852 protein-coding genes, 6 tRNA genes, 1 other RNA gene, 23 pseudogenes and 4 riboswitches (1 of these 886 only partly in view) are annotated in these 922,746 nt (G+C 66.4%); of the genes and pseudogenes, 458 read left to right on the top strand and 424 right to left on the bottom strand.

The annotated features are described in order from the left end of the window. From aroC to K2M58_RS08345, 4 genes are all read left to right on the top strand, one after another. A protein-coding gene (aroC, locus tag K2M58_RS08360; RefSeq protein ID WP_220677187.1) for a chorismate synthase crosses the window boundary here: on the top strand, positions 1–512 show its end. Its footprint begins 718 nt before the window's first position; 512 of the gene's 1,230 nt are visible here — the last part of the coding sequence; its start codon lies beyond the left edge, outside the window; the stop codon is at positions 510–512. A gap of 105 nt (positions 513–617) precedes the next feature. Next, entirely contained in the window at positions 618–1,988 is a 1,371-nt protein-coding gene (gene aroB, locus K2M58_RS08355) for a 3-dehydroquinate synthase (RefSeq protein ID WP_220677186.1), read from the top strand. Between the two features lies 1 nt (position 1,989). Next, positions 1,990–2,811: an SOS response-associated peptidase gene (locus K2M58_RS08350; protein ID WP_220677185.1), complete on the top strand. Its 822-nt coding sequence runs from the start codon at positions 1,990–1,992 to the stop codon at positions 2,809–2,811. A gap of 26 nt (positions 2,812–2,837) precedes the next feature. Further along, positions 2,838–3,593: an SIR2 family NAD-dependent protein deacylase gene (locus K2M58_RS08345; RefSeq protein ID WP_220677184.1), complete on the top strand. Its 756-nt coding sequence runs from the start codon at positions 2,838–2,840 to the stop codon at positions 3,591–3,593. Positions 3,594–3,670: 77 nt separating this feature from the next. Here K2M58_RS08345 and K2M58_RS08340 read toward each other — a convergent pair whose 3' ends face one another. Then, on the bottom strand, positions 3,671–4,045 hold the full coding sequence (locus K2M58_RS08340) for a thioredoxin family protein (protein ID WP_220677183.1): 375 nt from the start codon (positions 4,043–4,045) through the stop codon (positions 3,671–3,673). An 80-nt stretch (positions 4,046–4,125) separates the two neighbouring features. Further along, a complete protein-coding gene (cynS, locus tag K2M58_RS08335; protein ID WP_220677182.1) occupies positions 4,126–4,569 on the bottom strand; it encodes a cyanase in 444 nt (147 codons plus the stop codon). Positions 4,570–4,659: 90 nt separating this feature from the next. Here cynS and K2M58_RS08330 point away from each other — a divergent pair, with 90 nt between their 5' ends. The 7 genes from K2M58_RS08330 to K2M58_RS08300 all read left to right on the top strand — a co-directional run bounded on the left by K2M58_RS08330 (position 4,660) and on the right by K2M58_RS08300 (position 13,371). Then, positions 4,660–6,000 (top strand): replication-associated recombination protein A, encoded by a 1,341-nt coding sequence (locus tag K2M58_RS08330; protein ID WP_220677181.1) that lies wholly within the window; start codon positions 4,660–4,662, stop codon positions 5,998–6,000. Positions 6,001–6,162: 162 nt separating this feature from the next. Next, positions 6,163–7,491 (top strand): histidine--tRNA ligase, encoded by a 1,329-nt coding sequence (hisS, locus tag K2M58_RS08325; RefSeq protein ID WP_220677180.1) that lies wholly within the window; start codon positions 6,163–6,165, stop codon positions 7,489–7,491. Then, positions 7,475–9,238, top strand: coding sequence for an aspartate--tRNA ligase (gene aspS, locus K2M58_RS08320; protein WP_220678858.1), 1,764 nt, complete (start codon positions 7,475–7,477; stop codon positions 9,236–9,238). The genes hisS and aspS overlap by 17 nt, the downstream gene beginning before the upstream one ends. Before the next feature lie 463 nt (positions 9,239–9,701). Further along, on the top strand, positions 9,702–10,865 hold the full coding sequence (locus tag K2M58_RS08315) for a cysteine desulfurase family protein (protein ID WP_220677179.1): 1,164 nt from the start codon (positions 9,702–9,704) through the stop codon (positions 10,863–10,865). 491 nt (positions 10,866–11,356) lie between these two features. Beyond that, positions 11,357–11,593 carry a hypothetical protein gene (locus tag K2M58_RS08310; protein WP_245637589.1) on the top strand — a complete coding sequence of 79 codons (237 nt, stop codon included), beginning with the start codon at positions 11,357–11,359 and terminating at the stop codon, positions 11,591–11,593. A gap of 28 nt (positions 11,594–11,621) precedes the next feature. After that, entirely contained in the window at positions 11,622–11,807 is a 186-nt protein-coding gene (locus K2M58_RS08305; protein ID WP_220677178.1) for a hypothetical protein, read from the top strand. Positions 11,808–11,958: 151 nt separating this feature from the next. Beyond that, the gene (locus tag K2M58_RS08300) at positions 11,959–13,371 is read left to right on the top strand and encodes an AI-2E family transporter (RefSeq protein ID WP_220677177.1); all 1,413 of its coding nucleotides are present in this window, start codon (positions 11,959–11,961) and stop codon (positions 13,369–13,371) included. A gap of 283 nt (positions 13,372–13,654) precedes the next feature. Here K2M58_RS08300 and K2M58_RS08295 read toward each other — a convergent pair whose 3' ends face one another. Next, entirely contained in the window at positions 13,655–15,244 is a 1,590-nt protein-coding gene (locus tag K2M58_RS08295) for a hypothetical protein (protein ID WP_220677176.1), read from the bottom strand. Between the two features lie 202 nt (positions 15,245–15,446). Here K2M58_RS08295 and K2M58_RS08290 point away from each other — a divergent pair, with 202 nt between their 5' ends. From K2M58_RS08290 to K2M58_RS08275, 4 genes are read left to right on the top strand one after another with little or no spacing between them, the layout of a single operon-like run. Next, the gene (locus K2M58_RS08290) at positions 15,447–16,379 is read left to right on the top strand and encodes an ABC transporter substrate-binding protein (protein WP_220677175.1); all 933 of its coding nucleotides are present in this window, start codon (positions 15,447–15,449) and stop codon (positions 16,377–16,379) included. Positions 16,380–16,406: 27 nt separating this feature from the next. Continuing rightward, the gene (locus tag K2M58_RS08285; protein ID WP_220677174.1) at positions 16,407–17,129 is read left to right on the top strand and encodes an ABC transporter permease; all 723 of its coding nucleotides are present in this window, start codon (positions 16,407–16,409) and stop codon (positions 17,127–17,129) included. Continuing rightward, complete coding sequence (locus K2M58_RS08280) at positions 17,126–17,935, top strand: energy-coupling factor ABC transporter ATP-binding protein (protein WP_220677173.1); 810 nt, start codon at positions 17,126–17,128, stop codon at positions 17,933–17,935. Before K2M58_RS08285 ends, K2M58_RS08280 begins: the two co-directional genes overlap by 4 nt. Further along, the gene (locus tag K2M58_RS08275) at positions 17,932–18,204 is read left to right on the top strand and encodes a ubiquitin-like small modifier protein 1 (RefSeq protein ID WP_220677172.1); all 273 of its coding nucleotides are present in this window, start codon (positions 17,932–17,934) and stop codon (positions 18,202–18,204) included. Before K2M58_RS08280 ends, K2M58_RS08275 begins: the two co-directional genes overlap by 4 nt. Positions 18,205–18,431: 227 nt before the next feature. Here the strand turns inward: K2M58_RS08275 and K2M58_RS08270 are convergent, their stop codons facing one another. Beyond that, positions 18,432–20,243 (bottom strand): aldehyde ferredoxin oxidoreductase family protein, encoded by a 1,812-nt coding sequence (locus tag K2M58_RS08270; protein WP_220677171.1) that lies wholly within the window; start codon positions 20,241–20,243, stop codon positions 18,432–18,434. Positions 20,244–20,525: 282 nt separating this feature from the next. After that, entirely contained in the window at positions 20,526–22,088 is a 1,563-nt protein-coding gene (locus K2M58_RS08265) for an amidase (protein ID WP_220677170.1), read from the bottom strand. A 162-nt stretch (positions 22,089–22,250) separates the two neighbouring features. On the opposite strand from K2M58_RS08265, the gene thiO reads away from it, so the two are divergent. The 5 genes from thiO (at position 22,251) to K2M58_RS08240 (ending at position 28,967) form a co-directional block, all read left to right on the top strand. Next, on the top strand, positions 22,251–23,456 hold the full coding sequence (thiO, locus tag K2M58_RS08260) for a glycine oxidase ThiO (protein WP_220677169.1): 1,206 nt from the start codon (positions 22,251–22,253) through the stop codon (positions 23,454–23,456). Between the two features lie 72 nt (positions 23,457–23,528). After that, the gene (gene gatC, locus K2M58_RS08255; RefSeq protein WP_066197675.1) at positions 23,529–23,822 is read left to right on the top strand and encodes an Asp-tRNA(Asn)/Glu-tRNA(Gln) amidotransferase subunit GatC; all 294 of its coding nucleotides are present in this window, start codon (positions 23,529–23,531) and stop codon (positions 23,820–23,822) included. Positions 23,823–23,885: 63 nt separating this feature from the next. Beyond that, positions 23,886–25,340: an Asp-tRNA(Asn)/Glu-tRNA(Gln) amidotransferase subunit GatA gene (gatA, locus tag K2M58_RS08250; RefSeq protein WP_220677168.1), complete on the top strand. Its 1,455-nt coding sequence runs from the start codon at positions 23,886–23,888 to the stop codon at positions 25,338–25,340. A gap of 17 nt (positions 25,341–25,357) precedes the next feature. Beyond that, positions 25,358–26,791, top strand: a complete 1,434-nt coding sequence (gatB, locus tag K2M58_RS08245) for an Asp-tRNA(Asn)/Glu-tRNA(Gln) amidotransferase subunit GatB (RefSeq protein WP_066197669.1) — start codon at positions 25,358–25,360, stop codon at positions 26,789–26,791. Positions 26,792–27,377: 586 nt separating this feature from the next. Continuing rightward, positions 27,378–28,967, top strand: coding sequence for a TolB-like translocation protein (locus K2M58_RS08240; RefSeq protein ID WP_220677167.1), 1,590 nt, complete (start codon positions 27,378–27,380; stop codon positions 28,965–28,967). Positions 28,968–29,075: 108 nt separating this feature from the next. Here K2M58_RS08240 and K2M58_RS08235 read toward each other — a convergent pair whose 3' ends face one another. After that, entirely contained in the window at positions 29,076–29,663 is a 588-nt protein-coding gene (locus K2M58_RS08235) for an ECF transporter S component (protein WP_220677166.1), read from the bottom strand. Positions 29,664–29,940: 277 nt separating this feature from the next. On the opposite strand from K2M58_RS08235, the gene K2M58_RS08230 reads away from it, so the two are divergent. After that, positions 29,941–31,977 carry an acetoacetate--CoA ligase gene (locus K2M58_RS08230; protein ID WP_220677165.1) on the top strand — a complete coding sequence of 679 codons (2,037 nt, stop codon included), beginning with the start codon at positions 29,941–29,943 and terminating at the stop codon, positions 31,975–31,977. Positions 31,978–32,031: 54 nt separating this feature from the next. Here the strand turns inward: K2M58_RS08230 and nikR are convergent, their stop codons facing one another. After that, on the bottom strand, positions 32,032–32,511 hold the full coding sequence (nikR, locus tag K2M58_RS08225; protein WP_220677164.1) for a nickel-responsive transcriptional regulator NikR: 480 nt from the start codon (positions 32,509–32,511) through the stop codon (positions 32,032–32,034). A 288-nt stretch (positions 32,512–32,799) separates the two neighbouring features. Here nikR and tatA point away from each other — a divergent pair, with 288 nt between their 5' ends. The 13 genes from tatA (at position 32,800) to deoA (ending at position 45,045) form a co-directional block, all read left to right on the top strand. After that, on the top strand, positions 32,800–32,982 hold the full coding sequence (gene tatA, locus K2M58_RS08220) for a twin-arginine translocase TatA/TatE family subunit (protein ID WP_220677163.1): 183 nt from the start codon (positions 32,800–32,802) through the stop codon (positions 32,980–32,982). Positions 32,983–33,078: 96 nt separating this feature from the next. Continuing rightward, the gene (locus K2M58_RS08215; protein ID WP_220677162.1) at positions 33,079–34,194 is read left to right on the top strand and encodes a hydrogenase small subunit; all 1,116 of its coding nucleotides are present in this window, start codon (positions 33,079–33,081) and stop codon (positions 34,192–34,194) included. 89 nt (positions 34,195–34,283) lie between these two features. Continuing rightward, a complete protein-coding gene (locus tag K2M58_RS08210) occupies positions 34,284–36,005 on the top strand; it encodes a nickel-dependent hydrogenase large subunit (RefSeq protein WP_220677161.1) in 1,722 nt (573 codons plus the stop codon). A gap of 29 nt (positions 36,006–36,034) precedes the next feature. Then, complete coding sequence (gene cybH / locus K2M58_RS08205) at positions 36,035–36,832, top strand: Ni/Fe-hydrogenase, b-type cytochrome subunit (RefSeq protein ID WP_220677160.1); 798 nt, start codon at positions 36,035–36,037, stop codon at positions 36,830–36,832. Continuing rightward, positions 36,822–37,349, top strand: a complete 528-nt coding sequence (locus tag K2M58_RS08200) for a HyaD/HybD family hydrogenase maturation endopeptidase (protein WP_220677159.1) — start codon at positions 36,822–36,824, stop codon at positions 37,347–37,349. Before cybH ends, K2M58_RS08200 begins: the two co-directional genes overlap by 11 nt. A 1-nt stretch (position 37,350) precedes the next feature. Then, positions 37,351–37,755 carry a Rieske (2Fe-2S) protein gene (locus K2M58_RS08195; protein WP_066197636.1) on the top strand — a complete coding sequence of 135 codons (405 nt, stop codon included), beginning with the start codon at positions 37,351–37,353 and terminating at the stop codon, positions 37,753–37,755. Then, complete coding sequence (locus K2M58_RS08190) at positions 37,745–38,098, top strand: hydrogenase maturation nickel metallochaperone HypA/HybF (RefSeq protein WP_066197634.1); 354 nt, start codon at positions 37,745–37,747, stop codon at positions 38,096–38,098. The genes K2M58_RS08195 and K2M58_RS08190 overlap by 11 nt, the downstream gene beginning before the upstream one ends. Positions 38,099–38,103: 5 nt before the next feature. Beyond that, complete coding sequence (gene hypB, locus K2M58_RS08185) at positions 38,104–38,772, top strand: hydrogenase nickel incorporation protein HypB (protein ID WP_252393423.1); 669 nt, start codon at positions 38,104–38,106, stop codon at positions 38,770–38,772. Beyond that, on the top strand, positions 38,751–41,045 hold the full coding sequence (hypF, locus tag K2M58_RS08180) for a carbamoyltransferase HypF (protein ID WP_252393422.1): 2,295 nt from the start codon (positions 38,751–38,753) through the stop codon (positions 41,043–41,045). Before hypB ends, hypF begins: the two co-directional genes overlap by 22 nt. Positions 41,046–41,082: 37 nt before the next feature. After that, positions 41,083–41,331 carry a HypC/HybG/HupF family hydrogenase formation chaperone gene (locus K2M58_RS08175; protein WP_220677157.1) on the top strand — a complete coding sequence of 83 codons (249 nt, stop codon included), beginning with the start codon at positions 41,083–41,085 and terminating at the stop codon, positions 41,329–41,331. After that, on the top strand, positions 41,331–42,464 hold the full coding sequence (gene hypD / locus K2M58_RS08170; protein WP_220677156.1) for a hydrogenase formation protein HypD: 1,134 nt from the start codon (positions 41,331–41,333) through the stop codon (positions 42,462–42,464). The genes K2M58_RS08175 and hypD overlap by 1 nt, the downstream gene beginning before the upstream one ends. A gap of 57 nt (positions 42,465–42,521) precedes the next feature. Further along, a complete protein-coding gene (hypE, locus tag K2M58_RS08165) occupies positions 42,522–43,529 on the top strand; it encodes a hydrogenase expression/formation protein HypE (RefSeq protein WP_220677155.1) in 1,008 nt (335 codons plus the stop codon). 121 nt (positions 43,530–43,650) lie between these two features. After that, a complete protein-coding gene (gene deoA, locus K2M58_RS08160; RefSeq protein ID WP_220677154.1) occupies positions 43,651–45,045 on the top strand; it encodes a pyrimidine-nucleoside phosphorylase in 1,395 nt (464 codons plus the stop codon). A 105-nt stretch (positions 45,046–45,150) separates the two neighbouring features. Here the strand turns inward: deoA and K2M58_RS08155 are convergent, their stop codons facing one another. Further along, the gene (locus tag K2M58_RS08155; protein WP_220677153.1) at positions 45,151–45,591 is read right to left on the bottom strand and encodes a hypothetical protein; all 441 of its coding nucleotides are present in this window, start codon (positions 45,589–45,591) and stop codon (positions 45,151–45,153) included. A 386-nt stretch (positions 45,592–45,977) separates the two neighbouring features. On the opposite strand from K2M58_RS08155, the gene K2M58_RS08150 reads away from it, so the two are divergent. From K2M58_RS08150 to K2M58_RS08125, 6 genes are all read left to right on the top strand, one after another. Next, entirely contained in the window at positions 45,978–46,376 is a 399-nt protein-coding gene (locus tag K2M58_RS08150) for a DsrE/DsrF/DrsH-like family protein (RefSeq protein ID WP_220677152.1), read from the top strand. A 34-nt stretch (positions 46,377–46,410) separates the two neighbouring features. Next, complete coding sequence (locus K2M58_RS08145) at positions 46,411–46,644, top strand: sulfurtransferase TusA family protein (protein WP_220677151.1); 234 nt, start codon at positions 46,411–46,413, stop codon at positions 46,642–46,644. A 40-nt stretch (positions 46,645–46,684) separates the two neighbouring features. Beyond that, the gene (locus K2M58_RS08140) at positions 46,685–47,818 is read left to right on the top strand and encodes an NAD(P)/FAD-dependent oxidoreductase (protein WP_252393612.1); all 1,134 of its coding nucleotides are present in this window, start codon (positions 46,685–46,687) and stop codon (positions 47,816–47,818) included. 27 nt (positions 47,819–47,845) lie between these two features. Continuing rightward, entirely contained in the window at positions 47,846–48,385 is a 540-nt protein-coding gene (locus tag K2M58_RS08135) for a helical membrane plugin domain-containing protein (RefSeq protein WP_066197608.1), read from the top strand. 564 nt (positions 48,386–48,949) lie between these two features. Further along, entirely contained in the window at positions 48,950–49,567 is a 618-nt protein-coding gene (locus K2M58_RS08130; protein WP_066197606.1) for an energy-coupling factor ABC transporter permease, read from the top strand. Between the two features lie 157 nt (positions 49,568–49,724). Beyond that, entirely contained in the window at positions 49,725–50,024 is a 300-nt protein-coding gene (locus K2M58_RS08125) for a PDGLE domain-containing protein (protein ID WP_066197602.1), read from the top strand. A gap of 181 nt (positions 50,025–50,205) precedes the next feature. On the opposite strand, the gene istB (K2M58_RS08120) is transcribed toward K2M58_RS08125, so the two are convergent. Then, the gene (istB, locus tag K2M58_RS08120) at positions 50,206–50,991 is read right to left on the bottom strand and encodes an IS21-like element helper ATPase IstB (protein WP_220676869.1); all 786 of its coding nucleotides are present in this window, start codon (positions 50,989–50,991) and stop codon (positions 50,206–50,208) included. After that, entirely contained in the window at positions 50,988–52,265 is a 1,278-nt protein-coding gene (gene istA, locus K2M58_RS08115; RefSeq protein ID WP_252393391.1) for an IS21 family transposase, read from the bottom strand. The genes istB (K2M58_RS08120) and istA (K2M58_RS08115) overlap by 4 nt, the downstream gene beginning before the upstream one ends. A gap of 83 nt (positions 52,266–52,348) precedes the next feature. On the opposite strand from istA (K2M58_RS08115), the gene K2M58_RS08110 reads away from it, so the two are divergent. The 3 genes from K2M58_RS08110 (at position 52,349) to K2M58_RS08100 (ending at position 54,845) form a co-directional block, all read left to right on the top strand. Next, entirely contained in the window at positions 52,349–53,050 is a 702-nt protein-coding gene (locus K2M58_RS08110; protein ID WP_354667534.1) for an energy-coupling factor transporter transmembrane component T family protein, read from the top strand. Positions 53,051–53,227: 177 nt separating this feature from the next. Then, complete coding sequence (locus tag K2M58_RS08105) at positions 53,228–54,100, top strand: energy-coupling factor ABC transporter ATP-binding protein (RefSeq protein WP_066197597.1); 873 nt, start codon at positions 53,228–53,230, stop codon at positions 54,098–54,100. A 181-nt stretch (positions 54,101–54,281) separates the two neighbouring features. Next, positions 54,282–54,845, top strand: a complete 564-nt coding sequence (locus tag K2M58_RS08100) for a DoxX family protein (protein ID WP_066197592.1) — start codon at positions 54,282–54,284, stop codon at positions 54,843–54,845. A 383-nt stretch (positions 54,846–55,228) separates the two neighbouring features. Here K2M58_RS08100 and K2M58_RS08095 read toward each other — a convergent pair whose 3' ends face one another. Both K2M58_RS08095 and K2M58_RS08090 read right to left on the bottom strand, forming a co-directional pair. Continuing rightward, complete coding sequence (locus K2M58_RS08095) at positions 55,229–55,906, bottom strand: GNAT family N-acetyltransferase (RefSeq protein ID WP_220677148.1); 678 nt, start codon at positions 55,904–55,906, stop codon at positions 55,229–55,231. A gap of 34 nt (positions 55,907–55,940) precedes the next feature. Then, positions 55,941–56,798 (bottom strand): carbon-nitrogen hydrolase family protein, encoded by an 858-nt coding sequence (locus K2M58_RS08090; RefSeq protein ID WP_066197588.1) that lies wholly within the window; start codon positions 56,796–56,798, stop codon positions 55,941–55,943. A gap of 1,027 nt (positions 56,799–57,825) precedes the next feature. On the opposite strand from K2M58_RS08090, the gene alaS reads away from it, so the two are divergent. The 18 genes from alaS to sigK all read left to right on the top strand — a co-directional run bounded on the left by alaS (position 57,826) and on the right by sigK (position 77,851). Then, a complete protein-coding gene (gene alaS, locus K2M58_RS08085) occupies positions 57,826–60,456 on the top strand; it encodes an alanine--tRNA ligase (protein ID WP_220677147.1) in 2,631 nt (876 codons plus the stop codon). A gap of 48 nt (positions 60,457–60,504) precedes the next feature. Further along, positions 60,505–60,777: an IreB family regulatory phosphoprotein gene (locus K2M58_RS08080; protein ID WP_220677146.1), complete on the top strand. Its 273-nt coding sequence runs from the start codon at positions 60,505–60,507 to the stop codon at positions 60,775–60,777. Positions 60,778–60,821: 44 nt separating this feature from the next. Then, positions 60,822–61,250 (top strand): Holliday junction resolvase RuvX, encoded by a 429-nt coding sequence (ruvX, locus tag K2M58_RS08075; RefSeq protein WP_220677145.1) that lies wholly within the window; start codon positions 60,822–60,824, stop codon positions 61,248–61,250. Next, entirely contained in the window at positions 61,247–61,672 is a 426-nt protein-coding gene (locus K2M58_RS08070) for a DUF1292 domain-containing protein (RefSeq protein ID WP_220677144.1), read from the top strand. Before ruvX ends, K2M58_RS08070 begins: the two co-directional genes overlap by 4 nt. A gap of 169 nt (positions 61,673–61,841) precedes the next feature. Continuing rightward, positions 61,842–62,885: an endolytic transglycosylase MltG gene (mltG, locus tag K2M58_RS08065; protein ID WP_220677143.1), complete on the top strand. Its 1,044-nt coding sequence runs from the start codon at positions 61,842–61,844 to the stop codon at positions 62,883–62,885. A gap of 149 nt (positions 62,886–63,034) precedes the next feature. Beyond that, positions 63,035–63,850 carry a metal ABC transporter ATP-binding protein gene (locus K2M58_RS08060; protein WP_066197574.1) on the top strand — a complete coding sequence of 272 codons (816 nt, stop codon included), beginning with the start codon at positions 63,035–63,037 and terminating at the stop codon, positions 63,848–63,850. Further along, complete coding sequence (locus tag K2M58_RS08055) at positions 63,850–64,860, top strand: metal ABC transporter permease (RefSeq protein WP_354667510.1); 1,011 nt, start codon at positions 63,850–63,852, stop codon at positions 64,858–64,860. The genes K2M58_RS08060 and K2M58_RS08055 overlap by 1 nt, the downstream gene beginning before the upstream one ends. Positions 64,861–64,896: 36 nt before the next feature. Next, positions 64,897–65,322, top strand: coding sequence for a Fur family transcriptional regulator (locus tag K2M58_RS08050; protein ID WP_066197570.1), 426 nt, complete (start codon positions 64,897–64,899; stop codon positions 65,320–65,322). Positions 65,323–65,451: 129 nt separating this feature from the next. Further along, on the top strand, positions 65,452–66,612 hold the full coding sequence (locus tag K2M58_RS08045) for a metal ABC transporter solute-binding protein, Zn/Mn family (RefSeq protein WP_220677142.1): 1,161 nt from the start codon (positions 65,452–65,454) through the stop codon (positions 66,610–66,612). Positions 66,613–66,872: 260 nt separating this feature from the next. Further along, positions 66,873–67,904, top strand: coding sequence for a c-type cytochrome (locus K2M58_RS08040; protein ID WP_220677141.1), 1,032 nt, complete (start codon positions 66,873–66,875; stop codon positions 67,902–67,904). A gap of 302 nt (positions 67,905–68,206) precedes the next feature. Then, entirely contained in the window at positions 68,207–69,610 is a 1,404-nt protein-coding gene (locus tag K2M58_RS08035; RefSeq protein ID WP_220677140.1) for a c-type cytochrome, read from the top strand. Positions 69,611–69,688: 78 nt separating this feature from the next. Beyond that, positions 69,689–70,912 carry a hypothetical protein gene (locus tag K2M58_RS08030; RefSeq protein WP_220677139.1) on the top strand — a complete coding sequence of 408 codons (1,224 nt, stop codon included), beginning with the start codon at positions 69,689–69,691 and terminating at the stop codon, positions 70,910–70,912. A 545-nt stretch (positions 70,913–71,457) separates the two neighbouring features. Next, the gene (locus K2M58_RS08025) at positions 71,458–72,681 is read left to right on the top strand and encodes an IS256 family transposase (protein WP_220676936.1); all 1,224 of its coding nucleotides are present in this window, start codon (positions 71,458–71,460) and stop codon (positions 72,679–72,681) included. A gap of 77 nt (positions 72,682–72,758) precedes the next feature. Next, positions 72,759–73,940 carry a transposase gene (locus tag K2M58_RS08020; protein ID WP_220677138.1) on the top strand — a complete coding sequence of 394 codons (1,182 nt, stop codon included), beginning with the start codon at positions 72,759–72,761 and terminating at the stop codon, positions 73,938–73,940. A gap of 295 nt (positions 73,941–74,235) precedes the next feature. Further along, a complete protein-coding gene (locus K2M58_RS08015; protein ID WP_252393610.1) occupies positions 74,236–74,502 on the top strand; it encodes a FeoA family protein in 267 nt (88 codons plus the stop codon). Further along, a complete protein-coding gene (gene feoB / locus K2M58_RS08010; RefSeq protein WP_220677136.1) occupies positions 74,487–76,613 on the top strand; it encodes a ferrous iron transport protein B in 2,127 nt (708 codons plus the stop codon). The genes K2M58_RS08015 and feoB overlap by 16 nt, the downstream gene beginning before the upstream one ends. Positions 76,614–76,718: 105 nt before the next feature. Next, positions 76,719–77,000 (top strand): hypothetical protein, encoded by a 282-nt coding sequence (locus K2M58_RS08005; RefSeq protein ID WP_220677135.1) that lies wholly within the window; start codon positions 76,719–76,721, stop codon positions 76,998–77,000. A 68-nt stretch (positions 77,001–77,068) separates the two neighbouring features. Continuing rightward, complete coding sequence (sigK, locus tag K2M58_RS08000) at positions 77,069–77,851, top strand: RNA polymerase sporulation sigma factor SigK (protein ID WP_252393420.1); 783 nt, start codon at positions 77,069–77,071, stop codon at positions 77,849–77,851. Positions 77,852–77,862: 11 nt separating this feature from the next. Here the strand turns inward: sigK and K2M58_RS07995 are convergent, their stop codons facing one another. Further along, entirely contained in the window at positions 77,863–78,897 is a 1,035-nt protein-coding gene (locus K2M58_RS07995) for a ThiF family adenylyltransferase (protein ID WP_220677134.1), read from the bottom strand. Between the two features lie 247 nt (positions 78,898–79,144). Here K2M58_RS07995 and moaA point away from each other — a divergent pair, with 247 nt between their 5' ends. Then, the gene (gene moaA, locus K2M58_RS07990) at positions 79,145–80,188 is read left to right on the top strand and encodes a GTP 3',8-cyclase MoaA (protein ID WP_220677133.1); all 1,044 of its coding nucleotides are present in this window, start codon (positions 79,145–79,147) and stop codon (positions 80,186–80,188) included. Between the two features lie 91 nt (positions 80,189–80,279). Here the strand turns inward: moaA and K2M58_RS07985 are convergent, their stop codons facing one another. Continuing rightward, a complete protein-coding gene (locus K2M58_RS07985; protein WP_220677132.1) occupies positions 80,280–81,176 on the bottom strand; it encodes a YitT family protein in 897 nt (298 codons plus the stop codon). A 155-nt stretch (positions 81,177–81,331) separates the two neighbouring features. Between K2M58_RS07985 and K2M58_RS07980 the strand changes: the two genes are divergently transcribed. The 8 genes from K2M58_RS07980 to K2M58_RS07945 all read left to right on the top strand — a co-directional run bounded on the left by K2M58_RS07980 (position 81,332) and on the right by K2M58_RS07945 (position 89,873). After that, positions 81,332–81,742: a hypothetical protein gene (locus K2M58_RS07980; protein WP_220677131.1), complete on the top strand. Its 411-nt coding sequence runs from the start codon at positions 81,332–81,334 to the stop codon at positions 81,740–81,742. A gap of 81 nt (positions 81,743–81,823) precedes the next feature. After that, positions 81,824–83,005: an MFS transporter gene (locus tag K2M58_RS07975; RefSeq protein ID WP_220677130.1), complete on the top strand. Its 1,182-nt coding sequence runs from the start codon at positions 81,824–81,826 to the stop codon at positions 83,003–83,005. A gap of 64 nt (positions 83,006–83,069) precedes the next feature. After that, positions 83,070–84,323: an MGDG synthase family glycosyltransferase gene (locus K2M58_RS07970; protein ID WP_220677129.1), complete on the top strand. Its 1,254-nt coding sequence runs from the start codon at positions 83,070–83,072 to the stop codon at positions 84,321–84,323. A gap of 165 nt (positions 84,324–84,488) precedes the next feature. Then, positions 84,489–84,977: a YqeG family HAD IIIA-type phosphatase gene (locus K2M58_RS07965; RefSeq protein ID WP_220677128.1), complete on the top strand. Its 489-nt coding sequence runs from the start codon at positions 84,489–84,491 to the stop codon at positions 84,975–84,977. 92 nt (positions 84,978–85,069) lie between these two features. Then, positions 85,070–86,221, top strand: a complete 1,152-nt coding sequence (gene yqeH / locus K2M58_RS07960) for a ribosome biogenesis GTPase YqeH (RefSeq protein WP_220677127.1) — start codon at positions 85,070–85,072, stop codon at positions 86,219–86,221. A gap of 659 nt (positions 86,222–86,880) precedes the next feature. Next, positions 86,881–87,639 carry a transposase gene (locus K2M58_RS07955; RefSeq protein WP_220677126.1) on the top strand — a complete coding sequence of 253 codons (759 nt, stop codon included), beginning with the start codon at positions 86,881–86,883 and terminating at the stop codon, positions 87,637–87,639. A 642-nt stretch (positions 87,640–88,281) separates the two neighbouring features. Further along, complete coding sequence (locus K2M58_RS07950) at positions 88,282–88,968, top strand: ATP-binding cassette domain-containing protein (protein ID WP_220677125.1); 687 nt, start codon at positions 88,282–88,284, stop codon at positions 88,966–88,968. 77 nt (positions 88,969–89,045) lie between these two features. Then, positions 89,046–89,873: a DUF364 domain-containing protein gene (locus tag K2M58_RS07945; protein WP_220677124.1), complete on the top strand. Its 828-nt coding sequence runs from the start codon at positions 89,046–89,048 to the stop codon at positions 89,871–89,873. Positions 89,874–89,912: 39 nt separating this feature from the next. Here K2M58_RS07945 and K2M58_RS07940 read toward each other — a convergent pair whose 3' ends face one another. Then, entirely contained in the window at positions 89,913–91,004 is a 1,092-nt protein-coding gene (locus K2M58_RS07940; RefSeq protein WP_220677123.1) for an FAD:protein FMN transferase, read from the bottom strand. Further along, positions 90,997–91,491, bottom strand: a complete 495-nt coding sequence (locus K2M58_RS07935; protein WP_220677122.1) for a hypothetical protein — start codon at positions 91,489–91,491, stop codon at positions 90,997–90,999. Before K2M58_RS07935 ends, K2M58_RS07940 begins: the two co-directional genes overlap by 8 nt. Before the next feature lie 89 nt (positions 91,492–91,580). Between K2M58_RS07935 and K2M58_RS07930 the strand changes: the two genes are divergently transcribed. Further along, positions 91,581–92,117 (top strand): PaaI family thioesterase, encoded by a 537-nt coding sequence (locus K2M58_RS07930; RefSeq protein ID WP_220677121.1) that lies wholly within the window; start codon positions 91,581–91,583, stop codon positions 92,115–92,117. 30 nt (positions 92,118–92,147) lie between these two features. Here K2M58_RS07930 and K2M58_RS07925 read toward each other — a convergent pair whose 3' ends face one another. The 7 genes from K2M58_RS07925 to K2M58_RS07895 form a co-directional block, all read right to left on the bottom strand. Further along, the gene (locus K2M58_RS07925; protein ID WP_220677120.1) at positions 92,148–93,617 is read right to left on the bottom strand and encodes a sensor histidine kinase; all 1,470 of its coding nucleotides are present in this window, start codon (positions 93,615–93,617) and stop codon (positions 92,148–92,150) included. After that, a complete protein-coding gene (locus K2M58_RS07920) occupies positions 93,607–94,293 on the bottom strand; it encodes a response regulator transcription factor (protein ID WP_220677119.1) in 687 nt (228 codons plus the stop codon). Before K2M58_RS07920 ends, K2M58_RS07925 begins: the two co-directional genes overlap by 11 nt. After that, positions 94,274–94,912, bottom strand: coding sequence for a ferric reductase-like transmembrane domain-containing protein (locus K2M58_RS07915; protein WP_220677118.1), 639 nt, complete (start codon positions 94,910–94,912; stop codon positions 94,274–94,276). The genes K2M58_RS07920 and K2M58_RS07915 overlap by 20 nt, the downstream gene beginning before the upstream one ends. Before the next feature lie 168 nt (positions 94,913–95,080). Then, on the bottom strand, positions 95,081–95,464 hold the full coding sequence (locus K2M58_RS07910; protein WP_220677117.1) for a hypothetical protein: 384 nt from the start codon (positions 95,462–95,464) through the stop codon (positions 95,081–95,083). Positions 95,465–95,752: 288 nt separating this feature from the next. After that, positions 95,753–96,748, bottom strand: a complete 996-nt coding sequence (gene nadA, locus K2M58_RS07905) for a quinolinate synthase NadA (RefSeq protein WP_220677116.1) — start codon at positions 96,746–96,748, stop codon at positions 95,753–95,755. Between the two features lie 66 nt (positions 96,749–96,814). Then, positions 96,815–97,648, bottom strand: a complete 834-nt coding sequence (gene nadC / locus K2M58_RS07900; protein ID WP_220677115.1) for a carboxylating nicotinate-nucleotide diphosphorylase — start codon at positions 97,646–97,648, stop codon at positions 96,815–96,817. 75 nt (positions 97,649–97,723) lie between these two features. Next, the gene (locus K2M58_RS07895) at positions 97,724–99,310 is read right to left on the bottom strand and encodes an L-aspartate oxidase (RefSeq protein WP_220677114.1); all 1,587 of its coding nucleotides are present in this window, start codon (positions 99,308–99,310) and stop codon (positions 97,724–97,726) included. A gap of 241 nt (positions 99,311–99,551) precedes the next feature. Here K2M58_RS07895 and K2M58_RS07890 point away from each other — a divergent pair, with 241 nt between their 5' ends. The 5 genes and pseudogenes from K2M58_RS07890 to K2M58_RS07875 all read left to right on the top strand — a co-directional run bounded on the left by K2M58_RS07890 (position 99,552) and on the right by K2M58_RS07875 (position 103,359). After that, complete coding sequence (locus tag K2M58_RS07890; protein ID WP_220677113.1) at positions 99,552–99,728, top strand: hypothetical protein; 177 nt, start codon at positions 99,552–99,554, stop codon at positions 99,726–99,728. Between the two features lie 56 nt (positions 99,729–99,784). Further along, positions 99,785–101,134, top strand: a complete 1,350-nt coding sequence (gene mtaB, locus K2M58_RS07885; RefSeq protein ID WP_220677112.1) for a tRNA (N(6)-L-threonylcarbamoyladenosine(37)-C(2))-methylthiotransferase MtaB — start codon at positions 99,785–99,787, stop codon at positions 101,132–101,134. Between the two features lie 66 nt (positions 101,135–101,200). Next, positions 101,201–101,611, top strand: a pseudogene (locus K2M58_RS12655) (NUDIX hydrolase); the annotation flags it as partial. A 24-nt stretch (positions 101,612–101,635) separates the two neighbouring features. Beyond that, complete coding sequence (gene deoC / locus K2M58_RS07880; protein ID WP_252393609.1) at positions 101,636–102,355, top strand: deoxyribose-phosphate aldolase; 720 nt, start codon at positions 101,636–101,638, stop codon at positions 102,353–102,355. Positions 102,356–102,513: 158 nt separating this feature from the next. Continuing rightward, positions 102,514–103,359, top strand: coding sequence for a prohibitin family protein (locus K2M58_RS07875; protein ID WP_252393419.1), 846 nt, complete (start codon positions 102,514–102,516; stop codon positions 103,357–103,359). Between the two features lie 129 nt (positions 103,360–103,488). Here K2M58_RS07875 and K2M58_RS07870 read toward each other — a convergent pair whose 3' ends face one another. Together K2M58_RS07870 and K2M58_RS07865 are read right to left on the bottom strand one after the other, a co-directional pair. Beyond that, positions 103,489–104,412 (bottom strand): Na/Pi symporter, encoded by a 924-nt coding sequence (locus K2M58_RS07870; protein ID WP_220677109.1) that lies wholly within the window; start codon positions 104,410–104,412, stop codon positions 103,489–103,491. Positions 104,413–104,763: 351 nt separating this feature from the next. Beyond that, complete coding sequence (locus tag K2M58_RS07865) at positions 104,764–105,492, bottom strand: DsbA family protein (RefSeq protein WP_220677108.1); 729 nt, start codon at positions 105,490–105,492, stop codon at positions 104,764–104,766. Between the two features lie 186 nt (positions 105,493–105,678). Between K2M58_RS07865 and rpsU the strand changes: the two genes are divergently transcribed. The 31 genes and pseudogenes from rpsU (at position 105,679) to K2M58_RS07710 (ending at position 142,609) form a co-directional block, all read left to right on the top strand. After that, on the top strand, positions 105,679–105,858 hold the full coding sequence (rpsU, locus tag K2M58_RS07860) for a 30S ribosomal protein S21 (protein WP_066197486.1): 180 nt from the start codon (positions 105,679–105,681) through the stop codon (positions 105,856–105,858). 242 nt (positions 105,859–106,100) lie between these two features. Beyond that, positions 106,101–106,382 (top strand): sporulation protein YqfC, encoded by a 282-nt coding sequence (yqfC, locus tag K2M58_RS07855; protein ID WP_220677107.1) that lies wholly within the window; start codon positions 106,101–106,103, stop codon positions 106,380–106,382. A gap of 25 nt (positions 106,383–106,407) precedes the next feature. Next, entirely contained in the window at positions 106,408–107,613 is a 1,206-nt protein-coding gene (locus K2M58_RS07850; protein WP_220677106.1) for a sporulation protein YqfD, read from the top strand. A 43-nt stretch (positions 107,614–107,656) separates the two neighbouring features. Then, a pseudogene (locus K2M58_RS07845) lies at positions 107,657–108,598 on the top strand (PhoH family protein); the annotation flags it as partial. A gap of 229 nt (positions 108,599–108,827) precedes the next feature. Then, positions 108,828–110,966, top strand: a complete 2,139-nt coding sequence (locus K2M58_RS07840) for an HD family phosphohydrolase (protein WP_220677104.1) — start codon at positions 108,828–108,830, stop codon at positions 110,964–110,966. 53 nt (positions 110,967–111,019) lie between these two features. Further along, on the top strand, positions 111,020–111,463 hold the full coding sequence (gene ybeY, locus K2M58_RS07835) for an rRNA maturation RNase YbeY (RefSeq protein ID WP_252393418.1): 444 nt from the start codon (positions 111,020–111,022) through the stop codon (positions 111,461–111,463). Positions 111,464–111,561: 98 nt separating this feature from the next. Then, on the top strand, positions 111,562–112,257 hold the full coding sequence (locus K2M58_RS07830; protein ID WP_220677103.1) for a diacylglycerol kinase: 696 nt from the start codon (positions 111,562–111,564) through the stop codon (positions 112,255–112,257). Positions 112,258–112,617: 360 nt separating this feature from the next. Further along, positions 112,618–113,043 (top strand): cytidine deaminase, encoded by a 426-nt coding sequence (gene cdd, locus K2M58_RS07825; RefSeq protein WP_252393608.1) that lies wholly within the window; start codon positions 112,618–112,620, stop codon positions 113,041–113,043. Beyond that, positions 113,024–114,163, top strand: a complete 1,140-nt coding sequence (gene era, locus K2M58_RS07820; RefSeq protein ID WP_220677101.1) for a GTPase Era — start codon at positions 113,024–113,026, stop codon at positions 114,161–114,163. The genes cdd and era overlap by 20 nt, the downstream gene beginning before the upstream one ends. Positions 114,164–114,288: 125 nt before the next feature. Beyond that, positions 114,289–114,594, top strand: coding sequence for a YqzL family protein (locus K2M58_RS07815; protein WP_220677100.1), 306 nt, complete (start codon positions 114,289–114,291; stop codon positions 114,592–114,594). Beyond that, a complete protein-coding gene (gene recO, locus K2M58_RS07810; RefSeq protein ID WP_220677099.1) occupies positions 114,578–115,456 on the top strand; it encodes a DNA repair protein RecO in 879 nt (292 codons plus the stop codon). The genes K2M58_RS07815 and recO overlap by 17 nt, the downstream gene beginning before the upstream one ends. Next, positions 115,453–116,379, top strand: coding sequence for a glycine--tRNA ligase subunit alpha (glyQ, locus tag K2M58_RS07805; protein WP_252393417.1), 927 nt, complete (start codon positions 115,453–115,455; stop codon positions 116,377–116,379). The genes recO and glyQ overlap by 4 nt, the downstream gene beginning before the upstream one ends. Then, positions 116,376–118,640: a glycine--tRNA ligase subunit beta gene (gene glyS / locus K2M58_RS07800; protein ID WP_220677098.1), complete on the top strand. Its 2,265-nt coding sequence runs from the start codon at positions 116,376–116,378 to the stop codon at positions 118,638–118,640. The genes glyQ and glyS overlap by 4 nt, the downstream gene beginning before the upstream one ends. 314 nt (positions 118,641–118,954) lie before the next feature. After that, positions 118,955–119,425, top strand: coding sequence for a MarR family winged helix-turn-helix transcriptional regulator (locus tag K2M58_RS07795; RefSeq protein WP_220677097.1), 471 nt, complete (start codon positions 118,955–118,957; stop codon positions 119,423–119,425). A 79-nt stretch (positions 119,426–119,504) separates the two neighbouring features. Then, positions 119,505–120,164, top strand: a complete 660-nt coding sequence (locus tag K2M58_RS07790) for an HlyD family secretion protein (RefSeq protein ID WP_220677096.1) — start codon at positions 119,505–119,507, stop codon at positions 120,162–120,164. 5 nt (positions 120,165–120,169) lie between these two features. Beyond that, on the top strand, positions 120,170–121,804 hold the full coding sequence (locus tag K2M58_RS07785; RefSeq protein ID WP_252393416.1) for a DHA2 family efflux MFS transporter permease subunit: 1,635 nt from the start codon (positions 120,170–120,172) through the stop codon (positions 121,802–121,804). A gap of 345 nt (positions 121,805–122,149) precedes the next feature. Further along, on the top strand, positions 122,150–122,812 hold the full coding sequence (locus K2M58_RS07780; protein ID WP_220677095.1) for a transcriptional regulator CcpN: 663 nt from the start codon (positions 122,150–122,152) through the stop codon (positions 122,810–122,812). 233 nt (positions 122,813–123,045) lie between these two features. Next, positions 123,046–123,843, top strand: a complete 798-nt coding sequence (locus K2M58_RS07775; RefSeq protein WP_252393606.1) for a pyruvate, water dikinase regulatory protein — start codon at positions 123,046–123,048, stop codon at positions 123,841–123,843. After that, positions 123,840–126,527, top strand: a complete 2,688-nt coding sequence (ppdK, locus tag K2M58_RS07770; RefSeq protein WP_289628239.1) for a pyruvate, phosphate dikinase — start codon at positions 123,840–123,842, stop codon at positions 126,525–126,527. The genes K2M58_RS07775 and ppdK overlap by 4 nt, the downstream gene beginning before the upstream one ends. Positions 126,528–126,721: 194 nt before the next feature. Next, entirely contained in the window at positions 126,722–128,545 is a 1,824-nt protein-coding gene (gene dnaG, locus K2M58_RS07765; protein ID WP_220677093.1) for a DNA primase, read from the top strand. A 57-nt stretch (positions 128,546–128,602) separates the two neighbouring features. After that, positions 128,603–129,739, top strand: a complete 1,137-nt coding sequence (gene rpoD / locus K2M58_RS07760) for an RNA polymerase sigma factor RpoD (protein WP_220677092.1) — start codon at positions 128,603–128,605, stop codon at positions 129,737–129,739. A gap of 132 nt (positions 129,740–129,871) precedes the next feature. After that, positions 129,872–130,639, top strand: a complete 768-nt coding sequence (locus tag K2M58_RS07755; protein WP_220677091.1) for a hypothetical protein — start codon at positions 129,872–129,874, stop codon at positions 130,637–130,639. Between the two features lie 168 nt (positions 130,640–130,807). Continuing rightward, positions 130,808–131,560, top strand: a complete 753-nt coding sequence (locus K2M58_RS07750) for a tRNA (adenine(22)-N(1))-methyltransferase (protein ID WP_220677090.1) — start codon at positions 130,808–130,810, stop codon at positions 131,558–131,560. 67 nt (positions 131,561–131,627) lie between these two features. Then, positions 131,628–132,860 (top strand): Nif3-like dinuclear metal center hexameric protein, encoded by a 1,233-nt coding sequence (locus K2M58_RS07745; RefSeq protein WP_220677089.1) that lies wholly within the window; start codon positions 131,628–131,630, stop codon positions 132,858–132,860. Positions 132,861–132,958: 98 nt separating this feature from the next. Beyond that, positions 132,959–134,137, top strand: a complete 1,179-nt coding sequence (locus K2M58_RS07740; protein ID WP_220677088.1) for a S1C family serine protease — start codon at positions 132,959–132,961, stop codon at positions 134,135–134,137. 84 nt (positions 134,138–134,221) lie between these two features. Then, positions 134,222–134,755: a cyclic pyranopterin monophosphate synthase MoaC gene (moaC, locus tag K2M58_RS07735; protein ID WP_220677087.1), complete on the top strand. Its 534-nt coding sequence runs from the start codon at positions 134,222–134,224 to the stop codon at positions 134,753–134,755. A 36-nt stretch (positions 134,756–134,791) separates the two neighbouring features. Then, complete coding sequence (gene glp / locus K2M58_RS07730; RefSeq protein WP_220677086.1) at positions 134,792–136,138, top strand: molybdopterin molybdotransferase MoeA; 1,347 nt, start codon at positions 134,792–134,794, stop codon at positions 136,136–136,138. Positions 136,139–136,198: 60 nt separating this feature from the next. After that, positions 136,199–136,825, top strand: a complete 627-nt coding sequence (locus tag K2M58_RS07725) for a molybdopterin-guanine dinucleotide biosynthesis protein B (protein WP_220677085.1) — start codon at positions 136,199–136,201, stop codon at positions 136,823–136,825. A gap of 86 nt (positions 136,826–136,911) precedes the next feature. Then, the gene (locus tag K2M58_RS07720; protein ID WP_220677084.1) at positions 136,912–137,328 is read left to right on the top strand and encodes a Na-translocating system protein MpsC family protein; all 417 of its coding nucleotides are present in this window, start codon (positions 136,912–136,914) and stop codon (positions 137,326–137,328) included. A gap of 707 nt (positions 137,329–138,035) precedes the next feature. Next, positions 138,036–139,760 carry a proton-conducting transporter transmembrane domain-containing protein gene (locus K2M58_RS07715; protein WP_220677083.1) on the top strand — a complete coding sequence of 575 codons (1,725 nt, stop codon included), beginning with the start codon at positions 138,036–138,038 and terminating at the stop codon, positions 139,758–139,760. Further along, entirely contained in the window at positions 139,757–142,609 is a 2,853-nt protein-coding gene (locus K2M58_RS07710) for a putative inorganic carbon transporter subunit DabA (protein WP_220677082.1), read from the top strand. Before K2M58_RS07715 ends, K2M58_RS07710 begins: the two co-directional genes overlap by 4 nt. Here the strand turns inward: K2M58_RS07710 and K2M58_RS07705 are convergent. Beyond that, entirely contained in the window at positions 142,561–143,586 is a 1,026-nt protein-coding gene (locus tag K2M58_RS07705; RefSeq protein ID WP_220677081.1) for a TIGR01777 family oxidoreductase, read from the bottom strand. The two genes, K2M58_RS07710 and K2M58_RS07705, sit on opposite strands and share 49 nt — an antisense overlap. A gap of 104 nt (positions 143,587–143,690) precedes the next feature. Between K2M58_RS07705 and K2M58_RS07700 the strand changes: the two genes are divergently transcribed. From K2M58_RS07700 to K2M58_RS07680, 5 genes are all read left to right on the top strand, one after another. Next, positions 143,691–144,935, top strand: a complete 1,245-nt coding sequence (locus K2M58_RS07700; protein ID WP_220677080.1) for an amidohydrolase — start codon at positions 143,691–143,693, stop codon at positions 144,933–144,935. A 127-nt stretch (positions 144,936–145,062) separates the two neighbouring features. Next, the gene (locus K2M58_RS07695; RefSeq protein WP_220677079.1) at positions 145,063–145,656 is read left to right on the top strand and encodes a hypothetical protein; all 594 of its coding nucleotides are present in this window, start codon (positions 145,063–145,065) and stop codon (positions 145,654–145,656) included. Continuing rightward, the gene (locus K2M58_RS07690; RefSeq protein WP_220677078.1) at positions 145,646–147,904 is read left to right on the top strand and encodes an ATP-dependent DNA helicase; all 2,259 of its coding nucleotides are present in this window, start codon (positions 145,646–145,648) and stop codon (positions 147,902–147,904) included. Before K2M58_RS07695 ends, K2M58_RS07690 begins: the two co-directional genes overlap by 11 nt. A 17-nt stretch (positions 147,905–147,921) precedes the next feature. Continuing rightward, positions 147,922–149,256, top strand: a complete 1,335-nt coding sequence (locus K2M58_RS07685) for a GGDEF domain-containing protein (protein WP_220677077.1) — start codon at positions 147,922–147,924, stop codon at positions 149,254–149,256. 17 nt (positions 149,257–149,273) lie between these two features. After that, entirely contained in the window at positions 149,274–149,726 is a 453-nt protein-coding gene (locus K2M58_RS07680; RefSeq protein ID WP_220677076.1) for a CoA-binding protein, read from the top strand. Between the two features lie 174 nt (positions 149,727–149,900). Here the strand turns inward: K2M58_RS07680 and K2M58_RS07675 are convergent, their stop codons facing one another. Then, positions 149,901–150,548: a DUF1614 domain-containing protein gene (locus K2M58_RS07675; RefSeq protein WP_220677075.1), complete on the bottom strand. Its 648-nt coding sequence runs from the start codon at positions 150,546–150,548 to the stop codon at positions 149,901–149,903. A gap of 167 nt (positions 150,549–150,715) precedes the next feature. Between K2M58_RS07675 and K2M58_RS07670 the strand changes: the two genes are divergently transcribed. The 3 genes from K2M58_RS07670 to holA all read left to right on the top strand — a co-directional run bounded on the left by K2M58_RS07670 (position 150,716) and on the right by holA (position 153,868). Further along, positions 150,716–151,294, top strand: a complete 579-nt coding sequence (locus tag K2M58_RS07670; RefSeq protein WP_220677074.1) for an RNA polymerase sigma factor — start codon at positions 150,716–150,718, stop codon at positions 151,292–151,294. Between the two features lie 113 nt (positions 151,295–151,407). Continuing rightward, positions 151,408–152,583, top strand: a complete 1,176-nt coding sequence (locus K2M58_RS07665) for an anti-sigma factor family protein (protein WP_220677073.1) — start codon at positions 151,408–151,410, stop codon at positions 152,581–152,583. Positions 152,584–152,788: 205 nt separating this feature from the next. Continuing rightward, positions 152,789–153,868 carry a DNA polymerase III subunit delta gene (gene holA / locus K2M58_RS07660; protein ID WP_220677072.1) on the top strand — a complete coding sequence of 360 codons (1,080 nt, stop codon included), beginning with the start codon at positions 152,789–152,791 and terminating at the stop codon, positions 153,866–153,868. Positions 153,869–154,015: 147 nt separating this feature from the next. Here holA and rpsT read toward each other — a convergent pair whose 3' ends face one another. Further along, positions 154,016–154,339, bottom strand: coding sequence for a 30S ribosomal protein S20 (rpsT, locus tag K2M58_RS07655; RefSeq protein ID WP_322787507.1), 324 nt, complete (start codon positions 154,337–154,339; stop codon positions 154,016–154,018). Between the two features lie 204 nt (positions 154,340–154,543). Between rpsT and gpr the strand changes: the two genes are divergently transcribed. From gpr to K2M58_RS07605, 10 genes are all read left to right on the top strand, one after another. Further along, positions 154,544–155,713 carry a GPR endopeptidase gene (gene gpr, locus K2M58_RS07650; RefSeq protein ID WP_220677071.1) on the top strand — a complete coding sequence of 390 codons (1,170 nt, stop codon included), beginning with the start codon at positions 154,544–154,546 and terminating at the stop codon, positions 155,711–155,713. Positions 155,714–156,502: 789 nt separating this feature from the next. Then, on the top strand, positions 156,503–157,213 hold the full coding sequence (locus K2M58_RS07645; protein WP_220677070.1) for a stage II sporulation protein P: 711 nt from the start codon (positions 156,503–156,505) through the stop codon (positions 157,211–157,213). Beyond that, positions 157,210–157,785 carry a hypothetical protein gene (locus K2M58_RS07640; RefSeq protein WP_220677069.1) on the top strand — a complete coding sequence of 192 codons (576 nt, stop codon included), beginning with the start codon at positions 157,210–157,212 and terminating at the stop codon, positions 157,783–157,785. Before K2M58_RS07645 ends, K2M58_RS07640 begins: the two co-directional genes overlap by 4 nt. A gap of 169 nt (positions 157,786–157,954) precedes the next feature. Next, a tRNA-Pro gene (locus tag K2M58_RS07635) sits at positions 157,955–158,030 on the top strand. A 158-nt stretch (positions 158,031–158,188) separates the two neighbouring features. Further along, positions 158,189–158,273: transfer RNA gene (locus tag K2M58_RS07630), tRNA-Leu, on the top strand. A 3-nt stretch (positions 158,274–158,276) separates the two neighbouring features. Continuing rightward, positions 158,277–158,353, top strand: a tRNA-Val gene (locus tag K2M58_RS07625). A gap of 120 nt (positions 158,354–158,473) precedes the next feature. Beyond that, complete coding sequence (locus K2M58_RS07620; RefSeq protein ID WP_220677068.1) at positions 158,474–159,736, top strand: RtcB family protein; 1,263 nt, start codon at positions 158,474–158,476, stop codon at positions 159,734–159,736. A 163-nt stretch (positions 159,737–159,899) separates the two neighbouring features. Beyond that, a complete protein-coding gene (locus K2M58_RS07615; protein WP_220677067.1) occupies positions 159,900–161,156 on the top strand; it encodes a glycosyltransferase family 2 protein in 1,257 nt (418 codons plus the stop codon). 336 nt (positions 161,157–161,492) lie between these two features. Beyond that, on the top strand, positions 161,493–162,125 hold the full coding sequence (locus tag K2M58_RS07610; RefSeq protein ID WP_220677066.1) for a molybdenum cofactor guanylyltransferase: 633 nt from the start codon (positions 161,493–161,495) through the stop codon (positions 162,123–162,125). Between the two features lie 231 nt (positions 162,126–162,356). Next, the gene (locus K2M58_RS07605) at positions 162,357–162,947 is read left to right on the top strand and encodes a phospholipase D-like domain-containing protein (RefSeq protein ID WP_220677065.1); all 591 of its coding nucleotides are present in this window, start codon (positions 162,357–162,359) and stop codon (positions 162,945–162,947) included. Positions 162,948–163,216: 269 nt separating this feature from the next. Here K2M58_RS07605 and K2M58_RS07600 read toward each other — a convergent pair whose 3' ends face one another. Beyond that, positions 163,217–163,363, bottom strand: coding sequence for a hypothetical protein (locus K2M58_RS07600; RefSeq protein WP_220677064.1), 147 nt, complete (start codon positions 163,361–163,363; stop codon positions 163,217–163,219). A 430-nt stretch (positions 163,364–163,793) separates the two neighbouring features. Between K2M58_RS07600 and ilvE the strand changes: the two genes are divergently transcribed. From ilvE to K2M58_RS07545, 11 genes are all read left to right on the top strand, one after another. Further along, the gene (gene ilvE, locus K2M58_RS07595) at positions 163,794–164,699 is read left to right on the top strand and encodes a branched-chain-amino-acid transaminase (RefSeq protein ID WP_220677063.1); all 906 of its coding nucleotides are present in this window, start codon (positions 163,794–163,796) and stop codon (positions 164,697–164,699) included. A 173-nt stretch (positions 164,700–164,872) separates the two neighbouring features. Then, a complete protein-coding gene (gene ilvD / locus K2M58_RS07590; RefSeq protein ID WP_220677062.1) occupies positions 164,873–166,546 on the top strand; it encodes a dihydroxy-acid dehydratase in 1,674 nt (557 codons plus the stop codon). Between the two features lie 205 nt (positions 166,547–166,751). Next, a complete protein-coding gene (gene ilvB / locus K2M58_RS07585) occupies positions 166,752–168,545 on the top strand; it encodes a biosynthetic-type acetolactate synthase large subunit (RefSeq protein ID WP_220677061.1) in 1,794 nt (597 codons plus the stop codon). Further along, positions 168,542–169,063: an acetolactate synthase small subunit gene (gene ilvN / locus K2M58_RS07580; RefSeq protein ID WP_066197314.1), complete on the top strand. Its 522-nt coding sequence runs from the start codon at positions 168,542–168,544 to the stop codon at positions 169,061–169,063. Before ilvB ends, ilvN begins: the two co-directional genes overlap by 4 nt. Before the next feature lie 135 nt (positions 169,064–169,198). Next, a complete protein-coding gene (ilvC, locus tag K2M58_RS07575; RefSeq protein WP_220677060.1) occupies positions 169,199–170,194 on the top strand; it encodes a ketol-acid reductoisomerase in 996 nt (331 codons plus the stop codon). Positions 170,195–170,443: 249 nt separating this feature from the next. Next, positions 170,444–172,015, top strand: coding sequence for a 2-isopropylmalate synthase (locus tag K2M58_RS07570; protein WP_220677059.1), 1,572 nt, complete (start codon positions 170,444–170,446; stop codon positions 172,013–172,015). Then, positions 172,012–173,121 (top strand): 3-isopropylmalate dehydrogenase, encoded by a 1,110-nt coding sequence (gene leuB, locus K2M58_RS07565; protein ID WP_220677058.1) that lies wholly within the window; start codon positions 172,012–172,014, stop codon positions 173,119–173,121. The genes K2M58_RS07570 and leuB overlap by 4 nt, the downstream gene beginning before the upstream one ends. Next, the gene (leuC, locus tag K2M58_RS07560; protein ID WP_220677057.1) at positions 173,118–174,569 is read left to right on the top strand and encodes a 3-isopropylmalate dehydratase large subunit; all 1,452 of its coding nucleotides are present in this window, start codon (positions 173,118–173,120) and stop codon (positions 174,567–174,569) included. The genes leuB and leuC overlap by 4 nt, the downstream gene beginning before the upstream one ends. Beyond that, positions 174,556–175,158 (top strand): 3-isopropylmalate dehydratase small subunit, encoded by a 603-nt coding sequence (leuD, locus tag K2M58_RS07555; RefSeq protein WP_220678850.1) that lies wholly within the window; start codon positions 174,556–174,558, stop codon positions 175,156–175,158. Before leuC ends, leuD begins: the two co-directional genes overlap by 14 nt. Positions 175,159–175,220: 62 nt before the next feature. Further along, complete coding sequence (ilvA, locus tag K2M58_RS07550; RefSeq protein WP_220677056.1) at positions 175,221–176,492, top strand: threonine ammonia-lyase; 1,272 nt, start codon at positions 175,221–175,223, stop codon at positions 176,490–176,492. A 20-nt stretch (positions 176,493–176,512) separates the two neighbouring features. Continuing rightward, entirely contained in the window at positions 176,513–176,725 is a 213-nt protein-coding gene (locus tag K2M58_RS07545) for a DUF378 domain-containing protein (protein ID WP_066197298.1), read from the top strand. 135 nt (positions 176,726–176,860) lie between these two features. Here K2M58_RS07545 and K2M58_RS07540 read toward each other — a convergent pair whose 3' ends face one another. The 4 genes and pseudogenes from K2M58_RS07540 to K2M58_RS07525 all read right to left on the bottom strand — a co-directional run. Continuing rightward, complete coding sequence (locus K2M58_RS07540) at positions 176,861–178,018, bottom strand: glycosyltransferase family 4 protein (protein ID WP_220677055.1); 1,158 nt, start codon at positions 178,016–178,018, stop codon at positions 176,861–176,863. A 546-nt stretch (positions 178,019–178,564) separates the two neighbouring features. Then, complete coding sequence (locus K2M58_RS07535; protein WP_220677054.1) at positions 178,565–178,765, bottom strand: transposase; 201 nt, start codon at positions 178,763–178,765, stop codon at positions 178,565–178,567. Positions 178,766–178,793: 28 nt separating this feature from the next. After that, the gene (locus K2M58_RS07530) at positions 178,794–179,288 is read right to left on the bottom strand and encodes a transposase (RefSeq protein WP_220677053.1); all 495 of its coding nucleotides are present in this window, start codon (positions 179,286–179,288) and stop codon (positions 178,794–178,796) included. A 229-nt stretch (positions 179,289–179,517) separates the two neighbouring features. Next, positions 179,518–179,985 (bottom strand): annotated as a pseudogene (locus K2M58_RS07525) (ATP-binding protein); the annotation flags it as partial. A gap of 63 nt (positions 179,986–180,048) precedes the next feature. On the opposite strand from K2M58_RS07525, the gene K2M58_RS07520 reads away from it, so the two are divergent. The 4 genes from K2M58_RS07520 (at position 180,049) to K2M58_RS07505 (ending at position 182,309) form a co-directional block, all read left to right on the top strand. Continuing rightward, complete coding sequence (locus K2M58_RS07520; RefSeq protein WP_220677052.1) at positions 180,049–180,330, top strand: transposase; 282 nt, start codon at positions 180,049–180,051, stop codon at positions 180,328–180,330. Between the two features lie 316 nt (positions 180,331–180,646). Further along, positions 180,647–181,114, top strand: a complete 468-nt coding sequence (locus tag K2M58_RS07515; RefSeq protein ID WP_220677051.1) for a DDE-type integrase/transposase/recombinase — start codon at positions 180,647–180,649, stop codon at positions 181,112–181,114. Positions 181,115–181,329: 215 nt separating this feature from the next. Continuing rightward, positions 181,330–181,491, top strand: a complete 162-nt coding sequence (locus tag K2M58_RS12985; RefSeq protein WP_220677050.1) for a PQQ-like beta-propeller repeat protein — start codon at positions 181,330–181,332, stop codon at positions 181,489–181,491. A gap of 41 nt (positions 181,492–181,532) precedes the next feature. Continuing rightward, entirely contained in the window at positions 181,533–182,309 is a 777-nt protein-coding gene (locus K2M58_RS07505) for an outer membrane protein assembly factor BamB family protein (RefSeq protein ID WP_220677049.1), read from the top strand. Positions 182,310–182,477: 168 nt separating this feature from the next. Here the strand turns inward: K2M58_RS07505 and K2M58_RS07500 are convergent, their stop codons facing one another. Next, positions 182,478–183,767 carry a transposase gene (locus K2M58_RS07500; RefSeq protein WP_220677048.1) on the bottom strand — a complete coding sequence of 430 codons (1,290 nt, stop codon included), beginning with the start codon at positions 183,765–183,767 and terminating at the stop codon, positions 182,478–182,480. 191 nt (positions 183,768–183,958) lie between these two features. On the opposite strand from K2M58_RS07500, the gene K2M58_RS07495 reads away from it, so the two are divergent. From K2M58_RS07495 to K2M58_RS12980, 4 genes and pseudogenes are all read left to right on the top strand, one after another. Then, positions 183,959–184,480, top strand: coding sequence for a hypothetical protein (locus K2M58_RS07495; RefSeq protein ID WP_220677047.1), 522 nt, complete (start codon positions 183,959–183,961; stop codon positions 184,478–184,480). Beyond that, positions 184,473–186,077, top strand: a complete 1,605-nt coding sequence (locus K2M58_RS07490; RefSeq protein WP_220677046.1) for an ATP-binding cassette domain-containing protein — start codon at positions 184,473–184,475, stop codon at positions 186,075–186,077. Before K2M58_RS07495 ends, K2M58_RS07490 begins: the two co-directional genes overlap by 8 nt. A gap of 161 nt (positions 186,078–186,238) precedes the next feature. Continuing rightward, positions 186,239–187,228: pseudogene (locus K2M58_RS07485) on the top strand (ISNCY family transposase); the annotation flags it as partial. 34 nt (positions 187,229–187,262) lie between these two features. Then, positions 187,263–187,712, top strand: a complete 450-nt coding sequence (locus K2M58_RS12980; RefSeq protein WP_220678849.1) for a UPF0236 family transposase-like protein — start codon at positions 187,263–187,265, stop codon at positions 187,710–187,712. A 100-nt stretch (positions 187,713–187,812) separates the two neighbouring features. On the opposite strand, the gene istB (K2M58_RS07475) is transcribed toward K2M58_RS12980, so the two are convergent. Together istB (K2M58_RS07475) and istA (K2M58_RS07470) are read right to left on the bottom strand one after the other, a co-directional pair. Continuing rightward, positions 187,813–188,598 carry an IS21-like element helper ATPase IstB gene (istB, locus tag K2M58_RS07475; protein ID WP_220676869.1) on the bottom strand — a complete coding sequence of 262 codons (786 nt, stop codon included), beginning with the start codon at positions 188,596–188,598 and terminating at the stop codon, positions 187,813–187,815. Then, positions 188,595–189,872, bottom strand: a complete 1,278-nt coding sequence (gene istA, locus K2M58_RS07470) for an IS21 family transposase (protein WP_252393391.1) — start codon at positions 189,870–189,872, stop codon at positions 188,595–188,597. Before istA (K2M58_RS07470) ends, istB (K2M58_RS07475) begins: the two co-directional genes overlap by 4 nt. 124 nt (positions 189,873–189,996) lie before the next feature. Between istA (K2M58_RS07470) and K2M58_RS12975 the strand changes: the two genes are divergently transcribed. After that, entirely contained in the window at positions 189,997–190,638 is a 642-nt protein-coding gene (locus K2M58_RS12975; protein WP_220677045.1) for a UPF0236 family transposase-like protein, read from the top strand. Between the two features lie 459 nt (positions 190,639–191,097). Further along, on the top strand, positions 191,098–192,789 hold the full coding sequence (locus K2M58_RS07460; protein ID WP_220677044.1) for an IS1634 family transposase: 1,692 nt from the start codon (positions 191,098–191,100) through the stop codon (positions 192,787–192,789). Between the two features lie 357 nt (positions 192,790–193,146). Here the strand turns inward: K2M58_RS07460 and istB (K2M58_RS07455) are convergent, their stop codons facing one another. The 3 genes and pseudogenes from istB (K2M58_RS07455) to K2M58_RS12650 all read right to left on the bottom strand — a co-directional run. Next, complete coding sequence (istB, locus tag K2M58_RS07455; RefSeq protein ID WP_220677043.1) at positions 193,147–193,947, bottom strand: IS21-like element helper ATPase IstB; 801 nt, start codon at positions 193,945–193,947, stop codon at positions 193,147–193,149. Then, positions 193,944–194,873 carry an IS21 family transposase gene (gene istA / locus K2M58_RS07450; RefSeq protein WP_289628281.1) on the bottom strand — a complete coding sequence of 310 codons (930 nt, stop codon included), beginning with the start codon at positions 194,871–194,873 and terminating at the stop codon, positions 193,944–193,946. Before istA (K2M58_RS07450) ends, istB (K2M58_RS07455) begins: the two co-directional genes overlap by 4 nt. Before the next feature lie 194 nt (positions 194,874–195,067). Further along, a pseudogene (locus K2M58_RS12650) lies at positions 195,068–195,184 on the bottom strand (helix-turn-helix domain-containing protein); the annotation flags it as partial. Between the two features lie 186 nt (positions 195,185–195,370). Here K2M58_RS12650 and K2M58_RS07445 point away from each other — a divergent pair. The 6 genes from K2M58_RS07445 to K2M58_RS07420 all read left to right on the top strand — a co-directional run bounded on the left by K2M58_RS07445 (position 195,371) and on the right by K2M58_RS07420 (position 201,916). Beyond that, on the top strand, positions 195,371–195,646 hold the full coding sequence (locus K2M58_RS07445) for a PTS sugar transporter subunit IIB (protein WP_220677041.1): 276 nt from the start codon (positions 195,371–195,373) through the stop codon (positions 195,644–195,646). A 3-nt stretch (positions 195,647–195,649) separates the two neighbouring features. Continuing rightward, positions 195,650–197,026 carry a PTS ascorbate transporter subunit IIC gene (locus K2M58_RS07440; RefSeq protein WP_220677040.1) on the top strand — a complete coding sequence of 459 codons (1,377 nt, stop codon included), beginning with the start codon at positions 195,650–195,652 and terminating at the stop codon, positions 197,024–197,026. A 988-nt stretch (positions 197,027–198,014) separates the two neighbouring features. Continuing rightward, positions 198,015–198,794, top strand: a complete 780-nt coding sequence (locus tag K2M58_RS07435; RefSeq protein WP_220677039.1) for a YIP1 family protein — start codon at positions 198,015–198,017, stop codon at positions 198,792–198,794. A gap of 73 nt (positions 198,795–198,867) precedes the next feature. After that, positions 198,868–200,085 (top strand): ABC transporter permease, encoded by a 1,218-nt coding sequence (locus K2M58_RS07430; RefSeq protein ID WP_220677038.1) that lies wholly within the window; start codon positions 198,868–198,870, stop codon positions 200,083–200,085. Between the two features lie 7 nt (positions 200,086–200,092). After that, a complete protein-coding gene (locus tag K2M58_RS07425; RefSeq protein ID WP_220677037.1) occupies positions 200,093–201,217 on the top strand; it encodes an efflux RND transporter periplasmic adaptor subunit in 1,125 nt (374 codons plus the stop codon). Positions 201,218–201,238: 21 nt separating this feature from the next. Next, a complete protein-coding gene (locus tag K2M58_RS07420) occupies positions 201,239–201,916 on the top strand; it encodes an ABC transporter ATP-binding protein (protein ID WP_220678848.1) in 678 nt (225 codons plus the stop codon). 31 nt (positions 201,917–201,947) lie between these two features. On the opposite strand, the gene K2M58_RS07415 is transcribed toward K2M58_RS07420, so the two are convergent. Then, a complete protein-coding gene (locus K2M58_RS07415; RefSeq protein ID WP_220677036.1) occupies positions 201,948–203,561 on the bottom strand; it encodes a putative ABC transporter permease subunit in 1,614 nt (537 codons plus the stop codon). 554 nt (positions 203,562–204,115) lie between these two features. Between K2M58_RS07415 and K2M58_RS07410 the strand changes: the two genes are divergently transcribed. Genes K2M58_RS07410 through K2M58_RS07400 form a run of 3 tightly spaced genes read left to right on the top strand, consistent with a single transcriptional unit; the run spans position 204,116 to position 207,085 of the window. After that, positions 204,116–205,135 carry an amidohydrolase family protein gene (locus K2M58_RS07410; RefSeq protein WP_220677035.1) on the top strand — a complete coding sequence of 340 codons (1,020 nt, stop codon included), beginning with the start codon at positions 204,116–204,118 and terminating at the stop codon, positions 205,133–205,135. Between the two features lie 44 nt (positions 205,136–205,179). Then, positions 205,180–206,025 carry a metal-sulfur cluster assembly factor gene (locus K2M58_RS07405; RefSeq protein ID WP_220677034.1) on the top strand — a complete coding sequence of 282 codons (846 nt, stop codon included), beginning with the start codon at positions 205,180–205,182 and terminating at the stop codon, positions 206,023–206,025. A 31-nt stretch (positions 206,026–206,056) separates the two neighbouring features. Beyond that, on the top strand, positions 206,057–207,085 hold the full coding sequence (locus K2M58_RS07400; protein ID WP_220677033.1) for an NAD(P)-dependent alcohol dehydrogenase: 1,029 nt from the start codon (positions 206,057–206,059) through the stop codon (positions 207,083–207,085). Positions 207,086–207,185: 100 nt separating this feature from the next. Here K2M58_RS07400 and K2M58_RS07395 read toward each other — a convergent pair whose 3' ends face one another. From K2M58_RS07395 to K2M58_RS07365, 7 genes are all read right to left on the bottom strand, one after another. Beyond that, positions 207,186–207,665 (bottom strand): universal stress protein, encoded by a 480-nt coding sequence (locus K2M58_RS07395; protein WP_220677032.1) that lies wholly within the window; start codon positions 207,663–207,665, stop codon positions 207,186–207,188. Between the two features lie 185 nt (positions 207,666–207,850). Then, positions 207,851–208,288, bottom strand: a complete 438-nt coding sequence (locus tag K2M58_RS07390; RefSeq protein WP_220677031.1) for a hypothetical protein — start codon at positions 208,286–208,288, stop codon at positions 207,851–207,853. A 188-nt stretch (positions 208,289–208,476) separates the two neighbouring features. After that, on the bottom strand, positions 208,477–210,735 hold the full coding sequence (locus K2M58_RS07385) for a Ger(x)C family spore germination protein (RefSeq protein ID WP_220677030.1): 2,259 nt from the start codon (positions 210,733–210,735) through the stop codon (positions 208,477–208,479). Continuing rightward, positions 210,732–212,333 (bottom strand): spore germination protein, encoded by a 1,602-nt coding sequence (locus K2M58_RS07380; RefSeq protein WP_220677029.1) that lies wholly within the window; start codon positions 212,331–212,333, stop codon positions 210,732–210,734. The genes K2M58_RS07385 and K2M58_RS07380 overlap by 4 nt, the downstream gene beginning before the upstream one ends. 84 nt (positions 212,334–212,417) lie before the next feature. Continuing rightward, on the bottom strand, positions 212,418–213,056 hold the full coding sequence (locus K2M58_RS07375) for a TetR/AcrR family transcriptional regulator (RefSeq protein WP_220677028.1): 639 nt from the start codon (positions 213,054–213,056) through the stop codon (positions 212,418–212,420). Then, a complete protein-coding gene (locus K2M58_RS07370) occupies positions 213,056–214,180 on the bottom strand; it encodes a 3-oxoacyl-[acyl-carrier-protein] synthase III C-terminal domain-containing protein (protein WP_220677027.1) in 1,125 nt (374 codons plus the stop codon). Before K2M58_RS07370 ends, K2M58_RS07375 begins: the two co-directional genes overlap by 1 nt. After that, positions 214,152–215,696 (bottom strand): acyl-CoA synthetase, encoded by a 1,545-nt coding sequence (locus K2M58_RS07365; protein WP_289628280.1) that lies wholly within the window; start codon positions 215,694–215,696, stop codon positions 214,152–214,154. Before K2M58_RS07365 ends, K2M58_RS07370 begins: the two co-directional genes overlap by 29 nt. 231 nt (positions 215,697–215,927) lie before the next feature. Between K2M58_RS07365 and K2M58_RS07360 the strand changes: the two genes are divergently transcribed. The 12 genes from K2M58_RS07360 to K2M58_RS07305 all read left to right on the top strand — a co-directional run bounded on the left by K2M58_RS07360 (position 215,928) and on the right by K2M58_RS07305 (position 227,736). Beyond that, a complete protein-coding gene (locus tag K2M58_RS07360; RefSeq protein WP_252393415.1) occupies positions 215,928–216,647 on the top strand; it encodes a TetR/AcrR family transcriptional regulator in 720 nt (239 codons plus the stop codon). A gap of 215 nt (positions 216,648–216,862) precedes the next feature. Next, positions 216,863–218,125 carry a substrate-binding domain-containing protein gene (locus K2M58_RS07355; protein ID WP_220677025.1) on the top strand — a complete coding sequence of 421 codons (1,263 nt, stop codon included), beginning with the start codon at positions 216,863–216,865 and terminating at the stop codon, positions 218,123–218,125. A gap of 135 nt (positions 218,126–218,260) precedes the next feature. Then, positions 218,261–219,088, top strand: a complete 828-nt coding sequence (locus K2M58_RS07350; RefSeq protein WP_220677024.1) for an ABC transporter ATP-binding protein — start codon at positions 218,261–218,263, stop codon at positions 219,086–219,088. After that, positions 219,085–219,822, top strand: coding sequence for an ABC transporter ATP-binding protein (locus K2M58_RS07345; RefSeq protein WP_220677023.1), 738 nt, complete (start codon positions 219,085–219,087; stop codon positions 219,820–219,822). Before K2M58_RS07350 ends, K2M58_RS07345 begins: the two co-directional genes overlap by 4 nt. Then, positions 219,819–220,697, top strand: a complete 879-nt coding sequence (locus K2M58_RS07340) for a branched-chain amino acid ABC transporter permease (protein WP_252393413.1) — start codon at positions 219,819–219,821, stop codon at positions 220,695–220,697. The genes K2M58_RS07345 and K2M58_RS07340 overlap by 4 nt, the downstream gene beginning before the upstream one ends. A gap of 51 nt (positions 220,698–220,748) precedes the next feature. After that, a complete protein-coding gene (locus K2M58_RS07335; RefSeq protein ID WP_220677022.1) occupies positions 220,749–221,720 on the top strand; it encodes a branched-chain amino acid ABC transporter permease in 972 nt (323 codons plus the stop codon). Then, positions 221,717–222,757 carry a 3-oxoacyl-ACP synthase gene (locus tag K2M58_RS07330; RefSeq protein WP_220677021.1) on the top strand — a complete coding sequence of 347 codons (1,041 nt, stop codon included), beginning with the start codon at positions 221,717–221,719 and terminating at the stop codon, positions 222,755–222,757. The genes K2M58_RS07335 and K2M58_RS07330 overlap by 4 nt, the downstream gene beginning before the upstream one ends. A gap of 27 nt (positions 222,758–222,784) precedes the next feature. Continuing rightward, on the top strand, positions 222,785–223,594 hold the full coding sequence (locus K2M58_RS07325) for an alpha/beta fold hydrolase (RefSeq protein ID WP_220677020.1): 810 nt from the start codon (positions 222,785–222,787) through the stop codon (positions 223,592–223,594). Beyond that, the gene (locus tag K2M58_RS07320) at positions 223,591–225,180 is read left to right on the top strand and encodes an acyl-CoA synthetase (protein WP_220677019.1); all 1,590 of its coding nucleotides are present in this window, start codon (positions 223,591–223,593) and stop codon (positions 225,178–225,180) included. The genes K2M58_RS07325 and K2M58_RS07320 overlap by 4 nt, the downstream gene beginning before the upstream one ends. 84 nt (positions 225,181–225,264) lie before the next feature. Further along, on the top strand, positions 225,265–225,690 hold the full coding sequence (locus tag K2M58_RS07315) for a MaoC family dehydratase (protein WP_220677018.1): 426 nt from the start codon (positions 225,265–225,267) through the stop codon (positions 225,688–225,690). 117 nt (positions 225,691–225,807) lie between these two features. Beyond that, positions 225,808–226,899 (top strand): alpha/beta hydrolase, encoded by a 1,092-nt coding sequence (locus K2M58_RS07310; protein ID WP_220677017.1) that lies wholly within the window; start codon positions 225,808–225,810, stop codon positions 226,897–226,899. Between the two features lie 48 nt (positions 226,900–226,947). Next, entirely contained in the window at positions 226,948–227,736 is a 789-nt protein-coding gene (locus K2M58_RS07305) for an SDR family NAD(P)-dependent oxidoreductase (RefSeq protein WP_252393412.1), read from the top strand. 82 nt (positions 227,737–227,818) lie between these two features. On the opposite strand, the gene K2M58_RS07300 is transcribed toward K2M58_RS07305, so the two are convergent. The 4 genes and pseudogenes from K2M58_RS07300 to K2M58_RS12645 all read right to left on the bottom strand — a co-directional run. Next, complete coding sequence (locus tag K2M58_RS07300; protein WP_289628238.1) at positions 227,819–228,115, bottom strand: DMT family transporter; 297 nt, start codon at positions 228,113–228,115, stop codon at positions 227,819–227,821. A 233-nt stretch (positions 228,116–228,348) separates the two neighbouring features. Beyond that, the gene (istB, locus tag K2M58_RS07295) at positions 228,349–229,149 is read right to left on the bottom strand and encodes an IS21-like element helper ATPase IstB (protein ID WP_220677016.1); all 801 of its coding nucleotides are present in this window, start codon (positions 229,147–229,149) and stop codon (positions 228,349–228,351) included. Beyond that, entirely contained in the window at positions 229,146–230,075 is a 930-nt protein-coding gene (gene istA / locus K2M58_RS07290) for an IS21 family transposase (RefSeq protein WP_289628279.1), read from the bottom strand. Before istA (K2M58_RS07290) ends, istB (K2M58_RS07295) begins: the two co-directional genes overlap by 4 nt. A gap of 194 nt (positions 230,076–230,269) precedes the next feature. Beyond that, positions 230,270–230,386, bottom strand: a pseudogene (locus tag K2M58_RS12645) (helix-turn-helix domain-containing protein); the annotation flags it as partial. Positions 230,387–230,577: 191 nt separating this feature from the next. Between K2M58_RS12645 and K2M58_RS07280 the strand changes: the two are divergent. From K2M58_RS07280 to K2M58_RS07230, 12 genes are all read left to right on the top strand, one after another. Beyond that, the gene (locus K2M58_RS07280) at positions 230,578–231,036 is read left to right on the top strand and encodes an L-threonylcarbamoyladenylate synthase (protein WP_220677013.1); all 459 of its coding nucleotides are present in this window, start codon (positions 230,578–230,580) and stop codon (positions 231,034–231,036) included. A 1,439-nt stretch (positions 231,037–232,475) separates the two neighbouring features. Continuing rightward, the gene (locus K2M58_RS12880; RefSeq protein WP_289628237.1) at positions 232,476–232,607 is read left to right on the top strand and encodes a hypothetical protein; all 132 of its coding nucleotides are present in this window, start codon (positions 232,476–232,478) and stop codon (positions 232,605–232,607) included. Positions 232,608–233,284: 677 nt separating this feature from the next. Then, positions 233,285–233,548 (top strand): Sua5/YciO/YrdC/YwlC family protein, encoded by a 264-nt coding sequence (locus K2M58_RS07275; protein WP_220677012.1) that lies wholly within the window; start codon positions 233,285–233,287, stop codon positions 233,546–233,548. Between the two features lie 3 nt (positions 233,549–233,551). After that, positions 233,552–234,859, top strand: coding sequence for an MFS transporter (locus K2M58_RS07270; protein WP_220677011.1), 1,308 nt, complete (start codon positions 233,552–233,554; stop codon positions 234,857–234,859). 762 nt (positions 234,860–235,621) lie between these two features. Beyond that, entirely contained in the window at positions 235,622–235,969 is a 348-nt protein-coding gene (locus K2M58_RS07265) for a histidine triad nucleotide-binding protein (RefSeq protein ID WP_220677010.1), read from the top strand. A 161-nt stretch (positions 235,970–236,130) separates the two neighbouring features. Next, on the top strand, positions 236,131–237,048 hold the full coding sequence (locus K2M58_RS07260) for a hydroxymethylglutaryl-CoA lyase (RefSeq protein ID WP_220677009.1): 918 nt from the start codon (positions 236,131–236,133) through the stop codon (positions 237,046–237,048). A 243-nt stretch (positions 237,049–237,291) separates the two neighbouring features. Beyond that, positions 237,292–238,638, top strand: a complete 1,347-nt coding sequence (locus tag K2M58_RS07255) for an acetyl-CoA carboxylase biotin carboxylase subunit (RefSeq protein ID WP_220677008.1) — start codon at positions 237,292–237,294, stop codon at positions 238,636–238,638. A gap of 98 nt (positions 238,639–238,736) precedes the next feature. Next, the gene (locus tag K2M58_RS07250) at positions 238,737–238,955 is read left to right on the top strand and encodes an acetyl-CoA carboxylase biotin carboxyl carrier protein subunit (protein ID WP_220677007.1); all 219 of its coding nucleotides are present in this window, start codon (positions 238,737–238,739) and stop codon (positions 238,953–238,955) included. Positions 238,956–239,140: 185 nt separating this feature from the next. Beyond that, positions 239,141–241,132, top strand: a complete 1,992-nt coding sequence (locus tag K2M58_RS07245; RefSeq protein WP_220677006.1) for an acetate--CoA ligase — start codon at positions 239,141–239,143, stop codon at positions 241,130–241,132. Positions 241,133–241,409: 277 nt separating this feature from the next. Further along, positions 241,410–242,606: an acyl-CoA dehydrogenase family protein gene (locus tag K2M58_RS07240; RefSeq protein ID WP_220677005.1), complete on the top strand. Its 1,197-nt coding sequence runs from the start codon at positions 241,410–241,412 to the stop codon at positions 242,604–242,606. A gap of 111 nt (positions 242,607–242,717) precedes the next feature. Beyond that, positions 242,718–244,244: an acyl-CoA carboxylase subunit beta gene (locus K2M58_RS07235; RefSeq protein ID WP_220677004.1), complete on the top strand. Its 1,527-nt coding sequence runs from the start codon at positions 242,718–242,720 to the stop codon at positions 244,242–244,244. Positions 244,245–244,426: 182 nt separating this feature from the next. Beyond that, positions 244,427–245,905 carry a transposase gene (locus K2M58_RS07230; protein ID WP_220677003.1) on the top strand — a complete coding sequence of 493 codons (1,479 nt, stop codon included), beginning with the start codon at positions 244,427–244,429 and terminating at the stop codon, positions 245,903–245,905. 136 nt (positions 245,906–246,041) lie between these two features. Here K2M58_RS07230 and rpoN read toward each other — a convergent pair whose 3' ends face one another. Together rpoN and K2M58_RS07220 are read right to left on the bottom strand one after the other, a co-directional pair. Then, positions 246,042–247,415 (bottom strand): RNA polymerase factor sigma-54, encoded by a 1,374-nt coding sequence (gene rpoN, locus K2M58_RS07225; protein ID WP_220677002.1) that lies wholly within the window; start codon positions 247,413–247,415, stop codon positions 246,042–246,044. 53 nt (positions 247,416–247,468) lie between these two features. Beyond that, the gene (locus tag K2M58_RS07220; protein ID WP_220677001.1) at positions 247,469–249,439 is read right to left on the bottom strand and encodes a sigma-54-dependent Fis family transcriptional regulator; all 1,971 of its coding nucleotides are present in this window, start codon (positions 249,437–249,439) and stop codon (positions 247,469–247,471) included. A gap of 287 nt (positions 249,440–249,726) precedes the next feature. On the opposite strand from K2M58_RS07220, the gene K2M58_RS07215 reads away from it, so the two are divergent. The 27 genes from K2M58_RS07215 to speD all read left to right on the top strand — a co-directional run bounded on the left by K2M58_RS07215 (position 249,727) and on the right by speD (position 280,691). Then, on the top strand, positions 249,727–251,862 hold the full coding sequence (locus tag K2M58_RS07215; protein ID WP_220677000.1) for a hydantoinase/oxoprolinase family protein: 2,136 nt from the start codon (positions 249,727–249,729) through the stop codon (positions 251,860–251,862). A 31-nt stretch (positions 251,863–251,893) separates the two neighbouring features. Next, a complete protein-coding gene (locus tag K2M58_RS07210; protein ID WP_220676999.1) occupies positions 251,894–254,209 on the top strand; it encodes a hydantoinase B/oxoprolinase family protein in 2,316 nt (771 codons plus the stop codon). A 97-nt stretch (positions 254,210–254,306) separates the two neighbouring features. Beyond that, positions 254,307–254,822 carry an acetone carboxylase subunit gamma gene (locus tag K2M58_RS07205; protein ID WP_220676998.1) on the top strand — a complete coding sequence of 172 codons (516 nt, stop codon included), beginning with the start codon at positions 254,307–254,309 and terminating at the stop codon, positions 254,820–254,822. Between the two features lie 38 nt (positions 254,823–254,860). Then, complete coding sequence (locus K2M58_RS07200; protein ID WP_220676997.1) at positions 254,861–256,825, top strand: AMP-binding protein; 1,965 nt, start codon at positions 254,861–254,863, stop codon at positions 256,823–256,825. Between the two features lie 102 nt (positions 256,826–256,927). After that, the gene (locus K2M58_RS07195; RefSeq protein ID WP_220676996.1) at positions 256,928–257,581 is read left to right on the top strand and encodes an adenylate kinase; all 654 of its coding nucleotides are present in this window, start codon (positions 256,928–256,930) and stop codon (positions 257,579–257,581) included. Positions 257,582–257,713: 132 nt separating this feature from the next. Continuing rightward, positions 257,714–258,889: an acetyl-CoA C-acetyltransferase gene (locus tag K2M58_RS07190; RefSeq protein WP_252393411.1), complete on the top strand. Its 1,176-nt coding sequence runs from the start codon at positions 257,714–257,716 to the stop codon at positions 258,887–258,889. Between the two features lie 98 nt (positions 258,890–258,987). Beyond that, a complete protein-coding gene (locus tag K2M58_RS07185; protein WP_220676994.1) occupies positions 258,988–259,536 on the top strand; it encodes a LemA family protein in 549 nt (182 codons plus the stop codon). 18 nt (positions 259,537–259,554) lie between these two features. Next, on the top strand, positions 259,555–260,442 hold the full coding sequence (locus K2M58_RS07180; RefSeq protein ID WP_220676993.1) for a M48 family metalloprotease: 888 nt from the start codon (positions 259,555–259,557) through the stop codon (positions 260,440–260,442). 140 nt (positions 260,443–260,582) lie between these two features. Beyond that, the gene (gene lepA / locus K2M58_RS07175; RefSeq protein ID WP_220676992.1) at positions 260,583–262,418 is read left to right on the top strand and encodes a translation elongation factor 4; all 1,836 of its coding nucleotides are present in this window, start codon (positions 260,583–260,585) and stop codon (positions 262,416–262,418) included. Positions 262,419–262,536: 118 nt separating this feature from the next. Next, positions 262,537–263,769 (top strand): radical SAM family heme chaperone HemW, encoded by a 1,233-nt coding sequence (gene hemW / locus K2M58_RS07170; protein WP_220676991.1) that lies wholly within the window; start codon positions 262,537–262,539, stop codon positions 263,767–263,769. Between the two features lie 75 nt (positions 263,770–263,844). Further along, entirely contained in the window at positions 263,845–264,876 is a 1,032-nt protein-coding gene (gene hrcA, locus K2M58_RS07165) for a heat-inducible transcriptional repressor HrcA (RefSeq protein WP_220676990.1), read from the top strand. Between the two features lie 64 nt (positions 264,877–264,940). Then, positions 264,941–265,762 (top strand): nucleotide exchange factor GrpE, encoded by an 822-nt coding sequence (locus K2M58_RS07160; RefSeq protein WP_220676989.1) that lies wholly within the window; start codon positions 264,941–264,943, stop codon positions 265,760–265,762. Between the two features lie 63 nt (positions 265,763–265,825). Beyond that, complete coding sequence (gene dnaK, locus K2M58_RS07155) at positions 265,826–267,655, top strand: molecular chaperone DnaK (protein WP_220676988.1); 1,830 nt, start codon at positions 265,826–265,828, stop codon at positions 267,653–267,655. Positions 267,656–267,837: 182 nt separating this feature from the next. Beyond that, on the top strand, positions 267,838–268,986 hold the full coding sequence (gene dnaJ, locus K2M58_RS07150) for a molecular chaperone DnaJ (protein ID WP_220676987.1): 1,149 nt from the start codon (positions 267,838–267,840) through the stop codon (positions 268,984–268,986). 228 nt (positions 268,987–269,214) lie between these two features. Then, positions 269,215–270,072, top strand: a complete 858-nt coding sequence (gene prmA, locus K2M58_RS07145) for a 50S ribosomal protein L11 methyltransferase (RefSeq protein WP_220676986.1) — start codon at positions 269,215–269,217, stop codon at positions 270,070–270,072. A gap of 128 nt (positions 270,073–270,200) precedes the next feature. Continuing rightward, positions 270,201–271,085, top strand: a complete 885-nt coding sequence (locus tag K2M58_RS07140) for a 16S rRNA (uracil(1498)-N(3))-methyltransferase (RefSeq protein ID WP_220676985.1) — start codon at positions 270,201–270,203, stop codon at positions 271,083–271,085. 145 nt (positions 271,086–271,230) lie between these two features. Beyond that, the gene (locus K2M58_RS07135) at positions 271,231–271,467 is read left to right on the top strand and encodes a ferredoxin family protein (RefSeq protein ID WP_220676984.1); all 237 of its coding nucleotides are present in this window, start codon (positions 271,231–271,233) and stop codon (positions 271,465–271,467) included. 468 nt (positions 271,468–271,935) lie between these two features. Beyond that, complete coding sequence (gene panB, locus K2M58_RS07130; RefSeq protein ID WP_289628236.1) at positions 271,936–272,784, top strand: 3-methyl-2-oxobutanoate hydroxymethyltransferase; 849 nt, start codon at positions 271,936–271,938, stop codon at positions 272,782–272,784. A 114-nt stretch (positions 272,785–272,898) separates the two neighbouring features. Then, complete coding sequence (gene panC / locus K2M58_RS07125; protein WP_220676982.1) at positions 272,899–273,768, top strand: pantoate--beta-alanine ligase; 870 nt, start codon at positions 272,899–272,901, stop codon at positions 273,766–273,768. A 91-nt stretch (positions 273,769–273,859) separates the two neighbouring features. Further along, positions 273,860–274,255: an aspartate 1-decarboxylase gene (gene panD / locus K2M58_RS07120; RefSeq protein ID WP_066198819.1), complete on the top strand. Its 396-nt coding sequence runs from the start codon at positions 273,860–273,862 to the stop codon at positions 274,253–274,255. 117 nt (positions 274,256–274,372) lie between these two features. After that, positions 274,373–275,023 carry a redox-sensing transcriptional repressor Rex gene (locus tag K2M58_RS07115; RefSeq protein ID WP_066198822.1) on the top strand — a complete coding sequence of 217 codons (651 nt, stop codon included), beginning with the start codon at positions 274,373–274,375 and terminating at the stop codon, positions 275,021–275,023. Positions 275,024–275,264: 241 nt separating this feature from the next. Next, positions 275,265–276,683 (top strand): amidohydrolase, encoded by a 1,419-nt coding sequence (locus K2M58_RS07110; protein ID WP_220676981.1) that lies wholly within the window; start codon positions 275,265–275,267, stop codon positions 276,681–276,683. Continuing rightward, positions 276,680–277,171 carry a hypothetical protein gene (locus tag K2M58_RS07105; RefSeq protein WP_220676980.1) on the top strand — a complete coding sequence of 164 codons (492 nt, stop codon included), beginning with the start codon at positions 276,680–276,682 and terminating at the stop codon, positions 277,169–277,171. Before K2M58_RS07110 ends, K2M58_RS07105 begins: the two co-directional genes overlap by 4 nt. Positions 277,172–277,254: 83 nt before the next feature. Continuing rightward, a complete protein-coding gene (locus K2M58_RS07100) occupies positions 277,255–278,469 on the top strand; it encodes a pyridoxal phosphate-dependent aminotransferase (protein WP_354667509.1) in 1,215 nt (404 codons plus the stop codon). A 2-nt stretch (positions 278,470–278,471) separates the two neighbouring features. Next, positions 278,472–279,311: a DnaD domain-containing protein gene (locus K2M58_RS07095; protein WP_220676979.1), complete on the top strand. Its 840-nt coding sequence runs from the start codon at positions 278,472–278,474 to the stop codon at positions 279,309–279,311. A 73-nt stretch (positions 279,312–279,384) separates the two neighbouring features. Then, on the top strand, positions 279,385–280,023 hold the full coding sequence (locus K2M58_RS07090; RefSeq protein WP_220676978.1) for a hypothetical protein: 639 nt from the start codon (positions 279,385–279,387) through the stop codon (positions 280,021–280,023). 266 nt (positions 280,024–280,289) lie between these two features. Beyond that, positions 280,290–280,691 carry an adenosylmethionine decarboxylase gene (gene speD / locus K2M58_RS07085; RefSeq protein ID WP_220676977.1) on the top strand — a complete coding sequence of 134 codons (402 nt, stop codon included), beginning with the start codon at positions 280,290–280,292 and terminating at the stop codon, positions 280,689–280,691. Between the two features lie 158 nt (positions 280,692–280,849). On the opposite strand, the gene K2M58_RS07080 is transcribed toward speD, so the two are convergent. The 3 genes from K2M58_RS07080 to K2M58_RS07070 all read right to left on the bottom strand — a co-directional run bounded on the left by K2M58_RS07080 (position 280,850) and on the right by K2M58_RS07070 (position 282,081). Continuing rightward, the gene (locus K2M58_RS07080) at positions 280,850–281,191 is read right to left on the bottom strand and encodes a spore coat protein (protein WP_220676976.1); all 342 of its coding nucleotides are present in this window, start codon (positions 281,189–281,191) and stop codon (positions 280,850–280,852) included. Between the two features lie 130 nt (positions 281,192–281,321). After that, positions 281,322–281,612 (bottom strand): ferritin-like domain-containing protein, encoded by a 291-nt coding sequence (locus K2M58_RS07075; protein WP_220676975.1) that lies wholly within the window; start codon positions 281,610–281,612, stop codon positions 281,322–281,324. 181 nt (positions 281,613–281,793) lie between these two features. Next, positions 281,794–282,081 (bottom strand): YggT family protein, encoded by a 288-nt coding sequence (locus tag K2M58_RS07070; protein WP_252393410.1) that lies wholly within the window; start codon positions 282,079–282,081, stop codon positions 281,794–281,796. Between the two features lie 77 nt (positions 282,082–282,158). Between K2M58_RS07070 and K2M58_RS07065 the strand changes: the two genes are divergently transcribed. Beyond that, a complete protein-coding gene (locus K2M58_RS07065) occupies positions 282,159–282,905 on the top strand; it encodes a thiamine diphosphokinase (RefSeq protein ID WP_220676974.1) in 747 nt (248 codons plus the stop codon). 38 nt (positions 282,906–282,943) lie between these two features. On the opposite strand, the gene K2M58_RS07060 is transcribed toward K2M58_RS07065, so the two are convergent. Further along, complete coding sequence (locus K2M58_RS07060; protein WP_220676973.1) at positions 282,944–283,726, bottom strand: RluA family pseudouridine synthase; 783 nt, start codon at positions 283,724–283,726, stop codon at positions 282,944–282,946. 479 nt (positions 283,727–284,205) lie between these two features. Between K2M58_RS07060 and K2M58_RS07055 the strand changes: the two genes are divergently transcribed. Continuing rightward, on the top strand, positions 284,206–284,355 hold the full coding sequence (locus K2M58_RS07055; protein ID WP_220676972.1) for a hypothetical protein: 150 nt from the start codon (positions 284,206–284,208) through the stop codon (positions 284,353–284,355). Between the two features lie 263 nt (positions 284,356–284,618). Here the strand turns inward: K2M58_RS07055 and K2M58_RS07050 are convergent, their stop codons facing one another. Both K2M58_RS07050 and K2M58_RS07045 read right to left on the bottom strand, forming a co-directional pair. Further along, positions 284,619–284,888: a spore coat protein gene (locus K2M58_RS07050; RefSeq protein ID WP_220676971.1), complete on the bottom strand. Its 270-nt coding sequence runs from the start codon at positions 284,886–284,888 to the stop codon at positions 284,619–284,621. Between the two features lie 50 nt (positions 284,889–284,938). Further along, positions 284,939–285,271, bottom strand: coding sequence for a hypothetical protein (locus K2M58_RS07045; protein WP_220676970.1), 333 nt, complete (start codon positions 285,269–285,271; stop codon positions 284,939–284,941). 223 nt (positions 285,272–285,494) lie between these two features. Here K2M58_RS07045 and K2M58_RS07040 point away from each other — a divergent pair, with 223 nt between their 5' ends. Then, the gene (locus K2M58_RS07040) at positions 285,495–286,934 is read left to right on the top strand and encodes a nicotinate phosphoribosyltransferase (protein WP_220676969.1); all 1,440 of its coding nucleotides are present in this window, start codon (positions 285,495–285,497) and stop codon (positions 286,932–286,934) included. Between the two features lie 141 nt (positions 286,935–287,075). Continuing rightward, entirely contained in the window at positions 287,076–288,251 is a 1,176-nt protein-coding gene (locus tag K2M58_RS07035; RefSeq protein WP_354667506.1) for an MFS transporter, read from the top strand. Here the strand turns inward: K2M58_RS07035 and thpR are convergent. After that, on the bottom strand, positions 288,233–288,763 hold the full coding sequence (gene thpR, locus K2M58_RS07030) for an RNA 2',3'-cyclic phosphodiesterase (protein WP_220676968.1): 531 nt from the start codon (positions 288,761–288,763) through the stop codon (positions 288,233–288,235). The two genes, K2M58_RS07035 and thpR, sit on opposite strands and share 19 nt — an antisense overlap. A gap of 31 nt (positions 288,764–288,794) precedes the next feature. Here thpR and K2M58_RS07025 point away from each other — a divergent pair, with 31 nt between their 5' ends. The 3 genes from K2M58_RS07025 to K2M58_RS07015 are packed head-to-tail and all read left to right on the top strand — an operon-like array spanning position 288,795 to position 290,910. Continuing rightward, entirely contained in the window at positions 288,795–289,217 is a 423-nt protein-coding gene (locus K2M58_RS07025; protein ID WP_220676967.1) for a toprim domain-containing protein, read from the top strand. Next, entirely contained in the window at positions 289,214–289,588 is a 375-nt protein-coding gene (locus K2M58_RS07020) for a DUF423 domain-containing protein (RefSeq protein ID WP_220676966.1), read from the top strand. The genes K2M58_RS07025 and K2M58_RS07020 overlap by 4 nt, the downstream gene beginning before the upstream one ends. Positions 289,589–289,644: 56 nt before the next feature. Next, a complete protein-coding gene (locus K2M58_RS07015; RefSeq protein ID WP_252393409.1) occupies positions 289,645–290,910 on the top strand; it encodes an aminopeptidase in 1,266 nt (421 codons plus the stop codon). Between the two features lie 187 nt (positions 290,911–291,097). On the opposite strand, the gene K2M58_RS07010 is transcribed toward K2M58_RS07015, so the two are convergent. Both K2M58_RS07010 and K2M58_RS07005 read right to left on the bottom strand, forming a co-directional pair. Continuing rightward, positions 291,098–291,574: a DUF3905 domain-containing protein gene (locus K2M58_RS07010; RefSeq protein WP_220676965.1), complete on the bottom strand. Its 477-nt coding sequence runs from the start codon at positions 291,572–291,574 to the stop codon at positions 291,098–291,100. Between the two features lie 60 nt (positions 291,575–291,634). Then, positions 291,635–293,425, bottom strand: coding sequence for an Rqc2 family fibronectin-binding protein (locus K2M58_RS07005; protein WP_220676964.1), 1,791 nt, complete (start codon positions 293,423–293,425; stop codon positions 291,635–291,637). A gap of 196 nt (positions 293,426–293,621) precedes the next feature. On the opposite strand from K2M58_RS07005, the gene K2M58_RS12875 reads away from it, so the two are divergent. The 23 genes from K2M58_RS12875 to K2M58_RS06890 all read left to right on the top strand — a co-directional run bounded on the left by K2M58_RS12875 (position 293,622) and on the right by K2M58_RS06890 (position 320,110). Beyond that, positions 293,622–296,555 carry a cation-translocating P-type ATPase gene (locus K2M58_RS12875; RefSeq protein ID WP_220676963.1) on the top strand — a complete coding sequence of 978 codons (2,934 nt, stop codon included), beginning with the start codon at positions 293,622–293,624 and terminating at the stop codon, positions 296,553–296,555. A 183-nt stretch (positions 296,556–296,738) separates the two neighbouring features. Next, on the top strand, positions 296,739–297,395 hold the full coding sequence (gmk, locus tag K2M58_RS06995) for a guanylate kinase (protein WP_252393408.1): 657 nt from the start codon (positions 296,739–296,741) through the stop codon (positions 297,393–297,395). Next, positions 297,392–297,595 (top strand): DNA-directed RNA polymerase subunit omega, encoded by a 204-nt coding sequence (gene rpoZ, locus K2M58_RS06990; RefSeq protein ID WP_066198881.1) that lies wholly within the window; start codon positions 297,392–297,394, stop codon positions 297,593–297,595. Before gmk ends, rpoZ begins: the two co-directional genes overlap by 4 nt. Before the next feature lie 40 nt (positions 297,596–297,635). Further along, complete coding sequence (coaBC, locus tag K2M58_RS06985) at positions 297,636–299,015, top strand: bifunctional phosphopantothenoylcysteine decarboxylase/phosphopantothenate--cysteine ligase CoaBC (RefSeq protein ID WP_066441967.1); 1,380 nt, start codon at positions 297,636–297,638, stop codon at positions 299,013–299,015. Continuing rightward, the gene (gene priA / locus K2M58_RS06980; RefSeq protein WP_220676962.1) at positions 299,012–301,426 is read left to right on the top strand and encodes a primosomal protein N'; all 2,415 of its coding nucleotides are present in this window, start codon (positions 299,012–299,014) and stop codon (positions 301,424–301,426) included. Before coaBC ends, priA begins: the two co-directional genes overlap by 4 nt. Before the next feature lie 84 nt (positions 301,427–301,510). After that, positions 301,511–302,098, top strand: coding sequence for a peptide deformylase (gene def / locus K2M58_RS06975; RefSeq protein ID WP_220676961.1), 588 nt, complete (start codon positions 301,511–301,513; stop codon positions 302,096–302,098). Continuing rightward, a complete protein-coding gene (gene fmt / locus K2M58_RS06970; RefSeq protein WP_220676960.1) occupies positions 302,095–303,060 on the top strand; it encodes a methionyl-tRNA formyltransferase in 966 nt (321 codons plus the stop codon). Before def ends, fmt begins: the two co-directional genes overlap by 4 nt. Then, on the top strand, positions 303,053–304,738 hold the full coding sequence (gene rsmB, locus K2M58_RS06965) for a 16S rRNA (cytosine(967)-C(5))-methyltransferase RsmB (RefSeq protein WP_220676959.1): 1,686 nt from the start codon (positions 303,053–303,055) through the stop codon (positions 304,736–304,738). The genes fmt and rsmB overlap by 8 nt, the downstream gene beginning before the upstream one ends. Continuing rightward, positions 304,650–305,765: a dual-specificity RNA methyltransferase RlmN gene (gene rlmN, locus K2M58_RS06960; protein ID WP_220676958.1), complete on the top strand. Its 1,116-nt coding sequence runs from the start codon at positions 304,650–304,652 to the stop codon at positions 305,763–305,765. The genes rsmB and rlmN overlap by 89 nt, the downstream gene beginning before the upstream one ends. A gap of 68 nt (positions 305,766–305,833) precedes the next feature. Beyond that, entirely contained in the window at positions 305,834–306,604 is a 771-nt protein-coding gene (locus K2M58_RS06955) for a Stp1/IreP family PP2C-type Ser/Thr phosphatase (protein ID WP_220676957.1), read from the top strand. Continuing rightward, positions 306,601–308,934, top strand: a complete 2,334-nt coding sequence (gene pknB / locus K2M58_RS06950) for a Stk1 family PASTA domain-containing Ser/Thr kinase (protein ID WP_220676956.1) — start codon at positions 306,601–306,603, stop codon at positions 308,932–308,934. The genes K2M58_RS06955 and pknB overlap by 4 nt, the downstream gene beginning before the upstream one ends. 3 nt (positions 308,935–308,937) lie before the next feature. Continuing rightward, positions 308,938–309,858, top strand: coding sequence for a ribosome small subunit-dependent GTPase A (gene rsgA / locus K2M58_RS06945; protein WP_220676955.1), 921 nt, complete (start codon positions 308,938–308,940; stop codon positions 309,856–309,858). 1 nt (position 309,859) lies between these two features. Continuing rightward, on the top strand, positions 309,860–310,531 hold the full coding sequence (gene rpe, locus K2M58_RS06940) for a ribulose-phosphate 3-epimerase (protein ID WP_220676954.1): 672 nt from the start codon (positions 309,860–309,862) through the stop codon (positions 310,529–310,531). A gap of 44 nt (positions 310,532–310,575) precedes the next feature. Then, positions 310,576–311,391: a histidinol-phosphatase gene (locus K2M58_RS06935; RefSeq protein ID WP_220676953.1), complete on the top strand. Its 816-nt coding sequence runs from the start codon at positions 310,576–310,578 to the stop codon at positions 311,389–311,391. Between the two features lie 32 nt (positions 311,392–311,423). Then, complete coding sequence (locus K2M58_RS06930; RefSeq protein WP_220676952.1) at positions 311,424–311,927, top strand: low molecular weight protein-tyrosine-phosphatase; 504 nt, start codon at positions 311,424–311,426, stop codon at positions 311,925–311,927. Beyond that, a complete protein-coding gene (locus K2M58_RS06925; RefSeq protein WP_220676951.1) occupies positions 311,917–312,828 on the top strand; it encodes a fructosamine kinase family protein in 912 nt (303 codons plus the stop codon). Before K2M58_RS06930 ends, K2M58_RS06925 begins: the two co-directional genes overlap by 11 nt. An 86-nt stretch (positions 312,829–312,914) precedes the next feature. Then, complete coding sequence (locus K2M58_RS06920) at positions 312,915–314,027, top strand: radical SAM protein (protein WP_220676950.1); 1,113 nt, start codon at positions 312,915–312,917, stop codon at positions 314,025–314,027. 6 nt (positions 314,028–314,033) lie between these two features. After that, positions 314,034–314,252 (top strand): hypothetical protein, encoded by a 219-nt coding sequence (locus tag K2M58_RS06915; protein ID WP_220676949.1) that lies wholly within the window; start codon positions 314,034–314,036, stop codon positions 314,250–314,252. Positions 314,253–314,430: 178 nt separating this feature from the next. Continuing rightward, positions 314,431–314,910, top strand: coding sequence for a flavin reductase family protein (locus tag K2M58_RS06910; protein WP_220676948.1), 480 nt, complete (start codon positions 314,431–314,433; stop codon positions 314,908–314,910). A 459-nt stretch (positions 314,911–315,369) separates the two neighbouring features. Further along, positions 315,370–316,437: an N-acetyl-gamma-glutamyl-phosphate reductase gene (gene argC / locus K2M58_RS06905; RefSeq protein WP_220676947.1), complete on the top strand. Its 1,068-nt coding sequence runs from the start codon at positions 315,370–315,372 to the stop codon at positions 316,435–316,437. 83 nt (positions 316,438–316,520) lie between these two features. Beyond that, entirely contained in the window at positions 316,521–317,750 is a 1,230-nt protein-coding gene (gene argJ / locus K2M58_RS06900; RefSeq protein WP_252393407.1) for a bifunctional glutamate N-acetyltransferase/amino-acid acetyltransferase ArgJ, read from the top strand. 103 nt (positions 317,751–317,853) lie between these two features. Next, complete coding sequence (argB, locus tag K2M58_RS06895; protein WP_220676946.1) at positions 317,854–318,930, top strand: acetylglutamate kinase; 1,077 nt, start codon at positions 317,854–317,856, stop codon at positions 318,928–318,930. Further along, the gene (locus K2M58_RS06890; protein ID WP_220676945.1) at positions 318,905–320,110 is read left to right on the top strand and encodes an aspartate aminotransferase family protein; all 1,206 of its coding nucleotides are present in this window, start codon (positions 318,905–318,907) and stop codon (positions 320,108–320,110) included. The genes argB and K2M58_RS06890 overlap by 26 nt, the downstream gene beginning before the upstream one ends. A 51-nt stretch (positions 320,111–320,161) precedes the next feature. On the opposite strand, the gene K2M58_RS06885 is transcribed toward K2M58_RS06890, so the two are convergent. Continuing rightward, entirely contained in the window at positions 320,162–321,010 is an 849-nt protein-coding gene (locus tag K2M58_RS06885) for an HAD family hydrolase (RefSeq protein WP_220676944.1), read from the bottom strand. A 272-nt stretch (positions 321,011–321,282) separates the two neighbouring features. Here K2M58_RS06885 and argF point away from each other — a divergent pair, with 272 nt between their 5' ends. The 3 genes from argF to argH all read left to right on the top strand — a co-directional run bounded on the left by argF (position 321,283) and on the right by argH (position 325,410). After that, positions 321,283–322,245, top strand: coding sequence for an ornithine carbamoyltransferase (gene argF, locus K2M58_RS06880; RefSeq protein ID WP_252393406.1), 963 nt, complete (start codon positions 321,283–321,285; stop codon positions 322,243–322,245). Between the two features lie 65 nt (positions 322,246–322,310). Next, the gene (locus tag K2M58_RS06875; protein WP_220676942.1) at positions 322,311–323,669 is read left to right on the top strand and encodes an argininosuccinate synthase; all 1,359 of its coding nucleotides are present in this window, start codon (positions 322,311–322,313) and stop codon (positions 323,667–323,669) included. A gap of 211 nt (positions 323,670–323,880) precedes the next feature. Beyond that, complete coding sequence (argH, locus tag K2M58_RS06870) at positions 323,881–325,410, top strand: argininosuccinate lyase (RefSeq protein ID WP_220676941.1); 1,530 nt, start codon at positions 323,881–323,883, stop codon at positions 325,408–325,410. 61 nt (positions 325,411–325,471) lie between these two features. Here the strand turns inward: argH and K2M58_RS06865 are convergent, their stop codons facing one another. Beyond that, positions 325,472–326,389 (bottom strand): glutamate biosynthesis transcriptional regulator GltC, encoded by a 918-nt coding sequence (locus K2M58_RS06865; RefSeq protein WP_220676940.1) that lies wholly within the window; start codon positions 326,387–326,389, stop codon positions 325,472–325,474. Positions 326,390–326,519: 130 nt separating this feature from the next. On the opposite strand from K2M58_RS06865, the gene K2M58_RS06860 reads away from it, so the two are divergent. From K2M58_RS06860 to K2M58_RS06840, 5 genes are all read left to right on the top strand, one after another. Then, positions 326,520–327,737 carry an MFS transporter gene (locus K2M58_RS06860; RefSeq protein WP_252393405.1) on the top strand — a complete coding sequence of 406 codons (1,218 nt, stop codon included), beginning with the start codon at positions 326,520–326,522 and terminating at the stop codon, positions 327,735–327,737. Positions 327,738–327,848: 111 nt separating this feature from the next. After that, positions 327,849–328,304, top strand: a complete 456-nt coding sequence (locus K2M58_RS06855; RefSeq protein WP_252393404.1) for an uberolysin/carnocyclin family circular bacteriocin — start codon at positions 327,849–327,851, stop codon at positions 328,302–328,304. Beyond that, positions 328,301–328,456, top strand: a complete 156-nt coding sequence (locus K2M58_RS06850; RefSeq protein ID WP_220676938.1) for a hypothetical protein — start codon at positions 328,301–328,303, stop codon at positions 328,454–328,456. The genes K2M58_RS06855 and K2M58_RS06850 overlap by 4 nt, the downstream gene beginning before the upstream one ends. Before the next feature lie 930 nt (positions 328,457–329,386). Continuing rightward, positions 329,387–329,740 (top strand): helix-turn-helix transcriptional regulator, encoded by a 354-nt coding sequence (locus tag K2M58_RS06845; RefSeq protein ID WP_220676937.1) that lies wholly within the window; start codon positions 329,387–329,389, stop codon positions 329,738–329,740. 403 nt (positions 329,741–330,143) lie between these two features. Beyond that, a complete protein-coding gene (locus tag K2M58_RS06840) occupies positions 330,144–330,551 on the top strand; it encodes a hypothetical protein (protein ID WP_252393403.1) in 408 nt (135 codons plus the stop codon). A 645-nt stretch (positions 330,552–331,196) separates the two neighbouring features. On the opposite strand, the gene istB (K2M58_RS06835) is transcribed toward K2M58_RS06840, so the two are convergent. Together istB (K2M58_RS06835) and istA (K2M58_RS06830) are read right to left on the bottom strand one after the other, a co-directional pair. Continuing rightward, positions 331,197–331,982 carry an IS21-like element helper ATPase IstB gene (istB, locus tag K2M58_RS06835; RefSeq protein WP_220676869.1) on the bottom strand — a complete coding sequence of 262 codons (786 nt, stop codon included), beginning with the start codon at positions 331,980–331,982 and terminating at the stop codon, positions 331,197–331,199. Further along, positions 331,979–333,256 carry an IS21 family transposase gene (gene istA / locus K2M58_RS06830; RefSeq protein ID WP_252393391.1) on the bottom strand — a complete coding sequence of 426 codons (1,278 nt, stop codon included), beginning with the start codon at positions 333,254–333,256 and terminating at the stop codon, positions 331,979–331,981. The genes istB (K2M58_RS06835) and istA (K2M58_RS06830) overlap by 4 nt, the downstream gene beginning before the upstream one ends. A gap of 505 nt (positions 333,257–333,761) precedes the next feature. Between istA (K2M58_RS06830) and K2M58_RS06825 the strand changes: the two genes are divergently transcribed. The 3 genes from K2M58_RS06825 to K2M58_RS06815 all read left to right on the top strand — a co-directional run bounded on the left by K2M58_RS06825 (position 333,762) and on the right by K2M58_RS06815 (position 337,704). Continuing rightward, positions 333,762–334,985, top strand: a complete 1,224-nt coding sequence (locus tag K2M58_RS06825; protein WP_220676936.1) for an IS256 family transposase — start codon at positions 333,762–333,764, stop codon at positions 334,983–334,985. 171 nt (positions 334,986–335,156) lie between these two features. Continuing rightward, a complete protein-coding gene (locus tag K2M58_RS06820) occupies positions 335,157–335,837 on the top strand; it encodes an ABC transporter ATP-binding protein (protein WP_252393402.1) in 681 nt (226 codons plus the stop codon). 310 nt (positions 335,838–336,147) lie between these two features. Beyond that, a complete protein-coding gene (locus K2M58_RS06815; protein WP_220676935.1) occupies positions 336,148–337,704 on the top strand; it encodes an ISL3 family transposase in 1,557 nt (518 codons plus the stop codon). Positions 337,705–337,797: 93 nt separating this feature from the next. On the opposite strand, the pseudogene K2M58_RS06810 reads toward K2M58_RS06815, so the two are convergent. Continuing rightward, positions 337,798–338,157, bottom strand: a pseudogene (locus K2M58_RS06810) (transposase); the annotation flags it as partial. Positions 338,158–338,631: 474 nt separating this feature from the next. On the opposite strand from K2M58_RS06810, the gene K2M58_RS06805 reads away from it, so the two are divergent. Beyond that, positions 338,632–339,678: a hypothetical protein gene (locus K2M58_RS06805; RefSeq protein WP_220676933.1), complete on the top strand. Its 1,047-nt coding sequence runs from the start codon at positions 338,632–338,634 to the stop codon at positions 339,676–339,678. Between the two features lie 36 nt (positions 339,679–339,714). Beyond that, positions 339,715–340,095 (top strand): hypothetical protein, encoded by a 381-nt coding sequence (locus tag K2M58_RS06800; protein ID WP_220676932.1) that lies wholly within the window; start codon positions 339,715–339,717, stop codon positions 340,093–340,095. Here K2M58_RS06800 and K2M58_RS06795 read toward each other — a convergent pair. The 3 genes from K2M58_RS06795 to K2M58_RS06785 form a co-directional block, all read right to left on the bottom strand. Then, entirely contained in the window at positions 340,088–340,531 is a 444-nt protein-coding gene (locus tag K2M58_RS06795) for an integrase core domain-containing protein (RefSeq protein ID WP_220676931.1), read from the bottom strand. The two genes, K2M58_RS06800 and K2M58_RS06795, sit on opposite strands and share 8 nt — an antisense overlap. Continuing rightward, positions 340,528–340,776, bottom strand: a complete 249-nt coding sequence (locus tag K2M58_RS06790; protein ID WP_220676930.1) for a hypothetical protein — start codon at positions 340,774–340,776, stop codon at positions 340,528–340,530. Before K2M58_RS06790 ends, K2M58_RS06795 begins: the two co-directional genes overlap by 4 nt. A 134-nt stretch (positions 340,777–340,910) precedes the next feature. Then, the gene (locus K2M58_RS06785) at positions 340,911–342,146 is read right to left on the bottom strand and encodes a methyl-accepting chemotaxis protein (RefSeq protein ID WP_220676929.1); all 1,236 of its coding nucleotides are present in this window, start codon (positions 342,144–342,146) and stop codon (positions 340,911–340,913) included. 981 nt (positions 342,147–343,127) lie between these two features. On the opposite strand from K2M58_RS06785, the gene K2M58_RS06780 reads away from it, so the two are divergent. The 39 genes and pseudogenes from K2M58_RS06780 to K2M58_RS06595 all read left to right on the top strand — a co-directional run bounded on the left by K2M58_RS06780 (position 343,128) and on the right by K2M58_RS06595 (position 377,052). Beyond that, complete coding sequence (locus tag K2M58_RS06780) at positions 343,128–343,394, top strand: hypothetical protein (RefSeq protein WP_220676928.1); 267 nt, start codon at positions 343,128–343,130, stop codon at positions 343,392–343,394. A 356-nt stretch (positions 343,395–343,750) separates the two neighbouring features. Next, positions 343,751–344,296 carry a hypothetical protein gene (locus tag K2M58_RS06775; protein ID WP_220676927.1) on the top strand — a complete coding sequence of 182 codons (546 nt, stop codon included), beginning with the start codon at positions 343,751–343,753 and terminating at the stop codon, positions 344,294–344,296. 342 nt (positions 344,297–344,638) lie between these two features. Further along, entirely contained in the window at positions 344,639–346,159 is a 1,521-nt protein-coding gene (locus tag K2M58_RS06770) for an MDR family MFS transporter (protein WP_220676926.1), read from the top strand. Between the two features lie 128 nt (positions 346,160–346,287). Next, positions 346,288–346,557 (top strand): hypothetical protein, encoded by a 270-nt coding sequence (locus tag K2M58_RS06765; protein ID WP_220676925.1) that lies wholly within the window; start codon positions 346,288–346,290, stop codon positions 346,555–346,557. 144 nt (positions 346,558–346,701) lie between these two features. Continuing rightward, positions 346,702–347,103, top strand: a pseudogene (mntR, locus tag K2M58_RS06760) (transcriptional regulator MntR); the annotation flags it as partial. Between the two features lie 417 nt (positions 347,104–347,520). Beyond that, positions 347,521–348,252 carry an MBL fold metallo-hydrolase gene (locus K2M58_RS06755; RefSeq protein WP_220676924.1) on the top strand — a complete coding sequence of 244 codons (732 nt, stop codon included), beginning with the start codon at positions 347,521–347,523 and terminating at the stop codon, positions 348,250–348,252. A gap of 131 nt (positions 348,253–348,383) precedes the next feature. Beyond that, entirely contained in the window at positions 348,384–348,527 is a 144-nt protein-coding gene (locus K2M58_RS12630) for a hypothetical protein (RefSeq protein WP_252393401.1), read from the top strand. Positions 348,528–348,558: 31 nt separating this feature from the next. Then, positions 348,559–348,720, top strand: a complete 162-nt coding sequence (locus K2M58_RS12625; RefSeq protein ID WP_252393400.1) for a c-type cytochrome — start codon at positions 348,559–348,561, stop codon at positions 348,718–348,720. 353 nt (positions 348,721–349,073) lie between these two features. Further along, on the top strand, positions 349,074–349,532 hold the full coding sequence (locus tag K2M58_RS06745) for a hypothetical protein (RefSeq protein ID WP_220676923.1): 459 nt from the start codon (positions 349,074–349,076) through the stop codon (positions 349,530–349,532). A 34-nt stretch (positions 349,533–349,566) separates the two neighbouring features. Further along, entirely contained in the window at positions 349,567–350,130 is a 564-nt protein-coding gene (gene aroQ, locus K2M58_RS06740) for a type II 3-dehydroquinate dehydratase (protein ID WP_220676922.1), read from the top strand. Then, positions 350,127–351,215 (top strand): M24 family metallopeptidase, encoded by a 1,089-nt coding sequence (locus tag K2M58_RS06735; protein WP_220676921.1) that lies wholly within the window; start codon positions 350,127–350,129, stop codon positions 351,213–351,215. Before aroQ ends, K2M58_RS06735 begins: the two co-directional genes overlap by 4 nt. A gap of 154 nt (positions 351,216–351,369) precedes the next feature. Continuing rightward, positions 351,370–351,927 carry an elongation factor P gene (gene efp, locus K2M58_RS06730; RefSeq protein ID WP_066203847.1) on the top strand — a complete coding sequence of 186 codons (558 nt, stop codon included), beginning with the start codon at positions 351,370–351,372 and terminating at the stop codon, positions 351,925–351,927. Positions 351,928–352,194: 267 nt separating this feature from the next. After that, complete coding sequence (spoIIIAA, locus tag K2M58_RS06725; RefSeq protein ID WP_220676920.1) at positions 352,195–353,259, top strand: stage III sporulation protein AA; 1,065 nt, start codon at positions 352,195–352,197, stop codon at positions 353,257–353,259. Between the two features lie 14 nt (positions 353,260–353,273). After that, positions 353,274–353,789 carry a stage III sporulation protein AB gene (locus tag K2M58_RS06720; protein ID WP_220676919.1) on the top strand — a complete coding sequence of 172 codons (516 nt, stop codon included), beginning with the start codon at positions 353,274–353,276 and terminating at the stop codon, positions 353,787–353,789. 15 nt (positions 353,790–353,804) lie between these two features. Then, entirely contained in the window at positions 353,805–354,008 is a 204-nt protein-coding gene (gene spoIIIAC, locus K2M58_RS06715; protein ID WP_066203842.1) for a stage III sporulation protein AC, read from the top strand. Positions 354,009–354,020: 12 nt separating this feature from the next. Continuing rightward, a complete protein-coding gene (gene spoIIIAD, locus K2M58_RS06710) occupies positions 354,021–354,419 on the top strand; it encodes a stage III sporulation protein AD (protein WP_354667505.1) in 399 nt (132 codons plus the stop codon). Positions 354,420–354,484: 65 nt separating this feature from the next. Beyond that, complete coding sequence (gene spoIIIAE, locus K2M58_RS06705) at positions 354,485–355,969, top strand: stage III sporulation protein AE (protein ID WP_220676918.1); 1,485 nt, start codon at positions 354,485–354,487, stop codon at positions 355,967–355,969. 211 nt (positions 355,970–356,180) lie between these two features. Next, complete coding sequence (gene spoIIIAF, locus K2M58_RS06700) at positions 356,181–356,843, top strand: stage III sporulation protein AF (protein WP_220676917.1); 663 nt, start codon at positions 356,181–356,183, stop codon at positions 356,841–356,843. A gap of 45 nt (positions 356,844–356,888) precedes the next feature. Further along, entirely contained in the window at positions 356,889–357,443 is a 555-nt protein-coding gene (gene spoIIIAG / locus K2M58_RS06695; protein WP_220676916.1) for a stage III sporulation protein AG, read from the top strand. Between the two features lie 55 nt (positions 357,444–357,498). Continuing rightward, positions 357,499–358,188 carry a SpoIIIAH-like family protein gene (locus tag K2M58_RS06690; RefSeq protein WP_220676915.1) on the top strand — a complete coding sequence of 230 codons (690 nt, stop codon included), beginning with the start codon at positions 357,499–357,501 and terminating at the stop codon, positions 358,186–358,188. A gap of 181 nt (positions 358,189–358,369) precedes the next feature. After that, positions 358,370–358,900: an acetyl-CoA carboxylase biotin carboxyl carrier protein gene (accB, locus tag K2M58_RS06685; RefSeq protein ID WP_220676914.1), complete on the top strand. Its 531-nt coding sequence runs from the start codon at positions 358,370–358,372 to the stop codon at positions 358,898–358,900. A 19-nt stretch (positions 358,901–358,919) separates the two neighbouring features. Then, complete coding sequence (accC, locus tag K2M58_RS06680; protein WP_220676913.1) at positions 358,920–360,281, top strand: acetyl-CoA carboxylase biotin carboxylase subunit; 1,362 nt, start codon at positions 358,920–358,922, stop codon at positions 360,279–360,281. A gap of 100 nt (positions 360,282–360,381) precedes the next feature. After that, entirely contained in the window at positions 360,382–360,939 is a 558-nt protein-coding gene (amaP, locus tag K2M58_RS06675; protein WP_169793303.1) for an alkaline shock response membrane anchor protein AmaP, read from the top strand. 15 nt (positions 360,940–360,954) lie between these two features. After that, positions 360,955–361,200 carry a DUF2273 domain-containing protein gene (locus tag K2M58_RS06670; protein ID WP_220676912.1) on the top strand — a complete coding sequence of 82 codons (246 nt, stop codon included), beginning with the start codon at positions 360,955–360,957 and terminating at the stop codon, positions 361,198–361,200. A gap of 70 nt (positions 361,201–361,270) precedes the next feature. Beyond that, positions 361,271–361,831 (top strand): transcription antitermination factor NusB, encoded by a 561-nt coding sequence (nusB, locus tag K2M58_RS06665; RefSeq protein ID WP_220676911.1) that lies wholly within the window; start codon positions 361,271–361,273, stop codon positions 361,829–361,831. Between the two features lie 13 nt (positions 361,832–361,844). Beyond that, positions 361,845–362,873 (top strand): Kae1-like domain-containing protein, encoded by a 1,029-nt coding sequence (locus K2M58_RS06660; RefSeq protein WP_220678931.1) that lies wholly within the window; start codon positions 361,845–361,847, stop codon positions 362,871–362,873. 31 nt (positions 362,874–362,904) lie between these two features. Continuing rightward, positions 362,905–363,777: a bifunctional 5,10-methylenetetrahydrofolate dehydrogenase/5,10-methenyltetrahydrofolate cyclohydrolase gene (locus K2M58_RS06655; protein ID WP_220676910.1), complete on the top strand. Its 873-nt coding sequence runs from the start codon at positions 362,905–362,907 to the stop codon at positions 363,775–363,777. Beyond that, on the top strand, positions 363,761–365,191 hold the full coding sequence (gene xseA, locus K2M58_RS06650; RefSeq protein WP_220676909.1) for an exodeoxyribonuclease VII large subunit: 1,431 nt from the start codon (positions 363,761–363,763) through the stop codon (positions 365,189–365,191). The genes K2M58_RS06655 and xseA overlap by 17 nt, the downstream gene beginning before the upstream one ends. Further along, the gene (gene xseB / locus K2M58_RS06645; protein WP_322787500.1) at positions 365,140–365,481 is read left to right on the top strand and encodes an exodeoxyribonuclease VII small subunit; all 342 of its coding nucleotides are present in this window, start codon (positions 365,140–365,142) and stop codon (positions 365,479–365,481) included. Before xseA ends, xseB begins: the two co-directional genes overlap by 52 nt. Further along, the gene (locus tag K2M58_RS06640; protein WP_220676908.1) at positions 365,478–366,419 is read left to right on the top strand and encodes a polyprenyl synthetase family protein; all 942 of its coding nucleotides are present in this window, start codon (positions 365,478–365,480) and stop codon (positions 366,417–366,419) included. Before xseB ends, K2M58_RS06640 begins: the two co-directional genes overlap by 4 nt. Positions 366,420–366,450: 31 nt before the next feature. Beyond that, on the top strand, positions 366,451–368,364 hold the full coding sequence (gene dxs, locus K2M58_RS06635; RefSeq protein ID WP_220676907.1) for a 1-deoxy-D-xylulose-5-phosphate synthase: 1,914 nt from the start codon (positions 366,451–366,453) through the stop codon (positions 368,362–368,364). Further along, positions 368,361–369,248: a TlyA family RNA methyltransferase gene (locus tag K2M58_RS06630; RefSeq protein ID WP_220676906.1), complete on the top strand. Its 888-nt coding sequence runs from the start codon at positions 368,361–368,363 to the stop codon at positions 369,246–369,248. The genes dxs and K2M58_RS06630 overlap by 4 nt, the downstream gene beginning before the upstream one ends. Further along, entirely contained in the window at positions 369,238–369,711 is a 474-nt protein-coding gene (gene argR, locus K2M58_RS06625) for an arginine repressor (protein WP_252393399.1), read from the top strand. Before K2M58_RS06630 ends, argR begins: the two co-directional genes overlap by 11 nt. Before the next feature lie 222 nt (positions 369,712–369,933). Then, positions 369,934–371,673 (top strand): DNA repair protein RecN, encoded by a 1,740-nt coding sequence (locus K2M58_RS06620; protein ID WP_220676904.1) that lies wholly within the window; start codon positions 369,934–369,936, stop codon positions 371,671–371,673. Between the two features lie 89 nt (positions 371,674–371,762). Continuing rightward, positions 371,763–373,061, top strand: coding sequence for a SpoIVB peptidase (gene spoIVB, locus K2M58_RS06615; protein WP_220676903.1), 1,299 nt, complete (start codon positions 371,763–371,765; stop codon positions 373,059–373,061). Between the two features lie 229 nt (positions 373,062–373,290). Next, positions 373,291–374,166, top strand: coding sequence for a sporulation transcription factor Spo0A (gene spo0A, locus K2M58_RS06610; RefSeq protein ID WP_156423561.1), 876 nt, complete (start codon positions 373,291–373,293; stop codon positions 374,164–374,166). 225 nt (positions 374,167–374,391) lie between these two features. Next, on the top strand, positions 374,392–375,516 hold the full coding sequence (gene steA, locus K2M58_RS06605; protein ID WP_220676902.1) for a putative cytokinetic ring protein SteA: 1,125 nt from the start codon (positions 374,392–374,394) through the stop codon (positions 375,514–375,516). Further along, positions 375,513–376,235, top strand: a complete 723-nt coding sequence (locus K2M58_RS06600) for a glycosyltransferase family 2 protein (RefSeq protein ID WP_220676901.1) — start codon at positions 375,513–375,515, stop codon at positions 376,233–376,235. Before steA ends, K2M58_RS06600 begins: the two co-directional genes overlap by 4 nt. Beyond that, complete coding sequence (locus K2M58_RS06595; RefSeq protein WP_220676900.1) at positions 376,228–377,052, top strand: hypothetical protein; 825 nt, start codon at positions 376,228–376,230, stop codon at positions 377,050–377,052. The genes K2M58_RS06600 and K2M58_RS06595 overlap by 8 nt, the downstream gene beginning before the upstream one ends. Before the next feature lie 216 nt (positions 377,053–377,268). On the opposite strand, the gene K2M58_RS06590 is transcribed toward K2M58_RS06595, so the two are convergent. Beyond that, positions 377,269–377,619 carry a DUF2627 family protein gene (locus K2M58_RS06590; protein WP_252393398.1) on the bottom strand — a complete coding sequence of 117 codons (351 nt, stop codon included), beginning with the start codon at positions 377,617–377,619 and terminating at the stop codon, positions 377,269–377,271. 378 nt (positions 377,620–377,997) lie between these two features. Here K2M58_RS06590 and K2M58_RS06585 point away from each other — a divergent pair. The 8 genes and pseudogenes from K2M58_RS06585 to K2M58_RS12970 all read left to right on the top strand — a co-directional run. Beyond that, positions 377,998–379,106, top strand: a pseudogene (locus K2M58_RS06585) (Glu/Leu/Phe/Val dehydrogenase). Between the two features lie 162 nt (positions 379,107–379,268). Further along, positions 379,269–380,705: a dihydrolipoyl dehydrogenase gene (lpdA, locus tag K2M58_RS06580; RefSeq protein WP_220676898.1), complete on the top strand. Its 1,437-nt coding sequence runs from the start codon at positions 379,269–379,271 to the stop codon at positions 380,703–380,705. Positions 380,706–380,840: 135 nt separating this feature from the next. Next, positions 380,841–381,935 carry a thiamine pyrophosphate-dependent dehydrogenase E1 component subunit alpha gene (locus tag K2M58_RS06575; protein ID WP_082718115.1) on the top strand — a complete coding sequence of 365 codons (1,095 nt, stop codon included), beginning with the start codon at positions 380,841–380,843 and terminating at the stop codon, positions 381,933–381,935. Beyond that, entirely contained in the window at positions 381,925–382,911 is a 987-nt protein-coding gene (locus K2M58_RS06570; RefSeq protein WP_220676897.1) for an alpha-ketoacid dehydrogenase subunit beta, read from the top strand. The genes K2M58_RS06575 and K2M58_RS06570 overlap by 11 nt, the downstream gene beginning before the upstream one ends. Before the next feature lie 32 nt (positions 382,912–382,943). Beyond that, complete coding sequence (locus K2M58_RS06565) at positions 382,944–384,317, top strand: dihydrolipoamide acetyltransferase family protein (protein WP_252393397.1); 1,374 nt, start codon at positions 382,944–382,946, stop codon at positions 384,315–384,317. 326 nt (positions 384,318–384,643) lie between these two features. Continuing rightward, the gene (gene motA / locus K2M58_RS06560) at positions 384,644–385,429 is read left to right on the top strand and encodes a flagellar motor stator protein MotA (protein ID WP_066203764.1); all 786 of its coding nucleotides are present in this window, start codon (positions 384,644–384,646) and stop codon (positions 385,427–385,429) included. Continuing rightward, positions 385,422–386,294 (top strand): flagellar motor protein MotB, encoded by an 873-nt coding sequence (locus tag K2M58_RS06555; protein WP_220676896.1) that lies wholly within the window; start codon positions 385,422–385,424, stop codon positions 386,292–386,294. Before motA ends, K2M58_RS06555 begins: the two co-directional genes overlap by 8 nt. After that, positions 386,215–387,642: pseudogene (locus K2M58_RS12970) on the top strand (DUF3866 family protein); the annotation flags it as partial. The gene K2M58_RS06555 and the pseudogene K2M58_RS12970, both read left to right, overlap by 80 nt. A gap of 96 nt (positions 387,643–387,738) precedes the next feature. Here the strand turns inward: K2M58_RS12970 and ffs are convergent. Continuing rightward, an RNA gene (gene ffs, locus K2M58_RS06540) (signal recognition particle sRNA small type) lies at positions 387,739–387,826 on the bottom strand. 71 nt (positions 387,827–387,897) lie between these two features. Here ffs and K2M58_RS06535 point away from each other — a divergent pair. The 7 genes from K2M58_RS06535 to K2M58_RS06505 all read left to right on the top strand — a co-directional run bounded on the left by K2M58_RS06535 (position 387,898) and on the right by K2M58_RS06505 (position 395,017). After that, on the top strand, positions 387,898–388,542 hold the full coding sequence (locus K2M58_RS06535) for a hypothetical protein (protein ID WP_220676895.1): 645 nt from the start codon (positions 387,898–387,900) through the stop codon (positions 388,540–388,542). A 344-nt stretch (positions 388,543–388,886) separates the two neighbouring features. After that, positions 388,887–389,381: a ferric iron uptake transcriptional regulator gene (locus tag K2M58_RS06530; RefSeq protein WP_066203911.1), complete on the top strand. Its 495-nt coding sequence runs from the start codon at positions 388,887–388,889 to the stop codon at positions 389,379–389,381. Between the two features lie 101 nt (positions 389,382–389,482). Next, a complete protein-coding gene (ald, locus tag K2M58_RS06525) occupies positions 389,483–390,607 on the top strand; it encodes an alanine dehydrogenase (RefSeq protein WP_066203753.1) in 1,125 nt (374 codons plus the stop codon). A gap of 125 nt (positions 390,608–390,732) precedes the next feature. Continuing rightward, entirely contained in the window at positions 390,733–390,996 is a 264-nt protein-coding gene (locus K2M58_RS06520) for a hypothetical protein (RefSeq protein ID WP_220676894.1), read from the top strand. A 236-nt stretch (positions 390,997–391,232) separates the two neighbouring features. After that, entirely contained in the window at positions 391,233–392,240 is a 1,008-nt protein-coding gene (xerD, locus tag K2M58_RS06515; protein WP_082718387.1) for a site-specific tyrosine recombinase XerD, read from the top strand. Positions 392,241–392,265: 25 nt separating this feature from the next. Then, positions 392,266–393,465 carry a phosphopentomutase gene (locus tag K2M58_RS06510; protein WP_220676893.1) on the top strand — a complete coding sequence of 400 codons (1,200 nt, stop codon included), beginning with the start codon at positions 392,266–392,268 and terminating at the stop codon, positions 393,463–393,465. Between the two features lie 214 nt (positions 393,466–393,679). Continuing rightward, complete coding sequence (locus tag K2M58_RS06505; protein WP_220676892.1) at positions 393,680–395,017, top strand: thymidine phosphorylase; 1,338 nt, start codon at positions 393,680–393,682, stop codon at positions 395,015–395,017. 161 nt (positions 395,018–395,178) lie between these two features. Here K2M58_RS06505 and K2M58_RS06500 read toward each other — a convergent pair whose 3' ends face one another. Together K2M58_RS06500 and K2M58_RS06495 are read right to left on the bottom strand one after the other, a co-directional pair. After that, positions 395,179–396,024 carry an SDR family NAD(P)-dependent oxidoreductase gene (locus tag K2M58_RS06500; protein WP_066203741.1) on the bottom strand — a complete coding sequence of 282 codons (846 nt, stop codon included), beginning with the start codon at positions 396,022–396,024 and terminating at the stop codon, positions 395,179–395,181. Positions 396,025–396,031: 7 nt separating this feature from the next. Further along, a complete protein-coding gene (locus K2M58_RS06495; protein WP_220676891.1) occupies positions 396,032–397,693 on the bottom strand; it encodes a hypothetical protein in 1,662 nt (553 codons plus the stop codon). Positions 397,694–397,984: 291 nt separating this feature from the next. On the opposite strand from K2M58_RS06495, the gene K2M58_RS12965 reads away from it, so the two are divergent. From K2M58_RS12965 to K2M58_RS06425, 14 genes and pseudogenes are all read left to right on the top strand, one after another. After that, positions 397,985–398,170, top strand: coding sequence for a transposase (locus K2M58_RS12965; protein WP_156423590.1), 186 nt, complete (start codon positions 397,985–397,987; stop codon positions 398,168–398,170). A 99-nt stretch (positions 398,171–398,269) separates the two neighbouring features. Next, positions 398,270–399,862 carry a glycosyltransferase family 39 protein gene (locus K2M58_RS06485; RefSeq protein WP_220676890.1) on the top strand — a complete coding sequence of 531 codons (1,593 nt, stop codon included), beginning with the start codon at positions 398,270–398,272 and terminating at the stop codon, positions 399,860–399,862. Between the two features lie 6 nt (positions 399,863–399,868). Next, a pseudogene (locus tag K2M58_RS06480) lies at positions 399,869–400,867 on the top strand (glycosyltransferase family 2 protein); the annotation flags it as partial. Positions 400,868–401,114: 247 nt separating this feature from the next. Then, positions 401,115–401,630 carry a GtrA family protein gene (locus tag K2M58_RS06475; RefSeq protein ID WP_220676888.1) on the top strand — a complete coding sequence of 172 codons (516 nt, stop codon included), beginning with the start codon at positions 401,115–401,117 and terminating at the stop codon, positions 401,628–401,630. 278 nt (positions 401,631–401,908) lie between these two features. After that, positions 401,909–403,465 carry a D-alanyl-D-alanine carboxypeptidase family protein gene (locus K2M58_RS06470; protein ID WP_252393395.1) on the top strand — a complete coding sequence of 519 codons (1,557 nt, stop codon included), beginning with the start codon at positions 401,909–401,911 and terminating at the stop codon, positions 403,463–403,465. Between the two features lie 272 nt (positions 403,466–403,737). Next, positions 403,738–404,085, top strand: a complete 348-nt coding sequence (gene spoIIAA / locus K2M58_RS06465) for an anti-sigma F factor antagonist (RefSeq protein ID WP_066203722.1) — start codon at positions 403,738–403,740, stop codon at positions 404,083–404,085. Continuing rightward, positions 404,086–404,547 carry an anti-sigma F factor gene (gene spoIIAB, locus K2M58_RS06460; RefSeq protein ID WP_066203720.1) on the top strand — a complete coding sequence of 154 codons (462 nt, stop codon included), beginning with the start codon at positions 404,086–404,088 and terminating at the stop codon, positions 404,545–404,547. Positions 404,548–404,558: 11 nt separating this feature from the next. Next, positions 404,559–405,311, top strand: coding sequence for an RNA polymerase sporulation sigma factor SigF (gene sigF / locus K2M58_RS06455; protein WP_066203718.1), 753 nt, complete (start codon positions 404,559–404,561; stop codon positions 405,309–405,311). Between the two features lie 47 nt (positions 405,312–405,358). Next, a complete protein-coding gene (locus tag K2M58_RS06450) occupies positions 405,359–406,828 on the top strand; it encodes a spore germination protein (protein WP_252393394.1) in 1,470 nt (489 codons plus the stop codon). 85 nt (positions 406,829–406,913) lie between these two features. Further along, complete coding sequence (gene lysA / locus K2M58_RS06445) at positions 406,914–408,359, top strand: diaminopimelate decarboxylase (RefSeq protein WP_245637741.1); 1,446 nt, start codon at positions 406,914–406,916, stop codon at positions 408,357–408,359. Positions 408,360–408,522: 163 nt separating this feature from the next. Next, a complete protein-coding gene (locus K2M58_RS06440; RefSeq protein ID WP_220676886.1) occupies positions 408,523–409,335 on the top strand; it encodes a gamma-glutamyl-gamma-aminobutyrate hydrolase family protein in 813 nt (270 codons plus the stop codon). A gap of 242 nt (positions 409,336–409,577) precedes the next feature. Then, the gene (locus K2M58_RS06435) at positions 409,578–410,402 is read left to right on the top strand and encodes an aspartate kinase (RefSeq protein ID WP_220676885.1); all 825 of its coding nucleotides are present in this window, start codon (positions 409,578–409,580) and stop codon (positions 410,400–410,402) included. 170 nt (positions 410,403–410,572) lie between these two features. Continuing rightward, a complete protein-coding gene (locus tag K2M58_RS06430; protein ID WP_220676884.1) occupies positions 410,573–411,880 on the top strand; it encodes an acetamidase/formamidase family protein in 1,308 nt (435 codons plus the stop codon). Between the two features lie 112 nt (positions 411,881–411,992). Further along, entirely contained in the window at positions 411,993–413,003 is a 1,011-nt protein-coding gene (locus tag K2M58_RS06425; RefSeq protein ID WP_220676883.1) for a P1 family peptidase, read from the top strand. Positions 413,004–413,040: 37 nt separating this feature from the next. Here K2M58_RS06425 and K2M58_RS06420 read toward each other — a convergent pair whose 3' ends face one another. After that, a complete protein-coding gene (locus tag K2M58_RS06420) occupies positions 413,041–413,949 on the bottom strand; it encodes a LysR family transcriptional regulator (protein WP_252393393.1) in 909 nt (302 codons plus the stop codon). 148 nt (positions 413,950–414,097) lie between these two features. Here K2M58_RS06420 and hpaB point away from each other — a divergent pair, with 148 nt between their 5' ends. From hpaB to K2M58_RS06200, 44 genes and pseudogenes are all read left to right on the top strand, one after another. Then, positions 414,098–415,558, top strand: coding sequence for a 4-hydroxyphenylacetate 3-monooxygenase, oxygenase component (gene hpaB / locus K2M58_RS06415; RefSeq protein WP_220676882.1), 1,461 nt, complete (start codon positions 414,098–414,100; stop codon positions 415,556–415,558). Between the two features lie 24 nt (positions 415,559–415,582). Further along, positions 415,583–416,563, top strand: a complete 981-nt coding sequence (gene hpaD / locus K2M58_RS06410; protein ID WP_220676881.1) for a 3,4-dihydroxyphenylacetate 2,3-dioxygenase — start codon at positions 415,583–415,585, stop codon at positions 416,561–416,563. A 30-nt stretch (positions 416,564–416,593) separates the two neighbouring features. Next, entirely contained in the window at positions 416,594–417,067 is a 474-nt protein-coding gene (locus tag K2M58_RS06405) for a flavin reductase family protein (RefSeq protein ID WP_220676880.1), read from the top strand. A 90-nt stretch (positions 417,068–417,157) separates the two neighbouring features. Beyond that, complete coding sequence (hpaI, locus tag K2M58_RS06400) at positions 417,158–418,081, top strand: 2,4-dihydroxyhept-2-ene-1,7-dioic acid aldolase (protein WP_220676879.1); 924 nt, start codon at positions 417,158–417,160, stop codon at positions 418,079–418,081. Continuing rightward, on the top strand, positions 418,078–418,893 hold the full coding sequence (locus K2M58_RS06395; protein WP_220676878.1) for a fumarylacetoacetate hydrolase family protein: 816 nt from the start codon (positions 418,078–418,080) through the stop codon (positions 418,891–418,893). The genes hpaI and K2M58_RS06395 overlap by 4 nt, the downstream gene beginning before the upstream one ends. After that, positions 418,890–419,642 (top strand): fumarylacetoacetate hydrolase family protein, encoded by a 753-nt coding sequence (locus K2M58_RS06390; protein WP_220676877.1) that lies wholly within the window; start codon positions 418,890–418,892, stop codon positions 419,640–419,642. The genes K2M58_RS06395 and K2M58_RS06390 overlap by 4 nt, the downstream gene beginning before the upstream one ends. A gap of 255 nt (positions 419,643–419,897) precedes the next feature. Beyond that, positions 419,898–420,446 carry a 5-carboxymethyl-2-hydroxymuconate Delta-isomerase gene (locus K2M58_RS06385; RefSeq protein ID WP_220676876.1) on the top strand — a complete coding sequence of 183 codons (549 nt, stop codon included), beginning with the start codon at positions 419,898–419,900 and terminating at the stop codon, positions 420,444–420,446. Positions 420,447–420,728: 282 nt separating this feature from the next. Then, complete coding sequence (gene hpaE / locus K2M58_RS06380) at positions 420,729–422,207, top strand: 5-carboxymethyl-2-hydroxymuconate semialdehyde dehydrogenase (protein ID WP_220676875.1); 1,479 nt, start codon at positions 420,729–420,731, stop codon at positions 422,205–422,207. Positions 422,208–422,234: 27 nt separating this feature from the next. Further along, positions 422,235–423,509 (top strand): ABC transporter substrate-binding protein, encoded by a 1,275-nt coding sequence (locus tag K2M58_RS06375; protein ID WP_252393392.1) that lies wholly within the window; start codon positions 422,235–422,237, stop codon positions 423,507–423,509. A 181-nt stretch (positions 423,510–423,690) separates the two neighbouring features. Further along, complete coding sequence (locus tag K2M58_RS06370; RefSeq protein ID WP_220676874.1) at positions 423,691–424,572, top strand: branched-chain amino acid ABC transporter permease; 882 nt, start codon at positions 423,691–423,693, stop codon at positions 424,570–424,572. A 3-nt stretch (positions 424,573–424,575) separates the two neighbouring features. Next, a complete protein-coding gene (locus K2M58_RS06365; protein WP_220676873.1) occupies positions 424,576–425,550 on the top strand; it encodes a branched-chain amino acid ABC transporter permease in 975 nt (324 codons plus the stop codon). Beyond that, a complete protein-coding gene (locus K2M58_RS06360) occupies positions 425,547–426,341 on the top strand; it encodes an ABC transporter ATP-binding protein (protein ID WP_220676872.1) in 795 nt (264 codons plus the stop codon). The genes K2M58_RS06365 and K2M58_RS06360 overlap by 4 nt, the downstream gene beginning before the upstream one ends. Further along, complete coding sequence (locus K2M58_RS06355; RefSeq protein WP_220676871.1) at positions 426,325–427,068, top strand: ABC transporter ATP-binding protein; 744 nt, start codon at positions 426,325–426,327, stop codon at positions 427,066–427,068. Before K2M58_RS06360 ends, K2M58_RS06355 begins: the two co-directional genes overlap by 17 nt. After that, positions 427,043–428,485 (top strand): aldehyde dehydrogenase family protein, encoded by a 1,443-nt coding sequence (locus tag K2M58_RS06350; RefSeq protein ID WP_220676870.1) that lies wholly within the window; start codon positions 427,043–427,045, stop codon positions 428,483–428,485. The genes K2M58_RS06355 and K2M58_RS06350 overlap by 26 nt, the downstream gene beginning before the upstream one ends. A gap of 317 nt (positions 428,486–428,802) precedes the next feature. Then, positions 428,803–429,183 (top strand): annotated as a pseudogene (locus tag K2M58_RS06345) (ABC transporter substrate binding protein); the annotation flags it as partial. Between the two features lie 120 nt (positions 429,184–429,303). Further along, on the top strand, positions 429,304–430,581 hold the full coding sequence (istA, locus tag K2M58_RS06340) for an IS21 family transposase (protein WP_252393391.1): 1,278 nt from the start codon (positions 429,304–429,306) through the stop codon (positions 430,579–430,581). After that, on the top strand, positions 430,578–431,363 hold the full coding sequence (gene istB, locus K2M58_RS06335; protein WP_220676869.1) for an IS21-like element helper ATPase IstB: 786 nt from the start codon (positions 430,578–430,580) through the stop codon (positions 431,361–431,363). Before istA (K2M58_RS06340) ends, istB (K2M58_RS06335) begins: the two co-directional genes overlap by 4 nt. Before the next feature lie 131 nt (positions 431,364–431,494). Next, positions 431,495–431,608: pseudogene (locus K2M58_RS12960) on the top strand (BMP family ABC transporter substrate-binding protein); the annotation flags it as partial. Between the two features lie 28 nt (positions 431,609–431,636). Continuing rightward, positions 431,637–431,963 carry an ABC transporter substrate-binding protein gene (locus K2M58_RS06325; RefSeq protein ID WP_354667504.1) on the top strand — a complete coding sequence of 109 codons (327 nt, stop codon included), beginning with the start codon at positions 431,637–431,639 and terminating at the stop codon, positions 431,961–431,963. A 243-nt stretch (positions 431,964–432,206) separates the two neighbouring features. Then, entirely contained in the window at positions 432,207–433,277 is a 1,071-nt protein-coding gene (locus tag K2M58_RS06320; RefSeq protein WP_252393389.1) for an ABC transporter substrate-binding protein, read from the top strand. A 51-nt stretch (positions 433,278–433,328) separates the two neighbouring features. Next, positions 433,329–434,315: an ABC transporter permease gene (locus tag K2M58_RS06315; protein WP_220676866.1), complete on the top strand. Its 987-nt coding sequence runs from the start codon at positions 433,329–433,331 to the stop codon at positions 434,313–434,315. Next, positions 434,281–435,075, top strand: a complete 795-nt coding sequence (locus tag K2M58_RS06310) for an ABC transporter ATP-binding protein (RefSeq protein ID WP_220676865.1) — start codon at positions 434,281–434,283, stop codon at positions 435,073–435,075. The genes K2M58_RS06315 and K2M58_RS06310 overlap by 35 nt, the downstream gene beginning before the upstream one ends. A gap of 22 nt (positions 435,076–435,097) precedes the next feature. Continuing rightward, a complete protein-coding gene (locus K2M58_RS06305) occupies positions 435,098–436,231 on the top strand; it encodes a Glu/Leu/Phe/Val family dehydrogenase (protein WP_220676864.1) in 1,134 nt (377 codons plus the stop codon). Positions 436,232–436,245: 14 nt separating this feature from the next. Next, complete coding sequence (pdhA, locus tag K2M58_RS06300) at positions 436,246–437,310, top strand: pyruvate dehydrogenase (acetyl-transferring) E1 component subunit alpha (protein ID WP_220676863.1); 1,065 nt, start codon at positions 436,246–436,248, stop codon at positions 437,308–437,310. A 16-nt stretch (positions 437,311–437,326) separates the two neighbouring features. After that, entirely contained in the window at positions 437,327–438,325 is a 999-nt protein-coding gene (locus K2M58_RS06295; RefSeq protein ID WP_220676862.1) for an alpha-ketoacid dehydrogenase subunit beta, read from the top strand. Beyond that, entirely contained in the window at positions 438,322–439,668 is a 1,347-nt protein-coding gene (locus tag K2M58_RS06290) for a dihydrolipoamide acetyltransferase family protein (RefSeq protein ID WP_220676861.1), read from the top strand. Before K2M58_RS06295 ends, K2M58_RS06290 begins: the two co-directional genes overlap by 4 nt. Before the next feature lie 152 nt (positions 439,669–439,820). Continuing rightward, a complete protein-coding gene (locus K2M58_RS06285) occupies positions 439,821–441,326 on the top strand; it encodes an aldehyde dehydrogenase family protein (RefSeq protein WP_220676860.1) in 1,506 nt (501 codons plus the stop codon). 69 nt (positions 441,327–441,395) lie between these two features. Then, the gene (locus K2M58_RS06280) at positions 441,396–441,701 is read left to right on the top strand and encodes an EthD family reductase (RefSeq protein WP_220676859.1); all 306 of its coding nucleotides are present in this window, start codon (positions 441,396–441,398) and stop codon (positions 441,699–441,701) included. 4 nt (positions 441,702–441,705) lie between these two features. Beyond that, on the top strand, positions 441,706–442,119 hold the full coding sequence (locus tag K2M58_RS06275) for a PaaI family thioesterase (protein WP_220676858.1): 414 nt from the start codon (positions 441,706–441,708) through the stop codon (positions 442,117–442,119). Next, positions 442,116–443,444 (top strand): phenylacetate--CoA ligase family protein, encoded by a 1,329-nt coding sequence (locus tag K2M58_RS06270; protein WP_220676857.1) that lies wholly within the window; start codon positions 442,116–442,118, stop codon positions 443,442–443,444. The genes K2M58_RS06275 and K2M58_RS06270 overlap by 4 nt, the downstream gene beginning before the upstream one ends. Positions 443,445–443,520: 76 nt before the next feature. Continuing rightward, positions 443,521–444,297, top strand: a complete 777-nt coding sequence (locus K2M58_RS06265; protein ID WP_066198271.1) for an enoyl-CoA hydratase-related protein — start codon at positions 443,521–443,523, stop codon at positions 444,295–444,297. 11 nt (positions 444,298–444,308) lie between these two features. Continuing rightward, positions 444,309–445,100, top strand: coding sequence for an enoyl-CoA hydratase/isomerase family protein (locus K2M58_RS06260; protein ID WP_245637602.1), 792 nt, complete (start codon positions 444,309–444,311; stop codon positions 445,098–445,100). 195 nt (positions 445,101–445,295) lie between these two features. After that, a complete protein-coding gene (locus K2M58_RS06255) occupies positions 445,296–446,195 on the top strand; it encodes a 3-hydroxyacyl-CoA dehydrogenase family protein (protein WP_066198265.1) in 900 nt (299 codons plus the stop codon). Continuing rightward, a complete protein-coding gene (locus K2M58_RS06250; RefSeq protein WP_220676856.1) occupies positions 446,185–447,000 on the top strand; it encodes a 3-hydroxyacyl-CoA dehydrogenase family protein in 816 nt (271 codons plus the stop codon). Before K2M58_RS06255 ends, K2M58_RS06250 begins: the two co-directional genes overlap by 11 nt. Positions 447,001–447,041: 41 nt before the next feature. Continuing rightward, complete coding sequence (locus tag K2M58_RS06245) at positions 447,042–448,247, top strand: thiolase family protein (RefSeq protein ID WP_220676855.1); 1,206 nt, start codon at positions 447,042–447,044, stop codon at positions 448,245–448,247. A gap of 32 nt (positions 448,248–448,279) precedes the next feature. Continuing rightward, positions 448,280–448,738, top strand: coding sequence for a hydroxyphenylacetyl-CoA thioesterase PaaI (paaI, locus tag K2M58_RS06240; protein WP_066198253.1), 459 nt, complete (start codon positions 448,280–448,282; stop codon positions 448,736–448,738). Then, positions 448,735–449,157, top strand: a complete 423-nt coding sequence (locus K2M58_RS06235; RefSeq protein WP_066198248.1) for a thioesterase family protein — start codon at positions 448,735–448,737, stop codon at positions 449,155–449,157. The genes paaI and K2M58_RS06235 overlap by 4 nt, the downstream gene beginning before the upstream one ends. A 107-nt stretch (positions 449,158–449,264) precedes the next feature. Continuing rightward, a complete protein-coding gene (gene paaX / locus K2M58_RS06230; RefSeq protein WP_066198246.1) occupies positions 449,265–450,098 on the top strand; it encodes a phenylacetic acid degradation operon negative regulatory protein PaaX in 834 nt (277 codons plus the stop codon). 87 nt (positions 450,099–450,185) lie between these two features. Beyond that, on the top strand, positions 450,186–451,172 hold the full coding sequence (gene paaA, locus K2M58_RS06225) for a 1,2-phenylacetyl-CoA epoxidase subunit PaaA (RefSeq protein WP_220676854.1): 987 nt from the start codon (positions 450,186–450,188) through the stop codon (positions 451,170–451,172). Positions 451,173–451,289: 117 nt separating this feature from the next. Further along, complete coding sequence (locus K2M58_RS06220; RefSeq protein WP_066198244.1) at positions 451,290–451,628, top strand: hypothetical protein; 339 nt, start codon at positions 451,290–451,292, stop codon at positions 451,626–451,628. Continuing rightward, positions 451,628–452,449: a 1,2-phenylacetyl-CoA epoxidase subunit PaaC gene (gene paaC / locus K2M58_RS06215; protein ID WP_252393388.1), complete on the top strand. Its 822-nt coding sequence runs from the start codon at positions 451,628–451,630 to the stop codon at positions 452,447–452,449. Before K2M58_RS06220 ends, paaC begins: the two co-directional genes overlap by 1 nt. A gap of 72 nt (positions 452,450–452,521) precedes the next feature. Beyond that, positions 452,522–453,166 (top strand): PaaD-like zinc ribbon domain-containing protein, encoded by a 645-nt coding sequence (locus K2M58_RS06210; RefSeq protein ID WP_354667529.1) that lies wholly within the window; start codon positions 452,522–452,524, stop codon positions 453,164–453,166. Positions 453,167–453,240: 74 nt separating this feature from the next. Next, a complete protein-coding gene (lpdA, locus tag K2M58_RS06205; RefSeq protein ID WP_220678724.1) occupies positions 453,241–454,683 on the top strand; it encodes a dihydrolipoyl dehydrogenase in 1,443 nt (480 codons plus the stop codon). Positions 454,684–454,711: 28 nt separating this feature from the next. After that, positions 454,712–455,476, top strand: coding sequence for an enoyl-CoA hydratase-related protein (locus K2M58_RS06200; protein ID WP_220678723.1), 765 nt, complete (start codon positions 454,712–454,714; stop codon positions 455,474–455,476). A gap of 10 nt (positions 455,477–455,486) precedes the next feature. Here the strand turns inward: K2M58_RS06200 and msrB are convergent, their stop codons facing one another. Then, on the bottom strand, positions 455,487–456,470 hold the full coding sequence (gene msrB, locus K2M58_RS06195) for a peptide-methionine (R)-S-oxide reductase MsrB (RefSeq protein ID WP_220678722.1): 984 nt from the start codon (positions 456,468–456,470) through the stop codon (positions 455,487–455,489). 111 nt (positions 456,471–456,581) lie between these two features. Here msrB and K2M58_RS06190 point away from each other — a divergent pair, with 111 nt between their 5' ends. The 11 genes from K2M58_RS06190 to K2M58_RS06140 all read left to right on the top strand — a co-directional run bounded on the left by K2M58_RS06190 (position 456,582) and on the right by K2M58_RS06140 (position 467,766). Continuing rightward, positions 456,582–457,388, top strand: a complete 807-nt coding sequence (locus tag K2M58_RS06190; RefSeq protein WP_220678721.1) for a segregation and condensation protein A — start codon at positions 456,582–456,584, stop codon at positions 457,386–457,388. Positions 457,389–457,571: 183 nt separating this feature from the next. Further along, a complete protein-coding gene (scpB, locus tag K2M58_RS06185; RefSeq protein ID WP_220678720.1) occupies positions 457,572–458,126 on the top strand; it encodes an SMC-Scp complex subunit ScpB in 555 nt (184 codons plus the stop codon). 70 nt (positions 458,127–458,196) lie between these two features. After that, on the top strand, positions 458,197–459,828 hold the full coding sequence (locus K2M58_RS06180; protein WP_220678719.1) for a D-alanyl-D-alanine carboxypeptidase family protein: 1,632 nt from the start codon (positions 458,197–458,199) through the stop codon (positions 459,826–459,828). Further along, on the top strand, positions 459,801–460,400 hold the full coding sequence (locus K2M58_RS06175) for a nucleoside recognition domain-containing protein (protein WP_220678718.1): 600 nt from the start codon (positions 459,801–459,803) through the stop codon (positions 460,398–460,400). Before K2M58_RS06180 ends, K2M58_RS06175 begins: the two co-directional genes overlap by 28 nt. 3 nt (positions 460,401–460,403) lie before the next feature. Further along, positions 460,404–460,946: a spore maturation protein gene (locus K2M58_RS06170; protein WP_220678717.1), complete on the top strand. Its 543-nt coding sequence runs from the start codon at positions 460,404–460,406 to the stop codon at positions 460,944–460,946. A gap of 160 nt (positions 460,947–461,106) precedes the next feature. Beyond that, positions 461,107–461,853: a pseudouridine synthase gene (locus tag K2M58_RS06165; RefSeq protein ID WP_252393558.1), complete on the top strand. Its 747-nt coding sequence runs from the start codon at positions 461,107–461,109 to the stop codon at positions 461,851–461,853. Positions 461,854–462,083: 230 nt separating this feature from the next. Next, a complete protein-coding gene (locus tag K2M58_RS06160) occupies positions 462,084–463,679 on the top strand; it encodes a cytochrome c biogenesis protein ResB (RefSeq protein ID WP_220678716.1) in 1,596 nt (531 codons plus the stop codon). 5 nt (positions 463,680–463,684) lie between these two features. Continuing rightward, positions 463,685–464,896, top strand: a complete 1,212-nt coding sequence (ccsA, locus tag K2M58_RS06155; RefSeq protein ID WP_220678825.1) for a cytochrome c biogenesis protein CcsA — start codon at positions 463,685–463,687, stop codon at positions 464,894–464,896. A gap of 110 nt (positions 464,897–465,006) precedes the next feature. Further along, positions 465,007–465,723 carry a response regulator transcription factor gene (locus K2M58_RS06150; RefSeq protein ID WP_066198213.1) on the top strand — a complete coding sequence of 239 codons (717 nt, stop codon included), beginning with the start codon at positions 465,007–465,009 and terminating at the stop codon, positions 465,721–465,723. Further along, a complete protein-coding gene (locus K2M58_RS06145; RefSeq protein ID WP_220678715.1) occupies positions 465,720–467,477 on the top strand; it encodes a sensor histidine kinase in 1,758 nt (585 codons plus the stop codon). Before K2M58_RS06150 ends, K2M58_RS06145 begins: the two co-directional genes overlap by 4 nt. Positions 467,478–467,625: 148 nt before the next feature. After that, positions 467,626–467,766 (top strand): YqzM family protein, encoded by a 141-nt coding sequence (locus tag K2M58_RS06140; protein ID WP_220678714.1) that lies wholly within the window; start codon positions 467,626–467,628, stop codon positions 467,764–467,766. 137 nt (positions 467,767–467,903) lie between these two features. On the opposite strand, the gene K2M58_RS06135 is transcribed toward K2M58_RS06140, so the two are convergent. Further along, positions 467,904–468,410 (bottom strand): inorganic diphosphatase, encoded by a 507-nt coding sequence (locus tag K2M58_RS06135; RefSeq protein WP_220678713.1) that lies wholly within the window; start codon positions 468,408–468,410, stop codon positions 467,904–467,906. Positions 468,411–468,527: 117 nt separating this feature from the next. Between K2M58_RS06135 and K2M58_RS06130 the strand changes: the two genes are divergently transcribed. Both K2M58_RS06130 and K2M58_RS06125 read left to right on the top strand, forming a co-directional pair. Next, the gene (locus K2M58_RS06130; RefSeq protein WP_220678712.1) at positions 468,528–469,358 is read left to right on the top strand and encodes a LysM peptidoglycan-binding domain-containing protein; all 831 of its coding nucleotides are present in this window, start codon (positions 468,528–468,530) and stop codon (positions 469,356–469,358) included. Positions 469,359–469,466: 108 nt separating this feature from the next. Next, positions 469,467–469,955, top strand: coding sequence for a hypothetical protein (locus K2M58_RS06125; protein WP_220678711.1), 489 nt, complete (start codon positions 469,467–469,469; stop codon positions 469,953–469,955). A 30-nt stretch (positions 469,956–469,985) separates the two neighbouring features. On the opposite strand, the gene K2M58_RS06120 is transcribed toward K2M58_RS06125, so the two are convergent. Continuing rightward, complete coding sequence (locus K2M58_RS06120; RefSeq protein WP_220678710.1) at positions 469,986–471,116, bottom strand: polysaccharide deacetylase family protein; 1,131 nt, start codon at positions 471,114–471,116, stop codon at positions 469,986–469,988. Positions 471,117–471,229: 113 nt separating this feature from the next. Here K2M58_RS06120 and K2M58_RS06115 point away from each other — a divergent pair, with 113 nt between their 5' ends. The 5 genes from K2M58_RS06115 to K2M58_RS06095 all read left to right on the top strand — a co-directional run bounded on the left by K2M58_RS06115 (position 471,230) and on the right by K2M58_RS06095 (position 476,642). After that, the gene (locus K2M58_RS06115; protein WP_220678709.1) at positions 471,230–471,544 is read left to right on the top strand and encodes a hypothetical protein; all 315 of its coding nucleotides are present in this window, start codon (positions 471,230–471,232) and stop codon (positions 471,542–471,544) included. A gap of 139 nt (positions 471,545–471,683) precedes the next feature. Continuing rightward, positions 471,684–472,775, top strand: a complete 1,092-nt coding sequence (gene ytvI / locus K2M58_RS06110; protein ID WP_220678708.1) for a sporulation integral membrane protein YtvI — start codon at positions 471,684–471,686, stop codon at positions 472,773–472,775. Between the two features lie 118 nt (positions 472,776–472,893). Further along, entirely contained in the window at positions 472,894–474,057 is a 1,164-nt protein-coding gene (locus K2M58_RS06105) for an iron-containing alcohol dehydrogenase (protein WP_220678707.1), read from the top strand. Between the two features lie 288 nt (positions 474,058–474,345). Then, positions 474,346–475,284: an AAA family ATPase gene (locus tag K2M58_RS06100; RefSeq protein ID WP_252393557.1), complete on the top strand. Its 939-nt coding sequence runs from the start codon at positions 474,346–474,348 to the stop codon at positions 475,282–475,284. Positions 475,285–475,346: 62 nt separating this feature from the next. Further along, the gene (locus K2M58_RS06095; protein ID WP_252393556.1) at positions 475,347–476,642 is read left to right on the top strand and encodes a methionine gamma-lyase family protein; all 1,296 of its coding nucleotides are present in this window, start codon (positions 475,347–475,349) and stop codon (positions 476,640–476,642) included. Positions 476,643–476,779: 137 nt separating this feature from the next. Here the strand turns inward: K2M58_RS06095 and lexA are convergent, their stop codons facing one another. Then, complete coding sequence (lexA, locus tag K2M58_RS06090; RefSeq protein WP_220678706.1) at positions 476,780–477,421, bottom strand: transcriptional repressor LexA; 642 nt, start codon at positions 477,419–477,421, stop codon at positions 476,780–476,782. Between the two features lie 182 nt (positions 477,422–477,603). Here lexA and pdaA point away from each other — a divergent pair, with 182 nt between their 5' ends. The 7 genes from pdaA (at position 477,604) to K2M58_RS06055 (ending at position 485,424) form a co-directional block, all read left to right on the top strand. Then, positions 477,604–478,521 carry a delta-lactam-biosynthetic de-N-acetylase gene (gene pdaA / locus K2M58_RS06085; protein ID WP_220678705.1) on the top strand — a complete coding sequence of 306 codons (918 nt, stop codon included), beginning with the start codon at positions 477,604–477,606 and terminating at the stop codon, positions 478,519–478,521. A gap of 96 nt (positions 478,522–478,617) precedes the next feature. After that, positions 478,618–478,733, top strand: a riboswitch (SAM riboswitch). Between the two features lie 135 nt (positions 478,734–478,868). Continuing rightward, positions 478,869–479,972, top strand: a complete 1,104-nt coding sequence (locus K2M58_RS06080; protein WP_220678704.1) for a methionine ABC transporter ATP-binding protein — start codon at positions 478,869–478,871, stop codon at positions 479,970–479,972. 55 nt (positions 479,973–480,027) lie between these two features. Continuing rightward, on the top strand, positions 480,028–480,627 hold the full coding sequence (locus K2M58_RS06075; RefSeq protein WP_082718525.1) for a methionine ABC transporter permease: 600 nt from the start codon (positions 480,028–480,030) through the stop codon (positions 480,625–480,627). Positions 480,628–480,829: 202 nt separating this feature from the next. Beyond that, a complete protein-coding gene (locus K2M58_RS06070; protein WP_220678703.1) occupies positions 480,830–481,717 on the top strand; it encodes a MetQ/NlpA family ABC transporter substrate-binding protein in 888 nt (295 codons plus the stop codon). A 138-nt stretch (positions 481,718–481,855) separates the two neighbouring features. After that, positions 481,856–482,941, top strand: coding sequence for a fatty acid desaturase (locus K2M58_RS06065; protein WP_220678702.1), 1,086 nt, complete (start codon positions 481,856–481,858; stop codon positions 482,939–482,941). Between the two features lie 132 nt (positions 482,942–483,073). Next, positions 483,074–484,042: an aldo/keto reductase family protein gene (locus tag K2M58_RS06060; RefSeq protein ID WP_220678701.1), complete on the top strand. Its 969-nt coding sequence runs from the start codon at positions 483,074–483,076 to the stop codon at positions 484,040–484,042. Then, entirely contained in the window at positions 484,039–485,424 is a 1,386-nt protein-coding gene (locus K2M58_RS06055) for an amino acid permease (protein WP_220678700.1), read from the top strand. Before K2M58_RS06060 ends, K2M58_RS06055 begins: the two co-directional genes overlap by 4 nt. A 29-nt stretch (positions 485,425–485,453) precedes the next feature. Here K2M58_RS06055 and K2M58_RS06050 read toward each other — a convergent pair whose 3' ends face one another. Then, a complete protein-coding gene (locus tag K2M58_RS06050; RefSeq protein ID WP_220678699.1) occupies positions 485,454–486,095 on the bottom strand; it encodes a hypothetical protein in 642 nt (213 codons plus the stop codon). Continuing rightward, positions 486,092–486,340: a hypothetical protein gene (locus K2M58_RS12610; RefSeq protein ID WP_252393555.1), complete on the bottom strand. Its 249-nt coding sequence runs from the start codon at positions 486,338–486,340 to the stop codon at positions 486,092–486,094. The genes K2M58_RS06050 and K2M58_RS12610 overlap by 4 nt, the downstream gene beginning before the upstream one ends. Between K2M58_RS12610 and K2M58_RS06040 the strand changes: the two genes are divergently transcribed. The 6 genes from K2M58_RS06040 (at position 486,221) to K2M58_RS06015 (ending at position 493,903) form a co-directional block, all read left to right on the top strand. After that, positions 486,221–487,096: a tRNA (adenine-N1)-methyltransferase gene (locus K2M58_RS06040; RefSeq protein ID WP_354667533.1), complete on the top strand. Its 876-nt coding sequence runs from the start codon at positions 486,221–486,223 to the stop codon at positions 487,094–487,096. The two genes, K2M58_RS12610 and K2M58_RS06040, sit on opposite strands and share 120 nt — an antisense overlap. A 68-nt stretch (positions 487,097–487,164) precedes the next feature. Beyond that, positions 487,165–488,532, top strand: a complete 1,368-nt coding sequence (locus tag K2M58_RS06035) for an FAD-dependent oxidoreductase (protein ID WP_220678697.1) — start codon at positions 487,165–487,167, stop codon at positions 488,530–488,532. A gap of 302 nt (positions 488,533–488,834) precedes the next feature. Continuing rightward, on the top strand, positions 488,835–489,902 hold the full coding sequence (locus K2M58_RS06030) for a c-type cytochrome (protein ID WP_252393554.1): 1,068 nt from the start codon (positions 488,835–488,837) through the stop codon (positions 489,900–489,902). 181 nt (positions 489,903–490,083) lie between these two features. After that, complete coding sequence (locus K2M58_RS06025) at positions 490,084–490,869, top strand: N-acetylmuramoyl-L-alanine amidase (protein ID WP_220678696.1); 786 nt, start codon at positions 490,084–490,086, stop codon at positions 490,867–490,869. A 457-nt stretch (positions 490,870–491,326) separates the two neighbouring features. Next, positions 491,327–492,451 carry a glutamate 5-kinase gene (proB, locus tag K2M58_RS06020; RefSeq protein ID WP_220678695.1) on the top strand — a complete coding sequence of 375 codons (1,125 nt, stop codon included), beginning with the start codon at positions 491,327–491,329 and terminating at the stop codon, positions 492,449–492,451. A 105-nt stretch (positions 492,452–492,556) separates the two neighbouring features. Further along, positions 492,557–493,903, top strand: a complete 1,347-nt coding sequence (locus K2M58_RS06015; protein ID WP_252393553.1) for a glutamate-5-semialdehyde dehydrogenase — start codon at positions 492,557–492,559, stop codon at positions 493,901–493,903. 429 nt (positions 493,904–494,332) lie between these two features. On the opposite strand, the gene K2M58_RS06010 is transcribed toward K2M58_RS06015, so the two are convergent. Then, positions 494,333–495,445, bottom strand: a complete 1,113-nt coding sequence (locus K2M58_RS06010; protein WP_220678694.1) for an ABC transporter substrate-binding protein — start codon at positions 495,443–495,445, stop codon at positions 494,333–494,335. Positions 495,446–495,692: 247 nt separating this feature from the next. Between K2M58_RS06010 and K2M58_RS06005 the strand changes: the two genes are divergently transcribed. After that, complete coding sequence (locus tag K2M58_RS06005; RefSeq protein WP_066198151.1) at positions 495,693–496,589, top strand: manganese catalase family protein; 897 nt, start codon at positions 495,693–495,695, stop codon at positions 496,587–496,589. A 124-nt stretch (positions 496,590–496,713) separates the two neighbouring features. On the opposite strand, the gene K2M58_RS06000 is transcribed toward K2M58_RS06005, so the two are convergent. Continuing rightward, positions 496,714–498,030, bottom strand: coding sequence for an RNA-guided endonuclease InsQ/TnpB family protein (locus K2M58_RS06000; protein ID WP_220678693.1), 1,317 nt, complete (start codon positions 498,028–498,030; stop codon positions 496,714–496,716). A gap of 104 nt (positions 498,031–498,134) precedes the next feature. On the opposite strand from K2M58_RS06000, the gene K2M58_RS05995 reads away from it, so the two are divergent. Next, positions 498,135–498,491, top strand: coding sequence for a hypothetical protein (locus K2M58_RS05995; protein WP_220678692.1), 357 nt, complete (start codon positions 498,135–498,137; stop codon positions 498,489–498,491). 124 nt (positions 498,492–498,615) lie between these two features. Here K2M58_RS05995 and K2M58_RS05990 read toward each other — a convergent pair whose 3' ends face one another. Next, complete coding sequence (locus K2M58_RS05990) at positions 498,616–498,882, bottom strand: hypothetical protein (protein WP_220678691.1); 267 nt, start codon at positions 498,880–498,882, stop codon at positions 498,616–498,618. On the opposite strand from K2M58_RS05990, the gene K2M58_RS05985 reads away from it, so the two are divergent. Further along, positions 498,881–499,840 carry a Gmad2 immunoglobulin-like domain-containing protein gene (locus tag K2M58_RS05985; RefSeq protein ID WP_220678690.1) on the top strand — a complete coding sequence of 320 codons (960 nt, stop codon included), beginning with the start codon at positions 498,881–498,883 and terminating at the stop codon, positions 499,838–499,840. The genes K2M58_RS05990 and K2M58_RS05985 overlap by 2 nt on opposite strands. A gap of 337 nt (positions 499,841–500,177) precedes the next feature. Further along, complete coding sequence (locus tag K2M58_RS05980; RefSeq protein ID WP_220678689.1) at positions 500,178–501,077, top strand: glycosyl hydrolase family 18 protein; 900 nt, start codon at positions 500,178–500,180, stop codon at positions 501,075–501,077. A gap of 62 nt (positions 501,078–501,139) precedes the next feature. Here K2M58_RS05980 and K2M58_RS05975 read toward each other — a convergent pair whose 3' ends face one another. The 6 genes from K2M58_RS05975 to K2M58_RS05950 form a co-directional block, all read right to left on the bottom strand. Then, positions 501,140–501,298 (bottom strand): hypothetical protein, encoded by a 159-nt coding sequence (locus K2M58_RS05975; RefSeq protein ID WP_220678688.1) that lies wholly within the window; start codon positions 501,296–501,298, stop codon positions 501,140–501,142. A 110-nt stretch (positions 501,299–501,408) separates the two neighbouring features. Further along, a complete protein-coding gene (locus K2M58_RS05970; RefSeq protein WP_220678687.1) occupies positions 501,409–502,440 on the bottom strand; it encodes an ABC transporter ATP-binding protein in 1,032 nt (343 codons plus the stop codon). After that, positions 502,437–503,438 (bottom strand): ABC transporter ATP-binding protein, encoded by a 1,002-nt coding sequence (locus K2M58_RS05965; RefSeq protein WP_220678686.1) that lies wholly within the window; start codon positions 503,436–503,438, stop codon positions 502,437–502,439. The genes K2M58_RS05970 and K2M58_RS05965 overlap by 4 nt, the downstream gene beginning before the upstream one ends. Positions 503,439–503,460: 22 nt before the next feature. After that, entirely contained in the window at positions 503,461–504,303 is an 843-nt protein-coding gene (locus K2M58_RS05960) for an ABC transporter permease (protein ID WP_220678685.1), read from the bottom strand. After that, on the bottom strand, positions 504,300–505,277 hold the full coding sequence (locus tag K2M58_RS05955; protein ID WP_220678684.1) for an ABC transporter permease: 978 nt from the start codon (positions 505,275–505,277) through the stop codon (positions 504,300–504,302). Before K2M58_RS05955 ends, K2M58_RS05960 begins: the two co-directional genes overlap by 4 nt. A 78-nt stretch (positions 505,278–505,355) precedes the next feature. Then, a complete protein-coding gene (locus K2M58_RS05950; RefSeq protein WP_220678683.1) occupies positions 505,356–507,197 on the bottom strand; it encodes an ABC transporter substrate-binding protein in 1,842 nt (613 codons plus the stop codon). A 247-nt stretch (positions 507,198–507,444) separates the two neighbouring features. Here K2M58_RS05950 and K2M58_RS05945 point away from each other — a divergent pair, with 247 nt between their 5' ends. The 4 genes from K2M58_RS05945 to K2M58_RS05935 all read left to right on the top strand — a co-directional run bounded on the left by K2M58_RS05945 (position 507,445) and on the right by K2M58_RS05935 (position 509,408). Continuing rightward, on the top strand, positions 507,445–507,621 hold the full coding sequence (locus K2M58_RS05945; RefSeq protein WP_220678937.1) for a hypothetical protein: 177 nt from the start codon (positions 507,445–507,447) through the stop codon (positions 507,619–507,621). Between the two features lie 275 nt (positions 507,622–507,896). Then, positions 507,897–508,202 (top strand): hypothetical protein, encoded by a 306-nt coding sequence (locus K2M58_RS12605; protein WP_252393552.1) that lies wholly within the window; start codon positions 507,897–507,899, stop codon positions 508,200–508,202. Between the two features lie 532 nt (positions 508,203–508,734). Then, complete coding sequence (locus tag K2M58_RS12870; RefSeq protein WP_273155033.1) at positions 508,735–508,869, top strand: hypothetical protein; 135 nt, start codon at positions 508,735–508,737, stop codon at positions 508,867–508,869. A gap of 17 nt (positions 508,870–508,886) precedes the next feature. Further along, the gene (locus K2M58_RS05935; protein WP_220678681.1) at positions 508,887–509,408 is read left to right on the top strand and encodes a hypothetical protein; all 522 of its coding nucleotides are present in this window, start codon (positions 508,887–508,889) and stop codon (positions 509,406–509,408) included. Between the two features lie 211 nt (positions 509,409–509,619). On the opposite strand, the gene K2M58_RS05930 is transcribed toward K2M58_RS05935, so the two are convergent. From K2M58_RS05930 to K2M58_RS05900, 7 genes are all read right to left on the bottom strand, one after another. Beyond that, a complete protein-coding gene (locus tag K2M58_RS05930; protein ID WP_252393551.1) occupies positions 509,620–510,063 on the bottom strand; it encodes a YdcF family protein in 444 nt (147 codons plus the stop codon). A 29-nt stretch (positions 510,064–510,092) separates the two neighbouring features. Beyond that, positions 510,093–510,350 (bottom strand): YdcF family protein, encoded by a 258-nt coding sequence (locus K2M58_RS05925; RefSeq protein ID WP_220678679.1) that lies wholly within the window; start codon positions 510,348–510,350, stop codon positions 510,093–510,095. Between the two features lie 403 nt (positions 510,351–510,753). Continuing rightward, positions 510,754–512,229 carry a sensor histidine kinase gene (locus tag K2M58_RS05920; RefSeq protein ID WP_220678678.1) on the bottom strand — a complete coding sequence of 492 codons (1,476 nt, stop codon included), beginning with the start codon at positions 512,227–512,229 and terminating at the stop codon, positions 510,754–510,756. A gap of 1 nt (position 512,230) precedes the next feature. Beyond that, positions 512,231–512,974 (bottom strand): response regulator transcription factor, encoded by a 744-nt coding sequence (locus K2M58_RS05915; RefSeq protein WP_220678677.1) that lies wholly within the window; start codon positions 512,972–512,974, stop codon positions 512,231–512,233. A gap of 113 nt (positions 512,975–513,087) precedes the next feature. Then, a complete protein-coding gene (locus K2M58_RS05910) occupies positions 513,088–513,690 on the bottom strand; it encodes a ferric reductase-like transmembrane domain-containing protein (RefSeq protein WP_220678676.1) in 603 nt (200 codons plus the stop codon). 1,046 nt (positions 513,691–514,736) lie between these two features. Next, the gene (locus tag K2M58_RS05905; protein WP_220678675.1) at positions 514,737–515,510 is read right to left on the bottom strand and encodes a hypothetical protein; all 774 of its coding nucleotides are present in this window, start codon (positions 515,508–515,510) and stop codon (positions 514,737–514,739) included. 131 nt (positions 515,511–515,641) lie between these two features. Beyond that, the gene (locus K2M58_RS05900; protein WP_220678674.1) at positions 515,642–518,248 is read right to left on the bottom strand and encodes an S-layer homology domain-containing protein; all 2,607 of its coding nucleotides are present in this window, start codon (positions 518,246–518,248) and stop codon (positions 515,642–515,644) included. A 214-nt stretch (positions 518,249–518,462) separates the two neighbouring features. Here K2M58_RS05900 and dat point away from each other — a divergent pair, with 214 nt between their 5' ends. Beyond that, positions 518,463–519,317 (top strand): D-amino-acid transaminase, encoded by an 855-nt coding sequence (gene dat, locus K2M58_RS05895; protein WP_220678673.1) that lies wholly within the window; start codon positions 518,463–518,465, stop codon positions 519,315–519,317. 155 nt (positions 519,318–519,472) lie between these two features. Here dat and K2M58_RS05890 read toward each other — a convergent pair whose 3' ends face one another. From K2M58_RS05890 to gcvT, 17 genes are all read right to left on the bottom strand, one after another. Next, the gene (locus tag K2M58_RS05890; RefSeq protein ID WP_220678672.1) at positions 519,473–520,366 is read right to left on the bottom strand and encodes a lipoate--protein ligase family protein; all 894 of its coding nucleotides are present in this window, start codon (positions 520,364–520,366) and stop codon (positions 519,473–519,475) included. A gap of 14 nt (positions 520,367–520,380) precedes the next feature. Beyond that, complete coding sequence (locus K2M58_RS05885) at positions 520,381–520,671, bottom strand: AzlD domain-containing protein (RefSeq protein ID WP_220678671.1); 291 nt, start codon at positions 520,669–520,671, stop codon at positions 520,381–520,383. A gap of 163 nt (positions 520,672–520,834) precedes the next feature. After that, positions 520,835–521,563: an AzlC family ABC transporter permease gene (locus tag K2M58_RS05880; RefSeq protein WP_220678670.1), complete on the bottom strand. Its 729-nt coding sequence runs from the start codon at positions 521,561–521,563 to the stop codon at positions 520,835–520,837. Continuing rightward, positions 521,560–522,399: a lipoate--protein ligase family protein gene (locus tag K2M58_RS05875; protein ID WP_220678669.1), complete on the bottom strand. Its 840-nt coding sequence runs from the start codon at positions 522,397–522,399 to the stop codon at positions 521,560–521,562. The genes K2M58_RS05880 and K2M58_RS05875 overlap by 4 nt, the downstream gene beginning before the upstream one ends. Before the next feature lie 112 nt (positions 522,400–522,511). Beyond that, positions 522,512–523,354: a sulfite exporter TauE/SafE family protein gene (locus K2M58_RS05870; RefSeq protein WP_220678668.1), complete on the bottom strand. Its 843-nt coding sequence runs from the start codon at positions 523,352–523,354 to the stop codon at positions 522,512–522,514. Between the two features lie 167 nt (positions 523,355–523,521). After that, positions 523,522–524,637 carry a P-loop NTPase gene (locus K2M58_RS05865; RefSeq protein WP_220678667.1) on the bottom strand — a complete coding sequence of 372 codons (1,116 nt, stop codon included), beginning with the start codon at positions 524,635–524,637 and terminating at the stop codon, positions 523,522–523,524. Positions 524,638–524,770: 133 nt separating this feature from the next. Further along, on the bottom strand, positions 524,771–525,334 hold the full coding sequence (locus K2M58_RS05860; RefSeq protein WP_220678666.1) for a hypothetical protein: 564 nt from the start codon (positions 525,332–525,334) through the stop codon (positions 524,771–524,773). Positions 525,335–525,377: 43 nt separating this feature from the next. After that, positions 525,378–528,404, bottom strand: coding sequence for a molybdopterin-dependent oxidoreductase (locus K2M58_RS05855; RefSeq protein WP_220678665.1), 3,027 nt, complete (start codon positions 528,402–528,404; stop codon positions 525,378–525,380). Positions 528,405–528,503: 99 nt separating this feature from the next. Next, on the bottom strand, positions 528,504–530,057 hold the full coding sequence (locus K2M58_RS05850) for a 4Fe-4S dicluster domain-containing protein (RefSeq protein WP_220678664.1): 1,554 nt from the start codon (positions 530,055–530,057) through the stop codon (positions 528,504–528,506). A gap of 145 nt (positions 530,058–530,202) precedes the next feature. Further along, on the bottom strand, positions 530,203–531,153 hold the full coding sequence (locus K2M58_RS05845) for a LysR family transcriptional regulator (protein ID WP_220678663.1): 951 nt from the start codon (positions 531,151–531,153) through the stop codon (positions 530,203–530,205). Positions 531,154–531,350: 197 nt separating this feature from the next. Further along, positions 531,351–532,670, bottom strand: a complete 1,320-nt coding sequence (locus tag K2M58_RS05840; protein ID WP_220678662.1) for a cation:proton antiporter — start codon at positions 532,668–532,670, stop codon at positions 531,351–531,353. Between the two features lie 230 nt (positions 532,671–532,900). Then, positions 532,901–533,149 (bottom strand): sulfurtransferase TusA family protein, encoded by a 249-nt coding sequence (locus K2M58_RS05835; RefSeq protein ID WP_289628272.1) that lies wholly within the window; start codon positions 533,147–533,149, stop codon positions 532,901–532,903. 119 nt (positions 533,150–533,268) lie between these two features. Next, positions 533,269–533,664: a DsrE/DsrF/DrsH-like family protein gene (locus K2M58_RS05830; RefSeq protein WP_220678661.1), complete on the bottom strand. Its 396-nt coding sequence runs from the start codon at positions 533,662–533,664 to the stop codon at positions 533,269–533,271. A gap of 94 nt (positions 533,665–533,758) precedes the next feature. Continuing rightward, positions 533,759–534,919: an MBL fold metallo-hydrolase gene (locus tag K2M58_RS05825; protein WP_220678660.1), complete on the bottom strand. Its 1,161-nt coding sequence runs from the start codon at positions 534,917–534,919 to the stop codon at positions 533,759–533,761. Between the two features lie 214 nt (positions 534,920–535,133). Next, positions 535,134–536,615 carry an aminomethyl-transferring glycine dehydrogenase subunit GcvPB gene (gene gcvPB / locus K2M58_RS05820; protein WP_220678819.1) on the bottom strand — a complete coding sequence of 494 codons (1,482 nt, stop codon included), beginning with the start codon at positions 536,613–536,615 and terminating at the stop codon, positions 535,134–535,136. A 65-nt stretch (positions 536,616–536,680) separates the two neighbouring features. After that, a complete protein-coding gene (gene gcvPA / locus K2M58_RS05815) occupies positions 536,681–538,030 on the bottom strand; it encodes an aminomethyl-transferring glycine dehydrogenase subunit GcvPA (protein WP_220678659.1) in 1,350 nt (449 codons plus the stop codon). 194 nt (positions 538,031–538,224) lie between these two features. Beyond that, positions 538,225–539,379, bottom strand: coding sequence for a glycine cleavage system aminomethyltransferase GcvT (gene gcvT / locus K2M58_RS05810; protein ID WP_220678658.1), 1,155 nt, complete (start codon positions 539,377–539,379; stop codon positions 538,225–538,227). A gap of 197 nt (positions 539,380–539,576) precedes the next feature. Continuing rightward, positions 539,577–539,679, bottom strand: a riboswitch (glycine riboswitch). A 191-nt stretch (positions 539,680–539,870) separates the two neighbouring features. Here gcvT and K2M58_RS05805 point away from each other — a divergent pair. Next, a complete protein-coding gene (locus K2M58_RS05805) occupies positions 539,871–541,619 on the top strand; it encodes a DEAD/DEAH box helicase (protein WP_354667528.1) in 1,749 nt (582 codons plus the stop codon). Positions 541,620–541,730: 111 nt separating this feature from the next. Then, positions 541,731–542,834, top strand: coding sequence for a YqhG family protein (locus tag K2M58_RS05800; RefSeq protein WP_220678657.1), 1,104 nt, complete (start codon positions 541,731–541,733; stop codon positions 542,832–542,834). On the opposite strand, the gene K2M58_RS05795 is transcribed toward K2M58_RS05800, so the two are convergent. The 7 genes from K2M58_RS05795 to K2M58_RS05765 all read right to left on the bottom strand — a co-directional run bounded on the left by K2M58_RS05795 (position 542,771) and on the right by K2M58_RS05765 (position 550,099). After that, complete coding sequence (locus K2M58_RS05795; protein ID WP_220678656.1) at positions 542,771–543,163, bottom strand: hypothetical protein; 393 nt, start codon at positions 543,161–543,163, stop codon at positions 542,771–542,773. The two genes, K2M58_RS05800 and K2M58_RS05795, sit on opposite strands and share 64 nt — an antisense overlap. 26 nt (positions 543,164–543,189) lie before the next feature. Beyond that, on the bottom strand, positions 543,190–543,735 hold the full coding sequence (locus K2M58_RS05790) for a shikimate kinase (protein ID WP_220678655.1): 546 nt from the start codon (positions 543,733–543,735) through the stop codon (positions 543,190–543,192). A gap of 32 nt (positions 543,736–543,767) precedes the next feature. Further along, on the bottom strand, positions 543,768–544,268 hold the full coding sequence (gene coaD, locus K2M58_RS05785) for a pantetheine-phosphate adenylyltransferase (RefSeq protein WP_220678654.1): 501 nt from the start codon (positions 544,266–544,268) through the stop codon (positions 543,768–543,770). Between the two features lie 245 nt (positions 544,269–544,513). After that, positions 544,514–545,101, bottom strand: coding sequence for a 16S rRNA (guanine(966)-N(2))-methyltransferase RsmD (rsmD, locus tag K2M58_RS05780; RefSeq protein WP_220678653.1), 588 nt, complete (start codon positions 545,099–545,101; stop codon positions 544,514–544,516). Positions 545,102–545,282: 181 nt separating this feature from the next. Continuing rightward, positions 545,283–547,349 carry an ATP-dependent DNA helicase RecG gene (gene recG, locus K2M58_RS05775; protein WP_220678652.1) on the bottom strand — a complete coding sequence of 689 codons (2,067 nt, stop codon included), beginning with the start codon at positions 547,347–547,349 and terminating at the stop codon, positions 545,283–545,285. A gap of 258 nt (positions 547,350–547,607) precedes the next feature. Then, positions 547,608–549,689 carry a DAK2 domain-containing protein gene (locus K2M58_RS05770; RefSeq protein ID WP_220678651.1) on the bottom strand — a complete coding sequence of 694 codons (2,082 nt, stop codon included), beginning with the start codon at positions 549,687–549,689 and terminating at the stop codon, positions 547,608–547,610. 53 nt (positions 549,690–549,742) lie between these two features. Then, entirely contained in the window at positions 549,743–550,099 is a 357-nt protein-coding gene (locus tag K2M58_RS05765) for an Asp23/Gls24 family envelope stress response protein (protein WP_220678650.1), read from the bottom strand. A gap of 106 nt (positions 550,100–550,205) precedes the next feature. On the opposite strand from K2M58_RS05765, the gene rpmB reads away from it, so the two are divergent. Next, on the top strand, positions 550,206–550,394 hold the full coding sequence (rpmB, locus tag K2M58_RS05760) for a 50S ribosomal protein L28 (protein WP_220678649.1): 189 nt from the start codon (positions 550,206–550,208) through the stop codon (positions 550,392–550,394). 157 nt (positions 550,395–550,551) lie between these two features. On the opposite strand, the gene K2M58_RS05755 is transcribed toward rpmB, so the two are convergent. Next, complete coding sequence (locus K2M58_RS05755; RefSeq protein ID WP_220678648.1) at positions 550,552–550,671, bottom strand: stage V sporulation protein M; 120 nt, start codon at positions 550,669–550,671, stop codon at positions 550,552–550,554. Between the two features lie 957 nt (positions 550,672–551,628). On the opposite strand from K2M58_RS05755, the gene K2M58_RS05750 reads away from it, so the two are divergent. Continuing rightward, a complete protein-coding gene (locus K2M58_RS05750) occupies positions 551,629–552,774 on the top strand; it encodes a pyridoxal-phosphate-dependent aminotransferase family protein (RefSeq protein WP_220678647.1) in 1,146 nt (381 codons plus the stop codon). Beyond that, entirely contained in the window at positions 552,771–554,489 is a 1,719-nt protein-coding gene (gene serA / locus K2M58_RS05745) for a phosphoglycerate dehydrogenase (RefSeq protein ID WP_220678646.1), read from the top strand. Before K2M58_RS05750 ends, serA begins: the two co-directional genes overlap by 4 nt. 229 nt (positions 554,490–554,718) lie before the next feature. On the opposite strand, the gene K2M58_RS05740 is transcribed toward serA, so the two are convergent. The 6 genes and pseudogenes from K2M58_RS05740 to K2M58_RS05720 all read right to left on the bottom strand — a co-directional run. Further along, entirely contained in the window at positions 554,719–555,171 is a 453-nt protein-coding gene (locus K2M58_RS05740; RefSeq protein WP_220678645.1) for a hypothetical protein, read from the bottom strand. 141 nt (positions 555,172–555,312) lie between these two features. After that, positions 555,313–555,762, bottom strand: coding sequence for a spore coat protein GerQ (gene gerQ / locus K2M58_RS05735; protein WP_220678817.1), 450 nt, complete (start codon positions 555,760–555,762; stop codon positions 555,313–555,315). A gap of 321 nt (positions 555,763–556,083) precedes the next feature. Beyond that, positions 556,084–556,224: pseudogene (locus tag K2M58_RS12600) on the bottom strand (cell wall hydrolase); the annotation flags it as partial. Between the two features lie 108 nt (positions 556,225–556,332). Next, positions 556,333–557,118: an IS21-like element helper ATPase IstB gene (gene istB, locus K2M58_RS05730; protein WP_220676869.1), complete on the bottom strand. Its 786-nt coding sequence runs from the start codon at positions 557,116–557,118 to the stop codon at positions 556,333–556,335. Beyond that, positions 557,115–558,392 carry an IS21 family transposase gene (istA, locus tag K2M58_RS05725; protein WP_252393391.1) on the bottom strand — a complete coding sequence of 426 codons (1,278 nt, stop codon included), beginning with the start codon at positions 558,390–558,392 and terminating at the stop codon, positions 557,115–557,117. The genes istB (K2M58_RS05730) and istA (K2M58_RS05725) overlap by 4 nt, the downstream gene beginning before the upstream one ends. A gap of 113 nt (positions 558,393–558,505) precedes the next feature. After that, a pseudogene (locus tag K2M58_RS05720) lies at positions 558,506–558,799 on the bottom strand (cell wall hydrolase); the annotation flags it as partial. Positions 558,800–558,990: 191 nt separating this feature from the next. Here K2M58_RS05720 and K2M58_RS05715 point away from each other — a divergent pair. Then, positions 558,991–559,815 (top strand): class I SAM-dependent methyltransferase, encoded by an 825-nt coding sequence (locus tag K2M58_RS05715; RefSeq protein ID WP_220678643.1) that lies wholly within the window; start codon positions 558,991–558,993, stop codon positions 559,813–559,815. A 257-nt stretch (positions 559,816–560,072) separates the two neighbouring features. On the opposite strand, the gene K2M58_RS05710 is transcribed toward K2M58_RS05715, so the two are convergent. Continuing rightward, entirely contained in the window at positions 560,073–560,564 is a 492-nt protein-coding gene (locus tag K2M58_RS05710) for a DUF2621 family protein (RefSeq protein ID WP_220678642.1), read from the bottom strand. Then, positions 560,561–562,534 carry a glycoside hydrolase family 13 protein gene (locus K2M58_RS05705; protein WP_252393550.1) on the bottom strand — a complete coding sequence of 658 codons (1,974 nt, stop codon included), beginning with the start codon at positions 562,532–562,534 and terminating at the stop codon, positions 560,561–560,563. Before K2M58_RS05705 ends, K2M58_RS05710 begins: the two co-directional genes overlap by 4 nt. 188 nt (positions 562,535–562,722) lie before the next feature. Here K2M58_RS05705 and gltX point away from each other — a divergent pair, with 188 nt between their 5' ends. From gltX to K2M58_RS05690, 3 genes are all read left to right on the top strand, one after another. Then, positions 562,723–564,246: a glutamate--tRNA ligase gene (gene gltX / locus K2M58_RS05700; RefSeq protein WP_220678641.1), complete on the top strand. Its 1,524-nt coding sequence runs from the start codon at positions 562,723–562,725 to the stop codon at positions 564,244–564,246. 159 nt (positions 564,247–564,405) lie between these two features. Then, a tRNA-Gln gene (locus K2M58_RS05695) sits at positions 564,406–564,479 on the top strand. Position 564,480: 1 nt separating this feature from the next. Then, positions 564,481–564,556 (top strand) — tRNA-Glu (locus K2M58_RS05690). A 57-nt stretch (positions 564,557–564,613) separates the two neighbouring features. Here K2M58_RS05690 and K2M58_RS05685 read toward each other — a convergent pair. Further along, the gene (locus tag K2M58_RS05685; RefSeq protein WP_066202080.1) at positions 564,614–565,036 is read right to left on the bottom strand and encodes an Asp23/Gls24 family envelope stress response protein; all 423 of its coding nucleotides are present in this window, start codon (positions 565,034–565,036) and stop codon (positions 564,614–564,616) included. Between the two features lie 159 nt (positions 565,037–565,195). Then, positions 565,196–565,477: an acylphosphatase gene (locus tag K2M58_RS05680; protein WP_220678640.1), complete on the bottom strand. Its 282-nt coding sequence runs from the start codon at positions 565,475–565,477 to the stop codon at positions 565,196–565,198. A gap of 358 nt (positions 565,478–565,835) precedes the next feature. On the opposite strand from K2M58_RS05680, the gene K2M58_RS05675 reads away from it, so the two are divergent. After that, positions 565,836–566,003: a hypothetical protein gene (locus tag K2M58_RS05675; RefSeq protein ID WP_220678639.1), complete on the top strand. Its 168-nt coding sequence runs from the start codon at positions 565,836–565,838 to the stop codon at positions 566,001–566,003. Between the two features lie 273 nt (positions 566,004–566,276). Here the strand turns inward: K2M58_RS05675 and K2M58_RS05670 are convergent. From K2M58_RS05670 to K2M58_RS05640, 7 genes are all read right to left on the bottom strand, one after another. Further along, positions 566,277–566,362, bottom strand: a tRNA-Leu gene (locus K2M58_RS05670). A 117-nt stretch (positions 566,363–566,479) separates the two neighbouring features. Further along, on the bottom strand, positions 566,480–566,923 hold the full coding sequence (locus tag K2M58_RS05665; RefSeq protein WP_220678638.1) for a YugN family protein: 444 nt from the start codon (positions 566,921–566,923) through the stop codon (positions 566,480–566,482). An 89-nt stretch (positions 566,924–567,012) separates the two neighbouring features. Further along, positions 567,013–568,026 (bottom strand): EamA family transporter, encoded by a 1,014-nt coding sequence (locus K2M58_RS05660; RefSeq protein WP_220678637.1) that lies wholly within the window; start codon positions 568,024–568,026, stop codon positions 567,013–567,015. A gap of 2 nt (positions 568,027–568,028) precedes the next feature. Next, positions 568,029–569,255 (bottom strand): LTA synthase family protein, encoded by a 1,227-nt coding sequence (locus K2M58_RS05655; protein ID WP_220678636.1) that lies wholly within the window; start codon positions 569,253–569,255, stop codon positions 568,029–568,031. Beyond that, positions 569,252–569,872 (bottom strand): LTA synthase family protein, encoded by a 621-nt coding sequence (locus K2M58_RS05650; RefSeq protein WP_220678635.1) that lies wholly within the window; start codon positions 569,870–569,872, stop codon positions 569,252–569,254. The genes K2M58_RS05655 and K2M58_RS05650 overlap by 4 nt, the downstream gene beginning before the upstream one ends. A 28-nt stretch (positions 569,873–569,900) precedes the next feature. After that, on the bottom strand, positions 569,901–570,383 hold the full coding sequence (locus K2M58_RS05645; RefSeq protein ID WP_220678634.1) for a hypothetical protein: 483 nt from the start codon (positions 570,381–570,383) through the stop codon (positions 569,901–569,903). A gap of 235 nt (positions 570,384–570,618) precedes the next feature. Beyond that, positions 570,619–570,849 (bottom strand): hypothetical protein, encoded by a 231-nt coding sequence (locus tag K2M58_RS05640; RefSeq protein WP_220678633.1) that lies wholly within the window; start codon positions 570,847–570,849, stop codon positions 570,619–570,621. Positions 570,850–571,034: 185 nt separating this feature from the next. Between K2M58_RS05640 and aceA the strand changes: the two genes are divergently transcribed. Further along, positions 571,035–572,315, top strand: a complete 1,281-nt coding sequence (gene aceA / locus K2M58_RS05635) for an isocitrate lyase (RefSeq protein ID WP_220678632.1) — start codon at positions 571,035–571,037, stop codon at positions 572,313–572,315. Positions 572,316–572,499: 184 nt separating this feature from the next. Here aceA and K2M58_RS05630 read toward each other — a convergent pair whose 3' ends face one another. Next, positions 572,500–572,742 carry a hypothetical protein gene (locus K2M58_RS05630; RefSeq protein ID WP_220678631.1) on the bottom strand — a complete coding sequence of 81 codons (243 nt, stop codon included), beginning with the start codon at positions 572,740–572,742 and terminating at the stop codon, positions 572,500–572,502. Between the two features lie 452 nt (positions 572,743–573,194). Between K2M58_RS05630 and K2M58_RS05625 the strand changes: the two genes are divergently transcribed. Next, a complete protein-coding gene (locus K2M58_RS05625) occupies positions 573,195–573,878 on the top strand; it encodes an MgtC/SapB family protein (RefSeq protein WP_220678630.1) in 684 nt (227 codons plus the stop codon). Positions 573,879–573,894: 16 nt separating this feature from the next. Here the strand turns inward: K2M58_RS05625 and K2M58_RS05620 are convergent, their stop codons facing one another. Together K2M58_RS05620 and K2M58_RS05615 are read right to left on the bottom strand one after the other, a co-directional pair. Next, positions 573,895–574,839, bottom strand: a complete 945-nt coding sequence (locus tag K2M58_RS05620) for an SPFH domain-containing protein (protein ID WP_220678629.1) — start codon at positions 574,837–574,839, stop codon at positions 573,895–573,897. Beyond that, positions 574,820–575,485, bottom strand: a complete 666-nt coding sequence (locus K2M58_RS05615; protein ID WP_252393600.1) for an NfeD family protein — start codon at positions 575,483–575,485, stop codon at positions 574,820–574,822. Before K2M58_RS05615 ends, K2M58_RS05620 begins: the two co-directional genes overlap by 20 nt. 215 nt (positions 575,486–575,700) lie before the next feature. On the opposite strand from K2M58_RS05615, the gene K2M58_RS05610 reads away from it, so the two are divergent. Beyond that, on the top strand, positions 575,701–576,069 hold the full coding sequence (locus K2M58_RS05610) for an Hsp20/alpha crystallin family protein (RefSeq protein WP_220678627.1): 369 nt from the start codon (positions 575,701–575,703) through the stop codon (positions 576,067–576,069). Here the strand turns inward: K2M58_RS05610 and K2M58_RS05605 are convergent. The 40 genes and pseudogenes from K2M58_RS05605 to K2M58_RS05415 form a co-directional block, all read right to left on the bottom strand. Continuing rightward, on the bottom strand, positions 576,038–576,679 hold the full coding sequence (locus tag K2M58_RS05605; protein WP_220678626.1) for an orotate phosphoribosyltransferase: 642 nt from the start codon (positions 576,677–576,679) through the stop codon (positions 576,038–576,040). The two genes, K2M58_RS05610 and K2M58_RS05605, sit on opposite strands and share 32 nt — an antisense overlap. After that, the gene (gene pyrF, locus K2M58_RS05600; RefSeq protein ID WP_220678625.1) at positions 576,615–577,520 is read right to left on the bottom strand and encodes an orotidine-5'-phosphate decarboxylase; all 906 of its coding nucleotides are present in this window, start codon (positions 577,518–577,520) and stop codon (positions 576,615–576,617) included. Before pyrF ends, K2M58_RS05605 begins: the two co-directional genes overlap by 65 nt. After that, the gene (locus K2M58_RS05595) at positions 577,517–578,512 is read right to left on the bottom strand and encodes a dihydroorotate dehydrogenase (RefSeq protein ID WP_220678624.1); all 996 of its coding nucleotides are present in this window, start codon (positions 578,510–578,512) and stop codon (positions 577,517–577,519) included. Before K2M58_RS05595 ends, pyrF begins: the two co-directional genes overlap by 4 nt. Then, positions 578,493–579,332, bottom strand: coding sequence for a dihydroorotate dehydrogenase electron transfer subunit (locus K2M58_RS05590; protein ID WP_220678623.1), 840 nt, complete (start codon positions 579,330–579,332; stop codon positions 578,493–578,495). The genes K2M58_RS05595 and K2M58_RS05590 overlap by 20 nt, the downstream gene beginning before the upstream one ends. Then, a complete protein-coding gene (gene carB / locus K2M58_RS05585) occupies positions 579,329–582,553 on the bottom strand; it encodes a carbamoyl-phosphate synthase large subunit (RefSeq protein ID WP_220678622.1) in 3,225 nt (1,074 codons plus the stop codon). Before carB (K2M58_RS05585) ends, K2M58_RS05590 begins: the two co-directional genes overlap by 4 nt. Positions 582,554–582,689: 136 nt before the next feature. After that, complete coding sequence (locus K2M58_RS05580; RefSeq protein WP_220678621.1) at positions 582,690–584,039, bottom strand: dihydroorotase; 1,350 nt, start codon at positions 584,037–584,039, stop codon at positions 582,690–582,692. Next, a complete protein-coding gene (locus K2M58_RS05575) occupies positions 583,999–585,234 on the bottom strand; it encodes an aspartate carbamoyltransferase catalytic subunit (protein WP_220678620.1) in 1,236 nt (411 codons plus the stop codon). The genes K2M58_RS05580 and K2M58_RS05575 overlap by 41 nt, the downstream gene beginning before the upstream one ends. Positions 585,235–585,302: 68 nt before the next feature. Next, positions 585,303–586,706, bottom strand: coding sequence for a uracil-xanthine permease family protein (locus tag K2M58_RS05570; protein ID WP_220678619.1), 1,404 nt, complete (start codon positions 586,704–586,706; stop codon positions 585,303–585,305). Positions 586,707–586,772: 66 nt separating this feature from the next. Beyond that, entirely contained in the window at positions 586,773–587,312 is a 540-nt protein-coding gene (gene pyrR, locus K2M58_RS05565; protein WP_066202279.1) for a bifunctional pyr operon transcriptional regulator/uracil phosphoribosyltransferase PyrR, read from the bottom strand. A 480-nt stretch (positions 587,313–587,792) separates the two neighbouring features. Continuing rightward, the gene (locus tag K2M58_RS05560; protein WP_252393549.1) at positions 587,793–588,992 is read right to left on the bottom strand and encodes an RluA family pseudouridine synthase; all 1,200 of its coding nucleotides are present in this window, start codon (positions 588,990–588,992) and stop codon (positions 587,793–587,795) included. Continuing rightward, a complete protein-coding gene (lspA, locus tag K2M58_RS05555; RefSeq protein ID WP_252393548.1) occupies positions 588,989–589,447 on the bottom strand; it encodes a signal peptidase II in 459 nt (152 codons plus the stop codon). The genes K2M58_RS05560 and lspA overlap by 4 nt, the downstream gene beginning before the upstream one ends. A 20-nt stretch (positions 589,448–589,467) precedes the next feature. Next, positions 589,468–591,426, bottom strand: a complete 1,959-nt coding sequence (locus K2M58_RS05550) for a putative bifunctional diguanylate cyclase/phosphodiesterase (RefSeq protein WP_220678617.1) — start codon at positions 591,424–591,426, stop codon at positions 589,468–589,470. Between the two features lie 72 nt (positions 591,427–591,498). Further along, positions 591,499–592,038 carry a TraR/DksA C4-type zinc finger protein gene (locus K2M58_RS05545; protein WP_220678616.1) on the bottom strand — a complete coding sequence of 180 codons (540 nt, stop codon included), beginning with the start codon at positions 592,036–592,038 and terminating at the stop codon, positions 591,499–591,501. Positions 592,039–592,273: 235 nt separating this feature from the next. Continuing rightward, on the bottom strand, positions 592,274–595,057 hold the full coding sequence (ileS, locus tag K2M58_RS05540) for an isoleucine--tRNA ligase (RefSeq protein WP_220678615.1): 2,784 nt from the start codon (positions 595,055–595,057) through the stop codon (positions 592,274–592,276). A 173-nt stretch (positions 595,058–595,230) separates the two neighbouring features. Next, positions 595,231–595,725, bottom strand: a complete 495-nt coding sequence (locus K2M58_RS05535) for a DivIVA domain-containing protein (protein ID WP_220678614.1) — start codon at positions 595,723–595,725, stop codon at positions 595,231–595,233. 156 nt (positions 595,726–595,881) lie between these two features. Beyond that, positions 595,882–596,691 carry a YlmH family RNA-binding protein gene (locus K2M58_RS05530; protein ID WP_220678613.1) on the bottom strand — a complete coding sequence of 270 codons (810 nt, stop codon included), beginning with the start codon at positions 596,689–596,691 and terminating at the stop codon, positions 595,882–595,884. Then, a complete protein-coding gene (gene sepF / locus K2M58_RS05525) occupies positions 596,684–597,106 on the bottom strand; it encodes a cell division protein SepF (RefSeq protein WP_252393547.1) in 423 nt (140 codons plus the stop codon). Before sepF ends, K2M58_RS05530 begins: the two co-directional genes overlap by 8 nt. Positions 597,107–597,175: 69 nt before the next feature. Beyond that, a complete protein-coding gene (pgeF, locus tag K2M58_RS05520) occupies positions 597,176–598,006 on the bottom strand; it encodes a peptidoglycan editing factor PgeF (protein WP_220678611.1) in 831 nt (276 codons plus the stop codon). Positions 598,007–598,147: 141 nt separating this feature from the next. Next, positions 598,148–598,477, bottom strand: coding sequence for a YlmC/YmxH family sporulation protein (locus tag K2M58_RS05515; protein ID WP_220678814.1), 330 nt, complete (start codon positions 598,475–598,477; stop codon positions 598,148–598,150). A 200-nt stretch (positions 598,478–598,677) separates the two neighbouring features. After that, the gene (sigG, locus tag K2M58_RS05510; RefSeq protein ID WP_220678813.1) at positions 598,678–599,454 is read right to left on the bottom strand and encodes an RNA polymerase sporulation sigma factor SigG; all 777 of its coding nucleotides are present in this window, start codon (positions 599,452–599,454) and stop codon (positions 598,678–598,680) included. A 332-nt stretch (positions 599,455–599,786) separates the two neighbouring features. Then, a complete protein-coding gene (gene sigE / locus K2M58_RS05505; protein WP_252393546.1) occupies positions 599,787–600,533 on the bottom strand; it encodes an RNA polymerase sporulation sigma factor SigE in 747 nt (248 codons plus the stop codon). 108 nt (positions 600,534–600,641) lie between these two features. Next, positions 600,642–601,769 (bottom strand): sigma-E processing peptidase SpoIIGA, encoded by a 1,128-nt coding sequence (locus tag K2M58_RS05500; protein WP_220678610.1) that lies wholly within the window; start codon positions 601,767–601,769, stop codon positions 600,642–600,644. Between the two features lie 146 nt (positions 601,770–601,915). Continuing rightward, positions 601,916–603,010, bottom strand: coding sequence for a cell division protein FtsZ (ftsZ, locus tag K2M58_RS05495; protein WP_220678609.1), 1,095 nt, complete (start codon positions 603,008–603,010; stop codon positions 601,916–601,918). 210 nt (positions 603,011–603,220) lie between these two features. Beyond that, positions 603,221–604,453, bottom strand: a complete 1,233-nt coding sequence (gene ftsA / locus K2M58_RS05490) for a cell division protein FtsA (protein ID WP_220678608.1) — start codon at positions 604,451–604,453, stop codon at positions 603,221–603,223. A gap of 24 nt (positions 604,454–604,477) precedes the next feature. Beyond that, a complete protein-coding gene (locus tag K2M58_RS05485) occupies positions 604,478–605,179 on the bottom strand; it encodes a cell division protein FtsQ/DivIB (RefSeq protein WP_220678607.1) in 702 nt (233 codons plus the stop codon). Positions 605,180–605,304: 125 nt separating this feature from the next. Continuing rightward, positions 605,305–606,594, bottom strand: coding sequence for a UDP-N-acetylglucosamine 1-carboxyvinyltransferase (murA, locus tag K2M58_RS05480; RefSeq protein ID WP_220678811.1), 1,290 nt, complete (start codon positions 606,592–606,594; stop codon positions 605,305–605,307). A 14-nt stretch (positions 606,595–606,608) separates the two neighbouring features. Beyond that, complete coding sequence (murB, locus tag K2M58_RS05475; protein WP_220678606.1) at positions 606,609–607,514, bottom strand: UDP-N-acetylmuramate dehydrogenase; 906 nt, start codon at positions 607,512–607,514, stop codon at positions 606,609–606,611. A 120-nt stretch (positions 607,515–607,634) separates the two neighbouring features. Next, complete coding sequence (ftsW, locus tag K2M58_RS05470) at positions 607,635–608,747, bottom strand: putative lipid II flippase FtsW (protein WP_220678605.1); 1,113 nt, start codon at positions 608,745–608,747, stop codon at positions 607,635–607,637. After that, a complete protein-coding gene (locus K2M58_RS12865; protein WP_289628277.1) occupies positions 608,713–609,267 on the bottom strand; it encodes a glutamate ligase domain-containing protein in 555 nt (184 codons plus the stop codon). The genes ftsW (K2M58_RS05470) and K2M58_RS12865 overlap by 35 nt, the downstream gene beginning before the upstream one ends. Positions 609,268–609,558: 291 nt before the next feature. Next, positions 609,559–610,347 (bottom strand): annotated as a pseudogene (locus K2M58_RS12860) (Mur ligase family protein); the annotation flags it as partial. 81 nt (positions 610,348–610,428) lie between these two features. Next, positions 610,429–611,388: a phospho-N-acetylmuramoyl-pentapeptide-transferase gene (mraY, locus tag K2M58_RS05460; RefSeq protein WP_220678603.1), complete on the bottom strand. Its 960-nt coding sequence runs from the start codon at positions 611,386–611,388 to the stop codon at positions 610,429–610,431. Continuing rightward, positions 611,388–612,887, bottom strand: a complete 1,500-nt coding sequence (gene murF, locus K2M58_RS05455; RefSeq protein WP_220678602.1) for a UDP-N-acetylmuramoyl-tripeptide--D-alanyl-D-alanine ligase — start codon at positions 612,885–612,887, stop codon at positions 611,388–611,390. Before murF ends, mraY begins: the two co-directional genes overlap by 1 nt. Next, complete coding sequence (locus K2M58_RS05450) at positions 612,878–614,395, bottom strand: UDP-N-acetylmuramoyl-L-alanyl-D-glutamate--2,6-diaminopimelate ligase (protein WP_220678601.1); 1,518 nt, start codon at positions 614,393–614,395, stop codon at positions 612,878–612,880. Before K2M58_RS05450 ends, murF begins: the two co-directional genes overlap by 10 nt. Before the next feature lie 333 nt (positions 614,396–614,728). After that, the gene (locus K2M58_RS05445) at positions 614,729–616,681 is read right to left on the bottom strand and encodes a stage V sporulation protein D (protein WP_252393545.1); all 1,953 of its coding nucleotides are present in this window, start codon (positions 616,679–616,681) and stop codon (positions 614,729–614,731) included. Positions 616,682–616,892: 211 nt separating this feature from the next. After that, positions 616,893–619,127 carry a penicillin-binding transpeptidase domain-containing protein gene (locus tag K2M58_RS05440; RefSeq protein WP_220678600.1) on the bottom strand — a complete coding sequence of 745 codons (2,235 nt, stop codon included), beginning with the start codon at positions 619,125–619,127 and terminating at the stop codon, positions 616,893–616,895. Next, positions 619,127–619,708 carry a hypothetical protein gene (locus tag K2M58_RS05435; RefSeq protein WP_220678599.1) on the bottom strand — a complete coding sequence of 194 codons (582 nt, stop codon included), beginning with the start codon at positions 619,706–619,708 and terminating at the stop codon, positions 619,127–619,129. The genes K2M58_RS05440 and K2M58_RS05435 overlap by 1 nt, the downstream gene beginning before the upstream one ends. A 31-nt stretch (positions 619,709–619,739) precedes the next feature. After that, positions 619,740–620,657 carry a 16S rRNA (cytosine(1402)-N(4))-methyltransferase RsmH gene (gene rsmH / locus K2M58_RS05430; RefSeq protein WP_220678598.1) on the bottom strand — a complete coding sequence of 306 codons (918 nt, stop codon included), beginning with the start codon at positions 620,655–620,657 and terminating at the stop codon, positions 619,740–619,742. Positions 620,658–620,835: 178 nt separating this feature from the next. Next, positions 620,836–621,267 carry a division/cell wall cluster transcriptional repressor MraZ gene (gene mraZ, locus K2M58_RS05425; protein ID WP_066202294.1) on the bottom strand — a complete coding sequence of 144 codons (432 nt, stop codon included), beginning with the start codon at positions 621,265–621,267 and terminating at the stop codon, positions 620,836–620,838. Between the two features lie 117 nt (positions 621,268–621,384). Continuing rightward, positions 621,385–622,641, bottom strand: a complete 1,257-nt coding sequence (locus tag K2M58_RS05420; protein WP_220678597.1) for an adenosylhomocysteinase — start codon at positions 622,639–622,641, stop codon at positions 621,385–621,387. Between the two features lie 102 nt (positions 622,642–622,743). After that, positions 622,744–623,130, bottom strand: a complete 387-nt coding sequence (locus K2M58_RS05415; protein WP_220678596.1) for a DUF3397 family protein — start codon at positions 623,128–623,130, stop codon at positions 622,744–622,746. Positions 623,131–623,438: 308 nt separating this feature from the next. Between K2M58_RS05415 and K2M58_RS05410 the strand changes: the two genes are divergently transcribed. From K2M58_RS05410 to K2M58_RS05395, 4 genes are all read left to right on the top strand, one after another. Next, positions 623,439–623,945, top strand: coding sequence for an N-acetyltransferase (locus K2M58_RS05410; RefSeq protein ID WP_220678595.1), 507 nt, complete (start codon positions 623,439–623,441; stop codon positions 623,943–623,945). Positions 623,946–624,084: 139 nt separating this feature from the next. Beyond that, positions 624,085–625,440, top strand: a complete 1,356-nt coding sequence (locus K2M58_RS05405; protein ID WP_220678594.1) for a spore germination protein — start codon at positions 624,085–624,087, stop codon at positions 625,438–625,440. After that, a complete protein-coding gene (locus tag K2M58_RS05400; protein WP_220678593.1) occupies positions 625,440–626,624 on the top strand; it encodes a hypothetical protein in 1,185 nt (394 codons plus the stop codon). Before K2M58_RS05405 ends, K2M58_RS05400 begins: the two co-directional genes overlap by 1 nt. 41 nt (positions 626,625–626,665) lie before the next feature. Continuing rightward, positions 626,666–627,796 carry a Ger(x)C family spore germination protein gene (locus K2M58_RS05395; RefSeq protein WP_220678592.1) on the top strand — a complete coding sequence of 377 codons (1,131 nt, stop codon included), beginning with the start codon at positions 626,666–626,668 and terminating at the stop codon, positions 627,794–627,796. Between the two features lie 136 nt (positions 627,797–627,932). Here the strand turns inward: K2M58_RS05395 and K2M58_RS05390 are convergent, their stop codons facing one another. Then, positions 627,933–628,607 (bottom strand): hypothetical protein, encoded by a 675-nt coding sequence (locus tag K2M58_RS05390; protein WP_220678591.1) that lies wholly within the window; start codon positions 628,605–628,607, stop codon positions 627,933–627,935. Between the two features lie 166 nt (positions 628,608–628,773). Here K2M58_RS05390 and K2M58_RS05385 point away from each other — a divergent pair, with 166 nt between their 5' ends. Both K2M58_RS05385 and K2M58_RS05380 read left to right on the top strand, forming a co-directional pair. Then, positions 628,774–629,472, top strand: coding sequence for a helix-turn-helix transcriptional regulator (locus K2M58_RS05385; RefSeq protein WP_220678590.1), 699 nt, complete (start codon positions 628,774–628,776; stop codon positions 629,470–629,472). Positions 629,473–629,631: 159 nt separating this feature from the next. Further along, positions 629,632–629,883: a DUF2626 family protein gene (locus tag K2M58_RS05380; RefSeq protein WP_220678589.1), complete on the top strand. Its 252-nt coding sequence runs from the start codon at positions 629,632–629,634 to the stop codon at positions 629,881–629,883. A gap of 327 nt (positions 629,884–630,210) precedes the next feature. Here K2M58_RS05380 and K2M58_RS05375 read toward each other — a convergent pair whose 3' ends face one another. Next, on the bottom strand, positions 630,211–630,651 hold the full coding sequence (locus K2M58_RS05375; protein WP_220678588.1) for a CBS domain-containing protein: 441 nt from the start codon (positions 630,649–630,651) through the stop codon (positions 630,211–630,213). A 95-nt stretch (positions 630,652–630,746) separates the two neighbouring features. Here K2M58_RS05375 and ftsW (K2M58_RS05370) point away from each other — a divergent pair, with 95 nt between their 5' ends. From ftsW (K2M58_RS05370) to K2M58_RS05350, 5 genes are all read left to right on the top strand, one after another. Further along, positions 630,747–631,883: a putative lipid II flippase FtsW gene (gene ftsW, locus K2M58_RS05370; RefSeq protein ID WP_220678587.1), complete on the top strand. Its 1,137-nt coding sequence runs from the start codon at positions 630,747–630,749 to the stop codon at positions 631,881–631,883. A gap of 195 nt (positions 631,884–632,078) precedes the next feature. Next, positions 632,079–633,710 carry a spore germination protein gene (locus K2M58_RS05365; RefSeq protein ID WP_220678586.1) on the top strand — a complete coding sequence of 544 codons (1,632 nt, stop codon included), beginning with the start codon at positions 632,079–632,081 and terminating at the stop codon, positions 633,708–633,710. Beyond that, complete coding sequence (locus tag K2M58_RS05360; RefSeq protein ID WP_220678585.1) at positions 633,707–634,858, top strand: GerAB/ArcD/ProY family transporter; 1,152 nt, start codon at positions 633,707–633,709, stop codon at positions 634,856–634,858. Before K2M58_RS05365 ends, K2M58_RS05360 begins: the two co-directional genes overlap by 4 nt. Beyond that, the gene (locus K2M58_RS05355) at positions 634,851–636,329 is read left to right on the top strand and encodes a Ger(x)C family spore germination protein (protein ID WP_220678584.1); all 1,479 of its coding nucleotides are present in this window, start codon (positions 634,851–634,853) and stop codon (positions 636,327–636,329) included. The genes K2M58_RS05360 and K2M58_RS05355 overlap by 8 nt, the downstream gene beginning before the upstream one ends. A gap of 92 nt (positions 636,330–636,421) precedes the next feature. Continuing rightward, positions 636,422–636,586 carry a hypothetical protein gene (locus tag K2M58_RS05350; protein WP_220678583.1) on the top strand — a complete coding sequence of 55 codons (165 nt, stop codon included), beginning with the start codon at positions 636,422–636,424 and terminating at the stop codon, positions 636,584–636,586. Positions 636,587–636,700: 114 nt separating this feature from the next. On the opposite strand, the gene K2M58_RS05345 is transcribed toward K2M58_RS05350, so the two are convergent. From K2M58_RS05345 to K2M58_RS12850, 3 genes are read right to left on the bottom strand one after another with little or no spacing between them, the layout of a single operon-like run. Then, positions 636,701–637,003 carry an Fpa/YlaN family protein gene (locus tag K2M58_RS05345; protein ID WP_220678582.1) on the bottom strand — a complete coding sequence of 101 codons (303 nt, stop codon included), beginning with the start codon at positions 637,001–637,003 and terminating at the stop codon, positions 636,701–636,703. A gap of 40 nt (positions 637,004–637,043) precedes the next feature. Then, the gene (locus K2M58_RS12855; protein WP_220678581.1) at positions 637,044–639,035 is read right to left on the bottom strand and encodes a hypothetical protein; all 1,992 of its coding nucleotides are present in this window, start codon (positions 639,033–639,035) and stop codon (positions 637,044–637,046) included. Then, positions 639,032–639,160, bottom strand: coding sequence for a hypothetical protein (locus tag K2M58_RS12850; RefSeq protein ID WP_289628271.1), 129 nt, complete (start codon positions 639,158–639,160; stop codon positions 639,032–639,034). The genes K2M58_RS12855 and K2M58_RS12850 overlap by 4 nt, the downstream gene beginning before the upstream one ends. An 81-nt stretch (positions 639,161–639,241) precedes the next feature. Between K2M58_RS12850 and K2M58_RS05335 the strand changes: the two genes are divergently transcribed. Further along, on the top strand, positions 639,242–639,529 hold the full coding sequence (locus K2M58_RS05335; RefSeq protein WP_220678580.1) for a hypothetical protein: 288 nt from the start codon (positions 639,242–639,244) through the stop codon (positions 639,527–639,529). A gap of 111 nt (positions 639,530–639,640) precedes the next feature. Here the strand turns inward: K2M58_RS05335 and K2M58_RS05330 are convergent, their stop codons facing one another. From K2M58_RS05330 to K2M58_RS05310, 5 genes are all read right to left on the bottom strand, one after another. Next, entirely contained in the window at positions 639,641–639,928 is a 288-nt protein-coding gene (locus tag K2M58_RS05330; RefSeq protein WP_066202194.1) for a hypothetical protein, read from the bottom strand. Positions 639,929–639,993: 65 nt separating this feature from the next. Continuing rightward, complete coding sequence (gene argS, locus K2M58_RS05325) at positions 639,994–641,751, bottom strand: arginine--tRNA ligase (protein ID WP_220678579.1); 1,758 nt, start codon at positions 641,749–641,751, stop codon at positions 639,994–639,996. A gap of 157 nt (positions 641,752–641,908) precedes the next feature. Beyond that, positions 641,909–642,244 carry a phage holin family protein gene (locus K2M58_RS05320; protein WP_220678578.1) on the bottom strand — a complete coding sequence of 112 codons (336 nt, stop codon included), beginning with the start codon at positions 642,242–642,244 and terminating at the stop codon, positions 641,909–641,911. A gap of 238 nt (positions 642,245–642,482) precedes the next feature. Then, positions 642,483–643,094 carry a biotin transporter BioY gene (locus K2M58_RS05315; protein WP_220678577.1) on the bottom strand — a complete coding sequence of 204 codons (612 nt, stop codon included), beginning with the start codon at positions 643,092–643,094 and terminating at the stop codon, positions 642,483–642,485. Positions 643,095–643,230: 136 nt separating this feature from the next. Next, the gene (locus K2M58_RS05310; RefSeq protein ID WP_220678576.1) at positions 643,231–643,578 is read right to left on the bottom strand and encodes a hypothetical protein; all 348 of its coding nucleotides are present in this window, start codon (positions 643,576–643,578) and stop codon (positions 643,231–643,233) included. A gap of 344 nt (positions 643,579–643,922) precedes the next feature. Between K2M58_RS05310 and K2M58_RS05305 the strand changes: the two genes are divergently transcribed. Then, positions 643,923–644,549, top strand: a complete 627-nt coding sequence (locus K2M58_RS05305) for a hypothetical protein (protein WP_220678575.1) — start codon at positions 643,923–643,925, stop codon at positions 644,547–644,549. Between the two features lie 52 nt (positions 644,550–644,601). Here the strand turns inward: K2M58_RS05305 and K2M58_RS05300 are convergent, their stop codons facing one another. The 22 genes and pseudogenes from K2M58_RS05300 to leuS form a co-directional block, all read right to left on the bottom strand. Then, positions 644,602–644,907 (bottom strand): metal-sulfur cluster assembly factor, encoded by a 306-nt coding sequence (locus K2M58_RS05300; RefSeq protein WP_272999542.1) that lies wholly within the window; start codon positions 644,905–644,907, stop codon positions 644,602–644,604. 278 nt (positions 644,908–645,185) lie between these two features. Continuing rightward, complete coding sequence (locus tag K2M58_RS05295) at positions 645,186–645,635, bottom strand: YolD-like family protein (protein WP_220678574.1); 450 nt, start codon at positions 645,633–645,635, stop codon at positions 645,186–645,188. Then, positions 645,622–646,863 carry a DNA polymerase IV gene (locus K2M58_RS05290; RefSeq protein WP_220678573.1) on the bottom strand — a complete coding sequence of 414 codons (1,242 nt, stop codon included), beginning with the start codon at positions 646,861–646,863 and terminating at the stop codon, positions 645,622–645,624. The genes K2M58_RS05295 and K2M58_RS05290 overlap by 14 nt, the downstream gene beginning before the upstream one ends. A gap of 266 nt (positions 646,864–647,129) precedes the next feature. Beyond that, positions 647,130–647,468: a DUF1516 family protein gene (locus K2M58_RS05285; RefSeq protein ID WP_220678572.1), complete on the bottom strand. Its 339-nt coding sequence runs from the start codon at positions 647,466–647,468 to the stop codon at positions 647,130–647,132. 139 nt (positions 647,469–647,607) lie between these two features. Next, positions 647,608–648,321 (bottom strand): cytochrome c biogenesis CcdA family protein, encoded by a 714-nt coding sequence (locus tag K2M58_RS05280; RefSeq protein ID WP_220678571.1) that lies wholly within the window; start codon positions 648,319–648,321, stop codon positions 647,608–647,610. A gap of 125 nt (positions 648,322–648,446) precedes the next feature. Continuing rightward, entirely contained in the window at positions 648,447–649,280 is an 834-nt protein-coding gene (locus K2M58_RS05275) for a DUF2919 domain-containing protein (RefSeq protein WP_220678570.1), read from the bottom strand. A gap of 27 nt (positions 649,281–649,307) precedes the next feature. Continuing rightward, on the bottom strand, positions 649,308–649,844 hold the full coding sequence (locus K2M58_RS05270) for a TlpA family protein disulfide reductase (protein WP_220678569.1): 537 nt from the start codon (positions 649,842–649,844) through the stop codon (positions 649,308–649,310). A 156-nt stretch (positions 649,845–650,000) separates the two neighbouring features. Next, a complete protein-coding gene (locus tag K2M58_RS05265; RefSeq protein ID WP_066202218.1) occupies positions 650,001–650,522 on the bottom strand; it encodes a redoxin domain-containing protein in 522 nt (173 codons plus the stop codon). Between the two features lie 330 nt (positions 650,523–650,852). Beyond that, on the bottom strand, positions 650,853–651,149 hold the full coding sequence (locus K2M58_RS05260; RefSeq protein ID WP_220678568.1) for a hypothetical protein: 297 nt from the start codon (positions 651,147–651,149) through the stop codon (positions 650,853–650,855). Between the two features lie 98 nt (positions 651,150–651,247). Continuing rightward, on the bottom strand, positions 651,248–652,861 hold the full coding sequence (locus tag K2M58_RS05255) for a multicopper oxidase family protein (RefSeq protein ID WP_220678567.1): 1,614 nt from the start codon (positions 652,859–652,861) through the stop codon (positions 651,248–651,250). A gap of 96 nt (positions 652,862–652,957) precedes the next feature. Next, the gene (locus K2M58_RS05250) at positions 652,958–655,450 is read right to left on the bottom strand and encodes a heavy metal translocating P-type ATPase (RefSeq protein WP_354667527.1); all 2,493 of its coding nucleotides are present in this window, start codon (positions 655,448–655,450) and stop codon (positions 652,958–652,960) included. Positions 655,451–655,800: 350 nt separating this feature from the next. Next, complete coding sequence (locus K2M58_RS05245) at positions 655,801–656,028, bottom strand: heavy-metal-associated domain-containing protein (RefSeq protein ID WP_066202224.1); 228 nt, start codon at positions 656,026–656,028, stop codon at positions 655,801–655,803. Between the two features lie 384 nt (positions 656,029–656,412). Further along, positions 656,413–657,084, bottom strand: a pseudogene (sleB, locus tag K2M58_RS05240) (spore cortex-lytic enzyme); the annotation flags it as partial. Positions 657,085–657,156: 72 nt separating this feature from the next. After that, positions 657,157–657,303, bottom strand: a pseudogene (locus K2M58_RS12845) (peptidoglycan-binding protein); the annotation flags it as partial. A gap of 87 nt (positions 657,304–657,390) precedes the next feature. Continuing rightward, a pseudogene (locus tag K2M58_RS05235) lies at positions 657,391–657,591 on the bottom strand (peptidoglycan-binding protein); the annotation flags it as partial. Between the two features lie 187 nt (positions 657,592–657,778). Next, complete coding sequence (locus tag K2M58_RS05230; protein WP_220678566.1) at positions 657,779–658,657, bottom strand: ABC transporter ATP-binding protein; 879 nt, start codon at positions 658,655–658,657, stop codon at positions 657,779–657,781. Continuing rightward, complete coding sequence (locus K2M58_RS05225; RefSeq protein ID WP_220678565.1) at positions 658,647–659,645, bottom strand: FecCD family ABC transporter permease; 999 nt, start codon at positions 659,643–659,645, stop codon at positions 658,647–658,649. The genes K2M58_RS05230 and K2M58_RS05225 overlap by 11 nt, the downstream gene beginning before the upstream one ends. Next, positions 659,642–660,667 (bottom strand): ABC transporter substrate-binding protein, encoded by a 1,026-nt coding sequence (locus K2M58_RS05220; protein WP_220678564.1) that lies wholly within the window; start codon positions 660,665–660,667, stop codon positions 659,642–659,644. The genes K2M58_RS05225 and K2M58_RS05220 overlap by 4 nt, the downstream gene beginning before the upstream one ends. Then, positions 660,664–660,936, bottom strand: coding sequence for a MoaD/ThiS family protein (locus K2M58_RS05215; RefSeq protein WP_220678563.1), 273 nt, complete (start codon positions 660,934–660,936; stop codon positions 660,664–660,666). Before K2M58_RS05215 ends, K2M58_RS05220 begins: the two co-directional genes overlap by 4 nt. Before the next feature lie 67 nt (positions 660,937–661,003). After that, the gene (gene tatC, locus K2M58_RS05210; protein ID WP_220678562.1) at positions 661,004–661,732 is read right to left on the bottom strand and encodes a twin-arginine translocase subunit TatC; all 729 of its coding nucleotides are present in this window, start codon (positions 661,730–661,732) and stop codon (positions 661,004–661,006) included. A gap of 67 nt (positions 661,733–661,799) precedes the next feature. Then, positions 661,800–662,312: a molybdenum cofactor biosynthesis protein MoaE gene (locus K2M58_RS05205; protein ID WP_220678561.1), complete on the bottom strand. Its 513-nt coding sequence runs from the start codon at positions 662,310–662,312 to the stop codon at positions 661,800–661,802. Positions 662,313–662,418: 106 nt separating this feature from the next. Further along, on the bottom strand, positions 662,419–664,857 hold the full coding sequence (leuS, locus tag K2M58_RS05200; protein ID WP_220678560.1) for a leucine--tRNA ligase: 2,439 nt from the start codon (positions 664,855–664,857) through the stop codon (positions 662,419–662,421). A 441-nt stretch (positions 664,858–665,298) separates the two neighbouring features. Between leuS and K2M58_RS05195 the strand changes: the two genes are divergently transcribed. Continuing rightward, on the top strand, positions 665,299–665,958 hold the full coding sequence (locus tag K2M58_RS05195) for a phosphoribosyltransferase (protein WP_220678559.1): 660 nt from the start codon (positions 665,299–665,301) through the stop codon (positions 665,956–665,958). Between the two features lie 45 nt (positions 665,959–666,003). Here the strand turns inward: K2M58_RS05195 and rsfS are convergent, their stop codons facing one another. From rsfS to K2M58_RS05170, 5 genes are all read right to left on the bottom strand, one after another. Then, entirely contained in the window at positions 666,004–666,384 is a 381-nt protein-coding gene (gene rsfS / locus K2M58_RS05190; RefSeq protein WP_252393544.1) for a ribosome silencing factor, read from the bottom strand. Beyond that, on the bottom strand, positions 666,385–666,951 hold the full coding sequence (gene yqeK / locus K2M58_RS05185; protein WP_220678558.1) for a bis(5'-nucleosyl)-tetraphosphatase (symmetrical) YqeK: 567 nt from the start codon (positions 666,949–666,951) through the stop codon (positions 666,385–666,387). A gap of 41 nt (positions 666,952–666,992) precedes the next feature. Beyond that, positions 666,993–667,688: a nicotinate-nucleotide adenylyltransferase gene (nadD, locus tag K2M58_RS05180; RefSeq protein WP_252393543.1), complete on the bottom strand. Its 696-nt coding sequence runs from the start codon at positions 667,686–667,688 to the stop codon at positions 666,993–666,995. Beyond that, positions 667,685–668,614, bottom strand: a complete 930-nt coding sequence (locus K2M58_RS05175; protein ID WP_220678557.1) for a shikimate dehydrogenase — start codon at positions 668,612–668,614, stop codon at positions 667,685–667,687. The genes nadD and K2M58_RS05175 overlap by 4 nt, the downstream gene beginning before the upstream one ends. A gap of 122 nt (positions 668,615–668,736) precedes the next feature. After that, on the bottom strand, positions 668,737–670,116 hold the full coding sequence (locus K2M58_RS05170) for an amidophosphoribosyltransferase (RefSeq protein ID WP_220678556.1): 1,380 nt from the start codon (positions 670,114–670,116) through the stop codon (positions 668,737–668,739). 357 nt (positions 670,117–670,473) lie between these two features. Here K2M58_RS05170 and carB (K2M58_RS05165) point away from each other — a divergent pair, with 357 nt between their 5' ends. Then, positions 670,474–673,914: a carbamoyl-phosphate synthase large subunit gene (carB, locus tag K2M58_RS05165; protein ID WP_220678555.1), complete on the top strand. Its 3,441-nt coding sequence runs from the start codon at positions 670,474–670,476 to the stop codon at positions 673,912–673,914. Positions 673,915–674,017: 103 nt separating this feature from the next. On the opposite strand, the gene pdxS is transcribed toward carB (K2M58_RS05165), so the two are convergent. The 3 genes from pdxS to guaA all read right to left on the bottom strand — a co-directional run bounded on the left by pdxS (position 674,018) and on the right by guaA (position 676,895). Further along, the gene (pdxS, locus tag K2M58_RS05160) at positions 674,018–674,917 is read right to left on the bottom strand and encodes a pyridoxal 5'-phosphate synthase lyase subunit PdxS (RefSeq protein ID WP_220678554.1); all 900 of its coding nucleotides are present in this window, start codon (positions 674,915–674,917) and stop codon (positions 674,018–674,020) included. Positions 674,918–675,462: 545 nt separating this feature from the next. Further along, on the bottom strand, positions 675,463–675,918 hold the full coding sequence (locus K2M58_RS05155; protein ID WP_220678553.1) for a UPF0236 family protein: 456 nt from the start codon (positions 675,916–675,918) through the stop codon (positions 675,463–675,465). Continuing rightward, positions 675,909–676,895, bottom strand: coding sequence for a glutamine-hydrolyzing GMP synthase (gene guaA / locus K2M58_RS05150; protein ID WP_252393542.1), 987 nt, complete (start codon positions 676,893–676,895; stop codon positions 675,909–675,911). Before guaA ends, K2M58_RS05155 begins: the two co-directional genes overlap by 10 nt. A gap of 488 nt (positions 676,896–677,383) precedes the next feature. Here guaA and K2M58_RS05145 point away from each other — a divergent pair, with 488 nt between their 5' ends. Further along, positions 677,384–678,901 carry a Mur ligase family protein gene (locus tag K2M58_RS05145; RefSeq protein ID WP_220678551.1) on the top strand — a complete coding sequence of 506 codons (1,518 nt, stop codon included), beginning with the start codon at positions 677,384–677,386 and terminating at the stop codon, positions 678,899–678,901. Further along, positions 678,885–679,685 (top strand): hypothetical protein, encoded by an 801-nt coding sequence (locus K2M58_RS05140; protein WP_220678550.1) that lies wholly within the window; start codon positions 678,885–678,887, stop codon positions 679,683–679,685. The genes K2M58_RS05145 and K2M58_RS05140 overlap by 17 nt, the downstream gene beginning before the upstream one ends. 150 nt (positions 679,686–679,835) lie before the next feature. On the opposite strand, the gene K2M58_RS05135 is transcribed toward K2M58_RS05140, so the two are convergent. From K2M58_RS05135 to K2M58_RS05125, 3 genes are all read right to left on the bottom strand, one after another. Then, the gene (locus K2M58_RS05135; RefSeq protein ID WP_220678549.1) at positions 679,836–680,888 is read right to left on the bottom strand and encodes a ribonucleotide-diphosphate reductase subunit beta; all 1,053 of its coding nucleotides are present in this window, start codon (positions 680,886–680,888) and stop codon (positions 679,836–679,838) included. Between the two features lie 97 nt (positions 680,889–680,985). Then, complete coding sequence (locus K2M58_RS05130; protein WP_066198580.1) at positions 680,986–681,486, bottom strand: flavodoxin domain-containing protein; 501 nt, start codon at positions 681,484–681,486, stop codon at positions 680,986–680,988. Next, complete coding sequence (locus K2M58_RS05125; protein ID WP_252393541.1) at positions 681,483–683,771, bottom strand: ribonucleoside-diphosphate reductase subunit alpha; 2,289 nt, start codon at positions 683,769–683,771, stop codon at positions 681,483–681,485. The genes K2M58_RS05130 and K2M58_RS05125 overlap by 4 nt, the downstream gene beginning before the upstream one ends. Positions 683,772–684,193: 422 nt before the next feature. Between K2M58_RS05125 and K2M58_RS05120 the strand changes: the two genes are divergently transcribed. Next, positions 684,194–685,816, top strand: a complete 1,623-nt coding sequence (locus K2M58_RS05120) for an N-acetylmuramoyl-L-alanine amidase family protein (RefSeq protein ID WP_220678548.1) — start codon at positions 684,194–684,196, stop codon at positions 685,814–685,816. Between the two features lie 83 nt (positions 685,817–685,899). Here the strand turns inward: K2M58_RS05120 and dtd are convergent, their stop codons facing one another. The 6 genes from dtd to K2M58_RS12585 all read right to left on the bottom strand — a co-directional run bounded on the left by dtd (position 685,900) and on the right by K2M58_RS12585 (position 692,400). After that, the gene (dtd, locus tag K2M58_RS05115; protein ID WP_066198615.1) at positions 685,900–686,349 is read right to left on the bottom strand and encodes a D-aminoacyl-tRNA deacylase; all 450 of its coding nucleotides are present in this window, start codon (positions 686,347–686,349) and stop codon (positions 685,900–685,902) included. 177 nt (positions 686,350–686,526) lie between these two features. After that, positions 686,527–688,695: a RelA/SpoT family protein gene (locus K2M58_RS05110; RefSeq protein ID WP_211258098.1), complete on the bottom strand. Its 2,169-nt coding sequence runs from the start codon at positions 688,693–688,695 to the stop codon at positions 686,527–686,529. Positions 688,696–688,852: 157 nt separating this feature from the next. Beyond that, on the bottom strand, positions 688,853–689,383 hold the full coding sequence (locus tag K2M58_RS05105; RefSeq protein ID WP_220678547.1) for an adenine phosphoribosyltransferase: 531 nt from the start codon (positions 689,381–689,383) through the stop codon (positions 688,853–688,855). Positions 689,384–689,434: 51 nt separating this feature from the next. Then, entirely contained in the window at positions 689,435–690,361 is a 927-nt protein-coding gene (secF, locus tag K2M58_RS05100) for a protein translocase subunit SecF (protein WP_220678546.1), read from the bottom strand. Beyond that, entirely contained in the window at positions 690,351–691,622 is a 1,272-nt protein-coding gene (gene secD, locus K2M58_RS05095) for a protein translocase subunit SecD (RefSeq protein WP_220678545.1), read from the bottom strand. The genes secF and secD overlap by 11 nt, the downstream gene beginning before the upstream one ends. 265 nt (positions 691,623–691,887) lie before the next feature. Continuing rightward, positions 691,888–692,400, bottom strand: coding sequence for a post-transcriptional regulator (locus K2M58_RS12585; RefSeq protein WP_252393540.1), 513 nt, complete (start codon positions 692,398–692,400; stop codon positions 691,888–691,890). 290 nt (positions 692,401–692,690) lie between these two features. Here K2M58_RS12585 and K2M58_RS05085 point away from each other — a divergent pair, with 290 nt between their 5' ends. Further along, on the top strand, positions 692,691–694,244 hold the full coding sequence (locus K2M58_RS05085; protein WP_220678544.1) for a putative polysaccharide biosynthesis protein: 1,554 nt from the start codon (positions 692,691–692,693) through the stop codon (positions 694,242–694,244). Positions 694,245–694,455: 211 nt separating this feature from the next. Here the strand turns inward: K2M58_RS05085 and K2M58_RS05080 are convergent, their stop codons facing one another. Continuing rightward, on the bottom strand, positions 694,456–695,190 hold the full coding sequence (locus K2M58_RS05080) for a DUF421 domain-containing protein (RefSeq protein ID WP_220678543.1): 735 nt from the start codon (positions 695,188–695,190) through the stop codon (positions 694,456–694,458). Between the two features lie 127 nt (positions 695,191–695,317). Between K2M58_RS05080 and K2M58_RS05075 the strand changes: the two genes are divergently transcribed. Then, complete coding sequence (locus K2M58_RS05075) at positions 695,318–695,686, top strand: TIGR04086 family membrane protein (protein ID WP_220678542.1); 369 nt, start codon at positions 695,318–695,320, stop codon at positions 695,684–695,686. 19 nt (positions 695,687–695,705) lie between these two features. On the opposite strand, the gene yajC is transcribed toward K2M58_RS05075, so the two are convergent. The 4 genes from yajC to K2M58_RS05055 form a co-directional block, all read right to left on the bottom strand. Beyond that, positions 695,706–696,038, bottom strand: coding sequence for a preprotein translocase subunit YajC (gene yajC, locus K2M58_RS05070; RefSeq protein ID WP_220678541.1), 333 nt, complete (start codon positions 696,036–696,038; stop codon positions 695,706–695,708). A gap of 89 nt (positions 696,039–696,127) precedes the next feature. Continuing rightward, positions 696,128–697,321 (bottom strand): tRNA guanosine(34) transglycosylase Tgt, encoded by a 1,194-nt coding sequence (gene tgt / locus K2M58_RS05065; protein WP_220678540.1) that lies wholly within the window; start codon positions 697,319–697,321, stop codon positions 696,128–696,130. Beyond that, on the bottom strand, positions 697,302–698,474 hold the full coding sequence (gene queA / locus K2M58_RS05060) for a tRNA preQ1(34) S-adenosylmethionine ribosyltransferase-isomerase QueA (protein ID WP_220678539.1): 1,173 nt from the start codon (positions 698,472–698,474) through the stop codon (positions 697,302–697,304). The genes tgt and queA overlap by 20 nt, the downstream gene beginning before the upstream one ends. Before the next feature lie 9 nt (positions 698,475–698,483). Beyond that, complete coding sequence (locus K2M58_RS05055) at positions 698,484–699,488, bottom strand: DUF1861 family protein (protein WP_220678803.1); 1,005 nt, start codon at positions 699,486–699,488, stop codon at positions 698,484–698,486. 512 nt (positions 699,489–700,000) lie between these two features. Here K2M58_RS05055 and K2M58_RS05050 point away from each other — a divergent pair. Genes K2M58_RS05050 through K2M58_RS05035 form a run of 4 tightly spaced genes read left to right on the top strand, consistent with a single transcriptional unit; the run spans position 700,001 to position 704,529 of the window. Beyond that, positions 700,001–701,104, top strand: coding sequence for a nucleotidyltransferase family protein (locus tag K2M58_RS05050; protein ID WP_220678538.1), 1,104 nt, complete (start codon positions 700,001–700,003; stop codon positions 701,102–701,104). Continuing rightward, complete coding sequence (locus tag K2M58_RS05045; protein ID WP_220678537.1) at positions 701,101–702,261, top strand: glycosyltransferase family 4 protein; 1,161 nt, start codon at positions 701,101–701,103, stop codon at positions 702,259–702,261. The genes K2M58_RS05050 and K2M58_RS05045 overlap by 4 nt, the downstream gene beginning before the upstream one ends. After that, a complete protein-coding gene (locus tag K2M58_RS05040) occupies positions 702,254–703,450 on the top strand; it encodes a glycosyl transferase (protein ID WP_220678536.1) in 1,197 nt (398 codons plus the stop codon). The genes K2M58_RS05045 and K2M58_RS05040 overlap by 8 nt, the downstream gene beginning before the upstream one ends. Positions 703,451–703,458: 8 nt before the next feature. Further along, positions 703,459–704,529, top strand: coding sequence for a glycosyltransferase family 4 protein (locus K2M58_RS05035; protein ID WP_220678535.1), 1,071 nt, complete (start codon positions 703,459–703,461; stop codon positions 704,527–704,529). Positions 704,530–704,648: 119 nt separating this feature from the next. On the opposite strand, the gene K2M58_RS05030 is transcribed toward K2M58_RS05035, so the two are convergent. The 13 genes from K2M58_RS05030 to K2M58_RS04970 form a co-directional block, all read right to left on the bottom strand. After that, a complete protein-coding gene (locus tag K2M58_RS05030) occupies positions 704,649–706,922 on the bottom strand; it encodes a SpoIID/LytB domain-containing protein (RefSeq protein ID WP_220678534.1) in 2,274 nt (757 codons plus the stop codon). A 174-nt stretch (positions 706,923–707,096) separates the two neighbouring features. Beyond that, a complete protein-coding gene (locus tag K2M58_RS05025) occupies positions 707,097–707,318 on the bottom strand; it encodes a DUF2905 domain-containing protein (RefSeq protein WP_066198527.1) in 222 nt (73 codons plus the stop codon). A 22-nt stretch (positions 707,319–707,340) separates the two neighbouring features. Next, positions 707,341–708,408 (bottom strand): Holliday junction branch migration DNA helicase RuvB, encoded by a 1,068-nt coding sequence (ruvB, locus tag K2M58_RS05020; RefSeq protein ID WP_066198524.1) that lies wholly within the window; start codon positions 708,406–708,408, stop codon positions 707,341–707,343. A gap of 153 nt (positions 708,409–708,561) precedes the next feature. Then, complete coding sequence (gene ruvA / locus K2M58_RS05015) at positions 708,562–709,218, bottom strand: Holliday junction branch migration protein RuvA (protein ID WP_220678533.1); 657 nt, start codon at positions 709,216–709,218, stop codon at positions 708,562–708,564. Next, on the bottom strand, positions 709,211–709,735 hold the full coding sequence (gene ruvC / locus K2M58_RS05010) for a crossover junction endodeoxyribonuclease RuvC (RefSeq protein ID WP_220678532.1): 525 nt from the start codon (positions 709,733–709,735) through the stop codon (positions 709,211–709,213). Before ruvC ends, ruvA begins: the two co-directional genes overlap by 8 nt. 206 nt (positions 709,736–709,941) lie before the next feature. Further along, the gene (locus tag K2M58_RS05005) at positions 709,942–710,307 is read right to left on the bottom strand and encodes a hypothetical protein (RefSeq protein ID WP_220678531.1); all 366 of its coding nucleotides are present in this window, start codon (positions 710,305–710,307) and stop codon (positions 709,942–709,944) included. 61 nt (positions 710,308–710,368) lie between these two features. Next, a complete protein-coding gene (locus tag K2M58_RS05000) occupies positions 710,369–711,103 on the bottom strand; it encodes a YebC/PmpR family DNA-binding transcriptional regulator (protein ID WP_220678530.1) in 735 nt (244 codons plus the stop codon). Between the two features lie 46 nt (positions 711,104–711,149). Continuing rightward, the gene (gene nadE / locus K2M58_RS04995; RefSeq protein WP_220678529.1) at positions 711,150–711,902 is read right to left on the bottom strand and encodes an NAD(+) synthase; all 753 of its coding nucleotides are present in this window, start codon (positions 711,900–711,902) and stop codon (positions 711,150–711,152) included. 91 nt (positions 711,903–711,993) lie between these two features. Beyond that, positions 711,994–713,196: a LysM peptidoglycan-binding domain-containing protein gene (locus K2M58_RS04990; RefSeq protein WP_220678528.1), complete on the bottom strand. Its 1,203-nt coding sequence runs from the start codon at positions 713,194–713,196 to the stop codon at positions 711,994–711,996. Between the two features lie 131 nt (positions 713,197–713,327). Beyond that, the gene (gene pheA / locus K2M58_RS04985; RefSeq protein ID WP_220678527.1) at positions 713,328–714,317 is read right to left on the bottom strand and encodes a prephenate dehydratase; all 990 of its coding nucleotides are present in this window, start codon (positions 714,315–714,317) and stop codon (positions 713,328–713,330) included. Further along, complete coding sequence (thrB, locus tag K2M58_RS04980) at positions 714,311–715,357, bottom strand: homoserine kinase (protein WP_220678526.1); 1,047 nt, start codon at positions 715,355–715,357, stop codon at positions 714,311–714,313. The genes pheA and thrB overlap by 7 nt, the downstream gene beginning before the upstream one ends. Beyond that, positions 715,358–716,440 carry a threonine synthase gene (gene thrC / locus K2M58_RS04975; RefSeq protein WP_066198497.1) on the bottom strand — a complete coding sequence of 361 codons (1,083 nt, stop codon included), beginning with the start codon at positions 716,438–716,440 and terminating at the stop codon, positions 715,358–715,360. Between the two features lie 64 nt (positions 716,441–716,504). Beyond that, on the bottom strand, positions 716,505–717,008 hold the full coding sequence (locus K2M58_RS04970; protein ID WP_066198494.1) for an ACT domain-containing protein: 504 nt from the start codon (positions 717,006–717,008) through the stop codon (positions 716,505–716,507). Positions 717,009–717,432: 424 nt separating this feature from the next. On the opposite strand from K2M58_RS04970, the gene K2M58_RS04965 reads away from it, so the two are divergent. Then, a complete protein-coding gene (locus K2M58_RS04965) occupies positions 717,433–717,927 on the top strand; it encodes a hypothetical protein (RefSeq protein ID WP_156423655.1) in 495 nt (164 codons plus the stop codon). Further along, entirely contained in the window at positions 717,917–719,035 is a 1,119-nt protein-coding gene (locus tag K2M58_RS04960; RefSeq protein ID WP_066198489.1) for a phosphodiester glycosidase family protein, read from the top strand. Before K2M58_RS04965 ends, K2M58_RS04960 begins: the two co-directional genes overlap by 11 nt. Positions 719,036–719,107: 72 nt before the next feature. On the opposite strand, the gene K2M58_RS04955 is transcribed toward K2M58_RS04960, so the two are convergent. Next, entirely contained in the window at positions 719,108–719,893 is a 786-nt protein-coding gene (locus K2M58_RS04955) for a uracil-DNA glycosylase (protein ID WP_220678525.1), read from the bottom strand. Between the two features lie 63 nt (positions 719,894–719,956). Then, positions 719,957–721,033 (bottom strand): UDP-glucose 4-epimerase GalE, encoded by a 1,077-nt coding sequence (galE, locus tag K2M58_RS04950; RefSeq protein WP_220678524.1) that lies wholly within the window; start codon positions 721,031–721,033, stop codon positions 719,957–719,959. A 128-nt stretch (positions 721,034–721,161) separates the two neighbouring features. Between galE and K2M58_RS04945 the strand changes: the two genes are divergently transcribed. Beyond that, positions 721,162–721,947: an ABC transporter ATP-binding protein gene (locus K2M58_RS04945; RefSeq protein WP_220678523.1), complete on the top strand. Its 786-nt coding sequence runs from the start codon at positions 721,162–721,164 to the stop codon at positions 721,945–721,947. Then, positions 721,944–722,738, top strand: a complete 795-nt coding sequence (locus K2M58_RS04940) for an ABC transporter permease (RefSeq protein ID WP_220678522.1) — start codon at positions 721,944–721,946, stop codon at positions 722,736–722,738. Before K2M58_RS04945 ends, K2M58_RS04940 begins: the two co-directional genes overlap by 4 nt. Here the strand turns inward: K2M58_RS04940 and K2M58_RS04935 are convergent. The 4 genes from K2M58_RS04935 to K2M58_RS04920 form a co-directional block, all read right to left on the bottom strand. Beyond that, complete coding sequence (locus tag K2M58_RS04935; protein WP_252393596.1) at positions 722,692–724,104, bottom strand: bifunctional folylpolyglutamate synthase/dihydrofolate synthase; 1,413 nt, start codon at positions 724,102–724,104, stop codon at positions 722,692–722,694. The two genes, K2M58_RS04940 and K2M58_RS04935, sit on opposite strands and share 47 nt — an antisense overlap. A 200-nt stretch (positions 724,105–724,304) precedes the next feature. Further along, a complete protein-coding gene (locus tag K2M58_RS04930; protein ID WP_220678520.1) occupies positions 724,305–725,018 on the bottom strand; it encodes a hypothetical protein in 714 nt (237 codons plus the stop codon). 163 nt (positions 725,019–725,181) lie between these two features. Next, positions 725,182–726,501, bottom strand: a complete 1,320-nt coding sequence (obgE, locus tag K2M58_RS04925) for a GTPase ObgE (protein WP_220678519.1) — start codon at positions 726,499–726,501, stop codon at positions 725,182–725,184. Next, positions 726,488–727,354, bottom strand: coding sequence for a hypothetical protein (locus K2M58_RS04920; RefSeq protein WP_220678518.1), 867 nt, complete (start codon positions 727,352–727,354; stop codon positions 726,488–726,490). Before K2M58_RS04920 ends, obgE begins: the two co-directional genes overlap by 14 nt. A gap of 158 nt (positions 727,355–727,512) precedes the next feature. Here K2M58_RS04920 and K2M58_RS04915 point away from each other — a divergent pair, with 158 nt between their 5' ends. Next, positions 727,513–727,890 carry a hypothetical protein gene (locus tag K2M58_RS04915; protein ID WP_220678517.1) on the top strand — a complete coding sequence of 126 codons (378 nt, stop codon included), beginning with the start codon at positions 727,513–727,515 and terminating at the stop codon, positions 727,888–727,890. 223 nt (positions 727,891–728,113) lie between these two features. Here K2M58_RS04915 and rpmA read toward each other — a convergent pair whose 3' ends face one another. The 3 genes from rpmA to rplU form a co-directional block, all read right to left on the bottom strand. After that, a complete protein-coding gene (gene rpmA, locus K2M58_RS04910) occupies positions 728,114–728,419 on the bottom strand; it encodes a 50S ribosomal protein L27 (RefSeq protein WP_156423663.1) in 306 nt (101 codons plus the stop codon). Positions 728,420–728,512: 93 nt separating this feature from the next. Then, on the bottom strand, positions 728,513–728,941 hold the full coding sequence (locus K2M58_RS04905; RefSeq protein ID WP_220678516.1) for a ribosomal-processing cysteine protease Prp: 429 nt from the start codon (positions 728,939–728,941) through the stop codon (positions 728,513–728,515). A gap of 143 nt (positions 728,942–729,084) precedes the next feature. Next, positions 729,085–729,396, bottom strand: coding sequence for a 50S ribosomal protein L21 (rplU, locus tag K2M58_RS04900; protein WP_066198455.1), 312 nt, complete (start codon positions 729,394–729,396; stop codon positions 729,085–729,087). A gap of 360 nt (positions 729,397–729,756) precedes the next feature. On the opposite strand from rplU, the gene K2M58_RS04895 reads away from it, so the two are divergent. Together K2M58_RS04895 and K2M58_RS04890 are read left to right on the top strand one after the other, a co-directional pair. Beyond that, complete coding sequence (locus K2M58_RS04895) at positions 729,757–730,041, top strand: MoaD-like domain-containing protein (protein WP_220678515.1); 285 nt, start codon at positions 729,757–729,759, stop codon at positions 730,039–730,041. 192 nt (positions 730,042–730,233) lie between these two features. Next, a pseudogene (locus tag K2M58_RS04890) lies at positions 730,234–730,518 on the top strand (transposase); the annotation flags it as partial. A gap of 1 nt (position 730,519) precedes the next feature. On the opposite strand, the gene K2M58_RS04885 reads toward K2M58_RS04890, so the two are convergent. The 6 genes from K2M58_RS04885 to K2M58_RS04860 all read right to left on the bottom strand — a co-directional run bounded on the left by K2M58_RS04885 (position 730,520) and on the right by K2M58_RS04860 (position 735,473). After that, positions 730,520–731,218 (bottom strand): hypothetical protein, encoded by a 699-nt coding sequence (locus tag K2M58_RS04885; protein WP_220678514.1) that lies wholly within the window; start codon positions 731,216–731,218, stop codon positions 730,520–730,522. Further along, positions 731,215–731,493 carry a PadR family transcriptional regulator gene (locus K2M58_RS04880; protein ID WP_066198594.1) on the bottom strand — a complete coding sequence of 93 codons (279 nt, stop codon included), beginning with the start codon at positions 731,491–731,493 and terminating at the stop codon, positions 731,215–731,217. Before K2M58_RS04880 ends, K2M58_RS04885 begins: the two co-directional genes overlap by 4 nt. A gap of 406 nt (positions 731,494–731,899) precedes the next feature. Next, positions 731,900–732,679, bottom strand: a complete 780-nt coding sequence (locus tag K2M58_RS04875; RefSeq protein ID WP_220678513.1) for a transposase — start codon at positions 732,677–732,679, stop codon at positions 731,900–731,902. A 146-nt stretch (positions 732,680–732,825) separates the two neighbouring features. Further along, positions 732,826–733,611, bottom strand: a complete 786-nt coding sequence (gene istB / locus K2M58_RS04870; protein ID WP_220676869.1) for an IS21-like element helper ATPase IstB — start codon at positions 733,609–733,611, stop codon at positions 732,826–732,828. Continuing rightward, positions 733,608–734,885 carry an IS21 family transposase gene (gene istA / locus K2M58_RS04865; protein ID WP_252393391.1) on the bottom strand — a complete coding sequence of 426 codons (1,278 nt, stop codon included), beginning with the start codon at positions 734,883–734,885 and terminating at the stop codon, positions 733,608–733,610. Before istA (K2M58_RS04865) ends, istB (K2M58_RS04870) begins: the two co-directional genes overlap by 4 nt. Positions 734,886–734,978: 93 nt before the next feature. Next, positions 734,979–735,473, bottom strand: a complete 495-nt coding sequence (locus tag K2M58_RS04860; RefSeq protein WP_220678512.1) for a transposase — start codon at positions 735,471–735,473, stop codon at positions 734,979–734,981. Between the two features lie 861 nt (positions 735,474–736,334). Here K2M58_RS04860 and K2M58_RS04855 point away from each other — a divergent pair. The 3 genes from K2M58_RS04855 to K2M58_RS04845 all read left to right on the top strand — a co-directional run bounded on the left by K2M58_RS04855 (position 736,335) and on the right by K2M58_RS04845 (position 738,549). Then, a complete protein-coding gene (locus K2M58_RS04855; protein ID WP_220678511.1) occupies positions 736,335–736,748 on the top strand; it encodes a DoxX family protein in 414 nt (137 codons plus the stop codon). A 109-nt stretch (positions 736,749–736,857) separates the two neighbouring features. Further along, positions 736,858–737,646: a DODA-type extradiol aromatic ring-opening family dioxygenase gene (locus K2M58_RS04850; RefSeq protein ID WP_220678510.1), complete on the top strand. Its 789-nt coding sequence runs from the start codon at positions 736,858–736,860 to the stop codon at positions 737,644–737,646. 51 nt (positions 737,647–737,697) lie between these two features. Beyond that, the gene (locus K2M58_RS04845; RefSeq protein WP_220678509.1) at positions 737,698–738,549 is read left to right on the top strand and encodes a pirin family protein; all 852 of its coding nucleotides are present in this window, start codon (positions 737,698–737,700) and stop codon (positions 738,547–738,549) included. 129 nt (positions 738,550–738,678) lie between these two features. Here the strand turns inward: K2M58_RS04845 and K2M58_RS04840 are convergent, their stop codons facing one another. From K2M58_RS04840 to K2M58_RS04625, 44 genes are all read right to left on the bottom strand, one after another. Next, positions 738,679–739,992: an MFS transporter gene (locus K2M58_RS04840; RefSeq protein WP_220678508.1), complete on the bottom strand. Its 1,314-nt coding sequence runs from the start codon at positions 739,990–739,992 to the stop codon at positions 738,679–738,681. Positions 739,993–740,122: 130 nt separating this feature from the next. Next, entirely contained in the window at positions 740,123–740,635 is a 513-nt protein-coding gene (locus K2M58_RS04835) for a flavin reductase family protein (protein WP_252393539.1), read from the bottom strand. Between the two features lie 49 nt (positions 740,636–740,684). Beyond that, complete coding sequence (gene hpaD, locus K2M58_RS04830) at positions 740,685–741,629, bottom strand: 3,4-dihydroxyphenylacetate 2,3-dioxygenase (protein ID WP_066198435.1); 945 nt, start codon at positions 741,627–741,629, stop codon at positions 740,685–740,687. Continuing rightward, positions 741,626–742,186 (bottom strand): cupin domain-containing protein, encoded by a 561-nt coding sequence (locus tag K2M58_RS04825; RefSeq protein ID WP_220678507.1) that lies wholly within the window; start codon positions 742,184–742,186, stop codon positions 741,626–741,628. The genes hpaD (K2M58_RS04830) and K2M58_RS04825 overlap by 4 nt, the downstream gene beginning before the upstream one ends. A gap of 81 nt (positions 742,187–742,267) precedes the next feature. Further along, positions 742,268–743,068, bottom strand: a complete 801-nt coding sequence (locus tag K2M58_RS04820; protein WP_220678506.1) for an SDR family oxidoreductase — start codon at positions 743,066–743,068, stop codon at positions 742,268–742,270. A 12-nt stretch (positions 743,069–743,080) separates the two neighbouring features. Continuing rightward, positions 743,081–744,571 carry a 4-hydroxyphenylacetate 3-hydroxylase family protein gene (locus tag K2M58_RS04815; RefSeq protein WP_220678505.1) on the bottom strand — a complete coding sequence of 497 codons (1,491 nt, stop codon included), beginning with the start codon at positions 744,569–744,571 and terminating at the stop codon, positions 743,081–743,083. 43 nt (positions 744,572–744,614) lie between these two features. Beyond that, positions 744,615–745,478 (bottom strand): alpha/beta fold hydrolase, encoded by an 864-nt coding sequence (locus tag K2M58_RS04810; protein WP_220678504.1) that lies wholly within the window; start codon positions 745,476–745,478, stop codon positions 744,615–744,617. A 515-nt stretch (positions 745,479–745,993) separates the two neighbouring features. Next, positions 745,994–746,761, bottom strand: coding sequence for an SDR family NAD(P)-dependent oxidoreductase (locus tag K2M58_RS04805; protein WP_220678503.1), 768 nt, complete (start codon positions 746,759–746,761; stop codon positions 745,994–745,996). Between the two features lie 37 nt (positions 746,762–746,798). Beyond that, positions 746,799–747,251: a DinB family protein gene (locus tag K2M58_RS04800; RefSeq protein ID WP_220678502.1), complete on the bottom strand. Its 453-nt coding sequence runs from the start codon at positions 747,249–747,251 to the stop codon at positions 746,799–746,801. Between the two features lie 79 nt (positions 747,252–747,330). Then, positions 747,331–747,858 (bottom strand): aromatic-ring-hydroxylating dioxygenase subunit beta, encoded by a 528-nt coding sequence (locus K2M58_RS04795; RefSeq protein ID WP_220678501.1) that lies wholly within the window; start codon positions 747,856–747,858, stop codon positions 747,331–747,333. A gap of 112 nt (positions 747,859–747,970) precedes the next feature. Continuing rightward, positions 747,971–749,308, bottom strand: coding sequence for an aromatic ring-hydroxylating oxygenase subunit alpha (locus tag K2M58_RS04790; RefSeq protein WP_220678500.1), 1,338 nt, complete (start codon positions 749,306–749,308; stop codon positions 747,971–747,973). A 55-nt stretch (positions 749,309–749,363) separates the two neighbouring features. Then, positions 749,364–750,260 carry a VOC family protein gene (locus K2M58_RS04785; RefSeq protein ID WP_066198407.1) on the bottom strand — a complete coding sequence of 299 codons (897 nt, stop codon included), beginning with the start codon at positions 750,258–750,260 and terminating at the stop codon, positions 749,364–749,366. 361 nt (positions 750,261–750,621) lie between these two features. Beyond that, positions 750,622–751,380 carry an alpha/beta fold hydrolase gene (locus K2M58_RS04780; protein ID WP_220678499.1) on the bottom strand — a complete coding sequence of 253 codons (759 nt, stop codon included), beginning with the start codon at positions 751,378–751,380 and terminating at the stop codon, positions 750,622–750,624. A gap of 4 nt (positions 751,381–751,384) precedes the next feature. Beyond that, on the bottom strand, positions 751,385–752,869 hold the full coding sequence (locus tag K2M58_RS04775; RefSeq protein ID WP_220678498.1) for a 4-hydroxyphenylacetate 3-hydroxylase family protein: 1,485 nt from the start codon (positions 752,867–752,869) through the stop codon (positions 751,385–751,387). Continuing rightward, positions 752,866–753,885: a dihydrodipicolinate synthase family protein gene (locus tag K2M58_RS04770; RefSeq protein ID WP_066198397.1), complete on the bottom strand. Its 1,020-nt coding sequence runs from the start codon at positions 753,883–753,885 to the stop codon at positions 752,866–752,868. Before K2M58_RS04770 ends, K2M58_RS04775 begins: the two co-directional genes overlap by 4 nt. Positions 753,886–753,908: 23 nt before the next feature. Further along, positions 753,909–754,139: a dihydrodiol dehydrogenase gene (locus K2M58_RS04765; RefSeq protein WP_066198395.1), complete on the bottom strand. Its 231-nt coding sequence runs from the start codon at positions 754,137–754,139 to the stop codon at positions 753,909–753,911. A gap of 19 nt (positions 754,140–754,158) precedes the next feature. After that, positions 754,159–755,130: a VOC family protein gene (locus K2M58_RS04760; RefSeq protein WP_220678497.1), complete on the bottom strand. Its 972-nt coding sequence runs from the start codon at positions 755,128–755,130 to the stop codon at positions 754,159–754,161. Positions 755,131–755,151: 21 nt separating this feature from the next. Continuing rightward, entirely contained in the window at positions 755,152–755,655 is a 504-nt protein-coding gene (locus tag K2M58_RS04755; RefSeq protein ID WP_220678496.1) for an aromatic-ring-hydroxylating dioxygenase subunit beta, read from the bottom strand. Between the two features lie 12 nt (positions 755,656–755,667). After that, entirely contained in the window at positions 755,668–757,005 is a 1,338-nt protein-coding gene (locus K2M58_RS04750; RefSeq protein ID WP_220678495.1) for an aromatic ring-hydroxylating dioxygenase subunit alpha, read from the bottom strand. Positions 757,006–757,019: 14 nt separating this feature from the next. After that, a complete protein-coding gene (locus K2M58_RS04745) occupies positions 757,020–757,358 on the bottom strand; it encodes a DsrE family protein (protein ID WP_220678494.1) in 339 nt (112 codons plus the stop codon). Positions 757,359–757,504: 146 nt separating this feature from the next. Then, positions 757,505–758,467, bottom strand: a complete 963-nt coding sequence (locus tag K2M58_RS04740) for a dihydrodipicolinate synthase family protein (protein ID WP_220678493.1) — start codon at positions 758,465–758,467, stop codon at positions 757,505–757,507. Between the two features lie 79 nt (positions 758,468–758,546). Next, on the bottom strand, positions 758,547–759,983 hold the full coding sequence (locus K2M58_RS04735) for an aldehyde dehydrogenase family protein (RefSeq protein WP_220678492.1): 1,437 nt from the start codon (positions 759,981–759,983) through the stop codon (positions 758,547–758,549). Between the two features lie 48 nt (positions 759,984–760,031). Beyond that, positions 760,032–761,180, bottom strand: a complete 1,149-nt coding sequence (locus K2M58_RS04730) for a 3-isopropylmalate dehydrogenase (protein ID WP_066198367.1) — start codon at positions 761,178–761,180, stop codon at positions 760,032–760,034. Positions 761,181–761,258: 78 nt separating this feature from the next. Continuing rightward, positions 761,259–762,260, bottom strand: a complete 1,002-nt coding sequence (locus K2M58_RS04725; RefSeq protein ID WP_211258105.1) for a ketopantoate reductase family protein — start codon at positions 762,258–762,260, stop codon at positions 761,259–761,261. A gap of 7 nt (positions 762,261–762,267) precedes the next feature. Continuing rightward, positions 762,268–762,945, bottom strand: a complete 678-nt coding sequence (locus K2M58_RS04720; protein WP_252393538.1) for a GntR family transcriptional regulator — start codon at positions 762,943–762,945, stop codon at positions 762,268–762,270. A gap of 291 nt (positions 762,946–763,236) precedes the next feature. Continuing rightward, positions 763,237–764,004 carry an SDR family NAD(P)-dependent oxidoreductase gene (locus K2M58_RS04715; protein ID WP_066198354.1) on the bottom strand — a complete coding sequence of 256 codons (768 nt, stop codon included), beginning with the start codon at positions 764,002–764,004 and terminating at the stop codon, positions 763,237–763,239. A 99-nt stretch (positions 764,005–764,103) separates the two neighbouring features. Next, positions 764,104–764,934, bottom strand: a complete 831-nt coding sequence (locus K2M58_RS04710) for an alpha/beta fold hydrolase (RefSeq protein ID WP_220678490.1) — start codon at positions 764,932–764,934, stop codon at positions 764,104–764,106. Positions 764,935–765,193: 259 nt separating this feature from the next. Then, a complete protein-coding gene (locus K2M58_RS04705) occupies positions 765,194–765,973 on the bottom strand; it encodes a 2-keto-4-pentenoate hydratase (protein ID WP_220678489.1) in 780 nt (259 codons plus the stop codon). 40 nt (positions 765,974–766,013) lie between these two features. Further along, a complete protein-coding gene (gene dmpG / locus K2M58_RS04700) occupies positions 766,014–767,048 on the bottom strand; it encodes a 4-hydroxy-2-oxovalerate aldolase (RefSeq protein ID WP_220678488.1) in 1,035 nt (344 codons plus the stop codon). A 169-nt stretch (positions 767,049–767,217) separates the two neighbouring features. After that, positions 767,218–768,126 (bottom strand): acetaldehyde dehydrogenase (acetylating), encoded by a 909-nt coding sequence (locus K2M58_RS04695; RefSeq protein WP_220678487.1) that lies wholly within the window; start codon positions 768,124–768,126, stop codon positions 767,218–767,220. A 116-nt stretch (positions 768,127–768,242) separates the two neighbouring features. Then, on the bottom strand, positions 768,243–768,803 hold the full coding sequence (locus K2M58_RS04690; RefSeq protein WP_252393594.1) for a GntR family transcriptional regulator: 561 nt from the start codon (positions 768,801–768,803) through the stop codon (positions 768,243–768,245). 109 nt (positions 768,804–768,912) lie between these two features. Further along, positions 768,913–769,698 carry an IS21-like element helper ATPase IstB gene (istB, locus tag K2M58_RS04685; RefSeq protein WP_220676869.1) on the bottom strand — a complete coding sequence of 262 codons (786 nt, stop codon included), beginning with the start codon at positions 769,696–769,698 and terminating at the stop codon, positions 768,913–768,915. Continuing rightward, positions 769,695–770,972, bottom strand: a complete 1,278-nt coding sequence (gene istA, locus K2M58_RS04680; RefSeq protein ID WP_252393391.1) for an IS21 family transposase — start codon at positions 770,970–770,972, stop codon at positions 769,695–769,697. The genes istB (K2M58_RS04685) and istA (K2M58_RS04680) overlap by 4 nt, the downstream gene beginning before the upstream one ends. A 46-nt stretch (positions 770,973–771,018) precedes the next feature. Next, positions 771,019–771,192 (bottom strand): hypothetical protein, encoded by a 174-nt coding sequence (locus K2M58_RS04675; RefSeq protein ID WP_220678485.1) that lies wholly within the window; start codon positions 771,190–771,192, stop codon positions 771,019–771,021. Positions 771,193–772,653: 1,461 nt separating this feature from the next. Then, positions 772,654–773,724, bottom strand: coding sequence for an NAD(P)-dependent alcohol dehydrogenase (locus K2M58_RS04670; RefSeq protein WP_211264219.1), 1,071 nt, complete (start codon positions 773,722–773,724; stop codon positions 772,654–772,656). A 482-nt stretch (positions 773,725–774,206) separates the two neighbouring features. Continuing rightward, positions 774,207–774,503 (bottom strand): hypothetical protein, encoded by a 297-nt coding sequence (locus tag K2M58_RS04665; protein WP_220678484.1) that lies wholly within the window; start codon positions 774,501–774,503, stop codon positions 774,207–774,209. Between the two features lie 221 nt (positions 774,504–774,724). Beyond that, complete coding sequence (locus K2M58_RS04660) at positions 774,725–775,555, bottom strand: methyltransferase domain-containing protein (RefSeq protein ID WP_220678483.1); 831 nt, start codon at positions 775,553–775,555, stop codon at positions 774,725–774,727. Then, a complete protein-coding gene (locus K2M58_RS04655; protein ID WP_066202574.1) occupies positions 775,552–776,343 on the bottom strand; it encodes an alpha/beta fold hydrolase in 792 nt (263 codons plus the stop codon). The genes K2M58_RS04660 and K2M58_RS04655 overlap by 4 nt, the downstream gene beginning before the upstream one ends. Beyond that, positions 776,334–777,590 (bottom strand): 8-amino-7-oxononanoate synthase, encoded by a 1,257-nt coding sequence (gene bioF / locus K2M58_RS04650; protein WP_220678482.1) that lies wholly within the window; start codon positions 777,588–777,590, stop codon positions 776,334–776,336. The genes K2M58_RS04655 and bioF overlap by 10 nt, the downstream gene beginning before the upstream one ends. Next, positions 777,587–778,402: a dethiobiotin synthase gene (bioD, locus tag K2M58_RS04645; protein ID WP_220678481.1), complete on the bottom strand. Its 816-nt coding sequence runs from the start codon at positions 778,400–778,402 to the stop codon at positions 777,587–777,589. Before bioD ends, bioF begins: the two co-directional genes overlap by 4 nt. Then, positions 778,399–779,772, bottom strand: a complete 1,374-nt coding sequence (bioA, locus tag K2M58_RS04640) for an adenosylmethionine--8-amino-7-oxononanoate transaminase (RefSeq protein WP_220678480.1) — start codon at positions 779,770–779,772, stop codon at positions 778,399–778,401. The genes bioD and bioA overlap by 4 nt, the downstream gene beginning before the upstream one ends. 114 nt (positions 779,773–779,886) lie before the next feature. Then, the gene (gene bioB / locus K2M58_RS04635; protein ID WP_220678479.1) at positions 779,887–780,945 is read right to left on the bottom strand and encodes a biotin synthase BioB; all 1,059 of its coding nucleotides are present in this window, start codon (positions 780,943–780,945) and stop codon (positions 779,887–779,889) included. Between the two features lie 225 nt (positions 780,946–781,170). Then, a complete protein-coding gene (locus K2M58_RS04630; protein ID WP_220678478.1) occupies positions 781,171–783,210 on the bottom strand; it encodes a methyl-accepting chemotaxis protein in 2,040 nt (679 codons plus the stop codon). Positions 783,211–783,320: 110 nt separating this feature from the next. Next, entirely contained in the window at positions 783,321–784,208 is an 888-nt protein-coding gene (locus K2M58_RS04625; protein ID WP_220678477.1) for a DMT family transporter, read from the bottom strand. Positions 784,209–784,405: 197 nt separating this feature from the next. Here K2M58_RS04625 and K2M58_RS04620 point away from each other — a divergent pair, with 197 nt between their 5' ends. Continuing rightward, positions 784,406–785,053 carry a DeoR family transcriptional regulator gene (locus tag K2M58_RS04620; protein ID WP_220678476.1) on the top strand — a complete coding sequence of 216 codons (648 nt, stop codon included), beginning with the start codon at positions 784,406–784,408 and terminating at the stop codon, positions 785,051–785,053. Positions 785,054–785,059: 6 nt separating this feature from the next. Continuing rightward, positions 785,060–785,213, top strand: a riboswitch (cyclic di-AMP (ydaO/yuaA leader). A 542-nt stretch (positions 785,214–785,755) separates the two neighbouring features. After that, on the top strand, positions 785,756–786,052 hold the full coding sequence (locus K2M58_RS04615) for a DUF3055 domain-containing protein (RefSeq protein ID WP_066441161.1): 297 nt from the start codon (positions 785,756–785,758) through the stop codon (positions 786,050–786,052). A gap of 184 nt (positions 786,053–786,236) precedes the next feature. On the opposite strand, the gene K2M58_RS04610 is transcribed toward K2M58_RS04615, so the two are convergent. The 5 genes from K2M58_RS04610 to K2M58_RS04590 all read right to left on the bottom strand — a co-directional run bounded on the left by K2M58_RS04610 (position 786,237) and on the right by K2M58_RS04590 (position 790,666). After that, positions 786,237–787,250: a biotin--[acetyl-CoA-carboxylase] ligase gene (locus K2M58_RS04610; protein WP_220678475.1), complete on the bottom strand. Its 1,014-nt coding sequence runs from the start codon at positions 787,248–787,250 to the stop codon at positions 786,237–786,239. A 240-nt stretch (positions 787,251–787,490) separates the two neighbouring features. After that, a complete protein-coding gene (locus tag K2M58_RS04605) occupies positions 787,491–788,996 on the bottom strand; it encodes a CCA tRNA nucleotidyltransferase (protein ID WP_252393537.1) in 1,506 nt (501 codons plus the stop codon). 2 nt (positions 788,997–788,998) lie between these two features. Then, complete coding sequence (gene mgsA / locus K2M58_RS04600; RefSeq protein WP_066202551.1) at positions 788,999–789,460, bottom strand: methylglyoxal synthase; 462 nt, start codon at positions 789,458–789,460, stop codon at positions 788,999–789,001. Between the two features lie 13 nt (positions 789,461–789,473). Further along, entirely contained in the window at positions 789,474–790,298 is an 825-nt protein-coding gene (gene dapB / locus K2M58_RS04595; RefSeq protein ID WP_066202549.1) for a 4-hydroxy-tetrahydrodipicolinate reductase, read from the bottom strand. Continuing rightward, entirely contained in the window at positions 790,295–790,666 is a 372-nt protein-coding gene (locus K2M58_RS04590; protein WP_252393536.1) for a nucleotide pyrophosphohydrolase, read from the bottom strand. The genes dapB and K2M58_RS04590 overlap by 4 nt, the downstream gene beginning before the upstream one ends. 128 nt (positions 790,667–790,794) lie before the next feature. On the opposite strand from K2M58_RS04590, the gene K2M58_RS04585 reads away from it, so the two are divergent. Then, positions 790,795–791,667, top strand: a complete 873-nt coding sequence (locus tag K2M58_RS04585; protein WP_220678473.1) for a YitT family protein — start codon at positions 790,795–790,797, stop codon at positions 791,665–791,667. 147 nt (positions 791,668–791,814) lie between these two features. On the opposite strand, the gene K2M58_RS04580 is transcribed toward K2M58_RS04585, so the two are convergent. From K2M58_RS04580 to K2M58_RS04465, 24 genes are all read right to left on the bottom strand, one after another. Further along, a complete protein-coding gene (locus tag K2M58_RS04580; RefSeq protein ID WP_220678472.1) occupies positions 791,815–792,174 on the bottom strand; it encodes a c-type cytochrome in 360 nt (119 codons plus the stop codon). Positions 792,175–792,276: 102 nt separating this feature from the next. After that, complete coding sequence (locus tag K2M58_RS04575; protein ID WP_252393535.1) at positions 792,277–793,068, bottom strand: menaquinol-cytochrome c reductase cytochrome b/c subunit; 792 nt, start codon at positions 793,066–793,068, stop codon at positions 792,277–792,279. A 264-nt stretch (positions 793,069–793,332) separates the two neighbouring features. Continuing rightward, positions 793,333–794,004, bottom strand: a complete 672-nt coding sequence (qcrB, locus tag K2M58_RS04570) for a menaquinol-cytochrome c reductase cytochrome b subunit (protein WP_066202536.1) — start codon at positions 794,002–794,004, stop codon at positions 793,333–793,335. A gap of 14 nt (positions 794,005–794,018) precedes the next feature. Next, positions 794,019–794,468, bottom strand: coding sequence for a QcrA and Rieske domain-containing protein (locus tag K2M58_RS04565; protein WP_252393593.1), 450 nt, complete (start codon positions 794,466–794,468; stop codon positions 794,019–794,021). A 306-nt stretch (positions 794,469–794,774) separates the two neighbouring features. Next, positions 794,775–795,185: a hypothetical protein gene (locus tag K2M58_RS04560; protein ID WP_220678470.1), complete on the bottom strand. Its 411-nt coding sequence runs from the start codon at positions 795,183–795,185 to the stop codon at positions 794,775–794,777. Positions 795,186–795,250: 65 nt separating this feature from the next. Continuing rightward, entirely contained in the window at positions 795,251–795,463 is a 213-nt protein-coding gene (locus K2M58_RS04555) for an IDEAL domain-containing protein (protein ID WP_252393534.1), read from the bottom strand. A 73-nt stretch (positions 795,464–795,536) separates the two neighbouring features. Next, a complete protein-coding gene (locus K2M58_RS04550; RefSeq protein WP_220678469.1) occupies positions 795,537–796,013 on the bottom strand; it encodes a hypothetical protein in 477 nt (158 codons plus the stop codon). Continuing rightward, positions 796,010–796,597, bottom strand: a complete 588-nt coding sequence (locus tag K2M58_RS04545) for an RNA polymerase sigma factor (RefSeq protein ID WP_066202528.1) — start codon at positions 796,595–796,597, stop codon at positions 796,010–796,012. The genes K2M58_RS04550 and K2M58_RS04545 overlap by 4 nt, the downstream gene beginning before the upstream one ends. Positions 796,598–796,634: 37 nt before the next feature. Then, positions 796,635–797,801, bottom strand: a complete 1,167-nt coding sequence (locus K2M58_RS04540) for a hypothetical protein (RefSeq protein WP_220678468.1) — start codon at positions 797,799–797,801, stop codon at positions 796,635–796,637. Positions 797,802–798,229: 428 nt separating this feature from the next. Further along, positions 798,230–799,861, bottom strand: coding sequence for a 3-phosphoshikimate 1-carboxyvinyltransferase (aroA, locus tag K2M58_RS04535; RefSeq protein WP_220678467.1), 1,632 nt, complete (start codon positions 799,859–799,861; stop codon positions 798,230–798,232). Beyond that, on the bottom strand, positions 799,858–801,027 hold the full coding sequence (locus K2M58_RS04530; protein WP_220678466.1) for a prephenate dehydrogenase: 1,170 nt from the start codon (positions 801,025–801,027) through the stop codon (positions 799,858–799,860). Before K2M58_RS04530 ends, aroA begins: the two co-directional genes overlap by 4 nt. Beyond that, positions 801,024–802,118 (bottom strand): histidinol-phosphate transaminase, encoded by a 1,095-nt coding sequence (hisC, locus tag K2M58_RS04525; RefSeq protein WP_220678465.1) that lies wholly within the window; start codon positions 802,116–802,118, stop codon positions 801,024–801,026. Before hisC ends, K2M58_RS04530 begins: the two co-directional genes overlap by 4 nt. Positions 802,119–802,265: 147 nt before the next feature. After that, positions 802,266–803,060: a tryptophan synthase subunit alpha gene (gene trpA, locus K2M58_RS04520; RefSeq protein ID WP_220678464.1), complete on the bottom strand. Its 795-nt coding sequence runs from the start codon at positions 803,058–803,060 to the stop codon at positions 802,266–802,268. A gap of 20 nt (positions 803,061–803,080) precedes the next feature. Then, the gene (trpB, locus tag K2M58_RS04515; RefSeq protein ID WP_220678797.1) at positions 803,081–804,367 is read right to left on the bottom strand and encodes a tryptophan synthase subunit beta; all 1,287 of its coding nucleotides are present in this window, start codon (positions 804,365–804,367) and stop codon (positions 803,081–803,083) included. Positions 804,368–804,563: 196 nt separating this feature from the next. Then, the gene (locus K2M58_RS04510) at positions 804,564–805,277 is read right to left on the bottom strand and encodes a phosphoribosylanthranilate isomerase (RefSeq protein WP_220678463.1); all 714 of its coding nucleotides are present in this window, start codon (positions 805,275–805,277) and stop codon (positions 804,564–804,566) included. Beyond that, on the bottom strand, positions 805,274–806,116 hold the full coding sequence (trpC, locus tag K2M58_RS04505) for an indole-3-glycerol phosphate synthase TrpC (RefSeq protein ID WP_220678462.1): 843 nt from the start codon (positions 806,114–806,116) through the stop codon (positions 805,274–805,276). Before trpC ends, K2M58_RS04510 begins: the two co-directional genes overlap by 4 nt. After that, a complete protein-coding gene (trpD, locus tag K2M58_RS04500; protein ID WP_220678461.1) occupies positions 806,109–807,131 on the bottom strand; it encodes an anthranilate phosphoribosyltransferase in 1,023 nt (340 codons plus the stop codon). Before trpD ends, trpC begins: the two co-directional genes overlap by 8 nt. Before the next feature lie 53 nt (positions 807,132–807,184). Continuing rightward, a complete protein-coding gene (locus K2M58_RS12840) occupies positions 807,185–808,774 on the bottom strand; it encodes an anthranilate synthase component I family protein (RefSeq protein ID WP_220678460.1) in 1,590 nt (529 codons plus the stop codon). 478 nt (positions 808,775–809,252) lie between these two features. Beyond that, complete coding sequence (locus K2M58_RS04490; RefSeq protein ID WP_220678459.1) at positions 809,253–809,939, bottom strand: transposase; 687 nt, start codon at positions 809,937–809,939, stop codon at positions 809,253–809,255. Positions 809,940–810,692: 753 nt separating this feature from the next. Then, entirely contained in the window at positions 810,693–811,154 is a 462-nt protein-coding gene (locus tag K2M58_RS04485; protein WP_220678458.1) for a hypothetical protein, read from the bottom strand. Between the two features lie 18 nt (positions 811,155–811,172). Then, entirely contained in the window at positions 811,173–812,651 is a 1,479-nt protein-coding gene (locus K2M58_RS04480; RefSeq protein ID WP_220677919.1) for a transposase, read from the bottom strand. 94 nt (positions 812,652–812,745) lie between these two features. Continuing rightward, the gene (locus K2M58_RS04475; RefSeq protein WP_220678457.1) at positions 812,746–813,126 is read right to left on the bottom strand and encodes a hypothetical protein; all 381 of its coding nucleotides are present in this window, start codon (positions 813,124–813,126) and stop codon (positions 812,746–812,748) included. Between the two features lie 59 nt (positions 813,127–813,185). Next, complete coding sequence (locus K2M58_RS04470; RefSeq protein ID WP_220678456.1) at positions 813,186–816,560, bottom strand: Swt1 family HEPN domain-containing protein; 3,375 nt, start codon at positions 816,558–816,560, stop codon at positions 813,186–813,188. 76 nt (positions 816,561–816,636) lie between these two features. Further along, positions 816,637–818,244 (bottom strand): DUF1156 domain-containing protein, encoded by a 1,608-nt coding sequence (locus K2M58_RS04465; protein ID WP_220678455.1) that lies wholly within the window; start codon positions 818,242–818,244, stop codon positions 816,637–816,639. Positions 818,245–818,463: 219 nt separating this feature from the next. Here K2M58_RS04465 and K2M58_RS04460 point away from each other — a divergent pair, with 219 nt between their 5' ends. Next, positions 818,464–819,687, top strand: a complete 1,224-nt coding sequence (locus K2M58_RS04460) for an IS256 family transposase (protein WP_220676936.1) — start codon at positions 818,464–818,466, stop codon at positions 819,685–819,687. Here K2M58_RS04460 and K2M58_RS04455 read toward each other — a convergent pair. The 7 genes from K2M58_RS04455 to thiC all read right to left on the bottom strand — a co-directional run bounded on the left by K2M58_RS04455 (position 819,600) and on the right by thiC (position 828,794). Beyond that, positions 819,600–820,898 (bottom strand): DUF1156 domain-containing protein, encoded by a 1,299-nt coding sequence (locus K2M58_RS04455; RefSeq protein WP_220678454.1) that lies wholly within the window; start codon positions 820,896–820,898, stop codon positions 819,600–819,602. The genes K2M58_RS04460 and K2M58_RS04455 overlap by 88 nt on opposite strands. Continuing rightward, complete coding sequence (locus tag K2M58_RS04450; RefSeq protein WP_220678453.1) at positions 820,877–824,416, bottom strand: protein NO VEIN domain-containing protein; 3,540 nt, start codon at positions 824,414–824,416, stop codon at positions 820,877–820,879. Before K2M58_RS04450 ends, K2M58_RS04455 begins: the two co-directional genes overlap by 22 nt. 97 nt (positions 824,417–824,513) lie before the next feature. Then, complete coding sequence (locus K2M58_RS04445) at positions 824,514–824,651, bottom strand: IS3 family transposase (protein WP_289628276.1); 138 nt, start codon at positions 824,649–824,651, stop codon at positions 824,514–824,516. Positions 824,652–824,775: 124 nt separating this feature from the next. Beyond that, a complete protein-coding gene (locus K2M58_RS04440; protein ID WP_220678451.1) occupies positions 824,776–825,126 on the bottom strand; it encodes a metallophosphoesterase family protein in 351 nt (116 codons plus the stop codon). Positions 825,127–825,612: 486 nt separating this feature from the next. Next, positions 825,613–826,059: a YtxH domain-containing protein gene (locus K2M58_RS04435; protein WP_066202509.1), complete on the bottom strand. Its 447-nt coding sequence runs from the start codon at positions 826,057–826,059 to the stop codon at positions 825,613–825,615. Positions 826,060–826,062: 3 nt separating this feature from the next. Further along, complete coding sequence (locus K2M58_RS04430) at positions 826,063–826,617, bottom strand: hypothetical protein (RefSeq protein ID WP_220678450.1); 555 nt, start codon at positions 826,615–826,617, stop codon at positions 826,063–826,065. Between the two features lie 413 nt (positions 826,618–827,030). Further along, positions 827,031–828,794, bottom strand: a complete 1,764-nt coding sequence (thiC, locus tag K2M58_RS04425) for a phosphomethylpyrimidine synthase ThiC (RefSeq protein ID WP_220678449.1) — start codon at positions 828,792–828,794, stop codon at positions 827,031–827,033. A 189-nt stretch (positions 828,795–828,983) separates the two neighbouring features. Continuing rightward, a riboswitch (TPP riboswitch) is annotated at positions 828,984–829,069 on the bottom strand. A 231-nt stretch (positions 829,070–829,300) separates the two neighbouring features. Between thiC and K2M58_RS04420 the strand changes: the two genes are divergently transcribed. Then, on the top strand, positions 829,301–829,459 hold the full coding sequence (locus K2M58_RS04420; RefSeq protein ID WP_220678448.1) for a universal stress protein: 159 nt from the start codon (positions 829,301–829,303) through the stop codon (positions 829,457–829,459). 92 nt (positions 829,460–829,551) lie between these two features. Here K2M58_RS04420 and istB (K2M58_RS04415) read toward each other — a convergent pair whose 3' ends face one another. Beyond that, positions 829,552–830,337, bottom strand: a complete 786-nt coding sequence (gene istB / locus K2M58_RS04415; protein ID WP_220676869.1) for an IS21-like element helper ATPase IstB — start codon at positions 830,335–830,337, stop codon at positions 829,552–829,554. After that, positions 830,334–831,611 (bottom strand): IS21 family transposase, encoded by a 1,278-nt coding sequence (istA, locus tag K2M58_RS04410; RefSeq protein ID WP_252393391.1) that lies wholly within the window; start codon positions 831,609–831,611, stop codon positions 830,334–830,336. Before istA (K2M58_RS04410) ends, istB (K2M58_RS04415) begins: the two co-directional genes overlap by 4 nt. 54 nt (positions 831,612–831,665) lie before the next feature. On the opposite strand from istA (K2M58_RS04410), the gene K2M58_RS04405 reads away from it, so the two are divergent. Further along, positions 831,666–832,028 carry a universal stress protein gene (locus K2M58_RS04405; RefSeq protein ID WP_220678447.1) on the top strand — a complete coding sequence of 121 codons (363 nt, stop codon included), beginning with the start codon at positions 831,666–831,668 and terminating at the stop codon, positions 832,026–832,028. 62 nt (positions 832,029–832,090) lie between these two features. Here the strand turns inward: K2M58_RS04405 and K2M58_RS04400 are convergent, their stop codons facing one another. The 16 genes from K2M58_RS04400 to K2M58_RS04325 all read right to left on the bottom strand — a co-directional run bounded on the left by K2M58_RS04400 (position 832,091) and on the right by K2M58_RS04325 (position 851,628). Then, positions 832,091–835,570, bottom strand: coding sequence for a pyruvate carboxylase (locus K2M58_RS04400; RefSeq protein ID WP_066202497.1), 3,480 nt, complete (start codon positions 835,568–835,570; stop codon positions 832,091–832,093). Between the two features lie 177 nt (positions 835,571–835,747). Next, positions 835,748–837,334 carry a coenzyme F420-0:L-glutamate ligase gene (locus K2M58_RS04395; protein ID WP_220678446.1) on the bottom strand — a complete coding sequence of 529 codons (1,587 nt, stop codon included), beginning with the start codon at positions 837,332–837,334 and terminating at the stop codon, positions 835,748–835,750. 43 nt (positions 837,335–837,377) lie between these two features. After that, complete coding sequence (locus K2M58_RS04390) at positions 837,378–838,337, bottom strand: site-2 protease family protein (protein WP_220678445.1); 960 nt, start codon at positions 838,335–838,337, stop codon at positions 837,378–837,380. Continuing rightward, the gene (locus K2M58_RS04385) at positions 838,324–838,932 is read right to left on the bottom strand and encodes a peptidoglycan DD-metalloendopeptidase family protein (RefSeq protein ID WP_220678444.1); all 609 of its coding nucleotides are present in this window, start codon (positions 838,930–838,932) and stop codon (positions 838,324–838,326) included. Before K2M58_RS04385 ends, K2M58_RS04390 begins: the two co-directional genes overlap by 14 nt. Before the next feature lie 154 nt (positions 838,933–839,086). Further along, positions 839,087–840,235, bottom strand: a complete 1,149-nt coding sequence (locus K2M58_RS04380) for an FtsW/RodA/SpoVE family cell cycle protein (protein WP_220678443.1) — start codon at positions 840,233–840,235, stop codon at positions 839,087–839,089. Between the two features lie 12 nt (positions 840,236–840,247). Further along, on the bottom strand, positions 840,248–841,042 hold the full coding sequence (gene minD / locus K2M58_RS04375; RefSeq protein WP_066202490.1) for a septum site-determining protein MinD: 795 nt from the start codon (positions 841,040–841,042) through the stop codon (positions 840,248–840,250). A 303-nt stretch (positions 841,043–841,345) separates the two neighbouring features. Next, complete coding sequence (locus K2M58_RS04370; RefSeq protein WP_220678442.1) at positions 841,346–842,002, bottom strand: septum site-determining protein MinC; 657 nt, start codon at positions 842,000–842,002, stop codon at positions 841,346–841,348. 182 nt (positions 842,003–842,184) lie between these two features. Then, the gene (locus tag K2M58_RS04365; protein WP_220678441.1) at positions 842,185–844,233 is read right to left on the bottom strand and encodes a peptidoglycan D,D-transpeptidase FtsI family protein; all 2,049 of its coding nucleotides are present in this window, start codon (positions 844,231–844,233) and stop codon (positions 842,185–842,187) included. Positions 844,234–844,235: 2 nt separating this feature from the next. Further along, entirely contained in the window at positions 844,236–844,763 is a 528-nt protein-coding gene (mreD, locus tag K2M58_RS04360) for a rod shape-determining protein MreD (protein ID WP_220678440.1), read from the bottom strand. After that, complete coding sequence (gene mreC / locus K2M58_RS04355; protein ID WP_220678439.1) at positions 844,760–845,641, bottom strand: rod shape-determining protein MreC; 882 nt, start codon at positions 845,639–845,641, stop codon at positions 844,760–844,762. Before mreC ends, mreD begins: the two co-directional genes overlap by 4 nt. A 17-nt stretch (positions 845,642–845,658) precedes the next feature. Further along, on the bottom strand, positions 845,659–846,708 hold the full coding sequence (locus K2M58_RS04350) for a rod shape-determining protein (protein WP_220678438.1): 1,050 nt from the start codon (positions 846,706–846,708) through the stop codon (positions 845,659–845,661). 147 nt (positions 846,709–846,855) lie between these two features. Next, positions 846,856–847,539: a RadC family protein gene (radC, locus tag K2M58_RS04345; protein ID WP_220678796.1), complete on the bottom strand. Its 684-nt coding sequence runs from the start codon at positions 847,537–847,539 to the stop codon at positions 846,856–846,858. 134 nt (positions 847,540–847,673) lie between these two features. Further along, the gene (locus K2M58_RS04340) at positions 847,674–848,321 is read right to left on the bottom strand and encodes a Maf family protein (protein ID WP_220678437.1); all 648 of its coding nucleotides are present in this window, start codon (positions 848,319–848,321) and stop codon (positions 847,674–847,676) included. A gap of 186 nt (positions 848,322–848,507) precedes the next feature. Further along, complete coding sequence (locus tag K2M58_RS04335) at positions 848,508–850,028, bottom strand: hypothetical protein (RefSeq protein WP_220678436.1); 1,521 nt, start codon at positions 850,026–850,028, stop codon at positions 848,508–848,510. 101 nt (positions 850,029–850,129) lie between these two features. Beyond that, on the bottom strand, positions 850,130–851,242 hold the full coding sequence (locus K2M58_RS04330; protein ID WP_220678435.1) for a type IV pilus twitching motility protein PilT: 1,113 nt from the start codon (positions 851,240–851,242) through the stop codon (positions 850,130–850,132). Positions 851,243–851,376: 134 nt separating this feature from the next. Next, positions 851,377–851,628: a hypothetical protein gene (locus K2M58_RS04325; protein ID WP_220678434.1), complete on the bottom strand. Its 252-nt coding sequence runs from the start codon at positions 851,626–851,628 to the stop codon at positions 851,377–851,379. A 74-nt stretch (positions 851,629–851,702) separates the two neighbouring features. Between K2M58_RS04325 and K2M58_RS04320 the strand changes: the two genes are divergently transcribed. After that, positions 851,703–852,038, top strand: a complete 336-nt coding sequence (locus tag K2M58_RS04320; protein WP_220678433.1) for a hypothetical protein — start codon at positions 851,703–851,705, stop codon at positions 852,036–852,038. Between the two features lie 153 nt (positions 852,039–852,191). Here K2M58_RS04320 and K2M58_RS04315 read toward each other — a convergent pair whose 3' ends face one another. The 7 genes and pseudogenes from K2M58_RS04315 to K2M58_RS04290 form a co-directional block, all read right to left on the bottom strand. Then, positions 852,192–852,563, bottom strand: a complete 372-nt coding sequence (locus tag K2M58_RS04315; protein ID WP_220678432.1) for a LapA family protein — start codon at positions 852,561–852,563, stop codon at positions 852,192–852,194. 549 nt (positions 852,564–853,112) lie between these two features. Then, the gene (locus K2M58_RS04310) at positions 853,113–854,027 is read right to left on the bottom strand and encodes an RNA-guided endonuclease InsQ/TnpB family protein (protein ID WP_252393533.1); all 915 of its coding nucleotides are present in this window, start codon (positions 854,025–854,027) and stop codon (positions 853,113–853,115) included. 143 nt (positions 854,028–854,170) lie between these two features. Beyond that, complete coding sequence (locus tag K2M58_RS12570) at positions 854,171–854,569, bottom strand: hypothetical protein (RefSeq protein ID WP_252393532.1); 399 nt, start codon at positions 854,567–854,569, stop codon at positions 854,171–854,173. Further along, positions 854,508–854,714, bottom strand: coding sequence for a hypothetical protein (locus K2M58_RS04305; protein ID WP_220678936.1), 207 nt, complete (start codon positions 854,712–854,714; stop codon positions 854,508–854,510). Before K2M58_RS04305 ends, K2M58_RS12570 begins: the two co-directional genes overlap by 62 nt. A gap of 76 nt (positions 854,715–854,790) precedes the next feature. Beyond that, positions 854,791–855,138, bottom strand: a pseudogene (locus K2M58_RS04300) (GTPase); the annotation flags it as partial. Then, a pseudogene (locus tag K2M58_RS12955) lies at positions 855,020–855,265 on the bottom strand (hypothetical protein); the annotation flags it as partial. The pseudogenes K2M58_RS04300 and K2M58_RS12955, both read right to left, overlap by 119 nt. Before the next feature lie 280 nt (positions 855,266–855,545). Further along, positions 855,546–856,175 carry a stage II sporulation protein M gene (locus K2M58_RS04290; RefSeq protein ID WP_220678431.1) on the bottom strand — a complete coding sequence of 210 codons (630 nt, stop codon included), beginning with the start codon at positions 856,173–856,175 and terminating at the stop codon, positions 855,546–855,548. Positions 856,176–856,422: 247 nt separating this feature from the next. Here K2M58_RS04290 and K2M58_RS04285 point away from each other — a divergent pair, with 247 nt between their 5' ends. Both K2M58_RS04285 and K2M58_RS04280 read left to right on the top strand, forming a co-directional pair. Continuing rightward, entirely contained in the window at positions 856,423–856,800 is a 378-nt protein-coding gene (locus K2M58_RS04285) for a hypothetical protein (protein ID WP_220678430.1), read from the top strand. Between the two features lie 181 nt (positions 856,801–856,981). Beyond that, complete coding sequence (locus tag K2M58_RS04280) at positions 856,982–857,341, top strand: DsrE family protein (protein WP_220678429.1); 360 nt, start codon at positions 856,982–856,984, stop codon at positions 857,339–857,341. 88 nt (positions 857,342–857,429) lie between these two features. Here the strand turns inward: K2M58_RS04280 and K2M58_RS04275 are convergent, their stop codons facing one another. From K2M58_RS04275 to K2M58_RS04020, 52 genes and pseudogenes are all read right to left on the bottom strand, one after another. Next, positions 857,430–858,008 carry a thioredoxin family protein gene (locus K2M58_RS04275; RefSeq protein WP_220678428.1) on the bottom strand — a complete coding sequence of 193 codons (579 nt, stop codon included), beginning with the start codon at positions 858,006–858,008 and terminating at the stop codon, positions 857,430–857,432. A gap of 227 nt (positions 858,009–858,235) precedes the next feature. Continuing rightward, on the bottom strand, positions 858,236–860,689 hold the full coding sequence (locus tag K2M58_RS04270) for a Lon protease family protein (protein WP_220678427.1): 2,454 nt from the start codon (positions 860,687–860,689) through the stop codon (positions 858,236–858,238). 298 nt (positions 860,690–860,987) lie between these two features. Continuing rightward, positions 860,988–861,863: a 2-oxoacid:ferredoxin oxidoreductase subunit beta gene (locus tag K2M58_RS04265; RefSeq protein WP_252393531.1), complete on the bottom strand. Its 876-nt coding sequence runs from the start codon at positions 861,861–861,863 to the stop codon at positions 860,988–860,990. A gap of 1 nt (position 861,864) precedes the next feature. Next, on the bottom strand, positions 861,865–863,625 hold the full coding sequence (locus K2M58_RS04260; protein WP_220678426.1) for a 2-oxoacid:acceptor oxidoreductase subunit alpha: 1,761 nt from the start codon (positions 863,623–863,625) through the stop codon (positions 861,865–861,867). A gap of 194 nt (positions 863,626–863,819) precedes the next feature. Beyond that, positions 863,820–864,893, bottom strand: coding sequence for a dipeptidase (locus tag K2M58_RS04255; RefSeq protein WP_220678425.1), 1,074 nt, complete (start codon positions 864,891–864,893; stop codon positions 863,820–863,822). 141 nt (positions 864,894–865,034) lie between these two features. Continuing rightward, complete coding sequence (locus K2M58_RS04250) at positions 865,035–865,295, bottom strand: stage V sporulation protein S (RefSeq protein ID WP_220678424.1); 261 nt, start codon at positions 865,293–865,295, stop codon at positions 865,035–865,037. 201 nt (positions 865,296–865,496) lie between these two features. Next, positions 865,497–866,399: a TIGR00282 family metallophosphoesterase gene (locus K2M58_RS04245; RefSeq protein WP_220678423.1), complete on the bottom strand. Its 903-nt coding sequence runs from the start codon at positions 866,397–866,399 to the stop codon at positions 865,497–865,499. A gap of 40 nt (positions 866,400–866,439) precedes the next feature. Beyond that, complete coding sequence (gene rny, locus K2M58_RS04240) at positions 866,440–867,981, bottom strand: ribonuclease Y (RefSeq protein ID WP_066202456.1); 1,542 nt, start codon at positions 867,979–867,981, stop codon at positions 866,440–866,442. 241 nt (positions 867,982–868,222) lie between these two features. Further along, entirely contained in the window at positions 868,223–868,921 is a 699-nt protein-coding gene (locus tag K2M58_RS04235) for a regulatory protein RecX (RefSeq protein ID WP_220678422.1), read from the bottom strand. A gap of 125 nt (positions 868,922–869,046) precedes the next feature. Then, positions 869,047–870,096 (bottom strand): recombinase RecA, encoded by a 1,050-nt coding sequence (gene recA, locus K2M58_RS04230; protein WP_220678421.1) that lies wholly within the window; start codon positions 870,094–870,096, stop codon positions 869,047–869,049. A 244-nt stretch (positions 870,097–870,340) separates the two neighbouring features. Continuing rightward, positions 870,341–871,924 carry a DEAD/DEAH box helicase gene (locus K2M58_RS04225; protein ID WP_220678420.1) on the bottom strand — a complete coding sequence of 528 codons (1,584 nt, stop codon included), beginning with the start codon at positions 871,922–871,924 and terminating at the stop codon, positions 870,341–870,343. Between the two features lie 9 nt (positions 871,925–871,933). After that, the gene (locus tag K2M58_RS04220) at positions 871,934–873,259 is read right to left on the bottom strand and encodes a competence/damage-inducible protein A (RefSeq protein WP_220678419.1); all 1,326 of its coding nucleotides are present in this window, start codon (positions 873,257–873,259) and stop codon (positions 871,934–871,936) included. 2 nt (positions 873,260–873,261) lie between these two features. Beyond that, the gene (gene pgsA / locus K2M58_RS04215; RefSeq protein ID WP_220678418.1) at positions 873,262–873,822 is read right to left on the bottom strand and encodes a CDP-diacylglycerol--glycerol-3-phosphate 3-phosphatidyltransferase; all 561 of its coding nucleotides are present in this window, start codon (positions 873,820–873,822) and stop codon (positions 873,262–873,264) included. Next, positions 873,819–875,183, bottom strand: a complete 1,365-nt coding sequence (gene rimO / locus K2M58_RS04210; protein ID WP_220678417.1) for a 30S ribosomal protein S12 methylthiotransferase RimO — start codon at positions 875,181–875,183, stop codon at positions 873,819–873,821. Before rimO ends, pgsA begins: the two co-directional genes overlap by 4 nt. Positions 875,184–875,393: 210 nt before the next feature. Then, positions 875,394–876,395, bottom strand: coding sequence for a helix-turn-helix domain-containing protein (locus K2M58_RS04205; protein ID WP_220678416.1), 1,002 nt, complete (start codon positions 876,393–876,395; stop codon positions 875,394–875,396). Positions 876,396–876,464: 69 nt separating this feature from the next. Beyond that, entirely contained in the window at positions 876,465–877,238 is a 774-nt protein-coding gene (locus K2M58_RS04200) for a DUF3388 domain-containing protein (RefSeq protein ID WP_252393529.1), read from the bottom strand. 147 nt (positions 877,239–877,385) lie between these two features. Further along, the gene (locus tag K2M58_RS04195; RefSeq protein ID WP_220678414.1) at positions 877,386–877,634 is read right to left on the bottom strand and encodes a DUF3243 domain-containing protein; all 249 of its coding nucleotides are present in this window, start codon (positions 877,632–877,634) and stop codon (positions 877,386–877,388) included. A gap of 142 nt (positions 877,635–877,776) precedes the next feature. Continuing rightward, complete coding sequence (locus K2M58_RS04190) at positions 877,777–878,502, bottom strand: SDR family NAD(P)-dependent oxidoreductase (RefSeq protein ID WP_220678413.1); 726 nt, start codon at positions 878,500–878,502, stop codon at positions 877,777–877,779. Then, on the bottom strand, positions 878,499–879,452 hold the full coding sequence (locus K2M58_RS04185; protein ID WP_220678412.1) for an ABC transporter permease: 954 nt from the start codon (positions 879,450–879,452) through the stop codon (positions 878,499–878,501). Before K2M58_RS04185 ends, K2M58_RS04190 begins: the two co-directional genes overlap by 4 nt. Further along, the gene (locus K2M58_RS04180; RefSeq protein ID WP_220678411.1) at positions 879,449–880,555 is read right to left on the bottom strand and encodes an ABC transporter permease; all 1,107 of its coding nucleotides are present in this window, start codon (positions 880,553–880,555) and stop codon (positions 879,449–879,451) included. The genes K2M58_RS04185 and K2M58_RS04180 overlap by 4 nt, the downstream gene beginning before the upstream one ends. Further along, positions 880,552–882,156, bottom strand: coding sequence for an ABC transporter ATP-binding protein (locus K2M58_RS04175; protein WP_220678410.1), 1,605 nt, complete (start codon positions 882,154–882,156; stop codon positions 880,552–880,554). Before K2M58_RS04175 ends, K2M58_RS04180 begins: the two co-directional genes overlap by 4 nt. 4 nt (positions 882,157–882,160) lie before the next feature. After that, positions 882,161–883,204 (bottom strand): BMP family lipoprotein, encoded by a 1,044-nt coding sequence (locus tag K2M58_RS04170; RefSeq protein WP_220678794.1) that lies wholly within the window; start codon positions 883,202–883,204, stop codon positions 882,161–882,163. Positions 883,205–883,439: 235 nt separating this feature from the next. After that, positions 883,440–885,902, bottom strand: a complete 2,463-nt coding sequence (locus tag K2M58_RS12835; RefSeq protein WP_289628270.1) for an FtsK/SpoIIIE family DNA translocase — start codon at positions 885,900–885,902, stop codon at positions 883,440–883,442. A 74-nt stretch (positions 885,903–885,976) separates the two neighbouring features. Next, on the bottom strand, positions 885,977–886,216 hold the full coding sequence (locus tag K2M58_RS04160) for a YlzJ-like family protein (protein WP_220678409.1): 240 nt from the start codon (positions 886,214–886,216) through the stop codon (positions 885,977–885,979). A 23-nt stretch (positions 886,217–886,239) separates the two neighbouring features. Continuing rightward, the gene (locus K2M58_RS04155) at positions 886,240–887,184 is read right to left on the bottom strand and encodes a ClpP family protease (RefSeq protein WP_289628269.1); all 945 of its coding nucleotides are present in this window, start codon (positions 887,182–887,184) and stop codon (positions 886,240–886,242) included. 141 nt (positions 887,185–887,325) lie between these two features. Next, complete coding sequence (locus K2M58_RS04150; RefSeq protein WP_220678408.1) at positions 887,326–888,999, bottom strand: ribonuclease J; 1,674 nt, start codon at positions 888,997–888,999, stop codon at positions 887,326–887,328. A 294-nt stretch (positions 889,000–889,293) separates the two neighbouring features. Continuing rightward, positions 889,294–890,187 (bottom strand): 4-hydroxy-tetrahydrodipicolinate synthase, encoded by an 894-nt coding sequence (gene dapA / locus K2M58_RS04145; protein WP_220678407.1) that lies wholly within the window; start codon positions 890,185–890,187, stop codon positions 889,294–889,296. Beyond that, a complete protein-coding gene (gene dapG / locus K2M58_RS04140; RefSeq protein WP_220678406.1) occupies positions 890,144–891,550 on the bottom strand; it encodes an aspartate kinase in 1,407 nt (468 codons plus the stop codon). The genes dapA and dapG overlap by 44 nt, the downstream gene beginning before the upstream one ends. Positions 891,551–891,648: 98 nt before the next feature. After that, on the bottom strand, positions 891,649–892,710 hold the full coding sequence (locus K2M58_RS04135) for an aspartate-semialdehyde dehydrogenase (protein ID WP_220678405.1): 1,062 nt from the start codon (positions 892,708–892,710) through the stop codon (positions 891,649–891,651). A gap of 145 nt (positions 892,711–892,855) precedes the next feature. Further along, the gene (locus K2M58_RS04130; protein WP_220678404.1) at positions 892,856–893,521 is read right to left on the bottom strand and encodes a dipicolinate synthase subunit B; all 666 of its coding nucleotides are present in this window, start codon (positions 893,519–893,521) and stop codon (positions 892,856–892,858) included. A gap of 14 nt (positions 893,522–893,535) precedes the next feature. After that, on the bottom strand, positions 893,536–894,414 hold the full coding sequence (gene dpsA, locus K2M58_RS04125; RefSeq protein ID WP_220678403.1) for a dipicolinate synthase subunit DpsA: 879 nt from the start codon (positions 894,412–894,414) through the stop codon (positions 893,536–893,538). Positions 894,415–894,594: 180 nt separating this feature from the next. Then, complete coding sequence (locus tag K2M58_RS04120; RefSeq protein ID WP_252393528.1) at positions 894,595–894,873, bottom strand: YlmC/YmxH family sporulation protein; 279 nt, start codon at positions 894,871–894,873, stop codon at positions 894,595–894,597. Between the two features lie 271 nt (positions 894,874–895,144). Further along, positions 895,145–895,642, bottom strand: coding sequence for a dUTP diphosphatase (gene dut / locus K2M58_RS04115; RefSeq protein WP_252393527.1), 498 nt, complete (start codon positions 895,640–895,642; stop codon positions 895,145–895,147). A gap of 285 nt (positions 895,643–895,927) precedes the next feature. Next, positions 895,928–897,316: a M16 family metallopeptidase gene (locus tag K2M58_RS04110; RefSeq protein ID WP_289628275.1), complete on the bottom strand. Its 1,389-nt coding sequence runs from the start codon at positions 897,314–897,316 to the stop codon at positions 895,928–895,930. A gap of 101 nt (positions 897,317–897,417) precedes the next feature. Next, complete coding sequence (locus tag K2M58_RS04105) at positions 897,418–899,631, bottom strand: polyribonucleotide nucleotidyltransferase (protein WP_220678401.1); 2,214 nt, start codon at positions 899,629–899,631, stop codon at positions 897,418–897,420. 75 nt (positions 899,632–899,706) lie between these two features. Continuing rightward, positions 899,707–899,976: a 30S ribosomal protein S15 gene (rpsO, locus tag K2M58_RS04100; protein ID WP_066202409.1), complete on the bottom strand. Its 270-nt coding sequence runs from the start codon at positions 899,974–899,976 to the stop codon at positions 899,707–899,709. A gap of 100 nt (positions 899,977–900,076) precedes the next feature. Continuing rightward, a complete protein-coding gene (locus K2M58_RS04095) occupies positions 900,077–901,036 on the bottom strand; it encodes a bifunctional riboflavin kinase/FAD synthetase (protein ID WP_220678400.1) in 960 nt (319 codons plus the stop codon). 34 nt (positions 901,037–901,070) lie between these two features. Next, positions 901,071–902,003 (bottom strand): tRNA pseudouridine(55) synthase TruB, encoded by a 933-nt coding sequence (gene truB, locus K2M58_RS04090; RefSeq protein WP_220678399.1) that lies wholly within the window; start codon positions 902,001–902,003, stop codon positions 901,071–901,073. A 154-nt stretch (positions 902,004–902,157) separates the two neighbouring features. Next, positions 902,158–903,159 carry a DHH family phosphoesterase gene (locus tag K2M58_RS04085; RefSeq protein ID WP_220678398.1) on the bottom strand — a complete coding sequence of 334 codons (1,002 nt, stop codon included), beginning with the start codon at positions 903,157–903,159 and terminating at the stop codon, positions 902,158–902,160. Between the two features lie 137 nt (positions 903,160–903,296). Further along, positions 903,297–903,629, bottom strand: a pseudogene (rbfA, locus tag K2M58_RS04080) (30S ribosome-binding factor RbfA); the annotation flags it as partial. Between the two features lie 24 nt (positions 903,630–903,653). Beyond that, positions 903,654–906,449, bottom strand: coding sequence for a translation initiation factor IF-2 (gene infB / locus K2M58_RS04075; RefSeq protein WP_220678396.1), 2,796 nt, complete (start codon positions 906,447–906,449; stop codon positions 903,654–903,656). A 13-nt stretch (positions 906,450–906,462) separates the two neighbouring features. Further along, positions 906,463–906,795 carry a ribosomal L7Ae/L30e/S12e/Gadd45 family protein gene (locus K2M58_RS04070; RefSeq protein ID WP_220678395.1) on the bottom strand — a complete coding sequence of 111 codons (333 nt, stop codon included), beginning with the start codon at positions 906,793–906,795 and terminating at the stop codon, positions 906,463–906,465. Then, on the bottom strand, positions 906,785–907,063 hold the full coding sequence (locus tag K2M58_RS04065) for an RNase P modulator RnpM (RefSeq protein WP_220678394.1): 279 nt from the start codon (positions 907,061–907,063) through the stop codon (positions 906,785–906,787). The genes K2M58_RS04070 and K2M58_RS04065 overlap by 11 nt, the downstream gene beginning before the upstream one ends. 3 nt (positions 907,064–907,066) lie before the next feature. Continuing rightward, entirely contained in the window at positions 907,067–908,398 is a 1,332-nt protein-coding gene (gene nusA / locus K2M58_RS04060; protein WP_220678393.1) for a transcription termination factor NusA, read from the bottom strand. A gap of 72 nt (positions 908,399–908,470) precedes the next feature. Beyond that, complete coding sequence (locus K2M58_RS04055; RefSeq protein ID WP_252393526.1) at positions 908,471–908,929, bottom strand: ribosome maturation factor RimP; 459 nt, start codon at positions 908,927–908,929, stop codon at positions 908,471–908,473. An 85-nt stretch (positions 908,930–909,014) separates the two neighbouring features. Next, complete coding sequence (locus K2M58_RS04050) at positions 909,015–910,412, bottom strand: MFS transporter (protein ID WP_220678392.1); 1,398 nt, start codon at positions 910,410–910,412, stop codon at positions 909,015–909,017. A gap of 236 nt (positions 910,413–910,648) precedes the next feature. Next, a complete protein-coding gene (cysK, locus tag K2M58_RS04045) occupies positions 910,649–911,599 on the bottom strand; it encodes a cysteine synthase A (protein ID WP_220678391.1) in 951 nt (316 codons plus the stop codon). A 405-nt stretch (positions 911,600–912,004) separates the two neighbouring features. After that, positions 912,005–912,736 (bottom strand): hypothetical protein, encoded by a 732-nt coding sequence (locus K2M58_RS04040; RefSeq protein ID WP_220678390.1) that lies wholly within the window; start codon positions 912,734–912,736, stop codon positions 912,005–912,007. A 293-nt stretch (positions 912,737–913,029) separates the two neighbouring features. Next, complete coding sequence (locus K2M58_RS04035; protein WP_220678389.1) at positions 913,030–914,070, bottom strand: hypothetical protein; 1,041 nt, start codon at positions 914,068–914,070, stop codon at positions 913,030–913,032. Next, positions 914,067–914,444 carry a hypothetical protein gene (locus tag K2M58_RS04030; RefSeq protein WP_220678388.1) on the bottom strand — a complete coding sequence of 126 codons (378 nt, stop codon included), beginning with the start codon at positions 914,442–914,444 and terminating at the stop codon, positions 914,067–914,069. Before K2M58_RS04030 ends, K2M58_RS04035 begins: the two co-directional genes overlap by 4 nt. A 238-nt stretch (positions 914,445–914,682) precedes the next feature. Continuing rightward, on the bottom strand, positions 914,683–915,429 hold the full coding sequence (locus K2M58_RS04025) for an IS607 family transposase (RefSeq protein ID WP_220678387.1): 747 nt from the start codon (positions 915,427–915,429) through the stop codon (positions 914,683–914,685). A 70-nt stretch (positions 915,430–915,499) separates the two neighbouring features. Beyond that, the gene (locus K2M58_RS04020) at positions 915,500–916,726 is read right to left on the bottom strand and encodes a transposase (protein ID WP_220678386.1); all 1,227 of its coding nucleotides are present in this window, start codon (positions 916,724–916,726) and stop codon (positions 915,500–915,502) included. Here K2M58_RS04020 and K2M58_RS04015 point away from each other — a divergent pair. After that, entirely contained in the window at positions 916,720–916,902 is a 183-nt protein-coding gene (locus tag K2M58_RS04015; RefSeq protein WP_220678385.1) for a hypothetical protein, read from the top strand. The two genes, K2M58_RS04020 and K2M58_RS04015, sit on opposite strands and share 7 nt — an antisense overlap. A 293-nt stretch (positions 916,903–917,195) precedes the next feature. On the opposite strand, the gene K2M58_RS04010 is transcribed toward K2M58_RS04015, so the two are convergent. Genes K2M58_RS04010 through K2M58_RS04000 form a run of 3 tightly spaced genes read right to left on the bottom strand, consistent with a single transcriptional unit; the run spans position 917,196 to position 922,693 of the window. Continuing rightward, on the bottom strand, positions 917,196–918,623 hold the full coding sequence (locus K2M58_RS04010) for a Wadjet anti-phage system protein JetD domain-containing protein (RefSeq protein ID WP_220678384.1): 1,428 nt from the start codon (positions 918,621–918,623) through the stop codon (positions 917,196–917,198). Further along, a complete protein-coding gene (locus K2M58_RS04005) occupies positions 918,616–922,038 on the bottom strand; it encodes an ATP-binding protein (protein ID WP_220678383.1) in 3,423 nt (1,140 codons plus the stop codon). Before K2M58_RS04005 ends, K2M58_RS04010 begins: the two co-directional genes overlap by 8 nt. Positions 922,039–922,069: 31 nt before the next feature. Further along, on the bottom strand, positions 922,070–922,693 hold the full coding sequence (locus K2M58_RS04000; RefSeq protein ID WP_252393525.1) for a DUF4194 domain-containing protein: 624 nt from the start codon (positions 922,691–922,693) through the stop codon (positions 922,070–922,072). Positions 922,694–922,746 lie beyond the last annotated feature (53 nt).

The following is a 922,746-nucleotide window of genomic DNA, read 5'->3' as shown; positions in this document are numbered from 1 at the left end:
AGGTCGTCGCCGTCGGGGTGCCGGTCGGGCTCGGCAGCCACGTCCACTGGGACCGAAAGCTGGACGGCCGGCTGGCGCAGGCGGTGATGAGCATCCAGGCGATCAAAGGGGTGGAGATCGGCCTTGGCTTCCGGGCGGCGGACGTGCCGGGTTCGGCCGCCCACGACGAAATTTTTTACGCGCCCGGCCGGGGCTTTTTCCGCCGGACGAACCGCGCCGGCGGCCTGGAGGGCGGGATGACGACGGGGATGCCTCTCGTCGTCCGGGCGGCGATGAAGCCGATTCCGACGCTCTACCGGCCGCTTCGAAGCGTCGATCTCGTGACGAAGACACCGGAGGAGGCGTCGGTCGAGCGGTCGGACACGACGGCGGTGCCGGCGGCGGCCGTCGTCGCTGAATACGTCGTCGCCTTCGAGCTCGCCCGGGCGCTCCTCGAGACGTTTCCGGCAGACCGGATGGCGGCGCTCGTCCGGGCGGTGGCCGAACACCGGGCGTATGCCCGGGATTTCTGATGCCGGGCCGTCCGAAGGAACCGGCGCCGCCCGCACCGCCCCGGTGCGCGGACGGGCGGCGGTGCCGGCCGGGGGGCGCGGCGCCCGGAAAAGGAGGCGGGACGGATGACGACGCTCTGGGTGGCGTATGAAGGCGTCCGCTATCCGGTCGTCGTTCGGGCGGGGCTTTTTCAGGAGCTCGGCCGGGAACTCGACGCCCTCGGCGTCGATCGGGCACGACCGCTTTTTGTGCTGTCGGACGAGGCGGTCGGGGCGCTCTACGGCGCTCGGGTGGAAGCGGCGCTCCGGTCGGCAGGCTACGCCGTCGCCCGGTACGACGTGCCGGCCGGCGAGCGGTCGAAGTCGCTCGCGACGCTGGAGGCGGTGACCGGGGCGATGCTCCGGGCGGGCATCGACCGGCGGGGGGTGCTCCTTGCCCTGGGCGGCGGCGTCGTCGGCGACCTCGGCGGTTTTGCCGCGGCGGTTTACTTGCGGGGGATCGAGTATGTGCAGCTTCCGACGACGATCCTCGCCCACGACGCGAGCGTCGGCGGAAAGGTGGCGGTGAACCACCCGCTGGCGAAAAACATCCTCGGGGCGTTCTACCCGCCCCTGGCGGTCCTCTACGACGTCGCCGCCCTCCGGACGCTTCCGCCGCGAGAGGTCCGGTCCGGGTACGCGGAACTGGTCAAACATGCGCTTTTATCGGACGCGGCGTTCGTCGCCTGGCTCCACCAGGCGGCTTGGGCGCTTCTTCGCCTCGATCCGATCGTTACGGCGGAGGCCCTCGTCCGGGGGATCGCGGTGAAAGCGGCGATCGTCGCCGACGATCCGAAAGAGACCCGCGGGGTGCGGGAGCGGCTCAACGTCGGCCATACGGTGGCCCACGCCCTGGAGGCGGCCGAGGGGTTTGGCGGGCTTTTGCACGGCGAGGCGGTCGCCGTCGGCCTCGTCTGGGAGACGGCGCTGGCCGTCGAGCTCGGCCGGGCGTCCCCGGCGCTCCTTACCGAGGTGATCCGGCTCGTTCGGGCCTTCGGGCTTCCGGCGACGCCGGCCGAGGCGGCGGCGGCCGGCCTTTTGCGCCGGGCGGCCGATGCGGCGGCGTGGGCGGCGCTCATGCGGTACGACAAAAAAAATCGCGGCCGCGGCGTCCGCTTCGCCCTGCTTTCGGCGCCGGGAGCGGTGGATCTCGTCGACGTGCCGCCGGAGGCCCTTTCCGAAACGCTCGCGGCGGCCCTTCAGCGGGCGGAGGAAGCCGCCCGGGCCATCCCGGCGCCGGAAGGGGCGGAGCGCCTCGCGCCGCCTGACGGCGGGCCGGATGCTGCCGTCGGCCGGACACCGCTTGGCGGCGGGGCGGAGCCGGCCACCGGCCGAATGTCCACGGGCGGCAGGCCGGACGCTGCCGCCGGCCGGACGCCTGCCGCCGGGCCGGGCTCCCCCGCCGGGGCGTCCGCCGAGCGGGCGCCCGCACGGCCCGTCGCGGAGGAGGAGGGGTAGCGTGTGCGGTCGATTCGTCCTCGAAGCCGACGCCGCCGAGATCGCCCGCCGATTTCTGGCGCGCCCGATGGCGGAGGCGGAAGGCATCCGGCCCCGGTACAACATCGCGCCGGGGACGGCGGTGGCCGCCGTGGCGCCGGGCGCGCCGGGGGAACGGCGGCTCGGGCTTTTGCGCTGGGGATTGAAGCTGAGGACGCGGGACGGCGTCCGGACGCTCATCAATCTCCGCATCGAAACGCTCACCCAAAAGCCCGCGTTCGGGCGCCTCTTTTCCCGGCGGCTCATCGTGCCGGCGACGGGGTTTTACGAGTGGGGGGCCGACCGGCGGCCACGGCTTTTTTTCCGGCCGGCGGGCGCCGGGACGCAAGCGACCGGGGCATCGGACGCCGGGGCGCGGGCGCTTTTGGCGCTGGCGGCCGTCTGGGACGACGATCCGGACGGCGGCGGCCGGGGGCTCGCGCTGCTCACGGCGCCGGCGGTGGGCGCCGTTTTGGCGATCCATTCCCGAATGCCGGTCGTCCTCGCCCCGGGGGATGAGGGGCGCTGGCTCGATCCCGCCGCCGATCCGGGGGTCCTCGCGGCGATCCTCGGGCGACGGGAGGCGGCATTTTCGGTGCGGCTTGCCAACCGGAAGGTAGGCGACCCGCGGTTTGAGGGACCGGCCTGCCTCACGGCGGACGACGACCGGGAGCGGGGGGCCGAGGACCCCGCCGAAGGAAGCCGGGATGGATCGGAAAGCGGCGTCCGGCCCGGGGGAAAGGCGTCCGGAAGAGAGAGGACCGGGGCGTTCACGACGCTTGAGTCGAAGGGAGCCGTACATTGATCGAAATGCGATAAGGAGGAGAAAAGATGCCGGCAGCGGCGGGGATCGCGGAGGCGGCGGAGCGGCTGGCGGAATGGCTCGTCCGGACGCGGGAGGCCGGTCGGCCGGCCGTCGTGCTCACCGGCGCCGGGGCGAGCACCGAATCGGGGCTGCCGGATTTTCGCTCCGCCGGCGGGCTCTGGCGGGAGGTGCCGGAAAAGCTCGCCTCTGTCGAAACGCTCCTCGACGATCCGGAAGCGTTTTACGATTTTTACGACCGGCGCCTCAAGGGGCTCCGGGGCGCCCGGCCGAACCGGGTGCACGAGGTTCTCGCCCGGTGGGAGGCCGAGGGCTGGATCCAAGCGGTGCTCACGCAAAACGTCGACGGTCTGCACCAGGCGGCCGGAAGCCGGAACGTCGTCGAGCTCCACGGCAGCCTGTCCCGGGTGCGCTGTCACGTCTGCGGTCGCCTTTACCCTCCGGAGGCGCTCGAGGAAAGGCGCTGTCCGGCCTGCGGCGGGCCGCTTCGGCCGGATATCGTCCTCTTCGGCGAGTTTCTGCCGGAGGAAGCGTGGCGGTCTGCCGAAGCGTGGACGGAGGCAGCGCACCTTTTCCTCGTCGTCGGCTCGTCCCTCACCGTCTATCCGGTGGCGGGACTTCCCGAACGGCACGCCCGCCGGGGACGGCCCCTCGTGATCGTGAACCGGGACCCGACGCCCCTCGACGATCAGGCCGCCCTCGTCGTCCGGGAGACGGCCGGGGAGGTGCTCGCGGCGGCCGATCGGATTCTCCAAAGCCGGTAGGCGGTCCGTTCGGCCGGGACGGGTCGCCGGCGGCTGCCCCCGGCCGGGGTGTCCCGATCCGAGGAAAGCCCGGGCGGTTACGCCCGGGCATCGGGGGAGCGTTCGGCGAGCGTTTCGTCGAGGGCATGGGCGATCTGGACGACGCGGGCGAGGAAGCGTTCGAGCCCCTCCCGGCTCTTGGGCGTGCCGCTTACCCAGCGGGCGATCTCGTATCCCCGGTGAAAGGCGACGAGACTCGGCACGCCGAAGATGCCGAGGCGCCGGGCGAGATCGGGGGCGTCGTCGACGTCGAGGGGGTAAAAGGCGAGGTTTGGGAAGCGGGCTTCCAGCGCCGGGAGAAGGCGGGCGACGGCGGCGCAACCGGAACAGAAGCGCTTTTGGAACACCCAGACCGTCGTCCCCAGCCGAATCCGGGCGTCGAACTCGGTCGGGTGCACGGGACGGCCGCCCATTGAAAAAGCCTCCTTTCCCCGGCGTTGGCGTTCTTTCGGCGGATCCGGAAGGCCGACGCCTTTCTTATGCCATCATAACCTTAAAACCGCCGGAACGGAAGCCACTTTCCCCGCCAGGTGAGACTCGCCCAGTCGGCGCCGTCCTGGCGCTCTTTTTGAAGTTCGAGCGTCATATCGACGGCGCTGATGATGCCGTCGCCGAACCATTCGTGGGCGACATCTTTGATCGCCGGGGCGTAGAGGAGGACGATCTCGTACATCCGGGAGACGAAGGGGTCGGTCGGCGGCCAGGGCTGCCGCGGAACCCGGAACGGAACGCGGCGAAACGCCGCGGCGGCTTCTTCCGGCAGGCCGAGCAGCCGGACGAGGGCGTCCGCTTCCTCCCGGGTGGCGGCGGCATAGCCGTAGACGAGAAGCGCCGCACCGACCGGGGTGCGGCCGACGGCGCCGGCGATCGCCTCCCACGTCAGGCCCCGTTCGAGCTTGGCGCGGAGGGCGAGGCGCGCCGCTTCGCGCTTGTTCATCCGCATCACCTCCTGGATCGTCATTCCCGGATGTATTTCGCCCGGCCGGCGAGTATGCCGGAAGTCGGCGAAGAGGAGGCGCGTTCGGCCATGGATCTTTTTGACTTTGCCCGGGAGAAGCGACGAACGGCGTACGAACCGCTCGCGTCGGCGATGCGGCCGGAGACGCTCGACGAGATCGTCGGCCAGGACCACATCCTCGGGCCGGGGAAGCTCCTCCGGCGGGCGATCGAGACGGATCGCCTGTCGTCGGTCATCTTCTACGGTCCGCCGGGAACGGGGAAGACGACGATCGCCCGGGTGATCGCCCGGACGACCCGGGCGCACTTCGAGGCGCTCAACGCCGTGACCGCCGGCGTGGCGGATCTCCGGCGGATCGTCGAGGAGGCCCGGGCGCGCCTCGGCATGGAAGGGCGCCGGACGGTCCTCTTCATCGACGAGATTCACCGCTTCAACAAAGCGCAGCAGGATGCGCTTCTTCCCCACGTCGAAGACGGGACGATCGTCCTCATCGGGGCGACGACGGAAAATCCGTTTTTTGAGGTGAATTCGGCGCTCCTTTCCCGCTCGCTCATCTTTCCGCTGCATCCGCTTTCGCCGGCGGACCTCCGGACGATCGCCGAACGGGCGCTCCGGTCGGAAAAGGGGCTCGGGGCGCTCCGGATCGAGGTGGAGGAGAAAGCCCTGGAGCATCTGATCGCCCAAAGCGACGGGGACGCCCGACGGCTTTTAAACGCCCTCGAACTCGCGGCAACGTCGACGCCGCCCGACGAAGACGGCGTCATCCGCATCACCCTCGCCGTGGCCGAGGAGTCGATCCAGCGCCGGGCGGTCCGGTACGACAAGACCGGCGACAACCATTACGACACGATCTCCGCCTTCATTAAGTCGATCCGCGGCAGCGACCCCGACGCGGCGCTTTACTGGCTCGCCCGGATGCTCGACGCCGGGGAGGATCCGCTGTTCATCGCCCGGCGGCTCGTCATCGCCGCCGCCGAAGACGTCGGGAACGCCGCGCCGGAGGGGCTTTCGCTGGCGATGGCAGCGTACCTCGCCGTGGAGCGGATCGGCCTTCCGGAAGGGCGGATCCCCCTCGCCCAGGCGACGGTCTACCTCGCTCTGGCGCCGAAGTCGAACGCGAGCTACAAGGCGATCGACGCCTACCTGGAGGAAGTGCGGAAAAACGGCCACCGGCCGGTGCCGCCGCCCCTTCGGGACGCCCACTATCGCGGCGCCGAGCGCCTCGGCCACGGCGTCGGCTACCTTTACCCGCACGATTTTCCCGGTCACTTTGTCCGGCAGGCGTACCTGCCGGAGGGCGTGCCGCGGCTTTTTGCGCCGACGGAAGAAGGCCGGGAGGTAGAGCTTGCCGCCCGCTACCGCCGGCTCTGGGGCGAGGGCGCCGCGCCGGGGGCAGAGGAAACGACTTGATTTTTGCCGGCCGGGAGGCTATAACTGTCATGAACGGTGAAGGCCGAACCCCATTCCCGTCCCGGCGGCGGGTCCGGTGGACGGGTTTTTTCGTGGGCCGGCGGCCGGGACGACGTGGGGCGGAACGACGTTTTGGGAGACGAAAGACGGTGGAACCAGGCGATGCGCTATCAGGCCCCTCGCGGGACGGCGGACATTTTGCCGGACGAGGCGGCGCGCTGGCAGGCGGTCGAGGCCGCTTTCCGGGAGGCGTGCCGGCGGTTCGGTTACGGCGAAATTCGGACGCCGATCTTCGAACAGACGGAGCTGTTCGCTCGGTCCGTCGGCGCGTCGACGGACATCGTGCAGAAAGAAATGTACACCTTTACCGACCGCGGCGGCCGGTCCCTCACCCTCCGGCCGGAGGGGACGGCCCCGGTCGTCCGGGCGGTGATCGAACACAAGCTGTACGGGACGGCGGAGCTTCCGCTTAAGCTCTGTTACCTCGGGCCGATGTTTCGCTACGAGCGGCCCCAGTCCGGCCGCCAGCGGCAGTTTCACCAGTTCGGCGTCGAGGCGATCGGCGTCGAGGCGCCGGAGCTGGACGCGGAAGTGATCGCCCTGGGCTGGACGTTTTTGCAGGAAATCGGCCTGAAGGGCGTGACGCTCGTCTTAAACAGCCTCGGCTGCCCGGTCTGCCGGCCGGCCTACCGGGAGGCCCTCGTCGCCTTTCTCCGGCCGCATCGGGAAGCGCTCTGCTCCGACTGCCGGCTCCGGCTCGAACAAAACCCCCTCCGGGTGCTCGACTGCAAAATCGACGGGCCGACGCCCCTCGTCGCGTCGGCCCCTCGGATCACGGATCACCTGTGCGATGCCTGCCGGGCGCACCACGCGGCGGTGAAGGCGGAGCTCGACCGGCTCGGCATCCCGTACGTCGAGGATCCGCACCTCGTCCGGGGGCTGGACTATTATACCCGGACGGTGTTCGAGTTCGTCGCCGAAGGGCTCGGGGCGCAAAACACGGTCCTCGCCGGGGGCCGGTACAACGGCCTCATGGCCGCCCTCGGCGGGCCGGACCTGCCGGGGATCGGCTTTGCCCTCGGGGCGGAGCGACTGCTTCTTTTGCTCGACGAGCCGGCCGAAGGGCGCTTTGGGGCGCCGGCGCCGGATGTCTACGTCGTCGCCTTCGGCGCCGGGGCTGAAAAAAAGCTTTCCCTGCTCATGCGGCTTCGGGCCGCCGGCCTTTCGGCCGATGCGGATTTTGCCGGGCGGGGTCTCAAGGCTCAGCTACGGTCCGCCGATCGCCGCGGCGCCCGGTACGCGGTCATCGTCGGCGACGACGAAGCCCGGGCCGGACGGGCGGCGATCAAGCATCTCGCCACCGGCGCGCAGTGGACCGTCGCCGAGGAGGAGCTGGCCGCGTTTCTCGCCGGACGGATCGCCTCTCCGAACGAAAAGGAGGCCGGAGATGGAAACGACGCGCACGTCGGAAACCATGCACCGAACCCATGACGCCGGGACGCTTCGCCTAAGCGACGCCGGCGCGCGGGCGACCCTCGTCGGATGGGTCCACCGCCGGCGGGACCTCGGCGGACTCATCTTCATCGATCTTCGGGACCGGAGCGGCATCGTCCAGCTCGTCGTCACGCCGGAGGCCAAGGAGGCGTTTCGCGTCGCCGAGACGCTCCGGAGCGAATACGTCATCGCCGTCCGGGGGACGGTGAAGGCGCGGGCGCCGGAGACGGTGAACCCGAAGCTTTCGACCGGCGACGTCGAAGTGGCGGTCGAGGCGATCGAGGTGCTCAACACCGCGAAGACGCTTCCGTTCGGCCTGGCCGACGATGCCTCGGTCGATGAGGCCCTCCGGCTCAAATACCGCTACCTCGACCTGCGCCGGCCGGCGCTTCAGGAGGCGCTCCGGCTTCGGCACGAGGTCACCCGGATCGTCCGGGACGTCCTCTCCCGCCACGGGTTTCTCGAGGTCGAGACGCCGATCCTCTCCAAAAGCACGCCGGAGGGGGCGCGGGACTTTCTCGTCCCAAGCCGCCTTCGGCCCGGGACGTTTTATGCGCTTCCTCAGTCGCCGCAGATCTACAAGCAGCTCCTCATGGTCGCCGGCGTCGAGCGGTACTTCCAGATCGCCCGCTGCTTTCGGGACGAAGACCTCCGGGCGGACCGGCAGCCGGAGTTTACCCAGATCGACATCGAGATGAGCTTCATGTCCCTTCCGGAGTTCCAGGCGATCGTCGAGGAAATGATCGCCGAAGTGTTTGAAAAGACCCGGGGCATCCGCCTGGAGCGGCCCTTTCCGCGGCTTTCGTACGACGAGGCGATGGACCGCTACGGGACGGACAAGCCCGATCTTCGCTACGGCCTCGAGATCGTCGACGTCGGGGAGGTCTTCCGGGAGACGGAGTTTCAGGTCTTCCGGCGGGCTCTCGCCTCGGGCGGCGTCGTCCGGGCGATCCGGGCCGACGGGGCGGCGGCCCTCAGCCGGAAGGACATCGCCGCGCTGGAGGCGGAGGCGAAGGCCCACGGCGCCCAGGGGCTCGCCTGGCTGAAGCTGGAGGCGGACGGGGCCTCCGGGTCGATCGCCCGCTTCGTCCCGGAACCGGCGCTCGCGGCGCTCCGGGCGAAGACCGGTGCCGAACCGGGCGACGTGCTCTTTTTCGTCGCCGACCGGCGCGAGGTGGCCCGGGCGGCCCTCGGGGCGGTCCGGCGGCTCCTCGCCGAGCGGCTCGGGCGGGTGCCGGACGGGGCCTTTCGCATCCTGTGGGTGACGGATTTTCCGCTTCTCGAGTACGATCCCGACGAAAAGCGCTACGTCGCCCTGCACCATCCGTTCACCCGGCCGAAGGCCGAAGACTGGGACAAGCTCGAGACGGAGCCGCTTGCGGTCCGGGCGGAAAGCTACGACCTCGTCCTGAACGGGTACGAGATCGGCGGCGGAAGCCTCCGCATTTACCGGAAGGAAGATCAGCTTCGTCTCTTCCGCCGCCTCGGCCTCGACGAGGCGGAGGTGGCCGAGAAATTCGGTTTCTTCCTCGAGGCGCTGGAATACGGCGCGCCGCCTCACGGTGGCATCGCCCTCGGCCTCGACCGGATCGTCGCCCTCCTCGCCGGCCGGTCAAACATCCGGGACGTCATCGCTTTCCCGAAGACGCAAAGCGGCGCCGACCTCATGATGGAGGCGCCGTCCCGGGTGCGGCCGGAGCAGCTGGCGGAGCTCGGCATCACGGTCCGAGCCCTTCAGGGGTGAAAAATTCGCGGCGGGTCTTGCAAATTTCACCCCGGTGTGCTAAGATAAAATCACAATTCATCCTGGTGTGTGCGTGCGGCCAGTGTGTTTTGGAACCGAACACCAACGTTCAAGGAGCCTTACATTGCGCCGTCTGACGCTAAGCCGTCGAACGCCGGAGCCGGACCCCGGGTCGCGGGTCTTGACGGGGAAGGGGATGGAAGCGATTCCATCGCTCGGGCGTTTCGGTCGAACGGAGGGCCGCGAGCGGACAGCGGAGGGCGGCGCTGCGGGCACCACCGTAGGAGAGGCGCGGGTTCAAAAACCGCGGAGCACGGCACATCGGGAGCCTGAAGCCGCGAATGGGCAGCCGATCGGCTGCTCATTTCTGCTTTTGTATTTTTTTCACCGCATAGGATTCAAAAAAATGTATTTACATTCTGCGCCGTTCGCGGTATAGTGGACATGGAGTGAGCCCCCATCCATGCGGACGATCTATCTCGACCACGCGGCGACGACGCCGCTTATCCCCGAAGTGCGGGCGGCCCTGGCCGACCTCTGGGAGGAACCGCTCGGCAATCCGTCGAGCGCCCACGCCCTCGGCCGGGCGGCGCGCCGGCGGCTGGAGGCGGCCCGGGAGGACGTCGCGGCGCTCACCGGCACCGAGCCGCGCGGGTGGGTGTTTACGAGCGGCGCGACGGAGAGCGTGCACCTCGCCCTGTTCGGCGTGGCGCTTTCCGCTCGAGGGCGGGAAGAGAAGCGGCGGCGGATCGTCGTTTCGGCGGTCGAGCATGCCGCGGTTCGGGAGAACATCCCGCGGCTTCGAGCGCTCGGCTTTGACGTCGTCACCGTCCCCGTCGATGCCGGCGGACACATCGACCCGGAAGCGTTCCGGGCGGCGGTCGACGACGGAACGCTTATGGTGAGCCTCATCTACGGCCAGAATGAAGTCGGCACGCTGCAGGACGTTCGGTCCCTCGGCGCGTGGGCGCGGTCAAAAGGGGCGATCATCCACCTCGACGCCGTCCAGGTGCCGGCGTCGTGGCCGTTTGCGCCGGCGGAGCTTCCCGCCGACCTGATCACGCTTTCGGCCCACAAGCTGGGCGGACCGGTCGGCGCCGGCGCCCTCTACGTCCGTCCCGGGACGCCCGTCGAACCGCTCTTCGCCGGCGGCCGGCAGGAGCGGGGGCTTCGGAGCGGGACGGAAAACGTCGCCGGCGCCGTCGGCTTAGCGACGGCGCTCGCCGTCGCCGTCCGGGAGGCGCCGGTGCGCCGGGAGCGGTACGAAGCGTTCCGCGAACGGCTCCTTTCGCTCCTTCGGGAAAGCGGCCTTCCGTTTCGCGAAAACGGGGCGCCGCCGCGCCTGCCGCATATCGTGAACGTGACGTTTCCCGGCGTCGCCGCCGACGTGCTCCTCATGCGGCTGGATTTGGACGGCGTGTGCGCCTCCGCCGGCTCGGCGTGCGCTACCGGCGCCGCCCGCCCGTCGCCGGTGCTCCTTGCGATGGGGCGGACGCCGGAGGAGGCGCGGTCGAGCATCCGGTTGAGCTTTGGCCCCGGCCTGGAGGAGGCGGACATCGACGAGGCGGCGGAACGCCTCGTCCGGGCGGTCCGGTCCTTCCTTCACGCCGATCGGTCCGCCCGATGAAGAAAGGCATGCCGGCAGGGGCGCGGGAAGAATGCGCCGGGAAGAACATGACGGCGGAAACCTCCGGGAGCGCCGGTGTCCTCGACAGACGGCGCCGAGCGGAGTTGAATCTTGCTCGTTTGGGATTGAGCGCCGCCGGCCGGTTTGCTCGAACGGGCTCGCGGCCGGGCAGCGATGCCGGCGAATGCCGGGGGAAATCGAGGGAGCCGGGATCATGCGATGCCGGACGGAAGGCGGTCGACGTCTTTTCCAGGGTAGCCGGCGGGCGTTCGGCGCATGCTAAAGGCGGAAAGGGGTCGACCCGACGCGCCCGCTCGATCGGCCCAGCGCCGGTGCCGCCTGGCTGCGCTTGAAAAAGACGCCGGCTTCCCTTCCGCATCCCTCCGGCGCGGTTTTATGCCGGGCGTTTATCCCTGGCAGCGGTCGGTTAAGCTATACGCGGGGAAGATCGGATCACGAGACCTGAAGAGGTCGGGAGCCGGAAGGGTGCCATGAGCAAGAGGAAGGGAAACGGGATGTCTATCGTCTGTCCCAACTGTAAAGGGAAAAACATCGGCAAGATCGGCACCAACCAGTATTTTTGCTGGGACTGCCTGATTGAGTTGAGCGTGAAGGGCGACCACCTTTCCGTGTACGAGATCGAGGAGGACGGCACGCTGAGCTCCCTCGACGACCTGTTCACGGAAGAGGAGATGCGCATCGAGCCGGCGGCCGGCAACTCGGCGTGACGGAGGTCCCGACGAAAGGGGCGAAACGATGCGGTCCAACGCGCTCAGGCTGGTGCTTTTGGGCGGCGCCATGGCGATCGCGGGCGCGATCATCGCCCAAAACGAAGTGCGGCGGCGTTACGGCGTGTTGACGCCGGTGGTCCGCTTTTTCCGCGACGGGCGCCTTTTGAGCTGGCTTCGGAACGGCCGGCGGCTCCTCGGCCGCTGGGCGTAAGGCTCTGCCGGATACATCGCGCGACCGAAGGCGCTGCTTCAAAACCGCTCTCGCCGCCCCCGCCGCCCCCCATGAGGGGGGCTTTTTTGTCTTCAGGCCGTTCGAACTGCATGCCGCCCGGGCGACGGTCGCACACTAAGGCGGTGAGGAGGTGCACCGCACGGTGGAACGCCGCCCCCTGGAGCGACGGGCCGGGATCGGGCTCCTGTGGATCGTCGGCGTGCTTGTCATTCTGTGGCTCTGGCAGCACGTCGGCGCGGGGGTCTTTTGGCTGCTCGGCTTTGTCGGACGGCTCCTTTTGCCGCTCTGGTTTGCCCTCATCCTCACGTATCTCATCCACCCGATCGTGCGCCGGCTGGAGGGGTGGGGGCTCGGGCGGAGCGCCGCCCTGCGCCTGACGTTTTTGCTCGTCCTGCTCGGCGGCGCCGTCTCCGTCGTCGCCGCGGCGCCGGCCGTTATCCGGCAGGTGGAGCTCTTTGAGCGGGCCCTTCCGACGGTCTTTACCACCCTGTTTGAGGAGCTCGAGAAACTCGAAGCCCGGTTTGACGACGGCTGGCCGACGGGGGTGCGCCGGGGCTTCGAGCGACTTCAGGGGCTCGTCAACCGGGCGGTCGAGCGGGGCATCGTCCATCTTTCGACGCTCACCGACGATGCGTTCGAATGGCTAATGACGTTCAGTCTCTCGCCGTTTATCGCGTACTACCTGCTGAAAGATTCCCGCGGCTTTCTCGAGCTCGTCGCTTCGCTCTTTCCCCGACGCCTTCGGCCCCGCGTTGTCGAGATGCTGGTGGCCGTCGACCGGGACATCGGCGACTACGTCGCCGGACAGCTCCTGATTTCGTTTTTGCTCGGCGCCCTGACGTTCGTCGGCTATCTCATCATCGGCTTTCCGTATCCGCTCGTCTTTGCGGCGATCAATATGGTCGCCAATCTCATCCCGTTCATCGGCCCCTTTCTCGGGGCGCTCCCGGCCCTCGTCATCGCCGCCACGGTCGGCTGGCCGATGGTGGCCTGGGTTCTCGTGGTGAACGTCGTCGCCCAGTTCGTGGAAAACAACGTCCTTTCTCCCCTCATCACCGGCCGGGCGACGGAGATGCACCCGCTTGTCGTCATCTTCGCCGTCCTCGTCGGAGGGGAGGTCGCCGGCATCCTCGGGATGATCTTTGCCGTGCCGGTGGCGGTCATCGTCCGGCACGTCGTGCGGGCGTTTTGGCCCCTTTTGGCCGGAGAGGCCGAGGCGCGAGAGGCGGCCGGGGGCGGGGTGGCGGCCGGGGCGGCCGAAGGGGATGGGCCGGCCCGGCCGGCCGCAGGCAGAGCCGCCGGGGCGGCGGGGTCGGATCGGGGGAAAAAGGCGGCCGGTGCGCCGGATGCCTCCGCACGGGCGGACGCCCGGCTTCCGGGGCGGTTTTCCGGCCCTGCCTTTGCGCCGGCCGCGGCGGGCGTCGGCATCGAGGCGGCGGCCGAGTTTATCGTCCGGGAAAGCCGGCGTTCGGGACGCCCGTTCAGCCGTTCCGATGTTCCGGGGAACCCGGATGCGGAACCGGATTCCCCCGACGACACCTGACTTCGGGCCCTCGGGAGGACCGGGCCCGGCGTCGGGCCGGGGAGGAGCGCCTCCCGAAGCGGAGACGGCCGCCGTTCGGATGAGCGGTCGCCCGTGGGATGGTCGATCGCGCGGCGCCTCGCCCCTTCGCCGGGCAAAACGGTCATGGCCGAGCCAAAAGGAGAAAGCCGTGAAGGCGGCCATCGGCGGACCTTGGGCGGCCGCTCCGGCAGGATGGCGATCGCAACGGTCGTTTGGCGGTCGTTACGGGCGTTTGGCCGCCGCTCCGGCCGGTTGGCGGTCGCTACGGCCGGATGCCCCGGCGCGCCAGATACGCTTCTTTCTGGGCGATGAGGGCGGCGAGAGCGGCGTTCGGCCGCCCGGTGAGCCGGGTGACGATCGCCTGCGACAGGCGCAGGTCCTTGAGCGTGAGCGTCGGGTAATCTTCAAGGCCGAAGGAGCCGTCCGGCAGACGGGCGTAGTGGAGGTCGCCGTTCGCCTTCGGCCAGCGGTCGGCGGTGTCCTCGACGGCCCGAAGGAGCCGGTCGGCGGCGGATCGGGCGTCCGCCCGCCCGGCGGCCTCAAAGAGCAGATAGAGAAAATTCATCTCCGTGAGCAGGTGGTTGAGCGACGTGTGGGTGCGCACTTTCGGCCGGTCCGGATGGCCGTAGTCGTAGACCAGGGCGCCGCCGGACGGCGTCGGGTCGTGATGCTCCCGAACGAAGTCGATGAGAAAGTTGCCGTAGCGCTCAGCCGCCTGAAGATACGCTTCATCGCCGAAAGTCCGGTAGCCTTCGAGGAGAAAGAGGGCGGCGTCAGTGCTCCAGCGGGTGTCGTAGTACCCGGGGCCGATGCCGTAGTCCCGATACAGCCATTCGGAGCGGGTGGTGATCGGCCAGTAGCCGGCGGCGTTTTGTGTCCGGACGGCGTTGTCGAGGGCGAGGAGGGCGACGTCGCGGAAAAACGTGCCGCGGTCCATCAAATGCAATAATTTTTCGCCGACGTGCTGTGCCGGGTTGACGTAATAGCATCGGTCGCAGTGGGGGGTGTAACCGTCCGGCGTCCGGTAGCGGGGGCCTTCGATCGTCCACGGTCGCTCCCGGTCGAAATCCGCCGACCGAAGAATCTCCCGCGCGTCGCCGTCCGCCCAGTCGACAAACGGCGCTGCCGTCGCTTTCGGCCGGAGAAGCGCCCAGGCGTCCAGCCGTTCCCCGGCCGAAAGCCGGGCGGTGGTGTAAAACCCGCCCTCCATGGGCGCCCAGGTCGGCCGCGCCTCCGGAGGATCGACCGCTTCCAGCACGCCGTTTTCCCGCAGGCGGGTGCGCTCGACGGGAGCGAAAAAGGCGGCCCGGTGCCCGCCCTCCGGCGCGTCCGCCTCCAGCCAGACCGGCGCCGGCGGAAGCGGCGTCCCGTTCCAGACGCGCTCGCCGAAGGCGTTCCCGGTCCCGCCGGAAGCCCTCGACGCCGGCGTTCTCAGCGTGGCGCCGTCAAGGCCGGGGGCGGAGAGGGCGAGCCGAAGGTCGACCGGGCGCTCGGCGAGGGCGGCGATCTGAAGCGCCTGTTCGCCGTCCGGAAACGTCCACCAGAGCCACGTCACCCGTCCGGCCGGCACGCCTCCGATCTCCAGCCGTTCCCGGACGAGGCGCCGGACGCCGCCGCGGTAGCGGGCGGTTTCGTCGTCGACCGGTACCCTTTGCACTTGCGCCGGTCCGGAGCCGTCCGGCGTCTGGATGGTTAGGTCAAACGGCCTGCCTGTGTCGGGAACCGGAAACATCCCCCGGGCCGCTCCGGCGACGGCCCAGAGAAAGAGCGCCATGCCGGCGGCGAAGAGCGCCGCCAGGCCCGCACCGATCGTCATCCGGGTCAATCCGATGGGCCGTTTTTTGGGGTTCATGCCAAACCTCTTCTCTCCGTATTCGCGGGGAATTCGACCGGGGCCGATCGACCGGCCGCGGGAGAACGTCCGCAGCGAAGGGACGTCCGGCATCGATGAGGGACTACCGCGATTATGGCATGAACGGCGGTGCGTTGCAAATGCGCCGTGATGTCTGTAAAGTAGAATAAAGCCTATCACGAGAAGACAGGAGGAGACGGGCATGTTCCTCGCGCAGCGCTTTTTCCGGCGGCGCGGCAGGGCGTTCCGCCATGCGGCGGGGGTGGCGTTTCTGGCGCTTTTTGTGGTGCTTTCCGCTTGCGGAGCCAGGCCGGATCAGGGCGCCGGCGCGACCGCCGGGACGACCGGAGCGCCGGAGGAGGCGAAACCGGATGCGCTGGCGGCGGGCGTCACCGACGTCATCCTGGCGACGACGACGAGCACCCAGGATTCGGGGCTCCTGGACGTTCTCATCCCCCGCTTTGAACAAAGTGCTCCCTACCGCGTCAAGACGGTCGCCGTCGGCACCGGGCAGGTGCTCAAGATGGGCGAGCAGGGCGAAGCGGACGTGCTCCTCACCCACGCGCCGGAGGCGGAAAAGCCCCTCGTTGAAGCCGGCGTCGTGACGAACTACCACCGGGTGATGTACAACGACTTCATCCTCGTCGGGCCCCCGGACGATCCCGCCAGCGTCGGCCGGGCGGACGATCTGGCGGCGGCGTTTCGGGCGATCGCCGGCGGAAAGACGCCGTTCGTCTCCCGGGGCGACGATTCGGGAACGCACAAAAAGGAGCTTGCCCTCTGGAAAGGGGCCGGAATCGACCCCCACGGTGCCGACTGGTACATCGAGAGCGGGACGGGGATGGGTCAGACGCTCCTCATCGCGAGCGAAAAGGGAGCGTACACGCTCACCGACCGCGGCACATACCTCGCCTACCGGGATAAACTCCATCTCGCCGTCGTCCGGGAGAAGGATCCGGAACTCCTCAACATTTATCACGTGATGCAGGTGAACCCCGAGCGCTTCCCGCAGGCGAACGCTAAAGGAGCGGCGGCATTCGTGCAGTTTCTGATCGCCCCGGAGACGCAGGCGCTGATCGGCGACTTCGGCAAGGACCGCTTCGGGGAGCCGCTCTTTTTCCCGGATGCTGACTGACGCGCGGGTCGGGTCGGCCGAGACGGCATGGATCTGATCGGGGTCGCGCTTCGAGAGGCGTGGGGGCTCGTCCGGTCGGGCGACGCGGAGCTTTGGGAGATCGTGGCGCTGTCGCTCCGCCTGGCCGGCTGGACGATGGGCCTGGCGCTCCTTTTGGGGCTTCCGGCGGGGTTTCTCCTCGGCTTCGGCCGCTTTCCGGGGCGAAGGCCGCTCCTTTTTCTCGCCCACGTCGGGATGGGGCTTCCGCCGACGGTGGTGGGGCTTTGGGTGGCGCTTCTTTTCTGGCGGTGCGGGCCCCTGGGGGAACTGCGGTGGATTTATACCCCCCGGGCGATGGTCGTCGCGGAAGTGATCCTGACGCTCCCGATCATCGTCGCGCTGGTGGCGACGGCGATCGAAAGCCGGCGGGCAAAGTTGTTACCGCTTCTTCTTTCGCTGGGCGCAACGCCGCTGCAGATGTTGTGGCTGACGCTCCGGGAGATCCGGCTGTCGCTTTTGACCGCGGTGATGGCGGGTTTTGGCCGGGTGTTTTCCGAGGTGGGGGCGGCGATGATGGTCGGCGGCAACATTAAGGGTGAGACGCGGACGATGACGACGGCGATCGTGCTCGAGGTCTCCAAAGGACAGTTCGACCGTGCGCTCGCGCTGAGCTTCGTCCTCCTCGGTGTATCGCTCGCGATCACCCTTTTACTCACCGCCGTCCAGCGGGCCGGCGGCGGAGAGAGCGAAGGGGGAGGCGGGATGGGATGAAGGCGGATTCCCCGGTGGTCGTCGCGGAAGGGGTGGGCCGGGCGGTCCGGGGCCGGTCGATTCTCGACGGCATCGACCTTGTCGTCCGCGCCGGCGAGCGGTGGGGGATCGTCGGGCCGAACGGCGCGGGGAAGACGACGCTTCTTCACCTTCTTGCGCTCCTCGTCCCGCCGACCGCGGGGCGGCTCGCCGTCTTCGGCCTGCCGGCCGGCGGGCGGATCCCCGTCGCCGTCCGCCGCCGGCTTTCGGTCGTCTTCCAGGACGGCCGCCTTTTAAGCGGATCGGTGCTTCGGAATGTCGCCCTCCCCCTTCGCCTTCGGGGTGTGCCGCGCCGGGAAGCGCGGCGGCGGGCGGAGCGGTGGCTGGAGGCATTCGGGCTTCTCGCCCTCGCCGGCCGGCGGGCGGGGAACCTCTCTGGCGGCGAGCGGGCCCGGCTCAACCTCGCCCGGGCCCTCGCCGTCGAACCGGAGCTCCTGCTTCTGGACGAACCGTTTGCCGCTGTGGACGCGTCGTCGCGAAAGCCGCTTCAGGCGCTCCTCCGGTCGATCGTCGAGCGGGAAGGGACGACCCTCGTCCTCATCAGCCACGACTACCGGGATCTTCTGGCGCTCACGGATCAGGTGCTCGTCCTCGCCGGCGGCCGGGCGGTCGATCGGGGGCCGACGGCCGCCCTCTGGGCGCGCTCGTCCCGGGTGCAGGCGCTCTTTCCCGACAGCTTCGGGTCGATCGCAAAAGCGGGCGGGCCGGGGCCGGCGACGGATGCGGCCGCTGGAGTTATCGATGAAGGAGATGAAGGGGGCCGATGAAGGTCAGGCTTTTTGCCACGCTCCGGGACGTAAGCGGCGTCGCCGAAATGGACGTCGCACCGGCCGGGGGGCGGGTGCGGGACGTCCTTCAGGCGCTCGTCGAGCGGCACCCGGCGCTTCAGGCGGAGCTTTTTCAGCCGGACGGAAGCCTAAAACCCCTCGTGCAGGTGCTCGTCAACGGTCGTAACATCCATTTCACCGGCGGGCTGGAGACGCCGGTGGGGGAAGGGGATGCCATCGCCGTCTTTCCGCCGGTCGCGGGGGGATAGCGGGGGGATAGGGGCACGCCGGGATCCGTCACGACGCGATCCCCGGTCTTTCCGCCGGGTCGCTGGGGATAGGAGGGCTTCAGGCTTAGCGATGTTTCGAGATGCCTTCTTTTCGGCACAAAAGGCCGCCGGAAAGATCGATTCCGGCGGCCTTTACACGCATCACAGGTTTTTGCAAGCTTTCTCGGGTTGTGGGCGGCACCGCCTCCGGCGGCCTTTCCGCGGCCTCAGGCGATGATGCCGAGCTCCCGGAGCTTTTCTTCCGGAACGACGCCGTCTTTCCAGCCCCGGACGCGGTAGTATTCGTCGAGCATTTCGTTGAGGTGGCTGACGGCGCCGCTCGAGTGACCGGTGCCCGGCTCTTTGAGGAAGCGTTCCGGCAGCAGGTCGTCCTCCCGGCGGTTGAAGCCGGCGAGGTTGTTGTAGTAGCGCTCGAGGTTGTAGATCCGTTCGCCGGCTTTGAGCAGTTCGTCTACGGTCATCGGAATCCCGGTCATCGCCGAATACTGTTCGGCATAGTGCTCGGCGCTCTCGGCAAATGCCGAGAACTTGCAGATGTCCATCGAGTCGGAGAAGGCGTGGAGGTCCTGGAACATCTTGAGGAGGGCGCCCTTCCCCTCGACGGCGAGGCGATCGACCGGCTCGGGGATGCCCATGATCTCCGCCGCGACGCTGTAACCCCGGAGGTGGCAGGCGCCCCGGTTGCTCGTCGCATAGCCAAGGCCGATGCCCTGGATCCCGCGGGGATCGTAGGCGGGAATCGACTGGCCCTTGACGGACATTGAAATCTCCGGCGCCCCGATCTCCCGGGCGAAGCGGGCCGGTCCTTCGGCGAGCCGGTCGCCGAGGCCACGGCGGAAGGCGATGTCGTCGATGAGGGCGATCATCTTGTCGGCGTCGCCCCAGCGGACCTCTTCGTCGATGAGGCCCCGTTCGTACGCTTCCATCGCCGTCGAAAGCGCGTGCCCGACTTCGATCGTGTCGATGCCGTAGTCGTTGCAGCGGTCGATCATATAGGCGATCGCCTCGGCGTCGCTCAGGCCGCAGTTGGCGCCTAGGGCCCACCCGGATTCGAACTCGAAGCTTTCCGTGCGGGTCCTGTACTTGCCGGATTTGACTTCGACTTCTTTCTTGCAGGCGACCGGACAGGCGTGGCACGTATTGTCAGCGACGAGGATCGTCGCATTGACCCGCTCGCCGCTGTGGCCTTCAGCGCCGTCGAAGTGGGTGTAACGGGAATTCATGGTCGGCAGAGCGCCGACTTCGTTGATGATGTTCGTGAGGACGTTCGTCCCGTAGACGGACAGGCCGCCTTTCCGGGGGGCGGTGACGGGGCTTTGGACGATCGCCTTCATCGCCCGCTGGGCGGTCCGGCGGCTCGCTTCGGGATCGGCCGGGCGGGGGAGGTTCCCTTTTTCCGACGCCTTGATGACGATCGCCTTCAGGCGCTTGTAGCCGGCGACGGCGCCGGTGCCGCCGCGGCCGGCGGCCCGGTCGTGTTCGTTGATCCAGCCGGCATAGCGGACGAGGTTTTCGCCGGCGGGGCCGATCGCCATGACGCTCAGGTCGTCCGCACCGTGGCGATCCTTGAGCCGCCGAATCGTCTCCCGGACGCCAAGGCCCCAGAGGTCGGAAGCGTCCCGAAGCTCCGCCCGACCGGCTTCAATGTAGAGGTAGACGGGGTGGGGGCTTTGGCCTTTGATGAGGATGTTGTCAAAGCCGGCCCACTTGAGCCGGGCCGCGGTCCAGCCGCCCATGTGGGAGTCGGTGACCGTGCCGGTGAGCGGCGATTTGGTCACGACAGCGAGCCGGCCGCTCATCGGGTGAAGGGAGCCGGTGACGGGCCCGGTCATGATGCAGAGGAGGTTGTCCGGGGAAAACGGTTCCACCTGCGGGCCGTTGTCAAAGACGTATTTGACGCCGAGGCCCCGGCCGCCGATGTACGTGCGGGCCAGGTCTTCGTCGAGGGGCCGGACGTCGACGCGGCCGGCGGTGAGGTCGACGACGAGCTCCCGATGGGTGAATCCGCCGAGGGGCATCGTTCTTCCTCCCAAAATGAAACATTTTTCTAGCTGGATTCATTATACGCTTGAAGCAAGAGTAACGCTAGACGAAAGATGTTGCAGCCGTCCGGGTGCCTCGGGACGAAGGTCTCCGTCTCGCGGGGCCAAAAGGGGCGCCGTCGCTCGATGGTTGGCCGGGCCGGGAAATCGGAAGGGGGCGACTCCACCGGGGCGATGCGACCGAAGGACAGGTCTGCTGAGACACGCGGCGCCGGCACACGGCGTCGTTTTCCAAGCGGACGCTTCGTCGGGTCGCCGTCAGCCGCCGGCGACGTGGTGCGGTGGACGGCGCCGAAGCCAGAGTTCGGAAGCCTCCAGATGGGCGGCGACGGCGAGGAGGAGGTCGTCGCGGCCGTGGGCGGCGAGGAGCTGAACGCCGACCGGGAGGCCGTCTTTCAGGCCGACGGGGACGCTTGCCGCCGGCTGACCGGTAAAGTTGGCGAGCTGCGTGTACGGGGTGCGGGCGAGCTCCCGGAGGAAGATACGCCGGGGCAGGTCGGTCACGGCGAGCGCCCCGCCGAGGCGAAGGCGGGTGAGGGCGTCCAAAAAGACCTCGAGGGCCCGCTCCGCCCGGGGGCCGCCCTCGGCGGCGTCGGAGAGCGGAGGGGCGACGTCGAACGTCGTGGGGGTGAGGAAAAGGTCGTATTGGGTGTGGAAGGCCGCCATCGCCACGGCGGCGGCGTCCCAACGGTCAAGGGCGTCGGCGAGGGCGGCGGCGGGAAGCCGCCGGCCGAGCTGAGCCAGAAGGCGCGTCTTCGGTTCAAAATCCGCCAGGCGCTGTTCTCGCGTCGTCTGAGCGACGGTGGTGAGGTAGGCGATGAGGTAGGTGAGGGCGAGCCCTTCGCCGTCGATCGGCGGTGCCGCCTCTTCGACGGCGGCGCCGAGAGATTCGAAGAAGGCCGCCGTCCGTCGGACGGCGGCGGCGATCTCCGGCGCCGGCCGGCCGCCGAGGGGGGAGTCGAGCCAGAAAGCGACGCGAAGCGGCTGCGGAAGGGGGGTGTCCGGTGCCGTATCGAGCGGACGGGAAAAGTTGGGCGGGAGGTAGGCGGCGCCCGGCTCTGGTCCCCTTTGGCGAAACCGTTCCAGGACGGCGGCGCTGTCCCGAACACTTCGGGTGAGGACGTGGTTCGTTCCCAGTCCCAGGAGCATCCGGAGGCGACCCGGTCCGACGGGGACGAGGCCGCGAGAAGGTTTGAGTCCGAAGAGACCGTTGTAGGCGGCGGGGATGCGGATCGAGCCGCCGGCGTCGCCCGCGCCGGCGAGCGGCACCATCCCGGAGGCGACGGCCGCCGCCGAGCCGCCGCTTGAGCCGCCGGCGCTTCGGGTGAGGTCCCACGGGTTTCGCGTCGGCCCGTACGCCATCGGCTCGGTCGTCGCGAGGAGGGCCAGCTCCGGCACGTTGGTGGCGCCGACGATGATCATCCCGGCTTCCTGGAGCGTCCGGGCGAAGCGGCTTGTAAATGTTGCGATCCGGCCGCCGAACGCTTTCGACCCCGCGGTGTCGGGCAGCCCCTCGACTTCTTGCATCATGTTTTTCACGAGCACGGGAACGCCGTAAAACGGCGGCCGGTCGTTACCGGTGTCTCCTGCGCCGGAATCGTGCGGGCGGCCTGTGAGGCGTTTGGTGAAGGTCCGCCCCTCCGTGAAGGCTTCCTCCCGCCGGTAGACGACGGCGCCGAGGATCGGATTCATCCTCTCAATGGCGGCGAAGGCCAGCTCGACGGCTTCTTCCGGCGTCAGTTCCCGCCGGCGGATGCGCTCGGCCAGTCCGACGGTGTCGAGTTCGGCATAGCGGGTGAAGTCGGCGGCATCAAGCGGCATGGGGATGCTCCTTTCTTCATGGAAGACCGGCCTTGGGAATGAAGGTGAAAGCGATAATTTCAAGAGATTCCAAAGATAAGGGAGGTCTTCCTTAATTGTGATAGGATAGAGGCGTCAACGTGGACAAACCCGATGAACCGTGAGAAAGGAGACAAGAGCCCGATGACGGAGGGGCACCACGGACAGACGCAGACCGGCGGGTCGATCCCCGACGCGGCGGACGTTCTGGTCGTCGGCGGGGGAATGATCGGCCTCGCCATCGCGCGACAACTGGCGGTCCGAGGGGTTCGGGTGATCGTGGCCGAGCAGGCCGGCGTGGGATCCGGCGCCTCACAAGCGGCCGCAGGAATGCTGGCGGCGCAGGTGGAAACGGAGGAAGACGGCCCCTTTTTCGACCTGCAGGTGGCCAGCCGGAGGCTGTGGCAAAAATGGGCACACGTCCTTCCGGAAGAGACCGGCGTGGCGATCGGCTACCGGAAGACGGGCATGTACCGAATTGCCGGGACGCCGCACGAGGCGGAAATGCTGCAAAAGCGGCTCGAATGGCAAACGCAAAAAGGGCAGAGCGTCACTTGGCTGGACGCCGAGCGCCTTCGTGCGGCCGTGCCAGGGCTCGGCCCGGAGGTCTACGGCGCGCTCTACGCGCCGGAAGATCACCAGGTCGACGCCGTTCTGGCGTTAAGGGCCTTGCGCCTGTCGGCCGTTTGGCACGGGGCGCTTGTGATGGAAGGGACCCCTGTGATCTCGCTCCTAAAAGAGGGCGCGCGGATTTACGGCGTTCGCACCCCGAAGGGCGTCCTCACCGCCGATCGCGTCGTCCTCGCCGGCGGCCTTTCGGTGCCGGCGCTCCTTCAGCCGCTCGGCTTTACCTTCCCGCTGGAACCCGTCCGCGGGGTCGCCTGTGCCCTACTGGCCGATCGGCCGTTCCTCCGCGAAACCCTTTTCGGCACGGGATGGTATCTGACGCCCAAGGCCGACGGCCGGCTGATCGTCGGCGCCACCGAGGAAGGGGGAGCCGCCGCGGCCTACGTCCCTGCCGAATCCCTCATGCGAATTCTCGAGCGGGCCATGCGGGCGGTTCCGGAGATCGGGCGTTTTCCCTTCCAATCTGCTTGGTCCGGCATCCGCACCCGGACGCCCGACGGTTTGCCGGTGATCGGCCCGGTTCCAGGCGTCGAGGGGCTGTTCGTCGCGACGGGCCACCACCGCAACGGCATCCTGCTGGCGCCTGTGACCGGCGAAACGATCGCCGAGTGGATCGTGGGCCAAAAGCCGCCGGCGGTCGCCATGGCCTTTCTGCCCGAGCGATTTCTCAAAAGCGGAAGCGATCCGACCGAACGCCGGGAACGGGACGTTCAATCCCGCTAGCGCTCAGTCTATGGTATCATAAGAGCCATGTGCGGGCGGCGGACATCGCGAAACCGCGAGGAGGGATGGTGGATGGTGGCGATTACCCGCGAGCAGGTGGAGCACGTCGCCGACCTGGCGCGCCTTTCGCTGACGCCGGAGGAGGCGGAGCGGCTCACGGAGCAGCTCAACCAGATTCTCGCCTTCGCCCATAAGCTGAACGAACTCGACACCAGCGGCGTGGAGCCGACGAGCCACGTCCTGCCGCTGGCCAACGTGATGCGCGACGACGAGGTGCGGCCGTCGATTCCGCGCGAAGAGGCGCTGAAAAACGCGCCCGACCACGCAGACGGCCTGTTCCGCGTGCCGAAGGCGATCGAAGGCTAGCCGGGCGGCAGGAAAGGCCACGCGCCCGCCGGGCGAGGCATGGGCAGCAAAGGGGGATGTGGCGTGTCGCTGTTGGACCGGCCGATTCAGGAGATCCACGACGGCCTGCGCAAAAAGGATTTTTCCGTTCGCGAACTGGTGGAAGCGTCGCACCAGCGCATTCGCGCCGTGGACGAACAGGTCAAGGCCTTCCTCACCTTGGACGAGGAAGGGGCGTTGAAGAAAGCCAACGCGCTGGACCGGCGCCTGGCCGCCGGAGAGGCCGGGGGGCTTCTTTTCGGCATTCCGGCGGGCATCAAGGACAACATCGTCACGAAGGGCGTGCGCACCACCTGCGCGTCGAAGATCCTGGCCCACTACGAGCCGATCTACAACGCCACGGTCATGGACAAGCTCGACGCCGCCGATGCGGTGATGGTCGGCAAGACGAACATGGACGAGTTTGCCATGGGATCGTCGACGGAAAACTCCGCTTTCTTCCCCACGCGCAACCCGTGGGACCTCGAGCGCGTTCCCGGGGGTTCGAGCGGGGGATCGGCGGCGGCGGTGGCGGCCGGGGAGGTCGTCTTCGCCCTCGGCTCCGACACCGGCGGCTCCATTCGCCAGCCGGCGGCCTACTGCGGCGTCGTTGGCCTCAAACCCACGTACGGCCGCGTGTCCCGCTTTGGCCTCGTGGCCTTCGCCTCGTCCCTCGATCAGATCGGCCCCATCACGCGCACCGTGGCCGACGCCGCCTACGTGCTGCAGGCGATCGCCGGCCATGACCCCTACGACTCCACGTCGGCCGACGTCGAGGTGCCGGACTACACGGCGGCCCTCACCGGCGACGTGAAGGGGCTGAAGATCGCCGTGCCGAAGGAGTATCTCGGCGACGGCATCGACGAGGGCGTTCGCCGGCGGGTGCTGGAGGCGCTGGAGGTGTTCGCGTCGCTGGGCGCCGAATGGGAGGAGGTCTCCCTGCCGCACAGCGACTACGCCGTGGCCTGCTACTACCTGATCGCCCCGTCGGAGGCGTCGTCCAACCTGGCCCGCTATGACGGCGTGCGCTACGGCGTGCGCGCCGAGGCCGACAATCTCCTCGACATGTACAAGCAGACGCGCAGCCAGGGCTTCGGCCCGGAGGTGAAGCGCCGCATCATGCTCGGCACCTTCGCCCTCAGTTCGGGCTACTACGACGCCTACTACCTGAAGGCGCAGAAGGTGCGCACGCTGATCAAGCGGGATTTCGAGCGGCTCTTCGAACGCTACGACGTGGTGATCGGCCCGACGGCGCCGACGCCGGCCTTCAAGCTCGGCGAAAAGGTGGACGACCCGCTGACGATGTACCTCAACGACATCTGCACCATTCCGGTCAACCTGGCCGGCCTGCCGGCGATCAGCATCCCGTGCGGCTTTTCCGACGGCCTGCCGGTGGGGCTGCAGATCATCGGCAAGCCTTTCGACGAACTGACCGTGCTGCGCGCCGCGTACGCCTTTGAAGTGCACACCGACCACCACAAGGCGCGCCCGGCGCTGTGAGGGAAAGGGAACGGACGATGAACTTCGAGACGGTCATCGGGCTGGAAGTGCACGTCGAGCTGGCGACGAAGTCGAAGATCTTCTGCGGCTGTTCCACAGCCTTCGGCGCCCCGCCCAACACCAACGTCTGCCCGGTCTGCCTCGGCCATCCGGGTGTTTTGCCCGTGCTCAACCGTCAGGCGGTGGAGTACGCGATGAAAGCGGCGCTGGCCTTGAACTGCGAGATCGCCGAAGTATGCAAATTTGACCGCAAAAACTACTTCTACCCTGACCTGCCCAAGGCGTATCAGATTTCCCAGTACGACCAGCCCCTGGCCAAAAACGGGTGGGTGGACATCGAGGTGGGCGGGCGTAAAAAGCGCGTCGGCATTGCCCGCCTGCACCTCGAGGAGGACGCCGGGAAGTCGTTCCACGCCGAGGGCGGCCACCATACCCTCGTCGACTTCAACCGCGTCGGCGTGCCGCTCATCGAGATCGTCACCGAGCCGGACCTGCGCTCGCCGGAGGAGGCGCGGATCTTTCTCGAAACGCTGCGCCTGATTCTCCTTTACACCGGTGTCTCCGACGTGAAGATGGAAGAGGGCTCGCTGCGCTGCGACGCCAACATCTCCCTGCGTCCCGTCGGCGCCGACGCCTTCGGCACGAAGACGGAGCTGAAAAACCTCAACTCCTTCCGCTTCGTCCAGAAGGGGCTGGAGTATGAGGAGAGGCGCCAGCGGGAGATTCTCACCGCCGGCGGTGTCGTGGAGCAGGAGACGCGGCGCTGGGACGAGCAGAAGGAGATCACCGTGCCCATGCGCGGGAAGGAGGAGGCCCACGACTACCGCTACTTCCCCGAGCCGGACCTCGTGCGCCTCGTCATCGACCGCGCGTGGGTGGAGCAGGTGAAGGCCGAGCTGCCGGAGCTGCCCGACGCGCGGCGCGAACGGTACATGCGCGACTACGGCCTGTCGGCGTATGACGCGGGGGTGCTGACAGCCTCGAAGGACCTGTCCGATTACTACGAGAAGGTGGTCGAGCACTGCCGGGATCCGAAGGCGGCGGCCAACTGGGTGATGGTCGAGCTCATGGGCCACGTCAACGCCCAAGGCATCGAGGTGCGCGACGTCAAGCTGTCGCCGGCCAACCTCGGCAAGCTGATCACCCTGATCCACAAGGGGACCATCAGCGGGAAGATCGCCAAAGAGATCTTCAAGGAACTCTTGGAGACGGACCGAGACCCCGAGGCGATCGTCCAGGAGAAAGGGCTGGTACAGATCGCCGATCCCGAGGCGCTGCGGCCGATCGTCCTCCAGGTGCTCGACGCCAACGCGCAGTCGGTCCTCGATTACAAGAACGGTAAAGACCGCGCCCTAGGCTTCCTCGTCGGCCAGGTGATGAAGGCGACGAAGGGGAAGGCCAATCCCGAGCTCGTCAACCGGCTCCTCCTGGAAGAGATCGCCGTACGGTGAGGGCCCGTTCGTCCAAATCAATCCCTTCACTCCCGCCGGCGCTAATGACCTTGAGGCTCGTCCAGACGACGGCCGTCTACGACTGGTCAACGCCGCGATGCTCAAGCTTCCGGCCGAGCAAACCTCGCTGGGTTTTCTCTCTGGTTTTGGCTCCTCGATCGCCTCAATATGGCGACCGCCCCCTGATCGGTGCCTTCCGTCCCGGTTCTCGGTCTTTTCTTCGGCGCGCTTCTCCTCGGGGAACGGCTGACGGCGCCGCTTTGGGTCGGAAGCGCGTTGATCCTTGTCGGCGTCGGACTGGCCCACGCGGCTCCGACGGATCCACGTAACGGCTTCGCGTAAAATGGCCGGGTCCGAGTGAGGCGCCGAGAAGGACGTCATCCGGGCGGGGCGCCTGGGCCGGCAAAGGGGATTGTCTTGTTCTGGTCCGCCCGGCGGCGCTCAAAAAGCCGGCCCAGCGCCGGACGCGAGAGGAAAACGCGGCGCCAGGGCGAATAACGATAGCAGGGGAAACCCCGAAGAGGGGAGAGCCTGAAGCAGGAATTGGCAGGACAAAAGGGCGATCGGCCGGACAGGAGGTATCGGGGTGCGAAAAGCGTGGCAGCCGTCCGTCAGGCGCGTCGGGGTTGCGGGGGTGCTCTGGCTGCTGTTTGCGGCGGCTTTCGGCTTGATCGGATGTCAAAAAAGTCCGGCGACCTCCGCGCGGCCGGGGGCATCTTCCGGCGAGATGATCCGAAACGAGGCGTCGCCGGAGAGGCCGTCCGGCTCGTCCGGCGGCTCAGACGGAGCGACCGACCGATCGTCGGCGGAGCCCGGCGCCGTCGGGGGAAACGCGGGAGCTCCCGGCGGAAACGAGGCGGCCCGGCCGCCGGAGCGAAGCGATCACGCAGCCGGCGTTCAGGCCGTCGCCCCCGGCATCGAGCGGCTCTTCCTTCCGGGAAGGCTCCTTGCGGCGCCGGCGGTGCCGAGCGACGGCACGCTCGTTCTCGCCGTCGAGCTGGAAGGCGGCGCTTCGGCGGTTGGCCTGCCGGGGGCAAGGTCAGGTGCCGGGGCATCGACCGCCGCCGATGCCCCGGCCGCCCAGATGCCGGCCGGCCCGGAAGTGCGGGAGGCAGCCGAGGAACCCAAGGGCGGATACGTCCTCTTTCGCTACCGGCCGTTTGCTCCGTCCGTGACGGCGGCGTTTGAGCCTCTGGCGTCGCTGTCGCTCGAACCGGCCGCCGTCCGTCCGGACGGTGGGGCGGTCGTCGCCGGCGCGCCGGCGTGCTTCGACAGGGGCCTCGCCCTCGAGAAGGCCTCGGTCGGTGCCATGGGCGTGAGCGGGCTTTCGTGTTCCCTGGCGTTCATCGACGTCTCGACCGGCGAGCGGCGACCGCTTCTTGAAGCGGTGGCGCCGGTTTTTTCCGTCGTCTTTTCACCGGACGGCGGTCGGGTGGCCATCGCCCACCTCGCCGGGGTCGACGTCGTCCCGATCGACGACCCTGCCGGCGCCCGACGAGTCTACCGGGCCCGCGGAGAAGGCGGTGGCAGCGTCGGGCCCTTTCGATACATCATCCACGTTGCGGAACTTGCGTGGCCGGTCGAGGCGGCCCTCTTCGGCCGGGAAGAGGCGGGCGTTTATGCTTCCGAGCCGATCCGGGGTGGGATCGTTCGCTTCGACCTGAGGCAGCCGGCCGGCGCCCCGCAAACCGTCCTCGACGAACCGGTCATCGAGACCGCGTGGGCCGTCGCTCCGGACGGCCGGACGGTGGTGGCGTCGGCATCGCGCGAAATCTACCTCATGGACGTCGGACCGCCGTCGTTTTCCGTCTGGCGAGCCGAGCTTCCTTCCGACAGGGCAGCAGGGGTTCGGAAAGCGCGGCTTCCTGTGCCCGTCGCTCCGGATCGGCTGCCCCTGGTGAAGGCGGTTGCTCCGGACAGGACGGCTCTCTGGGGCGCTAGCCTCGACGGCCGCTCCCCGCCCGAGCGGCCACCGGCCCTCTTCCGCCTGCCGCATACCGATTCGACCGACCGTATCACCTGGTTCGCCGCCTCCGGAGAGCTCGGGGAACCCGGTACCTGGTTCGGCGGCCTCTGGGGAAGCGGCGCGGAACTCTTCCTCCACGCGCCGAGCTCCGCCGGCGACGTCTTGTATGCCCTGCGGCCGGATCGGCTCTCTGCTTTAGGCGACCGCTGACGACCGATCCGAAGGTGGACGGGAACGGGGCCCGAATGGAGATCCGCCGGCGCCGAGGGAGACCCGCACCGGCGGATCGTCGTGCCGGCGGAGCCGGAGAGGTGGTCGTTATCGCCTTTCCGCCGAAGCTTCCGTCGCCCGCCGTTCGCGAATCCATCCGTGCAGCCGGCTGTAGAGGGCGAAGGCGACGATGCCGATGAGCCCGCCTTTGACGAGGTTGAACGGGAAAATGGCGGTCAGGATGAGCGGCAGGATGTCTTCCCGGGCGATCGGATAATGGAGGACGGCGATGTAGAGCGGAAAGAGGATGAAATAGTTCGCCGCGGCCATGACGACGGCGGTCAGCAGGGAACCCAGCGCAAGCCCCGCCGCAAGACCGGCCGCGTCACTCCGCCGGCCGTACGCCCAGGCGGCGACGGAGACGTACACCGATCCGGCGAGAAAGTTCGCCGCTTGACCGATCGGAAGCCCCGCGTCGCCGCCCCGGATCAAGTAGTGCAAGACGTTTTTGATCCCTTCGATGCCGATCCCGGCCCCGGGGCCGTAGAGGAGGGCGGTCAAGAGGGCGGGGAGATCTCCGGCGTCGACCTTTAAAAACGGCGGAAAAAACGGAAGCGGCACTTCGAACAGCATGAGGATGAACGAAAGCGCCCCCATCGCGGCGAGGATCGAAAGGCGCGAAAGGCGCCGGTCCATCGGGCGTCCCCCTTTCGGCCGAGGCCGCTTCGGCGCGTGGTGGCCCCGGTCTGATCATCCTGACGATCTTCCCTTGCCCGCTATCATAGCAAAAACGGCCGCAGGGGCGCATGCGGCCTTTCCTCGATCGCCGAAATATGAAAGCCCATTCAGCGCCGGACGTCCGGCCGCGCCGCGGCGTGCCGCGGTTTTAAGACGGCGGCCGTCTAAGCCGCAAAAGTCGCCGAGCGCTGTTCAATGAAAAGTTTTGAGAATAAGGAAGACTGGAGGGACGGCGATGACCGTTCAGGAAGGGACGCTCCTTTGGACGCCGCCGGCGGAGCGGGTCGAAGCGTCGACCCTGCGCCGTTATATGCGCTGGCTCAAGGAGACCCGAGGGATTGAGTTTGACGATTATTTCGCCCTCTGGCGGTGGTCGGTCGAGGATCTGGAAGCGTTCTGGGCGTCGGTCTGGGAGTTTTTCGCCATTCGGGCGCATCGGCCGTACCGGTCGGTCCTCTCCTCCCGGGCGATGCCCGGCACTCGCTGGTTTGAAGGCGCCGAGCTCAACTACGCGGAGCACGCCTTCCGCCACGCCCGAGAGGAGGCGCCGGCGGTCCTCGCCAAGACGGAAGGGCTCCCCCTGGAGACGCTCTCCTGGGAAGAGCTCAAATGGGCGGTCGCCCGGGCGCGGGCCGGCCTCGAGCGCCTCGGCGTCCGGCGGGGAGACCGCGTCGCGGCGGTGGCACCAAACGGCCCGGAGGCGCTCATCGCTTTTCTCGCGGCGGCCTCCCTTGGCGCCGTCTGGTCGTCGAGCTCGCCCGACTTCGGCGCCGAAGGCATCCTCGACCGCTTCGGCCAGATCGAACCGAAGGTTCTCCTCTTCGTCCCGGCGTATCGATACGGCGGCCGAGTGCACGACCGGCGGAACATCCTGCGGGCACTCCGGGAGCGTCTGCCGTCGCTTGCGGCGACGATCCTTTTGCCGGTGCGACTTGGCCAGGACGACGACCGCTTCCCGCCGGAGGCCGTTCGGGCCGAGATCGAAGCTACCGGCGGGTCCGGGACCGTGATCGGCTGGGAAGCGTTTCTCGCTCTGGGCGGTGACGATCCGCCGCTCCGGTTCGACCCGGTGCCGTTCGACCATCCCCTCTGGATTCTTTTCAGCTCCGGCACGACGGGTCTCCCGAAGCCGATCGTCCAGAGCCACGGCGGCATCCTCCTCGAACACTTGAAGGCGCTCGCCCTTCAGCTCGACGTTCAAGCCGGCGATCGGCTCTTCTGGTACACGACGACCGGCTGGATGATGTGGAATTTTCTCATCAGCGGCCTTCTCGTCGGCGCGGCGGTCCTCCTCTACGACGGCTCTCCCGCCTTCCCCGACCTCGGCGCCCTCTGGCGCTTTGCCGAAGAGACCCGGATGACGGTCTTCGGCACGAGCGCGCCGTATCTCATGGCTTTGCAAAAAAGCGGTTTTGTCCCCCGGGAGCGGTTCGACCTTTCGGCGCTGAAGACGATCGGCTCGACCGGCGCGCCGCTTCCGCCGGAAGGGTTCGCCTGGGTGTACGCGGCCGTCAAGGACGACGTCTGGCTCGCGTCCGTAAGCGGCGGGACGGACGTCTGCACCGCCTTTCTGGGGGGCGTCCCGCTCCTTCCGGTTCACGCTGGGGAGCTGCAGGGGCCTGCCCTCGGGGCGGCGGTGGCGGCCTTCGACGAGGCGGGGCGAAGCGTCGTCGCGGAAGTCGGCGAGCTCGTCCTCACGGCGCCGATGCCGTCGATGCCGGTCTTTTTCTGGAACGACCCCGACGGGACGCGCTACCGGGAGAGCTACTTCGACGTCTACCCCGGCGTCTGGCGCCACGGCGACTGGGTGAAAATCACCGAGCGGGGAAGCGCCGTCATCACCGGCCGCTCCGACGCGACGATCAACCGGCAGGGCGTCCGGATGGGAACGAGCGACTTTTATCGCGTCGTCGAAGCGCTGCCGGAAGTGGTCGACAGCCTCGTCATCGACCTCTCCCGGCCGGACGGCAAACCGGAGCTCGTCCTTTTCGTCGTGCCGGCGGAGGGCGCCGCGGTCGATCCGTCCCTGGAGGAGAAAATCCGGCAGGAGATCCGCCGGCGCCTTTCTCCCCGGCACGTGCCGGATCGGATCGTCGCTGCCCCCGGCGTCCCCCGGACGCTGAACGGCAAAAAGATGGAAGTGCCGGTGAAGAAACTCTTCCTCGGCGTGCCGCCGGAACGGGCGGTCAATCCCGGGTCGATGCAAAATCCCGAAATTCTTTCTTTTTACATCGAGACGGCGGCGGCGTGGCGCCGCAAAAAGTTAGATTGATCGGTGCGTGTCACGAGCAGCGGGGCACAGGCGGTTTGACGCAGGATGAAACCGTCAGGATGACGGATCGGGCGGCCTTCCATCGCCGGTGCCCCTCTCTTCAAAGTAGGTCACCGACAATTCTGCGTAAAAAACGCCTTTCAACACTTGAATGCGCTGGTGCAGATCGCGGAGATGGGAGATCTTTCCCCGCACGGCGATGACTTCCATGCAGAGGGCGTGGTTTAAGTGGATGTGCATGGTCGCGATGATGTTTTCGTAAAAGCCATGTTGAAGCTCAGTGAGTTTCTTCGGGATATCGCTCAAATGATGGTCATAAACCATCACAATCGTCCCGGCCACCCGTTGATCGGCGGAAAAGCGCGAAGGTTCAAGGATAGCCCGTCTGGCGAGATCCCGGAACGCTTCTGAACGGTTGGTGTACCCTTGTTCCCGAATGTAGCGATCGAATTGCTCAATGAGGATGGAGGGGAAAGAAACCCCGAAGCGCACGAGTTCGTCTCTCTCGGGTGTGGGATGATCGGCCTTGTCCATTTTGTGCTCCCGTAAGTGATGTGTTTTTGGGATTGGCCCAATGATATCACTTCAAAAGGACCGCGCTCAAGCGTGTCGAAGGCGGTCGCGTGGGACCGTTTTCGTGCCATTCGTTCGCCAGCGTGCTTCATGCTATCGATGGATTCAAGTCACAAATGGATTTTCGTTTGATCGTGTTCACGATGTTGGCACAGAATGTTCGCCAGGACGACCTGTTTGCTCTCTTGATATCTAAACCTATTACAGTAAAATGTTGTCGTAAGATGATGAGGAAAGGGGTGAAGGGCGATGGGAATTCAAAACATCGGGATTCCCGGCCTTTTGTTGATCCTGCTGTTGGCGCTGATCATTTTCGGCCCGAGTAAACTTCCGGAAATTGGGAGAGCTTTCGGTACAACGATCAAGGAATTCAGAAAATCTGCGCAAGAGTTGACCGAGGATCCGTTGAAAAATGAGGGAACCAAAAATTAAGCCTCCTGTAGAAAACGCATTCATGGCGGCGCCGGTCTAGGTGCTTGGATAGAAACAGGATAGAACTATGAGAATTGAGAAAGGAAAGGGATGCCGATGGCGAGGGCGGTAAAGCGCAAGACCATTTATGAAGAACTGCGCGAACAAGGCGTCACGCGCCGCGAGTTTTTAAAAATCGCGACGGCCATCACCATGGCGCTCGGCCTGAAGCTCAGGATGGTGCCGACGGTCGTCCATGCGATGGAGACGCGTCCGCGCCTGCCGGTGATCTGGATGGACTTTCAAAGCTGCAGCGGTCCGACCGAATCCTTCATCCGCTCATATCAACCGAGCATGCAAAAGGTCTTGTTCGACATGATTTCGCTGGAATACAACGGGGCTTTGATGGCCGGCTCGGGAACGGCGGCGGAGGAGCACATTTTAAAAATCATGAATGAATACCCCGGGGAGTATATTTTGGCGGCGGAAGGGAGCCTTCCGCTTCTTCCAGGAGCGCTTACGATCGCCGGCCGCCCGGCGGAAGAGACGTTCCGCGAAGTGGCCGCCAAGGCCAAAGCGGTCGTGGCGATGGGGAGCTGCGCAACGTGGGGCGGCATTCCGGTGGCCAAGCCGAATCCGACGTTGGCCAGGGCAGTCACCGACTTCGTCCCGCCGGGCGTGCCGTTCATCCGCATTCCTGGTTGCCCGCCGATCGGGGAAGTGATGACAAACACCCTGGCGCACATCGTGATTTTCGGCTCGCTCCCGGAAGTCGATGAACTCGCCCGTCCCAAAGAATACTACCGCCATCGGCTGCACGACAAGTGCCAGCGCCGCCCGTTTTTCGACGCCGGCTTGTATGCCGAGACGTTTAACGACGAGGGCGCCCGGCAAGGTTATTGCCTGTACAAGCTGGGCTGCCGCGGTCCGACGACGTACAACGCCTGCGCGGAACTGCGATGGAACGGGGGCTTGAGCTGGCCCATTCAGTCCGGACACCCGTGCATCGGCTGCGCGGCGCCGAATTTCTGGGACGAAGCACCGTTTTACGCCCGCGTCGTGCAGCTGCCGGGTACGCAGACGACGATCAATCCGGAGCGCGTCGGCGCCGTGATGGCGGGTGCGCTGGCGGCCGGAATCGCCGTGCACGCGGCGGCGACGGTCATCGCCAAGGGGCGGATCGCTAAGAAGCCCGGAGTCAAGGCACCGAAGGACATCGAAGTCGGGCAGTAAAGCACGTTGAAGCAAGCAGACCTCGCCGGGCGCCTCCGCGCGCGGCGAGCGCGAGTCGGATATCGTGCGGGAAAGCGAGGGGAACTTCATTGGCGGAGCAGCGCGTCGTGGTCGATCCGATCACGCGGATTGAAGGTCATCTGCGCATCGAAGCGGAAGTGAAGGACAAGACGATTCAAAAAGCGTACAGCTCCGGCACGGCCGTAAGAGGAATCGAGCTCATCGTCAGGGACCGCGATCCCCGGGACCTGTGGGCCTATACTCAGCGTATATGCGGCGTGTGCACCAGCGTCCACGCACTCGCTTCGGTCCGCGCGGTGGAGGATGCTCTGGGCATCCGCATTCCGCACAACGCCCATTTGATCCGGAACATCATGGACGCGACGGTGATCATTCACGACCACGTCGTGCACTTCTATCACCTGCATTCGATGGATTGGGTCGATGTGCTTTCGGCGGCTGGCGCCGATCCGAGCGAAGCGGCGCGTATCGCCCAGTCGTATTCACGCTGGCCCAAGTCGACGGCGGGATACTTCAAAGACGTTCAAGACAAGATCAAGAAATTGGTCGAAAGCGGCCAGCTCGGCATCTTCGCCACGGGATACTGGGGGCACCCGGCGTACAAGCTTCCACCGGAGGTCAACCTCATCATGGTCGCCCATTATCTCGAAGCGCTGGACTGGCAAAAAGAAATCGTACGCATCCACACGATCTTCGGCGGCCGCAACCCGCACCCGAACTATGTCGTCGGCGGAGTGCCGTGGCCGATCGACCCGAACATGGACAACGCCTTAAACACCTCCCGGCTCACGGAAGTCGACCGGCAGATCGACATGGCGCTCGAGTTCGTCGAGCAGGTCTACCTGCCGGACGTGCTCACGCTCGCCAAGTATTATCGGGACTGGACTTTCGGCGGTGGACTCAAAAATTACCTGGCCTACGGCGACTTTTCTCCGACGAGCATCTACGACGTGGACTCATATCGCTTCCCACGGGGCGCGGTGCTCGACTTTAACCTCCATGAAGTCCATGACGTCGATCCGCGCGATCTGGCGCAGGTTCAAGAGTTCGTCGATCATTCCTGGTACACCTATGACGGCAAACCGGGCGGCATCGGCAAGCACCCGTGGGAAGGGGAAACGACGCTTGCCTATGATGGGCCGAAGACGTTTGAGCACTTGAACGTCGAGGGCAAGTACAGCTGGGTGAAATCGCCGCGCTGGATGGAAAAACCGATGGAAGTCGGGCCGCTCGCGCGCCTCATCGTCGGCTACGCGAAAAAGAACGACCGCATACGAGATGCCGTCGACCGGGCGCTCAAAGAAATCGGCGTGGACATCACCTGGATGCACTCCGCCATCGGGCGGACGCTGGCCCGGGCCATCGACGCCTCGCTGGTCGCTCATTTTGCCCGCGAAGACATGGACCAGCTGTTCGCGAACATCCGAAGCGGCAACCTCGCCACGTTTGACGACAGCAAATGGGATCCGAAAACGTGGCCGAGGGAAGCGAAGGGCGTCGGCTGGGCTGAAGTCCCCCGTGGGGCGCTCGGCCACTGGGTGATCGTCAAAGACGGCAAGGTCGGACGCTTCCAGGCCGTCGTGCCGACGACGTGGAACGCCTCGCCGCGCGACCACAAAGACAACGTCGGCGCCTACGAAGCTTCCCTCGTCGGTGCGCCGCTGGAAGATCCCGCGCGGCCGGTGGAGATCATCCGCATCATCCACTCCTTCGATCCGTGCATGGCGTGCGCGGTTCATCTGACGGATCTTGCCGATCAGCGGCAGTACGAAGTGTTCTTGGACATGTAAGACGGAAAAAGGAAAGGAGGTGCGTGCCGATGGCGGAGCCGACCGGTGTGGGCGTGCAAACGCCGCTTGGAGAAACCGGAAAGATAAGAAGGCGTGACCCCGTCTATCACGCCGCGGAACCGGATACCGTGAAAGTGTACGTGTGGGAGCTTCCCGTTCGGGTCTGGCACTGGGTAAACGCCCTTTCGATCTTCGTACTTTTCGTCACCGGCATTTACATCGGCAACCCGTTCGTTCATGCGGCGAGCTCAGGCGATGCCGACGCGTTCCTCATGGGATGGGTGCGCATCGTCCATTTCGTCACGGCGTTCGTCTTTACGCTCGGGTGGGTTTTCCGCCTCTACTGGAACTTTTTTGGCAACCGCTACGTGATCGAAAATCCGTTTCGCCGCCGGTTTTGGTCGGGCATGTGGGAGACGATAAAATACTATCTCTTCCTCCCGAACCGGAAGCCCCATTACGTGGGGCACAATCCGCTGGCCATGCTTTCCTACTGGTTGTTCGGCGTGATGTCGCTCATCGTCATTCTCTCCGGCTTTTTCCTGCTCTTCGAACCGCATCTGGATACGGCCTCCGGGCGGCTGGTCTCGTGGATGTTCCTCGTCTTCGGCGACAGCTTTTCGATCCGCTCCTGGCACCACGTCTTCGCCTGGTTGATCATCCTTTTCGTGATCGTCCACGTGTACATGGCCGTGCGCGACGACCTCGTGGAACGTTCGGGGACGATTTCGTCTATGATCACCGGCTACAAGACGGCGAAGCGCGCGCACCTCATCGAAGCGGACGATGAAGCCGCCGGTGAAAGGAAGATGCTTGATGTTGGATGACCGCGCTGCCCGTCCGCCGGGTCATCCGCCGCGCATCACGATTCTGGGCTTGGGCAATACGCTGTTTTCGGATGAAGGGGTGGGGGTGCACGCCCTCCCCCTGCTCCGGGAAGCGCTCCGCGACACTCCCGGCATCGAGTTCATCGACGGCGGCACCGACGGGATCCGGCTCCTCGTCCCGGTTGAAGCGGCGGAGGCGCTCCTCGTCGTCGACGCCGTGGACGCGAAGCGGCCCCCGGGGACGGTGCTCGTGCTGGACGCCGAAGACATCCCGGCGGTGATGACGCCGAAGCTCTCCGTGCATCAGGTGACGTTTTCGGAAATCTTGTTCCTCACGAAGCTGCGCGGGACGACGCCCCGGCGACTCAAGATGATCGGCGTCCAGCCTGAGTCGCTGGAGCTGGGGCTTACGCTTTCGGACGTCGTCCGCGCGCGCCTCGGCGACGTCGTCGCCTTGGCCAAGCGGATCGTCGACGAATGGATGAACGAATATGAATCGACGCGAATTCTGGCATGAGATGGCCAAAAGTCTGCTTGACACCGTGAAAGCCGTGGCTGCTCCCTGGGTGGAGATGTACGCCGAGCGGATTGAAGACACGGTCGACGGACTGAGCGGCCTCACGTGGGTCCCCGTATCCGACCGTCCGGCGCGCTCCCCGGGGGCAGCCGAGCTTGTTTTCGTCGGACGCGAGGCGTATTATCTTTACGTTAACCGGCGCGGAGAGCTGAAGGCGTTCGAAAACCGCTGCAGCCGATGTGGAGAACTTTTGACAAACATCGCGGATGCAAAAAAAGTTAAGTGTTTTACGTGCGGCGCAGAGTGGGACGTCTTGCGCGAGGAAGGAACGCTGAAGCCCCGGGAAGTCCTCGTGAAGGTCGAGAATGGACGGCTGTACCTGGGAGTGAAAGCGCATGAGCCATGAAGTGGCGCTGATGGGGGATATGCTGAATCTCGTCGCCGAAGACATGCAGAAGCGCGGGCTGTCGAAGGTCAAAAAGCTGAAGCTGCGCGTCGGGACGTTCTCGCATTCGGTGCCGGACGCCCTGGAGATGGCGTTTGAGATCCACAAAGCGATGAAGGCCCCCATTTTGACGGAAGAAAGCACGCTGGAGATCGAAGTCGAGGAAGCGCGCGCCCGGTGCGTGATTTGCGGGCACGAGTACGTCCCCGATCATCGCGTCGCGCTTTGCCCGAATTGCGGCGTGCCGGGCGGGAAGCTCATCGCCGGCGATGCGATCCGGATCCTGTCCTACGAGGGGGTGTGACGTCCGTGGCCGAAATCATCCTGTCGCAAGATGCGCTCGCGAGCAACAACCGCGCCGCCGCGCACAACCGTCGGCTGTTCGAACAGTACGGCGTGCTGGTGATCAATGTGATGAGTTCGCCCGGCGCCGGGAAGACGACGCTTCTGGAAAAAACGATCGAGGCGCTCGGCGATCGATACCGCATCGGCGTCATCCAGGGCGACCTGGCGACGCAGATCGACGCCGACCGCGTCCGCGCGCGGGGGGCCAGGGCCGCGCAGATCAATACGCACGGCGTCTGCCACCTCGAGGCGGCGATGGTGAACAAGGTCCTGCCGCAACTGGATCTGGCGGCGCTCGATCTCCTTTTCATTGAAAACGTCGGCAACCTGGTTTGCCCCTCGGGCTATGACCTCGGCGAGCACCACCGCATCACCGTGCTGAGCGTCCCGGAAGGGAACGACAAGATCCTCAAGTACCCGGTCATGTTTTTGCGGACGGAACTTGTCCTGCTGAACAAGATCGACGTCCTGCCGTATTTCGACTTTGACGTGGAACAGGCGATCGAAGATCTCCGGACGATCAATCCCAAGTCGCGTCTGATTCCCATTTCCGTCAAAGCAGAGACGAACCTGGACGAATGGTACCGGTGGATCGACGAGGTGTACGCGCGGTGGTCGAAGGCCGGCGCATAACCGTCCGCGGGCGCGTCCAGGGGGTCGGGTTCCGGCCGCACGTCGCGCGGCTTGCCCGGCGACTCGGCATCCGCGGCGGCGTGCAGAACACCATGGACGGGGTGCTGATTCGGGCGGAAGGAACAAAAGAATCCCTCGAGGCCTTCATCCGGGCCATTGTGGCGGAAGCGCCGAAGGCGGCGCGGATCGACGCCATGGAGGTGGCGCCGGATCGGCCGGAAGGGGCGCTCGATTTCCGGATTCTTCCGAGCCGCGCGGCGGGCCGCTCGACGTCCGTCATTCCCGTCGATACGGCGGTGTGCGAGGCGTGTCTGGCGGAGATGCGCGATCCTCACGACCGCCGCTACCGCTATCCGTTCATCACCTGCACCCAGTGCGGGCCGCGGTACACGGTGATCGAGGCCCTTCCGTACGATCGCGAGCAGACGGTGATGCGGGCTTTTTCGCTGTGCCCCGATTGCGCCCGCGAATACGGCGATGCAGAAGACCGCCGGTACCACGCGGAGACGATCGCCTGCCCGGCGTGCGGCCCCGCCGTCCGCCTGATCGACGCCGGAGGCCGGCCGATTCCGGGGGACCCGATCGCCCAGGCGAGCGCGCTCCTTCGGGCGGGGAAGATCGTCGCCGTCAAAGGCCTCGGCGGCTATCATCTGGCGTGCGACGCGACCCGGGAGGAGGCGGTCTTCGAACTTCGCCGGCGAAAAAGGCGGCCGCGGAAGCCGCTGGCCGTGATGGCCGCGTCCGTCGAGGCGGCGCGCGGCGCGGTCCGGCTTTCCCCCGAAGAAGAGGCGCTTCTTGCGTCGCCGGCGGCGCCGATCGTCGTCGCCGAGCGCCGGGACGGCGGGCCCCTTGCGCCGTCCGTCGCCCCGGGGCTCCGGACGGTCGGGGTGATGCTGCCGTATACGCCGCTTCATCATCTCCTCTTCGATGCGGGCGCGCCGGCGCTTTTGGTGATGACGAGCGCCAACCTTTCGGGCCTCCCGATTTTTTATCGTGATGAAGAGGCGCTGGAAGGATTGCGGGAGATCGCCGATGCCTTCCTCGTGTACGATCGGCCGATCACCCATCCGCTGGACGATTCGGTCGTCCGCCTGGTGGGCGGGGACATCGATTTTCTCCGCCGCTCCCGGGGATACGTCCCGGATCCGCTCCCGAGCCCGTTTGACGTGGACGGCGTCGTCGGCCTCGGCTCGCAGGAGAACAATGCCTTTGCCTTCGGTCGGGGGACCCAGCTCTTTGTCGGCCCGCACATCGGCGACATGGAGACGGTGGAGGTCGAGGAACGGTACATCCGCGAGTTTGAACATTTTCACCGCTGGCTGGGCGTGGACCTTAACATCATCGCCATGGACCGCCATCCGCTGTTTGCCACGCGCCGGATCGCCGAGCGGCTGAAAGCGGCTTTTCCGGACGTCGAAATCGTCGAAGTCCAGCACCATCATGCGCATATGGCGGCCTGCATGGGGGAAAACGGCCTTGAGGGCCCGGCCTTCGGCATCATCCTCGACGGAACGGGCTACGGCACGGACGGCGCCATCTGGGGCTTTGAGGTGCTGTACGGGTCGTACGACGGTTTCCGGCGCGTGGCCCATCTGCGCTATACCCCGCTCCCGGGCGGCGACAAGGCGGTGCGGGAGCCGTGGCGGAACGCCCTGGGGATGCTCGTCCGCCTTTTCGGCCGGGAGGAGGCACTGAGGCTGCTGGAAGCGCGCTTTCCGGAGCGGCGGACGGCGCTTCCGATCCTCGCTTCCCTGGTCGAGCGCCGGGAGCTCGTGGCCGAGGCCGGAACGTGCGGGCGGCTGTTCGATGCGGCAAGCGCCCTTCTCGGTCTCGCGGAAGTCGCCGGGTATGACGGCGAACCGGCGATTTTGCTCTCCGAGCGGGTGGACGCCGACGCCGAATACGCCCCGTATGCGTTCGCGATCGAAGAAGGTGATCCGATGGTCATCGATATGACGCCCATGCTTCGCGCGCTGCTTCACGAGTACGGCGAAGGGCGGCCGATAGAGGCGATCGCCGGCCGGTTCCACGCCACGATCGTCGCGAGCCTGGTGGAGGTGATCCGGCGGGCCCGGATGCGGCATCCGGCGTGGTCTCGGGACGTCGTGCTCTCCGGCGGGAGTTTCCACAACCCGTATTTGCGCGTCCATCTGCGCCGGGCGCTTCGCGCCCTCGGGATGAACGTCTACACCCACCGCCTGTTGCCGCCGGGCGACGGCGGCCTTGCGGCGGGGCAGATCTGGGTGGCCGCCCGGACCAAAAGGGCGCGATGAGGGCATGCGCAAGGTCAGAACAAGGAGGGAGAACGCCATGTGCGTCGGCGTACCGGGTAAAGTGATCGAGCGGGACGAATACACGGCGATCGTCGAAGTGATGGGGTCGCGCATGAAGGTCGGCATCATTCTCGTGCCCGACGTTCAGGTCGGCGACTATGTTCTCGTCCACGCGGGAAAAGCGCTTCAGATCGTCGATGAGGAATATGCCCGGGCGAGCGCGGAAGCGTGGGCGCTGATCGGCGAACTCCGCGAACAAGGCGTCCTTGAGGAGAGTGACCGCTGATGGACACGGCGGTGCGCTCGCCGCTTGCGGCGGCGCTGGCCCAAACGAAGGACCCGGTCCTCGCGCGGAGGCTCCTCGATCGGGTCAAGGACCTGGCCGAACGCTTCATCGCCCGGCACGGCCGGCCGGCGGCGATCATGGAGGTATGCGGATCGCATACCCACGCGCTGGCGGAAACCGGCGTCAAAGACGCCCTCCGCGGGGCGGTCCGGATGATTTCCGGACCGGGTTGTCCGGTGTGCGTCACCGATCAGGCGGAGATCGACGCGATGATCGCCCTGGCCGAAGGACAGGGCCGCATCATCGCCACGTTCGGCGATATGCTGCGGGTTCCCGGGTCCAGAGGATCGCTCATGAAGGCGAAAGTGGAAAAAGGGGCGGACGTCCGCGTCGTGTACTCGCCTTCGGATGCCGTGCGGATCGCCGCCGAACATCCGGACCGAGAGGTCATTTTTTTGGGCGTCGGGTTCGAGACGACGATTCCCATCCTCGCCGCCGCCGTCGCCGAAGCCGAGGCGCTCGGACTTCGCAATTTTTCCCTGTGGATGTCGACGAACCTCGTCGAGCCGGTGATGCGCCATCTCCTGGAAAGCGGAGAAGTCCGCATCGACGGGTTTTTGCTCCCGGGGCACGTCGCGACGGTGATCGGACGGCAGGGCTTTTTGTTTCTCGCCGAGGAATACCGAAAGCCCGGCGTCATCGCCGGCTTTGAAGTGAACGAGCTTTTGAGTTCGCTCTACCTGCTTCTCGAGTTGCTCCTCGCCGGCCGCGCCGAGGTCCTGAACAATTACCCGAGCGTCGTCCGCGAGGACGGCAATCCGGCGGCGCGCCGCTTGATGGAACGCTATTTTGTCCCCGTCGACCAGCCGTGGCGGGAGATGGGGATTATCCCTCAAAGCGGAATGGACTTTCGGGAAGCATATGCCCGGTTTGACGCCAAGCGGAAGTTTCCCGTCCAGGTGGGCAAGCCGAAGCCGACGGCCTGTCGCTGCGGGGAGGTCATTCGAGGGCTCATCGAGCCGGATGCGTGTCCCCTTTTTGGCCGCGCATGCACGCCCGAACACGCCATCGGGCCCTGCATGGTCTCTTCGGAAGGCGCCTGCGCGGCGCATTACAAATACTTGCGCGCCTGATTGCCGTTCGCGCGGCCGGTACCGAAAGGCCGAAGGCGCATGAAAGGCGGTGGGTCGATGACGAGACAACAGGTGAGCCTCGAGCACGGCGAAGGCGGGGAACTCAGCCATAAGCTCCTTTGGGAGGTGTTCGTCTCTCGCTTCGGCCATGCCGAGGAGAGCAAGTGGGACGCGGCCCGCCTGGCGGTGTCGGAAGGCCGGATCGCGCTCACGACCGATACGTTTACGCTGCAGCCGCTTTTTGTGAACGGCTGCAACATCGGGAAGCTCGCCGTCGCCGGCACGGTGAACGATCTTACGGTGAGCGGCGCCGTCCCCCGATATCTGACGGCGGGGTTTGTGATCGAGGAAGGGTTTCCCGTCCGGGATCTGGTGGCGATCGTCGACGCCATGGCGGCCGAGGCTCAAAAAAGCGGCGTGCGCATCGTCGCCGGCGACACGAAGATCATAAAGCGCGGCACGATCGGCGGCGTGATCATCAATACGGCGGGCGTCGGGGTGATTCCCTCGGAGTTCGACCTTCATCCGGAAGCGATGCGGGAAGGGGACGCCGTCATCGTCAGCGGCCCGATCGGGGACCATGCGGTGGCGGTGCTCGCGGCGCGGGGAGAGCTCGGCGTGATGACGGATCTGCCGAGCGATTGTACGTCGCTTTATCCGATGATCCGCCGGGTGCGGGAGACGGGAGCGTCGATTCGCTTCATGCGCGATCCGACGCGCGGCGGTCTTGCCACCGCGCTGGTCGAGATCGCCGAGGATTTCGGCGCGGTGATCGAGATCGAGCAGGAAGCGGTCCCCATCCGCCCGGAAGTGGAAGGGGTGTGTGATCTTCTCGGGTATGATCCGCTCTACTTCGCCAGCGAAGGGAGGGCCGTCCTGATCGTCGCCGAGGCCGACGCGCCGCGCGTGCTTCAAGCCTTGCGGGAGACCGAGGAAGGAAAAGAAGCGGCGGTGATCGGCCGCGTCCTCGGCCGGGGCGAGGGCAAGGTCCTGCTGAAGAGCGCCCTCGGCTCGCGGCGCCGCGTGTTGAGACTGCAGGGGATGCAGCTTCCGCGGATCTGTTAGCCGGAGATCCGGGGCCGGGGATTTCGGCGGGTTTCTGCCGGGCGCTCCGGCGGGCGCCTTCCCTCGGCGGGCGCCTTCCCTCGGTGGGCGCCTTCCCGAGCGGCGTGAAAGGGGAATGTGAATGCATGCCGTAGACGTGGTCCGGAAAAAAGAGCGCGGCGAGACGCTTCAGGTGCACGAGATCCGCCGGATGGTCGAAGGGCTTGTGGACGGCACTCTGCCGGAGGCGGAGACGCGGGCGCTGATCCGGGCCGTATCCAGGCGCGGACTCAGCGAAGACGAAACGCTGGCCCTGGCGCGGGCCATCGCCGAGACGGGGGACACCTTGGATCTGTCTTCCGACCTGTCTTCCGTCCCCGGGGTGAAGGTGGGCAAGATCACGACGGGGGGCGTCGGGGACAAAACGTCTTTGGTGGCGCTTCCGGCGGTGGCCGCGCTGGGCCTGCCGGTCGCCCACGTGTCTGCCCGCGGGCTCGGGCCGCATGCCGGGTCGGTCGACAAGCTCGCGGCGGTCCCCGGCTTTCGGAGCGCCATCGGCCGGGAAGCGTTCCTCAAGCAGGTGCAGGACATCGGCCTTGCCGTGATGGAAAAGCCGGCGTCGATGGCGCCGGCCGCCGACCGCCTGCTCGCGGTCGTCTACGACGCTTTCCTGGAGGAAATCGGTCGGGCGTATGGCGCGGAGGGAACGGACGGTGCCGGGCGCAAACCGGATGCCGCTCAAGAGGGGAGCGCGCTCCTTCCGCCGGCGCTGGGCGTGGCCGTTTTCATGGGGCGCCTGCTCGCCGCTGGTTACGAGGCACTCCTTGTGGACGTCAAGGTCGGCGCGGGGGCGCTCTTCCGTTCGGAAAAAGACGCCCGGGCGTTTGCCGAGCTTTGGGTCCGCCTAAGCCGGCGGCTGGGGAAAAAGGGCGCGGCCGTGATCGTCAATATGAACCAGCCCCACGGCCAGGAGGTCGGCACTGCGAATGAAGTGCGCGAAGCCGTGGAGGTCCTGATGGGCCGCGGCCCGGACGACGTCCTGGGGTTGAGCATGCGCCTGGGGGGCGAGATGCTTCTGCTTTCGGAAACGGCAAAGACCATTGAGGAAGCGGTCAACCGGGTCTATGAGGCGATCCGCTCCGGCGCGGCCCTGCTCAAATTCAAAGAGTGGGTGGAGCGTCAGGGGGCGGACGCGGCGTTTATCGATGAGCCGGCCCTCCTTCCTCAGCCGGAATATGAGGCCGTCATCGGCGCGCAGGCGGAAGGGGTGCTTCTTCCGGTCGATGCCGGCTTGGTCGGCGCGGCGCTCCTGCTCGCCGGCGGCGGTCGGCGCCGGTTGGATGCGCCGCTCGATCTCGCCTGCGGGGCGACCCTTTACTTCAAAGAAAGCGAAAAGGTCTCCCGCGGCGAGGCGCTCGCGCGCCTCGTCGCCGGCCGCGACATCCCCGACGAAGCGGCGGAGATGCTCGCTTCGGCTTTTCGGATGACGGATCAAAACATCATGTACAGCCATACGGTCATCGATGTGGTCAAATGAGCGAATGAGACGACGAAGCGTCCAATGGCCCGATGCAGCGGCATCGGGCCTTTTTTGCCGGGCGGGGCCGTCGGTTCCGAACGCGACCGTCGGCGATGAGGCAGGTTACGGCTTTTCGATGCGAAAGGCCAGACGAAGCGCCTGCGCTTCGTCCATCCCACGAAAAGCGACACCGTAGGCGATCCGCTCGACGGCGTCGATGATGGCCAGCGCTTGGATCTCGGTGAGGCCGCGCAGCTTTTCGATAAGGGCGGCGCCGTCGACGCGGTACACCTCATCCAGCCGACGCTCCAGGATGGCCCCGCGGATGTTGGCCGCAAGCAGCGCGGCCGCATGGACAAGAGGCACTTCCGATGACACGCCTTTGTACGCTTCGTAAATGAGGCGGGCCTCAGGCTCCGTCAGGCCGACCTCGTCTAGGGCGCGCTGGTAAAGCTTGTACAATCGGCCGAGGTCGCGGCTTACGACGAGATGGCCGGGCCCGCGTTCTTCGACCTGGCGCAAGATCGCGGGCGTCAACCGGACGCCGGGCGCTTCGCGGGACACAGGATCACTCCTTTACGCTCACCGGAGACGGTCGAGACGATCAGCTTCGCTCGAACATCCCTGCCGACGAAGATCTTCATTCGATCCGATTCTCACAGGCAAGGATGGTCATAAGTCGATCATATGCGGGCAAACGGCGGGCGTCAAGCAAAAGCTACGCGAATCTGGGGCATTCACAAAACGCTCACGGCGCATTCACAGGAAGATCATACCTTTGTATCAACATTGTGGAATACATCACTAGATCCTTGTCGCCCCATGATTGTGGCTTTATGATAAGGGCGTAACTACCTTACCCGGGAAGGTAGTAACCTGCGGTTTCGGATTTGCCGTCTGCACCGCGGGATCCGTCGCTGCCGAAGCGCTCGCGAAAGGAGGAAAAGCCCATGACGGAAAACGCGCAAAAGCTCTCGATCGTGCTCGCGTCAGAGGAGCTGGAGAAAGTGCATGCCGCGTCGCTCATCGCCTCGGTCGCGGCGATGTCGGGGATGGAGGTTCACCTGTTCGTGACGATGAACGGGCTCGTCCCGTTCCTCAAATCGACACAGGCGGAAGGGCGCTTCCGCACCGGGGTCGTCGGCGAAGCGCTGCGGGCAAAAGCGCAGCCGTTTACGGAGCTGATCGCGAACGGAAAGGAACTGGGGACGCTGAAGGTTTACGCTTGTGCCCTGGCGATGGACGCGATGAACTGGTCGAAGGCGGACCTGATCGACGTGTTCGATGACGTGATCGGCGTGAGCGCCTTTTTCAACATCGCCGCCGGCGGCGCGATCGTCACGATGTAATCGGCCGAGATCCATGATTCGGGAGGGATGGAAGATGGCGCAAGCGACGAAGACCATCGATGCTCGGGGATCGTTTTGCCCGGGACCGCTCATGGAGTTGATCAAAGCGACGCGCGCGGCGGAGGTCGGCGACGTGCTCGAAGTGCTTTCCAACGATGCCGGGTCGGCCAAGGACATCCCCGAATGGGCGAAGAAGATGGGCCATACGGTGCTGTACGTCGAGGAAGCCGACGGATACTGGAAGATCGCGATCAAAAAAGAGCGCTGAGGAAGTGCCCGATTGACGATCAGAGAGGGTGGCCGTGACCATGCGCATTGTCGTGCTCGGCGGCGGGACGGCCGGAACGACGGTGGCCAACCGTCTGGCGCGGGCGCTTCGCCCGGAAATTCGCCGCGGCACCGTCGAAGTGACGGTCGTCACCGATCGCGATCGACACTGGTATCAGCCCGGGTACTTGTTCGTCGTGTTCAACGAGCGGCCCCTTGAAGATTTCGTCCGTCCCGAGCGGGCGCTCCTTCTTCCGGACGTCGGCATGGTGGTGGATGAGATCACGCGCATCGATCTAGAGCGCAAACAACTGATCTCGCCGCAACGGCACTATCCGTATGACGTGCTCGTCATCGCCACCGGTTCCTATCCCGACTTTCAGAGCGTCCCCGGGTTGGCCGAGGTCACCTACGATTTTTATACGCCCGAAGGGGCCGAGCGGCTGCGCGATCGCTTGACGACGTGGACGGGCGGGCGCATCATGATCGTGCAGGACGTTCCGCATAAATGTCCGGCCGCTCCGGTCGAAGTGACGCTCATGTTGGACGATTATTTTCGCCGTCGCCGACTGCGCGATCGGGTGGAGATCGTTTACACGTATCCGATCGGCCGGGTGCACGCCGCAGAACCGATTGCCGATTGGGCGAAACAACAGTTCGATGCCCGCGGCATCCGATACGAAACGTTTTTCAACATGGAAGCGGTCGATCCGAAGCGGCAGGTCGTCTTGACCATGGACGGAAGCGAGCATCCTTTTGATCTTTTGATCTCGATCCCGGCGCACAAAGGCGCCGGGGTGATCCTAAACTCCGGCATCGGCGATGAGTCGGGCTTCATTCCGACCGACCGCCATACGCTCAAGATGATCGGCCAGGATGACGTCTATGTGCTCGGCGATGCGACGAACCTTCCGATCAGCAAGGCGGGGTCGACGGCCCACTATCAGGCGGAGGTGCTGGTGAAAAACCTCGTCGATCGCGTGCGCGGCCTTCCGGAGACGCACCTTTACAACGGAAAGGTGGCTTGCTTTTTGGAAAACAGTTTGGGGGACGCGAGTTTCATCACGTTCGACTACGACCGCCCACCCAGGCCGGCCGCGACGTCCCAGCTCCTCCACTGGTTCAAGGGGATGTACAACGACCTGTACTGGCTGACGGCCCGCGGTCTGATGTAGGGGGGAGAGATGTAGGGGGGAGAGGCGATGGAAGTCGAATGGACGAAGAAAGACGTCGAATGGACGGAGAAGGCAGTCGGCGCGCTCGAAAAGCTGGACGACTGGCTGACGGAAGAACGCCTCGCGCGGCTTGAGGCGCTCTTACGGCGGAGCGAGGAAGCGGCGCCGCTTCTCGATCGACTTCAGGCGATGCACGAGCGGGGCACACTCGATGCGCTCTTCGAGATTGCGGAATTTGTCGCCGTTGCCAAGTCGTCGATGACGCAACCGATGATCCAGGACGTGACGGGGCTTTTCGTGCGGGCGGCGATGGCGCTCGACGATGCGGTCTCGGCCGGCCTCATCGACGACCTCAAGGCGCTGGGCGAGGCGTACCGGACGGTCAAGTTGGGCAAAGAAACGCCTCCGGAGCCGAAGTCGACGCTCGCGCTGCTTCGGGCGCTTTCCGATCCCGAAGTCCGGTCGGCGCTCGGTTTTGGGCTCGCGCTTTTTAAGCACTGGGCGCGCGTGAGGCGCGAGCGGTCAGACGCCCAGGACCGAACAGGCGTACATGAGGCGGGCGTGTGAAGCGGATGATGCGGATCGACACAGATCCTGGCACAACGGCTCATGTCCTATTAAGGCGTCAATGAAATTGACGTATCGTCCGTCATTCCGTCTTGCCGTTTTGCCGAGGACGCCGTCTCGTCAATGGAACGCTCCTGCTTTTCATGGGCTTTCTTCCGTCTTCGCAGGCCCGCCTGGGCAGGGCCAGTGCATCAAGGGAAAAGGCATTGCCCTCGCTGCGCGGCTCCATATCAAGAAGTGTGATCAGCGGATCGCGGCCGGCGCTTTTGCCCGACGCTCGGTGAGGTCTGCTTCGTTTTTGCGAAGCGGCCGGCGGGGAAGACGGTGGCCGGCGCGTCAGACCGAGCGCGTGTCCATAGACGGTTTCATAGGCGGTCAGAGCCTCCTTGGGATGGGGTGTGGTGTTGGGGACGATCCCATGAGCGCTCTGACCGCCTTTTTCCTGCTTGAGCAACCACACTTTTTAGCTTAGAGCTTAGAGCCTCGCTGCGCTTGACAAGGTCTTCGTGATACGGTATAGTGAAAACAATCCCGAGTCATGACACGTTTTATGGAGGTTGTGCTATGCATGTGCCGGACGGGCTTTTAAGCCCGCCTGTCGTGATCGGAACGAACGCCGTGAGTCTGGCGGTGCTCGCTCAAAGCGTGCGCGCGGTCAGACGGGACCTCGAACCGGAAAAACTCCCGGCCATGGGCGCCGCCGCCGCGTTTTTGTTTGCGGCTCAGATGGTCAATTTCCCGCTGCTCGGAGCGGCCACCTCGGGGCATCTCATCGGCGGCGCCTTTGCGGCGATCTTGTTTGGTTTTTATCCGGCAACGCTGATCATGGCCGTCATTCTCTTCCTGCAGGCGATTCTTTTTCAGGACGGCGGGATCACGGCGCTTGGACTGAACATCCTGGCGATGGGCATCGTCGCACCGCTGGTCGGGCGGGCCGTCTACGGCGGTCTGTCGCGTCTGCCGGATGCCGTGAGGGCCTTTGTCGCGTCCTGGCTGAGCGTGGAGGCGGGAGCCTTCATCATCGCCCTGATGCTCGGGCTGTCCGGTGTCGTTCCGTATGGGCCGGCCATCGCGACGCTCCTTTTCTGGCATGCCTGGATCGGGATCGGGGAAGGGTTGATCACGGCGGTCATCTTGCCGTTTGCGCGCCGGTCCGCGTACCGGCTGGTCGATGAAGCCTAGCGAACGGCGCTTCGGACGTGGCGCCATGAAGCTCGCATCGGATGCATCGGATGAAGCGAGGGGCGTGTCGGGCCCTTGGGCTGAAGTAACGCGAAGCGTGCTGAGGTGGGAAGCGCCCCTCGGATGAAGGAATGACGGCGGGGAAGGACGATGAAAGGTGAAGCGCATCGCCGTGTGGCTGTTCATCGCGCTTATCGTCGGCGGAGGCTTATCTCTCTGGGCTTCGACGGATCCGGACGGGTTCGAACGGGCGGGCGAGGATCTCGGATATCTGGAACAGGAACGCGTGTGGTATCATGCGCCGTTTGCCGATTATCACGTGCCGGGTCTTCCCGCGTGGCTTTCGCAAAGCCTTGCGGGGATCGTCGGAGTGCTTCTGGCGTTCGCGCTGTTTTGGCTTATCGGCCGGTGGTTGGCGTCGCGGCCGACAAGGCCGGGCGGTTCGTTTCGCCGGTAGATAAAGCGATGACGGACTGGCGCAAAAGAGAGGGGTGTCCGTTCGCCGGTGCGACTTCGTCATCCGCCGCTGTGTCAATAGCGGATTAAAACTCCCCAAAAAAATCGCGTTCGATTCCCCACAAACAGCGGATTCAGTTCCCCAAAATCATCGCGCATCATTCCCCAGACGTATGTTCGATCTACGCGGTCACCTCCTCCTTCAGCGCATGGGTCACCCCGGCGCGCAGCTTGTCCTTCATCCGGTAGCTGTTGCCGCGGATGTTGATGGTGGTGGCGTGGTGCAGGAGCCGGTCGAGCAAGGCAGAGGCCAGCACCTGGTCACCGAAGAGTGTCCCCCAGTTGGTGAAGCTGGTGTTGGACGTGATGATCAGGGAGCCATGCTCGTAGCGCTCCGACACGAGCCGGAAGAAGTTCGCGGCGTCCAAGGCGTCAAGCGGCAAGTAGCCGACTTCGTCGCAGATCAGCAGCTTCGGCTGGGTGTAGATGCGCAGGCGCTTGTCCAGCCGTCCCTCTTGGTACGCCCGTCGCAAGTCAGCGACCAGCTTCTGCATGGTCACGAAGTAGACGCTCATGCGCTGTCGAATCGCCTCCATCCCCAGGGCCACCGCAAGGTGGGTCTTGCCCACCCCCGGCGGTCCCAGGAAGATGACGTTGCTGCCCTCCCGGATGAACGTCAAGCCGGCCAGTTCGCGTATTTGTCGCTCATCGACGGACGGCTGGAACGAGAAATCGAAATCTGCAAGGGTCTTGTGATACGGGAAGTTGGCCATGCGGAGTCTGGCGTGCATGTAACGGCTGTATCGCTCCTCCTGCTCAGCATCCAGCAGTCTGTGCAGGAACTCCGCATAGGTCGCCTGGTGCCCCGCTGCCCACTCCACGCACGCCGGCAGCACCGCCGCGGCGCGCTTCAATCCCAGCTCCAGCAGCTGCTCCTCGGCCTTGGCCAAAACCAACGCCTCACTCATTGCCCCTGACCTCCCATCGCGATCTGCTCATAGACGGACAGCTCCCGCTGCTCCACGTCCGGCCCGATTTGCAACCCTGGCACCTTGCCTCGATCCGGATGAGGCGTCCCAGCCGGGATGCCCTTGAAGTGCTCAGGGTCGGTTGAGACCTGGTGCCTGCCTGTGAGCACGCGGTGTTCGGCAATGACCTGCCCGCCGTACTCGATCTGCAGGCGGCCTGACTCAAACTCCCGGACCAGCACGGTGTGCCCCACATACCGCCATGGAACGGTGTACATGTTCGTGTTCCAGGAGATGCGACAATCGCTCATGACCTTGCGCATATCGGCGTACGCCAGCGTGTACCGGCTCTTAGGCAGGGGCTTAAGCGTCTCGGCCTGAAACCGCACCACCGGCTGCTCCCGCGTCGTGCCGTGGATGCGCACATTAGCCACCGTATCCCGCCAGATGGCACCTTGCCGGTTCAGGTCGTCATGGTCCACGAACGAAACCGGCCAGAAGCTGGACCGGATATACCCGATGGGCCGTTCAATCTTCCCTTTGGTGCGACTTCGGTAGGGCTTACAGGCCTTGGGCACGAATCCGTAGTACTTGGCGAAGTCCATGTACGCCGGCTGCCAGTCGACGTGTCCATGACCGTCGTTGGCCACGACCAGCGGGGAGCAGTTGTCGCTGAGCATGACCTTTGGAACCCCGCCGAAGAACTCCAGCGCGTTCCGGAGCGCCTGGAGGATATGCCGTTGGTCCGCCGCTCTGATAAACTCCAGGTAGAGCATGCGGGAGTAGGCGAGGACCATGGCAAAGCACCATACCTTGCGCCGATGGCCCTGCGGATCCAGGTAGGGGAATGCGCCCAGGTCGATTTGCGCTTGTTCCCCCGGAGCCGTCTCAAACCGCACGGTTGCCTTGGCAGAGACAACCGGGCGGAGAGGGTGCATGAACTCGCGCAGTACGGTAATTCCGCCGGTATATCCCTGCTCCCGGATCTCGCGAAAGATTCGCTCCGCATTGAGGACGCCGATACGCATGCGCTGCTCCACATAGGCCTTGTACGGCTCCAGCTTGTGGCCTTTCACCCTACGGCTGCGCGACTTCACCCTCCCCTCCTCCTGCTGCCTCGGCTCACTCACAGCCTTGCGGATGGTTTTGCGGTCATGGCCGTATCTTCTGGCCAGTTCCGAGATGCTGACGCCCTCCTCATACAGCTTCCTGATCTCCATCTTCTCACTCTCCCTCATCACCGGCACCTCCCCAAAAGTGATGGCAGGTGCCATAGTTCGACACAGGGGTGGGGAATTCATCCCGATGATTTTGAGGAAATCATGCCGGTGATTTTGGGGAATCTTTATCCGCTGCTATTGGGGATTTTACATCCGATGTTGACACGCTGAAAGCGGCCTTTTTCTTTGTTTCGGCGTTTTTGGGGGCGTTGCTCGGGCGGCTTGAGTCGATCTTGGTGTCGGACGTGTACGGCCTCATCCTTCTGGCCGCGGCGGCGGTACCGCCGGCGCACGTGTGGCAGCGCCTGCGGTATGCGCTGTGGATCGTGCTTTTGATGTTTCTCTTTTTTCCGCTGATCGCTCCCACGCCAGGCGCGGGGCTCGTCCAGGCGGCGCGGTACGGCGGGCGGCTTCTGTTCATCGGCTTTATGCTGGCCTTCCTGTTTCACGAGCTCCCCCTCGACCATTTTTTTCGGGCGCTTCAGGCGCTGCGCGTGCCCAGCGTGATCGTCTGGCTCCTCCGTTTTACCGTCCGCTTCGGGGAACTGGCCAAAATCGAGGCTGCCCGCATGCGCATGGCCTTGCGCGCCCGCGGATATCGCGAACGGTCGTTCTTTTCGCTTTCCGCGTACCGCGCGCTGTCGCGCCTTTTGGGCGCGCTTTTGCTCCGGACGCTGGCGCGAAGCGAGCGGGTGACCGTTGCCCTCCGCGCGCGCGGTTTTACGGGCGACGAACGGTTGCCGCCTTTTCCGCCCGGTCCGCCGGGGGAGCGGTGGATCGCGGCACTTTGGCTTTTGCCCTTGCTCTTGCTCCTGGGGTGGGAGGGGCTCGTCCGTTGACGCGCTTGGGGGCGTTTGTTCGGTGGTGACCTTGGAGGCGCATCGCGGCCGGATTGATATCATGAGCACTTGGGCGGTTTTTAGAAACAGCTCGTCCACGGCGGGCTCCGGCAGGTGTCCGTCCGTCGTCGGTCCGGGGCGCGTGCCGGCGATTCAGAGACGTGAAGGAGGCAGGCGATGTCCACACCGCTCTTTCAGCTGGACGGCGTTTGTTACCGGTACCGGCAGGGGGCGCCGTATGCGGTGGAGGCGCTCACGCTGACGATCGAGGCGGGGCAGCGGACGGCGATCGTCGGTGCCAACGGCTCGGGCAAATCGACGACGCTCATGTTGATGAAAGGGCTGTTTCGCCCGGAGTGCGGGAAGGTACGCTACCGCGGTCGGCCCGTCTACGAACGGTCCAAAGCGGACCGACGTGCGCCCGTTCTCCCTGAGGTCGGGATTGCGTTCCAGGAGCCTGATGATCAGCTCATCTCGCTTACGGTGTGGGAAGACGTGCTCTTTACGCCGCTTCAGCTCGGCCTTCCGCTCGAAGAGGCGGAAGAGCGAGCGCGCTGGGCCCTTTCGACGCTGTCCATTTCCCACCTGGCCGATCGGCCGCCGCATGCGTTAAGTTACGGGCAGAAGAAGCTCGTCGCCATCGCGGGGGTGCTCGCCGCCCGGCCAGAGACGATCCTGTTTGATGAGCCGACGGCTTTTCTCGATCCGGCCGGGAGGCGACGCATCCATGCGGTGCTTGAGACGCTCGGCGAACAGGGCGTCCAGCTCATCGTTGCCACCCACGACATGCAGTTCGTTGCCGACTGGGCCGACCGCGTTGTCGTGCTCAAGGAGGGCCGATTGCTCGGGCATTGGACCCCGGAGGCGTTTTTTGCCGACGGGGAAAAAGTCGAAGCGGCCTCCCTCGAGCGGCCGCCGGTGGCCGAGCTCATCGCTGATCTCTACGACGGCGATTCCGGGTCGCTTCCGATTCGCACCGACGCGGCCCGGGAATGGCTGCGCGCAAAGCTTTCCGCGTCCAAACGCACGTCGATCGAACCGTCCTGGTGAGCCGGCGATGGTTGGGGGAAGCGGCGGCTTCTTTGGGCCGCGATGTCAGGGGGAAGGTGCCTCTTCGCAGTCCGCTCCTTTCCTTGTTGACAGCTTTGTGAAACATTTCACTTTCCGCTTGTGATGCCGTCTCCGGCGCTGTTATACTGGAGATGGAAAAAGACGAAAGGAGGGAAAGAAGATGGGATTTGACGAACGCTGGACGCGGGGCGTGGCGGCGGCGCAACCGGTCGCTCCCGTCGTCCTCTGGCTTCGGGAGAATTTTTACGCGTCCCTGGGGCTTTTCGTCATCCGGCTCTATCTGGGATGGACGTGGTTGATGGCAGGGGTGCATAAGCTGAGCGGCTTTGATGCGTCGGGCTACCTCAAGGGCGCTCTGGCGAAGGCCACCGGCGACCACCCCGACGTCCAGTGGTGGTGGGCCCGTTTTCTCGAGGGTTTCGCCATCCCCAATGTCGGGCTCTTCAATTTCCTTGTGCCGTGGGGGGAGGTGCTCGTCGGCATCGGACTGCTTCTTGGGTGTTTTACGACGGCAGCGGTCTTTTTTGGAGCGGTGATGAACTTCTCCTTCATGTTCAGTGGCACGGTGAGCACCAACCCGCAGATGATCCTGCTCAGCATCTTCCTCCTCATCGCCGGCGCCAACGCGGGACGCATCGGCCTCGACCGTTGGATCGTGCCGTACATCCGGGACGCCTGGGCGAAAGCGCGACGGAGCGGAAAAAGCGTTCCGGTCGGCAATTAAAGCGCTTTCGGGCGGGAGGCACGTTGGCCGGGACCGCGAATTGCCGGCTTGCCGGATGCCGCATCGGACGACCGCCGGGGTGAACGGCCGCCGGCGGTCGTCCGCGTGCGAAAACCGAGGACGGAAGAAGCGTGGTGGGGGCATCTTTAGCGCTGCGGGCGCATCTACTGGAGCGGGTCGAAGCCGAACAGCGGCAGATCGCCGCCCTCCTTCGATGTTCGTCCAAGAGACGATCGGTCGCCGTTCGGCTTGCTCGATGGGGCGGAATAATAACGCATCCATATTTCCTTCGTGAACAATGCTCGGATCTTCTTCAGGAGAGAATACGTATGGCATCAACGGGTGCATTTGTTTAAGCAAGGGATCCTGAATACTCGTACTCCTTATAAAGAATCGGCGGCGAAAAAGGGATTTTTCCATTCCATAAGCACTGCATAATTGCATGATTCTTCATCTTCAAGATAGTTCGCGATCACTTTTACGGGCGTTCGGCCACAGCGAAGCAGGAAGGTGATCACCGGGTCCTTCAATTCCCCTTTGACGACCGCTTCGAGGTATTGTTCCGCGGTCATCTCCGCCGCTTTTTTATGATAGCCGGGCATTCTGCCTCCGCCCAGCAGCCGTTTAAGCCCTTTGTGAATCACGACGTCATACATGGAAAACATCAACCATTTTCCCAATCCTAATTTGCGATAGGCGGGGCGCACGGAAATGTCGACGACGTAAAGGGTATCCCCGTTGGGCCGATGGTTGCGAATATATCCGTTATCGGTGATCTCTTCCCATGTATGATCCGGATGATCGGGATCAAAGTCCACGATCATCCCCGTCATCGATCCCGCGATTTCACCGTTCACCTCCACGCACAAGGCGCCCTCCGGAAACAGCGTCACATGGTTTTTGAGCTGTTCCGTGTTCCACCGTAACTCGGACGGGAACGGCGGAGGAAAGCTTTCCTGTTGAATGCGGATTAAATCCGGGAAGTCCCGTTCCGTATAATTTCGGATGACCGCCGGGACAGGCCGGTCCCGGTCAAAAACGTAAAATGTTTTCCGGTACAATTTTCTCTCTCCTTCAAACCGCGGGGTTTTTCACTTATGCCCAGTCCGGGTAGAGATCCGTCCGCCGGTCGCGCCATGTGGTGACGGACCCGCTTTGGCGAACCCGGTCTAACAGTTCCAAATCGAGGTCCGCGGTCACCACCATATCCTCATTGATTTCCCCCTCCGCCAGGATACCCCGGGGCGGAAACGGAATATCGTTGGGCGTGATCACCGCCGCTTGCCCAAAATTAGCCCGCATAAAGTCGACCGTGGGAAGGGAACCGACGGTCCCCGTCGTCACGACATAGACCTGGTTTTCAATCGTTCTCGCATGGCAGCTGTAACGGACCCGGTGGAATCCGTGCCGATCATCGGTACAGGACGGGCAGAAAATCACATCCGCGCCTTTGGCTCTGGCCATGCGAGCGATCTCGGGAAATTCGATGTCATAGCAGATTAAAATGGCGACCTTTCCTTTGTCGGTTTCAAACACTTGCAGGCTGTCGCCGGGCGTGATCGTCCATTCTTTCACTTCCGTCGGCGTGAGATGAAGCTTCGGTTGTTCCGCGATCCTTCCGTCCGGATAGAACAGATGAGCGACGTTGTATAACCGGCCCCCTTTACGAACGACGTGGGTTCCTGCGATAATGTGCATCTTCGTCTCAATTGCCAAGGATGAAAACAAATCCCGATACTGCTCCGTGAAATCGGGCAAATCGTGGATGGTTAAGGCGTTCCCGCGTTCGTCACCGATGGACAGGAGTTGGGTTGTAAAAAATTCGGGGAACAAGACAAACTCGGCGCCGAATTCTGCGGCCGTTTTAATGTAATGCTCCACCTGTCTGGCGAAATCTTCAAATGACCGGATCGTATGCAGGTGATATTGGACCGCCGATACTCTCATTTTCATCCTTAAGATCCTCCACGTGAGCGCATGCCGGTCGCCGGGACGGAAAAAACGCTTCATGATGCGCTTCTTTATTGGCGGGGAAACAAGTTATAATGGGCGACACGGTCATTATGAGGGATATGATCGGCATGCGCAAGGGGGTGCTTTTTTGTAACTGAGGATGCACACATATACGAAGGTCAAACAGATCCGTGGAGGCGTTCAAGATCCCATGGGCGATCTGGAATTCAAAGCGGATCAATGCGGTCAATGATCCGGCTTAGCTTAGAGCCCGGCCGACTTGCACCGCCGCCGCCCGCACGGTATACTACGCTTAAGCGCCGGGTGAGCGGCGACGGCGGTTGTTGTGCCGGATCGGATCCCTGGCGCGGGAATTCGATAAGGGAAAACGAAAAGAAACGAAAAGGCAAAAACGAACGCAATGACGGACCGAAGCGCGGCGCTCCGCCGCCCAGAGAGGGCCCTCCCGGCATCGCCGGTGGCTGCAAGGGGCCCCGGCGGGACCGCGCAGGCCAGTCCGGAGCGCAGGCGAAGTCCGGTTCGCCGTTGCGGCGGAAGCCGGGGCGTCGATCGGACGCCGGTGGACCCTGTTTGGACCGGACGCCGGCGGGCCCCGGTTTCGGCGGAGATCGATGCCGGTAAAGCCGGCGTCGGCCGGGTGTCGGCTCGGCGACGATCGCCGGTTTTCGTCCGGCGGGATCCATCGGTCCAGAGCCCCCGCTCGCCCGAGGACCGGAGGGAAGCCTGACGGCGGCGGCCGTTATTCGCCGAGAGCGGTTCGGAAGGCGAAGGGCGCGGCACACGGAGAAGGCGAAGCGCGCCGAAGGTCGGCGTGGCGGTGTCGGCCCGGCCGTGCGGCGGAGACCCGTCTCGCCCATTCCGGACAAGCAGGGTGGTACCGCGAGCGAGCGCTCGTCCCTGAGGGACGGGCGCTTTTATGGTGATAAAGATGAATTGGGGATAAAGAATTTGACAAAGAAAGGAGGAGCGGCCCGGCCGGCGACTCCGGCGCGCCGGGCCCGATCGAATGAAAGGTCAGGAGATCCGCGAAAAGTTCCTCTCGTTCTTCGAGGCCAAAGGCCATCTCGTCGTCCCGCCGGCTTCCCTGATCCCGGTCGACGACCCGAGCCTTCTTTTTATCAACTCCGGCGTGGCGACGCTCAAAAAGTACTTCGACGGCCGGGAGGCGCCGCCGAATCCACGGCTCGCGAACGTCCAGAAATCGATCCGGACGAACGACATCGAAAACGTCGGCAAGACCGCCCGGCACCACACCTTCTTCGAGATGTTGGGGAATTTTTCGATCGGCGACTACTTCAAGCGAGAGGCGATCCACTGGGCGTGGGAATTCCTCACCGACCGCCGGTGGATCGGCTTTGACCCGGACCGCCTGAGCGTGACGATCCACCCGGAAGACGACGAGGCGTATGCGATCTGGCGGTATGAGATCGGCCTTCCGGAGGAGCGGATCGTCCGTCTGGAGGGGAATTTCTGGGACATCGGGGAAGGGCCGTCGGGACCGAACAGCGAGATTTTCTACGATCGGGGGCCGGCGTTCGGCGACGATCCGAACGATCCGGAGCTTTACCCCGGCGGGGAAAACGAGCGTTACCTCGAGATCTGGAACCTCGTCTTCTCCCAGTTCAACCACAATCCCGACGGGACGTACACGCCCCTTCCGAGCAAAAACATCGACACCGGCATGGGCCTCGAGCGGATGGCGTCGATCCTCCAGGACGGCGAGACGAACTTCGACACCGACCTCTTCCTCCCGATCATCCGCCGGACGGAAGCCCTCTCCGGCGTCCGGTACCGCTCGAGCCGGGAGGCGGACGTCGCCTTTCGCGTCATCGCCGACCACATCCGGGCCCTCACCTTCGCCATCGCCGACGGGGCGCTGCCGTCCAACGAAGGTCGGGGTTACGTCCTCCGGCGACTCCTCCGGCGGGCGGTCCGCTACGGCCGGAAGCTCGGGTTCGACGCGCCGTTTTTGCACCGGCTGGTCGGCGCCGTCGAGGAGATCATGGGGGCGTTCTACCCCGAAATTCCGGTGCGGAAAAGTCACGTCGAAGACGTCATCCGGCGGGAAGAAGAGCGGTTTTACGAGCGGCTCGACGAGGGGATGCGCCTCATCGAGGAGACGATCGCCCGGGCGAAGCGGGAAGGTCGGTCGGCGCTGAGCGGCGAGGAGGCGTTCGTCCTCTACGACACGTACGGCTTTCCGCTCGACCTCACCGTCGACGTCGCCGCCGAACATGGCCTCGCCGTCGATCGGGAAGGCTTCGAACGGGAGATGGAGGTGCAGCGGGAGCGGGCCCGCCGCGCCCGGGCGGCGGTCGACTCGATGCAGGTGCAGGGCGGCGAGCTCCGGACGTTCGGCGCCGAAAGCCGCTTCGTCGGCTACGACGTCCTCGACGTGCCGGCGGCGCGGGTGATCGGCCTCTTCCGGAACGACCGGCGGGTGCCGGCGCTCGAAGCCGGAGATGAAGGCCTCGTCTTCCTCGACGAGACGCCCTTTTACGCCGAAAGCGGCGGCCAGGTGGCCGACCGGGGGACGATCGAAGGCGACGGCGTCGTCCTCGACGTCCTCGACGTGACGAAGGCGCCCCACGGCCAGCACGCCCACCGGGTGCGGGTCCGAAGCGGCGCCGTCCGGGAAGGGGACGTCGTCCGGGCGGCCGTCGATCCGGAGGCGCGGGCGGACGTGATCAAAAACCACACCGCGACCCACCTCCTCCATCAGGCGCTCCGGGACGTCCTCGGCCCCCACGTCGCCCAGGCCGGCTCCCTCGTCGCGCCGGACCGGCTCCGGTTCGACTTCTCCCATTACGGCCCGCTTACGCCGGAGGAGCTCCGGGCGATCGAGGCGAAGGTGAACGAACAGATCTGGGCGGCGCTTCCGGTCGACTGGTTCCTGAAGCCCCTCGACGAGGCGAAAAAGATGGGCGCGATGGCGCTCTTCGGCGAGAAATACGGCGCGATCGTCCGCGTGGTGAAGGTCGGCGATTACAGCCTGGAACTCTGCGGGGGCTGCCACGTCCGGAACACGCAGGAGATCGGCCTCTTCGTTATCACCTTTGAAGGCGGGATCGGCGCCGGCGTCCGGCGGATCGAGGCGGTGACCGGCCGGCACGCCTATCGCTACGTCCGGGAGCGGCTTGATCTCCTCGCCCGGGCCGCCGAGGCGCTCCGGGCGGAGCCGGCGGACGTGCCGGCGAAGATCGACGCCCTCTGGCAGGAGCTCAAAGCCGCCCTGCGGGAGAACGACCGGCTCAAAGACAAGCTCGCCACCCACGAAGCCCTCGCCCTCTGGGACCGGGCCCGGACGGTCGCCGGCATGACGGTGCTTGCGGCCAAAGTTGACGCTCCGGACATGGACGCCCTCCGAAAGACGATCGACGCCCTTCGGTCGAGCCCGAAAGGCCAGGCGGGGGTGGTCATCGTGCTCGGCGCGGCGGCGGAGGACAAGGCGCTTTTTGCCGCCGCCGTCTCGCCGGACCTTGTGCAAAAAGGCGTGCATGCCGGGGAGATCGTCAAGCGCATCGCGGCGATCGCCGGCGGCGGCGGCGGCGGCCGACCGGAGATGGCCCAGGCCGGCGGAAAGCGGCCGGAAAAGGTCGATGAGGCCCTTCAGGCCGTCTTTACAATCCTTGGCTGAAGCGGTATGATACGGTTGAAGCGGTCAGGGGAGCGGGGAGGGACGGCCATGAACGACGAGACGCGGAAGTTCGACGCCGCGCCCGGCGGCGACCCCCAGTCGCCGCACGAAGTTCTCGTGGCCGTCTACCGGGCCTTGGAAGAAAAAGGCTATGACCCGATCCGCCAGCTCGTCGGTTATCTCATCTCCGGTGAACCGGCGTACATCCCGCGCCACAACAATGCCCGGACGATCATCCGGAAAGTGCCGCGGGATGACTTGATCGAACATCTGCTCACGTATTACCTCGAGCGGGAAGTGTTGGGCGAGGCGCGTCGCTAGACGCCCGCCCTACATATTTTTTGCGCGGGGGAACACGTTAAAAGATGAGGATCATGGCCCTCGACGTCGGGACGAAGACGATCGGCGTGGCGCTGTCGGATCCGCTCGGAATCACCGCCCAGGCCCTCGAGACCGTCCGCCGGAGAGGCGGCGGCGAGTTCGACCGCTTGGGAGAGCTCATCGCGCGCCACGGCGTCGAAGCCGTCGTCGTCGGCCTGCCGAAAAACCTCGACAACACCCCGGGGAAAATGGCTGAGCAGGCCCGGGCGGTCGGGCGGCACATCGCCCGTCGGTTCGGCCTCCCGGTGATCTACTGGGATGAACGGCTCACGACGGTCGCCGCCGAGCGGGTGCTCCTCGAGGCGGATTTGAGCCGGAGGCGGCGGAAAGACGTCATCGACGCCCTGGCCGCTCAGTTCATTTTGCAACATTATCTCGATGCCCGCCGGGCACAAGGAGGTCCGCCGCAATGACCGATCACCGGGATGAACACGAGCACGCCCACGCGCACGGCCGCGATCACGCTCATGACCATGGTCACGACCACGCCCATGACCATCCCCACGACCATGACCACGATCACGACCCCGAATTCGACCTCGACTTCGACGACATCGAAGAGAACATCATTTACATTGCCGACGAAGACGGCAACGAGCAGGCGTACGAGATCCTGACGGAGATCGACGACGAAGATTCCGGGAAGCGCTATATCCTCGTCTCGGCCCTCGACGACGGAGAAGACGACGGGGACGAGGAAGCGGACGAGGTGCTCGCTTTCCGCTACGAAGAAGACGAAGAGGGCGGCATGACCCTTTACCCGATCGAGACGGATGAAGAGTGGGCCCTCGTCGAGGAGGCCTTCCAGACGCTTGTCGACGAAGGCCAAGTGTGACCCGGCGAAGCGCCGGTAGAAATCGAGCCGCCGGTGCCACGGCCGGATCGGCCGCCGGGCGGTCCGCGAGCAAGCGACAGAGGGCCGCCGGGAAGGGCTGCCGGTCGGAAGGCGTCGGATGAAGGGGGCGGGGAGACCGCCCTTTTTTTCGTGGGGGAGGAGAGGCAGGATGAAGCGGCGCCGGGTGCTCTGGGGAGGGCTGGGCCTGATCGCCATCGTCGCGGCCGGGTTGGTCGCCGCTTTCGGGTGGATGCGGGCGGAGCTGCGCCCGCTTCCGCCGGGGCCGGAGGTCGAGGTGACGGTGCCGGCGGGGGCGGACGTCCGTGCCATCGGCCGGGCGCTTCAGAAGGCCGGCCTCATCCGGAACGACGTCGTCTTCTGGGCCTACGTCCGCCTGATGCGACCCGACGCGGCCGGTCGCCTTCAGGCGGGGGTGTACCGCTTCCGGCCGGGGATGACGCTCGAGGCGATCGTCGACGCCCTCGCCCGGGGGGACGTCTACCGGGAGACGGTGACGTTTACGATTCCGGAAGGGTTTACGGTGGATGAGATCGCCGATCGGCTTCAGTCGCTCGGCCTCGTCGATCGGGAAGTCTTTTTAAGGGAAGTGAACGAAGGCGACTTCGCGTTTCGCTATCTGGACCGAATTCCTACCTCTCCGGAGCGCAAGTACCGCCTGGAGGGCTATCTCTTTCCCGACACGTACACGGTGGACAAAAACGCTTCGGCCCATGCCATCATCGAACGGATGCTTCGGCGTTTTGAGGAGATGTTTCCCGAAGCATGGGCGGAACGGGCGGCGGTGCTCGGCCTTTCGGTCGATCAGGCGGTGACGCTCGCGTCGATCGTCGAACGGGAGGCGATGCGGGACGATGAACGGGCCCGGATCGCCGGCGTCTTTTATAACCGCATCAAGGCCCGCTGGCGGCTCGAGTCGTGCGCCACGGTCGAATACGTCCTCGACGTGCATAAGGAGCGGCTTACGCTCGAAGACTTGAAGGTGAACGATCCGTACAACACCTACCTTCACGACGGCCTCCCGCCCGGGCCGATCGCCAACCCCGGGAAAAAGTCGCTCGAGGCGGTGCTCTGGCCGGAAGAACACGACTACTTTTTCTTCGTCGCCAAAAACGACGGGAGCGGCGGGCATTATTTCAGCAAAACGTACGAGGAACACCTGAGGCATAACGCCAAAAGCAGCGGAAATTTTTAATCCACTTGGGAGGTTTTAAGCCGCTTGACAGAAGGGGCGGGCAGATCTACAATAAAACGGAATCATTCCGATTCTGAGTGAAGCCGCCAAAAAGAGGGGGACGCATCCCGGCGCGAAGCCCGACGTCCTGACGGAAAGGAGGGTGGGCGATGGGCGCCTTGTTCGAAAAGGAACGCGTTCTGGAGGCGGAGAACATCACCTTTCGGTATGAGGCGGAACCGGTGCTGAACCATGTCTCACTCACCCTGCACCGGGGAGAGCTTCTCGGCCTCGTCGGTCCGAACGGTTCCGGAAAGTCGACGCTGCTTAAGATCATCCTCGGGCTTTTGCCGCTTCAGGAAGGATCGGTTCGCTGGTTTGGAACGCCCATCGAGCGCTTCCGCGACTGGGGGCGGATCGGCTACGTCTCGCAAAAGGCGGCGAGCTTCAACACCGGCTTTCCGGCGACGGTGGAAGAAGTTGTCCGAATGGGGCTTACGGCGCGCCTCGGACTCTTTCGCCGGCCGGGACGGCGGGAGGCGGAGAAAGTGCTCGAAGCGCTCGATTTTGTCGGCATGGCGGATGTTCGTCACCGGCACATCGGCGCCCTCTCCGGCGGCCAGCAGCAGCGGGTGTTCATCGCCCGGGCGCTCGTCGGCGATCCGGACGTGCTCATCCTCGACGAACCGACGGTCGGCGTCGACGCCCGGTCGGAGGAGCGGTTCTACGCCCTTCTGGAAAAGCTCCACCGGGAGCGGGACCTGTCGATCATCCTCGTCTCTCACGACCTCGGCGTCGTCTCGGAGAAGATGGACACCATCGCCTGCCTCAACCACGAGCTCTTCTACCACGGGAGTGCCGCCGGCTTTCGCGCCGAGCGGGAGGCGATCGTCGGCCGGACGTACGGCCACGGGATGGCGATCCTCTCCCACGGCCACGCATCGGAGGCGCTTCGGGCCGGGGCGCGGGAGGAGGGGAGGGCGTGATGGGCGTATTGGGTGAGATGGTGGCGGCGTTCTGGACTTATCCGTTTTTGCGGCATGCGCTCCTGGCCGGTCTGATTGCCGGTTTCGTGGCCCCGCTCATCGGCGCGTTCGTCGTCGTCCGGCGCCTTTCGATCATCGCCGACGCGCTGGCGCACGTCATGCTGGCCGGCGTGGCCCTCGGCTATCTCCTGGGGGCGACGTATCCGGCCTTAAGCCGCTTTCCGGTTGTCGGCTACGGCACCGCCGTCGCCCTCATCGCGGCGCTCCTCATCGAACGGCTGCGGACGACATACCGTTCGTATTCTGAGCTTGCGATCCCGATCATCATGTCGGCGGGGATCGGGCTCAGCATCGTTCTCATCGGCCTCGCCCGGGGAATCAACGTCGACCTCATCGGGCTTCTGTTCGGGAACATCTTGTCGGTCACCGCCGGCGACGTCCTTCGGATCGCCGCCCTCGCGCTCGTCGTCGTCGGGACGGTCGCTCTGTTTTATAAGGAGCTTCTCTTCCTTTCGTTCGACGAGGAGGCGGCCCGCGTCTCCGGCGTGCCGCATCGGGCGCTCAACTTCATCTTCAGCGCTCTCATCGCCCTCGTCATCAGCGTGGCGATGCAGGTGGTCGGGACCCTGCTCATCTCGGCCCTGATCACGCTGCCGGTGGCGGCGGCGCTCCGCCTCGCGAAAAGCTTTCGGGTTCTGATGCTCTTAAGCATCGTCTTCGCCGAGACGAGCGTCCTCGTCGGCTTGACGGCGTCGTACGCCTTTGACCTCGCCACCGGCGGGTCGATCGTCCTCGTCGCCGCCGGAATTCTTCTCGCCGTCCTCGCCGCCGAACGCCTGAGACTCGGTCATCGGCGGAGGGCCGGCGCCCTTCGCCGCCGACCGATCGGCGTGGAGCGCGGTTCGACGTCCGCCCGGCCGGATGAGGCCGGTCGGTCCGAGGAGTGCGGGCGCTCGGCGTCGCCCTCGCCGGCGCCGGCGAAGCGGATTTCCGCGCAACGTCTTCGCTGATGCCGTTGGGGGCCACCCAAGAAAGGGGGGAGAGTCGTGACGGTCGAAGAGGCGCTCCGCATCCTGGGAGAGAAGGGCTACAAGTCGACCGGCAAGCGGGAGGCGCTCCTTCGCCTCCTGGCCCGGGAAGATCGGTACCTCACCGCCAAAGAAGCCCTTCGCCTGATGCACCGGGACTATCCGGATTTAAGCTTTGATACGATCTACCGCAACCTTGCGCTCTTTCACGAGCTCGGCATCGTCCACATGACGGAGTTCGACGGCGAACGGCGCTACCGCCTCCGTTGTCCGATCGAGGGCCATCACCATCACCTGATCTGCCTTTCCTGCGGGACGACGCAGGAAATCCTGGCCTGTCCGCTCGACGCGATGTGGAGTCAGCCGGACGGCTTCATCATCGCCGGGCATAAATTTGAAGTCTACGGCTACTGCCGGTCGTGCGCCGAGGCGACGGCCCACTAGGCCGGTCGCCGGCCGACCCCCGCCCGGCAGAATCGGAAGGAAGTCCATCCCGGCCGTCCGGTCGGTCCGGTCTTTGAACGGAGGCCGTTGGGGGTGCTTTCAAAAACCGGAGGGGAGGGATCGCCGCACATGCGTTCGCCCAAAAGCACGCATGCCGTCTTATTCCGCTTGTCCCGGCTGCTGGTGCTTGTTGCGCTGGTGGCGTTCGTCGCCGCCGGATGCGGCACCGGCGCCCGGACGCCGAAAGAGGGCGCCGGAGAAGGAAAAACGAACGCGGCGGATGCGACGCCGAAGGCCGCGGCAGAGCCGATTCGCGCCGTGGCGACGATTTATCCCCTCTATGACCTCGTCAAGCAGATCGGCGGCGACGGCGTTCTGGTGGAGCAGCTCGTGCCGCCGGGGGCCGCGCCCCACGACTTTGAGCCGACGCCGGGAGACATTCGGAAGATCGCCGATGCGGACGTCTATTTTTACGTCGGGGCCGGTTTTGAACGCTGGCTCGATAAAGTGCGGGCCAACGTCGATCCCGCCAAGACGAAGCTCGTCGACGTGAGCGTCGGTCTGGATCTTTTGCCCGGCCATGCCCATGAGGACGGCGGCGAGCTCGATCATGGGCACGGCGACGAAGCCGATGCCGCTCAAGGTTCCGGGCCCGCGCCCGGCGACGCCCACGGAATGGCTGCACCGGGCCAGGCGAGCGAGACGACCCAAGAGGCCGGCCATGATCAAAGCGACGAGACGCCGGCCGCAGCTCCGTCGTACGATCCGCACATCTGGCTCAGCATCGCCAACCTCAAGCAGATCGGCCGGACGATGGCCGCGGCGTTGGCGGACCTCCGGCCGGAGGACAAAGCGACGTTTGAGGCGAATTACGACGCCCTCGCCCGGACGCTCGACCGGATCGATCAGGCGTTTCGCGACGGGCTCAAAGCGGCGAAGACGCGGCAGTTCGTCGTCTCTCATCAGGCGTTCGGTTACCTCGCCCGAGATTACGGTCTGGAACAAATTTCCATCAGCGGGCTGATGAACGAAGATCCGACGCCGAAAGAGCTGCAGGCGATCATCGACGAGATCAAGGCCAAGGACATCCGCTACATCGGGTTTGAGTCGCTTACGGAAAACAAAATCGCCCGGCAGGTGCAAAAGGAAACACAGGCCAGGGCGGTCGAGCTCTCCACGCTGGAGAACGTCACGAAGGAACAGCTGGCCCGGGGCGTCCACCTTCAGGACCTCATCGAGCAGAATTTCGACACGCTCCTCGTCATGCTGGGCGCCCGAGAAGGCCGGTGAGCGCCGCGCCATTCGACTTGTATCGCGCCGATGTTTTCAACCCCGAGCGATTGAGCGGCATCGCTCGGTTTTTTTATGCTCGGTTTTTCATCGTTGAGCTTATCGAATCAGAGTTTCCCCCTAAGACAAAAAGCGGTCAAAATCGTTACCTGGTGTCTTGAATTAACAACGCTTTCACAGTATAATGGGGGCGACCGGTCATGGGGGTACCGGTACTTCCGGAGGGGGTATAGAGAAAAACGGAACGAGGAGGGGAACCCATGGGCAAGTGGGGCAAGGTGGCCCTTTCCCTCGCCATCGCCGGCCTGATCGTCGTCGGCTATGTCGGTTGGAAAGCGGTGGCCAGCTACCCGACGTCCAACGTGATGGCCCAGCTGGCGTCGATGCCCCCCGTGCCGAGCCTGGACGAAGTCCCGTCGGGCCCGGAAGGGGAGTCGATCAAGCGGGGCCATGAGTACTTTGTCAACACCGCCGCGGCGCTCCCGGAGTATGTCGGGAACAAGCTCTCCTGTGCGAGCTGCCACGCCGACGGCGGCGCGGGCCCGAGCCTCAATCTCGTCGGGATCCAGAACGTCTTCCCGCAGTACAACAGCCGTTCGGGTACGGACATCGTCCTCGAAGACCGCATTCAGCAGTGCTTCGAGCGGAGCATGAACGGCATCGCGCCGGATAAGGACAGCCAGGTCATGAAGGACATGGTCGCTTATCTGGAATTTATTTCTAAGAACGTTCCCAAGGATATGAAAAAGCGGCCTTGGGTCCCGAAGCTGGCGCTGTCCGGTCCGCTCCCGACGCCGAACCTCGCCAACGGCGAGAAGCTCTACCAGCAGGCCTGCGCCGCGTGCCACGGCGTAAACGGCGAAGGGAGCGGCTTCGGTCCGACCCAGGGGCCGGCGCTCTGGGGCGACGATTCGTTTAACGTGGGCGCCGGGATGGCCCGCATCCGAACCGCGGCCGGCTTCATCCAGAAGTACATGCCGAAGATCGCCATGGGCACGAAGGCGCCGGGGACGCTCACGACCCAGGAGGCTGTCGACCTGGCGGCGTACATCCTGTCGCATCCGCGGCCGGACAAACCGCAGCCGGGCGCGAAGACGGTCAACGGCGCGCCGACGTGGGAGGTCGACTGGCCGAAGGCGGAGCAGCCGGACGACGTCGCCTACATCACTCAGGCGATGCGGGAAAAAGGCCTCGACAAAGGACCGCTTCCGTGGTACACCGCCTACGCCGAGCGGATGATCCAGGCGGCGAAGGCCAAGGAAGCCGAGCAGAAGGCCGCCGAAACGCGGTGAGGCGCTTGCGGGAGGAGCCTCCGTCCGCCCGGGGAAGCGGCCCGGGCGGACGGGGTTTCCAACAGCTGCGAACGAAGAACGTGCTGAAAACCAAGGCCGCCCTCTTTACCCTGGCAGTGGGCGTATAAACTGCCCTACCGCGAGTTCCGCGGGAAGTTAAGCCTGTGGAGATGGGCTCTGCGGCGGAACGGGGAGACCCGGTCTACGAGCACCCCGTCGAGGAAGCAGGAAGCAACCGGACGGTATCCCGTAGCTGGGATATTCGTCCATGAGTTGCGGAACGGACTGAAGGAGGGACGCGCATGTGGCAGGATCTGCTGGGCTTTTACCCGCAGTGGTACGTGCCGAACTTCGGCAGCGGCTACGTCGTCGCGGCCATCGCTTCGACGCACGTTCTTTTCTCGCACATCTCCGTCGGGGCGTCGTTTTTGCTCGCGTACTTGCTCTATAAGGCGTATAAGGGGAATCACGAGGAGATCTATACGTATGTCAAGCGGTACTTCCTCGTCCTCCTTCTGACGTCGTATATCGTCGGATCGCTCACGGGGCCAGGGATCTGGTTCTCGACGACCGTCTCGAACCCCCGGGGGATCTCCGCCCTCATCCACAACTTCGTCTGGGCGTGGGCGGCGGAGTGGGTCTGGTTCGTCACGGAAGTGGCGCTCGTCTATATCATCTACTACATTTTTGATAAGGTCGACCGTCGGACGCTCATGCACATCTCCTGGGTGTTCGCCATCGTCTCCTGGGGGACGCTGCTTCTGATCGTCGGCATCCTTTCTTTCATGATGTCGCCGGGAAGCGAAAAGTGGTTCCACACCGGGAACATCATGGACTCGTTCTATAACCCGAACTACTTCCCGCAGGTGGCGGTCCGGACGTCCTTTACCGTGGCGCTAGCGGCCCTCATGGGGCTCGCGATCGCCACCCGCATGCGGGAGTCGAAGCTCCGCCAGGAGCTCGTCCGGGAGGTCTCCCTCATCGGCATCGGCGGCCTCCTGCTGGCCGGCATGTCGATGATCTGGTATCTCGACACGCTGCCGGATCGGGCGAAGGTCACGCTCGACTTTGCCATTCCGGAGGCATTTAAGAACACGATTTTCATCTCGATCATTCTCATCGCCCTCGTCTTCGCCTTCTTCTATGCGCTGCCGAAGGCAAACCGGTCGCTCGCTTTCCTTGCCCTTCTGATGGTCGTCGTCCTGGGACTGACGATTTTCCCGCAGGAGCGGATCCGGGAGTGGCTCCGGAAGCCGTATATCGCCGGCGATTATCTGTACGTCAACCAGATTGTCGCCCGGGATGTTCCGGCCAAGGGCGTAAAAAGCGAGATTCCGTTCATCGACGAGCACGGCTTTTTGAAGGTCCATCCGTTCGTCCCGGCGAGCGTGAAGACGGTCACGCCGGAGAACATGCTCGAGGCCGGTCGGGCGATGGCGATGATCAGCTGCGCTCACTGTCACAGCCTTGATCCGGCGGGGCCGCGGCCGCTCGTGCAGAAGCTGGAGCAGGTGTCGACGCGGCCGGACGTGATCTATCAGTTCATCGAGCGGCGGCTTTCCGGCGATCCGCATCAAGGGGCGGCCCCGTACATGCCGCAAATTGCCGGAACGGATGAGGAGATTCGGGCGCTCGCGGCGTACCTCGCGGACATCACGAAGCAGTACGTCGAATCGAAGCGGGCGACGGAGCAGGCGGCCCGCTGAGGCGCCTGCTCCGGGGTCGCCCGGTGAGCGGATCGTCCGTTGCGCGGGTGGGATTTTGGCAAAAAGGAGGGCGTTGCGATGCCCGTCGATACGACCGAACTTCTGAACGTGCTCCGGTCGCCGAGCGGCATCGACTTTTACCCGGTCGTCATCCAGGTGCTGATGGTCCTCACGTGGGCCATGCACATGTTTTTCATCAACATCACGATCGGAAGCCTGCTGATGACGATTTACGGGTATGTTCAGCGGGATCTGAAATGGCGGAAGCTCAGCCAGAAGACGATCAAGATCGCCATCATCTCCCTTTCACTCGGCATCGTCTTCGGGGTGGCGCCGCTCCTCTTTACCCAGGTCATTTACGACAACCTCTGGTATACGGCGAACAACCTATCGGCCTGGCTGGTCATTCTGTTCGTCCCGATCGTGATCCTCGCCTACTACGCGGCGTACTTCTTCTACTTCCGGAACCAGGACCGGAGCCCGTCGTGGTTGGTCATCTTCCCGCTCCTTTCGTTTGCCGGGATCCTTTACGCCGCGGCGGCGATGCACATCTTCTCGTATCAGGAGCTCTTCCCGGATAAGTGGGTCGACTGGTACACGAACGGCGGCACGACGATGAATACGAGCGGGTGGCACGTCTACGCCTTCAGCGTGCCGCGGTACCTGCTCTTCATCCTGCTTTCGCTGTTCGTCTTCGGGATTTACATGAAGGGGTACGCTTGGTTCTTCTCCAAGCGGGAGGACATGGATCAGAACTTTGTCGCCTGGTTCGGCCAGGTCGGGCAGAAGCTCGCCGCCGTGGCCGGCGCGCTCCTCGTCCTCGACGCGATCCTCTACAATGCGCTGCAGGGGACGCTCGGGCACCCGGTCATCTGGGGAACGATCGGCTTCGTCGCCATCGTCTGGGCGCTTCTTATGGCCTGGAGCCGGTCGTCGGCGGGCTGGGTGGCGCCGACGCTCGTCGGGCTCGCCTTCTTCTCCGACCTCGCCGTCGGCATCATGCGGGAAGCGATCCGCATGATCGAGCTGGCGAAGTTCAACCACACGATCTACAACTACCCGATGCACCTCAATATCTTCGGCCCGATCCTCTTTTTCGGCACCCTCGGGGTCGGCATTGCCGTGTTTGCCTTCGTGCTTTACGTCCTGTACAAGGGCGGCCGTCGGGCCGGCGTGTACGAAGCCAGCAAAGTCGAGACGGCCAACACCCTCTGGCGCTTCGCCTGGTTTACCGTCGTCATGTGGCTCGTCATCTTCTGGGGCACCGGGGTGATCGTGCTGGCGAACTTGAACAATTACTGAGCTTTTCTGTGTGTGGAACGTCCATCATCCCGTTGAAACCTGGACCCCTGTTGGAACCGGCCGAAAGGCCGGTTTCTTTCTTTCTGAGCCTTTTTCGCTGTCCGAATCCCTTGGTATTCGGCTCACTTTCACCTTCACAAAACGGTCAATCCCCCACCGAAAAGGTGGGGGCAAACGCTTTCTGGGTCGTTCAGAGCCATGTCGAAAAAGTTGTCTGACAATACTTACCCCACAAAAGAGGAACCCAAAATTTGAACATAAAAAAGCAGGTTGCCGCTCCTTTTGGTAAACTCAAAAGGAGGAGAACCTGCCCAAAGGAGTAGACCTGTATGGCCATTATACCACAAGGCTCCCTGTTTTCGTGGAACGAAATTGCCGGACTCGGCGATCTCGAACGCCTGAGGCTTGTCCTTGAACATCTCCCGGAGTCGTGTCCGGTATCATGTGTAAAAACGGATGGTCCAGGTAACATAAAATGAGCCATCCGGCCCTCTTTGGTAGAATGTGAGGCGGAGAAGAAACCACTTCACCAGGAGGGATACCGGATGGCTCAGTACCAGATTACCGTGGACGACGAGATTTTGGAAGGCCTCTTTCAGCGGGATGGAGGCGTGGCAAAGCTGGTGGAGAGTGTGGTCAACCAGATCCTCCAAGCGCAAGTGCAGGAGCATCTGAAAGCGGCGCCATACGAGCGCACGAAAGAACGCCAAGGCTATCGCAACGGAACAGTCACCCGCACCCTGACAACCCGTGTGGGGCGGCTGGTGTTGCGGGTTCCGAGGGTCCGGAATGGCCAGTTCTCCACAGAGCTGTTTGCTCGGTACCAGCGCAGCGAACAAGCGTTCATCATCGCCCTGATGGAGATGGTTGTGAACGGCGTGTCCACCCGGGACGTGGCGAAAGTCACCGAGCAGTTGTGCGGCACGACGTTCTCGAAGTCCACGGTCTCCGAGCTGTGCAAGCGCCTTGATCCCATCGTTCAGGGATGGAATAATCGCAGCCTTGCTGAGCATCGTTATCCGTTCCTGCTGGTGGACGCTTTGGTACTCCGGATTCGGGAGGAAGGGCGTGTTCGCTCTCGAGCGGCCATGATCGCTGTTGGCATCAACGAAGAAGGGTACCGTGAGATTCTTGGCTTGATGTTGGGCGACAGCGAATCGGAGGCCAGCTGGCGGGAGTTCTTTGCCTGGCTGAAGAACCGGGGTCTCCGCGGCGTTGACGTTGTGGTGTCTGACAGTCATGGCGGGCTGGTGAAGGCACTGCAGACGGAGTTTCAGGGATGCACCTGGCAACGGTGCCAGACCCACTTCATGCGCAATATCTTGGACGCCACACCCAAGGCGTTGCAGAAGGAGGTCTACAAGCGTGTACGAGCCATTCTTGATGCGCCCGACCTCAAGACGGCCCGACTGCTCATGAATGAATTTGTGGAGGAGTACGCTGAGAAGGCACCCAAGGCCGTCAAGGTGCTAGAGGAGGGCTTTGACGACGTCACGGCCGTGCTGGTCTTGCCGGATCGCTATCGGCGGCGCTTGCGTACCACGAACGGCGTGGAACGACTCAACGAGGAGATTCGCCGCCGTGAAAGAGTCATCCGCATCTTTCCCAACCGGGAATCCGTGATACGGTTGCTTGGAGCGCTACTCATGGAGATAGACGAGACGTGGACCACTGGGCACCGCTACCTGAATATGGATGAGTATTGGCAGTGGAAGAAGGAACAACAGAAATCCACTGAGCCGGCCATGCTGCACGTTGTGAATGCCTGAGTGACCTGTCCTTTCATTCGCCGAAGAGGGCAATTTACACATGATACTGGACTTGATCTCTCCCGGACGAAGCGCTCATGCAAAAACTGGAGAAAGCCCGCGGCAGGGGCCGGGACGATTATCCCGTGCGGGCCATGTGGAATGCGTATATCGCCCTCGTCGTGTTCCAGCACCCGAGCGTCGAATCCCTGCGACGCGAACTGAGCCGAAACGGACAGTTGCGCTGGCTTTTGGGCTTTGGTGACCATGTGCCAAGTGCCGCGGCCTTCAGTCGCTTCTGGAAACGGATTGAAGCCCATGAAGCCGAGCTGGAGTCCCTCTTTGTCGCGCTCCAGCAAGCTGTGGCCGCGTACCTTCCCGACTACGGCAAGCGCCTGGCCCTAGACAGCAAAGCCATCCGGTCGTACGCGCGCTACCGGCCGAAAAACACCGCACCCGACGGGCGGCGAGACAGAGATGCGGATTATGGGTTTAAGACGGTGCACGACCGCGAGGGAAACGCGACAAAGCTCCGGTGGTTTGGATACAAGCTGCATCTCATCGTCGACAGCACTCATGAACTGCCGGTGGTCTACACCGTGACCCCCGCCTCAAAAGCCGATGTCGCCACAGCCCATGCCCTTTTGGACAAGCTGCAAGCAAAACGTCCAGAAGTGCTCACGCGTGCCGAAGTGCTTGTGGCGGACAAAGGCTATGACGACTCAAAACTTATCATGCGCCTGTGGGACGAACACCGCATCCGACCGGTGATCGACATTCGGGCAAGCTGGCGGGACGGTGAGGCAACGCGGCTTTTTGAGGGGCAAACAAACGTGGTGTATGACAACAAAGGCCGCGTGTTCTGCGTGTGTCCGGAAACGGGGACCATGCGGACCATGGCCGAAGGAGGCTTTGAAGAGAAGCGCGGAACGCTGAAAAAGCGGTGTCCGGCCAGGGCCTACGGCCTCTCCTGTGCCGGAGTGGCCCGGTGCCCCGTGGCGAGAGGATGGCGCATTCGGATGGACGTGGATCGGCGTTTGTTTCCGCCGATTGCGCGCGGGAGCGCGAGATGGGTGCGAGAGTACCGCAAACGCACGGCGGTGGAGCGCGTGTTTTCCCGTCTGGATACGATGTACGGCTTTGAGACGCACACCATCCGAGGGCTGAAGAAGATGCGCGTGCGGGTGGGGTTTGCGCTGGTGGTCATGCTGGGGATGGCGCTTGGACGTCTGCGCGAGGGATGGTCGGGGAAATTGAGGAGTTTTGTGCAGGTAGCGTAGTGAAGGAAAAGAAGGATAGATTTGTTTACCTTTTTTCCGTGGATTGGAAAAAGGGAGGTGGAGTATTGTCTTTTTTATTAAAAACACGGGGAATATATGCATGAAAACCAATCTTGTTTAAAGAAAGAATCGTGGAATCCCCCAAAACTGAAGATGGCCTGATGCAGGTCAGACCGAGATACAGGCACAGCGAAAAAAGCTCTTTCTTTTTTTGTCTTGACGGCCGCCGGGAGGCGGTGGTATGATGAAAACGCAATCGATGAGAATGAATATCACTGATAAGGCGGTGGAGGCGATGTTCGCCTCGGATCGTCCGCACCCGCTTTCGGACGTTCCGGTCGGGCAGACGGTGCGGGTGGAAGCGCTTTTGAACCTGTCGGCCCCGTTGAAAGCGCGGCTCACGGCGCTCGGCCTCGTCCCCGGAACGGAGCTGGTCGTCGAGCGGCGCATGCCGTTTGGCGGTCCTGTCGTCGTCCGCTTTGCAGGCCAGCGGTTTGCCCTCCGGCGGACGGATGCCGGGGGCATCGTCGTCCGGGAGGAACCGAGATGCGAATTTTGCTGATCGGGCAGCCCAACACCGGGAAAACGACGCTGTTTAACCGGCTGACGGGGCTTCAGGCCGCGGTCGGAAACTGGAGCGGCGTCACGGTGGAAGAAACCGTCGGCCGGATCCGGCGGCTCGGGTATGCGCTCGTCGATCTTCCCGGCATCTACGATCTCGTGCCGATCTCGCACGATGAGGCGATCACCGTCCGGACGCTCGCTTCCGGAGCGTACGACGGCATCCTCAACATCGTCGATGCGTCGCAGCTTCGGCGGAACCTTCAGCTGACGCTGGCGCTTCTTTCGATCGAGCGGCCGATCGTCGTCGCCCTCAACATGGTCGACGTCGCCGAAGCCGAAGGGAAGGCCGTCGATCCCGAGGCACTGGCCGATCGGCTGGGCGTGCCGGTCGTGCCGGTCGTCGCCCGGACCGGGGCGGGCTTAGACGCGCTTCTCGAAGTTCTGGCCGAGACGATGGTCGGGGGGGCGTCCGGCGGTCGTCCGACCGGAGAAGGAAGGGAGGCGGCGCTTGGCGAGGCGGCCGCCGTGGGCGGCGAATCGGGCCATGCCTCCGGCGGGACGACGGTTCTTCTGAAACGGTCGGATGCCCCGGCCCTGCGGCGCCGGCCCGAAATCGATGTTGGGCCAAAGCTCGAGGCGGCCCTTCAGGCGGTGGAGCCGGTCTTTTCGGATCCGACGCTCCGGCGCTTTCTCGCCGAGCGGTACCTTGAAGGCGTGTCGGAGATCGTGGACGACGTCGAACGCCGTCGGCCGGCGCTCCGGTCGGTCCGGGAGCAGCTTGCGTCGGCGCTTCATGCCGGCGGTACGGAAAGCGTGCAGGCGGCCCTCGTCGAGCGGCGGTATGCGTGGATCGATGCGCTCTTTCCGGCGGTGGTGCGACAGGCGGCGCCGCGGCGCCGGCCGGTCAGCGAGCGGATCGACGACATCGTGACGCATCCGATGGTCGGCATCCCGCTTTTTATCGCCCTGATGCTCTTTATTTTTCAGTGGACGTTCGACTGGCTCGGGACGCCGCTTTCGGAGGCGCTGGACGCGTTTTTCTCCGGTTCGCTTACGGAGGCGGTCGGCCGCGGGCTGGAGGCGATCGGGGCGGCGCCGTTTTTCCGGGCGCTCATCGTCGAGGGGATCATCGCCGGCGTCGGCGCCGTGCTGGTGTTTGTGCCCCAGATTTTTATCCTGTTTTTCTTCATTTCGTTTCTGGAGGATTCGGGGTATCTCGCCCGGGTTGCGGTCTTGATGGACCGGTTGATGGACCGCTTCGGGTTGAGCGGCAAAGCGTTTATCCCGCTCATCATCGGCTTCGGCTGCAACGTCCCGGGGGTGATGGCCGCCCGGACGATCGAATCGTCCCGGGAGCGATGGGCGACCGCGCTCATCACTCCGTTTATGTCGTGTTCGGCGCGGCTCGTCGTGTACGCGCTGTTCGTCGGGGCGTTTTTCAGCCGGGGGCAGGGCCTCGTCATGCTGTCTTTGTATCTCTTCGGCATCGCGATGGCGCTCCTTACGGCGCGGCTCTTGACCCGCACGGTTCTTCGCGGGGCGCCGTCGATGTATCTGGTGGAGCTTCCGCCGTATCGCGTGCCGAACGTCCGGACGCTCCTTCGAAGCACGTGGGAAAAAGGCAAAGGTTTCATCATCAAGGCCGGAACGTTCATCTTCGGCGGCAGCGTCGTCATCTGGCTGCTTGGCGCCGTCGGGCCTCACGGAATGGCGGCGTCGATCGAGGAAAGCGTGCTCGCCCTGCTCGGTCGGGCGCTTCAGCCGCTCTTTCAGCCGCTCGGCTTCGGCACCTGGCAGGCGGCGGTCGCCCTCATCACCGGTTTTCTGGCCAAGGAAGTCGTCGTCGCCACCCTCGGCATCGCGTTTTATGCCGGAGAGGGGACGGCGCTCACGGCGGCGCTCAAGTCGGCCTTTACGCCGCTTTCGGCCTACGCGTTTTTGGTGTTCGTCGCCCTGTACGTGCCGTGCCTTGCGACGACGGCGGCTCTCTTTCGGGAGGTGCCGAGGCGGCGGTGGACGGTGCTTATGATGGGGTATTCGTTTGCGCTGGCGTATGTCCTCGCGCTGGTCATCTATCAGGGGGGCCGGTTGCTCGGGATGGACGGATGAACCGGCTCCGCGGATGTGCCGGTTCGACGGCCGGTCCGGTCCGGCGGATGGCGCGTCCCCTGTCGGCGGCCGAGCGTGGGACGTGGGGGGAAGGAGGCCGGCACGATGGCGTCCCTTGTGATCAACGGGCTTTTGGCCGTGCTCATCTTCGGTTACGCCGGGTTCACGCTCTTCCGGGAGGTCCGGCGTCGTCGACAGGGGGCCTGCGAGGCATGCACGCTCCGGACGGCGTGTGACGGCCGAAGCTGCCGCATCGGAGGGGAGCCGGTGTCGTCCGACGGCCGACCGGCGCGACAGACGGTCGCGCTTCAGACGGCCGCGCTTCGGCGCCGGAAGGACGAAGGCTCCGTTTTGGACCCGGGCCGCTCGGACCGCCGCCGGCCGTAGCCTCGAAGATGCGCGGACTGGCAAGCGCCTCTCCTTCCGGACATAGACTTTAAGACCAGGACCGGGAGGTGGGGCGTTTGTCGCTGCTGGGCCTTTTTGCCTATTTGCTTAAAGAAATCACCGTTCTCATCTCGCATCTGAAAAACAACGCTTTTCCTCAGCCGCTTTCCGAAGAGGAAGAGGCGGAGGCGCTCGAGCGGCTCCGGCAGGGCGACCCGAAAGCACGGGAAAAGCTGATCGTCCACAACCTCCGGCTGGTCGCGCATGTGGTGAAAAAATTTGATTTAAAAGACGAAGAGTACGACGAGCTGATCCAGATCGGCGCGTTCGGCCTCATCAAGGCGATCGACACGTTTCAGCCGGAGAAGGGGACGAAGCTGGCCACGTACGCCTCGAAAGTGGTGGAAAATGAAATTCTCATGTACCTTCGGGCGAAAAAAAAGTCCCGCCGGGACATCTCGCTCAGCGAGCCGGTGGGCGTGGACAAGGAAGGCAATGAAATTGCCCTGATCGACGTCCTGGCCGCCGACGACGTCGACGTTGACGAGAAGGTCGAGCAGAGGATCGAACGGGAGCGGATTCGGCGGTATCTGCATCTTCTGGAGGATCGGGAGCAGGAGATCCTCACGCGCCGGTTCGGCCTGGACGGTGGTCCGGAGACGACGCAGCGGGAGATCGCCCGCGCCCTCAACATTTCGCGCTCGTACGTCTCCCGGATCGAGAAGCGGGCGCTCAACAAGCTCTACAATGCGATCGCTCGGGAAAGCCGTCGGAGGCAGGCGGGTTCAGAGGAAAGGCGGGATCGGGAAACGGGAGAACGCCGGGAGGATGGACCCGAAGGGGCGCCCTGATCGAAGGACCGTCAGCGGCCGACGAGTTCGGCGTAGATCCGCTCCGCCCGGTGGACGTCGGCGGTTCCCTGGACGATCAGCCGACCGTCCCGAAAGAGGGTGAGGACGAGCCCTTCGTATTCAAGGCGGAGGAGGTGCTCCGTCTCCCGGAGTTGTCCGAGGGCGGTCCAGCGGCGGCGCACCGCGTCGAAATCGATCGCCCCGGGCGCTTTGACCTGGACGGCGTTCCGGCCGCAGAGAAAGCTTGCCGTAAGTTCTCCCCGGCGCTCTTCGAGGAATTCGAAGCGTCGCATTCCGCAGGCGGGGCAGTTCGGGTTTTTCGCCCGGGAGATGTCGATCGAGGCGTAGGCGTTTTCCCAGAGGTCGAGGTCGATGAGAGCGGTCGGAATCTTGTCTTCGGCGCCGACGAGCCATTTTAAAGCGGCGGCGGCTTCGAGCGAGGCGATGACATCGACGACGGGGCCGATGATGCCGACCGTGTCACACGTCTCGCCGCCCTCCGGCGGTTCGGGGATGAGGCAGCGGTAGCAAGGCGTCTTCGGTGGATGGAAAAAGGCGTGCATGCCCCGAGCCCGGACGACGGCGCCGTGCACCCATGGGATGCCGTATTTGACCGAGACGTCGTTGATGAGGTAGCGGACGTGAAAGTTGTCGGTGCCGTCGAGGATGAGCTCTACGTCGGTGAGGAGCGCCTCGGCATTTTCCGCCGAGAGATGATCGACGACCGCCTCGACGGTGATGGTGCGGTTGATCGCCGTGAGCTTTTCCCGGGCGGCGATCGCCTTCGGCAGGAGGCCTTCGGCGTCGGCCTCGTCGAAGAGCATCTGCCGCTGGAGGTTGGAGCGCTCGACGAAGTCCCGGTCGATCAGGCGGATGAAGCCGACGCCGGCCCGGGCGAGATGGTTGGCGACGGCGGTGCCGAGGGCGCCGACGCCGACGACGGCGACGCGGGCCTGGGCCAGCTTTTTTTGGCCTTCGCGGCCGATGCCGGAAAAGAGGATCTGCCGGGAATACCGTTCCCACGGGTCATCGAAGTGAAGCTCCATAAGCCTCCCTCCCTGTTCAGAAGTATTGTAGCACGTCGGGTGATTCGAAGGGGACGACGCCGACCTCGGCTGGTCGGATCGGCGCCGGAAGGCCGGCAGGGGGATGGGCCCGGGGGATCGGAACACCCCCCGGGGCTTGCGCCCTCGCCAAAATTGTGCGATGATAAGACTACCTGTGGAAGCGTCATCACCACGACGTCTCCAGCGCTCCGGCGCGTCGCGCCGGCGTCTTGCGGAGGGATGGACGATGAGCGGGATCGAGGGGGCCCAGGTGGTCGATCGCCGGGGACGACCGCTTCGGGATCTGAGGATCTCGGTGATCGATCGGTGCAATTTTCGCTGCACGTACTGTATGCCGGCCGAGGTATTTGGCCCGGGATATCCGTTCCTCCCGCCGTCGGCGCTTCTTTCGTTTTCGGAGCTTACGCGCCTCGTGCGGGCGTTCGTCGCCTTAGGCGTCGAGAAGGTGCGGATCACCGGCGGGGAGCCGCTCCTTCGGGCGGGGCTCGAACAGTGGATTGAAGATCTGGCGGCGCTCCCGGGGATCCGGGATATTGCGCTCACGACCAACGGCGTGCTCCTCGCGAAAAAGGCGCAGGCGCTGAAGGCGGCCGGGCTTCGGCGGGTGAACGTGAGCTTAGATAGCCTCGATCCGGTCACGTTCGGCCGGATGAACGGCCGCGGGACCGCGCCGGACGTCGTCCTTCGCGGGATCGAGGCGGCCATAGATGCGGGCCTTCAGGTGAAGGTCAACATGGTCGTCAAGCGGGGCGAAAACGAACGGGACATCCTGCCGATGGCCCGCTATTTCAAGGCGCTCGGCGTGACGCTTCGCTTTATCGAATTCATGGACGTCGGCACCGCCAACGGCTGGGAGATGCGCGACGTCGTCCCGAGCCGGGAGATTCTCGAGCGGATCCATGCGGAAATGCCGCTTGAGCCCCTCGAACCGGCGTACTACGGCGAGGTGGCCAAACGGTACCGGTACAAGGACGGATCGGCGGAGGTCGGCTTTATCAGTTCGGTGACGCAGGCGTTTTGCAGCACGTGCACCCGAGCGCGGCTTTCGGCGGACGGAAAGCTGTACACGTGCCTGTTTGCCGCCGACGGCTTTGACCTCCGGCGCCTTCTTCGGGAAGGGGCGGACGACGAAACGCTCCAGGCGGCGATCCGGTCCGTCTGGGCGGGCCGGACGGATCGCTACTCGGAGCTCCGGCTTCAGGCGACCGAAGCCGCTCAAAAGGCCGGCGCGGTCCGGAAAAAGATCGAGATGTTTTACATCGGCGGATGAGGTTCCACCGGCGGTCGGACCGGGGGGCGGCGGCCGATGGATCCCGCCCTACCGAGCCGCGCGCGGTGCCGGGCCGGGTTCCCTCCGGCCTTCAGACCGGGGGCTCCGGGCGCCGGAGGCCGGCGTCCGGTCGGAGCTCGGCGTCAAGAGGAAGGCGGGTAAAGGCGCCGACGACTTCGACCGTCTGCAGGATGTTGACGAAGGCGTGCGGGTCGGCCTGGCGGATGAGGGATTTGATGAGCGGAAGTTCATAGCGTGTGGCGACGGTCATGAGGACCGTCTTTTTTTCTTTGGAGTAGGCGCCGATTCCTTCGAGGACGGTGATGCCGCGAACGATCTGCCGGAGGAGGGCTTCCCGGACGGCTTCGCCGCGGCCGGTCACGATGAGGAGGGTAAGTTTGATGTGGCGGGTGAAGATGGCGTCGACGATCCGGCCTGAAACGTAAATCGACAGCATCGTATAGAGGGCCTGATCCCAGGAAAAAAGAAACCCGGCAACGAAAATGATCAGGGCGTTCGTCGCGCTCATCAGCATGCCCATCGGAAAGTCCATGCGACGGGCGATGAACATGCCGATGATGTCGAGGCCGCCGGTGGAGCCGGAAGCGGAAAAGATGAAGCCGGTGGCGAGCCCGACGACGGCGCCGCCGAACACGCTCGAGAGGACGGCGTCGGTGGCGATCGGTTCGACGGGGAGGACGTTCATCGCCAAAGCAGTGAGGACGACGGACAGGATGGTCCGGAGGATGAACAGGCGTCCGAGGGTGAAGAAGCCGAAGACGAACAGGGGGAGGTTCAGAAGGAAAATCAGCGTCCCCGGGTTCAGCGGGGTGAGGAGGCCGATCATCATCGCGATGCCGGAGACGCCGCCGCTTAACACCTTGTGCGGCAGGAGGAAGAAGTTGTATCCGACGGCGAGGACGACGGAGAAGACGGCGATGAGGCCGAGGTCGAGGGCGGCGCGGGCCCGCCGGAAGGCGTAAGGCATCGAAATCCTCCTTTCGCTGAAGAAAGGGCACGGGCGGGTGGCCGGCGCGCGTTGTCGGGGGGGAGTTTTTTCGGTACAATGTGGACGATCGCGGTAAACACTCGTGGGCCGCTGTGGACGGTGTGCCCCGCCGGGCGCTTGAGGAGCGACAGAGGATGGCGGAAAGGGCGGTACCGGGACCCGGTTACTGGCTGTCCCGCATCGTCCTCGGCCGGGAGGAGTCCCGGGACGATGCGCCGTATCCGGCGCTCAGGACGCGGTATTATCGGGAGCCGAAGCGCCGGACGTTCGAAGCAGCGAAGGTCCTCGTTGAGGCGGGCGTCTTTGGCCTTCGGCCGGTGCACGTCGACGAGGAGCGGGGGGAGATCGTCGCCCTGCGGCGGACGCCGTGGGGGACGATCGACGTGACGCTCACCGTCTACGCGCTTCGGCCGTTTGAAAGTGCGGTGGACGTGCTGACGGCCCGCCGGGGGGCCCTCGGCGACTTCGGCGCCGGCTACCGGTTGATTGCGGCGATGTTCCGCGCTTTAGACGGCCGCCTTCGGCCGGCGGAGCCAACGCGGTAGGCGCGCTTCGGGCATTTGGCCGGGTGATGTGCGGAGGCGGTTTTGGAAAAGGAGATCGGTGTGAGCGAGGGAGAAGGCTCGTTGAGTCGGGTCGTTCGGTCGTTGGTTCGGCTTCCGCACGGCTTTTTGGAGGTCGTGCTGCTCCTTTTTTTCGTCGAATTTGTTCGCGGGGCGTTCATCTACGCGTACCTCCCCGTCTACGGTGGAGAGGTCCTCGGCCTGGACGTGGGGGTGATCGGCCTGGCGATTACGGCGCATTCGCTCGTCGATCTGTTCGGAAAAAGCCTCACCGGCTTTCTCCTCGACCACCTGCCGATCCGGGTCGTCATCGGCGGAAGCATGACGCTGGCGCTCGTCGGGCTGATCGGCGCCATGCTGGTGCACGGGCCCGTCGGATTGATCGCGTCGGTCGCCCTCTTCGGCGTCGGCATTTCGCCGGTGTGGCTGGTCGGCATGAGCCGGGTGGAGGAGGGCGCCCGGAGCACCCAGATGGGGCTTCTGTACGCGTTCTGGCTCGTCGGCACCGGCCTGGGCATGATCTTAACGAATCTCGCCCTCGACCACAAGCTGGAACAGCCGATCTCCGGCATCTTCCTCATCTGGGCGGCGGCGACGGTCTGGGGATGGATGCTTCGCGGAGCGCCGGGCGGGGAAGGGCATTACCGGACGCCGTCGGTCCGGGCGCAGCTTGCGGCCCTTCGGCAGCAGGTGGTGGCGATGCGCCCCCTCGTTCCGGGGATGATCCTTCCGACCCTCGCCGCCGGCATGCTCATCCCGATTTTGCCGAATTTCGTCTCCCGGGAACTCGGCTTTTCGTACACCACCTACTCGTTCATGCTCATCGCCGGGGGGGCGCTGGCGTGGCTCGGCCTCGTGCCGATGGGCCGGCTGGCGGATCATCACGGAAAAAAAGGGTTTCTCATCGGCGGGTTTCTCGCGCTCGGGCTGGCGCTCCTGGCGGCTCCGTCGTCCCGGTCGGTGGGGATGGCGGTGGCGCTGGCTGCGATTCTCGGCCTCGGGTATGCGACGATCCTGCCGGCGTGGAATGCGCTCCTGGCGCAGTACGTGCCGCGGGAGTATAAGGGAATCGGCTGGGGGCTTTTTTCCAGCATCGAGGGGATCGGCGTCCTGATCGGGCCGAGCGTCGGGGGATTTCTGGCCTTACATACGTCGACGGCTTTTACGGTGCGGCTGGCCGGCTTGGCGCTTCTGGTCATCGCGTTTTATTACGCGGTGGCGCCGATTCGCTTCGAAGAGCGCTGAGGCGGGCGGGGTTTCTGAAACGCTTTTTTCGTCCCGCGGGCGGCGTTCCGGGAGGGGGTTCGGGATGGAAGAGCGGGTTTGGCGGGTGCTCGTCTTTTACAGCGATTACGGCGACGGCCACCGGCATGCCGCTCAGGCGATCGCCGAAGGAATCCGGGCGCGCGACCCGGCGGTGGACGTGGTCGTGCATGATTTTATGCGAGAGACGCATCCTTTTTTGCATCCGTTGATGCAGCGGGCGTTTCTCGGAGCACTGAAGTTTTTTCCGAAGGCGTACCGGCTGGCCTACCGGCGGACGCAGGAGCAGGCCGAAGCGCCGCTTCTCGACTGGCTGACGTCCCTCGGGGAAAAGCGGCTTTTGGAACACGTCGCCAAGACAAAACCCGACATCGTCGTCTCGACGCACCCCTTTGCCGCCCGAGGGATGGCGCATCTCGTGCGGGAAGGGTGGGTGTATGTGCCGGCGGTGACGGTGATCACCGACCACAGCGATCACCGGTACTGGCTGGCGGAGGGAACGAGCCTTTATCTCGTCGGGTCGGAGGCGCTGAAGCGCCGGCTGGAGGAACTCGGCGTACCGGAAAGCGAAGTGGCGGCGACGGGAATTCCGGTGAGCCTTCGCTTCGGGGAGGCGCCGTCCCGGGCCGCTGCCCGTGAGCATCTCGGCCTTCCTGCCGGTGCGCCGGTGGTGATGGTCATGGGCGGCGGGTTCGGGCTTTTGCACGACGCGCTGAAGCTCCTTCGGGCGCTCCAGGCGACCGGGGCGGAGATCCTGCTCGTCGCCGGGCGGAACGAGCGGCTCAAAAAGGAAGTGGAACGACGGGTCCGTCGCGGCCGGCTCCGGGTGCGGGCATACGGCTACGTGGAACACATCGAGCGGTTGATGGCCGCCGCGGATGTGCTCGTGACGAAGCCCGGCGGGCTCACGACGGCGGAAGCCCTCGCTCTGGGGCTGCCGATGGTGCTCTACAGCTCGCTTCCCGGCCAGGAAGAGGATAACGCCCGTTTTCTCGTAAGCGGCGGCGCGGCGGTACGGGCCGGGACGCCGGAGGAAGCGGCGGCGGCGGTCGGTGCCCTGCTCACGTCGCCGGAGCGCCTCGCGGCCCTTCGCCGGGCGGCGGCGGCCCTCGGTCGGCCGGAAGCGGCCCTGGAGGCGGCCGATAAGATCTTGCAGCTCATGCGGAGCCCGCGGTCGGTTCCGGTTCGCATGCGACCGCGGCGATCGGCGGCGAAGACACCGGTCCGACCGGCTGCGCCGTGGCCGGCGCCGGAGTGGCCGGCGCCGCAGCTTGAGGGGACGCCGCGGTTTGCGCATTAAGGCGGCGGTCTGCCCGCTTTAGCGTCGGTTTGCCTGTCGGGACGGCGGTCTTCCCGTTGGGGCCGCGGTTTGCCCGTCGGGACGAAGGAAAAGCCTCGGCCGATAAAGGCCAGAGGGCGCGAAGGAACGGTTGAGAGAAAGCGAGGCAAAGGTCAGGAGCAGGCGATGCGAGGATGGCTTCGACCGGACTGGGCGGTCGATTCGTTTTTTGACCTCGAGCCGGAGGGGCTTCGCCGGGCGGGGATCCGGGGGCTCATCGTCGATCTCGACAACACGCTCGTCCCCTGGAACAGCGCGGAAGAGACGGCGGAAGCCCTGGCGAGCGTTCGGCGGCTGATCGATGCGGGCTTCCGCATCGTGATCGCTTCGAACAACCGCTCGCCCCGGGTCGGGCGGATCGCGGAGCGGCTCGGGGTGCGGGCGGTGTCGTTCGCGAAGAAGCCGCTTCCCCTCGGTCTCCGGCAGGCGTTTCGCTGGCTGGAGCTGCCGAAGGAGGCGGTGGCGGTCGTCGGGGATCAGCTTTTGACGGACGTCCTCGGGGGGAAGCTCCTCGGCGTGCGGACGATTCTCGTACGGCCGCTCGTCGAGACGGACGGCTGGGCGACGCGGGTGAACCGCCTGATCGAGCGGCGGCTTTTGGGACGGAAGCTGTAGGCGGCGCGGCGGAAGGGGCCGCGTCCGGGTGCGGCGTTTTTCGGCCGCCGGTCGAAGCGGGCGGATCTGTGCGAGGAAAAGAGGGACGGCCTTTGGAACGGGAAAACGAAGCGGCGTCCGTCGAAGCCGGGAACACGGAAACGGTCCGGACGTGTCCCGGCTGCGGCGCGGTGCTTCAGAAGGACGATCCGAATCGGCCGGGGTATGTGCCGCCGGAACAGTGGGAGCGGAAGGCCCCCCTCTGTCTCCGGTGCCACCGGCTCATCCATTACGGTGAAGTCGTGCCGGTGAAGCTGGAGGCGGACGAATACCGCCGGCAGGTGGAGGGCCTCGGGGCGACCCACGCGATCCTCCTCGTCGTCGATCTGTTCGACGTCGAGGGAAGCGTGCTGCCCGAGCTCCATCGCTTCGTCGGGACCCGCCGGGTAATCGTCGCGGCGAACAAGGTCGATCTTCTGCCGCAGGCGCACAATCCGGAGCGGATTCGGACGTGGCTGATCGGTCGGCTCCGGGAGCGGGGGTATGAACCGGAGGAGGTCTTTCTCATCAGCACAAAATCGGAGACGGGGCTTCCGGAGCTTTTTCGCCGCCTGGAGGCGGAAAGGCGGCCGGTGGCGGTCGTTGGAGCGGCGAACGTCGGGAAATCGTCGCTCTTAAACCGCCTCATCGTCCGCTACGGCGTGAGGGAGCGGGTGCGGCTCACGACGTCCCGCCTTCCGGGGACGACGCTCGCCCGGGTGACGATCGCCCTACCGAACGGTAAGACGGTCGTCGACACGCCGGGGGTGCTTCCGCCGGGACGGCTTACGCCGCTTCTTTTGCCGGAGGAGCTGAAGATCGTCCTTCCCCGCCGGCGGATCGATCCGCGGATCTACCAGCTTCAGGCCGGGCAGACGCTGTTTTTGGGTGGCCTGGGCCGGGTCGATTTCGTCGAGGGGGAGCGGCAACCTTTCGTCCTCTACGTGTCGAACGAGCTGTACGTGCACCGGACGAAGCGGGAGCGGGCGGAGGCCGTCTACGCCGCCCATCGGGGGCGCCTTCTCCGGCCGCCGGCGGAGGGGCGGGTGCCGCCGCTTCCGGAGTGGCGCCGGCACCGGTTCGTGATCCGCCTGAAAGGCGCTCCGGAGAAACGCGACCTCGACCTCGGCGGCATCGGTTGGGTCGTCTTAAACGGCGTGCCGGCGGTCGTCGACGTGTATCTCCCCCACGGCGTGGCGCCGGAGTTGCGGCCGGCGATGATCTAGGCCTCCTCGCGGGGCCCCGGCGTTCTGAAGGCGTTCGATCGCGCCTGGGTCGGACTTCAGTTGGCCCCGGTCTTAAGTTGGCCCCGGTCGCACCTTGGTCGAGCCGCGGTCGCGCCGGCCCTAAGCTAAAATTGGAGTTGCTTAAGCAGGAAAAAGCAGGAAAAAGGCGGTCAGAGCGCTCATGGGATCGTTACCACACCCATCCCAAGAAGGCTCCGACCGCCTATGAAGCAGTCGATTAACACGCTCTCGGTCTTCAAGGCTGGATCATCGATCGCCTTGAGCAAAATGAGCATCAGGTCGATGTGGTTGCCGGGCGGCCGAAAAAGGAAGCGCGCTGTCCCTATTGCCAAGCCATAAGCCGCTTAAGTTCACAGCCGTTCGTCAAAGTGGCGGCGCAAACTACACACGTGGGTGGATCAAAAGCCGGTCTATCTTTGCCTTCGGCCGCGGCGGTTCCGCTGCCTTCTGCCGAAAGGTGTTTACGGAGACCTTCCCCGGCCTCAAGCCCTGGGCCCGGATGACGGATCGGGCGATGGCCATGCTTTTCGGCCACCTGCGGGACCTAGCCCCCGCCGCGTGGCCGAAGAGGCAAACCTGAGCCCCGGAACGATTCGGCGCCTTTTGCTTCGGGGCGTTCGTTTCCGCCGAGCATCGAGATGCTCCTTGCGGATCTTGAGGAGGTCGTCTTAAGCATCGACGAACACCGCTTTCGCGGACAGGCCGTGGTTCACGGTGACCGGCGTTTGGCCCGAGAAGCGGCTTCTCTCCTTTTGCCGGACGATCGGCTGAAGACGCTGGAGGCCTTTTTGAAGCGCCTTCCGGAATCCGTCCGGAAAAAGATCCGGGCGGTGACGATCGACCTCAAGGAGAGCTGGAAGAAGCGGATTCAGCGGATCCTTCCGGAAGCGCGCGTGGTGGCCGATCCGTTTCACGTGCTTCAGGATGTGGGCCGGCGGGTGGATGAGGCCCGGCGTGTGGAAATACGCACCGGCCATCGTCTTCCCCGTTGGCCGCTTCTCAAAAACGAAGAAGACCTCACCGAGCGTCAGGCGAAAGAGCTGGCCACGATACGCAAGCATTTCCGGAACGTGGCGCAGTTTCACTGGGTCAAGGAGCAGCTGCGAGACATCTACCGGGCCGCCTCCCTGGAGGAAGCAAAGGCGATTTTGGACCGTATCCTCTTTGAGGCAGAGGGAGCAAGCGACGTGGCGCTCGTGCAGTGGGGCCGAACGCTTAAGCGCTGGAAGAACGAAATCCTTGCCTATCACACCTGGCGGACGACGAATGGCTACACCGAGGGCGTGCACACGAAGATCAAACGGCTGAAACGGATCCGTTATGGCTTCAAAAATCGCGAAGTGTATGTCCGGAAGATGCTTTTGGCCTTTATTCCCTTAGCTCATCTGATCGCCTGATCACACTTCTTGACATGGAGCCCCTTCCGCCTTGACAGCGGGGAATGGGTCTGTTATTCTCTAACAAGCGGTGTTGTACAATTCACACGACGCTGCCATCACATCGACCCCTCCGAGCCGGTCGGCCTTCCGGTGCGCCGAAGGGTGAACTCCCCTTCGGCGTACGACCGATGGCCTCCGGCCTGGGCGAGGCGCCGAAGGGCTGAACGGCGCTCCTTTCGGCCCCTCGCCCACGGGGTCGGTCCGGAAACGGGCCGGCCTTGTCCCGTCGGGTAGAAGGAGGAGGGTCGCGCCCCGAAGCGGATCCGCTCTGGCCGGTCTTGGCGAGCCCTGTGGCGCCGGAAAGAAGCGTCCGCCTTCCGGAAGCCGACGCCCCGCCTCCGAAAGAGGCGGGGCGTTTTTGCAGGCGGCCGACCTCCTGAACGGCGGCCGGCGGCGCGGAGCGGGTCGGAGGGCGGCCGCCGGAGCTGGCTTCGGCCCTCGACGGCCGCGTTGAACGTGACGGTCGCGTTGAAAAGGCGGCAGTCGTCGGTCGGGTCAGGCGGCGGGCGCCGGAGTCGGGACCGGCCCGGCGAAAGAAGCGCCGGAAGCAGGCGCCGCCGGGCGCCGACGCAAAGGAGCGGTCGAAGGGGGCGGGGGACCGTGCTCAGGGTGGTTGCCAAAAAGCGGTTTTCCGGGTTCGATCTCGAGGTCGATCTCACGTTTGACCGCGGCGTGACGGTGCTTTTCGGCCCGTCGGGGTCCGGGAAGACGACGGTTTTAAACTTGATCGCCGGCATCGTCCATCCCGACGAAGGGGAGATCCGCCTCGGCGACCGGTGGTTTTTCCGGAGCGGGATGCCGCCCGTTCCGCCGGAGCGGCGCGGCGTCGGCTACGTCTTTCAGGATTACGCCCTTTTTCCGCACATGACGGTGGCGAAAAACATCGCCTACGGGCTTCCGAAGGGCCGCTCGCTCGCCGATCCGGCGGTTCTGCGGCTGATCGAAGTCGCCGGGATCGGGCGGCTTTTGCACCGGTATCCGGCGGATCTGTCCGGCGGGGAGAAGCAGCGGGTCGCCTTCGTCCGGGCCCTCGCCGCCGATCCGGCGGTGCTCCTTCTGGACGAGCCTTTTTCGGCTCTGGACGAAGAGGTGAAACGGGCCGTCCGGGAGGCGTTTGTCTCCCTCGTCGCCGATCGGTCGCTTCCGGTCATTCTTGTGACGCACGATCGGTCGGAGGCGGAGCGGCTCGCGGACCGCATCGTCTTCATCCGGCGGGGGCGCGTCGAGGGGAAGGCGGAGGGAGCGCCGGCGGCGGTCGGGGCGTCGGAGGGCCGGGGCGGCGCCTAGGGGCGGTTTTTCTGACGGATGAAAACGGATGAAGGTGAGGGTCTATTTCCGCCTTTTTCAGACGGAGGAAAGAAAGCGTGAGCCGCGAGGAGATCGAGGCGCTCTATCACGCCCTCATCGACCCCATGCCAAGGGACCTGCCGGCGGAGCGGGTGCTCGTCAGCGCCTTCTGGACGCTCGTAGAAAGTCCGCTCGGCGTCGGCGTCGCCTACACGCCGACCGAAGGGCGGTCGCCCGACGTCACCGTCACGGGCGCCGGCGGGCTCCGGGGCCGCTCCCTGAGGGAACTGGCCATGCGGGTCGATTCTTGGCAGCTTCTGGACGTCGCGGTCGGGATGGCGGCGATCAACGCGTACTGGAACACGCCGGCCCAGGCAGCGGCGCTTCGGTCGGCGGGCGCCTTAAGAGACGTGGAAGAAAACAGTTTCATTCGGCTCGCGCCCGCCCTCAAGGACAAAATGGTGGCCGTCGTCGGCCATTTCCCGGGCCTCGAGCGGCTCGGCATCGGGCGGCTTACGGTCCTCGAGCGGCGGCCGCGCCCCGGCGATCTTCCGGACAGCGCCCAGGAAGCGGTGCTGCCGGAGCAGGACGTCGTCTTCGTGACCGCGGCGACGCTCGTCAACAAAACGCTGCCGCGCATTCTCGCCCTTTCGCGGAAGGCCCGCGTGATCCTCGTCGGGCCGACGGCGCCGCTTTCGCCGGCGCTTTTTCATTTCGGCGTCGACCTCGTTGCCGGGGCGCTGGTGACGGACGGGGCGCGGCTCTGGCAGACGATCGAAGAAGGGGGACGGCTCCACGGCGCCGCCGACGCTTACCGCCTGGTCGAGCTTGAGCCGCCGGTCGAGGAGCCGGGGCCTTGGGCGACCGGTTCGGAGGAGGGAGCCGGTCCGGATGTGGTAGACTGAGGGAGAGCCGGCCTCAGTCGGCGGGTCCGGGTTCAGGCGTCACCGGTGGGGCGCCGGTTCGGCGCCGGGGGGCGTCGGGGAAAAACGGCGGACGTGCCAGCGGCCGTCGTCGGTGAGGGCGACGACGAGGCCGCTTCGGCGGTCGCGCCGGGCGTAGGCTTCGAGCCAGGCGATGCCGTCCTTTGCGCCGAGGACGATGGGGATTTTGGCGAGCGCTTCCGCTTCGACGGGATCGGCGGCCAAGACGGTCGCCTGCAGGACGTCGCTTTCCGCGGGTCGCCCGGTGCGCGGGTCGATGAGGTGGTGCTTGGGGCCGTCGGCCATCCACCGGCGCCGGTGGACGCCGGACGTCGCGGCGGCGCCGCGCCTCAGGCGAAACGGACCGGGGGGCGGATCGCCGTCGAAATCGGCGGGCGGCTCGATCTCGACGGTCCAGGGGAGGTCGTCGGCGTCGTTCCAGACGACGAGGTCGCCGCCGGCGCTCAGGGCGCCGAGGCGGACGCCGGCGCGCCTGAGGCGGAAGGCGACCTCCCGCCCGACCCACCCTTTGGCGATGCCGCCGAGGTCGACGGCGACGTCCGGGCGCCGCTCGATGCGCCGGCGCCGGACGTCGAAGCGGAGGGGCGGCGCTTTCGGGTCGAATGAACCGGGCGCGGGGAGCCGTCCGCCCCCCGTTCGCGGCTCGGAAGCCGGAAACGGGGCCGCCGGCGGTTTGGCATCGCCCGGCGCTTCTCCGGTCGCCGGCGTTTTCGGGCGGCCCGGGGCGCCGGCGGAGGGCCGCATCGCCGGACGATTTTCCGATCGGAGGGCGTCGAACGGCCGGTCGTAGCCGGCGGCGAGAAGGGCCGGGAGGAGGTAGGGGGAAAAGAGCCCTCCCGTCCGGCGCCACCAGCGGTCCGCCGTCCAGAGGAGGCGAAAGGCGAGCGAAGAGACGGGCGTCCAGGAATGGCTTCGATTGAGGCGACCGATGTCGCTTTCCGGCAAAAACCGGGAGAGGCGCCGCTCGGCGGTGCGAAAATATTGTTCGATCGCCGAAAAGATCGGGCGAGCGGATTCCGGGGCGACGAGTTCGATCTCGGTGCCCATGGCCGCCCACCGGGCGGAAACGACCGGCTCCGCCCCTTCAGTCATGAGGCTTCGCCTCCCGGGAGAACTCGTCCGGGCGCTCTTGGTCGTCCGCTTCTTTTTTCCGTTCTTTGGCGTCTTTTTCGCTCGCGACTTTTTCGCTCGATGCGCGATCGCGTTTTTCGGATTCGTGTTTTTCGTCCGCGTCCGCCCTGTCCTTTTCGTGGTCCTTTTCCTCGCCCTCCCGTTCGTCTTCCCCGGTGGACCGGTCGGTCTCCTCCGGGCGCCAGACGGCGGACCCGACGACCGCTTCGCTTCCTCCTGGCGCTTCGCCTGGGAGAAGGTTTTCTCCCCCCGCGACCAGCGCGGCGGGCTCCGGGAACGAAAGGGGGGCGGGCGCGCCGGCGACGGGAGCTCCGGACGGGCCGTTGATCGGCGGAGGCGGGGCGTGTTCGGCGGTGCGGAAGGATGGGGCGTTCTGGACGGCGACGAACAGGGCGGTCGTCGCCGCGACGGCGATGACCCCGCCCAGCCAGCGGATGGGCGCTTTCATGGCGCGTTCCTCCTTAATTTCATTTGTTTCACCTGAATTGAGTGCTGGCGAAAGCCAGTCGGGAATGCAGGCGAAAGGAGCGACCGACGGTGGAACGTCTCCGCTCTCCGTACGTGCAGGACCACTATCCGGACGATTTCGCGTATTGCTACGGCTGCGGCCGGAACAACGGCGCTTCGCTCGGCTTTCGCACCCGCTGGGACGGCGAGGAGACCGTGACGGAGTACACCCCCCGCCCGGAACACATCGCGCTCCCAGGCTTCGTCTACGGCGGCCTCATCGCTTCCTTGATCGACTGTCACAGCACCGGCTCGGCGTCTTTGGCCCACCTTCGCCGGCAGGGCCATGAACCAGAAGACGGCGTTCCCGCGCCCCGATTTGTAACGGCCTCCCTGAAGGTCGATTTTCTGCGCCCGACGCCGCACGGCGGACCGCTCGTCGTCCGGGGCCGCATCGTCGAGGTCGGGGAGCGGAAGGTCGTCGTCGAAAGCACCCTCTACGCCAGCGGGGCGCCGACGGTTCGGGGATGGGCGGTGCTCGTCCTGGCGCCGGCGACGATGGTGGCGGCGGGGCGGACCGGCGGCGCCGACGCGGGGGACGGAGCGGACGATCCGGCCGGGGCGTAACGGCGTCCGACCCGGCGACGACCGCCGCGTTCATCGGGCGCTGGCCCGCGAAGGGTCAGGAGCCGGCTCGGCCCGCGGCAGCCGAACCAAGATGCGGGTCCCCTGCCCCGGGGCGCTGTCGACGTCGATCGCGCCGCCGTGGTCCTCGACGATCGCCCGGACGATATTCATCCCGAGGCCGGATCCGCTTCCGGCGGCGGAGCCGCGGTAAAAGCGGTCGAAAAGCCGCTCCACCGTCTCCGCGTCCATCCCGGGCCCGGTGTCCGCGACGGTGAGGACGACCGCCTCGGCCGTTTCGGCGAGGTCGACGTCGATGCGGCCCGGGGCGGGCGTGTATTTGATCGCGTTGTCGAGGAGGTTCCCGAAAAGCCGCATGAGGTCGTCGCGGTCGCCGAGGACCCACGCCCCGCTGGCGGGCGGATCGGCCGAGGCGGTCGCCGGTTCCCGGGTCGTTTCGCGAGCCTTTTCGTGAAAAACGAGCTCTAGGCCGCGGGCTTCCGCGAGCGGTCGGAAGCGGCGGACCGCATCGCGGGCAAGGGTCCGAAGGTCGACCGGCCTTTTTTCCCTCGGCGCCTCCGTCTCCCGCCGGGCGAGCCAGAGAAGCCCGTCGGCCGTCCGCTGGAGCCGGGTCACTTCGTCGCCGAGATCGCGGAAGACGTCCTGGTAAAACGGCGGCCAGTCGGGACGGATTTCTTCCAGCACTTCCAGCGCGGCGCCGATCACCGAAAGGGGCGTCCGAAGCTCGTGCGCCGCGTTGGCCGTAAAGCGCCGCTCCCGTTCCCGGGCGTCGAGGAGCGGCCGGAGGGCGAGGCCGGCGAGGACGTAACCGACTACCGCGCTCAAAAGAAGGGCGACGAGAGCAAGCCCCCCTGCCCGGCCTTTGAGTTCCCGCAGGAGGAAGTAGTAGTCGCTCGTCTCTTCGCCGACGATGAGCCAGCCGCCGAAGGCCGGGACGGCGAGGGCCGCGTAGACGGCCTGTGGCCGCTCAGAGGTCGGATAAAGGAGCCAGAGGAGCTGCCCGGCCGTCGGCGTCTCGGGAACGGTGCGAAGCACCCACGCGGCGGTGGCGGCGCCGGCCAACGGGGCGGTCGGCTCCAGCGCGGCCGGGGACCCAACCCCGAATTCCGGCCGGCGATCGTTCGCAGCCCGACTCCCTTCGGTTCCGGCTGGTTCCGGCATGTCCCGGGGAGGGAGGCGGTCGGTCCAGAGGTAGAAGTGGTGCCGGAGGGCGCCGTAGTCCGTCGCCTCGGTCCGGACGTCGAAGGTCGGCTGTCCGCCGGTTTCGCGCCGGCGGTCGATCCAGTCGGCGGCGAGGCGGGCGAGTTCCGTCGTCTCGTGGCGGACGATCATCCGTTCGACGGCGATCGTGAGGAGGACGACGAGAAGGAGGGCGACGGCGCCGACGACGCCGCCGAAGAGGAGGGCGAGCCGCAGGCGGCTTCGCGCCCAGGGCGACGGCCGGCGGCCGAGGAACGGGAGGCGGTTTCGATCAGCGCCCATCGCGCGCCTCCCGCAGCCGGTAGCCGACGCCGCGGACGGTTTCGATGGCGGGCGCCTCTTCGCCCAGCGATTCGAATTTTCTCCGGAGGCGGGCAAGGTACTGGTCGAGGACGTTCGGCGTCACGTCCTCGTTTCCCCACACGCGAACAAAGAGTTCGTCCCGCGACACCGCCTCGCCGGGCCGGCGAGCGAGGGCGAGCACGATGTCCGCCTCCCGCGGCGTGAGATTGAGGGCGTTTCCTCTCCAGTAGACCGTTTTCGTCCGCCGGTCGATCGTAAGCCCGCCGATCGCCTGCACGTCCCCTTCCCACCGGGGCGGCCGCCGAAGAAGGGCGTGAAGGCGGGCGGCGAGCTCCGCGAAGGCGAACGGCTTGACCAGGTAGTCGTCGGCGCCCGCCTCCAGGCCCGTCACGCGGTCGTCGACGGCGTCCCGGGCGGTGAGCATGAGGATCGGCGGGGCAAAGCCGGCCTTCCGGAGCGACCGGAGGACGTCCAGGCCGCTTAAGCCGGGGAGGCGCCAGTCGAGGACGACGATGTCAAACGGCTCCGCCTGCGCCCAGGCCAGGGCTTCCTCGCCGTCTTTCGCCCACTCGACGCGGAAACCGTAGTCGCGGGCGAGCTTGTGCACGATGAGCCGCCCGAGTTTTTCGTCGTCTTCAACGAGGAGCACCCGCATGGTTCGCCTTCCTTTCCGTCGCGCGTTCCGGAGGACGCCCGCGGACCTCGGCGCCGTGGCGGCGGGAGAGGGCGAGGAGGAAAAGAAGCCCGACGATGCCGGCGGAGGCGCCGTAGAGGGCCGAAACCCACGGCGCATGGGCGTCGGTTCCGGCGAGAAGGCCGTGCAGGAGCGAAAGGACGTAAACCGGGTAGGCGAGCCGGTGCAGGCGCCGGAAACGGGCGGCGCCGAGGCGGGCGGCCAGATCCGACGTGAGGAGGATCGCCGCCAGTCCGTACAGGGCGAGGATGCCGAGCCCGTAGGCGACGTCCCGACCGCTTGCAAGGGACGGCAGAAAGAGACTGAACCACGGAAATGCGACGAACGGGTCGACGATGAGGAAAAGGGCGTGGCCGAGGCCGAAGGCGAGGGCCAGCCACCCGGCCGTACGGTGGGCGAGGGCGAGGGCAGATTTTAGGGGGCCGGCGAAGACCGGAAGCGCCGAGAGGAGACCCGCGCTTACGGCAACCGTGAGGAGAACAAAGGCGACGAGGCCGGAGGCGCGGATGATCTCCCACGTCGGCAGGGTGACGATCGCCGCCGCCAGCCGGTCGACGAGAAAAACGAAGAGGTGGTCCACGACGTCCCTCCTTTCTGGCGGTCGGCGGTCCCCGGACGATCGCGCCCGGGCCGGCGGATCGGATTTTCCTCAAAGGGTATCTCAAGGGTATCACTTGAGGGGATCACAAGAAAGGGAAGAACCTCCAATGAAGGCGGACGGCCCCTTAGGAGGAAGGCGGACGTCCGCCTAGGAGACGCGGGTGCGCACGGTGCGGGAGACGTTTGGCGCAGGCGTCCGCGAGGGCGCGTCGGTCGGGGCCGTGCTGAGCGCGGGTCGGGACGCGAGGCGATGGGAGCGGTCGTCCTCGTCGTCCTCATCGTCCTCGTCATGGTCAAAGATCCGGACGAGGGGGGTCGCCCGCCGGTCGGCGTCCGGCTGAAGGGCGGAGGCGATCGGAATGGACGGCCCCCGCTCGCCGGCGTCGGCGGCCGGGGAAGGGCCCGGGTCGTCCGAACTTGCCGTTTTTCCGCCCGACGAATCGCCGTAAGCGGCGATCGCGGCGAAGATCGCGACGAAAAGAAGGAGCGATCCGCCGACGACGATCCGCCGAATGCGGGTCGAAAGGCGCATGGTCTTCCCTCCTCGGGACGGACTGGCTTTTTGGCTCGCCTAAAGTCTAATCGATCCGATCTGAACGTCGCCTGAAAAGCCGCTCGGCCAAAAAAGCCGTTTGGGTCCAAAAAGCCGTTCGGCCAAAAAAGCCGCGCCGACAAAAAAGCCGTCAAAAAAAGCCGCCGCATCGGCGGCGGCAGGGCCCTTCGATCCCCAACACGGGCGGCCGGTTCGGAGCGAGGAGGCGGAACACCGGCCGATCCGCCAAAGCGGACGGCCGGGTCGGACCGAGTGAACAGAACACCGTCACGCGATCGCGAGCATGCGCTCGAGCGCCCGACGGGCCCGGGAGCGGATGGGTTCCGGCACTTCAACGGGATAGCGGAGTTCCCGGAGGGCGGCGAGCGTCGCCTCCAACGTGATCATTTGCATGTAAGGGCAGCGGTGGCTGCAGAGGCGGACAATTTCCTTACCCGGGTTTTCCGCGGCGATGTTGTCGCCCATGGCGCATTCGGTGAGAAGCATCACCCGCCGGGCGGGACTTTCGCGGACGAAGCGGATCATCGCCGCGGTGCTGCCGGAAAAATCCGCGGTGGCGACGACGTCCGGCGGGCATTCCGGGTGGGCGAGGACGATGACGTCCGGGAACTGCCGCCGCGCGGCGGCGATGTCTTCGGCGGAGAATTTTTCATGGACGATGCAGCGGCCGGGCCAGGCGACGATCGTTTTGTTCGGAACGTCCCGGGCGACGTTGGCGGCGAGGTACTGATCGGGGATGAAGATGACCGTCTCGGCGTCGAGGGAGGCGACGACGCGGGCGGCGTTGGAGGAGGTGCAGCAGATATCGCTTTCCGCCTTGACTTCGGCGGACGTATTGACATAGGCGACGACCGGCGCTTCGGGGTAGGCCGCCTTGAGCCGCCGGACGTCGTCGGCGGTCAGGCTTTCGGCGAGGGAGCAGCCGGCCCCGAGGGCGGGGATGAGGACGGTTTTGTCGGGATTTAAGATTTTGGCCGTTTCGGCCATGAAGTGAACGCCGAGGAAGACGATGATCGGCCGGTCCGTCTCCGCCGCCCGCCGGGCGAGCTCGAGGGAGTCGCCGACGAGGTCGGGGACGGCGTGGTAGAGGGCCGGTTCCATGTAGTTGTGCCCGAGGATGAGGGCGTTTTTTTCTTTTTTCAGGCGGTTGATCTCGTAGGCGAGCTCCGCCTTCAGAAAAAGTTCGGCGTCCGGATAGACGTCCGCGAGGCGGCGCTTCAGCTGTTCGTACAGCGCGGCGACGCTTTCCGCTTCGATCGCCATCTTCCGTTCCTCCCGGACCGAACGGCCGCCTCCGGGCAGCCGCCCGCGATGATCGGATTGAATTCATCATTCCAGGTCAAAAGCGATGTCGAGCGCCCGGACCGAATGGGTCAGCCAGCCCAGGGAGATGAGGTCGACCCCCGTTTCGGCGACGGCCCGGACGTTCTCCGGCGTGATGCCGCCGGACGCCTCGACGATCACCCGCCGCCCGGCGCGCCGGACCGCTTCCCGCATTTCGGACAGCGTCATGTTGTCCAAAAGGACGGCTGTGACGCCGGCGGCGACCGCTTCGTCGACGTCTTCCGGCCGCTCCACTTCCACCTCGATCGGCACGAAGGGGCCGACGTGCCGGCGGACCCGGGCCACCGCTTCCCGGATCGAGCCGGCGACGGCGAGGTGGTTGTCCTTGATGAGGACGGCGTCGTCGAGGCCGAAGCGGTGGTTGGTGCCGCCGCCGACGCGAACGGCGTATTTGTCGAGCACCCGGAGAAGCGGCATCGTCTTTCGGGTGTCGACGATCCGGACCGGGAGGTCGGCGACCTTTCGGACGATCTCCCGCGTGGCGGTGGCGATGCCGGAGAGGCGCATGAGGAGGTTGAGGGCCACCCGCTCGCCGGAAAGGAGCGCCCGGCCGCGGCCTTCGACCCGAAGGAGGACGGCGCCGGCGTCGACGTCGTCGCCGTCCCGGACCAAACGAGTCGCCTTAAGGTCGGGATCGAGCAAGGAAAGCGCCCGGGCGGCGACCGAAAGGCCGGCGATCCGGCCGGACGTTCGGGCGACGAATACGCCGGTGAGCCGGACATCCGGCGGCACGATCGCGTCGGTCGTCCGGTCGCCCCGGCCGATGTCTTCGGCGAGCGCCCGACGGAGGAGGTCATCGACGAGCCACGGTTCAATCATGACCTAGCCCCTTTCGCTGCGTTTGAACGGCTGGCCGGTCGGAAACGGTCAGTCTGATCCGGAGAGAAAGTCGGTCTAACCGGTTTTCCCGCCATCGGATCGGACGGCGCTCAACACGAGGCGGGCGGCGGAGACGGCGAGAGCGTCGAAGACGGCCTCCGGCGGGAGCGCCTCGGCGAGGGTTGACAGCGCCTGAAGGGCCCGTTCGACCGCCTCCGGGGTCCGGGCAAGGCCGGCGCCGGCGTCCAGAATCGCCCCGAGGGCGGCCAGGGTCTCCGGAGCCGGGGTGAGACGCACCCGACCGGCGTCGAGGCGCCCGAGCGCCTTGGCGGCGGCCGCCTCCGCCGCCCGCCGTTCGGCCAAAGAGAGCGGCGGTTCGTCTAGAGCCGCTTCCGCCGCCCAGCCGCCGAAGGCCGCCGCTTCGAGAAGACCGTTGCTCGCCAGGCGATTGTGGCCGTGAAGGCCGGTCCAGGCGACCTCGCCGGCCGCGTACAGCCGCGGCACCGTGGTCCGGCCGGAGGCGTCCGTCTCGATCCCGCCCATCGTAAAATGCGCCGCCGGAACGACGGGGACCGGTGCCCGGTCGGGGTCAAACCCTCGCGATCGAAGAGCGATGTCGATGGTCGGAAAACGGTCGGCGAGCCTCCGCACCGGCCGAAGATCGAGCCAGACGCCGCCGGTTCGCCTTCGCTCCAAAAAGACCGCTCGGGCGACGACGTCTCGCGGCGCGAGCTCCGCCGCCGGATCGTAGCGGGGCATGAACCGTTCGCCGAAGGCGTTTAAAAGCCGGGCGCCTTCCCCCCGAAGGGCCTCCGTGAGCAGGGGAAGCGGTCGCTCCGGGACGTCCAGCGCCGTCGGATGAAACTGAATCCGCCCGAGGTCTCGCACCGTGGCGCCGACGCCGGCGGCCAGCGCGATGCCCTCGCCAAACGCTTCCGGTGGGTGGGTCGTCCGGCCGAACAGGGCGGTGACCCCGCCGGTCGCGAGGAGCGTCGCCCGAGCCCGGACGACGAGCGGGCGCACGGTTCGGGCGCCGGGGCCTTCGCCTGAGCCGACGGAGCCGTCGGCCCGGAGGGCCACGGCGCCCAGGACGGAGGAGCCGTCATCGAGGAGCGCGAAGGCGGCCGTCCGCTCGAAGACGGAGACGGTCGCGGAGGACCGCACCCGGACGGCCAGCGTGTCGACGATCGCCCGACCGGTCGCGGCGCCGCCGGCGTGGACGATCCGCCGGCGGGTGTGGCCGCCTTCGAGGCTGAGGTGAAAGGCGCCCGCCGTCGTTCGGGCGAAGGGGACGCCGTAGGCGGCGAGGCGCCGGACGATCTTCGGCGCTTCTTGGGTCACCCGTTCCACGATCCGCCGGTCGTTCGCGCCGCGGCCGGCCCGGACGGTGTCTTCGGCGTGCCGGGCCGGGGTGTCGTCCTCGCCGACGGCGGCGGCGAGGCCTCCCTGGGCGAGCCGGCTTGCCGAAGCGCCGAGGGCGCCGCGGGTCAGGAGGATGATCCGGGCCGCCTTCGCCCGCTCGGCCGCCCGAAGGGCGGCCATGAGACCGGCGAGTCCGCTTCCTAAGATGAGGAGATCGGCGTCAAGCCGGTCGCCCTGAGACAAGAAATCGTCCGGTGCGAAGAAGAATGCGGCATCATAGTTCGCGTCGATCGGTCCCATGCCCGAATTATTACATGTGTAAAGACAAATGTCAACACCGCGGACCGGCGCCCGCTGCCGCCGGCTCCGGCGTCGAAACCAACATCATCGAACCGAATCGAACCGAAGGGTGAAGCGCCGGACCGGACCGGCCCGTGTGGCGATCCGCCGGATCCCCTATAATTGAACCGGAGGCTCCGAAGGCCGTTCGTTAAACGGTGGATGGCTGAGCCAAAAACAGACGACCGAGGGAGAGGATGCCATGTCCGATCGGGCGATCGGGCTCGCGCTGCTTCTCGTCGTCGCCGTCTTCGCCGCCGACGGCCGTCGTCAGAAACTGGCCGCCGTCCGCCTTCCCTCGGCCGGCGGGTTTTATGTTATAATCGCGCTGTCCGGAGCGCCCCGGGCTTGTGCGCCCGATGGGCGTCGTTTTGCATGAACGTCTTTTCGCCTCGCGGACAGGCCGGATCGCCCGGCAGGAACGGAGGGTTGGCGATGCCGACGGTCGCCTTTTACACGCTCGGCTGCAAGGTGAACGCTTACGAAACGGAAGCGATCTGGCGCCTCTTTGAACAGCACGGCTACACCCGCGTCGACTTCGAGGACGAAGCCGACGTCTACGTCATCAACACGTGCACGGTGACGAACACCGGCGACCAGAAGAGCCGGAAGATCATCCGCCGGGCGGTGCGGAAAAACCCCGACGCCGTCGTCGCCGTGACCGGCTGCTACGCCCAGACGTCACCGGCGGAGGTGCTCGCCATCCCCGGCGTCGATGTCGTCATCGGCACGACCGGCCGGAACCGGATCCTCGAGTACATCGAGGAGGCCCGGCGGACCCGCCGGCCGGTGAACGCCGTGACGAACATCATGAAGGTCCGGGAATACGAAAACCTCACGGTGACGAAGTTCGCCGAGCGGACGCGGGCCTTTTTGAAGATCCAGGAAGGGTGCAATAATTTCTGTACCTTTTGCATCATCCCCTGGGCGAAAGGGCTCGCCCGGAGCCGGCGGCCGGAGGACGTGCTGGCGGAAGCCCGGGCGCTGGCGGAGGCCGGCTACCGGGAGATCGTCCTCACCGGCACCCACACCGGCGGATACGGCGAAGATCTCGACGGCTACCGGCTGTCGGACCTGCTTCGGGATTTGAGCCGCATCGATGGGATCGAACGCATCCGCATCAGCTCCATCGAGGCGAGCCAGCTCACCGACGACGTCTTCGAAGCGATGGCGGCTTCGGAAAAGCTCTGCCGCCACTTTCACGTCCCGCTGCAGGCGGGCGACGACGCCGTCCTCCGGCGGATGCGCCGGAAGTACACGACGGGCGAATACGCCGCCCGCATCGAGCGGCTCCGGGAGATTTTTCCCGAAGCGGCCATCACGACCGACGTCATCGTCGGCTTTCCCGGCGAGACGGAGGCGATGTTTGAGGCCGGAGTCCGGTTCGTCGAACAGATCGGCTTCAGCGAACTCCACGTCTTCCCGTACTCCAAGCGGAGCGGTACCCCGGCGGCCCGCATGCCCGACCAGGTTCCGGAGCCGGAGAAAAAACGCCGCGTACAGGCGATGCTCGCCTTGAATGAACGGCTCAAAGCCGCCTACCGGAGAAAGTTCCTCGGCCGGGTGCTTTCGGTCCTGCCGGAGGCCCGGGAGGCGAAGCCGCCGGCGGACGCCGACGCCGGGGGAGTCTGGCTCGCGGGTCTGACCGACAACTACCTCCGGGTCGTCTTCCCCGGCGATCCGTCCCTCATCGGCGAACTCGTCCGGGTCCGCCTTGACGCCCTCGACGGGGATGTCCTCCGCGGAACGCCGGTGCGCCTGCTTTCTCCGGTTGCCGGTTCCTAGTCGGCAGAAGGTGGCGTTTCGTTGGCGGAGGACCGCCGTTTCGGCGGGGGTCCGGCGGGGAGACGGGTGGATGAGGGGCGAACCGTGAGCCGAGGCGAAAGGAAAGGAGGCGCGCGGTTGAACGATATCGCGGCCGGCGGTGTCGTCTACGCCGTCGAAGGCGGGGCGCTCCGCCTCTTGTTCATCGACGACCGATTTGGCTACCTTTCTCTGCCCAAAGGGCACCCGGAGCCTGGGGAATCGCTGGAGCAGGCGGCGCTTCGGGAAATCGAAGAAGAGACGGGCATCCGGGGGCGCATCGTCGCCCCGCTCGGTGAGGTCGCGTACGCGTTCCAGACCGGAGACGGCAAGACCGTTCACAAAACCGTCCATTACTATTTGATCGAAAAAACCGGCGGCACCCTCCGGGTGCAAGAAGAGGAAATCGCCGGCGTCCGCTGGATTCCGGCGGACGGCGCGCTCCCGGCGCAGGAAGAGGCCGGCTATCCGAACAACCGGCCGATCCTCGTCCGGGCCCTTCAGGCGCTCCGGCGGGAGATCGCCCGGCGGATCGACCATACGCTTCTCAAACCCGAGGCCACCAAGGACGACATCCTCCGCCTGGTCGAAGATGCCGTCCGGTACGGGTTTGCCGCCGTCTGCGTTCAGCCGTGGTGGGTGCCCCTCGTCGCCGACCGGCTCCGGGGGACCGGCATCCGGACGTGCGCCGTCGTCGGCTTTCCCCTCGGCGGGACGCTCCCGGAGGCCAAGGCGTACGAGGCGTACCAGGCCGTCCGGGCCGGGGCCGAGGAGATCGACGTCGTCGTCAATCTCGGCGCCCTGAAATCCGGCGACGAAGACGGCGTCCGGCGGGATCTCGAGGCCGTCATCGAGGCGGCCAAACCCCAGGCGGCGGTCAAGGTCATCCTGGAGACGGCCCTCCTCACGGAAGAGGAAAAACGCCGGGCCGCCGAATGGGCGGTCGCCGCGGGGGCCGACTTTGTGAAGACGTCCACCGGTTTTGGCCCCGGCGGGGCGACGGTGGAGGACGTGCGCCTCATTCGCTCCGTCGTCGGCGATCGGGCCGGCGTCAAAGCGTCCGGCGGCATCCGGACGCTTTCGGTGGCGCTCGCCTTGCTGGAAGCCGGTGCCGACCGTCTCGGCACCTCGAGCGGTCCGGCGATCGTCCGGGAACTGCCGGCGCCGGAAGACGCGGCGTCCGATGAGAAGGCCGTACCGTGAACGGAAGGCGGCCGGTGCCGGTCCGTTCGCCGAAGCCGGCCCGGCCGCCGAGGCCGATGGGCCGTCGAAGGCGGTCCGCTTGCCGAGGCCGGCCGCTCTGCCGGCGCCCAGCGCCGGGCGCATGTTTTACACAATTTTCCAAACGTGGGGGGATGACGGTGTTCCAAGAAGCGCGGGAAAACGTCGTCGAAGTGAAGGTGCCGAAGCCCCCGGCCGTCCGGTTTCTCGCCGTCCTCATCGGCATCGCGGCGGTGGCGGCGGGCCTTTTGGCCTTGTCGGTGACGACGGTGCCGGCGGGGCACAAAGGCGTCCTCCTTCAGTTCGGCGCCGTCCGGGGGGTTTGGGACGAAGGGCTTCACTTCAAAATCCCGTTTGCCCAGAACGTCGTCCTCATGGACGTCCGGGTGCAAAAGAGCGAAACCGACGCCACTGCCTCGAGCAAGGACCTGCAGGTCGTCAAAAGCACCGTCGTCTTGAACTACCACATCGACCCGGACCGGGCGGCGGACGTCTACCAGCGCCTCGGCGTCGACTTCGCGTCCAAGGTCGTGAACCCCTCGGTGCAGGAAGTGTTCAAGGCGATCACCGCCCGCTACACCGCCGAAGAGCTCATCACCCTGCGGCAGAAGGTGAGCGAAGAGACGAAAGCGCTCCTCGCGGAACGGCTTCGGCCGTACGGCATCGTCGTCGACGGCTACAACATCGTCAACTTCGACTTCAGCGAAGAGTTCAACAAGGCCGTCGAAGAAAAGCTTACCGCCGAGCAGAAGGCCCTGAAGGCCCAGCGGGACCTCGAACGGGTCAAGGTCGAGGCGCAGCAGAAAATCGAGCAGGCCAAGGCGGAGGCCGAAGCCCTTCGCATCCAGCGGGAGCAGATTACGCCGGAGCTGCTTCGCCTCCGGGAGATCGAGGTCCAGCGCATGGCCGTCGAAAAATGGGACGGCAAGCTCCCGAGCGTCACCGGCGGCGCCGTGCCGTTCCTTCCGCTGCCGGAGGGGCGCTGACCGTCGGCCGGGGACCGGCCCGCCGGGCGCCCCGCGGGCGGCGAAGCGGGGCGCCGCCCCGTCGCGTTTGGCAAATCGGGCTTCCGGGCGTCCCGCGTCCGGCGACCGTCCGCGCCGGCGGCGGTTCGTTCATGCGCGGGGTGGAAAGAGCCGCCGGTCGACGGCCCGAAGCAGGCGGGCGGCCGGGTTCATCAGAGGAAAAAAGGCCGCCGCCGAAAGGGCGTTGAACCAGAACTGCACCGTGGCGATGGCGGCCAGCGGCGACGGCGCCGTCGCCGCTGCCCGGGCCAGAAGATCGACCGCCGGCAAGAAAAGAACCGCCCCGACGGCGTTGACCGCGACATGCCAGGCGGCAACGAGCCGCCCCTCTCGGGGGCTCAAGAGGCCGGCGGCGGCCGTGTCGAGGGTGGTGCCGACGTTGGCGCCGAGGAGAAAGGCCGTCGCCGCCTTAAGGTCGGCCTGCCCGGCCGCGAGCCAGGCGGCGGAAAGGCCGCCGGCGACGGTGCTGCTCTGGAGGATCGCCGTGAGGACGACGCCGGCGACGAACGCCCGAAGCGGATGCTCCGCCATGGCCGCCGTCACCGGCGCCCCCACGGCCGCCGCCGCCCGGCCGAGGGCCCGTAGGCCGAAAAGCGCGCCGAGCAGGCCGGCGAGGGCCGCTCCGATGGCCCGGGGCGTCCGGCGTGGAAGAAGGGCGAGCCCGCCGGCGAGCGCAAGAAGCGGCGCCCAGGCCCGATCGAGCGGCAGGGCGAAGACGCCGAGCGTCACGGCGGAACCGACGTTGGCGCCTAGGACCGCCGGCATCGCCGCTTCCAGGCGCAAAAGCCCGGCGCCGGCGGCGCCGACGAGGAAGATCGTCGCCGCGCTGGAGCTTTGCAGCGCCGCCGTGACCGCCCCGCCGGCGATCAGCGCGGAAAGTGGCCGGCCTTCGAGGGCTTCGAGGCGCCGGGCCGCCCACGTGCCGGTGAGGGCCTGAAGCCCCCGCCGGAGGACGGTGAGGCCGAGCATCAAAAGCCCCAAACCGGCGATCAGCCAGGCTCCGGTCTCGCGCACCCTTCCGCCTCCTCCCGTCGCATCCGGATCGCGCGGGTTGGGCCTGTCCCGCCCGCTGCCCGCCGGGCGTCGTCCGGGTCCCTCGCTTTCCGCCGGTGCCGAGGTTTCCGCGGGTGCGGCCTGGAGCCGGAAAAAGGCATCGTACCGGAAACGTCCGGCCCGCATGGCCCGCGTGGCGCTCGTCCGGCGGGGACGTTTCAGCTTACGCTCCGTCCCCCGAACGGTAGAACCGACCGGGGGCGGGCGCTCGGATCGCCCCGTCACGTCAAACGCCGACCGGACCTCCGGTCGGCGTTTGACATCGAAGCGACGGGCGCTCTCTGCTTTTTCACTTTTTAATGATCGTCCGGATCACCGGCTTCGGCTTGCTTCGACCGCCGTCCGGACGGCGTTCAGATCGAACGGGTCGACCGCCTTCCCGGCGACAAAAAGGGCCGGCACCCCTTCCACGCCCCAGGCCCGGGCGAGCCGGAAAGCGTCCTCGATCCGGGGATCGTCCCGCTGGGCCGCCTCCATCACCGCCTCTTGGTCGATCGCCGGGTCGGCCGCTTCGGCCAGTTCCGCAAGCCGCGCCGGCGTCGCCCACGCCTCTTGGACCGGTCGCTGGGCCGCATACAATTTCTCGGCGTACGCCCAGAAGGCGTCCGGCTTTTGATCGAACACAAAAAGGGCCGCCCGGGCCGCGCTGACCGCATCGCCGCCGAGAACGGGGAGGGGCACGTAAACGAGGCGGGCCTGTCCGCTTTCGATCCACTGCGCCTTCAGCTTGGGAAACACGGTCGTTTCAAAGTCCTTGCAGTGCGGGCATTTAAAATCGGCAAACAGGACGAGTTCCACCGGGCGCTCCGCCCGCTTCCCGGCCGGCGGCTCAAGGGTCGGAAAGGCGGCGAGCAGGCGCTCCGCCTCTTCCGGCGACACGGCCTCCTTTTCCGTCTGCGACGCCGGACCGGCGGGGCCGGAGGCGCCGTCGGCCGGCCGATCGGTTCCCGCAGACGGTCCCTGATCGCCGGCTCCGGCGCACCCGGCCAGGGCGAGGAGGGCGGCGAGGAGGACCGCCGCGATCGTTTTGGCGCGTCCCAACATGCAACCCCCTTTTCCATCATCGCGAAGTTTCCCGTCATCGCGAATATATCCGACCGCTTCCGCCCGATCAACGGGAAGATCGCTTTTCCGAATCCATTTACATCGACCGGCATTTATGATACGATGGCCCGGAAGACTGGGCGTTCCCGGAGCATCGGGGTTCGCCGGGAGGGAGGGAGAACGATGCCGGAGATCCGGGTGCACGACCACGATTCGCTCGACAGCGCGCTCCGTCGGTTCAAAAAAGATCTGGCGAAGGCCGGTGTGCTGAAAGAGCTGAAAAAGCGCCGTCACTACGAAAAGCCGGGCGTCAAGCGCCGGAAGAAGGCGGAGGCGGCCCGCTCCCGGAAGCGTCGCGGCTGAGAACGCGGCGGCGGGGGCGCTCCCTCCCGACCGGCAGCCCCGGCCTTCGGCGGGCCGGGCGGCTCGGCCCGTTTTTCCGGTTCGCATTCCCCGGATTTGCCGAAAGCCGGATCGCTTTCATCCGGTTCATCGCCGACGAACGATCCGCCCGACGTCGACCGCCTGCAGCGGGGCTGCAGGCGGTTTTATTTTGCCGTCGGACGGCATAGAAGGACAGAAGAACGAGGGGAGGTTCGCCGTGGATGCGAAGGCTTAGGCGCTGGTTCGAGGCCGGCGTGCGGGTGGCCGAACTTCCGCCGGATGTCGTCCTCGACGTGCCCCGGGTCACGGCGATCGGAACGGTCCACCTCTATCTCGAAAACCACCGCGGGCTCGAAGCGTTTTCCGCCACGGAAATCCGATTTCGGACGACGACGGGCCGGATTGCCGTCCGGGGGGAAGATCTCGTCCTGCGGGCGCTCGACCCGAGCGAAGCCCTCGTCGAAGGCCGCATCCGCTCCGTCGACTGGGATCGGAGCGAATAGCATGGATGGCGGAAGGGAGAGCACCATGGAGCGGCGCGATCGGCTGTGGGGAGCGTACGCCGAGGTTCGCCTCATCGGCGACCGGTCGGCCGTCGGGCGGTTTCTCACCCGGGTGGCGGCGGCCCTTCCCCTCTGGGACGTTCGAGAAAGCGAAGACGGCCTCCGGATCGTCGTCCGGGCCGGGGACGTCAAGAAACTGAGGCGGCCGGCTCGGGAAGCCGGCGTTCGCGTGCGGATCGCCGGGCGCCGGGGCGGCGCGTTCTGGATCTCCGGCCTCCTCCGGCGGCCGGGGATCATCGCCGGCGTTTTTTTGTTTTTCGCCCTGCTCGCCGTTTTATCCAACCTCATCTGGTTTGTCGACGTCGCCGGGGTGACGGGGGAAGAAGCCGAAGCCGTCCGGGAGGCGGCCGCCGCCCTCGGTCTTAAGCCCGGACGGCCGGCGTCCCACCTTCCGGAACCGGCGGCGATCGAGCGGGCGCTCAAGGCGCGGCTTCCTTGGGCGGCGTGGGTCGGCGTCGAACGGACCGGCGTCCGCGTGACGATCACCGCCGTTCCCCATACCGTCCGGGAAAAAGACGCCGTTCCACCGCCACGCCACCTCGTCGCCGACCGGAAGGCGGTCATCGTCGACTACGTTGTCGCCCGCGGGCGCCCGGTCGTCCGGCGGGGGGAAGTCGTGGAACCGGGGCAGGTCCTCGTCTCCGGCCTCATCGGTCCGCCGGATCGCGCCCTCGCCGTCGCCGCCGACGGGAAGGTCTACGGCGAAGTCTGGTACGACGTCCAGGTGACCGTGACGAGAAAACGGGCGCTTTTCACGACCCGGGAACCGGAGCGTCTTGCGGTCGCGGTGGCGCTGGGCGGCCGGCGTTTTCCCCTCTACGGGAAGCCGCCGGCGTCGGGGGACGTCCTCGTCGATCGCCGCCGGTGGCACCTGGCCTTCGGCCCGTGGTCTCTGCCGGTGGCCCTCGAGATCGATCGCTTTCGGCCCCTCGCCCGAGAAACGATCGACATCTCCGAAGAGGCGGCGCTCCAGGAGGCGCTTCAGGCGGCCCGGGCGGAGCTTTACCGGCGGGGGCGGGACGTGCAGGAAATCCGAGCGGAAACCGTTTTGCAACGGGTCATCGAAGATGATAAAGTGTATGTGAGCGTCCACTACGGCGTGGTGGAGGACATCGCCCGTCCCGCGCCGATTGACGCGGCGGACGGGGCGAGGCCTGGCGGAACGGAGTGACCGATCAAAAGGAGACGCCTTCAAAGGAGACGGATACGACCGGATGCCGACGGTTTCCCGCACGCTGACGCTCCGGACGACGAGCGAAGGGCAGCGCCTTTTCGGCCCTCGCGATCGGTTTTTAAAACGGATCGAAGCCGCCTATCCGGTGGCCATCCACAGCCGCGGCGATGAGCTCGTCGTCGTCGGCGAAGAGGCGGCCGCCGAAGCGGTGATGCGGCTTTTGGACGTGCTTCTGAAACTCATCCGACGGCAGGAACTCATCAGCGACGTCGATCTCGACTACGCCATCCGCCTGAACGAGGAGGGCGACGTCTACCGCCTCCTCGACCTTTACGACGACGTCGTCGCCCGCACCGTGCGGGGGCAGCCGGTCCGGGCGAAGACGCTCGGGCAGAAACGGTACCTCTCCCTCCTCAAGACGCGGGACGTCGTTTTTGCCGTCGGGCCGGCGGGGACGGGGAAGACGTTTCTCGCCGTCGTCTTTGCCGTCCTCGCGCTCAAAAACCAGACCGTCCGGCGGATCGTCCTCACCCGCCCGGCGGTCGAGGCCGGGGAGCGCCTCGGCTTTTTGCCGGGCGATCTCCAGGAAAAGGTCGACCCGTATCTTCGGCCGCTCTACGACGCGCTGTACGAAATGATGGGCGCCGAACAGGTCGCCCGGTCGATGGAGCGCGGGCTCATCGAAATCGCTCCGCTGGCGTACATGCGCGGCCGGACGCTGGACGGCGCCTTCATCATTCTCGACGAGGCGCAGAACACGACGCCGGAGCAAATGAAAATGTTCCTCACCCGCCTCGGCGAGGGATCGAAGATGGTCATCACCGGCGACCTCACGCAGGTCGACCTGCCGCCGGGGCAGAAGTCCGGCCTCCGGGACGCGCTGGAGACCCTGCGGGGGATCGAGGAGATCGGCATGGCCGAACTCACGGAGACGGACGTTGTGCGGCATCCGCTCGTGCAAAAAATCATTCAGGCCTACGAAAACCGCGGAGCGGGCGGAGAAGGCCGCGGCGCGGCGAAAGGCGGCATCGGCGGATCCGGCGAGCGGGAGCGGAGCGGGCGGGGCGAGCCGGGCGACGGCCCGGCGGAACCGGGCCTCCGGCGGTCCGGCGAGGCCGCCTTCGACGCCCCGGCGACGGCCGGCACCGACGGTGGTCGGCCGGACGTCCGGTCGGCGAAGGGGGGACGGGCGGCTGCGGAGGTGAAACGGCGTGGCTAAACGGCGCGTCCGGCCGCCGTTCTGGCGCCGGCCGGCCATCTTCGCGGTCGCGGTACTCGCCTTTTTGCTGTTCAAGGATGCGGTGCTGCCCCAGAGCTTTCACGACCTCAAGCTCGGCGCCCGCTCCACCGAGCGGATCTATGCGCCGAAGACGGTCTACGATGCGAAGGCGACGGAGCGGGCCCGGCAGGAAGCCATGGCTGCCGTGCCGAACGTCTACAAGGTCGACGAATCGGTGACGAAGATGCAGCTTGCCAATCTCGACCGCATCTTCGAGGACATCGCCGCCGTCGACCAGGATGAGACGCTCACCCGGGAAGAGCGGATCGAAAAGGTGAGACGCCTCATCCCATACGATCTGACGCCGTCCGTCTACGAGACGCTGGCCTCCCTGCCGCCGGAGACGCTCCGGACCATCCAGTACTGGACGAAGTCGATCGTCGAAGGCATCATGCAGGCCGGCGTCGACGAACGGGAGCTTGCCGCCGCCCGGGCCAAAGTCAACGAACAGCTCATCCTGGCGGAGCTTTCGGCGCCGAACCGGCTCGTCATCCAGGAGCTCGCCCGCCACAGCATCGTGCCGAACGTCAAGCTCGACCGGGAAAAAACCGAAGAAAACAAAAAGGCCGCCGCCGATGCGGTGGAGCCGATCTACATCTATGAAGGGGACATCGTCCTCGACTACAACCAGGTGATCAACGCCGAGGTGCTCCGGAAGCTCGAGCTCCTCGGCCTCATGCAGCAGGACAAGACCCGGCCCTACGCCGGTCTCGCTCTCATCACCGGGATGCTGGCCGTTTCGCTCGACGTCTACCTCGGCCGGAGCCGGCCGTTTTTGGCCGCCGGCGGGGAGAAGTTTGCCCTGATGTGGCTCCTCATGCTGGCCTTCGATCTTCTCCTCATCAAGGGCTTCGCCCTCCTCACCGTCGCCGGCGGCTTTCGGGACGGCCTCTACCTCCTCCCGGCAGCGACGATGCCGCTCATCGCCGCCATCCTCCTTTCGGAGGGGTCGGCGTACACCCTCGCCCTCTACGGGGCCATCGCCGGCGGCATCATGTTCAACGAGCGCATCGGCACGCTGATCGAATTTCGCGCCCTCCTCTATCTTCTCGCCACCGGCCTCGCCGGCGCCTGGGCGATCGGCACCGCTCCGTCCCGCTCCCGCATCCTCCGGGCGGGAACGGTCGCCGCCGGCGCAGGCATCGTCGCCGTCTTTACGGTCGCGCTCCTCGGCGGCGACGACCTCACGCTCCCGAGTGCCGCCCGCTGGACCGGCGAGGCGATCGTCCAGGGGCTGGCCGCGGCGGTGCTCACCCTCGGCCTCATCCCGCTGTTTGAGGCGGCGTTCGGAATTCTGTCGCCGATGCGCCTTTTGGAGCTCGCGAATCCGAACCAGCCGCTTTTGCGTAAACTCCTTTTGGAAGCGCCGGGAACGTACCATCACAGCGTGATGGTGGCCAATCTCGCCGAAGCGGCGGCCGAAGCGATCGGCGCCGATGGGCTTTTGGCCCGGGTCGGATCCTATTACCACGACGTCGGGAAGACGAAGCGGCCGCGGTATTTCGTGGAAAACCAGATGGGCGAAGAGAGTCCGCATGACCGGCTCTCGCCGTGGGAGAGCCGGGACATCATCATCGATCACGTCTTCGATGGCGTGAAGATGTTGCAGGAGATGCGCTTTCCCCAGGCGATCATCGACATCGCCGCCCAGCACCACGGCACGACGGTGATCAAATATTTTTACCACAAGGCGAAGGAACGGAAGCCCGAGACGAAGCCCGAGGAGTTTCGTTACCCCGGGCCGAAGCCGAAGACGAAGGAAGCGGCGATCGTCATGATCGCCGACACCGTCGAGGCGACGCTCCGGGCGATGAAATCCCCGACGCGGGCGGAGATCGCGGCGCTCGTCGAACGGACGATCCGGGAGAAGATCGACGACGGCCAGTTCGACCACTGCGACCTCACGATGCGGGAGCTCGACCGCATCCGGGAGGCGATCCTCGCCACGCTGTCCGGAAGCTTTCACGCCCGGATCGAGTATCCCGAGGAATCCGCTTCCGGTGCGGGTTCGACCTCCGGGGTCCCGGAAGGCGAGGGGGCCGAGGCGGAGCGCCGGAGCTCTGCGCGATAAAACCGAACCGCGGTCGAACCGCGACCGAATCGACGAGAAAGCGGGGGCAGGGCGTGGGACTTGTCATCGACATCGATTATCGCGGCACGGATTTTCGCCTGTCAGAATCCGATCGCGCCCGGCTCCAGGCGATGTTTGAGCGGGCGCTCGCCGAAGAGGGGCGGCCGGCGTCGGGAGAAGTGTCGATCGTCCTGACGGACGATGCGGAGATCCACCGGCTGAACCGGACCTTTCGCGGTGTCGACCGCCCGACGGATGTCCTCAGTTTTCCGATGGAGGAGCCGGAGCTTTTGGGCGATATCGTCGTCAGCATCCCCCGCGCCCGGGCGCAGGCTGAGGAGTACGGCCATTCTTTTGAGCGGGAGCTCTTTTTCCTCCTCGTGCACGGGTTTTATCACCTGCTCGGCTACGACCACGAAACGGAGGACGAGGCGAGGGTGATGTTTGCCAAGCAGGAGGCCCTGCTTCAGGCGTTTGGCCTGACGCGGGATCCGTAGCGGCGGGCGGGTAAAACCCGGTTCGGCCGGGCGCCTGACGCTCGAGAGAGCGGGCAGACGGCGTCGGGCAAAGAAGCGAAAAGGGGGCGCGGACCGCGGTGCGATCTGGGGACGCCCCTCCGCCGGAGGGGCGGCGCTTCATCCGGAGCGTCGACCACGCCGTGCGGGGGCTTTACGCCGCGTTTCGGGATGAGCCGAACATGCGCATCCACGGCTGGATGGCCGCCTTTGCCGTCGGCCTCGGAGCGGCGGTCGGCCTCACGCCGGCGCGCTGGCTCCTCCTGGCCGGGACGATCCTGGGGGTGTGGTTTGCGGAACTCATGAACACGGCGGTGGAGCGGGCGGTCGATCACGCCGGTGCACACCGGTCCGAAGCGGCTCGGACAGCAAAGGACGCCGCTTCGGCGGCGGTCCTCCTTTCGGCGTTGTGGAGCGTCGCCGTCGGCTTTTTTTTGTTTTACGAGCCCCTGATCGAACTGACGGCGGCGCTCCGCCAGAGCGCCGGAGGGGGGCGGTGGGGGGCGTTTGCCCTTTTGGGCCTCGTCGGATACGGGCTTCTCGCCCGACTTCGGCCGGCGTCCCGCCTGAGTCCGGCGCTCGGGCTTTTTTTCGCCGCCTCTGCCCTCGCCTTTTGGGGCGCTTGGCTTCCGCCGGTCAATATGCTAACATTTGTGCTACCACCGCTGGCCGCCGTTTTCATCCGCCGAAGCGCCGGCACCTGGGCGGCGCTGGCGGCGTGGGCGACGCTTTTTGGCGCCGCCGGATGGGCCGCTCCCTTTTGGTGGCCCCGGTAAGCGAAGCGGGCGGAAGCTGAAGGCGCTTTTTCGCGGCGGAGGGGCGCTCCGGCGAAGCCCGCCGGGTGGCGCGCCGGCGAAGCCTGCGAGGGTCATATCGTCGCGTTTGCGAGACGCCAAGGCCAAAAGGCGCCGCGCGGCGCCGCGGCCCGTCCGGGCCGGCGTCGTCCGGCGGCCGTTCGGGAGGCTTTCATGCGCAAGGAGACGTCGAGCGAGGGTCAAAATCCGGCCGATCGCCGGCCGTCCGGACGCGGAGACCGGCCGATCGAGCCGGAGGACGGCTCGCTGGAAGCCGGCGAACTTCCGTCCGGTCCGAAAGAGCGCTCCCCCGACCGCGGCGATCTGCCGGAGGCCCGGTGGATCCGGGAGGCGCCTCCGGCAGTGTGGGCCGAGGCGGCCCGGTCCGCCCGGGGTCGCGCCTACGTACCGTATTCCGGCTTTGCCGTCGGGGCGCTGGTCGTGACGACGGACGGGCGGGCGTTTTCCGGCGCCAACGTGGAAAACGCCGCCTATCCGGCGTCGATCTGCGCCGAGCGGGTGGCGCTCGTCAAGGCGGTGACGGAGGGAGAAGCGCCCCCCGCGGCCCTCGTCGTCGTCGCCGACACGGCGGAGCCGGTGACGCCGTGCGGCGTCTGCCGGCAGGTGATGGCGGAGCTTTGTCCGCCGGAGATGCCGGTCTACCTCGGCAACCTGGCCGGCGACTGGATCCGGACGACGGTGACGGCGCTCCTGCCCGGGGCGTTCGGAAAGGAGGCGCTATCCGGCCATGGCGGACGGGGCGAATGAGCGGGAGCTTAAGCGCGAGGCCGCGTCCTTCGCGGCGGAACCGGGCTCGGATGTTTCGGCCGCCCGGGAGAAGGGGGCCCCGCCGAAGATCGGGGCGGAACCGCCTCTTCCCGGAGGGGCCGCGGCCCCGGGGTGGGATGCGAGCGGCACGGCGGCGGCGGAGGCCGCCCGCCCGGATGCCGCTTCGGGAGGGCCTTCCGAAACGGGCGCCCCGGCGGAAGGCGGGGCGAGCGCGTTTCGCTCCGGGTTCGTCGCCATCATCGGCCGGCCGAACGTCGGCAAGTCGACGCTCCTCAACGCCTTTCTCGGCGCGAAGGTGGCGATCGTCTCGCCGAAGCCTCAGACGACCCGGAACCGCATCCGGGGGGTGCTGACGGAGGCCCGCGGGCAGATCATCTTCATCGACACGCCGGGCATCCACCGCCCCCGGACGGAGCTCGGCCGGCGGATGGTCGACTACGCCTACGGGACGCTTCGGGAAGTGGACGCCGTTCTCGTCGTGATGGACGCTTCCGCCGGCATCCGCCCGGAAGACCGGGAGATCGTCGCGCGGCTGCCCCGAGAGCGGGAACGGGTCTATCTCCTCATCAACAAAGTCGACCTCGTGCGGAAAGCGGACCTCCTTCCCCTGCTCGAGGAGGCCAGGACCCTCTACCCGTTCCGGGAGTTCATCCCCGTCTCGGCGGTGACCGGGGAAAACCTCCGGTCGGTGCTCGACGTTCTCTTCCGGGATCTGCCGGAAGGACCGGCCTTCTACCCGCCCGACATGCGGAGCGATCACCCGGAGACGTTTGTGGCGCAGGAGATCATCCGGGAGAAGATCCTCCACCTCACGGAAGAAGAAGTTCCCCACTCGGTGGCGGTCGTCGTCGAAGGGTGGGAGGAGAAGCCCGACATCATCGTCGTCCGGGCGACGATCGTCGTCGAGCGGGCGTCGCAAAAGGGGATCCTCATCGGCAAGGGCGGACGGATGCTCAAGGAAATCGGTCGCCTCGCCCGGGAGGAGCTGGAGGCGATCTTCGGGACCCGATTTTATCTCGAGTTGTGGGTGAAGGTGCGGGAGGACTGGCGCAACCGGCCGGGGCTTTTGCACCACCTCGGCTACCGGCGGGAGCCGTAGGCGCCGGGCCATCCGGCGCCGGCGTCCTTCGGGAACGATTGCTAGGCTGGCGAAGCGCCTGCCCGGTCAGACTAAGCATGCCGCACGCCGGATTCGGGGCCGATCACGGCAGCCGGAGGGGGATCATGCAGCGGATGCGGGATCTTTCGTGGAGGCTGTTTGAGCAAACGGGTTCGGTGGCCTCGTATTTGCTCTACCGGCGTCTTGAGGCCGGCGCGGCATCGCTGCCGCCCACGATCCGCGCCATGCTGGAAGAGTTCGGCACGCTTGACCTTCCGGTGGACGACGATCCGGCCGGGGAAGGCGGTTTTCGACCGGGGGTGGCCGCGGCGGCATCCGGTGCCGAGGGCGGCCGGCGGACCGGCGGACGGCCGGCGCCGGAAAGCGTGAACGCCGGGAGGCGCGGAAGGGTCGATGGAGCGACCGACTGACGTCCGGGTGGAGGGGATCGTCCTCCGGACGATGGCGTACCGGGAGGCGGACGTCATCGCGACGCTTTATACCCGGGAGCGGGGAAAGATCGGCGTCATCGCTTACGGCGCCCGGAAGCTTCGCTCCCGGGCCAAATCTGCCGTGCAGCCGTTCCAAAGCGGTACATACATCCTCCGGCCGAGCGGGTCTCTCTACCGGTTCGTCCAGGCGGAGACGGTCGGAGCGGCGGCCCTCTGGGGCGACGTGGAGCGGATGGCCCAGGCCTCGGTCGTCGCCGAGTGGATCGTCAAGGGGGAAGAAGAGGGGCGGCCCGACGAAGCCCTTTATCGGCTCGTCCGCTGGGCGCTCGATCGACTGCTGGCGGGCGACGAGGCGGAGACGGTCGTCCGGACGTTTGAGCTCCTCTATCTCCGGAAGGCCGGGTTCGGTCCGGAATGGGGGCGCTGCGTCCGCTGCGGCCAGGCGGCGGCGCTTACGGATTTTTCTCCGGCCGAAGGGGGCGTCGTCTGCCGGGCGTGCCGGAATGCGGTGCCGGACGCCCGGCCGGTGCCGCCGCCGCTTTTTGCGTTTGTCGGTCGACTGCTCGCGGTGCCGCCGGGGCGCCTCGGGCGGGTGACGCTTCGGCCGCCGCAGCGGCAGGCCCTCTCCCGGCTCCTCGACGCCTTCATCGAGCGGCACGTCGCCCTCGACCTCCGCTCCCGCCGGCTCATGGCGGGCCGGGAGGACCTGGCGGCGGCCGCGGCGGCCCTTCGGGAACGCCGGCTTAAGCGGCGCGGAGCGGGCTTTGGCGGCGAAGGGCCGACCGCGGAAGCGCCGGCGGAGGCGTCGCCGGCGGATTCGGACTTCGCCATGGGGAGGTGAAGGCCTGGCCCGGCGTCGGGCCAGGCGGCGTTTTGTTTGATGCGGCATCGTCGTTTCAGGGCCTCGTCTTCGCCCTGAAGGCGTTCTGGGCGGAGCAGGGCTGCCTCATCGCCGAACCGTACGACGTCGAAAAAGGCGCCGGGACGATGAACCCGCACACGTTCCTCCGCGCCCTCGGCCCCGAGCCGTGGCGGGTGGCGTACGTCGAACCGTCCCGGCGGCCGGCGGACGGTCGCTTCGGGGAAAACCCGAACCGGCTCTACCAGCACCACCAGTTTCAGGTGCTCATCAAGCCGTCGCCGGACGACATCATCGACGTCTACTTGAAAAGCCTCCAAGCGATCGGCATCGATCCCAGACGACACGACATCCGATTTGTCGAGGACAATTGGGAGTCGCCGACCCTCGGCGCCTGGGGGCTCGGCTGGGAAGTGTGGCTGGACGGGATGGAAGTGACGCAGTTTACGTACTTCCAGCAGGTCGGCGGCATCGACGTTCACCCGGTGTCGGTGGAGATCACCTACGGGCTGGAACGGTTGGCGTCGTATTTGCAGGAAAAGGACAACGTCTTCGACATCGTCTACGCCCCCGGCGTGACGTACCGGGACGTCTTTTTCCAGAACGAGGTCGAGCAGTCCCGCTACGCCCTCGTAGAAAGCGATCCGGCGCTGCTTCGCTCGCTGTTTGACGCCTACGAGGCCGAAGCCGGGCGGCTTCTCGGGCTCGGACTCGTCCTTCCGGCGTACGACTACGTCTTAAAATGCTCCCACACGTTTAACCTGCTCGACGCCCGGGGCGCGCTTTCCGTCGCCGAGCGGCAGGCGATGATCGGCCGGGTGCGGAAGCTCGCCCGCGCCGTGGCGCAGGCGTATCTCGCCGAACGGACGGAAACCGCGGCCGTCGGAGAGGAGGAGAGCCGGTGAGCCGGACGTTTCTGCTCGAGATCGGCCTGGAGGAGCTTCCGGCCGACTGGGTGGTGCCGGCCCGCGATGCCTTACGGGAGCGGGTCACCGCCCATCTCGAAGCGCACCGCCTTCGGCACGGGGAAATCCGGGCCTATGCGACGCCCCGGCGGCTCGCGGTGCTGGTCGACGCCCTCGCCGAGCGGGGAGAAGATCATGTCGACGTCGTCCGGGGGCCGAGGCGGAAGGCCGCGATCGCGCCTGACGGGTCGTGGACGTCGGCGGCGATCGGCTTTGCCCGGGCCCGAGGGGTCCCGCTCGAGGCGCTTCGGTTTGAAGGAGAAGGGGAGGAGGCGCCCCTCGTCGCCCAGGTGACGACGCCCGGCCGCCCGGCGGAGGACGTCCTCGCTGAACTGGACGCGGTCATCCTCGGCCTCCCCTTCCCGAAGGCGATGCGCTGGGGGAACCTCGACGTCCGCTACGGCCGGCCGATCCGCTGGCTCGTCGCCCTCTACGGCGAGGCGGTCGTCCCGCTCACCGTCGCCGGCGTCCAGAGCGGCCGGCGGACGTTTGGCCACCGGAGCCTCGGCGGGCCGATCGATCTTCCGTCGGCGGACGCCTACGCGGCGGCCCTCGAAAAGGGGTTCGTCCTCGCCGACGTCGAGGCGCGCCGGGCGCGGATCGTCGCCGGCATCCGGGCGGCGGAGACGGCCTACGGCATCCGGGCGGCGGACGACCCGGACCTCCTCGACGAGGTGACGTCGCTCGTCGAGTACCCGACGGTGTTCGTCGGCCGGTTCGACCCGGCGTACCTCGAGCTTCCGGAAGCGGTCCTCGTGACGACCATGCGGCGCCATCAGCGGTATTTCCCGGCCTACGGGCCGGACGGCCGGCTCCGGCCGTATTTCATCGGCGTGCGGAACGGGACCGACGAAGCGCTGGAGGTCGTCGTCCGGGGGAACGAAAAGGTGCTCGCCGCCCGGCTGGCCGACGCCCGGTTTTTCTACACGGCGGACCTCGCCCGGTCGATCGATGCCTTCAACGCAAAGCTCGCCGAGATCGCCTTCCACGCCGAGCTCGGGTCGATGGCGGAGAAAAAAGACCGGCTCGTCCGGCTCGCCGACGCCCTCGCCCGGCGCCTTCAGCTCCCCGAAGCGGACGTCCGGAAGATCCGCCGGGCGGCGGAGATCGCGAAGTTCGACCTGGCGACGCAGATGGTGTACGAGTTTACCGAGCTGGAGGGCGTCGTCGGCGAGGCGTACGCCCTTCGCTTCGGCGAAGATCCGGACGTCGCCCGGGCGATTCGGGAGCACCGGCGTCCCCTCGGCCAGGGCGACGGACCGCCGGAAGGGACGGTGGGCGCCGTCGTCGGCCTGGCGGACAAGCTCGACACGCTCGTCGGCTTCTTCGGCCTCGGCCTCATCCCGAGCGGATCGGAAGACCCGTTTGCCCTCCGGCGGGCGGCCCTCGGCGCGATCGCCATCCTCCGGGCGCACCGCTTCCCGTTCGACCTCCGGACGCTCGTCGATCTGGCGCGGGCGGCGTACGGGCCCCGGCCCGTCCGGACGGCGGACGGCCAGGCGGCGCCGTTTCCCGTCGACGGGGAAGCGCTCGGCGAGGCGCTCTGGGCGTTTTTCGCCCCGCGGATCCGGGCGCACATGGAAGAGGAGGGCGTGCGCCACGACGTCGCGGCAGCGGTGACGAAAGACGCGGGGGCGCCGATCGTGCGGCTGTTCGAGCGGGCGGCGGCGCTTCAGGCGCTTGCGGCGACGGACGACTTCAAGCCGGCGGTGGAGGCGTTCGTCCGGACGGCGAACATGGCCCGGAAGGCGGAGCGGGAAGGGCTCCTTGCGGCGGAGGGAGCGCCCGCTCCGGCGGACGGAGGGGCCGCCGACCGGCCTGGAGCGGAGAGCCCTACGGCGTCGACCGATGCGGCGCCTTATGCCTTTCGGGCTTCGAAGGACGAAGAAGGGGTGGAACGGACGCTTCGGGCGGCGTTTTCCGCCCTCGAAGCGGCGCTTCGGGCCGGGCGGCTTTCGGAGCCGGCCGAGCAGACCCTTGCCGAGGCGGCCCTTCGAGCCCGGGCGGCGTTTCAGGGAGCGACGGACGGCGCGGCGGAGCTCGAGGCGCTCCTTTTGCTGGTGGAGCCGATCGACCGGTTTTTCACCGACGTCCTCGTCATGGCGGACGACGCCGACGTGAGGGCAGCGCGGCTTACCCTCGTCGCCGCCGTCGATCGCCTCGTCGGGCGGTTTGCCGATTTTCGCCAGATCGCGGTGTGACGGTGGGGTGGCTTTGGTCCGAAGCGAGGACGAAACCGGTGCGATGCGATGGAGGACGCGGAGCACGAGCGGTGCATGATTAAGGTGGATAATTAAGTTGCATCATTCAGTCGAAACCACGCGCGGGCGGATCCCGCGCGTTTTTGCTGAAGGGCGGCGGCGCCCGCCTGCCTCACGGCTTTCCCGCGTTTTCGCCGGCGCGTGCATCGCCGGAGGCGGTCCCCCTCCTCTTGCACGCAAGCGGCGGGGGCGCTATAATGATCGCTGTTCGCCGATGATTAACCTGGTTAAGCTTCTCGGGCGGGGAGGGAGCGGTGATCGACGCGGGGGAAGGGCGGCGGCAGGCCGTCGAGGAGCTCATCCTGCTCATCCGGGAGCTTTCCCGGCGGTTTAAGTACGGCATCCAACTCCCGGAAGGGCTTTCTCTCATGGACGGGTGGTTTCTCCGGATGCTTGCCGACGGGACGCCGAAAAGCGCCGGAGCGCTTGCCCGACACTTCGGCGTCTCGCAAAGCTACGTGACGAACTGGGCGGAACGGCTCGTGCGCCGGGGGCTCGTGCGCCGCGAACGGTCGGCGCTCGATCGGCGGATCGTCTACCTTGCGCTCACCGAGGCGGGCCGACGGGCGGTGGACAACTTGGAGGCGGAGCGGCGGCGGCTGGCCGAGGCCCTGTTCGGCAACGTGACGGACGAAGAGCTTTGGGCGCTCGCCGACCTGTTGCGCCGGATGCTCGGGCGTTTGGACGGCGGTTCGGCCGATCGTTTGCCATCCGGGCGGTCTTGAGCCGCATTGTGTTCAACGATGATCCAGCGGTGATTCAGCGGTTATTGTTCCACGACGGATCTCAGGAGGGATGCGATCGATGAGACGGCGTCGGGTGCTCGGGGTGATCCTCGTTCTCTTCCTCCTCCTCGGCGGGGCCGGCGCGTACGGCTACCGCGTCTGGAGCGAGGGACAAAAATACATCATCACCGACGATGCCCAGGTGAAGGGCAAGCCGATCGCCGTGAGCGCTCCGGCGTCGGGGAAGCTCGTCGACTGGAAGGCAAAGGTGGGCGAGACGGTCGACAAAGATGTGATCCTCGGCGAGGTGGAGCTTCCGCCCGGGCCGACGGGCGCCGGGGTGACGGTTCCGGTCGTCATGCCGGAGCGGGCGACGATCGTCAGCGATTCGGCGGTTCCCGGGACGATGGTCGTCGCGGGGATGCCGCTTGCCGAGGCGTTCGACTTCGACGATCTGTGGATCGAGGCGATGGTCAAAGAATCGGATCTCGCGGCGGTGAAGATCGGGAGCCGGGCGGAGGTGACGGTCGACGCCTTCCCGGGACACACGTTCGTCGGCCGGGTGGCGGAAATCGGGCTTTATACGGCGGACGTGTTTTCGCTCCTCCCCGATACGAACCGAACGAGCGGCAACTACACGAAGGTGGAAAAGCGGATCCCGGTGAAGATCCGCCTCGACGGGAAGCCGGACGTGCGCCTCATCCCGGGCCTCAATGCTGCCGTCCGCATCGCGAGGTGAGGGCCGTGGCGGAAGAAGTCCGCGCCAAAAGAGCGGGCGCCGAAGGGCCGGAAACCGGCCGGCTGGGGGCGTCGGCGTCGTCGCTTCGGATCATGGCGGTCTTTCTCACCGGCGCCTTCGTGGCCATCCTCAACCAGACGCTCATGAACGTGGCGCTGCCGCACATGATGAACGACCTCGGCGTCGATGCGGCGACGATTCAGTGGCTCATCACCGGCTACATGCTCATCAACGGCGTCCTCGTCCCGGTGAGCGCCTACCTCGTGCAGACGATCTCGACGCGAGGGCTCTTTTTCTTCACCATGGGGGTGTTTACCGCCGGGTCGCTCATCAGCGCCTTTTCTCACACCTTCGCGACGCTCCTCGTCGGCCGGCTCGTGCAGGCCGTCGGAGCGGGGATCATCATGCCGCTCATGATGAACGTCATTCTCTTCATCTTCCCGCCGGAAAGCCGCGGCCGGGCGATGGGCATGATGGGGCTCGTGATGATCTTCGCGCCGGCGATCGGGCCGACGCTTTCCGGCTGGATCGTCGAAAATTATCACTGGCGGTATCTTTTCTTCCTGTCGCTCCCCTTTGCGGCGCTGTCGCTCATGCTGGCGTATTTCTGGCTCGGCGACGTCCTGCCGCGGCGGTCGCTCCGGCTGGATCAGTGGGGCGCCCTCTTTTCCGTCGTCGGCTTCGGCAGCCTGCTGTACGCCTTAAGCCGGGCGGGGAGCGTCGGCTGGTCGTCCCGAGAAGTCCAGCTCATGCTTTTTATTGGGATCGTCTTCCTGTTTCTTTTCGTCGTGCGGGAGCTTTCGGTCGAGGCGCCGCTTTTGGAGCTCCGGGTGTTCCGCTACGACATCTTCGCCGTGACGAGCGTTGTGAGCGCCCTCATGACGATGGCGATGTTTGCGGCGATGGTGCTTCTGCCCATCTACCTGCAGAACATCCGGGGCTTTACGCCGGTTGAGGCGGGGCTTCTTCTCCTTCCGGGGGCGCTTCTCATGGGGCTCATGATGCCGATCGCCGGGGCGCTTTTCGATCGCTTCGGCGCCCGGCCGCTCGCCGTCGTCGGGCTTCTCATCACGCTGTTTACGACGTGGTCGTTCACGGGGCTGACGGCGGAGACAACCTACCGGCACATTCTGTTTCTCTACACCGTCCGGAGCCTCGGCATGTCGCTGATGATGATGACGGTGATGACGGAAGGGCTGAACCAGCTTCCGCCGGCCTTAAACAGTCACGGGACGGCGGTGGCGAACACCGTCCGGATGGTCGCCGGCTCTCTCGGGACGGCGCTCCTCGTCACGGTGATGACGAACCGGGCGACGTTCCACGCCGAGGCGATGCGGGCGGCGATGAACACCGCCGATCCGGCGTGGCAGGCGGCCTATGCCCAGGCAAAAAGCGCCCTCGCCGCTTCCGGCGTGACGGGCCAGGCGGCGGATCGGGTGCTCGCGCTCCTTCTCTTCGGGACGGTGCAGAAAGAGGCGATCATCCGCGGCATCAACGACGCCTTCGTCTGGGCGACGGCGATCACCGCCCTGGCGCTCGTGGCAAGCTTCTTCATCCGCCGGGCGCGGCGTCCGGCCGTCCGGTCGGGCGCCGCGCCGACCGACCGAACGGGCGCCGCGCCGGCCGGTTCGTCGATTTAGTCGTCGCTAAAAAAAAGTGTGCGCCGCATCATCGGATCGATTCGGCAGGGCAGCGCTCTTTTTTGCCTTTTCGGTTTGGAAATTGCTCCCAATCCCCGGCGCTTATTCGTTCGAAATCAGGACGAGTTTTCCCTCCAGAACTCGATGCTTCTGATCGGGAAAGAGAAGACCCAAACGCTGCATCATCCGCCTTCACGGCCTTGGCCACGTCCACAGACTCAAAACCTTAGTTGATATGAGTTCTGGCCCCTGCCTCGGGACCCTCTTGCAAACCGACGGCCGGCGTATTAGGATAAACAATATACAGAATCCGGCGAAGCGGTATGTCACATTGGGCCGATCGGGGTGATTTATATCGAGCTCACGCCGCGGCAGAAGCAGATCCTCGCCATCGTCAAGGAAAAGGGGCCGATCACCGGCGAGCAGATTGCGGAGTTTTTGGGCCTTACGCGGGCCACAATTCGTCCCGATCTCGCGATTTTGACCATGTCGGGCTACCTCGAGGCCCGACCGCGGGTCGGCTATTTTTACGCCGGAGATGAAAACCGCTCGCTCTGGCTCAGGCGGCTTCGGGCGATCCCGGTGCGGGCCCATCACGCGCCGCCGGTCGTCGTCGGCGAGGCGGACAGCGTCCGGGAGGCGATCGTCAGGCTTTTTCTCGAGGACGTCGGGACGCTCTACGTCCTCGGCCGGGAGCGCCTGCTCGCCGGCGTCGTCTCCCGCAAGGACCTTCTCCGGGCCGCGATCGGCCGGCAGAACCTCGACGAGGTGCCGGTCGGCGTGATCATGACCCGGATGCCGAACATCGTCACCGTCTCGCCGGACGACTCCGTCTACGACGCGGCGGTGAAGCTCCTCGAGTACCAGGTCGACTCGCTGCCGGTCGTCGTGCCGCGGGGGGAGAACCGGCATGCGCTGGAGGTCGTCGGGCGGTTCACGAAGACGACGGTGACCCGCGTCTTCGTCGCCCTCGGCCGGGATGAGCCGTGGGTAGGAGGCGAGTCATGAGCCCCGAGACGAACAAACATGCCGAAACGCACGCGGGCGCCGAGGCGAATAAAAACGCCCGGACGCAAAACGAAACCGAGCCGGCCGCCGGAGCGGACGACGGCGCCCATTCGCCGGGAGACGCGTCGGGCCACGAGGGTCCGGGCGCTGTCGGTGGCGTATCCGTCGGAAGCGCCGGGGACGAGGCAGCCCCGGGCGCCCGGGCGGCGCCGGGCGACGGGAAAAAGACGGTCATCTACGTCCTGTCCGACTCCCTCGGCGAGACGGCGGAGTATGCCGTCCGGGCGGCGGTGAGCCAGTTCGACTACGACACGATCGACATCCGCCGCATCCCGTTCGTCGACGACATCTCCACCCTCGATGAGGTGCTCGTCTCCGCCAAGGAAAACGAAGCCCTCATCGTCTACACGCTCGTCGTGCCGGAGCTTTCGGCCTATCTCCGGGAAAGGAGCGCCGCCCTCGGCCTCGAGGCGATCGACCTTATGACGCCGCTCCTTGAACGGATCGCCCGCCGGACCGGCCAGCGGCCGAAGCACAAGCCGGGGCTGGTGCACAAGCTCGACGAAGACTACTTCAAACGGGTGGAGGCGATCGAGTTCGCCGTCAAGTATGACGACGGCAAAGACCCCCGGGGGATCCTCCGGGCGGACATCGTCCTCATCGGCGTCTCCCGGACGTCGAAGACGCCCCTTTCGATGTATCTCGCCCATCGGCGGATCAAGGTGGCGAACGTCCCCCTCGTGCCGGAGGTCGCGCCGCCGAAAGAACTCTTTCAGGTGTCGGCGAACCGCATCATCGGTCTCACCATCCACCCGGAAGCGCTGCATCAGATCCGGACCGAGCGGCTCAAATCCTTAGGCCTCGGCCTTTCGGCGAGCTATGCCCGCATGGAGCGCATTCTGGAGGAACTCGAGTACGCCGAAAATCTGATGAAGCGCCTCGGCTGTCCGGTGATCGACGTGACGAACAAGGCCGTCGAGGAGACGGCCAGCCTCATCCTACAGATGATCAGGGGAGGGCGGATCCGGTGAAACGGGTGTACCATTTCCACGAAGGCGACGGAACGATGAAAGCGCTCCTCGGCGGCAAAGGGGCGGGGCTGGCGGAGATGACCCGGGCGGGGCTTCCGGTGCCCCCCGGCTTTACGATCACGACCGAAGCCTGCCGGGAATATTTTGCCGCCGGGGGGGTCCTTGCGCCGGATCTTCTCGCCGAGGTCGACGCGGCGATCGCCGAGCTCGAGGCCCGGACCGGGAAGCGCTTTGGCGATCCGGACAATCCGCTCCTCGTCTCGGTCCGAAGCGGCGCGCCGATCTCGATGCCGGGGATGATGGACACGATCTTAAACCTCGGCTTAAATGACGCCGTCGCCGCAGGGCTCGCCCGCCTGACCGGCGACGCGCGGTTCGCCTACGACGCCTACCGGCGGTTCATCCAGATGTTCGCCAACGTCGTCCTCGGCCTCGAACACGCTCGTTTCGAGGCGATCATCGAGGACGAAAAGCGCCGCCGGGGGGTCGAGACGGATCCGGAGCTTCCGGCGGAAGCCTGGCAGGCGGTCATTCGGGAGTTTCTCGCGCTCGTGGAAAAAGAGACGAAGCGGCCCTTCCCGACCGAACCGCGGGAGCAGCTCGTCCTGGCCATCCGGGCGGTGTTCGATTCGTGGAACAACCCCCGGGCGATCGTCTACCGGAAGCTCCACAAGATCCCGGACACCCTCGGCACCGCGGTCAACGTCCAGATGATGGTGTTCGGCAACATGGGCGACACGTCCGGGACCGGCGTCGCCTTCACCCGCAACCCGTCGACGGGAGAAAACGTCCTCTACGGCGAGTTTTTGCTGAACGCCCAGGGCGAGGACGTCGTCGCCGGCATCCGGACGCCGCAGCCGATCGCCGCCCTCCGGGAGGTCATGCCGGAAGTGTACGCCGAGTTCGAGCGGATCGCCCGGCGGCTCGAGGCCCACTACCGGGACATGCAGGACATTGAATTTACCATTGAAAAAGGAAAACTCTACCTCCTTCAGACGCGAAACGGCAAGCGGACGGCCCGAGCGGCGGTGAAGATCGCCGTCGACATGGTCCGGGAAGGGCTCATCGACGAGCGGGAGGCCCTCCGGCGCATCACGCCGGAGATGATCGATCAGCTCCTGCACCGGCGGATCGACCCGAACGCCCCGCGGACCGTCCTCGCCAAGGGCCTGCCGGCGTCGCCGGGCGCCGCGACGGGGATCGTCGTCTTCGACGCCGACGAGGCGGAAGCCCGCGGGAAGCGGGGGGAGGCGGTCATCCTGGTGCGGCCGGAGACGACGCCCGACGACATCCACGGCCTCGCCGTCGCCCAGGGCGTCATCACGAGCCGGGGGGGCATGACAAGCCACGCCGCCGTCGTCGCCCGGGGGATGGGCAAACCCGCCATCGTCGGCGCCGAAGGCCTGAAGATCGATCTCGAGGCGGAGACGTTCCGCGCCGGGGACGTCGTCGTGAAAAAAGGCGACGTGATCTCGATGGACGGGGCGACCGGGGAGATCCTCCTCGGCGCGGTGGCCCTCGTCGAGCCGGAGCCGGATCCGGAGTTTGAGACGCTCCTCGGCTGGGCCGACCGCTTCCGCCGCCTCGGCGTCCGGGCGAATGCCGATACGCCGGAGGATGCCGCCCGGGCCCGGGCCTTCGGCGCTCAGGGGATCGGTCTTTGCCGGACGGAGCACATGTTTATGGCGGCGGACCGGCTGCCGGTGGTCCGGGAGATGATCCTCGCCGAGACGCCGGAGGAGCGGGCGGCGGCGCTGGAGAAGATCCGGCCGATGCAAGAAGAAGATTTTTACGGCATCTTCAAGGCGATGGCGCCGTATCCGGTGACGGTGCGGCTTCTGGATCCGCCGCTGCATGAGTTTTTGCCGAAGTACGAGGAGCTCCTCCTCGAGGTCGACCGCCTCGCCCGGGAACCGCAGGCGGACCCGGCCCGGCTTCAGGAAAAGCAGGCGCTCCTTCGGAAGGTCCGGGCGCTTAAGGAAGAAAACCCGATGCTCGGCCTTAGGGGCTGCCGGCTCGGCATCCTCTATCCGGAAGTGTACGCGATGCAGGCGGAGGCGATCTTCCGGGCCGCCTTCCGGCTCCGGCAGGAGGGCGTGCCGGCGAACGTCGAGATCATGATCCCCCTCGTCGGCCACGCGAACGAACTGGCGCGCCTCCGGGAGGTCGTCGACGCTGCCTACCGGAAGGTCGCCGAGGCCTTCGGCGCCGAGATGCCGTACCTCGTCGGGACGATGATCGAGGTGCCCCGGGCGGCCCTCACCGCCGACGAGATCGGTCGGGTGGCGGACTTTTTCTCCTTCGGCACGAACGACCTCACCCAGACGACGCTCGGCGTAAGCCGCGACGACGCCGAGGGGAAGTTCCTCCACGTCTACGTCGAGGAGAAGATCCTCCCGGACAACCCGTTCGTCACCCTCGACGCCGGCGGCGTCGGGAAGCTCGTCGAGATGGGCCTCCGCCTCGGCCGGGAGGCGAACGAGAGGCTCAAAGTCGGCGTCTGCGGTGAGCACGGCGGCGACGCCCGGTCGATCCGCTTCTTCCACGGCGCCGGCCTCGACTACGTGAGCGCCTCGCCGTACCGGGTGCCGCTCGCCCGCCTTGCGGCGGCGCAGGCGGCGATCGAGGCGGAAGACGCCGCCCGGGAGGAAAAGGCGGCCGGCGCCGGCTCGGCCGGCGTCTGAGGGAGACGGTGATCGGTTTCTTCGGGACGATCGAATTTCGGGAAAGACGGGAAAGCCCTCCCTGACGGGGAGGGCTTTTTGTCGGATGTCGAAATCGGAAAACTATGGCTTTCGTTTTCGGGCGGTCTCCTTGCAGGAGAACGACAACCTATGTAGAATAAATTTTATGTGCGGGGACGAGGGAGGGGTGGCCCATGGCACGCCTTCCGGAAGAGCTGGTCGAACGGGTGCGGGCGGCGTCGGATATCGTCGACGTCGTCGGCGAGTACGTCGCCCTCAAGAAGCGCGGCCGGTCCTACATGGGCCTCTGCCCGTTTCATCCGGACCGGACGCCGTCGCTTTCGGTCGTCCCGGACCAGCAATTTTTCCACTGTTTCGGCTGCCACGTCGGCGGCGACGTCTTCCGGTTCATCATGGAGATCGAAGGGATGAGCTTTCCGGAAGCCGTCAAGCACCTCGCCGATCGGGCAGGAATTCCGCTGCCCGATCTCGAATACGACGATGAGGCCGGGAGGCGAAAAAATCGCCTGAAGGAAGCCCACGCCCTCGCGACGCGCTATTACCATTATGTATTAAACGCCTCGCGGCATGGAGAAACTGCAAAAGAATATGTACACGGTCGGGGTATCCGCCCGGAGACGGTCGCGCGCTATCGGCTCGGCTATGCGCCGGAGACGGGCGATGCCCTCGTCCGGTTTCTCCAAAAGCGGGGCTTCGGCCGGGAAGAGATCGTTGCGGCCGGACTCGGGGTGGAAGAAGGCGGGCGCCTCGCCGATCGTTTTGTCGGTCGGCTCATGATTCCGCTGGAGGACATCCACGGGGCGGTCGTCGGCTTTAGCGGCCGCCGGCTCGACGGTGGGTCGCCGAAGTACGTGAATTCGCCGGAGACGCCGATCTTTAAAAAGGGCCGTTTTCTCTTTCACCTCGGCCGGGCAAAAGCGGCGATCCGCCGGCTTCGAGAGGTGGTCGTCGTCGAAGGGCACCTCGATGCCCTCCGCCTCGCCCAGGAAGGGCTGGAAAACGTCGTCGCCGCCCAGGGGACGGCGTTTACGCCGGACATGGCGGAGCTCCTCGGGCGTTACGCCGAGCGGGTCATCCTCGCCTTCGACGGCGATGAGGCGGGGGAGCGCTCCGCCGAGCGGGCCGCCCCTATTTTACTACAACGGGGCCTCGATGTAAAAGTGGCGCGCCTTCCGGAGGGGCTCGACCCCGATGCGTACGTCCGGGCCTACGGCATCGACGCCTTCCGCCTGCGGGTGCTTCAGGGGGCGGAAAGCTACGGCGCCTTCCGGCTCGAGCGGCTCAAGCGGGGGCTCGACCTCGACGACGCCGCGGACCGGGCGCGGTATCTGGAGCAGGCGGCCCGGGCGATCGCGGAGCTTTCGAACCCGTTTGAACGGGAGGCGCACATTGAGGCGATCGTGAAGGCGTACGCCGTGCCGAAGGATCTTTTTCAGGAGAGCGTCCGCCGCCACCTGGAGGCTCAGGCGCGAAAAGCGGCCGAGTCGCCGCCGTATGATCGCTTCGCGGGCCGCATACATTCGAGTGACGCCGGCGGGCAAAGGCGCCGGCCGCGAACGGCGTACGAAGCGGCAGAGGCGCGGCTTCTCCAAGAGATGCTGGCCCGGCCGGAGCGCATCTCGGAGATCATGGACGCCGTCGGCGGCGGCTGGATCACGCCGGAGGGGACGGCCCTCGCGGCGGAGCTGTACGCCCTTTTCTACGAGGGGATCGCCGGGCGGGAACTCGTGCCGAAGCTCATGACCGCCCTGGAGGATCTGGCGCTCAAAGATTTTTTGACGGAACTTCTCCTCGAGGAGGCGCCGCCGCTTTCACCGGCGGCGCTCGCGGACCTGGTGGCGACGCTTCAGGTGTATCCGAAGGAAAACGAGCTCAAGGCGCTCTACGCCGAACGGTCGAAGGCCCTCGATGCCGGCGATTTTGCCCGGGCGCGGGAGATCGAAGCCCGGGTCCGGGCGGTTCGGTCGGAGATCGAGCGACTACGCCGGCGGGCGTAAAACGGCGCCCCGGCGCGGGAAGACGGTGGCAGGCCCAGGAAGGAGGGCTTCGGATAGATGAGCAAGGTCGATCCGGAAGATAAGACGCTGGAACAGGTCAAGGAAGCGTTGATCGAGCTCGGCAAAAAGCGGGGGTATCTCACGGTTCAGATGGTGGCGGAAAAGCTTTCGGCCTACGAGATGGAACCGGAGCAGATTGAGGAGTTTTACGACGAGCTGGCGGAGCAGGGGATCGAGCTCCTCGGCGAGGATGAGGAGCCGGAGAAGGTCGGCGGCGAAGCGGCGGACGACGAGGCGTTCGATCCCGAGGCGATCGAAGAAGAGGTGCCGACCGATCTGGACGACCTTTCGCTTCCGCCGGGGATCAAGATCAGCGATCCGGTCCGGATGTACCTGAAGGAGATCGGCCGGGTGCCGCTCCTTACGGCGGAAGAGGAGATCGAACTCGCCAAGCGGATCGAGCAGGGGGACGAAGAGGCGAAAAAACGGCTGACGGAGGCGAACCTCCGCCTCGTCGTCTCGATCGCGAAGCGGTACGTCGGCCGGGGCATGCTCTTTTTGGACCTCATTCAAGAAGGGAACCTCGGGCTCCTCAAGGCGGTTGAGAAGTTCGACTACCGGAAGGGATATAAATTCAGCACCTACGCCACGTGGTGGATCCGCCAGGCGATCACCCGGGCGATCGCCGACCAGGCCCGGACGATCCGCATCCCGGTGCACATGGTCGAGACGATCAACAAGCTCATTCGGGTGCAGCGCCAGCTCCTGCAGGAGCTCGGCCGGGAGCCGACGGCGGAAGAGATCGCCAAAGAGATGGACATGCCGGTGGACAAGGTGCGGGAGATCCAGAAGATCGCCCAGGAGCCGGTGTCGCTGGAGACGCCGATCGGCGAGGAAGACGACTCCCACCTCGGGGACTTTATCGAGGATCAGGAGGCGATGTCGCCGTCGGACGCGGCCGCCTACGAGATGCTCAAGGAGCAGCTCGAGGAGGTGCTCGACACCCTCACCGATCGGGAGGAAAACGTCCTCCGGCTTCGCTTCGGCCTCGACGACGGTCGGACGCGGACGCTGGAGGAGGTCGGCAAGGTCTTTGGCGTGACGCGGGAGCGGATCCGCCAGATCGAGGCGAAGGCGCTCCGGAAGCTCCGGCACCCGAGCCGGAGCAAGCGGCTCCGGGATTTTCTCGACTGAGCTGAGCGGGCCGGGAAAAGCCGACGTGAGGCCGGGCGCCGAAGGCCGGTCCACCGGGGCGCGCGGCTTAAGCGGTCGGCCCGCCTGGACGCGTGGTCGATGCGGCGCTTGGGCCGGAACGGGGGAGCCGGGATGGACAGACGGCGTTCGATCATCGTGCGGGAGATCGAGGCGTGGCGGGAGCACCGCCTCCTTCCGGAAGCGCAGGCGCTTTTTTTGCTCAGGCTCTACGGCGAAGGCGGGCGCCGCCGGCCGTATCGCCGGCGGATGGCGGCTTTTTTCGCCGGCTTTCTGGCCGGCGTTTTGTTTGCGGCGTTCCTTGTGGGACTGTGGTGGGCATGGGGGGGACGGCTGCCGGCCGGGCCCCGTTGGACAGGCGTCGAGTCCGCCCCGGCGGTCGCGGCGGATGGGGAAGGGGCGAAGCCGGCTTTCGGACCGGCGCAGGAGGCGGTCGGGCCGTCTGTGCCGTCCTTCCGGCCGGAGCAAAAGGGGCCGCCCCTGCGGCCTCCGACGGGCGGTTCCGAAGGGTTGGCCGGGGCCGAAGGGCCGTCGGGGCTCGTGGGGGAAGCCCTTCGTTCGCCGCCGGTGCTGTTCGGCCTGGCCGCTCTGGCGGCGGCGCTGGCTCACACCCTCCGCGGGCACCCCGGCGCCGCCGGCCACGTGAGCGCCCTTTTGTTTCCCTTGTTTCTGTTTGCCGGCATCGGCGCGGCGATCCCGGCGGCGAGAGAGCGCTGGCCGTGGGCCCCGCCGGTTCTCGTGGCCGGCGGGTTTTTCCTGTGGCTTTGGGCGGCCTGGTGCTGGGGGAAGCGGTATCACGGGTGGCTGGCCGCTTTGGCGCTCCTCGCCGGGATCGCGCTTCAGGCCGGGCATCTGGGGGGTCTGTGGGGCGGTTTTCGTTGAAGGGGGGCGGGGCACCGAGGACGTCCCGCTCCGATCGGGCTTCGGGCCGATCGGTGCCCGTTCACGGGATCCGGCCGATTCGATGCGCTTTTGCGGATTCGGTCGATTCGATAAGCGTCTTACGGGTGCGGTCGATTCGATGCGCGTCTTAGGAGAGGACGAGGGACCGTGCCAGATCAGAAAGCGGCTCGGGCGGCGCGCCTCCGGGCGGTGGCCGCGTTCGTCCCGCCCGGGCGGACGGTGGCCGACATCGGCACCGACCACGGACAGCTCGCGATCCTGCTCGTCGCTTCGGGAAAAAGCCCGTCCGTCATCGCAACCGACCTCCGCCCCGGGCCGCTGGAAGCGGCGCGGGCCAACGTCGTCCGGCACGGGCTTCTGGATCGGATCGAGCTTCGGTTGGGCGACGGGCTTTCGCCTCTTCGGCCGGGAGAGGTGGACGTCGTCGTCGTTGCCGGCCTGGGGGCGGAGCGGATCGTCGCGATGCTCAAAGCGGCCGGGGAGAAGCGGGTGACCTATCCGCTGTGGGTGTTTCAGCCTCAGACGCCGGCGCGGCCGCTCAGGGCGTTTGGCTACGGGGCGGGGATGGAGCTTTGGGCGGAAGACGTCGTCCGGGCCGGCGGCCGGTCTTACGAAATCGTCGCCTTTCGCCGGGGCGACGGCCGGGCGCCGTACGCCGGTCTGCCGGTGCCGCCGGAGGTGGCCTTCTGGCTCGGACCGCACCTCCTCCGGCGGCCGACGGAGGCGTTCTGCGCTCACTGGCGTCGGGAACTCGCCCGCTGGGAAAGGCTCGCCGCCGCGCTTCGCTCGGCGCCGAGCGCGGCGGGACGCGTCAAAGGGGAGTCCCTTGCGGCGCGGATCGCCCGCCTGCAGGCGGCCCTCCGGGTCTGCGGCGGCATCGATGCCGTTTTCGGCCCGTAGACGGTCGGCGCCGCAGGCGATCGCCGATGATCGGCGGGCCAACCGATCGAACTGGGGGGATGCCAGGATGGATGTGCGTACGGCCGTGCGACTTTTGGAACGGATCGCGCCTCCGGAGCGGGCGCTTCGGGACGACCCGATCGGGCTTGCCCTCGGCCGGGAGGACCGGCCGGTCCGGCGGGTGATGTTTGCCCTGGAGGCGACGCCGGCGGTGGTGGAGGAGGCGCTCGACCGAGGGATCGACCTTCTCGTCGTGCATCATCATCCCCTCTACCGGCCGACCCGGACGATCCGGACCGACCGGGCCGACGGGCGGGCGCTGGCCCGGCTTCTTCAGGCCGATGTCGCCGTCTACGTGATGCATACGAACGCCGACGCCGCCGACGACGGCCTGAACGATGTGTTTGCGGAGCGGGTCGGCCTGGAGGCGCCGGACGTGCTCGAGGTGACCGGTCGGGAAGCGCTCTTCAAACTCGCCGTCTTCGTCCCGGCGAGTCACCACGAGTCGGTGCTTCAGGCGATCGGCGATGCCGGCGCCGGGTGGATCGGCAATTACAGCCACTGCACGTTCAACACGCCGGGCACCGGGACGTTCTGGGCCCGGGAAGGGGCCGATCCGTTTCTCGGCAAGGTCGGCGAACTCACCCGCGCCGACGAGATCCGGCTGGAGACGATCGTGCCGGCGGGGCGGCTCGACGCCGTGCTTCAGGCGATGCTGGCCGTCCATCCCTATGAAGAGGTCGCCTACGATCTTTATCCGCTGGCGAACGAAGGGCGGCCGTACGGCCTCGGGCGGATCGGCCGGCTTCGGGCGCCGATGACGCTGGCGGCGCTGGCGGAGCTGGTCGCGGAGCGGTTCGGCCTGGAGGGCGTGCGGATCGTCGGCGATCCGGAGCGCCCGGTGACGCGGGCGGCGGTCTACTCCGGAAGCGGGGCCCGAGCGATTCCGAAGGCGGCCGCCCGAGGCGCCGACGTCCTCATCACCGGGGACGTCGGCTATCACGACGCCCGGGAGGCGGAGGCGCTCGGACTGGCGGTCATCGACGGCGGTCACCACATGGAAAAGTGGTTTGCGCCGCATTTTGCCGGGCGCTTTCGGGCGCTCCTCGCCGAGGCGGACGGGGGCGAATCCGGCCACCCATCCCGATCGGGAGCGCCGTCCGGCGCAGGGGATCGGGACGGTGAAGGGCATTCCGTTCGGACCGGCCAAGAAACGGCGGCACCCGAAAGCGTCGACGTCGTCGTGGCCGAGGCCGATCGCGATCCGTTTCGCTTTATGGTGCGGTCTCCGGCACCTTAGGACCGTTTTGGCGGGATGGCGGGTCACGGCGGGCGGCCTTCGTTTGTCCCCTGCCCGGGCAGATATGTTATAATGAATTTAAAGTAAAGAGAGGCTGGATGGCGCCGGAGTTGGCGCATGGAGCGGGGCGAGGGTTGGCCATGGGGGAGAAGACCTGGGAACGGCTCTTTGGCGGGGGACGGCGGTCCGGCGGCCGGTGGCTCATCATCGCCGGTGCGGTGGCGATCGCCTTGGTGGCGGGGTTCATCGGTTTTCGGCTGGCGATGCTCATTCAGGGCGGCCCCTCGCAGCCTTCGGCGTCGCTGCCGACGGCGCCGCTTTCGACCTCGGAGCAGATCGTCCAGACGGTGGCGGACATCGAGGGCCTCGTGGTGGGGGTGACCGCGTACCGGCACAAGAAAGCCGGTGACGACGGCTCGTCGGGCTCGGCGGTGGTGATCGCCCGGAAAAAAGGGATGGCGTATCTTTTGACGAATCACCACGTCATCGAAGGAGCGGACCGGATCGACGTCACCACCGGCGACGGGGAAACGGTCCCGGCGGAGCGGGTCGGCGTCGATCCCTATACGGATCTCGCGCTTCTGCGCATCCCGCAGCGGTACGTGGACAAGGTCGCCGTCCTGGGGAGTTCCGCCAAAGTGCGAAAAGGGGAGATGGTGATCGTCGCCGGGAACGCCCTGGGGATCTATGCCGACACGGTCAACATCGGCTTCATCTCCAGCCTGCATCAAAAGCTCCCCATCTATTTTGGCGACGGGGCGGAGCCGGACTGGGAGCTCGACGTGCTTCAGGTCGACGCGGCGATGAACTACGGCAACAGCGGTGGCGGCCTGTTTAACCTCCGGGGGGAACTGATCGGCATCAACAATGCCAAGGTCGTCGAGCCGGGGGTGGAGAACATCGGCTTTGCCATTCCGATCGATCTGGCACAGGCGGTGGCTGCGGAGCTGGAGCAGTACGGCAAAGTCCGGCGGCCGGACCTCGGCATCGTTCCGGTCGGCCTGGCCTACGTCGCCGAGGACATCTACCGGAGCTTGAAGCTTCCGCCGACGGTCCACGAAGGGGTCCTCATCCGGGACATGCCGGAGGGGCCGGCGAAGGCGGCAGGACTTTCGGCCTACGACGTCATCGTCGCCCTCGACGACCGGCCGGTGTACGACAAAGTGAGCTTCCGGCAGACGCTCTTTCAGCATAAGATCGGCGACACGGTGAAGGTGACGTACTACCATGCCGGCGAACGAAAGGAGCGGCTGGTGACGCTCGGCGAGGCGCCGTAGGTGGTCCGTGGCGCCCATGAATCGGTGCCCGAACGAAGCGCGAGAGGGCAAAGCGCGGGCAGACCCGTCGCGGGCAAAGGGGGCATGGCGGTGGAACTCACCCATCTCGACGAAAGCGGCCGTCCTCGGATGGTCGACGTTTCGGAAAAGCCCGACGCGGACCGCCGGGCGGTGGCGGAGACGACGCTCCGGATGCGGCCGGAGACGCTCGAGGCGATCCTCTCCGGCGGCGGGCCGAAGGGGGCGGTGCTCGAGACGGCGCAGGTGGCGGGGGTGATGGCCGCGAAGCGGACGTGGGAGCTCATCCCGATGTGCCATCCGATCCCGATCACCGGCGTTTCGCTTTCGTTTCTGCCGGAGCCGCCGGATCGGCTCGTCATCCGGGCCGACGTCCGGACGACGGGGAAAACGGGCGTCGAGATGGAGGCGCTCACGGCGGTGTCGGTCGCGGCGCTCACCGTCTACGACATGGTCAAGGCGATCGACCGGTGGATGGAGATCGGCCCGACGCGGCTTTTGCAAAAAAGCGGCGGAAAAAGCGGCGATTTTCGCCGCGAGGATCTCGAAGGGTCCGGGGCCGATGGGGCTCGGTCGCCGGATCAGCGTCTGGGAGGCTGAACGTTCGAGGATGCTGACCGATGAGGAGGGAGGCCGGTGGAACGGACGCCGGTGTCGATGGAGGAAGCTTTGGCGCGCATCCTTCGGCACGTGCCGCCACCGCTCAAGGAGCGGGTGGGGCTCGCCGAGGCCGCCGGCCGCATTTTGGCGGAGCCGCTCGTGGCGGAGGCCGACGTGCCGGCCTTCCGGCGTTCCGGTGTCGACGGCTATGCCGTGCGGTCGCAGGACGTCTTAGGGGCGGCGGCGGATCGCCCGATCCGGCTTCGGGTCGTCGGGACGGTGCAGGCCGGCGATCCGCCGCTTGATCGACCCGTCGGCCCCGGGGAGGCGGTCCGGGTGATGACGGGAGCGCCGGTGCCAGACGGCGCCGATGCCGTCGTCATGCTGGAGCACGTCGAGCCGGAAGCGCCGGCGGACGGGGGGGATGAGGCGGTCGGCGCCTCGGAGGCCGGGAAGGCCGAGGTGTTTTTCACGGCCAAAAGCCGCGGGTCGGGCGGCCGGCGGGCGGAGGCGCCCTCCGCCGCCATCGTCGTTCGCCGACCGATCGAAATGGGGAAAAACGTCATCGAACCGGGGGAAGACGTGCGGCGGGGAGAGCGGCTGCTTTCGCCCGGGGAGCGGCTTCGGTCCGGGGCGATCGCGCTTTTCGCGGCGTACGGTTATTCCTCCGTCGCCGTCTTTCGGCCGCCTCGGGTGGTCGTCATCTCGACCGGCGACGAGCTGCTCGAGCCGGGCGTGCCGCCGGCGCCGGGTAAGATCTACGATTCGAACGCGCCGATGCTCGTGGCGGCGCTTCGGGTGCTCGGCGTTCCGGCGGATCGGTACGGCATCGTCCCGGACCGGCCCGAGGCGCTCGGGGCGGCGTTTCGCCTCCTTGTCGACCGGTACGACGTCCTCATCACGACGGGCGGGGTATCGGACGGGGATTACGACTGGGTGCATCCGCTCATCGCCGAGCTGGGCGGGGAGGTGCTTTTCAGCCGGCTTCAGATGAAGCCGGGGCAGCCGACGTCGGTCGCCCGGCTGGGGCGGGCGATGCTGTTTGCGCTGGCGGGGCACCCCGGGGCGAGTTTTGTCGGCTTTCATTTGTTTGTGCGGCCGTTTGTCCTCTCCGCCCTCGGGGTACCGCCGGAACGGGCCCGCATGCCCGAGGCGGAGGCGACGCTTGAAGTGCCTTTCGGCCGCCGGTCGAAGCTGCCGCGGGTCGTCCCGGTGCGCTATCGCTTCGACGGCCCGCGGCTCGTCGTCCGGCCGACCGGCCGCGGGCGCTCCTCCCACATCGCCGAGCTCGCGCCGGCAAACGGGCTGATGGTGGTGCCGCCGGGAGAGGGGCTTCCGGAAGGGGCGGCGGTGCGTCTTTTTGTGTTGGACGCGCTTGACTGAAAGACCGTGGCCAGATCGGCCCGACGGAGCGGGCCGGATATGTCCGGCGGAGGGGCTGCTGTGGTTCGGAACGAGGCGGGGCGGATTGAGCGCATCGTGCACGTCGCCGGTTTTTCCGGAAGCGGCAAGACGACGCTCATCGCGCGGCTGATCGAGCGGGCGGCGGCTGACGGCATCCGGGCGGCGGTGATCAAGCACCACGCTCATGCGGGGGCGGTGCCGCCCGATCGGCCGAGGAAGGACACGGCCGCGTTCGAAGCGGCGGGGGCGGTGCTCAGGGGGCTTTTGGCGCCGGAAGGGGCGCTTTTGTACTGGAACCCGACCGGAGCGGAGGCGCTCCCGGCGCCGGCGGAAGCGGAGGCGCCCGCCCGGCGGTTCTGGCCCCTGGCGCGGGCGTTTGGGGCGGACTGGCTGTTCGTCGAAGGGTTCAAAACGGCGCCGGGGCCGAAGCTTGCCCTGCTCCGGTCGGCGGACGATCTTCCGGCGGCCCTTACGTGGCCGGACGTGATCGCCCTCGTCGCGCCGGCCGATCACCTTGCGCGGGTTCGGGCGTTCGGCGACGAAACGACGGTTCGACTTCCGCTTTTCGCACGGGAAGACGCGGAAAGGATTTACCACTGGGTGATCGCTGAGAGGCGGTTTCGACCGGAAGCTTCCGTCGAGGGGAAAAGGGAAGCGGGATGTTGATCACGTGCTGGCCGTCGGGCTCGTCCTTCAAAGGGCTCCCCCCCTCTTGTGGCCTGCCGTTTTTTCCGGTATAATGGCCAACCGAGATGAATCGAACCAAAGGCTGGCTGGAAGCGGAGATCAGCAAGGCGCTCACGCGCTGGGAAAAGGAGTATCTCGGCCGGGGGTCGACGGCGGCGAAGACGGACATCGTGCGGGACATGATCATTGTCTCGCTGAAGGTGACGCTCACGCCGGCGGAACAGGCCCTCTGCGAAACGGAGGAAGGCCGGCAGGCGGTCAAAGTGATGCGAAACCGCCTTCTGGAATCCGGCGCCGAGGCGCTTTGTTCGCTGATCGAGCGGCTGACCGGCATGCCCGTCCGGAGCCTCCATACCGATCTCAGCACCCGAACCGGCGAACGGATCATCGTCTTCCGCCTGAACGACGATTTGGAGCGGCGGCTTATGAACGGCGACGGGTTCGGCGACGGGGCGGGGGCCGGAGATCGGGAGAACGGTTGACCGGCAGGCGGACGGTTCGCCGTTTTGCGGAGGCCGGCGTGACGAGCGCGCTACAGCCGGGAGCAAAAACCAAGCTCCGATGAGGAAAAAACGCCCTGGCCGCGATCGAAGGCCCTATCGCGAGTTCCGCACTTCGCTGTATACGCATCGCGGCGGATCAAAAGTAGATTGTCACGAATCATACCGCTAGTTTGGCGGGAAGTGACGCCTGTGGACATCGGAGGTTGCAGGCTTCGGCCAGTGCCGGTGGATGAAGCAGGAAGCAACCGGGACGGTATCCTAATTGGGATATTTGTCCATGAGTTGCGGAACGGTTGCAGAACGGTTTTGAGAACGGGAAAACAAGCCGTAAGGCGGCCGCTTTTCCCGGTCGCCGTCCGTTTGATCCGGTCGAGGGTTGGACTTTCGCCGCGGCGGACGGGACGGAAACCGGGAAAAGCGCGGTCCGGGAGCCTTCCGACCATCCGCCGGGCGGACGGGTCGGAAGAAAACCGGCGAAGCCGCGCCTTGGTCACACGGTCCGGGGACCGTGGGGCGAGGGCGGTTTCGCCGGTTTTTCTTTTGCGATCGGCGGCGGACCGCTTGGGGCGTTTGCCGTCGGTTCGATCACGCGGAACATGCGGTGGGTTTGGCCCATCGCGTCCGGGTGAGGCGGCAACGAAAAAACAAGCGAGCCGAAAGCATTGAACCGGAAGGGGAGAGGCCGGGTGAACGGGCTTTGGTTCTGGCTGTGGGTGCTGGCATGGGGGACGTCCGGCGGCTATACGCTTGCCTTTTTGATCAAGATTCGGCGGATCGGCCGCCGGCGCCCTCCCGTGCTCCTGGCTCCCCTGCCGTGGGACGAAGGGGCGGGGCCGGGAGCGGGAACGTTTCCGGAGGAGCGGTGGGCGGCCTGGCAGGTTCGGCTGCAGGCACTCCCCCTGATCGCCGCCCTCGGCGGGGTGGGGAGTGCGCCGGCGGAGGCGGTGACGGTCGGGCCGTGGCTTCTGGACCGTCTGGGATGGGTTGCTGCGGCGCATGCCGCCGGGATGAATTTTCTTTTGCAGCGTTATGCCCGGCACCATCTGCGGGGAGACCGGCGCTTTGCGGAACATCTGGCGGGGCTTTCGTTCGTGTCGCTGGCGGTATCGCTCACCTGGCTGGCGGGGGACGGGCGGCTGTTTCTCTTCGGCTGGACGGCGACGGCGGCGGCGGTGCTCGCGCTGATCGCCCTCCGGCGTGAGCGGCCGGATGGGGCCAGGTGGTTCCGGGAGGCGGCGGCCACCTTCGGAATCGCCTGGGCCGCGGTGGTCGCGGCGGTCGTCGGGAGTGCGGATCTGGCGCGATCGTGGTCGCTCGAGGAGATGGCGCGCGTCGCGGCGGCCGGCCCCGGGGCGGCGGCGCTTTGGGGGGCGCTGGCCGTCGGGGCGATGGCGATGGCGGGCGCCTATCCGTTTCACCGCTGGCTGCTTGCGTCTCCGGCGGCGCCGACGCCGGTTTCGGCGGTGCTGCACGCAGGGGTGGTCAACGCCGGAGGGCTTTTGTTCGCCCGCTGGAGCGGCCTCGCCTTCGGGGAAGGGGCGACGGCCGTTTCTCCGGGGGTCGAGGCGGTGTGGGACGGGGTCATCGTCTGGGCGTGGGCGTCGGCGATGCTCGGTTTCGGGATGATGGCGGTGGCGGTGGACGTGAAGCGAAAGCTCGCCGCATCGACGATGGCCCAGATGGGGCTCATGATGACGCAGGCGGCGCTCGGGGCGTCGATTGCGGCGGTGCTGCATCTTTTGTTTCACGGCTGGTTTAAAGCGACGCTGTTTCTCCGGGCGGGGGAGGCGGTTCGGCCGCCGGGGACGGCGGCGTATCCGGAGCGGGCTTCGCTTCCGTTCGGGGAGGACCGGGTCCGGGATGCCCGGCGGCCGGTGGCGGCCGAAAACGGCGGCGCCGGAGACGGATTCGGGCGAACGGCGGCGCCGGACGGCCGGCGGGCGGTCGTCGGGCGCTGGACGGCGGTCGTCGCCGGCGCCGTCGTCTTCTGGGCGACCTGGCGCTTCGGGCCGAACGGGCCGGGGGCGCTTTTGGGGGCGTTTTTTCTGGCCGGGACAGCGGTTTTCCTCGTACGGGAGATGAGCGGCCGGCCGGGACGGGCAGCCGTCGCCCTGGGAACGGGGCTTCTTTTCCCGGCGGTCATCTCGGTGCTGGCTCGGGAAGGGCTCGGGCGGGTCCTGGAACCGGCGGTCGGGGAAGGGGCCGTTCGCCCCTTCGCGGAAGGTCTGGCCTTGGTCCTGTACGCCCTAGGCGCGCTGGCCTGGCTCGCGGCGCTTTCGGACGGCGGACGGCGGCTTTCGAATCGTCTCGGGCTCCGGCTGTATGTCGGGCTGGTGCGGCTGGGGGAGCCGCGGCCGGCGTCGATGGCGGTCGGGCCGTACGATCCGTGGCGAAAGGAGGCAAACCAATGAGCGACAAGCGGTCGGCGACGCCGACGGAGGAAGCGATCGGCCGGGTCGGAGCACCGGATTCGGTCGGCGCGTTCGAGACGGTCGAAGCGTTAGAAGACCGAACCGTCTCGGCGAAGGCGTCGGTCGCCGAAGCGGGGGATCGAGGCGCGGCGTGGGCCGGGGAAAGGGCCGGCGCGGCGGCGCCGAGGGGGATCGCCTCGGAGGAAGCGGAAGCGCTCGCCGCGCTCGTCCGGGAGGCGGCGGCCTGGATCGCGCCGCTCTGGCCCCTGGCCACCTGGGCGCCCCGGCAACCGCTCGGCGGTCTGGAAGGACGGCCGTTCGCGGAGGTGGTGGCGGAGGCGTTCGAGCGTTACGGCGTCGATCTGCTTCCGCCGGAGGCCGTGCTCCGGGCGGCTTGGGCCGCCGGGGAGGTGGCTCCGGAGGCGCTTTGGGCGGCCTATTCTCGCTATGCGGCTTGGGAGCGTTCCCGGGGGACGCCGCCGGTGGCGCTTCAGGGGCTCTGGGCGTCCCTGCCGTGGTCGGCGGGGGCGGCGCCGGAAGCGGCGCCGGCGGTTCGACCGGCGGCGGATGCCGAAGGGGATGGTGCGGCGATGGGCGCCGGTACGGCGGTCGAAGCGATTCGTTCGGAGGCGGGTGCCGACGCGGCGGCATCGGGGTGGGCTCGATCGGGGGACGGCCGAAAGCAGGGGCTGAAGCGGCGGCGGGAGCGGCCGGAGGAGCGCCTGGAGCGGCTCGTCATCCGGTGGGCCAAGGCGGTGCTCGGGGCGGATGGGGCCCTTCTCCCCCTCCCCGTCCGGGAGGATTTTTATCGTACCGTGCGGGCGCTTGCGGCGGTCGACCCGGATCTTTCTCCGGAGGCGCACCGGAGCATCGCCGCGTGGCCGGAGACGGCGCCGTCGGCCCTCGCCTACGGCCTTCGGCGGCTCGGCCTCTGGCCGGATCGGTCGGAGGCGGCCCGGGCGGTGCTCATCCGCCATCTGCTCCGGCTGCCGGGGTGGGCGGGGATGTTCGCCTGGCGGGAGCGTCACGGGGAAGCGGGAGCGCTTCTTCATTACCTCGCCGCCCGGCTCCTCATCGCCGACGCCGTCGGGGCGGCGTCGTTTTTTGTCGCGCCGGATGGGGGAGGCCAAAGGAAAGCGCGGCTTTCGCCGCGGGCGCGGTTTTTCGCCTACGGCCGTCGGCTGGTGTGGCTTTCGGCCTGGGAGGAGACGCTCACGGAGCGGATCGCGGGCCGCCTGACGGTCACCGGTGCCGGACGGGATCGGCGGATGCCGTGGGGAGGCGGTGCGGAGGTGCAGCTCTTTTTCTGCCTCGATGCCCGATCGGAGCCCCTCCGCCGGGCGCTCGAGGAGGCGGGCGATGGGAGGATCGAAACGGTGGGGGTGGCGGGGTTTTTCCACCTTCCGCTCTGGGTCGTCACGCCGGAGGGGCCGAACGGCTACTTGGCGGCGCCGCCGGGCGTCGCGCCGATCGGCATCCTTCGGGTCGAGGACGACGGGCCGGCGGCGGCTCGACGGGCGCTTCACCGGGCCGAAGAGGCGATGAAAGGGGATCCGCTGGCGGGGTTTGCCGCTCCCGAGCTGACAGGGCTTGCGTATGCGCTGGAGGCCGCCCGTCGCAGTGTCGGGCCGGTGATTCGGGCGTGGAGCGCCCGGAGACGGGAGTTCGGGAAGGAGGGGTCGTCGGTCGCCGGAGGAGAGGGGTCGGCCGCCTGGGCGTGGAGCGTCCGGCGAAGCGCCGGGCGGGAGAGATCGCCGTTTGCCGGAGGAGGGAGGGCGGCCATCCGGTCGTTTTCGCCGGAAGCCGTTGCCCGCGAAGCGGAGCGGCTGTTCAAAGCGGCCGGCGTACGGCGGTTTGCGCCGTACGTCGTGTTCGTCGGTCACCGGAGCCGCTCGGTGAACAACCCTCACGCGTCGGCGCTGGAGTGCGGCGCCTGCGGCGGCACCGGCGGCGGGTGGAACGCGTGGGCGCTCGCGGAGGCGCTCAACGATCCGGCGGTGCGGGCGGCGCTTTCGGCCCGCGGCGTGGCGATTCCGCCGGAGACGGTGTTTGCCGCGGCGGAGCACGAGACGACGACGGACGGCTGGGCGTGGCTGACGGCGCCGCCGGTCTCAGGGCCGGCGCGGAAGGCCCATGAGCGCCTTTCGGCGCATCTTGAGGCGGCCCTTTCGGCCGCCCGGGCCGGCCGGGCCCGCCGCCAGCCGGTTCCCGACCCGGAGGAAGCGTTTCGCCGGGCGGCGGACTTTGCCGAGGTGCGGCCGGAGTGGGGCCTTGCGGGCCATCTCGGCCTCGTCATCGGACGCCGGACGCTGACGGCGGGAGCGGATTGGGGCGGAACGGTGTTTTTGCTGAGCTACGACTGGGAAGCGGATTCCACCGGAGCGGCGCTCCAGGCGCTTCTCGCTGGCCCCGGCGGGGTTTTCCGGGCGATCGGGTGGCAGTATTTCCTGTCAACGGCGGTTCCCGGCCGGTTCGGCGGCGGGGATAAGACGACCCTCACGGTGTTGGGCGGGATCGGGGTCATGCAGGGGAACGGAAGCGACCTCCTGCCGGGGCTTCCGTGGCAGTCGGTGGCACTCGGGGAGGTGCTCGTCCATCGACCGCTTCGGCCGCTCGTCTTGATCGAGGCGCCGCCGGAGCGGGTTCGAGCGATCCTCGCCGTCGACCCGGAAGTGCGGGCGCCCGTCGAGGGAGGCTGGCTCAGGCTTCGGGTGCTCGATCCCCGGACGGGGCGATGGGTGACAGTGAGCGACGGTTTCGGTAAAATGACAGAAGAACGCGGGGAGGCTTTCGCCAACGTTCACGCCGGTGTGCCCGATCCCGCCGGCGATGGCGAAAGGAGATCCTGAAGCGCCGTTTCGACGGTCGGGAAGCGGAACGCATAGCCGCGAGCGAGGGCTTCTTCCGGGAGGACGCGGTGGCCCCGGATGAGGAGGTCGCTCATCTCGCCGAGGGCGAGCCTGAGCGCGAAGGCCGGCACGGGGAGCCAATGCGGCCGCCGGAGTCGCGCCGCGACGGCACGCCCGATCGCTTCCATCGTGGCCGGGTTGGGGGCGGTGATGTGAAGCGGACCGGCGACGGTGTCGTCCTCCAGGGCGAGGCGGATCAGGCCGACGACGTCGGCGATGTGCACCCACGAGACCCACGCCCGGCCGCCGGCGATCGGTCCGCCGGCAAAGAGGCGGTACGGAAGCACGAGGCGAGGGAAGGCGCCTCCCTCCCTGGCGAAGACGACGCCGAAGCGGGCGAAGACGGTGCGAAGGCCGAGGGCTTCGGCCCGGCCCGCCGCCGTCTCCCAGCGGCGGGTGACGGCGGCGAGAAACGAAAGTCCGCGCTCCCGGAGAACGGCTTCGGTGGGGCCCGTTTCGGCTTCCGGGGGAACGGGGAGGCGGGCTTCGACGGCGGAGGCGCTGATGAGGATGCGAGGTCGCGCTTCGGCGGGGAGGCGCTCGAGGAGTTCGAGGAGCGCGTCGGTCGCCCGAAGACGGCTTTCGAGGATGTGCCGCTTTTTGGCCGGCGTCCAGCGGCCGTCGATCGTGGTTCCGGCGAGGTTGACGGCGGCGTCGAGGGGAGCGTAGCGCTCGAGTTCGTCTTCCGGTCGGGCGTCGGCCGCAAGCCAGGAGACGGGGATCGGTCCGGGGAGTGAGGCGCCCGATCCGGAGGGCGAGAGGGTTGTCCGCTCGGCCGGTGGTGTGGCGGCGATCACCGCCCGGTCGGAAAGGCGCGGATTTCGTGTGAGCCACAGGACGGTGTGGCCGTCTTCCAGCAGCGATCGGGTGAGGTCGCGGCCGATGAGGCCGCTTCCTCCGGCGATGACGATGCGCATGTTTGCCCTCCTTTGATTCGATTCGGCGATGGGACGTCCGGGGCGAAGCCGGTCCGCTCCGGCGGAAGGCGGCGGTCGCGGGCGGAGGCGAAAGGGGGACGGCGATGCTGAAAGACCTGTATGCCGCGCTGGACGGGCTGTTCGGTGAAATGGTCGCCTGGCGGCGGCACCTTCATCGGCACCCGGAACTGTCGTTTCACGAAGAGGCGACGCCGGCGTTCGTCGCCGAGACGCTGCGCTCGTTCGGGGTATCGGTCCGAACCGGCGTCGGCGGCCGGGGGGTCGTCGGCCGGATCGAAGGGGGACGGCCGGGCCGGACGGTGGCGCTTCGGGCGGATTTTGATGCGCTGCCGATCCAGGATGAAAAGACGGTCTCCTACCGATCGACGGTCCCGGGGGTGATGCACGCCTGCGGCCACGACGGCCACACGGCGACGCTTCTCGCGGTGGCGAAGGTGCTGGCGGCGCGGCGGGCCGACCTCCCGGGGACGGTCGTCCTCATCCACCAGTTCGCGGAGGAGGTGGCGCCGGGAGGCGCCCGGCCGATGATCGAAGACGGGGCGCTCGACGGCGTCGACGTCATCTTCGGGACGCACCTCTGGGCGGGGCTTCCGGTCGGCGTCATCGGCTACCGGGCGGGCTACGCCATGGCCAACGCCGATGCCTTCACGATCGAGATCGCCGGCCGGGGCGGGCACGGGGCCGCGCCGCACCAGACGATCGACAGCCTGCTGATCGGGGCCAATCTCGTGGTCAAACTGCAGCAGATCGTCGCGCGGCGGGTGGATCCGCTGAAAGAAGCGGTCGTCACCGTGGGCACGTTTCACGCCGGAACCGCCTTCAACGTCATCGCCGAACGGGCGGTGCTCACCGGAACGGTGCGGACGTTCGACGAGGCGGTCCGGGCCCAGGTGGAGGCGGAGATCCGGCGCCTGGCGGAAGCGGAGGCGGCGGCCTTCGGCGCCCGGGCGGAGGTGCGCTACGAGCGGGGGTACGACGCCGTCCACAACGATCCGGCGGTGACGGTGCGCTTCGCCGAGGCGATGCGCGCGGTGTACGATCCGGCGCGGGTCGTGGAGGTGCCGCCGAGCATGGGCGGGGAAGATTTTGCTTATTACCTTCAGAAGGTCCCGGGGACGTTTTTCTTTACCGGCGCCGGAAATGCCGGCGTCGGCGCCGAATATCCGCATCATCATCCGCGCTTCGACATCGACGAGCGGGCGATGCTCATCGCGGCGAAGGCGCTCGTGACGGCGGCCGTCGACGCGCTCGACGAGACGGGGGCGGCGGTGGCGGCGGCCCGCGGGGCGCTCCGGCCGGTGGACGCCCTGAAGCACGTCCAGGTTTGAAGAGGGTGGGCGGAAGAAGCGGCGCGTCCGGATGCGCCGTTCTTTCTTTTTTATGCTAAAATAAATTGAAGTGACGAGCAACGACGCAAGGACGAGCGGCTACGCATGAAGGTTGGCAGGTGACGACATGGCCGACCGCAGCAACCGGAAGGCCAAATGGGAAGCCATTCGCCGTTTTGTCGAGACGGGAGTGCAGGACCCGGGGCGGCTCGCGCTGCTTTCGTTTTTGGCCGGACGGCTGGAACGGGTCCGGTTGATGCGTTCGCTGGAGTTTTCCGATATCGGGGTCAAGCTTTCGACGCGCCGGAGCGGCCTCTGGCCCCGGGTGCTTTACGAGGGCTTTATTCGGGGGGTGCCGATCCCCGATCCGATTCTATTCATCGCCGCCATGGTGGACGACGATGCGCCGATCGACGTCGTGCTTGACTTCGACGGGGTCGAAGAGGCGGAATGGTACGCTCGAGTCGCCTACCGGGACGCCCGGGACCCCCGCCTCGATCCGGAGCGGGCCAAAGTCGAACTTCGGGCGGCGATCGACCGGGCCCTCGACATCTATCAGGCGGCCCGGGAACAGTTCGACCCATCGTTCGTCGAGATGGCCCGCCGGGACATCGAGCGCCTGTCGGCAGAGCTTCGAAGTTTGAGCGCGGCCGGTACCGGCCCGGCCGCCGAGGGGAACGCCGGCGCGCCCCGCGAGGAGGGACGGGACGATGGAACGTAAGGTCGCCGGCGAGCGGCCGGAGGTGGGCGCCGCCGGCGAACGGGATGCCTACGAGGCCGCGCGCCGGACGCTTTTGGCGATTTTTGCTCCGGACGGCCCGCTCGGCCGGTTGCTTCCGGGATACGAGCGGCGGAGCGAGCAGGTGGAACTCGCCGAAGCGGTGCTCGAGCATCTGTTCGCCGGTCGGCCGCTTCTGGCGGAAGCGCCGACGGGGACGGGAAAGTCGCTGGCGTATCTCGTCGCCGCGGCCATTTATGCCGTCCGGAGCGGGGAGCTCGTCGTCGTCTCGACGCAGACGCTCACGCTGCAGGGGCAGCTCATCGGAAAAGACCTCCCCCTCGTCGCCCGGGCGCTTCAGGCGGTCGGGGTCGAGGACTTTCGCTTTGCGCTTGCCAAGGGGCGGAGCCATTACGTCTGCCTCCGGCGGCTCGACCGGTTCGTCGAGCGGGCCGGTCGGGAGGGAGGGGCCCTTCAGGCGGCAGCGGAGCGCCTTCGGTCGGCGGCCCTGGCGGCCCTGGCCGCCGGCGGGGAGGGAGAGCGCCGGACCCTCGGCGTGTCGGTGCCACCGGACGTGTGGGCGGAGGTCGCCGGCGATGCGGAGGACTGCCACCAGAAGCTGTCCCCGCATTATGACCGGTGTTTCATCCAGCAGGCCCGCCGGGCGTGGGGGCGGGTGCACCTTTTGGTCGCCAACCACGCCCTCGTGTTTGCCGATCTCGCCCTCCGGGCGGCCGGGGAAAGCGCCGTGCTGCCGAAGTACGACCGGTTGGTCCTCGACGAGGGGCACCGCGTGCCGGAGGCGGCGATGCGGTATTTTGCCGCGAGCGTTTCGATCGAACGGGTGGAGGGGTGGTTCCGGGAGATCGAACGAAGGCGGCAGAGCTGGATGGAAGACGTCTTTTCGCCGGCGGTGATGGAGGAGGTCCGCGGGCTCTTTGACCGGCTCGTCGCGGCGCTGGAGAACGTCTTTCTCGCCCTCGAAGCGGCGCTGTTTCCGCCGTCGCCTCCCTCTTCCGGGTTCCCCGGCGGAGCGCCGGTTTCGGCGGGGGAACGTCCGGCGGAGCGTCCGGCGGCTTTCGGAGAGGCCCGACCGATTGAGGGGCCGATCGCCGTGCCGCGGGGCGACCGGGCGGCGGCCGAGGCTTTGATCCAGTACCTCGACCGGCTTCAAGCGGCGGAAGAGTGGGAGGAGCCGACGATTCGGGGCCTTCGGCGCCTTAAGGAAAAGATCGCCGGCGTGGTGGCGCTCCTCGATCGGGCGACGGAGGCGGCGGACGGGACGACGGCTTTTTGGGTCGAGCGGACGATGCCGCCGGGGGCAGCGTGGATCGACGGGGCGATCCCTTCCGCCCGAGCCCGGTGGCTCTCTCTGCACGGGGAGCCGATCGAGGCCCGGGAGATCCTCGCGCCGTTTTTTCAGGAGGTGCCGCCGATCATCGTCTCGGCGACGCTTTTTCCCGACGGCCGAAACGAGGCGGATCGCCGGGCGGTCGCGGACGCTTTCGGCCTGGGGGCGTCGGCGACGGCGCTGGTGCTTCCGAGCCCGTTTGACACGGCGTCGCAGATGCTGTACGTCTTCAGCCGCTCGGGTCCGGATCCCCGGGAAGAGGGAGCGTATCTCGCCTACGTCGCCCAAGCGCTGAAACAGGTGCTGGAAAAAACCGGCGGGCGGACGCTTGCCCTCTTTACGAATTTTGCCCACATCCGCGCCGTCGGGGAGATGCTCCGGCCGTGGGCGGAGGGCGAGGGAATCGATCTCCTTTTGCACACGCCGGAGGCGGACCGGGAGGCGCTCGTCGCCCGCTTCCGGGCGTCGCCGCGGGCGGTTTTGTTCGGCAACGAGACGTTCTGGGAGGGGATCGACCTGCCCGGAGACGGGCTGGTGTGCGTAGTGGTGACGAAACTTCCGTTCGCCAATCCGGCAGATCCGCGCGTCCGGGCCCGGGAACGGGCGCTCCGGCGGTCGGGACAGGATCCGTTTACGGCGTTTTTCCTCCCCGAGGCGCTCCTCCGCCTCCGGCAGGGCATCGGCCGGCTGATCCGGACGAAAGACGATCGCGGGGCCGTCGTGTTCCTCGACGGGCGGCTCCTCACGAAACGGTACGGCCGGAGAATGATCGCCGCCCTGCCGCCAGCCCGCGTCGGGACCCTCGATGCCCTGTGGGCGTATGTCCCGTCGCAGACGGCGGTGGCGCCGGAGAGGCAGGGCGCACAGTCGATGACGGGCGGCCCGAGCGAAGGGCGGTAACGGTGGAGGGACCCCCTGTGACGGAATGGGCGATGTGGCTCGGGCGGCTTCGGGAGGCGCTCAGCCGTCTGCGCCGGACCGGCGATGCGTCGCCGCTCATCGAGTTCGGCCAGGCGTTGCTTCGGGAAACGGCGTTCGAGCCGACGGCGGACGGCCGGGAGGTGATGCGGGAGGCGTTTTTGCCGATTTTGTCGGAGCTGCATCTCATCCAGGAGGAGCTCAACCGCCTGAAGGCGCAAAACGCCATCGCCGACGAGGTCTTCCGGCTTTCGCTCAAGCTGTTCCGCACGTTTGATCCGGAGGCGATCTACGCCGAGGTGCACCGGACGGTGGCGCGGCTTATTCCGGCGGACGTGTTTTTCGTCGCCCTCGTCGACCGGAAAAAGCGGGTGACGGTGCCGTATTTCGTCGAGGAAGGGCGGCGGTACGACCCGGTGACGCTCCGGCCGGGCCAGGGGCTTGTCGGGCTGGCGCTTCGGGAAGGCCGGCCGTTTCTGTTCCGCCGGGCGGAGGAGATCGCCGGCACGCCGCACCTCCGCTGGGGAGAGGCGGACAGTCGGATCGAGTCGGCGCTTTTTGTGCCGCTTTATTACAAAGACCGGGCGCAGGCGGTGGTGTCGGTCCAGAGCACCCGACCGGCCGCGTACGGCGAAGAGAGCATCCGGCTGCTCGAGATCATCGGCGGGCAGATGATCGCGGCGGTGGCATCGGCGGAGCTGTTTCAGGAGGTCGAGCGGCTGTCGTATTACGACGAGCTCACCGGGCTGAAAAACCGCCGGGCGTTCGAACGGGACCTCCGGGCGGCGCTCCGGGACGCGGCGGCGCATCCGGTCGCCCTCGTCATGGTCGACTCGGACGACCTGAAGCGGGTGAACGACCGGTACGGCCATTCGGCCGGCGACCGGCTGCTCATCCTCATCGCGGAGCTCCTCCGGCGGATGGAGGATGAGCGGGTGCAGGCCTACCGCTACGGAGGCGATGAATTTTTGCTCATCCTGCGCGGTCTCGATCGGGAGGCGGTGACGGCGCGGCTTCGGGAGCTCCGGCGGCGGCTGGCCCGGGCGACCCTCCTGCTGGAGGACGGGGAGCATCCGCTTTCGGTGTCGATCGGGGCGGCCCTCTTTCCGGACGACGCCCGGAACCTTCAGGAGCTCATCCGGCGGGCGGACGAAGCGCTCTATGCGTCGAAGACGCGGGGGAAAAACTGCGCGACGCTTTATGCGTCGGGCGGCGGGATGCCGCGGATGATGACCCTGGCGTCATCCGAAGAAGAGGGGAAGAGGGTGGAGGGCGAGGGAATCGGAGAGCATGAAGGAGAGAAAGAAGGGGAATGCGGGGACTCCGGATCGTGAAAAGAGGAGGCGAGGTTATGAACCAAACGGAATCGGAAGCGGCACGGGTCGGCCGGTGGCTTCAGGAAGACGGAGAGATCGAGGCGCTTCTCCGGTCGGCGCGGAGGATCGCCGTCGTCGGCATCTCCGATAAGCCGGAGCGGGACAGCTACCGGGTGGCGCTTTACCTGAAGGATCACGGCTATGAGGTGATCCCGGTCAACCCGCGACTCGAGGCGTGGCTCGGCATCCCGGCGGTGCCCCATCTTCAGGCGATCGACGGGCCGGTGGACATCGTCGATGTCTTCCGTCGGAGCGAGGAGACGCCGCCGATCGCGGAGCAGGCGGTGGCGATCGGGGCACGGGCGCTCTGGCTTCAGCTCGGGGTCCACAACGATGAGACGGTCCGCATCGCGACGGCCGGCGGGCTCGACGTGGTGACGAACCGCTGCATCAAGATCGAACACGGACGGCTGATTCTCGGCCGGTGAGCGAACGGCTGCGCGCAAAAAGCGGCGGAAAGGGCGCTTTTTGCGCTTGTTTTTGGACCTTCGGCCGTCGTCGGCGGGCATGACAAAACCGCCCGGCCCTCGTCCGGGCGGTTTGGATTGTTCGCGCCGGCTTTGTCGTGCGGTGGATCGGTCGTCTCGGTTTTGTCGCGCCGTTTAAGCGAGAAAGGCGGCGATGATGCTCGTGAGGAAGATGCCGTCGAAGACGCCGGCGCCGCCGATGCTCAGGATATGGCCGCCGATGTCCCGGAGGCGGTGGAGGTTTAAGAGGTCGGCGCCGATCAGCGTGCCGAGGACGCCGGAGACGTAGGCGATGGCCGCGGCGTGGTCTCGGTCGAGTAGGAGGGCGACGGCGGCGGCGACGAGCGGCGGGATGAAGGCTGGAAGAGCGATTCCGACGCCCGGGACGGGCCGGGCGAGGGCCTTGGCGACGGCGGTGACGACGGCGGCGCCGATGAGGGTCGGAAGAAGCGGCGCCCGGGTGAGAAGGAGGTAGAGGCTGAAGAGGAGGGGGATGACGGCACCGCCGACGTTGACGGCGATGATCTGTTCATCCACCTGCGGCGGGTAATAAAAAAAGTACCGGGAAAAAAACGGCGGAGCTTCCGGCCGGTAGACAACCGTCCGCCGGCGGCTGACCGGCAGGTTGATCATGCTGCCGACGACGGAGAGGGTAAGGAGCGTCGTCGCGCCGATCGGGGTCAGGCCGAGCTTCGTGAAGGAAAAGGCGGTCACCTGAAAGAAGAGGGTGACGGCGAGAAACGGCAAAAGGAGAAGCAGCAGAAAAAACGCAAAAATAGGCATCGAAAGGCCTCCTCGGGGGAACTTACTCCGATTATACCGGCTTCGGAAGGCCGAAAAAAGGAGCGATAAAATTTGCCTTTTCCGAAACGATGCTGTAAGATATACATAACTGGAGGTGCAACCGGCGGCGTTTGTGCACGTCAAGCGGGGCGAGAGGGGTCGGCGAGATGGAGGAGTTCGGAAAACGGGACGGCTCCGGAAAGGTTTCGGCCGAGCTCATCCGGCGGGCCCGGCTGGGGGACGAGGATGCGCTGTATGATCTTTTAAAAACGGTCGAAAAACCGCTGTATCGGCGGGCCTATTACTTTCTCGGCCATCCGGAAGAGGCCCTTGACGCGACGCAGGAGGCGCTTCTTCGCGTGTACCTCAGATTGTCTGAATTTAGAGGCGAATCGGCGTTTGAGACGTGGGCCGTCCGGATTGTGACGAACGTCTGCCTGGACCGGTTGCGGGGGCGGGCGAACCGGCCGGAGGAAGCGGAAGCGGCCTGGGAGGGGGTGCGGGATGCCTCGGCGGACGTCGAGGCGGAGGTTCTCGCCCGAGAGGCGGCGGCGGCGCTCTCCGAAGCGCTGCGGCGGCTTCCGCCCCATCACCGGGTGCCGCTCCTCCTCAGGCTCTGGGACGGCTGGTCGTACGAGGAGATCGCCGAGGCGCTCGCCGTTCCGGTGGGTACCGTCAAGTCGCATGTGCACCGGGCCCGCCTGCGGCTGAAAGAGGTGCTTCGGCCGCTTTGGACGGGCGGATGAGGGCCGGTCGTCGCTCCGGGCGGATCGGCCCGCCGGCGGTTCGCCGCGCAGGTCGGCCGCCGTGCGGATCGGCCGTCGGAACGGACGGATTCGGGGCCGGAAGGAGGAGGGGCATGGCGCTTTGCCGGGACGTCGAACCGCTTCTCGTCGCCGGGCTGGATGGGACCCTGACGCCGGCGGAAGCGGAGATCGTGACGACGCATCTCGTCGTCTGCACCGAGTGCCGGAGGACGAAGGCGGCCCTGGAGGCGCTCCACGAGCCCCTTCGGGACCTGCCCGAGGTGCCGATGCCGGCGTCGGCGGTGGACCGGATCTGGCCACGCATCCTGGAAGACCGGGCGGCCCGCAAGCGGCACCGCCGTCGCCGTCTGCGGCGCCTGTTTGCCGGCGGAGCGGTCGCGGCGGCGGTGGTCGGCTTCGCGTGGGGAGCGGGGCTGTGGGGCGCGCCGGAAGGCGGCGGTCGGAGCACCGGCGGTCCGGGGGCGGAGGACCGGGAGGCCGCTCGGGCGTCGGCGCTCGCTGCGGCCGCATCGGTGCCGGAGGATCACGCGGAGGCAACCGGCGATCTTACGCCCAAAGCGGTCGGAGATCCTGAGATCGAGGCTTCGGGCATCCGGGCCGGACCAGGTGCGCTTCCGGCACCGGACTTCGGGGTGCCGTCCGCCCGGGCTTTGGATGCGGCGGGTTTGGGCGCTCCTTCCGTTGGGAAAACCCTACAAAAGGAGGCCGCCGGGAGATCGGTTCATTCCGACGGACGGGGGACGGCGGAAGGCGAGGCCCCAAGCGCCGGCGCGGCGGGAAGTGGCGGATTGACTTCGAACGTCGCTGCAGGGAACGTCGGTTTGGCCTCGAACGCCGGCGCGGCGGGGAGCGTCGGTCCGGTTCCAAACGCCGGCGCCGACGACCGGCTCGGGAGAACGGCCGGCGCCGGTGCTGGGAAGGGGCCGCCGGGCGAAGAACGGGACGGTGCAGCGCCCGATGCTTTCCATCCGACCGTTCGCCTCGAGGCGGTGGAGAAGGCGCCGGGTTCGGCCGTGCGCCCCTCGGGAAGCTTCGGGGAAACCGCCACTCCGGACAGGGCCCTGATCGCCCGCTTCACGACGACGACGCTCGTCGTCGTCGGCGACGACGGAAAGACGCGATACCGGATGACCCTGCCGGAGGGGAGCATCGGCCGGGTTCGGTGGGACGGTCGCCGCCTTCTGTTCGAAGTCGGGGGGCGCCGGTACACGGTCGATTTTTCAAACCCCGACCGCCCGGTGGAGTCGACGGCATCGGCGTTGCCGTAGGCCAAAACGGCGCCACCCTCTTTCATGCACAAAACATGGCCGTCGGGTATACCCTATGGACGGCACAACGCTTCCCGCTTAAAGGCCGGACCCGGGCCGGTCCCTTTAAGCGTTGAGATAGATGTGAAGCGTTGTCGGCAGGCCGGCCCGCGGCCTGCTTTCCTTTTGTCCGGCCTTCTGCTAAGATGTCGGCGGAGGGGACGACATGCGACGCCGCAAGGGGCAGGGCGGGATGACCGGCGGAGGACGCCTGCCGGTGTACGTCCTTGTCGGCGCCGACGAAGGTGCGCTCTTGCAACGGGAAAAGGCGCTCGTTCAGAAGCTCCTTCCGCCGGACGCCGATCCAACGGTGGCCGTCCTTCCCATCGACGTCGAGGCGGAAGGGATCGAGCGGGCGCTGGAGGCGTTCGAACTGGGGACGCTGTTCGGCGGGCCGACGGTCGTCGTCGGGCGGCGGGTGCACTTTCTTACGGCCCGGGGCGGCAGTCGGCGGGGTGGGAAGGCCGTCGAAGGAGAGCGGGAGCGCCTCGAGCGGTTTCTCGCCGACCTGGCCGCGGCGGGCGAAGCCGGAGCGGCGCCGACCGGCGGAGGGACGCCGCTTGCCGGCCGGGCCCTCGTCCTCACGGTGCCGGCCGACGGCCTCGACGGTCGGTTGAAGGTCGTCGAGCGGCTGAAAGCGCTGGTGACGATCGAAACGGTGTCGGCGCCGACGGCGGACGAGCGGCTGAGGCAGGTGCAGGAGGCACTCCGGGCCCGGGGCCTTTCGCTGCCCCCGGGGCGGCTCGAAGCGCTCGTCGCCCGGCTGCCGGAGGAACCGGCGGCGGCGACTCTGGAGCTGGAAAAGTGGCTCCTTTACACCGAGGCGACCGGCGCGCCACCGGACGAGGAGGCGGAAGGGTGGCTTTTGAGCGAAGCGCCCGAAGGCGACGCCTTCCGGCTCATCGACGCCCTCATGGCCGGAGAAGGAGAGCAGGCCCGGGCGATCCTCGCCCGGCTGAAGGGAGACGAAGAGCCGCTCCGGCTGATCGGGCTCATGCTTCAGCAGGTGCGACTCATGCTCATCGCTCGAGAGGCGGCCGAGGCTCCGGAGGCGCTGGCGGCGACTCTCGGCGTCCATCCGTTTGCCGTGAAGATGGCCCGGCGCCGGTCGGCCCGCGTCGCCCCGGAACGCCTAAAGGCGATTTTTCGCGAATTGGCGTGGATCGATCGGGGGCTGAAAACGGGCGCCGTCCCGAGGGAGTCGGCGGTGGAGCGGGCGGTTCTCGCTTTTTTCCTGCCCGCATGATCGGATGCCGGCGGGTCCGGATCCGGCCGACCGGACGCCGGCGGTTCGCCGGGCGCCGCTTCGCCGGGTCGAAGCCAAAAAAAACGACCTCCTTCGAGGTCGTTTTTTTTTGGCTTTCCGACGCCGTCTGGCCCGGCTTAGAGCGGGTTACGCGTTGTTTTCCGCGCCTTCCGAACCGCCTGTGGCCGCCAGCGCCTTTTTCAGCTCGTTGATTTTTTTCATCAGCCGCGACTTTTTCCGCGCCGCCTTGTTGCGGTGGATGGCCCCTTTCGACGCCGCCTTTTCCAGCGCCTTGGCCGCTTCGTTGTACTGGGCCAGCGCTTCCTCGACGGACTGCCCTTTGAGGGCCCGCTCGACGCGCTTGACCGCAATGCGGACCGTTTTCCGGATGGCGAGGTTCCGGAGCCGGCGTTTTTCGTTTTTCTTGATCCGTTTGATCGCCGACTTGGTATTGGCCATGCGGGTGTTCACCTCCTCTTCCGACCGGACGGCCGCCGGGCGCCCGGTGGCCTGTGTCCCGCGTGCGAGACAACACCCGTCATTCTATCATGATGTGGGTTTTTCTGCAACGGATCGGAAGGTGCATGAAACGTCGCCCGCTCGACAGACTAACGCCAGACGGAGCGGAAAGGGACCTTCAGTGGAACCTTCAAACGACGGAAAGGGGCACGAAGGGTGCGGCAAAGCGATCGGTCGGATGCGGCGGCGGTCGTGCCGGTTTACGGACGGACGGACCTCGCGCTGGAGGCCCATGAGGCGCTGTTCGGTCGGACGGGCGCGGTCGGCGCCGAGACGGCGCCGAAGGCGGCGGCGTCGGACGTCGAGGCGGGCCTCCGCAAGGAGACCGAGGAGGCGTTCGGCGGCCGGATGCGGGTCGTCCGCCTGGAGATCGTAAGCGATGTGGCCGCCCGGGCCCTCGGGAAGCCGGTGGGAAAGTACGTCACCTTTGAGCTGCCCGAGCTCCTCACCGGAGAGGCGGCGTACCGGAGCGAAGCGGCGGATCTCTTCAGCCGGGGGCTGGCTCGGTTTTTCAAAGAGATCGGCCTCGGGGACGAGGATCCGGTGCTCGTCGTCGGCCTTGGCAACCGGCAGGTCACGCCGGATGCCCTCGGGCCCATCGTCGCCGAACGGGTGCGGGTGACGCGGCATTTGTTTCAACACGAGCCGGATCTCGTGGAAGACGGCGTGCGCTCCGTCGCCGCCCTTGCCCCGGGCGTGATGGGGACGACGGGGGTCGAGACGGGAGACATCGTCGCAGCGGTCGTCGGCGCCATCGACGTCGCGGCGGTCATCGTCGTCGACGCCCTGGCCGCCCGTTCGCTCGCCCGGCTGTACACGACGGTGCAGATGAGTGACGCCGGCATCCAGCCCGGCTCCGGAATCGGAAACAAGCGCCGGCCCCTTTCCCGGGAAACCCTCGGCGTGCCGGTGATCGCCATCGGCGTGCCGACGGTCGTCGAAGCGTCGACGATCGCCGGCGAGGCGATCGATCTTCTGACCAAGCATCTCGGCCGGCAGCTTCACGAGGCATCGCGGCCGAAAGCCCGAGAGAGGCTTGTGCCGCCGGGGGCGCCCCTGTACGACCGGCCGCCCCGGTTCACCGAGGCGGATCTTCCTCCGGAGCCGGCCCGAAAGGTGTTCTTCGGCCTTCTCGGCACGCTGACCGATGAAGAAAAACAGGCGCTGCTTCGGGAAGTGCTCGAGCCCCTCGGCATGAACTGGATCGTCACGCCGAAAGATGTGGACGCGTACATCGACGACCTCGGTCAGTTTCTCGCCGTCGGCCTGAACCGGGCGCTTCACGGACGAATCGACCGGGAAAACGTCGCGCACTACACCCACTGAAGGCCGGGCGGGTTGCGGTTCGTCCGGCAAACTCGGCGAACGGGCGGAACGGGATATTGGGCTAGACGTTGCGGTTCGGTTCTACTTCCCTGCTGTCGGTCATAGCGTAGAGGCAGGGAGGGAACGCCGATGTCGCGTCGTCTGACCACGCCACCGTTTTGGACCGCGCTCCTCATGCTCCTCGTCGTCCTCTTAAGTGCCAAAATCATCGCCGAACGCGGAGCACGCGATCCCGCCGGTTTCGGCTCGCTTGGCGCCGGACAAGCTCTGCGCGACGCCGAGCGCGCTCTTAAGGAGAGCGGACAAGCCCTGATGCGGAAAGTCGAATCGACCCTGGTGCCGGCTCGGGTTAACCCTGTCGCCCCGACGGCCGGGTTGGCGTCGGCTCCGGACGCAAAGGATCCGGAGCGGTTCTGGCTCGTCTCCCGGCTGTTGGCTTTTTTCTCCGGCGCCGGTGATGCCGCTTCTCGCGCCGGCGCGCCGGCTTCTCCGAAGCCGGAAGGGCGCTCGGCAGAGACAGGGGGATGGCCGCCGCTTCCCGAGCAGGTCCCGGGGAGCGCCGAACGCCTGCCGGACGAATCCGGCGCACGGTCGCCGGAAGGAGGCTCGGGGTCGCCTGACGGGACCGATCCGGCTCCCGTCCCTTCGGATGCCTCCCCTTCCGCGAAGGGGTCGGGTTCTTCTTCCGTCGCCTTTCCTTTCACCGCGGCGGGTCGCCTTCCCGTCGAACGGCCGGAAGCGGCGCGGCCGGTCTTTCTGTCCAGCGCGCTGCCGCCGGAGGCGCCCCGGATGAGCGCGCGGCCGCTCCTTTTTTCCGCGCGGCCGTCGGTCTACATCTATCACACCCACAATCGGGAGTCGTGGCTTTCCGTCACCGAAGCGAAAGGTCGAAAAGACGCCATGGACGCGGAGATGAACATCACCGCCGTCGGCCGGGCGTTTGCCGAAGCCCTGGAGGCGGCCGGCATCCCCGTCTATCACGAAACGACCGACATCTACGCGCTTCTGCAAAAAGACGGCCTGCCTTACAGTGCGTCCTATGAAAAATCGAAAACGGTCGCTCTCGCCGCGATGGCCCGACATCCGGACATTCGCTACCTGTTCGATCTGCATCGGGATGCCATGCCGCGCAAGGCGACGACGGCGACGATCGACGGGACGACTTTCGCCCGCATCCTGTTCGTCATCGGCAAGGGAAACCCCCACTGGGAAAAGAACAAAGCCCTCGCGGAAGCGCTGGCGCGGCGCCTGGAGGCCAAAAAACCGGGCCTCGTCCGTCCGATGATCGTGCATGAAAAAAATCGCTGGTACAACGGCGAATACAACCAGTCGCTGGCGGAAAACGCCCTCACGGTCGAGATCGGAGGCCAGGAAAACACGCCGGAAGAGGCGATTCGTTCGGCCCGCGTGCTGGCGGAAGTCGTCGCCGAATACATTCTCGAGGCGCAGCCGGTGTCCGCACCGCCGGACACCCGTGCCGGCGGAGGGGAAACGCGATGAGAGGCGCGGTTCGGCGGGCCGCCGGCCGAATCCTGACCGCCGTCGGGCTCATCGCCTTCGGCGCGGTGCTCGGCATGATGGCCGCCGGAACGCCGGCACCGGGGGCGGGAAATTCCCCTTCCCGCCCCGCCGCCCTGCCGTCTGAGTCCGCTCCCCCGGGAAAAAGCGTGGAGCCGCCGCCGACCGGACGGAAACAGGTGATCCTGCGGGTGGAAGACGGCCGTCCCATTTTCGGCGAGCCCAAGGATTACGGGTCCGAACCGACCGCCGACCGGTCCGACGCTCCCGGCATCCGTCTGGAGTCGGCGGGAGAGGCCGCGGGATCGAACGAGCCCCCCGCCCGCCGCGCGGCCGGCGCTTTTCGCTCCGGGGATTCGGAGCGCAGGGGGATGGACGGGTCTTCCGAAGCGGCCGCAGGCTCCGAAGCGCCGGTCATGGGCGAGGGGGGATGGCTCAACGCTTTCGGCGCCGCTCTCGACGTCCGTCTGACGACGGCCACCCGCGCAGGAGTGGCGCGGCTCATCGGCCGAAGCCGGATTGCGCCGTCCGGCATCGCCGATGCCGGACGCTGACCGCCCGCCGGCGCATCGACTGGAGCATCTACCGGAGCATTTGCCGGCGCACCGACCGCCCCATCGGCCGGCACATCCAAGATAGCGCAATAAATATATCAATATCGTCTTGACGTCCTCCGCCCGGGGAGGTATACTTAGACTTGTCGCTGCACCGAGCTGATGCCGTCGGGACGTAGCGCAGATGGTAGCGCGCACCCTTGGGGTGGGTGAGGTCGCGGGTTCAAGTCCCGCCGTTCCGACCATTCGGTTTTATTTCTTCCGTTTGCTTGACCGGCGTGGCTTCTCAGCACGGGAAGCGAAAAGGAAGTGAAAAACTTACCCGATGCTGAGGGCTTGACAAAAGCAAAAGGAGACGCTAGGATAAAATGCGTCTCGCTCGACGGAAGGTCGGGCAGCCGATGCGGTGGTGGTGGAATTGGCAGACACGCTATCTTGAGGGGGTAGTGCCGAAAGGCGTGCGAGTTCGAGTCTCGCCCACCGCACCATGTGGATCCTTAGCTCAGCTGGTTAGAGCGCTACCTTGACATGGTAGAGGCCGGGGGTTCGAGTCCCTCAGGATCCACCATACATACGCCTCAGGGGCGCGGGGATGACCCGCGCTTTTCTCGTATCTTCGACCATCAGTTCATGAACGTCTGGCTTCGACCCACGTTTTGAAGTTTGTCAGGCGGAAGGAGGGACGCCCATGCCGGCAGTGACGAACGGTGCGGCGGGGGAGGCGCTTGTTCGGACGGTCCGGGCGAATGCCGTCGTCTTCGGGCGCCATGACGAGGCGACGCTCGAACAATTCCGCGACGTCGCCGCCCGGGCCGAACGGGCCGCCCTCATGGCCGACGGGCACGTCGGCTACATCATGCCGATCGGCGGCGTCGCCGCCTACGACGGCAAGGTGTCGGTGGCCGGCGTCGGGTTCGACATCGCCTGCGGCAACGCGGCGATCCGGACGGATCTTGCGCTTCCGTCCATCGCGCCGCATCTCGATGAGATCGCCGATACGATCGCCGAAACGATCTCCTTCGGGCTCGGGCGGACGAACCGGGCGCCTGATGCGCCGGTCGATCATCCGCTTTTTTCCGATCCGGCCTGGGACGCCATTCCGGCCGACCGGAGCGCCCGAGAAGCCCTCAGGGAAAAGGCGCGGGAACAGCTCGGCACGGTCGGCGGCGGCAACCACTACGTCGATCTTTTTGCCGACGAAGAAGACCGGGTCTGGGTCGGCGTCCACTTCGGTTCCCGCGGCCTGGGCTTTGCCATCGCCTCCGGCTTCATGGCGCTCGCGAGCGGCGCCCGCTGGGGGGAGCGGGTCCGGGAGACGGAAGCGCTTCTCGACCTGGGGAGCGACCTCGGCGAGCGCTACTGGGCGCTCATGCACCTCGCCGGCGCTTACGCCTATGCCGGCCGGGAGTGGGTGGCCCGCAAGGTCGTCTCGCTTCTCGGCGCTCGGGAGGTCCAGCTTGTCCACAACCACCACAACTTCGCCTGGAAGGAAATCCACGGCGGCCGGGAGCTCATCGTGGTGCGGAAAGGCGCGACGCCGGCCTTTCCGGGTCAGCTCAGCTTTATCGGCGGGAGCATGGGCGACATCGCCGTCATCGCCCAAGGAAAGGTGACGGACGATCCGATGGTGCGACGGCTGCAGGAGCAGGCGCTTTTTTCGACGGTACACGGCGCCGGCCGGTTGATGAGCCGGACCGAAGCTCGGGGCCGGCCGGGCGGGAAGCGCCGAAAAGCCGTACCCGGAAAGATCACCCGGGCGATGATGGAAAGCTGGCTCAAAGAGCGGGGCATCATCCTCCGCGGCGGCGACGTCGACGAAGCGCCGCAGGTGTACCGCCGGCTTTCGGACGTCCTGGCCGCCCAGGGCGATACGATCGAAATCCTGCATACGCTTCGGCCGATCGTCGTCGTCATGGCGGGGCCGGATGTGATGGATCCGTATAAGGACTGACGTCTTGAGGCGCCGACGTCCCCTGGCCCGGATCGACCGATCCGGTGGGAACGAAAAGAACCGGCCCGGAGAGGTGAAAGGGCCGGGCCGGCGAGGTGGGCCGGCCGAACGACGCGGTCGGCTGCGGCGATGTAGGCCGGCCCAACGGAGAAAGGAGTGCGGGATGTTTCTTGCCGCCTTGGTCGCCGCCTTCTGGGCGTTCGTCCTTTGGGACGGGTGGCGGGGACGGCGACGCTTTCCCCACCTGCTTCCCCCCTGTGAGCGAGAGGCCGGCGACGGGCGGCAGACGGGCGACGCACCGGATCCGGAGCTTCCGTTCGTCTCCGTCGTCGTTGCCGCCCGGAACGAAGCGGAGACGCTTCGGCAGGCGCTTCCGACGCTTCTTGGGCAGGCGTATCCGGCGTACGAGGTGATCGTCGTCGACGATCGGTCGACCGACGGGACAAGCGCCGTCGCCGCGGCGGTGGCCGCGGAGCTTGGGGCGGCCGCGCCGCCGGTGCGCCTCATCCGCATCGACGCGCTTCCGCCCGGCTGGCTGGGGAAAAACCACGCCCTCGCCGGGGGGGCGGCGGAGGCCCGAGGCTCGCTCCTCCTCTTTACCGATGCCGACGTGCATTTTCAGGAGGAAGCGCTCCGGACGGCCGTTCGTTTCATGCGCGCCCGGCGCCTCGACCATCTGGCGCTCACCCCCCGGCTTGTCGCTCGCCAGGGGGCGGTGCGGCGTTTCAGCCGCTACTTTATGTTTTCATTTATGATTCTCGAGCGACTGTGGTGGGCCGGCGATCCGGAACGGAAGCATCGCGGAGCCGGCGTCGGGGCGTTCAATCTCGTTCGCCGAAGCGCTTATGAAGCCGTCGGCGGCCATGCGGCGATCGCCCTTCGGCCCGACGACGATCTCGCCCTCGGCCGGCGCCTCCGGGCGGCGGGGTTCCGCCAGGCGTTCGCCGGCGGCGCGGCCCTTCTTTCCGTCGAGTGGTATCCGTCGCTTCGGGCCGCCGCGGTCGGGCTGGAAAAAAACGCGCTGGCCGGCGTCGGCTACCGGTACGCGTTCGCCGCGGCGGCCCTCTTGGGCCAGGCGCTCTTTTTTCTCTGGCCCTTCGTCGCCGTATGGATCACAGAAGGATGGGCCCGGGCAGGGTATGCCTTTTCCCTCGCGGCAATGATCGCCCTGTACGTTCGCGTCGTGGCTCCGCTTTCGGCGGAGCGCCGAAAGGCGGTCCTCCAAGACGTCCCGTTCCTGCCGCTTACGGCCATCGGGTTCAATGCGATCTTTCTCCGGGCGATCGCCTTGACCGCCTGGCGCGGCGGGATCACCTGGCGCGGGACGTTTTATTCGCTGGCCGAGCTTCGCGCCGGAATGGGGAGTCCCGCCGGAGCCTCTTGTCGGGGCGAACGCCGCCGGGGCGAACGCCGCCGGTGAGCAGGCCGATATCCCGGCGGACCCCGGCTGTCCCGGGAACGTCGGTTCTCGATGACTTCCGGATGCCTTTCCGACGGTCGATGCCTTGTCGCTGACACACGTCGCGAAAATCGACAAGGGGACGCTCCGCCGGACGTTCGGCCTAGAGAGGCAACCGTCCTGAGGACGGCGCCGTTTCCGACCCGATGGGCGCCGGTATCCGAAGGGCGTCAGGTATATCCGAAGGGCGTCAGGTATCCGAAAGGCGTCAGCGGTTCCGGTCTCCGAAATGCGACGACGGGCGGTCCTCGCCCGTCGTTTTGTGCTATAATGGCCACCGGCGAAAGGGGGAGGGCGATGGCGAACCGGGAGCCGGCCGGGAGCGGGCGGGCGGCGTGCATCCTCGCCGGAGGTCGATCGAGCCGGATGGGGCGGGACAAGGCGTTTTTGCCGTTCGGGGGCCGACCGGCGATCGAGCGGCTGATCGAGCGGTTTGGGGCGGCATTTCCGGAACTTTTTCTTTCGGTCCGGGACCCGAAGCCGTTTCGACATCTCGGCGTTCCGCTCGTCGTCGATCCCCTCCCCGACGGCGGCCCGCTCGCCGGCCTCGTCGCCTGCCTCGAGGCGGCCCGCGCCCCGGTCGTCCTGGCCGTCGCCGTCGACCTGCCGCTCGCCCCGCCGGCGTTCGGGGTGAAGCTCGCGGCGGAAGTGATCCGGCGGGACGTGGAGGCGCTCCTTCCGCGCGCCGGCGGGCGGCTGCATCCCCTCTTTGCCGCCTACGCCCGCGCGGCCGGGCCGAAGCTTTCGGCGCGCCTCGCCGCCGGCGAACGGTCGGTCGTCCGGGCGGCCGCGACGCTCCGGCACGCCGTCGTCGGAGCGGACTTTTTCGCCGTCGACGAGCCGACGCTCCTCCGGGCCTTCATGAACGTGAACACGCCGGAAGACTACGCCGCCGCCTGGACGGTTTGGGAGATCGGCGATCTTCCCTGATCGGAGGCGGCCGTTCGGGGATGCGAAGCGCTTCGGGGAGCGTTCTTGCCTGAAGGATGCTGCATGAAAAAGGCTGAGCCGCGCTCCGACCCGTTCGAACGAGGCCCGCGCAGCCGGCCCGGACGAAAAGCAGGCCCCAGGGATGGAGACGGGCAGGACGGCGTCGAACAAGCGCACAGACACGGGCTCATCGAACAAGCGCCCACACAACGAGACGAAGGAGCGAGCCAGGTGGCCAGAAAGCGTTCCTCCGGCGCCCGGCGGCGCGGCCTCGGCGTCGCCCTGGGCGCCGTCGTGGCGATTTTTTCCTATCTCGCCGGCATCGCCTCGGCGCCGGCGGTGCCGGCGTTTTTGCCGAAGGCAGACGGCGTCTATTTTACTCGGGCCGGAGAGCATCCGGAGCGGGCGGTGATCGGCCTCATCGACGGAGCGGAAAAGACGCTCGATGTGGCCGTCTACTCGCTCACCCACGACGGCATCGTCCAGGCGATCAGACGGGCGAAGGCCCGCGGCGTCGCCGTTCGCGTCATCACCGATGCCGAACAGGTGCAGGGAAAAGCCCAGAACGCCGCCGTCCGGGCGCTTCTTTCCGACGGCATCCCGGTCAAGGTGAACGAACACAGCGGCCTCATGCACCTCAAGCTCGCCATCGCCGACGGCCGGCGGGCCTCCGTCGGTTCGTTCAACTTTACGAAGGCCGCCAGCACGCAGAACGACGAGATCGTCGTCCTCCTGTCCGACCCGGAGGCCGTCCGGCACATGGCCCGGGAATTCGATCGCCTTTGGAACGATCGGGAAGCGTTCCGGCCGTTTCGCCCGTAAGGTCCGGCCGCCGTGAGCGGCGGATCGATTGCCGCTTCGGGCACGACCGTCGCTTCGCCGGGCCGAGCCCGTTGACGAAGGCGCCATCGCTTCACCCGGGAAAGTCCGGCGCCTTGCCGGACGGGACTGCCCGTCTTTCGGCGGATCGGCCGGAGGGTTAAGAACCTCGACCGCGCCGCCCGACGGAGCGCACCGCCTGAAGGGTTTTTGCGCCCGGTGGATCCGCCGCTCGCCGGACGGACCCCCGGGCGCTTTTTTGGCCCGTCTTGTCACAAATTTGTCAAAAACGGATGAACCCCAGTTTCCATGTGAATGAAAGCGGTTTCCGGTTTTTCGAGTGCTTGAAAAACATGAAAATCAAAGGCGGATGGGAGTTGCTTTTCCAGGCCGGCGGCATTAGAATATTCGACAAACACCCCTCCCCCCTCGGCGACCGGACAACCGCAAAGCGACCGATCGCAAGGTGCAGAAGGGAATCTAGGGTTCCGCCGCCGGGCGGCGTTTGCGAAAGTCTTTCAGGACCGCTTTTCAGGGTCGGTCTCGACGGGCCGGCCCCTCGGGCGGGCAAACGGCGTGCGGCGGGTCTGGACCGAGCGATTCCGGCGGCCCGGCGGGCCGTACACCGTGGGGATAAAAGCCCCGGCGGAAAGTTCTGCCGAACGTCGCAGGCTTTCCGGGGCTTTTTTCTTTAGGCGCACCGGGGATGCCGGAAGGGCACCGGCTTTAAAGCGCCGAACGGCGGACGACGTTAAGCGGCGGGCGGCGTGGTGCGGCCGGCCCGGTGATGCGGCGCCGCTCGGGCTTTTGGCGGGGCCGGGGCGCGGGGGAAGCAAAGGAGGCATCGCCGTGAATCCGGGTCAGCTGATCTTTCTCAACGGCGCCTTCGTCCCGAAGGAGGCGGCCGTCGTCTCGGTGTACGATCACGGCCTTCTCTATGGCGACGGCGTCTTCGAGGGCATCCGCGCCTACGACGGGAACGTTTTTCGTCTGAAGCCCCACATCGACCGGCTGTACGACTCCGCGAAGGCGATCCTGCTCGAGATCCCGTATCCTCCGGCGGAGATGGAGGAGATCGTCCTCGAGACGCTCCGAAAAAACCGGCTGCATTCGGCCTACATCCGCATCGTCGTAAGCCGCGGCGCCGGCGACCTCGGGCTCGATCCGGCCCGCTGTTCCCGGGCCAACGTCATCGTCATCGCCGAGTCGCTGGCGCTCTATCCGAAAGAATTGTATGAACGGGGCATCCGCCTGGTGACCGTAAGCACCCGCCGGAACCGGAGCGATGTTCTCTCGCCGGCCATCAAATCGCTCAACTACCTGAACAACATCCTCGCCAAGCTCGAGGCGAAAAATGCCGGCGCCGACGAAGGCCTCATGCTGAACGCCGACGGCTACGTCACCGAAGCGACCGGCGAAAACATTTTCATCGTGAAAGACGGCACGCTCATCACGCCGCCGCCGTACGTCGGCATTCTGAAGGGCATCACCCGTCAGGCGGTCATGGAGATCGCCGCGGAAGACGGCATCCCCGTCCGGGAGGACGTCCTGACCCTCCACGATGTCTACACCGCCGACGAAGTTTTCCTCACCGGCACGGCGGCGGAGATCGTCCCCGTCGTCGCCGTCGACGGCCGCACGATCGGCAACGGTCGCCCCGGCGCGATGACCCTTCGCCTCCTTGAGGCGTTCCGGCGCCTGGCGGTGACCGACGGCACGAAGATCTCCCCGGCGGTCGAAGACCGCGTCGGCTGAGGCACCGTCCGGTTTTCCGACGGCTTTCCGACGGGCGGCGAGGGTGGAGGGCCTTTCGGCCTTCCGACCGGCCGTTCAACCCGTGCAACCGTCCGGGCCAAAGCCACTGACGGCCCGTCGTCTGTGACTCCGAGCCCGACCGTTCGGCCAAAGTGCGAAACGAAGGTGATGGCGTGCGGAGCGATATGATCAAAAAGGGGATCGATCGGGCGCCGCACCGGAGCCTCCTCTACGCCACCGGCGTCGTCCGCCCCCAGGACCTCGACAAACCGTTCATCGGCGTCGCGAACTCGTACATCGACATCATCCCCGGTCATGTCCATCTCCGGGAGTTTGCCGCCATCGTCAAAGAAGAGATCCGCGCCGCCGGCGGCATCCCGTTCGAGTTCAACACGATCGGCGTCGACGACGGCATCGCGATGGGCCACATCGGCATGCGGTACTCCCTTCCCAGCCGGGAGCTCATCGCCGACAGCGCCGAGACGGTGATCAACGCCCACTGGTTCGACGGCGTCTTTTACATCCCGAACTGCGACAAAATCACCCCCGGCATGCTCATGGCCGCCGTCCGAACCAACGTCCCGTCGGTGTTCGTCACCGGCGGTCCGATGGAGGCCGGCAAGTCGAAGACCGGCGAAAACCTCTCCCTCGTCGACGTCTTCGAGGCCGTCGGCAGCTACCATGCGGGGAAGATCACCGAAGAGGAACTCAACGACCTCGAGCAGCACGCCTGTCCGTCCTGCGGCTCTTGTTCCGGCATGTTCACCGCCAACTCGATGAATACGATCCTCGAGATCCTCGGCATGGCCCCCTTCGGGAACGGCACGGTCCTCGCCACCGACACCGAAGGCCGCCGGGCCCTCATCCGCCAGGCGGTGCAGGCGCTCATGCGCCTCATCCGGGAGGACGTTCGGCCCCGGGACATCATCACGCCGGAGGCGATCGACGACGCCTTCGCCCTGGACATGGCGATGGGCGGCTCGACGAACACCGTCCTCCACATCCTCGCCGTCGCCAACGAGGCGGAGATCCCCTACGACCTCAAGCGGATCAACGCCGTCGCCGATCGGGTGCCGTACCTCGCGAAGGTGAGCCCCGCCTCCCGCTATTCGATCGAAGACGTCGGCCGGGCCGGCGGCGTCCGGGCGATCGTCAAAGAGCTCCTCAAGGTCGGCGCCGTCCACGGCGACCGGCGGACGATCACCGGCCGGACGATCGCCGAAGAGGTGGCGGACGCCGAGATCGTGAACCCGGACGTCATCCGTCCCGTCGAACGGGCCTACAGCCCGAGAGGAGGGCTCGCCATCCTCTTCGGCAACCTCGCTCCGGACGGGGCGGTGATCAAGGTCGGCGCCGTCGACCCGTCGATCCGGCGCTTCCGGGGTCGGGCGATCGTGTTCAACTCTCAGGACGAGGCGCTGGAGGGGATCCATTCGGGGCGGGTTCAGGAAGGGCACGTCGTCGTCATCCGCTACGAAGGACCGAAGGGCGGCCCCGGCATGCCGGAGATGCTCGCCCCGACGTCGGCGATCGTCGGCCGGGGGCTCGGCACGAAGGTCGCCCTCATCACCGACGGCCGTTTCTCCGGCGCCACCCGCGGCATTGCCGTCGGCCACATCTCCCCGGAGGCGGCGGAAGGGGGCCCGATCGCCCTCGTCGAAGACGGCGACTGGATCGACATCGACCTCGACGCCCGGACGATCACGCTCCTCGTCGACGACGCCGTCCTTGCCGCCCGCCGCTCGGCGTTCGTCCCGCCGCCGCCGAAGGTGACGAAAGGCTACCTCGCCCGCTACGCCGCCCTCGTCACGTCTGCGAACACCGGCGGGATCATGAAAGTCCGCTGAGGCCCCGATCGCCGGGCCTTACGGCCGGAACCCCGGCGAAGCGCGGACGAGGGGAGAATCAAGCGAGAGAAACACCCGGAGAAGAGAGTGGAGAGAAACCGGCAAGAACGGTCGACCGCGGCAGCAAGTCGCCGCTCCCCAGACAAAGACACCGACGGCCCGTTCACGACGCGAAGATAGGAGACCGGAAAGGAGAGACGTGGCGATGGCGAAGACGGCCACCGAACCGATCGAGCCGGAAGGCGCCGGGGCCCAATCCGAAATGTCGGGCGCCGAGATCCTCGTCCAGGCGCTCAAGGACGAAGGCGTCGACGTCCTCTTCGGTTACCCGGGCGGCGCCGTGCTGAACGTCTACGACGCGCTGTACGACGCGGGCATCGCCCACATCCTCACCCGCCATGAGCAGGGGGCGATCCACGCCGCCGAAGGGTACGCCCGGGTGACCGGTCGGCCCGGCGTCGTCCTGGTCACCTCTGGTCCCGGCGCGACGAACATCATGACCGGACTGACCGACGCGATGATCGACTCGCTCCCGGTCGTCGTCATCGCCGGCCAGGTGGGGACCAACGTCATGGGCACCGATGCCTTCCAGGAGGCGCCGATCTTCAGCATGTCGATGCCCGTGACGAAGTACAACTACCAGGTGCGGGACCCGAAGGACCTTCCGCGGATCGTCAAGGAGGCCTTTCACATCGCCACCACCGGCCGGCCGGGGCCGGTGCTCATCGATCTGCCCAAAGACGTGACCGCCCGCACGGCGCCGTACGTCCGGCCGCGGGCGCTTGATCTTCCCGGCTACCAGCCGACGGTCGTGCCGAACGCCCTCCAGCTTCAAAAGCTCGCCGCCGCCATCGCCCGGTCCCGCCGGCCGCTCATCCTCGCCGGCGCCGGCGTCCTTCACGCCCGGGCCGGCGATGCCCTCGTCGCCTTCGCCGAGCGCCTCGGCATCCCCGTCGTCACGACGCTCCTCGGCATCGGCGCCATCCCGGCGAACCATCCCCTTTATCTCGGCATGGGCGGCATGCACGGGACGGCGGTGGCGAACTACGCGCTTCAGGAATGCGACCTTCTGATCAACTTCGGCGCCCGCTTCGACGACCGGCTGACCGGCAATCCCGCCCGCTTCGCCCCGAAGGCCCGGATCGCCCACATCGACATCGATCCGGCGGAGATCGGCAAGATCGTTCCGACGGAGATCCCGATCGTCGGCGACGCCGGCGAGGCGCTCCGGCGCCTCTTGGAGCTCGACATCGCGCCGCCGGACGCCGCGGCGTGGCGGGAGGCGCTTCGGCAGGTCGCCCGGGAGCGGCCGCTCTGGTACCTCCCGTCCGGCGAGCTTAAACCCCAGCGGGTCGTCGAGCTTTTGAGCGAGCTTACGCGCGGTGAGGCGATCGTCGTCACCGACGTCGGCCAGCACCAGATGTGGACCGCCCAGTACTACCGTTTTCAAAAACCCCACCGCTGGGTCACCTCCGGCGGCCTCGGCGCGATGGGCTTCGGCTTTCCGGCGGCGATCGGGGCGAAGATCGCCGCCCGGGACGAGACGGTCCTCGCCGTCGTCGGCGATGCCGGTTTTCAGATGACGATGCAGGAGCTCGCGCTCCTTCGGGAGTACGCCCTCGGCGTCAAGATCATCATCCTGAACAACTTCGCCCTCGGCATGGTCCGGCAGTGGCAGGAGCTCTTCTACGAAAAGCGCTACTCCGAATCGCTTCTCCCCTTCCAGCCGGACTACGTCAAGCTCGCCGAGGCGTACGGCATCCCCGGTTACGCCGTCTCCACCGAGGCGGACCTCAGGGCCGTCCTCGAGCGGCACCTCGCCGACGACGAGCCGGTCCTCATCGACTGCCGCATCGCCCCCGGCGAAAACGTCTTTCCGATGATCCCGCCGGGGAAAGCCCTCGACGAAATCGTCGGAGACCGGCCGCCGGAAGGGGCGGAAGCGATTCGGAGCCCGGGCACCGTCGGCATCGCCGGAAAGGAGGTCGGCGCGCCGTGAAGCAGCTTCTCTCCCTCCTCGTTCGGGACCAGGCGGGCGTCTTAAACCGCATCAGCGGCCTTTTCCTCCGGCGGGGGTACAACATCGACTCCATCACCGTCGGGAAAAGCGAGCGCCCCGGCCTCTCCCGCATGACGATCGTCCTCGACGTCGAGGACGAGAAGGCGGCGGAGCAGGTGAAAAAGCAGCTCAACAAGCAGATCGACGTGATCAAGGTCGTCGACCTCACGCACCGGTCCGTCGTCGCCCGGGAGCTCGCCCTCATCCGCGTGAACGCCACGATGGCCGAACGGGCGGAGATCGACCACATCATCCAGCCGTTTCGCGCCCGCATCCTCGACGTCGGCCGCGCGAGCGTGACCGTCGAGGTGACCGGCTCCAGCGAAAAGATCGACGCCCTGATCGAACTCCTCCGGCCGTACGGCATCAAAGAGCTGGCCCGGACGGGGCTGACGGCCTTCGCCCGGGAGCTCGACGTCTCTGCCGAGGCCGAAGCGAAAAGCGCCACCGGCGCCTGAGCGCCGACCGAAGCCTCGGCGAAGGAAAGCCGGCGTCGCCAGCGCCGACGGCCTGCCCGGTCCATCCGGGTCGACCTGACGACGCCGCTGGATGGATTTGCCTCAGCACATCGACCTGCGAAAGGAGCATCGAGCGTGGCCAACCTCTACTTCGACGCCGATCTCGACCTCACGCCGCTTCAGTCGAAGACCGTCGCCATCCTCGGTTACGGCTCCCAGGGCCATGCCCACGCCCAGAACCTCCGGGACAGCGGCATCGCCGTCGTCGTCGGCTTAAGGCCCGGGAAGTCGTGGCAGAAGGCCGAAGAAGACGGATTCACCGTCCTTCCCGTCGCCGAGGCGGTGAAGCGAGCCGACATCGTCATGTTCCTCCTCCCGGACGAACGGCAGCCGGAAGTCTACCGGAACGAGGTGCTGCCGAACCTCCGGCCGGGCCAGGCGTTGGCCTTCGCCCACGGCTTCAACATCCACTTCGGCCAGATCAATCCGCCGCCGGACGTCGACGTCTTTCTCGCGGCGCCGAAAGGGCCGGGGCACCTTGTCCGGCGGACGTACACCGAAGGCGCCGGTGTCCCGGCCCTTTTCGCCGTGCACCAGGACCATACCGGCCAGGCCCGGGCGCTGGCGATGGCCTACGTCAAGGCGATCGGCGCCGGTCGGGCGGCGGTCATCGAGACGACGTTCAAAGAGGAAACCGAAACCGACCTCTTCGGCGAACAGGCGGTCCTCTGCGGCGGCACGAGCGCCCTCGTCAAGGCCGGCTTCGAGACGCTCGTCGCCGCCGGTTATCAGCCGGAGGTTGCCTATTTTGAGGTGCTCCATGAGCTCAAGCTCATCGTCGACCTCATGTACGAAGGCGGCCTCACGGCGATGCGCCATTCCATCTCCGACACCGCCGAGTGGGGCGACTACCGGAGCGGTCCCCGGATCATCAACGAAGAGACGAGGGCGGAAATGCGCCGCATCCTCGAGGACATCCAGAGCGGCGCCTTCGCCCGGGACTGGATCCTCGAAAACCAGCTCGGCCGGCCGATGATGAACGCCCTCCGGGAGCGGGAGAAAAACCACCCGATCGAAGAGGTCGGCCGGCGCCTCCGGGAAAAGATGCCCTTCATCCGCCGCGGCCGCTGAGGCGGCCCCTGGATCCTGGGCGACCGCTCGGGCGGCCCTTGCGCCGATCGCGCCGCCGACCGCTTTGACCGAGGACGATGGCCGGACCGCCTCGGCGTGTGCCGCCCCTTGGGCCATGCGCTTCGGACTCCGCCGTATCCGGCCTTCCGGTCGGCACGGCGTTCCGCACGGCCGACACGGCTTTCCGCGGAGGATCGCGCCGTTTAGGCACGCCTTCGCGATCCAAACGCAGCGGGGTGGGGAGAGACCATGCGGAGAATCGAGATTTTCGACACGACGCTCCGGGACGGCGAGCAGACCGCCGGGGTGAACCTGCATCTGCACGAAAAGCTGGAAATCGCCCGGGCCCTCGAGCAGTTCGGCGTCGACATCATCGAAGCGGGCTTTCCCGCTTCGTCGCCGGACGAATTCCAGGCCGTCCAAAAAATCGCCGAAACCGTCCGGGGCGTGCGCATCGCCGCCCTGGCCCGCTCTCATCCCGGCGACATCGACCGGGCGTGGGAGGCGATTCGAAACGCCGCAGGGCCCCGCATCCACGTCTTCATCGCCACGAGTCCGATCCACATGCAATACAAGCTTCGCCTGACGCCGGATGAAGTCGTCGAGCGGGCGGTGGAAGGCGTCCGGCGGGCGAAGCGCTACACCGCCGACGTCGAATGGTCGGCGGAAGACGCCACCCGGAGCGACTGGGATTTTCTCGTCCGGATTGTCACCGAAGTCATCCGCGCCGGCGCCACGGTCGTCAACCTCCCCGACACCGTCGGCTACACCCAGCCGCAGGAATATGCGGCCATGTTCCGCTACATTCTCGAGCGGGTCCCCGGCATCGAAAAGGTGAAGCTCTCCGCTCACTGCCACGACGACCTCGGCCTGGCCGTCGCCAACTCCCTGGCGGCGATCCAGGTCGGCGTGACCCAGATCGAAGGGACGATCAACGGCATCGGCGAGCGGGCCGGGAACGCCGCCCTGGAAGAGATCGCCCTCGCGCTCAAGGTCCGGCAGGATCACTACCGGGCCGAAACCGGCATCCGGACCGAGCACACCGTCCGGGTGAGCAAGCTCGTGAGCAAGCTCACCGGCATCCCCGTCCCGCCGAACAAGGCGATCGTCGGCGCCAACGCCTTCGCCCACGAGTCCGGCATCCACCAGGACGGCGTTCTGAAGCATGCGGCGACGTACGAGATCATGTCGCCGGAGATGGTCGGGCTTTCGTCCAATCGGATTGTCCTCGGAAAGCACTCCGGCCGGCACGCCTTCCGGGAAAAGCTCAAGGAGCTCGGCATCGCCGTCCGGTCGGAAGACGAGCTCGACCGGTTGTTTGCCGCCTTTAAGGCCCTTACCGGGAAGAAAAAAGAAATCACCGACGACGACGTCCTGGCGCTTTTCGTCGACATGGCGGCGCCGGCGGAAAAATACGAGCTCCTTTCGCTTCAGTGCGCCATCGGTTCCGGCGTCATCCCGACGACGACGATCGTCCTGCGCCTGCCGACCGGCGAGGTCCGGACCGAGTCGGCGACCGGCGAGGGGAGCGTCGAGTCGGTCTACAAGGCGATCGAGCGGGCCGTCGGTCAGCCGGTCGCCCTCGAAGACTACCGCATCCAGTCGACGAGCGGCGGCCCGGATGCCTTGGCGGAAGTGTACGTCAAGGTCCGCTTTCACGGGCTCACGAGCCGCGGCCGCGGCGTCGACAACGACGTCGTCATCGCCTCGGCGAAGGCGTATATTGACGCGCTGAATCGGATCACCCTCCGGCTCCCGGCGGCGGGGGACGATCGGCCGGCTGCCCTTGGCGCCGCCGACTCCGGAGTGGTCACGGGATGAACCGGAAGATCGTCCTTCTCCCCGGCGACGGCATCGGCCCGGAAGTCATGGGCGTCGCCCGGGCGCTCATCGAGACGCTTTCGGACATCGCCGGCGCCCGCCTCGAACTTCTCGAATACCCGATCGGCGGCGCCGCCGTGGACGCCGCCGGGGAACCGCTGCCGGAGGCGACGCTTCGGGCGGCCCTCGCAGCGAACGCCGTCCTCCTCGGCGCCGTCGGCGGGCCGAAGTGGGACGATCTCCCGCCGGAGCGCCGGCCGGAGGCGGGACTCCTCGCCCTCCGGAAGGCGCTCGATGCCTACGCGAACCTGCGACCGGTGCGGACGATCCCGGCCCTCCTCGACCGGAGTCCCCTGCGAGACGCCCGGCCCATCGACCTCCTCATCGTCCGGGAGCTCACCGGCGGGCTTTACTTCGGCACGCCCCGGGGCATCACCGAGACGGGGCGAGGCCGGGAGGCGGTCGACACCCTCCGTTACACCGAGGGGGAGATCGAGCGGATCGTCCGCCTCGCCTTCCGCCTCGCCGAACGGAGAAGCGGCCGGCTCACCTCCGTCGACAAAGCAAACGTCCTCGCCTCGAGCCGCCTCTGGCGGGACGTCGTCGAGCGGGTGCGGAAAGACCACCCGACGGTCGAGGTGCGGCACGTCCTCGTCGACGCCATGGCGATGGCCCTCGTCGAACGGCCGTGGGCTTTCGACGTCATCGTCACGGAAAACCTCTTCGGTGACATCCTCTCGGACCTGGGGGGCGCCCTTGTCGGCTCGCTCGGGCTGCTCCCCTCGGCGAGTCTGAGCGAGGCGGGACCGCACCTGTACGAGCCGGTCCACGGTTCGGCGCCGGACATCGCTGGCCGGGACGTCGCCAACCCAACGGGGATGATCCTTTCGGTGGCGATGATGTTCGAGCTTTCGCTCAGCCTTCCGGACGTCGCCCGGGCGATCGTCGCCGCCGTCGACGACGTCTACGCCGACGGCTTCCGGACGGCGGATCTTACGCCCGCGGACGCCCCCGCCGGCGTCCGGACCGTCGGGACCGAGGCGTTCGGCGCGGCGGTCATCGAGCGGGCCGCCCACCGTCTCAAATCGAAGGGGGTGTACGCGTGAGCCACGGAACGATCGTCGACAAAATATGGGCCGACCACCTCGTCGCCCGGGGGGAGGGCGGCATGGACCTCCTCTACATCGACCTCCACCTCGTCCACGAGGTGACCTCCCCGCAGGCGTTCGAAGGCCTCCGCCTCGCCGGACGGACGGTTCGCCGCCCGGACCGGACGATCGCGACGATCGACCACAACGTGCCGACGGACGACCCGTTCACCATCGACGACCCGATCGCCCGGAAGCAGATCGTCGTCCTCCGGGAAAACTGCCGCGCCTTCGGCATCCCGCTGTTTGACCTCGACAGCGATCGGCGGGGGATCGTCCACATCATCGGCCCCGAGCTCGGCCTCACCCAGCCGGGGATGACGATTGTCTGCGGGGATTCCCACACGTCGACCCACGGCGCCTTCGGCGCCCTCGCCTTCGGCATCGGGACGAGCGAAGTCGAGCATGTGCTCGCCACCCAGACCCTCTGGCAGGCGCCGCCCCGGACGATGAAGGTGACCATCGTCGGCCGGCGCCATCCGGCGGTGACGGCCAAAGACATCGTCCTCGGCCTCATCGCCCGCTTCGGCGTCTCCTTCGGCCGCGGCTACATCTTCGAATACGCTGGAGACGTCGTTCGGGCGATGACGATGGAAGAGCGGATGACCCTCTGCAACATGTCGATCGAGGCCGGCGCCCGGGCGGGGCTGGTGGCACCGGACGAGACGACGTTCGCCTATTTGAAAGGCCGTCCGTACGCGCCGAAGGGAGCGGCGTGGGAGGCCGCCGTCCACCGGTGGCGGGCGCTTGCCTCGGACCCCGACGCCGAGTACGACGCCGAAGTGACGTTTGACGTGAGCGACTTAAAGCCCGTCGTCACCTGGGGGACGCATCCGGGGATGGCGGCGCCGGTCGATGGCGTCGTGCCGCACCCGGACGACTTTGCCGACCCGGCGGAGCGAAAGAGCGTCGAGCGAGCCCTCGCCTACATGGACCTTCGGCCCGGCACGAAGATCCGGGACATCGAGATCGACCACGTCTTCATCGGTTCGTGCACGAACGGCCGGCTGGAAGACCTCCGGGCGGCGGCGGACGTCATCCGCCGGGTCGGCCGGCGGGTGCACCCCCGGGTGAAACGGGCCCTCGTCGTCCCCGGCTCGAAGACGGTGAAGCGGCAGGCGGAGGCGGAGGGGCTGCACGAAGTGTTCCTTCAGGCCGGCTTTGAGTGGCGGGAGCCGGGCTGCAGCATGTGCCTCGGTATGAACCCCGACATCGCGCCGCCGGGTGCCCGGGTGGCCTCGACGTCGAACCGAAACTTCGAAGGGCGGCAAGGCGCCGGCGCCCGGACGCACCTCGTGAGCCCGGCGATGGCCGCCTACGCCGCCCTGTTCGGCCGGTTTGCCGACTGGGAGGAAGACGCGGCGCTTCTTTCTGCCGTCGGAGGTGAGCACGGTGCAACCGTTTGACGTTCACCGGGGCCTCGTCGTCCCCCTTGACCGGCCGAACGTCGACACCGACCAGATCATCCCGAAGCAGTTTTTGAAGCGAATCGAGCGGACCGGCTTCGGCGATTTTCTTTTTTATCACTGGCGCTTCCGCCCCGACGGCACGCCGGATCCGGCGTTCGTCTTAAACGACCCCGCCTACCGGGGCGCGACGGTGCTTCTCGCCCGGGAAAACTTCGGCAGCGGCTCCTCCCGGGAACACGCCGCCTGGGCCCTTCGGGACTACGGCTTTCGCGCCGTGCTCGCGCCGTCGTTTGCCGATATCTTTTACAACAACGCCGTCAAAAACAGCCTCCTCCCGGCGCAGCTTTCCGCCGAGGCCGTCGACGCGCTGTTTGCCCGAGCGGAAGGCGGGCCATACTGGGTGACGATCGACCTGGCGGCCCAGACCGTGGCCCTCGACGACGGGACGACCTACGCCTTCCGCATCCATCCGGAGCATCGCCGGCGGCTCCTCGCCGGAGAGGATGACATCGGCGTCACCGAACGATATCTTGCCGCCATCGAAGCGTACGAACGCGCCCATCCTCTGCCGCCGCTTGCGCCGTGAGTCCTTTATCAGTATACTGATCTCAAAGAAATGTCTCTGTCGGGTGTGCAGCCGGCGGCGGGTTGCCCCCGCTCGGCCGCCGACCGGTACCGGCCGGCGGCGGTCATCCGGAACGATGGGAGCGTGAAGCGGTTGGGGATTCGGCGGTAACGATCAAGGAGATCAAGGCGGCCAAACGCCGCTTAAGCGGCGTCGCTCATGAGACGCCCCTTCAACGGGCGCGGGCGCTGGAGCCACTCGTCGGCGGAACGCTCTTTTTAAAGCTTGAAAATTTGCAGCGGACGGGGTCGTACAAAATCCGGGGGGCGTACAACAAAATCGCCCTTCTCCCGGAGGCGGCCCGCCGGCGGGGCGTCATCGCCGCGTCGGCCGGCAATCACGCCCAGGGGGTGGCCTATGCCGCCCGCACCTTCGACATTCCGTGCACGATCGTCATGCCGGAGACGGCGCCCCGGACGAAGATCCAGGGGACGGCGTCGTACGGCGCCCGGGTCATCCTCCACGGCCGGACGTACGACGAGGCGTACGCCTACGCCCGCCGGATGGCGGAGGCGGAAGGGCTGACGTACGTGCACGCGTTTGACGACCCCGACGTCATCGCCGGTCAGGGGACCGTCGGCCTCGAGATCGTCAAGCAGGCGCCGGAGCTCGACCTTGTCGTCGTCCCCGTCGGCGGCGGCGGGCTTCTGTCCGGCGTCGCGACGGCGTTTCGGGCCCTTTCGCCAAAAACGGAAGTCGTCGGCGTTCAGGCGGCCGGCGCGGCCGCCTTCGTCCGCTCTCTCGAGCGAGGCGAGCGCGTCTCCCTCGATGACGTCCACACGCTTGCCGACGGCATCGCCGTCAAGGCGCCGGGGACGATCACCTTCGACGTCGTCCGGCGCCTCGGCCTCCGGATGGTCACCGTCACCGACGAGGAGATCGTCCGGGCGATCACGCTCCTTCTGGAGCGGGAAAAATTTCTCGTCGAGGGAGCCGGTGCCGCGGCCCTCGCGGCGGTCCTCGCCGGCAAGGTGCCGGCCGCAGGGCGTCGGGTGGCCGCCGTCGTAAGCGGTGGGAACATCGACTTGAAGCGCCTCTCGACGCTCATCGCCGAGCCGGCCGAGGCGCCCGCGCCTGCCTCTTTTGGGTCGGAGCCGCCGCCGGAACGCCGTCCGGAACGGCTTTTGGCCGGGGCGTCCTCTTCGGCCGGGGCGGGTGAAGCGGTGCTTCTGCCTTCGGACGCTCCATCTTCTGACGCTCCTTATTCTGACGTTCCTTCCGATCGGCCGGCGGGGGCCGCGGCCCTCCCCGGCGCTTTCAGGCGCGATCCGGTGCATAACTCCTCCTCCGGGTGACATCCTAGGAGGGGAAGGAGGTGCATCGGGTGCGCACGCTGGCGCTCATTTTGCTCATCATCGGCGGACTCAATTGGCTTCTCGTCGGGCTGTTTCAGATCGACGTCATCGGAGCGCTGTTCGGCGGGACGTACACCGGCTTGGCCCGAACGGTCTACGTCATCGTCGGCGTGGCGGCGCTCTACGCCTTTACCCTCTTTCCGCTCCTCGGACGCCGGGTGGAAGACGCTTAAGCGGTGGGTCCCACAGCAAACCGCCGGCCAGGCCGGCGGTTTTTGTGCTTTCGCTGCATTTTTTCTTCGGTCCGTTCAGACTTTGGACCGTTCCGACTTCGGGCGCTTGGACGTCGCCCGTTTCGCCCACGCCGTTTAGTGGCCGGCGGCGACGCCCGTCTCCTGAAGCACGGCCCGGTACGACGCGATCAGCCGGTCGAAGATGGCGTCCCAGCTCCGGTCCCGGGCGATCGCCAGGGCGCCTTCGGCGAGGCGCCTCCGAAGGGCCGGCCGGCAGTGGGCCGTCTCGAGGGCATGCCGGAAGGCGGCCGGATCCCGGGGAGGGACGAGGAGGGCGTTTTGTCCGTCCTCGAGAAAACTCGTCACGCCGCCGGCGGCGCTCCCGATCACCGGCACGCCGCTGGCGAGGGCTTCGAGGGCGACGTTGCCGAACGTTTCGGTGCTGGACGGAAAGACGAACCAGTCGGCGGCAGCGTACGCCTCGGCGAGGGACTCCCCCCGAAGAAATCCGGGAAAGACGGCGGGCAGGCCCGCAAACCGATTTTTGATCTCCTCGGCATGGGGGCCATCGCCGACGAGGACGAACCGGCTCCGGCGAAGGACGTCATCCGAAAGCCCCCGAACGGCATCGGCGAGGACGTCCAGGTCTTTTTCCCGGGCCAGACGGCCGACGTACAGAAAGAGCGTCTCGCCCTTCCGGACGCCAAGCCGGCGCCGGACGGCGTGAACCTGCTCCGGCGGCCGCGGATGGAACCGCCCCGTGTCGACGCCGCGGCTGAAGAGGGCGTTCGGACCGAGGCCGAGGCGTTCGAGGTGGCGGATCGTCTCGTCGCTCGGCGCGTAAATCATCCGGCACGGTCGGTGAAACCATTTCATGTATTCCGTCAGCACCGGAAGGAGCCATCCCAGACCGTAGTAGTCGAGGTAGCGGTCAAGGTGGGTGTGGTAGGAGGCGACGATCGGGATCTTGCGCCGGAGGCAGTATGCCCGGCCGAAGAGGCCGAGATTTGCCGGCGTGGCGAGGTGGCAGAGGGTCGGCCGGAAAGCGTCCAGCGTTTTTTTGAGGGCAAAGGGGCGCGGTACCGCGAGGCGGATTTCCGGGTAGAGCCAGAAGGGGACGCTCATGTTCCGTTCGACCGACCGGTCGAACGGCGCGTCCGTCGTCGGGTAGTCCGGCGCGACGACGAGGACCGGGATTCCCCGGGCCTCGAGGGCTTCTTTCAACCGCGCCAGCGTCATCGCGACGCCGTTGATCTCCGGCGGGAAGGTGTCGGTAAAGAGGGCGATGCGCACCGGCCCGCCTCCTTTCGGCTGGCGGATTGTCGGAAGGACCGTAGCGGCCTTTGGAAGAGCGCTGTCCTGAAGCCGGCTCCGAAGGAGCCCCGGCCTGAAGCCGACCACCCAAGAAGCGCCTGGCCTTATGCGTCGGTTTCGCCACGATTCAGGAAGCCTCCGGTGCTCGTTCCCGCGCCGTTTTGCTGGGCTTACGGTCCCTTCGTCTCCCTTGATGGGCACCGGCGGAGTCGTTCGTCTCCCGTTGTTTTGAGCTTAGCATGCCGGCATCAAGGTTCGGTTAAGATCCGGTAAAGGGTGCCTAAAGATTGGGTAAAAAACGTGTAACCCGCAGGCGGGCGCAAACCGGATGCGGCCCTGACCTCCGTAACCGAAAGCGGCATCGATGTGGAAAAATGTTTATAATCAAAATATAAAAAGATTTCCTGTTATTATATGCATGAAAACTAATCTTAACTGAAGATGGCCAGATGCAGATCAAGCCAAGATACAGGCACAGCGAAAAAACTTATGATTGCGATGCTGGCTCCATGTCAAAAAGTGTGATCAGGCGATCAGATGAGCTAAGGGAATAAAGACCAAAAGCATCTTCCGGACATCCACTTCGCGATTTTTAAAGCCATAACGGATCCGTTTCAGCCGTTTGATCTTCGTGTGCACGCCCTCGGTGTAGCCATTCGTCGTCCGCCAGGTGTGATATGCAAGGTTTTCGTTCTTCCAGCGCTTAAGCGTTCGGCCCCACGGCACGAGCGCCGCGTCGCTTGCCCCCTCTGCCTCAAAGAGGATAGGAGGCGGTCCGGAAGATGTCTCGCAGCTGCTCCTTGACCCAGTGAAACTGCGCCACGTTCCGGAAATGCTTGCGTATTGTGGCCAGCTCTTTACGCTCGGTGAGGTCTTCTTCGTTTTTGCGAAGCGGCCGGCGGGGAAGACGATGGCCGGTGCGTATTTCCACACGCCGGGCCTCATCCACCCGCCGGCCCACATCCTGAAGCACGTGAAACGGATCGGCCACCACGCGCGCTTCCGGAAGGATCCGCTGAATCCGCTTCTTCCAGCTCTCCTTGAGGTCGATCGTCACCGCCCAGATCTTTTTCCGGACGGATTCCGGAAGGCGCTTCAAAAAGGCCTCCAGCGTCTTCAGCCGATCGTCCGGCAAAAGGAGAGAATCCGCTTCTCGGGCCAAACGCCGGTCACCGTGAACCACGGCCTGTCCGCGAAAGCGGTGTTCGTCGATGCTTAAGACGACCTCCTCAAGATCCGCAAGGAGCATCTCGATGCTCGGCGGAAACGAACGCCCCGAAGCAAAAGGCGCCGAATCGTTCCGGGGCTTTGCTTGCCTCTTCGGCCACGCGGCGGGGGCTAGGTCCCGCAGGTGCCGAAAAGCATGGCCTGTCAATAGCGGATTAAAACTCCCCAAAAAAATCGCGTTCGATTCCCCACAAACAGCGGATTCAGTTCCCCAAAATCATCGCGCATCATTCCCCAGACATATGTTCGGTCTACGCGGTCACCTCCTCCTTCAGCGCATGGGTCACCCCTGCGCGCAGCTTGTCCTTCATCCGGTAGCTGTTGCCGCGGATGTTGATGGTGGTGGCGTGGTGCAGGAGCCGGTCGAGCAAGGCTGAGGCCAGCACCTGGTCACCGAAGCGTGTCCCCCAGTTGGTGAAGCTGGTGTTGGACGTGATGATCAGGGAGCCATGCTCGTAGCGCTCCGACACGAGCCGGAAGAAGTTCGCTGCATCCAAGGCGTCAAGCGGCAAGTAGCCGACTTCGTCGCAGATCAGCAGCTTCGGCCGGGTGTAGATGCACAGGCGCTTGTCCAGCCGTCCCTCTTGGTACGCCCGTCGCAAGTCGGCGACCAGCTTCTGCATGGTCACGAAGTAGACGCTCATGCGCTGCCGAATCGCCTCCATCCCCAGGGCCACCGCAAGGTGGGTCTTGCCCACCCCCGGGGGTCCCAGGAAGATGGTCATGCGCCCATCAGACTAGACAAATGCTGAAACTATGTTGTATCAAAGGAGGGGCAATCCATGAAACGAACAAAATTCATTCCCGGCTCCATCAAACTCAAAGCGGCTTTGGAACTGATCAAAGGCGAAAAAACGCTTGTCGAACTCTCCCGGGAATACGGCGTTCATCCGAATACCCTCTTGAAGTGGAAGCAAACCCTCCTGGAAAAAGGCGCTGAGCTCTTTGAACCCCCGAACAAAGAGCAGGAATACCAGAAGCGCATTCGTGATTTGGAACAGCTCCTCGGCAAAAAGGAGGTCGAAATCGCGCTCCTAAAAAACTTCCTCGGGCAGGGGAGCTAGATCAACTTCCGCTTCAGGAGCGCATCCGTCTGGCTCAAGAAGCGCTGGCCAGGCGACTGGCTCCCCTGCCGATTCTCCTCAAGACGCTTCGCATTCCACGAGCGACGTGGTATGACCAGAAAAAGCGCCAGGAAGCCGAGAAGAAAAGAAGGGAGTCCGATACTGCGCTCAAGTCGCAGATCGAAGCCATCCTTCGGGAACATCCGGAGTCCGGCGATCGCCGCCTCGAGGCCGAGCTTCGGCGTCGGGGAATGGTCGGAGGCGGGAGCGGGTTCGGCGTCTTCTCCACACGTTTGAGCTTTCCCTCAAACGAAAGGTGAGAAAACCAAAGCCCAATCCGCTGCTCGAGACGGTCGTCCTGGCCAAAGAACGGGCGAATCTCGTCGCCGGCCTTCTTTCCGAACGGGAACCGGACGCCTTTGAGGTACTCTACACCGATTTCACCCAGCTCGTCTATGGCGGCGGAAAGGTTTGGTTTTTGCCGATTCTGGACCATCGGACCCGCATGGTGATCGGATATGCCTTCTCTCCCTCGCCGGATGTTCGGACGGCGCTTCAGGCTTGGGAACGTGCCAAAGCGTTCATTCTGACCCAAAAGAGAGAGCGCCCGAAAGCCATCGTACATCACGATCCGGGCGGCGCCTTCTTGAGTCACGCGTGGGTCGGTCATCTCCTGCTTGAAGAAGGGCAGCGACTGTCGTACAGCCTCCGGGGTCCGAAGGAAAATCCCATCGTCGAATCCTTCTTCTCGCGTTTCAAAGAGAGCATCATGAGCTTCTCTTGAAGCAAAGCGCTTCGAAGCCCTCGATGCGCTTTTGGCCGAACGGATCCGGTACTATAACGAGCACCTGCTGCATTCAAGCCTGCGGTACAAAACGCCCCAAGAAACACTTAAAGAAGCCCTGAGCACAGGCAAGGTCTGCATCACATAGGGATACCGATCAAATTGTCTAATTTAAGGGGCGCGATTCCTACGGCACGACGGCCGTCTACGGGGACTTGATCGTCGTTTTAAAAGACTTCCGCGGAGTCGCCGCCTTTGACAAATTCAGAGGGGAACTTCTTTGGGAACTGGATACCGAAGCACGAGTGAGAGGTTCCGTCAACATCCTCGATGACTTGATCTGTTTCACGTCGGGGGGGGAGAAGTTTACTTCGTAGACACGTCCGGCCGAATCGTCACCAAGCTGTCCTTCCCAGGAATGTTCCTCTATGGAACTGTTTCAAAGAGAAACGAACATTACATTGCAACTGGAACAAGATTCGATGAAAAGGCAAACGATTCTTGTCTCTATGTGATTGCCTTCGATTCAGGAGGACGCTTGCTTTACGAAGAAAACCTGGGACCCACACCCGTTATTAGTTCAGACATCTCTGGAGGCTGGATCGACGTCAACGGTGATTTTTACATCGGTCGAGGCCGGGAAATCATCAAGCTGAGCCTCGACGATGGGAGAATCGTGTGGAGACGAGAGGTAGGCGGGGTTTCTTCGAGGCACTTGCCCGTAGCCGACGACCAGCATGTGTATTACACGACTCTGAATGGCGAAGTGGGGTGCCTTAGCGTCGAAAGTGGTGAGAAAGTATGGAGCGTCTCAACTCAGGAAGGGGCCATCGTTGCTCCCCCGAGCATTTATGACGGAACGCTCCTCGTTCTCGCAGACAGCTCCCTGTACTTGGTCGATAAGGCGACCGGCAGCTTTTACTCACGAAAAGTCGTAGGCCACTGCCCGTATAGTGCCGCTTCCATCTTCAATGACTCCGTATTTGTGGGGGGTGGCGAACCGCCGATGAATGGGGCGCTGTTCGCCTACGCGGTAGACCGCAAGCATCAGAATACAGAACTGTTGCAGGACCACTTCGAAGTAGGCAACTACGTTGAGAGCGAACGCATGCAGATTGTTGTTCGTTTCGTGGATTCTCCAGTCAACCTTTCGTTGGATTCGAGCTTTTTTCGCTGTGCCTGTATCTCGGTCTGACCTGCATCAGGCCATCTTCAGTTTTGGGGGATTCCACGATTCTTTCTTTAAACAAGATTGGTTTTCATGCATATATTCCCCGTGTTTTTAATAAAAAAGACAATACTCCACCTCCCTTTTTCCAATCCACGGAAAAAAGGTAAACAAATCTATCCTTCTTTTCCTTCACTACGCTACCTGCACAAAACTCCTCAATTTCCCCGACCATCCCTCGCGCAGACGTCCAAGCGCCATCCCCAGCATGACCACCAGCGCAAACCCCACCCGCACGCGCATCTTCTTCAGCCCTCGGATGGTGTGCGTCTCAAAGCCGTACATCGTATCCAGACGGGAAAACACGCGCTCCACCGCCGTGCGTTTGCGGTACTCTCGCACCCATCTCGCGCTCCCGCGCGCAATCGGCGGAAACAAACGCCGATCCACGTCCATCCGAATGCGCCATCCTCTCGCCACGGGGCACCGGGCCACTCCGGCACAGGAGAGGCCGTAGGCCCTGGCCGGACACCGCTTTTTCAGCGTTCCGCGCTTCTCTTCAAAGCCTCCTTCGGCCATGGTCCGCATGGTCCCCGTTTCCGGACACACGCAGAACACGCGGCCTTTGTTGTCATACACCACGTTTGTTTGCCCCTCAAAAAGCCGCGTTGCCTCACCGTCCCGCCAGCTTGCCCGAATGTCGATCACCGGTCGGATGCGGTGTTCGTCCCACAGGCGCATGATAAGTTTTGAGTCGTCATAGCCTTTGTCCGCCACAAGCACTTCGGCACGCGTGAGCACTTCTGGACGTTTTGCTTGCAGCTTGTCCAAAAGGGCATGGGCTGTGGCGACATCGGCTTTTGAGGCGGGGGTCACGGTGTAGACCACCGGCAGTTCATGAGTGCTGTCGACGATGAGATGCAGCTTGTATCCAAACCACCGGAGCTTTGTCGCGTTTCCCTCGCGGTCGTGCACCGTCTTAAACCCATAATCCGCATCTCTGTCTCGCCGCCCGTCGGGTGCGGTGTTTTTCGGCCGGTAGCGCGCGTACGACCGGATGGCTTTGCTGTCTAGGGCCAGGCGCTTGCCGTAGTCGGGAAGGTACGCGGCCACAGCTTGCTGGAGCGCGACAAAGAGGGACTCCAGCTCGGCTTCATGGGCTTCAATCCGTTTCCAGAAGCGACTGAAGGCCGCGGCACTTGGCACATGGTCACCAAAGCCCAAAAGCCAGCGCAACTGTCCGTTTCGGCTCAGTTCGCGTCGCAGGGATTCGACGCTCGGGTGCTGGAACACGACGAGGGCGATATACGCATTCCACATGGCCCGCACGGGATAATCGTCCCGGCCCCTGCCGCGGGCTTTCTCCAGTTTTTGCATGAGCGCTTCGTCCGGGAGATGTTCAAGGACAAGCCTCAGGCGTTCGAGATCGCCGAGTCCGGCAATTTCGTTCCACGAAAACAGGGAGCCTTGTGGTATAATGGCCATACAGGTCTACTCCTTTGGGCAGGTTCTCCTCCTTTTGAGTTTACCAAAAGGAGCGGCAACCTGCTTTTTTATGTTCAAATTTTGGGTTCCTCTTTTGTGGGGTAAGTATTGTCAGACAACTTTTTCGACATGGCTCTGAACGACCCAGAAAGCGTTTGCCCCCACCTTTTCGGTGGGGGATTGACCGTTTTGTGAAGGTGAAAGTGAGCCGAATACCAAGGGATTCGGACAGCGAAAAAGGCTCGGATTCGTCGGTGATTTCGCCCGAAAGTGCGGTCAAGCCGCGTATGATTTCGAAGGGGTTGTTTATCTTCGATTTCCGACTCAAACCCAATCTCTTGAAGGGTTACTACGCCCTTCCAATCACTTACTCCCTAGGTGACCAGACGAAAACAGAAATGGTTCGGGTCTATCTTTTTCAGAAGAAAGCTCTTCCCCAGCGCTACCGGATCAATCGGTTTTACAAGCACATAAACCAAACGGAAAGGTTCAATAGCGGTGCAGCACTCACGGAAGCCGTCCTCCGCGAATACGGGAAAAGCATTTCCCAGGCGGAGTTCCGAAAGATCATCGACCACATCAAAGCAAAGAGCAATTGGAAGGATGCGGACTTTCAAACGTGGAGGCTGGTACTCAAGCGAGCCTTGAGTTCACCAGCGCAGAGCCTCGAGGAATTCGTCGAGCTTGAAAGGCAGGACCGCGCGGATGAGTGAAGCCACGAAATACTATATTAAGGAAGTCGCGAAGAGTATCGGTGGAGCGAAAGTCGCGTCCTACCTTTGCGTGACCGTCGTCCTCTACTCTTTGTACAGCCTGCAACCCTATTTCTTTTCAAGACTACTGAGCGATTCGGCGATGAACCTGGGCTACCTCGCCGGGGTTGCTGCTTCTTTGCTGTCGATTCCGCTTGTGAACTACCCCAACAATTGGATGCTCCAAGCCGTGAGGATGCACTCGAAACGAGTGGTTTGGGCCGCAAATCAGACGAAAGATTATGCCTACTTCCTCAACAGGAGCGTAGGCGAGTACCAGAACCTGATGAATGAGATTTCGTTCGCGATGAGATCCCTGCAGTATGATGGCCTGCAATTTCTGTTGCAATCTCTGATCATCATCGTCGTCTACGCCGTCCTTTTGTTCCGGTACCACTGGCTTGTGGGTTTTCTTTACCTGCTCACGTACGGCTCCTATCTATATCTGTCGATAAGGCTCTCGAGGCAAAACGAAACCGGGATTCGCCGCGTCCTGGACACGACCTCTGACTTGAACTCATTTATGATCGACTTCTTTAAGAACATTTCCACCATTCTCTCCGCGGGATCGATCTCCCTGGAGAACCGCAATTTCGATAAGCTGCTGAATAAGGAGCGGGAAGCCTACTTCAACCAGCAAAAGCAGATCGACCATTCCCATCTCATCACGCAGCTGTGGATGACGCTCGGCACGGTCGCCGTCGTGGCCGCGGGCTTCACCCTCAGGCCGGGCGGGTCGTTCGACGCTTCGCTGGTGCTGATTCTCATCTATTCGGCTTTTCACCTCGCCGGATTCGGCAAGCGGTTCCTCGCCTTCCTGGAGCTCCTGGGAAGACTCGATGTCGCTCTCAGGAAAATCGGTTACGGCGACCCGCCCCGGGTCCGCCCGGTCCAAGTTGTCTCGCTCCCCGATCCCGTGATCATCGCCGTCGAGGACGTATCCTTTTCCTACAAGGAAGGCGAGCCCGTGCTCCAGCAGGTGTCTTTCGACATCCGTCAGCGGGAGAAGTTGCTTATCGTGGGCAAGAACGGTAGCGGGAAGTCGACCCTGGTCAAGCTGATCGCCGGGCTCCTAAACCCGGACCAGGGGCGCGTGCTGTACAACCGCAAGTACTTGCACGGCGCTGCCGACATCGGCTACTACTCCCAGCATATGGAGCTGTTCGATCGGAGCATTTACGAGAACATGATCTACCCGCGCGAGTCTTGCGACATCGGCGCGATCTGGAAGCTCGTCGACCTTCTGAAGCTGAACACACTCATCGAGGACGAGGAGGACCTGTTCCACAAACGCCCGGGAGACTTCGGCGCCAGGTTTTCGGGCGGGGAGAAGCAGAAGCTGCTCATCGCCCGCTCGCTCCTGAACAAGAAACCGGTGATGATTTACGATGAGATCAACTCGGCGCTTGACAGGGAAGCCGTGGAGATCTTCGCAAACTTGATCGAGAACGAGCTCCGGGACAGCACCGTGATCCTGGTGTCGCACCGGATTGAAGGGATACGCGGCTTCGAAAGAGTCGTGGAAATCTCCGATGGGCGGCTCTCGTTAGTTAGCTAGTTTCCCCTGAAAAAGTCGGGGATTTTAAGCAAAATAAAAAGGAATTTGCAGCCTTCACATGGAAGTAGGATGTTAACCAGACAACCTAATCCCGAAGGGCGAACCACGAGGTGAAGAAAATGTTGAAACTTCGCGACGGACAATTAACCCTTTGAGACGCCATACTTCCGGAAGAGGTTTGGAAACTGCCTGCCGAACTGGCGATCATCGATGAACTGTTGGACGACGAGCGCTTCCTGCAACCGTTTATCGAGAAACACCCGACCAAATCAAACATGGGTCATCCCACCTATCCCATCGAGAAATACCTGCGCCTCATGGTGCTCAAACGCAAATATAACCTAGGTTACGAATCCCTGATCAAAGAAGTCGGCGACAGCATCACCTGGCGCCGCTTCTGCCGGATTGCCATCGATGAGCCAATGCTGGATCCTTCAACGCTCATCTACACGCGCAAACGTTACGGCGACGAAGTCGTCGAACAACTGAATGAAGCGATCCTGCAAAAGCTGAAAGAAAAGAAAGTGCTCAAGCATCGCAAACTGCGGACGGACACCACTGTCATCGAATCCGACATTCACCACCCGACCGACGCCACACTTTTGCAGGATGGCGTCCGCGTCATCACTTGCCTGGTGCACAAAATTCGAAAAGTCGCTCCCCATGCTACACAAGAGTTTCAAGACCATACCAGGAAAATTAAAGACAAGATTGTGTCCATCGCCAAGGTGCTTCGTCGCCGCAGCCGGGAGTCTTGGGAAGAAGTCGACCGTATCACCGAAAGCGTCATCGAAGTGACCCAAGCAGTGGTGGAGCAAGCCCACACGGTGGTGGAAAAAATACGGAACGCAGGTAAACGCACGTTGGAGCAAAACCAAAAGCGGCTTCAAGCCGCCATCACGTTGACTGAAAAACTGATCCACCAGGCCAAACAGGTTGTATCGGGTACACGCATGATACCGGATCGCATCGTCAGCTTTTTTGATCCACAAGCCCGGCCGATCAAGGAAGGCAAGTTGTCCAAAGGAACGGAGTTCGGGTACAAAGTCCGGGTGGACGAAACGGAAAGCGGCTTTGTTAGCGGATATAACGTATACAGCGGCAACCCATCGGACGAGGCATTGCTCATTCCAGCGGTGGAAGCCCACATCTCGGCAGCGGGTGTCGGATCGCCTGCAGGAGCGGATGGTGGACTTGGCTACGGAGATGTCCTACCACCGGGCGGCAAAAGTTCTGCAGAGTTGGGTACCTGGAATCAGTGTCATGACCCTCTGGAAACAGGTGCAGCGGGTAGGGGAGCAAGAACGGCAAAGTGCCAAGGAGAAACAGGAGTTGGTGTTCGAGAGGGGAGAAGTGCCTCCTGGGGAACGTCAAGTGCGGGAATTGGCGGTGGAAGCGGATGGGGTGTGGGTATCGGTCCGGAGGGAACAGGAAGGGGATCCGCGGCACGTCGAGATCAAACTGGCCGTGGCGTATGAAGGGCGGACCGAGAGGGGTCGGCTGCGGGGGAGGAAAGTGGTGGCCGGTGTGATGGCGCCGGAAGATTTCTGGGAGCAGACGATGGCGATGTTCGGGCAGACCTGGGACTGGTGTGCGGTTAAGCGGTGTTGGCTGGGGGGTGACGGGTGTCAATAGCGGATTAAAACTCCCCAAAAAAATCGCGTTCGATTCCCCACAAACAGCGGATTCAGTTCCCCAAAATCATCGCGCATCATTCCCCAGACGTATGTTCGATCTACGCGGTCACCTCCTCCTTCAGCGCATGGGTCACCCCGGCGCGCAGCTTGTCCTTCATCCGGTAGCTGTTGCCGCGGATGTTGATGGTGGTGGCGTGGTGCAGGAGCCGGTCGAGCAAGGCAGAGGCCAGCACCTGGTCACCGAAGAGTGTCCCCCAGTTGGTGAAGCTGGTGTTGGACGTGATGATCAGGGAGCCATGCTCGTAGCGCTCCGACACGAGCCGGAAGAAGTTCGCGGCGTCCAAGGCGTCAAGCGGCAAGTAGCCGACTTCGTCGCAGATCAGCAGCTTCGGCTGGGTGTAGATGCGCAGGCGCTTGTCCAGCCGTCCCTCTTGGTACGCCCGTCGCAAGTCAGCGACCAGCTTCTGCATGGTCACGAAGTAGACGCTCATGCGCTGTCGAATCGCCTCCATCCCCAGGGCCACCGCAAGGTGGGTCTTGCCCACCCCCGGCGGTCCCAGGAAGATGACGTTGCTGCCCTCCCGGATGAACGTCAAGCCGGCCAGTTCGCGTATTTGTCGCTCATCGACGGACGGCTGGAACGAGAAATCGAAATCTGCAAGGGTCTTGTGATACGGGAAGTTGGCCATGCGGAGTCTGGCGTGCATGTAACGGCTGTATCGCTCCTCCTGCTCAGCATCCAGCAGTCTGTGCAGGAACTCCGCATAGGTCGCCTGGTGCCCCGCTGCCCACTCCACGCACGCCGGCAGCACCGCCGCGGCGCGCTTCAATCCCAGCTCCAGCAGCTGCTCCTCGGCCTTGGCCAAAACCAACGCCTCACTCATTGCCCCTGACCTCCCATCGCGATCTGCTCATAGACGGACAGCTCCCGCTGCTCCACGTCCGGCCCGATTTGCAACCCTGGCACCTTGCCTCGATCCGGATGAGGCGTCCCAGCCGGGATGCCCTTGAAGTGCTCAGGGTCGGTTGAGACCTGGTGCCTGCCTGTGAGCACGCGGTGTTCGGCAATGACCTGCCCGCCGTACTCGATCTGCAGGCGGCCTGACTCAAACTCCCGGACCAGCACGGTGTGCCCCACATACCGCCATGGAACGGTGTACATGTTCGTGTTCCAGGAGATGCGACAATCGCTCATGACCTTGCGCATATCGGCGTACGCCAGCGTGTACCGGCTCTTAGGCAGGGGCTTAAGCGTCTCGGCCTGAAACCGCACCACCGGCTGCTCCCGCGTCGTGCCGTGGATGCGCACATTAGCCACCGTATCCCGCCAGATGGCACCTTGCCGGTTCAGGTCGTCATGGTCCACGAACGAAACCGGCCAGAAGCTGGACCGGATATACCCGATGGGCCGTTCAATCTTCCCTTTGGTGCGACTTCGGTAGGGCTTACAGGCCTTGGGCACGAATCCGTAGTACTTGGCGAAGTCCATGTACGCCGGCTGCCAGTCGACGTGTCCATGACCGTCGTTGGCCACGACCAGCGGGGAGCAGTTGTCGCTGAGCATGACCTTTGGAACCCCGCCGAAGAACTCCAGCGCGTTCCGGAGCGCCTGGAGGATATGCCGTTGGTCCGCCGCTCTGATAAACTCCAGGTAGAGCATGCGGGAGTAGGCGAGGACCATGGCAAAGCACCATACCTTGCGCCGATGGCCCTGCGGATCCAGGTAGGGGAATGCGCCCAGGTCGATTTGCGCTTGTTCCCCCGGAGCCGTCTCAAACCGCACGGTTGCCTTGGCAGAGACAACCGGGCGGAGAGGGTGCATGAACTCGCGCAGTACGGTAATTCCGCCGGTATATCCCTGCTCCCGGATCTCGCGAAAGATTCGCTCCGCATTGAGGACGCCGATACGCATGCGCTGCTCCACATAGGCCTTGTACGGCTCCAGCTTGTGGCCTTTCACCCTACGGCTGCGCGACTTCACCCTCCCCTCCTCCTGCTGCCTCGGCTCACTCACAGCCTTGCGGATGGTTTTGCGGTCATGGCCGTATCTTCTGGCCAGTTCCGAGATGCTGACGCCCTCCTCATACAGCTTCCTGATCTCCATCTTCTCACTCTCCCTCATCACCGGCACCTCCCCAAAAGTGATGGCAGGTGCCATAGTTCGACACAGGGGTGGGGAATTCATCCCGATGATTTTGAGGAAATCATGCCGGTGATTTTGGGGAATCTTTATCCGCTGCTATTGGGGATTTTACATCCGATGTTGACACGGGGCGGGCTGGTTGAAAGAAGGGGTGGAGATGTTGCCGCATGCCGTGTACCGGCTGGACCGGTACCACTTGCGTCGGGCGTTGGTGGAAGGGCTTGGCGGGGACTCGCAAGGGTATGAGCGGGTGGCGCAAGCCATTGCCGAAGGCGATTGGGAGAAGGCGCAAACGGGGCTCAGGGAGGCCAGGGAGCGAGCCCCCAGGGACAGACGGAAGCGAATTTGGGCATTGGAGAGGTACTTGAAGAACAACTGGGCAGGGATTGTGAAGCTGCCGGAGGCGAAGCTGCCGGAGGCGTGGCGGTTGGGGGCGATGGAGAGGCAGGTGTTTCACCATGTGGCGCGACGGATGAAGCGGCACGGGGCGCGGTGGAGTGTGCGAGGGGCGGATCATCTGGCGTGTCTATTGGCCGTCAAAGCCAGCGGGGAATGGGACCGGTTCATGAGCCGTCGAGGGAGGACCGTCTCCAGAGAGTTGGAGCGCCGAGTGACGCGACGGTGGGGCCGGCAAATGGCTCGGGCGGCCGGGGAATGGTTGCAGACTCATTTACCGGCATTGGAAGGCCCTGCAGCAGACCGGCCATGGGTCAAACACATGTGCTGCGGGAGTTGGCTCGAGCGGAGCAATAGTTGTGGTGAAGAGAACCGGTGCTGGTGAGGTCTTTGCCTACCGAACGTTGACACGCACTGCAAGCAGGCTTGGCTTGATTTGTTGACCAGAACCAGATAAAATAACAGTGTAAGCCTGACTTTTTCCGTTGTTTCGTTCCCTGAGGTACTCCGTCCGGAGGCCTCCTTAAATCACATTTTCTTGGAAAAAACGCCTTTTTCGTGCCATACGGCGCGGAACAGGCGTTTTTTTATTTTTTCGGGGAGGTAAAGACGATGAAAAAGGAAATCGTATCTGCCGTCGCGATCGCCATCCAGGCTCGTATCCCCGTTTTGATCTGCCGGAGTTCGACAGTTTTGGGGCCAAATCAGGCACATGGTTGAACCCCGAACCCGATAGTGACGCGTTTTTTGGCCTCTAGCCGTAGGCCGACGGGCGAAATCGCGTAGGCACACGCCTGGTATGTTATAGATTGCTATTTTGGGTATGGTGTGCTATCATGTAAGCATGTACATTCGCCAGGTCAAACGCCAAAACAAAGACGGCTCCGTCGTCACCTACGTTCAACTCGCCCACAACGTGCGCGACCCCCGCACCGGTACCCCCAGGGCCCAGGTGCTCTACTCCTTCGGGCGCGCCGACCAGCTGGACGTCGAAGCCCTCAAGCGCCTGGCGAAAAGCATCCGCCGCTTCCTCAACCCCGAAGACGCCCTAAGGCTGCAGCAGGAGCCGCAACACGGTCTGCGTTTCCTGGCAAGCCGTCCCATGGGTGGAGCATGGGTTCTGAACCATCTGTGGCAAGAATTGGGGATTGGGCGGGCGCTGAACGACTTGCTGACCGACCGTGCCCACCGCGGTGCCGTGGAGCGGGCCATCTTTGCCATGGTGGCCAACCGCGCCCTGGCGCCTGCCAGCAAGCGCCAAGTGGAGCAATGGGTCAAAGACCAGGTGGCCTTGCCAGGGGTGGAGGAGATCCCCCTGCAGCAGCTGTACCGGGCCATGGACTTTCTGCTGGAGGCCCACGAACAACTGCAGCGAGAGGTGTTTTGGTCGGTGGCCCATCTGCTCAACCTGGAGGTGGACTTGCTGTACTTGGACACCACCTCCACCTACTTCGAGATCGAACCCGAGACGGTCCAGGATACCACGGAAGACGAGCAAGGGCGCCCGCAGACCTTGCGGCGATGGGGTCATTCCAAGGACGACAAACCGCTACCCCAGGTGGTCATCGGCCTGGCGGTGACGCGGGATGGGATTCCGGTGCGCTGCTGGGTGTGGCCGGGTAACACCGCAGACATGAGCGTGGTGGAAGAGGTGAAGCGGGACCTGTCCGGCTGGAAGCTGGGCCGGGTCATCACCGTGGTGGACCGGGGGTTTGCCAGTGAGGAGAACCTGCGGGTGTTGCAGCGGCCGGGGGGTCATTTCATTGCCGGCGAAAAGCTGCGCAGCGGCAAGCCGGCGGTGGAGACGGCGCTGAGCCGCCGGGGCCGCTACCAGAAGATCCGGGAGAACGTGTATGTGAAAGAAATCATCGTGGGGAACGGTGAAGCCCGCCAGCGCTACGTGCTGGTGTTCAACCCTGAGCAGGCCAAACGGGACCGGCAGCGACGGCAGCAGTTGCTGCAGCAACTGCGGGCCGAGCTGGCGCAGCTGAGAAGGTTGAAAGGTGGCCCGCATACCAAGGCGGTGTGTGCCTTACGCAGTCACCCCACCCTGGGGAGATACCTGACGCAAACCCCGCGGGGTGAGTTGCGGGTGGACATGCGCAAGGTGAAAGCGGAGGAACGCCTGGATGGCAAGTACCTGCTGCGGACGTCGGACGATACGCTGTCGGCGGGCGACGTGGCGCTGGGGTACAAGCAGTTGATCGAGGTGGAGGCGGCGTTTCGCACGCTGAAGAACACCTTGGACCTGCGTCCGGTGTATCACCGGCTGGACGAACGCATCCGCGCCCATGTGTTGCTGTGCTGGCTGGCGCTGTTGCTGATTCGCGTCGCGGAGATCCGCACGGAACAGACCTGGCCGACGTTGCGCCGGGCGTTGGAGCGCATGCATCTGGGGCAGTTTTGCACGCCGCAAGGAATGATCTGGCAACGCACAGAGACGACGCCTGATCAGGCGGCCATCTTCCGAGCGTTGAAGATTCCCGAGCCGCCACTCGTTCTACAGATCGACTCCCAAGCGAAAAGCAGCGCGTAGATACACGAGTGTGTACCACCGAGAGGCGCTCAGGCCCATGACGATAGGGCTTTGAGCGCCCTTGTGTGTACTACCGACTGTCGAACTCCGGAGCTCGAGACCTCTGAAAAAGTCCTTTACAACGGGCTTTTTCGCCGGGTGATTCTCCAACCGGTGGGGAATTCCTTTTGTAGCAATGGATGGCGATGGGAGGAAGGGCGATGCTCCCTCCGCAAAGGCAACAGGTTTCTTTTCTCATGGCCACGACCCCTGAGCAGATGGTGCCCGGGGATCATCCGCTCATGAGGGTGCGCGTGTCAACGCCGACTTAAAATTGACCCACTTGGCGCCGCTTGGAAATTGACCCACCCCTTCCGGTCACTTACTATGTTTAGAGCCGCGGCATCCCCCCTTTCGGGTTAGAGTCCCGCCGAACAGTCCCGCCCGCTTCTTCTCCCGAAGCCGGTAGCTCTCGCCCCGGATGTTGATGACGTGGCTGTGGTGAAGCACCCGGTCGAGGATGGCGGTGGCGATCACCGAATCGCCCAACACTTCGCCCCACTCCGCAAATCCCTTGTTACTGGTCAAGATGATGCTGCCCCGTTCGTAACGGGCCGAGATCAGGGCAAACAGAGCGGTTGCCGCAGCCCGGTCGTAGGGCCAGACCCCGAATTCGTCGATGATCAGCACCTTGGGGGCCAGGTAGACTCGCATGCGCCGGTCGAGCCGGTGCTCGGCTTGGGCGCGGCGCAGGTCTTCGAGCAGCTCGTGAGCCCGCACGAAGTACACCCCATAGCCGGCCTCGATCGCCTTGATCCCGAGAGCCACACTCAGGTGGGTTTTGCCCACGCCTGGGGGTCCGAGGAAGATCACATTGGCGGCGTCGGCGACGAAGGAGAGGGTAGCCAGCTCGCGAATCTGGCGCTCATCGACGGACGGCTGGAACCCGAAGTCGAACTGCTCCAGGGTGCGGTGAAAGGGCAAATGCGCCAGTCGTGTCCGTGTCCGCAGGTAGCGCTCCCGGCGCGCCGCCGCCTCGAGGCCCAGCAGGTCCACGAGGAAGTCGGGGTAGGGGAGCTGCTTCTGGGCGGCGGCCTCCAGGCGGCTTTCGAGAACCGCCGCCGCGTGGCTCAAGCCCAGCTGCTCCAGGTACTGCCGGGCCTTCTCCAGGGCGATCATCGCCGACTCACCGCCTCGACCAGAGCCCCGTAGGTGCTCAAAGACCGTCGCTCGACTTCCACCGTGGGCCATTGCACCGCCCGGGGCTCCGGCCGCGGGCGGCCACTCTTCGCGGACAACCCCGCCCACTGCTGCGGGTGCGTGAAGCGCTGGCCCGGCCGGAGGGCCCGGGGATGCACCGCCACCCGCTGGTCACCGACCCAGAGCTCGACCACGCCCTCGCCCGGCTGGACCTGGACGAGCTGGCCGGGCCGCCAGGGCCACGGCAGGCCGTACCACGCCCGTTCCCACTGCACGTAACCGTCCCGGCCCACCTGTCGCTGCTCGCGCAGCCAAGGCCTCAGCCGCTCCTGCGGGGGCAACGGCCGCAAGGCCCCTCGTTCGATCGCCAACCGGTCCACGGGCCGCTCATGGGTGGTGCCGTGGATGCGGACGTTGGCCACGGTATCACACCACGCCAGGGCCTGCCGGTTCAGGTCATCCAGATCCGTGAACCGAACCGCGGGCCAGAAGTTGCCCTTGACGTACTTGATGCCGCTTTCCACCCGGCCCTTGGTCTGGGGGCGGTAGCCCTGGCAGAGCCGGATGGCAAAACCCAGCCGCAGGGCAAAGTCCAGAAAGCGTTCATTCCACTTGGGCTCGCCGTTCTCGTCCAGCCCCAACACCACCAGCTTGGTTCGGTCGTACAGGCACGTTTCCGGTACCCCGCCGAAGTACCGGAACGCGTTCAGATGGCAGCGGATGAACGTCGCGGTGTCGGCGCGGTCGACAAACTCGACGTACAGGGCCCGCGACCAGCTGAGCACCATCGCGAAGACCCACTTTCGCCGGACCGTGCCGTCCGGCAGCGTATAGGCACAGCTGCCCCAATCCACTTGCGCCTCATGCCTGGCTGCGTCTCGAACCGGACCGTGCCGGGAATGGATCGGGGGCGACGCAGGGGCCGGACGAACTCCTTGAGGATGGTGTAGCTCCCCTCGTAACCCTGGATCCGCAGCTCGCGGAGAAGGACGACGCAGTTTTCCACACCTTCCGCGACCCGTTGCAGGATAAACGCTTTGTACGGGTCGAGCTTCGAGCCGCGAGCCGCCCGAGGTGCCGGCTTAGGCACCTCGGTGGCGCGCAAGTACCGCCGCACCGTGTTCCGGGAGATGCCGAGGATTCGCGCGATCTCCCGGATGGACCGACCCTCACCATGAAGCTCGTATAGGCGTTTCACCTTCCCACCTCCCAGCATGTTGCCGAGGACACCTCCCGCTCCGTGGCTGGATTCGGAAGGTGTCTTTGCTGGGGGGTGGGTCAGTTCTTACCCGGCGATCCCGGGTCAGTTTAACACCGGCGATGACAAACCATACGCCATGCTCCTAGGTTACTCCAAATCGATCGTTTCAGTGGACTAATTCATGAGAAAGGAGGTCTGGCTGTGCGCGTTCTAGCTGTATGCGGTATGGGCCTAGGCAGCAGCTTGATCTTACGGATCAACGTGGAATCCGTCCTCAAGGAACTCGGTATCCAGGCCTCGGTGGAAGTGTCAGATGTCACATCCGCCAAGTCCATGCCCGCTGATCTCATTGTGACGTCTGGTCAGCTGGCGGAGGTGTTACGCCGCGACGATGTACCGATTATCACGGTCCAGAACTACCTTGATCGTGAGGAAATTCGCTCCAAGATTCAGGCAGCCTTAGGGCAGGAGGGCTGATCCATGGCGATTGTCGGCCAGTTCGTCAAGGATGTGCTGAGTCAACCGGCCATCCTGGTGGGGCTGGTGGCACTCCTGGGTTTGATCGTCCAGCGTAAGCCGGTGGGTGACGTGATCACCGGTACGGTCAAGACCATCCTGGGCTTCGTCATCCTGGGTGCGGGTGCAAACACGCTGGTGGGCAGTCTCGACAAGCTCTCACCGCTGCTGGAGGCGGGGTTCGGGGTCCGTGGTGTGGTGCCGAACAACGAAGCCATCGTTGCCATCGCCCAAAACACGCTGGGCCGGGAAACTGCTCTAATCATGGTCTTTGGCCTCGTGGCGAACCTGCTCATTGCCCGCCTGACACCTCTCAAGTATGTGTTCCTGACCGGTCATCACACCTTCTTTATGGCCGCTCTGCTGTCTGCCGTACTCGGCACCGCCGGTTTGAGTGGGGCTGTGCTCGTGTTGGTGGGCTCGTTCGTCCTCGGTGTCCTCATGGTTCTGATGCCTGCCATGGCCGACACCTACATGCAGCGGGTGACCGGGGGCCAGCCTATCGCCTTGGGGCACTTCGGAACATTGGGTTACTGGCTGGCAGGCTTCATCGGCTCGAAGGTTGGCAAGGCTGAGGACTCGATCGAGCAGTACCGTCTTCCGTCCACGCTGTCGTTCTTCCGGGATTCGCTGGTGGCAACCGCGGTCGTGATGCTGGTCGTGTTCGCGGTGTCGGTGGTGGCTGCGGGTGACAAAGCGGTCGAGCTGGCGGGCGACCAGAACGTCTGGGCCTTTGCGTTAACCCAGTCCCTTGGCTTTACAGCTGGTGTCGCCATCATCCTGCAGGGAGTGCGCCTCATCATTTCCGAGATCGTTCCTGCCTTCCAGGGGATCGCAGCAAGGATCGTGCCGGAGGCCCGCCCAGCTCTGGACTGCCCGGTCACCTTCCCCCATGCTCCGACAGCGGTCCTGGTCGGCTTCATCTCGAGTTTCGTCGGTGGCTTGATGAGCATGTTGGCCTTGGCGGCGGCAGGGCTACCCGTCATCGTTCCTGGGCTCGTGCCGCACTTTTTCGTTGGTGGTACGGCGGGAGTGTTCGGCAACGCCACCGGCGGGCGCCGGGGATGCGTGGTGGGTGCTTTCGTCAACGGCATCTTAATAACAGTTGGGGCGGCCTTATTGCTACCGACCTTGGGTGCTCTGGGCTTTGCCAACACGACGTTTGGTGACTCCGACTTCCAGTGGGTGGGCATCCTCATTGGCGCTGCCGGCAAGGTGTTCGGGCAATCGCCTATGGTCCTCGCCGCGGTGGTAGTCGTTGCCTTCGCCTTCCTACTCGGCTTGGGCGCTATCAGCACTCGGCGGCGGAGGGATATGAGCGCTACCGGTGTGTCTGCATGACGGGGAACAAAGAGTAATTCGTGGGATACCTGCGGTTCGTTCGACTGGGGATCAGCAGGCCACCACCGTGTGAGGGGCATCGTTGTGGTGGCCTGCAATGATTACGACCGTATGTAGGCTTACATCGAAGTAACTGGCTCGGAGCAGATCAAGACGGTACCGGATGTGCAGGTGGTTCACATCCAGGTGGAGCGGCGGCACCCCGGGGGGCACCGTAGATCCGTCGCATGCTGTGAGCTCTCAGCCCGGACTCCAGCATGCCGGAGTCCCGTCAAGAACGTGTCACGCGCCGGTGAGCAGGTTGCACTTCCTGACTGGCGAGCGCCTGGGTTTCGGCGACGCGCTTCCGCACGTCCGTGGGGAGGGGGACCAACTCTAGAGAGATACCCGGCGCCAGCCTGCCGCGCAGCCGTTTTTCCATGATGGCGTAAAACTCCTCGTTGGTCAGAACCAGCGAACGGACCGGAGCGTCGACCAGAGTAAGATAGTATAGGTTCCGCTTGGGCCGCTCGGATTTCCCCGGATGGGAGCTTGCCTCCCGATGTCTTACCGGAGGTCGACTTGATCGACGCTACTACTCTCCCGTCCTCCGAGACCGCGTCGAATTCGTGGGTGCCACCGGTGACGAGCGTGAGTTCCCGGGACTCGAAAGGCACGCCGAATTGCTGGGCGAGGTGCTGCCGCACGACATCTTCCACGACCCGCTTGAGGTAGAGAGTGTTGGCCATCGGAACCCCCCACTTTCGACCGGTTTATCCGGCCACCGTACGACGCGGCTACCCGCCGCTTTCGCCGTGTTCGCCCGCGTTTCCCGGCTTGCCCCGCCTGCGTTTTAGGCTGCCGGTTCATCCCTCCCGGGTGGCGCGACAGGAGAGACCCACAAGGGCCGGGAAGCAACCGAAACAAATCCCGTGGCCCATAGGGAGGAAAGTTTCGCCTCCTCTGGAATAGAACTGGCAAGGCCATTGGGGATGGGGGCGAGGATCCCGTGGAACAGCGAGACGAGCGGCGCCCCGTGCCCGCCCTGCGGGCTCTTGGCGGGATGTTGGCGAGCCCCGGCGCGACCTTCGCGTCGTTTCCCGCCAGGCAGCCGTGGTTCGTCCCTCTACTCCTCTTCAGTTTGATCGGCGCTGTCACGGCTGCGCTCGTGGCCTCTGTGATGGCCAACGCGCTCGCCCCGCAGGCGGCGGACATCTCCCAGCAGGCCGGGCTGCCGGCGGCAGAGGCCGGTAACGTGGCACAGTTCGTCCGATTGTTGTCACTGGTGACCGGAACGGTGGTAGGCTTCCTCAGCCCGTTCTTCTACGTGTTCGTGACCGCCCTGGTCGTGTGGGTGCTCGCGATGCTCCTCCGCCAGCGGCTCCCGTTCGCCCAAGTGTTCTCCCTGGCGACATACGCCTACCTCCCGCACGTCTTTGGCACGCTGGTCTTGACGGGGCTGGTGGTCGCGGGCGCCTATGACGTGATGGCGATGGGCGGCGCTCTCCCGACCAGCCTCAAAGTTCTGTTCCCCGAGGCGACCGGGGGGTTCCTGGCGGGGCTGGCTCGGCGCGTCGAGTTGTTCGGCCTCTGGAGCACGGTCCTCCTGGGGATCGGCCTTGCCGCAGCCACCCGCCGCACCTCCCGGTGGGGGATTGGCGTGGCCCTCGCTGCCTGGCTGCTGCTGGTCGTCGCCGGTTCGGCCCTTGGGAGCCTCGTGCCCGGGCCCGGGAGCTGGCCGGCAGCGACCGGGGGCGCCCCGGGGTTGGGCGGCGGGATCCCCCGTTAGACACGCGCCATCGAGGCGAGCCATCCAGGCAGCCCATCGAGGCATCCCTTGGTAGCCATGGGGAGGCGCACCGTTGAGCTTCGGCGAGGCGTTCCGCGCGGCCTGGCAAGGTGTCTGGGCCCACAAGTTCCGCACCTTCCTGACGATGCTTGGGGTGGTCATCGGCGTTGCGGCGGTGATCGCCGTCGTGGCCATCGGCGAGGGGGCGCGCCATCGGATCGCCGCGACCCTGGAGGCCGCCGATGCCCAGGCCGTGCAGATCGTGCCGGCGGACTTCGGCGAGTTCAGCAATCCCGAGGGGCTCTTCCGCGAGCACCAACTGGAGCAGGTGCGCCGCTTGCCCGGCGTGCGGGCGGTGGTCACGGCCGCCCTCACGACGGTGACGGCCCGGTACGGGAGCGAAGAGGCGGACCTGTCGGTGACGGGGACCACCTTCGCCTTCCCGCTGACGGATCCCCTGGAATTCCAAGCCGGGCGGTTCTGGTCCGAGGCCGATGATCGGGCCGCCCGGCGCCTCATCGTGCTGGACGAAATCGCCGTGGAAAACCTGTTCCCGGGCGAGGCGCCGGCGGCGGTGGTGGGACAGGTGGTGCGCCTGGAGGGGGTTCCCTTTCGGATCGTCGGTGTGACCCGATCGCGGGTGCCGCCGGGCCTCGTCAACCTAGGCCCGGCGGCGGGCGACGGACTCCCGGGGACAGGTTACGTTCCTCTTTCCACCTGGCGGAGCCTGACGGGCCAGCCCCTCGCCTTTTCCTACTTTTCCGTGGTTCCGGAAGCCGGCCAGGACAGGGACGCCGTGGCCCGCCGCGTGATCGGCCACCTGGAACGGATGACGGGCAAGCGCGGCGCCTTCCGCACCTTCGACCTCTCCCAGCTAGCCGGCGCCATCGGCCAGGTGACCGGCATCCTCACCCTGGTGATCGGATCCATCGCCGGCATCGCCCTCGTTGTGGGGGGCGTCGGCGTGATGAACATCATGCTGGTTTCCGTCACCGAGCGGACGCGGGAGATCGGCCTGCGGATGGCGCTGGGTGCCACGCGCGGCAACATCCTGCTGCAGTTCCTGATCGAAGCGATGCTGATCACCGGGACGGGCGGGGTGCTGGGGATCGGCATCGGGACGGGGCTGGCCTGGGGGATCGCCGCCCTGGCCGGATGGCCGCCCCGGGTGTCGGTCCTGACCGTCGTGGTGGCCGTGCTGTTCTCGCTCTTCGTGGGCGTGGTGTGCGGCATCTACCCGGCGAGGCGGGCTGCCCGGCTCGATCCCATGGAGGCGCTGCGCTATGAATAGGCGGCTGTTGCTCGCATACGTGGTGCTGGTGGCTGCGGCCACCGGCCTGATCTATGTGGCGGTTACCAACTCGCGGCAGCCCGCCGGCCGGCCCGTGCAGGCGGCGCAACCCGAGCGGCGGCTGATGGAGGACGTGGTGTACGCCAGCGGTCGCGTCAGCCCCCGCCGGCAGCAGCAGGTCATGCCGCAACCGGGCATGGCGGTGGAGTCGATCCCCGTACAGCAGGGGCAGACGGTAAAGAAGGGCGACGTGCTGGTCCGGTACGCCAGTGATGAGCTGGAGACACAGGTTCGCCAGGCCGAACTGGCCCTGGAACGGGCCCGGCTGGAGCGTCAGCGGGCCCAGCGTCAGTTGCAGCGGGCGCGGGAGTGCGCCCACCGTGACGGGGCCAGGGAAGCGCCCGGCCGCGGTGACCGGCTCGGCGCCTGTACCGGCGTCGTGCCGGAGGATGAGGCGGAACTACAGCTACAACTGGCGGACCTGGGCGTGGAACAGGCCCAATTGCAACTGGAGCAGGCGAGGGCCGCCCTGGCCCGCGCCGAAGTCCGGAGCAATCTGAACGGCGTCGTGCTACAGGTTACGGCCCCGGACGAGGCGGCAGGGGATCTTCAGGCGGCGATGAGCGGGCCGCTGGTGACGGTGGGCGCCCTGGACGACCTGGTGGTGGAACTGGTCCTCTCGGAGCTCGACGGGGTGCGGCTGCGGCCCGGGCAGAAGGTGCGGATCCGCAGCGATGCCTTCCCCGATCGCACATGGGAGGGGAAAGTGGAACAGGTGGGGGATCTGGTGGTCACCCGCAGCGGCTCGGCCGGCCAGCCGGAGACCGGCGTGCCCGTCACGGTGGCGCTGCCCCGGGGGACGCCCCTCAAGCCCGGCTACACCGTCAATCTCGAGATCGTGGTTCGCGCCCAGCAAGTGCTGGCCGTGCCGGTGGCCGCCCTGGTCGGGAACGAGGCCTCCGAAGTCTGGGTGATCGAGAACGGCCGCGCCCTGCGCCGCCGCGTCGAGCTGGGGGTGAGCGACGCCCAGTGGGCGGAGGTCCGGGACGGGCTGGAAGAAGAGGATTGGGTGATCGTCCATCCTCCCGCCAACCTCCGGCCGGGGGAGGCCGTGCGCGTGGCGGGGCAATGAGGCGGGAAACCCGGGATGGCGCTGATCGAGCTGAAGGGCGTGGAAAAGGTCTACCGGATGGGACAGGGGCTGGTGCGGGCCCTGGATGGGGTGGACCTCACCGTGGAAGAAGGGGAGTTCACCGCGGTGATGGGCCCGTCGGGCTCCGGGAAGTCGACGCTCATGCACATCATCGGCTGCCTGGACCGCCCCACCGCCGGCTCGTACCGTTTCATGGGCCGGGAGGTCGCCGGCCTGGGCGACGGGGAGATGGCCCGGCTGCGCAACCGGCAGTTCGGCTTCGTCTTCCAGCGGTTCTTCCTGCTGCCCCGTTACCGGGCCTGGGAGAACGTGGCCCTGCCCATGGCCTACGCCGGGGTCGGCCGCCAGGAGCGCCGGCGGCGGGCGTGGGAACTCCTCCGGCGCGTCGGGCTGGAAGGGCGGGAGGAACACTTCCCCAACCAGCTCTCCGGCGGGGAGCAGCAGCGGGTGGCCATCGCCCGGGCCCTGGCCAACCGCCCCGCGGTCCTGCTGGCCGACGAGCCTACCGGCAACCTGGACAGCGCTTCAGGGGCGGAGATCCTGGCCCTCTTCGAGGCCCTCCACCGCGAGGGGGCCACCATCCTGCTGGTTACCCACGACCGGGCCGTGGGGGAGCGTGCCCGCCGCATCCTGCACATCCGCGACGGCCGGATCTGGCGGGACGAGCGGCGGGAGTAGCGGACGGGCCGGGGCCTCGGGCCGGCGCGGGTCATCGAGTCGCCGGCGGCGTGATGCGGGCATAACCGGCCTCGGCCAGGGCCCCGACGGCGGTCACGCCGAGACCGGCGGAGAGGAGAAGATAGGCCAGAGCTCCGCCCACCAGGGCGGCGGGGCCGAACTCGCCGGCCAGCCAGGCCACCAGCCACATGCCGCCCAGGCCGCCCAGCGATGCCAGCAGGGCCAGTAGAAGGCGGGCGCCACTGCCGTATGCCTCGTGGGGGTTCGTCCAGTCCAGGCGCGGGTTCTCCAGCTCCAGGACCAGGCCGGTGGCCCCGGCGGCCGTAACAGCCAGGCCGGTGCCCAGCAGCCAAGCTGCCCACGCCGCGGCGTTCCACCCCGCCTGGTGCCCGGCCAGGACGCCCACTGGGACGCCTACCACCAGGGCCGCTCCTGCCTGGACGGCCAGCTTGGCCAGCACCTGCTGCCGGGGGCTGGCGGGGATCGAGCGGGACAGCCAGAAGGCGCGGCCCTCGCGGCCGATGGTCCCGGGCCCCGTGAAGCCGTGGGTCGCCAGCACGCACAGGGTGATGGCCAAGAGGACGCTCCAACCCAGGTCCCGGCTGAAGAAGGCAGGGGCAACGGGCTCTCGGTAGAGTTCGAACACCGAGATGGAACGGCCGGGGCCCAACAGCGGTACGGGCACTACGATGGCCAGCGTCAGGCCCCGGAGGAAGAAGGCGGGCGTCCGGCAGAGCAGGGCGGCCTCCCGCCAGGCCAGCGCCCGGAAGGGCGAGCGGGCGGGGAGGAGGGTCCTATCCCGGGTCCGGCGGGACCGCAGGGCGCGGAGGTCGCGGACCCCTCCGCGGGCGGCTGTGAGCCCCTCTCGGTAGAGTCGTCCGGCCAGCTCCACCGCCAGGATCCACCCGGCCAGAGCCGCCACGGCGAATCGCGCCAGCTCCCAGGCGCCGTCGGCCGGGGCACCGGGAAGGAGGGCACGGGTGACCCACGCCAGCGGGGGTACGTATTCGGTGACCCATTCCGCCAGGGAGACGGCCGCCAGGGCGACGGGGGTCATCGTACCGGGCAAGCGGGGTGCGGGATCGCCCAGCGCGGCCTTCATGCCGGCCACGAGTACGGCCGTTGCCGCCATCCCGGCGATGGCCACGGGCACCTCCCGCCGGCTGCCGGGGCCGAGGACGCGGATGAGCACCCATGCCAGCACCGCGGCCACGGCGAGGCCGGGCAAGGGCAGGAGCAGGTAGGCCAGCAGGGCCTTGAACGCGAAGAGCCAGCCGGCGGGTTCGTTCAAGCCGTATTCATTCAGGCCATAGATCAGTAGGGGCGGGCTGAACAGCAGCAACACCAGCCACTGATGGACCACCGCGGCGGCCAGCTTGGCTCCCACGACGCCGCGGGCGGGCACCGGCAGGCTGGCCAGCAGGCGCGCGTCCCGGCCGGAGTACACCGCCCCCTGCAGGGCATCCACTCCCATCGCGATGCCCACCGCGGTGGCGACCACGAAGGAGAGGGCCAGCAAGGCGTCGCCCTGCCCGGCCGGGCGGAGCTCCCGGTAGACCGACTGTGCCGTCCATCCGATGATCGCCAGCACCGGGATGTAACCAAGAGTCGATAGGACGAACAGGACCCACTCTTCTTCGTCCACCCGGGCCTTAGCCCTGTGGGCCAAGGCCCGGGGGCCGAGAGGAAGGGTGGCCAGGACCTGCACGCGGAAGAGGGCCCACCAGGCACAAAAACCCCTCGCTCGAGAGATGCTAGGACCCTTGAGGAGTGAGTCATGGGGCGCCGGCCGGTTCCTCCCATTCACGGTCGGTCAGCTCCGGGAACAGGTCGGGGCCGTAATAGCCCGGCCCCCAGCCGCGCGGTTGCGCCATTCCATGAATTACCTTCTGGGAACCGTGTCGTTCTCCTGCTGCCCGTCATGACCGGCCGGATAAGGCCATACAATCGGGGGGAGACATGACCCGCCGTCCCATCCGTTGGCACGTGACGAGAAACCAAATGAACTCCGCATCATTCGACATGAAATCGTACCATATTGTCTATTTGTGTCATGATAGGATTCAAATGTGTGGGATCATACTGCGTTTTTCGCCGGAGAGGGGAGGGATGCGGGGACTGCCGAGTATTGCCGGGTGTGGAAATCGGCGGTGATGAAGACGGGACGCGGGCGGATCTGGGGGATGGGAGTGTACCGCGATGTACCGGACCAGCACGGGCGAGGAGATCTTCGTCATCGACGGCCACGTGCATTTGTGGGATGCCAGCCCGGAGAACATTCGCAACAAGTACGGGGAGGGGTTCATCAACTGCTTCTATGACTACCACCGGAACCTGAGCCCCGAGGAATACCTGTGGGACCGGAGCGTCTTCGCCAGGTACGGCCCTGAGAAGATGACCCGCGACCTCTTCGTCGACGGGTACGTGGACATGGCCATCTTCCAGCCGACCTACCTCAAGGAGTTCTTCCGTCAGGGCTTCAACACCACCGAGCAGAACGCCGTCCTCAAAGACATGTACCCCGACCGCTTCATCCTGAACGGGGCCTTCGACCCGCGGGATGGCGAGGCCGGGCTGGAGTACCTGGAGGCCCTGGTGGAGCATTACGGCATTCGTGGCGTCAAGCTCTACACCGCGGAATGGCGGGGGAACTCGAAGGGCTGGAAGCTCACGGATCCGTGGGCGTACCGCTACCTGGAGAAGTGTGAGGAACTGGGGATCAAAAATATCCACGTCCACAAGGGGCCTACCATCTGGCCGTTGAACCGGGATGCCTTCGACGTCGCCGACGTGGACGAAGCCGCATCGGCGTTCCCCAACCTGAACTTCATCGTCGAGCACTGCGGGATTCCCCGCATCGACGACTTCTGTTGGATCGCCACCCAGGAGCCCAACGTCTACGGCGGCCTCGCCGTGGTCATGCCCTTCATCCACAGCCGGCCCCGCTACTTCGCCGAGGTACTGGCCAACCTCCTCTGGTGGGTGGGCGAGGACAGGTTGCTCTTCGCCAGTGACTACGCCATCTGGCAGCCTCGCTGGCTGGTGGAGAAGTTCATGGCCTTCGACTTCCCGGAGGACATCAAGGAGGAATTCGGCTTCGAGCTGACCCTGGACGTCAAGAGGAAGATCCTCGGCGAGAATGCGGCCCGCCTCTACGGCATCGACATCGAAGCCCAGAAGCAGAAGCTGGCCCACGACCCCATCGGTGCCGGGCGCTGAACCCCGGGCGGGGCTGCTGTCGCGCCCCCATAGGAGGTGGGCCGATGCACGCAGAGGAGCGGCACGCCGCGTCCACGTCGGCCGGGAGCACGACTCCTGCGGGCAGGGAAGGGGAGGTGTACCGGCAACTGGCCCGGGTCTACGACCCGGAACTGGACCGGCCCCTGACAGAACTAGGTTTCATTGCCGGCGTCCGGGTGCACGACGGTACCGTGACCGTGGACTTCCGGCTCCCGACCTTCTGGTGCGCCGCCAACTTCGCCTACATGATGGCGAGCGACATCCGCCAGCGGGTGTCGGCACTGCCCTGGGTGAAGCGGATGGAGGTTCGCCTGCGGGACCATTTCTTCGCCGATGAGATCAACCACGCCGTGAACCACGGTCTCTCCTTTCAGGAGGCCTTCCCCGAGCTGGCCTCCGGCGACCTCGAGGAGCTCCGGGAGACCTTCCGGGTCAAGGCGTTCCTCCGGCGGCAGGAGCGGTTCATCCGCTGGCTCTTGCAGCAGGGCTGGGACGAACCGGCCATCCTCGGCCTGCGCGTGGCCGACCTAGAGCGACTGAGGGATCCCGGTTCCTCCGGAACCGGGGCAGAGGGTTACCGCCAGGGGAGCGGCGAGGAGCAGGGCGCGGCAGGCGCCGAGGTCGTCGCGGCCTACCTCGAGGCGCTCCGGGAGCGAGGCCTGCTGGGGTCGCCGGATGCACCGGCCCTTGTGGATCCCGCGGGCGCTCCGATTCAACGGGAATATTTCCATGCCTACCTGCGACACGCATCCCGCACGCGACTGGCCATGGAGTTCAACACGTCCTTGTGCCGCGGCCTGCTCGAGACCCGGTACGGCGATCCGCCGCCGGAACAACCCCTCCGGGCAGAGCCCGTGCCATGCGAGTAACCGCGAGGAATCGGGGAAGGAGGGACCTTCCATGAAGGCCGCACGCCTTGTGGAGTACAACCGGCCGCTTCGCCTGGATGAAGTTCGCGAGCCGGAGATAACGGGTCCCCATGACGTCATCGTCAAGATCGGCGGCGCCGGCGTATGTCACACCGACCTGCATCTCATCCAGGGAGTCTGGGCGGAAACGCTGGGGGTGCCCCTGCCTTACACCCTGGGGCACGAGAACGCCGGGTGGGTGCATTCCGTCGGGCCCGCGGTGACCAGCGTTCAAGTGGGAGACCCCGTCATCGTCCACCCGGTGATGAGCTGCGGCACGTGCTTGCCCTGCCGTCGCGGGGAGGACATGCACTGTGAGAATCTCGTCTTCCCGGGCTTGACGACCGACGGCGGCTTCGCGGAGTACCTGAAGACCAACGAGCGGGCAGTGATCAAGCTGCCGGCGGGGGTCGACCCAGCCGACGTGGCCCCGTACGCCGATGCGGGCATCACCGCGTACCGGGCGGTGCGCAAGGTGGCGCCCCTGGCGCGCCCGGGGACCACGGCCGTGATCATCGGAGTGGGCGGGCTGGGCCACATTGCGGTGCAGCTCCTGCGCGAGCTGGGCAATTCGACGATCATCGCGGTCGACGTGAACGACGGCCGCCTCAACATGGCCCTTGAGCTCGGGGCGGCTCACGCCGTGCGTGCCGGTGACAAGGCGGTGTCCGAGGTCCGGCGGCTGACCGGTGACCGGGGCGCCGACATCGTCATTGACTTCGTCGGCAACGATGCGACGCACCGCCAGGGCGTCGAGATGCTCCGGAAGGGCGGTACCTATTCCATCGTGGGGTACGGCGGTCAGCTCTCCGTGCCGTCCCTGGCCATGATCAACAACGAGTTCACCATCGTGGGGAACCTGGTGGGCAACTACAGCGAGCTGTGGGAGCTCATGCAGCTTCATGCCCAGGGCAAGGTGAAGTTGCACACGAGCCGGTATGGCCTGGAGGAGGTGAACGAGGTCCTCCACCGGCTCGAGCACGGGCAGGTCAACGGGCGGGCCGTGCTGGTGCCGGCGTGAAGCAGGCCGGTCTGGTGCGAGCCCGCGGCACCACAGCAAACGGGCGGGGCACGATACTGCCCCGCCCGTTTCGTGCCTCGTCGATCAACTGGTTTCGCGCCTACCCCGCCGCCTGCCGCGCCGGCGCCTCCTTCGGCTGCTGCACGATCAGAACCGGGAGCCGGATGTGGCGCAACACGTACTCGCTGACGCTGCCCAGCAGGACCTCCTGCAGCCGGCCCAGGCCCCGGCGTCCAATGATGATCAGTTCGTATCCGCCGTTTTGGGCATAACGGCAGATCTCCTCGCCCGGCGCCCCCACGGCGACATCGGTATCGGCCTCGATTCCGGCCTCCGCCAGGAGTTGCCGGGCTTCCTCCAGCTCCTTCCGCGCGTTGGCCTCTCCCAGGAGCAACACGTCATCGCCGACCCCCACCGCAGGGACGAAGGGGTTGTGCAGATTGGGGGGTACCGGCGGTGGCAACACGTGCAGCACGGTGACCCGGCTGCCGGGATGACCGGCGCAAAGCTCCCGTGCCACCTCGGCGAGCCGGATCGCGTCCTCCTTGCCGTCGGCGGCCACCAGCACCTTGCGGTACATCGACCTCACCCCCGCCTCGCCCGGCTGGCTGCGGGCAAGCTTGAAAGCGGCTCCGCCTGCGGCGCCATGGCCCGCACCCTCATGTGCGCCACGGCTGCCGATCGCTTCCACTTTCATTATCAAAGATGACAACGGGGATGAACCTGAGCGCAGGCTGTGCAGTCGCTAATCACCAACTGAGTGCTTCAACTCTCCGAGGATCGTCCGGTTTCTGCCGTCATCGTGTGGCGGTTCTTCCATAGGTACAGCGTGTAGAGTCCGTAGTAGGCCAGGAACAGGCCCAGGATGAAGAAGCCCATGGCCACGCCATAGTCCTCACCGGCCATCTCGTGCCGGGCGAGGTTCCGGGCCAGGTAACGGAAGCCCATATAGGCCGCAATCAGGGTGAGAAGAAGGGCGTATCGCCGCGGGCCCGTGTTCGCTTGATCCGTCTGCCTGCGGACGCGGATCTGATAACGCAGGTACCCGGGGCCGAAACCGATGCAGAGCAAGGCCAGGAACGGGTAGCGCAAGGGATGGGAGGCGGCAAAGATCTTCACTACCGTTATGGTTAAAAGAATAATTAAACCGGCGGAGATCGTGGCGTAGTAATACAGGGATACGCTGCGCAACTTGTCCCGCACGACGTTGTCCTCCTGGCGATGAGCTTGACCCCTTTATTGTAAGCGAGCGGTTGGAACAACAGAAGAAGTGCTTTCCAATTCTCGCGGTCTCCCGGCCGCAATGAGCCACCTCTTGCCAAGGGCCTCGCCGTCCTGCGCCCGTAGGACTAGTCAGGAAATCTTTGCGTCGGTTGAAGGGCCGCCGGGCATCACGGCGGGTCCAGCGTCAAGCCGGTCCGCCGCAGCCGGACTTCCACCCGCACGTCCACGGGGAGGCGCCGCAGCCGCTCGTGCCAGCCGTCGCGGATCGCCGCCCACGCCGCCGGATCCGCCTGGCGCAAGGCGACACCGAACCCCGCGGGGTCGACGCCCAGGGCACGGGTTTCGGCCAGCGCGGCCCGCACTTCTCCTTCCACCGCTGCCGCCGCGAGCCGCTCGGCCGCGGCCAGCGTCGTCGGCGACAGGCGGCTGGTGCACTGCCATTCTTCGATGTCGGCTTCCACTTGAATAGCCGCCGCGGCCCACGGGCCGTGATTCCCCATCCCGGCCCGCCGGGTGGCTTTGCTGCGCACCGCCGTGACGCCCAGGCCGCGGTGGGACCTCCGCTCCGGGCAGGGCCAGAGCAGCCGTTCCACCTGTTGCTGTCCCGTGAGCCAGTACAGACCCCTCGTGGCCGGTTCGTCCAGCACGGCCACCGCCCGGTCGCGACGGAAGAGGGCCACCCGGCGCAAGATGGGCTCTGCGTCGGGTGGTGCGGTCTCCACCACCGGGACGTACGGGTCCTCGCCCGCGTGACCCAGGGTGCGCAGGAAGGCGTTGAGATCCGTGGGCTGGCTCCTCCGGCCCGAAGGGCGGAGGATCGCCCGCTGAAAGGCCGTGAAGCGAGGAGCTGAAAAGGCCGGGGCCAGGCTGTCCAGCAGGTCCCCGGCCTCATCCCTCGCCACAAAGAGGAACGCATTACGCCGGAAGGTGTAGCGCCGGGTGAGGGCGTCCAACACCGGGCCCAGGCCGTCGCCGGCCAGCTCCCGGCCCACGACCACCACGTTGATGTGGCTCCACAGCACCTCGCGGGCTGCCTGAATTTCCAGGCGCCGCTGGGCTTCCAGCAACGAGGGCCCCTGGGCTCGCAGCAACTGGTGGGAGATGGCGCCCGAGTCCTGCATGGGTGCCCCGGCCGGGGCGCCTACCACCTCCACGGTGAGGCGCACGCCTCCCTGGGGGCCGCGATCGAGGCCCAGCACGGTTACCACCGCCGCCTGCTCGGGTTCCACCCGCCCGTAACAGCCCGGTGCCAGCAGCGCCACCGCCAGCAGGGGGACCCCGATGGTCACGGCGCGGCGCGTCCCGTTCAGGCGGTCCCCGTTGCCGGCCGCGGGGTGGCGCCCGTGCCGGGGGCGGCCGCGGGTGCTGAGGAGGCCCGCCAGCAAGAAGAGGGCCGCGGCCGCACCGGCGACGACGGGGAAGATCCGGTCCACGTGGTGGAGCAGGGCGAAAGAGTTGGAGAAACCCGCCACGCCCAGCAGGGCGGTGGCCGCTGCCGCCACACCCGCCATGGCCGGTTGCCAGCGCGTGCCGAGTCCCAGCGCCCGTGTCACCGATTCCCCCGCGGCTGCCAGGAGCAGCCCTTCCTTGACGAACGTGCCGGTGAGCCACGCCACCAGGGTGAGGATCTCCACGCGCAGGAGGAACAGGCTGACCCGCACCTGGCGCGCCAGGGCCAGCACGGGGAAGGTACTCCGGGCCACTTCGTGGCTGCCGAGCACCCCCACGGCCGCGGCCGTGTAGGCGGCCATGAGCAACCCTGACAGCGTCACGGCCAAGGGCAGGGACGATGCCAGTCGCCGGGGAGCCCGCACGGACCCGGCCGTGGCGGCCAGCACCAGCACTTCGCTCCCGAAAGCGAACACCAGTGGCACCGTTCGCAACACGGGTCCGGGCCCGGCCTCCAGAACGGGCAGGAGCTCCTGGGCGTCTACATTGCCGGCTAGGGAAACGACCAGGTTGGCCACGCTGGCCAGAACCATGAGCGGGAAGAGGAACTGCCCCGTCCGGTAGAGGGCCTCGCGGCCATAGGCGCTCAGTACCCATCCCGTCAGGGCGGTTCCGGCGGCGAAGGCGGCGATGGGCATCTCCGGCAGCACCGTGGTGAAAACCGTGGCCACCTGTGCGATCAGCAGGACTCCCAGGTAGACGGCGTAGGCCGCGAAGGCCAGGGCCAAGAGGCGTCCCGTCCAAGATGGCCGCCCGCCGCCGGGAGGTTCTCCCGGTGCCCGTTCCCAGCGGAAATAGGCGGCCCAGACGCCCCAGGTAAAGGCAGCGCTGAGCGCGGTGGCCATCAGCACCGCCAGCCAGGCATCGTGGCCGGCCTCCGCGACCAGAGGCCCGGGCTGATAAAGGAGTGCCGCCGTCGTCACCACAACAATGGCGTTGACGGCCACCTGGGCGGGCTCGACGGTAGCCCGGTTCACGCTTTCGCACCTCCGGGCGGCGCCTGGCCTCGGTCGGCCTGGTCGCGGGCGCCCTGCCGGGACAGGAACGGCACCGGAAGGCGGTGCAGGCTCCAGGGCAGGCGGGTGATGGCGTCCTCCAGCAGAGCCTTGCCACGCCAGGGCGCCAGGGGGGCCAGGAAGGGCTTGCCGGCCGACTCCAGGGATGCCAGGTGGCCCGCGATGACCGTGGCGCCCACCGCCACGCCGAACAGGCCAAGGGTGCTGCCCAGCACCAGCAGGCCATAGGACAGCAGTCGAAAGGGGACGGTCACCGCGAAGGTGGGCAGGGCCAGGGTAGCCACGGCCGACACGGCCACCAGCACGATCATCGGGGCGCTGGCCAAGCCGCCCCGGACCATGGCGTCGCCCACCACCAGGGCACCCACCACCGTCAGGGCACCGCCGATGCCTCGCGGCATGCGCGCCCCGGCCTCCCGCAAGAGGTCGAACCCCAGGTTGAGGATGAGGGCCTCCATCAGGGTGGGGTACGGGACGGCGGCCCGGCTGGTGACGATGGTCACCAGGAGGTTGGTGGGCACCAGCTCGTGGTGGTAGTTCACCACCGCCACGTAGAGGGCGAGCCCGCCCACGCTGAAGAGCGCCGCTGCCAGGCGCAGCAGGCGTATGGCGGAAGCAAAGGGCCAGCGCAGGTAGTAGTCGTCCGGGCTGTGCAGCAGGTCCCAGAACGTGGACGGGGCGATGACGGCGAAGGGCGTCCCGTCCAGCATCACCACCACCTGCCCCTCGGCCAGGGCCGCCGCGCAGACCTCGGGGCGTTCCGTGCTCCGGTACTGGAGGAACGGCGACCAGGGGCGGTTCGACAGGTAGGCCACCAGCTGGCTGGTGTCTACCACGACGTCCAGCGCCACCGAGGAAAGGCACCGGCGCACCCGTTCCACCACCAGGGGATCGGCCCGGCCCAGCACGTAGAGGAGGGCACCGCGGCTGTGGCTCAGGCGGCCCGCCGTAAAGCTCTCCACCCGCAGGCGGTGGTCGGCCAGCCGCCGGCGAACGGCGGCGACGTTGGTGCGCAGGACCTCGGTGAACCCCTCCCTCGGCCCACGGGTGACGACCTCGGACGCCAGTTCTTCCGGCAGGCGGTGTTCGAAGCCGCTGAGGTCAACGATCAGGGCCCGGGGCAGCCCGTCCACCAGGACCACCGCGCTGCCGCGATGCAGCTCTCGGGCCAGATCCCCCAAGTTTCCGGCCGGGCGCAGCTGGGTGCCCTGCAGACCCCGATTCAGTAGCCACTGCTCCACCGCCTCCGGGGTGCGGGCCCTTTTCGGTGCCCGGGTCAGCGGGGCCAGGACGAAATGGTGGATGAGCTCGTCGTCCACCAGCCCGTCGATCACCATCACAGCTACATGAACCCCGCCCGGCAGGCCCAGGCGGCGGGCGTGCACGTCGTTGGCGAAACCCAGGAGGGCGCGCAGGGCATGGACGGCCTCCGGCAGCCGCGCCGGGATGGGCCGGCCCGCGGCGCGGTCGATGGCCCAGGCGTCCAGCAGGGCGCCCAGGCGCGCGGCTCGCTCGTGGATTTCCTGGCTGAGGCGGTGCAGGCGGTTGGAGCCTTCCATGGCAGGGATAGTATGGCCGGAACGGGCGAGGGCTCCGGGGCCGTCAGCCTCGGAAGAACCGTCGGGCCGTTGAGCGGGATGAGGTCATGATTTCGCCGGTCCAACGCGCGCGGCTGCCTCCGGGTGGGGCGACAGCAGGCGCCGGATCAATTCGGCCAGTTCCTCCAGTACTTCGGCCGGAGGAACCCTGCCCTCCCAGAGCACCCAGCGCATGCCCAGCATCTGGCCCATTCCCAGGAGGGCGAAGGCCAGAGTATCCAGATAGGTCTCGGAATCGGTGGCGGGGCCGCGGATCTCGCCGCGCTGTAAGGCTTCCTTCAGTCCGCGCTTATATCCGTCCGCCAGCCGCTGGTAGTACCACTTGTAGAGGGGTTCGTCCACGAACTGGCTCTCCAGGACAATCCGGTACAGGTTGCGATGTTCGAGGGCGTAGCGGAAGAAGGCTTCAAAACCCGCCCGCTCCCGTTCCAGGCGGTTGGGCAGGGCGGCCACGCGCTCGGCGATCCGCCGGCGGAGCTGGTGGCTCATGTGTTCCACCAGCTCGCGGAAGATCGTCTCCTTGGAATCGAAGTACTCGTAGAAAGTGCCGACGCCGACGCCTGCGGTACGCGTGATCTCGACAATGGAGGCGGCGTGGTAGCCCCGCTCTCCGAAGACTTGTTCGGCGGCCTGCAACAGCTTCTGCTTGGTAGCCATGCCTCGCTCGGTGGTCGGCTCGCGCATCAGGCATCCCCTTCCCAGCGCACCGCGCAGGCGGCCCAGTTGTAGCCGGTGCCTGCGGTGAGCATCAGAATTCGAGTCCCCGGTTGCAGCAGCGGTGAGCGGCTTGCGTGGAGCCGGGCGAGGCCCAGCAGGGGGTCAATGGCCGAGATGTGACCGGTGTCATCCAGGTATACGGCGTGATCGCTGGTCACACCAAAGGCTTCGCACAAGGTTTCGAAGAGGGAGCGCTTGGTGTGCAATGGCAGCAACACGTCGACACCATCGAATCCCGCCCGGCTGAGGGCCTCCCTGGCCACTGCGACGAAGTTGTCGACCGTGACCGGATCCAGCATCTCTTTCATGGTCAGGGGGTCGCTGACCTCGAAGGCGTGCAGGCCGCTCGCCACCGTGGCGTGGCTGGCAGGTAGCAGCGAACCACCGGCCGGTACCCGGACGAACTCGGCGAACCGCCCGTCGGTGCGAAAGGCTGCAGGGTAGATCCTGGCACGGATTCTGACATGCCCGGGGTGGCCGGCCCCCCTATTCCCGTGGGGAGAACCCCCATCACCGGCTGGCCCCCGTCCAGCCGGTTCGCGGGACACGACCGCCGCCGCGCCGCCGTCACCGAAGTTGAACATGAAGCGCGCCGTATGGTTACGGTAGTTCAGCAGGTGGGACTCGGTGGACGCACCGACGACCAGAATCCGGCGCAAGTCCGGGCGGACGGCCAGCAGCCCACGGGCGGTCTCCAAGGCGAACGGGAGGCCGGCGCTGACGGCGCTGACCTCGAAGGCAAAGGCCTGCCGTAGCCCAAGTAGCGCCTGGATGCGCGGAGCCGCCAGCCAGACGTAGTAGTCCTTGTGCGGGCTGCCAAAGTAGATGACGGCGTCGATTTCCTCCGGCCCGACGCCGGCATCGGCCATGGCTCGCCTGCCTGCCTCGGCGGCGAGCGTCGAAACCGTCTCGCCTGGCCCGGCAACGTGCTTTTGCCGTAGCCCGAATTTGTCGCGGATGACTTGAGCCGGGATACCGCTGGCGGCGGCCACGTCTTCGGCGGTCATGACGGCCCGGGGTAGGACGTAACCGAGACCCTCGATGACCAGGTGGCTGCCCGCCTTAATCTCCGAGTCCCCGTTCCCGTACATACAGGTCCCTCACTTCACTGCGAGCCACCTTGCCGATGGAAGTGCGTGGCAAGGCGTCAACGAATAGAAAATCTTTCGGTACCTTGAATTTCGCCAGACAGGCCGCGGCAAACTCGCTCAGCTCTGCGGCCGTGACCCTGCTCCCGAGACGCAGTGCCACAACGGCCACGGGCACCTCGATCCACTTGGGATCCGGCCGCCCGACCACGCACACTTCGGCTACCGCCGGGTGCCCCTGCAGCACGGCTTCGACTTCGGCCGGGTAGATGTTCTCGCCGCCGGACTTGATCATTTCCTTCTTCCGCCCGACGACGAACGTGTGGCCGTCGGGGTCGCGCCGGGCCAGGTCGCCGGTGCGGAACCAGCCGTCGGTGAATGCCGCCTCCGTGGCATCGGGCAGGTTCCAGTACCCCTGAAAGATGTTGGGACCGCGCAGCCAGATCTCTCCTACCTCACCGGCGGCGCAGTCGCGGCCGTCCTCCGCCACGATCCGGGCCTCGGTGAGCGGGGCCGGCTTACCAATGAAGCCCTCCGCCCGGGTACCGGCTTCCAGTTCATCCGCATGGATCATGAAGGCCGTCGGCGACGATTCCGTCAGCCCGTAGCCACCACCCATCGCTACCCCCCGGTCCCGGACCCGCCGCACCAATTCCAGCGGACAGCGATCGCCTCCATTGATGAAGTAGCGCACGCTCGACAAGTCAGTGGCGGGCCACGCGGGGGCTTCCGTCAGCATCTTCAGGATGGTGGGTACCACCATGACGACGGTGGCCCGTTCCCGTTCGATGAGCCGCAGGGCGTGATCGGGTTCGAACCGTCGCGGCAGGATGACGGCGGCGCCGAGGAGCAGGGCCGGCAGTGTAAAGAGACCGATTCCGCCCACATGGATCAGGGGGAGCAACGTCAGGAAGCGGTCCTGGTGCGTGAAACCCAGCGGTACGATAGCGTTGATGGCGTTGGCGAACATGTTGCCATGGGTGAGCACCGCCCCCTTGGGTCGGCCCGTCGTGCCCGACGTGTAGCAGATGAGCAGGGGATCCTCCGGTGCCGCTCCGTCCCCCAGGTCGCCACTTCCCATGTCGCTACCGTGATAGGGCACGGCACCCGGGAACTCCGCGTCCCGGTCAAGCATCACCACCCGTTCCGCCGGCAACCGGGTCCGGGTGAGAATTTCAGACACCATGGAAACCTGCTCCCGGCCGACGAACAAGGCACTGCAGCCGCTGTCCTTGATCTGAAAGGCTAGTTCTGCTGGCGACAGGCGGTAGTTCAGCGGAACGAGAATGCTCGATGTGTGGCCGGCCGCCAGCAACAGCTCGATGAACTCGGGCAGGTTCATGGCCAGTACGCCGAACCGGTCGCCTTCGCCTATGCCCATTCCCCTCAGCAGGCGCGCCGCCCGCAAAGCTCGGGAATGGAGCTCACCGTACGTGATCTTGCCCTGATCGGTGATCAACGCCGTCCGCTCGGGATACGACTGTGCGTGTTGCCGCACCCAGTGATGAACCGGACGCATAATCCCCAGACACCTCACTTCCGGGACGAACCCAATACCCGAATCAGAATTCGGCTTCTTTTTCCCGTTCTCTGCCGTGCCCGTTTTTCCTGCCGGGGCGATCCCATCGACTCGCCGGTTCCCCATCGACCCAACTGTTCCGTTACCGCCTTTCCCTGTTACGCCTGCGCCCGGACTACCAGCGGCCACCAGGGGCAACCGTCACGGGATGTCGAATTACCAAGGCAAGAGGTGAGCAACGTGGACGAATCCCGTCAGGTGCGCGAGCCTCGCCACGCACCGCCCGCTTCGCTGGGTGATTACGTCAGCCGTGCCTACCAGGCGAAGACGGCCCGCGGACAGGCCACACGGCAGAAACTGCTGGACGCCGCCGAGGAGATCTTTGGGCACAAGGGCTACTTCGAGACGTCGGTGGTGGACATCGTTCGCCACGCTGGCGTCAGCCAGGGCACGTTCTACGTCTACTTTCCCAGCAAGCTCGACATCTTCCGCGAGCTGGTCATGCAACTCAGCCGTTCGCTCCGTCGCGAGATCGCTCAGCGTACCTCCGGAGTCCGTGACCGCCGGGAATTCGAGCGCCGCGGCTTCGAGGCGTTCTTCGATTTCGTCCATAAGCACCGCAACCTGTACCGCATCGTGCGCCAAGCGGAGTGGATCGATGAAGGCCTGTTCCGGGCGTATTACGAGGCCATTCTGGAGGGCTACATGCGTGGCCTGCGGTCGGCCCAGGTAGCCGGTGAGATCCGCGACGACCTCGATCTGGAGACGCTGGCCCTGTGCCTCATGGCTGTCGGTGACTACCTGGGGATGCGTTGGGTCCTCTGGGAGGGGCAGAGTCCGCCCGAACGAGCCGTGGAGACGATGCTGACCCTGGTCTTTGAAGGAATGAGCCGGCGATCCCGCGATCTCGTGACCCCTCCGCGACGCAATCCAGACGGTCGGACCTATTGACCGGAGGAATTCTGCGGGCATACCCTCGGGTCCAACGAAATTTCGTAAGTTTGGCCGGGTACCCGGCAGGAATCTGCCGGGGCTGGTAGAATGCGGTTATCCGAAAGGTGACTAGGGTGTCAAGTTCGGCGGCCCACGCTGGCTGCTGATGCCGGCGGCCTGGCCATGGAGAGGCCGTGTCGCCGAGAACTGTATCCCAGAGGGGGAGTTGCACGATGCGTCACAGGGGGCGGAGGGGCCGGGTTTTCCTGGCACTCGTACTGTCAGCCATGTTGGTGCTGACTGCCTGCGGCGGGGGAGGTACCACTGGGACGGAAACAACGGAAACGAGTGGGGAGCCTGGCGGAGGCGGCGGGCAACAACCGCCCATCAAGATCGGCGTGTTGACCGACCAGAGCGGGCAGCTCAAGAACTACGGGACGCAGCAGGTCCGCGGCCTCAAGCTCGGGCTCGAGTACGCCACCAATGGCACGATGACCGTTCTGGGACGCAAGATCGAACTGATCATCGAAGATGACGCCAGTAACCCGAACCAGGCGGTGCAAAAAGTCCGGAAGCTCATTGAGCAGGACCAGGTGGACATCCTGCAAGGAACTGCCTCCAGCGGCGCCGCTCTCGCCGTCATCCCGGAGGTTGAAAAGGCCAAGAAGGTCTTTATCGTGGACCCGGCCGCGGCCACGGAGATCACGGGCAAGAATTGTAGCCGCTACGTGTTTCGTACCGGCCGCAACGTGGCCCAGGATGCCCTGACGGGAGCCAAGTATCTGGTCCGGGAAGGCCGCAAGCGATTCATGAATCTAGCCCCCGATTACGCCTTTGGCCACAGCAGCGCGGAGGCCTGGTCGTCGGTGATCAAGGCCGCCGGCGGCGAGATGATCGGCGACATATTCGTTCCCCCGGACGCGGTCGACTTTACGCCCTACCTCCAGCGCCTGTTGCAGGCCAAGCCCGACGGTGTCGTCGTGACCTGGGCAGGCGCCGGCGCCGTCACCCTCTTCCAGCAAATCGCCGAGATGGGCCTGTACGACAAGATGCTGGTGTTCACCGGGATCGGTGACATCGACTCCCTAAAGGCCACCGGAGACGCCGGCGTCGGGGCGGTAGGCATCAACACCTACTTTCACCTGTTACCCAAGAACGAAGTGAACGACTGGCTGATCAAGCGTCACCAAGAGGAGTACGGCGAACCGCCGGATCTCTTCACCGCCGGTGGCATGGCAGCCGGTATCGCCATCGTCAAGGCCATCGAGAAGACCGGTTCCACCGATACGGAAGCCCTGAGCAAGGCCCTGGAGGGCTTGTCCTTCGAGGGTCCGAAGGGCACCTACACCATCCGCGCTGAAGACCACCAGGCCCTGCAGCCCATGTACGTCGTACGCCTCGAGAAGAAAGCGGGTTACGATTACCCGGTACCGGTGCTGATCGAGGAGTTGTCGCCCGAGGCCACGGCACCGCCGGACACCTGTGAGGCCTTTTGAACGCCGCGCACGGGCTTCCCGGCCGTGGGGGCACGCGGCAGCCCTCACGGCCGGTAGGCCCCTGGGTATGGCCTACGGCGAAGCCTGGGGGAAGAGGTCAGGACAGACGGACCGCAAGGTGGTGACGACGGAGCCATGCAGCCCGCGGAACCCTTGGAACCCGTGCCGGCAGCTTCTCCAGTCATCCTGGAAACCCGGGACCTGAGCCGGCGCTTTGGAGGCTTCACGGCGGTCGATCGCGTGAACCTGAGCATCCGGGCGGGCGAGTTCCACGCCATCATCGGTCCCAATGGCGCGGGCAAGACCACGCTGTTCAACCTGCTAAGTGGCGACCTGCAGCCCACGGCAGGACAGATCCTGTGGAAAGGAGCCGACATCACGCGCCTGCCCGCCCATCACCGCGTGCACCTGGGGATCGGCCGTTCATATCAGTTGACCAATCTCTTCCCCAGCCTCACCGCCCTCGAGAACGTTCGCCTGGCGGTTCAGGCTCGCCTTAACAAGACCACCCGCGGTTCGCCGGCCTCGCTACGCCTGGGGTTCCTGCCGGCGACCCGGTTCGCGGAGGTCAAGGAGAGGGCCTGGGCGGTCTTGACGGAGGTGGGCCTGGCGGGCCGGGAGGGGGTGGAGGCCCGGGCGCTGTCCCACGGCGACCAGCGCAAGCTGGAAATCGCCATGCTCCTGGCCTGCGACCCAGAACTCCTCCTTCTGGACGAACCGACCGCCGGCATGTCCCATGATGAGGTGCCGGAGATGCTCGAGGTGATCGGGAGGCTGCGGCGGGACGGCCGGCGCACGGTGGTACTGGTCGAGCACAAGCTGGATATCGTCCTGAACATGTCCGACCGGATCACGGTGCTGCATCTAGGCCGAGTCATCGCGTCGGGCACTCCCGAGGAAATCGTCCGGGATGAAACGGTGCAAGCAGCCTATCTGGGCGGATTCGCCGGGTGGGATGAATGAGCGTGCTCCTGCACGTCCGAGAACTGAGTGCCGCCATCGGCCCGTACCGCATTCTGCACGATGTTTCGCTGGAGGTACCGGCGGGCAGCGTGACGGTGATCGTCGGGCGCAATGGTGCCGGCAAGACCACCACACTGCGCACCATCATGGGGATGACGAGAATCCTTAGCGGCCGCATCGAATTCGACGGCCGCGACTTGACCGGCATGCGGCCTTATCAGATCGCCCGTCTGGGCATCGGCTACGTGCCGGAAGACCGCGGCATCTTCACCCAGTTGACGGTGGAAGAAAACCTGCGGGTGGCCGAGCGGGAGCCGGGGAGCCTGCGTCGACGCCTGCCCGTGATCTTCGAGCTGTTTCCGGATCTGGAGCGGTTTCGGTCCCGCCGGGCCGGATCCTTGAGTGGCGGCCAGCAACAGATGGTCGCCATCGCGCGGGCACTGGTCAATGAAAACCGCCTGCTGCTCGTGGACGAACCGTCCAAAGGACTGGCGCCCTCTTTGGTCCGGAAGGTGGCGGACACCTTGCGGGCCATCGCCCGCGAGGCAACGGTGGTGCTGGTGGAACAGAACCTGAACATGGCCGCCTACGTCGGGGACCGTTACGTGATCCTGGAGGACGGGCGGTCCGCCGGCTCGGGACCTATGGAGGAGCTGGCGCGGGACACCGACCTGCAGCGTACCTACCTGGGCGTCTCCGGGCGGGCGGTGGCGGCAGGGGGTGGAGACCGGTGATCACAGAGGTCACCTTGCCGCTACTGGTCAATTTGACCTTGAACGGGATCGTCCTTGGTACGCTCTACTTCTTGACGGCTTCCGGGCTATCGTTGATCTTCGGCCTCATGCACGTCCTCAACCTGGCCCACGCGGCCCTGTTTGCCTGGGGTGCCTACGTGGCCCTGGCCACATACACAAAGACGGGCAGTTTTGCCCTGTCCCTCCTGGCAGGCCTGGCCATGGGTGCCATCATCGGGGCCGTGATCGAGATCGGGTTCGTCCGGCCCTTCTACGGGGACCACATGTTGCAGATATTGCTGACCTTAGGCCTGTACCTGGTACTGCACGAGACGCTGCGGCTGATCTGGGGTCCGTCTTTGATCGCCTTCCATATCCCCGCCTGGGCCCAGGGCACGCTGGACGTGGCGGGCCTGCCTTTGTCCCGTTACCGCATGGTGCTGCTGATCCTCGGGCTGGCGCTGTTTGTGGCGGTCTACCTGCTGCTGACCCGTACCCGCTTCGGCATCATCGTCCGGGCCGGGGTGGAGAACGCGGAAATGGTGGAGGCGCTGGGCATCAACGTCCGGCGGATCTTCACCGGCGCCTTCGTCTTCGGCGGGGCGCTGGCCGCCTTCGGGGGCGCCGCGGCCGGGCCCTTCTTTCGCGTGGTCTGGCCGGAGATGGGGTCGGAGATGCAGCTAGCGGCCTTTATCGTGGTCGTGATCGGTGGCCTGGGCAGCTTTACGGGGTCGGCGGTGGGTGCCCTACTGGTCGGCCTTTTCCAGGCATTCGTCGGCTACTTCTATCCAAACGCGGCCCTCATCGTCAATGTGGCCTTGATGGCCCTGGTGCTCCTGGTCCGCCCCCAGGGTCTGTTTGCCCCCGGCCGCTAGCCGGTTCGGGAGCGGGCATCAAGGTCCAGAGGGGGCTGGCGTAACGGGGGGATGGTGGTGAATACGCAGGCCGTCCGGTCGCGGGTGGCACGGTTGCCCCTGGTCCGCTTGAGTTGGGGGGTGGCCGCCGCCACGCTAGCGGCGTATCCGCTCCTGATCCCGTCGTCCTACTACGTCTCCCTGGCCATCGACGTCCTCATCATGGGGGTCTATGCCCTGACTTTCGACTTGCTGCTCGGCTTCACCGGGCTGCTGTCCCTGGGACACACCCTGTTCTTCGGCCTGGGTGCCTATGCGGTAGGCCTGCTGATGGTCAAGGCCGGACTGGGTGTGGCGGCGGCGCTACCCCTGGCCGTGGTTGCGGCCTTGCTGGTTGCGGTTCTGTTCGGGGTGCTCTCGTTGCGGGTCAGCGGCGTGTACTTTGCCATGGTGACCCTGGCCTTTTCCGAGCTGACTCGGCTGGCCGTAGAGAAGATGAGCTGGCTGACCGGTGGGGCCGACGGACTCGCCGGACTCCCCACCCCGGCCTGGCTGGGGGACCGGACGGTGTTCTATTACGTAGCCTTGGCCTTGCTGGTTTCTACCTATTTACTCTTGCGCCGGTTGGTCGCCTCTCCTGTGGGGACCACCTGGATCGCGATCCGGGAGAACGAGCGTCGGGCCGCGGCCATCGGCTACAACGTCTTCGCCTACAAGCTCCTGGCCATCACCGTGGCCGGCGTGCTGGCGGCCCTGGCGGGGGCAGCCCACGCCCTGTTCTTCAGTTACGTTTCGCCCGAGGTGCTCGGCGTCGATAACACCATCAACGTCCTGCTGATGACCATGATCGGGGGCCTCGGCACCCTCACCGGGCCCGTCCTCGGGGCAGTGGTGGTGCGGGCCGTTGGCACCATGCTCAGCTCTTATACCGACCACTGGCTGTTGCTGTTCGGGGTGCTGTACGTGGCCATCGTGATGTTTCGGCCTAAAGGACTCCTCGGCAGCGTCCGGGCGCGGCAGGCCCGGCAGGAGGTTGCGGCATGAGGAATTGGGTGGGATTGGTGGCAACGGGCGTTTACGTGCCCGCCCAGGTTCAGGACGCCGCCTATATCGCTGCCCGGACCGGGATCCCGGAGGAAGTGATTCGCGAGAAGTTCGGCATTCGCAAGAAGCACGTGGGCGGGGAGGACGATCACATCTCGGTCATGGCCCTGGCCGCCGCCCGGAGGGCCCTCGAGCAAGCGGCCCGGGAAGTCCCCGGGTTCGAGCCTGCCGACCTGGACGTGGTGATCTACTGCGGCAGCGAGTACAAGGATTACCGGCTCTGGTCCTGTTCGGCCATGCTGCAATACGAGCTGGGCGCCCGCAGGGCCTATGCCTTCGATCTGATGGCGCTATGCGCAGGCGGGGTGCTGGCTCTCAAGGCCGCCCGGGATCAAATCCTGGCCGACCCGCAGATCAACAACGTGCTGGTGGTGGCAGCCTCGCGAGAGGCCTCGCTCGTCGATTACCGCAACCAGCGGACCCGCTTCATGTTCAACTTCGGCGACGGGGCGGCAGCCGCGATTCTCCGGCGGAATCACCCCGCCAACCGGCTCCTGGGCATCGCCGCGTTGACGGACGGATCCTTCCATGCCGACGTCAAGGTCCCTGCCGGCGGTACGGTGTACCCGCCCCTGAAGGTGGTGATCCCTCCCGAGCGGTGGTACCTTGACGTTACCGATCCGTCCGGGATGAAGGAAAGACTGGATGCCGTGTCCCTGGAGAACTTCCTGCGGGTGATCCGGCAAGCGGTGCAGGACAGCGGCTTCGAGACGAAGGACATCCGCTTGCTCCTGCCCGTGCACATGAAACGGTCCATGCACCGCGCCATTCTCCAGCGGCTCGGGCTACCGGAGGATCGCAGCGTGTACCTGGAAGAATACGGCCACGTTCAAGCAGCGGACCAGATCATCGGTCTGGAGGAAGCCAAACGGCGTGGCCTGCTACGAGCGGGGGACCTCGTGGTCCTGGTGGCGGCGGGCACCGGATACACCTGGGCGGCAGCCGCCCTGCAGTGGGGCCCCGTGCGGGATATCTAGGGTTTCACCGAAGGTGGTGACGGCCGGATGCCCTTCGCGTCGGTCAATGGCCTGCGGCTATACTACGAGGAACACGGCGACGGATTTCCCCTCTTGCTGATCGAGGGGCTGGGTTACGCCCTCTGGATGTGGGAGCGCCAACTGCCCGTACTGGCCCGGCACTTCCGGGTGATTGCTTTTGACAACCGGGGCGTTGGCCGCTCGGACCATCCGAAGGCCCCCTACACGATCGCCGACATGGCCGATGACGCTGCTGGTCTTCTCGATGCCCTGGGCATCAGGAAGGCCCACGTGCTGGGGATTTCCATGGGAGGCATGATCGCCCAGGAACTGGCCCTGCGCCATTCCGACCGGGTAGAACGGCTAATTCTCGGTTGTACCCACTGCGGAGGCGCCGATCATCTACCCACCCCGCCGGAGACGACCGCGGTCCTGACGGCCGATACGCAGGGGATGCCCCTGGAGCAGGTGCTCCGCCGCAACATGGCTCTTGCCTTTGCACCCGGGTGGCCGGAGCGCCATCCCGAGGAGTTTCAGCATTGGATCAAGGTCCGGCTGGCCTGGCCGGTGTCGACTGATACGTGGCGCCACCAGTTCCAGGCCATTGCCGGCCACGACACGAGCCGCCGCCTGCACCAGATTAAGCACCGCACCCTGGTGTGTACGGGCGACCGGGACCGGGTGGTCCCGGCTGACAACAGCCGCCTGCTGGCCGAGCGCATCCCGCATGCCCGGCTGGAGATCTTCCCGGGGGCCGGCCACCTGTTCTTCATTGAACAAGCGGACCGGTTCAACGACGTGGTGGTGGAATTCCTCAAGGGCGGGGTGGGCGTATGAGTGCCCCTGGCTGGTTCTTCCGGCGGGCCATGGCCATTCCGGACCGCATCGCCCTGGTGGATGCCACCGGACGGGGGCCGCGCACCGGAGCCACCACCCGTGAGGGCAAGCCCCCTGCCTACACCTATAGGGCCCTGGCGGAGCGGGCGGCGCGGCTGGCCACTCGACTGCGCACGCTGGGTGTTCGCAGGGGCGACCGGGTTGCCATTCTGGCCCCCAACCGGCTTGAACACGTCGACCTACTGTTTGCCACGGCCGCTTTGGGTGCCGTGTTCGTCCCCCTGAATTTCCGCCTGCACGCAGAGGAACTACGGGAGCTGCTGGCTGATGCCCAGCCGCGAATCCTGTTCTACGCGGATGCGGAGCCCTTCTCGGCCATGGCGGTCGACCTGGCACGTGATCTAGACCTCCACCAGGTTCCGGACCTGGCCGTGTTGCCGTTGGGCGAGGAATACGAGGCGGGGCTCCAGGGGGTGGAGACGGAGCAAGTTGCGGCGCTGCTCGAGGAGATTCTTCAAGGGGGTCAGGACATCGGCATGGAAGACCCGTGGATGCTGCTGTATACGGGGGGCACCACGGGTAAGCCCAAAGGGGCCGTAATCAGCCACCGGCAGGTCATCTGGAACGCCGTCAACACGGTCACGAGCTGGGAGCTATCGCCCTGTGACATTGCCCCGGTATTTACCCCCCTCTTCCATACCGGGGGTCTGAACGTGTTCCTCACACCCCTCCTTCACCGCGGTGGGCGGCTAGTGCTCACCGATAAGTTCGACCCTGAGAGGGCTCTCCATCTGATTGAGTCGGAAGGAATGACCCTGGTCTTCATGGTGCCCACCATGTACCACATGCTGGTGGAATTGCCCGGTTTCGTGACTGCCAGGTTGCAGTCGGTGCGCTGGTTCATCTCTGGCGGGGCGCCCTGTCCTGAGCCCATTTACGAGGCATTCCGCTCGCGGGGCCTCATCTTCAAGGAGGGATACGGCCTCACCGAGGTGGGACCTAACAACTTCGTTCTCCCCCTCCAGGACATCCCGAGGAAAGCGGGCTCGGTGGGGTTTCCCGTGCTCCACGCGGCGGCCCGAGTGGTTGACGAGGACGGCCGCGACGTACCGCCGGGCGAGGTGGGCGAGTTGATCCTCAGCGGTCCCCACATGTGCTCCGGTTACTGGCGCAACGTAGAGGCCACCCGGGCCGCCTCCCGCGACGGCTGGTGGTACACCGGCGACCTGGCACGGAGGGACGAGGAGGGGTACTTCTGGATCGTCGGCAGGAAAAAGGACGTGATCATTTCCGGCGGCGAGAACATTTACCCTCTGGAGATCGAAACGGTATTGCACGGTCATCCGGCGATCGCCGAAGCAGCGGTGGTGGGCGTGCCTGACCCGAAATGGGGGGAGCGTGTGAAGGCTGTCGTGGTACCGAGAGAGGGTCATCGTTTGACGGCCGAGGAGGTGCAAGAGTACTGTCGGCGACACCTCGCGGGTTACAAGGTACCCCGGCTGGTGGAATTCCGTGATGCCCTGCCCAAGAACGCAGCCGGCAAGGTGCTCAAGCGAGAACTGCAACATCCTCTGCCAAACGGGTAGAGGGCGCGGTGCATAGCGGCGTGGGGAGCGACATGACTGCAGGCCTATACGGGACAATGCACACTTGGCTGGGGGGCAGAGTGCATGGGGTTCCCCTTCCAAGTCGGCGATTCCGCCGAAGTCACTCGTGAGATCACCCAAGAGGATGTTCAAGCCTTTGCCTCTTTGAGTGGCGACGACAACCCCTTGCACCTGGATGCGTCATTTGCCGCCCGGACCCGTTTCCGCCAACCCATCGCCCATGGCATGCTCACAGCAAGCCTGATTTCCGCCGTCATCGGCACCCGCTTGCCGGGACCGGGTGGCATATACCTTTCCCAGGAGTTGAAGTTCGTCCGGCCGGTCTTCATCGGGGACCGCGTCACGGCCCGGGCCGAGATCCTGGATATCCGTCCCGACAAGCCAATCCTCCGGCTTCGTACCACCTGCATCAACCAGAGGGGGGAGACGGTCATCACAGGGGAGGCGGTGGTGATGTACGAGCCTTCAGCAGAAGCTGGCCGTGTGTGAGCTCACGGTGTTCTGACGATTTCATGGACTATCATCATCCGGTTCTCCAGGAGCAAGGGAATTGTTTCGCGCGGATGCCGGGCAGCAGGGCTCCGAGCCAAAAAAGGGGGATGCACCATGGTGGCGGCGGCGAGCGGGAGGTACGACGGGGACACCATAAAGGCGCACCACGTGGTGACGAATCGGCTGCGCCAGCACATCCGTGAAGCGGGGTCCCCCGATGGCATACCGGTGGTTTTCGTTCATGGGAACCTATCTACCGGGCGCTTCTGGGAGGATACCATGAGGGCCCTGGGCCCGCGTTATCGCGCCATCGCGCCCGACCTTCGAGGTTTCGGCGGCACAGACCCGAAACCCATCGATGCCACGCGCGGGCTTCGTGACTTCACCGATGACCTCCATGGCTTGCTTGAGACCCTCGGTCTTGCGGGACGCCCGGGAGGCGTACACTTTGTTGGGTGGTCGGCGGGCGGGGCCGTCGCGATGCAGTACGCGATCGACCATCCCCGCGAGGTTGCGTCGTTGGTCCTCGTGAACCCGATGTCGCCCTATGGTTTCGGGGGAACGCGGGATACTGAAGGCACGCCATGCTGGCCGGATTTCGCTGGATCGGGCGCGGGCACCGCGAACCCCGAGTTTGTAAGGCTCCTGGCTGACGGTGAACGCGGCGCCGAGCATCCCCTTGCACCCCGTAACATGCTCAACAACTTCTACTTCAAACCTCCATTCCGTGCCAGTCCCAACGACGAAGAGGACTTTCTCGACGCCATCCTCAGCGCCCGGACGGGAGAGGATTTCTACCCGGGTGACGTAACGGCGTCTGCGAACTGGCCCGGCGTGGCGCCTGGCACACGGGGCATGAACAATGCCATCTCGCCCAAGTATTGCAACCTCGGCGGTTTCGCAGGAATCGAGCCGCGGCCCGACGTCCTCTGGATTCGCGGGGCGGATGACCAGATCGTCTCCGACACTTCCCTCTTCGACTTCGGTTACCTCGGGATGGTTGGAGCCGTGCCGGGCTGGCCGGGTGAGGAGATATACCCTCCACAGCCCATGGTGTCGCAGACTCGGACGGTTCTCGAACGGTATCGCGCCGCCGGCGGCCGCTACCACGAGGAAGTGCTACCCGGCTGCGGGCACTCGCCGCAGATCGAGAGCCCCGGGGAATTCATGGAGATCTTGACGGCCTTTCTGGAGAGGAGGACCTAAGGGGAGAGTACGCACATCTGAGGCTGAAAGGGGTTTGTCACGGAGAACATGGACGCGGACCGCTTTGCAATGGATCGTTTCCATCTTGACGATCGCGTCGCGGTGGTGACCGGTGCCGGACGCGGCATCGGCAAGGCTTTGGCGCTGGGGCTGGCCGAAGCGGGAGCGGCGGTAGCGGTCACCGAGTTGCCCGATCGCCTGCCCGATGCCCAGGAGGTGGCCGATGCGATAACCGCCTCAGGTGGTCGGGCCGTCGCCGTTCCGCTGGATGTTCGGGACCTGTCGAGTATCGACCGCATGGTACAACAGGTGGTTGACACCCTCGGTGCCGTTGACATCCTGGTCAACAACGCCGGTATCCAGATCGCCAAGCCTGCCGTGGAGATCACCGAGGAAGACTGGGATGCGGTGCTCGACGTCAACCTGAAGGGGGTGTTCTTCTGCTCCCAGCGAGTGGGGCGATGGCTGATCGCCCAGAAGCGAGAGGGGGTTATCATCAACATCGCTTCACAGAACGGTCTGGTCGGTTACTACAACCGGGCCCCCTATTGCTCCGCCAAGGCGGGGGTGGTCAACCTCACTCGCGTGCTGGCCATCGAATGGGCGAGCTACGGCATCCGGGTCAACGCCGTCGCTCCCACCTTCATCCGGACGCCCCTCGGTGAACAGACCTTGCGCAACGAAGAATTCCGCCGCGACATTCTCGCCCGCATTCCTCTGGGCCGCATCGGCGAACCGAGCGACGTTGTTGGGGCAGTCATCTACCTTGCTAGCCCTGCCGCTTCCCTCGTGACGGGGGCAACGCTAGTCGTCGACGGGGGGTGGACGGCGCTCTGACATGCGTGCCCGCCTGGTGCCCGGAGGTGGGTTCGCGCTTCCGGTTCGTCACCAACACACAGAGGCACGACAAGGCCGGGGCCTACCGTGAGAGATTGAGCATGACGGTGCCGATCAGGATGAGGGCTATACCCACCGCCCGATAGGGGTCCAGCGTCTCGTGCCAAAGCAACACACCGGCCAAGACCGCACCCGCGGCTCCCAGGCCCGACCAGATCGCGTAAGCGACGCCGAGCGGGATGTGCTTGATGCTCAACGAGAGGAAATAAAACGCCGCGCCATATCCGATGATGACGACGAGGCTGGGCCCCAGACGGGTGAACCCCTGGGACAACTTCAGGGAAATCGTTGCGGCCACCTCGCTGGCGATGGCCAGCAACAGGAGCAGGAACGGCTTGATGGCTTTGCACCTCCCGTCGGTCTTTTACCCGGCCCGCGGCCGCTCAACCAGTCCGTTGGCCCAATTCCTGCAGGCTCCGGAGGGATCGTTATCGCCAAGGTCACTTCGAAGGCGATGGTTCCATCGTAACGGTAACCGGCTGGCATGTCAACGCCGACCTAGAAGTGACCCACTTGGCGCCGGTTGGAAACTGACCCACCCCTTTGGGTCACTTACTCCGCAGAGCCGTCCTGTGGCATCACCTCCCTTCGGGGTGGGGTCCCGCCGAACAGTCCTGCCCGCTTCTTCTCCCGAAGCCGGTAGCTCTCGCCCCGGATGTTGATGACGTGGCTGTGGTGAAGCAACCGGTCGAGGATGGCGGTGGCGATCACCGAATCACCCAACACTTCGCCCCACTCGGCAAAGCCCTTGTTACTGGTCAAGATGATGCTGCCCCGTTCATAACGGGCCGAGATCAAGGCGAACAGGGCGGTTGCCGCAGCCCGGTCGTAGGGCCAGACCCCGAATTCGTCGATGATCAGCACCTTGGGGGCCAGGTAGACTCGCATGCGCCGGTCGAGTCGGTGCTCGGCTTGGGCGCGGCGCAGGTCTTCGAGCAGCTCGTGAGCCCGCACGAAGTACACCCCATAGCCGGCCTCGATCGCCTTGATCCCGAGAGCCACACCCAGGTGGGTTTTGCCCACGCCTGGTGGTCCGAGGAAGATCACATTGGCGGCGTCGGCGACGAAGGCGAGGGTAGCCAGCTCGCGAATCTGGCGCTCGTCGACGGACGGCTGGAACCCGAAGTCGAACTGCTCCAGGGTGCGGTGAAAGGGCAAATGCGCCAGTCGTGTCCGTGTCCGCAGGTAGCGCTCCCGGCGCGCCGCCGCCTCGAGGCCCAGCAGGTCCACGAGGAAGTCGGGGTAGGGGAGCTGCTTCTGGGCGGCGGCCTCCAGGCGGCTTTCGAGAACCGCCGCCGCGTGGCTCAAGCCCAGCTGCTCCAGGTACTGCCGGGCCTTCTCCAGGGTGATCATCGCCGACTCACCGCCTCGACCAGAGCCCCGTAGGTGCTCAAAGACCGTCGCTCGACTTCCACCGTGGGCCATTGCACCGCCCGGGGCTCCGGCCGCGGGCGGCCACTCTTCGCGGACAACCCCGCCCACTGCTGCGGGTGCGTGAAGCGCTGGCCCGGCCGGAGGGCCCGGGGATGCACCGCCACCCGCTGGTCACCGACCCAGAGCTCGACCACGCCCTCGCCCGGCTGGACCTGGACGAGCTGGCCGGGCCGCCAGGGCCACGGCAGGCCGGACCACGCCCGTTCCCACGGCACGTCACCGTCCCGGCCCACCTGCCGCTGCTCGCGCAGCCAGGGCCTAAGCCGCTCCTGCGAAGCAAGCGGCCGCAAGGCCCCTCGTTCGATCGCCAACCGGTCCACGGGCCGCTCATGGGTGGTGCCGTGGATGCGGACGTTGGCCACGGGATCACACCACGCCAGTGCCTGCCGGTTCAGGTCATCCAGATCCGTGAACCGAACCGCGGGCCAGAAGTTGCCCTTGACGTCCTTGATGCCGCTTTCCACCCGGCCCTTGGTCTGGGGGCGGTAGCCCCGGCAGAGCCGGATGGCAAAACCCAGCCGCAGGGCAAAGTCCAGAAAGCGTTCATTCCACTTGGGCTCGCCGTTCTCGTCTTGGCCCAACACCACCAGCTTGGTCCGGTCGTACAGGCCCGTTTCGGGCACTCCGCCGAAGTACCGGAACGCGTTCAGATGGCACCGGATGAACGTCGCGGTGTCGGCCCGGTCGACAAACTCTACGTACAGGGCCCGTGACCAGCTGAGCACCATCGCGAAGACCCACTTTCGCCGGACCGTGCCGTCCGGCAGCGTATAGGCACAGCTGCCCCAATCCACTTGCGCCTCATGCCTGGCTGCGTCTCGAACCGGACCGTGCCGGGAATGGATCGGGGGCGACGCAGGGGCCGGACGAACTCCTTGAGGATGGTGTAGCTCCCCTCGTAACCCTGGATCCGCAGCTCGCGGAGAAGGACGACGCAGTTTTCCACACCTTCCGCGACCCGTTGCAGGATAAACGCTTTGTACGGGTCGAGCTTCGAGCCGCGAGTCGCCCGAGGTGCCGGCTTGGGCACCTCGGTGGCGCGCAAGTACCGCCGCACCGTGTTCCGGGAGATGCCGAGGATTCGCGCGATCTCCCGGATGGACCGACCCTCGCCATGAAGCTCGTATAGGCGTTTCACCTTCCCACCTCCCAGCATGTTGCCGAGGACACCTCCCGCTCCGTGGCTGGATTCGGAAGGTGTCTTTGCCGGGGGGTGGGTCAGTTCCTACCCGGCGATCCCGGGTCAGTTTAACACCGGCGATGACATGACAAGCCTGAAGGGAAACTTTACAATCGATAAGGAAGGCCTGGACTATTCCATGAAGTAAGTCGAAAGGAGTTCTTGATATGCCAACTGCTCAGGTCAAAGATCCCACGCCTGCTGCGGTCAGGGAAGCGGCTGATCTTTTGCGCGCAGGAGAGGCGATCATCTGTCCTTCGGACGCCAATTATGGCATAGCCGTAGATCCCTTCAACAGGCGTGCCGTCGAAACCTGTTTTCAGATTAAGAAACGATCCGGAAACAAACCGCTCACCTTATTCATAGCCGAGCCAGAAGACTGGAAGCGCTATGGTTGGGCGGAAAACGCCAAACTTGTGGACGTCCTGGCCGATCTCTACTGGCCCGGCCCTCTCAATATCGTCGTGGCGAAAAGGCCAGAAGCGCCGGATCTGTCTCTCGACGCCGTCGAGACAATTTCCATCGCCTGTCACGCCAATTCGGTCATCCACGATCTCATCCGTGCATTCGGCGGACCGGTCGCCATTGTCAACATCGGATGTAAAATCCCCAATAGCAGCGGATAAAGATTCCCCAAAATCACCGGCATGATTTCCTCAAAATCATCGGAGGATTCCCCACCCCTTTGTCGAACTATGCACCGCCAACACTTTGGAGGTGCCGGTGATGAGGGAGAGTGAAGAAGATGGAGATCAGGAAGCTGTTTGAGAGGGCGTCAGCAACTCGGAACTGGCCAGAATATACGGCAATACCGCAAAACCATCCCAAGGCTGTGAGTGAAGCCGAGGCAGCAGGAGGAGGGGATGGTGAAGTCGCGCACCGTAGGGTGAAAGGCACAAGCTGACCCGTACAAGGCCCAATGTGGGAGCCAGCGGCATGCGTACGGCGTCCAACCCCCACCCCCTCAATGCGAGCGAATCCTTTCGCGAGATCCGAGCAGGATATACCGGCGGAATTACCGTACTGCCCGAGTTCATGCACCCTCTCCGCCCGGTTGTCTCGCCAAGGCACCGTGCCGTATGTGAGACGGCTCCGGGGAACAAGCGCAAATCGACCTGGGCGCATTCCCAACCTGGATCCGCAGGGGCCATCGGCGCAAGGTATGTGCTTTGCCATGGTCCTCGCTTACCCCACATGCTCCCCTGTAGTTTATCCAGAGCGCGGACCAACGGCATAATCCTCCAGGCGCTCCTAACGCGCTGGAGTTCTTCGCGGGTTCCAAAGGTCATGCTCAGCGACAACTGCTCCCGGGGGGGGGGGAACGGGGGCGGGGGCTGTCGTGCCCCAACGACGGTCATGGACACGTTCGAACTGGCAGCCGGCGTACATGACTTCGCCCAAGTACTACGGATTCGTGCCCAAGGCTGTAACCCTACCGAAGTCGCACAAAAGGGAAGATTGAACGCCATCGGGTATAGCCGGTCCAGCTTCTGCCGTTTCGTCGTACCAGGACGAACCTGAACCGGCAAGGTGCCATCTGCGAGATACGGTGCTAATGTGCCATACCAGGGGGGGGGCACGACGCGGACAGCCGGTGGTCGGTTCATGCCGAGACCCGCCCCGTATTGTTTTGTTTTTAAGGGCCCCCTGCCCTAAGAGCCGTACACGCGCGTAACCCGATATGCGCAAGGTCATGAGCGGATTGTCGCATCTCCGGAACACGAACATTACACCGATCCATGGCTGTAATGTGGGCACCCGTGATGGGGGGTCCGGGAAGTTTGAGTCAGGCCCCGCCTGCAGATCGATTACGGCGGCAGGTCATTGCCGAACACCGCGTGCTCACAGGCCGCACCAGGTCTCAACCGACCCTGAGCACTTCAAGGGCAATCCCGCTGGACGCCTCTTCCGGATCGAGGCAAGGGCCAGGGTGCAAATCGGGCCGTACGTGGGAGCAACGGGAGCTGTCCGTCTATGACAGATCGCGATGAAGGTCAGGCAATGAGTGAGCGTTGTTTGGCCAAGGCCGAGAGCAGCAGCTGACTGGATTGAAGCCGCCGCGGCGGTGGCTGCCGCGTGCGTGGAGTGGGCAGCGGCACCAGCGACCTATGCGGAGTTCCTGCACAGACTGCAGGATCTGACAAGAGCGATCAGCCGTTACATGCACGCCAGACTCCGCATGGCCAACTTCCCGTGATCACATGACCTTTGCAGATTTCGTTTTCTCGTTCCAGCCGTCGTCGATGACGACAAATACGCGAACTGGCCGGCTTGATTTCAACCGGGAGGCAGCAACTCATCTTCCCTGGGACCGCCGGGGGTGCACGACCCACCTTCGGTGGCCCTGGGGATGAGGCGATTCGACAGCGCATGTAGCGTCTACTTCGTGACCATGCAGAAGCTGGTCGCTGACTTGGCGACGGCGTACCCAAGAGGACGGCTGGACAAGCCCTGCCCCCCGCATCTACACCCAGCCAAGCTGCTTATCTGACGACGAATCGCTACTTTCCGCTAGACGCCTTGACGCCGCGACTTCTTCCGGCACGTGTCGGAGCGCTACGAGCATGCTCCCTGATCATCACGTCCAACCCCAGCTTCACCAACTGGGGGACCCTCTTCAGGTGAACCAGGTGCTGGCCTCTGCCTTGCTCACCGGCTCCTGCACCACGCCACCACCATCAACATCCGCGGCAACAGCTACCGATGAAGGACAAGCTGCGCGCCGGGGTGATCCCATGCGCTGAAGGAGAGGTGACCGCGTAGATCGAACATACGTCTGGGGAATGATGCGCGATGATTTTGGGGAACTGAATCCGCTGTTTGTGGGGAATCGAACGCGATTTTTTTGGGGAGTTTTAATCCGCTATTGACACCATGACGTCTGCCAATCTTTCTGGAACTTTCGATGACGCGCTAGTCGATCTTGATGCGGCGCTCGAACATCTCGGTTCCGCCGTGAAGATGGCTCTTCGCGGTGGGAAGGTCTCTACAACGAAATCGACGACCATCGTTCGCGTCGGCAAGGACATGACCCTTCTGCGCGAAGGGGATCTCCGCTTTGACCGTATTCAACGGGAAGTGATGCAAAGGCTGTCTTCGCAGAACGGTCAAAGCGTGGGAAGAGAAAAGGATATATGAGACATGACGAATGAAAATCTTTTAAGCAGAGTGGTTTTTGCTTTTCTTTTATATAGAGTTGTTTCGCGTTTCTCGTTCTATGTGCCGATTTTTGTCGTTGCACTTGTCGTTTCCGGCTTTTCGTTCCTGAAAATTGGAGGGATCTTGTTTGTCTACGGCTTGAGCACGCTAATTGCTGGCAATTTTGGTCGTCGTGTACTGGAAGAGCGGGGACCTGTCGTGCCCATCGTGTTGGGAGAGATTCTTAAGGCTCTTTCTAATGCCATCATCGGTGGCGTGCTGGCTGGTATTTTCGGCAGCCCTTGGGCGCCGATGGCACTGGCTGCCATGCTGTTCGCTCAACTGGCCGGCGGTATCGGCTATGCCATGGCTGCCATAGGGGATGGCAGCTATCTGTCCCATGCGGCTCGATCTTTGCACGCTCAAGAGTCCTCGCAGCAACAGGCACAGGCACGCTCATCCAGTGCTATGTTCATGTCCTTTCTGGCAGCAGGAATCGTTGGTGCTATGAGCTTCCGGATTGTGTCCTGGCTACCGTTTGCAATGACGGCAGGTGCCAATCTGATGGCTGGTCTGATAGCCGGGAGGTGGCTGGTTCTTTCCCTGCGGGATGCTGCAGGGGACGACGTCGGGAAAATGCGGGTCCTTGTCAGCTCGTCCGGATCCACGAGGATAAACGACCGTGGAAAGGGCAAGGTGCGTCAAGGGTCAACACCCTATTCGGCTAGAGCCTGGATTGCGGTTCTGAGCTATGCCCTGCTGCGATCAACTGTCATCGTCATGCAACTTCTTATTCTGCCCGTCTGGTTTTTCCTCGACATGAAAATCGATGTTGTCTATTTCGGGCTGCTGTTTGCGCTCTATACACTATCCGGGTTTTTGGGCGGGCGTTTCTATCCGGTGATTTCAACCCGGACTGGCGAGGAGAACGGCAGGCTCCTGATGTTCGTGGTAACGGCCCTGTCTTTAGCCTTGGCCGGGCTGATCGATAATCGCTGGCTGGCATTCATCGCTCCCGTCGGAGCATTCGCGGGCGCTGGAATGGTGCGCCCTGCCTTTCTTCCCGAGCTTGTCAGGGCATCCACACGTGACGGCAAAGAGGCCAATGCAGTTTCCGATGCGGAGCGGATCTTTGGGTTACTGACCGCTCTTCTTTATTTGATCGGAGGAATTGCTCTGCATTGGAAAGTCTCACCTGCACACCTGTCCGTCTGGTCAAGTGGAATGCTGTTCGTCCTAGGCGGACTGCTCTGGTGGCGTGGTCGTTGGCTCAGTCAAAAAGTAAAGCGTGAAACTCACGTGCGTATGTGACGATGCATGCAGGACAATGGCACAATAAAGCCCACCCACGCGTGGCTTAAGAAGGCGCCGCCCGGATCGTGACGCACGATGGCTTTCAGGCGCCCTCTCTTTTGGGTCAGAATGAATGCTTTGGCCCGTTCCCAAGCCGGAAGCGTCGGCTGAACATCCGGAGAGAAAGAGACGGCGCATCCGGGCACCCGCCGGCTTCGTGCGTCCGGAATCGGCATAAACCAAACCTTCCAGCAGCCATCGACGAGCGGGGTGAAATCGGCGGGGAGCCCCGCAAAGGCGTCCGGTTCCCGTTCGGAAAGAAGGCCGGCGACGAGATTCGCCCGTTCTTTGGCCGGGACAAGGGGCTCGAGAAGCGGATTCGGTTTTGGTTTTCCCGCCTTTCGTTTAATCAGGCGTCCTGAGGAGAACCGGCCGGGGAGCCCGTCGTCTGGTCGGCGCCTCTTGCGCCGGACGGATGCGTTCCTGAAGGGAAAGTCGATCCGGCTCCCCTGTCCGGGGAAGTTTTTGAGGCGCGCGATTTCGACCTCTTTTTTGCGAGGAGCTCAACCCGATCACGGATGCGCTTCGGGGATCCTCAAGTAGGGTTGTCCATATTCACTTGACTGACATGCGGCTTCGGCCCCCGCTTGTGCCGGCGGGGCGCTTCCGCTATACTGGAAGCAACGGGAAGCGGGTCGGCCGGGGGCGAGGTGGCGCCCGAGCTTCCGGTCCGGCGGAGCGTCGGCCGATCCGGGCGAGACGACAAGGGAGGGCCGATCGGTGCACGAGGAGAATTGCGTTTTTTGTAAAATCATCCGCGGCGAGCTCCCTTCTAAAAAAGTGTACGAAGACGACGAAACGCTCGCCTTTCACGACATCAACCCCATCGCGCCGGTGCACGTCCTCGTCGTGCCAAAGCGCCACATTCCGAACGTGCTGGCGATCACCGACGACGACTCGGCGCTCCTCGGCCGCCTTCACCGGGCGATCCAGGAGGTGGCGAAGCGAACCGGCGTCGCCGAGACCGGCTTTCGCGTCATCACGAACACCGGTCCCCACGGCCAGCAGACGGTCTTTCACCTGCACTACCACGTCATCGGCGGCCGCCAGCTCAGCTGGACGATGTGACGGCCCGCTCGGACGCCGACGGGAAGCGGGGCGTCGGCCCGCTCGGGCGCCTGCTGAGAAGCAGGGCCGGCCGACGTGGATGCGCTCTAAGCATCCGGGACGGCCCGCTCAGCTCGTCGGGTGACGGAGGTCGGTGCGAAGTGGCGTCCGGAAGGAGGGGGATGGTGATCGCGATCCAGGAAGTCGGGCCGCGGGACGGGCTGCAGAACGAGCCGGTGCGGCTTCCGACGGAGGAGAAGATCGCCTTCATCGAGCGGCTCGCGGCGACGGGGCTTCGGCGGATCGAGGCGGTGTCGTTCGTCCACCCAGAGCGGGTGCCCCAGATGGCCGACGCCGAGGCCGTGTGGGCGGGGTTTCGCCGGGCGTCCGGGGTCACGTACGCCGGCCTCGTCCTGAACCGGCGGGGGTTTGAGCGGGCCCGGACCTCCGGCGTGGAGGAGATCCACTTCGCCTTCGGCGTGACGGAAACCTTTAACCGGAAGAACCAGGGGGCGGCGCCGGAAGAAAGCTTTCGCCAGTTTGCCGCCCTCCTCGAAGAGGCGGAGGCGGCAGGAGAGCGGGGGCGCTTTCGGGCGACGCTCACCCTGTCGGTCGCTTTCGGCTGCCCGTACGAAGGACCGGTCGACGAAGGGCGGGTCGTCGACTTCGTGCGGCGGGCGGCGGAAGCGGGGTTCGACGAGATCGTCCTGGCCGACACGATCGGCGTTGGGGTGCCGACGCAGGCGGCCCGCCTCGTGCGCCGGGCGATCGAGGCAACCGGCGGCCGGGTGCCGATCGGCGCCCATTTTCACAACACGCGAAATACCGGCCTCGCCAATGCCTACGCTGCCCTCGAAGCGGGAGCGACGGTCTTCGACGCGTCGGTCGGCGGTCTGGGCGGCTGCCCCTTCGCGCCGAACGCCACCGGCAACATCGCCACGGAAGACCTCGTCTACATGCTGGAAGGCATGGGCGTATCGACCGGCGTCGACCTCGACGCCCTCATCGAGGTCGCCCGCTGGATCGAGGGCAAAGTCGGCCGCCGGCTGGAAGGGATGGTGATGAAGGCCGGCCCCTTCCGTCCGCTCGGTGCCGGGTGAAAGCGTTTTACGGCCGGTCCTCGGATGGGCGGCCAGGACGCGCCGGGCCCCGGCCTTTGACGGGCCATCGGCGGGACGCGGAGACGCGGCGGAGCGGATGTCCCGAGGAGCGGAGCGGATGTCCTGAGGAATGGAAGGGAGAAGGAGGCAAGGAAGGCGAAAGGGCGGGAAAAGGCGCGGCGTTTTTCGCTTACCGGTTTTTCGAGCGAGTGTTCGTTCAGAAGAGGCGACGGGAGGGAGCCGATGTTCCGCACGCTTCTCATCGCCAATCGCGGCGAGATCGCCCGACGCATCATCCGCACCGCCCGGGCGATGGGCCTCCGGACGGTCGCCGTCTATTCCGACGCCGACCGGGAGGCGCCGCACGTCCGGGAGGCGGACGAGGCGGTCCGGATCGGGCCGCCGCCGGCCAGGGAAAGCTACCTGAACGTCCCGGCGATCCTCGAGGCGGCGCAAAAGACGGGCGCCGAGGCGATTCATCCCGGCTACGGCTTTTTGTCGGAAAAGGCGGAGTTTGCCGCCGCCGTGGAGGCCGCCGGACTCGTCTTCGTCGGACCGCCGCCGGACGTCATCCGGGCGATGGGGGATAAGGTGGAAGCGCGGAAGCGGATGGCGGCGTCCGGCGTCCCGGTCGTGCCGGGGACGCCGGACGGGGTTCGATCGGTCGAAGAGGCCCTCGCGGCGGCGGAGGCGATCGGCTATCCCGTCTTGATCAAAGCGGGCGCCGGCGGCGGCGGCATCGGGATGGAGCGGGTCGACGATCCGGCCGCGCTTCGGGAACGGTTCGAGGCGGCGAGCGCCCGGGCGGAGCGGTTTTTCGGCGACGGGACGCTGTTTTTGGAAAAATGGATCGACGGGGCCCGGCACGTCGAGGTGCAGCTGGCGGCGGACCGTTTCGGCAACGTCGTCCATCTTTTCGAGCGGGACTGTTCCGTTCAGCGGCGGCATCAGAAGGTCGTCGAGGAGGCGCCGGCGCCGAACCTCGATCCGTTCGTCCAGGCGGCGCTCCTTCGGGCGGCGGTCTTAGGCGCCCGGGCGATCGGGTACGAGAACGTCGGCACGATGGAGTTCATCGTCGATCCTGCCGGGCGGTTTTACTTCATCGAGATGAACACGCGGCTTCAGGTGGAACACCCGGTGACGGAAATGATCACCGGCGTCGACCTCGTCGAGTGGCAGCTTCGGATCGCCGCCGGAGAACCACTTCCCTGGGCGCAGGAGGCGATCGTGCCGCACGGGGCGGCGATCGAGGTGCGGCTCTATGCCGAAGATCCGGTGACGTTTCTCCCGTCGCCGGGGACGGTGACGTCTGTTCGCTGGCCGGAGGGCGTGCGGCTCGAGGCGGGGATCGAGGCCGGGACGAAGGTGACGCCTTTTTACGATCCGCTGCTCGCGAAGATCGTCGTCCACGGCGCGACGCGGTCGGAAGCGCTCAGGCGGCTGGCCGCTGCCCTGACGGAGACGAGCGTCGAGGGCGTGAAGACGAACCTCCCGCTCCTTCGGGCGATCGTCGCCGATCGGGCGTTTGTGGAGGGCCGCTACGACACGGGGTTGATCGAGGCGCTGAAGCGGCCGGCGTCGTCTGAATGAAAAACCGGCGCCAAAAGGGGCCGACGCCGCCGACCGGCAAGAGGGGCGCCAAAAGAAGGCCGGGGCGATCCCGGCAAGACGGTTAGGGGGCTGAGCCAATGGACGTGCGGGCACCGATGAGCGGCACGGTGTGGAAAGTCCTCGTTCGTCCCGGAGAACGGGTCGAGACGGGGCAAGAGGTGGTCATCCTCGAGTCGATGAAGATGGAGATCCCGGTCGCGGCGGAATTCGCCGGGACGGTCGAGGCGATTGTGAAGAGCGAAGGGGAGTACGTCGACGAAGGAGAGGTGCTCGTCCGCCTGGCGCCGGCGCCGTAGCCGGCGCCGGGTTCGGGCCGCCGGAGGAGAGCAAACGGGAAAAGCCGAAGGTGCGTCGGATGCCTGGTTGGCGGCCGGCCTGAGCGGGGATGGAAACTTCGGCGATGAAATGACAGAATCGACGCTCGGGACGAAGAAGGCACAACCGCGCGGAAAGGAAAAACCGAGGGAAAGGAGCGACGGGGATGGAGGAGCGGGGGACGGTTCGAGACGGAAACCTTGAGGCGGGCGGGGCGATCTACGTCGGGAAGTCCCTCGAGCCGCCGACGGAGGCCCTTCGCCGGAAGGCGCCCCTTTCCGATCTGGAGGCGGCGGCGCTTCTGGAGGAGGCGCGCCTCGCGCCGGAGCGGTACTGGGCCGCGATCGCCGGGGAGCTCGCCTGGTTTTCCCCCTGGCATACGCTCGTCGAGGGGACGATCGAGCAGTTTCGGTATTTTGTCGGCGGCCTTTCGAACGTCTGTTACAACTGCCTCGACCGGCACCTGCCGGCGCGGAAAAACAAGGTGGCGCTTTTTTACGAGCGGGAAGACGGCCGTCGGGAGGTGTGGACGTACCGGGAACTGGTCGATGCGGTCGGCCGCTTTGCGGCGGCGCTCCGGCGGGCCGGCGTCGGGACGGGCGACCGGGTCGCTGTCTACATGACGAACACGCCGGAGACGTTCATTTACATCCACGCCCTGACGAGGATCGGGGCGATCTACACGGTGCTCTTTGCTGGCTTTTCGGAAGAGGCGATTCGGGAGCGGCTTCGCGATTTTCGACCGAAGCTGGTGCTGACCGCCGACTACACCGTCCGGCGGGGACGGATGGTTCCGCTCAAGGCGACGCTCGACGGGGCGCTTCAGGGTCTGGACGGCATCGAACGGATCGTCGTCGCCCGGCGGTTTCCGGATGAACCGGTTCCGATGGGCGGACGGGACGTCGGGTACGACGAATTCGTCGCCGGGATCGCGGAGCCGGCGCCGGTCGTGCCGGTGGAGGCGAACGCGCCGGGGTTCGTCATCTATACGTCCGGGACGACGGCAAAGCCGAAAGGGCTCGTCCATTCGGGCATCGGCTTTCTCGTCGGCGCCTACGCCAACGTCAAGTGGAGCTTAAACCTTCAAGACGACGACGTCTACTGGTGCACAGCGGACGTCGGGTGGCTGACGTTTCCGATTTTTGCCCTCGTCGGGGGGCTGGCCCACGGGGCGACGCTCGTCGTCTACGAGGGGGCGCCGGATCATCCGACGCCGGGGCGGTTTTACGACCTCCTCGCCCGCTATCGGGTCAACAAGGTGTTTACCGCGCCGACGCTTCTTCGCATGCTTCGGCGGGCGGGGGACGACTGGATTCACGGGACCGAGGACCTCGAGCTCGTCGCCCTCGTCGGCGAGCCGCTCGACCCGGAGACGTACCACTGGACGAAGGAGCGGCTGGGCGGCGGGCGAATTTTCGTGAACAACACGTACGGCCAGACGGAGACGGGAACGGCGTGGGCGTCGAGCATCGTCGGGCTTTCGCCGACGAAGCCGGGGGCGGCGGGCCATCCGCTGCCGGGCTACGCGGCGGAAGTCGTCGACGAATTCGGGCAGCCGGTGCCGGCGGGGGAGCTCGGCTTCCTCGTCCTCACGCGGCCGTTTCCGTCCCTCGCCCGGACGGTGTGGGGCGATTCGGAGCGGTATCGGGAGATCTACTTCAGCCGCATCCCGGGGAAGTATTTTTCCGGCGACGCGGCCATCCTCGATCCGGACGGGCAGCTCTGGGTGACCGGCCGGGTCGACGACGTGATCAACGTGTCGGGCCACCGGATCGGGACAATGGAGCTCGAGGCGGCGCTCATCAACCACCCGGCCGTCGCCGAGGCGGCGGTGATCGGCGAGCCGGACCCGATCCGGGGGGAGGTGCCGGTCGCTTTCGTCATCCTCCGGAGCGGGGTGGCGGCGACGGATCGGGCGGCCCGGGAGGCCCTCGAGCGAGAGCTCGCCGAGGCGATCGTTCGGGAGATCGGTGCGTACGCCCGGCCGGCGCGGGTGTTCATCGTGCCGACGCTCCCCCGGACCCGGAGCGGGAAGATCATGCGGCGGCTCCTTCGGGAACTCCGGCTCAAAGGCGACGTCGCCGGGGATCTGACGACCCTCGACAATCCCGATGCGATCGCCGAGCTCAAGGCGCTTCGGGAGCGAGGCGAGCTGTGATCGGCCGCTTGGCGGCCGGCGGTTAAAAAGGCGACGCGCAAAAGGGGCGGCCGTCGGCGGGCGGAATCGGAGGGACCGGCGCTGAACCGGGCTGGATCGACGACAATCGTTCCGGTCGAGGCCTAGGATCGGTTGGGATCGGCACTGAACCGAGCTGGTTCGACGGCGACCGGCCCCGGGAGCGGCCTGAAAATGGTCGTGATCGGCCAGGGCCGTTCCGGGATTGACCGCGAACAGCAGAAAGAAGATAAAGAAGAAAAAGAAAGGGTGAGAGACGATGCTTCCACCGGCCGCGTGGAGCGAGACGGAACGGATGATCGTCGCGGCGGTCGACGAGGCACTCAAGAAACTCCGTCCGAAGCTGGACGCGTACCACCGAATGATCTACGATGAAGGGACGTACCCGGAAGAACTCTGGGGCGTGCTCGCCGAGCTCGGCCTTTTCGGCGCCCTCGTGCCGGAAGCCTACGGCGGGACCGGCCTCGGCCTGACGGCGATGACCATCGCCATGGAGCGGTTTGCGGCGCACGGACTCGCGAACGTCCTGGCGGTGCTCACGACGATGGATGCCCTCGCGATCGTCCGAGGCGGGACGGAAGCGCAGAAGCGGCGGTTTTTGCCGCCGATCGCCGAGGGCCGCCTCAAGATGGCCTTTGCCATCACCGAACCGGAGGCCGGGACGAACAGCTTCAACATCCGCACGTTCGCCCGGCGAGAGGGAAGCGACTATCGCCTGGACGGCCACAAGGCGTGGATCACCGGTGCCGACCGAGCGGACTGGATCGTCGTCGTCGCCCGGACAATGCCGGCGGAGGAGGCGGAGCGGTCGTTCGGCAGCCGGCGGCACGGCCTCGGGCTTTTCCTCGTCGAAAACGGGACGCCGGGACTTTCGCTTCAGCCGATGGAGACCGTCGGCATCGAGGGTTTCGGGCAGTTCGTCGTCTATTTCGACGGGGTCAAAGTGCCGGAAGAGGCCCGGATCGGGCCGGAGCACCGGGGCACGGAGGTCCTTTTTCACGCCCTGAATCCGGAGCGGATCCTCTTTGCGGCCAAAGGGGTCGGCATGGCGGAGCTCGCCCTCATGCGGGCGGCCGCCTACGCCCGGGAGCGGCGGGTGTTCGGCGAGACGCCGATCGGCGCCTATCAGGGGGTTCAGCATCCGCTGGCCCGGCTTTTTGCCGAAAAAGAGGCGGCCCGACTTCTGACATACGAAGCCGCCCGGGCATACGACCGGGGGGCGCCGGGGCGGGACGTCGGGCTCTGGGCGAGCATGGCCAAGCTCCTCGCTTCGGAAACGGCGTTTCGGGCCGTCGATCAGGCGATTCAGACCCACGGCGGGAACGGCTTCGCCAAGGAATACCGCTTCATTCAGATGCTGGCGCCGGCCCGGCTCATGAAGACGGCGCCCGTCAACAACGAAATGCTCCTCAACTTCATCGCTGAGCGAGCGCTTGATCTCCCGCGGTCATACTGAGGCGGGCAGTTCTGAAGCGGGCGGTTTTCGCCCGACCGGCCGTCGGGCACTTACCGGCGGCCGTCGGGGCGAACGCGACGATGCTCTTGATTCGGACGAAGGAGGGGGACGATGGGCGAGCGGGAACGGCGCCTCATCGAAGAACGGGAACGCATCCGACAGGGCGGGCCGCCCCGGGGGCACGAGCGGCAGCGGGCGGCCGGGAAGCTTTTTGTCCGGGATCGGCTGCGGCTTTTTTTCGACGCCGTCGAAACCGAGACGGGGACGTTCGCCCGCTACGACGATCCGGAGCTCGCCGCCGACGGCGTCGTGACCGGGAGCGGGACGATCGACGGCCGACCGGTCTTTTTCATCGCCAGCGACTATACGGTGAAGGCCGGTTCGGTCGGCATCCGCCATGCCCAGAAGTTTCTCGCCACGCAGAAGGCGGCGCTTCGGGCCCGGCGGCCGATCGTCTACCTCGTCGATTCGTCCGGCGCCCGGATCGACGAGACGGGCGGCCACCACGTCGATCCGGGAAGCATCGGCGAATTTTACTACATGCACAGCCTCCTGTCCGGCGCGGTGCCGCAGATCGGCGTCCTCTACGGGACGTGTTTCGCCGGGACGGCGTACACGCCGGTGTTCACCGATCTGCTCGTGATGATGAAAGATGCGGCGATGGCCATCGCCTCGCCGCGGATGGTCGAGGTGGCGATCGGGCAGAAGGTGACGCCGGAGGCGCTGGGCGGCGTCGAGGTGCACGCCAAAAAAAGCGGCTCGGTCCACTTCGTCGCCGAAAGCGAGGAAGAGGCGGCGGCCCTCGTCCGGCGGATCTTGTCCTACCTCCCCGACTCGAGCGACGGCCGGCCGCCGTCCGCACCGCCGGTCGACCCGGCCCGTGACCCGGAGGAAATCGACGCCATCCTCCCGGAGGACCCGAACCGACCGTACGACGTCCGGCGCCTCATCGAGGCGATCGTCGACGCCGGGAGCTTTCTCGAAGTGAAGGCGATGTACGCGCCGGAGCTCGTGACCGGCTTTGCCCGCCTCGGCGGCGAAGTGATCGGCATCGTCGCCAACCAGCCGGCGGTCAAAGGCGGGACGATCTTTCCGGAGTCGGCCGACAAGGGGGCGGAGTTCGTCTGGCTGTGCGACGCCTACAACATCCCGCTCCTCTACCTCGTCGACACGCCGGGGTTCATGGTCGGGACCATGGTCGAGCAAAACGCCATCCTCCGGCGGGGGCGGAAGTTCATCTTCGCCACGGCGAGCGCGACGGTGCCGCGGGTGAGCGTCGTCGTCCGGAAGGCGTACGGGGCGGGGATCTACGCCATGTCGGGGCCGGCGTTCCATCCGGACGTGACGCTGGCGCTCCCGTCGGCGGAGATCGCGGTCATGGGACCGGAGGCGGCGGTGAACGCCGTCTATTACAATAAAATCCAGGCGATCGAAGATCCGGAGGAACGAAAGCGCCTCGTCGAACGGTTGCGGGCGGAGTATCGGGCGGGCTACGACATCTACAAGCTCGCCGGTGAGCTCGTCGTCGACGAGCTCATCCCGCCGAAGGAACTGAGAACACAACTGATGCGTTATTTTGAGCTCTTTCGCGAAAAACACATTGAACTCCCGCGGCGCAAGCATGCGACGATCATCTGACGGCTTTAAGACCGTTTCGGGGCGGAGATGCGTCCGACGGGCATCTGATTTTACCTCCGCCCCGAGAAATTTTTTAAAAGGCCGGTGAAAAACCCCTTCGTTTTGAAGGAAAACCGGACCCATGGATCGAATTCATTCAATCAAAGCAAGCAAGCATCCCTTCTCAAAAAGGAGATTCAAACATGCGGCCTCGACGATTGACTTCCCATCAACCCAAATTGTTTCAGCATATTGATATGGAAGCCCTCGTGCCACAAAATCACATCCTTCGCCAAATCGATCGCGTCTTGGACTTCTCTGCGATCCATGAGTGGGTCGCCCCGCTTTATTCGGAACGCACCGGACGCCCGGCCGTCGATCCGGAACTCGTCATGCGAATCATCTTACTTTCTTACCTCTTCAATCACTCTGAGCGGGAACTCTTTCAAACGCTCCCCATGCACGCCGGTTATTTGTGGTTCTTAGGGCTCGATTTTGAGTCCGTACTTCACCCGGAGGCCGGGGGTCCGCGGCTTCCGGATCGTACGACCGTGGTCAAAACACGGAAACTTTGGCGCAGGCACGGCATTTTTGAGAAAGCCATGCGCCATGTGGTGGATCAGTGCATCGCCGCAGGGCTCGTTCAGCCGGAAGTGCATGTCGCGGTGGACGGTACGCTTGTCCGAGCCAATGCTTCCATCCACAGTTTAAAGCCCATCGCGCCGGTCCCCGTGGAGTCGCTTGACGCTTATCTGGCCCGGCTGGAGGAAGAAGATCGCTCGTTTTCCGACGGCGGAGACGAAGACGACTCCTCTCCGTCTGACCCCCATCCTCCCGATCCGGGCCCGAACCTTTCATCCCCCGGCTCCCCTTCGGCTTCGTCGGGAAGGCCACCCAAGAAGCCGGGCGATTTTCGGGGGGAGCGGTTTTCCAACCGGACCCACCGGAGCATGACCGATCCGGATGCCCGCCTTTATCGAAAGAGCTCCGGTCAAGAAGCCCATTTGCGTTATCTCATTCATCATACGGTGGACACCCGCTCCTCCGTCATCTTGCGGACCCAGGCCAAGATCATCACGGGCACTGCGGAACGAGAGGCCGCCATCGAAGCTCTGCTGCACATCCGGCGTGAGCACCCCTCTCTTCGCATTCAAAGCGTCTCCGGAGACGGTGGATATGCCGATACGGAAACGCTCGATCGGCTTTTGAAGATGGACATCGTTCCCCTTATTCCCGTGCGATCGCTTCAAAAAGAAGCGCTCCCCGGGTGGCGCCGAGCCGTCCGGGATCCGGAGAAAGCGCGCCAAAGATGGAGCAAGATCAAGGCGGTGCTCGTGCGGAACAAAGTGCGTCGCCTGAATGGTCAAACGCATTACCGAGCCATTCGGAAACGACGCGTTGTCATTGAACGTCTTTTTGCCGAAGGCAAAGCGCAGCACGGCTTAAGCCGTGCTCGAAGCCGTGGCTTGGAAGCGATGCAAGAGCAAGCCATCCTGACGGCTGTAGTGCAGAATCTCAAACGATTAAGCCGGTATGTGCGGAAGCGCCCACAGACCGGGAGTTCCGTGTGCCTCAAACCGGCATACGAAAGGCTCACAAGGGGAGTGGCGGCGTTTTTGACGGTTCTATTCGTTCGGACGTCACACCTCGTCGGGCGAAGATGGTCGATCCAGTGGACTTAATTCACCAGCCTTTTAATGATTGGTGGGTTTATGATGCTGGGGCTCGCCCTCAGCCTGGTGCTCGCCGTGACTTCGCCCGAAACGCGAACGCGGGCCTATTCGCGCCTCGATCTGGAAGCGCCGGAAGCTCCGGAAGCTAAGGAGTCGCTGTAACGGAGCGCCCGTTTCCCGGGCTCCGGCGCTGATGGGACGAAGGGATGCCCGCCATCGCGCGATACTTGGCCACTGTCCGGCGGGAGACGGGGACCCCCTCTTGATGGAGCAGGGCGGCCAGCGCCTCGTCGGACAGTGGATTTGTTTTGTCTTCGGCATCGATATAGGCTTTGATCTTGCGGATGATGGCATCGGATGTCGTCGGCGTGGCTTCATCGCCGCTACCGCCGACCGGCGAAGGGAACAGGCGTTTGAATTCGATGACCCCCCACGGCGTTTCGATGTGCTTTTCGCGCACCGTGCGGGAGATCGTCGAGACGCTGAGCCCGACGTCCTCGGCGATGACCTGCATCGTAAGCGGCTTCAGTCGCTCCGGTCCGTGGAGAAAGGCTTCCTGCTGCCGGCGGACGACCGCCTCTAGCACGCGCTCTAAAGTCGCCTTCCGCGCCTGAACCTGATCGATCAGCTTGCGGGCGTGGGCGATTTTCCGGGAGACATAATCCCGCGTGCGGGGATCGAGATCGAGTCGGCGTTCCATTCGGGCAAACGCGGGGTCGATCGAGAGGCGTGGCAAAACGTCGTCGTAGAGGATCACCGTGAGCGTCCCCGCGTCGTTTTGGACAGCCGCCTCGGGGATGACGTACACGGTCGCTTCGACGGCGAATTCGCCGCCGGGCCGCGGGTTAAACGTTTTGAGGAGCGCCACGGCCTCGACGACCGCTTCGATCGGGACGCGAAGCCGCCGGGCGATGGCCTCAAGCCGCCCCCTGGCGACGTCTTCCAGGTGTTCGTCGATGATGGCGGACAAAACCGGCAGAGGCTCCCCGAGCCGCCGATGCTGAAGGTGGAGGCATTCGCGCAGGTTCCGGGCGCCGATGCCGGGAGGATCAAGCGACTGGACGATGACGAGGGCGGCTTCAAGACGCGCAAGCGGACGGGCAAAGCGTTCCGCAAGTGCTTCCAGCGGGACGCCAAGGAATCCCCGTTCATCAAGGGCATCGACGATGAGACAGGCATCGCGTAAAAGCCGGGAGTCAAGCAGGCGCATGCGGAGCTCGGCTTTCAGGCGATCGGTGAGCGAGGGTTCCGGCGCCCGGAGGGCGGAGAGCGGGTCATACGGGTCGCTTTCGTTCGAGACCCTTCGACTTTTGCTCCGCGGACGGCCGGTCGCCCATCCGGACGTCTGCCAGAGGGGGGGATCGACGTGAAGCGCCGGATTTTCACGCGCGAGTTCGTCGATATACGATGTGAGCTCGGGGAGGCCGAGCATGAGGAGGTCCAGCGATTGTTTCAGCTCGGCGGTGATCCGGAGTTCGGTTTTGAGGGACGGTTCGAGACGGACGGTCGGTTCGCTCATCTTTGGACCCCCTTTCTTCGCCGTTTTCCTTGGGATGCCCGTTCCTTTTTGCGCTAATCTATATTAGAGTATTTTGAAAGATTGATTCCATATTGTTTAATCTTGCGATATATGGTCGCCCGCGAGCGATTGAGCCGTCGGGCCACTTCGCTCACATTTCCATTTGCTTTTTGCAACCAATAATCGATCATTTTTTTCTCTTCGCGCTCCAGCGGGTCGAGCGGGAGCGAATCGGAATCCGGCGCCTCGTTTAATAAGTAACTCGGTAAGTTGTTGAGTGAAATAACGCTTCCGGTGGAAAAGATGACGGCATGCTCTACAACATTTTGCAGTTCTCTGACATTGCCCGGCCATGCGTATCGTTCAAAAAAGCGGACGACGTCGGAGTCAAAGGACGCGGCGGATTTTCCGTATTGCTTGGCGAACTTATCCAAAAAGAATTCGGCAAGCAAGAGGATGTCCTGCGCGCGCTCGCGCAGCGGAGGCAGCGCGATCTCGACGACGTTCAGACGGTAAAAAAGATCCAGGCGAAAGGCGCCTTGGGCGATGCGCTCGGCGAGATTATGATTGGTGGCGGCGATGATGCGCACATCGACCGGCCGGGCATTCGAGGAGCCGAGGCGCATGATCTTCTTTTCTTGCAGGACTCTCAGCAAATAAACTTGAAGCTCAAGCGGCATGTCGCCGATTTCATCGAGGAACAGCGTGCCGCCTTGGGCTTCTTCAAATTTTCCTTTTTTGCCTTTGGGATTCGCCCCCGTAAAGGCGCCGGGTTCATAGCCGAACAGCTCGCTGGCGATCAGCTCACGGGGGATGGCGGCGATGTTTACGGCGACGAACGGGTGCGGGTGGCGGGTGCTGGCTTCATGGATCGCCTGGGCAAACCGTTCTTTTCCAGTTCCGCTCTCACCGGTGATCAGCACCGGAACATCGGTTGCGGCTACGATTTTGGCGCGTTGGATGGCATGTTGCATCGCCGGGGAGCTTCCGATGATCGTGTCCCAGGGGGTGTGGAGAACGGGGCGGGTGGAGGGGGCAGAAACACGGCGCAACCGGGAGCGCCGGCGCAAGAGAACGAGAAAACCGATGCGTTCGTTTTTCCGGATCAGGACGACGGCCGTCGCCTCATAGCCCGTATCCGTCAGCTCAAACGTATATTCGAGCTCGGGGCAGGTGAGGAGGGTTTCGCGGATATCCGCCAATATGGAGCGCGATGAATGCCGTTTTTGAAGTTCTTGGAGCGTGGCTTGCGCTTCCGGGCTCTGGGTGAGCATCTGCAGGGCGCTGTCGAAGAGGAGGATCGGCTCGCCGGGCCAGCGCTTTCGAGCGTTCATATATTCGTCATATAAATGTTTCCTCAAATTATCAGATATTCTGGTGTATTCTTTTTGAATTTGCACGGCGATCATTTTGGCGATGCCCAGGGTGTGCGGCTGGGCGTATTCATACGGCGCCGTCAAATCGACGATTCCGAGCACTTGACCGGAATGGGGATCGGTCACCGGTGCGGCGGAGCAGACCCAGTCGTGAGCGGCTTGAGCAAAATGTTCATATGAAAAGATTTGAATCGGTTTTTGCAGATAGAGAGATGTGCCGATGGCGTTCGTTCCGACCGATGGCTCGCTCCAGTCCGCCCCGAGGACGAAGAGCATGGTTTCCGCCTTTTTGAGGATCGAATGCTCCCCTTGAAGATAGATGATCCGGCCGCCGGCGTCGGTCAACGTCAGCAGGTGTTTGGTGACTTTGATTTGATCGAAAATATGTTCTAAAACGGGGATCGCCGTCAAAAAAAACTCCGATTGCCTTCTCCATTCGATGACTTCATCGATTTCGTGAAGGTACCGCGCCTTCTTTTGTTCAGGTTGGATCCCGAGCGATTGGCTGCGCTTCCACGATTCAAGGACGGATGCGCGCAACCCGGATTCGACGCGACGGTCGCTCACATACGCTTCCCACGCGCGCCATAGGGCGCGTTTTTTGTCCTGAATTTCTTGCGGAGATAGAAGGGCCAGTTCTTCACCCATGGTCCCACCTCCTTCGGGGACGACGTGTTGGGGAGGCGAACCACTCTGGCCGTATTGTAGACCAACAGACATTCGAAAGCAAACGCACAATCGACCCAACCTTGTATCGATTGCGAAACAAGACTGTCTCATTTTTAAACACCCCCTTCAGCGCCGGGCGCGGTCTTCGGGCGCTTCGACGAAGCATCCGGTTTTGGCACGCGGATTGCTAGCTCAATAAGCGAGCGAACGTCTCGGTTCGCCAAACGTAGGGCTAGGCCAAACGGGAGGGCCAAGGAGGTTGGAGGATGACGCGCCGCATTCAAGTGCTGGGCATCGACGCCGGCGGGACGATGACGGACACCTTTTTCGTGGACACAGACGGGAATTTCGTCGTCGGCAAGGCGCAAAGCACGCCGCACGACGAGTCGGTCGGCCTCATCAACTCCTCGGCCGACGCGCTGGCGCAGTGGAATCTCGCCGTCGAAGACGTTTTTCCGCAGCTGGTGACGGCCGTGTATTCCGGGACGTCCATGCTCAACCGCATCGTCCAGCGGAAAGGCTTGCGCGTCGGGTTGATCGTCAACCGAGGGATGGAAGATTTTCATCGCATGGGGCGGTCGATTCAATCGTACCTGGGCTATTCATACGAAGATCGCCTGCACCTCAACACCCATCGCTACGACCCGCCTTTGGTGCCGAGGGAGCTGACCTTCGGGGTCACCGAACGGATCGACCTGTTCGGAAACATCGTTATTCCGCTGCGGGAAAACGAGGCGTACGAGGCGGCCCGAAAGCTTGTGGAGCGGAACGTGGAAGGAATCGTCATCAGCTTTCTCCATTCCTACAAGAATCCCGTCCATGAACGGCGGGTGCGCGACATCGTCCTCGAGGTGTTGCGGGAGGCCGGGAAGGAGATTCCGGTCTTTGCTTCTTCCGACTATTATCCTGTGCGCAAAGAATCGCACCGGACCAATACCACCATCCTCGAAGCGTATGCTGCCGAACCGTCGCGTCGGACGCTGGTCCAGATCAACGAGCGGTTCAAACAGCTCGGCGCCCGGTTTGACTTGCGGGTGATGGCCAGCCACGGTGGAACGATCAGCTGGAAAGCGAAAGAGCTGGCGCGGACGGTCGTATCCGGACCGATCGGCGGCGTGATCGGGGCGCGATCGCTCAGCGAACGGCTCGGCTACCGCAACATCGCGGCCACCGATATCGGCGGCACCAGCTTTGACATGGCGCTGATCGTGCAAGGGCAATTCACCATCCAGCACGATCCGGACATGGCCCGGCTGGTCCTGTCTTTGCCGCTCGTGCAGATGGACAGCGTCGGGTCCGGCGCCGGCAGCTACGTGCGCATCGATCCGTATACGCAGGCGATCAAGATCGGTCCGGACAGCGCGGGGTATCGCGTCGGCGTCTGCTGGCCGGAAAGCGGCGTCGAGACCGTCACCATCTCCGACTGTCACGTCGTGCTCGGCTACATCAATCCGGATAATTTCCTCGGCGGGCAGATCAAGCTGGATCCGGAACGGGCCCGAATGGCGATCGAGGAACAAATCGCCCGTCCGCTGGGGCTTTCGGTGGAAGAGGCGGCCGCCGGTGTGATTGAGCTCCTGGATACGCGCCTTCGCGATCATTTGCGGGCGATGATCAGCGGGAAAGGGTATCATCCCTCCGAATTTGTCTGCTTCTCTTACGGCGGCGCCGGCCCGGTCCACACCTATGGGTATACCGAAGGGCTCGATTTCGAGGACGTCATCATTCCAGCCTGGGCGGCCGGTTTTTCCGCCTTCGGTTGCGCCGCGGCGGATTTTGAGTACCGCTACGACAAGAGCCTCGACATCAACGTCGCGCCGGACGCCGGGGCGGCCGAGAAGATTGCAGCTGTCAAAGAGCTGCAGAGCGCCTGGAATGAACTGGCCGAAAAGGTGATCGAAGAGTTCCGCCTCAACGGCTATTCTCCCGAAAGCGTCACGCTGTTTCCGGGGTACCGCATGATGTACCGCGGTCAGCTGAACGACCTCGAGATCAATTCTCCGCTCGCTCGGGTCGAAAAGGCCGAGGACTGGGACCGGTTGACGGAAGCGTTTGAAGAGACGTATGCCCGCGTGTACGCCAAAGCCGCCCGCAGTCCCGAATTGGGCTTCACCATTACCGGAGCGATCATGCGCGGCATCGTGCCGAGCGTCAAACCGCGGATTCCCGAAGAACCGCTCAGCGGTGCAACACCGCCGAAAGAGGCGCATCGCGGCCAGAGACCATTTTACTTCCGCAAAAAGTGGGTCAACGCCGACATCTGGGATATGGACGCTTTAAAGGCGGGCAATCAGATTGAGGGACCGGCGATCATCGAGGCGCCGGCGACGACGCTGGTCGTGCCCCCGGGTTGGAGCACGACGTTGGACGCGCACCGCCTCTTCCATCTCAAGCGCCGGTAAGCCATCACAAATTTGAAGGAGGAAGGTCCAAATGGCGAAAACGCAACTGGGCCTTGACTTTCGTCCATTGAAGTTGGAAGGACAGACGCTCAAAACACACCGCGATGCGGTGATGCGGCTCACGCGGGAGACGGGGCATTATGCCGGTCTTAAGAATCTGGAACTCAAGGAGAGCGACCCGATTCTTTACAACAAAATGTTTTCGCGGCTTCGCGCCGGCGTCGTCCATGCCCGCGAGACGGCGAAGCGCATTGCCGCTTCGCCGATCGTCGAGCAGGAGGGTGAGCTCTGCTTTACGCTGTACAACCCCGCCGGCGATTCACTCATGACGTCCACGGGCATCATCATCCACGTCGGAACGATGGGGGCGGCCATCAAATACATGATCGAAAACGGTTGGGAAGAAAACCCGGGGATTCGGCCGGGCGACATTTTCACCAACAACGACTGCATGCTGGGCAACGTTCACCCCTGCGACGTGCATACGATCGTCCCCATCTTCTGGGAAGATCGGCTGGTCGGCTGGGTCGGCGGCGTGACGCACGTCATCGATACCGGCGCCCTTGGCCCGGGGTCGATGACCATGGGGCCGGTGCAGCGCTTCGGCGACGGTTACCAGGTGACCTGCCGGAAAACCGGAGAAAACGACCGTCCCCTCCGCGACTGGCTCCACGAAAGCCAGCGCTCGATCCGCACGACGCGCTACTGGCTGCTCGATGAGCGCACCCGCATTGCCGGCGCCCACATGATCCGCGATCTGGTGCTCGACCTCATCCGGGAAGTCGGGATCGACAACTATATGAAGTTTGCCTACGAGATCGTGGAGGACGGGCGCCGAGGTCTCATCCGCAGGATCAAGTCGATGACGGTGCCGGGGAAGTACCGGGCGGTGGCGTTCGTCGACGTCGGTTATAAGCATCCGGACGTGAACGTTCCGCCTTATGCCAAAGTCGACACGATCATGCACGCACCGCATGAAATCACGATCCATGCGGACGGCACCTGGAAGCTCGATTTTGACGGTTCGAGCCGCTGGGGCTGGCATTCGTTCAACGCGCAACCGGTCTCGTTTACCAGCGGCATCTGGGTCATGATGACGCAGACCTTGATTCCCACGGAACTCGTCAATGACGGGGCCTATTACGCCACGCAATTCCGCTTGCCCAGGGGGACATGGCAGAACCCGGACGATCGCCGCTCGGCCCACTCGTACGCCTGGCACTTCCTGGTTTCCGCCTGGAGCGCCATCTGGCGAAGCCTCAGCACGGCCTACTTTGCCCGCGGGTATCTCGAAGAAGTCAACGCCGGCAACGCCAACACGTCCAACTGGCTCCAGGGCGGCGGCTTCAACCAGTACGACGAGATTCACGCCGTCAACAGCTTTGAGGCGGCCTCCGAGGGGACGGGGGCCTCGGCGGTGAAAGACGGCCTGGATCACGCGGCGGCGATCTGGAACCCCGAGGGCGACATGGGCGACATGGAGATTTGGGAGCTGGCGGAGCCGCTCATTTACCTGGGGCGCAACGTCAAGGCCAACACCGGCGGCTACGGCAAGTATCGCGGCGGGTGCGGATATGAGACGCTCCGCATGGTGTACAACGCCAAGGACTGGACCATGTTCTTCATGGGGAACGGGTATATGGTGAGCGACTGGGGGCTTATGGGAGGCTATCCGTCGGCCGCCGGCTATCGCTTCGAAGCCCATGGCACCGATCTGAAAGAACGGATCGAGAAGGGACAGCCGATTCCGCTGGGGCCTGACGCCGATCCGGACCATCCCGAGTACGAGAAGCTCATGAAGGCCCAAACCATCAAGCGGGATAAGCAAACGATGACCACGGAGACGATCTTTGAGAACTACGATCTCTACCTGAACTACTTGCGCGGCGGTCCCGGTTTCGGCGATCCGATTGAGCGCGATCCTGCGAAGATCGAAGCGGACTTAAACGGCGGTTACCTGCTTCCCCGCTACGCGGAAAAGGTGTACGGGGCGGTCATCGTTCAAGATGCGCAAGGCCGCTGGCATGTGGATCGGGAGGCCACCGAAAAGCGCCGTGCGGAGATCCGCAAAGAGCGCATCGCCCGCGGGAAGCCGACGCGCGAGTGGATGAAGGAGGAGCGGGAGCGCATCTTGCGCAAGGAAGCCTCGGTGCAGGTCCGTCACATGTTCGCGACGAGCTTCCAGCTGAGCCCTCGGTTTTTGGAGGAATTCAAGCGCTTCTGGGATCTCCCGGAGGATTGGAGCTTGACCGAGGAAGAACTGGAGGTTCCGACCTTCGGTGCGAAGCATCGCATGAGCGTGGAACAGCTGCCCGACGTAAAGCGTCTCGTGCTCGTCGAAGAGTAAGGCGCGACAGGGGGGCGGCAAGTTCCGCCCTCCTCAAGCCCTCCGAACGTCCACTCAAATTAACGAGGAAGATGACACCCATAAGGAGGTTCATCCTATGGCCTACGATCGAAAGAAAATTGAAGAGCTGATCGACGGGACGATCGATTGGGAGACGCTGCATCGCATGCTCTCGGAGCCCAAAGACCCCGAGCGCTTCCGGCTGTACCTGGAGATCTTGCAGGAACGGGTGCCGTGGGAGGACCGCATCATCCTTCCTTACCAGTATCACCTGTACATCGTGCAAAAGAAAGACACAAAAGAGTGGGTAATTAAGTGCGATTGCGGTCACGAATTCTGCGACTACCGGGACAATTGGAAGCTGCATGCGCTCATCTACGTGCGGGACACGGAGGAAACGTTGAACGAAATTTATCCTAAGCTGATGGCGCCGGACCCGAATTGGCAGGTTTTCCGGGAGTATTACTGCCCGAACTGTGGCACGCTGCTGGAGGTGGAAGCGCCGACGCCCTGGTACCCGGTGATCCACAACTGGGAGCCGGATATCGAGACGTTCTACCGCGAATGGCTCGGCCAGCCGGTTCCGGAGCGCGCCGAACCGACCCGCAAGTAAGCGAAGGCGGATGTGCAGAGCAATAAGGAGGCTTGCGCATGGCCGAGCCCGTCTGGCATCCGTCTGAGGCGTTCATCCGCGAGACCCGGCTTTACCGATGGATGAAGTCCTTGGGTTTTGAAGACTACGACACCTTCTACGCCGCGTCCGTTCGCGATGTGGCCTGGTTTTGGGGCGAGGCGGAAAAGGCGCTCGGCATCGCCTGGATGAAGCCGTACGAACGGGTGCTCGATTTACGCCGCGGGCCGATGTGGCCGGAGTGGTTCGTCGGCGGGAAGCTCAACGCCGCTTACGACGCCCTCGGCAAGTGGCTGAAGGACCCGCTCGTTCGCGACCGCCCGGCGCTCATCTGGGAAGGCGAAGAGGGGCAGACGAAGCGCGTTTCTTATGCCGAGCTGGCCGCGTGGGTGGATCGCGTCGCTCAAGGGCTGGTCCGCTTTGGCTTGCAGCCGGGGGATCGGGTGGCCCTGTACCTGCCGATGGTTCCGGAAGCGGTGGTGGCCCTGTTGGCGGCGGCGCAAATCGGCGCCGTCACCGTGCCGATGTTCTCCGGCTACGGCGCGGAAGCCGTCTGGACCCGGCTGGAGAGCGCCAAGCCGAAGATCCTCATCACCGCCGACGGCTTCTTTCGCCGCGGACGGCTGGTGGCGATGAAAGAAGAGGCCGACCGGGCGGTGGAGCGAGCGCCGTACGTGGAGCGGGTCATCGTCGTCCGGCGGGCGGGGCGGGTGGGACGTTTACAGACCGGGCGCGACGTCGAATGGGAGGCGTTGGAGACGGGCACGCCTCCCTACGCCCCGGCCTCGAACGAGACGTTCAGGCCGCTGGACAGCGCCCATCCTCTCCTCATCATCTACACCTCCGGCACGACGGGCCGACCGAAGGGGGCGCTTCACACCCACGGCGGATTTCCCCTCAAAAGCGCCTTCGACGCCGGCTTCGGCATGGACGTCAGGCCGGGCGACGTCATGCTATGGGTCACCGACATGGGCTGGATGATGGGGCCTTTTCTCGTCTTCGCCACGCTTGTCAACGCGGCGACGATGGTGCTCTATGACGGCACGCCGGATCACCCGGCCCCCGATCGCCTGTGGGATCTGGTGGCCCGCCACCGGGTGACGCACCTTGGGGTTTCGCCGACCCTCATTCGGGCGCTCATGCCGCACGGTGAAGCGTACCCCGGGCGCCACGATCTAAGCAGCCTGCGCGTCATCGGTTCGACGGGCGAACCGTGGAACCCGGAGCCGTGGAAGTGGCTGTTTGAGAAGGTCGGAAAAGGCCGGATCCCGATCTTCAATTACTCCGGCGGGACGGAAATCTCCGGAGGCATCCTCGGGAACGTCCTCATCAAGCCCATCGCGCCGATCACGTTCAACGCGGCCCTTCCGGGCATGGCGGCGGACGTCTATGACCTGGACGGAAAGCCCGTGCGGGGAACGGTCGGGGAACTCGTCTTAAAGGCGCCGTGGGTCGGGCAGACGCGAGGGTTCTGGGGGGAGCCGGAGCGCTACGAGGAGACGTACTGGAAGCACTGGCCCGGCATATGGGTACACGGTGACTGGGTGATTCTGGACGAATACGGCTTTTGGACGATCACAGGCCGTTCCGACGACACGCTGAACGTCGCCGGAAAACGTCTTGGTCCGGCTGAGATTGAGTCCATCCTTACCGCTCATCCTGCGATAAAAGAATCTGCGGTCATCGGCGTTCCCGACGATGTTAAAGGCGAAGTGCCTGTGGCCTTTGTCGTCTTAAAACCCGGGTGGGAATGGACATCAGATTTGAGATCGGAGATTCTCCATTGGGTGGCGGAACGGCTCGGGAAAGCGCTTCGGCCGAAGGCGGTTTATTGCGTTGACGATCTTCCAAAAACAAGAAATGCAAAAATATTACGCAGGGCTATTCGTGCCGCATACCTTGGTCAGGATCCGGGGGATCTATCATCGCTTGAGAATCCGGAGGCGGTCGATGCAATCCGGAAGTTGGCGGCAGGTGATAACTAAGATTTGAAATGTTCATCAGGAGCGGCGAGGCCGCTCCATTTAGATTTTCCATTGGAATTGGCGGTGAGATGGCGCGGCGATGGGCGGCAAAGGAGGGAGCGCATGAATCTCATCTTGATGGGCCTCCCCGGCGCCGGCAAGGGCACGCAGGCGGAGCGGATCCGGGACGCGTACCGCATCCCCCACATCTCGACCGGCGACATGTTTCGGGCGGCCGTCGCGAAGGGGACGCCCCTCGGGCTGGCGGCCAAACGCTACATGGACGCCGGCGCCCTCGTCCCCGACGAGGTGACGATCGGCATCGTGCGGGAGCGGCTTTCCGAGCCGGACGCGGCGGACGGGTTCCTCCTCGACGGTTTTCCCCGGACGATCCCCCAGGCGGAAGCGCTCGAGCGGCTTCTCGCCGATGCCGGCCGGGCGATCGACCGGGTTCTCTACCTCGCCGTCCCGGAAGACGTCCTCATCCGGCGTCTCGCCGGCCGCCGGATCTGCCGCCGGTGCGGGGCGACGACCCACCTCGAGTTCAATCCGCCGAAGGTCTCCGGCGTCTGCGACCGGTGCGGCGGGGAACTCTACCAGCGGGACGACGATCGGCCAGAGACGGTCGCCGAACGCCTGCGGGTGAACGCGGCGGCGATGGCGCCGCTGATCGACTTCTACCGCGCCCGGGGCGTGCTCGCCGAGATCGACGGCCTCGGCGCCATCGACGACGTCTTCCGCCGCATCCGGTCGGCCCTCGAGGGATCGCCGACATGATCGTTTTAAAATCGCCAGTGGAGCTCGTGAAGATGCGGACCGCCGGCCGGCTCGTCGCTTGAAGTGCTCCAGGCGCTTGAGCAGAAAATTGAACCGCACTTTTTGTGAAGGTGATCTAGGATGACAAAAAGGATGGCCGTCATCGTCAGTGCTGTACGCACGCCCGTCGGAAAATACGGCGGGCGGTTGAAAACCGTATCGGCGGTCGAGCTCGGTGCGACGGCGATTCGGGGCGCGCTGGAACGGGTGGGCCTTCCGCCGGAAGAAGTTGACGAAGTCATCATGGGCAATGTGTTGCAGGCCGGGCAAGGGCAAAATCCCGCCCGACAGGCGGCGGTGCGCGCCGGTCTGCCTTACGACGTCCCGGCGTATACGGTCAATATGGTCTGCGGTTCCGGACTGAAAGCGGTGCAATTGGCGGCCAAAGCGATCGAATCCGGGGAAGCCGAGGTCATCGTTGCCGGCGGTATGGAAAGCATGAGCCGCGCGCCATATCTTTTGCCGGAGGCGCGAGGCGGTTTTCGTATGGGACATCAAACGCTCCTCGACAGCATGCTCCTGGACGGGCTATGGGACGCGTTTTATGACGTGCATATGGGCGTTACGGCGGAAAACATCGCCGAGCGTTATGCGATTATGCGTGAGGAACAAGATCGATTTGCGCTGTCGAGCCAAACAAAGGCGGCGCGAGCCATGGAGCGCGGCCTCTTCAAGGAAGAAATTGTCCCGGTGGCCGTTCGAAATGAACGTGGTGAAGTGGTGTGGGTAGAAAACGACGAACATCCGCGCCCGGATACGACGTTGGAAAAACTCCGCAGCCTTCCTCCGGCTTTTAAGCCGGACGGCACGGTGACGGCCGGCAATGCGTCGGGTTTAAATGATGGCGCGGCCGCGTTGGTGATCATGAGCGATGCCAAAGCAGAGGCGCTCGGCTTAAAGCCGTTGGCCATGCTCTTAACCCATGCCAGTGCCGGCGTCGATCCGCGGTTCATGGGTCTTGGTCCGATTCCGGCAGCGCGTAAAGCGTTAAAGAAAGCCGGATTATCGATGGATCGTCTTGACCTCGTTGAAGTGAATGAAGCCTTTGCCGCTCAAACGTTGGCTGTGCAGCGGGAACTTGAAATTCCTGACGCGGTGTTAAACGTAAACGGAGGCGCAATCGCGCTGGGACATCCCTTAGGGGCGAGCGGAGCGCGAATTCTGGTCACGCTCGTCCATGAAATGCGTCGGAGAAACGTGCAATATGGCATGGCGACGCTCTGCATCGGCGGCGGTCAAGGGATTGCCAGCATCGTGTCACGAAATTAAAGAACGGTTGCACGTTTTCTTTTGTTCACCCGCGTTCCGGCGGTATGGTATACTGAAAACCGGGAAAATGCCCGCCGGGCCTCGAAAGGAGCGCTCCGATGATCGGCTGGATCCTGCTCGGCGTCCTTGTCCTCCTCGTCCTTTACGTCATCGCCGGCTACAACGGCCTCGTCCGCTACCGCAACTGGGCGAAGGAGGCCTGGGCCCAGATCGATGTGCAGCTCAAGCGGCGGCACGACCTCATCCCGAACCTCGTCGAGACGGTGAAGGGCTACATGCAGTACGAGCAGGAGACCCTCGCCAAGGTCATCGAGATGCGAAGCCGCCTCATCAGCGGCTCGCCGGTGGAGCGGGTGGAGGCGGACAATGCGCTGACGGGGACGCTCCGGCAGCTTTTCGCCCTCGCCGAGGCATACCCGGACCTCAAGGCGAACGAGACCTTCCTCCGGCTTGAGGAGGAGCTTGCGACGACGGAAAACAAAGTCGCCTACGCCCGGCAGCTTTACAACCGGACCGCCGCCGAATACAACATCCGGCGGGAGTCGTTTCCGACGAACCTCATCGCCGGGATGTTCGGCTTCGGGCCGATGGAGCTCCTTGCCATCCCGGAGGCGGAGCGGGAGGCGCCGCAGGTCAGGTTCACGTGAGGCGGGCGGGGGATCGGCATGCTCTATGAGGCGCTCCGGCAAAACCGCCGGCGGACGGCGGCGCTTCTTGTCGTGTTCGTCGCCCTCGTCGCGGCGACGGGCTGGGCCGCAGGCACGCTCTTCGGAGACGTCCGCGCCGGGCTCGCCGGCGCGCTTTTGTTTGCGGCGGTGTATCTGCCGCTCACCTATTTTACGGCGTCGGCGCAGGTGCTCGCCCTGACCGGCGCCCGGGAAGTGACGGAAGCCGAGGCGCCGGAGCTCCATCACGTCGTCGAGGAGGTCGCCCTCGCCGCCCGGCTGCCGAAGCCGAAGGTGTACGTCGTCGACGACGAGGCGCCGAACGCCTTTGCCGTCGGCTTTGCGCCGGATCGGGGAGCCGTCGCCTTTACGACGGGGCTCCTTCGGATCATGGACCGGGAGGCGCTGGAAGGCGTTGCCGCCCATGAGATCGCCCACCTGCACAACGGCGACTCCCGCCTCATGACGCTCGCCGTCGCCCTCGTCGGCGTCATCGTCCTCCTGGCCGACATCGGCCGGAGGCTCCTCTGGTTCGGCGCCGGAGAACGGGAGCGGAGGCGCCGGAGCGACCGGGGCGGCCCGGAGGCCCTAATCATCCTTCTTGCGCTTTTGGTGCTGCTCCTGGCGCCGCTGGCGGCGCAGCTTACGCGGTTTGCCCTTTCGCGCAACCGGGAGTTTTACGCCGACGCCCAGGCGGTGAACTTCACTCGCAATCCCCGGGGGCTCATCAAGGCCCTGACGCGCCTCAAAGAGGCGCCGGCCAAGGTCGCCCGGGCGACGGAGACGACGGCGGACCTTTATTTCGTCAACCCGTTCGGCGACGTCGAGCGGTGGTTCCGTACCCACCCGCCGATCGAGGAGCGCATCCGGCGGCTCGAGGCGATGTGAGGCTCCGGCCGGGCCCGCGACCGGGCGGCGCCGAAGGGGAAGTCTGTGGTATAATGAATCATTCATTCGGTCATTCCGATCCCGGTCCGCGAATTGCCGGGCCGCGGGCCGAAACGGTGGGGGTCGCAGGAGGAACGCGGATGGCGGACATCGAACGCGTGCCGAAGGCAAAGATCCGGAATTTCTCCATCATCGCCCACATCGATCACGGCAAATCGACGCTCGCCGACCGGCTTCTGGAGGCGACCGGCGCCATCGGCGAGCGGGAGAAAGAAGACCAGTTTCTCGACCAGCTTGAGCTCGAAAAAGAGCGGGGCATCACGATCAAGCTGAACACCGTCCGGCTCCACTACCGAGCGAAAGACGGCGAGCGCTACGTCCTCAACCTGATCGATACGCCCGGCCACGTCGACTTCACGTATGAAGTCTCCCGGTCGCTCGCCGCCTGCGAGGGGGCGCTCCTGGTCGTCGACGCAACGCAAGGGATCGAAGCGCAGACGCTCGCGAACGTCTACCTCGCCCTGGAAAACGACCTGGAAATTCTTCCGGTGATTAACAAGATCGATCTCCCGAGCGCCGATCCGGAGCGGGTGAAACGGGAGATCGAAGAGGTCATCGGCCTCGACGCTTCGGAGGCGGTCCTCGCTTCGGCGAAGCTCGGGATCGGCGTCGACGCGATCCTCGAGCAGATCGTCGCCAAAATCCCGCCGCCCGCCGGTGACCCGGAGGCGCCGCTTCGGGCGCTCATCTTCGATTCGTTTTACGACCCGTATCGGGGCGTCGTCGCCCTCATCCGGGTGAAGGACGGGACGATCCGCATCGGCGACGAGATCCTCTTCATGGCCACCGGCAAGGTGCACACGGTGACGGAGCTCGGCGTCTTCGCGCCGCGGCCGACTTCGGTCGAGGAACTTTCCGCCGGCGAGGTGGGCTACGTCGCCGCGAGCGTCAAGACGATCGCCGACACCCGCGTCGGCGACACGATCACCCACGCCCGCCGGCCGGCGCCGGAGCCGCTCCCGGGCTACCGGAAGGTGCTCCCGGTCGTCTTCGCCGGGCTGTATCCGGTCGACTCCGACGACTACGACGACTTAAAGGACGCGCTGGAAAAATTAAAGCTGAACGACGCGTCGCTCACCTTCGAGCCGGAGACGTCTCAGGCGCTTGGGTTCGGGTTTCGCTGCGGCTTTCTGGGGCTTCTGCACATGGAGATCGTCCAGGAGCGCCTCGAGCGGGAGTTCGGGCTCAATCTCATCGTCACGGCGCCGAGCGTCGTCTACCGGGTCAAGCTCAAAAACGGCGAGGTGCGGGAGGTCGACAACCCGTCGAAGATGCCCGACGCCGGCCTCATCGAGGCGATCGAAGAGCCGTTCATTCGGGCGACGATTCTCGTCCCGAACGACTACGTCGGGGCGGTGATGGAACTCTGCCAGGAGAAGCGGGGCGTCTTTCAGACCATGGATTACCTGACGCCGAACCGGGTGCAGCTCGTCTACGACCTTCCCCTCGCGGAAGTCGTCTTCGATTTCTTCAACCAGCTGAAATCCCGGACCCGCGGTTACGCCTCGTTCGACTACGAGCTCGCCGACTACCGTCCGTCGAACCTCGTCAAGATGGACATCCTCATCAACGGCGAGCCGGTCGACGCCTTGAGCGTCATCGTCCACCGGGACAAGGCATACTACCGCGGCCGTGCGCTCGTGGAAAAGCTGAAGACGCTCATCCCGCGGCAGCTGTTTGAAATTCCGATCCAGGCGGCGATCGGAAGCCGCGTCATCGCCCGGGAGACGGTGAAGGCCCTCCGGAAAAACGTCCTCGCCAAATGTTACGGCGGCGACGTCACCCGGAAGCGGAAGCTGCTCGAAAAGCAGAAAGAAGGCAAAAAGCGCCTGAAGGCGATCGGGAACGTCGAGATCCCGCAGGAGGCGTTTATCGCCGTGCTCCAGGTCGACGAGGGCGGCCGAAACGGGGGCTAGGCCGGCTTCGGTCCGGGTCGGGAGGCCGGTCGCCGGCGTCGCGCATCGGCCGGGCCAGCGACGGGCGGTTTTTGCTTTGCGTCGCTTCATCGCCGAGGGGCTCGAGAGGGGGGAGACGATGCCGGAGCCGGGAGCGGTCGAAACGGGCGCGACGGCCGAACCGGCGGGGTCCGATCCGGAGGCGGCGCCGCGGCACGTCTACGTGCACGTCCCGTTTTGTGGCGCCAAGTGCCATTACTGCGACTTTGCCGTCTTCGTCGGGCCGCGGACGCCGTGGGAGGCGCTCTACCTCGAGGCGCTCGAGCGGGAGCTCGCCCTCGTCCTCGCGCCGTACGGCGGCGCCTATCCTTTTCCGATCGAGACGCTTTATCTCGGCGGCGGCACGCCGACGGCTCTTTCACCGGCGGCGCTGGAGCGGCTTTTCGATCTTCTCGAGCGGGCGTTTCCCCGTCGGGCGCCGGGGATGGAATGGACCGTCGAAGCGAATCCGGAAGGCCTCGTCGGAGACGAGGGCCAGGCCCTCCTCCGCCGGCTTCGCGGCCGGGGGACGACCCGGTTGAGCGTCGGCGTGCAGACGTTTGACGATGCGCAGTTATTGGCGCTCGGGCGTCAGCACACCGGCCGGGAGGCGGAGGAGGCGGTGCTGGCCGCGCGGGAGGCGGGGTTTGTTCACCTTTCGCTCGACCTCATCTACGGCCTGCCGGGTCAGACGTTCGAGGGCTGGGCGACGGACGTCCGGCGGGCGTTCGGACTTCCGATCGATCACCTCTCGGCGTACGCGCTGGAAGTCGCCGAGGCGACCCGTTTCGGCCGGATGCGGGCTTACGGGGCGCTTCCGCTTCCCGACGACGAGCAGGTGGTCGAAATGTACGCCTTTGTCGTCGCGGCGGCCCGGGATGCCGGCTTCGAACCGTACGAAGTGTCGAACTTCGCCCGCCCCGGCGGCCGGTCGCGGCACAACCTCGCCTACTGGAACAACCGGCCGTATTTCGGCTTCGGCCCCGGCGCCCACGGTTACGCCTTCGGCGTCCGGACGGCGAACGTGCCGTCCCTTCCCCGCTATGCCCGAGCCCGGACGCTTTCGGAATTCCGCACCGAGGTTCGGCCGGTCGGTCGTCGGGAGGCGATCGAGGAGACGATGTTCCTCGGGCTTCGCCTCGCCGAGGGCGTCCGCCGGGATGCGTTTCGCCGCCGCTTCGGCGTCGACCTCGAAGACGTCTACGGCCCGGTCCTCCGGCGGCTTGAGGCCGAGGGGCTGATCGTCATCGACGAGCGGGGGGTTCGGCTGCCGGAGGCGGTCCGCCCCGTGATGAACGCGGTGCTCGCTGAATTTTTGTTCGATGACCGTTGACAACGGCGGCGGTCGTCTGGTACATTTGGAAATGAGTTAGCACTCGTTCCGTTCGAGTGCTAACGTCGGGAGGTGATGGCCGTGCTGACCGAACGGCAACGCGCCATCCTCCAGGCCGTCGTAGAAAACTACATCCGCTCGGCGGAGCCGGTCGGCTCCCGGACGATCGCGCGCCTGACGGGGCTCAACTTGAGCCCGGCGACCATCCGGAACGAGATGGCCGACCTGGAAGCGATGGGCTACCTCGAGCAGCCCCACACGTCCGCTGGCCGCATCCCTTCGTACAAAGGCTACCGCTACTACGTCGATCATTTGCTGACGCCGGAGGCGATCGACCGGGCGTGGGTCGAAGCCCTGGAACGGCGCTTCTACGCCCGTTCCGTCGAGATCGAGGAGGCGCTCAGGAAGACGGCGGCGATCCTGGCGGAGCTCACCCACTACGCCGTCGTCGCCCTCGGGCCGGAGGTGTTCACCGCTCGGCTGGTGAAGCTCGAGTTCGTCCCGCTGGACGAGGCTCGGGCGGTGACCGTCCTCGTCACCGACACCGGCCACGTCGAACACAAGGTCGTCGAGCTGCCTCAGGGCCTGTCGACGGAGGATCTGGCCCATCTCGTCGAACGAATCAACGCCGAGCTCAAAGGCACGGCGATCTCGACGCTCGCGCCGAAGATCCACCGGCTGCTTGCGCAGGCGATGGAATCGAATCGGGAGGCGCTCTTCCGGGCGGAGCGCTTTTTCGAGGCGCTCCTTCACCCCCGGGAAGAGGCCCGGCTCATCGTCGACGGGACGACGGAGATCATCGCCCAGCCGGAGTTCCGGAGCGTCGACCGGGTGCGGGAGCTTTTGAAACTGTTTGAAGCCGAGGAGCCGCTCTTTACCGTCCTCCGGCAGGTCGAAGACGGCGTGCAGGTTCACATCGGTCTGGAGGACGTCCTCGGCCTCGGGAGTCCTCTGAGCCTCGTCACGGCGACGCTCACCGTCGGCGAGGGGCAGCGGACGACCATCGGCATCATCGGTCCCCCGCGGATGGATTACGCCAAGGCGATCGGGCTTCTGTCCGCGCTTTCGTTCATCTTCGACGCCTGGAGGGAGCGCGGCTTAGGGTAGGCGACGGAAACCTTCGATCCCGGGCGCGAGGGCGCTCGGGATCGTCTCTTGAGGTGAACGGCCGATGGACGTAAGACGCTCAGAAGACAAGGCGCCCTACGACGCGGCGTTCGGCGAGCGCCCCGCGCCGAGTGCCGGCAAAGGCCCCGCACTGGCCGCCGGCGATGGGCTTGCGCCGGCCGGCGTCTCCGACGGAGGGTTCGCCCGGGCCGCCGGGGACGCCTCCGCTTCAGCCGTCGAAGGAGGGGATGACGCCCCCTCCGGCGCTTCGCCGGATGCGCCCCCCGGCGATGGGGCGGTCGGAGAGGCGGCCGAACCGGAGGCGGCGGAAGCGCCCGACCCGTGCGCCGGCGTCCTCGCAGAGAAGGCGGAGGCGGAACGGGAGGCCGCCGAATGGCGGGAGCGGTACGTCCGCCTGGCCGCCGACTTTGACAACTATAAAAAGCGGCAGCAGCGGGAACGGGAGGCGCTTATCCGCTACGGCCCCGAGCCGCTGGCGGAGCGGCTTTTGCCCATCCTCGACACCTTCGAGCGGGCCCTCGCCCAGGCGATGGCCCATCTCGGCGCCGGCGGGGAAAAGGCGGAGGCCCCCGGGGCGGAGGCCGTCGGAACGGGCGCCGGGGCTGTGCCGGCAGACGTCTTTCGTGGCTTCGTCGACGGCGTCGACATGGTGTATCGCCAGCTGCTTCAGGCGCTGGACGCCGTCGGCGTCCGTCCGGTGGAGGCCGTCGGGCAGCCGTTTGATCCCGCGGTCCACCACGCCGTCGGCCTCGTGCCGAAGGCGGAGGGTCTTTCGCCCGGCACCGTTGCCGAGGAGCTGCAGAAGGGTTACCGGTTGCACGACAAGCTTCTCCGTCCGGCGATGGTCAAGGTCGTCGAATCGTAGCGGAGGTCGGCGTCGTCGGCCGGCCGGATCGCTGAAAGATCGCTGAAAGAAGGGGGTACGAGCATGGGCAAAGTGATCGGCATCGACCTCGGCACGACCAACTCCGTCGTCGCCGTCCTCGAAGGCGGCGAACCGGTCGTCATCCCGAACGCGGAAGGAAGCCGCACGACGCCGTCGGCGGTCGCGTTCAAGCCCGACGGCGAGCGGATCGTCGGCGAGGCGGCGAAGCGGCAGGCGATCACCAACCCGACCCGGACGATCCTCTCGATCAAGCGGCACATGGGCACCGACTACAAGGTCGAGATCGACGGCAAGAAATACACGCCGCAGGAGATCTCGGCCATGATCTTAAAGAAGCTCAAGGACGACGCCGAAGCCTATCTGGGGGAAAAGGTGGAGAAGGCCGTCATCACCGTGCCGGCCTATTTCAACGACGCCCAGCGGCAGGCGACGAAGGACGCCGGCCGTATCGCCGGCCTGGAGGTCCTTCGGATCATCAACGAACCGACGGCGGCGGCCCTCGCCTATGGCCTCGACAAGGAGGACGACCAGACGATCCTCGTCTTCGACTTAGGCGGCGGCACGTTCGACGTCTCCATCCTCGAGATCGGCGGCGGCGTCTTTGAAGTGAAGGCCACAAGCGGCGACAACCACCTCGGCGGCGACGATTTCGACCAGGCGATCATGGACCATCTGATCGCCGAGTTCAAAAAAGAGCACGGCATCGACCTGTCCAAAGATCCGATGGCCGTTCAGCGGCTCAAAGAGGCGGCGGAAAAGGCGAAAAAAGAGCTTTCCAGCATGCTCTCGACGACGATCTCGCTCCCGTTCATCGCCGCCGACGCGAGCGGGCCGAAGCATCTCGAGATGACCCTCACCCGGGCCAAGTTCGAAGAGCTCACCCGGCACCTCGTCGAGCGGACGATGGGGCCGCTCCGGCAGGCCCTCGAAGACGCCGGGCTCAAGCCCCAGGACATCGACAAGGTGATCCTCGTCGGCGGTTCGACCCGCATTCCGGCGGTCCAGGAAGCGGTCAAGGCGTTCATCGGCAAAGAGCCGTACAAGGGGATCAACCCCGATGAGGTCGTCGCCCTCGGGGCGGCGATCCAGGCCGGGGTGTTGGCCGGCGAGGTGAAGGACGTCGTCCTCCTCGACGTCACACCCCTTTCCCTCGGCATCGAGACGCTGGGCGGCGTCTTTACGAAGATCATCGAGCGGAACACGACCATTCCGACGAGCCGCTCCCAGATCTTCACCACCGCCGCCGACAACCAGACGTCCGTCGAGATCCACGTCCTCCAGGGCGAGCGGCCGCTGGCGAAGGACAACAAGTCCCTCGGTCGCTTCATCCTCGAAGGCATCCCGCCGGCGCCCCGGGGCGTGCCCCAGATCGAGGTCAAGTTCGACATCGACGCCAACGGCATCGTCCACGTCTCGGCGAAAGACCTCGCCACCGGAAAAGAACAAAAAATCACCGTCCACGCCTCGAGCGGCCTCAGCGAAGAAGAGATCCAGCGGATGATCAAAGAGGCCGAGCAGTACGCCGAAGAAGACAAAAAGCGGAAGGCGCTCATCGAACTCAAAAACGAGGCGGACCAGCTCATCTACTCCACCGAGCGGACGCTTAAGGATCTCGGCGACAAGGTGTCGGCGGACGACCGGGAAAAGGCCGAGGCGGCGATCCGGGAGCTTCGGGAGGCGCTCGGCAAAGACGACGAGGCGGCCATCCGGGCGAAGAAAGACGCCCTCACCGCCGTCCTGCACGGCCTGACGACGAAGCTGTACGAGCAGGCGAAAACCTCCCCGGGCGGCGAGGGTGGCGGCGGGGCGAACAAGGACAACGTCGTCGACGCCCAGTACGAGGAGGTCAAAAAGGAAGACGGAAGGGCGTAACGCTTTTCGTTTGCGTCCCCCTCGTCTTGGCTGGAGGTTGAGCGCTTGGGCGCCGTCCCAAGCGCCGTTTTGTCTCGGAGACGGGCCGCGCCGGCGGCCGGTCGGCCGCCGGGGAACGTCGGCCGTTCGTTCGGTCGGCGCCCGGGGTCTTCTGGGCCGTCGGTCGGGGGAGGTGAGATCCGGTGAAGCGGGACTACTACGAGGTGCTCGGCGTCTCCCGGGATGCCAGTCCCGAGGAGATCAAAAAGGCGTACCGCCGCCTGGCGCGCCAGTACCATCCGGACGTCAACAAGGCCCCGGACGCCGAAGAAAAATTTAAGGAGATCAACGAAGCGTACGAAGTTCTCTCCGATCCGGAAAAGCGGGCCGCCTACGACCGCTTCGGCCACGCCGGCGTCTCCGGCGCCCAAGCGGCCGGCGGCGCCGGCGGGGCCGGCGGGTTCGGGGGATTTGACGCCGGAGCGGGCGACTTCGGCGTCTTCGACGATCTCATCGACATGTTTTTCGGCGGCGGCCGCGGCCGGCGGGCCGACGGCCCGCGGCCGGGGCGGGATCTCCGGCTTACGCTGACGATCGACTTTGAAGACGCCTACTTCGGCAAGACGGTCGACCTCGACCTGGAAAAAGACGACGTCTGCGACGCCTGCGGCGGAACCGGCGCCCGGGCCGGCACGGCGCCGAAGGCGTGCCCGACGTGCGGCGGCCGCGGCACCGTCGAATCGGTGCAGCGGACGCCGTTCGGTCAGATCGTCACCCGCCGCACGTGTCCGACGTGCGGCGGGAGCGGCCGGGTCATCGCCGAACCGTGTCCCGTCTGCCGCGGCACCGGCCGGGTCCGGCGGAAGAAGACGGTCAAGGTCCGCATTCCGCCGGGCATCGACGAACAGACCGAGCTCCGCGTCGCCGGGGAAGGGGAGGCCGGGCACCGCGGCGGCCCGCCGGGGGACCTGTATCTCACGTTTCGCATCCGGCCGCACCCCCGCTTCGAGCGCCGGGGAAACGACCTTTACCTCGAGCAGCCGATCTCGTTTCTCCGGGCGGCGCTGGGCGGGGAGATCGACGTGCCGACGATGGACGGAAAGGCCCGGCTCACGATCCCGCCGGGGACGCAGTCGCATACCGTCTTTCACCTCAGGGGGAAGGGATTTCCGGACGTCCGCGGCCGGGGCCGGGGCGATCTCCTCGTCCGGGTGATCGTGCGGGTGCCGTCCAAGCTTACGGAGCGGCAGAAAAAGCTTCTTCGGGAGGCCTTTCCGGACGAAGACGATGGAGGAGCGGATGCCTCGGAAGGGTTTTTCGATAAGATGAAACGCGCCTTCCGGGGGGACTGACCGCCCGGCCGCAAACCGGATTCGGCAGGGCTTTCGCCGATCGCCCCGCCGCGGCCTGAGGCAAAAGGACGGCGATCGAGCGCGCCGCTTTCGGCGGAGCGGCAAGGCGTCGGCGGCGCGCCTCTCGAAGGGCTTGGGAGACCGGCGGCGCCGGAGGGCCGGATGACATGCGGCGCCGGAACGCCCCGGGAAGGTCTTCCGGCGACAACGGGCGGAAAGGAGACGAAGATGGACTGGCTGGAGGTGTCCGTCGCCACGACGGCGGAAGCCCACGAGGCGGTGGCGGAGCGGCTGATGGCGCTGGGCGCCCGGGGCGTCGTCTTCGGGGAGGCGGACGGGGCGATCGTCGTCACCGCCTACCTGCCGGAAGAAGCGGAAGGGCGCCTTGAAGCGTTGGCGGAGGAGGTGCGGAGCTTAAGAAGCTTCGGCCTGGACCCCGGACCCGGCACCGTGACCGTGCGGCGGGCCCGGGAAGACGACTGGGCGGAAGCGTGGAAGCGGTACTATCGGCCGGTGCCGGTGTCGGAGCGCCTCATCATCGTTCCGGCGTGGGAAAATCCGCCGGAGGACGGGCGGATCGTCATCCGGCTGGAGCCGGGGATGGCCTTCGGGACCGGGACCCATCCGTCGACGATCCTCGCCCTCCGGGCGATCGAGGCGACCCTCCGGCCGGGCGAGGCGGCGATCGATGTGGGGACCGGAACCGGCATCCTCGCCATCGCCATGGCGATGCTCGGGGCCGCCTCCGTCCGGGCGATCGACGTCGATCCGGTGGCCGTCGCCGTCGCCGAGGAGAACGTCCGGCGAAACGGCGTCGCCGACCGGGTCACCGTGCGCGCCGGCGATCTCGTCGCCGGGGAGGCGGGGCCGTTTGACCTCCTCGTGGCCAACATCCTTCCGGACGTCCACGAGCGGCTCGTCCCGGAGGCCGTCCCGCGCCTTCGCTCCGGCGGACGGATCGTCCTTTCTGGGATCATCGAGGCGGAGGCGGAGCGGATGGCGCGCCTTCTTTTCGCCCATGGGCTCATCGAGCTTAAGCGGCTTTCCGCCGACGGGTGGACGGCGCTCTGGGCCGTCCGGCCGTAGGCGAGGCGGACCCGGGCGGAGCGGTCCGGTTCCGGGGCGGACGGACGGCGTTTTGGGTCGTCCGGCGATCGATGAACAGAATCGCCGAGACCCGGGAACACGGCGAATGCGCGGAAAGGAGGCACCGAGTGCAGCGATATTACGTGCCGCCAGAGGCGATCGGACCGGCGCGGATCGTCATCTCCGGTGACGATGCCCGCCACATCGCCCGGGTGATGCGCCTTGGCCCCGGCGAGACGATCGAAGTGTTCGACGGAACCGGCCGGCGCGTTCGCGCCCGGCTCGAGCGGGTGACGCCGGAGGCGGTCTGGGCGACGCCGGTTGAAACGCTTCCGGAAGCGGGCGAGCCGCCGGCCCTCCTCGTCCTCGTCCAGGCGCTCCTCAAAGGCGACAAAATGGACTGGATCGTCGCCAAGGCGACGGAGCTCGGCATCACGGCGTTTTACCCGTTCGTCGCTGCCCGGAGCGTCGTCCGGCCGGCCGAGGAGCGGCAGGAAGCCGTCCGCCGGCGGGAGGCGCGCTGGCGGAAGATCGCCAAAGAGGCGGCGGAACAGAGCGGCCGGAGCCGGCTGCCGGCCCTCCATCCCATCCTTCCAGCAGACGGTTGGGTCGAGGCGCTCAAGGCGGAACTCTCCGGACGGCTGGCCGGCGTCCGGGCTTACTTCGCCGACGAGGCGCTGACCGGCGCCCCGAACCTCCTGGCCCGCCTCCTTCCGAACCGCCCGGAGCCGGATCTTCGGCGGCCGTTCGAGGCCGTCCCTTCGGACGTTGCGAACTTGAACGCTCCCGGCTCCGGCGCGCCGGGTTTCCTCGTCGTCGTCGGCCCGGAAGGCGGCTGGACCGATGCCGAGCGGGCGGCCTTACGCGCGCTCGGTGCCGAGCCGATCGGCCTCGGGCGGCGCATCCTCAGGGCGGAGACGGCGGCGATCGCTGCCGTGACCCTGCTCTGCCTGTTGCAAGAAGCGGCTTCCGGCGCCGGGGCGGCGACCTCGGATGGAGCCCCCGCCGGATGATCGGAAAAAGAAGGCTTGTCATCGCTTCCGAGGATTGCTATAATGCTGTTCGAACGACCCCGGCCCTCGGGATCGGCGGTCCGGACGGCGCCGAGGGATGGCCGGCCGCCGACCGGACGAAGCGAAGGCGAAAGGGAGGTCGACGATGGCCTACGTCATTACCGAGCCGTGCATCGGGACCAAGGATGCGAGTTGCGTCGAGGTCTGCCCGGTGGACTGCATCCACGAAGGGGAAGACCAGTACTACATCGACCCCGACGTGTGCATCGACTGTGGCGCGTGCGAAGCGGTCTGCCCGGTGTCCGCGATCTACCACGAAGATTTCGTGCCGGAAGAGTGGAAGTCCTACATCCAGAAAAACCGGGACTTCTATAAGAAGTGAGCGTGTCCCGGGAAAAGAGAAAGACGCCTCACCGTATGGATTTGTGATTTTATGCACATACATACGGCGACCGGGCCGACCCGCCCGAACGATGGCGCGGCCGGCAGGGACGAGCGGGGGAGCGGTCCGGAAGGGAGGCCGGCGGCGCGGAAAGCGCCGCTTTTTTTGTCTCGAGACGGGCATCCGGCGTCGGCGCGACGGGGGTCGTCCCGGCGCCGTTCGGGATCAACGGCGGAGGGGCGGCGGCGCCGGTCGCCGGGCGTTTTAGCGAGGCGGACGGTTTGTGATATAATGAAAGACACCCCGGAACTTCGTCCGGGCGGGGCGGCAAGCGCTGCACCCGAAGCCCCGGCGAAGCGGCCGGAACAAGCGCTCCGAGCCGTCGGACGGAGACGACCATCGGGAAGACGGGTCGCCTTAACCCGGCGTGCGCGGGTAAGGCGATTTTTTGTTGAGGAGGCGAAGGCGGTGCAGACCCCGGAGACGCTCAAGGCCAAAAAAGACCGCGGGGAAAAAATCGTCATGCTGACGGCCTACGACGCGCCGTCGGCCCGGCTGGCGGAGGCCGCCGGCGTCGACCTTTTGCTCGTCGGCGATTCGCTGGGCATGGTCGTGCTCGGCTTTTCCTCGACGGTGTCGGTCACGCTCGAGATGATGGTCCATCACACGCAGGCCGTCCGGCGCGGGGCGCCGGAGACGTTCACCGTCGCCGATCTGCCCTTTCTTTGGGCCCATGAGGCGCCGGAGGCGGCCCTCCGGGCGGCGGGACGGCTCATTCAGGAGGGGGGCGCCCACGCGGTCAAGCTGGAAGGGGGGGCCGACGTCGCACCGCTCGTCCGGCGCCTCGTCGCCGCCGGCATCCCCGTCATGGGCCACCTGGGGCTTTTGCCGCAGACGGTCCTCGTCACCGGCGGCTACCGCGTCCAGGGAAAAAGCGCCGCGGAGGCGGAGCGGATCGTCGCCGATGCCAAGGCCCTCGTCGAGGCGGGCGCGTTTTCCCTCGTCGTGGAAGCGGTTCCGGAGTCCGTCGGCCGGTCGGTCGCCCGGGCGGTGCCGGTTCCGGTGATCGGCATCGGGGCCGGCCGGTTCGTCGACGGCCAGGTGCTCGTCTATCACGATCTCCTCGGGTACGGCGCGGGCCGGGCGCCGCGGTTTGTCAAGCGCTACGCCGATCTCGACGCGGTGATCGTCGGGGCGATCCGGGCTTACGCCGACGATGTTCGGAGCGGCCGGTTTCCGGAGGCGGCCCACGCCTATCTCCCCGTCGAGGCGGTGCCGGGGGAGGCGGCCGGGCCGGGATCGGACGCCGGCGCCTGATCGCCCGCCGTCCGGGAAGGCGTGGTTGATTTTCGGCAGCCGATGGGCCGCGGGCGAGTTCCGGCGGACGATGTGAACGGGGTCGACAGTAAGCGGCAGGAAAGGAGTGAGCGGATGAAGCGAATCGAGAGCCGGGCGGCCCTTCAGGCGGCCCTCCGGCCGGCATGGGCGGCCGGCCGGAGCATCGGCTTTGTGCCAACGATGGGCTACCTGCATGCGGGGCACCTCGCCCTCGTCGATCGGGCCAGGCAAGAAAACGACGTCGTCGTCGTGAGCATCTTCATCAATCCGCTCCAGTTCGGGCCCGGAGAAGATTTCGAGCGCTACCCTCGCGATCTCGAACGGGACGCGGCGCTTCTCGCCGGGCGAGGCGTGGACATCGTCTATCATCCGCCGGTGGCGGACGTCTATCCGGAGCCGCCGGAGGTCGGCCTCAAGGCCGGCCGGATGGCGGAGGGGCTCTGCGGGCGGAGCCGCCCGGGACATTTTGACGGCGTGCTCACGGTCGTCGCCAAGCTCTTTCACCGCGTCCGGCCGACGCGGGCCTATTTTGGCGAAAAAGACGCGCAGCAGCTCGCCCTCATCCGGCGGATGGTGTTCGATCTCGACTTTGACGTTGAGGTCGTCGCCGTGCCGACGGTCCGGGAACCCGACGGGCTGGCGATGAGCTCCCGGAACGTCTATCTCTCCCCGGAAGAGCGGGCCGAGGCGCCGGTCCTCTACCGGGCCCTCACCTGGGCGGCGGAAGCGATCCGATCGGGGGAGCGGCGCGCCGCCGTCCTCCTTGAAGGGGTCCGCACCCGGATCGCGGCGGCCAAAACGGCGCGGATCGATTACGTGGAGCTCGTCCGGTGGCCGGATCTTCGCCCGATCGCCCCGGAGGCGAAGCTCGTTCCTGGTGAGACGGTGCTCGTGGCGGCGGCGGTTTTTTTCGGCACCGCGCGGCTCATCGACAACGTTCGCGTCGCGGTGCCGCCCGCCTGAGGCGGGCGCCGGAAAGCTTCGCGGAGGCCCCCGTCGCAGGTGCCCCTCGCGCTTTAAGATCGAAGCAACGAACGTCGGGAGGCGGGCAGAGATGTGGCTTACGATGATGAAGGGCAAGATTCACCGGGCGACGGTGACCGAGGCCAACCTCCACTACGTCGGCAGCATCACCATCGACGCCGATCTCCTTCAGGCCGCCGGCATCCTGCCGAACGAGCGGGTGCAGGTCGTCAACGTCACCACCGGAGCCCGGCTCGAGACGTACGTCATTCCCGGGCCGGCGGGAAGCGGCGTCGTCGGTTTAAACGGCGCCGCCGCCCGGCTCGTTCAGGTCGGCGACGTCGTCATCATCATCGCCTATGCCCTCATGACGCCGGAGGAGGCGGCCCGGCACCGGCCGTCGGTCGTCTTCGTCGATGCGGCCAACCGGCCGACGGCCGTCGCCCTCGGCGAGGCGGCGGAGATGCGGGAAGGGCCGGCGCTGTGATCGTCTGTTGCTGCAAAAACATCTCTTTACGAAACAGATTTTGAACGCTACAATTGGCATAGTACGGCGGAGAATCGCCGCAGAACCGGCGCGCTGAACGAGGGAGGGGGGAAAACCGTGGCCAGAGATCGCGAGCAACCGATTTCCGATGCAGTGATCAAGCGACTGCCGATCTATCTGCGCTATCTCACCTATCTCGATCGGATGGGGGTGCGCACGGTTTCCTCCCATCAAATGGGGAAAGACCTTGGGCTGAACCCGGCGCAGATTCGGAAGGACCTTGCTCACTTCGGCGAATTCGGCCGAAAGGGGATCGGATACGAGGTTCGTTACCTTATTAAAAAGATCCGTCAGATCCTGCATCTCGATCAGCTCATCCCTGTCGCCCTCGTCGGCGCGGGCCATCTCGGGACGGCGCTGGCGCGGTACAATGCGTTTCAGCAGGACAACATGCGCATCGTGGCCATTTTCGATCACTCGCCGCTCAAGGCGGGACGGGAGATCGACGGCATCCGCATCCAGCCGATGGAAGAACTTCAGCCGACGGTGAAAGAAAAAGACATCCGCGTCGGCATCATCACCGTCCCGGACTACGCGGCTCAGGAGGTCGCCGACCTCCTCGTCGAGGCGGGCATCGAAGCGATCCTCAACTTCGCCCCGACGATCATCCACGTCCCGCCCCACGTCCGGGTCCATCACGCCGACCTCACGACGGAACTCCACAGCCTGGCGTACTACCTCCGGCAACCGGAATACCTCGTGATGTAATCGCGACGGAAGGCGCGCGCAAGGCTTTGTCGGCAGGCAGCAACCGGATGTCGGCGCAGGCAACGATCAAGTGTCGGCAAGAAGCGAAAGCATCGCGAAAGAACGCGATCGGACAGCGAAAGGACGGCCAGGAGGCCGGACGCGCCCGGGTCCCCCCGGGCTTTTTTTTGCCCGTCGAGATCCGGTATAATCGGATATCATGTTTGCCGGGCGGAACCCCGGCGGCGGACGGAGGCCGACCATGCGGCTTGTGCTGGAAGATGCGCTTCTCTATCAGGACGGGCGGCTCGTTCGGGGGCATCTCGTGATCGAAGGGGGGCGGATCGCCGCCGTCGAGCGGGAGGGCGACCCGCCTGCACCGGACGTCGGCCACCGCTCGGCACAAAGCGGCGGGCCGGACGGCGGCAACCGGTCGTCGGCGCCCGGCGACGGCGCGATGAATGCGGCGGACGACATCGGCGGCCCGGCGCTTCCCCCCGCCGAGCGGCGCTCCCTCGCCGGGAGGATCGTGCTTCCGGGGCTTGTGAACGCCCACACCCATACGCCGATGAGCCTCCTTCGGGGCCTCGGGGAGGGGCTTCCCCTCAAGCGCTGGCTGGAAGAGGCGATGTGGCCGAACGAGGCGGCGTTCACCGACGAGGACGTCTACTGGGGGACGCTCCTTGCGCAGCTGGAGATGATCGAAAGCGGCACGACGGCGTTTGCCGAGATGTACGACCGGATCGACGTCATCGCCCAGGCGGTCGGGGAAAGCGGCCTCCGGGCGGTGCTCGCCCGGGGGATGATCGGCCTCGGCGACGAGGCGACCCGCCGGGCGAAGCTTGCCGAGGCGATCGACGTCGCCCGGCGGTGGCACGGCGCCTACGGCGGCCGGGTGACGACGATGCTTGCCCCCCACAGCGCTTACACGTGTCCGGAACCGTTTTTGCGGGAGGTGGCGGAGGCGGCCCGGGACCTCGGTCGGCCGATCCACACCCACCTCGCCGAGACGGAGGCTGAGGAGGCGGAGGTCCGGGCGCGGACCGGCCGCTCGTCGGCCCGGGTGATGCTCGAGGCGGGCCTTTTCGACGGGCCGGCCCTCGTCGCCCACGCCGTCTACTTGAGCGACGACGAGCTTCGCCTCCTCGCCGAGCGGGACGTGCGGATCGCCCACAACCCGGTCTCCAACCTCAAGCTGGGAAGCGGCATCGCCCCGCTCGCCCGCTGGCTCGAGCTGGGTCTCGGCGTCGGCCTGGGGACCGACGGGCCGGCGAGCAACAACAACCTCGATCTCTTCGACGAGATGCGGCTGGCGTCGCTTCTCGCCAAAGGGCGGGAAAAAGACGCGGCGGCGGTGCCGCCGGCGGCGGCGCTCGAGCTGGCGACGGCGGGTGGGGCGAAGGCCCTCTTTCTCGAAGACGTCGGGCGCCTCGCTCCGGGGATGCGGGCCGATCTCATCGTCATCGACCCGTCGTCGGTTCGCTACGTGCCGGCCCATGACCTCCTCTCCCATCTCGTTTACAACGGCCGGGGGACGGACGTCGAAAGCGTCATGGTCGACGGCCGCTGGCTCATGTGGCGCCGGACGGTGCTCACCCTCGATGCCGAGCGAATCCGGTACGAGGCGGAGCGGAGGAGCCGCCGCTTTCGGGCCGGCGGCGCGGCCGGCGGGCCGGCATGAGGGCGAGCGGCGCTCCCCCGTCGACCCGGGGTGTCCGGGTCGCCGCAGCCGTTTCCCTCCTCCTGTTCGCCGCGGCGCTCTTGTTCTGGACCGCCCGGGCCGCTCTGGCGCCCGAGGCGGAGGTTCAGGCGTGGCTGGAGCGGGTGCGGCCGGCCCTGCCGGAAGGCGCCCGGATCGAGGCGGCGTTCTGGTACCGGGGAAGCCGGTCGCTCCTCGCCGTCGTCACCGACGGGGGGACCTTCTGGTTTGACGAAACCGGCCGTCCGGTCGGCCGCTTCGCCGGCCGTCCGGTCCCGGAGTCGGCGGTTCGGGCCAGGGTCGGGGAGGATTTTCCCGACGGTCGCCTCGTCCGGCTCACCCCCGGATTTGAGTTCGGCCGGCCGGTCTACGAAGCGGTCGTTCGGCTTAAGGACGGCGGCGTCGGGTATGCGTATTACGATTTCTCCGACGGCCGGCGATATCTCCTCGTGCGGATGCCGCCGGGTTGAACGCCGGGCCGGTTCGGCCGTCGGGAAAAGGTCCGCGGGGCCTCGGAAGGGGCCATAGCCGAGTTTGAGAAAGGGGCCGTGCGATGAGCGAATCGTTTGCTGCCGAAGGGCTGACGCTTTCGGAACGGGTGAAGACGCTTCAGCCGTCGCCAACCCTGGCCCTCGCGGCCAAGGCGAAGGCCCTCGCCGCCGAAGGGCGCGACCTCGTCGCATTTACCGCCGGGGAGCCGGACTTTGACACGCCGGCGGAGATCGTCGAAGCGGCGGTTCGGGCGCTTCGGGAAGGGAAGACCCGCTACACGCCGTCCGGGGGGATTCCGGAGCTCAGGCGGGCGGTCGCCGCGATGATCAACCGGGATCGGGGGCTTTCGTGGTCGGAAAAAAACGTCCACATCGCCAGCGGCGCCAAGCAGGCGCTTTATCATCTCTTTCAGGCGCTCCTCGATCCTGGGGACGAGGTCATCGTTCCGACACCGTACTGGGTGAGCTATCCGGAACAGATCCACCTCGCCGGCGGCGTGCCGGTCTTTGTCCCGACGCGGCCCGAGGACGGCTACAAGTTGACGCCGGAGGCCCTCGAGCGGGCGATCGGTCCCCGGACGAAGGCGTTCGTCTTGAACTCGCCGTCGAATCCGACGGGGGCGATGTACACGGAGGAGGAGCTTTTCGGCCTCTTCAGCGTCCTCGTCCACCGGCCGGTGTGGATCATCGCCGACGAAATTTACGAGCGGCTCGTCTACGACGGCATCCACAAGAGCATCATTGCCGTCGACCCCCAGGCGGTGGAGCGGACGGTGATCGTAAGCGGCGTGTCGAAGACGTACGCCATGACCGGCTGGCGGATCGGCTGGGCGGCGGCGGCCGACGAGCGGCTGATCCGGGCGCTCGATGACCTCGCGAGCCAGAGCACGTCGAACCCGACGACGTTTGCCCAGTACGGGGCGCTGGCGGCGGTCACGATGGATCCGGCGCCGGTCGCGGCGATGGTCGAGACGTTCCGCCGGAGGCGGGACCTCATCGTCGAGCGGATCGCCGGCGTGCCGGGGCTTCGGGCTTTCCGGCCGTCGGGGGCGTTTTACCTGTGGGTCGACGTGCGGGAGGCGATGGAGCGGCAGGGCTTCCCGGATGCGGATCGATGGGCGGACGCCCTCCTCGAGGAAGCCGGCGTCGTCGTCGTCCCCGGAAGCGGCTTCGGCGACGCCGGTCACGTCCGCCTGTCGTTCGCCCTCGGCGAGGCGGCGATCGAGGAGGGCGTCCGGCGCCTGGCCGCGTTTGTCGGCCGCCGTCGGGAGGTATGACGATGGCGTCCCCGTGGGCCCGGCTCCTGCAGGGGGAGATTTTGCTTCTGCCGGCGCCGTTTCTCGGTCGCTACAAAGCCTTGGGCCTTCGGGACGACGATTTTCTCCTCCTCTTGCATCTCGCCGCCCTCGAGCGGGAAGGCGTGCGCTTTCCGACGCCGAAGCTTCTCGCCGGCCGCACCGCCCTCGACGAGGGGGCGGTCGCCGCCCGGCTGAAGGCGCTCCTCGATGCCGGATGGCTCCGGATCGACATCCACTTTGACGCCGACGGCCGGGTGGTGGAGACGTTCAACCTGGCGCCCTTTTACGAGCGGATGGCCGCCGAGCTGGAACGGCTTGCGCCGGCGGGGACGGTCCTCCCGGAGGCGGCGGGGACGGCGGGCCGCCGTCCGGCGCCGCTCCTTCGGCCGGCGGCGGAAGGAGAGAACGCCGACGGAGGCGCCCTCATCGGCCGGCTGGAGGCGGCCTTCGGCCGCCCCCTTTCGCCGATGGAGGCGGAGCTCGTCGCCCGGTGGCTCAAGGACGAGCGGCTTTCCGTGGCGCTCATTGAAGCGGCGATCGAGGAGGCGCTCCGGTTCGGGAAAAATTCGGTCCGCTACGTCGACCGGATCCTTTTCCACTGGGCCGAGCAGGGGATCGATACGCCGGAGGCGGCCCGCCGCTATGCCCTCCGCTTTCGGGAGGGGCGGTCGGGGGAGCGGCGGGGAGACGACGGCCCGCCGGATCCGGCTCAGGGGCCGGAGGGGAGGTCGCTGGACGGTCGGACGGAGCGGCGTTACCCGCAGTTTAACTGGCTCGTGTACGGGGAGGAAGAGCCGTTCGACGATGCGGGCGGCGGGTGATTTTCCTCCCGTTTTTTTGTATAATAGAAGCGGACCGGTCTGACCCAGAGATCGAAGGAATTGGGGCGATATCATGGGTAGGCGCATCGCCACCGAGTTTGAGACCATCCGTCTTGCGCTCGGCGGCAAGGACGCGGAGGAGCTTCTCCGGCGCCTTCGCGAGGCGGGCATCCCGCTCTACGAGCACGTCCTTAAAAACGGCGATCTGGAGGTCGGATACAGCGCGCTCCACAACGCCTTTTATCTCCGTCTGATCCAGGAACGTTCCTTCGCCCCCAATGATCGAGAGGGACGGCCGGAAGCGCCGGTGCGGGCGACGGTCCGCTACCGGGCGATCGGCGCCGGCCAGTTCACCGACGGTCGCCTCGCGGAAGTGATGCGTCGGTTGGTGGCGGAGTTTCGCGGCGAGGCGCTGATGAAACGGGTGTACCGCGGGTTTTCCGTGTTCTATCATTATGAAAACGGCCAGGTCGTCCGGATCGTCGAGCGGACGCCGGCCGGCGAGCGGATCATCTTCGAGCGGACGCCCCGCCGTCCGGCGTTTGCCGACGGCGGGCCGGAGGAGGCGTCCCGTGCGGCAGAACTCGTTCTCATCCGGGCGGAGGTCGACCGGTGGCTCGACCGGCGGAACGCCGCCCGGCCGGAGGAGATTCCGGCGATCGACGCCAGGCTCCGGGAGCTCGCCCGCCGGCTCATTGCGCTGGAGGGGTGAGCGCCGGGGAGGTGCTCCTGCCCGCCTGAGGCAGGAGCGCGTACATAGGGGATTGATTTTAAAATATTCATAAGTCGGACCGGCCGGTTCGGGTTCTTTTGGGTCGTTCAAACCGGTTGCAAACCCTGGCGTTTCATGCTACAGTATACGGGGTGAGCAAGAATAGGAACCCGGTTTCATTCGCGAGCGGGGCGCGTCGCACCCCCGAAAGAATGACGGTGGTCCTAGCATTGCGCACACCATGGCTAGGAGGGGGGATCCGAAAGATGACGACCTACTCCACTTCCGGCCGGCATATCGCCGTCGACGTCTGGGGCGTCTCGGCCGAGCGCCTGAACGACGTCGAATGGCTGCGTGAGCAGCTTGTCGAGGCGGCGGAAAAGTCCGGCGCAACGGTTCTGGGCGTCCAGTCCAAAGCATTTGAGCCGCAAGGCGCGACGGTGCTCGTCATGCTTTCCGAAAGCCACATTTCGATCCACACGTATCCGGAGCACAGTTTTGCCGCTATCGACTGCTACACGTGCGGCGAAACGGTGGATCCGGAGCGGGCGGTCGAGCACCTGCTGGACGTGCTCAAGCCGAAGAAGGCATTCGGCAAGAAGCTCATCCGCGGCGAAGGCGAGATGGCGGTCTCCGATCTTTCGGACGCCCCCGTCGTGCGTTCGTGACATCCCGCTCGCCCGGGATCGATAGGCCGGTGGCCAACGGAAGATCGGTGACCTCCGGTAAAGACGATGAAAAGGACCCGCAACGCGGCGGGTCCTTTTTGCTTCGGCGCCGAGGCGACGCCTCGGCGTTTCGGCGCATGGCGTGACCTCGTCGGCGGTTACTGGAGCATGCCTTGCGGCGGCAGTTCGCCTTTCAGCTTCTGGTCGAACTGGCTGAACGCCTCGTCGACCTTCGCCTGATCTTCGACGTCGATCGGGTACCAGCCCTGGGCGAACATGAAGTTGTAGATCCGGCGGGCCGCCTGATGGCTGTCCTGAAGCATTTTCATGACATCCTGATGGAGGGCGTCGTTGGACGCCTCCCAGGCGGCGATGTTGAGGCCGCTCGTGAGGGACTTTTCCAACGCCAGGAGGGCGTTGGCGATGTCCCGATCGCTCATCGCCGGTGAGGGGCTTTCCGCCGGCGCCGGCGGGCTGATCGTCGTCCGAGCCTGGGCCAAGGGGATCCCTCCTTTCGTGGGGGGATGGTTTAAGTCATCAAGGGCGGATGCCGGCCGTCGCCCACCGCCGGAAGATGGGCGGGTTCGGCGGCTCCCGAGGTGGCGGTGCGCGCCGATGTCGGGCCTCAGGTTACGACCGGGTGGCCATCGCCTGAGCGCCGGCCGGCTGGGCGGGCATGACCTGGAGGCGGGCCTGGAAATCTTGAACGCCCTTGGCGTTGTCCGTCTTGAGGTGGCCGAGGAGCGTCTGGGCGTGCTGCCGATGCATTTCAATCAGCTGGCCGGAGAGCTGTTTGAGGGCCGGCATCTTCATTTCCTGGCCGTAATGGTGGAGCTGCTTGAGGGTGAGCAGTTGCCAGGTTAGAATGTCTTTTAAGTACAGCAGATCCTTCGTCGAGACGATGTTCGGCGGCTGAAGCATCGGGTTCACCTCCTTTGGCTGCCGGTTTTTAGTATGGTGGTCCGCGTGGATGTTATGCGCGGCCGGCCGAAACCAAAAAGCTCTGCCGAACCGTTCGGCAGAGCCGTGGGCGGAGGAAGCGGCGGCGAAAGACGTTGCCTCGCCGGGCGATGTCCCTCGCCGGGAAGGAATTCGTCCCCGTTCAGAGGAGCCCGGTCCAGCGGAAGAGCGTCACGAGGCCGTTGAAAAACGCCGGGGCGAGTATGTACTGGTAGGCCAAAAGCGCCACGATCGGCGAGATGTCGATCATGCCGATCGGCGGGATAATGCGGCGAAAAAGTCCGAGGTACGGCTCCACCAGGCCTCCGATCCAGCCGATGAACCGGGACTCGTAAAGGGGCGGGATCCACGAGGAAAGCACGTAAAGGATGATCAGGATCGGATAGGCGCTGAGGAGCCACTGAACGACGAGGAGGATGTTGGCGGCCAAGTCGGAGTCACCTCCGCCTCAGTATATCACACCCGGCCCGGGAGCCCAAGGGCGGGTCGGAGCAGGGGGGCAAGCGGATGGAGACGGCCGTCATCGTCGCCGGCGGAAAAAAAGCTCCGGACGATTACCGGGCGCTCCTCGAGGCGCTAAAGGCGGACGGCGGGAGGCTCCGGGTGATCGGCGCCGACGAAGGAGCGCTCTGGCTCCTCGAGCGGAGATTTTCGCTCGATATCGCCGTCGGCGATTTCGACACCGTCGGCGAGGCGGGGCTCGAAAGGCTTCGGGCGGCCGGCGTGCCGTGCATCGTCCTGCCGGCGGAAAAAGATGAGACGGACACGGAATTCGCCTACGGTGAGGCGAAGCGCCTCGGCGTTCGGCGGGTGGTCCTCTACGGTGCCCTCGGTGACCGGTTCGACCACAGTCTGACCAATGTGCAGCTTTTGTATCGAATCGCGCGAGACGGCCTCGCCGGTTTCGTCGCCGGGCCGGCGCATCGGATCTATCTTTTCGGACCGGGGGAACATCGCCTCCGGAGCCGGTTTCCGTTCGTGTCGCTCATCCCGTTTTCGCCGGAAGTTCGGGGCGTGGTGCTGGAAGGGTTTCGCTATGCCCTCCGGGGGGAGACGCTCTCTTGGGGGATGGGGCGGGGGGTGAGCAACGAACCGGCGGCGCCGGAAGGGATCATCCGTCTCGAGGCGGGGTGGCTCCTCGTCGTGGAGAGTCGCGATCTCGAGAACCGGGATCGCGTCATGGAGGGCCGGGCAGGGGAGGAGGCGGGCGGTGCCGCGGCGGGCGACGGAACAGGAGCGTTGGCGGAGCCGTAGCTTCAGGAGGAACCGGACGCCCCGGGACTCGCATCGCCTCATGGCGGACCGCCGGGGCCCGGCGTTCCTCCCGTGTTTTCGGCGATCGTCCGGGCTTCTGCGTCGAGGGCGGCCCGGAGCGCGGCGAGCTCCGGCCGGTACGCCGGCCACGGCGGGAGGTCGTCCGGCAGGGCCGAGAAAAGAAGCGGGGCCCGCGTCGTCGGGTGGGGGACAATGAGGGCGTACGCCCACAGGGCGAGCGTCGGGAGCGCCGGGTCCGGGCGGGGATGGTAGCGCCGATCCCCCGCGATCGGGGCGAGGTGGGCCGCCAGCTGAACCCGGATCTGATGCAGCCGTCCGGTCCGGGGTCGGATGTCGAGCAGCGCGTGGCCGCGCCGGGTGCCGAGGAGGGCGTAGTCGAGAACCGCCTTCCGGGCGTCGGGTTCTCCGCATCGAACGACGACGACGTGGCCGTCGGGGCGTTTTTTCAGGCAGTCGACGAGGCGGCCCGCCGGGGGCCGGGGATGGCCGTCGATGACGGCGAGGTACCGCTTGTCGACGGTCTGCTCGCGGAAGGCGGCGGAGAGGCGGGAGGCCGCTTTGGACGTTTTGGCAAAGACCATCACGCCGCCGGTCGGGCGGTCGAGGCGGTGGACGAGGCCGACGTAGGCCTCGCCTTTTTTGTGCTCGAGCGCCTTGCGCCGGGCCTTGACCCAGGCGAGCAAATCCGGTTCCCGGCCGTCTCCCTGAGCGGCGAGTCCGGGGGGTTTGACGACGGCGATGAGGTGGTTGTCTTCGTAGAGGACGGGATAGCGGTCGGTGACGGGATCTCGGTCGGTCAACGGGACTGCCCCCTTCCGGTTCGCCGATGCCGGCGACGGGTTTTTGAAGCGAACGCCGGGATCTCGGGCGACGCCCGCTCGGTGGGAGGTGGCCGGGGCGAGCGGGCCGGATCGACATATCGTATGAGTCCGCCGCGGGGTTCCGGGGCGGGGAGACGGGAGGTCCGCCGTGCGGGAACGCGAGGTTTAAAGGGGCTTTAAAGGACTGAAAAGGGCGTTGTTTTAAGTTGTTTTAAATGGAAAGGCCTTTAAAGTCCGGCGGTGCACCCGTTCGGGCAGGCGCATGGGTCTTTGTCCACACGTCGGAGCGGGCAGGCGCATACGGTGAGGGTGGCCCCGGAAGAGGAGGCACCGCTCCGGGCGTAGGGCCCGTCGCCGCCGCCCGATGACAAAAGCCTCGCGCCGGCGGTGAAAGCCTCGCGCCGGTGGGGCAAGCCGACGGACGCTTACTCCAGTATAACACGGAAGGAGGCGAGAGGATGGCCAAAGCGTTTGCCGCCGCCGAAAGCGGTGCGCCGCAGCCGGTCACCTGGTACGAGTCCGGATACCGCTTTTTTGCCTTTGCCGTCGTCATCTACGTGCTCCTCGTGATCATCCTGCGGGTGGGGCTTCTGGGCCCGGTGGCGTAACGGAAAGCCGGGGCCGACGGCCCTTCCGGGCCGGCGACCGACGTCGCCGGCCTTTTCGTGTGCCCGGCATGGGCGTCGCCGCATTCCGATTCGGAAATGAATAAGGCCACCGGCCTCGCCGACTGGCGAGAACGGGGCCTCTTCCGTTTGGCCGACTTGCGCGCTCCGCTTCTCCCGGCCTTGTGGCCGGCCGTTTAGCGAACGGGACGTCCGGTGGGGCGCGAAATGGTTCGCCGCCCCTTTTGACTCAACGGGCGCTTCCGTCACGCCTCCGCGGGGTGGAGCGCCGCTTCGGCCCAGCGGATGTTCTCCCGGATGAGGCGCTCGACGTGATGGGCGGGATAGACCCCCTCTCGCTCGAGAAGCTGAAAGACGAGGTCATGGACGTAGACCCAGTCGTTGAACTGCCGGAGGATCGTGTTCTTGAGGGTCGGGTTGGCGGCTTCGGTGAGGACGGAGGCGGTCCGCCAGAGGATGGCCTTGGCATCGTGAAGCATGGTGACGGCGGTCAGGCGATCGGCAGGGGTGAGCATCGTCGACCTCCTTTCGTGGAACGCGGCTCGGGCGGTCCCGTCTGATTCGGTCAGGCCGGGAAGACGGCGCGTCGCTGGAGGAGGGCGATCGTCTCGCGGATGTTTTTCTCGAGGAGCTGGACCATCCGCCCGAGGATCGCCTTCAGCGTTTCGTTTTCGACCGCCTCAAGCCTTCCCCGGAGGTCGAGGAGCTGGGCGGTCTGGGAGACGAGGAGCTCGTGCAGCATGAGCGTCTCCATCGGCGTGAGGCGGTCGGCGGCGTAGGCGACGGGCCAGAAGCCTCCGGCCGCCGCGTACGGCACGGCATACGGGGCCGGTCCGGCGCCGAACGTGGCCTGCGCGCCTGCGGCGGGGCCGTAGGCCGGGTAGAGGGGGGTGAACACCGGAGCACCTCCTTATCGGTCGGATCGATGTTAACGTATCGGTGGGACGGTTCAAGGGTGTTTGTCCGGCATTTGCGCGACCCAAAATTAGGCGATATCATGGTGTTATGGTGAAATCGAACCGGGGTTGAAGGGTTCTGGCCCGGACTAAACCCGGCTTTGAAAGGCCCGGGACCTGAACGACCTGGGCGCCAGAGGCCGGGCGATCGGGGGAGATGGCGCGGTGGGAGAGGCGCTCTGGACGGATTTTTATCAGTTGAACATGATGTACGCCCATTTTCGCCGGGGGAGCCACGAGACGCCGGCGGTGTTTGACGTTTTTTTCCGGCGGCTGCCGTGCGGGGCGGGGTTTGGGGTGTTCGCCGGGCTGGAGGCGGTGCTCGACTGGCTGGAGGCGGCGCATTTTACGGACGAGGAGCTCCGCTATCTCGCCGACGTCGGCGGCTACGACCGGGCGTTTCTCGAGTATCTGCGGGGGATTCGCTTTCGGGGGACCGTCTGGGCGGTGCCGGAAGGGACGCCGGTGTTTCCCCACGAGCCGCTCCTTCGCATTGAGGCGCCGATCGGCGAGGCGCACTGGGTGGAGACGGCGATTCTCGCCTACATCAACCACCAGACGCTCATCGCGACGAAGGCGGCCCGCATCGTTCATGCCGCCGGGGACGATCCGGTGCTGGAGTTCGGCCTCCGCCGGTCTCACGGGCCGGAGGCGGGGGTGTACGCGGCCCGAGCGGCGTACATCGTCGGAGCGCAGGCGACGTCGAACGTCGAGGCGGGGCGGCGCTTCGGCATTCCGGTCGTCGGCACGCACGCCCACGCCTTTGTGCAGAGTTTTCCGGACGAACGGGCGGCCTTTGACGCCTTTTTGGCGGCGTTTCCGGATCAGGCGATCCTCCTCGTGGACACGTACGACGTCCTTCGGTCGGGGCTTCCGAACGCGATCGAGGCGTTCCGGGCGCACTTCGCGCGGCTCGGCCGCCGGCCGGCCCGCTTCGGGGTGCGGATCGATTCGGGCGATCTGGCGTATCTTTCCAAGGCGGCCCGGGCAATGCTCGATGCGGCGGGGTTTTCCGACGCGATCGTCGTCGCGTCCGGCGACCTCGACGAAACGATCATCCGGGACCTCAAGGTGCAGGGGGCTCGCATTGACGCGTGGGGCGTCGGGACGGAGCTGGTCACCGGCGGCGATTGCGGCGCCTTGGGGGCGGTGTATAAGCTTTCGGCGATCCGGGAAGGCGATCGGTGGGTGCCGAAGCTCAAGGTGAGCGAAAATCCGCTCAAGATCAACGATCCGGGCGTGAAAAAGGTCGTCCGGTTTTACGATCGGGACCGGGGGGAAGCGCTGGCGGACGTCATCCTGCTCGAAGAGGAGCCGCTTCCGGAGGGGCCGTACGAGATCTTTCACCCGATCTACACGATGAAGCGAAAGACGCTCCGGAATTACGAAACCCGGCTCCTTCTGGAGCCGGTGATGGTGGGCGGTCGGCGCCTCCATCCGCCGCCGGCGGCGGAGGCGGTGCGGCGGTATCACTTGTCGGAACGGGAGCGGTTTGCGCCGGAGGTGCGGCGGCTCGTCTATCCGCACGAGTATCCGGTCGACCTGTCGCTTCCGCTCTGGGAGCTCAAACAGCGCCTCGTGCGGGAACAGGGCGGCCGGGGATAAGGCGGGGAAGGGGCGAGGGGCGGGGAGGAAGGCGGGTGAGTCCGCCCGGATGGAGCCCCATTTCTGGAAGGAGGTGCCTGCCCGGTTCGGAGGTCCTGGCCTGATGGGAGATTCAGGGGGAGGACGAACGCGGGCGAAACGATGATGGACCGGCGGATGCTCGTCATCATGCTGATCATCTTTACGGCGTTTACCGGATTCGGGCTCATCATCCCCGTCCTGCCCTCGGCGATCAAGCAGGCGGCCGGGCCGGAGGCGGCGGAGCTTCACCTCGGGGCGATGCTCTCCCTCTATTCGCTTGTCTCGCTCATTGCCTCGCCGCTGTGGGGACGCCTCGCGGACCGGATCGGCCGGCGTCCGATCATCCTCGTCGGCATGGTCGGCTTTGCGGTGAGCTTCTGGCTTCTCGCCGTAAGCGGGACGTCCCTCGGGCTCATGTACGCGTCGCGCATCCTCGGGGGGCTTTTCTCCGGCGCGGCGATCGCCTCGAGCGTCGCCTACGTCGCCGACATCACGTCGGAGGAGACGCGGACGAAGGGCATGGGCTTCGTGGGTATGGCGATCGGCCTCGGCTTCGTGTTTGGCCCGGCGATCGGCGGCATCGGCAGTCGGGTGTTTCTTGCCTTTCCGTTTTACCTGGCGGCGGCGCTGTCGCTTCTCGCCGCCCTGTTCGGTGCGGCGGCGCTTCCGGAATCGCTTCCGCCGGAGGCGCGGGGCCGCCGGGCGGCGGAGGCGGGCGGCTTCGGCGCCGTCTTCCAGGGGCCGATGAAGGTGCTCTTTGGCCTTTCGTTCCTCGTGACGTTCACGCTGGCGGCGGTCGAGTCAACGCTCGTTTACTTCGAGGGAGTGAAGATCGGCGCCGACGAGTTCCAGATGGGGATCCTCTTTGCCCTCATCGGCATCGTCGGCGCGGCGGTTCAGGGCGGGGTCGTGCGGCGGATTCCGAAGGGAGCCGAGGCGCAGGCGGCGGCGGTCGGCTTCGGGATCGCGGCACTCGGCTTTGCTCTTATCACGCTTTCGTTCAACTTCTGGTCGGCGGTCGCCTTCGTGTCGGTCTTCGCCGTCGGGAATGCCCTCGAGCGGCCAAACGTGACGTCCCTCATCACCCAGCGGACGCCGGTCGGCCAGGGAACGACGTCCGGGGTCAACTCGGCGATGGACAGCCTCGGGCGGGTCCTCGGACCCCTTTTTGGCAGCGCCCTGTATCATGTGAATATCTTCTTGCCGTACGTCGCCGGGGCCCTGCTTTCGCTTCTGGCCGTCGGCCTCATCCGCTTCGGCCTGAGCGGAGCGCCGGTTCAGAGGGGCCACGCTTGAAGGGGGGTGTACATCGGCTTTTTTCCGAGGTCGGAGCGGAAGAGGACGAGATCTGCGGCGGCGTAGGCGATGGGCGTCCAGGGAAGGTCGGGAAGGGGCGCCGTGCCGTCTCGGGCCAGGGTGACGTGCGGGACGAACGGTTTTCGGTCGACGGCGATTCCTTCGTCGGCGAGGGCCGCGACGAGGGCGTCGCGATAGCGGAGAAAGGGCGCCTCCGGGTCGAGGCGGCCCCGGGCGACGAGCACCCGGGGTCGCTCCGCCGGACCGAAGGCGCCCAGGGCCTCGAGCCGGATGCGGAGGGGACCGGGGGCCGAGGGCCGGAGGCGGTCGACGCTTCTTAGGAGGGCCGGAAGGACGGCGTCGGGAAGCTCGCCGAGGAAGGCGACGGTGAGGTGGTAGTCGTCGGGGTGGACGAACCGCCGGAAGGGGAGGTCCGCCCGGTGGGCCCGGGTGAAGCCGGCGAGGGCCGCCCGGGCGCCGGGGGGCACCGGCAGGGCGAAGAAGAGCCGCATGGGATCACCTCGTTCTGGCGGAGGGTGAGCGATGGGCGGCAAGGTGATCATCGTCGAGGGCAAGACGGATGCCGAGCGGCTGAAGTCCATTTTAGCGGAACCGGTGACATTTGTCCTGACGCACGGGACGCCGGGGCCGCGGACGCTCGAGGCGATCGAGGCCCTCCGGGCGGATGAAGTGTACGTCTTCGTCGATGCGGATTTTTCCGGCGAGCGGATCCGCCGGGCGGTCGCCGAGGCGCTGCCGGAGGCGCGGCATCTTTTCACCCGGAAGATGTACCGGGAGATCGCAACGACGCCGCTCGTGCATCTGGCGGAGGTGCTCATGCGGGCCCATTTTGCCGTCGATCTGAAAGCCGTCCGGCGGGCGGTGGAAGCCGAGGCGGAGGCCGATCCGGAGCTCAGGCAGGCGCTCCGGCGGCTTTACGCCCGCGAAAGGAGGAAACCGCGGTGAAGCTCTGGGGCATGCTCGGAGCGCTCAATCTGTTTCTGGCGGTCGCCCTCGGGGCGTTCGGCGCCCATGGCCTGAAGGGAAAGATCGCCGACGATCTTCTCGCCGTCTATGAGACGGGCGTCCATTATCAGATGATCCACGGCCTCGGCCTGCTTGCGCTTGCGGCCCTGCTTCGGGTTGCGCCGGAGGCCGCCGGCGGGCTTTCCGCCGCCGGGGGATTTTTGCTGGCGGGGATCGTGTTTTTTTCGGGGAGTCTGTATCTCCTCGCCCTGACCGGCGTCCGGGCCCTCGGGGCGGTGACGCCGTTCGGCGGGGTGGCGTTTCTCATCGGCTGGGCGCTTCTTTTTGCGGCGCTCTGGCGCCTCCGCTGAAGGGGAGATTCCTTCGATGCGCTTAAGACTTGCGTGAGACGTGAAGGAGGACGTCGATGACGACGGAGCTTTTTCCGATGGAGGCGCTCTACAAGGAGGTGCCGCTCGAGGCGTACGCCCGGCTGGCGGTGAAAAAAGGTGTGGCGCTTGAGGCGGGGCAGATGCTCGTTCTCCGGGCGCCCCTCGAGGCGGCGCCCCTCGTCCGGGAGATCGTCCGGATCGCCTACGAAGCGGGGGCGGTGTACGTCCACGTGGAGTGGTCGGACGGCGAGACCGGAAAAATGCGCTACAAGTACGCGTCGGAGGCGGCGCTCCGGACGTTTCCGAAGTGGATCGCCGACGGCTACGAGACGATGGCCCGGGAGGGGGCGGCGTTTCTCACGGTCTACGCGCCGGATCCGGACCTCCTCGCCGACGTGCCGCCCGAGCGGGTGGCGCTCGCCAACAAGACGGTCGGCGAAGCGACGAAGCCGTACCGGGCGCTCCTCATGAGCGATCACGCCCGCTGGTCCCTCATCTCGGCGCCGACGGCGGCGTGGGCGAAGAAGGTGTTTCCGGATCTTCCGCCGGCGAAGGCGGTCCGGACCCTCTGGCGCCACATCCTGGCGGCGTCCCGCGTCACCGGCGGCGATCCGCTGGAAAACTGGGAGCAGCACGCCGGCGCCCTCGGCCGGCGGGTGCGGTATCTGAACGAAAAGCGCTACCGGGCGCTTCATTTCCGGGGTCCGGGGACGGACCTCGTCGTGGGTCTCCCGGAGGGGCACGTCTGGCAGGGCGGCGGGAGCCGGGACCGGCGGGGGATCTTCTTTTTGCCGAACATCCCGACGGAGGAGGTCTATACCCTGCCGCACCGGGAGCGGGTCGACGGCGTCGTCGCGGCGACGAAGCCGCTCAACTACAACGGCGTCCTGATCGACGGCATCCGGCTCGAGTTCCGGGACGGCGCCGTCGTCTCGGCGTCGGCGAAGACGAACGAGGCGGCGCTTCGGCACCTTCTCGAGATGGACGAAGGCGCCCGGCGGCTCGGAGAGGTCGCCCTCGTCCCGGACGACTCACCGATCAGCCGCTCGGGGGTGCTCTTTTACAATACGCTGTACGATGAAAACGCCGCCTGCCACCTCGCCCTCGGAAAAGCGTACCCGACGACGCTTGAAGGAGGCGCCGAGCTCGATGAGGCGGCGCTCCTCCGTCGGGGAGCGAATGTGAGCCTCGTCCACGAAGATTTCATGATCGGCTCCGGCGCCCTCGACGTCGACGGCGTGACGGAAGCCGGCGGTCGGGAACCGCTTCTCGTAGGCGGCCGGTGGGCGTTCGACGTTTGAGCCGTCGTCCTTGAGGCGGCGTTCGACGTCCGGCGGCCGGCGAGCGGCGCTCGACGTCGGGGGATAAGCCCCGCAAAGCCGTGCGACGGCTCGGCGTCCGGCCGCCCGCCCTTGGGCCGTTTCGGCAACGACAAAAGCCCCGGATCGTCCGGGGCTTTCGCCGTTTTTCGGGCCGCGGCGCCGGAGATTAGGCCCGGTCTTCATCGGTCCAGGCGCCGGGGTCGTCTTCGGCGTCGTCCGCGGTCGAACGGTGGAGCATCTTGCGCTTGCCCGGGAAATCGCCGGTCAGCTCGATTTCCTCCCCGGGCGTGAGGGCTTTTGCCTCGGCGTGGCTTGAGACGTCTTCCATCGGGTGCATGAACGGGCCGCCGCCGGGGATGCGCCCCGCCTCCCAGAGGGCCTGGTTTTCCGGCGCCTTCCAGCCGACGTCGTTCATCGGGTGGACCCATTCGTCGCCGGAGAGCGCCGCCGGATCGACGTCCGGGCTCCAGCGGTTGAGGGGAGAGTTCGGAGAGTCGTAAAAGTGGTCGCCGATGACGACGCCGTGTTCGTTGACGAACGGTTCGCTCGGATGATCGGGATCGTATCGCCGCCGGGTCACCGGCCTCCCGTCCCGGGCGACGGCCCGCCGGGCGGGCTGGGCACCGTCGGGGGTTCGGATCATGGCCCCGCCTCCCTCGAGGATGGGTCGTTTTGTCCTTAGTGTGGCCGGGGAAGGGCGGCTTTAGGCGCCGTCCGGCGCCGTTTCGGCCGGCGGGCGCTCGTCGGGGCGGCGGGCAAGGATGGGGAGCACCCGCTCGAGGCTCGGGGTGACGAACAGCGTTTTTTCACCCCGGTAGAGGACAAAGCCGGGCGGGGCGCCTTTCGGCTTGTGGACGTTTTTGACCGGCGTGTAGTCGACGGGGACCCGGCTCGAGTGGCGGCCCTTGCTGAAATAGGCGGCGATGAGGGCCGCCTCTTCGAGGGTGGCCTCGCCGGCCGGTCCCCGGACGACGACGTGGGCGCCGGGGAGGTTTTTCGCGTGCAGCCAGAGGTCGTCCGGCCGGGCGATCTTAAACGTCAGCCGGTCGTTCTGGCCGCCGCTTTTTCCGACGAGGATGAGGGCGCCTTCGCTCGAGAGGAAGCGCTCCGGGCCGCTTTTCCGGCCGGCGTCGGGCTTTTTCGCCGGCCCCTTTGCCGGCGCCGGCGGGGCGATGAGGCCGGCGGCGGCGAGCTCCTCCTTGAGGTCGGCGAGGGCCTCGGCGTCGGCGTCGTCCAGGTAGAGCAGGGCCTCCTCGAGGTAGCGGCGTTCCGCCTCGGCCCGCTCGAGCTCCTTTTCGGCCGCCGCCCGGGCGGCCTTGAGCTTCTGGTAGCGGCGAAAATGCCGCTCGGCGTTTTCCGCCGGGGAAAGGGCGGGATCGAGGGGGATGCGGAGCGTCCGGTCGGGGTCGTCGGGGTCCGGTACGGCCGCCTCCGAGACGCCCGTCATCGGGACGGCGTACTGGTAAGCCAGGATGAGCTCGCCGAACCGCCGGTGCCGCTCGGCGGCGTCGGCTTCGGCGAGGGTCGCCCGGTGCAGGGCGATTTTTTTCTCCAGCCGCCCGAGGCGCGCCTCGAGGGCCTGCCGGAGGGCCCGGGCTTCCCGCTGGACGGTGAGCCCCGGGATGATCCGCTCGTAGTGGACCTGAAGGAGCGCCAGGACGTCGTCGAACGCCTCCCGGGGTCCGGAGCGGTGGGTGAGGGCGAGGGCGTGAAAGGCCGGCCGTTCGCCGCCGGGGAGAAGCTCGGGCCGTTCGCCGCCGGCGAGGACGATGTCGACCGTCCGGACGAGGGCCCGGGCGGCGCCGGCCGGGGTAAGGCCTCCGGAGCGGACGGCCCGGTGGGCGGTCTCCCGGGCGAGCAGGGGGCCGAAGCCGCGGACGCGCCGGGTCAGCCACTCGGCCAGGGCCGTTTCGTCTCGCAGCGCTTCCGGCTCCGCCCGGAGGCGGGCGATCCATTCTTCCTCCGGAACGCCACGGGGATCGATCTTGTCTTGCGGCGGCGGGGGGACATACGGAAGCCCGGGCAGGATCTGCCGGTAGCGGCTCATGTCGGCGGTGACGGGGTGGAGCGTCTCGAGGATGCGGCCGGCGGCGTCGATCAGGATGACGTTGGCGTTTCGGCCGGTGAGCTCGACAAGGAGCCGGAAGCGGCGGCGGTCGCCGAGTTCGTCCGTCGCCTCGACTTCGACGGCGGCGATCCGGTCGAGGTCGAGGGCGGTGACGGCGGCGATGCGGCCGTTTTGCAGGTGCTTGCGGATGAGCTGAAGCCGCGGCGACGGCGGGCCTTCGGCCGATCGCCGGGGCGGTTTGTGGGCGAGGTAGAGCCGGGGCGCCTCCGGCTGCCGGGAGGCGACCAGGGCGTGGGTCGCCCCGGGCGTCCGGACGAAGAAGACGAGGGTGTCGTCGTCCGGCTGCTGGATCTTCTGGATCTGCCCGCCCGAAAGCCGCCGGTCGAGCTCCGCGGCGAGGCGGGCGACGAGAAGCCCGTCGAACATCGGATCGCCTCCCTTTCCGCCCTTCAGTCTATCACGCGCATCGGCCGGCGCAAGATGCGCCCTTACGGTCCAGGATCGCCTCGGCGTCCCGGACCCGGCATAGCCCGGACCGGTGCGGCATAGATTGGCACGAGGCGTGGGACAGGAGTTCGAAGCGGGAGGCGGGACGATGGCAAGCGGCGGAAGACGCGAAACGATGCGCCAAAGAACGCTCGACCCGTCGATGCGCCGGGAGGCGGCCTTCGGGCGGCGGGCGGCGGAGCCCTTCGGGCGCCGCGCCTTGGCGTCCGGGCCGGACGTCTCCGGCGGGCGCTCGGAATCGGGGGCGGGAAGCGGCCCCGAAGATCCGCAGGCGTGGTACGCCCGGCCGGAGGTCGACGTGCTCTCGGCCCTGGCCGTCGATCCGGAGCAGGGGCTTGACGGGGAAGAAGCGGCCCGCCGGCGGGCAAGCGTCGGACCGAACGCTCTGAAGGCGGCCGGTGGCGTCGACCCGGCGGCGATCTTTCTCGGGCAGTTTCGGGATTTTATGGTGCTCGTGCTGCTTGCGGCGACCCTCATCTCGGGGCTTCTCGGCGAGTTCGTCGATGCGGTGGCGATTCTCACCATCCTTCTCCTCAACGCCTTCCTCGGATTTGTGCAGGAGTACCGGGCGGAGCGGGCTCTTGAGGCGCTCGGCAAGATAGCGGCGCCGAAGGCGGAGGTGGTTCGGGACGGACGGCGGGCGGTCGTGCCGGCCGAGGATGTCGTCCCCGGCGATGTCGTCGTGCTGAAGGCCGGCGACCGGGTGCCGGCGGACGTCCGGCTCCTTTGGACGGAGGGCCTGCTCGTCGACGAGGCGCCGCTCACCGGGGAGAGCGTGCCGGTGGAAAAGCGGGCGCCGGCGGTCCTCCCGGCGCCCCGGCCCCTGGGCGATCGGACGAACATGGCGTTCATGGGCACGCTCATCTTGAAAGGGCGGGCGACGGGCGTCGCGGTGTCGACGGGCATGGCGACGGAGATGGGGAAGATCGCCGATCTCATCGCCTTGACGGAGGAGACGGACACGCCGCTCAAGCGGCGGATCCGGCACCTCGGCCGGGTGCTCGTCTGGATCGCCGTCGCCCTGACGGCGGCGGTGACGGGGCTCGGCGTCCTCGACGGCTATCCGTTCGAGGAGATGTTTCTCATCGGGGTGACGCTCGCCGTCGCCGCCATCCCGGAGGGGCTTCCGACGATCGTCACCGTCGTTCTCGCCCTCGGCGTCTCCCGGATGCAGAAAAAAAAGGCCCTCGTCCGGCGGCTTCCGGCGGTCGAGACGCTCGGCAGCACGACGTTCATCGGAACGGACAAGACCGGGACGCTGACGCTGAACCGGATGACCCTCGTCCAGGGCCGGACCGCCGGCGGCGCCTTTTTCGTCTCGGGAAGCGGCTACCGGCCGGAGGGGGGATTTTTCCTCGACCCGGAACGGACGGCGCCGTTCGATCCCGAGGAGCGCCCGGAGGTGATGGCGCTTTTGACCTATGGCGTGCTCGCCAGCGAGGCCCGGCTCCTTCCGCCGGAGACGGGGGACCGAACGGAGGGACCGAAGCGGCCGGCCGAACGGTTCCGGTGGCTTGGACTTCGGAGGAAGACCCGGGAGGCGGCGCCGGCCGGATGGCGCATCGACGGCGATCCGACGGAAGGGGCGATCGTCGTCGCCGCCCGGAAGGCGGGCCTCGACGAGGAGGCGCTTAGGCGGCGGAAGCGGGCCAAGGTGCTTCCGTTTGACAGCGTCCGGCGGCGCATGAGCATCGTCTACGAGGTCGGCGGCGGCCGGGGCGTGCTGGCGGCCAAGGGGGCGTTCGAGGCGATCTTGACCCGGTCGGCGGCGATCTTCGACGGGGGCGCCGTCCGGCGGCTGGGCGACGCCGAGCGCCGGCGGTGGGCTGAGGAGGCCGAGGCGATGGCCGCCGCGGGGCTCCGGGTGCTCGCCGTCGCCTATCGGGAAGGGCCGCTCGAGCGGCTTCGGGGGCTCGAGGACGAGGCGGAGCTCGTCTTCGTGGGCCTCGTCGGCCTCATCGATCCGCCCAGGCCGGATGTGCCCGCCGCGATCCGGACGGTGCAGGCGGCCCACATCCGGGTGGCGATGATCACCGGCGATCACCGGGAGACGGCCCGGGCGATCGCCGCCGACCTCGGCATCTTGCGGCCGACGGGGCGGGTCCTCACCGGCGAGGATCTTCGGCGCCTCGACGGGGAGGCGCTTTCCCGCCTGGCGGACGAGACGGACGTCTTCGCCCGGGTGGCGCCGGAGGATAAGCTCCGGATCGTGCAGGCGCTTCAGGCGGCCGGGCACATCGTCGCCATGACCGGCGACGGGACGAACGACGCGCCGGCGCTCAAGGCGGCCGACATCGGAATCGCCATGGGCCAAAGCGGCACGGAGGTGGCCAAAGAGGCCGCCGACGTCGTCCTGCTCGACGATCACTTCGCGACGATCGAGGCGGCGGTGGAGGAAGGGCGGACGATCTACGAAAACGTCCGCAAGTTCGTTCGCTATCTTCTCGCTTCCAACGTCGCGGAGATCATGGTCATGTTGGTCGCTTTTGCCTTGAAGTGGCCGGTGCCGCTGACGCCGCTCATGATCCTCTGGATCAACCTCGTCACCGACGGCCTTCCGGCCCTCGCCCTCGGCCTCGATCCGATGGAACGGGATGTCATGAATCGGCCGCCGATCCCGCCGTCGGAGAGCCTGTTTGCCCGGGGGCTCGGGTGGAAGATCTTGAGCCGCGGCGCCATCATCACCGGCGTGACGCTCTGGGCGTTTTCCGAGCGGCTCGCCGCGGGGGCGCCGCTTGGAGAGGCGCAGACGGTCGCGTTTGCGACGCTCATCGTCGCGCAGCTCATCCACGTGTTCGACGCCCGAAACGAGCGGTCGCTGTTCGATCGAAGCCCGCTTGACAACATCCCCCTCGTCCTGAGCGTTCTCGTCTCGTTTGCCCTCGTCGTCCTCGTGATCGTCTGGCCGCCGGCGGCGCGCATTTTCGGCGCGGTCCCGCTTTCGGTGGAAGACTGGCTCCGGGTGATCGGCTATTCGGCGGCGCCGTTTGTCCTCCTCGGTCTGTTCGGCCGTCTTTCGTCCGGCCGTCCCGCCCGGCCGGAGGCGTAAGCCTCCGGCCTTTTGGCGTTTTAGGTTGGCGGTTTTCGGGGGAGGCGCTTGCCCGGTTCGTTTTTTGGCCGTTTCGAGCGCGGCGTCGTTTTCAAAACGGCGCGGTTATGCTATAGTTAAATAACGAATCAGGACGACCAGGGTCGAAGGCTTCGGGCCGCGCCGGACGGAGGGGCCTGAGGCGTGGAGGCGAAAACCGTGTCGGAAGACGCTCATTTGAGCGGGCGGCGGGGGCTTCTCATCGTTCTTTCCGGCCCTTCGGGCGTCGGCAAAGGAACCGTCGGCCAGAAGCTCCGGGAGCGCATGCCGGACCTCGTCTATTCGGTCTCGGTGACCAGCCGCCCCCCGCGGGCCGGAGAGGTGGAAGGGGTCAACTATTTTTTTCGCAGCCGGGAACAATTTGAAGAGATGATCCGCCAGGATGCCTTTTTGGAATGGGCGGAGTACGTCTCGAACTACTACGGAACGCCGAAAGCGTTCGTCTTCGAAAAGCTCGCTCAGGGGCGCGACGTGCTTTTGGAGATCGAGGTGCAGGGCGCCCGGCAGGTCCGCCGGCGGTACCCGGACGGGGTGTTCATCTTCCTCGCGCCGCCGACGTGGGAGGCGCTCGTCGATCGGATTCAGGGCCGGGGGACGGAAGACCCGGAGGTCATCTCCGAGCGGCTCCGGCAGGCGGAGCAGGAAGTCCGGGAGGTCGACCTGTACGACTACGTCGTCGTCAACGACGACGTCGACGCGGCGGTTGAGCGCATCCGATGCATCATTACGGCCGAGCATCTTCGCCGGGCCCGCGCCTTTGACGAGATGCGCCGGCGGCTTTCGCGGGAGGTGTGGCGATGAGATATCCGCCGATCGACGAACTGGTGGCCCAGGCCGGAAGCAAATACCGGCTGACGATGATCGCCGCCCGGCGGGCGCGGCAGCTCCTCGAGGACAAACGGCCGCTCATCGAGGCGCCGCGCTCGTCGCGGGACGTCGGCATCGCGCTGGAGGAATTTTATGCCGGACGGCTGGAGGTCCGGCCGAAGGCCGAAGCGTGACCGGCCGCTTCGGCCTTTTTTCGTGGGGGGAGGGAGCGCCGTGGCGCCGACGATCCTCCTCGGCGTAAGCGGCGGCATCGCCGCCTACAAGGCGGTGGCGCTGGTGAGTCTCCTTAAGAAAAAAGGATACGATGTGGTCGTCGTCATGACCCGGGGCGCGGAGCGGTTCGTGACGCCGCTTCTGTTTCAGACGATGAGCCGGGAACGGGTGTATACGGACCCGTTCGAGGAGGCGGATCCGTCCGGCATCGCCCACATCGACGTCGCCGATCGGGCGGATCTCGTCGTCGTGGCGCCGGCGACGGCGAACGTCATCGGCAAATACGCCCACGGCATCGCCGACGACATGCTTTCGACGGTGCTCCTCGCGGCAACGGCACCGGTGATGATCGCGCCGGCGATGAACGTCCACATGTACACCCACCCGGCGGTGCAGGACAACATCGCGCTTCTCAAACGGCGGGGGGTGCACTTCCTCGAACCGGGGGAAGGGCCGCTCGCCTGCGGTTACACCGGGAAGGGCCGGATGATGGAGCCGGAGGACATCGCCCGGGCGATCGACGACGTCTTCGCCGGCCGGCTCGCCCTGGCGTCGCCCAATCCGGACCCGCTCCTTCCGGCGCGGCGAAGGGAGCGGGCGACCGGCGCGCCGCGGCCGGAAGGGGGGCTGCGGTCGGAGGAGCCCCCCACGACGGAGGCGGTGCTTCAAGGCAAGACGGTCGTCATCACCGCCGGCCCGACCCGGGAGCCGCTCGATCCGGTCCGGTTTTTGACCAACCGGTCTTCCGGCCGGATGGGCTATGCCCTCGCGGAAGCCGCCCGGAGGCTCGGCGCCGAGGTGGTCCTCATCAGCGGGCCGGTGTCGCTGACCCCGCCGGAGGGGGTGACGGTCGTCCGGGTCGAACGGGCGGAGGAGATGTACCGGGCCGCCCTCTCCTGGCGGGAGCGGTTCGACTGGTTCATCGCCGCGGCGGCGGTCAGCGACTTTGCCCCGGCGGCGGCCGAAGGGCGGAAGATCAAGAAAAAAGGGGAGCCGCTTACGCTCACCCTCGTTCCGACGCCGGACATCCTCGCCGAGATCGGCCGCGGCAAGCGGCCGCACCAGACGGTGATCGGCTTCGCCGCCGAGACACACGACGTCCTCGCCCATGCCCGGAAAAAGCGCCGGGAGAAAAACGCCGACTGGATCGTCGCCAACGACGTGACGGAACCGGGCGCCGGCTTCGACGTCGAGACGAACCGCGTCGTCCTCATCGGGCCGGACGATACGGCAACGGCGCTGCCGCTTCTTTCGAAAGCCGAACTGGCGGAAGTCCTGCTCCGGACGATCGCCCAGGCGGAAGCGCGGCGCCGGGCCGAGGGGGAGGCGGAAAGGGCGGCGAAGGCGTCGGACGGGGAAGCGGAGGGGGACGGCCGGTGAACGCCGTCGCCGTCGTCGCCGTCGACGCGCCGTATGAGCCGGACGGCCGTTTTTCCTATCTCGTTCCGTCGGCCCTTCGGCCGAAGGTCGTCCCCGGCGTCCGGGTCGTCGTCCCCTTCGGCCGGCGCCGCCTGGAAGGCATCGTCCTGGACGTCGCGACCGCCATGGAGGCGGCCGGCGGCCGGCTCCTTCGGCCGATCCTCGAGGTGCTGGACGACGAGCCGCCGTTTACGCCGGAGCTCGTCCGCCTGGCCGTCCACCTGGTCGAGACGCGCCTCATCCCGCCGTACCGGCTGCTTCTTTCGATGCTCCCGCCGGCGGTCAAGACCGAAGAGCGGCGCCTCATCCGCTGGAACGGCGACGACGGGCCGATCATCGCCCTGCCGGAAGAAGCCGAAGTGCTGGAGTGGATCCGGGATCGGGGTCCGGTCGCCCTGGAGGCCATCCTTCGGCGTTTTCCGGAGGCCGGCCCCATCGTCGACGATTTTCTCGAACGGGGCTGGCTCGCGGAGGCGCGGGTGCGAAAACCCCGGGGGCGGACGAAGACGGTCCGCTTTGCGGTGCCGAACGCCGCCGCGCCGGCGCTTCGGGAAGCGGCGGCGAGCCTCCGCGGCATCCGGCAGCGGGCGGTGCTGGAGACGCTCGCCGAGCGGGGTCCGACGCCGGTGGCGGAACTCCTTCGGTTGACCGGCGCCTCCCGGTCCAGCCTCGAGGCCCTCGTCGACGCCGGCTGGATTCGCTTGGAAGCGCGGCCCCTTTCCCGGCGGCCGGAGGTCGACGCCGCGTGGCGGCGGCCGACGGTCGAACTCACGGACGACCAGAAGGCGGCGGTCCGGGCGATCGAGGGCGCCCTGGACGGCGGCGACCGGCGGCCGATCCTCCTCCACGGCGTCACCGGAAGCGGCAAGACGGAAGTCTATCTCGCCGCCATCGAGGCGACCCTCGCCCGGGGGCGGACGGCGCTTCTCCTCGTCCCGGAGATCGCCCTCACGCCGATGATGCTCGCCCGGGTCGAGCAGCGTTTCGGGGACCGGGTGGCGATCCTCCACAGCGGCCTCGGCGCCGGGGAGCGGCACGACGAATGGCAACGCATCCGTCGCGGCGAAGCGTCGGTCGTCGTCGGCGCCCGTTCGGCGGTGTTCGCCCCGCTCGCCGACATCGGCCTGATCGTCCTCGACGAAGAGCACGAGGCGAGCTACAAGCAGGAAGAGACGCCTCGCTATCACGCCCGGGAGATCGCCCGCTGGCGGGCGGCGCACCACGGCGCCGTGTTCGTCCTGGGCAGCGCGACGCCCTCGGTCGAATCGTACGCCCTCGCCCGGGCCGGTCGCTACCGGCTCGTCACGCTCCCCCGCCGCGTCGGATCGGCCCGGCTGCCGGACGTCCGGGTCGTCGACCTCCGGAAGGAAGGCGGCGGGCTTTTGAGCCGCCCCCTCCGGGAAGCGATCGAAGAACGGCTCCGGCGCGGCGAGCAGGTGATCCTCCTTCAGAACCGTCGGGGGTACGCCCCCGTCATGCTTTGCCGCCGCTGCGGCCGGGCGATCGAGTGTCCTCATTGCGCCGTCACGCTGACGTACCACCGGGCCGACGGGGCGCTCCGGTGCCACTACTGCGGCTACGAGCAGCCGATGGTCGACCGGTGTCCCTTTTGCGGGAGCCCCCATCTCATCCCCCTGGGCGGCGGCACCCAGCGGGTGGAGGAAGCGCTCCTTCATTCCTTTCCCGAGGCGCGCGTCCTCCGGATGGACCGGGATACGACCGGCCGGCGGGGCGCCCACGCGGAGCTCCTCGGCCGCTTCCTCCGGGGTGAAGCGGACATCCTCGTCGGGACGCAGATGATCGCCAAAGGGCTCGACATCCCCCGGGTCACCCTCGTCGGCATCGTCCTCGCCGATGCCAGGCTGGGGTTCCCGGATTTTCGCGCCGCCGAGCGGACGTTTCAGCTCGTCACCCAGGTCGCCGGCCGGGCGGGACGGGGGGAGCTTCCCGGCGAGGTGATCGTCCAGACGTATATGCCGGATCACCCGAGCATCCGGGCGGCGGTCACGGGTGATGTGGCCGCTTTCTTTGCCGCCGAGATCGCCGCCCGGAAAAAAGGCGCCTACCCGCCGTATTACCGCCTGGCGGTCGTCCAGGCGGACGCCCGGGACGCCCGGGTGGCCCGGGAGGCGCTCGGGGCGGTCACCGAGCGGCTCCGGATGGCGGTCGTCCCGGAGACGATCGTCGTCGGCCCGGCGCCGGCGCCGATTCCCAAACTTCGCGATCGCTTTCGCTTTCACACCTTGATAAAATACAAGCAGGAACCGGAGCTGGCGTCGAAGATCCGCCGGGCGCTTCGGGAGATCGAGCGGCCCGTCCGCCGGCAGGAGGTTGCCGTGACCGTCGACTTCGACCCTGAGACGCTGTTCTGACCGCCGAAGCGTTTTGCGGAGCGGACCGCCCGTCCGCCTGGAGCGGCATAGATGCGGAAAAACCAAAACGAAAGGAGGACGTCGGTGAGCGTTCGCTACATCGTCAAGCATCCCGACCCGGTGCTCCGGCAGGTCGCCCGGCCGGTGGCGAAGATCACCCCGGCAATCGAGCGCCTTCTCGACGACATGGCCGAGACGATGTACGCCGCCGACGGCGTCGGCCTTGCGGCGCCGCAGGTCGGCATCTCGAAGCGGATCGCCGTCGTCGACGTCGGCGAGGGGCTCATCGAGCTCATCAACCCGGAGGTGCTCGAGACGTCCGGCGAGCAGGACGGGCCGGAAGGTTGCCTGAGCATTCCCGGTGTCTTTGGCGACGTCATCCGGCCGGCGCGGGTCCGCGTTCGGGCGCAAAACCGCCGGGGCGAGTGGTTTGAGGTGGAAGGGGAGGGACTTTTGGCGCGGGCCCTCCTGCACGAGATCGACCACCTGAACGGCGTGCTGTTCATCGACCGGGCCCACACCCTCTACCGCCGTGACCCGGTGGCGGCCGGCGGGGCGGAGGGGGAAACGGGGGCTCAAGCGGCGCCGGCCGAAGGCGCGCCGGCCCTCGGCCGAAAAACCCGCCTCGCCGGTCGGGCCGGCGGCCGGAAGGCGGGAGACGCCGGCTCATGACCCGCGTCGTCTTCATGGGCACGCCGGCATACGCCGTCCCGAGCCTCACCGGCCTCGTCGAGGCCGGGTACGAGGTCGTCCTGGTCGTCACCCAGCCGGACCGACCGGTCGGCCGCGGCCGGCGGATTGCGCCGCCGCCGGTGAAAGAAGTCGCCCGGACGCTCGGGCTTCCCGTCTTTCAGCCGGAGCGGATTCGGGACGAGGCGGCGCTTTTGCGCCTCGAGGAAGCCCGGCCCGAGGTTATCGTGACGGCGGCCTACGGGCAACTTCTCCCGAGGCGGCTCCTTGCGCTTCCCTCCCACGGGGCGCTCAACCTGCACGCGTCGCTTCTCCCTCGCTACCGGGGCGGCGCCCCGGTCCAGCGGGCGATCATGGACGGCGCCCCGGAGACCGGCGTCACCCTCATGCAGATGGTGCCGAAGATGGACGCCGGGCCGATCGTCGCCCAGGCGAGGACGGCGATCGGTCCTCGGGAGACCGCCGGAGCGCTCCTTGACCGACTCGCCGTCCTGGCCAAGGATCTGCTTCTTGAGGCGCTCCCCGCCTATCTCGCCGGCCGGATCACTCCGGTGCCGCAGGACGAGACGCTGGCGACGTACGCGCCGGTCCTCACCCGGGACGATGAACGGCTCGATCCGGCGCTCCCGGCCGACGCCCTCTTCCGCCGGCTCCGGGCGCTCCTTCCGGAACCGGGCGCGTATCTCGCCCTTCAGGGGGAAGGCGATCCGCTCAAGGTGTGGTGGGCGGAACCGATCGATGAAGCCGAGATCCGTCGCCGGCCGGAAGACGCCGCGAAGCCGCCGGGAACGCTTCTGTTTCTCACCGAGCGGGGGGCGGTGCTTCGGACCGGTTCCGGCGCCCTCGAGCTCGTCGAAGTGCAGCCGCCCGGGAAGCGCCGCATGTCCGCTCGGGCGTGGCTCCTCGGCCGGCGGATGTGGAAGGTGGGCGACCGGCTTGCCTGACGCCTTGCGGCCGGCCCGGGGCGCCCGGGACGTCGCCTTCCGCATCCTCACCCGCGTCGAGGAAGGCGGCGCGTACGCGAACCTCCTCCTCCGGGACAGCCCGGAGGTGGCCCGCCTTTCGCCGGCGGACCGGGCGCTCGCCACCGAGCTCGTCTACGGGACGCTCGCCTGGCGGGCCCGCCTCGATCACGCCCTCGCGGCCTACCTCGACCGGCCGCCGGAGCGGCTCGAGGCGTGGTTTCGCCGGCTTTTGCGGATGGCCTTTTATCAGCTTCTCTTTCTCGATCGCGTGCCGGCGTACGCCGTCGTCCACGAGACGGTCGCCCTCGCCCGGCGCCTCGGCCATGAGGGCCACGCCCGGATGGCGAATGCCGTCCTCCGGGCGTACCTGAGAGATCCGAAGCGGGCCGCGCCGCCGGAAGGGGACGACGCCGGGGCGCTCGCCGTCCGCCTGAGCGCCCCGGCGTGGCTCGTCGAGCGGTGGCGGGCGGCCTACGGCCCGGACGGGGCGGAGGCGCTCCTTCGGGCGATGAACGCGCCGCCGGCGCTTTACGTCCGCTTAAACCGCCTCCGGCCGAACGCCGAAGCGATCGTCCGGGCGCGGCTTCAGGAGGCGGGGGCGTCCCTCGAACCGGCCCCGGGCCTTCCGGACGCCTACGCCGTCCGGGGGCCGGCCTCCGCCTTAAAGCCGCTTCTCGCCGAAGGGTGGCTCACGATCCAGGACCGGAACGCTCAGCTCATCGCCCGGGCCATGAGGCTCAAGCCGGGGCTTCGGGTGTACGACGCCTGCGCCGCCCCCGGCGGCAAGGCGACCCATATCGCGGAGCTGATGGACGACGTGGGGGAGGTCGTCGCCGCCGACATCCACCCGCATAAAGTGCAGCTTCTTGAACGGGAAAAAGCGCGCCTCGGCCTCCGCTCCCTCGTCGTCCGGCAGGAAGATGCGAGGAAACTGCAAAACCTTCCGCCGGCGTCGTTCGACCGGGTGCTCGTCGACGCGCCGTGCAGCGGCCTCGGGACGCTCGCGCGAAAGCCGGAGATCAAGTGGCGCCTTCAGCCGGAGGCGATCGAATCGCTGGCGGCGAAGCAGCGGGCGATCCTCCGGGGTGCCGCGGCGCTCGTCCGTCCCGGGGGGCTCATCGTCTACAGCACGTGCACCCTCACCCGGGAAGAAAACGAGGGCACCGTCGAGGCCTTTTTGCGCGAGCGGCCGGACTTCGTCCTCGACCCGACGCTCTTGGACGATCTCCCGCCCGTACCCGGGCTCCGAAGCGTCGGGCCGGGGATGGTGGAGCTCTGGCCCGGGGAAGGCGGCGACGGCTTTTTCCTCGCCCGGCTGCGCCGAGCGCCGGCCGAAGGCCCGCAGGGCGGTCCAGACGCCGGCGCCGAACGAAACGGCGGCGGGGCGGAAGATTTCGCCGGTGGACCGGAGCGGGCCGTGGCGACGGAAGGGTCCGCGGCCGCCGCGGATCCGCCGGCGCCCGGCGCGCCGAAGGTCCTCCGGCGCGTCGAGCGGGGTGACCGGCGCATCGGAGGGGCCGCCGCGGACCGCCCGGCGATGCAACCGGTCCCGGGAAAGGAGGGGCATCATGGCGGCGCTCACTCAGGAACCGGCGCTTTTGTCGGAACCGAAAAGCCTCTACGACCTTCCGTACGAGGCCCTCGAGGCGTGGCTTAGGGAACGGGGCGAGCCGGCGTACCGGGCGCGGCAGATCTTCCGCGGCCTCTACGTCCGCCGCGCGCCGTCGATCGAAGCGCTGACGGATCTGCCGAAAACCTTGCGGGCGGCCCTAAAGGAGGCGTTCGTGCTTGACCGGCCGACGGAGGTCGCCCGAGACGTCGCTCCGGACGGGACGATCAAGCTCCTTCTCGCCCTCGAAGACGGCGAGATGATCGAGACGGTCATCATGCGGCATCGCTACGGGCCGAGCGTCTGCGTGACGACGCAGGTCGGCTGCCGCATCGGCTGTACGTTTTGCGCTTCGACCCTCGGCGGCCTCAAGCGGAACCTCCGGCCGGGGGAGATCGTCGTCCAGGTCCTCGCCGCCCAGCGGCTTCTCGACGCCGAAGGCGTCCGTCTCGGCCGCATCGTCGTCATGGGGATCGGCGAACCGTTTGAAAACTACGACGCGACCGTCGCCTTCCTCCGCATCGTCACCGATCCGCGGGGGCTCGGCATCGGCCAGCGGCACATCACCGTCTCGACGAGCGGCATCGTCCCGCGGATTTATGACTTTGCCGACCTCGGGCTTCAGGTCCGGCTCGCCATCTCGCTTCACGCGCCGACGGACGAACTGCGGACGCGGCTTATGCCGATCAACAAAAAGTATCCCCTCGCCGACGTCATGACGGCGGCAAAGGCGTACGTGGAAAAGACCCGCCGCCGGATCACGTTTGAGTACATCCTCCTGGGCGGCGTCAACGACCGGCCGGAGCACGCCCGGGCCTTGGCCGAACTCGTCCGGCCGGTCTTTTCCCTGGTGAACCTCATCCCGTACAACCCGGTGCCGGAGCGGCCGTACGTCCGGGCGCCGGAGCCGGACATCCGGCGGTTTCAGGCGATCCTCGAGGACGCCGGCATCGTCGTCACCCGGCGGCGGGAGCACGGCACGACGATCGCCGCCGCCTGTGGTCAGCTCCGGGCCCGGCACGAAGTGCCGCTCACCGTCCGCCTCGGGGCGGCCGGCGTCCCGTCCGAGCGGTAGTCGGGCGACCGGCGAAGATGGGGCTTCGAGTCGCCGCCCGGGAACCCGCCGGGCAAAGGAGGTTCCGGATGCGTTTCGCCTTTCGGTCCCACACCGGTGAACGGCCGAAAAACGAAGACGCCGGCCGCATCCTCGACCTCGATGAGCGCCACCTGCTCGTCGTCGTCGCCGACGGGATGGGCGGGCACGCCGGCGGCGAGGTGGCGAGTGCCCTCGCGGTCGACACGCTCGTCCGGGAAGTCACCGCCCGCTGGCCGGTCCCTCCGTCGGAGTGGCCGGCGCTCCTCGTGGAGGCCGTTCGGGCCGCCAATCGGGCCGTCTATGCCGCTTCCCGGGTCGACCCGGCGGTGGCGGGCATGGGGACGACGCTCGATGCCGTTCTCATCGGACGGGAAGCGGGGCTCGTCGCCCACGTCGGCGACGGCCGGGCCTATCTGTACCGCTCCGGCGTCCTCGTCCGGCTGACGGACGATCACTCGTACGTCGGCGAGCTCCTCCGGCGGGGGGAGATCAGCGAGGCGGAGGCGGAAGTCCACCCGCGGCGCAACGTCATTCTCCGGGCCGTCGGCACGGAGGCGGAGGTGGCGGTCGACCTCGTCCCGTTCGACTGGCGGCCGGGGGACGGGCTGCTCGTCTGCACCGACGGCCTGTCCAAAGCGCTGCCGGAAGCCGAGATCGCCGCCGTTTTCGCCGGCGAGGCGATCCGGGACGTCGAGCGGCTGGCGGATCGGTTGCTCGAGACGGCGCTTCGTCGGGACGCGTCGGACAACATCACCGTCGCCGTCGTCGCCGGAGCGCCGGCGGACGGGTCGCCGGCGGGGGGAGGGATGCGCCGGTGACGGAAACGATTCGCAGCCGATACCGGATCGAGGTGCCGATCGGCGGCGGGGGCATGGCGGTCGTCTATCGCGGGACGGACCTCCTCCTCGGCCGGCCGATCGCCGTGAAGCGGATGCGGCCGGAGTTTCGGGGCGATACGGCGCTCGTCCGGCGGTTTTACCGGGAGGCGCAGGCCGCCGCCTGCATCGTTCACCCGAACATCGTCACCCTCTACGACGTCGGCGAGGATGAAGACGGGCCGTACATCATCATGGAGTACGTCGAGGGGGAGACGCTGAAGGCGCTCATCGAGCGGGAGGCCCCCCTTCCGCCGGAGCGGATCGTCGCCGTCGGCGCCGACATCCTCGACGCCCTCGAGACGGCCCACCGGGCGGGAATCGTCCACCGGGACATCAAACCCCACAACATCCTCCTCGACCGGACCGGCCGCGTGAAGGTGACGGACTTCGGCATCGCCCGGGCCGTGACGCAGGAGACGCTCACCGACGATCGGACGTTCGGATCGGTGCCGTACTTTTCCCCCGAACAGGCTCGGGGCGGCGTTGTCGGGCCGGCGTCGGACCTGTATTCCCTGGGGGTCGTGCTGTTTGAGATGGCGACGGGACGGCTCCCCTTTGACGGCGAAGACCCGGTGGCGGTTGCCCTGAAGCACGTGAGCGCTCCGCCCCCCTCCCCGCGCGAACTCAACCCGGCGCTTCCCGGGGGGCTCGCGAACGTCATCCTCCGGGCGCTGGCGAAGCACCCCGAAGACCGCCATCCCGATGCGGCGGCCATGCGCCGGGACCTCCTCACCGCCCTCCGGCCGGAACGCCGCGACGAGCCCCCCATCGGCGATCCCGCCGGGCGCTGGGCCGACGAGGAGACCATCGCCTTTCGCCCGCTTCCGGCGGTCCCGGCCGCCGCGCGGAAAGGAACGACGCCGGCAAACCGGCCGGAGGCGGATGGTCTGAACGAAGGCGGCGGCGTTCGTCCCGGACCGGGGGAGTGGAGGGGAACGTTTTCGGAAAACGACGGGAAAACGCCCGGCGGATCGCCTTCGGAGCGTGCGGAGGGCCTCTTGCCGGAGGAGGACGCTCTGCCGGGAGAAGGCGGCCGGCCGGAGGGCAGCCGCCCGCCGGCGGAGGGCGACGGCGATCCGGGGGCGCCAGGCGCGGCGCCGCCCGATCGGCGCCGCCGCCGGTGGCTTTTTGCCGGCACCGGCGCCCTCCTCGTTCTTCTTCTCCTCGTCGTCCTCGGCCGGGCGATCGCCGGGGCCCTCATCGTCCCGGAAGTCGAAGTGCCGAATGTCACCGGACAGGACCGGGCGGCGGCGGAAGCGGCCTTGAAGGCCCTCGGGCTCGTGCCGGCCTTTGACGAACGGTTCAACGACGAGGCGCCGGCCGGCCAGGTGATCGCCCAGGCGCCGCCCGCCGGCGAACGGGCGAAACGGGGCACGCCGGTCGAGCTCATCGTGAGCCGCGGTCCTCGGACGATCGCCATGCCGTCGGTCGTCGGCTTGAGCCGTGAGGCGGCGGAGGCGGAGCTTAAGGATTTTTCATCGATCACGGTGACCGAAGCGTACGACGACGAAGCGCCCAAAGGGACGGTCATCCGCCAGACGCCGGCCGCCGGCGATCGGGTCGTGCCCAAAAAGACGGTGGTCGAGCTCGTCGTGAGCCTCGGGCGGCGCTATTTCGACATGCCGGACCTCGTCGGCCTCACGAAAGAAGAGGCGGAGAGCCTCCTTCTCAAGCACGATCTCGTCCTCAAAGCCATTCGGGAAGAGCCGTCGTATTTCCCGAAGGGGCGGGTGTTCGCCCAATGGCCGGTCAAGCCCGGCGAGACCGTCACCGCCGGCCAGGAGATCACCCTGTTCGTTTCGAGCGGCCTAAAAAGCGACGCCCGCGTCGTCGAGTACCCGGTGAGCGTCCTTCCGGCGTCCGGCCAGGCGACGACGGTGAACATCCTCCTTCGGGATGCCCGCACCCCGTCCGGACGGGTCGTCGTGCAGGAGACGGTGACGGGCCCGAAGGAGTATGCCGTCGAAGTGGTCGTCGCGCCGGGGCGGGACGGGACGATCGAGGTCTACGAAAACGGCGTCCTCACCCGGCAAAAGATCGTCCGCTACGCCGACGTCGAAGCGCCGGCCGGTCCCCCGTCTTCGGAAGGCGGCTCCGGGATGGGGTCGGACGGCGGCGGCAAGGCGGGCGGGAGCGATCCCGATCGCGGGCCGACGGGGAACGTCGGTCCCGGCGGCGACCGGAACCTCGCGCGCAAGTGGGCCCGGCAGGCGTACTTCTTCTGGTGGCGGGTTCAGACGGCGTGGGCGGACGCCGGAGGGGAGCGGTGAGGCATGCCCACGGGGACGATCGTCAAGGCCGTCGGCGGCTTTTACGACGTCGCCCCGGACGACGAGCCGGGGAGGGTCGTGCGCTGCCGGGCCCGAGGCGTGTTTCGCAAAGAAAACCTCATCCCGCTGGCCGGCGATCGGGTCCGCTTTACGCCCATCGGCGCCGGCGAAGGGTGGATCGAGACGATCGAGCCGCGGAAAAACGCCTTCGTCCGGCCGCCGGTGGCGAACGTCGACCGGATCCTCGTCGTCCACAGCGTCGCGATGCCGCCCTTATCCCGCCGGGCGATCGATCGGATCCTCGTGCTCGCCGAAGCCCGGGGCGTCGAAGGGGCGGTCGTCCTCACCAAGCAGGACCTCCTCGCCGAGCTTCCGGACGAGGAGCGGGCGGAGGCGGAGCGGGAGGCGGCCGAGGCGGCGCGGGTTTACCGGTCCGCCGGCTACCCGGTCGTCCCGGCGAGCGCGCCGAGCGGCGCGGGCATCGAGGCCGTCCGGCGGCTTCTCACCGGTCGAATCACCGTCCTCGCGGGGCCGTCCGGCGTCGGGAAGTCGACGCTCCTTCGGGCCCTGGTGCCGGAGCGGGCGGCGGCGATCGCCGTCGGCGCGGTGAGCGCCCGAACCGCCCGGGGCCGCCACACGACCCGGGCGGTGGAACTGCTTTCTGCCGGCGGCGGCTGGATCGCCGATACGCCGGGCTTTACGGCCCTCGAGCTCGACCTTTCTCCGGAAGCGCTGGGGGCCGCCTTTCCGGAGTTTCGCCCCTACGCGCCGGCGTGCCGGTACCGCGGGTGCCTCCATGAGGCGGAGCCGGGGTGCGCCGTCCGGGCGGCCGTCGAGTCGGGGGCGATCGACGCCCTCCGGTACCGGCATTATCTTCAGTTTCTGGCGGAGCTCAAAGAACGGGAAGAAAAGAGGTATCGCTAACGTGGCCGTGCGCATCGCCCCGTCCATCCTGGCCGCCGACTTCGGCTGCTTCCGGGCCGCCCTGGAAGCGATCGAAGGGGCGGTCGACATCGTCCACTTCGACGTCATGGACGGACACTTTGTCCCGAACCTCACCTTCGGGCCGGCGCTCATCCGGGCGCTCCGGCCGGCGTCGAAGCTCGTCTTCGACGTGCACCTCATGATCGAGCGGCCGGAAGCGTCGCTTTCGAGCTACATCGACGCCGGCGCCGACCGGGTGGCGGTCCACCACGAAGCCACCCCCCACGTCCATCGGGCGCTCACGATGATTCGGGAGGCGGGCCGGCTGGCGGGGCTCGCGATCAACCCCGGAACGCCGGTGGAGGCGGTGTTTCCGCTCCTGGATGCCGTCGACTACGTCCTCGTCATGACGGTGAACCCCGGCTTCGGCGGCCAAAGCCTCATCCCGGCGACGCTTAAGAAGGTCGCCGCCTTAAGGCGCCGGCTCGCCGAGGGCGGCCGGCGGATCCCGATCATGGTCGACGGCGGCATCGACCCGACGACGATCGGGCCGGCGAAGGCGGCCGGCGCAGACGAGTTCGTCGCCGGCACCGCCGTTTTCGGTGCCGGCGATCCCCGGGCGGCGATCGCCGCCCTCAAGGAGGCCGCCGGGAGAATGACAGGCGGCCGGTAGCGCCGGGCGTCCGGCGGCCGGCCCGCCGGGAGAGGAGAGGGCGCATGCGGACCGACTATCACATCCACCTGCACGAGTCGAACGGGCTTTCGCTCGAGTGGCTCAAAGTCTACGTCGAGGCGGCGCAGGCGGCGGGGATCGAGGAGATCGGCATCTCGGAGCACGCGTATTTTTTCGACGAGACGGCCGGAATTCTTACCCACCCGTGGGCGGAGCGGCGCCGGACGCTCAAGTTCAAAGACTACGTCGCCCTGTACGAGGCGGCGCAGGCGGCGAATCTTCCCGTCCGGTTCGGCCTCGAGATGGACTATATCCCCGGCAAGGAAGAGGCGATCGCCCGCTTCATCGAGCGCTATCCGTTCGATTACGTCATCGGTTCGGTCCACTGGATCGGCGACTGGGGGATCGACCTCGCCGAGTTTCGGGACGAGTACGAACGACGGAAGATCGACGAGGTCTATGAAGCGTATTTCGATCAGGTCGTCACCCTCGCCGAAAGCCGGCTTTTTCAGTTCGTCGGCCACATCGACCTGGTGAAGATCTTCGGCTACCGGCCGAAAGACGAGGCGTTCCTCGAGGCGCAGTACGACCGGGTCGTCGCGGCGCTCCAAAAAAGCGGCACGCTGATCGAAGTGTCGACGGCGGGCCTCAGGAAGCCCGTCGGCGAGATCTACCCCTCCCGGCGGCTTCTGGAAAAGTGCCGCGCCGCCGGCGTCGGCATCGTCCTGTCGAGCGACGCCCACCACCCGAAGCACGTCGGCTACCGGTTCGAGGAGGCGGTCGCCCTGGCAAAAAGCGTCGGATACACCGAAATCCACCGCCTTGAGCGCGGCAAAGCGACGCCGGTGCCCCTGACCTGACCGGAAAGACGGACCGGAAAGGAGGGATGAGGATGGTGCGCGTGCTTTTCGTCTGCTCCGGCAACATCTGCCGTTCGCCGCTCGCCGAGGCCCTCTTCCGGCGGCGCATCGAAGAGGTCGGCCTCGCCGGCAAGGTGCGCTGCGATTCCGCCGGGACGGGCGCCTGGCACGTCGGCGAGCCGCCGTGCCCGGGGACGCTGGCGACGCTCCGGCGCCTCGGCCTTTCGGCCGACGGCCTCATCGCCCGGCAGATCACCGACGACGATTTTCATACGTTTGACTACATCCTGGCGATGGACCGGGAAAATCTCGCCCTCCTCGAGCGGCGCCGCCGGAAGCGCTTCGGCGACGACCCGGCGGCCGGGCCCGTCATCGAGCTTCTCCTCCGCTACGCGCCGGAGGTCGGCGCCCTCGACGTGAACGACCCGTACTACAACGGCCTTCACGATCTCACCTACCGGCAGGTGGCCGCTGGCGTCGACGGGTTCGTGGCCCATCTTCTCGGCGAAATGGGGCGGTTGGCCCATGAGGCGTGACGCTCTGGGCGTTTCGGCGGCGGACCTTTTCCGGCTCCTCGTGCAGGCGGAACGCTGCCCGGAGGCGGCCGATCCGGTGCGGCTCGAGCCCCTCGGCCAGGCCCACGGGGCGACCCGCGGGGCGCTTCACACCCCGTGCGGGCCGTTTTTCGTCAAATGGACGGGTCCCGGCGCCGGCGTCGAACGGCTGAAGGGAGAGGCCGCAGGGCTTCGGGCTCTTTTTGCCGCCGGCGCCTGTCGCGTCCCGGAGGTGCTCGCGGAAGGGCCGCTTCCGTCCGGCGGCTATGCCTTCGTGCTGCCGTGGATCGACGATCAAAGCGGCCGATCGGAGGCCGGCCGGACGCTCGGGGCGTGTCTTGCGGCGCTCCACCGGAACGTCGAGCCGGAAGGGCGCTACGGCTTCGTCCGACCGACGCCGATCGGTTCGTTTTTGCAGCCGAACGTCTGGTCCGACGACTGGGTCGTTTTTTATGCCGAGCGGCGCCTCCGGCCGGTGATGGAGCGCCTCGCCGCCCTCGGCCGCCTGCCGCCGGAGCGGCGGCGGCGCCTCGAGCGGCTGATCGACCGGCTCGGCGATCATCTTCCGCGCCGTCCGGCGGCGTCGCTTCTCCACGGCGATTTCTGGGGCGGCAACTGGCTCGTCGATGCCGCCGGTGAACCGGTGCTGATCGATCCGGCGGTCGCCTACGGTGACCGGGAGATGGATCTGGCGATGGCGGCCCTTTTCGGCGGTTTTCCGCCGGCGTTTTTCGCCGCGTACCGGGAGGCCTATCCGCCAGAGCCGGGGGCGGAAGAGCGGCGGCCGCTCTATCAACTTTATTATCTTCTTTTGCATCTTCTCTTTTTCGGCGAAGGTTACGGTCCCGACGTCGACAGCGTGCTCCGGCGGTTTGCCGGCTGACGGACCGTCCGGCGGGACGGGAAGCCTCGGGCCCAAGACGCCTCGTTCCCGACGGGGACAGGAGCGCGGGAGGGAAAAGCGTAAAGATGCGGCTTATCCGCGTCGAGCATCATCCGGCTTCGACGGTGCTCGCCTTCGGCGAGGAGGCGATCGAACGGGTCGTGAGCTTTGACCGGGAAGGGCGGCCGTTTTACGCCTACGATCGGCAAACGGCCTGGAAACGGGGGCTTGACGGCCGGCTCCATCTCCGGCGGCGGGATCCGTCCGGGCGGCGGATTCGGGAAGCGCTTTCGCGGTCGGATGCCCTCGCGGTGTACGGGATGATTTTGGAGGCGGCCGGGCAGGCCCGGGACGCCCTCGGCGCGCGGGCGGCGGAGATCCTCCGCTGGACGCCGGAGGCCCTCTGGGACGACGAGGGGCGGCGCTACCGGGCGGCGTACCGCTGGCCGGTGAGCATCTTGCCGCCGGACGCGTACCTGGACGTCGTGCTGCAGGCAACCTACGGCTGCACGTGGAATAAGTGTACTTTTTGCGCGTTTTATCAGGATCGCCCCTTTGAAAAGCGGGACCCGGACGCTTTTCGAGCGCACGTCGAAGCAGTCCGGTCGCTCCTCGGCCGGGGGCTTCGGCTCCGGCGGGGGGTGTTTTTTGCCGACGGCAACGCCCTTGCCTTAGGCGAGGCGATCTTCCCGCTTCTCGACATCGCCGCGGCTGCCTTTCCCGGCCGGCCGGTGGCAGCGTTTCTCGACCTCTGGTCCGGGTTGAAAAAAACGTCGAACTGGTGGGCGCGCCTTGCCGGCCGGGGGCTTCGCCGGGTGGCGATCGGCGTCGAGACGGGGGACCCGGCGCTTCTTCGGTTTTTGAACAAACCCGGCGATCCCCGGGAGCTTCCGGCCCTCGTGACGGCGCTCAAGGCGGCGGGGCTCGAGCTTCGCCTGATCTTCCTAGTCGGTGCCGGCGGCGCGCCGTTTCGGGAGGCGCATTTCCGGCATAGCCTCGACCTTTTGGCCGGGCTTTCCCTCGGACCGGAGGACCTCGTCTATCTTTCGCCGATGGTGCCGGAGCCGGGGACGCCGTATGCGGCGGCGGCGCCGGAGCCGGTTTCGGATCTCGAGGCGGAGCTTCGCCGCTGGGCGAGGGCTTTGCGACGCCTCGGCCTTCGGGCGAGCCGGTACGACATTCGGGAGTTTGTCTACTGAGGGCGCATGAAGGCTCCCCCGGCCCGAGCCCGGCTGGGGACCGGGAGCATCCTCCAGCTTGTGGCCAACCTGCCCGGCTTGATCTTCATCCTGGTGATCAGCCTGAACCCGGGGACCTCCTACACCGGGATTTTTCTGGGAGCGGTGCTCCTCGGGCTTCTCACCGCGGTCCCCTCCGGGCCCCTTTTGGACCGGCTTTTTCGACCCGAGCTGATCCTGGATTAGGCTTTGGATCGGGCAAGCCCGGTTGAGGAGAATTCCGCTTTCCTCTGTGCGGGCGTTTTTGAGGCGCTGAGCGCGGCTTGCCCGAGGACCGGCCTTCGGCTAAGATGGAAGCGAAGCGGCCGCCCTAGGCGCCTTGCGAGGGGCCGGCCGGAAAGACGGAAGGAAAGGAGCGGCATCGATGGACCCGCAGGCGAAAAAGACCGCCCTACGGGGCATCACCTACGGCCTGTACCTCATCGGAACGAAAGACGCCTCCGGCGTCAACGCCTTTGCCGGCAACTGGCTCACCCAGACGTCGTTCGATCCGCCACTCGTGGCGCTCGCGGTGAAAGTCGGAACCCGCTCCCAGGAGCAGATCAAGGCGAGCGGCGTCTTCAGCGTCAACATCCTCGCTTCCGGCCAGAAGGACATGGCCGTGGCCTTCTTCAAGCACGTCGAGCCGGAAGGGAACCGGCTCGCCGGTTACGAATTCTACACGACCGAGGTCACCGGCTGTCCGATCTTCAAGGATGCGCTGAGCTATTTTGAATGCAGGGTCGTCGAGGCGGTGGAGCGGGGCGATCATTACATCTACATCGGCGAAGTGATCGGCGCCGGCGTGCACCGGGAAGGGGAGCCCCTCACGCTTCGGGAAACGGGCTTTCACTACGGCGGCTGAGGTCGGATCCGTCCGACGGTGGGCAGGCGTCGTTCCCCCGTCCCGCCCTCCGGCATACACGGACAACGGGAGCGTCCGCGCGAAAGGAGGCGGGAACATGAGCCGGGACGGCGCCTACGTCGTCACGCTGTTTTCCTTTGCGATCATCGTCTATGTCCTGCTCGTCATGGTCGGCCGCGCCGAAGCGGCCTGAACAGGCGGCCGGGTCCGGGCGGCGCGCCGGGCGCGTCCTTTGAGCCGCCGACGCGTTCGCCGATCCGGTCGAACGGAACCTGTCAAATTTGCACGCCCGGAAGGGCGGATTTTTTTTGCTTTCCTCTTGCATAAATATGCTGATCGATGTATCCTAATTCATAACGAGCGACCGGCGGGCACCCTTTTTTGTTCCTCGGGCGCCGGCGTCCCGGCGCCGGCGCACCATAAGCCCGCGAAAAGGAGGGAGCCGCGGCGAGCGCCGAAATGGAACGTGGAACCCCCGAACCCGGCGCCCCGCTCACCGTCGCCGTCGTCGGCACCGGCTACGGAAGCGCCGAACTCCTCCGCCTCCTCCTCGACCACCCGCGGGTCGGCGCCGTCCGCCTCTACACCCACTCCAGGGAAGGGGAGGCGATCGACGCCCTCTACCCGCACCTCGCCGGCTTTCTCGACGTTCGGCTGCGGGCGTTCGATCCGGCGGAAGCGGCGGCGGCCGACGTCGTCTTCTTCGGCACGCCCCATGGCGCCTCGGCGGAGCTCGTTCCGCCGGTCCTCGAGCGGGGCGGGCGGGTGATCGACCTGTCCGGCGACTTCCGGCTTCAGGACGGGGCGGCCTATGAGGCGTGGTACGGCCTGCCGGCGGCGCCGGCGGCGTGGCGAGAAGCGGCCGCCTACGGCCTCGCCGACGTCTACGGCGAGGCGCTCCGGGGCGCCCGCCTCATCGCCAACCCCGGCTGCTATCCGACGGCGGCGCTTCTCGCCCTCGTGCCGCTCCTTCGGGCGGGGACGATCGAGCCCGACGGGATCGTCCTCGACGGCAAATCCGGCGTCTCCGGCGCCGGCCGGGGGGTGAGCCTCGGCGTCCACTTCGCCGAGGTCAACGAAAACCTCCGGGCGTACAAGGTCGGCCGCCATCAGCACGTGCCGGAGATCGAAGAGGAGGCGGCCCGGTGGGCCGGAGGTCCGGTGCGGGTCACCTTCGTGCCGCACCTCGTGCCGATGACCCGCGGCATCCTTATGACCGTCTATGCCCGCTGGCGCGGGGCGCCGACGGACACGGAGGGGCTTGTCGACCTGTACCGGAAGGCGTACAGCGGAAAGCCGTTCGTCCGCGTCCTTCCGGCCGGCCGCCAGCCGGAGACCAAGCACGTCGCCGGGACGAACCTCGCCGACCTCGGCGCCGTCTTCGACGGCCGGAGCGGGACAGCGATCGTCACCGTCGCCATCGACAACCTGGTGAAAGGAGCCGCCGGGCAGGCGGTCCAGAACATGAACCTCCTCTTCGGCTGGCCGGAGACGCTGGGCCTCCGGCGGGTGCCGCTCTTTCCCTGACCGGCCCCGCTGGAGGCTTTCGCCCAAAGCCCTGCCGCTCGAGCTTTTTCCGCTCAGCCTTGACGAGAACGAGGTGGCCCGGTGTGGGAAATTCAGCCATCGATACCGCCCTCTTTTCGGCGGACGTCGCCGTCACCCTGCTTCCGGAAGGCTTCTACGCCGGCGGGGTGCGCGTCGGCATCAAACGAAAACGCCGGGACCTCGGCTGGATCGTGAGCGACGTTCCGGCCGCCGCGGCGGCCGTCTACACGCAAAACGCCTACCCGGCGGCGCCGATCCGCCTCATGCGGGAAACCCTCGGCGGAAGCGGCGTCCTGCGGGGGGTGATCGTCAACTCCGGCAATGCCAACGCCCTCACCGGCGAAGCCGGCCTCGACGACGCCCGCACGATGCAACGGGCGTTTGCCGAGCGGATCGGCGCTCCTCCGGAGGCGGTCGCCGTCGCCTCGACCGGCGTGATCGGCGTCCCGCTTCCGATGGACAAAATCCTCGCCGGCATCGCCGCCGTCCCGATGCCGCCGGAAAAAGACCCGGCGGCCTTTGCCGAGGCGATTCTCACGACCGACACGCGGACGAAGGCTGCCGCCGTTCGCCTCCGGGCCGGCGGCGCCGACGGTCTTGTCGTCGGCTTCGCCAAAGGCTCCGGCATGATCCGGCCGAACATGGCGACGATGCTGGCCTTTCTTCTGACCGACCTTGCGGTCGAGGCTTCATTTCTTTCCGCCGCCTTCCGGGACGTCGTCCGCCGGACGTTCAACCGCGTCTCGGTCGACACCGACGCCAGCACGAACGACATGGCCCTTGTCCTCGCGAACGGTCGGGCCGGCGGCGAGGCGATCACCGCCGACCATCCGGATGCGCCGGCGTTCCGGGAGGCCCTCTTCGCCGTCTCCCGCGCCCTCGCGCGGGAGATCGCCCGGGACGGGGAGGGGGCGACGAAGCTCATCGAAGTGACCGTGCGAGGCGCCCGGGACGAGGCGACCGCCGAGGCGCTGGCGATAGCCGTCGTGGAATCGCCCCTCGTCAAGACCGCCGTCTACGGCGAAGACCCGAACTGGGGCCGGATCGTCGCCGCCCTCGGAAAAAGCGGCGCGGCCTTCAATCCGGCCGGCGTGGAGGTCAAAATCGGCGACGTCGTCGTCTTCGCCGACGATCGCCCGGCGCCGTTCGATGAAACCGAAGCCCGGGCGGCCCTCGCCGGGAGCGAAGTGGCGATCCACGTCCGCCTGACCGACGGCGACGGCGAGGCGACGGCGTGGGGCTGCGATCTGACCGAAGGCTACGTCAAGATCAACGCCCTGTACCGGACCTAAGGGGCGGCGAGACCGCCCGCAGGGCTTTCGAAGGCCGTTTCCGCCGAAAGCAAACGCTCCTTACCTTTTTGGACCCAAACAAACAGAGGGAGTGGAGAGCCGGATGGAGACGGGCGGCCTGGTGATCAAAATCGGGGGGAGCGTCCTCGATGCCGCAGGCGCCGCCTGGTTCGGAGCGCTCAAGGCGCTCGCGGACGAGCGGCCGATCGTCGTCGTTCACGGCGGCGGCCCGGCGATCGACGCCCGCCTGAAGGCGCTCGGGCTGGCGATCGAAAAGCGGGGCGGCCTCCGGGTGACCGATGCGGCGACGCTCGCCGTCGTCGAAGGGGTCCTCGCCGGCGAACTGAACGGCGCCGTCGTTCGGACGCTCCTTCGGGCCGGCGTGCCGGCGTGGGGCGTAAGCGGCGCCGCCGCCCGCCTCATCGCCGTCGAGCCGAAGGACGGCGGTGCCCTCGGTCGGGTCGGCACCATCCGGGCGGTCGACCCGGCGCCGCTTCGGGCGATTCAGAAGGCCGGCTGCGTGCCCGTCGTCGCGCCCCTCGGTCTCGGGCCGGACGGGGAGGCGTACAATGTAAACGCCGATGAGGCGGCTGCCGCCCTCGCCGCCGCCCTCGGCTACGGCGTCGTCTTCGTGAGCGACGTCCCCGGCGTCCTCGTTGAGACGCCGGCCGGTCGGGCGGTGCTGCCGGCGCTTACGGCCGCCGAAGCGGAGGCGCACATCGCCGGCGGCGCGATCACCGGCGGCATGATTCCGAAGGTGCGGGCGGCCGTCCGGGCCGTCGAGGGCGGGGCGCCGGCGGCGTGGATCGTCGGCACAGATCCGGTGGCCTTCCTCGCCGTCGGCCGGTTTGGATCGCCGGCGGCGCCGGTTCCTTCGGACGTCCAAGGGGCGCCGATCGGGACGCGCATCGTCGCGGACGGAGCCGACGGATCGGGCATCGGCGACCGGTCCGCCGGTCCCGGTTTGAGGGCGGAGAAGACGGCCGAGTCCGCGGTCGCCGCGGCCGCTCCCGCCGCCGACCGGCAAATCCCGACGGCATTCGGCAGAGTTCAGGCCGAGCCCGGTGCGGCCGGCACCCCGGGGGCCGGGAGCGGTGCCGCCGCCGGCGACACCGGGTGGGGCCGTTTTTCGGGAACGGAAGGAGGAATGTCCGATGCCCGGGTCGTCCGTCCTCTTTGACACGTACGCCCGTTTTCCCGTCCGGCTCGTCCGCGGGGAAGGGGCCTACGTCGTCGACGCCGCCGGCCGCCGGTACCTCGATTTCACCTCCGGCATCGCCGTTCTCTCTCTCGGCCACGTTCCGCCGGCGGTCAAAAAGCGCCTCGAGACGCAGCTCGAGGCGCTCTGGCACACGTCCAACCTTTTTGAAAGCCCCCACCAGGAGGCCGTCGCCGAGCGGCTCGTCCGTCTGAGCTTTGCCGACCGGGTCCTGTTTGTCAACAGCGGGGCCGAGGCGAACGAGGCGGCGATCAAGCTCGTCCGGCGCTACGCCCGGAAGGTCCGAGGCCTGGCCGGCGGCACGATCGTCGCTTTTCACCGGTCGTTTCACGGCCGGACGATGGGGGCCCTTTCGGCGACCGGCCAGCCGGCCCACTGGGACGGCTTTGAGCCGATGCTCCCGGGCTTTCGGTTTCTCCCGTATAACGACCCGGCGGCCCTCGAGGCGATCGACGGGACAACCATCGCCGTCATGCTCGAGCTCGTGCAGGGGGAAGGGGGCGTCACGCCGGCGGACCCCGCGTGGGTGCAGGCCCTCGTCGAACGGTCCCGGGCTCAGGGCGCCCTCGTCATCGTCGATGAAGTGCAGACGGGCATCGGCCGAACCGGGACGCTTTTTGCCTACGAACAGTACGGGTTTGAACCCGACGTCATGACCCTCGCCAAGGGACTCGGCGCTGGCGTGCCGGTGGGGGCCCTCCTCGCCCGGGAGGCGGTCGCCGCCGTCTTCGGACCCGGCACCCACGGCTCGACGTTCGGCGGGAATCCCCTGGCGATGGCCGCCGCCGAGGCGGTGCTCGATGTGGTCGCCGATCCCGCCTTCCTCGCCCGGGTCCGGGAGGCGGCGACCCAGCTCCGCCGCGGCCTCGAAGCGATCGCCGGGCGGCATGCCGGCCTCGAAGTGCGGGGACTGGGGCTTCTCCTCGGCCTCGGCCTGTCGCCAGAGCATTTTCCGGACGGCGCCCGGCCCCTCGTCGACCGCCTCCGGGAAGCGGGCATCCTCGTCCTCACCGCCGGGCCGAACGTCGTCCGCATCCTGCCGCCTCTTACCGTCGGCGAAGCGGAGATCGACCGGTTTCTCGCCGCCCTCGACGCCGTCTTAAAGGAGCGGTCCGCCGCCGGCATTCCGGGGAGCGAATGAGACCGAGGCGCCGGGGCGGCCGGTGCCGAAGCCGCCCCACCGGCCGGCGCATCAGCGCCGACCGGAGGTTTCTGCGCGCCGGAGCGCCTCCCGGAGGGACGGGACGACGCAGTCGGCGTCGTCCGCTTCGCCGAGGCCGTAGGGATCGACGAAGACCGTGTAGAGGCCGAGGCGCCGGGCGGGGGCGATGTCGTTCGGCCAGTTGTCGCCGACGCTCACCGCTTCTTCCGGCCGGACGCCGAACTCGGCGAGCAGCCGGAGGAGATGCCCTACCGTCTTCGCCGGCTTTTCCGCCCAGAAGATCAGGGCGTCGAAGGCGTCTTCCAGGCCGAGCTTGCGGAGGATCGTCCGGCTGTCCGGCTCCGGGCTGTTCGTCATGAGGGCGGTCTTTCCGCCTCGGGCGCGGAAGCGGTCGATCCAGTCCCGGAGACCGGGGATCGGCCGCATGACGAACGCCTCGCTCTGCATAAACGCCCGCGTGGCCAAAAACGCCTCCGCGAGGGGCTCCGGCCCGAAGCCGTAGTGGACGGCGACGGCGATCGGGAGCCACCACGGGTCGCCGATGTTCATGAGTGTCTCCTGATCGAACCGGAGCGGCTCCGGATACCGGCGGGCCACTTCGTCGGCCGGAAGCGCCCGGCCATCCCACGTCCAGGCGCCGGTGACCCGGCCGCGGCGGTGGGCGAGGATGAGATCCGCCTGCGCGTCGTACGCCCGGCCGAGGCGGAGGGTGTGCCGGCCCCGTTCGGCGTCGCGGTAATCCCGCCAGAACGCCTCCCGCGATCCGTCCGGAAGGCGGGCGGCGATCTCCTCGGCGTAGCGGTCGAAGTGGTGCGTCTCCTCGTAGAGCGTCCCGTCGAGGTCGAAAACGACGAGTTTGAAGGTGTCCGGCGTCCGCACGAGGGCCCTCCTTCCAACCGGTCCGTTTTGGCGACGAAAGCGGTGACGCCTCTTGGGCGCCGCCATGCGCCGGCGTTTTTACCCTTTCGGAGACGTGATTTCCTCACCATCACTCTGACATGACTTTTCGCCGACGTCAAGCGCTTGGATGTCTGGCCCGCTCAGGCGATGGTTGGCCGGGGCGCGCCGCCCCCGTCCCTGGCGGCGACCGACGGACGGGGAGCGCCAAGCGGCAGGCACAGCCGACGATGAAGAACGGAGGCGGGATCGCCGTGCATTTCCTCAAAATCTCCGATTGGACGGCCGAGGTGCTGGAACAGGTCGTCCGGGGCGCCGCGGCCGTCAAGCGCCGGCGGCGCGAAGTGCAAAAGGAAGCGCCCCTCGCCGGTCGGACGCTGGCGATGATCTTCGAAAGACCGTCCACTCGGACCCGGGTCGCCTTCGAAGTCGGGATGCTCGAACTCGGCGGACAGGCGATCGTCCTAAGGTCGGAAGAAATGCAGCTCGGCCGGGGTGAGCCGATCGAGGACACGGCCCGGGTTCTCGCCCGCTACGTCGACGCGGTCATGATCCGGACGACCGCCCACGAACGGATCGAGGCCTACGCCGCCGCCAGCGCCGTCCCGGTGATCAACGGCCTGACGGATCGGCACCATCCGACGCAGGTCGTCGCCGATCTTTTGACCGTCCTCGAAAAAAAAGGCACCCTCCGCGGGGTGAAAATCGCCTACGTCGGCGACGGATGGAACAACGTGACCCACTCGTGGATCGAGGCGGCGGCCCTCCTCGGCCTCGACCTCGCCGTGGCCGCCCCGGACGCCTACGCCCCCGATCCGGCGATCGTCGCTTGGGCCGAGGCGTCGGCGGCCGAAAGCGGCGCCCGTTTCCTCTGGACGACCGATCCCGTCGCGGCCGTCGTCGATCGAGACGTCGTCATCACCGACGTCTGGACGAGCATGGGCCGGGAGGCGGAAGCGGCCGAACGGCGGGCGATCCTCGGGCCTTATCAGATCAATGACCGTCTGCTCGCCTCGGCGCAGCCGGATGCGATCGTCCTGCACTGCCTGCCGGCCCACCGGGGTGAAGAAGTGACCGCCGACGTCCTGGACGGGCCCCGGTCGGTCATCTTCGACGAGGCAGAAAACCGCCTCCACGCCCACAAAGCGATTCTCCTTTACCTGTTCGGCCGCCTGGAGGCCGTCCTGGCCGAAGCGGCGGAACCGGGCCGCCTGTAGGCCGCCTGGAGCGACGACCTTCGGTGACCGAGAACGGCAAAGATCGAATTCAAGGAGGCACCCCCATGGCCAAAGAACGGATCGTCCTCGCCTACTCCGGCGGGCTGGACACGTCGGTGTCGATCAAGTGGCTGGAAGAAAAATACGGCTACGATGTCATCGCCCTCACCCTCGACCTCGGGGAGGGAAAAAACCCGGACGCCCTTCGGGATAAGGCGCTCCGCGTCGGCGCCGTCGAGGCGATCGTCCGGGACGCGAAGGCGGAGTTTGCCCGGGACTTCATCCTCCCGGCGATCCAGGCCAACGCCCTCTACCAGGGCGTCTACCCCCTCATCTCGTCCCTCTCCCGGCCCCTCATCGCGAAGCACCTCGTCGAGATCGCCCGGGCCCACGGCGCCACGGCCGTCGCCCATGGCTCCACCGGGAAGGGGAACGACCAGGTCCGCTTTGAAGTGTCGATCCAGGCCCTCGCTCCCGGGATGAAGGTCGTCGCCCCCGTCCGGGAGTGGTCGATGACCCGGGACGAAGAGATCGCCTACGCCAAAAAGCACGGCATCCCGATCCCCGTCGACTTCGACAACCCGTTTTCCATCGACGCCAACATCTGGGGCCGGACGTGCGAGGCCGGCGTCCTCGAAGACCCGTGGGTGGAGGCGCCGGAAGCGGCCTACGCCTGGACGAAGGCGCCGGAAGACGCGCCGGATCGGCCGGCCGTCGTCGAGATCGGCTTCGAGGCCGGCGTCCCGGTGAGCTTGGACGGCACGCCGATGGACCCGGTCGCCCTGATCGAGGCTTTGAATGCTCTGGGCGGCGAGCACGGCGTCGGCCGGATCGACCACATCGAAGACCGTCTCGTCGGCATCAAATCGCGAGAAGTCTACGAAGCGCCGGCGGCGACGATCCTCATCGAAGCCCACCGGGCGCTCGAGTTTCTCACCCTGCCGCGGGAAGTGCTCCACTTCAAGCCGATTATCGAACAGCAGTTTGCCCGGCTCGTTTACGACGGCCTCTGGTACTCGCCGCTTCGGGAGGCGCTCATGGCCTTCATCGCCGAGACGCAAAAGCCGGTCACCGGCACCGTCCGGATGAAACTCTACAAGGGGACGGTCAAGGTCGTCGCCCGGAAGGCGCCCCGGAGCCTGTACAACGAAGCGTTGGCCACCTACTCCAAAGGCGACGCTTTCGACCACCAGGCGGCGGTCGGCTTCATCCAGCTCTGGGGCCTCCCGACCAAAGTCTTCCGGGAAGTCGAAGGCGGCCGTTTCGCCGCCGACTTCCCGGAGGGCCCTGCGGCCGCAAGCGGCATCAAAACGCTACCCGGCGGCAACGCTCAGGCCGGCGCCGGGACTTCAGGCGGTGCGGTGTCCTCCGGCAAGGCACCGGCTGCGGCGGCTCCGGCCGGGGATGTCGGCGACGCCCGCTGATCGACGCGCCGCCCGACGCGATGTTGACGCGCGCCCTTCCCCCGGCGAGAAGGGCGCGCGTTCTGTTGCTCTACCGTCGATCGCTTGGACGTCGACCGCTTTTGCTAACGCTCTTTCGTTTGCCGAGACGTTTGACGCCGAAGGCGCTTTTCGCGAAGACGGTTTTCGCCGACGTCGTTTCTTTCGCCGAAGGCGTTAAAGGAGGAGTTCGATGCAGACCGAACGGCCGAAGACCGGCGACCGCTTCGAGGACGCCTCCGCCGCCGCCGGAGCGGTGCCGCCAGCCGGTACCGCGCCTGACCGCGCGGATGCGCCGAACGCCCGCCTGTGGGGCGGTCGGTTCGAGGCGGAGACGGACCCGCGGGTACACGCCTTAAACGCGTCGATCCCCTTCGACCGGCGCCTCGTCCGGGAAGACCTTGAGGGGAGCATCGCCCACGCGACGATGCTCGGCGAGACCGGCATCATCGCGCCGGAAGACGCCGAGGCGATCATCGCCGGCCTCAAGGCGCTCCTTGCCGACGCGGAGGCAGGGCGGCTTTCGTTTCGCCTCGAGGACGAAGACATCCACATGAACCTCGAACGCCTGCTCCTCGAACGGATCGGCCCCGTCGGCGGGAAGCTCCACACCGCCCGGAGCCGGAACGACCAGGTCGCCCTCGACCTGCACCTTTTTGTCCGGCGGCAGGCGGAGGCCGTCGTCGAGAAAATCCGCACCCTCCAGCGGGCCCTCCTCCATCAGGCGGAAGCCCACGTGGAGACGATCCTCCCCGGCTACACCCACTTAAAGCGCGCCCAGCCCGTCTCCCTCGCGCATCACCTCCTCGCCTACGTCTGGATGCTCGAGCGGGACGTCCGGCGCTTCCGCGCCGCTCAGACGGCCGCCGACGTCTCGCCCCTCGGCGCCGGCGCCCTCGCCGGGACGACGCACCCGATCGATCCCCACCGGACGGCGGCCCTCCTCGGACTGGCCGGCATCTACCCCAACAGCATCGACGCCGTGAGCGACCGGGACTTCGCGCTGGACTTTCTGTACGCCGCCTCGATGCTGATGATGCATCTTTCGCGGCTGGGAGAGGAGATCGTCCTCTGGGCGTCGGACGAATTCGGCTTCGTCGAACTCCCGGACGCCTTCGCCACCGGCTCGAGCATCATGCCGCAGAAGAAAAACCCCGACGTCTTCGAACTCACGCGGGCGAAAAGCGGCCGCGTCTTCGGCCACCTCTTCGCGCTTCTCACCGTGCTGAAGGGCCTTCCCCTCGCGTACAACAAAGACCTGCAGGAAGACAAAGAAGGCCTCTTCGACACCGTCGACACCGTCCACCGGGTGCTGGACGTTCTCGCTCCGGCGGTCGAAACGCTCCGCTTTCGCTCCGAAGCGATGCTTCGGGCCGTCCGGGAAAGCTACGCCAACGCGACGGAGCTCGCCGACTACCTCGTCCGGAAGGGTATGCCCTTCCGGGACGCCCACGCCGCCGCCGGGCGCCTCGTCCGCCTCGCCGCCGATCGGGGGGTGCCCCTAGAAGGCTTGCCGCTCGAAGACTTCAAGGCCGTCTCGCCGCTCATCGGTCCGGACGTCTACGCCGTTCTCGATCCCGTCGAAGCCGTCCGGCGGCGGACGAGCCCCGGCGGCACTGGTTTCGACGAAGTCCGCCGCCAGCTCGCTCAGGCCCGGCAGGCTGTCGACGGGCCGGAGCCCGGCGCTTTTCCGGCCGGCGCTCCCGTCGCCGACGGCCGCTGATGCTGGTACGTTCCGATTCGCCGTCGCGGCGCTTGAAGAGCGCTTTGCCGGCGCCGAGCGCTCAGGCGCCGAAGCGGCGAAAGTCGCGAAAGAACTCTTTCAAAAACGCGAGAAACGCCTCTTCCGCCGGTGTCCTGGGCCGGGCGGTGTCGTAGGCGATGCCGACGGATCGGCGGATCGGCGGGTCGACGATCCGTGCCTTGACGGCGCTTCGGGGCACGTTTTCGATCAGGCTGACCTCCGGCAGGACGGCGACGCCGAGGCCGGCGGCGACGAGACCTTTGACCGTCTCCATCTCGTCGCCTTCGAAGGCGACCTTCGGCTGGAAGCCGGCCGCCCGGGCCGCCTCGTCGACGATCGTCCGGAGGAGCATGCCCGGCCGGAAGAGGATGAACGGCTCCTCCTTGAGCGCCGCGAAGGGAAGACCGCCTTCCTGCGCCGACCGCTCCGCCAGGGGGTGATCCGCCGGGAGGAGCGCGACCATCTCCTCGTCGAAGAGGACGAATCCGGAGAGCTTCCGGTCGCTCCGGGGCGGCGGCGTGACGAAGGCGAGGTCGAGCGCCTGGGCCGCTACCTTTTCCAGGAGCTCCTTGATCATCCCCTGATGCAGCTCGAACGACGTCTGCGGGTGCAACCGGCGGTAGGCCGAAAGCACCGTCGGGAGCATGTAGCTGGCGAGACTCGACGGAAAGCCGAGACGGATCCGCCCCGTCTCGGGGCTCACGAGGCTTTCGAGCCGCCGGCGGGCCGCTTCGATCTCCCGGAGGACGTTTTCCATATGTTCCAGGAGCACGCTTCCGGCGGCGGTGAGCCGGACCCGGCGGCCGTCCCGGACGAAGAGGGCGACGCCGAGTTCGTCCTCGAGGTTCTGGATCTGGCGACTTACGGCGGACTGGGCGACGTTCAGCGCGTAGGCCGCTTCCGTCACGTGTTCCCGCCGGGCGACTTCGACGAAGTAGCGGATCTGGGTGAGTTCCATCTCCGCGCTCCTTTCTTATCGTCCTCTCTCTATGCTATCATCGGCGGGAGGAGGGGGGAACCCGGTGATGAGGGCGGACGGACAAGATCCGAGCCGGCGCCTGAGGGGGCGATCGGAAGGAGGCGGTCCTGTGGACGCCAAGGAGGCGCGGGCGGTCCAAGGCCTCGTGCCCAATCTGGTGCCGTTTCTTCTGCTGGTCGTCACGAATTTCTTTGTCGGCGGCATGGTCGGCCTCGAACGATCGGTTCTGCCGCTTCTCGGCGAGCGGGTCTTCGGCCTCGCTTCGACCGGAGCGGCCCTTTCGTTTATCGTGAGTTTCGGCCTGACCAAGGGCGTGGTGAACCTGTTTGCCGGGGCCCTCGCCGACCGCTACGGACGAAAACGCATTCTTCTTTTCGGTTGGGGGATCGGGTTCTGGGTTCCGGTCCTCATCATTACGGCGCCGTCGTGGACGGTCATCCTTCTCGCCAACGTCCTCCTCGGCCTTCATCAGGGGCTGACGTGGTCGATGACGGTCAATATGAAGCTCGACCTCGTCCGGCCGGAAGAACGGGGCACGGCCGTCGGCTTGAATGAATTTTCCGGCTATCTGGGGGCCTCGGTGCTGGCGGCCCTCTCCGGGTACGTCGCGATGGCGAAGGCGCTTCGGCCGGAGCCGTTTTACCTCGGCTTTGGACTGGTCGCGGTTGGGTTCCTCTTGTCGCTGGTCGCCCCCGACACGGCGGCCGCCGCCCGGTCGGCAGGCGGCTTTGGCCCCGGGATGTCCCTGGCCGAGGCTTTCCGCCGGACGACGTGGGCCGACCGACGGCTCATGAGCCTCTCCTTTGCCGGGATGACGACCAATCTTAAAGACGGCCTGGCGTGGGGGATCTTTCCGCTTCTCCTCGCTCAAAAAGGGCTGGACCTTGGCACGGCGTCGCTGATCGTCTCCGCCTATCCGGCATCGTGGGGCCTGTTTCAGCTTCTCACCGGCCCCTTAAGCGATCGGATCGGGCGTAAGGCGCTGATCGTCGGGGGCATGGCGGTGCAGGCGGCTTCCCTCTGGGCGTTTTTGTGGGCGACGTCGGTGGCGGCGCTCGGGCTTGCCGCCGTCCTCCTCGGCATCGGCACGGCGATGGTCTACCCGACCCTCCAGGCGGCGGTCGGGGATCGGGTAGCGCCGGCGTGGCGTGCCTCCGCCCTTGGCGTTTACCGCTTCTGGCGGGACGAAGGTTACGCCTTCGGCGCCCTCCTCGGCGGCGCGCTGGCGGATGTGTTCGGGCTTCGGACGTCGGTCGGCCTGATCGCCTTCTTGCCGCTCCTTGCGGCGGGGCTCGTCGCGCGGTTCGATCGAGAAGAAGGGGGCTGACATCGCCCCGCCTTGGTCCCAATCTGCCTCAGAAATGGATGTTGGCTCCAGACGCCGGCACCGGTTCGGAATGCTTTTGTTCGTGGTGGCTGGAACTTTAGGTGTATCTGAATGGGTGTATCTGAAGCTGTGGCAACTTCAATTGTAAACTACATTCTTACAGCTGACACAATTGTATCCATAATTTTATTTGTAACTGCCCTTCTTTTCGGCGGGGTTGATGCAAAACTGCCATTGTATGGAAAACTTTTTAAAATATTAATAATATTATCTTTTCGACGAACTTACGGCCGAGGAGCACATCAAGGTGTTCCGGGCGCTCTGGATGGTTCAGCCGACGGACCGAAGCGACGTGCTGGACCTGTTCAGCCGTTCAACACGCTCGATCAGGAAAGCATCGAGGCGCTCATTTCCTTCATCGAGGCGAGCCCGGGCGCGTGCGTGCTCGTCGCGCACCGGCCGCCGGAGGCCCTTCGGATGGACCGCGTCATCGATATTCGAACGTTCGTGCGGTCTGACGCTTCTTCCGCCCGAGAGCATGCATGGGAAGGGGACCGGACATCATGAAAAGTCTCTTCGTTTCCTTCTTGTTATACGTTCCGTTCATCGTGATCGCACTTATTTTGAAGTTCTACGGGATCACGTCGCCTTACGTCGTCGCGCTGCTTATCGCCGGTATCTTCATCGTTGGCGCCATGGAGCGGCGACGCCGTTTATGACGCTAACCATAATCGGGTGTGACGGAGATTCCAGGAAGTAGAACATCAATTTCTGCGAGTCATGCTTTTCTTCCAAATCGGGTCGTGTTCTTGAAGCCCCCGTCGCACACCGGCGCCGGTTCGGAATGGGCCTGCGAATCGGCGCCGGTTCGTTTTGGGGCGCTGGATCGGTTTCGTTTTGGCCATATGGCCCAAGCCGAGTGTCCTATTGACCGGTTATTTTTTTCATGCTATCCTGACTGCAGATTCCGCCAAGCCCCAAAAAATTGGCGCATAAGACGGAGTCGAGAAGGCAAACGAACAAAACGAACGATCGGGCGGCGCAGGAGGGAGGACCGTGGAAAGCCCGCCGGAGAAGTGGATCCCCGACCGGGAACCGGCGTTCCTGGCGGCGGATGAGGAGATCGCGGAGGTGCTCGGCGATCTTCGCAGGCGGAAAATTCGACCCCATTGCGGAAGTCGGCAGGATCGGGCGCCGAATTTTCCCGTTCCGAACTCGGGACGCCTCTTTTCGTTCATCGCTTGCCTTCGCCGACGGTATCGGCGTTACGAAACGCTCGGAATGTTCTTCCCCGACGTCGGGCTCATCGTCACGGATTCCGATCTCCGCGTCGCAGCGGTCATGCATCCGGCGCCGGGAGGAAGCGCGGGGAACACGCAGACGAAAGCGCACGGTCGCTGCTCTTCGGCGCATTTCCAAAATTCAAGCCCGGAGATGCGCTCGATGAGGCTTCTTATGGCCTCAACGATTTTGTTCTGGCGAAGCGCTCGGGCCGCATTCGGGGCGTCGCCGGCGCGGTTCGCACATGTCCGCAGTTCAAATGGATGTGGACCGTCGCGGTTCCGTTCGGGAAGGAGCCGCTGGGCTATGCGGGCCTTTTCTTTTCGACGTATCGAGATCCGTACGGATACGCGAGCTGACTGATCGAAGTGGCGGAGCAGATCGAGCGGGAACCTCGGGATGAAGAAGAGTATTCGACTTCGTTGGAAGCGCCTTTGGCCGGGCAGGAGGGCGAAGGAGTGACCGTTTCATCTTCATCGTGGAAAGTCGTTCGCCCTTCGCTGGCCGTCCGCATTCCGGGTTCTGTGGCGACCAAGCTTTCCGTCCGTGAAAAGGAGGTTCTGGAACTTTTGGCTGCCGGCGCAAGCACCGGGGAGATCGCCCGGAAGCTTCATCTTAGCCGGTCGACGATCAAGACGCACCTCGCCCGCATCGCCGAGAAGTTGGGGATCGAACCGGGCATGAAGTCGATCTTAATGTTTATCGATCGTTTTGCTCGATGAGGAAACGGATGAGGGTAAATTTTGACTCCGAAGCTTATGTCGTCCAAATGGACGACATAAGAGCGAAATCTCGTTTAAAAATCATCCAAATGGACGACAGACAAGGGCTAAATCTTGTGGTATGATAAGCGCAAAAGCGGATACCGCAAAGGCAAGAAAATAATAACCAAACAATGAAAGCAAAAAGGAGGTGTTTAAATCAACCGCGGTTCCGCTAAATATATTTGGATAAAGATAAAAAACAATAGATGAAGCGATCACTCGATACCAAAGGGATTATTAGGATGTTGGAAGAGCATTATAGTTACGGAAAACTTTTATAAGAGATAATAATCTGTGTATTTAAAGGGAATTGTATCGGGCATCGAAGGTGCAGAAAACTTTTACAAGGAGGTCAGGACTCATGTTGCATAAACTTAACACCCAAGGGCGGGTAGCCATTGTTACTTGGAAGGGGAACAAGATCATTTTCGGGATCGTTGGGATTATGGTTTCTTTTTTCATCGCTACTTCTGTGCAGGCAGGAGGCATGAACTACGCCAAAGCTTGGGAGACATTGGGAGGTGCAAGGTGGAACGGGTATATTCAAATTCAAGCCTGCTATAACGACAACGGAAAACATGCAAAGAGGGGATATCACCGGTTTACGCGTGAAGCTGGCCCGCCACTCGACACGGGGCGTCTCTACACATCGGAGGCGACATCATCGAATGACTGTACTGTCCGGTGGCGGGAGGACTCTGTCTGGGATTCTCCGCTCTGGGGCGACAAGTATACGACCAAGTACTGGTACGATTTCGAATGGTTCTGAGGTCTGGAGTAGCTTCCAGCCGATAATTGGAAACTTTATTGACGTGCATTTTGCGGTGAGGGGGGAAGGGATGTCCGGGTGAACCAGCGACTGCGGATGAATTTCAGGCTTGCCTTTACCAGCTTCTTTCTTGGAATTCTCACAGCTTTTATGGTGTGGTCTTTCCAGTCGGTGATGGAATCTTGGAAGGAAGTCACGCTCGACATGCCGGGTGACGTCACCGTTCTTCGGATGATCGAGGGACCTCAAATGGTCACGGAAGCGGATGAGGCGGTGGCTCTTGAGGAGTTAAAGGCGTATCTTCGCGAGCGGTCGCTCGCTCTGATCGTGTCCTCAGTCGGAGATGGGCGGCCCGAAATCCTTCTTTACGATCCGCACGGCGTGGTCTCGTGGTTTCCCCGAGGTAACCCCGAAGACTCTCAACTTGCGACAGATGAAGTTTACCTTTTTCAAGGCACGTACTCGGAGCGCCGGTGGTCGGAATCCCGCATGACCCCCCTTTTGCCAAAGGGAGTCATGGTGAAGGGGGTAATTCGTGTCAATAGCGGATTAAAACTCCCCAAAAAAATCGCGTTCGATTCCCCACAAACAGCGGATTCAGTTCCCCAAAATCATCGCGCATCATTCCCCAGACGTATGTTCGATCTACGCGGTCACCTCCTCCTTCAGCGCATGGGTCACCCCGGCGCGCAGCTTGTCCTTCATCCGGTAGCTGTTGCCGCGGATGTTGATGGTGGTGGCGTGGTGCAGGAGCCGGTCGAGCAAGGCAGAGGCCAGCACCTGGTCACCGAAGAGTGTCCCCCAGTTGGTGAAGCTGGTGTTGGACGTGATGATCAGGGAGCCATGCTCGTAGCGCTCCGACACGAGCCGGAAGAAGTTCGCGGCGTCCAAGGCGTCAAGCGGCAAGTAGCCGACTTCGTCGCAGATCAGCAGCTTCGGCTGGGTGTAGATGCGCAGGCGCTTGTCCAGCCGTCCCTCTTGGTACGCCCGTCGCAAGTCAGCGACCAGCTTCTGCATGGTCACGAAGTAGACGCTCATGCGCTGTCGAATCGCCTCCATCCCCAGGGCCACCGCAAGGTGGGTCTTGCCCACCCCCGGCGGTCCCAGGAAGATGACGTTGCTGCCCTCCCGGATGAACGTCAAGCCGGCCAGTTCGCGTATTTGTCGCTCATCGACGGACGGCTGGAACGAGAAATCGAAATCTGCAAGGGTCTTGTGATACGGGAAGTTGGCCATGCGGAGTCTGGCGTGCATGTAACGGCTGTATCGCTCCTCCTGCTCAGCATCCAGCAGTCTGTGCAGGAACTCCGCATAGGTCGCCTGGTGCCCCGCTGCCCACTCCACGCACGCCGGCAGCACCGCCGCGGCGCGCTTCAATCCCAGCTCCAGCAGCTGCTCCTCGGCCTTGGCCAAAACCAACGCCTCACTCATTGCCCCTGACCTCCCATCGCGATCTGCTCATAGACGGACAGCTCCCGCTGCTCCACGTCCGGCCCGATTTGCAACCCTGGCACCTTGCCTCGATCCGGATGAGGCGTCCCAGCCGGGATGCCCTTGAAGTGCTCAGGGTCGGTTGAGACCTGGTGCCTGCCTGTGAGCACGCGGTGTTCGGCAATGACCTGCCCGCCGTACTCGATCTGCAGGCGGCCTGACTCAAACTCCCGGACCAGCACGGTGTGCCCCACATACCGCCATGGAACGGTGTACATGTTCGTGTTCCAGGAGATGCGACAATCGCTCATGACCTTGCGCATATCGGCGTACGCCAGCGTGTACCGGCTCTTAGGCAGGGGCTTAAGCGTCTCGGCCTGAAACCGCACCACCGGCTGCTCCCGCGTCGTGCCGTGGATGCGCACATTAGCCACCGTATCCCGCCAGATGGCACCTTGCCGGTTCAGGTCGTCATGGTCCACGAACGAAACCGGCCAGAAGCTGGACCGGATATACCCGATGGGCCGTTCAATCTTCCCTTTGGTGCGACTTCGGTAGGGCTTACAGGCCTTGGGCACGAATCCGTAGTACTTGGCGAAGTCCATGTACGCCGGCTGCCAGTCGACGTGTCCATGACCGTCGTTGGCCACGACCAGCGGGGAGCAGTTGTCGCTGAGCATGACCTTTGGAACCCCGCCGAAGAACTCCAGCGCGTTCCGGAGCGCCTGGAGGATATGCCGTTGGTCCGCCGCTCTGATAAACTCCAGGTAGAGCATGCGGGAGTAGGCGAGGACCATGGCAAAGCACCATACCTTGCGCCGATGGCCCTGCGGATCCAGGTAGGGGAATGCGCCCAGGTCGATTTGCGCTTGTTCCCCCGGAGCCGTCTCAAACCGCACGGTTGCCTTGGCAGAGACAACCGGGCGGAGAGGGTGCATGAACTCGCGCAGTACGGTAATTCCGCCGGTATATCCCTGCTCCCGGATCTCGCGAAAGATTCGCTCCGCATTGAGGACGCCGATACGCATGCGCTGCTCCACATAGGCCTTGTACGGCTCCAGCTTGTGGCCTTTCACCCTACGGCTGCGCGACTTCACCCTCCCCTCCTCCTGCTGCCTCGGCTCACTCACAGCCTTGCGGATGGTTTTGCGGTCATGGCCGTATCTTCTGGCCAGTTCCGAGATGCTGACGCCCTCCTCATACAGCTTCCTGATCTCCATCTTCTCACTCTCCCTCATCACCGGCACCTCCCCAAAAGTGATGGCAGGTGCCATAGTTCGACACAGGGGTGGGGAATTCATCCCGATGATTTTGAGGAAATCATGCCGGTGATTTTGGGGAATCTTTATCCGCTGCTATTGGGGATTTTACATCCGATGTTGACATTCGTGCGCCTCGCCGAGCTGGCGACCTTCAATATGCAAGGCGTATCGGGGGAGATCCGCTGCCGCCCGGACAGTATACGATCAATACGACGGATCCGGAGCAAGTGCGCCAGATCCTTGCTTTATTGTACCGAATGGGTCTTATCCCACAGAGCGCGCAAAAAGTGCCTTTTCTCCTCTACGCAACGCAAAATCCGTTGCTCATCATCACCATGCTCTTTTTGGCAGCGGGATACGTTGTTGCTGTTTTTTATTGGTCCCTCAACCTTCGCGGGAGTCGTGTCCGGTATCATGTGTAAAAACGGATGGTCCAGGTAACATAAAATGAGCCATCCGGCCCTCTTTGGTAGAATGTGAGACGGAGAAGAAACCACTTCACCAGGAGGGATACCGGATGGCTCAGTACCAGATTACCGTGGACGACGAGATTTTGGAAGGCCTCTTTCAGCGGGATGGAGGCGTGGCAAAGCTGGTGGAGAGTGTGGTCAACCAGATCCTCCAAGCGCAAGTGCAGGAGCATCTGAAAGCGGCGCCATACGAGCGCACGAAAGAACGCCAAGGCTATCGCAACGGAACAGTCACCCGCACCCTGACAACCCGTGTGGGGCGGCTGGTGTTGCGGGTTCCGAGGGTCCGGAATGGCCAGTTCTCCACAGAGCTGTTTGCTCGGTACCAGCGCAGCGAACAAGCGTTCATCATCGCCCTGATGGAGATGGTGGTAAACGGCGTGTCCACCCGGGACGTGGCGAAAGTCACCGAGCAGTTGTGCGGCACGACGTTCTCGAAGTCCACGGTCTCCGAGCTGTGCAAGCGCCTTGATCCCATCGTTCAGGGATGGAATAATCGCAGCCTTGCTGAGCATCGTTATCCGTTCCTGCTGGTGGACGCTTTGGTACTCCGGATTCGGGAGGAAGGGCGTGTTCGCTCTCGAGCGGCCATGATCGCTGTTGGCATCAACGAAGAAGGGTACCGTGAGATTCTTGGCTTGATGTTGGGCGACAGCGAATCGGAGGCCAGCTGGCGGGAGTTCTTTGCCTGGCTGAAGAACCGGGGTCTCCGCGGCGTTGACGTTGTGGTGTCTGACAGTCATGGCGGGCTGGTGAAGGCACTGCAGACGGAGTTTCAGGGATGCACCTGGCAACGGTGCCAGACCCACTTCATGCGCAATATCTTGGACGCCACACCCAAGGCGTTGCAGAAGGAGGTCTACAAGCGTGTACGAGCCATTCTTGATGCGCCCGACCTCAAGACGGCCCGACTGCTCATGAATGAATTTGTGGAGGAGTACGCTGAGAAGGCACCCAAGGCCGTCAAGGTGCTAGAGGAGGGCTTTGACGACGTCACGGCCGTGCTGGTCTTGCCGGATCGCTATCGGCGGCGCTTGCGTACCACGAACGGCGTGGAACGACTCAACGAGGAGATTCGCCGCCGTGAAAGAGTCATCCGCATCTTTCCCAACCGGGAATCCGTGATACGGTTGCTTGGAGCGCTACTCATGGAGATAGACGAGACGTGGACCACTGGGCACCGTTACCTGAATATGGATGAGTATTGGCAGTGGAAGAAGGAACAACAGAAATCCACTGAGCCGGCCATGCTGCACGTTGTGAATGCCTGAGTGACCTGTCCTTTCATTCGCCGAAGAGGGCAATTTACACATGATACTGGACTTGATCGGCGTCCCTGCTCCGGAGGCAGCGCTTTGGGTCATGTTGGCTCTCTTTTTTGTGTTTGTTTTCTTGTGGATCTCTTCGATCCGTGAAGTACTTTCTCGAGAAGAGATAGGGTGGTGGGTGTGAAACCAATTCTAGAAGCTCGCAATGTGACCAAAGTGTATGGTCTTGGCCGCACGCAAGTCGTGGCTGTGCGCGCCGTTTCCTTGAGGATCTTAGCGGGTGAGTGCGTTGCCTTGATGGGGCCGTCCGGGAGCGGAAAGTCGACATTGCTCAAGGTCCTGGGACTCATTCTTCGGCCGACAGAAGGGAGCGTGCTGATCCGAGGAGAAGAAGTGGCCTGTGATGAGTTTTGCCGTGCTCGGTTGCGGAACAAATTTTTCGGGTATGTCGATCAAGAATTTGCGATCATTGAGAACGAAAGCGTGGAGCGGAATGTCATGATTCCCCTTCAGTATGCAAATCCCAAACCTGGCCGGCAGGAAATCCGGGCGAGAACTCGTCAGGCGCTGGAAGAAGTCGGCCTTGGTTGGGCCTTGAAGAAAAATGCGTCGCAACTGTCAGGGGGTGAGCGACAGCGCGTCGCCATTGCCCGGGCGCTGGTAAACGAACCGTTGGTTATACTCGCCGATGAGCCGACGGCTGCTCTCGATGGAAAGACCACCCAGGAAATTATGACGCTCTTTCTATCCATCAAAGCGCGGGGGGCGGCGGTGCTGATTACGACGCACGATGACCGGGTGGCAAAGCAATGCGACCGTATCCTGCGTATGATCGACGGTCGTCTTGTGGAATGAAACCGCATAAACCTCTTTCGGCGCATCGGGAGGTCACGTCCCGTCAAGTGGTGTAAATGGGCTCCCCTTCGGGTGGGCTGATGTCAAAAGTCATGATCCCCTTCTTCCGGGTGGCTGCCTCGGAAAACGAGCCTGGAGCCGGCGTAAGCCGGGTCATCGATTCGGGACTGAAATACTTTCGAGTGTCAACGCCGACTTAAAATTGGTTCTCCCGCACTTTTGGTGAGGTATGACTTGCAACCTGGCCTCACAACCCATTTCGACAACTTTCGCTCGCAGGAGGTGGTATGCTGCTCCTCGGTGAGGAAACATGGCTAAAAAACATTTGTTCCCCGGATTTCATGTCGAGGAAGTCCGGCTCCAACCCACGTGCCTCGAAATCATGCTCACTCCTGTTCGACACGCGGCTCGCTGCCCAAAGTGTCACCATCGGTCACAAAATATCCACAGCCGGTATATCCGGTCTCCTCGGGATCTCCCGATTAGTGGACGAGCCGTCCAATTGCGGATCGTATCCCGGAGATTTATCTGCCGTAACCCGGCATGCTCCCAGCAGATCTTCACCGAACGATTCCCTTCGTTCCTGGATCCCCGGCAACGCCGAACATGCCGTGCCGCGGCCGTCATGCGAGCGGTGGCTCTCGCGTTGGGAGGGGAAGCCGGCGCCCGCCTCTGCCAGCGGCTGGGCCTGTCGGTCAGTCCCGACACGTTGCTGCGGCTCCTGTACGGCATGTCGGTACCACCTGATTCTCATCCACGCATCATTGGGATTGACGATTGGGCGTACCGAAAAGGGCACCGGTACGGCACGATCATCTGTGACCTGGAATGCCGGCAGCCCGTGGCGCTGTTGCCCGATCGGGCTGTAGATACGGTGGTTGCGTGGTTGCGGCAACATCCGGAGATCCAAGTGATCGCCCGAGACCGGGCGGGCAGCTATGCCGAAGCAGCCCGGCAGGGATGCCCGCAGGCCCTGCAAGTGGCGGATCGGTGGCACCTGTTGCACAACCTCAGCGATCTGGTCAAACGTCTGCTGGACCGGTGTCCGGCACCTGTCCTTGAAACCGACGCACCGGCGGCAACAGAGGGGCCAGACATGAGTCCGTCGACCGTTTTCCGTGAGCCGACGGCGAGAAAGCGCGAGATGGCCGAACACATCCGGCGATTGTCCCAAGAAGGGCTGGGCAAGCGGGCGATTGCACGGGCCCTCTCGATCAGCCGCAACACGGTGAGAAAATACCTTCAGGCGGATCCCCGGCCGTATTCGCGGCCTCGACGCTCTACGTTACTATCCCCTTATGAAGCAGACATCGAAGCCTTGTTGGCGGAGGGAAAGAAAGGACCGTTCATCCTGCAGCGACTGCGGGAAAAGGGCTACCGCGGTTCCCGATCGACGCTGTCCGCCTATCTGGCTCGCGTACGCCGTGAACGGTACTCGAAACATCATGATTCACCGGTTCGGGTCCAACGACGGCCGGGACGGCGGGAGATGGCGCGGCTGTTGCGGCAACCGGAAGACGCGTATACCGATGAGCAGAGGCGGATGTGGACAGCGTGGGCTCAGGATCAACCGTGGCTGGCCGAGGCTCGCGAGTTGATCCAATCCTTTGAAGCGATGGTGCGACGCCGGGAGGCGGATCGGCTGGTTGCGTGGCTTAAGCAGGCCGAACATAGTAGCGTGGCGGAAATTCGTTCGTTTGCGCGAAGCATCCGGCAGGATGTGGAGGCGGTCGAACAGGCCCTGCGTCTGCCGTGGAGCAATGGGCAGGTGGAGGGCCAGATTCACCGGCTCAAGATGCTGAAGCGGCAGATGTATGGGAGGGCTGGCTTCGATCTGCTTCGTATTCGTGTGCTGGCCCGAATATAGATGCCAGGCAATTTGAAGGAACGATGAGTTCAAGGGCAAGACACCTTCTTACCACCAAAAGTGCGGGAGACCCAGTTTAACACCGGCGATGACACGAGACGCCATCCACTCCTCATGCTGCTCCTCGAGCACGGCCCCCATGAGCCGCAAGGCAGCAGCCACATTGGGGAAGATCCCGACGACGTCAAACCGACGCGCCAGCTTCCGATTCAACCGTTCCAGGACGTTGGTCGAATGGATCCGCCGCCCGTGTTCCGGCGGGAAGGCCCTATCGGCAAGGACGTCCTCTTCTGCCTCTTCCAGGAGCGCCGCCACCTGAGGATACCGAGACCGAAGCGCCTCGTCGATCTGTCGGAGACGCTCCCGGGCCAACGCTTGACTCGGCTGGGCAAAGATGCTTCGGACCTCGACGAGTCCTGCCGGCTGAGCGTGTTTAGGCACGCGCGCCAAGAGGGTTCCGCAGCCCATGCGTCAAAACTCAGCCCCTCTCGCTCTCCGCTGGGCTTCACAATGTCGAGGGTGTTTCCCTTGACTCTCTTTTTTGAACGCAGTACAATCACAGTGAATCTGAGTGAATCGTCTTGCATACCGGTTTTGTCGGTTTTCCAAAAAAGCGCCAGGAAGCCGAGAAGAAAACGAAAAGGACCCGATGCCTCGCCCAAGCCGCAGATGCCCTCGATGCACCCTTGGCCGTATAAATCCGGCGAACGGATCCGGACCTACAACGAGCATCAGCATTGAAACGGCCAAAATCCACCGTCGTAATGTCTACCGAAAGGCTTGACGCCCGCATTCTGCGCGAATTACTCGTCGGGCTAAGGCTCTGACTGTGAGGCAATGTAAAATACCACTTTTGTGGTATTTACACTGGAGAGAAACCGGGCTATCCTAAAGGTGGCAGGAAGAAGTTTGGGGTCAGGGGAGGTGATGGATGGTAAGACGGAGCTTGGAGGGTGTGGTTCTCCTGGCGGCGGAAGCTTAACGGGCGGAAAAGTTTTAAAAGGAGGCATCCATGCTATGGCGAGACTTGGTGCCCGGTGGCGGGTGGTTTCACTGGCGGTTTTAGCGGTGGCGCTGGTTAGCCTGTTGATTTCAGGAGGCGTCTATGCGCGCGCCGATAGTGTGGTAGCAAGCCCTTCCGGGGATCCGTGGGGACAAAAGGAGGTTCTCAACTACCTCTTTTGGACGGCGGATCCAAAATTAGAACAGGACGTGATAAAGCTCCAAAATGAACTGGGGCTTGATAATCAAACAATAATGAAACTCAAAGAGCTGGGTCTGAGAGAACGTCAAAGTATCGCAGAGTTGAAGACTAAAGATGCGTTTAATGTCGAAGCGTTCAATTCCGGAGTAGACGCTGCCTTTATCGAAATTGATAGAGAGACCCGTAAGGTGTTGGGACCGAAGTACGAAACCTTCCGCAAATGGATAAGAGACTGGTGGAACCAGGAAAAAGAGTATCGGGGAAAGTGGATCGCAGAAAAGTTGCAGATAGAGGCCGAGGTTGCCCCTCTCGCTGATTTTGAGAAGGGCGTGGTATTTGCAACTCAGTATAATGGTGATTCCTCTTGGCAGGTAGCCTTGCCTGACAAGTATGTGAAGTTCGCCAACCGGGGCTGGTTGAGCAGCATTCCTTCTTCTATCAGACCTAAGTACAGTAACCCGCCTTATACGGTGAATATCTACTACGAAAATACAAATAAGAGCGTTCTTGGGGTTCCGGTTCAGGAGGTTGGCCCGTGGAATGAAGATGATAATTATTGGGATGCGGCCAACGGATCGAATCCACGTCGGTTGTTTAAGGATCTTCCTTTAGGAAAACCGGAGGCTCAAGCTGCCTTTTATGAGGGGTATAATGGCGGTAAGGATCAGTTTGGAAGGAAAGTTACAAACCCGGCAGGAATAGATTTGACTCCTTACGTAGCTTCACAGTTGGGACTGGGTTATTTGCAGAATGCTTGGGTATTGGGGTGAGGTACAGTGATCTGCCGTAAATGCTTACTTTTAGCCTTGGCACTTGTGGTATTGGTTGGTCTATATGGTTGTGCACAACAGCAAGAGCCCGGTCCTCAAAATATCGGTTGGACTGAGGTTGCGATCGATACAGGAAAAGCCAAACTCCTCCAAGAAGAGGTGGATAACGGCCACCGGCCAGGTCTTCTTGACCCACATCAAGTAATCTACGAATTCTTGGAAGGGCAACTTAGGATCCTGGGAAGCGAAGTCCAGGAAATCAAAGAGGTAGACGTAAAGGTAAAGGAAATACCGGAAGGTAAGGTTATCCAGGTGACCCTCTATGACGGAAAGGTGTTGCAATTTTCTCTCGTTCAGCCTGTCAGGAAGGGTCCCACTGGGATATGGCAGGTCAAAGGGTACCGTTTTCTTAAATGATTCCTTTGGCGGGTGCCGGCGGCAAAACTTTCGGCACCCGCTGGTGAAACCCAAGGTGGTAAAATGTCGGTGCGGAGGATATCGGTGCCCTTTCTTTTTTTAGCCGCAGGCTTAGGATCGGTGTAGCTTTTGCTCTTCCAGAAATGTAAGGTAAGGCAGAATCCGAGCTTGTGCTCAGGGCTTCTTTAAGCGTTTCTTGGGGCGTTTTGTCCCGTAGGCTTGAATGCAGCCGGTGCTCGTTATAGGTCCGGATCCGTTCGGCCAAAAGCGCATCGAGGGCTTCAATGCGCTTTGCTTCAAGCAGAAGGTCTTGATGCTCTGCTTTGAAACGCGAGAAGAAGGATTCGACGATGGGATGCTCTTTCGGACCCCGGAGGCGGTACGACAGCCGCTGCCCTTCTTTGAGCAGGAGATGACCGACCCACGCGTGACTCAAGAAGGCGCCGCTCGGATCGTGATGCACAATGGCTTTCGGGCGCTCCCTCTCCAGCCTCCGACCATCCCCCGCCGCCGAAGCTCGGCCTCGAGGCGGCGATCGCCGGACTCCGGATGTTCCCGAAGGATGGCTTCGATCTGCGACTTGAGCGCTGCATCGGACTCCCTTCGTTTCTTCTCGGCTTCCCGGCGCTTTTTCTGGTCATCCCCCGTCGCTCGGGGAATGCGAAGCGTCTTGAGGAGCATCAGCAGGGGAGCCAGCCGCCTGGCCAGCGCCTCTTACGCCAGACGGATGCGCTCCTGAAGCGGAAGTTGATCTCGCTTCCCTGCCCGAGGAAGTTTTTGAAGAGCACGAGGCGCATGACCCGTCACGGATAGCCTCATCGCACCGCAATGCGTTCCCTTAAGATATGTTCTACACTTGATAATTGTCCTGTTAGTTTCGAAAGTTGCTCCGCCGCTTTGACCTGCTGTTCCGTCGAAGCGTTGATCTCTTCCATACCGCTGGATATATCTTGAGCGGCTCCGGCCACTTCGCTGATCGTGCGGTTCATCTCTTCCAGAACCTGCGATTGTTGCTCGGTGGCCTGAGCGGATTGTCTGGCGTTTTCCTCGATCGTTCGGCTCCGGCGGGCGATCTCCTCCAAAATGTCGCGAGACTGCTTAGATAGCGCGCGACTTTCTACCACCGCCTCAACCAATCGGTCAATCAGGTCGACCGCTTTTTGCGTCTGCTCTCGGTTGTGGTTCAAAAGGGTGATGATCACCTTGGACGACTCGGCGCTTTCTTCCGCCAGCTTGCGAATTTCGCCCGCCACGACGGCGAACCCGCGACCGTGTTCTCCCGCTCGTGCCGCTTCGATGGCCGCGTTTAACGCTAAAAGGTTCGTCTGGCTGACGATGTGCGTAATGGTTTCCGCGAGCTGCATGATCTTTTCAGACCGTTCGTCCGCTTCCGTCATCGCGCGCTTCATCTCGTCGGCGTACTGGTGTACGACTTTGAGCTGCTGATCGACGGTGGCGACCGCCTTTACGCCATCTTGCGCATATTGCACCGACTGGCTTGCATATTCGCTGGCCTCCGAGGCCTGACGAAAGATTGTTTCCGCGGTCGTGGAAATTTCCTGTATTCCCGCCTGCATCTCCTCCGCAGACGCGGCCAGTTCTTCCGTTGCTGCGGCGATCTGCTCTACGGCCGATAATAATTCGCGCGTGGTGGCATCCGAAGATTCCGCGGTCTCTTTCAGGGTCGTGGCGACGGTTTGAAGATATTCGGCGCTTTGTGAAACTTCTTGCAGTAACTTCTGTGTCCGGTTATGGTGGGTCAAGAACGAATCCCACACAACGGCAAGTTCCCGGAGCCTGTATCGGGTTGGCGTTTGAACTCCCTCCACTTTTTGTTCGAGCTGACCATTTTCGATGTGATGCATCACCTGTTCTAAAGGGTGAAGAAGGAAAGTTAGTACGCCCAGAACCCCTAACGCGGACAAAAAGAGTGCAAGGTAAAGCGCGATGATACCGACATGAGGAAGAAAAGAAAGAATAAGGGAGAGCAAAAGAATGAGCAACCAGGTGAAAACGACCGGTTTGCTTGAAATGGCGTTTCGAGCGTTCATGATGATGTGTCCCTCCCGCCGTGCTATTACGTCCGGTATAAGTGCTCATCAACAATTATCGTCACGAGGAGAAAAAGAGGGTATGGTCTTTGATTCCTATTTTTTTTTTGTAAATTCTAACTTTGATTTTCATCCGCTTGATTGTGTAGAAAGCCTTTTTAGCGTTACAGAACCCTCCGGCGAAAGCCTTGAAATTCATCCCGGGATGGAGCGTGTAAGGTTTAGGGAGGCAGGCAGGAGTCCACGCTGTTCAAAGCGAATGGAGTTCTCACCGAAAAAATACCGGTCCTTTGGGCCGGTAAGGGAAGGTGAGGTGCATGGACTTCGCAGACTTCTTTCGACGCCTGCTTCCGATTCTCCTTCTGTTCCTTAGCAAAATGCTTCAACTTTCGAGGCGGAATTTCATCTTTTCACAGCTGGAAGAACGGGTGGCCGACGCGACCCGCTGGCTGGTCCGAGAAGGGATGACGCTCCTTTGGGCAGCGAGTCTCGGACCGGCTGAAAAAGCGGATGTTTCGCCAGGGCGGAAGTGTCTTACCGGCGGGCGGCGGAGATTTTGGCGTCCTGGGTTCCTGGCGTGAGCGCCGTGAGCGTATGGAAAGCGGTGCAGGAGCTGGGGGAAACGGGTCGGTCAGAGGCGCAAGGGCGCCGGTCCGAGGCGAAAGAAGCAAAGCACCGTTGGCGGAAGCCGGATGTCCGGCAGGGGCTGGCTCACGCGGCCGGGGAGTGGCTGCGGGGGCATTTTCCGGCGCTGGAAGGTCCGTTCGCCGGGAAACCGTGGGGGAAGTTCGTTTTGCGCGAGCTTACGAGACCGGTCTTCCCATGAGATTGAGCGCGGATTTCCCTTTCGGTGAGATCCCTGCCTACCGAACCTTGACACGGCCGTCATCCGGATGGACGACAGACAAAACTGGAGAGATGTGGTATCATGATGATCGAAGAGGCTCTTTACTTTAGTAAAATAAAGGAGGATCGATCGGTATGACGAAGCGGAAGCGTCGGACGGCAATGATCGGCGGCTTGGTCGCGCTGGCGCTGGCCCTTCCGGGCGTGGCCGGTTATGCCGCGACAAAAGGGCTTCACCAGGAGGACAATGCCGCTCCCTCCCCGGACCTGAAGGACGCGGAAGATGCGGCGGTCCCGGTTCAACGCACGGAGGTGGTGCCGTTATCCGGCGGATACAAGGTGGTCTATTACGCCGACATCTATGGTCAAAAAGGAAGCGAAATGGAAAGAAATCTATTATGACAAGAAGGGGAACTGGCAGAAAGAGATCGTCTACGACGCGACGGGCGGGGAGATCGTTCGGCTTCCGGAGTGGACGGAAGCGTCCCTGCGGGCGAAAGGTCTTGTCCATGACGCCGAACCTGCAGACGTCGATGCGCTCATGAAAGGCGAGCCTCGCTAATTCGCGACACAGAAAAGACGTAGAAAATTTGTTGATCGATTTTCGCTCAAGATGCCAGCGCCGGTTCGGAACGCGGGGACGAATCGGCGCCGGCCTTCTATGTATTTGACGCCTCGATTCCGGTGACCAGGTATCGATCATTCCGTTCAGGGCGGTTTTCGGATTCCTTCACTTTGCTCAATGGAGAGTGATGACGATGTCTGGAGACCGAGAGTATTTTTACATCGGAGACCGTACCGAAAGAACACGCGGAATTCAAGACATCAGCGGTGTATGGAAGTTCTTAATTAAGTACGGCGTGCTTTCGGCTTCTCATTTTGAAGTTCGTTTTCCTGACGACCCTGAATTGAGTGAAGGGAAAGAGGAGTTTCTCCGACTTACAAATATTTCGGTAGAACCGTGGAGCGGCATGAAGGGGGCGATCGCCGTAAAAGGGGAGATGACACCCGAAGCCAGAGCATTGTTTTTGCGAATGATCGATGGTGAGGACATCCGACTGTGGGATTACGTGCTTTTTAGGGATGGAAAAAAGATCCTGTCGGTTTCGGATTCCATTGATCGCATCGTGACGGAACATTTCGCCAAGGAGTTCATGGAGATGCTTTTTCGACGCTGGTTTGAAGCCATACCGGAGCCGGAAATCAAAGCCGAAAAATGGGAAACCGGTGAATTGGAGGAGCTCCGCGAGGCGATCAATAAGGCGCTTTTTGAACTAGAAAAGGATGATGCCACACATGGATGATATCGAAATGACTGCGTCAGTAATTTACAGAAATAAACGCTGAAATCTTCAGAATTCCCGGGAATGAAACCGGTTGTGCATTCTTGAGTCGCATGATAGAATACGCGCATGGCGGTGGTAAGAACCGGGAAATCCTCGACGATCCGTCCGATCGGATGATTTGCTCAGACGACCTTTCGCTCGGGCAAGGCGGCGGTTCGATGCGAAGCGGGCCTGGCGGAGGGTCGGCAGGAATCGGCGCACCGGAGATCCGACTGGTCGAACGGCAAGCGAAGGCTTTTCCGACGGGACGGATCAAGGTTTCATGATCAAGGTTTCATAAAGTTCGAGAGGGGGGAAATCGTGGCGGAACCGGCGACGCTGGACGAACGGATTCGGGCTTCTCGGCCGTACGTGCTTGCGGCGGCGATGCTCGGGATGTTCATGGCGGCGGTCGAGTCGACGATCGTGGCGACGGCGATGCCGACGATCGTCGGCGACCTCGGCGGTTTTCGCTGGATCGGGTGGGTGTTTTCCGGCTTTATGCTGGCGCAGGCGGTGACGACGCCGATCTTCGGGAAAGTGGCGGATTTGTTCGGGCGGCGGCCGGCGTATGCAGGCGGGGTGGCGCTTTTTTTGCTCGGTTCGATTTTGAGCGGGCTGGCGCCGTCGATGGGCTGGCTGATCGCTTTTCGTTTTTTGCAGGGCCTGGGTGCGGGGAGCGTGATGCCGATCGCCCAGACGATGATCGGAGACGTTTACCCGGGGACGGAGCGGGCCCGGGTGCAGGGGTGGCTGTCGAGCGTCTGGGCGCTTTCGGCCCTGACGGGCCCGATGATCGGGGCGCTGATCGTCAAGTTCTGGCACTGGTCGTGGATCTTCTGGATCAACGTGCCGGTGGGCGCGGTGTCGGTGGCGCTCGTGCTCCTGTTTCTGGAGGAGCCGGCGCGGACCGGCCGGCCGGCGATCGACTGGGCCGGGGCGGCGGCGCTTTTTCTCGCCCTCGTCGGCTGGATGGGCGGACTTTTGTTTTCCGGCACGCTCTGGCCGTGGCAAAGCTGGGAGACGGCAGCGCTTCTTCTGCTCGGCCTCGGGGCGTCCGCCTTCTTTGCGTGGGCGGAGCGCCGGGCTCGCGAGCCGGTGATGCCGCCGGTGCTTTTCCGGGAGCGGCTGATCGCGGTGGCGAACGGAGCGACGTTCGTCACGGGGGCGGCGCTCATCGCGCTGTCGACGTTTTTGCCGAGCTACGTGCAGGGGGTGCTCGGGCGGCCGCCGGAGGTGGCCGGCATGGCGCTTACGGCGATGTCGATCGGCTGGCCGCTCGGGTCGTTCGTCCTCGGCCGGCTGTACGGACGGGTCGGACCGCGGGCGGCGGCGATCGCCGGGGCGGCGCTTCTTTTCGTCGGCGGGACGATGTTTGCCTTGATGCGGCCGGCGTACGGGGCGCTGTACGCCGGGGCGGCGTCGTTTTGGATCGGCCTTGGGATGGGGTTTACGAATACGGCGTACATCGTGGCGATCCAGAGCCGCGTGCCGTGGGAGCTTCGAGGGGCGGCGACGTCGACGAATTTGTTTATGCGGCTGTTCGGCGGGACGGTGGGGGCGGCGGTGTTCGGGGCGCTTCTCAACCGCGGCGTGGAGCGGGCGCTTGTCGGCGGGGGGCTTTCGCCGGATGAGGCGGAGCGGGCGATGCGGGCCCTCGGGGCGCTTTTTCTGGGCGGCGGGCTGAGCGGTGTGACGGGGGTCGACCCGGCGCTCCTTGCCTCGGCGCTTGAGGCGGGGATGCGGTCGGTGTTCGTCGGGCTTTGGGCGCTGACGCTTGTGAACGGGGTGCTCGTCTGGCTTTTGCCCGGAGAACGGCTGCCGGGAGAAAGACGGGCCTGATGGGGGCCCGTTTTTCGTTTTCCGGCCGTCCGGTGAGAAATGGGGGCATGGTTTTCGTCCGGTGGGAGATGCTTGGAACAGGCCGAGCGACATCTTGGCCAGGCATCCTCGCCGGAGAGGGGGATTCGGTGGGCCGTTTCGATTTTTTCCGCCGGCGGCGCCGGGATGTGAAGGCGGTCGAGTCGTGGCGGCACGAGCTCATCCCGGAGGAATTCCCGGAGGGGCCGTACGGGGCGCCGCGGGAGATGGAGGTCGGGCGGGAGTGGCATCCGGACGATACGCGCCTTTCGGCCTTTCAATATGAGAACCGGGAGCTCCACGAAAGCATCCCGCGGCATCTTCCGCCGGTGGACGAGACGTACGGGGAAGCGGACAACGACGAGTCGCCGAAGGGGTAAAAGAGGCCGTCGGCCGCCGCACCGGCGGCGGCTTTTTTATGCCTTTTCGCGCTTTTTCACCCGCCCGTCCCTTGCGTCGCCGTCGGTTTGTCGCTATGATGGAGGCGATGATGGGGGGGATGGGCGGTGACGCGGACGCCGAGCATGGAAGACTACCTGGAGCAGATTTTTACGCTGATCAAAGAAAAAGGATATGCCCGGGTGGCCGACATTGCGGAGGCGCTGGAAGTACATCCGTCCTCGGTGACGAAGATGATCCAGAAACTTGATAAAAGTGAATACTTGAAATACGAAAAGTACCGCGGCTTCGTCCTCACGCCGAAGGGGAAGAAACTCGGCAAGCGGCTCGTCGACCGGCACGCGATTCTGGAGGAGTTTTTGCGCCTGATCGGCGTGCCCGAGGCGGACGTCGTCGCCGACGTGGAAGGGATGGAGCATCACGTCGGGCCGGAGACGCTGTCGGCGCTGAGCGACCTCGTCCAGTTTCTGAAGGAAGATCCGAAGCGGCTGGCGGCGTTTCGGGAATTTCGGGCAAGGAATGAAGAGGAGCGGGGAGACGGGGCGTCGGAAGGCGGCGCCGGGGCGGAAGCCGACGCCGACGACGGGCCGAAACTCGATCGACCGGAGGCGGACGACGGGGTCGGCGCGGCGACCGGAGGCGCCGACGCCGAGGCCGGGGCCGATCAGGGGGTCGGCGGCGTCGGGGCGGGTGAGCGGGCGGACGCCTGAGGCGCCGAGGCGGGCGGGCCGGAGACGGGCGGCGCCGAGGCGGGCGGGCCGCGGCGGCCGGCGGTTTGGGCGCGGCCTTGGGGATGCCGGGTGAGGACGGGCTTCGGTCGACGGCGGTCTAAGTGTTTTGAGGCGGGCGGCGTCCGACGGGCGGTTTTGGCAGGCGATGTCCGATGGGCGGAGGGCCGGCAAGCAACCAATAACGCGTCGAGTTCAAAGCGAGGCGAGGCGTTCGTGCAACTCACCGTGCTCGGATTCTGGGGCGCGTATCCGGAGGCGGAGGGGTCGACGGCCGGCTATTTGCTGGAAATCGGCCGGACGGCCGTGCTCCTCGATGTCGGAAGCGGCGTTCTGGGAAAACTGATGAAGTACCGGATGCCGAAAGATCTGGACGCGGTGATCGTGACGCATTTTCATCACGATCACGTCGCGGATCTCGGCGTGCTGCAGTATGCGATGCTGCTCGATCGGAAGGCCGGCGGGGAGAAGGAGCTTCCGATCTACGCGCCGCCGTCGCCGGAGGCGATGGTGCGGGCGTATGAGGGGATCGAGGGGACGACGCTCATCCCGATCCGGGAAGGGGATCGGCTGGAGATCGGCGGCGGGCGGTTTTCGTTCCTCCGGACGGTTCACCCGGTGGAGACGCTGGCGGTTCGGGTCGAGGCGGACGGAAAGGCAATCGTCTACACGTCGGATACGCGGTTTTTCCCAGAGCTTGTCGCCTTTTCTCGGGGGGCGGATCTCCTCATCGCGGAGTCGAGCGTGTACGCCGGGGAAGACGGAACGCCGGCGGGGCACATGAACGCCGAGGAGGCGGGGCGTCTCGCGGCGGAGGCGGAAGTCCGGCGGCTGGTGCTGACGCATCTTCCGCACTACGGGATGCACCACGCCCTCGTCGAGGCGGCGGCGGCGGTATTTTCGGGTCCGGTGCACCTCGCGCATATCGGAGCTCGGTACGGGGTGTGATCTTTGAGCGATGGGCATCGGGTCACAAAACCGCCATTTTTTTCTTCCCGATGTCCGGATGGGAAGGCCGTCGATTTGTTAAAATCAGAGTGACGCGAGCCCTTGGGGCATGAAAAGAGAGGAGGATGTCGATGCGGAAACGTCTTCTCGTGCTCGCTGGAAGCGCCCTCATTCTGGCGGCGGCCGGCTGCGGCGGCGGTCAGTCGGGGGGGCGGTCAGACGGGGACCGGCACGGCGACGGGCGGCGCGACGGCGCAGGCGGAGTCGCTCTTTAAGTCGTCGTGCGCCAGCTGCCACGGGCAGGATTTGAGCGGCGGCGCTGGGCCGGATCTCCGGCAAGTCGGCGCTCGGCTGAGCGAGGATGAGATTTTGTCGATCATCGAAAACGGCAAGGGGACGATGCCGGGCGGGCTCCTCAAGGGCGACGACGCCAAAGCGGTGGCCGCCTGGCTGGCGGAGAAAAAGTGATCGTCGGATCGAAAAAAGCGCGCCGGAAGGCGCGCTTTTTTATGGTTCCCCGGCGCATCAAGGCTTGGTCCGAAGACCGGCCAGGCGGATTGAACGTTCGGCGCCGTCGGGAAGACTATAGACCGCACCGAATCGACGGTGCCGGCCCGGTCCGGAAGCGGTTCGGGCATCGGCGGCCGGCACGCGAATGAGCTTCGGTGGCCGGAAAGCGGAAGGAGCGCCGTCGGCCGGGCGTTGCCCGCGGGAGAGGAAGCCGGTTCTAGGCGGCGGCCGCTTCCGGCGCGGCCGGTGTCCCGGCGACCGGCGGCGTCCGGGGCGAGGGGCGCAGGCAGGCCGGACGGTCAGGCGGGGAGGTGAGCGATGTGACCAGGCGGCGACGGGCCCGTCGCAAGGGACGGGAACCGGGAGAAGGGGAGCGGATTCGGGCGGCATTCGGCGTGGCGCTGCCGGCAACGGTCCTCTTCGGCGGGCTGGCTTACCTCGCCGGCGCCCTCGGATGGACCGAGCTCGTTCCGTCAGATCTGATCCGGCATCTCGCGCCGGCCGGAACGCCGTCCTGGGCGCGGGCGATCGGCGGACTGGCGGCGGTGTATGGGCTTTTGTCCGCCTACGCGCTCCTCTATGCGTTTACGCTGGCACGGGTTCGGGCGTTCTGGCCGGGCCTCATCGGCGGCGCGATCCTGTGGGCGGCGTTCGTCGGGCTCGGCTATCCGGATGTGAACACGCGGGTGGTGACGCTGTCTTTGTTCGTCCTGGCCTCGCTGATGATCGGAGCGAGCCTCGTGCACGCCTTTTCCAATCCCCGCTGGTGACGTGGTAGAATGATCGGCGAAAGGGGGAGGGGGCGTGCGCGTTCTCGTCATTCATGGGCCCAATCTGCAGCTTCTCGGGACCCGGGAGCCGGAGATCTACGGCCGGACGACGCTTCAGGCGATCGACGGGCGGCTCAAGGCGCTCGGCCGGGCGCTCGGGGCGTTCGTCGAGTGCCGGCAGTCCAACCACGAAGGGGAGATCGTTACCTGGATCGGCGCGGCCCCGGGGCAGTTTGACGGCCTCATTCTGAATCCTGCGGCCTACACCCATACAAGCGTGGCCATTCGGGATGCGCTGGCGGCGGTCGGCCTCCCGGCGGTGGAAGTGCATCTTTCGAACGTGTATCGGCGGGAGGCGTTTCGCCGCCGGAGCCTCGTCGCGCCGGTCGTCCTCGGGACGGTGAGCGGGCTCGGGGCGCTCGGTTATGAGCTTGCGCTCGTGGGGCTTCTTGCGCACCTTCGGGGACAAGCCGTGGCGGACGTGTTCGGCGGCCTTGCCGGCGATGGGGAGAACTCAGGGGCTGCCGGCGGGTTCGGAAAAAGCGGCGGGGAAAACCCGGCTGAGAAGGCGCTTGAGTTGGGGGAGAAGAACCGGTGACGGAGCATTCGGAGAAAAACGAACGCCTGATCCGGCTTCAGGAACGGCTGCGGGCCGAAGGGCTTTCGGCCCTCGTGGTGACGCACGGGCCGAATCGGCGGTATCTGACCGGTTTTACCGGGTCGGCCGGCCTCGTCGTCGTGCTTAAGGATCGGGCGGTCTTGATCACGGATTTTCGCTATGAAGAACAGGCGCAGGCGGAGGCGATCGGCGTTCAGTTGGACATCGCCGCCGGCGGCGGATACTGGGATCGGGCGGCGGAGCACTTGAGGGCCGCCGGCGCTCGGCGGATCGGGTTTGAGGCGGAGCATCTATCGGTGGCGCACTTTCGCCTTCTTTCGGAGGCGGCCCCGGGGGAGTGGGTGCCGACGTCGGGGCTCGTCGAAGCGCTCAGAGCGGTGAAAGAGGCCGGAGAAATCGAGCGCATCCGCGCCGCCTGCCGGCTGGTGGACCTCGGGGTGACGTACGCGCTTGAGATCGCTCGGCCGGGGATGACGGAGCGGGAGCTGGCGCTCGAGCTTGAAAGTTTCCTGAGGCGGCAGGGGGCGGAAGGGATCGCCTTTCCGACGATCGTCGCCTCCGGCGAACGGGGAAGCCTGCCACACGGTACGGCGTCCGATCGGCCGATCGGGGACGGGGAGCTCGTCACGCTCGACTTCGGCGCCGTCGTCGAAGGGTACGTGTCGGACATCACCCGAACGTTTGCCGTCGGCCGTCCGCCGGAGAAACTCCTGGAGGCCTACGAGGTCGTCCGGCGGGCGCAGGAGGCGGCGCTTCAGGCGGTGCGTCCGGGGGTTTTGGCCCGGGAGGTGGACCGGGCCGCCCGGTCGGCCATCGAGGCGGCCGGATACGGGCCGTATTTCGGCCACAGCACCGGCCACGGGATCGGTCTGGAAGTGCATGAAAAGCCGGTCCTCTCGTCCCGAAGCGAGGAGGCGCTCCGGCCGGGGATGGTGGTGACGGTGGAGCCGGGAATTTATCTGCCCGGCCTGGGCGGGGTGCGGATCGAGGACGACGTGCTGGTGACGGAAGAGGGCGCCGAGGTGTTGACGCTGGCGACGAAGGCCCTCGTCGTCGTCGGCTGACGACCGGAAAAACGCCCTTAAGCGATCGACGAACGGGGAAGCGATTTTTTGGGGCTGGCAGAGGAAGGGGGCCGCATGGCGAAGGGCCGGATTGCGAAGATGAAGCGGGATTGCTAAGATGGAGGAGAAGCTCTGGTCAGGAAGGATGACGGGCATGATTTCGACGAACGACCTTCGGAACGGCATCACGCTCGAACTCGACGGCGATCCCTGGCAGGTGCTGGAGTTTCAGCATGTCAAACCCGGCAAGGGCTCAGCCTTTGTGCGGGTAAAATTAAAAAATTTGCGGAACGGCAACATTCGGGAAGACACGTTCCGGGCAGGGGAAAAGGTGCCCCGGGCCCACGTGGAGACGCGAGAGATGCAGTATCTGTATGCAAGCGGCGATGAGTATACATTTATGGATATGAACACTTACGAGCAGGTGACGCTGAACCGGCAGCAGCTGGAGTACGAGCTGAATTTCCTGAAAGAAAACATGACGGTGCACATCGTTCAGTACCAGGGGGAGATCATCGGCATTCAGCTGCCGAACACGGTGGTGCTGGAAGTCGTCGAGACGGAGCCAGGGATCCGCGGTGATACGCAGTCCGGCGGATCGAAGCCGGCGAAGCTCGAGACGGGGTACGTGGTGACGGTTCCGCTTTTTGTCAACGTCGGGGACAAGATCATCGTCGACACCCGCTCCGGGGAATATGTCTCCCGGGCGTGAGGGACCGGGGCGGCATTCGGAAGGGGAGCGATCTCCGGAACCGGCGCGGCTTTGGGGAACCGGCGCAGCGTTCGGAATCGGGGCGGTCTCCGAAACGGAACGTCCGGCGCCGGGCGAGGGCAGCGCTCCGGGGGTAAAGCGGTAAAACAAAATGCCGATGGTGACGGCGGGCGATCGTCCGAGAGGCGATCGTCCGCTTTTTTTTGTCGATTCTAAGGCGGACGGGCGGCGCATACGGTGGGGATAGGCGGACGAGGGGGGACGCAGGTGGCCGGATTTGAAGCGTCGACGAAAGAACCGACTTCGGAGACGGTCGGACTTCGAGCGATGGTGCGGTCCCGGCTCCTTCCGGCGCTCCCGCCGGCGATCGGAAGGGCGCTTGAGGCGCTGTCGGCCGCGGGGCTTCCCGAGGAAATTCGACTCCGGGCCGGACGACCGGTGGAAGTCGTCGCCGGGGAACGGGCCGGCTTTTTGACCCCGGACGGGCGCCTCGGGGCGGCGACGGACGGGGCCGTCCGGGTGTCGGCCGAAGACGTTCGGCGGACGTTTGCCATCCTGACTCGCCATTCGGTGTATGCGCTGGAGGAAGAAATCCGACGGGGGTACGTGACGCTCGCCGGGGGCATTCGGGTCGGCGTCGCCGGGGAGGCGGTCGTCGAAGGGGGACGGGTGCTCCGCCTGCGCTCGATCGGGAGCCTCAACATCCGCCTGCCGCGGCCGGTCGTCGGCGCGGGGGAGATGCTCCTTCCGTACGTGCTGGAAAAAAATCGGCTTCTCAGCACGATCCTCGTGGCGCCGCCGCGGGGCGGGAAGACGACGGTGCTTCGGGATCTGGTTCGGCTTTTAAGCGCCGGTTCGGACCGGTTCCGGCTTCAGGGCCGCCGGGTGACCGTGATCGACGAGCGGTCGGAGATCGCGGCGGCGGTGGACGGGGTGCCGTCGTTCGACGTGGGGCCCCGGACGGATGTGCTCGACGGGACGCCGAAGGCCGAAGGCATTGTCATGTCCGTGCGGGCGCTCGGCCCGGAGGTGGTCGCGGTCGACGAGCTCGGCGGCGAGGCGGATCTTGCCGCCGTCCGGACGGCGCTTTCGGCGGGCGTGGTCGTGCTGGCGACGGTCCACGGGGACCGGCCGGAGGCGCTTCGGACGCGGCCGGCGTTTCGACCGCTGGTGGAAGCCGGACTGTTCGAGCGGTGGATCGTCCTCCGGCGGCAGGCGGGCGGCGTCGGCGTTCAGGCGGTCTACGACGGAGCGCTTCGGGTGCTCTGGTCGGCGCGGGAGGGGAGTCGGAGGGGAGCGTCGACCGTTCGAGGCGGGGCGGTGACGGGCTGACCGGGGGGATGGCGATGCATGAAGCATGGCTCGGGATGATGCTGTGGGCGCTTTCCTTGTGGAGCGGCCTGGCCGTCGCCGAGGGGTACCGGACGCGGCCGCGGCAGCTCCGGGCGCTTCGGGAGGCGCTCGTCCGGATGGAGACGGAAATCGTCTACGGCCGGACGGCTTTGGAGGAGATCTTTCGCCGTCTGGCGGCGGGGACGTCCGGACCGCTCAAAGGGTTTTTTGCCGAGGTGGCCGAGGTGATCGCCGGCGGGACGGACGATCTTGCGCCAGCGTTCCGTCAGGCGGTAGAGCGTCATTTTCCACGGGCCCATCTCGGCCGGGAGGAGCAGGCGGCGGTGTCCGCCCTCGCCGAGGTGCTCGGCCGGACGGACGTGGCGTCGCAAATTCGACACCTCCGCCTGGCCCTTTCGGCCCTGGAGGCGCTGGAGGCGCGGGCCCGGGAAGAGGAAGCCCGCTACGGGCGGCTCGCTCGGGCGTTCGGCTTTTTGTTCGGGCTGTTTTTGCTGGTGCTCTTTTTGTAGGCGGGAGGGAGACGGATGGGGCCGGAGGCGCAGACGCTCTTTCTCGTGGCGGCGGTGGGGATCATCACCGGCATGCTCCATACGGTGCTCAAACAGGTGGGGCGGGAGGATTGGGCCGACTGGCTGACGCTCGTCGGGTTTGTCTTCGTGCTTTCCATGATCGCCGGATACTTGCAAAATTTATTTCAACATTTGCAGCGCGTGTTTCATTTCTATTGAGCAGGACGGCGGGTGGAGACGGAGATGGAGATCTGGCAAATCGTCGGCATCGGACTCACGGCGACGGCCCTCAGCCTGGTGCTCAAAGCGGAGCGGCCGGCGTTTGCTTTTTTTGTCGTGTTGATCGCCGGCGTGATGCTCTTTTTTCTCATTCTGAACGATGTGGTGAAGATTATCGCTTTGCTGGCGGACCTGGCGCGGCGGGCGAAGGTGAATACGCTCTTCGTCGCGACGATCCTGAAGATCGTCGCCGTCGCATATATCGCCGACTTTGCCGCCCAGATCAGCCGGGACGCCGGGGAAGGGTCGATCGCCGGAAAGATCGAGCTCGGCGGAAAGCTCATGATCCTCCTCATGGCGGTGCCGATCATCGAGGCGCTCATCGAAGCGGTGCTCAGGCTGATCCCGTAGCGATGCGAGGCCCAAGCCGGGGGTGCACCACATCGGCAGGCGGGGGGCGGGGAGGAGGCGGCGCGGTGCGAAGCGAGGAAGGCGCGCTTCGGCGCTTTCGCCGGTGGCGGAACCGGGTCGCCCGATGGGCGATCGGCGCGGCGGTGTTCTGGTTGCTCTGGGCGGCCGGGCCGAAAGCGGTCGGGCCGGAGGACCATACGCCGCCTATGCCGGCGCGGGCGGCGGCCGAAGCGGCGGGGAGGGCGCCCAAAGCGGCGGAAGGGTGGATCGGCGCCGAGGGAAAGGCGTCCCTCCCGGTGGATGCTGGGCTCGCGATCGGGGGCGGGAACCGGCCCTCCGGGCCGGCGGAGCCGGGAATCGTCGTCGAGGGGCCGACGTCCGGGACGGCGAAGCCGGACATCGGCTTCGAGGGGCAGGCGCCGGGGCCGGGGGACGGGCGCTCCGGGGCGGCGGCGCTCCTCGACCGGGCGGTGGAGCTGGAGCTTCGGGCGCTCGATCTGTCGGAGATCGAACAGGCGTACCGCCGCTCCCTCGAGGCGTACCGGGCATATCTCCCGCCAGAGGTGCCGGGGGAGGTGCGGGGGCTCTTTCGGGAGGCGCTTCAGGGGCTCCCCTGGTCGGAAGCGGCCCGGGGGGTCTTCCGCTACGCCGTCGGGGAACTCGTCGCCCTCGGGGGGCTGATCTCGACCCTTCTCCTGCTCACCGTCTTCAGCACGGTGCTGGAACACATACAGGGGGCCTTTGAACACCGGGCCGTAAGCCGCGTGGCGCAGTACGTGACGTTTCTCATCTTAAGCGCCCTCGTCCTCGACAGCTTTCGCCTGGCGACGGAAAGCGCCCACCGGGCGATCCAGGGGATGGAAGGGGTGATGGTGGCGCTTCTCCCGGTGCTCCTCTCGCTGCTTGCGGCGACCGGCGGGGTGCTCTCGTCGGGCCTGTTTCACCCGCTCGTCCTGTTTTTCGTCCACACGAGCGCGGTGGTGATCGATCAGGTCGTCTTTCCGCTCTTTTTCTTCTCGGCGGTGCTGGCGCTCGTGAGTTTGTTTTCGGAGCAGTATGCGGTGACGAACCTGGGGCGGCTTTTGAACCGGCTGGCGATCACGGCCTTAAGCGTCTTTTTTACGGTCTTCCTCGGCGTGCTGTCGGTCCAGGGGACGGCGGCGGCGGTCGCCGACGGGGTCGCGCTCCGGACGGCGAAGTACGTCGTCTCGAGCACGGTGCCGGTGTTCGGCCGGATGTTTTCCGACGCGACGGAGACGGTGATGGGGGCGGCGATGCTCCTCAAAAATGCCGTCGGTCTCGTCGGGGTGTTTCTCCTGTTTCTCGCGGCGGCGTATCCGGCGGCGAAGGTGTTCGTGATCGCGTTGGTGTACCAGTTTTCGGCGGCGGTGCTGCAGCCGCTGGAAAACGGGCCGGTCGTCCGGGCGCTCGAGTCGATCGGCGGGGCGCTCATGTTCATGTTTGCGGTGCTCACCGCCCTCGGGATGATGTTTTTTTTATCCCTTGTCGTCATTCTCGTGGCGGCCAATGCGTCCCTGTTCGCCCGTTAGGGCCGGATCGTCGGCGGCCGGCCGGCGCCGGAGGGAGCCGGGTCGCCCGCCGGGCCGGGGGCAACGTGACGGGGCGTCTCCCGAGGCGGGAAGGTTCGGGCGGGTCGTTTGCCGGCCCGGAAGGGTCACGGTCGGGCCGTCCGTCGGGGCGGGAAGGTCGCGGGCGGGTCGCTTGCCGGGCCGGGCAGGTCGCGGCGTCGGAGGGGGAACGATGCGATTTTTGTCCGACTGGATCCGGGAACTCATCTTCGTCGTGCTGATGGCGACGGTCGTCGATCTCGTGCTTCCGAGCGGGGAGATGCGCCGCTACGTCCGTTTTGTGCTGGGGCTTTTCGTCCTCGTGGCGCTCGTCGGGCCGGTGTTTTCGCTCTTCGGCGTTCGGGAGCTTGACGAGCGGGCGATCTGGGAGCGCATGGCGCGGGCCGGGAGCGATCCGTTCGGGGCGACGGCCCGGCAGGCGCTCGCGCGCCAGACGGCCAGGCTGGCGGAAGCCGGCGCCGAGGCCCGGGCGGCGGTCGCCCGGGAGCTTCTCGAGCGGGAGATGGCGGCCGGGCTTTCGGCGGCCGTCGGCCGGCCGGCGGAGGTGCGGGTTCACCTCGGGGGGGACGGCCCGGCGGCGCCGGAGGTCCGGACGGTCGAGGTCTATTTCCGGGGACAGGGTCATAAAACGGATAGCAAAGTCCCGGGGGACGACCCGGCACAGGACGCCGGGACGGTGGAGGCGATCCGGGTGGAGCTCGGCGCCTTTCCGTCCGCCGGCTCCGCAGGCCGTCGGGCGCCGGTGGAGCGGCGGGAACTGGAGGCGGAGGTGCTCCGTTTTTTCCGGGAGCGCTACGGACTTCCCACCGCGGCGATCCGGATCGTCGGGCTGTAGCCGGCCGCCTGCCGGGATGAGGCCGCGGAGAAGGGAGGAAGGGGGGTGGACGGTTGGACGAAAGCCCGCACACCCCTTCTTTTGGCCGTCGCGCTCCTGGCCGCGTCGCTTTTCGCGGGCGGGATCCGGGTGCGGGAGGGGCCGCCGCCGGCTCCGGCAAAGGAGGCCGTGGCGCCGGCGACCGAAGAGACGATGGCGGCGTATGAAGCGCGGTATGCAGCGATGCTGACGGAGGTGCTCGAGCAGGTGCTCGGCGTCGGCCGGGTGACGGTGATGGTGAACCTCGATTCGACGGAGGAGCGGGTGTACGAAAAAAACACCCGCACGAGCCGGCAGGAGACGGTGGAGTCTGACGCGCAGGGAGGACGCCGGACGATCGGCGACGCGACGGTCGACGAAGAAGTCGTCCGCCTCGCGCAGGGCGGCGGGGAGGCGCCGGTGGTGGTGAAGACGCTGAAGCCCCGCGTCCGGGGAGTCGTCGTCGTGGCGGAGGGGGCGGAAAGCGGCGCGGTGCGGGCCTGGATCACCGACGTCGTGAGCCGCGCCCTCGATGTGCCGCCGCACCGGGTGGCGGTTGTGCCGAAAAAGGCTGCGCGTTAAAGAGGGCGCGCCGCATGGGGGCGCGGGACGCTGGAAGAACCGGGGAGGGAAGCGGATGTCGACCAAGCGGCAGACGTTTTGGCTGATGACGATGCTGACGCTGCTCATCGTCCTTTCGGTGTATTACCTGTTCTACATGGACGACGGAACGGCGCCGGCGGATTCGTCCCGATATGCGGTGGACGATCCGGGTGCCGGATCCGGCCGGCCGGGAACGGCAAACGCGCCGGCCGATGCGGCCTCGAAGGCGGAGACAAAGTCGTCGACCGATCGGGCTTCGGGCGCCGACCCATCGCCGGCCGATTCCGCTCTCAAAACGGCGGCGGATGACCGCGCTCCGGTCGCCGGAGAGGCTCCGGCCGGGGGATCCGCGGCGCCGAAGGCGACGGCGGTGCCGGTGGAGGACGATTATTTTGCCACGGCCCGGCTGGAGCGGGATCAGGCCCGGGCGCGAGAGATGGAGCGGTATTTCAAGCAGCTCGGCAAGGGGGACGAGGCGGCGGCCAAGGAGGCGAGCGCCCGGCTGGATCGTCTGGAGGAGCTGGAGTCGAAGGAGCAGCTTGTGGAGTCGCTCATCCGGGCCAAGGGTTACGCCGATGCGGTCGTCATGGCTGACGACAACCGGGTCAACGTCGTCGTCCGCTCGCCGGGGCTTAGGCCCGACGACGTCGTGTCGATCATCCAGCTGGTGACGACCAACATGGGGGTGCGGGGAACGGATGTGACCGTGAGCGCCCGGCCGTAACCGCCGGCCGAGGAAGCGCGGGGTTGGCCGGCGCCGCCGGGGAGAGGTTCGGATCGACGAAGCCGGCCCGAAGCCGCCGACCGCATGCGGCGGCGGCTTTTTTATGGACCGCGGTTCCTTTCGGACGGTTATGCTATAATGGGCACAAGCGGCCGGGAGATTAAGGAGGCTTCGGACGTCGATGTTTTCGTTGAAGGAAATCCGCGAACTCATCCGCCTGATCGATCAGAGCGGCGTGACGCACCTGGAGTGGGAAAAAGAAGGAGAACGGCTCGTCATCAAAAAAGAGGCGCCGTCCGGCCTTACCGCCGGACGGGAAGAATTTCATTTCGCCGCGCCGGCGGCGGGACCGTCCGGGTTTGCGGGAGCACCTCCGGAGCGAAAGGCGCCGGAAGGCGGTGCGCCGGCCGGCGGCGAGGCGCCGGCGGGCGGCACGGGTCCGGGCGCGGGCGCAAAGGAAGAAGCGGAGATACATATCATTACCGCCCCGATGGTCGGGACGTTTTACGAAGCGCCGTCTCCCGGGGCGCCGCCGTTCGTCAAAGTCGGCGATCGGGTGGAGCCGGGGACGGTCGTCTGCATCATCGAGGCGATGAAGCTGTTTAACGAGATCGAGGCGGAAGTGAGCGGCACCATCGTCGAGGTGCTGGTCCAAAACGGCACGCTCGTCGAATACGGTCAGCCGCTCTTCAAGGTGCGGCTGGACGGCTGAGTCACGAGGAGGAGGCGCGATGTTTCGGAAGCTCGTCGTCGCCAACCGCGGTGAGATCGCCGTCCGGATCATTCGGGCGGCGAAGGAGCTTGGCATCCGGACGGTGGCGGTCTTTTCGGAGGCGGACCGGGACGCGCTGTTCGTCCGGCTCGCGGATGAGGCGTACTGCATCGGTCCGCCGCCGGCCAGAGAAAGCTATCTCAACATGACGCAGATCGTCGCCCTGGCGACGTCCGTCGACGCCGATGCGGTTCACCCGGGGTACGGCTTTCTCGCGGAGAACGCGCATTTTGCCGAGCTGTGCCGCCACGTCGGGCTCACCTTCGTCGGCCCGAGCCCGGAGGCGATCGCCCGGATGGGCGATAAGATGGCGGCGAAAAAGACGGCGGCGGTCGCCGGCGTGCCGACGATCCCCGGCTCCGACGGCCTCGTCGAGACGCCGGAGGCGGCGGCGGCGGTCGCGGAGGCGATCGGCTATCCGGTGATCATCAAGGCGACCGCCGGCGGCGGCGGCAAGGGGATGCGGGTGGCCGAGAACCGGGAGGCGCTGATCCGGCTTTTGCCGATGGCGATGCAGGAGGCGGAAGCGGCCTTCGGGTCGCCGGGAGTGTATCTGGAAAAATACTTGCGCCGGCCCCGCCACGTCGAGGTGCAGATTCTTGCCGATCGCTTCGGGAACGTGATCCACCTCGGCGAGCGGGACTGTTCGGTGCAGAGGCGGCATCAGAAGCTGATCGAAGAGGCGCCGTCGCCGGCGGTGACGCCGGAGCTCCGGCAGGCGCTGGGGGAGGCGGCGATCCGGGTGGCGCGAGCCGTCGATTACGTCGGCGCGGGGACGATCGAATTTTTGCTCGACGAAGACGGCCGGTTTTACTTTATGGAGATGAACACCCGGATCCAGGTCGAGCATCCGGTGACGGAGATGATCACCGGCATCGATCTGGTTCAGGAGATGATCCGAGTCGCCGCCGGGGAGCCCCTCCGCGTGCGGCAGGAGGAAGTCACCTTCCGGGGGCATGCGATCGAGTGCCGGATCAACGCCGAAGACCCCGACCGGGATTTTATGCCGACGCCGGGGCGGATCGAGCGGCTCTGGTTGCCGGGCGGCTTCGGCGTCCGGGTCGATACGGGCCTCGTCCCCGGGGCGACGGTGTCGCCGTATTACGATTCGATGATCGCGAAGCTCATCGTCTGGGCGCCGACCCGGGAGGAGGCGATCCGACGGATGCGCCGGGCGCTCGACGAAATGGTCGTCGAGGGTCCCGGCGTGAAGACGACGATCCCGCTCCACCGGACGCTCATGGACGATCCGCAGTTCGTCGCCGGCGACGTCGACACGCGGTTCCTCGAACGGCGTCTCGCCGCCGTCCAGTCGATTTGACACGTATGTGAGCGCGGGTATAATTTGGGTGAAGCTCGGACGGTTGGGGCGGGCGGCAGCCCGGCGCCGCGGCCCGGGAGCCGAAGAAGGGGGAAGCGACGTGTCCGGAGTCGATTACTGGCTCCTCAGGCTGTTTGCGCTCATCGGATTGGTCGTCTCCGCGGCCCTCATCGTTCCGGCGCTCGGCCTTCTGGAGACGCAGGTGTACGATGCGCTGGCCTTTTTGTACCAGTCGCTGCCGTCCAAGATCGCGCTTCTGGTCGTCGCCCTCGCCCTCCTTCTTCTCAGCCTTCGCTTTCTCGTCGTCCGGCGGCGGCCGCGGCAGGAGACGGCCCTGGCCGGCCGGAACGCCTACGGCGAGACGCGGATCGCGCTGTCGACGTTTGAGCATCTCGCCGCCAAGGCGGCGCAGAAGATCCCGGGCGCCCACGACGTCGCCGTTCGCTTTGAGCCCTCGGAAATCGACGGGTATCAATTTTTTATCAAAATCGGCGTCGACGGGGAGGCGCCGATCCCCGAGCTGATCGAACGGGTGCAGGCGGAGGTTAAAAGCAAGGTCGAGGCGATCACCGGCGTCGAGATCAGCAAGGTGTCGGTCTTCGTCCACGAGGTCGAGCGGCCGGAGGCGCCGAAGCCGCCCCGGCGCCGGGTGCTGTAAGCGGGAGGGGGGCCGATGTTCGACTGGCAGGCCCATCTGGGAAAGATCCTCGGGACGGCATACGCGCTCCTCGTGAGCGCGGTCTACCTCGCGTTTGGGGCGTGGCGGGCGTTCGTCGTCGCCGTCCTGGTGGCGCTCGGCTTCTGGATCGGCGGCCGCTACGACCGGAAGGATCGCCTGGCGGATTGGATCATGCGTTTTTTGCCGGAGTCATTTTTCACCGAGCGGGAGCGGCCGTTTTTTGAACGGGACCGCCGGTGAGGCGCCGGTTCGGGCCCGGGTGGGTCGGTGAACCGACCGGTGGAGCGGGAGAAAGGAGATCCCGGCGCGGATGCAGAGGCGAACGGCGCGGGAGTTGGCTTTAAAAGCGCTGTATCAGATCGATCTGGCCGGCGCGACGCCGGAGGCCGCGTTCGAGGCGCTCGGGCTTGAGCCCGACGAGGGGGTGTATGCCCGGGCGCTCGTCGCCGGGGTGCTCCGGGAACAGGCGGTGCTCGACCGGCTGATCGTCGATCATCTCGTCGGCTGGCGGCTGGAACGGATCCCGGTGATCGACCGGGCGATTCTCCGGCTCGGCCTGTACGAGCTCCTCTATGTCGACGACGTGCCGCCGAAGGTCGCCCTCGACGAGGCGGTGGAGCTCGCGAAGCGCTACAGCGACGAGCGGGCGCGGGTGTACATCAACGGCCTTCTGTCCCGGGTGTTCCGGGAGCGTTTCGGCGAGGCCGCCGACGCCGAAGGCGACGCGGCGGCGGCCGGCGAGCCTTCGCGCGCCGAAGCGAAGCCGGCGGCCGACGGGTCTTCGCGCGCCGGGGCGGCGTCAGAAGACGGCGAGGCTTTGCGCGCCGAAGAGGCGTCGGAAGACGGCGGGGCGCCGGCGGGCGGCCGATAGCGGAGGGAACGCGGTGTATCTCGGCATCGATACGAGCAACTACCGGACGTCCATCTGCTTGATCGATGCGGACGGGACCGTCCTCCTCGACCGGCGCTGGCTCGTCCCGGTGGCGCCCGGGGCCGTCGGAGCCCGGCAGTCGGAGGCGGTTTTTTTTCATTTGCGGATGCTCGGCCGGGCGGCGGCCGAGATCCGGGCGGCGCTTTCGGGCCGGCGGCTTCGGGCCGTCGCCGCGAGCGCCCGGCCGCGGCCGGTCGAGGGGTCGTACATGCCGGTGTTTGAGGTCGGCCGGGCGTTCGGCCGCTTTCTCGCCGCCGGCGCCGGGGTACCGTTTTATGAGACAACCCATCAGGAAGGGCATATTGCCGCCTTCGACCGGCTGGAGGCGTCGGGACCGTTTTGGGCGCTTCACTTATCCGGCGGGACGACGGAGCTTTTGGACGTCGCGCCGGTGCCTGGCGGCTACCGGATCGCCGTCCGGGGCGGGACGCGGGATGTGACGGTCGGTCAGCTCATCGACCGCATCGGCGTCCGTCTCGGCTGTCCCTTTCCGGCGGGGCCGTGCCTGGAGGCGCTGGCCCGGCAGGCGGAGGAGGCGGCGGCGCGGGCGATCGCGGTGCCGGTGCGCTCGTCCGACGGGGCGGTGCACCTTTCCGGGTCGGAGGCGGCGCTTCTTCGGGCGATCGATCGGGGGGCGCCGGCGGCGGCGGTCGCCCGGGCGACGGAGGCGGCGGTCGCTCGGGCGATCGAGAAGATCGTCCTCGGCGGGGCGAAAGAGGTCCGGCCGCTCGTGCTCGTCGGAGGCGTCGTCGCCAACGCGTTCATCCGCCGCCGCGTCGAGGAGCGCCTCGGGCGGCGTTTTCCGCTTCGGTTTGCGCCGCCGGAGCTGGCCGGCGACAACGGATGCGGCGTCGCCTGGATCGCCCGGGCGCGGGAGCGGTTGGGCCATCCGTCGGACGAGCCTCCGGCGGAAGCGCCGCCGGCGGCCGAAGCGCTCGGCGGGCGGCGGAACGGGAAGCATGAACAGACAGACGGGGCTTGATCAGACAGACGGGGACGAAGGAGTCGGTGTGATGGGGGCGCGGACGATCGACGGACGGGCAGTCGCCGAGCGGGTGATGGAGGAGCTCCGGCAAGAAGTGGCGGCGCTTCGGGCCGGCGGGGTGTGGCCGCATCTTACGGTCGTCCTCGTCGGAGATGATCCGGCGTCGGCGACGTACGTCCGGTCGAAGGCCAAAAAGGCGGAAGCCGTCGGCATGCGCTCGACGGTCGTTCGCCTGCCGGCCGAGGTCGCCGAGGCGGAGCTCGTCGCCCGCGTCCGGGCGCTCAGCGACGATCCGGACGTCGACGGCGTGATCGTTCAGCTGCCGCTTCCGCCGCATATCGATGAGGCGGCGGTCATCGAAGCGATCGACCCGGCCAAAGACGTCGACGGTTTTACGCCGGAAAACGCCGGGCGGCTGTTCCGCGGCGACGCGTCGGGCCTTGTGCCGTGCACGCCGAAGGGGATCGTCGCCCTTCTCGACGCGTACGACATCCCGATCGCCGGGCGGCATGCGGTCGTCGTCGGCCGGAGCAACATCGTCGGTCGGCCGGCGGCGCAGCTTCTTCTGATGCGGGATGCGGCGGTCACGATGCTTCATTCCCGGAGCGGACCGATCGGGCGGTTCACCCGGGAAGCGGACATCGTCGTCGTCGCCGTGGGGAAGAAGCATTTCTTCGGGCCGGAGTTCGTCAAGCCCGGGGCGGTGGTGATCGACGTCGGCATCCACCGGGACGAGGCCGGCCACCTCGTCGGCGACGTTCACCCGGCGGTGGCGGAAGTGGCGGAGTGGCTCACGCCGGTTCCGGGGGGCGTCGGGCCGATGACGGTGGCGATGCTCCTCAAGAATACCGTTTTGGCGGCCCGGCGCCGGCGGGGGTGGCGCGATGTGGCCGGTGCATGAGCCCGACCTCGGCCGGTCGGCGGAAGGGGCGCTTACGGTGACGGCCTTAAACCGCCTGGTGAAGGCGCATCTTGCCCGGGAGGCGATGTTCCGGGACGTCTGGGTCCGAGGGGAGATTTCGAACTTCAAGCATCATCCCCGGGGCCACATGTATTTTTCGCTGAAGGATGAGACGTCCCGGCTTCAGGCGGTCATGTTTGCCAGCGCGAACCGCGCCCTCCGTTTCCGGCCGGAGGACGGGCTTCGGGTCATCGCCCGGGGCGATGTCGACGTCTTCGAGCGGGACGGCGTCTATCAGCTGTACGTCAAGGAGATGCAGCCGGACGGGATCGGAAACCTGTACCTCGCCTTCGAGCAGCTCAAGGAAAAGCTCCGGCGGGAAGGGCTTTTCGACCGGAAACGGCCGATTCCCCGCTTTCCGGAGCGGGTCGCCGTCATCACGTCGACGAGCGGCGCGGCGATCCGGGACATTCTGACGACGCTCGGCCGCCGCTTCCCCGCGGCGAACGTCGTCATCATCCCGGCGCAGGTGCAGGGCCTCGAGGCGCCGGCGTCGCTCGTGGCGGCCTTGGACCGGCTTCGGGCGCTCGTCCCGCCGCCGGATGTGGCGATCGTCGCTCGGGGAGGCGGATCGATCGAGGAGCTCTGGGCGTTTAACGACGAGGCGGTCGCCCGGGCGATCTTCGCCTCACCGGTGCCGATCATAAGCGGCGTCGGCCATGAGACGGACACGACGATCGCCGATTTCGTCGCCGATCTCCGGGCGCCAACGCCGACCGGTGCCGCCGAGCGGGCGGTGCCGGATCGGCGGGAGCTCAGAAAGCTCCTTGCGGAACTTCGCCGGCGGATGGAAGGGCGCCTCGTCGACCGGGTCCGTCGGGGCCGGGAGCGGCTTCAGGCGGTCCTCGATCGGGCGATCTGGCAGGCGCCGGAGCGGCTGATCCGCCCCCATGAGGAGCGACTGGACCGAGCGACGGAACGCCTCGTGGGGGCGATGGAACGGATGCTCGAACGGCGCCGGGCCCGCCTCGAGGCCGTGCGCGGTCGCCTCGGCGATGTCCGGCGGCTGGAAGCCGAGGTCATCCGGGCCAGGCGGCGGTTCGACGAGGTCCGCCGGCGGCTTGGACGGGCGATGCTGGAGGCGCTACGTCGGCACCGCATCGTCCTCGCCCAGTGGGCCGCCCGCCTTGAGGCGGCGGGGCCGCTGGCCCCCCTGCGCCGGGGTTATGCCCTCGTCGAGGGCCCGGACGGGCGGCTGGTGAAACGGGCGGCGTCCCTCGCGCCGGGGGAGGGGCTCCGCCTTCGTTTTGAAGACGGCGTGGCGATCGTGACGGTTTGGGACATCCGGGAGGAGGCGTGGTCGTGGGAGACGAGATCCGAGCGGAGGCCGGCGGACGGGCGCCGGAAGGGCTGAGGTCGGAAAACGGGGATCCGGGCGCCGGGCGGCCGGCGGAGGGGCTTTCGCCGGAAGAGATTCAGGCGCTCGGCTTTGAAGCGGCCCTGGAACGACTGGAAGACGTCGTCCGCCGCCTCGAGTCCGGCGATGTGCCGCTGGAGGTGGCGATCGACCTGTACCGGGAAGGGGTGCTCCTTGCCCGCCGGTGCGACGAGCTCCTCACCGCCGTCGAGCAGAAGGTGACGGTGCTCCTGGAAGAGGCGCCGGGGCTCTGGGTGGAGCGGCCCTTTGGAGGCGCCGAACGATGACGCCCGAAGGAGCGGGGATCCCGGAGGGGCTTCCGGAGGAACGGACGCCGGACGCGTTCTGGGCCAGACAGCGGCCGCGCCTTGAGGCGTTCGAGGCGGCCCTTTCGGACTATCTTCCGCCGGAGGCGCCGGAGGCGCTCCGGGAGGCGATGGCGTATTCGCTTCTCGGCGGCGGCAAGCGCCTCCGGCCGGCGCTCGTGTTTGCGACGCTGGAAAGCCTCGGCACGCCGCATCAAAAAGGGTTTCCCCTGGCGGCGGCGATCGAGATGGTGCACACGTACTCGCTCATCCACGACGATCTTCCGGCGATGGACGACGACGACCTCCGGCGGGGGCGGCCGACGAACCACCGCGTCTTCGGGGAGGCGATGGCCATCCTCGCCGGGGACGGGCTGCAGGCGCTCGCGTTCGGGACGCTCGTCCGGCTGGCGGCGGACGGCGTCCCGCCGGGGGTGGTCGTGCGGCTTGTCGCGGAACTGGCGGAGGCGGCCGGGCCGGTCGGGATGGTCGGCGGCCAGGCGCTCGATCTTGCCTACACCGGTGGGGGGCGCCGGGTCGATCTCGCCGCCCTGGAGGCGATGCACCGGATGAAAACGGGGGCCCTCATCCGCTTTTCGGTCGTCGGGGCGGCGATCCTTGCCGGCGCCGGGGAAAAGACGCTCGCGGCGCTTTCGGCGTACGGCCGGGCGATCGGCTTGGCTTTTCAGGTTCAGGATGATATTTTAGATGTAACCGGCGACGCCGCGGCGCTCGGGAAGACGCCGCATCGGGATGAGGCCCTCGGCAAGGCGACGTACCCGGCCCTTCTCGGCCTGGAGGAAAGCCGTCGCCTTCGGGATCGGCTGATCGGCGAGGCGGCGGAGGCGCTCCGGACGGCGGGGCTGGAACGATCGGAGCTTCGGGCGCTGGCGGAGTTCATCGCCGCCCGAGACCGGTAGTCGCCCGGTCGAACACACGGGAGGGGTCGGCGTGCTCGAGACCATCCGCGACCCGGCGGACCTCCGGGCGCTTTCCATCGACGAACTGGAACGCCTGGCGGCGGAAATCCGGACGTTTCTCATCACGACGCTCGCCCAGACGGGCGGACACCTCGCGCCGAACCTCGGCGTCGTGGAGCTCACGCTGGCGCTTCACCGGGTGTTCCGCTCCCCGGAGGACCGGCTCATCTGGGACATCGGCCACCAGGGCTATGTGCATAAGATCGTCACCGGGCGCCGGGAGCGCTTTCGCACGCTCCGGCAGTACGGCGGGCTGTCGGGTTTTTTGAAGCGGTCGGAGTCCCCGCACGACGTCTGGGAAGCGGGGCACGCGTCGACGTCGCTTTCGGCGGCCCACGGGATGGCCGTCGCCCGGGACCTCCGGGGCGAGCGGCACCACGTCGTCGCCGTCATCGGCGACGGGGCGCTCACCGGCGGCATGGCGTATGAAGCGCTCAACAACCTCGGCCATGAAAAGCGCCGGGTGATCGTCGTCTTAAACGACAACGAGATGAGCATCTCGCCGAACGTCGGGGCGATCCACCACTACCTCACCCGCATCCGGACGGGGGAGCGCTACCGGCGGGCGAAGGGCGAGGTGGAACACCTCCTCCGGCGGATTCCGAAGGTCGGCGACGGCCTCTTTAAGACGGCGGAACGGCTCAAAGAGGCCCTCAAGCAGTTTTTCGTCCCCGGGATGTGGTTTGAGGAGCTCGGGTTTACGTATCTCGGGCCGGTGGACGGCCACGACCTCGCCGCCCTGGAGGCGACGCTGGAACAGGCGAAGAAGGTCGACGGGCCGGTCCTCGTTCATGTGCTGACGAAAAAGGGGAAGGGCTACCCGGCGGCGGAAAACGATGCCGACGCCTACCACGGCACCGGCCCGTACAAGATCGAGACGGGCGAGATGATCAAGGTCGTCGGGCCGCCGAGCTATGCGTCGGTCTTCGCCCGCACCCTGATCCGCCTGGCGGAAGCGGAGCCTCGGCTTTGCGTCATCACGCCGGCGATGATTTCGGGCTCGGGGCTCCGGCCGTTTTTCGAGCGGTTTCCGGAGCGGAGTTTCGACGTCGGCATCGCCGAGCAGCACGCGGTGACGATGGCCGCGGGGCTTGCCGCCGACGGGATGAAGCCGGTCGTCTCGATTTATTCGACGTTTTTGCAGCGGTCGGTGGACCAGGTGATCCACGACGTGGCGCTGCAGAAACTCGGCGTCGTCTTCGCCGTCGACCGGGCGGGCCTCGTCGGCCAGGACGGGGAGACGCACCAGGGGGTGTTCGACATCCCGATCGTCTCGGCGGTTCCCCATGCGGTCATCGCGGCGCCGAAGGACGAAAATGAGCTGCAGCATCTTTTGTACACCGCCGTCGTGACCGACGGGGTGCCGTTTTTCGTCCGCTACCCCCGGGGGCAGGGCGTCGGCGTCGCCCTCGACGACGCCTTCCGCCGCATCCCGATCGGATCGTGGGAGGTGCTGGAGGAGGGCCGGGATCTCGCCCTCCTCGCCGTCGGGCCGAACATGGTCCGGCTGGCCCAGGCGGTGGCCGATCGCCTGATCCGCCAAGGCCTCCGGGCGGCGGTCATCAATGCCCGCTTCGTCAAGCCCCTCGACGAGGCGCTCCTTCGGGAGCTGTTTGCCGGCGTGCCGCTCATCGCGACGCTCGAGGAGTCAGCTTTGATCGGCGGCTTCGGCGAGCGGGTCGTCGCCCGCTACCACGACTGGCTCGAGGAGACGGAGGCGCGGCCCGGCGTCCGCTTCCTCCGCTTCGGACTTCCGGACCGGTTCATCCCGCACGGGAGCGTCGAAGCGCTGCTTCAGGCGGTCGGCCTCGAGCCGGAGACGGTGGCGGAGCGCATTCGGCGGGCCCTCGCCCGGCCGGTCGGAAAGGCCAGGCGGCTTTCGTGACGGAGAAGGCCAAAGAGCGCCTCGACGTCCTCCTCGTGCGGCGGGGCTTTTTTTCCAGCCGGGAGCAGGCCCGCCGGGCGATCATGGCCGGCGAGGTTCTCGTCGGCGACCGGGTGGCGGACAAACCGGGGGAGAAGGTGCCGCCGGAGGCGCCGATTCGCCTTCGGGGGGAGCGGCCGCGATACGTCAGCCGCGGCGGACTGAAGCTCGAGGCGGCCCTTCGGGCGTTCGGCGTCGACCTTCGGGGCCGGCGGGTGCTCGATGCCGGCGCTTCGACCGGCGGGTTTACCGATTGCGCGCTTCAGCACGGCGCCGCCCAGGTGATCGCCGTCGACGTCGGCTACGGACAGCTCGCCTGGTCGCTCCGGACGGACCCGCGGGTGGTCGTCCTCGAGCGGACGAACGTCCGCCACCTCGCCCTCGATCGGCTTCCCGACGGGGCGCCGGTGGACGTGGTGACGGCCGATCTTTCGTTCATTTCCCTCGCCCTTGTCTTTCCGGCCCTGGCGGCGGTGCTTCGGGAAGGGGGCGATCTCATCGCCCTCGTCAAGCCGCCCTTTGAGGCGGGGCCGGAGCGGGTGGAAAAAGGCGGCCTCGTCCGGGACCCGGCGGTGCACGCCGACGTCCTGGCCGGCGTCGTCCGGGCGGCAGAGGCGAGCGGCCTCTTTCCGAAAGGCGTGATCCCGTCGCCGATCCGGGGCGGCGACGGAAACATCGAGTTTTTGCTGTGGGCGCAAAAAGGAGTGCCCCCGGGCCGCGTCGACGCGCCCGCGATTCGGGCGGCGGTCGAGGCGGCGCACCGGGAAGGGGATGAGCCGCTTTCTCAGAGGGCAAAGGGGCCGGCGCCCGGAAGAGGGTCGAAAGGGGATCGCGGTGAAGGGTAAGGAGGCGCGCCTCGTCCGGATCAAGGCGCTCGTCTCGGAACGGGTCATCGAGACGCAGGAAGAGCTCGTCGAACTGTTGCGACGGGAAGGCTTTCGGGTGACGCAGGCGACCGTCTCGCGGGACATCAAGGCGCTGGGCCTCGTCAAGGTGCCGACGCCGGAGGGGAGGTACCGCTACGCCCTTTCGGGCGCCGACCGAAGGAGCGCGAGCGCCGACAAACTCCGGCGGCTCATGCTGGAGGCGTTTCTGACCGTAGAGCCGGCGGAAAATTTGCTCGTTTTGAAAACGCTCCCGGGGAACGCCAACGCCTTTGGCGCCGTCATCGACGACCTCGGCCATCCGGAGCTCGTCGGGACGGTCTGCGGCGACGACACGTGCCTCCTCGTCTGCCGGAGCGCCGCCGGCGCCCTGGAGGTGCGGCGTTGGCTGCTTTCGTTCGGGGCTCCGGAAGTCGGGCGCTGAGGCGGAGAAGGGAAAAGAACCGTTCTTCGGTCGACCTCAGGCCAGCCGCGGGCTTGCCACCGGTAGAGCGACCAGACCGGCGGTCGGCCTCAGGCCAGGTCTTTTCGGGAAGGTGCGTCGGGAAAGCCGCCGGGCGACGGAGCTGAAACAAGCCGTCGGCCGAGACGGCCGGCGGGCCTGTGGCGGGTCCGAGAGGCGGAGGCGGGGAAAAGGAGGGGGAAGGTGCTGATCACGCTTTCGGTGGAAAACGTGGCGGTGTTTCCCCGGGCGAAGGTCGAGTGGGCCCCGGGGATGAACGTCCTCACCGGGGAGTCCGGCGCCGGCAAGTCGCTCCTCCTCGAGGCCCTCGCCCTCCTGGTCGGAGAGCGGGCCCGGGAGGACGTCGTCCGCCGCGGCGCCCGGGCGGCGGTCGTCGAGGGACGGTGGCTCGTGGCGACGGAGGCGTCGGTGGCCGAGGCGCTTCAGGCGGTCGGGGCGCCGTTTGACGCGGAGGACGGCCTCATCGTCATCCGGCGGGAGATCGTCCCCGGCGGTCGAAGCACCGTCCGCCTAAACGGCGCCCTCGTGCCGCTTTCGGCCCTCCGGGCCATCGCGCCGCACCTCATCGTCTGGCATCGGCAGCATGATGAGCTCTGGATCGCCGAGCCGAACCGCCTTCGGACCTGGATCGACGCCCTGGGGGGGCAAGCGGTCGCGGAAGCCCGGGCACGGTACCGCGCCGCGTACGAGCGGTACCGGGAGGCGTACGTCGCCGCCGCCCGGGCGGACGCCCGGCGGGCGGAAGCCCGCGCCCGGCGGGAAGCGTACGAAGAGGCGCTCGCCGACATTCGGGCCGTTCGGCCGAAGGCGGGGGAAGATGCGGCCCTGTGGGAGCGGCGCAACCGCCTGCTTTTCGCGGAGCGCATCCGCAGCGCCCTCGCCCGGGCTTACCGGGCCCTTTCGGACGAGCACCGGGCGCTCGATCTGCTCCGGGTCGCCGAGGCGGCGCTCCGGGAGCTCGAGGAGGCCGACCCGGCGCTCGCCGCCTATGGCGCGAAGATTGCGGAGCTCCGGGTTCAGCTGGAGGAAATCGCCGCCGCCCTCGTCGATGCCGGAGAGGCGCTGGAGGCGGAAGGACCGGAGATGCTTCAGGCCGTCGAGGAGCGGCTGGAGGCCCTGGAGCGGCTGAAAAAACGTTACGGCGGGTCGCTGGAGGCGGTCCTTCGGACCGCGGAGGAAGCGGAAGCGGCGCTTTCGGCGCTGGACGATGAAGAAGCCGCCCGGGAGGCGGAACAAAAGGCGCTGGCGGCGTTCCGGGATGCGTGGCTCAAGGCCGGGGCGGCGCTTTTTCGGGCCCGGGAGGAGGCCCGGGCGCTTCTCGAGGCGAAGGCGACCGCCGTCGTCCGGACGCTGGAGCTTCCGGCCGCCCGCCTGATCGTCCGCCTCGACCCCGTGCGGCCGGAAGGGGCATTTCCCGACCCGTCCGGATGGGCCGACGGGCTCGAGGCGCCGGAGCTTTTGTTTCAGCCGCACCCCGGCGATCCGCCGCGGCCGCTTCACAAGGCGGCCTCCGGCGGGGAGCTTTCGCGGGTGGCGCTGGCCCTTTTTGCCGCGCTGGCGGAGGTGCTTCCGCCGGCGACGTTCATCTTCGACGAAATCGACACCGGCGTCGGCGGCTCCGCCGGCGAGGCGATCGGCGAGGCGATGGCCCGCCTCGCGCTCCGGCACCAGGTGATCGCCGTCACCCACCTCGCTCAGGTGGCCGCCTTTGCGGATGCCCATTTTCGGTTGTCCAAACGCGTCACCGGCGAGGGGGCGGCCTCGGCGATCGAACGCCTCGCGCCGGCGGAGGCGGATCAGGAGCTCGCCCGGCTCATCTCAGGAGAAGTCGTCACCGAGGCCGCCTTGCGCCACGCGGCGTTCCTTCGGCGCCAGGCGGAGGAGAAAAAAGCCGCTCTTCTCTCCGGCGCCCCCGAGCGGTAAGGTTTTGCGGGTATACCCGATGTGGCCGAGGGCAAGATTATGAGTACCGCGCGAGCGGGGGCGTCCGAGGAGAGAAGGAGTGTGGAGCCGTGCAGAGAGATGGCCGGTGGCGGCCGAACCGCGTCCTCGTGGGCGTTTTTGTTCTGCTCATCCTCGTCCAGACTCCGCTCTTCGCCCCTTATTTTACCCTCGCGCCGGAAAAACGCCTCTTCGCCGGCACGCCGTTTTCCCTCCCGCTTCCGCCGCTCTTTCGCCTCGCCTCCAGCGACCCGTCCGTCATCGACGTCTTCGGCGACGCCGCCCTCGAGCCCCGCGCCGCCGGGAAGGCGACGGTGGACGTGCGCCTCGGCGCGCTCCCCGTCGCCCGGATGAACGTCCGGGTGTTCCCGGAGCTTCGGGTCTATCCCGGCGGGCAGTCGATCGGCGTGAAACTGAAGACCGACGGCGTCCTGGTCGTCGGCTACAAAAAGATCGTCACCGCCGACGGCCGGGGCGTTTCACCGGCGGAGGACGCGGCGATTCGCGTCGGCGATCGGATCAAAAAGGTCGACGGAAAGCCGCTCAAAGACGCCGGGGAACTCGGGCACCTCATCGAAGCCGCCGGCCGGGCCGGCCGGCCGATGACCGTCGAGCTGGCCCGGGGAGAAGACGTCCTCACCGTGACCGTCCGGCCGCTTCTCGACCCCGAGGACAATAGCTACAAGCTGGGGCTCTTCGTGCGGGATTCGGCCGCCGGCGTCGGAACGCTCACGTTCTACGATCCCAACACGCGCATCTACGGCGCCCTCGGCCACGTCATCAGCGACCTCGACACCCGGCGGCCGATCGCCGCCGGCGGCGGCGTCATCCTGCCGTCGACGGTGAGCGACGTCGACCGGGGATGGCCGGGGCGTCCGGGAGCGATCCGGGCGATCTTTCCCGAGGAAGGGAAAAAGATCGGCGACATCGAGAAAAACACGCCCTTCGGGATCTTCGGCCGCCTTACGGCCGTACCGACGCACCCGCTCTTTCGGGACCCGCTGCCGGTCGCGCCGGCGGACGAGGTCCACCCCGGTCCGGCGAAGATCCTCACCGTCGTCGAGGGGGACCGGATCGAGGCGTACGACATCGAGATCGAAAGCGTCTTTCGTCAGGATGCCCCGTCGACAAAGAGCATGATCATCCGCGTGACCGATCCCCGGCTGCTTGAAAAAACCGGCGGCATCGTCCAGGGCATGTCCGGAAGCCCCATCCTGCAGGACGACCGGCTGGCCGGCGCCGTCACCCACGTCTTCGTCTCCGATTCCGCCCGCGGATACGGCGTTTTCATCGAATGGATGCTTCGGATGACGGACCTCATCCCGGAAGTCGAGACCGCCCCCGAAGAAAGCCCGGCTCGGGCCGCCTGAGGCTGAGCCGGGCTTTTCGTTCATTTTCGCTCTTATTCGTTCTTACGCGGAGGGGCGCCGCGGCGCCGATCGACAGCGATCGGCGCCGGAGCGCTCATGTTGTCGAAATACGTCGTTCATGGATAAAGTTTTGTAAAGGGAATGACGTCGGAAGGATTTTGCGCTTCCCTGTCGAATAACTTTCGACGTGTGGGCCCGGCGACGGCGCCGAATCATGACGGGCGGAGGGATCGGCGTGATTGAAGTGATGATCGTCGACGACAACCGGGAGCTGACCCGGCAGATCATCGAGGTGCTCGAGGCGGAGGAAGACATCTCGGTTGTGGCCGTCGCCCACGACGGCCAGACGGCCCTGGAGCTCCTCGACCAGCATACGCCGGACGTTCTCCTCTTAGACGTCATCATGCCGATGCGGGACGGCATCGATGTGCTGGAAGCCCTCGCTCAGGACGGGCGCCTGAACGGCGAGATGAAGGTGATCATGCTTTCGGCCTTCGGCCAGGAGGAGATGGCCCGGCGGGCGACCCGTTACGGCGTGGCGTATTACATGATGAAACCGTTTGATTTCGCGGCGCTCCTCCGGCGGGTTCGGGAGGCGGTCGGCGCCCCCGCCGAAGACCGGCCTCCGAACGCCGTTCGGCGGAAGGACGGCGAATCCGCTTCGTTCCGCCCCGGGCTCCGGTCGAGCGAACGGGCGGTGCCGACCGGGCCGTCGGCGGAGGCCGAACGGGAGCGGGCGCTTTTGGAAGCGAAGATCAGCACGCTTTTGCACGAAATCGGGGTACCGGCCCACATCAAAGGGTACCAGTATCTGCGGGAAGCGATCCGGATGGTCTACGACGACATCGAGCTCCTCGGCGCGATCACCAAGACGCTCTATCCGTCCATCGCCGAGCGTTTCAAAACGACGCCAAGCCGCGTCGAGCGGGCGATCCGCCACGCCATCGAGGTCGCCTGGCAGCGGGGAAACGTCGAGGCGATCAACCGGACGTTCGGCTACACGGTGAGCCACGCCAAGGACAAACCGACGAACAGCGAATTCATCGCCATGCTGGCGGACAAACTCCGCCTCGAGGCTCGCGTGGCGAGCTCGTCGGGGGCTTAACAAAAGTCGCACCGACCCCACAGCGCCGGCGCCGAAAGGCGCTTCGGCGGCTGGGGGCGGACCCGATCGAGGCTGGAATCCAACACGGGGGAGGGGAGCGCTTTTTCGCCGGCCGGGGGCGTGTCGGCGGCGGCGAATGGGAACGGGCCGTTCGGGGCAGACTGATCTGAGAGAATAAGCGCGGAGCACGGGCGGCCCTTCGGCGCCGCGGAAGGACGTCAGCCTTTGAAAACGGACCGCATTCGCTTGCCGGCGGCGTTCGACCGCCGGACCAAGCGCCTCCTTCACCATCTCCGGCCCGGATGGGCCGCCGTCGTCGATCACCGGGGGATCGATCGGACGAGCGCCCTCGCGCTGATCGAGCGCCGGGCCGGCGCCGTCGTCAATTTTCAGCCGAGCGCCCCGCCGGAGGGCCCGGCGTTCGGCGCGGCGCTCCTCTTGGCGGCCGGGATTCCGCTCTTTGACGTGCTGCCCGGCGAAGATCGGACGGCCGCCTATCGGACCGTCCTGGCGGCGGAAGCCGGACGCCGGCGCCTCACCTTTTTCTTTCATCCCCGGCAATCGGTGCAAAATGCGTCGCTCGGGTCGGCGCCCGTCCGCCTCCGGGCCGTCGGCGCCGCCGACGTCGTCCGGGCCGTTTGCCGGGACGCGGAGGCGTTTCCCGGGCGTTTTCTCGCCTTCGTGCAAAATACCGCCGAGCGGATGCGGAAAGAAGCCGCCCTCTTTTTAACGCCGCTTGAGGTTCCGGAGCTCCGGGCGGCGTCCGGGCGGGTCGCGGTTGTCGTCGCCCGCAGCCCCGGCGCTCCGGAAGCCCTCCGGCGCCTTCTCCCGGTCGTGGCGGCGTTTGCCGGGAAGGCGCCGCCGTATTGGGCGGCCGTCGACGGCGGCGCCGATCATCTGCTTCGGCTCGACCTCCCGATCGACCTCCTCGTCGGCGACATGGACAGCGTCGGCGCGTCGGCCCTTCGGGTCGCCGCGCTCAGGATCGTCCACGCCTATCCGGACGGCCGGGCGCCCGGCGAACGGCGCCTCAGGGCGCTCGGCCTGTCCTACCGCGTCGTGCCGTCGCCGGGGACGAGCGAAGATCTGGCCGTCCGGCTCGTCGCCGACGGCGGTGCCCGGTTGATTCTCCTTTTCGGCAACGGAGCGGATTTTCTCGCGGCGCGGGAGCGAGGAAGGGCCGGGGTGGCCGGGGCCCTGTTGGTGCGGCTTTTGTACGGGGATCGGATCGTCGACTTGAGCGCCGCCGGGACGGGCTTCGTCCTGTCGGCCCTCGCCGACCGGTCCGGCCGGGCGACTGAAGCGGCGGATTCGCCGCCTGCGTCGGGGCGGAGGGGCGGCGCGTGGTGAGCGTCATCGTCCCGGCGTACAACGCCGGGGACCGGCTCTACGCGACCCTTCGCGGCCTCGCCGCGCGGCCGTTTTGGGAGGAGCTGATCGTCGTCGATGACGGCAGCCGGCCGCCGGTGAGCCCGGAGGCGATCGCGGCCGCGGCGTTCCGGCAAGGCAGCCGGGCGGGGTCGTCCGTGCGCCTCGTTCGCCTTCCGGTCAACCGGGGCAAAGGGCGGGCGCTCATGACCGGCATCCTGGAAAGCCGGGGCGCGTGGATCGTCCTTTTGGACGCGGACCTCGGCGAAAGTGCGGCCCTCGCCGAGGCCCTCGTCCGCCCGCTCCTGGCTCGGGAGGCGGAGCACGTCGTCGCCGTCCTGCCGCCGGCGCCGGGGGACGGTTTTGGCTGGCTGCGGCGGTTTTCGGCCCGGGCCGTCTGGCGGCGGACGGGCGTCTGGCTTAAGGCGCCCCTGTCCGGCCAGCGGGCGATCGCCGGCGCCCCTCTTCGCCGCTGGGCCCCGGCCCTTGACGTCGGCTACGGCGCCGAGACGATGCTGAACCTCCTGAGTCTCCGGGACGGCATCGTGCCGCTGGAGGTGCCCCTTCCGTTCGATCATCGCCGCCTGGGCCGCACGCCGGCGGCTATGTGGCACCGGGCGCGACAGGCCCGGGATGTCCTTCGGGCGCTTTGGGCATACGACCGTCGGGTCCGTCGAAGCGGAGGGTGGGGCGATGGGTGAGGTGCTTTTCGGCCTCTTCCGAAGCGGGCTGGAAGCGCTCACCGCGGGCGTGGCGGCGGCGGGGATGGCGGCGGCCTACGGCCGGCTGGCCGTCCGGTTCGGGTGGGTCAAGCCGAACGCCGACGGCCGCCCGGTGCCGGCCGGGACGGGCCTCGCCCTCGCCCTCGGGTGGGGAGCCGCCCTCGTCGCCGACCACGCGCTTTTGCCCGATCCGGCCGACCGGCCGAAGGCGCCGGCGGTGGCGGCGGGGCTTTTGGCGGTGGCCGCCACCGGCTGGGTCGACGACGCCTTCGGCACGACGGCCGTTCGGGGGATCCTGGGCCACCTCCGGGCGATACGGCGGACGCTCCGGCCGACGACCGGCGGGCTCAGGCTCGTCGTCTATCCCGTCGCCGGCGCCCTGGGGGCCGCCGCTTCCGGCGCTCCGCCGGCCTGGGGGGCGCTTCTTTTTTCCACGCTGGCCCACGGCCTCAACCTGCTCGACAAACGGCCGCTCCGGGCCCTCAAAGCGTTCGCCCTCGTCGCCCTCCCCGCCTTTTCTTTCGGGGGGCCGCCGGCCGGAGCGGCGTTTTTCGGCGGGCTCGTCCCGCTCCTTTCGGCCGACCGACGGAAGACGGCCCTCTTCGGCGAAGCGGGTGTCGCGACCCTCGCGTGGGCGCTTTTTTTCCCCCTTCTTCAGGCGCCGCCGGCCGTCGCCGGCGGCGTGTGGGCCGTCTTCGCCGGCCTGGCGGCGCTCGCCGAACGGACGTCTCTTTCCGCCCGGATCGAGCGCTCCCGCCGGCTGAGCGCCCTCGACCGGCTGGGCGTGCGGCCGTGAACGGCGACCTTCGGCCCGGGCCTTTCCCCCCTTGAAAGGGTCGACCGCCGGATTTCGGCGAAACGGGCGCCCGGAGGCAAGCTTCGGCGCAGAAGCTTGAGCGACGTGAACTCTGGAAACGGACGTGGGCCGAGCGAGCCCCGACGGAACGAGCCCGGCGGAACGGGCCCGACGGAACGGCTTCCCAAGGCACGAGCGCCGGCGTGCCCCGCTCCATCAGGGGCGGGGCGTTTTCGTGGGGAAAGAACGCGCTCCCGCCCTGCGGGTCGAGGCATCGGCGCCGCGGGCGTTCCGGGAGCGCATTTTCTTACGGTACCACTTCAGAAAACGGGGCTGCAGGTAGTTTCGCTTGGCATCCCGATAGAAAATCAGTCCGCCGAGAAACGCGAGGCCGCCGAAGAACAGGACCAGGCCGCCGGCGACCCGGGCCCAGCTGACGCCGGTGCCGGCGAGGCTCGAGAAGAAGGCCTCTTTCAGCCATTCGATGCCGAGGGCGGTGGCCAGGCCGACGGCGGCGAGGAGGAGAAGGGCGAGCGAGCGGCGAATGAGAAAGCGAGCGCGGTCCACCGTGATTCCTCCCCGGGATGCGTCGGTTGTTCTCTGGGTTTCATGGTAACAAAAAACCCCGACGGAATCGAACCCGCATCGCTCCATCCCCCCCTTCATCCCCCCGCTATCCCTCCCCATCACCGTAAAAACGTGTATTTCTCGCGCTTTACACGGAAGTGTTCTTGATATAAGCTAAAGGTAAGCGCTTACAGTATTTGCCCAATGGACAGTCGGAGCGGAGCCCCTTTACCGCCGCCCTTCGTTCGGCGACAATGGAGGAAGCACATCGCTTCGCGGCGGGCGCGGGCAGGGCGGCGGGTCCGTCGGCCGGCGCCCGGGATCGGGGGGGAAGTCGAAGCGGCGGAGAGGATGATGGGAGAAAGGAGCGACGCGCCGGTGAAGGTGCTGGAGCAGATGCAAAAGGATGATTACGAGCAGGTCGTCTTCGTTCAGGACCGGGGAAGCGGCCTTCGGGCGATCATCGCCATACACGACACGACCCTCGGTCCGGCGCTGGGCGGGGTGCGGATGTGGCCGTATGCATCGGAAGAGGAAGCCCTCCGGGACGTCCTCCGCCTCGCCCGGGGCATGACGTTCAAAAGCGCCGCCGCCGGCCTCGACGTAGGCGGCGGCAAGGCGGTCATCCTGGGCGATCCGAAGCGGGACAAGAGCGAGGCGCTCTTTCGGGCTTTCGGCCGGGCGGTCCACGCCCTCGGCGGCCGCTACATCACCGCCGAGGACGTCGGGACGACCGTCGAGGACCTGGAACACGTCTTCAAAGAGACGCCTTACGTCACCGGCATTTCCTCGGCGTTCGGATCGAGCGGGAATCCGGCGCCGGTGACCGCCTTCGGCGTCTTTCAGGGGATGCGGGCGGCCGCGGAGGCGGTCTTCGGTTCGGATGACCTCCGGGGCCGGACGGTCGCCCTGCAGGGCGCCGGCCAGGTGGCGTATCACCTCGCCCGACATCTCGCCGAAGCGGGGGCCCGGCTCATCGTCACCGATCTCGACCCGGAAAAGGCCGGCCGTATCGCCCGGGAATTCGGCGCCGAGACGGTTCCGCCGGACGCGATCTACGACGTGGAGGCGGACATTTTTTCGCCGAACGCCTTGGGCGGCGTGCTGAACGACGAGACGATCCCGCGGCTTCGGGTGCGCCTCGTCGCCGGGGCGGCGAACAACCAGCTCGAAAGCCCCACCACGCCCGGGCGCTCAAAGCGCGGGGGATCCTCTACGCGCCCGATTTCATCATCAACGCCGGCGGGGTGATCAACGTCGCCGACGAGCTTTCCGGCTACGATCGGGAGCGGGTGATGCGGCGGGTGACCGCCCTGTACGACCGCGTGAAGGCGGTGATCGCCTATGCCGAAGCGGCGGGGGTCTCGACCCACGAGGCGGCGGAAGCCCTGGCTCTCCGGCGGATCGAGACGGTCCGGTCCCTCAAACACCGGCTGACGCTCCCGGAGCGCCGCCTCGACGTGCTTCGCTCGGGACGCCGGGGCTGAAGGGATCGGGCGGCATACGCCGTCGGGGCGCCCCTTTTTCCAACCCGACGGTACGACGGCCATGAAGGAAGTCCCGGCGACCGCGGAACGGCAACCGAGCGACGAAAGCAGCGGGACGAAAGCGAGTCTAGGCCATCCAGCGACGGCAAGGGAGGCGCACCGGTGACCGAGAGAGAGGAGTTCGACGTTTTGTTTTTGGGCGGCGGCCCGGCGGGGTACGTCGGCGCTCTGTATGCGGCCAAGCTCGGCCTTCGGGTCGCCGTCGTCGAGCGGGATCGCCTCGGCGGGACGTGCCTGCATCGCGGCTGCATCCCGACGAAAGCGTTGCTCCAGACGGCCGCGCTGTATCGCGCGATTCGGGAGGCGGGTCCCCGGGCGGGGGTGACGGCCGACGGCGTCCGCTTTGACGCGGCGGCCGCGCATCGGGCCAAGGGAGAGGCCGTCCTGAGGCTGGAACAGGGGATCCAGCACCTGTTCAAAAGGGCCCGCATCGAGGTCTTCCGCGGGACGGGCCGTCTGCTCGGGCCGTCGATCTTCGCCCCGGCGGGAGCGGTCGGCGTCCGCGGAGAAGGCGGGGAGGACGTCGTCCTCACGCCGAAGGCCGTCGTCATCGCGACCGGGTCCCGGCCGAAGGCGCTTCCAGGGCTTCCCCCGGACGGACGGCGGATCGTGACGAGCGACGAGGCGCTCACGCTCGAGGAGGTGCCCCGTTCGGCCGTCATCGTCGGCGGCGGAGCGATCGGCGTGGAGTGGGCGAGCCTCTGGCGGGATCTCGGGGCGGCGGTGACGGTCGTCGAAGCGGCGGAGACGCTCCTTCCGGGTGAAGATGCGGCGATCGGCCGGGAGCTTGCCCGCCAGTTCAAAAAGCGCGGCATTCGGGTCCTGACCGGCGCGACGGTCGACGTCGACGGGACGGAATCTCTTCCGGACGGAGTCCGGGTTCGCGTCCGGCCGGTCCACGGCGCCGGAGACGGGAACGTCCTCGCGGCGGACGTCGTCCTCGTCGCCGTCGGCCGGGCACCGAACGTCGAAGACCTCGGCCTTGAGGCGGCCGGCGTCCGGCTTGAAAACGGGTTCATCGCCACCGGGCCGCATTACGAGACGACGGCCCCTTCCCTCTACGCCGCCGGCGATGTGATCGGCCCGCCGATGCTGGCGCACTATGCCCAGGCGGTCGCGCGGCGGGTGATCGATCACCTGGCCGGGCGGGGCGGCGGACGCCTCGATCCCCGCCTCGTTCCCCGGGCGGTTTACGGTTTTCCCGAGGTCGCGGCGGTCGGCCTGACGGAAGCGGCGGCCCGGGCCGAGGGACGGGACGTCGCCGTCGGGACGTTTCCGTTTCGCGGCATCGGCAAAGCGGTCATCGAAGGCGAGGTCGACGGGTTCGTGAAGATCGTCGCCGACCGTTCGACGCGGGATGTGCTCGGCGTGCACATCATCGGGCCGCGGGCGACGGAGCTCATCGGGGAAGGGGCTCTCGCGCTCCTCATGGAGGCGGCCGTCGACGAGCTCGGGGAGGCGATCCGGCCGCACCCGACGCTTTCGGAGGCGCTCCTCGAGACGGCGCTCGCGGTCGACGGCCTGGCGATCCACGCTTGATCGGCGCCCGACGGATGGCGTCGCCGGGCCGGGTGCCGGCCGGCGGCCGGCAACGCCGCCGGACCGGATGGCGGCCGGCGGCGCCGGGCGACGACGAAAAGCCTTGTCGGAACGGACCGACGAAGGAGGGAGACGATGGATCACCGCGCGGCCGGCCTGACGGACGCCGAGGCGATTCGGATGTACCGGACGATGCTCCTCGCTCGGCGGCTCGACGAGCGGCAGTGGCTCCTCAACCGGGCGGGGAAACTCCCCTTCGTCATCTCCTGTCAGGGGCACGAGGCGGCGCAGGTCGGCGCCGGTTTTGCTCTGAAGCCCGGCGTCGACTTCGTCCTGCCGTATTACCGGGACCTCGCCCTCGTGCTCGCCCTCGGGGTGACGTCGGAGGCGGTGATGCTCGCGGCGTTTGCCCGGGCCGACGATCCGGCGAGCGGCGGCCGGCAGATGCCGAACCATTTCAGCGACCGGCGGCTCCGCATCTTCACCCAGTCGAGCCCGACGGGGACGCAGATTCCCCACGCCGTCGGCTTCGCCTGGGCCGCCCGCTATACGGGCGAGCCGTTCGTCGCTTTCGTGAGCTTCGGTGACGGCACGTCGAACCAGGGCGACTTTCACGAAGGCTTGAACTTCGCCGGCGTCTTTAGGCTTCCGGTGATCGCCTTCGTGGAAAACAACCGTTACGCCATCTCGGTGCCGCTGGAGCGGCAGATCGCTTCACCGGACGTCGCCAGCCGGGCCCAAAGCTACGGCATGGCGGGGGTGAAGGTCGACGGACGGGATCCGTTTGCCGTCTACCGGGTCGTCCGGGAGGCGCGGGAACGGGCGCTGGCCGGGGAAGGCGGGACGCTGATCGAGGCGGACGTGATGCGGCTTACGCCGCACTCGAGCGACGACGACGACCGGACGTACCGGAGCCGGGAGGAGGTCGAAGCGCTCCGGCAGGCCGATCCGGTCGCCCGGGTGCGGGCCTACCTGCTGGAACAGGCGCTCCTCGACGCGGCGGCGCTCGAGGCGCTCGAGGCGGAGGTCGCCGCAGAGGTCGATCGGGCGACGGCGGCGGCGGAGGCGGCGCCCCTTCCCGATCCGGCGACAGCGATGCGGCACGTCTACGCCGAGGCGCCGGAGAGGCCGGGGGCGTCGACCGACCGGTGGGGCGGCGCCGGCGGGAAGGGGCCGGAAGGGTGGACGGAACCGGCGCCGGCCGGGGGAGGGACGGACGGTGGCCGTTAAGACGTACATCGAGGCGATCCGGGAGGCGCTCTGGCAGGCGATGGAGCGGGATCCCGGGGTGTTCGTTCTCGGGGAGGACGTCGGCCGGCGGGGCGGGGTGTTTCGGGCGACGGCGGGCCTCCTGGAACGGTTCGGGGAGCGGCGGGTCGTCGATACGCCCCTCGCCGAGTCGGCGATCGTCGGCGTCGCCATCGGGGCGGCCGCCTACGGGCTCCGGCCGGTGGCGGAGATTCAGTTTGCCGACTTTATCTACCCGGCGACGAACCAGATCGTGAACGAGGCGGCGAAGATCCGCTACCGGTCCAACGGCGCCTGGAGCGTGCCCCTCGTCATCCGGGCCCCGTACGGAGGCGGCGTCCACGGGGCGCTGTACCATTCGCAAAGCGTCGAAAAGGCGTTTACCGGCCATCCCGGGCTTCGGGTGGTGACGCCGTCCAACCCGTACGACGCCAAAGGGCTTTTGCTGGCGGCGATCTTTTCCGACGATCCGGTGCTTTTCCTCGAGCACAAAAAGCTCTACCGGCTGGCCAAGGGGGAGGTGCCGGATGACTTTTACACCGTGCCGCTCGATCGGGCCCGGACGGTGCGGGAAGGCGACGACGTGACGGTGATCGCCTACGGCCTCATGGTGCCGTACGCCCTCGAGGCGGCGGAGCGGCTCGCCCGGGAGGAGGGAATCGAAGCGACGGTGCTCGACCTCGTCACGCTTTATCCGCTGGATCGGGCGGCGATCGTCGAGGCCGCCCGGCGGACGGGCAAGGTGCTGATCGTCCACGAGGACAACGGCGAAGGGGGCGTCGGCGGCGAGGTCGCGGCGGTGATCGCCGAAACGGCGCTTTTCGATCTCGACGCGCCGATCCGGCGCCTCACGGGCCCCGACGTGCCGGCGATGCCGTACAGCCCGCCGCTCGAGGCGTGGTTCATGCCGTCCGTCGAGCGGATCGCCGCGGCGATGCGTGAGCTGGCCCGCTTCTAGGGCCGTCCGGCGGAAGCGAAGGAGGGAGTGGCGTGCCCATCATCGACGTGGTGATGCCCCAGCTCGGCGAAAGCGTGACGGAAGGCCGGCTCGTCCGCTGGCTCGTCCGTCCGGGAGATACGGTGGAGGCGTATGCGCCCCTCTGTGAGGTGGAGACGGACAAGGTGACGGCGGAAGTGCCGTCGACGGCGGCGGGGACCGTCGAGGCGATCCTCGTCGCCGAAGGAGACGTCGTCGCCGTTGGCACTCCGATCGCCCGGCTTCGGGTAAAGGAGGCGGAAGCGTCGGCCGCTTTGCCTTCGGCGGCGCCTGCCGGCGCGGCGGGAAGCGGGGCGCCGCCGGCGGACGGGGCGGCGCCGGCTCGGGTCGGCCAGGGGGCGGTTCCGACGGCATCCGTGCCGGCGATTGGGGCGACAGAGGCTCGGGACGGTCGGGGGGCGGCGCCTCCGGCTTCCGGCCGGACGGAACGGGGGGGCGGAAGCCTGCGGGGACGGTATTCGCCCGCCGTGCGCCGGCTCCTCGCCGAACACGGCCTCGATCCGGCGGCCGTCCCGGGAACCGGCGCCCACGGCCGGGTGACGCGCAAAGACGTCCTCGCCTATTTGAAGCGGCGGGCGGACGCCGCCCCCGCAACCGTCGAAGCCCCCGTCCATGGGCCGACCGACTCCGTCCATCCGCCCCGCGAGGCCGCCCGCGCGCCTTTCGACGGCGACGTCGTGCTTCCGATCACCGCCGTCCGGCGGCGAATCGCCGAGCGGATGGTGGAAAGCAAGCGGACGGCGCCCCATGCGTGGATGATGGTCGAGGTCGACGCGACCCGCCTCGTCCGCTACCGGAAAGCGGTCATGGGCGCCTTTGAAACGCGGGAAGGATTTCGCCTGACGTATTTGCCTTTCTTTCTCCGGGCGGTGACCCTCGCCCTGCGGGAGCACCCCCGTCTGAACGCCTCCTGGACCGACGAAGGGATAGTCCTCCGAAAGGACATCCATCTTTCGATCGCCGTCGCCCACGACGATGCCCTGTACGTGCCGGTGATCCACCACGCCGACGCCCTCTCGGTCGTCGGGCTGGCCCGGGCGCTCCACGACCTCGTCGAGCGGACCCGCGCCGGACGCCTCCGGCCGGACGACGTGGCCGGCGGGACGTTTACCGTGAACAACACCGGCGCCTTCGGCTCGGTTCTGTCGATGCCGATCATCAATCCGCCTCAGGCGGCGATTTTGAGCATCGAGGCGATCGTGAAGCGGCCGGTTGTCGTCGACGAGGGGACGATCGCCATCCGGGACATGGTGAACCTGACGCTCTCGCTCGATCACCGGGTCATGGACGGCGCCGCCGCCGGGGCCTTTTTACAGACCGTAAAACGCCTGATCGAAACGTTCGACGAGGCCACGTTTGCCGTCTGAAGACTCCGGCGGTTTCCGGCCCGGGAGGGCGGCGCCTTCCGGCGGCGGGATCGGCCGGGCGGCGACCGCCGAAAAACCGCCGGGCGCCGAATGAGAGCCGCGGCTTCGGCCGCGGCCTTTTTACGCCCTCTGCCGGAGGAAGGGACGGGCGGGATCGCCGGGGCCTTCGGACGGCGTTCGGGAGGGGCTTTCGGGACCGCCCCGGGGCCGGGGCCGGACGGCTGAAAACGGCTAAACGTTTGCCCGCCGTCCGCCGATACACCCATCGAGTGACCGACGCGGCCCTTCCGCGGCCGCCAGCGATGGAGACGGAGTGAGCGCAGACGATGGAGCGTTCGACGATTCTGGGCCTCATCCTCGGCTTGATCGCCGTCGGTTACGGCATGGTGTTAAAAGGGGCGCCCCTCACCAGCCTTTTTACCAACCCGGCGGCCTACCTCATCATCATCGGCGGAACGATCGCCGCGGTGCTGAACGCCTTTCCGATGTCGGAGCTCCGGCGGCTCCCGCACCTGTTTCGCCTGATCTTTCGGGGTCAGCGGCTTCCGGACCCCAACGACCTGATCGATCGGTTCATGGAGTGGGCGCAGATCGCCCGCCGGGAAGGGCTGCTTGCGCTCGAAGGCCATCTCGAGGCGATCGAGGACCCGTTTTTGAAAAACGGCATGAAGATGGTCGTCGACGGCCGGGAGATGGAATTTATCCGCGACGCCCTCGAACAGGACCTTGCGGCGATGGAGGCCCGGCACCAGGTCGGCGCCAAAATTTTTGAGCAGGCCGGCACCTATGCGCCGACCCTCGGCGTCCTCGGCGCCGTCGTCGGCCTCATCGCCGCGCTCAGCAACTTAGACGACACGACCGTCCTCGGCCATTCCATTGCCGCTGCTTTCGTCGCGACCCTTCTCGGCATCTTCACCGGATACGTCCTCTGGCATCCGTTCGCCAACAAACTCCGGCGCTTAAGCCGCCAGGAGGTCGAGCTCAAGCAGATGATGATCGAAGGCATCCTGTCCATCCAGGCCGGCATCTCGCCCTCCAACATCGAGGAAAAGCTGATCGTCTACCTGCCGGCCCGGGAACGGGAGAAGCGGGCGGAGAGAAAACATGCGTAGGCGGAAAACCGAAAGCGACGAGCACCTGAACGAGACGTGGCTCATCCCGTACGCGGATATGCTGACGCTGCTTCTCGCGCTCTTTGTCGTCCTTTTCGCCATGAGCGAGATCGACGCCGCCCGAGTGGCGAAGCTGGCGAACGCCTTCAACATCGCCTTCAGCGGCGGAAGCGGCGTCCTCCAATTCGAACGGCCGGTGCCGCCGGAGGCGGAGCTTCCGAACGTGCCGCGGGCCCGGCAGGACGACCGGCGGCTTTCGCCGGAAGAGGCGGCGGAGCTCGCCCGCATCCGGGAGGAGAAACGTCAGCTGCAGGCGATCCAGCAGGAGATGGACCGCTTTATCCGGGAAAACGGCCTCGAGCCGTATCTCAGCACCGTCCTGGATGAGACGGGCCTCAAGCTCCTCATCGGCGAGCAGGCGCTCTTTCCATCCGGGAGCGCAACACTCACTCCGGAGGCGAAGGCGATCGCCCGGCGGGTGTCGGAAATTCTCGTCCATGCCTACCCCCGGGAGATCACCGTGAGCGGCCACACGGACAACGTCCCCATTTCGACGCCGGAGTTCCCCTCGAACTGGGAGCTTTCCGCCGCCCGGGCGGCGAATTTTTTACAGGCCTTGCTGAAAAACCCGCAGCTTGATCCGAAGACGTTTCGCCTGATCGGATACGGCGAGTATCGGCCGATCGCCGACAATCGGACGCCGGAAGGACGGGCCAAAAACCGGCGGGTGGAAGTCTCGATCGAACCCCTGATCCCGCTCAAGCCGCCCGGGCCAACGCCGCCGGATGCGCCGCAGGAAGCGCCGGCGCCGCCTCGCTCCGGAGATGCCGGATCGCCCGTCCCGGCCGGGGCGCCGTCGCCCTGAGGGTGCTTTTATTTTTATTTTTTGGACGCGGCGGCGCGTCGGGGCGCAGACGGTCTTCCCGCTTTCGGCATCGACCGCCGGCGATCGGCATACGGTAGTCGGGGAAGGGGGCGATCCGGTGAGCGGCGGACCGGTCTTTTCCCTCTGTTCCGGCGTCGTGGCGGCGATCGTGGAGCGCCGACCGGAGCGGGAGATCGTCCTCGTCCGGACGGCGGACGGGCACCGGCGGCGGGCGATCCATTATCCGGGCTGGTTCGGGCCGCTTCGAACCGGTCAGACGGTGTGGCTGAACGTCGAGGCGGTCCGCCTCGGGCTCGGGACCGGCGGCTTCGCCGTCGTCGTCTGGGCGGAACGGGACGCCGGTCCCGAAGCAACGATGAAAAAGACCGCGAAAGGCGGAGCGGAAGCGGCGGACCAAGCAGGAGGAAAAGATGCGGGGATGGAGACGGGCGAAGCGGGCGCGGCGGAAGCGGCGGCCCGAGCGGAAGGGGCAGAGGCGGGGATCGGGACAGGCGAGGCGGGCGGAGCGGAAGCGGCGGTCGGCCCGGAGAAGAAGCGCGGGCCGGCGGCAGGGCTTGAGCGGGAGGCGATCGTCGTCAAAGAGCGCTACACGCCGCTTCAGTTTGCCGTTCCGGCGGCGGAGTTCGGCGCCCCGCCCGGGCGGCTCGCGGGGCGCCCGGTGCTCATCCTGCCGCTTCACAGCGCCCTCCCCCTCGCCGTCCGCTGGCTCCGCCGCCGGCGGCCGGGGTGGCGGATCGCTTTCGTCATGACCGACGCGGCGGCGCTTCCCGGCTGGGTGAGCGACCATCTGGCGGCGCTTTACGCCGAAGGGGCGCTCCAGGCGATCATCACCGCCGGGAATGCCTTCGGCGGCACCCATGAGGCGATCAACCGCTACGGCGGCCTCCTCGTCGCCGCCCGCGAGGCCGAGGCGATCTTGATCGGGCCGGGACCCGGCGGCGTCGGGGTCGGTCATCCGGTGGCGAACGCCGGCGCCGAACAGGCGGAAAACATCAACGCCGTCGCCGCCCTGGGCGGCATCCCGGTGCTCGTGCCGCGCCTGAGCGCCGCCGATCCCCGGCCGCGGCACCGGGGGCTCAGCCACCACACCCGGACCGCCCTGGCGCTGGCGTTCGGATCGGCCCACCTTGTCCTCCCGGCCCCGGCCGGCCGCCGCGAACGCCATTCCGGAGCCTCGGCTTCCCTCTGGGCGGTCGGACCTGTCCGGGCGGCCGTGGACGCCGTTCAAGCGGCCTGGGCGGCGCTTCCGCCGGCGGTCCGGCGAAGGCACCGGGCGGTCTTTCGCCCCCTGCCGTCGCCGGCGGCGCTCGACGCTTTCGATCCCGGCGGAACGATCCGGACGATGGGGCGCGACCGCCGGGCGGACCCGCTCTACTACGCCGGGGTGTATCTATCGACAGAATATTACATTAATTTAATGCAAAATAGGGCGCCAGCACAGTCCACGCTTCCTTAAGGCTGCTTCGTTTCCGACCTGACCTGGTTCGGAAGCAGGTGCTTGCTGGCGCAAGATGCATTATAACACGTTGATCGGTGAAGGGCAAGGGACCGAAACGGTCGAACGCGGGAAAGGCGGGAGAGGATGCGGACGATCGGCGTCGCGCTCTGGCTGTACGCACTCGCCCTGGCCTTCGGCTGGGCGATCGGCTACGGCGCGGGGGCGACCGGCGGTGCCGGGGTGACCGGACCGGCGGCGATCGTGCTTTCCGAAACGGATCGGATCGGGGTCGAAGGGGCCGGGGGTTCGGCGAACGCCGATTTCGGGGATGGGAATCGGCCGGGCGATGAGCCATCCGCCGGCGTTCCGGCGGAACCGAATCGGTCGTTCGTCGGAGGGTCGGATCCGGCGCGGCCGGCCTATGGGCCGGCGATCGCCGAAGCGCTTCTCGTCGTCCTGCTCGGGAGCGCCTGGTTCGGCCCGGCGGCCCTCCTTCTGTATGCGGCCGTCTGGGGACGCGCCGTCGGGCTTCGGACGGCCGGCTTCGACGCGCACGCCTTCGGTGACTGGGCGCTTCGTTCACTTCCGGCGGACGCCGCCGTCGCCGCGGGGCTGTTTTGGCTCTTCGTGCGGAGCATCCGGCTGCAGGCCGCCTTTTTCGCAGACCGGCGCTTCGGCGGCGCCTCCCGCGGCGTCCTCGAAGCCCTCAAGGCGTATGCCCTGGCCGGCGCCGGGACGGTCGGGTTCTTTGGGCTGGCCGCCTGGCTCGCCGCCCGGCTCGGCGGCTAGCGTAAAAAGGAGAAGCGCCGGGCGGGCGGGGCCAAGGAAGGAGACGGCGGACGGTCGGCGCGGCGCCGAAGCATCGGCGCGAAGGCGAAGGAACGAAGAGACGTCGAAAGAAGGGGGCGACGTCAAAGGATCGGCGAAAGATCGAGGGGAGGCATCGAGGGGGCGAGACGTCGAAGGCGCACGGAACGGAAAGAGAAAGGATGCGGAAGCCGGCGGGCGGCCGCCGGTTTTTACGCTTTCTTTTACATAAAAGTGATTTTCAATTGACGCCGGGAAATCCCCTTTTTTATAATGAAAGTACGGACGCGGATCCGGGACGAACGACGCCTAAGGAGGAAATATCGGTGGAAGAGCGCCTCGAGCGCATCAAGCAAATCCTTCATGCGCACAACTACAAGCTGACGCCGCAGCGGGAAGCGACGGTGCGGGTGCTCCTCGAGCGGATGGAGGATCATTTGAGCGCCGAGGATGTCTACCTGGCGCTGAAGTCGCGCATGCCGGACATCGGCCTGGCGACGGTGTACCGAACGCTGGAACTCCTTTCCGACCTTAAGATCGTGCACAAGGTCAATTTCGGGGACGGCGTCACCCGGTACGATTTTCGCGCCGAAGGGGCGAAGCACCACCATCATCACCTGTACTGCCTGAGCTGCGGCAAAGTCGAGGAAATCGAAGAAGACCTTCTGGAGGACGTGGAAAAGATCGTCGAAGAGCGGTTCGGCTTCGAGATCCTCGATCACCGGCTCACCTTTCACGGCATCTGCCGGGAGTGCCGGGCCAAGGGGATCCAGGCGGGCGACGGGCCGGAAGAGGCGCTCAAAAAGTTGCCTGTCGAATAAAAGCGCTCTACAATAGATGAGGCCGGACGACGAAAAGACCGCCGGCGAAGAATCGCGGCGGGCGACGGACGGCCCGTCGATCAGCCGAAGGAGGCCGGGCGATGATCATCGGCGTGCCGAAGGAAATCAAAGCGGGAGAACACCGGGTGGCCCTCACGCCGGCCGGGGTGCACGCCCTCGTCGGGCGTGGGCATCCGGTGCTCGTCGAGCGGGGCGCGGGGGCCGGCGCCGGATTTTCGGACGAGGAGTATGTCCGGGAAGGGGCGACGGTTGTCGACGGCCCGGAGGACGTCTGGCGAAAGGCCGAGCTCGTCCTCAAGGTCAAGGAGCCGCAGCCGAGCGAATACCGGTTTTTCCGGGAGGACCTCACCCTTTTTACATACCTGCATCTTGCGGCAGAGCCGGAACTGACGCGGGCGCTCCTCGACGCCCGGATGACGGCGATCGCCTATGAGACGATTCAGCTGGACAGCGGTCTTTTGCCCCTCCTCCTGCCGATGAGCGAAGTCGCGGGGCGAATGAGCGTCCAGATCGGGGCGCAATTTTTATCGAAGCCGTACGGCGGCATCGGCCTGCTCCTCGGGGGAGTGCCGGGGGTCCCGCCGGCCAAGGTCGTCATCATCGGCGGCGGGACGGTGGGGACGAACGCGGCGAAGATCGCCCTCGGCATGGGCGCCGACGTGACGATCCTCGACGTCAATCCGCTCCGCCTCCGGGAGCTCGACGATCTCTTCGGCGGCCGGGTGAAGACGGTCATGTCCAGCCCGTACAACATCGCCGCCGCCGTCCGGGAAGCGGACCTCCTCATCGGGGCGGTGCTCATCCCGGGTCGGCGGGCGCCGAAGCTCGTGACGGAGGCGATGGTCCGTTCGATGCGGCCCGGATCGGTCATCGTCGACGTCGCCGTGGACCAGGGCGGATCGATCGAGACGGTCGACCGGGTGACGACCCACGCCGAGCCGACGTACGAAAAATACGGCGTGATCCACTACGCCGTGGCCAACATCCCCGGCGCCGTGCCGCGGACGTCGACGCTCGCCTTGACGAACGCCACGCTGCCGTACGTTCTGGCGCTGGCGGATCAGGGGGTCTGTGCCGCCGCCCGGAAGGATCCGGCCCTCGCCCGCGGGATCAACACGATCCGAGGGGCGCTGACGAACCGGCCGGTGGCGGAATCGCTGGAGCTCCCCTATACGCCGCTGGAGACGGTGCTGGCCGAAGCGTGACCGGCCGAGGGAGGCATGAACCCGATTCGCCTGCCGTACACTGGCACCGGAAGGATCGTCCGGCGGCCGGACGCCGTTCGATCGACGGCGCCGATGCGGCCGGACGGCGGCGGGAGGGTCCATCGATGTGGGTGTTCGACCTCAGGCGGATCGGGGCGACGGCGGCGGGAATCGGGCTTTTTCTCATGTTGTTCGCCCTGTTTTATGCGGCGATCGACCGTCTGCAGGCGGCCCTTTTTCCCGCCGGCGTGCGTACGCCATACGGCGACACCCTGGAGGTGAACCGGCCGGCGGAAGGGCGGGAAAGCCCGGCGGCCGGGACGATGACCGGCGATCCGGGGGCGGACTGGCGGGACGCGGTGTACCGCTTTTGGACGGACGGCGAGTAGCCGCGGGGTGACGGCGGCGGACCGAGGGAGAAAGCGAACGGAACGAGAAAGGGGGCGGCCTTCGCTCAAGAGCCTTGCGGCGCCGGAAGCCGGAAACGGGGCGCAGGCACAAGCGACAACACGGATCGAGGCGCCGTCCGCGCCGGGCAACGGGACGGCGCGGCGTGCGTTCCGGCGCGGCGTGCGTTGATGAGAAAGAGACGATCCGGGGGACGGCAAGGGGGACGCCGGAGGTCATGGGTGCAGGGAAGCGCATACCGACGCAGGAGCCGACGAACGATGCGGCGTACGACCGCTTTCGGGCGGCGTGGAGAGAAGCCCGGTCGGCCTTCTGGGATCATCTGGCCTACGCCGAAGGGCTGGCGAAAAACACGCAGATGAGCTACCTCCAGGATCTCGACCACTTCATCGCCTATCTCGATCAAAATCGGCCGGACGGCGATGCGGACGGAGCCGGCCGGAGCCGGCCGCTTCCCGAGGAAGTGGGCCGGGAGGACATCCGACGGTATCTCGCCCATCTCGAATCGACCGGAAAAAAAACGGCGACCCGGGCGCGGCGGCTTGCGGCGCTCAGGGCGTTTTACCGGTTTCTCTTGGAGGAAGGCCGGATCGAGGCCTCGCCGCTGGAGCACATCGACACGCCCCGAAACGTCCGGCCGCTCCCGAGCGTCCTCAGCGTCGACGAAGCCGCCCGCCTCGTCGAGGCGCCGAGCGAACGGACGGCGGCGGGCCTCCGGGATCGGGCGATGCTGGAGCTCATGTACGCGACGGGACTTCGGGTGTCGGAGCTCGTCGGGCTCATGCTCGGCGACGTCAACCTCGAGCTCATGTTCGTCCGCGTCGTCGGAAAGGGCGATACCGAGCGCATCGTTCCCTTCGGAGAGGAGGCCCGGGCGGCTCTGGAAGCGTATTTGGAGCGGGGACGGCCCAAGCTCGCCGGCCGGCAGACCGCCCGGGCGGCGGAGCGAAGCCGGCTCTTTTTAAACGCTCGCGGAAAACCTCTGACCCGGCAGGGGTTCTGGAAGATCGTCAAATTTTATGCCCGGGCGGCCGGCATCGACAAGCCGATCACCCCCCACACGCTCCGGCATTCGTTTGCCACGCATCTTCTGGAAAACGGCGCCGATCTTCGGGTGGTGCAGGAGCTTTTGGGACACCGGGATCTGTCGACGACGCAGATTTACACCCACGTGTCCCGAAAGACGATTCAGGCGGTTTACGACCGGTCCCATCCCCGGGCGTAAGCGCAGGCGAGGGGGGAAAGGGACGATGGCGACGCGTTATCGGCGGCTTTTTGTCGTCGTTCTGGACAGTGTCGGCATCGGAGCGCTTCCGGACGCCGAGGCATTCGGCGACGCGGGGGCGAACACCCTCGGCCACATCGCCGAGCGGGTCGGGCTGTTCGTGCCCAACCTGGCCGCCCTCGGCCTGGGGAACATCGCGCCGCTTTCGGGCATCCCGCCGGCGGAGCGGCCGCGGGCCCATTTCGGCCGGATGGCGGAAGTCTCCCGGGGGAAGGATACGACGATCGGCCACTGGGAGCTCATGGGGCTCCGGACCGACACGCCGTTTCCGACCTATCCGAACGGCTTTCCGGAAGAACTCCTCCGGGCGTTTGCCGATGCGACCGGCCGCAGCGTCCTCGGGAACGTCCCGGCGTCCGGCACCGAGATCATCGCCCGCCTCGGGGAGGAACACCTCCGGACCGGGGCGTGGATCGTCTACACGTCCGCCGACAGCGTCTTTCAGATCGCCGCCCACGAGGCCGTCGTCCCGCTTTCGGAGCTCTACCGGGCCTGTGAGACCGCCCTCGCCCTCACCCGCTCGCGGCCGGACTGGGCGGTCGCCCGGGTGATCGCCCGGCCGTTCGTCGGCGCCCCGGGGGCATTCGAGCGGACGCCGAACCGGCGGGATTTTTCCGTCGAGCCCCACGGCGAGACGGTCCTGGTCCGGCTGAAGGCGGCCGGCTACGACGTCGTCGGCGTCGGCAAGATCGGGGACATTTTTGCCGGTGTCGGCCTCACCGAAAGCCACCCGACCCGGTCGAACGACGACGGCGTCGACGTGACGCTCCGGATGATCGCCCGGTCGGATCTTAAGGGGCTTGTCCTGACCAATCTCGTCGACTTCGACTCCAAATACGGCCACCGGCGCGATCCGGCCGGCTACAAGGCGGCCCTCGAGGCGTTCGACCGGCGGCTTCCGGAACTTCTGCAGGCGCTTCGGCCGGGGGACCTCTTCATCCTGACGGCGGACCACGGGAACGACCCGACGTTTCGCGGGACGGACCACACCCGGGAGTACGTGCCGCTCCTCGTCTACGATCCGACGGCGGAGGCCAAGGGGGTCGTCGGACGGCCCCTCGGCACCCGGGAGACGTTTGCGGACGTCGCCCAGACGATCGCCGAGAACTTCAGCGTCGGACCGATGCCGCTCGGGACGAGTTTTTTGGGCGAGATCGCCGCCTGATCGAAGCGATCGAGTCGAAACGGCGGCCGAACGCCGGCCGGCCGACGGCGAGCGACCGCGGCCGAACTCGGCTTAACGTTTGCCGCACGCGGCCGACGGCGTCAAGCGGCCGGCCGGCTTGAAAAGCCTGACCCGGGCCGTCGTCGGGCGCCATCGTCGGGAAGGAAGGGGCGGAACGGCCGACGGAACCGGCGGGCGGCAAGGGGGAAGCGCGATGCGGATGCTCGATCTCATCTTGAAAAAACGGGACGGCGGGGCGCTCACCGAAGGGGAGATCCGCTTCTTCGTCGACGGCGTCGTCCGGGGGACGATTCCGGACTACCAGGTGAGCGCCTTTTTGATGGCCGTCTATTTTCGCGGCATGACCGAGGCCGAGGTGGCGGCGCTCACCGAGGCCATGCGCACGTCCGGGGAGGTGCTCGATCTTTCGGTCGTCCCCGGCGTCAAGGTGGACAAGCACTCGACCGGCGGCGTCGGCGACAAGACGACGCTCGTCGCGCTTCCGCTCGCGGCCGCCGTCGGGGTGAAGGCGCCGAAGATGAGCGGCCGCGGCCTCGGCCACACCGGCGGCACGATCGATAAGCTGGAGGCGATCCCCGGCTTTCGCACCGCCCTCGACCGGGAGGCGTTTTTGCGCCAGGTCGACGCCGTCGGCTTCGCCGTCGTCGGCCAGACGGAAGGTCTCGTCCCGGCGGACAGGGCGCTCTACGCCCTCCGGGACGTGACCGGCACGGTGGACTCGATTCCGCTCATCGCGAGCTCGATCATGAGCAAAAAGCTCGCCGCCGGCGCCGACGCCATCGTCCTCGACGTCAAGGTCGGACGGGGGGCGTTCATGCCGGACGAGGCGTCGGCCCGGGCGCTCGCCGAGGCGATGATCGCCATCGGCCGACGGCTCGGCAAGCGGACGCACGCGATTCTCACGGCGATGGACGAGCCCCTCGGCCGGGAAGTCGGCAATGCCAACGAGGTGGCGGAGGCGATCCGCGTCCTTCGCGGCGAGGGGCCGGCGGACGTCGAAGAAGTGGCCGTCGTCGTGGCGGCGGAGATGGTGCTCCTGGCCGGCCTCGCCCCCGACCGGGCGGCGGCGGTCGCCGCCGTTCGGGAGGCCCTCGCCGACGGCCGGGGGCTCGGGGCGTTTCGGGCTTTCGTGGCCGCTCAAGGGGGCGATCCGGCGGTCGTCGACGCGCCGGAGGCGGTCCTTCCCCGGCCGCACCACCGGGCGGCGGTGGTCGCCTGGGCCGACGGCGTCGTCACCGCCCTCGACGCCCGGGCGGTCGGGGAGGCGGCGATGCGCGCCGGTGCCGGCCGGGCGACGAAAGAAGCGGCGATCGATCTCGCCGCCGGGGTCCACCTTAGGAAAAAAACCGGGGAGGTCGTCCGCCGGGGCGAGGTGCTGGCGGACGTGCTTGCCTCCCGGCCGATCCCGGAAGACGCCGTCCTCCGCCTGCGGGAGGCGTATGCCCTCGGCGAAACAGCCGAAGACGCCGGTCTCGCGGGCCGGGCGGCCGGTGGACCGGCGTCGAAAGTGCTGGCCATCCTCGACGGGTGAAGCGGGGCGCCGCGGGTCAGACGTTCAAGGTTTCGCGCGGCCGTTTTCTTCCCGGTCGGCCATCCTTCCAGAAGGTGGACGCCGGTTTCCGGCTCGGCGGTTTTTTTGGCCTTCTGGGCGAGAAGCGCGGCGATGACAAAGGGGATCGACCGCGATCGGGCTCACGGGGCCGGCCGACGCTCCGGCGATACGCGCCGCCGCGCTTCCCGTGCCCAGAAGGGCCGGACGAACAGCGGGCCGACGACGGCGTCGACGAGGCCCGGGACGACCCCTTCCGCCCAGGCGATCGGCCGGATCCACCCCGGAACGAAGACGTGGGCCCGGGGCCGCTTCAGGGCGGCGACGATCGCCCGGGCGACCCGGTCCGGGTCGAGGAAGAGCCAGCGGGGATGGGAGACGAACGGGAGGAAGACGCTCTCGCCGTTGTGGGCGGTGAATTCCGTCCGGGCCGGCGCCGGGTAGACGGCGGTGACGCGAAGGCCCCGGGGACGAAGCTCCCGCCGGAGGGCGTCGGCGAAGCCTTTGAGTCCGAACTTCGTTGCCGCGTAGATGACGTACGGCGGCGTCGCGGTAAAGGACGCGAGCGAGGCGACGAAGACGACGTGGCCGCCGGGAACCAGATGGGGCAGCGCTTCCCGGGTGAAATGGATCGGCGCCCGGAAGTTCACGTCGATCATCCGGTCGATCTCGTCCGGAGCGAGGTTGTCCAGCCAGTCGAGCCGGCCCAGGCCGGCGTTGTGGATGAGGACGTCGATGCGGCCGAAGGCCGAAAGCGCCGCCTCCACGATTCGCCGGCGGGCGGCCGGGTCGGTGACGTCGGCGGAGACGGCGACCGCTTCGGTCGGGAGGTTCCGCCGGAGCGCTTCGAGCCGCTCCGCCCGGCGGGCGGCGAGGACAAGGCGGGCCCCTTCGACGGCGAGCCGGCGGGCGGTTCGCTCGCCGAAGCCGGAGGAGGCGCCGGTGAGGACGACGACGCGGCCGCGGAGGGGAAGGGACCAAAGGCGCATCGCCCGATTACCCCTCCGGCCAGACCAGGCGGCCGTCTGCGGCCGGGACGTACTGGAACGGTCCCTGCGGCACCCGCGGCGTGATCTCGAGGGCGCCGTCGTCCATCGCTTCCCAGATGAGCTGAAACGGCGCTTTCCCCGGCGCCCACTTTTCGACGATCAAGACGCCGTGGCCCGGGATGATGGTAAAGGCGATCATCCGCGGGTCGTCCGGCCGCGTGAGCGCCTCCGAGCGGCGAAAGGCCTCGATGATCCCGAGGGCCTGCGCCTCCGTCGAGCAGGAGACGGGGTAGTGAAAATACGCGGCGCCCATCGGAACGTACTCGACCCGCCGGGGATCGAAGGCCCGGACGCCCCGATGCCCGTGGAGTTTCGAACGGGCGACCGGCACGTCCCGCGGGCCGTCGGGCGCCGACCAGCGGATCTTCGGCAGCGGCGCGTCCATGGCAAAGAGTTCCACCGCCTCCGAGGACGGCGGGTCGTTCCGCTTCCCCGCGACCGGCCGGACGACGGCGCCGGCGCCGTCCGGGCGGACGCCGACGATGAGCGCAAGCTCGTCGTCCGAAAGGGCCGTCTTGTCGAACGCCCGGGCGCTGCCGGTGATCGTCGCCACGAGGCCGACGCCCGGCTCCCACGTCGCGTAGCAGCCTTCGCTGTACTGGTCGGCGATGGCGTCGCTCATCGCCGGCACCCGGACGAGGGATCGGATGGTGATCGTCTCGGTGAAAAAGCCCCGCCGGCCGAATTCCAGGCCGGCCCGCCGCATCGCCGCCGGAGCGGTCAACCGGCGCCAGGCGTCTTCCGGAAGCGGTTCATCGAGGGTGACGTGGGCGGTGATCTCCCGGGTGCTCACGACCGCCTGCAGGCGCCGGACGACGTCTTCGACGAGCGACGCCTCGTCGGGAAAACGGGCCGTCGGCGGGGGCTCGAGGGCCGCGGCGTCTTCCCGGAAGTGTCCGGCGCCGGCCGACGGCCGGCCCGCGGTCGCCGGCTCGGTTTCGCGGGTGGCGGACCCGGCGGCTGCCGGCGCACCGGGCGGCTCTCCGGTCTCCGGGAGCGCCGCTCCTTCCACGGCCGGGACGGCCGGATCGACGACGAGCCGCGGGTGGGCGCCGACGAGGTCGAAGACGTACGCCGCTTCGATCGTCGTCCGGCCGAGAAGAAGGAGGAGGCGGATGCTTTTCGCCTGAGCCTGCAGGGCCCGTTCGAGAAGGAGAACGGGACCGCCCCGGCGACCCTGGGCGAGGAGCGCTTCTTTGGCCGTCGGAGCGAGGCCGGCGAGAAGCGCGGCGCTTCCGGTCTCGTCGCGGCCGGCGAGGAGCCGGTCGGCCGCCCGAAGGGCCGCCAGCCACGCATCGGGGTCGGCGCCGACGACGGCGACGACCGTCGGCGTTTTGGGCAGGCGATACCGCCGCCGGGCGGTGAACAGGGGCGCCTCCCGCCAGCCGATCGGCCGGAGAAACGGCGCTTCGGTCAGGAGGATGTCCGTCTCCGGTCCGGGCGTTTCCCGATACCGGTGTCCGAGGCGGAAGAGGGCCGTCGGAAATAATTTAATAAATCTTTCGACTAATTGGTGCCGACTTGCCTTCCCGTCGCCGCTGACCCAGGCGGCTTCGATCGGGCGAACCCACGCATGGTGCGGTGCGTACGAAGGCACCGGACGCAACACCGCAACCCCTCCTTGTGCAGTCACGCTGTGATCTGTGCCCATTGTAACACTCAAAAAAAACCAAACGCAAGCGGTCCGCCCGACCGATGATCCGGCCGCCTCCGGCTTCCGGTGCACCGAGCCGGCCGAACGGTGCGGAAACGGGGGAGCGGCGGAGTGTTCGGTGCGGAACTTTCCGGACGAGATTGGGTGTCAGCCGATGCGCTCGGTTTGCCCGATCGCCATCGGGGCTACCCGTTACGGGGGAGCGCGAGGTGCTGGGTTTGACATCGGCCCCCTGAGGATGGGGCGTTGTGGACCGAGTTTCAAGGAGGGCTGAAAGCGCGGGGGCTTCGGGGGAGCGGACTGGTCATCCGGGATGCCCAACTTTGCCTGCGACCGAGCAATTCAGAAGGGCTGACCGGCACGGTAGGAGAGCGTTGCAAAGTGCACGCTATCCGGAACGGGCTGAGCCGAGGGTTGAAAAACAGCCGTTGAGGGCGGTGGCGATCATCAGGACCTTCTTGACGGAACGCCGCCGAACGGGTCTTGAGCTTTGCCCAGATATCGTATAATCTGTCACCAGGGGTGCGTTCGTTGCATGGAATCGATCGTTTCGCGCACGGAGCGAAACGCCTTACGTTCGCCGCGGCCACCGTTTTCGTGGCGCTCGGATTCTTCGTCACCCTGAAGGCGCTGGTCCAAAATGAACAGGGCATCGCGTCCGGCCTTCTGGAGCTCGGTCGATCGGCCCCGGAGCGGCTGGCGCTTTTCGGCATGGCGGCGGCGGCGCTTGTGGGGACGGGCGTCTTCCTCTTTCGCCTGCGATCTTCGGTCCGGTTCGTCGTCGGCCTTTTTTGCTTCGCTTTGGCGATCCGCCTCATTTGGGTCGCCTCGGTTCCGACGACGCCGGTGTCGGACTTCGAGTTCATGTTCAACATGGCCGTGAAGGCCGCGCGCGGCGATTTCAGCTTTACGGAGGCGCCGTATTATGTGCGCTGGACGTATCAGCTGCCGTTTACGCTGTACGAAGCGCTCGTCATCAAGCTCTTCGGCGCTCATCCCCTCCCTTTGAAGGTTCTCAACGCCTTCTGGCAGAGCGCGCTTGCCGGCGTCGTCTATGCGCTCGGGCGAGCGCTGTTCGGCGATCGGGCGGGGCGAGCGGCCGGCCTGGTGTACGCGCTGTATCCTTCGACGATCAGCACCGTAAGCGTGCTGACGAATCAGCACCCGGCCGATTTTTTCTTTTATCTTGCGTTTTGCTTTTTCCTTTGCGATCTCCGCCTGCGCGAGCGGCCGCGGGCGATCGCGACCGGTTTGGCTTTGGCGCTCGGCGAGCTTTTTCGCCCGTACGGGCCGCTCGTTTTACCGGTGATCGCCTTCTTTGGCCTGTTTCGCGCCGCCTTCGTTTGGCTTTCGAGCGAGCGCTCCGCCTCGGAGAAGCGTTTTTGGCCGGCGCTCCGAAAGGCGGTGATTCCGCTTGAAACTATCGCGTGGGTCCTGATCGTCTTTTGGCTCGTCACCTCCGCGGCCGGCCTTGCGCTGAACGCCGCAGGCGTGACGCCCTACAGCTTAAAGAGCCACGATCCGTACTGGAAGTTTGTCGTCGGCCTGAACCCCGCGTCGAGCGGCCAGTACGCCGAGGAAGACCTGCGCCGGTTCGCCGATCTCCCGACCTTGCAAGCGCAGCTCGAGGTCGAAAAAGCGCTCGTTCTGAAGCGGCTCCTGGACGTCGACGCGCTTCTTCCGCTTTTCTGGCGGAAATTTTGTATTTTGTGGGGTTCGCCGGACGCGACCTTCTGGTGGAATCACGGCGTCCATCGGCCGGCCCTGGAGGCCGCCCTGAAAGCCGCCGAACGCGCCGCGTTTCTCTTCGTCACGGCTTCCGCCTTCGTCGGGCTTGTCCTCGGGATGCGGCGCCAAGATGGGCGCGGCCCTTGGCCGGACGGACGGATGCTCCTTCTTTGGATCGTGCTCGGATACGCGGCGGTGCACCTCGTCATCGAGATTCAGGTGCGGTATCGATATTTCGCGCTGCCGACCCTGTCGATCCTGGCCGGAGCCGGTCTGGTGACGGTCACCCGAGCGCTCCGCCGAGCGGGCGAACCGAGCGCAAGGCGCGGCGGTTCTTGTGGAGAGACGGGATATGCCGGAAAAACGCATCCGGAGCATGGCGTAAAGGAGCGATGAGCGACGATGAACGCGACGAACGCCGATTCCATCCGCTCGGGCGCCGGTCGAAAGAAGCCGGTGCTCGCCGTCGTCGTCCCGTGTTACAACGAAGAAGAAGTCCTTCCGCAGACGGGGGCGGCGCTCCGGGAAACGCTTTGGGCGATGGTCCGGGAAGGGCTGATCGCGGAAGAGAGTTACGTCCTGTTCGTCGACGACGGGAGCCGGGACCGGACGTGGTCGATCATCGCGAGCTTGGCGGAAGCCGTCTCGTCTTCGCCATCGCCGTCGTCGCTCCGTTTTTACGGCCTCAAACTGGCCAAAAACGCCGGCCATCAGGCGGCGCTTCTCGCCGGCTACCGGGCCGTCCGGGACCGGGCGGACGCCGTCGTGTCGATCGACGCCGATCTCCAGGACGACGTGTCGGCGATGCGGGAGATGGTCCTCCGCTTTCTCGAAGGCTACGACGTCGTCTACGGCGTGCGCCGGGCCCGGGAGACGGACCGGTGGTTCAAGCGGACGACGGCCCGGGCGTTCTACCGGCTGATGCGCTGGATGGGGGCTGAGATCGTAAGCGACCACGCCGACTACCGGCTTCTTTCCCGCCGGGCGCTCCGGGCGCTCCTCCGCTTCCGGGAGGCCAACCTCTTCCTCCGGGGCCTCGTCCCGCTCATCGGTTTCCGCCAGGCGATCGTCCGCTACGATCGCCGCCATCGGGCCGCCGGCGAGTCCAAGTACCCGCTCCGGAAGATGCTCGCCTTGGCCGTCGAAGGGATCACGTCGTTCAGCGTCCGGCCGATCCGCTTCGTGACGCTCGCAGGCCTCACCGTTTTCGCCGTGAGCGCCCTCGCCGGCGGATACACCCTCTGGAGCAAGCTCGCCGGTCATGCCGAGCGCGGCTGGACGAGCCTCATGCTCTCCCTCTGGTTTCTCGGCGGACTCATGCTGCTTTCCATCGGACTGGTCGGGGAGTATATCGGCAAAATCTATCTCGAGGCGAAACGGCGGCCGCGGTACATCGTCGAAGCGGCGGTGCTTCCCCCCCGGCGGGCGCCGGCGCCGAAGGTCCGGGCGGCAGGCGGGGTCGGGCAGACATTCGAAAGCGGGGGCGGCCGCGATGAAGGCGGCGACGGGAAGCCGTTCGGAAGCGAGGGCGGCCGCGAAGCAGAGGAGCGCGCCTTAGCCGACCGGACCGGCGGAAGAAGCCGCGCGGGGAGCCCGGACGGTGCCGGGGAGGCGGGTGGCTGTGCGCGGTGATGTCGGGGGCGGCGCGATGGGCCGGGAAGGCCTTCGGAGCCGGGCGGCCGGTCCGCCTCAGACGCCGTCCGCCTGGCGGCAGGGAGGGCGCTACCTCGCCGTCGGCGTCGTGAACACTTTGGTCGGCACCGGCGCGATGCTCCTTCTCCTCCGCCTCGGCGTCCCGTACTGGCCGGCGACCGCCGGCGGGTTTGCGCTCGGCCTCGGGACGAGCTTTGCCTTAAACCGTCGCTTTACGTTCGGCCACCGGGGAGACGTCCGGCGGGCCTTCGGGCGGTTTCTCCTCGTCACCCTCGTCGGCTACGGCGTCGCCTTTTTCGTCGCCCGCCGGATGGCTTCGGCGGCCTTGGTCGGCCTCTCCGTTCTGGCCGCCGCCTTGGGCGCCGGGCCGATCGGAGCTTCGCCGCAGGGCTTCGATATGCTGGCCGTCGTCATCGGCACGGGGCTCTATACGACCCTCACCTTCGTCGGCCACCGGAGGTGGACGTTCCGCGAGCCGAGAACCGATCGGGGGCCGCGGCCGGCCGGATGAGCCGCCGCGACCGGCCGGCCGGCACGAACCGGTCGGACGACCCGGTCGTGAGGCGTCTCGAACGCCGGGATGCCGCGACCGATGAAGCCGCACGAACCGAACGGGCACCGGCGGCCTCGGGGCCGGCGCGCCGGCCGGACCGCGCCGAGGCGGGGCCGTCCGGGCGGAAGCGGCGTCCGGTTTAAGCGGGCCTTTTTTCGGGTATACCGAACGGTAAAGCGGCCGGTCGCCCAAGGGTCGGGCGGCCGCATCCGAAACGGTGAAAGGAGGCCCGCGCGGTGAGCGCACCTCGGTTGAAGAGGCGCGACCGGTGCCTCCCCCGGCCCCGGCGCGGCATCGCTTATGGCCTGATCGGCCTCGCCCTCATCGGGACCGGCGCCCTCGGCCCCGTCGTCCGGGCCGACGGCCTCCCGGACCAAGGCGGATCGCCCTCGTCCGGCCTTCCCCCCGGCGAAAAAACAGCGCCGCCGGCGGACCATGCCATCCCCGGCGAAGGCGGGGCACCCCCACCGACCGGCGCCGTCTCCGGCGACGCCCCGAAGAATCCGGCGGCCGACGCCCCCTCCGATGGCGGCATCCATCCGGCGCCAGCCGAGGCCGACGGCCACAAGGCGGCGCCGGCGGTCGGAGCCGGCGCGGCGGAAGGCGGCCTTCCGATCGTCGAGCGGCGGGCGAAGACCGGGACGGAAGCCGTCTTCGCCGAGCCCCTCGTCGAGGCAGCCGAGGCACCGCCGGTCGACCTTGCGCCGGATGCCGTCTCGGCGATCCTCGTCGACATGGACACCGGCACCGTCCTGTACGAGAAAAACGCCGATGAAAAGCGGCCGCCGGCCAGCATCACCAAGATCATGACCCTTCTTCTCATCATGGAGGCCCTCGAGCGGGGCGACATCCGCCTCACGGACGTCGTCACGGCGAGCGAGCGGGCGGCTTCGATGGGCGGATCCCAGATCTTCCTCGCCCCCGGCGAGCGGATGACCGTCGAAGACCTGATCAAAGCGATCGCGATCGCCTCGGCGAACGATGCCTCGGTGGCGATGGCGGAACACCTCGCCGGCTCGGAAGCGGCGTTCGTCGCCCGGATGAACGAAAAGGCGAAGGCCCTCGGCATGAACAACACCCACTTCGCCAACGCCACCGGCCTCCCGGTCGAAAACCACTACACGACCGCCCGGGACATCGCCATCATGAGCCGGGCCCTCATCGCCCACGAGGCGGTCCTCCGCTACACGTCGCTCTACGAAGATTACCTCCGGAAGGACACCGACCGGCCGTTCTGGCTCGTCAACACGAACCGGCTGGTGCGCTTCTACGAAGGGATGGACGGCCTGAAGACCGGCTACACGAGCGAGGCCCGCTACGGCCTCTCGGCGACGGCCAAGCGGGGCGATCTGCGCCTGATCGCCGTCGTCCTCGGCGAGCCGACGGCGAAGACCCGGAATCGGGACATCACGGCGATGCTCGACTACGGCTTCGCCCACTACACCAGCGTCGTCCTCGTACCGAAGGGGACCGTCGTCGGCGCCGTCCGGGTCGACAAGGGCGACCGGCCCGTCGTCCACGCGACCGCCCCGCACGCCGTGAGCCTCCTCCGGAAAAAAGGCGCCGCCGTCGGCAAGCCGGAATTGGCCGTGACGCTCCCGGCCGTCGTCCCGGCGCCGGTCCATGCCGGCGATCCGCTCGGCACCCTCGTCGTCCGGGACGGCGACCGGACGGTCCGCGTCCCCCTCGTCGCCGCCGAAGGAAGCGGCCGGGCGTCGTTCGGGACGCTGTTCAACCGGATGTTTTACCGCCTCGTCGAAGGCCGGGATCCGGTTAGTGCAAAAATTAAATGAAAAAAGAGGGATACCCCCGAAAGAAAATGGCCAAGCTACCCGCGAAGGGCCTGTGCCGGCGCAGCCCCGCGCGGGTTTTCGCGTTATCTGAGAACCTTTGTCGATGTCGGACGAGTCGCGTCGGCGCGGCAGGATTCCCGAAGGGACGGAGCGAAACGATACGGTGATCGGCCGGGCGTCGATCGACGATCGGCAGAGCGGTTGACCCGGGCGTCCTCGGCGGGGTTTGAGGGCGAACCCGGGCGACCGAAGAGAAACGGGGGAGAGGACGGATGTTTGCGCTGGAGACGGAAAAGCGCGATCAGGTGCTCATCGTCCGTCTGTCGGGCGAACTCGATCACCACACGGCGCCGGAGCTCCGGACGGCCCTCGACCGGGCGATCGACGGAGACGGCGTGCGGGACATCGTGCTGAATCTCTCGGCCCTGTCGTTTATGGACAGTTCCGGCATCGGCGTTCTCCTCGGGCGTTATAAAAAAGTGCAGTCCGTCGGCGGCCGCCTCGTCGTCTGCGGCCTCGGCCCGACGGTGCGGCGCATTTTCGAGCTGGCCGGCCTGCTCAAAATCCTCACCGTGGCGGCGTCGGAAGCCGAAGCGCTGGACGCCCTGGGGGTGGCGTAAATGGCCCGGACGAACGCCATGACGCTTGTCTTCCCCGCCAGAAGCGGCAACGAGTCCCTCGCCCGGGTCGCCGTCGCCGCCTTTGCCGCCGCCCTCGACCCGACGGTGGAAGAGCTGGACGAGATCAAAACGGCGGTCTCCGAAGCGGTGACGAACGCCATCATCCACGGCTACCCCGATCGAGACGAACCCGGGGAGGTCGTCGTCCGGGCGTGGATCGACGGTGACGTCCTGACCGTCGTCGTCGAAGACCAGGGCGCCGGCATTGCCGACGTGGCCAAGGCGCGGGAGCCGCTATACACGACGCGGCCGGATCTCGAGCGGTCGGGGATGGGCTTTACGATCATGGAAAACTTTATGGACGACGTCGAGGTCGAAAGCGCCCCGGGGCGGGGGACGCGGGTCCGGATGGTGCGGCGGATCAAAAGTTCGGCCGGCGCCCCGAGCGCGCCGGCCCATTAGAAGGTGGTTCGATGTCGTTCGAAGCGGAGCGGGCCGCCCCGGCGCTTTCCGACGAGGAGATCCGGTCGCTCATCGCCCGGGCCCATGCCGGCGACGAGGCGGCGCGGACGGCCCTCGTCGAAGCGAATCTCCGCCTCGTCTGGTCGATCGTCCAGCGGTTTTTAAACCGCGGGTACGAAGCGGACGACCTGTTTCAGATCGGCGCCATCGGGCTCATCAAGGCGATCGACAAGTTTGATCTCGCCTACGACGTGAAGTTTTCGACCTACGCCGTGCCGATGATCATCGGCGAAATCCAGCGCTTTATTCGGGACGACGGGACGATCAAGGTGAGCCGGGCGCTCAAGGAGGCGGGCCTCCGGGTGCGCCGGGCGCGGGACGAGCTCATGAAGTCCCTCGGTCGGGAGCCGACGATCCAGGAGGTCGCCGACGCCCTCGGCCTGACGCCGGACGACGTGATCCTCGCCCAGGAAGCGACCCGACCGCCGGCGTCGATCCACGAGACGGTGTACGAAAACGACGGCGACCCGATCACGCTCCTCGACCAGATCGCCGACGACCGGGAGGAGGCGTGGATCGAACACGTCGGCCTCCGGGACGTCATCGCCCGGCTGCCGGAGCGGGAGCGACTCATCATCTACCTCCGGTTTTTTAAAGATCAGACGCAGGAGGAAGTCGCCGCCCGCCTCGGCATCTCCCAGGTGCAGGTGTCCCGGCTGGAGAAAAAAATCCTCGAGACGCTGAAAAAAGAGATCGGCCGCTAGCGGCCATTCCTTTCCGCCGGGGCAAGCTATAGGCGGGAGGGATGGCGGTGGCCGCACCGAACGATTCGCTCCACGTTCCCGTCCGCCGGTCGATCGAAGAAAACGTCGCCATCGTCAAAGACCGCGCCGGCGTCGGGACGTCGTTTGACGTCGGCGTCCGGGAGATCCTCGTCGGGAAGACGCGGGTGGCGATCTTTTATTCGAACGGGCTCGTCGATGCGGGCATGTTCGTGCACGTGCTTCGCTCCCTGGCGGAAATCCGCCCCGACGACGGGGAAGACGTCTTCCGGTTGATCCTCGCCCGGTACGCGACGCACGTTCAGGTGGAGACGCGCCGGACCATCGACGAGGCGATCGACCTTCTCCTGAGCGGGCTTTTCGTCCTCTTCGTCGACGGCCACGCCGAAGCGATCGTCCTCGACGGCCGGATGTACCCGAACCGATCGCCGGAAGAGCCGGATACGGAGCGGGTCGTCCGGGGGGCGCGGGACGGCTTTACCGAAAGCATCATCACGAACGCCGGCCTCATCCGCCGCCGGCTTCGGGACGAGCGCCTCCGGCTGGAGCTGACCCACATCGGCGAGCGGTCGAAGACGGACGTCGTCCTGGCTTACATCCGGGACATCGCCGATCCGGGCCTCGTCCAGCTCATCCGGGAGCGGCTTCAGGCGATCGAGATCGACGGGCTCCCGATGACGGACAAGTCGCTTCAGGAGCTGCTCATCGGCCAGACGTGGAATCCGTATCCGCTCGTCCGGTACACCGAACGGCCGGACGTGGCGGTGCAGCACCTTTTGGAGGGGCACGTCCTCCTCATCGTCGACACGTCGCCGAGCGTGATGATCCTGCCGACGACGTTTTTCCATCACGTGCAGCACGCCGAGGAGTACCGCCAGACGCCGGTCACCGGGGCGTATCTGCGCTGGGTGCGGCTCCTCGGCATTCTGGCGTCGATCTTTCTCCTTCCGCTCTGGGTGCTGTATACCCAGCATCCGGAGCTTCTCCCCGACTGGCTCCGCTTTCTCGGGCCGAAAAAACCCGGCAAGGTGCCGCTTCTCCTTCAGGTGCTGGCGGCGGAATTCGGCCTCGACCTCATGCGCATGGCGGCGGTGCATACGCCGTCGCCGCTGGCGACGGCGATGGGCGTCATCGCCGCCGTCCTCGTCGGCGACGTGGCGGTGAAGGTCGGCCTCCTCACGCCGGAGGTGCTTCTCTACCTCGCCTTTGCCGCCATCGGGCTCTTTGCGACGCCGAGCTACGAGCTTTCGCTGGCGAACCGGCTGGCGCGCCTCTGGCTCATCCTGGCTGTCTTTTTCTTCGGCATCCCGGGGTTCGTCCTCGCGGCGACGCTCCTCGTGATCGCGCTCGTGTTCACCCGCTCGCTCGATACGCCGTATTTCTGGCCGCTCATCCCGTTCAACGGTCCGGCCCTCTGGCACGTCCTCGTCCGGACGGCGGTGCCGCAGACAATCCGCCGGCCGAGCGTCGTCCATCCGCAAAACACGATCAAAAATTGACCCGAGCCCGCTCGTTGTGGTCCGCCGCCGCTTCCGGGGCGGGCCGCGCTGTGTTATGATGTCGCCAAAGGAGGGGAGAGAAACCGTGTTCTTCTTAAAAGGGACAAGCCGGATCGACGAACGGGGGCGTCTCGAGATCGGCGGCGTCCCGGCCGCCCGCCTGGCGGAGGCGTTCGGGACGCCGCTTTGGGTGTACGACGAGGCGCTCATCCGGGAGCGGCTTCGGGCCTATCAGGCGGTGCTCCGGGAGGCGGGGGTGACGTATGACGTCGCCTTTGCCTGCAAGGCATTTTGCGTGCGGGCGATGGCCGAGCTCGTTCGGGAGGAAGGGGCGAGCCTCGACGTCGTCTCGGGCGGGGAGCTGTACACGGCGCTTCAGGCCGGCTTTCCGCCGGAGCGGATCCATTTTCACGGGAACAACAAAAGCGATGCGGAACTCGCCCTCGCCCTCGCCGCCGGCGTCGGCGTGATCATCGTCGACAATTTTGACGAGCTTGAGCGGCTCCGGGCGTTCGCCGCCGGGGAGCGGGACGATCTCCTCCGGGCGGTCGCGGCGGAGGTCGGCCTTCCGGCGGGCGCTGCCGGCCCGGCCGGTTCGGCCGGCGGGAGGCGGCCGATCGACGTTCTTCTTCGGGTGACGCCCGGCATCCACGCCGATACGCACGCATATATTTCCACCGGGCAGGAAGAATCGAAGTTCGGCTTCGACCTCGGAAGCGGCCAGGTGGCGACGGCGATCGAGCGGACGCGGGCGGTGCCGGGCCTCCGGCTGCGGGGACTCAGTATCCACATCGGCTCGCAGATCTTCTCGCCAAATGGCTATCTCGCCGCCGTCGAAAAGCTGCTCGGGGCGCTTCCTCTTCTTCCGCCCTTGGACCTGGAGGTGCTCAATCTGGGCGGCGGGTTCGGCATCCGGCACGTCGAGGAGGAGGCGGCGCCGGAGGCGACGGCGCTCCTCCGGGCGGTCGTGGACGGGGTGAAGGAGCGCTTTCGGGCGGCGGGCCGGCCGCTTCCGGCGCTCTGGTTCGAGCCGGGCCGCTCGATCGTCGGCGAGGCCGGCTGGACGCTGTATCGCGTCGGGGCGATCAAGGATCTTCCGGGGATCCGGCGCTACGTCGCCGTCGACGGCGGGATGAGCGACAACATCCGTCCGGCCCTCTACGGCGCCCGTTACACGGCCCTCCTCGCCGACCGGGCGCTCGAGCCGGCGACGGAGGCGGTGAGCGTCGTCGGGAAGCTGTGCGAAAGCGGCGACGTCCTCATCGAGCGGGTGATGCTCCCGCCGGTCCGGATCGGCGATCTCTTGGCGGTGCCGGCGACGGGGGCGTACACGTTCGCCATGGCGAGCCACTACAACCGGCTGCCCCGGCCGGCGGTCGTCTTCGTCCGGGACGGCCGGGCGCGGCTCGTCGTCCGGCGAGAAACGTATGCCGATCTCGTCCGGCACGATGTGCCCCTCGGGGAGGTGGAGCTTCCCCTCGGGGCGGAAGAGCGCTTTGAGGCGCGGGCGGGGGACGGCGGTCGGGCGTAGGTCGACCGGCGGCGCCCGGCTTCGGAGAAGATCCGGTGATTCGGCGTTGGACGCATTCGATCCGGAAGAAGGGGGCCGCGGCGCTCCGGATGGCGCGGCTCCGTAGAGGGACCTTCCGTAGAGGGACCTGAAGAAAAGGGCCCGGGCGGGAGGGGGAGAGGCGATGCGGCCGGTGATCGGCATCATCCCGAGTCGGGATGAGGGCGGTCGATATACCGTCCACCGGGATTACCTCGACGCCGTCGAAGCGGCCGGCGGGCTTCCGGTCGTGATCGGCTACGCGGAGGCGGATCAGGACGTCCGGCGCAGGCTCCTTTTGATCGACGGGCTTCTTCTCACTGGCGGCGGTGATCTCGACCCGGCCTCTTTCGGCGAGGCGCCGCATCCGTCTTTGGGGACCGTTGAGCCGGAGCGGGACGCCTTTGAACTGGCGCTTGCGCGCCTCGCCGCGGCGATGGGTCTGCCGCTTTTCGGCATCTGTCGGGGAGCGCAGCTTTTGAACGTCGCCTTCGGCGGCGATCTCCATCAGGACCTTCCGGCCCAGTGGCGCGGGCCGCTCGTCATGCATATGCAGCGGGGGCCCCGCGCGTGGCCGGCACACGCCGTTGGGGTGGCGCCGGACAGCCGGCTTGGGGCGATCGTCGGGGCGGAGCGGCTTCGCGTCAACAGCTTTCACCATCAGGCGATCCGCCGCGTCGCTCCCGGCTGGCGGGCCGTCGCCTGGAGCGACGACGGGGTGATCGAGGCGATCGAGCGGCCGGACGGCCCGCTGGCCCTCGGCGTCCAGTGGCACGCCGAAGCCCTCGCCGCCGCCGGCGCATGGGAGCAGCGACGGCTCTTTGCCGCCTTCGTCGAGGCGGCCCGGGCGTCGGCCGATAGAACGTCGCCCGACGAAGCGGTCCCCTCCGGCGAGCGGCCCGGGATCGGTCGGACCGATCAAGCCGATCGTCGGGGCGATCAAGCCGAGAAACGGTGAGATCAAGCCGCCAAACGCGGGCGGAAACGGAACGCCGACGGCGAACCGAAAAGGGGTTCGCCGTTTTTTTTGTCGGGAGGCGGCCCCGATGAGAACTAAGATTGCGAAATTGTTTTCCGCCCTTGTGCTCGGCCGCACGCGGTGCTATACTGTCTAGCGAACATAAACAGGATGTACTTCATAAAGAGACAACCGGCGCCGATCTGGCGCGGGACGGAAGACGGAGAGGAGAGAAACCGGCGATGGAACGGATTCCCCGGCGGGTCGTGCAAAAATACGGCGGATCGTCGCTGGCCACGGTGGAAGCGATCCGGGCGGTGGCGGCGCGGGTCGCCCGGACGGTGCGGGAGGGGACGGAGGTCGTCCTCGTCGTCTCGGCGATGGGGCGCTCGACCGACGGCCTCATCGCCCTGGCGTCGTCCCTTCACCCGGCGCCGCCGGGGCGGGAACTCGATCTTCTCCTCGCCACCGGGGAGATCGTCTCGGCGAGCCTCATGGCGATCGCCCTGCATCGGGAAGGGGTGGCCGCCGAGGCGCTGACGGGGGCTCAGGCCGGCCTCATCACCGACGGCACCTACGGCGGCGCCCGGATCGTCGCCTTCAACACCGCCCGGATTCGAACGCTCCTCGCCCGAGGCGCCGTCCCCGTCGTCGCCGGTTTTCAGGGCATGTCCGCGTCGGGCGAAGTGACGACCCTCGGTCGCGGCGGCTCCGACACGACGGCGGCGGCGCTCGCAGCGGCCCTCGGCGCCGATCGCTGCGAGATTTATACCGACGTCGACGGCGTCTACAGCGCCGATCCGCGGCGCGATCCCGCATCCCTCCGTTTTTCTTACCTGACCTACGAAGAAGCGCTTCGGCTCGCCGAAAACGGGGCGAAGGTGATCCACCCCGACGCCGTCCGCTGGGCGCAGTCGGCCGGCATTCCCCTCGTCGTCGCCAAGAATGATGCGTCCGACGCGCTGGCCGAAGGAACGTTGATCGCGAATGCCGACTTTCGAGGGTTGCCAGCAGCTGAACATGATCTGACCATCGTTCCAGAGAACGTCGCATCCACGCGTTCGTGAGTCGGCCCTCTTTCTGGTGGCTCGGGAGACGGTGCGGCCGGATCCCGAGCCACTTTTTTCAAGCGATACAAAAACGAGAACTGCAAATGATAAATGTAGATCCGTGCAATGATCCATGATATTCTTTCTTATGTAAGGGCTTGCTAGTCGATCAGAAGGAGGGCCACCAGATGCCGGCACAGGGGACCGTTTACGTCGATGTGTTTACCGACGGCATTTTGGATCCGAACGAACCGATGCTCGGCCCGGTGAAAAACGGCGGCTATATCGTCGCCAACACGACGCCGGGCTGCTGGGGCCCCATGCTCACCCCGAAGCTTAGGGGCGGCCATGAAGTGACCAAGCCGGTATCCGTGGAAGGCGCTGAAGTCGGCGACGCGATCGCCATTTACATCGAATCGATTCGCGTGACCTCGATCGCCACGGCATCGGGCAACGACCGGGTGATCGAGGGGCGATACATCGGTGATCCCTTTGTCGCCGCCAAATGCCCGGAGTGCGGGACGTTCTATCCGGATACGAAAATCGAGGGGATCGGCCCGGACGCGATTCGCTGTGCGCACTGCGGGGCCGAAATCGCGCCGTTTAAGTTCACGCATGGTTATACGATCGTTTTCGATGAAGACCATCGGGTCGGCGTCACGTTGCACAAAGAGGCCGCCGAAAAAGTCGCTCGGGACGGCCGGTTCTATATGAAAACGCCGGAGCGGTCGATTCAAAACCCGGTGGTCACGCTTGCACCGCATGACTTGGTCGGGACGATGGCGCGCGTCCGTCCGTTTCTCGGTCAGCTCGGGACCACGCCGTCCATTCCGTTTCCCGATTCGCACAACGCCGGGGATTTTGGGGCGGCCTTGGTGGATGCGCCGCATGATTACCGGATCAGCGAGGAAGATCTTATCAAGCACCGGACGGACGGGCACATGGACATTAACCGCGTCCGGGAAGGCGCGGTCGTGATCGCCCCCGTCAAAGTCAAGGGCGGCGGCGTCTACCTCGGCGACATGCATGCAATGCAGGGGGACGGAGAAATTGCCGGACACACGACGGACGTAAGCGGCATCGTCACCTTGCGGGTCGAAGTGCTCAAAGGCCTGAACATCGAGGGGCCGATTTTGCTTCCGAATGTGGAAGACCTGCCGTATCTCGCCCGCCCGTTCACCAAGGAAGAGCGGGCCCGGGCGGAGGCCCTCGCCGCCCGATGGGGCGTGCCGGCGCTGGAGACGTCCTATCCGATTTCTTTTGTCGGAACGGGAAGAACGCTGAACGAAGCGACCGAAAACGGGCTCGAGCGGGCGGCCAAGGTGCTCGGCATCAGCGTCCCGGAGGTGCTGAACCGGGCGACGATCACGGGCGCCATCGAAATCGGGCGCCATCCCGGTGTCGTCACGGTGACGTTCCTGGCGCCGGAGCCGCTTCTGGAACGTGCCGGCCTTCTTGCGATCGTCAAAGCGCGGTACGGATGGGATCAAGCGTAGCGCAAATAGGACCCGTTCGTCGGCCGTCCGGGCCCACTTCCGGGCGGCAATTTTGTGTTTTATGCTGTGCTTGAACCGATCGTTCACGGCCGGATTCGAAAGGAGGCGTTCGATGACGGACGTTACGCTCACCATCACCGCCGTCCCCGGGGTGAAGGTCGGGCACGCCGAAGATGCGGAGGCGCTGACGGGGGTGACCGTCGTCCGCGTCGATCAAGGCGCCGTCGGCGGCGTCTCGGTGCGCGGTTCGGCGCCGGCGACGCGGGAGACCGATGCCCTTAACCCGCTTGGCCTCGTCGACGTCGTGCACGCGGTCGTCCTCGCCGGCGGGAGCGCCTTCGGGCTCGATGCCGCAAGCGGCGTCATACAGTATTTGGAAGAGCAGGGGATCGGTCTGGAGACGGGCGCGGCCCGCGTGCCGATCGTTCCGGCGGCCGCCCTGTATGATCTGGCGATCGGATGCGCGACCGTCCGTCCGAATCGAGAAATGGGGTATGCTGCGGCGGCGCGGGCGGGGGAGATGCCCGTAGAAGCACAGGGGAACGTCGGCGCCGGCACGGGCGCGACGGTCGGAAAGCTCCTCGGCATGGAACGGGCGATGAAAGGGGGGCTGGGGACCGCCGCGCGTCGGCTTCCCGGCGGACTGATCGTCGGGGCGATCGTCGCGGTGAACGCCGTCGGGGAGGTGCGGGATCCCCAAAGCGGGGCCGTCCTGGCCGGCGTCCGCGGCGACGACGGCGACATCCTGCCTCTATGTTCGCTGCTCGAAGATCCTTGCCTTCGGCGGTTCTCCTTTTTTCCCGACCCGGGCGGTCCCGCACCGGGCACGGCGACGACGATCGGCGTCGTGGCGACGAACGCGAAGCTGACCAAAGGACAGGCGACCAAGGTGGCCGACATGGCCCACGGCGGGCTCGTCCGCACGATCTACCCGGTCCATACGATGTTCGACGGCGACGCGATCTTCGCCCTGGCCACCGGGGAAGTGGAGGCCGACGTCAATTGGGTCGGCACGGTCGCCGCCGATGTCATGGCCGAAGCGGTCGTTCGGGCGGTGAAGGCGGCCCGGGGCGCCGGCGGCGTGCCGGCGTGGCGCGACCTTATGGAGAATAGAAGCCAGTAAGCGAGAGCGGGCGGACGGCGCAAGCGGACTTTGCCCTTCAAAGCGCGCCAAATCGCTCTTCTAAAAGTTCAATAAACCGGACCGCGGCTTTGGAGCGATAACGTTCCGGATCCCAGACGATCGCGGCTTTGGCGGCGATATGCGCGTCGTCAAACGTCGCGACCTTCGCATTGTTCGGCTTGAACCGGACGGCGGCACCGAAAGGGATGACGGTGGCGCCGATTTCTTCTTCGACGAGGGCGAGAAGAACGTGGACGTCCGGGGATTCGGCGACAATCTTCGGTTCAAAGCCGTGCCGGCGGCACTCGCCGACGACGAGTTCAAACTGCCCTCGACCGCTTAAGCGGTGCAAAAGGACAAGCGGTCGATCTTCGAGGAACCGAAAGGAAAGGCGCTTCGGCACCTTCCAGGACGCCGGTGCCACGAGCACATACGGTTCGTCCGGCAGCGCGCGAACGTCAAGCGCTCCGTCCTCAAACGGCAGGCGAATGAGGGCGAATTCGATCTCCCGCCGCTTGACCATCTCCGTCAAGACAAACGTATCCCCTTCCCGGAGAAGAAACCGGACATTAGGGTACAGGGAGTGAAATTGGCGGAGCACCGGCGCGACCCAAGCGAATAGCGTCTTCGCAAAGCCGAAGGAGAGCGTTCCCCGAAGGCCTGCCTCCGTCTCCCGAACGCTCAAGGCGATTTCGTCGATCTCCGCCAGCAGGCGCTTGGCGCGCCGGTAGAGTGTTTCGCCGGCCGGCGTGAGCTCAAGCCGCTTTTTGACGCGATGAAACAGGGCGACGCCGAGTTCCGCTTCGAGCTGCTTAAGCTGCTGACTGAGCGGAGGCTGGGCCATATGCAAAAGTTCCGCCGCTTTTGTGATCTGGCCGGCCTCGACGACGGTGACAAAATACCGGAGCCGCCTGAAATCCACGGCGATCGATGCCTCCGTTTCCATCGTACATATCGTTCTTATATGGCATTTAGACATAAACAATATTTGATTTATATGATAACGCATGCTAGACTAAAGTCAACACCGAAAACGAATAAGAAAAAAGGGTGTTAAAAATGACATTCATCCTTTTCGAACGAGGAGGGAGAGTATGCCGGCAAAAACGGGGGCGGAGTACATCGCCCGGCTCAAACAGGCGCGCGCCGCGGTGTACCTCGACGGCGAACGGATCGACGACGTCACGGAACACCCGGCCTTCCGCGGCGTCGTCCGGTCGATGGCGCGGCTTTACGACCTGCAGTACGAAAAACCGGACAAGATGCTTTACCAGTCGCCGACGACCGGCGATCTCGTCGGGATGACCTTTCTCGTGCCCCGGACGAAGGAAGACCTCATCGCCCGGCGAGAAGCGATGCAGGAGTGGGCCTACGCCCACGTCGGGATGATGGGCCGGGCGCCGGATTACCTGAACGTCGAAGTGATGGCGATGGGAGCGGCGGCGGAATTTCTCGCCGAAGACGACCCGATGTTCGCCGAAAACGCCCGGAAGTACTACGAACACTGCCGGGAAAACGACGTGAGCCTCACCCACACGCTCATCAACCCGCAGATCAACCGGGCGAAGGCGCAGCACGAACAAAACGACCCGGAGGTCCCGCTTCATATCGTCAAAGCGACGCCGGACGGGCTCATCGTCCGGGGGGTTCGGCTCCTGGCGACCCAGGGGGCGATCACGGACGAGATCCTCGTTTTTCCCTCGACGGTGAAGAAAGCGGATTCAAAAGAAGACATTTATTCCCTCGCCTTCGCCATCCCGAACAACACGCCGGGGGTGAAGTTTATCAGCCGCGAGGCGTTCGCCTACGGCCGAAGCGCCTGGGACCATCCGCTGGCTTCGCAGTTCGAGGAAGGCGATGCGATCGTCTACTTCGACGACGTTCTCGTGCCGTGGGAACGGGTGTTCATCCGTGGCAACGCGAGCTTGAGCAACCGTTACTTTCGTGAAACGAACGCCATCGTCCATATGGCGCATCAGGTGGTGGCGAAAAACGTCGTTAAGACAGAATTCATTCTCGGCGCGGCGCTTCTTCTCATGGAAGCGATCGGCATTCAGGGGTTCCAGCACGTCCAGGACAAGGGCGCCGAGATCATGATGACGCTCGAGACGATGCGCAGCCACCTCTACCGGGCCGAGCACAACGCCAAGCTCGACCGGTGGGGAGTGATGACGCCGGATTTCGCCGCCCTCGATACGGCGCGAAACTGGTACCCGCGGATCTATCCCCGGCTGGCGGAAATTCTCCGCATCCTCGGCGCATCTGGGCTCACCGCGCTGCCGACGGAAGCCGACTTCAAAAACCCGGAGATCGGCCCCATCGTCCGGCGGGCGATGCAGGGGGCGACCCTCGACGGCGAAGAGCGGGTGCTCCTGTTCCGCCTCGTCTGGGACATGACGATGAGCGCTTTCGGCAGCCGGCAGACGCACTACGAGTACTACTTCTTCGGCGACCCGATCCGGATGGGGATGGCCTACTTCGAATATTACGATAAGGACTTCTACAAGGAGCTCGTGCGGCAGTTTCTCCGACGCACCGTCAAGGTGGCGGTCTGACCATCTCGGGAAGGAGGGCTTTGCATGGGCGACATCATCCGCACCGCCCGGGCGATCCTCGGCGTGACCGACCTCGAACGCTCCCGGCGTTTCTACGAAGATGCCCTCGGCTTCGTCCTCACCGAACGGGACGATGATCACCTGTATTTCCGCGGCTATGAGGAACACGTTCACCACAGCCTCGTCCTGAAGAAGGCCGAGGTGCCGTACGTCGAGGCAATCGGCTTCAAAGTCCGATCGGAAGCCGACCTCGACGCACTGGCCGAACGGTTTCAGCGGGAGGGCCGGAAGATCCGGTGGCTGGAGAAGGGGACGCAGCGGGCCGTCGGCCGGGCGCTCCGGGTGGAGGACCCGTTGGGCGTCGTCGTCGAGTACTTTGCCGAGATGGAAAAGGCGGAGCGCCTCCTGCAGCGCTACGAACTCTACCGCGGCGCCCGGATGCAGCGGATCGACCACTTCAACTGCCTTGTGCCGGACGTGCAGAAGGCGTACGACTACTACACCGGATCGCTCGGCTTTGCCTGCTCGGAATACACGGCGACGAAAGATGACCGCCTGTGGGCAGCGTGGCTCCACCGGAAGCCGAACGTCCACGATATCGCCTTCATGAACGGTGAGGGGCCGCGGCTTCACCACATCGGTTTCTGGGTGACCGATCCGATGAGCATCATTCACGCCTGCGACATCCTCGCCTCCCTCGGTTATGCCGGCGCTATCGAGCGAGGTCCCGGCCGCCACGGCCTGTCGAACGCCTTTTTCCTCTACCTCCGGGACCCCGATGGCCATCGCATCGAGCTCTACACCGGCGACTACCTCACGTCCGACCCGGACTTTGAGCCGATCCGCTGGGACGTCGACGACCCGCGGCGGCAAACGTTCTGGGGTCACGCGGCACCGGACGTCTGGTTCAGCGAAGCGAGCCGGTTTAAGGCGTTGAACGGCGACGGGCTCGTACCGCTCAAGCCGCCGACGCTGGAAAAATTGAAGCCGACCTTCGTCCTCTAGAAAGAAAGGTCGGATGGGAGGACGGTTCGCATGGATCCGCAGCTTTTCCGCCGGACGATGGGTCGGTTCGCCACCGGGGTGACGGTGATCACCGTCGCCGACGGTGAATCGGTGCACGGGATGACGGCGAACGCCTTCATGTCCGTCTCCCTCGATCCGTCGCTCATCGTTGTCTCCGTCGACCGTCGGGCCCGGATGCATGAGCGGCTCCGGCTGGCGACGCATTTTGCCGTGAGCATCCTTGCCGCCGATCAGAAACCGCTGTCGCTGCACTTCGCCGGCCGGACGGACCCGACCCTCGCGGTGACGTTCGTCCGGCGGGGGCCTTGGGCCTTTCTTCCCGGCGTGCTGGCCGAAATCGGCTGCACCGTCCATGCTCGCTACGATGGCGGGGATCACACGCTCTTCCTCGGGCGGGTGGAGCATCTGGCGCCGTATGAGGGAGAACCGCTCGTTTTCTATCAGGGGCAGTATCGGACGCTCGCCGATCCTGTGCAGGTCTAACCGGGACCTGGCCTGATGCCCGCGCGCTGGCCGGAACCCCGCACGCCCGGGCCGGCATCGCGAAGAAATGACGGCGAGGAGGGACTTCCTTTGGCATACGACGCGATCAAAAAGCGGCTTCGGGGCTCGATCGCCCCAGTGGTGACGCCGTTTACGGCCGACGGCGCTGTCGACTATGCGACGCTCGAGACGCTCATCGACTGGCAGATCCGGAGCGGAAGCCACGGCATCTCCGTCACGGGGACGTCCGGCGAGCCGAGCTCGCTTACGCTGGAAGAGCGAAAAGAAGTCATCCGCGTGGCCAAATCGGCCATCGGCGGCCGTGTTCCGTTCGTGCCGGCCACCGGGTCGGTGAATCACGCCGAGACGATTGAGCTCACCCGGTTTGCCGAATCGATCGGCGCCGATGCGGCGATGGTCATCGTGCCGTATTACGTCCGGCCGACCCAGGAAGGCCTGTACCGCCATTTCCTTGCCGTCGCCCGCTCGGTCGATCTCCCGATCCTGATTTACAACATCCCCGGCCGGACGGCGGTCAATCTCGAAGTGTCAACGCTCGCCCGGCTCGTCGAGGCGGCGCCGAACATTGTCGGCATCAAGGAGTCGAACAAGGACTTCGAACACGTCAACCGCGTCCTCGGCACCGTCGGACGGGACTTCCTCCTCTTTTCCGGGATCGAGCTCCTCTGCTATCCGATGCTCGCCATCGGCGGCGCCGGGTCGATCAGCGCAACGGCAAACGTTTACCCGAGCAAAGTGGCGGAAATGCACGATGCTTGGTTTGCCGGCGACGTGCGAAAAGCCCAGGATCTTCACTACGAGCTCATGGAGCTTAACGACCTCCTCTTTGCCGAGACAAACCCCGGCCCGGTAAAGGCGGCCCTCGGGCTGATGGGCAAGATCACGCCGTACGTCCGGCCGCCTCTCGCTCTGCCCGGGCCGGAGCTCACCGAGCGGATCCGGACGACGCTCGTCCGCTACGGTCTTCTCGAAGAAGCGGCCCACAGAGCGTGAGGGCGGATCGCATGGCGAAGGAAGATGTCGCGCGGCGCCGGTCGATCCGGGCGTACGCCCGGCCGGTCCGGCAGCCGCTTGTTTGGGCGCTCGACGTCGAGCCGGAAGAAGGCCGCGTCTGGATCGACGGTGAGGCCCTCTGGGCCGCGGACGTCGTCTGGGATCTCCCCGCCCGAGGGACGGTCTACGGCCTACTTCTGAACACCGAAAGCCAGCGGGCGGCTTTTCAGCCGAAGATGACGGCGCCGCCGTACGGGGCGCCGCCCGCCCACCCCGTCCTGTACGTCAAGCCGCCGAACACGCTCCTACCGACCGGCGGGACGGTTGCGCTCGACCCGGATGTCGCCGCCGTCGCGGTCGGCGTTACCGTTGGCGCCGTCTTCCGCCGACCGGTGTCCCGGGTGGACGCCCAGACGGCGGAAGACGGCCTTCTCGGTTACGTCGCCGTCGCCGATCTGTTTGTGCCGCACGATGACTTCTTCCGGCCGCCGTTTCGAACCCGGGCCCGGGACGGCTTTACCGTCCTCGGGCCGTGGATAGTCGACCGGGCCGCCTTTTTCCCGGACGTCCTTCGCTACCGCATCTGGATCGACGGCCGGAAGGCGACGGAAGGTGAGGAGCGCTGGGTTCGTCCTCCGGCGGACGCCATTGCTGCTGTCGCCGCGTTTATGACGCTTGGGCCGGGCGACGTCCTTTTGCTCGGGACGCCGCAAGCGGCGCCTCTCGCTCAGCCCGATCAGGCGGTGGCGCTGGAGGTCGACGGTCTCGGCCGGGTCGAATTTGCCGTCGCGCGAAGGGGGGAGGGGCGGTGAACGGTCCGGCGACGGGCCGCGTAGCGTATCGCGGCGCGGTGTACGACGTGACGCCGGCGCCCGGCGGGGTGCTTCTGCCCACCGGGGCAGTGGTGCCAGAGGAGGCGGTCGTCTGGCTGGTGCCCTTTCGCCCGCGGGCGATCATCGCCCTCGGCCTCAACTACGGCGACCACGCCCGGGAACTCCGGTTCGAAGCGCCGCCGGAGCCGATCGTCTTTTTCAAAGGACCGAACGCCCTCGTCGGCCACCGGGGGACGACGCCCCGGCCGCGGTCGGCCCGAATGATGCATTTCGAGACGGAGCTCGCCGTCGTCATCGGTCGGCGGGCGCGGTTTGTCCCCGAGCGGGACGCTTACGCCGTCGTCGCCGGCTACACGGTGGCCAACGACTACGCCGTCCGGGACGACCTCGAGAATTATTACCGTCCGAACCTGCGGGCCAAAAACCGCGACCGGTCGACGCCGATCGGCCCGTGGCTTGTGGCGTCAGAGGCGGTTCCCGACCCGATGAACCTCCCCCTCCGGACGGTCGTCAACGGGCGGATCGTCCAGGAGGGCAACACCCGGGATATGCTCTACGGCATTCCGGAGATCATCGCCTATCTGAGCCGCCACATGACGCTCGACGCCGGCGACGTCATCCTCACCGGGACGCCGAAGGGGGTGGAGAACGTCGTCGCCGGCGACGTCGTCGAGTCGATCATCGACGGCGTCGGCCGGCTTCTGAACACCCTCGTCGACGACGGATGACACGCCGCAAGCCACGGTTCGCGGCAAACCGGCCGTTTCAGGTCGAAACGGCCGGTTTCTCGGGACGGCCGTTTCGCGTCTGTTTCCCGCCGGAAAACCGGTGTGCGGCCAGACGAACGCTTCTCAGCGTCTCATCGGTACAGCTTCTCATCGCTCCGGCCGGAGGGCGGCGAAACCGAAACGTCGCTACGCGCTTTTAAAATGCGCCGGGATGCGCCGGGGAAACCCTGGGGAAGCACCGAAGGGAGGGAGCCGATGCCGCACGTCATCGTCGAATACTCCGCCAACCTGGAAGCGGAAGGGGACATTCCGGGGCTGCTTCGGGCGATCAACCGGACGCTCCTCGGTTTTCAGCCGCTCATTCCGATCGGCGGCCTCCGGACCCGGGCTTATCGCGCCGAACAGTACGTCGTCGCCGACGGGACCGCCGACGACGCCTTTGTCCACGTGACGATCCTCCTCGGCCGAGGGCGGACGGAGGCCGATCGCCGGAAAATCGGCGAGGCGGTCTTCCAGACGTTGAAGGGTCATTTTGCCGGATTGTATGCCCGAAGATATCTGGCATTGTCGCTCACGGTGGAGGAATTTTCACCGCTCGGCACGTTTAAGCACAACAACATTCACGCCCGATATGCGTCGGCTCCGGCCCCGGGATCGCCTGATCCTGCCGGAGCGGACGGCGTCGTGGAGCCGAAGGCCGGTGCCTTCGGTGAAACCGGGCCGCCCGCCGGCGCATTCGGTGAAACCGATTCGACCGCCGGCGCATTCGGTGAAACCGATTCGACCGCCGGTGCACCCGGATAAAACCGAACCGACCGCCGATGCCCCGCCCGGTGCAGGAAAAAAGGCATAAGGAAAACGAAGGCAAAATGCCGGGAATGAAAAAAATCGTCTTGACTGCCGTGTGCCGCAGTATTTAAACTTAACATTGTACAAACGTTAATTAAACGTTATACAAAAATATGTAACACACGGCCGGTGGAATCTTCCTGCGCCGGAGTCGGCTGGGCGGACGGCAGTCACCGGGGACGACGCCGATCGAACGCACTTTCGGACATGCTCAGAAAAGAAAAGGAGGAGACCTCCATGGCGATCGTGCCGGCGCGCATCCGCCATTTTATTGACGGCCGGTTCGTCGAGTCGGTATCCGGCAAGACGTTCACGTATCTCAACCCGTACACCGGCAAAGTTCTCGGGGAGGTGACGGAAGGCTTTCAGGAAGACATCGATCGGGCCGTACAGGCGGCCAAGCGGGCGTTCGTCGACGGCCCCTGGGGGAAGATGTCGGTGGCGGAACGGCTCCGGTACGTCGAGCGGTTTGCCGATCTCATCGAAAAATACGGCGACGAGCTCGCGGAACTGGAGTCGATCGATACCGGCCTTCCGATCAGCCAGACGAAAAATCAAGCCGCCCGGGCGGCAGAAAACTTCCGCTTCTACGCCTCGATGGTCAGAAGCCGGCTCGTCGGGGAAGCGTACCGGGTCGACGACAAGTTTATCAACTACACGATCTACAAGCCGCTCGGCGTCGCCGGGCTCATCACGCCGTGGAACGCGCCTCTCATGCTTTCCACCTGGAAGATCGCCCCGGCCCTAGCCACCGGCAACACGGCCGTCCTGAAGCCGGCGGAGTGGACGCCGCTTACGGCGAACAAGCTGGCGGAGATCGCCGCCGAGGCGGGGCTTCCGGACGGCGTGTTCAACGTCGTCTACGGCTTCGGCGAGACGGCAGGCGCCTCCCTTGTCGCTCACCCGGACGTCCGGCTCATCTCGTTTACCGGTGAGACGACGACCGGCACGATCATTATGAAAAACGCCGCCGATACGCTGAAGAAGCTCTCGATGGAGCTCGGCGGCAAGTCGCCGGCGATCCTTTTTGCCGACGCCGACCTCGAGCGGGCCCTCGACGCCGTCATCTGGGGGGTTTTCTCGTTCAACGGCGAGCGGTGCACCGCCAACTCCCGCCTCCTCGTCGAGCGTACGATCTATGAGGAAGTCGTCCGCCGGCTCAAGGCCCGCATCGACCGGATCGTCCTCGGCGATCCCCTCGACCCGAAGACGGAGGTCGGGCCCCTCATCCACCCCGAACACCACGCTCGCGTTCAGGGGTACATCGACCTCGCTCGACAGGAGGGAGCCGAGGTGGTGCAGGCGCCGCTCCCGGAGGCGCTCACGGGGAAACCTTTCATCCCGCCGACGCTCCTCCTCGGCGTCGACAACCGGATGCGGGTGGCGCAGGAGGAGATCTTCGGCCCCGTCCTCGCCGTGATTCCCTTTGACACCGAAGAAGAGGCCCTCCGGATCGCCAACGACGTCAAATACGGCCTCGCCGCCTACATCTGGACGAAGGACATCCAGCGGGCGCACCGGTTGTCGCAGCGGATCGAAAGCGGCATGGTCTGGATCAACTCGCAAAACGTCCGCGACCTCCGCATTCCCTTCGGCGGCACGAAGGCGAGCGGCATCGGCCGGGAGGGCGGTCACTACAGTTTCGATTTTTATACGGAAGTGCAGGTCATCCACGTCGCCATCGGCGACCACCCGATCCCGAAGTTCGGGCGGTGATCCGAAACAAAAAGGAGGTCTCATGGAATGCGGTTGTGGAAAGCCTGGAACACGTTCGGGCGCAGCCGGCTTCGCCTGTGGGCGCTCGGGGCGCTCGTCGCGATGGTGGCCCTCGGCGGCTGCGGCGGCGGCCAGCCGGCGAACACCGCGAAACCCCAGACGCCGGCCGAAAAGAGCGGAAGCCCGGGCGCTGCTGTGGAGAAACCGCCTGCGGCCGGCGAGCCGATCAAAATCGGCGCCTTCTTCTCGGCCTCCGGTGGCGCAGCGCCCCTCGGTAAGCCGGAGCTGGACACGGTGAAGATGCTCGTCGACGAGCTCAACCAAAAAGGCGGGATCGGCGGACGTCCGGTGGAGCTCATCGCCTACGACGACAAATCCGACCAGAACGAGGCCGTCCTGGCGGTAAAAAAGCTTATCGAGTCGGACAAGGTGGCGGCGATCGTCGGCGGGACGATCAGCGGCAATTCCCTCGCCGTCATCCCCCAGGTGGAAAAAGCCGGTGTGCCGTACCTCTCCGTCGCCGCCAGCCGGCAGGTCGCCCGGCCGGACGACGGCTCGCCGCGGAAATGGACCTTCAAGACGGCTCAGGGCGACGATATCGTCATCGACAAGGTGCTGGAGTTTCTGAAAGAGCAAAACCTGACCAAGATCGCCTGGCTGAACGTCGCCAACGCCTACGGCTCGAGCGGCCGGGCGGAGTTCGAGCGGCTGGCGCCGAACTACGGCATCGAAGCGGTTGCCAAGGAAGAGTTTGAGGCGACGGTAAACGACGCCAAGGCGATGCTCACCCGGGTGAAGAAGGCGAACCCGCAGGCGATCGTCGTCTGGGGAACGGTCCAGGAGAGCGCCGTCGTGACGAAAAACATCCGGGAGCTCGGCTTCGACGTCCCGGTCATCGAAAGCCACGGCATCGGCAACCCGCAGTTCATCCAGCTCGCCGGCGAGGCGGCGGAAAACGTCGTCTTCCCGATCGGCCGGATCGTCGTCGCCGATCAGCTGCCGGACTCCGACCCGCAGAAGGCAACGCTTCTGGAGTACAAAAAAGCGTACGAAGCGAAATACGGCACTGCGCCGTCGACGTTCGGCGGCCACGCGTGGGACGCCTTCCAAATCCTCGTCGCCGCCATCGAAAAGGCCGGGACGGATCCGGTGGCGATCCGAGATGCGATCGAAGGGACGAAAAACTTCGTCGGCATCACCGGTGTGTTCAACTTCTCGCCGGACGACCACACCGGCCTGACGAAAGACAGCCTCGTCATCGCCCGGGTGAAAAACGGCGCGTTTGAGTTCGTCCATCCGTAAAGGAGCGGTCTTTCACGCGTAAAGTGACTGCCGCCCGATGACGCTCATCCGAGGAATCGGACGGAGGTGTGCGGTTCGCTGCCCCGGCGCCGGCGACCGGCATCGGCCCGCCGGGGCACGGCCGTGCGAACGCGGTTTTTCGCCAGCCAAACGTTTCGATCGGGCAAAGGGGAGGGCGACGGTGGACGCGTTTTCGCAGCTCTTGCAGCTCTTGTTTGCTGGCCTCACGGTCGGCAGCATCTACGCTCTGATCGCGCTCGGGTTCGTCCTCACTTACAACGTGACCGGCATCCTGAACCTGGCGCAGGGGGAGTTTGCCATGCTCGGCGCGCTCATCGCCGTCTCCCTCGTTGCCTCCGGCATACCGTACGGCCTCGCCCTCCTCGGGGCGATCGCGACGGTGACCCTCATCGGTGGGCTGTTCGAGCGACTGGCGCTTGCCCCGGCCCGCGGCGCGTCGACGGCAACGTACCTCCTCATCACGATCGGTTTTTCGTTCGCCATGCGAGGGCTCGCCATCTTCGTCTGGGGCACCCAACCGTACGCTCTGCCGCCGTTTACGTCGGGCGGATCGTTTTCCCTCCTTGGCGCGGTGATCCAGATTCAGAGCCTGTGGGCGGTCGCCCTCTCCGTTCTGGCGTTCGGGGCACTAGAAGGCGCGTTCAACCGGACGTACGCCGGCAAGGCGATGCAGGCGTGCGTCATTAACCCGGTGGCCGCCCGCCTCGTCGGCATCGATCCGAAACGGATGGCGCTTTATACCTTGGCGGCGAGCGCCGGTCTTGGCGCCCTGGCCGGCGTCACCGTCGCGCCGATCTCAGGCGCCTCCTACGGGATGGGTCTCATGCTGGGACTGAAAGCGTTTGTCGCGGCGGTCATCGGAGGGCTGACGAACGCCCCGGCGGCGATCTCCGGCGCCTATCTCATCGGCATCACCGAGGCGCTAACCGAAGGGTACCTTTCGTCGTCGTACAAAGATGCGGTGAGCTTTCTCTTTTTGCTGATCATCCTGTTGTATCGGCCGACCGGGCTTTTTGCCCGGGCGGAGGGGAAGCGGGTGTGAGCCATGGCGGCGCGTCGGTGGGGGGTGGCGACGGCCGTCTTTGGCCTCGTCGCTTTTCCGTTCGTCTTCTCCGAAAATAACTACTTCCTCAGCCTGATGATCCTGATCGGCCTCTACGGCCTCATGGCGACCGGTCTTCTCCTCCTCATGGGCTACGCCGGGCAGGTGTCCCTCGGGCATGCCGCCTTCTTCGGCCTCGGCGCCTATACGTCGGCGTACCTCACCGCCCGCCTCGGCTGGCCGCCGGTCGCGGCCCTCCTCATGGGCGTCGGTCTTTCGCTCGCCGTCGCCTTCGTCATCGGCTTGGCAGCGCTTCGGCTTCGGGAGCATTACCTGGCGCTTGCGACCCTCGGCTTCGGCGTCATCATGTACACCGTCTTCAAAAACGCCAAGGCGATAACCGGCGGCTTGGACGGCTTTTTCGGCATTCCACCGTTTTCCGTCGGGCCGGTGGTCTTCACGGGTGAGGGGGCGTACTATGCCCTCGTCTGGGGGACGGTCGTCTTCGGCCTCTGGTTTGCGGCAAACGTCCTCCACTCCCGAGCGGGCCGGGCGATTCGGGCACTCCACGACAGCGAATTCGCCGCCGAGGCCCTCGGGGTGAACGTCTTTCGGGCGAAACTCGACGTCTTTTTGCTGAGCGCCGCCTACGCCTCCGTCGCCGGGAGCTTGTACGCTCACTACGTCGGGTTCATCAACCCCCAGCTCTTCGACCTCATCACGTCGATCACCCTCGTGGCGATGGTGATTATCGGTGGAAACCGCGCCATCATGGGCGGCGTTCTCGGCGCCGGCGTCTACGTCGTCCTTGGGGAAGGGCTCAAGGCGGTCGTGCCAAAGCTCATCCCGACCGCAGGCGGGGAGTTCGAGCTCCTCTTTTTCGGGCTCTTGATCATCGTCATCATGATCTTCAAGCCGGAAGGGCTGACCGGCTTCAGGTGGCCGGCGGCCCTTCGCCCGGGGAGGGAAGCCCGGTGACGGAGCCGCTCCTTACTTTAAACGGCGTGATGAAACGCTTCGGCGGCGTCGTCGCCGTCCAGGGGGTGACGTTCGACGTCCGTCCGCAGGAGATCGTCGCCCTCATCGGTCCGAACGGCGCTGGAAAGACGACCCTCTTCAACATGATCAGCGGCATCTTTTCACCGACCGCCGGCGAGATCCGCTTTGCCGGCCGGCCGATTCACGGCCTCTCGCCGCACGCCATTGCTCGCCTCGGCATGACGCGGACGTTCCAGAACCTAAAAATTTTTTATAACATGACGGTGCTTGAAAACGTCCTTGTCGGACTGAACGTCCGATTGAAGACTCGGATGCTTGCGGCGGGTCTCAGACTTCCGCGGGTTGCCGAAGAGGAACGAAGGGCGCGCGATATGGCCCTGCACTGGCTCGATCGGGTCGGGCTCGCAGCGCTTGCCGACCGTCCGGCGGCGACGCTCTCCTATGGGCAGCTGAAATTGTTGGAAGTGGCCCGGGCGGCGGTGTCCCAGCCGGCGATGATCCTCCTCGACGAGCCGATGGCGGGACTCAACCCGGCGGAATCCCAGGCCCTCGTCCGGCTTATGCTCGCAATGCGGGAAGAAGGGACGACGCTTCTCTTCGTCGAACACGATATGGAGGCGGTGATGACGGCCGCCGACCGGATCGTCGTCCTCGACTACGGCCGGATGATCGCCGTCGGACCGCCGGCGGAGATCGCCGTCCATCCGGAGGTGATTCGCGCCTATCTCGGCGCGGAGATTGAGGTGATCGCCGGTGCTCACACTCAATGAGGTCAACACGTTTCACGGACACCTGCACGTCCTTCACGATATCACCTTTACCGTCGAGCCCGGCGAAATCTTTGCCATCGTCGGAGCGAACGGCGCCGGAAAAAGCACCCTTCTCGGGACGATCGCTGGCCTTTACGTGCCGCGGCGGGGGGTGATCGTCTTCGAAGGAAAGCCCCTCCCGTACGGCCGGGCGGAACGGATCGTTCGCCTCGGCTTAAGCCTCGTGCCGGAGCGGCGACAGATTTTCAACGACCTCTCGGTGCGGGACAACCTCTTTCTCGGCGCCTATCACCGGATGCGGCGGCGGGACCCGTCGGTGATGGACGATTTCCGGCAGGTGCTCCGGCTGTTTCCTCGGCTCGAATCGATGCTCGACCGACCGGGCGGGCTTTTGAGCGGCGGCGAGCAGCAGATGCTCGCGATCGGTCGGGGGCTCATGGCGAGGCCGAAGCTCATCATGCTCGATGAGCCTTCCCTAGGGTTGGCGCCGCTCATCGTGCAGGAGATCTTCCGGTCGCTCGTCGAGATGCGGGAGACGTACGGGCTTACGGTCCTCCTCGTCGAGCAAAACGTCCGGGCGGCGCTTTCGATCGCCGACCGGGCGATCGTCCTCGAGCGGGGCCGGGTAGCGCTGGCCGGGAACGCCAGGGCGCTGCTCGAAGATGAGTCCGTCCGACGGACGTATCTGGGGGTGAAAGGCGATGACGTTCACCGACGGCGGGCGTAAGGGGCTCTGGATCGGCGGCCGGTACGAGCCGGCGGCGTCGTGGACGCCGGTCGTGTCGAAGGCGGACGGCCGGGTGCTCGCGGAGGTCGGCCGGGCGGGCGCCGACGACGCCCGGCGGGCCGTGAAGGCCGCCGCCGAAGCGTATCCCACATACCGCCGCCTGCCGGCCCACGCCCGGGCCGCCATTCTGTACCGGGTCGCCGAAGCGCTGGAGACGCGGCGAGAGGAGGTCGCCCGCCTCATCGCCGAAGAGGCCGGAAAGCCGCTGAAAGCTGCCCGGGCGGAAGTACTCCGGGCGGTTCAGACGTACCGCTTCTCTGCCGAAGAGGCGAAACGCATCGGCGGCGAGACGATCCCGATGGATGCGGCGGTCGGCGGTGAGGGGCGCCTCGGGTTCACTTGGCGGGAACCTCTTGGCGTCGTCGCGGCGATCACGCCGTTTAACTTCCCGCTCAACCTCGTCGCCCACAAGCTCGGACCGGCCCTCGCCGCCGGGAACACCGTCGTTCTAAAGCCGGCCGGCGCGACGCCCCTTTCGAGCTTTTTCGTCGCCGAGCTCTTTCACGAAGCAGGGCTTCCCGCCGGCGCTTTGAACGTCGTAAGCGGTCCCGGCGGGGAGATTGGTGACGCCCTCGTCGAACATCCGGATGTCAAGGCGATCACCTTTACCGGAAGCCCCACCGTCGGGAAGCGCATCCGGGAAAAAAGCGGCCTCAAGCGGACGATCCTCGAGCTCGGCTCGAACTCGGCGGTCATCGTCGAGCCGGATGCGCCGTTCGACCTGGCCGTCGCCCGGACGGTGGAAGGGGCGTTTCAGTACGCCGGGCAGATCTGTATCTCCGTCCAGCGGATTTACGTCCACGCGGCGATTTACGAGCGGTTTTATTCCGCCCTCCTCGAAAAGACGAAGGCGCTTCGGGTCGGCGACCCGCGGGATGAGGCGACGGATGTCGGCCCTCTCATCCACGAAGGGGAGGCGGCGCGGGTTCAGGCGTGGATCGAGGAGGCGGTCGCCGCCGGCGCCCGGATCGCCGCCGGCGGCCGGAAGGACGGGGCGTTCCTCGAGCCGACGATCCTCACCGACGTGACGCCGGAGATGAAGGTCGTTCGTGAGGAAGTGTTTGGCCCGGTGGCGACCCTCGTCCCTTACCGGAATCTCGACGAGGCAATCGCCTTGGTAAACGACTCGAAGTACGGCTTAAACGTCGGCGTCTTCACCCGGGATATCGGAAAGGCGTTCGACGCCGCCCGGCGGCTCGAGACCGGCGGCGTGATGATCAACGACATCCCGACGTTTCGCGTCGACCACATGCCGTACGGCGGGATGAAGGAGAGCGGCTTCGGCCGGGAAGGGGTGAAGTACGCGATCGAGGAGCTCACGGAGCTCAAGTTCATCATGGTGAATCTCAACCTCTGAGCGAAGATCGATCCGGCCCTTGCTCCGGATGCTCCGGAGGCAGGCCGCGCCGCGGACGTCCGTCGGTTGGGCATTCGCGGTGTCAATTGTGCGTCAATTAGTCATAACATTAGTATAATATATGATAAATGTTGTTTCGTTCAAATCTGTAAGGAGAGGAAACCGTGCCGCTGAGGGACGCCTCACGGCTTAAGAAGGGGTGGCGGTCTTTGGTCATCATGTGGGTGGCAGCGTTGGCGATGACCGCCTGAGCACCGGCCAACGAGGCCACCCGTCCGGGTACCGCTTCACCCGACCGCCCGGAAAACCCCAAGTAGATCGACGTCACGCAGATCTTCGAACATCCTTCCCTTGGCGAGGCCTTTGCGGGGTTTAAAGCAGCGCTGAAAGACGCGGACTTTGTGGAGGGAAGCACCATTGTTTACAATGTTCAGAACGCCCAAGGAGATGTAAACAACACTCAGACGATCGCCCGGAACTTCGTCGCCGACCGGGTAGATCTCATCTTCGCGAATTCCACGCCGAACGCTCAGGTGGCCCTTAACGTGACCAAGACGATTCCGATCGTCTTTACCTCTGTCGCCGATCCGGTGGGAGCTGGGCTCGTCCCTTCTATGCACGAGGCGGGGGAAAACATCACCGGAACATCCCGCAATCCGCCGGAGGCGATCCGGAAAACGCTAAAGTTTATGAGCGAAGCGATGCACTGTCAACATCGGATGTAAAATCCCCAATAGCAGCGGATAAAGATTCCCCAAAATCACCGGCATGATTTCCTCAAAATCATCGGGATGAATTCCCCACCCCTGTGTCGAACTATGGCACCTGCCATCACTTTTGGGGAGGTGCCGGTGATGAGGGAGAGTGAGAAGATGGAGATCAGGAAGCTGTATGAGGAGGGCGTCAGCATCTCGGAACTGGCCAGAAGATACGGCCATGACCGCAAAACCATCCGCAAGGCTGTGAGTGAGCCGAGGCAGCAGGAGGAGGGGAGGGTGAAGTCGCGCAGCCGTAGGGTGAAAGGCCACAAGCTGGAGCCGTACAAGGCCTATGTGGAGCAGCGCATGCGTATCGGCGTCCTCAATGCGGAGCGAATCTTTCGCGAGATCCGGGAGCAGGGATATACCGGCGGAATTACCGTACTGCGCGAGTTCATGCACCCTCTCCGCCCGGTTGTCTCTGCCAAGGCAACCGTGCGGTTTGAGACGGCTCCGGGGGAACAAGCGCAAATCGACCTGGGCGCATTCCCCTACCTGGATCCGCAGGGCCATCGGCGCAAGGTATGGTGCTTTGCCATGGTCCTCGCCTACTCCCGCATGCTCTACCTGGAGTTTATCAGAGCGGCGGACCAACGGCATATCCTCCAGGCGCTCCGGAACGCGCTGGAGTTCTTCGGCGGGGTTCCAAAGGTCATGCTCAGCGACAACTGCTCCCCGCTGGTCGTGGCCAACGACGGTCATGGACACGTCGACTGGCAGCCGGCGTACATGGACTTCGCCAAGTACTACGGATTCGTGCCCAAGGCCTGTAAGCCCTACCGAAGTCGCACCAAAGGGAAGATTGAACGGCCCATCGGGTATATCCGGTCCAGCTTCTGGCCGGTTTCGTTCGTGGACCATGACGACCTGAACCGGCAAGGTGCCATCTGGCGGGATACGGTGGCTAATGTGCGCATCCACGGCACGACGCGGGAGCAGCCGGTGGTGCGGTTTCAGGCCGAGACGCTTAAGCCCCTGCCTAAGAGCCGGTACACGCTGGCGTACGCCGATATGCGCAAGGTCATGAGCGATTGTCGCATCTCCTGGAACACGAACATGTACACCGTTCCATGGCGGTATGTGGGGCACACCGTGCTGGTCCGGGAGTTTGAGTCAGGCCGCCTGCAGATCGAGTACGGCGGGCAGGTCATTGCCGAACACCGCGTGCTCACAGGCAGGCACCAGGTCTCAACCGACCCTGAGCACTTCAAGGGCATCCCGGCTGGGACGCCTCATCCGGATCGAGGCAAGGTGCCAGGGTTGCAAATCGGGCCGGACGTGGAGCAGCGGGAGCTGTCCGTCTATGAGCAGATCGCGATGGGAGGTCAGGGGCAATGAGTGAGGCGTTGGTTTTGGCCAAGGCCGAGGAGCAGCTGCTGGAGCTGGGATTGAAGCGCGCCGCGGCGGTGCTGCCGGCGTGCGTGGAGTGGGCAGCGGGGCACCAGGCGACCTATGCGGAGTTCCTGCACAGACTGCTGGATGCTGAGCAGGAGGAGCGATACAGCCGTTACATGCACGCCAGACTCCGCATGGCCAACTTCCCGTATCACAAGACCCTTGCAGATTTCGATTTCTCGTTCCAGCCGTCCGTCGATGAGCGACAAATACGCGAACTGGCCGGCTTGACGTTCATCCGGGAGGGCAGCAACGTCATCTTCCTGGGACCGCCGGGGGTGGGCAAGACCCACCTTGCGGTGGCCCTGGGGATGGAGGCGATTCGACAGCGCATGAGCGTCTACTTCGTGACCATGCAGAAGCTGGTCGCTGACTTGCGACGGGCGTACCAAGAGGGACGGCTGGACAAGCGCCTGCGCATCTACACCCAGCCGAAGCTGCTGATCTGCGACGAAGTCGGCTACTTGCCGCTTGACGCCTTGGACGCCGCGAACTTCTTCCGGCTCGTGTCGGAGCGCTACGAGCATGGCTCCCTGATCATCACGTCCAACACCAGCTTCACCAACTGGGGGACACTCTTCGGTGACCAGGTGCTGGCCTCTGCCTTGCTCGACCGGCTCCTGCACCACGCCACCACCATCAACATCCGCGGCAACAGCTACCGGATGAAGGACAAGCTGCGCGCCGGGGTGACCCATGCGCTGAAGGAGGAGGTGACCGCGTAGATCGAACATACGTCTGGGGAATGATGCGCGATGATTTTGGGGAACTGAATCCGCTGTTTGTGGGGAATCGAACGCGATTTTTTTGGGGAGTTTTAATCCGCTATTGACAGCACTTGAAGCGCATCGGCATCGTGTATAACCCGGGGGAACAAAACTCCGTCGCCCAGATCAAGGCCATTCAGGCCGAAATCGAGCGGCACGGTTATCCGCTCCAGGTGGTGGAAGCGGCGGTCGCGAACACCTCGGAAGTCAAACAGGTCGCCGAATCGCTCATTGGCCGGATCGACGCGTTTTACGTCATTACGCATTACGGACAATACCGTCGTTTCGGGACTGGAAGGGTTGGTCGCGGTCGCCGAGGCGCAGAAGATTCCCGTCTTCACCGGAGATATCGCGTCTTTAAAACGCGGTGGATTTGCCGCTTACGGCGTTAAGTTTTACGACATCGGCTACCGTACCGGGCAGATGGCGGCGGCGATTCTGAAGGGCGAAAAGCGGCCGAAGGACATTCCGTCAGAATATGCCCAAAACCCGCGGCTGGTCATCAACGAGAAGGTTGCCGCCTGGCTCGGAATCACCGTCCGTCCGGAGTGGGAATAAAATCAACGCATGAAACGGCCGTTTGCGAAACGGTCGTTTATTGTTTTCCTTAACTTTATCGCATTAAAGCGTTTATGCCGTACAGAATTAAATAAATTTATATGTTTTTCCCTGTGTAAGTATTGGTATTGACACAACTTGATCCCATTAAATAAACTTTAATCGAAAAACGTAAATAAAACGTTATATAGTTTTTCTGTAACCACCGTTGAAAGCGGTTTAAAAATCGGGAGGTGGTCGAAGATGACGTGGGGGAACAAGAAGCGCCTCTGGCGGACGCTTGTTCCTAAGCTGGCGGTCCTGCTGGCGTTCGGTCTTACGGCGTGCGCTCAGACGACGTCCGACAAGATGAACGCCGGACAATCCGAGAGCGGGACGTCCGCCCAAAATCCGAACGCCGCGGAAAAACCAAAGCCCAAGGTTATTGGCGCAACGCAGATCATCGAACATCCGTCGCTCGACGATGCGTTCCGGGGCTTTAAGGCGGCGCTTCAAGATGAGGGGTTTGTGGAAGGGACGACGGTCCTCTACAACGTTCAGAACGCTCAGGGGGATATGAACAACGCTCAGACGATCGCCCGGAACTTCGTCGCCGACCGGGTGGATCTCATTTTCGCGAATTCCACGCCGAGCGCCCAGGCGGCCCTCAACGCGACCAAGACGATCCCGATCGTCTTTACCTCCGTGACCGATCCGGTCGGCGCGGGTCTCGTGCCGTCGATGCATGAAGCGGGGGAGAACATTACGGGAACGACAGATACCCATCCAGAAGCCATTCAAAAAATGCTGGCGTTTATCGTTCGGGAGATGGGCCTAAAGAAAATCGGCATCGTGTACAACCCCGGCGAACAAAATTCGGTCGCCCAGGTCGACGCGATCCGAACGATCATCAAAGCACAAGGCTATTCCCTGGACGTCGTCGAAGCGTCCGTCAGCAACACGTCCGAGGTGAAACAGGCGGCGGAGTCGCTGGTCGGCCAAATCGAAGGGTATTACGTCATCACCGACAATACGATCGTCTCGGCACTCGAAGGGCTTCTCGCCGTCGCCGATGCGAATAAACTTCCGGTCTTTACCGGAGAATTCGATTCGCTCAAACGGGGCGGCTTTGCCGCCTACGGCTTCCGCTACTATGACATCGGCTATCAGGCCGGGCAGATGGCGGCCCTTATTTTGAAAGGTGAAAGGAATCCGAAAGATATTCCGCCGGAATATCCCAAGACGCTGCACCTGGCGATCAACAAAACGGCGGCGAAAAAGCTCGGCATCCCCATTCGGCCGGAATGGGAAAAAGAAGCGGAATTCATCGAATAGGTTCCCAAATATCGGAAGCGACATGAACACTGCCTGAAATGGGGGACGGGGATGGCGGCGGCACTGATCGGCGCCGTTGAAGCCGGACTCATCTTCGGCGTGATGGCGCTCGGCGTGTACCTTTCGTTTCGGGTGTTGAACTTTCCGGACTTGACCGTCGACGGCAGTTTTGTCACCGGCGCAGCTCTGGCATCGATCCTGGTCGTCCACGGCGTTTCTCCCTGGATGGCCAACCTGGCGGCGCTTGTCGCCGGAGCGACCGCCGGCCTGATCACCGGCGTACTGCACGCATGGGGCAAGATCAATCCGCTCCTTTCCGGCATTTTGATGATGATCGCTCTTTATTCGATCAATCTGCGCATCATGGGCCGGCCGAACATTCCGCTCCTTCATCAACGCACCATGTGGACCGATCTCGCTCCTTGGACAGAGCGGCTACAGACCGTCGTCCCGGGCGCCGATCACCTGATCGTGCTCTTCGTCCTCGGTCTGATGGTCCTGGCGATGAAGTTGATCTTGGACTGGTTTTTAAAAACTGAAATCGGCTTGGCGGTCCGGGCGACCGGCGACAGCCCCCGGATGGTGCGGAGTTTTTCGGGCGACACCCGCCGCTTCGTCGTGCTCGGCCTCGCGGTGTCCAACGCGTACGTGGCGTTTGCCGGCGCCCTCATGGCCCAATACGGCGGCTTTGCCGATATCGGGATGGGCATCGGGATGATTGTCGTCGGCCTGGCTTCGGTCATCATCGGGGAAACGCTGTTTCGCCAGACGTCACTTCACCGCTTGACGGCAGCGGTGATCGCGGGGGCCGTTCTCTACCGGATCATCATCGCCTTGGCGCTTCGGGCGCGGTTTTTGGAAACCGGCGACGTCAAGCTCATCACCGCGCTGATCGTCATTTTGGCGCTCGTCCTGCCCGAGTGGCGCGGCGGCCGAAAAATGACGAAAGCCAAACCGGCGTCGCGGAGCCTTCGACCGCTTCCGTCGGAAGGAGGAGAAGTCGGTGCTTCGCCTGGTGGGCGTCTCCAAGATCTATAACGCCGGGACGTCGGACGAGAAGGCGGCGTTGAAAGGAATCGACCTGGACGTTCGGGAAGGCGAGCTGGTTACGATCATCGGCTCCAACGGCGCCGGGAAATCGACACTCCTCAACGTCATCGCCGGAACGATCACCCCGGACGAAGGGCACATCGTCCTCGACGGAACGGACATCACCGATTGGCCGGAACACCGCCGGTCCCGCTGGATCGCCCGGGTGTTCCAAGATCCGGCCGCCGGGACGGCGCCCAACATGACCATCGAGGAAAACCTGGCGCTGGCGCTTGCGCGGGACGGACGTAGAACCTTTCGCCGAGGTGTGACCGATGAACGCCGTCAGGCGTTTCGAGAACGGGTGCGCCAGCTCGGCATCGGCCTGGAAAACCGCCTCGGCGTCAAGGTCGGTGCCCTCTCCGGCGGAGAACGGCAGGCGCTGGCGCTCCTTATGGCGACGCTCTGCCGGCCCAAGCTGCTTTTGCTCGACGAACACACCGCCGCCCTCGATCCAAAACGGGCCGCCTGGGTGTCGGAGCTCACCGTCGGTTTGATCCGGGAGCTTAAGCTCACCGCCCTCATGGTCACCCACAACATGAAGCAGGCGATCGAGATGGGCGACCGGCTGATCATGATGGACGAGGGCGAGGTGATCCTCACCTACGAAGGGGAGGCGAAGCGGTCTCTGACCGTCGAAAAATTGCTTCAATCTTTTGAGCGCGTCCGCGGAAGCACGCTTGACACGGATCGGGCGGTGCTGGCCTAGCCAAGCGAAAGGAGGCGTCGAGATGCTCGATTTGCCGACGGTTGCCCGCGGCGATCTCTTTTCGGCCATCGGCGACCACGAACACGTTCTCTTTTTCCATGACCCGGATGTCGGTCTGAAAGGCATCATAGCCATTCACGACACCTCTCTTGGTCCGGCCCTCGGCGGCACCCGGATGGCGCCGTATCCGGATCTCGAGGCGGCGCTTTTCGACGCCCTTCGGCTCGCCCGGGGAATGACGTGGAAAGCGGTTGCGGCCGATCTGGACGTCGGCGGCGGCAAGGCCGTCTTGATCGGCGATCCGGAAAAAGATCGATCGCCGGAACTGTTTCGCGCCTTTGGGCGGCAAGTTCACGCTCTTGGCGGAAGATTTTACACCGGAACGGACATGGGAACCCAGCCGGAAGATTTCGCCTACGCCTATCAGGAGACGCCGTATCTCGTCGGCCTGCCGGAAGCGTACGGAGGGGGCGGTGATTCGTCCGTCACGACGGCCGACGGCGTCGTCGGCGCCATCCGGGTGACGCTTGAGTTCCTCGACGGGGATGGCGACCTGAAAGACCGGACGTTTGTCGTCCAGGGCCTGGGGAAGGTCGGTCTGAAGGTCGCCCACCGCCTGCTCGAAGCCGGTGGACGACTCATCGTGGCCGATCCGTCGGCGGAACGGGTCGACGCGTTCCGGCGGCTGGCCGAATCGTTCGGCAAAACGTTCCAGATCGTTTCCCCGGAGGCGATCTACGATGCGGAAGCCGACGTGTTCGTCCCGTGCGCCTACGGCGGAGTCATCACCGAAGCAGTCGCCCGGCGGCTCCGCGTGCGGGCGATCGTCGGATCGGCCAACCAGCCGCTCGCCCACCCGGGCATTGCCGAAACGTTAAAGGCGCAAAACGTCCTCTTCGCACCGGATTACCTGGCCAACGCCGGCGGCCTCATCCAGGTGGCCGATGAACTGTTCGGCCCCAATCCGAAGCGGGTTGAGCAGAAGCTTTCCGTCGTGCTGGAGACGCTCCGGTTCGTGTACCGGCGGTCCGACGCAGAAGGCCTCACGACGGTCGAGGCGGCCGAGCGCCTCGTTCGGGAGAGGTGGGAACGGCGAAAGCGGCTCAATGTCCGCTACCGGCCGGATGTGCCGCCGAAGTGGCGGTTCCGGCGCTGAAGGAGGGTGGCGTGATGCTCGAACTTTCTCCGCCGTTTACCGAGGGAAGATCGGGGGAAGCGCTTTTTCCCCTCTGGCGCCTGGTGGATGAAGAGGGGGGGTGGACGGACGAGCGGTGGGCCGATCGGTTTTCTCCGGAGTGGATCGAGACGGCCTACCGGCACATGCTTCGGGCCCGCCGCTTCGACCGGAAGTGCTTGAGCCTGCAGCGGCAGGGACGGATCGGGACGTATGCGCCATATGAGGGCCAGGAAGCGGCTCAGGTTGGGAGCGCCCTTGCCCTCGGTCCGGGCGACTGGCTGTTTCCGACGTACCGCGATCACGCGGCGGCGATGACGTTCGGGCAGCCCCTCGGGCGCATTCTCCTCTACTGGAAGGGGCGCTACGAAGGCGGCATTTCCAACGAAGGGCGGAAGATATTCCCACCCAGCGTGCCGATCGCTACACAGCTCCCTCATGCGGTCGGAGCGGCCTTCGCCGAGCAATTTCTCAACACGCCACATGTCGCCCTTGTCTACTTTGGCGATGGGGCGACTTCCGAAGGCGATTTTCACGAAGCGCTTAATCTGGCCAGCGTCTGGAACGTTCCGGTCGTCTTTTTCAATCAGAACAACGGCTACGCCATCTCCACCCCGCTCGACAAGCAGATGAAGTCCAAAACGATTGCCCAGCGGGCGCTCGGCTATGATCTACCGGGGATCCGGGTGGACGGCAACGATGTGTTCGCCGTCTACGCGGCGACGAAAGCGGCCGTCGAGCGCGCCCGATCGGGCGGCGGCCCCACCTTGATCGAAGCGGTGACCTGGCGGTACGGGGCGCACACGACCGCCGACGATCCCCGGCGCTACCGGGATCAGTCGGAAAGCGACCGGCTCCGGGAAAAGAGCGATCCGCTTCTCCGTGTGGAACGGATTCTTGAGCGACTGGGGCGATTCGACGCCGAAGCCAAGACGAGGTGGCTCGCGGCGATCGATGCGGAGATCGAGGCGGCGGTTCGGGAGATGGAATCCGCATCTCCGGTCTCGGAAGCAGATCTGTTCCGGCATGTCTTTGCAGAATCTCCTGATGCTCCGGCTTGATGAGGGGGAAATCTCCATGACGTCGATTCAGGCGGCTAAAAAGACGATGACGCTGGTCGGGGCCGTCAATGAGGCCCTGCATCTGATCTTGGAGCGGGATGAGCGGGCGATCGTGCTTGGAGAGGACGTCGGGGTGAACGGCGGCGTCTTTCGCGCGACGGAGGGGCTTTTCGAGCGGTTCGGCGGGCAGCGGGTGATCGATACGCCGCTCGGCGAATCCGGCTTCGTCGGCGCGGCCATCGGCATGGCCGCCGCCGGCCTGAAGCCGATCGTCGAAATCCAGTTTCTCGGATTCATCTACCCAGCCTTTGAGCAGATCGTCTCGCACGCTGCCCGACTCCGGGTGCGAAGCCAGGGGCGGTTTTCGGTGCCGATCGTCATCCGGGCGCCATACGGCGCCGGCGTCCGGGCGCCGGAAATTCATTCGGACAGCACGGAAGCCTTTTTCGTGCACATGCCGGGCCTGAAGGTGGCTGTCCCTTCGACGCCCGCTGACGCCAAGGGGCTTTTGCTAGCCGCTTATGAGGATCCGGACCCGGTGATTTTCCTCGAGCCGATGCGGCTTTACCGGAGCGCCCGAGGAGAAGTCCCGCCGGGGTGGGCGCCGGTGCCCCTCGGCCGGGCGCGCCTCGTCCGGGAGGGGGAGGACGTGACGGTGATCGCCTGGGGCGCGATGGTCCCGGTGGCGGAGCAGGCGTCGCGCATGGCGGCCGAAGCGGGGATCGACGTGGAACTTCTCGATCTTCGCACCCTCTACCCCCTCGACCGGCAGGCGATCGCGCGGTCGGTGGAGAAAACGGGGCGGGCGGTCATCGTCCAGGAGGCCCACGACACCTTGGGGGTGGCCAGCCACATCGTGGCGATCATTCAAGATGACGCGTTCTACGCTCAGAAAGCGCCCCCCCGTCGCGTAAGCGGCTTCGATGTGCCGGTGCCGCTCATGGCGTATGAGGATCTTTATCTGCCGACGCCGGAGAAGGTGCTGGCGGCCGTCCGGGAGGTGATGGCCGGATGACCGCCGGAACCGGGGGCGAAGTTGCCCTCCGCCTGCACGACCTCGGCGAAGGGCTCACGGAAGCCGTGGTGCTTCGCTATTTCGTTGCTGTCGGGGACCGCGTAACGATCGACCAGCCGGTGGTGGAAGTCGAGACGGACAAAGTGACGGCCGAGCTGCCGGCGCCGGCCTCCGGCATCGTCGCGGCGATCGAAGCGCCGGAAGGGACGAGCGTCCGGGTCGGCGACGTCCTCCTCCGGATCCGGTCAGACGCTCCGGTGCCCACCTCTGGCGTTCGGGAGGCGGATCGAGACCGGGTGGCCGAACGACTCACGCCGGCCGCCGATGCGCCGGGTGGAAAAACCGCCGAAGAGGCGAAGGAGTTGGCGAAGCGCCCCGTTCTGGCCAGCCCTTACACCCGTCGCCTGGCCCGCACGCTCGGCGTTCCTTTGGAAGCGGTTGCGGGGAGCGGTCCGGCCGGCCGCATCGAACCGGAGGACGTCCGCCGGTATGCCGCCCGCCGCGCCGCGGCTATACCGGTTCTCTCGACCAGGTCGCCGGCAACCTCGTCGCCGCCGACGCCCTCGGTCTCGAATTCCCCAGCGGAAGAGGTCGCCGACCGCCCGATCGCCCAGAGGCCGGCGGCGGTATTCGGATCAGCCGACGGAGAAGCGGAGACGCTTCCGTTTCGCGGCCGGCGGGAAGCGATTGCCCGCCACATGGTCCATTCGGTGACGACCATCCCGCATGTGACGCAGCTGGATGAGCTGGAGGCGGACGGGCTCCTTGCCTTAAAGGCCCGGCTGGATGCGTTAGAACCCCCGATTCCGCTCACGGCGTATTTAATCAAGATCGTTTCCACGGCGCTTCGGGCTCACCCCCGTTTCAATGCCCGCTTGGATGAGGCGGCCGGCATCATCCGGCTGTTTCGCCATCACCACATCGGCGTCGCGGTGGATGCTCCGGAAGGGCTCATCGTGCCGGTGATCCGGCACGTCGAGGGGCGGAGCTTGCGGGAGATCGCTGTGGCGCTCGAGGACCTCGTGCAAAAAGCCCGGGCGGGGACGCTTGGTCCGAAAGAGATCGCCGGCGGAACGTTTACCATCAGCAACGTCGGCCCGATCGGCGGAGCGTATGCCGCAACGCCGATCATCCGCCCTCCGGAGGTGGCCATTCTGGCGTTTCACCGGATCCGGAAGCGCCCCGTCGTCGACGAGGACGACCGGATCGTCGTTCGCTCGATTCTGCCGGTTTCGCTCTCGTTCGATCATCGCGTGCTCGACGGCGCCGACGCCGTCCGCTTTGTCGAGACGTTGCGGTCGCTGGTGCGGGAGCCGGAGCGGCTTTTTTTGTCGATGCGATGATTTGTGAAAAAAGATCAGCTTGACGACATTCAAACACCGGAACTATACTGTTAAACGTAACAACGTTTTAAAAACGTTATATGAAAAAAACGTTGTAAGTGTCGGCATCGACAGCGGAGGAGGAGGCCGGCGCTAAAGAAGGGGGCGTGCGGATGATCGATTCAGAGAAAGTCAACCGCTACCGGCGTTCGTATTACCCGATGTTCATCGACGGGGAGTGGGTTGACGCCGCCGACGGCAACCGCTACACGGTTTACAACCCGGCGACCGGGGAGCCGCTGGCAGAGGTGGCAAGGGCCGGCCGGGCCGACATCGACCGTGCCCTTCAGGCGGCGCGGCTGGCGTTTGAGCACGGGAAATGGCGCCACTTTTCCGTCTTGCGGCGGGCGCGGGTGTTGAACCGCATCGCCGAGATCATGCGGGAGCGGTTCGATGAGTTGGTGGAACTGGAAATTTTGAACACGGGTAAGACGCTTTTTGCCGCTCAGGGCCAGATCATGCAGGCGATCGAGGACTTCGAGTTTTACGCCGGTGCCATCGTCGGCCACCGGGGGCACGTCAACAACATGCCCAGTGGCTTTTTCAACTATACCCAGCGGGAGCCCGTCGGCGTCTGTGCCCAGATCGTCCCGTGGAACTATCCCCTGATGATGGCCGCATGGAAGATCGCTCCGGCGATCGCCGCCGGCTGTTCGGTCGTCGTCAAGCCGGCGACGCTTACGCCGGTGACCGCCCTCGTTCTGGCGGAGATTGCTACCGAGGCCGGCGTGCCGAAGGGCGTCGTGAACGTCGTTCCCGGTTCCGGGCGGGATGTCGGCGATTACCTTGTCACCCACCCGGAGGTAGATAAGATCGCCTTCACCGGGTCAACGCCCGTCGGGCGGCACATCATGGAGCTCGCCTCCCGTTCGTTGAAAAAGGTGACGCTCGAACTCGGCGGGAAGTCGCCGAGCCTCATCTTTGACGATGCAGATCTCGATGCGGCGGTCGACGGATCGGTGTTCGGGATCTTCTATAACACCGGCCAATCGTGCGAAGCCCGATCCCGCATCTACGTCCAGCGGTCGGTCTATGACGCATTCATGGCGCGGTTCGTCGAGAAGGCGAAAAAGCTCAAGCTCGGCAACCCGTTCGACCCGGAGACGCACGTCGGTGCAGTCATCAGTCGGGAGCAGGTGGATGTGATCGACGGTTACGTCCGTTCCGCCTTGGAAGACGGCGCTCAGGCGGTCTTGGGCGGCGGCGAAGTTCGCGTGCCAGGGTTTGAAGGCGGGTACTGGTACGCGCCGACGATCCTCGTCGACGTCCACCACGGCATGAAGGCGGTTCAGGAGGAGATCTTCGGCCCGGTCGTCACGGTCATGCCTTTTGACACCGAAGACGAGGCGGTCGCCCTCGCCAACGACACGATGTACGGCCTCGCGGCGGCCGTCTGGACGAAAGACGGCGCCCGGGCGAAGCGGATGGCCGACCGCATTCGCGCCGGCATCGTCCTCGTCAACACGCCGTTTTCCGCTTTTCCCGGCATGCCGTTCGGCGGCACGAAGCAATCAGGTTTCGGCCGGGAGCTCGGCATCGAAGCGCTCGACCTGTACACCGAAGTCAAAAGCGTGCTCATGTACTACGGCACCAAACCGCTGAATCCGTTCAAGCTGTAAGCCGGTGTTTGACCATCCAAAGCGTCCGGCCCGGCACCGGGCCGGACGAAAGAAGGAGGAGCTTCACGCATGGTCAAGCTGATCGCCGTCTACCGTCGGCCCGATGACATCGAGGCGTTCGAACGCCACTACCGCGAGGTCCACGCCCCTCTCGCTCGCTCGATGCCCGGCCTTCAGCGCCTGGAAGTCAACCGCGTCTACGGGATCCCGGGCGGCGGTGACTCGGACGTCTACCTGATCGCGGAGATGCTTTTTTCCTCCCGGGAAGCCCTGGAGGCGGCCCTCGCCTCGCCGGAAGGTCGGGCGGCCGGAAAAGACTTGATTTCGTTTGCCCGGGGGATCGTCTCGCTTTACCTGGCGGAGGTGGAGGCGTAGCGCCGTGGTCCAAAAGCCAGGAAACCGCGTCGAAAGCCTGAACGCTTTCAACCGCCTTCTCGGGATTCGCGTTTTGGAAGAAACGCCGGACGGCGCTCGGGCGGAGCTGGTCGTTCGGCCGGAGTTTTACAACAGCATGGAGGGGATCGTCCACGGCGGCGTCGTGGCGACGCTCCTCGACGTCGTCATGGGGCACGCGGCGGCGCCGCACCGGGACGGCGTGCAACAGAGCGTGACGGCGGAATTTAAGGTCAACTTCCTGCGCCCGGCCACCGGTGAGCGGCTCGTGGCGGCTTCCCGCATCGTCAAGCGCGGCCGTCGCCTCGTCGTCGCGACGGCGGAGGCGTACGGCGGCGATGGGGCGCTCGTGGCGGTGGCGCTGGGGACATACGCCTTGCGAGGGGAGGTCGGACGATGATCTTCAACGTCGAAATGGAAACGATGCCGCGGGTAGAAAAAGAGAAGCTGCAGCTTAAGCGGCTTCAAGAGACGGTCGCCTACGCCTATGCGCGGGTGCCGTTTTACCGCCGGCGTTTCGATGAAGCCGGCGTTCGCCCGGAAGACATCCGGAGTTTGGATGACCTTCGTCGGCTGCCGATGATGAAAAAGAACGACCTTCGGGAGCATTATCCGTTCGGCCTGTTTGCCGTCGACACCAAGGAGATCGTCCGGTTTCACGCGTCTTCCGGCACGAAAGGCAAGCCGACGGTCGTCGCTTATACCCGTCGGGATATCGATCACTGGGCGGAAATCGTGGCCCGAACGATCGCCGCCGCGGGCGGGAGACCGGGCGACATTTTTCACAACGCTTACGGTTACGGCCTCTTTACCGGAGGCCTCGGCCTTCATTACGGAATTGAACGCTTCGGTGCGGTCGCCGTTCCGGCGTCCGGCGGAAACACCGCCCGGCAGATCACGCTGATTCAGGATCTCCGGCCGCGGGGGATCTCTGGGACGCCGTCGTACATCCTGAACCTCATCGAAACGATGCGGGCGATGGGCCTCGATCCGCGGAAGACGAGCCTGGAGTACGGGATCCTCGGGGCCGAGCCGTGGACAGAAGAGATGCGCCGGCAGATCGAGGATGCGCTCGGCATCAAGGCCGTCGACATCTACGGCCTGAGCGAAGTCATCGGCCCCGGCGTCGCCATCGAATGCGCCGAAGGGCAGGACGGCCTCCACCTCGCCGACGATCATTTTATCGCCGAGGTGATCGACCCCGATACCGGCGAAATGCTTCCGTATGGCGAAACCGGGGAGCTCGTTTTTACGTCCTTGACCAAAGAAGCGTTTCCGGTCATCCGCTACCGGACCGGCGACATCGCCTCCCTCAATCCGGAGCCTTGCCCCCACTGCGGCCGGACGACGATGCGCATGTCCCGCGTCAAGGGGCGGATCGACGATATGCTCATCATCCGCGGCGTGAACGTCTTTCCGTCGGAAGTTGAGGCGGAATTGCTGAAATACGCGGAACTGGCGCCGCATTATCAAATCGTCATCGACAAAGACGGCGCCCTCGATCGGTTCGAGGTGCACGTCGAAGTGATCGAAACGGCCCTGGCAGGCGTCGGTGACGTCGAAAGGTTCAAGGCCGAACTCCGCGGTCGGGTCGCTCAGCAGTTGAAAGACGCCCTCGGCATCACCGTCGTCGTCGAGGTGCACCCGCCGAAGGCGCTCCCTCGAAGCGAGGGGAAAGCCGTTCGCATCGTCGACCGCCGGAACAAACAGACGGTGACGTCCTGAGTCCTTTGGCGCTGATGATGGGTGGAACGCCGGCCGGTCTGCCGGCGGGCGCCGAGGGATACGGAGGAGGAATCCGATGGCGGAGGAGATGTCGCTTCTTGTGTCGCAGGACGGTCCGGTGGCCATCCTCCGGCTCAATCGTCCAGAGGTGCTGAACAGCTTAAACCGGGCTCTCGTCGAGCGGCTCGTCGCCGAACTTGAACGGCTCGACGCCGATCCGGCGGTGCTGGCGATCGTGATTACAGGCGATGAGCGAGCGTTTGCGGCTGGCGCCGATATCGGAGAGATGGCGGATGAATCGGCCATCGATATGTTGATTCGAGATCAGTTTACCGTCTGGGACCGCATCCGGGCGATTCGAAAGCCGCTCATCGCCGCCGTGAGCGGGTATGTCCTGGGCGGTGGGGCGGAGCTGATGATGAGTTGTGACCTCGTCGTCGCATCGGAGTCGGCTCGGATCGGCCAACCGGAGATTCGCCTCGGCGTCATGCCCGGCGCCGGAGGAACCCAGCGGCTTACCCGGGCGCTCGGGACGCGGCGGGCGCTGGAGCTCCTTTGGACCGGCGAGCCGATCGACGCCGAAGAGGCGTACCGGGCCGGTCTCGTCAACCGGATCGTTCCGGCGGAACGGGTGCTTCCGGAGGCCCTGGCCCTCGCCCGAACGATTGCTTCCATGCCGCCGCTCGCCGTCCGGCTGATCAAGCGGGCGGTTTACCTGGCGGAAGAAGCGCCCCTCGACGTCGGCCTCCAGTTTGAGCGGCACGCCTTTTACCTGTTGTTTGCAAGCGACGATCAGAAGGAAGGCATGCGGGCGTTTTTAGAAAAGCGGCCGCCGCAATTTCGAGGACGGTAGGAGGGATCGCCGTGGCGAAACAGGCGACGGACGTCCTCATCGAACAGCGGGGCGCCGTCCGGTGGATCGTCTTCAACCGTCCGGAGGCGATGAACGCTTTGACGGACGTCATGCTCGAGGCGCTGGAGCGGGCGTTTCGGGAAGCGGCCCGAGCGGAAGACGTCCGTGCGATCGTCCTCGCCGGCCGCGGACGGGCGTTTCAGGCGGGGCAGGATTTGTCGGCGCTCGGGGAGGCGCCGGAACCGGAGACCTACGGCGCGCTGCTTAAAAAGCGCTACCACCCGGTGCTTCGGGCGATGCGGGAGACGCCGAAGCCGATCCTCGCCGCCGTCGGCGGCGTCGCCGCCGGCGCCGGCATGAGCCTCGCCCTTGCCGCCGATTTTCGCGTCATGTCCGACCGGGCGGCGTTCGTGCCGGCGTTTTTCAAACTCGCCCTCGTCCCGGATACAGGAATGGCGTATTTTCTTCCGCGGCTCGTCGGTTTCGGGCGGGCGCTCGAGTGGATGACGCTCGGCGGCCGCATCGGTCCCGACGAGGCACTTCGGACCGGGCTCGTTCACAGGGTCTTTCCGGCGGACGGCTTTGAGTCGGCGGCTCAGGCGTTCGCTGAAACGCTGGCGGCGCTGCCGACGAAAACGTTCGGTATGCTGAAGCGTCTGCTGCAAAAGGCCGAGGCCGCGCCCCTCGGCGAGGCGCTCGCCTACGAGCGGATGCTCCAGAGCGCTGCGGCGGCGACGGAAGACCACCGCCGGGGGATGACGGCGTTTTTCGCCAAGACCGAACCGACGTTTACCGGCCGCTAGGCGCCGGGGACGGCCGAAGAGGTCGACCGGCGGGCGACCCCCTCCGAGCGTCCGGACGGCCGGGAGAACAGGCCGGCACGATCGTCGATGGGCTTTACGTCCGCCGATGGTCGGTCGACGATCGGAAACGGCCGAAACGTGGAGGACCGAAGAATGAGGAAAGGGAAAAAAAAACCGGAAGACCGGAGGATGACGATGGCCGATCGGGTCCAGGAACCGGACCGCGAGGCGAACAAGTCGTCTCTCCGGCGCCTCGGCATCGTCGGCGCCGGGACGATGGGCCGCGGTATCGCCTGGACGGCGGCCCGGGCGGGGTTTACGGTCATCGCCGTCGATGTCGACGAAAAGGCCCGCCAGGCGCTCCTGGATCATGCCCGGGCCCGGGCCGAACGGGCGGTGGGCCGGGGCGAGCTTTCGCTGGAAGCGGCCGAAGCGGCGCTCCGGCGCCTTTCCGCTCACGAGGCGCCGGAGGCTTTGGCCGGCTCCGAGGCGGTGATCGAGGCGGTGTACGAGGCGCCGGACGTCAAGCGATCGGTCTTTGCCGCCGTCGAGGCGGCAGTCGATCCGGCGACGCTCCTTCTGACCAACACGTCGTCGCTGTCGGTGACGGAGATCGCTGCCGGCCTCCGACGGCCGGAACGGCTGGTCGGCATGCATTTTTTTAATCCGGCCGACGTGATGCCGCTCGTCGAAATCGTGCGGGCAGCCCAGAGCGACCCGGCGGCTGTCGCGGCGGCCGTGTCCCTCGCCGAATCCCTGGGCAAGACGCCGATCGTCGTCCGGGACACGCCGGGGTTCGTCGTCAACCGGGTGGCCCGGGCGTACTACAACGAATCGCTCCGGCTCATCGAGTGGGGGCAGGGAAAGCCGGAGGCGATCGACGCCCTGTTCGAAGCCCGGGGGTTTAAGATGGGGCCGTTTGCGCTTCAGGACCTGATCGGCCTCGACGTCAACTTCGCCACGACGTCGACGGTGTTTGCCCAGACGTTTTACGAGCCCCGCTTTCGGCCAAGCCTCCTGCAAAAAGCATATGTGTTCGCCGGTCGCCTCGGTCGGAAGCGCGGACGGGGGTTTTACCGCTATGATGACCGTTGACCGCGTCTGGCTCGTCGGAGAGGGCGTGCTCAAAGCTTTTTGGCTAGACGTCCTCGGGCGCCGGGGCATCGCCGTCGAAGACGGGACGGCGGCCGTCGACGGCCGGCCGGGCGGGCGCCGGCCAGGGCGGGGCGTCGCGCTCCGCTCCCCCGGGGCCGGCGAAGCGCAGCTTTTATCTGCGCCGGCCCTCATCATCGACGTGGAAAACGTCGATCTCCGGGCAAAGCGCCGCCGGCTCCGACGTCTCGGCGCCCGGCTTCATCCGCATGGACTCCTTCTTACGAGCGCCCACGCCGTATCGGCCACCGAAGCCGCCGCCTGGTTCGGTCGACCGGACGCCGTCGTCGGCTACGGCGCTTTTCCGGCCTACGGGACGGCGCCGGCGGTTGATCTGGCGGCGCCCCTCGGCGCCGATCCGTCCGGGATCGCCCGGGCCGAAGCGTGGCTCGCGTCGATCGGCGTCCGGACGTTCTGCGTTGGCGACGAAGTCGGTCTCGCCTTTCCCCGGGTGCTCGCGATGATCATCAACGAGGCGGCTTTCGCCTTGATGGAAGGGGTGGCGGCGGCGGAGGACATCGACCGCGCCATGCGCCTCGGGACGAACTATCCGGAAGGGCCGCTCGCATGGGCAGATCGGATCGGCCTCGACGAAGTTCAGGCGGTGCTCCGGGGGCTTTACCGGGCGTTCGGCGAAGACCGCTACCGCCCGGCGCCGATTTTCCGGCAGCTCATCGCTGCCGGTCGCCTCGGCCGAAAGGCGGGACACGGGTTTTACGCGTACACCGACGAGGCGAAAGAGCGCTGACGAAGGCGAACGGCCATCATCGACGAACAGGAGGGTGCGGCGTGCAGGAAGCGGTCATCGTCGACGGCATCCGGACGCCGTTCGGCCGCTACGGCGGGGCCCTCGCCCGCGTGCGGCCGGACGATCTGGCGGCCCACGTCATCGCCGAGCTGGTAAAGCGGCATCCGGAGATCCCGCCGGAGGCGTACGACGACGTCTATTTCGGTTGCGCCAATCAGGCCGGCGAGGACGGCCGAAACGTGGCGCGAATGGCCGTGTTGCTTTCGGGCCTCCCGGTCGAGGTGCCGGGCGCCACGGTGAACCGCCTGTGCGGCTCGGGCATGGAGGCGGTCATTCAGGCGGCGGCAGGCATCCAGACCGGCCGCGGCGAGATTTTCATCGCCGGCGGCGTCGAGAGCATGTCCCGGGCGCCGCTCGTCCTCTTAAAGCCGGAGGAACCGTTTGCCCGCGGGCACCGGTCGCTCGAAGACACGACGCTCGGCTGGCGGTTCACCAACCCGCGGCTTGCGGCCGTCTACCCGCCGATCACCCTCGGGGAAACGGCGGAAAATGTCGCCGAGATGGACGGCATCACGCGGGAAGACCAGGACCGGTTTGCTCTCGAGAGCCAGCGAAAGTACCAGGCGGCCAAAGCGCAGGGATTCTATAAGGAAGAAATCGTTCCCGTCCCGGTGCCGGGGCCGAAGGGCGAAACGATGATCGTCGAGGAGGACGAACATCCGCGGCCGAACGTGACGCTGGAGGCGCTGGCGCGGCTCAAGCCGGCCTTCCGGGAAGGGGGGACGGTCACCGCCGGCAACTCGACGGGGTTAAACGACGGGGCGGCGGCGCTCCTTTTGATGAGCCGGGAAAAAGCCGCCGCCCTCGGGCTTCGTCCCCGGGCCCGCATCATCGCCGCAGCGACGGCCGGCGTGCATCCGTCCATCATGGGACTCGGTCCGGTGCCGGCGTCCCGGAAGGCGCTGAAAAATGCCGGGCTGACCGTCGACGACATGGACGTCGTCGAGATCAACGAAGCGTTTGCCGCCCAAGTCATCGCCTCGGCGCGGCGCCTCGGCGTCCCGGAGGAGAAGCTGAATCCGAACGGCGGCGCCATTGCCATCGGCCATCCTCTGGGCGCGAGCGGCGCCCGGCTGGTGCTAACGCTGATGCGGGAACTCGAGCGGCGGGGCGGCCGCTTCGGGCTGGCGGCGATGTGCATCGGAATCGGCCAGGGGATCGCCGTTGTCCTGGAGCGGATGGCGTAAAATGGATTTCACCGCTAAAAGGAGGCGGCGAGGTGAAGCTTCCGGAAGAGCGGCTCCGGCACTTTGCGACCGATCGCTTCATGCAGCATCTCGGCATGCGCCTCGTCGACGCGACGCTTGGTGCAGCGACGGTCGAGATGACCGTCACCGACGACATGTTGAATTTCCACGGCACGGCAAACGGCGGCGCCGTTTTTGCCCTCGCCGACGTCGCCTTTGCCGTCGCCAGCAACAGCCACGGCGTGCCGGCGGTCGGCGTCCAGATGACGATCAGCTACATGGCGCCGGCCGGTGCCGGCGACCGCCTCGTCGCGACGGCGATGGAAGAGCGTCGGACGCGGCGACTCGCCTGGTACCGAATCGAAGTCCGGCGAGACGAGACGCTACTCGCGCTTGCCCACGGGCTCGTCTACCGGATGGAGGCAGACCTACCGAAGGAAGTCCGGCCGGACGCGGCCACAAAACCGCGGGAAAAAGGAGGGTCCCGATGAAACCCGGGCTGAAACCGGGCGTCCGCGCCGAAGTCACCTTTACCGTAACCGAAGCGATGCTCGCCGGCTTTGACGACGCCGTCGTCCACCCCGTCCTCTCGACGGTGTCGATGATCTACCACATGGAAAAGGCGGGTCGGATGATCATCCTTCCGTACCTCGAGCCCGACGAAGAAGGCGCGGGGTACGAAGTGTGCGTCCGGCACCTCCGGCCGGCGGTCGTCGGCGAGACGGTCGTCGTCGAAGCGACGGCGACGGCGGTCGACGAGCGGTTCGTCGTCGCAGACGTCCGCGCCCGCGTTGGCGAGCGCGTCATCGGGGAAGGGACGTTTACGCAGGTCTTGTTCCGCAAAGAGACGTTAGCGCGGAAGATCGGCGCGTTGAAGCAGGCGCTCAAACGGACGACCGGCGGCGCATGAGCGACCGCTTCTTTTCCGGATAGGGCGTTTCCTGCCGTTTACTTCAACGACCGAGTATGGCATAAAGAGGGCAGGATGCGGAAACGCCCCGAAGAGGAGGAAAACCCATGCGCCCGCGGTCTCTTTTGTTTACGATTTTCGGCGAATATGTCCGCCACTACGGAAACGACATCTGGATCGGCAGCCTGACGCAGCTTCTCGGCGCCTTCGGCATTCGGGAGGCGGCCGTCCGGGTTGCCGTCTCCCGGATGCAGCGCCAGGGCTGGATTGTCGGGGAAAAGCACGGCAACCGAAGCTTTTACGCCCTGACGCCGAAAGGCCGAAAGCGGCTCGACGAGGCGGCGGCGCGGATTTACAAATTCGGCGCCCACCGTTGGGACGGCCGCTGGTATATGGTCCAGTTCAGCATTCCGGAAAGCGAGCGGGAACGGCGAGACGAGCTCCGGAAGGAACTGCAGTTTCTCGGGTTCGGCATGCTTACGAATGGGTTATGGCTTTCACCGAACCCAATCTTAAGCCTCGTTCATGATTACGTCGAAGAACATGGCCTTAAGCCCTACGTCGAGTTTTTTGTCGCCGAACATCGGGGGTATGCCGACGACCGGGAACTGGTTCGGCGCTGCTGGAATCTGGAGGAGATCGAAGCGGCCTATCGACGGTTCATCGAGCGGTTTCGCCCCGAGTTGGACCGGCTTGAAGGGCGAGATCCCAAGTGGGTGCCGAACGATGAGGAGGCGTTCGTGTTAAAAACGATTCTCGTCCATGAATACCGGAAGTTTCTCTTCATCGACCCGGATCTGCCGGCCGAACTTCTGCCGGACGTCTGGGCAGGCGACGAAGCGGATGCACTTTTCGAACGTCTTTATCAGGCCCTTCACCCGGCATCGCTTCGTCATTTCGAACGTGTGTACGAAGGGAGCGCCGCCCAAGTGAAGCGGTAAAGATTACACTTGCCATTTTGTGTTACGGGATTGTATAATTACGTTAGAAAAACGTTATACAATTAAACGTTATACGAGGTGAGGTCGATGAGCATTTTCGATTTGCCGGCCGTCCGGGAAGATCCGGAACAGGTCGAGGCGTTCCTCGCCCGCATCGACCGAGGAGAAAAAATCGAAGCCGACGACTGGATGCCGATGGACTATCGGCTGCAGCTCGTCAAGCTCATCGCCATGCACGGCATCAGCGAGATCATGGGCGCTTTTCCGGAAAAGGAGTGGGTCCCTCGTGCGCCGACGCTTCGCAGGCGCCTGTCGCTCATGGCCAAGGTCCAAGATGAAATGGGCCACGGTCAGCTTCTCCTTCGGGTGGCAGAAGACCTCATCCGGCCGTTCGGAAAGACGCGGGAAGACATTTTGAATGACTTGTATGCGGGGCGGCTCAAGTTTCACAACGTCTTCCACATGCCCGCTCCGACGTGGGCCGATGCGGCCCTCATCGGCTGGCTCGTCGACGGGGCGGCGATCATCACCCAAAAGATGCTCGTACAAGGCTCCTACGCGCCGTACGTTCGGGCGCTCCGGCGGATCATCATGGAAGAGCGGTTTCACGCCTTCCACGGCGAAGATATGAGTCAGACTCTCGGCGACGGCACGCCGGAACAGCGAAAGATGCTCCAGGAGGCGCTCAACCGCTGGTGGGACGCGCTGCTCATGTTTTTCGGTCCCCCGGAAGAAGAACAGATGCCATCCAATCAGCTCAAGAATCTGCGCTACCGGATCCGTACGAAGACGAACGAAGAACTCCGCCAGGAGTTTTTGAGCAAGTACGTGCCACAGATCTGGGCCCTCGGGCTTACGGTGCCCGATGAGACGCTCCGCTTCGACGAGGCGACGGGGCGCTGGGTGTACCGCCATCCGGATTATTCGTACCTGCGGAATGTCATCGGCCGCAACCGGGGGCCGCGGTCTGAGGCGCGGCTTCATCTTCGGCGCTCGGCGTTCGAACACAACCGCTGGGTGCGGGAGGCGCTCCTCGCCCGACAGGCGGTGCAAAAAGAAGCGGCGATCGTATAAAGCCGCTCCAATCGTATAACGCCGTTTCAAGAGACAGGCACTTCACGTCGAACGGCGGAGGCGGGCTCACCCGTCTCCGCCTCGTCGACATCGCGTGGTGGGAGGGCTGGTGCGATCATGGAAAAGGATTATGAGATTTACGAAGTCTTCAGCCAGAAAGAGCCGACGGGCAAATACGAAAGCCAGTTCAGCCTGCTTGCCCCGAGTCCGGAGATCGCCCTGGCCATGGCGCAGGAAAACTTCTTGCGCCGGGAAGACCCCCCGGCCAATCTGTTCGTCGTCAACCGTCGGCACATACATTTCATCTCTCCGGAAGCGCGGGTGGCGCTCCGTCGAATGGACAACAAGGCGTACCGGATGCCCGGCTACTACGGTCGGGTGCTCAAAAAGTGGCATGAACTGAAGGCCCGCCGCGGGATCGGCGATCGGCTGCTTAAAGTCGAGGAGGATGGATGATGAAACGATTCGCGTCGCCGGAGGCCATCGTCAACCGCCCGGACGCTCGATCGGCGCTGGTGGAGCTTCTTTTTCAGCTGGCGGACGATGATCTTTTTGTCGCCCACCGGGCATCGGAGTGGCTCGGGCTTGCGCCGCACATCGAAGAGGACGTCGCCTTTTCGTCCATCGCCCAGAACACGATGGGGCACGCCCTGTACTGGTACACGCTCCTTGAACCCCTCACCGGAAAGAACGCCGATGATCTCGCCTACCTCCGGCCAAGGGAAGCGTACCGCCAGGCGATCCTTGTCGAACGGCCAAACGGTCCCGGTCTCTTCTACGAAAATCCATCGTACGACTGGGCATACGCCGTCGTTCGGGGCCTTGCCTACGAAACGTTCAAGCGCATACGCCTGGAAGCGCTTGCGTCCTCAAGCTATGTCCCGCTTGCGGAAGCGGCCCTGAAGATGCGCGATGAGCAGTTTTATCACCTGTATCATTGGAAAACGTGGTGGTCGGAATTGTCGCAGTCGACCGATGAGGCGCGGCGCCGCCTTACTGAAGCCGCTCGGTCGGTGTTTCACGATCTGCCGACCCTGTGGGACCTTGGTCCGAAGGCGGAAACGATTGTTCGATTGGGGCTTGGGCCGTCGGCGGAGGAGATCGAACGAAAGACGTTAAAAGCGCTCGAGGCGGAGTTTCGACGTGTCGCTCTTTCGCTTCCGCCCCTCGGTTCGCCGGCGTTTACCGGTCGGGAAGGACAGCACACCGACGAAGGATGGGCGGCCATCCAAATGATGGGTGAAGTGTATCGGATGGCGCCGGAAGCGGCGTGGTAAGGCCGAAGCGAAAAGAAGCGAAAAGCGGAACTCGAATTAATAAGAGCCAGGATCCGGAAAGGGGGGGAGACCGTGACCGTCGACCGTCCGATCGGGAACGCGAGCTCGAAGAGAGAGGCGGAAAAAATCCGTCGACTGGTTGAAAGGGCGCTGGATAACGTCGGTGATCCGGAGATGCCAGCTGTGAGCTTGGCTGAGCTCGGCATGGTGCATGAAATTCGGATCGTCGAAGCGGATAGAAATTTTCGCGTGGAGATCGATTTGTTGCCGACATTTGTGGGCTGCCCAGCTCTCGAACTCATGCGGCGGGAAGTCGAGCGAGCCGTGCGACCAATTCCGGGCGTCGTTCAGGTCGATGTCCGTTTCGTGTCCCATTCCCGCTGGACGACGGATCGCATCCGACCGTCGGCCCGACCCAAGCTGGAGGCATATGGAATCGCGCCGCCGCCGTGTCTTACCGTCCGCTCTCCGGCGCCGGCGCCGGACGAAGCGCCGCCTCCGAACGGAGCCCCAGCTCCGGCGGAGGCGACAGTCACGGTCGGAGCTTCGGTCGAATGGAATCCCCGCTGTCCGTACTGCGGTTCAGAGGACACGATTCTCGAGAATCCGTTCGGTCCGACGTCGTGTCGGAGCATCTTTTATTGTCGTTCATGCTCGAACCCCTTTGAAGCGATGAAACCGCTCGGGGTGCCGGTCGTTTTGCAGAGGAGGCCGTAAACGGCGAACGGCGACGGCCGATCGCCGGCGGACCTAATAGGCATATTATACGGATCATAAAGGGGCGATCTCCGTTGGTCGTCGGAGAGACGACGCTCGAGGCGGACGTCGTCGTCATCGGCGCCGGCCCCGGCGGCTACGTTGCCGCTCTCCGGGCCGCCCGCTTCGGACGGAAGGTGACGCTCATCGAGCGGGATGCCGTCGGCGGCGTTTGCCTAAACGTCGGTTGTATCCCGTCCAAAGCCCTCATTGCCGCCGCCCACGACCTTTACCGGCTGCGCCAAGGAGCGGCTTACGGCCTTTCGGCCGACGTTCGCCTCGACTTTCCCCGCCTCATCGCCTGGAAGGACGGCGTTGTCCGGACGCTCACCGGCGGCGTGGAAAAGCTCCTTAAGGGAAACGGCGTCGAGCTCCTTTTCGGCGAGGCGTTTTTCACCGGTCCGCGGGAACTGCGCCTTCTCGAGACCGGCGGTGCGGTGATGAACATCCGTTTTCGGGCGGCGATCGTCGCCACCGGCTCTCGACCGGCGACGCTTTCGGGTTTTCCGTTCGGCAGCTTCGGCGGTCGGGTGATCTCATCGACGGAGGCGCTGTCGCTTAAGGAGGTGCCGGAGCGGCTCGTTATCCTCGGCGGTGGCGTGATCGGGGTCGAGCTTGGGCAGGCGTACGCCCGCTTCGGGAGCCGGGTGACGATCGTCGAGGCGGCGGAGCGAATCCTGCCGGCGTTTGAGGCGGACCTCCTTCGGCCGCTTCGACGGAGGCTTCAGGCCGAAGGCATCGAACTTCTGGAACGGGCCAGGGCCATCGGCGCCGCGGAAGGGGAGAACGGGCTTATGGTCCAAGTCGAGACGCCGGAAGGGGAGCGGGAGCTTGCGGCCGACTATGTGCTCGTTGCCGTCGGGAGGCGGCCGAATACCGATGCCCTCGGGCTCGAGGCCGCCGGCGTTCAGGTGGACGGACGGGGATACATCGCGGTCAACGACCGCCAAATGACGAACGTTGAGGGGATTTATGCCGTTGGCGACGTCGTGCCGGGGCTGCCGCTCGCTCATAAGGCGACAGCGGAAGGGAAGGTGGCGGCGGAGGCGATCGCCGAAGAGGCGGGGGCGGCCGCAGATTTCCGGGCCGTTCCGATGGTCGTCTACAGCGATCCGGAGGTGGCGACGGTCGGGATGACGGCGGCGGAGGCGGAGGCGGCAGGCTTTCGGGTAAAGGTCGGGATGTTTCCGCTTGCGGCGAACGGCCGGGCGCTTACGCTCGGGGAGAAGGACGGCTTCGTCCGGCTCGTCGGAGACGCCGAAACGGGGGCGCTCCTCGGCGCCCAAGTCGTTGGACCCGGCGCTTCGGAGTTGATCGCCGAGCTGGCGCTCGCGGTGGAGATGGGCATTCGGGTCGAAGATCTTGCGCTTACCGTCCATGCCCACCCCACGTTCGCCGAGGCGGCGATGGAGGCGGCGGACGTGTGGCTCGGCAAACCGGTGCACGTGCTCGGCAAACTCGGCGGTGTGCTAAAATAACTTAAAAAAAGAAAAGGGGAATCTTCCCGTGACGGTGCGCTTAGAGTCCGAGGGACCTTTGGCCGTCGTCGTTCTCGATCGGCCGGAAGCGTTGAACGCTTTCGATTACGCCACGCTTCTTCGCCTCGGTGACATCGCGGCCGAGCTCGGCCGACGGTCGGAGATCCACGTCGTCCTGTTCCGCGGTGAAGGCCGGGCGTTTTCCGTCGGCGCCGATCTCAAAGAGCGCCGGACGCTGACGGAGGCCGAAGTGCGCCGCAACGTCGAGACGATCCAGCGGGTCTTTCACGCCGTCGCCCGCCTGCCGCAGCCGACGATCGCCGTTCTTCACGGCTACGCCTTCGGCGGCGGGTTTGAGCTGGCGCTGGCCTGCGACTTTCGCTTTGCCGCGCCGGGGACGGTGATGGGGCTTACGGAGACGTCCCTCGGCATCATCCCGGGCGCCGGCGGAACGCAGCGCCTCGCCCGCCTCGTCGGGCCGATGCGGGCCAAAGAACTCATCTTTACCGCCCGGCGCATCACCGCCGAAGAGGCGCTCCGCCTCGGGATTTTGACCGGCGTGGCGGACGATCCGCTGTCCGCCGCCCGGGCGTTGGCCGCGGCGATCGCCGACAATGCCCCCTTGGCGGTTCGGGCGGCCAAATTCGCCATCGACCGCGGGCTGGAGGTCGATCTCGAGTCGGGTCTCGCCCTCGAGACGAAGGCGTACGAGACGCTCATCCCGACCCGCGACCGGCGGGAAGCGCTCGAGGCGTTTGCCGAAAAAAGAAAGCCCCGCTTCACGGGGGAGTGAGCCTATCCGCTCACGATTCTTCGAAGAGCGCCTTGTACTGGCCGTATCCTTCTTTTTCCAGATCTTCCTTCGGGATGAACCGGAGGGCGGCGGAGTTGATGCAGTAGCGCCGGCCGCCGGAGGCCGGCGGCCCGTCGTCGAAGACGTGGCCGAGGTGGGAATGGCCCCGGAAGCTCCGGACTTCGATGCGGAGCATCCCGTGGCTCGTGTCGACGAGCTCGATGACGTTTGCCGGCTCGAGCGGCCGGGTGAAGCTCGGCCAGCCGCAGCCGGCGTCGTACTGGTCTTTCGTCGAAAAGAGCGGTTCTCCGGAGACGACGTCGACGTAGATGCCTTCCCGGCGGTTGTTCCAGTACGGATTTTGAAAGGGCGGCTCCGTCGCCTCCTCCTGGGTCACGGCGTACTGAAGAGGCGAAAGCCGTTCTTTTAAAGCCTCCCGCTCCGGCGCCTTCCACGCCGATCGGATGAAAGCGTCCCGGCCGGAACCGGCGCGGTATAGGAGGTAGCGGAGCGGCGCTTTTTTGTAAAAATCTTGATGTTCCGCTTCGGCGGGGTAAAACGGGCCGGCAGGAAGCACCCGGGTGAAGATCGGGCGGCGAAAACGGCCGCTTGCTTCGAGCTCGCGGATGTAGGCTTCCGCCGCTTCTTTTTGTTCGGCGTCGTGGTAAAACACCGCCGTCCGATACTGCGGGCCCCGGTCGGCAATCTGCCCCCCGTCGTCCGTCGGGTCGATCAGCCGGAAAAACCGCTCGAGGAGCGTCCGATAGGCGATCCGGGCCGGGTCGTAGGTGATCCGGACGGCTTCGTAATGGCCGGTGGTTCCGCTCGAGACCTGTTCGTACGTCGGGTGCGGGACGTGCCCGCCGGTGTAACCGGAGACGACCCGCTCGACACCGGGGAGTTCATCGAACGGATGCACGAGACACCAGAAGCAACCGCCGGCAAACGTCGCGAGCGCCAACGCCGTCCCCTTCCCAGCACTGTTTTTCCCCATCGGCTTCGTCCTCGTTCGGATTCCGGTGCGACCGCTTTGCCGATGCTCGCGGGCGTCCGATATGCTAAGATGAACCTATCCCGCCTTCGGCGTCCCGCGGTAAGGAGAGGCATGGCCTACACCGTCAAACTCGACGCCTTCGAAGGCCCGCTGGATCTCCTCTTGCATCTCATCCGGCGGGCGGAGATGGACATCACGAATATCGAAATCGCCCGAATCACCGATGATTATCTCGCGTATCTGGCCGAGATGCAAGAGGAAAAAAAGCTCGAGCCGGCCAGCGAATTTCTCGTCATGGCGGCGACGCTCCTCGCCTTAAAGAGCCGGGCGCTTCTTCCCCGAAAGGAAGACCCGGCCGAAGAGACGCTGCGCCTGTGGGAAGAAGCCCTCGATCCCCGGGCCGAGCTCATCCGGCGCCTGATCGAGTACCGGCGATTTAAAGCGGCGGCGGAGCGTCTTCGGGAGCGGGAGAACGCCGGCGCCCTCTACACCCGGCCGCCGGCCGATCTTGCGCCCTACGACCGGCCCGGCGAGCTTCCCCTCGACGTCTCGATCCTGGCCCTCGTCATTGCCTATCAGACGGCGATCCGAAGGCGGGAGGCGGCGGCGACGGTGGCGGTCGTCGTCCGGGAACGCCTGACGGTCGAGGCTGCCCGGGAGGCGGTCGTCCGCGCCCTGGCCGGGCGAACGGAACCGGTTTCGTTCTGGGAACTCGTCCGGTCGGGTCCGGTCGATGAGAACCCCCGGGATCGGGCGATCGCCCTTTTCCTCGCCGTCCTGGAGCTCGTCCGGGAGCAGCGCCTCCGCGTGCTGCAGGAGCGGCCATTTGCACCGCCGCTCCTCGTCCCGGAACCGCCGTCGGACGACGGAGCCGGAGCCTCCGCCCCGGGCGGTCGCTCGTCTTCGGCGGATGGATGACCTTTCGAGAATCGACGAACCCTCTTCTCATCTGGATGTCGGAACACGCAAAACGGCCGCGGATGCGTCGTGCTGACGTCTTGAGACGAGGCGCGGACGGACCGGACGCGGATGCCCCTGTCCGAATGCGGATGCCGTTGACCGAACCAAGCGGTGAGCGCTTCACGAAGGAGCGGACGATCCATGGAGGAGCCCCAGCGGCCGGATCTTTCTCGACCGGAGGAACCCCTGGACGAACTTCTTGCCGCCGCCGAAGCGCTTCTCTTTGTCGCCGGCGACGAAGGGCTGACCGTCGAGCGCCTCGGAGAAGCGCTGGGCGTTTCCCGACGAACGGTCGAGGGGGTCCTGCGGCGGCTTGAGGAATTGTACGCCCGACCGGGGCGGGGGCTTACCCTCGTCCGAAGCGGATCGGTCTATCTCCTCGCGACGCGGCCGGAGCTCGAACGGTACCTCCTCCGGCTTGCGATCGGCCGGAAAGCCGGGACGCTTTCCCCCTCCGCCCTCGAGACGCTGGCGATCATCGCCTATCGCCAGCCGATCACCCGGGCGGAGATCGACGAAATCCGGGGCGTCCGGAGCGAGCAGGCGATCCGGACCCTGCTCGAAAAAGGGCTGATCGAAGAACGGGGCCGGCTCGAGGCCGCCGGCCGGCCGATCGTCTACGGAACGACCGTCCGGTTTTTGCAGCAATTTGGCTTGAGCTCGCTCGACGATCTGCCGCCGCTCCCGGAGGATTAGCCGCCGGCGTCATATCCGGCCCGTCCGGGCATACAGTGGTACCAGCCTGGGACGAGGAGCTGAGCGGAGGATGCCGAAACATCGGTACAGGACGCTCCGGCGCCTCCTCGCCGTCGGTGGGGTCGCCGTCCTCGGGTGGGGCGGCGTCTTCGCGGTCGGCCCGTCCGCACCGGACGGCTTGCCGGCGGCCGCCCCTCGACTGCCGGCCGCTTGGGCGGCGGTGACGAAGACGGGAGAGAAAGCGGCGGCCGGGGAGACGGGGCACGCCGAGACCCGGTTGGACCCCGTCCCGGCACGGGGATTTTCGGCCGCCGGCGGCCGTGAGGCGTCCGGTGGCCTGACCGGTAAAAAGCCGGCCGACGGGGGTGACGACGGAGGACCCGGTGAAACGGCCGGAGAACGGCCGGCTGACGGCGACGACGGGGGGCCCGGCGCATCGGCCGGAGGACGGCCGGCCGAAGCCCCGTCCGCCGAGGCGTCCGCTTCGGCCGCCCGACCGCCGGCGGTGTCCGCCGCTTCGGCCGCCCTCATCGACGTCGAAAGCGGCCGCCTCCTTTATGAAAAAAATGCCCATGAACGGCGGAAGATCGCGAGCCTGACGAAGATCATGACGGCCATCCTGGCCATTGAGCTCGGCCGGTTGGACGACGTCGTCACCGTCTCCCCCCGGGCCGTCGGCGTTGAAGGGTCGTCGATCTACCTCCGGCAGGGGGAGCGGATGACGCTCCGGGACCTCCTCTACGGCCTCATGCTCCGGTCAGGGAACGACGCCGCCGTGGCGATCGCCGAGCACATCGGCGGCTCGGTGGAAGGGTTCGTCGCCCTCATGAACGAAAAAGCCGCCTGGCTCGGCCTCCAGGAGACGCACTTTGAAAACCCGCACGGCCTCGATGCGCCGGAGCATTACAGCTCGGCCCACGATCTTGCCGTCCTTTCGGCCTATGCGCTGAAAAACCCGATCTTCCGCGAAATCGTCTCCACCGTCCGCTGGACGGCACCGCTTCCCGACGCCGAGTGGGACCGGCTCTGGATCAACAAGAACAAACTCCTTCGCCTCTACCCCGGGGCCGACGGCATCAAAACCGGCTACACCCAGGCGTCCGGCCGGTCGCTCGCCGCTTCGGCGACGCGGGCCGGCCGGACGCTCGCCGCCGTCGTCTTGAACGACGGCGACGATTGGAACGACGCGATGCGGCTTCTCGATTACGGCTTTACGGCATTCCAGCAGGTGGAACTCGTTCATCCGGAGATGCCGTTTTTTCTGAAAGCCGACGGGAAAGCGGCGGTCCTCTACCCCCGCCGCCGGTTCGTCTATCCCTTGCGGACGGAAGAGCTTCCCCGGGTGACTTCAGCGATCGAGACGGTCGACCGCGGGCCGGCGTCGGCGGGCGCCGTCCTCGTGATCTGGCTGAACGGGGAAGAGATCGCCCGCATTCCCCTCGAGCGAATCGCCCGTTCGGAAGCCGCCGGGGCCAAGCGGGACGAAAGCGCCGCCGTCCGGCTCCCGGCGCCCCCGTCCGGTTCGGCGCCGAAAGACGCCGCTTCCGTCGCCTCGCCCCCGACGGAAAGCGGCGCCGACCGGCTTCCGTCGACGAAGGGGGGCCCGGCGGATCCGACGCGCCTGTTTCTACGCCGGATCGCGGCGCCGTTTTACGGGAGAGAGGGGGAAAGCGCATGGTGCACCGGATCTGGGGCGGGATGATCGTCGCCAGCGTCCTGTTCGCGCTTCTTACCGGCCGTGTCGGGCCGGTGAGCGCCGCCGTCTTCGACGGCGCCAAACAGGCGGTGCAGGTGGCGCTCATCCTCCTCGCCTTCATGACCTTCTGGCTCGGCATTCTGAAGATCGCCGAGGCGGTGGGGCTTCTCCGGGGCCTGGCCCGTCTCCTTTCTCCGCTCATCCGGCTCCTTTTTCCCGATGTGCCCAAAGGTCACCCGGCGGAGGGATTCATTCTTTCGAACCTGAGCGCCAATTTCTTCGGCCTCGGGAATGCCGCGACGCCGATGGGCATCAAGGCGATGAAGGAGCTCGCCAAGCTGAATCCCCGGCCGGGGACGGCGAGCCGGCCGATGATCACGCTCCTCGCCTTGAACACCGCGTCGATCACCCTCGTCCCGTCGACGGTCATCGGTTACCGGGCGGCGTACGGAAGCGCCCAGCCGGCGGAGATCATCGTGCCTGCGCTCATTGCATCGACCGTCGGGACCGTCGTCGCCCTCCTCGTCGACCGCCTGTTTCAGCGCCGGGCCGGGGACGGCCCGGACGGGGAGGGGTGACGGGTGTTCGAGGCGCTCCTCCACCTGTCCGAAGGGCTCATCCCGGCGCTGATCGCCGCCGTCCTCGCCGTCGGCTTGATCCGGCGCCTTCCGATCTACGAGACGTTCATCGACGGCGCCCGGGAAGGGCTCGTGACGACCGTCGACATCGTGCCGCACCTCATCGGCATGCTCGTCGCCGTGCACATGCTTCAGGCGTCCGGCCTGCTCCTGGCGCTGATCCAGGCCGGTGCCCCGTTTTTTTCCGCCGTCGGCGTGCCGCCTGAGGTCGTGCCCCTCGCCTTCCTCAGGCCGCTGTCCGGCGCCGCCTCGTCGGCGGTGATGCTCAAGCTCTTCGCCGACCATGGACCCGACTCGTGGCTCGGCCGCCTCGCCTCGATCATGCAGGGATCGACCGACACGACCCTTTACATTCTCGCCGTCTACTTCGGCGCCGCCGGCATCCGGCGTTTTCGCTACGCCCTGTGGGTCGGCCTGATCGCCGATCTGACCGGGCTCGCGGCGGCGCTCTGGGTGCATCGCCTGTTTTTCGGGCCGGCGCCGTAGCCGGGGCGCCCGCCCGGCGTGCGGTCGTTAGTCGTCCACCGGTCGAAAGGGAAGACGCGCCGGTCCTCGGCCGTCGGCCGCGGGTGCCGCTCGGCGCGATCCGGCGTCCCGAGGACCGGTTTTTTTTATGGATCGGTTGGCCGGCGGGGAAAAATGCCGTATGATGAAGGCGTTGGAGGGAACGCCCGTGGAACAGAAGCTGCAAAAAATCCTGGCCGCCGCCGGCCTCACGTCCCGGCGCAAGGCGGAAGCATGGATTGCCGCCGGCCGCGTCCGGGTCAACGGCGCCGTTGCCGTCCTCGGCATGCGGGCCGATCCGAAACGGGACGTGATCGAGGTCGACGGGCGGCAAATTCAATTTTCGCCCCGTCGCTACGTCCTTTTGTACAAGCCGCCCCGGACGATGACGACGCTCTACGATCCGGGCGGGCGACCGACGGTCCGGGACCTCGTTCGGGACGTCCGGGAACGGATCTACCCCGTCGGCCGGCTCGATTTTATGACCGAAGGGGCGCTCCTCATGACGAACGACGGGGATCTCACGGTCCGCCTCCTGCATCCCCGCTACGGGGTGGAAAAAGAATACATCGCCACGACCCGGACGCCCCTGCCGCCGGACATTGGGGATCGCCTCGTCACCGGCGTCTCGCTCGACGACGGCCCGGCCCGGGCCCTCCGGGCCGTCCGCCTCGGCGAGCGGAAGGTGCGCCTCGTCCTCACCGAAGGGCGGCGGCACATCGTCCGCCGCATGCTGGACGCCCTCGGCCACCCGGTCGTTCACCTCATCCGCGTCCGCTTCGCCTTTCTCACGCTGGCGGGACTGGCGCCTGGGCGGTGGCGGCATCTCGAACCGGCAGAAGTCCGCCGGCTCCGACGCCTCGTCGGCCTTCCGGAGATGGACGGCTGAGCCGGCCAAGGGGGCGTGAAGCGGGGAAACGCCGCCCGGCACCGCTCAAGGAAGTTTGCCGAGTTCACCGTGTCGCCCGGACCGTTCAACGTTTCGTCACATCCCGCCCCGCCGATCGATCCCGCTGCCGCGTGGGGTATGTTAAAATATGAACAGACGCCGACATTTGGATGAAACTCAATGTCACAAGCGATCGCATGCAACTCAATGTCACAAGCGAGGGGATCGCGTTGACGGAGCGGCGCGGACTGGACGGGGTGAAGTGCCCCTGCGGGCACGTCAACCCGCCCGGAACGCTCATTTGCGAAGCGTGCGGCCGGCCGCTCGACGATGACGACGGACTGCTCAACATGCGCTACGAGGGGGCGGCCCGCCGTTCCCAGCAAAAGCCGCGGACGATCGTCGATCACCTGTGGCGCTTTTTCGCTTCGGTCAAAGTCGCCGTCTGGATGATCGTCATCGCCCTCATCGCCTCGATCATCGGGACGATCCTGCCGCAAGAGCAGTTCAAGCAATCGTCGCTGCCGCCGGAGATTTTCTACCCGCAGACGTACGGCCTCATCGGCGAGATTTACTACCGTCTCGGGTTTCACAACCTGTATTACTCCTGGTGGTTCATCGCGCTTCTCCTCATGATCGGCATCTCTCTGGTCGTCTGCAGCATCGACCGGGCGGTGCCGCTTTATAAAGCGCTCAAAAAAAAGCGCTTACCGACCGACCCCGGCTTCTTCCGCCGCCAGCGGCTTTTCGCCGCGGTGGAGGCGCCGGAAGACGCCGTCGATCGCCTTCGGGTGGCTTTTGCCCGGCGCCGCTTTCAACTCACCGAAGGCAAGGGGACGCTCCTGGCGGAAAAAGGCCGCATCAGCCGCTGGGGGCCGTACGTGAACCACGTCGGCCTCATCCTCCTCATTCTCGCCTTCATGCTTCGGGTCATCCCGGGCTTTTACCTCGACGACTACGTCTGGGTCTGGGACGGCGAGACGCGGGCCGTCCCCGGGACGCCGTATTACGTGAAAAACGAGCGGTTTGACGTCACGTTTTACACCGAAGCCGATTTTCCCGACCCGAAGGCGTTTCGGCCGGGCATCGTCAAGGAGTACGCGACGCATCTGGTGCTCTACCGGAAAGACGGCGACCGCCTGGTCGAGGTCGCCCGGGGCACGACGCGGGTGAACCACCCGTTCGAATACGAGGGGCTTTACCTCTACCAGTCGGGGGAGCAGGTCGGGGAGCTCTACGGCCTCGTCCTCGACGTCTGGGACAAACAGAAAAACGCGAGCGTCGGACAGATCCACCTGAGCCTCTATGACCCGCCGGAGGTCGTCGACGCCGGCGGCGGCTACCGGGTGCACGTCCTCGAATACTATCCGGACCTACGCATCAACGAAAAGGGCGAGCCGTACTCCGAATCGCCCCGGCCGAACCGGCCGGCGTTCATCCTCGAGATCACGGGCCCCGGCGTCGAAGCCGGGGAGAAGAACTGGGTCATCGCCGGCGTCGACAGCGACACGATCCTCCCCGACAAGCGCTTCAAGTACAAGCTCGCCGGCTTCGACCTTCGGAACCGCTCCGGCCTTTCGGTCCGGATCGACCGGGGGCTTCCGGCCGTCTACGCCGCCTCGGCGATCGTCGTTTTGGGGCTGTTTATGGGCTTTTACTTCCAGCACCGGCGGATCTGGATCCGGCGGGAAGGAGGGACGCTCCTGGTCGCCGCCCATACGAATAAAAACTGGTTCGGCCTCAAAAAAGAACTCGTCGGCCTCTTTCGGGAAGCGGGCCTTCCGCTCGACGAGGCGGCGATCGAGCAAAGGAGGAAGACGCGATGACATCGATGCTTCAAATGGCGAGCGCCGCGCTCCTGGTGGCCTTCGCGCTCTACGTCGTCGGGACGGTCCTCTACTTTTTCTCGATTACCGGACGGATGATGCGGGGCGCCGGCGGCCCCCTCGTGCACGCCCGGCGGTTCGGCGAGCGGGGGTATCTCGTCGTCCTGGTCGGCTGGCTGTTTCAGCTCGCCTTCGTCGTCCTCCGGTGGATCGGAAGCGGGCACGCGCCGACGAGCAACATGTTTGAGTTCATGAGTTTTCTCGCCTTCTCGGTCGTGCTCGCCTTTCTCGTCGTCTACCGGCTGTATCCGATCGCCCTTCTCGGCCTCTTTACCGTTCCGGTGGCGGTCGTCCTCATCGCGTACGCCTCCGTCTTTTCGACCCAGGCGACGCCTCTCATCCCGGCGCTTCAGAGCTACTGGCTCTACATTCACGTGACGGTCGCCGCCCTCGGGGAAGGAGCGTTTGCCGTCGGCTTTGCCGCCGGCCTCATGTATCTCCTCGTCGCCGTCCGGCAGGACCGCCGGAGCCTCGAGACGGCGCTCGTCGAAACCGTGCTCTGGGCGATCCTTTCCCTTGTCGCCTTTATCGTCATGACGTTTGCCTTCCGGGCCGCCGGCCATGAAGTCGTCTTCGAGCGGGTCGCGCCGGACACCGGCATGAAGGAAACGACCGTCTACACGCTTCCGGCCCTCATCAAGCCCCACGGGGCGGAAAAGGTGACGCCGGGCGGCCTGGAGCCGCTTTTCGAAACGCCGGCGTGGATGCGGGGGGTCAACGCCGGACGGAAGTTCAACACGTTCGTCCTCTCGCTCCTCGGCGGCACCGTCCTCTACGGCCTCCTTCGCCTCGCGGCCCGGGAGCGGCTCGGGAAGCGGATCCAGGCGTGGCTTCAGGGGGCCGACCTCGACCTCGACCTCGTCGATGAGATCAGCTACCGGGCGATCGCCATCGGTTTTCCGATCTTCACCCTGGGCGCCCTCGTCTTCGCCATGATCTGGGCCGCCGAGGCGTGGGGCCGGCCGTGGGGATGGGACCCGAAGGAGACGTGGGCGTTCATCACCTGGCTCTTTTACGCCGCCTATCTCCACCTTCGCCTTTCGGTCGGCTGGCACGGGAAAAAGTCCGCCTGGCTGGCGGTGCTCGGCTTCGTCATCGTCATGACGAACCTCGTCGTCATCAACCTCGTCCTCGTCGGGCTGCATTCGTACGCCTGAGGCGGAAGGAAGCCCGAAAACCGGGACGGGGTCCGAGCCAACCTGGATATAGGAAAAAAAAGGATCCCGGGGCTCAACAGGCCTCGGGGCCCGGTGAAAGGAGTTTGTCCGTGAACGAAAAGCGGTACCGCCTCCTCATCGTCGACGACGAAGAGCGCATCCGGAGACTGCTGAAAATGTATTTTATGCAGGAACCGTACGATATCGACGAGGCGGACAACGGCGTCGACGCCCTCCGGATGGCGCTCGAGCACGACTATGACGTCATCCTCCTCGATCTCATGCTGCCGGGGATGGACGGCATCGAGGTGGCCGAGCGCCTCCGGGACAAGAAGGCGACGCCGATCATCATGATCACCGCGAAGGGCGACGAATCGAGCCGGATCAAAGGTTTTGAGGCCGGCGCCGACGACTACGTGACGAAGCCGTTCAGCCCGCGGGAGGTCGTCATGCGGGTCCGGGCGATTCTAAAACGGGCGTCGGCGACGGCGTATCTCGAATCGATGCAGCAAAAAGAAAAAATCATCCTGCCGCACATCACGATCGATCACACCGCCCACCGGGTCGTCGTCGACGGCAAGGAAGTGCAGCTTCGGCCGAAAGAGTACGACCTCCTCTACTACCTCGCCCAGTCGCCGGACCGGGTGTTCACCCGGGAGCAACTCTTAAAAGACGTCTGGCAGTACGACTACTTCGGCGACCTCCGGACGGTCGACACCCACATCAAACGCCTTCGGGAGAAGCTCAAGGAAGCCTCCCCCGAAGCGGCCCGCATGATCGTCACCGTCTGGGGCGTCGGCTACAAGCTTGAGGTGCCCCAGGCGTGATCACCCGAAGCGTCGTCGGGAAGCTGTGGTTGACGATCGTCGCCGTCGGCACGATCGCCCTGGTGACGCTCGGGATGCTCCTCGCACAGCTCTTTCAAAATTATTTTTACACCCGCGAGACGCGCGACCTCGGCGGGATTGCCGACGCCGTCGTTCGGGTGCTCGCCGCCTCGTCGTCCCGGGGCGACGCCCTTGCCGTCGCCACCGCCCTCGTGGCGAACGAAAACCGAACGCTCGTCCTCATCCGGCCGGAGGAGGTCGGACGGGCGCGAGAACCGGTGCGGTCGATGCTGGAGGATCCCCGGTTTCAGCCGGCGTGGCGCGGCGAGCGGGTCGCCTTTCAGGGCCGGTACCCGGTGGTGCGGGACGGCGGGACGTTTGATGAAGCGTTCATCGTCGTCGCCGCCGGCTTTCTCGCCGAGAGCGGCACAAACGTCGTTCTTCTCTACGAGTCGACGGCGCCGGTCCGGAAAGCGGTCGGAAGCATCGATCGGCTGATCTTTTTTGCCATCGTCTTTGCGCTTTTGGCGACGACGGTGTTCGCCCTCTTTCTCACCCGGCGGATCACACTGCCGCTCCGGGACATGATCCGGGCGGCGAACCACATCGCCGAAGGGAACTACAGCCTCCGGCTGGACTACGACTTTCAGGACGAGATCGGCTCGCTGGCCCGGTCGTTCAACCACATGGCCCGCAAGCTCGAAGAGACGCTCACCGCCCTCAAGCGGCAGACGGATGAGCGGGAGCGGATCCTCGTGAGCCTCGGCGAAGGGGTGCTCTCCGTCGACCGGGCGCTTCAGATCCGCCTGGCCAACCCCCACGCCCGGCGGCTTCTCGAGCGGGCGTTCGGGGAACGGGACCGGCTGCCGGAGCCGCTGGCGGCCCTGTTCCGCCGGACGATCGAGCAGAGGAAAGGCGAAGAGGCGCTTTTGGAAGCCGGCGGCGTCCATCTCGTCGCCGTCACCGCACCCCTTCTCGACGACGACGAGACGCTCGGCGCCGTCGGCGTCCTCCGGGACATCACCCGGCAGCGGCAGCTCGATCAGCTCCGGCAGGATTTCATCGCCAATGTCTCCCACGAGCTCAAGACCCCGCTTGCCATGCTCCAGGGGTACACGGAGGCGATCCTCGACGGCCTGTACACCTCGCCGGAGGAACTTCGGGAGCTCGTCAACATCATCTACGAGGAGATTCTCCGGATGGGACGGCTGGTGAACGATCTCCTCGACTATACCCGCATCGAGACGGGGAATTTTGCCCTCGACATCGAGGAGATCGCCCTCGAGCCGCTGTTCGACCGGCTCCGGCGGCGGTACCAGGCGATGTTAACCGAGCGGGACGTGGCCTTCGTCGTCGACAACCGGGCGCCGGGGCGCTTCTGGCTCGACCGGGACCGGATGGAGCAGATCTTCATCAATCTGATCGACAACGCCCTCCGGTACACGCCGCCGGGGGGCGAGATCCGCATCACCGCCGAGCGGCTCGCCTCAGGGCTGCGCCTTTCGGTCCGGGACACCGGGGAGGGGATCTCGCCGGAAGACCTCCCGTTCGTCTTCGAGCGCTTCTACAAGGGGGACAAATCTCGCACCCGCGGGAAGGGCGGAACGGGGCTTGGGCTCGCGATCGTCAAGCGCCTCGTCGAGGCCCACGGCGGGACGATCGCCGTCGAAAGCGCCGTCGGCCGCGGCACGACGTTTGTCATCGATCTGCCGCGGGCGACCGTGCCGCCAGCGCCGAAGGGGGGCGACGAGTGACGGCCGTTCGAAGGACCCGGAAGGCGCCCGTTGGCCCGGGCGCCGCAAAGCGGCCGTCCCGCCCGTCGCCGCCAGATCGGCCCAGGCCGACGTGGTTTCGCTTCCGATTTTTTGGTATAATGGCCCTGCCGAAGGGAGGGAACGGCCGATGAGGGAAAACGCGGGCAAAGCGCCCCGGGTGCGGGAGGAAAACGACCTGTACGACGCGATCGTCGGCTTTCTGGTGGCGTTCGGCTTCTTCTTCGGCCTTGGCCTTCTGGCGATGATCCTGAAGATCGTCCTCGGCTGACGCCGCGCGACGAACCGGGGGGTGACGGAACGGGGATCGGCCCGGCGCCGGACGAAGGGCCGAACCTGTGCCGACGAAAAAAGCGGTTCCCCGGGGAACCGCTTTTTTCGTCGCGCCGGATGCCGCGTGAAGGCCGCTCAGATGCCGACCTTCGCCTGCTCCCGGTAGCGGGCGACGGCTGCTTCGAGGAGGCGTTCCGCCTCGTCCGGGCCGATCCAGCCCTGAATTTCCGTCTTTTTGTTTTCCAGGTCTTTGTACACCTGGAAGAAGTGGGCGATCTCCTTTCGCTTGTGGGCCGGGAGATCGTCGATCGTGCGGATTTCGGCAAAGCGCGGATCGACCGCCGGGACGGCGATCAGCTTTTCGTCCTGGCCCTTGTCATCCCGCATGAGCAGGGCACCGACGACCCGGGCCGGGATGATACAGCCGGAAAACGTCGGGTACGTCGTGAGGACAAGGGCGTCCAGCGGATCTCCGTCTTCCGCCAGCGTCCCTTCGATAAACCCGTAGTCCGCCGGATAGAACATCGGCGAATAGAGGACGCGGTCGAGAACGAAGCGGCCTTTTTCTTTGTCGTACTCGTACTTGTTCGCGCTTCCGGTCGGGATTTCGACTAAGACGTCGACGATGCGGCCTTCGCTCATCGGGTGGGCCTCCTTGCGTGCAGAATGGGCGCCGTTCTGTAAGACGGATCCATTATACCAGAAAACGCCGGAGCAAAAAAGCGCCCGCCGAAGCGCCGGCGAGGAGAGGATGAGGCGATGCGCGACTGGCGGGAGATCAAGCGATCCCTCGAGCAGGGCGACGCGGCCGCCGATGCGCCCGGGGCACCGCAGGAAAGGGCGCCGGAGAACGGAGGGCAGGAAGCCGGCCGGATGGAGATCGGCGCGGGCGAGACTCGGCCGCCTCTTCCGCTCAGGACGCGGCCGAAAAAGCCGTCGCTCTTTTCATGGAGAACGTTCCCGCGGGATCGGACCCGGCCTGCGACGTCGGGGAGGCGGACGGAAGAGACGACGGGCCGCCGGCGGTGGCTGGATCGGCCGTCGCTCCTTCGCATCGTCGGGGCCAGCTTCGTCCTCGCCGTCGGTCTCATCCTCGCCACCGTCGGGCGTCCGTGGCTCCCGGGGGCGCTCCGGGAGACTCCGGAGGGTGCCCTTCCGGACCGCGGCGCTTTGCCGGACCGAAAGGGTGCGGCCGGCGCCCTCTCGCCGCCGCCGGCGGCCACGGCGCCTTCCCCCTCTCCGGTGTCCGAAGCGCCTTCGCCGCCGGCGGCCGGCCCCGCCGCCCCGCCGGATCGTTCGGAGGCCGCCGCAATCGGCGCGACCGCCGGCGCCGGCGGCAGAACCGATGAACCGCCGCGCGGACCGGACGGGAAGGATCGGACCGACCGGGCGCCGGCCGGCCGCCGGTACGTCGTCCGGCCGGGGGATACGCTCTACCGCATCGCGATGCGGACGTACGGGACGAAAGCGGCGATCGCCTGGATCCGGGAGGCGAACGGCCTCAAGGACAACACGATCATCGCCGGCCAGACGCTCCTTCTGCCGGACGCTCCCCCGATGGAGGAGCGTCCGAAAGCCGAATCGCCGTAGGGCCGAAGGCGGCGCCGGATCGAGCCGCCCCCACGTCGATCGGGTCGGGACGAACCCGGCGCGTCTAAGGCGGCCGGCGTCCGAATAGGTTCCCTCCGGGGGAGTCGGATGCGAGACCGATCGGACGCCCGGGCCGCCCTCGGGGCGGCGGCGCATCTCGGGCTTGCCTTTCTCTTCGTGCCGGTTGCCGAGGGGGAACTCTACCGGGCGGCGGCGGTCGCCGGCGGGTCGTTGGCCGACTGGGTGAGCTGGAGCCTCTATCGCCCGCTCGGGCTTCTCCTCGTGTTCGGCATCGGCGCCTACGCCGGATATGCGGTCGGCCGGGGGCTTTCGCTCGGCGGTGCGCTCCTTCTGGCCGGAGGGGTTCGGCGACGGTGGGCGACCGGCGCCGGCCGGGGAGGGCCGAAGGGGGCGGGGGGGTTCCTCGTTCTCCTCGCGGCCGGGACGGCGCTCTGGCTCTGGCTGGCCTATCGTCCCTTGGCGCCGGCGGCGGTCTGGGGCGCCGTCGCCGTCGGCGGCCTGAGCGGCCTTCGTTTCGAAAAGCGCCTCGGCCCGCCGCTCCGCACGTCCGGCGGCCGCCTTCGCCGCCGCCCGTAGCCGGGCGGCCGAAGCGAGCGGACCCCGGCGTCAGGGCCGGGGGCCGCTCGGCGCCGGGAAGCGGTAACCGGCGCCGCTCAATCGTTCGAGGATGGGCGCCATCGCTTCGGCGGTCGTTTTTTTGTCGTGAAAGAGGATGACGGCGCCGGAAAAGGCATGGTCGACCACCGTCCGGACGATGTCGTCCGGACGGCTGAATTCCCAGTCTCGAGAGCCGAGGGACCAGTTCATCATCTGCATGCCTTCCCGGGCGAGGATCTTCCGGATCGCTTCGGCTTTCGCCCGATCCTTCGTCGGCATGACGCCGTACGGCGGCCGGAAGTAGGCGGGCCGCACGCCGGCGGTTTTTTCGATCCAGTCGTTCAGGCCGATGACCTCCCGTTCGATCTCGGCCGGGGTAAGGGAGGCCAGGTTTTTGTGGGACCAGGTGTGGTTGCCGAGGAGGTGCCCTCGCCGGACGATCTCCCGCACGAGCGCGGGGTGCGTTTCGGCGTAAATGCCGTTTAAAAACCAGATCGCCCGGACGTGGTAGCGATCGAAAAGGCCGAGCAGCGCCTCGGTGCTCTCGCCCCGCGGCGCGTCGTCGACGGTGATGAGGACGACGCGCTCCGCCGGCGCTCGAGGGGCTTGGACTTCCGAGGAGGCGCCGGAGCGGGCGCCGTCCGCTTTCAGCGTGAACGACTTCGGGTCGACGAAGTAAGCTTCGCCGGCCTCGCCCCCGGAAGGCGGGCCGGGCTCGGCCACCGGCGCCGGCGGGGAAGCCGGGAGGATCGCCCCCGGAGCGTCGGCGCCGGCGCCGCCGAGTGGGTGGATGACGGTTTCGTGCGGTGAAGGATCCGGCGCACCGGCAGGATCGTCCGGCATCCCGGGACGATCGGCCGGGACTTCCGCGACCGGCGGCGCCGGGACTTCTCCCCCGGCGTCGGCCGGCCTGTTTTCCCTCGCCGGTGCGCGGTCCAACGCTTCATAAGGGGAGGGGGCGGCCGGCCCGACGGCGGACCGGGCGCAGCCAGCGGCGAGGAGGAGCAGGAGGGCGATGAGGGCGGCACCCCCCGAGCGGCGAAAAAGCGGGCGGAAGGTCGATGGAGCGGGGTGCCGGAAGGGGAGGGGGCGGATGTTCGGCCGGCCGATGCCGGACCCGGAGCGGTCGGGGCGGCGCATGGGAGGCCTCCTCGCTTCCGTTTCTTTCATTATACATTTTGTCAGCGAAGGGGACTACATACGGCCCTTTTCCCCGGTACACACTACGGGTGCGCCGGGAAGGAGGGAGCAACATGGCGGAACGAGGCTGGGGCGCGTTTTTGCTCGGTGCCGGGCTGGGGCTCGTCGCCGGGGCGCTTTCGCAGCAGTTCGGCCAGGTGGCGGGGGGCGCCGTTCAGCAGGGCCGTCAGATGCTTGCCCGGGCCAGCCGGGCCTTAGGCACCGGCGCCAACGAGCTCGCAGAGATCGCCGAGGAGATGGCGGCCCGGGCGACGCCGACGCTCCGGGAAAAGGCCGGGGCGAAGGCCGCCGGATCGACATCCGCGGCGGACGCCCTCCGGCCGGATGCGGCCGCCGACGCCGGTCTGGGGAACCTCCTGGACCGGTAACCGCCGGGGGCCTTAGGAATCCAACCGGCAGCGCGGGACGAAGCCTTCGGGCCTCGAAGGCTTCGTCTTTTCTTCGGCCCGCTTCCCTTTTGCTCCGCCTCGTTTCGTGGTATGCTAAAAACCGGCAGGTGAACCCGGCGTGTTCGAATATTACCGGAAATATGCCCGAACGATCTTCGACATCGCCGTGATCGTCTTCACGGGGTATGTCCTGATGCTCCTGGCGAGCCTGATCTTCCGGGTGGCGAAGCCGATCGTCTACGGGCTTTTCCTCTACGTCCTCATCCACCCGTTCGTCGAAGCGCTCGCCCGCCGCCGGGTGCACCGAGCGGTGGCGACGACGATTGTGATGCTCGGATTTTTGCTCATCTTGTTCGGCCTCGTGACCCTCGGCGCGGTCATCCTCGTCAACGAGCTCAATTCATTGGCGCAAAATTTACCTGAATATATGCGTTACTTGCAACGGCAATTTGAACAGCAGACAGCCCACCTGCAGGCTCGACTCGATCGGGTCCCGCCGGAAGCGATCGAGGAGGTGCAGCGGTATCTCACGCAGGCGGTCGACACGATCAACGCCTGGCTTAAAGACGGCGTCCTCATGCTCTTCAACCTGGTGAAGGGCGTGCCGTTCCGCGTCACCCAGTGGGTGATCAACTGGGGGCTTGCCGTGATCATTGCCTTTTTTTTCAGCTTGGAGTATGATCGCTTTCGCGAAGCGTTCCACACCCGGGCGCCGGGGACGCTCCGGCGGGCCGTTCGCTTCCTGCAGGAAAACGTCCTCTCCGGCCTCGGCCGCTACGTGAAGGCGCAGCTTAAGATCGTCTCCATCACGGCGATGATCATCTTTGCCGGCATGATCCTCCTTAGGATGCCGAACGCCTTTTTCGTCGCCCTCCTTTCCGGCATCGCGGATTTCGTGCCGATCCTCGGCATTTCGTCCCTTTTTCTGCCGTGGATCGGCTACCATCTCATCGTCGGCGATTTTCGCACGGCGCTTTGGGTGACGGTTCTCTATGCCGTCGTCGTGGTCGTGCGGCAGATCGTCGAGCCGAGGATCGTCGGCGAGTCCCTCGGGGTGTCGCCCTTCACCATGCTGGCGGCGATCATCGTTTCGATGTCGCTCTTCGGCGCCGTCGGCATCTTCGTTGCACCGGTCGTCGTCATTCTGATCAAGGCCTTGATTGAGCAGGGGTACTTCGCCCGGTGGATCCGCTGGCCGGAAGATCGATGACGGCCTGCGGAGCGATCCGGAACTTCGGATCGGGAAGCCCAAAAGGGACCGGAGAAGGAGAGCGGGTTCGGCGAGAACATCCGAGACCGAAGTCGCATGAAAAAAGGAGGGTAGATCCATGCAATCATTTCAGTTTTATAATCCGACGCGCCTCATCTTCGGCCGGGGGGCGGTGGAGCGGCTGCCGGAGTTCCTCGGCGGCATCCGGCGGGTGCTTTTCCTCTACGGCGGTGGAAGCATCAAACGAAACGGCGCCTACGAGGACGTCACCTGGGTGCTGAAGCAGGCCGGCGTCGAATGGGTTGAGGTCTCCGGCGTCGAACCGAACCCCCGCGTCGGCACCGTCCGCCGGGCGGCGGCGATCGCCCGGGAAGCGAGGGTCGAGGCGGTCGTCGCCGTCGGCGGCGGGAGCGTCCTCGACGCGGCCAAAGGCGTGGCGGTCGCCGCGGTGGGCGAGGCGGACATCTGGGACGTCGTCCTCGGCCGGGCGACGCCGGAGGCGGCGCTTCCCGTCTATGCGGTGCTGACCCTCGCCGCGACCGGCTCTGAGATGAACAAAAACTCGGTGCTCACGAACGAGGCGACGAAGGAAAAGTACGGCTGGTCGTCGGAGCTCGTCTATCCCCGGGCGTCGTTCCTCGATCCGGCGTACACCCTCACGGTGCCGAAAGACCAGACGGTCTACGGCATCGTCGATATGATGTCCCACATCTTCGAGCAGTATTTCCACACCGTGGAGAACACGCCGGTGACGGACCGGCTGGCGGAAGGGCTCCTCCAGGCGATCGTCGAGGCGGCGCCGAAGCTCGTCGAGCGGCTCGACGACCTCGCGCTCAGGGAGACGATCCTCCTCGCCGGGACGGTAGCGCTCAACGGGACGCTGTCGATGGGCGTCCAGGGCGACTGGGCGACGCACAACATCGAGCACGCCGTCTCAGCCCTCTTCGATATCCCCCACGCCGCGGGGCTGGCGATCCTGTTCCCGCACTGGATGCGGCACGTCTACCGGGTGCGGCCGGAACGGTGGGCGAATCTCGCGACGCGGGTGTTTGGCATCGATCCGGCCGGGAAGTCCGTCGACGATCTCGCCCTGGCGGCGATCGAGCGGCTGGAGGCGTTCTGGCAAGGCCTCGGGGCGCCGACCCGGCTTCGGGAGTTCGGCATCACGGAGGCGGACGTCGAGGCGATCGTGGAAAAATCCCTCGCCCGGCGGGGGCCGTTCGGCCATTTCATGACGCTCGATGCCGACGACGTGCGGGCGATCGTCCGGGCGGCACTTTAAGGCCGGAGCCGGAACGCCCCCCTCGAGGGGACGGGCGGTGGCCGCTTCGGCGTCCGCCGGCCTCTCGGTCGCGGGCCGCTCGGCGGGATCGGCCGGCGAACGGATTTCCGCTCCGGGGTGCGCCGGCCGGTCGCGTTCCCGGACGACTGCCCCCTGCCGCCGATCGGCGAACGGCCCGAAGGACGGGGATGCGCCTGGGCGATGAAGCGCCGGCGGGGGCAATTCGGCGGAGTGTCACCGACTCTGGGCACGGCGCATACGGTATAAACGCCCAGAAGGAGGGAGAGCATGCCGCGCTATCAGATGTCGGTCGTCATCGATCACCCCCGACGGACGGCTCCGGCGGGGATCGCCGACGACCTTCGCCGGTTTGCCTCCGATCCGGAGCTCAAGGTGGCCGACCGGGAGGCGCTCCGGGAGGCGATCGGGGCGCTGGAACGCCTCGTCGGCCTGGACGACGTCAAAAAACTGATCTACACGCTCATCGCCCAGCGCCTCGTCAACGAACGTCGCCGGGCCTACGGGCTCAAGACCGAGCGCCAGACGGTCCATATGATCTTCCGCGGCAACCCCGGCACGGGGAAAACGACCGTCGCCCGGCTGCTCGGCCGGATTTTCCGGGAGCTCGGGGTCTTAAGCCGCGGGCATCTGATTGAAGTCGAGCGGGCCGATCTCGTCGGCGAGTACATCGGCCATACGGCCCAGAAGACGCGGGAACTCATCCGCCGGGCCGTCGGCGGGATTTTGTTCATCGACGAGGCGTACTCCCTCATCCGGGGCGGGGAAAAAGATTTCGGCCGCGAAGCGATCGACACCCTCGTCAAAGGGATGGAAGACCACCGGGACGACCTCATCGTCATCCTCGCCGGCTACGACCGGGAAATGCTCGCCTTCCTTCAGGCCAATCCCGGCCTCCCGTCCCGGTTCCCGCTTCAGATCGTCTTCCCGGACTACCGGATGGAAGAGCTGTTAAAGATCGCCGAGGCGATGTGCGCCGAGCGGGAGTATCGCATGGACGCCGGCGCCCGGCGCAGGCTTGAAGAGCGGATCGCCCGAGCGATGCTCAGGCGGGATGTGCCCTTTGCCAACGCCCGCTTCGTCCGAAACGCCGTCGAGCGGGCGATCCGGCGGCACGCCGTCCGGACGGTGCGCCAGGGGACGACGTCTCGGGAGGCCCTCATGACGCTGACGGCGGACGACTTCGCCGACGACGGGGACGGCCTGTAGGTGGGGACGGCCGGACGGACGAAAAAGCTCGATGAGCTCCATCGGGGAAAGGACGGACGCCGTTGACCGACATTTGGACGCGAAGCGATCGAACCGACGATGAAGATCGCCGGAGGCGGGCGGAGGCGATCGTCGCCGAGGCAGAGGCGGGGCTTCGGCCCGCCTTTTCGGCGATCGAGGCGGTGGAACTGGAAAACGTCCGTCGGGTGCTCGACGCCTTCCGGCGGCATCGGGTGGGCGAAGGGCATTTTGCCGGCTCGACCGGCTACGGCTATCACGACCTCGGCCGGGAGACGCTGGAGGCGGTCTTTGCCGACGTCTTCGGCGGCGAGGCGGCGATCGTCCGGCCGCATCTTCTCTCCGGGACGCACGCCATCGCCGCCAGTCTCTTTGGCCTCCTTCTTCCCGGTGAAAACCTCGTCATCGCCACCGGGGAGCCCTACGACACGCTCCGGCCGGTGATCGGTCCGGAGGGGCGCGGCCAGGGAAACCTCCTCGACTACGGGATCGACGTCCGGATCGTGCCCCTTCACCCGGACGGCGGCATCAACCTCGACAAGATGCGGGCGGCGATCGACGAGCGAACAGCGGTCGTGTTTTTTCAGCGTTCACGAGGGTATCAGGAGCGACGCTCGTTTTTTGTCGCCGAGCTCGCCGAGGCGATCCGGGCGGCCAAAATGAAAAACGCCGCCGTCACCGCCGTCGTCGACAACTGTTACGGCGAGTTCGTCGAACCGATCGAACCGCTTCACGCCGGCGCCGACGTCCTTGCCGGCTCTCTCATCAAAAACCCCGGCGGCGGTCTCGTCCGGGTCGGCGGATACATCGTCGGCCGCCGGGCGGCGATCGAGCGGATCGCCGCCCGGCTCGTCGCCCCGGGGATCGGGCTCGCCGTCGGGGCGGCGCCGGGGGGCTGGCTCGAATTTTATCAGGGGCTCTTTCTCGCCCCGCACGTCGTCGCCGAGGCGCTCAAGGGGGCGCATCTGACCGCGGCGGTCATGCAGGCGGTCGGCTTTCCGGTCGATCCGCCGCCCGGAGCTCCCCGCACGGACCTCATTCAGTCCATCTCCTTCGGCGACCGGGAGACGCTCCTCCGCTTTGCGGAGGCGGTTCAAGCCCACTCGCCGGTCGAGTCATACGTCCGGCCGACGCCGGGGGCGATGCCCGGATACCGGGACCCGGTCGTCATGGCCGCCGGGACGTTCGTCCAGGGAGCATCGATCGAGCTTTCGGCCGACGCGCCGCTTCGGCCCCCGTACCGCGGTTACCTGCAGGGCGGACTCATGTACGCCCACGTGAAGCTCGCCCTGATCGGCATCCTCGTCCGTCTGGCGGAAGCGAGGCGGATCGCCCTGTAGAGCGTTCGGAAAGGCGCCGATGCCGCTCGCCGGGGCAAGACCGGCCCACGCGCCGGGCCGGCGATTCGAGCGATCAGGCCGACGATCGGTCGGACGGGACGGCGTTCAGGCGAAGCCGGCCCCGGCGGTGCGGTCCTCTACCGGTCGTAAAAGCGGATGAGACCGACGACGCGGCCGAGCACGGTCGCCGTCGCCAGCTCCATCGGCGGGTAGTTCGGATTTTCCGCCGCCAGCCGGACGACGCCTCGGGCCGGATCGGGATAAAAGCGCTTCACCGTCGCCTCCCCGTCTTCGGTCATCGCCACGACGATGTCGCCGGGGTTGGCATGGGGAGTCTTTTCGACGATGACGAGGTCGCCGTCGTGGATGCCGGCAAGGATCATGCTGTCCCCTTCGACCCGAAGGAGGAAAGCGTCATCCGGCGTCCGGGCGGCGGGGAAGGGGAGGTAGCCCTCGATGTTTTCCACGGCGGTGATCGGCCGTCCGGCGGTCACCTTGCCGACGAGAGGGAGGTAGCGGACGTCGCCATGGGCCTCCCGTCCCTCGGGCCCGAGAAGCCGCATCCCTTCGGCGCTCAGCCGAAGGGCCCGGGGCCGCTCCGGATCTTTTTCCAGCATGCCCTTTTGCACCAGGCGATTGAGTTCAAAGTGGACGGACGACGTCGACGACAGCCCGACGGCTTTCCCGATCTCCCGCACCGACGGCGGGTAACCGCGCTCCCGGAGCGAACGGGCGATCGCCCGAAGGATCGCCCACTGGCGGTCGGAGAGGTCGGACATCGGGAACGCCCCTTTCGCGGAGATTTTTCCATCGGTTGCCCCCATTGTAACAGACCTTGCCCGACAAAAACAGATGTTTTCGTCAGGCGGCGAGATCGGGCCGTCGATAGCGGCGCCCCTCACCGGCCATACTACAAAAGAACCAACCCCGGCCGCCGTCCGGGGAGCGGGGAGGGGCGGACATGCGATTTTTGGGCCTTCGGGTCGTTCTTGCGCTCGGGGTTTTTACGGCTTCGGCGTTCGGGTCGGCCGCCTGGGCGGCGCGGGCGGCGCTCGGCGTCGCATCGGATGATGGTTCCGCCGGATCGGTCGACCGGCCCGCGTCGGAGGCGAACCTGCCCGGCGGGGTGGAGACGAGGGCGTACCACTGGGGCTTTCAAAAAAGCCGCGACGGCCGGCCGCCGTCGATCGCCCGGGAAGGGTTTCAGGCGCTGATCGAGCGGTACGGCGCGCTTTTTTACGATGAAAAGGGAGGCAAGGTGCTGTATCTTACGTTTGACAACGGTTATGAAAACGGTCAGACGGCTCGCATTCTCGACGTGCTTAAGGAAAAGAACGTGCCGGCGACGTTTTTCGTCACCGGCCACTACCTCCGGTCGGCGCCGGAGCTCGTTCGCCGGATGGTCGCCGAAGGGCACATCGTCGGCAACCATTCGTGGAGCCACCCGGACATGTCCGCCCTGAGCCCGGCCGAGATGCGCCGGGAGATCGAGCGGGTGAACGCCGCCATCGCGGAGCTCACCCCGCAGCGGACGACCGTCTTTTTCCGGCCGCCCCGGGGGGTGTTTTCCGAACGGCTGCTTCGTACGGTACAGGAGATGGGGATGGAGACGATCTTCTGGTCCGTCGCTTACAAAGATTGGGAACGGGACGTCGTCCGGGGGGCGGATTACGCCTACCGGCAGGTGATGGGCCAGCTTCACCCCGGCGCGGTCATCCTTCTGCACAGCGTCTCCAAGGACAACGCCGACGCCCTCGGCCGGATCATCGACGACGCCCGGGCGCAGGGGTACGACTTTCGCAGCCTCGAGGACTGGCGGCTTCGGGAGCGGAGCCTCCTCACGCCGGAAGGGGCGTCGACCGGCGATGACGATACCTGAAATTTTTGCGCTTGACAATCGACCCCGACCGCTCTACAATCGCTCCAGTGAGTTTTCCGTTCGGTTTCTCCGGACAATCGCATCGATCTGGATAAGCCCTTATCCAGAGCGGCGGAGGGACTGGCCCGATGAAGCCCGGCAACCGGCACGTCCGTGCCAAGGTGCCAATTCCAGCGGTAAGGCCTGAGCGGTGACTTACCGGCAGATAAGGGAGGCGACTCCTTTCCGTGCCGGCCGCCGGCCGGGCGGAAAGGATTTTTTTATGCGCAAAACCGGGGTTCGGTGAAGAAGGACTCCGTGAGGAAGGTTTCGGCCGGAAAGGTTTCGCTTAGGAAGGAGGAGGCGGCATGCTCGCCGCGACCGCCCCCGTGGAGATCCCGCCCGATGATGAGGCGATCATTCGGCTCGAAAATGTACAAAAAGTATACGAAGGCCGCGGCGCGCCCGTCGAAGCGCTGAAAAACATTAACCTCACCATCCGCCGCGGCGAGATCTTCGGCGTCATCGGCGAAAGCGGCGCCGGGAAGAGCACCCTCATCCGGCTGATCAACTTTTTGGAGCGGCCGACCGGCGGCCGGGTGTGGGTCGACGGCGTCGATCTGGCGACCCTTTCCTCGGAGGCGCTCCGGAAAAAACGGATGAAAATCGGCATGATCTTCCAGCATTTCAACCTGCTCTGGTCCCGCACGGTCTTTGAAAACGTCCGCTTTCCCCTCGAGATCGCCGGTTGGCCGAAGGACCGGGCCCAGGATCGGGTGGAAGCGCTTCTCGACCTCGTCGGCCTCCGGCACCGGCGGGACGCCTATCCGGCGCAGCTTTCCGGCGGGGAAAAACAGCGAGTCGGCATCGCCCGGGCCCTCGCCAACGAGCCCGACATCCTCCTGTCCGACGAGGCGACGAGCGCCCTCGACCCAAAGACGACGGACGACATCCTCGACTTGATCCTTTCGATCAACCGCCGCTTCGGCATCACTGTCGTCCTCATCACCCACGAGATGCACGTCATCGAAAAAATTTGCGATCGGGTCGCCGTCCTCGACCGGGGCGTGATCCAGGAGGTCGGGCCGGTCCCGGACGTCTTCAGCCGGCCGAAGTCAGCCGTCGCCCGACGTTTCATCGCCGAGGTCTTTGACACCCCCTCCGACGGCAAAGGCGCCTCCGGACAGGCGGAAGGGGACGGGCGGCGCACCGAGGCGCTCCGGCTCGTCTTCGTCGGCGCGGTCGCCGAAGCGCCGATCATCCACCGGCTCATCCGGAGCCACGACGTCGAGGTGAACATCCTCCGGGGGGAGATCAAGCGCCTGAAAGACGTCCCCTTCGGCACCCTGACCGTCCGCCTCACCGGAACGCCGGCGGAACTGATGGCGGCGCGGGCCTTTCTCACCGAAGCTGGCGTCATCGTCGAGGCGGTCACACCGGCGTCGGAGGAGGTGACGGGCGGTGCACTTTGAAAACGTCGTCGCGCACCCCGAGATCGTCGTCCAGGCGACGATCGAGTCGGTGTACATGGTGCTCCTGTCGCTTTTCTTCAGCGTCCTCATCGGCATCCCGCTCGGGGTGCTTCTCATCATCACCTCGCCGGGGCATCTCTGGCCGAAGCGCTGGCTGAACGAAGCCCTCGGTGCTGTCGTCAACGTGTTCCGCTCGGTGCCGTACATCGTCCTCATCCTCTGGACGATCCCCGTCTCCCGGGCCCTCATCGGCACCTCCTACGGCACGAACGCGGCGATCATCTCCCTCGTCGCCGGCGCCGCGCCGTTTTTCGCCCGCCTCGTCGAAAGCGCGATGCGGGAAGTCGGCCGCGGCGTCATCGAGGCGGCTCAGGCGATGGGCGCCCGGACGGTCGACATCATCTGGAAAGTGCTCATCCCGGAGAGCCTCCCGGGAATCGTCTCCGGCATCACCGTCACCGCCGTCGCCCTCGTGAGTTACTCGGCGATGGCCGGCCTCGTCGCCGGCGGCGGCCTCGGGGCCCTCGCCTGGAACGAAGGCTACAACTCCTTCAAAAACGACATCCTCCTCGTCGCGACCGTCCTCCTCATCGCCATCGTCCAGGTGCTGCAGTGGATCGGTGACCGAATCGTTCGGCGGCTGGACAGGCGCTGACGGTCGGATTGAACGACCCCCGGCGCATCTCCATTCCAGGCCGCCCGTCTGCCGGCCCTTCATGCTCTTCCGGACGGTCCCGCGCCCAGCCGGCGCGTTGACCATACACCTTGGCGCCGCCGGAAAAGAGGCGGCGACGGCGCCGCAAAACGGCGTCCGACCGATTGATCCACATGATCCTGAACCTTAAGGGGGGATCCGCATGTTCCGTCGCCCGCTCAAAAGCGGAGCCATCTTCCTCGTCCTCGCCGCGCTCCTCATCCTCGGCGCCTGCGGCACAAAGACCGCGCCCGGCGAGGGAACCGGTCCCGCCGGCGGCGAAAGCAAAACCGACTCGGCGAAGCCGGAGACGCTCACCGTCGGCGCGTCGCAGGAGCCGCACGCCCAGATCTTAAATGACGTCGTCAAGCCGAAGCTCAAGGATGAAGGCATCGACCTCAAAGTCGTCGTCTTCCAGGATTACGTCCAGCCGAACGTCAAGCTCGCCGAAAAAGAACTGGATGCCAACTACTTCCAGCACATTCCCTTCCTCGAAAAGACCAACCAGGAAAAAGGGTATGATCTCATCCCCGTCTGCGGGGTCCACATCGAGCCGTTGGGCGCATACGTCGCGAAGGGGAAAAACTACAAGTCGGCGGCCGATCTTCCCGACGGCGCCACGATCGCCATCACGAACGACCCGACGAACCAGGGGAGAATGTTGCTGCTTCTCGAGCGGGAGGGCTTGATCAAACTGGCCGAGGGGAAAGGGGCCAGCGCCACCACGACCGACATCGTCGAGAACCCGAAGCATCTGAAGTTCTTGCCCATGGACGCGCCGCTTCTTCCCCGGGCCCTTGAGGACCCGAAGGTCGATCTCGCCCTCATCAACACGAACTTCGCCCTTCAGGCCGGTCTGAACCCGACGAAAGACGCCATCTTCATGGAAGACAAGACGTCGCCGTACGTCAACGTCGTCGCCGTGCGGCCGGAGTCGAAGGAGGACCCGCGGATTCAAAAGCTCTGCGACGTTCTTCTTTCGGACGACGTCAAGCAGTATATCGAAGACAAGTACCAGGGCGCCGTCGTCCCGGCGCAGGTCCGCTATTGAATCTCCGGCAAGCAGCCATTCGTTCCCGTTTGACCCGGCGAAAGGTCAGACCTTTCGCCGGGCTTTTTTCCGATTGACCGCCAAGAGCGGCCGGAGTATGCTGGGGAGGAAATCGATGAAAGGGTAAGGGGTGGAACTTTGAAATCGTTTCGGGCGCAAGACTGGGCGCCGCTTCTTCGGCCGTATGCCAGACCCGACCTCCGGTACAGCCTGTGGCAAGTGACACATACCGGCCTTGCGCTTGTTGTGCTGTTTAGCCTGGCGTATCGAGCCGCCGCTTTTTTCCTGCCCCTTGCCCTCGCGATCGACGGCGTGGCGGCGCTTTTTCTGGTACGTTTGTTTATCTTGCAGCACGACGCCGGGCACGGCTCACTTTTCCCCCGCCGGTGGATGAACGAGGCGTTCGGTTTTGTCAGCGGCGCGGTGACGCTCGTCCCGTACCACTACTGGAAATGGCAGCATGCCCGCCATCACGCCACCAGCGGCAACCTGGACAAGCGCGGCGTCGGCGACATCCTGACGTGGACGGTCGACGAGTATTTGCGCGCCTCGCCGTGGGCACGCTTCAAGTATCGCGTCTACCGCAATCCGTGGGTGATGTTTTTCATCGGCCCGATCGCCGTGTTCATGATCGCCTATCGTTTTCCGCTCGGCTTCGGCGGAGAGAAGCCGTTCATCCGGAAAACCGTGGCGCTCACCAACCTCGTCATCGCCTTCGCCCTGGGAGGCGCCGCGTTGGTCTGGGGGGCGAAGGCCCTGCTCTGGGTCTATTTCCCGAGCCTGTATCTGGCGGGGATGATCGGTATTTTCCTGTTCTATGTGCAGCACCAGTTCGAGGACGCCTACTGGTTTCGCGATCCGCAGTGGGAATATGTGCGGGCGGCGATGGAAGGAAGCACGTATTTGAAACTGCCGCGACCGTTGCAATGGGTGACGGGGAACATCGGTTTTCACCACATTCATCACCTCGCTCCGGGCATCCCCAACTACCGGCTGGAAAAAGTGCAGAAAGAAGTACCGCTTGTCCAGGTGGCGCCGACGGTGACGCTCAAAGATGCGCTTTTCGTCGCCTTCGCCGACCTCCATCTGTTCGATGAAGCGACGCGGAAATTGATCGGGTTTCGCGACGTTGCACCGCGCCTCAAGGAGGGCCAAGTCGCCGCGAAGAAAGCCAAAGCCGGCGCCGGACCAAACGAGCGGAAAGCGAAGGCGCACGGGGCGTGAGCGGAAACGGGATTTCTGAACGCGCCGTCGCCGGAGCGGTTCTAGGCGACGCCGTCCCTCGAAGCCGAACGCAGAATGAAGCGCGCATGCCCTCTGCCGAAATCTGCTATAATCGACGAGGGGGGGATGTCCATGCAATACCGCAAGATCGGCAAAACCGGCCTGCGCGTCAGCGAGATCAGCCTCGGCAGCTGGCTTACATACGGTCGGTCGGTGGACCGGGAGACGGCCATCCGGACGATCCACCGCGCTTACGAACTCGGGATCAACTTTTTCGACACGGCGAACGTCTACGCCCGCGGGGAGGCGGAAAGGGTCGTCGGCGAGGCGCTCAAGGCGTTTCCCCGCGAATCGGTTGTGCTCGCGACGAAAGTGTTCTGGCCGATGGGCGACGGTCCGAACGACCGGGGGCTTTCCCGCAAGCACATCATGGAGCAGGCCCACGCGAGCCTAAAGCGCCTCGGCGTCGACTACGTGGACATCTATTACGCCCACCGCTACGACCCCGAGACGCCGGTCGAGGAGACGCTCCGGGCGTTTGACGACCTCGTCCGGCAGGGGAAGGTCCTCTACGTCGGCGTGAGCGAGTGGACGGCGGCCCAAATCCGGGAAGCCCTTCATGTCGCCGACCGCTACCTCCTCGACCGGATCGTCGTCAACCAGCCGGTGTACAACATGTTGAACCGCTACATTGAAAAAGAAATCATCCCCCTCGGCGAAAAAGAGGGCATCGGCCAGGTCGTCTTTTCACCGCTCGCGCAGGGGGTCCTCACCGGCAAGTACAAGCCCGGAGTGCCGGCGCCGGCCGGAAGCCGCGGCGCCGATCCGGAAGCCGGCGCCTTTGTCCAGCGGTATCTCACCGACGATCAGCTGAAAAAGGCCGAGAAAATCGCTGCCCTGGCCCGGGAACTCGACCTCACCCCGGCCCAGCTCGCCCTGGCGTGGGTCCTCCGGCAACCCAACGTCGCGAGCGCCATCGTCGGCGCCACCCGACCGGAGCAGATCGAAGAAAACGCCAAAGCCTCCGGCGTCGTCCTTTCCGCCGACGTCCTCGAACGGATCGAAGCGATCTTAAACGGCGAAGGAGAGACCGATCGGTGAGCCCCATCTGGCGGAAGAAAACCGTCGAGGAAGCCCGGGAGCTCGCCGAAGAAAGGGAATACAAGCTGAAGCGCGAGCTGGGACCGCTTCAGCTCATGCTCCTCGTCCTCGGCTCGACGATCGGGGCCGGCATCTTCGTCCTGCCGGGAACGGTCGCCCACCACTACGCCGGCCCCGGCGTCATCGCTTCGTTTGCCCTAAGCGGCCTCGTCACCATCGCCGTCGGCCTGGCTTACGTCGAGTTCGCCTCGATGGTCCCGGTCGCCGGGAGCGCCTACACGTACACTTACGTGGCCCTCGGCGAGATCCTCGCCTGGATCGTCGGCTGGGACCTCATCTTCGAGTTTACCGTCATCACTTCAACCGTCGCCGTCGGCTGGTCCGGCTACGTCGTCGAGATCGCCCGCTCCGCCGGCCTGTCGCTTCCGGAGGCCCTCACCCGGGACCTCGCCCATGGCGGCGTCGTCAATCTGCCGGCCGTCCTGGGCCTCCTCCTCGTCGCGTCCATCGCCCTGGCCGGCATTCGCCTCGTCGGACAAGCGAACGCCTTTTTTACGTGGATCAAGGTCGCCGCGATCCTCTTTTTCATCGCCGTCGGGGTCGGCTACGTCGATCCCGTCCACTGGCAGCCGTTTGCCCCGTACGGCGTAAGCGGCATCCTCACCGGCGCGGCTCTCGTCTTTTTTGCCTACACCGGCTTTGACGGCGTGACGACCGTGCTCGAAGAAGTCAAAAACCCCCAGCGGACGATCCCGATCGCCCTCCTCGGCGGGCTCATCCTGCTCACCCTCTTTTACGTCGTCGTCGCCGCTGTCATGCTCGGCATGGTGCCGTACACCGACCTCGACGTCCCGGACCCGGCGGCCTACGCCCTGGCCCGGGTCGGCATCCGCTGGGGAAGCGCGCTTCTTTCGGCGGCGGTCGTCTTCGGCCTCATCGCCACGATGCTCGGAAACGGCCTTTCCGCCACCCGCATCCTCTTCGCTCTCGGCCGGGACGGCCTTCTCCCGCCGGCGATCGCCCGCGTGCACCCGACCCGCCGGGTGCCGACGATGGCGACGGTCCTCGTCTTCGGCACCGGCATCATCCTCGCCGGCTTCCTCTCGATCGGCGAGCTCGCGGAGCTCGCGAACATCGGCGGGCTTTCGGCATTTTTGCTCACGACCGTCTCCGTCGTCGTCATGCGCTTCCGGCGGCCGGATGAGCCGCGGGTCTTCAAAGTGCCGGCCCTCTGGCTGTTTGCCCCGATCGGCATCGTTGGCTCCCTCGTCCTCATCGCGTCTTTGCCGGCGGTGACGTTCGTCCGCTTCGGCCTCTGGCTCCTCCTCGGTCTCGTCGTCTACTTCGGCTACGGCATCCGCCACGCCCGGATCGCCCGCTGAAGCGCCCCGGGAAGGGTCGGCGCCGACCGTCATCCATCGCCCGGACGAAAGGTTCGCCGGACGAAGGCGAGGAGAAAGCCGGCGGCGGCCATAAGCGCCGCCGGACCGCGGCAGGGCGCCGGCAGGACGTCCCAACCGGCGAGGGCGACGAGGACGGCGGCGGTGCGAACCGTCCACGGAGAGCGGAACACCGCCTCCGGCAGCCCCCAGACGGCCAAAAACGCCGCCCAGAGCCCGCCGAGGACGGCGGCAAAGCCGGGAAGGCCTGCCGGGAGCCAGCCGGCGCCGATGACGAGCTGATCGGCGCTTAAGGCGAGGTCGAGCAGGAGAACCGCGAAAAGCCCCTGGGCGATCGCCACCGCCCGCCGAAGCCCCGCCCACCGCGCGAAAGCCGCATCGCGTTCCGGGCGCGGAGGGCGGAGCGACTGCCCGAGGATGAGGGCGGCCAGCCCGAACGCATACAGTCCCACCGGGCAGGCGACGGTCGGGCGGGCGAGCGCCGGCGCGATCTTTTGCATCGCCGTCGCCCGGACGAGGGCCACCAGCGAGACCAATCCGAAGAGTGCCGGGCGGGAAAAGGCAAACCGCCGCCGAACGACGGCGGTGAGGACAAGGACGTTGTCGAGCTCCGTCACCGCGTTAAACAAAAGCGCCGGCCAAAACCCGTTCACCGATCGGCCTCCTCGCTGCCGCCGTTTCCGAGCGCCTTGGTTTCCGGCTTCTTTTCTCCATTTATTATTTTGTTTATGACGGCCGGGCCGACCGGCATGACCGAAGCGACGCGAGGTGAAGCGACATCCGCCCATTCGATTACGGTGACCTCGTCCTGTTCATCGATGCCAAAGGGCGTTCCTTTCTCCGCCGGCTCCGGCGGGGCCAGGTCGCCCAGACCCCGTCCGGGAGCATCGTCCGCCACGACGACGTCGTCGGCCGTCCCGAGGGAAGCCTCATCCCGACGAGCGCCGGCCAGACGGTGCTGGCGCTTAGGCCGACGCTCGAAGACTACATCATGACGATGCCCCGCCGGACGCAGATTCTGTATCCGAAAGATCTCGGGCGCATCCTCCTTCGCGGAGATCTTCGCCCCGGCGCCCGGGTGATGGAATCAGGCGTCGGCTCCGGCGCGGCGACGCTCGTCCTGCTTCGCGCCGTCGGCCCGGAAGGGAGGGTCGTCTCCTACGAGCGGCGGCCGGAGTTTGCCGAGCTCGCCCGGGAAAACGTCCGCCGCTTTTTCGGCGTCGATCCGCCGAACTGGCGCCTCGAGGTCCGGGACGTTTACAGCGGCATCGACGAGCGGGAGCTCGACCTTCTGCTCCTCGACGTGCCGGAGCCGGAGCAGGCGATCGCCGGCGCCGAGGCGTCCGTCCGCCCCGGCGGCCTCCTCCTCGTCTGGCTGCCGACGACGAACCAGCTGCACAAGTTCGTCTCCTCCATCTCGGGCCGACCCGGCTGGGGACCGATCGAAGTCGAAGAACTCCTTCTCCGGCCGTGGCACGCCACGCCGGAAAGCGTTCGACCGGACCACCGCATGGTCGCCCACACCGGCTTTCTCATCCGCCTGCGGCGCCTTGCGGCCGGCGTCGTCGTTGAGGCTGAGGGCGAAGCGGAAGGCGGTGCGGACGTTGATGCCGGTACCGGCGCCGACGAAGAAGCCGACGCGCGCGAGCGTTAAACGCAAACGTTAAAGAAGCGCGATGATGCCGCAAGGGCCAGGGACAAAAGAGAGGGGAGGCGTTGGGGGTGTCCCAGCGTTATGTCATCATCGGCGGCGATGCCGCCGGCATGAGCGCGGCGTCCCAGATCCGCCGCCTCGATCCGGATGCGGCGATCGACGTGTTCGAGCGGGACAACATCGTTTCATATGCCCAGTGCGGGCTTCCGTACTACATCGGCGGCCTCGTCCCTTCCGCCGAGCGCCTCGTCGCGCGGACAAAACAAGAATTCGAGGAAAAATACAACATCCGGGTCCATCTCCGGCACGAGGCGACCGCCATCGATCCGGCCGCCAAAATCGTCGCCGTCACCGACCTCGCCACCGGAGACACCCGCACCGTTCCGTACGACAAGCTGCTCATCGCCACCGGCGCCCGGCCCATCCTGCCGGGGTGGGAAGGGCGGGACCTCGCCGGCGTCTTTCCGCTGAAAACCCTCGGCGACGCCGAGCGGATCCTCGCCGACCTTCGGGACCGCCCCGTCGAGCGGGTCGTGATCATCGGCGGCGGTTACATCGGCCTCGAGATAGCAGAAGCGTTCCACCTCCTCGGGAAGACGGTGACCGTCCTCGACCTCGCGCCGCAGCTGGCCCTCACCTTTGACGCCGACATGGCGGACCTCGCCCGGGACGCCCTGGAGCGCCACGGCATCGCCGTCGGCCTCGGCGAAGAAGTGCGGCGCCTCGAAGGGGAAGGGGGGCGCGTCCGGGCCGTCGTCACGAACAAAAACACGTATCCCGCTGACCTCGTTCTGGTCGCCGTCGGCGTCGTGCCGAACAGCGAGCTCGCCCGGGAAGCCGGCGCCGAGCTCGGGCCGAAAGGCGCCATCCGGGTGAACGACCGGATGGAGACGAGCCTCCCGGATGTGTACGCCGCCGGCGACTGCGCCACGCAGTTCCACCGAATCAAAGGCGCCGACGACTTCGTCCCCCTCGGCACCCACGCCAACAAGCAAGGCCGGGTCGCCGGGACGAACATGACCGGTGGAGACGCCCGCTTCGCCGGCATCGTCGGGAGCGCGATCATGAAGGTGCTCGACATCGCTATGGGACGCACCGGCCTATCGAGCCGCGAAGCGGAGGCCCTCGGCGTGCCCTTCGAAACCGTCCGCATCCGTTCCCGGGCCCACGCCCGGTATTATCCCGACAACGCCGAGCTTCACGTGAAGCTCCTCTTCCGGCGCGACGACCGGCGCCTTTTGGGCGGACAGATTGTCGGCAAAGCCGGCGTCGACAAGCGGGTGGACGTCCTGGCGACGGCCCTCTACCACGGGATGACGATTGACGAGCTCGAAGCGCTGGATCTTTCGTACGCGCCGCCGTTCAACGCCGTCTGGGATCCGCTGCAGCAGGCGGCGACGGTGGCGAAAAAAGCCGATCGTCGGGCGGAGCGATAAACTTCCGTCCCGCTCGGTGCGCACGTCGTCCCCGAAGGGGACACGAGCTGCCGACGGTGACCGTCCGTGTCCAATCGTTGAACGGGCGGGGGCCGTTGGCGGCCGTTTTTATTGTACCCATGCTAAAAACCAGCAAAAACAAGCCCGATTCGACACCTTTGCAAACGAGCGGAAAATCCCTTTTCACGAGAAAGCGATTTCCCTTAAACTGAAAGTGAAAGAAAACACATTCTGCCCGTCACCGGCGGCCGGAGGCGGCGGCCGGCGGTCACCGGACGGGTCTTCAGAGAGGGGCGTGACCGATGAACGGCAACGACCGCGCCGACGGCGCCGCCAAACGGATGTGGACCGCCATCATTCTCCTGCTCGCCATCGTCTTCGTCCTCATCGTCGGCAACGAAATCCGCACCGCCCTGGCAACCGCCGGGAAAGGGCCGGAAAAAACGCCGGCCTCCGATGCCGCCGCTTCCGCCGGCGCCCAGGCGCCGACCACCGCCGTCCCGAAACCGAAGCCGGATTTGAGCCAGGTCCCCGACGGGCCGGAGGGAGAAGCGATCAAGTACGGCTACAGGCTGATGAACGAGACGAACACCCTCCTCCCGGATTACGTCGGCAACGACCTTTCCTGCTCCAGCTGTCACGCTGGCGGCGGCATGGACGATACGTCGCCGTACTTAGGCGTCGCCGCCGTCTTCCCGCAGTACATTTCCCGTTCCGGCAAAGTGCTCACGCTGGAAGACCGCATCAACGGCTGTTTCATGCGCAGCATGAACGGCAAACCCCTCCCGTACAACTCCGACGAGATGCGGGCGATGGTCGCCTATCTCACCTTCATCTCCGAAGGCGTGCCGATCGGCATTAAAGAACGGCCGTGGATCGTGAAGAACCGGGTGGAAGCCTACCGGGACATGACGGCCCCGAACCTGGACGAAGGGAAAAAGCTGTACGAGCAGGCTTGCGCCGCCTGCCACGGCCAAAACGGCGAAGGCACCGGCCCGACGACCGGCCCGGCCCTCTGGGGCGATCGCTCCTTCAACATCGGCGCCGGGATGGCCCGCATCGGCACGATGGCCGGCTACATCAAGCGCAACATGCCCCTCGGCCAGATGGGCGGCATCAAACAGGGGGAGCTCACCGACGAGCAGGCGGTGAACCTGGCCGCCTACATCCTCTCCCACGACCGGCCGGACTTCGCCCCCAAGGGGAAAGACTGGCCGAACGGCGACGCGCCGGACGACGCGGCGTACATCACCGACGCGGAGCGGGAAAAAGGCTTCGACCCGTCTTCGGCGCCGTGGTACAAAGGCTACGCCGAACGGGCGATCGAAGCCGCCAAATCCGCCAAATCGGGCGCCGGACAAAAGCGTTAGGACGAGGCCCGAACCCCTTCGGCCTCCGGAACGTACATTGCCGGTAGAACGGTGTTCTGCCGGCTTTTTGTTTTCCGCCGCGTTCCGGCTGGACGGGGCTCATCGGCGGATTGGGCGGCCGCGGCCCGACGATCCGGCGGCCGCTTGTTTCCACACCAGAAGGGCAAAAGGAGGCAGGTCGATGTCCAAATTGATCGTCCTCGATCCGGGGCATGGCGGCCGAGACCCCGGGGCGGTCGGTTTTGGGCTTACGGAAAAAGCGTCGGCGCTCGACCTGGCTCAGAAGATTCGCTCGGCGCTCCTCGACCGATACGACGTCCGGGTCGAGCTCACCCGGACGGAGGACGTCACCGTTCCGCTTGCCGATCGGGCGGCGTTTGCGAACCGGCTTCGGGCTGATTTTTTCTTTTCGGTCCATCATAACGCCTTCGACGGCCGGGCCCGGGGTTTTGAATCATATATCTATCGGGGCGCCGTCTCGCCCTTCACCGAAGTCGCCCAGCGGTGGATTCATGCCGAAATCATGCGGGCGCTTAAACCCTACGGCGTCGCCGATCGAGGGGTGAAGCGGGCCGACTTCGCCGTCCTCAGGCTGACGGCCATGCCGGCCCTACTCGGCGAATTTCTCTTTATCGACAATGCCGAAGACAATGCCCTCCTCCGGAATCCGGCGGCCCGGACGGCGATGGCCGAAGCGACCGCGGAAGGGTTGGCCCGGATGCTCGATCTCGCGCCGCGATCGTCCCCGCCGGCGCCCCTGTTGCCTCCGGAGACGGCCGGCCCTCCGGCATCGGACGCCACCGCCGGGAAGCCGCTCAAAATTCCGGGCGCCTCCGCGGTCGAAACGCCGCTTTACCGCGTTCAGGTGGGCGCCTTTTCCGATCGTTCGAGCGCCGAGGAGCTTTTGCGGCGGTTGAAAACGCTCGGCTTTCACGACGCGTGGATCGTCGGACCGACGGAACGCTGAGCGGGCGCCGGTGAGGCGGGCGCCGAGCGACGAAGAAGGCGTGTTTAGGCTGGCGCTTGGCGACGCCGGCAAAACTTGACGACGCCATCAAAAAAGGATATATAGAAGTCAAAGCCGATCGTCGAAGGGCGCCCAAGCGCCCCGCTCCGACATCCGCATAATCCGCAAGGCAAAGGCGCATAACCGGCGATGACGAAGGCCATGCGTCGGGGGCTTCTGCGGTCCAGAGAGGCGCGCCCGCGGCTGAAAGGCGGCCCCGCACCCCTCGACGTCCCCCCTTCGGAGCTCCTCGCGAAGAGCGAGGCGGCGGTGCTCCGATATCGGCACCGAGCGGGCCCGACCGGCGGACGGTTCCATCCGACCGCCATTGGATCGGCCAACGAAGGTGGTACCGCGGAAGCGACGCTTTCGCCCTTCACGGGCGAAAGCGTTTTTTCGTATCAGGGGAGGGAAGCCGATGGCCCGATGGGTGGTGAAAATCGGCTCGAGCAGCCTGACCGGCGACGACGGCCGATTTCGGCCGGATCGGCTTGAAGCGCTGGTCGACGACATCGCCGGCCTACGGCGGGCGGGGCAGGCGGTCGTCCTCGTCTCCTCCGGCGCCGTCGCCCTCGGCCGGGACGCCCTCGGCTGGAGGCGGCCGCTGACGGTGCCGGAGAAGCAGGCGGCGGCCGCCGTCGGCCAGGGAATCCTGATGGAACACTATCGCCGGGCGGCGGCCCGGCACGGCCTCGTCGTCGGCCAGCTGCTTCTTTCCCGGGATGACTTCGACCACCGGGAGCGCTACCTCCATACCCGTTCGACGGCGGAGATGCTCCTTTCCCACGGGGTCCTTCCGATCATCAATGAAAACGACACCGTCGCCGTCGATGAAATCCGCGTCGGAGACAACGACACCCTTGCCGCCCGGGTGGCGATCGCCCTCGACGCCGAGCGGCTCGTCCTCCTCACGGACACCGACGGCCTCTACGAGGCCGACCCCCGCAAAGTCCCCGGCGCCCGGCGGATCGAGCGGGTCGAAGCGTGGGATGACGCCCTTCTTGCCCTCGCCGGCGGCGCCGGGACGAGCGTCGGCACCGGAGGCATGCGGACGAAGCTCCTCGCCGCCCGCCTCGCCGTCCTCGCCGGAATCGACGTCATCATCGCCCGGGCGAAGCCCGGCGTCCTTCAGGCCCTCTACGCCGGAGAAAGCCGCGGCACCCGTTTTTTCCCGGCGAGGCGCTACGCGGGAAAAAAACGCTGGCTCGCCGCCGCGCTCCGGCCGGCCGGCGCGATCACCGTCGACGCCGGCGCCCGGGACGCCCTCGTCGCCGGCGGAAAGAGCCTCCTTTTTCCGGGCATCGTCGCCGTCGAAGGGCAGTTCGACGAACACGCCACCGTCACCGTCCGGGGTCCGGACGGGGAGGAGATCGGCCGGGGGATCTCCCGCTTCGGCGCCGCCGACCTCCGGCTTCTTCTGGAGCGCCGGGCGCGGGAAGGGAAGGATGCCGTCCGGGGGATCGGCGTCGTCATCCACCGGGACGACTTTGTGCTCACCGTGCCGGCGGGCGGCGCCCGGCCGTCAAAAGACGCCCGACCATAAAAAGAAGACGCCCGGCTGTAAAATCCGTCACGGCTTCCTGGCGACTTCTCCCAAGCCGGTGATTTCTTCCAAAACGGGTGACTTCTTTCCTAGGAGGGATCGGCCATGTCGATGTCGACTTCGATGTCATCGCCGGATCCGGCGATCGCCGCCCGCAAGGCAGAGGTGGAAGCGCTCCTTCGCGCCGCCCGGGCCGCCGCCGGGGCGGTCGGCCGGGCCGAAACGGAAACGAAAAACGCCGTGCTTCGAACGATGGGGGAGGTCCTCTGGCGGGAGCGGGAAGCGATCCTCGCCGCCAACGCCGAGGACGTCCGCGAAGCCGCCGGACGGGGGACGCCGAGGGCCCGGCTGGACCGGCTCACGCTGACCGAAGGCCGCCTCCGGAGCATGATCGAAGGTCTTGAGGCCGTCGCGGCCCTGCCCGATCCCGTCGGCCGCGTCGCCGCCGCCTGGACGCGGCCGAACGGCCTCCGTATCGAAAAGGTCCACGTGCCGTTCGGCGTCATCGCCATCATCTACGAAGCGCGCCCGAACGTCACCGTCGACGCCGCCGCCCTGGCGCTCAAGGCCGGCTCTGCCGTCGTCCTCCGGGGGAGCCGGGACGCCCTGCGGACGAACAGCGCCCTCGTCGCGGCGCTTCAGGCGGCCCTAGAAGCCCGCGGCTTTCCGCCGTCGGCCGTGACCCTCATCAAGCGGCCCGAACGGGAAGTCGTCGACGACCTCATCACCGCTCGGGGGCTCATCGACCTCGTCATCCCGCGGGGCGGCGCCGGCCTCATCCGCCGAGTCGTCGACGGGGCGCGGGTGCCGGTGATCGAAACGGGCATCGGCAACAACCACCTGTACGTCGACCGGGCGGCGGACGTCGCCATGGCCGTCCGCCTCGCCGTCGACGCCAAGGTCGACCGGCCGTCGGTCTGCAACGCCATCGAGACCCTCCTCGTGCATCGGGAGATCGCCGAAGCCTATCTTCCGGAAGCCGGCCGCGCCCTTTCCGGCCTCGGCGTCGAGCTTCGGGCCTGTCCCCGGGCGCTCGAGATCTTCGCGGCCCGCGGCATTCCGGCCCGCCCGGCGACGGACGACGATTACGCCGAAGAATTTCTCGACCTCATCCTCGCCGTTCGGGTGGTCGACGATCTGGACGAGGCGCTCCAGCACATCGCCCGGTACGGCACGAATCATTCCGAAGCGATCGTCACGGACGATCCGGAAGCCGCCCGGCGCTTTCTCACCGAAGTCGACGCCGCCGCCGTCTATCACAACGCGTCCACCCGCTTTACGGACGGGGGCGAATTCGGCTTCGGCGCCGAGATGGGCATCTCCACCCAGAAGCTTCACGCCCGCGGCCCGGTCGGCCTCCCGGAACTGACGACCGTTCGCTACCGAATCGTCGGTCACGGCCAGATTCGCGGCCCGGAGCGGGTCGGCGGCGGCGAGCGTTTGCCCGTTTAAGGCTTGGCGCTGGCCCCCGGCCGGCCTGGACGTCGGCCGGGGAACTGTTCGCTCTTTCCCTCTTTGGGCAAAAGCCCGTTTTCTCATCGGAGTTCGGCGCTTCGCCGAGGCAAGGAGGAGGGAGGGAAGGAGAGGCGACTCGACCCGCAAAGCCTTTTTCGAGCTAAGGACCGGCTTTTTGTGCTTTTTCATTGCTTCTCCAACCGGTTCCTCGCACGGCGCCGACAGCACCGGAATATCGTCATGGGTGTCCCGTTCGGTCAGCGTGGCCCCGATAACGATCGGCCCCTCGGTAAAATGAGCCAGCCGCTCATAAAGCCGCGGGGCCATCTCGCGATTGCCCGCTTTTCTTTTGGCTTTTTCATCGCGGCCATTTTGAACCGAAGCGGATCGGCGGTGGCGAGCGCTTACCCGTTTCCGATCGGGTTTTTACCTTGCCAGCGCCGCCTCGGCGACGGTCGGATCGACCACCGCTTCATAGGGGAGAGGATGCTCAAGCCGCCCGGCCTCCCGGATGAGTTCCAGCGTTCGGGCGTAATCTTCTTTGGGCGGCAGCGGATCGTGCCCCCAGACGTCCTGGCTTCTCAGCCGTTCGAGAATCTTGAGGGCCACTTCCCGGTCAAGGCCGGAAAAGTCGTCTTTGAGCGCTTTGTAAACCGTCGCATCGTCATGTTCGAGCACATAGGTCTGCGCTCGGGCAATCGCCCGCGTAAAAGCGACGAAGGCGTCGCGATCGGCCTCCAGCCGGGAACGCCGCGTCATGTAAGACGTATAGAGGACCGTCCCGGCCTCCTCGCCGAGGCCGGCCACGACATAGCCTTTTCCGTCCCGCTCCACCTGGGAGGCAAACGGCTCAAATAGCTGAACGACGTCCCCCGTTCCGGCCATAAACGCCGGCGCCAGGTTGGCGTAATCGACGTTTTGCAGGTACTCGAGATCCCGGCCCGGCTCAAGGCCGTGTTTCCGCAAAATGTGCTGGGCGATCGTGTCGGGCATGCCCCCTTTCCTCTGGGCAAGATACGCTTTTCCGCGCAGATCTTCCCAGCGGAAATTCGGCATCGGCTCCCGGGCGACGAGAAAGCTTCCGTCCCGCTGCGTCAGGCGAGCAAAGACGACGATCGGATCGCTCGGGTTCTGGGCGTTGACGTAGACCGCCATTTCGGCGCCGACGAGGATGAGGTCCGCCTGCCCCGAAAGAAGCGCCGTCGTCACCTTGTCGCCCCCTTCTCCGGAGACGATCTCGACGTCGAGGCCTTCTTCCCGGAAAAAGCCGAGATTTTTCGCCACGTACTGCGGCGCATAGAAAAGCGAATGGGTCACCTCATAAAGCTTCAGCTTTTTGAGCGCCTTCGCCGGCGCCGCATCCTGCCTTCCGTCAGGCGGGGCCACCTCCGCTCCCGATGCTCCTTTGCCGCCGCCAGCCGGCGCCGATTCCGCTTGAGAGCCCTTCGGACCGTCCGGCGCTGTTTTCTGACAGGCGCCAAGAAGAACGAGGGAAGCGACGACGAACGCGGCGAGCGCCCAACGAATCCTTCGCCGCATCGTTCGAAATCCCCCGGCATGGTCCGGAGCCGCCATTTTGCTGCCTCCTTTCGTCGGTTAGGCGTTCGTCATACGATATGCGCCAGGAAAGAAGCCGGTGACGGACGTCGAAACAAAAACAGATTGGGTCCCCTTACGCCAGGGGAAAGCGCACCTGCAAAAATGAGGGATTGTCCTCGAGAAATTATTTATATATAGTCTAAGTGCGATCATAAATTCAATCCCTGGGTGAAGAGGAGGCGAACCGATGTATTTGCGCATCGACCGACTGCAGATCGAGCTGCCGCGGGTGACCGACCCCGATCCCGATGCGGCCGCCGCGGTTCAGGAGCTGTTCGGCGGGCGGTTTGGCGAGATGTCGACCTTGATGAACTACACGATGCAGTCGTTCAATTTCCGGCAGAAAAAAGCGCTGCGCCCGTACTACAGCCTGATCGCCAACATCGCCGCCGAAGAGCTCGGCCACATCGAACTTGTCGCCAACACCGTCAACCTTTTGCTCGAAGGCTCCGTTGACGATCGACCGCCGACAGAAGCGCCCCTTGCCGGCGGGACGGCGAAGCGGAACAGCCACTTTTCCATCCTCACCGGCCGGACGGCGCTGGCGACCAACTCGATGGGCGCTCCGTGGCAGGGAGATTACGTGTTCAACAGCGGTGACCTCGTCCTCGATCTTTTGCACAATTTCTTTCTGGAAAACGGAGCCCGCATGCACAAACTCCGCGTCTATGAAATGACGACGCATCCGGTCGCCCGCGAGATGATCGGTTATCTCCTCGTCCGAGGCGGCGTCCATGCCCTGTCGTACGCCCTCGCCCTTGAATCTCTGACCGGCGTCGAGGTGAAGAAACTGTTGCCGATCCCGAAGATTTCCGACGAAAGAATTCCTGAGGCGAAAAAATACCGGGACCAAGGCCTGCACCGGCGTCTCTATCGCTTCAGCCCCGACGATTATCGCGAGATCGCGGCCCTTTGGAAAGGGGAGCATCCCGACGGCGGCACGCTCGACGTGGTCGACGGTCCGCCGGAAGGCGGGGAGATCCCCGATCTTGCAGCCATCCCGAACGCCTTCGCTCCTGGCTATCATCCGGAAGAACTGGCGGAGATTGCCGCGGCGATCATGAAGCGGAGCACGAGATTGTGACTTTCTCCCTCCCCCTGAAGGGGAAGGGCTTCCTGGCGGCAGGATGTCCTGCCGGGTTACACCGGAGGCTTCGCGCCTCCGGAGGGGACCGTCACTGAAGTCCCGACTACGTCAGGTGCCGGACTTATGCCCCGGCCCTTGACGATACGTGTACGTACCGGTTGTAGCGCTTATCCCAGCGCCAGTGCCGGATCGTGTGGAAAGACACCGGACCGGGTACGCCGACGACGTTTTCGGCAAGCCGGAACTTGAGCAAATTCCCGGCGCCGTTCAGATCCGCCTGCAAAGAGAAACCGCACCGCCTACACTTCCAGTGCCCGCGATGTCTTCTCGACGACGGGTCCCGCCGGCCGCACACGTAACAGGTCGATGACGTGTACTTTTCGGGAAGAAAGGTCGTCCGAATCCCGCGCCTGAGGTTTTTGTACCCCTGCTGGGAGCCGAGGCGATCGTAGGCCATCTGGTTGATCTTCTGGCTGGCCTTCTTCCCCTTCATCCCGGTCCCGGCGGAGCGACGAAGGCCGGTCAGATCGCCGAGGACGGCGACGGCGATGCCTTCTTTCCGGTCGAGTTCGGCCAGCGCTTTCGTCAGGGCGTGCTCCATGTGCCGGATCCGGCGATCGAGCTTTTCAAGCACCCGGGCTTTGGCCGCCTGAAGCCGGCGCCAGCGCCGCGATCCTTCCCTGAGGCGGCCCATCTTCGCCTGAAATTCCGCCAGCACTTTGTTCCGGTACTGGATCTGGGCCAGGAGTTCGCGGCCGACGAAAAGATCCAGCACACCGGCGGAGGTCGCCCGGGCAAGCATGGCCGCGTTGTAGTCGTACGCCGCGACGGGCCCCGCCTCAGGGCGGACCGGCACGACCCCGAGATCGAAGGTCACGTGGAGGATGAGGTTTTCCACCTTCCGGCGACGGACGATCGCCTTCACCTTGACCTCGACCGGAGTCCCGGTGATGCTTTGTCCATCCGGCAGGACGATGACGTTCCATCCCGCAGGCAGCGGAACCGAAACGGGGTCTTTTCCCCGCGATCGCTTCAGCACAAGGCCGTCATCTCCGGCTTTAAACCCTTGTTTTTTCCAGGTCACGGTCCGAAGGTGTTTCTTCGGTTTGAAATCCGGAGGACGCATTTCATCGTGACCGTTTTCCCGGTGCTTCCGGTAGCCGGAGACGGCCTCAAAGTACTCTTCCACGACCGCTTGAGCCGACTGGGAGTGGAGTTCCTTCCAGGACGCGAAGAACTTGAATTTGGCCTTCAGTTCCCCTTCGTTCGGCCACCGGTTTTCTTTTTCCCGGATCTCCCGCGAATGCCAGACGCATGAATTCCAGATCCGGTTGGCCGCCTGCATGATCGGTTCGAACTCCGGCCGGCGGTCGGGTCCGATCGGAAACTGCCGGGTGAGCAGCAGCCGATCGGGATGGGAGGCGGAACTCCAGGCCATGCTTTTCACCTCCTTTAAGCCGAGGATACCGAAATTCGCACAAACGTTCAAGCGCCGCTTTCATCCCGCCCCCTGGTGATCGTTATGGTATAATGATACGATAGATGCGACGGGATGATGAACTCGGGCTTGCGATCATTCTCAGAAGCCGGGATCGTGAAAAAAGGGAAGGAAGCGAGGAAGCAGAAGCGGAAAGTGAATCAAGAAAGAATGCAAGAAAGGATGAAGTCGGGCGAATGAAAGGGAAGAAAGGGGGATCGCTCCTAATGGCAGGCCGCCGGCCGAATTCGACGGAAACAATCGCTCGGCGGATCCTCTCGACGGACTTTAGGCGGCCGGTGCCTTCCTTTGAAACCGGAACGGCGATCCACGAAGACGGCACGAACACGCCAACGCGTACGGCCGGAATCGTTTTGGGCATGTTGTCGAAAGGATCGACGCCGGACATCTCGCTCATCTGAACGCCGTCCGGCGCCGGCGTCCTTCGGGTCGGCCTGTACGACCACGAGGCGGGCAAATTCATCTGGATCGACTCGGGCCTCAAGCTGCCCTTCGAACCGTCCTGACGGTGCCGAAAGACGGACATTACAGCGTCGCGCTCGGCAACAAGACCGATGAGATGCTCTTTGTGAAGTGTTTGTGATGAGAAGGGATGGTATGCGTATTGAACGGACGGATGCGAAAAACGACCGGGGCGATCGGACGGACTTTGCTTTTTTCCTTTGCCGCTTCCCTTATTTTTCCGATCGCCTTCGCCGCCTTGCTCTCCGCCTGCAGCGCGGAATCGGATCGCCGGCCGCCGGAAGCTTCGACGCCGGATCCGGAACGCTCGCCGGGCGCTGCGATTTCCATGCGGGGACACCTGGCGGCCGTCGACCGGGAAAACGGGCGCCTCGTCCTGACCCGCCTGAACGTCGATGCCGCCGGTCGTCCGATCGTCGCCGTGGAGACGTTCCGCTATGGCGAAGGGACGTCGATTACTGACCCCTCCGGGACGCCACTGCCTGCGGAGTCCCTTCGCCTCGGCGATTTCTTGGACGTCAGCGGGGCCGGTGAGGAAGGGCAGGGTGCGATTCCGACGCTGAATAAGATCGTCCGGCTCGAGAAAGGGATCGCGACGCCGGATGGAGACGCAAGCGGTGAAAAAGCGAACCAACCGGTTGCCGACGGGGACGCCGCAACGTCCGACGTTGCCGCGCTCGTCCGAAAGGCCTTTGCCGTCCTCGAGGCCTGGAAAAAGGAAACGGATTTTTCCACGTTGATCACGGAAGAAGCAGGGGAGGCGGCAAAGTCCGAAGCCGGACCGCCGGGCGCGATCTGGGCCATCTCCGGGATGGCGCCGCTTGCCGGCGACGGGACGTGGGTCGTCTCGTTCGTCGACGCGTCGCTGTCTTTCGGCCAAGCCGTGCTCGTTCACCGTGACGGCGACGCGACGAACGCCGAGGTGATCACGGCGGAACCGGTCGTGATGAAAAATGCAGCATTTCGCGTTTTCCGGCCGCTCCCATATACGGTGCAAAAAGGAGATTTCCTCATCGAAGGAGAGGCGCGCGTCTTTGAGGGCGTCTTTCACTGGTCGCTCGATGACGGTCATGTCGAATATGGCGGCGACGACGTCCAGCTTGATCGAGCCGCGCCTGCCTGGGCGCCGTTTCGTATCCGTATCGACAAATACGACGGTTCGGCCACCAATCCGTTTTTGAATCTCAATTTGTTCACGCGTTCGCCGAAGGACGGCGAGCCGGACAACCGGCTTACGATTCCGCTCATGGCAAACTCGCTCAGGCCGCTCGACAGCACGAATCCTTAGCCCCGAACCATAGACGCAAGCCCCGAACCATACGGTCAGACGAGCTTGGCGAAAGCCCCGACTTCCGTGCGGCGCGCGGCGGTCGGCGGCCGGTCTCTTTGTCCCTTTTTAGTTTACATAATGTACATTATCGGACGTAATGTCACGTGACGAAGGGAAACGCGAGTCCGCGATCCAGAATCCGGAAAAACCGTCCGCCTCCCGATCGACCGGCCGGAGGCGAACGCCTCCGGCCGGTCGATCCTCCTCGACGCCCCGCCTCGACGCCCCGCCGCGGATCATAAACGGCCGTGCCCTCCTTCCGCTCAGCTTTCTCGTCGAGACGTTCGGCGGACGGGTGGAGCGATGGGACGGGACGACGAAGACGGCCTTTCTCCTCTCGCCGCCGCGAACGATGGACGTTCTCGCCCACTACGCCCTCGGCGACGCCCGGACGAGCAGCTGGACGGACCTGTTCGGCCGGCCCTATCCCGACTACACCGCCGGACGGACCGGCACCATCGGTCGACTCGCCCTCGGCTGGTATTCGGTCGATCCCGACGGCCGCCTGACGACGGAAAGCCGCACCGGCTGGCGCCGGCCGGACGGCTACGAGCGCGTGCTGGAAAACGCCCACCGCTACGATCTCAAGACGGAGATGGTCGTCCACGCCGTCGACGGCCAAGGGGAGCTCGAGGCGCTCCTCGCGGACGACGGCGCCGTCATGCGGGCCGTCCGGGCGATCGCCGAAGAAAGCCGTCTCTGCGACGGCGTCCAGCTGGACTTCGAAGGGCTCGGCCTCACCGGCGACGAAGCGGCGCTCGGGTCCGTCCGGGAACGCTTCAACCGCTTCGTCGGTCAGCTCGCCGACGCCCTCCACGGAGCGGGCAAAACGCTTGCCGTCGCCGTCTACCCGCCCAACGGGGCCTACCGCGGCTACGACTATGTGACGCTCGGCGAGCTCGCCAATACGATCGTCCTTATGGCGTACGATTACGGCCCGAGGGGCACGCCGGAGCCGCTTGCCCGCGTTCGGGAGGCGGTCGACCTCACGCTTCGAGCCGTGCCGCGGGAAAAACTCCTCCTCGGCATTGGCATTTCCGCCGCTTCGGAGACCGGCGAAAGCCTCACCGCCAAAATCGGCCTGGCCAAGCGTGCCGGCCTTCGCAGCATCGCCCTCTGGCGCCTCGGGCTCATGGATGACGCCCGGTGGGAAAGGCTGATGTCGATGGTCCGGCCGCAAAAAGAAAGCCGATAAGGAAAGACGTAAAGCCGCCCCGCACCGGGCCCCTGCTCGGCCACCGTCGCCGGCACCGCATCTTACCGCTCGCGGCGGATCACCAGGGCGATCGAACCGACCGCCAGGGCGATGGCCAGGGCGACGACTCCGGCGTAGCGCGGTTCGTACCAGAACCAAAACCATAAAATGCCGAGCACGACGACCAGCCAATTGAAAACGAGTGCAAGCCGCTGCTTCACCGTCTCCCCGTCCCGAACCGTTAACCGGATTGTCTGACGCGACTTCCGAAGCGCCTTCGTACCTCCGAAGCCCTTCACGCGTCTTAAGTCCATTCTGAGCCGTTCGCTTCTTACCCGATGATCGCCTTCAGCTCGGCGGTGATCGCCTCCGACCGGTGGCAGGCCACCATATGTCCCGGCCGAATCTCCCGTAGCCTGGGCAGCTCGACGCGACACCGCGCTTCGGCAAACGGACAGCGATCCGCAAACGAGCAGGCGACCGCCTCCGCGTTTGTTCCGACGAACCGTTCAAGCGTATCTCCGTGCGGTTCCCAGTGCTCTTCTGCATCGAGACCCGGCCACCTCCTCGCCGGAGCCGCAGTCTGGGGGAGCCTCGGGCTCGACGCCAAAAGGAGGGCCGTATACGGGTGCTGCGGCATGGAGAGCACGTCTCGTCCGGGGCCGAATTCCGTGATCCGCCCCCGATAGAGGACCAGGAGCCGCCCCTTTTCCTCCGTAAAAAAGCGCGCCGCCCCGAGATCATGCAAGATCAACGCCGTCGCGATGCCGTGCTCCACGTCCAGGGTTTTAAAAAGCGAGATGATCGCCGCCCGTATCGACATGTCGACCATGCTGACCGGCTCATCGGCGACGAGAAGCCGGGGCCAAACGGTCAAAGCCCGGGCGATGGCGAGCCGCTGTCTCCCGCCACCAGAGAGATGGTGCGGATATTTGTCCAAAAAATACTCCGGCGGCGTCAGGCCGACCAGCCGAAGCAGGAAACGCACACGCCCGTCGATGTCTTTTTCCCGTGCCGCAAGTCTGAGCGGATCGGCCAGGATCTGCCGGATCGTCTTCGCGGGATGAAGCGAGGCATACGGGTCCTGATGGACGTACTGGATCGCCCTCCGAAACTGACGCAGGGTCCGCGATGAAAGCGGCTGCCCAAACCAGCGGACTTCGCCTTCCGTCGCCTGTTCCAGTCCGGTGATGAGGCGGGCGAGCGTCGTTTTACCCGACCCGCTTTCTCCGACGATCGCCAGGCGGTCGCCGGCCCCGATTGCCAGTTCGATGCCGGTAAGCGCCCAGAACTTCTTCCTCCGCCAGAACGGCCCGCGGACAAAGGCTTTTCCCGCCTTCACAAGCTCTACGACCGGCGTCACCGCCCTCCCCCCTCTCCGGCTGACCGGTTTGGGTCGGACGGATCATACAAAAAGCAGCGGACCCGCCCGGTCCGAAGCTCGTAAAGCTCCGGACGAACCACCCGGCAGCGTTCCCACGCCTTCGGACAGCGCGGATGAAATCGACAGCCGGGCGGCGGATGGAGCAAGCTAGGCGCCTCCCCCGGGATCGAGCGGATCGATCGAGCATCGGCATCGATCGACAGGATGGATCCCAGAAGCCCGCGGGTATACGGATGGGCCGGCTCTGAAAACAGCGCCGACGTCGGTCGATGCTCGATCAGCTCGCCGGCATAGATAACCGCGACGTCGTCCGCCAACTCGGCGGCGATGGTGATATCGTGCGTGACCAGGAGCAAGGTCATCGTATTGTCGTCCCTTAACGCCTTCAAAAGCGCCACGATCCGCGCCTGCGTCACGACGTCGAGGGCGGACGTCGGCTCGTCGAGGATGAGCAGCTTCGGCTTGAACAAAAGGGCCAGCGCGATCAGGACCCGCTGTTTCATCCCGCCGGAGAGCTGATGCGGATACGCCGCCAGCACCGGATCGGTCGGAAGGTGGACCCGGTGGAGTGTCTCCCGCGCCCGACGGCGGATCTCCTCGTCTCTCCATGGGAGATCATGCGCCCGCACCGTATCCCGGAAATGCTCGAAAACGGTCAGCGTCGGATTGAGCGACTGCTGCGCCGCCTGCGGAACGTACGCGATCTCCCGCCAGCGGAGCCGGCGAAAGGCTTCCCGTTCCAGGGAAAGCAGGTCTTGGCCCCGATACCGGATCTCCCCCGACCGAACCCGGGCGTTCGGCGGGAGCGTCCGGGTGATCGCCTCGATGATCGTGCTCTTTCCGGAAGCGCTCTCTCCGACGATCGCCGTCGCCCGCCCGGCGGTGACCGAAAAACTGACGTCGTGCGCGGCGTGGACGTCCCCTTCCCGGACAACGTACACCACATCGAGGTGCCGGATCTCCAGCAGTCGCTCCACGAAACGTAAACCCTCCCGGCCTTCACTCATACGAACGAAGCCGCGGCTGAAAGACTTCCTCGACGCCCTGGGCGAGGAGGATGCCGCCGAACACGAGCAATAAAATGTTACCGACGACAAAAAACACGTAATGATACCCTTCCGTCGTATAAAGGGCGCCGGCCTGATAAAGCGCGTAGTTCAGCATCACGCCCCAGTGGGTCGGATCAAATTTGGCCAGCCCGAGGAACATGAGGCCGACCGAAAACTCGAGCGCCGCCTTCAATTGCAGCACGAAATACACGAAAAGATACGGCACCAGCAATCTCAGGATGTCGCTGAAGAGAATGTAGTGAAGCGGCATGCCGAGCAGCCGGGACGCCTCGACGAACTCGCGGGCCCGGGTGGAGAGCACCTGGGCGGCGATCTGCTTCGCGAGCGGCGCCCACAAAAAGAGCGCGATCAGCGCGGCGACCCCGACCGGCCCGAGATCGACGTTCATCAAAAACGCCGCCAGGATGAGGAGCGCCGGGAAGGTCGGCACGACGAGGAACACCGTGATCACCGCATCCAGCAGCCAGCCGGCGCCTCCGCCGAGGTACCCCCGCGCCACGCCGACCAGTGCGCCGAGCGCGACGGCGAAGAGGCTGGCCAGAAGCGTCACCCCGACGACGGAGCCGGCGCCGTGGACGATCTGGGCAAAAATGTCCACCCCAAAATAGTCCGTCCCGAACGGATGTCGGAGCGACGGCTTCTGATACCGCTCGGCAAAATTTGAGCTTAGATCGAGCGGCACCAGCCAGCGCCCGAACACCGCCATCGCCCCGTAGATCAAGAGGATGATGAGCCCCGCCCGGGCCTTCCGATTGACCCAGATCGCCCTCATCGCTTTCTCACCCGCGGGTCAATGAGCGCATAGACGGCGTCGGCCAGCACCGTCGCCAGAAGGACGCCGATCACGATCAGACTAAACAACCCGGTCATCAGCCCGTAGTCCCGAACCGCGATCGCCTTGGCAAAGTAAAAGCCGATGCCCGGATAATTAAACACCGTCTCGACAAGCGTATGCCCGCCGAGCATATAGCCGAGGCCGATGGCGAGGCTCGCAACGAGCGGCAAAAGGGCGTTTGTGCGGATATACCGCCCGGCGATCGTCCGATCTTTCAGGCCCCGCACTTCGGCGAAGCGGATAAAATCTTCCCCGAGCACTTGGGTCGTGTTGCCGCGCATCGCCAGCGTCCACGACGCCAGTTGCGGAAGCGCCGTCGCCATCAGCGGGCCGGCGGCATGGCGAAGGACCGACAGGACAAACGTGAGCGACGCTTCCGGCGTGACGTCGATCGGATACGCCCCTCCGAGGGGCAGCCAGTGAAGCCGGACGGAAAACAAAAACAAAATCACGAGCGCCAGAATAAACGGCGGCATCGCCTGAAACAGCGTCGCCCCACCGGTGATCAGCGACTCCCACACCGTCCCCCGCTTTTGCGCGGCAACCGCCCCGATGTAGGCGCCCAGGAAAAAGCTGACGAGCGTGGCGCCGGAGATAACGAGAAGCGTCCACGGCAGCGCTTCCGCAATGATCGAACGCACGGGCGTCTTAAAATAAATGGAATAACCGAAATCCCCGCGCACAAGCCCCTGAAAAAAACTCCAGTAGTTGCCCCACACGTTTTCGCGCGGTTCATAGCCAAGCAGGCGATGGGCCAGTTCCATCGCCTGCTCCAGGGAAATGTTTCGCTCCTGAGCGATGCTGACCGCCAGGCTGTACGCCGCATCCCCCGGCATAAAAGCGACGAGGAAAAAAACACCCGTCAGGGCCAGCCAGGCGACGAGCACAATATACGCCAGTCGGAGCGCCACCGTCTCCCCCCTTCTTCGGTGCCACCGCCGCGATGGTTCGCGACGGGTTATCGGGCCCGCAGCGGGTGATGCTGCGGTTTATTTTGTTTTCGGCTGAAGCTGCCCGGACATCGCCAGCACGACGTATACGCGCTCGATCCCGCCCGGCGCGAGCGTCCAGAGCGGGTCATTGTCTTCCGGCCAGCCCGCAAACCGGCTGGTGTTATAGTAAATCGGCAAAACCTTTTCATAAAGCGGGACGACCGGGAGCGCTTCGTGGGTCAACCGCGCCAGCGCGACGATCTTCTCCGACGCATCATCGCCGGTCGGGTTTTTCAAGAGTTCTGCCGCCAGCTTCGAAGGGGAAGATCCCGCCAGAAGCGGCGAAGGCTCGTCGGCGGGAAAACCGGTCGCTTTCGCCACATCGCCCCGGTAGAGCCGGTCAAATCCGGTGGCCGGATGCGGAAAGCCCCACCACGCCGAACCGAAGTCGATCGCCGCCTCAAAATTGCCGCCCAGAATCACCTGATCCCGCATCCCTTCCGGGATGAGCTTCAGGTCGACGTCGAAGCCAAAGCGCTTGAGTTCCTCGACGACTTCCCGCGCCGCCAGCACCCAGTCGTTGTGCGGTCCGTAGACCGAGACGGTAAACCGGACCGGCGCGCCCTGGGGCGTCTTCCACCGGCTGCCGTCCTTTTGATAGCCGGCTTCCCGAAGCAGATTCTCCGCCTGCGCGGGATCGTGGCGGTACGGCGTCAGCTTATCTTTTTCCGCCTCCGGCAGATAGCGCCCTGTGGCGCTGGCCAAAATCCCGGTCGCCGGATCGCCCTCATAGCTCCGGGCCTGCCACGCGGAAATGTCCCGCACCTTATCCCGGTCGAGGACGAACGCGATCGCCTTTCGCAGCGCATCATCTTGAAAGAGCGGCTTCCGGAAGTTAAAGAGGAGCGCCACATCGGAGAGATCCGAGACGCTCATCACCCGAAGCGCCGGATTTTGCGCCGCCATCCCCTCGACGACGTCTTTGGGCATAAGCGGATGGGCGGCGTCGAGTTCATTGGCGACGAGCGCCCCCCAGACGAACTCGTTGGACGACCAGTTTCTAAACACGATACGGCTTACGGTCGACGTGCCCGCCTCCCAGTGATGCGGATTGCGCTCCAAGACGAAATCGGTCTGCGTCAACCGCTTCGGAAGGTAGGCGCCGACCGAAGGAACATTGCCGGCATCTTTAAACGGCTGATAGGCGTCGATGGCCTCCTTGAGCGCTTTCAGTTTGTCTTCGTACGCGCTTTTCTTTGCCGCGTCGACCGTCTCGCCGGCCGATTCCTGCGCGAAAATTTCCTTGCCGAGCCGGGCCACTTCTTCCGCCTGCGGCAAAAACCGATCGTAAAGCGCTTTCGGCGCTAGAGCCGGAATCGCCGCGTTCGTGAGGAGCGTATAGAGAAACGCGTTCGGATCGACATCCGAACGGAGATGAAAGACGACCGTCTGCGAATCCGGGGCTTCCACAGCTTCGATCTCATACGGCCAGGACCAGAGCGCCTGAATCATCGTCACCGTCGAGACCACGTCGTCGGATGTAAACGGCGTCCCGTCGCTCAGTTTGACGCCATCTCGGAGGGTGACGCGAACCGCCTGTCCCTCCACCGACCACTCCTTGGCCAAGCGTGGGACGTACTGTTCGGTCGCCGGGATGTAATGAGCGAACGGTTCGTAGATCAGCCACCAGGCGCCGCCGACGCCGCCCGGACCGAAGGGATTGCCGTGAAACGGATAGGGCCACGTCGTCGCCAGGCGGAGTTCTGCCCCGGCACCGGTGCGCTCGGCCTGGGTGCTGCCCAGTGCTTCCGGTTTGCCGGCGTCTCCCGACCCGCAGCCGGCCAGCATGGCAAACCCCACCATCACAAGCGCACGCAAAAGGGCGAGCTTCCGTCTCACCGTATCCCCCCCTTTTATTCACGTTTTAAACCCTAACACACCCCAATCATACCACATTCGAATCGGTGATAAGAACGCTTTCTTCTGTCGTCTGATCCGGCTTTCAGTTGAAGGAAACGCCATATACCCCAACGTGCATGAAGGCGCTATACTTCAAAGTGTATGAAGGCGCTATACTTCAAAGTGAAGGCGTTAACAATTCGACCATTTATTCGGCCGAACGATGAACCTTAAGGAGGCCACCCCCATGAAAAAGATCGTCGTGATCGGTGATCGGGTCCGGTTTTTCCGGATAGACGGCGGCCTTGTTTTTGCGGAAAGACCTCCGCGACCGGGCGAAAGTGACGATGATCACCCCGGCGGCGCGGTTTACCTACCAGCCGTCCTCGTCTGGGGCGGGGCCTTCGCGACCGGACGGAAGTGATGTGGGTCTCGAACGAACCCGCCCTCGGCGATTTCGGCGTCGACGGCCTCAACTGGCCGAGCCGGCGAACCCGCCGGAGCGCCTCCTCGGCCGCCTGGGAGAGCCGTTCCAGACGCTCCCGGATCGGACCTTCCTCGACCGCCGGCTCGATCGACTGGAGCACAAAAAAAGCTGTAGGTCCGCTGCCCGATCTCGTCGTGCAGCTCCCGGGCGAGCCGGCGCCGCTCCTCCACCTCCGCCCGCATCGTCTCCTGGACGAGGAGCACCCGCTCCCGATGCTCCTCCCGCCGGAGGATAAGCTCCGGTTTACGCAGTACGAGGGTAAAGCGCTTCTCTCCATCAAGGGTGAATTTTTCCACGGTCATCTGAAAATACCCTTTGAAAATGCCCTTGGTCATCTGAAAATGCCCTTCCCAACCTTCGTACACCGTCATGTGCGCTTCACACACCGGAAGGGCATCGTCATGGATGAGAATGCACTGTTCTTCGCCGGGGAGGACCGGCCGATGGCGGCAATGCGAACAGTAGGAGACCGTCTCCCCGACACAAGGCCCATCTGCCGGTCGGCCAAAGCGTTCTGATAGAGCCCCCGCCGCCTTTCGCCCATCACGATGACGCCTTTCGAAAACCGGTCGAGCACCGCCGCAAGCAGGCGTAAGGGCGGCGAAGCCGCCGGTTCCGGCGCAAACCGGTCGATCCGAGGGAACGGAAGCCGGATCCGCCGCCCCCCGCCGCCCTTCAAAGTCGTCCGGTCGTTCCCCCCGCGGCTTTCCGGAGCACGCCGATCTTCCTCGCCCATCGCCGTCCCATCCTTCTTCCCCTTTTGTGCCGACGCTCGAGCCTATCGTACCATGAAACGCCGGGAAAAAACGGGCGGGCTCTGTCCCACACCGCCGATCGGACAATGCCATATGGTAAGAGCGAAAGGAGGTGCAGCGCATGACCCACGCCGGAACGCCGTATGTCGGCGGTATGAGCCTGTTTGCCTTCGCGATCGTCATCTACGTTCTCCTCGTCATCGTCCTCGATGGTCGTTGGTGGGCGGCGTAATCATCTCGTCGCCGCCGCGCTGCCGAAGGCGGCCGAGGAGACGCCGCAAAGGAGGTGACTGTGATGGCCTTCGCTTCGGCTCAGGCGGGCACGACCCCGGCCGTGACCTACGGCTACGGCGTCGGCAGCGTCTTCGCCTTCGCCGTCGTCATCTACGTCCTGCTCGTCATCATCCTTCGGGCCGGCATCATCGCCTGAAGGACAATGGGACCCCTATGATTGAAAAACCGGGAAAGCTTCGGCTTTCCCGGTTTTTGATTCGCTTCGCGGCCCTTACACACGTTCCTTCGCGTCCAGCACGCCGGGAGAGACAAACCTTGTCGGCCACAAAACCCGTCGGTCGATGTGGCGCATCGGAAAACGCCGGTACAAAAAGGGCGACATGGCCCGATCCTTTCTTCTACGGCACGGATCGGTTCGGAGATGATAAGCAGTATTCTTTTATCCTCGTTATAACAAATATTTTTGTTATATTTTTTTATGAACACCTTAATCTCATTAATCAAATAGAAAAAGAACGCCATTTTCCCGTAAGTGATGGAATAGTTCATATTTTCAATAACCACATGACCGTTTGTTGCAAAGAAGTGACACCGATTCTGAATGGAATAGCCTATCGGCTCTATTTTAAAATGGGTTCTTTTCCCAGCAACAATTCTTCAAGACGATCGATTAAATCCGCGATTGTTAAACAAAATAATTATTTTTTTATTTCTACATGGTCTTTTTTGTTATAGAAAGAAATGCTTGCATCCCAGGTAAAGCGTTCGCAATCCGGCGTTTCCGTTGCATCTTCCGAGGATTCCTCCAATAACTGAATTTTTACGCCCATAGACATCCTCCTTCTGATCCCCTCGAGCACCGGACGCCATGCGCTGAAGCGCGGATCTTCGCCCATGGCCCTGGCGCTTCAGCGGCCGAAGGCAGGAAGCGCCATCCGGGCACCCCTCAAACCGGTTCATCGCCGTTTTCGCCCGCCATTTCCGTCATCCGGATCGCCAGGCAGCGAAAGGCGTTCAGATAAATCGCCGGCACTTCCCGGATGGTGCCGACGATCTCTTCCGGCCAGGCCTCAGGCGCGACCGCGCCGGCATACGACGCTGGGATCCCGAGACAGCGGGCGAGGAGCATGGCGCGAAACAGATGAAACCGGCTCGAGACGATGAGCATCCGGCCGGCGCCGTCGGACCCCGGCGCCGAAGTCGGCCGATCCGGCCCCGCCCCATCCCGCCGAACGGCTTCATTTTCTCCCCGCCGGACGGTTTCCCGATAGAGCGCCCGAGCGTTCAGAAGGTTTTCGAGCGTCGTCGACGACGCCGTCTCTGCCAGCACCGCCTCCGGCGGTACACCAAGGGCGATGAGATACGCCCGTCCGGCCTCCCCTTCCGACACCGGCTCCGTCGGTCCCCGGCCGCCGGTGGTCACGATATAAGCGGCGCGTACCCTTCGCGGTACAAGCGCGCCGCCTCTTTGAGGCGCGAAGCGTACACGGGCCGCGGGCCTGCGTCCCCGACTTGAGCCCCGAGCACGACGATGGCGTCAGCCGCCTCCGGCCGAATCCACGTCGGATAAAAGACGACCGCTCCTTCGGTCAGGAGGAAAAGCGCCATCGATGCCGCGAGTAAAACGCGGAACGCCCGCCGCCTCGGCGCCTTCCGCCGATCTTCTCGGCGTCTCATGCCTTCCCGAATGTTTTTAACTCCTTTCGTTAGACGTTGACAAATCGTTAGACGTTGACAAAACATAACCGATCGCGCAGACGCCGGTCAGAATCCAGATCCACGCACGATCCGTCGGCTTCTCGGCAGGGATGCCTTCGGTGCTCCCGAAGCGATACGGAATCGCCGCTTGAGAAGCGAGAATAGGCGGCTGTTTTTTCCTCCTATCCTTCGGTCGGAAGGGTGAGAAGCGGCTCAGGTTCGGTCGAAAAGGCATATGCGTCGCCCGTTCGATCGGACGGCAGGACAGGACCCTTCAAAAGCGCACCGGACAGAAACATCGCGATCGTAAGCGCGATTACCATCACGCCGACAAGCCACATTCCACGACGGCGTGACGCCGAATGGCGTTCGGACAAGGATCTCACCTCGATTTCACGTGTGGGCTCAAGGATCCCAAAGCCGCATCCGATTCGACACCTCCCCCTTCGTCGTCGCAAAGCACGATCGTAACCTCCGCTCCGCCGCTCGACCGGTTGGCGGCGACGATCGAACCGCCGTGGGCTTCGACGAAGCCTTTGGCGATGGCGAGCCCCAGACCCGTCCCGCCGTCCTTGCGCGACCGACCTTTGTCGCTCCGGTAAAAGCGCTCAAAGACGTACGGCAGATCCTCCGGGGAAAAACCCGGTCCCCGGTCCCGGATGGCAAGGGAGAGGCATGGCCCCTCCCCCCGGCCGTCGATCTCAATCGTCTCCCCCGGCGGCGTAACCTTTAAGGCATTGCCGAAGACGTTCACGAGCACCTGTTCCATTCGCGCCCGGTCGATGAACGCCCAAAGAGGCCGCGGACGGAAGGTCGCCCGCACCTCGACGCCGGCGTCTTCGATCGCCGGTTGAAAGGCAGCCAGCACCTTTTCCGCCAGCGCCGCCAGGTCCGTCCGTTCCCGGTGAAGGGGGAGCTTGCCGGCATCGGCAAGCGATAGATTCTGCAGGTCCTGAAGGATGTGCCCCATCCGGAGCGCCTCATCGTGTAAAAGGGCCAGCCGCTCCGGCGTCGCCGCCCGGGGATTTTCCAGCATCGCTTCCAGGTGGCCCCGCATGATCGAGACCGGTGTCCGGAGCTCGTGGGCCACATCGGCGATCAAATTTTTGCGCACCGCCTCCAGGCGATCGATTTCGTCCGCCATGTGGTTGAACGCCCGGGCGAGCTCGGCGATCTCATCCCGGCCTTCCGCCCGAGCCCGGACGCTCCGGTCGCCCCGGGCCAGAGCGCGAATCGCCGCCTCCAGCGCCTGAAGGGGGCGCGTCGTCCGGGAAGCCAGCCCGGCGCCGAAAAAAAGCGCCAGCCCGAGGGAGATGCCGGCGCTCAGCCAGACGGCGCGGCCCACCGACCGTTTGAACGTCGCCTCCAGGGCCGTAAGACGCTCTGAGGCCGGCGAGGTGGCAAGAAGATAACCGACGACGGCGCCGCGAACGGCGATCGGCCGGCCCTGCGCCCGCACCGTCGCCGGATCCAGCCGCGCGCCAAGCGCTTCGCCGCGGCTGTCGGCGACGACGACGCCGTCGGCGTCGACGACCCGGTACCGCTCGATCGGTGGCCCCGCCATCCACCGCTCCGGCCGCTCGAAGGACCGGCTCCCCGGGGGCCGGACCCCATCCCCGGGCAGCCGACCGCTTCGGTTGACGAAGCCGAGCCACCGGTCGACGCCCGCCCAGCTTCCGTGACGGGCATAGTAGTCGGCCAATGCTTCGACGAGGGCATCGGTTCGGACCGACCGGATCGCCTGGGTAAAGCGGGCGGTGCTTCGTTCGAGCAAGGCCGAGGCGACGAAACCGACGAGGACGGTGGAAAAGAGCGCGACGGCGGAAAAGGCGAGCACAAGCCGCGTCCCGAACCGCACGTCATCCGTCCCCTCCAAACTTGTACCCGACGCCATAGACGGTCAGGATGAGCTTCGGCTGCGACGGAACATCTTCGATTTTTTTCCGCAAATTGCTCACGTGCGTGTCGAGCACGCGGTCGTAACCGATATAGGCGTCGCCGAGAATTTCCAGAAGCTGCATGCGGGTAAAGACTTTCTTCGGGTGGCGGACGAAGGCCTCGAGCAGCTTGAATTCCGTCGGCGTCAGAGCAATCTTTTTTTCGTTTTTATAAACTTCCATGCGCTCCGGAAAGACGACAAGGGGTCCGGCGCGAAGCACCTCTTCGCCGGGCGAGGCGTCCGTCGATCCGGTCGTCGTCGCGGCGGAAAGCGGAACGGCGGTAAAGCGACCGGATGCTCCTTTTTGAAAACGACGCAACACGACGCGGATTCGCGCGACGAGCTCCCGCAGGCTAAACGGCTTGGTGAGATAATCGTCGGCGCCGAGTTCCAAGCCGAGGACCTTATCCGCTTCTTCCGCTTTGGCGGTGAGCAGAATGACGGGAATGTCGGCGGTTTTTCGAAGCTCGCGCAGGATGTCGAAACCGTTCTGTCCCGGCATGAGCACATCGAGGACGATGAGATCCGGGCGCTCGGAAAGCGCCGCCTGAAGCGCCTGAATCCCGTCCGTGAGGCCGACGGCCCAAAAGCCTTCTGCGCGCAAATATTCGACGATCATATCCACGAGCTTCGGCTCATCGTCGACGACGAGGATTTTGTCCACCGATTTCCCCTTCTTTTCCCCTTCTTTCTGCCCCTCATCATAACCCAAATTCCCATCACGGCCAAACGTGGCCGAAACAACGCCGGACCGCAGCGAGACCAGGCCGGTCGCGATCATCTTCGGCGAGCTGGAGGTGCCTGGGGGAGATTTTCTCTCGCTTTCGGTTTGGTCGAGAACACGAACTGCAACAAAGCCAACAAAGCGATAATTCCGACGGTGGCTTCGTAAAAGACGATGGCCCAAAGCGCCTGGCTATCGGTGCCGGCAAACACGCCGTGAAAAAAAGCGAGTAAAAATGTCGGATAAGAAAGAAGGTGGAACTTGCGCCACATGGCTTGGCCAATGACCTTGACGGCGCCGGAGGTGACCATCACGATGATGAGACCGTAGAAGGCGAAAATGCCCAAACCGTAGACCGCCGATCGGGCATCGGCGAACGAGGGGAAAACGATCGCCGTCCAGGGAAAAGGCATGGTTGGGTCGATCGACAAAAGAAGCATATGGCCCAAAAGAAAACCGAGGCCCCATCGGGCCCCTTGGCGGTGGACAATGTTCAGGGTGCCGCGGAGTTTACCCGGAACAAAGGGCAACGAGGCAAGCATTCCGGCCGCCACGGTCAAAAACAGCCAGACATAGGCGGAAAAGCCGAAGGCGCGAATGAGCGGCCAAATCGGCCAGGTCTCGATCCATGCGCGGAAGGCGTCCTCCCCATTCAATGAGCGTCTCTCCCTCAGCCGGTTGATTCGGCGACTGCCGCTGGCGAACAGACCATCCAGGCCAGCAAAGCGTTCTTCTGAAAGACGGACGGTTTTAAGAGACGCGCGTACGGACCTTACGCGAGAAAGGGGCGCTGGACGCCGGCACCCGATCGGTCGAAGGGGGCATCGACTTTAGCGTCGGGAGTTGAGCCGACTCGTCATCGGCGGCGTCCGGGAGCAGGCGACTTTCCGTCGGATGGTCCAACGCTCGGTCTTCGACGGGCCCGTCGTCGGCGGAAACGGAAACGGCCGAATCCGTTCGGGCGTGGACGGCGTCTTCATGTTGGACGGCGGCGTAGCCGGCGCCGAAGGTCAGAGAAGCGGCGAAAGCCACGGACCACTTGATTTTCCGCGCTTTGTTCACGGCAGGCCCTCCTTACCGGAAAAGCGATCGAGGGCAAAGGGACCATCGAGAACGTCAGGCTCATATATCGGACGGATCCATGAGGACAGCGCTTGCGGTCACAAGAAAAGCCAAGATCGTTCGGCGGAGGCGCCGGGCGTATGTCTCGAGCCACCGGCGGCCTTGTTCGGCTCGGAACTTCAGCGTGTTTCAACCAAATCAAAGCTCAAGGCAAAAGCGGGTTGACGCCGCGCACGCCCAGACCGTGCTCATACACCAACTGACCGCCTGCGCCGCCCACAAAGAAAATCCAGACCAAGCCCAGCAAAGCGATCATCCGATACCCGTCTCGCTGTCCGATATCTTTTCCACTGCGCCGTCCCGTGTAGCGCCAAACCGCCAGCGCGATCAGCGCCAGCGTTCCCAGGATGGCCGAAGATGGCCGAAAGTTGGTGCGGCTCGATCACAGGCGCAAGGCCGCTCTCCTCATAAAGGCGGTGGGCGATGATTCCGGTCACGACGGCCACCGGTGATGCGATCGTCGCCAGGACAAAACGGATTGGTGAAAAGAGCAGAAGACACCCGTCGCCGACCGGCGACGGGCGGGACGGGAATCGCGCAGGCCCCCGGCATGAACGGGTCGATTTGCGCTTTTCGGCGGTTACGCTTCCTGACCGGCCTTCGGCTTCGGCCGTTCGCCGCGTTTTCCGTCGTGCAAAGGCGGCACGCGGTCGACCATCGTCTCAACGCGCTGTTTGAACTTCGCGAGCGCTTGATCCGCTTGTTCCTGCGTCATCTTCCCCGCCTGCACCTGTTCATCGAGCTTTTGCTTCACCGCGTCGGTGAGGCGGGCGATGAGATCCGCCCTGGCGATGCCGTGGGCCTCGGCGATCTGGGTGAGCGACCGGCCGTTTTTCAGTTCATTTTGGAGCTCATCCGGCTGAAGGCCCAGGATGTTGGCCAGATCCGCGATGGAGGCGCGGGGGCCAAAACCGTGCGGGCCAAAGCCGCCCCGTTCAAAGCCCCGTTTAAACGGGGAGTCGTCCTTGCCCCGCGAAAACGGTTTCCCCGCCTCGGACGGCGCCTTTTCGATCCACTTCGGAAGGACGCTTTTGTACTGTTCCAACAGGGCATCGGCCCGCGCCTGATCGATCTTCCCGCTTTGGACGAGCCGATCGAGCGCTTCCTTCTTCGCCGCCACAAGCCGGTCGATGAGCGTCGCCTCGTCAACGCCGTGAGCTTTGGCGATGTCGACGAGCGACTTGCCCTGTTGAAATTCGGCCCGAAGCTCCTCCGCTGTGATGCCGAGCACATCGGCGATCGACCCTTTGGCGAGGCCAAAACCGAACCCGTAGGCATTCGCCGCACCGGCCGTCACGCCCATGGCCGCGAAAAACACGAGCGCCAGTGCCCCTTTGGCCCATCGGTTGCGCATGCCTTCTGCCTCCTTTGCATCAAGCGACCTTAAGCAAACGCCCCATCGCAAACGGCGTCCCGCGTTTTCCCGTCCACCGCTATTGTAGCCGCCGATTGTTAAAAACTTCTTCAGCGCTTCTTAAGAAAATCTTAAGATGATCCGCCGAGGATGAGGAGGTTGTAGAAGACGGCCGCCGCCTCGGCACGCGTCGCCGCCCGGTGGGGGTCGAACGCCGCTCCCGTTCCGCGCATCACGCCGGCGGCCACAACCCGCGCCACCGCCTCTCGCGCCCAGACGGGAATGGCGGCGGCATCCCGGAAGATGGGGGCGCCTTCCGTCCGAAGGCCGTCCTCCCGCGACAGGCGCGCCAGGACCTGATCGACGAGCACCGCAAGCTCCGCCCGGCTGACCGGCCGGTCGGGGCGAAACGTCCCGTCCGGATAACCCCGAAGCACCCCCAGCGCCTGAAGGCGCGCGACCGACGTTTCCGCCCATGGCGGGACGGTGTCGCGAAACGCCGGCCTGGCGGCCTCTTTCGCAGCCGGCAATCCCGTCAAACTCGGCGAAGCCGAAACGCCCGCGAGACCCGTCCGGTCGTTCGACCCCGACGGTGCCGACGATGATCCTGCCGCCGCGGCCGGCATCCCGGCCGAAACCTGCCCGCCCGTCGAAGCGGCCCCGAGCGCCCGATCGAGGAGCACCGCCGCCTCCGCCCGGGTGAGGGGCTTATCGGGGGCAAACCGACCCGGCGCGACTCCGGCGACGATCCCCCGGGCATAAAGCGCCGTAGCCGCCGGCTCCGCCCAGTGGCCGACGAGGTCGTCAAACGCCCGCACGACGACGGGGATTCGCGTTCGGGCCCCGTCGAAGTCGATTTCGATCCGTCCCGCTCCCGGTACCGCCCCGGCCACGACGGTCAGACCCTCCACCCGGGCCCATTCACCGGAAAAATCCTTCGGTGCGCCCCCTCGTCCGTCGCCCTGCCCGGCGGAAGCGGTGCCCTCCCGGACGACGGTCAGGGTGACGTTCTCCGGCGCAAGCCGGATCCGGCGACCGTCCCGGAGGCGGGCCCACACCGTAAGCGCCGTCCGTCCGCCGGGCTTAAGCGTAAGCGCCGCCGGCTCCGCCTCCAGAGCCAGCACGTCCCTTCCGCCCAGGACGCGGACCTCCAGCGTTTGCCGAACGTCGCCGACCGCGGCGGTCAGGACGTACGTCCCGCCGGTCGGGAAGCGGACCGCCGGGCCGGAAGCTTCGATCTCCGCCGGCCCCGTGGCCGACCACGTGAGCGCCTCCGTCGGAAGCGCCAGCGGATGATAGTGCGTATCGTACGCCTTGACCTCGAAGCGGACCGTCCCGCCGGCGAGGACGTCACCGCCTTTCGGCAGACGCACGATGAGTCCCCCGACCGAATCCCCCGGCGGCGCCGTGTTGAGGACGCCGATCGCCGTCGGCACCGCCCGGGGTGATCCGCCGGAGGGTCGGTTCAGCACCGCCGGCGCCGTTTCGCCGAGACGGCGGGCGACGAACGTCGCCGAACCGCCGCCGTCCAGATTGATCGCCCGGTCGGCCCCAAGCGACGCAAGGTACTGCGCCAGCTCCGGAAGCGTCATGCCGCGGCTTTCGGCCGACGCCTCGACGACGACGAGCCAGACCGTCCGCCCGGCCGCATCGATCGCAACGGCCGCCCGCGCCCGCGGCTTGTCCCCGTCGACCGCCGGGTCCACCACCGGAAGCGGCCGGCCCCCTTCGACGAGAAGGCGGTGACTTCCGACCGTCGACAGAAGGACTGGGACGCCGGACGAAGCGTCCCTCGCCTCCCCGGTCGGCGCTTCCCCCGCCTCTTCGGTGGCGGAAGCGGAAGTCGCCCCGACTCCCGCGGCCAAAGCGCCGGCCGGAACCGAAACCCGGCTGCCGTCCGGAAGCGCCATCCCGGCCCGAAGCTCCAGCCGCACCGGATCGCCGGGGGCAAAATGCGTCCGCAAAAACGCCGCCGCCGGCCCTTCACCCCAGAGGACGAAGCCGTCCGGCGGGATCGGGCTTCCGTCCGGTGCCTCGACGACGGACCGGACGACGCCGGCGGCGACGACGACCTCGACGACGTCCCGGAACCGCCCGCCGGCCCGGCCGTAGCTTTTCTCCCCCCACGCCGGCGTGTAGAGGACGATCTGCCCGGCGTGGCTCGGCCGGCCGTCCCGGGGGTCGTACGCCTCCTTGTTCACCGCCCGGATCGGGTGCGTCGAGCCGTCCGGCGCCCAGAGCGTCCCTTCAAACCAGAACGACCCGATCACCGCCCGGCCGTCCGAAAGGAGGCCAAAAACGTCCCACGTCGCCACTCCCGGCGCGCTCATCACCGTCCCGCCGTCCACCACCGGCCCGAGAGGCGCACCGATCCCCGTCAGATGGAAAAAGTCGGCGTTCACCGCCGCGATCGCCCCCTTCGCTCGGGCGAGCTCAGGCACCGGCGCCTTTCGGCCGAGCCCCTCGGCGCTCGTAAGCGGCACCAGGCGGACGAACGGGTTGGTGAGATCGATCCGGACCCCGTAGACGACGACCGGTTTTCCGGAGAGCGAAAGCGTGCGGCGGAAGGCGCTAACCCCTTCCCCGATCGGCTCTTCCCAGTCGCCGCCGGCCGCCCCGGCGACGGTCGGAAAACCGCCGCCCGCAAACACCGCCCCCGCCAGGACGACGAAAAGAAACGCCCGGACCTTTCGCCCGAGTCCGGTCCACCGCGGCCCACCGCGCCGTCTCTCCGGCATCGCTCCGCCTCTCCCTCCACGATCTCTGCATTCTTTTCCCTAACTCTTTATACGAGCGTTGGGCCGGTCCGTTGCGTACGCTCCGTCCGGCGCCCTTTTTTCCGCGGCCTTCCTTCGATATAATGAATAAAAACCGGCGCAATGCCGAGGGCGGGGCCGTCCCCGGTCGCCGTTCGCACTTGCGAAAAAACATTCAGAAAAGAGGGGACACCGGGTGCACGCTTACTGGAACGGAGAGATTCTCCCGCTGGATGCCGTCCGCGTCTCGCCGCTCGACCGGGGTTTCGTCTTCGGCGACGGCGTCTATGAAGTGATCCGCCTTTACGGCGGTCGCCTCTTTTACGCCGACCGCCACTGGGCGCGCCTCGCCCGGAGCTTGCAGGCGCTGTCCATCGCCCCGGCGCCGGATCCGGCCGCCCTGGAAGACGCCCTCCGGCAGCTCATCGCCAAGGACGGCGTCGAAGACGGCATCGCCTACGTCCAGGTCACCCGAGGCGCCGCGCCCCGGACGCACGCTTTTCCCGCGCCACCGGTCGCCCCGAGCGTCCTCGCCTATGTCCAGCCGATCCCGCGGCCGGCGTCCATCGACCGCGGCGGCCGGGCCGTCCTCTACCCGGACCTCCGCTGGCAGCGGGTCGACATCAAATCCGTCAACCTCCTCGGCAACGTCCTCGCCAAACAGCACGCGGTGGAAGCCGGTGCCGACGAAGCGATCCTCCACCGGGGCGGCCTCATCACCGAAGGGTCGAGTTCCAACGTCTTCATCGTCAAAAAAGGCATCGCCTTCACCCATCCGGCGACGCACGCCATCTTAAACGGCATCACCCGCCAGCTCGTCCTCGAACTCATGGGCGAGCTCGGCCTGCCGGTCGTCGAGCGGCCGTTTTCCATCGAGGCGCTCTGGGAAGCCGACGAAGTGTTCATCACGAGCACGATCAACGAAGTGACGCCGATCGTCGCCGTCGACGGCATCCCGATCGCCGGAGGAAAGATCGGCCCGTGGACCGCCGCTGTCCGCGCCGCGTTTTCGGACCTCGTCGAACGGGTCCGCGTCGGCGCCGGCGCCTGAAGGATGGGGGCGCCGCCCGACGGTCGACTCCGCCCGTCGGATGGGGCCGCAGCCGGCGCCGTCGGTTCCGGACCGCGCCTGGACCGCGATCGCCCGAGGGCACGGACGCGGCTTCCGGACCGTTCTTCCGGAGGGAGCGAGAGCCTCGGTTCCTCTCAGCGCCGGAAAGTCCACTCCGGGCGGCCATACTTTTCCCGGACCAGCCGTTCGGCGAGGGCCGTTTCCTCCGGCGTAAGCGGCTCCGGCGCAAAGCGGATGCCGAGGGCCTGCGAGAACCCCTCGACGAGGGCAGCTTTCAGCGCCTCCACCCCGACCGGCCGGCCAAGCTCCGCTTCGATCGCCGTCGCCGTCCGGCGAAACCGCTCCCGGGCCTGTTCCCGGGCCGCCTCATTCGGAAAATAAAACAGGCGAAACATCGCCGCCTCATCGTACGAAAGCGGCACCGATCCGTGCTGCAGAAGAACGCCGCCAAAGCGCGCCTGGGCGCTTCCGGCGGCTTTTTTGCCGCCGATGACGAGCTCATACGCCCCCGGCGACTCGAAACAGACGGGCGATCCCGGCTTCGGCGCCGCCGCTTCCGGCGCCTGAAGCTCCGCCGTCCGGAGGCCGAGGGCGTGGAAGGCGGCCACGAGCCCTTCCGTCAGGCGCCGAAAGGCGTCCATCACCCCCGCCGGGATCCGCGGGTCGTCCTCCGGGACAACGATCGAATACGTCACCTCCCGGTCGTGAAACACCGTCCGCCCGCCGCTCGGCCGCCGAACGAGACCGACGCCGAGCGCCTTGACCGCCTCGAGGTCGACCGCCTCCCGGACCGCCTGGTTCATCCCGAGGGAGAGCGACCGGGGCCGCCACGTATAGAGCCGAAGCGTCGGCGGCACCCGCCCGGTCCGGACGAGCTCGACCATCGCTTCATCGAGTGCCATGTGAAAAGCCGGATCTCGATCGTCCGTCACGACAAGCCGCCACGTCGGCGGCTTTCCGGCCGGCGGAGGGTCGCCGGCGGCCCGCTCACCGGCAAAGCCCGCCCCGGCGCCGATGTCCTGCACCATCCTCGCCCCCTCCCCTAAAACCAGGTGCTCACGGCGGCCGTCACCGCCACCGCCCCGAGGACGACGACGATGAGCGGCCTGCCCCGCCACGCCAGCCCCGCCGCCACCGCGGCGCCTGCGACACCCGCCGCCGGCGGCTCCGTCGCCTGAAACACCCCCGGGACGATGAGCGCCCCGAGAATAGCAAACGGAAGCAGATCGAAAAAGCGGCGCGCCCGCGGCGATCGGCCCGCCAGCGGTAGCCAAAAGGGAATCGCCCGAAGGGCATACGTCACGAGCGCCATCCCGGCAATGAGCGCCGCCATCCTCTCCCTCCCCGTCCTGTCTTCGGTCCCGACCGGATACGCCGGCGGCTTCCGATCCGCGTTTAAGCGCCGCCCGGAAGGATCCGGCCCGAAGCGCTTTTTCTTCGGCCCTTCCCGAGGACCGGCGAACGGAAACCTTCTTCCCCGAACCGCCCCCACCGGCTTAAGACGCCTCCCCGTCGGACGTCGCCGTCTCGGCCCGGTCATCCTGAGGCCCGAACGCGGCCATCCCTCCGGCGACGAGAAGGGCCGTGAGGACGATCGCGGACCCCTTGCCGATCCCGCGGCTTATGAGAGCGCTCAACATCATCGACAGGCCGGTGGCAATTGACGCCGTCCGGCTGGCCCGAACGGCCGGCACGACGAGACCGATGAAAAGGGCATAAAGCGCCACGCCCATGCCCGCCTTCAGGCTCGCCGGAAGGCCGTCGCCGACGACATAACCGGCGGCGCTTCCCCCGACCCAGGCGGCATACGGCACGAATTCGAGGGGCAACAAATACGCCGGCGTAAGCGCCGCCTGCTTGAGCGTGAGGACGGCAAACGCCTCATCCGTCACGCCGAACGCGGCCAGGGCCCGCACCGGCCCCCGCCGATCCGAAAACCGCCGGGCGATCGCCGCGCTCATGAGCGTCATGCGGGCGTTCAAAAGGAGCGTCAAAAGCACGATGCTCCCGATCCCGGCGCCTTCTCCGAGGAGCGTCAGGGCGATAAACTGGCTCGCGCCGGCGTACACCGCCATCGACATCCCCATCGTCGCCCACAGCGAAAGGCCGACGCCTTTGGCGAGAAGGCCGTAGGCGAGCGCCACCGGCAGATACCCCAAGGCGATCGAAACGCCGTCGAGAGCGCCGCGGCGGACGTCGGTTCCGAAGGGGGCTCCCGGCTTCATTCCACCTCCCCGCCTTCCGCGCCGCCCAGGCCGAGTCGCGCGCGGCTTTCGGCCACAAGCGCCCGCACGAACGGGTGAAGCGCCGAAACGCCGTCCGGCCCGAGGACGTCCGAAAGCGTCCCCGCCCGGACGAATCCGTCGGCCCCCGCCACGAACGCCGAAAGAAGCGCCGCCGCCGCGGCCCGAATCCCCGCCTCATCCTTCAGATCCCGCCACTCCGCCAACGCGCCCATCCGCTCCGGCCGGACGATGGGGCCGCCGGCCAGCCGGTAAAACGCCGCCGCCCGCTCGGCCCGCTCGGCGCCGGTCCCGGCGACGAGCACGAACGCCTCGACGGCTGCGGCCCCCCGCCACCTCCGCTGGGCAAGGCCGACGATCTTTTTTCCGAAGACGGCTCCGTCGTACCGGCCCGGACAAAACGCGCCCTCCACCTCACCGAAGGCGACGGAAAGGCCGAAGCGACGGAAAAAATCTTGAAGCCGCTCCGCCGCCCAGCGAAACGCTCCATCGATCGTCGCGAGCGAACCGCGGGCCGGCCCGATCCAGGCGAGGTTCACCACCCCCGGATCGATCGGCACGAGGCGACCGCCGGACGGCCGGACGAGGCCGGCCGCCCGGTATTCGGCGATCACCTGCCGGGCCGCCCGGCGGCCGGCCGCCCCTTTGACGTCCTGGGCGCCGAAGACAAACGTCGGCGGCGCCGTCCAAACAAAAACAGCGGTCGGTCCTCCGCCGGCGATCGACTCGGCCAATCTCCTTTCGGCCGCAAACGCCAGCGCCGCATCCGAGAGCAAAAGGCCCGGCCCCGGCGGCCGGCGATCTTGAGGTTCTTCCATCGGCTTCGTCACCATCATGCCGATATTATAGCACTTCGACTCCCGAGAAAAAAACGAAGATCCGTCCGCATCTTCGGACGGATCGCCGCTTCCCGGTCGAACGGTCCGTCGTTCAATTTTCCGGCTCTGCCGGCGGAAGCGGCACGTCGGCCGGCACTTCGCCGGGAAGAAGAATGTCCCACCACATTTTCGCCACCGTGAGCGCGATGAGGGCCGTGAGAATCCCCTGCAAAAGGCGCGGGCTCGTGCGCGTCATGAGGCGGGCGCCGAGCGGAGCGCCGAGCATGCTCGCGATCACCAGCACCACGCCGTCGGGCCAGTAGATGATCTGGTTTGAGAGCACTTTCCCGAGCGTCGAGCCGATCGAGTTCAAAAACGTCACGGCGAGCGACGTCGCGATCGTCATGCGCGTCGGGATGCGGAGGATGAACAGCATGAGCGGGACGAGGATGAACCCGCCTCCGGCCCCCACGACGCCGGAGGCGAGCCCGACGAAGACGGCGATGCCGACGGCGAGCGCCCGGTTGAAGCGCACCTTATCCGGCGGGACGTCGTCAAGCTCTTTTTTCGGCAAGAACATCAAAAAGAGCGCCGCTACCGCCAAAAGCGCAAAGACGACGTTGACCGCCGCCTGCGACAGATACTGGGCCCCGAACCCGCCGATAAAGCTCGCCAGCAAGATGGCGCCGCCCATGTAGAGCACCAGCGACCGGTTGAGATACGGCTCCTTCCGAAGCGCCACCACCGCCGAAAGCGTGGCGAAAAACACCTGGATCGCGTTCAGGCCGGCCACCTCGTGGGCGCTGTAGGAAAAGCCGGCGAGAAGCGGCGGGAGATAGAGAAGCATCGGATATTTGATCACCGCCCCGCCGATGCCCACCATCCCCGAGACGAACGAGGCGCTCCAGCCGATGAGCGCGAGCACCAAAATCTTAATGAGCAGCGCTCCTTCCAACGCCCCCCCACCCTTTCTTCCCCGACTCCTTCTCCGACGCTATCCGGTCGACGGAATCCCCCGCCAGAACTCAAAAGCGGGGCCGCCCCGCCCTCAAGGCATACCGTACCACCGTTCGTTTCCCCACCGTCCCGAAAAAAGCCGGTCGGTCGGGCGACCGGCCTTTTTCAGTTCGGACGGGCGAGGACGAGCGGCCCAAGCGGGCGCTTCTCGACGGCTCCGGCGCCGGAGGCCTCGAGCGCCGCGATCCGTTCCAGCAGCCGATCGACGACGGCCGAAAGCGCCGCCCCCGCATGCGGATCGTCGAGGATCAGCCCGCCCCCCGGCACAAACGGCACTTCCCCCAAAAGCGGCGCGCCGAGCGCCTCCGCCACCGCCCGGCCCCCGCCTTCCCCGAACATCCGGTCCCGGGCGCCGCAGTGGCGGCAGACGATGTAGGCCATGTTTTCGATGACGCCGAGCAGGGTCGACCGGTTCATCGCCCCGGCCCGCTCCGCCACGTGGGCCGCCGTCGCCTCCGGCGTCGTCACGAGGACCTCGTACCGCCGCGTCGGGAAAAGCTCCCGCACGTCCAGCGCGAGATCCCCCGTCCCCGGCGGCAGATCGAGGACGAGCACATCGAGCGGTCCCCAGTAGACGGCGTCGCTCAGGTGCCGGAGCGTCTTCGTGAGCATCGGCCCCCGCCATAGGATGGGAAGATTCTGCTCCTGAAACAGGCCGATCGACATCCACTTCACCCCGTGGACGACCGGCGGCACCGTCATCACGTCGACGACGACCGCCCCTTTCAGACCGACGAGGCGCGGGATGCTGTGGCCGTAGATGTCCGCGTCGAGGACGCCGACCCGGTGCCCCCGCCGGGCGAGGGCGATCGCCAGATTGACGGTGAGCGTCGACTTGCCGACGCCGCCTTTGCCGCTCTGGACGGCCAGAATGCGCACCTCGGGGTTGTGGCGGTAGATCCGCGAGCGGGCATCGTTCGACAGCTTGTGGCGCATAAGAAGCCGGTCGGCGAGGGCTTTTTTCTCCTCCGCGGTCATCTCCGTAAACCGAAGCTCCACCCTCGCCGCCGCCTCGCCGAGGGCTTTTTCCAGCGCCCGCCGCACGTCCGCCTGAATCCGATCCGTCAGCGGACAGGTGGACGTCGTGAGGGCCACCTCCACCCTCCCGCCGCCCCGGCCGACGTCGATCGTCCGCACCATGCCGAGCGTGACGATGTCGAGGCCGAGCTCCGGGTCGATCACCGCCCGAAGCGCCCGTTCCACCTTGCGCCGTTCGAACATCTCCGTCCCTCCTTTCCGCTCCGGATTTCTCTTCACCCGCTTCGAGCGTTCGGTCCCAGCCGCGACCGCTCCGGGCGCGGCGCAAAGCGGCCGGAGGCGACGACCGTCCGGCGGCCGATCCCGCCTTCGGGACTTAGCTTCCCGGCGGGACGAAGGCACAGCTCGCCGCCTGCGGCGGAGAGAGGTACTCCCGGAGCGCCGACAGCGGCCCGTCCGAATCGGCCCCGGATGTCGCCAGCACCTGATCGAAAAACCGCTCCAGCGCCGCCATGAGGCCGTCCGGCTCGGCGGCCTCGAGGATGAAGCGCGGTTCGGGCGGCGCGCTTTTGTCGCCGGCAATGACGAGGAGCCGCTTCGGTTCAAAGGCCAAAAGGGCATCCCACCCGTGGCCGGTTCGCTCCCGCCCGAGGCGCACCTCCGCCGGTACGGCGATCTCGAGCGTGCCGGCCGGCAAAAAGGCGTAAAGGAGGAGGGCCGGCACCCCGTCCTCCAGCTGCCCGGCCCCCCACGCTACCTCCGCCCGCACGGTCGGAAGCGCACGTCCTGCGCCGTTCGGCGGCCCCTCCGCGCCGAGGAGGCGCCGGAGGGAGGAAAGATCGGCCGCTGGATCGACGACGGCAAGCGTCTCTCCGTCGTCGCCGGCCACCCCGGGGCGGGCCAGCCCTTCGGCGACGATGAGGACGACGTCCTCCGCCATGGCCCTCCTCCTTTCCGGATTCTTTATTGACCGCTTCGCCCGATCAGCGTTGCGGCTGCCAGCGGTAGGCGTCCGGGTGGGGCTTAAGGGGCCGGAGCATCCAGTACGGCCGCCGCTCGCCCCGGGGCCCCGGCGCCGGCCGGGTGTAGCCGAGCCAGCGCTTGTAGACTTGGAACGATTTTTCCGTGTCGACGACGACCTCTCCGTAGCGGCTCGGATCGTCGACCCGCTCCACCCGCACCTTGACGTGCCAGCACATCATGCCGCTGATCGGGTCCGGCTGCACGGGAATGATGAGGTTCTGGTGCACCCCCGTCTCTTCCCACCAGATGCGGCTCGTATCCGGATCGTCGCTCGCCCACGGGGTGACGCCTTTTAAGCGCACCATGCGCCAGCGGCTTCCCTCTTTTTCCAGACGGACGAGGGCGGAGTTCCACCGGTCGCTCCCGTGGTCTTCGTGGAGACGCCAGCGGCCGAGGTGGTGGGAGACGGCGATGACGCCGGGACGGATACCTTCCGTCACCCAAACCTTGTCGATGAAGTAGCCGATCTCCGATTCCACCTTGACGAGAGAACCCGTCTTCACCCCGAGGCGCTCGGCGTCGACCGGGTTCATCCAGACCGGGTTCGTGTGGGAGATCTCATACAGCCACTTGGCGCCGTTCGTCCGGGAGTGGATGAGCGTCGGGATGCGGAACGTCGGCAGAAGGTCGAACTCGTTCTTCTCCCGGTCGATGAAATCCGGATGCACGTGGGAGACGATGTGGAAGTACTTCTTCCGCTCTTCTTTGTTCCGGGGGTAGAAAGGGATCGCGTACTCCGGCCACTTCCAGTCCTTAAGCGTCGTCGAGAAGAACTCGAGCTTGCCGGACGGCGTGGGGAACCCCTGCACCGGCTTGCCGTCGACGACGATGCCGACGCGCACCTCGCCGTGTTCGTTTTTGAAGGGCCCCGGATATGGTCGGAAGTTGACCTTCGGCGGCGGGTTTTTCGTCCACACACCCGGCCGGACGCCCGGCAGCGTCACGTCGAGCGGAAGCGCCTTCGGATCGGCGGCCGCCGTCCCGCTCGCCGCCACCTCTTTCATCGCCGCCTCCCGATCCGGGATGATGCGGGCGTCCTTCAGGACGTCTTCCGGCACCGGCTTTTCGTACTCCCGGTAGACGTCTTCCGTCACGGTAAAGACGCCGTACTTGCGCATGTACTCCATCGGCGTCAGGCCTTCTTTGGCCGCCGCCTCCGGAAGGCCGGGGACCGAGTTTTCGAAAATCCACCGGTAATACTCTTCGATCGTGATCTTTTCCCCCGGCCGGTACGGCGACTCGAAGTACTTCCGGATGCCGAGCTTGCCGTCCGGATCGATCCGCCACGACAGCTCGATCCAGAATTCGTTTTCCTCCCAGACCTCGCCGGGGTTCGCTTCGTAGGTGAAGGTCACCTTCTGGCCCTCTTTTTCCTTGAGCACCCGGAGCACCGGCTGCCGGAAGCCGATCCACTGCGCGGCATGCGTCTCGTAGCTGAAGAGGTCATGCCGCTCCGGGGCGAGGCCCATCGGAAGGACGTAGTCGGCGTACTGGGCCGTCTCGTTCCACGTCGGCGTCAAGGCGACGTGCAGGCCGACCCGGTTCGGATCAGTGAGCATCTCGATCCAGGAAAAGCCGTCGGTGAACGTCCAGACCGGGTTGACGACGCGGGTGAAGTACACTTCGAACCGCTTGTTTTTGTCCTTTAAAAGGTGCGGCAGCATAAAACTCATTTCGAAATAGGCGAGCGGAAATTCGTCCGGGAACTGGATCGTGCTCCAGACGCGGACGTTCCCGTGCGGATCGGAAAACGGCTTCGGCACGAACTTGACGTAAGCGTTCGGGATCGTCCCGCCGGGGGTCGCCACGGAGCCGGAGAGGACGTTCAGGAAAAAGAGCGCCCGAGCGATCATCCAGCCGCCCCGGTGCCCGGCCGCGGCGTTCCGCCAGATGTGGGAGGAAAAGGTCGATCCGGCCCGGCGGATCTCTTCGGCGATCTTCACGAGGACGTCCGCCCGCACGCCGGACTCTTCCGCCGCCCACTCCGGCGTAAAGGGCCGGTAGAGGGCCTTAAGCAGCCGGACGAACTCGTCGAACGTCGTCGCCTTCGGCAGATCCGCCTCGCCGATCCACCCTTCTTTGACCATAAACTGCAGGTATTCCTTGTCTTCCAGCAGTTCGTCCCAGTTGACCCACTTCCGGACGAACTCCCGGTCGAACCAATCGTTCTGGATGAGGACGTTGGCGATGGCCAGAAGCAGCGCCGCCTCCGTCCCCGGCCACGGCGAAAGCCAGTAGTCGGCCTTGTTCGCCGTGTTCGACAGGCGCGTGTCGATGACAGCGATCTTCGCCCCCCGCTCTTTGGCTTCGATGATCCGCTGGGCGTGGGGGTTGAAGTAGTGGCCGCTTTCCAGGTGCGAGCTCATGAGCAGGATGAAGCGGGCGTTCGGGTGGTCCGGCGCCGGCCGGTCGATCCCCATCCACGTCGCGTAGCCGACCCGGGCGCCGGAGGAGCAGACGTTCGTGTGGGAGTTGTGACCGTCGACGCCCCAGGCCATGAGCACCCGCTCGGTGTAGAGGTCTTCCCCGGGACGGCCGACGTGGTAGATGACCTCATCCCGCCGTCCTTCCTGAAGCGCCTTGCGGATGCGGGCGGCGATGTCGTCCAGCGCCTCGTCCCAGCTCACCCGCGTCCACTTGCCTTCCCCGCGGGCGCCCGTCCGCTTCAGCGGGTAGAGGATCCGGTCCGGGTTTTTCACCTGGGTGAGGGTGGCCGGCCCTTTGCCGCAGTTCCGCCCCCGGCTCGCCGGGTGCAGCGGATGCCCTTCCAGCTTCCGGATTTCGCCGGTCTTTTGATCGATGTAGGCGAGCAGGCCGCAGGCCGCCTCGCAGTTGAAGCAGACCGTCGGAATGAGCTTGTAACGGCGCTCGACGCGCTTCGGCCAGGCTTTCGCGTCGAGCTCGGCCCAATCGTCCCACCGCTCCGGCGGCGGAAACGAATGGAGCTTGCCGAAACGCTGGAAGCGCCCCGCTTTCATCATCACCATGAACGACCCCTCCTTTTTTAAGCCTTTCCGCCGATCACCCGAGAACGATCGCCTGGAAGCCGATCCCCTGAGAACGAAACCGGTCCGATCCCCGAACGTTCACGTGAGCGGCACCGATTGCGCCGCCTGGACGTAGGCGTGCTCGTAAGCCAAAAGCCCCGCCAATCCGAGGAGGGCGGCAAAGACGGCCCCCTGGCCTAGGACGGCGAAGAGGACGAGCGGCAACACCGCGCCGGCGATGAGCCCGGTCCAGTAGAACGTCCCGTAGCGGCCGAAGATCATCTGATGGGCCGCTCGCTTGGCGTCGATCGTCATGTGCGGCATCACGAGTTCGCTCAGGGCGAAGAGGAGGTGGACCAAGAGGCCGACGGCAAAGGCCCAGCCGACGAGGGTCCGGGCTTCCGCCGGAAGCGGAAGGAAGAGGTCGACAATGAGGAAGGCGGCGGCGCCGGCAAAGAGCCCCTGGCTGAACAGATGCAGCGGAAGAAGCGGGTTCTGCCACAGATCGCGTCCCTTCGACTGGCCGAACAGCCACGCCGTGTAGATGACCGCGAGCACCGAGAGGATCGCCCCCGGGATCACCAGGGCTTCGGCCAGGCCCGAAAGGCCGAGGAGCCCGGCGAGGAACAGAAGCGCCAGCACGAGAGCATAACCGGTGATGATAAACGCCCCGCGGACGAGCCAGGACCGCCACTGCGGACGGGTGAAGATCCGGTAAAAGGCCCATGGCTTTTCCAGGTCGAAAATGAGAATGACGCCAGTCGCGGCGAGGAAGAAGCCGCCGATGACGGACGTCGCCAGCGTCCACGTCTGATCGACGGCGATGCCGAAGAGCTTGAGCAAGGCGTAGATCATGAACGCGCCCCCGGCGATCGACTTCGTCCACGTATAGAGCGACACCCGCCAGTCCCACGGCGGCCGGTGCGGCACCTCGTAGGCGACGCGGGCGTTCGGAAGCGACTTGACGCCGCCCGCTTCGAGCGTTTCCACCGGGTACCCTTCCTTCTGCTCCGACCACATGTTGCCGCCGGTGTACGCGGCGACGGACGGGTTCAGCGTCGCTTCGTGGGCGCCCAGGTAAAACACCTTCGGCGACGTCCCTTTTTCCGGCTTCCGCACCTCCGCCTTGTTCCGAGCGATCAGGCGGGAGACCTCGCTGTTCGGGTCGTTCAGGTCGCCGACGACGATCGCCTCCGTCGGACAGACGACGACGCACGCCGGCTCGAGCCCCTGATCGATGCGGTGCGCACAGAAGTTACATTTTTCGATGCTGTGAAATTCGGGGTTGATGTTGATCGCGTCGTACGGACAGGCGGCCATACAGGCCTTGCAGCCGATGCACAGTTCCCGGTCAAAGTCGACGATCCCGTCGGGGCGGATGAACATCGCCTCGACCGGACAGACCGGGACGCACGGCGCATCCGTGCACTGATTGCAACGCGTGACCTGGAAGAACCGGTTGACCTCCGGATAGACGCCGACCTCCACCGCCTTGACGAACGTTCGGTTGACTCCCAGCGGCACTTCGTTTTCCGACTTACAGGCGGTCGAGCAGGCGTGGCACCCGATGCACCTGTTCTGATCGAGCACTTTCCCCCAGCGCACACCCGATTGAGGCGGAGAAGGGGAGATGACGTCGAGCGTCTCGAGCACGGCAAACCCTCCTTCGTCGATCCTCCGTTGCGCCCCTCGTCGAAGCCGGCGAAGCCTCGCCCCTCGGCTGATTCTATGACATCTTTGTGTCGGATGTCTGGATTCACTATAACATTGAAAACGATCGTTTTGTTATTGCGTTTTGTTATGTGCCATAACGAACCGTTATATCCCGCGGGAGGAACGCCCCGGCGCCCCGGCTCATGAGCCAGGCGACGAACGCCTCGACGTGCGGCGGCCGGTACCGCTTTCGCGCCATGGCGAGATACAGCGGCCGCGTGAGGACGAGTCCCTCCACCGGCAGATGCACGAGGCGCCCGGCGCGGATGTCCGTCGCCACGCTCATCTCGGACAGAAAGGCGACGCCGAGGCCGGCCTCGACGGCCGTCTTCACCGCCTGCGTCGCGTTAAAAGCAATCATCTTCGGCCGCGGCCCGCCAAGGCGCTCCATAAGCGCCTGCTCGACGAGCTCCCGCGTTCCGGAACCGATCTCCCGGACGATGAGCACCGCATCGGCCAGGGCCGTCGGCGGGAGGGCGCCGCCGGCGGCGGCGCGGACCAGGAGGTGGGCCGGATGGGCGACGAGGATGAGCTCGTCTTCGGCAAAGCCGATCGCTTCGACGTCCGCCTCCTCCTCCGGCGGCACCTGTCCTTCGAGCAGGGCGACGTCCAAGCGATGCTCCTTCAGCCGATCGACGATGCTGCGGGTGTTGTCGATGTAGACGTCAAACACGAACCGCGCCTCGTAAGCGAGCGCGTTGGCGATCACGTGCGGGAGCGCGTATTCGCCGATCGTCCGCGTCGCGCCGAGCAGGATCGGCATCGTCTCGCCGTCGGAAAGAAGCGTCTTCAGCGCCTCCCGGGCCCGCTGATGATCGGCGATGATCGCCTTCAGGTAGGGATAAAGCCGCTTTCCGTAGGCGTTTGGAATGAGGCCGCTTTCCGTCCGTTCAAAGAGCGGCACGCCGTAGTACGCCTCGAGGGACCGGATGTGCCGCGTGACCGCCGGCTGCGTGAGGTGCGCCCGCCGGGCCGCCTCGCTCACACTCCCGTGCTCGAAGACGAGGCAGAAAAGCTCGATGCTGAGCAGGTTCATCGCCCATCCCCCTTCCCGCCTCGGACGGCATATCTCCCGTTCGGCCTCGCCAACCGCGCGACCTGCCCGCCTTTACGGCCCGCCCGAACGTTCGATCCGCCCGGCAACGCGACCCGTCGGGCTTCACGATCCGCGCGTTCTCCTGTCCCCGCGCACCGACGCTTTCGCCGTCCCCCAAATGCTCGGCGGCGATGCCCTCACGGGCCCCGCAGCCCTTCGCCGGAGAGGACCGGCGCCGCCTCCGCCATCAGCGGCCGCCGCCCCCGGCGGACGGCCCGGAACCAGACGCCGGCGGCCGCCGCCGAACCGAGGGCGAAGACGACGAAAACCGTATACAGCGGCGCGTCGATCAGCCCCCGGGCGTACGCCGTCGAGGCGACGACCATCCCCGGGATCCCCCGCTCGCTGAAGGCGACGGCGAAGTTGAGCGCGCAAAACCGACCCTGTCCCGTCATCCGGGCGACGGCGTAAGTCGGAAGGCCCTGGAGAAGATAAGCAAACAGGGCGAACTCCAGAAGCAGCGCGAAAGAAAAGGTTTCTCCGAACGATAAGTGATACCCGACGGCGGCAAAATAGAGCGGTGCGAACATCTGAAGCGGCAGCTGCCCGAGCCCCGCCTCGACCGCCTGCCGCTCTTCCTCCTTCAGCCAAAGCCGCGCCAGAAGCCCGACGAAGAGCGGGACAAAGATCGCCTCGACGCCGTAACGGGTGGCCAGGCCGGCGCCGAGAAACAGCGCCCCCAAAACGAGGGGGAGGGCCCAGCCGACCCCCGCTGTCCGCCGGCGAAATACCGCGGCCACGGGGCGAAAGAAAAGCCACGCCAGCGCCCCCGCGGCGGCCATGACGGCAAGCGTCCGGGCGATGAAAAGCGCCCCCGTTCCGAGGGCATCTCCCGCGCCGATCGGCGTCCCGGCGGCCAGCGCCAGCGCCACGCTCAAAAAACCCCACAGCAAAAGATCGTGAAAGGCCGCCACGGTGATCACCAGCTGGGCAAACGGCGTGCGATCGAGATTTAAATCCTTGAAAATTTTTGCCAGGATCGGCACCGCCGTGATCGACGTCATGACGCCGACGATGAGGCGAAACGACGCCGCTCCGAGGGAGCCGACCGCCGCTTCCCCGGCGTGCCGCGAAAAAGCAAAAAACGGCACCAGGGCGTACGCCAAAACGAGCGCCGGTACCGTCGTCCCGACGATCAGGCGGCCGAAAAGAGGCGTTCGAGCGATCGCCTCCGGCCGGTGGAAATGAAGCCCGGTCTCCAGCATGAGAAAATAAAGCCCCAGCACGGCGACGACCCAGAGGAGCGCTTTTCCGTCTTCCGGCCAGAGCAGCCCGTAGGCCGCCGGCCAGAGCGTTCCGAGCACCGACGGGCCGAGCGCGTAGCCGGCGGCGACCTCCCCGATCACCCGAGGCACATAGATCCGTTCCGCCAGCGCGCCGAGCGCCCACGCCGCCAGCATCACCGCCCCCAGGCCGAAGAAAAGCTGCATCAGCGCTTCCGCCTTCAGCCCAAACATGCTCCCCTCTCCCCACCGTCTGCGCCGGCCCCGAGGTCACCGCCGATCGCCGGCACGTCGCCGCGTTCTTTGGCTTGGCCCGCCTCCCCCTCCGGCCGGTACGACCGCCGAGACCGGTACGATCGCCGAGTACGGCCGAAAACCCGCAGGCCAGGATGCGGCCCGCGGGCCCGACCGTGCATTCGACGCCCAGTGCACCGCTCGGCGACACCGCGCGCGTTTCGGGACGGTTACCGCTTCCGAATGACGTAGACGAACATTCCGTCCGCCTCATGTGTCTCCATGAGCTCATGCCCCGCCTGTTTGGCCCAGGCCGGGATGTCTTTGAGCGACCCTCGGTCCGTCGCCTGAACGACGAGGATCTGACCGGAGGAAAGCGCGTCGATCGCCTTTTTCGCCCGCACGACCGGCATCGGGCACGAAAGGCCCGTCGCATCGACGACCTTGTCCGCCTTTTGCAAAAGCTCCTGAACCGTCAACGTCGACTCCTCCTTTCCCGATTCCAGCCCGCAGGGCTGGTTTCCTGCCGCTCGCTTATATCGCGTTCGACCTTCACGTTCGACCGTGAAGCCGGCCGAGCATCGAAAAACGGCGCCGGTCAAAAGCTCAGCGTCACTTGGGCGTCCTGGGCGAATTCGACGAAGGTCGCCGCCCCGGCGAATTCCACGCCGTCGATGAAATCTTCCGGCTTCCAGCCGAGGGCCTCGACGGTCATCTGGCAGCCGATGAGCCGCACGCCGCTTTCCTTGGCCATCTGGATCAGGTCCTGGATCGGCGGCACGTTCGTCCGCTTAAACCCTTCCTCCATGGGCGCGTTCTCCGGCTTCAGCTTCAGCATCGACGGCCCGTCCTTGTGGATGATCGGCAGCCCTTCAAATGTAAAAAAGATCCCGACTTCCGAGTCCATGGCCGCCGCCGCGAGCGCGATGTTGAAGACCTTATAGGCCGTCTCCAGGCCGCCGGACGAAGCGATGATCGCCACCCGCTTCCCCATCGGTTAAGCTCCTCTCCTTGCGTTTTATGCCACAAATCTCCTTCCGCTCCTTACGCCGGTCGCAGGAGCGGAAGGAAGAACGGCGTCACCCTTCTTACGCCGTGGCGTGATGGACGGCGCAGCGGTTCGGACCGATCTCGAGCTCGATTTCCTCTTCCGGAGCGACGGTGAGCTTCCCGACGTTGATGGCGATGATCTTTTCGAAGTTCGGCGGCCGCTCCGTTGACGCGGACGCTTCCACCGCCGCCGTAAACGCCTCCCGATCGATCTCCCGAAGCAGCTCGTTGATGCGCCGGAGGTCGCCGAGTCGGGCGCCGACGACGCCCCGCTCGTTGATTTCCGTGTAGTGGGAATAATGGGCCGGGAGGACGATGACGTCATCTGAAAGGGCCTTCAGCTTATTGGAAACCGTATCATACAAATCTTGCGCCCACTCGGACACCTTGCCGCCGAGGTCCGGCCGGCCGAGGCCGCTCACGAACACGGTGTCGCCCGAGAGGAAAAAGCGGTTGTCGACGAGGAGCGACGTCGATCCCGGCGTATGGCCCGGCGTCGGGATGACGATGACGTCGACGTCGACCGCGCCGACCCGAAGCGTCTTGTGCTGCTCCAGCGGCTCGAACCGGAGCGCCCCCTGGTGGGTGAAGATATCGTGGGACGACACGTAGTACGGCGCCCCGACGCGATCGGCCAGGCGACGCCCGCCGGAGATGTGGTCGGCGTGAATGTGGGTGTCGACGACGTGCCCGATCGTCCAGCCGTTTTGGCGGGCGAAGTCCTCATAGAAGTCGACCCGGCGCAGCGCGTCGACCACGAGGACTTCTCCTTCCGAGACGATGAAGTAAGACAGGCAGCCTTTGCCGAGGCGGTTGAACTGGATGACTTTGAGTTTTTCGTCTTCGTGAACGACGACGGGATGAAGGTACTGGCTCCACGCCTCCATGCCGCCCTCGACCGAGACGGCCCGGAATCCCCGCTCCGTGAGAAGTTCGGTCACATACGCGCTCGATCCGCCCTTGGCGCAGACGACGTGGATCTCCTTGTCCTTCGGCAGGCGGGCAAAAACGCTTTCATCGTCGTCCAGAAAATCAAAGTACGGGATGTTGACCGACCGCACCCGTTCGCCTTCAATCTTCCAGCCTGCATAGTCGTCGGCGTTCCGAACGTCGAGAATGAAGACGTCCTCATCCCCGTGCATCCGCTTCACCAGCTCGTCGATCGGGATCGTCGGGGCCTGTTTTGTCTCCCGGACCATGGTCCTCCTCCCCTTTCTCGATGTTGGGCCTTTCGGCAAAGCGGCGGATATACCATACCGCCATGGGTTTATATGGTATACCGCTTGGTTACAGTTTACCGATCGGTCACAGATATGTCAATCCGGTGAACGATGTAATTTTGACTTTGTCCGCGATTGCGGCAAAAAAACCGCCCGCCGAAAGGCGGGCGGTTGAAGAGGCACACGGGCGGAATCAGGATCGATCCGGTCGCCAGACCAAAACCGGCTGCCGGGCGGCCCGCGCCTCATCGAGGCGACCGACCGGCGTCGTGTGAGGCGCCGAGCGGACGAGCGCCGGGTCCCGCTCCGCCTCTTCGGCGATCGCCCGCATGGCGGCGATGAACGCATCGAGCGTCTCTTTGCTTTCCGTCTCCGTCGGCTCGATCATGAGCGCTTCTTCCACGATGAGCGGGAAGTAGATCGTCGGCGGGTGAAAGCCGTAGTCCATGAGGCGCTTCGCGATGTCGAGCGTCCGCACGCCCCGGGCTTTTTGCCGGCGGCCGGAGAGGACGAACTCGTGCTTGACGAGGCCCCCGTACGGAACGTCGTAGACGTCCTTGAGTCGGCTGAGCACATAGTTGGCGGCCAGGACCGCATCTTCCGCCACCTGGCGAAGCCCCTCGGCGCCGAGGGCGCGGATATAGGCGTACGCCCGGACGAGCACCCCGAAGCTTCCGGCGAAGCCCCGAACGCGGCCGATCGAGTGCGGATGGTCCTCCGAAAGTCGGTAGAAGACCGATCCGTCCGGCCGCTCCTCGGCGACGACCCGGGGGATCGGGAGGTACGGCTCGAGATGCGCCTTGACCCCGACGGGGCCGGCCCCGGGCCCGCCGCCGCCATGGGGCGTGGAGAAGGTTTTGTGGACGTTGACGTGCACGACGTCGAAGCCCATGTCGCCGGGACGGCTTTTCCCGAGGATGGCGTTCAGGTTGGCCCCGTCGTAATAGACGAGGGCGCCGGCGGCGTGTGCCGCCTCGACGATCGCCAGGATATCCGTCTCAAAAAGGCCGAGGGTGTTCGGATTGGTGAGCATGACCGCGGCCACGTCCGGGCCGAGCGCCGCCCGGTAAGCGTCGAGGTCGACGAGGCCCCGGGCGTCGCTCGGGACGCTCACCGCCTCAAACCCGGCCATCGCCGCGCTCGCCGGGTTGGTGCCGTGGGCCGAATCGGGGACGAGCACCTTCCGGCGCCGTTCGCCCCGGGCCCGGTGGTAGGCGGCGATGATCTTGAGGCCGACGAGTTCTCCGTGGGAGCCGGCCGCCGGGAGGAGCGAGACGGCGTCCATGCCGGTGATCTCCCGAAGCGCCGCCTCCAACCGGTGCAAAAGCTCCAGTGCCCCCTGCACCGTTTCCGCCGGCGCAAGGGGATGGATGCGCACAAATCCGTCCAGCCGCGCCAGATCTTCGTTGACTTTCGGGTTGTACTTCATCGTGCACGAGCCGAGGGGATAAAAGCCGGTATCCACCCCGTAGTTCCGCCTGGAGAGGGCGGTGTAGTGCCGGACGAGTTCCGGCTCCGACACCTCCGGAAGAAGCGGCGGCGTCGTTCGCACGAGCTCCTCCCCGTACAGGGCGACGGGGTCTGCCGGCGGCACGTCGAGGGGCGGCAGATCCGCCGCCTGTTTTCCTGGCTGCGAGCGCTCAAAAAGAAGCGGCACCTCCCGCGGCCCGAACAGCGCCGGCGCCGCGCCGGCCGGACGGCCGCCTTCCGCCGCCCCGGCGGCCTGGATCGCCTCTTGGTTCACCGGCCCCACCTCCCGAGCGCTTCGACGAAGGCGTCGATCTCCGCTTTGGTCCGAACTTCGGTCACAGCGACGAGGAGCTTTGTCCGATAATCCTCCCCGAGGCTTCCGAGCGGGTACCCGGCGAGAAAGCCCTGCTCGAGGAGCGCCGCCACCGCCTCATCGGCGGGACGGCCGAGCTCGAGGACGAATTCGTTGAACACCGGGGCCAGGTAGGCCCGGCGAAACGGCGTCCGGGCCTCGATCGCCCGAAGGGCGTACTGCGTCTTGTGGACGTTCTGTTCGGCCAGCGCCCGAAGCCCGCGCGGGCCGAAGGCGCTCATCGCCACCGCCGCCGCGAGCGCCATGAGCGCCTGGTTCGTCGTGATGTTCGACGTCGCCTTTTCCCGGCGAATGTGCTGCTCGCGCGTCTGAAGCGTGAGCACATACCCCCGCCGACCCGCGGCGTCGATCGTCTCCCCGACGATGCGGCCGGGAAGCTTTCGGACGTCTTTCATCCGGGCGGCCAGATACCCGGCGTAAGGCCCGCCGAAGCTTAAAGGGATGCCGAGGGGCTGCATGTCCCCGACGACGAGGTCGGCGCCGAACTCCCCCGGCGGACGAAGGAGCCCGAGGGCGAGCGGATTGGCCGAGACGATCCAGGTCGCCCCGCTTTCCGCCACCGCCTGCCGGTGGGCTCCCAGCGGCTCGACGACGCCGAAGAAATTCGGCGTTTGGACGACGACCGCTGCGGCGTCCGACGCAAGCGCTCGGAGCGCCCCGGCATCGGTTGCGCCGCCCGGCGCCGGTGCGACGTCGACCGTCACCCCCTCGAGATCCCGGACGACCGTCTCGACGACGCTCCGGGCGTGAGGATGGAGCGCCTCGCTCAGGACGACCCGCTTCCGGCGCGTCTCCCGGAGCGCCAGAAGCACCGCCTCGGCCAGGGCCGTCGGCCCGTCGTACAGCGAAGCGTTCGCCACCTCCATTCCGGTGAGGGAAGCGACCATCGTCTGAAACTCGAAGATCGCCTGCAGATTCCCTTGCGAAAGTTCCGGCTGATACGGCGTATACGCGGTGTAAAATTCCGACCGGCGAAGGACGTGGTCGACGACCGCCGGAATCGTATGCTCATAAGCCCCGGCGCCGAGGAACGATACGAGGGCGTCGGTCGTCCGGTTCTTGGCCGCCAGCCGGCCGAGTTCCCGGACGAGCTCCGGTTCCGTCAGGGCCGGTTCGAGATCGAGCGGCCGTTTGAGCCGGACGGGGTCCGGAATGTCGGCAAAGAGCGCTTCCACGTCCGGCACGCCGATCGCCCTAAGCATCGCCTGCCGGTCGGCGTCGGTGAGAGGGAGATACCGGTGACCCACCGCTTGACTTCCTTTCTTGTCCTGTGTTCGTTTCGCTGCTTGCGCCTTCTCTTTCCCGTCGTCCGTCGTCCGTTCTCCCCGCTTACTCCCGGCCCTCGCGAACGCTGAACCCGGCCGCCCCTGGGGCCGGGCGGCCTAGCCCATCCGGCCGGATCGGAATGCACCCTGCCCCCCGCTTTCTGCCCGGCCACCCTTTAACCGCCGGTCGCCTTGGACCGCCGGTAAAACGGGAGCGGCACGACCTCCGCCTGCACCCGCCGGCCCCGGACGTCGACGAAAAGCACCGGTTCTCCGGCGTGGGCGGCCGCGACGAGGGCCATCGCGATCGGCCGGCCGAGGGTCGGCGAGGGGGCCCCGCTCGTCACCGATCCGGCCGGCGCCACCGCCTCCGGCGCGGGGTAGACGGCGTATCCGCTTCGGGCCGGTGCCCGTCCTTCGAGGACGAGCCCGACGAGCCGCCGAGGCACCCCTTCCTCCTTCTGCCGCCGGAGGGCCGGCTCTCCGATGAACGGCACCGCCTTCCCGAAACGGACAAACGCCTCCAAACCCGCTTCAAGCGGCGTCACCTCCGGCGTCAGCTCCTGGCCGTACAGCGGAAGCCCCGCCTCGAGCCGGAGCGTGTCCCGGGCGCCGAGCCCCGCCGGCACGAGACCGTCGGGCGACCCCGCCTCGAGGAGCGCCTGCCACAGGGCCGGCGCCTCCTCGGCGGCCAGCATGAGCTCAAAGCCGTCCTCGCCGGTGTAGCCCGTCCGGGAGGCGAGAAGGACCGGCACGCCGGCGACGATGACGTTTTGGGCAAAGCGAAACGGCTTAAGCCCCATAAGCGCCTCCCGGTGCCTTTCGACGGCCACCCGCCCCAAAATCGTCGCTGCCTTCGGCCCCTGCAGGGCGAGGAGGGCGACCCGCGGCGAAAGGTCGTCGACGTCCGCCTCGATTCCCTCCCGATCCCGCACCTCCCGGGCCCAGGTGACGATCCGTTCGATGTTGGCCGCATTTGGCACGAGCAAAAATTCATCAACGCCCAGCCGGTAAACGAGGAGATCGTCCAGCACCCCGCCGGACGCATTCAGCACGAAGGCGTACCGCGCCCGCCCCGGCGAGAGCGTCCCCGCCTCCGCCGTCACGAGGCGCTCCACGAGCCGGACCGCCTCCGACCCCGCGATCCGCACTTCGCCCATGTGCGAGACGTCAAACAGCCCCGCCGCCGTCCGCACCGCCCGGTGCTCCTCGAGGATGCCGGAAAACGACACCGGCATCGCAAATCCGGCAAATTCGGTCAGCTTGGCCGTCTCCCGGTACAGCGGATAAAGCGGCGTCGTCTTGAGCTCTGTTCCGTTTTGCCCTGCCACGGCCGGCCTCCTTTCAAAAACACAAAAACAAAAAGACAGAGCCGGGGCATGCCCGCTCTGTCCGTCGACCTGAGCGTTTCCCCGGGACGCCCCCCGCTCCGCCTGCAACCGGCACGGTTCGGACGGCACGCGCCCGGCGTTACGCCTTCGGTGGCGCCGGGACCGCCGGGCGGCCCCGACGCGCTCTCCAGAGCTGCGTCCGGTGCGGGATCCATGGGCCTGAGAGTTTCACCGCACGCCTGCCGCCGCGCGGCTTGCTCCTTCGGCGCCGGACGAGCCGGACTCTCTCCCGCCCTTCATCCGCCATCGATGCCGTTTTCATCCGCTTTCCGACGCGCCGAACCGTTTCTCGCGCGCCGGACCGGCGCTCCGGCGCCGCCGCGAATGGGCGCCGGACCCGGCCTCCATACTACCGGTATGGTAGCACACTTCCGGAAGAACGCAAGCGCCCCCGGCGTGAAATCAAACGCGGAAAGCAAAGGGGGAGGCCGGTGGAGCTTACGATCCGCTTTCACCTCGGGCTCGTCGATCGACTGATGGCCGCCGAGCGGGACGGCGCCTGGGACCGCTGGTCGGACTTCGAACTCGCCCTCGAAGCCCGCCGCCTCGGCCGGATGGATCCCCCGGAGGTGCTCATGGCCCTTCGGGCCCTGCCGAACATGACGTTTTATCCTCACCAGATCGCCACCGCCGAAACGGTCATCCGCAAGATGCGCGGCCGGGCGATCCTCGCCGACGAAGTCGGCCTCGGAAAAACGATCGAAGCCGGCCTTATCCTGAAGGAATACATGATCCGGGGCCTCGTAAAAAAAGCGCTCCTCCTCGTCCCCGCCTCTCTCGCCCTGCAGTGGCAGCGGGAGCTCTGGCAGAAGTTTCTCATCCCGGCGGCCATCGTCAAAAAAGCGCACATGTGGGAGGCCCACGACGTCGTCATCGCCTCCCTCGATCTCGCCAAGCGGGAACCGCACCGGTCGATCGTCCTCCGGCAGGCGGTCGACTTCCTCCTCGTCGATGAAGCCCACAAGCTGAAAAATCCCCGCACCGCCAACCACCGCTTCGTCCGGGAGATCACGAAAAAATTTTGCCTGCTCCTCACCGCGACGCCGGTGCAGAACGATATCCGGGAACTCTATACCCTCGTGAGCCTCCTCCTCCCCGGCCACCTCGGCACCGAAGACGAATTCCGGCGGCATTTCGTCGCCGGCCGCCGGGAGGTGAAAAACGCCCCGGTCCTCCGAGGCGTCCTCCGGGAGGTCATGATCCGCAACCGCCGCAAAGACGCCGATATCGCCCTCCCGGATCGACACGTCGTCACCGTCCCCGTCCGGTTGACGAAAGAGGAGCGGCGCTTTTACGACGCCGTGAGCCAGTTCATCGTCCGGGAATACACCCGTCGGGGGATGCCGCCGCAGTTTGCCCTGCTCACGCTGAAGCGGGAGCTCGTCTCGAGCCGCGATGCCGTCTACAAAAGCCTCATCCGCCTCTACGAGCGCCTCCCGAAGGACGCGCCGCTCGCGGCGGAGCTCGCCGAGCTCGCCCGCCTCGGCCGGGAGATCCGCACCCACAGCAAGGCCAAAACCCTCGTTGAACTCCTCGGAAACCTCGACGGCAAGGCGGTCGTCTTCACCGAATTCCACGGCACCCTCTTTTTCCTGCAAAAAACGCTGGCCGAGGCCGGCATCCCCGCCGTCCTCTACCGCGGCGGCTACGGCCAGAACAAAAAAGACTGGATGCGGGAGCTGTTCGAAAAAAAGGCCCGCGTCCTCCTCGCCACCGACGCCGGCGGCGAGGGGCTGAACCTCCAGTTCGCCCACCACCTCATCAACTACGACCTGCCGTGGAACCCGCTCAAGCTCGAGCAGCGGATCGGCCGCATCCACCGCATCGGCCAGACGCGGGACGTGTTCATCTACCACTTCATCACCGAAGGCACGATCGAAGAGGCGATCCTGAAGCTTCTTTACGAAAAGCTCGCCCTCTTTGAAAACGCCGTCGGCACCCTGGAAAACGTCCTCGAGCGGCTGCCGAAAGGCTTTTCCGTCGAGCGGCATATCGCCGAGATTTTCCTCCGGGCCCGCAGCGAAAAAGACGCCCTCTTGCGGCTGGAGAACGTCGTCGCCGCCCTGAAAAAGCTCGAGGCGGAAGAAGCCCGCCGGGCCGCCCTGGCCGAAGCGGCCCTCCCGGAGGAGGCGATCGACGCCAACGCGGCGCCCCCGGACCGGGCGTCTTTCGCCGAGTAGGGCCGGCCGACCGCTCCCTTTGGTTTCGTTCCCCGGGAGAGGGCGTCCCTCGCCGCGAAGACCCGGCCGTGCGCACCCTTGAGCTTCGTCCCTTTGGAAAGGAGGGGCCCGATGGCGGACGATGCGGCGCTTTACGCCTTTGCCCGGCGCTTTTTCGAAGCCCGGCGATCGGTCATCCGGGAAGCCGGCGACGCGCATCTCGTCGTCGAACTTTCCCGGGAGGCCGACGAGGCGCTTCGGTACCGGCCCTTTTACTGGTCCTACGTCACGAGCCTCGGTCTTTCGCCCACGCCCCTCGTTCGGACGTACCGCTTTCCCGGACTCCGGCCGACCGCAACGCCGCCGGCCCTTTCCATGCACGAGGAGGTGCTCACCTTCGGCGCGCCGCGGCTCCGGCGGATGCTGGAGGCGGCGGTCGCCTTCGGCCGCCTCTCCCGCGCGTTTGAGGTGCCAGAGGAGGAAAACCGACCGCCGGAGGCCGGTTCCGAAGCGGTTCCCGGCGGCGCCCACTCCCCCCGCGGCGTCCTCGTTCCGTGGCTCCTCCTTTCGTTTACCGTCGCCTACACGGCCGCCCTCCGCTGGGAACGGCTCGTCACCTACGGCGTTCGCCTGACCGACCTTGCGCTCGATGAGGCCTTTCACGCTCGCCTCGCCGGCCGCCGGCTCGGCCCCAACCCGCCCCCCGACCGGCCGATCTTGACACAGCTTTTTCGTTTTTCGGCGGCGGTGGAAAAAGCGGCGGCGCACCTTCGGGCGCAGCTTCAAGCCGAAGACCGGAGCTGGGCCGACGCCTGGATCCGGGAAGGAGAGGCGGAAAAGGCAAAGATCGCCCGCTACTACGACGCCCTCCTCCGGCGCTCCGGCGACGGCGCGGCGCCCCGGCGCCGCCGAAACCGCCGGGAAAGCCCCGCCCGAGGCAGCGCGCCTGAACCCTCCGCCCGGGACGAGCGCGCCGCCCGAAACGGCGAACCGCCGGAAGGCCCATCCGGCGCCGTCCCCAAGACGCCCGGCGCCGCCTCGCGGGACCAAGGAGCCGACGACCCGCTTGCCTTCCGGACCGCCCTCAGCGAAGAAAAAAACCGCCGGCTGGCCGAGATCGACTGGGCCCACACGCCGGCGATCGACGTCACCCTCGAGCAGGCGGCGCTCCTCTACCTCCTCGACGACGGGACCCGCCCCGCTCCCGCCGGAGGTCCTCCGGCGGACGAGGCGTAATCGGAAGAGACGGCATCGGGCGACCGGGGCGGGGTCGTTCGACCGCCCCCGCGGACGGAAGCGGCCGCGCCCGATCGCCGGATCCGGCGCCACACCGCCGTCGCCCGGGCAAGCCTCGACTTCTGGCGCGACCACCACCACGCCGCCGTAAGCGGCACGAGCCCGAACCACTCCGCCCACCACGGCGGCCGGCGCGGCCCCGCCGCTTCCGGCGCCGCCGAATGGGCGGCGTTCCGGTCGCCCGGCGCTTCGGTCGGGTCGGGCGGAGGATCGAGCGAGCGAACGACCTTTTGCGTGAGCAGATAAAGCCAGGCGTTTCCCTGCTCCACGGTGCACCCCTCCGGACGGGCTTTTTTTATGATTGTGTCCCGTCCGGCATCCCCGCATGCCCGCCTTCCCGGCGACGGACATACGCGGCGATCCGCGCCGCCGCCGCCTCCGGCGAAAATCGCGCCGTCGAGATGGCGCAGTGGGCCGCCGCCCGGTAGAGGGCGAACCGCCGGCGGAAAAGCGCCCTGACCGCCGCCTCGCCCCCGGCCAGAAGGGGACGCGCCGGATCGGCGCCCACCCGCTCGCGGATGGCCGAAAGCGGCGCGTACAAAAAAACGACCGTCCCCGCCGCCCGCATCCGGGCTCGGTTTTCCGGGTCGACGACGACGCCGCCGCCGGTCGAGACGACGAGCGGCGTCCTCTCGTCCGTCAGGCGGAAGAGGAGCGCCTTCTCCTCCCGGCGAAACGCCGCCTCCCCCTCCGCCTGAAAAAAGGCGGCGATCGGCCGGCCGAACCGCGCTTCGAGCAGGGCGTCCATGTCGACCCACCGCCGGCCGAGGCGCGCCGCCACGAGCGGACCGACGGTCGTTTTACCGGCGCCCATAAAGCCGACGAGAAACACATGTCCCATCCCGGTCACGCCCCCGACCGCCCTCAGCAGAATTAGAATTCGATCGGCCCGCCCGGGTCGGCGAAGCGGCGGCGGAGCGCCTCCACGACGCACGGCGGCACGAGGTCGTCCACCCGGCCGCCGTAGCGGGCGACCTCCTTGACGATGCTCGAGCTCAAGAACGAATACTCCTTGCTCGTCATCATGAAAAACGTCTCGATGGACGGGTCGAGATTTTTGTTGATGAGGGCCATCTGCATCTCATACTCGAAGTCGGTCACCGCCCGAAGGCCCTTCACGATCGCCCGCGCTCCCCGCCGGCGCATGTACTCGACCAGAAGCCCGGTAAACGAATCGACTTCCACGTTCGCAAGGTGCTTCGTCGCCTCTTTAAGGAGCGCGACCCGCTCCTCGACGGTAAAAAGCGGCGTCTTGCTCCGGTTGATGAGCACGGCGACGATCAACCGATCGAACACCCGGCTCGCCCGCTCGACGATGTCGAGGTGGCCGTACGTCACCGGATCAAAGCTTCCGGGATAGACCGCGACGGTCATCGCTTCGCCCGGTCGCCCGGGCTCCCCCCCTTTCCTGCTCCGGCCTCCGCACCGATCCGTCTCCCCGCCGCTCCTCATTCCGACTCCTTGCCGCCCGGAAGGCGAACTTCCCTATCGCTCCCCCGCTCCCGCTCCGCCTTCTGCTTCTTCGATGCGCTCGGTCCGCCTTCCGCTTCCCCGGGCGCGCTTCCGTTTCGCCTCTCCACCCGCCATCAAACCGGCGCATTCGAAGCCCTTAAAACGCCTCATCCTGCCGGATTTCGGTCGAAACGCCAGATCTCCAGGGTCGCGACACCCACCGTCCGGCGCTTCAGTCGCCTGAGAACGCCGCCGGCGGCCGGCGCCTCATCCGGCAGCGCAGAAAACGGCCCGCCCCGCTCGACGGCGATCGTCGCCCCCGGCCGGAAGACGCCGGATGCCGCGAGCCTCAAAATGAGCGCGGCAAGGGCGGCGTCGGACCACCCGTACGGCGGATCGAAAAAGGCGAGATCGGCGGCGATCCCCTCCGCCGGGAGCACCTCCGAAAGCCGCCGAGCGTCGAGAAAAAGGAGCCGGACCGCCGCCTCGGCGCCGAGGGCCCGGACGTTTTCTCGGATGACGGCAAGCGCCCGGGGATTCCGTTCGACGAGCACCGCCCGCTCGGCGCCCCGGGAAAGCGCCTCGAGGCCCAGGGCGCCGCTTCCGGCAAAAACGTCGAGGGCGGTCCCGCCGTCGAAATACGGGCCGATGAGGTTAAACAGCGTCTCCTTCACCCGATCGAGCGTCGGCCGCGTCGCCGCGCCGGGGAGCGTCTTGAGCGGCCGGCCGCGCCACTTGCCGGCAATAATGCGCATTTTTTCCACCCATCATCTGGCGTCTATGGGTATATTTCCCCGTTTGCCGGTCCAAGATAGGGATAGCGGCAACGCCGGTTGCCGCAAACCGAGGGAGTCGACTTCGTTCCCCAAAGCTCTTCCTCCGGTTTCTCCTCTCCCAACTGGAGCATCGCCGCCGAACGGCGCGATGCTCATTTTTTTAATCGAGGGCGACCGGCCGCCGGAGGACGTCATCGGCGAGGCGAAGGAGCGCCGCCGGAAGCGGCTCTCCTTCGTACGCCGGGGGCCGGCCGGCGGAACGCGCCTCGAGGAGCGCATCGGCGACCGCCCGGGCGTCCCGGTGGGCGTAGGCGAGGACCGTTCGGTCATACGGCGAGGTGAGGTCCGCCAGGCGGAACTCCGGCAGGCCGCTTTGCCGGACGCCGAAAAGATCCCCCGGGCCGCGGAGCTCGAGGTCTTTTTCCGCGAGGAGAAAGCCGTCCCGCGTCTCGACGAGCGTTCTAAGCCGCTCCCGGGCGATCTCCGTCCGGGCGTCGGAGACGAGGATGCACGTGCTCTTCGCCGCGCCGCGGCCGACGCGGCCCCGGAGCTGGTGAAGCTGGGAAAGCCCGAACCGTTCCGCGTCGACGATGACCATCACCGTCGCGTTCGGCACGTCGACGCCGACCTCCACGACCGTCGTCGCGACGAGGACGTCCAGCTCCCCGCGGACGAACGCCTGCATCACGGCGTCTTTTTCCTTCCCCGGAAGCCGGCCGTGGAGAAGCCCGACGCGAAACTCCGAAAGCGCTGTCCGCAGCCGCTCGTAGAGGGCGAGGGCGTTTTCAAAGTCGACCTTCTCCGACGCCTCGATGAGCGGCGCGATGACGTACGCCTGCCGGCCGGCTTGAAGCTCCCGCCGCATAAAATCGAGCACCGCCCCGAAGCGTGCCGGCGTCGTCCAGAGCGTCTCCACCTCGCCGCGGCCTTTCGGCAGCTCGTCGATCGTCGAGACGTCCAGATCGCCGAAATAGGCGAGGGCGAGCGTCCGGGGGATCGGCGTCGCGGTCATGAGCAAAATATCCGTCCCTTCCCCCTTTTCGAGCAGCATCCGCCGCTCGGCGACGCCGAAACGGTGCTGCTCGTCGACGACCGCAAGCCCGAGCCGGCGAAAGGCGATGTCTTCCTGGATGAGGGCGTGGGTGCCGACGACGACGTCGAGCCGCCCGTCCCGAAGCCGCTCGAGGATCCGCTCCCGGGCGGCCGGCGGCGTCCGGCCGGTAAGGAGGGCGAGCTCGGCGTCGAGCGGGAGGAGCTTCCGGAGCGTCCGGGCGTGCTGCATCGCGAGCACTTCCGTCGGCACCATGAGCGCGCCCTGGAAGCCCGCCGTGACGACGGCGTACAGGGCGAGAGCGGCCACGACCGTCTTCCCGGAACCGACATCCCCCTGAAGGAGCCGGTACATCGCCTCGGGGCTCCGGAGTTCGGCGACGATCTCCCGAAGCGCCCGCGCCTGCGCCCCCGTCAGGCGAAACGGCAGCGCCTCGATCGCCCGCCGGAGCCGCCCTTCGTCGACCGGCTTGGCCACCCCCGTCGCCCGCCGCCGGCGGAGGCCCCGGAGGAGGGCGAGCTTCAGCTGAAAGAGAAAGAGCTCCTCATAGATGAGCCGCCTCTTTCCCCGGGCGACGTCATCCGGCGACGCCGGAAGGTGAACCAAGCGAAGCGCCGCCCGACGGTCCGGAAAGCGGTACCGCCGGACGATCGCTGGCGGCAGCACTTCCGGCACCTCGAGGTCGTCCCGGCCGAGCGCCGCCTCCACGAGCGCCCGGTATTCCTTCGGCCGAACCCCTTCCGTCGCCGGGTAGACCGGGACGACTCCGTCCGGCGGCCGCGCCGGCCCGATCTCCGTCCGCTGGGCGACGACCGTCCGGCGGCGGACGTCGTACGGGCCGTAGACCCAGACGGCCGTCCCCGGCGCGAGGCGCGCCTTCAGATACGGCTGGTTGAACCAGACCGCCGTCACCGGCCGACCGCCGACGTCGAGACGGACGGCCAGACGGGATTTACCTGGGGCAAAAAACTTGAGCACCGGCATATCGGTGACGACGCCGTAGAACGCCGCCGGACCGTCCGCCCGGAGGACGGCCGGATCTACCGGCCGGGCGTCTTCGTACCGGAGCGGGAACCGGTAGAGGAGATCTTCCACCGTCTCGACGCCGGCGCGGCGGAGCGCCGCCGCTTTTTTCGCCGTGAGGCCGAGGGCATCGACCGGCGACGAAAGCTCCAAGCGCCGTCACCTCCGTCTTCCGTTGCCTCGGCGCCCTGAAGCGCCGCCCGCACCCGCCCGTCCCGCCGCCCAGCGGACCCCACCGGTCGACCGCTCCGCCGCAGGCATCCCGCGTCGCCCGCGCCGTCTCCCGCTTCAGCCATCCCGCACCGCCGGGGACCGTCCCCTCGACGCAGACGCACCGCGCCGCCGGGCACCGCCGCCCCTCCCTGTGCCGCGGAGCCCTCTTCCCCAAGCGCGATCCCCGGCGCAGTCGCTTTACTCGACGGCGAGGATGAGGGGGTAGACCGGCTGGCCGCCGTCGTGGGTTTCCACGTCGACGTCGGGAAAAGCCTGCCGGATGGCCGCCGGAAGCCGGTCCCGGACGTCCGCCGGAAGGCCCGCGCCAAAGTAGGCGGTGACGACCGACGCTTCATCGTCCACGGCTTCCCGGAGCGCCGAAAGGGTCACCTTCACGAGGTCCTCCCCCCGGGCGACAAGCGCCCCGCCGGAGAGGGCCAGCCACTCCCCTTCCCGGATCGGCTCTCCGTCGTAGACGGCGTCCCGAACCGCCCGCGTGAACTCGATCGCCCGGACCGCTTCCGCCGCCTTTTGCATCCGGGCGGCGTTTTCCTCCGGGGTCGCCGCCGGGTGAAAGGCGAGGGCGGCGGCCAGCCCCGCCGCGACGCTCGTCGTCGGCACGACGACGGCGCCGCCGGAAAGTTCGGCCGCCTGCTCGGCGGCGAGGACGACGTTTTTGTTGTTCGGGAGCACGAACACCGTCTCCGCCCGGGCGGCGCGGATCGCCCGGACGATCGCCTCGGCGCTCGGGTTCATCGTCTGGCCGCCTTCGACGACGACGTCAACGCCGAGACTTTTGAAGATGCGGCGAAAGCCCTCTCCGGCGACGACGGCGACGATCGCCTGGGCCTTCGCCGGCGGCGCCGTTCCCTCCACAGACGCCCGGGGGCGGGCGAAGGCGTCCGGCCCCACCGGCGGAGCGGACGCCGCGCCGGTCCCATCCAACAGAGCGAAACCGGCCGGTGCCGAGGGGCCGACCGCCGGGGCGGACCCGATCCGCACCGCCCGCTCTTGGGCGTTAACTGCTCGGGCGCGATCCACCGGCGCCGCCGGCCCGGCCTCCGGACCGCCCGAGGCGGCGGTCGCCCGGGCGAGGCGACGGCGGATCTGCTCGCGCATGTTGTCGATCTTGATTTTCACCAGTTCGCCGTACCCTTGGGCGAAGTCGAGCACCGCCCCCGGCGTCTCCGAGTGGACGTGCACCTTGACGAGATCGTCGTCGGCCGCCACGAGGAGGGAGTCGCCGAAGCGGGAGACGGCCTCCCGGAACGCCTCAAGGTCAAACGCCGACGCCCGATTCGGCTCGAGGCGGACGATCACCTCGGTGCAGTAGCCGTATCGGAGGTCTTCCGGCCGGGTGTCCGGCGGCAGATGATCCTCCGGTCCGAGAAACGTCTCCGCTTCCGGGCCGGCCTCCGGCCGCCCCTCCGGCGGCCGATCGCCGGCTTGGTCGGATGCGCCTCCTGGGTCGGACGTGCCTGCTGGGACGGACGCGCCGGCCGGAACGAACGCACCGCCCTCCAGACCGCCGGTGAGCGCCTCGGCCATCCCTTCAAAAATGACGATCAGGCCGTAGCCACCGGCATCGACAACGCCGGCGGCCCGAAGCGTCGGAAGCAGTTCCGGCGTCTTCGCCAGCGCTTCGCGGGCCGCCTCCAGCCAGGCGGCAAAAAGGGCCGTCCACGCCGCCTGCGCTTCGGCGTTTGCCGCTCCCAACGCCTCCGCTTCGGAGATCGCCGGGTGCGCCGTCCGCGGTCTGGCTGCCGGCCGGCCGAAAGCCCCGGTCCGGCCGCCATCCACCGCCTGCCGGGCGGATCGGGCCGCCTCCCGGGCGACGGTGAGGATCGTCCCTTCGACCGGCTTCATGACCGCCGCGTAGGCCGTCTTCACGCCTGCCTCAAGCGCTTCGGCAAATGCTCGGACGTCCGCCGCCTCCGAGCCGGCGAGCCGCTCGGCAAATCCGCGAAACAGCTGCGACAGGATGACGCCGGAATTGCCCCGAGCGCCCATGAGCACCCCGCGGGAAAACGCCTTGGCGACCGCGCCGACGCCCGCGCCGGGCACCCGGGCCGCCTCCCGGGCGGCGGCGACGCCTTCCGCCATCGTGAGCGCCATATTCGTTCCGGTGTCCCCGTCGGGCACCGGAAAGACGTTCAGCCGGTCAACCTCTGCCTTTTTCGTCCGCAGCCGGTCGAACCCGGCCTCAAGCAGCGTCAAAAGCCCCGCGCCGGTCAGCGCGCCGGATGCGGTCCAGAGCGATGTCGGTTGTGACGATGCCACCCGAGTGCCTCCTTAGCTACGACGACCGCCCGGAACTGAAGCGGTTTTGCCGCTCAGCGCACGCCTTCGACGAAAACGTCGACCCGCACATCCCCGACCCCGAGCGCTTCCCGGAGCTGATGCCGGATGTGGGCCTGGACGTTCATCGCCACTTCCGAGATTTTCGTTCCGTAGCGGACGACAAGGTAAAGCGTCACCCGAAGGCCTCCATCTTCGACGCTCACGTCGATCCCCCGCCGATACGTCCTTCTGCCGAGGCGTTCCGACACCTCATCTTTGATCCGTCCCCGCGGGGCAAAATCGACGACGCCGTACACCTCCCCCGCCGCATACCCGGCGAGGCGGGCGATCGCCTCCGGAGCGACGCGGATCACCCCATCGGGTGTGTCCATGCGCCACACGGGCCTCACCCTTTCTTTCCTCCCACCACTATAAAAGCTTCGGCCGGGAATTTCAAATCCTCCGTTGCAACCCCCGCGGTCGATGTGCTATCATGGCGCGGGAGGAGGGACGGTCATGTCGCGCAAATGCTTCATTACCGGCAAAAAGCCCGGCTTCGGCAACAAGCGGAGCCACTCGATGCGGGCGTCCCGCCGGCGGTGGGGCGTCAACGTCCAGAAGGTCCGCATCCTCGTCGACGGAAAACCGAAGCGCGTCTGGGTCAGCGCCAAAGCGCTCAAATCCGGCAAGGTGAAGCGCGTCTAACCGGAAGCGATCCGGACCGGAAGCGATCCGGAGGAAGGAGGCGCGGTCCGGAGGAGTAAGGCCCGGGCCAACCGGACGCGGCACAAAAAAAGCACCCGACGGGTGCTTTTTTTCTTGGCATTGTCGTTTCATCGCGGCATCGACGTTTCATCGCCGTTTATTTTTTTCGCTCCACCTTTTTGACCACCCGCTTTTTCCCTTCGCCGCCGAAAAGCTGCAAAAAAAAGCGGACAACGGCGCCGACGGGCCGCGGCAGCTTGATCGTGTAAAACCGCACTCCGCCTTCCCCCTTTTCTCGAACTGGCGCGCTCTCCAACGTTCGCGGGTCCCAAAGCGGACGTTCACCCGGGCCGCTTCGCGACGATCGCTCCGCGGCGATCAGAAGCTCCGCTGATACATCCAGTAGCCGAAACCGATGAAGCCGAGGCCGGCCAGCGCCGGCCAGACCCAGGCCGGAAGCGTGCGGATGAGGACGATGACCCCCACCGCGGCGGAGACGACGCCGAGGAGGCGCCCGAGCGCCGCCTGCGGTCGGTTGCGCCGGAAGATCTCGCCTCCCTCCCCTCCGACCGTCTCCGAGCGGGTTTTACTTCAAATGTATATGCCGGCCGGCGGGCTTATGTCCGGCCCCCGCCGAGCAAACGAAAATGCCGGCCTTTTTCGGGCCGGCGTCTTTCATCGACCAAAGAGATGACGGGTAACCGGGGCTCTGAGAACGTCTTGACAGATGCATGCAAAATTCTTACCCTTGACAACGTCCCACCGCCGTGCTATGTTGATGGCAAAATTCATCGGCAAAAGGCGAGGAAGAAGAGGGGCGCGGCGCGAGGCCGCAGAGCGAGCCGGGGACGGTGGAAGCCCGGTCGGCGGCGCCGATGCCCGAGCGCTTCGGAGCCGGTCCCCGAACGCGCCGGCGGCGTGCGCCGGCGGCCAGTAGGCGGACAACGGGTCACCCGTTATCGTCGGCTGCAAGGCCACTGAGGCAGCCGCTTGCTCCGCACGGCGCGCGGCCCGAGCGGTTCAGGGCGGGCCGCCGGTCCGTCTTCGGAGCCGCCGGTCCGCCGTCGATTCGGCGGTCCGGGCGCGCCCGAACGCTTCAAGGCGACCCGGGCGCGGCGGGGCGGCGTCTGCGAAGAAGGGTGGTACCGCGAGGAACCTCTCGCCCCTTCCGGAAGGAAGGGGCGGGAGGTTTTTTGATTCTCCCGATTCGAAAGACACGGAGTGGAGGGATTCCATGCTGAAAGATCAGGCCTTTCTCCGCATTCCGGGCCCGACGCCGCTTCCGCCGAGCGTCGAGCGGGCGATGATCCGGCCGATGATCGGCCACCGGGACAAGGCGATGGACGCCCTCATCGCCGACCTCATCCCGCGCCTTCGACCCCTCTTCGGCACCTCCGGCGCCGTCTACCTCCTCGCCGGGAGCGGCACCCTCGCCCTCGAGACGGCCCTCGTCAACGTCACCGACGAAGGGGACAAGGTGCTCCACCTCATCTCCGGCGCCTTCGGCGAGCGCTTCTTCCGCATCGCCGAAGGCCACCGCCGACAGGCGATCCCCCACCACGTCCCGTGGGGCGAGGCCGTCGATCCCGACGACGTCCGGCGGCTGCTTCAGGCGCACCCCGACGTCCGGGCCGTCGTCGCCACCCACAGCGAGACGTCCACCGGCGTCCTGAACCCGATCGCCGACATCGCCCGCGTCGTCCGGGAACATTCCGACGCCCTCCTCGTCGTCGACGCCGTCTCCAGCCTGGGCGGCACACCGGTCGAGATGGACGTCTGGGGCGTCGACGCCGTCGCCACCGGATCGCAAAAGGCCCTCATGGCCCCGCCGGGTCTCGCCCTCGTCGCCCTCGGCGAACGGGCCCGGGCCGCGATGCACCGCATCCAAAGCTCCCGCTTTTACGCCGACCTCCGGCAGTACGAGGCATCCCTCGCCCAGTCCACCGTCCCCTTCACCCCGGCGGTGACGCTCCTCTTCGCCCTCGAGGCGTCCCTCGACCTCATCGAAGCGGAGGGCCTCGCCCACGTCTTCGCCCGGCACCGGAAGATGCGGGACATGACCCGGGCCGCCTTGAAGGCCCTCGGCGTGCCCCTCCTGGCCGCCGACGCCGTCGCCTCCCCGACGGTCACCGCCGTCCGGCCGACGCGCTTTACGCCAAAGGCCCTCCTTCAGGCGGTCCGGGACGAATTCGGCATCGTCTTCGCTTCCGGCCAGGGAAAGCTGAAAGACGAGATCTTCCGCATCGGGCACATGGGCTATATGTCCGAAGCGGACGTGCTCCAGTATATCGCCGCCCTCGAAGTGGCCGCGAAGCGCCTCGACCCCGAAAGCCCACTCGGCGCCGGCATCCGCGCCGCCCTGGAGGTGACCCTCGCATGACCGACCGACTTCTGGCCGGAAAGACGGCGACCGAGACCGCGACCGAACGGACCGCCGCCCCGGCACCGACGTCGCCGGCGGCGGGCGAACAGGCCGCCCCGTCCTTCCTCGCCGCCGGCGCCCGGGGCCCGTACGTCATCGCCGTCGCCGATCCTCTGTCCGACGACGGTCTCAAAGCCCTCCTCCACGCCGACGACGTCGAACTCCTCCGGGTCGACGGGGCCGACGAGGCCACCCGCCGGGAGGCGTTTGCCCGGGCGGATGCCCTCCTCGTCCGCTCCCAGACCAAAGTCACGCGGGAGCTCATCGCCGGCATGCCGAAGCTCAAGGTCATCGGCCGGGCCGGCGTCGGCGTCGACAACATCGACCTCGACGCCGCCACCGAGCGAGGCGTCATCGTCCTGAACGCCCCCTACGGCAACATGATCGCCGCCGCCGAGCACACCCTGGCGATGATGCTCGCCCTCGCCCGGCACATCCCCCGGGCGCACCAGTCCCTCGTGGCCGGACGCTGGGACCGGAAGGCCTTCCTCGGCTTCGAGCTCGCCGGAAAAACCCTCGGCATCGTCGGCCTCGGCCGCATCGGCCAGGAAGTCGCCAAGCGGGCCAAGGCGTTTGAGATGCGGGTCATCGCCTACGACCCCTACCTCACCGAAGAGCGGGCCCGGGCGCTTGCCGTCGAAAAAGTGAGCTTCGAGACGCTCCTCGCCGAGGCCGACATCATCACGCTGCACACCCCGCTGACGGACGAGACGCGAAACCTCATCAACGCCGCCGCCATCGCCCGGATGAAAGACGGCGTCCGCATCGTCAACTGCGCTCGGGGCGGCCTCATCGACGAACGGGCCCTCTACGACGCCCTCGTCTCCGGCAAGGTCGCCGGCGCCGCCCTCGACGTCTTCGCCGAAGAACCGCCGGCCGGGAATCCCCTCCTCGATCTCCCGAACGTCGTCGTCACGCCGCACCTCGGCGCGAGCACCGTCGAAGCCCAGGAACTCGTCGCCCGGGACGTCGCCCAGGAGGTGCTGAACGTCCTCCGGGGCCGGCCGTTTAAAAACAGCGTCAACTTCCCTGCCCTCGCCCCGGACGTCTACGCCCGCCTGAAAGACGACCTCACCCTCGCCGATGCCCTCGGCCGCTTCGTCGGTGCCCTCATCGAGCGGGCGCCGACCCGGCTCCGGATCACCTACGGCGGCGCCTTCGGTCCCGACGACGAAGCCGCTCTCACCCGGGCCGTCGTCCAGGGCTTTTTGAAGCGGCAGCTCGACATTCACGTCAACTTCGTCAACGCCCTCTTCCTCGCCAAGCAGCGGCGCCTCGCCGTCACCGCCGAGACGACCCCCCGGACCGAAGGGTTTGAAAAGCTCCTCACCGTCGAGGCGACCGACGAAACCGGGGCGAGCTTCTCGGCCGCCGGCACCGTCCTGAACGGCTTCGGCCCCCGCATCGTCAAGGTCGACGGCTTTTCCGTCGACGTCGTCCCCCGGGGTCCCATCCTCTACGTCCACCACCACGACCGCCCCGGCGTCATCGGCCGCGTCGGCACGCTCCTCGGCCGCCACGGCGTGAACATCGCCACGATGCAGGTCGGCCGGCGGGACGAAGGCGGCCGGGCGATCATGATGCTCACCGTCGACCACCCGCCGGGACCCGACGTCCTCGCCGACCTCGAGCGGCTCGACGACATCGACCGCGTCCGGGCGCTCACGCTGTAGCCGTTTTTCCGGACGGCCCTCCGGCATGCCGCTGCCCCCGGCCGTCGTTTCACCCGGGCGACGGGGCCGATCCCTCGACGCTCACGCTCTCGCCGCTTCACCGGACGGCGTTCCGGGATCCGGGCGGCGCCGTGCGGTCCGCTTTCGCCATGCGACGGCCCGCGCGGCGACCGGTGAACCAGCGGCCCGCAGGCGGCAGGACCGACCGGCGGACCGCACGGCGCCGGGCTTACGGCGAACGCTTGACGGTCCTAAGCCGCATCGCCGCTTCCGCCACCGTGAGGCCATGAAGCTCCGGCGCCCCGTAGCCTTCGAGGGCGATGAGCCGTCCGCCGATGACCGGATACAGCCCCTGCCAGCCGCCGACGAGGCGCCAGCCGCCGGCGGCGGAGTCGGACCGAAGAAAGAGGACGTACTCCCCCTCGGCGTACGGGCCGGGATAGGCGGCGTTCAGCGGATCGTCCACCGGGGGCGGCGGCTCGAGCCCCTCTTCGACGAGCAGCCACGGCGCCCGCCCGCGGCCGAGGATCGTCCGGCGGGGGCGAAACGCCTGCCAGAACCGGACGACTTTCCGGCCCTCCTTGTCTTCCCCCGTCGGGCGCCGGTCGACGACCGCTCCCATCGACGCGTGCACCGCCCACGCCGACGAAGCGACGAGCGCCTTCAGCGAAACTTCAGCCATCCCATCTCCGTCCCCCATCCGTCTCTTCTGACGCTTTATTCCCGCGGCAACCCAAGCGCCGTCTCTTCTCCCCCTTTTTCCCGGCGGTAACAAAAACGCGCGGCACGGCCGCGCGTTTTTGCATGCGTTCTCGGGCTCGCCTCACCCTTCCCGGGACTCTTCGAGGTACATCTGCACGTAAGGCGGCACCTTCGGCGCGATATAGGTGATCGGCTCATCGAAGACGACGTAGTCCAGGTTCACCATGAGAAGGAGATAGCGTTTCCCCGTCTCCGGGTCGCTCACGATGATGTGGTCCCGGCCGGCGGTCTGGATGACGCCTCGGATGACCATCGCGTTCCATTCGCGGTTATTCTCATACGTGAGATAAAACGTCGCCGTCTTTCCTTTGTTGTAGCGAAGGATGTTTTCCACGTACGACTGCTCGGCGATCATCTGCTCTTCCGTCATCGGCACCCCGGGAACGACGGCGCCGCTCGGAGGAAGCGGACCGTAGGCGGTCACCGGAGGCACGGCAGAACCCGCATAATATGGATAATAGGCATAAAACGGGTAAGTCGGATAGACCGTCGGCCAGGTCGCTTGCGGCATCGCCGCAGTGCCGGGCGTCCCGGCCGAAGGCGCCGGCGAAGGCCCCGCCGGAGCCGGCGCCCCCGATCCTTCCGTCCCTTTCGCTCCCGTCGTCCCCGTCCCTTTGGCCCCGGTTCCGGTGCCGGCGTACGTCTGCCCCCACATTCCGGAGAAAACCATCGGCTCCAGCGCTCCGAACGTCTCATTCCCCGCCGCAGGCCAAAGCGGCATCGCATCCCACATCCCGAACCTCGCGCTCCTTTCCCGTTTTATCGGTTTTTTTGGCGATGGCGGACCATCCGTCCGCTTTCGCTCGCCGGCGCCCCGCCGCGACCGCGTCCTTCATCCCCGGTAGACGCCCGGACAGGTCGACGCCGTCGGATGATAAAAGCAGTGGGACTTGTAGCGGCCGGCATTCCACTGCCGGAACCACTGCGGCGGACAGCCGCCGGTGTACGGCTTGAAAAACCAGAGGGCAAACGTGTCAATAGCGGATTAAAACTCCCCAAAAAAATCGCGTTCGATTCCCCACAAACAGCGGATTCAGTTCCCCAAAATCATCGCGCATCATTCCCCAGACGTATGTTCGATCTACGCGGTCACCTCCTCCTTCAGCGCATGGGTCACCCCGGCGCGCAGCTTGTCCTTCATCCGGTAGCTGTTGCCGCGGATGTTGATGGTGGTGGCGTGGTGCAGGAGCCGGTCGAGCAAGGCAGAGGCCAGCACCTGGTCACCGAAGAGTGTCCCCCAGTTGGTGAAGCTGGTGTTGGACGTGATGATCAGGGAGCCATGCTCGTAGCGCTCCGACACGAGCCGGAAGAAGTTCGCGGCGTCCAAGGCGTCAAGCGGCAAGTAGCCGACTTCGTCGCAGATCAGCAGCTTCGGCTGGGTGTAGATGCGCAGGCGCTTGTCCAGCCGTCCCTCTTGGTACGCCCGTCGCAAGTCAGCGACCAGCTTCTGCATGGTCACGAAGTAGACGCTCATGCGCTGTCGAATCGCCTCCATCCCCAGGGCCACCGCAAGGTGGGTCTTGCCCACCCCCGGCGGTCCCAGGAAGATGACGTTGCTGCCCTCCCGGATGAACGTCAAGCCGGCCAGTTCGCGTATTTGTCGCTCATCGACGGACGGCTGGAACGAGAAATCGAAATCTGCAAGGGTCTTGTGATACGGGAAGTTGGCCATGCGGAGTCTGGCGTGCATGTAACGGCTGTATCGCTCCTCCTGCTCAGCATCCAGCAGTCTGTGCAGGAACTCCGCATAGGTCGCCTGGTGCCCCGCTGCCCACTCCACGCACGCCGGCAGCACCGCCGCGGCGCGCTTCAATCCCAGCTCCAGCAGCTGCTCCTCGGCCTTGGCCAAAACCAACGCCTCACTCATTGCCCCTGACCTCCCATCGCGATCTGCTCATAGACGGACAGCTCCCGCTGCTCCACGTCCGGCCCGATTTGCAACCCTGGCACCTTGCCTCGATCCGGATGAGGCGTCCCAGCCGGGATGCCCTTGAAGTGCTCAGGGTCGGTTGAGACCTGGTGCCTGCCTGTGAGCACGCGGTGTTCGGCAATGACCTGCCCGCCGTACTCGATCTGCAGGCGGCCTGACTCAAACTCCCGGACCAGCACGGTGTGCCCCACATACCGCCATGGAACGGTGTACATGTTCGTGTTCCAGGAGATGCGACAATCGCTCATGACCTTGCGCATATCGGCGTACGCCAGCGTGTACCGGCTCTTAGGCAGGGGCTTAAGCGTCTCGGCCTGAAACCGCACCACCGGCTGCTCCCGCGTCGTGCCGTGGATGCGCACATTAGCCACCGTATCCCGCCAGATGGCACCTTGCCGGTTCAGGTCGTCATGGTCCACGAACGAAACCGGCCAGAAGCTGGACCGGATATACCCGATGGGCCGTTCAATCTTCCCTTTGGTGCGACTTCGGTAGGGCTTACAGGCCTTGGGCACGAATCCGTAGTACTTGGCGAAGTCCATGTACGCCGGCTGCCAGTCGACGTGTCCATGACCGTCGTTGGCCACGACCAGCGGGGAGCAGTTGTCGCTGAGCATGACCTTTGGAACCCCGCCGAAGAACTCCAGCGCGTTCCGGAGCGCCTGGAGGATATGCCGTTGGTCCGCCGCTCTGATAAACTCCAGGTAGAGCATGCGGGAGTAGGCGAGGACCATGGCAAAGCACCATACCTTGCGCCGATGGCCCTGCGGATCCAGGTAGGGGAATGCGCCCAGGTCGATTTGCGCTTGTTCCCCCGGAGCCGTCTCAAACCGCACGGTTGCCTTGGCAGAGACAACCGGGCGGAGAGGGTGCATGAACTCGCGCAGTACGGTAATTCCGCCGGTATATCCCTGCTCCCGGATCTCGCGAAAGATTCGCTCCGCATTGAGGACGCCGATACGCATGCGCTGCTCCACATAGGCCTTGTACGGCTCCAGCTTGTGGCCTTTCACCCTACGGCTGCGCGACTTCACCCTCCCCTCCTCCTGCTGCCTCGGCTCACTCACAGCCTTGCGGATGGTTTTGCGGTCATGGCCGTATCTTCTGGCCAGTTCCGAGATGCTGACGCCCTCCTCATACAGCTTCCTGATCTCCATCTTCTCACTCTCCCTCATCACCGGCACCTCCCCAAAAGTGATGGCAGGTGCCATAGTTCGACACAGGGGTGGGGAATTCATCCCGATGATTTTGAGGAAATCATGCCGGTGATTTTGGGGAATCTTTATCCGCTGCTATTGGGGATTTTACATCCGATGTTGACAAACGTCGCGGGATGAAACCGCTGCCCCCGCACGCACTTCCGGGCCAGGGCGATCTCGCTCGCCCGGGCGCGCTGGTAAAAATACCCTTTCCGCACCGCTTCAAAGCCGCCGGGGGACTGAAAGATCGCTTGCCTAAGCGTGCGGATGCCGCGGAAATCGAGGCAGTTCGCCCGGACGCGGTTGACGGCGACGTTGCCGACGAGGAGCATCCCGAGCTTGCCTTCAGACTCCGCTTCGGCGCGAATCAGCCGCGCAAGAAGCTGCAGTTCATCCCACGTCGCCCGAACGACCCCCACCGTTCCCTCCCCCTCTTCCGTCGCTCGGTACCACCGTATGACCGGGCGAGGGCGGCGGGAACTTGCCCACCCATCCGCCGGCGCCCATTTTCGGGCCCGCCGGACGCAAAAAAGCGCCGCGCCGCCTTCCGGCCCGCGCGCATATGCTGATCCGGCCCGACGCTTCGACTTCAAAAAAAGGACGGTGCCGGATGAACGAACGGATCGATTACCTGGAACTCATCGCCCGCCTCGGCATCGACGATGCGCACCCCGGCGGCCCCCTCGCCTCCGAGGCGATGCTTGCGGCGCTCGCCGACTCCGACCTTCGCCCCGGCGCCCGCATCCTGGAGGTCGGCGCCGGCGGAGGGCGAAGCACCGTCCGCCTTGTCGCCGCCGGTTACCGGGTGACGGCCGTCGAACGGGATTCCCGGCACGTCGCCCGGGCCCGGGCGCGGCTTCGCGCCTCCGGCCTTGACGCGGACGTCTTCGCGCATGATGCCGAAACGCTCCCGTTCCCTGAGGAGACGTTCGACGCCGTGTGGTCCGAGTCGGTCGCCCTGTTCGTCTCGGATCGGGCGCTCCGGGAGTGGCACCGCGTGCTCCGCTCCGGCGGCTTCGTCCTGGCCCGGGAGCTCGTCCTGAGCACCCCGTTTCCGCCGGCGCTGGAGGGGGAGTTTGTCGCCTTCTATCGCATCGCCCGGCCGTTTCGCGCAGACGACTGGGAGCAGGCCTTCCGGTCCGCCGGATTTTCCCAGCTCGACGTCCTCGACCGGCGCCCCCTCGACGGCTGGAGCAGACGGCCCGGTCCGGAGCGGCCACCGAGCCCCCGGCCGCCGGACGGCTTCTTTTCCCCGGACGGCCGCCTCGATCCGCAGGCGATCGCCCCTCTCACCCCCGATTTCTTCCCCGGAGATCCCCGGGCGCTTCTTCCGCTCCTTCAAGCCCTCCGCACCCACGAACGGCTCACCTGGACGGCACTGCCCCATCTGGACGCCGCCCTCTTTCGGGCGACGAAGGGCGCGTCCCGGACGTAAAGGCGATCGAGCGCTTCGGCTTACGGCGGTTCCCGAGGAGGACGGAGCGAAGGCGTACGACGGCCACCGCTTCCGGGCGCACGCAAAAAGGCCGGCGGTTTCAAAACCGCCGGCCTTTTTCGGATCCGGCGCCGCCCGGGCGTCTTTTCGCCGCGTCCCGGCACCGCCCGGTCTTGGTTCAATCCCCGGGCCGAACCATCATGTTGCCTTCCACCGCTGTCAACTCCCGCTTTTCCCTTCGCCGCCCCCGCTTCGCCTCACCCGCGGGTCCGGTCGCTCTGCTTTGACCGCGCCTTAAGCTCCGCCTTCGTCCACCGGCCGGACGGATCGAGGAGCGCCCGATACGGCGACGCATCGATGCCGAGCTCATGAAGCCGCCGGTGCAGATGCCGGTGATCCTGCCGGGGCGTCGCCCGGATGTAGCCCTCGACGATCGTGGCCGGATCGATCGACGAAAGACCGCGCTCCAGGGCGAGCTCGGCGATCTTCGCCGCGATCGCCTCCTTGGCCGCTGCCCGAAACAAAGAAGGCACCGGCGCCACGAGGGCATTGAGCAGTCGTTTCCCCTCGTCCGTCCAGAGAGGAAGGCTTTGCTCGATCAGCGCCCGACGCCGTTCAAGGACCGACGGACCGTCGACCCGGGGCATGGAGAAAAGAAACTTCCGGAACATGAAAAATCCGCCGATGCTCAAGAACACGACCATCAACGCCGACCAACCAATGACGAGCCACTGCACCCAGGCGCTCATCCGTCTCCCTCCCCCGGCCGGCGGCGACGGTGCCCGGACGGCGCCATCCGGTACACCCGCGCCTCGAAAGGCCCGAGCCGAAACGCCTCCGGCCGCTCGACCTCCCACGATCCCCGGCGGACGTCCGCGGCCGTCTGCTTTCCGTCCGGCCCGGCCGCCCCGACCGGCGCATCCCGTCGCCCTTCCCCGGCGAACGTCGACGGGCCGACCCCGTGACCCCCCCGTTCCGACGGCCGCTCTCCGGGCGCGCCGGTCTCCGGCCCGCCGGCGGCCTCGCCCCCGCCGACCCCGGCAAAGGCGGCCGCCTCTTTGTCCCCCCAAGCGGCGGGGATCGGCGTCGCCGGATCCCAGTACGCCGGCGGGCGGTGCCGGTTGTCCAGCACCCGGACCATCGGCCGGCCGGCGATCGGCCGCGGGAGGGCCCACGTCGTCGGCGCCGGTGACAAATTGAGCGCCACCAGCCACGGCCCCGCCTCGTCTTCCCGGAGAAAGGCGATGACCGCCGGATCGTCCGGGCAAAGCGGCACCAGCCGGCCGTAGACGAGGGCCGGCACCCGCTTCCGGAGGGCGATGAGGGCGCGGTAGAAATGGAGCACCGAATCCGGGTCGGCCCATGCCGCCTCGACGTTGATCTCCCGGTAATTCGGATTCACCCGAATCCACGGCGTCCCGGAGGTAAAGCCGGCGTTTTTTCCCGCCGACCACTGCATCGGCGTCCGGGCGTTGTCCCGGCTCATCCGGTGGATCGCCGCCATGAGCCTCTCCTCGGCGACGCCCCGCTCCCGCCCCTCCCGGTAAAAATTCAGCGTCTCGATGTCCCGGTAGTCGTCGATCGACGGGAAGCGGACGTTCGTCATGCCGATCTCCTCGCCCTGATAGACGAACGGCGTCCCCTTTTGCAAAAGGAGAAGCGCGGCCAGGAGCTTCGCCGCCGCCACCCGGTACTCCCCGTCGTCGCCGAAACGGGACACCGGCCGTGGCTGATCGTGGTTGCCGAGGTAAAGGGCCGGCCACGCCCGGCCTTCAAGCTTCGTCTGCCAGCGGAAGAGAACCCGCTTCCACCGGACGACGTCGAAGGGCGCCGGCTCCCACTTCGTCGCCCCGACGTCGACGGTCATGTGCTCGAAGGGGAAGATCATCCCCAGCGGGCCCCGCCCGAGGGCAGCGTACCGCCAGGCGTGCTCCGGCGTCACCCCCGGCGTCTCGCCGACGGTGAGGAGATCCGCTCCCTTCAGGACCGCCTCGTACATCTCCTCCAGAAAGCGAAACGCCTTCGGGTGGTTGATCACCCGCTCGAAACCGACCGCGTCCGCCTCGTCGTCGAGCTCCGGCTTGCCGATGGCGTTGATGACATCCATGCGGAAGCCGGCGACGCCCTTTTCCAGCCAGAAGCGCATCAGCCGGTAGACTTCCTGCCGCACCGCCGGCAAGTCCCAGTTGAGATCCGGCTGTTTTGGACTAAAAAGGTGCAGATAATACGCATCCCGCTCCGGTACGTACGTCCAGGCCGGGCCGCCGAAGACCGACCGCCAGCGGTTGGGGAGGCCGCCGTTTTTCCCCGGCCGCCAGATATAAAAATCCCGATACGGAACGATCCCCTGCCGGGAGGCGTAAAACCACGGATGCTCGTCGCTCGTATGATTGACGACAAGGTCGAGTACGAGACGGATCCCCCGGGCGTCCGCCTCCCGGACGAGCCGCTCAAAATCCGCCATCGTCCCGAACTGAGGATCGATCTCCCGATAATCGCTCACATCGTAGCCGTTATCGGCTCCCGGCGAACGGTAGATCGGGGACAGCCAGACGGCATCCACGCCGAGCGCCTGAAGATAATCGAGCTTCGCAATGATCCCCGCAAGATCGCCGACGCCGTCGCCGCTCACGTCGAAAAAGCTGCGCGGATAGATCTGGTAGACGATCGCCTCTTTCCACCATGCCCGCTCCGGGCGGGCCCTGCCTTCCATCGTCATCGCGCACGCCGCTCCCGTGTTTGGTGCTTTGGACCCCGTTGCGCTTTCCATTTTAATGGAGGGACTTTCGGGGCACAACCGCTTCCGGCGGCCGGGCCAAAACATGCAGCGGACAAACATGCTACAATAAAAAGGTGTGCCGGTCCGGGGAAGACCGGGATCACTCGATCGAGAAAGGAGCCGGTCCGTTGCACCGCTTATCCGATGCCGAATCCCGTCCCGTTCCGTCCGACGCGGCCGACGAGGCGGTCCGCGTCCGTTTTGCGCCCAGTCCGACCGGGGGACTGCACATCGGCGGGCTCAGGACGGCGCTTTTCAACTGGCTGTTTGCCCGCCGTCACGGCGGCAAAATCGTCCTCAGGATCGACGATACCGACCGGGAGCGCTCCAAAGAAGAACACCTCCGGAGCATCCTCGACGGCTTCCGCTGGCTCGGCGTCACGTTTGACGAAGGGGTGGAAGAAGGGGGCCCTTACGGGCCGTACCGCCAGTCCGAACGCCTCCCCCTCTACCGGGCCGCCCTGGAGCGCCTCGTCGCCGAAGGCAAAGCCTACCCGTGCTACTGCACCGCCGAGGAGCTGGAAGAAAGCCGGAAACGGCAGCTCGCCGAAGGGAAGACCCCCCGCTATCCCGGCACCTGCCGGAACCTCACCCCGGAAGAGCGGGTCGCCCGGGAAGCGAAAGGGCGAAAGCCCGTCTTTCGCCTGAAAGTCGATCTCGACCGCCCTGTCGTCGTCCACGACGTCATCCGGGGCGACGTCGTCTTCCCGCCGGATCAGCTCGACGACTTCGTCATCGTCAAAAGCGATGGCATGCCGACGTATCACTTCGCGAGCTGCGTCGACGACGCCGAGATGCGCATCACCCACATCATTCGGGCGGAAGAGCATCTCTCCAACACGCCCCGTCACGTCGTCCTGTTCCAGGCCCTCGGGGCGCCGGTGCCGACGTTTGCCCATGTGCCGATGATCCTCGCTCCGGATCGGACGAAGCTCTCGAAGCGCCACGGAGCGACGAGCGTCGAAGAATTCCGGGCCCTCGGCTTTTTGCCGGAAGCGATCGTCAACTACAGCCTGCTCCTCGGCTACACGCCGGAAGACGGGGGCGAACTCTTCCGCCTCGAGGAACTCGCCCCGACGTTTGATCTCGCCCGCATCGCCAAGCATCCGGCCGTCTACGACGTTGGCAAGCTCCGCTGGATGAACGCCCTCTACCTCCGGACGCTTCCGCTCGAGCGGGTCTACGCGTATGCCGAGCCGTTTTTCAAAGCCGCCGGGTATTTGCCGGAGGCGCCGGACGATGCGGCCAAAAAGACGGCCCTCGAACGGATCGAGGCCGTCCGGGAGCGGGTCGCGACGCTGGTCGAGCTCGTTGACGCCGTGAGCTACTTCTACCGCCCCGTCGAAGCCTACGACGAAAAAGGCGTCGCCAAGCACTTCAAAAACCCGGCGGAGGTCGCCGAGCGGCTCCGCCTCGCCGCCGAGCGTCTGGCCGCGGTCGAGCCGTGGACCCTCGAGACGACCGAGGCGGCCTACCGGGCCCTCATCGCGGAGCTCGGCATCTCCGGAGGCGCCCTGATCCATCCGACGCGCCTCGCTCTAAGCGGCCGAACCGTCGGACCGGGGCTTTTTCACATCATGGTCCTCCTCGGCAAAGCCGAAACGATCCGCCGCCTGGAAGCGGCGATCGACTGGCTGAAAGCGTGGGCGTAGGGCCCGCGCTTTTGGCCGCCTTTGGGGCCGCCTCATTTTGGACCGGATATGACATAATTTGCATCAATAAACCCCTTGACGTTGCGCCAGAATACGTGATAAGATTGGATTCGCTTGCGGCACGATGGAGACGATCCTCTGAGGCACAAGCGAAGGCATTGCGGGATGGTGCAATGGTAGCACGCCTGACTCTGGATCAGGTAGTCTAGGTTCGAATCCTAGTCCCGCAGCCACGGCCCCATCGTCTAGCGGCCTAGGACGCCGCGTTCTCAGCGCGGAAACCGGGGTTCGAGTCCCCGTGGGGTCACCATACATAACAAAAAGGGCGGCGCCTGCCGCCCTTTTTCGTTTGGGACGGAAGATCGCTCTACCGCACCCGCGGCGCCTTTTCCGGAACGACTTCGGCCTCCTGGGGCCGCTCTTCTTTCGGGAAGCTGATGTCGACGACGTGGACGTTCACCTCCACGACGGTGAGCCCGGTCATCATTTCGATCGCCCGCTTGACATTCCGCTGGATGTCCTCGGCGACCTGCCGAATGGCCCGCCCGTATTCGACGACGACGGAAACGTCCACCGCCGCCTCCCGTTCTCCCACTTCGACCTGAACCCCGCGGGACGGGTTCCGCTTGCGACCGAAGCGATCGACGAGCTCCTCCACGAAGCCGCTCGACATCCCGGCGACCCCTTCCACCTCCTGCGCCGCGAGGCCGGCGATGATGCCGACGACTTCCGGAGCGATGCGAATTTTCCCCAGCTCATTCGTCTCGTAAGCCGGAACCTGGTTTTCCAAGCGTACCCCTCCTTATCCCAGGTTGACTCTAGCGTACCGAAGCCGCTTCCGCCTGTCAAATGGGCCAGCGTCATCCCGGCCGACCTTCACCCGACCGGTCGGACGGCGATCCAAACAGCCGGGCCCGGATGCGGATCGCCGTCAGCGTCTTTGCACCTCCTAGCCGATGATGCGAAAGCCGGGCTTTTCCCCTTCCGGCGCGCCGTAGGTGACGTCGACCGCCTCGACGCGGGCGGCCGGCGGCCCCGAACGCCCCCAGGCGACGAGCGCCTCGACGGCATCCCGCGGTCCTTCGGCGACCGCTTCGACACGGCCGTCAGGATGGTTCCGCACCCAACCGTTTACGCCGAGGCGCTCCGCTTCCCGCTGCATCGAAAAACGAAAGCCCACGCCCTGAACGAGCCCGCGGATCCAGATGTGGGCCCGCACCCGATCCGACATCGTCTCCCCCCTCCGAGAACGCCGGTGCTGTCATTCATTATAGTACGCCGCGGGAAGGCTTGACTCCTTCAGGGGGCGGGACGAAAGCGGCGCTCGAACATTTGTTTGAATTTCGGTATCCTCGCCTTGGACTCAAAAAGGAATAGAAGACCCGGGAGACTTATTTTTGGGATGCCGTCGTCCGGAAGCGAACGCCCCTCGTCCGGTACCTCGAGGCGAAGGCAAAGCGGCTCGGGCTTTCGCGCCTCGCCTGGTTCGACGTCGAGGCGCCGCTTCCGGCCCGGAAGGCGACGATCCCCTTTACGAAGGGGCGGCCATCCTCGCGGAAGGGCCGTCGTTTCACCGCCGCTACCGGGCGTTGCTCCGGGACACCGGCCGCCTTCCGGTCGAGCGGCTGGCCCGGGCGCACCTCGGCGCCGATCTGACGCGGCCGAAGTTCTGGGAGCGGGCGGTGGAGGCGGCGGTCGCCGACGTCGATGCGTTTGTGCGAGAGACAGACGTCCTCCCGGCGGATGGGGAACGATGATCCGGACATTCGTCGCGCTTCCCGCCGGCGTCCGGCGGTTCGTCCGGTGCGAAGCGTTGCTCGGGCTCGATCCGGGGATCATTGGGCACCGAGCGGCCTCCTTACGCTCGTGATCGGGGGAAGCGCCATCCCGAATCGCTCTGGCCGTCGAACGATTCGGGCGCAAGCGGCGCTTCGTCACCGGCATCCTGAAGAAGGAAACGCCAAGCGGGAGCAAAAACAAATCCCCTAAAGCCTCGCCTAGCTCGGCTTTAGGGGATTTTATGTCCGTGGTGGTGCGGGTGAGAGGAGTCGAACCTCCACGGGGGTTGCCCACTAGATCCTGAATCTAGCGCGTCTGCCAATTCCGCCACACCCGCAGAACAGCTGTCAGACGACATACATCTTAACACCGCTCGCCCAAGTTGTCAACTGAAAAATTTGCGCTCATGCGATCGGAAATGGACGAAGATCGCCCCATCCGCCGGCGGCCGCCGTCAACCGGCGACCGGCGCTCCGGCGAGGGCCTCCCGGACCTTTTGCACGACCGCCTCCGCCGCCTCCCGCCACCGATCCTCGTCGATCGGGGCGTCGGGGTCTTTCGGCGGCTGGAACTGGTTCCACATCGCGCTCAAGCCCTGGGCGTCGAAAAACGGGTGGGCCGGCATCGGCCCGACGCCGTGTTGGAGCACATGCCGGAGCAAAAACGGCGTCCCGAAACGTACCCGGGCCTCCGGGGCGTCGAGTGCTCCGGCGACGACCGCGATCGGCAGGCGGATGTAATAGTCCGATTCTCCCACCCGGGCGAGCAGCCGATCGAGGTACCCGCCGTCGTACTCCCAGCCGCCGCCGAGCTCGAATCTGAGCGGTCGGAGACGCTTAAGCGCCTCGCCGAAGGTTATCTCCTTTCCCTCGATCCCTTCCCCGGAAAGGTGAAGCACGGCCGTCCCTCGCTTTCGTCAGACCGCGTTTTTGAGGCAATGCCATGATTAGCCTTCCCGAAGTCGGCGGCGCCCATCCATGCCGGGCCCTACCCAAGGGCCCTCTCTGCCGGCTCCCCCTCGCCGGCCGTGCCACCGTATGCGACGAGGGCCACGCCGGCGACGATCAGCGCCACCCCGGCGAGCTCCACCCCTCCGAGCGGCTCGCCGAGAACGATGGCCGCGGTGATCATCCCGACCGGAAGCTCCGCTGAGGAAAGGAGCGTCGTCGCCGCCCCGCCGATCCGTGGTGCCCCCCAGTTGAACAGAAGCGGCGGCAGGACCTGGCCGAAGAGGGCGAGCCAGAGGACGAGCCCGAACGCCGACGGTGGAGCCAGAAGCGGCGCCGACGGCTCCGTGAGGCGGAAAAAGGCGCTGACAACCAGCGCGCCGGTGACGACCATCACCAGCGAGCGGTCGACGACGTCATACGGCACCCGGATGCGGGCGGTGCCGAGGAGAAACGTCGTGTAGCTCCCGGCGGCCAAAAGGCCGAGCGCCATCCCCTGAAGATCGAGCGCCGACCAGTCGATCGACCACACCCGGAGGGCGAGCGCATCGCCGACGAAGATGAGGCCGACGGCGAGCGCCCGCCCTGCCGTGATGCGAACGCCGAAGAGGAGGCGTTCCAGGACAATCCCCATCCAGACGAACTGAAACAAAAGCACGAGCGCCACCTGCGCCGGAAGCGTCCGGAGGGCGCCGTAGTAGGCGAGGCTCACGCCGGCGAGGCCGGCGACGCCAAGGGCGGCGAGGCCGGCGATCGCCCGGCCCCTCCCTCCTCCGTCCGCCGGCTCCTCTTCCGGCCTAAAAGGCGTCGCCTTCTTCGCCTCTTCCCGAATGCCCCGGCGAGCGACGAAGGGCCGGCGGTCGAACGAGGGTCGACGGTCGAAAAAAAGCCGTCGGCCGACGCGAACGACCGTAAGCAGCACCGCCGCCCAGAACAGCTGACCGAACGTCACTTCGGCAAACGAAAGCCCCGCATCATACGCCCGCTTGACCGCCGGCGCCAGCGTCCCGTACATGGACGCCGCGAGCAGGACGGCCAAGGCCCCCATGCGCATCCTCACGGCTCCCTCCCTTCGCCCCGATCGCCTCCGGCTCCGGCCCCTTCCTCGATCATCCGCTCGACGTACCGGGTCAGATGGATGAGATCCGCCACCCGAAGCGCCTCTTCGGCCCAGGCCGGAAGCGCCGGCCGAATTCCGTTGGGATCGATGAACGCCGGCTCGGCGTAGTCGCCGCCGGGAAGGACGGCATAGGACGGCGTCCGGACGAGCAGGCTCCGGCCCATCGCCTGACCGGCCCACGCCGAGGACGGAAGGCCGAGCAGGTTCGAGAGCGTCGGCGCGATGTCCACCTCTCCGCCGATCGTCGCCATCGTCTCCCCGGCAAGCCGCGGATGATAGATCAGAAAAGGCACCGGCTGATACGTCCGCACCCACGCCTCAAAGTCGATCGGCCCGCCGAACGCCGCCTCGAGCGCGTCCCGATCTTTGTGCCAGAGCAGTCCGTCGTGGTCGCCGTAGAGGGCGATCAGCGTTCGCTCGGCGAGCCCCGCCTGATTGAGCGCCGCGATGAACTCCCCGAGCGCCCGGTCGACGTAGTGGATGCTTTCGAGGTAGCGGCCGACGATCGTCCCGTCGAGCTCCGGCGGAAGCGGAAGCGTCCGCTCTTCTTCCGGAAGCTCAAAGGGCAGGTGGCTCGAGAGGGTGATCACAAACGCATAAAACGGCTCAGGCGTCCGGGAGAGCCGCTCCGCTGTCTGGCGAAAGAGCGACCGGTCCGAAAGCCCCATGCCGATGATCTCGTCCGCTTCCAGATGCTCCAGCGACACAAACGGCTCGAGCCCGAGCCCCGGATACATCTTCGCCCGGTTCCAATAGGACGCCCGGTCCCCGTGGACCGCCAGCACCGCGTACCCCTGCGCCCGGAGCTTCTTCGCCAGCGATGGGTATGCCGTACCGGCAAACCGGTAAAAGGCCGCTCCCCGGGCCGCCGGATAGAGGGACGTCTGCGACAGAAGTTCCGCATCGGAGCTGTTCCCTTCGATCGTCTGCGGATAAAAATACGGAAAATAAAGCGCGTGCTCCCGCAGGCGCCGCAGGTTCGGCGTTACCGGAATCCCATCGATGTCAAGGTCAAGCACAAAGTTTTGCAGTGACTCTACCTGAATGAGGACGAGGTTCATCCCCTGCGCCCAGCCGTGCCACGGGTTTTCAAACGAGTCCCGGAGCTCCGGATCGTGCCCCCGGAACCAGGCCGCAATCTCCTCGAGCGCTTGCGGATTCACCGCCGCTTCGCCGTCCCGGAGGATCGCCAACGCGTCGACGACGTGGTGGCCGAGGGGTCCGTACCGCTGAACGGCTCCCCGGCCGACCGCCGGCCGGGGCTCCCCGCCGGAGGAGGCCGCCGGCGCTTCGGCGGGCGCCGTGTGGACGGCCGTAAGGGCCCAGATCCCCCCACCGCCGCCGCCGCGACGAGGCCGAAGAAAACGGCCCGCAAGGCCGGAATCGACGGCTTCGGCCGGCGGCACGACCGCCGGGCGAAGACGTACGCCGCCGGGACGTCGGCCCAGACGACCCACTCCCGCCACGACCAGAGGGACTCGAGGCTCCCGCCGAGGCCGCCCAAATTGTTCACCTGAAGCAGGGCGTAGATCGACATCGGACGGCCGAAATAGCGAAAGTACAGAAGGTCGGCGAACAGCAGCGCCGAGACGGCGACGTTCATGCCAAAGCGGACCCACGGCTGCCGTTCCGGGCGGAAAACACCCGGCAACAGGCCGAGCGCCAGAGCCGCCACCAGGGACCAGAATGCGCCGGCGGCGGTCACGCCGCCGCCCATGATCGCCCCGGCGTAGACGAGTTTGATCCCGAGGGCGACCGGCCAGAGGATCTCCCCTGCCATCGGCTCTCCTCTCCCTTCCCCCTTCCGTTTATATCACAAAATGCAGCTTTTCCCAAGCCCGATAGGCGGCGCTCAGCGCCAACGCCGCGCCTCCGACCGGCGCCGCCCGGAGCGTCACGCCGGGGAGCGCCACCGCCCGGGGCCGATCCGGCCGGGGATAGCCGAGCGCCCGAAGGAGGGCCGGGACGGCCGGACGGGACGCCCGGGGCGCCAGCGCCCGAAGGAAAGCCGCCGCCGCGACGACGGCTTCGAGCCCGTCCGGCTTCGGCCAGACGAGGACGGCCGCCCAGAGCCCGCCGTCAAACCGCTCCGGCCCCCCCAGGCGCCCCCACAACAATGCCCCCGGCGGCGCTTCATCCGGGAACAGAAGGACGTCCCCTTCCGGCGTCCCGAGCCCTTCCCAGCGGCGGATGCGGTAGGCCGGCCGGAGTCCGCCGACGGCGGCGTTCCAGCCGACGATGAGCTCCCGAAGGCTCGGCCTGAGCCACCCTTCCGCCCTTTTCATCAGCACCGTTTCGCCCCCCGATCGCCGGATTTTCCGGTTTCATCCAGTATCGACCGGCGGGGCCCCGTCCAAACGTCCCATCCGAACCGCCGCCGGCAAAGCGGCGGAGGAAGACGAAGCGACCGTCAACCGAGCGGCGGCCGCAAAACAAAACGGCCGCCTCTCGGCCGTCGGATGTCGGATGAAAAGGTCCTTTTGAATTGGGAGCGGGCGAACGGCACGCCGCTTCCGCCCCTCCGGGTCACGGGGTCTCCCAGCCCTCTTTTTTCCAGTACGCCTGCATCGCCGAAAGGTCAAATTCCGCCTCGGCGGTGCGGATCTTCTCCGGCTTAAACCGCTTGTAGAGCCAGTCGAGATAAGCCTTCCGCATCGCGAGCTTGATCGTCGTAAACCGCTGCTCGAACGCTTCGCCCAGGCCGGGGCGATCCCCGAAACCGCGGAAGCGGTAGACGACTTGGCTCACGACCGTCATCATCTCCACCTTGAGGATTGGCGCCATTTTAGCACAAACGCCCGGCCAGGGCAATTCCAATTTTTGCGCTGCCATTTTTATAAAACGCCGTTTCAAAATGGATTGACATCGGCGGCGACTGTCGTATAATAGTGGTGTAGCGGTTGGTTTATTGTATAACAGAATCCGCAGAAAGGGAGAGGACCATGCCGACGAAACCGGAGCGCGCCGCCGCCCTCCGCCGCGACTGGGAACAAAATCCCCGCTGGCAGGGCATCCGCCGGGATTACTCGGCGGACGACGTCGTCAACCTGCAGGGGACGCTGGCCATCGAGTACACCCTCGCCCGGCGCGGCGCCGAACGCTTCTGGCGGGACTTAAACGACCCGAACGGCTTCATCCGTGCCCTCGGGGCCCTCACCGGCGGCCAGGCGGTTCAGATGGTCAAAGCCGGCCTCAAGGCGATCTACGTGAGCGGCTGGCAGGTCGCCGCCGACGCCAACCTCGCCGGCGAGACGTACCCCGACCAGAGCCTGTATCCGGCCAACAGCGTCCCGGCCCTCGTCCGGCGGATCAACCGGGCGCTCAAACGGGCGGACGAAATCCACGCCCTCGAAGGGAAGACCGACATCGACTGGTTCGTGCCGATCGTCGCCGACGCCGAGGCCGGCTTCGGCGGACCGCTGAACGTCTTTGAGTTGACGAAGGCGATGATCGAAGCCGGCGCCGCGGCGATCCACCTCGAGGACCAGCTGTCGGCGGAGAAAAAATGCGGCCACATGGGCGGGAAGGTGCTCCTCCCGACGTCGCTCGCGATCCGGAACCTCACCGCCGCCCGCCTCGCCGCCGACGTCCTCGGCGTCCCGACGGTCATCATCGCCCGGACCGACGCCCTGGGCGCCACGCTCCTTCAGTCGGACGTCGATCCCCGGGATCGGAAGTTCCTCACCGGCGAGCGGACGCCGGAAGGCTACTTCGTCGTCAAGGCCGGACTCGAACAGGCGATCGAACGGGCCCTCGCCTACGCCCCGTACGCCGACCTCCTCTGGTTCGAGACGAGCGAGCCGAACCTCGAAGAAGCGCGGGCGTTTGCCGAGGCGATCCACGCCAAATATCCCGGCAAGCTCCTCGCCTACAACTGCTCGCCGTCGTTCAACTGGAAAAAGAAGCTCGACGACCGGACGATCGCCACGTTCCAGGAACAGCTCGCCGAGATGGGCTACAAGTTCCAGTTCGTCACTCTGGCCGGGTTCCACGCGCTCAACCACAGCATGTTCGAACTCGCCCGGGACTACCGGGATCGGGGGATGGCCGCCTACGCCGAACTTCAGGAACGGGAGTTTGCCAGCGAGGCGTACGGCTACACCGCGACGCGACACCAGCGGGAAGTCGGCGCCGGCTACTTCGACCAGGTCTCCCTCGTCATCTCCGGCGGCCTTTCGTCGACGCTCGCCCTCGTCGGCTCGACGGAAGAAGAACAGTTCTGAGCAGCGCTCCGGATCCTTGCTCTCCCCGAGTTCGGTCTCCCCGAGATCGAAAACCGGCCGCCCCGATCGGGGCGGCCGGTCGGCGTTTTCGGCGCGCTTACGCTTCCACGGCCTGTCGCTTCCGCGCCCTTACGCTTTCCTCCCCGGCGTCGGTCTCCTCTTTCGGCGCATCCCGTCGGTCCCATCACTCGGCGCTTTTCTCGCCCGTCCAGAGGGGAAGGTTGCGAAAGAGGGCGATGGCGCCGGAGACAAAGTAAAAGAGCGATGCCAGCAGGGCGAGGAAGGCGATCAACACCTCGTCATCGACGCCCGCCGTGACGTCCTCGACGGCCCCCGCCTCCATCGGATCGCGTCCGCGCTCCCGTTTGACCCGCCGCGTCCGCTTCCCTCCCGCCGGCCGAACGCCGCCCGCTTTTGGCCGCTCCATCGTCTCTTCCCCTCCCCCGATCCACCGGTCCCCGATCCGACCGCCGCCGGCTCACGGGCGTCCTCCCGGCCGCCCTCCGTTTTCGGGCCAGCACCCGTCGGAAAGAGAGGACGGCGACCATGAGGCCGGTGCTCGAGCCGAGGAAAAGAAAAATCGCTCCCAGCCCGGCGAGCCAGCGATCGGCCCGGGATCGTTCCACGTCGCCGCCTCCTTTCCGACGCGAGCTGAGCGCCGACGCGCGCGCTTCCGGCCCGAACAAAACGGTGACCCCATCCCCTTCCGACACCGGTGCGACGGTGGCGCGCGTGTCCTTCCGACGCTCGCATCGTCCTACATTGCGACGTCCTCTCTCCTCAAGGTATGCCCGTCTGAGCGGCGGCGGATGGACGCCGGGCCTTGGGCCGGGCGGGGGCGGTGTGGTATGATGGGCGCGATCGGAAGGAGGCCGGTGCATGGAGGCGTGGTTGTTCATCGAGCGACTCCTCGTCGCCGCCGTCCTCGGCGGACTCATCGGCTGGGAACGGGGACAGCGACACAAACAGGCGGGGCTCAAAACCCACCTGTTCGTCGCCGTCGGCTCGGCCCTCATCACCGTGACGTCGATCTACGGCTTTCGCCCCTACATGAGCCCGGATACGCCGTACGACCCGACGCGCATCCCGGCGCAGATCGTGAGCGGCATCGGTTTTCTCGGCGCCGGGGCGATCCTCCGCCGTTCGGATTGGACGGTTCAGGGGCTCACGACCGCCGCCACCCTCTGGGTCGTCGCGGCGATCGGGATCGCCGCCGGGAGCGGATTTTACCTGCCGGCGGCGGCGGCGACGGCGATCGTCCTCGCCAGCACGCTCTTTCTGCCGCGGGTCGAGGACCGGTTTTTCGGCAAAAAGGCGCACACTCTCGCCATCGTCGTCGAAGACCGGCCAGGGCGCCTCGGCGCCATCACCGCCGCCCTCGGGGCGCTCCAGGTTGACATCGTTCAGGTGAACCTCCGCCCCGGCGAAGAAGGCCCCGACGGGCGGCCTGGGGACGTCGCCGTCGAACTCGCCGTGGTCCTTCCGCCCCGGCGCACGCCCCTCGACGTCGTCGCCGCCTTGAAGGGCATCGCCGGCGTCCGGTCGATCGACTGGGAGCCCTAGCCGGGCCGTCGGGGGATCAGCGGTCGAGCACTTCCTTCGCTCCGGCGACGACGCCGAGGAGAGAAGCGACGTCGCTCGGGACGATGAGCTTCGTCGCCTGCCCTTCGGCGACCTTCTCCAGCGCCTCAAGGGAGCGGATCTGGACGACTTCCTTCGTCGGCGCCGCCTGCTTGATCGCCTCGAAGATCATCCGCTGGCCCCGGGCCTGGGCTTCGGCGAGGGTCAGGATCGCCTGCGCTTCCCCTTCAGCTCGGAGGATCTGCGACTGCTTCTCCCCTTCCGCCCGGCGGATCGCCGCCTCCCGCTCGGCCTCCGCCTCGAGGATCTTCGCCTGCTTGAGGCCTTCCGCTTTCAGAATATTGGATTCTTTTTCGCCCTGGGCCATAAGCACCGCTTCCCGCCGGATGCGCTCGGCCCGCATCTGCCGCTCCATCGCGTCCTGGATCTCTTTCGGCGGGACGATGTTTTTGATCTCAACGCGGTTGATCTTGATGCCCCACTTGTCCGTCGCCTCGTCAAGCACCGCCCGAAGCTTGGCGTTCACCGTGTCCCGGGACGTGAGCGTCTGATCGAGGTCAAGTTCGCCGATGAGGTTCCGAAGCGTCGTCGCCGTGAGGTTTTCAATGGCGGCGATCGGATTGGCGATTTCGTACTGGTTGCGGATCGGATCGGTGATCTGATAATAGACGACGCTATCGATCTGGATGCTCACGTTGTCCCGGGTGATCATGCTCTGGGGCGGAAACTCGACAACGTGCTCCCGAAGGTCCTTCACCGCCGCCACGCGGTCGATGATCGGGATGATGAGATGAATGCCGCTGTCCAGCACCCGGTGAAACTTCCCGAGCCGCTCCACGATGCAGACCTCCGCCTGGCGGACGATGCGGACCGACCGGATGAGGAGGACGACGAGGTAAACGGCGATCAGAAAGAGAACGACGTTAAACAGCGTGGTGAACATCGCACCGCCCCTTTCGTTTGGTCATTTTTCCGCCCTCGGACCGCCGTCCGCCGTCGTCTCCGAACCGGCGCTCTACACCGGCACCTCCGAGCGGGCCGCCCGGCGCCGACGGATTCGGACCGCCGTTCGGCACAGACGGATTTGCATCGCTCCCCGGCGCCGACGGTCCCCCCGGCGCTTCCGCCCCGTCCTCCGGCGGCCCGGCCGCCCGATCCGGTTCGACGATGAGCGTCACTCCCTCGACGGCGACGACGCGGACCGGCCGGCCGGCGGCGATCGGGCCGCTTTCGCTTCGGGCCGACCAGATCTCCCCGTCGATCTTCACCTCACCCCGGACGGTGGCGTCGAGGGCGCTCAAGGTCCATCCCCGCCTCCCGACGAGGGCATAGACGCCGCTCGCAAGCGACCGGCTCCGACGCCGCATCCGCTCCGAAAACGGCCGCGTCCCCCACCAGAGGGCGGTCGAGACGAGAACAAAGACGGCGAGGGCGATGGCCGTCCCCGGTCGGAAAAGGGTGACGATTCCCGCCGCGAGCGCCCCGAGGCCGACCCAGACGAGGACGAACGTCACGGTGAGCGCCTCGACGATAAAAAGGCCGAAGGCGAGGACGAACCATACGAGCGGGTCCCCGAGCCCCCCGAACACGTCCTGCAAACCTCTCACCCCTTTCCGATCATAGCAGAAAATTACGAGGAAAGAAAGGGCCGACGCCGTCCCGCTTTCCCCGCCCGGCGCGTATGCTGCGGGAAGAAAGAAAAATCCCCGCTCCGCCAACCCGGCGGATCGGGGCGACGATGGCGCCGGACCGTAAGGTCGGCGCCGGAATCCCCGCCGAAGCGGCGGGGAAGGAGGGACCGAGCGTGTGGGATCTCATCCCCTGGTCTTCGTGGTGGCAGGCCCTGGCCCGGGCGTTCGAGCGGGCGATGCCGGCCGTCCGGACCGAGGAAGACAGCGAACGCTTCATCATCCGCGTGGCCCTTCCCCCGGGCGTCCCCCCGGAAGCGCTGATCGCCCGCGTCGCCGGGCACTCCGTCACCCTGCAGATGCAAAACACCGAGATCGTCGAACGGAACGATCCGGTCGCCCCCTTTCAGGCACGGCGCACGCGGGCGCTGGCCGTCTCCGTCTCCCTTCCGCCGGCCGTCGACGCCGCGTCGATGCACCGCACCGTCGACGGCCGGGCGGTCGTCCTGGCGTTTAGGAAAAAAGCGCCGCATGCCACGCTTTGAGGGCGCGGACGGCGGACGGCGGGTGGCCGGCCTCCGGAAGCCCTTCGACGAGGGTCGGGAAGTCGAGGACGGCGCTTAAGGGAAGTCCGGCGTCCGCCAGCGCCGCCGCCTCCGGCAGGCGGTGGCTGTAGAGGGCGAGCACGCCGGTCGGCTGAAGTCCGGCGGCCCGAAGCGCCCCGGCGGCCGCGAGGGCGCTCATGCCCGTCGAGACGATGTCCTCGACGATGAGCACCCGGGTGCCCGGTGAAAGCTCGCCTTCCACCTGCCGGCCGCGGCCGTGATCCTTCGGCGCCGGCCGCACGTAGAGAAAGGGAAGCTCGAGCCGGTCGGCGAGAAGCACCCCGGGCGGAATCCCGCCGGTGGCGACGCCGGCGATCGCCTCCGGGACCGGGCGGAGTCGTCGGGCGACGGACGAAAGCGCCGCGATCGCCGCCCGTCGCGGACCGGGATGGGCATAGAGGAGCCGCCCGTCGACGTAAAGGGGGGCTTTCCGCCCGGAAGCCCAGGTAAACATCGGATCGAACGAAATGCGAACGGCTCCGACCTCAAAGAGCGCCTTCCGGACCGCCGCCTGCTCCTCGGCGGTCGGCCGGGCGGACGGATCGATCATCGGCCTTCCCTCCTTGACCCGGCTCGTTCGTTTGACCCGGCCCGTAGGACAAAAAAGCGTCGAGTCCGGCATCGGTCGAACCGACGGGACCGTTCGGGCCGGGTCGGTCGGTCGCAGGCGGCCGAAGCGCCCCGGCGACGGCGTCCCGGACGGCCAAAAACGCCGCCCGGGGATCGGCACTTCCGTAGATCGGCCGGCCGACGACGAGGGCATCGCTTCCGGCCCGGATCGCCGCTGCCGGATCGAGGATGCGGGCCTGATCGTCGCCGGCCGCCGGCGCGCCGGGCCATCGGATGCCCGGGGTCACGACGAAGAGCGACGGATACGCCGCCTTGATCGCCGCCGCTTCCTCGGGCGCGGCAACGACACCAAACAGCCCCGCCTCGGCGGCAAGCCCCGCGAGCCGAAGCGCCGCCCGTCCGGGTTCCGCGTCCAGGCCGAGGCGGCGAAGCTCGGACGGATCGTGATGGGTGAGCACCGTCACCGCGAGAAGCTTCGGCCCGCCCTCTGCCGCCTTCTGGGCCGCCGCGAGCATCTTCGGCCCGCCGAGGGCGTGGACCGTCAGCCACGCGGCGCCGAGGTCGGCCAGGGCGGCGACGGTCCGGGCGACGGTCGACGGGATGTCGTGGAGCTTTAAGTCCAAAAAGACGTTGCCGCCCGCCGCCCGGACGGCGGCGATGGCTTCGCGGTGGGCGGCATAAAAGAGGCTCATGCCGACCTTGTACCAGCGGGCTTCGCCTTCGAGCGCCCGAAGAAGCGCCGTCAAGGCGTCCGGCGCCACGTCCAGGGCGACGACGATGCGCTCCGCGGCCGGATGCGCCGCTTCCTTCCCGGCGGTCATCGAACCGCCCTCCTTTCGGCCTTCTCGTCCCGAACCGCCGGCGGATGGGCGGCGCCGAGGAGGTCGTGAATGTGCCGGACGCCGAGCGCCCGAAGGCGTTCGGGAAGCGCCGCCGCGAGGCGCGGGAGAACGTACGGGTCGCGGAAGTTTGCCGTTCCGACCTGGACGAGCTCGGCGCCGGCGAGGATAAAGGCGAGGACGTCGTCGGCCGTCTCGATCCCGCCGACGCCGATGATCGGGATCGAGACGTGCGGGTAGACGACGTACACCATCCGGAGGGCAATCGGTCGGATCGCCGGGCCCGAAAGGCCGCCGGTCGTGTTCCAGAGGAGGGGCCGACGCCGGCCGACGTCGATCGACAGGCCGACGACGGTGTTGATGAGGCTTAATCCGTCGGCACCGCCGGCCTCCGCCGCCCGGGCCAAGGCGACGATGTCGGTGACGTTCGGCGAGAGCTTCACGATGACCGGGACCCGGCTTTCCGCCTTTACCTTTTCCGTCAGACGAAAAAGCGTCCGGGCGTCGGTGCCGAACTCCATCCCGCCGGCCTTGACGTTCGGACAGCTCACGTTCAGTTCGATCGCGGCGACGTCGGGCGAGGCAGCGAGGGCCCGGACGACGGCGACGTACTCCTCTTCGGTGCTCCCGGCGACGTTGACGATGATCGGGACACCGTGGCGGCGGGCGGCCGGGAGCACCTCCCGAACGACGGCTTCGACGCCGGGATTTTCCAGGCCGATGGCGTTCAGCATCCCCGACGGGGTCTCGGCGACCCGCGGCGTGCCGTTGCCGAGCCGGGGCCCGCCGGTCGTCGCCTTCGTGACGAGAGCGCCGAGCCAGCGGAGGTCGTAGAGCTCGGCGAACTCCTCCCCGTAGCCGAACGTCCCGGAAGCCGGCATGAGGACGTTGGCGAAACGAAGGCCGAAGGCGACGTGCTCGAGCTCCGGAAAACGCTCGGGAGGCCGGAAGGGATCAAACGGAATCGCCGCCATCCGCCCACCCCCTTTCTCCATCCGGCGAGCCGCCTTCCGGAACGCCGGCGACGTGAAGCGACGCCAGAGCAAAGACCGGGCCGTCCCGACAGACCCGCCGGTGGCGAAGCGCGCTCCCTTCGGCGACCGGAACGACGCACGCCCGGCAGACGCCGGCGCCGCAGGCCATCCGCGCCTCGAGGGCAGCGTAGATCGGCCGGCCGTCGCCGCGGAACATCCGCTGGAGCGCCCGGAGCATCGGCTCGGGCCCGCAGGCGAAGGCGGCATGAAACGCCGCCTCCGGCCCGAGGCCGTCGGTGACGCGGCCTTTGGCTCCGGCGCTTCCGTCGTCCGTATACAGCTCGACGTCGGCGACGGCCCGAAGGCGCCGGAGGCCGAAGACGTTCTCGGCGCAAGCAAAGCCGATCCGCGCCTTCACCCGGACGCCCCGGGAATGAAGCGCCCGGGCGAGGAAGATGAGCGGCGCCACGCCGAGGCCGCCGCCGACGAGAAGCGCCGTCTCCCCCGACCGGACGGCCGAAAGCGGAAAGCCGGTCGACGGCGGCAAAAAGGCGTCGACCGCCGTCCCGACCGGAAGCGCGGCGAGGCGCGCCGTCCCCTCGCCGACGACGCGGAAGATGAGCCTAAGGACCCGCTCCTTCTCGTCCCAGTCGGCGACGCTCAAAGGACGCCGGAGGATGAGGTCGTCTCCCGGCACCCGCACGTGAACGAACTGGCCGGGTCGGGGTTCCGGAAAGGCCGGCGGAACGGCCAGGGCGAGCTCGACGATCGACCGGCCGATAGCCCGGCGGCCGACGATCCGGGTCGCGCCGGTCCTCATCGCCGCCCCTCCCCGACGCCGCCGCTTAAAGTCGCCTGCAGCGCCCCGGCGAGGGCGGCCGCCGTATCGAGCGCGGTGAGGCAGGAGAGCCCCCGCTCCACCGCCGCCCGGCGGATGCGGAAGCCGTCCGTCTCTTCCTCCGACCCGGGGCTGTAGGTGTTGACGACGACCTGAACGGTTCGCTCCCGGATGAGATCGAGCACCGTCGGCGGCGGGCCGCCGATTTTCGCCACGGACTCTGCCGCTAGGCCGTGGCGGGCGAAGGTTGCCGCCGTCCCCGGCGTCGCATAGAGACGGGCCCCGAGGGCGGAAAACGCCCGGGCGATCGGGATGGCCGCCGGTTTGTCCGCATCGGCGATCGAAAAGAGGACCGCCCGCAAGGGAAGCGGAAGGGCGCCGGCCATGCGGAGCGCCTTGAGAAGCGCCCGGGCCGGGTCGCGTTCCCGAGCCATCACTTCGCCGGTCGACTTCATCACCGGCCCGAGGGTCACGTCGACCCGGACCAGTTTGGCAAAGGAAAAGACCGGCGCCTTGACGAACACCGCCTCCGGCGGCGGAAGGAGCCCCGTCGGCGCCCCGAGGGAGGCAAGCGTCTCCCCGAGCATGATCGCCGTCGCCCAGCGGAGGAGCGGAAGGCCCGTCGCCTTGCTCAGGAAGGGTAGCGTCCGGGACGCCCGGGGGTTCGCCTCGAGGACGAAGACGTCGCTTCCCTGGACGGCGAACTGGACGTTGAGGAGCCCCCGGACGCCGAGATCCAGGGCGATCTTCGCCGTCGCCTCGGCGACGGCCTGTTGGATCGCCTCCGGCACGCCCGGCGCCGGAAAGACGGCGATCGAATCCCCGGAGTGGACGCCGGTCCGCTCCACGTGCTTCAGGACCCCCGGGATGAGCACCTCCCGGCCGTCGGCGAGGGCATCGACTTCGAGCTCCACCCCTTCGACGTACCGGTCGAGGAGCATCGGCACCTCCCGGCGCTCCCGGAAAAAGCGGTCGAGGTACGCCTGAAGCGCCGCCTCGTCCCGGACGATGGCCATCTCCCGCCCGCCCAGAACGTAGCTCGGCCGGACGACGAGGGGGAACCCGAGCCGGCGGGCGCCCTCGAGCGCTTCTTCTGCCGTCCGGGCGGCGATGCCCGGCGGCCGCCGGAGGCCGAGCCGCTCGAGAACGGCGTCGAACTTCGCCCGATCTTCCGCCGCATCGATCGCGGGAAGGGGCGTCCCGAGGATCGGCCAGCCTGCCCGATCGACGGCATGGGCGAGCCGGAGGGCCGTCTGCCCGCCGAACTGAACGAGAACGCCGACCGGCCGCTCCCGTTCGAGGACGGCGAGCACTTCCTCCTGAGAGGCCGGCTCGACGTAAACGGCATCCGCGACCGTGTAGTCGGTCGACACCGTTTCGGGATTGGTGTTCACGATCGCCACCCGATAGCCCCGGGCCTTCGCTTCGAGGATGGCGTGAACGGTGGCGTAGTCGAATTCGATGCCCTGCCCGATCCGGATCGGCCCGGCGCCGAGGACGACGACCGTCGGACGGCCGTCGGGCCGCCCCGCCGAAGCCGCCGCACCGCCTTCGTCGCCGCCGGACGGAGCATCCTCCTCCGGCGCCCCGGCATACGTCCCGTACCAGAGGGGCGGCATCCGCCCCGGCGCCGACCGGCCGCCATCGGTCCAGCGGGGACGGATCGCGTTCGCCTCCCGTAGGCGCCGGACGGCATCCGGCGTCTGTCCGGTCAAAGCGGCAATCGTCCGGTCGGAAAAGCCGAGGGTCTTCGCCGCCTGAACCGCCGCGGCCTTGAGCCCCTCCTCCCGGAGGCACCGCTCCGCCGCGACGATTTCGGCGATCGGTCGGACGAAGGCGAGCGGAAGGTCGGACGCCTGCGCCGCTTCTTCCTCCGGCATCCCGCGGCGGAGGGCTTCCGCGAGGCGAAAGAGCCGCCGGTCGTCCGACGCTCCGAGCTCGGCCCGAAGCTCGGCGTCCGAAAGGCGCGCCACCTCCGGATCGATCAGGTGATCCAGCCCGAGCTCGAGGGCCCGGAGGCCTTTGAGGAGCGCCTCCGCCAGCGTCCCGCCGATCGCCATCGTCTCGCCGGTCGCCCGCATCTCCGTCCCGAGGCGACGGCTCATCCCCGGAAAGGCATCGAACGGAAAGCGCGGCCATTTGACGACGACGTCCCGAAGCGCCGGCGGCTCGTCGGCCCGCCGGCCGGTCGTCGGCAGTTCGATCTCCGAAAGCGTGAAGCCGGCGGCGAGGAGCGCCGACACATACGCAATCGGATAGCCCGTCGCCTTCGAGGCGAGGGCGCTCGAGCGGCTCACCCGCGGATTGAGCTCGATCACAAAATAGCGGTCCTGCCCCGGGTCGTAGGCGAACTGGACGTTGGCGCCGCCGATGACGCCGACCGCCCGGACGATCCGGACCGCCGCCCCGGCGAGCCGCCGGACGACCGCCGGGGAGAGGCTCTGAGGCGGCGCCACAACGATCGAGTCGCCGGTGTGGACGCCGACCGGGTCGACGTTTTCCATCGCCGCGACGACGACCGCCCGATCGTCGGCATCCCGGACGACCTCAAACTCGATCTCCCGCAGGCCGAGGAGACTCGTTTCGACGAGCGCCTGGTGAATCGGGCTCGCCTGAAGCGCCCGGCCGACGACCTCCCGGAGCGCCTCCGGGTCGCCGGCGCTGCCGCCACCGGTGCCGCCCAGGGTGTACGCCGGCCGGACGAAGACCGGATAGCCGTGGGCGTCGGCGAACGCGAGGGCCGCCTCGACCGACGCGACCGCCTCGGACGGCGGCACCGGCTCGCCGAGGGCGATCATTTTCCGGCGGAAGCGCTCGCGGTCTTCGCCGTCTTCGATCGCCGAAAGGGGCGTGCCGAGCAGCGCGACGCTGAAACGGCGGAAGGCGTCCCGCTCCGCCAGCCCTCGGGCGAGGTTCAGGCCCGTTTGGCCGCCGAGACCGGCGAGGAGGCCGTCGGGCCGCTCCCGCTCGATCACCGCCTCCACCGCCTCGGGCGTAAGGGGCTCGAAGTAGATGCGGTCCGCCGTCTCGGCGTCGGTCATGATCGTCGCCGGATTGTTGTTGATGAGCACGACCTCGAGGCCGGCCGACCGGAGGGCGCGGCACGCCTCGGAGCCGGCGTAGTCGAACTCGGCCCCCTGACCGATGACGACCGGCCCGGAACCGAGGATGAGCACGCGGCGAAGGTCACGTCGAAGGGGCATCGCACGGACTCCTTTCTGGGGTAACGGCGGGCGAAGCCGGGGCAAGATCGGTCCGACCGAAAAAGCGTCTCCGGCGCCGGTCCGATCCCGGACCGGACCGGAACCGGGCTCCGACCCGGCGCCGCTTTTCCGGCGCTCAGCGCCCGCCGAAGCGCCGGAGCGCGGACGGCGGCACGCGGTCCGGATCGGCGTAAATCACCCGGCCGGCGACGAAGGTCGCCACCGGCCAGCCGTAGAGCACCCGGCCGGCAAAGGGCGTATTTTTTCCTTTCGAGAAAAACGTCGCCGGATCGACCGGACGGGGCGTCTCGAGATCGACGAGGACGAAGTCCGCCGGGGCACCCGGCGCGATCCGGCCGCCGGGGAGGCGAAAGCGCACCGCCGGCCGGACGGACATGGCCTCGACGAGCCGCCGGAGCGTAAGGTGGCCGGTCCGGACGAGGGCCGTGAAAAGGAGCGGAAAGGCCGTCTCCAGGCCGACGATGCCAAAGGGGCTCCGATCGATCGGCCGGGCCTTTTCGTCCTCGGCGTGGGGGGCGTGGTCCGTCGCGACGAGGTCGATCGTCCCGTCGGCGAGGGCCCGCCGGAGGGCGTCCACGTCCGCCGCCGGCGCGAGCGGCGGGTTCATCTTGTACGGGCCGAGGCGCCGGCGCCCTTCCGGTGTGTCGGGATCGACGTCCGGGATGTCTTCCGCCGTGAGGATGAGGTGGTGCGGCGTCACCTCGGCGCTCACGTCGGCGCCGAGGCGCCGGCCGAGGGCGATCGCCTCGAGGGAAAGGGCCGTCGAAACGTGCTGGACGTGATAGCGGGCCTTCGCCTCGGCGGCAAGGAGGACATCCCGAAAAAGCGGCGCCGCCTCCGCCTCCTTCGGCCACGGCCGCACGCCCCGGCGGATGGGAGGCGCCTCCGGCCGGAACACTCCGCCGGCGGAAAGGGCGGCGTCCTCGCTGTGCATGAGGATCGGCCGGTCGACCGCCCGGGCGAGCCGAAACGCCGCCCGCATGACGTCGCTGCGGGCGATCCCCCGGCCGTCGTCGGTAAAGCCGACGGCGCCGAGGCGGGCGAGGGCGGCCATGTCCACGAGGGTCTCCCCCCGCTGGTCGAGGGTGATCGCCGCCGTCCCGTAGACCCGCACCCGGGCCGTCCGGGCCGCCTGCCGAAGCGCCGTCCGGAACCGTTCCGGCCGGTCGAGGGGCGGATCGGTGTTCGGCATCATGACGACGGTGGCGAACCCGCCCCGGGCGGCGGCCCGGCTTCCCGTCTCGATCGTCTCTTTATGGGTCTGGCCCGGCTCCCGGAAGTGGACGTGGACGTCGACGAAGGCGGGAAAGAGCCACAGCCCTTCGGCGTCCAAGGCCACCTCCGCCGGCGGAGGCGGCGGGCCAAAGCGGACGTCGGCGATCCAGCCCCCTTCGACGGCGACGTGGCCGACCGCCTCCTTGCCGTCAGGGGTAAAGAGGCGCCCGTTCGCGATCCACCGCCGCACCGGCCTCCCCCTCCCTCTCGGCCCGAGCGTCCGCCCCGCCGGCCGCTTCGGGATCGCCGGGCGCTTCGCCGGCCGCCATGATCCCGCCGGGCGCCGTGCCGGCCGCTTTCGCGTCGTCGGGCGCTTCGCCGGACGCCGCTAAAGCGCCCGGGGTCGCCGCGGCGCCGGTTTTTTCGTCTCCGGAAAGCCCTAGGGCGTCCGCCAGGACCGCCATCCGGACGAACACCCCGTTTTCCACCTGCCGCCGGACGAGCACCCGAGGATCGTCCAAAAGCGCCCGGGCAATTTCCACGTCGGGCCAGATGGGCCCCGGATGCAGCACGACGGCCCCCGGCCGGAGGCGCCTCGCCTTTCGGGCGTCCAGCCCGTACCGATCGAGGTACGTCGCCAGAAAATCGTCCACATCTCCGCCGAGGGCCGCCACGTCCTGCGGAGAAAGCCGCTCTTTTTGCAGGCGAAGCAGGACGACGGCGTCGGCCATTTCGACGGCCGCTTCCACCGACGGGACGACGGCCGCCTCCGGCACGAGGCCGTCGTCCCTCCGAACGAGGGTCGGCGGACCGGCGACGACGACCCGAGCGCCGAGGCGGGGGAGAAGGCGCAGGAGGGACGCCGCCACCCGGCTATGCCGGACGTCGCCGAGGAGGGCGACGGTAAGCCCGCTCAGGCGCAGGGGACCTAAGCCGTCCAACCGGCCAAACGCCTCGAGGAGGGTGTACGCGTCGAGGAGCGCCTGCGTCGGATGGGCGTGCTTTCCGCTCCCGCCGGCGACGACCGTCGCCCGGGTGAGCCGGCCGGCGTCCGGACGGAGATCGTCCCGTGCCGTCCGAACGACGATCACCTCGGCGCCGAGGGCTTCCAGGGTGAGAAGCGTCTCCCGCTCCTCTTCCCCTTTGACCACGCTCGACCGCCGGACGTCGAGGTCGAGGACGTCGGCGCCGAGGCGCCGGGCCGCCAGCTCAAACGAAAGACGCGTCCGGGTGCTCGGCTCGAAGAAGGCGAGCGCCACCGTCCGGCCGGCGGCCGCCGACATCGCGTCTCCGGTCCAGGGCGCCGCCGTGACGGCCAAAGCCCTCCGGCCGGCGGCCGCGTTTCTTTTTTCCGCGAACGCCCGCTGGTACGCCCGGGCGCGGCGAAAGATCGCCTCCGCCCAGGCGACGCTTCGATCGGTTTCATCCAGGAGATGCCATCCCATCGTCGATCCTCCTTAGGCCGTTCGGCGTCGCCGCCCCTCCCTCGCGAGGGGCGCACGTCCTCGTTCGCTTACGCGGCGTTCCGGCCGCGGGTGCCGTAGGCGCTCGCCTTCCCCGGCAGGATCGCATGCAGGGCGATGCCGAGGAAGGTCGCCATGGCGATGTTGTCGACGGTCAGGTTGATGAGGAGGTGCGCGAGCGACACGTCGTGAAACTCGAGCTTAAAGCCGCCGATCCCGGCCACGAGGATGACGGCGATGAGGATCATGTTCCGCTTCTCCGCCACGTCGATGCCGTATTCGACGAACATGCGGAGCCCCTGGGCGGCGATGATGCCGAAGAGGACGATCGTCACGCCTCCCAGGACCGGCTTCGGGACGCTCATGAGGAAGGCGCCGATCTTTTCCACGAAGGCGAAGGCGATGGCAAAAAGCGCCGCGCCGGCGAGCACCGCCCGGCTGAAGACGCGGGTGATCGCCAGAACGCCGATGTTTTCCCCGTACGTCGTGCTCGGCGGCCCGCCGATCAAGGCGGCGACCGAGACGGCGAGGCCATCGCCGAAGAGCGACCGGGGGAGCTGGGGCATGAGATTGCGCCCGACGACGTTCCCGGTGACGAGCAGGTGCCCGACGTGCTCCGCCAGCGTGACAAAGGCGACCGGGGCGATGACGAGGGCGTACAGCCAGTTTTCCGGCGTCGCCATCGCTCGAAGGACCTCCCCGGTGTGCATGTGCTCGGCGTAGAACACGCCCGGCGGCGTCCACCACCGGGCGGAAGCGATCCGTTCCACCGCCGGCGGAAGCCCGCCGATGGCGGTCGTAAACCACTCCGGATGCCGGACGTAAGCGTACGCCGTCCCGAGGAGAATGCCCGTGAGCACCGGGATCACCGAAAGGAAGCCCCGGAAAAAGACGCTCACGGCGACGACGATGGCCAGCGTGACAAACGCCACCTCGACCGCCCCGAGGCCGTATTCGCCGCTCACCGGGTCCGTGAGCGCCCAGCCGACGGCGACGCCGGAGAGGGCGAGACCGATGACGGCGACGATCGAACCGATGACGACCGGCGGAAGCAGCCGGTCGAGCCAGCCGACGCCGGCGCGGGCGACGACGAAGGCGATGAGCATGTACACGACCCCGGAAAGGAGCGCCCCGAGGAGCGCCGTCCCGATCCCCCGGGCGTGGGCGACGGTGACGATCGGACCGATGAAGGCAAACGACGAGCCGAGATAGTTCGGCAGCCTGCCCCGGGTGACGGCGAGGAAGAGGAGCGTCCCGACGCCGCTCGAAAGGAGGGCCGCCTGGACGTCCAGGCCGGTCAGAAGCGGCACGAGGACGGTCGCGCCGAACATCGCCAGCGCGTGCTGGAGGGAAAGGGGAAGGAGCGTGAGGATCGGCGGCGTCTCTTCGATGTCGTAGATCGGCCGGGCCACGAGCGGCGCTTGCGCGTTCGAGCTCAGTTCACGGGTCGTCATCGGACGGCCTCCTTCGTGAATTTCGGGAATGCGGACCGCCGGAGCCGGCATAGGCGCGGCGGCCCATTACCGGGCCTCGCCCAGGAGGAGCACCCGGTCCCGGCCGTCGGTCTCGGCGAGTTCGACGGCGATCCGCTCCCGGCGGGATGTCGGCACGTTTTTTCCGACATAATCGGCCCGGATCGGAAGCTCCCGGTGCCCCCGGTCGATGAGCACCGCGAGCTGGATGACCGCCGGCCGGCCGTGGTCGATCACCGCCTCCATCGCCGCCCGGGCGGTTCGCCCGGTGTAGAGGACGTCGTCGACGAGGACGACCCGCCGGCCGGTGAGGTCTTCCGGCAGCTGCTTCCCTTTCACCACCGGGTCCCCGCTCGGATCGATCGGCGTCAGGTCATCCCGGTACAAGGTGATGTCGAGCGCCCCGACCGGAACCTCCACCCCCTCGATCGACCGGATCGCCTCCTGAAGCCGCCCGGCGAGCGGGACGCCCCGGGTCTTGATGCCGATGAGGATGAGCCCCTCCGTCCCTTTGTTCTTCTCGACGATCTGGTGCGCCAGCCGGACGATCATCCGGCGCATCTCCCGCGCGTCGACGATCTCCCGCATCGGCGTCCTCCTTCCGGCCTTTTTGCCATGAGCGGCATAAAAAAATCCCCTCTCCAGAGAGAGGGGTCGTTTCCCTGCTGCGGCCGGCCCGACGCCTCGGGCCGGCGGGGAACCGGCGCCCGACGGAGACCGCACCGGACGGTCGACGGGCGGCACCGGCCGTCCGCCGCCCGTTCGACGGCGCGCCGTCTCCTGGCGAAGGATCGAACGTGATCGGCGAACCCGCCCGACGTTCGGCGGACGATCCCGGTTTCAAACGCCCGCCGCCGAACCCCGGGCGGCCGCCCGACCGGGATCTTCCGCCGGCCCGGTCGTTCCACAGGCCGGCAAAATCAAACGGCGTTCGATCCTTCTGGGCGCCGGGGACGACCACCTTGTCAGCCTCTCTGGACTGCCTTTAAAGGTGGTGCTCAAACGGTGAATCCTTGCGCAAAGGTCGTTCGGTTGTCGTCGGTATTATGCCCGAACGGGCGTCGGACGTCAAGCCTCATTTTTGCTCAGCGCGTCGATGAGCGCCGTCAGATCCGGCGGAAGCGGGGAGGTAAATTCGAGCCACGCCCCGGTCTCCGGGTGCCGGAAACCGAGGCGGGTCGCATGGAGCGCCTGCCGGCTCATGGCGCCAAAGCGACAGCGCCCGTAGACGGGATCGCCGACGAGGGGATGGCCGATCGCCGCAAAGTGAACCCGGATCTGATGCGTCCGCCCCGTCTCGAGGGACGCCTCGACGATCGAATGGCGACGAAAGCGCCGGACGACCCGGTAACGGGTGCGGGCCGGCCGGCCGTTCGGCACGACGGCCATCCGCTTCCGGTCGACGGGATGCCGGCCGATGGGAAGATCGATGAGGCCGACCTCCTCCGCCGGCACGCCGCAGACGACGGCCGTATACGTCCGTTTCATCGTCCGGGCCTGAAGCTGCGCCGCCAGGGCGAGGTGTGCCCGGTCGGTCTTCGCCACGACCAGAAGGCCGGACGTGTCTTTGTCGAGGCGGTGAACGATGCCCGGCCGAAGCTCCCCGCCGATGCCGGAGAGGGCCTTCAGGTGATACAAGAGGGCGTTGACGAGCGTGTCGTCGTCGTGTCCCGGCGACGGATGGACGCTCATCCCCGGCGGTTTGTCGACGACGGCGAGGACCGCATCCTCGTACACGATGCGAAGGGAGAGGGCGTTCGGCCGGGGCCGGGCCGGGCGGGGCGCCGGCGGCCGGACGCGGATCGCCTCCCCGCCGGAAAGCCGCTCCGCCGGCCGGGCGGCTCGACCGTCGACCGTCACCCGGCCTGCTTCGATCCATTTTTTGACCTGGGCCCGGGAGACCTCGAGGGCGCGGCTTACGGCGACGTCGAGCCGGAGGCCGACCGCCTCGGCGCCGACCGTAAAGAAGCGCTCTCCCGCCCCGTCTTCGCCCGGGACCTCGAGAGCGTCTCCGACCGGTTCCGCCGGCGCCGCGGCCGCCCCCGCATCTTTGGCCCCGTCCGGACGGATCGCCTCCGCCCCTTCGACGCCGGCGCCCGGCTCCGCCGCACCGGAAGCGCCGTCCGGCGCCCCTTCATCGGCGAACGAAGGTCCCCCCATGGCGCTCCCGGCATCTGGCACCGGCGCGATCGAATCCGGCGCCGCCGGATGCCCTTTTTCCAAAGCGGAAGCCCCCTTCCGCCGATCCGAGACGGACGTCTCCGTCATCCGGCCTCCCTCCGTCGAACGAGGAAATGCCACGCGAGAAGCCCCGCCCCGACGGTGATCGCCGAGTCGGCGACGTTAAAGATCGGGTAGTGGATCATCCGGACGTCGAGAAAATCGACGACCCGGCCTGTCGCCGCCCGATCGACGAAATTGCCCAGCGCCCCGCCGAGGATGAGACCGTACGCCGACGCCTCGAAGGGAGACCGCCGGGCCGCCTGAGGCAGCATCCAGAGGAGCCCGGCGACGACCCCGACGGTCAGGAAAAGAAAAAGCGGCCGCGCCCCCTGCAGGAGGCCAAAAGCCGCGCCGGCATTTTCGTGCGCCGTGATGTGAAACACGCCCGGCCAGAGGGGGATCGTCTCTCCGAGGGAAAGCGTCCGCACGACCCAGGCCTTCGTCGCCCGGTCGAGAATAAAGACAAAAAGCGCCAGTCCGTAGTAAGGCCATCCGGTCAACGATCGTCGCTCCATCCGCCTCACTTCATCGCCTTCATCAGCTCTTCTTTCGGCATCGGCCGGCCGAAATAAAACCCCTGCATGTCGTAGCACGCATTCGACGAAAGAAACTCGACCTGCGCCGTCGTCTCTACCCCTTCGGCGACGACGTTCAGGCCAAGGGCGTGGGCGAGGTGGATGATCGCCGTCGCGATCACCGCATCGTCCCCGGCGACGTGGACGGCGCTCACGAACGACCGGTCGATCTTCACCGTGTCGACCGGCAGCCGGTGCAGGTACGACAGCGACGAATATCCCGTGCCGAAGTCGTCGATCGCGAGCTTGACGCCCATCCCTTTCAGCATCCGGAGGCGCGCGACGCTTTCTTCGACGTTTTGCATGATCGCCGTCTCGGTGAGCTCCAGGACGAGATGCGACGGAGGGAGACCCGTCTCCTCGAGGACGGCCCGCACCTGATCGACGAAATCCGGCTGCTCAAACTGCCGGAGCGAGATGTTCACGTGCACCTCGCCGGAAAAAGCGCCGCTTCGTCGCCATCCCTCCATTTCCGCCGCCGCCTCCCAGAGCACCCGCCGGCCGAGCGGCACGATGAGGCCCGTCTCCTCCGCCACCGGAATGAATTCCCCCGGCGGGATGAGGCCCAGGGTCGGATGCCGCCAGCGCAGAAGCGCCTCGACAGCGATCATCCGGCCGCTGACCACATTATACAGCGGCTGAAAATAGAGGACAAACTGATCGCTGTCGATCGCCCCCCGGAGCTCCGTCTCGAGCAAGAGGCGCCGAAGACGACGGGACGCCATCTCCGGGACAAAAAACCGCACCGCCTCGCCGGAGGTCGCCTCGTTCTGGGCGATGGCCGCGTTCTGCCAGAGAACATCCGCCGTCCGGCCGTCGTCGGGAAAGACGGCGGCGCCGATCCGGGCGGTGACGCGCCAGTCATATTCGCTCAGGCGAAACGGCCGCTCAAACACCGCGAGCACCCGCCGAAGCGCCGCCTGAAGCTCCGCCCGATCAGCCCCGTCGATCCAGAAGGCGAATTCGTCGGCGCCCACCCATCCGATCCGCTCCGGATCGATCGCCCCCCGAAGCCGCTCCGCCACCTCGGCGATCAGCCGGTCGCCGTAGGTGTGACCGAGCGTCTCGTTGATGAACTTGAAGCGATCGACGTTAAGAAGCGCGAGCGCGAGCCGCCGATCCGCCCGTCTCGCCTGATCGAGCGCCTCGCCGAAGCGCTGGTAGAAGCCGAGCCGACTGAAAAACCCGCTTTTCGGGTCGTAGCGAAGCGGCTCTCCCGACGGGAAGACGGCGCTTTCCGGGCCGCCGATCACCGTGAGGTACGCCATGCCGCTTTCTTCCGGCAGGCGGACCGTCCGCACCTCTGCCGTCCGCTCGGCGCCGTCGGCATCGAGCACTCGAAGCACGAGCGGCTCCGGACGGCCGTGGATGAGGGAGTCTAAAAACTCCGGCCGGCTTTCCGGAGCGAATAATTTGAGCGGCGAAAGATCCGTCCACGACATCTCCCGCCGGCCCAACAGACGCCGGGCCGCCTCGTTCGCATAGCGGATCCGGCCGTCCTGATGGAGGAGGGCCGGGACACCGAAGAGGTCGAGCACCTCGACCGGGAAGCGCCCGTCCTCCCGGCGGCGCCCCGATATCCGAAGGACGAGCGCCCAGAACGCCTCCCGCCCGATCGGGAGCACGTAGGCGTCCCACAGGTCGTCCCCGAGCCGAAGCGCCTGCCACGCCGCCCGACCCTCGTCCAGCATCGACGTCAAAAACCGTTCAATGGCGACATGCCATTCCGGAAACGCCGCTTGCAAGGACAGGCCTTCCGGCGCCGCCTCAAGCCGCTTCACAAACGGCGCCGCCCAGGCCCCATAAGCGGCGGTGAGGACGATGCCCGCGTCCGATCGACGCCCGAAGACCAAAAAAAAGGGGAATCGATCCAGCACCTTCCGAACGTCCGGCGCCTCAGCCATCGAATCGTCCACCTTTGTCCGCGTTTATCTCTATCTTAGCGGAAAAGGAAAAAAGCGGCGATAGGCCGAAAGTCACATTTTGACCGGTCCGCCGCCGTCGCTCGTGCCGTAGTGTTCGAGCATCTGCCAAATGTCCTCCCCGTCGACCCCCGGTCCTTCGACGCCGTACGCGTCGTCGCCCGGCGCTACGCCGACGATCCGCTCTTCCTCCGCCGGCCGCACCGCCCGGCCCCGGATCGCTTCGTAGCGGCGCCGCTTTGCGTCGATCGCCATCCGGCAGTGGATGCAATATCGGGCCGTCGGCACGACCAAAAGCCGCTCCGGATCGATCGCCGACCCGCATCGCTCGCAGACGCCGTACGTTCCGTCGTCGAGCCGCCGGAGGGCGGCGTCGATTTCTTCCCAGTGCGCCAGGGCATCCTGGTAGTGGGCGATGTCTTTTTCCCGCTCGAAAAGATCGCTCGCCACATCGGCCGGATGATTGTCCACCTGGGAAAGCTCCGTCACCCCGGCGCGGTTTTGAAGCCCGAACCGCTCGTTCGCGTCCAGCCGGCGCCGGAGGGCTTCCCGTTCGGCGAGAAGAAGCCGCCGGTACGTCTCGCGCTCGGCCATCGGCCCGCCTCCTTTCCTCGCCTTCCATTCCTGCGCCCGGCGATCTCCCGACGGGCCGCGACCGGGCGAACCGGCGCCCGACGGCGGCCGCTCCGCCTCTTTCGGCGACCGGGCGACCCTTAGTCTGCCCCATCTTCCCTTCCCGAACTCCCGGCACAAAAAAAGGCTCCGCCGGCGGCGGAACCGCAGATCACCCGCTTCGATCGCCCCTGTCGCGCCCCCTCTCCCTCCGAACTTACCGCTGCCATGCCTGGAGCGCCTCGACCGTCTCCGCACACCGGGCACAAAGCGTCGGGTGGTTCGGGTGCGACCCGACGTCTTCCAGAACCATCCAGCAGCGTTCACACTTCTTTCCGGGCGCGGTGAGGACCCGGACGGCGACGCCGCGGGCGCCGAGCGCCCCCTCCGGCACCGGCGTCCCCGGCGGATGGAGCGTCACCTTCGAGACGATGAAAAGCTCCGCGAGCGTTGCCCCTTCCCCGTATCGGGACAGGGCGTCCCACGTTTCGCCGTCCGGATAGAGCTCGACATGGGCCTCGAGGGAGTTCCCGAGCGCTTTCGCCTGCCTGGCCTCCTCCAGCGCCTTTTGCACCGCCTCCCGGACGCGTAAGAGCGGCTGAAACGCCCGAAGGAGCGCCTCATCGGCCTCGGAGGGCGCCGCCTCGGGAAAATCGACCAACTGGACGCTTTCCGCCTTTTCACCGGGAAGGTACGACCAGACCTCCTCCGTCGTATGCGGAAGGATCGGCGAAAGCAGGACGACGAGCGACCGGAGCGCCTCGTTCATGAGGCTCTGCCCGCTACGCCGCGCCGGATCGTCCGGCAGGCGGGTGTACATCCGATCTTTCGTCACATCGAGGTAAAAGGCGCTCAGATCCTGGACGCAGAACTGATGGATCTCCGTGTAGACGGCATGAAAATCGTACGCCTCGTACGCCTGACGCACCCGGGCGATGACCTCTTTGAGGCGGGCGTAGATGTAGCGATCGAGCTCCGGCCACCGCTCCGGCGGCACCCGGTCCCGGGCCGGGTCGAAGTCGTAGAGGTTGCCGAGGAGGAAGCGGAACGTGTTTCGGATCTTCCGGTACACTTCGGCGATCTGCTGGAGGATCGACTCCGAGATCCGGACGTCCGCCGTATAGTCGACCGAGGCGACCCAGAGGCGGAGGATGTCGGCGCCGTAGCGGGCCATGATGTCGTTCGGGTCGACGACGTTCCCGAGCGACTTCGACATCTTCCGACCTTCTCCGTCGAGGACGAAACCGCAGCCGATGACCGTCTCGTACGGCGCCCGGCCGTAGACGGCGACCGATGTCGACAGGGACGAGTTGAACCAGCCCCGGTACTGATCCGACCCCTCGAGGTAGACGTCCGCCGGCCACTTGAGCTCGGGGTGCGTCCGGAGGACCGCCGCGTGGGACGAGCCGGAGTCGAACCAGACGTCCATCGTGTCCGTCTCTTTGCGAAAATGCGTCCCGCCGCAGTGCGGGCAGCGGAAACCCGGCGGAAGGAGTTCCTCGGCCGGCCGGGCGTACCACGCGTTCGACCCTTCCCGCCGGAAGATCGCGGCGACGTGCTCGATCGTCTCATCGGTGATGACCGGCCGGCCGCAGTCTTCGCAGTAGAAGATCGGGATCGGCACGCCCCAGAGCCGCTGGCGGGAGATGCACCAGTCGCCCCGATCCCGGATCATGTTGGCGATCCGCGTCTCGCCCCACGGCGGAATCCAGCGGACGTCCTCGATCGCCCGGAGCATCGCCTCCCGGAAGCCGTCGATCGAGGCAAACCACTGTTCGGCGGCGCGGTAGATCACCGGCTGCTTCGTCCGCCAGTCGTGCGGGTACTGGTGACGGATCGTCCCGTGATGAAGCAGGTGGCCGCTTTCGCGCAGCCGCTCGATGATGACGCCGTTTGCCTCTTCGTAAAAGAGGCCGGCAAACCCCGGCGCCTCCTCGGTAAACACGCCCCGCTCGTCGATCGGCGAAAGGATCGGGAGCCCGTAGCGGATGCCGACGTCGTAGTCCTCTTCGCCGTGTCCCGGCGCCGTGTGGACCGCGCCGGTGCCGGCGTCGAGCGTGACGTGCTCGCCGAGGACGACCGGGACGATCCGGCCGTAAAACGGATGCTTGAGCCGCACCCCCTCGAGCTCGGCCCCTTTGAAACGGGCCACCTCCTCCTCGAGGGCGATGCCGGTCGTCTTCTGGAAGGCCGGCACGAGCTCCCGGGCGAGAAGCAGCCGGCCGTGGGGCGACGGAAAGAGGCCGTAGCGGTAGTCCGGATGGACGGCGACCGCCTGGTTGGCCGGGAGCGTCCAAGGCGTCGTCGTCCAGATGACGATCCGATCGCCGGGCTCGAGCCGTCCCTTCCCGTCGACAACGTCGAAGGCGACGTAAATCGACGGGGACGTCTTTTCCCGGTACTCGATCTCGGCGTCAGCGAGGGCCGTCTCTGCCGACGGCGACCAGTAGATGACCTTTTTGCCGCGGTAGATGTAGCCCCGCTTGGCCATCTCGCCGAAGACCTTGATCTGCTCCGCCTCGTACGCCGGCTCGAGCGTCACATACGGCCGCTCCCAGTCGCCCCGGACGCCGAGACGACGAAACTGCGCCGTCTGCCGTTCGATGTAGTGGAGCGCCCAATCCCGGCAGAGGTTCCGGAACGTCACCGGATCCACCGCCTTCCGGTCGACGCCCTTTTGCGTGATCACCGCGTGCTCGATCGGCATGCCGTGGGTGTCGAACCCGGGGACGTACGGCGCGTCGTAGCCCATCTGGGAGCGGGAACGGACGATGATGTCCTTGAGCACTTTGTTGAGCGCGTGGCCGACGTGGATGTCACCGTTGGCGTACGGCGGCCCGTCGTGAAGGACGAACTTCGGTCGGCCCTTCGTCCGGGCCTGGACCTTGTCGTAGATGCGCATCGCGTCCCAACGGGCCTGAATTTTCGGCTCGAGCTGGGGCAGGTTCGCCCGCATCGGAAAATCGGTCTTGGGCAGGTTGAGCGTCGAGCGGTAGTCCACCGGATTCCCTCCATGTCGATCCGAAACGCCGGAAACCTTCTCCACATTATAAGCAAGACCCGGCCTTTCGGCAAATCGGCGTCCGCCGCCGGCCGGCTGAAGCGCCCCACGGCCGGCCCAAAAAGCGGCGCACGGCCGGCCGCCCGGGGAGGCGCTCGGCGATCGACCGGCCGTCACGGAAGCGCCCGTCCGTCGTCCCCGCCCTCCCGGTCGGTCAAGCTGTCCCAGTCGTTGGACTTGAGCATCTCGAGCTGGGCCTCGAGAAGCGTTCGGAAGCGGTTCCGGTAGACGGTCGCCCGCTTTTTGAGCTCCTCGATCTCGATCTGCACCTTCCGGGCCTTCGTCAGCGCTTCGTCGATGATGCGGTTGGCATTTTTTTCCGCCTCTTTCAGGATGAGCTCCGCTTCCTTCCGGGCGTTCGCCTTGAGTTCTTCCGCCGCTTCCTGGGCGACGATGATCGACTTCGAGAGCGTCTCTTCCAGATTTTCAAAATGCCGGAGGCGCTCCTCGAGCTCCGCGACGCGCTTTTTGAGCGCCTCGTTCGTCCGGAGGAGCTCGTCGTAGTCCTTGATGATCTCATTCAGAAAGTCGTTCACTTCGTCGATGTTGTAGCCCCGGAAGCTGATGGAAAATTCCTTGTTATGTATGTCGAGCGGCGTAAGCGGCATGCCCCTCCCCTTTCTTGCCCCGTCCCGCAAGTCGACGCTGAGCCTTCTTCGCCGCCGGACGAACGATCCCCCGGCCGACGCACCCCGATCCCCGCCCCGGTGCCGCCCCGCCGCCGGCCTCCCTCCGGCTCTGACCCCCCGGAACCTTCGAACGGGTCACCGCCGGCCGCCGAGGCGGGCGACGACGAGCCGCTCCCGGCCCGAACGGTTCGCGCCGAGCTGCTCGACGACTTCCACCCGGCCGAACCCCCGGACGGAAAGCAGATCGCCTGCCTGAAGCGGCCGGTCCGGGGCGAGTTCCGGCCGGTGGTTGACCCGGACGGCGCCGCTTTCGACGAGACGGCGGGCCTTCTCCCGCGAAAGCCGAAGCGCCCCGGCGAGCACCGCGTCGAGGCGGAGGGAGGCGACGGAAATCGTCCGGACCTCCCGCTCCGGCGGGGCGGCCGGAAGGCGGTCCTGCCAGTCGCCCGGCCGCGCCCGGACGCCGATCCGGCCGGCCCGCTCGAGCCCGATGGCGATCGCCGGGACGAGCTCCGCCGTCGTCACGATCTCCGCCCGGCCTTCGCCGAGACGGATGTCGCCGATCCGCTCCCGAGCAAACCCGAGGCCAAGGACGGCACCGAGGAGATCCCGGTGCCCCGGGGCGCCGAACGCCGGCGACCAGCGGACATCGACGAGGCCGAGGTCGAACGTCTCCGGATCGTCCGCCACCCAGGAGAGGGCCTCCGGCGGGACAAAAAGCCCACGCACCCGCTCCGCCGCCGGATGACCGCCGTAAAAGCGGACGCCGGCGCCGAGCGAGCGGGCGACGAGCTCCGCCACCGACCGCTCTCCCGGGTCGAGAAACAGCGTCAGCGCCCACTCCCCCCGGTTCCGGGCCCGGCCGGCGAGGTCGGCGATTCGGCGGGCCAGAGGCCGTTCTTCCGGATGAAGATGTTCCCAAAGGCCGTGAGGCAAATCATTCATTGGAAGCTTCCTGTTCCTCCCAGGTCGCGATCGCCCCCTGGACGTCGACCTGATCCGGCGCGAGGAGGTAGACATCCTCGCCGAGGCGGGCGATGATGCCGTCCAGGACGTACACCGCCCCGCTCAAAAAGTCCTTCATCCGCTGCAGGTGCTCCGGCCGGATGCGGTGGAGGTTCACGATGACCGTCCGGCGGGCCCGGAGGTGATCCGCCATCTCTTTGACCTCGTTGAACGACCGCGGTTCGATCAGGACGACTTTTTGCGTCTGCTTCGCCCGGGCGTCCTCGAGGAGGGCGATGTTCGCCCGGCGGCCCGCCCGCCGGGGCTCTTCCGGCACCGGCTCCGCCGCCGTCTCGACTTCCGCTTCCGGCTCCCGCTCGTCGGCGAGGCCGAGGTAGGTCAACACCTTCTGCATCATGAGGCCTCTCCCCCTTTCGTCGATGCCCGAAACGCCGGCCGGCATCCGGCCCAAGGGCGGCCGCCTTCAGACCGTACCGATTTGAACGCTCTCCCGGTGACCCGGCGGAAGGGCGATGAACGCCGCCATGCGGCCCGCTGCCCGCCCGTCCCGGCGGTAGGAATAAAGGCCGGCCTCCGGCTCCGTCGTGCATCTACGGGTCCATTCGACGCGGTGCGCCGGAATTCCTGCTTCCAGGAGGGCAAAACGATTCGTTTCGACAAGATCCAGGCGATATTTCCCGGAACCGGCCGGACGTAGCCCCGGGACCTCCGGCCCGTACGCCGCCCGAAGGGCCTCGGCGACCGGCTCATCGACTTCGTAATCGCGGCCGCAGATGCCGGGGCCGAGGTACGCATAGAGGTCCGCCGACGGCACGCCGAAGGCCGTCGCAAACGCCCGCACCGCCTCGGCGGCGACGTTCGCCGCCGTCCCCCGCCAGCCGGCGTGCACGAGGCCGATGGCCCCGGCCTTAGGAGCATACAGGTAGATCGGCAGGCAGTCGGCAAAAAAGAGGACGAGGAGCGCCTCCGTCCGGGTGATGAGGCCGTCGGCGGCGTCGATCGCCGTGGCGGGATCGTCCCGGCCGCGGCCGATGTCCCTTTCGTCGACGACGGCGATCCGGTTTCCGTGGACCTGCCGGGCGCTCGTCCACCGCTCGAACGGGACGCCGAGGCGCGCGGCGAGGGCCTGTCGGCGCCCGACGACCGCCATCGGCGGCTCGTCATCAGAAAAAACAAAATTGCCAAACGATACCCGCGTGAGGCCGACGACCGGTCGCCGCTCCGGCGGCACGTCGGCCGGCCAGCCGACGAGGCGAAATAGGGTGCCGTCTTCGCTCGGCCGAAGCCCGTCCATCCGTCCGTCCCTCCTCGCCGGTCGACCCGGCGCTTTTTATTATACCGGAGATTCCGGCGAAAGACACGCCACCGAGGCGGTTCGTCGGCGAACCGACGCCGGAGGATGCCGCCCCGCGGAGCGCCTTCCGCTCGCCTCCCCCTACGTCTTTCCCACCCGCTCCCGGCGATCGGTGCCTTCCGGTCGCTCGCCGACCAAAACGTCATCGAGGGAAGCGTAATCGCGGGTTTTGGGCGGGGCGCTCGTCCGGACGAGAATGACGTCGACACCGATCTTGACGATGTTTTCCCACGGCACGACGATCTCTCCGCCGCCGGAGAAAAGACCGAACAAGCGCCCGCCGGTGGGGATGATGAGCGCCCGAACCCGCCCTTCGACGAGGTCGAGTTCGAGATCCCCCACGCGGCCGAGGCGCTTGCCGTCGGCGACGTCGACGACGTCTTTGGTTTGGAATTCGGAAATTTTGATCATCCCGGTCACCCGCTTTCTCCTCTCCCTCACTATATGCCGGGAGTCGGAGCCGGTGACCGATCGATCCCCGCCGACCGTCCGGCGCTCTCCGGTGCGGCGCTCCCCAACGTTCAGCCCCCCGCCGCCGGTCAAAACGGCCGCCGGTTTTTTCCCGCGCTCCGGCCTCGACCGCGCCCGGTCGGATCGAGAACCGGGAGGCGTCATTCGCCGGGCTTGACATGTCGCTGCATCTGTCTCAGAGCGGCTTTTTCCAGGCGAGAGACCTGCGCCTGGGAGATGCCGATCTCCTCCGCCACCTCCATCTGCGTCTTCCCTTCAAAAAAACGCTTGGAGACGATGAGCTGTTCCCGGGGCCCGAGGTCATCGAGCGCCCGGCGGATGGCGACTTCATCGTCCCAGAACGCCTCCCGGACCTTCTCGTCCTTCACCTGGTCCATGATGTAGATCGGATCGCCGCCGTCCTGGTAGATCGGCTCAAAGAGCGACACCGGCTCCTGGATCGCCTCGAGGGCGAAGACGACCTCTTCCCGCGGCACGCCGAGCTCGGCGCTGATTTCCTCGATCGTCGGCTCCTCGCCCCGCTGAGCGGTGAGGCGATCCCGGACGGTCAGGGCCTTGTAGGCGATGTCCCGGAGGCTCCGGGAGACGCGGATCGGGGTGTTGTCCCGGAGGTAACGGCGGATTTCGCCGACGATCATCGGCACAGCGTAGGTCGAAAAGCGGACGTTTTGGCTCAAATCAAAGTGATCGATCGCCTTCATCAGTCCGATGCAGCCGACCTGAAACAGGTCGTCGACGTTTTCCCCGCGGTTGTTGAACCGCTGGATGACCGAAAGCACCAGGCGGAGGTTGCCGTGGATGAGCTTTTCCCGAGCCGTCGGATCCCCGCGATGCATCGCTTCAAAGAGCGCCCGCATCTCCTTGTTGGAAAGAACCGGGAGCGTCGACGTGTCCACCCCGGTGATCTCCACCTTCATCTTCACGCGACGTCCCTCCCAGGCGTTGCCGCCGGCTTGACCATCCGGCACCCGCGCCGTCCGGCGCCAGGCCGCACGCCGCTCGCCGCCCGAGCGCGTCGGAGCGCTGCCTAAAGTATCCCCTGCCCGGCGCATTTCATACGCTTCGGGAAGGACGACCGGAGGGCGACGGCGGGCGGCAACATGAGAAAAGCGACAACGCCGTAAGCGAAGCGGCGGCAAAGCCACGGGAGGGGCGCCGGGGAATCGCGCCGCCGAAGGGGCGCCGGTCAAGCCGGCGGAGCGGGGCCGGAAAGGACCGGCGAAGGTCCGGGCACCGCGGCAAAGCGCCTTCAGGCGTGGACGTCGATCTCGCTCTTCAGCCGCTTGATGATCCGCTTTTCCAGCCGGGAGATGTACGACTGGGAGATGCCGAGCCGGTCGGCGACCTCCTTTTGCGTCAGCTCCCGCCCGTCTTCGAGGCCGAAACGAAGCGCCATGATCGTCCGCTCCCGGTCGTCCAGCTTTTCGAGGGCGGCGTGGAGGAGTTCCCGCTCCACCGTCGCCTCGATGTCCCGCTCCACCTCGTCGTCGTCGGTGCCGAGGACGTCGGCAATGAGGAGTTCATTCCCGTCGCCGTCGACGTTGAGGGGCTCGTCAAGGGACACCTCCGCCCGGAGCTTGTGGTTTCGCCGGAGAAACATGAGGATTTCGTTTTCGATGCAGCGGGACGCGTACGTGGCGAGCTTGATCTTTTTTTCCGGATCAAACGTATTGACCGCCTTGATGAGGCCGATCGAACCGATGCCGATGAGGTCTTCGAGCACCGTGCCGCGCTGGTCGAACTTCCGGGCGATGTAGACGACGAGGCGGAGGTTTCGCTCGACGAGCGCCGAGCGAGCGGCAGGGTCGCCGGACCGAAGCCGTTCGATGAGCGCCGCCTCCTCTTCCGGAGAAAGGGGAGGCGGAAGCGACTCCGGTCCGCTCAGATAGTGCACCGGACGCCGGCGAACGAGCCGAAGCCGGACGAGGAGGCGAAAGACGGCCAGGCGAAGGGAAAGAAGCATCCGCCGAACGGCCGAGCGAAGGCTAAAGCGCATGCGCATCCCTCCTCTCTCTGGGGCTGGCCGGTCTTGAGCCGGCTGAGAAAAGGGAAAATAGACCGGGACCTTCGACCGGCGGCAAAAAGGGCCGCTCCCCGCCGCCGGCTACCGGGAGACGTCCGGCGCCTCATGAGATCGGCGCGCCGGGGAGGAAGCGGCGGGGCGCCACGCCGGCGGCAGCACGGCGGCGTAGACGCCGTCCGGATCGAGCGCCTCCGGCACGAGGGCAAAAAGCGGCGCCTTAAGCGCCCGGCGGCCGCGGCGCCCTTCCACGGCGGCCGCCGCGAACCGAACGGCGACAAGGAGTCCGGCGGCGCCGACGGTCCGGTACGGGATGAGGCGGGCGCGCCGTCGAAAAGCTTCCGGCAGGGCCGAAAGCACCGCCTCCGGCGACGGGCCCACCGGGACCTCGTCCCCCCGTCGATCGTCGTTTCCGGCGCCGGGCAGGGCGGGACCGCCGGCGTCCGCGAAAAGGGGCCGGACGCTCGTGAGCGCCACGAGCCCGACCGGCTCCCCGGAAAGGGGATCGGCGAGGTGATTGCCGGTGTCGATGAGGGCGGGGAGGGTCACGCTCCGCCCGCCTTCGGTCAGCGTCAACCGGACAAGCGTCTCTCCGGAGACGTCGAGCGGCTGAAAATGCAGCCGACCGAGGACGGCGGCAACCCCAAAGCCGGCGGCAAGGGTCGATAGCGCCGGAAGCGGCCGGATGAGACCCTCCGGCGTCACGGCCCCCGGCCCGACCGGCGCCGCGAGGGCGTCCAGCATGAGGGCAAAGCCCGCGACGGCGGCATAAGCGCCGAGGAGGGCCGCAAGCGCCCGGAAGAAGGCCCCGGCCGACGGCGGACGGAAGACGAGGCCGACCGCGACGGCGGCAAAGGCGCCCCGGACGAAAAGGGCGAGGAGCAGAGGAAGCGGCACGAACAGGAAAAAAACCGCCCCGCTTAAAAGGAGCACCCCGGCCAAAAACCGCCCGAGGGAAATCCGCCGGCGAAGGGCGTACGCCGCCAGCCAGAGGGCAAGGGCGTCGCTTAAAAAATCGATCAGCCAGAGCAGGTCGGCATAGACGACGACGGTCCTCCCTCCTTTCCCTCGACCGCCCGCCGCCAGGCCGACGCCGGCCGGAACGATCCGCCCGGTTCCGCCCCGCGCCCGAGCCGAAACGGGCCCGCAACGCGTCGCCCAGCGTCCGTGCAGCAGGGCAAGCCTTCCCGGCGCCGTCCCGCACCGAGCCAAAACGGCCTTCTCGGCACCGCCCGTCCGATCGGTCGGCCGGGCGTTTGCCCGTCCCGGTCCAAGTATAGCGCCGCCGCAAAGCATTGTTTGTCGAACGGCGGACATAAAAAAAGCGCCCGCGCGGGCACTTTCCCGAAGGGTGTCGATCAGGAGCGCGGGCGGTTCCGATTTCGAAGAAACGTCGGGATGTCGAAGTCGTCGAGGGTGATCCGCTCCCGGCTTGCGGCCGCCTCCCGTTCCGCCTCAAAGGTCGGCCGGGCCGCCTTCGGCGGCCGCCGCTCGGCCCGCTCCTCGTCGAAGCCGGTGGCGATGACCGTGACCTGGATTTCGTCCCGGAACTGCTCGTTGATCACCGCGCCGAAGATGAGGTTCACGTCGGGGTCGGAAGCGGCGTGAACGATCTCCGCCGCCTCGTGCACTTCGTAGAGGGTGAGGTTCGGGCCGCCGGTGATGTTCATGAGCACGCCCCGGGCCCCTTCGATCGACGTCTCGAGGAGCGGGCTCATGATCGCCTTCCGGGCCGCCTCCTGGGCGCGGTTTTCGCCGGAGGCGATGCCGATGCCCATGAGGGCCGTCCCCTTTTCTGTCATGATCGTCTTCACGTCGGCGAAGTCGAGATTGATGAGCCCCGGCACAGCGATGAGGTCGGAGATCCCCTGAACGCCCTGCCGGAGGACGTTGTCCGCCTCCCGAAACGCCTCGAGGATCGGCGTGTTTTTGTCGACGATCTCGAGCAGCCGGTCGTTCGGAATGACGATGAGCGTGTCGACCTTTTCCTTCAAGTTGGCGATCCCCATCTCCGCCTGCAGCGCCCGCTTCTTCCCTTCGAAGCGGAACGGCCGGGTGACGACGCCGACGGTGAGGGCCCCGAGGGACTTGGCGATCTCGGCGATGATCGGCGCGGCGCCGGTGCCGGTGCCGCCGCCCATGCCGGCGGTGACGAAGACCATGTCCGCCCCCCGGAGGAGGTTTTCGATCGCCTCCCGGGACTCCTCCGCCGCCTTTTTCCCGATCTCCGGGTTGGCGCCGGCGCCGAGGCCCCGGGTGAGCTTTTCGCCGATCTGGAGCTTGATCTTCGCCTTCGACTGGGCGAGGGCCTGAGCGTCGGTGTTGACGGCGATGAACTCGACGCCGGCGAGGCCGGATTCGATCATCCGGTTGACGGCGTTCGAGCCGCCGCCGCCGACGCCGACGACTTTGATCTCGGCCAGGGTGACGTTTTCCGTATCGAATTCGAGCATGTCCAAACCTGGTTCGTAAAACCTGCCGGAATGGCTTCAGGCAGGGACCCCTCCGAACCAGGCGTACACCTCCTTCCAGGGATAGAGGTTTCGGCCCGGGCACCCCACCCGGAGCGTCCGCGCTTCTCCCACACCCGAAGACGGTCCGGGCAAGCGCCCAACCTTTGCTTCAAACCTCCACGGCTTCAAACCTCCACGCGCCCCGCCGCGCTAGATGAGTTCGCTCAGCCAGCTTTTGACCTTGGCCAAAAATCCCGCCTCCCGGCTCCCTCCGCCCCCGGCGCGCCGCCTGGGCGCCTGGGGATCCGCCTCCAGAAGGCCCAGGCGGACGGCGTATTCGATCATTCCGATGCTCGCGGCATACCCCGGCTCCCGCACGCCGATCTGATCCGGCACCGCGAGGCGGCTTTCCGGATGGACGATCTCCCGGGCGACGGTGAGAAACCCCGGCAGGGCGACGGTGCCGCCGCTCCAGGCGACGCCGGCCGGGACGGCGGCGGCGTCCCGCTCCTCGAGCGCCTCCCGGATGAGGGCGAGCATCTCGACGAGGCGCGGTTCGATGATTTCGGCGAGTTCCACCTGCGAGACGACCGTCGCGGCGCTTTTCCCGATCGGCGTCACCTTGAACGTCACGCCGTCGGCCGCCTCCTGGACGGTGCTCGTCCCGTATTTGAGCTTCAGCCCTTCGGCCACATCTTCGCTCGTGGCGAGGCCGTGAGCGATGTCCCGGGTGAGGTACGCGCCGCCGAACGGCAGCACGACGAGATCGTGAAGCTCGCCGTCCTGCCAGACGGCGACCGTCGTCGTCTCCGCCCCCATGTCGATCCAGACTGCCCCGGCCCGGCGGGCGTCCGGATCGAGGTACGCCCAGCCGGCGCCGAAGGCCGGGAGGACGAGGGCGAGGGGTTCGACCTCGGCGCGGTCGAGCGCCCGAAGGGTGTTGTGGATCGCCGTCTTCGCGGCACTCACCAGCCGACCCCGCACCTCGAGGCGCATGCCGAGCATTCCGCGGGGATCCCGGACGCCGGAGAGGCCGTCGACGGCGTACGCCGTCGGCACGACGTCGACGATGACCCGATCCGGCGGGAGGTGGACGATCTTCGCCGCTTCGATCACGCGATCGACGTCGTCCTGGCGGATCTCCCGGTCGTCCCGTCCGACGGCGACGACGCCGGTGGTCTCGACGACGGCGACGCTCGGGCCGCCGACGCCGACGACGGCGGCGGTGATCGGCCGGTCGATCATCCGGGCCGCCCGATCGGCGGCCGCCCGGATCCCCTGCTCGACCGCTTCGATGTCGACGACCGTCCCTTTTTTAATCCCCACGGCCGGCGCCGTGCCGACGCCGACGATGTGATAGGCGCTTTTCGTCCACTCCGCGACGACGAGGCGAATCGTGTGGGAGCCGAGATCGAGGGCGGCTATGTAGAGTCCGTCTTTCATCCATGGCACCTCCGGCTACCGGTTTCATTCGCCGCGGGAGGCCGGTTTTCCTGTTTCCTGGTCTTTCTTGATCGGCGTTTTCGGCTCCGATCCGTAGGCGACGAAATACGCGCCGCCCCGGAGGAGGTAAAGCCGCCCGTGCACGCCCGGCGGGACGGCGGCAAGGTAGGCGTCCAGGTGCGCCATTTCCTCGGCGAACGCTTCCGGCGGGACGACCACCGCGTCGCCGGTCGTGAGATACACCACGAGGCGATCGCCTGCCGCCTCGCGGTCGATTTCCGAGATGAGGCGGGTGACCGCCGGCGAAAGCGCTCCGAGGGCCCGGGCGAGGGCCTCCTTGTCTGCCTTCGAAAGCCCGTCCGACAGCCAGACGGCGTCCGCCGGCCGCTTCCCCAGCCGGCTCATCGTCCCGGTCTCGAGCCAGAGGGCGCCGCCGGCCTCCCGGGCGACGGCGCGGGCTTCCTGAACCGTAATCGACAGTCGATTCGGAAAGCGCAGGCGGACGTCCGCCGCCGTCACCTCGCCGGAGCGAAGCAGCCGGTCCCGAATCGCCGCCGGCCGGACGAAGACCGGATCGCCGACCCGGACGCCGGCAAACCGGAGGATGTCCGCCTTCTCGAGGCGTTCGAGTCCCATCACCTCGATCTCCGCCAGGCGGCTGTAGGGCGAGCGGAGATAAGCGAGGATCGCCATGGAGACAAAAAAAAGAAAAGCGACCCGGCGCATCAGACAAACCTCCTACTCGCCTCCCAGTTTACGCTTTTTCGGCGGCTTCCTCAATAGGTCCTGCGGTCTACCGCGCGGCCTTCGGTCCACCGCCCGGCGGCCCGGCCGGTGCGCCGGGCCGGCCGTCACGCCTGCCCTTCCGGAGCGAGGAGCGGCCGTTCCGTCGTCCGGACGATCCGAGCGCCGAGGGCGGCAAACGTCTCTTCCAGCCGGTGGTACCCCCGGTCGATGTGGGCCGCCCCTTCGACGATCGTCACCCCTTCCGCCGCGAGACCCGCCAGGACGAGCGCCGCGCCGGCCCGAAGGTCCGTCGCCCGCACCCGGGCTCCGACGAGCCGCCGGGGACCCCGGATGACGGCGGTGTGGTAGTCGACGACGATGTCAGCGCCCATCTTCACGAGCTCCGGCACGTGGCGGAACCGCCCGTCGAACACCGTCTCGACGAGGACGCTCGTCCCTTCGGCCTGCGTGAGGTATGCCACGAGCTGCGGCTGCATGTCGGTCGGAAAGCCCGGATGGGGCGACGTCGACAGGCGGTGGATCGCCCGGTAGGGTCGGACGCCTTCCACGGCGATCCGATCGGGCGCCACCTCGATCCGAGCCCCGGTCTTGCGGAACGCGTCGATCACCGCCTCCAGGTGCTCCGGGATGACGTCCTCGAGCACGATCCGTCCCTCCGTGATCGCCGCCGCGGCGAGGACCGTCCCGGCGACGATCCGGTCCGGGATGACCCGGTGCGGCCGGGGCGGATGGAGTCGCTCCACCCCCTCGATCACGATGGCGTGGGTTCCGGCGCCCCGAATGCGGGCGCCCATGGCGTTCAGAAAACGCTCAAGGTCCTGGATCTCCGGCTCCCGGGCGGCGTTGACGATGCGCGTCGTCCCCCGGGCGAGGGTGGCGGCCATCATCAGGTTTTCCGTGGCCCCGACGCTCGGATAGTCGAGGACGATCGTCGTCCCCTCGAGGCGCGGCGCCCGGGCGAGGATCGTGCCGCCGTACTCGTGGATGACGGCACCGAGCTTTTTTAGCCCCTCGAGGTGCAGGTCGATCGGTCGGGTGCCGATGGCGCATCCCCCCGGATAGCCGAGGACGGCCTCGCCGGTGCGGGCGAGAAGCGGTCCCATGAGGAAGATGGACGACCGCATGCGGCTCATGAGCGCCTCCGGCACGACATTCGACCGAAGCCCCCGGGTGTCGACGACGAGCATCTCGCCCTCCCGCTTGACCCGGACGCCGAGGGCCACGAGGATCTCCGCCATCGACCGGATGTCCAGAAGATCCGGCACGTTCTCCAGCACGAACAGCCCGTCGGCCAGAAGGGTAGCGGCCAGGATCGGAAGGGCGGCGTTTTTCGCGCCGTGGACGCGGACGGTTCCGGACAGGCGCACGCCGCCCTCGATGACGAACGATTCCACGGTGGGCACCTCCGCTACCCCTCGCCCACCACCCGCACTTCTGTCTCTAAGGTCGGACCGAACCGATCCCGCACGGCGGTCCGGATCCGCTCGATCAGCCGGAGCACATCCCGGGCCGTGGCGCCGCCGGCGTTCACGATGAAATTGGCGTGAAGCGTCGAGACGACCGCACCGCCTTCCCGGGCGCCCTTCATCCCTGCCGCTTCGATCAGCCGGGCGGCGTAGTCCCCTGGCGGATTCCGGAAGACCGAGCCGCTCGTGCGCTCCTGAAGCGGCTGCGTCCGAAGCCGGTAAGCTTTGAGCCGGAGCATCTCCTCCCGGATCCGGACTCGATCGCCGGGGACGAGGCGAAGGTACGCCCGGGTCACGATCCCCGGCCGGCGCTGGAACACGCTCGAACGGTACGAAAGCTCCAGCGCCTCCGCCCCGAGGCGTTCCGACCGGCCGTCGGGCCAAACGACGTCGACGCCTTCCAGGATGGCCCGCATCTCGCTCCCGTGGGCGCCAGCGTTCATGAACACCGCGCCGCCGACCGATCCCGGGATGCCGCCGGCAAACTCCAGGCCCGAAAGCCCGAGCCCCGCCGCCTCCACCGCCAGCCGGACGAGGGGGTAACCGCCGCCGACGATGAGGCGATCGCCGGATGCCGAAAGCTCCCGAAACGCCGGCCCGAGGCGGAGGACGACGCCGTGAAACCCGCCGTCGAGCGCCAGGAGGTTGGACCCCCGGCCGATGACGAACCACGGCACCCCTTCGGCGCGGACGAAGTGAAGCAGCCGGACGAGCGCCTCCGGCGACTTCGGCTCGACAAACGCCTCGATCGGCCCGCCGATCTCCCACGTCGTGAGCGCCGAAAAGCGCACCCCCCGCCGAACGGTGCCGATGTCGAGCGCCTCCAGGCGGCGGATCCAGCCGTCCATGACGCTTCGCTCCTTCCTCAGGCCAGGGTAGCCTATGCGAAAGCCCAGTTCAGGGTGAATGCCCAGCCGGTCGTCTTTCCGGCGGTCGGCGCCGCCCCGGCGAAAGCGCCGCCCTTCGCCTCACACCGGCAACCGGTGCCGGAGGACGCTGTGGACCATCCCGAGGCCGGCCAGCACGATGACGAGGGACGATCCCCCGGCGGAAAAAAGCGGCAGCGTGATCCCCGTCACCGGGAGGAGCCCGACGACGACGCCGATGTTGATCAGGACCTGCACCGCGATCATCGCCGTCACGCCGACGGCCACGAAGGCGGAAAACGCATCCGGCGCCCGCAGGGCCGCCACCACCCCCCGCCAGACGACGACGCCGAACAGCGCCAGCACGAGCATCGCCCCGACGAAGCCGAGCTCCTCGGCGGTGATGGAGAAAATAAAATCGTTGTACGGCTCCGGCAGGTACGCGTACTTCTGCCGGCTCATGCCGAGCCCGAGGCCGAGGAGTCCCCCGGGACCGATGGCCAGAAGCGACTGGATCGTCTGGTACCCGGCGCCGAGCGGATCCTGCCATGGATCGAGATACGCGACGATCCGGGCGACGCGATACGGTGCGGCAAGGACGAGGGCCAAAAAACCCGCCATGCCGGCCAGCCCGAACAGCGCGAGGTGCAAAAGCCGGACGCCGGCAGCGAACATCATCACCACCGCCGATGCAAGGAGCACCGTCCCCGTCCCGAGGTCCGGCTGCAGCATGATGAGGCCGAACATCAAACCGGCGTAGAGGAGGGGAGGCACAAACCCCCGGCCGAACGCCGTGACCTCCGCCCCTTTTCGTTCGAGCCAGGCGGCGAGAAAGACGATCAGGGCGAGCTTCGCAAGCTCCGCCGGCTGGATCGAAAACGCCCCGATGCCGATCCAGCTCCGGGCCCCGCCCCGGACGACGCCGATTCCCGGGATGAGGACGATCACGAGAAGGAGCAAGGCCAGCGCGTACCCCTGCCGGGCGAACGGTTTCAATCGCACGGGCTCGACCTTCGACGTGACGCCGAACGCCATCAGGCCGAGGACGGCAAAAAGAAGCTGCCGCTTCGCGTAAAAAAACGGGTCGCCGAACTCATGGGCGGCGATGGCGGCGCTTGCGCTCAGGACCATGACCACCCCGAGGCCAAGGAGTCCGACGACCGCCCCGACGAGCGGCCCGTCAAGCGCCGGCGTCCCGGACGCCTTCCGTCCCATCGTCTCCCTCCTTCGGCCGAAGCGCCCAAACCGCCGCTTTAAACCGCCGGCCCCGCTCCTCAAACGAACGGAACTGATCCCACGACGCGCATCCCGGCGAAAGGAGCACCGTCTCCCCCGGCCGGGCCTCCCGCCAGGCGATGGCCACCGCCTCCTCCAGCGTACTCGCCGGCGCGACGGCAAAAAACCCCGACTCCGCTGCCTCCTTCCGGAGCCTCCCGGCCGTCTCTCCGAAGACGATCATCCGGCGGATCGTTCCGTCCTGCCAGAACGGCCGAAGCGGCGCGAACGACTCGCCCCGCTCGAGCCCGCCGGCGAGCAGAATGACCGGCCCGCCCAGCGCCTCGAGCGCCCGGACGACCGCCTCCGGGTTCGTCGCCTTCGAATCGTTGTAAAAACGCACCCCGTCGAGCTCCCGGACGAACTCCAGCCGATGCTCCACGCCGGTGAAGGCCTCGACCGCCCGGCGGATCGCCGCCGGCGGAACGCCGAGGGCGGATGCCGCCGCCGCCGCCGCCATCGCGTTTTCCACGTTGTGCCGCCCCGGCACCCGGAGCGCCGCCACCGGAAAGAGCGCCGTCTCCCGGTCGCCTTCCCGCCGGACGACCCAAGCCGCTTTGCCCGACCGCCGGACGGTGACGACCGCGACCGCCGAGGGCGGCGCCGCCCCGGGCGGAGGCGTCTTTCCCGCCGCGGCGACCGCCCAGTCCGCCGCCCCGCCCGAAGCGCCGTGAGCTCCGCCCTTTCCGGCGGCCCCTCCTGACGCGTCGGCGTCTTTGCCGATGCCGGCGTCCTCGCCCGATCCGCCGCCGAGGCCGAAGGCGATCGGCCGCACGCCGGCGTCCCGGAGGCGGGCCCAGAAGAGGCCTGCGCCGGCGGCCGGGAGCACTGCCGTCCCCGGCGCCCCTTCGGCGAGCGGCCGGAACAGCCGCCACTTTGCCTCGACGTAGTCCGCCATCGTCTCGTGGTAGTCGAGATGATGCGGCACGAGGTTCGTCAGAACCGCCACCTCCGCCCGGAACCGGTCGACGCCCTTCAGCTGAAAGCTCGAAAGCTCCAGCACGGCGATCATCTCCGGCCCCGCCTCCGGCGCCACCTCGGCAAACGGCCGGCCGACGTTGCCGGCGAGCGCCGCCGGCATCCCCGCCGCCTCCAGCATCGCGTAAAGGAGCGTCGCCGTCGTCGTCTTGCCGTTCGACCCCGTGATGCCGGCGATCCGGCCGGGAAACACGTGGTAGGCGAGCTCGACCTCCGTCTCCACCGGGATCCCCCGCCCGATCGCCGCGGCCACGAGGGGATGGCGGTACGGAATCCCCGGACTTTTCACCATCCGGTCGATCCCTCCGGACAGGACGACCTCCGGCGCCGGATCGCCGAAGAGGAGCTCGGCCCCTTGCCGGGCGAGCTCTTCCGCCCACCGGTGCGGTCCGGGCGACTGTTCCACCACGACGACCGACGCCCCGAGCCGGAGGAGAAGCCGCGCCGCCGCCAGGCCGCTTACGCCCGCCCCGAAGACGAGGATCCGCCGGCCGGCATACCGCCCGACCTCTTTGTCCGCCCGCATCGACGCCCTCCTTTCGCGCCCTCCGGTCCGCGCTGCGACCGTAACCGCGGCCGCCGCCGCGGCCCGGCCGACCCGCCGCCGAGAAAAACGCCCCGCCGCCCGAGCCCTCCGCCGGCCTCAGCGGCCGATCGCCCAGGCGACGGCGGAAAACGCCAACACCGCCTCCGCCGTCCAGAAGGCCAGGACGACCTGCCACTCGCTCCAGCCGACAAGCTCGAAGTGGTGGTGCAGCGGGCTCATGCGAAAAATCCGCCGCCCCCGGAGCTTAAACGACGCCACCTGCAAGATGACCGACAGCGCTTCGATGACGAAAAGCCCTCCGAGCCAGACGAGGAGGAGCTCCGTCTTCGTCAGAAGCGCCGACGCCGCCAGCGCTCCGCCGAGCGCCAGCGAGCCGGTGTCGCCCATGAACACCCGCGCCGGATGCGCATTATACAGCAAAAATCCGCCGAGGGCCCCCGCCAGCGCGGCGTTGAAAATCGCCAGATCGAAGCGGGACCCGTACCACGCCAGGACGGCGTACGCCGCCGACGCCAAGAGCATCGCCCCCGCCGCGAGCCCGTCCAGGCCGTCCGTCAGGTTCACCGCGTTCGTCGCCGAGAGAAAAAGGAGAAGGACGACGAAGAAATAGGCATCGCCGAGCTCCACCCGGCCGAAGGCGTACGTCTCGAGCGCCGTCGAAAAGCCGGTCGCCACGTACTGCCGGAAAAACACCGCCGCCAAAAGCCCCTGCGCCGCGAGCTTCTGAAGCGGCGTAAGCCCGAGGTTCCGCCGGAGCGCGATCTTGATCCCGTCGTCCAGGCCGCCGATCACGCCGTAGCCGAGGAAGGCAAAGGCGACGAGATAAAGCTCCGCCGACGGCATCGCCAGCAAAAAGGCCCCGAAAAGCGCCGCGACGATGAAAATCACGCCGCCCATCGTCGGCGTTCCGGCCTTGCCGGCATGCCACGCCGGTCCCTCGTCCCGGATCGCCTGGCCGAACTTCAACCGGCGGAGGAGCGGGATGGCGGCCGGACCCACCGCCGCCGCCGCCAAAAAACCGGTGACAAAGGCGATCCCGAGAAGGCGCGCCGCCATCACCGATCCACCCCGTCCGGCGCCGAGAGGGCCGCGACGATCCGCTCGAGCCCCGCCGCCCGGGAACCCTTCACGAGGACGATCGCCTCCGGACGGGCGTAGGCCGATAGGGCCTCGAGGAGCGCTTCCTCGTCTTCAAAATGCCGCGCCGCCCGTCCCCGCGCCCGAAGCGCCTCCGCAAGAAGAGCGATCTCCCGACCCACCGTCAGCACCTCGACCGCCTGAAAGGCCGGCTCCTCGGCGAGCGCCTGAAGAAGCGCCGGACCGTGCGGGCCGAGCTCATACATCTCCCCGAGGACCGCGACCCGGTGGCGGTAGCCGGGGACCTTCGCCAGCGTCCGGACCGCCGCCCGGACCGACGTCGGCGCGGCGTTGTACGCATCGTCGATGAGCGTCATCCCGCTCCGCCCGCGAAGCCGGCGCATGCGCCCGGGAAGGGGCGGAAGGTTCCGCCAGGCGGCGGACGCCGCCTCCGGCCCGACGCCGAAAAGCCGCGCCACGGCGGAAGCAAAGACCCCGACCGTCCCCAGCGCTTCGCCGGGAAGCGGTACCTGGAGCTCGGCCTCTGCCCCCCCGTCGACCCGGACCGCCCACACCGTCCCGTCCCATCCGTGATCGTCGACGAGGCGCGCCGCCACCCGTCCCCCATCGCCCACCGGCCACCGCCGACCGGGATAGGCGCGGACGGCCGGATGATCCGTCACGAGGGGTTCCGTCGCCGGATAAAAAAGATCGCCGGCCGGGGAGAGGCCGAACAAAAGCTCCAGCTTCGCCTCGGCGATCGCCGCCCGGGAGCCGAGGAGGCCGATGTGCGCTTCGCCGACGTTGAGCACGACCCCGACGTCCGGCTCCGCCGCCTCCGAAAGCCGGCGGATCTCCCCGGCGTGGTTCATCCCCATCTCCAGGACCGCCAGATCATAAAGTGAAGAAAGCCGGAGCAGCATGAGCGGCAGCCCGATTTCGTTGTTCCGATTCCCTTCCGTCGCGAGCACCCGGTACCGCGTCGAGAGCGCCGCGGCGAGGAGCGTCTTCGCCGTCGTCTTGCCGTTCGAACCGGTCACGGCGACGACCGGCCCGCCGAACCGACGCCGGTTTTCCCGCCCGAGGCAAAGGAGCGCCTGCCGGGTGTCGGAGACGATGAAATAGAGCCCCCCTTCCGGCGGCGGCCCGTGATCCTTCTGCCAGAGAGACGCCCTCGCCCCCCGGGCGAAGGCCTCCCGAACGAAATCGTGTCCGTCAAACCGCTCGCCGCGGATCGGAATGAAGAGCTCCCCCGGCCCGACCGTCCGGGAGTCAATCGACGCCCCGGCAAACGGCGCCCGCCAGAACCCGGGCCCTTCTGCCGGCCGCCCGTCCCCGTTCCCTGCGCGATCGGCACCGCCGCCCGACCGCCCGTCCACCGCCGGACGCCCGCCGCCGGCCGCCTTCCCGCCGGCGCCGTCCGGCCGCCCGACGACCGCTTCCGCCAGCCGCGCCACATCCGCAGGCGTCAGGAGCACCGGAAGCCCCCTCCTTCGAGCGCCCGCCGCGCCTCCACCCGATCGTCAAACGGATGCACCGTTCCCCGGACGATCTGTCCCGTCTCGTGGCCCTTCCCGGCGATGACGACGACGTCGCCCGCCTCCGCCAGCGCCACCGCCCGCTCGATCGCCCGCCGCCGGTCGACCTCGACGATCGTCCGTTCCCGGGCCTCGGCCGGGATGCCGGCGAGGATGTCCCGGATGATCGCCTCCGGATCCTCGTCCCGGGGGTTGTCGGACGTGACGACGAGGGCGTCTGCCCCCTCCGCCGCGGCACGGCCCATGAGCGGCCGCTTGGCCGCGTCCCGGTTCCCGCCGGCGCCGAAGACGACGATGAGCCGCCGGGCAAACGGCCGGACGGCGGCGAGCACCTGCCGGATGCCGTCCGGCGTGTGGGCGTAATCGACGAAGACCGAAAACGGCTGGCCGCAGTCGATCCGCTCCAGCCGGCCCGCCACCGGCGCCGCCGTCCGGAGCCCCTCGGCGATCGTCCCGACGTCGAGGCCGAACGCGAGGGCGCTGGCCGCCGCCGCCAGGGCGTTTTCCACGTTGTGGCGGCCGATGAGCCGCATTTCGACCGGCGCCGACCGGCCGTCCGCCGCAAGAAGCGTCCAGGACGAGCCGGTGCGGTCGAGCCGCACCCCGGCGGCCAGCACATCCACCCCGCTCCGAAAGCGCTCCTCCGGCCGCTCCCCGTCCCGGAGGAGGCCGTAGCGGACGACCGGCCGCACCGTCTCCCCGGCGAAAAACGAAGCGGCCGGGTCGTCGGCGTTCAGGACCGCCACGCCGCCGGCAAAGCCGAGGCCCTGGAAGAGCCGAGCCTTGGCCGCCCGGTACGCCTCCATCGTCCCGTGATAGTCCAGGTGATCCTGCGTCAGATTGGTGAAGACCGCCTGGTCAAAGCGGAGGCCGGCCACCCGCCCTTGGTCGAGGGCGTGAGAGGACACTTCCATCGCCACCGCCCGGACGCCGGCCGCCCGCATCATCCGAAGCGTCGCAAAGAGCGCCACCGGATCGGGGGTCGTCGCCTGCGCCGGCTCCCGCCGGTCGCCGTAGGCGACCTCCACCGTGCCGATGAGCCCCGTCGGCACCCCCGCCGCCTCGAGCACGTGCCGGATGAGGGCGGTGGTCGTCGTCTTCCCGTTCGTTCCCGTCACACCGATCAGGTGAAGTCCGTCGGCCGGCTGCCCGTAAAAGGCGGCGAGGATGAGCGGAAGCGCCCGCTTCGGCTCCGCCACCTCCACCGCCGCCAAAAACGTTCGCGCCGCCGCCTCCCCGTATCCCCGGGCGACGACCGCCGCCCGGGCGCCGGCGGCGGCCGCCTCCGCCAAAAAGGCGTGGCCGTCCGCCCGCGTCCCCGGAAGCGCCACGAAGAGATCCCCCGGCCGGACGCGGCGAGAGTCGATCGCCACCCCGTCGACCGCCGTCTCGCCGGCGCCGAAAAGCCGGGCAAACGGAAGGGTTTGCACCAGTTCGACCAGCCGCATGCCGTGCGCCGTCCTTTCCAGCCGCCTCTTTCAGTCTATCCGTTCCGGCGGCTTCGTCTACCTTTTCCATTGGACTTGTTTCATTGGATTCGTCAGGTATCATTGGGCTTGTCAGGTTCCGAATTCATGGGTGTGCCTTTTCAAGTTCCGAAGGGGATGTCCCCGGACGGTCCGGCCTTCAGGCGGCCCGGCTTTCGGGCCAAGGCCGGACGCAGACGCCCTTCACCATACTCTTTTTTAACGCCCGACGCAAGAGCCGGCCGCCGCCGACTCGCGACACGCCGCCGTGGAAGGCGCATTGCCGATTCGCCGCGCGCCTTCGGATGCGCCGTCCTACCGCCGGCCGCCGTCCGGCCGGGGCCCGAGGTAAAGGCGCACCTTGCCCCCCGGCGCGAGCTTCGTCCCCGGCGCCGGCGCCTGATCGATCACCACGTCGCCCGTCCCTTCGATTTCGAGGGAGAACGTGTAGAAGCTTCGCCGCAGGGCGTCGACGCTCATGCCGATGAAGTTCGGCACCTCCACCGGCGGCATCTCCGGATAGACGTATTTCGACTTCTTGAGCCCGCCGGAGCGGGGCGGGATGTCCAGGACGTTGAGCACATCCTCCAGCACCCGGCCGACGATCGGCGCCGCAACGACACCGCCGAACTGAATGCCCTCCGGATGGTCGACGGCCACGTAGGCGACGACCACCGGATCGTCCGCCGGCGCGAAGCCGATGAACGATACGATGTACTCACCGGCGAGATACCGGCCGTCGGGGCCGACCTTCTGCGCCGTCCCGGTTTTCCCGCCGACCCGGTAGCCGTCGACGTAAGCGCGGCTTCCGGTGCCGTTGGCGACGACCGACTCGAGCGCCCGCCGCACCTCCCGGCTCGTCGCCTCGGAGACGACCGTCCGCTTGGCCTCCGGCGCAAACGTCCGGACGACCGCGCCGGTCTTCGCATCGACGATCTTCTTGGCGAGATGCGGCGTGTAAAGCGTCCCCCCGTTGATCGCCGCCGAGACGGCCATCGCCTGCTGGATCGGCGTCACCGACACCCCCTGGCCGAACGCCGTCGTCGCCAGCTCCACCGGACCCATCCGCGCCTCGGAAAAAAGAAGTCCGGTGGCCTCGCCGGGGAGATCGATCCCCGTCTTGGCGCCGAACCCAAACGCCCGGACGTAACGCATGAGCGTCTCCTTGCCGAGCCGGAGGCCGAGTTCGACGAAGCCGGGGTTGCAGGAATTTTCCACCACCTGCAAAAACGTCTGATCGCCGTGGCCGCCGGGCTTCCAGCAGCGGATCCTCGCCCCGGCGACGACGATGGAACCGGGATCGAAAAAGTGCTCCCGATCGAGGTCGACCTTTTTCTCTTCCAGCGCCGCCGCCAGGGTGATGATCTTAAACGTCGACCCCGGCTCGTACATCCGCCAGATCGGCTGGTTGCGGTTGTACACCTCCGGCGGGTAGGCGCGGTAGTCGGCCGGGTCGAACGTCGGGTAAGACGCCATCGCCAGCACGTCGCCCGTCTTCGGATCGACGACGAGGCCGATGATGCTCTTCGGCCGGTACGTCTGCCAGGCGTCCGCCATCTCCCGCTCGAGAATCTCTTGAATGCGCACGTCGAGCGTCGTCACGAGGTCGTGGCCGTCTTCCGGCGGCACATATCGCGTCGGCTGCCCCGGCATCCGACGGCCCCGGGCATCGGCGTAAAAGGCGATCGCGCCCCGCCGGCCGGCGAGGACGGCGTCGTACTCGCGTTCGAGGCCCAAAAGCCCCTGGTTGTCGGCGCCGACGAACCCGAGGACGTGCGCCGCCAGGGTCCCGTACGGATACACCCGACGGTAGTCTTCGGCGACGTAGATCCCCGGAAGGCCGAGGCGCTCGACTTGCGCGGCCCGGTCGAGGGAAAGCCGCCGTCCTTCCGGCGCCAGGCGGACGAGAAGCTGCCGGCGGGCAAGAAGCTCCCGAAGGCGGGATTCCGCCATGCCGAGGACCGGCGCCAGCGCCCGGGCCGTCCCCTCCGGATCGGTGATCTGGGCCGGGACGGCGAGGACGCTCGGAGCGCTTTCGTTGTCCACGAGGACGACGCCGTTTCGGTCCAGGATCCGCCCCCGCTTCGCCTCAAACGGCACCTCCCGCGTCCAGAGGGCCTCGGCCCGGGCGAGGAGCGCATCGCCCTGGACGAGCATGAGATACGCCAGGCGGACGGCGATGAGAAAGAGCCCGGCCCCGACAAGGAGGCCGAAGAACGCGATCCGCCTCCGGACGGTCCGGTTCGTCGCCATCGCCCCCTTTCGCATCCCCTCCCCACCGTATGTCCGGGGAAAGAGGACTAGAACGGGGGCGTTCCCGCGGACGGGCCCCCTCGAAGCCCCTCGCAAGGTGGCCGCTCTTCGGCCGACCTCCGGAACGGGCTCACCCCTCCGCCGCGGCGGCGCGCCGCACGACCGACCCGATCGGAACGCCCGGCCGCCCGACGGACGGACCTTGGGCCGCCCGGCGTCCGGACGCTCAGCCGCCCGATCCGGACGGCGCATCGGATGCCCCAGGCGGCGGCGCCGGCGGCTCGAAGCGGACCCGGACCGCCGTCCCGGCCGCGACCCGGCTTCCCGGCGCCGGATCCTGGGCGACGGCATATCCCGTTCCGTCGAAGTCGGCCTCAAGCCCCGCCGCCTGAAGGAGCGCCGCCGCCTCCTTTTTCGAACGGCCCCGGACGTCCGGCACGGACACCGTCAAAGGGGCGTCGCCTTTCGCCTCCTCCGCCGGCGTCGCGCTCCTCTCAACTTCGCCGGCGGGAGGCATCCCCCGATCCGCCGCCGGCGGAACGCCCTGCTCCGCGGCAGGCGGAGCGCCGCCGGCGGCCGTCCCATCCGCCGGAACGGCCTGATCCGCCGCCCGCTTTTCACCGGCCGGAGGCGCGTCGCGGAGCCGATCCGGCGCCGGGGCATCCCCGTTTTCCGCGGCGCTCCCGCCGCCGGCGCTCCGGCGCCCGCCCCCCTCGGGCGGGATGTCCAGGTAGGCGAGCGTCTGGCTCATGATCGCCTTAAAGATCGGCGCCACGACCTCGCCGCTCGACGTCGCCGGAAGATCCGGCTCGTCGACGACGACGTAGACGAGCACCGCCGGGTCGTCGAGGGGGGCAAAGCCGATGAACGAATAAATATACGCCCCGTCCCGATACGTCCCGTCCGGGCTGAGCTTTTGCGCCGTCCCGGTTTTGCCCCCGATCCGGTAGCCGGGGATGGCAAACGCCCGGCCCGTCCCCACCGGCGACTCCACGACCGCGGCCATCGCCTCCCGCACGCGGGCCGACGCCTCCGGCGAAATCACCCGGCGCACCGCCGTCGGCTCCCGCGCTTCATAGACGATGCCCTCGTCCCGCCGTTCGATCGACCGGACGACGTACGGCCGCATGAGCGTCCCGCCGTTGATGGCGGCGCTCACCGCCGCCACCATCTGGATCGGGGTTACGGCGATCCGCTGGCCGAACGTCGTCGAGGCCACGTCCCGGGGCGGGACGAGGCGAAGGTCCGGTACCCTTCCCGCCGCCTCCCCCGGCAGGTCGATGCCCGTCCGGGCCCCGAAGCCGAACGCTTCGTAGTAGCGGGCGAGCCGCTCCCGGCCGAGGCGCTCGTAGCCGAGGATCGTCATGCCGACGTTGCTCGAGCGGACGAAGGCGTCCCGAAACGGGATCGTCCCCCAGCCCCGGACGTCGTTCCAGTCCCGGATCGGCGGCCGGATCTCCTTCGACCGATAGACGCCGGCCTGGTATGTCTCGTCCGGGTTGTAGACGCCCTCGTTGATCGCCGCCGCCAGCGTGATCGTCTTGAACGTCGACCCCGGCTCGAATTCAAACGCCACCGGCAGATTCAGATAGTTCGTGATCCGAGTGTAGTCGTTTGGGTCGAAGTGGGGGCGGGAAGCGAGGGCGTAAACCTCGAGCGTCTTCGGGTTGGCGACGACGGCAAGGAGATGCTTCGCCCGAACCTGTTCCGCCGCCGCATCGAGGGCATCCTCGACAAACGTCTGAATCGTCTGGTCGATGGTGAGCACGACATCCTTCCCGTCGACGGGCGGCACATAATCCTGAACGCCGCCGGGAAGGAACCGGCGACCGCCGTCGACGAGGAGCTTGAGCGCCCCGTCTCGTCCGGCGAGGACGTCATCCAGCGCCGCCTCCAGGCCCATCCGGGCCTCGCCTTCCTTATCGACGTACCCGAGCGTATGGGCCAGAAAAGCGCCGAACGGGTAGTACCGCCGCCGGTCCTCGACGAAGACGATGCCGGGAAGATGGAGCGCCTCGATCGCCGCCTTCGTCTCCGGCGAAATTTTCCAGCCGCCCGGCCGGAACTCCACCTGATACCGCCCCGGCTGCCGGAGAAGCGCCTCGATGCGCGCGGCGGGCATGCCGAGGTGGGGGGCCAGCGCCGCCGCCGTCTGCGCGGGATCGACGACGTGATCCGGCGCCCGGGGGCTCACCACGGCGATGACGTCGTACGCTGGCCCGTCGACGGCGAGCGGCGTCCCGTTCCGGTCGTAGATCGTCCCCCGCTTCGCGGGGAGGGTCTCCTTCGCCTGCCACTGGACCGCGGCCCGAGCGACGAGCGGCTCGGCGGAGAGCACCTGCAGGTAAAAGAGTCGGCCGAGGACGGCGAGGAACAAAAGGACGATCCCGCCGGCGAGAAGAAGCCCGCGCCGGACGATGCCGGCGCCGGGCGCGCCCCGCGTCCGATCGGCAGGGCGCATCACGGCATCCCGCTTTCGCCGGCCGATGTCCCGCCGCCGGCCGCCGCCTTTGCCTCCGCCGAACCCGCTTCATTGCCGGATCCCGCCTCAGGCGCCGGCGCGAGGGGCGAGGAACCCGCGGCATCGGCCGCCCGGGGCAGAGCCGCGATCACCGCCACGCTTTCGGGGCGGGGCCTGAGCCCCATGTCTCGGGCCACGGCGAGGATCCGTTCCGGCCGTTTGAGCTCGGCCACTTCCAGCGTGAGCGCGGCGTTTTCCCGCTCCAGACGCTCGATCTCGGCCGTCGTCCGGACGAGCCGGTCGTTCAGCACAACCGCCTGAGCCATTCGGCCGAGGACGGCCAGATAGACGACGGCGAGGACCAAGACGTAACCGAAGTAGAGGAGCTTTTCCCCGGCCTCCAGGCCGGCCTTCCGGGCCGCGGCCGTCCGGGCCACCGCCGAAGAAGCCGGATTCGGCGAAGCGGTCGCCCTCGGACGGGCCGCTGCCCCCGCCCGGGCCGTCACCAGGCCGGCCGGGCCGGCGGAAAGCACCGGCTCTTCCTGAAGGAACGCATTTCCCGACACCCGTGTGCGCGCCATGTTCGCTGCCCCCCGTCTTCCTGTCCTCTCCTCAGAGCCGTTCCGCCACCCGGAGCCGCGCCGATCGGGCGCGGGGGTTTGCGGCGACCTCCGCCGCTCCCGGGACGATCGGCCGTCGGGTGACGAGGCGAAGCGTCGGCGTCTCGCCGCACGGAAGCTCCGGCGGAAGCCCGCGGGCGCCGCACGGATCGGCGCCCGCGCGAAACGTTTCCTTCACGAGGCGATCTTCCAAAGAGTGAAAGCTGATGACGGCGATCCGCCCGCCCGGCCGAAGCCGGTCGATCGCCTGCCGGAGCGCCCGGCGAAGCGCCTCCAGTTCGTCGTTGACGGCGATGCGGAGGGCCTGAAATGTCCGGCGGGCGGGATGGGGCCCCGTCCGGCGGGCGGGGGCGGGAATCGCCGCCTTGACGATTTCGGCGAGCTCCGTCGTCGTCCGGATCGGCGCCTTGGCCCGAGCCCGGACGATCGCCCGGGCGATCTGGCGGAAAAAGCGCTCTTCGCCGTAATCCCGGAGAATCCTCTGCAGGGTTGCCTCATCGGCCTCGTTCACAATCGCGTAGGCCGTCAGGGGCTGCTCCGGATCCATCCGCATATCGAGGGGCGCCTCGACCTGGTAGCCGAACCCCCGGGCGGGGTCGTCGAGCTGCGGCGACGAGACGCCGAGGTCGAAGACGATCCCGTCGATCGCCGGCGCCCCCAACCCCTCCAGCACCCGCCCCAGCTCGACAAAATTCGCCTTCACGAGGCGAAGCGTTCCCGCCCGGAGGGCCTCCGGAAAGCGCGCCTCGCCGGCCCGGATCGCCGCCGGGTCCCGGTCGAAGGCGATCAGCCGACCGCTCGTGAGCCGGGCCAGGATCGCCCCGCTGTGGCCCCCGCGGCCGAACGTCGCATCGACGTACCACCCGTCCGGCCGGATCCGGAGCGCCTCGATCGTCTCCTGAAGGAGCACCGAGACGTGGTCGCCCTCCGGCCGATCGGGAGGATGGCCGGCATTCCGACCGTCCCCCGTCCCCTCCGCACCGCCTTCGCCGGCCGCATTCCCGTTCGAAGTCCAGCTCTGCCGAACCAGGCCTGCCCCTCCTTTCCCGAGCGGACCGCCTCCGCCCGTTCGGGCCTTCGACGAACCGTCACCCCTCGAAGTCCAGAAGCCGCTCCGCCGTCTCCGCCACCAGGGCGCTCTGTTCGGCGGCGTAGCGGTCCCAGCGCCCTTCTTCCCAGATCTCCACCCGGTTCATCACCCCGAGGATGACGCAGTTTTTCTCAATGCCGGCGTACTCCAGAAGCGGCTTCGGGATCGTGATCCGCCCCTGCCGGTCCGGCGAAAGTTCCACCGCACCGGAAAAGAAAAAGCGGGTGAACGCCCGGGCGTCGGCCCGGGTAAACGGGAGCGCCCGGAGTTTTTGCGCGATCTTCTCCCACTCTTCCAGAGGATAGACAAAAAGCGCCTGCTCCAAGCCGCGGGTAAGGACGAAGCGCTCGCCGAGGCCCTCCCGGAGCCGGGCCGGCAGCGTAAGCCGCCCCTTCTCGTCGAGGGCGTGCCGGTACTCGCCGAGAAACACGTCCGTCCCCCCGCTATTCCCCACTATCCACCACTTTGCTCCACCTGTTCCCTTCGACAAGGCCAAAAAAAAATCCTGCCCGGCGGGCAGGATTCGTCCGTAAAAGTTATGCACCATTCACGCCCAGCGGGCAGCGTACGCCTCCTGTTCCGGCGTCGGCCGGTCGATGGCGATTCCCAGCGTCCGGAGCTTCATCTCCGCCACCGTTCGGTCGATCGCCTCCGGAACCGGGTGCAAAGCCGGCGGAAGGGGCCGGCCGGCGCGATGTTCCCGGGCGAGCCATTCGAGGGAGAGCGCCTGCAGGGCAAACGTCATGTCCATGATCTCCGCCGGATGACCGTCGGCGCCAGCGAGGTTGACGAGGCGTCCCTCCGCGAGGACGTACAGCGTCCGGCCGTCCGGCAGCCGGTAGGCGGTGACGTTCGGCCGGACGGCGTCCACCTCGACGCTCATCCGCCGGAGGGCTTCAAGGTCGATCTCGACGTCGAAGTGGCCGGCGTTGGCGAGGATGGCGCCGTCTTTCATCCGGGGAAAGTGCGCCTCTCCGATCACGTGGTAGCCGCCGGTGACGGTGACGAAGAGATCCCCGACCGCCGCCGCCTCCGCCATCGGCATCACCCGGTACCCTTCCATGTGCGCCTCGATTGCCTTCACCGGGTCGATCTCCGTCACGACGACGTCCGCCCCCATCCCCCGGGCCCGGAGGGCGACGCCCTTGCCGCACCACCCGTAACCGACGACGACGAACGTCTTCCCGGCCAGGGTGAGGTTGGTCGTCCGAAGGATCCCGTCGATGACCGACTGGCCCGTGCCGTAACGGTTGTCGAAAAGATGCTTCATCCGGGCGTCATTCACCGCGACCATCGGGAAGGCGAGGCGCCCCTCCCGGGCGAGCGCCCGGAGGCGGGTCATCCCCGTCGTCGTCTCTTCGGCGCCGCCTTTGACGCCGCCGGCGAGGTCCGACCGCTCGGCATGGAGAAGCTTGACGAGGTCGCCGCCGTCGTCGATGAGAAGCGTCGGCCGCGACGCCTCGAGGTTGTCCAGGAGGAGCGCCCGGTATTCGTCTTCCGACACCCCCCGCCGGGCAAAGACCCGCACCCCGGCCCGGGCGAGGGCGTGGGCGACGTCGTCCTGGGTCGAGAGCGGGTTCGAGCCGGAGATCGTCACCTCGGCGCCGCCGGCCTGAAGCACGAGGGCGAGGACCGCCGTCTTCGCCTCGAGGTGGAGCGCGATCGACACCCGCTCCCCGGCGAGCGGCTTCTCCCGCTCAAACCGCTCGGCGATCGCCCCGAGGACCGGCATGTGCCGGCGAGCCCACTCGATCTTTTTTCGTCCGGCGTCGGCATCCGCCGCCCGGTTGAACCGTCCGTCCAACGCGCCACCCCTTTCCGTGCTCGATCCGCGCCGCCGGACCCGACCGGCGAAAGGTCCGGCCAAAAGGCCGCGTCGGCCGCGGCCCAAGCCGAGGCCCGCGACCTATCCGCCGGCCCACGTCCGGAAGACGCCGATCAGAAACAGCACGCCATATTCTATCACAAACACAAAAAGCGCCGCGAGCCAGACGATCCGAAACGCCCGGGCCCAGCCGACAGACGGCCGGCGACGGACGAACGCCACCGCCAGCGTGCCGCCGGCCAGGGCGGCGGCGGCGAGCGTCACCACGAGACCGGCGATGCCGCCGGCGACTTCCTGCCAGAGGGCGGCGTCGGCGAGGAGAAAAAAGACCGTCCCGACGTAGAGCGCCCAGAGCGTCGCTTCCCGCCGGTCGCCCGTCGCCCGGAGCGCCACGACCCAGGCCAGGGCCATCGGAAGCGGCGGCAGGAGGATGAGGACGCCGAGGAGCGCCTTGACGACTTGGGCCATCGAATCCCCCGCTTCACCGGTCCGCCGCCGGACGGCGTCGCCGGATGCCGGTCGCCGGAAACTTCCCGGCCCGGACCGACGCCGTTTGACCGCGGCGGTCTTTCGGACGTGTCTTTCGACGCCGAGGCTCCCGATTCCTTCCTGATCCCGCCCCCCCGCGGTCCCGCGCGCCTTCACCGCCCGGCGCGCTTTCACCCGCGGCCGGCGGTCCGCTCAGGCGTCGGCCCGGCCGCCTTTCGGCAAGGCGGCTTGTGCTGGCCCGCCGCCTCCGGTAAACTGGCCTTAAAGGACGGACGGAGGTGTGAACGATGCCGTTTGCCGTCGAGCGGCTCAAGATCAACTACAAAACGCTGGAAGAATTCAAGAAATTTCGCGAGTACGGGCTGCAGGAGCTTTCGATGCTCGAAGACCTTCAGGCGAACATCATCGAGGACGACGCCGACTCGCCCTTTTACGGCATCTACGACGGCGACGCCCTCGTCGCCCGGATGAGCCTCTATCTCATCGACGCCAAATACGACCGCTACTTCGATCCGCCACAAGATTTTTACGAACTCATGAAGCTGGAAGTCCTGCCGGCGTACCGGGGCCGCGGCCTCGGCCGGATGCTCGTCGAACACGCCAAAAGCCTCGGCAAGCCGATCAAGACGAACGCCCGCCTCGGCTCGGCGCCGTTTTGGGAAAAGCTCGGCTTCGTTCCGGTCAAGTACGATCCCGAGCGGGACCGAGGCGAAAACCCGTACGTCTGGCTGCCGGAGGGCGTCCGCCTCGCCCCGACGAAGCCCCGAGGAGAAGGCCGAAAGCCAAACGCTTGACTCCCATCCTTTTTTCGCTGCGCCTCCCGGCTTCAGGGCCGGAGGCGCATGTTTTTTGGGCGGCTTGGCAGACTAAGGGTTGGCAGACGAACCCATCGCATCCCGAAGCACACCGAAAACTGGAAAGCCCGGGAGCGCCATGCACGAGACCGCCCAGATCACCGACGAGCGGCTTTTGGCCGTGCAAAAAGCCTTGGAACGCGCCCAGGACCTCGTCGCCCGGTCGCTCGTCGCCGGCGACAAGCGCATGGAAGTCGTCTACCTGAAGACGATCGCCGACGAGGACAAGGTCGTCCGGCAGTTCATCCGGCCGTTTTTCGAGGCGGAAGGCGACGCCTTCGCCGACTACCTCGCCTCCCTCGTCTTTCAAGTGCCCTACACGACGCCGGAGGCGGCGGTCGACCTCGTCTTAAACGGCCACCTCCTCGTCGCCTACCGGGGTCGGGCGTCCCTTTACGACATCCGGATCGTCAAAGACGACCAGCCGCTTCCCGCCGACATCGAAACGACCCTCCACGGGCCGCAAAACGCCCTGGGCCACAACCTCCTCATCAACGTCCACCTGCTCCGAAACCGCTACCGGAACGCCGCCCTCGCCGTCGAACTCGCCGAACTCGGGGAAAAAAGCCACACGAACATCGCCATCCTTTACGACGCGGAGCGGGTCCGCCCGAAGAGCCTGGCCATTCTCCGGGGAAAAGTGCAAAAAGGCGGGATCGAAGTCCTCTTCGCCGCGGGACAGCTCGAACGGGCCTTCGCCCGCCCGCATCGAACCCTTTTTCCGACCTTCATGGTCACCGACCGGCCGGACCGGATCGTCTACGAGCTCAATCGCGGCAAGGTCGTCGTCCTCATCCACGGAACGCCCTTTGCCCTCGTGGCGCCGGGGTACTTTTTCGACTTCTTCAGCGCCATGGACGACCTGTACTACCCCGGTTGGGTGCGGACGTTTTTCCTCGGCCTCCGCTTCACCGCCCTCGTCGTCACCCTCATCACCCCAGGCCTTTACGTGGCCCTCACGGCGTTCAACCCCGGCGTCTTCCGGGCGCAACTTACGCTTTCCATCGCCGGGAGCCGGGCGGCGGTGCCGTTTTCCGCCTTTTTCGAGATGCTCTTCATGATGATCGCCCTCGAGCTCCTCCTCGAGGCGAGCGTCCGGCTGCCGAAGTCCATCAGCGCCACGGCGACGACCGTCGGCGGTCTCATCCTCGGCCAGGCGATGACCGCCGCCGGCCTCGTCTCGGACATCATGCTCATCGTCGCCGCCGTCGTCGCCATCTCGAGCTTCGTCATCCCGGTGAACGCCATGTTCTACGCCGTCCGCATCGCCCGCTACCCGATCCTCCTCCTCTGTTCCCTCTACGGCCTCGTCGGCCTCGGCATCGGCCTCGTCGGCCTGATCTTCTTTCTCGCCGGCAAAGAAAGCTTCGGCGAGCCGTACCTGTACCTCCCCTTTGACCGGAAGCCGACGGAAAAAGGACCGGAGGGCGCTTGATGCAGCCGCGCTTTTTGTATTACCTCTTTCTGGTCAACGTCCTCGCCAACGGCATCGGCACCGTCCCGCGGCTGCTCCTCGAGCGGCGCCACGCCGGCGTTTTCCTCGATCTCGCCGCCGGATGGCTTTTTTCGTCCGTTTACTTCGTCTTCTTCACCCGCGTTCTTGCCCGGGCGCCCGAGATCGACATCCCCACCCTCTGGAAAACGGCACTCCCCGCCCCCCTCGGCCCGCCGCTCCTTGCCCTTTTCGCCCTCGAGTGGCTCGTCGCCGGGACGTTCAACCTGTACCTCATCACCGAGATCAGCGCCAAATATCTCAACGTCGACGCCCCCGCCCAGGCGCTCCTCTGGCTCTTTCTCCTCCTCGCCTTTTTCATCGCCCGCTTCGACACCCCGAACGTCCTCTTCGGGCTCGAACTTTCGTTCATCCTGACGCTGCCGCTTCTGTTCATCACCTTCGGCGCCGCCCTGAGCGGCCAGCCGCTCCTCTGGGAAGGCGTGGCGAAGCTCCTTCGGGAGACGGGGCGGCCGGACTGGCTGTCTTTGAGCGCCGCCACGTATCCGTTTGCCGGGTTTTTGAACCTCACCGTCTTTCACCGGGTGCTCGCGCCGGACTACCCCTTCCGGCGGATCGCCTTCATGGCCGCCCTCGGCGGCGGGCTGTACGCCTTTTTGTTCGTCCTCCCGATCGCCCTCCTCGGGACGGAGGCCGTCGCCCTCTACGCGTACCCGTGGGTCATCGCCGCCAACGCCCTCCGGATCGAGCACGCGCCGATCGAGCGGGCCTTCTACCCGGTCCTGATCGGCTACCTGAACGTCGCGATCTTAAACGCCATCCTCCATTGGCACGTCGCCCTCCGCTTCCTCGCTCCCCTGACCGCCGCCCCGGCCAAGGCGGCGTCGAACGTCCGCGCCCGCCTCACCGGCTGGCTTTCCGCCCGCTGGCCGGAGGCGGCCCTGGCCGCCTTTGCCGGCCTCGTCATCCCCGCCGTCTACCGGGAATGGACGATGGACCGCCTCTACGCCGTAAGCCGCCTCTGGTTCGCCCAGCTCGTCCCGGCAGAGCTCCTCGCCCTCGCCCTGATCGCCTGGGCAATCAAACGGAAGGGCGGCGGGACCGGCTCGGGCGGCCGCCGGCGCCGCCCTGCAGGCCGGCGCCGCCGCGCGGACCCGTCCCGCTGAAGCCCCCGCCGAGGGCGGCCGCATATAAAGGAAGGTGCCGGATGCGTCCTCTCCTCCTGCCTCTCGTGCCGGGGCGTCGGTCGGCGCCCCTTCCGCGGATGCTCCTCGTCTTGGCCGCCCTGGCCGGCGCCCTGCAGGCCGGCGGCTGCGCCTACAAGGACATCGACAAGCGGAGCTTCGTCGTCGCCATGGGCGTCGACCGAAGCGGCGATCCGGCCCGCCCCCTTCGGGTGACGCTCAAGATCGCCATCCCGACGGCCGACATCAAATCCGGCGAAAACCGCTTCCTCCTCCTCACCGCCGACGGCCGCCTCATCGCCGAAGCCGTTCACCGGCTGCAGGGAATGAACGAAAACGCGTTCGACTTCAGCCACACGAAGCTCATCTTCATCGGTCGGGACCTGGCGGAAGACCGCCCCCTCCGGGAGACGCTCGACTGGTTTATCCGCATGGAGACGATCCAGGGGATCGCCCTCGTCGCCCTTGCCGAACCGAGCGCCGAGGCGGCGCTCCGGGTGAGCCCGCCGATGGAGCGGCTCCCGTCGAACAGCCTCTTTACCGCCCTCGACGGATCCGGCACCTTAAGCCCTTACATCACCCACGCCTACCTGTTCGACGTCGTTCGGCGGCTCTACGAGCCCGGCCTCGACCCGATCCTCCCCCTCGTCGAGGCCGCCGGCAAAAAGGCGTTTCGCATCGAACGAAGCGGCCTGTTCGACAAATCCCGCCTCCGGCTCGTCCTTTCGCCGGAGGAGACGGAGTGGCTGAACTTTCTCCGGGGGGAGACGGCCAACGTCGACTTCGTCTTCGGCCGCGACCGGCTCTACTTCCAGGCCGACCCGAACCGGGCCCGGACCCGCCTCACGGTGGAAAGCCGGGGCCGGACCCTTCGCCTTGTCGTGGACGTGGAGCTTTACGGTTCGATCGACGAGCGGCAAAAAGAAACGGCCGCCCTGCCGGCGATCACCCGCGCGATCGAGGCGGACGTCAAAACGCGGACGGAAAGCCTTCTCCGCCGGCTTCAGGAGGCCGGCGTCGATCCCCTCGGCCTCGGCCTTCGGGCGGCCGCCCGGGGGCTGGCCTCGGGGGACCCGGAAGCGGTGATCCGATCGCTCGACTTCACCGTCCGAACGCACATCGTCGTCTACGAGACGGGAAACGTCCTCCGCTGACCGCCGCGCCCGGGGAAGCCGAAACCTGCCCGGCCCCCGGGGCGCCGGGCAAAGAGCAAACGCCGAACCGCGGTCCGAATCCGGCGGCCATAGGGCGCCGGCCGGGCCGCGGCCGGATGCCGGCCGGATACAGACTTCACCCTTCCAGCGCCCGGCCCTCCGCCTCGCCGGCCTCTTCCGGCCGGGTCTCCGACCCACCGGCGGCCACCGCTTCGCCCGAGGCGCCCCGGACGCCCCACGACGCGTCTTCCGCCTCCTCCGGCGCCAGGGCGGCCGCCTCCCACTGGGCCTGAATGCGGTATACCTCTTCCTTGAGGCGCCGAACGCTTCGCTCGAGGTCGTGCACCATGGCGAGGAGAACGCTCAGCTTCGGCTGAAATTCGGTCCGCCGGGCGAGGGCGGCCCGGGCGGCGCTCCGGCCCTTGCGCCGCTCCCGCCGCTCTTTTTTGGCGGCCTCCAGCTCATCCCGGTAGAAGGTCCGAAGCGCCTTGTTCCAGCGAAATCCGCACGCCGACGCCGTCCGGCCGAGGCGGCCGGCGGCCTCGACAAAAGCTTCGAGCTGCGTTCGGCCGTTTCGCACGTAGTCGAGGACGAGAGAAGCCAGCAGCCGGTCCTCTTCGTCCTTCCAGCTGTCATATCGCCGGAACCGCCCTTCGGCGGTTGGTGCGGCCGACGATCGCGCTTCGCTTTCCGCCGCATCCGGCCTCTCTTCCGCTCCGGACCGCTCCGCCGCCGAAGCGGCGCGCGCCGCGTCCGCCCCATCCTCCGGAACGGACGCCCCGTCGACGAGCGGCCATCGTTCGTTCGACATGGTCCCTCCCCTTTCTCTCTGTTTTACAAAAAAGAAACTCAGGGTGATTTACGTATATTCTAACACCAAAATCCACAAACATAAAGATGCAAATTAATAAATGCTTTCATGCGACGGACGGATCGGTTATACTTTGTTTGAAAACGGCACAAAAGGAGCTTGAACGATGGACGACCGCCTCATCCGCCTGAGCGCCGCCCTCGCCGTGCCGACGCGTTTTGCCATCTACCAGCACGTGCTCAACACCCCTGAAGGCGTCTCGGTTCAGGACGTCGCCGACAAGTTCGGCATCCACCCGAACGTCGCCCGGCTTCACCTAAGCCGGCTCGAAGAGGTCGGGCTTGTCGTCGGCGAGATCGAGCATACCGGCCGCGGCGGCCGGCCGGGCCGCCTTTACCGGGCGGTCGACAAAAGCGTCTCGATATCGCTCCCCCACCGGGATTACGAGACGCTGGCCGACATCGCCCTCACCGCCCTCGAGCGGTTCAAACACAACGGCGAGCAGATGATCGCCGCCGTGGCCGAAGAAAAAGGCTACGACCTCGCCCGGCGTTACATCGAGGAACACGACCTGAAGCCGGAGACCCTCACGCCGGAAGAGATCGTCGAACACGTCCGGCGCCTCTCCGGCGATCCCGGCCTTTCGCCGGACGTCGAGCCGATCGATGAGGACGCCTTTCGCCTGGCCGTCCACAGCTGCGCCTTTAAGGAACAGGCGTTCCGGCATCCGACGGTCTGCACCCTGCACCACGCTTATCTAAAAGGCATCTTCCGGGCCTTTCTCGGAAAGAGCGATCTCATCGAAGAGCAGTCGATGATCGACGGAGCGCCGGTCTGCCGCTACATCGCCGTCCGCCTCCCTTAGTCTTCGCGCCGCAGTGAAGGATACTTTCCCCGGTCCGGGCGAAGCGGTCTCGAGCGATGGGGCGCGACAAACGAGGTCGCGATCGGCGGTGCCACCACGAAGCGAGGCTCGAATCGACAGGCAGAATCCGGTATAATAAGCCCAGGGGGTGATGCCGGGATGGCGCGGATGTTTCGCGTGCTTGCCTATTTTTCCCTCATCATCGCGCTGATCGGTTTCTGGATGGACCTCATGCCGATGGCCCTCATTTTCTTCGCCCAGACGGCCGTCTTCGCCGCCCTGAGCTACCTCGGTTTAAGCGAGCGGACCTACCTCCTTCTCTTCAACGGCTACATGGTCGTGGCGTTCGTGGCGTTTTTGTACGTCATCTTCTTTGCTTTGCCGCTCACCGGCCCGGGCCTCGGGAGCTGACCGCCGTTTCGGGCAACGGCAGCCGGTCACCGGAACGAGCGTTGGGCGCCCGGCACCGGCTCGGGTCTCGAACGCCGATGACGGCTTCGGCCGTCGGGAGCTCCGGCCTGAAGCCGGAGGGCGCCCCCGACCTCGGAAGCCGGGGATCAGGACGCCTGCGGAGGGCGCACCGGCGGGGCGCCGGCCCAGCGGCTAAGAAACGCACACGATGAAAGGGAGCGCCTCGCGCTCCCTTTCATCGTCTAGACCCGCGCCATCATCGCGCTCGAGATCGCGCGTCGGAGATGGTCCCAAAGCCGGGGCGCGCCGGCGCGCCCCGGCCGGACGTCAGTGGACTTCCTGCCGGTGTTCGGCGTAGTCTTCCGACACTTCCCGGATGACGGTGTCGGTGTATTTCAGCGTCTCGGTGTGATCGGCGAGGTCCTTGACCGCGACCATGCCGACGACCCGGCCGCCGTCGACGACGGGGAGCCGCCGGATCTGCTTTTCGCTCATCTGCTTCGCGACGAAACGCACGTCGTCCGTCGGCGACACCGTCACCGGGTTCGGCGTCATCACTTCCTTGACCGCCGTCGTGTCGGGCTTCCCTTCGGCGACGACCCGCCGGACGATGTCCCGGTCGGTGAGGATCCCCGCCAGCCGGTCGTGGGCGTCCAGGACCGGCAGGGCGCCGATCTCGTGATCCCGCATCCGCTGCGCGGCGGTTCGAACGGTGTCATCGTGCTTGACGCTGATGACCCGCTTGGCCATGATCTCCTGAACCTGCATCGTCTTCCACCTCCTCGCGATTAATGTCCGCCGCGGCGTCGACTTTTATCCCGCCGAAAGGCGTCCGATCGCCGCCGGCGAAGGAGCGCCGGATGATGCTCGAAGCCCGAACGTCCTCCCGCCCGGAGGCGGCCCTCCGGCGCCGGGCACCGGATTTTCTGTTTTTGTTTTTGACCGTGGCGCACTCTGTTTTCGGCCTCATCATGGTCGGAAGCGCCAGCCTCCCCCTCGCCGCCGCGGAGCGGGGCGATCCGTTTTACTTCGTCCGGCGGCAGGCCCTCTGGCTCGCCGTTGCCCTGTTTACCCTTTTCCTCGCCGAAAACGTTCGGCCGGCTCAGCTCAGAAAACTCACGCTGCCGCTTCTTTTCCTCGCGTGGGCCGGTCTGTTTACCGTCTACCTCCCCCACCTCGGCGTCGAGCTGAACGGCTCCCGGACGTGGATCCGCCTCGGCGGTCTGAGCGTCCAGCCGGGCGAGCTCGCCAAACCCGCCCTCGTCCTCTACCTCGCCCACCTTCTGAGCAAAAAAGGGCCCCAGGTGCGGACGTGGTCCCGGGGATTTTTGCCGCCCCTCGTCGTCGTCGGGGCGTTTGCCCTCCCGCTCATTGTGCAAAAAGACCTCGGAACCGCCCTCATCCTCGTCGGCACCGCCTTCCTCGTCCTGTTTGCCGGCGGCGCCCGGATCCGTCACCTGCTCGCCGTCGCCGCGCTGAGCCTCCCGCCGCTGGCGCTGGCGATCGTCCTCTTTCCGTACCGGCTGAAGCGAATCACCGGTTTTCTCGACCCGTGGCAGGATCCCGGCGGGAGCGGCTTTCACCTCATCCAGTCCCTTTATGCCATCGCTCACGGCGGCCTCGCCGGCGTCGGACTCGGAGAAAGCGTACAAAAGTTTTTTTATCTTCCGTTCCCGTATAACGATTTCATCTTCGCCGTTCTGGCCGAAGAGCTCGGCTTCCTCGGCGCCGGGGTTTTTCTCCTCGCCTACGCCACCTGGATCGGCCGGGGATTCGTCCTCTCCCTCCGGCACCCGGACCCGTTCGCCAAGCTCCTTGGCGTCGGCGCCATGAGCGCCATCGCGGTGCAGGCGCTCATGAACCTGGGCGGCGTGACCGGGCTTTTGCCGATCACCGGCGTGACCCTTCCCCTCATCTCCTACGGCGGCTCGTCCCTCGTCGTGACGCATCTTCTGGCCGGCTGGGTCCTCGCCCTCTCCCGGGAGCTTCCCCGCCGCTAGCGGCCCGAAAGCGGCCGGGCCGATCCCCCAAAAGCGGCCGGGCCCACCGGAGACGGCTTCATCCGGCGGCCGGGCGGTCCGGCGGCCCCCTCGCCGGACGGCGGCGCCTCATCGAAAGTCCGGAAAACACGGCGCCCGCCGCCGCGGCGGGCGTACATGTTTTTCCTCCCGCGGCAAACACTAACGGCCGGCGAGGTGTTGGCCGTGTGGCGGAAAAACCCCCTGGTCACCCATCGGGACGAACTGAAGCGGCGCACAGAAGCGAAAAAAAAGACCCAGCCCCAAACGCCGATCCCCCGGCGGCTCGCCCCGGCGATCCGGCGGCTGGAGGCGGCGTTTCATTTTCAGGCAAACGACGACTTCCGCCGCCGGGAGCTCGTCTACGGCCGGCGGGCGGCGGCCCTCTTTTATTTTCGCGGCATCGCCGACGAAGACCTCATCGAACGGGCGATCATCCGGCCGATCAGCCGCAAAGACGGCGTCCGCACCCACGATCCGCTCCGGGATCAGCGACTCACCGCTCTCGACATCGTCGTCCTCGAAACGATGGAAGCGGTGGAAAACGCCCTCGTCGACGGCCATCCGGTCCTCCTCATCGACCGGCTCCGGCGGGCGTATGCGTTCAACCTCGACGACTACCCCGTCCGGAATATCGATAAGCCGACGAACGAAAACGTCCTCAAAGGCCCTCAGGAAGGCTTCACCGAGCGCCTCGAGACGAACGTCGCCCTCCTCCGACGCTACGTCCGCTCGCCGGACCTCATCGTCCGCCGGCGGGAAATCGGCCAGAAAAACCGCACCGGCATCGCCGTCGCCTACATCCAGTCCCTCGCCAACCCCCATCTCGTCGCCGACATCGAAAGCCGCCTCGACGCCATCGAGGCCCTCGAATACGACTGGGTGAAAAACGTCGAGCAGCTGATCGAAGAGCGGCCGTATTCGCTCCTCCCGTCGATGCTGACGACGGAACGGCCAGACCGGGCGATGGCGCACCTCATGGAGGGCCACGTCGTCATCCTCCAGGACAACCTGCCGTACGCCTTCATCGCCCCGGCGACGTACTGGAACGTCTTTCACGCCTCGGAAGACCACTACCAGCGGCTCCCCTACGCCTGGTTCATCCGCTCGATCCGGACCTTCGCCTTCTTCCTCACCCTCCTCACGCCGGGGCTTTACGTCGCGGCGACGAACTACCATGTGGAGATGATCCCGCTCGACCTCCTCATGTCGATCAGCGGCTCCCGGGAGGTCGTCCCCTTCCCGGCGGTGCTGGAAGTGTTCCTGATGGAACTCAGCTTCGAGCTCATCCGGGAGGCGAGCGTCCGCATCCCGTCCCAGATCGGCCCGACGATCGGCATTGTCGGCGCCCTCATCCTCGGCCAGGCGGCGGTGCAGGCCGGCCTCGTGAGCCCGATCCTCGTCATCGTCGTCGCCATCACCGGACTTGCCTCCTTCACCCAGCCAGACCTTTCTCTCAACCTCGCCCTCCGCATCGGCCGGTTCGCCTTCCTCGTCGCCGGCGCCCTCCTCGGGTTCCTCGGCCTCTCCCTGCTTCTGGCCGTCACCCTCGCCTACGCCGTCTCCTTCAAGTCGTTCGGCGTCGGCTACTACGCCCCCTGGGCGCCGTACATGCCGTCGTCGCAGGACGTCTTCCTCCGGCGGCCGGCCCCGGAGGAGGCGACGCTGCCGCAGGCGCTTCTTCCCCGGACGAAGACCCGGCTCGACGCGAGCGGCTTTTTCGCCCTCTTCGGGCGCCTGAGTCGGCACCGGGCGGAAAAGCGGGCACAGGCGAAGCGGGCCGACCGATCCGGGAGGGCCGGGCGATGAAGCTGGGCCTCTCCGGCGAGGCGGTCCACCGGCCGAACCCGTCCAGCAACGAACAGATCGGCCTCCGGGAGCTTTTGGCGATGAGTTTTTTTCTTCTCGGCCTCAAGGGGACGGATACGACGCCGGAGTTTTGGATCACCTTCGGCGGGAACGCCGCCTGGATGAGCGCCCTCGCCGGCTTCGCCTACGTCCTCCCGTTTCTCTGGCTCGCCGCCCGGCTCCTTTCCGCCGCCGGCGACCGGGGGATCTGGGCCCTCGCCGAAGACGTCCTTGGGGGCGGCGGGGTCCGCCTCGTCTTCGGGCTTTGGCTGATCCTTTTTCTCATGGCGACGGTGCTCAACGCCCGGGCGTATGCGCTGCTTCTCGAGGTGATGTTTTTCTCCAAGACGCCGGGCGTCTTTCTCTACGGCCTTTTCCTCATCGTCGCCGGCTATGTCGCGGCGAAGGGAATCGAGACGATCGGGCGTCTCGCGTCGCTCCTTCTCCCGTACGCCCTGCTCGGCTACGTCGCTTTGTTCGTCGGCATCTTCGACGTCCTCGACTACCGGGAGATCTATCCCCTGCTCGGCACCGGGGAAAAAGCGTTCACCGGCCCCCTCACCCACCTCGCCCTCTACGTCGACCTCCTCTACCTCGCCCTTGTCGCCGACCGTTACGTCGGCGGCGCCCGAACGTATTGGCGGGGGGTGGTCCTGGGCGGCGGCCTCGGCGCCCTGTCGATCGCGGCGCTTCTTTTCGTCTACATCGCCGCCTTCGGCTATCCGGCGGTGAACGGCCTGGTGTATCCCTTCCAGCAGCTCACGCGCTTGGCCCACTTCGGCTGGTACATCAACCACGTCGAGGCCATTTTTCTCGCCATCTGGGCGATTGCCGCCGTCGTCCACTTTGCCATCTATCTGTACTTCGATCTCTGGCTCCTTCAGGCCCTCCTCGGCGCCGGCGTCTTTCAACGCCTGACGATCCCCCTCATCGGCCTCCTTTTTGTCGCCGGGCTGTACCCGTACCGATCGTTTACCTGCCAGTACGCCTACCGGGACGCGGAGCTCATTCTCCTCACCGCGGTCGTCTTTCCGTCCCTGATCCTGATCGGCGTCCTTTATTACCGGAAAGCCCGCCGGGGGAGCGGGAGGGGGCGGCGCCGTGCGTAACGGGAAAGACCGTATTTTTGAGGCCGCCAGGGAGGCCGCCGAATCGTCGGGGGTGGGCGGCGCCGGGCGCCACAGGAAGGACCGGGGCGGCGGGGGGGACAGAGGCGGCCGAGGCGCCGGGCGGTGCCGGAAGGGGCGAAGCGCCGCGGCGGGCGAAAGGGGCCGGACGGGCGGTCCGGGGCGCCGGTCCGTCGGAAGGCGCCTGGTCCAGGGGCTGGGCGCAGCACTGCTCGCGCTTTTCCTCGGCGGCTGCTGGGATAAGGTCGAGCTCGAAGACATCGCCTTCGTCACCGCGATCGGCTTCGACCGGGGCGAGCGGCCGGGGCTTCTCGACGTGACCCTTCAGATCGTGAACACCCAGAAGGCGACCGTCACCCTCGGCACCGCCGCCGAAGGGGAGCCCCGGATGACGAACATCACGCTCAAAAACACGACGCCACTCATGACGAAAGACCTCGCCAACGCCGTCATCACCCGCCGCATCAACATCTCCCAGACGCAGGCCTTCCTCATCAGCGAAGACCTCGCCCGGAACGTCGATCTGTATTCCGTCCTCGCGATGACGATCCGGGATCCGGAGATGCGCCGGGAAACGCCGGTCATCATCACTCAGGAGCGGGCGGAAGACTTTATCCGGAAAAACGTCCCCCGCTTCGAGACGCTCATCTATGAGTTTTACCGCTACAAGCTGAACCGCTGGAAGGATACCGGCATCGTGCCCCTCTCCAGCATGAACGACTACCTCCGGGCCCACGCCGCCGACCAGCCGTATCTCTTCGTCTACGCCTCCGCCCGGCGAACGCTGCCGGCGGAAAAAGGCCGCATGGACGACACGACCGCCGGTAAAGCCGAGATCAAAGGCGGCGATCCGGTGGAGATGATCGGTTCGGCAGTCGTCTACCGCGGGAAGATGATCGGCGCCCTGACCGGCGAAGAGACGCGGCTTGCCCTCCTTCTCGCGCACAAGCTCCGCGTGGCTTCGTATTACATGAGCTTTCGCGATCCCGTCAAACCGAGCTTTCAGGTCAGCACCCGGATCAAAAACGAGACGCCGCCCCTCATCCGGATCGACCTATCCCGAGATCCGATGGAGATCACCGTCGACGTCCCGTTTTACGTCGAGGTCCTCTCCATCCCGAGCAAGGTTGACTACGTCACCGACCGGTCGCTGCAAAAAAAATTAATTCAATCCATCCTTGAGCAGATGGACGAAAAGACCGCGCGGCTCCTCCACAAGGCGCAGAAGGAATGGCGGGTCGACCTTTTCGACTGGGCCCGTTACGCCCGGCAGAAATTCTGGACGTGGGACGCCTGGGAGCGGTTCGACTTCGCCGATCGCTTTCCCGACGCCCGGGTCCGGGTCCGCTACCGGATCGAGATGATCGACTTCGGCAAACAGTTCAAGCCGGACGAAAGAAGCCGGCCGCTTGAGGATTTGTTAGGCCGGCGAACGATCCGGCCGCCCGTATGACGTGGCGGAGCCCGCCCCTCCCGGCCGGCCGGATCGTTCCCCCGTCCCGGCCCGCCGGAACGCGTGGCAAAAGCGGAAAGGAGGAGTCGACCGTGGATCTGATGACGCTTCTTTTCGCCACCGCCGCCGGCCTCTACAGCCTCAAGGCGGCCCGGGACGAGTGGCGGGAAGGGCACCGGGCAAGCGGCGCCTTTCTCGCCGTCCTCGGGCCGGTGCTTCCGATCGCCGCCTGGTGGATCATGCGCCTCGGGACTTAGCCTCGGTTCTCCGCCTCGTCGGCGAGCCTTTCGTCCTCGGTGCCCTGCGGTTTACGGCGCTCTTTCCGGATCCGGCGCCGACGTGTCCGTCCCGCGTCCGGACAATAAAGCCGCTCAGCCGGATCCCAGCCGGGCTTCCGACGAGCGGCGCTCGTGGGCGTTGTACAGTTCGGTGAGCTCTTTTTCCAGATGATCGAGAATCTGTCGCCCCTGTTCCTTCGAGATCAGACCCAGGCGGACGGCAAAGTCGATTTCCCGCGAGAGGCCGAACATCTGCGTATCGAGCACTTCTTCGTACAGGGGGCAGTGCGGCATCGTTAAATTGTCGAGCTGGACGCGGATCAGCCGTTCGATCTGCTCCGCGTCGCTCAGGATGAGCTGAAGCGCCCGTGCCGCCAGGTCTTCCGGTGCCCGCATCCGACGTTCCCCCCAAGCCAACGGCGTCTGATTCATGATATCACATTCCGGACCCAGAAAAAAGGCTTTCCACGGCCCGGATCAAGGGAACGTCCTCCCAGCCCTTCCGGACGGCAAAGACGCCGCCGGCCGCGCCCTTCACCGCTGCCGGCACCCCGGCGACGAGCCGCCGGAGCGCCGCCTCGGAAAAACCGCCGAAATAGGCGTCGATCGCCCCGGCCCGAAGGGCCGCCGGCGCCGCCCCGGGCGGGACGTCGACGAAGACGAGCCGGGTCCCGGACCGGCGGGCCGCCTCCGTCCACCGCTCGACCTCGCGGCCGAAGAGCCGGTCGCCCCGCCGCTCGACCGCCGGCGGAGCATAGGCGTCGACGCCGACGACGACGGCCTCGCCGACCGGCACCTCCGCCCAACCCGCCCGGTGAGCCGCCTGTGCCGCCCGGGCCGCCAGCCGATCCGGCACTCGCTCCACCCCGGCCGCCGGCCGACCGCCCGCCTCCGGCCGGTCGACCGCGTGCGGTTCGCCCGGTCCTGGCGGACCGGCCGCTTGAACATCGCCCGGCGCCGCGGGCCCGGAACCGGCGGCTTCGGCAAACGGCGCCGGAAGCGGCTCCGCCTCGAGATCGTCGAGGCGCCACACCCCGCCGGAAAAAACGAGCGTCACCCGTTCCCCCCGAAGCGCTCCGCCGGACCGACCGTCCGGACGGAGGCGATCGGCCGGAGCGCCCTTCCCGTCGGCACAACCGGCCAAAGCCCCGCCGGCCGGAGCGCCTTCTCCGTTGGCGGCGTCGACCGTGCCGGGTGACCTCCCGTCCGGACCGGCCGTTTCGCCCGGAACGTCCCCCCCTTCGGCGGCGTCGGCTGGAGCGCCCGGCCGGACGTCCGGTTGCGCCGGCATCCACCACACCGGCGCCGCCGCGTACTCCAGCACCGCCCTAAGCCGCACCATCAGTCCCCCATCCGGTGCCTCGTCCACCGCGATCGAGGCCGGATCGACCCACGCCCGGTGCAGCCGTCCGCCGTAGACCGCTCCGGCCGCCCGCACCTCGCCGAGACGCTCGGCGAGGGCCGCCCCGAACGCCGGCGTCCACGCCGCCCCGTCCCCCGAATCGCCGGCCTCCCCTCCTCCCCGGAGCGCTTCCTCCAGCGCCCGGTACCGGCGGCCGAGCGCTTCGAAGACCTTCGCCCGAAACGCCTCGCCGAAGCGGTCGAGATGAAACGTCGCTTCCCCCGGCGCCCGGACCGTCGCCGACGCCTCGGACGTTCCCCACGGATCCCGCCGGACGAGCCGCACCGCATGCTCCCCCGCCGGAAGCGGCCCGAGGATCGCGCCGGGGACGACGGTCACCGCTCCCCGGCCGTCGATCCACGCCTCCGCCGCCGGCGCATCAAACGTCAGCCGGAGCGCCGCCGGCGCTTCCGCCTGAAGGACGGCGGTCGCCCCGCCGAGCTCCCACGCCGCCGCCCCGGCGATCGACCGTTCCATCCGCCACGCGCCGAGCGGCCCCCGGAGTTCGACCTCCATCCGGCCGGGGACGGCCGGCACCGGGCCGACCGTTCCATCCGGCTCTAGGGAAAGCGGCATCCGGACGCCGCCGGCGATGTAGCGGGCCTCAGCCGTCCACCCTTCCGCTGCTCCGATGAGCGAAAGGACCGGCTGAAGCGCCGGCACCCGGACCGCCCCTGCCGGCCAAGCGATCGTCGGTGCCGGGTGAACGATCCCCCGCCACCCGACCGCCGGACGAAACACCGCCCCGCCTTCCCGGGCCGCCCTCCGGATGCCGTCGATGGCCGCCGCCCGGAAAGGGGCATCGTCCCGAAGCGCCGTCCGAAGCGCCGCCCGAAGCGCTTCCCCGTCCAGACCGACCGGAAAAGCGATCGCCGGCATCGCCTTCCCGCCGACCGCCGCCGCGACCCACCCCTCTGCCGTTCGAAGCGGCGACGCCAGCACCGTCCGCAGGGAAAAGCCGACCCAAGCCATGAGGGCGAAAGCGGCCAGCCAAAAGGCGCCGACGGGGCGGACGATTCGACTCACCGCTTTTCGCCGCCGGGAAGGCGCCACCAGGCGAAGGCCGCGAGCCCGAGGGCGGGCCAGAACAGCGCCGGCCGGCCCCAAGCCCACACGGCGACGAAGAGCGCCCACAAAAAAAGCGCCCGCACGGCCGTCCCCTCCCGTCTTTTTTTGCCAAACCTTTTTTCATCATATCCGTCCGCCGACCGACATATGATCGGCCTAGTCACATGGCCGACGCCCTCTGGCCGACGATCGTTCGGCCGGACCACAGGCCGGAAGCGGCCGTCCGCGGGAGGAGGGCCGATGCGGTGTCCGGCGCCGACTGGAGCATCCTCATCCTCATCTTCGTCCTGGCGATTCTCGTCGCCGTCCTCGACACGATCCTCGCCGCCCTCCACAAGGACGCTTATATCCCGTGGGTCAACGCCCTCGGTCTGATCGTCATCATCGGCCTGGCGCTCGAGCGGCTCTCCCGGCTGATCGAAGCGCTCCGGCAGTTTTTGCTCAGGTTTTAACTTCAACCACAAAAAAAGCCGCCCCTCGGGCGGCTCGGCCGTCTTCCTCCGGATCGCGATCCGATCGCGGCGCCGCTCGGCGCCGATACCGCCGGGGCGCGGCCCGCCGGCTTACGCGTAGCGATCTTCGATCAGATCGGCGATCTCAAACCAGTAGTCTTCCAGGTTCTTGCTGAAGAAATAGTCCGTCCCGCCCGCGTGAAAGTGGATCACGGACTGGGACTGCTTCAAAAGCTCGACCCGCTCGGCGATCGTGAAGCGATGTCCCGTCTCGGCCTCCGCATCGACCCACACGTCCCGGTAATCCTCGTCGTAGAAGTGCTCCGTCCCGGCGGCGACGTTCGCTTCGTAGAACGGTTTCTGCACCGTCTTGGCGATGGTCAGGCGGGCGCGCTTCATCTCCCATCACCCCGTTCGCTGCAATTAAGCTTATCAAAGCAGAAAAGCGGGGGAAAGTCAAGAGGCTAGATCCGCTCCGGCGCCGCGATGCCGAGGAGCCCGAGGGCGTCCTGAAGCACGTCCGCCGCCCGCTCGACGAGGACGAGCTTCGCCGCCCGCTCGTCGACGTCCGGGACGAGGATCCGTTCGGCGTGGTAAAAGCGGTTGAACGCCTTGGCGAGCTCGAGGGCGTAGCGGGCGACCACCGACGGCTCGTACCGCTCGAGGGCCGCCCGGAGCTCCGCCGGATATCGGTCGAGAACGCCGAGCACCGCCCAGGCGGCATCCGTCGCGAGAGCCGCCGTTGCGGACGGCGGGAGGGGCCCGCCGCTTTCAAGGCGCGCCTTCGCCGCCGCCAGCGCCGCCGGATCGGCGTCTTCCGCCGCCCGGGCGAGGACCGTCCGGGCGCGGGCGTGGGTGTACTGGACGTACGGCCCCGTCTCGCCGTCAAAGTTGAGGGCCTCTTCCAGGGAAAAGTTCACATCGCCGAGGCGGCCGTTTTTCAGATCGCCGAAGACGATCGCGCCGATGCCGACCGCCTCCGCCACCTCGTCCTTGTTTTCCAGGGCCGGATTTTTCTCCTCGATGATCTCCCGGGCCTTCGCCACCGCCTCGTCGATCACGTCTTCGAGGAAGATGACGTGGCCTTTTCGGGTCGAAAGCTTCTTTCCGGCAAAGCGAAGAAGCCCGAACGGCACGTGGACGCACCGGTCGGCCCACGTCCGGCCCATTTTCTTGAGGACGGAAAACACCTGCTTGAAGTGGAGCGTCTGCTCCTGGCCGACGACGTAGACGAGCCAGTCCCCCCCCATTTCGTCGTGGCGGTAGATCGCCGTCGCGAGGTCCCGCGTCGCGTACAGCGTTGTCCCGTCTGACTTCAAGATGAGACACGGCGGAAGCCCTTCGTCTTCCAGCCGGACGACCATCGCTCCCTCGCTCTCTTCCAGGAGGCCTTTTTCCCGGAGCTCGTCGATCACCGCCGGCATTCGGTCGTTGTAGAAGCTTTCGCCGATGACGCGATCGAATTCGACGCCGAGGCGGCGATACATCCGCTCGAACTCCCGCAGGCTGTCTTCGACGAACATCTGCCAGAGCCGGCGCGCCTCCGGATCGCCCGCCTCGAGCTTTTGAAACCAGCGGCGTCCTTCTGCTTCGAGGGACGGGTCCCGCTCCGCCTCCTCGTGAAAGCGGACGTAAAGGGAAAGATAAAAGCGGATCCGATCCTTCCCGGCTTCGGCACCGCCGTCCCGATCGATCGCCTCGCCCCAGCGCTTGTAGGCGGCGATTTGCTTGCCGAACTGCGTCCCCCAGTCGCCGATGTGGTTCACCCGAACCGGCGTGTAGCCAAGCCGGGCGTACAGGTTCGCCAGCGCCCGGCCGATGACCGTCGAGCGAAGGTGCCCGACGCCGAACGGCTTGGCGATGTTCGGGGACGACATGTCGATGATGACCCGTTCGCCGGCGCCGACTTTCGGCGCCTTGTGCTCCGGCGCCGAAAGCGCCCGAAGGAGGTCCGGAAGGACCGTCGCCCGGTCGAGCCGGAGGTTGACAAATCCGCCGACGGCCTCCGCCCGAAGCCCCGAAACTCCGGCGGTAAGCGCTTCGGCGATCTCCCGCGCGATGATCGGCGGCGCCTTCCGACGGGTTTTGGCGAGGGGAAAGGCCGGGAAGGCCCAGTCGCCGAACGCCGGGTTCGGCGGCACCTCAAGCGCCGCCTCGATCGCCTCGACCGAAAGGTCCGGGATGACGGACGAAAGCCGCTCCGCCGCGTATCGCTTCAGCATGCAGCCGATAACCTCCGTTTGCCGTGCCTTGCATCGGATGGCCGTGCCTTTCACATACAAGCGATTCTACCACAACGTTTGCTCCGGCGGAAGCGGCAGGTGTCATTCGGCGGTTCGGCGAAAGACGACGAGGCGGTGGACGCGGCTCAAATCCGCTTCAGCGGATGAGGCGGGTGAGGACGGCGCTTAGGATCGACAAGAGGATCGAACCGAAGACGGCAGACAGGAACGAATCGACGTGAAACCCTTTCACGACCAGCCCGACGAGCCAGAGCATGAGGCCGTTCACGACGAACGTAAACAGCCCGAGCGTCACGACGTTCAGCGGCAGCGTGAAAAAGAGGATGACCGGGCGGATGAGGGCGTTCGCAAGGCCGAGGATGAGGGCGGCGATGAGGGCGGCGACGAAACTGTCGACCCGAATGCCGTTCAAAATGTACGGAAGCACCATCAGGCCGACGGCGTTCAAAAGCCAGCGGGCGATCACCGGCATCCCTCCCGCCCCATCGTACCAAAAAACTCCGCCGCACCAAAAATCTCCGCGCACCAAAAATCTTCACCGAAAAAATTCAAGACGGCGCCCGCCTTCGGGCGCCGTCCTCCGATCCGATGTCGGGCCATCCGGTGCGTCGGAGATGAGGCCGCTTTCGTCCGGCGGCCGCCGGGGGGCCCGCGCCGGAGGTGCCACCCCTTCCCCGGTCTGGAACCGGCGGGACCGCCGAAAATCCCCCTCAGGCGCTTTCCCGGGCGCCGGCCTCCCCGGCGACCGTCCCGAGCCGTTCGGGAAAAAGCCGCCGGATGAGCGCCGCGGCCAGGAGCCCGGCGGCGGCGTTTTCCACGACGTCCTTGACCACAAACGGCGTCATCGAGAGAACAAGGCCGGCGATCGGCGCCGACTGATGCAGGTAAAGGTTCAGCACCGCGGCCATGTAGACGATGCCGACGGCATACAGCGGCACGAGGGCCAGGACGCTGGCGACGACGAGCCGCGCCGGGCGCGAACTTTGACCGGCGATCCGCCCGGCGACCCAGGCGGCGGCGATGAAGCCGAGGATGAAGCCGAAAGTCGGCGCCAGCACGTGCCCGATGCCGCCGGTCCCCCCGGCGTAGACCGGAAGCCCGATCAGCCCCGCGACGAGGTAGACGAACATCGCCGTCGCGCCGTTTCGGGCGCCGAGGAGGATCCCGGCCAGGGCGCTGATGGCCGGCATGAAGCTCACCGGCACGCCGGTGCCGAAGATGACGACCGGCGGGATGAGGCGGGCGAGGTAGACGCTCGCCGCCGCCAAGGCGACAAACAGGGCGATCCGGGCGATCTCCCGCGGCGTATACCGCATGCGCATCCCTCCCGCGCCATCATAGCGCGGGCCGGTCTATCTTGTCAACTTTGTTTTAATCTGTAGTTTACTTACTTTCTCCAAATCGTCATCCTCCCTCCTCGCTCCGCACCGACCGTTCCGATTCGTCTGCCATCGCCCCCTAATCGTCGATCAGAAGCTCAACCCCCTCCGGTTCGACGACGTAGCGAAGAACCTCCGTCTCCCCGGTCGGCCGCCGGGCGAGCGGCCGGCCGCCCTCGTCCCGAACGACCTCCACCTCCCGATAGACCTCGATGAGATACGGCCCCTCCCGCCGCCGTTCCACCGGTTCGTATTCAAAATCGTAATCGTGGTACACCGGCGCATCCAGCGGCGCCCACGCCGCCCGGGCCTCCTCTACCGCTTGGCGGCGGATGCCGTCTGCGACGTTTCGGCCGATGAGCGCGGCCAGCGCGCCGTTGACCATGACGAGGAGCGCCAACAGGACCTGGACCGTCCGCGGCGGCACCGTTTTCCCTCCTTTCCGAAACCGCTTTCCGGCACGTGCTTTCTTGCCCGCCCCCCTTTGGTTCCCTCCCTTCTTTGGTGCCCCTCCCTTCTTTGGGTGCCCCTCCATCCCTATATGCCGGCCGATCGGGCGAATATGTCCGCCGAAGCGGGCGGATCAGGAGGCTGCTGCCGGCCCGAGGCGGTCCCCCGAACGGCCGAATCCGACCGCGGCCGTCGGATCGGAATCCCGGTCGGAGGAGCGGCCTTGCCGCCTTGCCTCGCGGCCGGCGGTTCCGGGCCGAAAATAGGCGGACGGACCTCCCCCGAACCCCATACCTTAAAAAAGAGAAGGAGGGACCTCTCGTGCCCGCCAATCCCCTCGGCGCTCTCATCCGATGGCTGTTTCCGTTCGGCCGCCCCGCCGGCCAGAATCCGCCCGCGCCGCCCGGCCGCACCGGCGGCTTCCCTGGCGTCGGCGTGCCGTACGCTTCCCGGCCGACCGTGCCGGCGATGCGGCCGCTTCCGCCGGCACCGCGGCCGACAGGGATGCCGTTCGGCGCTCCGCCGGCGACCCCTGCTCCGCCGGGAGCTTCCGGCGGCGGCCTCTTCAACTGGGCCGAGCTCCTCGGCGCCCTCCGGAACGTCGATCCGAAGGACATCGCCGCCACCGTGACCACCGTCCGCCAGGCGATGCAAAATATACAGAAGATTGCCCAGACGGTCAACCAGTTCGCGTCCGTCGCCGCCAACGTTCAGCAACTCTTGAAAACGATCGACGTCGAGACCCTCCTCGGCCTGCTCGGTGGCTTTGGCGGCGACGGTGCTTCAAGCGACGGAGGCAGCGCCAGCGGCTCCGGAGATTCGGGCGGCACCGATCGGAAATCCGGGATCGGCTCCAAAAAATCTGCAGAGAAAAAAAAGCGCCGTCCGTCCGGCGCCTCGCGCCGATCGTCCGGCGGCCGCAAAAAAAAGCGGCCTTCCGCCCGCTAGGCGGAAGGCCGCTTGATTGTTCTCCTTTGCGCGCTTCCGACGGCCGGCCTCCTCAGTACATCCCGAGGGCCATCTTCGCCACCCGCGACAGCCGGTGTCGATCCCACGGCGGCGAGTAGACGATCTCGACCTCCGCGTCGGCATAGCCGAGGGGAAGCACGGCATGTTTCACGTCGGAGACGATCGTCCCGGCCAGCGGACAGCCAATCGCCGTGAGCGTCATGACCACCCGCAACCGGTTCTCTTCCTTGTGTATCTCGTAAACGAGGCCGAGGTTGATGATGTCCATGCCGATCTCCGGGTCGACGACGGTCATGAGCGCATCGACGATCTGCCGCCTTTCCGTTTCGTCGTCGATGCCGACGAAGGCGATCGGCGCAAGTTCCAGAAGTTCCTCGTCGCTCACCTCGCCCCCTCCTTTCCGTCCGTCCTGAGGTGGCGGCCGCTCCGACGACGGCCCCTCGCGCCGATTGCCTTGGTTGCCCTCCGATGCTTCAAGCGGCCGCCGAAGACGAAGGCCGCCCCTTTCGACCTCGGGCGGCGCCGGAGCGCCCTACCGGTATTGTAACACCCCGCCGCCCTTGAGACAAATCATCGTTCTCAGCGCTTTCGGCCGCCGATTTCGCCTTCCGACTTTTAGCCTTCCGCCGTCTCGACGTCCAGCAACCGGTCGACCGGCACCGCCCGGCCCGAGGCGAGGACGACCGTCCGCCGCCGGACGTCGAGGCGGGCCACCCGCCCGGCGAAACGGACCGGACCTTCCGGCGTGTAGACGACGAGGACGACCGCCTGCCCCGTCGTCTCGGCCCACCGGAGGGCCCGCTCGATCGTCTCCCGCATCTCCTCCGCCACCGCCGGCGGCGCCGTCCGGCCGAGCCCCGCCGCCCACCGGCGGAGCGCCTCGGCGTGCTCGGGAAGCATCATGCGGCTCGCGGCCCACACGTCCGCCGGCTCCCGCGCCTCGTCCCCGGCCGCCGGCCCGACCGACGGCGGCGGCCCGCCCGCCCTTCCGCGTCGCGCTTCCGGCCTCCGACCGCCGGTTCGCTTCGTCCCGCCGGCCATCCCGCTTCCCTCACTCCGCCGCATGACCGCCGATCTTCACCGCCCGGCTTCGCGCCTGCGCCGCCGGGAGGAGCGACACCGCCCGCACGACCGCCGCCCGGCCGTAACGCTCCGCCAGCCGGTCCAGTGCCGCCGCCAGCCGCCGGCCCTTCAGCCGGTCCGAAAAAAGCGAAAGCTGCCGCTCCTCATCCGGCACGAGGCCGGAGACGGCGACGAAAAGCTGCCGCACCGGCGCCCCGTCCCAGTGCCGGCGAAAGAGCATCCGCACCGCCCCGTAGACGTCCTCCGGCGCGTCCGTCGCCGCCGGAAGCGTCGTCATTCGGAAAAACCCTTCCGGTCGGCCGAAATCCGCCCCTCGGGCGCCGACGGACACCGTCCGGGCCAGGGCCCGCGCCTGCCGAAGTCGCCGGAGGACCTCATCGGTGAGCTCCAGGAGAACGATCTCGATCTCCCGCCCCCGGCGGTAGTCGAACGGGAGCGTCAGCCCGTGGCCGATGCTCTTCGGCAGCACCGCCCCGTCCGACCCCGGCGGGACAACCGGCGACGGGTCGATCCCGTGAGCAAAGCGCCACAGCCGCTCCCCGACGAGGCCGAACCGCCGCCGGAGCGTCTCCCGGGGAAAGGCCGCCAAATGCCCGACGGTCCGGATCCCCATCCGCTCGAGGTGCGCCCGCATCCGGGTCCCGACGCCGAAGAGGGCGTCGACCGGCTGCGGGTACAGCCACGCGGCGAGGTCGTCCCCGCGAGTGCGAAACAGCCCGTCCGGCCGCTTCTTCGCCACATCGCACGCCATCTTCGCCAGCACCTTCGTCGGCCCGATGCCGACCCGCGCCCGCACCCCCGTTTCCCGGCGGATGTCCGCCTGGATCCGGCGGGCCGCCGCCTCCGGCGTCCCGAACAGATGCACCGTCCCCGTCATGTCGAGAAACTGCTCGTCGATCGAATACGGCTCCACGAGGTCCGAATAGCGGTACAAAATCGCCGTGATCGCCAGCGACACCTCCAAATAGCGGCGCATCCGCGGCCGGACGACGACGAGCTCCGGGCAGAGCCGCTCCGCCTCAAAGAGCACCATCGCCGTCTGCACCCCGCACCGTTTCGCCTCCGGCGAGGCGGCGAGCACGATGCCGTGGCGCCGCTCCGGGTCGCCGGCGACGACCACCGGCCGGCCGGCGAGCTCCGGCCGCTCGGCGACTTCCACCGACGCGTAAAACGACTCCATGTCGACGAGGAAGATGAGCCGTTCCGCCATACGAGCGCCTCCCTCTCCGGCGTCCGGGCGCCGGCTTCCGGGCGATCGACGTCCGGACAGAACATCAGTTCTTCCCGGAGATGAGTATACCCTGCCGGCGGGAAAAAATCAAACGTACGTTCGGGATTGTGACGGGCAGGATCGCGGCAGGCAAAAGCGGCAGACAGAAGAAAAACGGCGGCTTCCGCCGCCTTCCCGCCGCCGCAACCGGCCGCCGATCCTCCGACGGCCGGCAAAATTTTTCCTTTTCGGGCGCCACCAAGGCCTCAAAGCGGCCGGTAGCCGAGGAGCGGCACGACGACGAACAGGACGGCGACGAGCGCCCACGCCACCGCCGGCGGTCGCTCCCCCCGGCGGAGCTGCCCGAGCACCGCCTCCGCGGCGCCGATGAGCCCGAGGCCGAGAAGGCCTTTCAGCACGAACACGGCCGGAAAATGAAGCATCGCCAGAAGCGCCAGCCCGCTTCCGACCATCAGAAGGGCCGCCAGGCGAAACAGCCAGGCAAACACCGACACCCGGCGAAAGATCGCCGCCAGCACGAAAAAGAGGAGCAACCCGCCCCACATCATGTGCACCGAGAGGGCCACCCGAAACGCCTCCGGCATCCTCTCCCCACCCCCGAACCGGAAACTGGTCGGCGGTCAGACCCACCGCGGTCAGACGCGCCTCCGTCCCCAGTTTAACACAGGGGAAACCGTGGAAAAAGTCCGCCGGGTTTCCCGCCCTCCCGCGGCCCTGCCTCCGTCACCGCAGCCACGACCCGCCGAAGAGGGCCGTCAGATACGCCGAGATCTTATTCAGCTGCCCGGTAAAAAGAAGCAGCCCCATCGCGATCATGAGCGCCCCGCCGATTTTCACCAGCGCGTTCGAATAGCGCATGATCCAGCGCGTGCCCCCGATGAAAAACCCGAGCACCACGAACGGCAGCGAAAAGCCGAGGGCAAAAAAGAACGTATACCACATCGCCAGCTCCGGCTGGCTCGCGGCCATGATGAGGATCGCCCCGAGCACCGGCCCGATGCACGGCGTCCAGCCGGCGCCGAAGACGAACCCGATCAAAAACGAGCCGAGAAGCCCTGACGGCCGCCATTTGAGCTCCATCCGCCACTCCCGGTTCAGAATATCCAGGTTGAGCCACCCGAGGAGGACGAGCCCGAAGGCGATGACGACGATGCCGCCGATCTGTCCGATGAGCCGCTGATAATCCTGGAACAGGCGCCCGATCTCCGATGCCCCGAGGCCGAGCAAAAAATAGATGACCGAAAGCCCGAAGGCGAACGCGAGCGAATGGCCGAAGATCCGCCACCGGACGGCGGCCGTCGGCCCCTCCCGCATCTCCCGGACGGACACCCCCGTCACGTATGACAGAAACGACGGATACAGCGGGAGCACACACGGCGAGACGAACGACACCACGCCGCCCCAAAACGCCACCCAGACCGTCAGATCCCCCGCCATCGCGACGCCTCCTTCCGCACCGCGCGCTTCGCACTGGTTTTCCGCACCGAACCGGGATCGACCGCCGTCCCCGCGCATCGACCACACCGCTCGCTCCGGCGCCCATCCCAACACTCGCTCCGGTGTCACACCCGCCCGCCGGAGGACCGCCTGCCGCCTGGATCCGCCGAACCGGGCGACCGCGAAACGGCCTCCCCTCCGGTCCATCCGGCCCCCCGCCGGGCGAGCCCGTACAGCCCGCCGTAAATCCCGGCAGCCGCCACCGCCGCCCACTGAAGCGGGGAAAGGCCCGCGTAAAGCCGGACGGCCTCCAGGCTTTCGGCGAGCAGAAGAAGACCAAGCGCAAGGCCGATCGCCGGTTCCATCTCCGGCGGGGCGGCGCTTCCGGCCGAAGGAGGCGCGCCGTTTTGGGGCGACTCCTTGTCGTTTGAGGGTGCCCCCGTTTCTCCGGCTTCTCCGGCCTGCGCTGACGTCCGCCCTTCCGCCGGCCGCGCCAAAGCCCGGTCCCCCGACCGATACGCTGCCCAGAAAGCCGGCACCGCCACAGCCGCCCGGACGAGCGAGATCGCCTCTCCCCGCCGGACGGCGTCAAAAAGCCCCCACAGGCCGTAGCCGGCCAGGGCGACGACGAGGAGCCACCGGGACGATCGGAACACGGACGCCCACCCCCCGGCCCGGACCGCCTTTCGTTCCATGAAAAAAAAGGCGACCGCTGCCGAGGCCCCTCCGACACCGAGACCGACGTCGCCGCTCTGAAGCAGCCACAAGCGAAGCGGATCCAAAAGGAGTCCCGGATGAAAAAGAAGCGGCGTAAGCTTCCAGCCGACGACCGCGGCAAGCCCGACCGCCGTCCAGACGTCCGTCGCCCGGGCCCGCTCCGCCGGCGGGAGCGCCCGGGCGACGACCGCCCCCGCGACGCCAAAGGCCAAAAGGAGAAGGAGCCAGTCGACGTTCAGCATCCCGCGCCTCGCTTTTCGCCCGGGCCGCTACGGGCGGGCGATCTTTTTCATCAGCGTCTCGACGACCTCTTCGCTCATCGCGCCCATGTGACGGGCGATGATGACGCCGCTTCGATCGATGAAAAAGCTCGTCGGAAAGGCCCCGACGCGGTAAAGGCGCATCACCGACCCGTCCTTGTCATCCAGATAGACCGGAAAGGTATACCGCTCCTCCGCCAGGAACGCCTTCGCGTTCGCCAGCGTATCGCTCGTCATCGGGTTGATCATCACAAACACGACGTCCTGGCCGTATTCCTCATACGCCTTCTGGAGATACGGCATCTCCGCCCGGCACGGCGGACACCACGATTCCCAGAAATTGATGAAAATCGGCTTTTGCCCGATCAGCGCCCCGACATCCAGCACCCCGCCGCCGTCCAGCGCTTCGATCGTAAACCCCGGCGCCCGGTAGCCCTCTTCCGCCCGAACTTCCCGAGCCGTCTTGGCCCCTTCCCGGGTGTTCCAGTAGATGGCGACGCCGAGCAGCAAAAGAAGCGCCAGCACCGACACAAACGTCCTCTTCACGACGCACCCCCGCCTGTCGCCGTCAGCCGTACTCCGATCTGCATCGCCTTTGAACGCCTCGGCCCCACGCGCCCAGACGCTTCCTGACCGTCCGACAAACGCTCCACGACCGCCGGCGCTCTTTTCGTCCGCCGTCGGACAGGCCTCTTCTCACCGTCAGCGGCCGGTGATCGCCTTCGCGTAAAACCGCTCCACCATCTCGGCGGTCATCGGACCGATGTGATCGACCGCCACCGTTCCGTCCGGCGCGATGAAAATCGAACGGGGAAGGTCGTATACCCGGTACCGCTTCGTGATCGTCGCCTCCCGATCGAGGGCGATCGGATACGTCACCCCGGTCCGCCGAACGTAGCCCTGGATCGTGACGGCGCTTTCACCGGTGTTGATGCCGATGACGATGAAACCGTCGTCCTTGAACTTCTGGTACACCGACTCGATCGCCGGCATTTCATCGATGCAGGACGGACAGTACGTCGCCCAGAAGTTGAGGAGCACCGGATGGCCCCGCAGCTCCGACAGCGTCACCGTCCCGCCGTCGAGCAAAGCTGCCGTAAAATCCGGCGCCGGCCGACCGACTTCGATCGGCTCCGCCCGCGAGACGAAGTTCGACCAGATCACCCAGGCGGCGCCGGCCAGCAAGAGGACGACGAGCCCCGCCTGTACGGCGCGGTTTTTCATCCGCCCTCCCCCCTGTCTTCCGCCATCTTACCACAACCGAAAAAGCCTCGGCAACCGGCGGGGGTATTGCGAGTGAGTCAAGCCTATCGCGAGTCGGCTCGACAGGACGTCATTCCGGCTTGTCGTTCGCCGCCGGGTCGGGAGTGAAACCTGGCTGAAAGCCTGCATTTCGCCGCGGCATTCCAGATACCATTCGCCAGGGCTGTTGGCGGTAAACTCGATGTCATAGGGCTCTCCCGGAGCGATCGCCAGCCATGGGTTGATGGGTTGCCCGAAGGTGGCGACGATCTGAAATTGCGACGCCGAAGACGGCGATCACGCCTTCCGTCGCTACTCCTTTGGTCGCATCTTCTCAATCTCTTCCTTGATCCATCGAAGCTCTTTCCTAATGTTCTCGATTTCTTCATGATTCGCCGTGTGCTTTCTCCCCGACTCGACACTCGCGATCAGACGGACGATCAGCCAGACGAAAAGCGCAAGCAGGATCAAGCCAAGAAAAAGAAAAAGAAAAGGAAAGCCGAACATCCAGCCCCCGTATCCCCCATAGCCGCCCATCATCGGACCCATCATTGGGGAATCCCCTCTTTCATGATTCTTCTCCAGGTTTGCGCGCCGTTTTCGAGCCACCACACATCGCGTTCACGGGAGACGGCGGCGAACCGCGGCGGCCGGTCGACCACACCGAGCCGGAGCCTCCCGTCCCTCCCCTCGGACGCCCCGTCCCCTCACGCTTGCTTCCGGTAGTCGATGAGCGTCGCCATCCCCTGCTCCATGTGCACCAGCTGATGGCAGTGAAACAGCCAGCGCCCCGGGTTGTTCGCCACAAAATCGATCGTCATCCGCTCCATCGGCCGGACATTCACCGTGTCCTTCGGAATCGGTCGCCGAAGCGGCACGCCCTGGATCGACGTCACCCAGAACGTATGGCCGTGAAGGTGCATCGGATGATCGACCATGCTGTGATTGAAAAGTTCCAGCCGAACTCGCTCCCCCGCCCCGATCCGGGTCGGCGTCACGCGCGGATACGCTTCGCCGTTGATCGTCCAGACCGGCGTCATCATGCCCCCGCTTAAGACCATCGGAACGACGCGATCGACTGCCGGAAGCGCCGTTCCCGCACCCCCCGCGAGCGCCCAGTACGACCAGCTCTCGGCCGTCCCCGGAAGGTGAGATCCGCCCCCGAGATCCGAAGGGGTGATCGACTCGCCGTCCGCTTTGGCCACCTCCACCGAAATGCGAAGCGCCTCCTGGCCCGGGATCTTAGACCGAATCGCAAACGTTCCAGAGCGTCCGGCGACGAGCCACGCGTCGATCCGCTCCGCCGGAGCGAGAAAAAGGTCGCCGAACGGCACCGGCTCCGGCAGGGCATTGCCGTCCACGTGATCGACGAGAAAATAGGCCCCGGGCGCCTCCAGCCAGAACGGTTCCGTGGCGCTCGCGTTGATGAGCCGGAGGCGAAGCCGACCGCCTTCCGGCACCCGAAGCGGCGGAAAGGAGGCTGCCGGGAGGCCGTTTACGAGATAGAGGAGATTCGGCGGCGCGCCTCCGCCCATTCCGTCCATCCTGCCCATCCCGCCCATGCGACCCATCCCGCCCATCCCCCCGCGCATCCCGCCGCCCATCATGCCACCCATGCCACCCATGGGCCCGCTCCCTTCGGCCAGCACGCCGACCGGATTGTTCTCGGGGTCCGGGCCGAGGGTGTGCAGCATGAGGATCGCCTCGGCCTCCGCCTCCAAAGGCCGCCCGCCGCTTTCCCCCGGCCGCCCTTCCGCTTCGCCGGCCGGCGGATCGATGATGAACGGCCCGAATAGGCCAAGCGGAATCTGACGCACCTCATCGACGTGCGCGTGATACCAGCGCGTCCCCCGGGGCGCCGCGATGAACGAGTAGACAAACGTTTCGCCGGGAGGGATCGGCTCCTGGGACACGAACGGCACGCCGTCCATCGCCGGCGGCGTGTGCACACCGTGCCAGTGGAACGTAAGCGGCGCGTCCGTCCGGTTTACGACGTCGATGATCAGCCGATCCCCCTCCGTCGCCCGGATCTCCGGCGCAGGGAAGCGGCCGTTCACCCGAAAAGCCAGAAAGGACGGTCCGCCGGGAAGGCGGACGACGTCCCGAGTCACGACCAGCCGGATCCGACGCTCCCGCCCGCCTGCCGGCGGCCAGGGCGGGGCCGACGGAAGGGCCCACCCGTCCGTCGCCGCCGGTTCGATCGGCTGCGGTTCCCGAAAGAGCGCCCGGACCAGCGGATAGCCGGCCGCCAGGGAAAGCAGGGCGACGCCGGCCGCCTTTAAAAACGCTCGGCGGGTCGGCCGCAAACGGTCATCGTCCATCGTCATCCCCCTTCTCTCGCAAAAGGTCGCCCCGGCCGGCAAAGGCCGCGATCCTGTGCCGCGTTTTCAGCCCGGCGATAAGAACGGGCACCGACTTCATCGGCCGGACCCCTCGGGTCCGACGGTCGAAAGCTTCATCCGCCGAAGCCGGAGCGCGTTTGTGACGACCGACACCGAGCTCATCGACATCGCCGCCCCGGCGACCCACGGCTGAAGGAGGCCCGCTCCGGCGATCGGGATGCCGACGATGTTGTAGATGAACGCCCAGAACAAATTCTGCTTGATGTTCCGGAGCGTCATGCGGCTCGCCTCGATCGCCTGCACGACCCGGACGACATCTCCGCCGAGGAGCGTCACATCGGCCGACTGAACGGCGATGTCCGTCCCGGCGGAAAAGGCGAGCCCGACATCCGCCTGCGCCAGCGCCGGCGCATCGTTCACCCCGTCGCCGACCATGGCCACCCGCCGGCCTTCCGCCTGAAGGCGCCGGACGATCTCCGCCTTTTCCTCCGGCCGCACACCGGCAAAGACGCGCTCGATCCCCACCTCGCGGGCGACCGCCTCCGCCGCCCGACGGTGGTCGCCGGTGATGAGCACCGCCTCGATCCCCCGGGCCCGAAGGGCCGCGACCGCCGCCCGGGCGCCGGGTTTGAGCGTATCCTGGAGGGCGATCACCCCGAGGGGCACCGCTTCTCGGGCGACGGCGACGACCGTCTTCCCCTCCGCCTGAAGCGCCGCGATATCCGGCTCGAGGGCGGCGATGTCGATGCCCTCTTCCCGAAGCCACGCCGGCGACCCGACGCGGACATCGGCCTCTTCCACCCGGCCCCGGATCCCCCGGCCGGCGGCGCTTTTGACCCGCTTCGCCTCCGGTTCGGCGATTCCCCGTTCCCGGGCATAAGCGACGATCGCCCGGGCGAGGGGATGTTCCGAGTGCGCCTCCACCGCCGCCGCGAGGGTGAGGAGGTCCGCTTCCGTCACGCCGGCGGTTGGCCGGACGTCGGTCACCGCCGGGCGCCCTTCGGTGAGGGTCCCGGTCTTATCGAAGGCGACGACGTCTACCCGGGCCAGCCCTTCCAGCGACTCGCCGCCGCGAAACAGGATGCCCGCCTCCGCCGCCCGGCCGCTTCCGGCCATGACCGAGGTCGGCGTCGCCAGGCCCAGGGCGCACGGGCACGAGATGACGAGGACGCTGATCATGTTTTTGAGCGCCCGGGCAAAGGCCCCCGGATCGAGGACGAAATACCAGAGGAGGAAGTCAAAGACCGCGATCAGGACGACCGCCGGGACGAACACGCCCGAGACGCGGTCCGCCAGGCGCTGGATCGGCGCTTTTTCGCCCTGGGCCCGCTCCACGGCGGCGACGATTTGCGCGAGCACCGTCTCCTCTCCGACCCGCGTCGCCCGCATGACAAACGACCCGTCGACGTTCACCGTCGCCCCGACGACCGGGTCGCCGGCCTTTCGGTGGACCGGAAGGGGCTCGCCGGTGAGCATCGACTCGTCGACCGCCGCCTCTCCTTCGACGATGACGCCGTCGACCGGAATTTTCTCCCCCGGCCGCACCCGGAGGAGGTCCCCCGGCCGAACGCGCTCGACGGGCACCTCGACCTCCTCCCCCTCTTGAAGGAGGCGGGCCGTTTTCGCCTGCCGGGCCAAAAGCGCCTCGATCGCCCGGGCCGTCCGGCTTTTCGCCCGGGCTTCCAGCGTCTTTCCGAGGAGGATGAGCGTAATCAGCATGGCGCTCGTCTCAAAATAAAGATCGACCGGCCGCCCCTTTGCCGCATACTCCCAGAGCACGAGATAGAGGCTGTAGCCGTAGGCGGCCGACGTCCCGAGCGCGACGAGGACGTCCATGTTGGCGCTCCCGCCCCGGAGGTTGAGGTAAGCCCCGCGGTAAAAGGTCCACCCGACCCAAAACTGCACCGGTGTCGCGAGAAGAAACTGCAACCATGGGTTCATGAGAATCTCCGGCACAAACCGCTCCCCGCCGGGGATGAGGTGGGCGAGCATCGTCCAGGCGAGCGGAAACGTGAGCAAGGCGCTTACGAGAAGCCGCCGGATTTTGGCCCGCATCTCCTTCTCCTTCGGGTCTTCTTCCGCCCCTTCCGCGAGCCACGCCCCAAAACCGGCGGACTTCGCCGCTTCGATCAGGGCCTCCGGTCGGATCGTCTCAGGCGCAACCTCGATCCGCGCCTCCTCCGTCGCCACGTTCACCTCCGCCCGAAAGACGCCCGGCAGGCGGCGAAACGCCGCCTCCAGCCGCCGCCGGGACGCTTCGTCGTTCAACGTCCCACCGCCGAGCTTGAGATGCACCGTTTTTTTCACCGTCCCGTAGCCGAGGGCGGCGATCGCCTCCTCCAGCCGGGCGAGGTCGACCTTTTCGGGATCGAGGCGGATCGTCGCCTTCTCCAGGGCGAGGTTCACCTCCGCCCCGGCGACGCCGTCGAGCTTCGCGAGCCCCTTTTCGATCCGCGCCGCGCACGCGGCGCACGTCATGCCGGTCACGCCGAGCGTGACTTCCATCGCCCCCGGCGTCCCGCCTTTCGCCTTCGGCGGCGCTCCGACCGGCTCTGCCTGCTGCACCATCGCCGTCCTCACCTCTCAAGGCGCCCGGTGCCCGCCCCGAGCACCGGATCTTCCTTTGACGACCGACGAACCGGCACGCCGGTAAACCCGTCAGGCCCGGGGAATGGGGTCGGGCGCCCATGATTCGCCCATCCGCGTCCTCACAATACGGCCAGCCGCCCGATCAAGCGACTCAGGAAGCCCGCGGCCGAACGCCGCGATTTCTTTGGGAGTGCCGGACGCCTGAAGACGCCGAAATACAGGATGGGGGTATCTTAAAGCGAAAAGAAAAGCGGCGACCGAGCGCCGGCTCATCGAACGAATTCGGCGTCCCTGCCTTCAGCGCCGGATTCGGTTCACGTTGCGACCGATCAACGATCCGCCGGTTCCGCGGCCACAAGCGTATAACCGGCCGCTTCCACCGCCCGGCGCATCGCCTCCACATCGACCCGGGCCGGATCAAAGGCCACCTCCGCCCGACCGCCCTCAAGTTCGACGTGGACGTCTTCCACCCCGTCCAGCTCCGAAAGGGCCTTCGTCACCGTATGGACGCAATGTCCACACGTCATCCCATCGATCTTAAGCACGAGTTCTCTCACGTCGCCCTCTCCTTTCCGCGGCCCGCCCGCCCCAAGCGCCCTCACAAATCCGGTGATCGGGGCCGGCGGACGGACGCCAGCTTTTGATTTCATCTTCATCTTACGATACGGTTGTAAGGTATGTCAAGCCATCAAAAGACAGCAACAAACGTAAAAAAACACACCGCCTGTACTTCGGACGGAGCCGCCGCCATCTGCTGTCAACCTCGCTTGTTCCGGCCGTCGACCGAGGTCGGACGGGCCTCACAAAGCAGGAGATCGAGAAAGGAAATCCCTTCCTCCGCCCGCTTCCTGGGCGGCGGAAGCGGAGGGAGCCGCCTTTCCCCCGCCGGCGCTCGACCGAAATGGGCTTGCGCCTTGCCCGCGCGGACAAAGTCGCCTTGCCTAGCGGGCAAAAATGTGGTTGCCGATCCGCTTGATCTGCGGCCGGGACCAGATCCAGGCCGATGTGGCCGTCGCGGGGTTGAAATAGTAGATCGCCCCGCCCGAAGGATCCCAGCCGTTGATGGCGTCGATCACCGCCCGGCGGGCGGTGGCGTTTGGCGTGAGCCAGATCTGCCCGTCGGCGACGGCCGTGAAGGCCCCCGGCTGAAAGATGATGCCGGCGATCGTATTCGGGAACGCCGGGTGGTGCAGCCGGTTCAGGATGACCGCCGCCACCGCCACCTGGCCGACGTACGGCTCTCCTCGGGCTTCGCCGTAGACGGCGTTGGCCATGAGACGCACTTCCTGCGCCGTAAACCGCCCCCGCGCTCCGACGACGGCGCCGGTCGGGGTCGTCGTCGCTCCGGTCGTCCGGGGGGCCGGTTTCGGCGCGGCCGTCGCCGTCGGACGGTACCCCTTCGTCGCCGCATAGAGCTTCGCCTTCGTCGCCGGGCCCACGGCGCCGTCCACCCGAAGCCCGAAGCGATACTGAAAGTTGCGCACCGCCCAGTACGTCCGCCAGCCGAAGACGCCGTCGACCGGCCCCTTGTAATAGCCGAGAAATTTGAGCCGCCCCTGGACGTCGGAAACGGCGCCTCCCCGAGCGCCGACCCGAAGGACCGGCCCCGCGAACCCGGCCGCCCGCGCCGGAGTCGCAGGCGCCGTTGGCCGCCAGCCCCGCGTCGCCGCATAGAGCTTTGCCTTCGTCGCCGGGCCGACGGCGCCGTCCACCCGAAGCCCGAAGCGATACTGAAAGTTGCGCACCGCCCAGTACGTCCGCCAGCCGAAGACGCCGTCGACCGGCCCCTTGTAATAGCCGAGAAATTTGAGCCGCCCCTGGACGTCGGAAACGGCGCCTCCCCGAGCGCCGACCCGAAGGACCGGCCCCGCGAACCCGGCCGCCCGCGCCGGAGTCGCAGGCGCCGTTGGCCGCCAGCCCCGCGTCGCCGCATAGAGCTTTGCCTTCGTCGCCGGGCCGACGGCGCCGTCCACCCGAAGCCCGAAGCGATACTGAAAGTTGCGCACCGCCCAGTACGTCCGCCAGCCGAAGACGCCGTCGACCGGGCCGGTGTAGTAACCGAGGTATTTCAACCGCCCCTGCAGCTCATACACGTCGCCGCCGCGGGCGCCGACGCGAAGCGTCCCTTTGCCGAACGCCGCCGCCCGGTCCGCGCCCCAGCCGCCGTTTTCCGCCGGCTGCGCGCCGGCGAGCGCGAGGGCGGCGGCGACCAACGCCGTCAGCACGATGAGCGCCGACCGACGGCCCTTTTCCCGGCCAGACCTTCGGTGCACCGCGGCCCCTCCTTCCGAACGGGCTTGTGCACCGTTAGTATGGACCGGGTCGAATGGGAGGATACAGAAACTGCGGCACGTCTGCCAGCGGATGCCGGATCGGAACCGGCCTCAGGCCAAAGGCGCCTTCGATCGCCTCCGCCTGAAGGGCCGCCGGGTGAAGGACCGCCGGAATGGGCGCCGCCCCCCGGTCCGGCATCCCGGCTTCGGCCGCCGGAGATGGCCGCCCTTGTTCGGCCGACGGCGAAGAAGCGCCGCGCCGACCGCCGAAAAGGAGCACCCGGTCCGCGACGAGCGCCGCCGCGTTGACGTCGTGGGTGACGAACACCACGCCGCGTCCTTCCGCCGCCCACGCCCGGATCCGGCCGAACATCTCCCACGCCGCCCGCACATCCAGGTCGGCCGCCGGCTCATCGAGCAAATACGCGGCGGCGTCCTGCACCTCCGCCCGGGCGAGATACGCCCGGCGCCGCTCCCCGCCCGATAGCGCCTGCACCGGGAGCTTCAGCCGCCCCCCGAGGCCGAACCGCTCGGCCGCCTGTTCCACCCGCCGGCGAAGTGCCGCGCCGGCCAGCCCGGCCGCAAGTCCGCCGAGGGCGAGAAACTCCTCCAGGGAAAGCGGCCCTGAGCCGGGAGATTGGGGCACGTACGCCACGTGCCGGGCGATCTCCTCCCGCCGGAGGCGCCGGAGGGGACGGCCCCGGAGGGTGACCTCGCCGGCATCCGGTCGCCTGAGCCCGGCGAGGAGCGCGAGAAACGTCGTTTTCCCGGCGCCGTTCGGACCGACGACGGCCCACACCTCGCCGGGATAGAGCGCCCAGTCGAGGTCGGAAAAAAGCGCTCGCCCCCCGACCGACGCTCCGATTCGCCGCACGGCGAGGATCGCCGCCTGCATCATTCCTTCATCGCGCATCGCGATCGTCTCCCGAAAGCGCCTCCCTTCGGACGAGGAGCCAGGCAAAAAGCGGCGCCCCGACCAGAGCCGTCACGACGCCGAGGGGCAGCTCCCGGGGCGCCAGCGCCCACCGGGCGATGAGGTCGGCGGCGACGAGCCATCCGCCGCCGAAGAGCGCCGCGAGCGGAAGAAGATGCCGGTGCATCGGCGCCCCGAAGCGGCGGACGACGTGCGGGGCGACGAGGCCGACAAAGCCGATGACGCCGGCGGCGGCGACAACACCGGCGGCGAGGGCGGAAGCAAGAAAGGCGACCCGCCGCCTGAGCGTGACGACGTCGACGCCGACGGCGAGCGCCGCCGTTTCACCGAACAACAGGGCGTCGAGCCTTCGCCGCTCGGCGTACAGGCCGACAAAACCGGCGGCAACCAGCCCACCGAGGCCGAGGACCGTCGGCCACGATCGGCCGGCGACGCTCCCGAACAGCCAGTACACGATCGCCCGAAGCTCCTCGCCGGCGAACACCATGAGAAGCGACACCAGCGCGCCGAAAAAAGCGTTCACCGCCGCCCCGGCGAGGATGAGCCCCTCCGCCGACGGCCGGCGGGAAAGCCGCACAAGAAGCTGCACCAAAAAGAGCGCGGCGGCGGCGCCGGCGAGCGCCGTGCCGCCGGCCCCGAGGCCGGATGCCCCGCCCAAGGCGAAAAAAAGCGCCGCTCCGAACGCCGCGCCGGACGACACGCCGAGCGTATAGGGCTCGGCGAGGACATTTTGAAAAAGCGCCTGGAGGGCGGCACCGGCAAGCCCGAGCGCCGCCCCCGCCCAGAAGGCCGTGAGCACCCGCGGCGCCCGAAGCTCCCAGACGATCCGCCGGATCCATTCTCCCTCCGGCGTTCCGGGCGGCGCCGCATCCAGCCGCGCGGCGCCCCACCACAGACCGGCGGCGATCGCCGCCAGGGCAAAAAGCCCGAAGCCGGCGTACCCGAGCGCGATCCGCCGGCGGCTCATCCGCCGCCGACCCCTTCCGGCACGACGACGCCGGGATAAACCGCCCGGACCACCTCGACGAGCGCCTCCACGAGGCGCGGTCCCGGCCGGCTGATCCGGTCGGCGTCGATCGCGACAACGCGGCTTTCCCGCACCGCCCGCAGGGTAGACAGGCCGGGCGACCGCCTGAGCGCCTCGATCCACCGCTTCGCCTCCCCCTCCCCGGCGACGAGGAGGAGCACGTCCGGATCGGCCCGGACGACGTCTTCTGCCGACCAGAGGGGCCAGCCCTCCGCCGCCTCGGCGACGTTCATGACCCCGGCCGCCCGGAGCACCGCGCCGATGAACGTGTCGCCGCCGGCCGTATACACATCCGGCGGCGGGGAAAGAAGGACGAACGCCGTCTTTCGCTCCGCCTCCGGCACCGCCCGCACCGCTGCCTCGATCGCCTGCACCCGGGACGAAAGCCGGGCGACGAGCGCCTCGCCCCGCTTCCCTTCGCCGAGGAGCGCGGCGACGTTCCGGATCGTTCGGTAGACGTCGTCGAACGTGCGGGCGTTTTCCTCCTCGACGAACACCGGGATTCCGAGGCGCCGGAGCGCCGGAACGACGGTCGTCCCATGAAAGCGGCCGGCGAGGATGAGATCCGGCCGCAGGGCCGCCACCCGCTCCGGATCGACGGCCATGTCGCCGACGGTCGGAAGCGTTCGCACCTCCGGCGGGTACGTGTCGTTTGCCGTCACCCCGACGAGGACCTTGGCGCCGGCCACCGCCGCCACCGTCTCCGTCAGGCTCGGAAGGAGCGTGACCACCCGCCGGGCCGGCGCCGGAAGCGCCACTTCGGCGCCGGTGGCATCGACGAGGCGGATCGCCGCCGCTTCCCGGACCGCCCCGTCATCCGCTCCCTTCGGCGGCGCGCCGGGAAACGGCCCGCTCAGGCAGCCGCCCAGGGCGAGCCAGAGCGCCCCGAACAAAAGCGCAAGCGCCCACGCCCGGCGCACCGCGCCGGCATCGAAACGGTGCCCGGATGCCCGGCGCCTCAACCGCCGCTCACCGGCGGGATGAGCGCCACTTCGTCGCCCGGCCGAAGCGGATGATCGACCGGGCGGTAGGCGGCGTTCACCGCCGTCATCACCGTCGGCCGGTACACCGCCACCTCCGGATAACGGGCGGCGAGCTCGTCGAGAAGCCCCGCCACCGTAAGCCCCTCCCGCCACGGCCACGAAAGCGTTCGGCCGACCTTCTCCCCCAGCCCGGCAAACAAAAGCACCGTCACCGTCGAACGATCCAGACCTCCGTTCTTCCCGTTCATCGCCGTCCCTCCCTTCTTCGCCCCGTACCGCTCCCGATCCGACCCGCTTCGCGCCGCCGGCGACGGCTCATCCGACCCCGGACGCGACGCGCCGGCGGAACGCCAGCCGGATCAAAAGCGCCGAGAGCTCAAACAGCACGAGAAGCGGCAGGACGAGCAGAAGAAAACTCACCCAGTCGCCCGGCGCGAAAAGCCAACTTGCGACGATGAGGACAAAATACGCCGTCGGCCGGCTTTTTTTCAGCCGCTCCGGCGGAAGGAGCCCCACCGAGGCGAGAAAGATCATCACGAGCGGAAGCTCAAACACCGCGCCGGCGGCGAGGAGCACGCGGACGAGAAGCTCCAGATAGGGTCGAACGCCCAGGACGAGCTCGAGGCCCAAAAAGGCGTTCAGGCGCATGAGCGCCCGAACGAGGGCCGGAAAGAGGACGGCGTACCCCAGGGCGACCCCGACGAGAAACAGGGCAAACGACGCCGGGATGAGCTTGAGGGCCGCCCGGGCTTCTCGCTCCGTGAGCCCCGGCCGGACGAAGGCCCAGATCTGATACAACACAAAGGGCAAACTTAAAAAAAAGCCGAACGCCAGCGACACCTTGAGAAACGTCGCCAGCGTATCCATCGGCGAAAAGGCGTACCACTCGATCCCCGGCGGCCGAAGCCACCGAAAGAAAACGGGCGCCAGGGCCAGGGCGGCGACCGTCATCCCGAGAAGCACGACGAGCGACCAGATGAGCCGCCGCCGGAGCTCGGCGAGGTGCTCCCGCCACGGCTGCGGCCGATCCGACTCCGGTCCCATTTCCGTCCCTCCTCCTGCCGCCAACCCGCCGCTCCGCCAGCTCGGCCAAGGCCGCCGGCGGGCCGCCTCATCCTTCGGGCCCCTCCGGCGGCCGACCGTCGGGATACGGCACCTGCTCTAGCTGGTCGCCGACCCAGAACGATCCGTCCTCCCAGAATTCCTTTTTCCAGATCGGCACCATTTCCTTGATCCGCTCGATGATGTGCCGGCTTCCGGCGTAGGCGGCGTCCCGGTGCGGCGTGCCGACGGCGATGGCGACGGCGATCTCGCCGATTTCCAGCCGGCCGAGGCGGTGGTGCACCGCCACCCGCGCGCCGGGATGTTCCCTCAGCACTTCCTCCCCGAGCGCCTGAAGCAGCCGAAGCGCCATCGCCTCATACGCCTCGTAGATGAGATAAAGCGTCCGCCGCCCCCGCGTCCACTCCCGGACGGTGCCGAGAAAGACGTTGACCGCCCCGACCTCCGGCCGGGTGACGAAGGCCGACAGCGCCCCCACGTCGATCGGCGCCTCGGTCAGGGCAAACCAGCCCCAGTCGGTCCGCGCTTCCCACCGCGGCCCGCCGTCCGCCTCTCGGGACATCCCGCTCCCCCTCCCCCACCGCGCTTTCGTCCGGCCGGAAGGCCCGTTCGTCCGACCATCGGTCGGCGGTTTCGCCCGGCCCTCCGCCGGCCTTTTCGCCCGACCGTCAGACGACGATGTTCACGATCTTATCCGGCACGACGACGACCTTCTTCGGCGGCTTTCCGTCGAGATGCCGCTCGATCTCCGGCAAGCGAAGCGCCTGCTCTCTGAGCTCCGCCTCCGGAAGCCCCTTCGGCACGACAAGCTTTCCCCGCACCCGGCCGCCGATCTGGACGACGACCTCCACCTCCGGCGCTTCGAGGGCGGCCGGATCGTACGCCGGCCACGGTTCGTAAGCGATCGTGCCGGTGTGGCCGAGACGCGCCCAGAGCTCCTCGCCGAGGTGCGGCGTCACCGGATAGAGGAGCTTGACGAACCCCTCGACGAACGCCTTCGGGAGCGCCTTCCGGCGGGACGCCTCGTTGACGAAGATCATGAGCTGGCTGATCGCCGTGTTGAACCGGAGGGCTTCGTAGTCTTCCGTCACCTTTTTCACCGTCTGGTGGTACAGGCGGGTCAAGGCGTCGTCGGCTTCCGCCGTCTCCCGGATCCGCGGCGAAAGCGTCCCGTCTTCGGCGACAATGAGCCGCCAGACCCGGTCGAGGAAGCGCCGGGCGCCGTCCAGCCCGTCCATCGACCACGCCTTCGTCGCCTCAAGCGGCCCCATGAACATCTCGTAGAGCCGAAGGGCGTCGGCGCCGTGGCTTTCGACGATCTCGTCCGGATTGATGACGTTGCCCCGGGACTTGGACATCTTCTCGTGGTTTTCCCCGAGGATGATGCCCTGGTTGAAGAGCTTCTGAAACGGCTCCTTCGTCGGCACGACGCCGAGGTCGTAGAGGAATTTATGCCAGAAGCGGGCATACAGAAGGTGGAGGACCGCGTGTTCCGCCCCGCCGACGTACAGGTCGACCGGCAGCCAGTAGGCGAGCTTTTCCGGATCGGCGAGCCGCTCGTCGTTGTGGGGATCGACAAAGCGGAGGAAGTACCACGAGCTTCCGGCCCACTGGGGCATCGTGTTCGTCTCCCGTCGGGCCCGTTTTCCGGTCTCGGGATCAAGCGTCTCGACCCACTCGGCGATGTTCGCGAGCGGCGACTCGCCGGTGCCGGTCGGCCGGATGTGGTCCGTCTCCGGAAGCGTGACCGGAAGCGCCACCTCCGGCACCGGCTTCGTTGTCCCGTCCTCGAGGTGGAGGATCGGAATCGGCTCGCCCCAGTACCGCTGCCGGCTGAAAACCCAATCCCGCAGGCGGTACTGCCGCTTGCGGCGGCCCTTGCCGTGTTCTTCCAGCCAGCGGATCATCGTCTCGATCGCCTCGGCGTTCCGGAGGCCGTTCAGAAAATCCGAGTTCACGTGCTCGCCGTCGCCGGTGTAGGCGCCCTCATCGAGGTTACCGCCCCGGACCACCTCGACGATCGGCAGGTTCATTGCCCGGGCGAACTCCCAGTCCCGCTGGTCGTGTCCCGGGACGGCCATAATCGCCCCGGTGCCGTAATGGCCGAGGACGTAATCGGCGATCCAGACCGGAAGCCTTGCCCCGGTCACCGGGTGCAGGGCATAGCCGCCGGTGAAGACGCCGGTTTTTTCTTTGTTCAGGTCCGTCCGCTCGAGGTCCGACTTCCGGCGCACTTCCTCCCGGTACGCCTCGACCGCCGGCCGCCGATCCGGCGTCGTGATCGCGTCGACGAGGGGGTGCTCCGGCGCGAGGACGAGGTACGTCGCCCCGAAGAGCGTATCGGGCCGGGTCGTGAACACCGTCACCGTCCCGACGCCCCCCTCGAGCGGAAAGTCGATCTCCGCCCCGTCGGAGCGGCCGATCCAGTTCCGCTGCATCTCTTTGATGTGCTCCGGCCAGTCGAGGCTCTCGAGGTCTTCGAGCAGCCGGTCGGCGTAGGCGGTGATCTTAAGCAGCCACTGCCGCATCGGCACCCGGTAGACCGGATGGCCGCCCCGCTCGCTTTTGCCGTCGATCACCTCTTCGTCGGCCAGCACCGTCCCGAGGGCCGGACACCAGTTCACCGGCACCTCCGCCATGTAGGCGAGGCCGTGTTCGTACAGCTTGAGAAAAATCCACTGCGTCCACTTGTAGTACTTCGGATCGGTCGTGTCGATCTCCCGGCTCCAGTCGTACGAAAAGCCGAGGGACTTGAGCTGCCGCCGGAAGTTGTCGATGTTCTTCTGGGTAAAGTGCCGCGGGTTGTTCCCCGTGTCGAGGGCGTACTGCTCCGCCGGGAGACCGAAGGCGTCCCACCCCATCGGGTGAAGGACGTTGTACCCCTGCATCCGCTTCATCCGGGCGACGATGTCCGTCGCCGTGTACCCCTCGACGTGGCCGACGTGGAGCCCCGACCCGGACGGGTAGGGAAACATATCCAGGACGTAATATTTCGGTTTCGATCGGTCCCCGTCATCGACGCGGAACGTCTGATGTTCTTCCCAGTACGCCTGCCACTTCCGCTCGATCGCCCGGTGATCGTAAGCGTGACGCTCTCGTCCGGCCAACGCATTCTCCCTCCTCTGGACCGTCCCTCGCTTGGCGCGCAGCGCCAAAACTGGGAGAATAGATTCGGGGTATGAAAAAACGCCCCCGTCCCCAAGGGACGAAGGCGCTCGACCTCCGCGGTACCACCCTTCTTGCCGGCAAACCCGCCGGCCCCTCGTTCCCTTAACGCGGGAGACGTCCGGCCCTCCGCCGGCCTTCCGGCCGACATCGAACCGGCCACTTCCGGGAGAGGACGCGCAGCGCCGGCCACCGGCTCGCACCGACCGCCGGCTCTCTGAGGGCCCGCCGCCGCGCGGCGCCCGGTCATCGCGTTTGCGCGATTATGCGATTCGAATCATCCCGACGTTCGCTCCGGGCGGGCTGGCCCGCCTGCCCCTCCATTGTATCGAACGGCGTCACCGTTGTCAAAAAATCCGTTGTCAAAAAGGAGAGGTGAAAAGATGATGATGCCTCCGTTCCGCTTCGTCGACCGCGCCGACGCCGGTCGGCGCCTCGCCGATGCCGTCCGCCGGGCCGTCCCGGACCTTATGAAGCGGCGCGCCCTCCTGCTCGGCATTCCCCGGGGCGGAGTCGCCGTCGCGGCGGCGATGGCCGAACGCCTGTCCCTTCCCCTCGACGTCCTCGTCGTGCGCAAAATCGGGGCGCCGGGGCAGCCGGAGCTCGCCGTCGGCGCCGTCGGCCCCGACGGCAAAGCCGTCTACCAGCCGGCCGTTCTGGAGGTCCTCGGCCTTCGACCGGACGACCTCCGGGCGGAAGAAGCCCGGGTGCGGGAAGAAGTCCGCCGCCGTCTTGCGGCCTATGGCGCCGGGCCTCCGGATACGACCGACCTGGCGATCGTCGTCGACGACGGCATCGCCACCGGCGCGACGGTCCTCGCCGCCCTCGCGTGGCTCAAGGCGGCCCGGCCGGAGCTCCGGCGCCTCGTCGCCGCCCCGGTCGCGCCGCCGGAAGCCCGAAGGCGCCTCGCCTCTTTGGCCGACAGTGTCGTCCTCCTCGCCGAACCGGAGCCGTTTTACGCCGTCGGCCAGTTCTACCGCCACTTCCCGCAGCTTGAGGATGACGCCGTCCTGGCGCTCCTCGACCGGCACCGGCGCCGGTAGCGGCTGGCGCCGCGAGCAAAGCGGCGGACGAAGGACAGGCGCTTCTTATGGCGCCGGCGCCGGGCTCGGAAACGGCACTTCCGGAGCATCCGACCAGAGCCGCTCGAGGCCGTAATATGCCCGTTCTTCCTCGTGGAACACGTGGACGACGACGCTGCCGCCGTCGACGAGCACCCAGCGCCGGTGCTCCGCCCCTTCGATCCGGGGCCGAATCCCCCGCTCGAGGAAGACGTCGACGGCCGCCTCGTACAACGCCTGGACGTGCGGACGGCTCGTGCCGCTGGCGAGGACGAAGTAGTCGGCGACGAGGCTGAGCCTCCGGAGCGACAGGATGCGGACGTCCTCCCCCTTTTTGTTCAAAAGCGCCTTCGCCACCGCCTGCGCCAGCGCCGATGCCACATTCTCCGGCAGCGTGTGCTCCGCCACTTATGCCCTCCTTCCTGCGATCGCGTTGTAGGCCTGCCACATCGCCGGATGGATCTTTTCCCCCCGCTCGATGAGCTCGATGAGCGATCGCGAAAGACCGTAGCGAAAGGCGGCCTCCAGGTCCGTTTCGGCGAGCTTCCGGGCGACGTCGGCCTCGGGAAAGGTCCGCCCCGGCTCGATATAATCCGCCACCCACAGGACAAGATCGAGGGAGCTCATCGCCCCGCGGCCGGTCGTGTGATAGTAGACCGCTTCCAGCACCCGGACGTTGTCGACGCCGTAGCGCTCCCGAGCGACGTACGAGGCGACGGGACCGTGCCAGATGACCGGCGCGTAGTCCAGCCAGACGACGTCCCGGTAGCGGCGAAGGACGGCCTCCAGCTCCGCCTTCGGCCACTCCCGGCACCGGTCGTGAAGGAGGGCCGCCAACACCGCCTCCTCTTCCGGCACGCCGGCCCGCGGAGCCAGCGTTCGGGCCGTCTCCGCGACGTCGAGAACGTGCCGGTACCGCTTCGGGCTCAGTTCCGCCCGAAGATCCGCGTCGATCGCCGCCAGCAATCCCTCCACGGGCTTCCCTCCCCGCCCTCGCGACCCTGCCCCGGAACCGGCTAACGGTACAGCCCCCGCTCGACGATGTAGCGCCGGACCGGCTCCGGGACGAGGAAGCGGATGGAGCGGCCAGCGCGCACCCACGCGCGGATGAGGGACGACGAGAGGTCGATCCGGGGCATTTCGATGACGGCGGCCGCGACCTCGGCGAAAAAAGCGGGAGGCCCGTCGCCGGAAGGGGGCTCCGCGACCGCAATGCCCCCCGGTTTGCCGTCCGGAGCGACGGCATTCCGGCCGTCCGCCTTCGGGCCTTCCGGCCGATCGGCTCGCCCCCCTTCGCCGTCCCCCGCCTCGGCGCGGCGCAGGACCGCCCACCCGACGAGCCGGACGAGCTCGGCCGCCTCCTTCCAGGTCGGAAGGCTTCGGAACGCATCCTCCCCGACGATGAACGTCCAGGCAACGTCCGGGTGCCGCGCCCGAAGGAGCCGCACCGTATCGATCGTGTACGACGGGCCGTCCCGCTCGAGCTCGACCGACGAGACGGCGAAATGCGGCACCCCGTCGATCGCGAGCCGCACCATCGCCAGCCGGTCTTCCGCCGGCGCGTGCAGGCGGGGGTCCTTATGGGGCGGGAGGCGATTCGGCACGAACCAGACCGCCTCGAGGCCAAGGGCGTCGGCCGCCCGCTCGGCGGCGACGAGGTGGCCCCAGTGGGGCGGATCGAACGTCCCGCCGAAAAGCCCGATGCGCCTCACCGACCGGCGACCTCGCCGACGGCATCCCGGGGAGGGGGTGGAGGCAACGCTCCGCCGCCTTCCGTCTCCTTCAGGTGAACGACCTTCGACCGGGCGACCTGGTACATGACCGGAATCGGCGCCCGCTCGCCGGTCCAGAGCTCGAAGGCCAGCGCCCCCTGATGGACGAGCATGCCGATGCCGGGATGGACCCGGGCCCCCGCCGCCTCGGCGTCGAAGAGGAGCCGCGTCTTGAACGGGTTGTAGACGAGGTCGCTCACGATGAGATTCGGATGCAGCGCCTCCCGGGGAAGCGGCGACTCGTCCGTCCGCGGCACCATGCCGAGCGGCGTGCCGTTGATGACGAGCGTCTTGTCGGCGGTCAGATGCCGGCGGTTCGCCCAGCGCTCCACCTCGACGGCCGCGCCGAGGCGGTGCAGTTCTTCCGCGAGGGCCCGGGCCCGCTCTTCGGTCCGGTTGACGAGGGTGATCGAGCGGACGCCTTTGAGGGCCACGGCGATCGCCACCGCCCGCATCGCGCCGCCGGTGCCGAGAAGGAGCACCCGCTGCTCCGGCCAGTCGATCAGAAACAGTTCCTCGAGCGAACGGATGTATCCCTCGCCGTCCGTATTGTGCCCGATGAGGGCGCCGTCCCGGACGACGATCGTGTTGACCGCCCCGTAGCGGCGGGCGCTTTCGTCGAGGGCATCGAGATGGCGGATGACCGCCTCTTTGTGCGGGATGGTGATGTTGGCCCCCCGAATGCCGAGGGCCCGAATCGCCCGCACCGCCTCCTCGAGGCGATCGGGCTTGACGTCAAAGGCCAGGTAGACCGCGTTTCGCCCCCGTTCCCGGAGGGCGGCCGTCTGCATTTCCGGCGACAGAGAATGCGCCACCGGCGAGCCGAACAGGGCATACAGCTCCGTTTCGGCGTTCACCGCAACCACGCCCCAACCTCCCTCCGATCGTACGAGGCGAATCGCCGTCTTCTTCCATCAATGGACCTCAGGGGTCTTCTCCTTCCTTAAGGAGTATTCTACACGAGCGCCGCCGAAACAACAATCCCGCCTCACCGCCAGGCCACCGGGTATTCCCCTTGAAAACAGCCGAGGCAGACGCCGCCGCCCACCGCCGCCCGAAACCCTTCCGGGCTCAAAAACCGAAGGCTTTCGGCGCCGATCGTCCGGCGCATCGCCTCGACGTCCGCCCGGGCGGCGATGAGCTCATCCCTCGAGGTGAAGTTTACGCCGTAGGGGCACGGATGCCGCACCGGCGGGGCGGCGATGCGAACGTGCACCGCCCGGGCGCCGGCCTCCCGCAGGAGCTTGACAATGCGCCGCATCGTCGTCCCCCGGACGATCGAATCGTCGACGACGACCACCGAGCGCTCCCGAACGACCGGATCGAGGACCGCGAGCTTCCGCCGCACCCCCTGCTCCCGCGCCGGCGCCTCCGGTCGGATGAACGTGCGGCCGACATACCGATTTTTTACCAGTCCGAAATCGAAGGGGAGGCCGCTCGCCTCGGCGAACCCCATCGCCGCCGACAGGCTGGAATCCGGCACGCCGATGACGACCTCCCCTTCCGCCGGCGCCTCTTCCGCGAGGCGCCGGCCGAGCGCCCGCCGGACGACGTGGGCGACCCGGCCGCCCATCGCCGCATCAGGTCGGGCGAAATAGAGCAGTTCAAAACTGCAAAGGGCCAGCGGCCCGGGTTCAGCAAAGGGGACGGCCCGAAAGCCGGCGCCGTCGGCGATGAGAAGCGTCCCGGGCGGCACGTCCGCGACGTCGGTCGCCCCGACGGCGTAAAGGGCCGGCGTCTCCGTCGCCACGGCAACGCCCCCCGGGATCCGGCCATACGAAAGCGGCCGGATCCCGTGAGGATCCCGGGCCACAAGAAGCCGGTCGGGAAAAAGCGCCGCCGCCGCAAACCCGCCCCGGAGCCGCCGGAGGAGCGCCGCAAAGGCCGCTTCCGGCGCCGTGCCGGAACCGCCGCCTGAAGCAAGCGCCGCCGCCAACCGGAAAAAAAACGCCGACGCCGCCCCTTCCGCCGGCGCCGCCAACGGCCGCCGGGCGCCCGCCGGCGAAAAAGAAGCGGCGCTCCGGTCGGGCACGCCGGCCGAGAGGAGGGCGCCCGATTCCGGTTCGGAAAATCCGCCGCTGATGACGAGGGCAAAGCGCCCGGACGCTTTGACGAACGGCTGGCCGTCGGGTGGCTCTTCGTCGGCTGCGGCCCGATCCCGCACGTGGCCGAGGGCCCGATCGCCGGGCAGGGCCTCGGCGCCGGCGAGCGCCTCGGCGACGAGCCCCCGCCCCCGCCGGACGAAAAGCTCCGTCCCGTCGGAAGTCACGAGCCCCGCCGCCTCCTGCCCCCGGTGCTGAAGGGCGAGAAGTCCATCGATCGCCGCCTCGGCCGCCCGTTCCCGGCCCCACAGGGCAAAAATCGTCATCGTCGTCACCCGCCGTCTTGCGCCGCCTGCGGCGGCGCCATTCGCATCCCGAAAGATCGCTTCTTGCGCCGCACCCGATCCCATCATTCCGAACAACGATGACCGGCCCGAAGGGCGGCGCGCGAAAAGGCGCGACGCCCGTCTCCGTCAGTGTAACAGGGCCGAACGGCCCTGTCAATCATAAACCGAACGTTAGGTCCTTTTTTATTATCTTTATTCGATTTTAGGAAGCCGGGCCCCGGCCGGGATGAATACTTATAAGCTTTCCCTTGACATTATACAGCGGATCCCGTAAATTAAAGGCAAGCTCTTATACTTATGCAATCGGCGCCCCGGCGGCGCCGGAGGAGAGAGACCATGCCGCTTCACCCCGACCTTCAGCGCGTGCTCGTCATCGGCTCCGGCCCGATCGTCATCGGCCAGGCGGCCGAATTCGACTACAGTGGCACCCAGGCGATCGCCGCCCTCAAAGAAGAAGGGCTGACGGTCATCCTCGTCAACCCGAACCCGGCGACGATCATGACCGACCGCGACCTCGCGGACCGGACGTACCTCGAGCCCCTCACCGTCGACGTCCTCGAGGCGATCATCGCCCGGGAGCGCCCAGACGGCCTGCTCCCGACCTTGGGCGGCCAGACGGCCCTGAACCTTGCGACGGCCCTCCACGACGCCGGCGTCCTCGAGGCGTACGGCGTCCGCCTGCTCGGGACGTCCCTCGAGACGATCCGGCAGGCGGAAGACCGGGGCGCCTTCAAAGCGCTCATGACCGCCATCGACGAGCCGGTGCTTCCATCGACGACGGTCACCGACGTCGATGAGGCACTGAAGGCGGCGGCGGCGATCGGCTATCCGGTCATCGTCAGGCCGGCCTATACCCTGGGCGGCTCTGGCGGCGGCCACGCCGAGACGCCGGAGGCGCTCCGGGCGATCGCCGCCCGGGCCCTTCGCCTTTCGCCCATCCATCAGGCGCTGATCGAAAAAAGCATCTACGGCTGGAAGGAGATCGAATACGAAGTCGTCCGGGACGGCGCCGGCGGCCGGGTCATCGTCACCGGCATGGAAAACGTCGACCCTGTCGGCGTCCACACCGGCGACTCGATCGTCGTCGCTCCGGTGCAAACCCTCTCGGCGGAAGCGGCCCGGCGCCTGGAGGCGGCGGCCGAGCGCATCATCGACGCCCTCGACGTCCGGGGCGCCTGCAACATCCAATTTGCCCTTTCGCCGGATGAAAAAGCGTACGCCGTCATCGAAGTCAACCCCCGCGTCAGCCGCTCGAGCGCCCTCGCCTCGAAAGCGACGGGGTATCCGATCGCCCGGGTCGCGGCCAAGGTCGCCGTCGGCCTCACGCTGGCCGAAATCCGCGACCGGCGCACCGGCCGGCCGTTCGCCGATCGGCCGCCGGCGATCGATCACGTGACCGTCAAAGTGCCCCGCTTTCCGTTTGAAAAATTTCCCGAAACGGCCCGCCGCCTCGGGCCCGAGATGCAGGCGACCGGCGAAGTGATGGCCGTCGGCCGCTCTTTTCCGGAAGCGCTCATGAAGGCGATCCGCTCCCTCGAGGTCGGCCGCGACGGCCTCTCGGATCCGGAGCTCGCCGCCCTCTCGGACAGGGCCCTCGCCGAGCGGATCCGAACGCCGGGCGACGACCGCCTGTGGGCGATGGCGGAAGCCTTGCGGAGGGGGATGACCCCGGCGGCGGTCGCCGAGCTGTCGGCCGTCGCCCGCCCGTTCGTGGAGGCGCTCGCCGACATCGTCGCCGTCGAAGGGCGGCTGCGGGCGGCCCAGGGGGCCCTTTCGCCCGCCCTCCTCGCCGACGCCAAGCGCCTGGGGTTCTCCGACACCGCCATCGCCCGGCTGACCGGCCTTTCCCCCGAGGTCGTCGCCGCCCTCCGGCGGGCCCACGGCATCCGACCGGCCTTTCGGACGATCGGCGACTGCCGCCGGGACGGCTTCGGGCCGCCGGCGCCGTACCGCTACGGCACCTACGGCGAAGCGCGGCCCGAGGAAGCGGAAAAGGCTGCCGGATCCGGCGCCTGGTCCGAGGCGGCCGCCGCCCGGACCGAGGCGATCGCGGCCCGCCGGCCGGACAGCGCCGACGGGCAGGGGGCAACGGGCGAAGGCGCCGAAGCCCGCGAAGTGGCATCGACCCCGGCGGTCGTCGTCCTCGGCTCCGGTCCGATCCGGATCGGCCAGGGGATCGAATTCGACTACAGCGCCGTCCACGCCGCCTGGGCCCTCCGAGAAGAAGGCTTTGCAGCGGTCATGGTGAACAACAACCCCGAGACCGTCTCGACGGACACGGACGTCTCCGACCGGCTGTACGTCGAGCCCCTCTGGCCCGAAGATGTGCTGGAAGTGCTGGACGCCGAAGCCCCCCGGGTCGTCGGCGTCCTCACCCAGTTCGGCGGACAGACGGCGATCCACCTTCTGGAACCGCTGGCCCGGGCCGGCCGGCCCCTCCTCGGCACCGCCCCCGACGGCGTGGACCGGGCGGAAGACCGCCGGCGGTTCGATGCCCTCCTCGCCGCCCTCGGACTCCGGCGGCCGCCGGGGCGGACGGTCTTTGACGTCGAAGAAGCGATTCAGGCCGCCCAAGCCCTCGGCTATCCCCTTCTCGTGCGGCCGAGCTACGTCCTGGGCGGCCGGGCGATGGAAATTGTCCCCAGCGAGGCGGCCCTTCGCCGCTACCTCCGCGCCGCCCTCGCCACCGCCGGGCAGCGGCCGATCCTCCTCGACCGGTACTTCCCCGGCGTCGAGCTCGAAGTCGACGCCCTGTCCGACGGGGAAGCGGTCGTGGTCGCCGGCATCCTCCGGCACCTCGAGCGGGCCGGGGTCCACTCCGGCGATTCAACCGCCGTCTTCCCCGCCGGCCTCAAGGCGCCCGTCCGGCGGGCGATCGTCGAAACAACGGGGCGTCTCGCCCTCGCCCTCGGCGTGCGGGGGCTCCTGAACGTCCAATACGTCCTCTACGAAGGCACCTTGTACGTCCTCGAGGTCAACGTCCGCGCTTCCCGGACGGTGCCGGTCCTCGCCAAGGCCGCCGGGCTTCCTCTCGCCCGCCTCGCCACCCGGATCGCCGTCGGCCGCTCCCTGGCGGAGCTCGGCCTCGATCCGCCGGCCGACGGCACCGTTCCCCTAGCGGCCGTCGGACCGGACGGGCGGCCGAAGCGGGGCGTCGCCTGGCTCTGGCCGGAGCCCCCGGACGTCTACGTGAAGCTTCCCGTCTTTTCCTGGGCCAAGCTTGCCCACGCCGACGTCCGCCTCGGGCCGGAGATGCGTTCCACCGGCGAAGTGCTGGGGCGCGGGCGAACCGTCCACGAAGCGCTCTACAAAGCGATTCGGGCCGCCGGCTTCGACGTTCCCTTTTCCGGCATCGTCGCCCTCGACTTTTCCGCCGCCGACCCCAAAGGGGCGGTCCCCTACGGCCGGCGGCTGTCCGGCCTCGGTTTCCGCCTTGTCGCCGCCGGCGAGACGGCGGCGGCCCTCAAGGCGGCCGCCGTGCCGGTCGCGGAGACGACGGAAGCAGGGCTTCTCGCCGGCATCGCCGACGGTTCGATCGATCTCGTCGCGAGCCCGGTTCCGCCGGAGGCGGCCGGAGCGCGGAGCGGCCCCGCCGAGGAAACGCCGGGCTACGCGGTGCGCAGGCGGGCGGCCGACCTCGGCCTTCCTCTCATCGTCGATCTCGATTTTCTCGGCGCCTACGTCGACATGCTGGCCGCCCTCGACGGACGGCCGCCCCGGGACGTCCTGCCGCTTCAGGCGTGGTCCCTTCCGTCGCCGAAGCTTCCCCTCCGCTGACGGCACGCCGCGCCGGAATCGAACGGAAACCGATCCGAAACGCGAGAAAGCCCCGGCTCACGCCGGGGCTTTCTCATCGGCTTTCCCGTCGCTCGAAGCCCGCCTACCAGCCGCGGCGGGCGAGGCGCTCTTCTTCCGGCATCACCTGGACGTTGATGCCGACCATCGGCTCCCCGAGGTCTTCGGAGATCTCCGCCAGCGTCTTCGGATCGTCGTAGTGCCGGACGGCGAGCACGATCGCCCGGGCGCGCTTTTCCGGATTGCCCGATTTGAAGATGCCCGAGCCGACGAAGACCGCCTCGGCGCCGAGGCGCATGAGAAGCGCCGCGTCGGCCGGCGTCGCGACGCCGCCGGCGGCGAAAAGCGGCACCGGGAGCCGCCCCAACGCTTTGACCTGCCGGAGAAGCTCCAGCGGCGCGCCGAGGGCTTTGGCAAGGGCCGGCAGCTCGTCTTCCGGCGTCTCCTTCACCCGCCGGATATCCCGCTGAATCGACCGGAGGTGCCGCACCGCCTCGACGACGTTGCCGGTCCCGGCTTCCCCTTTGGAGCGGATGAGGACCGCCCCTTCGGCGATCCGCCGGAGCGCCTCCCCGAGGTTGGTCGCCCCGCAGACGAAGGGGACGGAAAAATCGTGCTTCCAGATGTGGTTTTCCTCGTCGGCCGGCGTGAGGACTTCCGACTCGTCGACAAAGTCGATGCCGAGGGCTTCGAGGATCTCCGCCTCGACGAAGTGGCCGATGCGGGCCTTGGCCATGACCGGGATGCGGACCGCCTGTTTGATCTCCTTGATGATCTTCGGATCGGACATGCGGGCGACGCCGCCTTCCCGCCGGATGTCCGCCGGCACCCGCTCCAGGGCCATGACCGCCGCCGCGCCGGCCCGTTCGGCGATGACCGCCTGCTCCGGCGTCGTCACGTCCATGATGACGCCGCCCTTGAGCATTTCGGCGAGACCGATCTTTTGTTCCCACGTCAGCCCTTCCGTTTTCTCCTGAACGCTCATGGGCGCTCCCCCCAACGATGCGACTCCATACGGTGATCGTAACACGCCCTCCGAACGATGTCAACGAAGCCGGCCGATCGGGATGTGTCAAGCAGTTCTCGGAGGCCCAGTCATCTTAAGGGACAAGGAAGTCTTCAAGAGGACAACCCAAAACCCAGACGGAAACTCAGTCGATTCCCGAAAAGCCCTAACGCGCTTCGCCTGCCCTCCCCTGGATCGGTGAGGATGCTCCTCACCGACCCAGGGAGTCCACCTTTCTTCTCCTTTACTCGGAGGTGGGGATTCTGCCGACGGATCGCGCCAGCCGCCCGATAAGCTCTTCGCCGGTGCCGCCCCAACCTGGATCCGCCCCGCCTTGAGACCCCCTCGCTCGCCCAGGACCGTCCGTCGCGCCGATTTCTCGGCCCGCTTCACCACCCGCCGGTGCCGCTCGCTGATTCGCCGCCTGTGCCAGCCGTTCGGTCATGCCGAGCTGAACGGCGAGTTCGGCGCAGGTCAGAGCGACATCCGGACGGTAACGCTTATACGGCATCAAGCCCAGGTGTTCATCCAGCGGATAGCGTGCTTTCCCCGTCGAATCGATCATGAGATGGCGAAAAAAACGTCACCGGCCCGAAAAAGGTTCCAATCGTCCTTCGGTCCCGCCGTTCGCTTCCCCACCCGTATTGAGCTTCGTAAGACGCCTTGAGCTCGCGATCCAGCCGCTCGAACGCTTCGGCCATGAGGGAAGCATTGAACGGCATCAAGCGGCGATGCAAACTTTCCCAGAAGGAGAACGAATCCGTTGCCGCATCCATCGCCGCGGAGACTTCCATGAGCCCGACGAGTTCTACACCAATGTCCATGAAGGAAGACCTCTCCTTTCCTCTCAAGGGTGTCCAAGAGGTCTTCCTTCTCTTTTTGTCCGCAAAACCCTGCAAGCCGTCCGAGAAAAATTTTACGCATACGCCGATCGCCTTCCGCCGGAGCCGACGCTTTTTCGCCGTCGCCTTCACTCCCATTCGATCGTCGCCGGCGGCTTCGGCGTCACGTCCCAGACGACCCGGACGACGTCCGGAACTTCGGCGATGATGCGCTGAACGACCCGCCGCACCAGCTCCGGCGGCAGGGGATAGATGTCGGCCGTCGTCGCGTCGCGGCTCGTAATCGCCCGGAGGGCGATCGTGTGGCCGAGGCGGCGGCCGCCGTCCGGCCCGATGCCGACGCTCCGGCTGTCGAGAAGGACGCAAAACGCCTGCCAGATCTCTCCGTACAGCCCGGCGCGGCGGATCTCCTCGAGAAAGCGGGCATCCGCTTCTCGCAGGACGGAAAGCCGCTCCGCCGTCACCGGGCCAAGCACCCGCACGGCGAGCCCGGGGCCGGGGAAAGGATGCCGGCCGAGGATCGCCTCCGGCAGGCCGAGGGCCCGGCCGACCCGCCGGACGTCGTCCTTGTAAAGCGCCCGAAGCGGTTCGACGAGGCGAAAACGCATCGACGCCGGCAGTCCGCCGACGTTGTGGTGGCTTTTGACGAGGCGGCCTCCGCCGTGGCCGGATTCGGTCACGTCGGGCGCGATCGTCCCCTGAACGAGGACGTCGAAGGGGCCGAGCCGCTGGGCCGCCTCTTCAAAGACGTCGATGAACAGGCGGCCGATGCGCCGGCGCTTTTCCTCCGGATCCGAGACGCCGGCGAGGGCCTGCAAAAACCGCTCGGAGGCGTCGACCGCCTCCACCGCCAAGCCGAGCCCGTCCCGGAGCGCCGCGAGGACTTCCTCCTTTTCGCCTTTGCGCAAAAGGCCGTGGTCGACAAAGACGCCCTGAAGCCGATCGCCGATCGCCCGGTGGACGAGGGCGGCGGCGACGGCGGAATCGACGCCGCCGGAGAGGGCGATGAGCGCCCGGCCTTCTCCGATCGCGCGGCGGATCTCCCGAACGGCCGCCTCGATCCAGGCGGCCACCTCCCCGTCGCCGGGGCCGAGGGCAAAGCTCCGTTCGTCCATCGACATGCCTCCTTTCGTTTCGGCCTCCATTATAGCGCATCGGGCGCCGCGGTCCGGCAAAGCGGACGGCCGGCCCCGCCTCGCCGGACGTTTTCCGCCGGAAAGCGCGGCGCCCCGGCCCGCCGCGGTCCGAAGCGGCCTTCCTCAAAAAAGGCGCCTTTCGGGGAGCCGAACCGCCGGTCGCCGTCGTCGGAACCCCTCGCCCGGCCTTGGGCAACGTCCGCATCGCCCCGTGGGTCCGGCGCGCGCCGCCCTCGGTCGGCCCTCGCCGGCCGGTGCGACGGCCCTGGGCCCTCGGCTTTCTTCGGGCGCGCCGCCGTTGTCTCGCGGCGAAGGGCGTCGTATAATCGAGAATCGGATCGGTGAGCCGGGGCGCCGACGTTCGATCGCCAGAAACGGACCCCGGCACCGCCCTTCCTCATCCTGCACGCGGGTTCCCCCCGGCGCCGGCCCGGCGCCTTCGGGCGACCCGGAAAGGACGGCCCACCATGCTCGGAGACCTCGGGTGTCTCGCGGCCGTCTGGCTGGCCCGCCGGCTGCGCCGCCTGCTTCTTCGCCTGCGCCGGAGCGCCTCTTCCCTCCCGGGGGCGGTGGCCCTTCGGCTGTGCCCGAACCTTCTGGCCCGCTTCGGCCGGGCCTATGCCGGCCGGATCGTCTTCGTCACCGGCACGAACGGCAAGACGACGACCACCCGGCTCCTCGCCGGCCTCCTTCGGGCCGGCGGACGGCCCGTCGTCACCAATGAGGCCGGGGCCAACTTGCTTCAGGGGGTGGCGACGGCCCTCATCGCCGCGGGCCGGCGCCCGCCCGCGGAGGCGATCGCGGTGCTGGAAGTCGACGAAGGCGTCTTCCCGGCGGCCGCCCGCGCCCTTCGCCCGCAGGCGGTCATCGTGACCAACCTGTCCCCCGATCAGACGGACCGGTACGGTTCCGTGGAGGCGGTCGCCGAACGGCTGCGGCGGGGGCTCGCCTTCGTCCGGCCCGAGGGGCATGTTTTTCTGAACGCCGACGATCCGACCGTCTGGTCGCTCCGGGAGGCGGCGGAGGCCGCCGGGGCCCGCGTTCACGCCTACGGTTTCGGCCGGGCGACCTTGGGCGAAGCCGCGGAAGTTCGGAGACCGAACGGAGCCGCCGGCGAAGCGATCGCCGGAGCGGAGGCGGCCGAAACGCCGGCGCAGGAGGCGGACGCCGCGGCCGGGCGCGTTTGGGAGCGCGGGGCGTTTCCCCGCTGCGGCGCCCCCCTTCCCTTCGCGGCGGAGAGAGACGGGCCGGGCGATTACCGCTGCCCGGCCTGCGGCTTTCGTCGACCGGAACCGGAAGCGACGGCGGAAGCGGCGGCGGTGGCGACGGACGAGCTTCGGTTTTGGCTCCGCATCGGCGACTTCGCCGCGCCGGTTCGCCTGAACGCCCCGGCCCGCTACAACATCCCCAACGCCCTCGCCGCCGCCCACGCCGCCCATGCCCTCGGCGTGCCGCCGGCGGCCCTGGCGGCGGCCCTCGAACGGCTGGACGTGACGGGGCCCGGCCGCTGGGAGCGGTTTTTCCTCCCCGGAGACGAGGCGGCCACGGTCGTGCTGGTCAAAAATCCCGCCGGCGCCCGGGCGGCTCTGGAACCGCTGGGGCAGGATCCGCGGCGATTCGCCGTCGTCTTTGTTCTCAACGACCGGCCGGCGGACGGCGCCGACGTGTCGTGGATCTGGGAGGTGCCCTTCGAGCGCCTCGAAGGGCATCCCGGGCTCGCCGCCGTCATCGCGGCGGGCGAGCGGGCGGACGACGCCGCCCTCCGGTTTCTGTACGCGGGCCTCGGGCCGCTCCTGTTTGCCGCGCCGGAGCCGGAGCGGGCGATCGCGGAAGGATTGAGGCGGCTCGCCGCGGCGGGCGGCGGGGAACTGTACGTGCTGGCGACTTATACGGCCCTCCCCGCCGTCCGGGCCGCCCTCGCCCGCCGCGCCCGGCCGCCGGGAGCGCCGGACGAAAGGAGGGGCGCCGATGTCCTTCGCGCCTGAAGAAACGCTTCGCCCCGGCAAAACGCTTCGCCTCGGCCTTGTCGCCGTCGACGGCTGGAATGCCGCGTCCCTCTTCGAGGCGGCGACGGTCTTCAAACGCCGGGCCGAATGGCGGGGCTTCGCCGTTCGCCCGGTGCCGATCCGGCCGGAGGCGCCCCAGGCGGCCCTCGACGCAGATCTCCTCGTCGTGGCCGGCGACGACGGGCCGAGGCTCGTCCGGGCCCTCGACGCCCTTCCAGCCCTGGAACGGGGGCTCTGGGCAGCGGCGGACGCCGGCCGCGCCATCGCCGCCTTCGGCGGCGGCTACCCCCTCCTCGGCCGGGCAATCCGCCTTCCGGACGGGCGAACGGTCCCGGGCGCGGGACTCCTTCCGGTCGTCACCGAACTCGAAGAGCGGTATGCGAGCGGCCCCTTTGTCGGCCGCTTTCCGGACCTCGGCGGCGAGGCGGCCCTGTTCGTCGCCTTTGAACATCGCCGCGGCCGGATGACGCTCGAAGGCGGCGCCGCCCCTCTCCTCATCGTCCTTCGGGGCCACGGCAACAACGGCCGAGACCGGACGGAAGGGGCCCGGGTCGGCCGGATCATCGGCACGTCTTTTCGCGGAAGCGCCCTCGCCTACCAGCCCGCCCTCGCCGACCGGCTTCTCGCCTGGGCGCTGGGTCTAAGCGGGGAGGCCGCGCTCCCCCCCGTCGACGACGGCTGGGCCGAGCGGGCTCGGGAGCGCTGGCTCCGGCGCCTCGATCCCCGCGGCCGGCTTTGGACCCGATCGCCCGAAGGAAGCTGACGGGCTGTTTTTGCCTCCGACAAGCCCCGGCGGCCGGGCAGAAGCGGGAAAGTCCCGCCGGCCGCCGGCGCCGAAGCGGAAAAGAGCAAAAAAACGGGCGCCGGCTTTTTCCGCCGCTCCGCGGCGGAGGAAGCCGGCGCCCGCGCTTTTTTACAGCTCGTCGAAGCCGTTGTCGTCGGTCACCTTGCTGTAGGCGCGGGATTTTTGCTCGAAGAAGTCGGTCTTGATGTTGTTCAGGTTCTCGTCGCTGTAAGCGCGAATCCACGGCATGACGTTTTCCGTGTAGCCGGGATAGAGGTCGGGAAGGCCGAGCATGGACAGGCGCTTGTTGGCGAGGTATTTGACGTAGCCGAGCATCTCTTCGAGATCAATGCCGGGGATACCTTTTAAGACTTCGCGCGTCCAGTTCGATTCGAGCTCGACGGCTTTGCCGATCGTCTGCAGGGTGAATTCGGTGAACTCGCCGTTTCGATCGAGCTCGGGGTTTTCCGTAAGAATCGCCCGCAAAAGGAGCGAGATGAAATAGCTGTGCTGCATCTCGTCGCGCTGGATGTAGCTGATCATCGTCGACGTGCCGAGCATCTTCTGGTTGCGGGCGAGGTTGTAGAAGAAGGCGAAACCCGAGTAGAAGTTCAGCCCTTCGAGGATGATCGAGGCGACGAGGCTCTTCGCCAGGGCGAGGGCGGTCCGCTCGTTTCGGAAGCCTTCGTACAGGTCGACGATGAAAGCGTTCCTGGAGATGACCGCCGGGTCTTCGTGGGCCCGGGTGAACGTCTTGTTCTGGACGTCGAGAGGCACGATCGACGACAGGACGTACGAATAGCTCTGGTTGTGGACGGCCTCCTGCTGGGCGATGATCGAGAGAATCGCGTGGACCGACGGATCGGAGACGAACAGGGCCGCTTCCAGGATGAACCGCGTCTGGACGGAGTCGAGGTTCGAAAGGAGGCCGATCGTTCGGAGGTACGCTTCCTGCTCCCGGGCGGAAAGCGTCCCCCACTCCTTGACATCCTTCGTCATCGGGATCTCGTCGGGGATCCAGAAGTTGCGAAGGAGCGTCTTGTAGACATCGTAAAACTGCGGGTAGCGGATGTCGTTCCAGTTGACGATGCCGCTCGCCTCGCCGCCGACGATGGCGGTGGCGCGGTTCGGGCGGCCTGGGGAAAGCAGGCGAATTTTCGTCAATGGTCGCTCAACGGTCACGGCCGCTTCCTCCTTTCGTCATCGGAACGCCGTTCCGGGCGGAAACGGGCAGGAAAACGGGCGCGGGGACGCCACGGCCGCGAGCCGATCCAGGCCGCTACGCCCGCACGGGTCGAACCGGCGCCGGCAGGCGGCCGGTTGCCGCCCGGTAGGCGTCCCGGGCCCAGGCGACGAGCTTCGGCGCTTGGCCAAGGCCGTGGGGCGACTGCTCGAGCTTCATCCCCTCGGCGACGACCCGGACGCCGCGGCGTTCGAGGTGGTAGCGGACGGCATCGACCGCCCGGCAGAAACGGGGGAAGATGGAATCGCCGGTACCGAAGACCGCCGCCGGCGGAAGGGGCCGGTACCGGTCTGCCTCGTCGATGAGGAGGCGCCGGAGAAAACGGCGCATCGCCTCGGGAAGCTCCCCGTCGCCCCAGGTATAGGTGCCGAAGAAGGCGACCGGCGCCTCCCCGGCGGCGAGGGTGGAGAGGACGGCCTCGAGGGCCGCCGGATCGCCGGCGACGTCCACCGGCGTGCCGCCGACCGCCTCGGCGACGAGGTGCGCCGCCTCCTCGGTATTGCCGCTTAAGCTCGTGTAAAAGACCGGCACGATCACGACTGGCACACCTCGCATTCTTCCACTTCGACGGACGTCGAGCGGACGTAATACGTCGTCTTGACCCCGCTTCTCCAGGCGGCGAGGTGCAGGCCGAGAAGTTCTTTGGCCTTGATCGTGTTTTTCACGTAGAGGTTGAGGCTTGCCCCCTGGTCGATGTGCCGGCTCCGGGCGGCCTGCTGCCGGATCGTCCAGTGCTGGTCGATCTCGTGGGCGCTCTTGTAGTACCACATCAGGCCCTGCTCGATGTCCGGCGCGACGATCGGGATGCGGTAGGTGTTTTTCTCCTCGACGTACTCTTTCCGGTAGATCGGATCGATGGACGGCGTCGAGCCGCCGACGATCGCCGTCGTCCCGTTCGGGGCGATGGCCATCATGTAGCCGTTCCGGACGCCGTAACGCCGGACGTCTTCCTTGAGGGCCTGCCACTCGGGGCTCGTGTAGCCCCGCCGCTCGAAGTAAAGACCGCTTTCCCACTCCGAGCCCGGGAAGAGCGGATACGGGCCTTTTTCCTTGGCGAGTTCGTTCGACGCCTTGATCGTGAGGTAGGCGATCTTTTCGTACAGCTCGTCCGCGTAGCGGACGGCCTCGTCGCTCTCCCAGCGGATGCGCTTTAAGGCGAGCAGATGGTGCCAGCCGTACGTGCCGAGGCCGATGGCCCGGTACTTCTGGTTCGTCACCTGCGCCTGCAGGACTTCGAGCTTGTTCAGGTCGATGACGTTGTCGAGCATCCGCACCTGGATCGGGATGAGCCGCTCGAGAACGCCATCCGGCACCGCCCGGGCGAGGTTGATCGACGACAGGTTGCAGACGACGAAATCCCCGGGCTTTTTCTTGGTGACGATCGTGCCGTCTTCTTCCAGGTACTCCTCGACGACGGTCGTCGCCGAGTTGTTCTGCAGGATCTCCGTGCAGAGGTTGGACGCGTAGATCACCCCGGCGTGCTTGTTCGGGTTCATCCGGTTGGCCGTATCCCGGTACATCATGTACGGCACGCCGGTTTCGAGCTGCGATCGCATGATGCGCTTCATGATCTCGATCGCCGGGACGATCTTCTTGGAGATGTTCGGGTCGTCGACGAGCTCCTGGTATTTTTCCCGGAAGGAACCCCGGCCGACCTCTTCGTCGTAAAAGTCTTCCAGCGACCAGCCCTTCTTCATCCGCACCTCGTGCGGATCAAACAGGTACCAGTCTTCCCGCGCCTCGACCTTTTCCATGAAGAGGTCGGGGATGACGACGCCGGTGAAAAGGTCGTGGGTCCGCAGGCGCTCGTCGCCGTGGTTGAGCTTAAGGTCGAGAAACTCGAGAATGTCCTTGTGCCAGACGTCGAGGTAGATGGCGATCGCACCCTGCCGCTGGCCGAGCTGATCGACGGAGATCGCCGTGTTGTTGAGCTGACGGGCCCACGGGACGATGCCGGAAGAGAGCCCTTGGATGCCTTTGATCATGCTCCCGCGGGGGCGGAGCTTGCCGAGGTAGACGCCGATGCCGCCGCCGGCCTTCGAGAGGAGGGCGACGTCGGTGTTGGAGTCGTAGATGCCCCGGAGGGAGTCGTCGACAACGTCGATGAAGCAGCTCGAAAGCTGACCCCACGCCTTGCCGGCGTTGGCAAACGTCGGCGTCGCCACCGTCATGTAGAGGTTCGACAGCGCCCAGTATGCCTCCTCGACGAGGGCGAGCCGCTTCGACCGCTCTTCCTTTTGCATGAGGTAGAGGGCGATGACGAGGAAGCGCTCCTGAGGGAGCTCGAACGTCCGGCGCTGCTTGTCCCGGGCGAGGTAGCGGGTCGCAAGGGTCAAAAGTCCCGGCAGGTTGAACAGGTGGTCCCGCTCCGGGACGATCATCCGGGCCGCCGCCCGGAGCTCGTCCTCGGTGTAGGCGACGAGAAGGTGGTCGGAATAGACGCCCTCGGCGTGAAGATGCCGGAGAAGGGCGACGAAATCCCCGTACGGGTGCGCCGGATCGAGGACATACCCCCGATTGGCCGCCGCCTCCCGGTAGAGCCGGCGGAGGTAAAACCGCGCCGCCACGTACGTCCAGCGGGGGGAGGCGACGGAGACTTCGTCCAGGCTGTTCCGGACGAGGAGGTCGACGAGCGCCGATTCCGTGAGGCTCTCCCGAAGCTCAGGATCCGCCAGCGCCTCCTCGACGTAGCGCCGGACGCGGCCGCGGAAGCGCTCGACGCGCTCCGCCTCGAGCTCCGAAAAAAGCGGGAGCACCGCCTCCATCTCCGCCTCGACGAACGCCAGCGGGTCAAGGCGAACGCCTGTCGCCGTCTTCTGCATCCCGATCGCCTCCTGCCCGATCCGGTGATCCGGAGATATCGATCATTTCGTCCGCTTCCGATCATTCGGACGCTTATCTTTCGCCCCTCAACGGTTCGGCGTCCTTTTCACGGTCCGTTTTCACGCTGTCCCCAAGCGTTCACCGGGCGCCGCACGGCCGCGCGGCGCCCGGCCGCGGCGGTCGACCGCTTCGGCGGCTCCCCCGGCGGCCGATTCGGGGACGCTTCACCCGTGCGCCAATGCCCATACATATGCGGTATAACTCCTGTTCAAACACCATATGTAGGGTCTGGCTTCAGTATAGCGCTTGTCCGACCGGAAAACAAGCCCAAAGCCAGGCATTTTTTGCCGTATTCCTGCCCGCAACGCGCCTCCGCCGGCGGCGTACAAGCTCATGAGCCCAGACGAGAGGTTGAGGCTCGATGGACGCACTGCGGGCATGGTTCCGACGGCCCACCGGCGCCTTCCTCCCCGCCGCCCTGATCCTCCTCGGGGCGTTCGCGCTCCTCGTCGCCGGGCGGGCGGAAGAAAGCCGGGCGGAAGCGGAAGCGGTGATCATCGCCGGCGACGTGGTCAACGTCCGGAAGGGCCCCGGGACGAACACCGCCATTGTCGCCCAGGTCCGCCGGGGCGAGCGGTACGCCGTCCTCGAACGGAAGGGCGACTGGATCCGGATCGCCTACCGGCCCGGGAAAAGCGGCTGGGTCGCCGGCTGGCTCACCCGGCCGGCCCCCGCCGCCGGCGGCATCGCCTACGCCGCGGAAAAGGCGGACGCTTTCGTCGAGGCGGCGGTTCGGGACCTGAACGTTCGGAGCGGCCCCGGCACCGACCGGCCGGTCATCGGCCGCATCCAGCCCGGCACCCGCTACCCCCTCCTCGACACCGCCGGCGACTGGCGCAAGATCCGCCTGTCCGACGGCCGGACCGGCTGGGTGGCGGGCTGGCTTTCGGTCGTCGTGCCGGCCGAAGGCTCAACCGCCCAGGCGGCCAGAGAGAATACCGCCGCAGGGCCCGGCGCCCCCCCGTCGAGGGCGGCCGGCGGCACCGCCCCCCAGCCGGCGCGCGTCCGGATCGACACCGACGTCGCCAACTTCCGGAACGGACCGACGCTCGACGCGAACGTCATCGGCAAGCTCCTCCGGGGGACGACCGGCCGCGTCATCGCCCGGGAAGGCGACTGGGTGAAGATCGCCCTGGACGACGGGACGGAGGGCTGGGTGGCCGGCTGGCTCGTCGCGCCGGCGGAGGAGGCGTCGGATCGCGGCACCGTCGTCATCGTCGCCGACGGGACGAACATCCGAAAGGCGCCGAGCCTCACCGCCGACATCGTCCGCGTCGCCCGCCTCGGCGAGCGCTACCCGATCGTCGAAGGGATCGGCGACTGGTACGCCGTCCGCCTCGACGACGGGAGCATCGCCTACGTCGCCGCCTGGGTCGTCTCAAAGGATGGCGTCATCGACCGGGTGACCGGCGGCCGGCTCCTCGGCAGGACGATCGTCCTCGACCCCGGCCACGGCGGCATCGACGACGGGGCGACCGGCATCGACGGGACGAAGGAAAAGGCGCTCAACCTCGCCGTCGCCCTCCGGCTGGAGGAGAAGCTCATCGCCGAAGGAGCGACGGTCATCCTCACCCGCCGGGACGACCGGACGGTGTCGCTTCAGGACCGCGTCGCCCGGGCGGTGACCGCCGGCGCCGACGTCTTCTTAAGCCTGCACCACAACACCCACCCGTCGCCGGCGATGCGGGGGACGATCACCTTCTACGAGCGCGATCAGACCCTCGCTCAGGCGATCCAGGCGGCCCTCGTGGCGAAGACGGGTCTCGCCGACCTCGGCGCCCGGTACGGCAACTATTACGTGCTGCGGGAAAATCCGCGGCCGAGCGCCCTCATCGAATTCGGCTTCATCTCAAACGCCGCCGAAGTCGCCGTCTTGAAAAGCCCGGCCATGATCGACCGGGAAGCGGAGGGAGTCGTCGAAGGGCTCGTCCGCTACTTCAGCACCCAACAAACGGCCCAAAAAGGAACGCGCGCCGTCCGCTAAGGACGGCGCGCATTTTTCGGCGTCGCCGGCGACCGGACCGCTGCTCAGGGAAGCTTCGGCGTCGACCCGAATTGAAAGTTCCTTCAAAAGAGCTCCGCCGAATCGAGAATGAGCGTCACCGGGCCGTCGTTCACGAGTTCGACGGTCATATGGGCGCCGAAGCGGCCGGTGGCGACCTCGAGGCCGTGCCCGGTGAGGGCGCGGTTGAACGCTTCATAGAGCGCCCGGGCGGCCTCCGCCTCGAGGGCAGCGGAAAAGCTCGGCCGCCGCCCTCGCCGGACGTCGCCGTAGAGGGTGAACTGCGACACCGACAGAACCCCCCCGCCGGCGTCCCGGAGGCTGACGTTCATCTTCCCTGCCTCGTCGGGAAAAATCCGGAGGTCGGCGATCTTCGCCGCCATTTTCCTGCAAGTGGCCTCGTCGTCGCCGGCGGTAAAGCCGACCAGAAGGACGGCGCCGGGCCCGATGGCGCCGACGACCTCGCCGTCCACCGTCACCCGAGCCCGGTGCACCCGCTGCAGCACGATCCGCACCGCACCGCCTCCTCGCTTTTTCGGCAAAACACGCCGCCCCCGTCGGGCCGGCGGCTTTCTCGGCGATCCCCGCCGCTTTCGTTCCCTGGACGACGTTCTCGGCACCACCCGCCGCGCCGCCGTCCCGACGATTTTCCCGGCGATCCACGACACGCCGTCCCCGTCGCTCCGACGGCGCTACGGCTCGAGCACCCGCCGGACGGAGTGGACGTCCTGGACCCGCTTGATGCGTTCGACGACCCGTTGCAGGTGTTCGAGGTTCCGGATGGCGAGGGTCATCGTGATCCGGGCCAGCCGGTTCCGGTCCGCCCGGCCGGTGACTTTCGTCAGGTTCGTCTTCGTCTCGTTGACCGCCTGCAGGACGTCGTTCAAAAGCCCCTGGCGGTCCATCGCCAGCACCTCGATCTCGACCGGAAAGGTCGCCTCCGGATCCGGCGCCCACTCCGCCGGGACGAGCCGCGCCGGGTCTTCCCGGGCAACGTTCGGGCAATCCGTCCGGTGGATCGACACGCCCCGGCCCCGGGTGATGAAGCCGACGATGGCATCGCCCGGCACCGGGCTGCAGCATCGGGACAGGCGGACGAGCACGTTGTCCATCCCGGCGACGCGGACGCCCTGTCGGGTCGACCGCGTCTTGAGGGGGGCCGGCGCCGGCGGAGGTGTCGCCTCGGCGTGCTCCTTCCGGTAGAGCTCGAGGAAGCGGCCCATCACCTGCCCCGGCGACAAGGCGCCGAAGCCGACGGCGACGAGGAGCTCGTCGAACGACTGAACGTTGAACCGGCCGAGGACGTCCTTGAGATAGGCGTCCTTGAACGCCTCTTTCGGCGAAAGGCCGTGCCGGCGGGCCTCCTGCTCCAGAAGCTCGCGGCCCCGAAGGATCATCTCCTCCCGGCGCTCTTTTTTGAACCACGCCCGGATCTTGTTCCGGGCGTGCTGCGTCTTGGCGATCTTGAGCCAGTCGAGGCTCGGTCCGTACGAATGCTTGGAGGTGAGGATCTCGACGATGTCCCCCGTCTTCAGCGGGTGATCGAGGGGAACGATCTTGCCGTTGACTTTGGCGCCGACGGTCCGGTTGCCGATCTCGGTGTGAATCCGGTAAGCAAAATCGAGCGGCACCGCTCCGGCCGGAAGCTCGATGACGTCGCCTTTCGGCGTAAAGACGAAGACGACGTCGGAAAACAGGTCCATCTTGAGCGACTCGACGAACTCTTTGGCGCTCGAGGCGTCCTGCTGGTACTCGAGGAGCTGCCGGATGAAGCGGATGCGCTTCGCTTCTTCGGCGGCGTTTTTCGCCGACTTCCCCTCTTTGTAGGCCCAGTGGGCGGCGATCCCGTACTCGGCCGTGTAGTGCATCTCCCGGGTGCGGATCTGCACTTCGAGCGGCTCGCCTTCCGGGCCGATGACCGTCGTGTGGAGCGACTGGTACAGGTTCGCCTTCGGCATGGCGATGTAGTCCTTGAAGCGGCCCGGCATCGGCTTCCAGAGGGTGTGGACAATACCGAGGACGCTGTAGCAGTCCCGGACGCTGTCGACGATGACCCGGACGGCGAGGAGGTCGTAAATCTCGTCGAACGACTTGTGCTGATCCCGCATCTTCCGGTAGATGCTGTAGATGTGCTTCGGCCGGCCGGTCACCTCCGCCCGGAGGCCCATCTCGTCGAGCTTCGCCCGGAGCGTCTCGATGACCTTGTTGATGTACGCCTCCCGCTCGGCCCGCTTTTTTTTCATCAGGTGGACGATGCGGTAGTATTGCTGCGGGTTCAAGAAGCGGAGGGCGATGTCCTCAAGCTCCCACTTGATTTTCGAAATGCCGAGGCGGTGGGCGATCGGGGCGTAGATATCGAGCGTCTCTTCGGCGATCCGCCGCTGGTCTTCCTCCGAGCGGAACTTGAGCGTCCGCATGTTGTGCAGCCGGTCGGCGAGCTTGATCAGGATGACCCGGATATCCCGGGCCATCGCAAGGAGCATCTTGCGGTAGTTTTCCGCCTGCTGCTCTTCTTTGGACTGAAACTGGATCCGCCGAAGCTTGGTCACGCCGTCGACGAGGGAGGCGACCTCATCGCCGAACGCCGCTCGGACGTCCTCGAGCGTCACGGCGGTGTCTTCGACGATGTCGTGCAGGAGGGCGGCGATGAGAACCGTCGCATCCATCCGGAGCTCGGCGAGGATCTCCGCCACCGCCACCGGGTGGGTGATGTACGGATCGCCGGAGATGCGGTACTGTCCGTCGTGGTGCCGGGCGGCAAATCCGTACGCCTCGCGCACCCGCGCCCGGTCCGCCTCCGACAGGTACCCGAGCTTCGCCGCCAGCGATTCGAACGGGCTCACCACGGCGGTTTCGGCCACGGACCTCACCTCCCTCCGGCTTTTGTCCACCGGCTTTCACAACATTATAACGCAAAAAGCGGCCGGGAGAAACGGCCGCCGGCTGCCGACCGGAGTGCCGCCGTACCGCGGACGCCCCCGTTCGGCCGATCGATTCGAACGATTCGTCGAAAAACGCTCAAAACCGGATCAGCGTGACGATCGGCGCCGGGGCGATTTTTTGCTCCAGAGCCGCCCGGCCGCCGAGATACGTCAGCTCGATCAAAAACACCGCCCCGACCACCTCGCCGTCGAGCCTGTGGACGAGATCGACGGTGGCGCCGATCGTCCCGCCGGTGGCGAGGAGGTCGTCCGCAACGAGCACCCGCGTCCCGGGCGGGAATGCGTCCCGGTGGACGGCGAGATCGTCCGGGCCGTATTCCTTCTCGTACGTCACGCTCACCGTCTCCGCCGGAAGCTTTCCGGGCTTTCGCACCGGCACGAAACCGACGCCGAGGGCGTAAGCGATCGGCGCTCCGATGGCAAACCCCCGGGCCTCCGGCCCGACGATCACCTCCGGCCGAAGCGGCCGGACGGCCTCGACGAGGGCGTCGATCGCCGCCCGGAACGCCCGGCCGTCTTTTAAGAGCGTCGTGATGTCCTTAAACAGGATGCCCGGCTGAGGAAAATCCGGAATGACCCGGATCAGCCGCTTGAAGTCGAAGTCCACCTCCGTCGCTCCTTTCCGTACGCCGTGCGCCGCCGCCCGCCGGCGAGCGCCTCAGGCGCCCGAAGCGGCGGCCTTTTTCCGGCGGAGGTCCCATTCCCGCCACTCGACCCAAAGCTGGGCAGCGGTGAAGATCGACGAGTAGGCGCCGAGGACGAGACCGATGGAAAGCGTCAGCGAAAACAAAAACAGCCCCTCACCGCCCAGAAAAAGGAGCGCCAGCGCCGCAAACAGCACCGTCGCCACCGTGTTCACCGAACGGACGAACACCTGCCGGATGCTGTCGTTGACGACCGCCTCGACGTCTTCCTGCCGCCGGATGTTCCGCTGCCGGACGTTTTCCCGGATGCGGTCGAAGATGATCACCGTGTCGTTGATCGAATAGCCGACGATCGTCAGGAGCGCCGTCACGAACGTCACGTCGACCTCGATCTGCAAAAAGGCGATGATCCCGATGAGCGTCACGACGACGTTCAAGATGCTCACGATCGCCGAGACGGCCATCCGATATTCGAAACGAACGGTCATGTAGACGACGATGCCGAGGGCGGCGATGAGGAGCGTATACGCCGCCTTTTTCGCAAGCTCCCGGCCGACGATCGGATCGATCTTGCTCACCGTAAACTGGACCGTTTCCCCGAAGTGGGCCTCGATCGCCTGCCGCACCGCCGCCTCTTCCGCCTGGGTGAGGGCCCCCTTGAAGCGGAGGACGAGGGTTGTTTCGGCGCCGCTTCCCGTCCGGGCGATCTGGGACGGCTCCGCCAGACCCTTTTCTCGGAAGAGGGCGTGGACCTCCTCGTCGGTGAAGGCCTTGCCGACCTTCGCCTCGACGCGGGTCCCGCTCGTGAAGTCGACGCCGAGGTTGAGCCCCCGGACGGCGAGCGAGACGAGGCCGATGAGAAGAAGCGCGAGGGACAGGAGGAAAAAGAGGCGCCGCCGACCGACGAAGTCGAAGCGGGTGTAAAACGGCTCACGCGGCACGGATCTCACGCTCCCGGACGCCGAAGAACGCCGGCCGGTCAAAGCGGCCGCTTCGGACGAGCAGGTGGAGAAGGAGGCGCGCCAGCCCGACGTTCGTGATCAGGTTGAGCACCGTGCTCAGGATGTGGATGACGGCAAAGCCCCGGATGGCGCTCGCCCCGCCCATGATAAAGAGCACGATGCCGGCGATGAGGGTCGTCACGTGGGCATCGAGGATCGTCATGAGGCTCCGGCGGGAGCCCGCCTTCACCGCCGACGGGATCGATTTGCCGCTCCGGAGTTCGTCTTTGATCCGCTCGTCGGTGATGATGTTCGCGTCGACGGCCATGCCCATGCCGAGGATGAGGGCGGCGATCCCCGGGAGCGTGAGCGTCACCCGGATGCCCCAAAGGAAGAAAAAGACGAGGTAGACGTAGGCGAGGAGCGTGACGACGGCGACGAACCCCGGCAGCCGGTAGACGGCGAGCATGAAGACGGCGATAAAAAGAAGCGCCGCCACGCCGGCTTCGATCCCCCTGAGAAGGGCCGCCTGGCCGAGGGTCGGGCTCACCGACGCGTAGGAGAGCTCGACGAGCTTCACCGGGAGCGCCCCGGCGTTCAAAAGCCCGGCAAGCCGGCGGGCCTCCTCGACGTCCGCCATCCCCTCGATCACCGCCTGGCCGTTCGTGATCGTGGCGTTCACCGTCGGCGCCGAGATGAGGCGATCGTCGAGGAAAATTGCCAGCCGGTGCTTGGGATCGCCATGGGGGATCGACCGGGTGATCGCTTCGAGTTTTTTCGGATCTTTGACCGTGAGGGAGACCATCGGCGCGGTCGTCCGGTCGGAGAAGACAACCTTGGCCGCGCCCTCCTTGAGGTCGGCGCCGGTGAGAAGATCCGGGCTTTCTTCGACGACGTTTCCTTTGTCGTCCAGAACGAGGTGGCGAAACGCGAGGTGCGCCTCGGCGGCGAGCATCTGCCGGGCTTCGTCGACGTTCGTCACGCCGGGGAGCTGGATGCGGATCCGGTCCGGCGGTTCCGGCTCGATGAGCGGCTCGGCGACGCCGAGGACGTTGATCCGGTTGGCGAGGACCGTCTCCGTCTGCCGGAGGAGATCGGTCGTCACCGGGCCGCCTCCGTGGGGCTCGATCTTATAGAGAAGCTCAAACCCTCCCTGTAGATCGAGGCCGAGGGTGATCCCCCGGGCGAGGGGCCAGAAGGTCGTGCCGATGAGGACGAGCAGGGCGGCGACGATCAGCGCAAACTGGACGATCTGTCGCATCGATGGGCTCCGATCTCCTTTCGCCGGACGGGCGGAACCGGGGCGCCGGTGCCTCGACCGGCGCCGACGGTGCACCGGGGCAAAAGCGCCGCCGGCCGGCCTCCGCCGCCCGGCGGCGCCATGAAAATACGTTCTTATTATAGTGAGCCGCGGCGGATGGGACAAGTCGGGCGGCCGCTTTCGTCCGACTCGGGAGCTTTCGACGATCCGGAGGAGGCTCTTTGCGGGGCGCCCATCCGGCGGGGGCGCCCGGCGCTTTTTTCGTCTAGCGGCCGCGCCACGCTTCCCGGACCGCCGCGGTCATGAAGGCGTTCGGCCGAAGGCCGAGGATGTCTCCGACGACGCGATATAGGGGCGGCACTTCACGGCGGTAGCGGCCGAGAAAATAGGACCAGAGGTCTTCGGTCCGAACGCCGGCGTAGCCGAGCAGCCGAAATTCTTCTGCCTTGGAAGCGCAGAGCGCTTTCAACATGGCCGCCGTCTCCGGGCCGAACGCCCGGACGAAGACCGCATCCGGCGCCTCCGCAGGAAGCGCGCCGTCCCGCCCCGGCAAGGGGCCTTCCGACGGCGCCCCGGCCTTCCCGGGCGGCGGCGCGGCCCACTCCACGGCCGCGGCTTCCGCTGCCGAAGGCGCGGCGGGGGCCCTCTCCGGCGGGAGCGCCTCCGGCGGCATCGTTTTCGAGACGACGTCCCGGCCGATTCGCCCCTCCAGCGCCCGGATCGCCCCTTCGAGGTCAAACGTCAATCCCCATCCCTCCGTTTCGTCCGGTTCGACCATCACCAGCCCGTTCGACGGCATGAGGCTCGCGGGTGCCGAGGAATCGAAGACGGACGCGGTATCGCGCCGGCTCGGACGGCACGGCGGTCGGGACGCCCCGCCGCCCCCGGCCCCGACCCTCCCCGCGCCGGGGGCGGAGTCCATAGGGTCGCGGCCCATCGAGGTGATCCTTGCCCATGGATTCCCGGCCCGAACGACGGGGCGCTTGAGCGGCCTTTGGACGGGGCGCATGGATGGCGATTCCGGGACATATGCATGAAGGGACGAGACGGGCATGAAGGAGCATGCGCATGCAGTCGTTTCTCGCCGGCACCCTCACCCTCGCCGCGGCCGCCGTCATTGCCCGACTCCTCGGCGTCGTGCCGAAGGTCGTCCTCCCCCGAACGGTCGGCATGGACGTCCTCGGCCTCTATCAGCTCGCCTACCCGGTCCTCGTCTTTCTCGCGACGGTGGCCCGCTTCGGCATGCACGTCGCCGTCGCTGGTCGCGTCGCCGAGGCGATGGCGGCAGGACGACCGGAAGAGGTCCCCCGCCTCATCCGGGCGGCGCTCGGATTTTCCCTTTCCGTGGCCGTCTTTCTCGCCCTCGGGCTCGCCGGACTCGCGCCAGCCCTCGCGGCGCGGATCTACCTCGATCCGCGCCTCGCCTGGCCCCTCTGGGGGCTTGTCCCGGCGGTGCCGATCATCGCCGCCGCCACCGTCTTCCGAGCGCTGTTTCAGGGCCTGGGCGACATGCGGCCGCCGGCGGTCGGAGCCGTCGTCGAAACGGTCGTCCGCGTCGCCCTCGCCCTCGTCCTTTCGACGGCGTTTCTGCCGTACGGCGCCGAGGCGGCGGCGTTCGGCCTGGCCGTAAGCATCGCTCTCGGGGAGATCGCCGGCCTCGGGCCGCTTCTTTGGCGGCTTCGCCTCACGCCCCTCGGCCGGCGGCCAAAGCGGCCGGCGAACGGCCCGCCGGCGGACGGCTCAGCCTTTTCCCACCTGTGGCGGATCGCCTATCCCGTCGGCCTCTCCGGCCTCGTCGGAGCGCTGGCCTACGCCCTGGAGCCGGGCTTCGTCGCCCACAGTTTTCGGGCGGCCGGGATGGAACCGGAAGCGGCGAGTCGCGCCTACGGCATGCTGAGCGGGCTCGCCATCTTCGTCCTCTACTTTCCGACGACGCTGACGTATTCGCTGTCGACGTCCCTAATCCCTGCCATCAGCGCCCTTCGGGCGCAAAAAAAGCCGGCGGCCATCCACCGCCGGCTCGATCAGTCGGCTCGGGTGACGGCGCTCATCGCCTTTCCGACCGCCGCCTTCGTCTTCGTCTTCGCCGAACCGCTCTCCGGCCTTCTGTTCGGGACGGAAGACGTCGCCCCGCTCCTTTCCGTGCTCGCGCCGTTTGCGCCGTTTCTCTACTTCCAGGGCCCCCTCGGCGCCGCGCTCCAAGGCCTCGGCTGGATGCGCCTTACCTTCTGGCATACCGTCGCCGGGGCGACGGCGAAGCTCCTCCTCATCGCCGTCCTCGCCCGCCAGCCGGAGCTCGGCGTCCTCGGCGTCGCCTGGGCGCTCAACGGAAGCCTTGCCCTCGTGACGCTCCTTCACGCCGGGCAGCTCCGGCGCCGGATCGGCTGGGGGCCGAAAGGGCGGGACCTCGTGCCGGCGCTTCTCGCCGCCGGAGCGGCCTTTCTCATCGCCCGGGCCTTCCTTTACCCGGCCCTCGCCGGCCTCGGCGTGCCGGCCGCCTTTCTCGCCGCCTCGTTCGGCGGCTTCTTTCTCTACGGGGCCTTCCTCTGGCCGTCCGGCGGCGTCGGGCCGGACGACGTCCGGCGGCTCGCCGCCGCCTTCACCGGCCGAAAAGCGGACTAGGGCCGTCCGGCGATCGGGGGCCGGCCCAGCCGGTCCGACGGTCGGGCGACGGCCGGAAAGCCCGCCGCTTCGTCCCTCCGCGGGAAGGGTGAAAGACGCCCGGCTCCCGGGAAGGGCCCCGCGAAGCGCTGACGCCCGGCTCCCGGGCGGAGACCGGCACCGTGTGGACGCCCGCCGGACAGGGCCCGAAGCGAGATGAAGCTTTAATGCTTTAGCGGCGCGCCTCCGGCTTCGCCGCCCCGTTTTCCGAATCCGGCGGGTCGACCTCGTCCCGGTAGTCGACGAAAAAGCGCCCCGTCTCGTCCGCGCCGGCGAACAGGACGTCCTTGACGTCCGCCGACCCGTGATAACGAAGCTGCATCTTCAGCCACCACTCGTCCTTGCCGAGGCGCCGGAGGTTGTCCTGAAGGATCTCGCCGTCGATGATGAGGGGGAGCATCAGGCCGTCCGACGGGACGTTCCGGCCGAGGTCTTCGTTCGTCACCGGCTGCTTCGATCGCTTTTTGATCACCGACAGCTTCCCCGTCGGTTCGAGAAAGGCGAACTCGACCTCGCCGAGGTCGGCGATGTCCTTCTCCCGAAGCTGCATCAGGAGGTCGTCGATGTTGTAGCGATGCCGGCGCATCTCGGCGTCGCGGATCTTTCCCTTTTCGATGATGAGGCTCGGCTTTCCGTCGATGAGTTCCCGGAAGCGGCGGCTTTTTAAGGACAGGTACGAAAAGGCGATCTGCACCGCCGCGAGGAGGGCGATCGGAAGCAGGCCCTTGTAGAGGGGCATCTTCGTGTCGTCGATCGTAAAGGCGGCGATCTCGGCGATGATGATCGACACGACGAGGTCGAAGACCGAGAGCTTCCCGATCTCCCGCTTGCCCATCACCCGGAGGGTGACGAGGATGAAGCCGTAGAGGATGAGCGTGCGGGTGAGCATGACCCACAACTCTTGCATCATCCGACCCCTTCCGCCGATGCTCGCCCTTAGTGTCCGGGTCGAACAGGCGGGCTATGCGGCGGGACGGCCGTCAAGTTCTGGACGTGCCGGCCGGCGGCATACGATGGTGTCGGGAGGGGATAAGATGGAACGATCGCTCCTTTCCACGTACGCCCGGGCCCTCGGCGTCATGGCGGCAATCGTGGTCGCCGGCACGATCACCCTGACCGCCCTCATCGCCTTCGGGCCGTTTTCCGAGCGGCACGCGCTCCCGGTCGTCTACGGGCTTCACCTCGTGGCCCTCGTCGTCGGCGGATGGATCGTCGGCGCTGCCGCCGGTCGCCGGGGATGGATGCACGGCTTCGTCCTCGGTCTTCTCTACGCCCTTGGGCTCGGCATCATCGGCTTTCTCGCCTACGACACCCTGCCGGGGTCCAAAGGGCTCGTCTTCGCCGGCCTCGGGCTTTTCTTCGCCACCGCCGGGGGGATGATCGGCGTCGCACGGCGGCCGTAGGCCGCCGCTTTTTTTGCGATCACTTTTTGTCCTTGATGACGGTGCTGATCGCCTGCCGGTCGAAGGTGAGCCGGACGCCATCCCCGACTCGGAGGACGACGGTGTCGTCGGTGAGCTGGTCGATCGTTCCGTGCAGGCCGCCGATCGTGACGACTTTATCGCCGCGGCTCAAGGAGGCGAGCATGCGGTTTCGCTCTTTCTGGCGCTTTTGTTGCGGCCGGATGAGGAGCAAGTAAAACAAAAGAAACATGACCGCCAGGATGATAAAGTTCAGATACTGAGCGTACGGATTCACCTCGGCGGGCTGGGCGCCGGCCTGGGCCAGAAAAAGCGGCGCGTTCGGCGCAAGCATCCGTTCGACCCCTTTCGGCGACAGGGTTTCGGCCGGCGGCCGGAGGAGACCGGCGGCCGGGGTCCCTGTTTTTCCGTTAAAACCCGCGTTTAAAACCCTCGATGTTCGGGCATCCGGCCGTAGTACGCCTCGTAAAACGCGTCCCGAAACTCGAGGAGCGTCCCGGCCCGGATGTGCCGGCGGACGTCGGCCATGAAGCGCAGGAGGAAGGCGAGGTTGTGGATCGTCGTCAGGCGGAGGCCGAGGATCTCGTCGCTTTTGATGAGATGCCGGACGTACGCCCGGGTGTAATGGCGGCAGGCATAGCAGTCGCACGCCGGGTCGAGGGGCGAAAAATCCCGCGCGTACGCCTCGTTCCGGATAACGAGCCGCCCGCCGGACGTCATGAGGGCGCCGTTTCGGGCGATCCGGGTCGGGAGAACGCTGTCGAAGAGGTCGATCCCCCGAATCACCCCTTCGATCAGCGCGTCGGGCGAGCCAACGCCCATGAGGTAACGGGGCTTCGTCCGGGGGAGGAGCGGAACCGTCTCCTCGAGCATGGCATACATGACCGGCTTCGGTTCCCCTACGCTTAATCCTCCCACAGCGTAGCCCGGAAAGTCAAGGGAGACGATGGCCTTCGCCGCCCGCCGGCGAAGGTCCGGAAACGTTCCGCCCTGGATGATGCCGAAGAGGGACTGTTCCTTCGGCCGCCCGTGGGCGCGGAGGCTCCGCTCCGCCCAACGGAGCGTCCGCTCGAGGGACGCTTCGACGTAGGCGCGGTCGGCCGGGTACGGCGGGCACTCGTCGAAGGCCATGATGATGTCCGCTCCGAGAGCGTTCTGGATCGCGATCGACTTTTCCGGCGAGAGAAAAAGCGGACGGCCGTCGAGGTGGGAGGCGAAGTAGACGCCTTCCTCTTCGATCCGCCGCCGCTCCTTCAGGCTGAAAACCTGAAAGCCGCCGCTGTCGGTGAGGATCGGCCGCGACCAGTGCATGAAGCGATGGAGCCCGCCGGCCTCCCGGACGACGTCTTCCCCCGGGCGGAGCCAGAGATGGTAGGTGTTGGCGAGGACAATCTGGGCGCCGAGCGCTTCCAGCTCCTCCGGCGTCATCGCCTTGACCGTCCCCAGGGTCCCGACGGGCATGAAGGCCGGCGTTTCGATCGTCCCGTGGGGCGTCGAAAGCCGTCCGAGGCGGGCGCCGGTCTTCGGATCCTCATAGATGAGCTCAAAATGGATCGCCAAGCCGCGGTCACTCCTCCGGCGATGGGCCCCTCCCCGCTCAAAGGATGAGCATGGCATCGCCGAAACTGTAAAACCGGTAGCGCTCCCGGATCGCTTCCTGGTACGCTTCGAGGATGAACGCTCGGCCGGCAAACGCGGCGACGAGCATGAGGAGCGTCGAGCGCGGCAGGTGAAAATTCGTGATGAGCCCGTCCACCGCCCGAAAGGGGTATCCCGGCACGATAAAAAGATCCGTCCAGCCTTCTCGGGCGCGGATGCGCCCCCCTTCGTCCGCTGCCGACTCGAGCACCCGGACGGCGGTCGTGCCGACGGCAATGATCCGCCGCCCCTCGCTTCGAAACCGGTTCAGCGCCTCCGCCGCCTCCGGAGAGACGCGAAAAAATTCGCTGTGCATCCGGTGGGCCTCCACCGACTCCGCCGTCACCGGCCGGAACGTCCCGAGACCGACATGGAGCGTCACGAAGACGGTCTCGATGCCGGCGGCCCGCAGCCGGTCGAACAGCTCCGGCGTAAAGTGAAGGCCGGCCGTCGGCGCCGCGACCGACCCCGGCTCCCGGGCGAAGACCGTCTGATAGCGTTCCGGATCGTCGAGCCGCTCCCGGATGTACGGCGGAAGGGGCATCTCGCCGAGGGCCTGAAGGACCGCCTCAAAGGTCCCCCGGTAGCGGAAGCGGAGAAAACGTACCCCCTCTTCCCCTTCTCGGACGACCTCGGCCCATAGCGGCGCCTCCTCCCGCCCCGGCGCCTCGCCCACACCGTCGCCCCGATCCTCCCCGGCGGCGGAAGGCGGTTCGTCGGAGCGGGCCATCCCGACTTCGCCGGCCCGGCCTTCCCGCTGACCGCCGTCCGCCGCGCCCCGCCGGCCGTCCCGGCCGAAAACGAGCGCCGTCCCCACCCGCACCCGGCGCGCCGGCCGGACGAGGGTCGCCCAGACATCCGGCCCGTCGGCCGTCGGATGCAAGAGGAGGACTTCCACATGGGCGCCGGTCTCCGGCTTTTCGCCGAAAAGCCGCGCCGGGATGACGCGAGAGTCGTTCAAGACGAGGACGTCCCCCCGTCGGAGGAGATCCGGAAGCGCGTCAAATCGCCGGTGCTCGATCGTCCGCCGGAAGCGGTCGAGGACCATCAACCGGGACGCATCCCGCCGTTCGAGGGGCCGCTGAGCGATGAGATCTTCCGGAAGCGCATAGTCAAAAAGCGAAACGTCCACCGGTCGCCCTCACCGCCCTTCTTCGGAGTGCGTGACCTGGGAGTGCATGACCTGCATTCCTGCCTCCCGAACGCCGCCGGCCATCGAGCGGCGATCCGGCCCGTCGCCGGCCGAGGACGAAGCCGGGGCGGCAAACGGGTCCGGGAGGATGAGCTTCTGCGCTCCGACGTCGCTCACGCCGGCGTAAAGCTCCGCCCATCCGTCCGGCCGGCGGACGAGCCCGCCCGGAAAGACGACGTTGGTGAGATCGTCCCGCTTGGCCGGCCCCGGAAGAAAATTTTCCCGCTCCGCGATCACCCGGACGTCCCAGTAGCGCCGGGTCTCGGGATCGAAGCGGAAGACGAGGGCGTAGTAGTTTCGCCGCCCGTCCGGATCGAAGCAGGCGATGTGGCCGAGGACGCCGAGCGTCCCGTCCGGAAGGAGATAGGCGGCGTTGACCCCGCCCCATTCGTCGTCAAGGAACATCCCTTCGAGGAGCGGCGCCTCTTCGATCGCCTCAAGGGTCAGCGCCTCCAGCGACGCCACCCGGGTGAAGCCGATCTTGCCCCGACCGCCCTTTTTCCCCTGCGGCCGGGTGAAAACGCCGACGGTGCCGTCGGCGAGCTCGACGAGGCGGATGTCCTTCATGCCGTCCGGGCCGACGAAAAACGGCCGGAGATCCCCGACGTCCCGCCCGCGAAAGAGGATCGTCCGCCACCAGAGAAATCGAGGCGGCGTACCCCGGGGATGGATGAACGTCTCGACGCCGCCGAAGACAAGCTCGTCCGCGATGCGCGTGACGAACGGATCCTGGAGCGGGAGCACCGGCGCCTCCCGAAGCGGCTCCCAGCGGTCTCCCGATTGAACGAAAAAGTAGGTTTCCGAATGCTCGCTTTCCCGCCGCTCCACCCTCCCGGCGATCACCCAGCGGCCGCGGTCGAGGAACGGCGCCGTGATGTTATAGACGTCCCGGTCATCGACGCCGGCAAAGTGGAGCTGCTCGGCCCGGGTCGGGGCCCTCTGCCGCCGCCACATGTCCCGGTATTCGATACAGCTTTTGGGCCGCTCCGCCTCCGGCACCGCCGACCCCCCTCACCCGGATGTCCCGTTTAGTGTGTGCCCCGCTCCGAACGGTTATTTTGGCGGCCGCCCGACGGGGTGGACGAACAATCCTAACATACTATAGCGTTCGAACCGGAGACTGTAAAGAGAGGTCCGGAGGGATAGAATCGCTCCGCTTCGGGCCACACTAGGAGCGCGCCCGAGGGAGCGGTCCGGCGCGGCGACAGCGTTCATCGGCCGAAGTTTGGTCCGGGGCCGCCGAACGGCGGGGCCATGAGACCGTTCCCCGGCGCCGCATCAACGGACCGAGTTTGACCTTTTTTGACCGAACCCTTGACGCGCGGGGAAAAGACGAACATAATGATATTGACATAATCCCCCAGCGCCCCGTCGATCGTCGCGGAGGGCAAAAGGTCGATCGCCCGGTGATGCGCCCGCCGGACCGGCGCGCGGACCCGGCGGGAACGAAAAAGGAGGGATTCGACGTGCAGGCATTGCTTCTGGCAGGCGGTCTCGGCACGCGGCTTAGACCGCTCACCGACGATCTCCCGAAGCCGATGGCACCGCTCGGCAATCGCCCCTGGTTGGAATCCCTGATCCGGCATCTCAAAAACGAAGGCGTCTCGCGTTTTGTCCTCGCGGTGAAACATTTTCCCGAAGTGATCGAACGTCACTTCGGCGACGGGCGACGGCTGGGGGTGGAGATCGTCTATGCGCGGGAAGAGACGCTCCTCGGCACGGCCGGCGCGATCAAAAACGCCGAAGCGTTCCTCGAAGAGCGATTTCTCGTCGTCAACGCCGACGTCGTGCACCTGATCGACGTGCGACCCCTCGTTCGCTTCCATGATATGCGGCGGGCGCTTGTCACGATCGGCCTCACCGAAGTGGACGACCCGAGCGCCTACGGCGTCGTCGCCCTCGAGGAAGACGGCCGCATCCGCCGTTTCGTCGAAAAGCCCCGCCGGGAAGAAGCGCCGTCGAACCTCATCAACGCTGGCGTCTACGTCATGGAAAAGGCGGCGCTCCGGGCGATCCCGCCCGGTCGGGAAGTTTCCATCGAACGGGAGACCTTCCCGGCGCTCATCGACGCCGGCGAACGGATCTACGGCGCCCGCCTGAACGGGTACTGGATGGACATCGGGACGCCGGAGCGCTACCGCGTCGCCCACTGGGACCTCCTTGACGGACGCTTTGCCCTGCCGCTCCTTCCGCCGGAAGCGGAACCGGGGATCCGCCTCGGCCGACGGGTGCGCCTCGGCAAGGGGGTCGTCCTCCGGCCGCCGGTCCTGATCGGGGACGGCGTCTACATCGGCGACGGCGCCGTCGTCGGGCCGTACGCTGTCATCGGAGACGGCGCCCGGATCGGCGACGAGGCGGAAGTCGTCCGGACGATCCTCTGGAACGGTGCCGCCGTCGCGCCGTCGTGTACGGTGCACGACAGCATCCTCGGCGACCGGGCCGAGACGACCCTCGGGCTCATCATCGCCGGCGCGGTGATCAAACTCGGCCGGGCGGCCCGATCCCTCGCGGCGGTGCGGCCGGAACGGACGGAGGCTCCGGTGCCCGGGAAAGCGGTGGCGCGGCCATGAAGCTTCTTTTCGTCAGCACCTTCCCGCCGACGAAGTGCGGCATCGCGACCTATACATCCCATCTTCGCGAGGGGATGATGCGGTCTCTCCCCCTTTCGCCGGCGGAGCTTCCGGTGCTGTCGGTCTTCCCGGACGCCTGGACGCCGTCCGGGCCGGAGATCTGGCCACTTCCGAAGCACGATCCGGACGCCTACCTTCGGGCCGCCGACGCGGTGAACGCCTCCGACGTCGACGTCGTCAGCCTCCAGCACGAGTTCGGCATCTTCGGCGGCGAAGCCGGCCGGATGGTTCTTCACTTTCTCGAGCGGCTGAAAAAACCGGTCATCACGACGCTGCACACGGTGTTCGACCGGCCGACGCCGCCGTATTCCGACGTCCTCGGCGATATCGTCCGACTGAGCACCCGCCTCGTCGTCATGAACCGCCTCGGCATCGAGTGGATCACCCGTCAGTATCCCGTCTCGCCGCGCGCCGTGCGGTATCTCCCCCACGGCGCGCCGGCCCCCCTCGAAGCGCCGGCAGAGGCGCTCAAGGCCAAGTGGGGCGTCGCCGGCCGGAAGGTCGTCCTCACCTTCGGGCTTCTGTCGCCAGGGAAAGGCATCGACCGCTTCCTTCCCGCCTTCGCCCGAGTCGTCGCCGACGTGCCGGATGCGGTCTACATCATCGCCGGCCAGACCCATCCGGAAGTGAAAAAGGCCGAAGGCGAAGCGTACCGGGAATCGCTCGTCGCCCTCGCGGAGCGGTTGGGAATCGCCGAGCACGTCCTTTTTATCGACCGCTTTTTGGACGAGCCGGAACTTGTGGAACTTTTGAGCCTGGCGGACGTGTACGTGACGCCGTATCCCGGCCTCGGGCAGATCACGAGTGGAACGCTCGCCTATGCCGTCGGCCTCGGTCGGCCGACGCTGTCGACGCCGTACGCGTACGCCCGGGATCTCCTTCGGGACTTTCCGGATCTCCTCGTGCCGTACGGCGACGAAGCCGCCTGGGCCGAGCGGCTTGGGCGCCTGCTTCGCGACGATGCAGCCCGGGAGGCGCTCGCCGCCCGCCTGAAGGCCGTCGGCGCCGGCATGCGGTGGCCCCGGGTCGGAGCCCGCTTCTACGCCCTCGCCAGCGAAATCGCCGGGAGAAAGGAGCGGATCGCTTCCCATGGGTGAGCTTCCGATCGCTTGGCGCGTCTCGTTCCGTCACCTGTTCCGCATGACGGACGACACGGGCCTTTTGGAGCACGCGGCCTTTCTCGTGCCGAAGCGACGGGAAGGCTACACGACGGACGACAACGCCCGGGCCCTCTGGCTCGCCGCCGCCTGGGCCCGCCGCCTCCCGGACGGCGAGCTCAAACGGCGCCTTCTCGCAGTCGCCGAGACGACCCTCGCCTTCCTTGCCTGGGCCCAGGAGCCGGACGGCCATTTTCACAACGATTTTCACTACACCCGGGAAAAAGAAGCCCGGCCGCCGTCGGACGACACGCAGGGACGGGCCCTCTACGCCCTCGCCTACGCGGCCCGGACGCTGCCGAAGCGGGCGCACCGGCGGGTGGCGGCGATGCTCTTCCGCCGGGCGCTTCCGGTGGTCGAGACGATCACGGCTTCCCGCGGAATCGCCTACGCCCTCGCCGCCGCCGCCGAACGGCTTCGGGCGCTTTCGGCGGAAGCCCGCCGACCGGGGGCAGGCGGCGACGGGGAGGAGCGGGAGGCGCTCCTTCGCTTCCTCGAACGGGGCACGCGCACCCTCCTGGAACGGTTTGCTCAGGAGAGCGACGGTCGGTGGCGGTGGTTTGAACCTCGGCTCACCTACGCCAACGGCATCCTGCCGTGGGGACTCCTCAAGGCGGCGCGGGCGACCGGGAATCGAGAGGCCCGGTCGGTGGCGATCGAAGCGCTCGATTTTCTCCTCGGCCTCACCTACTACGGTCATCCGCCGGTCGTCCGGCCGGTCGGGAACCGCGGCTGGGGGAGCCGCGATCGGATCGCCGAGTGGGACGCCCAGCCGCTGGACGTTTTCAAGCTCGCCCTGGCCGCCGACGCCGCCCACGCGTCGACCGGCGACGGGCGGTACGCCGAGGCCGTCCGGGCCGCCCGAGACTGGTTTTACGGCGCCAACGCCCTCGGCGTGCCGATGGTCGACGCCGAGGAGGGGGCGGCCTACGACGGGCTTTCGCCGACGGGGCCGAACGAAAACGCCGGCGCTGAGGCGCTTTTGAGCTACCTGCTCACCGAAGAGCGGCACCTTGCCACCCTCGCCCGCTCGGCGTCGGCCGGGACGGCCGCCTGGCGGATTCGCGCCGAGGGGGATGCCGTCTGGATCGACCGGACGCTGTCCCGTGCGGCGGCGCCGGTCCGCTGAGCCGGGGGATGTTGATGACAAAACTTCGTATCGGGCTTCTCGCGCCGGTCGCCCACCGGACGCCGCCGGACAAATACGGGCCCTGGGAGCTCGTCGTCGCCAACCTGGCCCAAGGGCTCGTCGAGCTCGGCCACGACGTCGTCGTCTTCGCCACCGCCGACAGCCGGCCGGCCGGCCGGCTCGTCGCCGTCGTGCCGGGGCCCCTCTCGGAGCGGCCGGATCTGCCGCCGCGGCCGTACGAGCTCATCCACATCGGACACGCCCTCGCGGCCGCCGACGCCCTCGGCCTTGATCTTTTGCACAACCACCACAACTACCTGCCGCTTCCGTTCGCCGGCCTCATCCGGACGCCGGTCCTCACGACCCTCCACGGCGCGGCGCTCCTCGAGCCCGACGCCCGGGCGGCCTATCGCCGCTTTCGGCACCTGCCGTACGTGTCGATCAGCGACGCGGAGCGGGCGGGGGCCCCGGAGCTTAACTACGTGGCCACCGTCTACAACGGCATCCGGCTGGACGCGTTTACGCCGGTGGAGACGCCGGGTGAAGACCTCGTCTTCCTCGGTCGCGTCGGCCGGGTAAAGGGGGCAGACCTCGCGATCGAGGTCGCCCGAAGGAGCGGGCGGCGGCTCATCCTCGCTGGCCCCGTCCCGGACGGGGAACGGGAATTTTTTGAGACCCGCATCCGGCCGGCGATCGACGGCCGGACCGTCGAGTACGTGGGGGAGGTCGGCCCGAAGGAGCGGGACGTGCTCCTCGGACGGGCGTATGCCCTCTTGCACCTCGTCCGGGCGCCCGAGCCGTTCGGCCTCGTGCTGGCGGAAGCCCAGGCCACCGGGACGCCGGTCGTCGGCTTCCGCCGCGGCGCGGTGCCGGAGGTCGTCGAAGACGGCGTGACGGGCTTCGTCGTCGATACCGTCGACGAGGCGGTGCGAGCGCTCGAGCGGATTCCCGCCCTCGACCGCCGCTTGATCCGCCGGCGGGCCGAAGCGCGGTTTTCCTACCGGGCGATGGCGGAAGGATACGTCGCCGCCTACCGGACCGTCCTCGACCGGCAAAGCCGGGAGGCCGCCGGCCGGTGAGCCATAAAAACGGCCCATCCTTCGCGATGGGCCGTTTTTTGCGTGGTGGGATGCTCCCCGGCGCCGATCGGACCGCCGGCAATGCGCATCGCCGGAACGAGCGCCTGGGTCGGCGCGCCTCAGTATCGCCGCTCGAGGGCCGCTCCTTGAAAGTAGTGCTGCAGGATGGATGCGTAGCTTTTTCCGGCCTCGGCGAGCGCCTTGGCGCCGTACTGGGACAGGCCGAGGCCGTGGCCGTAACCGTAACCGACCAGCCGGAAGGCCGGCACCAGGCTCGCCACCCGCACCGGCCGGCCGTCCGGGGCGAGGGCGCCCTCATCCTCCAGCAGGGCAAAGCTCGCCGGAAGCGCCGCCGAAAGACGGGCGCCGGCGACGCCTGCCGGCTTCCCGCCGAGGAGGACGATCTCACCGGACGGCCCCCCCACGCTGGCCGTCACCCGGCCGCCGCTTTGCACGGCCGAGACGGCGGCGCCCTTTTCCGGGAGGGCCCGAAGACGCCCGCCGGCGCCCAAGATCGCCAGCTCGCCCATCGCTTCGACGTCAAACCGGGTGCTCCGGACGCCGGCCTCCCCGCGGGGGGCGAGAAAGGCGCGAAAGGAATCCGGCGCCTTCGGACGAAGGAGCAGGTCGTCGACGGCGAGGGCGAGCACGCGGCCGCTCGGTCCCCGCTCGGCGACGGCCAGCCGCTCCACCGGCACCGTCAGCGGCGCCGGAAGGGCGGCGGCCGCCCGATCGTTCAACATCTGCATCAGCTCAAGACCGGTGTACGGCCGCTCCATCCAGCGGTAGGCGTTGTTCTGCCGGACGGCCTCCAGCAGGACGACGTACTCCCCCCTCGCCAGCGTCCCGATCGGCGCCCGCTCCGTCCCCGGGGACGGCCGGAAGTTGACGTTATCACCGGTGATGATCCCGTAGGGGAAGCCGGCGGCGTTCGTCCCGCCGGTCGGCCGGACGTAAGCGCCGTGGACGTAGCCGATGCGGCCGTCGGACCGCTGAATCCGGTACCAGAGGGGCGCCGCCCGAAGCGGGGCGTCGTCGGGGCTCGGCACCGGCCGAAGATAAGAGACGTCGTTCCCCCACACTTCCGTCCCATGGGCGCTCATCCCGCCGGCGTTGCTCGAGTAAAGCGCCTGGGCCGGGCGGCCGCCGACGGTGAGCACCTCGCCGCGGGTGGCGTCGACCGCCTGCCGGACGTCCGCCGCCTCCCGGTCGAGGCCTTCATACGCCTGATCGTAAGTCGTATCCGACAGGTCGGCCACGCCGTATTTTTTCAGATTGCCGAGGGCGTACGTCCGGGCGAGGACCGCCTGCGCCTTTAGCGCCTCCATCGGCCACCCGCTCGCCATTTCAACGCCGACGACGCCGTAGAGATAGGCCTCCAGCGGCAGAGCGTTGATCACCGCCAGGCGGCCGGAGGCCGCCGTGACGACGATCTGGCCGCGGTACGATCGGCCGTCCTTTTTCTCCTCGACCCGAACGGCGCCGCCGCCCGAGGCGACGGCGAGCTCGCCGGCGAGGGGCACCCGAAGCCGCTCGACGGCGTTCCCCGGCGCGCCGAAAAGGACGTCCCGTTCGCTCAAGACGACCGGGTCGGTCGGCCCGACCGGGTCCGGCTTCGCCGAGGCGCCGAGGAGCGCGGCGAGGCGCGGACCGATCTCCCCGAGAAGCGCCGTCCGCCCCGCCTCGTCGGCCGCCGCGCCGAAAAAAACGCCGACGGCCGCTTTTCCGTTTTGCACCCGATACGCCAAAACCGCCTCGTAACCGGCCGCCTGCAGCCGGTCCGCCGCGGCGGCGGCCTTCTCAGGGGACTCGAAAGCGGCAAAAAAGCCCCACGGGCCGATCCGCCTGGGCTGTGCGCCGGGGCGGAAGGCGGCCAGCGCCTGTCGGTAAGCCGGCTCGACGGCAGCCAGGGCGTTCGGCCGGCTCCCCCCGCCGGACAGGGCGGCGTAGGCGGGGCTTTCCAGCCGGTACACGGTCTTCCCGCCGGCGGTCGCGGTCGTAAGCACCGTCTTCAGCCCCTTGGCGGAGAAAAATTGGGCCGCCCGAAGCGCCTCCTCCGGATTGGGCGTCTCCAAAAGCCGGAGTCGGTAGCCGTTCAGCCCAAGGCGGAGGCTCGTCCGATCGTTCCCCGCCGGCGGGAGCGCCACGCCGGCGAAACTCGGCCGGAGCCCGCCGTTCACTTCCCGTCGGGCGAGGTCGACGGCGGTGACGGTCACGTCGTCGATCGCCGGAAGCCGGCCGTCGGCCGTCTCCAGAAAGAGGGCGATCCGGACCGTCGGCCCGTCGGAGGGGGAGGCCAGGGCGAAAAACGGCACAAAATACGGCAGGATGAACGAGAGGGTGAGCAAGAGGGCGACGATGAGGATCAACCAGCGAAGCCATCGCCGGGGCACCTTAGCCTCTCCTTTCCGGGCCGAAGGCGCCCGGTCGCCGGGCGGAAGTCCCGCCGGCGCCGGGCCTCGGCAAACCGTGATCCACCCGCGTTCGGTCGCGCCCGCCCGACGGCCCGGCGGTGCGCCGCAGGACGGGACGGCGGCGCCCCCGGCCGCCCGTCGGCGCAGCCGGACTCAGCGGAGCCGGACGAGAAGCGTCAGGACGATGGAGAGCACGATGCTCACGAGGATCGACGTCGCCAGCGGAAAGTAGACGCTCACGCCGTCTTTTTCCCAGTAAAAATCCCCCGGAAGCCGGCCGAGGGGAAAGAAGCGGCCGAGGGCCGACCAGAGAAGCCCCACCGCAATGAACACGATGCCGATGACGATGAGCCATCGGGCAAACCCCGTCCCCATCACCATCCCCCTCCTTTAGCCGTTAACCGTCGCAAGCGGCGTCCCACAACGTCGGCACCGCCGCGTCCCCGGCCGCCGAGGCCTCCTCCGGCGGCCTCGGCGGCGCGAGGCCGAAGTGACGATAGGCCCGCTCGGTGGCGATCCGCCCCCGGGGCGTTCGGCCGATCAGGCCGAGCATGAGGAGGTACGGCTCGACGACATCCTCCAACGTCCGGGCGTCTTCCCCGATGGAGGCGGCGATCGCCTCGAGCCCCGCCGGCCCGCCGGCGTACGTCTCCATCAAGGCGGTGAGATATCGCCGGTCGACGAGGTCGAGGCCGAGGCGGTCGACCTCCATCCGGTCGAGGGCCCGTTCCGCCGCCGCGAGGGTGATCGTCCCGTCGCCCTCCACCTCGGCAAAGTCCCGCACCCGCCGGAGAAGCCGGTTGGCGATCCGGGGCGTGCCGCGGGCCCGGGCGGCGATCGCCCGGGCCGCCTCCGGCGCGACGGCGATCCCGAGGCGGGCCGCCGACCGCCGGACGATCTCCTCGAGTTCGTCCGGCGCATAATAATCGAGCCGGTGGATGACGCCGAAGCGGTCCCGAAGCGGCGCCGACAAAAGCCCCGCCCGGGTCGTCGCGCCGATGAGCGTAAACGGCGGCAGATCCAGCCGGAGCGTCCGCGCCATCGGCCCCTTGCCGATCACGATGTCCAGGCGAAAATCTTCCATCGCCGCGTAAAGCACTTCTTCGGCCGCCCTCGCCAGCCGGTGGATCTCGTCGATGAAGAGCACATCGCCCGGCTCGAGGTTGGTGAGGATCGCCGCGAGATCGCCGGCCCGCTCGATCGCCGGCCCCGTCGTCACCCGGAGGCGTACGCCGAGTTCGGCGGCGATGATCCCCGCAAGCGTCGTCTTGCCGAGCCCCGGCGGGCCGTACAGGAGGACGTGATCGAGGGGCTCCCGGCGCCGCCGGGCCGCTTCGATGTACACTTTGAGATTTTCTTTGACCCGCTTCTGGCCGACGTACTCGTCAAACGTCCGCGGCCGGAGCGTCGGCGGCTCCTCGTCTTCCGGAAGCCGGTGAGATGCGATAAACCGTTCGCCGTCCATCGTCCCCCGGCCGGACGCCGGGCTCCCCCCTTCCGTTCCAACGCCGTCCCGTCCTTCCTCCGACCGACTCCCGATCGCCCCGTCCCGGTCCTCCCGCCGTCCGCCCCCCGGGCCATCGCCGCCGGTGCTTCCCCGCCGGCCGAACCCGACGCCTCATGCCGGCGATCGACCGGTCCGGTCGAGCTGCCGGAGCGCCGCCCGAAGGAGCGCTTCGGTGCTCCCGGCCTCGCCGCCGGCCTGAAGGACCGCCTCCACCGCCCGCCGGGCTTCTCCCTCCGGAATGCCGAGAACGAGGAGCGCGTCCACCGCATCGGCGACCGACGCCCCGGCCGCGTCCCGACCGTCCGACGGTATCCGGCCGGCGCCGCCGAAGGGGGAAGCCGCCTCCGGCCGTTCTGCCGACCGGTCGCCGTACGCCTTTTTTAGCCGATCTTTGAGCTCGACGATGAGCCGGCGGGCGGTCTTCGGCCCGACGCCGGGAATGGCCCGAAGCGCCGCGACATCTTCCCGCAGGATGAAAAGGGCGAGCTTTTCCGGCGGATACGTCCGGAGTGCCGCCTGCGCCCCCTTCGGCCCGACGCCGCTTGCGGCGATGAGCAGGCGGAACATGTTCCGCGCCTCCCGGCGGGCAAAACCGTAAAGGGCGAGGGCGTCTTCCCGGAACAGGGCGTGGACGTAGACCGTCGCTTCCTCCCCCGGCCCGAAGGCGGCCGGGTCGTCGACCCAGACCTCGAAGCCGACGCCGCCGACGTCGAGGACGATCCGCCCCTCGGCCGCCTCGAGGACGCGGCCCCGCAGGCGGTCAAACACGCCGCGCCGCCTCCTCGCCCCTTCCGCCGGCGGCGATCCGCCGGTCAAAGCGGAACCGCTGCCCGTGGGCCAGCGCGAGCGCCAGGGCGTCGGCGGCGTCGTCCGGCGCAGGCGGCGCCGGGAGGCCGAGGAGCAAGCGGACCATCGCCTGCATCTGGCCTTTGTCGGCCCGGCCGTTCCCGGCGATCGCCTGTTTGACCTCCGCCGGCGTGTATTCCGCGACGTTTAGGCCGCGACGCCCGAGGACGAGGAGGATCACGCCCCGCGCTTCGCTCACGGCCATCGCCGTCGTCACGTTCGCCTTAAAAAAGAGCCGCTCCACCGCCGCCGCCTGCGGATCCGTCTGCCGAAGGAGCGCCTCGAGCGCCTCGGCGATCGCAAGCAGCCGATCCGCCGGCCGCCGGCCGGGTTCCGTCGCGATGACGCCGTAGGCGATGGCCCGCCAGCGGTCGCCGTCCGCCTCGACGACGCCGTACCCCACCCGGCCGACGCCGGGATCGATGCCGATGATGCGCAAGGCCCTCCCTCTCCTGGTTCGATCGCGCTTTGGTGGTCTTCCCTCATTGTACCAGTCGGCGGCGCCCAGGACAACGGGGAGGGCCCGGCGCAAACGGCGGCGCGATCGCCCCGCGAACGGCCCGGCGATCCCGCTTAAGACAGCGGAGCGATCCCCCCGCAAACGGCGAAACCCGAACGGCGGATCGCTCATGCAAAACCGCCCCGTCAGCGGCGCTCGGCGGCCGCCGGGGCGGTCGATTTCGGACCGAAGACTTCCACCTGTTTTCCGTCGAGGCGGAAAAAGGCCTCCCAAAACTCCGGCGCCGCCCGGCCGGCGACGGCGACGACGGCGGTGCCGTCCGGACTCAAGCCGAGGAGGGCCGGCTCTCCCCCGACGGACGACGGCGCGGCGGCCGCCGAGACCGGCAACGGCGAAAGGCCAAGGAGTCCGACCGCGAAGGCCATCGTCCATCGCCGGAGCGTTCGCCCCGGCGCCCGGACGAACGGGAGCTGTCGACCGTCCCAGGCGAGAGATCGGGCCGGCATCCGGCCGAAAAGCCGCCGGAGCATCCGCTTGAGCCAGCGACGCATGATCTCCGCCCCCTTCTGCCGTTCGTTTCGGTGGGTTTAGCGTGCGCCGAGGAGACGGATGTTATGCGCCTTCCGTTTCGACCTCGAGGTTGGCATAGACTTCGCTCACGTCGTCTTCGTCCTCCAGCGCCTCGAGGAGGGCGAGGTTGGCTTCGGCCACCTCACCGGCGACCGGGACCGTCACCGACGGCACCCGCGTCACCTTGGCCGACCGAACGGAAAAACCCGCCGCCGCAAACGCCGCCTGCACGGCGTCGATCGCCTCCGGCGCGGCGAAGACGACGGCCTCCTCCTCCCCGATGTCGACGTCCTCGGCGCCGGCCTGAAGCGCCGTCGCCAGGATCGCCTCCTCGTCGGCGCCGGCCCGGTCGAGGACGATCTCCCCCTTTTCCGCGAACAGATAAGCGACGCAGCCGCTTTCGCCGAGGCTCCCGCCGTGTTTGGCAAAGAGGTGCCGGATGCGGGCGGCGGTCCGGTTCCGGTTGTCGGTCAGCGCTTCGACGAGGATCGCCACCCCGCCGGGACCGTACCCTTCGTAGATCGCCGCTTCGTACGCGGCGCCGCCGAACTCGCCGGTCGCTTTTTTGATCGTCCGCTCGATGTTGTCGAGCGGCATGCGGATGTCCCGCGCCTTCTGGATCGCCGCCCGAAGCCGGGCGTTCGTCTCGGGGTTGGCGCCGCCCATCCGGACGGCGGCGTAAATTTCATTGGAAATTTTCGTGAAGAGCTGGGCTTTTTTGGCGTCCTGTCGGCCCTTGCGGTATTTGATATTATGCCATTTCGAATGTCCGGCCACCGTCTCCCCCCCATCTCAAAGCGGCCGGTCGTTCGGCCGGCCGCCTTTAGATGAACGGCATCGGTTCCCGCTTGTGGCGGGAGGCGGCGTGGAGCGCTCGGATCCGGCGGATCACGGCCTCATCTCCTTCTCCCGTCAGCAAAAACCGATCGAGCGCCTCGTAACCGAAGCCGAGCTCCGCCTCATCCGTCTGCCCCGGCCAGAGATCGGCGCTCGGCGCCGCCGCCAGCACCGCCGGCGGCACGCCGAGGTGCTCGGCGAGGATCCGGACCTCGCTTTTGGTCAGCGTAAGAAGCGGATTGAAATCCGCCACCGCATCGCCGCCCTTCGTCACATAGCCGACGTACGCCTCCGAACGGTTCGTCGTATCGGCGACAAGCAGGCCTTCGGCGTTGGCCACCGCATAGAGGGCAGCCATGCGAAGGCGCGCCTTCGTGTTGCCGGCCGCCCGGCGATCGAGGGTGACGGCCGGGCGAAGCGCTTCCGAAAACGCGGCGAGCGCCGCCGACAGGTCGACGTCGAGCCACCGGAGCCCGAACGCGTCGGCGACCGCCCGGGCCCGCTCCCGGTAGGCCGGCGTCGACTCGATGCCGATCCACATGCCCCAGGCGCCCTCCGGACCGAGGGCCCGGGCGAGAAGCCCGGCGACGGCGGCGGAGTCGAGCCCGCCGGAAAGCCCGACGATCGCTCCCCGGGCGCCGGCGGCGGCCACCCGCTCCCGGATGAACGCCGCCCGCCGCGCGGCATCGTCCGCCACCCGCCGGCGGTACGCCTCGAGGGCGCGACGAAAGCGGTCCATGGGCATCCCCCTCGACATTATAAAAAAAAGGCGCGCCCCGGACAATCGGGCGCGCCGCTCGCGGGCCGGAGCGGCAATGGCCGTGCGGCGGTTATTCCTCCTTGTCCCCCCTCTCCCCGTCATCGAACCAGCCGTCCACCGCCCAGGCCTCCGCCGGCGCTTCGGCGGACGTCGGCCGGAGCTCAGGCGACGGCGGCCGCTCGAGGACCGGCGCCCGTTCCGGCGCCGCCGAGCGACCGGCGGGCGGCGCCGGCGAGGCAGGCGGGACCATCGGCTTCGAAGTCGCCGGCGCCGGACCGCCGGAGGGAAAGAAGGGGCCGGACGCCGGGAAAACGTTCGCCGGCGCGCCGACCGGGACGAACGCCGGAAGCGGGAAGGGCCCGCACGGGCCGGGGGGATACCCCCACGGAAACGACGCCGGCAGAATCGGAAGCGCCGGAGGCGCCGGCGAGAAGGCCCAGGGGACCGGCCCGGCGGCCAAAGGCGGGCCATCAGGCGGTCGAGCGAAAACGGGCACCGGATCGCCGGGCGGAACCGGCGGAAGGCCGAAGGCCGGATCAACGGCGGCCGGATGGACCGACGTCGGCCGGAAAAAGCCGAGAAACGGATCGCCCGCCGCCAGCGTCAAGTCGACCGGACCGTCCGCAGCCGGCCGCTCCGGCTTCCGGCCGATGACGACCCGGGGCTTTCCGGGCGCCGGCCGCCCCGGCGCCGAATCGTCTGCCGCCGGAAGGGCCGCGGCCCCGGCGTCCGCGCCGGAAGCGCCGGCTTCGGCCGCCCGCCTCGCTTCCGCACCGGCGAGGGCGCCGGATGCCCCGGCTTCGGCCTCGGATCCGGCAACCGGCGCTCCGGCGGAAGACGCCCGAGCACCCCCCTCCGCCCCTTCTTCCGCCGCTTCGACCGACGCCTGCGGCCCCGGCAATGCGGTGGACGACTCTGCCCCCGACGCCTGAGCGGCCACGCCGGCGGCCGCTTCGGCCGGAGCGCCCGGCGCCTCCACGCCGGTGCCGCCCGCTTCCCCGGCGGAGGTCGTCGGCGGGGCGGATGCCGCCTCGACCGCCTCCACCTCGGCAAAGAGCCCCGGCCGGTGCACGGCGGCAGGCCGCACCCGAAGCGGCGGCCGCTTCCGCCGCCCTTCTCCCGCTCCGGCCGGCGGGGTCGGGATGACGAGCTTCGTCCCGACGTCCGGCGGCGCGTGAAGGCCGTTTGCCGCCAGAAGTTCCGCCTCCGACACGCCGTAGCGGGCGGCGATCGCCGCCAGCGTCTCACCAGGCTGTACGATGTGAAGCTTCAAGGTTCTGACCTCCCGCGGGCAGTGTCGCTCACAGTCTATGCCCGCCGGTCGGTCGAGGTCCCCCTCCGGGCCGCCTGATTCGCACCCGACCCGCTCCCGATTCGCTCCCGTTTCGGCTCCCGAACCGCCCTTTATTCGGCGGCCGTCTCCCGGGACGCCGCCTCCAGGGAAGCTCCCTCCTTCGGCGTCACCTCCGCCGGCGTCATGTTCGCCGCCGACTCGAGGCCGGGCCCTTCCGCTCCGGACCGGGGCACGGCATAAACCGGATAGCTTCCGAGGAAGCGGACGCGGCAGCCGAGGGCTTCGATCTCCTCCATCGCCGCCGCAAGCAGGAGATCCCGCGGTCGCTCAGCGTCGATGAAAAAATGATACCGGCCGAGGCCTTTTTTCGTCGGCCGGGATTCGATCCGGCTCAGGTTGATCCGGCGCCAGCTGAAACACGCCAGCACCTGGTGCAACGCGCCGGGAAAGTCTTCGCCGAGGGTGACGAGGAGGCTCGACTTGGCCGGCCGCCCCTCCCCCTCGGCCGGCGCCCCTTCCGGCCACGGCGACGTCCGGCCGACGACGACGAAACGGGTGGCGTTTTCCTCGTAATCCTGCACCCGGTAACGTCGCTCGACGAGCCCAAAACGTTCCGCCGCCCGCCGGGAGCCGACCGCTGCCCAGCGCGCCTCCGGGTGCTCCGCCACCCGCCGCATCGCCTCCGACGTGCTCGTCGCCGGCTCGATCGCCGCCCGGGGCAAAAGGCGCCGGATCGTCCGGTGGGCCTGGGCGACCGCCTGCGGATGGCTCAGCACCTTTTCCACCGCCTCGAGGGGGAGGGCCGCCTGCGCCGGCGCCACGTACAGACCGTGGTCGATCGGCAGGACGATTTCCGCATAAAGCGTGAGCGCCACCTCGTGGATCAGCCAGTCGAGGGCCTGCGTCACCGATCCTTCGATCGAGTTTTCCACCGGGACGATGCCGTAGTCGATCTCCCCCCGGTCGACCGCCTCCAGGACGTCCGGAATGGTCCCGAGGGGAATCAGCCGCGCGTCCGCAAGCGGGAGGCGGCGCACCGCTTCCCGGGCGGCCTCCTCCGAATACGACCCTTCCGGGCCGAGATAAGCGAGCGTCACCATGCGAGCGTCTCTCCTTCCGGCGTCTCCACCCGGGCGCCGACGGCGGAGGGGGCGAGTTCCAGCGGGCGGAATCCGTAAGCCTCGAGCACCGGCCGCGCCCCCTCCAGCCACGCCGCCCGCTCCGCCTCATCGAGAAAAAGCGCCATGATCGTCGGCCCGGCGCCGCTCAAATACATCCCGAGACAGCGGCGGTCGTTGGCCAGGCGAAAGACCGCCTCGGCGCCGGGGACGAGGGGCAGCCGGTACGGCTGATGCAGCCGGTCGGCAAAAAGCGGCTTGAGCGCGCCCCAGTCCCCGTTCTTCACCGCCGACACGAGCAGGGCCACCTTGGCCAAAGCGTCGACGACGTCCGGCCTGGAATACGCCTTCGGGAGGACCGCCCGGGAAGACGCCGTCGAAAGCGGCCGCTCCGGCACGAGGGCGAGCAGGCGGAGGGGAAGCTCCCGCCGGACCATCTGGACCGACACCGCACCCTCCTCCGCCGCCCGGGCGGCGACGAGCCCGCCGAAAAACGCCGCCGCGACGTTGTCCGGGTGCCCTTCGAGCCGCACCGCGAGGGCAAGGCCGTCGTCGATTCGGAAGCGAGCGCCGAGGACGCCCCGGGCGAGGATGAGGCCGGCGGCGATCGCCGCCGCGCTCGATCCGAGGCCGGAAGCGGGCGGAATGGCGCTTTCGATGACGAAACGCACCCCCGGCACCGGCTCTCCCGCTGCCTGAAGCGCCGCCCGAAACGCCCGGTAGATCAGGTTCGTCTCATCGTTCGGGATGCTGGCCGCCCCGCCGGCCGCCGCTCCCGCCGCAGGCGGCGCGCCGGCGACGGCGATCGAAAGCGCCCCCGGCGCCTCCGGATCGAACGTCGCCCGGACGACGAGCTCCAGGTCGACGGCCATCCCGAGCACGTCGAAGCCGCTGCCCAGATTCGCCGACGACGCCGGAACGCGGGCCGTCCAAACGCCGACCGCATCTTTGGGCGCCGAACGCCCGAGCGCCGGGGCTTCGGCCACCGGGCGCCCCTCCCGGTCCATCCGCCGCGATCCCATTCAGCCGCCGGCCTCCTTCAAAAGCGCTCCCAGATGATCCGCCAGCGCCCCGGCCTCCGCCGGCAACGTCCGGATCTCGGCCGGCGTCTTGAGGGCCGTGTCCGGATCTTTGAGGCCGTTTCCGGTCAGCACCGCGACGACCGTCTCCCCGGGTCGGATCCGGCCCGCCCGCCGGGCCTTGATCACCCCGGCGACGGAGGCGGCCGACGCCGGCTCGACGAAGATCCCCTCCCGGCGGGCCAACCGCTCGTAGGCGGCGAGGATCTCCGCATCCGAAACGGCGTCGATCGCCCCGCCGGACGCCTCCGCCGCCTGCACGGCGCCGGCCCAGCTCGCCGGGTTGCCGATGCGGATCGCGGTGGCGATCGTCTCCGGCTCGGCGATCGGATGCCCCCGGACAATCGCCGCCGCGCCCTCCGCCTCAAAACCGAGCATCCGCGGCCGGGGCCCATCCGGCGGCAGGTACTCGACGAACCCCTTCCAGTAGGCGGTGATGTTGCCGGCGTTGCCGACGGGAATCGCCAGCACGTCCGGCGCCCGGCCGAGGGCGTCGACGATCTCAAACGCCGCCGTCTTCTGCCCTTCGATCCGATCCGGATTGATCGAGTTGACGATGGCGAGGCCAAACCGATCGGCGAGTTCCCGGACGAGCCGAAGGCCCTGGTCAAAATTTCCGGCGATGGCGACCACGTCCGCCCCGTAGACGAGCGCCTGGGCGAGCTTGCCGAGGGCGATCTTTCCCTCCGGCACGATCACGACGGCCCGAATTCCCGCTCGGGCGGCGTACGCCGCCGCCGACGCCGACGTATTCCCGGTCGAGGCGGCGATCACCGCCCGGCGGCCCGCCTCCAGCGCTTTGGCCACCGCGACGACCATGCCCCGGTCTTTGAACGATCCGGTCGGATTCAACCCTTCGAGCTTGAGATAAAGCGCCACATCGAGTTCGGCCGAAAGCCGTTCCGCAAAGACGAGCGGGGTATCCCCCTCCCCGAGCGTAATGAGCGGCGTCGCCGCCGTCACCGGCAGCCGGTCCCGGTAGCGGGCGAGGATCCCCGTCCCCCGACGCGCTCCCTCTCCACTCATCCTCTCCACTCCTTCTTCGCTTCCGTCTCGATCTGAGGCGATCCCCAGCCCGTCTCGTCGAATCCTAAACGCGTCCGCTCTCCCGGGGCTGCACGGGACTTCCTCGACCGACGATCTCCACCCGGGACACGCCGTCCAGCCGCTCGAGGCGGGCGATCAGCGCCGCCTCCGAAATCCCGGGTCCCTCGGCGGCGTTATTCAGCGCGCCGAATTCCAGCGAAATCGTCACGTGGGCCACTTCCTGCAGCGGAATCGTCTGGTGGATGGTCAAAATGTTCGCCCCCACGGCGGCGAGCTCCGCCAGCACCCGGGACAAAACCCCCGTCCGGTGATCGAGGTTCATCGCCAGGACGAGCATTTGCACGCCCTGCATCGCATCGTACCAGAAGACGCCGTCTTTGTACTTGTAAAAAGCGCTTCGGCTGAGCCCCACGGCCCGGACCGCTTCGAAGATCGTCGACGCGGCGCCCCGGGCGAGCAGATGTTTCGCCTGCGCCGTCTTGACCATGGCCTCCGGAAGCAGGTCTTCCCGGACGAGAAAATACCGCGCGGGGCGTTCCCCGGCCATCGCCGCCCCCCCTCGATTCCGATTCGCGGGCGCCGGTGGCCGGCGCCGCTGTCCGTCCGCTCAAAAACAGATGTTTCTATTTTGAAGACAGTATAGCCGTCGTCCGGTCCTTTTGCAACCGGTCCCGGCGCATGACCTTCGGCGCCGCAACTTCCGCCGCCGGCAGCCGTCCAACTAAACGGAGGTGTTTCCATCGATGGCTCTACGCCGACGAACGTCCGCCACGCCCGCCCCGCCGGACCGGAACGCCGGACCGGCGACCGTTTTTTCCCACGCCTCCGACCGCCCAGGCGGCCGGCCGCGGGCCGAGCTTGCGCCGCCGGGCGGCCCTCCGACCGACCCGGACGCCGAATCGCCGTCCATCGGCCTCCGGGAGCGCGATACCCCCCCTCGCTCCGACCGAGCCGGTGACGGTCCGTCCCGTTTGGACGCCGAAGCGCGGACAAGCGGGGAGGGCCGGCCGGCCGAGGACGGGCTGCCGGACGCCGGTGTTCTCCCCCGTCGGGCGCCCCGGAGCGAAACGCTTTTTCTCCGTCTCCTCCCGTGGGCGATCGCCTTCGCCCTCTGGGGGCTCCTCGCTTACGCCGGTTATGGGACCGTCCAGCGGACGCTTCAGGCGTACGACGCCCGGCTTCAGGCCCTCGCCGAGGAAAACGCCGCCCTCGAAGCGGACCTCAAGCGCATCGGCGAGGCGCTCGCCGAACAGGAACAGGCCATCGGCGAGATGCGGCAGGCGTTCGCCGGGGTCCAGGAAGAATTTTCCAAGGTCAAAGACGAGCTCACCCGGACCGGCAAGGCGATCCAGACGACCGACGCCACCCGGCAGGCCTTAAGCCAGCGGATCGCCGACCTCGGCAAAGAACTCGAGCGGCTCCGGACGCAGATTCAAAAGCTGGAGGAAGCGGCCCGTGTTTACTAAAGTCCAGGCGGCCCTCTTCGCCTGCTTTGCCCTCGCCGCCGTCGTCTTTCTCCCCTTGCTCCGGCAACAAGAAACCCTCACCGCCGCCTTCGATCGGGCGGAGGCCGCCGCCCGCGCCCGAAACGAAGCGGTCCGACCGCTTCAGGCGCATGCCGAGGCCATCGCCGACCACCTTGCCGCCATCCGAGGCGGCGAGGCCCCCATCCGCGAAGCCGGCGAGCAGATTCGGCATCACCTCGAGACGCTCCGGACGTTTGCCGACGACGAAAAAAATCGCGTCGCCGAATCCGCCCAGGCGGTGCAGGCGGCGTTCGCCCAGAGCCGCGCCGAGACGGCGAAGACGAAAGACGCCCTCGATACGATCCTCGCGAAAAAGCTCGGCGACCCGATCGGCCAGACGTTCGGCCGGCGGGCGACGATCAAGGTCTTCTCCCTGAAAGAAGTCGGCTACCGCGGCTACATGGCCAAGGTGAAGCTCCACGACCCGTCCGCCGTCCGCCTCGTCATGGCCGAGCCCCTCGGCGACGACCTCGGCTCCCCGGGCGAGACCGTCCTTTCGATCGCCCGGCGGACGAAGGCGGCCCTCGCCATCAACGCCGGCGGCTTTTTTCGGAAAAACGGCCTCATTTATCCGATCGGAAACACCGTCTCCGGCGGCCGGTTCATCTCCGTTTCCGACAACGCGGCGGTGAGCTTCATCGGCTTCGACGCCCGGGGGCGCCTCGTCGGCGGCCCGGCGCTCACGCGCGCCGACATCGAGCGCCTCGGCGTCCGGGAAGGCGCCTCGTTTCTCCCGACGCTGATCAAAGACGGCAAGCCGCAGCCGATTCCAAAAGACTGGGCCGGTAAAAAAGAGCCCCGAACGCTCATCGGCCACTTCACAAACGGCGATGTGCTCATGGTCGTCATCGACGGCCGGCAGACCGGCTACAGCGAAGGCGTCACCCTCGAAGACGCCCGGGAGAAGCTCCTCGGCCTCAACATCCGCGACGCCTACAACTTAGACGGCGGCGGATCGAGCACCTTCGTCTACAACGGCCGGGTCCTCAACCGACCGTCCGACGGAAGGCCGCGGCCGGTCATCTCCGCCTTCGTCATCCTGCCGTGACGAGCCGGCCCCTCCGTCCGGCGCCGAAGCGGCTCCGCGGTTCGACGCCGATCCGGCCCGACGAAAGGCCCCTTACCGGTCTTTGCCGATCTTTGCCGCCCCCGCGGCGACGATCCGGCGCATTCCGGCCAGGAAACGCCCGGCGTTTCCCTGAGCCGGATGCGCCGTTTTTTCGTACGGGAGGCCGAGGGCCCGAAGCTGCGCTTCGGCGACGTTCCCGACGGCCACCAGCCGGGGAAGCCCGCCCCGCTGCCGTTCGATGAGCTGAAGGAGCGCCGCCAGAACATCCCGGCCGCGTTCGATCTCCGCCCGCTTCGGCGGCCGGTTGGAGAGCGTTCCTTTGCGGACGTCGTACGGATGAAACGGAACCGCGCTGAAAAAAAGCACCGCCTCCGGCGGAAGGCCGTTTTCCCGCACCGCCCGCCAGACGACCGTCGCGCTCACCTCGGCGAAGCCGAACGCCCGCGTCGCCGGAGAAATCTTCCCCGGAATGAGCGAAAGATCCGTCCGGCTCGTTCGGCGCCCTCGGCGACCGAGGATCGCCTCCGGTCCGATCAGCGGATGATGCCCCAGAAGCATCCGCTCCGACGTAAACGGCACCCCGGAAAAATGCGCTCCCCGATAGCCGAGGGCCTCGCCGACCCACAGCCACTCCACCCGCGGCACCCGCCGGAGGAGATAAAGAAAAAGGTGCGCCCGGCGAACCGCCGGCGCCCGCCGGTGGGCGTCGTACGCCGGATCAACGTCCCGCCACGGGTTAAAGAGGCCGGGCGGCGTCTGGATCCCCGAAAGAAAGCACACAAACCGCCGCACCGCCTCCTCACGCGCGCGATCCGCCGGAAGCGCCGCATCGGCCATGCCACCCACCGTCCTTCTTTTCGTTTGATCATCGGCGCGACCGCCCGCTCCGGCGAGCCGATCTTACGCCCCGTCCGCCGGACCGGCGTTCGACCGCGCCGCCCCCTCCCCTGAGGCGGCCGCGATCCCTTCCGGATGGCGGGACTGAAACCGCCACGCATCCCGGCACATCGCCGCCAGGTCCCGCCGCGCCCGCCACCCGAGCACCCGCTCCGCCTTTGACGGGTCGGCCAGGCTCACCGCCACGTCCCCCGGCCGGCGGGGGGCGAAGACGTACGGCACCGGACGGCCGCTCGCCGCCTCGAACGCCCGGACGACCTCCAGCACGCTGGCCCCCCGGCCGGTGCCGAGATTGAACACCTCATACCCGCGGTGCGCTTCGGCGTACTCGAGGGCCCGGACGTGGCCTTCGGCGAGGTCCATCACGTGGATGTAGTCCCGGATGCCGGTGCCGTCCGGCGTCGGATAGTCGTTCCCGAAGATGAAAAGCTTCTCCCGCCGGCCGGCCGCCACCTGCGCCACGACCGGCATCAGGTTGTTCGGCACGCCCCGCGGGTCTTCGCCGATCAGGCCGCTTTCGTGGGCGCCGACCGGGTTAAAGTACCGGAGCGCCACAAACGAAAGCAACGGATCGGCGGCGGCGGCATCTTCCAGCATCTGTTCGATCATCCGCTTCGTCCACCCGTACGGGTTCGTCGGCGCCGTCGGCGCCGTCTCGGCAAACGGCGGCGGGCTCGCCTCGCCGTAGACGGTCGCCGACGACGAAAAGACGAGCGTCCGGACGCCGGCCGCCTGCATCGCCGAAAGCAGGTGGAGCGTCCCGATCAGGTTGACGCGGTAATAAAGAAGCGGCTTTTCCACCGACTCCCCGACCGCCTTCAGGCCCGCCAGGTGGATGACGCCGTCCAGCCCGCCCCGATCCGCCTCCGCCTGAAAGACCGCCGCCGTCGCCGCCGGATCGGTGAGGTCCGCCCGATGGACCGCCACCGGTCGGCCGACGATCGCCTCGATCCGCCGGACGACCGCGGGATGCGCGTTTGAAAAATTATCGACGATGACCGCCTCGTGACCCGCCTCAAACAGGGCCACCGCCACGTGGGCGCCGATGTAGCCGGCGCCGCCGGTGAGAAGGACTCGCACGCCGAAGCCCTCCGTTTCTTTTTTTTTCGTCCTCGCGGCTCATTCTTGCCCGCCCTCGCGGCCGGCCGATCCCTTCGAAGCACCCTTTCCTCCAGCGGCACATAAGCTGTGCCCAGAGGTGAAGCGGGATGGCCGAACATCCGCCGATGATCGCCCTCGACGGCGTCGACCTCATCTACGTCACCGACCGCGGTGCGCAGATGGCGCTGAAAGACGTCTCCCTCCGGGTCGCTTCGGAGGAATTCGTCACCCTCGTCGGCCGGAGCGGAAGCGGCAAAAGCACGATCCTCTCCCTCATCGCCGGCCTCCTTGAGCCGACCCGGGGGACGGTGCGCCTCGCCGGAGCGGCCGTCCGGGGCCCGTCGCCCCGGGTCGGGTACATGCTGCAGCAAGACACCCTCCTCCCGTGGCGGACGATCCTCGGCAACGTCCTCTACGGCATTGAGCTGAGGCGGCGGGTGACGCCCGAAGACGTCGAACGGGCCCGGGCCCTCCTGGAAGAAGTCGGCCTCGCCGGCGTAGAAAAAAAACGTCCGCACGAACTTTCCGGCGGCCAGCGGCAGCGGGTCGCCCTCGTCCGGACGCTCATGACCGGCGCCGACGTGCTTCTCCTCGACGAGCCGTTTTCCGCCCTCGACTACACGACCCGGCTCAAGCTCCAGAACCTCATCCTCGCCGTCATGCGCCGCTACCGGAAAACCGTCCTCCTCGTCACCCACGACATCGCCGAGGCGATCGCCCTCTCGGATCGCATCTACGTCCTCGGCGACCGCCCCGGCCGCATCCGGGCCCACTTCCCCGTCCCGGACGACCTCGCTCGGAAGATGCCCCTCGAACGGCGACGCCATCCGGCCTTTCAGGCCACCTTCCAGTCCGTCTGGCAGGCCCTCGACGCGGAGGAGGGAGACGCATGAGCCGCGACGAGCGGGAACGGTTGGAAGCCTACCGGCGGAAGAAGCGGCGGGAGCGCCTCTGGATCGGAACGACGCAGGTCGCCCTTCTCCTCGCCTTCCTGCTCGGCTGGGAAGTCCTCTCCCGGGCCAAAATCCTCGATCCGCTCCTCTTTAGCCGGCCGTCCCTGATCGCCGAGACGATCGCCCGCCTCGCCGCCGAAGGCGAGCTCGGCACCCACATCGCCGTCACCGTCCTCGAGACGATCGCCGGCTTTCTCGCCGGCACCGCCGCCGGCGTTCTCCTCGCCGCCCTGCTCTGGTTTTCGCCCTTTTGGGCCCGGGTGCTCGATCCGTACCTCGTCGTCTTAAACAGCATGCCGAAGGTCGCCCTCGGGCCCCTCTTCATCGTCGCCTTCGGGAGCGGCATGACGGCGATCTTCATGATGGCCCTCGCCGTGAGCGTCATCGTCACCACCCTCGTCGTCTACGGGAGCTTCCAGGCGACCGACCCGAACTACCTCAAACTCGCCCGCTCCTTCGGCGCGAATCGCCGCCAGCTCTTTACGACGGTCGTCTTTCCTTACGCCCGGCCGGCGATCCTCTCCGCCCTCAAGGTGAACGTCGGCTTGTCGTGGATCGGCGTCATCGTCGGCGAATTCCTCGCCGCCAAGGCCGGCCTCGGCGCGCTCATCATCTACGGCTTCCAGCTCTTTAACTTTCACTACGTCCTCACCGCCGTGGTCCTCATCGCCCTCCTCTCTGCCGTCATGGCGGCGGCGGTCGATCGCCTCGTCCGCCGCTTCGAGCGCTGACCGCCGCCAGCGGATCGCCGAGGTCTGCCGGGTCCCGTTCGAGCGCCCGGAGCGCATCGGCGACGAACGACAGCGTCCCGAAGAGAAGAAGCGCCCCGTCGTCCGGCGTCGCCCGAAGCGCCGCGGCGATCGCCGCCATCGGATCGGCAAAGAAACGGTCGACCGCCGCCCGGGCCTTAGACGGCCAGGCGGAAGGCGGCGCGAGGTGCGGGTTCGTCGGCGGCGCATACCAGAGCGCATCGACGTGGGGACGGAGCGCCGAAAGCAGGCCCGGGTCTTTTCCCGCTGCCAGGCCGACGACGGCGTGCGTCCGCCGCGGCCGGGCGAGGCGCACGAGTTCGAGCGCCGGATCGAGCGCCGACCGGTGAATCGCCGCGTCGAGAAGGACGAGGGGCCGCTCGAGAAGCCGCTCGAGCCGCCCCGGCCACCGGACGCTTGCCGCCGCCCGCTCGATCGCCGCCGGAGAAAGCGGACCCCGGCCGAGCGACCGGAGGACGGCGTCGGCGACGGCGACGGCGAGGGCGAAATTGTCCGCCTGGTGCCGGCCGAGGAGGGCCAGCGACGCCCGATATGCCGTGCGGCCGACAAACCCCGCCATCCGCGTCCCCCGAAGGTCCGCCTCGCACGCCGTCACGCCGAACGCTTCGCCGAAGGTCGCCCAGCGGACCGACGGTCCTCCCGCTTCCCCCCGTCGGCGGACGTCCTGAAGCAGCCGGAAGACGTCCGGCCGCTGGCGGCCGACGAAAACGGCTTCCGTCCGGGAGCCGACGGCGCCGGCCTTGTGCCAGACGATGTCCGCCAGGGTCGGCCCGAGCTCGGCGACGTGTTCCTCGAAGATCGGCGTGATCACCGCCCATCGGGCGCCGAGGGCCCTCGTGTCGTCGAAGCGGGCGCCGCGGCCCGCCTCCGCCACGACCACGTCGGCGCCCTTTTCCCGAAAATAAAGATAGCCGACGGCCTGCCAGAGAGCGATCGGGCCGATGTACTCCCCCTTGGCCGGATCGACCGGAATCCCTCGGGCGACGGGCTCGACGACGGCGGAGAAGCGGAGAAAATCGCCGTCGTCGATCGGCCGGCCGTTCAGGCGGATCCGCTCGTGAAACGACCGGAGCGGAGGCCCGGTGAGGAGCCCCACCGAAAGGCCCGCCGCCCGAAGCAAAAACGCAAGGCTCGCCGCCGTCGAACCTTTTCCCTTGCTCCCGGCGACGACGACCGTCGGAAGCGCCTCGTGGGGCGAACCGATCGCCCGAAGGACCGCGGCGGCAAGATCCGGCCGCCGGACCTCCCGGTCCGGCCGCCCGGCGTTCACCGGCCGGGCGGCAAGATACGACGCGTAAATCCAGTCGTCCAGGGCCAGAAACCCCACCCCTTCCAACCGTCTGCCTGATTCTCCGACCGCGGCGGCCCCACGATCGGCGGCTCGGCGGTTCAGCGGCCGCTTTTGATTCGCGGATTCCAAACGGCCCGCGATCGGTCGGGCGCCGCGGTCTCGAGGACCGCGAGACCATGACCGGAGACGACAACGGCCGCTCCCGCCGGCCGCGCCGGGCCCGACCGCCGTCCGCTTCACCGGACCCGGAGGCGTTCGACGAGCCGGCGGAACACGCCCGGATCGACCGACGCCTCGTCCGCCGGATTCCCCGCAGGCGCCCCTCCCGGCGGAACGGCTCGGAACGCCGCCAGCCGGACGACCGCCGCCGGCGGCAGGCCGAGGCGCACCCGCTCTTCCGGACGGAGGACCACCCACCGCTCCGCGGCGGCGACGTCCCGAAGCCCGACGCCCCGAAGCCGGTACTCGAGCGACCACCCCGGGCGGCCGGCGACCGCCGTCGGCCGCAGCGAGACGGCGTAGGCCCCCGGCGACGCCTCCATGGCCGCCTCCAGACGCCCCTGAAGATCGTCCGTCACGAGGAGCTGGAAGAGCCAGCGAACGCCGCCGTCCGCGGCGGAAGGCGCAGGACCCGACGGCGCCCAGAAGGCCGCCGTTCCGCGCACCTCCCCTTCCGGCGCCGTCCAGGCGTCGAGGGGACGCCAGTCTGCCGGAACGTCCAGCCAGAGCGCCGCCTTTTCCGACGCGTACAGCCGCAAGGAGACGGTCCGTTCCGCACCTTCGGGCCCCGAAAAGGCAGGCTCCGGCACGAAAGACGCCAAAGCGGGAGACTTCGGCGCCAAAGCGGCCTCATCCGGCGCCGCGATGATCTTCCCCGGCGGCAAGGCGGCCATTCCCTCGGCCATCGGGGGCGAAAGAACGCCTGCCACCGCCCCGAACAGCACCGCCAAGAACAGCGCCCCGGCGCTCGACCCCTTTGCGCCCCGACCCTCGGCCCAGACGGGCCTCCTGCTCCGGAAAGGCCGGCCGCTCGGAAAGCCCGGCCCGCCCCGAAAGAGCCCGAAGCTCGGAAAACCTCCCCGGCTCCGGAAAGCCCGCCCGATCCGGCAACGCTTAAATGCCCTCGTCCGAAAGCTCAAAGGCCATCTCTCCGATCCACACCTCGTCCCCGTCCACGGCCCCGGCCGCCCGGAGCGCCTCCTCCACGCCCATCTTTTTTAAGAGACGGGCAAACCGCCGCACCGCCTCGTCCTGGTCGAAATTGTAACGCGCCATGATCCGCCTGAGGCGCTCGCTTTCGACGATGAAAATCTCGCCCTCTTTGCGAATCGTAAACGGAGGCCCGTCCTCCTTTGCCGGCCGGCGCCCCCGAAGCCGGTGGACGGCCGCGCTTCGATCCGCATGCTGGGCGGCCTCCTGCGCCGCCTTTTCCTCGGCCCAAAGCTCGGAAAGCCGCGCCCAGACCGCCTCGAGGAGCGCCGGCACGCCCGCTCCCGTCGCCGCCGAGATCGGGTAGACCGGCACGTCGGGCCCGAGCTTTTCCCGGAAGGCCGAAAGGCGCTCGGCCGCCTGCGGCAGGTCCATCTTGTTCGCCACGACGATCTCCGGCCGCTCGGCGAGGCGGGGGTCGTAGCGCCGGAGTTCCTCCCGGATGCTTCGGTAATCGTCGTACGGATCCCGCCCCTCGACGGCCGCGACGTCGACGACGTGCAGGATGAGCCGCGTCCGCTCCACGTGCCGCAAAAACCGGTGCCCGAGCCCGCTTCCCGCATGGGCCCCTTCGATGAGCCCCGGCAGGTCGGCCAAGACGAAACTCCGCCCCTCCCCGAGGTCGACGACGCCGAGGTTCGGCGACAGCGTCGTAAACGGGTAATCGGCGATCTTCGGCCGGGCCCGGGAGACACGGCTTAAGAGCGTTGACTTGCCGACGTTCGGATAGCCGACGAGCCCGACGTCGGCCAGGACGGCGAGCTCCAGGCGCACCCAGCGGGCCTCGCCCGGTTCCCCTTTTTCCGCAAAGCGCGGCGCCGTGTGGGTCGGCGTGGCAAAACGGGCGTTCCCCCGACCGCCCCGACCGCCCCGGGCGACGACAAACCGCGCCCCGGGCTCCACGAGATCGGCGAGGAGCTCCCCCGTCGCGTCGTCGTACACCCGCGTCCCCGGCGGCACCGGGACGACGAGAGCGTCCGCCGAACGGCCATGCTGGTTTTTCCCGCGGCCGTTTTCGCCCCGGGGCGCTTTAAAATGCGTCTGATAGCGAAAATCGACGAGCGTCCGTAGGCCTTCGTCGACGACGAAGACGACGTCGCCCCCCTTCCCGCCGTCGCCCCCCGCCGGCCCGCCGTAGGGGACGTATTTTTCCCGGCGAAATGCGACGGCGCCGTCCCCTCCGTCGCCGCCTTTGACGAACACCTTGGCCTCATCGACGAACATCGCCTTTCCCTCCGATCAACCACACGCCGGAGCCGACGATGACGGGTCCGCTGGGAGCCGCGGGCGCTCCGGCCGGAAAGACGACGCCGGTCTCGCCCGGGACGCCGACCGCCCAGCCGCCGAGCGGCGGGGCACCGTACAAATCTTCGGCCGCCGTTCCCCGAGAAAATTCCAAAAAGACTTCCCGCACCTCCCCCTCCGTCGCCGCCTCCGGGCGAAAGGACGGCAAAAGCGCCGCCAGCGCTTCCCGCATCTGCTTCGGGAAGCCACGCACCCAGCCGACCAGCGGCGGTAGCTCGGACATCCGCTCAAAGGCGGCGTACCCAAAATGTCCGATCGCTCCCCGCCGATCGATCGCCAGCACGATGAGGAGGGGAAAACGGTTCGGTCCTGCCGCCTCGGCCGCCTCCCGGGTCAAACGGCGCAGTGTATCCCATCCCGCGAAGACGGCCGCCCGGACCGACGGTTCAAACCCGGCCGGCAGGCGCGCCCCTTCCGGCACAGCGTACCCGAAGACCACCCATCCGTCGGCCCCGGCCATGAGGCAGCGGTAGGCCAGAATCGGATCGCCGAGGTGGATGAGCCGCTGCTCCCGGCGCAGTTCTTCGGCCATCGCGTGAAGCCGCCGGCCGAGGCGCGCCGTCTCCCCGAGGGCCAGATCGCCGTACAAAAGCTGAAGCCGATTGAGCGTCCAGTGACGCCGGAGGCTGAGAAGGGTGAGCGCCGCCTGCGCCCGAAGCGCTTCCTCGCCCGCCTCCACCCCATCCCCCTCGGCCCGACGGTGCTCTTCCATGGCCATCGTCTCCCCGCCCGATGTGGCGTCATCGTCGCCCTGCCACCGAGGCTCATGCAAAATATTCTTCTTCCATCCGGAACGTTCGCCCGTCCGGCGGCCGCCGGGCGCGATCCGGCGCCGGCGCCCGTTCATAGGCTACCATGAGCCGCCGCCCGCCATGCGCCGGATGCTCGAACGTGAAAGCTCATCCTGCGTCAACGAAAGGAGCCGGATCGATGGTCGTCCCGCTGATCGCCTATGTGCCCATCGTCCACCCCGACGCCGCCCGGGCCCTTCTTCCGGTCGCCGGCCACCCGCCCGCCGGAAACGCCGGCGAGGAGCGGGGAGAGCGGTCCGGCGAGACCGCGGCCGACGCCTTCGCCGGGTTTTCCGGATTGCCGGCTTCCGCGCCCGGAACCGCCGGCACGCCCGGCGGACCGCCTCCTGGACCGGAGGACATCCGGCGGCTCAACCCGACGCTTCCGCTCATCCTCTACCCGATCCTCGTCTTCGGAATGCTCCCGTGGATGCATGTCCCGAACGCGCCGTCGGTGCCGCCGTATCCGGCTCCGTACGCCCCGCCGCCGGCGACGAAAAGTCTCTGGCCGTGGTGACCGACGCTCCGATGCTTCCGAAACGGCCGGCGGATTCCCGTCCTCAACGGCCTTTCGGAGGAGTGGCCCTGTGAAGACAAGGCAAAACGACCGCCCGTGGGCGGTCGTTTTGCCTTGTCGATCCCCAGGCTTCATCGACCGGCAATGTCCGGCCGGTCACCCGGCCGGCCGTCGGCTTCGCCCGAGCGGAAGGCGAAAGTGCGGCCTCTCCGGATCGCGCCGTTCACTGGACCGTCGCGGCCCGCTCCGCTTCCACCGCTTCCCGCGGATAGACGCTGACCCGCGTCCGGTCGCGGCCTTCCCGCTCGAAACGGACGATGCCGTCAATGAGCGCAAAGAGCGTATCGTCCTTCCCTCGGCCGACGTTTTTCCCCGGGCGGATCTTCGTCCCCCGCTGCCGGACGAGGATGTTCCCCGCGAGGACGAACTGCCCGTCGCTCCGCTTGACCCCGAGCCGCTTGGCGATCGAGTCGCGGCCGTTTTTCGTGCTGCCGACGCCCTTTTTCTGGGCGAAGAACTGAAGATCCATGCCGTAGCAAAACCGCATCGGGCGTCCCTCCCTCGTGAACTTTAAGGCGTCGCTTCGGCTTCCTTATCTGCGTTCCCTGATCCGCTCGTCCGGTCATCCCGAGCTTATTCCCGAGTCCCGTCTTTCCTCCGATGCCCTTCTCCGATCGACCCGGTCGACGACCCCGCCGCCCTCTTCCTCCGGCGCCTCCGGGTCGTCGACCGCGACATGGCCCGGATAGGAGGCGGCCAGCGCCTTGAGCGCGACGAGCATCCCTTCGAGAAGGAGCCGCGCATCGCGAAGGCGCTCCGACGGGACCCCTTCGCCGGGCGCCGGGAGGTGAAAGTGGAGGGAGCCGCTTTTCCCCATCCCCTTGACCGGATCGAGACCGGTCAAGCGGACGACGGCGTTCGCGGCGCCGAAGGTGATCGCCGATACGCCGGCGCAGACGATGTCTTCCCCCGGATCGGCATACCCGGCGTGCCCCTCGACGGCGATTTTCACTGGCACCCCGTCCCGGCGCCGGACGCGCACTTCAATCATCGCCGAACCACCCTTACCGACTTCGCTCGACGGCCACCTGACCGGCGTTCCCGCAATCGCCCCGACGCGGCATGGAGCGTTCCGTAGGCCGGCCCGCCGGATCCCCCACTCACCGGATCACCGGATCGAAGCGCCGACCGGCGTTACGCCTCAATCGCCTCGATGCGCACCCGGGTGTACGGCTGGCGGTGGCCCTGCTTTTTGTGGTAATTCTTCTTCGGCTTATACTTAAAAACGATGATCTTCTTGCCGCGGCCCTGCTTTTCCACCTTGGCCGTGACGCGGGCGCCGCCGATGTACGGAGCGCCGATCATCACCTCGCCGTCTTTTTCCACGAAGAGCACCTTGTCGAAAACGACCGTCTCGCCGACTTCTGCCGGAAGCTTTTCCACAAAGAGCACCGTTCCCTGCTCGACGCGGTACTGCTTCCCGCCGGTCTCGATGATCGCGTACACCGTCCCACTCCCCTTCGTCTTCGCCAGGACGCGCCGCAGGCGGTGCATCGCCCGTGCGATGCTTGGAGGCCGGACGCTTTCCGGCCGACCGGCCGCGGGCGGTTGACGACGGTTGTGAACAGCACGAGGCTATCACATTTATTCACAGAAGTCAATGGGGCTGTCGTGCGCGATATGGATCAAGCAGTTCTCGGAGGCCCGGTCACCTTAAGGGACAAGGATGACCTCATGAGACGCCTTTCAACACCGCCGGAAACTCGCCCGTTTCCGGAAAACCCGATCGCGCTTTACCTTCCCCCATGGATCGGGGAGAAGCATCCTCCCCGAAAAGCACGATCGCAATCTGAGGGAGGGGTGGCGATGGCGCAGGCCCGCCTCGAATTTCGCGGGATAACATTGGACACGCATCGCGAATATCTGGCCGAACTCGGATTTAGGCCTTGTCCGGCTTCTTCCGACAGCCCTTTCGAACGATACTGCCGCGATGACGGCGCTCGCATCATCGTCCGCGAGACCCGCATGCTTAAGCTGACCGCCGAGTGGTCGATCGATGTCGTCGTTCTCGACTTTGAAGCGCCGGATGCCGAACGTTTGGACGCCGTGCTCAGCGCCTATCGCGTAAAGACCATGCGCGCCGGGGGGTAGCCGAAACGGCTCACGTCCGCCAAGCGCTTCAACAAGCGATTCAAAGCATCAGCGTCACAGGCATAAGGACGGCAGGCGGCGCATATGCTCCCCCACACGCGTGGGGGATGGCGCTCGACGCCATCGCCGCGGTCGTCCTGAGCGGGGCTTCCCCACACGCGTGGGGAATGGCGATGAACACGGTTTGAACCGAAAATCATCAAGCAGTACCAGACCAATACCGCCGGCATTGAAGACCAGATCATCGCCCTGTACGCCCGAGGCGTCAACATACGGGATAGCCAGTCCCCCTGCAACGACCGTTTTTGCCTCTACGGCCCGGCGGTCTCTCCGGCCCTCATCTCCAACGGGACGAACAAACTCCTGCCGGCGATCAGGAAGCGGCAAAACCGGCCGTTACAGCCCGTGTACGTCGTGATGTTTCTCGATGCCTTCCACTCCCAAGTCAAACAGGACGGCCACATCGAATGCGGCTGAGCTAAAAAATATCAACATGTTTAAACACGCCTTTAAACACCAGTCGGTGAATCGACCAAAGGGCTGCCCCGATCGCCAAACTCATCCAAGCCGGAATGGGAAGCATGGGCACTGCATCTTTGAAGATAAAATGCCAGATAAGGAAACCGCCCACGCTGATCACCGGAAGCAGCAAAAACCACCCGATTTTCGCTCCCATCCCTTTAAACGTGGATTTCCGCATGAAAAACATCATGCCTTCGATCCAAAGCGGCCCCAAGGCGGCCATGACGAACCAATCCGCCTTGAATCCTTCCGGAACGGGCACGCCATAAAAATGGTTCAACAACGGATACACCGTCAAACGAAACAAGGCATCCGAGAGAAATCCCACATACAGCACGGTGCTGAAAATGAACGCAAAACGGGGAAAATGAAAGAGCCTTTGCCTGCCCAACGTCTGAATCACTTCTTTACAATAACTTTCCGGGTCGTCGCCGAACACATCTTGTGCCGTGCGTCCTTCCCGCTGGGCGATCAACAAATGATCCAGCATCTCCAGCAATAGCTCCTCCACTTTCCGTTGTTCGACGGGACTCATCCGCAAGTACACCAGCATCTCTTCATAGTACTTGCGGTTTTCCTCGTTCAACTGCAGGCGCCGTTCATTGTTCAGTGCCGCCATGTCTTCCACCGTCATGCGTCGGGTTTCTTGATTCATCGTCCATCCTCTCCTAGCTGCAAAATGCGATCGACGGCCGTCTTCAGCTCCGTCCACTCACGGCGAAACCCATCCAACGCCCGATGCCCTTCTTCCGTCAAACGGTAATACTTCCTCGGCGGGCCGTTGGGCGATTCTTTCAGCTTTCCGACGATCAGATTTTCTTTTTGCAGCCGCAAAAGTACCGGGTAGATGCTGCCCTCGCTGACAAAGTTCAGCCCATATTCGGACAACCGGGCGCTCAATTCATACCCGTATATCTCTTCCTGCCGCATCACCGCCAAAACGCACCCTTCCAACACACCCTTCAACAACTGGCTTTTGCTTTTCGACGCCACGTTCGTTCACCACGCAATCTCCTTCTTCCTCCAGTAAATTGCATTACAAGGTCGGTGAGCCAAAAATTTGCTACCTTGTTACGTAAGGTAGCAGCTTGATTATACGTTCATCGATGGCATCCGTCAAGTGTACTCTGGCTCGAGCTTTTTTCGCTGTGCCTGTATCTCGGTCTGACCTGCATCAGGCCATCTTCAGTTTTGGGGGATTCCACGATTCTTTCTTTAAACAAGATTGGTTTTCATGCATATATTCCCCGTGTTTTTAATAAAAAAGACAATACTCCACCTCCCTTTTTCCAATCCACGGAAAAAAGGTAAACAAATCTATCCTTCTTTTCCTTCACTACGCTACCTGCACAAAACTCCTCAATTTCCCCGACCATCCCTCGCGCAGACGTCCAAGCGCCATCCCCAGCATGACCACCAGCGCAAACCCCACCCGCACGCGCATCTTCTTCAGCCCTCGGATGGTGTGCGTCTCAAAGCCGTACATCGTATCCAGACGGGAAAACACGCGCTCCACCGCCGTGCGTTTGCGGTACTCTCGCACCCATCTCGCGCTCCCGCGCGCAATCGGCGGAAACAAACGCCGATCCACGTCCATCCGAATGCGCCATCCTCTCGCCACGGGGCACCGGGCCACTCCGGCACAGGAGAGGCCGTAGGCCCTGGCCGGACACCGCTTTTTCAGCGTTCCGCGCTTCTCTTCAAAGCCTCCTTCGGCCATGGTCCGCATGGTCCCCGTTTCCGGACACACGCAGAACACGCGGCCTTTGTTGTCATACACCACGTTTGTTTGCCCCTCAAAAAGCCGCGTTGCCTCACCGTCCCGCCAGCTTGCCCGAATGTCGATCACCGGTCGGATGCGGTGTTCGTCCCACAGGCGCATGATAAGTTTTGAGTCGTCATAGCCTTTGTCCGCCACAAGCACTTCGGCACGCGTGAGCACTTCTGGACGTTTTGCTTGCAGCTTGTCCAAAAGGGCATGGGCTGTGGCGACATCGGCTTTTGAGGCGGGGGTCACGGTGTAGACCACCGGCAGTTCATGAGTGCTGTCGACGATGAGATGCAGCTTGTATCCAAACCACCGGAGCTTTGTCGCGTTTCCCTCGCGGTCGTGCACCGTCTTAAACCCATAATCCGCATCTCTGTCTCGCCGCTGTCAATAGCGGATTAAAACTCCCCAAAAAAATCGCGTTCGATTCCCCACAAACAGCGGATTCAGTTCCCCAAAATCATCGCGCATCATTCCCCAGACGTATGTTCGATCTACGCGGTCACCTCCTCCTTCAGCGCATGGGTCACCCCGGCGCGCAGCTTGTCCTTCATCCGGTAGCTGTTGCCGCGGATGTTGATGGTGGTGGCGTGGTGCAGGAGCCGGTCGAGCAAGGCAGAGGCCAGCACCTGGTCACCGAAGAGTGTCCCCCAGTTGGTGAAGCTGGTGTTGGACGTGATGATCAGGGAGCCATGCTCGTAGCGCTCCGACACGAGCCGGAAGAAGTTCGCGGCGTCCAAGGCGTCAAGCGGCAAGTAGCCGACTTCGTCGCAGATCAGCAGCTTCGGCTGGGTGTAGATGCGCAGGCGCTTGTCCAGCCGTCCCTCTTGGTACGCCCGTCGCAAGTCAGCGACCAGCTTCTGCATGGTCACGAAGTAGACGCTCATGCGCTGTCGAATCGCCTCCATCCCCAGGGCCACCGCAAGGTGGGTCTTGCCCACCCCCGGCGGTCCCAGGAAGATGACGTTGCTGCCCTCCCGGATGAACGTCAAGCCGGCCAGTTCGCGTATTTGTCGCTCATCGACGGACGGCTGGAACGAGAAATCGAAATCTGCAAGGGTCTTGTGATACGGGAAGTTGGCCATGCGGAGTCTGGCGTGCATGTAACGGCTGTATCGCTCCTCCTGCTCAGCATCCAGCAGTCTGTGCAGGAACTCCGCATAGGTCGCCTGGTGCCCCGCTGCCCACTCCACGCACGCCGGCAGCACCGCCGCGGCGCGCTTCAATCCCAGCTCCAGCAGCTGCTCCTCGGCCTTGGCCAAAACCAACGCCTCACTCATTGCCCCTGACCTCCCATCGCGATCTGCTCATAGACGGACAGCTCCCGCTGCTCCACGTCCGGCCCGATTTGCAACCCTGGCACCTTGCCTCGATCCGGATGAGGCGTCCCAGCCGGGATGCCCTTGAAGTGCTCAGGGTCGGTTGAGACCTGGTGCCTGCCTGTGAGCACGCGGTGTTCGGCAATGACCTGCCCGCCGTACTCGATCTGCAGGCGGCCTGACTCAAACTCCCGGACCAGCACGGTGTGCCCCACATACCGCCATGGAACGGTGTACATGTTCGTGTTCCAGGAGATGCGACAATCGCTCATGACCTTGCGCATATCGGCGTACGCCAGCGTGTACCGGCTCTTAGGCAGGGGCTTAAGCGTCTCGGCCTGAAACCGCACCACCGGCTGCTCCCGCGTCGTGCCGTGGATGCGCACATTAGCCACCGTATCCCGCCAGATGGCACCTTGCCGGTTCAGGTCGTCATGGTCCACGAACGAAACCGGCCAGAAGCTGGACCGGATATACCCGATGGGCCGTTCAATCTTCCCTTTGGTGCGACTTCGGTAGGGCTTACAGGCCTTGGGCACGAATCCGTAGTACTTGGCGAAGTCCATGTACGCCGGCTGCCAGTCGACGTGTCCATGACCGTCGTTGGCCACGACCAGCGGGGAGCAGTTGTCGCTGAGCATGACCTTTGGAACCCCGCCGAAGAACTCCAGCGCGTTCCGGAGCGCCTGGAGGATATGCCGTTGGTCCGCCGCTCTGATAAACTCCAGGTAGAGCATGCGGGAGTAGGCGAGGACCATGGCAAAGCACCATACCTTGCGCCGATGGCCCTGCGGATCCAGGTAGGGGAATGCGCCCAGGTCGATTTGCGCTTGTTCCCCCGGAGCCGTCTCAAACCGCACGGTTGCCTTGGCAGAGACAACCGGGCGGAGAGGGTGCATGAACTCGCGCAGTACGGTAATTCCGCCGGTATATCCCTGCTCCCGGATCTCGCGAAAGATTCGCTCCGCATTGAGGACGCCGATACGCATGCGCTGCTCCACATAGGCCTTGTACGGCTCCAGCTTGTGGCCTTTCACCCTACGGCTGCGCGACTTCACCCTCCCCTCCTCCTGCTGCCTCGGCTCACTCACAGCCTTGCGGATGGTTTTGCGGTCATGGCCGTATCTTCTGGCCAGTTCCGAGATGCTGACGCCCTCCTCATACAGCTTCCTGATCTCCATCTTCTCACTCTCCCTCATCACCGGCACCTCCCCAAAAGTGATGGCAGGTGCCATAGTTCGACACAGGGGTGGGGAATTCATCCCGATGATTTTGAGGAAATCATGCCGGTGATTTTGGGGAATCTTTATCCGCTGCTATTGGGGATTTTACATCCGATGTTGACACCGCCCGTCGGGTGCGGTGTTTTTCGGCCGGTAGCGCGCGTACGACCGGATGGCTTTGCTGTCTAGGGCCAGGCGCTTGCCGTAGTCGGGAAGGTACGCGGCCACAGCTTGCTGGAGCGCGACAAAGAGGGACTCCAGCTCGGCTTCATGGGCTTCAATCCGTTTCCAGAAGCGACTGAAGGCCGCGGCACTTGGCACATGGTCACCAAAGCCCAAAAGCCAGCGCAACTGTCCGTTTCGGCTCAGTTCGCGTCGCAGGGATTCGACGCTCGGGTGCTGGAACACGACGAGGGCGATATACGCATTCCACATGGCCCGCACGGGATAATCGTCCCGGCCCCTGCCGCGGGCTTTCTCCAGTTTTTGCATGAGCGCTTCGTCCGGGAGATGTTCAAGGACAAGCCTCAGGCGTTCGAGATCGCCGAGTCCGGCAATTTCGTTCCACGAAAACAGGGAGCCTTGTGGTATAATGGCCATACAGGTCTACTCCTTTGGGCAGGTTCTCCTCCTTTTGAGTTTACCAAAAGGAGCGGCAACCTGCTTTTTTATGTTCAAATTTTGGGTTCCTCTTTTGTGGGGTAAGTATTGTCAGACAACTTTTTCGACATGGCTCTGAACGACCCAGAAAGCGTTTGCCCCCACCTTTTCGGTGGGGGATTGACCGTTTTGTGAAGGTGAAAGTGAGCCGAATACCAAGGGATTCGGACAGCGAAAAAGGCTCGGCTCTAAGCTCAACAGTGGGGTTGCTCAAGCAGGAAAAAGGCGGCCCGAGCGCTCATGGGATCGTCCCCACACCCCATCGCAGGAAGGCTCCAACCGCCTGTGAAACCGCCTATGGACACGCGCTCGGTCTTCAAGACCGGATCATCGATCGCCTGGAGCAAAATGAGCAGAGCGTCGATGGGGTTGCCGGGCGGCCGAAAAAGGAAGCGCGCTGTCCCCATGGCCGGGTCATCCGCCGCCTACGTTCACCGCCGTTCGTCAAAGGGGCGGCGGAAACGGCACACGGGGGTGGAGCAAAAGCCGGTCTCTCTCCGGATTCGGCCGCGGCGGTGCCGCGCAAAAACGAAGCAGACCTCACCGAGCGTCCGACGAAAGCGCCGGCCGCGACCCGCCGGGCTCCGGAACGGGGTGCAGTTTCACGGGGGCAAGGAAGAGCTGCGAGACCGCTCCCGGATCGCCTCCCGGGAGGAAACCTTGGACCCCACCAAGATCTTGACAGCGCGCGTGATTTACGATAAGGTAAAGCCATAGAGCTATATATTCTTTATCTGCTACCGTTTCGTTAGATCATGGGCGATCCCATCTCGCTTCATGGAGGCAAAGGAGGTCGAAAGGATGGTTTTCCAGCTCGATGTGGACGCGGGGCTTCTCATCATTCGCCTCTTCGTCGGCCTCATCGTCGCCGCCCACGGCGCCCAGAAGCTGTTCGGATGGTTCGGCGGTTACGGGCTCGGCGGCGTCGGCGGCTGGCTGGAGTCCCTCGGATTTCGCCCCGGCCGGCTGTGGGCCGCTCTGGCGGGCGGCAGCGAATTTTTTGGCGGACTTTTGTTTGCGCTCGGGCTCTGGACGCCGATCGCCGCGCTCTTGATCGCAGCGGTGATGATCGTCGCCCTCTTTACGGTGCACGTGAAACACGGGCTTTTCATCGACAAAAACGGCTACGAATATGTGCTGATCCTGGCGGTCGTCGCCCTCGTCATCGGCTTTTTGACCGGCCCCGGCGCCTACCGCGTTTCGATCGGCGGCTGAAGTTTGACCTCCAGGCGCTGCCGGCGCGTCCGGGGCTCAGACACCGGCGGTGCCGATGCATGCCCGCTCACCGCTTGACCTAAAATAAACAACAAAAGGAGGTCTGCCGGTGATCGCGCCGGCACTTTTTATCGCCCACGGATCGCCGACGCTGGCGATCGAAGACGATGCGTATGCGGCGTTTTTGACCCGCCTCGGCGCGTCGTGGCGGGACGCGGCCCAAAAACCCCGGGCCGTCGTCGTGTTCACCGCCCACTGGACGACGCGCCATCCGGCGGTGTCCATGAGGGACGGCCCCTACGAGACGATCCACGATTTTTATGGCTTTCCGGAAGCGCTGTATGAAGTGACCTACCCCGCCCGCGGCTCGAAGGCCGTCGCCGAACGCGTCCGGACGAGCCTCGCGGCGGCCGGCTTTCCGGTTTCCGTCGATCCGGCCCGGGGGCTCGATCACGGCGCCTGGGTCGTCCTCCGACGCCTTTTTCCGGCGGCGGACGTGCCGGTCGTTCAGGCGTCGGTCGTGCCGGGGTATGCGCCCGAACAGTTGTTTCGTATCGGCGAAGCGCTCCGCCCGCTGCGCCGGGAAGGCGTGCTCCTGATCGGGAGCGGCGGCACGGTGCACAATCTCATGTCGCTTCGCTGGGCGGAAGCGGAGGAAGCGGAAGCGTGGGCCGTCGCCTTTGACGACTGGCTGCTCGAAAAGACGATGCGGCGGGATGTGGCGGCCCTGTTCGACTACCGCCGGACCGCGCCGCACGCCCTCCGGGCGGTGCCGACGCCGGAACACCTGGCGCCGTACTGGATCGCCCTGGGCGCCGGCCTGCCGGATCAGACGCCCGAAGTGCTGTATCGGGACTACCAGTACGGCAGCCTGAGCCTGCTCGCGGTGGCGTTTTAGTGGCCTTTGAGCGGTCGCGTTTTAAACGCGTTCTAAAGGAGTGGTGGCAGGATGGCGAAGGTGCTTCCCCTCTCGCCGACGACGGACGGCGAAGGCGCCCAGGTGCGGCGGCTCATGCCGACGCGGACCCTGTTCTTTTTGGATCCCTTTTTGCTTTTGGACCATTTTGCGGTCAGCCCGCCGGCCGGCTTCCCGCCGCACCCGCATCGCGGTTTTGAAATCATCACCTATATGCTCGAAGGCGCCTTCCGGCACGCCGACGACGCCGGTCACGAGGGCGTGATCTTCGCCGGCGGCGCCCAGCGCATCACGGCGGGTTCGGGCATCTGGCACTCGGAGATGCCGGGAACGGACGGCGTCAACGAGGGACTGCAGCTTTGGATCAACCTGCCGCGAAGCGAAAAAGGCATCCCGCCGGGCTATCAAGACGTGCCGCCCGAAGCGTTTCCGGTTCATGCCCAAGGCGGTGTCACCGTGAAGACGATCGTCGGAAGCGGCTCGCCGATCGAAATCCTCCGTCCGATGCGCTATGAAGACGTCACCCTCGCCTCCGACGGCCGGTACCGGATGGAGATTCCGAACGGAGATCAGGGATTGGTCTATCCGCTGGCCGGCCGCCTCCGGGTTCAGCTCCGCGGCGGTGCGGAAGACGGGCGCGTGCTGGAAGTCCCGGCCGGTTCGGCGCTCGTCGTCCTCGCCGGCGAGGCCGCCGAACTCGACATCGAACCGGCGCCGGAAGGCGCCGAGGAAAAGGCGTCCGCCACCGACCCGGACGCCTCGGCTGCCGGCCCCTCCGCGCCCACCGCCCATGCCCGCGGCACAAACGGCGCAGCCCGCCTCGTCGCCGTCTTCGGCACGCCGATCGGCGAACGCCCCGTTTTCCGCGGAAGCTTCGTGGACTGAAAACGCCGTCGAAATCGTTACGGACTTCCGGGCCGTCCATCAAGCTTCCATAAATAAGCGCCATCAAAATATAGCGCCAACAACCGACCCCGCCCGCGCCATGCAGGCGGGGTCGGTTCGTTCATCGTTTTATGATTTGGTTTCCGCCGTCGAAGACTTTTCCTTCGTCGAAGACTTTTCCTTCGGCACCGATTTTTCCTTCGGCAACGAAAGAATGAGCGCTGCGGCGAGGACAAGGGCGATCACCCAGAGCAAGATGGCCAAATCAAACGACCCGGCCCGATCGCGAATCGCCCCGGTCACGTACGGACCGACAAATCCCCCGATGTTGCCGATCATGTTGATGAGTCCGATCCCGCTCGCCGCGACCACGCCCGACAGGAACGTCTGCGGGATGGCCCAGAACGCCCCAAAGTACGCATTGAGGCCGACGGCGGCGATGGACAGCCACACGAGGAGCCATGCGGGATGATGATGCGGGCCGTAAGCCAAAAGAAGCAGGCCGAGTCCGCCGACGAACCACGACAGGACGGTGTGCCAGCGCCGCTCCCCGGTCGCATCCGAATGACGGCCGTTCAGATACATCGTGATCGCCGCCAGCGAGAACGGGATCACCAGGAGCCAGCCGACCGAAGCGTTCGTCAACCCCGAAATCTGCTTGGTGATGGACGCCACGAAGTAGTTAAAGCCGTAGAAGCCGATACCGAGCAAAAACATGCTGATCGCCACGCGCCAGACGATCGAATCGCGGAGCGCCAGCGCCCAGCTTCCATGCCCGGCGCCCGCCTTCGCGCGGCGTTCCGCCTCCAGCTGTTCGCGAAGGGCGCGCTTCTCCTCTTCGCTGAGCCAACGGGCGTCTTCCGGACGGTTCGTTAAGAACAGGAGCATGAGGAGCCCGAGAACCACCGCCATCGCCCCTTCCACGATGAACAGCCATTTCCATCCGGACAGCCCCAGCCACTTCACCCCCAGCAACCACGACGCCAGCGGCCCGCCGATCACCTGTGAAACGGGAAGGCCGATGTAGAACCAGCTCACCGCCTGGGCCCGGTCCCGCTCGGGAAACCAGTGGCCGAGCATGACGAGGGCGGCCGGGACAAAACCCGCTTCCGCCAAGCCGAGCAAAAACCGAAGCAAGTAAAACTGCCAGGGGGCCTGCACAAAAGCGAACAACATCCCCACGATGCCCCACGTGATCATGATCCGGACGATCCACAGCTTCGCGTTCCATCGTTCCGCCAGGATGGCGCCGGGAATTTCCAAAAGCCAGTATCCGATCGCAAACAACCCGGCGCCAAGGCCGAAGATCTCCGCCGTAAAGCCCAGCTCCTCGTTCATCGTCAGGGCGGCATAGTTGATGTTCGTCCGATCCAGAAACGCCACGACATACGCCAGAAAAAGCCAAGGCAAAACGCGACCGGACGCCTTCCTCCGCGCGCTCATGAACGGGCTCATGAAAATCATCCCCCTTCTCCAGATCATGGAATACCGTAAATATTCGAATTCATGAGGCCAAAGAAGCGCCCGCCGCAAGCGCTGAGCGGGCACCAACCGTTCGGCGATCGGACGGCATTTAACGCTTCGATGGGAATGCGGAAGCAGAAGATGATTCATCGAGAGAAAGCGACGTCATCTTCCCGCGGTAGAAGACGAGCGGGTCCCCGTCCCGATACTGAAATTCCTGAACCTCCCCGAGGTAGAGCACATGGTCGCCACCGTCGTACGTCTGCCACGGCGTGCAGACGATCGTCGCCAGCACACCGCCCAATCGGGGCGCGAGCGCCCCTTCGACCCAGGGAATGTCGAGGCCTTCCCGGGGCTTCCCGGCAAAATGATAGGCCAGATCCTCCTGATCGGAGGACAGGATGTTCACCGCAAAAGGCCGTCCGGGGAGCTTTCCGTAAGCTTTCGTCCGCCGATCGATCGCTACAAGGATGAGCGGCGGATTCAGCGACACGGACGTAAAAGAGTTCATCGTGATGCCGTACCGTCCGCCGTCTTCCCCCCGGTAGGTCACCACCGTCACCCCGGTGGCAAAACGGCCAAGACAGTTCCGAAGCTCTCGCTGATCGATCGCCTCCGACACACCGCTCACCCCCTGAACGATGCGGTTCCCCTAACGCTTCGTTTCCCTTTTACCCCGGCCAGCGGTCGTTCACCGGCTGGGTCTCCAAAAAGCGTGCCGGATATTCCGGACCCCACCACAATCGACCGCGGCGGTCGTACTCCTCCCACGTCCACCGAATCGGCGGGCGATCCAGATCCCGCGGGTAGTCATTGGCGTAGATCTCGATGCGGTTCCCGTCGGGATCGCGGATGTAGAGGAAAAGCGCGTTCGACAGCCCGTGCCGCCCCGGCCCGAACTCGATCGACGCCTGGTACCCCGCATCGGCCAAAAGATCCGCCGTGCGGATGATCTCCTGCGGCCCTTGGACGAGGTACGCGACGTGATGAAGCGCGGGGCCCTTCGCCCGGACCAGCGCCACATCGTGCGTCCCGGGCGCCCGGCGCGTCCACGCGGCAAACGTCGCGCCGTCTTTGACCACGTATTCCGACACGCTGAACGCGAGCCGGTCCCGCCAGTACTGAAGCGCCGCATCGACGTCGGCGACGCGCAAGTTCATGTGATCGATCCGAAGCGGCGGAATCCCGCGGAAAAGATGCGTCCGGCGCATCGGGAGCGCGTCTTCGGAGGACGCGATGCTAAAAGAATGCACCTGATCCATCTCGTGATAAAACGCCACCGGATGCCCGTTCGGTTCCCGCACCCAAAGCGCTTCTCCCATGCCCGGCAACGTCCCTTCGGGCACGCGGCGCAGCGGCACGCCGAGGGCGGCATGGAGTTTTTCCAGCGTTGAAAGCGCCTCCGGGCTCGCCACCCGCAGCCCGAAATGGCCGAGCCCGGGGGTGTCGCGGCGCGTCAGGATCAGCGAGTAGCGGTCGAATTCCTCAACCCCGCGCAAATACAGGCGATTCTCCGTCCGCTCCGCTTCAATAAATCCGAGCACCTCGACGTAAAACGCCCGCGCGCGCTCCAGATCCGTGACGTACAGCTCAGCATAGCCCAAGCGGAGGATCATCGCCGTCCCCCCTCCTCTTCTTCCCTTTTTTGCTTGGCCCACGTCCGGTAGTCGATGAGTCCGGCGCTTTCCCGTCGATTGGCGTCCAGCGCCTCCAGCAACCGCGAATTTTCAATGAGCAGCATTTCAACGGTCACCGTTCCTGTGTTGTAATGGCGGTGCCAGATCCAGGGCGGCGTGTAAACAAAATCGCCCTTCTTCCAGCGCACGATCTGCTCCCCGATCTCCGAATACCCCTCGCCCTCGAGCACGAAATGGACCGATTCGTGAACATGCCGCTGAAGGTCGGTCGCCGCGCCGACCGGAATCCGCTGCAGATAAAACTCCATCGTCCGCGCCGGAATGTCGAGGAGAACGCCGATCTCGCTCGGATTGCCGGTGACCGACGCATCGAGCCAGATCGCGTCTTCCGAATGGACGACCAGCCCCTCGGCGCCGATATCCTGCCGGTCGCGATTTTTGAGCTTTTTTAACTGAGCCATGAAAGCGGCCAGTTTCGCCTCGCGCTCGGCGGGCGCCTGCTTCCCGTCACGAGCCTTTTTTCCGGCCCCGTCCACCGGCACCACCTCTCCTTGCTCATCGGACACCGCTCACCGGGCGCCGCATTTCAACAACGCGCCCTTTTCCCGAAGCATCGCTTAACCCAGCAGATGAAGCGGCGTAACCAGCGTAAACCCGCCGTCGACGACGTGCGTCCCACCCGTCATGAACGCCGACTCCTCCGAGGCCAGAAAGGCGACCAGCCGCGCGACGTCTTCCGGGCGACCGAAGCGGCCGGCCGGAATCCCGCGGAGATCATGCTCGAGCACCGCCTCGACCGAAAGGCCCCGCGCCTTGGCCCGCGCCTCGGCGATGGCCCGGCTGCGCGCCGTATCGATGTGCGCCGGCGCGACGACGTGCGTCGTGATGCCGTGCGGCGCCATTTCCACGGCGAGCGATTCGGCCAGCGCTTTGACGCCGGCGCGCATCACGTTGGACAGGTGCAGCTCCGGAAGCGGCCGGATAACCGATGATGACGTCATATAGATGAGCCGCCCGAAACGTCGCTCGATCATCCCCGGGAGAACGCGGCGCGTGAGCCGAATGGCGGCGTCGAGCACCAGCCGGTAGGCCTTCTCCCAGTCGGCTTCGGAAAGCTCCAAGAACGTGCCGGGCCGAGGCCCGCCCGTGTTGTAAACCAAAATGTCGATCCGACCGAATGTTTGCAGCGCCTGTTCGGCCAAGGCGTCGATCGACGCCGGCGACGTAAAGTCGGCCAGCGCAAACGCCACCGAACGCCCCGTGGCACGAGCGATGGCTTCAGCCGTTTGCGGTAGAAGATCCTTCTCGATTCCGCTTAAAAAAACGTCTGCCCCCTCCTCGGCCAGCGTTCGGGCGATCGCCTGCCCGATCCCGGAGCTTGAGGCCGTCACCAGCGCCTTTTTCTCCTTTAACCGCACGACGGTTCCCCCTCAGATTTTCATTTCCTTGGCCTCGGGTTTCTCCGCTTTTGCGGCTTCTTCCTCCCTATACAGGGCCAGCGCCCGCTCGACCAGCGCCAGCGCTTCCCGTTTGTCATAAGCGCTGTACTGCGTCTGAATCCTCAGGAACATGGGATCTCCGGCGTAGAACCGTTCATACAGGACATGCCGGGAGCCGAAGTCGGAAATGGCCAGGTCCTGCGCGAGTTTGAAGAGGCGAATCTTCTCTTCGGCGCTCACCGTCGCTCCCCGGTAATACTTCCGAATATCGTCGGCGATCGGGCTGTCAAAGACGTCGAAGCTCGAAGGCTGATACATCAGCCCGCCGGCAAAGACGAGGTGCATGATCTCAATCACCCGCGGATACCAGCGGTTGCCCGAATTGCGCACGGCATAGAGCGGCACGACGTTCGGCATGTAAATCCCGTCGGCGTTCGGTTCGGCCGTCGCCTCCGAAGCGATGATCGCCGCCCGCACAAGCTCGATGTACGTCGTCACCTCGCCGATCATGTCCTGCACATGCGGGAACTGATTTGTCTGCACCATTTCCGTCCCCTTCATGAGCAGGCCGGCCAAAAACTGGAGCTTGACGAGCAGTCGGATCGACGTCTGGTGGCCGGTAAACGCGTTGGAGTTGACCTTCCAGATGGTGTTCACGCGCTCCACATCCTGATAGATGAACACGCGCTCCCACGGCACGAACACGTCGTCAAAGACGGCCACCGCATCGAGTTCGTCGAAGCGCGCCGCCAGGGGGTGATCGAGGGTCGACGAACGCGTGTACGGTTCCCGGGCGATCAGCCTCAACCCCGGCGTATCCAGCGGCACGGCGAACGAAATGGCGTATTTGTAATCTTTCTCCGTCGGCTTACGCAGGTGAAACGGCCAGACGAGCACCTCGTCCGCATAAGGACCGGACGTTGCCAGCATCTTGGCGCCGCGAACGATGATCCCGCCGTCCGTCTCGCGGACCACGCCGAGATATGTGTACCCATCCGGCTGCTCCGACGGCGGCTTGCTCCGATCCACCTGCGGATCGATGAGCACGTGCGTCAGAAAAAGGTCGTTGTCGCGGACATATTCGTAGTACTTTTTCACGTTCTCGGCGTACGGGCCGAAGAAATCGCGGTTGATGTACCATGCCGTGAGCATGGCGTTGAGAAAATCCGGCGAGCGGCCCATCAACCCGAACGTCTGCTGCGCCCAGATGAGCGACTGCAGGCGCCGCTTGTAAAGATCTTCCTTCGAGCGCGGAACGAGAAACGACGTCCCGACGAGCCCTCCGGTATCCGGAGACCGGTGGAGCATGTAGGAGGCGTGCTCCTCCGCCCACTGCACGTCGTAGAGGCGGGCCGTCGCCTCCACCGCCGGCCGGATGAGCGGATGCGCGGTCGGATCCGTCACCTTTTCCTTGCCGATCCACGTCTCCGGCGGATGTTCCTTGAGCCGTTGAATGTAGTCGATGCCTTTGCGGGCGCCCATGGCGGATTCCCCCTCGATCGTCTTTCTCATACCATTGAGGACTTCAGTCGAGCCGGCCGCGAATGAAATCGACATGCACCTGGTTGAATTCCTCCGGTTTTTCCCATTGCGGCCAATGGCCGGCCCCTTCGATGACGTGCAGCCTGCTATGCGGAATCCAGCGATGGAGCAGTTCGGCCTCCTCGACCGTGCCGGTCGGATCGTGGTCCGTCCAGAGGATGAGCGTCGGGCTCTGAATCTTCCCCACCCACGAAGGATCCCAGGCGTAATGCTTCCGAATTTCCCAGTCCTGGACGCTGACGATGTGATAGACGGCTTTCTTCATTTCCGGCCGGGTGTAGATCCCATAGCGGATGTGGACGAGCTCGTCCGTCACGAACGACTTATCGTAAAACAACCACTCCAGTCTCGAGCGAACGTTTTCATACGACGCTTCCGTCACCGCGCGGATCGTCGATTCCTTCACCCGCTGCATGACGTCCGGCTTGTTCGTGATGTTGCCCGGCGTGTTCAAGATGACCCGCCCCACCCATTCCGGATGATGCGCCGCAGTCCAGGCGGCCACCCAGCCGCCGAGGGACTCGCCGGAGACATGAAACTTTTCTAACCCCAGGGCCTTGGCCAGACCGATCAAATGATCGCTCAAGTAATCGATCGTATACGGCCGATCCGGTTTGTCGCTCAAGCCATGACCGACCATATCGTAGGTGATCACGCGAAAATGTTCGGCCAGACCCCGGATGTTGCGGGCATAGGCCTCCAGATGCCCCCCCGTCCCGTGGATCAGGATGAGCGCCTCGCCTTCTCCGGCTTCCAGAACGCGGGTTCGGATCCCCTGCACGTCGACGTAATACTGCTGCAAAGGAACGCCGACGAGCTCGAACCAAATGCTGACTGCCTTTTGCATCTGCATCCCCCTTTTAACCGACTTTGCGATCTGCGACGCCCCCGACAACCTTCATTAAAATACTAAAATCTTAGTTGTTCCCAGCATACCATCTGCGTCTTTATTTGTCAAGATTTAATCTAAGGGAAGATTGTTCTTGCAAACAAGGAAACATTGTCCCCACCTGCTTACCCGCAGATGAGATCAGGCTTCATGTGCTTTCGATCTCGTCTCCACAATCAACGGCAAGCAGGTGGGGAACCGTTCTTCTATCGACCGAACGGCTTGGCCAAGAATTGTGTAAAGACCTCTGGCTCTTGCCACGTCAAGCTTTCAAGCATGAGCGGATCGAGCCACGTCTTTTTATCCAACTTCGGTGAATAAATCTCCAACCTTTCACCGTTTCGCGTATATACTTTTCTGATCACCACCTGCGTAAACTCATTTCCGATGATCAACTGATTCGCATCCCCCGTCTTCATCCTCGTTATTATCCTCCTGCACAGCGTGTTTGGAAGACATTTCAATCCATATTGTCATACAATGGTCAGACCTCCATCAGCAACGATCACCGCACCGGTGACGAACGAAGATTCATCCGACGCTAAGAAGAGCGCCACATTGGCAATTTCTTCCGGATCTGCACCACGGCCAAGCGGCGTGGCTTCGGATGCCACTCGATCCAGATCCGGGAAGACCTCTTCCATCGCCTTAGTCATCGGGGTTTTAACGTAACCGGGCGCCAAAGCATTGACACGGATGCCTTTTTTCGCATATGTCGCCGCAAGGTGACGCGTTAGCGAAATAATGGCGCCTTTCGTTGCAGAGTAAGAAGGCCCACCCGGACTGTTGATGAGCGCCGCCGTCGACGCCGTGTTGATGATCGATCCGCCGCCGGCACGGACCAATTCAGGAATGCCGTGCTTGCAGACGAGATAGGTCCCTTTCAAGTTTACGTTTTGGATCTTTTCCCATTCTTCGACGTCAAGTTCCTCTACTGTAATAAAAATGTTCCGATGCGCGATGCCGGCGTTGTTATATAAAATGTTGAGCTTGCCAAACGCCTCGACCGTCTTCGCGATGGCCGCCTTCACCTGTTCTTCGTTTGAGACGTCACAATGAATGGCAATGGCTTCGCCTCCTGCTTCCTTGACCAGACGAATCGTTTCATCTACCCCCTGCGCATCGACGTCAACGGCCGCCACCTTCGCGCCTTCCCGAGCAAAAACGATCGCAGCAGCCCGTCCTTGTCCTCCCGCTGCCCCTGTGATGAAGGCCACTTTCCCTTCTAACCGCTTTAACATGGACTGACCCCTCCTCAACAAAATATACGGATGACCTTCAGTGATACGTTGGCGGTGTTATTCCATTCAGTCGCAAGTGCACGTACAGCTGCCCACGATGATGTGCCTCATGAATCAACCAGAGAAGTAGAAGCTCCGCGGGGGTAACATCCCCCCACGGTGAAGCGATCGGACGCGTAAACGCTTCATTCGACATTCTGCTGATCTCCTCTCGCAGCGCCTCACCGCTTTCCCGCAAGAGCGCCTCGATCGCGGCCCGGTTCGGATATGCATCGCGTGTAACGCCTTGATTCCAGTCCCAACCGCCGCCGAGAAGCGCTTGGATCAAAGCTTTCTCGATTGAAGCGATGTGCCGAAGACTGTCACCAAAGCTAAAGCTTCCTTCCCAAGGCGTAAATTCATAACGTTCATCAGGCATGGCTGCCGCCACTTCGAGCGTTAGTTGACGAACGTTGCTGTGCTGAGACAACAAAAGATTTTTAACATCCATTCATCTCACCTCTTATTTGTTAATGAACTCACCGTTAACTTGACGAAGGGTAATGCGGTAACAACCGATGTACATCCGCTTAGAAAAACACCCCGAGATTCTCCATCCCAAGAGTCGCCTGGTCGATCAAGATCTTTCGCTTCTTTAACCTGAAGCTATCCTCTCTTTTGACCAGCGTATCTTCGCGAACTCCGGTCAGCATCGAATAAGCCGGGTTGTTGCCACGGCTGCGCATCAGTAAGAAATAGCTTCTGACGAAAAACTCAGCATCGCTCATCTGTTCAATTCGCACGTTATCGATGAATCGTCGTGTCCGCGACGGCGGATCTTCGCCCCAGGCGTACTCCGTTTCCAGGCGATCAACCCGTTTTTTGAGCGAAGCATAATTTTCATCAAAGAAATACATCTCCTCGACAAATCCATCCCCGTGGACGCGCTCACGCGTCGTTCGAATGGGCATCGTGTACCGGACATCGGGATCCATCAGCGCAAGCCAGTCGCGAAACCGCCCATCATCCAAGAGGGCCGCTTCCCGATGCAGAAAATCGAGAATTTCAAAATAGATCGCGTCTCCCATCTGAATCGATTTTGTTGTTTTGGTCCCCATGTTCGATCCCCCTTTGCACTCGCTCATCTCTTGGATCATTGTTCATTGCTCTGGATTTTTGGCCGCCCCCGCCTTCCAGTCGGAAGCGGCCTGCAACACCATCATCTATCGTTTACTCGCTCATCAACTTAGCCCACTGACGCCAGATGTTCAGCTGGTTCGCCTCACTGTAGTCCCCCTGGTACACCACACCCGGACCCGGCCATTCGCCTTGATCCGGCTTGCGATCGATGCCCATGCGGTAAATAAATTTCAGCTTGCGCGATGCAATATGTCCTTTTGTCGCTCTTGTGATGTTGCTCCACATTTCCGCATCGTCCTGTTCCAGCATACCGCTCGCACCAAAGGTCCGAACAAACGTTTCTCTGGCCAGCTCCTTCCACCAATCAGGCGACTCCTTTTCCACGAGCACCCACGTAAAGACCTCCATTTCATGCGGTCCGCGCGGGACCCATTGCCGCAAGGTGAGGTACGCCCCCGGACGCTTGCCATCTTCCGTGGCCCAGGTGAAGTAACCGAACGACATGTTGGGAAAGATGGTGCCATGGTTATATGCCAGACGCCGGAACGCTTTTTGATGGTCCTTCGACAATGTCCGTTCAATTTTCTCCACGATCTCTTGGGGAGCGCCGTAGTAAGGCGGAATCTCGACTTCCGGCGGTCCCCCGATTAAGCCTAAGCCGTGCCCGTTTTCACACGATACGTGAACCCCATAATACGCAAACTTTGGATCGCCGCTCGGAACGATCTTCAACTGGACAGCAGAATAATGGGTCATGAACGTGTGATAAGCATCCCCGACAAAATTATCTCCGCCGAGCTTCCAGTTCGATTTGATCACCCAGCGCTGGGGTACCCCGATCACTTCCATACCTTCTTCGGTATGATGCAGCATCATATCGAGATACCACTTTAAACTGCCCAAATACTCTTCAAGAGAAGGCGCCGATTCGTTGAACGTCGCAAAAATAAGTCCTTTGTAGACGGCGACCCTCGCCCGAACCAGGCTGTAAAGATCTTTATTCAGCGCGTCACCGAAAGCCTCTCGATGCGCCGGGACGCCGATCAATTGCCCATCTTGCCGATACGTAAACCCATGATACGGGCACCGGAAATGAGACGTGTTTCCGCGCTCGGAACGACAGACCGGCATGCCGCGGTGTGTGCAAGCATTGAGCACGACGTGAATCTCTCCGTATTCCGATCGGGAGACGATCACTTCTTCATCGCCAATATAACGCAACACATAGTCACCTTTGCTTGGAATTTCCGACTCATGCGCCACAGGCACCCATACCTTGGCAAAGATTTTATCCATCTCCAGGCGGTAAATCTCAGGATCGCCGATGACCCGTGCGGAAATATACCCATTTTCCAAGTCGATCAAGTCGCTAATGCGTGTTCCATCTGAAAGGTATCCGGATTTTACAATTCCATTTTGAACGACCATTAGGACTCCCTCCTCCGCCGGGCGATGATCCTCGTTATGATGATGGTTCCGCTGCTTACGAACCTTTCGCAAACGATTCCGGAGGCAACTGCCCCCAAGCGCTAAACGCCTTCGGGAAGTTGTCCCAGATCTTCGGCGGAGCCTGGCGATCGACCGTCCGCGGCATTTCCGCAGACAACTCAAAGCGGTTGCCGCCTGGCTCCCAGAAGTAAGCAAAAATGTTCCCGCCGACACCATGACGCCCCGGGCCTGTCTCTAATGCGATCTGATGTTGCCCGAGGTAATCCAAGGCTTTCTTAACATGCTCGATCCCGTCCATCTGCCAAGCCAAGTGGTTGAGCGTCTCGCTCGGATTCTCTCCCCCGATCAGCGCCATGTCATGATGATACTCTCCTACGCGCGTCCAAACCGCCCCCCAGACGTCCGGCGCCGGTTGAAAGATATCGGAAATATAAAAGTCTAAGACATCTCGCAAAAACTCCGCCGTCTCGCGCAATTTTGGCACCGGCACTTGCAACGTGATGTGATCGACATCCAGAGGCGCAAATCCTCTTGTCCGCTTCACGTGCGTGAACACCGGATGCAGGTACGTGGGGCGATCCGCAACGAGGACGAGCTCCATCGTATGCCCGCTCGGCAGCCGAAAACGGATGCCGCCGGTGACGCCAGGATCATCCGTCTTGACTTCGGACACGCTGACCCCGCGATCCTGTAAGCGCTTTGCGTAATGTTCAAGATCAATTTCACTGTCAACCTGAAAGGCGAATCGCTCGACGCCCGTCCCGCCAGGTGCAATGGCCAAATCATAGTTGTCATCCGCGCCCAGTCCGAGGTAAATCACGTCGCCGCTTTTGTGAACTTCTTTCAATCCGACGACTTCTTCATAAAAGGCCAGCGCTTTGCCGGTGTCGCTTACGCGCAAATGCGCGTGAGCCACTTTCTGAATGGCCACCGTCTCATCCTCCTTCGTTGAACTCGTTCATGGAGCCCGTCAACGCTTGCTCAGTTAACCCCTGTGTCTATGTGTTCGCTTTCTGATACTAGGATATAAGGATCTTACGAGAAAGTCAAGGGGAATGCGAATTGATTTTTTTCACCATCCCTTTATATTTTCGGAACGCCTTGATATATTGAGCGTTACCTTCGGTGCGAGCAGACCCTTCGACCGACCAAACCATCCGGTGCCATCGCCGTCCTTCATTCCGAACAAATCCGTATAAACTCGGCAAACAGCTCCCGTAAGAACGGAACACAACCCTGGGGCTTTCAACCCGCAAGGGCCCCGAAGCCGGGGCCCTGTCGCAGAAGTCCATTTAATTTTTAAAGACAAACCGTTCGATCCGTGCGTTGTACGCTTCCGGCGCTTCAAGGTTCGGATAGTGACCTGTCTGAAGCCGGTGCAATTCGCTCGAGGCAATGCCTTGATGCAGTGCCTCGATATGGGTCGGCGGAATCGCCCCGTCGAACTCCCCGTAGATGAGAAGCGTCGGGACGCGAATCTGGGAAAACCAGGGGGTCGGGTCCGGTCGGTTCGCCAGCGCCCGGAACGCGGTGGCCACTCCGACGCCGTCCGCCTCCTCGATCATCCGGCGAGCGCTTGCGATCACCTCCGGCTTCGTCGATCGTGCCGCCTCGGAAAAAAGCATCCCGATGAGCTGATCCGCCAGCGCCGCCGGACCGTGGGTCTCTACGGCCTGAGCCAGATCAAGGAACATCTGCCGCTCTTCCGCTGCCGGCGGCAGCGCATGCGTGCTGGAGATCACCAGCTTTTCAATCCGCTCCGGATGATGAGCGGCGATCCAGAGCGCAAGCTGAGCCCCCATCGAGACGCCAGCGACTACCGCCCGGCGGATCCCCAGCCGATCCCACTCCGCGAGGACGCCCCGGGCATAGTCTTCAAATCTCAGCTCGCGATTGGCCGGCGTGCCGCCGAAGCCGGGATAGTCGGCGGCGTAGATCGTCGCCCGTTCACGAAACGCATCGATCTGCGGCTGAAACATCCGCGAATCGAGCGGCAAGGCATGAAGGAAAGCCAGCGTCACTTCGGTCCCCTTTTTTAACGCATAAAACACGGGCTTACACCTCCCGAATCAATTTTTCAACCTGTTCCATCACCTGATCGTAATGGGCATCGAGTCCCATTCCCTGCGCGCCAAAAAAGAGCTGGATGAGAACGTCGCCGGTGTTGCCGGTGTGAAGCCGTTCCGTGAGCTCAGAACGGCTGGCAAAGTCGGAATGAACCACATCCCATACAACTTTATACAGCTTCGTCCGCTCCAAGCCGTCAACGGCCGCACCGCGGACAAACTCCACGATTTCGGGAACGGATTCCAGGTCTTTCAGCGAAGATAGGAGCGTCGCCGCCCCGCTTCCGGCGATCTCCTGAACCAGTTCGACGACGCGCTTGTAGATCATCGGACGGAGGGCACGGAACGTAAGCACGATCTCCGGATTCGGCATCACCCCCTGGTAATAGGGGACCGCCTTCGTCTCCGCGGCGTAGACAAGCGCCTTCATCATTTGTGTCCAAGCGACCAGTTCCCCGAGCCGTTCTTGCTGGCCGCGGAAGCCGATGGTGCCGTTCGCCTTGGCCACTTTGACCGCAAGCGCCGTGTAGAAGGTAAACTTCGTCTGCCAGCGGATCAGGTCGCCGTAGACGAGCTGAACCGCCATGTTGGTCTGACTTAACCAGTTGTCTGCCTTCTCCGGATCGCGATAGACGAAAACGCGCTCCCACGGGACAAACACGTCGTCGAAAAACAGAAAACTGTCGTTGTCATCGAAGAGCGTGGAAAACGGCGCATCCAGCGGATCGGCGACCGGCGGGCGGAACGATTGGCGGCTGAACACCTTAAGCCCCGGCGCGTTAAGGGGCACCGCGCCAATGAAAGCGTAGTCGGCGTCCTCCGGCGTCAGGCGATGGGCCCCGCCGTATCGCAGGATGAGCATTTCATGGTTAAAAGGCGCCGCCGTCGAAACCATCTTCGCGCCGCGGATGATGACGCCATCATCGCGTTCCTGGACGACGCGCAAAACCAGATCCGGATTGGCCAACTCCGACGGTCGCTTGGAACGGTCGATCTGCGGATCGGTAAACGCATTGCCCGGATAGAGCCGCCTGTCGCGGACAACCGTGTAGAAACGGGCCACGTTGTCCTGATAAGGCACAAAATACGGGCCGGCCGCCCCCAACCCGGAGATCACCGGTCCTTTATATTCTGGACCCTGTACGATCATCCCCGCCGAAAGGGCATGAATTCGCTCCATCGCCTCGCGAATTCGCTTGAGATCCTCGACGTTTTGCGGCAGGAGATAGGGGACGAACGCCTGCGCCCCCGTTTCCGTCGTGTAGAGGAGCGATTCTTCCGACGCAATGACGTCATAAATGCGGGCGATCACCCGGGCATACGGCGCAAACGCCGGATGGCGCGTCACATCATCTACCGTTTCACCGTGGTAGATGACGGTGCGCCCATCCCGCAGGCTTTCGAGATAGTCGCTCCCGTTTTTGATCGTCTCGCGCGGTTGATAAACGTCTCGATCCGTCTTTGGCCGGCTCACTTCAGGACCTCCTTTCTTTTTTCGGCATCCTTCTCTCGCCTTCGGACTTCCTCGACGAGCGTCCGCCAGCGGCGGCCGTTTTCCCGCGCCCCTTCCGCGTACGCTTCCGGGACGACGTGATACGGCGGCCGCGTCGGACCGGCTTTGACATATCCGGCCTCGTCAAATCGGATCTTTTCGAGCGGGATGTTGTACTTGGAAAACTCCCGAAAGTTTTGCCGGGCCAGAAACGGCTCATACGTCCACTCGATGCGCTGGGTCACCCATCGGGCATCGTCCCAGCGCCCCTCCTGCACCGCCTTCCAGAGATAGAGCACCGGCTCCGGACCGCAGAGGGCACTGCTCGACCAAAATGCCTGTGCCTCCACCGGATAGAGCGCGACCGCCTGCAGCCAGTCCGAATCGAGCGGCATGAGGCGGATCTTCCCGTTCACCGCTTCGACATCGGCCCGGTATTTCGGCGTCAGGGCGATGTACTTGGCCCCGATGATCCGTGGATTTTTTGCCAGCTCCCGATACACCGGGGTCGGAATCGGCCCCTTGAACGCCTCGGGATTGTCGTACAAGACGATGCTCATCTCCGGAAACGCGGCAGTAACGTCGCGGTAATAGCGGATCATGGCGTCGGGACCGAGTTCGCTCCAAAACGGCCGCCCGAGAAACACGCCCCGCACGCCGAGATCGCGAAGAAAGCGCATCCGCTCGATCGTATCCCGCGTACTGAGCGTCGTCGCCCCGATAAAAAGCGGAAAATCGGGATTGTGCGCGCGAACGGTGAGATAGACAACTTCGGCGAAAGCCTTCCACTCTTCAAAGGTGAGCGTCGCCATCTCGCCCAGCGTGCCGTTGGTGAGGAGCCCGTGGACGCCGTCCCGTAAAAGGTTTTTGACCATCCTTTCGGTTTCGTCCAGATCGACGGTCATCGTTTCCCTGAAGTCCTGAGCGCCCTCTTTGGCCGGCGTCGGGGCCACCGCGATGACGCCTTTTAAGTCCTCGGCGGTCCAGCGCGTCGCCATTGATCGATCGCTCCTTCCTAAACTTACAAGAGGTCAGACAAGGATCGCGCTTCGACCGCTCCCGGCCCAAAAGGCGTCTCTAGAAAGCGAGAAAAAGTTTCCGTCGTCTGCCAAGTCAGGCTTTCGAGCTCCAGCGGATCGAGCTGAATCCGGTAGCCCAATCGGGGAGAATAAATCTCCAGCCGTTCTCCGTTTCGTGTCTTTACTTTCTGCACATGAACGACGGTAAATTCATTGGCCACTTCAAGCTTCATCCCGTGAGGCTCCCCTCGCTTAGCTCTGCGGCAGCATGACCGGCGGCGTTCCGTAAGCAAACATCGACTCCGGCGGCGGCCCGCCAACCACCGCCGTGGCGAGAGCGCGTTCCGCCAGTTCGTCGAAATCCCAGAGTATCGGACCCCAGTCGGAGTCAAAGTTCAAATAACCGCCGCTGTAGACCTCGATTCGATTGCCACCCGGTTCGTAAACGTACAGGAAAAAGGCCTCGCTGATGCCGTGCCGCCCCGGCCCGTATTCGATGAACACGCCCGCTTCCCGCAGAAGCTCCGCCGCGCGAATGACTTCGGCTTCCGTATCCACCCAGAACGCCAGGTGATTGAGCCGACCTTTGGCCCCGGTCGGATCGCGCATGAAGGCAAGGTCATGCGAGAGATTGGAGACGGCCATCCAGGCCGCCATTTCCACCTGATTTTTCACCCACAAGCCTTCATGCCATTTAAACCCGAGTTCCTGAAAGAGCTCCCGACTGGGCGTCGGATCCGACGCATAAAGATTAACGTGGTCAATCCGCCGCACATCGGCTCCCCGATAGGGGCGCTTTTGCGGCCGGTTTTTAAGCAACGGTTTTTTCTCCGACGGCGGCGAATAGCGTTCGACCTCAAAGAACAGTTCGCCCTGATGGCCATCGGGCAGTCGGAATCGATACGTCTGCCCCTGGCCGAGATCCCCTTCCTCCGCCCAGCCGACCCCGAGGCCCTTGCCTTCAAGAAAGCGCGCCGCCTTTTCCAGATCTTCCGGGCTTTCGGTGCGCCATCCGATGTGGCCCACGCCCGCCTCTTTCGCCGCCGTGAGCTTCACCGTATGGTGAAACCAGTCCCCCCACCCCCGGAGATAGACGGAATCTCCTTTTTGGGCGGTCACCTCAAGCCCCAGAAGATCGCGGAAGAAGACCAGACTTTCTTCCGGCTTGGGGGTCAAAAGCTCCACATGGGCCAGCCGTTCGATCCAGTGCCGGCGTTTGCCCATCGCCCATCCCTCCTACAAATTTCAAAACAGAATCGCCAGATTGTGCGTTGGGACGGTCGAGACGTCGAGCACGACCTCCCGCGCCGCCAGCTTCCAGCCCCCGTCCGTCCGCCGCAGCACATCAACGCGCTCCGCGGACAGAAGATCAAAACTCGGGCTGTCACCCCGGCTGCGGAAAAGAAGCAGATTCGAGTACACCCGGACATGCCGGTCATCGATGGGCTCGACGCGTACGTTCGTGACGAAATGCCGCGTCCGGGACGGCGGATCTTCCGCCCACGCCGCTTCGGTTTCCAGTCGTTTGATCCGCATCTCCAGCGAGTACCGATCTTCTTCATAGTGGCTCATGTGATCGATGATGCCGGGACCGTGTACTCGCTCTCGCGTGACCCGAACCGGCACCCGATAGCGGATGTCGTCTGTCAAAAGTTCCAACCAGGCGTTGAATTTCCCGGCATCCAGCAAATGCGCCTCGTGATGCAGAAAGTTAAGAATCTCTAAGGCGTCCACCGCTGTCCGTGACATTTTTAACCCCCCTCACGCTTCAAGCATTTCCAGCCATCGGGCATAGAAGTTGCGCTGATTGGCTTCGGCGTAATCCAGAGGATATGCGACGCCGGGGCCAGGCCAGTTCGGATCGGGTGCCAGATGATCCATGCCCATCTGGTAGTTCATCCGGTTGCGACGGGCCATCTCCCCGCCAGCCGCCCGCGTGATCCCGCGCCACATTTCCGCGTCGTCCTGCTCAAACACCCCGCTCGTCCCGAACGTGCGCAGGTACGTGAGCCGGCTCTGCTCCTTAAACCACTCCGGCGCGTCCTTCTCCACCAGGAACCACGACCAGACTTCCATTTTGCCGGGCGCGATCGGATGCCACAGCCGGAACGTCAGCATCGGAGTCGGCGGATGGACGTGATCGCGGCCGATCATGACGTTAAGGATGGAAAGATTCGGAAACACCGTTCCATGGACGAAGTTCAACTTTTCGGCGACACGGACGTGCGCCTCAGAGGGGTAATTTTCCTTGAGCGAGCGGACGATCTCTTCCGGATAGCCCCAGAAAGGCGGTAGTGGAATGTTCGGCGGTGCCCCGATCATCCCAAGGCCGTGCCCCTTCCCGGGAATATGGACGTGTTCACCATACATCGCAAATTGCGGATCTGGGGGGGCAAGCCCAAGTTCGACCATCGAACGATGTGTCATCAGCGTATGGTAGGCATCGCCGACAAAATTGTCGGCCCCGAGCTTCCAGTCGGCGTCGATCATCCAGCGATGCGGCGCCCCGATCACTTCCAAGCCGGCCGCGCTTCGCCGCGTAAAAAGATCGAGATACCATTTCATGTCTCCCAGCCATTCGTCCAGGGACGGCGCCTTCGGATCGAGGGAGCCGAAAATCATGCCGTTGTATTGATCCAGCCGTGGAATCGGGATAAGCCCCCACGCTTCCTTGTTCAGTCGATCACCGTAGGCTTCCTTTCCGGCCGGAACGCCGACCAGCGTGCCGTCGTTCCGGTACGTCCACCCGTGATACGGACAGCGGAAATGCGAGGCGTTGCCCATCTCCGACCGGCACACCTGCATCCCGCGGTGACGGCACATGTTAAAGTGCGCCCTCACGTTACCGTTTTCATCGCGGATCAGAACAAAGCTATCCCTTCCGATATACCGCACGACGTAATCGCCCACATTGGGAATCTCCGACTCGTGGGCCAAGTAAACCCAGGCGCGGGCGAAAATTTTCTCCATTTCCAGCTCGAAGATCTCGGGATCATGGTAGATCGCTCCGGGGAGCTCCCCAACCGCCAGCTGGCGGCGGGCTTCTTCAAGCAAATGGGTCCCCTCTCCGCCCGAACGTGACTGAGCATAAATCGTCATTGCCATACCCCCCTTTAAAAGCTTACAATCTGAAATCCTTCCTCCGCCGCCCTGGCCAGGATCGGACCGACATAGTCCACATTGAAGCCTTTTAACTCTAACGGCTCCATCTGTACACCCATCTGTTCAAGAATTCCTTTGCACACCGTCGATTCAAGATCCTTCACGGATTCCAGGGCCGCGGAAAAATCGGGATCATTAGCTCCCTCCAAAGGAACACGGACCCCATCAGCGAGAAACACCACCCGCGCTTCTCCGCCCATCTCTTTGATCCGTTGGGCCACCCTCAATCCAGAAATGACCTTCATTTTTTCATCCGGGCCGCTTAAAATGAGCGCCAGCAGCTTGGTCATGGTTTCCCCTCCCCGCACCAATTTGAATCCGTGGTTTTCCTCATGGAATTCTTGAGCCTTACAATACTAAGATACAAGAATTAATCGATCTTGTCAATCAGGACCGTTAATTTCGTACGGTGTAAATCATTCATAATCTCTGTTTATCATACCACACCTACTTCCTGTAACTTCGCGCGCAACCACTCTTTTCGTTCGGACGCCACGTCGCGCACCGGCGGCAGCATCGGACCGGCTTTCAGTCCGATCGCTTCGTACCACACCTTGAGCATCGCCAGCGCCGACGCATAGGTGGACGTCCTGGCGATTTCCCAGATGAAGACGTCGTCATAGAGGTCCCGCACCGCTTCAAGCTCGGCCCATTTCCGGTAGGCCTCGTCCCACTTTCCGGCCCGGGCAAGCTCCATGTATTCTTTCATGAGCGGCCGCTTTTGGCCGTAGATGATGTAAGACAGTTCCCCCCAAATCACCTGTCCGCCGTAGCGCAGGTCGTCCAAGAAAAATCGCTCCCACGGCTCGGCCACGATAAAATCATCGCGGAGCTCGCGCCGAAGTTTTAAGGTTTCGGCGTGATTCAGGGAACCTTGCTTGACGCCGACGATCGTCTCCAGCTCCGCCAGGCGCTTCAAAAGCTCCAGGCTCAGCACTTTTCCGGAGACGGGCGTCCGATACAGGACGATCGCCAGATTGGAATGATCGGTCAGGTACTTGAAATAGTCGTAAATTTCATCGTCTGTCCGAAGCTGCACCACCGGATTGATCACTTCGGCGCCGCTGAAGCCCAGTTTTTCGACGAAAGCCATTTTTTCCAAAGCCTGGTGAACGCTAGGGTCAAGGATGATGGTCCACAAATCCATGCGCCCTTTGTTTGCGTCGGCGATGATTTCATGATAACGATACCAGTCCGCCAGCTTCATGTTCCAACCTTCCGAAATAAAGCCGCCTACCACCAGACCGTTGATGCCCATCTCCACGTACGCCTCGATGTTTTCTCGAAGGCCTGTTTCGTCAAGCGTCAGATCCGCCGTCATGGGCGTAAGCGGGCACATGTAAAAATCGCGCAGATGCGCCTGGCTCCAGGCTTTGGCTTCACTCCGCGTAAATTCCATCCTCATCGGCCTCCGTTTCCGCTCTTGTCATTCCCTCTACATGGTAGGGTCATTCCTCATCGATTTCGGGATGAGCGGCTCAGACGTCCACATGAACAACGACCAGTTTGAGTTCCGTGAGCTCCTCGATGGCGTACTTCACCCCCTCCCGGCCGTAGCCGCTCTCCTTCACCCCGCCGTAGGGCATGTGGTCGACGCGAAACGTCGGGATGTCATTGATCATCACGCCGCCGGCCTCAAGGCGCCGCGCCGTCCGGAACGCCTTGGCGATGTCCCGGGTAAAGAGGCCGACGTTGAGCCCGTACCGCGAATCGTTCACCAGCGCGATCGCCTCTTCCAGATCTCGATACCGGACGAGCGTCGCCACCGGCCCGAACACCTCCTCTCGCACGACCCGCATCTCAGGCGTCACGCCGGTGAGGAGCGTCGGAGAAAGATAGGGCCCCTCCTTCACCCCGCCGATCTCGATGCGCGCCCCGCCGGCGACCGCCTCCTCGATCCACGCCGCCACCCGTGCTGCTTCCCCTTCGTGGATGAGCGGCCCGACGTCGGTCGCTTCGTCCAGCGGATCGCCGACCTTGAGCGCCTTGACCTTCTCCAAAAGGGCCGCGTGAAAGCGGTCGTAGATCGCTTCGTGGACGTAGATGCGCTGGACGGAGATGCAGATCTGCCCGGCGTACTGAAAGGCCCCCTCCGCCGTCCGGGAGACGGCCATTTCGAACGGTGCGTCCGGCTCGACGATGACCGCCGAATTGGACCCGAGCTCGAGGAGCGTGCGCTTCAGACCGCTTTTTTCCCGGATCCGCTTTCCCACCGCCGCGCTGCCGGTAAAGGTGACGGCTTTGACCCGCGGATGTTCCACCAGGGCGTCGCCGATCTCGCCGCCGGGGCCGCTTAGGACGTTGAGCGCCCCGGGGGGAAGGCCCGCCTCGTGAAAAAGCTCGGCGACGAAGAAGGCGGAAAGGGGCGTCGCCCCGGCGGGTTTGAGGACGACGGTGTTGCCGGCGGCCAGGGCCGGACCGAGCTTGTGGGCGACGAGGTTCAGCGGGAAGTTGAAGGGCGTGATCGCCGCCACGACGCCGAGGGGCTCCCGCCAGGTGAACCCGAGGCGTCCTTCCCCGCCGACCGCCGCGTCCATGGGGATCGTCTCCCCGCCGATGCGCTTCGCTTCTTCGGCGGCGAAGCGATACGTCTGAACGGCGCGCCGAACCTCGAGGCGGGCCGTTTTCAGCGGCTTTCCGGCCTCTTCGGCGATGAGGCGGGCCGCCGCTTCGCTTCGCTCTTCCAGCATCTGGGCGACGCGGTAGAGGATGGCCGACCGGGCATGCGCCGGATAGGTGCGGTAGGCGGCATACGCCCGGACCGCCGCCTCAACCGCCCGGTGCACATCTTCCCGCGTTCCCCGGCCGACTTCCGCGAGCAGCCGGCCGTCGGATTTGGAAAGGACCGGTGACCAGTCTTTCGTCTCTTCGTAACGGCCGTCGATCCACAGGCCTTTTCGCTGACCGTTTCTCACCGCCTACACCCCCATCAACGCTCATCAGATCTGAATCCCCTCGAAACCTTAACGGATCAGCGCATCCCCTTTTTTGCGGATCGTCTTTTTGATCGCCTCGCCCACTTCGGTGGTCGAACTGGTGCCTCCCAGGTCGGAGGTGCGGTATCGTCCTTCGGCGAGGACATCCTCGACGGCCTTCATCACCAGCCGCGCCGCCGCCGTCTCTCCCAAGTGCTCGAGCATCATGCTCCCGGCCCAGATCGCGGCGATCGGATTCGCCCGATTCTGACCCTTGTATCTGGGCGCCGAGCCGTGAATCGGCTCAAACATCGAAGGATAGGTTCGTTCGGGGTTGATGTTGCCGCCGGCGGCGATGCCCATCCCCCCTTGGATGGCGGCGGCGAGATCCGTCAGGATATCGCCGAAGAGGTTCGAGGACACAATGACGTCGTAATACGCCGGTCGGCGCACCAGCCACATGGCCAGGGCATCCACCAGGGCCTGATCCCGGTGAACGTCCGGATATTCGGCCGCCACCGCCGCATACACTTCATCCCAGAAGACCATGGAATAATTCAGGGCATTGGATTTGGTACAGTTCGTCACCATCGGTCGCGGTCCTCCGGCCGTCCCGCCGCCTTCCTTGACCTCAACCCCCTCCCGGGCACGTTCTTCCGCACGGCGCCGCGCCAGATCAAACGCGTAGCGCATGACGCGTTCTGTACCCTTACGGGTAAAGATCGACGTTTGTACGGCGACTTCGTCCGCCGTGCCCACCTTAAACCGTCCTCCCAGGCGGCTGTATTCCCCTTCCGTATTTTCTCGAACGACCACAAAATCCACCGTCTCGCCCGGCTTCAACCGGACGGGAGATTCCACGCCCGGAAGCAGTTTCACCGGGCGCAGATTGACGTACTGATCGAATCCTTTCCGAAGGTCGAGGAGCATCTCGAGGCTGAGGTGATCCGGCACCCGCGGATCGCCGATGGCTCCCAAATAGATGGCGTCATACGCTTTTAAGATCTCTAAGGCGTTCTCCGGCATCATCCGCCCATGCTGCAGATAATACTCCGAACCCCAAGGGAAGAGGTCAAACTGCAGCCGGCCCGCGCTCAACGTGTTCACGGCGGCGGTCAGGACTTCCATCCCGATCTCCAGAACTTCCGGGCCGATGCCGTCCCCAGGAATCGCCGCGATCCGGTAGGTCTTGGACATGAACGATGCTCCCTTTGCCGATCAGGTCGATGATTTGCCCCTGGACGAGATGACCTGACGATCGATGATGAAGATAGATTACGAAAGGTAAGCCGCCCAAACGCGCGCCGTTCGGTAGATCGAGCGCAAGACCGGCACCTCCAGCCCCAACCGATCGGCTTCCCGCACAAAAGGCGCGAAAATAGCGTCGACCTCCGGACGTCTGCCGCGAAGGATATCTTCGTGCATGGACGTTCGCCCCACCGAGCCGCGTTCCCGAAGCCGTTCCCCGACGCTTCTGGCGAACTCCACCGCTTCGTCAAACGGAAACTCCTCCAGCTCCCGGAGGTGCGACAGCGGCGCAAAGTAATTCTGGGGGGCATAGCCAAGCGCCCGGTAGACCTGCATGATCTCCTTGGCCAGTGCCACGTAGTGTTCCGCCCCTTCTCGAACCACCAAACCATCGGCGAACCCGAGGTGCGGAACGGCCGCCAGACAGCTGACGGAGTAGCCGGACGCCAGGCAAATTTGCGCCAGCTTTTCCCACTCCACCTGGCGGATATTGGCGACTGCCTTCGCCCCAAGCCCCGCTTGATTGAACCATGCCACCAGGGCTTCGACTCGGGGCGTGATTTCACCGCCTAGTTCACCGGCATACGCCGTGGTCGGGACCGTCACATGGTTGCGGACGTGGCCGGGCTCAACCAGCGTCGCTCCCTCAATGGTGGCAAACCCGATCACCCGCCGGGGATCGCCGAACCACGCGATCAACTCGTCGTCTTTGGTGACGCTGTTTTGGACCGAAAACGCCGCCGCCACCCGCTCGCGCAGGCGTTCGGCGCCGGCAAGCGCTGAAGCCGTATCTTTCCCCTTGACGGCAAGGACGAGCCAGTCGAATTCTCCCTCCACTTCCTCCGGAGACGTCACCGCCCTCAGACGCTCGCCGACCGTCACCTCTCCCCGAACGCCGCTGATCTTAAGCCCGCGTTCCCGAATCGCCTGCATGTGGGCCGGGCGGCCGATCAGCGTCACCTCCGCCCCGGCGCGCGCGAGATATCCGCCGATGAGCGAGCCGAGCGCACCGGCGCCAAGAACGACCATCCGCAACTTATCCCCGCCACCTTTCCCGAAGGAGATGCGCCACCCGCATGACGTGCGCCTCCATCGCTTTTCGCGCTTCGTCGGCCTCGCGGTTTTTCATGTGCGTTAAAATCCGGAGATGGTCTTCAGACGAGCGGCGCATGTTTTCAGGTTGAAAGACGAAATCGATGACGGCGGTATAGTCCACCAGGTTCCACTGGTGCTCCACCAACAGGCGGACGTAATGAAGCCCGGAAGCGACGTGAATCACGTTATGAAACTCGCGGTTCACAAGAGAATACGCTTCGGCGGTCAACTGACCGGCGTTCATCAGCTCTGCCAGTTCCTCCAGCAACCGGAGTTCCTCATCTCCGATGCGCGGAGTGGCCCATTTGGTCAAAAGGCCCTCCAGCACCGCCCGGCTGATGAGCTTTTCAAACAGCTCTTCCGACGTCGGCGTCCGCACGAAGATGCCGACCTGAGGAATGATTTCGATAAAACCCTCCTGTTCCAGGCGCGTGAGCGCCTCTTGAATGGGTGTGCGGCTGACATCGAGCGTATCGGCGATCTCCTGCGGATCGATCATCGCACCGGGTCGGAACTCCCGCGTTAAGATTTTATTCCGGACGTAAAGGTAGACGCGGTCGCGCTTTCGGCCGTAGATCTTCCGTGGCGCCTCCTCCGCTTCGGCCGGAAGCTTTTTCAAGACCGCGGACTTCTGCAGAACGGATCTCACCCGATGATCCAGCTCGTTTTGCGCCGGCGTTCCGCTTTGAAACGTCCCGTCCGGGCGCGATCGTGGTGAATGCATCCTCGTCCATTTCGACCCTTCTGTGTAGATTTTCATTTCGATTAAATTCTAGAATCAAGAGCGGAGGCTGTCAATCCCCTGCCCTTGATTGCATCCTGTCACGGTCCATTTTCTCTACGCTTGGGGTTCGATAAACCGTAGTTCCCCATAATGTCGGACACGACTCACTCCATTTTGATGGCGCATTCAAACGATCGTGATGCCTCCATCGATGACGATCACCGCTCCTGTGATGTACGAAGACTCATCCGAGGACAGAAAGAGGGCGACGTTCGCAACTTCTTCAGGATCCGCTCCCCGTCCAAGCGGCGTGGCTTCGGAGGCCACTCGGTCAAGGTCAGGGAACAATTCCTCCATTGCCTTGGTCATTGCCGTTTTAATGTACCCCGGCGCCAGCGCGTTGGCGCGAATCCCTTTTCTCGCGTAGGTAGCGGCAACATGGCGCGTGAACGAGATGATCGCTCCTTTTGAGGCGGCATAAGAAGGGCCCCCAGGGGTGTTGACCAGGGCAGCGGTTGAAGCCGTGGTCACGATCGTTCCACCGCCATTTTTAATTAATTCCGGAATCCCATATTTGGTAACGAGAAACGTCCCGCGAACATTCACACTTTGAATTTTTTCCCATTCCTCGAGGCTGAGCTCTTCGACCGTGATCATAAAGTTTTTGTGTATAATACCTGCGTTGCTATAAATCGTCGTCAACTTTCCAAACGTCTTAACCGTTTCAGCTACTGCGTTTTTCACATCTTCTTCCTGCGAAACATCACAGCGAATTGCAATCGCCTCTCCGCCGACCGCTTTAACCTTTTGTATGGTCTCTTCCAATCCTTCTATGTTGATGTCGACCGCGGCCACCTTAGCTCCCTCTCGGGCGAACACCACCGCCGCCGCCTGACCTTGACCGCTAGCCGCACCCGTAATAAGAGCGACCTTTCCTTCCAGTCTACGAGCCATCAAACGTCTCTCCTTTCACTCGATAAAATTTTAAGTGTTTCCGGTATCTCCAGCTTTGGAGAGTGGTCCGTTATAAGAGAAGCAAAGTCTGCGACTAATCTACGACAGGAAAAACCACCGGATGTCCCGACGCATCGTTTCCCAGCGTTCGATCTGCGCCCAGTGGCCACAGCGATCGTAGACGATCAGCTCCGCATTTGGGAGATGCCTTAAAAAATATAAACTTCCTTCCAGCGGAACGACCCGATCTTGCCTGCCGTGAATCAAAAGAATTTCGTGCCGAATCATCGACAATGCAGAAGGAGACAGAGGCGGAAGCGGCGGATTGAACATGGCTTCGTAGCTCCGCTTGAGCTCCTCCCGCATCGCCGCCTGGTAGCGCTGCTGAACCATCGCGTCGAAGTCCGCGAACGCTTTCGTGTTCATGGGATCGCAGAGAAAGCTGCGCATAATTTCCCGATACCGATCGACCCGCGGATCTTGATAGAAGCTCAGCATTCGAGCGATTTCGGGCGGCGGGGAAAATTGCCCGCCGGCGGAGCCCATCAGAATCGCTTTATTAAATCGACCCGGGACATCCAGCAAAAGATGCAATGCCAGCGCGCCGCCCATCGAATTGCCGATCAGAAAGGCCCGGGGAACCCGAAGCGCATCCATCAGAGCCAGCACTTGCTCCACCCGGTGTCCGATCCATGCCAGTCCCCCTCTCGGCAACGGATCGGGCATGGTCGTCTCGCCAAATCCCAAAAGATCCGGCGCGATCACATAAAACGCGTCTTGGAGATCTTCAACGGCATTCCGCCAGTTCGCTTCGGCATTGGCTCCCGGGCCTCCGCCGTGCAGCAAGATGACGGCCGGGGAGGCGGGATCTCCGGCGACCAGCGTTTTACTCGTCCACTGCCCGGTCTGAATGTATTTGACGTCGTACATCGATCAGGCCTCCGTCGTGGTGTTCATCACATGGTCTTCGGACAAAGGGTTGAACTGCTCGCCCCACCAGATCAACCCGTCTCCAGGATCTTCGTCGGACCCCTCGATCGGCTTGTTTATTTTCAGGTTTAATTATAGAATGAATCATGAGGGTTGTCAACCTGTAGAAAGTTCATGGAAATGATGGCCTTCACCGAATCAGTAAAAACTCAAAAAGCCGCTCGAGATTGTCGAGCGGCTGGAAGAGTCCCTATTCATTTTACCTCTCGAATTGTAGCTCCAGCGTCTCCCATCCGTCGAAAGCGACGGTGAACCGGTCGCCCGGGGCGGCGTCCACCGCCGCCGAGAGCGCCCCCGACAGGACGATCTCCCCGGCTTCCAGGGCGATGTCGAAGCGGCCGAGAAAGTTCGCCAGCCACGCCACGCTATACAGCGGATGCCCCAGGGCCGCGGCGCCGACGCCGGTGTTGACGAGCGCCCCGTTTTTGTAAAGCGCCATGCCCACCGCCGCCAGATCGACGTCTTCCACCCGCCGGGCCGCCCGCCCGAGCAGAAAGAGCCCCGACGAGGCGTTGTCGGCGATCGTGTCTTGGAGCTTGATCTTCCAGTCCCGGATGCGGCTGTCGACGATCTCGATCGCCGGGACGGCCGCCTCGACGGCATCGAGAACGTCCAGATACGTCACGCCCGGACCCTTCAGCGTCCGTTTCATGATGAAGGCAATCTCGCCTTCGACCTTCGGTTGAAAAAGCGGCGCCCACGGCACCGGCGATCCGGCGGCCACCTGCATCGTGTCGAGGAGGTGGCCGTAGTCCGGTTCGTCCACGCCCAGGAGGTTCTGCATCGCTTTGGAGGTGAGCCCGATCTTCTTCCCGACGACGCGGGCGCCGAAGGCCGTTTTGCGTTCGATGTTGAGGAGCTGGATGCGGTAGGCGTCGTCGGGCGTAAGCTCGGGGTGGTCGGCCGTAAGCGGCGGGATCGCCGTCTTCGTCCGTTCGGCCTCCCACAGGCGATCGGCGAGGGCTTGAAGGTCGGTCATCGGTTCCCCTCCATCGGCCGCGGGAACTCGTCCGCCGCCCTCAACGGGCGGCGGCGGCTTCTTTTTGTTTTTTGAGCGCCAGGGCGACGTCGAGGATCATGTCTTCCTGGCCGCCGACGACTTTTTTCTTGCCGAGTTCGACGAGGATGTCCCGGGCGTCGACGCCGAACTGTTCCGCCGCCCGGTAGGCGTGCAGGAGGAAGCTGGAGTAGACGCCGGCATAGCCTAAGGTGAGGCTCGCCCGGTCGATCTCGACGAGCCGGGGCACCCGGGGCCGGAGGACGTCTTCGGCGGCGTCCATCGCTTTGTAGAGGTCGAGCCCCGTCTCAAGGCCCCGCTTCGCCGCCGCGGCGGCAAACACTTCGAGGGGGGTGTTCCCGGCGCCGGCGCCGAGGCCCTTTAAGCTCGCATCGATCCGGGTCGCGCCGGCGTCGACGGCGGCAAAGGAGTTGGCGATGGACAGGCCGAGGTTGTGGTGGGCGTGAAAGCCGACTTCGACGGTGTCCGGAAGCGCCGCCCGCAGGGCCTTGACGCGGGCGTAGGCGTCTTCGGGCAGCATCGCGCCGGCGGAGTCGACGACGTAGACGACGTCGGCGCCGTAGCCCGCCATGAGCCGCGCCTGGTGGGCGAGGTCTTCCGGCGCGAGCATGTGGGCCATCATGAGGAAGCCGACGACTTCCAGGCCGAGCTTTTTCGCTTCCCGCATGTGCTGCTCGGAGATGTCCGCCTCGGTGCAGTGGGTGGCGATGCGGATGGTCTCGACGCCGAGTTTCTGCACCCGCTTCATGTCTTCGATGATGCCGATGCCGGGAAGCAGGAGCGCGGTCAGGCGGGCGCGCCGGACGACCTCCCGGGCGGCCCGGATGAGGTCGTCTTCGTTTTCTTTGGCAAAGCCGTACTGGATCGTCGAGCCGCCGAGACCGTCGCCGTGGGAGACTTCGATGTGGCTTACGCCGACGTCGTCGAGGGCCGCGGCGATGGCCCGGACGTCGTCGACGCTGAACTGATGCCGGATGGCGTGCATGCCGTCCCGAAGCGTGACGTCGGTGACGGCGATGCGCGGCGCCTTTGGCATGAGCTTCCCCGCCTTTCTGGAAGGTTTGGTTCGCCGGCCCCTGGGCAAGCGGCGGGCCGGAAGGCGTCCGCCGCTTGGCGCCGGCTTTTTGTCGGTTGGGGCCGGTTCGACCGGCGCGTTCCGCCCGATTCGCCGAAGCGCCCGGCGCACAAGCCGCCCGCGCCGGCGCTTACGCTTTCTCCTCGACGAGGGCCAGGCGGTGCTTGGCGATCTCTTCGCCGACCTTGACGGCGGCGGTCGTCATGATGTCGAGGTTGCCGGCGTAGACGGGGAGAAAATCGCCGAGGCCCTCGACTTCGACGGAGACGCTCACGACGCCGTCGCGGTAGACGATGTCGCGGTTCAGGCGGTAGCCCGGCACGTACGTCTGGATGTAGGCGACCATGTCGTGGATCGATCGTTCGATTTTGTCCAGAGTCTCGCGGTCGACGTCGCCGACGAGGCTGTAGACGGTGTTCCGCATCATGATCGGCGGCTCCGCCGGGTTCAGGATGATGATCGCTTTGCCCTTCTTCGCCTTGCCGACGACCTCGAGCGCCTTGGCGGTGGTGACGGTGAATTCGTCGATGTTCTGCCGCGTCCCGGGACCGGCGCTCTTGGAGGCGATGGTGGCGACGATCTCGGCGTACTGCACGGGCACGACACGCCCGACGGCGTAGGTGATCGGCACGGTCGCCTGCCCGCCGCAGGTGATCATGTTGATGTTGGGAGTGTCGAGGTGCTCGCCGAGGTTCACCGCCGCGGAGACGTACGGACCGCGGGCCGCCGGGGTGAGGTCGATCACCTGAATGCCGTGTTCCTGGAGCAGTTTCCAGTTCCGAATGTGCGCCTTGGCGCTCGTGGCGTCAAAGGCGAGATCCGGCCGCACGCCGGCCTCAAGCGCCTGCTTGAGGCCGCCGTCGAACGTCTCAAGGCCGAGGGAGCGGGCCCGCTTCAGGCCCTCGGATTCCGGATCGATGCCGATCATCCACACCGGTTCGAGATACGGGCTGCGGAACATTTTGTACATGAGGTCGGTGCCGATGTTCCCCGACCCGATGATCGCCACGCGTAGTTTGCGCCGGCCGGCTTCGGACATCTTCCTCATCCTTCCCTTTGATGACGATATCCTTCCCGTTGATGACGGCAAGCCGAGATTTTCACAATCTTTTTCTACGATACTAAGATATCAGGGGAGCGGTCGAGTGTCAACCTTCAGCGTCGTATGCTCAAACTCTGTTTTACCATCTGGATAAACGTCTGAAAGTGTTCTTCCATCCGGAAGCGGGCCAAGTCGCGATCGCGGTGAGCGATGGCTTCAATGATCCGCTCGTGTTCACCGATCGTACGCTTAAAATCCTGTTCAAAGAAAGAGATGTTCGTCAAGAAAAAGTCATTCAAATTCCACTGGGCAGGCAAAAGAGACATCAGTTTTTTTGATTGAGCCATCCGCAAAATGACATAATGGAATCGACGATTGCAGGAAAAATATTCTTCCTTCTTAAAGGGACGGCTGACCACTTCCTCCAGCTCACGATTAGCGGCCTTCAGCGCGTCCAGCTGTTCAGGCTGCCCCCGTTCGGCCGCAAGACATGCCGCAAGCCCTTCCAGGGCCATGACCGCCGTAAAATGATCCAGTATTTCTTCCTCCGTGTATCGCTTTACAAAGACACCCGTTTGAGGAACGATCTCCACAAACTGCTCGACTTCCAGCCGCTTGAGGGCATCGATCACCGGGCGGCGCGAAAAGCCGAGCGTCTCGGCAATCTCCACCACTGTCAATAGCGGATTAAAACTCCCCAAAAAAATCGCGTTCGATTCCCCACAAACAGCGGATTCAGTTCCCCAAAATCATCGCGCATCATTCCCCAGACGTATGTTCGATCTACGCGGTCACCTCCTCCTTCAGCGCATGGGTCACCCCGGCGCGCAGCTTGTCCTTCATCCGGTAGCTGTTGCCGCGGATGTTGATGGTGGTGGCGTGGTGCAGGAGCCGGTCGAGCAAGGCAGAGGCCAGCACCTGGTCACCGAAGAGTGTCCCCCAGTTGGTGAAGCTGGTGTTGGACGTGATGATCAGGGAGCCATGCTCGTAGCGCTCCGACACGAGCCGGAAGAAGTTCGCGGCGTCCAAGGCGTCAAGCGGCAAGTAGCCGACTTCGTCGCAGATCAGCAGCTTCGGCTGGGTGTAGATGCGCAGGCGCTTGTCCAGCCGTCCCTCTTGGTACGCCCGTCGCAAGTCAGCGACCAGCTTCTGCATGGTCACGAAGTAGACGCTCATGCGCTGTCGAATCGCCTCCATCCCCAGGGCCACCGCAAGGTGGGTCTTGCCCACCCCCGGCGGTCCCAGGAAGATGACGTTGCTGCCCTCCCGGATGAACGTCAAGCCGGCCAGTTCGCGTATTTGTCGCTCATCGACGGACGGCTGGAACGAGAAATCGAAATCTGCAAGGGTCTTGTGATACGGGAAGTTGGCCATGCGGAGTCTGGCGTGCATGTAACGGCTGTATCGCTCCTCCTGCTCAGCATCCAGCAGTCTGTGCAGGAACTCCGCATAGGTCGCCTGGTGCCCCGCTGCCCACTCCACGCACGCCGGCAGCACCGCCGCGGCGCGCTTCAATCCCAGCTCCAGCAGCTGCTCCTCGGCCTTGGCCAAAACCAACGCCTCACTCATTGCCCCTGACCTCCCATCGCGATCTGCTCATAGACGGACAGCTCCCGCTGCTCCACGTCCGGCCCGATTTGCAACCCTGGCACCTTGCCTCGATCCGGATGAGGCGTCCCAGCCGGGATGCCCTTGAAGTGCTCAGGGTCGGTTGAGACCTGGTGCCTGCCTGTGAGCACGCGGTGTTCGGCAATGACCTGCCCGCCGTACTCGATCTGCAGGCGGCCTGACTCAAACTCCCGGACCAGCACGGTGTGCCCCACATACCGCCATGGAACGGTGTACATGTTCGTGTTCCAGGAGATGCGACAATCGCTCATGACCTTGCGCATATCGGCGTACGCCAGCGTGTACCGGCTCTTAGGCAGGGGCTTAAGCGTCTCGGCCTGAAACCGCACCACCGGCTGCTCCCGCGTCGTGCCGTGGATGCGCACATTAGCCACCGTATCCCGCCAGATGGCACCTTGCCGGTTCAGGTCGTCATGGTCCACGAACGAAACCGGCCAGAAGCTGGACCGGATATACCCGATGGGCCGTTCAATCTTCCCTTTGGTGCGACTTCGGTAGGGCTTACAGGCCTTGGGCACGAATCCGTAGTACTTGGCGAAGTCCATGTACGCCGGCTGCCAGTCGACGTGTCCATGACCGTCGTTGGCCACGACCAGCGGGGAGCAGTTGTCGCTGAGCATGACCTTTGGAACCCCGCCGAAGAACTCCAGCGCGTTCCGGAGCGCCTGGAGGATATGCCGTTGGTCCGCCGCTCTGATAAACTCCAGGTAGAGCATGCGGGAGTAGGCGAGGACCATGGCAAAGCACCATACCTTGCGCCGATGGCCCTGCGGATCCAGGTAGGGGAATGCGCCCAGGTCGATTTGCGCTTGTTCCCCCGGAGCCGTCTCAAACCGCACGGTTGCCTTGGCAGAGACAACCGGGCGGAGAGGGTGCATGAACTCGCGCAGTACGGTAATTCCGCCGGTATATCCCTGCTCCCGGATCTCGCGAAAGATTCGCTCCGCATTGAGGACGCCGATACGCATGCGCTGCTCCACATAGGCCTTGTACGGCTCCAGCTTGTGGCCTTTCACCCTACGGCTGCGCGACTTCACCCTCCCCTCCTCCTGCTGCCTCGGCTCACTCACAGCCTTGCGGATGGTTTTGCGGTCATGGCCGTATCTTCTGGCCAGTTCCGAGATGCTGACGCCCTCCTCATACAGCTTCCTGATCTCCATCTTCTCACTCTCCCTCATCACCGGCACCTCCCCAAAAGTGATGGCAGGTGCCATAGTTCGACACAGGGGTGGGGAATTCATCCCGATGATTTTGAGGAAATCATGCCGGTGATTTTGGGGAATCTTTATCCGCTGCTATTGGGGATTTTACATCCGATGTTGACACCACCGAAATCTCCTGCCCAAACGACCACCTCCCGGCGATCAGTTCTTGTTTGATGTATTCGTAAGCCTGATCGGTCTTCGACCGCCTGATCTCCGGCAGATCAAACACCCATAAAGCCTCCTCAATCGCGAATTTATCTGATCTATGATCCTTTAATTATACTAGAGTTTTAGAACGTTTCTCCGTTTAGTATACCTGACAACGGGGCATCCTGCAAGGCGGAGTTCCGAGTGACTTCTCCCTCTCCCTGAAGGGGAAGGGCTTCCTGGCGTCAGGCAGGCCTGCCGGATTGCACCGCACGCTTTTCGCCTGCGGAGGGGACCACCATCCAAGGAACCGCGCCCCTTGATTTAAACATTTTGTTCTTTCTTCCTATGTAATGCAGACCTAGCTTGTGCTCAGGGCTTCTTTGAGCGTTTCTTGGGACGTTTTGGGCCGCAGGCTTGAATGTGGCCGGCGCTCGTTATAGTCCCAGATCCGTTCGGTCAATAGCGCATTGAGGGCTTCGACACGTTTTGCTTCAAGAGAAGCGCTCGATGCTCCGCTTCGAAACGCGAGAAGTTTGAGGCGTGCGATTTCGCCTTCCTTTTTGCCGAGAAGCTCAACCCAATTGCGGATGCGCTTCGGGGATCCGCTTTTTGTTCGGGAAGGGGAGCGCTCAGCGCCTTTTTCCAGGAGGGGAAGCTTTCCCTTCAAGAAGGGATGGGGATGAACGCCGGATTCCCGGGAGCGTTCGACGAGCGTTTTTCGCCTTTGATCCGTTCCCAAGCCGCTTTGAATTGGAGGGAGCCAGGGATGGATTTTATTCGTTTCACGAGCCTTTCTCCTTTGACAGAAGGATACAACATCGTTTCAGCATTTGTCCGGTATGAGGGGCGCAGGACCCAGAGCGCGAATCTCGTCCAGCAGGACATTGCAGTTCAACATCCCTTCGGCGATGCAGGTCACCAGGGTTGGCTTGAAGGGGTCCAACTTGGACGGACGCGGCGACCGGGGCCTGTAACGAGGCCGTTCCTGTGAGTGAATGTACATGCGCACCGTCTTGCGGTCGTGACCGGTCCTCCGGGCGACCTCCCGGATGCTACGCAGTTCCGCGTACAACTCCTTCATGTAAAACATTTCCCCCACTCCTATCATGATGCAGACACCTCATCCTTGCCGGGGATTCGGTGTCTGTAATTCGATGGGGCGGGGGAATTTTCAACTGGCCCTCGTGGTGGATTTTACGACCGGCCGCTAAATTTGAACAAGAAAACGCGCTCATGACGCTCCGATGATCGTGCTCTCCCGGCGCTCGGGAGCCAAAGCGCCTGAGTAGCCGCTCCCTATCCTCGCAGCCTCCCGAGCGCCATTCCCAGCGGACGGCGCTGCATGGCCGTCTCCAAAAGCGGGATTTTGCCCCGGATGTACTCCCCGCTCGCTTCGACCGCTTTCTGAGCAATGCAGCGGATCCGCCCGGTGAAGGCCGTGACGGTTTCTCGGAGAGGGACGCGCTTTCCCTCCGTCAAAAAACGCCCGTCCTCAAGGACGGGCGGCCGTGCTCACAATCCGTGTTCCGGCTTCGATTCATCATTGGGTCGGCCCAGTAGCAGCGTTTTCCAGCGTGTCATGGGGGACCAGGACCGCACGACCCTCAATGCGACCGTGCGCCAAATCCTCGAACGCTTCATTGATCTCTTCAAACCGTACCCTCCGAATTCTCGGGCGAATGACCCCCCGCCGCGCCAGCTCAAGGACCTCGCTCAGCTCGACCTGACTGCCCCATACGCTCGTGGTCAGTTCGGCCTCGTTGAGCACTTTGGTGGTAAACTCCAGCTTCCCGCCTGCCAGGCCGACGATGACCACCTTCGCTTGCCGCCCGGCCATGTTCCAGGCCTGCGTCATCGTGGCACTGGAGCCGACGAAATCGACGACGCCCTGCGCTCCTTCGCCACCCGTTAAAGATTTGACTTTCGCGACCGGGTCCTCCTCCCGGCCGTGGATCACATGATCGGCTCCCAGTTCCCGGGCGATCTCGAGTTTTTTAGAATCGACGTCGATCGCGATGACCTGGCAACTGGGCGTCAGGACGCGCGCGAATTGAACGCCAAATTGACCGAGCCCGCCGACGCCGATGATCACCACCGTGCTTCCGGGATAAAGGGAAGGCAGAAGTTTTTTAACGGCCCGATAGGGCGTAAGCGCGGCATCGGTAAGCGGCGCCGCTTCAATCGGAGACAGATCGCCCAGCGGCAATAAATAACGGTAACTCGGAACGAGCAGATACTCGGCATATCCCCCGGGAAAACCGATGCCCACCCATTTGCGGATGTCGGTCAGCTGTTCCTGGCCCGCCCAGGCAAAGCGGTCGGGTTTCTCGCTCCAGCCGCCGTAGACCGCCACCGCGTCGCCTTTGCTGAAACCTTGGACGTTTTCACCCATTTCTTCCACCCAGCCGGCATTTTCATGCCCCAAGGTAAAAGGGAGGGAGGGCAAGAGCGGAATCTCCCCGTGCATCAGATGGAGATCAGAGTGGCATAGGCCGGCTCCTCCGATCCGGACTAAAACCTCCTCGCCGTGCGGTTCCGGAACGGGAACCTCCCGGATTTCCAGGGGTTTTCCGTACGCCACGACTTGTGCGGCGCGCATGGTTCGTGCCATGAACCGGACCTCCTCCAACATCGAATGGTCGCCTGTTGCTCCGGATGCTCGATCATGATTATATCATGCCCCCGTTTATGTCGATTGATTCCATGTGCAGCGCACCTGATGCGGTAAAGGGGGGCAACTTTCTCTATACAAAGATAAACAATCTCTAGCTTTTTGTACCCAGGTCCTCGCTGTACAGACAAAGGCCTTTAGCCTTTGCCGACGGCTACCTCCATCACCGTCTGGTCGGCCCGGCATCCCCTTCCGGTGAAGGCCCGCTCCTCCCGGTCTTGGGCCTCCGGTTGCCGAACCGCTTCCCGATGCCGAACCGCTCCCCGGCGTTTTTCCGTCCCTTAGACTCTTCGTCATCGGGCACATACCAGGAGGGGGAGTTACCCCGCCTGCCCGCCGTCCCTTTACCCCCACCGCACGGTGTTGCCGGAGCCCCGGTCGACCCTGGCAGGGAAAAACAGCGGGCTTAAGGGAAAAAAACGTTAACCCGCCCCGGCAAAGACGTGCTCCGGCCAGTCGGAAGGGATGAAAGCGCTGGTGTTGAAATAGCGAGAAATTTCCTTTCGCGTCGCCTTGAACATCCCGAAGCGCTTTCCCCAGAGCTTCCAATGCGTCCATCCTTCCCCGGGCGGACGCTCGAGAAGCTTCTGAATTAAAGCCTTCGGAACCTTTTCTTTGAACCCCAGCGCCCGGCGGGCTATAACGGATGTTTGCTTGCTTTGATTGAATGAATTCGATCCATGGGTCCGGTTTTCCTTCAAAATGAGGGAGTTTTTCACCGGCCTTCTTGCGGAAAACCCATAGCGCCGCTTCTATGAGGCCCTTGGAGGCCGCCTGTTGCAAAGCCGATTAATTACAATCGGCGGTAAGATACCGGAAGAGTGGGCACACGGATGGGACGAACTCCGGCACCTGGCTGGCCACACCGGCACACGCTTCTAAGTGAAGTTATCGATGAAGAAGGGCCGGCCGCGACAGCGTTGTTTGCCCTCATCTCGGCTCATTGTGGACGGAGCAGCATCCTTTCATGGCGTTTCTGCGCCACCGCGATGACCACCTCAAACGTCGCCCGAACGCCGCCCGGCACGGCAAACGTTTCGTTGTACCACGCCTCCATCCGCGCCAGCACGCGCCGCGGAAGCGGTCGGTCGCTTTTCGGCGCATGGCTGGCGCCCATCTTCTTGACCGTTTTCAAAAAATCTCGCACGCTCGGATAAACGCGGCGTACCCGGACGCGTTCCAGAACCTCGACCTTCAGGCCGCATGCGCGAATCGCCTCAGACCAGAAGCGCATCGGCGGAAACGTCGGACCGCGGCGTGGCGCCGGGTCCCCCGCCTGCCGAAAAGCGAAAAACAGCTCCCAGAACGTCCGCGGCCCAAAAGTCGCCACCGCCAACATCCCTCCGTCCGCCAGGCAGCCGGAAAGTTTTCGCACGACTTCGGACGGACGGCTCAACCATTGAAAGGCCGCATTCGAGGCGATGACCTCATACCGGCGCGGACACCTCCACGTCTCCACATCGGCCTGAACCCAGCGCACGCGGGCGGTGCCGAGCCGCTCGCGGGCCCGCCAGAGCATCGCTTCGGAGATGTCGAGCGCCGTGATCTCCGCCTCGGGATACCGCTCGAACAAAAAGCGCGTGAGCACCCCCGTCCCCGCGCCGACGTCGAGCACGGTCCGAACGGGCGGCCGATGCGGCCCCTCCACGTGGACCAAACGCGCCATCAGCCGCTCGGCCATCTCGCGCTGGACCTCCGCATGCGCGTCATATTCATGCGCGTGCAGGTCGAAATGGCGGGCGACGAGGCGCCGGTCGATCTCTTCCTTCATGGACGCGGCTCACCTCCATCCATGACTTCCCGCAGCGATGTCCCCAACCATGCGCAAAAATCCGCCGGGCGCTCAAGGTGCGGCGCATGTCCCGCCGTCTCCCAGACCGTAAGCGACCCCTGCGGCAAACGCTCCCTTAACGCAGAAGCCGCAGAAAGCGGGACGATGGCATCCTCCGCTCCATGCAAAATATACAGCGGAAGCCGAAGGTCCCCGAGCCCTTCTCGGGCGTCCAGCCGTTCGAGAAGCATGAGCCCGGCCATCGCCGATGCCTGGACCGACGGATCCGCGACCGGCAGGGCGATCCGCTCGATCGATTCTGGGGTTTCCCCGAAGACATCCCGGAGAAAACGCCCGAACGTCTCCATCGGACGGCGGACAAACCGCCGGCGAAACCGCTCGAGCGCCCGCGCGTCCCAGCCGTGCGGCCAGTCCGGGGCCCGGAGAAACCGCGGCGTTCCGCCGACGATCACCAGGGCGTCGATCCCGTTTAAAAGCGCCGGCCCCAGGCTCAGCACAGCCAGGGCCCCGAGCGACCACGCGACGACCGCCACACGCCCGCGCCGTTTGGGATCCGCCTTATCCCCCGCCTCTTGCCGCACCGCGACGAGCGCCGTCTTAAGCGCCCGGAGCAACGCTTCCGGCGTTCGGCCGGCCGTCCAATCGAAAAACCGATGGTCCACTCCCGCCGCCCGGCGCTCCCCGCGGACCCGCAGGCAGTCGGCGGCCGGACGGAAGCCCTCGGCCGAAAAACCCCAGCCCGAGACCCAAAGCATCCTCAGCCGCATCCCGAGGTCCCTCCACCGACGCCTCTGTCGGCCGCCGCCTCGAGCGCCCAGGCCGCCGCTTCCGCCGCGCGGGCGAGATCATCGGGCGAATGGGCCGCCGAGACCGAAAAGCGGAGGCGCGCCGTCCCGTCCGGCACCGTCGGCGGCCGGATGGCGACGGCGAGGATGCCCCGTGCCCGAAGCGCCGCGGAGACGCGGCACGCCCGGCCGGCCGAGCCGACGACGATCGGGACGATCGGCGTGACAAAGGGCGGCGCGCCGCTTTCGCCGAAGGGGGCGACGATGCGCAAAGCGCCCAGCGCTTCCAGCCGGCCTCGAAACCATGCCGCGTTCCCGAGCGCCCGCCGCCTCCGCCCCGGTTCTCCCTGCACGATCCGAAGCCCCTCCCGGGCGGCGGCCACCGCGGCCGGAGGAAGCGCCGTCGAATACATGAAAGAACGCGCTCGGTTCACAAGCCAGTCGATGAGCGGCCGGCTCCCGGCCACAAAGCCGCCGACCGCGCCCAGCGCTTTCGACAGCGTGCCGATGAACACCTCAATCGCCTCGAGGACGCCGAGCGCTTCGGCCACGCCGCCTCCGCGCGGGCCGAAAAGCCCCACGGCGTGGGCCTCGTCGACGACGAGATAGGCCCCGTAGCGTGTTTTCAGTTCGACGATCTCCCGAAGCGGCGCCACGTCCCCGTCCATGCTGAATACCGACTCCGTGACGATCCACACCCGCTTTTTTCCTTCGCGCTCCCGGACCTCCTTTAGGAGCGCCTCCAGGTGCGCAAGATCGTTGTGACGGTAGCGCCGGACGCGGGCCCGCGACAGACGGATGCCGTCGATGAGGCTGGCATGGTTCAGCCGGTCGCTCAAGACGACGTCGTCCCGTTCGATGAGGGCGCTCAAAGTCCCGACGCCTGCGGCATAGCCGCTGGAAAAAAGAAGCGCCGCATCTTTCTCCAGCCAGGCGGCGAGATCCGCTTCCAGCGCCGCCGTCCACGGCGCGTGGCCGGTGATGAGGCGCGACGCCCCGGCGCCGGCGCCGTAACGGGCGGCGGCCTCGCAAGCGGCGGCTTTGAGCGCCGGGTGGCCGGCGAGTCCGAGGTAGTCGTTGGACGAAAAGTTGAGGAGCCGGGTGCGGCTTCCGTCCTCCCCCACCTCTTCGATCTCCGGAACCCCTCCCGCGCGGACGGCGAGGCGGCGAAGAAGCGACGCCTCCTTCAGCCGGCGAAGCTTTTCCGTAAGCTCGGCCTCGAGCGTCATCGCCCCTCCCGCCCCTCGAGCGCCCGGACGATCGCCGAAAGATCGATCTCCGCCTCCAACATCGCGAGCGCCGCCTCATCAAACGCCGCCTCGGCCTCCCGGAGCGTCCTGTCCGCCTCCCCGAACGCTTCCTCCGACGCCCGATCCGGCGGCGCACCGGAGGGCATCCGAAGCGCATCGGGCTTCGGCCCCTCGGGGACGGTCCGAAGGCGCCCGAGCACGGGCACACCGCCCAGCCGTTCGATCAGGCGCGGATTGTCTTCGGCCGACGGGTCCGGTTCGCCGTGCGGGCCGTCGTTCAGCACGACGCCGACGACCGGGATGCCCCGTGCCCGAAGGAGATGGAGCGAAAGAAGCGTATGATTCACCGTTCCGAGCCCGGAGCGGGCGACGACCACCGCCGGAAGGCCGAGCCGCTCCATCAGATCGACGATCAGGATGTCTCCGGCGATGGGGACCATGAGCCCGCCGGCGCCTTCGACGACCACGTGGCGGTGACGCCGGTGAAGCGCCTGGTAGGCCGCGAGAATGCGCCCGAGCTCCACCCGCACCCCCGCTTTGTCCGCCGCCACGGCCGGCGCCAGCGGAGCCCGAAACGCGTAGGGCACCAGCGCTTCCTTCGGCACCGTCACGCCGGCCGCCCGGAGGAGGCGGGCCGCATCGCCGGCCGGATCTTCCGCCGCCGCCCCGCTTTGCACCGCCTTCATCGGCACGGCGTCGACGCCGCGCCGCCGAAGCCAGCGGACTAGGAGCGCGGTAAACACCGTCTTCCCGACGCCGGTGTCCGTCCCGGTGACAAAGAGGCCGCTCATCGCCCGGCCTCCTTTCCCGTCACTTCAGCGATGGCCCGGTAAAGAATGTCCATCATCGCCTCGAGCGCCGCCTCCGGCGTGGCCAGGGGCGGCATGAAGACGATGACGTCGCCGAGCGGGCGCGTCAGAAGCCCGAGCTCCCGCGCCCGAGCCACGATCTTCCGGCCGATCCGCACCTCCCGCGGAAAGGGCGCCTTCGTCGCCCGGTCCCGGACGATTTCGATGCCGATCATCAGCCCCGCCTGACGCACATCCCCGACGTAAGGAAGTTCGCGAAAGGCGGAAAGCCGCGCTTCGGCCCGGGCCGAAAGCCGCCTGACGTGTTCAAGAAGCTTTCTTTTTTCCATGAGCTCGAGATTGGCCAGAGCGACGGCACAGCCGAGCGGGTTTCCCGTATACGAATGACCGTGGTAAAACGTCTTCCCTTCGATCTCCTCGCCCCAAAACGCCTCATAAATCCGATCGGTGGTCAGCGTCGCCGCCACCGGCAGATACCCGCCGGTGAGCCCTTTTCCAAGGGTCAAAAAGTCCGGCACGACGCCGTCATGCTCGACGGCAAACATCGCTCCCGTGCGGCCCAATCCGGTCGCCACCTCATCGGCAATGAGCAGCACGTCGTACGCCCGGAGCCGATCGGCGAGGGCGGCCATGAAGCCGTCCGGCATGCGGATCATCCCCGCCGCCCCCTGCATCACCGGCTCGACGATCAGGGCGGCGATTTCGTCGGCCTGATCTCGGAGGATCGACTCGAGCGCCGCGAGGCTGTCCCGGGCCGCCGCCTCCGGATCGCCGCTCGGGTGGCGGTACGCGTGGGGATAAGGGATGCGGACCGTCGGAAAAAGAAGCGGCCCGAAGCGGGCATGAAACAGCTCGATCGCCCCGACGCTCACCGCGCCGATCGTATCGCCGTGATACGCGCCGGTCATCGTGATAAACCGCCGTTTTTCCGGGCGACCGATGTTTTGCCAGTACTGAAACGCCATTTTGACGGCGATTTCCACCGCTTCGGCGCCGGAGTCGGAAAAAAACACCTTTCGAAGCCCCGGCGGCGCCAGATCGGCCAGGCGCTTCGCGAGCAGAATCGCCGGAACGTTGGCGCTCCCGAGGAGCGTCGCGTGGGCGATCTTCCCCAGCTGTTCGGTGACGGCCGCGTTCAGCTCCGGCACGTTATGGCCGTGAACGTTCAGCCAGAGCGAACTGTACCCATCCCAGTACGCGCGGCCGTCGACGTCAAAGAGCTTGACCCCCTCGCCGCGTTCGATGATGACCGGATCTTCTTCCAGATAATTTTTCATCGGCGTAAACGGATTCCAGAGGTGATCCCGGTTCCAGGCGAGCAGGACATCCCGCGGCGGCACCCAGCGCGTCATCCCCCATCCTCCTTAACGGGCGCTCTTCTCCGATCGGCCGGACCGGCGTTCCAAAGACGCCGACGTCTCGAATCAAGGCGGCGCCCCGGCCGCGCGAAGCCGGGGATGGAGGCGTCACGGCTCCGGCGGGCGATCGAGCTCAAAGCCGAGATCTTCGATCATCGCCCGGTCCGCCTCCGGCTTTTGCCCCGGCGTCGTAAGGTAATCGCCGATGAAGATCGAATTGGCGGCAAAGAGGAGAAGCGGCTGGAGCGAACGGAACGTCTCTTCCCGTCCGCCGGCGACCCGGATCTCCTTCGTCGGATTGACGAAGCGAAAGAGGGCGACGACCTTGAGGGCAAACCGGGGCTCGACGAACGGCCGGTCGCCGAGCGGCGTCCCGGGGACGGGGTGGAGGAAATTGAGCGGGATCGAATCGACATCGAGCGCCCGGGCGGCAAAGGCCATGTCGACGATCTCCCGGATCGACTCCCCCATGCCGATGATGAAGCCGGAACACGGCGAAAGCCCGGCCGCCTTGACCCGCTCCACCGTCGCCACCCGGTCGGCATACGTGTGGGTCGTGGCGATCGTCGGGTAATGCCCCTCGGCCGTGTTCAGATTGTGGTTCACCCGATCGACGCCGGCCGCCTTGAGGAGCTTGGCCTTTTCATCGGTGAGAATCCCGAGCGACGTACAGACCGTAAGCCCCGTCCGCCGCTTGATCTCCCGGACGGCGTCCGCCAAGCGCGCCAGTTCCGCCGGCGTCGGCCCCCGGCCGCTCGCGACGATGCAGTACGTCCCGGCGCCGAGGGCTTTTGCCCGTTCGGCGCCGGCGATGAGCGTCTCGGCGTCGACGAGCGGGTACTTGGCGATCTTCGCCGTCGACACGGCGGACTGGGCGCAGTAGGCGCAATCCTCCGGGCAGAGGCCGCTTTTGGCGTTGATGATCATATTGAGCCGGACGCGCTTCCCGTAAAAATGCCTTCGCACCCGATACGCCGCGTCAAGAAGCGAAAGAAGCGCCTCATCCGGCGCCCGAAGCACCGCCTCCGCCTCTTCCGGCGTCGGCGGCTCGTCCCGAAGCGCCCGCTCCGCCAGCCGATCGAAAAACGCCGGGTCATCGAGCACCCCCGGCTGAGGGGCCGCGTCCGTTTTCCCCGCCTCGGTCGACGCTTTTCGCGTCGTCTCCATGGCCGTTTCCCTTCGCCTCTCCACGGCCGTTTTCCACTCCGATCCCACGGCCGTTCCCCGCGTCGTCGTCATCGCCGTTTCCCTCGCCCACTCCATGGGCCGCCCCCCTCTTCGGCGCGGCGTCGCGCCGGGATTTACCAGCCTCTCTTTGATCATACGGGGGCAGACCTTTTTTGTCAACAAAAAATTTATCATTGGTTAACTAAATGGCCGCAAAAAAAGGCGTCAGGCGTCGTTGCCTTCCGCCCTTTCCGCCGCTTCGGCACACGCGAGAAGCGCCGCCACGACGGCCTCCGTCGCCGCATCGAGCCGCCCGAGCGCCGCGACGATCTCCTCCGTCCATGCGCCGGCGAGAAGACCGGAGCGGGCCGGTTCCGGTTCCCGGACTGCCGCCGTCCCGTCCGCCCGGGGCCCGTCCGTTCCGGCAGCCCCTGCCGCTTTTGGAGCGCTGTGCCAAGCGGCATCCCCCCCGTCCGGGCGGCTTCCGTCCGCGGGGGCGACGGCCGCCGCCGCCGGGGCGCGCCCGCCGGCAAGACGGGCGGCGCCGCCGGCCGGACGCCCCGCCGCCCGGCCGGCGGCCCGAACGGCGAGCAGCAGTTCCCGCCCGGCGGCATGCATCCGCCGGTGGGTCTCGACGAGCTCCTGAAAACACGGAAGCGGCCCGAGCACCGCCCGATTCCGCTCGATCAGGCGGCCAAGGCGGCAGCGCGAGGCATCGCCGATGGCGTGCGGATCTTCCTCCCGAAGGCCGAGCGCCGCAAGATCGAGGCGCCAGCGAAAGAGCAGATGATCGACGACGGCAAAGCGGAGCGCGAGGCCGATCGGCACCGCCTCCCCGTCGATCTGCGCCCTGCGCACGCCGTCGATCGAAATGAGCGCTTCCGCCAGGTCGATGGCAAAACGGCCGAGCTCCCCCTCGACTTCCGCCAGATGGCCGGCGATCGCCTCGACCCGCTCGAGGGACGCCTGGATCGACGCCGTCTGCTCTTCCGCGGCGGCGGCGATCCCTTGAGCATCGTCCCGGTTGGCGGCGATCTCCGCGACGATCGCCCGGAGATGATCCATCGCCACCCGGGCGTCCGCCGCCCCTTCGGCCATCTTCTCCCGAAACGCCTCCGTCTTGAGCGCCGTCTTCTCCACCCGGCCGACAAACGAGCGCACCGTTTGATCGATCTGCCTGAGGGCCATGCGGGACGTCTCGGCGAGCTTTCGCACCTCGGCGGCGACGACGGCAAACCCCCGCCCTTCCTCACCGGCCCGCGCCGCCTCGATCGCCGCGTTGAGGGCGAGCAGTTCCGTCTGGGCGGCGATCTCTTCCATCCAGCGGACGAGTTTTCCGATTTCCTCCGTCCCGGCCACGACGCCGGCGACCTCATCCTGCACCGAAGAAAACGCCTCGGCCGCTTCCTGTAACCGTTGAAGCGCCCGTCCCACCGCCGCCTCGCTCGCCCCGGCCGCTTCCGCCATCCGTTCCGCCCGCTCGGCGATCCGGACGACATTTTCGGCGACGACATCCGCCGCCGCGCTCACGTCCCGGCTGGCCAGCGCATACTCATCGGCGTCGTCCTTAAGCCGCCGGAGCCGGCCGACCAGCCGGGTGAGCACGCCTTTGAGAGACAAAATCCGTTTCAGCCCCTCGCCAAGCCGCTCGGCCTGGCCGAGGCGCAGCCGGGCGCCGTGCGCCTCAAGCAGCAGGATCTCGTCCAGGCGGAGGCGCCGGTAGGCATCCAAAAGCCATCGACGATCCTCGTTCGGCACGGAGCGCTCGAGCGTCCCCCCGTCGACATCGGGCCGGAACAACGCGCCCCGCCCCCGAAGCCGCCGCAAAACTTCCCGAAGGCGCTCGGACACACGAGGCCCCGCCTTCGGCTCCGGTGTCCGCCCGGCGTCCCACAGCGCCACGGTGAGGGCCGTGTAAAAAAGTCCGTAAAACGAAAGCGGAAAGCCGAGCTCCGCCTGCCGGGCGCCCATCCGAGCCAGCCGCCCGCCGTGCCGGGCGATGTCCTCTTCGGCCCACAGATGCCGGAGGTACGCCCGCGTCGTCTCCCGAAGCTTCTCCGGCGTAAGCCCCTGCCGGAATGCCCGGTCGAAAAAATCGTCCGCCATCAGCCGCTCGAGGGCGGCGAGGGCCGCCGCTTCGGTCGCCGCCCGGACCGCATCCCCCCGGGTACGAAACCGCTTCAGCGCGGACTCATCCAGCGCAAGATGCCGCATGATCGCCCGGTTTTTCTCATCCATAGACTGTTCCGGGTCCGGCCCGTTCATCGTTCGGCCTCCTTTCCTTGCTTTGTTCCGTATTTGACGCTTTGTTCCGTATTTAACGTCGCTTTATTCACACGACTGATGTATCGGCCGACGGCGGCCGCCCTTTCACTTTACCGTCCGCCTTCCGCCCGCTCCGGCGGGTGCAGGATCGCCAGTGCGATGCCGACGAGGATGAGCGTCCCGCCCACCCACTGGCCGAGGTGAAGCGTCTCGCCGAAGACCCAGTACGCAAGGAGGGCCGACCCGACCGCTTCGCCGAGGATCGCCACCGACAGCGTCGACGCGGGGATCCAGCGGATGACCCAGTTGAAAAGGGAATGGCCGAGAAGCGTCGGGAACAGCGCCAGGGCGAGAAAATAGCCCCAGTCCTCCGGTCGGTGCGCCACCGGCCGCTCTCCTTTCAACACGGCCAGCCCAAAAAGCACGACCGTCGCGGCGCCGTAGACGAAAAACGTATACGCCGTCGCATCGAGCTTCGGCCGGACGCGCTGCCCGATCATCCAGTAGAGCGAGACGAAAAGCGCCGCGAGAAGCGCCAGCGCATCGCCGAAGAGCGCCTCCGACCCGACGGCAAAATCCCCCCATCCGATGAGCGCCGATCCGGCGATCGCCAAAAGCCCTCCGAGCCACATCCACACCCCGGGCCGCTCGCCGAAGGCGATCATCCCCCCGACGAACGTAAAAAGGGGCTGGAGCGTCACGAGAACGACGGAACTCGCCACCGACGTAAAATCGAGCGACCAGAACCAAAGATCGAAGTGCACCGCCAAGAGCGCCCCCGACGCAATCACAAGCCGCCGTTCGACGGCGCTGAGCGCGCGCCACTGCCCGAAGATCGACCGCCACCGGGGCCGGACGAACGGCGCCATGAGGAGCACCGTAAAAAGCAGCCGGTACGCCGCCGTCACCGCCGGCGGCGACGCCGAAAGCCGCACCCAGATCGCTGACGTCGAGATGAACACCACGCCGGCCAAAAGCGCCCCGTACGCGAGCGGCACCCTGCCTCTCCCTTTCTTTATCGCATTTTTATCTTATAGGCCTTACGGCTATCTTAACGCCGGCCGCCGTCGGCCGCCAGCGCCTTGGCGGGGGAGCGAACCCTGTGTTACAATAAAGTAACACCTAAACACAATCAACGCCGCCACGGTTTTGAAACGCTGCCGTCCGCCCACGGACGGCCGGAGGAGCGACGGACATGCTCCCGATCGAACGCCGGGCGACGATTCGCCGGCTCCTTTTTGAACGGAAAGCGCTTAAGATTTCCGAGCTGAGCGCGTTCTTCGGCGTGAGCGAAATGACCATTCACCGGGACGTTCGCGCCCTCGTCGACGAAGGGATCGCCGTCAAGACGTACGGCGGCATCGCCCTTCTCGAACCTCACCGAAAGGAAGCGTCCCCACCGCCGTCACCCGACGACGGCCCAAGCCGCTGCGTCGTCTGCGGTAAGCCGGTCAACCCGACGCTGGCCTACCGCCTGCTTCTCCCCGACGGCCGGGTGGACGTCGCCTGCTGTGCCCACTGCGGCCTCATCCATCACCGGCGGCTCCGGAGCACCGGTCATGCCGGCGTGTACGCCCTCGTTCGGGACGTCCTCACCCATACGACCGTCCCGGCTGAGGAAGCGACGTACGTCTTAGGCGGCGAAGCGCCGGCCGCCTGCTGCCGGCCGCCGGTCTATGCGTTTTCCGCCTCGGGGGATGCCGAACGATTTGCCCGCGGTTTCGGCGGCGTCGCCCTCCGCTGGGCCGAGGCCGCCGACCGGCTGAAGGCCGAGATGGCCGATAGCGGCGAGATTAGTGCAAAAGATTTATCTTGTTTTCCCGGAACGCAATCCGTAAAATAAACGTAAAAGCAAAGACGGCCTAATCTCGGCGGATGCCGGGAGCGGGGGACCCGATCTTTTGGGGCTAATCCCGACGACAGGCGTCGGGAGGGATGAGTCAGACGCATTCCCTGCCATCCTGCCCGTCAGCTAACCCCGTCGGCTAATGCAGGGAAGTCTCTCTGGCGAACCATGACCGTTCACCTCGGGTCGGCGGTGCCTTTGACCGAACGAGGAAGCGGAGGGAGCGGCGCCGAATGCGCCTGCGCACGCCCCGCGCCAAGCCTGGAGGCTGGCCCTCTCGACTTGGTGCGGGGCTTTTGCGTCGAAGCGGAGCGCCGGCGCCGGGCGCCCGGGCGAAGCCGGCGGACCGGAGCGCCCGGGCGGAAGGAGCGGGCCGCAGGGCTCAAGCGCCCGGGCGGACCGGAGCGTCCGGGCGCCGACGCGTTTTGCCGCGGCCAGGGCGCACGATCGGCAAAAAGCGGCCCGCGTCATGCGGCAACCGTCCGGGACGCGAAGGCAAAGCCCGGCCGGCGATCCCGTCGGATCGACCGAACCGGCAGGCGGAAGCCGGTCTCGGCCGGACGGCGCCGATTCCCGGCCGGGAAGGGTCGGCCGGAGAGCGGCGAAGGCCGATCCGGAACCGAAAGGCACGGCAAAGCAAGGGCAAAAGCAAAGTCAATGAAGGCTAAGAAACGAAGTCTAAGGAAGGAGGGAATCCGGGTGGCGCTCTTTGAAGCCGTCTACGAAAACACCGAGCAGGCCCAGGTGCGTTTCATCGGGGTGCACACGGAAGAAGGGCTGTACGACCTCGGGCTCCTTTTCTCCAACCAGTTCTTCGGCAAGACGATGATCATCAACCTCCAGACCGGGCGGACCGCCCTCGCCGATGCGAGCGACCTCGCCAATCCGATCTGGCTGAAAGAAGCGCTGCAGCTCAAAAGCGAAGCCGAAGCGGAGCGCCTGGCCCACTTCCTCGAAGACCACATTCCCTCCCTTCCTTGGAAGCCGGAATACTGAAAGGAGACCCCCTGCACCTGGCGGCAGCCGTTGGGCTGCCGCTTTTTGTGTACGCCCGGCACGGGCGCTGTCAAACGGGGGAAAGTCCCAAACGGCGAAGGCGGCAGGTGCCGTTCGCACAAGGCAAAGGGCGTCTCGCCGGATCCCGAAAAGCGTTTCTTAAAAACCGCCCCAAAACCGCCCCTCAAAGCCGCACCTCGCCGCTGGCGATCGCCCGAAGCCCCGCCGCCGTCTCGACGAGCAGCTTCCCGTCGTCGTCCAGCCCGGCAAAACGCCCGACGATCCGGCCGCCGCCCGTCTCGACGGCGATCTCCCGGCCGAGGGAAACCGCCCGGACGAGCCACCGTTCCCGGAGCGGGCCGAAACCTTCCGCCCGGTAGGCCCGGAGCTCCCGGTCGAGGGCCGACAGGATCGCCGCGGCCAGCTTTCGGCGGGGCGGCGGCGGCCCGTGCTCGGCGAGGGCGGTCGCGATCGTCCGGAGCTCCGGAGGAAACGCCTCCGGAAGCCGGACATTGAGGCCGATGCCGACGACGGCAAAATAAAGCCGGTCGAGTTCTCCCTGACCTTCGATGAGGACGCCGGCGACTTTTTTCCCGGCCAGGAGGACGTCGTTGGGCCACTTGAGGCCCGGACGGTAGCCGAACGCCTCGAGCGCTTCGGCGACGGCGAGCCCCGCCATGAGCGAGAGGGCGTGGACGTCGGCCAGGCGGAGCCCGTCCGTCAGGATCACGCTCATCCAGAGGCCGGTCCCCGGCGGTGAAACCCACTGCCGCCCCATCCGCCCCCGGCCGGCCGTCTGGCGCTCCGCGAGGACGACGGCGCCGTGAGGCGCCCCGTCGTCGAACCACCGCCGGGCGGCGTTCTGCGTGCTGTCCACCTCCGGGAAAAAGCGAAACGCCCGGCCCAGCTCCGCACCCTCCAACCCCTCCCAGCCGTTCGGGCCGACCGGCGGATCGTATCCCTCGGCGAGGCGGTATCCGCGCCGGTGCGCCCGTTCGACGGGAAAACCCGCTTCCATGAGGCGATTGGCCGCCTTCCAGATCGCCGTCCGGCTGACGCCGAAGCGGGCCGCAAGCGCCGAGCCGGAGACATACGTCCCGGGCGCCGCCAAAAGCGCCGCAAACAGGCGGTCCGCCAGACGAACCGCCGCCGCGTGATTGGCCCCGTCATGTTCTAAAGCGCTCCGATTCGGTGTCACGCCTTCACCCCTCCCGATCGGCGTCGGCTCGTCGACAGGCGCCGGCGCCCCGTTCGTTGCCCGCTCGTCGGGCACCGTCGCCCCGATGCCGTCGTCCCCATTTCGCCGCGCGGCAACGGCCCTTAGAACGGCGATTGTCAAAAGCGGAATCCGGACGGTCGCCGGATCTTCGAAAAGCGCCACATCCCCGACCGCCGCCGCGCCGGCGCGGCGCCCGATCGGTTCACCGCCCGCCCCGGCTCAGGTCGCCGGGACGTCTCCGGCCTCCGGCCCGTCAGCCAAAAACGCCGGCAGCCGAAAGGGCGGGCGGAGCGCCGCGCCCGCCTCCCGCCACAGCCGGTCGGCTTCCGCCTCCAGCGCCTCGGCCGCATTCGGAAACCCCCGGTTGACGGCCAGCCAGAGGTGCCGGCGCATCGCCTCGAGGTAGGGCCCGGCCGGGGCCTTTCGCGAAGTGCGCCAGGCCCCGAGGTCGAGGCGAAGCCGCCGGGGATCGGGGAGAGGGAGGCGGGCCCGAAACTCGGCCAAGGCCCGAAATCGGGCGAGCGTCTCCGGCCGAGGACGCCCGGCGATGAGATCCGCCAGCCGGAGCGCCCGAAACACCGCCGCCGCGCCCCGGGTGCCCCACGCGTACCCGTACGGCAACGCTTCGGCCTCCGCCATCGGCGCCGTCGGGCGGCGGTCGCCTCCGCGGGCCGTCCGGCCGTCAAACCGACCTTCCCGGGCGTAGGCGGCCTCAAGCGACCGCGGCCGAACCGAAGGGCCGGCCGATTCCCTGCCGGGCGACGCCTCCATGCCGAGCGCGGCCCGAATCAACCGACGGGCCTCCCGAGAAAGGGGAAGCCTAAGCCCCCACGCCCCAGCCTCGGCGTCGAGCCCCTCCCCCAACGGTGCCCCCCCGCCGGCGATCGCGCCGGCACCGGACGGCGGCAATCCCCGGGCCGGGCGCATGGCGGCGGTGATCGCCGCCCAGAAGACGTCCGGCGGATCGGCGGCCGCCACCGCCCGGGCGATGGCCGGCTCCCCGAGGCGAAGCCAGAGGTCGGCCCGGTCGAGCCAGCGAAGAAGCGGCCACGGCTCCGCTCCCCGCCGGCTTTTTTCCATCTCCATCACGATCCGCTCCGGCGCCACCCGGACGAGCTCTCCCCGCAGGGCGACGAGGGCCCGCCACGTCTCCGGCGCCATGCGAAGCCCGTAGCGGACGGCAAAGCGGATCGCCCGGATGAGCCGGAGGGGATCTTCCCGAAATCGCTCCGCCGGATCGCCGACGGTCCGGAGCACCCGCCGTTCGAGATCCCGGCGCCCGTCAAACGGATCGATGAGCCGGCCGTCCGCCGAAAGCGCCATGGCGTTGATCGTAAAATCGCGCCGGGCGAGGTCGTCTTCGAGCCGGCCGGTGAACCGCACCGCCGGATGCCGGTCCACGGACGGATACGTCTCGACGCGAAACGTCGTCACTTCAAAAGGAAAGCCGCCCTCGACGACCGTCACCGTCCCGAAACGCTCCCCCGTCGGGTGCGTCCGGGGAAAGAGCCGGCGCACCGCTTCCGGCCGCATCGAGGTGGCGATGTCGATCTCCGAAGCCGGAAGGCCCAGAAGCCGATCCCGCACCGCGCCGCCCACGACGAAGGCCGCGTGTCCCGCCGCCTCGATCGTCCGGATCACCCGGCGGGCCGCCGCCCAAAGGGGCGTTTCCCAGAGTGAGGCGTCAAAAACCGGGGCGCCGGACGGAAGCGTTCGCCGGGTCACGGTCAGGGAGCCTCCGGACCGACGCCGGCCGAGGGTTCGCCGTCCGCCCCGTCGAGCCTTTGGCCGCGCCGAAGCCGGCGAAAGGCCCACCACGCCTCCCGCTCGCCGAGCGCCCGGAGGAGGAGCTCCGCCGAGCCGAGGTTGGTCGCCACCGGCACGTTGTAGACGTCGGCCAGGCGAAGGAGGGCGCTCACGTCCGGCTCGTGGGGCTGGGGCGTGAGCGGGTCCCGCAAAAAAATGACGAGGTCGATGACGTTTTCGGCGATCTTGGCGCCGATCTGCTGATCGCCGCCGTACGGCCCCGACGCGACGCGGCGGACCGAAAGGCCCGTCGCCTCGGCGATCTTCCGGCCGGTCGTCCCGGTCGCCCAGAGGGTGTGGCGCTCCAGCACCGGCCGGTAAGCGAGGCAGAAGCGGACGAGCTCTTCTTTTTTGCGGTCATGGGCGATGAGGGCGATGTTCATCGCGCGTCCTCCGTCAGTCCAGGAGATTTTCCAGCCCGACGACGAGCCGATCAAGCGTCATCACCTTTTCCACGGCGAGCCGAAGCCCCGGCATGAACGCCGCTCGGGTCGTCGCGTCATGCCGGAGGAGGAGCGTCTCTCCTTCTCCGCCGAAAAGAACCTCCTGATGGGCGACGAGCCCCGGAAGGCGGACGCTGTGAATCGGGATGCCGTTCAGGATGAGCCCCCGGGACGGCGGCGCCATCTCCTCCACCGCCTCGAGCCGGGCGCCGGGGCCGCTTCGCTCCGCCGCCGGGTCCCGAACCGGTGCCCCGAGGCGCGCCGCCTCTTCGGCCGGCCGCCGGCGGGCCCGGGCGATCGCCGCCGCCGTCATGAGGGCCGTCCCGCTCGGCGCATCCCGCTTCATGGCATGGTGAAGCTCGACGATCTCGGCCGCCGGGAAGTACTTCGCCACCTCCGCCGCCAGCCGGATCATCAGCACCGCCCCGAGGGCAAAATTGGCGGCGATGACGCCCCCCAAGCGCCGAGCGCCGGCCCGGGCGGAAAGCTCGGCGATCTCCTCGGGCTGAAGCCCCGTCGTGCCGATCACCGGCCGGACGCCGTGCTCGATCGCCGCCCGGGCGTGGCCGTAGACGACCTCCGGCGTCGTAAAATCGATGAACACGTCCGCCCCCGGCGCGAGCGCCTCTCCCACCGACCCGTACGTCGGCACCCCGTCCAGCGTCCGTCCCTTCGGGTCGACGATGCCGACGAGGCGAAAATGCGGCGTCCGGTCGATCATCGCCACGACTTCCCGGCCCATCCGGCCGAACGCCCCCGCCAGCACGATCCGGATCATGACCGCGCCTCCTCCTTTGGCGTCCAGCGATCTTTGTCCCGCGTCCGATATTTGGCCATCACCGCCTCATACGCCCGGCCGAGGTCGATCCCCTGGGCATTGGCAAACGACACGAGGACGAAAAAGAGATCGCCGAGCTCAAGCTCGATGGACCCTTCCGGTTCTTCGGGTTTCTTCCGTTTTGCCCCGTAGCGGTGCGAAACTTCCCGGGCGAGCTCGCCGAGCTCCTCGGCGAACCGGGCGATCATCTCCATCGGGCTGAAGTACCCTTCCTGAAAACGGCCGATGAGGGCGTCGACCTCCGCCTGAATCTCCGGAAGCGTCTTCGGCCGGCCGAACTCCGGCGCCGAGGCTGCCTTATGGACCACCATTGACCCTCCCTGCGGTTCTCCCCTCATGGTAGCGAAAACGGCCGCCGGAAACAAATGCAAAGTGCTATAATGAGAAACGGTGGCCGAACGACGGAAGGCAACGGACGTGCGAAAGGAGAAGCTTCGTGCGCCGAACCCGCTTCGCGTCCCATCTCAAATCCATCGCCGGCATCGCCCTCGGTTCGGCGATCTTCGCCTTCGGCCTGAACGCCTTCACCATCTCCAACGGCCTCGCCGAAGGCGGCCTCACCGGCATCGCGCTCATGTTCAACTACCTCTTCGGCATCCCGCCGGGGTGGTTTTTGCTCGCCGCCAACGGTCCGCTCCTCATCCTGGGGTGGCGCACCCTCGGGGGGCGGGCGATGATCATGACCGTCGTCGGCACCGTCCTGAGCTCCGTCCTCATCGAAGCCCTGGCCTTTCTTCGAACCACCCCGATGGACGACACCCTGCTCGCCGCCCTCTACGCCGGAGCGGCGATCGGCACCGGCCTCGGCCTCATCTTCCGTTTCGGCGGCACGACCGGCGGCGTCGACATCGTCGCCCGGGTGGTGAACAAATACCGCGGCACGAGCATGGGCCGGACGATGTTCATGATCGACGCCGGCGTCATCGCCCTGTCGATGCTCACCTATCTCGACACCGAGCGGGCGATGTACACGATCGTCTCCCTCACCGTCGCCGCCCGAGTGATCGACTTCGTCCAGGAGACGGCCTACAGCGCCCGCATGGTCCTCATCGTCTCCGACCGGATCGACGCCATCGCCCACCGCATCCTCCACGAGCTCGGCCGCGGCGCGACGATCATCCAGAGCCGCGGCGCCTATACGAACGCTGAGCGGCCGATGCTCTACTGCGTCGTCGCCCGGAACGAAGTCGTCCACCTGAAGGCGATCATCATGGCCGAAGACCCGACCGCCTTCGTCGTCATCAGCGACGCCCACGACGTCCACGGCGAAGGCTTCACCCTCGACGAAGAAAAACGGCCGATCCGCTGACGGCCCAACCTCCGATGCCGACAAAACCGACGCAAACGACAAAAGCGACCGCCGAAAAAGCCCCCGGCATTCGGGGGCTTTTTCGGCGGTCGGACGAACCCGACGCCGGAGAAGGTCCGCCGGCCTTCGGCGGTCTCCCGGCGACCCTCACTTGTGGGAAAGCACCCACTCGGCGAGCGCTTTTTTCTCCGCATCGCTTCCGTTGAACATCCCCGGCGGCATGACGCCCATCGAGCCTTTCCGGCCGTTCGTGATGATGTCCACCACCTCGTCGACCGAAAGGTTGAGCCCGACGAGACTCGGCGCCGCCGGCGTCCCTTTCAGATCCTGCCCGTGGCAGCTCGCGCAGCTCTGCTGGAAGGCCGCCTGCGGGTCAAAATTGGCCGCCGTCTCGCCTTCCGCCGCCGCCGGCCCCTTCCCCTTCGTCGGAAGGTAGACGAAAAAGACGAGAAGAAGAAGAAGGACCGTCCCACCGAGCATGAGAAAATAAAACGGCTTTCGCGTCATTCCCCTCTCACCTTTCCCGCCCCTTTCCGGCGCCGCCACGCCCCGGCCGCCGGCCGCTTCCGTTCTTTCGGCCGCGGGCCGACGGCCCGGTCCGGGAGCGCCTCACTGATGGGAGAGCACCCATTCGGCGAGCTGCTTTTTCTGCTCATCCGTTCCCTGGAACATCCCCGGCGGCATGACGCCCATCGAGCCTTTCCGGCCGTTCGTGATGATGTCCACCACCTCGTCGACCGAAAGGTTGAGCCCGACGAGGCTCGGCGCCGCCGGCGTCCCTTTCAGATCCTGCCCGTGGCAGCTCGCGCAGCTCTGCTTAAAAGCCTGCTCCGGATCGAAGGCTGCCCCTTCCGCCGCCGGCGGCGGAGGCGGCGGAGGCGTCGCGGCGGCCGCCTCCGCCTGCTGGGCCTTATGCGACGCGACCGCCTGGTAGGTCAGGACGACGATGCTCGCGACGACGAACAGCATGATGGCCGTCGCCACCGGCCGCCGGGACGGACGGCGTTCCGGACTCCGGTCGAGCCACGGCGCGAGCAAAAGGAGCAGGCTGAAGATCCCGGGGATGATCACCGTCCCGAGGACGATCATGCTGCCGGGGATGTACTTGAGAAGCTGGTACAGGAAGAGAAAGTACCAGTCCGGCATCGGAGTGTACGTCGTATCGTTCGGGTCCGCCGCATGGGGCTCGAGCGGCGCCGGGTGCGAAATGACGAGCGCCATGAACCCGACGAGAAAGACGACCGCCGCCATCCATTCTTTGAGGAGAAAGTTCGGGAAAAACGGCTCCGTCTTCCCCGGATACTCGCTGTACGGCTTCGGGAGGAGTTTCTCCCGCCGCACCGGGACCCGGGAATCGCCCACGTACTTCACGGACGCTTTGTCCTGCCGCTCGCCTGCCACGCCGTTTCCTCCTTTTCCCGTTCCCGTCCGGTTTGCCTCTCCCCCGGACCCCCTTCGGCGGTTTGGCCCCGCAGGTTCCTTCTCTTCGGCGGACCGACCGCCCGCGCCGCTTCGGCGATGCCGACCGTCGGCGTTGAACAAACGAAATCGTCGACGAGCGCCGCTCCGGGCACAGCCGGATAAAAGCCCCGCATCCGATCAGGCCGCCCCATCGGGCGGAGCCGAACGCGAGCGCCGCAACCGGCGGTCCGGGGGCGAAGCGGATCACAGCGGACCGGAGATGCCCTGCCGGCGGATGAGGATGAAGTGGATCGCCAGAAGCAAGAGCAAAAGCCCCGGCAAGAAAAACACGTGGATGGCGAAAAAGCGGGCCAGCGTCGCCGCGCCGACGATGTCGCCGCCGGCGAGGAACGACTTCACATACGGCCCGACGATCGGCACCGTCTCGGCGATCTCCAACCCGACCTTTGTCGCAAAATACGCCTTGTTGTCCCACGGGAGGAGATAGCCGGTAAAGCCGAGGCCGAGGACGACGGCGAAGATGAGGACGCCGACGACCCAGTTCATCTCGCGAGGCTTCTTGTAAGCGCCGGTGAAGAACACCCGGAGCATATGCAGGAACATCATGACGATGACGACGGACGCGCCCCAGTGATGCATGCCCCGGACGATGTAGCCGAAGGCGACTTCGGTTTGCAAATATTTGACACTGTTGTAGGCGTTTACAATATCGGGGGTGTAGTACATCGTCAAAAACATCCCGGACAGGATCTGGATGACGATGGTAAAAAACGTCAGCCCCCCGAAGCAGTAGACGAACGCCGAAAAATGGTGCGCCGGGTTGACGTGCTCCGGCACTTCATGGTCGGCGATGTCCCGCCAGATCGGCGAAAGATCAAGCCGCTCGTCCAGCCAGTTATAGATTCTTTGCATCAACGCCCATCCCCCCCTCACGTCCGCTGGATCAGCGGGCCGAGATACAGCTTGCCGCCTTCGACCTTGACCTCATAGAGGTCGAGGGGGGCCCGCGGCGGCGTGCCGGGGACGTTGATGCCGTCTTTCGTGTACAGCCCCCCGTGGCACGGGCAGTAGAACATGTTCGGGTGCTCCGGGCTGGCGTTCCAGTTCACCGTGCAGCCGAGGTGCTTGCAGATCGGCGACAGGGCGACGATCTCCGACCCCTGTTTGTAGACCCAAGCGGAGTACGTCGTCGCCTGGTTTTTCACCCACGCGTCGTTGATCTTCAGGGTGAATTCAAACCGCTTCGGCTCGTCGGTGATCTCGTTCACGTCGGCCACCGGCACGAAGGGCTTCTCCTCGCCCGCCTTGAGAAGCGGATCGACCGCCATGCGGAGGGGCGGGACGAGGAGCATGGACGCCATAAATCCGCCCGTCCCCATGAGCGTGTACGTCAAAAATTGCCGGCGGGTGATCTCCCCCTCCCGGCCCCCGGCATCGTCCGGGGCCCCGAAATGCGGTTGCGACGCGCTCTCGGCCATCCCGTTTCGCCCCCTTTGCACCGTCCGTCACAAGCCGGCGCCCGAAAAAAGCGCCGCGATCGGCCTTTGCGCCGCAAAAGTCGCGCCATTTTACGACCATTTCCGTCTCGCGGCGACGCACAGTGCCATCATAGCCAAGGCGTAAAAGCGCTGTCAAGAATTCCCCCGGCCCCCGGCGCCCGGCGGCGCCCATCTGTCAACAAACGTTCACGATTCGCCGCCGTGCCACGTATCCACAATCACCCTGTACCACATCCGCTCGTCTCCGTTTGGCGGAAGAACGATGAGGCGACCGGATGCGCCGTCCTCCCCCGTCTGAGCGCCGGGAAGCGCCTCGTCGAGCGGGGCCAGAAACACATAGCGGAACGCCCGCCGCACCGCCTCAAATTCCATGCTTTCCTTCCGGAGCCGGCCGTATCCGATCACCGGGGGCAGAAGCGCCAGTCGCCCCCGGAGCGACGCCTCCAGGCGGCCGAGCACCTCCAGCCGGGTCCAAAGCCTTCGTCCCGCCGTGACGACGTCCGGTTCCACCGGAAACGCCGCCACGCCGATCAGGGCGCTGTCCACGAAGGCCAGCGCCGCCGCCCACGCTTCCCAGTCCTCCGGACCGTATCGCACCGCGTTTTTCCCCCTCTTCCGCATCGCCGGCCATCCAGAAAATGGAAAAAGGGCCGCTCCGGCCCTCATGCGCCCCGGTTTGACCTTCCCCCGTCCGGTTCCGTCAGGCGGGCAAGCTCCGCCGCGAGCTCCATGAACCGGCCTCGGTCGTGGGCGGCCAGCGCGGCGTCGATCTCCTCCCGAAGCCGCCGGATGTGGTACTGGCGGATCGCCTCTTCAAGAACGAGCTCCGCCATCACCCCGTACAGCGGGTTCGTCACCGGAGTTCTCGGTTCCACGGGCGGCACCCCCTCGGGCGATGGCTTCGTCCATCCCCAGTCATTGCCAACCCGCAGATCGCTTATACCGGCCTCATGCCGAACGGCCGAACCACCATCGCAGAAAAAGAAGCACCACGAGCCCGCCGAAGAGCCCGAAGACGAGGGTGCCGTTGACGGTCATCGCCGGCCAGAAGGGGTGGTACGGAAGGAGTTCCCCCGCGGCGGCCACCGCCCCCGGATAGGCTGCCGGCGGGAACGCCGGCGGCGCCTCCTGGACGAGCAGGGCGTGCATGAGCGGCCCGCTGCCGACCGGCGGCTTGAGCTCCGCTCCTTGCGCCGGCTCCACCGGCGGCGCGCCTTTTTGGATCAGGCCGACGGCCAGAAGAAGCACCAGGCCGAGCAAGACGAAAAAGAACACCCCGACGATTCGCGCCTGCCGAACGATCGACTCCGGATGATCGGGATACGCCCACCGGGCTTCCGCCCGCACCCGGGCCATGATCGCCTCGACCCGCGCCTCCTCCGCTCCGCCTCGGGGGTCCCTTTTGTCTGCCCGGCCGCCGTTCACCGCCGCCTTCCCTCCATCCGCCCGTCGCGTATGTACGGTTCGAGCTTTTCCTTGAGCGTCGTTCGGGCGCGGAACAGGAGCGATTTGACCGAACTGACCGTAAGCCCCAGGCGGTCGGCGATGTCCCTGTACTCCATTTCCTCGTACTCCCGAAGCACCAGGGCTTTGCGCTGCCGCTCCGGAAGCGCCATGATCGCCTGCCGGACCAGCGCCGCCGTCTCCCCGACGATGATCGTCTCCTCCGGCGGTCGAAACGGAGATCGGAGCCGCTCCTTCAGCCGGTCGTCAAGGGCGACGTCCTGGTGCCGGCTCCGCCGGAGCTCGCTCAGAACGGTGTTCCGTGCGATCGTAAACAACCACGTCGAAAAGGCCGCCTCGTCGTCCCGAAACGCATGCAGGCTGTGAAACGCTTTGAGAAACGTCTCCTGCACCATGTCGTCGACGAGGTCCTCCAGGCGATAGGCGGTGAGGTACTGCCGGACAAACTGCCGGAGCCGCGGCTCGTAACAGCGGATCAGATCCGCAAACCGTTCGACCTCGCCGTCCTTGATCGCCCGGATGATTTCCTGCTCCCGATCGCACAAGGCGTCCCACGCTCCCCTTTCGCGGTCGCCCGCACGGTCATACGCCCATCCGCTGCCGGAGTTGCCCGGGGCAGAGAAACGCCTCCGGTGCAAACGTCGCCCGCGGCTTCAAAAACCGGCCCCGCCCGAACGGAAGCGGCGACGCCGGATCGTCCATCCCCCGCACCCACACCTCCGCCGTCCCGTCCGGCCGGACGAGGGCAAAATCGGCGTCGGCTCCCGGCGCGAGGCGCCCCTTCGGCCCGTAGAGGCCGCTCCAGCGCCAGCCGCCGGCGGTTCGACCGATCGCCGATGAAAAAAACGTCCGGACATAAATCCCAGCGCCACGAAATCCATGATACCAGTCTGCTGCCGCCCCGTCAACCGCCTCGTCCCGCCCTTCCGCCAACAAAAAGAGCGTCACCCGGAGCGGAAAACCGTCCAGCCGGTCCCGAAGATCGTGAAAAAAACGGCCCCCCGGCGGGGGCGCATCGACGGCGATGACCGCCTCGAGGAGCCCGAGATCCCGAAGCGCCCGGATGAGCCGCTCTCCCCGACGCCCGAACAGCTTGGACGCCGCCATCACCGGTTTGAGCGTAAAATCGAACGGACTCAAGGCATGCCGGGCCGCCACCTGCCGGACCGCCGCCGGAAGCTCCTCCGGCGCCGACACCGGCACCCAGTCCACGAACGCCGTGTACCCCTCCCGGGCGAGGCCGGCCATCGCTTCCCGGTAGACCTTAAGCCCGAGGGGCTCCGCCCGGCCGGCCAAGAACGCCGCCGGCTCGTCGCCGCGCGCCCAGAGCGGCCCGTCGTACAGCCGGCCCGGGCAAAGGCGCGTCTCCGGCGGGAGCACCACCGTCCGCTCCGCCTGCGCCCGCCCGAGGACACCGCCCAGGTCGTAGATCCGGCCGTTTACGATCGAAAGAGCGACGATGCCCCCTCCCAGGGCGACGGTCTCCCTTCCCTCCAAAGCCGTTTCTCGACCGTTCAAAGCCGTTTCCGCCGTCTCCGGGTTCCCGATCTCTGTCACCGCCCGGGCCGCCGCTTCCTTCGCCCCCGAGACGCCGATCCCCGCCTCCCCCCGAACCGCGGCGTCCGCCCGCTCCGAAGCGACCGCCTTTGCGCCCTTCGCGAGGGCCGCTTCCGCGCCCCGCGCGGGCGCCGCATTCGGCCGGTCCGGCGGCCCGTCACAGGGCGTTCCGATCACCCAGACCGCCTGCATCTTCCCGCCTCCCGCCGCCGACGCACGGTTTTTCCCCTCATGCCTATGACAGCCGAAGGGACGATATGCCGCGAACCGGCGAAAAAGGGCTATGCCGGCGGCGACCGAAGGGGCGATTCGCCCGAGACGGGCGAAAAGCGAGGCGACCTGAGAGGAAGGCGGCCACAACGCGGAAGCGGCAAAAAAAGCGCCCGCGCATCTCGCGGGCGCTGCGCCGACGTCGGAAGCCGACCGGCGCCAAGTGAAGATAGGAGTGGAGAGAAACCATACCTGTCTCTAAAGTATACCGCCGACCTCGCGGACGTCAAGCGCTTTCAAGAAACCGAGAACTGTAAATGTTACCGTTTTCCTCATCGCTTTAAGGCTTTGCCGTGGCTTGTCGCCGAAATCGACGTCCGCGCCGGATCCGGCCCGCGCTTTTCGCCGTCTCAAGCGCCGGCTTCCTCGCCGGCATCCGCCGTCAAAACGGCGTCGACCGCTTCGACGGCGGCGCCCAGCCGGGCGAGGTCGGCGAAAAAGCCCGGATACGACACCTGGACCGCCTCCGCCCCGACGATCTCCGTCGCCCCATCGCCGTCCGGCCGGGCGAGGAGCCCCGCCACGGCAAAGGCCATCGCCAGCCGGTGGTCGCCACGGGCATGCACCCGGGCCGGGCGGAGCGGCGTCGGCCCTTCGATGACCATCCCGTCGTCCCTCGCTTCGACCCGGGCGCCCATCGCCCGGAGCCCTTCGACGACGTGGGCGATCCGGTCCGTCTCTTTCACCCGAAGTTCCGCCGCATCCCGGATCACCGTCCGCCCCCGCGCCTGCGTCGCCAGCACCGCGATCACCGGGAGTTCATCGATGAGCCGGGGGACGAGGGCGCCGCCAACCTCCGTCCCGACGAGGGGACCGGCGGTCACCCGGACGTCCGCCACCGGTTCGCCAGCCGGCCCGCCCGCCTCGACAGCGGAAAGTCGCCCGCCGGGCGGTTGGTCCGCTTCCCATCCCGCCTCCGGGCCACCGGACGGACGCACGTCGACGCCGGCGCCCATCGCCCGCAAAACGTCCAGCATCCCCGTCCGGGTCGGGTTCACTCCGACGCCGGCCACGACGATGTCGGCGTCCGGATGGGCCGCGGCGAGCGCAAAGAAAAACGCCGCCGACGAAAAATCCCCCGGGACGGCGAGGTCGACCGGCCGGAGCCGGTCGACCGGTCGGACGGTGATCGTTCGCCCGCCCCCTTCCCCCGCCTCGATCCGAAGCGCTCCCGGCGCAAACGCCGCGAGGAGCCGTTCCGTGTGGTCCCGGCTTTCCGTCGGCTCTTCAATCACGCTCTCCCCGTCGGCAAACAGCCCCGCCAGGATGAGGGCCGACTTCACCTGAGCGCTTGCGACCGGAAGGCGGTAGCGAAGGGGGCGAAGCGGCCCGCCCCGGACGGCGAGGGGGAGCCGTCGGCCGCCGTCCCGACCGTCGATCCGGGCGCCCATCGTCCGGAGCGGCTCGACCACCCGCTCCATCGGCCGGCGGACGAGGGACGCATCGCCGGTTAAGACGGTAAAAAACGGCCGCGACGAAAGCAGCCCGAGAAGAAGCCGCGCCGTCGTCCCGGAATTTTCGGTGTCGATCACCCCGATCGGTTCCCGGAGCGCCTCCGGACCGCCGCCATCGACGACGGCCGACCACCCGCCGGGCCCCTCGCCGAGGACGCGGACGCCGGCCGCTCCCGGGCGCCCGGATCGCCCGGCCGCGCCCGTCCCGGCGGCCGGGCCGGCCCCGGCGATCGAACCGCCCGCCAAAAACGTTCCGAACCTGCCGATCGCGCCGCCGGCCCAATCCGCCGCCCCCTGACCGGTCGAAGCGCGCCGCGCTCCTTCGAGCGGGACGATCGGGACGCCGAGCGCCCGAAGGGCCGTCGCCGTCGCCCGAACGTCCGCCCCGCCCTGGAGGCCGACCAGCGTCGTCCGCCCCGCGGCGAGCGCCGAGAAGAGAAGCGCCCGATGGGAGATCGACTTGTCCCCCGGCACCCGGATGACCCCCGCCAGCCGGGCCGCCGGCCGGACGCGCACCACCGCCGTCACCGTCCCCGCCCTCCTTCTCCGCCCCCGGCCGGGCCGAAGGCTTTCATCTCACCGTTGGAAAACACGTAAACCGGATACCCCGTCTCGACGAGGAGCGCCGCCGCCCGCTCCCGGTCCCGATCGTTGCGAAACGCGAGCCGGAGCACGCCGAAGACGTCCTCGCGAAGCTCCAGAATCTCGAGGTTCGTCAGGTTGATGCCCGCCGCGCCGAGGCGCGTCGCAAGCCGGCCGATCTCCCCTGGCCGGTCCGGGATGTCCACGAACAGGTCGTAGGCCGGCCGAATCGCCCCCGGCCGCCGCTCCGGAAGCCGCGCCCGGTAGCGAGCCGCCGCGGCAAAAAATGCCTCGAGGGCCGGGCCATCCCCCGCCTCGAGCATCGCCCGAACCGATCGAAGGTCCGTCTCCCACTCTTCGAAGGCCGCCAGGATCGCCGCCCGGTTGTCCAGGACGATGTCCCGCCACATCTCCGGGTTGGAGGCGGCAATCCGCGTGAGGTCTTTAAATCCGCCGGCGGCAAGGAGGGCGTAATACGGGCTTTCCGCTTCCCGCCGGGCGAGCATCTGCACGAGGAGCGCCGCGACGACGTGCGGCAGGTGGCTGATCACGGCCACGACCCGGTCATGTTCCGCCGGATCCATTACCAGCCACTTCACCCGGGCCGGCGCCAGCCAATCTTTGAGCCGCTCGACGTCGGCCGCCTCGGCGAGGCGGCTCGGGCAGAGGACATAGTAGGCGTTTTCAAACAGGTCCGGATGCGCCGCTTCGACGCCCGACTTGTGAGACCCGGCCATCGGGTGGCCGCCGATGAAGCGGACGTCCCGGCCGGCAAACAGCGCCTCCGCCTCGGCGACGATCGACCGCTTCGTGCTGCCGACGTCGGTGACGATGACGCCGGGTTTGAGCCGCCCCTCCGCCAGGCGGCGGAGCGCCGGGACGATCGAGAGGACCGGAAGCGCCAGCACGATGAGATCCGCCGCCCGATACGCCGCCTCCGCCGCCTCCGGCCGGAGCGCCCGATCGATGAGCCCTCTTTGGGCGGCCCGCTCCGCCCGGGCGACGAGCCGGTCGACGCCGGTGACCCGAAGTCCCCGGGCCCGGAGGACGGCGGCGATCGAGCCGCCGATGAGGCCCATGCCGACGACGACCGCCTCGGTACGTTCCGTCATCGCCTTCGCCCCTCCAGGGCGTCGAGCGCCGCAAGCAGCCGGGCATTTTCCGCTTCCGTCCCGACGCTCACCCGGATGCCGCCGGGCACCGGCCGCACGATGACGCCCGCCGCCTCAAGCCGCGTCGCCAACCCGCGGCCGTCATCGTGGGGGAGATAGAGAAAGTTCGTCTCCGACGGGTACGGCCGAAACCCACGCGCCTCGAGCGCCTGCCGGAGCGCCGCCCGGGCCTTCCGGTTCGCCTCTCGGACGAAGGCGACGTGCGCCTCGTCTTCCAAGGCGAACGTCGCCGCCAGCTGCGCCACCGTCGACGTATTGAACGGCTTTCGCACGCGCTCGAGTTCCCGGACGACTTCCGGCGCCGCGAGGGCGTAGCCGATGCGAAAGCCCGCCAGCCCGTACGCCTTGGAAAACGTCCGCAGGACGACGACGTTGGGATGCCGCCGCACCGCCGCCGGCCCGTCGGGGTAATTCGGGTCCGACACATACTCGGCGTATGCCTCGTCCAGGACGACGAGCACCGTCTCCGGCACTTCGGCGAGAAAAGCCGCCCACTGCTCGCGGTCAAACACCGTCCCCGTCGGGTTGTTCGGGTTCGCCAGCCAGACGATCCGCGTTCGGGGGCCGATCGCCCGGAGCATCGCCGGGAGGTCAAGGCGCCCCTCCGGCCCCATCGGCACCGGAATCGGCACCCCGCCGGCGATGCGGGTCGCAATCGGATACATCGGAAAGGAAAGCTCCCCCATCACCGCCTCATCGCCGTCGGCAAGAAAGCGGAGGGCGATGAGCTGGATGAGCTCGTCCGCCCCGGCGCCGACGGCGATCCCCTCCGCCGGATGTCCCCACCGAAGCGAAAGGGCCCGCTTCAGCTCCCGGGCCGCCCCGTCCGGATAGCGGAGCCAGAGCTCCGGATCCGCTGAAAGCCGGGCAAGGAGCGCTTCTTGCACCTTCGGCGACGGCCCGTACGGGTTTTCGTTGCTGGCAAGTTTGATGACCGCATCGAGGCCGTACCGTTCCCGGATCTCGGCGATCGGTTTGCCCGGCTCGTAGATCGGGACATCGAGGGGCTTCATCCGGACCGAAAACGCCATCTTCCGCCCGCCTTTCTTTCCGCTGACCTTCACATCCGCCATCGGATCTCCCGCGCCCGCTGCCGGATCAAGGCCGCGACCTTTCCTCCCCCGCTTCCTCCGGCGTCCGATTCGACGCCCGATTCCGGCAGGCGCGATGATACGCCATCATAACACACCGGCGGCGCCGGCGCCAGCGGGCGGGCCGAAGAGGGCCGCGACCCACGGCTCCACCGCGCCCCCCTGGGCGAGGTGTCGGACGAGGGCGCTTCCGACGATCGCCCCGTCGGCCACCCCGGCGAGGGACGCCACCTGTTCCCGGCGGGAGATGCCGAACCCGACCGCCACCGGAAGCGCCGTCCGAGCCCGGACGTCCCGGATGAGCGCGTGAAGTTCCGGGGAGAGCACCTCCCGAGGACCGGTCACGCCGAGGGACGAGACGACGTAGACAAACCCCCGACGGCCGGCCAGGATCCGGTCGAGCCGGCGCCGGGACGTCGGGGCGACGAGCGGGATGACGGGAACGTCGAACGCCTCCGCCGTCCGGAGCACCGCCGCGCTTTCTTCCGCCGGCAGATCCGGCACGATCAGCCCGTCGACGCCGGCCTCCGCCGCCGCCCGCACGAAATCCTCCACGCCCGCCCGAAAGAGGACGTTGGCGTACAAAAGGAGGACGATCGGCGGCGCTCCCTCCCTTCGGAGCCGGCGGACGAGATCGAGCACCGCCGCCGGCGTCGTGCCGGCGCGAAGCGCCCGGCCGGCCGCCTCGATGAGCACCGGCCCGTCGGCGATCGGGTCCGAATACGGCACGCCGAGCTCGATGATCGCCGCCCCGGCCCGGGCGAGCGCCCGGACGACCGCCGCCGTCTGCTCGAGATCGGGGTCGCCGGCCATGACGAACGGGATGAACGCCGGCCGGGTCCGGGCCGTCCGGAATGCCTCCAGAATGCGCGCTTCTCCCATGCCATCCCCTCCCGCCTGTCTCATCGCTCCGGCGCCCCGCCGACAACGCCCCTCGCGGCCGGGTCGTCGGCGCCTCCGAGCACCGCGCCGAGACGACGGGCCACCGTTTCGACGTCTTTGTCCCCGCGGCCGGAGAGGCTCACGATCACCGGTCCCGTGAGCGAAGCGGCCGCCTTTTTCACGTACGCGAGGGCATGGGCGCTCTCGAGGGCTGGCAGGATCCCCTCCAAACGACTTAAATCTTTAAGCGCCTCCAGCGCCTCATCGTCGCTCACGGCGACGTACTCCGCCCGGCCGACGTCCTTGAGCCAGGCGTGCTCCGGCCCCACTCCGGGGTAGTCGAGGCCGGCGGAGACCGAGTGAGCCGGCCGGATGTGGCCGACGTCGTCTTGAAGCAGAAACGTGCGGGCGCCGTGAAGCACGCCCACCGACCCGGCGGAAAGGGAGGCCGCATGCCGGCCGCTTTCGATCCCTTCGCCGGCCGCCTCGACGCCGATGAGCCGCACCGGATCGCTTAAAAAAGGGTAAAAAATGCCGATCGCGTTCGACCCGCCGCCGACGCTGGCCACGACCGCCTCCGGCAGCCGGCCGAGGAGGCTCAGGCTTTGCGCCCGGGCCTCATCGCCGATCACCCGTTGCAACGTTCGCACCAGAAGCGGATACGGGTGCGGCCCGACCGCCGAGCCGAGAACGTAAAACGTTTCGTCGACGTGGGCGCTCCAGTGCCGGAGCGCTTCGTTGACGGCTTCTTTGAGCGTCCGGGTCCCGTGCCGGACCGCGACGACCTCGGCGCCTAAAAGCCGCATGCGGAACACATTGAGCGCCTGCCGGGCCATATCTTCTTCGCCCATAAAGATCGTGCACCGCATGCCGAGCAGGGCCGCCGCCGTCGCCGTCGCGACGCCGTGCTGGCCGGCCCCGGTTTCGGCGATGAGGCGCGACTTCCCCATCTCCCGGGCGAGGAGCGCCTGGCCGAGGGCGTTGTTGATCTTGTGGGCGCCGGTGTGCGCGAGGTCTTCCCGCTTGAGGTAGATCGACACCCCGTACGCCTCCGACAGGCGCGCCGCATACGTAAGCGGCGTCGGCCGACCGACATATTCCTGGAAAAGCGCGGCCAGTTTCGCCTGAAAGCCCGGGCTCGGGAGGATCCGCCGGACGGCGTCCTCGAGCTCCTCCAAAGCCGCCATGAGCGTCTCCGGGACGAACCGGCCGCCATACGGGCCAAACCGGCCCTCGGCGTCCGGAAGCGACCGGAGCACCTCCGGCGGGATCGGCCGAACAGGTTTGATCGGCCCGTTTTCCGGCATGTTTCCCTCCGCGTTTTTGGAAATGTTTTCCTTCACCGATCGGCCTCCGCCGCGTCGGAGGCCTTCACCTCCTTCCACGGACTCCTCCGCCATCAGGCAGCCGCTTCCACCGTCGGCGGCGAACGGACGACGGGGCCGCTTGCGGCGACCGGCGCCCGGGCGGCCGCCGGCCGATCGGCGGATCCCCTGAAGGCGTTCAGCGGGGCGGGGCCGTTTCTCTCCGGCCTCCCTCGTCCGTCGCCTCGGTCGTCACCGCTTCGGCCGCCGCCACCGCCTCGACAAAACGGCGGATCTTAGCAGCGTCTTTTTGGCCGCCGGTCTCGACACCGCTTGAGACGTCCACCCCGTCCGGCCGGAAGCGCCGGACGAGCGCGCCGACGTTCTCCGGCCGAAGCCCGCCGGCGACCCAGAGGGAAAGCCCGTGTGCTCGGGCGAACGCCTGCCACTCGGGAAGCATTTCCCAGTCGAACGCGGTCCCGGTCCCGCCGAAGGCGCCGGGGCGCTTGGCATCCAGAAGGAGAACGTCAAACGGCGGACGCCCGCCGCCGAGCCACCGCTCGGCCGCTTCCGGACCGGCCGCCGCGTCCATCGCCTTGATGACGGAAAGACCCCATGCCCGACGGTAGGCTTCCACCACCTCCGGCGGCTCATCGCCGGAAAACTGGAGCACCTGCAAGGATGCGGCCTCGACCGCCGCCCGGACGAGGGCCGGGTCGGGATCGACGAAGACGCCCACCCGCCGCGCCGCGAGGCGGGTCAGATCAAGCCGCCGCACCGCCTCCGGCGTCACCCGGCGCCGGCTTTCGGCGAAGACGAAGCCGGCATACCGGATCCGGTCCCCGAGGGCGGCGACGGCCTCGACGGCCGCCTGATCGCGAAGCCCACAGATTTTGATCGCCGTGCCGTTCATCGCGCCGCTCCCCGGCGGGAGGAGCAGTCGGCCGCCGACCGGCCTTCCGAATCGTCCCCCGTTTCCCGGACGAGCGCCCGGACCGCCCGGACGAGATCCGGCTGGCGCATGAGGTGTTCTCCGACGAGGACGGCGTCCACCCCGAGGGCGCCCAGGGCATCGACGTCTTCGGGTCCCCGGATGCCGCTTTCGCTCACGACGAGAACGCCGTTCGGGATCGAGCGGACGAGCCGCTCGGTCACGGCGCGGTCGGTGCGAAACGTCGCCAGATCCCGGTTGTTGATGCCGATGATCCGGGCGCCGGCCGAAAGGGCCACGTCGAGCTCCCGCTCATCGTGCACTTCGACGAGGGCCTCGAGGCCGAGGGCGTGCGCTTCTCCGAGGAGCCGCTCGACCTCCTCCGGCCGCAGGGCGCGGACGATGAGGAGCACCGCATCGGCGCCGAGGAGGCGGGATTCATAAAGCTGCAAAGGATCGAGGATAAAATCCTTTCGCAGCACGGGCCGTTCGACGATCCGGGAAAAAAGGGGAAGATAGAGCCGGTCGCCGAGAAACGACGGCCGGTCCGTCAGGACGCTGACCGCGTCGACCGCCGCCGCCCGGTAGGCGAGGGCGACGTCCACCGGATCGAACCCCTCCCGAATGACGCCTTTTGAGGGGCTCGCCTTTTTCGCCTCAGCGATGAGGGCGACGCCCCGGCGGCGATTCCGGAGGGCCGCCGCGAGGGAGCGGACCGGAGAAAGCGGGCCCGTCTCCACCGCCCGCACGATCGCCGGGCCGATCGACCGCCGGAGTTCATCGACCTCCAGCCGCTTGTAGCTCAAGATCGTCTCAAGCATCCGGCACCGGCACCTCCGCCCGCAGGCGGGCGAGGTACGCCGCCGCCCGGCCGCTTTCGATCGTCTCCGCCGCCAGACGCACCCCGTCCCGGAGCGACGGCGCCGCTTTGGCGACGTAGAGGGCGGCGCCGGCGTTGGCCAGAAGGAGGGCATAGTCGGCATTCATCGGCCGCCCCGTCGGCCGAAGGAGCCCCTCGACGAGGCGCGCGTTTTCGGCCGCATCGCCGGCGCCGTACGCTCCCGGCGGAAAGAGGGGAAGCCCCAGCGCCTCCGGGGTGAGGTCGTACTCGAGAAGGCGCCCGCCGTCGATCTCGAGCACCCGCGTCGGAGCGCTCACGGAGATTTCATCCAGCCCGTCGGCGGACGAGACGACGAGCGCCCGCTCCGTTCCGCCGGCGAGGAGCGCCCGGGCGATCGCCCTCTGATACCGCCGGTCGGCGACGCCGACGAGCTGGCGCCGGACGCCCGCCGGGTTGACGAGCGGCCCGAGGAGGTTCATCACCGTCGGGATGCCGAGGGCTCGCCGCACCGGCTGCACCCGGGCCAGGGCCGGATGATAGAGCGGCGCAAAGAGAAAGACGAACCCCGTCCGGCGAAGATAGGCCGCTGCCGCCTCCGGCGGAAGCTCCGTCGGAATCCTCAAGGCCCTGAGGACGTCGGCGCTCCCCGCCCGGCCCGAGACGGCCCGGTTGCCATGCTTGACGACCGGCACGCCGGCCGCCGCCGCGACGAGGGCCGCCGCCGTCGATACGTTGTACGTCCGACCGCCGTCGCCGCCGGTGCCGGCGGTGTCGATCGCCTCCGCCGGCGCCGAAATCGACCGGGCCAGGCCCCGGATGCCGGCGGCAAAGCCGGCGATCTCCTCCGCCGTCTCTCCTCGCCCTCTGAGCAGGCCGAAAAAGGCGGCGATGTGGACGTCGTCGACCTCCCCGCCGATGAGGCGCTCCATCGCCGCGCGGGCCTCGTCCTGCGCGAGCGTTTCCCCGGCGGCGAGCTTTCGCAACACATCCTGCATGGTTTCTCACCCCCGGTCGTTGTTCGAGCCTCGGACCTCCGCCGGCGCCCCTTCTACTGCCGGTGTCCTTTTCCCGTTGCGGCGAACGGCTCGGCATGCGCCGTCGACCGGGCGAGCGCCCGAAGGAGCGCCATCGCCTTCCGGCGGGTTTCTTCGAGCTCCCGCTCCGGCACCGACCCGGCGACGATGCCGGCGCCGGCCTGAACCGTAGCGCCGCCGGCGTAAAAGCGGATCGTCCGGATGGCGATGGCCAGATCGAGGTCGCCGTCCGGATGGATCCAGCCGACGCCCCCGGCGTACAGGCCCCGCGGCTCGGGCTCCAGCCGGCGGATCAGCGCGAGCGCCGCCGCACGGGGCGCGCCGCTCACGGTGCCGGCGGGGAAGAGGCGAAAGAGCGCCTCGACCGGCGTCACCTCACGGCGCAGCCGGCCGCTTAAGTGCGAGACGAGATGCATGACGTGGGAGTAGCGCTCCACCGTCCGGTACGCCTCGATCCGGACCGTCTCCGGATCGGCCACGGCCCGAAGGTCGTCCTCCGCCAGCCGGACGAGCATGTCGTGCTCGGCGGCCTCCTTCGCATCGGCGAGAAGTTCCGCCTCCAGCCGCGCATCTTCCTCCGGCGTTTTCCCCCGGGGACGGGTGCCGGCGATCGGGCGGGTCGAGATCCGCCCGCCCTCGATCCGGACGAGGCTTTCCGGCGAACTCCCGGCGTAGACGTCCCCCCCGAAGCCGCTCAGATCGAGGAGGAAAAGGTAGGGCGACGGATTTTCGGCCCGGAGGTACCGGTAGACGAGAAAGGGATCGAACGTCCCCGCCACCTCATATCGCCGCGAAAGGACCACCTGTTCGACCGCTCCGCGGCGGACCGCCGCGAGCACCGATCCCACCTGCTCGACAAACGCCCCGTCCACGGGCTCGGCGGTCACCGGCATCTCGGGGACCTCCCCCCGATCGCCCTGAAGCGCCGGGAGCGCCGTCTTTCCCAGGCGGGCGACAAACGCCTCCGCCTCCGCCTCCAGCGCCGCCTCCGCCTCGGTCAGCGCCGCCCGCTCCGCCGACCCGAGTTCCGGTGACGAGAGCGGCACGAGGCCCACGTACGCCGCCGTCTTCGTCAGATGGTCGAACACGACGAGCCGACCGGGCAAAAAGAGCCGGATGAGCGCGAGCGGATCCGCCGCGGAGGCCCCCTTTGCCCGGGCATCTTTCGCCCGAGGCGCTCCCTCCGGCCCTTTCTCCGGCGTCGCCGGCCCCCGGATGACAGGCGCCTTGCCGCCGTATGCCAGCTCAAACGAAAAGGCGCCGATCGCCGCCCCGACGAACGGCACGTCCGGTGCCGGTGCACCCGGATGCCGCCGGATCCGGGTCAAAAACGCCTCCAGCGCCACCTCCGGCGCCTCCGTGAGCCGCTCCTCCGTCCCGGACGAAAGATCGCGAATCCGCGCCGCCCCCGGACCGCCGGCCGATTCGACCGCGTAGGTGAAGGTCAAAAGCGGCCGGTAGGCCAGCACCGAATACCGCCCGACGCGGGCGCCGTGTTCGGCGCTTTCGAGAAGCGTCGGCCGTTCGGCGCGCAGCGCTTCGTAAGCGACGACCGGCGTCCAGGCGTCGGCATACAGCTTGCGCACGAGCGGATAATAGAACAAAAAAAGCCCTCCTCCCGATCGGAGAAGAGCATGGTCGCTTTCGGCGAGCGTGCCAGAAGTCCGGCCGGTGCCCAAGCGGACGTCGAAAGCCCCGTCCCGCCGATTCCGATTCGGATTACCGGACGGGGCATGCCCTCGGCTGAAGGACCGGTCTCGATGCTCCGCCGGAACGAAAACGCCTGCACACGCGGCGACCTCAGACCGGCGCCCCAGCCGCCCTTCGACGCTCCGCTTCTCCTTGCCCCGAACGGGCCGCTCGACTCCGCTCGGCCATGCTCTTCTCTTCTCAACTCACCTGAACTCCGCTCTGCCCGTCCGCAGGCCAACGGCTCCGAAAGGTCGCGGCACGACCCGGCCGGCGCCGGGCAAGACCGCCGTGGCCCCAAAGCCGCTTTCGATGGTGGCGGACTTGTCGCCATTGTATGAGGAACGCGGCCGTTTTGTCAAGCGTCGGTGGGCTCCATGTCAAGAAGTGTGATCAGGCGATCAGATGAGCTAAGGGAATAAAGGCCAAAAGCATCTTCCGGACATCCACTTCGCGATTTTTGAAGCCATAACGGATCCGTTTCAGCCGTTTGATCTTCGTGTGCACGCCCTCGGTGTAGCCATTCGTCGTCCGCCAGGTGTGATAGGCAAGGATTTCGTTCTTCCAGCGCTTAAGCGTTCGGCCCCACTGCACGAGCGCCGCGTCGCTTGCTCCCTCTGCCTCAAAGAGGATACGGTCCAAAATCGCCTTTGCTTCCTCCAGGGAGGCGGCCCGGTAGATGTCTCGCAGCTGCTCCTTGACCCAGTGAAACTGCGCCACGTTCCGGAAATGCTTGCGTATCGTGGCCAACTCATTCGCCTGACGCTCGGTGAGGTCTTCTTCGTTTTTGAGAAGCGGCCAGCGGGGAAGACGATGGCCGGTGACGGCTTGCTCCACCCGCCGGGCCTCATCCACCCGGCGGCCCGCATCCTGAAGCACGTGAAACGGATCGGCCACCACGCGCGCGTCCGGAAGGACCCGCTGAATCCGCTTCTTCCAGCTCTCCTTGAGGTCGATCGTCACCGCCCGGATCTTTTTCCGGACGGATTCCGGAAGGCGCTTCAAAAAGGCCTCCAGCGTCTTCAGCCGATCGTCCGGCAAAAGGGTCAAAAGTCGCTTTTCGGGCCAAACGCCGGTCACCGTGAACCACGGCCTGTCCGCGAAAGCGGTGTTCGTCGATGCTTAAGACGACCTCCTCAAGATCCGCAAGGAGCGTCTCGATGCTCGGCGGAAACGAACGCCCCGAAGCAAAAGGCGCCGAATCGTTCCGGGGCTCAGATTCGCCTCTTCGGCCACGCGGCAGGGGCTAGGTCCCGCAGGTGGCCGAAAAGCATGGCCATCGCCCGATCCGTCATCCGGGCCCAAGGCTTGAGTCCGGGAAAGGTTTCCGTAAACACCCTTCGGCAAGAGGGACAGCGGAACCGCCGCGGTCGAAGGCAAAGATAGACCGGCCTTTGATCCACCCACGTGTGCAGTTTACGCCGCCACTTTGACGAACGGCTGTGAACTTAAGCGGCTTATGGCTTGGCAATGGGGACAGCGCGCTTCCTTTTTCGGCCGCCCGGCATACACGTCGACGCTATGCTCATTTTGCTCAAGGCGATAGATGATCCAGCCTTGAAGACCGAGAGCGTGTCCAATAGACTGTTTCATAGGCGGTCAGAGCCTCCTTGGGATGAGATGTTGTGGTGACTATCCCATTAGCGCTCTGACCGCCTTTTTCCTGCTTAGACCACCACACTTTTTAGCTTAGAGCCGGGCTTGGGCGCGGTCGTGGCGGGGTGTTCGGTGTCCCTGCAGCGTGTCGTTGACGATGGCCAGGAATAACTGGTGCGCTTCCTCTGGCGACACGGTGACGGCACCTGATGATGGGAGATCGGTTATTTTTTCATTTTACTCGAGCTTTGAGAGATTGATCAGCAGGTTATACGTAAACCAGCCGTCTCCGGTCACAAAAAACTGCGGCTTCGCCGTGGCAGCGTCACGTTGAATTCCGATCGCGTCCGAATAGGGCGTGAACGAAACGATCTTGTCAAAACGGATCCGGAAGCTTTTCCTAGGGCCGTAGAAATAGAGATGTTTCGTCGTTACGGCAAGTATTCCGGTATCGACATGAATGCGCTCGGTGGTTTCGATGGGGTGCCCTCGGAAGGAGCCCACGCGGTAATAGACTCCTTTGGCGATCCGGATGCTTACACCGCGGCTGCCGCCCGTATACCAACGGCGCGTCCGGTCTTCATAATACTTCACATTGTTGAAGGCCCAAATAAGCTTCTCCTTTCGCTGAAAATTAAACGGCAAGTGCCCGATGGGCCGAAAGCGTTCAGGGATTTTCCCCTCCATCAGGTCGCGCAAGACTAGAAGGCTGGTGAATTAAGTCCACTGGATCGACCATCTTCGCCTGACGAGGTGTGACGTCATAACGAATAGAACCGTCAAAAACGCCGCCACTCCCCTTGTAAGCCCTTCGTATGCCGGTTTGAGGCACACGAAACTCCCGGTCTGTGGGCGCTTCCGCACATACCGGCTTAATCGTTTGAGATTCTGCACTACAGCCGTCAGGATGGCTTGCTCTTGCATCGCTTCCAAGCCACGGCTTCGAGCACGGCTTAAGCCGTGCTGCTCTTTGCCTTCGGCAAAAAGACGTTCAATGACAACGCGTCGTTTCCGAATGGCTCGGTAATGCGTTTGACCATTCAGGCGACGAACTTTGTTCCGCACGAGCACCGCCTTGATCTTGCTCCATCTTTGGCGCGCTTTCTCCGGATCCCGGACGGCTCGGCGCCACCCGGGGAGCGCTTCTTTTTGAAGCGATCGCACGGGAATAAGGGGAACGACGTCCATCTTCAAAAGCCGATCGAGCGTTTCCGTATCGGCATATCCACCGTCTCCGGAGACGCTTTGAATGCGAAGAGAGGGGTGCTCACGCCGGATGTGCAGCAGAGCTTCGATGGCGGCCTCTCGTTCCGCAGTGCCCGTGATGATCTTGGCCTGGGTCCGCAAGATGACGGAGGAGCGGGTGTCCACCGTATGATGAATGAGATAACGCAAATGGGCTTCTTGACCGGAGCTCTTTCGATAAAGGCGGGCATCCGGATCGGTCATGCTCCGGTGGGTCCGGTTGGAAAACCGCTCCCCCCGAAAATCGCCCGGCTTCTTGGGTGGCCTTCCCGACGAAGCCGAAGGGGAGCCGGGGGATGAAAGGTTCGGGCCCGGATCGGGAGGATGGGGGTCAGACGGAGAGGAGTCGTCTTCGTCTCCGCCGTCGGAAAACGAGCGATCTTCTTCCTCCAGCCGGGCCAGATAAGCGTCAAGCGACTCCACGGGGGCCGGCGCGATGGGCTTTAAACTGTGGATGGAAGCATTGGCTCGGACAAGCGTACCGTCCACTGCGACATGCACTTCCGGCTGAACGAGCCCTGCGGCGATGCACTGATCCACCACATGGCGCATGGCTTTCTCAAAAATGCCGTGCCTGCGCCAAAGTTTCCGTGTTTTGACCACGGTCGTACGATCCGGAAGCCGCGGACCCCCGGCCTCCGGGTGAAGTACGGACTCAAAATCGAGCCCTAAGAACCACAAATAACCGGCGTGCATGGGGAGCGTTTGAAAGAGTTCCCGCTCAGAGTGATTGAAGAGGTAAGAAAGTAAGATGATCCGCATGACGAGTTCCGGATCGACGGCCGGACGTCCGGTGCGTTCCGAATAAAGCGGGGCGACCCACTCATGGATCGCAGAGAAGTCCAAGACGCGATCGATTTGGCGAAGGATGTGATTTTGTGGCACGAGGGCTTCCATATCAATATGCTGAAACAATTTGGGTTGATGGGAAGTCAATCGTCGAGGCCGCATGTTTGAATCTCCTTTTTGAGAAGGGATGCTTGCTTGCTTTGATGGAATGAATTCGATCCATGAGTCCAGTTTTCCTTCAAAACGATGGGGTTTTTCACCGGCCTTCTAGACCCTTGACAAATTGCGTGTACGCCCCATTTTTGTCCAGATCCTCTTGCGTCAGTTCAAAGTGCTCGGCAAAGGCAACGAGTCGGATTTCTTCCTGGGGTTCTAGGTTGCCGTCTTCCAAAAAATGTTCCACGGCCTTCTCCCAACCGGTTACCATCGCCTCACGGATTTCGTTTGAAGAGAGAAAACTATTTGCGGCAATTGCCGCAGAGCGGTTGGTGACGTCTTCTAAGGGGTAGGTGCCAATTGCCGCTTCTTTGGCCATCCGGATGATTTCGTTCCAGCCTTGATCACGTTTTTCCGCACATTCGCGATGCTTTTCGCGAAAGATTCCGGCGGGTTTTCCGCAGTAGATGCACGTGCCCATCGAACCTCTCCCCTATTTTGGAAGGATGAGGGAGGCTGTTGGTCAACCGCCCTCTGTGTTTACTCCTCATACTCCACCACTTGCACGCCCAGCACCCGCGCGTTTTCATTGATTACGCGCCGCACGTGATCGGGCAGGCCGTTGAAGATGCGCACCGTAATGTCCAGGTTCACCTCAACCTGGGCGTCATCGAGGTTCAGCAGATGGGTCAGCACTTCTTGGAAGATTTCAGAAGACTTCCCGATCAGCCGCTCCGGCGGCACGTTGGCGAACAGGTTGAGGCGGCGCACCTTAGGCGGTGGCGGGACAATCGGGGGATCCACCGGCGGGTCAATCGGTCTCGGGCCGGGTCCCGGGCCCGGCGGATCAACAACGCCGCCCCCGGAACCGCCGGGGTCCTTGCCGCCACCGGTTCCTTCATTGTCGTCATGGTCGTCGTCGTGTTTGCCGTCACGCTTTTTCAACGTTTCCTCATACGCACGCGCCACATCGGGGCGGATGAGCACGCCGTCTTCCACGGATACCCGGGCTCCGATGATCCCATATACAAATCCGTCGTACGTGCCGTCGTCGTGGGCGGCCCGCGCATAGCCAAAATGCTCCTTGCTGGCCAAGCCCTCTTCCACGGCCCGTTTGAGCACGCTGGCGTCGCGCAGACGGCTCAGGTAGAGGTAGCGGGCATAGCAGGTCCACACTTCTTGTATCGGCAGGTGGCGGTTGTCACGCCACAGCCATGCCTGCAATTCCCCTGCCAACAGTTGCGGATGGAAGGACAGGACGAGATGACCGCTCTCCTCCATTTTGTGCCCCGCGCGCACGGCAAGGTTTTCCCCGACGGTTCCGGCCAGGCGCAACGCTTCCCACTGCACCGGCCCGATGCCGTCTTGCGTGGGCACCAGCAGCCAATCATACGCCTCCTGCAGGCGGACATTCACCGTCTGATCCCAATGGCGAATCTGGCTTTTGACCATGTGCTGCTGGTGGATGTCCAGGTTGAGCTGTTCTCTGTCCTCCTCGACCGATTTCCAGGCCAGATAGAGGCGCACCGCCTGCGCCAGGCTGTCCCAACGCCCGGCGTCGGTGGCGAGGAAGACGAGCATGTTGCGGTACAGCCGAGGCATATTGCCGCGTTCTTCGAGGATGCGCGCGGCCAGCTGGAGGGCCCGGGTTTCGTCAAGACCCTTGCGGTGCGCTTCCCGTGGCGGCAAGATGACCAGGCGCACGACCGGATCGTCGGCCACTTCCTGACCGTCGTAGGGGGCAACATGGACGGCGTGGAACGGCCCCTTTTTGCCTTTAACGTGTTCGCGCAGACGGCGGATGATTTCCGCCTCCACGTCCTGGTCCGTCCACTGGCCGGCCCGCTCCTGGGCCACGCGGTTGACGGTGGCGCGGGTGCTGAACCAGTAGCGGCGGCCGTCGGCGTAGAGGTAGGTCAGCTCCTCCTGCAGCCGGCGCAGCGCGTCGCCGAACACGTGGACCGACTCGCCCGGCAGCACGCAGCCGAGCAGGATGCGGCTTTCTTCCATGCCGCGTGTGCCGCTGCTCTGCGTGCCGTGGGGCGCGGTGCCCAGAAAGAGGGTGCGCGCGACGCGGCGGCAGGCCGACAGCCGGCCAAAGTGGGGATTGGCCAGGTCGAGCTGGTGGGCGCGGGACTGCTCGCCGTCCACGTCGGCGTCAAGGACCGGGTGCCAGCCGTACTCGAGCACCTTGGTCAGCTCGGAGGCCACCTGCTGGCTGTCGAGGGGCAGAGTACCAGGCAGGATCACCACCGAGCGGTCCCCCACCTGCCACAGGCGATGGATCACCAGGGCCATGAACCGCAGGACGCCGCGGGTGCGCTGGAAGCGTTCCAGCGTCGACCAGTCCTCGTACAGGCGGTCAAACAGCTCCGGGTGGATGGGGTAGGCCATGCGGAAGCGCCGCTCGTACTCCCGCTCCTGCACGTGGCTGGGAAAGAGCGTGCGGTTGTTGCGATAGAAGGCCATGAATTCGCGCACCACTTTGTCGCGGGCCTCTTCGTCGATGTGCTGGAAGAGGCGCCGCCGCACGATCTCCATGCTTTCCTCGCGCGTGGCCGGCTTCCAGATCGTCTCCAGACGGCCAAAGGTGTGCTGGAGGCGTTCGAGGGCGGCGCGCCCCCCTTCCCCGCCCACCTCGATGTCCGATTGCGGAATGCTGGCCACCACCAGCGCGTCCTTGACCCGCTTGGCCCCTTCGGTCAGGGTCTGCACAAAGGTCAGGTTGGCATCAAAGCTGCCGGCGGGTAGGCGCAGATCCGCATCGGGGTGATAGAGGTTGCGGGCAAAGGCCACCCACTCGTCGATCAGGATGAGGGCCGGACCGTAGCGGAACAGGAGCTCCTTCACCTTGTCCGAACCCGGGGCAATGCCCGTCTCGTCCTCCCGCCGCACCAGCTCGTAGGCTTCTTTGCCGCCCAACTGGTAGGCGATCTCGCCCCACAGGGTGTGCGTCACCACCCCGTCGGGATAGACGCGCGGCTCGGTGGGCGACAGCTTGGTGCCGACGATGACGGCGCGGTTGGCCACCGGAAGGTCTTCGTCCACCTCGCGCACCAGCTCGGCCAGGTCGGGCACCTCGGAAAGGCGCACCTCCCCGCCGAAGAGGTGGTACAGGGCGAGCATGGTATGGGTTTTGCCGCCACCGAAGGAGGTCTGCAGCTGCACCACCGGGGCGCCGCCCTTTCCGGTGAGGCGCAGAATGGCCAGCTTCAGCACCTCGCGCAGCCCCTCGGTGAGGTATGTGCGGCGGAAAAATTCCGTGGGATCCTGGTATTCCGGCTCGGCCTCGCCGGCGATCACCTGGGCCAGGTCGCAGGCGAATTCGGCTTCCTGGAAGCGGCCCTGGGCCACGTCGTCGTGGGGCGTGGCCACCTCGCGCCACGGCTTGAGGTGGGCAAGGGCCTCCACGCGGGTGGGCTCGAGGGTGCGCTGCTGGGCCAGCTTGCGCTCCTCTTCGCGCAGGAGCACCAGCTGCAGGTCGCGCACCATCTTCCCCACCTCGTCTGCCCGGGGCGAGCGGATGGCGGTGAGGAGGCGGTGCATCGTGTCGAGGGCACGCAGGGCGTCGCCGGTGGAAAAGGGCTGCTGATGGGCCCACTGGTTGCGCACCTCGCGCAGCTCGCTGACGTAGCTGCGCTCGCTGTGCCCGAACTGGCCGGCAAAGAGGGTGCGCCAGTTGTTCCACATGACGATGAGCAGGGCCTGCACGTCAAGCTTGGCAAACTTCTCGTCGTCGGACCCCTCGTGGCGGATGGCGTCGATGCCCACGGTGCCCGTCAGGTGCGGCTCCACGCCCTCCACAAACCAGCCGCGGCCAAAATGGGCCTTCAACCTGCTCCTCAGGTAGTCGCCGAGGGCTTCCTGGAGAATTTCCAACCCTTTGCCCACCCGTTCGCGGTTGCTCGTGGCCATGGAAGTCCCCTCCTCTCCCTGGTTCGGTCGTTTTCTTTCGTGCATTGAAGCGTTCTCGTAGCCTGGTACGAAAACATCACCACAGCGAACCGGTTGTGCTGGTTGTCAGGTTCCCGGCTTTTTCTTTGAGGCGCGGCCACAGCGTCACGAGCAGGTTGAAGGCCAGCGCGTCGGCGGCCAGCTGCTTGCGGTCGCACAGCGTGTACAGGCGGTAGGCCAGCTCGCGCACCCCGTCGGCGCGCGCCCCGAGCCGGGCCAAGAGGGCAGCGGCGGCCTCTTCCCCGCGCCGTTCGAGGGCCTGGGCCACGTAATGGACGGCTTCCCATAGCGCGAGGCGCGTGTCCGCCTCCGGATCCCACTCGTCGCGGTATTCCTCACGCTTTTTCAGGCGCACCTTCCCCGCGCGGGCTTCGAGGATGCCCGCCTCCTCGAGGCCCTTAACGCTCGTGTTCTTGGCTACAGCCAATGTCTCGGCGTCGCCGTAGGGGCCTTCGCGGTAGCCGTACTGCTCAAACCAGGCCAGGGCCCAGCGCGTGTCGGCGTCGTAGTCGCCTTCCTGTTCGGCAAGGAGCTCGTCCAGCACCTGGTTGATGAGCCCCAGCGCCGTGCGGACGGTCATCGGGGAGCCGTCGGCCTCCAGCACCTGCTTGAAGCGGGAGAAGACGGCCATGCCCGGACCGATGAGGGCCTGGGCCAGATCGACGGGGGCGATGTTGCCGCTCTTGAGCGTCTGCAGCGCCTCGGCCAGCTCCCGGCGCAGCTGGGTGAGGAAGGTGCGCCGCGGCACGACGGGCGCGTCCTCCGGGCGCGGCCGCAGGGCAAGGACGATGGAGGAGGCGAGGGCGTTGGTGCCGAGGGCAACGGGACGGTTCCCCATTTCCGTGCGCGTCGGCCATGTGGCGGTAATCTGGAATCCTTCGGCCAATAGGGCGTTAAGCATCGTCTCCCAACCTGTAGAGGCGACGACAGCCCCTCCTTCGCTTTCCTGCTCATCTTTCTCTGCTTTGCTTTCTTGTTGCTTGAAGGCGTAGTAGAGGGTCATTGGGTATTCAGAATGAGACCTCTCGCGCATCAAGCGGAAGGCGCGGCGCAGGCCTTCTTCAAAATGGCGCTTGGCCGCTACCTTGTCGCCGCCGAAGCGGTACGGCGTGGCCACCAGTTCTTCGGCCTTGGGCACGAGCAGGGTGGCAAACAGATCTGGATAGACCGAACGAAGATTTCTTCGCAGCCAAACGTAGAAGAAGTCCGATAGATCCGCGTAACCGATGTTGTCGTAGTACGGTGGGTCGGTGGAGACGACGAAGGGCCGTCCATTGGGTATTGCTGTGGCCGCATCGGTTTGAACCGCTTCACCTAGGTTATTTGCCGGCAGTCGCTCGATTACCTTGGCCACCCATTCAACTGCGCCTAGCCAGTTACCGCTTCCGTTGCTGATGGGATTTGCTTCAGCATAGTCCCATATCATGGGTAAAGCCTGCCTGGCAAAAGTGTTTCTAATCGTATCCCTACCTGAATGCCAACTACATAGTGAAGACCAATAATCCGCTGCCCGATCAATAGCCAATGCCAAATACACCCGCACCGCCTCGGCGTAGGCGTGGGCACCACTCCCCCCTTCCCGCAGTGGCACGTTGTCGTCCGCCCAACCGGCGGCAACGGCCTCCGCGCGAACCTGCTCTTCCACCTCGTCCAGCAGGTCGCTGAAGGTGTTGAGTGCAACGAGCTGGCGCGTGGTGAAAAGTTGGGCATAGGTGGTGAGACCATAATTGGGTGTTTTAAAGTCGAGTCGTGTCCGGTATCATGTGTAAAAACGGATGGTCCAGGTAACATAAAATGAGCCATCCGGCCCTCTTTGGTAGAATGTGAGACGGAGAAGAAACCACTTCACCAGGAGGGATACCGGATGGCTCAGTACCAGATTACCGTGGACGACGAGATTTTGGAAGGCCTCTTTCAGCGGGATGGAGGCGTGGCAAAGCTGGTGGAGAGTGTGGTCAACCAGATCCTCCAAGCGCAAGTGCAGGAGCATCTGAAAGCGGCGCCATACGAGCGCACGAAAGAACGCCAAGGCTATCGCAACGGAACAGTCACCCGCACCCTGACAACCCGTGTGGGGCGGCTGGTGTTGCGGGTTCCGAGGGTCCGGAATGGCCAGTTCTCCACAGAGCTGTTTGCTCGGTACCAGCGCAGCGAACAAGCGTTCATCATCGCCCTGATGGAGATGGTTGTGAACGGCGTGTCCACCCGGGACGTGGCGAAAGTCACCGAGCAGTTGTGCGGCACGACGTTCTCGAAGTCCACGGTCTCCGAGCTGTGCAAGCGCCTTGATCCCATCGTTCAGGGATGGAATAATCGCAGCCTTGCTGAGCATCGTTATCCGTTCCTGCTGGTGGACGCTTTGGTACTCCGGATTCGGGAGGAAGGGCGTGTTCGCTCTCGAGCGGCCATGATCGCTGTTGGCATCAACGAAGAAGGGTACCGTGAGATTCTTGGCTTGATGTTGGGCGACAGCGAATCGGAGGCCAGCTGGCGGGAGTTCTTTGCCTGGCTGAAGAACCGGGGTCTCCGCGGCGTTGACGTTGTGGTGTCTGACAGTCATGGCGGGCTGGTGAAGGCACTGCAGACGGAGTTTCAGGGATGCACCTGGCAACGGTGCCAGACCCACTTCATGCGCAATATCTTGGACGCCACACCCAAGGCGTTGCAGAAGGAGGTCTACAAGCGTGTACGAGCCATTCTTGATGCGCCCGACCTCAAGACGGCCCGACTGCTCATGAATGAATTTGTGGAGGAGTACGCTGAGAAGGCACCCAAGGCCGTCAAGGTGCTAGAGGAGGGCTTTGACGACGTCACGGCCGTGCTGGTCTTGCCGGATCGCTATCGGCGGCGCTTGCGTACCACGAACGGCGTGGAACGACTCAACGAGGAGATTCGCCGCCGTGAAAGAGTCATCCGCATCTTTCCCAACCGGGAATCCGTGATACGGTTGCTTGGAGCGCTACTCATGGAGATAGACGAGACGTGGACCACTGGGCACCGCTACCTGAATATGGATGAGTATTGGCAGTGGAAGAAGGAACAACAGAAATCCACTGAGCCGGCCATGCTGCACGTTGTGAATGCCTGAGTGACCTGTCCTTTCATTCGCCGAAGAGGGCAATTTACACATGATACTGGACTTGATCTAAAGTCGCGTGGGTTTCTTGGTAAAGGAGCATCTGGTTTCCAATCTGGTTTGATGATTTCAAGTAATTGTTCGTGAACACTATCTGGTTCTAGATACACCCTCCCCCGCGCCCCCTCAGCCACAATGGCCATGAGCCGCGCGCCCATGCGCCCGGCTTTCCCTTCGCCGCGGATATAAGGAAACGTTACCGGCGAGCCGCAACACAAGCAGGTGGCGCCGCGGCGGTTGACCGTTCCTTCAAGCGGGGCACCATGGCCTGTGCGCACGACAAAGCGCACCGCTGGCGGTGTTTGCTTTCGGTCAACCACCGGCTCTACCCATGCCTCGTTCCCTTTCCGCTTCGACAGCCAGAACGAGCGAACAAGCGGCATTTCCGCCCTGCAGGCGGGATTTGGGCAGCGTACCGTGCGCGCCCACAACCAGGCGATTACCGTTGCCTCCCCACCCCCCTGCTCCTCAGGCAGGCGGACCTTGGGATACAGGTTCCCGATGCGTTTTTCCGCCTCGTCGCGCATCCACCGGCCGTAGTACAGAATGTCCTCGGCAAGGCCGGTGACGCCCTTCCAATCACCGTCGGCCAGACGGCGCCGGGCTTCGGGGTTGACCGGTGGCCGGCCGGCAAAACGCGGCGGAATCTCAATCAGGGCCTTGTTCAAGAGTACAGCTACAGGGTTAAGGTCGCTGGCCAAGGGCATGAGGCCAAGGCGTTGCGCTTCAAGGGGAATGCTTCCGCCGCCGGCGAAGGGGTCGAGCACCGGCGGGGCGTGCTCTTCCAAAAAGGCCCGCACGGCTTCCGGCGTGGGCGGATCGGGCAGCGCCAGCCCTTTTTCCCGCGCGATGCTGCGGGCGATCTCCAGGCGCGCTTCATGGAGCACGGCCTCGTCATGGGCGTTCTCCCATTTCACCAGCCGTTCGATCAGGCGGTGCAACCGCTCCCGCTCTTTCGCTGCGGCCTCAGGCGGCAGGTCGTTGCCGGGGTCGTCCACCAAACTGGCAAAGAGTACCGCCCGGGCTGCGGCAAGGGGTCGGCGTGCCCACCACAGATGGAGCGTCGACGGATGGCCGTGGCGGATCGATTTCTCTTTTGACGAATAGTGGTTGATGGCCTCAAGCGGCAATGCTACCTCGATCAGCTTCTTCCGATAAGCCACGTCAGGTCCTCTCCTTTGGCCATGAGTTCTGGCAAATCGTAGTTCACGCTGGTTGCGGCGAAGTCGGGCTCGTTGCGAAAGGGCCGGTGGATGTAGACCACGCGTTGGGCACGCCCGTCGGTCACTTCCACCACGGCCAGCCAGTAGGCGTCGGGACGGTTGAGGGCGGTAAGGATTTCGTTCCGCGTCACCGTGACGGTCGGGGCACCGGCAACGCGTCCCTTCACCTCAATGAATCGGAGCGTCCCCGTCTGTCTGTCGCGCGATTCAATGTCATAGCCGCGGCGATCGGCCGACACGTCTCGCGGCTCGTGACCCAAAGCGCGTTCTACCGCCATTACCGTTTCCATGGCGATGCGTTCCACTGTCCGGCGTTCGTCCGATGATGCCCCCTCGTGCGCGCCGGCGGTTTCCCCATCATCGCGCAAAAGCCCCGCCGGGACGACCAGGGCCGCGCCGAGGATGACCGGCGGGCGGGCGAAGAGCTGCGCTTCCCGGTCCAGCTCGGCCATGCGCCGTCTCAGGCGTTCCTCCAGCTCGTCGGCGCGGCGGCGAGCGTTTTCCGCGTTGAGGCGGGCGTTGGGCTTGCCCTCACGCTCCTGCATGCGCAGCTCGGCGGCGCGCCGGTCCCAGTAGGCGATGGCCTCCAGCAGACGCTGCCGAACCGCACGGCGCGTTTTGGCCACCTGTTCCGTGCGCAAGGCCTCCACTTCGCGAAAGTGCTCCTGCGCGAGTTGGCCAATCGCGTACGCCATGGCCTGCTTCTCGACGGCCGCGCGCGCCCACGTTTGCTGTTCGAGCAGCGGTTGGATGCACGCTCGCTCCTCTTCCGTCAGCGGGCGCAGGTCGAGGTGCGGCGCGTACCCGGCCGCGCGGGGAGCGCCATCGGGCGGAATTTCCACGAAGACCAGCCGCTTCGACACCACGCGATTTTCCCCGTTCGGCAACACCGTTCCGTCGCAGATGGCGTGCTCCAGCATCACGAGCACGCGCATCTCTTGGCCGTTATCGTGTTCGTCCACCAGGATGGCCCCTTCCCGGAGGGTGCTGCCGTGTGCGCTGAGGATCAGGTCGACGACGGCATCGAGGAGCGGATGGCCGGGGCACAAAAACTCCGCTGCCGGTTTGCCGGGAACGTCCATCAGCGTCTTGTCGAAGCAGACGCGGGCATAGCGCGGCAGCACGGGCGCGCCCCGAGAACGCTCGCGGGCACGGCGCAGCACGGCCGGCGGCACGGCGACAATCTCGTAGCGCCCCTTCTCCCGCTCGCGAATCTGCCCGCCGAGGTGAGCAAAGGCATTGCAGAAAAAAGCAGCGATGAAATGCGGCTGCAGGCGGCGTGCGGCGGCACGCTCCATCTCGTCGCGTACGCGCTGCAGGGTGTTCGGGTCCAGGAGCTCCCCGGTCAGGGCGTGCTCCTGCAGCAGCTTGGCCAGCCGCGCGCGATCCAGCTCTTGGTCCACCACCTGGTGCAGCCGCGCGCGCACGTCGGGCCGCTCCCCGTAACGAACGGCCTCGATGAGCAGATCGCGCAGCCGGTTGCCCTGAAAGAGCTTGCCCAAGATGTCAAAGACGGCCCCGCCGAGGGCCTTCCGCTCGGCCTCCAGCTTGCGCAGCAGGTGGGCCAGCACGTCCCCCTCCCGCGTCCCTTCGGCCACCAGGTTCCACAAGTGGCACACCTCGCGCTGGCCGATGCGGTGAATGCGCCCGAACCGCTGTTCAAGGCGGTTGGGATTCCAGGGCAGGTCGTAGTTGACCATGAGGTGGGCGGCGCGGTGCAGGTTGATCCCCTCCCCCGCCGCGTCGGTGGCGATGAGCACCACGGCGGCGGGGTCGTGGCAGAACCGTTCCTGTGCTTCCTTCCGCTCCTCGCGCCGCATGCTGCCGTGGATTGTCACCACCGCCTCGTGCTGGCCGAGGAGGTTGCGGATCTTCTCCGCAAGGTAGTGGAGCGTGTCGCGGTGTTCGGTGAAGATGACCAGCTTGCGCCGCTGGCCGCGGGCGTCGCGCATCCAGTGGGACGCCTCCCGGTTGGGATCGCCCGCAAGCAGCAGGGCCAGCTCTTCCCATTTGCGGTCGCGTCCGCTTTGCCGCAGGCGGCGGGCCTTCTCCTCCAGCTCCCGCAGGACGGCAATTTCCGCTTCCAGTTCGGCCACGGTGCGCGCCGCGGTGGCCCGGTGGGCGATCTCCGCTTCCACTTCTTCATAATCGGGCAGATCATCCAGATCTTCAAGATCGTCCGGAGCTTCAATTTCCAAGGACGGTTGCCAGGGAGACAAGTGCCCGTCGTGGGCTTTTCGCCGCACCTCCTGCAGCCAGCCTTCGAGGCGCTCCCACCGTCGGCGCAGCGATTGGTAGATGGCCTCCGGCGATGACGCCAGGCGACGCTGCAAGATGGTGAGGGCCAACCCCACCGTGCGGCGCTGGTTTTCCTGGTCCGTCAGACGGTCGATGCGGTTCCACTGCTCGCGCACGTAGGCGGTCACCGCTTCATACAGCTCGGCCTCCTCCGGCGACAGCCGATAGGTGACGGTGTAGGCCCGGCGCTCGGGAAAGAGCGGCTTGCCGTCGAAGGTGACGAGCTGCTCCTTCGTCAGGCGGCGCATGAGGTCGTCGATGGGGCCGAGCGTTGCGCCGCGATACCGCCCCTCAAAACGGTCGGGATCAAGGAGCGAGAGAAAGAGCTGGAAATCCTCTTCCTTGCCGTTGTGCGGCGTTGCGGTCATGAGCAGGAAATGGCGGGCAATGCGCGACAGGAGCTTGCCCAGCTTGAAACGCTTCGTCTCCTTGATCTCGCTGCCAAAACGCGTCGCCGCCATCTTGTGGGCCTCGTCGACGATGACGAGGTCCCACTCCGTGTTGGCCAGCTTGGCCTGAGCCTCCCCGTCACGGCTGAGGTGATCGAGGCGGGCGATGAGCAGGGGCTGCTCCGCAAAGGGGTTGCCCGAGGGCGCTTCGGCAAAGGACTGCCGGCAGAGCAGGGCAAAGCGCAGGTGGAACTTGCTTTCCAGCTCGTCTTGCCACTGTTCGACGAGGCTGCCCGGGGCTACGATCAGGCAGCGCTGCACCTCGCCGCGGAGCATCAGCTCCTTGATGAGCAGCCCGGCCATGATCGTCTTCCCTGCCCCGGGATCGTCGGCCAAAAGGAAGCGCAGCGGCTGGCGCTTGAGCATGATGCCGTAGACGGCAGCGATTTGGTGGGGCAGCGGTTCGATTAAAGATGTATGTACGGCCAAAAGCGGGTCAAACAGGTGCGCCAGGCGGATGCGCAGGGCTTCCACCGCCAGGCGAAAGCGTGCGCCATCGGCCTGGAACGACCATTGCGTGTCAGGTTGCACCGGTTCGAGGCGTTCGGCTTGGTGCTGAAAAAGGATCTGGTTGCCGACGCGGCCGCTGGGGTCTTTGTAGACCACTTCGACCACGTCGGAGCCGTGGGATTGCACATCGATGAGGGTGACGACCTGCTCCGGCACCAGTCCGCGAACGCGAATTCCGGGCACAAGCTCTTCCAGTCGCATCTTTCCACCTGCATCCGACGGTTGTTGGACCTAAAGCATGGCTGGACTTCCCCTAGTTTGCTTGACACGGGGTTAAGATTATCGAAATTGAAATGCTTCACGTATGACAGCGTTCGTAATCCTTTGGCGCGAGATAGCCCAGCGCGGAATGCATCCGTTTGCTGTTGTAAAACATCTCGATGTACTCAAACACCGCGTTTTCTGCTTCTCGTACGCCAGCGAACTTCCCGTTAATTTATCGGGATCCCACGCCCAACATCCCACGCCCAACGGATCAGCCACATCCGGTCTTCTTCCCTTGAAGGCTGCGCCAACCACTCTTTGCGGTATTCCCGCTCCTTCTTCCACCACGTGCGAATTCACTCGCGAAATTGAGGAGAGCTTGGCCATCGTCGCGTCGTCCAGATCGGCGTCTCCCCGATCCAAAACGGCCGCGCCTTCCGGTCGTGGCTGTGGGCCGACAGCCAGATGTCGGGCACCCCATCGGCGGGCAGGCTCTGAAGAAGGGCCGCATCGGCCGGAAAGCCCATGTGGCTCAAGACGATGACGAGCTCCGCCCCTTCGGCCCGAAGCGCCCGCACGAGGGCCGGCACTTCCGACCGCCCGTCGGTAAAGCGGAGGCCGACGGAAAACGCCGGTGGCATCGACGCCGCCTCGTGGGGATACGACAGGCCGATCAGGCCGACGGCGAGGCCGCCGACGTCGAACATCGCCGTCGGGGGAAAAGCGGCACGTTCGTCGCCGCCTCCGTCACGTTGGCAGTGACGGCCCGAACGCCCCAGGCGACCACCCGCGCCTTGATCGTCTCGGCCCCGTAGGCGAAATCCCAGTTGCCGGGGACGAATTCGTCGAGGCAGGGACGAACCCGTCAAGGCCAAGGCGGGCAAACACCGCCAGGGGAAGCATCCCCCGGTCGTAGCCGCCGGCGCGAAAAAGCTCCAGCTCCCCTCCCTTCCACCACCCTTCCCAGTGCTCGGACAGAGAGCCGTGCCCGTCGTTGAGCTGGACGATCTCGAGCTTCACGGGCAGCCCCTTCCTCCCAGAGTTCGGGCCGCGACCGCCGCGGCCCCATGCGCCCCCTCCGGATCGGCCCGACCGGCGCCGCCCGGCGCGTTCCGCTCCCCTCCAGGATGTACCGGAACGGAGAAAAAAACGGGCCGTCCGATCGCCTTTCCGCCGGACGGCTGTCTCGCTCCTTAGGCTTTTCCTTCGGGCGCGCCGGAGGTCGCTTTCAAGTCGCCGTCTTCCGCCTCTTTCGCTTTCTGGACGCTCTCGACGGCGGCCGCTTCGGCCCGATCGAAGACGGCAGCCGCAGCGTCTTCCAGCGCCGCTTTGAGGTCCTTCCCGGCGCTCAAGCTCGCCTCGACCGCCCGGACAAAGTCGTCCTTCACCGCCGTCCACTCGTCAAGGGCCGAACGGGAAGACCGCCGAAGCCGCGAGGCGAGCGCCTCCGCTTCCCGCCGGATCGTCTCGCCGACCGCCTGGGCGGCATCTCCCACTCGGCCGGCGACCTTTTTTACTTCCTCCCGCATCTCCTCGCCGCGCTTTGGCGTCAGAAAAAGGCACGTCGCGGCGCCGACGAAAGCGCCGATCAGCGCGCCGCCGATCCAGCCTTTGATCGCCTGGTCATCCGCCCGGCACATCGGTCATCCCCTCCCCTGGGACCGTTCTCCCGTCGCCCGGCGCGCCCGAACGCGGCGGATGAGCTCGACGCCGGCCCGGGCCAGCGCCAGCGCCTCCGCCACCTGGCCGGCTCGAGGCGCCGCCTTTTGAAGCAACCAGCTGCTTGCCGTAAGCATCCGCTCCCCGGCGGTGCGCAGGGACGCCGTCGCGCCGCCGATTTCCCGCGCCCGGTCGGTCAGTTCCTTAGCTAGCCGCTCCGACTGAACAAGAGGACCTTCCGCCCGCATCGCCAGGCCGTGGACGTCCTCGGCCAGCCGATCGACGCTCCGGCGGATCTCCTCGAGGGTCGCCTGGGCCGTCCGAGAAAGCGCCTCAAGTTCCCGGACGGCCGACCGAAGTTCCGCTTCCGCCGTCCGGAGAAAGCGCTGCACCGCCCACGCGACTGCGATGAAGGCGCCGGCCGCTCCGAATGCCGCCACCAGGGCCGCCATCTCCCATCCCACGGCGCGCCTTTTTTCCCCCTTTCGTCCCCGCAGGGTCGCCCGCATGCCGCGCCCGCCTGCGGTCGTCGCCGTCACCCCGGCCGGTCCTTGCCGAAACGGGCGGGCCTAGCCTCAGCTTACCGCCGGGGCCAAAGCCTGTCAACCGTCCCCGCCGGCGCCGCTTTTTCCGGCGCCCACCCCCGCCGGCGTCCCCTTCGCCGGAGCCTGCCCGGCCGGCGCCCACCCCCGCCGGGAAGCGGCCGCATCCTTACCCCGAACGCCGGCCGAACCCTCGTCGCCGCCTTCGCTCAGGCCAAAAGCCGAGGCGAACGCCGGGGACGACGCCCGAAGCTGCGGCGAAAGCGAACGCAAAAGCCGCGGGAAAACGTGAAAGGACGCCCGACGCGATCGGCGAAAACGGACGCGAAAACCGGCGCCCAGGGCGCCGGAGCGAACCCCTCAAAAAGCCTCCGCGAGGTTCGCGGAGGCTTTTGACGGAGACGGCCTATTTAAGCTTCGCCTTTCGACCGGTCTTCCACCGGGACGTACAGCCGCCCGCCGCTTTTCCGGAACGCCTCGGCCATCTTCTGCATCCCCGCCTGAATGTCCTCCGGCGCCGTCGCCGCCGGGGAGGCGTCGGCCTGGGCTCCGACGGCCGCGACCCGATCCCGGAGCGTGTGCGAAATGGCCATGCTGCAGTACTTCGGCCCGCACATCGAGCAGAAGTGGGCGACTTTCGCCCCTTCGGCGGGGAGCGTCTCGTCGTGGTACGCCTCGGCCGTCTTCGGGTCGAGCGACAGGTTGAACTGATCCCGCCAGCGGAACTGAAACCGGGCCCGGGACAGGGCATCGTCCCGCTCCTTCGCCCGGGCGATGCCCTTGGCGAGGTCGGCCGCGTGCGCGGCGATCTTGTACGCGATGAGCCCCTGCTTGACGTCGTCTTTGTTCGGAAGCCCCAGGTGCTCCTTCGGCGTCACGTAACAGAGCATCGCCGTCCCGTAGGCGCCGACGACTGCGGCACCGATCGCCGACGTGATGTGGTCGTAGCCGGGGGCGATGTCGGTGACGAGCGGGCCGAGGGTGTAAAACGGCGCCTCGTGGCAGAGCTCGATCTCTTTGTCGACGTTTTCCTTCAGGAGATGAAGGGGGATATGTCCCGGCCCTTCGATCATCACCTGCACGTCGTACGCCCAGGCGATCTTCGTCAGCTCCCCGAGCGTCTCGAGCTCGGCAAACTGCGCCCGGTCGTTGGCGTCGGCGATGGAACCGGGCCGGAGGCCGTCGCCTAAGGAGATGGCGACGTCGTAGCGGCGGAGGATGTCACAGATCTCCTCGAAGTGGGTGTAGAGAAAGTTTTCTTCGTGGTGGGCGAGCATCCAGGCGGCGATGATCGATCCGCCCCGCGAGACGATGCCCGTCACCCGATCGACCGTAAGCGGCAGATACGAAAGCCGGACGCCGGCGTGGATCGTCATGTAGTCGACGCCCTGTTCCGCCTGCTCAATGATCGTCTCCCGGAACGCCTCCCACGAGAGGTCTTCCGGTTTTCCGCCCACTTTCTCCAGCGCCTCGTAGATCGGCACCGTGCCGACCGGCACCGGTGAATTCCGGAGGATCGCCTCCCGCGTCTCGTAGATCCGCTTTCCGGTCGAAAGGTCCATCACCGTATCGGCGCCCCAGAGGATCGCCCACGTCATCTTCTCGACTTCTTCTTCCAGCGAGGACCAGACGGCGGAGTTCCCGATGTTGGCGTTCACCTTCGTGTGAAAGTTCCGGCCGATGATCATCGGCTCGCTCTCCGGGTGGTTGACGTTTGCCGGGATGATCGCCCGGCCGCGGGCGACTTCCTGGCGGACGAACTCCGGATCGACGCCCTCCCGGAGGGCGACGAACTCCATCTCCGGCGTGATGATCCCCCGCCGGGCGTACGCCATCTGCGTCACCGCCCGATCGCCTTTGGCCCGAAGGACCGGCCGGCCCCGGTGGCCGGTCACCGTCTCCACATCGCCCCGCTCGAGGATCCACGGTCTACGAAGAGGTGGTAGCCCGGCCTGAAGGTCGATCCGGGCGTCCGGGTCCGTGTACGGGCCGCTCGTGTCGTAGACGCGCACCGCCACCGGCTTCCCGTCCGGCCCTCGCTCTTCGGTCAGGATCTCCCGCATCGGCACCCGGAGGTCCGGCCGCGACCCCTGAAGGTACACCTTGCGGCTGTTCGGAAAGTACCCTCGGTAACCCCTTGCTTCGGCGGCGATTCGCTCAAACGCCGTCGTCATCGTCCCCCTCCTCTTCCGGCGCCAGGGCCGGGAGGGCCGGCCGCCGTCCGTCCGGCCCCATCGGGCACGAAAAAGGCCGCCTCCCCGGAGGCGGCCCTGTGCCTTCAGTCGTTCGGACGACCGTCCGAGACGGTTCGGATCGGACGGCCGTCCGATTCGATCCTGCCGTCGATCGTCGCGGCGCCTGGCCTTCCTCCGCTGGCATGATCCAGGTCAGGTTCGGCGGTCGGAAGCGGATCGGCTTCCCTCTCAGCCCGGCTCCCCGGACTCCCGCGCTGGCGCCTTGGGCGTGGTCAGCCCCACTTTACCAGAGTCCGAAAATCCCGTCAAGTTCCGTCCTTTGCGAAGGCTCTCATCCCGAACGAAAAAGGGCGTGCTTCCGCCCGTTTGCGCCGCCGGGACGTCCCGCGGCGGAAAAAGGGCGAAATTTTTCCTTATTTTTTTTGGTCATCCTGGAAATATGTGTGATATGATGGACGTGAATCCCCATCAAAGGAGGCGTCCCGATGTATCGCCACATCCTCGTCGCCTACGACGGTTCGGAGCACGCCGAACGGGCGCTCAAGACCGGCCTCGCGCTCGCCAAGCTTCTGCCGGAGGCGCGCCTCGTGGCCGTCCACGTTGTTCGCTTCGATCACTTCGAAGAGGTGTCAATAGCGGATTAAAACTCCCCAAAAAAATCGCGTTCGATTCCCCACAAACAGCGGATTCAGTTCCCCAAAATCATCGCGCATCATTCCCCAGACGTATGTTCGATCTACGCGGTCACCTCCTCCTTCAGCGCATGGGTCACCCCGGCGCGCAGCTTGTCCTTCATCCGGTAGCTGTTGCCGCGGATGTTGATGGTGGTGGCGTGGTGCAGGAGCCGGTCGAGCAAGGCAGAGGCCAGCACCTGGTCACCGAAGAGTGTCCCCCAGTTGGTGAAGCTGGTGTTGGACGTGATGATCAGGGAGCCATGCTCGTAGCGCTCCGACACGAGCCGGAAGAAGTTCGCGGCGTCCAAGGCGTCAAGCGGCAAGTAGCCGACTTCGTCGCAGATCAGCAGCTTCGGCTGGGTGTAGATGCGCAGGCGCTTGTCCAGCCGTCCCTCTTGGTACGCCCGTCGCAAGTCAGCGACCAGCTTCTGCATGGTCACGAAGTAGACGCTCATGCGCTGTCGAATCGCCTCCATCCCCAGGGCCACCGCAAGGTGGGTCTTGCCCACCCCCGGCGGTCCCAGGAAGATGACGTTGCTGCCCTCCCGGATGAACGTCAAGCCGGCCAGTTCGCGTATTTGTCGCTCATCGACGGACGGCTGGAACGAGAAATCGAAATCTGCAAGGGTCTTGTGATACGGGAAGTTGGCCATGCGGAGTCTGGCGTGCATGTAACGGCTGTATCGCTCCTCCTGCTCAGCATCCAGCAGTCTGTGCAGGAACTCCGCATAGGTCGCCTGGTGCCCCGCTGCCCACTCCACGCACGCCGGCAGCACCGCCGCGGCGCGCTTCAATCCCAGCTCCAGCAGCTGCTCCTCGGCCTTGGCCAAAACCAACGCCTCACTCATTGCCCCTGACCTCCCATCGCGATCTGCTCATAGACGGACAGCTCCCGCTGCTCCACGTCCGGCCCGATTTGCAACCCTGGCACCTTGCCTCGATCCGGATGAGGCGTCCCAGCCGGGATGCCCTTGAAGTGCTCAGGGTCGGTTGAGACCTGGTGCCTGCCTGTGAGCACGCGGTGTTCGGCAATGACCTGCCCGCCGTACTCGATCTGCAGGCGGCCTGACTCAAACTCCCGGACCAGCACGGTGTGCCCCACATACCGCCATGGAACGGTGTACATGTTCGTGTTCCAGGAGATGCGACAATCGCTCATGACCTTGCGCATATCGGCGTACGCCAGCGTGTACCGGCTCTTAGGCAGGGGCTTAAGCGTCTCGGCCTGAAACCGCACCACCGGCTGCTCCCGCGTCGTGCCGTGGATGCGCACATTAGCCACCGTATCCCGCCAGATGGCACCTTGCCGGTTCAGGTCGTCATGGTCCACGAACGAAACCGGCCAGAAGCTGGACCGGATATACCCGATGGGCCGTTCAATCTTCCCTTTGGTGCGACTTCGGTAGGGCTTACAGGCCTTGGGCACGAATCCGTAGTACTTGGCGAAGTCCATGTACGCCGGCTGCCAGTCGACGTGTCCATGACCGTCGTTGGCCACGACCAGCGGGGAGCAGTTGTCGCTGAGCATGACCTTTGGAACCCCGCCGAAGAACTCCAGCGCGTTCCGGAGCGCCTGGAGGATATGCCGTTGGTCCGCCGCTCTGATAAACTCCAGGTAGAGCATGCGGGAGTAGGCGAGGACCATGGCAAAGCACCATACCTTGCGCCGATGGCCCTGCGGATCCAGGTAGGGGAATGCGCCCAGGTCGATTTGCGCTTGTTCCCCCGGAGCCGTCTCAAACCGCACGGTTGCCTTGGCAGAGACAACCGGGCGGAGAGGGTGCATGAACTCGCGCAGTACGGTAATTCCGCCGGTATATCCCTGCTCCCGGATCTCGCGAAAGATTCGCTCCGCATTGAGGACGCCGATACGCATGCGCTGCTCCACATAGGCCTTGTACGGCTCCAGCTTGTGGCCTTTCACCCTACGGCTGCGCGACTTCACCCTCCCCTCCTCCTGCTGCCTCGGCTCACTCACAGCCTTGCGGATGGTTTTGCGGTCATGGCCGTATCTTCTGGCCAGTTCCGAGATGCTGACGCCCTCCTCATACAGCTTCCTGATCTCCATCTTCTCACTCTCCCTCATCACCGGCACCTCCCCAAAAGTGATGGCAGGTGCCATAGTTCGACACAGGGGTGGGGAATTCATCCCGATGATTTTGAGGAAATCATGCCGGTGATTTTGGGGAATCTTTATCCGCTGCTATTGGGGATTTTACATCCGATGTTGACAGAGGGCGTCTTCGCACAGATGACCGGGATGATCTCCGGCGCCGAGTACCGGGAGATGATGCTGAAGCGGGGCGAAGCCGTCCTCGCCAAAGCCAAGGAACAGGCGGACCGGGAAGGCGTCTCGCTTTCGGTCGAGCTGCTTCAGGGAGACCCGGCGCGGGCCATCGCCGACTACGTCGAGGCGAAAGGGGTCGACCTCGTCATCCTCGGCCGCCGGGGCTTAAACGCCCTGCAGGAGCTCTTCCTCGGGAGCGTCAGCCACCGCGTGCTGCAGACGGTGAAGGCGAACGTCCTCATCGCCCGCTAACCGGATGGTTGGACCCGCGCAAAAAAAGGCCCCGCCCGATGGGCGGGGCTTTGTTTGTAAGGTCAAGCGTCTTCCAGCACGGCCAAGAGATCGCCCGCTTCGACCGGATCGCCTTCTTTGACCAGCACCTCGGCGACGACCCCGTCCCGGGGCGCCTGCACGGTGAGCTCCATCTTCATCGCCTCGGTGACGAGAAGCGGCGTCCCCCGCTCGATCCGTTCGCCGGGTCGGACGAACACCTTGAGCACCTTGCCGGGCATCGAAGCGCCGATGTGCCGCGGATCCTTCGGGTCCGCCTTCGGGTGGGCGTGCTCGGCTTTGGCGATCGAGCGGTCGAAGATGTCGAGGGCCCGCATCTGGCCGTTCAGCTCGAAAAAGAGGGTTCGGCGGCCGTTTTCGTCCGGGTCGCTCACCGAAAGGAGACGGATGTAGAGCGTCTTCCCCCGTTCGATCTCGACCGTCGTCGACTCGCCGGGTCGAAGGCCGTAGAAGAACGTCGGCGTGTCGAGGACCGACACGTCGCCGTACCGCTCGACGTGCTCGGCGTACTCGAGGAACACCTTCGGGTAGAGGACGTACGACAGCACCTCTTCGAAGGCGGGCGGGCGGCCGAGCTTTTCTTCGAGCTCCCGGGCGATCGCCTCGAAGTCGGCCGGCGGAAGCACCGCCCCGGGGCGATCCCGAAGCGGTTCTTTGCCTTTGAGCACCAGCTTCTGCAGCCGTTCCGGAAACCCGCCCGGCGGCTGACCCATGTAGCCCATGAAGTAGTCGACGACCGACGCCGGGAAGTCGAGCGCTTCGCCCCGCTCGAAGAGCGTCTTTTCGTCGAGGTTGTTCTGCACCATGAACAGGGCAAAGTCGCCGACCATCTTCGACGACGGCGTCACCTTGACGATGTCGCCGAGGAGGCGGTTGACGAGGGCGTACGCTTCTTTGACCTCGGGCCAGCGGTCGCCGAGGCCGACGGAGGCCGCCTGCTGCTTTAAGTTCGTGTACTGTCCGCCGGGCATCTGATACTTGTAGATCTCCGCCGCCGGCGCTTTCATGTCGCTTTCAAACGGCGCGTAGTACGTTCGGACGACCTCCCAGTAATCGGAGAGGCGGTCGAGCCGCTCGACGTCGATCCCCGGGTCGCGGTCGGTTCCCTTTAAGGCGGCGACGAGGCTGTTTAAGCTCGGCTGGGAAGTAAGACCGGACATGGCGGCGATGGCGCCGTCGACAATGTCCACGCCGGCTTCCACCGCCTTGAGGAGCATCGAGAGGCCGTTTCCGCTCGTGTCGTGGGTGTGAAGGTGGATCGGGAGCGACACTTCCTGTTTGAGCTGCCGGATGAGCTCGTAGGCGGCGTACGGCTTCAAAAGCCCGGCCATGTCCTTGATCGCGAGGATGTGGGCGCCGGCGGCCTCGATCTTCTTCGCCAGATCGAGGTAGTAGCGCATCGTGTACTTTTTCTCCGCCGGGTCGAGGACGTCGCCGGTGTAACAGATGGCGACCTCTGCCACCTTGCCGGTCTCGAGGACGGCCTCGATCGCCACCCGCATGCCGTCGAACCAGTTCAGGCTGTCGAAGATGCGGAAGACGTCGATCCCCTGCCGGGCCGCCTCGTGGATGAACGCCCGGACGACGTTGTCCGGGTAGTTCGTGTAGCCGACGGCGTTCGCGCCCCGGAGGAGCATCTGGAAGAGGAGATTCGGGATCATCTCCCTGAGCCGCCGGAGGCGCTCCCACGGGCTCTCCTTCAAAAAGCGCATCGCCGTATCGAACGTCGCGCCGCCCCACATCTCGAGGGAGAAAAGCTCCGGCGCAAAATGCGCCGTCGCCTCCGCGATGCCGAGGAGATCGTGCGTCCGGACGCGGGTGGCGAGCAGCGACTGGTGGGCGTCGCGAAACGTCGTGTCCGTAAGGAGCACCCGCCGCTCCTTGAGCACCCATTCGGCAAGCCCTTTGGGGCCGAGGGTGTCGAGGAGGACCTTCGTCGACGGGACGGGCCCTTCGCCGCGAAGCTGCCGTCGGACGGCCTCCCGCATCTCCGGCGTGGGCCTGAGGCGCGGCGGCTTCTTGAGCGCCGGCTTCTCCGGCGCGAGGCGGTCGTTGACCGTCACCTCGCCGATGAAACGGAGGAGCTTCGTGCCGCGGTCTTTTCTCCGGGGCATGTTGAGAAGGTCCGGCCGCCGCTCGATGTAGTGGGTGTCGACCGTCCCTTCCCGGAACTCCCGGTCGGCGATGACGTTTTCCAAAAACGGGATGTTCGTCTTCACGCCCCGGATGCGGAACTCCCGAAGGACCCGGAGCATCTTGTCCGCCGCGAGGTCAAACGTGGGGGCATACGTCGACGCCTTGACCAGGAGGGAATCGTAATACGGCGTGATGACGGCGCCGGTGTAGCCGTTTCCGCCGTCGAGCCGAACGCCGAAGCCCCCCGGCGAACGGTAGGCGAGGATGCGGCCGGTGTCCGGCAGGAAATTGTTCTCCGGATCTTCGGTCGTGATGCGACACTGGATGGCATAGCCCCGGGGACGAATCTCTTCCTGCGGCGGGATGCCGACCTCCGGATCGGTGAGGGCGTAGCCTTCCGCCAGGCGGATCTGCGCCTGAACGATGTCGATGTCGGTGACGAGTTCGGTGATCGTGTGCTCGACCTGGATGCGGGGGTTCACTTCGATGAAATAGTGGCGCCCCTCGGCGTCGACGAGAAATTCGACCGTGCCGGCGTTTTCGTACCCGACCGACCGCATGAGGCGGACGGCGTCGTCGGCGATCCGGGCCCGAAGCTCCGGCGAAAGCCCCCGCGCCGGCGCGACCTCGATGATCTTTTGATGCCGCCGCTGGATCGAGCAGTCCCGCTCGAAGAGGTGGACGATGTTTCCGTAGCGGTCGCCCAGGATCTGCACCTCGATGTGCCGCGGCCGCTCGATGAGCTTTTCGACGTACACCCGGCCGTCGCCGAAAGCGGCCTGGGCTTCGGAACGGGCCCGCTCAAAGGCGTCCTTGAGCTCGGCGGCGCTCCGGACGACGCGCATGCCCCGGCCGCCGCCGCCGGCCGCCGCCTTGATGATGATGGGAAAGCCATGCTCCCGGGCAAACGCTTCGACCGCCTCGCGTTCCGCCACCGGCGCTTCCGTCCCGGGAACGACCGGAAGCCCCGCCGCCGCCGCCCGCCGACGGGCCTCCACCTTGTCGCCGAACATCTCGAGGTGCTCCGGCCGGGGGCCGATGAAGGCGATGCCTTCTTCGGCGAGGCGCCGGGCAAAGGCGGCGTTTTCCGCGAGAAAACCGTAGCCGGGGTGGACGGCGTCGACGCCGTGGCGCTTGGCGATGTCGATGATGCCTTCGATGTCGAGGTATGCTTCGATCGGCGCCTTCCCTTCGCCGACGAGGTAGCCTTCGTCCGCCTTATAGCGGTGGAGGGACGCGATGTCCTGCTCGGAATAAATCGCCACCGTGCGGATCTTAAGCTCGGCGCAGGCCCGAAAGACGCGGATGGCGATCTCGCCCCGGTTGGCCACCAGCACCTTCTGAAAGCGACGGATCTCTCTCGGCATCGGCGGACGGACCCTCCTCACCGCATGCGCTCCTCACGAGCGTCGCGATTATCGGCATTGTACGACACGGACCGTCGGCGATCAACCGCCCCGACCGCGGAAGGAACCGACGTGTCTACCCGTGCGGCCAGAGCGGGGCGACCGACGCCGGGACAAGGCGTCGGCCTCCGGCTTCTTTCAGCGGCCCTCCAACGGGAGGTACCCCCGGACGACGACGATCGGCGTGCCGGCGTCGGCGCTTCCGGCGACGAGGTCGGCCAGCGTGGCGACGAGGCTCGAGAGGTTGCGCGGCGTCGTCCCGACCTCGTCGGCCCCGGCGCTCCGGGCTCCCGAGAGGCGCGAGGCAATCTCCTCCCGGCTGAGCCCCTGCTGATAAAGCGTATCGACGTGCATCTTGAGCTTGAGCCCCGTCCGCAGCCGGACCGTCCGGAGCCCCTCGCTCTGGCCGATCGCCGGATACGGGTCGGCGAGCTCGTAGATCCCGGTGTCCGGATCCTTGTAGGCGCCGTCGCCGAAAATGAGCACCTCGACGTCCTTTCGGCTCCGCTCCCGGATCGCCCGCCGGATCGCCTCCGCCGTCGCGTCGGCATCTTCCGGAAGCAGCTTCAGGCGGCACTCGTCGTAGTTCGAGACGTTCGAACCGATGACGCCCCACGGCGGCGGCCCGATCTCGTCGAGCGTCACGACCGGCACCCGGGCGCCGAACGAAAGAAAGAGCTCCCGGCTCGCTTCCCGGCCGTGGACCTCGCCGAGGATGACGCCGTCGAGGTAGCCCCGGTCGTACACCTTGAGCGGGTTTTCGGCGAAGAACACTTCCGCCTGAGCGCCGCCGGCGAGAATCGTCTCCCGGTACAGGCGCCGGTAGTCGACGCCGGTGATCGGGTGCCGGAAGGCGCCCTCGCCGACTTCCGCTTCGGCGATCGCCTCCGGGTCCCGCATGTCCTCCTCGACGTCGCCGTAGGGGTAAAAGCCGACAACCGCCGGCTCGGCACCGCCCGTCGCGGCATCGTACAGCGTCACCGTCCGCCGGGCGAGATCGACCGTCGCCGCGTACGCCCGGGTCGCCTCCGGCATGTCCGCCTTCAGGGCGGCGGCCTGCCGGACGGCCTTTTCCACCTCGGAAAACGTCACCTCGAGGGGGGCCACCGCCCCGCCGGGGTCCCGGACGGTGACGTCGGCGATCCCCCGACCCATGATCTTCCGCATGGCGAGGATCTGAAAGCCGTGCTGCTGCAGCACGAGGGCGGCGACGACTTCCCGGATGAGGATGTTGAGGTGGGGCGTGTTTCCCCGGGCTTCCAACAGACTTTTGTACACCTTTTTCAACCGGAGGCGCGTCCGGGCAAACTCCGGATCGATCACCTGGTTCCCGACCTCGTCGTACGGCAGAGAAAACTGCACGACGACGGTGCCCCCACGGGTCGCCATCGCCGCCGCCCGGAGGACGAGGGCAAAGCGGTTCCGGCTGGCGATCGGGGAGACGACGGCGAGGCGGGCGCCCGGCTTGAGGTCGAGCTTGGCCCGGATGTCGTCGGCGAGCTCCCGGCAGCTCAAGTAGCGGTTCTGGGAGCGGGCGACGACCGCCTCCGTGACGCAGACGATGTCGCCGTCCTCGATCCAGTCGCCGACGGCATCGGCGACGATGGCGGCGATATTGTCGTTCGGAAGAATAAGACCCGTCCGCACACCAAAAGCCGCCACCCGCACCGATGGCGGTAGGGCGAGGGGGCGGGCAGGCGCAGGCTCAGACGGTGTTCGGCTCATGGTCGACCCCCTCTTGCGCCTTTCGCGCTTTCACACGGTACCACTATAACGCGCCGGAGGAACCGTTGCAACCGCCCCGGCAAACGTCCTCCCCCCGGACGAGGCAGGCGATGAACCGGAACTCATCGGGCGCCTGAACGCTCCCGGCGCCGACAGATGCCGCCCTTTCTTCGACCGCCGACACCGGCGACGGCTCCGGGCACCGGAGCCGCCCGCCCGTTTCCGGGCGCCCGCGGCAGACGAACCGGTGGTAGCGCTCCCGGAAGAGGCGCCCGACGGCGCCGTTCGGCGTCAGCGGGCCGTCGACGGCGACGATTCGGACGGGGAAGCGGCGGATCGCCTCGGCATGAAGCGTTCGCCTGAGCCAAAAAGCGGCCATCGTGAGCGGAAGCGCCCGCCACGCCTGCCCGCTTTCCCAGACAGCATAGGCGACGACGATCCAGAAGGAGGCCGTCGCCACCGCCCAACCGGCCTGCCGGAGGCCGATCAGCGCAAAAAGGAACGCACCGCCGCCGAGGAGGGTGAGGGCGTACGACCCGACGAGCGACCGCCGGTACGGAACGAGGCGGCTCAAGCCGGCCTGAAGGAGCCGCCCGCCGTCCAGCGGAAAAAAGGGCAACAAATTGACGCTAAAAAGCGCCCCGTTCCCCGCCTGCCACGCCTGAAGCGTTCCGGGGGGGAACCCGCCTGCGCTTTCGACGGCCGCCCGCTCCAAAACGGCCCCGGCGACGAGGAGGGCCGCGTTCATGAGCGGGCCGGCGGCGGCGACGATCGCCTCCGCCCGCGCCGTAAGAAGCGGCGGCGGTTCGGCGATCAGGGCGCCGCCGAAGGGCAGGAGCACGATCCGCTCCACCCGGTAGCCGCACGCTTCGGCGGCGACGGCGTGGGCGAGCTCGTGGGCGAGGACGAGGGCAAAGAGGAGCAACAGTTCGCCGATCCGGCCGGCGAGCAGCCCGGCGGCGATGAGGGGCCAGAAGAGCGGGTGGACGCTAACGCGGATCAAACCGGATCACATCCGTCGGCGAAAGCGCCCGCCCGTCCCGCTCCAGCGCCAGATAAAGCGAACGCTCCCGCACCCGGCCGAGGACGTCATCCGGGTAGACCCAGTTCCCCGGCCGGACCCGGAGCTCTCCCAGATGGCCGTAGACGCTCACCGTCCCGTCGGGATGGAGGATCGAAAGCCGGATCCCCAGGGCCGCGTCGTCCGCCGCCTGAAGGACCCACCCTTCCGCGACGGGGTGCACCGCCGCCTGCGCTTCCGTCTCGATGAGGATCCCGGCGCCGGAGGCGCTCGAGACAAAGACCGCCCCGTCCAAGGGCGAGCGAAAGGCGACCGGCGCGGGCCGCTCGACCGGCGCCAGGGCCGGAAAGAGCGTCCGGAGCACGCCATCCGCCTTGAGGCGCCCGACGAGGGCGTAAAGCCGGTCCCGGCCGGCCTCCGCCGCCCGGACGGCGGCCGGCGGCAACCAGGCCGGCGGCCCGAGGACGATCGCCTCCCCCCGGCCGGCCGTCCCCAGGCTTCCGCCCAGGCGCCACGCTCCGGCGAGAAAGACGGCGAAGGCGGCGAGCCCGAACCATCGGACAAACGTGCGCGGCATCGTCTTCCCCCTCGTCCCATCCGCGGCTACCGCCACTATAGTCCGCCGGAGGGGAGAATATGCCGCGCCGCCCGTGCCCCGCACCGCCGCCGCATCACCGCCTGCGCCGGCGCCGGTCCGCCGCTCAATCACCGCCGGTCCCGATCCCGGCTGCCTATGCCGCCCGGACGCTCCGCCAGCCGAACGACACCGCCAGCCCTAGGGCGATCAAGTTGGTCGTCAGCGAACTGCCCCCGTAACTGATAAACGGCAGCGTGATGCCCGTGATCGGCGTGAGCTTCACCGTCATGCCGATGTTTTCAAAAATCTGGAACGTCCACATGCCGACGAGCCCGGCGACCGTCGCCCGCTCGAACGTCGTCCGGACCTGCATCCCGATCTGGACGAGCCGATACAGGAGGAAGAAATACAGAAGCAGCACCGTTGCCGCTCCGAGAAAGCCGAACCGCTCGCCGATCACCGCAAAGATAAAATCCGTCTGCGCCTCCGGAACGAGCCGGAGTTCCGTAAGCAGCGTTCCGCCCGAACCGGCCTTGCCGAACATTTGGCCGGAGCCGATCGCCTGAAGCGACATATACACCTGATACTGGCTCGGATCGGCCGGATTCGGCGGATCGGCCAGAACGGCGGTGATCCGCCGCCACTGGTATTCCTTGATCAGCTTGAAAAACACCGCCGGCCAGAACCGATAGAGCGCCGCGAGGAGCGCGATGCCGAGCCCGTAGAGCCCGATCACGCCCGCCGCATGCCTCAGCCGTCCGGCGACGGCGAGCATCGCCACGAGGACCACGGCCAGGACGAGGGCATCGCCCAGATCCGGCTCGATGAGGATGAGGAAGGCCGGCGCCGCCACCAGGGCAAAAAACGGCCACAGATCCCCAAAGCGCTCCGGCGGCCGCTCCGCCTCTTCCCGCTCCTGGAACCACCGGGCGGCCATGAGAATCGTCGCCACTTTCGCCATTTCCGCCGGCTGAAATTTGAAAGCGCCGAACTGAAACCAGCTTCGCGCCCCGTTCGTCTCCTGGCCGAAGAAGAGGACGAGCACGAGGAGGACGAGCGAGAGACCGTAAAGGATCGGCGCAATATTTTGCACCAACCGGGCGTCGGCCGCCTGCACGGCAGCAAACAGGAAAAATCCGACCGCGTACCAGAGGAGCTGTTTGACCGGCTCCCCGTACAGCGGATTGGCCCCCTGGATGCTCAGGTAGCTCAAGGCGGCAAAGGCGGCGATGAGACCGACGATCGACCAGTCGAAGAAGCGAAGCCACCCGAACGCCGCATCCCGCCTAAGACGCTCCTCCATCCGGATCCCGCCTCACAGGCCGAACAGGCGCCGGACCTTCGCCAGCATCCCCGCCCGATCGTCCAGTTTCATAAGCGGAACGTGTTCCCCCAAAATCCGGCGGGCGATGTTCCGGTAGGCCGTCGCCGCCGGCGTTCGGCCGTCGATGACGACCGGCGTCCCTTCGTTCGTCATCTTGATCACCGCCTCGTCGTCCGGCACGACGCCGAGAAGATCGATGCCGAGGATCTGCACGATCTCCTCGATGCTCACCTGCTCGCCGCTCCGGACCATGTGCGGCCGAAGGCGGTTGATGATGAGCTTCGGCCCGTACAGCCCCCGCTTTTCCAAAAGCCCGATCACCCGGTCGGCGTCCCGGATCGCCGACACCTCCGGCGTCGTGACGACGATCGCCTGCCGGGCGCCGGCGACGGCGTTGTGAAACCCCTGTTCGATCCCCGCCGGAGAATCGAGAAAGACGTAGTCAAACCGCCCCTGAAGCGCTTCGACGATCCGGACCAGGGCCTCCGCCTTCAGAGCCGTCTTGTCCTTCACCTGCGCCGCCGGAAGGAGCACCAGCCGGTCCTCGAACCGCTTGTCCCGCACCAGCGCCTGCTCCAGCCGGGCCGATCCCTCGGCGACGTCGACGAGGTCGTAGACGATGCGGTTTTCCAGCCCGAGGACGAGGTCGAGGTTTCTGAGCCCGATGTCCGTGTCGATGAGGACGACCGACTTCCCGAGCATCGCCAGGGCCGTCCCGATGTTGGCGACGGTCGTCGTCTTGCCGACGCCGCCTTTTCCCGACGTGACGACGATGACTTCTCCCATGCCGTCCGCTCCTTTTCCGCCGCATCGCCCGCGGTCGCTCCCGACCCCCGGACGTTCGCCGAAACGGTCCCCGCCCCGGCGGCCGGGCCGGAAGCCGCCCGCCGTGGCGCGACATGCACCGGCAACTGAGACGGATCCCGGCCCCCGGGCCGGGCGACCGCCTTCGCCCCCGGGCCGAAAGCCCGCCGCGGTGCGGCGCCCGTCTGACGCATCCAACCGATCCCGGACGCCGGACGCCGCTTCCGTCCGACGTCCAAGCCAACGCCGGCCGCCGTGCGAAAACCCGCCCCGCCGCGGCCCGGCCTACACCGGCGCCCCGAGGTCGAGCGTTCGAAGGGCGCCGATCGGGTAAAACCGGAGCGCCTCGCCTTCCAGGCGGACGAAGGCGCCGCGGCCGTAGTGCTCCGGCGGCACCGCTTCGGCGTGCACGCCGCCGATGGATAGGTGCGTCGCGCGAAAGTCATGGGCGACGATCAGCCGGCTTCGGCCGCCGCACCCGGCGTGGGCGACGCCGGCCAGCTGACCGAACACGAAGATGTTGCCGCCGGCCCGGACGACGCCGCCGGGGTTGACGTCGCCGAGGATGAGGATGTCCCCCTCGCTCTCCACCAGCTCGCCGGAGCGGATGATCCCGACCTCCGTCCGCATCCGCGCCCGGCGGAGCATCTGTTCCACCTCGTCCTTCCGGTACACGTCGCGGACGACCTCCCGGACGGCCAGGGCCGGACGGCTCCGGAACGCCTCCAGGATCGCCGCGAGCACCTCCTCCGGGACGTACCGGGTGCCGAAGTGAAGGATGACCGGCGTCGGACCCCCGCGCTCCGCCAGGCGGTCGATCCCTTCGGTGAGGCGCTCCTCCAGGGCGGCGAGGAGCTCCTCCACCGACGCGTTCGGATCGAAATAGAAGACGAGCCCGTCGCGGGTTCCTTTGATGTGCAGTCGCGGTGCACGCGCCGCCAACGATCGACCCCTCGCTTTCCCCTATCCCATTCGCCTTCCGGCGGCCGTTTTCCTGCTTCGGCGCCCCATCCGGCACCAGTGAGCGCCCGGCGCCTCGGCACCCTCCCGCCGGCCGACGCCGGAAGGCGCTCTTTTCCGTTTCGGCGCCGCCGGAAAGCCCCTCGGCCGCCGCGCCGGACGGGCTACCGCTTTGCCCGATCGCGGCCCGCCGCCTTGGTCACCGGCTCAAGCGGCGCCGGCGGCTCCGCCCCGAAGTAGGCGTCGACGATCCGCCGGGCGATCGGCGCCGCCGTGTTGCCGCTCAGGGAAAAGACCCCCGGGACGATGACCGCAAAGGCGATCTCCGGCCGGTCCGCCGGAGCGAAGCCGATCGCCAGCGTATCGTACTTATAGCGCACCCGATTCGTGCCGGGGACCGTGACCTGCACCCTCTGAGCGGTCCCGGTCTTCAGCGCCACCGGCACCGGCGCGCCGGCGAACGCCGCCGCCGCCGTCCCGCCCGGTTGCGTCACCCGGCGCATCCCTTCCCGGACGTAAGCGATCCAGCGGGGGTCGACGTCGACGCGGTTTAAGACCTCCCCTTCGATCGGATAGCGGACCGGGCCAGGCCCTTTGGAGTTTTCCACCGGCTCGTTGATCGAGCGGACGACGTGGAGCCGCATCCGGGTGCCGCCGTTGGCGAGGGTGGCAGCGTATTGGGCGATCTCGAGGGGCGTGTAGAAGTCGTACTGGCCGATCATCATGTCGGCGATCCGACCGACTTCCGTCCCGCCGCCCGGAAGAAACGTCCCTTCTCCCGGCAGGTCGATCCCCGTCGGAACGCCGAGGCCGAACGGTTCGGCAAATCTCCGGACGGCCTCGATCGCGGGTTTGACACCGCCGACCCGGCGGTAGAGGCGCATGCCGATCTCGTACATGTAGGTGTTGACCGACTCCTGGATCGCCTTCAGGCCGTCGGTGGGACCGTGGCCGCCGGGTTTGTAGTCGTGTTTGACGGTCGTCCCGATGCGATACGCCCCGGTCGACATGATTTTTTCATTCGGACCGACGAGCCCTTTCTGCAAGCCGAAGAGGACCGTGAGGGGCTTAAAGGTCGAACCGGGCGGATACTTGCCGTCGAGGAGCGGATTAAAAAATCCCCGCTCAACTTCCTTATAGCACTCCGGTTGATCGAGGTTGTTCCAGCAGTTCAGGTCATACCCCGGCGCCTTCGCCATCGCCAGCACATCGCCGTTCCACGGATCGACGACGACGGCAAGGGCCTCTTTGACCGGATCGAGTTTCTGGTCCGGGATCGTGGCGTTGATCCGGCCGATCTCCTCGGCGAGGATCGTCTCGACCGTTCTTTGAAACCGGGCGTCGATCGTCAGCACGACGTTGTCGGCCGCCGCCGGCTCCCGCTCCACGGTCAGCGTCTGCTCCCGCGTCAGCGCATTCGACCGGACGATCGCCGTTCCCGGAACGCCCCGAAGGACCGACTCGTACGCCGCCTCGACGCCGACCTCGCCGATGGGGTCCTCCGGCTTATACCCGAGCGAAAGCAGCTCATCGTAGCGCTCTTTCGACGACGTCGAGCGAACCGGACGCGTGTAGCCGATCACATACGGCGCGAGATCGCCGTAGACGTACACCCGCCGGGCCGCCGTCTCGATCCGGACGCCGGGATACTCCCCGATTTCCTCTTCCAGACGGAAGACGACCTCCGGCGGAAGGTCGACCGGAATCGTCCGGGGAACGTAGCGAGGATCGGAAAGCGGCGCCTCCTTAAGTTCCCACTCCTCCGGTCGAAACGGCGCCCCCTCCCGGAGGCGCTGAATCGCCGCCCGGGCTTTTTCCTCATCGCCGGTTTTCGCCACATAGCGCCAGCCGACGTCGAGCGCCCGGAGGATGTCGACCCGATTGTTATAGACGGGGTTTTTTTCCCGGGGAAGCGTTTTTAAGACCGCTTCGAGCTTCGCCGCCAGCGCCACGACGTCCTCCAGGCTCAGTCCCTCGTCGAGAAACGTCAGGCGAAAGACCGTCTCGTTCTTCGCGAGCGGCAGGCCGTTCCGGTCGTAGATCCACCCTCGGGACCCCGAAACGGACACCCGCTTGTCGCTGATGTGCTCGGCCGCCCGGGCGTACAGCGGGCCGTCGACGAGCATGAGCTCCGTCAGGCGCAAAAGAAGCAGCATAAACAGGAAAAAGACGGCGAGAAACAGCACGTTGAACTTCCGGACGACGTCGTTCATCCTTAAGCCCCCTCCTCGCCGCCGTCGGGCCCACCGCCGGCCGCTTCCCAGCGCCGCGCCGGCCCGTACCCGAGGGCCACCACCGCCGCCGTCAGCCAGAATTCCCAGAGCGCCTGACGAAAGAAAAGCGTATCCCAACTCGCTTCAGTCCAGCGGAAGAGGCGAAAGAGACCGAAAAAATAGGCATCATACAGCACCGCCCCAACGGCGCCGATCCCCGACAGAGTAAAGGCGTTCCGGTACACGGCCCGCCGCGCCTCGCCCACCACTCCCCCCCATGCGGCATAAAAGAGCGCGTTCGGGCCGAACGCCCGGCCGAAGGCGACGTCGATGACGGCCCCGCCAAGGGCCCCGGCCGCGGCCCCCGCTCTGGAGCCGCGGAAGGCGGCGTACAGCGTGAGGGCGGCGAGAAAAAAGCGCGGCTGAACCGGGTATGCGGCGAGGATCGAGCCCGGGACGACGATCGACGGAATGGCAAGGTCGGCGACGATGGCGAGAAAAAAAACGAACGCCGTCGCTCCCCCTTTCACCGCCCGGCGCCCCCTTCCGCCGACCGGCCGCCCCCGGTGTCGACCGTCCGATCGAGCCGCCGGGCGATGAGGACCCAGTCCAGGTGGTACAGATCCGCCGCCGGTTTGACGTACGCCGTTCGGGTGAGCATGTCGGCCGCCGGCACGACCCGTTCGACCCGGCCGATGAGGAGCCCTTTCGGCAGCACGCCGCCCAGCCCCGACGTGACGACGGTGCTCCCCAGCGGGACGTCGACGTCGAGGGGGATCTTGCTCATCGCAAGAAGGCCCCGCTCGGCGTCGTAGCCGTCGATGACGCCGTAAGCGGGGGTCGGACCGACCGTCATCGCCGCGATGTTGAGCGCCCCCTCGAGGTCGGTGATCAGGCGGACGTCGCTCGTGAAGGCGCCGACCCGTTCCACCACGCCGACGAGGGCGCCGCCGGAGGCGAGCACCGCCTCCTTCGGCCGGACGCCGTCCGTCTCGCCGCGACCGACGACGAGCGACCGCATCCACGTCTCTTCTTCCCGGCCGATGACCTCCGCCGCCAGCAGCGCATAATCCCGGCTCGTCGTCTTCAGGTCGAGAAGCGCCCGAAGCCGTTCGTTTTCCGCCTTGAGGAGGTCGTAGTCCGCTTTCAGACGGGCATAGGAGACGAGCGACCGCTTGAGCGCGGCATTTTCCGCATAGGTGTCCTTCAGATCGGCCAGGCGCTTCGCCCAGCCCTTCACCCACCCGGCCGGCGCCGAAAGCGCCCAGGCGCCGAAGCCCGCAACGTCTTTGATCATCCGCTCCGGAAGCGAAAGGGCGCCGCGGGGCACCGGCGTAAAAGCGAGGGACGCCGCCAGGAGGGCGGCGGCGAGAAAAAAGACGATCAGCAGGCGGCCCAAGCGCGGCACACGCATGCCCTCCCGCTTCAGCCGGAGAAAGACCGCTTCCCCGCCTTTTTCGGCTCAAAAAAATGCTTCCGGTACAGGTCGAGGTTTTCAAGCGCCCGCCCGGTCCCGATGACGACCGACTCCAGCGGGTTTTCCGCGACAAAGACCGGGATCCCGGTCTCTTCCGACAACCGCTGATCGAGCTCCCGAAGGAGCGCTCCGCCGCCGGTGAGGACGATCCCCCGGTCCATGATGTCCGCCGCGAGCTCCGGCGGGCTCTGTTCCAGCGTCGTCTTCACCGCATCGACAATCGTCGCCACGACTTCCGCCAGGGCTTCGGCAATTTCGGACGCCGTCACCTCGATCGTCTTCGGCAACCCCGTGATGAGATCCCGCCCCCGGATGCTCATCGTCGCCTCCTTCCGCGGCGGCCGGGCGGCGCCGATTTCCAGCTTCAGATCTTCCGCCGTCCGCTCGCCGATGAGGAGGTTGTGACGCCGTTTGATGTGCTGGATGATCGCCTCGTCCATCTCGTCGCCGGCGGTCCGGACCGAACGGCTCGTCACGATGCCGCCGAGCGAAATGATCGCCACCTCCGTCGTCCCGCCGCCGATGTCGACGACCATGCTCCCCGTCGGCTCCCACACCGGAAGGTTCGCCCCGATCGCCGCCGCAAACGGCTCTTCGATCGTCCACGCCTCCCGGGCACCCGCCTCCCGGGCCGCTTCCTCCACCGCCCGTTTTTCGACCGGCGTCACCCCGTACGGGACGCAGACCATGACGTTCGGCCGCCGGCTGATGAGCCCCTTGGTCCGCTGGGCCTTCTGGATAAAATAGCGCAGCATCATCTGCGTCGTTTCAAAATCGGCGATGACGCCGCCTTTCATCGGCCGCTTGACGACGATGTTGGACGGGGTGCGGCCGACCATCTGCTTCGCCTCGTTGCCGACGGCCTCGATCGCCCCCGTCTTCGTGTTGACGGCGACGATCGACGGCTCTTTGACGACGATCCCTTTTCCCTTGACGTAGACGAGGGTGTTGGCCGTCCCGAGGTCGATCGCCATGTCCCGGGCGATGGCAAACAGCATCAGCGTTCATCCTTCCTTCCAGGCTCAAGCTCGCCTTCCAGGTTCGCACCCGCTCGGACGCCGCCCGGCGCCGGTTCCGGCCGCCGCGCGGCGTCCGGTCGCGCCTCGATTCCGGTCGCGCCGGATGAAAAGGCGCGCCGGACCGGATCAGAAACGCTCCGCCTCCACCGGCCAGCCGTCCTCCCGGAGGCTCCGGAAGACGCCGTCGCCGATGATGATGTGGTCGAGCACCTCGATGCCGAGGAGGCGTCCGGCCTGCACGAGGCGTCCCGTGACGCGGACGTCTTCCGCGCTCGGCGTCGGATCCCCGCTCGGATGGTTATGGGCGAGAATGATGCTGTGGGCGCTCCGCCGGATCGCCTCCCGGAACACCTCCCGCGGGTGCACGAGGGAAGCGTCCAGCGTGCCGATGAAGATCGTTTTATCGCCGATCAGTTCGTATTTGGCATTCAGGAACAGGACGACGAAATGCTCCTGGGCGAGATACCGGAGCCGGTCCATGAGCAGGCGGGCGGCGTCGGCGGCGGAACGGACGACGTAGGGCCGCGGGAGCTCCCGGGCGAGGCGCCGCCCCAGCTCGAAGGCCGCAAGAAGCTGCACGGCCTTCGTCGTCCCGACACCGCGGATCGCGGCGAGTTCTTCGATGCCCATTCCAAGAAGCTCCCGAAGGCCGCCGGCGGCGGCGAGCACCCGTTCCGCGAGCCGGAGGGCGCTTTCGCCCCGGACGCCGGTGCGCAGCATGATCGCCACGAGCTCCACATCCGAAAGCGCCTCCGGTCCGTACCGGAGAAGCCGCTCCCGCGGGCGCGCCTCCTCCGGCACCTCCCGCATGCGAAGCCCCTCGCCCGCCACCGCCTCACCGCCCTTCCGGCCGATGTTCCAAAATCCCGTTGCGGCGGTCCCGCCGGTGACCGGCGACCCGACGGATGGACGCCGCAGCGCCGCCCCAGCCGAACCGCCCGCGGTCAGCCGTTTTGAGGCAACGCCCCCCCGACCTCGGCCTCCGACCGAACCGTCCAGTAGTCGGCGAGGTCGATCCCGAGCCGCCGGACGAGCCCTCGGAGCGCAAAAAGCGGCAACCCGACAACGTTCGTGTAGTCCCCGTCGATCCGCTCGACGAAGAGCGCCGCCCGGCCCTGCACCGCGTAGGCGCCGGATTTGTCCATCGGTTCGCCGGTCGCGACGTACGTCCGGATGACGTCCTCCGAAAGCGGCACCATCGTCACCCGGGCCACCTCCGCCGCCGTCTCGACCCGCCCGCCCAGGGCCGCATAGAGCCCCGTCACGACCCGGTGCGTCCGGCCCGAGAGCGCCCGAAGCATCTCCGCCGCTTCTTTGCCATCCCGCGGTTTGCCGAACAGGCGATCCTCGAGCGCGACGATCGTGTCGAAGGCGAGGACGAGGGCGTCGGGTCGCTGCCGGCGGACCGCTTCCCCTTTGAGCCGGGCCAGGCGGACGGCGGCCGCCTCTGCTTCCTCGCCCGGCAAAAAGGCTTCGTCGACGTCGGCCGGAAGCACGTCAAAGGGCACGCCGACCATGGCGAGAAGCGCCGACCGCCGGGGAGAACCGGAGGCGAGGACGACCGGCGGAAGGCCGGACGATCGCACCGTCATCGGGACACCCCCGTTCCGCAGGGCAATCAGGTTTATTATATCGAAATCCGTCGTCCCAAGACAAACGGCGGCGGGTCTTCGGCCAACCCACCGCCGCCTGTGGCGTTCTGGACGGCGCCGTTTCTTTACGTTTTTTTAGTCGAAGATTTTTTAGCCGAAGATCCCCGCCGATCTTCTCCGGCCGGATCAGCGGGCCCGGAGGTGATCGTAAAGCGACCGGAGCGCCTGAAAATACCGGAGGCGCGCCTCCTCGTTGGCGAGGAGGTAGGCGTCGCTCGGCGCCTTCAGATACTCCACGAGGCCCATCACCGCCGCGTTCAACGCCTGGGTCATCGCCTCCACGTCGGTCGAAGCCGGTGCCGGGAGATGCGCCTTGAGCCGGCTTCCCTCGTCGAGGAAACGGCCGTGCGTCTCCCGAAACGCCTGCCACGCCGGATCGTCGATTTCGACCGGCGTGCTTAAGCCTTCGGCGGTCCAGCGGCCGCTTAAGTCGAACAGGTACAGCCCGTGCGTGAGAAACGACCCGATCAGCTTCCGGACGTCCCCGGGGACGGCTTCCGTCATCGCTCCGCCGGTTAAGTCGTACGGTCGGACGTAGACGTCGACGCCCTTTCCGGCATAATAGGCGGCCAGCTTCATCGCGTCGTCTTCCCGGTAGGCGACGCCGAAAAACACCCGCAGGGGATCCCCTTCGACGACCGCCGCCGGAATCGACCGGGTTTTGGCCGTCTCGATGAGCGGCGCCGCCCCGGCCCGATCGCGAAAGACGCCGCCCTGGACCGCATAAAAGACGAGCTTCGGCAAAAAGCCGTCCGCCGCCTCCGCGCCGGGAAGCCCGCTCCGCTCCGGTCGCTCGACGGAGCGGACGTCCGGCGAGGCCTCGGGCCCGGTCGACGGCGAGCGGGCGACCGGGCCGCCGTCTCCGAAGACGAACCAGAGCAGGGCGTACCCGAAGAGCCCCCCGAGGACGAGGGCCGAGACGACGGACAAAACGGCGCCGGCCGCCCCCCGAAGGCGGGCGCGGGACCGGCGGGCCGGTCGAAAGGGGACGAACGTCCCGCGTCGGGCGGGACCCGCCGGTCCTTCCATCGTCCACCGATCCCGTCGGACGAAGCGATCGCCCCGGCCTTCCGGGCCGTCCGTGTCCGGCCCGGGCGCTCTATCCCGCGCTCCCCCGGCGCTCCGGAACGCCGATCCGCCGTCCGGCGGTGAAGCCGACGTCGTTTTCATCCGGCCCGGATCGTCCCCCGCCGCAACCGACCGGTCGGTCGCCCGTTCCTCCGGGACGGTTCCGCCCTGGCGGGACCCATCCGGGCGCCCCGGACCGGCCGCCCCGCCGCCGAACCACTTGGCGTAAACCTGCGTCTTAAAGGGCACGCCGGACCGATCCGGACGGCCGTCGCCCGTCCCTCCGCCGGAGCGCGCCTCACCGCCAGCCGGCGCCGCCTTCCCGGGGGCCCGCGGCGCCTTGTCGGCTCTGGCCGTCCTCGCACCGGCCGGCGGCGGGCCGTAGGCCGCCTCGCCGGCCGCTCCGGCGCCTTCCGACCGGCCTCTTTCCGCTTTGCCTTCCCGAGCCGGTTCCACCGGCCTCTCCACCCCGACCGTCCCCGGCCGGTCGGGCGTCAGGCGATCCGCTTCTTTCCCCTTCAGGCGGGTCAGGGCTTGTCCGTCCGATTTGCTCCCGATCCAAAGGCGCGGCTTCGTCATCCGCCTTCCCCCTGTTCCGGACATCGTTGCTTTACCGTATGTCCGGCGTCGGGAGAATATGCCTTGCCCGCCGATTTTTGCTCGCGCTCGTCGCGCCCGGCTTACGCTTCGTCGACGCCGGCCGGGGCGAGATATGGCCTGAGGTGCGCCGGGTCCACCGCCCCGGCCTCGATCAGCCTCCGGGCCGCCCGTTCGAACGTCTGCATCCCGTACGCCGTCCCGGTCTGCATCAGGCTCGGGATCTGGTGCGTTTTTTGCTGACGGATGAGATTGGCCACCGCCGGCGTGTTGATGAGGACTTCCACGAGGGCCACCCGCCCGCCACCCCGCCTCGGCAAAAGGCGCTGGGCGACGACGGCCCGGAGCGTCGCCGAAAGCTGCTGCCGGACCTGGTTCTGCTGCGCCGCCGGGAAGACGTCGATGATCCGGTCGATCGTCTGGGCGGCGTTTTTCGTGTGCAGCGTCGAAAGGACGAGGTGCCCCGTCTCGGCGGCGGTGATCGCCGTCGCGATCGTCTCGAGGTCCCGCATCTCGCCGACGAGGATGACGTCCGGATCCTGTCGGAGCGCCGCCCGGAGCGCCGCCGCAAAGCTCGACGCGTCCCGCCCGATCTCCCGCTGACGAATGAGGGAGCGGCGGTTTTCGAAGACGTATTCGATCGGATCTTCCAGCGTGATGATGTGCCGCGCCGCCTCGCGATTGATCGTCTCGATGATCGCCGCCAGCGTCGTCGACTTGCCGCTCCCCGTCGGCCCCGTGACGAGGACGAGGCCGTCCTCAAGCCGGGCGAGCGAACGGACCGCCTCCGGGAGGCCGAGCTCCTCGACGGTCGGCACCCGATCCGGGATGATGCGGGCGGCGAGGGCCGGCATCCCCCTTTGTTTAAAAATATTCAGCCGAAAGGTCGCCACGCCTTCAATCCCGTAAGGCGCGTCGATCGAACCTTCCTTCCGCAGCCGGGCAAGCCCGCTTGAGTCAAGCGCTTCTTCGACAAAGGCCCAAAGCTCCGCCGCCGTCAGGGGAGGCTCCGGAAGGACGAGAAGCGCCCCGTCCAGGCGGATCGCCGGCGGCTCCCCGGCGGCGAGATGGACGTCCGAGGCCTTCCGCCGAGCGCCGAGGGAGAGATAGCCCGAAACCCGGTTTTCCGCCGGCGGCCTAGGCCCCCTGCCGGACTCTCGCCGTATGTCATCCGCCTCCCGTCGAAATGCCGCCATGGCCCGCCCCTTCTTTCCGAGCTTCTTTCTTCTCTGCTTCTTCACTTCTTCCTTCTCGTCTACACCGATCCACTTTTTTCGGCGATCCACGCTCCATCTTCGCCTGCCGCCGCCGTTCGTCGGCCGTCTTTCTCCTAGCGCCCTTCTTCAGGCGGCCGATCCCGGTCGGAACCGAGCCGAACGTAAAACCGCCACCCCTCTCCGACGGCGCCGAAGAGATCGACCGGATGACCGTCCGCATCGGTGACCTCCGCCCGGCCGTCCCGGACGAGCCGGAAGAGCGCGGGATCGTACGCCATCAGCGCGTGGCGCACCTGGGCGTCGTGGCTGACGACGATCGGGATGTCGTTGACGAACACCGTCACCGCCTTAAAGCGCATGGCCATCCCCCGGCTTTCCGACACCCGCCTCCGGCGCGCTGGTATAATAGGGTTGAGGAAGGATGAAGGAGGTGGGCGGGATGAACATCCAGCGGCTGGACGCCGAGCTTTTCTGCCCCCGGTGTCGCCGGGAAACGACCCACGCCCTCGAATACGCCGGCGACATCCTCCTTCGTGTCACGTGCACGGAATGCGGCGCCACGCTGAGAAAACCGGTCGACCCGACGTGGCTCCTTTCCCGCGACCTCCTCGAACGCCTCCGGACCAAACCGAAGCGCCTGCAGGCGGAATGGCAATCGACCGGAGCGCTCCGCTTTGCCCTCACCGTTCCCGTCCGGATGACGACCAAGCCGTTCCGCCTGTATCGGGAAATCAAAGAAAACCTCGCCCACCTTTCCGGGGCGGATCGCCGCTAGCCGGCGGAGGCGCGGGTCTAAGCGACGCCATCGACCGAACCCGGACCGGCGGGAGCGAAAGCCCCTCTTATTGAAGATCCGACGGCGACCTCCGCCCGGTCACGCCCCATCCGCCGACCTCCCCTCCGGATGCGCGCCGCGGAGCGGCGCTCTTTACGGATCGCGGGGAAGCGCGCCTTCAGGATCGTAAGACGCTTCCGCTCCCCGTTCGGCCGCTTCTTTCTGCTCCAGCCGGGCCCGCAGGGCGCCGACCTCCTCTTGGAGGGCGTCTCGCTCCGCTTCGAGCGAAGCGAGCGCCTTTCGCGCCTCCCGGAGATCCCGCTCGAGGACGTACTGTCGGATGATGCCGTACAGGCCGACGAGGACGCCGCCGAAAAGCGCCGAAAGCAAGATGACGAGAACGAGCGACGTCTGAACCGTGCCGAACCCGTAGCGGATCGTCACCGGTTCGACGTTAAGAAGTGCAAAAACAGCCACGAGCACCGCAAAGACGAGCAGCCAGAACAACAGCCACTGCGTTTTCAACGCCGCCTCTCCTCTCCGGCCGAAATCGCTGCCCTTCGCCGGTGAAATCGATGCTGCGCGGCCCCGTCACGGCGGGGAGACCGCCGATCGCAGGCGGGCCGCCAAGCCTTTTTCCAGCTGTTTCTAAAAACCTACCAAGTGCTCACAATATCAATACCCTGGCAGGTCCGGGATGCTTTACGCGCTCCGAGGGACGGGAGGGGAACCCGCATCTTCCCGGCCGCGATGCGCCTCCCGTATCTGGAGCCCCGCCCAAACAGTGACCCATACGGGCTTCCAAACGGCGGGGTGGTTAGGTCGCCCATCCCGAAAGCTCCTACTTCGAAGACCGAACGGCGCTTTAAGCCGAACCGGAGCTCCGCTTCGCGAAAGCCCCCGTCCGGCACCCGAAACGGGGGATCCGCCTTCCTTCAGGGGTGCCCTGTGCCGCCGAACGGCCGGTTCGAACGGCGCCGGTTCCCCTGCACGCTTCCGGGCCGCCCTTCGGCCCTCTCGCCCTCGAGGGGCCGCCCCCGGACGCCGGGGGCATCGAACTTCGCAAGGGATTTCTTAAGCCTGCCTGGCTTCAAAACGCCGCTTCAGGATCGCAAACACCTTTTCCTTTGGCATCGAGCGTCGGATTTCGAGATCGTGAAGCCGGGCGTGAATGTTCATGGCCGCCACGTGATCCGCATCGGCGGTAAAACCGCAGTTCCGGCAGTGAAAGCGATCGCCGTTTCGGTTTTTCGCGTCCACGAAGCCGCAAGACGGACAGGTCTGGCTGGAATAGGCCGTGTTTACGGGGCGCTCTTCGGAGCCGAAGCGGGCGGTCTTAAACGTGAGCCGTTCCCTCAAAACGGACCGCGTCCAGAGCGCGACCTTCCGGCTTAAGCCTTTGCTTTTCGCCTTCCCGCTCAGATGTTCAAGGCTTTCGATGGCGATCACCTTCGGCCTTCGAGCGGCAAAGAAACGATTGAAAGCGTGATTGATTTCGTTTTCCAATCTCCGCCGGAATCTTCGGTTGCGTCGGGTTTGTTTCGCGGTGCCCAGGTTGTGGCGCCGGATGCGCCGGGCTCTGGCGGGATCGAGCTCAAGGTATTTCCGATACAGCGCCCAGAGTTTCTGTCGCCGTCTGGATTTTCGAAGCATCGTCTCCGACATTTCCTGAAGCGCCTGGCCGTACGTTTCGCCGTATTTGACGCCGGTCTCGTCGGTCATCACTTCGGTGATGCCGAAGTCGATCCCGGCTTCATCCGGCCCGGGGTTCGGTACGGGCGGCGCCGCCCCAACGTCGCCGACGACGTGAACTTCGACCCGCCGCTCCTCCGCAAGGACGATCCGGATGTTCCCGGAGATGGCGTGAACGCCGGCGAGCGGCACGACGACGCGCTGGCGCGGTTCTAAGGTCATGATACTGACGAACTGCCGCACCCGACCGTTTTTCATCGTCCGGGTAAGCGATGCGTACATTTCCGCATCGAGCATCATGCTCCTTGCGATTCTTACCCGTGGCCGGGTGAGACGGCGGCGCACCTGCCGCCTGAGCCAGCGGCGGACGCGCGCCTGTTCCTCCGGCGTCAGTTCGGCGCCCGGACCGTTGTTCGGCGCTCCGGTCTCAAGGCCCCGCATCAGATCCGAATCCGGCGCCAGTCCCGGACGCCTTTTTCCGGAAGGTAAAGAAGCCACCTCGCGTAATGTTTCCTCCCTTCCGACCAGGCGTCGGGAAGGCTTCTCACAACGTCCCGAAGCACCGCTTCCCAGTGCCGCTCGATCGTAAGGAGCGCATCCTCCAGGGCCATCTTCCACAGGCGCGCCTGAAGGCCGTAAGGGCTTTTGAAGCCGGTCCGAACGAGCTCATCCCGAAGCGCCCGACGACCGCCCGGACCCAGATAGGGGAGAAAGTCGAGATGTGCGTACCGGACGAGAAAGGCATCCTTCTGCCGGGCATAGGCCTCAATCGTCCGCTTAAGGGTTTCCCACTTTCTTCGGTTCAGCGGAAGACTCATCAGTCGAACGGTCCGCTTCATCGCCCAGGGCCTCCTTGACCGTCCGCACGAGCTTTCGTGCCCGGTACGAGCGGCTTCCGTACAGCCGGGCGGCAAAATGCTGAACGATGCTCACCAGATCTTCCGTCAGTTCCTGCGTCGGCTCCGCCTTTTCGTCCCGGTGCACGACGACGATCTCCGTCCCGTATCGGGTAAAGAGATCTTCCAGTAAAGAGATCTTCCAGCGTCGAACGGAACGCTGCCACGAGCGAGGGCGGGAGCTTCCGGACGAAACCGACGGTATCGACGAGGAGGTACGGCTCGCCGGCCTTCGGCTCGACCCGGCGGGCGATCGCATCGAGCGTGGCAAACAGCCGATCCTCCGCCAGAACGTCCGAGCCGGCGAGCGCCCGGTGAAGCGTCGACTTGCCGGCGTTTGTGTATCCGGTGAGCGCAACGACGGGGACGGTGCTTCGTTCCCGCCCCGGCGCCCAGGTACGTCGCCGGATCCGGCCGCGCCCGGCGAACCACTTCCCGTCCGACGGCGACCAGGCCCGCCGTCTCGACGAGCCGCGCGGGCTCCTCCAGCGATTCTTCCGGCGTCCCTTCATCCGCAACCCGGCCGCCGGCGCTCCCCCGCCCGCGGGGGCGGCCGATCGCCAGCGCAACGAGATGCGCCCGCTGGCCGGCTTCCTCCCTCCGCCGCTCCTTATGCGCTTCCGGTTCCTGCCCGTCCATCGATGCCCGCCGGTCTTTCGCTTCCTGCTTGTCCACCGATTCCTGCCTGTCCACGGACGCCTCTCCGTTCCTCGACCGCTTGCGTGTTCATCTTGGGCGTTCATCCAGATTATAGCATAGGGAAAAGGGCAGACGCCGAACGACGTCGGCGGCAGCCGAATCAGGCGTTCCGTCGGATCCGGCGTCCGACACTCTGCCACGAGCCGAGACGATCAGGCGCGCACCGACGCTTTGCGGCCGGGGCGCATCGACGCTCAGCGACCAGGACGCGTATCGACGTTCAGCGGCTGGCCCGAAACGCCCCCTCGACGAGCGGCACCGTCACAAAGCTTTCCACCGCCGCGGCCACGATGAGGAGGCTCACGATCGCGACGATCGTCGGCCAGAACGCCCCGGCGATCGCCCGCCACCCCGCCGAGAATCGGTCGTCCCGGCGCCCGACCACCCCCCCGACGAGGGAACGGATGACCGCCCCGCCGATGACGAGGCCGTAAGCGGCGGCCAGAATCATCGCCGGCAGCTCAAAGAGACCGTGGGGTAGGATGCCGTAGACGAACATCGCCACCGGCGAAAAGCCCTGTTCCGCCGTTTTCGCGAGTAGAAAGCCGATGAGGGCGCCGTTTAGGACCGCCGACCAGAGCGGAATAAGGCCGAAGACGACGCCCCCGGCGATCGCGAAGACCACCGCCAGAAGATTGGACAGAAGAATACGAATGAACAATTCCGACCCCGACGGAAGAACGCCGTCCCCCGCGCCGATCTTCGCGAACACCTGCGCCACCGCCGGCCCGAGCACCCCTTCCAGCGGCCCGGCATAAACGTACGCTCCAATTCCCGACCCCAGCATCAACGCCGCCGTAAGCCGGAGCACGCGCCACCGCGCGGCCCAGAACCGCCACCCGCTTCGCATCGGCATTCCTCCTCGCGGCCCGATTCTTTGTTGATATTATTATACACATATGACGATCCGGCGGCCACCCTACCGTGAGAAAAGCGCCCGACCCGCTGCCGGAAGACCGTCGCCCGCCGGCATGGCGCTCCCTCGGCCGACGGTCGACATACGGCTGGCAGGTTCATCGGCGCCGGAGGTTTCGTATATGCCGGCCGGAACGGGGGGAACCTTAACCGAATCCCGAAAGGAGGATGCCGACGGGACCATGCCCGCGCGCGAACGGTTGATCCAGGCCTTCTTCCGAACCGTCGAAGCCGCCGAGCGGGCCGCCGACCGCCTGCGCGTCCTCGGACCGCTTGAGGTCGACATCCGACGGCTCAACCAGTTTCCCCACGACGGCGCCGTCGCCCGACCGGCCAATCCCCCCTCCGGCCGCATCCCGAGCCTCTCCCACCTCACGCTCGGCACCGATCACCCGCGGCCCGATTTTGCCGTTTTGGAGGCGGCCGATCCGTCGGCCAGCGGCCTCGCCGACGGGGACCCGGCGGCCGGTGGTGAAGACGTCGTGCTCATCGCCCTCGTCCCGCCCGAGCACGCCGAAGCGGCCGAGGCGATCGTCCGCGACGCCGGCGGCCGCCTGTAGTGGGCGGAAGATAGGCCGCCTGTAGCCGACGGATCGTCGGCACCGAATCGCCGGCGTCTTGCCAGTCGAAGCCATCCCGAATGCTCCGACGATCGATTCATGATGGGCCGGCCTTTTGGCCGGTGTTCCTCTTTTTTTGCTACAATGGGAGCGGAGAAACGGAACCGGGGAGGGAGAAACCATGGCCGGACGCCTCGCCTACCTGATCACCACCGGACCGGACAACGAGGCCAAAGCGCTTTCCGCCCTTCGGGTCGCCTCACGAACCTTTTTCGCCCGGGAAGAGCTCGGCCTCGAGACGGTGGAAATTTTCTTCTTTGTGGACGGCCTCAAGTGGCTCGCCGGCCTTCAGGACGAAGACGAAGCGCACCGGCTCCTTAAGGAGCTCCTTCAGGCCGGCGCCGTCGTCGCCGCCTGCGGTCAGCAGGCCGAGCGCTTCGGCGTCGCCGACCGGGCCCGGGACCTCGGCCTCGCCCTTGATCTCGCGCGGGACACGTTTGCCCGCTATGCCCGAGACGGCTACACGGTGATCACCCTCTGATCGAAAGGGGGCGAACCGGCCGTCCTCGCCTTCGCCCGTGCGCTTTCTCGGGCGCAAACCGGCGCCGGCTCGCCGAAGGCCCCGCGCTTCACGCCGGCGCCACCGGCTCAAGCGTCCGGCGCAGATCGGCCTCGATCGCCGCCCAGAAGGCGGGATCGGTGGCGTACCGATCGCCCACCTCCCGGTAGACGGCCCGCTTGACGGTCTCGTGCGCCGAATCGTCCGGCGGTGGAATCCGGCGCCGCACGGCGTCGAGATACGCCTGCACCTCCGGCGGCCGGGGCCCCCAGACCGCCCGCTCCTGAAACGCCGCATCGACAAAGACGAATTTCGGAATGGCCCGGGCGCCGCCCGTCAGATAGCGGTCCATGAGCGCCGGATGGTCATCCCGGATGAAAAACCGCGCCTCCATCTCCGCCTCCCGGGCGATGTGGCAAAACACCGGCACGGCCATCATCGCATCGCCGCACCAATCCGCAGTGAGGATGAGCGCCCGCCAGCCGTGCCCCCGGAAACGGCGCCAGAACGCCCGGGCCGCCTCAGGAAGCGCGTAGCGGGCTTCGATTTTGCGCAGCCGCTCCCGGTTGACCGTCATGCCGTCGACATACGCCGCGAAAGATTGCCCTCGATCCCACCAGGAGCGAAGCGCCTCCGCCGCTTCAGCCATCGCTGACCCTCCCCCGACCGGGACGATCGTCCCGGCCGTTTTTTTGCCCGTGTCGCCCGTGTCGCCTTACCGTTCCGCCTTACAATCGCCGTCCCGGGACCCGGCCGCCCGGGCCCCGATCCATCGAGCCTGCTTTTTCTTTTCTGCATCAGACGCCGGACCTTCCGCCGGGGCCTGGCACCGGACGTCGGCCGTTACGACCGGAGCCTCGCCTCAGGGGCCGGCTTCTACGGCCGCGGCCCCGGCTCCGGCGGCGCCGGCGGCGATCCCTCCGGCGCCCCGTTCCCGCCGCGGGCGCTCCCCGGGACGAAGTGTCCCTGAAGCTGCTCCTGAAACGCCCGAAGCCGCGCTGCCACCCGGCCGTGGACCGACTCGGGCGGATATGCCCCGTCCGACCCCCGGACGCCGGCCGGAAGGCCGGTGAAAAGTTCCAGCGCTTCGTCGACCGTCTCGACGGCGTAGAGGTGAAACCGCCCCTCCTCGATCGCCTGCACGACGTCCTCCCGAAGCATGAGGTGCCGGACGTTCGCCGCCGGGATGACGACGCCTTGCGTGCCGGTGAGGCCCTTTTCCCGGCAAACGTCGAAAAAGCCTTCGATCTTCTCGTTCACGCCGCCGATCGCCTGCACCGTCCCCTTCTGGTTCACCGCCCCGGTGACGGCGAGATCCTGCCGAAGGGGCACCTCGCCGATCGCCGAAAGGAGCGAAAGAAGCTCCGCCAGCGAGGCGCTGTCGCCTTCGACCCCTTCGTAACTCTGCTCGAAGACGAGGTGCGCCGCCAGCGGAAACGGCGCCTCCCGGGCGTACTGCCCGCGAAGGTACCCGCTCAGGATGAGGACGCCCTTCGTGTGGATGCGGCCGCCCAGGCGGGCCTCCCGCTCGATGTCGACGATCCCCTCGCGGCCCGCGGCGACCGACGCCGTCACCCGCTTCACCAGGCCGAAGGCCATCTCGCCCGCCTGCACGACGGCAAGGGCGTTCACCTGGCCGACCGCCGTCCCGGCGACGTCAACCAGAAGGACGCCGCCGGCGTAAAGCTCCAGCATCCGCTCCTTCAAAAGCTCCGCCCGGCGCCTCCTGGCCTCGAGCGCCGCGGCGATGTGTCGGTCGGCGATGTAGCCGGCCCCCTCCTTCCGGGCATAGTGGTCCGCCTCCCGGACGACGTCGGCGATCTCCGCAAACCGCGTCGACAGCTTCTCCTGATCTTCCGCCAGCCGGGCGCCGTGTTCGACGAGCTTGGCCATCGCCGACGCTTCAAGGTGCAAAAGCCCCTCTTTTTCCGCCAGCGTCCGGAAAAACGACCCGTACTGCCGCTCCCCCTCCGGCGTCCGGGGCATCGTCGTGGCAAATTCCGCCTTGACCTTAAACAGCTCCCGAACGTCCGGATCGTAGTGGTAGAGGAGATAGTAGCTCACCGGATCGCCGATCAAGATCACCTTGAGGTCGAGGGGGATCGGCTCCGGCCGGAGCGCCCGGGTGATGAGGGCACCGTAAGCGTCGCCGACGTCCTCGATCACGAGGCGCATCGCCCGGAGCGCCCGTTTGAGCCCGTCCCAGGCAAACGGCGCCCGGAGCACTTCCGGCACCGGCACGATCAAAAACCCGCCGTTCGCCCGAAGGAGCGACCCCGCCCGAAGCAGCGTAAAGTCCGTGACGAGGGCGCCGAAGAGCGCCTCCCGCTCGATGCGGCCGATGAGGTTCGGAAACGTCGGGTGCCGCTCGACGACGACCGGCGCCCCGACCTCGCCGCTCCGGTCGACGAGGACGTTCACCGCGTACCGCCGCCGGGGGTCGTCCCGGACGCCGCTCCGGCCGCCGGCGCCGGGAGCGTTTTTCCCGCCGAGAAAGAGCGCAAGGTTGTCGAGCACGTCCGCCTTGGCCGCCTCGAGGTACCGGAGCACCTCCGGATGCGCCTGAAAGGCCTCGGCGACCGGCGCCAGCCACACGTCGAGCACGGTCGCCGCGTGCCGGCGGTCGAGGTCCTTAAGCGCCTCCTGCGCCCGCCGCTCGATGAGGCGAAATTCCCGCATCGCCTGGCCGACCCGCGCCTCAAGCGCCTGCCGCCGGGCCCGGATCGCCCGCTGCTCCTCTTCCGGCAGGCGGGCGAACTCCTCGTCCCGAAGGGGCCGTCCGTCCCGCACCGGGACGAGGAAGACCCCCTGTGGGATCATCTCCACATAAAAGCCCTGCACCTCCGCCTCCCGGGTGAGCGCCTGCATGAGCTCCCGGCGTTCTGCCTCGAACCGCTCGATGACCCGCTGCCGTTCGGCCTGATACGCCTCGTGCTCGAACGCCCGGGGAAGCTCCCGCTCCAGCGTCTCGACGAACTCCTCCATGAGCCGCTTGAGCTCCCGCCCCCGACCGGCCGGGAGAAAGAGCGCCGTCGGCGACGACGGATCGCGAAAATGGTGGACATAGCAGACGTCCGGCGGCGTCGGCCGCGTCCGGGCGATCCGCTCGAGAAACGTCTGCACCGCCGTCGTCCGGCCCGTCCCCGGCTGCCCGACGACGAAGATGTTGAACCCTTCCGCTTTCACCTCCAGCCCGAAGGCGAGCGCCTCCACCGCCCGCTCCTGTCCGAGGATGCCCTCGAGCGGCTCCAGCGCATCGCTTCCCACATGGCCGAACGTCGCCGCATCCGCCCGCGCCCGGGCCTCCCGGGCTGTGATCCGTCGCGCCATCCTCTCCCTCCTGCCGCCTCTCTGTTCTGCACGGGCCCTGATCCACCCGGGCTCCGCGTCTTAGGCACCGCCACTGGCACCGGTTCAGTCGTCAGGCCGGATCGATGCTTCCATTTTATCGGACAAACGCGACGAGGACAAAGGCAGCGGCATCGACGAAGCTTTCCTCGCCCCATTGGCGGGATGCGCTCAACAATCAACGGATCAAGAAAACGGCCACGCTTCGAACGTGGCCGTTTCGGACGGTGCCGCTTCCATTGTCGACGATCCGGGCTGCACTGGTGAGGGGTTGATCCTCTCACATAAACTCCGCCACGAGCGCCTCGAAATCTTCCCGAGACGGCTTGAGCGGCTGCTTGACGAGCGGTTCCTTCCGGAAGCCGGGGATCCGGTCTTCGTAGGCGACCGAGTCCGGATCCTGGTAGATGATCCCGGTGAGCATCCCGTCGGTCTCCATGAGCTTCTGCATGGCGAGCTTCCGGTCGTGGGGATCGTACCCATCAATCGTCTCGACCGGGACGACCCGCTCCCGGAACCAGTCGTACGTGTTCACCTTGTTGAAGGTGACGCACGGCGAGAAGACGTTGATGAAGGCAAAGCCCCGGTGCTTGATCCCCGCCTCGATGATGGAGACGAGCTGGTTGACGTCGCTCGAAAAGCCCTGGGCGACGAAGGTCCCGCCAGCGGCGAGGGCCATCATGAGGGGCGAAAGGGGCGCTTCGATGGAGCCCTTCGGCGTGCTCTTCGTCTGGAAGCCCATGGCGCTCCGGGGAGACGTCTGCCCTTTCGTGAGGCCGTAGATCTGGTTGTCCATGACGATGTAGGTGATGTCCATGTTCCGGCGGATGGCGTGGATCGTGTGATTGAGGCCGATGGCGTAACCGTCGCCGTCGCCGCCGGCGGCGACGACGACGAGGTCGCGGTTGGCGATCTTAAGCCCCTGCGCGAGCGCCAGCGCCCGGCCGTGGGTGCCGTGGAAGCCGTAAGTGTGGATGTAACCCGAGATGCGCCCGGAGCAGCCGATGCCGGAGACGACGGCCACCTGCTCCGGCCGAAGCCCCAGGTTGGCAAAGGCCCGCTGCATCGCCGCGAGCACCGCAAAATCGCCGCAGCCCGGGCACCAGTTCGGCGGGACGTCGTTCCGGAAGTCCTTGAAGGAGACCTTCACGTCCACGTCAGATCAGCTCCTTCGCCTTGAGCAGGCCCTTTGCCTGCTCGGTGATCTCCTTCGGCAGGAAGGGGTTGCCGTCGTACTTGAGGATGCTGTGAATTTTTTCTCGAGCGCCGACGTGGAGCCGGATGAGGTGCGCCAGCTGGGCGGTGGCGTTTTGTTCAACCACGATCACCTGTTCGGCGGCGTCGACGTACGGCCGGACGTCGTCCGCCGGGAACGGGTGGAGCTGCCGGATCTGAATGTGGTTCGCTTTGACACCCTCCCGCTCGAGGCGCTCGATCGCCTCCCGGATGACGCCTTCGGTCGAGTTGATGCCGACGAAGAGGACGTCCGGTTGCGCGTGGGGGGCGTACACCCGGAGCGGTTCCTTCATCCGGAAGTGTGCGAGCTTCCGCAGGCGTTTGTCCATCTGCGCCTTCCGGTTCGCCGCCCCTTCGCTCGGCCGGCCGACCTCGTTGTGCTCGACGCCGGTGACGTGGTGGATGCCGTATTTTTGCCCGGGGATCGGCCGGGGCGAGATGCCGTCCGGGGTGAGCTCGTAGCGCTTGAAGAGGTCAAGCCGCTCCCGAGGCGGAAGCTCCGTGTCGCCGAGGTATTTGCCGCGGCGGATTTCGACCCGGTCGTAGTCGAGGGGCTCGACCGTCTGCTTGCCGAGGGCGAGGGCGAGGTCGGTGAGGACGATCACCGGGACCTGGTATTCTTCGGCGAGGTTGAACGCCTCGACCATGTCGTAGAAGCACTCTTCCACCGTCGACGGGGCGAGGACGATCTTCGGGATCTCGCCGTGGGTGCTGTAGATGGCGGCGTTTAAGTCGCTGTGCTCCTGCTTCGTCGGGAGGCCCGTGCTCGGTCCGCCCCGCTGGGTGTCGACGATGACGACCGGCGTCTCGGTCATGCCGGCGAGGCCGATCGCCTCCGTCATGAGCGAAATCCCCGGCCCGGCCGAGGCGGTAAACGCCCGGACGCCGCCGTAGTTCGCTCCGATCGCCATCGTCACCGCGGCGATCTCGTCTTCCGTCTGAATGACCGTGCCGCCGAACTTCGGCAGCACCTTGATGAGGTACTCCATGATCTCCGACGCCGGCGTGATCGGGTAGGCGGCCATGAAGCGGGCCCCGGCCGTGAGGGCGCCTAACGCGATCGCTTCGTTTCCGATCATAAAGAGGCGCTTTTTCCCGTCGGCCGGAGCGAGTTTAAATTCCTCGAGCGGCCCGCCGAGCTCCTGGCGGACGAATTCCGCCCCGCGGGCGATCGCTTGCATGTTTTTTTCGACGACGGCGGTGCCCTTTCGGCCCCAGAGCTCCGTCACGACCTCCTGGAACGGCTCGACCGGCAGGTCCATGAGGCCGACCGTCGCGCCGACGGCGACCATGTTTTTCATGAGCGCCGATCCGATCTCCTGGGCGATGGCGGTAAAGGGCACGGCGATGAGGCGGACGTCCTCGATGCCGTCCGGAAGCCGCGGATTCCATCTGGCGTCGGCGAGGATGACGCCGCCTTTCCGGAGCTCCTTGGCATTCAGGTCGATCGTCTCCTGGTCGAAGGCGACGAGGATATCGAGGTCGTCCGAAAGCGCCCGGACGGGCCGGGTGCTGACGCGGATCTTGTTGTTCGTGTGCCCCCCCTTGATGCGCGACGAAAAATGGCGATAACCGTACAGATAATACCCGAGGCGGTTTAACGCCGTGGCGAAGAGGTCTCCCGGCTTTTCGATGCCTTCCCCTTGCTGGCCGCCGACTTTCCACGAGAGTTGGTCGACCATCCGCCTTCACTCCTTTGATGTTGGCCCCGAGAAGCGCGGCCGCGCTCCGCGGGGCGCCCGCACCCGCGGACGTTTTCCTCGCCTTTAGTGTACCACTTTTGTCGGCGAACGGAAAGGGTTTTCTTTCCGCCTGACAAAATTTCGTTTCATAATGCAGCGGTTCAAAAAAATCGCCCGCCGGAGCGGGCGTCGCCTCAAGGGCGATCGGCTTCTTCCGCTGCCCGGTCGGACGCCTCGAGCACGCCGCGGGCGTAGCGAACGAGGTTGTCGAAGGCGACCGCCTGCGCCACCGCGGACCCGTACCGGCGCTCGAGCGCTTGGGCGAGCTTCGGAAGATCGCCGATGTCTTCGAGACCGACCGGCGTCCGGTCGACGCCGTCGAAGTCGCTGCCGATGGCCACGTGCGCCGGCCCGACGAGGCCGAGCATGTGATCGACGTGCCGGAGCCAGTCGTCGATCGTCGCGTCCGGCCGGTCGGTGAGAAACGCCGGGACGAGCGGGACGCCGACGACGCCGCCGCTTCGGGCGATCGCCCGGATCTGATCGTCGGTGAGGTTGCGCCGGTGGTCCCGAACGGCCCGGGCGCCAGAGTGGGTGGCGATCACCGGGTGCGGATACAGGGGAAGGGCGTCCCAGAATGCCCGCTCGCCGAGGTGTGAGACGTCGAGACCGTAGCCGAGTCGGGCGAGCTCAAAAACCCACGCCCGGCCGAAGGCCGAAAGCCCCCCGCCGCGGGCCTCGCCGACGCCGTCGGCGACGGCGTTCGCCGGGTTGTGCGTCGGCGCAAATACCCGTACGCCGAGCCGGCCGAGGATCCGGAGCCGGTAGAGCGCCGTCCCGATCGGCTCCGCGCCTTCCAGCGTCAGAAGAAGGGCCGTCTTTTCCGCCTGAAGCGCCCGCTCGAGGTCGGCGGCGGTCCAGACGGGGACGAGGTCGCTGCCTGCGACGACCGTGTAGAACCGGTCGATCATCCGGAGGGCCGCCTCGAACGCCCGCTCGTAGACCGCCGGCGAGACGTAGACGGCGGCAAAGAGGAGCCGGACGCCGCTTTGGCGGAGGGCCCGCCGGGTCACGTGCAGCCGGCCGAGCGGCGGCGCGGGGCGACCGCCGGAGGGCGCCGGCGGGGTCGCCCCCGCCGCATCGCCGGCCGAACCGTTTCCGTCAAACCAGCGGCGAAGATCCGGCGGCGGCTCGTCAAGGAGCTCAGAGACCGTCTCCGCCTGATCCAGGCGGTAAAGGACGTCGACGTGGGCATCGGCAATGCGCATGGTCACCCTCCCTGCGGACCGAAGCGGCCGCCGGCTTTGGCGCCGTCTCAAGCCGCCGGCGATGAGGCGGTTCTCGACATGAACGAAGGCGACGAGGCGGGGGGTACCGTCGGCGGAGGTCGGCGGTGAGGCAGATCGCCGTCAGCGGGGTTCGACGATGAGGCGGATCGCCGTCCGCGGCTCGCCGGCGATGATGAGGTCGGTAAACGCCGGGATGCAGACGAGGTCGATGCCGCTCGGGGCGATAAACCCCCGGGCGATGGCCACCGCCTTCACCGCCTGATTGATCGCGCCGGCGCCGATCGCCTGCAGCTCGGCCCGGCCTTTTTCCCGGATGACGCCGGCGAGGGCCCCGGCGACGGCGTTCGGATTCGATCTGGCTGACACTTTTAAGACGTCCATCCGCGTCCCTCTCTTCCCGCAACTCCTTTTGCTGGACACCATATTCCCCGGCCGGGAAAAGCATTCCATCTCCGTCGTCCTTCACCCCGCCGGGAGGGGCCGAAACGTCGTCCGATCCACCGAGCGCCGGATCAGGCGCCGGTCGGAAAGGAGCGCCGAGAACAGCCGGAAGATGCCCCGCCCGCCGGCGAAGCGCTGGGCTCAGCGGCCGGCGCCCGCCTCCGGCGCCGAAGCCCCGGACGCCGGCGAACCGGATGAGCCCTTTGCCGGCGACGCCGAAGCCTCTTGGGCCTCCGGCGGAACATACGTCCCCTCCGCCTGAGGCGTTTCGACGATCCGACCCCGCCGGATCGCCGCCGCCCGGCCGTCGGACCGAAGATCGACGACGGCGTACGACAGTTCCCGAGGCCCTTCGGTCAGCACGTCAAACCGCTGCGGAAGGCCGGTGAGAAACCGCGCCAGCACCTCGTCCCGGCGCATGCCGAGGACGCCGTCCATCGGACCGGTCATGCCGACGTCGGTGAGGTACGCCGTCCCGCCGGGGAGGAGGCGGGCGTCGGCCGTCTGGACGTGGGTGTGGGTGCCGATGACAGCCGATGCCCGGCCGTCGACGTACCAGCCGATCGCTTCTTTTTCCGCCGTCGCCTCGGCGTGCACGTCGACGACGACGTGCCGCACGCCGGACACGGCGAGCTCCTCGAGCGCCGCATCAAGGGCCCGAAATGGATCGTCGAGAGGTTGCATGAACGACCGGCCGAGGACGCTCACGACGCCGAGGCGCCATGCCCCTTTTTCCACCACGGCGACGCCCCGTCCGGCGGTTCCCGGCGGATAGTTGAGCGGCCGGAGAACCCGCGGTTCTTCCGCCAGGAGATCGAAGGCTTCCTTGTTGTCCCACGCGTGGTTGCCGAGGGTGATCACGTCGGCGCCGAGAGCAAAAAAATCCGCCGCGATCTTGCGGGTGATGCCCCGGCCGTGGGCGGCGTTTTCGCCGTTGATGACGACGAAGTCCGGCCGCTCGGCGTCGATCAGCCGGGGAAGGTGGAGGGCGAGCATCTTCCGGCCCGGGCGGCCGACGACGTCGCCGACGAACAGGACGCGCATCGGTTCACCCCCACAAAAAAGGCGGCCCAAGGCCGCCTCATCATCTGGCGTATTCCACCGCCCGCGTCTCGCGGATCACCGTCACCTTGATATGCCCGGGGTAATCGAGTTCCTGTTCGATCCGCTTGGTGATCTCCCGCGCCAGGCGCCAGGCGCCGGCATCGTCCACCGCATCCGGTTTGACCATGATCCGGACTTCCCGGCCGGCCTGAATGGCAAACGCCTTCTCCACGCCGTCAAACGACTGGGCGATCTCCTCCAGCCGCCGAAGCCGACGGAGGTACGCTTCGAGCGTCTCTCGCCGGGCGCCGGGACGGGCCGCCGAGAGGGCGTCCGCAGCCGTGACGATCATCGAGATGACGGAATTCGGCGGCTCATCGCCGTGGTGGGAGGCGATGCTGTTGATGACCACCGGATGCTCCTTATATTTTTTCGCCAGCTCGATGCCGACCTGCACATGGGAACCGTCCACTTCATGGTCGATCGCCTTCCCGATGTCGTGAAGGAGCCCCGCCCGGCGGGCGAGCTGGACGTCTTCGCCGAGCTCCGCCGCCATGAGGCCGGCGAGATAGGCCACTTCCTTCGCGTGGGCGAGGGCGTTCTGGCCGTAGCTCGTCCGGAAGTGAAGCCGGCCGACGATCTTGATGAGATCCGGATGCATGCCGTAGATGCCGAGCTCAAAGACGGCCTGTTCCCCGTATTCCCGGATGCGCTCGTCGACTTCCCGCCGGGCCCGCTCGACCATCTCTTCGATGCGAGCCGGGTGGATCCGGCCGTCGGCGACGAGCCGCTCGAGGGCGACGCGGGCGATCTCCCGGCGAATCGGATCGAACCCCGAGAGCACCACCGCCTCCGGCGTATCGTCGATGATGATGTCGATCCCGGTCAGTGTTTCCAGAGTGCGGATGTTTCGCCCTTCGCGTCCGATGATGCGCCCTTTCATCTCGTCGTTCGGCAGTTGGACGACGCTCACCGTCGTCTCGGTGACGACGTCCGCCGCATACCGCTGGATGGCCGTGGCGATGATTTCCCGGGCCCGCTTCTCCGCTTCCGCCCGGGCCCGTTCTTCGATGCCGCGCATGATCTGCGTCGCCTCGGCCTCGGCCTCCTCCCGGGCCGCCTTCAGGATGAGCTCTCGGGCCTCCTCCTGGGTGAGGCCGGCCGTCCGCTCCAAGAGCGCCTGCCGCTCGGCGGCGAGGGCGTCCACCTCCGCCCGGCGGCGCTCGAGGTCCGCTTCGGCGTTCTTCAGCGCCTTTTCCTTGGCGTCCAGCGCCTCAAGCTTTCGCTCCAGCGCCTCTTCTTTTTGCAAAATCCGCGCTTCAATGCGGTCGATCTCCTGGCGGCGGTTTTTCAGCTCTTCCTCCGCCGCCTGCCGCAGCCGGTGAATCTCTTCCTTCGCTTCAAGCAGCTTTTCTTTCTTGAGCGTCTCCGCCTGCTCGGCAGCCTCCTCCAGGATGACCCGCGCCCGAGCCTCGGCAGAGCCGAGGGCCTTTTCCTCCAGCCGCTGCCTCAGCCGGTAACCGCCGATCCCCCCAAGCCCGAGGGCGAGGGCTGCCACCAGCGCACCGATGAGCCACTCCACGCCGCGTCACCTCCGTTCGCTTGGCGGCCGGACCGCAGGTGACGCGGTTCTCTCTTTCCTGCGGCGCCGGCCCGACGAACGAAGGGGAAACATGTTTGCACTAAGGAAAAACCATATCCCGGAGGCAACTCTGGTGTGGCCGCGCCACGTCCGGGGCGGCTACATCATGCATTCTAACCGTTCGGCCGGGCGGTGTCAACAAACGGTCACGCCCGAAAAGCGTCCGCCTCCCCGAAATCGATCAGTCCTCCGGCGCCGCTTCGTCTTCTTCGCCGGCGTCGGCCATCGCCTGCCGAAGGGCCAGGGCGGCCACGTCCGGCGAAAAGCCGTGCCGGTAGAGCTTGGCCATCACCCGTTGCCTTCGGCGAAGGGGCGGATCATTCCGGCTTTTTTCCCAGGCGGCCCGGGCGAGGCGGATGGCCGCTTTAAGCTCGGCGTCGTCGTCGACGTCCTCGAGCGCCTCCCGGACGGCGTCCTCCGGCACGCCGAGGCGGCGGAGCTCCGATCGAAGCGCCGCCCGGGAACGGGGCCGCCCGGCGAGGCGGCCCTGCACCCACTCCCGGGCAAAGCGGCGGTCGTCGAGGTAGCCCTCCGCCTGAAGCCGGGCGACGATCGCTTCGGCGACGTCGCCGTAACCGCTCCGGGCGAGGGCCGCCCGCACTTCCGCCGCGCTTCGCGACCGGTAGGCCAAAAAAAAGAGCGCCCGGCGGTAGGCCGCCGAACGGCGCTCTTCCTCGGCGAGGGCCGCAAAATCGTTCGGTCCGAGGGCCCGTCCGACGCGAAGGCCGAGCCGCACCGCCGTCTCGACGTCGACGACGAACCGGCTTTCGTCGTCTAGGGCGATCTCGACCGCCCGGCGCCGCTCGGTCAGGGCAACGATCCGCCGGACGCCTTCCACCCGGTCGGACGCCTCCCGGTGTTCCGACCGCTCGTCCGACATCGGCAACCCTCCGTTCGGCCTTTCGTTCGGCCGGCTTCCGGCGCCGTCGGCCTCCCGGCCGCGAAACCTCCGGTCGGCGCGGAAGGCGGCCGATCGGCTTCGGCGCCCCCGAAACCGCTTCGGGTTCAGACGAATTCGTCGACGGCGCCGGCGTCGATCTCATCCGAGGCGGCGCTCAGGCGGACACCGCCGCCGATCTGATGCCGCTCCCGGATGAGCTTCTCCAGCTCTTCGGCAAGCTCCGGGTGTTCCTTCAGGTATTGCTTGGCGTTTTCCCGCCCCTGGCCGATCCGGGTGTCGCCGTAGGTGTACCAGGCGCCGCTTTTCGTCACGAGGTCGAGGGCGACGGCGAGGTCGAGGATGTCCCCTTCCCGGGAAATGCCCTCGCCGAAGATGATGTCGACGTCGGCGGTGCGGAAGGGGGGCGCGACTTTGTTTTTCACGACCTTGATCCGCGTCCGGGCGCCGATCATCTCCGTCCCTTGCTTGATCGTCTCGGCCCGCCGGACGTCGAGGCGGATGCTGGCGTAGAACTTGAGCGCCCGGCCGCCGGGCGTCGTCTCGGGGTTGCCGAACATGACGCCGACCTTTTCCCGGAGCTGATTGATGAAGATGGCGATCGTCCGGGACTTCGAGACGACGCCGGCGAGCTTCCGGAGCGCCTGCGACATGAGGCGGGCCTGAAGGCCAACGTGGCTGTCGCCCATGTCGCCGTCGATCTCCGCCTTCGGCACGAGGGCGGCGACGGAGTCGATGACGACGATGTCGACGGCGCCGCTCCGGACGAGTGCCTCGGCGATGTCGAGGGCCTGCTCGCCGGTGTCCGGCTGGGAGACGTAGAGGTCGTCGATGTTCACGCCGAGGCGCTCGGCGTACACCGGGTCGAGGGCATGCTCGGCGTCGATGAACGCCGCCGTCCCGCCCATCTTCTGCACTTCGGCGATGGCGTGGAGCGCCACCGTCGTCTTCCCGGACGACTCCGGTCCGAAGATCTCGATGATCCGCCCCCGGGGAAAGCCGCCGACGCCGAGGGCGATGTCGAGGGCGAGAGAGCCGGTCGGGACGACCTCGAGCTTGATCTCGGCCCGCTCGCCGAGGCGCATGATCGCCCCCTTGCCGTGCTGCCGTTCAATGTCTTTGATGGCGCGCTCCAAAGCCGCCTTCCGGTCCGACACGTCCATCTCCCCTTCTGACCGCCGCCCGCCCGGGAGGCGCCCCCCGGCGGCGGCCGGCGGACGGGCGGACGGGCCGTCTCCTCTTTTCCGCATTGTACTGCCCGCCGAAGCCGATGACAAGCGCCGCCGGACGGACAAGGCGGCGCGGGCCCCGGCGGCGGCCGGCCGGCGGGGGCCTCTTTTGTCGGGTGAAAAAAATTACCGACGCTCCGTCCGCCGGGACCCGAAAGGGGCAGGCTCCGGGTCAGCTCCGGCGGGCTTTGGGCTTTGCCGGCTCGACGAAGACACGGGTGCCGAAAAGCCGCCCCTGCTTCAGCGCTTCGTAGACGAACGGCGCCGCCGATTCGCTCACTTCGACGAAGGTGAAGCGGTCGAAGACGTCGATTCGACCGATCTCTTCTGGCGTGATGCCGGCCAGCTGGCTCAGCTCGTCGACGAGGCGCTTCGGGGTGATGTTGATGTTTTTGCCGACGTTGAGGAAGAAGCGGACCATCCCGGCCTCGGCGCCCGTCTCGCCGAAGTCGTAGCCGGGGTCGAGCTCCAGGAGGAGGTCGTCCTTCAAGGCGAGGTGGACGAGCACCCGGACGAGCTTATCCGTGCCGTACTCGTCGAGGAGGGTCGCCGCCGCCCGCTCGGCGAGGGGATGGACCGCTTCTTCCATCGCCTCCCGCACTTCGGCGAGGAAGGCCGCAAGGCGCCGTTCGTTCGTCTCCTCCGCCGTCGGAAGGGGCCGGGGCTGGATTTTCGTCTTCGCCACCTGCTCGATGACGCGGAGCTGCTTCATCTCCCGAGGCGTCACGAGGGTGATGGCGATGCCTTTTTTCCCGGCCCGGCCGGTCCGGCCGATGCGGTGGACGTAAGACTCCGGATCCTGCGGGATGTCGAAGTTGATGACGTGGGTGACGTTGGAGATGTCGAGACCGCGGGCGGCGACGTCGGTGGCGATGAGGTATTCGATGCGGCCGTTTCGGAAGTCGGCCATGACTTTGTCCCGCTGGGCCTGGGAAAGGTCGCCGTGGAGGGCGTCGACGAGGTAACCCCGGGCCTGAAGCTGTTCGGTGAGCTCATCGACGCCTTTTTTCGTCCGGCAGAAGATGATGCCGAGCTCCGTCTCCTCCGTGTCGAGAATGCGGCAGAGGGCGTCGACTTTGTTTTTTTCCAGCACTTTGTAGTAGACCTGCTCGATCGACGGCGCGGTGACCGTCTCCCGGGTCACCTTGACCGTCTCCGGATGCTTCATGTACCGGGCGGCGAGACGGCGGATCTCCTCCGGCATCGTCGCCGAAAAGAGGAGCGTCTGCCGCTCCGTCGGGAGCGCCTTTAAGATCCGCTCGATGTCCTCGATGAAGCCCATGTCCAGCATCTCATCGGCCTCGTCGAGGACGAGGATGCGGACACCGTCCAGCTTGAGCGTCCCCCGCTCGATGTGGTCGATGAGCCGCCCCGGCGTGCCGATGACGACGTGGACGCCGAGGCGGAGCGCCCGGATCTGGTGGCCGATCGACTGGCCGCCGTAGACGGGAAGGGCCTTGACTTTCTTATACTTGGCGATCCGCCGGATCTCGCCGGAGACCTGGATGGCAAGCTCCCGGGTCGGCGTGAGGACGAGCGCCTGCACCTCCGATCGGTCGGGATCGACCTTTTCCACGATCGGGATGCCGAAGGCGGCCGTCTTGCCGGTCCCGGTCTGAGCCTGGCCGATGACGTCGAGCCCGGCGAGGATCTTCGGAATCGCTTCTTTTTGAATCGGAGACGGTTCCTCAAAGCCCATGTCGGCAATGGCTCTGAGGATCTCGGGGCTTACGCCAAACTGCTGAAATCCGTTCATTCTCTTTCTTCACCTTTCCGGGTCAGGGTTCTCTCCGTCCGGTTCGGACGACGGAGCGACGGCGCGAAACAAAGCAAAAAGCGCCTGATCGGCGATGCGCTGCCGGATGAGGTTGCGATCGCCGTCGGCCCGGACGGCGAGGCTCCACACCCGGTCGGCGACGGCGAGGCCGATGTATCCTTCGCCCACCGGCCGGCCCTCCTGCGGCTCCGGACCGGCGACGCACGTCGTCGCAAGCCCCACCTCGGCAGCGGAAAGCCGCCGGACGGCCCGGGCCATCGCCTCCGCCGTCCAGGCGGAGACGGCGCCGTGCTCGGCCAGGCCGTCGGCGTCGAGGCCGAGGACGGCGGCCTTCATCGGCGTCTGGTACGGGAGGACGCCAAGGCGAACGACCGACGACGCGCCGGGGACGGCGATGAGGGCATCCAGGATCCGGCCGCCGGTGCAGCTTTCGGCAACGGCGAGGGTGAGCCCCTGCCCCTTCAGGCGGCCGATGACCGCTTCGGCGAGAGTGAGCGCTTCCCCTTCGCCGAAGTAGTGCCCCTTAAGCCGGGCGACGATCGCGTCCATGAGCGGCTCAAGCGCCTCCGCCGCCTGCCGCTCGTCCGGCCGACGGGTCGAAAGCCGCACGAGGACGTGCCCCGGCTCGGCGTAGACGGCGATCGTGGGATCCGTCTGGTGGCGGATGAGGTCGGCGAGGCGGTCGGCGACGGCGCTTTCACCGATGCCGGCGAAATGCAAAAAACGGTGAAACAAAGGCTGAATCGTCCAGCCGCGGCCGGCAAGCCATGCCAGGAGCTCGGACCGGGCGTACCGTTCGAACATCACCTGCATCTCCCGCGGCGGGCCGGGAAGGACGATAAAGTGCGTCCGGCCGACGTCAAAGGCAAACCCCGCCGCGAGGCCGACGTCGTTCGGGAGGACGTGGCTTTCGAGGAGGACCTCTGCCTGCCGGACGTTGATCGGAAGAAGCGGCCGGCCGGTCCGCACAAAAAACCGCCGGACGTTTTCCAGCGCCGCCCGATCTTTGACGAGGGGCCGACCGGCAAAGAGGGCCAGCGCCTCCCGGGTGACGTCATCCTCCGTCGGCCCGAGGCCGCCGGTGACGACGACGACATCGCTCCGGCCGGCGGCGAGGGAAAAGGTCGCCTGCAGCCGCTCGAGGTTGTCGCCGACGACCGTATGAAACAAAACGTCGACGCCCGCTTCCGCCAGCCGGCGGGAGAGCCAGACGGCGTTCGTGTTCAGCGTCTGGCCGGTAAGGAGTTCCGTCCCGACGGCGATGATCTCGCCGCGGGGGCGGCCGATCGGTCCCGACGTCCCGTGCCCCGACACGGCTATGCCTCCTCCTTCGTCCCGAACAGATCCCAGTGCCCCCACAGGTAGGTCCAGCCGCTCCAGAGGGTGAGCGCCACCGACAGCCAGAACAGGGCAAGGCCGGCGAAAAGAAACACCCCCTCCGGCGCCGCGATGAGGAGCACGACGGCAGCGATCTGCACCGCCGTCTTCAGCTTGCCGCCGCCGGCGGCGGGAATCACCCGACCCCGGATGGCGGCGAGCATCCGGAGGCCGGAGACGGCAAACTCCCGAAACAGGATGAGCACGACGCCGACGGCCGGCGCCCGGCCGTCGGCGACGAGGAGCACGAGGGGACCGAGGACGAGCATTTTGTCCACCAGCGGGTCGAGAAACTGCCCGAAGGCGGTGATCGATCCCGTCCGCCGGGCGAGCCAGCCGTCGAGCCAGTCGGTGGCGGCGGCGGCGAGAAAGACGCCGGCCACTGCCCCCCGACCGCCGCCGGAAGGCGGCGGGGTAGCGGCCAGGAGGGCGACGACGACGGCCGCCAGCCCGAGGCGAAGGAGGGTGATCCGGTTCGGCCAGGGGTTTTGGGCCGTCACCCGCCCACCGCCCGGTCCGCCGGCGATCGGTCGCCCGCCGCTTCCGGAATATAGACGCCGGCGAGGTCGTAGTCGAAGGCGTGGGTCACCCGCACCGGGACGATGACGCCCGTCGGGCCCGCATAGCCGCTCACGCTGATCTCCCCGTCGACTTCCGGGGCGTCGTACGGCGTCCGGCCGTAGGCGACGCCCGCCTCGGCATCCAACCGCTCGATGAGGACCGGGACGACCCGGCCGATGCGGGCGGCATTTTTCTTCTGCGTGATCGGCCGCTGATGTTCGATCAGCCGAAGCGCCCGGGCTTCCTTGACCGGTTCCGGCACCGGGTCCGGGTACGCCGCCGCCGGCGTCCCGTCCTCCGGCGAATACGTGAAGACGCCGACCCGGTCGAGCTCGACGTCGCTCAAAAAGCGAAGGAGCGTCTCGAAATCGTCCTCCGTCTCGCCGGGGAAGCCGACGATGAACGACGAGCGGATGGCGACGTCCGGCAGGACCGTCCGCACCCGCTCGATGAGCCGCCGGACGTCGGCGCCGCCGTGGGGCCGCTTCATCGCCCGAAGCAGCCGGTCGACGCTGTGCTGGAGCGGCATGTCGAGGTACGGCACCACCGTGCGGCTCTCCGCCATCGTCCGGAGCAGCTCTTCCGTGAGGGCGCCCGGGTAGACGTAGTGAAGACGGACCCACTCCAGCCCCTCGATCCGGTCGAGGGCCCGAAGGAGGGCCGGGAGCATGTACCGCCGCTCCGTATCGAGGCCGTAGCTGGAGAGGTCCTGGGCGATGAGGGACACTTCCTTCACGCCCCGGGCGACGAGCGCCTCGACCTCCCGGACGATCGACGGGATGCTCCGGGACCGGAGCCGGCCCCGCATGAGGGGAATGGCACAGAACGTGCAGCGATGGTTGCATCCCTCGGCGATCTTCACGTAAGCGCTCGGCCCCGGGGTCACCCGGCGGCTTAAGGCTTCGTAGCTGATCGCCGGATGGCCGACGAAGACCGGCCGCTTCCCGGCCAGAGCCGCCTCCACCGCCTCGACGATGCGGTCGAAGTCGCCGGTCCCGACGAGCCCGTCGATCTCCGGCATCTCTTCGAAGAGGACTTCCTGATACCGCTGAACGAGGCAGCCGGTGACGATGAGCGACTTCAAGCGGTCCCGCTTGAGCTCCGCCGCCTCGAGAATCGTTTGGATCGACTCTTCCTTGGCGAGGTCGATGAAGCCGCACGTGTTGACGACGGCGACCGTCGCCTCCCGGACGTCGTCGACGAGCACGTATCCCCGCCGCTCGAGAAGATCGGCCATAATCTCGGAATCGATCCGATTCTTCTCGCAGCCGAGGGTGACGATGGCCACTTTTTCGCGCATCCCGAGGCCTCCAGCCTGAGGGTCTATGATTCAGTATAACGAATCCGTTCTTCCGCTGTCAAAAAAGGCGCATGCCCCGTCCGGCACGGGCGCCGGATCGGCATGCGCCCTTCGCGATCGAGCCGGCCGCCGGCGCCTGCGGTCTTCCCGAAACCAAAGCGGTCGGCGGTCAGGGATAAGAGCGCTCCGCGTCTTCGGCAAGACGCTTCCCTACGGCGTCCCGCCGGCCTCCGTCCCCGGCGGAACCAGGGTGACGTCGACGCGATAGGCGTCCGGCTTCCCGGCCAGGGAAAGCGTCGTCTCGCCAAAACGGAGGTCAGCGTTTTGCGTCCGCCCGAGGAAAAAGTAAAGCCGCGTCGCCGAGCCGGCGTCGATCGGCTGCTCCTTGCCGCCCTTCAGCGTCCCGGTGAAGACCACCCGGCCGTCCTTCCCGCCGGCGCGCACCTCCACCCACACGTCGCCGCGGGCGGCGGCGACGACGGCGTCAAAGGCCGGCGCCCGGAGGACGTAGCGGGACGTCTTCCCGACCTCCTCTTGAAACTCCAGAACCGGCGCTGAAGGCTTTTCCCCTCCGCCTTCCGACGAGACGCCGGGGCCTCCGGTCGGGGGGAGGCCCGTCGCCGGCGGGGCTTCGACCGACGCCGGCCCGTTCCCGCCGGGCCCCCCCGCGCCGCCGGAGCCGGCGCCCGAGCCCGCTCCGCCCGCTGGCGCGCCCCGGTCGGCCGGGCCGCCCGCCCCCGAAGAGGCGGCGTTTTCGTCGGAGGGCAGGCGGCTTTCCACCTTCGGCTCGGGCTGGCCGTCCGGCGCGGCGCCGCCGAGCGGCGGCCGGCCGGCTTCGCTCAAGAACCGGTAGATGATGAGGAGGACGAAAAAGAGAAACACCGCCATGAGGAGCCGCGCGACCCACGGTCCGAATACGGGCCGCCTCGGCACCGGCTCGCTCCGCCGGAGCGGCACCGCCGGCGGCGCCTCGTCCACCGGCGGGAGCTCGTCGGCGTGTTCCTGGAGAAGCGCCTCCGCCTCCAGGCCGAGCGCTTCGGCGACCCGCCGGACGAACGCGCGGGCGTAAAACGCCCCCGGAAGCTTATCCCATTCTCCGGCCTCCATGTAAGCGAGATAGCGCTTCTGAATCTTCGTCCGTTCCTGCAGCGCCTCCAGGTCGAGCCCCTGCGCTTCCCGCGCCCGCCTCAAACGCTCGCCGAGCCCCGACACGCCATCACCGCCTTCGTCTCGTCGTTCCGCTGGCCGTTCGGTGCGGCCCGTCCATCGCCCGCCGATCGCCTAAAAATCGCCGATCCGCTCCCGGAGTTCGTGCAGGCTCGTCGCGATCGCCTCGCCGGGGTGGGTGCGGATCTCGATCACGTAGTCGAAGTCGTTCCACGTCCATTCGGTCTCGTGCACGAGCACGTCGGGATGTTCCACAATCTTCGGCCGCGGCGAGCGCAGAAGCTCTCGGACGAACGCCTGGTGCTCTTCCGTCCCGCGGTAAAACGTCACCAGCGCGTCGATCAGGTAGACCGCGTCGGCGTCCCGCTCCATCGGAAGGAGACTCGTCCGCATCGTCTGCCGAAGGAGCGTCGATGAGACGACGATCCATCGCTTGCCGGCGTAGACCGACGCCGCCACCGCCGCCTCGGTCTTCCCGACCCGCGGCGACCCGCGAACGCCGATGAGCGGCGCCGGTTCATGCTTTAAAATTTCCCCTAAAAAATCGACCAGAAGCCCAAGGTCGTCCCGCAAAAAGCGAAACGTCTTCCGATCCCGGGCGTCCTGCTCGACATAGCGACCATGCCGGATCGCGAGCCGGTCGAGGAGCGTCGGCCGGCGGAGGGCTGTCACGGTGATGTTGGGCATAACATGCAAAAAACGAGCAAGCAGTTCCAGCTTCTCCTCATCGGCGCACTCGATGAGGAGCCCCCGACGCCGGGCGTCGACGCCGCTGATCGTATGAATGTTGATCGACAACATCCCGATGAGCGACGCGACATCGCCCAAAAGCCCCGGCCGGTCGACGGCGATGTGATACTCGAGATACCAGATCGCCTCGTCGGGCATCGACATCGCTCCGCATTTCTTTTCTTTAATTCTACATTCTACACGACGCGGCGAGACGGTGTAAAGATGAAAACCGCCGAACAAACAGACGGAAGCCCCTCCCAACCGGAGGGGCCTTCACCGAAGCGTTCCGCTTTGCCCGGCCGCTCAGTGACGCTTGACGTACTTGACGATCATGTTCGCCAGCGCCTGCTGCTCCGCGTCGGTGCCGACTTTCCACAGCTCGGCGAGCAGGCGCTGTTCCGGATTCTTCGGGTCGACAGACTGGGCGAGAAAATCGCCGATCTGGTGGGCGATGTTCTGAATCGCCTGATCGGGCACGCCCGCCGCCTCGGCCTGCTCGATCCGATCCCGCAAGAAAGAGGTCCACTGGCCGAAATCATTCATCAACCCCATCGTTTCACCCCTTTCCCGGCCGGCGTCATCCCTCAGTATGCCCCGGCCGGGCGCCGGCATGCAGACCCGGCCACACGATATGCGAAGCGGCCGCCTCCTGCGGCGGGCCCCGCATCGGTTCGGCCGCGCCCTCGGGTCCCCCTTACGGCCAGCCGCCGCTTACGCCGATCACCTGAGCGGTGAGGTAATCGCCGGCGTCGAGGACGAGAAAGCGGACGAGGGCGGCGACGTCTTCCGGCGCTCCGAGGCGGTGCGCCGGGATCGCCTCGACGAGGGACGCCTCCTCCTCGGCGCTTAAGACCCCCTGCACCATCGGCGTCGCCAGCGCTCCGGGGGCGACGGCGTTGACGCTGATGCCGCTTCGGGCGAGCTCCTTGCCGAGGGAGCGGACGAGGGCAATTTGGGCTCCTTTGGCGGCGGCGTAGGCCGCCTCTCCCGCGGCGCCGACGACGCCCCAGATCGACGAGACGAAGACGATGCGGCCGAACCCCCGCCGGCGCATCGGCGGCACGAGCCTCCGGACGATGAGGTAGGCGCTCCGGACGTGGACGTCGAACAGGGCGTCCCAGACGTCCGGCGGCGTCTCCGTGATGAGGCCGTAATGGGGAAAACCGGCGGCGTGAATGAACACGTCCGCCGGCGGAAGGGCCCCCACGGCCGAAAGGAGCGCCGCCCGGTCGGCGAGATCGATCGGCCAAAGGTCGGCGCGGGCGCCTCGGGCGGCAAGCTCCGCCTGAAGCGCCCGGAGGCGGCCCAGATCCCGCCCCTGCAGGATGAAGTCGCCGGCGTCGGCGAGGGCCCGGGCGACGGCCCGGCCGACGGCGCCGCTCGCCCCCGTTAGGAGGATGAGGTGCCGCACCGGCCTCATCTCGTCTCGTCCGTCCGGCCGAGGGCCGCCGGCGGCGTCGAGCGAAAGGCAAACCCGGCCAGGACGAGAATGGTCAGCGCATACGGCAGCATGTAGATCACTTCCGTCGGGATCGCCCGGGCCCACGGCGAAAGCTGGACGATGTTCTTAAGCCCCGTCGCCATGCCGAAAAAGAGGGCCGCCGCCGCAGCGCCGAACGGGTGCCAGCGGCCGAAGATCATCGCCGCGAGGGCGATAAACCCCTGCCCGGCGATCGTCGCATGGGAAAAATTCCCTGTCGTCGTGAGCGTCACCGTCGCCCCGCCGAGGGCGGCGACGGCGCCGCTTGCGACGACCGCCCCGTACCGGAGGCGTCGCACCCGGACGCCGAGGGTCTCCGCGGCCTCCGGGTGCTCCCCCACCGCCCGGAGTCTGAGCCCGAGCGGCGTGTGGAACAAAAGCCCGTACGCGCCCCCCACCGCCAAGGCGGCCAGGTACGTCGTCGGATACTGCCGGAAAAGCGCCGGCCCCACCACCGGAAGGTCGGCGAGACCCGGGATCGCCACCCGGGAAAGCATCCCTTCCCGGAGCGTCGGCGTCTGGCCGGCGCCGGCGAAAAAGAGCTTGACGAGAAACAGGGACAGCCCGGCGGCGAAGAAATTCACCACGACGCCGCTTACGACGTGATCGGCCCGGTACGTCACCGTCGCGGCGGCGTGGACGAGGGCCAAAAGCGCCCCCGCGAACATCGAAAGGAAAAGAGCCCCGTAGGCGCTCGCCGGTCCAAAACCGAGCCGCTCCAGGGCGTACGCCGAGGCCGCGGCCAGAAAAGCGCCGCCGGTCATGTACCCTTCGAGGGCGAGGGCGATCACCCCCGCCCGCTCGGAAAGGAGCCCGCCGACCGCGCCGAAGACGAGGGCGGTGGAAAAAACGAGGGTGATGTCGAGAAGCTGCCCGAACGCCGCGCTCATCGTCCTGCCTCCTCGCCCCGTGCGTTCCGCCGATCGACCCGCCCCAGGCGTTCCCGGAGCCCCCGCGTGAGGTTTTGGGCGGCGATGAAAAAGAGGATCGCCGCCATCACCACCCGGGCGAGCTCCGGCGGCACGCCGACTTCAAACTGCATTCCGGCCGCCCCGCCGGAAAGGGCGGCAAACAAAAGCGCCGCCAGCGCCGTCCCAAGGGCGCCGGCGCCCCCCAAAAGCGCCACCGCGATGCCGTCAAAGCCGGCGGCGGGAAGCGTCGGCGAGACCGTCCAGTAGCCGTAGACGCCGAGCACCTCGATCGCCCCGGCGAGGCCCGCCGGCACCCCGGCGAGGGCCATCGCGACGACGACAAGCTGCCGGTCGTTCATCCCGGCCAGGGCGGCGGCCACCGGGTTCTGGCCGACGGCCCGGAGTTCAAAACCGAGGCGGGTCCGGTGCAGGAAAAAGGCATAGGCCCCAAGGAGCGCCACCGCCAGAAAAAATCCGTACGAAAGCCGGGCGTGGGCGAAAAGATCCGACAGCCACGGGGCGTCGATCCGGGCCGTTTCGGCGACGGTGCGCGTCCGCTGTCGGTTGGCCGGATCGACCAGGCCGAAGCGGATAAGGAGGTTGACGCCGTAGAGGGCCACCCAGTTCAGCATGATGGCGGCAATCACTTCGTTGACGCCCCGGTACGCCCGGAGGGTGCCGATGAGAGCGCCCCAGAGGGTACCGGCGGCGGCGCCGAGAAGAAGCCCGATCACCGGCTGCACGACCGGCACCGGCGGCAGCCCGATGCCCGCCGCCGCCGCGGCGAGGGCCCCGAGGGCCATCTGCCCCGGCGCGGCGATCGAAAGAAGCCCCGCCCGGTACGCAAGCGCCACCGACAGGCCGGTCAGCATGAGCGTCGTCGCCTGGCGGAAGGTCTCCCCGGCGTTGTACGGGCTCCCGAAGGCCTTCACCGCCAGCGCCCGGTAGGCCGCAAGCGGATCGAAGCCGCCGAGGAGCATGAGCCCCGCACCGACGATGAGCCCGAAGACGATCGCGAGCCCTGCATCGGCGGCCGACGCGGAAAAGAGCGCCGCGACCGAAGGCCGCGTCCCCCGCCTCATCGTCCGTCCCCCGCTTTCCCTTCATCGGTCCGGTCGGCGCCCCCTCGCCGGACCGCATCGCCCCCGAGGTCGCCTCGGCCGGCATCGCCGTGCCCGACGTCGCTCCGGCCGGCCATGTACAGACCGATCGTTTCTTCATCGGCCGCATCCGGGGCCAGTTCCGCCACGATCCGGCCGCCGGAGAGGACGCCGATCCGGTCGGCAAGGGCGAGGATTTCGTCGAGCTCAAACGAGATGAGGAGCACCGCCGCACCGGCGTCCCGAAGCGCGACGAGCGTCCGATAGACGTGGGCCTGGGCGCCAATGTCGAGGCCGCGGGTCGGCTGGAAGGCGACGACGACCGCCGGCCGGCGGGCAACCTCCCGGCCGATGATGAGCTTTTGCTGGTTGCCGCCGGACAAAGCCGCAACCGGCACAGAAAGAGACGGCGTCCGAACATCGAACCGTTCGACGATCTCCGTCGCCGCCCTCCGGATCGCCGCGGGCCGAAGGATCCCCCGCCGGACGAACGGCGGCCGGTCGTAACGGGTGAGGATCGCGTTTTCCGCCACGGTCATCGAAAGGACCAACCCCTCCCGATGGCGATCCTCCGGGATGAGGGCCATCCCCCGCTCGAGCAGCGCCTTCGTCGAACGGCCGAGCACCGGCTCGCCGTTCAGGAACATCGCTCCCTCCGCCGGCCGGCGGCCGAAGAGGACCTCGACGAGGGGGCGCTGGCCGTTCCCGTCTACGCCGGCAAGGCCGTAGATCTCCCCCGCCCGGAGGGCGAGATCGACGCCGGCGAGGGCGTCCTGTCCCGTCCGCCGCTCCCGCACGGCCCGAAGCTCGAGCACGACCGGGCCCGGCCTGGCCGGCGCCTTCTCCGGCGCGAGGCGCACCCGCCGGCCGATCATCTTTTCCGCGAGGAGTCCCTCGTCGGCGCCGGCGGCGGGGAGCGTGTCGACGACGCGGCCGCGGCGGAGGATCGTCACCTGATCGGCGACGGCGAGCACTTCTTTGAGCTTATGGGTGATGAAGACGATCGCCTTCCCCTGACCGGCGAGCCGCTTCAGGATGGCGAGAAACTCCCGCACCTCCTGCGGCGTGAGCACCGCCGTCGGCTCGTCGAAGATGAGCACGTCCGCGCCCCGGTAGAGGATTTTCAAAATTTCCACCCGCTGCTGCATCCCGACGGACAGCGCGCCGACGCGGGCGTCGGGGTTGACGGCGAGGCCGTACGCCTCGGTGAGGGCCCGGACGGCCTCCCGGGCGGCCCGACGATCAAAAAGGAGCCCTCGGCGCGGCTCCGCGCCGAGGACGACGTTTTCCGCCACCGTAAACGGCGGGATCAACTTAAAATGCTGGTGCACCATGCCGATGCCGAGGCGATAGGCAACCTCGGGGGAATCGATCCGGACGGGCCGACCGCGAAAGCGGATCTCGCCGCCGTCCGGACGAAGGAGGCCGGTGAGGACGTTCATGAGCGTCGTCTTGCCGGCCCCGTTTTCTCCCAGAAGCGCGTGGATCTCCCCCGGATAAAGGTCGAGGCTTACGGCCTCGTTGGCGACGAAGTCGCCGAACCGTTTGGTGATGCCCTGGAGCGAGACGATCGGCTCGGCCATCGGCTTACTCCTTCGGTACGGTGATCTCGCCGTTTAGAATCTTCGCCTTGAATGCCTCGACGTCCCTCAGCACCTCCGGCGGAAGGTGCGGATTGTCCGCCGGAAGGCCGACGCCGTCTTCTTTGAGCCCGAGCACCGTCACGCCGGGGGTAAACGTCCCTTCCATCGCCTGCTTGGAGACGGTGTAGACGGCGACGTCGACCCGCTTCAACATCGAGGTGAGCGTCACCTCCGGGCCGAGGTCCCGCTGGTCCCGGTCGACGCCGATGACCCAGACCGCCTCGCCCCGCTTCCGCCGCTCCTTCGCCTCGCTGAAGACGCCGTCGCCGGTCTGGCCGGCGGCGTGAAAGACGATGTCGGCCCCTTTGTCATAGAGCGACGCGGCCGCCGCCTTCCCCTCATCCGGCTTGTTGAAGGCGCCGGTGTAGGTGATGAGCACTTCGGCGTCCGGGTTGGCCGCCTTGACGCCGGCCTTAAAGCCCGCCTCGAACCGCTTGATGACCGGAAGCTCCATCCCGCCGACGAAACCGACCTTGTTCGTCTTGGTCATCTTGCCGGCGACGACGCCGACGAGGAAGGCCCCTTCCTGTTCGTTGAACCGGACCGAGGCGACGTTCGGGACGCCGTCGACCTCGCCGTCGATGAGGGCGAGGTGCGCTTCCGGATGCTCCTGGGCGACGGTCTTCACCGGATCGGCCATCATGTAGCCGATGCCCCAGGTGAGGTCGAAGCCGCTTTGCACGAACTGGTTCAGGTTCGGGATGTAATCCGCCTCGTCCTTGCTCTCGAGGTAGCGCACCTCGGCGCCGGTGTCGTTCTTAAGCCGCGAAAGCCCTTCCCAGGCGCTCTGGTTGAACGAGTTGTCGTTCACGCCGCCGGTGTCGGTGACCATGCCGACGCGAAACGGTTTTTCTTTCGCCGGGCCGCCGGGCGTTTCGGCGCCGGGCGCCTTGCCGGCCCCGCCGCCGGTCGTGCCGCAGCCGGCAAGCGCCAGGGCGGCGGCAAGCCCGAGCGTGCCGAGCGTGCGGCGAATGCGAATGGACGACATCGACATCGGTGACCCTCCTTGGCTCTTTCCGCCGGCCGCGCCGCCCGGCGCCCCCGGCCCGCTGGGCCGAAAGCCGGCGGTTCGGCCGATCTCAACGAAAGCATTATACCCGAGCGAACCGCCGCCGCCAAACGCGACTCGGCCCGCCGCATGCGCGGCCCGCCCGCACCGCCGCCCCCATGCCGCCCGACGACGGAACGCCGCCGGACTGAAACGTCGGCGCGGCGGCCGGCGGTCACGAAATGAACCGGTCCGGGATTCGGTCGACGAGCACTTTTCGGGGCTTGGCCCCTTCGTAGGGGCCGACGATGCCGTGCCGTTCCATGAGGTCGATGAGGCGGGCCGCCCGGGCGTAGCCGATGGCAAACCGCCGCTGCAGGAGCGAGACGGAGGCCGATTTCGTCTCGACGACGAGGGCGACCGCCCGGGGGAAGAGCTCGTCGTCCACTGCCTCGCCGGCGTCGTCGGGTTCGTCTTCCGTCAGGTGCTCCGCGTACGCCGGCCGGCCCTGCTCGGCGACGTATCGGACGAGGGCTTCGATCTCCCGATCGCTGACGAAGCAGCCCTGCACCCGGATCGCCTTCGCCGCCCCCATCGGCAGATACAGCATGTCCCCCCGGCCGAGGAGCTTTTCCGCGCCGGCCATGTCGAGGATCGTCCGGGAGTCGACCTGCGACGAAACGCCGAAGGCGATGCGGGAGGGGATGTTCGCCTTGATGACGCCGGTGATGACGTCGACCGACGGCCGCTGCGTCGCGAGGATGAGGTGGATGCCCGCCGCCCGGGCTTTCTGGGCCAACCGGGCAATCGATGCCTCGACGTCCTGAGCGGCGACCATCATGAGGTCGGCGAGCTCGTCGACGATGACGACGATGTACGAAAGCGGCTCCCCGGAGACGGCGTTGAACCGCTCGATGTCCCGGACGCCGGCGGCGGCAAACCGCTCGTAGCGAAGCTCCATCTCCTGGACGATCCGCCGGAGGACGACGGCGGCTTTTTTGGCGTCCGAGACGACCGGCGTCAGCATGTGGGGGATCGGGTTGTAGACGGTGAGCTCCACCATCTTCGGGTCGATCATGACGAACTTGACTTCGTCCGGCGTCGCCTTGTAGAGGATCGAGGCGATCATGGCGTTTAAGCTCACGCTTTTGCCGCTCCCGGTGGCACCGGCGACAAGAAGGTGCGGCATCCGGCCGAGGTCGGCGACGATCGGCTCGCCGGTGATGTCCCGACCGAGCGCGAGGGTGAGCTTCGATCGGGAGCGCTGGAAGGCCGGGCTTTCCAGCACCTCCCGGAGGGTGACGACGGCGATGTCATCGTTCGGCACCTCGATGCCGACGGCGGATTTGCCGGGGATCGGCGCCTCGATGCGGATCCCCCGGGCGGCGAGGGCGAGGGCGATGTCGTCGGCGAGGCCGACGATGCGGCTCACCTTGACGCCGGCGTCCGGCTGCACCTCAAAGCGCGTCACCGCCGGTCCCCGATGCACGTGCACGACCCGGGCGCCGACGCCGAACGTCCGGAGCGTCTGCTCAAGCTTCTTTGCGTTTTCGGCGATGCTCCGGCTCTCTTTCGCCGTCGCCCGTCGGGGCCGGTCGAGGAGCTCGACGGGCGGGAGGGCGTACGGCCGGGGCAGTGGCCCCTCCCCGGCGGCGGGCGCCCCTTCGCCGGCGGGCGCCTCGTCCGCGCCGGCGTCATCGGCCGTCGGAGACCGTCTCCCTCCGTCCGGCCGGGCGGCGGGCCCGCCCCGGTCGCCGGGCCCCGGCCGGCCGTCTCCGCCAGAGCCGGCCGCAAGACCGGCCTTCGCCGCACGGTCGCCGGGCGCCGCTTTGCTTTGGACATCCCCGGGGCCGGGCGCTTCCCCGCCAGCCGCCGCGTCGACCGCGCCACCGGCGCCGGCCGTCTCTTCCGCCACCCGGTCGACGAAATCGCTGATCCGAAGCGTCCCTTGGCCGCCCGCCTCCGGCCACCAAACGGCCGCCTCCCCCTCCGCCGTAGGCCCGCCCGCCTCGGCCGAAAGCGCCCCGTCCGCGCCGGACCCCGCCTGAGGCGCCGAAGGGGCCGGCCCGCCCCGGGCGAGGGCCGGCCGTCGCTTCCGCCACGCCGCCTTAAGACGCCGAAGCCCGAGGCTAAGGCGCCGTTTGAACGGGATGACGAGCGCCTTGACCGAAGTTCCGGAGAAAAGGAGGATGCCGTAGACGGCAAACAGCCCGCCGAAGATGACCGTGCCGTAGTAGCCGAAAAGGTAATAAAACGCCGTAAACAATAGGGCGCCGACGATCCCGCCACCGGCGGCCGAAGGCACCCCGCCGGCCGCCTCGAGGGCGAGCCGGTGAAACGTCTCCCGGACGATCGACGGCTGAAAAGCGCCGTCGGCCGAAAGCCGCGTGAACAGCTCCAGATGGGAAAAAAGGAGCAGGTCGGCGTACAGGAGCAAAAATCCCGCCATCCGCGGGTGGCCGAGGCGCGGCGGACGCCGGCGGATGAGGGCATACAGCGCCCCGACGATGAGGGCCGGCGGCACGACGAACGACCAGTTGCCGAACAGAAAGCGCAAAAAAAGGCGCAGCGCGCGCCCGACAACCCCCCACGATTCGCTCAGGGCCAGCACCGAAAGGCCAATGACCAGAAGCGCCCCGAAGTCGAGGCGCAGCTCCCGAAGGAGCCGCCGCTCGTTTCGTCTGGCTTTTTTGCCCATCGCCTTCGCTCCATGACCAAACTTTGCCTTCCATTATAGCAGATCACGGAGCGGGGCGAAATCGGCCGGGCGACCTACGGCACCGCGACGCCGTCGAGGGCCGCGCTCAGGCGGAGGACGGTCCCCGGCCGGAGATAGGGGTTCAGATATTCGAGCGCCACCGGGCTCGTGTACCGGACGATCTCAAAGCGGCCGGAGCCGAGCGGGCGAAGTTCGAGCTGCCGGAGGCCGTCCGACAGGCGGACGGCTTCGTTTTTCATCGTGGAAAACCCGGCCCAGACGATCTCGGGCGGATAGAGGGCATCGTACAGCACCGGTGCCCCTCCCTTCCCCTGCGCTACTGGACGTACGGTCCGGCCGGCGGTCCTTCTCCCGGCGCGCGGTCCGGTCCGGCCGACCGGGCGCAATCCGGCACGCCCGGCCGGGGGGACGGCGGCAGACGCCGGCCGGCCTCCGCCTCCGGCATCCAAGCGGCCTGCTCCCGGGCTTCGGCGATCAACGCCTTGAGCTTCCCGAGCGCGTCGCCGAGACCGCCGAGGGCGTCGATGAGGCCGTAACGGACGGCGTCTTCGCCGACGACGTTCGTGCCGACGTCGCGGGTGAGCTCGCCGGTTTTGAACATGAGGCTCCGGAACGTCCCTTCATCGATCCGAGAGTGTTTGACGACGAAGCGGATGATCCGCTCCTGCATCTTGTCGATGTACTCGAACGTCTGCGGCACGCCGATGACGAGACCGTTTAAGCGGATCGGGTGGATCGTCATCGTCGCCGTCTCGGCGATGAAGCTGTAGCGGGCGGCGACGGCGATCGGAACGCCGATGGAGTGCCCGCCGCCCAGCACGAGGGCGACCGTCGGCTTGGTGAGGGAAGCGATCATCTCGGCGATGGCGAGCCCCGCCTCGACGTCGCCGCCGACGGTGTTCAGGATGATGAGCACGCCGTCGACGTCGGGGCTTTCCTCGGCGGCGACGAGCTGTGGAATGATGTGCTCGTACTTCGTCGTTTTGTTCTGAGGTGGAAGGGCGATGTGCCCCTCGATCTGCCCGATGATCGGTAGGGTGAAAATCCGGCCGCCGGCCTTCGGCACCGCCGGCGTCCCGAGCGCCCGGAGGGCGCTTAAGATGTCCTCAGCCCCCTGCGTTCGGTCCGGCGGGTTTTCCGGCGGCGACGGCGCGGCCGGCGCTTCGGCCGGCTCCGGCGCTTCCACCGACGTTCCAGGCCCGTTTTCCTGAGCCGGATCGGCAAAGCCGTACGCCCACACCGGCGGCCCTCCATACGCCACGTCCTCACCCCCTCCTTCTTAGCATGCCCGAAATGCCCTTCGTATGCCCGAAACGCCGTCGACCGGCGTCACAAAAAAAATCGCCCCGGGCGCACCCGGGGCTTTCCTCGGACCGACGCCGGCAAGCCGTACGTACAGGTTTTACACCTCCATGATGATCGGAAGAATCATCGGCCGGCGACGGGTCTGTTCGTACAGAAAGCGGCTGAGGGCATCTTTCACGTTGTTTTTCAACGACGACCAGTCGCTGACGTTTTCCGTCATCAATCGGTTCAGTGTGTTGGTGACGATGCGGGTGGCTTCTTCCATCAGCGGCTCGGACTCCCGGACGTAGACGAAGCCGCGGGAGATGATGTCCGGGCCGGAGAGAATCGTCCCTTTTTGCTTGCTGAGCGTGACGACAACCACGAGAATTCCGTCTTGGGATAAAAGCTTTCGATCGCGCAGCACGATGTTCCCGACGTCGCCGACGCCGAGGCCGTCGATGAGGACCTGCCCGGCGTTCACCCGCGGTCCGAGGCGAGCAACGCCGTTTTGAATCTCCACCACATCCCCGAGGTCGAGGACGAAGATGTGGTTTTTCGGGATGCCGACTTCTTCCGCCAGCAGGGCATGCCGCCGCTGCATGCGGTATTCGCCGTGGATGGGGATAAAATACTTCGGGCGGATGAGGTTGAGCATGAGCTTCAATTCTTCCTGGCTGCCGTGGCCCGAGACGTGCACGCCGGTCTCCGACGCCGGACCGTAGATCACTTCGGCGCCGAGGCGGAACAAGGCATCGATCACCCGGGCGACGAACCGCTCATTCCCGGGGATCGGCGTCGCCGACAGGATGACGACGTCGCCGGGCAGGATCGAAAGCGTCTTGTGGGCGCCCCGGGCCATCCGGGCGAGGGCCGAAAGGGGCTCCCCCTGGCTTCCCGTGGACAGGACGACGACCTTCTCCGGCGGGAGCTTCGTCGCCTCTTCCGGTTCGATGAGCATCGCTTCGTCGAGCTTGAGATAGCCGAGCTCCCGGGCGATGCCGACGACGTTGACCATGCTCCGCCCGACGATAGCGACCTTCCGGCCGGTCAGCTCTGCAGCGGAGAAAATTTGTTGAATGCGGTTCACATTGGAGGCGAACGTCGCCACGATGATGCGGGAGCGGGTTTGCTTGAAGATGCGCTTTAAGTTTTCCCCGACCCGGCGTTCCGATCCGGTGTAGCCCGGCCGCTCGGCGTTCGTACTGTCGGAAAGGAGCGCCAGCACTCCCGACCGCCCGAGGTCTGCCATTTTCTGGTAATCGGCGTGCAGACCGTCGACCGGCGTCTGGTCGAACTTGAAGTCGCCGGTATGGACGACGACGCCCTCCGGCGTCGTGAGCGCCACGCCGACGGCATCCGGGATGCTGTGGTTCACCCGGAAAAAGGTGACGAGGATCGATCCCAGCCGAACGACCGACTCCGTCGTCACCGGGTGGAGCCGCGCCTGCGACGCGAGTCCCGCTTCCTTCAGCTTGATCCCGACGAGTCCGAGCGTAAGCCGCGTGCCGAAGATCGGGACATTGAGCTGCCGAAGCACGTACGGTACGGCGCCAATGTGATCCTCATGCCCGTGGGTCAGGACGATCCCGCGCACCTTATCCCGGTTTTCCACCAGGTACGAGATGTCCGGGATGACGACGTCCACGCCCAGCATCTCATCCTCGGGGAACTTGAGGCCGGCGTCGATGACGACGATGTCGTCCCCGTAGCGGACGACGTACATGTTCTTCCCGATTTCCCCGAGGCCGCCCAAAGCAAAAATCTGGAGCTTCTGGCCGCTTCTGGCCACCGCAACGCCTCCTGTTCGTTGCGGTTGCCGTCACCAGGCTCAGCAAAAAGGGAAGCCGCACCATCCACACTTGTGATTCATTATAGGCGGCACCGGCGCAAAAGTAAAGCGCCGGGCCCGTGCAAAACGGCGCGACCGAGGCCGGCCGAGACCGGCGAACGGTTATGTACCGGGACGCGCCGGAAGCCGGAACGCACCGGGTTCCGGCCTCCGGCGCCCCAACAGATCGACGGCGGCACCCAGACGACGGGGGGCAGGCGGCCCGCCGCGCATCCGGTCGGACGCCGCCGAGGCTCAGGCGACGAGGGCGGCTTCGCCGAGCACCCGAACGAGGAGGGTCCGGAGATGATTCCACTCCTCCGCGTTCAGCGGGACGAGGGGAAGCCGGAGCCCCCCGACCGGGAGACCCATCATCGCCAGGGCGGCCTTGACCGGCGCCGGGCTCGCGGTGAAAAATAGCCCTTCAAAAATCGGCAGATACCGCCGGTGAAGCGCCGCCGCCCGGGCGACATCGCCGGCCAAAAACGCCTCAATGAGCTCCTTCAGCGCGTCGCCGACGATATGGGCGGCGACGCTCACGACGCCGTGGCCGCCGATGGCAAGCAGCGGAAGAAGCATCTTGTCGTCGCCGCTCAAGACCTGAAAGCCTGGCCGCGCTTCCTCGAGGATGCGGGCCATCTGGGTAAGGTCCCCGCTCGCCTCCTTCACCGCGACGATGTTGTCGATCCGGCTCAAGGCGATGACGGTGTCGGCGGCGAGATTGGCCCCGGTTCTCCCCGGGACGTTGTAGAGCATGATCGGAAGCGAGGTGGCCTCGGCGACGGCGCGGAAGTGTTCGTACAGCCCCCGCTGGGACGGCCGGTTGTAGTACGGCACGACGAGCATGACGCCGTCGACGCCGAGGGCTTCCGCCTCCCGCGTCAGACGGATGGAGGCCGCGGTGTCGTTCGTGCCGGTGCCGGCGATGACCTGCGCCCGGCCGGCGGCCCGGGCCTTGACCCGCTCGAACAGGGCGAGCTTTTCCGTCTCGGTGAGCGTCGGCGACTCACCGGTCGTCCCGGCGACGACGATTCCTTCAGAGCCGTGGGCGATCAGATGGTCGACGAGCCGGTCGACGGTTGGCCAGTCGATGACGCCGGCATCGTCAAACGGCGTGACCATCGCCGTGATGAGCCTTGGAAACGGCATGGTGAACCCCCGCCTTCCCGGTATCGATTGCGGCCTGAGAACCGGCGCCCGGCCGGGCGCCGGAAAGATCGGCGAAAGCGGTGCGCTCGGCCGCAGGCCGGCCGGAACTTCGGACGCCTTCCGCGCCGGAAGGGCCGCCGCCCGCTTCGTCCCCCTCGCCGAGACGAAACGCCCGGTGCAGCACCCGGACCGCCTCGGTCATCTTGTCTTCTCGCACGAGCACCCAGATCGTCGTGTGGGAGTCGGCGGACTGGAGGATCTCGATGCCGGCCGCGGTGAGGGCCGACACGATCGTCGCCATGACGCCCGGCCGGCCGGCCATGCCGGCACCGATGACGCTCACCTTGGCGCAGCCCGGCGTGACCGCCGGCCGAAACCCTTTCGCCTCCAGCAGGGCCTGGGCCCGCGGCGCGTCGGCGGCCCGGACGGTGTAGACGACGCCCCGGGGAAAGACGTTGATGAGATCGACGCTGATGCCGTTTTCAGCCATCGCGCCGAATACGGCCATCGGCAGCATCGGATCGACGCCGTCCACCTCGACCCGGATCTGCGTCACCCCCGGCGTCTGGGTGATGCCGGTGACGACCCGCTCCCGCACCGCCGTGGCGCCGGAGAGGGCCGGGACGGCGATCAAGGTGCCGGCATCGTCGGACATCGTCCCCCGGACGCGGATCGGGATGTTCTTCTGCATCGCCAGCTCGACCGCCCGGGGGTGGATGACCTTGGCGCCGAGGTAGGCAAAGTTGGCCACCTCGACGTACGTCATCGTCCGGATCGGCCGGGCTTCCGGCGCGATCCGCGGATCGGCCGTCATGATGCCGTCGACGTCGGTGAAGATTTCGATCGCCCGGGCTTCGAGGGCGACCCCGAGGGCGGCGGCCGTCGTGTCGGAACCGCCGCGCCCGAAGGTCGTGATCTCGCCGTCGGCCGACTGCCCCTGAAAGCCGGCGACGACGGCGACGTGGCCGAGGGCAAGAACGTCCCGGACCCGCTCGGGCCTCAGGCCGACGATTTCGGCCCGGGTAAAGTGATCGGTCGTCACGATCCCGGCCTGGCCGCCGGTGAGGACGGTGTTCGGGATGCCCGCCTCCCACAGGGCCTGCGCGAGGACGGCGGCCGAGATGATCTCGCCGGTGGAAAGGAGGAGATCCCGCTCCCGCGGAGGAAGAAGCGTCCGTTCGCCGCCGACGAGGTCCAGGAGCGTGTCCGTCGCATACGGATCGCCCCGGCGCCCCATCGCCGAGACGACGGCGACGACGCGGTACCCCTCGCCGAGGGCCCGCCGAATGTGCTCGATCACCCGCCGGCGCCGCTTTTCGTCGGCGACGGACGTTCCACCAAATTTTTGCACAATGATGTCCATCTCCGGTCTCCTTCCTCCCCGATTCCGGCCGGGTGACCGGGAACGAAGAACGGGCCGGTGATCCTGAAGCCCGGCGGCGATCGGCCGGCCCGAAGCGCCTACCGGTCGCCTTCCGTCGCCGGAACCCGGAGAAGCCCCTTTTCCTCGAGCGTCTCGGCGATCTGGACCGCGTTCCAGGCGGCGCCTTTGACGAGGTTGTCGGCGACAACCCACAGGTGGACGACGTTGGGCCGGAAGAGGTCCCGCCGGATGCGGCCGACGTAAACGTCTCGCTCGCCCCGGACGAGCATCGGCGTCGGATACCGCTGCGCCGTCGGGTCATCCCAGACGACGACGCCCGGCGCCGCCCGGAGCGCCTCGATGACGTCTTCCATCGAGGCCGGTGCTTCCTCGAGTTCGACCGTCACCGCCTCGCTGTGGCCGACGGTGACCGGCACCCGCACGCACGTGGCGGCGACTTCCAGCGCCGGATCGCCGAAGATCTTCTGCGTCTCCCGCACCATCTTCATCTCTTCAAACGTAAAGCCGTTCGGTTCAAAACGGTCGATCTGCGGGATGACGTTGTCGGCGATCGGGTATTTGACCGGAAGCGTGGCGACCGGAAGCACCTCCGGGACGAACCCTTCGCCTTCGAGCCACCGGCCGCTTTCGAAGCGCAGGGCGTCGACCGCCCGCCGGCCGGCCCCCGAGACGGCCTGGTAGGTGCTCACGACGATTCGCCGGAGGCCGTAGCGCTCCCGAAGGGGGGCCAGGGCGACGACCATCTGAATCGTCGAGCAGTTCGGGTTGGCAATGAGCCCTCGGTGATCCGTCAACGCCTCGGCGTTCACCTCCGGAACGACGAGCGGGACACGGTCTTCGAGACGAAAGGCGCTCGAGTTGTCGACGACAACCGCCCCCCGCCGGACGGCTTCCGGGGCGAGGGCCCGGCTCGTCTGGCCGCCGGCGCTGAAGAGGGCGAGATCGATGCCGGAAAACGCCTCCGGCGTCGCTTCGACGACGGGCACCTCCGCCCCGCGAAAGGCGACCGTTTTCCCCGCCGAGCGGGCGGACGCCATCGGCACCAGTTCGGCAATCGGCAGGGTTGAGCGCTCCAGCTCGGCGATCATCGCTTCGCCGACGGCGCCGGTCGCGCCGACGACGGCTACGCGGTAGGCCATCGGTTTCTCTCCTCTCGTTTTCTTTTCATTCTACCGTGAGGGCTGCCGCCGCTTCAACCGCCTTCCGCTGTAGGGACGCCTGAAAGACGCCTGAGCCGCCTCCCGCTAAAGGGAAGCTTCGACCGCCTTATGCGGCAGGAACGCTTCAACCGCTTTCCGCTGCGGCGCCGGTTCGACCGCCTTCCGCGTGAGCGATCGCTTCCATCGCTTTCGGATGAAGCATGAGAAGCGGTTGCAGCTGCCGCCCTTCGAGGGCCGCTGCCACCGCCGGGACGAGGAGGTCCATCCGGGCGACGAGAGACGTCGGCTTGCCGAGCGGATCGTCCTGGCCGAAAGGGACGAAGTAGACGTTCCGGGCGACGAGGAGCTTGGCGATGTTCTGAGCGTTCAGGCCGAGGCCGTCGTTGGTCGAGACGGCGAGGACGACCGGTCGACCGTTCCGCAGCGTCGCCTTGGCGGCCATGAGCACCGGGGAATCGGTGATGGCGTTCGCGAAGCGGGCGAGGGTGTTTCCGGTCATCGGCGAGATGACGAACGCGTCGAGCGTTCTTTTCGGCCCGAACGGCTCCACCTCTGGGATCGAGCCCCGGATGCGCTCGCCGGTGATCGCCTCGATCCGGGCGACCCAGTCGTCCGCCTTGCCGAAGCGGGTGTCCGTCGTGAGGACCGTATGCGTCGCCACCGGGATCACCCGGGCGCCGAGCCGAACGAGCGCTTCCATCGGGCCGAGGACTTCCGCATACGTGCAGTGGGAACCGGTGATGCCGAAACCGATCGTCTTGCCGTGGAGCATGGCGAGGTCAGCGGTCATCGTCGTCGCTCCTTTCAGGGCTTTTGGGCGGCGATGAGGCGGGTGAGCACATCCGCGAGGATTTTGCCGGCGGTCTTCGGCGCGACGAGCCCCGGAAGAGACGGGGCCAGAAGCGCCCGGATGCCCCGCTTTTCAGCAAAGTGAAAATCCGTTCCGCCGGGCGCCGAGGCGAGGTCGAGGATGAACGCCGACGGCTTCATCTCCGCCAGCACGTCCGCCGTGAGGATCGGCGCCGGCACGGTGTTGAAGACGAGATCGACGGGGCGAATTTCCGACCGAAGGGCGCCGAGATCCAACGGCTCAAAGCCCATCTCGTACGCCCGGGCGAGCGCCTCCGGTTGCCGGGCAAAGACCCGAACCCGGGCCCCGAGGGCCCGGAGGCGGGGCGCCAGCGTCATCCCGACGCGGCCGAAGCCGATGACGGCGGCGTCGCTGCCGTGCAGGGTGATGTCGGTATGCTGGATGGCGAACATGATCGCTCCCTCGGCGGTCGGCACGGCGTTCAGGACGGCCACGTCGTCTCGGTCGAACAGGACGACGAGAGGGAGGCTGAATTTCATCGCCTGCTCCCGGAGGTACGGCCCGGCGATGCCGGTGTAGAGCACCGCCCCGCGGAGGGCGCGAAAGTGCGCTTCTCGCAGAAGGAGCGGCTTCGGGCTGAAGAGCGACTCGACGGCGCCGTCTTCGCCGATCCCCTTGGCGGGGAAGATGACGGCGTCAAAGCCGGCAAGCGTCTCCGGTGCAAAATCGACAAGCCGCGTCCCCGGAAGCGGCGCGTGAAGGTTTTCGTAGCCGGCAAGGCACACAGCGGCGTCCCGTTCGACCAGCGTTCGGGCGATCGTCAGCTGCCGGGCGTCGCCGCCGACGATGAGCACGCGTTTTCCGGTCAACAACATCGCCGTCCCCTTCCTTTGGTCCCGACGAAAAAAGGGTGCAGCGTGACGCTGCACCCTTACCGTATGATGAAGCCGCCCAAACGGTGCCCGGCCGAAAAGGCGCCGCCCGCTTCGCATCCGACCCGACGCCGGCGGGGCCGCCCCGGACGAACCGAGCGGGCGACCCGGGCGACCCGATCAGCCGTACGCCCGCGCACGGGCCGGCCCCAGTTCGACGATGACCATCTCCGGCCCGATCGTCCGGATCGCCGCCCACGGGATGGCGATCTCGCCCCGGGCCTTCCGCCAGAACCCCCGCCGTTCCGGAAGCAGGATGGCGGCGATGGTGCCATCCTCCGGATCGACGACGAGATCCGCCTCGTGGATCATCCCGAGGCGCTCGCCGGTCGAAAGGTCGATGAGTTCCTTGCCGCCGAGTTCGCTCATCCGCATGACCCCACCCCCGCCCGCCGGCATCCCGGTTCCGCCCCTTCACGGCGGTTTTTTCTGGGCGCTTCCTTCCCCAAGCATATGCCCACGAAGCCGGCCGTATGCGAGAAAGGCGGCGATCGCCGCATCCTTCCGGCCAGGGGCTTTCTCCCCCGGTGGCGGCCCGGTCTCCGGGCGGATGATGCGCTCTGGCCCGCCGGGCGCTGTGCCGATGCCCGCCGGGCGCGGCGCCTACGGATGCCGCCCCGGCGCAGTCCCGATGCCGCCCGAGAGAGCCCCATTGCCCGCCGGCACGGCGTTACCGCCGCTCGTCCGTCCGAAAGCCGGTCGAGCCGAATCCCCCTTCGCCGCGGGCGGTCTCCTTCCGGGCTTCCGTCCAGAAAAGGGCCGCCCGGTACACCGGCATAAAAAGAAGCTGGGCGATCCGCTCGCCGTCTTCGACGACGACGGCTTCCTCCGGATTGATGTTCGTCATGAGCACCTGGATCTCGCCCATGTAATCGCTGTCGATGACGCCGACGGCGTTCGCCATCGTAAGCCCCCGATGATACGCCTGCCCGCTCCGCGGGAAGATGAGGGCGACGACGTCCGGCCGGGGGATGTCGAGGGCGATGCCCGTCGGCACCCGCACCCGCTCAAACGGGCGGATCACGAGGGGCTCGTCAAGGACGGCCATGAGGTCGAGGCCGGCGGCGCCGTCCGTCGCGTAAAACGGCAGCCTTCCTTCTCGCGGCCGATCCGGCCTGAGCCACCGGACGCCGACGGAAAGCGGCATCATTTGCCGATCGGTTTCCACAGTGGTCGCTCCTTTCGCTCGGAAGAACCCGTTTCACTCCGAAGATCCCGGCGCCGGTCTTTTCCCGACGTCCGAAACGTTGCCCCGATGCAAGGTCCGTTTCCGACCGTAAGGCGGCCCAGGGCGACGTCATCCACCGAAGCTTCGGCCTCGAAAGAGAAATCGACGCCGACGAGAGCCCGAAGCATCGGATGCCGGCGGAGCCCTCGCCCTCGGTCAGACCCGACCGCGGCCGGCCGGCGCCGCCGATAAGACCCAGCCGTGGACTTAGGCTCCCGCCGTCGTTCAGTCCCGAACGCGGCGGGCGTCCCGCCTCGCGGCCCAAGAGGCGCCGCCGCGCTCGGCGCCGGCGACGGCCGGCCCGACCCAGGCCCGGCCGACGGGGCGAAGGAGCCGGTGCGCGAGCTTTCGGACGGCGTCCGTCGACACGGCCCGGTAACGGGCCATGACCGTCTCCGGTTCCGGGTGCCGGCCGAGGTAGATCGCCTCCCGGGCGAGGCGCTCGAGGCGGGCCTCCGTCGACTCGAGGTCGAAGGCGTAGCCGGCGATGAGGGTCCGCTTGGCCGCCTCGAGTTCCTCCTCCCCCGGGCCCCGCTCGATCAGAGCGCGGATCTCCTCCGCGATGAGCGCCTCCACCCGAGCCGCCCGTTCCGGATGCATGGCGGCGTAGACGGCGAGATAGCCGCTGTCTCGATACGCCGCCGTATACGAGTAGATGTCGTAGACAAGGCCTTCATCTTCGCGAATCCGCTGAAACAACCGCGCCGCCATCGATCCGCCGAGGAGCCGGTTCAGCACCGCCCAGGACGGACCGTCGGGATGGCCGGCTCGAAGGCCCGGATAGACGAGGACGAGGTGCCCCTGCTCCAGTTCCCGCCTCGTCCGGTGCCGCCGCCCGCCGGCAAAGGACGGCTCCTTCGGCTCCTCCTCCGGGGCCGGCGCGCCCGCGCCGTCGGCCGTCGGCGCCACCTCAAACGCCGGCTTGTTCGCCCTGCCGGAAACCGCCGATCCCGTCTCGGGTGCCGGAGCGCTCGCCTCGCCGTCCGGCCCCTGAGTTCCGCCGGCCGGAGCACTCCCCGCGCCCGCCTCACCGAAAGCCGCAAGGCGCGCCGCCGCTTTTTCGACCGCCGCCGCCGAAACGGCGCCGGCCAGGACAGCCACCGTCCGCTCCGGTCGGTAAAACCGCCGATGCAGCCGGACGAGGCGCGCCCGGTCCGCCGCCCGGATGACCGACCGACGGCCGAGGACCGGTCGGCCGAGGGGGTGCTTCCCGTAGGCCGCCGCCGCCGCCAGCTCGTGGACGAGATCGTCGGGGGCGTCTTCGGCGGCGCGGATCTCTTCGAGGATGACGTTTTTTTCCTTGATCAGCTCGGTTTCCGGAAAGGTCGGTCGGGCGACCATCTCCACCAGGAGATCGAACGCGTCGAGCAGCACATCCGGCAGCGCTTTCACGGTGTAGGCGGTGTATTCCTTCGTCGTGTACGCATCGACCTCGGCACCCAGGCGGTCGAAGGTGAGCGCGATCTCTCGGGCCGAGCGGGATGGCGTCCCCTTAAAAACCATGTGCTCGATGAGATGCATCAAGCCCGCCTCGTCGTCCGCTTCGTCCCGCGAGCCGGCGACGATAAACAGGCCCGCCGAGACGGAGCGGGCCGCCGCCTCACGGTCGACGATCAGCCGAACGCCGTTCGGGAGAATGTGCCGTTCGACCAGCGCCGCCCGCCTCCTTTCTCAATAAAACAAAACCCCCCGTCGCGGGGCGCCGGACAGGGGCGTCATTTCGCTTTGTACTTCGGCTTTGGCGTCGGACGTGGCGCCGGGCCCGGGGGCCTCCCGCCGGCGCCGCCGGAGCCGCCCGAAGCGGCGTCCCCCGCTCCGGGGCCCCCTTGGTCCGTGATCACCGCCTTGCGGGAGAGGTTGACCCGCCCGTACTCGTCGATCTCGATCACCTTGACGAGAATCGTATCGCCCACTTTGACGACGTCCTCGACGCGGTTCACCCGCGTCGGGGCGAGCTGTGAAATGTGGACGAGGCCTTCCTTGCCGGGGAGCACTTCGACGAAGGCACCGAACTTTTCAATGCGCTTGACGGTGCCGAGGTACGTCTCGCCGACGACGACCTCCCGGACGATGTTTTCGATGAGCTCCTTCGCCCGGGCGTTTTTCTCCGGATCCGGCGAAGCGATGTAGATCGTCCCGTCCTGCTCGATGTCGATCTCGGTTCCCGTCTCTTCGATGATCCGGTTGATCACCCGTCCGCCGGGGCCGATGACTTCCCGGATCTTCTCCGGATCGATCTTCATCGTGAGGATCTTCGGCGCGTACGGCGACAGCGTCGGCCGCGGCTCGGCGATCGCCTCCCGCATCTTTTCGAGGATGAAGAGGCGGGCCCGCCGGGCCTGAAGAAGCGCTTCTCGCATGATGTCGACGGTGATGCCGGCGATCTTGATGTCCATCTGGAGCGCCGTCACGCCGTCGGCCGTCCCGGCAACCTTGAAGTCCATGTCGCCAAGGTGATCTTCCATCCCCTGGATGTCGGTGAGCACCGCGTAGCGGTCGCCTTCCATGATGAGCCCCATCGCGATGCCGGCGACCGGCGCCTTGATCGGCACGCCGGCGTCCATGAGGGCCATCGACGAAGCGCAGATGCTCGCCTGGGAGGTCGAGCCGTTCGACTCGAGCACTTCCGACGTCAGACGGATCGTGTACGGGAATTCTTTTTCGCTCGGGATGACCGGCTCCAGCGCCCGCTCTCCGAGGGCTCCGTGGCCGATCTCCCGCCGGCTCGGCGCCCGAAGCGGCCGGGCCTCCCCCGTGCTGAACGGCGGAAAGTTGTAGTGGTGCATAAAGCGCTTCTCATCTTCCAGACCAAGGTCGTCCAGGATCTGGGCGTCCGACAGCGGCCCTAGGGTGCAGACCGACAGCACCTGCGTCTGGCCGCGGGTGAACACCGCCGAACCGTGGGTGCGGGCGAGGACGCCGACCGCCGTCGTGATCGGCCGAATCTCGTCGAGGCCCCGCCCGTCGGGTCGGACGCCGTCGTGGACGATCATCCGCCGCACTTCTTCCTTTAAGGTCGTCTCTAGGGCCGCCCGCACGTCTTTGAGGCGAAGCTCCCGCTCGGCCGCATCCGGGACCTCCTCGGCCCACAGCTCGTCGTAAAACGCCAGAACGTCCTGAAAGACGGCTTCGATCGCCGCCTCCCGTCCGCTTTTGTCCGGCGTCCGGATCGCCTCGAGAAGCCGCTCCCGGGCGATGTTCCGCACATCGTCGACGAGAGTCGGATCGAGGGCCTTGGCCTCGACGGTAAGCTTCGGCTTGGCGACCTCCGCCGCCACCCGCTCCTGAAAGAGGCAGAGCTCCCGGATGTACCGGTGGGCAAAGGCGATCGCTTCGACGATCTCCTCTTCCTTCACGAAGCGGGCGCCGGCCTCCACCATCGTGATGGCGTCCTTCGTCCCGGCCACAACGAGGTGAAGGTCGCTTTTTTCCTGCTCTTCCACCGACGGGTTGATGACGAAGCGGCCGTCCACCCGGCCGACGATGACGGCCCCGATCGGCCCCTGAAAGGGGATTTCGGAGATCATGAGCGCGAGCGACGTCCCGTTCATCGCCGCGATCTCCGGCGAAAAGTTCTGATCGACCGAAAGGACGAGATCGACGACCTGCACCTCATGCCGGAAGCCGTCCGGGAAGAGCGGCCGGATCGGACGATCGATGAGCCGGCTCGTCAGGATCGCCTTGTCGCTCGGCCGGCCTTCCCGCTTGATGAATCCGCCGGGGATCTTTCCGACCGCGTACAGCCGTTCCTCGTAGTTGACCGTGAGCGGAAAGAAGTCGACGTCCTTCGGCTCCTTCGACACCGTTGCCGTGCAGAGGACGGCGGTATCGCCGAAGCGGACGAAGACGGCACCGCTCGCCTGTTTGGCGTATGTGCCGATGTCGAACGACATCTTTTTTCCGGCGATGTCGACTTCGTAGACGGCCATCGGCAGCCCCCTTTCGATCCGACCGCCGGCCGGTGCCGGCGGTCGACGGAGAAAAGGCGGGGTCGCCCCCGCCGGTTACCGACGCAACTCGAGCTTTTCGATCAGCGCGCGATAGCGCGCCGGATCAAGACGGCGCAAATAATTTAAAAGCTTCCGGCGATGGCCGACCATCTTCAAGAGCCCTCGCCGGGAATGATGATCCTTCCGATGCACCTTGAGGTGCTCGCTCAGCTCCTTGATCCGCTCCGTGAGGATCGCGATCTGCACTTCCGGCGAACCGGTGTCCTCCGGATGCGTCTGAAACGCCTTGATGATCTCCTGCTTCCGCTCTTGCGTGAGCGCCATCGGACGTCCTCCTCCGTTCTAACCCCCAAAAGCCCCGCGGGCGGATGCCGACCCGCCGAGCTTCGGGTTTTCTGTACGGGCTTTCCATCCGTCGGCCGCGCTACCGGCCGGCCGGCGGCGGAGAATCGGTTGAAGTATACCACACGAATTCCGACTTCGCAAACGCCACATCCCGGGCGATCTGCGCCTTCAAAGCTTCGAGGTCGGCAAACTTCTGCTCCGGCCGGATGAAAAAGAGAAGCTCCAGCCGGATCCTCCGGCCGTAGAGATCGCCGTCGAAGTCGAGGAGATGCACCTCGACGTTCGGCACGGCGTCTTTGCCGACCGTCGGCCGCACGCCGACGTTCATCACCGCGGGGCGGCGTCGGCCCTCAAGCTCCACGCTCACGCCGTAGACGCCGTACCGCGGCAGGGCATAAGGGGCGGTCAGGGCGAGGTTCGCGGTCGGAAAGCCGATCGCCCGCCCCCGCCCGTCGCCGCGGACGACCGTGCCGGCGAGGGCGTACGGCCGGCCGAGGAGGCGGCTCACCGTCCGGATATCGCCGGCGGCCAGAGCGGCGCGGATGCGCCGGGAGCCGATCTTCTCCCCGTCTTCGGTGATCGACGGGACGACCTCGACCCGATCCGGCGCCTCCGGCGCCAGATCGGCCGGCCGCCCGGCGGCGCCCCGTCCGAAGCGAAAATCGTCTCCGACGACGAAGTGGACGATGCGAAGCGGCTCCAGGATCTTCCGGCGGAACGCCTCCGGCGTCATCGCCGCAAGCTCCGGCGTGAAGCGGACGAGATAGAGGCGCCTCATTCCCAGACGCTCGAGCTGGCGCACCTTCTCCTCGAGGGGCGTGAGGTAGGTGGCGACGAGGTCCTGGCCGAGGACGGTCCGGGGATGCGGGTGAAAGGTCACCATCGCCGGCTCGGCGCTCCGCTCTTCCGCCCGCTCGACCGCGCGGCGAAGGACCGCCTGATGCCCCCGGTGGAGGCCGTCAAACGTCCCGACGGCCGCCACCGCCGGCGGCCGGTCGCCGCCTAAGGAATACGGCGGTTCGATGCGTTCGATGTGCATGGCCTTCCCTCCTTCTGCAAGTCTCCGGGCCCCGTCAGACGAGCACCCGCTCCGCCACCGCCCACGCCTCCCCGCGGCGTTTTCCGGCGTCGGCAACCCGGTAGACGGCGAGGAGGCGACCGCCCTCGTCCCGGACCGCCACCCGCGACCCCGGAGCCAGGGCACGGAGCGCCGGGTCGGACGGCGGCGGAAGGGCCGAGCCGGTCCTGACCCGGTCCCGTTCCTCCCGGGCGACGACCACCGACGGAAGAAACGAAAGGGCGTGCTCCATCGGCACGAGGTGCCGCTCGAGCGTCCCGCAGTTTGAAGCCGCCTCCAGCTCTTCCAGCGTCCGGGCCTCGGACAAGGAAAACCCGCCGCTTTCCGTCCGCACGAGCCACCCCATGTGCGCCGGAAGGCCGAGGGCCCGGCCGACGTCGACGCAGAGCGTCCGGACGTACGTCCCGCTCGAGGCCCGAAGGTCGAACACGACCCGGGGATCCGGCCGGTCGAGGTCCATCGCGAGGATCTCGAGCGCCTCGATGACCACCCGCCGGGGGGACCGCGCCACCGTCTCGCCGCGGCGGGCCCGCTCATAAAGCGGCACGCCGCCCACCTTGACCGCCGAGACCATCGGCGGGGTCTGGTCGTACGTTCCGACGAACCGCCGAAAGGCCGCCCGGACCGCCGCCGGATCGAGGCCGACCGCCGCCTTTTCTTCGATGACGCGGCCGGTCCAGTCTTCGGTGTCCGTCGCCGCTCCGCCGATCCATTCGGCGGTATACCGCTTCGGCAAAAGATGAAGGTAATCCAAAAGCCGCGTCGCCCGGCCGACGCCGATCGGGAGCACTCCGGTCGCCTCCGGATCGAGCGTCCCGCCGTGGCCGACCTTCGGCCGGCCCCACGGCCGAAGGAGGCGCCGCAGGCGCTCGACAACGTCGTGGGACGTCATCCCGGGCGGTTTGTCCACGATGAAAAATCCGTCCACGGCGCACCCTCCCGCCCCTGAATCCGCCGGTCCCGGCGGCCGGCAAAACGCCACGGCGCCGGGCCGTCGCGGTCTTTCGACGATAAGCGGCGACGACGGGGGTCGAACGACCGCCAAGGCGCCAGGGCTCAGCCCGACGCCGGCGCTCCGCCCGTCAGAGCACCGCCTCGAGGGCCCGGATGACCGCCTCCCGGGCGGCCGAAAGGGGCGGGGGAAGGAGCGCCCCGGCCGCCCGGACGTGGCCGCCGCCGCCAAATTGCCGGGCGAGCGCCGCGACGTCGACCGTCCGCCGGGAGCGAAAGCTCACCTTGATCCCGTCCGACTGCTCCCGGAAGAGAACGGCCACCTCCACGCCTTCGATGTTTCGGGCGTAGTGGACGAGCCCTTCGGAAGCGTCCAGGTCGGCGCCGGTCTCCCGAAGGAGCGCTTCGGTGACTTCGACGAGCGCCACCCGGCCGCCCAAGACGAGGCGGATGTCGGAAAGCGCACGGGCGAGCAGGCGGACCTGGGAGAGACTCATCGTCTCCAGGGCATGTTCGGCGATGAAGTACGGTTCCGCTCCTCGCTCGACGAGTTCCGCCGCATCGTGCAGCACCTTGGGCGACGTGTTCTGGTAGCGGAAACCGCCGGTATCGGTGAGAATGCCGGTGTAGAGCGCCGTCGCCAGGTCTTGATCGAGGGGAAGGCCGACGGCCCGGACGAAGTCGTAGACGACTTCGCTCGTCGAGGAGGCGTCCGGCCGGACGACGTTGATGTGGCCGTAACCGTCGTTCGTGGCGTGGTGGTCGATATTGACGATCTCGGCCTCCGGGTCGAGAAGCGCCTCCGCCGCGCCGATCCGCTCCCGGTCAGCGCAGTCGACGAAGATCGCCCGGCGAAACCGGCCGTGCCGCTCAAGGCGTTCGGAAAAGGCCTCCGGGGGCAGGATGGCGTGAAAGGCGGGCAGATAATCGAACCGCTTCGGCGGCGGGTCCGCGTTCGCCATCGCCGCCGGACGGCCCAGGACGGTCAGGAGATGATGGATCGCCGTCTGCGCCCCCAGAGAATCGCCGTCCGGCCGGACGTGGGAGAGGACGAGCACCTCGTCCGTCGGATCGCCCCCGCCGGCGAGCATCCAGCGATAAAGCGCCTCGTAGGCGGACCGAAGGGCGTTCACGGCGACGCCTCCCCGCCGGCGCCCTCCCGGCCGTCCGGAGGGCGTTCGGCCGCTCCGCCCCCTCCGGCGTCCGTCCGGTCGCCGGCTGCCTCCGGACCGGTGGCCGCGTCCCGCCCGCTCCCGGGATCCGCCTGCCGGAGATCCTGGAGGATGCGATCGATGCGCATGCCGTAGTCGAGGGAGGAATCGTACTTAAAGACGAGTTCCGGCACGTGCCGGACTTCGATCCGCCGGGCGAGTTCGCTCCGGAGAAAGCCATGCGCCCGCCGGAGCGCCTCGAGGGCGGCCTCCCGGGTCGAATCGTCCCCGAGCACCGAGACGAAAACCCGCGCCTCGAGAAGATCCGGCGTCACCTCGACGTCGGTGACGGTCACAAAGCCGACCCGGGGATCCTTCAGTTCCGTCTGGATGAGGTGGCCGAGCTCTTTTTTGATCTGCTCGGCGATCCGCTCCTGCCTGATCCGCCGCACGGCGATTCTCTCCTTTGGGGGCCGTCACGCCTGGGGCACGGCTTCCATGACGTAGGCTTCGATGAGATCGCCTTCTTTGACGTCGTTGTACCCCTGGATCTTAAGCCCGCACTCGTACCCCTGGGTGACTTCCCGCACGTCGTCTTTGAACCGCTTCAAGGACTCGATCTTGCCGTCGTGGATGACGATGCCGTCCCGGATGACCCGGACGTGTGCGTCCCGGGTGATCTTCCCCTCGGTGACGTACAGGCCGGCGATCGTGCCGACGCGGGAGGCGAAAAACGTCTGGCGCACCTCGGCCATGCCGATGACCTTTTCTTCGTAGACCGGCTCGAGGAGGCCCTTGAGCGCCGCCTCGATGTCTTCGATCGCCTTATAGATGACGTTGTAGAGGCGGATGTCGATCTTTTCCCGCTCAGCGATCGCCTTGGCGTTGGCGTCGGGCCGGACGTTGAAGCCGATGATGACCGCCCGGGCCGCCGAGGCGAGCATGACGTCGGATTCGTTGATCGCGCCGACACCAGCGTGGACGATTCGGACTCGGACGCCTTCGACCTTGATCTTTTCGATCGCCGCCCGGAGCGCCTCGACGGAGCCGTGGACGTCGGCCTTGAGGATAAGGGCGAGCTCCTTGGTGTCGCCCTGCTGGATCTGGCTGAAGAGCTCCTCGAGGCTGACGTGCTTTTTCTTGAGCTCCTGTTCCCGCTTCTTGAGCGCCCGCTCCTCGGCGATCTGCTTCGCCTTGGCGTCGTCTTCGAAGACCATAAAGGCGTCGCCGGCTTCCGGCACGTCTTCGAGGCCGGTGATCTCCACCGGCGTCGACGGGCCGGCTTCCGTCAGGCGCCGGCCGAGGTGGTCGTGCATCGACCGGACGCGGCCGTAGATCGTGCCGACGACGAGGGCGTCGCCGACTTTGAGCGTGCCGTTTTGGACGAGGACCGTCGCCACCGGCCCCCGACCCCGGTCGAGCTTCGCCTCGATCACCGTCCCCCGGGCCCGCTTGTTCGGGTTGGCCCGAAGCTCCCGCATCTCGGCGACGAGGAGGATCATCTCGAGGAGTTCGTCGATGCCCTGGTGCCTGAGCGCCGAGACGTTGACGAAGATCGTGTCGCCGCCCCATTCTTCGGGAATGAGGCCGTGTTCCGCAAGCTCCTGCTTGACCCGGTCGGGGTTGGCGTCGGGCTTGTCGATTTTGTTCACCGCCACGATGATCGGCACGCCGGCGTCCCGGGCGTGACTTAAAGCTTCGAGCGTCTGCGGCATGACGCCGTCGTCGGCGGCGACGACGAGGACGACGATGTCGGTCACTTTGGCGCCCCGGGCCCGCATGGCGGTGAACGCCTCGTGGCCCGGCGTGTCGAGGAAGGTGATGAGCCGGCCGTCGAGCTCGACCTGGTAGGCGCCAATGTGCTGGGTGATGCCGCCGGCTTCCTGGGCGGCCACCCGGGTCTTCCGGATCGCGTCCAGGAGCGTCGTCTTGCCGTGGTCGACGTGGCCCATGACGGTGACGACCGGCGGCCGCGGCACGAGCGACGCTGGGTCGTCCTGCTCTTCGATCGTCTCGAATTCGACTTCGTTGATGACGACCTTTTTCTCGACTTCGATGCCGTATTCGGAGGCGATGAGCGTCGCGGCGTCGAAGTCGATGTCCTGGTTGATCGTCGCGACAATGCCGAGCATGAAGAGCTTTTTGATCACTTCCGCCGGCTCGCGGCCGATCATCCGGGCGAACTCGCCGACATTCACCCGCTCTTCGATGGCGATCTTCGTCGGCGTCACGCGGTCTTCGGCGTAGGTGACGTCTTTATGCTTCCGCTGCTTGTTCCGCTTTTTGCCGCTTCGCACCGGGGCCAGGGCGACGTCGTCGTCCTCGTCGAAGACGGCGACGCGCGGCTCTTTCTCCTTGATCGCCGGCTTTTTGCCGCCCTTTTTCGCCTCGGCTTTCGGCGAAAACAGCTCTTTCTCCTCTTTGTCCTTCTCTTTCTTGCCGCCGCGGCGGCGGGATTCGGTCTTCTCCTCCGTCACCGGCGCCGGCGGCACGTAAAGCCCCCGGCCGCGGCCCGGACGGCCGCCGCCGGGCCGCCCCCGATCGGTGCGCTCCCGGGGCCCGGCCGACGCCGCCGGGCGATCTCCACTCCGCTCCGGCCGGGCGTCGCGTCCCGTCGCCTCCCGCCTCTCGCCGCGGCCGTCCTGGGGCCGCCGATCGCGCTCGCCGCGGCCGTCCTGAGGCCGCCGATCGCGGTCGGCCTGGCCGCCCGCGCCGGCCGCGGCGGGCTCCCGTCGCTCTCCCGCCGGCTCTCGACGTCCGTCGCCGTCCCGGCGGTCGCCACCCCCGCGGCCGCCCCGGCGACGGCGGCGCCGCTTATCGCCGCTTCGGCCGCTCTGGGCGTCCCCGGCCGGCGGCGCGCCGCCGGCCTCGCCCCGGGCACCGCCGGAGGCGACCCCGGCTTTCTGCTCTTCCTTCGTTTTCTCCTGCGTCTCGGTCCCGGTCGTTCCGACCGAAGAGGTTTTCGTCTCGCTCACCGTGTCACCTGTCCTTGTCGTGGCTTGGGCTTGCTTGGCTTCGCTTGCTTTCCGGCGTTCTTCGGCCTTTTTCAGTTCTTCCGCCTTGCGGCGTTCTTCCGCCTCGCGGCGGGCCTTTTCCGCCGCCGCCCGCTGGCGAATCTCCCGGAAAAACTGGTCGATCTTCGCCTGCGCCTCTTCGTCGACGATGCTCATGTGGTTTTGCACCGGGATGTTCAGCCGCTTCAGGATGGTGATGATTTCTTTGCTGGACATATTCAGTTCCCGGGCGTATTCGTAGACGCGGTACTTGGCCATCGGCCCACCTCCTTCAGGGTGCCTCCCGTTCCGCTTCGCGGGCGCGCGCGTGATGTTCGAGCAAAAGGCGCGCAAAACCCGTCTCCACGACCGCCAAGGCGACGCGCGATGCTTTGCCGATGGCCGTTCCCAGGGCATACCGATCCGGACCTTCGATCAACGTCACCCCGTACGATCGGCACTTGTCGCGCACCGCTTTGCCGGTGTTCGGCCCGGCATCCCGGGCGAGGATGACGAGCTTCGCCTGGCCGGTCCGGATCGCGCGCAGGACGGCCTCTTCGCCGCTCACCACCTTTCGCGCCCGGGCCGCGAGGCCGAGCGTGGTCAAAAACGGATCAGCCTTCAAGCTTGAGCGCCCCCCATGCTTCTCTCAGCCGCTCGACGATCTCCGGCGTCAGCTCGACCTCGAGCGCCCGCTGGAACAGTTTCTTCTTGAGTGCCGTCTCAAAGCACGCCGCGTTCGGGCAGACGTAAGCGCCCCGCCCGCCCTGACGGCCGGTCGGATCGAGGCGGACGTCGCCGTCCGGCGTCCGGACGATGCGCACGAGCTCCCGCTTCGGGCGCTGAGCGCCGCAGGCGACGCACTTCCGGATGGGGATCTTCTTCGGCGCCACGCCTCACCCCTCCTTCGCCCGCCCTTCGGCGCCGGCCGGCGCCGCGGGAAGCGCCGTCTCGGCTTCCGACTCTGCTCTCGATCCATCCGGCGGAAATGCGCCTGCCTCGCCCATCCCGGCCCGAGCGTCCGTCCGCCCGGGGGCATCCGTCCGGTCGCCTGCCGGGGCCAAGGCGGACGCCGGCGCTTCGTTCGCGAGCCCGCCTGCCGCCGTCCCTTCTGCCGGCGCTTCGTCCACCGGCGCCCCGGCCGGCGAAGCCGTTTCTACCGAAGATCCGTCCGCCGAAGCGGACTCCGCCAGCTCCCGCATCTGGGTTTCGCTCTTGATGTCGATCCGAAGGCCGGTGAGCTTGGCCGCCAGACGGGCGTTCTGGCCTTTTTTCCCGATGGCGAGGGAGAGCTGGTTGTCCGGGACGACGACCCGGGCCGTCCGATCTCCCTCCTGAACGGTGACGGCGCTCACCTTCGCCGGGGAGAGGGCGTTTTTGACGAACTCCGCCGGGTCCTTGGACCAGCGGACGATGTCGATCTTCTCGCCGCCGAGCTCGTCGACGATCGCCTGCACGCGGCTTCCGCGGGGGCCGACGCAAGCGCCGATCGGATCGACGTTCGGATCCCGGGCAAAGACGGCGACCTTCGACCGGTCGCCCGGCTCGCGGGCGATCGCCTTGATCTCCACCGTGCCGTCGTAGATCTCGGGCACTTCCCGTTCAAAAAGCCGCCGCAAAAACTGGGGATCCGTCCGAGAGAGAAAAATTTGCGGGCCCTTTGTCCCCCGCTCGACCCGGGCGATCACCGCCTTGATCCGCTCGCCGGGCGTGATCACATCGCCGGGCAGGAGGTCCGAAAAAGGGAGGATGCCTTCGGTTTTGCCGAGCTCGACGTAGACGTTTTTCCCGTCGATCCGCTGGACGAGGCCGATGATGAGTTCGGTTTCCCGTTCGGCGTACTCCTGGTAGATGAGCCCCCGTTCGACTTCCCGGATGCGCTGGGTGACGACGTTTTTCGCCGTCTGGGCGGCGACCCGGCCGAAGTCCTTCGGCGTCACCTCTTCCTCGATGATGTCGCCGACGCCGGCGGCCGGGTGGATCCGCCGGGCCGAATCGAGATCGATCTCGAGCCGCGGATCTTCGACCGCTTCCACGACCGTCTTTTGCGCGAGCACCCGGATGCGGCCGGTCGCCTCGTCGATCTCGACCCGGACGTTTTGCGCCGTGTTGTAATTTTTTTTGTAAGCGGCGATGAGGGCCTGCTTGATCGCTTCGATCAGAATGGCCTTGTCGATGCCTTTTTCTCGTTCGAGATCCTCGATCGCGCTCATGAAATCGACGCGCATCGCGCCCCCTCCTTACCTCCCGTAGCCGCCGTCTCGCGGCGCTGCCGGTCTCTTCCGGGCTTCGCGCACCGCTCAGCCGATCATCGCCCGGCGGGCCAGCTTGACCTGAGCCCGGGGGATGGCCACCGGCCGGCCGTCCACCTCGACGACGAGCGGATCGGCCCCCGACCGGAGCGTCCCCTCGAAGACGGTGGCCCCGTCGACCGGCTCCCGCGTTTCGATGCGGACGAATTTGCCCTCCGCCCAGGCGAACTCCCGGTCGGTCTTGAGGACCCGCTCCGCCCCGGGAGACGAAACTTCGAGGATGTAACTTTCCGAAATCGGATCTTCGTCGTCCAGGCGCCGGCTTAAGGCTTCGTTCACCCGGGCGAGCTCGTCGACGCCGATGCCGCCCGGCTTGTCGACGAAAAGCCTGAGGTAGCGGACGCCGTGTTCTTTGACAAACTCCAGATGGACGAGCTCCAGCCCCATCCGCTGAAGGAGCGGGAGCGCCAGCGACTCCACTTTGGCCTCGACGGCCCGGCGGTCCAAAGCGACACCTCCTCATACAAAAAACGAAGAGTGGGCGCGCCCACTCTTAACGCGGTCACTTATAACATCTCCCGCTTTCACTGTATCACAACTTCCGCGCCGGTGCAAGATGCCTTTTCCCCTGCCCGACAAACGTAAGCCCCCAGGCGAACAGCGAAAGGGCGAGGCCGACGAGCATGACGACCCGCACCCCCACCACCGCTTCCGCCGCTCCGTCCGGCCCACCGACCCGGTCGAAGAGAAACGTCGCCACCGCGACCCCGAGCACCCGGCCGAGGTTGCGGACGGTGGCGATGATGCCGCCGGTGAGCCCCGTTGCCTCTTTCGGGACGCTCTCGAGGACGGCGACGTTGTTCGGCGGCTGGAAAAAGCCCATGCCGACGCCGAAGAGGGCAAGCCCGGCGACGACGAAGCCGACCGGCGTCCGCGGTCCGAGGAGGGCGAGGATGCCGAAGGCGGCGGCCGATACGGCGAGCCCGATGAGCGACGGCAGCCGCGTCCCCCGGCGGTCCGCCAACCCGCCGGCGACGGTTGAGGCGACGATCATGGCCACCGCCTGGGCGGTGATGACGAGGCCGATCCGGTCGGAGGTGTAGCCGTGGACGAGATGCAGATAGTACGGGAGCACGATCTGGGGAAAGCCGATGAGGACGTACGACAAAAGCCCCGTCGTGTTGCCGACGGCAAACGTCGGGATGCGGAACAGGCCGAGGTGGATGAGCGGCTCGGAAACCCGGAGGCTCCGGACGATGTAGAGGACCCAGAAGAGGGCCGACGTGCCAAAGGCGGCCAAAGACGGAGCGCTGAAGAAGGAAAGGCGGCTTAAGCCGTTCAGCCCCTGCATCAAGGCCGAAACGGCGATCAAAAAATACGTCGCGCCGAGGACGTCGATCTGTTCCCGGACGACGGACGGGGAAGCCGGCCGCCGATTTTCCAAAAACACCCAGGCCCCTGCGGCCGCTAAAAGGCTGAACGGGACGTTGATCCAGAAGATCGCCGGCCAGCCGAAGTAGTGCAAAAGAAATCCGCCTATCGCCGGCCCGACGATCGTGCCGACGGCGACGACGCTCCCGATCATCCCCATCGGCCGGCCCCGCTCCCCCGGCGGGAACGTATCGGCGACGATCGACATGACGTTGGCCTGGATGAGGGCACTTCCGATGCCCATGCCGAGGCGATAGACGATGAGGGCGGGGAGGCTTTTCGCCAGCGCCGCCAGGGCCGCAAAGCCGCCGAAGAGCGTCACTCCGGCGATAAAAAAGGGCTTTCGCCCGTAAAGGTCGGAAAGCTTGCCGATCAGGGGAAGCGTCCCGGTGATGATCATGAGGTAGGCGACGATGACCCACGAAAGCGTCTCGAGCCGGGTGTGAAATTCCGCCTGCAGCGTCGGCAGCGCGACGTTCAGGACGCTCATGTCGACGTTGATCATGAACGTCCCCGTCGTCACGATGGCGAAGATGAGCCAGGCCCGCAACCGCAACACCTTCTTAGCTTCTTCGCTTCCGCTTAGCATCTTAGCTTCCAAAGATTGAAAGGTCCGTAGAACGGGGGAAGTGGGGCGAGGGGGATGGGCGGCCGCCGAAGGTGGGGTTCGCCGGCCTCGGCCGCCGGCGGGGGAGGCCGAAAGGCCACCTTTGCGGCGACCGGCCGGGAAGCGACGGGACGTCCGCGACCGGAAGAGCGGCGGCCAAACGACGGCCGAAAGGAGCCGCTCGGGCCTCAGTCGGCCGGAAAAACGTCGCTCGACAAGTATCGTTCCCCGGTATCAGCGGTCATGCTCACGACGAGCTTTCCCGGCCCGAGCATCTCGGCGAGCTTCAGGGCGGCAAAGACCGCCGCCCCCGACGACGGGCCGACGAGAATGCCCTCCTCCCGGGCGAGGCGCCGGGTGATGGCGTACGCCTCGTCGTCTTCGACGAGGAAGATGTGGTCGTAGACCGAGCGGTTCAAAATCGGGGGGATGAAGCCGGGGCTTGTCCCGACGAGCTTGTGGGGGCCGGGGGAGCCGCCGGAGAGGACCGGCGACGTCTTCGGCTCGACGACGGCGATGACGAGGTCGGGGAAGACCCGCTTCAGCACCTCCCCGGTCCCCGTGATCGTCCCGCCGGTGCCGGCGGTGGCGACGAACCCGTCGAGGCGACGGCCAAGGGCCGCCACCTGCGCCAGGATCTCCCGGGCCGTCGTCTCCCGGTGCGCCTGGGGATTGGCGGGATTTTCGAACTGCATCGGGATAAAGCTGTCGGGGATCTGGGCCGCAAGTTCCCGGGCCTTCTCCACCGCGCCGGGCATTTTTTTCTCTTTCGGCGTGAGCACGACCTCCGCCCCGTAGGCCTGAAGCAACTTGATCCGCTCGACGGTGCTCCCTTCCGGCATGACGAGGATGCAGCGGTAGCCTTTCGCCGCCGCCACCATCGCCAGCCCGATGCCGGTGTTGCCGGACGTCGGCTCGATGATCGTCGTCTTGCCGGGGGTGATCCGACCTTCTTCTTCCGCCGTTTTGATCATATAGTAAGCGGCCCGGTCTTTGACGCTGCCGCTCGGGTTGAAGTACTCGAGTTTGACGTAGATGTCGGCGTGCCGCTCGGTGACGAGGCGGTTCAGCTTCACGAGCGGCGTCCCGCCGATGAGTTCGTAAATATGGTCGACGACCGCCGGGTGCGCGGCCCGCATGGCGCTCCCTCGCTTTCAGCGGCTTTCGTTTTGTCGCTCCGGGTTACCGCCTTATTTTACCGCCTTATTATACCGCTTTTTTTCCGGCGGTGGGAAAAACCCGGGCCCCTCCGGGCCGTGACGCCGAGAAGTTTTTTCGGAGCGCGATTTCGACCTCCTTGTTGCCGAGGAGCTCAACCAAATCACGGATGCGTGGCAACGCGGAACCTCGAGCTCCCGGCCGCCTCATCGTCGAGGCCTTCGATGAGATGGCCGGCCCGGTCTGCGACTTCGAAACGGGCCGCTGCGAAGGAACGCAAAAAACGGCTCCCGGGCACACGATTCAATTCGCCCCGGGAGCCGTTCGCTTTGGGCGGCGGGGGGCGACGCTACCGCTACAGCGTCGTTTCTCCTCCGTCGAAGAAGTCACATCACATAACCGATCGCACACACCCCGGTGGGCACCCAAAGCCAGGCGCGCCCCGCCGGTTTTTCGAAGCTTATATGATAGACGGTATAATACGGCAGCACTTCCATCACCCGGACTTTCCCCGGCTCGGCCGCGAAGCTGAGGGTTTGGGTCCCGTCGAGGCGGATTTCCGGCGGATTCGGAACGGAAAACGCCTGCAGCACCTTCGAGATCGAAATGCCTTCGGAGCTCCCGAAACGATAGGGAACGGCTTCTCGAAAGGTCGTGCCTAGAGCGTGCGTCTGTGCGGCTTTTTCTCCCTCCGCATCCGATCCACCCGACACAGCGGTCGCCGACGCTTCCGCGATCGGCGGTTCGCCTTTGATCCCGCAAGCCGCCGAGACATTGAGGGAAGATACCGGATGATCGAGCTTCCGGTTCAGTTCGTCCAGGGTCGGACGTTCAAGCGGATGGCTCCATCGACTCATCGTCGGATCAAGGTCGATCGAAACGGTGACAATGCGGGCGTTCGGACGACCGGGATACGTGGAGAAGTCTTTGGCGGGGGAACCAGACAGGGAAAGCTTCTTGTCACTCGAAAGCGCAAAAAGCGGTTCCGGTTCCACAGACGGGGGGGATGGCTCCTTAAAAAACGGGCCCCATCGAATCAGCATCCCGAAAAGCGCGACCGCCATCGCTCCGACCAGCCCGATCAAAAGCGGGCGCACCCCTCCGAGGCGCTCGAACATGCCGGACCTGGTTCGTAAAACCTACCTGAATTGAACTTCAGGCAGGGACCCCGCCGAACCAGGCATTCACCTCCTTTCGGAAATCGGGGTCTGGGCCCGGGCGTCCCACCCGGTGTGCTCACGGGAAGGTCATCCTTCCCCGTCCCCCGGTCTCGTCTGCACGGCCGGACGGAGTGCGCGTTGCACCCGCAGAACGGAGGGCGCCGGGGGAGAGGTGGCGAAAGCCGCCACCGCGAGCACCGATCTGTCAGATTCGCCCTACCGGGTTTGTCCGAACCCCCGGCTAAACGGGGTTACCGGAAGGCCAAAGCGAGGATCTTGAGTTCGCGCCAGCAGGAGAAGAAGCTTTCCTGCTGCCAGCGGGCAAGCCCGTTGTGCCGGTGAAGCTTCGTCTCCAACGCTTGAAGCGCGGCCTCGACCCTCCGGGTCATCCCGGTTCCTTCCCTCGGCAAAGGACTTCCCGTCGGTTTCAGCCGTTCTTTCACCCGAAGCACAAAGTCTCGTACCTCGCGCGTGATACGCTCCCGGAAACCCATGGCCCGCCTGCCGATGACCAGGGCCGCCGCGCAGTGAACGGAAACGCCGTACTTCTTTTCGTACTTGAGCCGGCCGATGGTGGAGGTGTGCTGGGGCGGGACTTGTTTGTACCCAACGTTCTCTTTGACCGCCCGCCGCATCAACGCCTGAAGGACCATCGCATAGGGAAACTGGGAGGCCATCCGGTTGAACGTTTTTCCCCGGTCCAGCCTCCCCTGATCGAAACTCAGCGTTTCCATCGCAAGAGGTTTCCCCAACGCTTTGGCGATGTCCACGACCACCCTGGCCAGGACGCCGATGAGATACCGGCGCCGGAACCCGGAAGCGTAGGCGAGTTCGGGGACCCGGATGGTCAGAAAACCCGAAGGATAGGAGATGATCTGAAATTCCCCGTTGTATTTGCCCGGATTCTTCGAATCGGGAATCTGAAATCCCTTCGGCCACGGTTCGGGAAGGCCGTGGGAAGAGACGTTGGCAATCCCAAGGCCGTCGGGATTGGTGTCGACGGAAAGAACGCCGCGGGAAAGATCCGGTTCGGGACGTTCGTCCAGTTCCAGCGCGATGTGAACGCGAAAGCGTCCGTCCAGGCCCCGGATCAGTTCCACGGTGTACGCCCGCTTTTCGGCGAGCCATCCGAGAAGGCGCGCCCGGTGCTTTGGGGGAATCCAGAGTCGCCCAAGGACGCGGGGGGCCCGGCTCATGATCGGTCGACCCAGGGCGTCCACACCGGTCGGCTCCGACAGATGAGAAATCGTGACGGCCATGCGGAATTCATGCCCGTCAAACGCGATCTTCACGTTGGGGTTTCCGCCTTTGTGCGGTCTCCGCGGGCGTAGAGCCGGTTCTTTCGGGCCGCACGCCATTCGTCCCGGGTTACCGATCCCTTGACGACTTTTCGCCAGCGTTTTCTCCCTCCAAAGATCACAGGCGGGACGGTTCCGTTTTCTTTGTGCTCTCTCAGCTCGTTCAGTTTCTGTTCCAGCGCGGAAACGCGCGTCTGTCTTGCCCGGACGGTCCGATCGAGCGTCCGGAGTTCGTCTTTCGAGAGGCCGTTCTTTTCGGCCCGGCTCCGTTTCTCCATGGCCCAGCCGAGTTTCTTTCTCGCCCGCCGAAGCTTCGCTTCGGTCGTTTCGATCTCCAGCTCCAGAAGTTCTTTCTGCGCATCGATCATCCCTTGCGCCTTAAGGCGGGCATCGTCGACGGAGCGGGAGTTGAGGCCGAAAAGATCCTGCCCTTGCTTTTTGATTTCCGTGCGGGAAACTCCCTTCAAAATCCGCCTGTAAGCCCACCGCAGGCAGGCGGAGAAAAGCCGCATCTCGGTGGTCAGGGGATCTTCTTCACCCCGGGCCCACTTTCTGGACCGAAAGGCCGGGTAAACCTCGGGGAAGAATTCCCCAACGATCGTGAAACTATTCTCTATGGACACGCCGCATCAGCTCCTGAAAGCCCCGGCGGATTTTCCTTCCCCCTCGGGAGCCGTCGATCCGGGCGGAAAAAGACGTGACGATGGCCAGAAGATCCTGAACCCGCTCCGCTTGTGCCTCTTCCGGTTCTTTCTGTGAGATCACTTCGATTTTTACGCCACAGTACATCAGATGCCGTTCGAGATAGTCGAAACCGAAACGAGCCAGGCGGTCGGGAGATTCAATGAGAAGTCTTTTGAACTCGCCCTGTTCGGCCGCCCTGAGCATTCGGTCCAATCCGCGGCGCTTCTGATTCAGGCCGGAGGCCACGTTCGCGTACTCGGCGGCCACCCGGTATCCTTTCTCCCCGGCGTAAGCCCGAAGCCTTTCCAGTTGCCGCTCGAGGTTTCCCGCGTCGGCCTGTTTTTTCGTCGATACCCGGGCGTAGAGAGCGACCGCATCGGGTTCCGGAAGTTCCATCCCTCCTGTCTTCAGAATGCGGTCGATTTCTTCTACCGGGTACCTTCTGTGGCCGCTCGGAAGCCGGATCGGATGAATGAGCCCTTTTTTCTCCCATTCCCGGAGACGGTTGGGGTGCGCGCCGAGCTTTTTCGCCGCTTCGCTAAAAGGCTGGTGAATTAAGTCCACTGGATCGACCATCTTCGCCCGACGAGGTGTGACGTCCGAACGAATAGAACCGTCAAAAACGCCGCCACTCCCCTTGTGAGCCTTTCGTATGCCGGTTTGAGGCACACGGAACTCCCGGTCTGTGGGCGCTTCCGCACATACCGGCTTAATCGTTTGAGATTCTGCACTACAGCCGTCAGGATGGCTTCCCCAGCATCGCTTCCAAGCCACGGCTTCGAGCACGGCTTAAGCCGTGCTGCTCTTTGCCTTCGGCAAAAAGACGTTCAATGACAACGCGTCGTTTCCGAATGGCTCGGTAATGCGTTTGACCATTCAGGCGACGCACTTTGTTCCGAACGAGCACCGCCTTGATCTTGCTCCATCTTTGGCGTGCTTTCTCCGGATCCCGAACGGCTCGGCGCCACCCGGGGAGCGCTTCTTTTTGAAGCGATCGCACGGGAATGAGGGGAACGATGTCCATCTTCAAAAGCCGATCGAGCGTTTCCGTATCGGCATATCCACCGTCTCCGGAGACGCTTTGAATGCGAAGAGAGGGGTGCTCACGCCGGATGTGCAGCAGAGCTTCGATGGCGGCCTCTCGTTCCGCAGTGCCCGTGATGATCTTGGCCTGGGTCCGCAAGATGACGGAGGAGCGGGTGTCCACCGTATGATGAATGAGATAACGCAAATGGGCTTCTTGACCGGAGCTCTTTCGATAAAGGCGGGCATCCGGATCGGTCATGCTCCGGTGGGTCCGGTTGGAAAACCGCTCCCCCCGAAAATCGCCCGGCTTCTTGGGTGGCCTTCCCGACGAAGCCGAAGGGGAGCCGGGGGATGAAAGGTTCGGGCCCGGATCGGGAGGATGGGGGTCAGACGGAGAGGAGTCGTCTTCGTCTCCGCCGTCGGAAAACGAGCGATCTTCTTCCTCCAGCCGGGCCAGATAAGCGTCAAGCGACTCCACGGGGGCCGGCGCGATGGGCTTTAAACTGTGGATGGAAGCATTGGCTCGGACAAGCGTACCGTCCACTGCGACATGCACTTCCGGCTGAACGAGCCCTGCGGCGATGCACTGATCCACCACATGGCGCATGGCTTTCTCAAAAATGCCGTGCCTGCGCCAAAGTTTCCGTGTTTTGACCACGGTCGTACGATCCGGAAGCCGCGGACCCCCGGCCTCCGGGTGAAGTACGGACTCAAAATCGAGCCCTAAGAACCACAAATAACCGGCGTGCATGGGGAGCGTTTGAAAGAGTTCCCGCTCAGAGTGATTGAAGAGGTAAGAAAGTAAGATGATCCGCATGACGAGTTCCGGATCGACGGCCGGACGTCCGGTGCGTTCCGAATAAAGCGGGGCGACCCACTCATGGATCGCAGAGAAGTCCAAGACGCGATCGATTTGGCGAAGGATGTGATTTTGTGGCACGAGGGCTTCCATATCAATATGCTGAAACCATTTGGGTTGATGAGAAGTCAATCGTCGAGGCCGCAGGTTTGAATCTCCTTTTTGAGAAAGGGATGCTTGCTTGCTTTGATGGAATGAATTCGATCCATGAGTCCAGTTTTCCTTCAAAGCGATGGGGTTTTTCACCGGCCTTCTAATGGATAGAAGTTCCATTAGTATCAAGACAGGGAGTTTAAGTCGAGAACAGGCCGGTTATTTGTAACTGCTACGAACCTCCTTTGCTCCTTTTGGCAGATCGCCGTTTTTTTGGGCGGATCGCCGATTTGGCCGGTTTTTTGCCGTTCCTTCAAGAGAGGTCGCTCAGCGCCTCGATGTCCTCCCGAATGGGGCTCGCAAGAAGCATCGTCACTCCGGCCGCTCCACGAACGCTCGCGCGAGGCCAAGCCGCCGCTTCATGCTGACGAACAAGACAGAGCCATTCAACCGGACGCTACATCCGACCCCTGCGTTCGAGCGCATCTTTGACCGAATCGATGCTTTCCTGCTCCAGCCGGAGGCGGCGGTCGGCGATCCACCGCAAGACCGGACGCCATGCCTCATAGCGCGGATCGTCATGGAGCGCCGCCGCCGTTCGTGCATACCCTTCATCGACGGCCATGGCCCGATCCCGGTACGCTTCCAGCGTCTCGACGTCCATGAGCAGCGGAATGAGATCCGGGAAAAAACGCGTTTTCAAAAACGAAACGATCCGGATCCCGCCGATGTCGATGTCTCCCCAGTGATAGACGGGAATGCCCCGCGCCGATGCGCTCTCTGCCCGATAGGACGCCAGTTGCGCCAAAAACCGCTGCACGATCCGGCGCGGAAAGCCGCCGGTATAGATGACAAGCTCCGGTGCTCCGGCGCGTTCATGCACCCATTGATGAAAGCTGGTCCAGTTTTCGATCAAAACGATGCGTTCGACGTCCAGGCCGACGATCTCCGACCGGCGGAGGAACGATGAGGACAGGCCGACGCCGCCGGATAGGGCCTCGAAGTTCAACCGTTCTTCGAGGTTCGGCCGCTTTTCTGAGGCAGAAACGCGATGGGCGGGCGGGCCTTCCGCCGCCTGCCCATTTCCCTGCCGCCGGGTTTTAAGAACGATCGGTCCGTTCAACCAGAGGGATCCCGGATTGTCGAGGATGCCCACGCTGTCGAGGAGCACTTCACGACTTTGAGGACCGTCGTCTGACGCTTCATGGTCGGGATCCCACGCCAGGACGTCCGTTGGCGCATGCCGTTTTAAAAGCATCAACAAGCGTCGCTCGACGTGGCGCTCAAAATATTTGCTGTCGCCAAACAGCCGCTGGCTGAACAGGCGCTTCAGTTCGCCGTCTTCGTCGACATGCGGCAATGCCAAAAGCACCCGGACGAGGGGAGCGGCCGCCTCCGGATCGTCAAACGGGGCCGAAGGCCGACGGTGTTCCGCAAGCCGTCCGTCGATCTCCACCCACAGGTCGCGCACCCATGTCCACGGATGATCCTGAAGGGGGCTCAGCACCGACCGCAGGCGCTCGAGCACGGCGTCATACGGATCGCGCCCGATCAGACGATAGGCGGCGTCGATCCCGCCCCATTCCAGCTGCACCCGTTCGAGCATGTCTCCCTCTCGAAAGCGCTCCCATTTGAGCGAAAGAACGCCGGAGGCGGCGAGCGCCCGGCAGACGTCATTCATCCAAACCCGCTTTTTGTAGTCCATTTCGTCCGTATAATCCGTCCAAAAAGCACTCTTCCGCAAAACCAGCTGCGGGCGACGGGCCCCCGGCCGATGCCCCTCCGGCCGGTGGTCCGGGCGGCGCCGCACGCTCCGTTCATAGCGGTCCAACAGCTCCCCGAGCAGCCGTTCCTGGAACGCACGCTTAAAGGTTGCTTCATTCATCGGCATCGACCTCTCCGCGATCGTCTCCGGCGGCTTCGCCGGCCGGGACATAGGAAAGCGGATCGACGAACGAATGATGTCCCACCCGGCTGACGACGAGCGTCGTCGTCATGTGCGGAAACATGTGTTGCATTTTTTCATCCGGCGCGACGGCGATAAGCTGGAGTTCGAGCTGTTTGATCAGCTTCAGGCTGGCCTCGATACGCGCTTCGTCCATCTTGTTGAACGCTTCGTCAAAGACGACGAGGCGCAGCGTCTTTCGGGAACGGTACAGGTGATAAAACGAAGCGAGAATGGCGATATAAAACGGCGTCTGCGTCTCCCCGCCCGATTTTTCACGCAGGTATTTGGAGAATCGATAGCTCCCGGCCGAATTCGAGATGACCAGATCAAAATCCAGGTAATTTTGGTAGTTCGTGAACGTTTCGAGGTCCCCTGCCTCCCCGCGGACGAGCCTTTCAAACAGTCCCGCGAGCACCTGCGCGCGTTCGTCTTCCGACGGGGCGAACAGCGACGGCCCCTCGTCGCGCTCGAGCAAAAAGGGGTCCATGACCGCGTCATAGACGGCTTTCATTCGCGGGTGCGCCTTGACCTCAAAGGCATACCGGTCGTCGGAAAAGGGGAAATGCCGAAGCGCGTAGTTGAGCTCCTCGAACTCGCTCTTCGCCGCCTGCAGCGCTTCCCTCAGCTGAAAGACGAAACTCGCTTTGAACTCCTCTTCCGACTGCCGGCGCGCCGCCTCCGCTTTCTCCCGGTAGACCGGCAGATCGACCTGCTCGAGCTGCTCGAGCAGCCGGTCGAAAGCCGCGTTGTCCGGTGTGTCCGGCGAAGCGACAAACCCATACCGCAAGTTGAATTCCGTCCGCTGTCGGATCAATTCCTGAAAGGCCTGATCGCGCCGCGTCAAATTGCCCCTGCGGTTGTTCTCCCAGTTGTCGATCTTCCGGGCCAGCGTTTCTTGCAGCACCGGTGTTGCCGTCTCCGGCCATCGTGCCGATGCCGGCGATGGGTCAGGCGCCTGGAACGGGGACGGGGCCTCTTCCCCCCACGCCTCCTTCAGGCGCTCCCGCGCCGTATCGACGTACGCGCCGTACGCCGAAAGCCACTCCGAAACGACGGCGGTCGCTTGCTCCAGAGCCTCTTTCGCCTTGCGAACGTCCGCTTCCGCATGATCCCGCAAGACTTTGAGCTCCGACGCTTTTTTCGTCCATTCAGCATTTTCTTCCTTGAGCTTCTGTTCTTCTTTGCGCCAGCCGCGGTAATCCGCTTCAAGCCGCTCGAGTTCCTTGTACAGGTCGGAACTCAAGAGCACCGCGCGCTCACCTTCCGCTTCGGCGAGGTGAGTACGGAGTTCGCCGATCGTTTCCGCGATCGTGAGGTGTTCCTTCATCCACCTGAACTTCTCGACCTCTTCGCTCAAACGCTTTTCCCACCATTCGACCTCCGCCGACGCCGCCCTAAGCCCCTCGCGGTCTGCACGAAGGCGAATCAACGCTTCTTTGCGGCGTTCGATCTGCCTGGGGATCGCCTTCTCGCCGATGAACGGCTCTTCGTACGTCTTTTTGCGCAACTGACGGGCGACGAAGTTGTGATAAACCATGCCCGTCCGCGTCACCGCCGTGCGGTGCGCGCGAAGCGCCGCTTCATCGTCGGCCTTCATCACCTGTCCGAGCAGGTGATCGATGTGCGCCTGGACGAGTGGATCGTGCGTCTCCAGCTCTTCCGCCAGCGACCCGCGCCGCGCCGTCCCCAGATAACGCCGTTCTTTTTCCGTATCGACGAGCCCGACGCCCTCGATGCCCCGGGCCTTCTTTTCCCGCTCATAAAGGCGGAGCGCTTCGCCGAAGACTTCCGGCGCGACGAGGAGATCGAAACGCTGGGTATTCAAATACCCTTCGATGGCGTTCCGCCATTCCTCATCGCGCACTTCCATCCGTTCGCAGAAGATGATGACCGGAGAACGCCCCGCCAGGCGCTCTTCGAGCAGGGCCTTCAGCCGCTCCACATCGTTCGGGTAGGTGACCTGCCGCCGGTGGAGGCGGTCGAGTTCCTCCTGGGTCCGCTTGATCTCTTCATCCAGCTGCCGGAGTCGATCGCCCAATCGCGTGCGTTCTTCGACGAGCCGGCGCTGCCAGTCGGCGAGCGCCGTCCCCGCTTCCAGAAAAGCAGACTGAGATGCGGCATCAAGAGGCGTCCCGGCGGCGATCCGATGCCTCAGGGCACCGACCCCTTCGATGAAGCGCCAAGTCCGCTCCCGATCCGCGTCGCTCCACACCCATCCTCCCGCCCCGGGCCATTCGGCGAACTCCATAAGGACGTGAGCAAGATCGTCCAAATCGTGAAGCAGCTTTTGATATGCCCTCTCTTTATCCTCAAGCGTCCGGCGAAGCTCGGCGATCTTCTCCTCCAACGCCTTAAGGCGCACGCCCGCTTCATGGCCCTTCCACCGCTCGTAAGCCGCCTCGGCCGCTTCCCGAGCCCGCCGTTCGCCTTCTTCCGCCTGCCTTTGTCGTTCGATCGCCTCTTCATGCGCCGCGCGAAGCTTCTCCAGCCGTTCCTGATGCGCCTTCCAGTCCGCTTCGGCCAAAAACCGCCTCAGTTCGCGGACGACATAATCTTGTTCGATGGCCGTCCGGTGCCACTTTTCATACTCCCTGTACGTCCCGCGGATGGAAAGGAGCGCTTTTTGGCGCGCTTCCAGCCCCTCGAGCTCGTGCCGGTAGCGTTCATAGAGCTGGAAGTTTTCCCGAAGCAGATCGACTTTCAGCGGTTTCGGTTCCAACAAATACTGTTCGACGAAATCGCGCACACTGCGGATTGGTTGAAAGGCAATCGCCCTGGAGAAGACATTGAAAAAGCGATCGCGGAGACTCCCCAGGCGGGTTAAGAGTTGCCTGCGGTATTCGTCCTTGTTCCGTTCGAATATGACCCGCCGTCCGCCGAATCCCATGTGCGCGCGACGGAAGGACTCGCGGTTTCTGAGCGCGCCGTTTGCCTCAAGAAAGGAGAGTTCTTGAAGACGCGTTTCCGCCAGGATGAAATACTCGGTCTCGTATTGTTCATCCGCAAACACGTCGATCACGGCGCCGACGACGAACGGCTCCGCCTTGTCCGTATCGTCAAATTCGGCGACGATGTAGGTCGTAAAATCGCCGTCTCGAAGCGCATGCCGGTCCTCATCGCTCACTTTGCCCCGCAGATAGTCGATCATCTTGCGCTTGGCGTCTTCGTGGGCGGCGGCATTGAAACGGATTTGGCGCTGATCGGCGATGAAGAGCACCTGAAGCGCATCGATGATCGTCGACTTGCCGGTCGCGTTTTTGCCGGTGATCAGCGTCCTTCGGCCGAAGGTCAACGTTTCGTCGATAAAATAATGCCAGTTGATCAAACGGAGGGCGGTGAGCCACTTCAACACCTACGACCCCCAGACCCGATATCGTCTACCGTCATTCCGCGCGATCCGCTGCGTCCTCTTCGTCGTCGCCTTCGCCGGTTTCGCCCTCCCGATCCGTCGATTGGGAAAAGCGGGCGATCTTTTCCTGAAGGGCGAGAATCTCCTGCGTGTCGACCGCATACAGCCACGTATGGTGCAGCACATACCGGCTGTCGTCGGTGAGACCCTCCCCGTCGAGGGGATCTAAAAGCTGGTAACCGCGCACAAGGCGAACGAGCCGCTCGAGCGCCGTCCGCCCGGGAAGCGGCAGGCGAAACGTCTCATACTTGGCGCGAATCTCGGCGAGGGTCACGACCGGCTGACGGGAAAGCAATAAGGCATGCCGTTTTTCTTCGTAGATCAGGCGCAGGATGAGGAGCCAGATCGTCTCCTCCCGATTGAAATTCCGCCTTAGCGCCGCGCCCGGCGGCGCGACGAAGACGACCTCGTGGCTTTCGTCGATGATGAAATCCCAGCCGAGGAAACGAAAAAATCGTTCCAGCCGATCGCGCTCGCGGCGAATGATCGCATACCGTTCGCGCTCTTTATCCCTTACGAGAAAATTCACCGCGATCAACCGGTTGATCACATCGCTCAACCGTTCCCTTTCGCGTTCGCCGAGCGCTTCCTCAAACACGGCTTGTCCCTCTTTCTGAAGTCGCGGTCTTCTTCGGGTCTTCTTAGGCGATC

This window comes from Hydrogenibacillus sp. N12 (assembly GCF_019645935.1).
Classification (GTDB): Bacteria; Bacillota; Bacilli; order Thermicanales; family DSM-22653; genus Hydrogenibacillus; species Hydrogenibacillus schlegelii.
This window is presented reverse-complemented; position numbering and strand designations above follow the sequence as displayed.

Excerpts from the sequence above, each read along its gene's own strand:
- K2M58_RS04255 (WP_220678425.1), bottom strand. The coding sequence starts at position 864,893 with ATGCGCATTGCCGATGCCCACGTCGACGTCCTTTACCGCCTGGATCAG.
- K2M58_RS07240 (WP_220677005.1), top strand. The coding sequence starts at position 241,410 with ATGCTTCCACCGGCCGCGTGGAGCGAGACGGAACGGATGATCGTCGCG.
- paaC (WP_252393388.1), top strand. The coding sequence starts at position 451,628 with ATGAAACGATTCGCGTCGCCGGAGGCCATCGTCAACCGCCCGGACGCT.
- K2M58_RS04630 (WP_220678478.1), bottom strand. The coding sequence starts at position 783,210 with ATGAACGGGCCGGACCCGGAACAGTCTATGGATGAGAAAAACCGGGCG.
- infB (WP_220678396.1), bottom strand. The coding sequence starts at position 906,449 with ATGGCCAAGTACCGCGTCTACGAATACGCCCGGGAACTGAATATGTCC.
- K2M58_RS06015 (WP_252393553.1), top strand. The coding sequence starts at position 492,557 with ATGTCGATGTCGACTTCGATGTCATCGCCGGATCCGGCGATCGCCGCC.
- aceA (WP_220678632.1), top strand. The coding sequence starts at position 571,035 with ATGCCGACGAAACCGGAGCGCGCCGCCGCCCTCCGCCGCGACTGGGAA.
- K2M58_RS04440 (WP_220678451.1), bottom strand. The coding sequence starts at position 825,126 with ATGTTCGACGTCGGCGGCCTCGCCGTCGGCCTGATCGGCCTGTCGTAT.
- K2M58_RS07090 (WP_220676978.1), top strand. The coding sequence starts at position 279,385 with ATGGGTAGGCGCATCGCCACCGAGTTTGAGACCATCCGTCTTGCGCTC.
- coaD (WP_220678654.1), bottom strand. The coding sequence starts at position 544,268 with ATGACCGTCGCGGTCTATCCCGGAAGCTTTGATCCGGTGACGTACGGC.
- K2M58_RS04955 (WP_220678525.1), bottom strand. The coding sequence starts at position 719,893 with ATGGCCGATGCGGCGCTTCCGGCGGATCGCGCGCGTGAGGAGGCGGTG.
- nikR (WP_220677164.1), bottom strand. The coding sequence starts at position 32,511 with ATGGACAAGGCCGATCATCCCACACCCGAGAGAGACGAACTCGTGCGC.
- rpoN (WP_220677002.1), bottom strand. The coding sequence starts at position 247,415 with ATGAGCGAACCGACCGTCCGTCTCGAACCGTCCCTCAAAACCGAACTC.
- K2M58_RS07195 (WP_220676996.1), top strand. The coding sequence starts at position 256,928 with ATGAATCTCATCTTGATGGGCCTCCCCGGCGCCGGCAAGGGCACGCAG.
- K2M58_RS07410 (WP_220677035.1), top strand. The coding sequence starts at position 204,116 with ATGTACCGGACCAGCACGGGCGAGGAGATCTTCGTCATCGACGGCCAC.
- ruvB (WP_066198524.1), bottom strand. The coding sequence starts at position 708,408 with ATGGACGGCGAACGGTTTATCGCATCTCACCGGCTTCCGGAAGACGAG.
- K2M58_RS07280 (WP_220677013.1), top strand. The coding sequence starts at position 230,578 with ATGCCAACTGCTCAGGTCAAAGATCCCACGCCTGCTGCGGTCAGGGAA.
- hypD (WP_220677156.1), top strand. The coding sequence starts at position 41,331 with ATGGACACGGCGGTGCGCTCGCCGCTTGCGGCGGCGCTGGCCCAAACG.
- rpmB (WP_220678649.1), top strand. The coding sequence starts at position 550,206 with ATGTCGCGCAAATGCTTCATTACCGGCAAAAAGCCCGGCTTCGGCAAC.
- K2M58_RS04365 (WP_220678441.1), bottom strand. The coding sequence starts at position 844,233 with ATGAACGACGTCGTCCGGAAGTTCAACGTGCTGTTTCTCGCCGTCTTT.
- K2M58_RS06005 (WP_066198151.1), top strand. The coding sequence starts at position 495,693 with ATGTATTTGCGCATCGACCGACTGCAGATCGAGCTGCCGCGGGTGACC.
- hemW (WP_220676991.1), top strand. The coding sequence starts at position 262,537 with ATGCCGGAGCCGGGAGCGGTCGAAACGGGCGCGACGGCCGAACCGGCG.
- K2M58_RS04565 (WP_252393593.1), bottom strand. The coding sequence starts at position 794,468 with ATGGGGACGGGCGGATTTATGGCGTCCATGCTCCTCGTCCCGCCCCTC.
- K2M58_RS08330 (WP_220677181.1), top strand. The coding sequence starts at position 4,660 with ATGGATCTTTTTGACTTTGCCCGGGAGAAGCGACGAACGGCGTACGAA.
- K2M58_RS05445 (WP_252393545.1), bottom strand. The coding sequence starts at position 616,681 with ATGCGAAAGGGGGCGATGGCGACGAACCGGACCGTCCGGAGGCGGATC.
- K2M58_RS04970 (WP_066198494.1), bottom strand. The coding sequence starts at position 717,008 with ATGGCCGGGGAACGCCCCGCGCGGTATTTTCTCGTCCGGGAAGACCTG.
- K2M58_RS06030 (WP_252393554.1), top strand. The coding sequence starts at position 488,835 with ATGAACGGCAACGACCGCGCCGACGGCGCCGCCAAACGGATGTGGACC.
- K2M58_RS06000 (WP_220678693.1), bottom strand. The coding sequence starts at position 498,030 with ATGGCCTGGAGTTCCGCCTCCCATCCCGATCGGCTGCTGCTCACCCGG.
- K2M58_RS08145 (WP_220677151.1), top strand. The coding sequence starts at position 46,411 with ATGGCGCAAGCGACGAAGACCATCGATGCTCGGGGATCGTTTTGCCCG.
- K2M58_RS04770 (WP_066198397.1), bottom strand. The coding sequence starts at position 753,885 with ATGGCGACGCGCTGGACCGCCGAGGACTTAAAAGGCGTCATCGCGGTG.
- K2M58_RS05250 (WP_354667527.1), bottom strand. The coding sequence starts at position 655,450 with ATGGTGCAGCAGGCAGAGCCGGTCGGAGCGCCGCCGAAGGCGAAAGGC.
- K2M58_RS05345 (WP_220678582.1), bottom strand. The coding sequence starts at position 637,003 with ATGCGGGCACCGGAAGACCTGGCGGCACGGGCGCTTCAGCTCATCCTG.
- K2M58_RS06165 (WP_252393558.1), top strand. The coding sequence starts at position 461,107 with ATGATGAAGGCGTTGGAGGGAACGCCCGTGGAACAGAAGCTGCAAAAA.
- K2M58_RS07995 (WP_220677134.1), bottom strand. The coding sequence starts at position 78,897 with ATGGAGCTTCACTTCGATGACCCGTGGGAACGGTATTCCCGGCAGATC.
- K2M58_RS07380 (WP_220677029.1), bottom strand. The coding sequence starts at position 212,333 with ATGGAAGGCTCCAACCGCCTGCACCGCCTCAGCCAGGAAATCCACGAG.
- K2M58_RS04275 (WP_220678428.1), bottom strand. The coding sequence starts at position 858,008 with ATGGCTGAAGCGGCGGAGGCGCTTCGCTCCTGGTGGGATCGAGGGCAA.
- K2M58_RS04030 (WP_220678388.1), bottom strand. The coding sequence starts at position 914,444 with ATGATCGATGCGCAGAAAGAACTTCTGGAGCTGGAGATCGAAACGACC.
- istB (WP_220676869.1), bottom strand. The coding sequence starts at position 188,598 with ATGAGTGAGGCGTTGGTTTTGGCCAAGGCCGAGGAGCAGCTGCTGGAG.
- sigG (WP_220678813.1), bottom strand. The coding sequence starts at position 599,454 with ATGAAGGTGGAGATCACCGGGGTGGACACGTCGACGCTCCCGGTTCTT.
- K2M58_RS05945 (WP_220678937.1), top strand. The coding sequence starts at position 507,445 with ATGAAAAAGATCGTCGTGATCGGTGATCGGGTCCGGTTTTTCCGGATA.
- feoB (WP_220677136.1), top strand. The coding sequence starts at position 74,487 with ATGCGAATTTTGCTGATCGGGCAGCCCAACACCGGGAAAACGACGCTG.
- K2M58_RS04805 (WP_220678503.1), bottom strand. The coding sequence starts at position 746,761 with ATGTTAAAGCGGTTAGAAGGGAAAGTGGCCTTCATCACAGGGGCAGCG.
- K2M58_RS06350 (WP_220676870.1), top strand. The coding sequence starts at position 427,043 with ATGACGTTCACCGACGGCGGGCGTAAGGGGCTCTGGATCGGCGGCCGG.
- nadC (WP_220677115.1), bottom strand. The coding sequence starts at position 97,648 with ATGATTGAACCGTGGCTCGTCGATGACCTCCTCCGTCGGGCGCTCGCC.
- K2M58_RS06440 (WP_220676886.1), top strand. The coding sequence starts at position 408,523 with ATGCGGCCGGTGATCGGCATCATCCCGAGTCGGGATGAGGGCGGTCGA.
- K2M58_RS06500 (WP_066203741.1), bottom strand. The coding sequence starts at position 396,024 with ATGCGCCTTTGGTCCCTTCCCCTCCGCGGCCGCGTCGTCGTCCTCACC.
- rimO (WP_220678417.1), bottom strand. The coding sequence starts at position 875,183 with ATGCGCGAAAAAGTGGCCATCGTCACCCTCGGCTGCGAGAAGAATCGG.
- panD (WP_066198819.1), top strand. The coding sequence starts at position 273,860 with ATGTGGCTTACGATGATGAAGGGCAAGATTCACCGGGCGACGGTGACC.
- K2M58_RS05045 (WP_220678537.1), top strand. The coding sequence starts at position 701,101 with ATGAAGCTTCTTTTCGTCAGCACCTTCCCGCCGACGAAGTGCGGCATC.
- K2M58_RS05035 (WP_220678535.1), top strand. The coding sequence starts at position 703,459 with ATGTTGATGACAAAACTTCGTATCGGGCTTCTCGCGCCGGTCGCCCAC.
- K2M58_RS08005 (WP_220677135.1), top strand. The coding sequence starts at position 76,719 with ATGGCGTCCCTTGTGATCAACGGGCTTTTGGCCGTGCTCATCTTCGGT.
- hpaD (WP_066198435.1), bottom strand. The coding sequence starts at position 741,629 with ATGATCCTCCGCTTGGGCTATGCTGAGCTGTACGTCACGGATCTGGAG.
- K2M58_RS07305 (WP_252393412.1), top strand. The coding sequence starts at position 226,948 with ATGGACGCGGACCGCTTTGCAATGGATCGTTTCCATCTTGACGATCGC.
- K2M58_RS07135 (WP_220676984.1), top strand. The coding sequence starts at position 271,231 with ATGGCCTACGTCATTACCGAGCCGTGCATCGGGACCAAGGATGCGAGT.
- K2M58_RS07180 (WP_220676993.1), top strand. The coding sequence starts at position 259,555 with ATGCTCTATGAGGCGCTCCGGCAAAACCGCCGGCGGACGGCGGCGCTT.
- K2M58_RS04195 (WP_220678414.1), bottom strand. The coding sequence starts at position 877,634 with ATGGGGTTGATGAATGATTTCGGCCAGTGGACCTCTTTCTTGCGGGAT.
- K2M58_RS07335 (WP_220677022.1), top strand. The coding sequence starts at position 220,749 with ATGGTGGTGAATACGCAGGCCGTCCGGTCGCGGGTGGCACGGTTGCCC.
- K2M58_RS05660 (WP_220678637.1), bottom strand. The coding sequence starts at position 568,026 with ATGCGCATGGGGGCCTTGGCCGTCCTGCTCGCGGCGTCCATGTACGGG.
- gatB (WP_066197669.1), top strand. The coding sequence starts at position 25,358 with ATGAACTTCGAGACGGTCATCGGGCTGGAAGTGCACGTCGAGCTGGCG.
- K2M58_RS04320 (WP_220678433.1), top strand. The coding sequence starts at position 851,703 with ATGAACATCCAGCGGCTGGACGCCGAGCTTTTCTGCCCCCGGTGTCGC.
- istB (WP_220676869.1), bottom strand. The coding sequence starts at position 769,698 with ATGAGTGAGGCGTTGGTTTTGGCCAAGGCCGAGGAGCAGCTGCTGGAG.
- K2M58_RS06105 (WP_220678707.1), top strand. The coding sequence starts at position 472,894 with ATGCAATCATTTCAGTTTTATAATCCGACGCGCCTCATCTTCGGCCGG.
- K2M58_RS04175 (WP_220678410.1), bottom strand. The coding sequence starts at position 882,156 with ATGGCCGAGCCGATCGTCTCGCTCCAGGGCATCACCAAACGGTTCGGC.
- K2M58_RS07970 (WP_220677129.1), top strand. The coding sequence starts at position 83,070 with ATGGAAGAGCGGGTTTGGCGGGTGCTCGTCTTTTACAGCGATTACGGC.
- gatC (WP_066197675.1), top strand. The coding sequence starts at position 23,529 with ATGGTGGCGATTACCCGCGAGCAGGTGGAGCACGTCGCCGACCTGGCG.
- K2M58_RS07350 (WP_220677024.1), top strand. The coding sequence starts at position 218,261 with ATGCAGCCCGCGGAACCCTTGGAACCCGTGCCGGCAGCTTCTCCAGTC.
- K2M58_RS05320 (WP_220678578.1), bottom strand. The coding sequence starts at position 642,244 with ATGCCGGTGATCGCCCGCTGGCTTTTGAACGCCGTCGGCCTGATGGTG.
- spoIIAB (WP_066203720.1), top strand. The coding sequence starts at position 404,086 with ATGGCCCGGACGAACGCCATGACGCTTGTCTTCCCCGCCAGAAGCGGC.
- K2M58_RS05450 (WP_220678601.1), bottom strand. The coding sequence starts at position 614,395 with ATGCGGCTGGTCGAACTGGTGCAAACCCTTCCGTTTGCCCGGCTTTTC.
- K2M58_RS07220 (WP_220677001.1), bottom strand. The coding sequence starts at position 249,439 with ATGGGTGAAGAACTGGCCCTTCTATCTCCGCAAGAAATTCAGGACAAA.
- K2M58_RS05295 (WP_220678574.1), bottom strand. The coding sequence starts at position 645,635 with ATGCGGCGGAGTGAGGGAAGCGGGATGGCCGGCGGGACGAAGCGAACC.
- K2M58_RS07035 (WP_354667506.1), top strand. The coding sequence starts at position 287,076 with ATGATGGACCGGCGGATGCTCGTCATCATGCTGATCATCTTTACGGCG.
- nadE (WP_220678529.1), bottom strand. The coding sequence starts at position 711,902 with ATGGACCGCTTTCGTCGCGCCCTCGAGGCGTACCGCCGGCGGGTGGCG.
- sigF (WP_066203718.1), top strand. The coding sequence starts at position 404,559 with ATGTCGTTCGAAGCGGAGCGGGCCGCCCCGGCGCTTTCCGACGAGGAG.
- K2M58_RS04170 (WP_220678794.1), bottom strand. The coding sequence starts at position 883,204 with ATGTCGTCCATTCGCATTCGCCGCACGCTCGGCACGCTCGGGCTTGCC.
- K2M58_RS07250 (WP_220677007.1), top strand. The coding sequence starts at position 238,737 with ATGGACGTGCGGGCACCGATGAGCGGCACGGTGTGGAAAGTCCTCGTT.
- hisS (WP_220677180.1), top strand. The coding sequence starts at position 6,163 with ATGCGCTATCAGGCCCCTCGCGGGACGGCGGACATTTTGCCGGACGAG.
- K2M58_RS05280 (WP_220678571.1), bottom strand. The coding sequence starts at position 648,321 with ATGGCGGGGGATCTGACGGTCTGGGTGGCGTTTTGGGGCGGCGTGGTG.
- K2M58_RS06655 (WP_220676910.1), top strand. The coding sequence starts at position 362,905 with ATGGGGGCGCGGACGATCGACGGACGGGCAGTCGCCGAGCGGGTGATG.
- K2M58_RS06435 (WP_220676885.1), top strand. The coding sequence starts at position 409,578 with ATGGAACGGATTCCCCGGCGGGTCGTGCAAAAATACGGCGGATCGTCG.
- dnaK (WP_220676988.1), top strand. The coding sequence starts at position 265,826 with ATGGGCAAAGTGATCGGCATCGACCTCGGCACGACCAACTCCGTCGTC.
- K2M58_RS07440 (WP_220677040.1), top strand. The coding sequence starts at position 195,650 with ATGGCGATTGTCGGCCAGTTCGTCAAGGATGTGCTGAGTCAACCGGCC.
- K2M58_RS04945 (WP_220678523.1), top strand. The coding sequence starts at position 721,162 with ATGGCCGAACATCCGCCGATGATCGCCCTCGACGGCGTCGACCTCATC.
- istB (WP_220677043.1), bottom strand. The coding sequence starts at position 193,947 with ATGATCGCCCTGGAGAAGGCCCGGCAGTACCTGGAGCAGCTGGGCTTG.
- K2M58_RS04280 (WP_220678429.1), top strand. The coding sequence starts at position 856,982 with ATGGCCGGACGCCTCGCCTACCTGATCACCACCGGACCGGACAACGAG.
- K2M58_RS07010 (WP_220676965.1), bottom strand. The coding sequence starts at position 291,574 with ATGATCCGAACCCCCGACGGTGCCCAGCCCGCCCGGCGGGCCGTCGCC.
- K2M58_RS05625 (WP_220678630.1), top strand. The coding sequence starts at position 573,195 with ATGGAGGCGTGGTTGTTCATCGAGCGACTCCTCGTCGCCGCCGTCCTC.
- K2M58_RS08140 (WP_252393612.1), top strand. The coding sequence starts at position 46,685 with ATGCGCATTGTCGTGCTCGGCGGCGGGACGGCCGGAACGACGGTGGCC.
- K2M58_RS06125 (WP_220678711.1), top strand. The coding sequence starts at position 469,467 with ATGCGAGACCGATCGGACGCCCGGGCCGCCCTCGGGGCGGCGGCGCAT.
- K2M58_RS07205 (WP_220676998.1), top strand. The coding sequence starts at position 254,307 with ATGGCCTACGATCGAAAGAAAATTGAAGAGCTGATCGACGGGACGATC.
- K2M58_RS05225 (WP_220678565.1), bottom strand. The coding sequence starts at position 659,645 with ATGAGCCGCCGGCGGATCGCGCTCGGGTACGCCGGCTTCGGGCTTTTT.
- K2M58_RS04225 (WP_220678420.1), bottom strand. The coding sequence starts at position 871,924 with ATGAACGGATTTCAGCAGTTTGGCGTAAGCCCCGAGATCCTCAGAGCC.
- K2M58_RS06640 (WP_220676908.1), top strand. The coding sequence starts at position 365,478 with ATGACGCCCGAAGGAGCGGGGATCCCGGAGGGGCTTCCGGAGGAACGG.
- K2M58_RS05560 (WP_252393549.1), bottom strand. The coding sequence starts at position 588,992 with ATGACGGAGACGTCCGTCTCGGATCGGCGGAAGGGGGCTTCCGCTTTG.
- alaS (WP_220677147.1), top strand. The coding sequence starts at position 57,826 with ATGAAAGGTCAGGAGATCCGCGAAAAGTTCCTCTCGTTCTTCGAGGCC.
- K2M58_RS07850 (WP_220677106.1), top strand. The coding sequence starts at position 106,408 with ATGGAGCGGCGCGATCGGCTGTGGGGAGCGTACGCCGAGGTTCGCCTC.
- K2M58_RS07370 (WP_220677027.1), bottom strand. The coding sequence starts at position 214,180 with ATGTACGGGAACGGGGACTCGGAGATTAAGGCGGGCAGCCACCTGGTC.
- K2M58_RS07740 (WP_220677088.1), top strand. The coding sequence starts at position 132,959 with ATGGCGCCGGAGTTGGCGCATGGAGCGGGGCGAGGGTTGGCCATGGGG.
- K2M58_RS05080 (WP_220678543.1), bottom strand. The coding sequence starts at position 695,190 with ATGCAAGAGTTGTGGGTCATGCTCACCCGCACGCTCATCCTCTACGGC.
- pheA (WP_220678527.1), bottom strand. The coding sequence starts at position 714,317 with ATGGTGACGCTCGCTTATCTCGGCCCGGAAGGGTCGTATTCGGAGGAG.
- K2M58_RS04290 (WP_220678431.1), bottom strand. The coding sequence starts at position 856,175 with ATGCGAAGCGGGTGGCGGTTCTGGGCCGCGCGGTGGCGCGTGCTCCGG.
- rsgA (WP_220676955.1), top strand. The coding sequence starts at position 308,938 with ATGCCCACGGGGACGATCGTCAAGGCCGTCGGCGGCTTTTACGACGTC.
- K2M58_RS07210 (WP_220676999.1), top strand. The coding sequence starts at position 251,894 with ATGGCGAAAACGCAACTGGGCCTTGACTTTCGTCCATTGAAGTTGGAA.
- K2M58_RS06070 (WP_220678703.1), top strand. The coding sequence starts at position 480,830 with ATGTTCCGTCGCCCGCTCAAAAGCGGAGCCATCTTCCTCGTCCTCGCC.
- K2M58_RS07275 (WP_220677012.1), top strand. The coding sequence starts at position 233,285 with ATGACGTCTGCCAATCTTTCTGGAACTTTCGATGACGCGCTAGTCGAT.
- dapB (WP_066202549.1), bottom strand. The coding sequence starts at position 790,298 with ATGATCCGGATCGTGCTGGCGGGGGCGTTCGGCCGGATGGGCCGGGAA.
- K2M58_RS05405 (WP_220678594.1), top strand. The coding sequence starts at position 624,085 with ATGCACGAGACCGCCCAGATCACCGACGAGCGGCTTTTGGCCGTGCAA.
- K2M58_RS04395 (WP_220678446.1), bottom strand. The coding sequence starts at position 837,334 with ATGAGCCGAACACCGTCTGAGCCTGCGCCTGCCCGCCCCCTCGCCCTA.
- hisC (WP_220678465.1), bottom strand. The coding sequence starts at position 802,118 with ATGGCGTTTTCGGTCCGGATGAAGCCCCTCGATGTCCCGATCTACGAG.
- K2M58_RS07160 (WP_220676989.1), top strand. The coding sequence starts at position 264,941 with ATGGACGTAAGACGCTCAGAAGACAAGGCGCCCTACGACGCGGCGTTC.
- K2M58_RS05535 (WP_220678614.1), bottom strand. The coding sequence starts at position 595,725 with ATGCCGCTTACGCCGCTCGACATACATAACAAGGAATTTTCCATCAGC.
- guaA (WP_252393542.1), bottom strand. The coding sequence starts at position 676,895 with ATGGACGAACGGAGCTTTGCCCTCGGCCCCGGCGACGGGGAGGTGGCC.
- bioF (WP_220678482.1), bottom strand. The coding sequence starts at position 777,590 with ATGACGCTCGAGGCCGAGCTTACGGAAAAGCTTCGCCGGCTGAAGGAG.
- K2M58_RS06855 (WP_252393404.1), top strand. The coding sequence starts at position 327,849 with ATGGGTGTATCTGAAGCTGTGGCAACTTCAATTGTAAACTACATTCTT.
- K2M58_RS04845 (WP_220678509.1), top strand. The coding sequence starts at position 737,698 with ATGGCGAAGGTGCTTCCCCTCTCGCCGACGACGGACGGCGAAGGCGCC.
- K2M58_RS06865 (WP_220676940.1), bottom strand. The coding sequence starts at position 326,389 with ATGGAACTCACCCAGATCCGCTACTTCGTCGAAGTCGCCCGGCGGGAA.
- K2M58_RS06365 (WP_220676873.1), top strand. The coding sequence starts at position 424,576 with ATGGCGGCGCGTCGGTGGGGGGTGGCGACGGCCGTCTTTGGCCTCGTC.
- K2M58_RS12865 (WP_289628277.1), bottom strand. The coding sequence starts at position 609,267 with ATGGCGGCGGCGGCGGCGGCATCCGCCCTCGGCGTTCCGCCGGCGGCG.
- paaX (WP_066198246.1), top strand. The coding sequence starts at position 449,265 with ATGCGCCCGCGGTCTCTTTTGTTTACGATTTTCGGCGAATATGTCCGC.
- K2M58_RS08275 (WP_220677172.1), top strand. The coding sequence starts at position 17,932 with ATGAAGGTCAGGCTTTTTGCCACGCTCCGGGACGTAAGCGGCGTCGCC.
- istB (WP_220677016.1), bottom strand. The coding sequence starts at position 229,149 with ATGATCACCCTGGAGAAGGCCCGGCAGTACCTGGAGCAGCTGGGCTTG.
- K2M58_RS04660 (WP_220678483.1), bottom strand. The coding sequence starts at position 775,555 with ATGAAGGAAGAGATCGACCGGCGCCTCGTCGCCCGCCATTTCGACCTG.
- K2M58_RS07050 (WP_220676971.1), bottom strand. The coding sequence starts at position 284,888 with ATGCTCACCCCTGCCGATCGCCTGACCGCCGTCACCATGCTTCACGAT.
- K2M58_RS06010 (WP_220678694.1), bottom strand. The coding sequence starts at position 495,445 with ATGCGGCGAAGGATTCGTTGGGCGCTCGCCGCGTTCGTCGTCGCTTCC.
- K2M58_RS05485 (WP_220678607.1), bottom strand. The coding sequence starts at position 605,179 with ATGCGCCGGGTCGCTTTTCTTTTTTTTGTCTCCATGGCGATCCTCGCT.
- K2M58_RS05125 (WP_252393541.1), bottom strand. The coding sequence starts at position 683,771 with ATGCAGAAGACGGCGACAGGCGTTCGCCTTGACCCGCTGGCGTTCGTC.
- K2M58_RS04895 (WP_220678515.1), top strand. The coding sequence starts at position 729,757 with ATGGCGCAGGCCCGCCTCGAATTTCGCGGGATAACATTGGACACGCAT.
- istB (WP_220676869.1), bottom strand. The coding sequence starts at position 50,991 with ATGAGTGAGGCGTTGGTTTTGGCCAAGGCCGAGGAGCAGCTGCTGGAG.
- K2M58_RS04200 (WP_252393529.1), bottom strand. The coding sequence starts at position 877,238 with ATGCCCGACGAGGCGATCTGGTATCTCGAGTATCACATCGCCGTCGAC.
- K2M58_RS04855 (WP_220678511.1), top strand. The coding sequence starts at position 736,335 with ATGGTTTTCCAGCTCGATGTGGACGCGGGGCTTCTCATCATTCGCCTC.
- K2M58_RS06805 (WP_220676933.1), top strand. The coding sequence starts at position 338,632 with ATGGATGGTAAGACGGAGCTTGGAGGGTGTGGTTCTCCTGGCGGCGGA.
- fmt (WP_220676960.1), top strand. The coding sequence starts at position 302,095 with ATGACCCGCGTCGTCTTCATGGGCACGCCGGCATACGCCGTCCCGAGC.
- K2M58_RS08265 (WP_220677170.1), bottom strand. The coding sequence starts at position 22,088 with ATGCCGCTTGATGCCGCCGACTTCACCCGCTATGCCGAACTCGACACC.
- K2M58_RS07935 (WP_220677122.1), bottom strand. The coding sequence starts at position 91,491 with ATGAAAGCGCCCATCCGCTGGCTGGGCGGGGTCATCGCCGTCGCGGCG.
- K2M58_RS04755 (WP_220678496.1), bottom strand. The coding sequence starts at position 755,655 with ATGTCACGGACAGCGGTGGACGCCTTAGAGATTCTTAACTTTCTGCAT.
- rlmN (WP_220676958.1), top strand. The coding sequence starts at position 304,650 with ATGGCGGCGCTCACTCAGGAACCGGCGCTTTTGTCGGAACCGAAAAGC.
- K2M58_RS07245 (WP_220677006.1), top strand. The coding sequence starts at position 239,141 with ATGGAGGAGCGGGGGACGGTTCGAGACGGAAACCTTGAGGCGGGCGGG.
- K2M58_RS07640 (WP_220677069.1), top strand. The coding sequence starts at position 157,210 with ATGAGAGGCGCGGTTCGGCGGGCCGCCGGCCGAATCCTGACCGCCGTC.
- K2M58_RS05385 (WP_220678590.1), top strand. The coding sequence starts at position 628,774 with ATGGACGACCGCCTCATCCGCCTGAGCGCCGCCCTCGCCGTGCCGACG.
- K2M58_RS05440 (WP_220678600.1), bottom strand. The coding sequence starts at position 619,127 with ATGCGCCCTGCCGATCGGACGCGGGGCGCGCCCGGCGCCGGCATCGTC.
- K2M58_RS08040 (WP_220677141.1), top strand. The coding sequence starts at position 66,873 with ATGGGCAAGTGGGGCAAGGTGGCCCTTTCCCTCGCCATCGCCGGCCTG.
- istA (WP_252393391.1), bottom strand. The coding sequence starts at position 770,972 with ATGGCACCTGCCATCACTTTTGGGGAGGTGCCGGTGATGAGGGAGAGT.
- K2M58_RS04840 (WP_220678508.1), bottom strand. The coding sequence starts at position 739,992 with ATGAGCGCGCGGAGGAAGGCGTCCGGTCGCGTTTTGCCTTGGCTTTTT.
- tgt (WP_220678540.1), bottom strand. The coding sequence starts at position 697,321 with ATGCCATGCTCATCCTTTGAGCGGGGAGGGGCCCATCGCCGGAGGAGT.
- lexA (WP_220678706.1), bottom strand. The coding sequence starts at position 477,421 with ATGTCCGACCTCTCCGACCGCCAGTGGGCGATCCTTCGGGCGATCGCC.
- K2M58_RS07310 (WP_220677017.1), top strand. The coding sequence starts at position 225,808 with ATGGTGGCGGCGGCGAGCGGGAGGTACGACGGGGACACCATAAAGGCG.
- K2M58_RS07710 (WP_220677082.1), top strand. The coding sequence starts at position 139,757 with ATGAGCGACAAGCGGTCGGCGACGCCGACGGAGGAAGCGATCGGCCGG.
- K2M58_RS04235 (WP_220678422.1), bottom strand. The coding sequence starts at position 868,921 with ATGTCGGACGAGCGGTCGGAACACCGGGAGGCGTCCGACCGGGTGGAA.
- ftsZ (WP_220678609.1), bottom strand. The coding sequence starts at position 603,010 with ATGCTCGAATTCGATACGGAAAACGTCACCCTGGCCGAGATCAAAGTC.
- ftsW (WP_220678587.1), top strand. The coding sequence starts at position 630,747 with ATGCTCGAAGCCCGAACGTCCTCCCGCCCGGAGGCGGCCCTCCGGCGC.
- K2M58_RS07215 (WP_220677000.1), top strand. The coding sequence starts at position 249,727 with ATGACGCGCCGCATTCAAGTGCTGGGCATCGACGCCGGCGGGACGATG.
- K2M58_RS12585 (WP_252393540.1), bottom strand. The coding sequence starts at position 692,400 with ATGGTCGAACCGGACGAAACGGAGGGATGGGGATTGACGTTTGACCTC.
- trpC (WP_220678462.1), bottom strand. The coding sequence starts at position 806,116 with ATGCTTGAGACGATCTTGAGCTACAAGCGGCTGGAGGTCGATGAACTC.
- K2M58_RS06080 (WP_220678704.1), top strand. The coding sequence starts at position 478,869 with ATGCTCGCCGCGACCGCCCCCGTGGAGATCCCGCCCGATGATGAGGCG.
- K2M58_RS06775 (WP_220676927.1), top strand. The coding sequence starts at position 343,751 with ATGTCTGGAGACCGAGAGTATTTTTACATCGGAGACCGTACCGAAAGA.
- hpaD (WP_220676881.1), top strand. The coding sequence starts at position 415,583 with ATGGGCGACATCATCCGCACCGCCCGGGCGATCCTCGGCGTGACCGAC.
- K2M58_RS04250 (WP_220678424.1), bottom strand. The coding sequence starts at position 865,295 with ATGGACGTCTTAAAAGTGTCAGCCAGATCGAATCCGAACGCCGTCGCC.
- K2M58_RS06595 (WP_220676900.1), top strand. The coding sequence starts at position 376,228 with ATGGGTGAGGTGCTTTTCGGCCTCTTCCGAAGCGGGCTGGAAGCGCTC.
- K2M58_RS05620 (WP_220678629.1), bottom strand. The coding sequence starts at position 574,839 with ATGTTCACCACGCTGTTTAACGTCGTTCTCTTTCTGATCGCCGTTTAC.
- istA (WP_252393391.1), bottom strand. The coding sequence starts at position 189,872 with ATGGCACCTGCCATCACTTTTGGGGAGGTGCCGGTGATGAGGGAGAGT.
- aroB (WP_220677186.1), top strand. The coding sequence starts at position 618 with ATGACGACGCTCTGGGTGGCGTATGAAGGCGTCCGCTATCCGGTCGTC.
- K2M58_RS04350 (WP_220678438.1), bottom strand. The coding sequence starts at position 846,708 with ATGCTGTTTGCCATCGCCCGGGACATGGCGATCGACCTCGGGACGGCC.
- thrB (WP_220678526.1), bottom strand. The coding sequence starts at position 715,357 with ATGGGATCGCGGCGGATGGACCGGGAGGGGCGCCCGGTGGCCGAAGCC.
- istA (WP_252393391.1), bottom strand. The coding sequence starts at position 734,885 with ATGGCACCTGCCATCACTTTTGGGGAGGTGCCGGTGATGAGGGAGAGT.
- K2M58_RS06405 (WP_220676880.1), top strand. The coding sequence starts at position 416,594 with ATGGATCCGCAGCTTTTCCGCCGGACGATGGGTCGGTTCGCCACCGGG.
- K2M58_RS06475 (WP_220676888.1), top strand. The coding sequence starts at position 401,115 with ATGGGCCGGGAAGGCCTTCGGAGCCGGGCGGCCGGTCCGCCTCAGACG.
- K2M58_RS04190 (WP_220678413.1), bottom strand. The coding sequence starts at position 878,502 with ATGAGGCCGGTGCGGCACCTCATCCTCCTAACGGGGGCGAGCGGCGCC.
- K2M58_RS06535 (WP_220676895.1), top strand. The coding sequence starts at position 387,898 with ATGCGGACGATCGGCGTCGCGCTCTGGCTGTACGCACTCGCCCTGGCC.
- K2M58_RS07910 (WP_220677117.1), bottom strand. The coding sequence starts at position 95,464 with ATGCGCCTTTCGACCCGCATTCGGCGGATCGTCGTCGGCGGATCGCTC.
- speD (WP_220676977.1), top strand. The coding sequence starts at position 280,290 with ATGACGACCTACTCCACTTCCGGCCGGCATATCGCCGTCGACGTCTGG.
- istB (WP_220676869.1), bottom strand. The coding sequence starts at position 557,118 with ATGAGTGAGGCGTTGGTTTTGGCCAAGGCCGAGGAGCAGCTGCTGGAG.
- K2M58_RS05865 (WP_220678667.1), bottom strand. The coding sequence starts at position 524,637 with ATGTTCGAACGGCGCAAGGTGGAACGGGCGCTTCGGGCGGTGATCGAC.
- K2M58_RS07890 (WP_220677113.1), top strand. The coding sequence starts at position 99,552 with ATGTCCGATCGGGCGATCGGGCTCGCGCTGCTTCTCGTCGTCGCCGTC.
- K2M58_RS06890 (WP_220676945.1), top strand. The coding sequence starts at position 318,905 with ATGCCCGGGTCGTCCGTCCTCTTTGACACGTACGCCCGTTTTCCCGTC.
- spoIIAA (WP_066203722.1), top strand. The coding sequence starts at position 403,738 with ATGTTTGCGCTGGAGACGGAAAAGCGCGATCAGGTGCTCATCGTCCGT.
- K2M58_RS04885 (WP_220678514.1), bottom strand. The coding sequence starts at position 731,218 with ATGAATCAAGAAACCCGACGCATGACGGTGGAAGACATGGCGGCACTG.
- K2M58_RS05630 (WP_220678631.1), bottom strand. The coding sequence starts at position 572,742 with ATGGAGCGGCCAAAAGCGGGCGGCGTTCGGCCGGCGGGAGGGAAGCGG.
- K2M58_RS05715 (WP_220678643.1), top strand. The coding sequence starts at position 558,991 with ATGAACGAACGGATCGATTACCTGGAACTCATCGCCCGCCTCGGCATC.
- K2M58_RS06850 (WP_220676938.1), top strand. The coding sequence starts at position 328,301 with ATGAAAAGTCTCTTCGTTTCCTTCTTGTTATACGTTCCGTTCATCGTG.
- K2M58_RS05840 (WP_220678662.1), bottom strand. The coding sequence starts at position 532,670 with ATGTTTGGGCTGAAGGCGGAAGCGCTGATGCAGCTTTTCTTCGGCCTG.
- K2M58_RS07460 (WP_220677044.1), top strand. The coding sequence starts at position 191,098 with ATGTACATTCGCCAGGTCAAACGCCAAAACAAAGACGGCTCCGTCGTC.
- K2M58_RS06220 (WP_066198244.1), top strand. The coding sequence starts at position 451,290 with ATGGAAAAGGATTATGAGATTTACGAAGTCTTCAGCCAGAAAGAGCCG.
- K2M58_RS07745 (WP_220677089.1), top strand. The coding sequence starts at position 131,628 with ATGGATGTGCGTACGGCCGTGCGACTTTTGGAACGGATCGCGCCTCCG.
- K2M58_RS08280 (WP_220677173.1), top strand. The coding sequence starts at position 17,126 with ATGAAGGCGGATTCCCCGGTGGTCGTCGCGGAAGGGGTGGGCCGGGCG.
- holA (WP_220677072.1), top strand. The coding sequence starts at position 152,789 with ATGCGACGCCGCAAGGGGCAGGGCGGGATGACCGGCGGAGGACGCCTG.
- ftsA (WP_220678608.1), bottom strand. The coding sequence starts at position 604,453 with ATGAAAGACGGACTCTACATAGCCGCCCTCGATCTCGGCTCCCACACG.
- K2M58_RS07680 (WP_220677076.1), top strand. The coding sequence starts at position 149,274 with ATGAACCAAACGGAATCGGAAGCGGCACGGGTCGGCCGGTGGCTTCAG.
- K2M58_RS05875 (WP_220678669.1), bottom strand. The coding sequence starts at position 522,399 with ATGGAAGAACCTCAAGATCGCCGGCCGCCGGGGCCGGGCCTTTTGCTC.
- K2M58_RS05290 (WP_220678573.1), bottom strand. The coding sequence starts at position 646,863 with ATGGCGGAACGGCTCATCTTCCTCGTCGACATGGAGTCGTTTTACGCG.
- istB (WP_220676869.1), top strand. The coding sequence starts at position 430,578 with ATGAGTGAGGCGTTGGTTTTGGCCAAGGCCGAGGAGCAGCTGCTGGAG.
- K2M58_RS06690 (WP_220676915.1), top strand. The coding sequence starts at position 357,499 with ATGTCGACCAAGCGGCAGACGTTTTGGCTGATGACGATGCTGACGCTG.
- K2M58_RS04730 (WP_066198367.1), bottom strand. The coding sequence starts at position 761,180 with ATGTCCAAGACCTACCGGATCGCGGCGATTCCTGGGGACGGCATCGGC.
- bioB (WP_220678479.1), bottom strand. The coding sequence starts at position 780,945 with ATGGAGACGACGCGAAAAGCGTCGACCGAGGCGGGGAAAACGGACGCG.
- K2M58_RS07675 (WP_220677075.1), bottom strand. The coding sequence starts at position 150,548 with ATGCCTATTTTTGCGTTTTTTCTGCTGCTTCTCCTTTTGCCGTTTCTC.
- K2M58_RS07985 (WP_220677132.1), bottom strand. The coding sequence starts at position 81,176 with ATGCCTTACGCCTTCCGGCGGGCCCGCGCCGCCCTCGACCTCGGCCTC.
- K2M58_RS07690 (WP_220677078.1), top strand. The coding sequence starts at position 145,646 with ATGGAACGTAAGGTCGCCGGCGAGCGGCCGGAGGTGGGCGCCGCCGGC.
- K2M58_RS04380 (WP_220678443.1), bottom strand. The coding sequence starts at position 840,235 with ATGGAGGAGCGTCTTAGGCGGGATGCGGCGTTCGGGTGGCTTCGCTTC.
- paaA (WP_220676854.1), top strand. The coding sequence starts at position 450,186 with ATGAGCATTTTCGATTTGCCGGCCGTCCGGGAAGATCCGGAACAGGTC.
- argC (WP_220676947.1), top strand. The coding sequence starts at position 315,370 with ATGGAACGTGGAACCCCCGAACCCGGCGCCCCGCTCACCGTCGCCGTC.
- K2M58_RS07955 (WP_220677126.1), top strand. The coding sequence starts at position 86,881 with ATGCTCCTTGCGGATCTTGAGGAGGTCGTCTTAAGCATCGACGAACAC.
- K2M58_RS07645 (WP_220677070.1), top strand. The coding sequence starts at position 156,503 with ATGAGCGCGCGGCCGCTCCTTTTTTCCGCGCGGCCGTCGGTCTACATC.
- K2M58_RS08150 (WP_220677152.1), top strand. The coding sequence starts at position 45,978 with ATGACGGAAAACGCGCAAAAGCTCTCGATCGTGCTCGCGTCAGAGGAG.
- moaA (WP_220677133.1), top strand. The coding sequence starts at position 79,145 with ATGAGCGGGATCGAGGGGGCCCAGGTGGTCGATCGCCGGGGACGACCG.
- K2M58_RS05550 (WP_220678617.1), bottom strand. The coding sequence starts at position 591,426 with ATGGCTGAGGCGCCGGACGTTCGGAAGGTGCTGGATCGATTCCCCTTT.
- K2M58_RS08290 (WP_220677175.1), top strand. The coding sequence starts at position 15,447 with ATGTTCCTCGCGCAGCGCTTTTTCCGGCGGCGCGGCAGGGCGTTCCGC.
- K2M58_RS08045 (WP_220677142.1), top strand. The coding sequence starts at position 65,452 with ATGCGTTCGCCCAAAAGCACGCATGCCGTCTTATTCCGCTTGTCCCGG.
- K2M58_RS07355 (WP_220677025.1), top strand. The coding sequence starts at position 216,863 with ATGCGTCACAGGGGGCGGAGGGGCCGGGTTTTCCTGGCACTCGTACTG.
- bioA (WP_220678480.1), bottom strand. The coding sequence starts at position 779,772 with ATGACGCGCTGGGTGCCGCCGCGGGATGTCCTGCTCGCCTGGAACCGG.
- K2M58_RS04480 (WP_220677919.1), bottom strand. The coding sequence starts at position 812,651 with ATGCGGCCTCGACGATTGACTTCCCATCAACCCAAATTGTTTCAGCAT.
- K2M58_RS05400 (WP_220678593.1), top strand. The coding sequence starts at position 625,440 with ATGCAGCCGCGCTTTTTGTATTACCTCTTTCTGGTCAACGTCCTCGCC.
- K2M58_RS08035 (WP_220677140.1), top strand. The coding sequence starts at position 68,207 with ATGTGGCAGGATCTGCTGGGCTTTTACCCGCAGTGGTACGTGCCGAAC.
- K2M58_RS04670 (WP_211264219.1), bottom strand. The coding sequence starts at position 773,724 with ATGGCACGAACCATGCGCGCCGCACAAGTCGTGGCGTACGGAAAACCC.
- K2M58_RS04715 (WP_066198354.1), bottom strand. The coding sequence starts at position 764,004 with ATGGCTCGTAGACTGGAAGGAAAGGTCGCTCTTATTACGGGTGCGGCT.
- K2M58_RS07330 (WP_220677021.1), top strand. The coding sequence starts at position 221,717 with ATGAGGAATTGGGTGGGATTGGTGGCAACGGGCGTTTACGTGCCCGCC.
- K2M58_RS06670 (WP_220676912.1), top strand. The coding sequence starts at position 360,955 with ATGTTCGACTGGCAGGCCCATCTGGGAAAGATCCTCGGGACGGCATAC.
- K2M58_RS07255 (WP_220677008.1), top strand. The coding sequence starts at position 237,292 with ATGTTCCGCACGCTTCTCATCGCCAATCGCGGCGAGATCGCCCGACGC.
- K2M58_RS05545 (WP_220678616.1), bottom strand. The coding sequence starts at position 592,038 with ATGGCCGAGCGCGAGACGTACCGGCGGCTTCTTCTCGCCGAACGGGAA.
- tatC (WP_220678562.1), bottom strand. The coding sequence starts at position 661,732 with ATGGGACCGGAGTCGGATCGGCCGCAGCCGTGGCGGGAGCACCTCGCC.
- ald (WP_066203753.1), top strand. The coding sequence starts at position 389,483 with ATGATCATCGGCGTGCCGAAGGAAATCAAAGCGGGAGAACACCGGGTG.
- thpR (WP_220676968.1), bottom strand. The coding sequence starts at position 288,763 with ATGCGGCTCTTCTTCGCCCTGCCGGTGCCCCCCGGCGCCCGGGCGGCC.
- K2M58_RS06930 (WP_220676952.1), top strand. The coding sequence starts at position 311,424 with ATGGTGCGCGTGCTTTTCGTCTGCTCCGGCAACATCTGCCGTTCGCCG.
- K2M58_RS08195 (WP_066197636.1), top strand. The coding sequence starts at position 37,351 with ATGGCCAAAAGTCTGCTTGACACCGTGAAAGCCGTGGCTGCTCCCTGG.
- istA (WP_252393391.1), bottom strand. The coding sequence starts at position 333,256 with ATGGCACCTGCCATCACTTTTGGGGAGGTGCCGGTGATGAGGGAGAGT.
- K2M58_RS05155 (WP_220678553.1), bottom strand. The coding sequence starts at position 675,918 with ATGGGAGTGAAGGCGACGGCGAAAAAGCGTCGGCTCCGGCGGAAGGCG.
- K2M58_RS06025 (WP_220678696.1), top strand. The coding sequence starts at position 490,084 with ATGTCCAAATTGATCGTCCTCGATCCGGGGCATGGCGGCCGAGACCCC.
- K2M58_RS04915 (WP_220678517.1), top strand. The coding sequence starts at position 727,513 with ATGGTCGTCCCGCTGATCGCCTATGTGCCCATCGTCCACCCCGACGCC.
- K2M58_RS05380 (WP_220678589.1), top strand. The coding sequence starts at position 629,632 with ATGGCGCGGATGTTTCGCGTGCTTGCCTATTTTTCCCTCATCATCGCG.
- K2M58_RS08015 (WP_252393610.1), top strand. The coding sequence starts at position 74,236 with ATGTTCGCCTCGGATCGTCCGCACCCGCTTTCGGACGTTCCGGTCGGG.
- K2M58_RS04655 (WP_066202574.1), bottom strand. The coding sequence starts at position 776,343 with ATGCGGCTGAGGATGCTTTGGGTCTCGGGCTGGGGTTTTTCGGCCGAG.
- xerD (WP_082718387.1), top strand. The coding sequence starts at position 391,233 with ATGGGTGCAGGGAAGCGCATACCGACGCAGGAGCCGACGAACGATGCG.
- K2M58_RS06430 (WP_220676884.1), top strand. The coding sequence starts at position 410,573 with ATGCCGGCACAGGGGACCGTTTACGTCGATGTGTTTACCGACGGCATT.
- K2M58_RS07700 (WP_220677080.1), top strand. The coding sequence starts at position 143,691 with ATGCTGAAAGACCTGTATGCCGCGCTGGACGGGCTGTTCGGTGAAATG.
- K2M58_RS06305 (WP_220676864.1), top strand. The coding sequence starts at position 435,098 with ATGCTCGATTTGCCGACGGTTGCCCGCGGCGATCTCTTTTCGGCCATC.
- K2M58_RS04335 (WP_220678436.1), bottom strand. The coding sequence starts at position 850,028 with ATGACGAAGCCGCGCCTTTGGATCGGGAGCAAATCGGACGGACAAGCC.
- K2M58_RS04725 (WP_211258105.1), bottom strand. The coding sequence starts at position 762,260 with ATGGTCGTTCTTGGCGCCGGTGCGCTCGGCTCGCTCATCGGCGGATAT.
- K2M58_RS05055 (WP_220678803.1), bottom strand. The coding sequence starts at position 699,488 with ATGTGGCGGCGGCAGAGGGCCCCGACCCGGGCCGAGCAGCTCCACTTT.
- K2M58_RS12605 (WP_252393552.1), top strand. The coding sequence starts at position 507,897 with ATGCTCCTCCCGCCGGAGGATAAGCTCCGGTTTACGCAGTACGAGGGT.
- K2M58_RS05360 (WP_220678585.1), top strand. The coding sequence starts at position 633,707 with ATGAAGCTGGGCCTCTCCGGCGAGGCGGTCCACCGGCCGAACCCGTCC.
- istB (WP_220676869.1), bottom strand. The coding sequence starts at position 830,337 with ATGAGTGAGGCGTTGGTTTTGGCCAAGGCCGAGGAGCAGCTGCTGGAG.
- K2M58_RS05680 (WP_220678640.1), bottom strand. The coding sequence starts at position 565,477 with ATGTCGGATCGGGTGCGGGCCCACATCTGGATCCGCGGGCTCGTTCAG.
- K2M58_RS12980 (WP_220678849.1), top strand. The coding sequence starts at position 187,263 with ATGGTGGACTTGGCTACGGAGATGTCCTACCACCGGGCGGCAAAAGTT.
- K2M58_RS05990 (WP_220678691.1), bottom strand. The coding sequence starts at position 498,882 with ATGGAAATCGCAGCGCCCGGCGAGCGTTCCGGATCCGGCGTCGAAGCT.
- K2M58_RS04310 (WP_252393533.1), bottom strand. The coding sequence starts at position 854,027 with ATGCTCGATGCGGAAATGTACGCATCGCTTACCCGGACGATGAAAAAC.
- K2M58_RS07530 (WP_220677053.1), bottom strand. The coding sequence starts at position 179,288 with ATGCTCCTTGCGGATCTTGAGGAGGTCGTCTTAAGCATCGACGAACAC.
- K2M58_RS08190 (WP_066197634.1), top strand. The coding sequence starts at position 37,745 with ATGAGCCATGAAGTGGCGCTGATGGGGGATATGCTGAATCTCGTCGCC.
- K2M58_RS08230 (WP_220677165.1), top strand. The coding sequence starts at position 29,941 with ATGACCGTTCAGGAAGGGACGCTCCTTTGGACGCCGCCGGCGGAGCGG.
- xseA (WP_220676909.1), top strand. The coding sequence starts at position 363,761 with ATGTGGCCGGTGCATGAGCCCGACCTCGGCCGGTCGGCGGAAGGGGCG.
- K2M58_RS05845 (WP_220678663.1), bottom strand. The coding sequence starts at position 531,153 with ATGAACCTGCTCAGCATCGAGCTTTTCTGCCTCGTCTTCGAGCACGGG.
- K2M58_RS04760 (WP_220678497.1), bottom strand. The coding sequence starts at position 755,130 with ATGGGCAAACGCCGGCACTGGATCGAACGGCTGGCCCATGTGGAGCTT.
- K2M58_RS07490 (WP_220677046.1), top strand. The coding sequence starts at position 184,473 with ATGAGTGAAGCCACGAAATACTATATTAAGGAAGTCGCGAAGAGTATC.
- cynS (WP_220677182.1), bottom strand. The coding sequence starts at position 4,569 with ATGAACAAGCGCGAAGCGGCGCGCCTCGCCCTCCGCGCCAAGCTCGAA.
- K2M58_RS05530 (WP_220678613.1), bottom strand. The coding sequence starts at position 596,691 with ATGAATGATTTGCCTCACGGCCTTTGGGAACATCTTCATCCGGAAGAA.
- K2M58_RS08315 (WP_220677179.1), top strand. The coding sequence starts at position 9,702 with ATGCGGACGATCTATCTCGACCACGCGGCGACGACGCCGCTTATCCCC.
- K2M58_RS04435 (WP_066202509.1), bottom strand. The coding sequence starts at position 826,059 with ATGTGCCGGGCGGATGACCAGGCGATCAAAGGCTGGATCGGCGGCGCG.
- pdaA (WP_220678705.1), top strand. The coding sequence starts at position 477,604 with ATGCGATTTTTGGGCCTTCGGGTCGTTCTTGCGCTCGGGGTTTTTACG.
- K2M58_RS04620 (WP_220678476.1), top strand. The coding sequence starts at position 784,406 with ATGCTCCCGATCGAACGCCGGGCGACGATTCGCCGGCTCCTTTTTGAA.
- K2M58_RS08105 (WP_066197597.1), top strand. The coding sequence starts at position 53,228 with ATGTCCACACCGCTCTTTCAGCTGGACGGCGTTTGTTACCGGTACCGG.
- argS (WP_220678579.1), bottom strand. The coding sequence starts at position 641,751 with ATGCTGAAGCGATACGCGGCGGAGCGGCTTTCGTCCGTCATCCCGGAC.
- K2M58_RS04880 (WP_066198594.1), bottom strand. The coding sequence starts at position 731,493 with ATGCGGCAGGAAGAGATATACGGGTATGAATTGAGCGCCCGGTTGTCC.
- K2M58_RS04400 (WP_066202497.1), bottom strand. The coding sequence starts at position 835,570 with ATGCCGAGAGAGATCCGTCGCTTTCAGAAGGTGCTGGTGGCCAACCGG.
- hpaB (WP_220676882.1), top strand. The coding sequence starts at position 414,098 with ATGCCGGCAAAAACGGGGGCGGAGTACATCGCCCGGCTCAAACAGGCG.
- K2M58_RS06315 (WP_220676866.1), top strand. The coding sequence starts at position 433,329 with ATGGCGGCGGCACTGATCGGCGCCGTTGAAGCCGGACTCATCTTCGGC.
- K2M58_RS05860 (WP_220678666.1), bottom strand. The coding sequence starts at position 525,334 with ATGGCGGAGGACGTCGTCCTCATCGTCGCCGAAGGGCTGGCCCGCCCC.
- K2M58_RS06815 (WP_220676935.1), top strand. The coding sequence starts at position 336,148 with ATGGCTAAAAAACATTTGTTCCCCGGATTTCATGTCGAGGAAGTCCGG.
- K2M58_RS07520 (WP_220677052.1), top strand. The coding sequence starts at position 180,049 with ATGAAACGAACAAAATTCATTCCCGGCTCCATCAAACTCAAAGCGGCT.
- K2M58_RS12870 (WP_273155033.1), top strand. The coding sequence starts at position 508,735 with ATGGCCTTCGCTTCGGCTCAGGCGGGCACGACCCCGGCCGTGACCTAC.
- K2M58_RS06135 (WP_220678713.1), bottom strand. The coding sequence starts at position 468,410 with ATGAGCGAAGGCCGCATCGTCGACGTCTTAGTCGAAATCCCGACCGGA.
- rpoD (WP_220677092.1), top strand. The coding sequence starts at position 128,603 with ATGAGCAAGGTCGATCCGGAAGATAAGACGCTGGAACAGGTCAAGGAA.
- K2M58_RS05595 (WP_220678624.1), bottom strand. The coding sequence starts at position 578,512 with ATGGCGGCGATTCCGTTTGATCCCTTCCGGCCTCCCGAGCGTTTTCCG.
- K2M58_RS06130 (WP_220678712.1), top strand. The coding sequence starts at position 468,528 with ATGCGCGACTGGCGGGAGATCAAGCGATCCCTCGAGCAGGGCGACGCG.
- K2M58_RS04750 (WP_220678495.1), bottom strand. The coding sequence starts at position 757,005 with ATGACGATTTATGCTCAGTCACGTTCGGGCGGAGAGGGGACCCATTTG.
- K2M58_RS06075 (WP_082718525.1), top strand. The coding sequence starts at position 480,028 with ATGGTGCTCCTGTCGCTTTTCTTCAGCGTCCTCATCGGCATCCCGCTC.
- nusB (WP_220676911.1), top strand. The coding sequence starts at position 361,271 with ATGCAGAGGCGAACGGCGCGGGAGTTGGCTTTAAAAGCGCTGTATCAG.
- K2M58_RS06295 (WP_220676862.1), top strand. The coding sequence starts at position 437,327 with ATGACGTCGATTCAGGCGGCTAAAAAGACGATGACGCTGGTCGGGGCC.
- K2M58_RS04420 (WP_220678448.1), top strand. The coding sequence starts at position 829,301 with ATGTATCGCCACATCCTCGTCGCCTACGACGGTTCGGAGCACGCCGAA.
- pyrR (WP_066202279.1), bottom strand. The coding sequence starts at position 587,312 with ATGCGGGAGATCGTCGACGCGCGGGAGATGCGCCGGATGATCGTCCGG.
- pgeF (WP_220678611.1), bottom strand. The coding sequence starts at position 598,006 with ATGGACGGGCTTCGGCCGAGCGAAGACGGCACCCTATTTCGCCTCGTC.
- K2M58_RS07815 (WP_220677100.1), top strand. The coding sequence starts at position 114,289 with ATGCAGCGGATGCGGGATCTTTCGTGGAGGCTGTTTGAGCAAACGGGT.
- K2M58_RS06270 (WP_220676857.1), top strand. The coding sequence starts at position 442,116 with ATGATCTTCAACGTCGAAATGGAAACGATGCCGCGGGTAGAAAAAGAG.
- istA (WP_252393391.1), top strand. The coding sequence starts at position 429,304 with ATGGCACCTGCCATCACTTTTGGGGAGGTGCCGGTGATGAGGGAGAGT.
- istA (WP_252393391.1), bottom strand. The coding sequence starts at position 831,611 with ATGGCACCTGCCATCACTTTTGGGGAGGTGCCGGTGATGAGGGAGAGT.
- K2M58_RS06840 (WP_252393403.1), top strand. The coding sequence starts at position 330,144 with ATGTTGCATAAACTTAACACCCAAGGGCGGGTAGCCATTGTTACTTGG.
- lepA (WP_220676992.1), top strand. The coding sequence starts at position 260,583 with ATGGCGGACATCGAACGCGTGCCGAAGGCAAAGATCCGGAATTTCTCC.
- K2M58_RS06115 (WP_220678709.1), top strand. The coding sequence starts at position 471,230 with ATGGCGGAACGAGGCTGGGGCGCGTTTTTGCTCGGTGCCGGGCTGGGG.
- hypE (WP_220677155.1), top strand. The coding sequence starts at position 42,522 with ATGACGAGACAACAGGTGAGCCTCGAGCACGGCGAAGGCGGGGAACTC.
- K2M58_RS04385 (WP_220678444.1), bottom strand. The coding sequence starts at position 838,932 with ATGCCGCGCACGTTTGTCCGATGGTTCGGGCTCGCCGCCTTCGCCGTC.
- K2M58_RS04180 (WP_220678411.1), bottom strand. The coding sequence starts at position 880,555 with ATGAGGCGGGGGACGCGGCCTTCGGTCGCGGCGCTCTTTTCCGCGTCG.
- K2M58_RS06255 (WP_066198265.1), top strand. The coding sequence starts at position 445,296 with ATGGCCGATCGGGTCCAGGAACCGGACCGCGAGGCGAACAAGTCGTCT.
- K2M58_RS05215 (WP_220678563.1), bottom strand. The coding sequence starts at position 660,936 with ATGAACGGGAAGAACGGAGGTCTGGATCGTTCGACGGTGACGGTGCTT.
- K2M58_RS04285 (WP_220678430.1), top strand. The coding sequence starts at position 856,423 with ATGCCCGCGCGCGAACGGTTGATCCAGGCCTTCTTCCGAACCGTCGAA.
- gerQ (WP_220678817.1), bottom strand. The coding sequence starts at position 555,762 with ATGCCGCAAGCGACCTGGCCGACGGTCTATCCGACTTACCCGTTTTAT.
- K2M58_RS04795 (WP_220678501.1), bottom strand. The coding sequence starts at position 747,858 with ATGGGGACCAAAACAACAAAATCGATTCAGATGGGAGACGCGATCTAT.
- K2M58_RS07055 (WP_220676972.1), top strand. The coding sequence starts at position 284,206 with ATGGCCAAAGCGTTTGCCGCCGCCGAAAGCGGTGCGCCGCAGCCGGTC.
- K2M58_RS05650 (WP_220678635.1), bottom strand. The coding sequence starts at position 569,872 with ATGGCAGGGGAGATCCTCTGGCCGGTCGCCCTCGGGATCAAACTCGTC.
- mtaB (WP_220677112.1), top strand. The coding sequence starts at position 99,785 with ATGCCGACGGTCGCCTTTTACACGCTCGGCTGCAAGGTGAACGCTTAC.
- K2M58_RS07670 (WP_220677074.1), top strand. The coding sequence starts at position 150,716 with ATGGAGGAGTTCGGAAAACGGGACGGCTCCGGAAAGGTTTCGGCCGAG.
- K2M58_RS08340 (WP_220677183.1), bottom strand. The coding sequence starts at position 4,045 with ATGGGCGGCCGTCCCGTGCACCCGACCGAGTTCGACGCCCGGATTCGG.
- dapA (WP_220678407.1), bottom strand. The coding sequence starts at position 890,187 with ATGCCGTTTCCAAGGCTCATCACGGCGATGGTCACGCCGTTTGACGAT.
- K2M58_RS06140 (WP_220678714.1), top strand. The coding sequence starts at position 467,626 with ATGAGGGAAAACGCGGGCAAAGCGCCCCGGGTGCGGGAGGAAAACGAC.
- K2M58_RS05640 (WP_220678633.1), bottom strand. The coding sequence starts at position 570,849 with ATGACGGTCGTGAGCCAAGTCGTCTACCGCTTCCGCGGTTTCGGGGAT.
- K2M58_RS05705 (WP_252393550.1), bottom strand. The coding sequence starts at position 562,534 with ATGACGATGGAAGGCAGGGCCCGCCCGGAGCGGGCATGGTGGAAAGAG.
- K2M58_RS06935 (WP_220676953.1), top strand. The coding sequence starts at position 310,576 with ATGCGGACCGACTATCACATCCACCTGCACGAGTCGAACGGGCTTTCG.
- K2M58_RS05710 (WP_220678642.1), bottom strand. The coding sequence starts at position 560,564 with ATGAGCGCCTGGGTGCAGTGGCTCGTCATTGGTTGGTCGGCGTTGATG.
- pyrF (WP_220678625.1), bottom strand. The coding sequence starts at position 577,520 with ATGACCGCCGGGAAGGAAGCGGCGCATCCGGCCGCGGAGCGCATCGTC.
- K2M58_RS06825 (WP_220676936.1), top strand. The coding sequence starts at position 333,762 with ATGGCTCAGTACCAGATTACCGTGGACGACGAGATTTTGGAAGGCCTC.
- K2M58_RS07790 (WP_220677096.1), top strand. The coding sequence starts at position 119,505 with ATGAGACGGCGTCGGGTGCTCGGGGTGATCCTCGTTCTCTTCCTCCTC.
- K2M58_RS05415 (WP_220678596.1), bottom strand. The coding sequence starts at position 623,130 with ATGGCCCAAGTCGTCAAGGCGCTCCTCGGCGTCCTCATCCTCCTGCCG.
- K2M58_RS07320 (WP_220677019.1), top strand. The coding sequence starts at position 223,591 with ATGAGTGCCCCTGGCTGGTTCTTCCGGCGGGCCATGGCCATTCCGGAC.
- K2M58_RS06190 (WP_220678721.1), top strand. The coding sequence starts at position 456,582 with ATGGCCTACACCGTCAAACTCGACGCCTTCGAAGGCCCGCTGGATCTC.
- K2M58_RS07610 (WP_220677066.1), top strand. The coding sequence starts at position 161,493 with ATGGCGAACCGGGAGCCGGCCGGGAGCGGGCGGGCGGCGTGCATCCTC.
- accB (WP_220676914.1), top strand. The coding sequence starts at position 358,370 with ATGTTTTCGTTGAAGGAAATCCGCGAACTCATCCGCCTGATCGATCAG.
- spoIIIAF (WP_220676917.1), top strand. The coding sequence starts at position 356,181 with ATGCGATTTTTGTCCGACTGGATCCGGGAACTCATCTTCGTCGTGCTG.
- K2M58_RS04325 (WP_220678434.1), bottom strand. The coding sequence starts at position 851,628 with ATGGCCATGCGCTTTAAGGCGGTGACGGTGTTCGTCAACGACATCCCG.
- K2M58_RS05515 (WP_220678814.1), bottom strand. The coding sequence starts at position 598,477 with ATGATCAAAATTTCCGAATTCCAAACCAAAGACGTCGTCGACGTCGCC.
- K2M58_RS04540 (WP_220678468.1), bottom strand. The coding sequence starts at position 797,801 with ATGCAGGCGGTCTGGGTGATCGGAACGCCCTGTGACGGGCCGCCGGAC.
- K2M58_RS05145 (WP_220678551.1), top strand. The coding sequence starts at position 677,384 with ATGCTCGGAGACCTCGGGTGTCTCGCGGCCGTCTGGCTGGCCCGCCGG.
- K2M58_RS08295 (WP_220677176.1), bottom strand. The coding sequence starts at position 15,244 with ATGAACCCCAAAAAACGGCCCATCGGATTGACCCGGATGACGATCGGT.
- argB (WP_220676946.1), top strand. The coding sequence starts at position 317,854 with ATGGAGACGGGCGGCCTGGTGATCAAAATCGGGGGGAGCGTCCTCGAT.
- K2M58_RS08175 (WP_220677157.1), top strand. The coding sequence starts at position 41,083 with ATGTGCGTCGGCGTACCGGGTAAAGTGATCGAGCGGGACGAATACACG.
- K2M58_RS07505 (WP_220677049.1), top strand. The coding sequence starts at position 181,533 with ATGTTCCTCTATGGAACTGTTTCAAAGAGAAACGAACATTACATTGCA.
- K2M58_RS04510 (WP_220678463.1), bottom strand. The coding sequence starts at position 805,277 with ATGAACGGCACGGCGATCAAAATCTGTGGGCTTCGCGATCAGGCGGCC.
- K2M58_RS06520 (WP_220676894.1), top strand. The coding sequence starts at position 390,733 with ATGTGGGTGTTCGACCTCAGGCGGATCGGGGCGACGGCGGCGGGAATC.
- K2M58_RS06180 (WP_220678719.1), top strand. The coding sequence starts at position 458,197 with ATGCCGAAACATCGGTACAGGACGCTCCGGCGCCTCCTCGCCGTCGGT.
- obgE (WP_220678519.1), bottom strand. The coding sequence starts at position 726,501 with ATGTTCGTCGATGAGGCCAAGGTGTTCGTCAAAGGCGGCGACGGAGGG.
- K2M58_RS04130 (WP_220678404.1), bottom strand. The coding sequence starts at position 893,521 with ATGACCGCTGACCTCGCCATGCTCCACGGCAAGACGATCGGTTTCGGC.
- K2M58_RS04530 (WP_220678466.1), bottom strand. The coding sequence starts at position 801,027 with ATGACGGAACGTACCGAGGCGGTCGTCGTCGGCATGGGCCTCATCGGC.
- K2M58_RS05575 (WP_220678620.1), bottom strand. The coding sequence starts at position 585,234 with ATGGGATGGCATCTCCTGGATGAAACCGATCGAAGCGTCGCCTGGGCG.
- trpB (WP_220678797.1), bottom strand. The coding sequence starts at position 804,367 with ATGCCGGAAAACGGGCCGATCAAACCTGTTCGGCCGATCCCGCCGGAG.
- aspS (WP_220678858.1), top strand. The coding sequence starts at position 7,475 with ATGCACCGAACCCATGACGCCGGGACGCTTCGCCTAAGCGACGCCGGC.
- K2M58_RS06385 (WP_220676876.1), top strand. The coding sequence starts at position 419,898 with ATGCCGCACGTCATCGTCGAATACTCCGCCAACCTGGAAGCGGAAGGG.
- K2M58_RS05170 (WP_220678556.1), bottom strand. The coding sequence starts at position 670,116 with ATGACGATTTTTGCCCTGTGGGGCCGGGAACGGGCGGCCGAGGCGGCG.
- K2M58_RS08135 (WP_066197608.1), top strand. The coding sequence starts at position 47,846 with ATGGAAGTCGAATGGACGAAGAAAGACGTCGAATGGACGGAGAAGGCA.
- K2M58_RS06175 (WP_220678718.1), top strand. The coding sequence starts at position 459,801 with ATGGTGCACCGGATCTGGGGCGGGATGATCGTCGCCAGCGTCCTGTTC.
- radC (WP_220678796.1), bottom strand. The coding sequence starts at position 847,539 with ATGCGGGAGGTGCCGGAGGAGGCGCGCCCGCGGGAGCGGCTTCTCCGG.
- K2M58_RS05410 (WP_220678595.1), top strand. The coding sequence starts at position 623,439 with ATGCCGTTTGCCGTCGAGCGGCTCAAGATCAACTACAAAACGCTGGAA.
- K2M58_RS05140 (WP_220678550.1), top strand. The coding sequence starts at position 678,885 with ATGTCCTTCGCGCCTGAAGAAACGCTTCGCCCCGGCAAAACGCTTCGC.
- K2M58_RS05315 (WP_220678577.1), bottom strand. The coding sequence starts at position 643,094 with ATGCGCATGCGGTATACGCCGCGGGAGATCGCCCGGATCGCCCTGTTT.
- K2M58_RS07500 (WP_220677048.1), bottom strand. The coding sequence starts at position 183,767 with ATGGCCATTATACCACAAGGCTCCCTGTTTTCGTGGAACGAAATTGCC.
- ftsW (WP_220678605.1), bottom strand. The coding sequence starts at position 608,747 with ATGGGACGGAAGGCGTCCGGGACGCCGGCGCTTGACGGGCCGCTCGTC.
- sigE (WP_252393546.1), bottom strand. The coding sequence starts at position 600,533 with ATGCGCTTTAGCCTTCGCTCGGCCGTTCGGCGGATGCTTCTTTCCCTT.
- K2M58_RS06920 (WP_220676950.1), top strand. The coding sequence starts at position 312,915 with ATGCGGCTTATCCGCGTCGAGCATCATCCGGCTTCGACGGTGCTCGCC.
- yqfC (WP_220677107.1), top strand. The coding sequence starts at position 106,101 with ATGCGAAGGCTTAGGCGCTGGTTCGAGGCCGGCGTGCGGGTGGCCGAA.
- ccsA (WP_220678825.1), top strand. The coding sequence starts at position 463,685 with ATGCTTCAAATGGCGAGCGCCGCGCTCCTGGTGGCCTTCGCGCTCTAC.
- K2M58_RS05075 (WP_220678542.1), top strand. The coding sequence starts at position 695,318 with ATGGAACGATCGCTCCTTTCCACGTACGCCCGGGCCCTCGGCGTCATG.
- cybH (WP_220677160.1), top strand. The coding sequence starts at position 36,035 with ATGGCGGAGCCGACCGGTGTGGGCGTGCAAACGCCGCTTGGAGAAACC.
- K2M58_RS06505 (WP_220676892.1), top strand. The coding sequence starts at position 393,680 with ATGCGGATGCTCGATCTCATCTTGAAAAAACGGGACGGCGGGGCGCTC.
- K2M58_RS08025 (WP_220676936.1), top strand. The coding sequence starts at position 71,458 with ATGGCTCAGTACCAGATTACCGTGGACGACGAGATTTTGGAAGGCCTC.
- K2M58_RS05590 (WP_220678623.1), bottom strand. The coding sequence starts at position 579,332 with ATGAGGACCGGCGCGACCCGGATCGTCGGCCGCCGGGCTATCGGCCGG.
- K2M58_RS07015 (WP_252393409.1), top strand. The coding sequence starts at position 289,645 with ATGACGACGGAGCTTTTTCCGATGGAGGCGCTCTACAAGGAGGTGCCG.
- K2M58_RS05880 (WP_220678670.1), bottom strand. The coding sequence starts at position 521,563 with ATGAAGCCGGGAGCCCCCTTCGGAACCGACGTCCGCCGCGGCGCTCTC.
- K2M58_RS04475 (WP_220678457.1), bottom strand. The coding sequence starts at position 813,126 with ATGGGCACGTGCATCTACTGCGGAAAACCCGCCGGAATCTTTCGCGAA.
- K2M58_RS05330 (WP_066202194.1), bottom strand. The coding sequence starts at position 639,928 with ATGAAGCGCGCCCGCCTGACCATCGCCAAGACGGTGCAGAAACCGTTC.
- K2M58_RS08200 (WP_220677159.1), top strand. The coding sequence starts at position 36,822 with ATGTTGGATGACCGCGCTGCCCGTCCGCCGGGTCATCCGCCGCGCATC.
- K2M58_RS07755 (WP_220677091.1), top strand. The coding sequence starts at position 129,872 with ATGGACAGACGGCGTTCGATCATCGTGCGGGAGATCGAGGCGTGGCGG.
- K2M58_RS04270 (WP_220678427.1), bottom strand. The coding sequence starts at position 860,689 with ATGGCGCGACGGATCACAGCCCGGGAGGCCCGGGCGCGGGCGGATGCG.
- K2M58_RS06250 (WP_220676856.1), top strand. The coding sequence starts at position 446,185 with ATGACCGTTGACCGCGTCTGGCTCGTCGGAGAGGGCGTGCTCAAAGCT.
- K2M58_RS06420 (WP_252393393.1), bottom strand. The coding sequence starts at position 413,949 with ATGGAAACGGAGGCATCGATCGCCGTGGATTTCAGGCGGCTCCGGTAT.
- pdxS (WP_220678554.1), bottom strand. The coding sequence starts at position 674,917 with ATGAGCGTTCAGGAGAAAACGGAAGGGCTGACGTGGGAACAAAAGATC.
- K2M58_RS05605 (WP_220678626.1), bottom strand. The coding sequence starts at position 576,679 with ATGATCGATCCGTCCGCCCGGCCGACCGCCGAGGAGCAGGCGGCGGTC.
- K2M58_RS05995 (WP_220678692.1), top strand. The coding sequence starts at position 498,135 with ATGCGACGGGATGATGAACTCGGGCTTGCGATCATTCTCAGAAGCCGG.
- carB (WP_220678622.1), bottom strand. The coding sequence starts at position 582,553 with ATGCCCCTTCGACGTGACCTTCGCCGCGTGCTCATCCTCGGTTCCGGG.
- K2M58_RS07235 (WP_220677004.1), top strand. The coding sequence starts at position 242,718 with ATGGGCGAGCGGGAACGGCGCCTCATCGAAGAACGGGAACGCATCCGA.
- K2M58_RS05790 (WP_220678655.1), bottom strand. The coding sequence starts at position 543,735 with ATGGGACATGTGTTTCTCGTCGGCTTTATGGGCGCCGGTAAAACGACC.
- K2M58_RS07695 (WP_220677079.1), top strand. The coding sequence starts at position 145,063 with ATGGCCGACCGCAGCAACCGGAAGGCCAAATGGGAAGCCATTCGCCGT.
- K2M58_RS05205 (WP_220678561.1), bottom strand. The coding sequence starts at position 662,312 with ATGTCCCGAGAGGCGGACGGCGGGCCGCGGTGGGAAGCGCGGACCGAC.
- K2M58_RS06280 (WP_220676859.1), top strand. The coding sequence starts at position 441,396 with ATGGTCAAGCTGATCGCCGTCTACCGTCGGCCCGATGACATCGAGGCG.
- K2M58_RS07105 (WP_220676980.1), top strand. The coding sequence starts at position 276,680 with ATGAGGGCGAGCGGCGCTCCCCCGTCGACCCGGGGTGTCCGGGTCGCC.
- K2M58_RS05375 (WP_220678588.1), bottom strand. The coding sequence starts at position 630,651 with ATGCAGGTTCAGGAGATCATGGCCAAGCGGGTCATCAGCGTCAAGCAC.
- proB (WP_220678695.1), top strand. The coding sequence starts at position 491,327 with ATGGCCCGATGGGTGGTGAAAATCGGCTCGAGCAGCCTGACCGGCGAC.
- cysK (WP_220678391.1), bottom strand. The coding sequence starts at position 911,599 with ATGCGGGCCGCGCACCCGGCGGTCGTCGACCATATTTACGAACTCATC.
- K2M58_RS06720 (WP_220676919.1), top strand. The coding sequence starts at position 353,274 with ATGCATGAAGCATGGCTCGGGATGATGCTGTGGGCGCTTTCCTTGTGG.
- K2M58_RS07065 (WP_220676974.1), top strand. The coding sequence starts at position 282,159 with ATGGAGACGGCCGTCATCGTCGCCGGCGGAAAAAAAGCTCCGGACGAT.
- K2M58_RS12875 (WP_220676963.1), top strand. The coding sequence starts at position 293,622 with ATGCGCCAAAGAACGCTCGACCCGTCGATGCGCCGGGAGGCGGCCTTC.
- K2M58_RS12570 (WP_252393532.1), bottom strand. The coding sequence starts at position 854,569 with ATGAAGCGGACCGTTCGACTGATGAGTCTTCCGCTGAACCGAAGAAAG.
- K2M58_RS05750 (WP_220678647.1), top strand. The coding sequence starts at position 551,629 with ATGCTGAAAGATCAGGCCTTTCTCCGCATTCCGGGCCCGACGCCGCTT.
- K2M58_RS04245 (WP_220678423.1), bottom strand. The coding sequence starts at position 866,399 with ATGCGCGTCCTGTTCGTCGGCGACGTCGTCGGCCGCCCGGGCCGGAAG.
- K2M58_RS08345 (WP_220677184.1), top strand. The coding sequence starts at position 2,838 with ATGCCGGCAGCGGCGGGGATCGCGGAGGCGGCGGAGCGGCTGGCGGAA.
- msrB (WP_220678722.1), bottom strand. The coding sequence starts at position 456,470 with ATGGGGAAAAACAGTGCTGGGAAGGGGACGGCGTTGGCGCTCGCGACG.
- K2M58_RS05275 (WP_220678570.1), bottom strand. The coding sequence starts at position 649,280 with ATGCTGAACGTCGACTGGCTCCTTCTCCTTTTGGCCTTTGGCGTCGCG.
- rpmA (WP_156423663.1), bottom strand. The coding sequence starts at position 728,419 with ATGGATCTTCAGTTCTTCGCCCAGAAAAAGGGCGTCGGCAGCACGAAA.
- K2M58_RS04120 (WP_252393528.1), bottom strand. The coding sequence starts at position 894,873 with ATGCCGGCGGGCGGGGGTGGGGTCATGCGGATGAGCGAACTCGGCGGC.
- bioD (WP_220678481.1), bottom strand. The coding sequence starts at position 778,402 with ATGAGCGGCCTCTTTGTCACCGGGACGGACACCGGCGTCGGGAAGACG.
- K2M58_RS04185 (WP_220678412.1), bottom strand. The coding sequence starts at position 879,452 with ATGAGCGCGGCGTTCGGGCAGCTTCTCGACATCACCCTCGTTTTTTCC.
- K2M58_RS05195 (WP_220678559.1), top strand. The coding sequence starts at position 665,299 with ATGATGATGCCTCCGTTCCGCTTCGTCGACCGCGCCGACGCCGGTCGG.
- era (WP_220677101.1), top strand. The coding sequence starts at position 113,024 with ATGGCGGACGGGGCGAATGAGCGGGAGCTTAAGCGCGAGGCCGCGTCC.
- K2M58_RS06060 (WP_220678701.1), top strand. The coding sequence starts at position 483,074 with ATGCAATACCGCAAGATCGGCAAAACCGGCCTGCGCGTCAGCGAGATC.
- carB (WP_220678555.1), top strand. The coding sequence starts at position 670,474 with ATGCCGCTTCACCCCGACCTTCAGCGCGTGCTCGTCATCGGCTCCGGC.
- leuB (WP_220677058.1), top strand. The coding sequence starts at position 172,012 with ATGAACCGGAAGATCGTCCTTCTCCCCGGCGACGGCATCGGCCCGGAA.
- scpB (WP_220678720.1), top strand. The coding sequence starts at position 457,572 with ATGGAGGAGCCCCAGCGGCCGGATCTTTCTCGACCGGAGGAACCCCTG.
- K2M58_RS06925 (WP_220676951.1), top strand. The coding sequence starts at position 311,917 with ATGAGGCGTGACGCTCTGGGCGTTTCGGCGGCGGACCTTTTCCGGCTC.
- K2M58_RS06910 (WP_220676948.1), top strand. The coding sequence starts at position 314,431 with ATGGACCCGCAGGCGAAAAAGACCGCCCTACGGGGCATCACCTACGGC.
- K2M58_RS05395 (WP_220678592.1), top strand. The coding sequence starts at position 626,666 with ATGCGTCCTCTCCTCCTGCCTCTCGTGCCGGGGCGTCGGTCGGCGCCC.
- K2M58_RS07325 (WP_220677020.1), top strand. The coding sequence starts at position 222,785 with ATGCCCTTCGCGTCGGTCAATGGCCTGCGGCTATACTACGAGGAACAC.
- murB (WP_220678606.1), bottom strand. The coding sequence starts at position 607,514 with ATGGACGGCTGGATCCGCCGCCTGGAGGCGCTCGACATCGGCACCGTT.
- K2M58_RS04705 (WP_220678489.1), bottom strand. The coding sequence starts at position 765,973 with ATGACCGACCTTCAAGCCCTCGCCGATCGCCTGTGGGAGGCCGAACGG.
- mltG (WP_220677143.1), top strand. The coding sequence starts at position 61,842 with ATGAAGCGGCGCCGGGTGCTCTGGGGAGGGCTGGGCCTGATCGCCATC.
- istA (WP_252393391.1), bottom strand. The coding sequence starts at position 558,392 with ATGGCACCTGCCATCACTTTTGGGGAGGTGCCGGTGATGAGGGAGAGT.
- K2M58_RS08100 (WP_066197592.1), top strand. The coding sequence starts at position 54,282 with ATGGGATTTGACGAACGCTGGACGCGGGGCGTGGCGGCGGCGCAACCG.
- K2M58_RS05005 (WP_220678531.1), bottom strand. The coding sequence starts at position 710,307 with ATGCGTCGCTGGCTCAAGCGGATGCTCCGGCGGCTTTTCGGCCGGATG.
- nusA (WP_220678393.1), bottom strand. The coding sequence starts at position 908,398 with ATGCGCGTCGATTTCATGAGCGCGATCGAGGATCTCGAACGAGAAAAA.
- K2M58_RS04740 (WP_220678493.1), bottom strand. The coding sequence starts at position 758,467 with ATGGAATTTACGCGGAGTGAAGCCAAAGCCTGGAGCCAGGCGCATCTG.
- K2M58_RS12630 (WP_252393401.1), top strand. The coding sequence starts at position 348,384 with ATGCGGAAACGTCTTCTCGTGCTCGCTGGAAGCGCCCTCATTCTGGCG.
- K2M58_RS08030 (WP_220677139.1), top strand. The coding sequence starts at position 69,689 with ATGCCCGTCGATACGACCGAACTTCTGAACGTGCTCCGGTCGCCGAGC.
- K2M58_RS05230 (WP_220678566.1), bottom strand. The coding sequence starts at position 658,657 with ATGCGCGATGAAGGAATGATGCAGGCGGCGATCCTCGCCGTGCGGCGA.
- recO (WP_220677099.1), top strand. The coding sequence starts at position 114,578 with ATGGAGCGACCGACTGACGTCCGGGTGGAGGGGATCGTCCTCCGGACG.
- rpoZ (WP_066198881.1), top strand. The coding sequence starts at position 297,392 with ATGAGATATCCGCCGATCGACGAACTGGTGGCCCAGGCCGGAAGCAAA.
- K2M58_RS06955 (WP_220676957.1), top strand. The coding sequence starts at position 305,834 with ATGCGTTTCGCCTTTCGGTCCCACACCGGTGAACGGCCGAAAAACGAA.
- K2M58_RS06425 (WP_220676883.1), top strand. The coding sequence starts at position 411,993 with ATGACGGACGTTACGCTCACCATCACCGCCGTCCCCGGGGTGAAGGTC.
- hpaE (WP_220676875.1), top strand. The coding sequence starts at position 420,729 with ATGGCGATCGTGCCGGCGCGCATCCGCCATTTTATTGACGGCCGGTTC.
- efp (WP_066203847.1), top strand. The coding sequence starts at position 351,370 with ATGATTTCGACGAACGACCTTCGGAACGGCATCACGCTCGAACTCGAC.
- K2M58_RS05740 (WP_220678645.1), bottom strand. The coding sequence starts at position 555,171 with ATGGCTGAAGTTTCGCTGAAGGCGCTCGTCGCTTCGTCGGCGTGGGCG.
- K2M58_RS04460 (WP_220676936.1), top strand. The coding sequence starts at position 818,464 with ATGGCTCAGTACCAGATTACCGTGGACGACGAGATTTTGGAAGGCCTC.
- K2M58_RS05120 (WP_220678548.1), top strand. The coding sequence starts at position 684,194 with ATGGACGCACTGCGGGCATGGTTCCGACGGCCCACCGGCGCCTTCCTC.
- K2M58_RS07705 (WP_220677081.1), bottom strand. The coding sequence starts at position 143,586 with ATGCGCATCGTCATCGCCGGAGGAAGCGGCCTCATCGGCCGCGACCTC.
- rsmD (WP_220678653.1), bottom strand. The coding sequence starts at position 545,101 with ATGCGCATTATTGCCGGCAAGTGGCGCGGCCGGCCGCTCAAGACGCTC.
- K2M58_RS04450 (WP_220678453.1), bottom strand. The coding sequence starts at position 824,416 with ATGCGACTGGAAGAGCTTGTGCCCGGAATTCGCGTTCGCGGACTGGTG.
- trpD (WP_220678461.1), bottom strand. The coding sequence starts at position 807,131 with ATGCAGGATGTGTTGCGAAAGCTCGCCGCCGGGGAAACGCTCGCGCAG.
- K2M58_RS07400 (WP_220677033.1), top strand. The coding sequence starts at position 206,057 with ATGAAGGCCGCACGCCTTGTGGAGTACAACCGGCCGCTTCGCCTGGAT.
- K2M58_RS05285 (WP_220678572.1), bottom strand. The coding sequence starts at position 647,468 with ATGCCGGAGGCGTTTCGGGTGGCCCTCTCGGTGCACATGATGTGGGGC.
- serA (WP_220678646.1), top strand. The coding sequence starts at position 552,771 with ATGACCGACCGACTTCTGGCCGGAAAGACGGCGACCGAGACCGCGACC.
- minD (WP_066202490.1), bottom strand. The coding sequence starts at position 841,042 with ATGGGAGAAGTCATCGTCGTCACGTCGGGAAAAGGCGGCGTCGGCAAG.
- K2M58_RS04790 (WP_220678500.1), bottom strand. The coding sequence starts at position 749,308 with ATGGTCGTTCAAAATGGAATTGTAAAATCCGGATACCTTTCAGATGGA.
- K2M58_RS05900 (WP_220678674.1), bottom strand. The coding sequence starts at position 518,248 with ATGCCGGAGAGACGGCGCGGTGGGCCGCGGTGGACCGGACTCGGGCGA.
- K2M58_RS07270 (WP_220677011.1), top strand. The coding sequence starts at position 233,552 with ATGACGAATGAAAATCTTTTAAGCAGAGTGGTTTTTGCTTTTCTTTTA.
- K2M58_RS05435 (WP_220678599.1), bottom strand. The coding sequence starts at position 619,708 with ATGGCGCGCACACGGGTGTCGGGAAATGCGTTCCTTCAGGAAGAGCCG.
- dapG (WP_220678406.1), bottom strand. The coding sequence starts at position 891,550 with ATGGACATCATTGTGCAAAAATTTGGTGGAACGTCCGTCGCCGACGAA.
- K2M58_RS07025 (WP_220676967.1), top strand. The coding sequence starts at position 288,795 with ATGGGCGGCAAGGTGATCATCGTCGAGGGCAAGACGGATGCCGAGCGG.
- K2M58_RS06235 (WP_066198248.1), top strand. The coding sequence starts at position 448,735 with ATGAAACCCGGGCTGAAACCGGGCGTCCGCGCCGAAGTCACCTTTACC.
- K2M58_RS06555 (WP_220676896.1), top strand. The coding sequence starts at position 385,422 with ATGCGTAGGCGGAAAACCGAAAGCGACGAGCACCTGAACGAGACGTGG.
- K2M58_RS04765 (WP_066198395.1), bottom strand. The coding sequence starts at position 754,139 with ATGAAGCTTGAAGTGGCCAATGAATTTACCGTCGTTCATGTGCAGAAA.
- K2M58_RS05890 (WP_220678672.1), bottom strand. The coding sequence starts at position 520,366 with ATGGTGCAGGACATCGGCGCCGGGGCGGGCTTTGCCGGTGAGCGGGCC.
- ruvX (WP_220677145.1), top strand. The coding sequence starts at position 60,822 with ATGAGGATCATGGCCCTCGACGTCGGGACGAAGACGATCGGCGTGGCG.
- secD (WP_220678545.1), bottom strand. The coding sequence starts at position 691,622 with ATGCGACAGATCGTCCAGTTTGCGCTGATCGTCGCCGCCCTGCTCGTC.
- argH (WP_220676941.1), top strand. The coding sequence starts at position 323,881 with ATGCAGACCGAACGGCCGAAGACCGGCGACCGCTTCGAGGACGCCTCC.
- K2M58_RS05255 (WP_220678567.1), bottom strand. The coding sequence starts at position 652,861 with ATGGACGATGACCGTTTGCGGCCGACCCGCCGAGCGTTTTTAAAGGCG.
- accC (WP_220676913.1), top strand. The coding sequence starts at position 358,920 with ATGTTTCGGAAGCTCGTCGTCGCCAACCGCGGTGAGATCGCCGTCCGG.
- K2M58_RS07185 (WP_220676994.1), top strand. The coding sequence starts at position 258,988 with ATGATCGGCTGGATCCTGCTCGGCGTCCTTGTCCTCCTCGTCCTTTAC.
- K2M58_RS07375 (WP_220677028.1), bottom strand. The coding sequence starts at position 213,056 with ATGCGCGAGCCGACCACCGAGCGAGGCATGGCTACCAAGCAGAAGCTG.
- K2M58_RS07405 (WP_220677034.1), top strand. The coding sequence starts at position 205,180 with ATGCACGCAGAGGAGCGGCACGCCGCGTCCACGTCGGCCGGGAGCACG.
- K2M58_RS05885 (WP_220678671.1), bottom strand. The coding sequence starts at position 520,671 with ATGGCGGCGCTCATTGCCGGGATGGCGCTCGTGACGTATGCCCTTCGG.
- K2M58_RS05935 (WP_220678681.1), top strand. The coding sequence starts at position 508,887 with ATGATTGAAAAACCGGGAAAGCTTCGGCTTTCCCGGTTTTTGATTCGC.
- K2M58_RS05800 (WP_220678657.1), top strand. The coding sequence starts at position 541,731 with ATGGCGGACGATGCGGCGCTTTACGCCTTTGCCCGGCGCTTTTTCGAA.
- K2M58_RS08080 (WP_220677146.1), top strand. The coding sequence starts at position 60,505 with ATGAACGACGAGACGCGGAAGTTCGACGCCGCGCCCGGCGGCGACCCC.
- tatA (WP_220677163.1), top strand. The coding sequence starts at position 32,800 with ATGGGAATTCAAAACATCGGGATTCCCGGCCTTTTGTTGATCCTGCTG.
- K2M58_RS06790 (WP_220676930.1), bottom strand. The coding sequence starts at position 340,776 with ATGCTCCTCAAGACGCTTCGCATTCCCCGAGCGACGGGGGATGACCAG.
- K2M58_RS04905 (WP_220678516.1), bottom strand. The coding sequence starts at position 728,941 with ATGATTGAAGTGCGCGTCCGGCGCCGGGACGGGGTGCCAGTGAAAATC.
- K2M58_RS08090 (WP_066197588.1), bottom strand. The coding sequence starts at position 56,798 with ATGAAAATGAGAGTATCGGCGGTCCAATATCACCTGCATACGATCCGG.
- K2M58_RS04695 (WP_220678487.1), bottom strand. The coding sequence starts at position 768,126 with ATGTCCGAAGCCGGCCGGCGCAAACTACGCGTGGCGATCATCGGGTCG.
- K2M58_RS08055 (WP_354667510.1), top strand. The coding sequence starts at position 63,850 with ATGGGCGTATTGGGTGAGATGGTGGCGGCGTTCTGGACTTATCCGTTT.
- K2M58_RS04040 (WP_220678390.1), bottom strand. The coding sequence starts at position 912,736 with ATGTTCGAGCGCCTCGGAGGGGTGCGCCCGCTTTTGATCGGGCTGGTC.
- K2M58_RS06320 (WP_252393389.1), top strand. The coding sequence starts at position 432,207 with ATGACGTGGGGGAACAAGAAGCGCCTCTGGCGGACGCTTGTTCCTAAG.
- nadA (WP_220677116.1), bottom strand. The coding sequence starts at position 96,748 with ATGGCGATCGAAGCGGAAAGCGTCGCCGCGCTGTACGAACAGCTGAAG.
- K2M58_RS07570 (WP_220677059.1), top strand. The coding sequence starts at position 170,444 with ATGCGGAGAATCGAGATTTTCGACACGACGCTCCGGGACGGCGAGCAG.
- K2M58_RS06285 (WP_220676860.1), top strand. The coding sequence starts at position 439,821 with ATGATCGATTCAGAGAAAGTCAACCGCTACCGGCGTTCGTATTACCCG.
- K2M58_RS06265 (WP_066198271.1), top strand. The coding sequence starts at position 443,521 with ATGGCGGAGGAGATGTCGCTTCTTGTGTCGCAGGACGGTCCGGTGGCC.
- K2M58_RS04010 (WP_220678384.1), bottom strand. The coding sequence starts at position 918,623 with ATGAATGAAGCAACCTTTAAGCGTGCGTTCCAGGAACGGCTGCTCGGG.
- K2M58_RS05390 (WP_220678591.1), bottom strand. The coding sequence starts at position 628,607 with ATGTCGAACGAACGATGGCCGCTCGTCGACGGGGCGTCCGTTCCGGAG.
- K2M58_RS07260 (WP_220677009.1), top strand. The coding sequence starts at position 236,131 with ATGGTGATCGCGATCCAGGAAGTCGGGCCGCGGGACGGGCTGCAGAAC.
- hrcA (WP_220676990.1), top strand. The coding sequence starts at position 263,845 with ATGGCCGTGCTGACCGAACGGCAACGCGCCATCCTCCAGGCCGTCGTA.
- thiC (WP_220678449.1), bottom strand. The coding sequence starts at position 828,794 with ATGACGACGGCGTTTGAGCGAATCGCCGCCGAAGCAAGGGGTTACCGA.
- trpA (WP_220678464.1), bottom strand. The coding sequence starts at position 803,060 with ATGGGAGAAGCGCGCATTCTGGAGGCATTCCGGACGGCCCGGACCCGG.
- K2M58_RS04580 (WP_220678472.1), bottom strand. The coding sequence starts at position 792,174 with ATGACGCGAAAGCCGTTTTATTTTCTCATGCTCGGTGGGACGGTCCTT.
- K2M58_RS04095 (WP_220678400.1), bottom strand. The coding sequence starts at position 901,036 with ATGCACATCGAACGCATCGAACCGCCGTATTCCTTAGGCGGCGACCGG.
- K2M58_RS07965 (WP_220677128.1), top strand. The coding sequence starts at position 84,489 with ATGCGAGGATGGCTTCGACCGGACTGGGCGGTCGATTCGTTTTTTGAC.
- K2M58_RS04810 (WP_220678504.1), bottom strand. The coding sequence starts at position 745,478 with ATGCAAAAGGCAGTCAGCATTTGGTTCGAGCTCGTCGGCGTTCCTTTG.
- pdhA (WP_220676863.1), top strand. The coding sequence starts at position 436,246 with ATGCTCGAACTTTCTCCGCCGTTTACCGAGGGAAGATCGGGGGAAGCG.
- K2M58_RS05855 (WP_220678665.1), bottom strand. The coding sequence starts at position 528,404 with ATGGTGATGATGAAAGCGGGGCGCTTCCAGCGTTTCGGCAAGCTCCAT.
- K2M58_RS04260 (WP_220678426.1), bottom strand. The coding sequence starts at position 863,625 with ATGGTCGACCAACTCTCGTGGAAAGTCGGCGGCCAGCAAGGGGAAGGC.
- K2M58_RS06575 (WP_082718115.1), top strand. The coding sequence starts at position 380,841 with ATGGATCACCGCGCGGCCGGCCTGACGGACGCCGAGGCGATTCGGATG.
- K2M58_RS07940 (WP_220677123.1), bottom strand. The coding sequence starts at position 91,004 with ATGACTGAAGGGGCGGAGCCGGTCGTTTCCGCCCGGTGGGCGGCCATG.
- K2M58_RS07200 (WP_220676997.1), top strand. The coding sequence starts at position 254,861 with ATGGCCGAGCCCGTCTGGCATCCGTCTGAGGCGTTCATCCGCGAGACC.
- K2M58_RS06375 (WP_252393392.1), top strand. The coding sequence starts at position 422,235 with ATGCGGTTGTGGAAAGCCTGGAACACGTTCGGGCGCAGCCGGCTTCGC.
- K2M58_RS05040 (WP_220678536.1), top strand. The coding sequence starts at position 702,254 with ATGGGTGAGCTTCCGATCGCTTGGCGCGTCTCGTTCCGTCACCTGTTC.
- K2M58_RS07100 (WP_354667509.1), top strand. The coding sequence starts at position 277,255 with ATGAGCGAATCGTTTGCTGCCGAAGGGCTGACGCTTTCGGAACGGGTG.
- K2M58_RS04860 (WP_220678512.1), bottom strand. The coding sequence starts at position 735,473 with ATGGCCATTATACCACAAGGCTCCCTGTTTTCGTGGAACGAAATTGCC.
- K2M58_RS05905 (WP_220678675.1), bottom strand. The coding sequence starts at position 515,510 with ATGCGCAACCGATGGGCCAAAGGGGCACTGGCGCTCGTGTTTTTCGCG.
- K2M58_RS07315 (WP_220677018.1), top strand. The coding sequence starts at position 225,265 with ATGGGGTTCCCCTTCCAAGTCGGCGATTCCGCCGAAGTCACTCGTGAG.
- K2M58_RS06290 (WP_220676861.1), top strand. The coding sequence starts at position 438,322 with ATGACCGCCGGAACCGGGGGCGAAGTTGCCCTCCGCCTGCACGACCTC.
- K2M58_RS06785 (WP_220676929.1), bottom strand. The coding sequence starts at position 342,146 with ATGAACGCTCGAAACGCCATTTCAAGCAAACCGGTCGTTTTCACCTGG.
- istA (WP_252393391.1), bottom strand. The coding sequence starts at position 52,265 with ATGGCACCTGCCATCACTTTTGGGGAGGTGCCGGTGATGAGGGAGAGT.
- K2M58_RS07075 (WP_220676975.1), bottom strand. The coding sequence starts at position 281,612 with ATGCTTCAGCCGCCGAACATCGTCTCGACGAAGGATCTGCTGTACTTA.
- dmpG (WP_220678488.1), bottom strand. The coding sequence starts at position 767,048 with ATGCCAAAGGCGCCGCGCATCGCCGTCACCGACGTCACGCTTCGGGAC.
- K2M58_RS07230 (WP_220677003.1), top strand. The coding sequence starts at position 244,427 with ATGCGGCCTCGACGATTGACTTCCCATCAACCCAAATTGTTTCAGCAT.
- K2M58_RS04815 (WP_220678505.1), bottom strand. The coding sequence starts at position 744,571 with ATGGGCGCCCGCAAAGGCATCGACTACATTCAACGGCTCAAGGAACAT.
- K2M58_RS08310 (WP_245637589.1), top strand. The coding sequence starts at position 11,357 with ATGAGCAAGAGGAAGGGAAACGGGATGTCTATCGTCTGTCCCAACTGT.
- panC (WP_220676982.1), top strand. The coding sequence starts at position 272,899 with ATGAAGCGAATCGAGAGCCGGGCGGCCCTTCAGGCGGCCCTCCGGCCG.
- sepF (WP_252393547.1), bottom strand. The coding sequence starts at position 597,106 with ATGCAGAAGGTGTTGACCTACCTCGGCCTCGCCGACGAGCGGGAGCCG.
- K2M58_RS08130 (WP_066197606.1), top strand. The coding sequence starts at position 48,950 with ATGCATGTGCCGGACGGGCTTTTAAGCCCGCCTGTCGTGATCGGAACG.
- K2M58_RS08070 (WP_220677144.1), top strand. The coding sequence starts at position 61,247 with ATGACCGATCACCGGGATGAACACGAGCACGCCCACGCGCACGGCCGC.
- K2M58_RS04745 (WP_220678494.1), bottom strand. The coding sequence starts at position 757,358 with ATGACCAAGCTGCTGGCGCTCATTTTAAGCGGCCCGGATGAAAAAATG.
- K2M58_RS05570 (WP_220678619.1), bottom strand. The coding sequence starts at position 586,706 with ATGACGACCCGTGAACTGAGCTCGAACGCGCAAGCGCCGCTCGTGGCC.
- K2M58_RS07895 (WP_220677114.1), bottom strand. The coding sequence starts at position 99,310 with ATGGGACCGATCGACGCGAACTATGATGCCGCATTCTTCTTCGCACCG.
- K2M58_RS05925 (WP_220678679.1), bottom strand. The coding sequence starts at position 510,350 with ATGAGACGCCGAGAAGATCGGCGGAAGGCGCCGAGGCGGCGGGCGTTC.
- K2M58_RS07620 (WP_220677068.1), top strand. The coding sequence starts at position 158,474 with ATGCCGGCAGTGACGAACGGTGCGGCGGGGGAGGCGCTTGTTCGGACG.
- rpsO (WP_066202409.1), bottom strand. The coding sequence starts at position 899,976 with ATGGCGCTCACGCAAGAGCGGAAGCAGGAGATCATCAAGGCGTTTCAG.
- K2M58_RS06120 (WP_220678710.1), bottom strand. The coding sequence starts at position 471,116 with ATGCGCCGCCCCGACCGCTCCGGGTCCGGCATCGGCCGGCCGAACATC.
- K2M58_RS07005 (WP_220676964.1), bottom strand. The coding sequence starts at position 293,425 with ATGTTCGACGGGCTTCTCGTCGCCCGCCTCGCCGCGGAGCTCGACCGG.
- spoIIIAC (WP_066203842.1), top strand. The coding sequence starts at position 353,805 with ATGGGGCCGGAGGCGCAGACGCTCTTTCTCGTGGCGGCGGTGGGGATC.
- K2M58_RS05830 (WP_220678661.1), bottom strand. The coding sequence starts at position 533,664 with ATGGGGAAGCGGGTGGCGATCATCGCTTCGTCCGGCGGCCTGGAGACG.
- K2M58_RS07110 (WP_220676981.1), top strand. The coding sequence starts at position 275,265 with ATGCGGCTTGTGCTGGAAGATGCGCTTCTCTATCAGGACGGGCGGCTC.
- K2M58_RS06100 (WP_252393557.1), top strand. The coding sequence starts at position 474,346 with ATGCCGCGCTATCAGATGTCGGTCGTCATCGATCACCCCCGACGGACG.
- K2M58_RS07980 (WP_220677131.1), top strand. The coding sequence starts at position 81,332 with ATGGCGGAAAGGGCGGTACCGGGACCCGGTTACTGGCTGTCCCGCATC.
- K2M58_RS04940 (WP_220678522.1), top strand. The coding sequence starts at position 721,944 with ATGAGCCGCGACGAGCGGGAACGGTTGGAAGCCTACCGGCGGAAGAAG.
- K2M58_RS05025 (WP_066198527.1), bottom strand. The coding sequence starts at position 707,318 with ATGGGGACGGGGTTTGCCCGATGGCTCATCGTCATCGGCATCGTGTTC.
- K2M58_RS05985 (WP_220678690.1), top strand. The coding sequence starts at position 498,881 with ATGCGGGGACACCTGGCGGCCGTCGACCGGGAAAACGGGCGCCTCGTC.
- K2M58_RS08270 (WP_220677171.1), bottom strand. The coding sequence starts at position 20,243 with ATGCCCCTCGGCGGATTCACCCATCGGGAGCTCGTCGTCGACCTCACC.
- yajC (WP_220678541.1), bottom strand. The coding sequence starts at position 696,038 with ATGCTTGCGCCGAACGCGCCGCTTTTTCTGGCCCAGGCCGGCGCCCAG.
- mraY (WP_220678603.1), bottom strand. The coding sequence starts at position 611,388 with ATGGCGGCGCGCCTTCTCGGGATCGCCTTTGTCACCGGTTTTTTGGCG.
- K2M58_RS08285 (WP_220677174.1), top strand. The coding sequence starts at position 16,407 with ATGGATCTGATCGGGGTCGCGCTTCGAGAGGCGTGGGGGCTCGTCCGG.
- K2M58_RS05085 (WP_220678544.1), top strand. The coding sequence starts at position 692,691 with ATGCAGTCGTTTCTCGCCGGCACCCTCACCCTCGCCGCGGCCGCCGTC.
- K2M58_RS04135 (WP_220678405.1), bottom strand. The coding sequence starts at position 892,710 with ATGGCCTACCGCGTAGCCGTCGTCGGCGCGACCGGCGCCGTCGGCGAA.
- K2M58_RS06875 (WP_220676942.1), top strand. The coding sequence starts at position 322,311 with ATGGCCAAAGAACGGATCGTCCTCGCCTACTCCGGCGGGCTGGACACG.
- K2M58_RS07395 (WP_220677032.1), bottom strand. The coding sequence starts at position 207,665 with ATGTACCGCAAGGTGCTGGTGGCCGCCGACGGCAAGGAGGACGCGATC.
- K2M58_RS08215 (WP_220677162.1), top strand. The coding sequence starts at position 33,079 with ATGGCGAGGGCGGTAAAGCGCAAGACCATTTATGAAGAACTGCGCGAA.
- K2M58_RS04800 (WP_220678502.1), bottom strand. The coding sequence starts at position 747,251 with ATGGATGTTAAAAATCTTTTGTTGTCTCAGCACAGCAACGTTCGTCAA.
- thrC (WP_066198497.1), bottom strand. The coding sequence starts at position 716,440 with ATGAGTGGAGAGGGAGCGCGTCGGGGGACGGGGATCCTCGCCCGCTAC.
- thiO (WP_220677169.1), top strand. The coding sequence starts at position 22,251 with ATGACGGAGGGGCACCACGGACAGACGCAGACCGGCGGGTCGATCCCC.
- K2M58_RS05335 (WP_220678580.1), top strand. The coding sequence starts at position 639,242 with ATGGCCGACGCCCTCTGGCCGACGATCGTTCGGCCGGACCACAGGCCG.
- K2M58_RS12835 (WP_289628270.1), bottom strand. The coding sequence starts at position 885,902 with ATGGGCAAAAAAGCCAGACGAAACGAGCGGCGGCTCCTTCGGGAGCTG.
- K2M58_RS04710 (WP_220678490.1), bottom strand. The coding sequence starts at position 764,934 with ATGTACGACGTCAAATACATTCAGACCGGGCAGTGGACGAGTAAAACG.
- mgsA (WP_066202551.1), bottom strand. The coding sequence starts at position 789,460 with ATGAACATCGCCCTCATCGCCCATGACCGCAAAAAAGAAGAGCTCGTC.
- K2M58_RS07665 (WP_220677073.1), top strand. The coding sequence starts at position 151,408 with ATGGCGCTTTGCCGGGACGTCGAACCGCTTCTCGTCGCCGGGCTGGAT.
- K2M58_RS08060 (WP_066197574.1), top strand. The coding sequence starts at position 63,035 with ATGGGCGCCTTGTTCGAAAAGGAACGCGTTCTGGAGGCGGAGAACATC.
- K2M58_RS07345 (WP_220677023.1), top strand. The coding sequence starts at position 219,085 with ATGAGCGTGCTCCTGCACGTCCGAGAACTGAGTGCCGCCATCGGCCCG.
- K2M58_RS07720 (WP_220677084.1), top strand. The coding sequence starts at position 136,912 with ATGAATCGAACCAAAGGCTGGCTGGAAGCGGAGATCAGCAAGGCGCTC.
- istB (WP_220676869.1), bottom strand. The coding sequence starts at position 331,982 with ATGAGTGAGGCGTTGGTTTTGGCCAAGGCCGAGGAGCAGCTGCTGGAG.
- ilvB (WP_220677061.1), top strand. The coding sequence starts at position 166,752 with ATGGCGAAGACGGCCACCGAACCGATCGAGCCGGAAGGCGCCGGGGCC.
- K2M58_RS06915 (WP_220676949.1), top strand. The coding sequence starts at position 314,034 with ATGAAGGCTCCCCCGGCCCGAGCCCGGCTGGGGACCGGGAGCATCCTC.
- rpsU (WP_066197486.1), top strand. The coding sequence starts at position 105,679 with ATGCCGGAGATCCGGGTGCACGACCACGATTCGCTCGACAGCGCGCTC.
- K2M58_RS07190 (WP_252393411.1), top strand. The coding sequence starts at position 257,714 with ATGGCCGTCATCGTCAGTGCTGTACGCACGCCCGTCGGAAAATACGGC.
- prmA (WP_220676986.1), top strand. The coding sequence starts at position 269,215 with ATGGACTGGCTGGAGGTGTCCGTCGCCACGACGGCGGAAGCCCACGAG.
- K2M58_RS07095 (WP_220676979.1), top strand. The coding sequence starts at position 278,472 with ATGGCGTCCCCGTGGGCCCGGCTCCTGCAGGGGGAGATTTTGCTTCTG.
- moaC (WP_220677087.1), top strand. The coding sequence starts at position 134,222 with ATGGCGGTGGAACTCACCCATCTCGACGAAAGCGGCCGTCCTCGGATG.
- K2M58_RS07615 (WP_220677067.1), top strand. The coding sequence starts at position 159,900 with ATGTTTCTTGCCGCCTTGGTCGCCGCCTTCTGGGCGTTCGTCCTTTGG.
- deoA (WP_220677154.1), top strand. The coding sequence starts at position 43,651 with ATGCATGCCGTAGACGTGGTCCGGAAAAAAGAGCGCGGCGAGACGCTT.
- K2M58_RS08305 (WP_220677178.1), top strand. The coding sequence starts at position 11,622 with ATGCGGTCCAACGCGCTCAGGCTGGTGCTTTTGGGCGGCGCCATGGCG.
- K2M58_RS04470 (WP_220678456.1), bottom strand. The coding sequence starts at position 816,560 with ATGGCCACGAGCAACCGCGAACGGGTGGGCAAAGGGTTGGAAATTCTC.
- K2M58_RS04105 (WP_220678401.1), bottom strand. The coding sequence starts at position 899,631 with ATGGCCGTCTACGAAGTCGACATCGCCGGAAAAAAGATGTCGTTCGAC.
- K2M58_RS06510 (WP_220676893.1), top strand. The coding sequence starts at position 392,266 with ATGGCGACGCGTTATCGGCGGCTTTTTGTCGTCGTTCTGGACAGTGTC.
- motA (WP_066203764.1), top strand. The coding sequence starts at position 384,644 with ATGGAGCGTTCGACGATTCTGGGCCTCATCCTCGGCTTGATCGCCGTC.
- dnaG (WP_220677093.1), top strand. The coding sequence starts at position 126,722 with ATGGCACGCCTTCCGGAAGAGCTGGTCGAACGGGTGCGGGCGGCGTCG.
- K2M58_RS06780 (WP_220676928.1), top strand. The coding sequence starts at position 343,128 with ATGACGAAGCGGAAGCGTCGGACGGCAATGATCGGCGGCTTGGTCGCG.
- K2M58_RS07920 (WP_220677119.1), bottom strand. The coding sequence starts at position 94,293 with ATGCGGGTGCTCCTCGTTGAAGACGACGAAAAACTCGGGCGGCTCATC.
- istB (WP_220676869.1), bottom strand. The coding sequence starts at position 733,611 with ATGAGTGAGGCGTTGGTTTTGGCCAAGGCCGAGGAGCAGCTGCTGGAG.
- K2M58_RS05265 (WP_066202218.1), bottom strand. The coding sequence starts at position 650,522 with ATGAAAAACCGCGCCGTACAGGCGGGGCTCGTCGTCCTCTTGCTGGCC.
- K2M58_RS08235 (WP_220677166.1), bottom strand. The coding sequence starts at position 29,663 with ATGGACCGGCGCCTTTCGCGCCTTTCGATCCTCGCCGCGATGGGGGCG.
- K2M58_RS07925 (WP_220677120.1), bottom strand. The coding sequence starts at position 93,617 with ATGGGCGCTGATCGAAACCGCCTCCCGTTCCTCGGCCGCCGGCCGTCG.
- K2M58_RS04330 (WP_220678435.1), bottom strand. The coding sequence starts at position 851,242 with ATGGCGGCATTTCGACGGGAGGCGGATGACATACGGCGAGAGTCCGGC.
- K2M58_RS05960 (WP_220678685.1), bottom strand. The coding sequence starts at position 504,303 with ATGAGGGCGATCTGGGTCAATCGGAAGGCCCGGGCGGGGCTCATCATC.
- K2M58_RS07365 (WP_289628280.1), bottom strand. The coding sequence starts at position 215,696 with ATGCGTCCGGTTCATCACTGGGTGCGGCAACACGCACAGTCGTATCCC.
- K2M58_RS04340 (WP_220678437.1), bottom strand. The coding sequence starts at position 848,321 with ATGACGGTGCGATCGTCCGGCCTTCCGCCGGTCGTCCTCGCCTCCGGT.
- K2M58_RS08020 (WP_220677138.1), top strand. The coding sequence starts at position 72,759 with ATGCAAAAACTGGAGAAAGCCCGCGGCAGGGGCCGGGACGATTATCCC.
- K2M58_RS05825 (WP_220678660.1), bottom strand. The coding sequence starts at position 534,919 with ATGGTCCGGGAGACAAAACAGGCCCCGACGATCCCGATCGACGAGCTG.